Annotated in this window: 873 protein-coding genes, 7 tRNA genes, 1 other RNA gene and 38 pseudogenes (1 of these 919 running past the window's edge); 450 read left to right on the forward strand and 469 right to left on the reverse strand. The window is 64.3% G+C overall.

Translation table 11 applies throughout. The features are described 5' to 3' along the window. Positions 1–120 precede the first annotated feature (120 nt). From NO364_RS05640 to NO364_RS05655, 4 genes are all read left to right on the forward strand, one after another. On the forward strand, positions 121–597 hold the full coding sequence (locus tag NO364_RS05640) for a hypothetical protein (RefSeq protein WP_257628750.1): 477 nt from the start codon (positions 121–123) through the stop codon (positions 595–597). Between the two features lie 396 nt (positions 598–993). Further along, entirely contained in the window at positions 994–1314 is a 321-nt protein-coding gene (locus tag NO364_RS05645; protein ID WP_257628751.1) for a DUF7344 domain-containing protein, read from the forward strand. A 3377-nt stretch (positions 1315–4691) separates the two neighbouring features. Next, on the forward strand, positions 4692–5909 hold the full coding sequence (locus NO364_RS05650; RefSeq protein WP_257628752.1) for a hypothetical protein: 1218 nt from the start codon (positions 4692–4694) through the stop codon (positions 5907–5909). A gap of 654 nt (positions 5910–6563) precedes the next feature. Continuing rightward, the gene (locus tag NO364_RS05655; RefSeq protein WP_257628753.1) at positions 6564–7511 is read left to right on the forward strand and encodes a hypothetical protein; all 948 of its coding nucleotides are present in this window, start codon (positions 6564–6566) and stop codon (positions 7509–7511) included. A gap of 807 nt (positions 7512–8318) precedes the next feature. On the opposite strand, the gene NO364_RS05660 is transcribed toward NO364_RS05655, so the two are convergent. Next, a complete protein-coding gene (locus NO364_RS05660; protein WP_257628754.1) occupies positions 8319–8609 on the reverse strand; it encodes a hypothetical protein in 291 nt (96 codons plus the stop codon). Further along, positions 8609–9529, reverse strand: a complete 921-nt coding sequence (locus tag NO364_RS05665) for a hypothetical protein (RefSeq protein ID WP_257628755.1) — start codon at positions 9527–9529, stop codon at positions 8609–8611. Before NO364_RS05665 ends, NO364_RS05660 begins: the two co-directional genes overlap by 1 nt. Positions 9530–10511: 982 nt before the next feature. Between NO364_RS05665 and NO364_RS05670 the strand changes: the two genes are divergently transcribed. Then, on the forward strand, positions 10512–11081 hold the full coding sequence (locus tag NO364_RS05670; protein WP_257628756.1) for a DUF6339 family protein: 570 nt from the start codon (positions 10512–10514) through the stop codon (positions 11079–11081). A gap of 8 nt (positions 11082–11089) precedes the next feature. On the opposite strand, the gene NO364_RS05675 is transcribed toward NO364_RS05670, so the two are convergent. From NO364_RS05675 to NO364_RS05685, 3 genes are all read right to left on the reverse strand, one after another. Next, positions 11090–11476, reverse strand: a complete 387-nt coding sequence (locus tag NO364_RS05675; protein ID WP_257628757.1) for an HhH-GPD family protein — start codon at positions 11474–11476, stop codon at positions 11090–11092. Positions 11477–12111: 635 nt separating this feature from the next. Then, positions 12112–13122 (reverse strand): cold-shock protein, encoded by a 1011-nt coding sequence (locus NO364_RS05680; protein ID WP_257628758.1) that lies wholly within the window; start codon positions 13120–13122, stop codon positions 12112–12114. Positions 13123–13188: 66 nt separating this feature from the next. After that, complete coding sequence (locus NO364_RS05685) at positions 13189–14202, reverse strand: tyrosine-type recombinase/integrase (protein ID WP_257628759.1); 1014 nt, start codon at positions 14200–14202, stop codon at positions 13189–13191. Between the two features lie 405 nt (positions 14203–14607). Here NO364_RS05685 and NO364_RS05690 point away from each other — a divergent pair, with 405 nt between their 5' ends. Further along, a complete protein-coding gene (locus NO364_RS05690) occupies positions 14608–15432 on the forward strand; it encodes an HNH endonuclease (RefSeq protein WP_257628760.1) in 825 nt (274 codons plus the stop codon). Between the two features lie 277 nt (positions 15433–15709). Here the strand turns inward: NO364_RS05690 and NO364_RS05695 are convergent, their stop codons facing one another. Beyond that, entirely contained in the window at positions 15710–15886 is a 177-nt protein-coding gene (locus NO364_RS05695) for a hypothetical protein (RefSeq protein WP_157688437.1), read from the reverse strand. After that, positions 15883–16077, reverse strand: coding sequence for a hypothetical protein (locus tag NO364_RS05700; protein WP_157688438.1), 195 nt, complete (start codon positions 16075–16077; stop codon positions 15883–15885). The genes NO364_RS05695 and NO364_RS05700 overlap by 4 nt, the downstream gene beginning before the upstream one ends. A gap of 282 nt (positions 16078–16359) precedes the next feature. On the opposite strand from NO364_RS05700, the gene NO364_RS05705 reads away from it, so the two are divergent. Together NO364_RS05705 and NO364_RS05710 are read left to right on the forward strand one after the other, a co-directional pair. Further along, positions 16360–16575 (forward strand): hypothetical protein, encoded by a 216-nt coding sequence (locus tag NO364_RS05705; protein ID WP_157688439.1) that lies wholly within the window; start codon positions 16360–16362, stop codon positions 16573–16575. Between the two features lie 205 nt (positions 16576–16780). Further along, a complete protein-coding gene (locus tag NO364_RS05710; RefSeq protein ID WP_157688440.1) occupies positions 16781–18571 on the forward strand; it encodes an L-aspartate oxidase in 1791 nt (596 codons plus the stop codon). A 21-nt stretch (positions 18572–18592) separates the two neighbouring features. Here the strand turns inward: NO364_RS05710 and NO364_RS05715 are convergent, their stop codons facing one another. Then, positions 18593–19372: an SIMPL domain-containing protein gene (locus NO364_RS05715; protein ID WP_257628761.1), complete on the reverse strand. Its 780-nt coding sequence runs from the start codon at positions 19370–19372 to the stop codon at positions 18593–18595. 249 nt (positions 19373–19621) lie between these two features. Here NO364_RS05715 and NO364_RS05720 point away from each other — a divergent pair, with 249 nt between their 5' ends. Continuing rightward, a complete protein-coding gene (locus tag NO364_RS05720; RefSeq protein ID WP_257628762.1) occupies positions 19622–20815 on the forward strand; it encodes a sensor histidine kinase in 1194 nt (397 codons plus the stop codon). A gap of 42 nt (positions 20816–20857) precedes the next feature. Beyond that, entirely contained in the window at positions 20858–21175 is a 318-nt protein-coding gene (locus tag NO364_RS05725) for a cupin domain-containing protein (RefSeq protein ID WP_157688442.1), read from the forward strand. On the opposite strand, the gene NO364_RS05730 is transcribed toward NO364_RS05725, so the two are convergent. The 3 genes from NO364_RS05730 to NO364_RS05740 form a co-directional block, all read right to left on the reverse strand. Beyond that, on the reverse strand, positions 21172–21360 hold the full coding sequence (locus NO364_RS05730) for a hypothetical protein (protein ID WP_157688443.1): 189 nt from the start codon (positions 21358–21360) through the stop codon (positions 21172–21174). The two genes, NO364_RS05725 and NO364_RS05730, sit on opposite strands and share 4 nt — an antisense overlap. 110 nt (positions 21361–21470) lie before the next feature. Then, positions 21471–21656 (reverse strand): hypothetical protein, encoded by a 186-nt coding sequence (locus NO364_RS05735; protein ID WP_157688444.1) that lies wholly within the window; start codon positions 21654–21656, stop codon positions 21471–21473. Between the two features lie 112 nt (positions 21657–21768). Further along, the gene (locus tag NO364_RS05740) at positions 21769–23043 is read right to left on the reverse strand and encodes an alkaline phosphatase family protein (protein ID WP_257628763.1); all 1275 of its coding nucleotides are present in this window, start codon (positions 23041–23043) and stop codon (positions 21769–21771) included. A gap of 293 nt (positions 23044–23336) precedes the next feature. On the opposite strand from NO364_RS05740, the gene NO364_RS05745 reads away from it, so the two are divergent. The 7 genes from NO364_RS05745 to NO364_RS05775 all read left to right on the forward strand — a co-directional run bounded on the left by NO364_RS05745 (position 23337) and on the right by NO364_RS05775 (position 30490). Then, positions 23337–24386, forward strand: a complete 1050-nt coding sequence (locus NO364_RS05745; protein WP_257628764.1) for an ABC transporter ATP-binding protein — start codon at positions 23337–23339, stop codon at positions 24384–24386. Continuing rightward, positions 24383–25225, forward strand: a complete 843-nt coding sequence (locus tag NO364_RS05750) for an ABC transporter permease (RefSeq protein WP_257628765.1) — start codon at positions 24383–24385, stop codon at positions 25223–25225. Before NO364_RS05745 ends, NO364_RS05750 begins: the two co-directional genes overlap by 4 nt. Beyond that, positions 25222–26004 (forward strand): ABC transporter permease, encoded by a 783-nt coding sequence (locus NO364_RS05755; RefSeq protein ID WP_257628766.1) that lies wholly within the window; start codon positions 25222–25224, stop codon positions 26002–26004. Before NO364_RS05750 ends, NO364_RS05755 begins: the two co-directional genes overlap by 4 nt. A gap of 50 nt (positions 26005–26054) precedes the next feature. After that, positions 26055–26660 (forward strand): DUF1989 domain-containing protein, encoded by a 606-nt coding sequence (locus NO364_RS05760; RefSeq protein ID WP_257628767.1) that lies wholly within the window; start codon positions 26055–26057, stop codon positions 26658–26660. 89 nt (positions 26661–26749) lie between these two features. Then, positions 26750–28042 (forward strand): aspartate aminotransferase family protein, encoded by a 1293-nt coding sequence (locus tag NO364_RS05765; protein WP_257628768.1) that lies wholly within the window; start codon positions 26750–26752, stop codon positions 28040–28042. Between the two features lie 61 nt (positions 28043–28103). Beyond that, entirely contained in the window at positions 28104–29309 is a 1206-nt protein-coding gene (locus NO364_RS05770; protein WP_257628769.1) for a M24 family metallopeptidase, read from the forward strand. Between the two features lie 140 nt (positions 29310–29449). Further along, positions 29450–30490 carry an ABC transporter substrate-binding protein gene (locus tag NO364_RS05775; RefSeq protein WP_343217998.1) on the forward strand — a complete coding sequence of 347 codons (1041 nt, stop codon included), beginning with the start codon at positions 29450–29452 and terminating at the stop codon, positions 30488–30490. Positions 30491–30634: 144 nt separating this feature from the next. On the opposite strand, the gene NO364_RS05780 is transcribed toward NO364_RS05775, so the two are convergent. Together NO364_RS05780 and NO364_RS05785 are read right to left on the reverse strand one after the other, a co-directional pair. Beyond that, on the reverse strand, positions 30635–31975 hold the full coding sequence (locus NO364_RS05780; protein WP_157688453.1) for an aminotransferase family protein: 1341 nt from the start codon (positions 31973–31975) through the stop codon (positions 30635–30637). Between the two features lie 423 nt (positions 31976–32398). After that, positions 32399–32473: transfer RNA gene (locus NO364_RS05785), tRNA-Glu, on the reverse strand. A gap of 212 nt (positions 32474–32685) precedes the next feature. Here NO364_RS05785 and NO364_RS05790 point away from each other — a divergent pair. From NO364_RS05790 to NO364_RS05810, 5 genes are all read left to right on the forward strand, one after another. Continuing rightward, positions 32686–33195, forward strand: coding sequence for a branched-chain amino acid ABC transporter permease (locus NO364_RS05790; protein WP_257628771.1), 510 nt, complete (start codon positions 32686–32688; stop codon positions 33193–33195). After that, entirely contained in the window at positions 33192–33941 is a 750-nt protein-coding gene (locus NO364_RS05795; protein WP_257628772.1) for an ABC transporter ATP-binding protein, read from the forward strand. The genes NO364_RS05790 and NO364_RS05795 overlap by 4 nt, the downstream gene beginning before the upstream one ends. Next, the gene (locus NO364_RS05800; RefSeq protein ID WP_199243732.1) at positions 33938–34642 is read left to right on the forward strand and encodes an ABC transporter ATP-binding protein; all 705 of its coding nucleotides are present in this window, start codon (positions 33938–33940) and stop codon (positions 34640–34642) included. Before NO364_RS05795 ends, NO364_RS05800 begins: the two co-directional genes overlap by 4 nt. A gap of 1 nt (position 34643) precedes the next feature. After that, positions 34644–36239 carry an amidase gene (locus NO364_RS05805; RefSeq protein ID WP_257628773.1) on the forward strand — a complete coding sequence of 532 codons (1596 nt, stop codon included), beginning with the start codon at positions 34644–34646 and terminating at the stop codon, positions 36237–36239. Between the two features lie 84 nt (positions 36240–36323). Further along, complete coding sequence (locus tag NO364_RS05810; protein WP_257628774.1) at positions 36324–37055, forward strand: SDR family oxidoreductase; 732 nt, start codon at positions 36324–36326, stop codon at positions 37053–37055. Positions 37056–37061: 6 nt separating this feature from the next. On the opposite strand, the gene NO364_RS05815 is transcribed toward NO364_RS05810, so the two are convergent. From NO364_RS05815 to NO364_RS05840, 6 genes are all read right to left on the reverse strand, one after another. Beyond that, on the reverse strand, positions 37062–37250 hold the full coding sequence (locus tag NO364_RS05815; protein WP_157688460.1) for a YegP family protein: 189 nt from the start codon (positions 37248–37250) through the stop codon (positions 37062–37064). Positions 37251–37291: 41 nt separating this feature from the next. After that, a complete protein-coding gene (locus NO364_RS05820) occupies positions 37292–37564 on the reverse strand; it encodes a hypothetical protein (protein ID WP_157688461.1) in 273 nt (90 codons plus the stop codon). Positions 37565–37638: 74 nt separating this feature from the next. Next, positions 37639–39039, reverse strand: coding sequence for a class II fumarate hydratase (locus NO364_RS05825; protein ID WP_157688462.1), 1401 nt, complete (start codon positions 39037–39039; stop codon positions 37639–37641). A 67-nt stretch (positions 39040–39106) separates the two neighbouring features. Then, positions 39107–39793, reverse strand: coding sequence for a haloacid dehalogenase type II (locus tag NO364_RS05830; protein WP_157688463.1), 687 nt, complete (start codon positions 39791–39793; stop codon positions 39107–39109). Positions 39794–39864: 71 nt separating this feature from the next. Next, positions 39865–40395, reverse strand: coding sequence for an Lrp/AsnC family transcriptional regulator (locus NO364_RS05835; RefSeq protein WP_157688464.1), 531 nt, complete (start codon positions 40393–40395; stop codon positions 39865–39867). 117 nt (positions 40396–40512) lie between these two features. Beyond that, positions 40513–41949: an amidase gene (locus tag NO364_RS05840; protein WP_157688465.1), complete on the reverse strand. Its 1437-nt coding sequence runs from the start codon at positions 41947–41949 to the stop codon at positions 40513–40515. A 100-nt stretch (positions 41950–42049) separates the two neighbouring features. On the opposite strand from NO364_RS05840, the gene NO364_RS05845 reads away from it, so the two are divergent. The 16 genes from NO364_RS05845 (at position 42050) to NO364_RS05920 (ending at position 57937) form a co-directional block, all read left to right on the forward strand. Continuing rightward, positions 42050–43378, forward strand: coding sequence for an MmgE/PrpD family protein (locus NO364_RS05845; protein WP_157688466.1), 1329 nt, complete (start codon positions 42050–42052; stop codon positions 43376–43378). A 45-nt stretch (positions 43379–43423) separates the two neighbouring features. Beyond that, a complete protein-coding gene (locus NO364_RS05850) occupies positions 43424–44626 on the forward strand; it encodes an acyl-CoA dehydrogenase family protein (RefSeq protein ID WP_157688467.1) in 1203 nt (400 codons plus the stop codon). Positions 44627–44632: 6 nt separating this feature from the next. Then, positions 44633–45217 carry a MaoC family dehydratase gene (locus NO364_RS05855; RefSeq protein WP_157688468.1) on the forward strand — a complete coding sequence of 195 codons (585 nt, stop codon included), beginning with the start codon at positions 44633–44635 and terminating at the stop codon, positions 45215–45217. Then, entirely contained in the window at positions 45214–46671 is a 1458-nt protein-coding gene (scpC, locus tag NO364_RS05860) for a succinyl-CoA:acetate CoA-transferase ScpC (protein WP_257628775.1), read from the forward strand. Before NO364_RS05855 ends, scpC begins: the two co-directional genes overlap by 4 nt. Before the next feature lie 61 nt (positions 46672–46732). Then, positions 46733–47113: a tautomerase family protein gene (locus tag NO364_RS05865; protein ID WP_157688470.1), complete on the forward strand. Its 381-nt coding sequence runs from the start codon at positions 46733–46735 to the stop codon at positions 47111–47113. A gap of 105 nt (positions 47114–47218) precedes the next feature. Further along, positions 47219–48469 (forward strand): Zn-dependent hydrolase, encoded by a 1251-nt coding sequence (locus NO364_RS05870; RefSeq protein WP_157688471.1) that lies wholly within the window; start codon positions 47219–47221, stop codon positions 48467–48469. Next, positions 48466–49887 (forward strand): amidase, encoded by a 1422-nt coding sequence (locus NO364_RS05875; protein WP_157688472.1) that lies wholly within the window; start codon positions 48466–48468, stop codon positions 49885–49887. Before NO364_RS05870 ends, NO364_RS05875 begins: the two co-directional genes overlap by 4 nt. 145 nt (positions 49888–50032) lie before the next feature. Continuing rightward, complete coding sequence (locus NO364_RS05880) at positions 50033–51415, forward strand: amino acid ABC transporter substrate-binding protein (protein WP_157688473.1); 1383 nt, start codon at positions 50033–50035, stop codon at positions 51413–51415. A gap of 98 nt (positions 51416–51513) precedes the next feature. Then, positions 51514–52389, forward strand: a complete 876-nt coding sequence (locus NO364_RS05885) for a branched-chain amino acid ABC transporter permease (RefSeq protein ID WP_157688474.1) — start codon at positions 51514–51516, stop codon at positions 52387–52389. 4 nt (positions 52390–52393) lie between these two features. Then, positions 52394–53398 (forward strand): branched-chain amino acid ABC transporter permease, encoded by a 1005-nt coding sequence (locus NO364_RS05890; protein WP_157688475.1) that lies wholly within the window; start codon positions 52394–52396, stop codon positions 53396–53398. Further along, positions 53395–54111, forward strand: coding sequence for an ABC transporter ATP-binding protein (locus NO364_RS05895; RefSeq protein ID WP_157688476.1), 717 nt, complete (start codon positions 53395–53397; stop codon positions 54109–54111). Before NO364_RS05890 ends, NO364_RS05895 begins: the two co-directional genes overlap by 4 nt. Next, positions 54108–54824 carry an ABC transporter ATP-binding protein gene (locus tag NO364_RS05900; RefSeq protein WP_157688477.1) on the forward strand — a complete coding sequence of 239 codons (717 nt, stop codon included), beginning with the start codon at positions 54108–54110 and terminating at the stop codon, positions 54822–54824. The genes NO364_RS05895 and NO364_RS05900 overlap by 4 nt, the downstream gene beginning before the upstream one ends. Positions 54825–54827: 3 nt before the next feature. Further along, positions 54828–55991: a M20 family metallopeptidase gene (locus NO364_RS05905; RefSeq protein ID WP_257628776.1), complete on the forward strand. Its 1164-nt coding sequence runs from the start codon at positions 54828–54830 to the stop codon at positions 55989–55991. A 55-nt stretch (positions 55992–56046) separates the two neighbouring features. Beyond that, entirely contained in the window at positions 56047–56523 is a 477-nt protein-coding gene (locus tag NO364_RS05910) for a YbaK/EbsC family protein (protein WP_157688479.1), read from the forward strand. A gap of 95 nt (positions 56524–56618) precedes the next feature. Next, a complete protein-coding gene (locus NO364_RS05915) occupies positions 56619–57278 on the forward strand; it encodes a hypothetical protein (protein ID WP_157688480.1) in 660 nt (219 codons plus the stop codon). After that, on the forward strand, positions 57278–57937 hold the full coding sequence (locus NO364_RS05920) for a DUF2238 domain-containing protein (RefSeq protein ID WP_157688481.1): 660 nt from the start codon (positions 57278–57280) through the stop codon (positions 57935–57937). Before NO364_RS05915 ends, NO364_RS05920 begins: the two co-directional genes overlap by 1 nt. On the opposite strand, the gene NO364_RS05925 is transcribed toward NO364_RS05920, so the two are convergent. After that, positions 57934–58458, reverse strand: coding sequence for a DUF7344 domain-containing protein (locus NO364_RS05925; RefSeq protein ID WP_257628777.1), 525 nt, complete (start codon positions 58456–58458; stop codon positions 57934–57936). The genes NO364_RS05920 and NO364_RS05925 overlap by 4 nt on opposite strands. 234 nt (positions 58459–58692) lie before the next feature. On the opposite strand from NO364_RS05925, the gene NO364_RS05930 reads away from it, so the two are divergent. From NO364_RS05930 to NO364_RS05945, 4 genes are all read left to right on the forward strand, one after another. Then, a complete protein-coding gene (locus NO364_RS05930; protein WP_257628778.1) occupies positions 58693–59481 on the forward strand; it encodes a helix-turn-helix transcriptional regulator in 789 nt (262 codons plus the stop codon). Between the two features lie 42 nt (positions 59482–59523). After that, positions 59524–59697 carry a hypothetical protein gene (locus NO364_RS05935; RefSeq protein ID WP_257628779.1) on the forward strand — a complete coding sequence of 58 codons (174 nt, stop codon included), beginning with the start codon at positions 59524–59526 and terminating at the stop codon, positions 59695–59697. A 489-nt stretch (positions 59698–60186) separates the two neighbouring features. Continuing rightward, positions 60187–60387 carry a dodecin gene (locus NO364_RS05940; RefSeq protein WP_157688485.1) on the forward strand — a complete coding sequence of 67 codons (201 nt, stop codon included), beginning with the start codon at positions 60187–60189 and terminating at the stop codon, positions 60385–60387. Between the two features lie 173 nt (positions 60388–60560). Beyond that, entirely contained in the window at positions 60561–60962 is a 402-nt protein-coding gene (locus NO364_RS05945; RefSeq protein WP_157688486.1) for a universal stress protein, read from the forward strand. On the opposite strand, the gene NO364_RS05950 is transcribed toward NO364_RS05945, so the two are convergent. Further along, positions 60963–61979, reverse strand: a complete 1017-nt coding sequence (locus tag NO364_RS05950; protein ID WP_157688487.1) for a mechanosensitive ion channel family protein — start codon at positions 61977–61979, stop codon at positions 60963–60965. A 96-nt stretch (positions 61980–62075) separates the two neighbouring features. Here NO364_RS05950 and priS point away from each other — a divergent pair, with 96 nt between their 5' ends. From priS to NO364_RS05965, 3 genes are read left to right on the forward strand one after another with little or no spacing between them, the layout of a single operon-like run. Next, the gene (priS, locus tag NO364_RS05955; RefSeq protein WP_257628780.1) at positions 62076–63233 is read left to right on the forward strand and encodes a DNA primase small subunit PriS; all 1158 of its coding nucleotides are present in this window, start codon (positions 62076–62078) and stop codon (positions 63231–63233) included. Then, a complete protein-coding gene (locus NO364_RS05960; protein WP_257628781.1) occupies positions 63230–64129 on the forward strand; it encodes a DNA replication complex subunit Gins51 in 900 nt (299 codons plus the stop codon). The genes priS and NO364_RS05960 overlap by 4 nt, the downstream gene beginning before the upstream one ends. Before the next feature lie 41 nt (positions 64130–64170). Beyond that, positions 64171–65751 (forward strand): M61 metallopeptidase family protein, encoded by a 1581-nt coding sequence (locus tag NO364_RS05965; protein ID WP_157688497.1) that lies wholly within the window; start codon positions 64171–64173, stop codon positions 65749–65751. Here the strand turns inward: NO364_RS05965 and NO364_RS05970 are convergent, their stop codons facing one another. The 3 genes from NO364_RS05970 to NO364_RS05980 all read right to left on the reverse strand — a co-directional run bounded on the left by NO364_RS05970 (position 65752) and on the right by NO364_RS05980 (position 67762). Further along, positions 65752–65910: an HVO_2901 family zinc finger protein gene (locus NO364_RS05970; protein ID WP_199243738.1), complete on the reverse strand. Its 159-nt coding sequence runs from the start codon at positions 65908–65910 to the stop codon at positions 65752–65754. It abuts the gene before it with no gap. A gap of 132 nt (positions 65911–66042) precedes the next feature. Further along, entirely contained in the window at positions 66043–67461 is a 1419-nt protein-coding gene (locus NO364_RS05975) for a class II fumarate hydratase (protein ID WP_157688498.1), read from the reverse strand. 37 nt (positions 67462–67498) lie between these two features. Continuing rightward, positions 67499–67762, reverse strand: a complete 264-nt coding sequence (locus NO364_RS05980) for a BolA family protein (RefSeq protein ID WP_157688499.1) — start codon at positions 67760–67762, stop codon at positions 67499–67501. A gap of 130 nt (positions 67763–67892) precedes the next feature. On the opposite strand from NO364_RS05980, the gene NO364_RS05985 reads away from it, so the two are divergent. Beyond that, positions 67893–68339, forward strand: a complete 447-nt coding sequence (locus NO364_RS05985) for a hypothetical protein (protein ID WP_257628782.1) — start codon at positions 67893–67895, stop codon at positions 68337–68339. 352 nt (positions 68340–68691) lie between these two features. Here the strand turns inward: NO364_RS05985 and NO364_RS05990 are convergent, their stop codons facing one another. The 5 genes from NO364_RS05990 to NO364_RS06010 all read right to left on the reverse strand — a co-directional run bounded on the left by NO364_RS05990 (position 68692) and on the right by NO364_RS06010 (position 73644). Further along, a complete protein-coding gene (locus NO364_RS05990; RefSeq protein WP_257628783.1) occupies positions 68692–69825 on the reverse strand; it encodes a UxaA family hydrolase in 1134 nt (377 codons plus the stop codon). Beyond that, the gene (locus tag NO364_RS05995; RefSeq protein ID WP_157688502.1) at positions 69825–70139 is read right to left on the reverse strand and encodes a UxaA family hydrolase; all 315 of its coding nucleotides are present in this window, start codon (positions 70137–70139) and stop codon (positions 69825–69827) included. Before NO364_RS05995 ends, NO364_RS05990 begins: the two co-directional genes overlap by 1 nt. After that, a complete protein-coding gene (locus NO364_RS06000) occupies positions 70136–71323 on the reverse strand; it encodes a UxaA family hydrolase (protein ID WP_157688503.1) in 1188 nt (395 codons plus the stop codon). Before NO364_RS06000 ends, NO364_RS05995 begins: the two co-directional genes overlap by 4 nt. A gap of 80 nt (positions 71324–71403) precedes the next feature. After that, positions 71404–71733, reverse strand: a complete 330-nt coding sequence (locus NO364_RS06005) for a ribbon-helix-helix protein (protein ID WP_157688504.1) — start codon at positions 71731–71733, stop codon at positions 71404–71406. A 75-nt stretch (positions 71734–71808) separates the two neighbouring features. Next, on the reverse strand, positions 71809–73644 hold the full coding sequence (locus NO364_RS06010; RefSeq protein WP_257628784.1) for an ABC transporter substrate-binding protein: 1836 nt from the start codon (positions 73642–73644) through the stop codon (positions 71809–71811). 529 nt (positions 73645–74173) lie between these two features. Here NO364_RS06010 and NO364_RS06015 point away from each other — a divergent pair. Then, positions 74174–74773, forward strand: a complete 600-nt coding sequence (locus NO364_RS06015; protein WP_257628785.1) for a helix-turn-helix domain-containing protein — start codon at positions 74174–74176, stop codon at positions 74771–74773. Positions 74774–74857: 84 nt separating this feature from the next. On the opposite strand, the gene NO364_RS06020 is transcribed toward NO364_RS06015, so the two are convergent. The 5 genes from NO364_RS06020 to NO364_RS06040 all read right to left on the reverse strand — a co-directional run bounded on the left by NO364_RS06020 (position 74858) and on the right by NO364_RS06040 (position 79919). Then, positions 74858–75853 carry an ABC transporter permease gene (locus NO364_RS06020; RefSeq protein WP_257628786.1) on the reverse strand — a complete coding sequence of 332 codons (996 nt, stop codon included), beginning with the start codon at positions 75851–75853 and terminating at the stop codon, positions 74858–74860. A gap of 60 nt (positions 75854–75913) precedes the next feature. Next, positions 75914–76963 (reverse strand): oligopeptide/dipeptide ABC transporter ATP-binding protein, encoded by a 1050-nt coding sequence (locus NO364_RS06025; protein WP_257628787.1) that lies wholly within the window; start codon positions 76961–76963, stop codon positions 75914–75916. Continuing rightward, the gene (locus NO364_RS06030) at positions 76960–78042 is read right to left on the reverse strand and encodes an ABC transporter ATP-binding protein (RefSeq protein ID WP_157688509.1); all 1083 of its coding nucleotides are present in this window, start codon (positions 78040–78042) and stop codon (positions 76960–76962) included. Before NO364_RS06030 ends, NO364_RS06025 begins: the two co-directional genes overlap by 4 nt. Positions 78043–78046: 4 nt before the next feature. Then, on the reverse strand, positions 78047–78979 hold the full coding sequence (locus tag NO364_RS06035; RefSeq protein ID WP_257628788.1) for an ABC transporter permease: 933 nt from the start codon (positions 78977–78979) through the stop codon (positions 78047–78049). Between the two features lie 280 nt (positions 78980–79259). Continuing rightward, entirely contained in the window at positions 79260–79919 is a 660-nt protein-coding gene (locus tag NO364_RS06040) for a thioredoxin family protein (RefSeq protein WP_257628789.1), read from the reverse strand. 149 nt (positions 79920–80068) lie between these two features. Between NO364_RS06040 and NO364_RS06045 the strand changes: the two genes are divergently transcribed. Beyond that, positions 80069–80986 (forward strand): HhH-GPD family protein, encoded by a 918-nt coding sequence (locus NO364_RS06045; protein WP_157688512.1) that lies wholly within the window; start codon positions 80069–80071, stop codon positions 80984–80986. Positions 80987–81145: 159 nt separating this feature from the next. On the opposite strand, the gene NO364_RS06050 is transcribed toward NO364_RS06045, so the two are convergent. Then, on the reverse strand, positions 81146–81934 hold the full coding sequence (locus NO364_RS06050; RefSeq protein WP_257628790.1) for a hypothetical protein: 789 nt from the start codon (positions 81932–81934) through the stop codon (positions 81146–81148). Positions 81935–82072: 138 nt separating this feature from the next. On the opposite strand from NO364_RS06050, the gene NO364_RS06055 reads away from it, so the two are divergent. Further along, positions 82073–82504: a MaoC/PaaZ C-terminal domain-containing protein gene (locus NO364_RS06055; protein WP_157688514.1), complete on the forward strand. Its 432-nt coding sequence runs from the start codon at positions 82073–82075 to the stop codon at positions 82502–82504. Positions 82505–82573: 69 nt separating this feature from the next. On the opposite strand, the gene NO364_RS06060 is transcribed toward NO364_RS06055, so the two are convergent. Both NO364_RS06060 and NO364_RS06065 read right to left on the reverse strand, forming a co-directional pair. Beyond that, positions 82574–83341: an RNA methyltransferase gene (locus NO364_RS06060; protein WP_157688515.1), complete on the reverse strand. Its 768-nt coding sequence runs from the start codon at positions 83339–83341 to the stop codon at positions 82574–82576. Beyond that, positions 83338–83910, reverse strand: a complete 573-nt coding sequence (locus tag NO364_RS06065; RefSeq protein ID WP_157688516.1) for a DUF8114 family protein — start codon at positions 83908–83910, stop codon at positions 83338–83340. The genes NO364_RS06060 and NO364_RS06065 overlap by 4 nt, the downstream gene beginning before the upstream one ends. An 89-nt stretch (positions 83911–83999) precedes the next feature. Here NO364_RS06065 and folP point away from each other — a divergent pair, with 89 nt between their 5' ends. The 4 genes from folP (at position 84000) to NO364_RS06085 (ending at position 87428) form a co-directional block, all read left to right on the forward strand. Next, the gene (folP, locus tag NO364_RS06070; RefSeq protein ID WP_157688517.1) at positions 84000–85148 is read left to right on the forward strand and encodes a dihydropteroate synthase; all 1149 of its coding nucleotides are present in this window, start codon (positions 84000–84002) and stop codon (positions 85146–85148) included. Positions 85149–85253: 105 nt separating this feature from the next. Beyond that, complete coding sequence (locus NO364_RS06075) at positions 85254–85931, forward strand: 6-hydroxymethylpterin diphosphokinase MptE-like protein (protein ID WP_257628791.1); 678 nt, start codon at positions 85254–85256, stop codon at positions 85929–85931. A 55-nt stretch (positions 85932–85986) separates the two neighbouring features. After that, positions 85987–86919: an RsmB/NOP family class I SAM-dependent RNA methyltransferase gene (locus NO364_RS06080; RefSeq protein WP_157688519.1), complete on the forward strand. Its 933-nt coding sequence runs from the start codon at positions 85987–85989 to the stop codon at positions 86917–86919. After that, entirely contained in the window at positions 86916–87428 is a 513-nt protein-coding gene (locus tag NO364_RS06085) for a DUF7122 family protein (protein ID WP_257628792.1), read from the forward strand. The genes NO364_RS06080 and NO364_RS06085 overlap by 4 nt, the downstream gene beginning before the upstream one ends. An 88-nt stretch (positions 87429–87516) precedes the next feature. Here NO364_RS06085 and NO364_RS06090 read toward each other — a convergent pair whose 3' ends face one another. The 5 genes from NO364_RS06090 to NO364_RS06110 all read right to left on the reverse strand — a co-directional run bounded on the left by NO364_RS06090 (position 87517) and on the right by NO364_RS06110 (position 93024). Further along, the gene (locus NO364_RS06090) at positions 87517–88644 is read right to left on the reverse strand and encodes an ABC transporter ATP-binding protein (RefSeq protein ID WP_257628793.1); all 1128 of its coding nucleotides are present in this window, start codon (positions 88642–88644) and stop codon (positions 87517–87519) included. Between the two features lie 82 nt (positions 88645–88726). Beyond that, positions 88727–89611 (reverse strand): carbohydrate ABC transporter permease, encoded by an 885-nt coding sequence (locus NO364_RS06095; RefSeq protein WP_157688521.1) that lies wholly within the window; start codon positions 89609–89611, stop codon positions 88727–88729. Next, a complete protein-coding gene (locus tag NO364_RS06100) occupies positions 89608–90552 on the reverse strand; it encodes a carbohydrate ABC transporter permease (protein ID WP_157688522.1) in 945 nt (314 codons plus the stop codon). The genes NO364_RS06095 and NO364_RS06100 overlap by 4 nt, the downstream gene beginning before the upstream one ends. 89 nt (positions 90553–90641) lie before the next feature. Continuing rightward, complete coding sequence (locus NO364_RS06105) at positions 90642–92132, reverse strand: ABC transporter substrate-binding protein (protein ID WP_257628794.1); 1491 nt, start codon at positions 92130–92132, stop codon at positions 90642–90644. Positions 92133–92226: 94 nt separating this feature from the next. Continuing rightward, positions 92227–93024 carry an SDR family oxidoreductase gene (locus NO364_RS06110; protein WP_257628795.1) on the reverse strand — a complete coding sequence of 266 codons (798 nt, stop codon included), beginning with the start codon at positions 93022–93024 and terminating at the stop codon, positions 92227–92229. A 137-nt stretch (positions 93025–93161) separates the two neighbouring features. On the opposite strand from NO364_RS06110, the gene NO364_RS06115 reads away from it, so the two are divergent. The 3 genes from NO364_RS06115 (at position 93162) to NO364_RS06125 (ending at position 95592) form a co-directional block, all read left to right on the forward strand. After that, positions 93162–94163, forward strand: a complete 1002-nt coding sequence (locus NO364_RS06115) for an LLM class flavin-dependent oxidoreductase (RefSeq protein WP_157688525.1) — start codon at positions 93162–93164, stop codon at positions 94161–94163. 49 nt (positions 94164–94212) lie between these two features. Further along, entirely contained in the window at positions 94213–94878 is a 666-nt protein-coding gene (locus NO364_RS06120; protein ID WP_157688526.1) for a cyclase family protein, read from the forward strand. Between the two features lie 243 nt (positions 94879–95121). Further along, complete coding sequence (locus NO364_RS06125; protein WP_257628796.1) at positions 95122–95592, forward strand: Lrp/AsnC family transcriptional regulator; 471 nt, start codon at positions 95122–95124, stop codon at positions 95590–95592. Positions 95593–95655: 63 nt separating this feature from the next. Here the strand turns inward: NO364_RS06125 and NO364_RS06130 are convergent, their stop codons facing one another. After that, the gene (locus tag NO364_RS06130; protein WP_157688528.1) at positions 95656–95943 is read right to left on the reverse strand and encodes an amphi-Trp domain-containing protein; all 288 of its coding nucleotides are present in this window, start codon (positions 95941–95943) and stop codon (positions 95656–95658) included. 220 nt (positions 95944–96163) lie between these two features. On the opposite strand from NO364_RS06130, the gene NO364_RS06135 reads away from it, so the two are divergent. Next, complete coding sequence (locus NO364_RS06135) at positions 96164–97648, forward strand: proton-conducting transporter transmembrane domain-containing protein (protein WP_257628797.1); 1485 nt, start codon at positions 96164–96166, stop codon at positions 97646–97648. Continuing rightward, positions 97638–100058: a DUF2309 domain-containing protein gene (locus NO364_RS06140; protein WP_257628798.1), complete on the forward strand. Its 2421-nt coding sequence runs from the start codon at positions 97638–97640 to the stop codon at positions 100056–100058. Before NO364_RS06135 ends, NO364_RS06140 begins: the two co-directional genes overlap by 11 nt. Before the next feature lie 5 nt (positions 100059–100063). On the opposite strand, the gene NO364_RS06145 is transcribed toward NO364_RS06140, so the two are convergent. Further along, positions 100064–101566: a DUF790 family protein gene (locus tag NO364_RS06145; protein WP_257628799.1), complete on the reverse strand. Its 1503-nt coding sequence runs from the start codon at positions 101564–101566 to the stop codon at positions 100064–100066. 88 nt (positions 101567–101654) lie between these two features. On the opposite strand from NO364_RS06145, the gene NO364_RS06150 reads away from it, so the two are divergent. Next, the gene (locus NO364_RS06150; RefSeq protein ID WP_157688532.1) at positions 101655–102041 is read left to right on the forward strand and encodes a transcriptional initiation protein Tat; all 387 of its coding nucleotides are present in this window, start codon (positions 101655–101657) and stop codon (positions 102039–102041) included. Here the strand turns inward: NO364_RS06150 and NO364_RS06155 are convergent, their stop codons facing one another. After that, the gene (locus NO364_RS06155; protein WP_257628800.1) at positions 102042–103388 is read right to left on the reverse strand and encodes a DEAD/DEAH box helicase; all 1347 of its coding nucleotides are present in this window, start codon (positions 103386–103388) and stop codon (positions 102042–102044) included. A 51-nt stretch (positions 103389–103439) separates the two neighbouring features. On the opposite strand from NO364_RS06155, the gene NO364_RS06160 reads away from it, so the two are divergent. Next, a complete protein-coding gene (locus tag NO364_RS06160; RefSeq protein ID WP_199243739.1) occupies positions 103440–103604 on the forward strand; it encodes a hypothetical protein in 165 nt (54 codons plus the stop codon). A 294-nt stretch (positions 103605–103898) separates the two neighbouring features. After that, positions 103899–105020, forward strand: coding sequence for a pyridoxal phosphate-dependent aminotransferase (locus NO364_RS06165; RefSeq protein WP_257628801.1), 1122 nt, complete (start codon positions 103899–103901; stop codon positions 105018–105020). Positions 105021–105233: 213 nt separating this feature from the next. Here the strand turns inward: NO364_RS06165 and NO364_RS06170 are convergent, their stop codons facing one another. Beyond that, on the reverse strand, positions 105234–106415 hold the full coding sequence (locus tag NO364_RS06170; RefSeq protein ID WP_257628802.1) for a redox-regulated ATPase YchF: 1182 nt from the start codon (positions 106413–106415) through the stop codon (positions 105234–105236). 160 nt (positions 106416–106575) lie between these two features. Here NO364_RS06170 and NO364_RS06175 point away from each other — a divergent pair, with 160 nt between their 5' ends. After that, entirely contained in the window at positions 106576–106851 is a 276-nt protein-coding gene (locus NO364_RS06175; RefSeq protein WP_199243740.1) for a hypothetical protein, read from the forward strand. After that, positions 106848–107276: a type II toxin-antitoxin system VapC family toxin gene (locus tag NO364_RS06180; RefSeq protein WP_257628803.1), complete on the forward strand. Its 429-nt coding sequence runs from the start codon at positions 106848–106850 to the stop codon at positions 107274–107276. The genes NO364_RS06175 and NO364_RS06180 overlap by 4 nt, the downstream gene beginning before the upstream one ends. A gap of 536 nt (positions 107277–107812) precedes the next feature. Here the strand turns inward: NO364_RS06180 and NO364_RS06185 are convergent. After that, entirely contained in the window at positions 107813–108664 is an 852-nt protein-coding gene (locus NO364_RS06185) for a polymer-forming cytoskeletal protein (RefSeq protein ID WP_157688537.1), read from the reverse strand. A 98-nt stretch (positions 108665–108762) separates the two neighbouring features. Between NO364_RS06185 and NO364_RS06190 the strand changes: the two genes are divergently transcribed. Next, a complete protein-coding gene (locus NO364_RS06190; protein WP_157688538.1) occupies positions 108763–108963 on the forward strand; it encodes a DUF5800 family protein in 201 nt (66 codons plus the stop codon). A 61-nt stretch (positions 108964–109024) separates the two neighbouring features. On the opposite strand, the gene NO364_RS06195 is transcribed toward NO364_RS06190, so the two are convergent. The 11 genes from NO364_RS06195 to NO364_RS06245 all read right to left on the reverse strand — a co-directional run bounded on the left by NO364_RS06195 (position 109025) and on the right by NO364_RS06245 (position 119549). Next, a complete protein-coding gene (locus NO364_RS06195) occupies positions 109025–109765 on the reverse strand; it encodes a dolichyl-phosphate hexose transferase (RefSeq protein ID WP_157688539.1) in 741 nt (246 codons plus the stop codon). A gap of 42 nt (positions 109766–109807) precedes the next feature. Continuing rightward, complete coding sequence (locus tag NO364_RS06200) at positions 109808–110557, reverse strand: ribonuclease H-like domain-containing protein (protein WP_257628804.1); 750 nt, start codon at positions 110555–110557, stop codon at positions 109808–109810. A 45-nt stretch (positions 110558–110602) separates the two neighbouring features. Then, positions 110603–111406: a DUF7847 domain-containing protein gene (locus NO364_RS06205; RefSeq protein ID WP_257628805.1), complete on the reverse strand. Its 804-nt coding sequence runs from the start codon at positions 111404–111406 to the stop codon at positions 110603–110605. An 81-nt stretch (positions 111407–111487) separates the two neighbouring features. Continuing rightward, positions 111488–111679, reverse strand: a complete 192-nt coding sequence (locus NO364_RS06210; protein WP_257628806.1) for a hypothetical protein — start codon at positions 111677–111679, stop codon at positions 111488–111490. Beyond that, positions 111676–112815 carry an XdhC family protein gene (locus NO364_RS06215; RefSeq protein ID WP_199243741.1) on the reverse strand — a complete coding sequence of 380 codons (1140 nt, stop codon included), beginning with the start codon at positions 112813–112815 and terminating at the stop codon, positions 111676–111678. Before NO364_RS06215 ends, NO364_RS06210 begins: the two co-directional genes overlap by 4 nt. An 87-nt stretch (positions 112816–112902) precedes the next feature. After that, positions 112903–114189, reverse strand: a complete 1287-nt coding sequence (locus tag NO364_RS06220; RefSeq protein WP_157691070.1) for a VWA domain-containing protein — start codon at positions 114187–114189, stop codon at positions 112903–112905. 5 nt (positions 114190–114194) lie between these two features. Continuing rightward, complete coding sequence (locus tag NO364_RS06225) at positions 114195–115142, reverse strand: AAA family ATPase (protein ID WP_157688543.1); 948 nt, start codon at positions 115140–115142, stop codon at positions 114195–114197. A 15-nt stretch (positions 115143–115157) separates the two neighbouring features. Beyond that, positions 115158–116042: an FAD binding domain-containing protein gene (locus NO364_RS06230; RefSeq protein ID WP_257628807.1), complete on the reverse strand. Its 885-nt coding sequence runs from the start codon at positions 116040–116042 to the stop codon at positions 115158–115160. Continuing rightward, complete coding sequence (locus tag NO364_RS06235; protein WP_257628808.1) at positions 116042–118444, reverse strand: xanthine dehydrogenase family protein molybdopterin-binding subunit; 2403 nt, start codon at positions 118442–118444, stop codon at positions 116042–116044. The genes NO364_RS06230 and NO364_RS06235 overlap by 1 nt, the downstream gene beginning before the upstream one ends. A gap of 2 nt (positions 118445–118446) precedes the next feature. Next, entirely contained in the window at positions 118447–118947 is a 501-nt protein-coding gene (locus tag NO364_RS06240) for a (2Fe-2S)-binding protein (protein WP_257628809.1), read from the reverse strand. Between the two features lie 2 nt (positions 118948–118949). After that, positions 118950–119549 (reverse strand): SRPBCC family protein, encoded by a 600-nt coding sequence (locus tag NO364_RS06245; protein ID WP_157688547.1) that lies wholly within the window; start codon positions 119547–119549, stop codon positions 118950–118952. Between the two features lie 251 nt (positions 119550–119800). Here NO364_RS06245 and NO364_RS06250 point away from each other — a divergent pair, with 251 nt between their 5' ends. Next, the gene (locus NO364_RS06250) at positions 119801–121003 is read left to right on the forward strand and encodes a molybdopterin molybdotransferase MoeA (RefSeq protein WP_257628810.1); all 1203 of its coding nucleotides are present in this window, start codon (positions 119801–119803) and stop codon (positions 121001–121003) included. Beyond that, positions 121000–121623 carry a nucleotidyltransferase family protein gene (locus NO364_RS06255; RefSeq protein WP_257628811.1) on the forward strand — a complete coding sequence of 208 codons (624 nt, stop codon included), beginning with the start codon at positions 121000–121002 and terminating at the stop codon, positions 121621–121623. The genes NO364_RS06250 and NO364_RS06255 overlap by 4 nt, the downstream gene beginning before the upstream one ends. Positions 121624–121720: 97 nt before the next feature. On the opposite strand, the gene NO364_RS06260 is transcribed toward NO364_RS06255, so the two are convergent. Next, positions 121721–122089 (reverse strand): ArsR/SmtB family transcription factor, encoded by a 369-nt coding sequence (locus NO364_RS06260; RefSeq protein ID WP_157688550.1) that lies wholly within the window; start codon positions 122087–122089, stop codon positions 121721–121723. 90 nt (positions 122090–122179) lie between these two features. Further along, entirely contained in the window at positions 122180–125734 is a 3555-nt protein-coding gene (locus NO364_RS06265; protein ID WP_257628812.1) for a PAS domain S-box protein, read from the reverse strand. A gap of 168 nt (positions 125735–125902) precedes the next feature. On the opposite strand from NO364_RS06265, the gene NO364_RS06270 reads away from it, so the two are divergent. Next, positions 125903–126334 (forward strand): universal stress protein, encoded by a 432-nt coding sequence (locus NO364_RS06270; RefSeq protein ID WP_257628813.1) that lies wholly within the window; start codon positions 125903–125905, stop codon positions 126332–126334. A 6-nt stretch (positions 126335–126340) separates the two neighbouring features. Here the strand turns inward: NO364_RS06270 and NO364_RS06275 are convergent. The 3 genes and pseudogenes from NO364_RS06275 to NO364_RS06285 all read right to left on the reverse strand — a co-directional run bounded on the left by NO364_RS06275 (position 126341) and on the right by NO364_RS06285 (position 129874). Beyond that, positions 126341–127548 (reverse strand): annotated as a pseudogene (locus NO364_RS06275) (anion permease). A gap of 91 nt (positions 127549–127639) precedes the next feature. Beyond that, complete coding sequence (locus NO364_RS06280) at positions 127640–127927, reverse strand: hypothetical protein (RefSeq protein WP_257628814.1); 288 nt, start codon at positions 127925–127927, stop codon at positions 127640–127642. 270 nt (positions 127928–128197) lie between these two features. Continuing rightward, positions 128198–129874 (reverse strand): transposase, encoded by a 1677-nt coding sequence (locus tag NO364_RS06285; RefSeq protein ID WP_420191853.1) that lies wholly within the window; start codon positions 129872–129874, stop codon positions 128198–128200. A 291-nt stretch (positions 129875–130165) separates the two neighbouring features. On the opposite strand from NO364_RS06285, the gene NO364_RS06290 reads away from it, so the two are divergent. The 3 genes from NO364_RS06290 to NO364_RS06300 all read left to right on the forward strand — a co-directional run bounded on the left by NO364_RS06290 (position 130166) and on the right by NO364_RS06300 (position 132523). After that, complete coding sequence (locus tag NO364_RS06290) at positions 130166–131503, forward strand: transposase (protein ID WP_257628815.1); 1338 nt, start codon at positions 130166–130168, stop codon at positions 131501–131503. Positions 131504–131683: 180 nt separating this feature from the next. Further along, positions 131684–132046, forward strand: a complete 363-nt coding sequence (locus tag NO364_RS06295; protein WP_251330876.1) for a HesB/IscA family protein — start codon at positions 131684–131686, stop codon at positions 132044–132046. A gap of 48 nt (positions 132047–132094) precedes the next feature. Next, on the forward strand, positions 132095–132523 hold the full coding sequence (locus NO364_RS06300) for an Lrp/AsnC family transcriptional regulator (protein WP_251330875.1): 429 nt from the start codon (positions 132095–132097) through the stop codon (positions 132521–132523). An 86-nt stretch (positions 132524–132609) separates the two neighbouring features. Here NO364_RS06300 and NO364_RS06305 read toward each other — a convergent pair whose 3' ends face one another. From NO364_RS06305 to NO364_RS06345, 9 genes are all read right to left on the reverse strand, one after another. Continuing rightward, complete coding sequence (locus NO364_RS06305) at positions 132610–133131, reverse strand: sensor histidine kinase (protein WP_257628816.1); 522 nt, start codon at positions 133129–133131, stop codon at positions 132610–132612. After that, positions 133128–133814, reverse strand: a complete 687-nt coding sequence (locus tag NO364_RS06310; protein ID WP_257628817.1) for a PAS domain-containing protein — start codon at positions 133812–133814, stop codon at positions 133128–133130. Before NO364_RS06310 ends, NO364_RS06305 begins: the two co-directional genes overlap by 4 nt. Then, positions 133756–134103 carry a hypothetical protein gene (locus NO364_RS06315; protein ID WP_257628818.1) on the reverse strand — a complete coding sequence of 116 codons (348 nt, stop codon included), beginning with the start codon at positions 134101–134103 and terminating at the stop codon, positions 133756–133758. The genes NO364_RS06310 and NO364_RS06315 overlap by 59 nt, the downstream gene beginning before the upstream one ends. Positions 134104–134281: 178 nt before the next feature. Further along, complete coding sequence (locus tag NO364_RS06320; RefSeq protein ID WP_257628819.1) at positions 134282–135478, reverse strand: Mur ligase family protein; 1197 nt, start codon at positions 135476–135478, stop codon at positions 134282–134284. Between the two features lie 388 nt (positions 135479–135866). Next, positions 135867–137030: a poly-gamma-glutamate biosynthesis protein PgsC/CapC gene (locus NO364_RS06325; RefSeq protein ID WP_257628820.1), complete on the reverse strand. Its 1164-nt coding sequence runs from the start codon at positions 137028–137030 to the stop codon at positions 135867–135869. A 142-nt stretch (positions 137031–137172) separates the two neighbouring features. Beyond that, on the reverse strand, positions 137173–137553 hold the full coding sequence (locus NO364_RS06330) for a response regulator transcription factor (protein ID WP_257628821.1): 381 nt from the start codon (positions 137551–137553) through the stop codon (positions 137173–137175). Positions 137554–137601: 48 nt separating this feature from the next. Beyond that, positions 137602–139635 (reverse strand): GAF domain-containing protein, encoded by a 2034-nt coding sequence (locus NO364_RS06335; RefSeq protein ID WP_257628822.1) that lies wholly within the window; start codon positions 139633–139635, stop codon positions 137602–137604. A gap of 275 nt (positions 139636–139910) precedes the next feature. Next, complete coding sequence (locus tag NO364_RS06340; protein ID WP_257628823.1) at positions 139911–140357, reverse strand: FKBP-type peptidyl-prolyl cis-trans isomerase; 447 nt, start codon at positions 140355–140357, stop codon at positions 139911–139913. A gap of 654 nt (positions 140358–141011) precedes the next feature. Beyond that, positions 141012–142406 (reverse strand): protein adenylyltransferase SelO, encoded by a 1395-nt coding sequence (locus NO364_RS06345; RefSeq protein ID WP_257628824.1) that lies wholly within the window; start codon positions 142404–142406, stop codon positions 141012–141014. Between the two features lie 563 nt (positions 142407–142969). On the opposite strand from NO364_RS06345, the gene hemC reads away from it, so the two are divergent. The 3 genes and pseudogenes from hemC (at position 142970) to NO364_RS06360 (ending at position 144999) form a co-directional block, all read left to right on the forward strand. Continuing rightward, positions 142970–144112, forward strand: coding sequence for a hydroxymethylbilane synthase (gene hemC, locus NO364_RS06350; RefSeq protein ID WP_420191852.1), 1143 nt, complete (start codon positions 142970–142972; stop codon positions 144110–144112). Beyond that, positions 144105–144366, forward strand: a pseudogene (locus NO364_RS18280) (SAM-dependent methyltransferase); the annotation flags it as partial. The gene hemC and the pseudogene NO364_RS18280, both read left to right, overlap by 8 nt. A 279-nt stretch (positions 144367–144645) precedes the next feature. Continuing rightward, positions 144646–144999 (forward strand): 4a-hydroxytetrahydrobiopterin dehydratase, encoded by a 354-nt coding sequence (locus NO364_RS06360; protein WP_246989819.1) that lies wholly within the window; start codon positions 144646–144648, stop codon positions 144997–144999. A 208-nt stretch (positions 145000–145207) separates the two neighbouring features. Here NO364_RS06360 and NO364_RS06365 read toward each other — a convergent pair whose 3' ends face one another. Genes NO364_RS06365 through NO364_RS06380 form a run of 4 tightly spaced genes read right to left on the reverse strand, consistent with a single transcriptional unit; the run spans position 145208 to position 149940 of the window. Further along, complete coding sequence (locus tag NO364_RS06365; protein WP_256476701.1) at positions 145208–146377, reverse strand: ribosome biogenesis/translation initiation ATPase RLI; 1170 nt, start codon at positions 146375–146377, stop codon at positions 145208–145210. Positions 146378–146380: 3 nt separating this feature from the next. Then, entirely contained in the window at positions 146381–147001 is a 621-nt protein-coding gene (locus tag NO364_RS06370; protein WP_251330874.1) for an ATP-binding cassette domain-containing protein, read from the reverse strand. Beyond that, the gene (locus NO364_RS06375; RefSeq protein ID WP_257628825.1) at positions 146998–148578 is read right to left on the reverse strand and encodes an acetolactate synthase large subunit; all 1581 of its coding nucleotides are present in this window, start codon (positions 148576–148578) and stop codon (positions 146998–147000) included. Before NO364_RS06375 ends, NO364_RS06370 begins: the two co-directional genes overlap by 4 nt. After that, positions 148579–149940, reverse strand: coding sequence for an NAD-dependent succinate-semialdehyde dehydrogenase (locus NO364_RS06380; RefSeq protein ID WP_251330872.1), 1362 nt, complete (start codon positions 149938–149940; stop codon positions 148579–148581). Between the two features lie 358 nt (positions 149941–150298). On the opposite strand from NO364_RS06380, the gene NO364_RS06385 reads away from it, so the two are divergent. Then, entirely contained in the window at positions 150299–150499 is a 201-nt protein-coding gene (locus NO364_RS06385) for a hypothetical protein (RefSeq protein ID WP_257628826.1), read from the forward strand. Positions 150500–150603: 104 nt separating this feature from the next. Then, positions 150604–150735, forward strand: a pseudogene (locus NO364_RS06390) (IS1595-like element ISHti5 family transposase); the annotation flags it as partial. A 577-nt stretch (positions 150736–151312) separates the two neighbouring features. Here the strand turns inward: NO364_RS06390 and NO364_RS18285 are convergent. Both NO364_RS18285 and NO364_RS06400 read right to left on the reverse strand, forming a co-directional pair. Next, a pseudogene (locus NO364_RS18285) lies at positions 151313–151447 on the reverse strand (CBS domain-containing protein); the annotation flags it as partial. Between the two features lie 141 nt (positions 151448–151588). Then, complete coding sequence (locus NO364_RS06400) at positions 151589–154657, reverse strand: FAD-binding and (Fe-S)-binding domain-containing protein (protein ID WP_257628827.1); 3069 nt, start codon at positions 154655–154657, stop codon at positions 151589–151591. 662 nt (positions 154658–155319) lie between these two features. On the opposite strand from NO364_RS06400, the gene NO364_RS06405 reads away from it, so the two are divergent. From NO364_RS06405 to NO364_RS06415, 3 genes are all read left to right on the forward strand, one after another. Then, positions 155320–155709, forward strand: coding sequence for a DUF2237 family protein (locus tag NO364_RS06405; RefSeq protein WP_251330868.1), 390 nt, complete (start codon positions 155320–155322; stop codon positions 155707–155709). Between the two features lie 191 nt (positions 155710–155900). Further along, on the forward strand, positions 155901–157250 hold the full coding sequence (locus NO364_RS06410) for an MmgE/PrpD family protein (RefSeq protein WP_251330867.1): 1350 nt from the start codon (positions 155901–155903) through the stop codon (positions 157248–157250). An 84-nt stretch (positions 157251–157334) separates the two neighbouring features. Beyond that, a complete protein-coding gene (locus NO364_RS06415) occupies positions 157335–158168 on the forward strand; it encodes a phosphosulfolactate synthase (RefSeq protein WP_251330866.1) in 834 nt (277 codons plus the stop codon). A gap of 250 nt (positions 158169–158418) precedes the next feature. Here NO364_RS06415 and NO364_RS06420 read toward each other — a convergent pair whose 3' ends face one another. Genes NO364_RS06420 through NO364_RS06425 form a run of 3 tightly spaced genes read right to left on the reverse strand, consistent with a single transcriptional unit; the run spans position 158419 to position 159757 of the window. Continuing rightward, entirely contained in the window at positions 158419–158562 is a 144-nt protein-coding gene (locus tag NO364_RS06420; RefSeq protein ID WP_251330865.1) for a rubrerythrin-like domain-containing protein, read from the reverse strand. Positions 158563–158618: 56 nt separating this feature from the next. Further along, complete coding sequence (locus NO364_RS18435) at positions 158619–158768, reverse strand: DUF8106 domain-containing protein (RefSeq protein ID WP_474509145.1); 150 nt, start codon at positions 158766–158768, stop codon at positions 158619–158621. Further along, complete coding sequence (locus tag NO364_RS06425) at positions 158765–159757, reverse strand: transcription initiation factor IIB (RefSeq protein ID WP_257628828.1); 993 nt, start codon at positions 159755–159757, stop codon at positions 158765–158767. Before NO364_RS06425 ends, NO364_RS18435 begins: the two co-directional genes overlap by 4 nt. A 329-nt stretch (positions 159758–160086) precedes the next feature. On the opposite strand from NO364_RS06425, the gene sufB reads away from it, so the two are divergent. The 4 genes and pseudogenes from sufB to NO364_RS18290 all read left to right on the forward strand — a co-directional run bounded on the left by sufB (position 160087) and on the right by NO364_RS18290 (position 162908). Beyond that, positions 160087–161517 carry a Fe-S cluster assembly protein SufB gene (gene sufB / locus NO364_RS06430; RefSeq protein ID WP_251330863.1) on the forward strand — a complete coding sequence of 477 codons (1431 nt, stop codon included), beginning with the start codon at positions 160087–160089 and terminating at the stop codon, positions 161515–161517. Positions 161518–161563: 46 nt separating this feature from the next. Further along, on the forward strand, positions 161564–161917 hold the full coding sequence (locus tag NO364_RS06435) for a 4Fe-4S dicluster domain-containing protein (protein ID WP_257628829.1): 354 nt from the start codon (positions 161564–161566) through the stop codon (positions 161915–161917). Positions 161918–162457: 540 nt separating this feature from the next. Then, positions 162458–162586 (forward strand): annotated as a pseudogene (locus NO364_RS06440) (2-oxoacid:ferredoxin oxidoreductase subunit beta); the annotation flags it as partial. Between the two features lie 172 nt (positions 162587–162758). Further along, positions 162759–162908, forward strand: a complete 150-nt coding sequence (locus tag NO364_RS18290) for a DUF7563 family protein (protein ID WP_420191864.1) — start codon at positions 162759–162761, stop codon at positions 162906–162908. Between the two features lie 107 nt (positions 162909–163015). Here the strand turns inward: NO364_RS18290 and NO364_RS06445 are convergent, their stop codons facing one another. After that, positions 163016–163336 (reverse strand): DUF5783 family protein, encoded by a 321-nt coding sequence (locus NO364_RS06445; protein WP_420191837.1) that lies wholly within the window; start codon positions 163334–163336, stop codon positions 163016–163018. 180 nt (positions 163337–163516) lie between these two features. Here NO364_RS06445 and NO364_RS06450 point away from each other — a divergent pair, with 180 nt between their 5' ends. Further along, the gene (locus NO364_RS06450; protein WP_257628831.1) at positions 163517–163882 is read left to right on the forward strand and encodes a NifU family protein; all 366 of its coding nucleotides are present in this window, start codon (positions 163517–163519) and stop codon (positions 163880–163882) included. A gap of 204 nt (positions 163883–164086) precedes the next feature. Here NO364_RS06450 and NO364_RS06455 read toward each other — a convergent pair whose 3' ends face one another. From NO364_RS06455 to NO364_RS06465, 3 genes are all read right to left on the reverse strand, one after another. Next, positions 164087–164347: a DUF7861 family protein gene (locus NO364_RS06455; protein WP_251330859.1), complete on the reverse strand. Its 261-nt coding sequence runs from the start codon at positions 164345–164347 to the stop codon at positions 164087–164089. Positions 164348–164357: 10 nt separating this feature from the next. After that, complete coding sequence (locus NO364_RS06460; protein ID WP_251330858.1) at positions 164358–165311, reverse strand: SDR family NAD(P)-dependent oxidoreductase; 954 nt, start codon at positions 165309–165311, stop codon at positions 164358–164360. A 79-nt stretch (positions 165312–165390) separates the two neighbouring features. Beyond that, entirely contained in the window at positions 165391–165627 is a 237-nt protein-coding gene (locus NO364_RS06465; RefSeq protein WP_251330857.1) for a hypothetical protein, read from the reverse strand. Positions 165628–165800: 173 nt separating this feature from the next. Between NO364_RS06465 and NO364_RS06470 the strand changes: the two genes are divergently transcribed. Beyond that, complete coding sequence (locus NO364_RS06470; RefSeq protein WP_251330856.1) at positions 165801–166127, forward strand: hypothetical protein; 327 nt, start codon at positions 165801–165803, stop codon at positions 166125–166127. Between the two features lie 104 nt (positions 166128–166231). Here NO364_RS06470 and NO364_RS06475 read toward each other — a convergent pair whose 3' ends face one another. Both NO364_RS06475 and NO364_RS06480 read right to left on the reverse strand, forming a co-directional pair. Next, positions 166232–166558, reverse strand: coding sequence for a universal stress protein (locus NO364_RS06475; protein ID WP_251331368.1), 327 nt, complete (start codon positions 166556–166558; stop codon positions 166232–166234). A 280-nt stretch (positions 166559–166838) separates the two neighbouring features. Continuing rightward, positions 166839–167313 (reverse strand): annotated as a pseudogene (locus tag NO364_RS06480) (ISH3 family transposase); the annotation flags it as partial. 281 nt (positions 167314–167594) lie between these two features. On the opposite strand from NO364_RS06480, the gene NO364_RS06485 reads away from it, so the two are divergent. Then, positions 167595–167993 carry an iron-sulfur cluster assembly scaffold protein gene (locus NO364_RS06485; RefSeq protein ID WP_251330855.1) on the forward strand — a complete coding sequence of 133 codons (399 nt, stop codon included), beginning with the start codon at positions 167595–167597 and terminating at the stop codon, positions 167991–167993. A gap of 30 nt (positions 167994–168023) precedes the next feature. Here NO364_RS06485 and NO364_RS06490 read toward each other — a convergent pair whose 3' ends face one another. Continuing rightward, positions 168024–169277 carry a saccharopine dehydrogenase family protein gene (locus NO364_RS06490; protein WP_251330854.1) on the reverse strand — a complete coding sequence of 418 codons (1254 nt, stop codon included), beginning with the start codon at positions 169275–169277 and terminating at the stop codon, positions 168024–168026. A 230-nt stretch (positions 169278–169507) separates the two neighbouring features. Further along, positions 169508–169672, reverse strand: a complete 165-nt coding sequence (locus NO364_RS06495; protein ID WP_157688174.1) for a hypothetical protein — start codon at positions 169670–169672, stop codon at positions 169508–169510. A gap of 192 nt (positions 169673–169864) precedes the next feature. Between NO364_RS06495 and NO364_RS06500 the strand changes: the two genes are divergently transcribed. Then, positions 169865–171637 carry a histidine kinase N-terminal 7TM domain-containing protein gene (locus NO364_RS06500; RefSeq protein ID WP_257628832.1) on the forward strand — a complete coding sequence of 591 codons (1773 nt, stop codon included), beginning with the start codon at positions 169865–169867 and terminating at the stop codon, positions 171635–171637. Between the two features lie 271 nt (positions 171638–171908). Here NO364_RS06500 and NO364_RS06505 read toward each other — a convergent pair whose 3' ends face one another. From NO364_RS06505 to NO364_RS06515, 3 genes are all read right to left on the reverse strand, one after another. Beyond that, the gene (locus tag NO364_RS06505; RefSeq protein ID WP_257628833.1) at positions 171909–172778 is read right to left on the reverse strand and encodes a universal stress protein; all 870 of its coding nucleotides are present in this window, start codon (positions 172776–172778) and stop codon (positions 171909–171911) included. A gap of 63 nt (positions 172779–172841) precedes the next feature. Continuing rightward, positions 172842–173720, reverse strand: coding sequence for a universal stress protein (locus tag NO364_RS06510; RefSeq protein WP_251330849.1), 879 nt, complete (start codon positions 173718–173720; stop codon positions 172842–172844). 26 nt (positions 173721–173746) lie between these two features. After that, positions 173747–174034 (reverse strand): amphi-Trp domain-containing protein, encoded by a 288-nt coding sequence (locus NO364_RS06515; protein WP_114450663.1) that lies wholly within the window; start codon positions 174032–174034, stop codon positions 173747–173749. A gap of 389 nt (positions 174035–174423) precedes the next feature. Here NO364_RS06515 and NO364_RS06520 point away from each other — a divergent pair, with 389 nt between their 5' ends. Beyond that, complete coding sequence (locus NO364_RS06520; RefSeq protein ID WP_257628834.1) at positions 174424–174810, forward strand: hypothetical protein; 387 nt, start codon at positions 174424–174426, stop codon at positions 174808–174810. Between the two features lie 30 nt (positions 174811–174840). On the opposite strand, the gene NO364_RS06525 is transcribed toward NO364_RS06520, so the two are convergent. Then, positions 174841–175230, reverse strand: a complete 390-nt coding sequence (locus tag NO364_RS06525; protein ID WP_257628835.1) for a CopG family ribbon-helix-helix protein — start codon at positions 175228–175230, stop codon at positions 174841–174843. A 106-nt stretch (positions 175231–175336) separates the two neighbouring features. Between NO364_RS06525 and NO364_RS06530 the strand changes: the two genes are divergently transcribed. Beyond that, entirely contained in the window at positions 175337–176176 is an 840-nt protein-coding gene (locus NO364_RS06530; RefSeq protein WP_257629149.1) for a hypothetical protein, read from the forward strand. Between the two features lie 65 nt (positions 176177–176241). Further along, on the forward strand, positions 176242–177918 hold the full coding sequence (locus NO364_RS06535; RefSeq protein ID WP_420191850.1) for a transposase: 1677 nt from the start codon (positions 176242–176244) through the stop codon (positions 177916–177918). A gap of 300 nt (positions 177919–178218) precedes the next feature. Here the strand turns inward: NO364_RS06535 and NO364_RS06540 are convergent, their stop codons facing one another. Then, positions 178219–178974: a helix-turn-helix domain-containing protein gene (locus NO364_RS06540; RefSeq protein WP_257628837.1), complete on the reverse strand. Its 756-nt coding sequence runs from the start codon at positions 178972–178974 to the stop codon at positions 178219–178221. Between the two features lie 165 nt (positions 178975–179139). Beyond that, positions 179140–179550: a hypothetical protein gene (locus NO364_RS06545; RefSeq protein WP_257628838.1), complete on the reverse strand. Its 411-nt coding sequence runs from the start codon at positions 179548–179550 to the stop codon at positions 179140–179142. Positions 179551–179718: 168 nt separating this feature from the next. On the opposite strand from NO364_RS06545, the gene NO364_RS06550 reads away from it, so the two are divergent. The 4 genes from NO364_RS06550 to NO364_RS06565 all read left to right on the forward strand — a co-directional run bounded on the left by NO364_RS06550 (position 179719) and on the right by NO364_RS06565 (position 181255). After that, on the forward strand, positions 179719–180120 hold the full coding sequence (locus NO364_RS06550; protein ID WP_257628839.1) for a hypothetical protein: 402 nt from the start codon (positions 179719–179721) through the stop codon (positions 180118–180120). A 113-nt stretch (positions 180121–180233) separates the two neighbouring features. Further along, complete coding sequence (locus NO364_RS06555) at positions 180234–180497, forward strand: hypothetical protein (RefSeq protein ID WP_257628840.1); 264 nt, start codon at positions 180234–180236, stop codon at positions 180495–180497. A gap of 97 nt (positions 180498–180594) precedes the next feature. Next, entirely contained in the window at positions 180595–180936 is a 342-nt protein-coding gene (locus NO364_RS06560; RefSeq protein ID WP_257628841.1) for an ArsR/SmtB family transcription factor, read from the forward strand. Between the two features lies 1 nt (position 180937). Continuing rightward, positions 180938–181255 carry a DUF7521 family protein gene (locus tag NO364_RS06565; protein WP_257628842.1) on the forward strand — a complete coding sequence of 106 codons (318 nt, stop codon included), beginning with the start codon at positions 180938–180940 and terminating at the stop codon, positions 181253–181255. 204 nt (positions 181256–181459) lie between these two features. Here NO364_RS06565 and NO364_RS06570 read toward each other — a convergent pair whose 3' ends face one another. Continuing rightward, complete coding sequence (locus tag NO364_RS06570) at positions 181460–182347, reverse strand: CPBP family intramembrane glutamic endopeptidase (protein ID WP_257628843.1); 888 nt, start codon at positions 182345–182347, stop codon at positions 181460–181462. A 734-nt stretch (positions 182348–183081) separates the two neighbouring features. Here NO364_RS06570 and NO364_RS06575 point away from each other — a divergent pair. Then, positions 183082–184758, forward strand: a complete 1677-nt coding sequence (locus tag NO364_RS06575; protein WP_420191849.1) for a transposase — start codon at positions 183082–183084, stop codon at positions 184756–184758. A 431-nt stretch (positions 184759–185189) separates the two neighbouring features. Here NO364_RS06575 and NO364_RS06580 read toward each other — a convergent pair. Next, positions 185190–185441: pseudogene (locus NO364_RS06580) on the reverse strand (transposase); the annotation flags it as partial. 69 nt (positions 185442–185510) lie between these two features. Further along, positions 185511–186146, reverse strand: coding sequence for a potassium channel family protein (locus NO364_RS06585; protein ID WP_257628844.1), 636 nt, complete (start codon positions 186144–186146; stop codon positions 185511–185513). 316 nt (positions 186147–186462) lie between these two features. Here NO364_RS06585 and NO364_RS06590 point away from each other — a divergent pair, with 316 nt between their 5' ends. Further along, entirely contained in the window at positions 186463–187875 is a 1413-nt protein-coding gene (locus tag NO364_RS06590; RefSeq protein WP_257628845.1) for a DEAD/DEAH box helicase, read from the forward strand. After that, positions 187862–189220, forward strand: coding sequence for a DUF790 family protein (locus tag NO364_RS06595; RefSeq protein ID WP_257628846.1), 1359 nt, complete (start codon positions 187862–187864; stop codon positions 189218–189220). Before NO364_RS06590 ends, NO364_RS06595 begins: the two co-directional genes overlap by 14 nt. Before the next feature lie 36 nt (positions 189221–189256). Here NO364_RS06595 and NO364_RS06600 read toward each other — a convergent pair whose 3' ends face one another. The 3 genes from NO364_RS06600 to NO364_RS06610 form a co-directional block, all read right to left on the reverse strand. Next, positions 189257–189814: a plasmid pRiA4b ORF-3 family protein gene (locus NO364_RS06600; RefSeq protein WP_257628847.1), complete on the reverse strand. Its 558-nt coding sequence runs from the start codon at positions 189812–189814 to the stop codon at positions 189257–189259. A gap of 188 nt (positions 189815–190002) precedes the next feature. After that, positions 190003–190326 (reverse strand): calcium-binding protein, encoded by a 324-nt coding sequence (locus NO364_RS06605; RefSeq protein ID WP_257628848.1) that lies wholly within the window; start codon positions 190324–190326, stop codon positions 190003–190005. Between the two features lie 557 nt (positions 190327–190883). After that, positions 190884–191600, reverse strand: a complete 717-nt coding sequence (locus NO364_RS06610) for a helix-turn-helix domain-containing protein (protein WP_257628849.1) — start codon at positions 191598–191600, stop codon at positions 190884–190886. 212 nt (positions 191601–191812) lie between these two features. Here NO364_RS06610 and dpsA (NO364_RS06615) point away from each other — a divergent pair, with 212 nt between their 5' ends. After that, positions 191813–192364 (forward strand): DNA starvation/stationary phase protection protein DpsA, encoded by a 552-nt coding sequence (gene dpsA / locus NO364_RS06615; RefSeq protein ID WP_257628850.1) that lies wholly within the window; start codon positions 191813–191815, stop codon positions 192362–192364. Between the two features lie 395 nt (positions 192365–192759). Here the strand turns inward: dpsA (NO364_RS06615) and NO364_RS06620 are convergent, their stop codons facing one another. The 3 genes from NO364_RS06620 to NO364_RS06630 form a co-directional block, all read right to left on the reverse strand. Next, positions 192760–194016 carry an RNA-guided endonuclease InsQ/TnpB family protein gene (locus NO364_RS06620; RefSeq protein WP_257628851.1) on the reverse strand — a complete coding sequence of 419 codons (1257 nt, stop codon included), beginning with the start codon at positions 194014–194016 and terminating at the stop codon, positions 192760–192762. A gap of 95 nt (positions 194017–194111) precedes the next feature. Beyond that, positions 194112–195071 (reverse strand): DUF499 domain-containing protein, encoded by a 960-nt coding sequence (locus NO364_RS06625; protein WP_257628852.1) that lies wholly within the window; start codon positions 195069–195071, stop codon positions 194112–194114. After that, complete coding sequence (locus NO364_RS06630; RefSeq protein WP_049934196.1) at positions 195068–195280, reverse strand: hypothetical protein; 213 nt, start codon at positions 195278–195280, stop codon at positions 195068–195070. Before NO364_RS06630 ends, NO364_RS06625 begins: the two co-directional genes overlap by 4 nt. A 496-nt stretch (positions 195281–195776) precedes the next feature. On the opposite strand from NO364_RS06630, the gene NO364_RS06635 reads away from it, so the two are divergent. Together NO364_RS06635 and NO364_RS06640 are read left to right on the forward strand one after the other, a co-directional pair. Next, positions 195777–196316 (forward strand): hypothetical protein, encoded by a 540-nt coding sequence (locus tag NO364_RS06635; RefSeq protein WP_257628853.1) that lies wholly within the window; start codon positions 195777–195779, stop codon positions 196314–196316. A gap of 508 nt (positions 196317–196824) precedes the next feature. Beyond that, complete coding sequence (locus NO364_RS06640; RefSeq protein WP_257628854.1) at positions 196825–197619, forward strand: DUF5694 domain-containing protein; 795 nt, start codon at positions 196825–196827, stop codon at positions 197617–197619. Between the two features lie 135 nt (positions 197620–197754). Here NO364_RS06640 and NO364_RS06645 read toward each other — a convergent pair whose 3' ends face one another. Next, positions 197755–198192 (reverse strand): DUF5518 domain-containing protein, encoded by a 438-nt coding sequence (locus NO364_RS06645; protein WP_257628855.1) that lies wholly within the window; start codon positions 198190–198192, stop codon positions 197755–197757. A 298-nt stretch (positions 198193–198490) separates the two neighbouring features. Further along, positions 198491–198934: a DUF3592 domain-containing protein gene (locus tag NO364_RS06650; RefSeq protein WP_257628856.1), complete on the reverse strand. Its 444-nt coding sequence runs from the start codon at positions 198932–198934 to the stop codon at positions 198491–198493. Between the two features lie 731 nt (positions 198935–199665). Here NO364_RS06650 and NO364_RS06655 point away from each other — a divergent pair. From NO364_RS06655 to NO364_RS06665, 3 genes are all read left to right on the forward strand, one after another. Beyond that, the gene (locus tag NO364_RS06655) at positions 199666–202176 is read left to right on the forward strand and encodes a PAS domain-containing protein (RefSeq protein ID WP_257628857.1); all 2511 of its coding nucleotides are present in this window, start codon (positions 199666–199668) and stop codon (positions 202174–202176) included. A 115-nt stretch (positions 202177–202291) separates the two neighbouring features. After that, a complete protein-coding gene (locus tag NO364_RS06660) occupies positions 202292–203281 on the forward strand; it encodes a DUF7983 family protein (protein ID WP_257628858.1) in 990 nt (329 codons plus the stop codon). Positions 203282–203838: 557 nt separating this feature from the next. Beyond that, positions 203839–204831 (forward strand): transposase, encoded by a 993-nt coding sequence (locus NO364_RS06665; RefSeq protein WP_257628859.1) that lies wholly within the window; start codon positions 203839–203841, stop codon positions 204829–204831. Positions 204832–205026: 195 nt separating this feature from the next. On the opposite strand, the gene NO364_RS06670 is transcribed toward NO364_RS06665, so the two are convergent. The 5 genes and pseudogenes from NO364_RS06670 to NO364_RS06690 all read right to left on the reverse strand — a co-directional run bounded on the left by NO364_RS06670 (position 205027) and on the right by NO364_RS06690 (position 209743). Next, positions 205027–205743, reverse strand: coding sequence for a CPBP family intramembrane glutamic endopeptidase (locus tag NO364_RS06670; protein WP_257628860.1), 717 nt, complete (start codon positions 205741–205743; stop codon positions 205027–205029). A gap of 639 nt (positions 205744–206382) precedes the next feature. Then, positions 206383–206799, reverse strand: a complete 417-nt coding sequence (locus tag NO364_RS06675; RefSeq protein ID WP_257628861.1) for a PIN domain-containing protein — start codon at positions 206797–206799, stop codon at positions 206383–206385. A gap of 9 nt (positions 206800–206808) precedes the next feature. Beyond that, positions 206809–207038: pseudogene (locus NO364_RS18295) on the reverse strand (hypothetical protein). A 365-nt stretch (positions 207039–207403) separates the two neighbouring features. Then, the gene (locus tag NO364_RS06685; protein WP_257628862.1) at positions 207404–208699 is read right to left on the reverse strand and encodes a Glu/Leu/Phe/Val family dehydrogenase; all 1296 of its coding nucleotides are present in this window, start codon (positions 208697–208699) and stop codon (positions 207404–207406) included. A gap of 144 nt (positions 208700–208843) precedes the next feature. Further along, entirely contained in the window at positions 208844–209743 is a 900-nt protein-coding gene (locus NO364_RS06690) for a universal stress protein (RefSeq protein WP_157688170.1), read from the reverse strand. On the opposite strand from NO364_RS06690, the gene NO364_RS18300 reads away from it, so the two are divergent. Beyond that, positions 209683–210030 carry a DUF3179 domain-containing (seleno)protein gene (locus NO364_RS18300; protein ID WP_394352061.1) on the forward strand — a complete coding sequence of 116 codons (348 nt, stop codon included), beginning with the start codon at positions 209683–209685 and terminating at the stop codon, positions 210028–210030. The genes NO364_RS06690 and NO364_RS18300 overlap by 61 nt on opposite strands. A gap of 100 nt (positions 210031–210130) precedes the next feature. Further along, complete coding sequence (locus NO364_RS06695; RefSeq protein ID WP_251328551.1) at positions 210131–210391, forward strand: winged helix-turn-helix domain-containing protein; 261 nt, start codon at positions 210131–210133, stop codon at positions 210389–210391. 39 nt (positions 210392–210430) lie between these two features. Here the strand turns inward: NO364_RS06695 and NO364_RS06700 are convergent, their stop codons facing one another. Next, positions 210431–211855, reverse strand: a complete 1425-nt coding sequence (locus NO364_RS06700; RefSeq protein WP_257628863.1) for a dihydrolipoyl dehydrogenase — start codon at positions 211853–211855, stop codon at positions 210431–210433. Positions 211856–212024: 169 nt separating this feature from the next. Between NO364_RS06700 and NO364_RS06705 the strand changes: the two genes are divergently transcribed. The 3 genes from NO364_RS06705 to NO364_RS06715 all read left to right on the forward strand — a co-directional run bounded on the left by NO364_RS06705 (position 212025) and on the right by NO364_RS06715 (position 213929). Beyond that, positions 212025–212477 (forward strand): hypothetical protein, encoded by a 453-nt coding sequence (locus tag NO364_RS06705; RefSeq protein ID WP_233255282.1) that lies wholly within the window; start codon positions 212025–212027, stop codon positions 212475–212477. An 87-nt stretch (positions 212478–212564) separates the two neighbouring features. Continuing rightward, positions 212565–213545: an alpha/beta fold hydrolase gene (locus NO364_RS06710; RefSeq protein ID WP_157688165.1), complete on the forward strand. Its 981-nt coding sequence runs from the start codon at positions 212565–212567 to the stop codon at positions 213543–213545. A 108-nt stretch (positions 213546–213653) separates the two neighbouring features. Continuing rightward, positions 213654–213929 (forward strand): MoaD-like domain-containing protein, encoded by a 276-nt coding sequence (locus NO364_RS06715; RefSeq protein WP_157688164.1) that lies wholly within the window; start codon positions 213654–213656, stop codon positions 213927–213929. Between the two features lie 184 nt (positions 213930–214113). Here the strand turns inward: NO364_RS06715 and NO364_RS06720 are convergent, their stop codons facing one another. The 3 genes from NO364_RS06720 to NO364_RS06730 form a co-directional block, all read right to left on the reverse strand. Further along, complete coding sequence (locus NO364_RS06720; RefSeq protein WP_157688163.1) at positions 214114–214470, reverse strand: DsrE family protein; 357 nt, start codon at positions 214468–214470, stop codon at positions 214114–214116. Positions 214471–214657: 187 nt separating this feature from the next. Further along, positions 214658–214963 (reverse strand): putative quinol monooxygenase, encoded by a 306-nt coding sequence (locus tag NO364_RS06725; protein WP_157688162.1) that lies wholly within the window; start codon positions 214961–214963, stop codon positions 214658–214660. Between the two features lie 140 nt (positions 214964–215103). After that, positions 215104–216117, reverse strand: coding sequence for an NAD(P)/FAD-dependent oxidoreductase (locus NO364_RS06730; RefSeq protein WP_157688161.1), 1014 nt, complete (start codon positions 216115–216117; stop codon positions 215104–215106). Positions 216118–216223: 106 nt separating this feature from the next. Between NO364_RS06730 and NO364_RS06735 the strand changes: the two genes are divergently transcribed. The 8 genes from NO364_RS06735 (at position 216224) to NO364_RS06770 (ending at position 222068) form a co-directional block, all read left to right on the forward strand. Next, the gene (locus tag NO364_RS06735; protein WP_257628864.1) at positions 216224–216445 is read left to right on the forward strand and encodes a hypothetical protein; all 222 of its coding nucleotides are present in this window, start codon (positions 216224–216226) and stop codon (positions 216443–216445) included. A gap of 48 nt (positions 216446–216493) precedes the next feature. Further along, a complete protein-coding gene (locus tag NO364_RS06740) occupies positions 216494–217057 on the forward strand; it encodes a carboxymuconolactone decarboxylase family protein (protein ID WP_257628865.1) in 564 nt (187 codons plus the stop codon). Positions 217058–217087: 30 nt separating this feature from the next. After that, the gene (locus NO364_RS06745) at positions 217088–218074 is read left to right on the forward strand and encodes a sulfite exporter TauE/SafE family protein (protein ID WP_257628866.1); all 987 of its coding nucleotides are present in this window, start codon (positions 217088–217090) and stop codon (positions 218072–218074) included. Between the two features lie 115 nt (positions 218075–218189). Further along, positions 218190–218435 (forward strand): glutaredoxin family protein, encoded by a 246-nt coding sequence (locus NO364_RS06750; protein ID WP_157688157.1) that lies wholly within the window; start codon positions 218190–218192, stop codon positions 218433–218435. Position 218436: 1 nt separating this feature from the next. Further along, positions 218437–219657: a methyl-accepting chemotaxis protein gene (locus NO364_RS06755; protein ID WP_257628867.1), complete on the forward strand. Its 1221-nt coding sequence runs from the start codon at positions 218437–218439 to the stop codon at positions 219655–219657. Between the two features lie 136 nt (positions 219658–219793). After that, positions 219794–220657, forward strand: a complete 864-nt coding sequence (locus NO364_RS06760) for an SDR family oxidoreductase (protein WP_257628868.1) — start codon at positions 219794–219796, stop codon at positions 220655–220657. Continuing rightward, on the forward strand, positions 220650–221609 hold the full coding sequence (locus NO364_RS06765) for a patatin-like phospholipase family protein (protein WP_257628869.1): 960 nt from the start codon (positions 220650–220652) through the stop codon (positions 221607–221609). The genes NO364_RS06760 and NO364_RS06765 overlap by 8 nt, the downstream gene beginning before the upstream one ends. A gap of 6 nt (positions 221610–221615) precedes the next feature. Continuing rightward, complete coding sequence (locus tag NO364_RS06770; protein WP_157688153.1) at positions 221616–222068, forward strand: HTH domain-containing protein; 453 nt, start codon at positions 221616–221618, stop codon at positions 222066–222068. Positions 222069–222077: 9 nt separating this feature from the next. On the opposite strand, the gene NO364_RS06775 is transcribed toward NO364_RS06770, so the two are convergent. From NO364_RS06775 to NO364_RS06790, 4 genes are all read right to left on the reverse strand, one after another. After that, complete coding sequence (locus tag NO364_RS06775; protein ID WP_257628870.1) at positions 222078–223433, reverse strand: dihydrolipoyl dehydrogenase family protein; 1356 nt, start codon at positions 223431–223433, stop codon at positions 222078–222080. An 87-nt stretch (positions 223434–223520) separates the two neighbouring features. Beyond that, positions 223521–224108: a helix-turn-helix domain-containing protein gene (locus tag NO364_RS06780; protein WP_257628871.1), complete on the reverse strand. Its 588-nt coding sequence runs from the start codon at positions 224106–224108 to the stop codon at positions 223521–223523. A gap of 65 nt (positions 224109–224173) precedes the next feature. Beyond that, complete coding sequence (locus tag NO364_RS06785; protein WP_251328535.1) at positions 224174–224443, reverse strand: hypothetical protein; 270 nt, start codon at positions 224441–224443, stop codon at positions 224174–224176. A gap of 407 nt (positions 224444–224850) precedes the next feature. Next, a complete protein-coding gene (locus NO364_RS06790) occupies positions 224851–226062 on the reverse strand; it encodes an MFS transporter (RefSeq protein WP_257628872.1) in 1212 nt (403 codons plus the stop codon). Between the two features lie 118 nt (positions 226063–226180). Here NO364_RS06790 and NO364_RS06795 point away from each other — a divergent pair, with 118 nt between their 5' ends. Next, a complete protein-coding gene (locus NO364_RS06795; RefSeq protein ID WP_257628873.1) occupies positions 226181–226906 on the forward strand; it encodes an NAD(P)H-hydrate epimerase in 726 nt (241 codons plus the stop codon). A 46-nt stretch (positions 226907–226952) separates the two neighbouring features. Here NO364_RS06795 and NO364_RS06800 read toward each other — a convergent pair whose 3' ends face one another. From NO364_RS06800 to NO364_RS06855, 12 genes and pseudogenes are all read right to left on the reverse strand, one after another. Further along, positions 226953–227459: a redoxin domain-containing protein gene (locus NO364_RS06800; protein WP_257628874.1), complete on the reverse strand. Its 507-nt coding sequence runs from the start codon at positions 227457–227459 to the stop codon at positions 226953–226955. A 5-nt stretch (positions 227460–227464) separates the two neighbouring features. Then, a complete protein-coding gene (locus NO364_RS06805; protein ID WP_257628875.1) occupies positions 227465–229618 on the reverse strand; it encodes a cupredoxin domain-containing protein in 2154 nt (717 codons plus the stop codon). 178 nt (positions 229619–229796) lie between these two features. Beyond that, positions 229797–230186 (reverse strand): winged helix-turn-helix transcriptional regulator, encoded by a 390-nt coding sequence (locus tag NO364_RS06810; protein WP_157688145.1) that lies wholly within the window; start codon positions 230184–230186, stop codon positions 229797–229799. 158 nt (positions 230187–230344) lie between these two features. Then, on the reverse strand, positions 230345–231190 hold the full coding sequence (locus NO364_RS06815) for a hypothetical protein (RefSeq protein ID WP_257628876.1): 846 nt from the start codon (positions 231188–231190) through the stop codon (positions 230345–230347). A gap of 153 nt (positions 231191–231343) precedes the next feature. Then, the gene (locus NO364_RS06820) at positions 231344–231631 is read right to left on the reverse strand and encodes a winged helix-turn-helix transcriptional regulator (protein ID WP_257628877.1); all 288 of its coding nucleotides are present in this window, start codon (positions 231629–231631) and stop codon (positions 231344–231346) included. Positions 231632–231989: 358 nt separating this feature from the next. Then, positions 231990–232826, reverse strand: coding sequence for an alpha/beta fold hydrolase (locus NO364_RS06825; RefSeq protein WP_257628878.1), 837 nt, complete (start codon positions 232824–232826; stop codon positions 231990–231992). A gap of 109 nt (positions 232827–232935) precedes the next feature. Next, positions 232936–233640, reverse strand: coding sequence for a bacterio-opsin activator domain-containing protein (locus NO364_RS06830; protein WP_257628879.1), 705 nt, complete (start codon positions 233638–233640; stop codon positions 232936–232938). A 665-nt stretch (positions 233641–234305) separates the two neighbouring features. After that, positions 234306–234851, reverse strand: coding sequence for a PIN domain-containing protein (locus NO364_RS06835; protein WP_257628880.1), 546 nt, complete (start codon positions 234849–234851; stop codon positions 234306–234308). A 6-nt stretch (positions 234852–234857) separates the two neighbouring features. Further along, the gene (locus NO364_RS06840; RefSeq protein WP_114586302.1) at positions 234858–235373 is read right to left on the reverse strand and encodes a DUF7437 domain-containing protein; all 516 of its coding nucleotides are present in this window, start codon (positions 235371–235373) and stop codon (positions 234858–234860) included. 1048 nt (positions 235374–236421) lie between these two features. Beyond that, positions 236422–237692, reverse strand: a pseudogene (locus NO364_RS06845) (RNA-guided endonuclease InsQ/TnpB family protein). Continuing rightward, positions 237689–238069: an IS200/IS605 family transposase gene (gene tnpA, locus NO364_RS06850; RefSeq protein ID WP_157688137.1), complete on the reverse strand. Its 381-nt coding sequence runs from the start codon at positions 238067–238069 to the stop codon at positions 237689–237691. Before tnpA ends, NO364_RS06845 begins: the two are co-directional and overlap by 4 nt. Positions 238070–238211: 142 nt before the next feature. Further along, a complete protein-coding gene (locus NO364_RS06855; protein WP_257628881.1) occupies positions 238212–239606 on the reverse strand; it encodes a protein adenylyltransferase SelO in 1395 nt (464 codons plus the stop codon). 238 nt (positions 239607–239844) lie between these two features. Here NO364_RS06855 and NO364_RS06860 point away from each other — a divergent pair, with 238 nt between their 5' ends. The 3 genes from NO364_RS06860 (at position 239845) to NO364_RS06870 (ending at position 241153) form a co-directional block, all read left to right on the forward strand. Then, the gene (locus NO364_RS06860) at positions 239845–240129 is read left to right on the forward strand and encodes a type II toxin-antitoxin system HicB family antitoxin (protein ID WP_157688135.1); all 285 of its coding nucleotides are present in this window, start codon (positions 239845–239847) and stop codon (positions 240127–240129) included. A gap of 4 nt (positions 240130–240133) precedes the next feature. Further along, positions 240134–240388: a type II toxin-antitoxin system HicA family toxin gene (locus NO364_RS06865; protein ID WP_257628882.1), complete on the forward strand. Its 255-nt coding sequence runs from the start codon at positions 240134–240136 to the stop codon at positions 240386–240388. Positions 240389–240646: 258 nt separating this feature from the next. After that, complete coding sequence (locus NO364_RS06870; RefSeq protein ID WP_257628883.1) at positions 240647–241153, forward strand: DUF3592 domain-containing protein; 507 nt, start codon at positions 240647–240649, stop codon at positions 241151–241153. 9 nt (positions 241154–241162) lie between these two features. Here the strand turns inward: NO364_RS06870 and NO364_RS06875 are convergent, their stop codons facing one another. Both NO364_RS06875 and NO364_RS06880 read right to left on the reverse strand, forming a co-directional pair. Beyond that, positions 241163–241801, reverse strand: coding sequence for an IS6 family transposase (locus tag NO364_RS06875; RefSeq protein ID WP_257628884.1), 639 nt, complete (start codon positions 241799–241801; stop codon positions 241163–241165). Positions 241802–242081: 280 nt separating this feature from the next. Beyond that, complete coding sequence (locus tag NO364_RS06880) at positions 242082–242312, reverse strand: hypothetical protein (RefSeq protein WP_157688132.1); 231 nt, start codon at positions 242310–242312, stop codon at positions 242082–242084. A 244-nt stretch (positions 242313–242556) separates the two neighbouring features. Between NO364_RS06880 and NO364_RS06885 the strand changes: the two genes are divergently transcribed. After that, positions 242557–242940, forward strand: a complete 384-nt coding sequence (locus NO364_RS06885) for a DUF7475 family protein (protein ID WP_157688131.1) — start codon at positions 242557–242559, stop codon at positions 242938–242940. Positions 242941–243013: 73 nt separating this feature from the next. Here NO364_RS06885 and NO364_RS18305 read toward each other — a convergent pair whose 3' ends face one another. From NO364_RS18305 to dps, 4 genes are read right to left on the reverse strand one after another with little or no spacing between them, the layout of a single operon-like run. Continuing rightward, on the reverse strand, positions 243014–243163 hold the full coding sequence (locus NO364_RS18305; RefSeq protein ID WP_420191847.1) for a DUF7563 family protein: 150 nt from the start codon (positions 243161–243163) through the stop codon (positions 243014–243016). A gap of 22 nt (positions 243164–243185) precedes the next feature. Continuing rightward, positions 243186–243668, reverse strand: coding sequence for a thiol-disulfide oxidoreductase DCC family protein (locus NO364_RS06890; protein ID WP_157688130.1), 483 nt, complete (start codon positions 243666–243668; stop codon positions 243186–243188). A 7-nt stretch (positions 243669–243675) separates the two neighbouring features. Beyond that, positions 243676–244059, reverse strand: coding sequence for a 2Fe-2S iron-sulfur cluster-binding protein (locus NO364_RS06895; protein WP_257628885.1), 384 nt, complete (start codon positions 244057–244059; stop codon positions 243676–243678). Positions 244060–244098: 39 nt separating this feature from the next. Next, positions 244099–244758 (reverse strand): DNA protection during starvation protein, encoded by a 660-nt coding sequence (dps, locus tag NO364_RS06900; RefSeq protein WP_157688128.1) that lies wholly within the window; start codon positions 244756–244758, stop codon positions 244099–244101. A 129-nt stretch (positions 244759–244887) separates the two neighbouring features. Here dps and NO364_RS06905 point away from each other — a divergent pair, with 129 nt between their 5' ends. After that, on the forward strand, positions 244888–245637 hold the full coding sequence (locus NO364_RS06905) for a helix-turn-helix domain-containing protein (protein ID WP_420191863.1): 750 nt from the start codon (positions 244888–244890) through the stop codon (positions 245635–245637). Positions 245638–245771: 134 nt separating this feature from the next. Here NO364_RS06905 and NO364_RS06910 read toward each other — a convergent pair whose 3' ends face one another. Beyond that, the gene (locus NO364_RS06910; protein ID WP_257628887.1) at positions 245772–246410 is read right to left on the reverse strand and encodes an IS6 family transposase; all 639 of its coding nucleotides are present in this window, start codon (positions 246408–246410) and stop codon (positions 245772–245774) included. 519 nt (positions 246411–246929) lie between these two features. Here NO364_RS06910 and NO364_RS06915 point away from each other — a divergent pair. Next, positions 246930–248378 carry a cytochrome ubiquinol oxidase subunit I gene (locus tag NO364_RS06915; protein ID WP_157691054.1) on the forward strand — a complete coding sequence of 483 codons (1449 nt, stop codon included), beginning with the start codon at positions 246930–246932 and terminating at the stop codon, positions 248376–248378. Further along, positions 248371–249366 (forward strand): cytochrome d ubiquinol oxidase subunit II, encoded by a 996-nt coding sequence (locus NO364_RS06920; RefSeq protein WP_257628888.1) that lies wholly within the window; start codon positions 248371–248373, stop codon positions 249364–249366. Before NO364_RS06915 ends, NO364_RS06920 begins: the two co-directional genes overlap by 8 nt. An 897-nt stretch (positions 249367–250263) precedes the next feature. On the opposite strand, the pseudogene NO364_RS18310 reads toward NO364_RS06920, so the two are convergent. Together NO364_RS18310 and NO364_RS06925 are read right to left on the reverse strand one after the other, a co-directional pair. Then, a pseudogene (locus tag NO364_RS18310) lies at positions 250264–250443 on the reverse strand (transposase); the annotation flags it as partial. 2 nt (positions 250444–250445) lie between these two features. Beyond that, positions 250446–250871, reverse strand: a complete 426-nt coding sequence (locus NO364_RS06925) for a Tfx family DNA-binding protein (RefSeq protein WP_157688126.1) — start codon at positions 250869–250871, stop codon at positions 250446–250448. Between the two features lie 63 nt (positions 250872–250934). Between NO364_RS06925 and NO364_RS06930 the strand changes: the two genes are divergently transcribed. The 5 genes from NO364_RS06930 to NO364_RS06950 all read left to right on the forward strand — a co-directional run bounded on the left by NO364_RS06930 (position 250935) and on the right by NO364_RS06950 (position 255207). Further along, a complete protein-coding gene (locus NO364_RS06930; RefSeq protein ID WP_257628889.1) occupies positions 250935–251948 on the forward strand; it encodes an extracellular solute-binding protein in 1014 nt (337 codons plus the stop codon). Continuing rightward, complete coding sequence (locus NO364_RS06935) at positions 251949–252764, forward strand: molybdate ABC transporter permease subunit (protein WP_257628890.1); 816 nt, start codon at positions 251949–251951, stop codon at positions 252762–252764. It abuts the gene before it with no gap. Further along, positions 252761–253816 (forward strand): ABC transporter ATP-binding protein, encoded by a 1056-nt coding sequence (locus NO364_RS06940; protein WP_257628891.1) that lies wholly within the window; start codon positions 252761–252763, stop codon positions 253814–253816. Before NO364_RS06935 ends, NO364_RS06940 begins: the two co-directional genes overlap by 4 nt. 660 nt (positions 253817–254476) lie before the next feature. Beyond that, positions 254477–254767, forward strand: a complete 291-nt coding sequence (locus tag NO364_RS06945; RefSeq protein WP_157688122.1) for an AbrB/MazE/SpoVT family DNA-binding domain-containing protein — start codon at positions 254477–254479, stop codon at positions 254765–254767. After that, a complete protein-coding gene (locus NO364_RS06950) occupies positions 254764–255207 on the forward strand; it encodes a PIN domain-containing protein (RefSeq protein WP_257628892.1) in 444 nt (147 codons plus the stop codon). The genes NO364_RS06945 and NO364_RS06950 overlap by 4 nt, the downstream gene beginning before the upstream one ends. A gap of 96 nt (positions 255208–255303) precedes the next feature. Here the strand turns inward: NO364_RS06950 and NO364_RS18315 are convergent. From NO364_RS18315 to NO364_RS06965, 3 genes and pseudogenes are all read right to left on the reverse strand, one after another. Next, a pseudogene (locus NO364_RS18315) lies at positions 255304–255574 on the reverse strand (tyrosine-type recombinase/integrase); the annotation flags it as partial. A gap of 85 nt (positions 255575–255659) precedes the next feature. Beyond that, a pseudogene (locus tag NO364_RS06960) lies at positions 255660–255851 on the reverse strand (type II toxin-antitoxin system HicB family antitoxin); the annotation flags it as partial. 287 nt (positions 255852–256138) lie between these two features. After that, complete coding sequence (locus NO364_RS06965; RefSeq protein ID WP_157688119.1) at positions 256139–257164, reverse strand: amidohydrolase family protein; 1026 nt, start codon at positions 257162–257164, stop codon at positions 256139–256141. Positions 257165–257408: 244 nt separating this feature from the next. Here NO364_RS06965 and NO364_RS06970 point away from each other — a divergent pair, with 244 nt between their 5' ends. Beyond that, positions 257409–257741, forward strand: a complete 333-nt coding sequence (locus NO364_RS06970; protein WP_257628893.1) for a cupin domain-containing protein — start codon at positions 257409–257411, stop codon at positions 257739–257741. A gap of 423 nt (positions 257742–258164) precedes the next feature. Continuing rightward, positions 258165–258638: a universal stress protein gene (locus NO364_RS06975; protein ID WP_157688117.1), complete on the forward strand. Its 474-nt coding sequence runs from the start codon at positions 258165–258167 to the stop codon at positions 258636–258638. A 214-nt stretch (positions 258639–258852) separates the two neighbouring features. Here NO364_RS06975 and NO364_RS06980 read toward each other — a convergent pair whose 3' ends face one another. Further along, positions 258853–259770: an acyltransferase gene (locus NO364_RS06980; RefSeq protein ID WP_257628894.1), complete on the reverse strand. Its 918-nt coding sequence runs from the start codon at positions 259768–259770 to the stop codon at positions 258853–258855. Positions 259771–259953: 183 nt separating this feature from the next. On the opposite strand from NO364_RS06980, the gene NO364_RS06985 reads away from it, so the two are divergent. Beyond that, a complete protein-coding gene (locus NO364_RS06985) occupies positions 259954–261720 on the forward strand; it encodes an SLC13 family permease (protein ID WP_257628895.1) in 1767 nt (588 codons plus the stop codon). Between the two features lie 188 nt (positions 261721–261908). Here NO364_RS06985 and NO364_RS18320 read toward each other — a convergent pair. Beyond that, a pseudogene (locus NO364_RS18320) lies at positions 261909–262049 on the reverse strand (RNA-guided endonuclease TnpB family protein); the annotation flags it as partial. 109 nt (positions 262050–262158) lie between these two features. Between NO364_RS18320 and NO364_RS06990 the strand changes: the two are divergent. Further along, the gene (locus NO364_RS06990) at positions 262159–263376 is read left to right on the forward strand and encodes an RNA-guided endonuclease InsQ/TnpB family protein (protein ID WP_257628896.1); all 1218 of its coding nucleotides are present in this window, start codon (positions 262159–262161) and stop codon (positions 263374–263376) included. 232 nt (positions 263377–263608) lie between these two features. Further along, a complete protein-coding gene (locus tag NO364_RS06995; RefSeq protein WP_257628897.1) occupies positions 263609–263875 on the forward strand; it encodes an RNA methyltransferase in 267 nt (88 codons plus the stop codon). Positions 263876–264048: 173 nt separating this feature from the next. Here the strand turns inward: NO364_RS06995 and NO364_RS18125 are convergent, their stop codons facing one another. Beyond that, a complete protein-coding gene (locus NO364_RS18125) occupies positions 264049–264207 on the reverse strand; it encodes a hypothetical protein (RefSeq protein WP_157688112.1) in 159 nt (52 codons plus the stop codon). Next, the gene (locus NO364_RS07005) at positions 264194–264820 is read right to left on the reverse strand and encodes a peptide-methionine (S)-S-oxide reductase MsrA (protein ID WP_157688111.1); all 627 of its coding nucleotides are present in this window, start codon (positions 264818–264820) and stop codon (positions 264194–264196) included. The genes NO364_RS18125 and NO364_RS07005 overlap by 14 nt, the downstream gene beginning before the upstream one ends. 296 nt (positions 264821–265116) lie before the next feature. Between NO364_RS07005 and NO364_RS07010 the strand changes: the two are divergent. Further along, positions 265117–265254, forward strand: a pseudogene (locus NO364_RS07010) (inorganic phosphate transporter); the annotation flags it as partial. A 50-nt stretch (positions 265255–265304) separates the two neighbouring features. On the opposite strand, the gene NO364_RS07015 reads toward NO364_RS07010, so the two are convergent. Beyond that, a complete protein-coding gene (locus NO364_RS07015) occupies positions 265305–265724 on the reverse strand; it encodes a universal stress protein (RefSeq protein ID WP_257628898.1) in 420 nt (139 codons plus the stop codon). A 344-nt stretch (positions 265725–266068) separates the two neighbouring features. Here NO364_RS07015 and NO364_RS07020 point away from each other — a divergent pair, with 344 nt between their 5' ends. After that, positions 266069–266539: a DUF7992 family protein gene (locus tag NO364_RS07020; protein WP_257628899.1), complete on the forward strand. Its 471-nt coding sequence runs from the start codon at positions 266069–266071 to the stop codon at positions 266537–266539. Positions 266540–266944: 405 nt separating this feature from the next. Next, positions 266945–268759, forward strand: coding sequence for an SLC13 family permease (locus NO364_RS07025; protein ID WP_257628900.1), 1815 nt, complete (start codon positions 266945–266947; stop codon positions 268757–268759). A 489-nt stretch (positions 268760–269248) separates the two neighbouring features. On the opposite strand, the gene NO364_RS07030 is transcribed toward NO364_RS07025, so the two are convergent. From NO364_RS07030 to NO364_RS07050, 5 genes are all read right to left on the reverse strand, one after another. Then, positions 269249–269557 (reverse strand): hypothetical protein, encoded by a 309-nt coding sequence (locus NO364_RS07030; RefSeq protein WP_257628901.1) that lies wholly within the window; start codon positions 269555–269557, stop codon positions 269249–269251. 605 nt (positions 269558–270162) lie between these two features. Further along, a complete protein-coding gene (locus NO364_RS07035) occupies positions 270163–270564 on the reverse strand; it encodes a DUF7970 domain-containing protein (RefSeq protein WP_157688108.1) in 402 nt (133 codons plus the stop codon). Beyond that, positions 270561–271400: a ParA family protein gene (locus NO364_RS07040; protein WP_257628902.1), complete on the reverse strand. Its 840-nt coding sequence runs from the start codon at positions 271398–271400 to the stop codon at positions 270561–270563. Before NO364_RS07040 ends, NO364_RS07035 begins: the two co-directional genes overlap by 4 nt. A gap of 410 nt (positions 271401–271810) precedes the next feature. Further along, a complete protein-coding gene (locus NO364_RS07045; protein ID WP_114587455.1) occupies positions 271811–272017 on the reverse strand; it encodes a cold-shock protein in 207 nt (68 codons plus the stop codon). 154 nt (positions 272018–272171) lie between these two features. Then, positions 272172–272543: a TRAM domain-containing protein gene (locus NO364_RS07050; protein ID WP_257628903.1), complete on the reverse strand. Its 372-nt coding sequence runs from the start codon at positions 272541–272543 to the stop codon at positions 272172–272174. A 564-nt stretch (positions 272544–273107) separates the two neighbouring features. Here NO364_RS07050 and NO364_RS07055 point away from each other — a divergent pair. From NO364_RS07055 to NO364_RS07080, 6 genes are all read left to right on the forward strand, one after another. Further along, a complete protein-coding gene (locus NO364_RS07055; protein WP_157688105.1) occupies positions 273108–274136 on the forward strand; it encodes a Cdc6/Cdc18 family protein in 1029 nt (342 codons plus the stop codon). Between the two features lie 137 nt (positions 274137–274273). After that, positions 274274–274939, forward strand: coding sequence for a helix-turn-helix domain-containing protein (locus tag NO364_RS07060; protein ID WP_157688104.1), 666 nt, complete (start codon positions 274274–274276; stop codon positions 274937–274939). 13 nt (positions 274940–274952) lie between these two features. Next, a complete protein-coding gene (locus NO364_RS07065; protein ID WP_157688103.1) occupies positions 274953–275639 on the forward strand; it encodes a hypothetical protein in 687 nt (228 codons plus the stop codon). Between the two features lie 210 nt (positions 275640–275849). Then, entirely contained in the window at positions 275850–276785 is a 936-nt protein-coding gene (locus NO364_RS07070) for a hypothetical protein (RefSeq protein ID WP_420191845.1), read from the forward strand. A 2-nt stretch (positions 276786–276787) separates the two neighbouring features. Beyond that, positions 276788–277108, forward strand: coding sequence for a DUF8156 family protein (locus NO364_RS07075; RefSeq protein WP_157691052.1), 321 nt, complete (start codon positions 276788–276790; stop codon positions 277106–277108). Beyond that, the gene (locus NO364_RS07080; RefSeq protein WP_257628904.1) at positions 277105–277749 is read left to right on the forward strand and encodes a ribonuclease H-like domain-containing protein; all 645 of its coding nucleotides are present in this window, start codon (positions 277105–277107) and stop codon (positions 277747–277749) included. Before NO364_RS07075 ends, NO364_RS07080 begins: the two co-directional genes overlap by 4 nt. A 188-nt stretch (positions 277750–277937) precedes the next feature. Here the strand turns inward: NO364_RS07080 and NO364_RS07085 are convergent, their stop codons facing one another. From NO364_RS07085 to NO364_RS07095, 3 genes are all read right to left on the reverse strand, one after another. Next, positions 277938–278276, reverse strand: coding sequence for a DUF8158 family protein (locus tag NO364_RS07085; protein ID WP_257628905.1), 339 nt, complete (start codon positions 278274–278276; stop codon positions 277938–277940). A 290-nt stretch (positions 278277–278566) separates the two neighbouring features. Then, positions 278567–279055 (reverse strand): toxin-antitoxin system TumE family protein, encoded by a 489-nt coding sequence (locus NO364_RS07090; RefSeq protein ID WP_257628906.1) that lies wholly within the window; start codon positions 279053–279055, stop codon positions 278567–278569. Beyond that, positions 279052–279663, reverse strand: coding sequence for a winged helix-turn-helix domain-containing protein (locus NO364_RS07095; RefSeq protein ID WP_211249138.1), 612 nt, complete (start codon positions 279661–279663; stop codon positions 279052–279054). Before NO364_RS07095 ends, NO364_RS07090 begins: the two co-directional genes overlap by 4 nt. 297 nt (positions 279664–279960) lie before the next feature. Here NO364_RS07095 and NO364_RS07100 point away from each other — a divergent pair, with 297 nt between their 5' ends. Then, complete coding sequence (locus NO364_RS07100) at positions 279961–282111, forward strand: type B DNA-directed DNA polymerase (RefSeq protein ID WP_257628907.1); 2151 nt, start codon at positions 279961–279963, stop codon at positions 282109–282111. Between the two features lie 657 nt (positions 282112–282768). On the opposite strand, the gene NO364_RS07105 is transcribed toward NO364_RS07100, so the two are convergent. Beyond that, positions 282769–284982 carry an outer membrane protein assembly factor BamB family protein gene (locus NO364_RS07105; protein ID WP_257628908.1) on the reverse strand — a complete coding sequence of 738 codons (2214 nt, stop codon included), beginning with the start codon at positions 284980–284982 and terminating at the stop codon, positions 282769–282771. Positions 284983–285113: 131 nt separating this feature from the next. Continuing rightward, a complete protein-coding gene (locus NO364_RS07110; protein WP_257628909.1) occupies positions 285114–285938 on the reverse strand; it encodes a hypothetical protein in 825 nt (274 codons plus the stop codon). Positions 285939–286070: 132 nt separating this feature from the next. Between NO364_RS07110 and NO364_RS07115 the strand changes: the two genes are divergently transcribed. Next, the gene (locus NO364_RS07115; protein WP_157688095.1) at positions 286071–286616 is read left to right on the forward strand and encodes a hypothetical protein; all 546 of its coding nucleotides are present in this window, start codon (positions 286071–286073) and stop codon (positions 286614–286616) included. A 437-nt stretch (positions 286617–287053) separates the two neighbouring features. Here NO364_RS07115 and NO364_RS07120 read toward each other — a convergent pair whose 3' ends face one another. Beyond that, positions 287054–287953, reverse strand: a complete 900-nt coding sequence (locus tag NO364_RS07120) for a halocyanin domain-containing protein (protein ID WP_157688094.1) — start codon at positions 287951–287953, stop codon at positions 287054–287056. 284 nt (positions 287954–288237) lie between these two features. Between NO364_RS07120 and NO364_RS07125 the strand changes: the two genes are divergently transcribed. Continuing rightward, positions 288238–288579 (forward strand): HalOD1 output domain-containing protein, encoded by a 342-nt coding sequence (locus tag NO364_RS07125; RefSeq protein ID WP_199243713.1) that lies wholly within the window; start codon positions 288238–288240, stop codon positions 288577–288579. A gap of 148 nt (positions 288580–288727) precedes the next feature. Here the strand turns inward: NO364_RS07125 and NO364_RS07130 are convergent. The 3 genes and pseudogenes from NO364_RS07130 to NO364_RS07140 form a co-directional block, all read right to left on the reverse strand. Then, a pseudogene (locus tag NO364_RS07130) lies at positions 288728–289275 on the reverse strand (transposase domain-containing protein); the annotation flags it as partial. 333 nt (positions 289276–289608) lie between these two features. Next, complete coding sequence (locus NO364_RS07135) at positions 289609–291132, reverse strand: sodium:solute symporter family protein (RefSeq protein ID WP_257628910.1); 1524 nt, start codon at positions 291130–291132, stop codon at positions 289609–289611. Beyond that, entirely contained in the window at positions 291133–291381 is a 249-nt protein-coding gene (locus tag NO364_RS07140; protein WP_257628911.1) for a hypothetical protein, read from the reverse strand. 191 nt (positions 291382–291572) lie between these two features. On the opposite strand from NO364_RS07140, the gene NO364_RS07145 reads away from it, so the two are divergent. Then, positions 291573–292751 carry a M24 family metallopeptidase gene (locus NO364_RS07145; protein WP_257628912.1) on the forward strand — a complete coding sequence of 393 codons (1179 nt, stop codon included), beginning with the start codon at positions 291573–291575 and terminating at the stop codon, positions 292749–292751. A gap of 4 nt (positions 292752–292755) precedes the next feature. On the opposite strand, the gene NO364_RS07150 is transcribed toward NO364_RS07145, so the two are convergent. Beyond that, a complete protein-coding gene (locus tag NO364_RS07150) occupies positions 292756–293367 on the reverse strand; it encodes a DUF1989 domain-containing protein (protein WP_157688090.1) in 612 nt (203 codons plus the stop codon). Further along, positions 293364–294266 carry an agmatinase gene (gene speB / locus NO364_RS07155; RefSeq protein WP_257628913.1) on the reverse strand — a complete coding sequence of 301 codons (903 nt, stop codon included), beginning with the start codon at positions 294264–294266 and terminating at the stop codon, positions 293364–293366. The genes NO364_RS07150 and speB overlap by 4 nt, the downstream gene beginning before the upstream one ends. Positions 294267–294627: 361 nt before the next feature. On the opposite strand from speB, the gene NO364_RS07160 reads away from it, so the two are divergent. From NO364_RS07160 to rdfA, 4 genes are all read left to right on the forward strand, one after another. Then, entirely contained in the window at positions 294628–295419 is a 792-nt protein-coding gene (locus NO364_RS07160) for an IclR family transcriptional regulator (RefSeq protein ID WP_257628914.1), read from the forward strand. 368 nt (positions 295420–295787) lie between these two features. Further along, positions 295788–296963: a M20 family metallopeptidase gene (locus NO364_RS07165; RefSeq protein WP_157688087.1), complete on the forward strand. Its 1176-nt coding sequence runs from the start codon at positions 295788–295790 to the stop codon at positions 296961–296963. A gap of 552 nt (positions 296964–297515) precedes the next feature. After that, a complete protein-coding gene (locus NO364_RS07170; protein ID WP_257628915.1) occupies positions 297516–298634 on the forward strand; it encodes a redoxin domain-containing protein in 1119 nt (372 codons plus the stop codon). A 728-nt stretch (positions 298635–299362) separates the two neighbouring features. Then, entirely contained in the window at positions 299363–299998 is a 636-nt protein-coding gene (rdfA, locus tag NO364_RS07175; protein ID WP_257628916.1) for a rod-determining factor RdfA, read from the forward strand. Here rdfA and NO364_RS07180 read toward each other — a convergent pair whose 3' ends face one another. Beyond that, complete coding sequence (locus NO364_RS07180) at positions 299999–301933, reverse strand: archaea-specific SMC-related protein (RefSeq protein WP_420191843.1); 1935 nt, start codon at positions 301931–301933, stop codon at positions 299999–300001. It abuts the gene before it with no gap. Between the two features lie 298 nt (positions 301934–302231). On the opposite strand from NO364_RS07180, the gene NO364_RS07185 reads away from it, so the two are divergent. Next, complete coding sequence (locus NO364_RS07185; protein ID WP_257628918.1) at positions 302232–303044, forward strand: IclR family transcriptional regulator; 813 nt, start codon at positions 302232–302234, stop codon at positions 303042–303044. 69 nt (positions 303045–303113) lie between these two features. On the opposite strand, the gene NO364_RS07190 is transcribed toward NO364_RS07185, so the two are convergent. The 3 genes from NO364_RS07190 to NO364_RS07200 all read right to left on the reverse strand — a co-directional run bounded on the left by NO364_RS07190 (position 303114) and on the right by NO364_RS07200 (position 306337). Beyond that, positions 303114–304379 (reverse strand): Zn-dependent hydrolase, encoded by a 1266-nt coding sequence (locus NO364_RS07190; RefSeq protein WP_257628919.1) that lies wholly within the window; start codon positions 304377–304379, stop codon positions 303114–303116. A gap of 123 nt (positions 304380–304502) precedes the next feature. Next, complete coding sequence (locus tag NO364_RS07195) at positions 304503–304919, reverse strand: DUF3830 family protein (protein WP_257628920.1); 417 nt, start codon at positions 304917–304919, stop codon at positions 304503–304505. A gap of 44 nt (positions 304920–304963) precedes the next feature. Continuing rightward, positions 304964–306337 carry a dihydroorotase gene (locus tag NO364_RS07200; protein WP_257628921.1) on the reverse strand — a complete coding sequence of 458 codons (1374 nt, stop codon included), beginning with the start codon at positions 306335–306337 and terminating at the stop codon, positions 304964–304966. A gap of 233 nt (positions 306338–306570) precedes the next feature. On the opposite strand from NO364_RS07200, the gene uraD reads away from it, so the two are divergent. The 3 genes from uraD (at position 306571) to uraH (ending at position 308568) form a co-directional block, all read left to right on the forward strand. Next, positions 306571–307074, forward strand: a complete 504-nt coding sequence (gene uraD, locus NO364_RS07205) for a 2-oxo-4-hydroxy-4-carboxy-5-ureidoimidazoline decarboxylase (protein ID WP_257628922.1) — start codon at positions 306571–306573, stop codon at positions 307072–307074. A 178-nt stretch (positions 307075–307252) separates the two neighbouring features. Further along, positions 307253–308224: a factor-independent urate hydroxylase gene (gene pucL / locus NO364_RS07210; protein WP_257628923.1), complete on the forward strand. Its 972-nt coding sequence runs from the start codon at positions 307253–307255 to the stop codon at positions 308222–308224. Continuing rightward, the gene (uraH, locus tag NO364_RS07215; RefSeq protein ID WP_257628924.1) at positions 308221–308568 is read left to right on the forward strand and encodes a hydroxyisourate hydrolase; all 348 of its coding nucleotides are present in this window, start codon (positions 308221–308223) and stop codon (positions 308566–308568) included. Before pucL ends, uraH begins: the two co-directional genes overlap by 4 nt. Before the next feature lie 140 nt (positions 308569–308708). On the opposite strand, the gene NO364_RS07220 is transcribed toward uraH, so the two are convergent. Continuing rightward, entirely contained in the window at positions 308709–309860 is a 1152-nt protein-coding gene (locus NO364_RS07220) for an XdhC family protein (protein WP_257628925.1), read from the reverse strand. Positions 309861–310090: 230 nt separating this feature from the next. Between NO364_RS07220 and NO364_RS07225 the strand changes: the two genes are divergently transcribed. From NO364_RS07225 to NO364_RS18325, 5 genes and pseudogenes are all read left to right on the forward strand, one after another. Next, positions 310091–311458, forward strand: coding sequence for a uracil-xanthine permease family protein (locus NO364_RS07225; protein WP_257628926.1), 1368 nt, complete (start codon positions 310091–310093; stop codon positions 311456–311458). Between the two features lie 178 nt (positions 311459–311636). After that, on the forward strand, positions 311637–312971 hold the full coding sequence (locus NO364_RS07230) for a 5'-deoxyadenosine deaminase (RefSeq protein ID WP_257628927.1): 1335 nt from the start codon (positions 311637–311639) through the stop codon (positions 312969–312971). Between the two features lie 147 nt (positions 312972–313118). Continuing rightward, the gene (locus NO364_RS07235; RefSeq protein WP_257628928.1) at positions 313119–314510 is read left to right on the forward strand and encodes an NCS2 family permease; all 1392 of its coding nucleotides are present in this window, start codon (positions 313119–313121) and stop codon (positions 314508–314510) included. Positions 314511–314690: 180 nt separating this feature from the next. Further along, on the forward strand, positions 314691–315920 hold the full coding sequence (locus tag NO364_RS07240; protein ID WP_257628929.1) for an MFS transporter: 1230 nt from the start codon (positions 314691–314693) through the stop codon (positions 315918–315920). A gap of 169 nt (positions 315921–316089) precedes the next feature. Next, positions 316090–317755: pseudogene (locus tag NO364_RS18325) on the forward strand (adenine deaminase). A 42-nt stretch (positions 317756–317797) separates the two neighbouring features. Here NO364_RS18325 and NO364_RS07255 read toward each other — a convergent pair. Continuing rightward, a complete protein-coding gene (locus NO364_RS07255) occupies positions 317798–320239 on the reverse strand; it encodes a xanthine dehydrogenase family protein molybdopterin-binding subunit (protein ID WP_257628931.1) in 2442 nt (813 codons plus the stop codon). Beyond that, positions 320236–320784 (reverse strand): (2Fe-2S)-binding protein, encoded by a 549-nt coding sequence (locus NO364_RS07260; protein ID WP_257628932.1) that lies wholly within the window; start codon positions 320782–320784, stop codon positions 320236–320238. The genes NO364_RS07255 and NO364_RS07260 overlap by 4 nt, the downstream gene beginning before the upstream one ends. A 464-nt stretch (positions 320785–321248) precedes the next feature. Between NO364_RS07260 and NO364_RS07265 the strand changes: the two genes are divergently transcribed. Continuing rightward, a complete protein-coding gene (locus tag NO364_RS07265; RefSeq protein WP_257628933.1) occupies positions 321249–322667 on the forward strand; it encodes an amidohydrolase family protein in 1419 nt (472 codons plus the stop codon). A 66-nt stretch (positions 322668–322733) separates the two neighbouring features. On the opposite strand, the gene NO364_RS07270 is transcribed toward NO364_RS07265, so the two are convergent. Continuing rightward, positions 322734–323183 carry a peroxiredoxin gene (locus NO364_RS07270; RefSeq protein WP_257628934.1) on the reverse strand — a complete coding sequence of 150 codons (450 nt, stop codon included), beginning with the start codon at positions 323181–323183 and terminating at the stop codon, positions 322734–322736. A 1517-nt stretch (positions 323184–324700) separates the two neighbouring features. Between NO364_RS07270 and NO364_RS07275 the strand changes: the two genes are divergently transcribed. Beyond that, positions 324701–325351 (forward strand): nucleotidyltransferase family protein, encoded by a 651-nt coding sequence (locus NO364_RS07275; RefSeq protein ID WP_257628935.1) that lies wholly within the window; start codon positions 324701–324703, stop codon positions 325349–325351. Positions 325352–325566: 215 nt separating this feature from the next. On the opposite strand, the gene NO364_RS07280 is transcribed toward NO364_RS07275, so the two are convergent. The 4 genes from NO364_RS07280 to NO364_RS07295 form a co-directional block, all read right to left on the reverse strand. After that, the gene (locus NO364_RS07280) at positions 325567–326448 is read right to left on the reverse strand and encodes a transposase (protein ID WP_257628936.1); all 882 of its coding nucleotides are present in this window, start codon (positions 326446–326448) and stop codon (positions 325567–325569) included. Positions 326449–326460: 12 nt separating this feature from the next. Next, positions 326461–326850 carry a hypothetical protein gene (locus tag NO364_RS07285; RefSeq protein WP_257628937.1) on the reverse strand — a complete coding sequence of 130 codons (390 nt, stop codon included), beginning with the start codon at positions 326848–326850 and terminating at the stop codon, positions 326461–326463. Beyond that, positions 326847–327236 carry a hypothetical protein gene (locus NO364_RS07290; RefSeq protein WP_257628938.1) on the reverse strand — a complete coding sequence of 130 codons (390 nt, stop codon included), beginning with the start codon at positions 327234–327236 and terminating at the stop codon, positions 326847–326849. Before NO364_RS07290 ends, NO364_RS07285 begins: the two co-directional genes overlap by 4 nt. 1206 nt (positions 327237–328442) lie before the next feature. After that, positions 328443–329213: an IclR family transcriptional regulator gene (locus NO364_RS07295; RefSeq protein ID WP_157688078.1), complete on the reverse strand. Its 771-nt coding sequence runs from the start codon at positions 329211–329213 to the stop codon at positions 328443–328445. 584 nt (positions 329214–329797) lie between these two features. Here NO364_RS07295 and NO364_RS07300 point away from each other — a divergent pair. The 7 genes from NO364_RS07300 to NO364_RS07330 all read left to right on the forward strand — a co-directional run bounded on the left by NO364_RS07300 (position 329798) and on the right by NO364_RS07330 (position 336915). Next, positions 329798–331147, forward strand: a complete 1350-nt coding sequence (locus tag NO364_RS07300; protein ID WP_257628939.1) for an NAD(P)H-dependent oxidoreductase — start codon at positions 329798–329800, stop codon at positions 331145–331147. Between the two features lie 229 nt (positions 331148–331376). Beyond that, complete coding sequence (locus NO364_RS07305) at positions 331377–332900, forward strand: ABC transporter substrate-binding protein (RefSeq protein ID WP_257628940.1); 1524 nt, start codon at positions 331377–331379, stop codon at positions 332898–332900. 79 nt (positions 332901–332979) lie between these two features. Continuing rightward, entirely contained in the window at positions 332980–333936 is a 957-nt protein-coding gene (locus tag NO364_RS07310; protein WP_157688075.1) for a carbohydrate ABC transporter permease, read from the forward strand. Next, positions 333933–334832 (forward strand): carbohydrate ABC transporter permease, encoded by a 900-nt coding sequence (locus NO364_RS07315; RefSeq protein WP_157688074.1) that lies wholly within the window; start codon positions 333933–333935, stop codon positions 334830–334832. Before NO364_RS07310 ends, NO364_RS07315 begins: the two co-directional genes overlap by 4 nt. 1 nt (position 334833) lies before the next feature. Continuing rightward, entirely contained in the window at positions 334834–336003 is a 1170-nt protein-coding gene (locus NO364_RS07320; protein WP_157688073.1) for an ABC transporter ATP-binding protein, read from the forward strand. 210 nt (positions 336004–336213) lie between these two features. After that, positions 336214–336645, forward strand: a complete 432-nt coding sequence (locus NO364_RS07325) for a hypothetical protein (RefSeq protein WP_257628941.1) — start codon at positions 336214–336216, stop codon at positions 336643–336645. 69 nt (positions 336646–336714) lie between these two features. After that, on the forward strand, positions 336715–336915 hold the full coding sequence (locus NO364_RS07330) for a hypothetical protein (RefSeq protein WP_257628942.1): 201 nt from the start codon (positions 336715–336717) through the stop codon (positions 336913–336915). 54 nt (positions 336916–336969) lie between these two features. On the opposite strand, the gene NO364_RS07335 is transcribed toward NO364_RS07330, so the two are convergent. Then, positions 336970–338610: a TCP-1/cpn60 chaperonin family protein gene (locus tag NO364_RS07335; protein ID WP_257628943.1), complete on the reverse strand. Its 1641-nt coding sequence runs from the start codon at positions 338608–338610 to the stop codon at positions 336970–336972. Between the two features lie 196 nt (positions 338611–338806). On the opposite strand from NO364_RS07335, the gene NO364_RS07340 reads away from it, so the two are divergent. The 4 genes from NO364_RS07340 (at position 338807) to NO364_RS07355 (ending at position 342813) form a co-directional block, all read left to right on the forward strand. Next, on the forward strand, positions 338807–339229 hold the full coding sequence (locus tag NO364_RS07340) for a VOC family protein (RefSeq protein ID WP_257628944.1): 423 nt from the start codon (positions 338807–338809) through the stop codon (positions 339227–339229). 101 nt (positions 339230–339330) lie between these two features. Further along, complete coding sequence (locus NO364_RS07345) at positions 339331–340275, forward strand: 3-hydroxyacyl-CoA dehydrogenase family protein (protein ID WP_257628945.1); 945 nt, start codon at positions 339331–339333, stop codon at positions 340273–340275. A gap of 192 nt (positions 340276–340467) precedes the next feature. Continuing rightward, the gene (locus tag NO364_RS07350) at positions 340468–341229 is read left to right on the forward strand and encodes a DUF7260 family protein (protein WP_257628946.1); all 762 of its coding nucleotides are present in this window, start codon (positions 340468–340470) and stop codon (positions 341227–341229) included. A gap of 411 nt (positions 341230–341640) precedes the next feature. Next, positions 341641–342813 carry an MFS transporter gene (locus NO364_RS07355; RefSeq protein WP_157688066.1) on the forward strand — a complete coding sequence of 391 codons (1173 nt, stop codon included), beginning with the start codon at positions 341641–341643 and terminating at the stop codon, positions 342811–342813. A gap of 87 nt (positions 342814–342900) precedes the next feature. On the opposite strand, the gene NO364_RS07360 is transcribed toward NO364_RS07355, so the two are convergent. Then, positions 342901–343683 (reverse strand): SDR family oxidoreductase, encoded by a 783-nt coding sequence (locus NO364_RS07360; protein ID WP_257628947.1) that lies wholly within the window; start codon positions 343681–343683, stop codon positions 342901–342903. Positions 343684–343785: 102 nt separating this feature from the next. Here NO364_RS07360 and NO364_RS07365 point away from each other — a divergent pair, with 102 nt between their 5' ends. Beyond that, positions 343786–344865 (forward strand): zinc-dependent alcohol dehydrogenase, encoded by a 1080-nt coding sequence (locus tag NO364_RS07365; RefSeq protein WP_257628948.1) that lies wholly within the window; start codon positions 343786–343788, stop codon positions 344863–344865. Positions 344866–344973: 108 nt separating this feature from the next. Here the strand turns inward: NO364_RS07365 and NO364_RS07370 are convergent, their stop codons facing one another. Both NO364_RS07370 and NO364_RS07375 read right to left on the reverse strand, forming a co-directional pair. After that, positions 344974–346356, reverse strand: a complete 1383-nt coding sequence (locus tag NO364_RS07370; RefSeq protein ID WP_257628949.1) for a four-carbon acid sugar kinase family protein — start codon at positions 346354–346356, stop codon at positions 344974–344976. After that, positions 346349–347623, reverse strand: a complete 1275-nt coding sequence (locus tag NO364_RS07375) for a ribulose-bisphosphate carboxylase large subunit family protein (protein ID WP_157691050.1) — start codon at positions 347621–347623, stop codon at positions 346349–346351. Before NO364_RS07375 ends, NO364_RS07370 begins: the two co-directional genes overlap by 8 nt. A 150-nt stretch (positions 347624–347773) precedes the next feature. On the opposite strand from NO364_RS07375, the gene NO364_RS07380 reads away from it, so the two are divergent. After that, on the forward strand, positions 347774–348034 hold the full coding sequence (locus NO364_RS07380) for a DUF7968 family protein (RefSeq protein ID WP_157688063.1): 261 nt from the start codon (positions 347774–347776) through the stop codon (positions 348032–348034). Between the two features lie 95 nt (positions 348035–348129). Here NO364_RS07380 and NO364_RS07385 read toward each other — a convergent pair whose 3' ends face one another. Next, on the reverse strand, positions 348130–348996 hold the full coding sequence (locus NO364_RS07385; RefSeq protein ID WP_157688062.1) for a fumarylacetoacetate hydrolase family protein: 867 nt from the start codon (positions 348994–348996) through the stop codon (positions 348130–348132). Between the two features lie 90 nt (positions 348997–349086). Here NO364_RS07385 and xacF point away from each other — a divergent pair, with 90 nt between their 5' ends. Continuing rightward, the gene (xacF, locus tag NO364_RS07390) at positions 349087–350529 is read left to right on the forward strand and encodes a 2,5-dioxovalerate dehydrogenase (protein WP_257628950.1); all 1443 of its coding nucleotides are present in this window, start codon (positions 349087–349089) and stop codon (positions 350527–350529) included. Between the two features lie 1370 nt (positions 350530–351899). Here the strand turns inward: xacF and gdhB are convergent. The 3 genes from gdhB to NO364_RS07405 form a co-directional block, all read right to left on the reverse strand. Next, on the reverse strand, positions 351900–353189 hold the full coding sequence (gdhB, locus tag NO364_RS07395) for a glutamate dehydrogenase GdhB (protein WP_257628951.1): 1290 nt from the start codon (positions 353187–353189) through the stop codon (positions 351900–351902). A gap of 2 nt (positions 353190–353191) precedes the next feature. Then, a complete protein-coding gene (locus tag NO364_RS07400) occupies positions 353192–353335 on the reverse strand; it encodes a rubrerythrin-like domain-containing protein (protein WP_157688059.1) in 144 nt (47 codons plus the stop codon). Positions 353336–353447: 112 nt separating this feature from the next. Next, positions 353448–356330 (reverse strand): bacterio-opsin activator domain-containing protein, encoded by a 2883-nt coding sequence (locus NO364_RS07405; protein WP_257628952.1) that lies wholly within the window; start codon positions 356328–356330, stop codon positions 353448–353450. A gap of 330 nt (positions 356331–356660) precedes the next feature. On the opposite strand from NO364_RS07405, the gene NO364_RS07410 reads away from it, so the two are divergent. Genes NO364_RS07410 through NO364_RS07425 form a run of 4 tightly spaced genes read left to right on the forward strand, consistent with a single transcriptional unit; the run spans position 356661 to position 358814 of the window. Continuing rightward, a complete protein-coding gene (locus NO364_RS07410; RefSeq protein ID WP_257628953.1) occupies positions 356661–357122 on the forward strand; it encodes a hypothetical protein in 462 nt (153 codons plus the stop codon). A 9-nt stretch (positions 357123–357131) separates the two neighbouring features. Next, on the forward strand, positions 357132–357998 hold the full coding sequence (locus NO364_RS07415; RefSeq protein ID WP_257628954.1) for an FAD:protein FMN transferase: 867 nt from the start codon (positions 357132–357134) through the stop codon (positions 357996–357998). After that, entirely contained in the window at positions 357982–358269 is a 288-nt protein-coding gene (locus NO364_RS07420) for a hypothetical protein (protein WP_157688055.1), read from the forward strand. Before NO364_RS07415 ends, NO364_RS07420 begins: the two co-directional genes overlap by 17 nt. Next, positions 358269–358814 carry a hypothetical protein gene (locus NO364_RS07425; RefSeq protein ID WP_157688054.1) on the forward strand — a complete coding sequence of 182 codons (546 nt, stop codon included), beginning with the start codon at positions 358269–358271 and terminating at the stop codon, positions 358812–358814. Before NO364_RS07420 ends, NO364_RS07425 begins: the two co-directional genes overlap by 1 nt. Here NO364_RS07425 and NO364_RS07430 read toward each other — a convergent pair. From NO364_RS07430 to NO364_RS07440, 3 genes are all read right to left on the reverse strand, one after another. Next, positions 358808–359329 carry a winged helix-turn-helix transcriptional regulator gene (locus NO364_RS07430; RefSeq protein WP_157688053.1) on the reverse strand — a complete coding sequence of 174 codons (522 nt, stop codon included), beginning with the start codon at positions 359327–359329 and terminating at the stop codon, positions 358808–358810. The two genes, NO364_RS07425 and NO364_RS07430, sit on opposite strands and share 7 nt — an antisense overlap. A 3-nt stretch (positions 359330–359332) precedes the next feature. After that, on the reverse strand, positions 359333–359638 hold the full coding sequence (locus NO364_RS07435) for a hypothetical protein (RefSeq protein WP_157688052.1): 306 nt from the start codon (positions 359636–359638) through the stop codon (positions 359333–359335). Between the two features lie 153 nt (positions 359639–359791). Further along, positions 359792–360310, reverse strand: coding sequence for an ArsR/SmtB family transcription factor (locus NO364_RS07440; protein WP_233255274.1), 519 nt, complete (start codon positions 360308–360310; stop codon positions 359792–359794). A gap of 801 nt (positions 360311–361111) precedes the next feature. Between NO364_RS07440 and NO364_RS07445 the strand changes: the two genes are divergently transcribed. Continuing rightward, a complete protein-coding gene (locus NO364_RS07445; RefSeq protein WP_420191840.1) occupies positions 361112–362581 on the forward strand; it encodes an orc1/cdc6 family replication initiation protein in 1470 nt (489 codons plus the stop codon). Positions 362582–363030: 449 nt separating this feature from the next. On the opposite strand, the gene NO364_RS07450 is transcribed toward NO364_RS07445, so the two are convergent. Continuing rightward, complete coding sequence (locus NO364_RS07450; RefSeq protein ID WP_257628955.1) at positions 363031–363378, reverse strand: hypothetical protein; 348 nt, start codon at positions 363376–363378, stop codon at positions 363031–363033. A 199-nt stretch (positions 363379–363577) separates the two neighbouring features. On the opposite strand from NO364_RS07450, the gene NO364_RS07455 reads away from it, so the two are divergent. From NO364_RS07455 to NO364_RS07470, 4 genes are all read left to right on the forward strand, one after another. Continuing rightward, positions 363578–364165, forward strand: coding sequence for a class I SAM-dependent methyltransferase (locus tag NO364_RS07455; protein WP_257628956.1), 588 nt, complete (start codon positions 363578–363580; stop codon positions 364163–364165). A 73-nt stretch (positions 364166–364238) separates the two neighbouring features. Next, complete coding sequence (locus tag NO364_RS07460; protein WP_257628957.1) at positions 364239–365639, forward strand: transposase; 1401 nt, start codon at positions 364239–364241, stop codon at positions 365637–365639. Positions 365640–365723: 84 nt separating this feature from the next. Then, the gene (locus tag NO364_RS07465; protein WP_199243708.1) at positions 365724–365912 is read left to right on the forward strand and encodes a hypothetical protein; all 189 of its coding nucleotides are present in this window, start codon (positions 365724–365726) and stop codon (positions 365910–365912) included. 1399 nt (positions 365913–367311) lie between these two features. After that, positions 367312–368094: an SDR family NAD(P)-dependent oxidoreductase gene (locus NO364_RS07470; protein WP_257628958.1), complete on the forward strand. Its 783-nt coding sequence runs from the start codon at positions 367312–367314 to the stop codon at positions 368092–368094. On the opposite strand, the gene NO364_RS07475 is transcribed toward NO364_RS07470, so the two are convergent. After that, positions 368095–369126, reverse strand: coding sequence for an NAD(P)-dependent alcohol dehydrogenase (locus NO364_RS07475; protein WP_257628959.1), 1032 nt, complete (start codon positions 369124–369126; stop codon positions 368095–368097). Between the two features lie 82 nt (positions 369127–369208). Here NO364_RS07475 and NO364_RS07480 point away from each other — a divergent pair, with 82 nt between their 5' ends. Next, positions 369209–370345 carry a hypothetical protein gene (locus tag NO364_RS07480; RefSeq protein WP_257628960.1) on the forward strand — a complete coding sequence of 379 codons (1137 nt, stop codon included), beginning with the start codon at positions 369209–369211 and terminating at the stop codon, positions 370343–370345. A gap of 38 nt (positions 370346–370383) precedes the next feature. After that, a complete protein-coding gene (locus NO364_RS07485; RefSeq protein ID WP_157688043.1) occupies positions 370384–371205 on the forward strand; it encodes a class I fructose-bisphosphate aldolase in 822 nt (273 codons plus the stop codon). A 214-nt stretch (positions 371206–371419) separates the two neighbouring features. Here the strand turns inward: NO364_RS07485 and NO364_RS07490 are convergent, their stop codons facing one another. From NO364_RS07490 to NO364_RS07520, 7 genes are all read right to left on the reverse strand, one after another. Further along, positions 371420–372187 carry an IclR family transcriptional regulator gene (locus NO364_RS07490; RefSeq protein ID WP_157688042.1) on the reverse strand — a complete coding sequence of 256 codons (768 nt, stop codon included), beginning with the start codon at positions 372185–372187 and terminating at the stop codon, positions 371420–371422. Positions 372188–372237: 50 nt separating this feature from the next. Further along, positions 372238–373389 carry a galactonate dehydratase gene (gene dgoD, locus NO364_RS07495; RefSeq protein WP_257628961.1) on the reverse strand — a complete coding sequence of 384 codons (1152 nt, stop codon included), beginning with the start codon at positions 373387–373389 and terminating at the stop codon, positions 372238–372240. A 57-nt stretch (positions 373390–373446) separates the two neighbouring features. After that, positions 373447–374442, reverse strand: a complete 996-nt coding sequence (gene pdxA, locus NO364_RS07500; RefSeq protein WP_257628962.1) for a 4-hydroxythreonine-4-phosphate dehydrogenase PdxA — start codon at positions 374440–374442, stop codon at positions 373447–373449. Positions 374443–374539: 97 nt separating this feature from the next. Continuing rightward, positions 374540–375730 carry an ABC transporter ATP-binding protein gene (locus NO364_RS07505; protein ID WP_257628963.1) on the reverse strand — a complete coding sequence of 397 codons (1191 nt, stop codon included), beginning with the start codon at positions 375728–375730 and terminating at the stop codon, positions 374540–374542. A gap of 67 nt (positions 375731–375797) precedes the next feature. After that, a complete protein-coding gene (locus NO364_RS07510; RefSeq protein ID WP_157688038.1) occupies positions 375798–376646 on the reverse strand; it encodes a carbohydrate ABC transporter permease in 849 nt (282 codons plus the stop codon). Continuing rightward, the gene (locus NO364_RS07515) at positions 376639–377607 is read right to left on the reverse strand and encodes a carbohydrate ABC transporter permease (RefSeq protein WP_157688037.1); all 969 of its coding nucleotides are present in this window, start codon (positions 377605–377607) and stop codon (positions 376639–376641) included. Before NO364_RS07515 ends, NO364_RS07510 begins: the two co-directional genes overlap by 8 nt. An 81-nt stretch (positions 377608–377688) precedes the next feature. Beyond that, on the reverse strand, positions 377689–379146 hold the full coding sequence (locus NO364_RS07520) for an extracellular solute-binding protein (protein WP_257628964.1): 1458 nt from the start codon (positions 379144–379146) through the stop codon (positions 377689–377691). 110 nt (positions 379147–379256) lie between these two features. Here NO364_RS07520 and NO364_RS07525 point away from each other — a divergent pair, with 110 nt between their 5' ends. The 3 genes from NO364_RS07525 (at position 379257) to NO364_RS07535 (ending at position 383234) form a co-directional block, all read left to right on the forward strand. After that, positions 379257–380729 (forward strand): rhamnulokinase, encoded by a 1473-nt coding sequence (locus NO364_RS07525; RefSeq protein ID WP_157688035.1) that lies wholly within the window; start codon positions 379257–379259, stop codon positions 380727–380729. 38 nt (positions 380730–380767) lie between these two features. Further along, a complete protein-coding gene (locus NO364_RS07530) occupies positions 380768–381778 on the forward strand; it encodes an aldo/keto reductase (RefSeq protein ID WP_257628965.1) in 1011 nt (336 codons plus the stop codon). A 178-nt stretch (positions 381779–381956) separates the two neighbouring features. Next, complete coding sequence (locus NO364_RS07535) at positions 381957–383234, forward strand: class II aldolase/adducin family protein (RefSeq protein WP_257628966.1); 1278 nt, start codon at positions 381957–381959, stop codon at positions 383232–383234. A gap of 4 nt (positions 383235–383238) precedes the next feature. Here NO364_RS07535 and NO364_RS07540 read toward each other — a convergent pair whose 3' ends face one another. Beyond that, positions 383239–384204, reverse strand: coding sequence for a carbohydrate kinase family protein (locus tag NO364_RS07540; RefSeq protein WP_257628967.1), 966 nt, complete (start codon positions 384202–384204; stop codon positions 383239–383241). 122 nt (positions 384205–384326) lie between these two features. Continuing rightward, positions 384327–385391, reverse strand: coding sequence for an HTH-type sugar sensing transcriptional regulator TrmB (gene trmB / locus NO364_RS07545; RefSeq protein ID WP_157688031.1), 1065 nt, complete (start codon positions 385389–385391; stop codon positions 384327–384329). A 131-nt stretch (positions 385392–385522) separates the two neighbouring features. On the opposite strand from trmB, the gene NO364_RS07550 reads away from it, so the two are divergent. Next, positions 385523–386956 carry an aldehyde dehydrogenase family protein gene (locus NO364_RS07550; protein ID WP_257628968.1) on the forward strand — a complete coding sequence of 478 codons (1434 nt, stop codon included), beginning with the start codon at positions 385523–385525 and terminating at the stop codon, positions 386954–386956. Between the two features lie 16 nt (positions 386957–386972). Beyond that, complete coding sequence (locus tag NO364_RS07555) at positions 386973–387713, forward strand: DUF7260 family protein (protein WP_257628969.1); 741 nt, start codon at positions 386973–386975, stop codon at positions 387711–387713. Between the two features lie 193 nt (positions 387714–387906). Here NO364_RS07555 and NO364_RS07560 read toward each other — a convergent pair. The 4 genes and pseudogenes from NO364_RS07560 to NO364_RS07575 form a co-directional block, all read right to left on the reverse strand. Then, positions 387907–388671: pseudogene (locus tag NO364_RS07560) on the reverse strand (phage integrase SAM-like domain-containing protein); the annotation flags it as partial. Continuing rightward, a complete protein-coding gene (locus NO364_RS07565) occupies positions 388668–389126 on the reverse strand; it encodes a hypothetical protein (RefSeq protein ID WP_157688028.1) in 459 nt (152 codons plus the stop codon). The pseudogene NO364_RS07560 and the gene NO364_RS07565, both read right to left, overlap by 4 nt. Before the next feature lie 3 nt (positions 389127–389129). Next, positions 389130–389711: a DUF7342 family protein gene (locus NO364_RS07570; protein ID WP_257628970.1), complete on the reverse strand. Its 582-nt coding sequence runs from the start codon at positions 389709–389711 to the stop codon at positions 389130–389132. A 485-nt stretch (positions 389712–390196) separates the two neighbouring features. Further along, positions 390197–391872 (reverse strand): annotated as a pseudogene (locus tag NO364_RS07575) (transposase). A 212-nt stretch (positions 391873–392084) separates the two neighbouring features. On the opposite strand from NO364_RS07575, the gene NO364_RS07580 reads away from it, so the two are divergent. Both NO364_RS07580 and NO364_RS07585 read left to right on the forward strand, forming a co-directional pair. Next, entirely contained in the window at positions 392085–394457 is a 2373-nt protein-coding gene (locus tag NO364_RS07580; protein WP_257628971.1) for an amino acid permease, read from the forward strand. 196 nt (positions 394458–394653) lie between these two features. Then, on the forward strand, positions 394654–394815 hold the full coding sequence (locus tag NO364_RS07585; protein WP_157688018.1) for a hypothetical protein: 162 nt from the start codon (positions 394654–394656) through the stop codon (positions 394813–394815). A gap of 119 nt (positions 394816–394934) precedes the next feature. Here the strand turns inward: NO364_RS07585 and NO364_RS18130 are convergent, their stop codons facing one another. Next, the gene (locus NO364_RS18130; RefSeq protein WP_305880328.1) at positions 394935–395171 is read right to left on the reverse strand and encodes an HVO_0649 family zinc finger protein; all 237 of its coding nucleotides are present in this window, start codon (positions 395169–395171) and stop codon (positions 394935–394937) included. 159 nt (positions 395172–395330) lie between these two features. Between NO364_RS18130 and NO364_RS07590 the strand changes: the two genes are divergently transcribed. Continuing rightward, positions 395331–396098, forward strand: a complete 768-nt coding sequence (locus NO364_RS07590) for an Lrp/AsnC family transcriptional regulator (protein WP_157688017.1) — start codon at positions 395331–395333, stop codon at positions 396096–396098. Between the two features lie 55 nt (positions 396099–396153). Here the strand turns inward: NO364_RS07590 and NO364_RS07595 are convergent, their stop codons facing one another. After that, positions 396154–396384, reverse strand: coding sequence for a DUF7860 family protein (locus NO364_RS07595; RefSeq protein ID WP_157688016.1), 231 nt, complete (start codon positions 396382–396384; stop codon positions 396154–396156). 82 nt (positions 396385–396466) lie between these two features. Here NO364_RS07595 and NO364_RS07600 point away from each other — a divergent pair, with 82 nt between their 5' ends. Further along, positions 396467–396742 (forward strand): DUF8151 family protein, encoded by a 276-nt coding sequence (locus NO364_RS07600; RefSeq protein ID WP_420191839.1) that lies wholly within the window; start codon positions 396467–396469, stop codon positions 396740–396742. 109 nt (positions 396743–396851) lie between these two features. Here NO364_RS07600 and NO364_RS18440 read toward each other — a convergent pair whose 3' ends face one another. The 3 genes from NO364_RS18440 to NO364_RS07610 form a co-directional block, all read right to left on the reverse strand. Then, the gene (locus NO364_RS18440; protein WP_474509144.1) at positions 396852–396959 is read right to left on the reverse strand and encodes a DUF8161 domain-containing protein; all 108 of its coding nucleotides are present in this window, start codon (positions 396957–396959) and stop codon (positions 396852–396854) included. Positions 396960–397036: 77 nt separating this feature from the next. Beyond that, positions 397037–397456: a PIN domain-containing protein gene (locus tag NO364_RS07605; RefSeq protein ID WP_157688015.1), complete on the reverse strand. Its 420-nt coding sequence runs from the start codon at positions 397454–397456 to the stop codon at positions 397037–397039. After that, entirely contained in the window at positions 397456–397758 is a 303-nt protein-coding gene (locus NO364_RS07610) for an AbrB/MazE/SpoVT family DNA-binding domain-containing protein (RefSeq protein ID WP_157688014.1), read from the reverse strand. Before NO364_RS07610 ends, NO364_RS07605 begins: the two co-directional genes overlap by 1 nt. 155 nt (positions 397759–397913) lie before the next feature. Here NO364_RS07610 and NO364_RS07615 point away from each other — a divergent pair. From NO364_RS07615 to NO364_RS18330, 4 genes and pseudogenes are all read left to right on the forward strand, one after another. Further along, positions 397914–398234 (forward strand): annotated as a pseudogene (locus NO364_RS07615) (SufD family Fe-S cluster assembly protein); the annotation flags it as partial. A 46-nt stretch (positions 398235–398280) separates the two neighbouring features. Then, positions 398281–398634, forward strand: a complete 354-nt coding sequence (locus NO364_RS07620; protein WP_257628829.1) for a 4Fe-4S dicluster domain-containing protein — start codon at positions 398281–398283, stop codon at positions 398632–398634. A gap of 540 nt (positions 398635–399174) precedes the next feature. Further along, a pseudogene (locus NO364_RS07625) lies at positions 399175–399303 on the forward strand (2-oxoacid:ferredoxin oxidoreductase subunit beta); the annotation flags it as partial. Between the two features lie 172 nt (positions 399304–399475). Next, on the forward strand, positions 399476–399625 hold the full coding sequence (locus tag NO364_RS18330; RefSeq protein WP_420191864.1) for a DUF7563 family protein: 150 nt from the start codon (positions 399476–399478) through the stop codon (positions 399623–399625). A gap of 107 nt (positions 399626–399732) precedes the next feature. Here NO364_RS18330 and NO364_RS07630 read toward each other — a convergent pair whose 3' ends face one another. Beyond that, complete coding sequence (locus NO364_RS07630; protein WP_420191837.1) at positions 399733–400053, reverse strand: DUF5783 family protein; 321 nt, start codon at positions 400051–400053, stop codon at positions 399733–399735. A gap of 180 nt (positions 400054–400233) precedes the next feature. On the opposite strand from NO364_RS07630, the gene NO364_RS07635 reads away from it, so the two are divergent. Then, positions 400234–400599: a NifU family protein gene (locus tag NO364_RS07635; RefSeq protein WP_257628973.1), complete on the forward strand. Its 366-nt coding sequence runs from the start codon at positions 400234–400236 to the stop codon at positions 400597–400599. 70 nt (positions 400600–400669) lie between these two features. Here NO364_RS07635 and NO364_RS07640 read toward each other — a convergent pair whose 3' ends face one another. Continuing rightward, positions 400670–403117, reverse strand: a complete 2448-nt coding sequence (locus tag NO364_RS07640) for a PAS domain-containing protein (RefSeq protein ID WP_257628974.1) — start codon at positions 403115–403117, stop codon at positions 400670–400672. A 346-nt stretch (positions 403118–403463) separates the two neighbouring features. Next, positions 403464–403835 (reverse strand): HalOD1 output domain-containing protein, encoded by a 372-nt coding sequence (locus NO364_RS07645; RefSeq protein WP_257628975.1) that lies wholly within the window; start codon positions 403833–403835, stop codon positions 403464–403466. A gap of 196 nt (positions 403836–404031) precedes the next feature. Here NO364_RS07645 and NO364_RS07650 point away from each other — a divergent pair, with 196 nt between their 5' ends. The 5 genes from NO364_RS07650 (at position 404032) to NO364_RS07670 (ending at position 413129) form a co-directional block, all read left to right on the forward strand. Then, positions 404032–406254 carry a HAMP domain-containing methyl-accepting chemotaxis protein gene (locus tag NO364_RS07650; RefSeq protein ID WP_257628976.1) on the forward strand — a complete coding sequence of 741 codons (2223 nt, stop codon included), beginning with the start codon at positions 404032–404034 and terminating at the stop codon, positions 406252–406254. Between the two features lie 128 nt (positions 406255–406382). Then, on the forward strand, positions 406383–408188 hold the full coding sequence (locus NO364_RS07655; protein ID WP_257628977.1) for a hybrid sensor histidine kinase/response regulator: 1806 nt from the start codon (positions 406383–406385) through the stop codon (positions 408186–408188). 91 nt (positions 408189–408279) lie between these two features. Next, positions 408280–409797, forward strand: coding sequence for an ATPase domain-containing protein (locus NO364_RS07660; protein ID WP_257628978.1), 1518 nt, complete (start codon positions 408280–408282; stop codon positions 409795–409797). After that, positions 409794–412016 (forward strand): PAS domain S-box protein, encoded by a 2223-nt coding sequence (locus tag NO364_RS07665; RefSeq protein WP_257628979.1) that lies wholly within the window; start codon positions 409794–409796, stop codon positions 412014–412016. Before NO364_RS07660 ends, NO364_RS07665 begins: the two co-directional genes overlap by 4 nt. Before the next feature lie 3 nt (positions 412017–412019). Beyond that, positions 412020–413129: a PAS domain S-box protein gene (locus tag NO364_RS07670; RefSeq protein WP_257628980.1), complete on the forward strand. Its 1110-nt coding sequence runs from the start codon at positions 412020–412022 to the stop codon at positions 413127–413129. A gap of 42 nt (positions 413130–413171) precedes the next feature. On the opposite strand, the gene NO364_RS07675 is transcribed toward NO364_RS07670, so the two are convergent. The 5 genes and pseudogenes from NO364_RS07675 to nrdR all read right to left on the reverse strand — a co-directional run bounded on the left by NO364_RS07675 (position 413172) and on the right by nrdR (position 418509). Next, complete coding sequence (locus tag NO364_RS07675; RefSeq protein WP_257629154.1) at positions 413172–414491, reverse strand: RNA-guided endonuclease InsQ/TnpB family protein; 1320 nt, start codon at positions 414489–414491, stop codon at positions 413172–413174. Positions 414492–414749: 258 nt separating this feature from the next. Then, positions 414750–415096 (reverse strand): annotated as a pseudogene (locus NO364_RS18335) (ribonucleotide-diphosphate reductase subunit beta); the annotation flags it as partial. Positions 415097–415179: 83 nt separating this feature from the next. Next, entirely contained in the window at positions 415180–416874 is a 1695-nt protein-coding gene (locus NO364_RS07680; RefSeq protein WP_257628981.1) for a ribonucleoside-diphosphate reductase subunit alpha, read from the reverse strand. A 2-nt stretch (positions 416875–416876) separates the two neighbouring features. Beyond that, the gene (locus NO364_RS07685) at positions 416877–417887 is read right to left on the reverse strand and encodes a ribonucleotide-diphosphate reductase subunit beta (RefSeq protein WP_257628982.1); all 1011 of its coding nucleotides are present in this window, start codon (positions 417885–417887) and stop codon (positions 416877–416879) included. A gap of 133 nt (positions 417888–418020) precedes the next feature. Beyond that, complete coding sequence (gene nrdR / locus NO364_RS07690) at positions 418021–418509, reverse strand: transcriptional regulator NrdR (protein ID WP_257628983.1); 489 nt, start codon at positions 418507–418509, stop codon at positions 418021–418023. A gap of 184 nt (positions 418510–418693) precedes the next feature. Here nrdR and NO364_RS07695 point away from each other — a divergent pair. Then, positions 418694–418945 (forward strand): annotated as a pseudogene (locus NO364_RS07695) (transposase); the annotation flags it as partial. A gap of 184 nt (positions 418946–419129) precedes the next feature. On the opposite strand, the gene NO364_RS07700 reads toward NO364_RS07695, so the two are convergent. After that, entirely contained in the window at positions 419130–420578 is a 1449-nt protein-coding gene (locus tag NO364_RS07700; RefSeq protein WP_257628984.1) for a transposase, read from the reverse strand. A gap of 290 nt (positions 420579–420868) precedes the next feature. Here NO364_RS07700 and NO364_RS07705 point away from each other — a divergent pair, with 290 nt between their 5' ends. After that, positions 420869–422080, forward strand: coding sequence for an outer membrane protein assembly factor BamB family protein (locus tag NO364_RS07705; RefSeq protein WP_425492014.1), 1212 nt, complete (start codon positions 420869–420871; stop codon positions 422078–422080). Positions 422081–422256: 176 nt separating this feature from the next. Here NO364_RS07705 and NO364_RS07710 read toward each other — a convergent pair whose 3' ends face one another. From NO364_RS07710 to NO364_RS07725, 4 genes and pseudogenes are all read right to left on the reverse strand, one after another. Beyond that, complete coding sequence (locus NO364_RS07710) at positions 422257–422700, reverse strand: hypothetical protein (protein WP_157688012.1); 444 nt, start codon at positions 422698–422700, stop codon at positions 422257–422259. A 349-nt stretch (positions 422701–423049) separates the two neighbouring features. Continuing rightward, positions 423050–423343 carry a hypothetical protein gene (locus tag NO364_RS07715; protein WP_257628986.1) on the reverse strand — a complete coding sequence of 98 codons (294 nt, stop codon included), beginning with the start codon at positions 423341–423343 and terminating at the stop codon, positions 423050–423052. Between the two features lie 4 nt (positions 423344–423347). Continuing rightward, a pseudogene (locus NO364_RS07720) lies at positions 423348–423677 on the reverse strand (PIN domain-containing protein); the annotation flags it as partial. Further along, entirely contained in the window at positions 423674–424042 is a 369-nt protein-coding gene (locus NO364_RS07725) for a UPF0175 family protein (RefSeq protein ID WP_257628988.1), read from the reverse strand. The gene NO364_RS07725 and the pseudogene NO364_RS07720, both read right to left, overlap by 4 nt. 771 nt (positions 424043–424813) lie before the next feature. On the opposite strand from NO364_RS07725, the gene NO364_RS07730 reads away from it, so the two are divergent. From NO364_RS07730 to NO364_RS07735, 3 genes are all read left to right on the forward strand, one after another. Continuing rightward, entirely contained in the window at positions 424814–425881 is a 1068-nt protein-coding gene (locus NO364_RS07730) for a CNNM domain-containing protein (protein ID WP_394352057.1), read from the forward strand. 195 nt (positions 425882–426076) lie between these two features. Then, complete coding sequence (locus NO364_RS18340) at positions 426077–426781, forward strand: tyrosine-type recombinase/integrase (protein ID WP_420191836.1); 705 nt, start codon at positions 426077–426079, stop codon at positions 426779–426781. Between the two features lie 223 nt (positions 426782–427004). Further along, positions 427005–427553, forward strand: a complete 549-nt coding sequence (locus tag NO364_RS07735) for a DUF8121 family protein (protein ID WP_474509147.1) — start codon at positions 427005–427007, stop codon at positions 427551–427553. A gap of 235 nt (positions 427554–427788) precedes the next feature. On the opposite strand, the gene NO364_RS07740 is transcribed toward NO364_RS07735, so the two are convergent. Further along, complete coding sequence (locus NO364_RS07740; protein ID WP_157688006.1) at positions 427789–428475, reverse strand: helix-turn-helix domain-containing protein; 687 nt, start codon at positions 428473–428475, stop codon at positions 427789–427791. A gap of 203 nt (positions 428476–428678) precedes the next feature. Here NO364_RS07740 and NO364_RS07745 point away from each other — a divergent pair, with 203 nt between their 5' ends. Then, positions 428679–429470, forward strand: coding sequence for an alpha/beta fold hydrolase (locus NO364_RS07745; RefSeq protein WP_257628990.1), 792 nt, complete (start codon positions 428679–428681; stop codon positions 429468–429470). Positions 429471–429796: 326 nt separating this feature from the next. On the opposite strand, the gene NO364_RS07750 is transcribed toward NO364_RS07745, so the two are convergent. From NO364_RS07750 to NO364_RS07765, 4 genes and pseudogenes are all read right to left on the reverse strand, one after another. Further along, a complete protein-coding gene (locus NO364_RS07750; RefSeq protein ID WP_257628991.1) occupies positions 429797–430888 on the reverse strand; it encodes a DUF7972 family membrane protein in 1092 nt (363 codons plus the stop codon). Between the two features lie 497 nt (positions 430889–431385). Beyond that, positions 431386–431847, reverse strand: coding sequence for a DUF4112 domain-containing protein (locus NO364_RS07755; RefSeq protein WP_157688003.1), 462 nt, complete (start codon positions 431845–431847; stop codon positions 431386–431388). A gap of 106 nt (positions 431848–431953) precedes the next feature. After that, on the reverse strand, positions 431954–432946 hold the full coding sequence (locus tag NO364_RS07760) for a transposase (RefSeq protein WP_157688002.1): 993 nt from the start codon (positions 432944–432946) through the stop codon (positions 431954–431956). A gap of 331 nt (positions 432947–433277) precedes the next feature. Further along, positions 433278–433553, reverse strand: a pseudogene (locus tag NO364_RS07765) (RNA-guided endonuclease TnpB family protein); the annotation flags it as partial. Positions 433554–433813: 260 nt separating this feature from the next. Here NO364_RS07765 and NO364_RS07770 point away from each other — a divergent pair. The 5 genes from NO364_RS07770 to NO364_RS07790 all read left to right on the forward strand — a co-directional run bounded on the left by NO364_RS07770 (position 433814) and on the right by NO364_RS07790 (position 437234). Beyond that, positions 433814–434494 carry an energy-coupling factor ABC transporter permease gene (locus NO364_RS07770; protein ID WP_157688001.1) on the forward strand — a complete coding sequence of 227 codons (681 nt, stop codon included), beginning with the start codon at positions 433814–433816 and terminating at the stop codon, positions 434492–434494. Further along, positions 434494–434817 (forward strand): cobalamin transport operon protein, encoded by a 324-nt coding sequence (locus NO364_RS07775; RefSeq protein ID WP_157688000.1) that lies wholly within the window; start codon positions 434494–434496, stop codon positions 434815–434817. The genes NO364_RS07770 and NO364_RS07775 overlap by 1 nt, the downstream gene beginning before the upstream one ends. Before the next feature lie 2 nt (positions 434818–434819). Beyond that, positions 434820–435632 (forward strand): energy-coupling factor transporter transmembrane component T family protein, encoded by an 813-nt coding sequence (locus NO364_RS07780; RefSeq protein ID WP_257627555.1) that lies wholly within the window; start codon positions 434820–434822, stop codon positions 435630–435632. Between the two features lie 68 nt (positions 435633–435700). After that, positions 435701–436504, forward strand: coding sequence for an energy-coupling factor ABC transporter ATP-binding protein (locus NO364_RS07785; protein ID WP_343218008.1), 804 nt, complete (start codon positions 435701–435703; stop codon positions 436502–436504). After that, positions 436485–437234, forward strand: a complete 750-nt coding sequence (locus tag NO364_RS07790; RefSeq protein ID WP_257628993.1) for a DUF1405 domain-containing protein — start codon at positions 436485–436487, stop codon at positions 437232–437234. The genes NO364_RS07785 and NO364_RS07790 overlap by 20 nt, the downstream gene beginning before the upstream one ends. Before the next feature lie 287 nt (positions 437235–437521). Here NO364_RS07790 and NO364_RS07795 read toward each other — a convergent pair whose 3' ends face one another. After that, on the reverse strand, positions 437522–438160 hold the full coding sequence (locus tag NO364_RS07795; protein WP_257628994.1) for an energy-coupling factor ABC transporter permease: 639 nt from the start codon (positions 438158–438160) through the stop codon (positions 437522–437524). Between the two features lie 106 nt (positions 438161–438266). Between NO364_RS07795 and NO364_RS07800 the strand changes: the two genes are divergently transcribed. Beyond that, positions 438267–438656: a CopG family ribbon-helix-helix protein gene (locus tag NO364_RS07800; protein WP_257628995.1), complete on the forward strand. Its 390-nt coding sequence runs from the start codon at positions 438267–438269 to the stop codon at positions 438654–438656. A 178-nt stretch (positions 438657–438834) separates the two neighbouring features. Continuing rightward, positions 438835–439062, forward strand: a complete 228-nt coding sequence (locus NO364_RS07805; protein ID WP_144263519.1) for a YgaP family membrane protein — start codon at positions 438835–438837, stop codon at positions 439060–439062. A gap of 159 nt (positions 439063–439221) precedes the next feature. On the opposite strand, the gene NO364_RS07810 is transcribed toward NO364_RS07805, so the two are convergent. Continuing rightward, a complete protein-coding gene (locus NO364_RS07810) occupies positions 439222–439653 on the reverse strand; it encodes a CopG family ribbon-helix-helix protein (protein WP_257628996.1) in 432 nt (143 codons plus the stop codon). A gap of 100 nt (positions 439654–439753) precedes the next feature. On the opposite strand from NO364_RS07810, the gene NO364_RS07815 reads away from it, so the two are divergent. From NO364_RS07815 to NO364_RS07870, 12 genes and pseudogenes are all read left to right on the forward strand, one after another. Beyond that, positions 439754–440971, forward strand: coding sequence for a GTP-binding protein (locus NO364_RS07815; RefSeq protein ID WP_257628997.1), 1218 nt, complete (start codon positions 439754–439756; stop codon positions 440969–440971). Beyond that, complete coding sequence (locus NO364_RS07820) at positions 440971–442293, forward strand: GTP-binding protein (protein ID WP_257628998.1); 1323 nt, start codon at positions 440971–440973, stop codon at positions 442291–442293. Before NO364_RS07815 ends, NO364_RS07820 begins: the two co-directional genes overlap by 1 nt. Then, entirely contained in the window at positions 442290–442862 is a 573-nt protein-coding gene (locus NO364_RS07825; RefSeq protein WP_257628999.1) for a MogA/MoaB family molybdenum cofactor biosynthesis protein, read from the forward strand. The genes NO364_RS07820 and NO364_RS07825 overlap by 4 nt, the downstream gene beginning before the upstream one ends. Next, positions 442863–443249, forward strand: coding sequence for an iron-sulfur cluster assembly scaffold protein (locus NO364_RS07830; protein WP_257629000.1), 387 nt, complete (start codon positions 442863–442865; stop codon positions 443247–443249). Beyond that, positions 443250–443420: pseudogene (locus NO364_RS07835) on the forward strand (MogA/MoaB family molybdenum cofactor biosynthesis protein); the annotation flags it as partial. It abuts the gene before it with no gap. 54 nt (positions 443421–443474) lie between these two features. Further along, complete coding sequence (locus tag NO364_RS07840; protein WP_257629001.1) at positions 443475–443795, forward strand: ASCH domain-containing protein; 321 nt, start codon at positions 443475–443477, stop codon at positions 443793–443795. 415 nt (positions 443796–444210) lie between these two features. After that, complete coding sequence (locus NO364_RS07845) at positions 444211–445737, forward strand: metal ABC transporter substrate-binding protein (RefSeq protein WP_257629002.1); 1527 nt, start codon at positions 444211–444213, stop codon at positions 445735–445737. Continuing rightward, entirely contained in the window at positions 445734–445955 is a 222-nt protein-coding gene (locus NO364_RS07850) for a DUF7511 domain-containing protein (protein ID WP_257629003.1), read from the forward strand. The genes NO364_RS07845 and NO364_RS07850 overlap by 4 nt, the downstream gene beginning before the upstream one ends. Then, the gene (locus NO364_RS07855) at positions 445952–446728 is read left to right on the forward strand and encodes a metal ABC transporter ATP-binding protein (RefSeq protein WP_257629004.1); all 777 of its coding nucleotides are present in this window, start codon (positions 445952–445954) and stop codon (positions 446726–446728) included. The genes NO364_RS07850 and NO364_RS07855 overlap by 4 nt, the downstream gene beginning before the upstream one ends. Continuing rightward, positions 446725–447783, forward strand: a complete 1059-nt coding sequence (locus NO364_RS07860; protein WP_257629005.1) for a metal ABC transporter permease — start codon at positions 446725–446727, stop codon at positions 447781–447783. Before NO364_RS07855 ends, NO364_RS07860 begins: the two co-directional genes overlap by 4 nt. After that, complete coding sequence (locus NO364_RS07865) at positions 447780–449072, forward strand: FAD/NAD(P)-binding protein (RefSeq protein ID WP_257629006.1); 1293 nt, start codon at positions 447780–447782, stop codon at positions 449070–449072. The genes NO364_RS07860 and NO364_RS07865 overlap by 4 nt, the downstream gene beginning before the upstream one ends. 1 nt (position 449073) lies before the next feature. Continuing rightward, a complete protein-coding gene (locus tag NO364_RS07870) occupies positions 449074–449388 on the forward strand; it encodes a DUF7124 domain-containing protein (protein WP_257629007.1) in 315 nt (104 codons plus the stop codon). 128 nt (positions 449389–449516) lie between these two features. Here the strand turns inward: NO364_RS07870 and tsaA are convergent, their stop codons facing one another. Further along, positions 449517–450008, reverse strand: coding sequence for a tRNA (N6-threonylcarbamoyladenosine(37)-N6)-methyltransferase TrmO (tsaA, locus tag NO364_RS07875; RefSeq protein WP_257629008.1), 492 nt, complete (start codon positions 450006–450008; stop codon positions 449517–449519). A gap of 256 nt (positions 450009–450264) precedes the next feature. On the opposite strand from tsaA, the gene NO364_RS07880 reads away from it, so the two are divergent. Further along, on the forward strand, positions 450265–450495 hold the full coding sequence (locus NO364_RS07880) for a hypothetical protein (RefSeq protein ID WP_251330276.1): 231 nt from the start codon (positions 450265–450267) through the stop codon (positions 450493–450495). A gap of 242 nt (positions 450496–450737) precedes the next feature. Here NO364_RS07880 and NO364_RS07885 read toward each other — a convergent pair whose 3' ends face one another. From NO364_RS07885 to NO364_RS07900, 4 genes are all read right to left on the reverse strand, one after another. Beyond that, positions 450738–450890 carry a C2H2-type zinc finger protein gene (locus NO364_RS07885; RefSeq protein WP_251330277.1) on the reverse strand — a complete coding sequence of 51 codons (153 nt, stop codon included), beginning with the start codon at positions 450888–450890 and terminating at the stop codon, positions 450738–450740. Positions 450891–451031: 141 nt separating this feature from the next. Further along, the gene (locus tag NO364_RS07890) at positions 451032–451298 is read right to left on the reverse strand and encodes a hypothetical protein (protein WP_257629009.1); all 267 of its coding nucleotides are present in this window, start codon (positions 451296–451298) and stop codon (positions 451032–451034) included. 2 nt (positions 451299–451300) lie between these two features. Next, positions 451301–452563: a GTP-binding protein gene (locus tag NO364_RS07895; RefSeq protein ID WP_257629010.1), complete on the reverse strand. Its 1263-nt coding sequence runs from the start codon at positions 452561–452563 to the stop codon at positions 451301–451303. Between the two features lie 58 nt (positions 452564–452621). After that, complete coding sequence (locus tag NO364_RS07900) at positions 452622–452780, reverse strand: hypothetical protein (RefSeq protein ID WP_257629160.1); 159 nt, start codon at positions 452778–452780, stop codon at positions 452622–452624. Between NO364_RS07900 and NO364_RS07905 the strand changes: the two are divergent. Further along, positions 452724–452989: pseudogene (locus tag NO364_RS07905) on the forward strand (NAD(P)-binding domain-containing protein); the annotation flags it as partial. The gene NO364_RS07900 and the pseudogene NO364_RS07905 overlap by 57 nt on opposite strands. A 504-nt stretch (positions 452990–453493) precedes the next feature. Here the strand turns inward: NO364_RS07905 and NO364_RS07910 are convergent. Further along, positions 453494–453991 (reverse strand): annotated as a pseudogene (locus NO364_RS07910) (nuclease/transposase family protein); the annotation flags it as partial. A gap of 182 nt (positions 453992–454173) precedes the next feature. After that, complete coding sequence (locus NO364_RS07915; protein ID WP_257629011.1) at positions 454174–454986, reverse strand: type IV toxin-antitoxin system AbiEi family antitoxin domain-containing protein; 813 nt, start codon at positions 454984–454986, stop codon at positions 454174–454176. A 253-nt stretch (positions 454987–455239) separates the two neighbouring features. Here NO364_RS07915 and NO364_RS07920 point away from each other — a divergent pair, with 253 nt between their 5' ends. Continuing rightward, positions 455240–456457, forward strand: a complete 1218-nt coding sequence (locus NO364_RS07920) for an RNA-guided endonuclease InsQ/TnpB family protein (RefSeq protein ID WP_257629012.1) — start codon at positions 455240–455242, stop codon at positions 456455–456457. Here the strand turns inward: NO364_RS07920 and NO364_RS07925 are convergent. The 9 genes and pseudogenes from NO364_RS07925 to NO364_RS07960 form a co-directional block, all read right to left on the reverse strand. Then, positions 456454–457449, reverse strand: coding sequence for an ImmA/IrrE family metallo-endopeptidase (locus NO364_RS07925; RefSeq protein WP_257629013.1), 996 nt, complete (start codon positions 457447–457449; stop codon positions 456454–456456). The two genes, NO364_RS07920 and NO364_RS07925, sit on opposite strands and share 4 nt — an antisense overlap. An 88-nt stretch (positions 457450–457537) precedes the next feature. Further along, positions 457538–457885, reverse strand: coding sequence for a DUF8013 domain-containing protein (locus NO364_RS07930; protein ID WP_257629014.1), 348 nt, complete (start codon positions 457883–457885; stop codon positions 457538–457540). 86 nt (positions 457886–457971) lie between these two features. Beyond that, positions 457972–458112 (reverse strand): annotated as a pseudogene (locus NO364_RS18345) (pirin family protein); the annotation flags it as partial. A 1-nt stretch (position 458113) separates the two neighbouring features. Next, on the reverse strand, positions 458114–461011 hold the full coding sequence (locus NO364_RS07935) for a lamin tail domain-containing protein (protein WP_257629015.1): 2898 nt from the start codon (positions 461009–461011) through the stop codon (positions 458114–458116). Between the two features lie 2 nt (positions 461012–461013). Next, complete coding sequence (locus tag NO364_RS07940; RefSeq protein ID WP_257629016.1) at positions 461014–469809, reverse strand: hypothetical protein; 8796 nt, start codon at positions 469807–469809, stop codon at positions 461014–461016. Continuing rightward, entirely contained in the window at positions 469809–473297 is a 3489-nt protein-coding gene (locus tag NO364_RS07945; protein WP_257629017.1) for a hypothetical protein, read from the reverse strand. Before NO364_RS07945 ends, NO364_RS07940 begins: the two co-directional genes overlap by 1 nt. Before the next feature lie 2 nt (positions 473298–473299). Then, the gene (locus NO364_RS07950; RefSeq protein ID WP_257629018.1) at positions 473300–474103 is read right to left on the reverse strand and encodes a hypothetical protein; all 804 of its coding nucleotides are present in this window, start codon (positions 474101–474103) and stop codon (positions 473300–473302) included. Then, positions 474055–476970, reverse strand: a complete 2916-nt coding sequence (locus NO364_RS07955; protein WP_257629019.1) for a DUF6603 domain-containing protein — start codon at positions 476968–476970, stop codon at positions 474055–474057. The genes NO364_RS07950 and NO364_RS07955 overlap by 49 nt, the downstream gene beginning before the upstream one ends. Beyond that, a complete protein-coding gene (locus NO364_RS07960) occupies positions 476963–480652 on the reverse strand; it encodes a DUF7800 domain-containing protein (protein ID WP_257629020.1) in 3690 nt (1229 codons plus the stop codon). The genes NO364_RS07955 and NO364_RS07960 overlap by 8 nt, the downstream gene beginning before the upstream one ends. 180 nt (positions 480653–480832) lie before the next feature. On the opposite strand from NO364_RS07960, the pseudogene NO364_RS07965 reads away from it, so the two are divergent. Then, positions 480833–481716: pseudogene (locus tag NO364_RS07965) on the forward strand (IS1595 family transposase). 381 nt (positions 481717–482097) lie between these two features. Here NO364_RS07965 and NO364_RS07970 read toward each other — a convergent pair. From NO364_RS07970 to NO364_RS07980, 3 genes and pseudogenes are all read right to left on the reverse strand, one after another. Beyond that, a pseudogene (locus NO364_RS07970) lies at positions 482098–482503 on the reverse strand (hypothetical protein); the annotation flags it as partial. Between the two features lie 37 nt (positions 482504–482540). Then, a pseudogene (locus NO364_RS07975) lies at positions 482541–483817 on the reverse strand (RNA-guided endonuclease InsQ/TnpB family protein). A 231-nt stretch (positions 483818–484048) separates the two neighbouring features. After that, the gene (locus tag NO364_RS07980) at positions 484049–484687 is read right to left on the reverse strand and encodes an IS6 family transposase (RefSeq protein ID WP_257629022.1); all 639 of its coding nucleotides are present in this window, start codon (positions 484685–484687) and stop codon (positions 484049–484051) included. A 207-nt stretch (positions 484688–484894) separates the two neighbouring features. Here NO364_RS07980 and NO364_RS07985 point away from each other — a divergent pair. Beyond that, a pseudogene (locus tag NO364_RS07985) lies at positions 484895–485446 on the forward strand (DUF7342 family protein). Between the two features lie 44 nt (positions 485447–485490). Here NO364_RS07985 and NO364_RS07990 read toward each other — a convergent pair. From NO364_RS07990 to NO364_RS18350, 4 genes are all read right to left on the reverse strand, one after another. Next, positions 485491–486312 carry an SWIM zinc finger family protein gene (locus NO364_RS07990; RefSeq protein WP_257629024.1) on the reverse strand — a complete coding sequence of 274 codons (822 nt, stop codon included), beginning with the start codon at positions 486310–486312 and terminating at the stop codon, positions 485491–485493. A 279-nt stretch (positions 486313–486591) separates the two neighbouring features. Beyond that, entirely contained in the window at positions 486592–487044 is a 453-nt protein-coding gene (locus NO364_RS07995; RefSeq protein WP_257629025.1) for a toxin-antitoxin system TumE family protein, read from the reverse strand. After that, entirely contained in the window at positions 487041–487553 is a 513-nt protein-coding gene (locus NO364_RS08000) for a winged helix-turn-helix domain-containing protein (protein ID WP_257629026.1), read from the reverse strand. The genes NO364_RS07995 and NO364_RS08000 overlap by 4 nt, the downstream gene beginning before the upstream one ends. Positions 487554–487630: 77 nt before the next feature. Next, positions 487631–487870, reverse strand: a complete 240-nt coding sequence (locus NO364_RS18350; protein ID WP_257629027.1) for a hypothetical protein — start codon at positions 487868–487870, stop codon at positions 487631–487633. 178 nt (positions 487871–488048) lie between these two features. Between NO364_RS18350 and NO364_RS08010 the strand changes: the two are divergent. The 3 genes and pseudogenes from NO364_RS08010 to NO364_RS08020 form a co-directional block, all read left to right on the forward strand. Next, positions 488049–488294: pseudogene (locus NO364_RS08010) on the forward strand (RNA-guided endonuclease TnpB family protein); the annotation flags it as partial. Between the two features lie 72 nt (positions 488295–488366). After that, a complete protein-coding gene (locus NO364_RS08015; RefSeq protein WP_257627546.1) occupies positions 488367–489191 on the forward strand; it encodes an IS5 family transposase in 825 nt (274 codons plus the stop codon). Between the two features lie 91 nt (positions 489192–489282). Continuing rightward, positions 489283–490124 (forward strand): annotated as a pseudogene (locus NO364_RS08020) (IS5 family transposase). Positions 490125–490270: 146 nt separating this feature from the next. On the opposite strand, the gene NO364_RS08025 reads toward NO364_RS08020, so the two are convergent. The 4 genes from NO364_RS08025 to NO364_RS08040 all read right to left on the reverse strand — a co-directional run bounded on the left by NO364_RS08025 (position 490271) and on the right by NO364_RS08040 (position 496701). Beyond that, on the reverse strand, positions 490271–490600 hold the full coding sequence (locus tag NO364_RS08025; RefSeq protein ID WP_157687987.1) for a cupin domain-containing protein: 330 nt from the start codon (positions 490598–490600) through the stop codon (positions 490271–490273). Positions 490601–490928: 328 nt separating this feature from the next. Beyond that, a complete protein-coding gene (locus NO364_RS08030) occupies positions 490929–492938 on the reverse strand; it encodes a SipW-dependent-type signal peptide-containing protein (RefSeq protein ID WP_233255269.1) in 2010 nt (669 codons plus the stop codon). A 1097-nt stretch (positions 492939–494035) separates the two neighbouring features. Continuing rightward, complete coding sequence (locus NO364_RS08035) at positions 494036–496273, reverse strand: amino acid permease (RefSeq protein ID WP_157687986.1); 2238 nt, start codon at positions 496271–496273, stop codon at positions 494036–494038. After that, positions 496270–496701, reverse strand: coding sequence for a universal stress protein (locus NO364_RS08040; protein WP_157687985.1), 432 nt, complete (start codon positions 496699–496701; stop codon positions 496270–496272). The genes NO364_RS08035 and NO364_RS08040 overlap by 4 nt, the downstream gene beginning before the upstream one ends. 162 nt (positions 496702–496863) lie before the next feature. Here NO364_RS08040 and NO364_RS08045 point away from each other — a divergent pair, with 162 nt between their 5' ends. Further along, entirely contained in the window at positions 496864–497364 is a 501-nt protein-coding gene (locus tag NO364_RS08045) for a cation:proton antiporter regulatory subunit (protein ID WP_157687984.1), read from the forward strand. A gap of 32 nt (positions 497365–497396) precedes the next feature. After that, positions 497397–498626 (forward strand): cation:proton antiporter, encoded by a 1230-nt coding sequence (locus NO364_RS08050; RefSeq protein WP_157687983.1) that lies wholly within the window; start codon positions 497397–497399, stop codon positions 498624–498626. 18 nt (positions 498627–498644) lie between these two features. Here NO364_RS08050 and NO364_RS08055 read toward each other — a convergent pair whose 3' ends face one another. Both NO364_RS08055 and NO364_RS08060 read right to left on the reverse strand, forming a co-directional pair. Next, positions 498645–499196 (reverse strand): diadenylate cyclase, encoded by a 552-nt coding sequence (locus NO364_RS08055; protein WP_157687982.1) that lies wholly within the window; start codon positions 499194–499196, stop codon positions 498645–498647. 233 nt (positions 499197–499429) lie between these two features. Continuing rightward, a complete protein-coding gene (locus NO364_RS08060; protein ID WP_257629029.1) occupies positions 499430–500083 on the reverse strand; it encodes a potassium channel family protein in 654 nt (217 codons plus the stop codon). A gap of 213 nt (positions 500084–500296) precedes the next feature. On the opposite strand from NO364_RS08060, the gene NO364_RS08065 reads away from it, so the two are divergent. Both NO364_RS08065 and NO364_RS08070 read left to right on the forward strand, forming a co-directional pair. Further along, positions 500297–501751: an APC family permease gene (locus NO364_RS08065; RefSeq protein WP_257629030.1), complete on the forward strand. Its 1455-nt coding sequence runs from the start codon at positions 500297–500299 to the stop codon at positions 501749–501751. A 5-nt stretch (positions 501752–501756) separates the two neighbouring features. Further along, positions 501757–502410 (forward strand): potassium channel family protein, encoded by a 654-nt coding sequence (locus NO364_RS08070; protein ID WP_157687979.1) that lies wholly within the window; start codon positions 501757–501759, stop codon positions 502408–502410. Positions 502411–502424: 14 nt separating this feature from the next. Here NO364_RS08070 and NO364_RS08075 read toward each other — a convergent pair whose 3' ends face one another. The 3 genes from NO364_RS08075 to NO364_RS08085 form a co-directional block, all read right to left on the reverse strand. Then, positions 502425–504110: an NAD-binding protein gene (locus NO364_RS08075; RefSeq protein WP_257629031.1), complete on the reverse strand. Its 1686-nt coding sequence runs from the start codon at positions 504108–504110 to the stop codon at positions 502425–502427. A gap of 11 nt (positions 504111–504121) precedes the next feature. Continuing rightward, entirely contained in the window at positions 504122–504352 is a 231-nt protein-coding gene (locus NO364_RS08080; RefSeq protein ID WP_157687977.1) for a hypothetical protein, read from the reverse strand. Between the two features lie 589 nt (positions 504353–504941). Then, positions 504942–505289 carry a hypothetical protein gene (locus tag NO364_RS08085; protein ID WP_257629032.1) on the reverse strand — a complete coding sequence of 116 codons (348 nt, stop codon included), beginning with the start codon at positions 505287–505289 and terminating at the stop codon, positions 504942–504944. 156 nt (positions 505290–505445) lie between these two features. Between NO364_RS08085 and NO364_RS08090 the strand changes: the two genes are divergently transcribed. The 3 genes from NO364_RS08090 (at position 505446) to NO364_RS08100 (ending at position 507234) form a co-directional block, all read left to right on the forward strand. Then, positions 505446–505601, forward strand: a complete 156-nt coding sequence (locus NO364_RS08090; RefSeq protein ID WP_257629033.1) for a hypothetical protein — start codon at positions 505446–505448, stop codon at positions 505599–505601. A 216-nt stretch (positions 505602–505817) separates the two neighbouring features. Then, the gene (locus NO364_RS08095; protein ID WP_157687975.1) at positions 505818–506186 is read left to right on the forward strand and encodes a hypothetical protein; all 369 of its coding nucleotides are present in this window, start codon (positions 505818–505820) and stop codon (positions 506184–506186) included. A 64-nt stretch (positions 506187–506250) separates the two neighbouring features. Beyond that, on the forward strand, positions 506251–507234 hold the full coding sequence (locus NO364_RS08100; protein WP_257629034.1) for a DUF3592 domain-containing protein: 984 nt from the start codon (positions 506251–506253) through the stop codon (positions 507232–507234). Positions 507235–507309: 75 nt separating this feature from the next. Here NO364_RS08100 and NO364_RS08105 read toward each other — a convergent pair whose 3' ends face one another. Further along, complete coding sequence (locus tag NO364_RS08105) at positions 507310–507678, reverse strand: hypothetical protein (RefSeq protein ID WP_257629035.1); 369 nt, start codon at positions 507676–507678, stop codon at positions 507310–507312. Between the two features lie 40 nt (positions 507679–507718). After that, complete coding sequence (locus NO364_RS08110) at positions 507719–507928, reverse strand: hypothetical protein (protein ID WP_157687972.1); 210 nt, start codon at positions 507926–507928, stop codon at positions 507719–507721. A gap of 563 nt (positions 507929–508491) precedes the next feature. Here NO364_RS08110 and NO364_RS08115 point away from each other — a divergent pair. Both NO364_RS08115 and NO364_RS08120 read left to right on the forward strand, forming a co-directional pair. After that, entirely contained in the window at positions 508492–509838 is a 1347-nt protein-coding gene (locus NO364_RS08115) for a hypothetical protein (RefSeq protein ID WP_257629036.1), read from the forward strand. Positions 509839–509929: 91 nt separating this feature from the next. Continuing rightward, on the forward strand, positions 509930–510154 hold the full coding sequence (locus NO364_RS08120) for a hypothetical protein (protein WP_257629037.1): 225 nt from the start codon (positions 509930–509932) through the stop codon (positions 510152–510154). Between the two features lie 529 nt (positions 510155–510683). Here NO364_RS08120 and NO364_RS08125 read toward each other — a convergent pair. Next, positions 510684–511397, reverse strand: coding sequence for a sensor domain-containing protein (locus tag NO364_RS08125; RefSeq protein WP_257629038.1), 714 nt, complete (start codon positions 511395–511397; stop codon positions 510684–510686). A gap of 105 nt (positions 511398–511502) precedes the next feature. On the opposite strand from NO364_RS08125, the gene NO364_RS08130 reads away from it, so the two are divergent. Continuing rightward, on the forward strand, positions 511503–512939 hold the full coding sequence (locus NO364_RS08130) for a PAS domain S-box protein (protein WP_257629039.1): 1437 nt from the start codon (positions 511503–511505) through the stop codon (positions 512937–512939). Between the two features lie 631 nt (positions 512940–513570). Here the strand turns inward: NO364_RS08130 and NO364_RS08135 are convergent. The 4 genes from NO364_RS08135 to NO364_RS08150 form a co-directional block, all read right to left on the reverse strand. Further along, on the reverse strand, positions 513571–514389 hold the full coding sequence (locus tag NO364_RS08135; RefSeq protein WP_157687967.1) for an ABC transporter permease subunit: 819 nt from the start codon (positions 514387–514389) through the stop codon (positions 513571–513573). Then, positions 514386–515192 (reverse strand): ABC transporter permease, encoded by an 807-nt coding sequence (locus NO364_RS08140; RefSeq protein ID WP_257629040.1) that lies wholly within the window; start codon positions 515190–515192, stop codon positions 514386–514388. Before NO364_RS08140 ends, NO364_RS08135 begins: the two co-directional genes overlap by 4 nt. Continuing rightward, on the reverse strand, positions 515189–516100 hold the full coding sequence (locus tag NO364_RS08145) for an ABC transporter ATP-binding protein (protein ID WP_157687965.1): 912 nt from the start codon (positions 516098–516100) through the stop codon (positions 515189–515191). Before NO364_RS08145 ends, NO364_RS08140 begins: the two co-directional genes overlap by 4 nt. A 131-nt stretch (positions 516101–516231) precedes the next feature. Beyond that, the gene (locus NO364_RS08150) at positions 516232–516660 is read right to left on the reverse strand and encodes a hypothetical protein (protein WP_257629041.1); all 429 of its coding nucleotides are present in this window, start codon (positions 516658–516660) and stop codon (positions 516232–516234) included. A 177-nt stretch (positions 516661–516837) separates the two neighbouring features. Between NO364_RS08150 and NO364_RS08155 the strand changes: the two genes are divergently transcribed. The 3 genes from NO364_RS08155 (at position 516838) to NO364_RS08165 (ending at position 519253) form a co-directional block, all read left to right on the forward strand. After that, the gene (locus NO364_RS08155) at positions 516838–517575 is read left to right on the forward strand and encodes a DUF7847 domain-containing protein (protein ID WP_257629042.1); all 738 of its coding nucleotides are present in this window, start codon (positions 516838–516840) and stop codon (positions 517573–517575) included. 243 nt (positions 517576–517818) lie between these two features. After that, positions 517819–518784 carry a hypothetical protein gene (locus NO364_RS08160; RefSeq protein WP_257629043.1) on the forward strand — a complete coding sequence of 322 codons (966 nt, stop codon included), beginning with the start codon at positions 517819–517821 and terminating at the stop codon, positions 518782–518784. Positions 518785–519058: 274 nt separating this feature from the next. Further along, complete coding sequence (locus tag NO364_RS08165; RefSeq protein ID WP_257629044.1) at positions 519059–519253, forward strand: hypothetical protein; 195 nt, start codon at positions 519059–519061, stop codon at positions 519251–519253. A 208-nt stretch (positions 519254–519461) separates the two neighbouring features. On the opposite strand, the gene NO364_RS08170 is transcribed toward NO364_RS08165, so the two are convergent. Next, entirely contained in the window at positions 519462–519953 is a 492-nt protein-coding gene (locus NO364_RS08170; protein ID WP_257629045.1) for a DUF5518 domain-containing protein, read from the reverse strand. 108 nt (positions 519954–520061) lie between these two features. After that, positions 520062–521723 carry a sensor histidine kinase gene (locus tag NO364_RS08175; RefSeq protein WP_157687960.1) on the reverse strand — a complete coding sequence of 554 codons (1662 nt, stop codon included), beginning with the start codon at positions 521721–521723 and terminating at the stop codon, positions 520062–520064. 1658 nt (positions 521724–523381) lie between these two features. On the opposite strand from NO364_RS08175, the gene NO364_RS08180 reads away from it, so the two are divergent. The 11 genes from NO364_RS08180 (at position 523382) to NO364_RS08230 (ending at position 536275) form a co-directional block, all read left to right on the forward strand. Next, entirely contained in the window at positions 523382–524980 is a 1599-nt protein-coding gene (locus NO364_RS08180; protein WP_420191833.1) for a PAS domain-containing protein, read from the forward strand. Next, entirely contained in the window at positions 524977–526605 is a 1629-nt protein-coding gene (locus NO364_RS08185) for a PAS domain-containing sensor histidine kinase (protein ID WP_157687958.1), read from the forward strand. The genes NO364_RS08180 and NO364_RS08185 overlap by 4 nt, the downstream gene beginning before the upstream one ends. 970 nt (positions 526606–527575) lie before the next feature. Then, positions 527576–528058, forward strand: a complete 483-nt coding sequence (locus NO364_RS08190) for a hypothetical protein (RefSeq protein ID WP_157687957.1) — start codon at positions 527576–527578, stop codon at positions 528056–528058. Positions 528059–528141: 83 nt separating this feature from the next. Further along, entirely contained in the window at positions 528142–528396 is a 255-nt protein-coding gene (locus NO364_RS08195) for a PAS domain-containing protein (RefSeq protein WP_257629047.1), read from the forward strand. Between the two features lie 168 nt (positions 528397–528564). Continuing rightward, positions 528565–528765: a hypothetical protein gene (locus NO364_RS08200; RefSeq protein ID WP_157687955.1), complete on the forward strand. Its 201-nt coding sequence runs from the start codon at positions 528565–528567 to the stop codon at positions 528763–528765. Positions 528766–529639: 874 nt separating this feature from the next. Further along, on the forward strand, positions 529640–530221 hold the full coding sequence (locus NO364_RS08205) for an NADPH-dependent FMN reductase (RefSeq protein ID WP_257629048.1): 582 nt from the start codon (positions 529640–529642) through the stop codon (positions 530219–530221). Positions 530222–530334: 113 nt separating this feature from the next. Continuing rightward, on the forward strand, positions 530335–530607 hold the full coding sequence (locus NO364_RS08210) for a winged helix-turn-helix transcriptional regulator (RefSeq protein WP_257629155.1): 273 nt from the start codon (positions 530335–530337) through the stop codon (positions 530605–530607). A gap of 91 nt (positions 530608–530698) precedes the next feature. Then, on the forward strand, positions 530699–531607 hold the full coding sequence (locus tag NO364_RS08215) for a DUF7351 domain-containing protein (protein ID WP_257629049.1): 909 nt from the start codon (positions 530699–530701) through the stop codon (positions 531605–531607). Between the two features lie 158 nt (positions 531608–531765). Beyond that, positions 531766–532533, forward strand: coding sequence for a glutathione S-transferase C-terminal domain-containing protein (locus NO364_RS08220; protein WP_257629050.1), 768 nt, complete (start codon positions 531766–531768; stop codon positions 532531–532533). Further along, entirely contained in the window at positions 532530–534062 is a 1533-nt protein-coding gene (locus NO364_RS08225) for an ATPase domain-containing protein (protein WP_257629051.1), read from the forward strand. The genes NO364_RS08220 and NO364_RS08225 overlap by 4 nt, the downstream gene beginning before the upstream one ends. Positions 534063–534085: 23 nt before the next feature. Continuing rightward, a complete protein-coding gene (locus NO364_RS08230; protein ID WP_257629052.1) occupies positions 534086–536275 on the forward strand; it encodes a PAS domain-containing protein in 2190 nt (729 codons plus the stop codon). A gap of 905 nt (positions 536276–537180) precedes the next feature. Here NO364_RS08230 and NO364_RS18360 read toward each other — a convergent pair. After that, positions 537181–537486 carry a hypothetical protein gene (locus NO364_RS18360; RefSeq protein WP_420191831.1) on the reverse strand — a complete coding sequence of 102 codons (306 nt, stop codon included), beginning with the start codon at positions 537484–537486 and terminating at the stop codon, positions 537181–537183. Positions 537487–537652: 166 nt separating this feature from the next. Then, positions 537653–538285: pseudogene (locus tag NO364_RS08240) on the reverse strand (FAD-dependent oxidoreductase); the annotation flags it as partial. 339 nt (positions 538286–538624) lie between these two features. On the opposite strand from NO364_RS08240, the gene NO364_RS08245 reads away from it, so the two are divergent. Continuing rightward, a complete protein-coding gene (locus NO364_RS08245; protein WP_257629054.1) occupies positions 538625–539818 on the forward strand; it encodes a sensor histidine kinase in 1194 nt (397 codons plus the stop codon). Positions 539819–539875: 57 nt separating this feature from the next. Then, the gene (locus NO364_RS08250; protein WP_157691043.1) at positions 539876–541423 is read left to right on the forward strand and encodes a bacterio-opsin activator domain-containing protein; all 1548 of its coding nucleotides are present in this window, start codon (positions 539876–539878) and stop codon (positions 541421–541423) included. Positions 541424–541537: 114 nt separating this feature from the next. Here NO364_RS08250 and NO364_RS08255 read toward each other — a convergent pair whose 3' ends face one another. Next, positions 541538–542116 (reverse strand): response regulator transcription factor, encoded by a 579-nt coding sequence (locus NO364_RS08255; RefSeq protein WP_257629055.1) that lies wholly within the window; start codon positions 542114–542116, stop codon positions 541538–541540. A gap of 106 nt (positions 542117–542222) precedes the next feature. Here NO364_RS08255 and NO364_RS08260 point away from each other — a divergent pair, with 106 nt between their 5' ends. Continuing rightward, a complete protein-coding gene (locus NO364_RS08260; protein WP_343218000.1) occupies positions 542223–542615 on the forward strand; it encodes a winged helix-turn-helix domain-containing protein in 393 nt (130 codons plus the stop codon). A gap of 206 nt (positions 542616–542821) precedes the next feature. After that, positions 542822–543169: an ArsR/SmtB family transcription factor gene (locus NO364_RS08265; protein ID WP_157687945.1), complete on the forward strand. Its 348-nt coding sequence runs from the start codon at positions 542822–542824 to the stop codon at positions 543167–543169. Positions 543170–543316: 147 nt separating this feature from the next. Here the strand turns inward: NO364_RS08265 and NO364_RS08270 are convergent, their stop codons facing one another. Then, on the reverse strand, positions 543317–545233 hold the full coding sequence (locus NO364_RS08270; RefSeq protein WP_157687944.1) for a sensor histidine kinase: 1917 nt from the start codon (positions 545231–545233) through the stop codon (positions 543317–543319). Between the two features lie 482 nt (positions 545234–545715). Here NO364_RS08270 and NO364_RS08275 point away from each other — a divergent pair, with 482 nt between their 5' ends. The 3 genes from NO364_RS08275 (at position 545716) to NO364_RS08285 (ending at position 549280) form a co-directional block, all read left to right on the forward strand. Further along, positions 545716–546138: a hypothetical protein gene (locus NO364_RS08275; protein WP_257629056.1), complete on the forward strand. Its 423-nt coding sequence runs from the start codon at positions 545716–545718 to the stop codon at positions 546136–546138. A gap of 174 nt (positions 546139–546312) precedes the next feature. Continuing rightward, positions 546313–548874: a PAS domain-containing protein gene (locus tag NO364_RS08280; RefSeq protein ID WP_199243696.1), complete on the forward strand. Its 2562-nt coding sequence runs from the start codon at positions 546313–546315 to the stop codon at positions 548872–548874. Positions 548875–549034: 160 nt separating this feature from the next. Continuing rightward, on the forward strand, positions 549035–549280 hold the full coding sequence (locus NO364_RS08285; protein WP_257629057.1) for a DUF7861 family protein: 246 nt from the start codon (positions 549035–549037) through the stop codon (positions 549278–549280). A 58-nt stretch (positions 549281–549338) separates the two neighbouring features. Here the strand turns inward: NO364_RS08285 and NO364_RS08290 are convergent, their stop codons facing one another. Then, positions 549339–549710: a DoxX family protein gene (locus tag NO364_RS08290; RefSeq protein ID WP_157691042.1), complete on the reverse strand. Its 372-nt coding sequence runs from the start codon at positions 549708–549710 to the stop codon at positions 549339–549341. A 716-nt stretch (positions 549711–550426) separates the two neighbouring features. On the opposite strand from NO364_RS08290, the gene NO364_RS08295 reads away from it, so the two are divergent. The 3 genes from NO364_RS08295 (at position 550427) to NO364_RS08305 (ending at position 552221) form a co-directional block, all read left to right on the forward strand. Further along, a complete protein-coding gene (locus NO364_RS08295; RefSeq protein WP_257629058.1) occupies positions 550427–550831 on the forward strand; it encodes a helix-turn-helix domain-containing protein in 405 nt (134 codons plus the stop codon). Between the two features lie 240 nt (positions 550832–551071). Then, the gene (locus NO364_RS08300; RefSeq protein WP_257629059.1) at positions 551072–551641 is read left to right on the forward strand and encodes a nitrous oxide reductase accessory protein NosL; all 570 of its coding nucleotides are present in this window, start codon (positions 551072–551074) and stop codon (positions 551639–551641) included. A 64-nt stretch (positions 551642–551705) separates the two neighbouring features. After that, the gene (locus NO364_RS08305) at positions 551706–552221 is read left to right on the forward strand and encodes a winged helix-turn-helix transcriptional regulator (protein WP_157687939.1); all 516 of its coding nucleotides are present in this window, start codon (positions 551706–551708) and stop codon (positions 552219–552221) included. On the opposite strand, the gene NO364_RS08310 is transcribed toward NO364_RS08305, so the two are convergent. Genes NO364_RS08310 through NO364_RS08320 form a run of 3 tightly spaced genes read right to left on the reverse strand, consistent with a single transcriptional unit; the run spans position 552218 to position 555662 of the window. After that, positions 552218–553036 (reverse strand): ABC transporter permease subunit, encoded by an 819-nt coding sequence (locus NO364_RS08310; RefSeq protein WP_157687938.1) that lies wholly within the window; start codon positions 553034–553036, stop codon positions 552218–552220. The genes NO364_RS08305 and NO364_RS08310 overlap by 4 nt on opposite strands. Next, positions 553033–553752, reverse strand: coding sequence for an ABC transporter ATP-binding protein (locus NO364_RS08315; RefSeq protein ID WP_157687937.1), 720 nt, complete (start codon positions 553750–553752; stop codon positions 553033–553035). The genes NO364_RS08310 and NO364_RS08315 overlap by 4 nt, the downstream gene beginning before the upstream one ends. Then, positions 553749–555662 carry a right-handed parallel beta-helix repeat-containing protein gene (locus NO364_RS08320; RefSeq protein ID WP_257629060.1) on the reverse strand — a complete coding sequence of 638 codons (1914 nt, stop codon included), beginning with the start codon at positions 555660–555662 and terminating at the stop codon, positions 553749–553751. Before NO364_RS08320 ends, NO364_RS08315 begins: the two co-directional genes overlap by 4 nt. A gap of 183 nt (positions 555663–555845) precedes the next feature. On the opposite strand from NO364_RS08320, the gene NO364_RS08325 reads away from it, so the two are divergent. Genes NO364_RS08325 through NO364_RS08335 form a run of 3 tightly spaced genes read left to right on the forward strand, consistent with a single transcriptional unit; the run spans position 555846 to position 557709 of the window. Beyond that, the gene (locus NO364_RS08325; RefSeq protein ID WP_257629061.1) at positions 555846–556523 is read left to right on the forward strand and encodes an SCO family protein; all 678 of its coding nucleotides are present in this window, start codon (positions 555846–555848) and stop codon (positions 556521–556523) included. After that, the gene (locus NO364_RS08330; protein WP_157687934.1) at positions 556520–557053 is read left to right on the forward strand and encodes a TlpA family protein disulfide reductase; all 534 of its coding nucleotides are present in this window, start codon (positions 556520–556522) and stop codon (positions 557051–557053) included. The genes NO364_RS08325 and NO364_RS08330 overlap by 4 nt, the downstream gene beginning before the upstream one ends. Continuing rightward, positions 557050–557709 carry a cytochrome c biogenesis protein CcdA gene (locus tag NO364_RS08335; RefSeq protein ID WP_257629062.1) on the forward strand — a complete coding sequence of 220 codons (660 nt, stop codon included), beginning with the start codon at positions 557050–557052 and terminating at the stop codon, positions 557707–557709. The genes NO364_RS08330 and NO364_RS08335 overlap by 4 nt, the downstream gene beginning before the upstream one ends. A 99-nt stretch (positions 557710–557808) precedes the next feature. On the opposite strand, the gene NO364_RS08340 is transcribed toward NO364_RS08335, so the two are convergent. The 4 genes from NO364_RS08340 to NO364_RS08355 form a co-directional block, all read right to left on the reverse strand. Beyond that, a complete protein-coding gene (locus NO364_RS08340; RefSeq protein ID WP_257629063.1) occupies positions 557809–558246 on the reverse strand; it encodes a desampylase in 438 nt (145 codons plus the stop codon). Continuing rightward, positions 558236–558559, reverse strand: coding sequence for a rhodanese-like domain-containing protein (locus tag NO364_RS08345; protein ID WP_157687931.1), 324 nt, complete (start codon positions 558557–558559; stop codon positions 558236–558238). Before NO364_RS08345 ends, NO364_RS08340 begins: the two co-directional genes overlap by 11 nt. A 2-nt stretch (positions 558560–558561) precedes the next feature. Then, a complete protein-coding gene (locus NO364_RS08350) occupies positions 558562–558762 on the reverse strand; it encodes a hypothetical protein (RefSeq protein WP_157687930.1) in 201 nt (66 codons plus the stop codon). 231 nt (positions 558763–558993) lie between these two features. After that, positions 558994–559731 carry a DUF7847 domain-containing protein gene (locus tag NO364_RS08355; RefSeq protein ID WP_257629064.1) on the reverse strand — a complete coding sequence of 246 codons (738 nt, stop codon included), beginning with the start codon at positions 559729–559731 and terminating at the stop codon, positions 558994–558996. Between the two features lie 149 nt (positions 559732–559880). Between NO364_RS08355 and NO364_RS08360 the strand changes: the two genes are divergently transcribed. The 6 genes from NO364_RS08360 (at position 559881) to NO364_RS08385 (ending at position 565268) form a co-directional block, all read left to right on the forward strand. Beyond that, positions 559881–560279, forward strand: coding sequence for a hypothetical protein (locus NO364_RS08360; protein ID WP_157687928.1), 399 nt, complete (start codon positions 559881–559883; stop codon positions 560277–560279). Next, complete coding sequence (locus NO364_RS08365) at positions 560276–561397, forward strand: outer membrane protein assembly factor BamB family protein (RefSeq protein ID WP_157687927.1); 1122 nt, start codon at positions 560276–560278, stop codon at positions 561395–561397. Before NO364_RS08360 ends, NO364_RS08365 begins: the two co-directional genes overlap by 4 nt. 48 nt (positions 561398–561445) lie before the next feature. Beyond that, a complete protein-coding gene (locus NO364_RS08370) occupies positions 561446–561655 on the forward strand; it encodes a hypothetical protein (protein ID WP_257629065.1) in 210 nt (69 codons plus the stop codon). A gap of 352 nt (positions 561656–562007) precedes the next feature. Beyond that, the gene (locus NO364_RS08375; protein ID WP_157687925.1) at positions 562008–563681 is read left to right on the forward strand and encodes a histidine kinase N-terminal 7TM domain-containing protein; all 1674 of its coding nucleotides are present in this window, start codon (positions 562008–562010) and stop codon (positions 563679–563681) included. 236 nt (positions 563682–563917) lie between these two features. Then, positions 563918–564574 carry a trimeric intracellular cation channel family protein gene (locus NO364_RS08380; protein WP_257629066.1) on the forward strand — a complete coding sequence of 219 codons (657 nt, stop codon included), beginning with the start codon at positions 563918–563920 and terminating at the stop codon, positions 564572–564574. 118 nt (positions 564575–564692) lie between these two features. Then, complete coding sequence (locus tag NO364_RS08385) at positions 564693–565268, forward strand: HalX domain-containing protein (protein WP_157687923.1); 576 nt, start codon at positions 564693–564695, stop codon at positions 565266–565268. A gap of 31 nt (positions 565269–565299) precedes the next feature. On the opposite strand, the gene NO364_RS08390 is transcribed toward NO364_RS08385, so the two are convergent. From NO364_RS08390 to NO364_RS08445, 12 genes are all read right to left on the reverse strand, one after another. Next, entirely contained in the window at positions 565300–565656 is a 357-nt protein-coding gene (locus NO364_RS08390; protein ID WP_157687922.1) for an RNA polymerase Rpb4 family protein, read from the reverse strand. Positions 565657–565665: 9 nt separating this feature from the next. Further along, the gene (locus tag NO364_RS08395) at positions 565666–565956 is read right to left on the reverse strand and encodes a 50S ribosomal protein L21e (protein WP_157687921.1); all 291 of its coding nucleotides are present in this window, start codon (positions 565954–565956) and stop codon (positions 565666–565668) included. Positions 565957–566008: 52 nt separating this feature from the next. Beyond that, positions 566009–566275, reverse strand: coding sequence for an elongation factor 1-beta (locus NO364_RS08400; protein ID WP_157687920.1), 267 nt, complete (start codon positions 566273–566275; stop codon positions 566009–566011). Between the two features lie 2 nt (positions 566276–566277). Further along, on the reverse strand, positions 566278–566457 hold the full coding sequence (locus NO364_RS08405; protein WP_157687919.1) for an HVO_2753 family zinc finger protein: 180 nt from the start codon (positions 566455–566457) through the stop codon (positions 566278–566280). 85 nt (positions 566458–566542) lie between these two features. Next, complete coding sequence (locus NO364_RS08410) at positions 566543–566887, reverse strand: MoaD-like domain-containing protein (protein ID WP_257629067.1); 345 nt, start codon at positions 566885–566887, stop codon at positions 566543–566545. A 90-nt stretch (positions 566888–566977) separates the two neighbouring features. After that, on the reverse strand, positions 566978–568195 hold the full coding sequence (locus NO364_RS08415; RefSeq protein WP_257629068.1) for a tripartite tricarboxylate transporter permease: 1218 nt from the start codon (positions 568193–568195) through the stop codon (positions 566978–566980). Positions 568196–568319: 124 nt separating this feature from the next. Then, positions 568320–568664: a 50S ribosomal protein P1 gene (gene rpl12p, locus NO364_RS08420; RefSeq protein ID WP_157687917.1), complete on the reverse strand. Its 345-nt coding sequence runs from the start codon at positions 568662–568664 to the stop codon at positions 568320–568322. Positions 568665–568679: 15 nt separating this feature from the next. Then, the gene (locus tag NO364_RS08425; RefSeq protein ID WP_257629069.1) at positions 568680–569741 is read right to left on the reverse strand and encodes a 50S ribosomal protein L10; all 1062 of its coding nucleotides are present in this window, start codon (positions 569739–569741) and stop codon (positions 568680–568682) included. Next, positions 569738–570376 carry a 50S ribosomal protein L1 gene (locus tag NO364_RS08430; RefSeq protein ID WP_157687915.1) on the reverse strand — a complete coding sequence of 213 codons (639 nt, stop codon included), beginning with the start codon at positions 570374–570376 and terminating at the stop codon, positions 569738–569740. Before NO364_RS08430 ends, NO364_RS08425 begins: the two co-directional genes overlap by 4 nt. Before the next feature lie 158 nt (positions 570377–570534). Then, the gene (locus NO364_RS08435) at positions 570535–571512 is read right to left on the reverse strand and encodes an ABC transporter ATP-binding protein (RefSeq protein ID WP_257629070.1); all 978 of its coding nucleotides are present in this window, start codon (positions 571510–571512) and stop codon (positions 570535–570537) included. Then, the gene (locus NO364_RS08440) at positions 571509–572489 is read right to left on the reverse strand and encodes an ABC transporter permease (protein WP_157687913.1); all 981 of its coding nucleotides are present in this window, start codon (positions 572487–572489) and stop codon (positions 571509–571511) included. The genes NO364_RS08435 and NO364_RS08440 overlap by 4 nt, the downstream gene beginning before the upstream one ends. 53 nt (positions 572490–572542) lie before the next feature. Continuing rightward, positions 572543–573706 carry an extracellular solute-binding protein gene (locus NO364_RS08445; RefSeq protein WP_157687912.1) on the reverse strand — a complete coding sequence of 388 codons (1164 nt, stop codon included), beginning with the start codon at positions 573704–573706 and terminating at the stop codon, positions 572543–572545. Between the two features lie 100 nt (positions 573707–573806). Between NO364_RS08445 and NO364_RS08450 the strand changes: the two genes are divergently transcribed. Then, entirely contained in the window at positions 573807–574502 is a 696-nt protein-coding gene (locus NO364_RS08450) for a TOBE domain-containing protein (protein ID WP_257629071.1), read from the forward strand. On the opposite strand, the gene NO364_RS08455 is transcribed toward NO364_RS08450, so the two are convergent. The 3 genes from NO364_RS08455 to NO364_RS08465 are packed head-to-tail and all read right to left on the reverse strand — an operon-like array spanning position 574499 to position 579246. Continuing rightward, positions 574499–575302, reverse strand: a complete 804-nt coding sequence (locus tag NO364_RS08455; RefSeq protein ID WP_157687910.1) for a universal stress protein — start codon at positions 575300–575302, stop codon at positions 574499–574501. The two genes, NO364_RS08450 and NO364_RS08455, sit on opposite strands and share 4 nt — an antisense overlap. 2 nt (positions 575303–575304) lie before the next feature. After that, entirely contained in the window at positions 575305–577656 is a 2352-nt protein-coding gene (locus NO364_RS08460; RefSeq protein ID WP_257629072.1) for an efflux RND transporter permease subunit, read from the reverse strand. Next, positions 577657–579246: a COG1361 S-layer family protein gene (locus NO364_RS08465; protein WP_257629073.1), complete on the reverse strand. Its 1590-nt coding sequence runs from the start codon at positions 579244–579246 to the stop codon at positions 577657–577659. It lies immediately after the preceding gene. A gap of 150 nt (positions 579247–579396) precedes the next feature. Here NO364_RS08465 and NO364_RS08470 point away from each other — a divergent pair, with 150 nt between their 5' ends. Then, positions 579397–580497: an NADH:flavin oxidoreductase/NADH oxidase gene (locus tag NO364_RS08470; RefSeq protein ID WP_257629074.1), complete on the forward strand. Its 1101-nt coding sequence runs from the start codon at positions 579397–579399 to the stop codon at positions 580495–580497. A gap of 14 nt (positions 580498–580511) precedes the next feature. Here NO364_RS08470 and NO364_RS08475 read toward each other — a convergent pair whose 3' ends face one another. The 8 genes from NO364_RS08475 to NO364_RS08510 all read right to left on the reverse strand — a co-directional run bounded on the left by NO364_RS08475 (position 580512) and on the right by NO364_RS08510 (position 590504). After that, positions 580512–581843 carry a nickel pincer cofactor-dependent isomerase, group 22 gene (locus NO364_RS08475; RefSeq protein WP_420191829.1) on the reverse strand — a complete coding sequence of 444 codons (1332 nt, stop codon included), beginning with the start codon at positions 581841–581843 and terminating at the stop codon, positions 580512–580514. A gap of 76 nt (positions 581844–581919) precedes the next feature. Continuing rightward, positions 581920–582408 (reverse strand): 50S ribosomal protein L11, encoded by a 489-nt coding sequence (locus NO364_RS08480; protein ID WP_157687905.1) that lies wholly within the window; start codon positions 582406–582408, stop codon positions 581920–581922. Between the two features lie 157 nt (positions 582409–582565). Next, positions 582566–583636, reverse strand: a complete 1071-nt coding sequence (locus NO364_RS08485) for a zinc-binding metallopeptidase family protein (RefSeq protein WP_257629075.1) — start codon at positions 583634–583636, stop codon at positions 582566–582568. A 186-nt stretch (positions 583637–583822) separates the two neighbouring features. Beyond that, entirely contained in the window at positions 583823–585643 is a 1821-nt protein-coding gene (locus NO364_RS08490) for an ATP-binding protein (protein ID WP_257629076.1), read from the reverse strand. A gap of 46 nt (positions 585644–585689) precedes the next feature. Continuing rightward, positions 585690–586853: a DUF5305 domain-containing protein gene (locus NO364_RS08495; protein ID WP_257629077.1), complete on the reverse strand. Its 1164-nt coding sequence runs from the start codon at positions 586851–586853 to the stop codon at positions 585690–585692. A gap of 50 nt (positions 586854–586903) precedes the next feature. Further along, positions 586904–588061 (reverse strand): signal peptidase I, encoded by a 1158-nt coding sequence (locus tag NO364_RS08500; protein WP_257629078.1) that lies wholly within the window; start codon positions 588059–588061, stop codon positions 586904–586906. A gap of 74 nt (positions 588062–588135) precedes the next feature. Then, positions 588136–588990, reverse strand: coding sequence for a hypothetical protein (locus NO364_RS08505; RefSeq protein WP_157687900.1), 855 nt, complete (start codon positions 588988–588990; stop codon positions 588136–588138). Between the two features lie 5 nt (positions 588991–588995). Beyond that, positions 588996–590504, reverse strand: coding sequence for a CARDB domain-containing protein (locus NO364_RS08510; RefSeq protein ID WP_257629079.1), 1509 nt, complete (start codon positions 590502–590504; stop codon positions 588996–588998). Positions 590505–590683: 179 nt separating this feature from the next. Here NO364_RS08510 and NO364_RS08515 point away from each other — a divergent pair, with 179 nt between their 5' ends. After that, positions 590684–591163: a type IV pilin domain-containing protein gene (locus tag NO364_RS08515; protein WP_257629080.1), complete on the forward strand. Its 480-nt coding sequence runs from the start codon at positions 590684–590686 to the stop codon at positions 591161–591163. 58 nt (positions 591164–591221) lie between these two features. On the opposite strand, the gene NO364_RS08520 is transcribed toward NO364_RS08515, so the two are convergent. The 6 genes from NO364_RS08520 to NO364_RS08545 form a co-directional block, all read right to left on the reverse strand. Further along, positions 591222–591455 carry a hypothetical protein gene (locus NO364_RS08520; protein WP_257629081.1) on the reverse strand — a complete coding sequence of 78 codons (234 nt, stop codon included), beginning with the start codon at positions 591453–591455 and terminating at the stop codon, positions 591222–591224. Then, positions 591452–592114: a hypothetical protein gene (locus tag NO364_RS08525; protein ID WP_257629082.1), complete on the reverse strand. Its 663-nt coding sequence runs from the start codon at positions 592112–592114 to the stop codon at positions 591452–591454. The genes NO364_RS08520 and NO364_RS08525 overlap by 4 nt, the downstream gene beginning before the upstream one ends. A gap of 176 nt (positions 592115–592290) precedes the next feature. Next, complete coding sequence (locus tag NO364_RS08530) at positions 592291–593325, reverse strand: right-handed parallel beta-helix repeat-containing protein (RefSeq protein WP_257629083.1); 1035 nt, start codon at positions 593323–593325, stop codon at positions 592291–592293. Beyond that, positions 593326–593850, reverse strand: coding sequence for a hypothetical protein (locus tag NO364_RS08535; RefSeq protein WP_257629084.1), 525 nt, complete (start codon positions 593848–593850; stop codon positions 593326–593328). A 99-nt stretch (positions 593851–593949) separates the two neighbouring features. Then, complete coding sequence (locus NO364_RS08540) at positions 593950–594504, reverse strand: DUF1102 domain-containing protein (protein WP_257629085.1); 555 nt, start codon at positions 594502–594504, stop codon at positions 593950–593952. A gap of 13 nt (positions 594505–594517) precedes the next feature. After that, entirely contained in the window at positions 594518–595072 is a 555-nt protein-coding gene (locus tag NO364_RS08545; protein ID WP_257629086.1) for a DUF1102 domain-containing protein, read from the reverse strand. Positions 595073–595312: 240 nt separating this feature from the next. Between NO364_RS08545 and NO364_RS08550 the strand changes: the two genes are divergently transcribed. The 4 genes from NO364_RS08550 to NO364_RS08565 all read left to right on the forward strand — a co-directional run bounded on the left by NO364_RS08550 (position 595313) and on the right by NO364_RS08565 (position 597977). Beyond that, the gene (locus NO364_RS08550; RefSeq protein ID WP_257629087.1) at positions 595313–595870 is read left to right on the forward strand and encodes a DUF7344 domain-containing protein; all 558 of its coding nucleotides are present in this window, start codon (positions 595313–595315) and stop codon (positions 595868–595870) included. Further along, positions 595867–596391: a hypothetical protein gene (locus NO364_RS08555; RefSeq protein ID WP_257629088.1), complete on the forward strand. Its 525-nt coding sequence runs from the start codon at positions 595867–595869 to the stop codon at positions 596389–596391. The genes NO364_RS08550 and NO364_RS08555 overlap by 4 nt, the downstream gene beginning before the upstream one ends. Before the next feature lie 145 nt (positions 596392–596536). Beyond that, positions 596537–597487, forward strand: coding sequence for an alpha/beta hydrolase (locus NO364_RS08560; protein WP_257629089.1), 951 nt, complete (start codon positions 596537–596539; stop codon positions 597485–597487). A 151-nt stretch (positions 597488–597638) separates the two neighbouring features. Continuing rightward, on the forward strand, positions 597639–597977 hold the full coding sequence (locus NO364_RS08565) for a DUF7113 family protein (protein WP_157687889.1): 339 nt from the start codon (positions 597639–597641) through the stop codon (positions 597975–597977). Between the two features lie 95 nt (positions 597978–598072). Here the strand turns inward: NO364_RS08565 and NO364_RS08570 are convergent, their stop codons facing one another. Further along, positions 598073–599311, reverse strand: a complete 1239-nt coding sequence (locus NO364_RS08570) for a DNA double-strand break repair nuclease NurA (protein ID WP_157687888.1) — start codon at positions 599309–599311, stop codon at positions 598073–598075. 101 nt (positions 599312–599412) lie between these two features. On the opposite strand from NO364_RS08570, the gene NO364_RS08575 reads away from it, so the two are divergent. After that, on the forward strand, positions 599413–600066 hold the full coding sequence (locus NO364_RS08575; RefSeq protein ID WP_257629090.1) for an HAD family hydrolase: 654 nt from the start codon (positions 599413–599415) through the stop codon (positions 600064–600066). Between the two features lie 6 nt (positions 600067–600072). Here the strand turns inward: NO364_RS08575 and NO364_RS08580 are convergent, their stop codons facing one another. Continuing rightward, positions 600073–600447 carry a DUF7993 family protein gene (locus tag NO364_RS08580; RefSeq protein ID WP_257629091.1) on the reverse strand — a complete coding sequence of 125 codons (375 nt, stop codon included), beginning with the start codon at positions 600445–600447 and terminating at the stop codon, positions 600073–600075. 98 nt (positions 600448–600545) lie between these two features. On the opposite strand from NO364_RS08580, the gene NO364_RS08585 reads away from it, so the two are divergent. Beyond that, entirely contained in the window at positions 600546–601652 is a 1107-nt protein-coding gene (locus NO364_RS08585; protein ID WP_157687885.1) for a guanosine monophosphate reductase, read from the forward strand. A gap of 97 nt (positions 601653–601749) precedes the next feature. On the opposite strand, the gene NO364_RS08590 is transcribed toward NO364_RS08585, so the two are convergent. Then, on the reverse strand, positions 601750–602229 hold the full coding sequence (locus NO364_RS08590) for a DUF2240 family protein (RefSeq protein ID WP_157687884.1): 480 nt from the start codon (positions 602227–602229) through the stop codon (positions 601750–601752). Positions 602230–602321: 92 nt separating this feature from the next. On the opposite strand from NO364_RS08590, the gene NO364_RS08595 reads away from it, so the two are divergent. Continuing rightward, complete coding sequence (locus NO364_RS08595; RefSeq protein WP_157687883.1) at positions 602322–602693, forward strand: 30S ribosomal protein S8e; 372 nt, start codon at positions 602322–602324, stop codon at positions 602691–602693. Positions 602694–602783: 90 nt separating this feature from the next. On the opposite strand, the gene NO364_RS08600 is transcribed toward NO364_RS08595, so the two are convergent. Beyond that, a complete protein-coding gene (locus tag NO364_RS08600; protein ID WP_157687882.1) occupies positions 602784–603785 on the reverse strand; it encodes a phosphate uptake regulator PhoU in 1002 nt (333 codons plus the stop codon). Between the two features lie 308 nt (positions 603786–604093). On the opposite strand from NO364_RS08600, the gene NO364_RS08605 reads away from it, so the two are divergent. From NO364_RS08605 to phoU, 6 genes are all read left to right on the forward strand, one after another. Next, positions 604094–605101, forward strand: coding sequence for a PstS family phosphate ABC transporter substrate-binding protein (locus NO364_RS08605; RefSeq protein WP_157687881.1), 1008 nt, complete (start codon positions 604094–604096; stop codon positions 605099–605101). A 54-nt stretch (positions 605102–605155) separates the two neighbouring features. Continuing rightward, positions 605156–606115, forward strand: a complete 960-nt coding sequence (pstC, locus tag NO364_RS08610; protein ID WP_157687880.1) for a phosphate ABC transporter permease subunit PstC — start codon at positions 605156–605158, stop codon at positions 606113–606115. 1 nt (position 606116) lies between these two features. Further along, a complete protein-coding gene (gene pstA, locus NO364_RS08615; RefSeq protein WP_257629092.1) occupies positions 606117–607715 on the forward strand; it encodes a phosphate ABC transporter permease PstA in 1599 nt (532 codons plus the stop codon). A gap of 6 nt (positions 607716–607721) precedes the next feature. Next, positions 607722–608597, forward strand: a complete 876-nt coding sequence (pstB, locus tag NO364_RS08620) for a phosphate ABC transporter ATP-binding protein PstB (protein WP_157687878.1) — start codon at positions 607722–607724, stop codon at positions 608595–608597. Between the two features lie 102 nt (positions 608598–608699). Further along, complete coding sequence (locus NO364_RS08625; protein ID WP_257629093.1) at positions 608700–611423, forward strand: beta-alanine-activating enzyme beta-propeller domain-containing protein; 2724 nt, start codon at positions 608700–608702, stop codon at positions 611421–611423. A gap of 173 nt (positions 611424–611596) precedes the next feature. Continuing rightward, positions 611597–612280, forward strand: coding sequence for a phosphate signaling complex protein PhoU (phoU, locus tag NO364_RS08630; protein WP_157687876.1), 684 nt, complete (start codon positions 611597–611599; stop codon positions 612278–612280). On the opposite strand, the gene NO364_RS08635 is transcribed toward phoU, so the two are convergent. After that, positions 612281–612949, reverse strand: a complete 669-nt coding sequence (locus NO364_RS08635; RefSeq protein ID WP_157687875.1) for a helix-turn-helix domain-containing protein — start codon at positions 612947–612949, stop codon at positions 612281–612283. 83 nt (positions 612950–613032) lie between these two features. On the opposite strand from NO364_RS08635, the gene NO364_RS08640 reads away from it, so the two are divergent. The 4 genes from NO364_RS08640 (at position 613033) to NO364_RS08655 (ending at position 615954) form a co-directional block, all read left to right on the forward strand. After that, positions 613033–613623, forward strand: coding sequence for a methyltransferase family protein (locus tag NO364_RS08640; protein ID WP_257629094.1), 591 nt, complete (start codon positions 613033–613035; stop codon positions 613621–613623). Positions 613624–613633: 10 nt separating this feature from the next. Then, positions 613634–615286, forward strand: coding sequence for an NADH-quinone oxidoreductase subunit D (locus NO364_RS08645; RefSeq protein ID WP_257629095.1), 1653 nt, complete (start codon positions 613634–613636; stop codon positions 615284–615286). 63 nt (positions 615287–615349) lie between these two features. Then, positions 615350–615727, forward strand: a complete 378-nt coding sequence (locus tag NO364_RS08650; protein WP_157687872.1) for a nuclear transport factor 2 family protein — start codon at positions 615350–615352, stop codon at positions 615725–615727. After that, entirely contained in the window at positions 615727–615954 is a 228-nt protein-coding gene (locus NO364_RS08655; protein WP_157687871.1) for a hypothetical protein, read from the forward strand. The genes NO364_RS08650 and NO364_RS08655 overlap by 1 nt, the downstream gene beginning before the upstream one ends. 2 nt (positions 615955–615956) lie before the next feature. Here NO364_RS08655 and NO364_RS08660 read toward each other — a convergent pair whose 3' ends face one another. The 15 genes from NO364_RS08660 to moaA all read right to left on the reverse strand — a co-directional run bounded on the left by NO364_RS08660 (position 615957) and on the right by moaA (position 624253). Further along, the gene (locus NO364_RS08660; RefSeq protein ID WP_157687870.1) at positions 615957–616928 is read right to left on the reverse strand and encodes a zinc-dependent metalloprotease; all 972 of its coding nucleotides are present in this window, start codon (positions 616926–616928) and stop codon (positions 615957–615959) included. An 85-nt stretch (positions 616929–617013) separates the two neighbouring features. Continuing rightward, the gene (gene rpsB / locus NO364_RS08665; protein ID WP_157687869.1) at positions 617014–617787 is read right to left on the reverse strand and encodes a 30S ribosomal protein S2; all 774 of its coding nucleotides are present in this window, start codon (positions 617785–617787) and stop codon (positions 617014–617016) included. Then, positions 617784–618989, reverse strand: coding sequence for a phosphopyruvate hydratase (eno, locus tag NO364_RS08670; protein WP_257629096.1), 1206 nt, complete (start codon positions 618987–618989; stop codon positions 617784–617786). Before eno ends, rpsB begins: the two co-directional genes overlap by 4 nt. Beyond that, positions 618986–619165, reverse strand: a complete 180-nt coding sequence (locus NO364_RS08675) for a DNA-directed RNA polymerase subunit K (RefSeq protein WP_049936586.1) — start codon at positions 619163–619165, stop codon at positions 618986–618988. The genes eno and NO364_RS08675 overlap by 4 nt, the downstream gene beginning before the upstream one ends. Then, positions 619162–619353, reverse strand: coding sequence for a DNA-directed RNA polymerase subunit N (locus NO364_RS08680; protein WP_157687867.1), 192 nt, complete (start codon positions 619351–619353; stop codon positions 619162–619164). The genes NO364_RS08675 and NO364_RS08680 overlap by 4 nt, the downstream gene beginning before the upstream one ends. 12 nt (positions 619354–619365) lie before the next feature. After that, complete coding sequence (locus tag NO364_RS08685; protein WP_157687866.1) at positions 619366–619764, reverse strand: 30S ribosomal protein S9; 399 nt, start codon at positions 619762–619764, stop codon at positions 619366–619368. Then, positions 619758–620195 carry a 50S ribosomal protein L13 gene (locus NO364_RS08690; RefSeq protein WP_257629097.1) on the reverse strand — a complete coding sequence of 146 codons (438 nt, stop codon included), beginning with the start codon at positions 620193–620195 and terminating at the stop codon, positions 619758–619760. Before NO364_RS08690 ends, NO364_RS08685 begins: the two co-directional genes overlap by 7 nt. Then, positions 620192–620542 (reverse strand): 50S ribosomal protein L18e, encoded by a 351-nt coding sequence (locus NO364_RS08695; RefSeq protein WP_157687864.1) that lies wholly within the window; start codon positions 620540–620542, stop codon positions 620192–620194. The genes NO364_RS08690 and NO364_RS08695 overlap by 4 nt, the downstream gene beginning before the upstream one ends. 20 nt (positions 620543–620562) lie before the next feature. Further along, positions 620563–620647 (reverse strand) — tRNA-Leu (locus NO364_RS08700). 133 nt (positions 620648–620780) lie between these two features. Continuing rightward, positions 620781–621530, reverse strand: a complete 750-nt coding sequence (locus tag NO364_RS08705) for a DNA-directed RNA polymerase subunit D (protein WP_157687863.1) — start codon at positions 621528–621530, stop codon at positions 620781–620783. A 4-nt stretch (positions 621531–621534) separates the two neighbouring features. Then, the gene (locus NO364_RS08710) at positions 621535–621927 is read right to left on the reverse strand and encodes a 30S ribosomal protein S11 (RefSeq protein WP_157687862.1); all 393 of its coding nucleotides are present in this window, start codon (positions 621925–621927) and stop codon (positions 621535–621537) included. Further along, a complete protein-coding gene (locus tag NO364_RS08715) occupies positions 621924–622451 on the reverse strand; it encodes a 30S ribosomal protein S4 (protein WP_157687861.1) in 528 nt (175 codons plus the stop codon). Before NO364_RS08715 ends, NO364_RS08710 begins: the two co-directional genes overlap by 4 nt. Then, entirely contained in the window at positions 622448–622975 is a 528-nt protein-coding gene (locus NO364_RS08720) for a 30S ribosomal protein S13 (protein ID WP_157687860.1), read from the reverse strand. The genes NO364_RS08715 and NO364_RS08720 overlap by 4 nt, the downstream gene beginning before the upstream one ends. Before the next feature lie 17 nt (positions 622976–622992). Then, positions 622993–623077: transfer RNA gene (locus tag NO364_RS08725), tRNA-Ser, on the reverse strand. Between the two features lie 168 nt (positions 623078–623245). After that, positions 623246–624253 carry a GTP 3',8-cyclase MoaA gene (moaA, locus tag NO364_RS08730; RefSeq protein WP_257629098.1) on the reverse strand — a complete coding sequence of 336 codons (1008 nt, stop codon included), beginning with the start codon at positions 624251–624253 and terminating at the stop codon, positions 623246–623248. A gap of 159 nt (positions 624254–624412) precedes the next feature. On the opposite strand from moaA, the gene NO364_RS08735 reads away from it, so the two are divergent. The 6 genes from NO364_RS08735 to NO364_RS08760 all read left to right on the forward strand — a co-directional run bounded on the left by NO364_RS08735 (position 624413) and on the right by NO364_RS08760 (position 629362). Continuing rightward, positions 624413–625441, forward strand: a complete 1029-nt coding sequence (locus NO364_RS08735) for an Mrp/NBP35 family ATP-binding protein (protein WP_157687858.1) — start codon at positions 624413–624415, stop codon at positions 625439–625441. A 73-nt stretch (positions 625442–625514) separates the two neighbouring features. Continuing rightward, complete coding sequence (locus NO364_RS08740) at positions 625515–626156, forward strand: uracil-DNA glycosylase (protein ID WP_394352056.1); 642 nt, start codon at positions 625515–625517, stop codon at positions 626154–626156. Between the two features lie 137 nt (positions 626157–626293). Continuing rightward, positions 626294–627049, forward strand: a complete 756-nt coding sequence (locus tag NO364_RS08745) for a DUF2064 domain-containing protein (RefSeq protein ID WP_157687857.1) — start codon at positions 626294–626296, stop codon at positions 627047–627049. A 50-nt stretch (positions 627050–627099) separates the two neighbouring features. Next, a tRNA-Ser gene (locus NO364_RS08750) sits at positions 627100–627183 on the forward strand. A gap of 481 nt (positions 627184–627664) precedes the next feature. Continuing rightward, positions 627665–627979, forward strand: a complete 315-nt coding sequence (locus tag NO364_RS08755; protein WP_157687856.1) for a DUF5785 family protein — start codon at positions 627665–627667, stop codon at positions 627977–627979. 78 nt (positions 627980–628057) lie between these two features. Then, the gene (locus NO364_RS08760) at positions 628058–629362 is read left to right on the forward strand and encodes an ABC transporter substrate-binding protein (protein ID WP_157687855.1); all 1305 of its coding nucleotides are present in this window, start codon (positions 628058–628060) and stop codon (positions 629360–629362) included. Here NO364_RS08760 and NO364_RS08765 read toward each other — a convergent pair. From NO364_RS08765 to NO364_RS08780, 4 genes are read right to left on the reverse strand one after another with little or no spacing between them, the layout of a single operon-like run. Beyond that, positions 629359–630102, reverse strand: coding sequence for an ABC transporter ATP-binding protein (locus NO364_RS08765; RefSeq protein WP_257629099.1), 744 nt, complete (start codon positions 630100–630102; stop codon positions 629359–629361). The two genes, NO364_RS08760 and NO364_RS08765, sit on opposite strands and share 4 nt — an antisense overlap. After that, a complete protein-coding gene (locus NO364_RS08770; RefSeq protein ID WP_157687853.1) occupies positions 630099–630923 on the reverse strand; it encodes an ABC transporter ATP-binding protein in 825 nt (274 codons plus the stop codon). The genes NO364_RS08765 and NO364_RS08770 overlap by 4 nt, the downstream gene beginning before the upstream one ends. Then, positions 630916–632310: a branched-chain amino acid ABC transporter permease gene (locus NO364_RS08775; protein ID WP_257629100.1), complete on the reverse strand. Its 1395-nt coding sequence runs from the start codon at positions 632308–632310 to the stop codon at positions 630916–630918. Before NO364_RS08775 ends, NO364_RS08770 begins: the two co-directional genes overlap by 8 nt. Next, entirely contained in the window at positions 632307–633251 is a 945-nt protein-coding gene (locus NO364_RS08780; protein WP_157691039.1) for a branched-chain amino acid ABC transporter permease, read from the reverse strand. The genes NO364_RS08775 and NO364_RS08780 overlap by 4 nt, the downstream gene beginning before the upstream one ends. Before the next feature lie 283 nt (positions 633252–633534). Here NO364_RS08780 and NO364_RS08785 point away from each other — a divergent pair, with 283 nt between their 5' ends. Beyond that, positions 633535–634020, forward strand: coding sequence for a GNAT family N-acetyltransferase (locus NO364_RS08785; protein WP_157687851.1), 486 nt, complete (start codon positions 633535–633537; stop codon positions 634018–634020). Between the two features lie 11 nt (positions 634021–634031). Next, positions 634032–634105: transfer RNA gene (locus tag NO364_RS08790), tRNA-Thr, on the forward strand. Between the two features lie 704 nt (positions 634106–634809). Here NO364_RS08790 and NO364_RS08795 read toward each other — a convergent pair. Continuing rightward, a complete protein-coding gene (locus NO364_RS08795) occupies positions 634810–635793 on the reverse strand; it encodes a DMT family transporter (protein ID WP_199243789.1) in 984 nt (327 codons plus the stop codon). A gap of 213 nt (positions 635794–636006) precedes the next feature. On the opposite strand from NO364_RS08795, the gene NO364_RS08800 reads away from it, so the two are divergent. From NO364_RS08800 to NO364_RS08810, 3 genes are all read left to right on the forward strand, one after another. Then, a complete protein-coding gene (locus NO364_RS08800; protein WP_257629101.1) occupies positions 636007–636801 on the forward strand; it encodes a helix-turn-helix transcriptional regulator in 795 nt (264 codons plus the stop codon). Positions 636802–637123: 322 nt separating this feature from the next. After that, positions 637124–637774, forward strand: a complete 651-nt coding sequence (locus tag NO364_RS08805; protein ID WP_257629102.1) for a prolipoprotein diacylglyceryl transferase — start codon at positions 637124–637126, stop codon at positions 637772–637774. Between the two features lie 56 nt (positions 637775–637830). Further along, positions 637831–638034: an FmdB family zinc ribbon protein gene (locus tag NO364_RS08810; protein ID WP_157687848.1), complete on the forward strand. Its 204-nt coding sequence runs from the start codon at positions 637831–637833 to the stop codon at positions 638032–638034. Between the two features lie 2 nt (positions 638035–638036). Here the strand turns inward: NO364_RS08810 and NO364_RS08815 are convergent, their stop codons facing one another. Continuing rightward, positions 638037–639224, reverse strand: coding sequence for a hypothetical protein (locus NO364_RS08815; protein WP_257629103.1), 1188 nt, complete (start codon positions 639222–639224; stop codon positions 638037–638039). 159 nt (positions 639225–639383) lie between these two features. Between NO364_RS08815 and NO364_RS08820 the strand changes: the two genes are divergently transcribed. Continuing rightward, positions 639384–640226, forward strand: a complete 843-nt coding sequence (locus NO364_RS08820; RefSeq protein ID WP_257629104.1) for a M14 family metallopeptidase — start codon at positions 639384–639386, stop codon at positions 640224–640226. 106 nt (positions 640227–640332) lie between these two features. On the opposite strand, the gene sucD is transcribed toward NO364_RS08820, so the two are convergent. Together sucD and sucC are read right to left on the reverse strand one after the other, a co-directional pair. Further along, positions 640333–641202, reverse strand: coding sequence for a succinate--CoA ligase subunit alpha (sucD, locus tag NO364_RS08825; RefSeq protein WP_257629105.1), 870 nt, complete (start codon positions 641200–641202; stop codon positions 640333–640335). Between the two features lie 82 nt (positions 641203–641284). Beyond that, entirely contained in the window at positions 641285–642430 is a 1146-nt protein-coding gene (sucC, locus tag NO364_RS08830; RefSeq protein WP_157687845.1) for an ADP-forming succinate--CoA ligase subunit beta, read from the reverse strand. A gap of 110 nt (positions 642431–642540) precedes the next feature. On the opposite strand from sucC, the pseudogene NO364_RS08835 reads away from it, so the two are divergent. From NO364_RS08835 to NO364_RS08875, 9 genes and pseudogenes are all read left to right on the forward strand, one after another. Then, a pseudogene (locus NO364_RS08835) lies at positions 642541–642708 on the forward strand (HEAT repeat domain-containing protein); the annotation flags it as partial. After that, entirely contained in the window at positions 642705–643934 is a 1230-nt protein-coding gene (locus NO364_RS08840) for a P-loop NTPase (protein ID WP_257629107.1), read from the forward strand. The pseudogene NO364_RS08835 and the gene NO364_RS08840, both read left to right, overlap by 4 nt. A 55-nt stretch (positions 643935–643989) precedes the next feature. After that, on the forward strand, positions 643990–644997 hold the full coding sequence (locus NO364_RS08845) for an NADPH:quinone reductase (protein ID WP_157687843.1): 1008 nt from the start codon (positions 643990–643992) through the stop codon (positions 644995–644997). An 83-nt stretch (positions 644998–645080) separates the two neighbouring features. Continuing rightward, entirely contained in the window at positions 645081–645788 is a 708-nt protein-coding gene (locus tag NO364_RS08850) for an SDR family NAD(P)-dependent oxidoreductase (RefSeq protein WP_157687842.1), read from the forward strand. 70 nt (positions 645789–645858) lie between these two features. Next, positions 645859–647196, forward strand: a complete 1338-nt coding sequence (locus NO364_RS08855) for a sodium-dependent transporter (RefSeq protein WP_157687841.1) — start codon at positions 645859–645861, stop codon at positions 647194–647196. A 65-nt stretch (positions 647197–647261) separates the two neighbouring features. Continuing rightward, the gene (locus NO364_RS08860) at positions 647262–648680 is read left to right on the forward strand and encodes a sodium-dependent transporter (protein WP_257629108.1); all 1419 of its coding nucleotides are present in this window, start codon (positions 647262–647264) and stop codon (positions 648678–648680) included. A 67-nt stretch (positions 648681–648747) separates the two neighbouring features. Next, positions 648748–650292: an acyl-CoA carboxylase subunit beta gene (locus NO364_RS08865; protein ID WP_157691036.1), complete on the forward strand. Its 1545-nt coding sequence runs from the start codon at positions 648748–648750 to the stop codon at positions 650290–650292. Between the two features lies 1 nt (position 650293). After that, the gene (locus tag NO364_RS08870; protein WP_157687839.1) at positions 650294–650548 is read left to right on the forward strand and encodes a DUF8022 family protein; all 255 of its coding nucleotides are present in this window, start codon (positions 650294–650296) and stop codon (positions 650546–650548) included. 84 nt (positions 650549–650632) lie between these two features. After that, a complete protein-coding gene (locus NO364_RS08875; RefSeq protein ID WP_257629109.1) occupies positions 650633–652192 on the forward strand; it encodes an ATP-binding protein in 1560 nt (519 codons plus the stop codon). Positions 652193–652253: 61 nt separating this feature from the next. Here NO364_RS08875 and NO364_RS08880 read toward each other — a convergent pair whose 3' ends face one another. The 5 genes from NO364_RS08880 to cofD are packed head-to-tail and all read right to left on the reverse strand — an operon-like array spanning position 652254 to position 655709. Beyond that, positions 652254–652448 carry a 30S ribosomal protein S17e gene (locus NO364_RS08880; protein ID WP_157687837.1) on the reverse strand — a complete coding sequence of 65 codons (195 nt, stop codon included), beginning with the start codon at positions 652446–652448 and terminating at the stop codon, positions 652254–652256. Positions 652449–652472: 24 nt separating this feature from the next. Then, entirely contained in the window at positions 652473–653081 is a 609-nt protein-coding gene (locus tag NO364_RS08885) for a DUF447 domain-containing protein (RefSeq protein ID WP_157687836.1), read from the reverse strand. Further along, positions 653078–653947, reverse strand: coding sequence for a triphosphoribosyl-dephospho-CoA synthase (locus NO364_RS08890; RefSeq protein ID WP_157687835.1), 870 nt, complete (start codon positions 653945–653947; stop codon positions 653078–653080). Before NO364_RS08890 ends, NO364_RS08885 begins: the two co-directional genes overlap by 4 nt. After that, positions 653944–654717, reverse strand: a complete 774-nt coding sequence (locus NO364_RS08895) for a tRNA-dihydrouridine synthase (RefSeq protein WP_257629110.1) — start codon at positions 654715–654717, stop codon at positions 653944–653946. The genes NO364_RS08890 and NO364_RS08895 overlap by 4 nt, the downstream gene beginning before the upstream one ends. Continuing rightward, positions 654717–655709, reverse strand: coding sequence for a 2-phospho-L-lactate transferase (cofD, locus tag NO364_RS08900; RefSeq protein ID WP_257629111.1), 993 nt, complete (start codon positions 655707–655709; stop codon positions 654717–654719). The genes NO364_RS08895 and cofD overlap by 1 nt, the downstream gene beginning before the upstream one ends. A gap of 102 nt (positions 655710–655811) precedes the next feature. Between cofD and NO364_RS08905 the strand changes: the two genes are divergently transcribed. The 7 genes from NO364_RS08905 to NO364_RS08935 all read left to right on the forward strand — a co-directional run bounded on the left by NO364_RS08905 (position 655812) and on the right by NO364_RS08935 (position 663324). Beyond that, the gene (locus tag NO364_RS08905; protein WP_157687832.1) at positions 655812–656552 is read left to right on the forward strand and encodes a proteasome assembly chaperone family protein; all 741 of its coding nucleotides are present in this window, start codon (positions 655812–655814) and stop codon (positions 656550–656552) included. A 45-nt stretch (positions 656553–656597) separates the two neighbouring features. Next, the gene (locus NO364_RS08910) at positions 656598–657203 is read left to right on the forward strand and encodes a nucleotide exchange factor GrpE (RefSeq protein ID WP_157687831.1); all 606 of its coding nucleotides are present in this window, start codon (positions 656598–656600) and stop codon (positions 657201–657203) included. Between the two features lie 162 nt (positions 657204–657365). Then, positions 657366–659282 carry a molecular chaperone DnaK gene (gene dnaK / locus NO364_RS08915; protein WP_157687830.1) on the forward strand — a complete coding sequence of 639 codons (1917 nt, stop codon included), beginning with the start codon at positions 657366–657368 and terminating at the stop codon, positions 659280–659282. 51 nt (positions 659283–659333) lie between these two features. Next, positions 659334–660494, forward strand: a complete 1161-nt coding sequence (gene dnaJ, locus NO364_RS08920; protein WP_257629112.1) for a molecular chaperone DnaJ — start codon at positions 659334–659336, stop codon at positions 660492–660494. Next, a complete protein-coding gene (locus tag NO364_RS08925) occupies positions 660495–661190 on the forward strand; it encodes a long-chain fatty acid--CoA ligase (RefSeq protein WP_257629113.1) in 696 nt (231 codons plus the stop codon). It abuts the gene before it with no gap. Positions 661191–661289: 99 nt separating this feature from the next. Then, positions 661290–662693 (forward strand): short-chain fatty acid transporter, encoded by a 1404-nt coding sequence (locus tag NO364_RS08930; RefSeq protein WP_257627317.1) that lies wholly within the window; start codon positions 661290–661292, stop codon positions 662691–662693. Between the two features lie 46 nt (positions 662694–662739). After that, positions 662740–663324, forward strand: coding sequence for a GNAT family N-acetyltransferase (locus tag NO364_RS08935; RefSeq protein ID WP_257627318.1), 585 nt, complete (start codon positions 662740–662742; stop codon positions 663322–663324). Here the strand turns inward: NO364_RS08935 and NO364_RS08940 are convergent. Next, a complete protein-coding gene (locus tag NO364_RS08940; RefSeq protein ID WP_157687825.1) occupies positions 663321–663536 on the reverse strand; it encodes a DUF8142 family protein in 216 nt (71 codons plus the stop codon). The genes NO364_RS08935 and NO364_RS08940 overlap by 4 nt on opposite strands. A gap of 80 nt (positions 663537–663616) precedes the next feature. On the opposite strand from NO364_RS08940, the gene cdd reads away from it, so the two are divergent. From cdd to NO364_RS08960, 4 genes are all read left to right on the forward strand, one after another. After that, a complete protein-coding gene (gene cdd / locus NO364_RS08945) occupies positions 663617–664030 on the forward strand; it encodes a cytidine deaminase (protein ID WP_157687824.1) in 414 nt (137 codons plus the stop codon). Between the two features lie 122 nt (positions 664031–664152). Then, on the forward strand, positions 664153–664284 hold the full coding sequence (locus tag NO364_RS08950) for a hypothetical protein (RefSeq protein WP_257627319.1): 132 nt from the start codon (positions 664153–664155) through the stop codon (positions 664282–664284). A gap of 82 nt (positions 664285–664366) precedes the next feature. Then, positions 664367–665170, forward strand: a complete 804-nt coding sequence (locus NO364_RS08955) for a nucleoside phosphorylase (protein WP_257627320.1) — start codon at positions 664367–664369, stop codon at positions 665168–665170. Between the two features lie 59 nt (positions 665171–665229). Beyond that, entirely contained in the window at positions 665230–666408 is a 1179-nt protein-coding gene (locus NO364_RS08960) for an NAD(P)/FAD-dependent oxidoreductase (RefSeq protein WP_257627321.1), read from the forward strand. 46 nt (positions 666409–666454) lie between these two features. Here NO364_RS08960 and NO364_RS08965 read toward each other — a convergent pair whose 3' ends face one another. Next, a complete protein-coding gene (locus NO364_RS08965; RefSeq protein ID WP_157687821.1) occupies positions 666455–666988 on the reverse strand; it encodes an Rrf2 family transcriptional regulator in 534 nt (177 codons plus the stop codon). Positions 666989–667110: 122 nt separating this feature from the next. Between NO364_RS08965 and NO364_RS08970 the strand changes: the two genes are divergently transcribed. Continuing rightward, entirely contained in the window at positions 667111–668052 is a 942-nt protein-coding gene (locus NO364_RS08970) for an NAD-dependent epimerase/dehydratase family protein (protein WP_157687820.1), read from the forward strand. A 114-nt stretch (positions 668053–668166) separates the two neighbouring features. Here the strand turns inward: NO364_RS08970 and gyrA are convergent, their stop codons facing one another. From gyrA to NO364_RS18365, 3 genes and pseudogenes are all read right to left on the reverse strand, one after another. Further along, positions 668167–670638 (reverse strand): DNA gyrase subunit A, encoded by a 2472-nt coding sequence (gene gyrA / locus NO364_RS08975; protein ID WP_257627322.1) that lies wholly within the window; start codon positions 670636–670638, stop codon positions 668167–668169. Continuing rightward, positions 670635–671054: pseudogene (locus tag NO364_RS18190) on the reverse strand (DNA topoisomerase IV subunit B); the annotation flags it as partial. The pseudogene NO364_RS18190 and the gene gyrA, both read right to left, overlap by 4 nt. Positions 671055–671060: 6 nt before the next feature. Beyond that, positions 671061–674240 (reverse strand): annotated as a pseudogene (locus NO364_RS18365) (DNA gyrase subunit B); the annotation flags it as partial. Between the two features lie 257 nt (positions 674241–674497). Here NO364_RS18365 and NO364_RS08985 point away from each other — a divergent pair. Genes NO364_RS08985 through NO364_RS08995 form a run of 3 tightly spaced genes read left to right on the forward strand, consistent with a single transcriptional unit; the run spans position 674498 to position 678515 of the window. Then, a complete protein-coding gene (locus tag NO364_RS08985; RefSeq protein ID WP_257627324.1) occupies positions 674498–676906 on the forward strand; it encodes a DNA topoisomerase VI subunit B in 2409 nt (802 codons plus the stop codon). Continuing rightward, on the forward strand, positions 676903–677991 hold the full coding sequence (locus NO364_RS08990) for a DNA topoisomerase IV subunit A (RefSeq protein ID WP_257627325.1): 1089 nt from the start codon (positions 676903–676905) through the stop codon (positions 677989–677991). The genes NO364_RS08985 and NO364_RS08990 overlap by 4 nt, the downstream gene beginning before the upstream one ends. A gap of 41 nt (positions 677992–678032) precedes the next feature. Then, complete coding sequence (locus tag NO364_RS08995) at positions 678033–678515, forward strand: hypothetical protein (RefSeq protein ID WP_257627326.1); 483 nt, start codon at positions 678033–678035, stop codon at positions 678513–678515. Here NO364_RS08995 and NO364_RS09000 read toward each other — a convergent pair whose 3' ends face one another. The 3 genes from NO364_RS09000 to ligA all read right to left on the reverse strand — a co-directional run bounded on the left by NO364_RS09000 (position 678516) and on the right by ligA (position 682986). Beyond that, positions 678516–679280 (reverse strand): MBL fold metallo-hydrolase, encoded by a 765-nt coding sequence (locus NO364_RS09000; protein WP_257627327.1) that lies wholly within the window; start codon positions 679278–679280, stop codon positions 678516–678518. It abuts the gene before it with no gap. An 85-nt stretch (positions 679281–679365) separates the two neighbouring features. Then, positions 679366–680976, reverse strand: coding sequence for a CalY family protein (locus tag NO364_RS09005; RefSeq protein ID WP_257627328.1), 1611 nt, complete (start codon positions 680974–680976; stop codon positions 679366–679368). Between the two features lie 348 nt (positions 680977–681324). Beyond that, positions 681325–682986 carry an ATP-dependent DNA ligase LigA gene (ligA, locus tag NO364_RS09010; RefSeq protein ID WP_257627329.1) on the reverse strand — a complete coding sequence of 554 codons (1662 nt, stop codon included), beginning with the start codon at positions 682984–682986 and terminating at the stop codon, positions 681325–681327. A gap of 93 nt (positions 682987–683079) precedes the next feature. On the opposite strand from ligA, the gene NO364_RS09015 reads away from it, so the two are divergent. Next, positions 683080–684639: a glutamate-cysteine ligase family protein gene (locus NO364_RS09015; RefSeq protein WP_157687811.1), complete on the forward strand. Its 1560-nt coding sequence runs from the start codon at positions 683080–683082 to the stop codon at positions 684637–684639. Positions 684640–684665: 26 nt separating this feature from the next. On the opposite strand, the gene psmB is transcribed toward NO364_RS09015, so the two are convergent. Together psmB and NO364_RS09025 are read right to left on the reverse strand one after the other, a co-directional pair. Then, complete coding sequence (gene psmB, locus NO364_RS09020) at positions 684666–685403, reverse strand: archaeal proteasome endopeptidase complex subunit beta (protein WP_157687810.1); 738 nt, start codon at positions 685401–685403, stop codon at positions 684666–684668. Between the two features lie 48 nt (positions 685404–685451). After that, positions 685452–685592, reverse strand: coding sequence for a hypothetical protein (locus NO364_RS09025; protein ID WP_257627330.1), 141 nt, complete (start codon positions 685590–685592; stop codon positions 685452–685454). 277 nt (positions 685593–685869) lie between these two features. Between NO364_RS09025 and NO364_RS09030 the strand changes: the two genes are divergently transcribed. Next, positions 685870–686310, forward strand: a complete 441-nt coding sequence (locus tag NO364_RS09030) for a DUF5799 family protein (protein WP_257627331.1) — start codon at positions 685870–685872, stop codon at positions 686308–686310. Here the strand turns inward: NO364_RS09030 and NO364_RS09035 are convergent. The 8 genes from NO364_RS09035 to NO364_RS09070 form a co-directional block, all read right to left on the reverse strand. Next, the gene (locus tag NO364_RS09035) at positions 686307–686456 is read right to left on the reverse strand and encodes a DUF7557 family protein (RefSeq protein WP_199243691.1); all 150 of its coding nucleotides are present in this window, start codon (positions 686454–686456) and stop codon (positions 686307–686309) included. The two genes, NO364_RS09030 and NO364_RS09035, sit on opposite strands and share 4 nt — an antisense overlap. A gap of 27 nt (positions 686457–686483) precedes the next feature. Then, positions 686484–687470 (reverse strand): isocitrate/isopropylmalate dehydrogenase family protein, encoded by a 987-nt coding sequence (locus NO364_RS09040; protein ID WP_157687807.1) that lies wholly within the window; start codon positions 687468–687470, stop codon positions 686484–686486. Continuing rightward, positions 687467–688099 carry a 3-isopropylmalate dehydratase small subunit gene (gene leuD / locus NO364_RS09045; RefSeq protein WP_157687806.1) on the reverse strand — a complete coding sequence of 211 codons (633 nt, stop codon included), beginning with the start codon at positions 688097–688099 and terminating at the stop codon, positions 687467–687469. The genes NO364_RS09040 and leuD overlap by 4 nt, the downstream gene beginning before the upstream one ends. After that, positions 688096–689517 carry a 3-isopropylmalate dehydratase large subunit gene (leuC, locus tag NO364_RS09050; protein ID WP_257627332.1) on the reverse strand — a complete coding sequence of 474 codons (1422 nt, stop codon included), beginning with the start codon at positions 689515–689517 and terminating at the stop codon, positions 688096–688098. Before leuC ends, leuD begins: the two co-directional genes overlap by 4 nt. 63 nt (positions 689518–689580) lie before the next feature. Further along, entirely contained in the window at positions 689581–690624 is a 1044-nt protein-coding gene (ilvC, locus tag NO364_RS09055) for a ketol-acid reductoisomerase (protein WP_157687804.1), read from the reverse strand. Between the two features lie 4 nt (positions 690625–690628). After that, positions 690629–691219, reverse strand: coding sequence for an acetolactate synthase small subunit (gene ilvN / locus NO364_RS09060; RefSeq protein WP_157687803.1), 591 nt, complete (start codon positions 691217–691219; stop codon positions 690629–690631). After that, positions 691216–692979, reverse strand: a complete 1764-nt coding sequence (gene ilvB / locus NO364_RS09065; protein WP_157687802.1) for a biosynthetic-type acetolactate synthase large subunit — start codon at positions 692977–692979, stop codon at positions 691216–691218. Before ilvB ends, ilvN begins: the two co-directional genes overlap by 4 nt. 340 nt (positions 692980–693319) lie before the next feature. After that, positions 693320–694570, reverse strand: coding sequence for a LeuA family protein (locus NO364_RS09070; RefSeq protein WP_233255333.1), 1251 nt, complete (start codon positions 694568–694570; stop codon positions 693320–693322). Between the two features lie 192 nt (positions 694571–694762). Between NO364_RS09070 and NO364_RS09075 the strand changes: the two genes are divergently transcribed. The 4 genes from NO364_RS09075 to NO364_RS09090 are packed head-to-tail and all read left to right on the forward strand — an operon-like array spanning position 694763 to position 696641. Continuing rightward, positions 694763–695137, forward strand: coding sequence for a cupin domain-containing protein (locus tag NO364_RS09075; protein WP_257627333.1), 375 nt, complete (start codon positions 694763–694765; stop codon positions 695135–695137). Positions 695138–695191: 54 nt separating this feature from the next. Next, positions 695192–695485 carry a DUF5779 family protein gene (locus NO364_RS09080; RefSeq protein ID WP_157687800.1) on the forward strand — a complete coding sequence of 98 codons (294 nt, stop codon included), beginning with the start codon at positions 695192–695194 and terminating at the stop codon, positions 695483–695485. A gap of 44 nt (positions 695486–695529) precedes the next feature. Beyond that, entirely contained in the window at positions 695530–696207 is a 678-nt protein-coding gene (locus tag NO364_RS09085; RefSeq protein WP_157687799.1) for a hypothetical protein, read from the forward strand. Beyond that, complete coding sequence (locus NO364_RS09090) at positions 696204–696641, forward strand: JAB/MPN domain protein-containing protein (protein ID WP_484494540.1); 438 nt, start codon at positions 696204–696206, stop codon at positions 696639–696641. Before NO364_RS09085 ends, NO364_RS09090 begins: the two co-directional genes overlap by 4 nt. 129 nt (positions 696642–696770) lie before the next feature. Here the strand turns inward: NO364_RS09090 and NO364_RS09095 are convergent, their stop codons facing one another. Then, positions 696771–696980: a ribbon-helix-helix domain-containing protein gene (locus NO364_RS09095; RefSeq protein ID WP_157687798.1), complete on the reverse strand. Its 210-nt coding sequence runs from the start codon at positions 696978–696980 to the stop codon at positions 696771–696773. Positions 696981–697069: 89 nt separating this feature from the next. On the opposite strand from NO364_RS09095, the gene NO364_RS09100 reads away from it, so the two are divergent. Then, on the forward strand, positions 697070–697396 hold the full coding sequence (locus tag NO364_RS09100) for a hypothetical protein (protein WP_257627334.1): 327 nt from the start codon (positions 697070–697072) through the stop codon (positions 697394–697396). Here the strand turns inward: NO364_RS09100 and NO364_RS09105 are convergent. Both NO364_RS09105 and NO364_RS09110 read right to left on the reverse strand, forming a co-directional pair. After that, on the reverse strand, positions 697393–698058 hold the full coding sequence (locus NO364_RS09105) for a helix-turn-helix domain-containing protein (RefSeq protein WP_257627335.1): 666 nt from the start codon (positions 698056–698058) through the stop codon (positions 697393–697395). The genes NO364_RS09100 and NO364_RS09105 overlap by 4 nt on opposite strands. A 125-nt stretch (positions 698059–698183) precedes the next feature. Then, positions 698184–698633, reverse strand: a complete 450-nt coding sequence (locus NO364_RS09110; RefSeq protein WP_257627336.1) for a hypothetical protein — start codon at positions 698631–698633, stop codon at positions 698184–698186. Between the two features lie 130 nt (positions 698634–698763). Here NO364_RS09110 and NO364_RS09115 point away from each other — a divergent pair, with 130 nt between their 5' ends. Continuing rightward, the gene (locus NO364_RS09115) at positions 698764–700050 is read left to right on the forward strand and encodes an MFS transporter (protein WP_257627337.1); all 1287 of its coding nucleotides are present in this window, start codon (positions 698764–698766) and stop codon (positions 700048–700050) included. A 54-nt stretch (positions 700051–700104) separates the two neighbouring features. Here NO364_RS09115 and menE read toward each other — a convergent pair whose 3' ends face one another. The 4 genes from menE to NO364_RS09135 form a co-directional block, all read right to left on the reverse strand. After that, entirely contained in the window at positions 700105–701604 is a 1500-nt protein-coding gene (gene menE, locus NO364_RS09120) for an o-succinylbenzoate--CoA ligase (RefSeq protein WP_257627338.1), read from the reverse strand. Beyond that, on the reverse strand, positions 701601–701990 hold the full coding sequence (mce, locus tag NO364_RS09125) for a methylmalonyl-CoA epimerase (protein WP_157687792.1): 390 nt from the start codon (positions 701988–701990) through the stop codon (positions 701601–701603). Before mce ends, menE begins: the two co-directional genes overlap by 4 nt. Before the next feature lie 123 nt (positions 701991–702113). Then, positions 702114–702410, reverse strand: a complete 297-nt coding sequence (locus NO364_RS09130) for a hypothetical protein (RefSeq protein WP_257627339.1) — start codon at positions 702408–702410, stop codon at positions 702114–702116. 61 nt (positions 702411–702471) lie between these two features. Further along, the gene (locus NO364_RS09135; RefSeq protein ID WP_257627340.1) at positions 702472–703776 is read right to left on the reverse strand and encodes a right-handed parallel beta-helix repeat-containing protein; all 1305 of its coding nucleotides are present in this window, start codon (positions 703774–703776) and stop codon (positions 702472–702474) included. A gap of 411 nt (positions 703777–704187) precedes the next feature. Here NO364_RS09135 and phnD point away from each other — a divergent pair, with 411 nt between their 5' ends. Genes phnD through NO364_RS09165 form a run of 6 tightly spaced genes read left to right on the forward strand, consistent with a single transcriptional unit; the run spans position 704188 to position 708611 of the window. Further along, complete coding sequence (phnD, locus tag NO364_RS09140; protein ID WP_257629158.1) at positions 704188–705210, forward strand: phosphate/phosphite/phosphonate ABC transporter substrate-binding protein; 1023 nt, start codon at positions 704188–704190, stop codon at positions 705208–705210. Further along, on the forward strand, positions 705207–706052 hold the full coding sequence (gene phnC, locus NO364_RS09145) for a phosphonate ABC transporter ATP-binding protein (protein WP_157687789.1): 846 nt from the start codon (positions 705207–705209) through the stop codon (positions 706050–706052). The genes phnD and phnC overlap by 4 nt, the downstream gene beginning before the upstream one ends. Before the next feature lies 1 nt (position 706053). Then, positions 706054–706854, forward strand: coding sequence for a phosphonate ABC transporter, permease protein PhnE (gene phnE, locus NO364_RS09150; protein WP_257627341.1), 801 nt, complete (start codon positions 706054–706056; stop codon positions 706852–706854). Beyond that, positions 706854–707648 (forward strand): phosphonate ABC transporter, permease protein PhnE, encoded by a 795-nt coding sequence (gene phnE, locus NO364_RS09155; protein ID WP_257627342.1) that lies wholly within the window; start codon positions 706854–706856, stop codon positions 707646–707648. Before phnE (NO364_RS09150) ends, phnE (NO364_RS09155) begins: the two co-directional genes overlap by 1 nt. Positions 707649–707687: 39 nt before the next feature. After that, positions 707688–708389 (forward strand): HAD family hydrolase, encoded by a 702-nt coding sequence (locus NO364_RS09160; protein WP_257627343.1) that lies wholly within the window; start codon positions 707688–707690, stop codon positions 708387–708389. A gap of 57 nt (positions 708390–708446) precedes the next feature. Then, positions 708447–708611, forward strand: a complete 165-nt coding sequence (locus NO364_RS09165; protein ID WP_157687785.1) for a hypothetical protein — start codon at positions 708447–708449, stop codon at positions 708609–708611. A gap of 5 nt (positions 708612–708616) precedes the next feature. Here the strand turns inward: NO364_RS09165 and NO364_RS09170 are convergent, their stop codons facing one another. Next, positions 708617–710296 (reverse strand): acyl-CoA mutase large subunit family protein, encoded by a 1680-nt coding sequence (locus NO364_RS09170; protein WP_257627344.1) that lies wholly within the window; start codon positions 710294–710296, stop codon positions 708617–708619. Between the two features lie 127 nt (positions 710297–710423). Here NO364_RS09170 and NO364_RS09175 point away from each other — a divergent pair, with 127 nt between their 5' ends. The 8 genes from NO364_RS09175 to NO364_RS09210 all read left to right on the forward strand — a co-directional run bounded on the left by NO364_RS09175 (position 710424) and on the right by NO364_RS09210 (position 716466). Then, positions 710424–710744, forward strand: coding sequence for an SHOCT domain-containing protein (locus NO364_RS09175; protein WP_257627345.1), 321 nt, complete (start codon positions 710424–710426; stop codon positions 710742–710744). Positions 710745–710919: 175 nt separating this feature from the next. After that, positions 710920–713292 carry a methyl-accepting chemotaxis protein gene (locus tag NO364_RS09180; protein WP_257627346.1) on the forward strand — a complete coding sequence of 791 codons (2373 nt, stop codon included), beginning with the start codon at positions 710920–710922 and terminating at the stop codon, positions 713290–713292. 52 nt (positions 713293–713344) lie between these two features. Then, positions 713345–714115, forward strand: coding sequence for a creatininase family protein (locus NO364_RS09185; protein ID WP_157687781.1), 771 nt, complete (start codon positions 713345–713347; stop codon positions 714113–714115). 46 nt (positions 714116–714161) lie between these two features. Then, positions 714162–714677 (forward strand): TspO/MBR family protein, encoded by a 516-nt coding sequence (locus NO364_RS09190; RefSeq protein WP_157687780.1) that lies wholly within the window; start codon positions 714162–714164, stop codon positions 714675–714677. Between the two features lie 56 nt (positions 714678–714733). Beyond that, positions 714734–715132, forward strand: a complete 399-nt coding sequence (locus NO364_RS09195) for a nascent polypeptide-associated complex protein (RefSeq protein ID WP_157687779.1) — start codon at positions 714734–714736, stop codon at positions 715130–715132. Further along, a complete protein-coding gene (locus NO364_RS09200; RefSeq protein WP_157687778.1) occupies positions 715129–715866 on the forward strand; it encodes a methyltransferase domain-containing protein in 738 nt (245 codons plus the stop codon). The genes NO364_RS09195 and NO364_RS09200 overlap by 4 nt, the downstream gene beginning before the upstream one ends. Positions 715867–715927: 61 nt before the next feature. Beyond that, positions 715928–716149 (forward strand): hypothetical protein, encoded by a 222-nt coding sequence (locus tag NO364_RS09205; RefSeq protein WP_157687777.1) that lies wholly within the window; start codon positions 715928–715930, stop codon positions 716147–716149. Next, complete coding sequence (locus NO364_RS09210) at positions 716146–716466, forward strand: hypothetical protein (RefSeq protein WP_157687776.1); 321 nt, start codon at positions 716146–716148, stop codon at positions 716464–716466. The genes NO364_RS09205 and NO364_RS09210 overlap by 4 nt, the downstream gene beginning before the upstream one ends. On the opposite strand, the gene NO364_RS09215 is transcribed toward NO364_RS09210, so the two are convergent. The 3 genes from NO364_RS09215 to NO364_RS09225 form a co-directional block, all read right to left on the reverse strand. Further along, positions 716463–717053, reverse strand: a complete 591-nt coding sequence (locus tag NO364_RS09215) for a DUF6517 family protein (RefSeq protein WP_157687775.1) — start codon at positions 717051–717053, stop codon at positions 716463–716465. The two genes, NO364_RS09210 and NO364_RS09215, sit on opposite strands and share 4 nt — an antisense overlap. Positions 717054–717098: 45 nt before the next feature. Further along, positions 717099–717416, reverse strand: a complete 318-nt coding sequence (locus NO364_RS09220; protein ID WP_157687774.1) for a transcription factor S — start codon at positions 717414–717416, stop codon at positions 717099–717101. A gap of 77 nt (positions 717417–717493) precedes the next feature. Next, positions 717494–717751 carry a DUF5789 family protein gene (locus NO364_RS09225; protein WP_157687773.1) on the reverse strand — a complete coding sequence of 86 codons (258 nt, stop codon included), beginning with the start codon at positions 717749–717751 and terminating at the stop codon, positions 717494–717496. Between the two features lie 98 nt (positions 717752–717849). On the opposite strand from NO364_RS09225, the gene NO364_RS09230 reads away from it, so the two are divergent. Next, positions 717850–718893: a DUF7504 family protein gene (locus NO364_RS09230; protein WP_157687772.1), complete on the forward strand. Its 1044-nt coding sequence runs from the start codon at positions 717850–717852 to the stop codon at positions 718891–718893. A gap of 110 nt (positions 718894–719003) precedes the next feature. Here NO364_RS09230 and NO364_RS09235 read toward each other — a convergent pair. Further along, positions 719004–719087: transfer RNA gene (locus tag NO364_RS09235), tRNA-Leu, on the reverse strand. Positions 719088–719225: 138 nt separating this feature from the next. On the opposite strand from NO364_RS09235, the gene NO364_RS09240 reads away from it, so the two are divergent. Next, entirely contained in the window at positions 719226–719744 is a 519-nt protein-coding gene (locus NO364_RS09240; RefSeq protein ID WP_157687771.1) for a hypothetical protein, read from the forward strand. A gap of 5 nt (positions 719745–719749) precedes the next feature. Here the strand turns inward: NO364_RS09240 and NO364_RS09245 are convergent, their stop codons facing one another. The 3 genes from NO364_RS09245 to NO364_RS09255 are packed head-to-tail and all read right to left on the reverse strand — an operon-like array spanning position 719750 to position 721950. Continuing rightward, positions 719750–721066 carry an amidase gene (locus NO364_RS09245; protein ID WP_157687770.1) on the reverse strand — a complete coding sequence of 439 codons (1317 nt, stop codon included), beginning with the start codon at positions 721064–721066 and terminating at the stop codon, positions 719750–719752. A 48-nt stretch (positions 721067–721114) separates the two neighbouring features. Next, positions 721115–721411: a hypothetical protein gene (locus tag NO364_RS09250; RefSeq protein ID WP_157687769.1), complete on the reverse strand. Its 297-nt coding sequence runs from the start codon at positions 721409–721411 to the stop codon at positions 721115–721117. Positions 721412–721425: 14 nt separating this feature from the next. Further along, on the reverse strand, positions 721426–721950 hold the full coding sequence (locus tag NO364_RS09255) for a DoxX family protein (RefSeq protein WP_257627347.1): 525 nt from the start codon (positions 721948–721950) through the stop codon (positions 721426–721428). A gap of 263 nt (positions 721951–722213) precedes the next feature. On the opposite strand from NO364_RS09255, the gene NO364_RS09260 reads away from it, so the two are divergent. After that, entirely contained in the window at positions 722214–723443 is a 1230-nt protein-coding gene (locus NO364_RS09260) for a permease (protein ID WP_157691033.1), read from the forward strand. Positions 723444–723446: 3 nt separating this feature from the next. On the opposite strand, the gene NO364_RS09265 is transcribed toward NO364_RS09260, so the two are convergent. Next, positions 723447–723626, reverse strand: coding sequence for a hypothetical protein (locus NO364_RS09265; protein ID WP_257627348.1), 180 nt, complete (start codon positions 723624–723626; stop codon positions 723447–723449). A 191-nt stretch (positions 723627–723817) separates the two neighbouring features. Here NO364_RS09265 and NO364_RS09270 point away from each other — a divergent pair, with 191 nt between their 5' ends. Then, positions 723818–724303, forward strand: a complete 486-nt coding sequence (locus NO364_RS09270) for a hypothetical protein (protein ID WP_257627349.1) — start codon at positions 723818–723820, stop codon at positions 724301–724303. Here the strand turns inward: NO364_RS09270 and NO364_RS09275 are convergent. The 3 genes from NO364_RS09275 to NO364_RS09285 all read right to left on the reverse strand — a co-directional run bounded on the left by NO364_RS09275 (position 724300) and on the right by NO364_RS09285 (position 728323). Further along, complete coding sequence (locus NO364_RS09275; RefSeq protein WP_257627350.1) at positions 724300–725754, reverse strand: MFS transporter; 1455 nt, start codon at positions 725752–725754, stop codon at positions 724300–724302. The two genes, NO364_RS09270 and NO364_RS09275, sit on opposite strands and share 4 nt — an antisense overlap. A 62-nt stretch (positions 725755–725816) precedes the next feature. Beyond that, positions 725817–728087 (reverse strand): CDC48 family AAA ATPase, encoded by a 2271-nt coding sequence (locus NO364_RS09280; RefSeq protein ID WP_157687764.1) that lies wholly within the window; start codon positions 728085–728087, stop codon positions 725817–725819. After that, positions 728084–728323, reverse strand: a complete 240-nt coding sequence (locus NO364_RS09285; RefSeq protein ID WP_157687763.1) for a DUF7127 family protein — start codon at positions 728321–728323, stop codon at positions 728084–728086. The genes NO364_RS09280 and NO364_RS09285 overlap by 4 nt, the downstream gene beginning before the upstream one ends. Positions 728324–728479: 156 nt before the next feature. Here NO364_RS09285 and NO364_RS09290 point away from each other — a divergent pair, with 156 nt between their 5' ends. From NO364_RS09290 to NO364_RS09300, 3 genes are read left to right on the forward strand one after another with little or no spacing between them, the layout of a single operon-like run. After that, a complete protein-coding gene (locus NO364_RS09290) occupies positions 728480–729265 on the forward strand; it encodes an alpha/beta fold hydrolase (RefSeq protein WP_157687762.1) in 786 nt (261 codons plus the stop codon). A gap of 24 nt (positions 729266–729289) precedes the next feature. After that, positions 729290–729553 (forward strand): DUF5822 domain-containing protein, encoded by a 264-nt coding sequence (locus NO364_RS09295; RefSeq protein ID WP_157687761.1) that lies wholly within the window; start codon positions 729290–729292, stop codon positions 729551–729553. 44 nt (positions 729554–729597) lie between these two features. Next, positions 729598–730446: an eIF2B alpha/beta/delta subunit family protein gene (locus NO364_RS09300; protein ID WP_157687760.1), complete on the forward strand. Its 849-nt coding sequence runs from the start codon at positions 729598–729600 to the stop codon at positions 730444–730446. Between the two features lie 13 nt (positions 730447–730459). Here NO364_RS09300 and NO364_RS09305 read toward each other — a convergent pair whose 3' ends face one another. Both NO364_RS09305 and glnA2 read right to left on the reverse strand, forming a co-directional pair. Continuing rightward, positions 730460–730936, reverse strand: a complete 477-nt coding sequence (locus NO364_RS09305) for a GNAT family N-acetyltransferase (RefSeq protein WP_157687759.1) — start codon at positions 730934–730936, stop codon at positions 730460–730462. Positions 730937–731015: 79 nt separating this feature from the next. Beyond that, positions 731016–732371, reverse strand: coding sequence for a gamma-glutamylputrescine synthetase (glnA2, locus tag NO364_RS09310; RefSeq protein WP_157687758.1), 1356 nt, complete (start codon positions 732369–732371; stop codon positions 731016–731018). Positions 732372–732491: 120 nt separating this feature from the next. On the opposite strand from glnA2, the gene NO364_RS09315 reads away from it, so the two are divergent. Next, positions 732492–732902, forward strand: coding sequence for an archease (locus tag NO364_RS09315; protein ID WP_257627351.1), 411 nt, complete (start codon positions 732492–732494; stop codon positions 732900–732902). A gap of 35 nt (positions 732903–732937) precedes the next feature. Beyond that, entirely contained in the window at positions 732938–735865 is a 2928-nt protein-coding gene (locus NO364_RS09320) for an RtcB family protein (RefSeq protein WP_257627352.1), read from the forward strand. A 9-nt stretch (positions 735866–735874) separates the two neighbouring features. Here the strand turns inward: NO364_RS09320 and NO364_RS09325 are convergent, their stop codons facing one another. Then, the gene (locus NO364_RS09325; protein ID WP_157687755.1) at positions 735875–736177 is read right to left on the reverse strand and encodes a DUF7969 family protein; all 303 of its coding nucleotides are present in this window, start codon (positions 736175–736177) and stop codon (positions 735875–735877) included. Between the two features lie 291 nt (positions 736178–736468). On the opposite strand from NO364_RS09325, the gene NO364_RS09330 reads away from it, so the two are divergent. Together NO364_RS09330 and NO364_RS09335 are read left to right on the forward strand one after the other, a co-directional pair. Continuing rightward, entirely contained in the window at positions 736469–739114 is a 2646-nt protein-coding gene (locus NO364_RS09330) for a serine/threonine-protein kinase (protein WP_257627353.1), read from the forward strand. Positions 739115–739181: 67 nt separating this feature from the next. Then, a complete protein-coding gene (locus NO364_RS09335; protein ID WP_157691032.1) occupies positions 739182–739721 on the forward strand; it encodes a CBS domain-containing protein in 540 nt (179 codons plus the stop codon). Positions 739722–739742: 21 nt separating this feature from the next. Here the strand turns inward: NO364_RS09335 and purM are convergent, their stop codons facing one another. Further along, positions 739743–740714, reverse strand: a complete 972-nt coding sequence (gene purM / locus NO364_RS09340; RefSeq protein ID WP_157691031.1) for a phosphoribosylformylglycinamidine cyclo-ligase — start codon at positions 740712–740714, stop codon at positions 739743–739745. A gap of 83 nt (positions 740715–740797) precedes the next feature. Here purM and NO364_RS09345 point away from each other — a divergent pair, with 83 nt between their 5' ends. Together NO364_RS09345 and corA are read left to right on the forward strand one after the other, a co-directional pair. After that, the gene (locus tag NO364_RS09345; protein ID WP_199243689.1) at positions 740798–740962 is read left to right on the forward strand and encodes a hypothetical protein; all 165 of its coding nucleotides are present in this window, start codon (positions 740798–740800) and stop codon (positions 740960–740962) included. Continuing rightward, complete coding sequence (gene corA / locus NO364_RS09350) at positions 740959–741954, forward strand: magnesium/cobalt transporter CorA (RefSeq protein ID WP_157691030.1); 996 nt, start codon at positions 740959–740961, stop codon at positions 741952–741954. The genes NO364_RS09345 and corA overlap by 4 nt, the downstream gene beginning before the upstream one ends. Here corA and NO364_RS09355 read toward each other — a convergent pair whose 3' ends face one another. The 5 genes from NO364_RS09355 to NO364_RS09375 all read right to left on the reverse strand — a co-directional run bounded on the left by NO364_RS09355 (position 741955) and on the right by NO364_RS09375 (position 747194). Then, a complete protein-coding gene (locus NO364_RS09355; protein ID WP_257627354.1) occupies positions 741955–742698 on the reverse strand; it encodes a proteasome assembly chaperone family protein in 744 nt (247 codons plus the stop codon). It lies immediately after the preceding gene. Positions 742699–742828: 130 nt separating this feature from the next. Then, on the reverse strand, positions 742829–744241 hold the full coding sequence (locus NO364_RS09360; RefSeq protein ID WP_257627355.1) for an MATE family efflux transporter: 1413 nt from the start codon (positions 744239–744241) through the stop codon (positions 742829–742831). Then, positions 744238–744834 (reverse strand): TetR/AcrR family transcriptional regulator, encoded by a 597-nt coding sequence (locus NO364_RS09365; RefSeq protein WP_199243688.1) that lies wholly within the window; start codon positions 744832–744834, stop codon positions 744238–744240. The genes NO364_RS09360 and NO364_RS09365 overlap by 4 nt, the downstream gene beginning before the upstream one ends. 54 nt (positions 744835–744888) lie before the next feature. Continuing rightward, a complete protein-coding gene (locus tag NO364_RS09370) occupies positions 744889–745518 on the reverse strand; it encodes a zinc metalloprotease (protein WP_199243687.1) in 630 nt (209 codons plus the stop codon). Beyond that, positions 745515–747194, reverse strand: a complete 1680-nt coding sequence (locus NO364_RS09375) for a TraB/GumN family protein (RefSeq protein ID WP_257627356.1) — start codon at positions 747192–747194, stop codon at positions 745515–745517. Before NO364_RS09375 ends, NO364_RS09370 begins: the two co-directional genes overlap by 4 nt. 52 nt (positions 747195–747246) lie before the next feature. Here NO364_RS09375 and NO364_RS09380 point away from each other — a divergent pair, with 52 nt between their 5' ends. The 3 genes from NO364_RS09380 (at position 747247) to NO364_RS09390 (ending at position 749723) form a co-directional block, all read left to right on the forward strand. Continuing rightward, positions 747247–748572, forward strand: coding sequence for a glycerate kinase type-2 family protein (locus NO364_RS09380; protein ID WP_257627357.1), 1326 nt, complete (start codon positions 747247–747249; stop codon positions 748570–748572). 90 nt (positions 748573–748662) lie between these two features. Beyond that, entirely contained in the window at positions 748663–748956 is a 294-nt protein-coding gene (locus NO364_RS09385; protein ID WP_157691026.1) for a DUF7552 domain-containing protein, read from the forward strand. Beyond that, complete coding sequence (locus NO364_RS09390; RefSeq protein WP_257627358.1) at positions 748953–749723, forward strand: DUF7260 family protein; 771 nt, start codon at positions 748953–748955, stop codon at positions 749721–749723. The genes NO364_RS09385 and NO364_RS09390 overlap by 4 nt, the downstream gene beginning before the upstream one ends. Positions 749724–749804: 81 nt before the next feature. On the opposite strand, the gene dpsA (NO364_RS09395) is transcribed toward NO364_RS09390, so the two are convergent. After that, positions 749805–750353 (reverse strand): DNA starvation/stationary phase protection protein DpsA, encoded by a 549-nt coding sequence (dpsA, locus tag NO364_RS09395; protein WP_257627359.1) that lies wholly within the window; start codon positions 750351–750353, stop codon positions 749805–749807. A gap of 180 nt (positions 750354–750533) precedes the next feature. Here dpsA (NO364_RS09395) and NO364_RS09400 point away from each other — a divergent pair, with 180 nt between their 5' ends. The 3 genes from NO364_RS09400 to NO364_RS09410 all read left to right on the forward strand — a co-directional run bounded on the left by NO364_RS09400 (position 750534) and on the right by NO364_RS09410 (position 753059). Continuing rightward, the gene (locus NO364_RS09400) at positions 750534–751163 is read left to right on the forward strand and encodes an ArsR/SmtB family transcription factor (RefSeq protein WP_157691023.1); all 630 of its coding nucleotides are present in this window, start codon (positions 750534–750536) and stop codon (positions 751161–751163) included. A gap of 418 nt (positions 751164–751581) precedes the next feature. Continuing rightward, positions 751582–752616, forward strand: a complete 1035-nt coding sequence (gene dph2 / locus NO364_RS09405) for a diphthamide biosynthesis enzyme Dph2 (protein WP_257627360.1) — start codon at positions 751582–751584, stop codon at positions 752614–752616. Positions 752617–752657: 41 nt separating this feature from the next. After that, entirely contained in the window at positions 752658–753059 is a 402-nt protein-coding gene (locus NO364_RS09410) for a TrmO family methyltransferase domain-containing protein (RefSeq protein WP_157691021.1), read from the forward strand. Here NO364_RS09410 and NO364_RS09415 read toward each other — a convergent pair. Next, complete coding sequence (locus NO364_RS09415) at positions 753032–753478, reverse strand: TIGR00725 family protein (protein ID WP_157691020.1); 447 nt, start codon at positions 753476–753478, stop codon at positions 753032–753034. The genes NO364_RS09410 and NO364_RS09415 overlap by 28 nt on opposite strands. A gap of 95 nt (positions 753479–753573) precedes the next feature. Between NO364_RS09415 and NO364_RS09420 the strand changes: the two genes are divergently transcribed. Continuing rightward, entirely contained in the window at positions 753574–754476 is a 903-nt protein-coding gene (locus tag NO364_RS09420; protein ID WP_157691019.1) for a DUF7847 domain-containing protein, read from the forward strand. 7 nt (positions 754477–754483) lie between these two features. On the opposite strand, the gene NO364_RS09425 is transcribed toward NO364_RS09420, so the two are convergent. Beyond that, entirely contained in the window at positions 754484–754981 is a 498-nt protein-coding gene (locus NO364_RS09425; RefSeq protein WP_157691018.1) for a LabA-like NYN domain-containing protein, read from the reverse strand. Positions 754982–755074: 93 nt separating this feature from the next. Between NO364_RS09425 and NO364_RS09430 the strand changes: the two genes are divergently transcribed. Continuing rightward, positions 755075–755482 (forward strand): DUF7548 family protein, encoded by a 408-nt coding sequence (locus NO364_RS09430; RefSeq protein ID WP_157691017.1) that lies wholly within the window; start codon positions 755075–755077, stop codon positions 755480–755482. Between the two features lie 110 nt (positions 755483–755592). Here NO364_RS09430 and NO364_RS09435 read toward each other — a convergent pair whose 3' ends face one another. Further along, positions 755593–756846, reverse strand: a complete 1254-nt coding sequence (locus tag NO364_RS09435) for an MgtC/SapB family protein (RefSeq protein WP_420191860.1) — start codon at positions 756844–756846, stop codon at positions 755593–755595. 326 nt (positions 756847–757172) lie between these two features. On the opposite strand from NO364_RS09435, the gene ffs reads away from it, so the two are divergent. Next, positions 757173–757483, forward strand: an RNA gene (gene ffs, locus NO364_RS09440) — signal recognition particle sRNA. 110 nt (positions 757484–757593) lie between these two features. Next, positions 757594–757719 carry a hypothetical protein gene (locus NO364_RS09445; protein WP_257627362.1) on the forward strand — a complete coding sequence of 42 codons (126 nt, stop codon included), beginning with the start codon at positions 757594–757596 and terminating at the stop codon, positions 757717–757719. A 200-nt stretch (positions 757720–757919) separates the two neighbouring features. Here NO364_RS09445 and NO364_RS09450 read toward each other — a convergent pair whose 3' ends face one another. Next, positions 757920–758300: a metal-dependent transcriptional regulator gene (locus tag NO364_RS09450; RefSeq protein WP_257627363.1), complete on the reverse strand. Its 381-nt coding sequence runs from the start codon at positions 758298–758300 to the stop codon at positions 757920–757922. A 245-nt stretch (positions 758301–758545) separates the two neighbouring features. Next, positions 758546–758875 carry a NifU family protein gene (locus tag NO364_RS09455; protein WP_257629114.1) on the reverse strand — a complete coding sequence of 110 codons (330 nt, stop codon included), beginning with the start codon at positions 758873–758875 and terminating at the stop codon, positions 758546–758548. 961 nt (positions 758876–759836) lie between these two features. Here NO364_RS09455 and NO364_RS09460 point away from each other — a divergent pair. The 6 genes from NO364_RS09460 (at position 759837) to NO364_RS18445 (ending at position 769588) form a co-directional block, all read left to right on the forward strand. Then, on the forward strand, positions 759837–760013 hold the full coding sequence (locus NO364_RS09460) for a hypothetical protein (RefSeq protein WP_257627364.1): 177 nt from the start codon (positions 759837–759839) through the stop codon (positions 760011–760013). A gap of 378 nt (positions 760014–760391) precedes the next feature. Continuing rightward, the gene (locus NO364_RS09465; RefSeq protein ID WP_257627365.1) at positions 760392–762359 is read left to right on the forward strand and encodes a hypothetical protein; all 1968 of its coding nucleotides are present in this window, start codon (positions 760392–760394) and stop codon (positions 762357–762359) included. A 401-nt stretch (positions 762360–762760) separates the two neighbouring features. Then, positions 762761–765610, forward strand: coding sequence for a hypothetical protein (locus tag NO364_RS09470; protein WP_257627366.1), 2850 nt, complete (start codon positions 762761–762763; stop codon positions 765608–765610). After that, positions 765552–766523, forward strand: a complete 972-nt coding sequence (locus NO364_RS09475; protein WP_257627367.1) for a hypothetical protein — start codon at positions 765552–765554, stop codon at positions 766521–766523. Before NO364_RS09470 ends, NO364_RS09475 begins: the two co-directional genes overlap by 59 nt. A 9-nt stretch (positions 766524–766532) precedes the next feature. Continuing rightward, positions 766533–769196: a DUF1156 domain-containing protein gene (locus NO364_RS09480; protein WP_257627368.1), complete on the forward strand. Its 2664-nt coding sequence runs from the start codon at positions 766533–766535 to the stop codon at positions 769194–769196. 2 nt (positions 769197–769198) lie between these two features. Continuing rightward, a complete protein-coding gene (locus tag NO364_RS18445; protein WP_474509143.1) occupies positions 769199–769588 on the forward strand; it encodes a DUF8076 family protein in 390 nt (129 codons plus the stop codon). Positions 769589–770045: 457 nt separating this feature from the next. On the opposite strand, the gene NO364_RS09490 is transcribed toward NO364_RS18445, so the two are convergent. Beyond that, the gene (locus tag NO364_RS09490) at positions 770046–770459 is read right to left on the reverse strand and encodes a hypothetical protein (RefSeq protein ID WP_257627370.1); all 414 of its coding nucleotides are present in this window, start codon (positions 770457–770459) and stop codon (positions 770046–770048) included. Between the two features lie 99 nt (positions 770460–770558). On the opposite strand from NO364_RS09490, the gene NO364_RS09495 reads away from it, so the two are divergent. The 3 genes from NO364_RS09495 (at position 770559) to NO364_RS09505 (ending at position 773124) form a co-directional block, all read left to right on the forward strand. After that, complete coding sequence (locus tag NO364_RS09495) at positions 770559–771197, forward strand: IS6 family transposase (protein WP_251331022.1); 639 nt, start codon at positions 770559–770561, stop codon at positions 771195–771197. Positions 771198–771417: 220 nt separating this feature from the next. Further along, positions 771418–771618, forward strand: coding sequence for a hypothetical protein (locus tag NO364_RS09500; protein ID WP_257627371.1), 201 nt, complete (start codon positions 771418–771420; stop codon positions 771616–771618). A 735-nt stretch (positions 771619–772353) separates the two neighbouring features. After that, positions 772354–773124, forward strand: coding sequence for a DUF5677 domain-containing protein (locus tag NO364_RS09505; protein WP_257627372.1), 771 nt, complete (start codon positions 772354–772356; stop codon positions 773122–773124). 632 nt (positions 773125–773756) lie between these two features. Here NO364_RS09505 and NO364_RS09510 read toward each other — a convergent pair. Beyond that, entirely contained in the window at positions 773757–775460 is a 1704-nt protein-coding gene (locus NO364_RS09510) for a hypothetical protein (protein WP_257627373.1), read from the reverse strand. Between the two features lie 491 nt (positions 775461–775951). Here NO364_RS09510 and NO364_RS09515 point away from each other — a divergent pair, with 491 nt between their 5' ends. After that, complete coding sequence (locus NO364_RS09515) at positions 775952–776347, forward strand: zinc-ribbon domain-containing protein (protein ID WP_257627374.1); 396 nt, start codon at positions 775952–775954, stop codon at positions 776345–776347. A gap of 420 nt (positions 776348–776767) precedes the next feature. After that, positions 776768–777160 (forward strand): DUF2085 domain-containing protein, encoded by a 393-nt coding sequence (locus tag NO364_RS18375; RefSeq protein WP_425491991.1) that lies wholly within the window; start codon positions 776768–776770, stop codon positions 777158–777160. Here NO364_RS18375 and NO364_RS09520 read toward each other — a convergent pair. The 8 genes from NO364_RS09520 to NO364_RS09555 all read right to left on the reverse strand — a co-directional run bounded on the left by NO364_RS09520 (position 777157) and on the right by NO364_RS09555 (position 784973). Further along, positions 777157–777480, reverse strand: a complete 324-nt coding sequence (locus NO364_RS09520; protein WP_257627375.1) for a hypothetical protein — start codon at positions 777478–777480, stop codon at positions 777157–777159. The two genes, NO364_RS18375 and NO364_RS09520, sit on opposite strands and share 4 nt — an antisense overlap. A gap of 4 nt (positions 777481–777484) precedes the next feature. Then, positions 777485–778630: a tyrosine-type recombinase/integrase gene (locus tag NO364_RS09525; protein WP_257627376.1), complete on the reverse strand. Its 1146-nt coding sequence runs from the start codon at positions 778628–778630 to the stop codon at positions 777485–777487. A 186-nt stretch (positions 778631–778816) separates the two neighbouring features. Then, positions 778817–778887 (reverse strand) — tRNA-Gly (locus NO364_RS09530). Positions 778888–778943: 56 nt separating this feature from the next. Further along, positions 778944–779447: a copper resistance protein CopD gene (locus NO364_RS09535; protein ID WP_257627377.1), complete on the reverse strand. Its 504-nt coding sequence runs from the start codon at positions 779445–779447 to the stop codon at positions 778944–778946. A gap of 20 nt (positions 779448–779467) precedes the next feature. Next, positions 779468–780502, reverse strand: a complete 1035-nt coding sequence (locus NO364_RS09540; RefSeq protein WP_257627378.1) for an NAD(P)/FAD-dependent oxidoreductase — start codon at positions 780500–780502, stop codon at positions 779468–779470. A gap of 66 nt (positions 780503–780568) precedes the next feature. After that, positions 780569–781207, reverse strand: coding sequence for a class I SAM-dependent methyltransferase (locus NO364_RS09545; RefSeq protein ID WP_257627379.1), 639 nt, complete (start codon positions 781205–781207; stop codon positions 780569–780571). A gap of 32 nt (positions 781208–781239) precedes the next feature. Continuing rightward, positions 781240–783351: a type II secretion system F family protein gene (locus NO364_RS09550; protein ID WP_157691012.1), complete on the reverse strand. Its 2112-nt coding sequence runs from the start codon at positions 783349–783351 to the stop codon at positions 781240–781242. Next, entirely contained in the window at positions 783348–784973 is a 1626-nt protein-coding gene (locus NO364_RS09555) for a type II/IV secretion system ATPase subunit (protein ID WP_157691011.1), read from the reverse strand. Before NO364_RS09555 ends, NO364_RS09550 begins: the two co-directional genes overlap by 4 nt. 88 nt (positions 784974–785061) lie before the next feature. Here NO364_RS09555 and NO364_RS09560 point away from each other — a divergent pair, with 88 nt between their 5' ends. The 3 genes from NO364_RS09560 (at position 785062) to NO364_RS09570 (ending at position 786506) form a co-directional block, all read left to right on the forward strand. After that, the gene (locus tag NO364_RS09560) at positions 785062–785550 is read left to right on the forward strand and encodes a metal-dependent hydrolase (RefSeq protein ID WP_257627380.1); all 489 of its coding nucleotides are present in this window, start codon (positions 785062–785064) and stop codon (positions 785548–785550) included. Between the two features lie 36 nt (positions 785551–785586). After that, positions 785587–786165 carry a peroxidase-related enzyme gene (locus NO364_RS09565; RefSeq protein WP_157691009.1) on the forward strand — a complete coding sequence of 193 codons (579 nt, stop codon included), beginning with the start codon at positions 785587–785589 and terminating at the stop codon, positions 786163–786165. A gap of 146 nt (positions 786166–786311) precedes the next feature. Then, on the forward strand, positions 786312–786506 hold the full coding sequence (locus tag NO364_RS09570; RefSeq protein WP_049938024.1) for a cold-shock protein: 195 nt from the start codon (positions 786312–786314) through the stop codon (positions 786504–786506). A gap of 76 nt (positions 786507–786582) precedes the next feature. On the opposite strand, the gene NO364_RS09575 is transcribed toward NO364_RS09570, so the two are convergent. Then, a complete protein-coding gene (locus NO364_RS09575; RefSeq protein WP_157691008.1) occupies positions 786583–788112 on the reverse strand; it encodes a cryptochrome/photolyase family protein in 1530 nt (509 codons plus the stop codon). Positions 788113–788207: 95 nt separating this feature from the next. Between NO364_RS09575 and NO364_RS09580 the strand changes: the two genes are divergently transcribed. Next, positions 788208–789182 (forward strand): aldo/keto reductase, encoded by a 975-nt coding sequence (locus NO364_RS09580; RefSeq protein ID WP_257627381.1) that lies wholly within the window; start codon positions 788208–788210, stop codon positions 789180–789182. A gap of 19 nt (positions 789183–789201) precedes the next feature. Here the strand turns inward: NO364_RS09580 and NO364_RS09585 are convergent, their stop codons facing one another. Beyond that, positions 789202–789843 (reverse strand): DsbA family protein, encoded by a 642-nt coding sequence (locus NO364_RS09585; RefSeq protein ID WP_257627382.1) that lies wholly within the window; start codon positions 789841–789843, stop codon positions 789202–789204. Positions 789844–789946: 103 nt separating this feature from the next. Here NO364_RS09585 and NO364_RS09590 point away from each other — a divergent pair, with 103 nt between their 5' ends. Both NO364_RS09590 and NO364_RS09595 read left to right on the forward strand, forming a co-directional pair. Then, entirely contained in the window at positions 789947–790132 is a 186-nt protein-coding gene (locus NO364_RS09590) for a DUF1918 domain-containing protein (RefSeq protein WP_157691005.1), read from the forward strand. Between the two features lie 17 nt (positions 790133–790149). Beyond that, entirely contained in the window at positions 790150–790581 is a 432-nt protein-coding gene (locus tag NO364_RS09595; protein ID WP_157691004.1) for an RNA-binding protein, read from the forward strand. On the opposite strand, the gene NO364_RS09600 is transcribed toward NO364_RS09595, so the two are convergent. The 11 genes from NO364_RS09600 to NO364_RS09650 all read right to left on the reverse strand — a co-directional run bounded on the left by NO364_RS09600 (position 790578) and on the right by NO364_RS09650 (position 801621). Next, positions 790578–790910, reverse strand: coding sequence for a thioredoxin family protein (locus NO364_RS09600; RefSeq protein ID WP_257627383.1), 333 nt, complete (start codon positions 790908–790910; stop codon positions 790578–790580). The two genes, NO364_RS09595 and NO364_RS09600, sit on opposite strands and share 4 nt — an antisense overlap. Positions 790911–791015: 105 nt before the next feature. After that, positions 791016–791768: an FAD-dependent oxidoreductase gene (locus NO364_RS09605; protein ID WP_157691002.1), complete on the reverse strand. Its 753-nt coding sequence runs from the start codon at positions 791766–791768 to the stop codon at positions 791016–791018. Between the two features lie 73 nt (positions 791769–791841). After that, on the reverse strand, positions 791842–792393 hold the full coding sequence (locus tag NO364_RS09610; RefSeq protein WP_157691001.1) for a thioredoxin family protein: 552 nt from the start codon (positions 792391–792393) through the stop codon (positions 791842–791844). Positions 792394–792451: 58 nt separating this feature from the next. Next, complete coding sequence (locus NO364_RS09615; RefSeq protein ID WP_157691000.1) at positions 792452–792877, reverse strand: EamA family transporter; 426 nt, start codon at positions 792875–792877, stop codon at positions 792452–792454. Positions 792878–792923: 46 nt separating this feature from the next. Beyond that, entirely contained in the window at positions 792924–793946 is a 1023-nt protein-coding gene (locus NO364_RS09620) for a PfkB family carbohydrate kinase (RefSeq protein ID WP_199243686.1), read from the reverse strand. Positions 793947–794059: 113 nt separating this feature from the next. Next, positions 794060–794920 carry a DUF58 domain-containing protein gene (locus NO364_RS09625; protein WP_257627384.1) on the reverse strand — a complete coding sequence of 287 codons (861 nt, stop codon included), beginning with the start codon at positions 794918–794920 and terminating at the stop codon, positions 794060–794062. A gap of 1 nt (position 794921) precedes the next feature. Continuing rightward, positions 794922–795872, reverse strand: a complete 951-nt coding sequence (locus NO364_RS09630) for an AAA family ATPase (protein ID WP_157690997.1) — start codon at positions 795870–795872, stop codon at positions 794922–794924. Further along, positions 795869–796798, reverse strand: a complete 930-nt coding sequence (locus NO364_RS09635) for a DUF7502 family protein (protein WP_257627385.1) — start codon at positions 796796–796798, stop codon at positions 795869–795871. Before NO364_RS09635 ends, NO364_RS09630 begins: the two co-directional genes overlap by 4 nt. 4 nt (positions 796799–796802) lie before the next feature. Beyond that, a complete protein-coding gene (locus NO364_RS09640; protein WP_257627386.1) occupies positions 796803–797456 on the reverse strand; it encodes a chromosome partitioning protein in 654 nt (217 codons plus the stop codon). Continuing rightward, positions 797453–799828 (reverse strand): vWA domain-containing protein, encoded by a 2376-nt coding sequence (locus NO364_RS09645; protein ID WP_257627387.1) that lies wholly within the window; start codon positions 799826–799828, stop codon positions 797453–797455. Before NO364_RS09645 ends, NO364_RS09640 begins: the two co-directional genes overlap by 4 nt. Next, positions 799828–801621, reverse strand: a complete 1794-nt coding sequence (locus NO364_RS09650; protein WP_157690993.1) for a DUF7408 domain-containing protein — start codon at positions 801619–801621, stop codon at positions 799828–799830. The genes NO364_RS09645 and NO364_RS09650 overlap by 1 nt, the downstream gene beginning before the upstream one ends. A gap of 116 nt (positions 801622–801737) precedes the next feature. Between NO364_RS09650 and NO364_RS09655 the strand changes: the two genes are divergently transcribed. Genes NO364_RS09655 through NO364_RS09670 form a run of 4 tightly spaced genes read left to right on the forward strand, consistent with a single transcriptional unit; the run spans position 801738 to position 806296 of the window. Then, positions 801738–802226, forward strand: coding sequence for an Lrp/AsnC family transcriptional regulator (locus tag NO364_RS09655; protein ID WP_157690992.1), 489 nt, complete (start codon positions 801738–801740; stop codon positions 802224–802226). Then, a complete protein-coding gene (locus tag NO364_RS09660) occupies positions 802223–803374 on the forward strand; it encodes a pyridoxal phosphate-dependent aminotransferase (RefSeq protein ID WP_257627388.1) in 1152 nt (383 codons plus the stop codon). Before NO364_RS09655 ends, NO364_RS09660 begins: the two co-directional genes overlap by 4 nt. A 36-nt stretch (positions 803375–803410) precedes the next feature. After that, on the forward strand, positions 803411–804124 hold the full coding sequence (locus NO364_RS09665) for a DUF7504 family protein (protein WP_157690990.1): 714 nt from the start codon (positions 803411–803413) through the stop codon (positions 804122–804124). Between the two features lie 51 nt (positions 804125–804175). Beyond that, on the forward strand, positions 804176–806296 hold the full coding sequence (locus tag NO364_RS09670; RefSeq protein WP_233255262.1) for a CHAT domain-containing protein: 2121 nt from the start codon (positions 804176–804178) through the stop codon (positions 806294–806296). Here the strand turns inward: NO364_RS09670 and NO364_RS09675 are convergent. The 5 genes from NO364_RS09675 to NO364_RS09695 form a co-directional block, all read right to left on the reverse strand. Next, complete coding sequence (locus NO364_RS09675; RefSeq protein WP_257627389.1) at positions 806293–806622, reverse strand: hypothetical protein; 330 nt, start codon at positions 806620–806622, stop codon at positions 806293–806295. The genes NO364_RS09670 and NO364_RS09675 overlap by 4 nt on opposite strands. A gap of 164 nt (positions 806623–806786) precedes the next feature. Further along, positions 806787–807374, reverse strand: a complete 588-nt coding sequence (locus tag NO364_RS09680; protein ID WP_257627390.1) for a HalX domain-containing protein — start codon at positions 807372–807374, stop codon at positions 806787–806789. Between the two features lie 120 nt (positions 807375–807494). Beyond that, the gene (guaB, locus tag NO364_RS09685) at positions 807495–808991 is read right to left on the reverse strand and encodes an IMP dehydrogenase (RefSeq protein WP_157690987.1); all 1497 of its coding nucleotides are present in this window, start codon (positions 808989–808991) and stop codon (positions 807495–807497) included. A gap of 70 nt (positions 808992–809061) precedes the next feature. Further along, entirely contained in the window at positions 809062–810303 is a 1242-nt protein-coding gene (locus NO364_RS09690; protein ID WP_257627391.1) for an ABC transporter permease, read from the reverse strand. Further along, the gene (locus tag NO364_RS09695; RefSeq protein WP_257627392.1) at positions 810300–811025 is read right to left on the reverse strand and encodes an ABC transporter ATP-binding protein; all 726 of its coding nucleotides are present in this window, start codon (positions 811023–811025) and stop codon (positions 810300–810302) included. Before NO364_RS09695 ends, NO364_RS09690 begins: the two co-directional genes overlap by 4 nt. Positions 811026–811154: 129 nt before the next feature. On the opposite strand from NO364_RS09695, the gene NO364_RS09700 reads away from it, so the two are divergent. Together NO364_RS09700 and NO364_RS09705 are read left to right on the forward strand one after the other, a co-directional pair. After that, on the forward strand, positions 811155–811658 hold the full coding sequence (locus NO364_RS09700) for a universal stress protein (protein ID WP_257627393.1): 504 nt from the start codon (positions 811155–811157) through the stop codon (positions 811656–811658). Between the two features lie 85 nt (positions 811659–811743). After that, on the forward strand, positions 811744–811923 hold the full coding sequence (locus NO364_RS09705) for a ribbon-helix-helix protein, CopG family (RefSeq protein WP_157690983.1): 180 nt from the start codon (positions 811744–811746) through the stop codon (positions 811921–811923). Between the two features lie 37 nt (positions 811924–811960). On the opposite strand, the gene NO364_RS09710 is transcribed toward NO364_RS09705, so the two are convergent. Continuing rightward, positions 811961–812317 carry a DUF555 domain-containing protein gene (locus NO364_RS09710; protein ID WP_157690982.1) on the reverse strand — a complete coding sequence of 119 codons (357 nt, stop codon included), beginning with the start codon at positions 812315–812317 and terminating at the stop codon, positions 811961–811963. Positions 812318–812464: 147 nt separating this feature from the next. Between NO364_RS09710 and NO364_RS09715 the strand changes: the two genes are divergently transcribed. Continuing rightward, the gene (locus tag NO364_RS09715; protein ID WP_157690981.1) at positions 812465–813058 is read left to right on the forward strand and encodes a DUF7344 domain-containing protein; all 594 of its coding nucleotides are present in this window, start codon (positions 812465–812467) and stop codon (positions 813056–813058) included. 168 nt (positions 813059–813226) lie between these two features. On the opposite strand, the gene NO364_RS09720 is transcribed toward NO364_RS09715, so the two are convergent. Beyond that, complete coding sequence (locus NO364_RS09720) at positions 813227–813832, reverse strand: rubrerythrin family protein (RefSeq protein WP_257627394.1); 606 nt, start codon at positions 813830–813832, stop codon at positions 813227–813229. Positions 813833–813835: 3 nt separating this feature from the next. Continuing rightward, entirely contained in the window at positions 813836–814156 is a 321-nt protein-coding gene (locus NO364_RS09725; protein ID WP_157690979.1) for a 2Fe-2S iron-sulfur cluster-binding protein, read from the reverse strand. A gap of 191 nt (positions 814157–814347) precedes the next feature. On the opposite strand from NO364_RS09725, the gene NO364_RS09730 reads away from it, so the two are divergent. Then, positions 814348–815667 carry an RNA-guided endonuclease InsQ/TnpB family protein gene (locus NO364_RS09730; RefSeq protein WP_257629115.1) on the forward strand — a complete coding sequence of 440 codons (1320 nt, stop codon included), beginning with the start codon at positions 814348–814350 and terminating at the stop codon, positions 815665–815667. A gap of 375 nt (positions 815668–816042) precedes the next feature. Here NO364_RS09730 and lysW read toward each other — a convergent pair whose 3' ends face one another. After that, on the reverse strand, positions 816043–816207 hold the full coding sequence (gene lysW / locus NO364_RS09735) for a lysine biosynthesis protein LysW (protein WP_157690977.1): 165 nt from the start codon (positions 816205–816207) through the stop codon (positions 816043–816045). 53 nt (positions 816208–816260) lie between these two features. Beyond that, a complete protein-coding gene (locus NO364_RS09740; RefSeq protein ID WP_233255261.1) occupies positions 816261–816548 on the reverse strand; it encodes a DUF4242 domain-containing protein in 288 nt (95 codons plus the stop codon). Positions 816549–816636: 88 nt separating this feature from the next. On the opposite strand from NO364_RS09740, the gene NO364_RS09745 reads away from it, so the two are divergent. After that, positions 816637–817272, forward strand: coding sequence for a DUF7504 family protein (locus tag NO364_RS09745; RefSeq protein ID WP_199243835.1), 636 nt, complete (start codon positions 816637–816639; stop codon positions 817270–817272). Here the strand turns inward: NO364_RS09745 and NO364_RS09750 are convergent. Then, positions 817266–817655, reverse strand: coding sequence for a DUF7522 family protein (locus NO364_RS09750; protein WP_157690974.1), 390 nt, complete (start codon positions 817653–817655; stop codon positions 817266–817268). The genes NO364_RS09745 and NO364_RS09750 overlap by 7 nt on opposite strands. Before the next feature lie 184 nt (positions 817656–817839). On the opposite strand from NO364_RS09750, the gene NO364_RS09755 reads away from it, so the two are divergent. Continuing rightward, the gene (locus NO364_RS09755; protein WP_157690973.1) at positions 817840–818793 is read left to right on the forward strand and encodes a transcription initiation factor IIB; all 954 of its coding nucleotides are present in this window, start codon (positions 817840–817842) and stop codon (positions 818791–818793) included. On the opposite strand, the gene NO364_RS09760 is transcribed toward NO364_RS09755, so the two are convergent. Further along, complete coding sequence (locus tag NO364_RS09760; RefSeq protein WP_257627395.1) at positions 818790–820448, reverse strand: flippase activity-associated protein Agl23; 1659 nt, start codon at positions 820446–820448, stop codon at positions 818790–818792. The genes NO364_RS09755 and NO364_RS09760 overlap by 4 nt on opposite strands. A gap of 80 nt (positions 820449–820528) precedes the next feature. On the opposite strand from NO364_RS09760, the gene NO364_RS09765 reads away from it, so the two are divergent. Further along, positions 820529–821878, forward strand: coding sequence for a phosphohexomutase domain-containing protein (locus tag NO364_RS09765; RefSeq protein ID WP_257627396.1), 1350 nt, complete (start codon positions 820529–820531; stop codon positions 821876–821878). Between the two features lie 64 nt (positions 821879–821942). Continuing rightward, positions 821943–823304 carry a geranylgeranyl reductase family protein gene (locus NO364_RS09770; RefSeq protein WP_257627397.1) on the forward strand — a complete coding sequence of 454 codons (1362 nt, stop codon included), beginning with the start codon at positions 821943–821945 and terminating at the stop codon, positions 823302–823304. 27 nt (positions 823305–823331) lie between these two features. On the opposite strand, the gene NO364_RS09775 is transcribed toward NO364_RS09770, so the two are convergent. Continuing rightward, the gene (locus tag NO364_RS09775; RefSeq protein WP_157690969.1) at positions 823332–824615 is read right to left on the reverse strand and encodes an amidohydrolase; all 1284 of its coding nucleotides are present in this window, start codon (positions 824613–824615) and stop codon (positions 823332–823334) included. Between the two features lie 84 nt (positions 824616–824699). On the opposite strand from NO364_RS09775, the gene NO364_RS09780 reads away from it, so the two are divergent. Continuing rightward, positions 824700–826238, forward strand: a complete 1539-nt coding sequence (locus NO364_RS09780) for a Na+/H+ antiporter NhaC family protein (protein ID WP_257627398.1) — start codon at positions 824700–824702, stop codon at positions 826236–826238. Beyond that, positions 826235–826495, forward strand: coding sequence for a DUF7513 family protein (locus NO364_RS09785; RefSeq protein WP_157690967.1), 261 nt, complete (start codon positions 826235–826237; stop codon positions 826493–826495). The genes NO364_RS09780 and NO364_RS09785 overlap by 4 nt, the downstream gene beginning before the upstream one ends. Positions 826496–826498: 3 nt before the next feature. Here NO364_RS09785 and NO364_RS09790 read toward each other — a convergent pair whose 3' ends face one another. Then, complete coding sequence (locus NO364_RS09790) at positions 826499–826831, reverse strand: uS10/mL48 family ribosomal protein (protein WP_157690966.1); 333 nt, start codon at positions 826829–826831, stop codon at positions 826499–826501. 206 nt (positions 826832–827037) lie between these two features. On the opposite strand from NO364_RS09790, the gene NO364_RS09795 reads away from it, so the two are divergent. Both NO364_RS09795 and NO364_RS09800 read left to right on the forward strand, forming a co-directional pair. Further along, positions 827038–827502, forward strand: coding sequence for a bis(5'-nucleosyl)-tetraphosphatase (locus NO364_RS09795; RefSeq protein WP_157690965.1), 465 nt, complete (start codon positions 827038–827040; stop codon positions 827500–827502). 45 nt (positions 827503–827547) lie between these two features. Continuing rightward, positions 827548–828558, forward strand: a complete 1011-nt coding sequence (locus tag NO364_RS09800; protein ID WP_257627399.1) for a DUF5787 family protein — start codon at positions 827548–827550, stop codon at positions 828556–828558. On the opposite strand, the gene NO364_RS09805 is transcribed toward NO364_RS09800, so the two are convergent. Both NO364_RS09805 and NO364_RS09810 read right to left on the reverse strand, forming a co-directional pair. Then, positions 828559–829056, reverse strand: coding sequence for a DUF5797 family protein (locus tag NO364_RS09805; RefSeq protein ID WP_157690963.1), 498 nt, complete (start codon positions 829054–829056; stop codon positions 828559–828561). It lies immediately after the preceding gene. 73 nt (positions 829057–829129) lie between these two features. After that, positions 829130–831751 (reverse strand): heavy metal translocating P-type ATPase, encoded by a 2622-nt coding sequence (locus tag NO364_RS09810; protein ID WP_257627400.1) that lies wholly within the window; start codon positions 831749–831751, stop codon positions 829130–829132. 189 nt (positions 831752–831940) lie between these two features. Between NO364_RS09810 and NO364_RS09815 the strand changes: the two genes are divergently transcribed. After that, positions 831941–832159 carry a heavy-metal-associated domain-containing protein gene (locus tag NO364_RS09815; protein WP_157690960.1) on the forward strand — a complete coding sequence of 73 codons (219 nt, stop codon included), beginning with the start codon at positions 831941–831943 and terminating at the stop codon, positions 832157–832159. Between the two features lie 79 nt (positions 832160–832238). Next, entirely contained in the window at positions 832239–833012 is a 774-nt protein-coding gene (locus NO364_RS09820; RefSeq protein WP_257627401.1) for an enoyl-CoA hydratase/isomerase family protein, read from the forward strand. A 9-nt stretch (positions 833013–833021) separates the two neighbouring features. Here NO364_RS09820 and NO364_RS09825 read toward each other — a convergent pair whose 3' ends face one another. Continuing rightward, a complete protein-coding gene (locus tag NO364_RS09825) occupies positions 833022–834290 on the reverse strand; it encodes an MFS transporter (protein ID WP_257629116.1) in 1269 nt (422 codons plus the stop codon). Positions 834291–834427: 137 nt separating this feature from the next. Here NO364_RS09825 and NO364_RS09830 point away from each other — a divergent pair, with 137 nt between their 5' ends. The 3 genes from NO364_RS09830 to NO364_RS09845 all read left to right on the forward strand — a co-directional run bounded on the left by NO364_RS09830 (position 834428) and on the right by NO364_RS09845 (position 837313). Next, the gene (locus NO364_RS09830) at positions 834428–834889 is read left to right on the forward strand and encodes a bifunctional nuclease family protein (protein ID WP_157690958.1); all 462 of its coding nucleotides are present in this window, start codon (positions 834428–834430) and stop codon (positions 834887–834889) included. A 71-nt stretch (positions 834890–834960) separates the two neighbouring features. Then, on the forward strand, positions 834961–835434 hold the full coding sequence (locus NO364_RS09835; protein WP_257627402.1) for an acyl-CoA thioesterase: 474 nt from the start codon (positions 834961–834963) through the stop codon (positions 835432–835434). A gap of 385 nt (positions 835435–835819) precedes the next feature. Then, entirely contained in the window at positions 835820–837313 is a 1494-nt protein-coding gene (locus NO364_RS09845; RefSeq protein ID WP_257627403.1) for a PAS domain-containing protein, read from the forward strand. Here NO364_RS09845 and NO364_RS09850 read toward each other — a convergent pair. Continuing rightward, positions 837310–837768 carry a DUF7992 family protein gene (locus NO364_RS09850; RefSeq protein WP_257627404.1) on the reverse strand — a complete coding sequence of 153 codons (459 nt, stop codon included), beginning with the start codon at positions 837766–837768 and terminating at the stop codon, positions 837310–837312. The two genes, NO364_RS09845 and NO364_RS09850, sit on opposite strands and share 4 nt — an antisense overlap. 119 nt (positions 837769–837887) lie before the next feature. Here NO364_RS09850 and NO364_RS09855 point away from each other — a divergent pair, with 119 nt between their 5' ends. After that, complete coding sequence (locus tag NO364_RS09855) at positions 837888–838052, forward strand: hypothetical protein (RefSeq protein WP_199243685.1); 165 nt, start codon at positions 837888–837890, stop codon at positions 838050–838052. A gap of 4 nt (positions 838053–838056) precedes the next feature. Next, complete coding sequence (locus NO364_RS09860; RefSeq protein ID WP_157690954.1) at positions 838057–838341, forward strand: amphi-Trp domain-containing protein; 285 nt, start codon at positions 838057–838059, stop codon at positions 838339–838341. 133 nt (positions 838342–838474) lie between these two features. On the opposite strand, the gene NO364_RS09865 is transcribed toward NO364_RS09860, so the two are convergent. Further along, positions 838475–839845 carry an aryl-sulfate sulfotransferase gene (locus NO364_RS09865; RefSeq protein ID WP_257627405.1) on the reverse strand — a complete coding sequence of 457 codons (1371 nt, stop codon included), beginning with the start codon at positions 839843–839845 and terminating at the stop codon, positions 838475–838477. 114 nt (positions 839846–839959) lie between these two features. Here NO364_RS09865 and ileS point away from each other — a divergent pair, with 114 nt between their 5' ends. Further along, a complete protein-coding gene (ileS, locus tag NO364_RS09870) occupies positions 839960–843151 on the forward strand; it encodes an isoleucine--tRNA ligase (protein WP_257627406.1) in 3192 nt (1063 codons plus the stop codon). A 23-nt stretch (positions 843152–843174) separates the two neighbouring features. Here ileS and NO364_RS09875 read toward each other — a convergent pair whose 3' ends face one another. The 3 genes from NO364_RS09875 to NO364_RS09885 all read right to left on the reverse strand — a co-directional run bounded on the left by NO364_RS09875 (position 843175) and on the right by NO364_RS09885 (position 847500). Next, positions 843175–843429: a hypothetical protein gene (locus NO364_RS09875; RefSeq protein ID WP_157690951.1), complete on the reverse strand. Its 255-nt coding sequence runs from the start codon at positions 843427–843429 to the stop codon at positions 843175–843177. Between the two features lie 92 nt (positions 843430–843521). Then, on the reverse strand, positions 843522–846335 hold the full coding sequence (locus NO364_RS09880; RefSeq protein ID WP_343217992.1) for a nucleotide sugar dehydrogenase: 2814 nt from the start codon (positions 846333–846335) through the stop codon (positions 843522–843524). After that, complete coding sequence (locus tag NO364_RS09885; RefSeq protein ID WP_257627408.1) at positions 846304–847500, reverse strand: FAD-dependent oxidoreductase; 1197 nt, start codon at positions 847498–847500, stop codon at positions 846304–846306. The genes NO364_RS09880 and NO364_RS09885 overlap by 32 nt, the downstream gene beginning before the upstream one ends. 89 nt (positions 847501–847589) lie before the next feature. On the opposite strand from NO364_RS09885, the gene NO364_RS09890 reads away from it, so the two are divergent. Both NO364_RS09890 and NO364_RS09895 read left to right on the forward strand, forming a co-directional pair. Further along, the gene (locus tag NO364_RS09890) at positions 847590–848258 is read left to right on the forward strand and encodes a phosphoglycolate phosphatase (RefSeq protein ID WP_157690948.1); all 669 of its coding nucleotides are present in this window, start codon (positions 847590–847592) and stop codon (positions 848256–848258) included. Continuing rightward, positions 848255–848773, forward strand: coding sequence for an HPP family protein (locus NO364_RS09895; protein ID WP_257627409.1), 519 nt, complete (start codon positions 848255–848257; stop codon positions 848771–848773). The genes NO364_RS09890 and NO364_RS09895 overlap by 4 nt, the downstream gene beginning before the upstream one ends. Here the strand turns inward: NO364_RS09895 and cutA are convergent, their stop codons facing one another. Both cutA and NO364_RS09905 read right to left on the reverse strand, forming a co-directional pair. After that, complete coding sequence (cutA, locus tag NO364_RS09900; protein ID WP_257627410.1) at positions 848774–848956, reverse strand: divalent-cation tolerance protein CutA; 183 nt, start codon at positions 848954–848956, stop codon at positions 848774–848776. 187 nt (positions 848957–849143) lie between these two features. After that, on the reverse strand, positions 849144–849350 hold the full coding sequence (locus NO364_RS09905; protein WP_157690946.1) for an HEWD family protein: 207 nt from the start codon (positions 849348–849350) through the stop codon (positions 849144–849146). A gap of 77 nt (positions 849351–849427) precedes the next feature. Here NO364_RS09905 and NO364_RS09910 point away from each other — a divergent pair, with 77 nt between their 5' ends. Beyond that, entirely contained in the window at positions 849428–849985 is a 558-nt protein-coding gene (locus NO364_RS09910) for a class I SAM-dependent methyltransferase (RefSeq protein WP_257627411.1), read from the forward strand. Here the strand turns inward: NO364_RS09910 and NO364_RS09915 are convergent. Both NO364_RS09915 and NO364_RS09920 read right to left on the reverse strand, forming a co-directional pair. Then, the gene (locus NO364_RS09915) at positions 849982–850926 is read right to left on the reverse strand and encodes a DUF368 domain-containing protein (RefSeq protein ID WP_257627412.1); all 945 of its coding nucleotides are present in this window, start codon (positions 850924–850926) and stop codon (positions 849982–849984) included. The genes NO364_RS09910 and NO364_RS09915 overlap by 4 nt on opposite strands. 6 nt (positions 850927–850932) lie before the next feature. Further along, complete coding sequence (locus NO364_RS09920; RefSeq protein WP_257627413.1) at positions 850933–854130, reverse strand: oligosaccharyl transferase, archaeosortase A system-associated; 3198 nt, start codon at positions 854128–854130, stop codon at positions 850933–850935. Positions 854131–854275: 145 nt separating this feature from the next. Here NO364_RS09920 and aglG point away from each other — a divergent pair, with 145 nt between their 5' ends. Further along, positions 854276–855223, forward strand: coding sequence for a glucosyl-dolichyl phosphate glucuronosyltransferase (gene aglG / locus NO364_RS09925; protein WP_257627414.1), 948 nt, complete (start codon positions 854276–854278; stop codon positions 855221–855223). A gap of 61 nt (positions 855224–855284) precedes the next feature. Here aglG and NO364_RS09930 read toward each other — a convergent pair whose 3' ends face one another. The 5 genes from NO364_RS09930 to NO364_RS09950 all read right to left on the reverse strand — a co-directional run bounded on the left by NO364_RS09930 (position 855285) and on the right by NO364_RS09950 (position 859429). Next, positions 855285–855443, reverse strand: a complete 159-nt coding sequence (locus NO364_RS09930) for a hypothetical protein (protein ID WP_257627415.1) — start codon at positions 855441–855443, stop codon at positions 855285–855287. A 41-nt stretch (positions 855444–855484) separates the two neighbouring features. Beyond that, a complete protein-coding gene (locus tag NO364_RS09935) occupies positions 855485–856447 on the reverse strand; it encodes a glycosyltransferase family 2 protein (protein WP_257627416.1) in 963 nt (320 codons plus the stop codon). Next, positions 856395–857588: a glycosyltransferase family 61 protein gene (locus NO364_RS09940; RefSeq protein ID WP_257627417.1), complete on the reverse strand. Its 1194-nt coding sequence runs from the start codon at positions 857586–857588 to the stop codon at positions 856395–856397. Before NO364_RS09940 ends, NO364_RS09935 begins: the two co-directional genes overlap by 53 nt. A gap of 105 nt (positions 857589–857693) precedes the next feature. Beyond that, complete coding sequence (locus NO364_RS09945) at positions 857694–858611, reverse strand: glycosyltransferase family 2 protein (protein WP_257627418.1); 918 nt, start codon at positions 858609–858611, stop codon at positions 857694–857696. A gap of 101 nt (positions 858612–858712) precedes the next feature. Beyond that, a complete protein-coding gene (locus NO364_RS09950; protein WP_257627419.1) occupies positions 858713–859429 on the reverse strand; it encodes a class I SAM-dependent methyltransferase in 717 nt (238 codons plus the stop codon). 436 nt (positions 859430–859865) lie between these two features. On the opposite strand from NO364_RS09950, the gene NO364_RS09955 reads away from it, so the two are divergent. After that, the gene (locus NO364_RS09955; RefSeq protein ID WP_257627420.1) at positions 859866–860501 is read left to right on the forward strand and encodes an IS6 family transposase; all 636 of its coding nucleotides are present in this window, start codon (positions 859866–859868) and stop codon (positions 860499–860501) included. Positions 860502–860733: 232 nt separating this feature from the next. On the opposite strand, the gene NO364_RS09960 is transcribed toward NO364_RS09955, so the two are convergent. From NO364_RS09960 to NO364_RS09980, 5 genes are all read right to left on the reverse strand, one after another. Next, positions 860734–861738 carry a hypothetical protein gene (locus NO364_RS09960; protein ID WP_257627421.1) on the reverse strand — a complete coding sequence of 335 codons (1005 nt, stop codon included), beginning with the start codon at positions 861736–861738 and terminating at the stop codon, positions 860734–860736. A 228-nt stretch (positions 861739–861966) separates the two neighbouring features. After that, a complete protein-coding gene (locus NO364_RS09965) occupies positions 861967–862953 on the reverse strand; it encodes an alkaline phosphatase family protein (protein ID WP_257627422.1) in 987 nt (328 codons plus the stop codon). A gap of 160 nt (positions 862954–863113) precedes the next feature. Further along, positions 863114–864547, reverse strand: a complete 1434-nt coding sequence (locus NO364_RS09970; protein WP_257627423.1) for an oligosaccharide flippase family protein — start codon at positions 864545–864547, stop codon at positions 863114–863116. 70 nt (positions 864548–864617) lie between these two features. Then, complete coding sequence (locus NO364_RS09975; RefSeq protein WP_257627424.1) at positions 864618–866141, reverse strand: sulfatase-like hydrolase/transferase; 1524 nt, start codon at positions 866139–866141, stop codon at positions 864618–864620. A 34-nt stretch (positions 866142–866175) separates the two neighbouring features. Continuing rightward, the gene (locus NO364_RS09980) at positions 866176–867603 is read right to left on the reverse strand and encodes a sulfatase (protein ID WP_257627425.1); all 1428 of its coding nucleotides are present in this window, start codon (positions 867601–867603) and stop codon (positions 866176–866178) included. Between the two features lie 98 nt (positions 867604–867701). Between NO364_RS09980 and aglF the strand changes: the two genes are divergently transcribed. The 8 genes from aglF to NO364_RS10020 all read left to right on the forward strand — a co-directional run bounded on the left by aglF (position 867702) and on the right by NO364_RS10020 (position 874928). After that, complete coding sequence (aglF, locus tag NO364_RS09985; RefSeq protein WP_257627426.1) at positions 867702–868448, forward strand: UTP--glucose-1-phosphate uridylyltransferase AglF; 747 nt, start codon at positions 867702–867704, stop codon at positions 868446–868448. Positions 868449–868510: 62 nt separating this feature from the next. Next, complete coding sequence (gene aglJ / locus NO364_RS09990; RefSeq protein ID WP_257627427.1) at positions 868511–869422, forward strand: S-layer glycoprotein N-glycosyltransferase AglJ; 912 nt, start codon at positions 868511–868513, stop codon at positions 869420–869422. A 154-nt stretch (positions 869423–869576) separates the two neighbouring features. Beyond that, entirely contained in the window at positions 869577–869918 is a 342-nt protein-coding gene (locus tag NO364_RS09995; RefSeq protein WP_257627428.1) for a hypothetical protein, read from the forward strand. 67 nt (positions 869919–869985) lie between these two features. Then, a complete protein-coding gene (locus NO364_RS10000; RefSeq protein WP_257627429.1) occupies positions 869986–870591 on the forward strand; it encodes a winged helix-turn-helix transcriptional regulator in 606 nt (201 codons plus the stop codon). Positions 870592–870634: 43 nt separating this feature from the next. Then, entirely contained in the window at positions 870635–871843 is a 1209-nt protein-coding gene (locus NO364_RS10005; RefSeq protein WP_257627430.1) for an MFS transporter, read from the forward strand. A gap of 56 nt (positions 871844–871899) precedes the next feature. After that, on the forward strand, positions 871900–873216 hold the full coding sequence (purD, locus tag NO364_RS10010; RefSeq protein ID WP_257627431.1) for a phosphoribosylamine--glycine ligase: 1317 nt from the start codon (positions 871900–871902) through the stop codon (positions 873214–873216). Positions 873217–873334: 118 nt separating this feature from the next. Continuing rightward, positions 873335–874144, forward strand: coding sequence for a diadenylate cyclase DacZ (dacZ, locus tag NO364_RS10015; protein WP_257627432.1), 810 nt, complete (start codon positions 873335–873337; stop codon positions 874142–874144). Between the two features lies 1 nt (position 874145). Then, entirely contained in the window at positions 874146–874928 is a 783-nt protein-coding gene (locus NO364_RS10020) for a mechanosensitive ion channel domain-containing protein (RefSeq protein ID WP_257627433.1), read from the forward strand. Positions 874929–874989: 61 nt separating this feature from the next. On the opposite strand, the gene NO364_RS10025 is transcribed toward NO364_RS10020, so the two are convergent. The 7 genes from NO364_RS10025 to fabG are packed head-to-tail and all read right to left on the reverse strand — an operon-like array spanning position 874990 to position 881616. Next, positions 874990–875532: an acyltransferase gene (locus tag NO364_RS10025; RefSeq protein WP_257627434.1), complete on the reverse strand. Its 543-nt coding sequence runs from the start codon at positions 875530–875532 to the stop codon at positions 874990–874992. Between the two features lie 34 nt (positions 875533–875566). Continuing rightward, the gene (locus NO364_RS10030; RefSeq protein WP_257627435.1) at positions 875567–875758 is read right to left on the reverse strand and encodes a hypothetical protein; all 192 of its coding nucleotides are present in this window, start codon (positions 875756–875758) and stop codon (positions 875567–875569) included. Next, positions 875759–877438, reverse strand: coding sequence for a tRNA uridine(34) 5-carboxymethylaminomethyl modification radical SAM/GNAT enzyme Elp3 (locus NO364_RS10035; protein WP_257627436.1), 1680 nt, complete (start codon positions 877436–877438; stop codon positions 875759–875761). A gap of 48 nt (positions 877439–877486) precedes the next feature. Then, positions 877487–879538 (reverse strand): DHH family phosphoesterase, encoded by a 2052-nt coding sequence (locus NO364_RS10040; RefSeq protein WP_257627437.1) that lies wholly within the window; start codon positions 879536–879538, stop codon positions 877487–877489. A 53-nt stretch (positions 879539–879591) separates the two neighbouring features. Further along, positions 879592–880185 (reverse strand): YIP1 family protein, encoded by a 594-nt coding sequence (locus NO364_RS10045; RefSeq protein WP_157690910.1) that lies wholly within the window; start codon positions 880183–880185, stop codon positions 879592–879594. Positions 880186–880224: 39 nt separating this feature from the next. Beyond that, positions 880225–880791, reverse strand: coding sequence for an NADPH-dependent FMN reductase (locus tag NO364_RS10050; RefSeq protein ID WP_157690909.1), 567 nt, complete (start codon positions 880789–880791; stop codon positions 880225–880227). A 42-nt stretch (positions 880792–880833) separates the two neighbouring features. Next, positions 880834–881616 carry a 3-oxoacyl-[acyl-carrier-protein] reductase gene (gene fabG / locus NO364_RS10055; RefSeq protein ID WP_157690908.1) on the reverse strand — a complete coding sequence of 261 codons (783 nt, stop codon included), beginning with the start codon at positions 881614–881616 and terminating at the stop codon, positions 880834–880836. Between the two features lie 234 nt (positions 881617–881850). Between fabG and NO364_RS10060 the strand changes: the two genes are divergently transcribed. From NO364_RS10060 to NO364_RS10070, 3 genes are all read left to right on the forward strand, one after another. Continuing rightward, a complete protein-coding gene (locus tag NO364_RS10060) occupies positions 881851–882732 on the forward strand; it encodes a GAF domain-containing protein (RefSeq protein ID WP_157690907.1) in 882 nt (293 codons plus the stop codon). Beyond that, positions 882725–883363, forward strand: a complete 639-nt coding sequence (locus tag NO364_RS10065) for a DUF7504 family protein (RefSeq protein WP_157690906.1) — start codon at positions 882725–882727, stop codon at positions 883361–883363. Before NO364_RS10060 ends, NO364_RS10065 begins: the two co-directional genes overlap by 8 nt. A gap of 71 nt (positions 883364–883434) precedes the next feature. Further along, on the forward strand, positions 883435–885648 hold the full coding sequence (locus tag NO364_RS10070) for a PAS domain-containing protein (RefSeq protein ID WP_257627438.1): 2214 nt from the start codon (positions 883435–883437) through the stop codon (positions 885646–885648). 21 nt (positions 885649–885669) lie between these two features. On the opposite strand, the gene gatE is transcribed toward NO364_RS10070, so the two are convergent. Next, positions 885670–887538: a Glu-tRNA(Gln) amidotransferase subunit GatE gene (gene gatE, locus NO364_RS10075; protein WP_257627439.1), complete on the reverse strand. Its 1869-nt coding sequence runs from the start codon at positions 887536–887538 to the stop codon at positions 885670–885672. A 181-nt stretch (positions 887539–887719) separates the two neighbouring features. Here gatE and NO364_RS10080 point away from each other — a divergent pair, with 181 nt between their 5' ends. After that, complete coding sequence (locus NO364_RS10080; protein ID WP_157690903.1) at positions 887720–888634, forward strand: HpcH/HpaI aldolase/citrate lyase family protein; 915 nt, start codon at positions 887720–887722, stop codon at positions 888632–888634. 25 nt (positions 888635–888659) lie between these two features. On the opposite strand, the gene NO364_RS10085 is transcribed toward NO364_RS10080, so the two are convergent. The 3 genes from NO364_RS10085 to NO364_RS10095 form a co-directional block, all read right to left on the reverse strand. After that, a complete protein-coding gene (locus NO364_RS10085) occupies positions 888660–889196 on the reverse strand; it encodes a hypothetical protein (protein WP_199243830.1) in 537 nt (178 codons plus the stop codon). A gap of 44 nt (positions 889197–889240) precedes the next feature. Next, the gene (locus tag NO364_RS10090) at positions 889241–889933 is read right to left on the reverse strand and encodes a DsbA family protein (protein WP_257627441.1); all 693 of its coding nucleotides are present in this window, start codon (positions 889931–889933) and stop codon (positions 889241–889243) included. A gap of 65 nt (positions 889934–889998) precedes the next feature. Further along, positions 889999–890367 carry a VOC family protein gene (locus NO364_RS10095; protein ID WP_157690900.1) on the reverse strand — a complete coding sequence of 123 codons (369 nt, stop codon included), beginning with the start codon at positions 890365–890367 and terminating at the stop codon, positions 889999–890001. A gap of 242 nt (positions 890368–890609) precedes the next feature. Here NO364_RS10095 and NO364_RS10100 point away from each other — a divergent pair, with 242 nt between their 5' ends. From NO364_RS10100 to NO364_RS10120, 5 genes are all read left to right on the forward strand, one after another. Further along, on the forward strand, positions 890610–893618 hold the full coding sequence (locus tag NO364_RS10100; RefSeq protein WP_257627442.1) for an FAD-binding and (Fe-S)-binding domain-containing protein: 3009 nt from the start codon (positions 890610–890612) through the stop codon (positions 893616–893618). Continuing rightward, the gene (locus NO364_RS10105) at positions 893618–894001 is read left to right on the forward strand and encodes a cyclophilin-like fold protein (protein WP_257627443.1); all 384 of its coding nucleotides are present in this window, start codon (positions 893618–893620) and stop codon (positions 893999–894001) included. Before NO364_RS10100 ends, NO364_RS10105 begins: the two co-directional genes overlap by 1 nt. Positions 894002–894214: 213 nt before the next feature. Continuing rightward, the gene (locus NO364_RS10110; protein WP_157690897.1) at positions 894215–895948 is read left to right on the forward strand and encodes an Nramp family divalent metal transporter; all 1734 of its coding nucleotides are present in this window, start codon (positions 894215–894217) and stop codon (positions 895946–895948) included. A 54-nt stretch (positions 895949–896002) separates the two neighbouring features. Then, complete coding sequence (locus NO364_RS10115) at positions 896003–896440, forward strand: hypothetical protein (RefSeq protein WP_157690896.1); 438 nt, start codon at positions 896003–896005, stop codon at positions 896438–896440. Beyond that, positions 896430–896999 carry a hypothetical protein gene (locus NO364_RS10120; RefSeq protein WP_257627444.1) on the forward strand — a complete coding sequence of 190 codons (570 nt, stop codon included), beginning with the start codon at positions 896430–896432 and terminating at the stop codon, positions 896997–896999. The genes NO364_RS10115 and NO364_RS10120 overlap by 11 nt, the downstream gene beginning before the upstream one ends. On the opposite strand, the gene NO364_RS10125 is transcribed toward NO364_RS10120, so the two are convergent. After that, positions 896992–897609, reverse strand: a complete 618-nt coding sequence (locus NO364_RS10125) for a CFI-box-CTERM domain-containing protein (RefSeq protein ID WP_257627445.1) — start codon at positions 897607–897609, stop codon at positions 896992–896994. The genes NO364_RS10120 and NO364_RS10125 overlap by 8 nt on opposite strands. A gap of 83 nt (positions 897610–897692) precedes the next feature. Here NO364_RS10125 and NO364_RS10130 point away from each other — a divergent pair, with 83 nt between their 5' ends. Continuing rightward, positions 897693–897872 (forward strand): hypothetical protein, encoded by a 180-nt coding sequence (locus NO364_RS10130; protein WP_157690893.1) that lies wholly within the window; start codon positions 897693–897695, stop codon positions 897870–897872. Here the strand turns inward: NO364_RS10130 and asd are convergent, their stop codons facing one another. After that, positions 897873–898907: an aspartate-semialdehyde dehydrogenase gene (asd, locus tag NO364_RS10135; RefSeq protein WP_257627446.1), complete on the reverse strand. Its 1035-nt coding sequence runs from the start codon at positions 898905–898907 to the stop codon at positions 897873–897875. It abuts the gene before it with no gap. Between the two features lie 235 nt (positions 898908–899142). On the opposite strand from asd, the gene NO364_RS10140 reads away from it, so the two are divergent. Then, positions 899143–900993 carry an acetyl-CoA carboxylase biotin carboxylase subunit gene (locus tag NO364_RS10140; RefSeq protein ID WP_257627447.1) on the forward strand — a complete coding sequence of 617 codons (1851 nt, stop codon included), beginning with the start codon at positions 899143–899145 and terminating at the stop codon, positions 900991–900993. Next, the gene (locus tag NO364_RS10145; protein ID WP_257627448.1) at positions 900990–901922 is read left to right on the forward strand and encodes a biotin--[acetyl-CoA-carboxylase] ligase; all 933 of its coding nucleotides are present in this window, start codon (positions 900990–900992) and stop codon (positions 901920–901922) included. Before NO364_RS10140 ends, NO364_RS10145 begins: the two co-directional genes overlap by 4 nt. Here NO364_RS10145 and NO364_RS10150 read toward each other — a convergent pair. Continuing rightward, positions 901919–902377 (reverse strand): universal stress protein, encoded by a 459-nt coding sequence (locus NO364_RS10150; protein ID WP_157690889.1) that lies wholly within the window; start codon positions 902375–902377, stop codon positions 901919–901921. The genes NO364_RS10145 and NO364_RS10150 overlap by 4 nt on opposite strands. A 134-nt stretch (positions 902378–902511) precedes the next feature. Between NO364_RS10150 and NO364_RS10155 the strand changes: the two genes are divergently transcribed. Continuing rightward, positions 902512–903294 carry a DUF7847 domain-containing protein gene (locus NO364_RS10155; protein ID WP_257627449.1) on the forward strand — a complete coding sequence of 261 codons (783 nt, stop codon included), beginning with the start codon at positions 902512–902514 and terminating at the stop codon, positions 903292–903294. A gap of 38 nt (positions 903295–903332) precedes the next feature. Here NO364_RS10155 and NO364_RS10160 read toward each other — a convergent pair whose 3' ends face one another. Both NO364_RS10160 and NO364_RS10165 read right to left on the reverse strand, forming a co-directional pair. Continuing rightward, positions 903333–904346, reverse strand: a complete 1014-nt coding sequence (locus NO364_RS10160) for an amidohydrolase family protein (RefSeq protein WP_257627450.1) — start codon at positions 904344–904346, stop codon at positions 903333–903335. Between the two features lie 31 nt (positions 904347–904377). Then, positions 904378–905601: an HD domain-containing protein gene (locus tag NO364_RS10165; RefSeq protein WP_157690886.1), complete on the reverse strand. Its 1224-nt coding sequence runs from the start codon at positions 905599–905601 to the stop codon at positions 904378–904380. 104 nt (positions 905602–905705) lie between these two features. On the opposite strand from NO364_RS10165, the gene NO364_RS10170 reads away from it, so the two are divergent. After that, on the forward strand, positions 905706–905772 hold the 5' end (the start) of the coding sequence (locus NO364_RS10170) for a DJ-1/PfpI family protein (protein ID WP_157691271.1). Its footprint extends 539 nt past the window's final position; only the first 67 of its 606 coding nucleotides appear in the window; it begins with the start codon at positions 905706–905708; its stop codon lies beyond the right edge, outside the window.

Raw genomic sequence — 905772 nt, forward strand, 5'->3', positions numbered from 1 at the left:
TGACGCAAGTGCAAGTCATTAGCGATAGAATATAATTCTCCACAGTATTGGCATAATTTTATATTTCTAATAATCAATATTATGGATATGCCACCGGATACTCCCAATCCGTTACGTGCCATGGAGCATGACGAGGTAAGGGACAAACTTGCCGAGTACCTGAGGAAATACAAGGAAACGCCAGTTGCTCCCGATGATGCAACCGTAGAGGTTGAAAAACCAATTAGTATTCCTGGCAGATCGGGCAGGCGCCCAGATGTCAGACTTGATGCAGATATAAAAGGATACCAAGGCTTGGCATTCGAGGTTAAGACACAAGAAACAGGTCGCACCGCGCTGACGGTGGCTCGTCAGATGGCAGATGACCTGAGAGGTGATTATCAACCGGTATTTGTTTCACCAGGATGGATCTTCGCTGATGGGGAGCGACGATGCCAAAATCACTCGGATTTCACACTCAAGAACGTAATTCGAAGTCAGGGCGGAAAGGTTCTGGAAGTCGTGTCTCCGTCCCCAATACGGTTCTCTCCCTACTCAATAATTCCAGAATTGGATGCTCCCGGCTTGGGCGATTTCTTCACGCGAACGACTCTCTGAATAACTCACAGATGTAGGACTGTACCGGGGCGCGTTAGTGTGGCGAACATGGTGTTCCACTGGATAATGCCCGTTCTCTGGAGATCAAACGATTTCCACTCAAACGGCGAGAAATCTACTCCGATAAGACGGTCATGCATGCTCAAGCAGCAGTGTGCCAGTTGGTCTGACGGCAAGCTCATTGAATAAGGAACTTGGATCCGTTGAAATCCTCAACAGCAGAATACGAATCCTGTGGGGAATAGAGAGAATGGATGTAGCGTAGCGACAACGAAAGTCATTAGCAATTAGTCGCGGATATGTCTCGGTAATGGAAATGTATGGACGAAGCACTTTGCTGGGAGTCTTAAGAACTGAATGACGACGAATAGCAGGACAGAGCGTTTGTTGGATAGTATGTTCACCAATCTTGGCCACCAGCTTCGGCGATATCTCCTGTACTGTTTGTTTTGGGATACAAACCCGATGTCGTTGCCTCGAGTCGCGGATCAAGCGGTTGAATGGCAAACGGGAAAGCCAGCAGAGGCGGTTGTTGATGAACGATTAGAGATCTATATGGCGCTTTATCACGACCATCTGCCGGGCCTCGTTGATGACGATGTCATCTCCTATCACCAAGATGAGGACGTGGTTGAGTTGGATACCGCTGCCGACCTGTTCGAACCATACGTCAGACAGGCATTTCAAGACGAAATCAATACTGGGGGTTCCCGCTAAAACCCATCCTGTGAGTATCTTACTTGGTATTGAGCGTGCTCTCCAGCCCGGAATTCCTTCGGTCGTCCCCAACGAGACTATTGTTCGTCCTTTGGTGGACCCTGGTCCGCACCCACCACTCCCCGTGTGGGAACGCTAACTTTTCTGGACTGGTTCCGTCTTTCTCGCCCTGCCTCATTCGTCTCAAAAGAGTATATGTTGTTTGTAGCTGAGACTGCCTTGCCCTTATCAGCGTCATAAACGTCCTGTTGCAATAGTTGTTTCACTCACTTACTGCAACCAGTTGTTTCAAATACACCGTTACCTCTCTGTTCCACCCGATCTGGCTCTACATAGGTGTGAGAGGACTACTACGTCCACTCATTCATGATATCGCAGAGAAGCAACCTCAGTCTGGTCTGGGAAAACGGCGCACGGGTTAGTGAGACCACCGTGTCCAATAGTTTCAATAGGTATAGTGGTCGTTCAACACCTCGTTGTGTACTTAAAACACACCCACCCCTATTTTCAACAGGTTAGCCGACCACGAGGGAGGGGGTCAACGCCGTCGGTTGGTCGTGAGTATATAAACACGGTCGGTATCTCCCCCACGATCAGCTGTCGCAAGCACGCCTTTCCCACCCTGTCCTTCGGTTGTTGCCTCTAGCAGTACAAGCAATTACTACTACTACCGTTAACTTTATTATGTAACATAATAAGGGGTGGGAGGGGGTGCTGTTGAAGACGAGTAAGACGGATGATACGTCCACTGTGTTCTCCACGACCACCGTGTTTACTCCGTGAGCAGTGTCACCGTGTTCATGCCAGCGACCCCCTCCCCCTTGTTGAGCCTGAAGCTGTTGAAATAACGGGGGGGTGTGTTTTATGTTCGATTCGATCTGTTGAACGGGTACCCCACCTTTCGAAACAAGGGTTGCCGTTTTACTTACCGAGCTCTCGAAAGGAAGGGAGAATCTGATGCGATCAAGCGACTCAAGTAGATGATAGCCGATACGCGCTCTTAGAGTAGCATGTCAAGCCATGGAGCAAATTCAAGAATCCATTCGCAGTAAGGTTCATCTTTCCAACCAGCGAGTTCGTCCTGACTGTTCCATTCGGTGACTGCTTTTGAGCCAAAGAGGCATTCCCAGCAAAGAAGGATAAGATTTTGTGGCACATGCGCTAGCTTGGGCGCGACGGCAGGCGGAATCACATGTACAGCGCGGACATCTGGACCTGTATATGTGAGTTCAACCTGCCCCTCTTTGTAGAGATGTTTCCTTGCCTCTCTTCGAGCGTGACCACAAGCGAGGCAAGCACTATTCCCCTGTCGAAGAGCAACAGCTTCAGAACATGACCACCGGGTCCGTTGCTCGGGGTGTAATTTGGATTTGGGCCAGAGAGCGAGGTCTATCTCCTCGCCTGTGATATCCGAGAAGAGCCAAGTCATGATGTGGGGACGACCCCCTTCCCAGTCCTCCCATCTGCCATGACATGAGGGGCAGAGAGGGATCAAGTTTGCCTCGGCGTTTCTCGATTTATGTGCTCTAAGATCCGCTCCACAATCCTTGTTGATTTGGCGCATACTTGGGAAGTAATGCTGCTTAACCAAGTGGTGGAGCTCACGTTGCCGACTCCCGTTTTGACCGACATTACTCTGACTGGCTATGCGCTGGGAACAACTGGCGCAGTACCATTTCCCCTCCCGAGGGTCCTGCCCCTGTTCATTATACTCACTCCAGATATCTCCGTATTGAGCCTCTTCTCCTCTTCCTTGGTACGATGCCACCTTGATGGTTAGACTGTCCATGGATGTAGAGTAAGGTGGCCTGTTGGTGTATTTTTTGTACTATATGGTGAAATAAATTTAATCTTCTCGGGAAAAGATGGATATTTGCAAATTTCCATCAAATAAAATAAGTAAGCCAAAATACAGAACAAAGGGCGAATCAGCTCTCCAAGGAGTCTCGACAATGCCGGAATCAATTGATCTTGATGCTGGCGGACGTGATTGACGCAAGTTTTTCTCACGTTCGAAATGAGGTCTCTGTGTTCTGTATACAGGCAACGTCTATTCTGATGTATGCGAAGTTCTCTCTCATTCTGCTCAGATGAGTTGAGGGGGGCCATCGCCAACGATCTATTCCGACCTGTGCGCAGCGGGGAACTGTAACTGGACTTTTCGGCTCAGGAGCGACAATTCCTCGTTGGGTATCGGGGCGTGATCTCTCGCCTCGAAATTTCTTCAATCTCGGACTATTGCTCTGTCCTCTGGTGGATCCTGATTCCCGCCCACCAACCCCCCGTGTGGGAACGCTAACTTTTCCGGACTGGTTCTGTCTTTCTCGCCCTACCTCGTTCGCCTCAATAGAATATATGTCGTTTGTAGCTGAGACTGCTCTGCCCGTATTAGCGTCACAAACGTAGAGTTGCACTGGTTGTTTCAATCACCTACTGCAACTGGTTGTTTCAAACACATAGTTGAACTCTCTGTTCCAACTGAACCGGCTCTGGACGATCGTGTAGGGCTACTACGTCGACTTCTTCTGGATTCTCACAGAGACACAATCTGATTGATGCGCACGACAGCGCGTACGGGTTGAACAGTGATTTTGTTCAGAGTTGATTCGGAGCTCGATCGCTCGGGTGGCGACGGACCGGTTAGGGCGGACGTCGTCGATGTCCGATGGATGAGATTGAGTCTGAGTTGACGAAAGAGAGTCAGTCTGGACGGGGTCGACATCCGGGTTGACGAAGCCGGAGTCGTTCTGGACGAGGGCGTTGTCGAGGTGGACGAAAGAGGATCGATCTGGACGAGAGTAAATCATCCGGGGAGCTCCTCATTGGGGAGAGCCGGCAAATGTTGTGGGCGAAGGCGCGAATTCGAGAAAAAATCGCGCGCCCTCCGATATTCACAAACAACCCCATGCTTGTTCTGAAATGACAGCTATCACTACTCAGAATAGAGATATGAGAATTGTTGGTCTCGACACCCCCGCGTGGGAACACTAACTTTCTCCAACGAGTTCTATTCATCACGACAGCTAACCTCTCGTCATGATCTATGTTGAGTGTAGGAAAGGAATTCTATGGACATCAGTAAATCCTGGGAGGACGATCCAACTCCTTTGGCAGACCTCTTGAAATCTGCAGGGACGACTGGGTGGATCGTATTTGATCAGTCCAGCAAAACTTGGGAGATGAACTGAATGGCCTTGGTGAAACCATTGAGTAGGGAGGGGTTTCAGGCCGTGTGCTGAATACAGGACGCGAATCGGCCACGAGATTCGATCGGCTCTGACGGTAGATACAGGGAGGGATTGACTAATCAGCGGTATCGGCTAGCAGTTCATAGCGTGGCGAAGAACCAATATGTTGGACCAGTAAATTTCCCCGTGATGGCAAGGAATCGAAGTGCTCTATTCTGTGATTACAATTTTCTTGACCTGAAAAGAGAGAAGCAGGAAGAGATGAGGGACGAGATCTCATCGCTTACCTCGGAAGATCTGGATGAGAACAGTACGGACTCTCTAGCGATAATTTTCTCTTCAAAATATACTCCTTCTCAGATCGAACTTCACGACGTTATCAAAAAGGACGGAGGACAGGTTGAGAAAGAAGTTCAAAACCGAACTGGGATTCCAACCCCCGGTCGAGGGACCCCGACTAAGAAATACGAGAGGCTGAAGGTAAAGTTCCAGTTTGACGGGGATAAGAAACTATTCCGCTACAAGCCTAGCAGCTACAATTTCAGCCCTCCATTGTACGACAAGCTCAGAAAGAGTGAGGTTGTGAGATACTTTGATTTCCGGACGCAGAACCGGGATGCGGAAGAGGTGAAAGTGGAACTCCACTCTAATATCGAGGATTGGAAGGATGATGTCCGCTCGTGGGTTGAGAACCTCAATTCCGACATCAGGCAGATGCGGGAGAAATCTGAAAACAAAGCTCGTTCGGCGATTGAAAGGCGTCGAGGCGAGGTTGAAACCAAGACAAAGGTAATGGAGGATCTTGGTGTCGATACAGGTGGTTCTGGAAATCAGGGGTTCGTAGCCCCTGAGAAGAAGCGGAGTATTGAGCTTCCGAAAATTGAGGACAGCAGTTCTCCGGATATTGTTCCAGACAATCATTATTTGGAGATTCTCGGGATTATCGATGATCTGGGAGTGAATATCGAACAGTCTGCTGAAAGGGTTCGAGATCTAGATGAGGAGTCCCTCCGTGATATTTTTCTCGCAGGGATCAACTCTCACTACGCCGGGATTGCACAGGGCGAGTCTTTCAACCGAAGTGGGAAGACTGATATTCTGCTTCCGTACGAAAACCGGAATCTGTTCATTGCAGAGTGCAAGTTCTGGTCTGGACAGGCTCAGTTCGTAGACGCTATGGACCAACTCTTGGGGAATCTAGCGGTCCGGGATTCGCATGCGTGTTTAATAATGTTCTCTAGGAGATCGAGGTTCGACGAGATACGTGGGAAGGCGGAAAAAGCGACGAAGAGTCACAAGCAATTTGAGACAGAGTTACCGGGTTACGATGATCACGACGTGTACCGATTCAACATCGACTCAAGTACACCAGTCAGGGTCGCTGTCAAAGTATTCAACCTAAAATAATCGAGTGGGGCGAGGGTGAGCTTCTTACCGTCTATAATTTCAGATGCCCAATCAGAGTGGATACGTATTCCGGACCCTCATCCGGGCGATACGCATACCTACTGAGCAGTTAGTTCAGCATTGGGAAGACGAAACAAAAGCGATCATCACGATGGATACATCTCTGGATTCAGCACGCAGTTCTTGTCTGCGTTGAGGGTCTCAACAGAGCCAACTGAATAGGGTCTTAATGTCTCTCGTCCTCTGTCTCTTCTCCCTCAGCTTGTCGCCGAATTGCGTCCCTATGTTTTTCAGCTATCGGATCAGACTCATCAAGTGGTGCTGTGTCCTTGTTGGAGAGATCCTTGATGAGCTCATCCATTCGTTTGATTATCTCTTCAGGACTCCGCATAGCGAAGGATTACTCCTGATACACGATGGGTTTTGGGGGAGCCGAGACCTGCTGTCTGTACCGCTTCTCTCTCCAGTAGTAACACGATGAGATCGGAAGATAACAGGCCGGGTCGGCCTAAGCTTGTTTTTTTGAGAGCCGAAGGGGTTAATAACGGCAAATTTGTCAAGATATCTGGATATTGAGAGCGCTTCAGGCCATGTTCAGGTTGGATCTCTCGCAGCATAAATTTCATTTCTATAACTGCCGATACAGTCCCAAGGATGAGATACGATCCAGAACCAGGACAGGACGAAAGAACTCATCAGGTGCGTGTAGTCAACATGAGCAAGCAATTTTCAAGATTAGAAGAACTGTTGCATCCTCTAGAAGGGATTAATATCCTGTTTGACGCATCTCTGTTCACTTCTAAATCTATTAGCGATACGATAGACCTTATTGAAAGCATAGAAACAACGAAAATTAACTGCTATGTCTCTAAGCAATTCATAGAGACAGTAACGTATTATGAAAAAAACGGTAGGAGTGGATCCAAAGCGGACGCACTGTCATTTTTTGAGTCGTACGACGAATACGGTGACTTTCGGGGGTTGCTGGAAACGATAGAATCAACGGACTCGCTAACTGAGTACGATCTACACCAGTTCTATCAAATTAATGACTTAGAAGGAGATTTCTACCAAGAGTATCGTGGCTTGGCAGCTTCTCTCAGTTCGGAGTTTCACACAGAAGAAGAGTACATCCCGACGTTTTCTCGTGGTTCTCGGCTTGCGGATATACTATTTGAAGAATTGGTATTCGGGCTGACCGAGTCGAAAATCACGTCCCGGTTAAAAAAGGTATACCGACGTTTTTCAGAGGCTGTTGGTCCTCTCTTGGAAGTACCTGAGGACAACTTAGAGAGCCTTCACAATAATCTCAGTGAAGTTGCTACATTACCTAGACAACAGTACCAGAAAGTGTGGGACGAAGTCTCTAATTCAGCAGAGCAAGAGCACTTAAGAGCTTTAGAACAGATGGAAAGACTACGAAATAGATTCAAAAAATCATCTCCGAACTGGATTGGGGCGCCAATGAAGATAGCCGTACCAATGCTGATGGTCGCTCTACTAAGCTCTCAGCCAATCATAAGTGGATTCCTCGGAGACGCAATAATGTCGGGAGGATCGCTTTCTGCTCATAAGGGATGCGTTTGGCTGGTTGATCCTTAAAAAGTGTTTTTACGGAATCATAAGGTAGCCATCCTGCTGTATTCATCCATTGTATCTCGCACATCAAGCTTGTCAGCTATGAAGAACTTCAACCGAATCGGATTGTGATATGGTGCAAGCCAGACAGCGCTTCGTCGCTGGCAGAAAATACGCGGGTATCGAAAGCGGATGAAGTGAGGAAGTTTCGCCCTCAAAGAAAGGAACAAGTCTAACCCACAATTCAGCAGATTTCTTCTCGAGTTGGATTGAGATGCAGCAACATATCCGAGCCCGTGAAATCTGACTTGCGGTAGCTAGCGACGACTTATCTTAACGTATTATCTGAATTCCGATATTATGATCCGGAGTAAGTCGCGACAATCTGAACCAGTATGCCAATCGCTAGTAAGCCGATCCCAATGCCGAGAAAATATCCCTTACGACGACTTGTGATTCTTTCCTGTTCAAACCGGATTAGATCAGCTATGAGTGTGGGATGCTTTAGCGATTTATTCGCCCCCGAAGGGAACGTCAAATGCACTTCTGTAGCGACGCCATCTTCGTCATGACTTAGCGAGATTGATGCCGGACGGTCTCCAAGACGATCTTCAACAAGATCAGCGACTGCGTCAAACGAGCTGTCCCGTCCAGCCTTTATTGTTGGCCGACTCACATCGCTGTCTGCTTCATAGAGGGTTTCATAGGCACTCTCAAGTCGTCGTCTTTTCGCTGTAGTTGTGAGAGTTGAACCAATACGAGGGATTTCGGGGAGCACAACTAGGGTCGCCCCGACTGCGTCAATCAGCAAACCTAACACAGCAAGTGAAATCATTCTGGAAGTTCTATAACGCCTGGGTAAAGTTCGTATGGCGGGTCAAACGATGCAGCTTGACGCGATGGGATTTCTTTCTGTACCGTTATTTCATTAATATATGGTAAGTCCTCCATGTTTTTGAAGTTCGGTTCTCTCTCTACAGAAATAATAACGGCATTCGTTCCGACGACAGTTACTCCACCAAGCTCGTGATCAATCCTGGCTCCTGAGATATTTTCCCACTCGGATGCAATATCACCTGCGGGAACGTACCTCGTGAGTCCAAGAGCGTACACGAACGGCATTACACGAACCTCCCGAGCCAGAGCGAAATATCAGAGATCTCGGAACTTGATCCACCAGCGGTTCTGAACTCTGAAACTAAGGTAATTTCTCCCTTAGTCGTCGAAGGGGTATACCGTGCCCAATCAGTATGAACAGATACTGAGGAGGTTTCAGAGATATCCGTACCAGAAACGGCTTGATTATCTGTATTGTTATATATTCTGTGAATTATAGTCTCGCCTTGGGCCGGATCTGTTCGAAGCGATATAGCAGTTGCCGAGCGCGAACTCGGTAAATTGTCCCAGTTGATATGAAGAGAAAATAAGCCTCTCGCGGTCACAAATTGTTTCGACGTCGTTGAGGCGCGTCTATCAGACCCATTCAAAGTGGTGATTAGTTCGACTTCTCCCGATTCCACGTATCGCCTCCCGCTGATATCAAGAGCTAAAGTATCGGCTGTTCCCACCGTGACCTCTGCAAAAAGACGCCGATCAAGAACGTCAGACTTTGCGATGGTCGATACTCCGGCTGGTATCCAGATAATTGCGAGAACAACTGAAGGCGTAGATTTGAGGTCAGGTGGGACAGGGCGCTCTGTCATCCCGTGAGTCTGGTTTGTTGGCTGAGACGCTTCCGGATTCCCAGAGGAAACTTTCGCGTTGCCATTGTCATCAACATAAACTACGTCTTTCCGGGGATCGTTCGGATCAGCGTGGGCTATCCGTACGGACTGCCGACTAACTCGAATCCGATCTCCATCGAAGATGATGTCTCCTGGTTTGATTTCGAGAGTGTCGGATTGACCCAAGTCACCACTATCTACAGTGACTTCACATCGGTCATCAACGTCTAGAACCGCGTAGCCCTCGTCTTTTCGAATATGAGCGTTGATATCCAGCGCTTGTAGAGGCTCTCCGTTTGACACGGTATATGTCTTCATTAAAAATCATGTTAATTTCTTAACTATATATTTGTTATGCTGGCCAGCACTTACCAGTTGAGATCAAGCCTGTTGGTAGTGATCTGCAGAGGACTTTCCAAGACCCAGGGTCAATTTTGAACGTCAACATAATCGCCTTCTGATGGTCTTCTAGGCCCGAGATAGTCACTCTCTCGGAGCAGATTTTGGTGAGTACATTTTCCGAGAGATGGTGTGTGATTGATGAACGACGAAGCAGGTGAGCGGAAACTGAACTCGGACAGGACGAGTAGTTTGAGTACTCTGTCGCTTCGCATTCGTCTGGCTCTCGATCATGCGGGCACTCGGCCCCGTACCAGCACGGACGCGTCACCTTATAGGCGATTTTGGTGATGCTCTGGTAGTGATACCGTCCTTGCTTGGAGGCGAGAAAGGGTTCCCGTCCGTGACTATCGGTGACTTCCGGACGACACCCTTCGATATACGCGTCGATCGCGTCGGCCAGCTGTTCGTCAGTAACGGAGACGTTCCGTTCTCCTTCGTCACCGAGCTTAAATCGAGTCCCTGAGTCTGGCTGGTTGCGAATCTCAAGGTACCGTTCGTCTGGATACCGGTTTAATTATCTCTTCAGGACTCCGCATAGCCAAGGATTACACCTGATACACGATGGGTTTTAGCGAGCCGAGACATGCTGTCTGTACGGCACCCCCCCTGTAGTAACACGATGAGACTTGGTAAGAACGGATTGGATTGTGATTGTAGGTATTGCTTGCTCAGGTTGGACCTTGAGTAGATTTACGATGTCGAAGTCGCCTTCAGATCTTGTCCGAATCGTGGCGGATTCAGAAAGGTTGGGTAGCTGTTGTCGTCAGATATCGTCGAAGTAGTCTCTACGTTGCTCCATCTTCTCCTGTTCAGTCATTCTGTCGTAGTGCTTGTGAAGTACGTCTTGTGACACGTTGGCTCGATCACTGATGACCGAAGAGGGGACTTCCTGCTTGAGATGGTAGGTTATCGATCCTCTTCGAATAGAGTGAGGACTAACAGATTCACAGCATTGGTAGGCGTTGCTGTATCCATACTCTTTGTCACAGCAACACTCGTTACCGACAAAACAGGGTCGAGTGATCCCGGAGTTGGGCATTTTCTCACCGCTGTACGTTACCCCGACTTCGTTCGTCATCGGTGGGAATTCAAAACGAAACGAGCGATGACTGAAAAGTTCCTCGCCGGTGGACAGGACATCTACTCAAACGCACTCCACCGGCTCTGGTGGATCGCCGAACTCACCTATACGGAGGATAAGGCGGGTCCTGACAGATACGACCTCACGGAACAGGTACTCAGAAATCAAACGCTCGCGAACCGCATCTTCGATCGAGACTTCGCTAGGTACAAGCCGGCAGCGAGAGCCTGCGTAGAGGCCCTCGTAGACGAACCGACCGATGTCGCGGACGAGACGACGCTAAGGTTCAGTCACGCTCTGACGAACCTACAACTGGAGGGCCTCACCGACGAGCGTCTCCACGAAATCCTCGTGCGAATCAAGGCAGAAGTAAAAGAGGAACATTGAACTGAGAGTCACTCACTTCCAGTTTCCTCACCGTAGTAGACGCAGTAGTCGTTCGCGAAGCAGGATTCGCAGTCGGGCTCCAGCTTCGTACACACCATGGCCCCGAAGTCCAGAAGAGCCAAATTGTACGTACGAGCCTCTTCGCCCAGTTCTGGTAGGATAGATTCAGCGAAGTGCACTCGTTCGTTCGCCGACTCCGGGAACTCGGCGCCGAAGACTCGTCGATAGACCCGAACGACGTTTCGGTCAACTACAGGCAGAGGTTCGGCGAGCGCAAAGCAGATCGTCGCGTTGGCTACGTACACCCCGACTCGAGGGAGAGTCTGTAGTTCGTCTGTATCCGAGGGAAGCGTCTCGTAGGTAGCAGCGATCTCTTCCAGAGCCCGTGACCGCATACGTTGAAATCCGAGGGATTCGATAGCTGTCTCTATTTTTTGATCAACTCTCTTAACTACTCATTATCAGAAGTTTATTATTTCAGCTGACTCGGGGTAGAATCTGGAGCGAGGCAAACAGTTCGCATTCACCTTATTGAATACCCTTTTTATTGTGAGAAACACACTACGGATATGCCAATCTCGTACGAATGCACTGAGGGATCTTGCGATTTCTGTACAACTGATCAAGAGATGGCGTTTGAACACATTCACATGGATGCAAATCTGGACATTTCACATATTTCTGTCGTAAGAGGTGATTCTGCGGAAGCATACCGTCAAGAAAGTCAGTTCAATTTAGCAGTCGGCGACACGTACCTTCCAGACTACGACAACGTCGGTCGACAGCGTGTAACCGCAATTTTTCAGAGTCCTTATAATTCGGAAGCGTGGGACTATGAACTGAGCACGATAGGCGGAGAGGAGACTACGACACTATCTCCTGCTGACATGGCTGTCACTGAAATTGAGCAAATTCAAATCGATGATAAGTACTACCGTCCATTACAGTTTCGACGGTGAATTGATGTAGTCTCGTTATAATCTCAAATGAAATGACTATGCGATATGCTGAATATGTTCAGCTTTCGGCACTACGGAAGGTATAACGGTGGATCAATATCTGCCGGTGCGGATTTGATTGTGGCTTCTGCATAACCTTCCTGGATTGCAGTTACCTGTACTACTACCCACTTATTCACTGGAGGGGAGTCATTCCGATTAGAGATATGAAGATAATCCTCACTTGACTCCCGTCTATGATGAATATGCAGGTAACCTTTCCTTCCAAGACCCTTCTGTCCCTTCGCATGGTCAATTTGAGCTTCTACATAGTCGCCTTCTGACAGCCCACTAATCCCGACATGGTCGCGATTAAGATGTGTATCCGGATCTGAATCGTTTTTCTCTGGTTCCGTATCCGGATCTGAATCCTTCTTCTCCGGTTTCTCTTCAATTTCGCGTCCCAGTGTATCAGTAAGACGTTTCACATGGAATGCTTGGAAACCATCTGTAGTTTCATCATACGCGAATTCAACCGACATTCCCGGCAATAACGTCATGCTCTCAAGTTCGTTAATATGGAAGAAGATATCCTCACCTACGCTAACCTCATCAGAAGTAATGAACCCCCACTCGTCGCTTTGGAATGTTCTTGTGACCTCACCGTAGAAGGTATTCTCGCCCGGATTGGAGGGTACCCAGTTTCCGTGGAGATCTGCCTCAGTTTTAATTCCTCTTTGGTCTGCGTACTCTTTGATTTCCCGGCGCTTCTCAATACCAAGATTATTGCTCGATAGCAGTTTATTAAAAAAGATTCTGCGTTCGGTAGTTGAGAGGCTTTTCGATTGTCCGCTGGTTGGAATCTCATCTAGCCCATCTGGTTGTTCAACCTCAGACTGACGAGTGTAAACGAACCCCAATCGGTGTAACGTATGGAACACTTCCCCAGGGAGTTGTTCGTCAACCATACAGCTGTCTAAGCGGTCGAAAACTCTACGGGCAAGAGAGGATACCTGATAAGTGACGTTGACCCCATCATAGGCATCGTAAATGTAGTATCCCTCTTTCTCGCTGGAAGGGACGTATTCATGTAGGACAGCCACTAATTCAGGGACTCCAGCCGGACTAATCAGTACTTCGGAATTTTTCTATACAGAATGAGAAACCAGTTAGAGATCTCGCAAATGCTTCTCCCTATTCTGCCGTTTTTCTTCCTTCGAACGTGCGTCGTAGTGTAAATCCAGCGTCTGCGGAGAGACGGACATTCTCTCGGAGCAGATTTTTGTGGGAATATCCTCCGAGAGATGATGGGTTATCGACGAGCGACGGAGAGGATGTGCAGAGACAGAACTCGGACAGGAGGAGTAATTCGAATATTCTGTTGCTTCGCATTCGTCTGGCTCCCGATCGTGCGGACACTCGGCTCCATACCAACAGGGCCGTGTTACTTTGTAACAAATCTTCGTCAGACTCTGATAGTGATACCGCCCCTGGTTGGATGCAAGAAGGGGCTCTCGTCCGTGATCATCGGTGATTTCTGGACGACGTCCCTCAAGATACGTGTCGAGCGCATCGGCCAGTCGTTCGTCGGTAACGCTGACGTTTCTCTCTCCCTCGTCGCCGAGTTTGAGTCGAGTCCCTGAGTCTGGCCGGTTGCGAATCTCGAGGTACTGTTCGTCAGGATGCCAGTCATCAACGTCAAGAGCTCGGAGACCAGATCGGCGCATTCCGCAGTGCCATAGAAGGTGGAAGACGAGATGGGCCGTTCGAGCCCACTGGTATTCAACGAGATAGTTGATTATCTCGTTTGCTCTCTCTGACGAGATGGCCACATCTCGAGCCTTGTCTTGGGATGAGACGTTCGGAATGACGACGTTGTCAGCAGTTCCTTCTCGAACCAAATCGGATGACTCCGCCCAACGGAGAAACACACGGAGTGTGTGAAGATGTTGTTCAATCGTTACGAGGTTACACTCCGTCTCGTTGATGCGCCAGTTCTTGTACTGCTGGAGATTGTAGCCGTCAACCTCATCTAACGAATTGAGCCCGTTCTGGTTGGCCCATTCGATGAAGTATCCGAGCCGATACTGATGGTTATCCAGCGTCGATTCAGCGACGTCGTGTCGAGATTGGAGATACTGTTCGACTCCTTCCTCGGGTTGGACTTCATGAAGCTCTGTCATGCCGAACTCCGTCCCTCAGATAACGGCCGAGTGGAGTTCCGTCAGGGGTGATCTCGTCACGTCTGCATCTACCGTTTGGGAGAGGCCCCGGCCCCGCGAGCACCGCGAGCGGGGTGAAGGGAGACGCTTCCGGAACGGGCGCGTGAGCGCCCGAAAGCCCGGAACGGCTCCCGCACGGTGAGACTCCCGGCGAGTCCATTTCCTTTCGCTCACTTCGTTCGCTTCAGTCAATGGACTCGCCTGAGTCCCCCTCGCTCCCTGCGGTCGCTCGCGGGACTCCCGGCGAGTCCTTGTGTTTGGTGTTTCTATCGTTCCTGGGGTAGAATCCTAGTCTCCGAAGTGTAGGTGAAGACAGCTTAGCGATTAGTCTGATCGCTTCGGCTCGTTAGCCCGCTCCAAGTCTTAGTGACGAACGAATCCTACGAGGTCGAGAAGGACGCACACGCCTACGTGGTGGCCGTCGAGGACGTGGGTGGAGTGATTGTACTCCGAGAGTGCGAATGCCCTGCTGACCGTTTCAGGGACGACTACGACTGCAAGCACAAGGTCGCGCTGGCAACGATTGGCGGGCAGGTAGTGATGGAAGCGGCGGCAGCCTTCTCTGAGAAACGACTGGCATCGAAGTTTCCGGAAAACGACCATGTGAGAGCAAAGATCAGACAAACGCTTCAGCGACTGCGTGATAGGGGGGAAGTCGACTTTCTGGACGAAAATGGGGCCTACCGAATCAACGACTTGGACCTCAACGCCGAACTCGACCGGGAGCGTTCCGAAGCCGACAAGTCACGTACACCGGACCCCGATTCGGAACCGCAACTGACCGAAGATGAGGAACGTTTCACGGAAACTCGCCGTCGGGCACGCGATTCCGATTTCATCGAGGCTGTTAGAGAAGCGTACAATCAGACCTGCGTAGTCTGTGGCAGTAGCCGAGAGACTCCCGACGGACAGCCCGAAGTCGAGGCCGCACACATCTATCCGAAATCAGCGGGTGGCGCGGACGACGTGCGAAACGGCGTCGCTCTGTGCCGCCTCCACCATTGGGCGTTCGATACCGGCTGGCTCGCGTTTACTGACGACCACGAGATTCTGGTGAAGGATGTCCCCGAACGCGAAGGGTACTACGAGTTCAAGCAGTTAGAGGGGAACTCGCTGGTTCTTCCCGAGGAGGGTGGCGTGGAACCTCACCCGACGTATCTACAAGAACACCGCGAACTGCACGGGTTTTGACCGCCGCTACGTGTCATCCGAGAACTCCCGCTCGGCGTCCTCCGTTTGCACGCTGTAGCGTCCGCAGAGTACCCCGCGCGTCGGACGGTCCCGCGTCACCGAACCCCGTCGGAGCGTATGGCGGGCGTGACGACGGACGCTTCGGGGCAGTATCGCCTTCCCCGACGGTCGGTCTCCGGGCCGGGGACCACGGGGACCGCCGTCGAAATCGAGCGCCAGGGGCGCCCCGAGTCCACGCGCCGACGCCGGCGGAACGGACGACCGAGGTGACGCGACCTCACCCGCTCCGTAGCGCGATGAGGATCTGGAACAGGCCCGAGACGGCGGCAAGTGAGAGACTGATGAACTGTCCGGCCCGTGGATACCCACCCTTCGCGAGGAAGAACCCGATCGCGGCCCCTCCGACGAGTACGAGCCCGCTGATAGCGAGGAGTTCGTCGGGATCAAGCGTCACACGTCACGCCGCAGCAGGTCATCGATCGAGAGCGTGGCACGACCGAGGAAGAACGACCCCGCACCGACGCCGATCAGGAGGGCGACGTTCGTCCACAGTCGGTCGCTCACCACCCCGACGATCGAGAGCGTGGTCGCGACGAGAAACACGAACGTCGCAAGCGCGAGCCCGTACTGTACCGTTTCGTCCATGTATGCACCTTATCGTAGAGAGGAATAAAACCAGGCCCCACACCGGACATAGTGCCGGCCACGAAGTCCCAGCCGCGGGACGCGGCTGCCGTCCGGTCGTGTTCGAACGTCGTCGCACAGCCGTTCGCACGCAGTCCGACGATCGGGAGGCGGACGGTGTCGGGGGCTCCGGTGATCGGGGCGAACGAGTGCATCGCAACCCACCACCGTGTCGTATGCGGCCGTTGCAGCGTGGGAAACGCTGCTGCGCCGTTCAACCTCCTCCGTGGGTAATGGGGCTGTATGAGCCACGCAGTGCAGGCCCTCTATCCGGCCTTACTCGCAACGATAGACGTCGTGATCGGCGCGGGATTCCTCTATGCGAGGGGACTCTCCCCGGTGGGGCTGTTTATGACGGCGCTTGGAGCCGTCGTCGTCTGTCACGTCGTATACGACGCGGTGAATCGGGTCGACACCACGGTGAGGGCGGCGGGTGGATCACGGGAACGGGTACACTGACGGTCCATTGGCCCTGCGAGGGGTCACGGCGTGCTCCCCGCCCATCGTCGCCCTGCGCGTGATGCGGTGGAACCAGGGTGCCAGGGGGCACGAGATCGAGGGTCGCGCTCGCGTGTCGACTCCGGGACGGGTCGCACGCCGGACCTGTTGTAGCGCGCGCACGCGCGCGCGACAGCCATAAGTATACTCGTCCCTTCGATGACGTATGAGCCAGCGTGACGGGATGGCGGGGTCGGACACGCCGGACTACGCAGAAATCGACGTCGCCGTGCTCGTGGTCGGCGCCGGTGCCGCCGGCGCCCGTACGGCGATCGAACTGGCGGAACGCGGGGTCGACGACGTGCTCGTCCTCGGGAAGCGGAGTCACGGTGACGCCCACACCACGTGGGCCCGTGGCGGCATCAACGGGGCCCTCGGAGCGCGGGACCCGGAGGACGACTGGACGATCCACGCCGCGGACACCCTCAAGGAGGGTCACTTCGTCAACGACCCCGGGAAGGTCGAGGCCGTCGCCAAGCAGATGCCCGAGCGGCTTCGGGAACTCGACGAGTGGGGGATGGACTACTCACGGACGGACGACGGTGAGATCGACCAGCGGTACTTCGGTGCGCAGTCGTTCCGTCGTACCGCGTTCGCCGGCGACCACACCGGCGAGTCGCTGCTGGACACGCTGATCGATCGGGCGCAGGCGCTCGGCATCCCGTATCGCGAGGACGTGATGATAACAAAACTCGTCGCCGACGGCGACCGGGTCCACGGTGCCGTCGGGTTCGACATGGACACCGGCGAGTTCCTCCTATTCAACGCGGGGCAGGTCGTCCTCGCGGCCGGGGGGTACGCGGCGATATACGGCCGCCACACCTCGCGGGACGACGAGAACAACGGCGACGGCCCGGCGCTGGCCTACGACGCCGGCGCCGAGCTGATGGACATGGAGTTCGTGCAGTTCCATCCGACCGGGATGGCGGTCGACGAATCCGACCCCGAGTGGGAGCCCTGGAGCGGCCGGCTCGTCACCGAGGCCGTTCGAGGCGAGGGTGGACGGCTCTACAACACCGACGGCGAACGGTTCATGGAGCGGTACTCGCCGGAGCAGATGGAGTTGGACGCCCGGGACGTGGTCGCTCGCGCCATCACCCAGGAGGTCGCCGAGGGGCGGGGCACGGCGAACGGTGGCGTCTATCTCGACATCTCCCACCGCGAAGCGGCGTTCATCCGGGAGCGACTCCCCCGGATGTACGAGCGGTTTCAGGACCTCGGGGTCGATCTGGCCACGGACCCCGTCGAAGTCGCCCCGACTGCCCACTACGGCATGGGTGGTGTCGCCGTCGACGCCCACGGCGAGACGGATATCCGGGGGCTGTTCGCGATCGGGGAGACGATGGCCGGGGTGCACGGCGCGAACCGACTGGGGGGCAACTCGCTTGCGGAAACCGTCGCATACGGGGTCCTCGCCGGCAAGCGGATCGCCGATCGCGTCGACGGGCCAGGATCGGTGCCCGAAACCTGCATCGAGAGGGTCGTCGAACCACAGCTTGCCGACCTCGATCGACTGGCCGACAGCGAGGGGGAGCACGACGTCGACGTCGTGTTCGAGGAACTGCAGACCCTCACGTGGGAACACGCTGGGCTCCTCCGCGACGGGGAGTCGCTGGCGACCGGCCTGGACGCGTTAGAGGAGCTTCGGCGGAAGGCCGGCGACATGCGAATCGGCCCGATCACGAGCCGCTCCTTCGAGCGCGCCATCGACATCGGCTTCATGCTGACGGCCGCCGAGGCCGTGCTTCGGGGGGCCGACGAACGAACCGAGTCACGCGGCGCCCACTACCGGACGGACTACCCCGAGACCGACGACACGTGGCAGCGCAACGTCCACTACCGGCGGGCGGCTCTCGGCGGGATGACGACCCACGTGGAGCCTACCGGCACGCCGAGCGAGGCGGTGCGGGCAGCACTCGACGAAGGGCACGAACTCGAATACCACCAACTCGAGTGAGCGCCGCGACTCGGGAACCCCTCACGCCTCGGTCGCGTTCCCCTCGGGTGCCGCCTCGTAGACCACCTGGACCGACGTCCTGACCGTCACCGGCCCGGATTCGATATCGGTCGGGGGAGCGGCGGTGGGGGCGGGCGTCTCGGTGGCGTATGCCCCGTCCTCGACGGAGCGGGGGGCGCCGCCCCGGGTCGTCCGGATCACGTTCACGCCGGTGACGGTGAGGTTCGCGTCGGCGGCGAGCGCGCGGGCCTTCGCGCGGGCGTCGGTCATCGCGGCGCTCCGGGCCCGCCGTTCGAGTTCGCGTCGCCGATCGGTCGAGAGCGTGAAGCTGATATCGTCGACCGCGGTGGCGCCGTTGGCGACGGCGGTGTCGACGACGTCGCCGACGCGGTCCGGATCGGTGACGGTGACCTCGAAGTCGTGCATGGCCCGATACTGGATGCGGGGTTCGGCGTCCTCCTCGCGCGGGCGACGGCGGTCCTGCCGGATGTCGTACCGTTGTGTGGTGATCCGGTCCTCGGCGACGCCGGCGTCCGTGAGCGCGGTTCGCATCCGCGAGACGTTTCGGGCGAGGCGCTGGCGGGCGGTCGCCGCGTCGTCGCCCGTCGCGACGACGGATACGTCGACGACGGCCTGGTTCGGGGCGGCGTCGGCGCTGCCGCTCCCGACGACGCGGATAGTGCTGTCCGACTCCGACGTCGCGGGCGTCTCGGGGGTCGTCGAGGACGACGACCCGGCCGAACAGCCGGCGATCAGGAGCAGGGCGGCGAGCCCCACGGCGACGAGTGTGCGTCGGTGCATCGTGGTCCGACCTCCGGCGGGCACCGACAAAGGTGTCCGGGAGACACAAAGGGCCGTTTGAGATACCGCTGGGGAGGTCGATGGAACGGGACGGGGTCGGCGTATGGGGAGTGTCCCCGGACGGACCGAAGGCGGGATTCCGGAGACGCCGGCGCCCGCGGGGAGAGGACGACGACCGACGCCGCGTATCATCGGAGATAACCGAGGAGAAGCGGTATTACCTCCGGGTGATAATCCCGTAGTTAGCCGATGATACGTCGGAACATCGAGGACCGCCTCCCGGACGCGATTATTACGCTCGGTTCGGCGCTGACCGCGACGCTCGTCGCGTCGCAGGTGGCGTTCACCGTCACGGCGCCCGCGGACGTGGCGTGGTCCGAGGTGCTCGTCAGCCTCGCCACGACCGCGCCGTTCGCGCTCGGGGTCGTCTACGGGGGGTTGTTGCTCCGCCGGGGCGGGTTCGACACGGACCGATACCCGCGGGTCGGCGGGTGGTGTGGCGGTGGCCTCGCCGTCTTCCTGGGACTCAACCTCGTGATGATCGCCGTCTGGCCGCCGGGATCGCTCTCGAACGCGTTCGGGTGGGCGCTGTTCGCCGCCTGCGTGGGTAGCAGCGGCGGCCTCGCCATCGGCATCGTGGAGGCGCGGGCCATCGAACGGGCGCGGGCCGCGGAGCGTGCGGCGGTCCGGGCGGAGCATCTCGACGCCCAGCGCGAGTGGATGACCTACCTCAACGAACTCCTCCGTCACGAGGTGTTGAACAACGCGAACGTCATCGACGGCTACGCGACGCTCCTGTACGAACGGGTCGACCCGGAGGAGCCGATGGCCGACCGACTCGACGTGATCCGGGCCCGAAGTCGGAGACTGACGGACGTCATCGACGACGTGCGGACGCTGATCGAAGCCGCGGAGGCCGGCACGGAGCGTGAACCCGTCGACCTCGGCGAGACGCTCACGACGGAGGTGGCCGACCTCCGTGCCGCCCACCCCGAGGCCGACGTCTCGGTCAGCGTCCCGGACGACGTGTGCGTCGCGGCCGACGCCCTGCTCGGCCGGGTGTTCGCGAACCTGCTCGACAACGCCGTCGAACACCACGACGGCCAGCGGCCGGGGGTATCGGTCACGGCGGACCCCGACGGCGATACCGTCCGTGTGCGCGTACAGGACGACGGCCCTGGGATTCCGGAACGGCAGCGCGAGCGGCTGTTCGAGCAGGGGGGAACGCGAACCCACGGGCTCGGGCTCTACCTCGTTCGGACGCTCGTCGAGCGTTACGGTGGGTCGGTCGAACTCGCCGAGACCGGTCCCGAGGGGACGACGTTCGTCGTCGAACTCCCGGTGTATCGTGGCGACGATACGGCCGACGCGGACACGGACCGCGTGGTGAGTTCCGAGACTGCCGATGCCGAAGACCCTCTCCGGGATCGGTGGTCGCCGTGACGGGGTGGGGGATTTTTGCCCGTTCCCGCCGATGACCCAGCCATGACCCACGAACTCGTCGATTACCGCGACGTCGACCCGGTCGGTGGCGGCCTCCACTTCCTGCGTGACGCCCTCGACTGTGCGAACCTCGGGGTGTCGGTACTCGACGTCGAGGCCGGCTGGAGCGGGAAACCCCACGACCACGCCGACGACGGTCAGGAGGAGGTGTACGTCCTCGTCGAGGGGGTGGCGACGGTCACCGTCGGGGACGAGACGGTGTCGATGTCCGCCGGCGACGCCCTGCGCGTCGACCCGGCGGCGACCCGACGGATCGACGCCGAGGAGGCGTCGCTGTTCGTCGTCGCGGGCGCACCCTAGAGACGGGCGTCCAGGTCGACCAGCGCCGCCTCGTCCTCCACCTCGGCGTCGACGAGGTGTCGTCGGCTGATCGACCGCGGGCGCTTCGCGCGCCGACGGCCGAGCCAGCGCCACCCGAGGTTTCGCAGTTGCCGGCGCTGTGCGCGGTCCAGTTTGGATCGGGGAGTGTCGCTCGTATCGCTCATGGCTCGGTCGTCCGGACCGTCGTCGTCTGTCGATCCGGACGGGATGTCGCTCACTGTGGTCCCGACCGACTTCAATCTGTGGGCCGCTGTCACGGTCGCCGACGGAGACGTCAGGTGCCCGCCGCTCGCTTCAGGATCTGTGGTGTGACGATCAGATCGAGCGCCGCGATCAGGTACGCGACGAGTTGCACCGTCCCGTCGAGGAAGGCGTACGCGACGAAGGCGACCACCAACGCACCGCTCGCACCGATACCGTATCTTACCGCAGGGCTCGAAAACGGGTTCCCCTGTGCCATGTTACGGTCGGCGGGCTGGATCGATCAAAGGTGTTGTGCCGTGTTTCCGGGACGGAGACGGTGCCCGTAACTCCGTTTCGAGCGGCTACGCCCCGCCGGTCGTCGCCGGCCGCTACTGAAGCGCCCGGAGGTTCGCAACGGCGAACGGCACCAGCATCTCCGCGGGGGAGAGGCCGCCGTGCATCCCCACCTCGTCGGGGTCGTCCCCCCCGAACCACACGCTCTCAGTCCGGGGGACACAGACCAGGTCGGGCGCGCTCCGCTCGAACGCGGGAGTGGGTTCGGCTGGCCCGAACAGGCCCCGTGTCCCGTACTCCGATCGGGTGAACGTCAGACAGTCGACGCGCCGTTCGAGGACGCGCCGTACGTCCGCGACCCTGCCGTCGCGGAGGTGAAACTGCAGCTGGCGGGGACTCCCCACCGGCGGGATCCGTGTGCCGTCCGCGGTTTCGGCGAGGGCGCTTCGGACGACGTCGTTTCCGGACAGGTCGACGTGGCTGTCGGTGTCGAGGTGGCCGTGATCGGCCGTCACGACTACGACCGTCTCACCGGCACGCGCGGGGTCGACGCGACGAAGTTCCCGATGCAGGGACGTCAGGATCGACTCGAGTCGCGACGTCGTCGGGTCGGCCCGCGGGCCCACCTCGTGGGAGAGTGCGTCGATCTGTGGGAGGTACGCGAACAGGTACTGGCGCCCTTCGCGTTCGAGTTCGGTCCGTACGGCGCCCGCCAGGTCGTCGACCGATCGGTAGCCGACGTACGTGTCGGCGCCGGCGGCGTATCCGCCGGGCTCCGGGTCGTCGAACGCGGCGGGTCTGAACAGAACCGTTCGCAGGTCCGACGGCATCCGTCCGTAGAGCGACTCGACGCCGTAGAGGGCCTTCGGGGCCGGCGGGGCCTCGGGTGCGACCGCCCGCACTGGGTCTCCCGTCTCGGTCAGATACGGGAGCGTCTGGACGCGTCCGACGCCGGCGACGTGCTGCCACCACCCGAGCAGCCCGTGTTCCACGGGGTATCGACCGCCGTGGAGGGACGGGAGCGCGGCCGCCGTCTCGGAAGGGAACGCGGCAGTCAGGGGCGTCACGGTTCCGTGACGCTCGAACCGTTCGAGCAGATCCGTCCGGCGACGGCCGTCGTCGACGACGCGACACCAACCGTCGTAGCCGAACCCGTCGATCAGCACGAACAGGACGGTGGTCACCTCCGCGTGGTCGACGTCGCGGTAAGTGTCCGCCGGTAGCGTCGGGATCCCGGCGGGGGCCGCATCGAGGACGGAGAGACACGTTCCGGGAGCGCCGACGACGCAGTAGTCGCCGTACGCGGGGGTGAGGTATCCGGCCCGCTCGGCATCGTCGCGGAGCGTACGGGCGACGTGGTCTCGCCTCATCGTCGATCGGTTCGGCCCCGTGAGGGATAAATCGTCGACGACCGTCCGGGCCGCGTGTGCCGGCGACCGAGACGCCGTGGTCTCGGGCGCTCCTCGACACGTTTGGCCGGTCCCACCCTCGTGGAGCGTGGAAGGCACCGTTCGAGCTGTCGACACGATCGGAGCACTTTATACGCATTTTCGGTACGAATTCGAAATGCCGTCGATATATTCCGAGGTATGTTAATATATTATACGCAGGAACCGTGAAAGAGTAGCACTAGATTTAAGACATTACCACGGAACGGGTCGGTATGCTCGAAGTGGAGAACCTGACGAAATTTTACGGGGATCTACTGGCCGTCAATGATCTCTCGTTCAAAATCGACGAGGGGGAGTTCGGCACGTTGCTCGGCCCCAGCGGCTGTGGGAAGAGTACGACCCTGCGCACCATCGCCGGACTCGTCGAACCGACCGAGGGGGGGATCTACCTCCGCGGTGACGACGTGACGGAGCAACCGCCCAACGAGCGAAACATCGGGCTGGTGTTCCAGGACTCCGCGACGTTCCCCCACATGACCGTCGAGGAGAACATCGAATACGGTCTCAAGATGAACGGGTTCGGCCCCGACGAGCGGGAGGAGCAGATCACGAAGTACCTCGACCTCGTTCAGATCTCCGAGTACCGGGATCACCGACCCACGGAACTCAGCGGCGGTCAGGAACGGCGCGTGTCGATCGCGCGGGCACTCGCGTACGAACCCGACATCCTCCTCCTCGACGAGCCGCTGACCGGACTCGACCGCGTGCTGCGCCAGGACCTCCGCAACGAGATCAAGCAGATTCAACGCGAGGTCGAAGTCACCACGCTGTACGTCACGCACGACCAGGAGGAAGCGCTCTCGATGTCCGACAAGATCCTCGTCCTCGACGACGGCGAGAAACAACAGGAAGGGTCGCCCACGGAGATATACGACGACCCCTCGAACCGGTTCGTCGCGAACTTCGTCGGGAAGTCGACGCGGCTTCCCGGAACGGTCACGTCCCGCGATCCGCCGCGGATCGACACCGAGGTGGGGCGGGTTCCGACCGACGCGGCGTCGCTCGACTCCTTCGACGTCGGCGAGGACGTCGAGGTGTTCCTCCGGCCGGAGGACCTCAGCCTCGACCCCGACGCCGGCGACGAGGCGTTGCAGGGTGCCGTCACGAACGTCGAGTACCTGGGCACGTACAGCGAGGCACTGATCGACATCGGTGAGGGGATCCAGGCCGTGCTCCACACGAGCACGTCCGCGAACATCGCCATCGGCGACGAGGTCGCCCTCACGTTCGACCCGTCCAACGTGATCGTCCTCGAAGCATGATCGTCGAAGGCATTCCCCTCCCGAAGTTCGTCGAGCGTAACGTGTCGTCGCGCTCGCTGGCCGCGTTCGGGCTGGGGTTCCTCACCGTCTTCTACATCGTCCCCATCGTCTTCCTCTACTGGAACAGCCTGAACTTCGGGGACGGCGGGCTCTTCAGCAACTACGCACGGGCGTTCAGCGACATCTACCTCGTGACCCTCGCGCGGTCGTTCTACTACGGGGTTCTCACCACCGCCGTGACCCTCACGCTCGGGTACATCCTCGCGTACTACATCGCCTTTCGGTCCGCGCGCGAGAAGCTGTTGCTCGGACTGGTCGTCCTGCCGCTCTGGATCGCGTACGTGATCCGCTATCTCGGGATTCAGCTGCTCCTGTTCCCGTCGAGCCCGGTCGTCCAACTGATCGGAACCGACTTGGGCATCCTGTTTTCCACCAGAGGGGTGATCCTGGGTCTCACCACCGTCTTCCTGCCGTTCGCGATCCTGCCGATCTACCACGCGCTCAAATCCATCGACGAGGACCTCGTCGACGCGTCCCGCGTGCTCGGGGCGACCCAACTGCGGACCGTCCGCTCGGTGATCCTCCCGCTGAGCCTTTCGGGCGTGGTCGCCGGGGGGATCATCGTGTTCATCCTCGCGACCGGGTCGTTCCTGGCCCCGGCGATGCTCGGCGGCCCGAAAGACACGATGATCGCGAACGTCATCGAGCAGTCGTACTCCCAGACGTTCGACCTCGGTCTCGCGTCGAGTCTGGCCGTCATCTACACCACCATCCTGCTCGTCTTGCTCATGGTGTTCAACAGCTACGTCAACCTCGGGGAGGTGTTGGGTGAACTATGAACCGCACCAGTCGGTTCAGGTTCGGCTACCTCCCGGTCGCGGCGATCGTGTACGCGCTGTTGCTCGTGCCCGTGATCCTCATCATCGTCACGTCGCTGACGACGTCGTCGGTGCCGACCATCCCGACGGACGAGCTGAGTCTGGAGTGGTACGCCGAACTGGCGGGAGACGATCAGATCATCAGCGCGCTCGTCGTCAGTACCGTCGTGGCGGTCTCTTCGGCGATCATCTCGGGGCTCATCGGAACGATCACCGCGTTCGGGTTCGTCCGCAGCGACTTCCCGTACAAGCAGACGGTCTCGACGGTGCTCCTGCTCCCGCTGATGATCTCGCCGGTCATCACCGGACTGGCCATCGTCCAGTACGCGGGGATGATCCGACTGCCGGGGGACTACCCCGCACTGATCCTCGGACACGTCGTGCTCACGCTCCCGTACGTGTTCCTCATCATCCGCGCACGACTCGTCACGTTCGACGAGACGCTCGAACAGGCGTCGCTGATCATGGGTGCCAACCGGTTGGAGACGACCCTCAACGTGACGCTCCCCATCATCGCGCCGAGCGTCTTCACCGGCGGGCTGATCGCTTTCGTCGTCTCCTTCGGCGAGTTCACCGCGACCCAGTTCCTCATCTCGCCCGGCACCACGACCGTGCCGGTCATCATCTACACGGAGCTGCGAACCGGGCTGACGCCGACGATCAGCGCCCTCGCGACGGTGCTCGCGGTGATCATGCTGGTCGCCGCGATCCTCGGCGAAGTCAGCGGCGGCGACGCCTGACTCCCCCCGGACATTTATATCTCGGAGCGTTCGAGTTCGCCGCGTCGACGATGCAAGAACGACGAATTCCCGAGAAGCGCGGCGCCGCGTTCGAAGTGGCGGCAGGAGAGACGTTCGACGTGACCGACGTCGAGGGCCAACAGGTGGCCGACCTGGTCGCGTTCGCCGCCGAGGACCCCACCGAGCGGTTCTCGACGAAGTACACGTACCGCCGGAGCGGACGGATCAGCGTGACCGAGGGGGACACCCTGTACACGACCGAGGGAGAACCGATCCTCTCCATCACGGCCGACGACTGCGGCGACCACGACCTCCTGTACGGCCCGTGCAACGAGTGGATCCTCACGGACTACTACGGGCAGTCGGGGGGCAACGGCTGCCGCGAAAACCTCGCGGAGGCCGTCGAACCGCTGGGCGTCGATCCGGCTCTCGTCCTCGAGACGCTGAACGTCTTCATGCGAGCCGAGATCAGCGACGGACATATCGACATCCAAGAACCGCAGTCGACGCCGGGAGACACCGTCCGGTTCCGCGCGGAGCGGGACTGCTACGTCGCGGTGTCCGCGTGTGCGGGCGAGTCGACGGTCAACGCCGGCGAGACCGGCCCCATCGACGTCGCCGTTCCCGACGGGACGGACCTGCACACGAACTGGTAACGTCAGCGGCGCCGCCTCGGACCCCCCGCCCGCGGTCCGTCCAGCACCGACGGCGTAGGTTTATTAGGTGGACACGGAAACACGTTCACATGGACGATCATCTGGTTGAAACTTATCGGTCGTCGACTCCGAACTCCCGGAATCTGTACGAACGCGCGGCAGCGGTGATGCCAGGTGGCGACACGCGCTCGGTCACCTACCACGACCCGTATCCGTCGTTCGTCGAGTCGGGGTCCGGCTGTCGGCTCCGGACCGAGGACGGCGAGACGCTGCTCGATTTCCTCAACAACTACACGCAGTCCGTCCTCGGTCACGCGCCGCCGGCGGTCGTCGAGGCGGTCACGGAACGGTTCGAACGGGGCAACGGGTTCGGCGCGCCCACGGAGGAGGCCGTGACGCTGGCCGAACGCCTCGTGGATCGAGTCCCCTCGATCGAGCGGGTCCGGTTCGCGAACTCCGGGACCGAGGCGACGATGAACGCCATCCGCGGCGCGATGGCCCACACCGGCAAGGAGACCATCCTGAAGGTCGATGGGGGCTACCACGGCACCCACGACACGGTCGAAGTCGCCGTCGACGCCGCGGGCCGCGAACACCGCGGCATCCCGCGGGACGTCGAGAACCGCGTGCTGACGACGCCGTTCAACGATTCCGAGGCGCTCAAAGAGGTCTTCGCGACGGCCGGCGACGACCTTGCGTGTTTCATCCTCGAACCGCTCATGGGCGTGGCCGGCGGGCTTCCCGCCGACGAGTCGTTCCTCCGCACTGCGCGCGACCTCACCGAGGATCACGGGGTCCCCCTCGTCTTCGACGAGGTGATGACGTTCCGGCTCGCGTACGGCGGCGCCCAGGAGCGCTACGGCGTCACGCCGGATCTGACGGCACTGGGGAAGTTCATCGGCGGCGGTCTCCCCGTCGGAGCCTTCGGCGGACGGGCGGACATCATGTCCGCCTTCCACCCGGCGGAGGGAGTCGCAGACCACTCCGGGACGTTCAACGCGAACCCGGCGACGATGGCCGGGGGTATCGCGACCCTCGACGCGCTCGACGAGGCGGCCATCGCGGAGCTGAACCGGCTCGGCGAGCGGTTGCGTGCCGGGGTCGGGGAGGTCGCCGCCGACCACGACCGGCCGCTGCAGGTGACCGGTGACGGGTCGATGTTCCAGCTCCACCTCACGGACGGGACGGTGACCGACTGGGCGTCCTCGGCCGCCGGGACCGACGCCTTCGAGGACCTCTTTCTCGCCATGCGGAACCGCGGCGTCTTCATGGCGCCGCGCGGCATGGGGAACCTCTCGACGCCGATGGCGGAGGGAGAGATCGACACGTTCCTCGAAACGCTCGATGCCGCCCTCGACGACCTCCCGGAGGCATCGTCGTGACCGTTCGCCGCTCGCATCCGCATCGTGACGCCGCTTTACGGACCGACCTCGGGTGACCTCGATGGGGGAAGAACTCCACCGTCGACGGGCCGCGGGTGTCCCGCCGGGGCCGCCGCCGGCGGAGCGTGCCCGCCGACTGCGAACCCTCCGCGAGGCGCTCCGGGACCGCGGGCTCGACGGGGCCGTCGTCTACGGGAGCGGCCCGACACATCCCGACGCGGTCCGGTATCTCTCGGGATACGTTCACCCGTTCCCGCGGGCCCGCTCGCTGCTCGTCGTCCCCGCCTCGGGGCCGACGGTCCTGGTGATCGACCGCGAGTGGCACCGCGAGGCCGCGCGGGCCATGACGTGGGTCGACGGCGTGCGGGCGGTGCCGGAACGCGATCCCGATGCGCTGTCGGCAGCGGTCGAGGCCGCGCTCGCGGACTGTGGGCTGACCGACGGTCGGCTCGGGGTCGTCGACGGCGACCTCCCGGCGGCGGTGCTGGAGGCCGTCTCGACCGCCGGTTCGGGGGTGGACACCGCCTTCGTCCCGGAACTCTGGTGGGACCTCGTCGCCGCCCCGACGGACCACGACGTCCGCGGCATCCGAAGCGCGGCCGAGGCCGCCGACGCGGGTCTCGCGGCGCTCGCGTCGGCCTGTCGGCCCGGCCGGTCGGAGCGCGAGGTGTGTTTCGACGTCCTCGCCGAACTGGCGGCGGCGGGCGCGGAGTTCCGACACGGGGCCGCCGTCTCGACACACGTGGACGTGGGGGCGTACGCGCGCTCCGAGAGCAACCTCCAACCGTTCGTCCACACGGAGACGCCGCTCGACCGGGGGGAGATGTTCTGGGTCGACCTCATCGTCTGTCGCGACGGCTACTACGTCGACTGCGACCGAACCGTCGCCATCGGCGAACCGAGCGCGGCCCAGCGGACCATCTACGAGGCGTGCGAGGCCATGTACGAGGCGATGATCGAGGCGGTCGAACCGGGCGTGACCGGGCGGGCGGTTTGGCGCGCGGGCCACGACGTCGCGGCCGAGTACGGCTACGAGGACCGACTCAACGGCGTGTATCTGGGTCACACCACCGGATCGACGGTTTCGGTACCGCCGTTCGTGGCACCCGACGAGACGAGGACGCTCGCGGCGGGACAGTTCCTCAACGTCGAACCGGCGATCCACGTCCCGGGGACGGGGTCGGCGTGTATCGAGAACACGCTGTTCGTCGGGAGCGAGGGGACGACCGTCCTCAACGACGCGCCGACGGACCTGATCGTCGCGTGATCCTTCATGATCGACCGTTCATTCACATGTCACTGAATAGCTAATCACTCCAAAGGTTTTTCACAATATCTGATAACGGTTGGATCATGTTCGGTGATAGCTCACAGCGGTCAAGGACGCCGGTCGATCGACGATCAGTATTGAAAACCCTCGGAGGGGGTATCGCGGCCACGGGACTCGCAGGGTGTCTCGGCGGCGGCGGCGGTGGGAGCACGGACACGCTCCGCTATCTCGGGTGGGGTGGCAACACCCAGGACGCCGCGGCGACGGCCTTCGAATACTGGACCGAGGAGAGCGGCGTCGAGGTCGAGCACCAGTCGGCGGGCGGCGACTCGGAGTTCCTCTCGATCATCCGGGAGAACCCCGGCGAGATCGACCTCTTCATGCCCACCTCGTTCGGCGTGTACACCGCTCGACAGGAGGACCTGTTGGCCGACATCAACTACGACGACCTGCCGAACTACCAGGAGAACATCCAGCAGGACTGGGCCGACCGTCCGTACATCGACGGCGACGCCGTCTTCCGTGACGCCCTCACGCAGGGATACGCGTACAACACGGAGGAGACCGACCGCGAGATGTCGACGTGGGACGACATCAAGGCCGACGAGTTCGAGGATTCCCTCGGGCTACGGGACCAGGCTACCTCCCGCGTGACGAACGCCGCGGCCTCCCTCGGCATGAACATCAACGACGTTCCCGGCAACTCGGACGCGGTCGAGCAGGTCCGCCAGGAACTCGGCGAACAGCACGAGAACACCTTCGGCTACTGGGGGGCCGGCGCCGAGAGCATCCGGTGGCTCCGCGAGGGGACCGCGACCGTCGCGGAGACGTGGGGTGGCCGCACCCGTGCGCTCCAAGAGGAGGGCTACGAGGAGATCGAGTACGTCATCCCCGAGGGCGGGACGTCGACCATCACCGAGGACTGGGCCATCCCGGCCTCCAGCGAGAATCAGGACCTCGTCCACGACCTCCTCAACCACGTCTTCCAGCGCGACATCATCGTCGAACTGTCGGACAACGTCGGCTACCCGGTCCCCGTCCAGGACCCGCCGGAGGTCATCCGTAACCTCCCGGACTACACCGAGAGCCCCGACGACCTGATGTGGGTCGACTGGGGCACCGTCGATCCGGCCGTCTCGGACTGGCAGCAGATGTTCCAGGAAGTCAAGCAGGGCTGATCGACGCCGGCCGTCGTCGGCCGGTGGTCGAACACTCTTCTTCCGACGGACGATCGGCACAGCCACCGCTCCGACGGGTGGAATCCGCTCCGGACCGAGAAACGCCGTCCGTGGACCGTCGGAGACGAACGCGGGAGTCGACGCCTACTCCTCCATCGCGGCGTCGGAGATCTCGAGTGCCTCGTCCAGCGCGGCGACGGCCTCGTCGACGTCGTCCTCGGTGATCGTCAACGGCGGCGTGACCACGATGGTGTTGACCGACGTGTAGAAGTAAACGTCGTTGTCGAGCGCGTGAGCACCCACCTCGTCGAGGACGGTCGTCCGCCCCGACACCTTGTCGCTTCGCTCCTCGAACGGCACGCGCTTCTCCTCGCTCCGCGTGAGTTCGAGCCCTTGGTGGAGGCCGATCCCCCGCCGCTCCCCGACGCTCGGATGTCGCTCGGCCAGCGATTCGAGCTCGGATTTCAGGTACGCGCCCATCTCGCGTGCGTTCTCGAGCAGCCCCTCCTCCTCGTAGGTCTCGATAGCCGCCGCGCCAGCTGCACAGGCGACCGGGTGGCCGGCGAACGTGTGGCCCTGGTTGAGGAGGTTGTCCTCGAAGTGTTCCGCGATCTCCTCGGAGACCGTCGTCGCGGCCAGCGGCTGATACGACCCGGTCAGACCCTTCGCCATCGTGATGATGTCCGGTTCCGCGTCGTACAGCCCCGAAGCGAACCACTCGCCGGTTCGGCCGAAGCCGGTCATCACCTCGTCACAGATCAACAGTGCCCCGTGGTCGTGGGCGATCTCCTGGAGCCGGGGCAGGTAGTCGTCCGGCGGAGTCAACACGCCGTTCGACCCGACGAGCGGCTCGACGAGCACCCCCGCGACCGTGTCGCCCTCCAGTTCCAGCATCTCGTCGATGTACTCCAGGCTCTGTTCGGGGTCGAGGCTCGACCCGTAGGCGTACGGATCCGGGCCCTTGACCATCCCGGGAACCTCCGGCTGGATCTCCGGTCCCTGCGCCACCCTCCGTGGGTCCCCGGAGGCCGACAGCGAGGCCGCGGTCGCACCGTGGTACGACCGGTACCGCGAGAGGATCTTGTGTTTGCCCGTGTACGCTCTGGCCATCTTCATCGCTACCTCGTTGGCCTCGGTGCCGCTGGTCGAGTAGAAGGTCTTTTTCAGCGACCCCGGCGTGATCTCGGCCAGTTTCTCCGAGAGGCGAGCCCGCGGCTCCGTCGACCAGCCGGGATTGACGTACGGTACCTCGCGGATCTGTTCGTCGACGGCGTCGGCGATGCGGTCGGCGTCGTACCCGAGACTCGTACAGACGTACTGGCTGCTGAAATCCAGAATCGAATCGCCGTCGGCCGTGACGATCCGCGGCCCCTCGGTGTCGACGATCTCCGTCGGGTCGAAGTCTCGCTGGCGTGTCCACGTCCCGAGCGTGTACTCGCGGTCGAGACGCTCGATTTCGTTCCGCTCAGTATCCTGACTTGCCATGGTCGGACATCGTAAGGACACAACATGAATGTTTTGGAGGATATTCTAAATCAATTATGTCCGGCACCATCTATCCCGGGTTTGTGCGGATATTTGAGAAAATATTTTACGTGCTTTCGTGGGACGGAGCCGGGGTACTCGAGCGCCCACGGACCCGCTACGCGTCGCTGACGTTCACGCGTCTCGGCGGTGTTACCGTCGATCCGGGTGGGACTACGGACGGATGGAACCGAAAGATGAGTGCTCCGACAGGGATTCGAACCACGGTCACGGCGAAGCCGCTCCCTGATTCGAATCCATCATACGCTTCTCGCTCGAAAAACTCGCTGCGATGCTCCGACAGGGATTCGAACCACGGTCACGGCGAAGCCGCTCCCTGATTCGAATCCATCATACGCTTCTCGCTCGAAAAACTCGCTGCGATGCTCCGACAGGGATTCGAACCCTGGTCATTGCCGTGAGAGGGCAATATGATTGGCCGGACTACACCATCGGAGCGGACGTCGCCTACCGGTCGTCGTCGCCGTCGCGTCGTCGACATCAGGAGCGAGGAACCGGCCAAACATAAACTCTGTTCTTTCGATCGGACAGCCCAATCCGGGGGGAGGCCGTCTTCGACCGGATCCGGACCGCCGACCGGTCGATACGGCTGAACGCTGTTTTGTATTTCGACCATAATTCGGATAAATAAATAAGTATCTCGCATTCCATTGGAATTTTGTAGACGACTCGTCGCGACGTATCTCGGACTCCGGATCCTCCTCAACTCCTACTACGGCTACGTCCTCCTTGCGATCCGGGAGGACGAGGACCGGACGCGGATGCTGGGGTACGACGTCCGGAAGTTGAAGCTGATCGCGTTCTCCCTGACCGCGGGACTCGCCGGCTTCTCCGGTGCTTTACACGCCGCGTGGGGCAACTTCATCGATCCGACGGTCATGGGGCTGACCGCCGCGTCGGTGCCGATCATCTGGGTCACGGTCGGGGGGCGCAACACCCTCATCGGCCCGCTGGTGGCCGCGTACGCCCTCCAGTCCATCTCGACGCGGCTGTCGACCGTCGGGAGCGGCTACACGAACATCTTCCTCGGTGCAGTGTTCGTCCTGGCCGTCCTGTTCTTCCCCGACGGCTTGGTGCCCGCCGTGGTGAATCGGTGGCAGGAACGAACCGGCGGCGGTCGCGACATCGATCCCGCCGGCACGACGGAGGCCGAAACATGACTGCACGACAGGACGACGACGGAGCGATCCTCCGGACCGACGGATTGACGAAGCGCTTCGGCGGCCTCACGGCCGTCGACGACGTCTCCTTTAGCCTGCCCGCCGGCGAGATCCGGTGTCTCATCGGTCCGAACGGCGCGGGCAAGAGTACCTTCCTGAAACTGGTGACCGGAACCCACCACCCGACCGAAGGAACCGTCCACTTCGACGGCGAGGACGTCACCGATCTGAAACCGCACGTGCGCGTCCGGCGGGGGATGAGCCTCAAGTTCCAGCGGATCAGCACGTATCGGGAGCTGACGGTCGAGCAGAACCTCCGTGTGGCGACCCAGCGGATCCACGACGGCCCGGAGGCGACGCGGCGGATCGACGAGTTGCTCGACACCATCGGCCTCTCCGCCCACCGGCAGGCGATCGCTGGGAGCCTCTCGCACGGCGACCAGCAGTGGTTGGAGATCGCGATGGCGATGGCGACCGACCCCAAACTGCTCCTCCTCGACGAACCCACCGCTGGCATGACCATCGAGGAGACACGGGAGACGGGCGAACTGATCCAGGATCTCGTCGAGGAGGGGATGTCGATCCTGGTGGTCGAACACGACATCAACCTGGTCAGACAGATCGCCGACCGCGTCACCGTACTCAACCAGGGATCGGTCCTCATGGAGGGAACGGTCGCGGAGGTAACCGGCAACGAGGACGTCAAACGCGTCTACCTCGGCAAGCAGGCGGAGGGAACGGCATGAGCCTGCTCGAACTCGATGAGGTGAACGCGGGGTACGGCCGGACGCCCGTGCTTCACGACATCTCGATGGAGATCCGCGAGGGCGAAGTCGTCTCCCTCATCGGACGCAACGGGGCCGGGAAGTCGACGCTGATGAAGACGATCATCGGGTTGTTGACGCCGACGAGCGGCGATCTGCTCTTCAAGGGTGAATCCATCGTCGACGACCCGGCGGAGCGTCGCGCCCGCCGGGGGATCGGATACGTGCCCCAGGACAAGGAGATATTCCCGCGCCTGACGGTACACGAGAACCTCAAGGTCGGCCGCTTCGTCAACGAGGCCAACGACCGGAGTCTCTTCGAGGAGATGTACGACTACTTCCCGATCCTGGACGAGCGCCGAAACCAGAAGGCGGGCACGATGAGCGGGGGCGAACAGCAGATGTTGGCCATCGCTCGGGCGCTCGTCGGCGCCCCCGACCTCCTCCTGCTCGACGAACCCTCCGAGGGCGTCCAGCCGACCATCATCGAGGAGATCAGCGACATCGTCGGGGAGATCAACCGGGACATGGGGACGACGGTCTTTTTCGTCGAGCAGAACCTCGATTTCACGATCAACACCACCGAGCGGTGTTACGTGATCGACACCGGCGAACTGGTCAACGAACTCCCCCCGGACGAACTCCGCGGCTCGGAGGTCGTCCAACAGCACATCACGGTGTGAGATGACCGGCGACACCTATCCGAACGTCCACCGGCCGTCGCCCGAACGGGTCGCGGCCATCGCCGACGACCTCGGCCTGGAACTGAACGACGAGGAACTGGCCGACTACCTCGCGGTCCTCGACGGCGCGCTCGACGACGTCCGGCGCGTGATGGAGCTTCCCTCGCCCGAGTTCCCGATCCACCGACGGACCCACACCGACCGACCGCCGGGGCACGCGCCGTCCGGCGAGGACGATCCCTTCAACGTCTGGATCACGCGGTGTACGGTCGAGGGCGACGACGACGGCCCGCTCGCGGGACGGACGGTCGGCCTGAAGGACAACATCGCCCTCGCGGCGTACCCGATGACTTGCGGCTCGCGGGTGCTCCGCGATTACGTCCCCCGGATCGACGCGACGGTCGTCACCCGTCTGTTGGACGCCGGCGCGACCGTCACCGGGAAGCTGAACATGGAGGCGTTCGCGTGGTCGGGCTCCAGCGACATCTCCGACTACGGGACCGTCCCCAACCCGCACGATCCGGCGCGACTGGCCGGCGGCTCCTCCAGCGGGAGCGGGGCGGCCGTCGCCCTCGGCGAGTGCGACGTCGCCCTCGGCGGCGACCAGGGCGGCTCGATCCGCATCCCCGCTTCGTGGTGTGGCGTGGTCGGACTCAAACCCACGACCGGACTCGTCCCCTACACCGGCATCTTCCCGCTCGATCCGACGATCGATCACGTCGGCCCGATGGCTCGGAGCGTCGAGGACGTCGCCCTCGCGACCGAGGTACTCGCCGGCGAGGACGTCCAGAACGGTGTGCGGATGGACGCCCGGCAGCCGCGCGGCGTCTCGGCGGCGCCGTACGCCGACGCCCTCGACGAGGGGGTCGAGGACCTGACCATCGGCGTCCTCGAAGAGGGGTTCGACTGGCCGGCGGGCGACCCCCGAATCGACGAGACAGTCCGTGGCGTGATCGACGACCTCGCCGCCCGCGGGGCCACGGTCGAGTCGGTGAGCGTCGACTTCCACCGCGAGATCCTCACGCTGCTGACGCCGCTGGAGATCCAGGGCGGCACCCGGACGATGGAGGAGGGTGGCGTCGGCACCCACCACACCGGCTGGTACTGGACGGACCTCGTCGACGCCGTCGAGTCCCGGACGCGGTCGCGGACCGACGAACTGCCCCCGACGGCCAAGGGGTCGCTGCTCGTCGGGACCTATCTCGCCGAGACGTACGGTATCGAGTTCTACGCGAAGGCGAAGAACCTCGTCCTCGAACTCGAACGGCAGCTGACGGCACATCTCGATCGCTGTGACGCGCTCGTGATGCCGACGATTCCGATGCTCCCCTTCGAACGCGACGACTCGCTGAGCCGCACCGAGCGCCTCGGCCGGATCGTCGAGAACCACCGCAACACCGCGACGTTCGATCACACCCACCACCCCGCGCTGACGGTGCCGTGTGGCAGCGTCGACGGCCTCCCGGTCGGGCTACAGGTCGTCGGCAGCCACTTCGACGAGGCGACCCTCTTTACCGTCGGCGCGGCGGTCGAACGGCTGACCGAGTCGCCGACCCTGCCGGTGTCGCCGCCCGCGCCCGACGCGGCGGACGGGTAGTTCCCGGTCGGCGACGGCCGTCGGCCGCCCACGCTGCCGCCGGCCCGAGACTAAAGAGTCTCGGGGACGACGGGTCGGACGACCATGAGTCTCGAAGACAGCGCGACGGTCGTGACGGGAGCGAGCTCCGGCATCGGCGAGGCGACGGCCCACGAGTTGGCGGGCCGCGGGGCACGGGTTGCCCTCGCCGCGCGGAGCGAGGAGCGACTGGCGGCCATCGCCGACGACCTCGAACGGGAGTACGGCGCGGAGACCCTCGTCGTCCCGACGGACGTCCGCGACGAGGCGGCCGTCGAGGAGCTGATCGAGACGGCCGTCGACGCCTTCGGCGGGCTGGACGTCCTCGTCAACAACGCGGGACTCGGCCGGGGCGGCGAGGTGGCTGACCTCTCGACCGAGGACTACCGGGCGATGATGGACACGAACGTCGACGGCGTCTTCTTCGCGACGCGGGCCGCTTTGCCGCATCTCGAAGCGACGGACGGCAACCTGATCTTCGTGGGCAGTTTCGCCGGCCAGTACCCCCGCCCGGGGAACCCGGTGTACGCCGCGACGAAGTGGTGGGTGCGCGGGTTCGCCCACGGGGTCGAGGGACAGGCCGGGCCGGACGGCGTCGGCGTCACCGTCGTCAACCCAACCGAGGTCCGGACGGAGTTCGGCGCCGAGGAGGGCGACAGCTTCGCCGAACGGTTCGAGCCGGGCGAGGTGAGCGAACCCGAGGAGATCGCCGACGCCATCGGCTTCGCCGCCGCCCAGGACCACTCGACGGTCCACGAGATCGACGTCTACCGACGGGACAAGTTCGAGGGTTGGTAGGGGCGGTCACGGGGAATCCGGCGCCGCGATACCGGCCTCGGGGAGTACGCGCTTGAGCCGCTGGATCCGGCGGGCCGCGGCCTGCCGTGTCGGGTAGGCGTCCCCGCTCGTCGCGAGGACGGCACCGTCGTCGTGGAGACGCCAGCGGAACTCGCCGGCGTCGGTCTCGACGATCCGAAAGGTCGGTCCGGTCATGTGTCGGGGAGAGCCGCCACGGTCAAACGCCTCCCCTCATCCTACGAGAGCTGTCTGGACCACCAGCGGAGCCACTCCGACAGCGGGCCCCGCATCCCGTCGACGTGGACCCGGACGGTCCCGTCGAGGTGCCAGCGAGCGTACTCCGACTCCGAATCCATCCGGAGCGGGACGTCGACGGTCACGTCCTCGAAGGTGCACTCCAGGTCCTCCTCGCGGTCGATGGCGGTGTCGAGCACTTCGTCGACGACGTCGAGCCACGTCTGTTCGTCCGCCGTCTCGGCCGGGAGATCACCGGACGTATCCTTCGACATTACCTACGTGTGGTAGCGGCGGCGGCTTGTATCTTCGCCTCGAGTCGCCCGCGACGGCGCTCGGCGTCGGGCCGTCACTCCGCGTCGGGGATGCCCCGTTCGGTCATCCGTGCGGGATCGAGGATGCGGTCGGCCGCGTCCGGCGATAGATACCCCTTCTCGACGACGACCGAGCGAACGGTCCGTCCCTCCTCGATGGCCGTCGTCGCCACCTCGGCAGTCCGCTCGTGGCCGATGTGTGGGCTCAGTGCCGTCGCGAGCGCGATACCGCGCTCGACCTGTCGGGCGCACCGCTCCCGGTCGACGTCGAGGCGTGCCACGAACGACTCCGCGAACGTCTCGGCCGCGCCGGCCAGGGATTCGATCGACTCCAGAAGCCGCGTCGCCAGGACTGGCTTGTAGAGGTTGATCTCGAGTTCGCCGGCGGCTGCGCCGACGGCGACGGTCGTGTCGTTGCCCAGGACGGCGACGTAGACCTGATTGACGGCCTCGGCGACGACCGGATTGATCTTTCCGGGCGTGATGGAGGAGCCGGGCTGGTTTTTGGGCTGTTCGATCTCTCCGAGGCCGGCCCTGGGCCCCGACGCGAGCAGGCGCAGGTCGTTGGCGATCTTGTGGAGCGACCCGGCGAGCGTCCGGAGCGCACCGTGGGCCTCGCTCACGGCGTCGTGGGCGGCCTGTGCGGCGAAGTGATCGTCGGCCTCGCGGAACGGGATGCCGGTCTCCTCGGCGATGTACGCGATGGCCCGCGCCGGGAACCCCTCGGGGCAGTTCATCCCCGTCCCGACCTGGTGGCCGCCGAGGGGCAGGGCAGCCATCCCCTCGAAGGCCGTCTCGACCCGCTCGATGCCGGCTTCGATCTGTGCGACGTAGCCCGAGAACTCCTGACCGAGCCGGATCGGAAGGGCGTCCTGGAGGTGCGTGCGACCGGTTTTGACCACGTCGTCGAACGCGTCGCGTTTCGCCGCCAGTTCCGCCCGCAACGTCCCGAGTGCGGGCCGCAACTCGCCGTCAGCGGCGACACGGGCGGCGACGTGCATCGCCGTCGGGATCACGTCGTTCGAGGACTGGCCGAAGTTGACGTGGTCGTTCGGGTGGACCGTCGCCTCGCCGTCGAGCAGTTCGGTCGCCCGCGTGGCGATCACCTCGTTCGCGTTCATGTTGGTCGAGGTGCCCGATCCGGTCTGGAAGACGCCCACCGGGAACTGGTCGTCGTGGCGGCCGTGGGCCACCTCGTCGGCGGCGACGACGATGGCCGCGGCCACCTCCGCGGACAGGTGCCCGAGGTCGCGGTTCGCCAGCGCAGCGGCCTTCTTGACCGTGCCGAGCGCCCCGACGAACCGGCGACCGAACGAGCGGCCCCCGATCCCGACGTTCTCGATCGCTCGCTGCGTGTGTGCGCCCCAGTACGCGTCCGCCGGCACGGTCAGTTCACCGAGTTCGTCGCTGACCGTCCGCCCGTTCCCGTCGGTCATGCGACGTGGTATCACGCCCGGACACAAAACGTCTACTTGGAACCGATACGTCGCCGCCCGACGACGGTCACTCCGCAGTCAGCAACGCCGTCACCTCCGCCATGGAGTCGGCGACGGCGTGGGGCTCCCCGTCGAACCGCGGCCATGGCGAACCGGTCCGGTCGAGCCAGATACCCTGCATGCCGGCGTTGGTACATCCCACGATGTCGCCCCATCCGGCACCGACGTGCACCACCCGCTCGATGGGGACGCCGAGTTCGTCGGCCGCGGCCTCGTAGATCCGCGGGGCCGGTTTGAACGTGCCGACCGTCGCGGCGCTGATCGTCGTTTCGACGAACGCCTCGGTGTCGGTCGTCTCCACGAGCGACTCCAGGAGCGACGGGTTCCCGTTCGAGAGTATCGCGATCCGGTAGCCCGCCGACGAGAGCGTCGCCATCCCCGACCGGACGTCGTCGAACGGGTCGAGGTCGTAGTAGACGTCCGTCATGTCCCGGAGTTCCGGCTCGGAGACGTCGATCCCGCGGGCGTCGAGCAGGTACGCCAGCGCGTCGCGGTGGAGGTCGTAGTAGGTCGGATCGACGTCCACGTGGGCGGCGACGGTCGCGAACTGCACCGCGAGGGAGTGCCACTCCGCGGCGACGGCCGCCGGGTCGTCGACGTACTCCTCGAGGACGCGCCCCGCCGACCGCGGATCGACGAGCGTGCTGTACGAGTCGAAGGTGACGACGTCGGCCCGCTCGTTATCGATGGCCATAGGCCGATAGTGCGGGACGGGCCGCTAAACGCTATCGGCGCTCCCGTGTCGATCGGTCCACACCGTCGGGCTCACTCGTCCTCGACGAGGTTCTCGCGCATCCCCTCGGAGAGGGTGGCGACCGTCCGGGGAGCGGTCTTGAGTTCGTCCATGACGAAGCGGGAGGACGTTTCGTCGACGCCCTCGACGGCGACCATCTTCTCGATGAGTCGGTTCATCTGCGAGCGGTTCTGGACCCGCGAGATGGCGACGAAATCGACGTCGCCCATCGTGTAGTACAGCTGTTCGACGCCGTCGATGTCGGCCAGATCCGTGCCGACGTGTTCGGAGTACCCGGGTTCGTGGACGACTGACACCTCGGTGATGGCGACCATGTTGAGTCCGAGCGACGTCGGATCGACGTCGGCCGTGACGCCGTCGATGACCCCCGCCTCCTTGAGTTTGTTCAGCCGGTAGTGGATCGCCGAGTTCGACAGCCCGAGTTCCGCCGACAGCTCCTTCAGACTCACGTCGAAGTCCTCGTCGACACACTCCAGCAATCGAAGGTCGGTCTCGTCCAAGTCGTCCGGCCCTTCCCACTCGTCCGGGTACGATTCCGACATGGCCGCAATTGTATTTCTACGTATACTAATATTTTCCGAATTTTTCGGTTGGGTGCCGGAAAGATTCGAATATATTTCGAACCGTCTACGTGAGGGGGCCGGACGTCGTCGGGACGCTCAGGCGGGGTAGTCGTCGTGCCACGGTCGGTGTCGTTCGACGGCCGCACTGGCGGCGAGGACCGTCGCGTCGTCGAACCGCGGGCCGGCGACCTGCATCCCGACGGGGAGCCCGTCGACGAGGCCGGCGGGCACCGACGCCGCCGGGTGGCCGCTGAGGTTGTACGGTTGGGTCAGCACCCAGCCACGGAGCGGTTCCACCTCGACGCCGTCGATGGTCTCCGGTTCCTCCCCGTGACGGAACGGCGTCGTCGCGAGCGTGGCCGACACCAGGAGGTCGTAGTCGGCGAAACAGTCCTGCAACGCGTCGAAGACGTCCGTCCGGACGGCGTCGGCGCGTTTGTACTCCCGGGTGGTCGGCGCGTCGGCGTCCATGATCAAGTCGACGAGGTACGGCCGGAGGCGGTCCCGGTCGTCGCCGTAGGGGTCGAACCCCTCCGCTTCGAGCGAGTCGAACAGCGACTGCCAGCGGACGCGAGCCATCGTGTAGTACGCCTCAAGGACGTCCTCGTGGTCGTGATCGAACGCGGGGTCGACGGTATCGACCGTCGCGCCCGCGGCCTCGAACGCCGAGACGGCGTCCGCCACCGTCTCGCGGACCGCCGGCTCGACGGGGTAGATCCCCAGCCCCGGGCTGAACGCGACCGAGAGGTCGTCGATCCGCCGGTCGACCGCGCTCCGGTAGTCGTCCGCCGCCGGCACCGAGAACGGATCGCGGGGGTGGACGCCCGCCATCACGTCCAGCGCGAGCGCCGCGTCCTCGACCGTCCGCGCGAGCGGGCCGTTGTGAGTGAACGGCGTGTGACTGGCGAAGCCGTTCGGGCGGTCGACGTTCGGGACCAGCCCGTAGGTCGGCTTGAGCCCGTAGACCCCACAGAAACTGGCGGGGATGCGGATCGAGCCGCCGGCGTCCGATCCCGGTGCCAGCGGGACGAGGTGATCGGCGAGCGCGGCCGCGGCGCCGCCCGAGGAGCCGCCGGAGACCCGCTCTGGGTCGAACGGGGTCGACGTCCGGCCGGCGACGCGGTTGTCGGTCGTCGTCCCCAGCCCGAACTCGGGCGTGTTCGTCTTGCCCACGACGACGGCGCCGGCCTCCCGGAGCCGTTCGACGAACGGCGAGTCGGCGTCGGCGACGTGGTCCTCGTAGAGCAGCGATCCCGACGTGGTCCGGACGCCGGCCACGTCGTCGAGGTCCTTGATCGCGACCGGGACGCCGTGGAGCGGCCCGAGCGGTTCGCCCGCCTCGATGGCCGCTGCCGCGTCGGCGGCCGACTCCCGCGCGAGTTCGTCCGTGACCGTGACGAAGGCGTTGGTCCGGTCGCCACGGTCGTGGATCCGTTCGAGGTACGCGTCGGCGACGTCGACGGGGGAGAGGGTTCCCTCCCGGACCCGCCTGGCGATACTGCTAGCCGACAGCCGAGTCGGATCGGTTCCCATGCCACCCCACACCGAGCGAACGGTGATAAAACAGGGTGTCGGGTGGGATCCCCGTCGGCGACCCCGACGATTAATGTCGCGGCGCTCGGTACGTGCTCGCATGCCAACACCGGAGCGGGCCATCGCGGAGTTCGTCTCGACGGTGACCTACGGGGACCTCCCGGCGTCGGTCGTCGATACCGTCACCCGGGCGTTCGTCGACACGGTCGGCGTGACGCTCGCTGGCTCCGTCGCGGACGCGGGGCGACGGGCGGCGGCGGCGACGGGCGTCGATCCGGACGAGGCCGCCCTCGGGGAGCGTCTCGGCGTCGACGCCGACGCGGCCACCGAGGGCGCGTTCAGGGTCGGCACCGCCGGGCACGCGCTCGACTACGACGACATGTCGCGAGCGATGGACGGCCACCCGAGCGTGACGCTCGTCCCGCCGCTGTTGACGCTCGCCCGCGAGGCCGACGCGAGCGGGCGCGACCTGATCACGGCCTACGTCGCAGGGTTCGAGGCGGCCTGTGCGCTCGCGGCGCCGATAACGCCGGGCCACTACGAGGCCGGCTGGCACGCGACGGCGACGCTCGGGACGTTCGGCGCGACGGCCGCGGCGGCGAACCTGCTGGACATGGACGCCGAGACCACGGAGCGGGCGCTCAACGCCGCGGCGTCGATGCCCGCCGGGCTGAAACGCAACTTCGGATCGGCCCTCAAACCGGCTCACGCCGGTCTCTGCTCGCGGTCCGGCGTCACTGCCGCCCGGATGGCCGAGAGCGGGTTCACCGCGGACGGGACGGCCATCAGCGGCGACGGGGGGTTCTGGGACCTCTACGGCGCGGGCGAGCGGGGCGCGTTCGACGTCGGCGACGGCCTCCGCCTCGAATCGAACGGGATCGACCGCAAGTCGTACCCCTGCTGTTATTTCACGCACACGGCCATCGCCGCGACCCGGTCGCTCGTGGAGGGGGGTGTCGATCCGTCGGCCGTCGAACGCGTCGACGTGACGGCCTCGGCGGCCGCGGCCGACGCGCTTCGGTATCCCGACCCCGAAACGGCCACGGAGAGCAAGTTCTCGATGGAACACGCCGTCGCGTGTGCGCTCGTCCGCGACCGGGTCGGTCTCGACGCGTTCGAGGCGGCGGCCCTCGAGGACCCCACGGTGAGTGCGCTCCGCGAGCGCGTCGACTTCGCCGCCGACCCCGACCGGCCGTACGACTCCTACGGCACGACGGTCGAGATCATCACCCGGACGGACACCGTCGTCGGCCGCCGGGACCATCCGCCGGGCGCCCACGAGGAGCCGCTGTCGGAGGCGACCCTGCGGACGAAGTTCGATGAGTGTGCGGGGCGGGTCCTGCCCTCAGGCCGGGTCGACGACCTCCACGACCTGCTCTCCGCGCTGCCGGAGCGGGACGACGTGGCCGGGGCGCTGACCGCCGTCTAGCGACCCACAGCAGTTTTACTTCCGGGTGGCCTGTGGTTGCGGACGATGGTATCAATCGACACGGTACCGCTCAGCGACGAGCAGCGGCTCGTTCGCGACTCGATCCGCGAGATCTGCGACGACTTCGACGACGAGTACTGGCGCGAGTGCGACCGGGCCGCCGAGTATCCACACGAGTTCGCCGAGACGCTCGCCGACAACGACTGGTTCGGCGCGCTCGTCCCGACCGAGTACGGCGGCGCGGGCATGTCGACGGCGGAGACGGTCGTGATGATGGAGGAAATCGCCGCCAGCGGCGGCGGGTTCGGCGCCGCACAGGCGGTCCACGGCGCCATCTACAACTCCGTGCCGCTCGTCGAGTACGGCAGCGAGCGCATGAAAGCGGAGTTGCTGCCGAAGGTAGCCGACGGGAGCGTCTCGATCCAGGCGTTCGGGCTGACCGAACCGAACGCGGGGTCGGACTCGACGGCCATCGAGACCCGCGCGGAGCGCGACGGCGACGAGTACGTCATCACCGGGCAGAAGGTCTGGACCTCGCGTGTCGACGTCAGCGACTACCTGGTGTTGATGGCCCGGACGACGCCCCGGGCGGACGTCGAGAAGCGGACCCACGGGATCACGATGTTCCTCGTCGACGTGGCGGAGGCCCGGGCGCAGGGAGCCATCGAGCTCGACCGGATCGACAAGACCGCGAGCCGGTTCGTCCACTCCTACGAGGTCTGGTTAGAGGACCTGCGCGTGCCGGCGGAGGCGGTCATCGGGGAGGTCGGCGAGGGCTTCTACCAGATGCTCGACGGCCTCAACGAGGAGCGCCTGGTCATCGCCGCCGAATGCGTCGGTCTCGGCGAGGCGGCACTCGACAAGGGCGTCGCGTACGCGAACGAGCGCGAGGTGTTCGACCGGGCGGTCGGGAAGAACCAGGCGATCCAGCACCCCCTGGCCGAGGCGTACGCGCGCCTGCTGGCGGCCAAGCAGGTCGTGTACGCCGCCGCCGACGCCGCCGACGGCGGGAGCGACCGGAGCGACCTGGGCGCTCGCGCCAACGTCGCGAAGTACCTCGCCGCCGACGCCGCCTTCGAGGCCGCCGACGCCGCCGTCCAGACACACGGCGGGTTCGGCGTCGCCCGGGAGTACGACGTCGAGCGGTATCTGCGCGAGGCGCGCCTGGCTCGACTCGTCCCGGTGACACAGGAACTGGCGCTCAACTACATCGGGGAGAACGTCCTCGGGCTCCCCCGTTCCTACTGACAACCCATGACCGACACGAACGACGCGGACGAGCGGGACAGCAACGGGACGGACAGACGCCTCGTCGCCGGGTGGCAGGGGCGCTACTACGAGGATTTCACCGTCGGCGACGTGTACAAGCACCCGTACGGGCGGACCGTGACCGAGACGGACAACGTCTGGTTCACGAACGTGACGATGAACGCCAACCCGATGCACTTCAACGAGGCGTACGCCGCCGAGACGGAGTTCGGCGAACGCCTCGTCGACGGCACCTTCGTCATCGCGCTCGCCGTCGGGATGAGCGTCGTCGACGTCTCCGCGAACGCGACGGCGAACCTCGGGTACGACGAGGTCCGTCACCACGCGCCCGTCTTCCACGGGGACACGCTGTTCGCCGAGTCCGAGGTCCTGGACAAACGCGAGAGCGACTCCCGCGACCACGTCGGCATCGTCACGACCGAACTCCGGGCGTACAACCAGCACGACGAGAAGGTGCTGTCGCTGGAGCGGACGCCCATGGTCCTGAAGCGGGAACACGCGGCACCCTCGGCCGCGCGCCCGACGGGGTGGCCCGAGGGCGTGGGAACCCAGCCCGAGGACCTGGAATGACGCCCGGGTCGGTGACGGATCGATTCGTCGGCGACCTGCCGGTCACCGACGCCGAGGGCGCGGCGGCGCTGGTCGCGGACGACGCGACCGTGTTGACGAGCGGGTTCGGCAGCGTCGGGTATCCGAAGGCCGTCCCGTTGGCCATGGCCGAGGCCGACCGCGACCGCTCGCTGACGGTGGTCTCGGGGGGAACCGTCGGCGACGAAATCGACACCGACCTCCTGGAGACCGGGGCCATCGACCGGCGGTTCCCGTACCAGGGGACGCGGGCGGCACGCGACGCGGTCAACGAGGGATCGGTCGCCTACGGGGACCGCCACGTCGGCGGCGTCGCCGACGAGGTGTCGTTCGGTCTGCTGGCCGACGCCGACGTGGCGGTCGTCGAGGCCGTCGCCGTCGGCGAGGACTGGCTCGTCCCGTCGACGTCGGTCGGCCAGACGCCCGCGTTCGTCGAGGCCGCACCGCGACTGATCGTCGAGGTCAACCGCGCACAGCCGCTCGAACTCGCCCGGTTCCACGACGTCTACCGGCCGTCCGCCCCGCCCGACCGCGACCCGATCCCGTTGTCGGCGCCCGACGGTCGGATCGGCGACCCGTTCGTCCCCTTCGATCCCGAGCGACTGGTCGCCGTCGTCGAGACCGACCGCCCCGACTCGCCGTACGAGTTCCGCGACCCGACCGACGACGACCTGGCCATCGCTCGCCACCTCGCCGACTTCCTCGCCGACGAGGTGACGCGGAACCCGGTGCTCGCGGAGTCGGTGAACCTCCAGTTCGGCGTCGGGAGCCTCGGTAACGCCCTGATGGGCGAACTGTCCGGGCTCGACGTCGGGGATCGGACGCTCGGCTACTTCGGGGAGGTGATCCAGGACGGCCTGCTTGACCTCGCGGACCGGGGGCGTCTCGCGTACGCGAGCGCAACCTCGCTGGCGCTGTCGCGCGACGGGCAGCGCCGCCTGTTCGATGATCTCGACCGGTACGCGACGGAGTTCGTGCTCCGGCCGACCGACGTCTCGAACAGCCCGGCGCTCGTCGACCGGTTCGGCGTCGTCGCGGTCAACAGCGCCCTCGAGGTCGACGTCTACGGTCACGCCAACTCGACGCACGTCGACGGCTCGCGGGTCATCAACGGCGTCGGTGGCAGCGGCGACTTCACCCGCAACGCCCTCGTGTCCGTCCTCGCGCTCCCGTCGACCGCGAGCGACGGGGCGGTCTCCCGCGTCGTTCCGATGGTCCCCCACGTCGACCACACGGAACACGACGTCGACGTGATCGTCACCGAACACGGCGTCGCCGACCTCCGGGGGCTGTCGCCCCGGGAGCGCGCCGCGGCCGTCGTCGAGCGCTGTGCCGACCCCTCGGTCCGGCCGGCGCTCGAGGCGTACCTCGACCGCGCCGACGAGGGCGGGGGCCACGAGCCACACGACCTCGATACCGCCTTCGACTGGCGCTGACCGCGCCGTCGATCCGCCATCCTGCCGAACAGTTACGTGTCCGGCCGCCGTCGCTGGGCGCATGCCGTATCTCGCGCTCGATACGACGGCGGAGCCGTCGGCCGACGACCGGCGGGCGTGCACCGAGGCACTGACCGACCGCTACGTCGAGGAGATGGCCACGACCCCGGGGCACATCGCCGTGGCGATCCGCGAACATCCGCCGAGCGCCATGTCGCTCGGCCGGGCCGAGGAGGGACCGATCGCGGTCCTGGACGCCGACGTCCGTCGGGGGCGGTCGTTCGAGCGCCGCCGGTCGTTCGGCCTCGCGGTCGTCGACTGGCTCGAGGAGGCGTGGGGAGTCCCGCGGCCGAACGTGAAAGTCGCGTTCACCCAGCACGACGGCGAGGAACTCATGGGCGCCGACCGCGTCGGCGGCGAGTGGTCGCCCGACGAGGCGTGAGACGGGCGCGAGTGACCCCGACCGTCCGGTGTGGGGGGTCGCCGCCGCGGTAGCACGCCCGAGGCGGCGACGGACATATCCGTGATCCGGGCAACGGGATGGGGTATGGTACTCGACATCGACCGGGACCGATTCGTGGAGACGATGAAACGACAGGCCGAGATCGGCGCGAACGAGAACGGGGGCCTGGATCGGTTGACGCTGACCGACGCCGACCGCGAGGTCCGCGACTGGTTCCGCGACCAACTCGACGCGCTCGACCTCGACGTGAGGGTCGACGAGATGGGAAACACCTTCGGACGCCGACCGGGGGCGAGCGACGACGGCGCTGTCCTGCTGGGCTCTCACCTCGATTCACAGCCGAACGGCGGCATCTACGACGGCCCGCTGGGGGTCGTCGCCGCCCTGGAGTTCCTCCGGACGCTCGAGGACGAGGGCATCGAGACGGAGCGCCCGGTCGAAATCGTCAACTGGACCAACGAGGAGGGCTCCCGGTTCCAGCCGGCGATGATGGCCAGCGAGGTGTGGGCGGGGAAGACGTCGGTCGAGGCGGCCTACGAGACCACCGACGGCGACGGCGTCCGGTTCGTGGACGCCCTCGAACGCATCGGCTACCGGGGCGACACGCCCGCCGAACCGCAAGGGCCGTACGACTCCTACCTCGAACTCCACGTCGAACAGGGGCCGTTCCTCGAACGCGGCGGCCACGACGTCGGCGTCGTCACCGGCATCGTGGGGCTCCAGTGGGGGGAGATCACCTTCCACGGCGAGGCCAACCACACGGGGACGACGCCGATGCAGTACCGCAACGACGCGCTCGTCGCCGCGAGCGACGTGATCACGGGGATCCGCCGTCTGCCGGGGACGCTCGGCGACCGAACCGTCGCGACGACGGGCGACATCGACGTCGAGCCCGGGTCGATCAACATCATCCCCGAGGAGGTCCGGTTCACGTTCGACGTCCGTGACCCCGACGACGACGTGATCGCCGAGGGGTTAGAGCGGATCAAAGCCGAGATGCGCGCCGCCGCCGAGCGCGAGGGCGTCGACTGGGAGTACGAGGAGCGCATGTCCGCCGCGAGCGTCGACTTCGCCGACCGGTGCGTGTCGGCCGTCCGCGAGGCGGCCGCCGACCTCTCGTACGACGCCCGCGAGATGGTCAGCGGCGCGGGGCACGACGCCACCCACGCCGCCAGCGTCTGTGACACCGCGATGGTGTTCGCGGTCAGCGAGGGTGGGAAGAGCCACACGCCGGACGAGTACACCAGTTGGGACGACTGCCACGCCGCGGCCGAAACCTACGCGAACGCGGCGCTCCGTCTCGCCGGCGTCGCCGACGGGAGTGAGTCGGCGTGAGCGACGACTCGGAGCGGATGCGCGAGGTCGCGGACCGCCTCGGGTTCGAGCCGCCGGCCGAGGTGGTCGAGTGGTGTCTCGACACGGCGCGGTCGCTCCGCGAGACGGCCGACGAACTCGACGAAGCCGGGACCGTGGCGGTGACGACGGATCCCGACGTGGAGCCGAGCGACGAGCGGGGGGCGTTCCTCGCCACGTACGACGAGCCGCGACGCGAGTCGGAGACCGGGCCGCTGGCCGGGGCAACGGTCGCGGTCAAGGACAACATCGCCGCCGCGGGGCTGCCCATGACCTGTGGCTCGGACCGGGTTTCGGCGACCCCCGAATCGGACGCGGCCGTCGTCGAACGCCTCCTCGACGCCGGCGGGGCGCTGGTCGGCAAGACCAACATGGACGCGTTCGCCCTCGGGCCGAGCGGCGAGTTCAGCGACTACGGCCGGGTCGAGAACCCCGTCGCAGCCGACAGGGTTCCCGGCGGCACCTCCTCCGGGAGCGGCGTCGCCGTCGCGGACGGCCGGGTCGACGCGGCTCTGGGGACCGACACCGGCGGCTCGATCCGGATTCCGGCGGCGTGCTGTGGCGTCGTCGGCATCAAGCCCACGCACGGCTACGTCCCGCGCCACGGGTTCGTCTCGTTCGGCCCGTCGCTGGACACCATCGGTCCGCTAGCACGCGACGTCGACACCGCGGCCCGGGCGCTGGCGGCGGTGGGCGGCGCGGACCACCGTGATCCGACCTCGGCGGGCGACCCGCCGGCCGATCCGACCGACCCACTCGACCGGGACGGAAACGTGACCGTCGGGATGCCCGAACCCTTCTTCGAGGCGAGCGACGACGCGGTGGCCGAGGCCGTCCGCTCGGCCGTCGACACCGCGGACGTCCGGGCGACGCCGGTTTCCCTGTCCCTCGGCGCCGTCGAGGCGGCGTACTTCCTGATCGGCGCGACGGAGTTCATCTGGTACGTCGACCAGGACGGCACCGTGCGCGGCCAGGGGCCCGACTACTCGACGGCGGTGCGGGCGTTCGTCGCGGCGAGCAAGGAGACCGACCTCGGCGACCACATCACGAAGCGGGTGCTCCCCTCGGCGTATCTCGACGCCGAAACGGACGGCGACGTCTATCGACGGGCGCGGCGGGAGGCCATCGCGTTCGAACGGCGCGTCGACGCGGCGCTGGCCGACGTGGACGCGCTAGTCGTCCCCACGATACGGACCCTCCCGCCCGAATACGGGCGGATGGAGTCCATAGACGACATGCTGACGCTGCTCGGCAACACCGCACCGTTCAACCTCTCGCGACACCCGGCGACGTCCGTCCCGGTCGATGCGGTCGACGGTCTCCCCGTCAGCGCGCAGGTCGTCGGTCCGCGGTTCGAGGATTTCACCACGCTGTCGATAGCCGGGCGCCTCGCGAGGTAGGACCCGACGGACCGACCGCCGGTCACGAGGCGCCGATGGCGCCCGTCGGATGCCGAAACCATACTAGGACATAATATTATTCGACGATTGGTTCGAACGTTGAAACAGCGTCAGATATATATGTGTGAAAACTGACTCACCTTCTATGTCAGAGGGTGACTCCCACGGCAACGAACGAGACGATCGATCGGTAACCGTCCCGCGTCGTCGGATGCTCGGAACGCTCGGCGCCGCGGGCCTCGGAATCGTCGCTGGCTGTAGCGGCGGCGGTGGCGGTGGCGGCGACGGCGGCGACGGCGGCGACGGCGGTGACGGCGGTGACGGCGGTGATGGCGGTGACGGCACCACCACGACCACGGCGTCCTCGTCGTCGTCGGAGCCGATCACGATCGGGGCCAGCGCGGCGCTGACCGGCAAGTACTCCCTCGAAGGGACCACGATGCGGGAGGGGTACCAGGCGTGGATCCAGGACGTGAACGAGAACGGCGGCCCCCTCGGGGACGAACCCGGGCTCCTCGGTCGCGACGTGGAACTCGTCACGTACGACGACCAGTCCGACCCGTCCCGGGCGGTCAACCTCTACCAGCGTCTGATCAACCAAGACGAGGTCGACGTGCTCATGGGGCCGTACTCCAGTGCGGTGTCGACGTCGGTCATCCCGATCATCGAGCAGAACCAGAAGGCCTGTGTGATGCCGATGATGTCCGACACGAGCGTCCTCTCCGAGCGTGACGTCAGTTACATCACGCAGGCGATCGCCCCATCGGGGACGTACGTGAAGGGTGCGATCGACATCGCGGCCTCGAACGGCGCCGAGAACCTCGCGGTGGTCTACGAGGACTCGGCGTTCCCGACGAGCGTCGCGGAGGGGCACATCCCGTACGCCGAAGAGCAGGGCCTGGAGGTCGTCCACAATGAGGCCTACCCCAAGGACATCAACGACTACACCCCGATCATGAACAAGGTCCAGTCGGCGGGGGCGGACATCGTCATCGGCGGCGGGTACACGCCCGACGCGGTCGGACTGACGAACGCCGCCCAGTCGATCGGCTTCAGCCCGGGCATCTTCGGGTGGGTCGTCGGCTCGCAGGTCCCCGGCTACTACGAGTCGGTCGGCGGGGCCGCACACGGGGTCACCGGCGACCTCTTCTGGGCGCCGTGGTTCGAGGTGCCGCACAACGAGGCGTTCACAGACTCGTTCATGAGTGTCCACAGCGGCAAGTACGAGTCGACGAGCGACATCGACTACCACTCGGCCGGTGGCTACGCGGGCATGATGGTCATGGCCGAGGCGATCCGCACGGTCGGCGAACTCGACCAGGCCGCCATCGCCGAGCAGCTCCACGAACTGGAGCTCGGCATCCCGTTCGCGAACGGGGTGTACGAGGTCGACGACCAGGGGATCCAGGTCGGACAGGCGCCGAGCCTCGGCCAGTGGCAGGAAGCCGAGGACGGACTGGAGCGTGAGGCCGTCTGGCCCGACGAGTACGCCACCGCGGAGCCGGTCTACCCGCACCCCGGCTGGTAACGAAGCATCGGCGGTCGTCGGCGTACCGCCCACGGTCGGTACGGCCGGTTCGTACCCCCTCCACAACCGCTCTCCACACACATACGACATCGACAACAATGGCATTACACGAACTACTCATCGAGTTGGTCGTCTTGGGGATCTTCCTCGGGGCGTTCTACGGGCTCGCGGCGCTGGGATTGAGTCTCGTATTCGGCGTGCAGAACGTCATCAACCTCGCACACGGCGAGTTCCTGATGATCGGGGCGTATCTCACCTTCTTCGGGTGGTCGCTGTTCGACCTCCATCCGTTGATCAGCATCATCCTGGTCGTCCCGGTGACGTTCGTCATCGGGGTGGCCATCCAGTGGGGACTGCTCGAGCGGATCGACCTGAGCAACGAACTCACGACGCTGATCTTCACCTTCGGCCTCGCGTTGACGATCAGGGGACTGGCGACGTACTCGATAAACACGTCGTACCAGGCGGTCTCGTTCCTGAGCGAATCGGTCACCGTCGGTCCGGCCTCGTTCTCGCTGAACCGACCGTTCGCGTTCGTGCTGTCGGTCGTCTCGGCGGCCCTGTTCTTCGCGTTCCTCAAGTACACCGACTGGGGGAAGGCGATCCGGGCCACCTCACAGAACGCGGACATCGCACGCGCCTGTGGCATCCGGACCAAGCGGGTCAGGATGGTGACGTTCGGCCTCGGCGCGTCGCTGGCGGGTATCGCCGGCGGCATCGCCGGCATCCTCTATACGATCTTCCCCGCGATGGGCCTCGAGTACCTGCTCCGTGCGTTCGTGGTCGTCGTGGTCGGCGGCCTCGGGAGTCTGATCGGGGCGCTCGTCGCGGGCATCGGGTTCGGGATCGTGGAGTCGTTCGGGACCTTCTACGCCACGCCGACCATCGCCTCGCTGTTGGCGTTCGTGGTGTTGATCCTGACGCTGCTCGTCCGCCCGCAGGGACTGTTCGGCCGCGTGGATACGGAGGACTGATACCATGGGAACCATCGAACTCCCCGACGGAGCCACGTCACTCGGCGGACGTATCGAAGACACCCTCGACTCGCTGTCGGTCGTCCACCGGGCGGTCGCCCTGGCGGTAGTGGTCGGCGCCCTGTTGACGCTCCCGCAGTTCCTGAACAACTACCTCGTCCAGGTGCTGTTCATCATCTTCCTGTTCATCACCCTCGGGTTCGGCTGGAACATCCTCTCGGGGTTCACCGGCTACATCAACTTCGGATACGCCGGGTTCGTCGGACTCGGTGCGTACGTGACCGTCATCACCATCGTCGACTTCGGACTGCCGTGGTTCGCCGCGCTCCTGCTCGCGGGGCTGGTGACCGCCGTCTTCGGGACGATCATCAGCGCGCCGATCCTCCGGCTGGACGGCGCGTACTTCGCCATCGCGATGCTGTCGCTGGCGACGGCGGGCCGGCTCGCGATGTCGACCGAGTACCTCTCGGGGATCACCCGCGGCGGGTCCGGGATCTCGTTTTTCCCGGCGCTGTCGTACACCGAACAGTACTACCTGGCGGTGGTGCTGGCGGTCGGGGCGGGCTATTTCACCTACCGGCTGGCCAACTCCCCGCTCGGGCTTCGGCTGCTCGCCATCCGGGAGGACGAACTCCTCGCGTCGGCGTTGGGCGTCAAGGCGACGCGTGAGAAACTGCTCGCGATGTTCGTCCACTCCATGATCGCCGGCATCGCGGGCGGACTCCTCGCCTTCAACCTCTCGTATATCGACCCACAGACCGTGTTCGACATCCGGTACACCGAGTTGCCGATCGTGATGGTGCTGTTCGGCTCGCCGGGGACCGTCCTCGGCCCGATCCTCGGCGGCGTCGCGTTCATCATCGTCTCGGAGCTGCTGTGGTCGTCGTTCCCGACGCTCCACCAGTTCTTCTTCGGGCTCGCCATCATGTTCGTGGTGATCTTCCTGCCGCGTGGGCTGGTCGAGCGACTCAAGGACAAGGGCCTGCTCCCCCGACGGAGGTCATTATGAGCGGCGATTCGATCCTCGAAATCGAGTCGATCCGCAAGGAGTACGGCAGCCTCGTCGCCGTCGACGACGTCTCGTTCGACGTCGAGCGGGGCCAGATCCTCGGCCTGATCGGTCCCAACGGGGCGGGGAAGTCGACGCTGTTCGACCTCATCACCGGCGTTCAGACCCCCGACGGCGGGACCGTCAACTACGACGGGCAGGACATCACCGGCAACTCGCTCGAACGGAACGTCGAACTCGGCCTCGTGCGGACGTTCCAGCAGACCCGCGTCCTCGGACAGATGACGGTCCGGGAGAACCTGCTCGTGGCGAGTCAGCTGTCGGACCAGCCCCGCGAGCGCGCCGACGAACTCCTCGACGTGATCGAACTCACCGAAAAGAGCGACATCCTGGCCGAGGGGCTCTCGTTCGGCCAGCAGAAGCTCATCAGCATCTCACAGGCGCTGATGCTCGATCCGGAGATCATCCTGCTCGACGAACCGCTCGCTGGCGTCAACCCGACCATGGAGAACAAGATCCTCGATCTGATCCACGAGATGCACGACGAGGGAACGACGTTCGTCTTCGTCGAACACGACATGGACGTCATCATGTCCGAGTGTGAGGACATCGTCGTCATGAACTCCGGACGACTGCTCACCCGAGGACCACCGAAGCAGATCCAGAACGACGACAGAGTCATCGAGGCGTACTTCGGAGGTGAGGGGGCGTGAGCGCCGACCCGATCCTCGACGCCGAGGACATCACCAGCGGCTACGGCAACAACGAGATCGTTCACGGGGTCGACCTCCACGTCGCGGACGGCGAATCGGTCTGTATCATCGGGCCGAACGGCGCCGGGAAATCGACCGTCCTGAAGACGCTGACCGGCTACATCCCCTGCTGGTCGGGGACCATCCGCTTCAACGGCGAGGACGTAACCGACGCCGAGACGGAGGACCTCATCGAACGGGGCATCAGCATCGTCCCACAGGGGGCGTCGACGTTCCCGGAGATGACCGTCAGCGAACACCTCGATATGGGCGCCTGGCTCCTCGACGACGACGCGAAACAGGAGAGCCTCGAGTTCGTCTACGACCTGTTCCCGCGGATCGAGGAGCGACTGGGCCAGAAGATCAAGACGATGAGCGGCGGCGAACAGCAGATGGTCTCCATCGCACGGGCGCTGATGATCGATCCGGACCTGCTGGTCCTCGACGAGCCGTCGCTGGGGCTGGCTCCCAACCTCGTCGACGAGGTGTTCGACCTCATCAACAGGGTCCAGGCCGCCGACGTGAGCATCCTGATGGTCGAACAGAACGCCGCGAAGGCCCTCGACAACACCGACCGCGGCTACGTCATCGAGATGGGTAACGTGGAGTACGTCGACGTGAGTGACAAGCTCGCGGACGATCCGGAAGTCAAACAGCTGTACCTCGGAGGCTGACCGATGAGCACACACAGCGATCGGCTCGAACGCATCGTCTCGGAACTCGTCGCCCGCGAGTCGGAGAACCCGCCGGGCAACGAGGCCGCCGTCGCGGAGTTCGTCCACGAGTGGTTCGGCGACCGGGGTATCGACGCCGACTTCGTAACGCGGCCGGACCCGGACCGCCCGCAGGTCGCCGCCCGGGTCGGCGACGGGGAGCCGACGGTCGTCCTCAACGGCCACATCGACGTCGTCCCCGCCGGCGACCGCTCGAAGTGGACACACGACCCCTACGGCGCCGCGGTGGTTGACGGAACCCTCTACGGACGCGGGAGCGCCGACATGAAGACGGGCGTGGCGCTCGGGATGTTGGCGACTGCGGACTTCGCGTCGGCCTTCGACGGCGGCAAGGTCGACGGGAGCGTCGTCTTCCACGCCGCGATGGGCGAGGAGACCGCCGAACCGGGGACGAAGACGCTCCTCGAATCCGGATACGACGGGGATTACGGCGTCGTCCTCGAACCGACGGGGATGCGCACCGCGACCAGCGAGAAGGGGCTGGCGTGGTACGAGATCACCGTCGCGGGCGACCCATCCCACGCGAGCCGTCCCGACCAGGGCGACAACGCCATCGCGAACGCGCGGCCCGTCCTGGACGCACTCGACGCGTACGACACACGGGTCCGCGAGCGCCGTCACGACCTGCTCGGCCCGGCGTACGCGACGACGACGTGTCTCGAAACGGGGGTGAAGGAGAACGTCGTCCCCGGGAGCGCGACGATCACCGTCGACAGACGCCTGCTGCCGTCCGAGGACGTGACCGACATCGACGCGGAGGTCGACGCCCTGCTCGACGATGTCGAGTCCGAGCACGGCGTCCGGACGGACTGGGAACGGACCCGGACCTACGAACCGGCAGAGATCCCGGTCGACAACCCGCTCGCGTCGGTCTTCCGCGAGCAGTCCGCCGAGATTGCGGGCGTCCCGGACGATCCGTGGGGGATCGAGGCCTCGACCGACGTGCGCAACTTCGTCAACGACGCCGGAACGCCGGCGATCACATGGGGTCCCGGGGACCTCGATCAGGCACACACCGTCGACGAGTGTATCGACCTCGCGCACGCGACGACGGCGCTCGACGTGCTCGAAGCGTCGCTCACCGAACTCTTCGAGGCGGACGGGTAGGCGACGACCTCGCGCCGACCGTCACGACTAACCGAGGTGGGGCCGACCGCCCGGTATGCATCCGACGGTCGAATCCTTCATCGAGCGGGCACGGGACCGACACGGGATCGAGGTCGAGGTCCACGAGTTCCCGGACGGAACGCAGACCGCGGCGGCGGCCGCGACGGCCGTCGACTGTGCGGTCGGCCAGATCGTCAAGAGCATCGTCATGCAGGTGGGCGACCGGCCCGTCCTCGTCCTGACCAGCGGCGCCAACCGCGTCGACGAGGGGGCACTGGCCGCGGAGTTCGACGCCGATCCCGACCGGGTCCGGTCCGCCGACGCCGCGACGGTCAAGGCGGCGACCGGGTGGAGTATCGGCGGCGTCCCCCCGTTCTGTCACGACACCGACCTCCCGACGCTGGCCGACCCCGCATTCGAGGCGTACGACACCCTCTGGGCCGCGGCCGGAACGCCGGAGACGGTGTTCCCGCTCCCGCGGGCGACGCTCGTCGACGCCGCCGAGCCGCGGTTCGTCGACGTCTACGAGTGAGGGCCATCCGTCGGCGCGACGAGCCGCCGAGCCACGGCCGGTGACGCCACCGCTCATCCCAAGCGATTTGACCGGGCCCACCCGAACGTCTACCGATGTCGACTCCCGAACCCCGCCCCTCGCCGGGGCTCCTCGATCTGTTCGAACGCCGGGGCCTGAACGCCGCCCTCGGATGGGCGTTCGTCGGGATCCTTCTCGTCTCCGCGGGCGTCGCGGTCGGCGGCGGTCGCCCGCTCTGGGCGGGGTTCACCCTCGCCCTCGCCGCCCTCGCCGTCGCGCCGGCGGTCGCCCGCCGCCGCGTCGACGCGATGGTTCCGTGGGAGGTGCTGGCGCTCGCATCCGTCCCGGCACTGGGTCGCCTGCTCGTCGTCGGTCGGACCGTCGGCGGCGTGACACTCACGGGGCGGATCACGACGTACGTCGCCGTCGCGGCCGCCGCGCTCATCATCGCGGTCGAACTCGACGTGTTCACGCCGGTGCGGATGACCCACTCCTTCGCGGTGCTTTTCGTGGTCGTCGCCACCGTCGCCACCGCAGGAGTCTGGGCCGAGGCGCGGTGGCTCTCCGATACGCTGCTCGGGACGAGCGTCCTGCTCGACGGGCGGGACGAACACGTCATCGAGACGGCGCTCATGTGGGACTTCGTGGCCGCGACGGTCGCCGGCGTCGTCGCCGGCGTGGTCTTCGAGTATTACTTCCGGCGCTTCGCCGACGCCACGCCCCGCTATCCGACCGATGCGGGTGGTGAGGACTGATGCGTCTGCGCGACTATCTGGGACTGAGCGAACGTCGGCAACGACAGCTCTCGCGGGCCATGCAGTTGACCCTCGTCGGGTTCGTCGGCGTCGGACTCTACGACGGCAATCCGGGCATCGTCGTCAATGCGGTCATCGGCCTCGGCGTGACCCACTTACCCGCGATACTCGAACGCGATTATCAGATCCCGATGGATCCCGCCCTGACCCTCTGGATCACCGTGGCCGTCTTCCTCCACTCGCTCGGGACCGCCGGGCTGCCGGGAGCGAGCGTCAACCTCTATCGCAGCGTCTGGTGGTGGGACCACCTCACCCACACGCTGTCGTCCTCCATCGTCGCCGCGGCGGGCTACGCGACCGCCCGCGCCATCGAACTCCACTCGGACGACGTCTCGCTCCCCGAGCGGTTCATGTTCGTGTTCATCCTGCTTTTCGTCCTCGCCTTCGGCGTGTTCTGGGAGGTCATCGAGTTCGGCGTCGCGGGCGTCGCCTCGCTATCGGGCACCCAGAGCGTCCTCACGCAGTACGGTCTCGACGACACGATGCTCGACCTGCTGTTCGACACGCTCGGCGGAATCATCGTCGCGGTGTGGGGGACGGCCCACCTGACTGATCTGGTGGGCGTGCTCTCCGCACGCTTCGAGAACACGGACGCCTAGCGCTCGTCGAGGGCCTGGGCGACCGAGACGGCGGCGAAGAGCCCCGACGCGAGGACCGCGTAGCCCAGTCCGGGCACCGCAGCGAAGGGTGGGACCCCGGCGGCGGCCAGCGCCACCGGGACCGTGACGGCGGCGGCGACGACGAGATACCGTCGCCACCAGTCGACCCGCTCCCGATCGGTGACGGCATCGAGGTACGCGAGACAGGCCTCGGCGCCGTCGGCGAGCGCAACCCGTCCCGCCCGCCGGTCGTAGTCGACGATGTCCCGGTCGGCGAGTTTCGGGAGGTGCATCTGGTAGAGCGCCGTCTGGACCCGCTTGCGCTGTTTGTACGTGACCTCGTCGGGCGCGCAATCGTTCTCGATGGCGGCGACGTGCTCGCTCAGCTCCCGCAGGTCGACCGGCCCCTCGCGGTCACGCAGGTAGTTGATGACCTCGCGACGCCGCTCGTTTCGCAACATCGAGAACAGCGCGTCCCGGGAGAGTCGGTCGGGTTCGGCGGGGCGGAGTTGTGGCGCCATGGCTCACCAGGCCCACACCGTCCTCTCGGCCGTCGGTCCACGCTCCCCTCGATCCATGGTCCGAAGCGTGCACTCCGACGGCATAGTGTTACCTCCTGCGCCCACGCCACGTTCCCGCACGCGGTCGCCCAGCCCCACCCGGCGTACGCACGCCGTGGAAACGGTGGGGTCGATGACGCACGCCGTGAGCGAACGAAGAGTTATGTCCGTGGGGCAGGGACCCCCAACGGACTCATGTCGGGTGACTCATCGGCGGCGCTCTGGGAGACCGTGGCTCGGCGCGCCGACCTGCTCGACGAACTCCGTGAGGGGCCACGGGAGAAGCGGGCGCTGGTGTCGGCCCTGTCGGTCTCGCGGTCGACGGTCGACCGCGCGGTGGCCGAACTCTCGGAACTCGGCCTCGTCACCGACGCCAACGGCGAGGTCGGGTCGACCGCCACCGGCGACCTCGTCGCAGTGCTCTACCGCGACGCCGCGTCGAGCGCCGACGAACTCCTGCGGCTGGCGCCGTATCTGGACGCCCTCGACGAACCGCTTCGCCCGCCGCCCGCTTTCTTCGGCGAGACGACCATCGTGACCGTCGAGGACGACACACACGCACCCGGGGAACGGCTGATCGACGCGTTCCTGACGGCCGATCGGTGTCGGCTCGTCCGCGGGACGATCAGGCCGGCCTTCGCCGCCGAGGTCCGCGAACGGATGTTCGACGGCTCGCTCGAACTCGAGGTGTCGTTCTGTCCGGACTCCGTCGAAGTCCTGCGCTCGTACCACGGCGTCGACCTCGAACGGGTGCTCGACCTGCCACACGTCACGGTCCGAGCGTACCCCGAGCCGCTCCACTCGGGACTGTACCTGTTCGAAACCGACGGCGAGCGGAGCGTTCGACTGTCGATCCACGACCGAACGACCGACCGCGTTCGCGTCCTGCTCGGCACCGACCGCCCCGCCGCGGTAGCCTGGGCCGAGCGCACCCTCCGCGAGGTGTACGAGCGGTCGTCGCCGGTCGCGACGGAGCCGCCGTGATCGACCGCAAGCGACACCCGTCGCCGTCGACTATCGCCGCCGATGGTCGACCGTTCCCTCCGAACCGTCCTGTGTGTCCTCGTCGGCGTCGTCGTCGGCGCCGCCCTCGGCCCCCTTCTGGTACCGGACCCGACCGGCCTCCTCGCGGCGGCACTGGCCGTCGTCGTCGCCGTCGCCGTCGGCGGCGTGCTCCGTCGGTCCGACTGGCTTCGGTAGTGTTGCGATTAGCGCGATTGGATTGGAGACACCTCGAAAGCCCCCGCCGTCTCGGCTCCCGGGACTCGCTGCGCTCCTCACTCCGTTGCGGTGCTTGCGTCGTCACCAGAATCCGGAGGATTCTGGTTGGCTCACGAGAGCTTTGCTCTCGTGAACGTCCGGGTACGCCGAGACGCCGGCCCCTTTCAGTCCCGCCCGCATCGGCTGGTCGGCTAGCCACCGCTGGGCGGGACTGAAAGGGGCGCCTCGTAATCGGGCGGCGAAGCCGCCCGATTGCCCGAGGGAGCTTCGCTCCCTCGCTGCTGGAGGAAGGTGGCCGACGCAAGGACCGCAGGCCGAAGGCGGAGGACCGCAGCGAGGCCCCCGACTCCAGCGAGGCGGGGCTTTCGAGGTGGTCCCAGTTTCGAATGCGTATCTCAACACTACCCTGGCTTCGGGACGTGGATTTAAGGTGTCGCTGAGCGAATGTCTCCGTGGAGCGACCGACCAATGGTTTTCAAGAAGATCACGCTGATCGGCCGGAGTCCGGACAGTTTCGACGACGCCGTCGACGACGCCATCGACCGCGCGACGGATACGCTCGACCGCGTCAAGTGGCTGGAGGTGGAAGAACTCGGGGTGGAGATCGCGGGCGTCGAGAACCGCGAGTATCAGGCCGAAGTCGAGGTGGCGTTCGAACTCGAGGAGTGATACGGGTTGTTGTAAGTCAGTACCGGTGGTTCGCCGGACCGTGGCGGCGAACCGCGGGTGAACAGTCACAATCCGTATGAGTCGCCCACGGGGCCGTCGCTGCCACCGACCCGACCGGCGCCCAGTTGGCCGGATAGAACAGGTTAAAACCGTCCGGTGAGCTTGTTGGGTTCATGACGCTGGTTGTCGTCCCGGTACGGTATCCGCTCAGCAATCACTCCCGGGCGACGCTCGCGGAGGCCATCCGGATCGCCGAGGACCGCGACGCCGACCTCACGGTGATGCACGTCGACCTCTACCAGGAGAGCGGCGAGGTGACGCGGACGGATCTGAAAGGCTCCGTGGAATCGGAGTTCGGGCGCGTCGCCCGGGCCCGCTACGTGGTGCGCCGGGGCTTTCTCGTCGAGGAGACGATCCTCGACGAGGTGGCGGCCGAGAGCGCGGACGTGGTGGTCATCGGCTCGAAGCAGGTCGGGCGGTTGCGACGCGCCGTCGCTCGGTTCCTCGACGAACCCGACATCGACGAGTTCCTGCGGGAGGAACTCGACTGCGAGGTTATCACGGTCGGCGGGTAGTCACTCCGGGGTCGAGCCCGATCCGTTCGGGTCGGCCACGCCCTCCGCCTCCGCGGTCCGGGTCGCCGGGGCGTCGTCGCGGTCGGGCGTCGGTCGGGAGCCGTCCTCGACGGCCACGCGTGCCCGACCGCTGGTCTCGTCGAACAGCAGGTGTTGGTGGGGGTAGGCGATCTCGACGTCGACGTCGTCGAGGTTCTCACGGATGTGCTCGCGGACGGTCGATTCGATCCGCGGGATCTTGTAGGGGGTCCGCACCCAGAACCGGAGGACGAGTCTGACGCCGCTGTCGGCGTAGTCGCCGATCATGCAGGTCGGCTTCGCCGGGTAGCGCGCGCTGCCGATGCGGATGTCCGGGCCGCCTTCGATCACGCCCTCGCAGTTGCGGGCGGCCCGCTCCATGAGGCTGCGGGCGGTGTCGATGTCCCCCTCGTAGGTGACGAGGAGGGGGATCGAGAGCCGCGTCCGCTCGTCCTCGGCGGAGAAGTTGGTCACGTCCCGCTCGCGCATCTGGGCGTTCGGCACCACGAGGAAGGTGTTGTCGAGCGTGAGGATCTTCGTATACCGGATCGTGATGTCGTCGACGAACCCACGTCGGCCGTCCTCGAGTTCGATCATGTCGCCGATCTCGTAGGGGTTGTCCGCCAGCACGAACAGGCCGGTGATGACGCTCCCGACGATGGGCGCGAGGACGATACCGAGGACCGCCGAGAAGACGGTCACCGAGAGGACGATGTCGCCGATGCCGAGACCGACCATGCTCGCCGCGATCAGGGTCGCGGCCATCACCGTCGAGACGCGCAACAGCCCGAGGACCGTCTGGGCGACGCTCTGTCGCTGAAACCGGCGGGCGACCGGGCGGCCGAGCAGGCGGACGAGGAACTTCGAGAGGACGACCCCGGCGGCGACGACCAGGGCGGCGACGGCCGCCCGCACGACGCCGAACCCCCACAGCCACCGTAGCCACTCCACGGACCCGATCGGTGGTGCCGTCGCCAGCGTGCCCGCCCCGACGTCCATGTTCGTCACTCGCCGTCCCCGAAAAAAAAGCGTTTCCACGGCGGGGATCGCTCGATCACAAGCCTCTATACCGTGCCCGTTCCACCCCGTATCGGAATGGATCGACGTACGCGCGATTACCTCTCGGGGCGGTTCGGCGACTACTACCGGAGCGCCGAGCCGTCGCTCCCGCCCGCGCCTGAGCGCCGGGAGTGGGGACATATCCCCTGGACGAGCGGGTCGACCACGATGGTCCGCCACCGGTCGATCTACGACCTCGGCGACGTCGCCGACTTCCTCCAGCGCGAGGCGCCACGGCACGTCTACTTCTCGGCCGCGCGCTACGACGACCCCGGCGCGGGGTCGATGGACGGGAAGGGGTGGCAGGGCGCGGATCTCGTCTTCGACCTCGACGCCGATCACCTCCCGAGCGTCGACCCCGAGACGGCGACGTACGCCGAGATGCTCGCGGCCTGCAAGGACGCGCTCCGTCGGCTACTCGACCTGCTGGAGACGGACTTCGGGTTCGAGGACGTGACCGTCGTCTTCTCGGGCGGCCGCGGCTATCACGTCCACGTCCGCGACGAGGGGGTCGCCGACCTCGACTCGGCGGCGCGGCGCGAGGTGGTCGACTACGTCCGCGCCGTCGACCTCGACGTCGAGGGGCTGGTGCGGACGCGGGCCGTCGGCGGGGCGACGCGACGGGAACTCCGCACCGAGGGTGGGTGGGGCCGGCGCACCCACCGCCGCCTGCAGTCCTTCGTCACGGAGCTCCGAGAGCTCCCCGACGACGAGGCGACCGATCGACTCACCGCGTTCGACGGCATCGGCGAGGGTCGGGCCGAGACGCTCCTCGACGCCTTCGTCGACAACGAGCGCGCGGTCGACCGGGGGAACGTCGAGGCCGGCGGCCCGGGGGCCAGACGGCTGGTCGAGGCACTCGCCGAGGAGACGGTCGCCGCCGAGACGGCGCCGATCGACGAACCGGTGACGACCGACACCCGCCGCCTGATTCGCCTGCCCGGGACGCTCCACGGCGGGAGCGGCCTCGTGGTCCGACGGCTCGACCGCGACGAGATCGACGGGTTCGACCCCCTGGTCGACGCCGTCCCCGAGCGGTTCACCCGGCGGTCCGTGCGGGTCGCGGTGACCGAACCGGGGACCCTCGAACTCGACGGCGACACGTTTACGGTGGACGCAGGAGAGCAATCGGTACCGGAGTGTGTCGGCGTGTTCCTGATGACACGCGGCCGGGCCCGGAAGGTGAAAGAATGAACGTCGAGGAACTGCGCACGGTTCAGCGCACCGAACGGCAGAAAGACAGCCTCCAACACCTTCGGGACTCGTTCTATCGGGACGTCGCCGACTACGTCGCCGAGCGCAAGGCCGAACGCGAACGCGTCGCCGCGGCGGCCGACGACCCCTTCTCCTCGCCCGAGGTGAGCCGCCTCACGGACGAAATCGAGACGGCCGAGGAGGTCGTCGAGAGCATCTACGAGCGCCGGATCGGCAAGATCGTCAAGCGCGCGACCTTCGCCGCCGCCGGCATGGCCACCGAGGACGAGGGCCTCACGACCGAGGAGCGCGACCTCTTCGAGGATCTGGTCGCCCGCATCGAGGACAACCGGGAGACCGTCCTCGAGACGCTCGCCGGCGAGTCGCCGGCGGACGCCGAGGGTGCGGACGCGACGCCCGTGTCGGCGCCGGATCCGGAGACGACCGAGGTCACGACGTCGACCGACGACCGACCGCCGGCGGACGTCGACGCCGCCGCGTCCGACCCGTCGCCGCCGTCCCCCGACCCGTCCGACGATGCGGAGGCGCCCCCCGACCCGTCCGACGATGCGGAGGCGCCCCCCGCACCGGACGACATCCTCGCGGAGGCGATGGGCGGGGAGGGGACCGGGTCCGCCGAGGCCGAACCCGAACCGACACCGTCGCCCCCGACCGCGGATCCCGAGCCGGAGGCGCCCGCCCCCGACGACTCGCCGGCCCCGGACGGCGGCGAGACGGGGACCGAGCGCACGACCCTGCGGATCACCAGCGACGTGGGCGAGATATTCGGCGTCGACGAACGGGAGTACGACCTCGCGAGCGAGGACGTGGTGACGCTGCCGACGCCGAACGCCGAACCTCTTCTGGAGCGGGACGCCGCCGAACGACTGGAGTGAGCCGGCCACAGATACTTGTCGACCGCCTCCCAACCCAGCCCATGTCGGCTCGTGGGGTCCGCGCTGTCGGGACGGTGGTCGTCGTCGCACTGCTCGTCGTCGCGGGCGTGACACCCGCGCTCGCGACGGCCGATCGGACCACCGCGACCGATGGGTGGCGACCGGCCGTCGACGCGTCGCCGTCGGACGGGACGCTCACACAGCAGGACGGCGCGACGCTCGGGGAGCGAATCGTCGCCTCGCGCAACGACGAGCCCGGGAGCGTGACGCTCACCTTCGAGTACCGGATTCCGGACTCGGTGTCGGGGCTCCGGGTCGGCGTGCCGGTGCTCTCGCTGCCGGGAATCACCGTCGGGGAGACCGACGGGTTCGAGCACGCGACGGGCACTCGGTTCGAGTGGGACACCGAGACCGAGCGGCCGAGCGTCTCGCTCCGGCTGGCCGTCGGCGACACGCTCGGCGACGGCGTCCGCGGGGTCGAACGCGACGACTGGGCGCTCGTCTCCCAGCCGAGCACCCGCGTGCAGGTCCGCGCCGCGGAGCGACCGACGCGAACGACGACCTTCGCGGTCGACGACGCGGAGCCGGGGTACGCGAGCAGTCACCTCGCCTACCTCGGCCCGCACGACCGCCGGAACGTGACCGTCGCCGACGAGAACGCGACGTTCGTCCTCGGTGCCGACGCCGACACCGAACGGGCCACGGCCTTCCTGCGCACCGCGAACGAGCGCTTCGATTTCGGCGTCCGCCACGACCGGATCACGGTGTTCGTCCTGCCCGTCAGCGACGAGAACACCACGAACGTCGACGCCGCAACCGTCGACACGGCGTTCTGGGTCGGCGAGTCGGGCCTCCGACTGGGGGACACGGGCGGGGTGTTCACCCACGAGTACGTCCACACGCGGCTGGGGACGGTGGGGACCGGCGACGCGACGTGGCTGACCGAGGCGAGCGCGGAGTATTACGGCCACCTGTTCGCCCTCAACGACGGCGTCGGGAACTACGAGTCCTTCCGGGCGGGGCTCCGGGCCGAGGAGTACGCCCCCGAACGACAGTCGGTGACCCTGACCGATCCGGAGACCTGGCGGGGGACCACCGCCCACTACGACAAGGGCGCGCACGTCCTCGCCGCACTGGACGCGGAGATCAGACGCCGCACCGACGGGGAGCGGACGCTCCGTGACGTGTTCGCGGGGCGCTCGGAGCCCTTCGCCGACTACCGAAGCTTCCGGGAGGCCGTGATCGAGGTGGCCGGCGACGAGTCGCTCGGGCCGTGGCTGGATCGGTACGTCACCACCGACGCGCTGCCGCCGCTGCCCGAGAACCCGCGGTACTACGTGGCCGACCCGGACCTCGATCCGGACGGTGACGGAACCCCGAGCGGCACGGAGGTTGACCGCGGGCGACACCCGTTCGTCGCGGGCGCGGGGCCGGACGGCGCCGTCGCCACCGAGGCGGAGCCGACGACGGCCGAGAACGAAACCGGGACCGAGAGCGAACGCGAAACGGGGACGGACCGAACCGGAACGGAGGGGTCGGCGCCCGGATTCGGTGCGGGTGCGGGCGCCGCCGCGCTGGCGCTCGTCGCGGCACTCGGCGCCCTGCGTCGACGGCGGGCGTGATCAGACGCGACGGAGTCCCTCGCCGAGCCCGGTCGCCTCGCCACACTCCGGACACTCGTAGGTCCAGCCGTCCTTCGTGGCGCGCCCCTCCGGGAACTCGGCGTCGCACGTTCGGCAGACGAGGAGATCACGGCGAGCGGAGACGTGCATCTGCGGCATACGCTGAGCATCGACAGCATCCACTATGAACGTGTCGCTTCGGTTCCATACACGGGCGGTTCCGGCCGAACGTGGCGTGTTTCCGCCGTCGTCACGGAGATTCGGTCACGTCGGCGTCCCGAGACGCGCCGGTCACTCGTCGTCGCCGCTCAGGATCCCCCGGTGGGTCATCCGCTCGGGGTCGAGCACCTCGTCGGCCTCCGCCTCCGTGAGATATCCCTTCCCGACGGCCACCTCGCGGACGGTCTTGCCCTCCTTCAGCGCCGCTTTCGCGACCTCCGAAGCCTTGTCGTAGCCGATGGCGGGGTTGAGCGCCGTCGCGAGCGCCATCGAGCGCTCGACGGCCTCGGCACACTGTTCCTCGTTGGCCTCCAGTTTCGCCACGAACTTCTCGGCGAACGTCTCGGCGGCGTTCGAGAGCAGGGACGCCGACTGCAGGAAGTTGTGAGCGATCACCGGCTTGTAGAGGTTGAGGTCGATCTGGCCGCCGGCGGCGCCCGCGGAGACGGCGGCGTCGTTGCCGACGACCTGCGTGTGGACCTGGTTGACCGCCTCGGCGACGACCGGGTTGATCTTTCCGGGCATGATGGAACTCCCGGGCTGGTTCTCCGGCTGTTCGATCTCGCCCAGACCGTTGCGGGGTCCGGAGGCGAGGAGTCGCAGGTCGTTGGCCACCTTGTTCATCGAGCCCGCGACCGTCCGGAGCGCGCCGTGGGCCTCGCCCATCGCGTCGTGGGCGGCCTGTGCCTCGAAGTGGTCGTCGGCCTCGCGGAAGTCGAGGCCCGTCTCCTCGGCGATGTACGCGGCCGCCCGCTCCGGGAACTCGGGGTGGGTGTTCAGCCCCGTGCCCGTCGCCGTCCCGCCGAGGGCGAGTTCGGCGAGGCGCGGGGCCACCGACTCACAGCGCTCGATCCCCTTCTCGATCTGCGTGCGGTAGCCGCCGAACTCCTGGCCCAGGCGGACCGGCGTGGCGTCCTGCAGGTGGGTGCGGCCGGTCTTGACGACGCCGTCGAACGCCGCGGCCTTCTCGTCGAGGGCGGCGGCGAGCGTCTCCAGGGCCGGGATCAGGTCCTTCTCGACCGCCTCCAGGGCGGCGACGTGCATCGCCGTCGGGATCACGTCGTTCGAGGACTGGCCGAAGTTGACGTGGTCGTTCGGGTGGACGATCCGGTCGCCCACCTCGCTGCCCATCAGCTCCGCCGCACGGTTGGCGATCACCTCGTTGGCGTTCATGTTCGAGGAGGTGCCGGATCCCGTCTGGAAGACGTCGACCGGGAACTGGTCGTCGTGGTCGCCGGCGATGACTTCGTCGGCCGCCGCGACGATGGCGTCGGCGACGTCCGCCTCGAGGAGGTCCAGGTCGCGGTTGGCCCGCGCCGCGGACTTCTTGACGATGCCGAGCGCCCGGACGAACCGCCGACCGAAGCGGGCGTCGCTGATCGGGAAGTTCTCGACCGCACGTTGGGTCTGGGCCCCCCAGTAGGCGTCCGCAGGCACGCGAATCTCGCCGAGGCTGTCCCGTTCGACGCGGAAGTCGGACTCGTCGCTCATGCGCGAGCGAACGGGAGCCGCCGCGTAAAAGTTACCGTTACGCCTCGTGTTCCTCGTACGCCTCCGGCGTGTACGTCTTCATCTCTAGGGCGTGGATGTCGGTCGTCATGTACCCCTCCAGCGCGTCGTAGACGAGTTCGTGTTGCTGGACGAGCGGGAGGCCCTCGAAGGCCGGTGAGACGATTACGGCGGCGAAGTGGGCGTCCTCGTGGTCCTCGTCGGGTACCCGCGGCTTCGTGACCGTCGCCTCCGCGTCCTCGATGCCCTCCTCGATGAGTCGTTCGACCTCGGCGGTGTCCATACGCCATTCCGGGGACCGTCGCACAAAACTGCTGGGTGTGAGGCGACGAGGCGAATACTCTCCACACACTCCGCGGTCGAATCCATCGTCTGACAAAAGTATAATATCCCCCGGCGAGTGGTCGTAGGGTATGGTAAAGAGTACGGTGCGGTTTCCCGAATCGGTGGTCGGGGAAATCGAAACGCTCGTCGAGGAGGACCGATTCGAGAGCAAATCGGAGTTCTACCGCTTCTCGACGGATTACGTGTTGAACCAGGTCCTCGACGATTACGAACCCGAGACCATCGACTACGCGGAGATCAAATCGGAGGTGATGCCGGAGGCGGAACGCGAACTCCGAAGCGACGCCGACACGGACCACCCGCCCTTCCTCGAATCCGTCTCGTTCGTCCGTCGGCTGGCGCTCCGCGGGAAGTTCAACGACGCGGAGGACTTCATCGACCACCAGTACGCCGCCGGCGACCGGCACGCCATCCTCCTCGAGGAACTGCTCCGCCTGTATCGGGGCGACGTGACGGCCGACGCGCCGGCCGAACCGTCGGAACGCGACCGTCAGCCCGTCGAACGGGACCGGTGATCGCGACGCCACATGCGCCCCGTCGACGCCGTTCGAAGCCGAAGCTGTATCCGCTGTGATGCGCAGTTCGTGGAGCGATCGGGAACCGTCACCCGGATCCGCTGGACGTACCGAAACCGGGGGAGCGCGGTGGACGGGACGCTCGTCGACGGAACGGTCGTGAACCGGTCGCGGGACCGGACCTGCATCCGCTGTGCGTCGAGTTTCACCGAACGTCCGGGGGAAATTTCGCGACTCTGTCCCAGGTGCGAGTCGGACCACGTCGGTCCGGACCGAAGCGGATCGTCGGAACGGTACTGAGCGGCGCCGTTCGACCGAACCGCGTCGCCCGTGGGAGCGACCCGCCTCCCGCCTACATCGACGGCCCGACGCGGTTGATCGCGAACTTCGTGAGGCCGTGGCGCTCGGTCGCCGTCCGCCCGCCGTCGGCGACGCGCCGGAGTTCGTCGAGCAGTCCGTCGGGGGTCGTCGACCGCGCGTCGACGTCGACGTCGTCCGGGAGGATCCGCGCCGTCTCGCCGTCGCCCGTCACCTTGAGCACCGGAACGATGGGGTGCCCGCTCGGGATACCCTCGGCGGTGACGTGAACGACGACCGAGGCGCCGGCGGCCGCGAGCGCCGTCGTCGCCTCCTCGAAGCGGGAGGGTGTGTCGACGACCGCGAGCCCCTCGTCGACCGTCACCCGGTCGCCGTACTGGACGAACTCCTCGACCGGCGCCGATCCCCACGAGCCGACCACCTCGTCGAAGGGGAGGTCGGCCGCCCGGCGGACCAGTCCGCGGACGTTCCCCGGTTCGTCGGCGGTCCGCTCGGCCGCGGCGCGCAGTCGCTCCGCGACCGGGTCGCTGGCCGCGCGGTCGGCCGCCGCCTCGGCGTGGGGAGCGAGCCGTTCGGTGCCGGCGACGGCGACTGTCGCCCCGGCGTCGCGGAGCGCGTCGACCGTCTCGCCCACGACGGGGTCGGCAACGTCGCGGGTCGACGCCGCGAGGTCCGACCCGACGACGCCGACGGTGAGGTCGCCGAGCGACGCCTCGCTCCGGTCGGCGGCGGCCGCCGCGGCGAGGTCCCGCGTCGCCTCGGTGCCCGCCTCGATGCAGGCGTCGGAGCCGCCGACCTCCTGGATCGATAGTTCGCGGACCGGGACGCCGTGGTCCGCGACGGCCTCGGCGAACGGCCCGCTCTGGAGGTGTTCACACCCCAGCCCGACGACCGTCGCACCCGCGAGGTTGGGGTTCCGGGTGACGTTCAGCAGCGTCCGCTCGGTCTGATCGTGGTCGGCGCCGATCTGTGCACAGCCGTGGTCGTGGGGCGCACAGACGGCCCCGTCGACGGCGTCGGCGATGCGCTGGGCGACGATGTGCGAACAGATCACCGAGGGCACGACGAGAACCCGATTGCGAACGCCGACGCCCTCGTCCCGGACGTAGGCCGCAAGCGGCGCCGACGACGGGTCGGCCGCGTCGTCTGAGCGCGTGGGCGCCGACATCAGGCCACCTCCCCCTCGGCCTCGGCGACGTCGCCGCGCCCGCGCCGGCTCTCGGCGTTGTGCGTGTGGACCCACTCGCCCGGCGCGATGGCCTCGGTCGCCTGACCGATGACCTCGTCGTACTTGACGACGGCGTCGCCGGGCTCGAACGCGACCAGGGCCACCTTGTGCCCGAACGGGACGTCCTCGACGACTTCGATCCGTTCGCCGTCGTACGGAATCGTCGTACCGGCCGTCAGGTCGTCGATGGCCGTGACCACGTTGTCCTCGGCGGCCATGTGGAGGCCACACCCCCCGAGCACTTCGCCTTTCATACCCCACCCCGCAGTTCCGCGAGTTCGTTGGGCTGGAGTTCGTTGATCGCGAACTCCTCGAGGCGGCGACGCTCGGCGGCCGTCCGCTCGCCGCTCGCGACCGACTGGAGGGTCTCGTAGATGCGGTCGCCCACGTCGTCGAGCGACTCGCCGTCGAGGACCGTGCTCGCGTCGACGTCCATGTTGTTCGCGAGGCGCTCGGCCGTCTTCGGGTTCCCGGTCACCTTGATGACCGGCGCGATGGGGTTGCCGGTCGTCGAGCCGCGACCGGTGGTGAAGGCGACGACCTGGGCGCCCCCGGCTACCTTGCCGACGACGCTCTCGACGTCGTAGCCCGGCGTGTCCATCAGGACCAGTCCGCCGCCGACCGGAAGCTCCTCGGCGTAGTCGACGATGCCGCGGACCGGCGTCGTCCCGCCCTTGGTGATCGCTCCGAGGCTCTTCTCCTCGATGGTCGTCAGGCCGCCCTCCTGGTTGCCGGGGGTGGGCTGGGCCCCACGGAGGTCGACGCCCATCAGTTCCGCCGCCGACTCCCGTCGGTCGACGCGTTCGAGGAGCCGTTCCCGGACCGACTCGTCGACACAGCGCTCCGCGAGGATGTGCTCGGCGCCGATGAACTCGGGGGTCTCCGAGAACGTCGCGGTGCCGCCGTCCTCGACGAGGCGGTCGCAGGCGACGCCGACCGCCGGGTTCGCGGCGATGCCGCTGGTCGCGTCCGAGCCGCCACACTCGACGCCGAACCGGAGTTCGCTCACGTCACACTCGACGCGCCGGCAGTCGCCGATCTCGCTCCACAGGTCGCCGGCAGCCTCGGTCCCGGCCTCGACGGCGGCGGTGGTCCCGCCGGCCTCCCTGACCGAGAGCGTCTCGACCGGCCGCCCGGCGGCGGCGACGCCGTCCGCGATCTCGTCGGCGTCGATCCGCTCGGTGCCGAAGCCGACGACGAGCGCCGCGCCCACGTTGGGGTTTCGCCCCACGCCCGTGAGCGTGCGCTCGATCTGCTCCCTGGCGGCCGCGGGCGGATCCCGCCCCATCTGGTGTGGGGTAGACCGGACGTTCTCCCCCGCGCGGTCGGCGATCTCGTCGGCGATGGCCGACGCCGCGATCGATACCGGCAACACCGCGACGTAGTTCCTGACGCCTGCAGGGCCGTCTGACCGTCGGTAGCCCTCGAAAGTCGACATACCTTCGGCTCACCCGCTGTGGACTAAAGGGTTTCCACCGCCGAATCGACGGCCGAACGTCGAACGGACGCCGTCCGAACCTACTGCTGATAGCGCCGCTCGTCGTCGCGGTCGAGGCCCGCGTGCCCGCTCGCATCCTCGTACGTGTCCTCCAGTTCGCCGTACAGGTACTCGTCGTAGGTCACGTCGTAGGCCCGCCGGAGGTGGAAATCGAGGTTGCCGGTGTCGACCGTCGAGCGGTAGAGGGCGTGGATCGCCCGCCGGACGAGTTCGCCCTCGTTCGGCGAATCGAAGACCGCCGAGAGCATCGCGAGTTCGTTGCGGGTCTCCCGGTCCAGCTCGACGGTGACGTCGTCGCCGATGGCGCTGTATGCGTCCCGTACGTCCGCGTTGAGTCGGTCGAGGCTCATACGCCGGCAAGGTCGGGGCGCCGAATACGGCTTTCGGCTTTGCGGTCCGGGGCTCGGGCCGAGCCCCGAGGTGGTTCACGCGAAGGGGTTCTCGAGCTCCGAGACGCAGGGGAACTGATCGGCGTCGTCCGCGGGCTGTGATCCCTGTGGCCACTGGGGTTCGAGGTCGGCGTCCGGGGGGTAGTGGAGGTTACCGTCGCCGTCCCAGCCCCAGCCCTCGTCCTCGAGGAGCTGTCTGGCCGCCTCCACGTTCGCGCTCGGCGACTCCGCGATCCGTGTGAGGTTGTCGTCTCCCGGATACCAGGGATGGCTGCTCGTGAACGGGTCGGCGTACATCGTCGCCTCGGAGTCCCCGTACAGCGACGTCTGGTTGATGTTGTCGCGGTCGATCATCTGGGAGAACGCCATCCGGAATTCGCGGAACTTGCTGGGACCGAACTGACACTGCGGGGAGATGAAGTACGGCGTGAACCCCTGTGTCGTGATGACCCGTGCGGAGTCGCCCATGTCGCTTTTGATTCGGTCGGCCAGCGAGGGAGTCGTCGTCAGGAGGACGTTCAACTCGTTGTTGGTGAACGCACGGTACGCCGATTGACTGCTGTCGAACACCTGGAACACCAGATCACCCTCGGGATCGAACTTGGGATGGTCCGAGAACGGCTCCATTCCCATCAGTTGACCCTGCTCGAACGACGTGATCTGGTACGGACCCGACCCGACCCAGGGGTCGTCGAAGTCCGTGGGGTTCTCCTCGGCCCCAGCCTCCTGCCACGCGTCCTTCGACAGGATGCCCCACGACGGGATCAGCACCGTCTCCATCGTCGGCGTCGGGCCCTCCATGTTGAACCGGACCGTCGAGTCGTCGACCACCTCGATGGATTCGTATCCGGGATCCGTCGCCCAGGGGTACGCGCCGCTTCGTGCCTGTTCGGCCAGGAACTCGAACGTCCACTTGACGTCCTCGGCGGTGATCTGATCCCCGTTGTGGAAGGTGGCGTCACGAAGCGTGAACGTGAGCTGCTGGCCGTCGTCGGACACCTCGTAACTCTCGGCGAGGCAGGTCACCAACTCGAAGTTCTCGTTGTACATCAACAGCGGCGAGTACACCGTGTTGGAGAAGCCGTATATGGGGCTCGCACCGGTCGCCTGCTGGTAGATCGTGGTGTCCAGCCAGATGGCGGGGACGTTCGTCACGAGGCTGTCGTTGTCGCCGGTCGGCGACGACTTGATGAGCGGGATGATACCGGTCTCCATCAGCCCCATCTCACCGACCCCGGCCACGTCGATGGTGTCCGTTCGCATGGCCCCGTACTGCATTCGGACCACGGTCGGGATGATCCCGACGTCCTCCGAGAGGATACTGTGTGCCTGGTTGACGAGTTCCTGTCGCTCCTCGCGGGAGCCGGCGGTGAGATGTTGGTTCGCGTACTCGGAGTACTCGCAGTTGGCGTAGTTCGACGGGTTCCAGTTCGAGTTCTGCCCCGCCGCGTGGATGTGATATTTGAGGGTCAGCTCCCGCGGATCCAGACGCGCCGGTCGGAGCTCGTAGCCGCCGTACGAGAAGTGCCACTCCCGGGTGTCCTGGCTTTCGCCGTTGATCCCGGCCGAGAGCGATGTCGGGTTGAGCTCCAACTCCACGCCGAGGTCCTGAATGTCGTTCTGAATGATCGAGGTCGCGTCCTCGAAGAAGTTGGTCAGCGGCCCTTCGTCGGACCAGTAGTTGAAGATTATCGACGGCACGCGTTCGCCCAGGTCGGCGCTACCGCCGCCGCCGTCGCCACTGCCGCCACCGCCGCCGTCGCCGCCGTCGCCGCCGTCACCGCCGGATCCGCCACAGCCCGCGAGGGTCATACCCGAGGCGACGCCGAGCGCCTGTAGCATCTTTCTTCGACCGATGGTGTCGTCTGTCATACCATCCAAACCGACTGTCGAATGGTGGATAAGCGTTCACCCAAATATATGGAATTAGTAACAGATAGGATATATAATCACAGAAGTGCGGAATAACGTCGGCTTCGGTTGGACGTCCGACCACGGAGTGGAGCAACGACCTGTTGATTCGGTTGGCATCGGCGATGGGTCGGCCCCGTCCGAGTGCGTACCGTTCCGGCGGACGACGGGCCGATCTCCCCCGGATCTGGTGGGTGCAGATCGATATCGGACATCGAACGAATAAATCGCGTCTCCGAATACGATTGTTTTCTTTTGTCCACATTTGACTCGTGCTAAGGGTAATTGATCCGCAAAAAATCAACTGTTTGGTCACCGAATCGATATCGATAAATACCCCAGACACCAGGAACGGTTGATGTGGGAGATACTGATCGCCGTTAGACACACCGGATGCCCGATCTCCGATACGACCGCCCACAGCCCGGACGTGCATCTGCAAAACCTCGCACGAACACGGAGGTCGGACGAGGGGGACGGCAAACGCCTGTTGAGGGTTCGAAGCGACAGGGCCGACGCGATCGAGGAGTTCGTGACCCGGTTCGGCGACCACGACCGGTCGATCATGATCGACACGTTCGGTCAGCAGAGTCAGACACGGTACATCACGACTCACATCGAATACGACGAGGACAATCCGAGCATCTCGACGCTGGTTCAGCGAAACCAGTTCTATCATCGGGGCGTGGTTCCGGTGAGCAGGGGCATCGAACACTGGATCGTCTATACCGACGAGTTCGACGACGTGACACGGCTGATCGACGACGTCGAGGCCAACGACAACTCGATAGAGAAATACCGAATTCGCGAGATCGGGAACGGGGAGCCGATAGAGTCCTTCGAGTACTCGACGGTCCTGTCGAAGCTGACGACGAAACAACAGTCGGTCTTCGAGACGGCGCTCGAATCGGGATATTATTCGGACGACGAGAAGACCACCCTCGAGGACCTCGCCGAGGAGATCGGCCTCCACCAGACGACGGTGTGGGAGCATCTCAGCAAGGCGGAGAACACGATCCTGACCGAGGTCGGTACGCGACTGTTCGCCGACGACGACGACGGTCGGTCGCCCCAACTCATCAATACGTAGGCGTTCCGGGGAACGGGATCCCACGACACACGTCCCGTCCGTGGCGAACGGCCTATCGCTCGTCGGCTTCGCCGTCCGGTGCGGTCACTCCTCGCTTTTGATCGCGACACGCGGGTCGATGACGCTGTACAGGATGTCGATGACGTAGTTCCCGATGATGACCCAGATCGCGGCGACGATGAACACGAACTGGACGACCGGATAGTCCCGGGCGAGAACCGAATCCACGAGGAGTTTTCCGATCCCCGGCCAGTTGAAGACGACCTCCACGAGCACCATCCCGCCCAGCGCACGCGTCATGGAGACCGGATAGAGGGTGATGACGGGGAGCGAGGCGTGCTTGATCAGCTTCTTGAACTTGAGCGACCGGTTGAGACCGGTGATGCGGTGGTAGTACAGGAAGTCCTGTCCGAGGGTCTCGACCACGTTAGTTCGCATGATGAGCGAGGGTAGCGTGATGAAGAAGGTCATCACCGTCACGAACGGCAGGAAGTAATGCATCCAGAAGTCGGCCGTGCCGAACATCGCGTAGAAGGGTTGGCCGCTCAGCGCTCGGGTCGTCTCGGTGGAGAGCATCCCGGAAGACGGGAAGACGTCGAACTGCGAGGCGAATATCGTCAGCAGGATGATCCCGGAGAGAAAGACCGGCACCGTCTTGAACGTGGAGACGACGACGATGCCGTACTTCTCGAAGCGCGTTCCGCGGTTGTTCCCCATCGCGGCGCCGAGCACGCCGCCGACGAGATACGAGACCGTCACCGCCGGCGCGATCAGGATGAACGAGTTCAGCATACGCGGGCGGACGAGTTCCCACACGTTCGTCCCGTAGACGAACGACTGGCCGACGTCGGCCGACAGCATGTTGCGGATGTAGTTCAGATACTGTACGTGGAGGGGTTGGTTGAGCCCCCACTTCCGTTCGAGCACCGCGATCTGTTCGGGACCGAGTCCCTGCTGGAGCATGATGCTCGAGTAGCTCCCGGGCATGAACCGGAAGAACAGAAAGAGCGCCGAGGCGACGAGATAGATGAGTACGGCTGTGATGGCGGTTCGCTTGAGAATGTATTTTGCTTGACTCATTGGGTTGAACCTTCCGTTCGTGGATGGGCCGGTCGCTCGGCGTCGCGCCCGCGGGGACGTTCAGTCATCGACCTGTGCCGGGGTGGGATCCATCGAGCTATCATGGTCGTCGTGATCGTAGTAGAGGTGACACGCGACGCGGTGTTCGTCCGCGTCGGGGTCGACGAACCGCGGTTTCTGGTCACAGATCTCCATTCGCTCCGGACATCGATCCTTGAACCGACACCCCACGGGCATATCGACCGGATCGCCCGGCTCGCCGCGAAGCTCCGTGTGCTCCCGGTCGTGGAGCGGGTCCGGGACCGGAATCGCCTTGATGAGCGCCTGCGTGTACGGATGCTTCGGGTCCCCGACGATATCCTTCGTGTCCGCGCGCTCGACGACCCGTCCGAGGTACATCACGTTGACACGGTCACAGACGTAGGAGACCGTCGAGAGGTCGTGGGAGACGTACACCATCGACACGCCGAGGTTCGTCGACAGGTCGTCGAGTAGTTCGAGGACTGCGGCCTGGGTGGAGACGTCCAACATCGAGACCGGCTCGTCGGCCAGGATGACGTCGGGCTCGGTGATGAGCGCCCGTGCGATCGAGACGCGCTGTTTCTCCCCGCCGGAGAGTTGATGCTGGTAGCGATCCAGATACTGCTCCGGCGGGTCGAGTTCCACCCGTTCCAGGGTCCGTCGGATGCGTTCCTCCTTGTCGTCGAACCCGTGGATCGCGAGGGGTTCTCTCAGCACGTTCCTGACCGTGAATTTCGGATTGAGCGAGTTGAAGGGGTCCTGAAAGATGATCCGAACGCGTCGCCGGAACTCCTTCCAGTCCTCCTTGTCGAACGAGGCCGTGGATCGCCCATCGAAGACCAGTTCCCCGCCCGTCGGTTCGTACAGACCGATCAGCGTCCGCAACAGCGTACTCTTTCCACAGCCGCTCTCGCCGATCACCCCCTGGACCTGGTTCTCCGAGAGGGACAGCGAGACGTCGTCGACGGCACGGATCTTCGGACTCTCCCGCCGCAGGAGCTGGTTCGTGACCTTCTCGCGGAGACCCGACGCCGCGTCGAAATGCTTGCTGAGGTTTCGGAGCTCGAGGACCGGGTCGTCGGCACTCATGGTTCGCCCTCGTTGGTTCCCTGTGGCGTCGTGGGGTGCTCGTCACGCCGTTCCGAGCGGTATCGTTCCCGCTTTTGGAGTTCGTCGGCCGCGAGCTCGGTCATCTCCGAACTGCGGATACACGCCACGCGGTGGGTCGGATCGTCCTCGACCGATTCTTGCGGCGGTGCGCCCGCACGACACTCCTCGACGCTCCAGGGGCACCGGTCGGCGAACGTGCAGTGATCGACCGCCGCTCGCAACTGGGGTGGTGTCCCCTCGATGACACTCAACTCGCTGTCTGGATCGCGGATGTCCGGGAACGCCTGCTGGAGGAGGATCGTGTAGGGGTGCCGGGGTTCGAGAAAGATATCCACCGTCTCGCCGGTCTCCGCGACCTGGCCCCCGTGCATCACTGCGATCGATTGGCAGTTCTCGAACACGACGGAGATGTCGTGGGTGATCAGCAGCATGCTGATGTCCCAATCGTCGCGCAACTCGTTGAGATGCTTGAGGATCTGGTCCTGCATGATCACGTCGAGCGCCGTCGTCGGCTCGTCCGCGATGATCAGCGACGGTTTCAACAGGAGCGACATCGCGATGAGGGCCCGCTGTTGCATCCCGCCGGAGAACTGGTGGGGGTAGTCGTGGATGCGACTCTCGGGCAACCCGACGACCTCGAAGAGTTCCTCGAAGTGATCGAGCACCTCCGTTTCGGTCATCGACGTGTGGGCCTGGGCGATCTGAACCGCCTGGTCGCTCACGCGGGTGAGCGGATCGAGGCTGTTCATCGACGCCTGTGGGATGAGCGCGACTTCCTCCCACCGAACGGATCCGTTGAACTCCGCCTCGGAGTAGTCCTGAACCTCCTCGCCGTGGATCTTGATCGTCCCCGAAGTGATCTCACCGTTCTCGTCCAGACCGCCGATGATCGACTTCGCGATCGTGCTCTTCCCACAGCCGCTCTCCCCGACCAACCCGAAGTACTCGTTTTCGTCGATGGAAAACGACGCGTCCGTGACGGCGTGGACGTCGCCTTCGCCCTCTTCGGTTCGGTACGTGATCGTCAGGTCTTCGATTTCGAGAACTGGTTCCGTCATGATGTTAGCCGAGTTCCGCGTCTTGCCCACCCGTCGCTTCGTAGCCTCGTCCGATGAGATACACCGAGAGCACCGTTATCGAGATCATGGCTCCCGGGGAGAGCGTCCACCACCACGCCTCCGAGGCCAACCCGGAGTCGTAGGCGTTCCGTATCATCGTCCCCCACGCCGGGAGGAACGGATCGGTCATCCCCAGAAACGCGAGTCCCGCCTGCTTGAGGATCGCGAGGCCGATACCCATCGCGAAAAACAGGGCGGCCATACTCGCGACGTTGGGGATGATGTGTTTCGCGATGATGCGTGGCGTACTCGCACCGCTCGTCTTGGCCGCCATGATGTACTGTCGCTCCTTGAGCTGGAGCACCTGTGATCGGAGGATGCGGGCGATGGCCCGCCACAGGATGAGTCCGATCACCAGAATGGCCGTATAGAACCCCGTCTCGAAGAAGGTCAACAGGACGATCGCGAACGGAATGAAGGGAATGCCGTAGACGAAGTCGGTGAATCGCATCAGCGCGCTCTCGACCACACCCCCGACGTACCCGGCGGTGATGCCGACCGTGGCACCGATGGTGAGCATGGTTCCGCCACCGAGGAGGCCGATGATCACCGTGGGACGTGCTCCGTAGAGGACCCGCGAGAGGACGTCCTTGCCGCGCTCCGTGGTCCCCAACGGATGTGACACCGAGGGTGATTCGAGTCGTTCCAGCTCCCCGCTTTCGTCGTACTGCTGGGCGTCGTAGTCGTACGGGGCCACCATCGGACCGAAGATACCCAGAAGCAGGACGAACACCGCGACGAAAAACGCCACCTTCGTGATCCGTTCCGAGAGGAGTTCCCCGATCCCGGCACGAAAGTTCCGCACCAGGTAGTGATCGCGTACCTTCCGTAGGGAGCTCGATCGGCCCAATCGGCGCAGCGAGTCGACGTACTTCATATCGGAGATCCCTCGCCTCGTTCGGGGAGATATTGGGAGACCATCTCGTGGTAACCGAGCCCAGAGAGTACATTAACGATTGGCCCCAGTATATTGGATCGCACGCCGGGACGCCATCGGGCCGGCACTCGCCGTCGAGGAGGTGGACGGCGCTCGGGGTTCGGTTCGCGCTCCGAGCCGCCGTCCCGGTGTCTCAAGGCCCGTCGGTCACGACCGGAGTCGGCGGACGACCCCGCGGTTTCCCGTGATCGTCGCCACCCCGAGTGGAACGCTCCGGGGCTCACCCGTCGGCGATGATCTCCAGCTCGGAGCGAAACGCCGCCCGGTTGTCGATCCCGACGATCCGCGAGTCCGGCCGCCCGTCGGCACAGAAGATCACTGTCGGCACGACGGCGACCTGATAGCGGTCCCCGACAGCCGCGTGGCAGTCCTCGCTACAGACGGCCGCCAGTGCGACGTCGTCGGGGATCGCGCCGTTCGCTCGCAACGTCTCGAACGTCGTCCGGACCGAATCACAGGGATCACAGTCGTATCCCCAGAAGTAGAGGACTGCGGTCGGATTGCTGGCGAGGAACGCACCGACCTCCTCACCGCGGAGGGCGGTGAATCCCTCCGGAGCCCCGTCCGTGGCGGGGGAACGTTCGACCCGCCTCACCGCGATGGCCGCGGCGGCCGTCGCATCCGTCGACAGGTCGGTCATCCGGCCGATCGCCGATGCGGTCGCGAGGAGGTGACGCTCCGCAGTCTCGGCGTCCGTGTCGGATTCCACGCCGGCACAGGCCGCCACGAGTTGCTCGTCGATCGGATCGTTCCCTGCCGCCAGCTCCGTCCGGACGGCGCTGCGCCGTTCGTGAAAGGGCTCCGTCAGTTCGATCGAACCGCCGTCGTCCTCGACGATTCCCGATCTTCGAAGCGCACCCAACAGTCTCTCTGGTTCCATGAACGTTATTCGAAATTTCGTTCGCATATGTAAATCTTTCCCGCATTCGTGTGGCTGATTCCGGTAGTCGAATGACCGGGCCGTTCGTCGACGGTGTCTCGGAGGGAGGAACCAGCACGCCTAAGCAACCGCACCGCCACCGTCCGACGATGAGCGAGGACGTCGTCCCCGCGGACAGTGAGCTGGAGGCCGTCCGCTCGGCGCTCGTCGAGTGGTACGAGACGGACCACCGCGAGTTCCCCTGGCGGCGGACGACCGATCCCTACGAGATCCTCGTCTCCGAGGTGATGAGCCAGCAGACCCAACTCGACCGCGTCGTCGACGCCTGGGCGGCCTTCCTCGATCGCTGGCCGACCGTCGACGACTTGGCGTCCGCCGACCGGAGCGAGGTGGTCGCGTTCTGGTCCGACCAGCGGCTGGGCTACAACAACCGCGCGCGGTACCTTCACGAGGCGGCCGGACAGATCGTCGACGAGTTCGACGGCGAGTGGCCCGAGCGCCCCGCGGATCTTGAGGCGCTGATGGGTGTCGGCCCCTACACGGCCAACGCCGTGGCGAGTTTCGCGTTCGACGCCGGCGACGCCGTCGTCGACACCAACGTCAAGCGGGTGCTCTACCGCGCGTTCGGTGTCGAGGACGACGACGAAGAGTTCGATCGGGTCGCGAGCGAACTGATGCCCGCCGGCGAGTCACGGGTCTGGAACAACGCCATCATGGAACTCGGCGGCGTCGCCTGTGGGAAGACGCCGAAGTGCGACGCGGCCGGCTGTCCCTGGCGGCGCTGGTGTCACGCCTACGAGACGGGGGATTTCACCGCGCCCGACGTGCCGACACAGCCGAGTTTCGAGGGGAGCCGACGGCAGAAACGCGGCCGGGTCGTCGCGGCCCTCTCGGATCGCGAGGCGATGCCGCTGGACGAACTCGGCCCGAAGGTGCGCGTCGACTACGCGCCCGACGGCGAACACGGCCGGGAGTGGCTCCGGGAGTTGCTCGCCGACCTCGACGACGACGGCCTCGTCGCGGTCGAGCGGCGGGACGGCGAGGAAGTCGCCCGACTCCGGGAGTGACACTGCCGTCCCCCGACCCCCCAACCGGCGGACGTCCCCGAGGCACCGACACGTAACCTCGACCGGATGCGCGGGCAGACGCCCAAGGGCGTGACGGTCGACCCCGCGACGGAACCGCGCTCGACCTGTGTCGACGCACCGGCCGTGCCACGCCGAATCTCACCGCTCGGGCGAGGGGTAGTTCCCCCGACCGACCTCGGTGGTTCCGTTGGCGGCCGTCCAACCGTCCTGCGGTCCGCTGGCGTCGAACCCCACCCGGTCCGTGTAACTGTTCCCGGTCCATCCCCCGGCGAACCACTCGTTCGCCCCCACGACCACGACGCTTCCGGAGACGGTCGCGTTCCGGTCCGTGTCGTAAGAGAGGTACACCGGGGCGTCGTATGCGAAACAGGTCGCCTGGTCCCGGTCCGGCAACGAACACGTCGTCAACGCCCGTGTCACCGCACCGTCCTCGTAGAACGTCGGCGCTTGCCCGACGGGCGTCCGGGTCTCGATCGGGTAGGGAGCCGATCGGGTGACGCTCACGCTCACCGTTCGCCGGGTACGTCGCACGTGGTCGGGGTTCGAGGGATCGTACTCGGCCTCGCTGATCTCCTCGATCCGGCCCACGCCGTCGGTCTCGACGTGGCGGTAGTAGCGCGTCTCGACGGGGAACTCCGTCGCGGTGAGTTCCAGCATCGGTCCGTATTGCGTCTCGACGACCGTCGCGTCGAAAACGCCCTCGACCGTGCCGTTCGGCGCGACGACGTCCGCGTCGTACGTCGCCTCACCGTCCGTCTGCGGGACGGGAACACGGATCGTCACGTCTTCCAGCGTCGCCGTGGCATCGACACCCACACTGTAGTCGTAGCGACTGGTGTAGCTGTCGGGGGTCGGCCCGAGGAACGAGCAGCCGGCGGTGAGGGTGAGAGCGGCGAGCAGGAGCGCGAGGACGAACCGTCGGGACATGGCGAGTGAGTGGTGGTCGTCGGTGACGGGCGGGCAAAACGGTACCGGGGCGGGCACACCGGCGAGTAGCCGCGAGACGGCGACCCGAAGCCGGGCCGAGGGGAACGCACTTCACCCCGGCCGCCGACCACCGATCCGATGACGGTCTTCCTGGACGATATCGACCGCTGGGACGGCGAGTCGTACGGCACCTACGAGGTCACCGAGGCCGAGATCCTCGAGTTCGCCGAGCGATACGATCCGCAGTGGTTCCACACCGACCCCGACCGTGCGGCCGGCTCCATGTACGGGAACCTGATCGCCAGCGGGTGGCACACCGGCGCGATGTCGATGCGGCTGTTCGTCGACGGCTTCCTCGCCGAGACGGCGACCGTCGGCGCGAAGGGGTTGGATCGACTCCGCTGGCCCGCGCCGGTGGTCCCGGGGGACGAACTCACGGTCCACTCGTCGATCCACGGCGTCGACGAGGAGACCGACGAGTACGGGGTGGTCCGCTGGGGCGTCGAAACGACCGCCGGGACGAAGACGGTCCTCGCCATCGAGGCGCTCGTTCTCGTCTCGAAGGCGTAGTCTCGGGTTCCCCGCGACGACGACCGGAGCCCTCGAATCGGCGGCGGTACGGGCCCGCCACCCGGCCGGTCACCACCGATCGGGTTCGTCGTACTCCGCGAGGAGTTCCCGTCGGTGACGCAACTGACCGCTCGCGCGCCGCAACACCCCGAGCAGCGTGTGGATCTCCCGATCCGTGGGATGCGCACGGCCGACCAGTCGCCGAACCAGCCGCTGGGTCTTGTCGCGTTTGACCTCCTTGTAGCCGCTCTCGTCCAGGAACTCCGCGACGAAGTCGTGGAACCGCTCGACGTCGGACTCGTCGGCCCGCTCGCGCTCCACGTCCGGAAGCTGGGTCTCCTCGACGGTCAGCTCCCGGAGTTCGTAGAGGAGGATCGTCGCCGCCTGTCCGAGGTTCAGGACGGGGTACTCCGAACTCGCCGGGATCGAACACACCTCGTCGAGGCGTCCGAGTTCCTCGTTGTCCAGGCCGCGGCCCTCGCGGCCGAACACCAGCGCGGTCGGCGCGTCGACGGTCCGCAGGCTCTCGGCGAGTTCCCGCGGCGTCTTGAACGGGAACCGAACGTGTCGGCGGCTGTCCTCGCCGGTGATCGCCGTACAGCCGACGGTGTGGTACCGCTCGACCACCTCGTCGAGGGTCATCTCCTCGGCGTTCGGGAGCACGTCCTCGCGGGCGTGGCCGGCGAACCCGTACGCCTCCCCGTCCGGGTCGAGTTCCGGCGGGTTCACCAGTTTCAGCTCCGTCAGCCCGAAGTTCTTCATCGCGCGGGCGATGGTGCCGACGTTCCCCGGCGTCTCGGCGTCGACGACCACCACCACCGGTCGCCGTCGACTCATCGCGACGGGTAATCGGCGCCGAGGTCGACGTCGTCGAGGTCGAGGTCCGCGTCGTCCGCGTCGCCGTCGGCATCGTCCTCGCGCAGGTCGATCTTCCGGCCGTCGAACTCCTCGTTGAGCCGTCGGTTGATCTCCTCGGGATCGGGGGGCGAGGGGAGAGCCTCGCTGTCGGTCTCGACGTGTTCGAGGCCGCCGTAGCCATCGGGCGCCCGCCCGCCGCCGTGGAACCACTCGTGGAACTCGTCGCGGAAGGTCGGCTCGCCGCGGTGGGTCTTCCCGCCGGCCTCCCGGTACCAGTAGAGGAAGTCGGCCTCGTGGTCCGCACAGAGGAGGACCTCCTCGCCGGGTTCGCCGTAGACGATGGCCGCGGGGGTACACCGCGAGACGTTCTCCTCGCCGTGGACCAGATAGCAGGCGTCACAGGGCTCGTCGACGAGTCGGGTGAGTCGGACGAGCCGGTCGCGGGTGTCCGGCGGCATCTCGTCGAGGGGTTTGAACTCCCCCTCGTCGGTGAACACGTCGGACTCCTCGAAGCGCCAGCCGCGAAGCCCGATACTGACCTTTGCCATCGGTCGGGGGTAGCGCTCCGGGAAATAAAAAGAGCGCGTCTCGGTGGTCCGACCGGTCCGCATATGGTGATCGGGTCCCGAGGGGGCCCATGCGAAACGTGGACGCCGCGGGCCTCGGCATCGGCGACGACTACCCACCGCGACTCATGGGCGTGTTGAACGTCAGCCGGGAGTCGCCCTACGAGCCGAGCGTCTTCGACGACGCCAGCGAGGCGGCCGCGTACGTCGACGAGGAACTCATCGACGAGGGGGCGGACATCGTCGACGTCGGGCTCGAATCCGCGAACAAGCGCTTCGAGGTGCTCTCCGCCGAGGAGGAACTCGACCGCCTCGACACCGCCGTCGACGCCATGGAGAGCGTCTCCGGCGACGCCGTCTTCTCCATCGAGACGCGCTACCACGAGGTGGCGGAGGCGGCCCTCGACGCCGGCTTCGACATGGTGAACGACATCTGTGGCTTCGCCGACCCCGCGATGCCACGGGTCTGTGCCGAACGCGACGTGGCGGTCGTGAAGATGGCCAGCCCGCCGGATCTGGAACGCCCGGGGGCCGTCGAGTCGGTCGACGACATCTACGACGCCCTGCGACGGGAGGGGCTCACCGACAAGACGGTCGTCGACCCCGCGTTCGGCGGCTGGAGCGAGGAGAAGACGCTCGAAGACGACCGCCAGACGTTCCACCGACTCCGGGAGTTCCGCGCCCTCGACCGTCCGATCCTCGTCTCGATCAACCGCAAGAACTTCCTCCGTGACCTCGCCGGCCGTTCGACCGAGGAAGCGCTGCCCGTGAGCCTCGCCGCCACCGCGATGGCCGTCGAGCGCGGCGCCCACGTCATCCGCACCCACGACGTCGCCGAGACACGCGACGCCGCGGTCGTGGGCGACGCCTTCGCCCGGGACCGGGTCCGGGCGACCGACGGCGACGTGACCGTCGAAGAACTCGACGTGACGACCGATCGGGAGCTCCGGCGACACCTCGACCGTCTCGACGCCGACGGAACGGACGCCCGGCGGGGGACGGTCCGGGTCTTCGAACTCGGGGGGCTCTCCCCGGCCGAGCGCGACGCCCTGACGTCCGCCGCGACGGGGACCGGTGCCGCCGTCGCCGGGTCTCCGGACGACGACCATCGGCTCCTCGTCGGGACACGGGCGGACCTCGCGGCCGTCGTCGACGCCGCGACCGGCCGGACGGCGGCGCTGGACCGGGCGCTCGACGCCGTCGGCGCCGCTTCGGACTAAGAGAAAGCTTATGCCACACGATTCGAAAACGGGACCGTGGAAGCCGGGACGACACGCAGGTAGGGGTACTTGGTGTCGATCCGGCTACTGTGACCTTATTATCTAATGGACTACCGGACGTGGATCCCGGTCTACGAGCGTATCCTCGCGGACTTCGGCTACTCTCGCGTGGCCGACGAACGGGCGCGGGACACGCTCGCGACGCTCGTCGAGCCCTTCGACGAGTCACGGTTCGACCCCGTGGCGGGTGCGACCGTCGCCGTCGCCGGTGCGGGACCGTCGCTCGTCGAAGAGTCGGGCGTCGCGGCCGACGCCGACCTGGTGTTCGCCGCCTCCACCGCCGCGAAGACGCTCCGCGAGAACGGCATCGACGTGGACCTGATGGTGACCGACCTCGACAAGACGCCCGCCACCGCCCGTACCCTGACCCGCGGGGGCGTCCCCGTGGCGGTCCACGCCCACGGCGACAACGTCCCCGCGGTGGAGGAGTGGGTGCCACGTCTCGATGGCGACCACGTCGTCCCGACCACCCAGGCCGAACCCCGCGGGCCGGTTGCGAACTACGGCGGCTTCACCGACGGCGACCGGGCCGCCTTCCTCGCGGACGCCTTCGGCGCCGCGAGACTGCAGTTCCCGGGCTGGGACTTCGACGATCCGTCCCTCGACGCGACGAAACGCCGGAAACTGATCTGGGCCGAGCGATTGCTCGCCTGGCTGGAGCGCCGGCGCGACGAGCGGTTCGCCGTCCTCGACGGCCGCCGGGGGGACGTCGAACTCCCGTGACCGCCCAGCGGGCCGAACCCAAACCCACTAACCCGCGCCCGTCGAAGAGCCGTCGATGACTCCGCTGGAGCGGTACGAATCGCTCGTCGACGACGCCACGGCCTTCCGGGCAGCCTGCGACCGGCCGCTGCCCGCCGTCGTCCGCGTCAACACGATCAAGACCACCGTCGACCGGGTGCTCGAAGCCCTCGACGCCGAGGGCATCGCCCACGAGCGGACCGACTGGCACCCGGGCGTGCTCCGCCTGCCCGAGGACTCCCCGGGGCGGAACTGGCCCCACGCTCACGGCTGGATCCACGGCCAGGAGGAAGTGTCGAACCTCCCGGCGCTGGTGCTGGATCCCGATCCCGGCGACCGGGTGTGGGACGCCTGTGCCGCCCCCGGGAGCAAGACCACGCAGTTGGCGGCGCTGATGGACGACCGTGGGCTCCTCGTCGGCAACGACAACAACCTCGGTCGGCTCTCCGCGCTCCGTCACAACGCCGAGCGCCTCGGGGTGACGAACCTCGTGGTCACGAACCGAGACGCGCGGAACTTCTCGCTGAAGCCGCTGGGGGAGGATTCCGGACACCCGAACGCCGTCGACGCCTTCGATCGCGCCCTCGTCGACGCCCCCTGTTCCTGCGAGGGGACGATCCGCAAGAACCCCGACGCCTTCGACACCTGGTCGCTGGATCACGTCCACAGCGTCGCCGGCGTCCAGAAGGGCATCCTCCGGCGGGCCGTACAGGCGACCCGTCCCGGCGGAACCGTCGTCTACTCCACATGCACCTTCGCCCCCGAAGAGAACGAGGCGGTGCTGGATCACGTCCTCGCCGCCGAGGAGTGCCGACTCGTCGACCTCGACGCCCCGCTCGACGGCGTCCCCGGGGTCACCGAGTGGGAGGGCGAGTCGTACGATCCGAGCGTCGAGAAGGCGCTCCGGATCTACCCGCACCACAACGACACGGGCGGGTTCTTCTGTGCGAAGCTGGAGGTGGGCGGATGACGAACGACGGCCAGCGGTTCGACCGCCTGCCCGCGACGGCCGCCGAGCGGGAGGTGGCCGGGCGGGCGAGTCGCGCCGAGGTGATCGACTGGTGGGTGGACCGGTTCGGCATCGACCGCGAGGCGTTCGCGGACTACACCTTCTGGGAGAAGGGCGCGGGAAAGATCTGGATCTTCGCCGCCGACCTGCCCACCCCCGTCGACGCCGAGGGCGTCGGCATGACGTTCCTGCGGACGCGCCAGGAACACTGGAAGCCGACGACCAACGCAGTCCAGCGGTTCGGCGGCGCGGCGACGCGGAACGTGATCGAACTCGACGCCGACGGGGCGCGGACCTTCCTCGCCGGCGAGGACCTCGACCCCGAGTGGGACTGCGACTGGGGCTACCTGATCGTCGCCCACCGGATCGCCGGCGAGCGCGAACCCATCGGCGTCGGCCTCTACGTCCACGACGAGTTGCGGTCGGTGATCCCGAAAGGGCGGCGAGCGTCGGTCTCGCCGCCGGAATAGGGGCGGCGAGCGTCGGTCTCGCCGCCGGAATAGGGGCGGCGAGCGTCGCTGCCGGCGCGGGAGTGAACGGTCGCGCGACCGGGGTCGGTTACGTCTCGGGCGTGGCGGGCGCGGACCGGTCGCGCTCGGCCGCCCGCTCGACCCGGGGACTCTCGGGGGAGACACCGTCGAAGAGGTCGATCTTCCCGGGCGGGAGTCGAACGAGGAGGGAGTCGCCCTGTTCGACCGGGAGGTCGGGGTCGACCTCGGCCAGGAACTCGGCGCCGCCGAGGTCGATGTGGACGATCTGGACGTTCCCCATCAACTCGACCACGTCGACGACCGCCTCGAACGTGTAGTCGTCGGGCGAATCGACGATCTGGACGCTCTCGGGTCGGATGCCGAGGGTGAGCGGGTCGACCGTCGCGGCGTCGGCGAGTTCGTCGGGGATGCGGACCGACACGTCGCCGACGTCGGCGTCGAACGTCCCGGACGCGAGCGACCCCGTGAGCAGGTTCATGCTCGGACTCCCGATGAACTCGGCGACGAAGCGGTTGGCCGGCCGCTGGTACACCTCCTTCGGCGGCGCGAGCTGCTGGATCTTCCCCTCGTTCATCACCGCGACGCGGTCGCCCATCGTCATCGCCTCCTCCTGGTTGTGCGTGACGTGGACCATGGTGACGCCGAGTTCCTGCTGGAGGCGAACCACCTCCGTCCGCATCTCCTTTCGGAGCTTCGCGTCCAGGTTCGCCAGCGGCTCGTCCATGAGGAACGCCTGCGGGTCGCGGACGAGTGCCCGGCCGAGCGCGACGCGCTGTTGCTGGCCGCCCGAGAGGTTCGCGGGCTTCCGGTCGAGCAGTTCCGTGATGTCGAGCATGCCCGCGGCCTCCTCGACGCGTTCCGCTGCCTCCGCGTCGGGCACGTCGCGGGCCTCCAGTGGGAACGAGATGTTCCCCCGGACGGTCCGGTGGGGGTAGAGCGCGAAGGACTGGAACACCATCGCGATGTCGCGGTTCTGTGGCTGGACGTCGTTGACGCGGATGCCGTCGATCAGGACGTCGCCGCTGGTCGGGGCTTCGAGTCCGGCGATCATCCGGAGCGTCGTCGACTTCCCGGATCCCGAGGGGCCGACGAGGACGACGAGTTCGCCGTCTTCGATGGTCAGCGACACGTCGTCGACGGCGACGATGTCGTCGCCGAACTCCTTGCGTACCGTATCGAGTTCGATCGTAGTCATGGGTTGTGAGGTGGATGGGAGGGGACGCGGTCGAGCGCGGTCCGTCGGTCGTTCGGGTGCTGGGGAGCCGTCGGCGCGGCGGTCATCCTTTCACCGCCCCGAGGGTGAGCCCGCGGACGAGTCGTTTCTGCATCAAAAGCGAGATGACGATGATCGGGATCATGGCGAGCACCGACAGCGCGGCGACCTGGTTCCAGAGGGTCGCGTGCCCGCCGACGAGCGACGGGATGATCACCGGGTAGGTCTGGGCGGCGTTGCGCGTGAACACGAGCGCGAACTGGAACTCGTTCCACGAGAAGATCCAGACCAGGAGCGTCGTCGTGACGATACCCGGCGAGACGAGGGGGAGCGACACCTTGAAGAACGCTTCGAGCCGCGAGTAGCCGTCCATGATCGCCGCCTCCTCGACGGCCTGGGGGATGTCCTGGAAGAAACTCCGCATCAACCAGACCACCAGCGGGACGTTGAACGTCAGGTACAGCAGCATCATCGTCGGATACGTGTCGATCATGCCGACCTGCCGAAACATGAAAAACAGCGGCAGGATCGGCGCGATGGGGGGGAACATCCGAAGCGAGAGGATCCAGAAGGCCAGATGTTTGCCCCCGACCTTACCCGGATTGCGGGCGTAGGCGTACCCCGCGGGCACGCCGATGAGCATCGCGAGAGCCGTCGCGCCGACGCTGACGATGACGCTGTTCACGAGTACCGACGATCCCGCACCGGTGAGGATATCGACGTACGGCGAGACGGTGAACGTCTCGGGGACGAACGTCGGCGGGAACGTCTGGGTCTCGGGGGCCGGCTTGAACGACGTGTTCACCGTCCAGTACAGCGGGAACAGCGTCGCCACGAGGATGACGCTGACGAAGGAGGTGACGCCGATGGTGCGGAAGGCACCCCGGAGCGAGACGGGTTCCTCGGTCGCGCCGGCCAGTCGGTGGCGGGTCCACTCGACGACGCTCATACGACGCGATCACCCCCTTCGCCCCGTTCGAGCACGGAGAGGAACACGTTCGCGAGGACGACAGCGAACAGCAGGAGGAGCCAACTCATCGCCGTCGCCTTCCCCATCGAGAACGAGTTGAACCCGAGCAGGTAGTTGTAGTACGTGGCCAGTTCCGAGGAGGTACCGGGGCCGCCGCCGGTCATGACGAACATCTTGTCGAAGAACTTGAACGCGTCCATCGCCCGTAGCAGGATGGCGATGGCGATGACGCCTTTCATCTGCGGGAGCGTGACGTGACGGAAGGTGAACCAGCGGTCGGCGCCGTCGATCCGCGCGGCCTCGTAGAGGTCCTCGCTGATCGACAGGCGGCCGGTATAGAGGATGAGGATCATAAAGGGCGTCCACTGCCAGATGTCGGCGATGAGGATGCTGTTCAGCGACATCGCCGTCGACGACAGCCACGCCGGTTGGCCGACGCCGGCCGCCGCCAGCAGGTAGTTGATGGGGCCGAAGGACTCCTGAAAGAGGAGCCGCCAGATGAGCCCCGCGACGATGGGCGCCATCATCATCGGGAGCAAGAGGAGCGTGAACAGTACGGTCGTCACGCGGCCACGGGTGTAGTTCGCCATGAACAGCGCGACGGCGAACCCGAGGGTGAACTCGATGGCGACGCCGAGGCCGACGTAGTAGGCCGTGTTGCCGATGGTGGTCCAGAACCGGTCGCTCGTCAGCAGGTCGGCGTAGTTCGCCAGGCCGACGAACGCGCCGTTTCGCGTCGCGATGGAGAGATTGAGGTCGGTGAAACTGGTCCACAGCGACCAGAGCATCGGGAAGATGACCAGCGCGAGCAGGATGAGCAGCGCCGGAATCGCGAACCAGTATTCGAGGTGTTCGTTTCGGACGTAGCTACTGATGCCGGTCGAACGGTGTGCCTGCGTATCGTCGGTGGATGATGCCATCGGTGAGTTACCTCCGTCGTCCGTGCGCCCACCCGGACCGGGAGGGCCGTCCGGGGGGGACCGGGGGCGCTCGGCGAACTACCATCGCCTCACTCCCAGATACCCGCGTTCTGCCACGCTTCGATGACGTTGCTGTAATACTCCTGTTGCTGTTCGCGGCCCAGGTCCTCGACGATGCTCTCCCACTCGCTCTCGACGTTCTCGAGGGTCTCCTCGACGCCGGTCTCGCCGCTGACGAACCGCGAAATCTCGATGTCGAGGGCGTTGATGTAGTCCTGCGAGCCCGGCCAGTACGGCACGGGGTACCCCTGTTCGAGCGTCGCCTGCACGGCCGACGTGTACTGCTCCGCGCTCTCCATGTCCTGGAAGGCGACGGACTCCTGTGGGGCGTCCCGGTAGGGATTCTCCTGGGTGAACGGCTCGGGGTCGGAGAGCTGGGAGGTGCGGAACGGGTCCTCGCCACAGCCGGGGTCGGAGACCATGTGCGTGCTGTACTCCGGCAGCGTGAACGTCTGTGCGAAGCGGTAGGCGGCGAGTTTCTGCTCGTCGCTGACCCCCGACGGAACGCCGAGGACGCGGCCGACCGGCATCGCGCTGGCGGCACGACCGTCCTCCCATCCGGGGACGGCCGCGCCGCCCCACTTGCCGCTGGTGGCCTCCGAGGCGGCCGCCTTCTTCGGGACGTCGGTCCACTGGACGACCATCGCCACGTTGCCGCCGGTGAACGCGTCCCGAAGCTCGGGGTAGCCGTAACTGGCCGTGTCGTCGGGGGCGTACTGGATCGTCTCCCGCCAGGACTCCAGGGCGCGTCGCCCCGCCTCGGTGTTGATTTGTGGGTTCATGTCCTCGTCGAAGTACTTCCCGCCGAGGCCGCCGAAGCGGGTGAGGAACCAGCCGTAGGCGAACCCGCGCTTGCCGAAGGTCGCGACGCCGTGGTCGATGTCGTCGGTCTCCTCGGTGAAATAGCGCGCCACCTCGTTGAACTCGGCCCAGGTCTCGGGCACCTCGATGTCGTGTTGCTCGAAGAGGTCCCGGCGGTAGACGAGCATCAACACGTCGCCGTCGATGGGGAGCGCGTACGTGTTGCCACCCCACTGGGTGTACATCTGCCGGAACGGTTTGAGCATGTCGTCGAACTGCGGGTCCCAGCCCTCGATCTCCATCATGTCGTCCAGCGGCTGGAGGTGGCCGTTGGCCGCGAACGTCCCCAGATACTGGGGATAGAAGCTCACGAGGTCGAACGCCCCGGAGTTGCTCGTGAACTCCGTCATCAGGTTCGAGAACAGGTTGGTGAACCCGAAGCCGTTGATCTCGCCGAGCTCGACGCCGGTGTCCTCCTGAATCGAGTCGCTGAACCACTGGAAGGGGTTGGTGTTGTGCCCCTCGTCGATGGCGAGGGAGATGGACGCCCCGTCGACCGCCGCGTCGGGGTCGTCCGGGATTCCCATCTCGCCGTCGCCACCGCCACCGCCGCCGATACAGCCGGACAGGCCGGCCGCCGCGGCGGCGCTCGCCGCGCTCATTCCGTGGACGAACCGTCGTCGGCTGATTCCGTCGGTTTGGTTGTGAGAGTCACTCATGCCGTCCTTGACGATTACGACGATTAGTAATAAAAATTGCCGGTGGTTTCGGGGGCTGAGATCCCGTTTCCGTCCCCGGAGTTCCGTCTGCGCGTCAGTACATGACGATGCCCGCCGTGACGTTGAGGTCCTGGCCGGTCACCCGTCGGGTGCGCTCGGAACACAGGACGAGGACCGCGTCGGCGACGTCCCCGGCGGTGACGAACTCGTCCATCGGCGAAGCCGACCGGAACTCGGCTTCCACCTCCGCGACGGGGCGGTCCTGCGAGGCGGCCTGTGCCTCGATGACGGCGTCGAGCCGTGGCCCCGCGACGCTCCCCGGACAGACGGCGTTGACGTTGACGTCGTGGTCGGCGAGTTCGACCGCTAGCGTCCGGGTGAAGCCGATGACCCCCATCTTCGAGGTGGTGTACGGCGTCCGATCTTCGAGGGGCCGTTTCCCGCTCATCGACGAGACGTTGACGACGCGCCCGCCCCCGCCCCCGCGCTTGAGGTGGGGGATCGCCGCCGACGTGGTGTTGAACAGGCTCCCGAGGTTCACCGAGAGCGTCGACATGAACTCCTCGTGGGTGATCTCCTCGCAGGGTTTCGTGGGCCCCGCGATGCCCACGTTGTTGACGACGATATCGAGGCCGCCGAAGGCGTCGGCCGCCGCCTCGACGAACGCCGCGGCGGCGTCCGGGTCGCTCGCGTCGGCCTCGTGGGTGAGTAGGTCGCCGTCGGTTCCGTCGAGCGCGTCCGCCGCCTCGGCGAGGGCGTCCGCGTCGATGTCGTTGATGGCGACGTCGACCCCGGCGTCGAGGAGCGCCTCGGAGATCCGTCGCCCGATACCCCGCCCGGCACCAGTCACGACTGCCGACTCCCCGACGAGGGAGAGGTCAGTGGCTGACATGGCGAGAGGTGTGGGCGTTCGCCGTCTTAGCTGTACTGGTCGGGTGGACGACACGAGGTGTCGGTCGGGGCCGACCGATCGCCAGGGGCGATAACCTGCCCCGAATTTCATTACAGACGGCGCCGTTGGGGAAGACGATGCAGTTCGATTGGATGGTTCAATGTTACCCGGGAGTGGGCGTCCACCGCGACGCGCCGCTGCTGGAGGACCTCGACAGGGAGACGACCATGGCCGGCGTCGACGCCGTCGAGGCCGCCGGCCTCGAAGGGCTGTGGGCACCCGATCACTTCATGCTCGGGCCGAAACACCAGGAGTACGAGGTTTGGACGCTGCTCTCCGCGCTCGCCGAGCGGACCGACGACATGGAACTCGGACCGCTGGTCGGCTCGGTCACCTACCGCAATCCCGCCCTGCTGGCGAAGATGGCTACGACGGTGGACATCCTCTCCGAGGGGAACCTCCGACTCGGGCTGGGCGCCGGGTGGCACGACGAGGAACACCGCGCCTACGACTTCGACTACCCGGACATCGAGCAGCGCATCGAGATGCTCGACGAGACCATCCGCGTGGCGAAGGCGATGTTCACCGAGGACGAACCGACCTTCCACGGGGACCACTACCACATCGAGGACGCCTACAACGAGCCGAAACCCGTTCAGGACCCGCATCCGCCCATCGTCGTCGGTGGCGCCGGGCCGAAACTGCTCCGCGTGGCCGCCCGCCACGCCGACGAGTGGAACGTCGAGATCAGCGGCCGTGCCCGGGGACCGCCCATCGAGTTCAAGGTCGAGAAGTTCGACGAGTACCTCGAGGAGGCGGGGCGTGATCCCGCCGACGTCGAACGGTCGTGGCTCGCACACGTCCTCGTCAGGGAGGACGAGGACGAACTCCAGCGACTCTGCGACGAGATCTTCCCGCTTCCGTGGGGCGAGGAGGACGACATCGACGAGAACCTCTCGAACGCCCAGGAAGCACGGGAGAAAGGCGACTTCCTCATCGGTACGCCCGCCGAGGTGATCGAGGGGATCGAATCCATCCGCGAACTCGGCTTCGAGCGGCTCCAGCTCATGTTCCTGGATTTCCCCGACACGCGCGGCATCGAGCTGTTCGGCGACGAGGTCCGGCCGGCGCTCCAGTGACCGGGGGTCCGTCCGAAGGTCTATGTGGTGACCGGTCGCTCACACGGGTATGAGCGAGTGGATCGACCTCACACAGACGCTCGCGGAGGACAGCCCGACGCTCCCGCCCCTGCACCCGAAACCGGAGTTCGAGGACTACGCGACCCTCGACGAGGACGACTACAACTCCACGCTCCTGCATCTGGAGACCCACTGTGGGACGCACATGGACGCACCGACGCATTTCCTCTCGAAAGAGGAGTATCGCACCATCGACGAGGTGACCGTCGACGAGATGGTCACCGAGGGCGTGATCTGTGATTTCAGCCACAAGGAACCCGGAAGCGGGGTCTCCCGCGAGGAGCTGGCTGAACAGGCCGAGCGGTACGACCTCTCGGCGGGCGACTACCTCATCTTCGACTGCGGGATGGCGCCGGCGGATACGGACCACTACCTCCGGAACTTCGTCTACCCCGAGGCGGAGGCCGCGGAGTACATGGTCGAACGGGACATCGCGTGTTTCGCCATCGACGCGCTGTCGGCGGACAAACCGGGCGCCGAACTCGCGGAACACCACGTCCACTACACGCTCCTCCCCGAGGACATCCTGATCATCGAGGGGGTCGCCAACCTCGAAGCGGTGAGCGCCGGTCGGTACGACGTCATCGCGACGCCGATTCCCTACGACAACCGCGACGGCTCACAGGTCCGGCTGCTGGTCCGGCCACAGGAGTGACCTGGGTCGGTACGACGGTCGGCCGCGTCGGCTCAGCGTTCGAACGCCCCGCTGATGAGGTCAGCGACCCGCCCGCGGTCGGAGAGCCGGTCGTTCCGGGCCACGGTGATCCCGGAGGTGATCGGATCGGCGACGTGTGGGATCGTCCGACCGTTCGATATCGCGGTATGTGATGTACGGCGGGGTCACGCGGCGGCAGGGCGGTCGAACAATGTAAAGTACCTTTGCTGCGGAGGTACCGGTATGAGCGACGTAGACGACGTCGACCGAGCGATCCTGTACGCGCTCCAGGAGGACGCCCGAAACACCTCCTCGGGGGACATCGCGGAGCGGACCGGCACCTCCGACAGCACCGTCCGCAAGCGGCTCAAACGCCTCGAATCGGAGGATATCATCAAGGGGTACAGCGCCGAGGTGAACTACCAGCGGTCGGGCTACCCGCTCCGGATGTTGCTGTTCTGTACCGCGTCGATCCCCGAACGCGGCGAACGCATCCCCGAGATACTCGACATCGACGGAGTCGTGTCGGTTCAAGAACTCGTCACCGGCGACCGAAACCTCCTGGTGACCGTCGTCGGCGAGTCGGACGACGACATCACGCCAATCGCACAGGAACTCCTCGAGATGGGGCTGACGGTGGCCGACGAAGTGCTCGTCCGGAGCCACCAGACGACGCCATTCGGGGAGTTCGACACGGAGGACGGGGACGACTGATACGGATCGTTGGCGCCGTCGACCGCGCTATTTCCGTCCACCACGGCCGAGCGCCCGTCCCCCTCACTCGATCTCCAACTGCCCGCTCCCGGTACCGTTCCGGTCGCCGCTCTCGTCCCATTCGAGTTCGAACTCGATGCTCAACTCCCCGGGGCCGTCCGCCGGTCCTTCACGTTCGGCTTTGACCTCGAAGGTGGGTCGGGCTGGCGGCTCCATCGTCACGGATTCCGACCCGGCTCTGAGCGTGATCGCGTCCCCGCGTTCGAGCTTGTCGGCGACGCTGCGGAGGTACGATGCGATCCCGTCTCGGGTCTGGGTGCTCTCGGATTCGAACAGGACTTCTTCGGGCATATGGGAACGGTAGGCGCCCCGTGCCGATAAACGAACCTCCGGCCGCGACGGATGTATCCTCCCGATAAACATAATGTTCTTTAATACGTTATTTTGGAACGTATTGGGAATATAGATAGATTTAATAGACGTTCTGTTCGTATTAGTGGGTAGAGACGACCGGCGAGTGAACAGGGCGGACCGGGACGGTCCGTGCGGTGGCCGGTCGGAGACGCAAACGATGACAGGACAAACCGAGACGACGGTGGGGGCGTTGCCGACGGCGACGAACGGGAACTCGCGCGTGCCGGTCGCGCTGACGCGACTCGTGTGGCTCCTGTGGCTGGCGAGTGTCGGCGTGCTGGCCGGCCAGCTCCGTGGCGGCGAGCCTTGGGGCCTCGCGGACCTGGTCATCGTCGACGGGTTGACCGCGGTGATGTGGGTGGCGGCCACTTTCTTCAGTGGCGTCGTCCACAGCTACTCGCGGCGCTACATGGCCGGTGGCCGGGCCGTCGATCGGTTCTTCGGGCGCGTGTTCGGCTTCACGCTGCTCGTGATGACCCTGGTCGCGGCCGACCACCTCGCCCTGTTCGGGGCCGCGTGGCTCGCGATGGGGCTGGTGATGGCCGACCTGATCGGCCACGTCGAGGGGTGGCCACAGGCACGTGCCGCGGGGTCGCTCGCCCGCCGGAACTTCCTCGCGAGCAGCGGGGCGCTCGCGGCCGCGCTCGGCACGCTGTGGTGGCACACCGGGGCGACGACGGTGTCGGGCCTCGCGTCGACGGTCGGGAACGCGTCGCCGGCGGTCCTGTTCCTCGCCGCGGGGGCGCTCCTGCTCGCGGCGGCGATCCAATCGGCGCTCGTTCCCTTCCACACGTGGCTGCTCTCGTCGATGACGGCTCCCACGCCGGCCTCGGCGCTGATGCACGCCGGCTTCGTCAACGCCGGCGGCGTCCTGCTAGTCCGGTTCGCCCCCGTCGTCACCGCCGAGGGCGCCGTCATGCTCGGACTCGTGGCCCTCGGCGCGGCGAGCGCGATCCTCGGAAAGCTCCTGAAGACCGTCCGGACCGACGTCAAGGGGAAGCTCGGCTGTTCGACCGTCGGACAGATGGGCTTCATGCTCATGCAGGCGGGGCTCGGCTTTTTCGGGGCCGCGATCACCCACCTCGTCCTGCACGGCTGTTACAAGGCCTACCGCTTTCTCGGCTCCGGCGAGGGGATCGAACGCGAGTCGCCGACGAAGCGGACGGCGCGTGGGTCGACCGGGGCCGCGGGCGTCGCGGTGATCGCCGGCACTGCGCTCGCTGGGGGCGTCCTCTTCGGGACGCTCACCGGCAAGGGGATGGGAGCGGACGGCGGTCTCCTGTTGACGCTGCTGGTCGTCCTGACGGTCATGCACGCGGCCCGCGAACTGGTCGCCGACGGGTCGCTTCCGTCGGCGGTCCGGTACGGTGCCGTCCCGGCGGTCGCCCTGCCGGCCATCGCCGTCTACGCCGCCGTCTACGGCCTGATAGAGGGGCTCTTGGCCGGCCTGCCGGCGGTGGGCCAGCCGACGGCGCTGACGCCGGTCCACGGCCTCGTCGCCGCCGCGTTCGTCCTGGCGTATCTCGGCGTCGAGACCGAGGCCTACCGGCACAGCCGGCGCCTCTACGTGGCGCTGTTGAACGCGACGCAACCGCCGACTGCGACCCAACTGACGAGCACGGAGGAGTACGATGAGTACTGAACCCGCGATCCGCGACAGCATCGACACGGCGGCCGAGGCGGTCGGCTCGGTCTGGCCGCTGCACTCGTTCGTGACCGCCAACCCGCTCGCCGGGTTCGAGGACCGGCCGTTCCACGAGGCCGTCGCGGACGCCGAGCGGACCCTCGGCGGCGACGGCTACCCGAGCGCCGACGTGTTCCGCCGCGCGTGGGAGGACGGTCGGATCGACGACGACGTGTTGCGCGCGGAGCTCGCCGCCCACGGGTACGACGCCGACCCCGCCGCGACGCTCGAACGCATGGAGCGTGCGGACGCGGACGACCCGAACGAGACCACCGCCGACGACCGCGTCGATGCGGTCCTGACGAAGTGGCTGTCTGCCTTCCTCGACGAGGGACGGGCGAAGTGGCCTATGCCGGATCGCGACCGTGGGTTCTACGCGGCGTTCCGGAGCGTCGCCCGGTACGACGGCGAAATTCCCGACGCCGACGCCGTCGCCGCGCTTCCCGACGACCCGGTCGACGCCATCCGCGACCGCCTCGACGAGTACCCCGTCGGCCGGTGGCAGGACGTCTTCGAGTTCCACCTGACGGCGCTCCCGGGCTGGACGGGGCTCCTCAAGCGGCGGGCCGAGGCGGACGGCGCCTGGCAGTCGGCGTACCCGATCACGCTCCCGGGGTATCTGGCGGTCCGTCTGACGCTCGCGGACCTGTTCGACGCGCCCCTCGTACCCGACGAGGCCCCCGACGACGGCGACGGCGCCGCCGACACTACGGGCGACGATGTCCCGCTCGCCGAGGTCTGGCTGACGGCCTGGGAGGCGACCTACCGCTCGGAACTCGTCGACCCGCTCACGGACGCGAGCGAGGCGGCCGCGGACGCCGACGACGACGGCCGCCCGGACGCACAACTGGTCTTCTGTATCGACACGCGCTCGGAGGTCATCCGCCGGCACGTCGAGCGCGCGGGCGACTACGAGACCCACGGCTACGCCGGCTTCTTCGGGATCCCGATGCGCTACGAGGGCTACGACGCCGACGTATCCGTGGACGCCTGTCCGCCCATCGTCGACGCGCAACACCGCATCGCGGACCGCCCCCCCGCGGACCCCGACGGCGACCGGGGCACACACGACCGGTGGCACGCCGTCCGCGAGGCCGGTGCGTCGGTCGTCGAACGCCTCGGCGCCAACGCCGCGACCGCCTTCAGCTTCGTCGAGAGCGCGGGCGTGGGGTACGGCTCGGCGCTGGCCGCCCGGACGCTCGTCCCCGAGCGCGTCGGCGGCCTGCTCGACGCCGTCGGCCGCCGCGTGCCCGACGCCCACGAGTTCTGCGAGCCGACGGTCGAGTACAACCCCGACTCCGTCAACGACCTCCGTGAGGGCCTCACGCTCGACGAACGGGTCGAGTACGCGGCGACGGCCTTCGAACTCATGGGATGGGAGCGGTTCGGCCGCGTGGTCGCCTTCGTCGGTCACGCCAGCCACACGACGAACAACCCGTTCGATTCGAGCCTGGACTGCGGTGCCTGCGCCGGCAACCCCGGCGGGCCGAACGCCCGCGTCCTCGCACGGATCTGTAACGACGAGGCGGTCAGGGCGGCACTCCGGGAGCGCGGGGTGGACGTCCCCGACGACACCGTCTTCGTCGCGGGCGAGCACGACACGACCACCGACGGGATCGAGTTGTACGACGGCGACGTCCCCGAGAGTCACGCGGCGGACCTCGAACGGCTCCGTGCCGACCTCGAAACCGCCCGGGCCGGGGCGGCCGCCGAGCGTGTCGACGAGGACGACCCCGACGCGGCCGTCCGCGAGGCCGAGCGGCGCGCCGCCGACTGGGCGGAGACGCGCCCGGAGTGGGGGCTGGCCGGCAACGCGGGCTTCGTCGTCGGCCCCCGGGCGCTTACCGACGGCCTCGACCTGGACGGCCGGGCGTTCCTCCACTCCTACGACTGGACGACCGATCCGGACGGCGACGCCCTCGAAGCCATCGTGACCGGACCGATGGTCGTCACCCAGTGGATCAACGCCCAGTACTACTTCGCGACGGTCGACAACCCCGTCTACGGGAGCGGGTCGAAGGTGACCCACAACCCCGTCGGGAACGTCGGCGTCTACCAGGGCAACGGCGGCGACCTGATGACCGGCCTTCCGCTCCAGTCCGTGATGAGCGCGGCCGACGAGCCGTACCACCAACCGGTCCGGCTCTCGACGGTGATCCACGCGCCGGTCGAGCGCGTGACCCAGGTGCTCGCGGACCACGACGCGGTGACCGGCCTGCTCAATGGCGGCTGGCTCTCCGTGACCGTCGTCGACCCCGAACAGGACCACCGGGCGTTCCACTACGCGGGCGACCTCGAGTGGACGCCGGCCTCCGAGCGGACGGCCGAGACGGCGCCACGCCGCGTGGCCCCGACGACTCGGTCGTAGCCCGTCTATCCCTTCTCGCGGATCGTCCCGCCGCTCAGTCCGTCCCAGGCCACCTCGTACCCCAGTCTCGAGAGGACGGCACTGGTCTCGGAGAGCCCGTACTCGGCCAGTCGCTCCTCGGCAGTATCGAGGGTCTCACCGGCGTCGAGCGCGTCGTCGAGGGCGGACAACACGTCCGGGCGGACCAGCGTCCGGCCGACCCGTTCGTGCTCGGGGAAGGCGACGGTGTCGAGGGCGTCCTCGCCGACGCCGTGGGTCGCCGCGAGGTCGGCGAGGGTGACGACGTCCGCGTCCGGGCGGAGTTCGTCCGGCAGGGCGGCCCGTGTCTCCGCGACGAGGTCGGCCTCGTAGCGCCGGAGGGCGTCGACCACATCCTTCACCCGGACGGTGCCACCGTAGGTGATCGTGCGGTGGTCCCGGGCCTCGATCTCGTCGCTGACGCCGAGGCTCTCGTCGACCGCGACCAGCAACTCGACGTCCTCGACGTCCGCGAGTTGGCCGAGTTTCTTCTCGACGTACTCGGGGGTCCAGAAGCCCATGATCTCGAAGAAGACGCGGAAGTCGGCGAAGCGGTAGTCGAAGGCGAAATCCGGGATCATCACGCGCGTCCCGACCGCCAGGGGTTCGGGTTCGCGAACGAGGTCCCAGTCGAGATCGAGCGCGGTAAAGCGGGCGGCGAAGTCGGCCTCGACGCCGCTGTCGTAGGTCGGCTCGGCGATGGGGTCGACACCGGGAACGCCGACGTCCTCGTCCGTGAGGACGAGTTCGCGCTCGGTGCCGCGGTCGTCTATCGTCGCCGTCAGCCGCCAGTCGGCCGTCTTCGCCACCGACCGCAACAACCGGGCGAAGGCCGTGCCGTACCGTCGGGTCCGCCGGAAGAGGTGGTCGGGGCCGGTCACCACCACCTCCCGGCCCGCATCCGTCCGGTGGATCTCGTACATCAACCCCAGGCGCTTGACCGCCGAGACCAGCGCCTTGGGGTCCGAACTCCGGACGCGAACCTCGACGGCGTCGAACAGCGCGGTCTGGGCCAGCGACAGGTCGTACTGGTCGAGGAGCGCGTCGGGCGTCCACCGGGGGTCGAAGTCGGCGAGCACCTGCCGAACCTCGCGGTCGGCGTACAGCGAGTCGGCGACTGCCTCCGGGTCGACCCCGAGCCGGCCGGCGGCGCGGTCGAGCGCCCGGTCCCGGTCGGCCTCGGTGACGACACCCACCGTCTCGGCGGCTTCGAAAGCGATCCGGCGAGCCCGTTCGGGGGGCACCGCCGCCCGCGTCTCGAAAGTCGCGTCCCGCTCGCACAGTGACGCGAACCCGCGGACGAGTTTGAAGTCGTCGGCCTCGCCCTCCAGATCCGCGAGCGCCGCGTCGAGGGCCGACCGTGGCTCCCCCACGTGGTCGGCGAAGGTCCCGAGAACGCGCGCGGCCAGTGGCCGGTCGGCGCGGTCCGCGAACTGCGGGCGGTAGCCGCCGCCGGCCCGCGACACCCGGAGCAGGTCCTTCCGGAGCACGCGCCCACCTCGTCGCTCCGTGGATAAAATCCCGCCGACGGGCGGGCGCGAGGACAACGCTCTTGTCGCTCGCCGGGGTCGATCCGGTATGGACAGGCGTCGCGCCCTCGCGTTTCTCGGACTCGCCCTCTCCGCCGGGTGTGCCACGCCCGGCGCGACCGGTCCGCGAACCCCGCCGACGCCGGGCGGGGAGTCCCCCGGGACCGGCGGCGACGGGGAACTGAGCATCAGCGATCAGGACTTCGAGGAGGCCGACGACGGCCACCTGCGGGTGCTGGCGACGGTGCGGAACCCGGCGGGGACGGAGCGAACCCGGACGCTCGTCGTCGCCGTCACCGTCGGGGAGTCGACGACCGAGCGGCGCCGCGAGGTGACGGTCCCCGCCGACGGGGAGCGGGAGATCGCCGTCGAGTTCGAGGACGTCGCCTACGACGACTTCGTGGGCGACGGCTCGCTGCAGTCGCGGCTGGAGTGATCACCGCCGCCGCTCGGCCACCCGCTCCTCGGCCGTCTCGGCGCTCACCACCTCGTAGCAGACGGCCGTCCGGCCGTCGGCCTTCGGGCGGAGCACCCGCCCGAGGCGCTGGGTGAACTCGCGTTCGCTCCCGCTGCCCGAGAGGATCACCCCGACGCTCGCGTCGGGCACGTCGACGCCCTCGTCGAGGACGTTCGCGGCCACGACGCGGGTGTAGGTTCCCTCGCGGAACCGGTCGAGGATCGCCCGCCGCTCGCTCGCCCCCGTCTCGGCGGTGATCGCCGGGCAGAGGAAGCGCTCGGAGAGCCGGTAGACGAGGTCGGTGTGGGCGGTGAAGACGATGGTGCGCGCGTCCGGGTGGCGCGCGAAGATCCGCTCCAGCGCGTCGACTTTCGCCGCCGAGTTCATCATGATCTCCCGGGCCTCCTGTTTGGCCAGCAGCGCCTCCCGGGCTCGCGGGTCGCTCCCGGACCGCTTGACCAGTTCGCGGTAGTCGCTCCCGCTGGACAGCGAGAGGTTCGAGGTCTTGAGGTAGTCGACGAAGGTGCCCTGGGCGTCCTCGTAGGCCTCGCGTTCGGCGGGCGTCAGTTCGACCTCGACCCGCCGGAGTTCGTAGTCCGCGAGGTGGTCGCCGGCCAGGTCGTCGACCGAGCGGTCGTAGACGACGGGGCCGACGAGGTCCGCGACGACCTCGTGGGCCCCGTCCGGACGCTCGAAGGTGGCGGTCAGGCCCAGGCGGGCGGGCGCCGGAAGCAGGCGGGCGATGTCGCGGTAGCCCTCGCCGCCGAGGTGGTGGACCTCGTCGAAGACCACGAACCCGAACCGGTCGCCGACCTCGTCGGCACGGAGGTACGCGGAGTCGTAGGTGGCGACGGTCAGGGATTCGAGGCGTTGCTCGCCGCCGCCGAGTTGGCCGACCGGCACCGAGAACTCGGTTTCGAGTTCGCGGCGCCACTGGTGGAGGAGGTCGACCGTCGGCACGACCACGAGCGTCGGCGTCGACAGGTCGGCCATCGCCCTGATCGCGACGACGGTCTTGCCGCTCCCGGTCGGGAGTTCGAGGATCCCCCGCCGGTCGGCGTCCGCCCACGCCGCGAGCGCCGCGGACTGGTAGTCCCGGAGGTCGTACGTCGTCGACAGATCGAGCGTCGGGAGGTCGAACACCCGATCCTCGTAGTCGATTCCGGCCGCGTCGAGGGCGTCGCGGAGGGCGGCATACCGGTGGGCCGGCGCCCGGAGGGTCCCGCTCCGGCCGTCGAACTCGACGGGGAGGGCGTCGGCGGCCGCGGGGTCGAGGTCGCCGTCGAGCCGAATCGTTCCGTCGGCGAACCGGGCGACGAGGGTCACGGTCGACCTTCGAGGGGTGGAAATATATGCCCTCCGCACCCCCCATCACACATGGCATCAGACGACCTCGACGCGGAGGTGGCGGCCTTCCTCGACGCCGCCGAACGCGTCTACGACGAGTACGACGACGGCTACGTCGACGCCGACAGCGCGCTCTCACAGTTGGGCGATCACGTCTCGACCCTGCGCGACGCCTACGAGGACGACCCGGAGTGAGCGGTCGGGACGGCCCAATAGCCCTCATAGCAACCCCTTTTTCGCCCGACGACGGACCGTCACCTGCACGACCACCTGCCTCACGGAGGACGACCGCCGCCGGATCGGGGAGTTCGCGGAGCGATCGGCGTGGAATCGCAGTCCAGAGCTGCTGTGTCCGGGCGAGAACTCGGACTCCGGCGTCGGGGACGCACACGAGTGAGTCGCCGGCCGGGTGTCCCCCGGTGACGCGGCAGGGCCCGGATCGGACGAAAAACGGGAACACCTATGCCGGACGGGACCCGGAACGAGGGTATGACCGAGTTCTCCCCACGCGTCGAGTCGATATCCATCAGCGGCATCCGCGAGGTGTTCGAGGCGGCCGGCGAGGACGCGATCAACCTCGGCCTCGGCCAGCCGGACTTCCCGGCGCCGGACCACGCCCGCGCGGCGGCCGTCGAAGCCATCGAGGCCGGAAAGGCCGACGCCTACACGGGTAACAAGGGGATCCGCCCGCTCCGGGAGGCCATCGCCGCCAAGCACGAACGCGATCAGGGGGTAGCCGTCGACCCGGACGACGTCATCGCGACCGCGGGGGGAAGCGAGGCGCTCCACCTCGCGCTGGAGGCCCACGTCGACGCCGGCCAGAAAGTGCTCATCCCCGATCCGGGGTTCGTCTCCTACGACGCGCTGACGAAACTCGCGGGCGGCAAGCCGGTGCCGGTTCCCCTGCGCGACGACCTGACGTTGGATCCCGCCGCCGTCGAGGACGCCATCACCGACGACACCGCGATGTTCGTCGTCAACAGCCCCGGCAACCCGACCGGCGCGGTGTCGCCCGCGGAAGACGTCCGGGAGTTCGCCCGCATCGCCGACGAACACGACGTGGTCTGTCTCTCCGACGAGGTGTACGAACACTTCGTCTTCGACGGCGACCACCACTCGCCGCTCGCCTACGCCGACACCGACAACGTGGTCGTCGTCAACGGCTGTTCGAAGACCTACTCGATGACCGGGTGGCGACTCGGCTGGGTCACCACCTCCACCCGCCGGATCGAGCGGATGCTCCGCGTCCACCAGTACGTCCAGGCCTGCGCGTCGGCGCCGGCGCAGTACGCCGCCGAGGCGGCGCTCTCCGGCCCACAGGACGTCGTGAGCGAGATGCGCGACACCTTCCGGGAGCGGCGCGACCTCCTGCTCGACCGGTTCGAGGCGATGGGCGTCGAGGTGCCGACCCCGAAGGGCGCCTTCTACGCCATGCCGAAGGTGCCGGAGGGGTTCGTCGACGCCTGCATCGAACGGGACGTGATCGTCGTCCCCGGCGACGCCTTCGGCGCGAACGGCGCGGGCCACGCCCGCATCTCCTACGCCAACGACGCCGAGGTGCTCCGCGAGGCGCTCGACGTGATGGCCGACGTGGTGGCGGACCTGCGCTGAACGGCCGCGAACCGACCGTTCGCCGTCCCGTCGAGTCCCCGCACCGACGAATGCCGGTAGATAAACTCGAATAAACTGGCGACCGTAGTGTCAACGGCAGATTAAACTAGCCACGCGACGTGAGTTTATTCACCCGCTGACGGCTCGATCCTCCCCATCCTGGTTGGATGACGCGAGCGCACCGTGCGCTCGTCCGTACGACGACTGCCCGTCTCAGTTCGCGGTGCTGACGATTTTGATCACGTCCCCCTCCGAGAGTTCGTGGTCCTCGCCGATCCGCCGGTCGGAGCGCGCGTCGACCGCGTGGAGGTAGCCCTCGCCGATATCGGTGTGGATGGCGTAGGCGAGGTCCGGCGGGGTCGCCCCCCGCGGGAGCAGGACGGCGTCCGGAAGGACGTTGCCGGCGCCGTCTGTCCACCGCGTCTCGTTTTGCACGGGGAAGACGGTGATCCGGTCGAGCAAGTCGTAGACGGCGGCGTCGATGGCGGCCTGGACCCCGGTGCCGCCGTGTTCCGCCATCACCTCACGGATGCGTTCGAGCCCCTCGCGCTGGGCGTCGCTCACGTCGCCGACCACCTCGAAGTCGGGGTCGCCGGGGTCGTAGTCGACGGCGTCCGCGTCGCTCGCGGTCCGGAGGGCGAGTTCGCCCTCGGCCGTCGCCGGGATCACCGGCTTGTCGGTGGCGCGCAGCCGCTCGAGATTCTCCGCAGGCGCGACGTCGGCCTTGTTGGCGACGACCACCAGCGGCTTGGTGCGGGCGCGGACCTCGCGTGCGAGCGCGGCCCGGTGCTCGTCGGTCCACTGGATCGGGTCCTCTGGGTAGTCGAGCGCCCGGAGGCTTCCGGCCACGTCCGCCACCGTCGCCCCGAAACCGGTGAGCATGTCGGTGAGGACCTCGTCGATGTCGAAGTCGGGCGAGCGGGACTTGCGCTCGACGCCCTCCCAGTTGCGGTCGACGATGCCCGCGAGCCACTGGTCCATCTCGCGTTCGACGAAGTCGACCTCCTCGACGGGGTCGTAGGTGCCGACCTCGACGGGTTCGCCCTCGGCGTTCGTCCCGCCCGAGGCGTCGACCACGTTGAGGATGGCGTCGGCGTCCGTGAGTTCGTCGAGGAACTGGTTGCCCAGCCCCTTCCCCTCGTGGGCGCCGGGGACGAGACCGGCCACGTCGAAGAGTTCGACGGGCACGTAGCGCTTGCCGTCGCGACAGCGCTCGCTGCCACAGCGCTCGTCGCGGTCGAGACAGGGGCAGTCGGTGCGGGCGTGGGTCACCCCGCGGTTGGCGTCGATGGTCGTGAAGGGGTAGTTCCCCACGTCCACCTCCGCGCGGGTGGCGGCCTGATAGAACGTGGACTTGCCCGCGTTGGGCTTGCCCGCGAGCGCGAGAGAGAGCATACCGGACGGTGGCGGGTCGAGGGGAATTTAGTTTCGGTCGGGTCGCACCACCGGCACGGGGCTGATCGTTCCGTTCGGCTCCGTGCTCGGCGCCCGGGATCCGAGATATGGCTCGAGCGTGGTAGAAATCTTTACCCAGTAGCGGATTCTACCGAACGGTATGGCAACCTCGGTGAAGATGGACGACGATACCAAGGCCCGTCTCGAACGGTTACAGGCCGAGATCCGGCTGCAAACGGGGAGACGGGTCACCCAGCAGGAACTGCTGGCGCGACTCGTCGCGGAGGCAATCGAGTCCAAGGCCGACCTCGTCGACTCGTTCCGCGAGGAGCGCGTGCCCCTCGCCGACGCCGAGCGGGAGGCGTTTCACGAGGGGATGGTCTCCTCCGGCGTCACGACGAGCGAGGAGGACATCGACGACGTGCTGTACGGATGAGCGTCCTCGTCGACACGGGCGTGTTCTTCGCGCATCACGATACGGATGCGGAGCGTCACGGGGCAGCCGTCGATGCGTTCGACGACCTGCTCGACGGGGTCTACGGCCAACCGTACACGAACGACTACGTCTTCGACGAAACCGTGACACTCACACGGGCCCGAACGGGATCGTTCGAGGCGGCGGACACCGTCGCCAAGCGAATCCTCGGCGAGGGATCGTTTCCACAGGCCGTCGAGATGCGACACGTCGAACCGGACGACGTTCGGGCGTCGCTCGCGGTCTTTCGTCGGTACGACGATCACGACTTGAGTTTCACCGACGCGACCGTCGTCGCGCAGTGTGAGTCGCGGGGTATCGACGCCGTGCTGAGCTTCGACACGGATTTCGACGGACTCGTCGATCGTATCGAACCGGGAGGTTGACCTCCTCCCACGGCTTCAGCCGTGGGATTCCCCGAAGGGGAGTTCAAGGTTGCGCGTTTCCTCGGCCCTCAAGTACGCTTTCGCGTGGGGCGTTCGACGGTGGCCGTTCGGTTACGACCCCGAACGTGCTTTCCAGCGCGTACAGCCCGGCCAAACGGGCCTTCCCACCCGGACGCGCCGGGCGCTTCGACGGCCCGAATACCGGTTCGGGCCTCCACGGTCGGGTATTCAGCCAACTGGGTACCACGGGTCGCGTCACCTCGCGTGTTACGCCGTGGACTGGGTTCGGCTTTCTTACCCGGCGGGCTGTGGACGCGAAGCGTCCGTTGGGGTCGAAGACCCCGTGCCACAACCGGGGAACGCCGTCACAACACAGTACGGGAGGGCCAAACTTAACGATTCGGGACACAACTCCCGGCTGGCTGGTGGCCCGTGGATTGTCCCCCCACCGTGTCGGCTTCATCCCACGGCTAAAGCCGTGGGCTTTCGCCTCGAACAACTGTAACGACGTGACGGGGCGGTCCACCGGCCCCGGTTCACTCGATTTCCCGTTCCGCCTCCGGCCGAACGATCCGCATCTCGCCGCGCGAGCGGATCGCCCCATCGACGACGGCGTCCTCGTGGAGTTCGAGGTCGGTACAGGAGACGTCGCCGAGGACGCGCACGTCGGGGTCGAGCCGGACCGTCCCGCCGCGGGTCGTCACGTCGCCGTGGATGCGGGTCCCCTCGGCGACGGTCACGTCGCCGCGGGCGCGCAGGCTGCCGAAGACGTTGTTGTCGGCGCCGACGTCGATGGACTCCGCGCGGAGGTTGCCGTGGAGGCGGCAGTCGTCGCCGACGCGGGCGGGCGTCGAGACCTGCCAAGCGTCGTCCGAGACTTCGCTCCCGCGGGGGATCACCAGCGGATCCTCGGGGGCATCCCCCGAGAGCGCCTCCGCGATCTCCTCGGCGGCGCCCTGTTCGCCCACCCGGAGCAACTGCGAGAGGACGATGAAGTAGAAGACGAGCGTCGGGACGGGGTTCCGGATGACGATCCAGCCGTTGGCCTCGAACCCCTCGTCGATCTCCACGTCGTCGCCGATGTCGAGGTCGCCCGAGACCATGAGCTGACCGCCGACGTGGACGCGCTCGCCGAGGTAGGCGTCGTCGCCGACGAGGACGTTACCGGCCACGTCACACCACATGTCGAGCCGACAGTTCCCCTCGGCTTCGATGTCGCCGCCGAAGCGGGCCCGCTCGCCGGCGACCACGTTCCGCCCGCGGACGCCGAACTCGACGGTGCTCTGACCGCCGACGATCACGTCGCCGTCGGTCACGAGGTCGTGTTCCTCGACGGTGGTCCCGTCGGGGATCTCGAGCGCGTCGAGCGGATCCCTCCCGAGTGACACGCGCGTGACTACAGGCTTCTCGTATTAAAACGGCCGTCAGACGGCCGTCCGACGCGGAGACAGGCAGGGTTTTGAGTCCCGACCGATTACCCCCGTCCATGACCACGCTCTCCTTCGACGACGGCGGCGTCGACGTCGTCTACGAGGGAACCGAGTTCCGACTGGAGAAGGCGCTGATCGAGGACGCCGTCGGGAAGACCTACCCCGACGTGACCGACCACGAGGTGCTGAAGATGGTGGAGAAAGAGCCGTCGCTGACGGGCGAACCGCGGCGGATCGGCGACATCGTGAACCAGTAGCGATCGAACGTCATTGCACAGCCCATCACACGCAGCCCTGCGATCGGCTGTGTGAACCGTTTCAATCGCTACTGGAGGTGTCGACGCGCTCGACCGTCTCGGAGGTGGGGTCGAGACGGCGGTCGAACCGCTCGGCGAACCCGACACGCAGGATGGACTTGGCGATGGCGGCGCCGCCCCGGAACGGGTCGAGTTTCGTCTCGCCCGCCCGCTCGTCGTAGTCGATGGGCACCTCGGTCACGCGGTAGCCCCGGGCGACGGGCCGCATCAGCAGTTCCGCCGACAGGCCCGTGTTCTCCGTCCACTCGATCCGGTGGAGGAGGTCGCGGCGGTAGGCGCGCATCCCCGTCGTCACGTCGTGGAGGCGCCGACCGAGGATGAGACTGGCGAGCCCCGCGAACGCGCGGTTGCCCAGGCGGTTCAGCGCCGGCATCGTCTCCGGACGGGGCGAGATGCGGTCGCCGCTGACCACGTCGTAGCCCTCGTTGATCCGGTCGAGGAAGTCCGGCAGTCGCTCCATCGGGTAGGTGTCGTCGCAGTCGGTGGTGACCACCACCGGTCGATCCGGCGTCAGCACCGCCTCGCGCACGGCGACGCCGTACCCCCGTGGCTCCTGTTCGATCACGCGAGCGCCCATGCCGCGGGCGATCTCGGGCGTCCGATCGCTCGATCCGTCGACACAGACGACCTCCGCCCGGCCGTCCGTGACGCGGTCGATGTCCGCCAGCACGCTCCCGATCGCCTCCTCCTCGTTGTAGGTCCCCATGACGACGGCCACGTCGTCGAAGGTGTAGTCGCTCATACGCCTACCTACGGACGTCCGCACTTGAACGTTTAGGTTTGCCTAAAACGTCGCGGCGTCGGGGCAGACGGTCTCGTGGAGGCGAGCGGTCACGTGGTCGGCGAGGCGTTCGAGGTTCTCGGTGTCCTCGCGGTTGTAGGAGACCAGTTCGTCGAGGGCGGCCTCGTCGCCGCGTTCGTACTCGCGCCAGAGGCGGACGGCGTCCTCCCCGGAGAGGTCCGGACGGTCGCGGTCGATGCCGACCTCGCTCTCGATGCGCTTGAGACCGCCGGTCAGGTCCAGACGACGACAGGGGTACATGAGATCGAAGTGGGGCGCCTCGATGGAGAGGTCGAAGGACTCCTCGAGGAAGGGGACGTCGAAGCGGGCGCCGTTGAACGAGACGAGAAGCGGCGCGTCGGCGAACCGCTCGCGGAGCGCGCCGGCGGTGAGGTCGTCGCCGCGGACGAGCGTCTCGACGTCGCCGCCGCGGTAACAGCTCACGGTCGTCACGTCGTTGCGGGCGGCGTCGAGGCCGGTGGTCTCGATGTCGAAAAAGAGGGCGTCGTCCCGGAAGTTCTCGTAGAGGCGCCAGCGCTCGCCGGAGGGGAACGACTCGTCGAAAAAGCGGGCGTCGCCGCGGCGGAGGTGGTCGGTCGCCACGTCGACGAAGGACTCGATGCGTTCGGCCGTCTTCGGGCCGACGACGGAGCCGTCGAACGCCTCCCAGTGGGTGATTCCCGCCTCCCAGAGGCGGCGCTCGGTCGTCTCACCCACGCCACGGATCGGGATGAAGCTGTTCTCGATGCGCACGCGTGGTACTGTCGCGTCGGGCGTCAAAAACCTCGCGCCACGCGGTCAGTAGGCGAAGGGCGACGCCGACCCGGGCGGCGTCCAGTCCTCGCCTTTCAGTTGGACGTACGCGCGCGAGCCGATGGCGACAGCGAGGAGGCTCGTGACCGCGCTGACGACGAGGCTGACCGCGACGGTGACCAGTTCCGGCGCGCCGACGAACCCGAGGACGATTCCCGGAATCCCGCTGATCAGTCCGATGATGAAGAGGACGACCAGCAGGAGGAACACGCTGAGCCGTTCGCCGGCGGTCAGCGCCCAGCCGTCACGCAGCGCGTCGACCACGCCCTTGTCCTCGACGATCACCTCGAACTCGACGAAGTAGAGGGCGACCGCGAGGTAGATCCCGGGGAGGATCAGGAAGATCAGGCCGACGAAGGTCGCGATACCGACGACGACGCTGACGACGAGGGCGTTCAGCACGACCCATCCGAACCGCCGGCTCAGGTCCTCGGGGAACCGGTCCCGGGCGCCGCTCACGAACGTCCGGATGGTGACGACCCCGACGGCCTGCGCGAGGACGACCTGAGCCAGAAAGAGAACGAGGGCGACGGCCACCCCAACGTCGAGGGCGAGCGGCGAGGCGCCACCCGTCCCGGGACCCATGCCACCGGCCGGGACCCCGCCCGTTCCGGGGTTGGCGGCCGGGACCGCGTCGCGGACCCAGTCCTGAAACGCCGCGCCGAGCGTCTGGGACGTGATCGTCGAGAGTGCGCCGACGGCGAGGTAGGCCACGAAGAGGATCGCGGCCACGCGCGTCGGGAGGCGGGCGAGTCCGTCCTCGATGGCAGCGGGGATGTCCAATGTCATGGAGACGTGTGTACGAGTCGTGTCACCCGTTATAAAGGTGCGGTCCCGAAGCGACGCGAGGCGGTGCGGTCGACGGGGCCGTCACCGGCGGACGTGTACGGGCGCGTCGGCGACCATCACGAGGACGTCCGACTCCGGATCCCGGAGCGAGAGTTCCCCCGACGCGCACTCGTCGGCGGGGAGGACGGGCGCCTCGGGGATGCCGTAGTCAGCGGGGTCGTGAAACCGGGCCGCGATCACCCACTCCCGCGCCAGCATACGCCCGTCGCTCATGGCCGCAGCCGACGTTCGAGCGACTCGCCGGCCCGGAGGTGCGTCGGCGTTCGCCCGTACCGGACCGCCAGCAGTTCGGCGACGATGCTGTGAGCGATCTGGTACGGCGTGCCGCCGCCGAGGTCGAGCCCGACGGGAGTGTAGAGGCGCTGGAGCGCCGCCTCGGACGGCTCGCGCCCCTCCTCGCGCCACTCGGCGGCGATCTCCTCGAAGCGCTCGGCCGGTCCCATCAGTCCCACGTACGGGACGTCACTCTCCAGGAGTTCGCCGACCGCGATGGCGTCGTCGACGAAGTTGTGCGTCATCACGACGGCGTACGTGTCCGAGTCGAGGTCGAGTTTCGAGCGGATCTGCGCGGGGGAGAGCGACCGGACGGTGTGGGCGGCGGGGAAGCGCTCGTCCGTCGCGTCGGCACCCCGGAAGCCCGCGACGGTGACTCGGAAGTCGGCCCGGCGGGCGAGTTCGGTGACCGGCCGGACGTCGTGGCCGGTCCCGAAGACGACGAGGTCGGCGGGGGGCGTGACGTGGTCGACGAACACCGCGATCCGTCCGTCCGGTCGCGGACACTCGACCGTCTTCGAGTCGCCGGCACGGCGGCACTCGCGGGCGGCCGCCGCGAGGTCGTCGCCGAACCACTCGGGGGGATCGGCGGGCGTCGGATCGTCGCCGACGGCGACCGTACGCGCCCCGACCGGGGCCGCGGAGTGATCGGCGTCGACGACGGTGTAGACGAGCGACTCCCGCCCCTCGTCGTACGCGTCGAGTGCAGGGCGGAGCGACCCGTCGAGCGGTTCGAGCAACACGTCGATGACGCCGTTGCAGCCGACGCCGAGTCCCCACACGTCGTCGTCGCCCGTCAGGTCGAACTGCTCGACGCGGGGACGTCCATCCGCACGGACCTCCGCCGCGAGGTCGAGCATCACGTCCTCCAGACAGCCGGCGGTGATGCTCCCCAGACCGGTGTCGCCGGCCACCAGCATCTTCGCGCCCGGTCCGCGGTACGCGCTCCCCTCGACGCCGACGATGGTCGCGAGGATCGGGGTCCCCTCGGCGTCGATACCGCGGCGGATCGACGCCATCACGTCCGCCTCGGGTGCGCTCCACTCGTCGTCCGGCACGAGGTCGTCAGCGCTCACGGCGGCTCCCTCCTGATCCCCGGTTCGGCGCCGGAAGACGTGGTCGATCGTCGGTCGATGCGGTCGTCGGTGTGGTGTGTGGTGGTGTCATCGGTCGGTTCGTCGCCAGTCGTGTTCGTAGCCGACTGGCCGCTGTCGGTGTCGAAGCTGTCGTGCCAGATCGAACAGGTCGGCCGGTTCCGCGAACGCGAACACCCCGTCGACGTGTGGACGAGCCGTCACCATCCCCCGGCACGTCGGCTCGTAGGCCGTCGAGGCCGCGAGCGGGTTGAGCCAGAACACGCGCCGCGCCCGGCGGTCGAGCCACGTCATCCCGTCCTCCAGACTGGAGAGGTCCCCGGTTTCGAGGCCGTCGCTGACGACGAGGACGACCGTCTCGCGGTCGACGGCGTCCGGAGCGTGGTCACGGATCGTCGTCAGCGCGTGCCCGATGCGGGTGCCACCGCCCCACGCGGCTTCGAGCCGGTCGAACTCCCGGAGCGTCGCGTCGGGCGACTCGGCCCGCAACGCCGCCGTCACCTCGGTCACGTCGGTGTCGAAGAGGAAGGTGCGGACGGTGCGCCACTCGTCGGTCAGCGCGCGGAGCACGCACACCAGGAACTCGCGGTCGACCGTATCGAGGACCGACCGGCTCACGTCGACGAGGACCAGTCCACGGACGGCGTCGGATCGTCGTGCCAGCCGTGGCACCTCCATCACCACGCCCCCGGTGGCGTGTGTCCGTCGCATCGCCCGGCGCACGTCCGGTCGGCCGTCGGACGCCGACGCCCGTCGGCGGCCGGGCAGGCTGGCCAGCGCGTCGGTGAGCGCCCGCACCGCCGGCGTCGGATCGGCGATGGCGCTCGCGCCCAGCGACTCGGTGTCGACGCGAGCCGACGATCCGGTCGGGCTGTACCGGGCGCGCGTCGCCGCGTCGTCCTCCCGGACGGGTGCGTCCACGTCACCGAGCCGCCGGGACGCGACCGACTGCGGGCCGTCGCCCCCGGCCGCGTCGTCGGTCTCGCGGTCGACGGCGTCGTCGCCGGCCACGTCCGACGCGAACCCCCCGTCCAGCGACGCGGTGTCGACGCCGCCCGGCCGGTCGTCGGTCGCGTCCGTGACCCGGCGCCAGAACCGATCGAAGAGGCGGTCGAACGTCGCCACGTCCCCGGGGCGGGAGACGAGCGCCGCACGGAGCGCCGTCCGCGCCCTGCTCCGGTCGTCGAGACCGACGGCGGCGAGCGCCTCGGCGGCGACGAGCGACCCGTCGGCCGGCACCTCGACGCCCTCGGTCCGGAGGGCGCCGACGAAGCGGACCAGCGCGGACCGGACGCGCACGGTGGGATCGGAGGGGGGAAGATCGTCGCCGGCGTCGGGGTCGGGATCCGGGGGCACGTCGATCACTCGTGGGGCGTCTCGGCCGCGGCGAGGAGGGCCGACATGGTTTCGTCGTCGATCCGTTCGACGTCCTCGGCCTCCTTCAGGAGACAGCCGAGGGTGGTCCGGACGTCGGTCTCCGTGAGAGGGCGGTCGTCGTCAGCGGGGGCCTCACCGTCGTCGCCGTCGACCGCCACGCCGTCGAGCGCGGTGAGCGCCCGCGCCCAGTCGAGCGTCTCGGCGACGCCCGGGGGTTTCAGGAGCGACTCCTGCCGGAGGCGTTCGGTGACGCCACAGACCGCGGCGACGACGGCGTCGTCCAGTTCCGGCACCTTCCGCCGGACGATGGCCCGCTCTTTCTCGAACGACGGCGGTTCGACGTGGAGGTACAGACAGCGACGCTTGAGCGCGTCGCTCAGTCCACGCGTCCGGTTGGACGTGATGACGACGACGGGCGGCGTGTCGGCGGCGACCGTCCCCAGTTCGGGGATCGACACCTGGAAATCCGAGAGCACCTCCAGCAACAGCGCTTCGAACTCCTCGTCGGCCCGGTCGACCTCGTCGATCAACAGCACGGGCGGGCGCTCGCCGTCGTGGCGGAGGGCACGGAGGAGCGGCCGCTCCAGCAGGTACTCCTCGGTGAACACCGACCCCTCGTCGCCCTCCCGGCCGGACTGCACCGCGAGCAGTTGCTTGGTGTAGTTCCACTCGTACAGGGCGCTCTCGGCCGCCAGCCCCTCGTAACACTGGAGCCGAACGAGGTCGGTGTCGAAGCCCTCGGCCAGCACCTTGGCGAGTTCCGTCTTGCCGGCGCCGGGTTCCCCCTCGACGAGGAGCGGGCGACCGAGTTTCAGCGCGAGCAACACCGTCGTCGTGATCTCGTCCTCGGCGACGTAGTCGCTAGCGTCGAACAGCGACTGCAGTCGCTCGCTCGTCAGCGTCTCGAAGTCGTCGTGGATGGCGTCCGTCATGGGGGCGGCCCGGGGTTACGGCGGCCCGGCGACGAGGCCGGTCCCCGTCGCCGCGTCCTCGATCGCTCGTTCGACGTAGGTTTCGAGCAACTGCGCCCGGAACTCGGCCGACGCCTGGAGGTCGTCCATCATCATCATCTCCTCGAGGTCCTCGGTCGCGTTCGCGGCGGCCGCGGCGACCGTCTCCTCGTCCGGGTTCGTCCCCGCGAGGGCGTCCTCGACGGGATCGAGGCGGACGCCGTGGTCCATGATCCCGTTGGCGGCGACGCCGACGTCCTCGACGAGACCGGCGTCGACCGTCAGCGAGACGGCGACGCCGACCATGGCGTACCCCGATGACGGACTCGGCTTCTTCGCGTACGCGCCGGCCGCTTCGGGACGGGCCGGGAACTCGACGCGCGTGAGGAGTTCGTCCTCGCCGACGTCGGTGGCGTACATCCCGAGGAAGAAGTCGTCGGCATCGACCCGGCGTTCGCCGTCGGGACCCTGCACGACCATCGTCGCGTCGGCCGCCAACGCCGCCGCCGGCAGGTCCGAGGCGGGGTCGGCGTGGGCGAGGTTCCCGCCGACGGTGCCACGGTTGCGCACCTGTACGTCGCCGACCGCGTGGGCCGCCTCCGCGAACACTTCGACGTTCTCCCGCACCGCGTCGGACTCGTCGATCGTCGCGTAGTTCGTGAGGCCGCCGATCGAGACGGTTCCGCCCCCGTGGTCGATCCCGCGCATGGCGTCGATGCGACCGATGTCGACGAGGAGGTCGGGACTCGCCAGCCCCGACTTCATCGTCGGCAGGAGGCTGTGTCCGCCGGCGAGGATTTCCGCCTCGGGGTTCTCGGTCAGCAGGTCGATCGCTTCCTCGACCGTCTCCGGCCGTTCGTAGTCGAACTCGTCGGGGAACATCAGTTCTCACCCCCGTCGGTCGCGGCGTTGGCGGCGCGCCACACTTTCTCCGCTTTCAGCGGCATGTCGATGTGCTCGACGTCGAGCGCGTCACAGACGGCGTTGACGACCGCCTGCGGCGCGGCGATGGTGCCGGCCTCGCCGACGCCCTTGACGCCCAGTGGATTCACCGGGCTCGGCGTACAGGTGGAGTCCGTCTCCATCTCGGGGACGTGTTCGGCCTTCGGGACGGTGTAATCCTGCATCGATCCCGTCACGAGTTGGCCGTTGTCGTCGTATTCGGCCCCCTCGTAGAGCGCCTGACCGATCCCCTGAGCGACGCCGCCGTGGATCTGTCCCTCGACGATCTTTGGGTTGATCTGGTTGCCCACGTCGTCGACGGCGACGTAGCGTTCGATCTCGATCTCCCCGGTGGCGGGATCCACCTCGACGACCGCGGCGTGGAGACCGAACGGGAACACGAAGTTGTCCGGATCGTAGAACGAGGTCGCCTCCAGACCGGGCTCCATGTCGTCGGGCATGTCGTGGGCGAGATACGCCTGCGTGGCGATTTCGGTGATGTGCATGGAGCGGTCCGGTGCGCCGGCGACCTGGAAGTCGCCGCCCTCGAACTCGACGTCCTCGGGGGCGGCCTCGAGCTGGTGGGCCGCGATCCGTTTCGCCTTCTCGACGAGCTTCCGGGAGCTCTTCACGAGCGCGCTGCCGCCGACGGCGGCGCTCCGGCTTCCGTAGGTCCCCATCCCCTGTGGGATCTCGTCGGTGTCGCCCTCGACGACCTCCACGTCGTCGTAGTCGACGCCGAGTTCGTTGGCGACGATCTGGGCGTAGGTGGTGTCGTGTCCCTGACCGTGGCCGGAGGTGCCACAGTAGGCGGTCACCTTCCCGGACGGGTGGAACCGCACGAGCCCGCTCTCCCACAGGCCGGCCTGGGCGCCGAGTTGGCCGGCCAGTTCCGAGGGGGCCAGCCCGCAGGCCTCGATGTACGCCGAGAGGCCGACACCGACGTACTTGCCGTCCTCGCGCGCCTCCCGCTGTCGCTCGCGGAGGGCGTCGTAGTCGAGGATGTCGAGGGCCCGGTCGAGGGTCTTCTCGTAGTCCCCGCTGTCGTACTCGACGGCGACTTCGGTCTGGTAGGGGAACTCCCCGACGAAGTTGCGTCGTCGGAACTCGGCGGGATCCATCCCCACCTCCTTGGCGGCGAGGTGGACCATCCGCTCGACGACGAAGGAGGCCTCGGGGCGACCGGCGCCACGGTAGGCGTCGACCGGCGGGACGTTCGTAAAGGCCCCGGTGACCGAGCAGTGAATCGCCGGGATGTCGTACTGCCCGGACAGGAGCGTGCCGTACAGGTAGGTCGGCACCGCGGGCGCGAACGTCGAGAGGTAGGCGCCGAGGTTGGCGTCCGTGTCGACCCGGAACCCGAGGATGTCGCCGTCCGCGGAGAGCGCCATCTCGGCGTGGGTGTCGTGGCCGCGCCCCTGGGCGTCGGTGAGGTACGTCTCGGTGCGGGTAGCCGTCCACTTCACCGGACGCTCGTGGCGCTTGGCCGCCAGCGCGACCAGCGCCTCGTCGGCGTAGTGGTGGATCTTGCTCCCGAAGCCGCCACCCACGTCGGGTGCACGGACCTGCAGTTTGTGTTCGGGGTGGTCGATGACCCCGGACATGAGCAGGCGGTGCAGGTGGGGATTCTGGGAGGTCATGTGGACCGCCAGTTCGTCGTTCGAGGGGTTGTACTCCGCCACGGCGGCCCGTGGCTCCATGGCGTTCGGGATCAGGAGCTGATTCTCCAGATCGAGGTCGACGACGTGATCGGCGTCCGCGAAGGCGGCGTCGGTCTTTTCGGCGTCACCGATCTCCCAGTCGAAGGCGACGTTGTCGCCGGCGTCGTCGTGCACGACGGGCGCGTCGTCGTCGAGCGCCTCGTCCGGGTCGACCACCGCGCCGAGGCGGTCGTAATCCACGTCGATCCGGTCGACGGCGTCGTGGGCGACGTAGCGCTCCTCGGCGACGACGACCGCGAGGGCGTCGCCCTGATAGCGGACACGCTCCTCGGCGAGGATCGGGTGGTCGACCTGTTCGAGCGAGTCGAGCAGCCAGCCGGTCGGGAGGCTGCCGGGCACGTCGAGGTCGGCGGCGGTGAACACCTCGATGACGCCGTCCATCGCCTCGGCCTCGCTCGTGTCGATATCCTCGATGCGGGCGTGGGCGTGCTGGCTCCGCTTGATGGTCATGTGGACCATCCCCGGCAGTTCGATGTCGTCGGTGTACTCGGCGTCGCCGGTCAGGAGCGCCGGATCCTCGCGGCGTTCGATGGCGGAGCCGAGGATGTCCGCGGCGTCGACGTCGTCGGGGTCGATGGACTGGACGCCCGAACCGGATTCGGATTCGGATTCGGCACCCATCCTCAGTCACCCCCTCCGTCGGCCACCGCGGGCCGTTCCTGCATCTTCTCGGCCGCGTTCTCCACCGCGCGGACGATGTTCTGATACCCCGTACACCGACAGAGGTTGCCTTCGAGTGCCTCCCGGATCTCCTCCTCGCTCGGATCCGGATTCCGCTCCAACAGTTCGGTCGCGGTCATCATCATCCCGGGCGTACAGTAGCCACACTGCAGGCCGTGTTCCTCCTGGAACCCCTGCTGGATGGGGTGGAACTCGGCGTCGTCGGCGAGGCCCTCGACGGTCGTCACCTCGGCGCCGTCGGCCTGGACCGCGAGGAGGGTACAGGACTTGACGGCCTCGCCGTCGAGGTGGACCGTACACGCCCCGCACATGCTGCTCTCACAGCCCACGTTCGGGCCGGTGTAGTCGAGTTCGTCCCGAAGGACGTTGATCAGCAGGGTGCGTGGCTCGACGCTCAGTTCGTGTTCGGTGCCGTTTACCGTGAGTGAAATCTCGCGTGCCATCGTCAGATGTAGTTGCTGATGCGGTCGCGGAGACCGGACGATTCGTCGCCGACGTCGCTCAACTCCTTCTGTACCTGTTTGAAGAACCGACCGACGACGCGGTTGGCGACCGGGTTGATGACGCGTTGGCCCATCTGGGCGACGCGGCCGAACACGTCGGCCTCGGTCCACCACTCCACGTCGACGCCGTTCTCCGTCTCGACGAGTGTCATCCCCGAATCCATCTCGAACGAGGAGTCGCTCGCGCTCCCCTGTCCGGAGGCGTCCATCTCCGGGAACTCCCGCCGGTCGATGGTCACCACCGTCTCGAATCGCGGCTTGACGCTCCCGACGCCGACCTGCACGAGGGCGGCGTAATGCCCCCCCTCGACGAGGCCCCGTTCGGCCACGTCCTCGGGGTCGGCCTCGGGGAGCGTCGGCGGGTTCTCCTCGTCGGCGGCCGCCTCCTCGAGGGCCTCGAAGTCCACGTCGTCGGGGTCGTCGACCTCGACGAGGAACTGACACCCCGGGAGCGCGTTCTCGATCATCACCGGATCCGACAGGGCGAGCCACACCTCCTCGGTCGTCACGTCGTCCAGACCGAACGTCCCGTCGAACTCCATCTATCGGGTCACCCCGTTCGACGCATCGACGTTAAGTGATCGTGCCATCATTGGGAAACTACTGTGGAAGTAACCATAACAACCAACATAATAAAGATTATGAGTGAAATAGAAACCGTATTCAGTTATCCCACGCTAGCGATTCAGGCTAGAGACGGGAAGATCGAGCGAACGAGCGAGCGATCGGACCGCAGCGAACCGAATTCGGTTTCTGTCGTTACCGAATTCGAAAACGGGCGGGGTGGAGGGACGTGAGCGACGAACCCGACCGGGCGGCCGTGGCGGCCATCGCCGCGGGCCTCCGGGAAACGGTCGCGTGCGACACGGGGACGGTCCCGCTCGACGCGATCGACGGACGCAGGCTCGCGGAGCCGGTCGTCGCGTCGGCACCGCTCCCGGCCCACGACTACGCGACGATGGACGGGTTCGCCGTCGCCACGGGGGACGGACTCCCGCTGTCGATCCGTGGACGGGATATCGGGCCGGACGACGATCAGAGCGGCCACGAACCCGGAACGGCGACCCCGATAGCCACCGGCGCGCCGTTGCCCCGCGGTGCCGACGCCGTCGTTCCCGAGGAAGACGCACGCGTCGTCGACGGGACGCTCCGCGGGCCGCGTGCCGGGGCGGGGAGCCACGTGATCGGCCGCGGGAGCCACGTCGGTGCCGGCGAGACGGTGCTCGCACGCGGAACCGTGCTGTCGGCGCGCAACGCGGCCCTCCTCCGTGATCTGGGACGGGAACGCGTCGTGGTCGAGCGGCCCCTTTCGGTCGGGGTCGTCGCGACCGGCGACGAGGTGGCGGCCGACGTCCAGCCGGACCGGGACTCGGAGGCGGTCGCCGGTCTCGTCCGTCGGTGGGGACACGAGGCGACGATCGAACGTCCGATCCCCGACGATCCGGCGGTGCTTCGCGAGCGACTGGCCGCCCTCGCGGCCGACCACGACGTCCTCGTCACCTCCGGCGGGACGAGCGTCGGATCCGGGGATCACACCGTCGACGCACTGGCTGACCTCGGGACGGTCGTCCAGCGGGGGATCGCCCTCCGACCCGGTCGACCGGTGGCGTGCGTCCGCCTCGACGAGTACGACGCCGTCGGGGTCGCGCTCCCCGGCAAACCGGTCGCGGCCTACGTCGCCACCGTCGCCGTCGTGGCCCCCCTCGTCGGCGGGGAGCGCTCCCACGTCTGGCGAACCGCCACGGCCGCCTGCGATCTGGCGCTCCCCGAGGCCCCGATCGAGTACGCGCTGCCGGTCGTGGTCGAGGACGGAACCGCGATCCCCGTCGGCTCGCCGGCGTCGGACGTCTCCCTGTACGACGACCGCTATCGCCCCGGTCGGGTCGCCGCCTGCCCGCGCGTCCTCGGCGCGGACGGGATCGTGTTCCGCACCGAACCGCTGGCCGCGGGCGAGCGACTCCGGTGGACGCCCTTCGCGGCGCTGGAGGCGCTGTGACCGGATCGTTGCCCGTCCGCTCGCCGCCCTTCCGGCCGACGCGGACGGCGAGTGTCGCCGGTGTCGTCCTCGCGGCGGGGACGAGCTCCCGGTACGGAACGGCGAACAAACTCCTCGCACGGATCGACGGCGATCCGGTCGTCGCTCGCGCGCTCCGTCCCTACCTCGATGCCGGTTTCGACCCGGTGGTCGTCGTCGTCGGTTACGATCACGAACGCGTGCGCGACGCCCTCCCCGGCGGGGTCACCGTCGTCCACAACCCGGAGTACGCGGACGGCCAGGCGTCGTCGGTGCGGACGGGGATCGACGCCGTCACGGGGACCGCCGACGCCGCCGTCGTCGGTCTCGGCGACATGCCGTTCCTCCGGACGGAGACGGTCCGACTCCTCGGTCGCGCGTTCCGTGCGGGCGCTGGCGATCCGCTCGCGGCGGCGGTCGACGGGGAGCGCGGCAACCCGGTCTGTTTCGGCGAGCGGTGGTTCGCCGATCTGCGTGCGGTGGATGGCGACGTCGGCGGTCGCGACCTGTTGCTCTCGGCACCCGACGCCGCGCTCGTCGAGACCGGCGATCCCGGGGTCCGACGCGACGTCGATCGGCCGGAGGACCTACGGTCGCCGTGAGGAACCGGGCGGACGTCGGGACGCGGGGGAACCGCGGTGGAAGGAGGGCCGAAGATCCCGACGCGGACGCGCGGAACGCCCGCGCCCGGCGCCGTGATCAGTCCCCGGCGACGGAGCCGTCGGCGGCCGCGTCGTCGGTGGTGACGGTCACGCCGATGCCGTCGCCGTCGAGGCCGACGGTGACGGCGTCGAGGGTCGCTTCGAAGACGGTTCGGTGGTGGCCGTCCGCGTCGTACGACAGCCACGAGTCCACCAGTCCGGCGTCCTCGAGGCGGTCCAGTCGGCGGTAGATCGTGGCCCGGGACGCATCACACGCCTCGACCAGGCCACGTGCGGGCCGGGGGTCGGCGTGGAGCGCTTCGAGGATGGCGCGACTGTAATCGTCCTCGAGCAGCGCCAACACCTCGTCGGTTCGATCGGTGTCCTGTTGCTCGTCCGGGGTCGGGGGCGGCGTGTACGACGTCATCGGTCTCGGTTCAACCCTCTCGTGCCACCCACCCAATCCTGCTGTCTACGGACGTCGCCCCCGTCCACGACCGGGGCTATATGTATAGTGTCACGGCGCGTCGGCGTCGCCGAACAGCAGGGAGAACGTCTTCCGCTCGGCGAGACGCAGGTGTTTGTTGAACGTCGGCTGGGTGATGCCGAGCCGTTCGGCGACCGCGCTCCCGTCGCTCTCGCGGGGCCACTCGAAGTATCCCGCCGCGAGCGCCGTCGTCAGCGACTCCCGCTGGCGGTCGGTGAGTCGTTCGGTCACCCGGTCGCGGAGTTCCTCCGGCGTCCGGTCCTGGCGGCGGTGTTGCCGCTTCGCGGCCAGTTCGACCGCGGGGGCGAGTTCGCGGAGACGGTCGGCGAACGAGCGGAGGTCGGCCTGGGCCGACACCTCGACGGCGATGGTCGTGCCCTCGGGAGTCGCCACCGCCCGCCGGAGGACGGCGCCGTACTCCGCCAGCGGCGACCCGAACCAGGTGTCGGTGCGGGCCTCGACGAGCGTCGAGTCGGCGTCGTCGGTCACGACCGAGGTCGATCCCGGGAGGGTGCGGTCGGCCACCGGTCGGGCGGCGTCGGCGTCGGTCCCGAAGGTGTAAAAGACGCTCACACCGCCGTCGCGTGCGACGGTCCGTTCGTGTCGCACCCGGCAGTCGGCCGCACGGGCGGCCCGGGCGAACGGCAGGCTCACGGCGTCGCCGCCGTCGCCCCGGAAGACGAGTTCGACCGTCTCGTCGGACTCCAGTGCGCGCCGGCGCTGGATGGCGGCGAGGGCGTACCCGACGGAGGTCCCGAGTTGATCGAGGACGTTCCGCACCCGCTCGCCGAAGGCGTTCGGCGAGGACGCACCCACCACGAGGACGCCGTGCGTGATGCCGTCGTAGATCAACGGGACGGCACAGACCGACTGGACGCCGTCGGCGAGCGCCGCCCGGCGCCAGTCGGCGCTCGGCCCGTCGGTGACCACCGAATCGGTGACCTGCACCGCGTCGGATCGCCAGGCGCGAACGGCGGGATGGGGGTCGGGGCCGGCGTCCGCCGTCGAGGGGGCCGTCCCGCCGGCCACGGCCGCCGGTTCGGCGCCGGCGGCGACCCGGGGCGTGAGTCGGTCGGCGCCGACCTCGACCCCGCCGATCCAGGTGCGCTCGTAGGGCCCAGTGTCGGCGAGGCGGTCACACACCGCGCGTTCGACCTCCGAGGCGCCCGAGGCGTCGGTGATCGCCGCCTCGACCTGCTGGGTGAGGGTGGCGATGCGGTCCAGCCGTTCGGCGCGTTCGGTCTGGGTGCGGAGCCGCTCCTCCTGTGCGGCGAGGCGACGCTTGCCCCGCAGGTGGTTGAGCGCGGCGTCGAGGGTCGCCGCCAGGACGTGTGCGGCCTGAATCGTGTCCGAGTCGAGCGAGCGGTCCGGGTTCCCGACCAGGAGGACGCCGTGGTTGCCGAGGGCGAGCGCCCGCCAGTCGGCGAGGCCGGCGACGTCGGGGGCGTCCGACGGCGTGACCACCGTCCCGGTGGCGAACGCGTCCCAGAGCGGCCCCCCGTCGGCGTCGACGACCCGTTCGCGGAGCCCCTCGGGGACGCGCCCCGCACACACTTCGGGCCGGAGGACACCCTCGTCGTCGTCGTAGAGGAAGGCACAGACGGCGGACAGATCGAGCGTCTCGGTCGCCGCCTCGACGGCCATCCGGGCGGCCTCCACCGGCCGGTCGGCGGTCGCGAGGTCCTCGGTCGCGGCGTTGAACGACGCCATCCGTCGCTCGCGGGCCTTCCGCTCGGTCACGTCGCGGCTGACGATCACGATTCTGGGCGGTTCGGCCGTCCAGTCGGTGGGGTAGAAATCGGAGTGGACCCACCGGATTTCGCCATCCGGCCGCTCGATCCGGTACTCGCGAGCGTAGCTGTCCGCGGCCGACCCCGAGGCGACGTCACGCTGGATCCGGTCGATGAACGCGCGATAGCCCGTCTCGTCGTCCTCGTGGAGCGTCCCGAAGAAGCCGTCCGGATACCGCTCGTGGAGGGTCGAGAGCGGCTGACCCCAGATCTCCTCGTAGCCGGAACTCAGGAAGTCGGGGTTCGGGGACGCGTGATCGAGTTCGTCGACCCGCCCGAGGTAGACCGCCTCGTCGATGCGGTCGAGGATGGCCCGCAGTCGTCGCTCCGTGCGTCGGCGCTCGGTCACGTCACGCGAGATGGTGAGCAGTCGTTCCTCGCCGTTGATGGCCGTCGGGGTGGCGGTGACGTCGAGCCAGCGGATCTCGTCGTCGGCCGTCTCGAGTGCCCACTCCAGTTCCCGCGTCTCGTCGGCGGCAGTGATCTCCCGGATCAGTTCGGCGGCCCGCTCGGCGGTGTACCCTTCGTCGTCCGCGGTGACCGTCTCCAAGCCGCTCCCGAGGATCGTCTCCCGGTCGTAGCCGGTCAGGTCGCACATCGCGTCGTTGGTCGCGACGATGGTCGCCGTCTCGGGGTCGTAGACGTTGATCACGTCGGTGACGCCGTTGAAGATCTGTTCGTACTCGCGTCGGCGTCGCTTGCGCTCGGTCACGTCGCGACCGATGGCCAGATATCGCGTCTCGCCACCGATCCGTGCGGTCGTCGCGTTGATCTCCAGCCACCGCCGCTCGCCGTCCCGGGTCTCGACTTGCCACTCGACTTGCCTCGACTCGCCGGACTCGACGACCGACTCGATGATCTCCTTGCCGCGCTCCTCGGTGAACCCCTCGCCTTCGACGCTGATCGCCGTCGCCCCCAGGTCGAGTAACTCCGTCTTCTCGTAGCCAAGGAGAGCACACAGGCTCTCGTTGGCGTCGATCATCTCGCCCGATTCGGGGTCGTGAACCGAGATGGTGTCGTTGACGCCGTCGAAGATCTGCTCGTACTCGCGTTCGCGGCGCCGGCGCTCGGTCACGTCCCGGAAGTTGACCATCGTCGCCGGCTCCCCGCCGTGCTGGATGCGGGAGACGACCAGTTCGAGCGTCCGCACGTCGCCGTCGGCGGTCTCCACCTGGACGTCGTACCGGTCGGGCGGCGATTCGCCGGCGACGCGGCGCCGGTACCGATCCCGGACCAGCTCCCGGCTCTCCGGGGTGAACACCTCGTGGAAGGGACCCTCGAGGAGCGTCTCCCGGTCGTAGCCGGTGATCTCCGCGAACCGCTCGTTGACGAACGTGAACTCCCCGTCCTGGACGACGACGACGCCGTCCGAACTCTGCTCGACCAGCGTCGAGTACTTCTCGCGTTCCTCGGCCGCGGCCCGCTCGTGTTCGCAGTCCACGAGCGCGGCGAGGCGAGTCGCCAGCAGGTCGGGGTCGTCGGTGACGAGTCGGCGGGGGAGCGCGGCGGCGGCCCCGGCCGACAGCGCTGCCGTCGTCCGGTCGTACTCGTCGTCCACCAGCACGACCGTGGGGACGGTGGCAGCGGCGGCGGCGGCGCCGTCGACACCGGGTGCCCCGTCGTCCACGAGGAGGCAGTCGGCATCCGTGGCCGCGTCCGCACCGACGACCGCAGGAGGGAGGGTCTCGACGCGTATCGGAGACTCGGCGGCGTCGACTCCCGATCGGAACGCCGCGGCCGTGTCGTCGGTGCCGACGACGGCGACGGTGATCGATCCGGAGCGGAGCGATGACATGACTCACACACCCGGCCCGACGCCCAAAAACGTTCGTCCGATGGCCGTTCACGCCGTTCTCTCACGGGCTGAGACAGGGGGAGACCCCGAACCGGCACGGTGGTTCGACGCCGACCCCGTCGCCCGGACGATCACCGCCGATATGTAGGAGCGGGTCCAAAGGCCTCCATGGCGCCATCGCACGTCCTCGTTCCGCTGGACGGATCGCCGCTGGCGGACGAGGCACTCGAGCGGGCGCTCGAACTCTTCGACTGTCGGGTGACAGTCCTGAACGTGGTGACACCGATCGACGAGTCGATGAGCGAGAGTGGGATTCTCGAGCCCGACGAGGACCGGCGCGAGGGCGCGCATGAGCGCGCCGAGCGGGTCGTCGAACGAGCGAGACGTCGAGCCGCCGACGCCGATCGGACGGTCGAGACGGCCGTGGTGACCGGGGACCCGGCGGAGACCATCCTCGAATACGTCGCGGACAACGACGTCGACCACGTCGTGATGGGCGGACACGGCGGTGAGCGAAGCGGTATCGCTCGCCGGTTGCTCGGAACCGTGTCGACGAGGGTCGTCGGCGAGGCCCCCGCGACCGTGACCGTCGTCCGCTGACCGCGCTCACCCGCCGAGCATCGCGGCCAGGACCCGATAGAGCCCGAACCCGATAGCGATGGAGGCCGCGAGCGTGACGAGCCAGAATACGAGGGTCACGCCGATCTTCCGGCGGGAGACGCCCGCCGAGCCGCCGGCGAGTCCGCCGCCGATGACCCCGGAGATGATGATGTTGTTGAACGAGATGGGGATCCCCAGTGCGATGGCCAGTTGGGCGATGATGAACCCGGGAACCAGCGCGGCGATGGAGCGTCTGCCCCCGAGCTGTGCGTACTCGCGGGACGTGGCTTGGAGCAGCTTCGGCGCACCCATCCACGCGCCGACGAGGATGCCGGTGGCGCCGAGCGACAGCAGGACGATGCCGGGCAACCCGAGCTCGGCGCCGTAGAGGTTCTCGAGCGGACCGGTCGCCAGTCCGACCTGGCTGCCGCCGCTGGAGAAGGCGACGACGCTCCCGAGGAGGACGAGGAACGTCCGGATGCCGTCCTCGACGGACGCCCGGGTCCGCCGACGGACGAACCGGAACCCCGCCGCGGCGACCGCCAGCGTCACGAGGACCGCCAGGGTGTCGACCCCGAGGACCGTCGGCGTCTCGACCCGTCGCGCGAGGAACCCCGCGACGGAACTCTGGCCCGCGTCGGGCGGCGAGGGAACGACCCCGAGTTGGACGTTGGCGACGATGCCGCCGACGACTGCCGCGAGCAACGGGACGCTCACGGTCTCCGGGATGTCGTCACGCCTGAGGAGGGTAGCGGAGAGGTAGGCGAGCCCCCCCGAGACGGGAGGAACGAGCGCCCAGAAGAGGCACGATGCGGCGGTAGGTGTCGACGGCGGGGTCGCCGCCGAGCGAGAGCCCGACACCGACCATCGCCCCGGTCGTCGCGAACGCCGCGGGGACCGGATACCCGGAGTAGACGCCGAAGGCCATGAACCCGGTCGCGGTCAACAGACCGGCCGTCGCCGCCAGCGACGTGATCTGCACGCCGTCGATCAGCCCCGCCCCGACCGTCTCGGAGATCCCCCCCACCCTGAGTGAGCGCGCCGAGAGCGGCGAGGATGCCGATGAGGAAGGCCGCCCGCATCGTCGAGATGGCGTTGGCACCGATCGCCGGGGCGAAGGGCGGCGAGTTGCTGTTGGCGCCGAGCGCCCACGCCGTGGCGAAGCTGGTGAGCGTCGCCAGCGCGACGAGCGCCCAGAAGAGGACTCCCGCCACGCTCAGCGGCCTCCACGGACGGGAGTACGAGCCATGGTCGGGCGTTCGGCGGACGGGTGCATTAAACTTCGTCCGGCGGCGGGACCGGCGCTCACAGGACGAGGGCGAAGAGGAGATACGAGCCGACGACCGACAGCGACGGCGTGAGGATCCAGAGCACGACGATCCGGGTCGTCGCCGCCGGGTCGAACAGGCTCTCCTCGGTCAGTTCCTCGATATCCTCCTCGCCGATCGGCGTGACCGAGGGGGACGCGCCGTGGCGGCCCCCGGAGGGGGGTCCCTCGCCCGACGCGAGTTGTCCCACGGTCGGCCCCACCGGTTCCTCCCCCTGGGTCGACGGGGCGGCGAGGGCGTCGGTGGTGAGCTTCGACCTGTACACCCGTTTCGGTTGGAGATATAATGGCTTGTTCTCGCCGTGAGAGTTCCGTTCCGACGTTCCACGACTCGCGGCAGCACCATTGGAAGTTGAGACTACATCGGTGTTAGCGAGTCTGTGATGCGTGAATTTGACCGGTTCGATCTGTGGAAACTACCTCAGATGGCTCTCGAAGCGGCATTCTTGTCACACACCCAACTATATGGGCAAATTTTTGAGACTTCCAGCAGCGTAGCCACTCAGACGGCGCGCTAACCATGACTGAGTGTCTCTCTACCCGATCCCAGTTTCCTTCTTCAACAGCGTCAGCGTGTTGTCCGCTGTAATCAGCGGTGAGTGCTCATACTCGCCGGTCAACTCAACCTGCACGAGCAGATCGACCGCTCGCCAGATAGAGTACAGCAGACACGCAAACGCGAAGTAGAAGAATCGAAGCCCGAAATCCTTCGACGTCGTCGCTGCCATGAACCGTTTGATCGACCTGTACCCACTCTCGATCTCCCAGCGATAGCCATACTCCGTGAGGTGCCCACTCCCGCAATTCGTCATGAACACCGAGTACTGCCGGTGATCGTCGTGCTCGGAGTCTTCATTCCGGCGGTAGACCAGCGTCGTTTCGTGCCACTCGTTCTTGCCCAGATGGAGCTTCCGGTCGGTTTCATACCGGTCTTGGTCCCGCTGGAGTAATCGCTTGGCTTGGGCTTTCTCGCTGGTCTGCATCCGCTTCGGCACGACATACGACAAGCCACGCTGGCTAAGCATCTCCAGGACGTGCTGACTATCGAACTCCCGGTCCATCAGCACGTTATCGACGTGGACGAGCTCTTCAGCCGAATCCAGCAAATCCCCGACGATCTCCTTACGTGACTCGCCTTTCCGTACCGGGCGGGCATCAAGCACGAGTGGGATAGCGTTGCCGACCAACTGGACTGTCGCCCATTGGTAGGCGTACTCGTCGGTCTTCTCCTTCGTCCCGATGATTTCGTCTTCGTGGCCCGTTCTATCACCGGTGAAGGGGTTGGCCTCGGTGATATCGATGGCGATGATTCCGGCTCGGAAGAACTCCTCTGTCTCCTCGACTTCGCTCAGGAGCGTGTTGACGGCCTGTCGGTACATCTCGCGAGTCTCTGATACCGAGAGATTACGAATCTGCTCGCGATGGGCGTGACCTAACGGCGTCCGCTCTCGAGTTGACTCGTAGGTGAAGCTACGAGCACCTTCGTTCGCAGCCAGCCGCTCACGAAGTCCGAGATACGTCTGCAGGTCCCAGTACGCGTTCTCGTGGATCTCACAGCCCTCACCTCGATCCAGCGAAAACGCCGGGAAAAGGACGCGACTGACGTGGTCGGTGACTTTCTCTGCCTGCTCCAACGTAGTTTGATCATCCGGGTCTGACTCACCAGACTCGTCCCCGTGGTATCGGAGCTTTCGTGTCGGTTCACGCGGAGTCTCGACACCCGCATTCTGGGCTTTGATGAGGATCGTTCGAGCGGCTGTCTCCACTGTCTCTCGGAGGTCAGGGATGAACCGCTCGTGCCAGCTTCGCCACAGTGTCGACTGGTCCGGGATCGTCTCGAAACCCAGTTGCTCACAGAGTTCAGGACGGTTCTTTAGGTAGTCGACGAGTGCTGTTTCGTGCTCCCAGCTGTGGAGTTCTTTCAGTACGAACACCCGAAAGAGGGTGTCCATCTGGTAGCGGGTCGGCCCCGCATACCGGTCGTGGGCGCTGAACCGGAAGTAGGCCAAGGGGAGTGCACAGACGAACCCCTCGACGGAGTCGTGACTTTCATGTTCGAACCACGTCTCTGAGACTGTCCGGATATCGGATTCCAGTCCGGCGAGTGACGTTCGATCGTACAGGGGTGTCGAATTATACGCCGGCCACTCACCGTATTGTCGTTGGGCGATCCGTCGAAAGACGGTTCGGCGAGACACAGGAGTCGAACACACTACGAGATATTGGGCAACACGCGCTCAAGAATTCGTCCACATCGTCATGAGATTCTGAAGACGACTATTACAAGGCATCCTCTGTGTCTGCGTTCGTCCCCCGATTCGATGTGCCGGATATCACATTGAAATAGGGTGGCTTGTCGCCTCACGGCCCATGATCCGGTCAACTCGGTCCGACGATCGGTTTCTATAAAGAATAGCAGCGCGAGTACCCCGACCCACCGTGGTCGGGGGTGAAGCGCGTCACAACGCGAACTTTTAACAAGTGAATAACCATATCTAAACCTAGTGCAGTCGTCCACACTCACCCAAATCTTGTCGTTCCGCTTAGACATCCACACGGGGAGTGGCGACGACCTGCAAACGGGCTGTCTTGAGGCCCGCCGCATCCGCAACGAAACCAACCGCCTCGACCGACAGGGCTGGAACTGGGATGACATCAAACCGGCCGTCGTTGACAACGCCGATCACGTCAACAACACTAGCCAACTCATCGTTGACAAGGCACTCGGTGAAATCGAGACCCACCACGACAACAAAGACGACGACTGGGGCCGTCCATACCCATACATCGACGGGGTGTACCCGATGGTGATGAACCACGGCGAAGGCTACCGTCTGTTCCCCGAAGACCACGGGACGGTTCGATTCCGTATCACTGCCACGAGAGGCACGCACGTCAAAGGCGAACTTCGTGGCAGTCCCGACCACTTCGACCGCCTCAGAACTGCGTTCACCGATGAGGAGTGGCGGGTTGGAACGGCTGAAGTCGTCCACAAGCACGATGAGTGGCGACTCCACCTCACAGTTACACACGAGACGCATCGAGTCGCCAGCAAGCACGATGCAGACACGATCGTCGGTGTGGATGTGAACGAGGACTGCATCGCACTCGCTGCGATGAGTCGGAGTGGTTCGATGAAAGACTCCGTGGTGTTCGAGTACCCGTCGGTGAAAGAACAGCGTCACGAGTTTTTCACCAAGCGCAAGCGGATGCAGAAAGCCAACCAGACCGCGTTTGAGACGGTCGTTCAGACTGAGGAACGCGACTACGTGCATGACTGCCTGCACAAAGTCTCACGGAGAGTAGTCGAATGGGTCTCGCAATTCACCGACCCAGTGATCGTTTTTGAAGACCTCAAAGACATGCGAGACTCCATCGACTACGGTACGCGAATGAACCGTCGCCTCCACTCGCTGCCGTTCGCTACACTCCAAGACATGGTGTCGTACAAGGCTGCGTGGGAGGGGATTCCGTCGGATGAGGTTGATCCTGAGTACACGAGTCAGCGATGCCCGCGAACGGAGTGCCAGCACACGGAACGGGCGAATCGCCAGAACAAGCGATTCAAATGCCAGCAGTGTGGGTTCCAAGACCACGCTGATAGGAAGGCGGCGGTGTGCGTGGTGCAGAACTGGTTGGAACGAGAAACTGGAAATGTGCCGTCTCTCGAAACCCTTCCGCGCGTTCGGAAGGTGAGACGGGCGGCATCGGGCCGTGGTGGAGCGGCCGACTCTCACGGACCCATATCGGGTTCGGGTGTTACCGACGACGGTATGTCGGCGCGACCAGCGATGGGAGCGCGAGAGGAATTAAAGTCCGTTGCGTCAGCAATGCAGGACTAAACACGGACGCCCCGCGCCCCGTGCGCGGGAGTACTTCACGATGTCCGGCGATGGCAGTCTTCAGCGGAATCTACCGCTCTGAGCCCACGCGTATAGCTGTCTCTCGACAATTTCGAGCCTTAACTCTACGTCACAGTTTTGAGCGCCATGGTTAACACCCTGGCCCAATCAACTCAACGTATGAGTACGACGGCCGAGGAGAGTGAACAACCTGAAATCGAAGTTTCAGAAGCTGCCTCGAATAAGGCTCTCGCTCTCTTAGAGGAAGAAAGCTTGGACACTGACACGGCAGGACTCCGGCTGTTCGTCCAGCAAGGAGGATGCGCGGGTCTATCATATGGGATGCGGTTCGATACGAGTCCCGACGAAGATGATATGATCTACGAGCACCACGGCCTGCGAGTGTTCGTTGATCCCGCGAGTATCCAATATATTGGGGGGAGTGTTGTTGAGTATGAGACGGGTCTCCAAGGCGCAGGCTTTGATGTTGAAAATCCCAACGTCGTCTCGGAGTGTGGCTGTGGCGAATCTTTCCGCACCTGAACACGACTGCCAGCACGATGATCACCGCTTCATATAACAGTAGACACAATGGACGCTGAGGAGCTTGAGCATCGTCTGCTCTCTATTCTCAAAGAGGATCCGAAAGCTTCCCTCGGAGAGATCGCCGACCAAGCTGGCGTCGCGCGACCTACCGCTCGGAAGTATATCCAGAAACTCGAGGAGGAAGGCGCTATCGTCGGGTACACTGTCGAAATCGATCCAAAGAAAGTCAACCACCAGAGCATTGCGATGGTGGGAATTGACGTCGAGAGCGACCAGTACGTTGAGGCGACAAGTAAACTCAGTGATCTCGACTCGCTGACTGCGTTATATACCGCGACCGGGGACCACATGTTGATGGCCGAACTCGAGGCGACAGGAAGTACCGAGCTGAATGAAATCGTTAGCGATCAGATCCTCTCCATTCAGGGCGTGACCACGGCTTGCCCGACTGTTCTTCAAGAACGGCTCAAATAAGACGGGGCTCTTACCGAAGACAGCGAAACAAGAGTCTCGGACTTGGCAGTTATGATTGTGCAAGATACACAGCGCTATCTTACCAATCACTCAAGCGAGGAATCGACCGACGCCTGAGGGAGATGCAATACAACACGTGTTCCACGCGGCGAGTTGTTCTCGAGTGTGACTTCGCCCCCGAACAGCGACCCAGTCCAGTACACAATCCACAGTCCGAGGCCAGTCCCATGTTGCATCGGGGTTTCCACCCCTGTTTCGATCGTTTTTTGCTCATGATCTGGGATGCTCGGTCCGTTATCCGCAATCTCGATGTCGATCCACTGGCCGGTTCGATCGCCAGTTGATTGCCTGGTCGTAACCGTCGCCTCGGGAGTGGGCTGGTCGTTGTGGGTGATCGCGTCTTCTAGGAGTTCTGTGAGCGCTATTTTCAACCGACTATCTGCTTTAGCGTGAACGGAATCCGATTCGCCGGTCGTGAGTGTGGCGTCAGGATACGTGTCGGAAAATTCGTCGACGACTTCGGTCAGAAGCTGAGTCACGTCGCAGGCAGTCTCGGTTGGTGATCCAGTGCCGAACAGTGAACGCACAGTCCCGGCTTGATCACTCATACGGATTGCGCTAACTGTTTACCGCGACGACCGCCCGACTGCGGGCGGTCGACGCGGAAATGACCTAGCGCAATCCGTATCAGACTTGACAGTGCCGCTGCCAGTTCTTCGATCGCTCTCGCGTGCGGTCGGAGCTCTTCGTCGTCGAGCGCATCTCGGAGCATGGGCGCGTTGCCTTCGATGACGTTCATTCCGTTCCGGAGATTGTGGCGCAACACGCGATTGAGAACGTCGAGTTGTTGTTCGCGCAACTGCTGGTTCGTCACGTCGGATTCGATCGTGACGAAATGCGTGATCTTTCCTGTGTCGTTCGGTATCGGCGTGATCGTCTGGTCGACATGATATAATTCCCCATTTTTCCGGCGATTCACGAGATGGGCATCCCACTGGTCGCCTGCGAGAATCGTTTCCCACATCCGGTCGTAGAACACTTCGTCCTGTTTGCCTGATTTAAGAATGCGGGGTGTTCGACCAACAGCTTCCGAACGTGTATAGCCAGACCGGGCTTCGAACATCGGATTCACGTACTCTATCGTGCCCTCTCTGTCGGTAATGAACACGGCATGTCCCGCGTTCTCGACAGCCTTCCTGAACAGCTGCAAGTCCTGCTCGTGTTCTTTACGCTCAGAGATGTCTTCCTGAAACCCGACGTAATTCGTGACGGTTCCAGTGTCGTCTCTCACCGGGGCGATGCTGACTGTCGAGTTTGTACCAGTTCTTCTCCAGCTTCCAGAACGGGAGGGTGTCGGTGACGAGGTCAAGCTCGCCAACGGCTTCGGCTGGATCGAAGCCCTGGTTCAGGTAGGCCTGAAGTTGCTCCGAGATGGATGCCATCGGCCACATCTTTGCGTGTAGCAGCTCGAAACCAAGTATCAGGAGTGCCTTCGAGTTATCAGGAAACTCTGCCGCCAGCTCGGGATTCGACGAAAAGTCGAGATCGATAGATCCAAACTCCTGTAGAGGATTCGGCACGCTTCTGGGACGTTACTGCTGTATAGGTTATAAATAGCAGGTGTCACTTATCATCCATCCCGACTTCACCCTCCGCACCGTAGTACCGCGATAGGCTCCGGTATTGGGCTTCTTCCTGGTCGTCGCTGGCATCGTACTCGTCGGCACAACCTATTCGTTAATGAGCGGTAATAGAGTTCTACGTCGGTTTGATAGATTCGGGCGCTTCCTGTTCCTGAGTACGTACAACCTCCTCGAACTCACGCATGAACTCATCGACGGTGTTTCCCATGATGACGACAGGCTCGCCCTCTGCAAGAAGATCGGTCAGCACAGTCTCGGCGTCGCTTCCTTTGTCGTGTCGGATGACCGGCAGCTCGGTATTCTCAGCGAACGCACGCGTATTGGCCCCACCAACGTGGGCTTCATTGACGTGGCCTTGGTCGTAGAGGAGGTCAACGTACTCTGCGAACGAGGCGGTTCGACCCCGCCGGTCTCGGCGGAGATAGACGAACGGGAGTATCTGTTCATCTTCCGAAACGAGTGCCTGACGGACCATCTCCGTGCTCTCGACGTCGTTCACTTGTGCTGCGTTGAACACACGACCGTCAGGAAGTCGGGTCCACTCCGGCTGAATCGCGTCCAAAAACGCTTCGAGTTCACCGTCAGGGAGCGGCGATTCGTCGAGAAACGACAGAACCGCGTCGATCGCGTGCGCAGTCTCTGCCCCGATCATCCCCTCGTGCCGGTCGGGAATCACGACCTGCTCGATGGTGCCCCCTCGGCGTTCGATCTCCTCTCGCATGTAGTCGTGGAGAACAGGGTGTTGTTCCCCACTAATGACGTGTGTCCCGGCGGAGACCGACCGCGCGAATGATCGGGCGATATTGGTCCGCGTCTTGCCAAGCGTGTCATTGTGATCCTGCCGGACGTTGGTGAGAATGACGATGTCCGGATTGATCAGTTGCTGATTGATAAGCCGCGTCGTGTACTCGGTGATGCCCTGATTTTCGAAGATGCCGATATCCTCGGCGGCATAGGCATCGAGTTCCGGAGCGAACTCCCCGATTACGCTGATGTTCTCGTACAGCGTCGTCCGAGGGCCCCGACGTTCGATGGGGTGAACCTCGCCGTTGTGGATGAGTGTCGGATGGTTCCCGGTGATCTTCGTCAGGGTATCGTAGCCGCGGCGATTGAACACGTCGTCGAGGCGGCGAGTCGTCGATGTCTTGCCACGGCTCCCCGCGACGGCAATGCGAGTGTCCAGGCGTCGGAGTGCCTTGCGGTGACGGAACCCTCGTGTTAACTCTTTAATGATACCGGTCAGACTCGGCTTCCCGACCTCGATAGACCGTGGTCCGTCCCGCCACTCGTATTCGGCACCGACCATGAACATGGGGAGGGCCCCGCGGCCCGCTCCAGGAACCGATCCAACGCATGCCTGGCATCGCTTTCGGTCGGGAACCGGTCTGCGCTGTTGGCGAGGGTGCGCTCGGGTGTCTGCAATTGCCACACCCAATTGTTCCGATCCTGTGGAAGGTCGCCAGTAGGCGTCGGGTCTTCTCTGACGATCGTTGCCGGGTCGCTGATATCCTCGCTTTCGAACGCCTCTTCATCACCGGTGAGCGAGGCAACTGCTCCTCGAACTTGGTCGACAGCCTGTCGGGCCTCTCGTGATGTATCGTAGTGATGGCCGCCGGTCGCTACCACGCGTTCCTGAACGCGAAGTCGCCATGACCACCCAAACCCACGTCCGTATATCTCGTAGGCAGTCGTGTACGTGCTCATGAGTCACCCTCCGAAAGAACGGACGCAGACAGTACCTCAGTCTCATCAGGTTGGGCGACCGCATACCGGCGTCCGAGTCCCAGACCTACCAACAGAAGGAGTATACCTGTCAGTATCACAGGCAGCGTGAGTTCTTGTGGGATACCCTTCGGTTCCGGTGTGGCGAACACCCGTGCGACGAGCAACACTGGAACGAACACAACGGCCTGGAGTGGTAGTACCAGCCGCCGCTCGAATGGCCCTGTCACGTGAGCGTTATATGCAATTATGCCACCGAGGAACGCGACAAAAAAGGCAGACAATCCACGATCAATCGGGAACAACAGTGTGAGTGGAACTGCCATGAGAACCGCAAACGCGATAGTGGTTCCAAGGAGCACCCTGCCATACCGCAGTGTTGCGTGGTTCGCTGCCTGGACAAAGCCAAACGCAAGGACGAACAAAACCACGTACATCACGATGAGCCAGTAGTTCGTGAGGGCGTAGACTGCCAACAGGACAGCCGCGATGATGCCGACCCGGACGCCGAATTGCGCTCTGATGCGCTCGGATATAATCAGACCAATTATAAAGAGACCAGCCACGACTTCCCTCGATATGACGACCGCTTCTGTTGGGATATCAACGACTGCATTATTATACACCGCGACGTCAGCGCTCGCTGCGAACAACACCGGTGGCGTCACCGTCCCATATCGGGCAGCGATTCCGGGAGAGACCAGTACAAAACCGAGAGCGAACAATGCCGTGAACAGGCCGATAGTTGCGAGTAAATCGTTCCGTCGAAACTCCGGCTTGATACTATGAAAGTTGTACGCCGCTAACCCCGGAAGAATGCTGCCGAGTAAGACGATGAGATCTGCACCAAACCCAACCTCTATGAGCCCAAGAAGCGTTACCAACGGGACTGACGTTCCAATGATCAATGCGGCGACAAATTCGCCTCGACCGTAGATCAGGGTCCGCTGTCGAAGATACCAGAGGCCGATGTACGCTGCGATAGTACTGAGGACGAACACAGGCAACATCAGGACGTTCTTGAGCGTGTACACCGCGAGTACCGGCACGGTGATTGATCCACCAAGACGGTACCCCGTAAACTGCGTGGTCAGTGCTACGCCGAGTATCCCAACAACGGCCAACAGCGTAGCAACCCACATTACAAAAAGAAACGAGACTGATACCTAAAGGTCCACGCATATGAACGACTACTACTCGACACTCATACTGTCGGCTGTAACATCTTGAAACTAATTCGCCACCGGGGTGGCGAATAGTTTTAGGTACTTACAGCCGAGAGTATCAGACTGCGTCGAGAACGACCTCGATTCGGCCCACAAGTTCGGCTTCGGAAAAGGGCTTTGCCACAAAATCGTCAGCACCGGCGTCGAGTGCTTGCACGATATCTTCCTCCCGGTTGCGGGACGTCAACATGACAACTGGCAGATCCACGAGTGCGTCGTGATCCCGGATACGTTCGAGGACGGAAAGGCCATCGAGTTCGGGCATCATTACGTCTAACACCACGAGATCTGGTGGATCGCTGGTCCGTGATCCGAGATGCTCCCAACACGCATCACCATCTGTGAACGCCACCACGTCCCATCCGTTGTCAGTCAGGTTGAATTCGACGGCTTCCCGGGTCGTCTCATCGTCCTCCGCAATGACTATTTCGGCGGTCATGTGTGTCTCCTATCCACATGTTGTCGCGGCGACGCTTGGTTCCACGGGTCATTCGCTCCGTTCACCAGTTCGGATTTCGATGCGTGCTCCCTGATCTGTGGCGGGGACTAAGAGGTCCCACCCGTGTGCTTCCACGACATCGATAACGCTCATGAGTCCGATTCCAATCCCCGACATCTCGTCCGTGTCTCCGAGTGCTTCGATCTCCGTCCGTTGCTTCTCGGAAAACCCTGGCCCGTCATCGGCGACGTAGAACCCCCCCTCGTCAGCGAGGGGGCCAACTTCCACGGTAACGTCGTCGCCGCCGTGTTCGACGCTGTTGCGGAAGAGATTGCCGAACAGTTGCAGCAGTCGTGTCTCATCGGCCTGTATCTCACCGAGCGGGTCGTCTGCGGACAAGGACGCTTTCGGGGCGTCGGTGTATGACCACGCCTCCTCCACGATTGGTTGTAATTGGTGGGTGCGTATGTTGATTGCCTGGCGATCACCGCGGGCGATCATTAGCAACTCGTCGATGAGTTCCTCCATTCGGTCCAGGGACTGTTCGACGCGCTCGAAATGCTGTGACTCGTTCGTTTTGCGGGCGATTTCGAGAAAGCCGACCGCTCCCGTCATTGGGTTTCGGAGGTCGTGTGCCACGACGTCGGCAAACTCTTCGAGGCGGTCGTTCTGTCGCTGGAGTGCTTCACCACGCTCGGCTAGCTGTTCTTCGCGCTTGACTGCGGTTATAGCCTCCGTGACCAACGCTTCAAGCAGTCGGAGGCTTTCGATGTCAATCTCGTCGAACGCACGTGGCTCGGTCGCAGAACTCGTGATGATGCCCTGATTCCCGCAGGGAACGTGGACCTCTGACCGCAATGGCGTCTCCGGATTGTAGGTTTCTGGTTGTTCGGTCAGGTCCTCGTAGTACCGGATTTTGCCACTATCGAAACTCTCCCAAATGAGTGCGTCACCTCGCTCGAACGTCGGGGCCTCCCCAACGACCCGTACTGCTTCGTCTGTTTCGGCCACCGCGCGTAACACGTCTTCGGTGGCATCGTACTCCCAAAACGCACTCACCGGGAGATTGAGCAACTCGACGACCATCTCCATCGTGATCTGTGCGACGTCCGTCGTCGTTTCAGCCGTCAGCAACCGCTGTGATACTTCGTGCAGACTTTCCAGGCGATCTTCGAACCGCTGCCGTTCGAGTTCGTACCCGGCCCACTGTCCAAGTAGCTTGATCACCTCCCGTTCGCCGGCGTTGAATTCCCGGTCACGGTCGTGTGGGGCCGCAAAGCAGAACGTCCCATAGAGGTTCTCTCCGACCATGACCTTCGTTCCGATATAGCAGCCTAAGTCGAACAGTTCGTACGCCGAGTCGTCTTCGCCCAACTCCGCTCGTGCGTCCTGCATACCAACTAGGTCGTCGCTTTGGATGGTTTTCCGGCAGTACGACTGTTCCAGCGGTGCGGTTTCGTCTGGCTGGAGCAGTGTATGATCGCCAACAGCGTGTACAATCTCTTGTGTGTCTTCCTCTATTTTCGACAGGAACCCAAAGGGCAGATCCAGGTACTTACACCCAATAGAGAGGATGCGCTCGGCTTTTTGTTCGAACGTGAGAGCGTCCTCTGCACCAACTTGATAGAGTTTGGCCAGCACCTCCTGTTTTTGTTCTGCCGCCCGGGCCCTTCGCTCGCGCTCTGTCACATCCCGGACCACGCCGACGATATCGTCAGTGCCGTCGTCCCGGATATGTTTCGAGACGCGAACGTCTACCATCTGTTCGGTTTCCTGACCAATTTCGAAGGTCAGGATTTCATCCTGGATTTCTCCGTCGGCAATGGAGTTGATGGTCGTAACGAATCGCTCAAACTCGGCGGATTCAACCAGTCCTGATTCAACCAGCGTGTCGAACGTGTTGCCAACCAGTTCGTTCCGCTCACGTCCAGTCAACGAGCAAAGCGAGTCGTTGACGTAGGTGATGGTACCGTCCAGATTGACGACGAACACACCGTCCCGCACCGCTTCGATGATGGATCTATAGGGTCTGGTGCTCTCTTCGTAATCCCCCGAAGCACCATTATGGGGGCCTGTGTCCATGTTTACCTGTCACACTAATTCAGGATAGATGTTTTGTTCCACGGACCGCAACCTCGTGAAGAGGGATTGCTGAACAGAGCTTCACACGATTATGCAGCAGTGGTCGGTGCCACCACTCTATTGATACCAGAGACAGCGTGGTGTCTTCAGAGTGTAGATTGTGCAGGAGCTATTCCGGCAACAAAAAGGCTCGAGGACGTACCAACTATTTAAACGAGGGGGCCTTCCCGCCCAAACGAAATTTCTGCTCAGAGCACTCTTACCGTCTTGATGAGTCAGTTAACGTTGATAATCTCGATATCGAACTCAAGCGTCTCGCCTGCGAGTGGGCTGTTGAAATCCACTTCAACAACATCATCACCAACGTCCGTGACTTCGCCCTGGTTACCGTCCTGCGTCTCAAGGTACGCACCTTCCTCGGGGAGGTCGCCATCAAGCATCTGGCGAAGCTCTGCGGTTTCGAACTCTCGAACCTGCTTTTCGGCCCACTCGCCATAGCCCTTCTCTGGAGGAATCGCAACTGTGGGGGTAGCCCCTTGCTCTAACCCGCTTAGGGCCTCCTCCAATCCGCCAAGGATCCGACCTGCGCCGACTTCCACCGTTATTGACTGGTATTCCCGATCAGGCTGTGAATCAGCTAATCCTGTTTCTCTAGCTACTGATTCGCGCGTTGTATCGAAGACGACTCCATCGTCGGTTCGTCCTGTGTACTCAATTTCCACTGATACGGATTATTCCAAGACATTTCGGGATCGACCGCACGATTGCATGCGGTCGACCCGGTAAACGCTTGCAATAATCCGTATGAGTCGCCAGTAGTGATTGTCGCGTGTGTATAATGTACGACAGGCGCAAAAGGCCTTGGATCGTGGGGATTGTGACCGAGTACGGATTCGCAGCGTCCAATCGGCGTCTTCCCTGATAGTGTTTATTGTAGCGATTTACCGGTACGACCGCACGAAAGCGTGCGGTCGATCCGGAACAGACCTACAATAATCACTATGAGGCATTTGGTATCGCTTGGGAAACCAACTCTACGTCATCCTAACTATCTCAGTATTGCACGTTAGCGCGAGAGAAGTCCGTGATCGGCATCATCCATCCTACCGCCTTCGTCACGCTATTATATCAACGTGCGAAGCTGAGTGATTTTTAGCTAAACATGAACGGTGTCGCAGAAGAGTTTCCTACCTCTCTGCCGACGGTAACGGAGAAAACAAATACTGCTGTGACCAGGAACCTTCCCAATCTCTATCGGGAATCGAGTGCTGAATAGAGGGAGCGAGTCTTATGATCTTTTTACTAACGTTCTCTGGGTATTCAGTGAATCAAATAAAACGGCTTTTGATAAATAAAAATCACTTATAAAAATCCTATCACGTGTTGCAATAAGTTGTGTACTCTGAATCAAATTTTTCTGAAGGCGGTTGTTGAAATTGTGAATTCGCATCTTTCGATTCATAAGGATTTTCCAAGACATTCAATAAATCCTTAAATTTAGAGAGATTTTCTTTTTCTAGATACTCATTCAGTGTCTCTTCTATCAAGTAGTTGCGGGGAATATAACGGGGATTAGTTTTCTTCATCATCTTCCCATCCAAGCCGATACCAGATAATTCATCCCGGATATGTTTGAAATCTTCAGATGAATAGACTGGGTCATCAAAGGAGCCAGGAGTTTCTAATTCTATGAATGTATTCGTGTAGTCTGCTCTAGATTCACGAAGCCAGTCTAAGAATGCATCTACTATTGCTTCCTCTCCGTCTGATTTGATCCCTAGTTTCTTTCTCATCATACTATAGTATTTAGCATCAAATATTTCTTCAAAATTGTCTAGCTTGGCTTCTAGTTCATCAAAAGCGTGAGATGATTCTTGAAAAAGCTGTTGTAGGGATTCTGCGAAACGTCCAAGATTCCATTTCAAAATAGGTTTTTGATTCCCGAAAGAGTATCTACCTCTTTTGTCCACAGAGCTGAAGACAGCATCTTCGTCGTAATAATTCATGAATGTACATGGTCCGTAATCAAATGTTTCCCCATCTATACTCATGTTGTCTGTATTCATGACGCCGTGTATGAATCCTACACGCATCCAGTCAACTACCATATCTATAGAAGATCGCATAACTTCATCAAAAAAATCTGTGTATTTTTTATCCTTGTTATTCAAGTGAGGATAGTGCCTGTCGATTACATAATCAGTGAATTCCTCAAGTTCTTCGGATGCTTGACTTGCCACATATTGGAAAGTGCCGTATCTAATGTGGCTTCTCATCACTCTTACAAGGATGGCTCCGGGTTCTGTTCTACGTCTCTGAACTGATTCGTCGGTCTCGATTACTGCCAGACTCCTAGATGTTTTTATACCAAGATTTTTCATCGCGTATGAGTAAATATACTCTCTGAGCATGGAACTAACAGTTGCGTTCCCATCGCCTCTTCCTGAGTAAGGGGTTCTCCCAGAGCCTTTCAGTTGAATATCATATCTACTACCGTCGTGCACATGTTCGCCTAGTATCATCGCTCTTCCGTCGCCAAGTACAGTATAATTTCCAAATTGATGTCCTGCATATGCTTGAGCAATCGGTTCTTCCAGAAGTTTTTGCCCTGAAAGAATCTGACTGTTCAAATCCTCTTTATTTAATCCAAGGCCATCACACAAATCTTCATTAAGAAGTAAAATCTCCGGATTATTGATATCTTCAGGCGTCACTCTCGAATAGAGGTTGGAGTCCAAATCTTTGTACGTTGTGTCAAAGGAAAGGGACATGTGTTATCTTTAGTGTCTAAGGTTTCCATTTTAATAAGTTGTTCCTTGTGAACTACCCTACCCTGCTCGCGCTGACGCGCTCGCTGAAATGAGTGGCTCGCGGTTGCGCCCCTCTGCATCTTGTACCCCATTTGTGATAGAAACCATATGCGAAGCTGAGGACGTGCAAGATGGAGAGCATGAGTGACACGATAATATTGAGTCGAAAGGCCCTGCACTGTTGGTCAGATAAGCCGACTTGGTGATCGTATCAATCCTGTTTTTCCCTGCCGTTTTGCGGTCAGCGATGCTGCAACCAGCGCCACCGCCGAGAGAACAGCTTGACTCTCAACGTTGACGTTTGTTTTCCTTGCGTGCACGGACGCGGTCAAAACCGGTGAACGACTTCAGCCTCGAGAATACGCGTTTGACACCTGCCCGTGGGTGTCGATGCATCCGTTCTTTGATCGCTTGGGAAATATAGTCTCAGTAACACTCGAACGGATCAGACCGGGTACGCCAGCCGGTGGCGTGCAGCCATCGATGAGGAAGGAGGTTTTATTCCTGACGGCCGATGCGAGGATATGAGCACCTGCGGGACCCTACGGCTGGCGACGAGGGGATCCGACCTCGCCCAGCGACAGGCGGCAATCGTCAAGGAAGCCCTCGAGGATCGCCGATGCGAGGTCCAACTCGTCGAAGTCGAAACTCGCGGCGATCAACTCAGAGACGAACTCATCCATCGGCTCGGGAAGACCGGTGCCTTCGTCCGCGCGCTCGATGAGGAATTTCTTGAGGACGAACTCGACGGGGCGATTCATTCGATGAAGGACATGCCGACCGAACAGCCCGAGGAGCTAACTGTCGCCGGCATCCCCAAACGGGCATCGCCCGAGGATGTCCTCATTTCTCCCGACGGTTACGACCTCGAGACACTCCCAGAAGGGGCACGCGTTGGGACCGCCAGCCTCCGACGGCGTGCCCAGTTGCTCGCCAGACGGTCGGATCTCGATGTCGAACCACTCCGGGGGAACATCGATACCCGCATCGAGAAACTCCTCGCGCCACACCTCCAGGCCGAACACCAGGCACGACTCGACGCCAAGGAGGACGAGGCCATCGAAAGCGAGGGCGAGAATACGGACGGAACACAAACGGCGACCGCCGGCGCGATCGATGACAATCTCACCGTCGACGAGTGGTTCAACGATCTCGCCGAGATCGAACGGCGGGCGATGGAACGGACCGTCGAGACCGAGTTCGACGCGATCGTTCTCGCGGCCGCCGGTATCGAACGGAGCGGGTTCGATCGACACCTCGAGTACGTCACACTGCCGCCGCGGACAGTCGCGCCGGCCCCCGGCCAGGGTGCCATCGCCGTCACGGCCCTCGATGACAGTGACGCCAGCGAGGCGATTCACGACGCTGTCGATCATCGCCGGACAAGAATCGAGACGACGACGGAACGCGTGATCCTCGGGACCCTCGGGGGTGGCTGTATCGCACCGATCGGGGTCTATGCGATCGTCGAGAGCAACTTCGTTCACGTCGTCGTGCAGGTGTATAGCCAGGACGGCGAGGAATCGGTAACGGCGAGCCGCGATCTCTCGACCAAACAGTACGTCAAGCAGGCCAGCGCGTTCGCCGATGATCTCGCAGACCGGGGTGCCGCCGAGCTTATCGACGCCGCCGACACGACACGCGACCGGGACGTCTACGATGAGTGAGATGGATCAACCAGGGACGGTGTATCTCATCGGAAGCGGTCCCGGTGAGCCGGAGCTGCTGACGGTTAAGGCCAAACGGCTGCTCGAAACGGCGGATATCGTCCTGCACGATAACCGGCCAGGCCCGGAAATCATCGAATAGATCCCCCGGAGAAACGCGAGTACATCGGTAAGCGGGCCGGCAGCGATCGAACCCCCAATCGGTGAACAACGACCAGTTCGTCGCGCTGTCCCGTGCGGGCAAGACCGTCGTCGGATTCAGAGAGTGGCTTCGACCGCGTGTACGAGTACTCCTCGTCCGGGGCTACAGTAGAGTTCACGACGGAGTTGGAACGTTCTGAATATCTGATTAGACTGCTCTCCTGTAGCGTAGCGGGACCAGATCAGGAGATCAGGGCATCCCCGTCGAGGTAAGGCCAAGTATGTCCGTGGAACTGCCCCGTCTTCAGTGGGGTGCACTACTGGTTCCGGCCACTTCCGCCAGCCTACCGAAGAACGAACACACAAGTATCGAGCGCGTCGAACGTATGGGCATGGCATCATCACTTGCCGACGAAGCATGTGAGGCCTGTACATCAGAGGATGAACCGCTCACAGAGGCAGAGTACGCCGAGTACCTAACTGAAATCGACGATGATGTCTGGGAAGTCGTTAATGACCATCATCTTGAAGCGGAGTATCCGTTCGAAGATTTCCGCGATGCACTTGAGTTCACGTACGAGATCGGGGAACTTGCTGAACAAGAGTGGCATCACCCAGATATCTCGCTTCAATGGGGCGAGGTGGGAGTCGAAATGTGGACGCACAAAATCGACGGACTGCACAAGACCGACTTCGTAATGGCGGCGCGCATGGATCGGATTCACGAAGAATACGCTCCAGAGTAGCCTGCACCGATTACAAATACTCACTTTCGACGGCGAAGCCGTCGCGGGACCGACGGTGATGCTCCGGCGGGTGGGGGTCTACCGGACGAACGCGCGACCCCACAGCGCCGCGGGCCTCGGCGAGGCCGGATCGGGGACCAGACCCGGCCGGGGGCCGCGTTGCTGTTCCACCCGAACATGCTCTTCGCACGGGGCGGCGTGGGCCTGATCAACGACGCCGATCATAGTAGTATTCTCCATTGGCTTTTTGTTCTCGGTCAAGTTGGCTGCCAGGCTTGTTGACTCGGGGACGTCCCGTGCGCTCATCGCGACGGAACGTAATCTCAAGCGACGAGAGAAACGTGTTCATCCCATCTCGTATCGATTGTGGTGCCTTCGCGTGCCCACGTTCTCCTGGGGTTCCTTCGAACACGACTAAGCGATCGGCGAATCGATCAATTACGAAGAGATCGTGATCAACAACAAAAATCGGTTGATCAATTCGTTTGCTAAATTGATGAATCTGGTCAGCGAGGGACACACGCCGGTCAACGTCCAAAAACGCAGACGGTTCGTCGATGAGATACAGATCGGCATCGCGAGCGAGGCACAGTGCGACACCGACTCGCTGTAGTTCGCCGCCGGAGAGGGAATCGAGATGTCGGTCGTACAGCACCTCGAGATCGAACGGGTCTCGGATCCATGTTTTGAAGCGCCGGGAGTGGATGTCAGTAACCGCTGCGAACTGTTCGCGCACTGTCGCCTGGCTATCCGGCGCTATGTACTGTGGTTTGTACGAGACAGAAAGAGTACCCGGAACAGCTCCGCTATCAGGTTCAATACCCCCTGCGAGTAGTTTCACGAACGTCGTCTTTCCGAGAGCGTTCTCTCCGACGATACCGATCGATTCACTCGCGTAAATCTGGCCTGAATCGACTGACAACGCGAATCCGGTGAATTCCTTCTGTAGTTCCGGGTATTCGAAGACTGGGTCCTTGTTGGGTACCCCACGCTCGCTGGCTGAAGGGAACTCGATAGCATCGCCGCGGATCTGAACGTTCTCTTCGGCCAGGTATCCATCCAGAAACTGATTGATACCTGCACGAACCGAGAGTCGCTGGGAGGCGACTCCGAAGCCACCCGGGGCCCCATACAGGATATGGACCCCGTCCGAGAGCAGGTCAAGCATCGCCAGATCGTGTTCGATGACGATCGCTGACGCATCGGTATCCTGAATACGTTCGTGGATTACGTGCGAAACAGTCGACCGCTGTTTGGCGTCTAGGAAGGACGACGGTTCGTCGAACAAGTAGAGGTCTGCATCGCTCAACAGCGTCGTTGCGATGGCGACACGCTGTCGTTCACCACCGGAGAGGTCACCTAGCGACCGGCCACTGATTGATTAGAGGCCAAGTGTATCGATGAGGTCATCGGAGTCGGTCGACCGCGAGAGCAGTCGTTGTCGAACCGTCTCGTCGTCCGTATCGGACAGTGAGTCGACTCGCTGGCTTTTGTAGGCCGTTGTAACCGTTCCGTCACGGAGCCGTTCGAGATGCGTCTGGAGAGTTGTCCCCCGAAACGATTCGACCGCCCTGTCCCAGTCGATCCGGTCTTGTGTTCCGAAGTTCGGAACCAACTCACCGGCCAAGATACGCAAGGCCGTGGTCTTCCCGATTCCGTTCCGGCCGAGGAGGCCGATAACCGCTCCATCGTCCGGAGCCGGGAGGTTATACAGTCGAAATCCGTTTTCGGCGTACTGGTGAACGAGCTGGCCTGTTTCGGACGGAAGCGGGACGATTCGAATCGCGTCGTTGGGAATTTTCTTTTCGATGAGCTTGTGCTCTCGCATCACCTTGCTCTCGTCGATGTGGAGTTCGCCATCATCGGTGATGTGAAAGCCCTCGTGTCCGGACCGATTCAACGGATCGTACTTGACTGCGATGTTCCGTACTTCGTCGGTGACTTCGTCTTGATCGATGATTGCGACGTATTCTTCGCTCTGTGAATCGGTGGGGGTGTTCATTCGACGGGAACTTCGATGAGTGCCATGTCATCGCCGACTGCAGACCTAAGCACCTCCTGGAGGTCGGGTCCCGATTCGGGCCGGTACCCGTCGATACCGAAGCTCTCGGCGAAGGCCACGAGATCTGGATTGGTTAGCTGATTTCCAAACGACTCACCTGTGTGGTCGCGCTGTTTCTCCGAAATGAGTCCGTAATTGTCGTCGTTGAATACGATGATGGTGTAGCCACAACCGGACCGGGTCGCCGTCTCGATCTCGGCGGCATTCATTAGGAACCCCCCGTCTCCAGTTGCTGCGACGACGTTCGCATCGACCGCCAGGTCGGCTGCGAGACCCCCCGGAACCGCGATCCCCATTGATGCGAGACCGTTCGAGATGATGCAAGTGTTCGGCTCGTACGTCGGGAAGCTCTGTGCGATCGCCATCTTGTGACTGCCAACGTCCGAGATGAGCACGTCCTCGGGAGCCATCGCGTCCCGGAGTACTGGCAACACGTCTCGAACAGTGAAAGGAGGATCCGACCCTGGTTCACGGTCGACATCAGTGACTATTCGTTCCCGGTAATCGGTGTACCAGTCAGTGTCGAAGGAGAGTCCAGCTTCCCGACACCAGTCGACCAGTTCCTGGAGCGTCTGTCCGATGTCGGCGACGACTTCAACCTCAGGCGAGTAGGCTTCGTACACCTCGGCCGGTTCGCTGTCGACGTGAACGATATCGGCGTTCCCGTGTCCCCAGTCAGCCGGGTCGTGTTCGGCAATATCGTACCCGACGGTGAGCACCAGGTCGGCCTCGTCGATAGCGCACGTCCCTTCCTTCTGTGCACCGGAGCCGAGCGTCATCAACGAGTGCCGTTCGGCGTCCGATACCGCACCCTTGCCCATGTACGTCGAGACGACCGGCAGGTCCGTCACGGAGACGAGTTCGCGAAGTTGTTCCGCTGCCTGGGTCCGCACGGCTCCGTTGCCCGTGATGATGATCGGACGCTGTGCATTCTTGAGTAACTCCTTCATCCGGTCGAGAGCGTGCGCGTTGGGTGCGGCGGACTCGACTCTCTCGCGGACAGCGAGCGGCTCCATTAGTGTCTCCTCGGCTGCGACGTTCTCGGGGAGTTCGAGGTGAGTCGCGCCCGGTTTCTCGTGCTCGGCTAGCTTGAACGCCTTCCGGACCGACTCATGGATGATGTCTGGGGCATCGATCTGGGTGTTCCATTTCGTGACCGGCTCGAACATATCGACGACGTCTATCGCCTGGTGACTCTCCTGATGGAGCCGCTCAAGACCACCCTGCGCGGTGATGGCCACTAGCGGACTCTTGTCCAGATGCGCGTCGGCGACGCCGGTCAGCAGGTTCGTCGCACCGGGTCCAAGCGTCGAGAGACAGACCCCGGCCTCGCCGGTCAGCCGTCCGTAGACATCGGCCATAAAGGCCGCGCCCTGCTCGTGGCGCACCGGCACGAAAGTCACCTCCGAGTCTCGCAGCGAGAACAGCAGGTCCTCCATCTCCTCGCCAGGCAGGCCGAAGACGTGCTCGACACCCTCGCGTTCCAGTGCCGCGACCAACAGGTCCGATGCCTTCATTTATTCCACCCAGATCGTCTTCCTGTTGACGAACTCCCTGATACCGTCACCGGAGAGTTCACGGCCGTATCCGGACTCCTTGATGCCGCCGAAGGGCACGCGGGGGTCTGATTTGACGAGTTGGTTTACATAGACACAACCGGCGTTGATTTCCCGGCCGACGCGCTCGCCGCGGTCGCGGTCCTCGGTCCAGATGCTTGCACCCAGTCCGAAGTCGGTGTCGTTGGCCTTCGCAATCGCCCGCTCCTCGTCGGCCACCTCATATACAGCGGCCACTGGACCGAATGTCTCTTCGGCATCAGCAGGACAGCCTTCGGGCACGTCAGTCAGGACGGTCGGCAGGTAGTAGGTCCCCTCCCGATCAAGCGGTTCACCGCCGGTCGCGATTTCCGCGCCGGCGTCGACGCTCTGCTGGACCTGCTCGTGGAGTTCCTCCATGAGATCTTGGCGGGCCTGGGGACCGATGTCCGTGTCTTCGTCCATCGGATCGCCGACCGTGTAGGACTTGATTTCCGAGACGAGTTCGTCGACGAACGTGTCGTAAACGTCCGTGTGGACGATGAAGCGCTTGGCGGCGATGCAAGACTGGCCGCCGTTCTGGTTGCGAGCCCAGGCACCCATCTCGGCGGCCTCAGCGACGTCGGCGTCGTCAAGAACGACGAATGGATCGCTCCCACCGAGTTCGAGGACGGTTTTTTTGAGGTGCTCACCGGCTGTCGATGCGACGGCCCGACCAGCCGGACCGCTTCCCGTGAGCGTCACGGCTCGCAGACGGTCGTCGGCGATGATGTCGTCAACGAGATCGGAGGGAATCAGCAGCGACTGGAAGACACCGTCGGGGTAGCCGGCTTCGTTAAAAACATCCTCGATGGCTTTGGCACAGCCGGGGACATTCGAGGCGTGTTTCAGGAGGCCGACATTGCCCACAGTCAGGTACGGCGCGGCGAACCGGAAGACCTGCCAGAAGGGAAAGTTCCATGGCATGACTGCGAGAACCGGGCCGAGCGGTTCGTAGACGGTCTTGACGCTCGAGCCGGGCGGACTGGAGTGGCCTTCTGGCTGGAGATACTCGCTGGCCGACTTGGCGTAGTGGTCACAGACCCACGCGCACTTCTCGACTTCGGAGACGGCCTGAGTGATGGGTTTACCCATCTCTCGGGTCATCGTCTCGGCGTACTCCTGTTTGTTCTCGCGGAGGACTTCAGCTGCGCTCTCGAGCAGCTCTTCGCGTTCCCTGAGCGGACGATTTCGCCACTCCTCGAAGGCCGTCGTGGCTTGATCAAGAGAACCGTCAATGTCGTCTTTCGTATGAGTTTCGTACGATTCGATCCGTTCACCGGTCGAAGGATTGACGACGTCCATGCAGTCGAGTTATGCCTCAAGCGGGTTAACCTCGTCACTCAGCTTTGCACATTAGACAGATTATATGAATCGCGATACAGCGACCCTCCGCAGGCGAATACCGATGATATCGACAGCGCAGTATCAGCCACGATTTGGGGAAATGCGACAGACCGATATAATCAGGCACAGATCGTCACACGGTCGCACCCATACAATCCACCAGCAGATAGGTTTTTACGCTCATTCATCCCGAATTTATCATTTAGACAACGTACAAAGCTGAGTTAGAGCTAATTAGAATTTACGATATAACTGGAAATCTAGTTTGCTCTCAACCGCGCCGTCTGGCGATGTTTTTCAGACAGGCTCCTAAGCGATGTCAAACACGGAATTTGGCGTGTCCATTTCGGATGAATTCGTCGAGGAACTGGACGAGCTAACCGAGCAGTGCGTTGATCTCCAAGCAAGCCGTTCAGAGGTTGTTGAGGCGATTCTGACCGCGTACTTCCATGGCGATATTGACCATGAAGCACGAGTCCGCGAGCTGATCATCCGTCGTCGAAAGGGAACGCTCTAACTCGTTTTCTTCTTGTTGCAGTCGCTGCAACCGCTTTTGAATACGTCTCTCAACTGTACCCGGTAGAACTCACCGCCGGGTTTTAAATACTCGAAACGGGACAGCTTCGCAACTGGTTGCGAAGGTTCCGAGGCGTCTCAAAACACCACTTACAGGGCTATCTGAATTTCTTGGGCTGGATTCTCAACACCGACAACTGGTTCGAACAAATTCTAAGTACTGACTTCTACAGATGAGCGCTCTCGAAAAGAAGCCTCGATAGACCGTGCTGTCCGGCGGTTCTTCAGTTAGCTAAAGACGCATGGTTCCACGTCGGGGTGATGGCATCGTGGATTGTAGCGAAGGCTATGGTCCACCGGTCGACTGCTTGTGGCCGGTGGGGATCTCCGCTGCTGTGCCGTTGTAATCCCTTCCGGGAGGTCAAGCACGGATACGTCGAACGTTTCGCGCCCATCGGCGCGTACCCTCCGGCCGAGCGGCCCTGACTGTGAAGCTTGTACCTCGAACCCGCAATGTAGTTCGCTGGGCAGCGTAGCATCATACGGCTGGAATCGGCCGTCCACGATGATCGTGCCTTCCTCGTGTACATCAGGAGCTTGCACAGCAAGTTCTCGCACAGCACCGTTGTAGCCGTACGTGGTGCGGATTTCGGGCCACTGAGGCGGTCGCACGAACGCTCGGAGCCCCGCTGCCCCATCATAGGTGCGCGGGACCCCGATATGAAACCGGAACGAGTCTGCCTGATATCCCCGGGCATTTGGATCTCGTCGTAGCGGTGAGGGTCGCGAAACCGGACAGTGTTATATCCCCGAATTATGGACTGTATTCCGGCGATTGAAACTCGATCGCTCCCGAGACCTCCTCGAGCTGCTCGCCGATGACGGCGACGAGATCATCAAGCGAGACGATACCGGTCAGGTTACCAGCTTCGTTGACGACAGGGATGCGAGAAAATCCAGCGATTAGCGACCGATGTCGAAATTCTTGACGAACACCATCCCGACCTCGCGGAGGAAGTACGTGATGCTGTTTGATAGTGGCGGTGATTGAATGACGGTCGCGGTCGCTCGACTCGGGCGACCCCGGTGTTCACACCGACGCAACCCGCGCGAGCACCTCGACCGGCGTCGGCGGCTCTTCGCTGCGGCCGTCGCGGTCGCCGAGCTGGGTGCGACAGGACGTGCCGGGCGCGACGACGCGGGCGGCGGGCGAGTCGTCGATTTGGTCGTAGAGGATCGCGGCGATGGCGTCGCTCATGGACTTGTGCTCGGCCTCGTAGCCGAACGAGCCGGCCATGCCGCAACACCCCGAGTCGAGTGGATCGATATCGTAGCCCGCGCGTCGGAGCACGCCGACCGCGTGGTGGTCCTTCTTGGTCGCCTTCTGGTGGCAGTGGCCGTGGTAGGCGAACGAGGCGTCCGGGGTGTCCCAGTCGACGTTCTCATCGAGACGGAAGGTGTCGAGGTACTCGCAGACGCCGTAGGCGTTCCCGGCGAGCGTCTTCGCCGCCTCGCTGTCGAGGAGGTCGAGGTAGTCCGACTGGAACATCACCGCGTCCGAGGGCTCGACCAGCACGACCTCCTTGCCGTCTTCGACTTTCGGCGCGAGTTCGCGGACGTTCGCCTTCGCGGTCTTGCGGGACTTCTCGAGGAAACCCTTCGAGTGGGCGGGGCGACCGCTGTCCGTGCGCTCGGCGACCGCCACGTGGACGCCGGCCGCCTCAAGCACACGGACCGCGGCTTCCCCCACCTCGGGGTCGCTGTAGTTCGTGTAGGTGTCCGCGAAGAAGACGACCTCGCGCTCGGCTTCGGACTTCGAGACCTGGGCGCCGCCGCGGTCCTCCCACCAGTCTTGGAACGTCTCCGACCTGAAGGTGGGGAGCGTCCGGTCGGCCGCGATGCCGACCGTCTCCTCCAGCAGTTCGCGGGCACCCGATATCTTTGTCGCCCAGTTGGAGATCGGGGCGGTGCGACTGCCGATCTCCGCCAGCGTGTCGACGTTCGCAAAGAGTCTATCGCGCAGCGAGGCGCCCTCGCGCTGGTGGTGCTCGTGGGTGATCTCGGCCTTCATCTTCGCCATGTCGACCTCGCTCGGGCAGTCGTTCGCACAGCCCTTGCAGCCGATACAGAGGTCCATCACCTCGTGCATGAACTCGACGTCGAACTGCTCGTCCTCGGGGAGATCGCCGCTCATCGCCTGCCGGAGCAGGTTCGCGCGCCCGCGAGTGCTCGTGATTTCCTCCTTGGAGGCGCGGTAGGTCGGGCACATCACGTCGCCCGTCGTCTCCTGCTCGCCGCGGCATCCCCCACAACCGTGGCAGAGCTCGGCCATCCCCTGGAATCCGTTGTCGTTGCGCCACTCGAGTTCGGGCTCGAAGTCTGCCTCGAAGTCGTACTCCGAACCGTACCGGAGATTCTCGGTCGTCGAAACAGTCGCCGCGCGCTGAGGCGGGCCGTCACCGCCGGTCTCGGACGGGTCGACCCCACAGACCTGCCCGGGGTTGAGAAGCCAGCCTGGGTCGAAGGCGGTCTTCAGCGCACGGAACGTCCCCCAGAGCTCCTCACCGTAGAGCTTCTCGTTCCACTGCGAGCGGGCGCGGCCGTCGCCGTGCTCGCCCGAGACACTGCCGCCGAGTTCGACGACGAGGTCGGTGACGCGGTCGGCGATGTCCTCCATCGCTTCGACATCCGCCCCGTCCTTGAGATTGAGGAGCGGACGGACGTGGAGGACGCCCGGTCCGGCGTGTGCGTAGAACGACGCGAAGGTGTCGTGGTCGTCGAGGATGTCGCGAAAGCCCTCGACGTATTCGGGGAGACGCACCGGCGGGACTGCACAGTCTTCGATGAACGAGACGTGTTTTCGGTCGGTCGTCCGGCTCTTCAGGATCGGGAGCCCGGACTTCCGGAGCTTCCAGAGTTGCGCCCGCGTCTCCTCGTCGTGGGCCTCGAGCGCGTCGAAGGCGTACCGGTCGACATCGGCGTCGATGACGGTGTCGGCGTCCCCACCCTCCGAGGGGACGCGGTCGGCGAGCAGGTCCGCGACCTGTTTCCGCCCGTCATCATCGTCCTCGGCGTAGAACTCGACGAGGAGCGCCGATCGGGTTCCCCCGGGAAGTTTCTCGACGACATCCTCGAACTCGGAGGTGTCGGACGCGAGGTCGATGAGTGTGTCGTCGACGAGTTCGACGGCGGCTGGGTCGTGGTTCTCGACGATCGGCGCGACGTCCGAAACGGCGTCGACGAGCCCTTCGTAGGTGAGCAGCGCGACCGACTTCGTGTTCGGGATGGGTTCGAGCGAGACGGTCGCCTCGGTGACGATCGCGAGCGTCCCCTCCGAGCCGGCGAGCAGGCGGGCGAGGTTGACCGTGTCGCCGTCGCGGGCTTCCCCGACGAGCACGTCGAGGTTGTAGCCCGAGACGTTGCGCTTCAGGTCGGGGTACTCTTTCTCGATCTCGCCGGCCTCCCCGTCGAGGATACGGACGACCTCGGCGTAGATGCGCGCGAGGAGATCGTCCGCGTCGGGGTCGGCCGCATCGTGGAGGTCGTCGACGGCAATCTCGCCGAACGTCGTCACGGTGCCGTCCGCGAGGATGGCTTCGATCTCCTCGACATAGGCGTCGGTCTTCCCGTACTTCAGCGAGTGTGCGCCCGTCGAGTTGTTCCCAATGGCGCCCCCGAGCGCGCTCTTATCGCCCCACGCGGGGTCCGGCGCGAACTTCAGGTCGTACTCCTTGAGTTCGGCGTCGAGTTCGCCGAGGAGGACGCCGGGCTCCGCGGTCGCCGTACGCCCTTCCGGATCGATCGACGTCACCCCGTTCATGTGCCGGGTGAAGTCGAGAACGACAGCCTCGTTGACGGCCTGTCCGGCGAGGCTCGTCCCGCCGCCCCGCGGGAGGACCGGAATCTCGCGGTCGGCGCAGTAGTCGACGACGGCCGCGACGTCGTCGGTCGAAGTAGGGAAGACCACGCCGATCGGCGTCACCTCGTAGGCACTCGCGTCCGTCGCGTACATCTGCCGCGAGTACTCGTCGAAGCGAACGTCGCCCGCGAGGTCCTTGAGATCGTCGACGAGCCCCGGCCGTTCGACCCGCTGGCCCTGGTAGTCGTAGTCGGCCCGTTCGTCGGCCGCTGGATCGTGGGAGAAGTGCTCTGTTGCCATAGAGTGAGTATCACGAGGTTGGGAGTGGGGAACAATGAACGCTGTCCATTCGCATTCAGTTAATACTACGAACGCTCATCTGAAGAAGTCGGTACCTGCGGAAAACCGGTGGTCTGATCGCACCTGTGAGCTTCCGAGACACTCCAGATAACGGATCGGCAAGTACAGGTATACGCTTCTACAGATGAGCGTACAGGCATAACGAGTACGAAGGTCACGAATTCGGTCGATTTGGGTGTATATTACGTTCGTACGGTTTGTCGTGTTCGTCACGGACGGTGGCATATTTTCTCTTTCCTGAAACTCAGCTTGGCAAATTGAATATCTCACATTGAAGTATCCGAAAATGGTACACAGAGCGGCCTTCTCATAGGATTGCAAGAGTCTATCGCACGCTGGCTCCCTCTGCAAGAGCCACGATCTACGCGAAGCCCAGTCCAGTGAAGACCGATTCACTGGTCCACCGATTTTTGTGATCCACCACAAGACTACCTCTCGTGTGTATTTCTACGAAATGAATGTAAATCACTCAACGTGCAAACCTGAGCCCGTCACTTAGCTTTGCACGCCTAAGTATGACACGAGGCAGATGGGGTAGGAGGAGCGTCACAGGAACGATCCCGGACGGGGAGGCTTTTGGCCATGGATCACGCTCTATCGGTATGCCCGAACGAAACGTCGTCGGCGAGGAACTTGCCACCTGTAGCACTGATCCGAGGACTGGCTTCGATCGCGATGGCTGCTGTGGAACCCATCCCAACGATCGAGGCAGACACGAGCTCTGTGCGGTCATGACCGACGAATTTCTGTCGTTCAGCAAAGCGCAGGGCAACGACCTTGTGACGCCGCGTCCGGAGTTAGAGTTTCCCGGGCTTTCCCCTGGCGATCGCTGGTGTCTCTGTCTCGGACGGTGGATCGAAGCGCTTGAAGCCACGCGAGCCGAAGGCCTCCCGGAGACGACCGTCCCACCCGTTGTTCTCGAAGCGACCAACGAGGCAGTGCTGGATTCCGTGGATCTGGAGACGCTCGAAAGCCACGCCTACGACGCGTGAGCAGCCGACGGGCGTGATATCGCGCGATCATGCACGACGGCGTCGGCGGCTCCCGCTTCGGTTTTCATCCTCCGTAGCGTGATGACCGTTGTATGACACAGGGAGGGGTAAGAGCTACTGATGCCGACTACGGACGTCCGTTAACAAGGACGGCCAAGCGATTTCCGTTTGGGATTCGTACTCACACGTCCATGACAACTACCGAAGAACTCGCCGCGTTCGTCGACGCCGTCTCCCACGAGGACTTCTCGGAGAACACACGCGAAGAGCTAAAGAAACGCACACTGGATTCCCTCGGAATCGGCATCGCCGCGCTGGGTCATGAACCGGTCGAAGACGTCTACGACATCTGCCGCCGGGCGAATCCAGGCACCAGCTGTACGTTATGGGGGCGCAGCGAGTCAGCTTCGCCGGTCGGTGCCGCGATGCATAACACTGCTCTCACCCGGTACCTCGACTTCATGGACTCGTTTCTGGCGCCTGGAGAGACGCCCCACCCCAGCGACAACATCGGTGCCATCGTCGCCGCTGGAGAGGAGGCCGGCGCCACAGGGGAGGAACTGCTGGAAGGCATCGGCGTGGCCTACGAGGTCCAAGGGGAACTCGCTTGGAATGCGCCGGTCCGGGATGAAGGATTCGACCACGTGACCCACACCGTCATCTCGGCCGCCTGCGGCGTCGCGAAGATGCTGAACCTCGACGTTGAGGCGACGAGGAACGCCATTGGCATCGCGGGTACCGCCCACAACGCTCTCCGGGTCACCCGAACCGGCGGTATCAACGAGTGGAAAGGCATCGCGTCTGCAAACGCCGCACGCAATGCGACGTACGCCTGCCTACTCGCGCAGGAGGGCATGGAAGGGCCGAAGAACCTCTTCGAGGGCCAGAAGGGCTGGAAGCAGGTCATCAGCGGCGATTTCACGGTCGATCTCGACCCCGCTTGCTCGCGGGTCCACGACGTAATGACCAAGCGATACGTCGCCGAGACCTACGCGCAGTCGGCCGTCGAGGGCATCATCGAACTCGCCGAGGCCGAGGACATCGACCACGGGCGGGTCGACTCTATCCACCTGGACACGTTCGGGGGCGCGGCTCTCATTATCGGCGGTGGCGAGGGCGACCGATACGCAGTCGAGACGAAGGCCCAAGCCGACCACTCGCTGCCCTACATGCTCGCGGCCGCGCTCATCGACCGGGAGATGGGCAACGAGCAGTACGAGGCTGAGCGCATCCGGGCCGACGATGTCCAGCGGCTGCTACGGACGGTCGAAGTCGAGGAGGACAGCACGTTCACCGAACAGTTCGAGGGCGGCGAGATGCCTGCGCGCATCGAGATCACGATGACCGACGGCACCACGCACGTCGTCGAAAAGAATGCCTTCCAGGGCCATCCCACGCAGCCGATGGACTGGGACCAGGTCGAGGCGAAGTTCCATGCTACGGCGAGCCAGTTCGACGAGCGCCGTCGCACGGAGGTCGTCGAAACGGTGCGAGATCTCGAATCGACCGACCTCGACGACCTCGTAGGATTGCTGGCATAGGTCCTGGCCATACGTGGCAACGGCAGTCCGCTTCCCTTCTGACGCTGTCTCTAAGTGCCAAGCGGACGAATGTCCGTATGAACGATGGTTGAGCGCACCTTCGAGTTCCTGCACCACAACGAGAGGGAGGAGAAGCCACGCGAGAGGGGCATCACGGAGATTCGGGGGCCCTACTACGATCCGATGGGCCCTCGGGAGCTACGGGATATCCTAGAGACGATGGGCCAGTACGTCGACATCTACAAGTTCTCCGGCGGGTCGTTCGCGCTGATGCCCGAGGACGCCGTCACAGACCTCATCGACATCTGCCACGAACACGACGTGAAGGTCTCCACTGGAGGGTACATCGAGAACGTCCTCGTGCGGGACAACGACAAGATCCACGAGTACTTTGAGGAAGCCGAGCGCCTTGGGTTCGACGTCGTCGAGATCTCCAGTGGATTCCTCGCAATGGGTAGCGACGACATCGTCCGCCTGACCGAGGTGGCAGATGAGGAGTACGATATCGAACCGAAACCCGAAATCAATGTCCAGTTCGGCGCGGGCGGTGCCTCTGATCCCGAGGAACTGGAGCGTCAAGGCCAGCAGGACCCCGAACAGGCAATCGAGGAGGGGCGAAAGCACCTCGACGCAGGCGCGGACTTGCTGATGGTCGAGGCTGAAGGGATTACCGAAGAGGTCGAAGAGTGGCGCACCGACGTCGCCTACCGGATCGCCAACGAACTCGGCACGGAGAATCTGGTGTTCGAGGCTCCAGGACCGGAGATGTTCGAGTGGTACATCAAGAACTTCGGCCCCGAGGTGAACCTGTTCGTCGACAACAGCCAGATCGTCGAGCTGGAGTGTATGCGCTCGGGCCTGTGGGGCAAGGCGACGACGTGGGGGCGCACTGTCACTTGGAAAGATAAACGCGAGTAACGAGCACGACGTTTGACCGCACTCGTCCGGACGGGACTCGCACTGAGACTCACATACCGTCTGCAATTAGTGGTCAGCGATCAGTAATTCTTGTTCGGAGTGTTTGCTGCATACACTCTCTGGGTCTTGTTTAGATGCCTGATTTCATCGGATAAAGCCCTTGATCCCGGTGGGTTCCACTTGATCGGCGGAGTCACGAGCGTTCGTTTGAGTCAACTGGCTATGATGTACTGTTCAGAATAATGAACGATTAGTCATGCGGGACAGCTGTGTTTCGCATTGGGCCACCACAATCGGGACACTTGTTTCCCTGCCCCGCGTTTTTAACACCGGTTCCACACTCTCGGCACACATACACCGTTCCTTCAGAGTGATCCGGATCGGTTTCTCTCATTATCTACCAGTAGAGGCTCAAGACTGTTAAGATACAGGCTGCACCCTCACAGTACTTTAGCTAACGGCGAATAGTCGAGCTCCACAGTCTGGGCATTCGAGCCGGTACTGGCCACCATCAGAAGGAACGTTCCAATCGCCTTCAATGGGGCTTTCGTGCCCACATGACGAACAGAAGAGGACTGCTTTCCGCTTAGATCTATTCACCCACTTGACACCTCGTCTGCCGCTTCAAGAATTTCCGTGTACCGGTTCCGAATCGTGACCTTGCTCACGTTAGCGATTTCGGCCAGATCGTCCTGGATGACGTCTTGATTTGTGAGTTTGGCAGCTGCATATAGCGCTGATGCTGCAATCCCGACTGGGTTTCGCCCACTGTGAACACCCGCTTCGACTGCAGCTTGAGTCAGTTCCCGACTTCGACGTTCCGTTTCATCGGGACACTCCAGCTGGGAAGCGAACCGGGCAATGTATGCTTCGGGATCCGTCGGGGCCATTTCGAGCTCCAGTTCATCTGCCAGATAGCGATAGGTGCGCTCGATCTCGATTTTATCGACACGACTCACGGCAGTAACTTCATCGAGTGTCCGGGGCGCATTCTCCAGACGTGACCCGGCGTAGAGGGCTGCTGTTGCCATTCCCTCGATCGACCGGCCCCGGAGCATGTCCTTTTCCAGTGCCTGCCGATACAACACACTCGTCGTTTCCCTGATCGGATCGGGACATCCAAGCGCGGAGGCCATCCGGTTGATCTCCCCCAGCGCCTGCTTTAGATTCCGTTCCCGATTGTTTTTCGTCCGAAACCTCTCGTCCCATTTCCGAAGACGTCGCATTTTCTTTCGCTGACGAGACGAGAGCGACCGTCCATACGCGTCTTCGTCTCGCCAGTCGATAACCGTCGACAGGCCGCCATCGTGTAATTGCTGGGTTTGGGGGGCTCCGACCCGCGACTTGTCATTCTTTTCGCGCGAATCGAACGCACGCCATTCAGGTCCGCGGTCAATCTGATCTGATTCGAGTACGCGACCACAGTCTTGACAGTGGGTTTCGGCTTGTGCCTCGTCGTGGACGATGCGTCCACTGCACTCCGGGCACGTTTTGGCCGACAGGTCATTCTGCTCTTCTTCGGCCGTCTCACCGTGTTCCTCGGGAGAGCCCTCTTCGCGAACCCTTGGCGTAGTAAATGACCCAGTCACGTTCAGCTCCCCCCGATAACAGAGCGGGAGCGTCGCTGCCGGCGGGACAAGCGGATATCCCAAGCCCGGCAACTCCGGAAAGTAGCAGACGAACTGGGTATACCGGCTCTGAGCAGAGGTCGGCTATCAGACTGCTTCCTGGACTGACGAGCGGTGAATAATGATACCATATGCCGCTTTTGAGCCTGTGCGATAGTAAGTTTTTATATAGCAAAAATCGATTACCAATTTGAATACTCAGAATTAGAGATTGGGAGATTATTCGTAAAGATGGCTATCAAAGATAGTTATGAATCAAACTTATGGGCCCAGAGTCTCAACGTAAGTTCATGAGTTCAGAACAAGACCATCTTCAGGACACCGATACCGAAGCTCGCTTCGAGTTCAAGAAGGAGGAGAAGTCGGCCTTCGAGGCTGAGAAAGGGCTCACCGAGGAGACCATCCGCCTGATCTCGGAAGACAAAGACGAGCCCGAGTGGATGCTCCAGCGCCGGCTGCGAGCGTTGAAGCAGTTCCAGGAGATGCCGATGCCAACCGACTGGCCCGGTCAGCCTGACCTGAGCGAGGTCGACATCGACGAAATCGTCCCCTACATTCGCCCGGACATCGAGACGCGCGGCGGCGCCGAGAACTGGGAAGACCTTCCCGAGGAGATTCAGGACACCTTCGACAAACTGGGCATTCCCGAGGCGGAGAAGAACGCCCTCTCGGGCGTCGGCGCCCAGTACGAGTCCGAGATCGTCTACCAGAACATGCAAGAGCGCTGGGAGGACAAGGGCGTCATCTTCTGTGACATGGACAAGGCCGTCCAAGAGCATGAAGACATTGTCAAGGAGTACTTCATGACCAAGGCCGTCCCGCCCAGCGACAACAAGTTCGCGGCGCTACACGGTGCGATCTGGTCGGGCGGCTCGTTCGTCTACGTCCCCGAGGACACGAACGTCGACATGCCCGTGCAGGCGTACTTCCGGATGAACTCCGAGGGGATGGGTCAGTTCGAGCACACCCTCATCGTCGCCGAGGAGAACTCCGAAGTTCACTACATCGAGGGCTGTTCCGCGCCGAAGTACTCGGCGTTCAATCTGCACAGCGGTGGCGTCGAAGTGTTCGTCAAGGAGAACGCCCACGTCCAGTACTCGACGGTCCAAAACTGGTCGAAGAACACCTACAACCTCAACACCAAACGCGCCCTCGCCGAAAAGGACGCCACAATGGAGTGGGTGTCGGGGTCGATGGGCTCGAAAGCCACGATGCTGTACCCGTCGACCATCCTCAAGGGCCCCGGCGCGACGGACAACCACATCACCATCGCCATGGCTGGCGAAGGACAGAACATCGACACCGGCGCGAAGGTCTACCACAACGCGCCTGACACGAAGTCGACTATCGAGTCCAAGTCCATCTCGAAAGACGGCGGCCGCACCAACTACCGCGGGCTGGTCCACATGGCCGACGGCGCCGAGAACTCCTCGACCAGCGTGGAGTGTGACGCCCTGATGTTCGACAACGAGTCGACATCGGACACGATGCCGTACATGGAGATCCAGGAGAACAAGGTCGACGTCGCCCACGAGGCGACGGTCGGGAAGATCGGCGACGAGGACGTCTTCTACCTCGAATCACGTGGGCTGGACGACGACGACGCCAAGCAGATGATTGTCGCTGGCTTCATCGAACCGCTCACGGAGGAACTGCCCATCGAGTACGCGGTCGAAATGAACCGGCTCATCGAACTCGAGATGGAGGGATCGCTCGGGTAGTGACCAGGTCGGCTGAACGCTACACAACGTACGAGAGGATATCTCGATGGCTATCGATCCGAATTTCGAGAACTCCCACGAGGAAGTTGACCGGCACGAGGACCACCGGGTATGGACGACAGATGGCGAGGAACCAAGGGAGGACGAACAGGGCATCCACGGAACCCACGTCGCAGTGGATTTCGACATCTGTATCGCGGACGGGGCCTGTCTGGAGGACTGCCCCGTCGACGTGTTCGAGTGGACCGATACCCCTGGCCACCCCGAGTCCGAAATCAAGGCCGATCCCACCTACGAGGACCAGTGCATCGACTGTATGCTCTGTGTCGATGTCTGCCCTGTCGACGCCATCGACGTTGACCCGGGACGTGCTGGGAGGCTCCGAACTCGGGGTGGATGAGCGCTGACGATGATTCTGACATTACAGTGTTACCGGTGTGGAACCGACTACGAGTACGTTGGCACCTCGCCACATCCCGGCCAGTGCCAGGCGTGTGGCTCGCCGTGTGTTCCCCCTGCAGGGAGTCTCAGCGTCCTCAACAGCGCTCACTGGGAGAGCGCAAACGGCCTCTCGAAAGTCTGGGTGTATGCGCTCGACGAACGAGATCGCCCGTTCGAATTCGAGGTCGCCGCACAGGGCAATCGTGGAAAGTTAGTGGCACTGAGAGTCGACGGTATATCAGTTGCTCCACAAGTAGACGAGACACTCGAAACGCTTCCCCCGGCAGTGGAAACCGAACTCGCTGAGGCAGGAATCGAACGAGTAGATCCCAATACACCCAAACAATCGAAGTGATGACAAGCAGTCATTTGAGCGACTGGTGACCCGGAATGAGAAATAATGCGACAGAGACTCCAGCTGTCAGTATCGAGTGGCGGAGAGGATAGCAACACGATCTCAGATGTCAGATTCACATACTTCAAATCCGACAAGGAGTAGCAGGGCATCATTTACCGAGACGAGAACTCCACCCCCTGGGAACAGCGCGAAGGACTCACCGAGAACATGGCCGACATCCCCGACGGCGCCCCGGACGACGCGATTGACCTCGTCCGGGAGTTCCACTGAGCGATGACAGATACTGACACGTCGGTTCACCGTTCACCCGCTGTCCCAACCGGTGTCGTGTCGAACTATCGTGGGTACGCAGACGCTCTGATCAGCATTGCGGGTGTTCTGAATCACGTAGACGACGACACTCCCAGGTCCAGCATTGGACGCCTTCCGTATTGATAACACCATGCCAGAATGCAGCACCTGCGGAGAGCACGTTTCGGATCGGTTCAGACGAGTGTTTGGCGATGAGACAGGCGTAGTGTATGCGTGTCCTGCTTGTTCAGCGAATGCTGCCATCGGAGAAGCGACACGCAAGCGGAGCGATCAGATATAACGCAACTCAGTAGCGCAGAGGGCGAGAGCGCAACGATATCACTACCGCTGTATTCGTGGCGACTATTTTTTGATCCACCCTCCAGATCAAGGGATCCCGCCCCGCGCTTACTCTTCAAATCCGAAGATCTGGCGCAATTCAGTTTCGATCCGGTCGACAAACTCCGTGAGAAGGGAATCAAAGGTCTCCTCGTCGCCGGGCAAGGTCTGTTTCCGCTCTTCAATATCGTCAGGTAAGGTGATGCGGAATTGTCCATCGCCCTCGTAGACCGGTTCACTCTCGTTGAGCACTTGTCGGTCGATGGCGCGAAGAACCTCTGAGTCGGCCTGTCCGTGGAGTTGCTGGTACGCATTCGAGTATGCCGTCTCCAGTTCTTCGAAGTAATGGACGTATTTGTCTTCGAATTTCTCCGGGTCGAATTCGGTCATCACTGGATCGACGGGCGGAAGAATAAAAGATTCAATGCCCGGACCTGGCAGGGATTACACCTCCTCCCCTGGCCACTCGAGAGTCAGGGCACCCAATTATACCGCTGCTGATGTCACTTTGGAATAACTCAAAAATCATGTTAATTCAGAGTTATACGGCCAGAGTCGAAACAGAGGGGTATGAGTTCCGAAGCGAAAAGTGAGGAGGACCTGCGCGAGGAAATCGTGACTTTCCTACAGAAGAACTTCCCACAAATCGAAATGCACGGGGGATCGGCAGCGATCCAGAACCTTGACCGGGAAAGCGGCGAGGTGTCCATCCAGCTGGGGGGTGCGTGCAGCGGGTGCGGTATCTCTCCGATGACGATCCAGGCAATCAAGAAACGGATGGTGAACGAGATTGCCGAAATAGAGACCGTTCACGCTAATACCGGCGGTGGTGGCGGGAGTGGCCACGACGGCAAGAGCCCGTCATTCCCTGGAGAAACAACCGACACCGGGGAAAGCGGCGGAGAAGACGATGGAGCCCCGGCCGCGCCCTTCTAGAGGTTCTTTTTCAGGATATCAACACCCGTGCTCAAATCCGAGGGGCGGGTCAACAGCCTAGTCAATGATTGGTTGAAGATACGCTGTATATGATAGCGAACGCGATTCACCGTATCAGGGATTGCGTCGTCAGATTGTAACCTGCGTCAACAACAGAGACGGTCGGAAAGGCTTGGATGTGATCGCGAGAAACGCATCCCAGGTCTATGACTGGGACGTGTGACCGCCGTGTTTCCGGTACCAGACACGCTCGCCGACGGGTGACTCCTCCTCGTCGATATCCAGCCGACTCACGAACAGGTCGCGAACGGCGAGCGTGACGACGAGGTCTATCGTCTTGCCCTCCTCGGGGGTGACCGTGACGACACAGTGGCCGTCTCGCTCTGCGACCGACGCGATCGTCCCGACCGACCACCGATCACGGTGGTGAGCGGGCTCCCGTGCGTGAATACGGTCGTGACTCATGCTGGGGGAGTCAGACGTCACCCGGGGTCGTCCCATCGCCGGCCGCGACGGGCTGTCGGTCGCGTTCCGCCAGTGGCTCGTCGATGCCGAGTAGCGTTGCACTCTCCGACCAGAGCCGCCGGGAAGCCTCGCTATCCCGGGCGGCCTCGGAGGGGGTGCGCGGCTTCTGGTTCGTGAAGTACCGCCCGGATACCTCCGCAGCGCGTGGCGAGACGGCGACGAACAGGATTTCTGCGGCCCCGTCGACGACAGACGTCACCCCGGGGACCGCTTCAAGTCGCTGGAACAGGCCTGGGAGCGGTCCAGGGAGGAACCGACTGAACCCACTCCCCGGAATCGCGCCCGGATGGATACTGTTGGAGGTGACCCTGCGATCGGTTGCGTCGAGTCTTCTGGCGAGTTCCGTGGCGAAGAGGATGTTCGCGAGTTTCGAGTGGCTGTATGTTTTGAATCCGGTGTATCGATCGGCGCCCCGGACCCGGTCCAGATCCAGCGAGACCCCCTTGTGAGCGTCGGAGGCAGTCGTGACGATCCGGGCGCCCTCGCGGAGGTGATCAAGCAGGTCAGCCGTCAGCAGGTATGGTGACAGGTGGTTGATGTGGAAGGTGTACTCGACGCCAGCGTCGGTCAGCCCCCCGTTCCGGAACAGCCCGCCGGCGTTGTTGACGAGGAGGTCGATCCCCTCGGTCTCTTCGCGCACAGCGCTCGCGAGATCTTGGACCGCCTCAAGATTCGCGAAGTCTGCCTGGACAAACGTCGCGTCGGCGCCAGTCCGGGAGAGTTCCTCGACCACTTCCGCGCCGGCCTGTGGGTCCCGGCCGTGGACGACGACGTCCGCGCCGAGTCGGCCGAGCGACAGCGCGGCGGCGCGACCGATTCCGCTCGTCGATCCCGTGACCAGGGCCTGGAGTCCGGTACAGTCGACGTCGGACACGCCCGCCAGGGTTTCTGGGAGTTCACTCATTACGTGTTACAGGAGGTCGACAGCCAAAACACCATCACCTCGGCCCGAAGCACTGTGGGTCGCCAGAGGCACCTCGCCCTCAGTTCCCGGTGTCTTGTAACATCTGTTTCATCTGGTCCAGCTTGAGGTAGACGGCGAGACCAAGTATCGTCGCCGGCCACAGCCCGACGAACTGCCCTCGCTGTTTTTCACCACGGACGTAGTAGTAGTACAGAGCGAGCGCAACGGAGCCCATTGCTGCCATCGCCCCGGGGCCGAGGCCGCTCTCGTCCAGTTCTCGTGCTACTCCTGTCGGTTCGTCAGTTGATTCACTCATAGGTGAGCTAGCACTCGGAAGTGGATTAATGGTCGGTATTTTGATATCCGGGCGGTTTTTGATTACATGGGTAACTCTTCCTAGCGGTGGTCGAGAGGGACGCCCGCTCGGCACGACGAAGCCGTCCCCGTGTGAGAACAAACGCGTAAGGCCATAACACCACAACGGGGTGCATGCGAACGACAGTCACCGAACACGCCGGTCTCCTGCTCGCCCGAATCGAAGACGACGAGTTCGTGTTCGAGGTGAACTTCGAGACGATCGAACCCACTGACGTGACACTCCGCTTCCGTCGCGACGGCGAGAAAGTCGGCAGCATCTACAACGATGATGGGACCGAGAAGACGATGGCACGGCTGACGACGGCCCGGGAAGGGGACGACTTCATCGGCGTTCGCGTGCCGAAGGAGTTCGTCTCGGAGGTCCTGACAGCAGCCGTCGAGACGGGGCGCGTCACCGACGAGTCGGCCGCCGAGGGCTACCGGCTGCGCGTCCTCTGATCGCGAGTCTCGTAGGAACTAAGAGTGTCTCCTCGTGAAATCGAGCCTCCGTAGCCGGTCAGGGAGCGTCCAGTTCCCGGCCGGTTACAATACTCCAAGTGGCGTCAGCGCTGGACCGCCAGGACGGGTGTATCGCCGGCCTGGATGACTTGCTCGGTGACACTGCCGAAGATGACTCGCCCGGCGCCACCCCGGGCGCGGGTGCTCATGACCGCGAGGTCGGCCCCGATCTCTGTCGCGTACTCCGTGATGACCCGGGTGGGGCTTCCGAACTCGACGGCGACGGTCGCGTCCACGCCCTCGGGGGCGTGCTCCTTGACGAGCTGTTCGGCTGTTGCCGCCCGCTCGCGCTTCCGGCGGTCGAGTTTCTCTTCGTCGCGCCCGGCGGTTCCGAGCCCGCTGGAGAGTTCGACGACTGAGAGGACGTGTATCGTGGCGTCGTACCGTTCGGCATGGCTGAACGCGTGCGGCGTCGGTCGTCGCCTCGCTGCCGTCTGTCGGGAGTAGGATGGTGTCGTACATTAGTGGATTCGTGGATCGGTCGGCCCGGGTATCATTCTTCGATCATTCCTTGGAACGCTACTGCTGGCGGGCAATGAGCACTGCGTCAGCAATCACGTCGTGGCCGATCGGGACGAGTTGCAACACCCCGCCCAGCACGAAGATGTTGGCAATCACGAACCCCGTCAGCGGTCCCAGACTCGCAGCCAGCACCCCCAGTGTCACCGGCTTCTCGTTGGAGACGACATAGGTTGTACAGTAGCGGTGGCAAGTCGTCGTACCGTCTTTGGGAACCATCGAGCAGAGTTCGCCTTCCTCGGCGTAGTGATCGCCGTGATGGGGTATGTCGATGAAGTCGATAGAGACGATTCTCGACCGGCGGGTCGAGAATCGTCATGGTGAGGCGTCCAAGCAGAAGGTTGGCAAAGACTTCGAGCCAGTCACGGTCAAGAGTGTGAAGATACGTGAGAGTCGTGTCGTCACAGGGTGTTCCGTCGGTGTCTTTGCACGTTTCCCAGATTGAGGTCTGGTTAACACAGGCCAAGATGACGACGAGCCAGATGTCGCCGGGGACGAGGGGGCCCTCCTTGACCTCCGGCAAGGGGAGCGGAGCAATGACTTCTTCCGCTACGTCTTTGACGTCCGAGGCCGAAAGGTACCCGTCTGGATCGGGGATCTTGAACACATCCAGATCCAGACACTTTCCCGTGATCACATCGGCGATTCAATTCAGTTGATTACGCCGGTTGGGAAGTACCGATATCTGGGCTTGTTGGCTCTGAGTCAAAGAGTTGAGGATCATAGATGGTCACTAGTATTACCGCCGTGTTTGCGGAACCAGACACGCTCACGGTCTGGAGACGCACCTTCCTCAAGTTCCAACCGGCGACCGAAGAAATCTCGTTAGGCACTCAACCGATAACAATTTCCCGAGCAATCTTGATCTTGTAGATCTTGCAGAGAGACATGGACGACAAACTCGTTCAAGAGATGCTCGGGGATCACTCACGGAATCCACGGAATTACGGTGAACTCCAATCACCTGATATCGAAGCCGAAATGACGAACCCGCAGTGTATCGGCCCAACTCATCCCGATGGCGACCGTGTCTCCCTTCAGGTCGCTCTTAGCGACGAAGGAAACATTGTCGAGGCCGTTCGCTTTACAGGAGATGGATGTACATTATCTCAAGCTGGTGCTTCGTTGTTGTCCGAACAGATGGTTGGTACCGCTGTTTCTGAGATCATCGAGTGGGATAACGAATACATCGAAGAACGTGTTAGAATGGAGTTGACACCCAGCAGGCTCCAGTGTGCAGAATTAGTCCTCACGGCTTTTCGGCAAGCGGTTGAAGACCACGATTAGCTCCCGAGAGTCATCGCCATGATGTGTTGCTCATTGCCACGCACCAGCGGTCACGGTGAAGCCAACATCCCGAAGTCGATCACCGAGTGGATCACCAATCCCCGAAGCGGGCGTCAGAATGCCACCGTCTAGCGGTGATTCCGTCTCACCTCGCAGCAAGCACATCCCAGCCTCTCCGAGCATCCGGGCGGTTGCGCCATAGCCAGGATCCAGTTCGGCTCTGATCTCACTTACGACAGTGAACGGCCCATCGGTCGTTGTCCCTCGGCCGATGACACGAATCAAGAAGTGACCTGATTTAATCTCCGCTTCCGAGGGCCCTGTGCCCGGCTCAGGGAACACGAACCGACGCAATCCACGCCGAAGCAGCCGACTCTTCATCGCAGCGGTTCCGACACCCAAGCCGAGTGCGATCCCGCCAGCTGCTGCGGCACCGCCGATCCCAGAACTGGTTGGGATAACCTCTGTACACCGAAACTCTCGGCCCCACGGATACTCCAAGAGGGCATTGCTCCGTCGGATTACCCGTTCGTTGACGGCTGCCATCGGCGAGGGAGCCGTCCATATCGAGCGGATGGAATCTCGCTGTGGTCGTCGTTGTTCGCCTGTATCGACACCGTAGCGTTCGCCCGGTGGAGCCAACGAGTACGGATTCGATAATGTTTCTCGGGCAATCGGATCAGTTGCGGCGGCTTCGAATAATTCGGCCGCACTGGCTAAGGTGCCGCCACTCACCCCACCCTCTCCATCTTCGAGATAGATACGAACGAACTCACAAGAGTCTCCAAACTCCTCGGTAGCGTACGATTGCAGCAGTTTGACTCCGAGGTCGGATGGGATCGAATCGAACCCACAGCTGTGGACGATTTTCACGTCGGCAGCCACAGCATCGTCGTGATAGCGGTCGATCATTTCTCGAACCCAGTTAATCTCCCCGGTGAGATCACAGTAGTCGGTTCCAGCCTCAATGCAGGCTTCGACGAGTGGTGTCCCGTATGTTGTGTAGGGCCCGACTGTCGTACAGACGACCTTTGTTTGGCCGGCCATCTCACGGAGGCTCGCCGGTTTGGTGGCATCACCCACGACAATGGCGATCTCCTCTCGATCAGACTCATTTGCAAGCCCTTCTGCGAGTCGGCGGAGCTTGGATGCATTTCGACCACCAAGAGCAACAGACAGTTCAGCAGCGGGGTAGTGACTGGTGAGATGTTCGGCGACGAGTTGGCCAGCGAATCCTGTGGCTCCCCAGACCACGATATCGTAGTTGTTTGTTGTAGATGACACGGGTTTCTACTACCAATAGGACGCGAAGAACCTCAACTGTTCGGGCAAGGCTCTGACCGGTGATAGGGAACCATCTCATCCGGTTTCTATCAGGAACTGCTGTGCCAGATGTAGAGGATCTAGTCAGCAAAATCCGATTGGATATTCCGACTACGATGACCGAAACAGGCGTTAAGAGGGGATGAACAGATCGATCGATACCCAACGACGGGAAGTTCCGGGCCAGAAGGTCACTCTACTGGTTCAACCGTCTCTTCGCCGCAGTGGGGACAGTACTCATAGTTGTCAGCTACTGGCTCCTCACAGGATCGGCAGACGTACTCGGCCTCCTCCCCCTCTACGAACGTCTGTTTCGCTTCCTCGAACGTCTTTCCGGCTTTCTTGAATAGACTCATTGTTTGAAGGAGGTGGGGAAACCGAATAAGCATTTGGCAGAATATCGAATAGGTACCGATCTCCCCAGAGTACAGTAGACTTGCTGAATATGTGCTCTCTATTCAGCACGGAATCAACAAACTGCCCGATAGCTGTCAGTAAGAGCGTGACCGATACAGAGGGTGAAGTCAGCACGTCTCGACTCACTGGCGTTGGATCTGACTTTCACAGATGATATTCCAACCGTAACAGACTATGCTAATGCAATTGTCCGGGCTATTATGCCAGTGCCGTGGCTGACTGCGTATCGCGCTTTGCTCTTACTCTCCTTCGTAGTCGGTCTGTTTTTACTGTATCAGGCTGCCATGCACCGAGATAGGCCGGGCGCGAAGCCGCTTTTCGTTCTCGTTACAGGTGCCCTACTCTATGTGTCAGTAAAGCTTACAGTCTCAATTGTCCGTGGAACGCCAACTGTCTTTGTTGTCACTCGGTTCAACCCGCTCGGTGCAGGACTTGCGACTGTTGGGTTCTTTTTGCTCGTGATCGAATACACTGGCATTGAAAATCCGGTCTCAAAGCGAACCTCTACCGGAGTCGTACTCGTCCCAGCGGTTGTCAGCGCTCTCGCGGTGATCGATCTGGAGTATCTCTGGGTGCCAGTCGGCCCAGATTCGAGTACTCTTTCGGGCTATGCGTGGGAGTTCACCAGCGTTGCTCTGGCGAACCAACTGTACATGAATCTGTTACTGTTTGCCGGAATCGGTCTTCTGGTTCGGCGGGGGATTCAGTCACCCACTGTGTTCAGAGTGCAGGTGGGAGCGCTCATTCTCTCCGCTTTGGGGCCCTTGGTCGGGAACCTCGCCTTCCAGTTCGGGTATGTCCAATTCAATCTGACGCCGGTCATGTTCATGAGCTCTGGAGTCCTGATCGCGTGGGCGATACTTCGAACTGGATTCCTCGATCTGATACCCATCGGGCGGGAGACAGTTCTCGACCAGTTCGACGCGAGTGTGGTGACGCTTGACAAGGATCATCGAGTGATCGATCTCAACAAGCGGGGTCGTCAGCTATTCGATGTGGACGACGCTGACACCGTTGTCGGCGACCACATCGACGAACTGTTTGCGGACCACCCCACGTTCAGAGAGCGATACTGGACAGTTACTGCCAGTGATTCCAGACATGAGCCACCTGTTGAATTCGACGGAAGCTACTACACCGTCGAAGTGATCCCTCTTGGCCCACCCGAGGAGACAACACTGGGACGCTCGATCATCATCCGTGACATTACCGAACAGAAGCGCCGAGAACAGGAACTCGAAGAAACCAAACGAACGCTCGAACGGTCCAACGAGAAACTCGACCAGTTTGCCGGCATGGTGAGTCACGACCTGCGGAACCCACTGAATGTGATCAAGGGTCGGGCGGAACTCCTTCGAGGGGAGGCACCTGACGAGCACGTCGAGACAATCGAGAACACCGCTGACCGGATGGAGACGATGATCGACGACTTGCTGACCCTGTCACGAGCGGGCGAAAGCGTGGATGACCCCAAACCGATCTCACTGGCGACAGTAGTCTCCGACAGTTGGGTGGCCGTCAGTAGTGACGACATCGAACTTGAAGTGGACCTTTCGGACGACGGGAAAGTGGAGGCGGATGGTGACCGCCTCCGACACGTCTTCGAGAACCTCTTCCGCAATGCCAGCGAACACAATGAGCCACCAGTCACAATTCGTGTGGGTACGCTCTCTGACGAGACGGGATCTGTTTCGGGATTCTTCGTTGCGGACGACGGTGCTGGTATCCCGGAGCCAGATCGTAAAGAAGTGTTCGAACACGGCTATACGACGAACACAGTCGGAACGGGGTTCGGTCTCTCGATTGTCGAAGAAATCGTCGAGGGGCACGGGTGGACTATCTCGGTTGGCGAGAGTGACGCGGGCGGTGCTCGCTTCGACGTTTACACGACTGGCAAGAGCTGAATCTGGTTTCCCCGCCATCGTCGTTTTCGCACTTGAACGTCGATCTGGGTTTCGTGCAAGACTCGCGCGCTGTATCTTGCACAGCTTCAGGAAGATGACCTGAATTTGTTATTTTGATTGCTCGCAAGTCCACGGTTGAAGCTACACTCAACCCGGCTGTGTTCCTCGTTCGCTGGCGCGCACTGCGGTGCTCTGTGAGCACGAGGGCTCACGCCTGAAATCAGCTACGTACGCACAGGGGTCGATAGACACGAGCCATCTCACAGAATCGCTACTCCCCTTGTCCAACCGTGATGACGGGGACTGGTGCAGAGCGGACGGTCTTCTCGGCGACGCTCCCGAGAAGGATTCGATCACTCCCGCGTCCCCCTGTCGTTCCCATCACGACGGCGTGGATACCGTTCGAGTCGATGGTATCGAGTATCACCTCGATCGGGGACCCGTGTTCGACGTGCCGGACACTATTCGAAACGCCGTGTGTCTCTGCCTCCGACACGAGGTCGTCAACGGCGTCGGTCGCTGCCTGTTCACGTTCCCCTCCCGAAATCGTTGAGCGAACGTCCAGACCTAGCGACGTCTCGTCGACGACAGACAGGACGTGAACAGTCGCATCGAGCGCCGCTGCAAGGGAGAGGCCATGCTCGGCAGCATGGGACGCACCAGCACTTCCGTCGGTCGGTATGAGGATGTTCTCGTAGGGGAACACCAATTGTTCGTCTGGCTGCATCCGCGCTGTGAGGACCGGGATCGAAGACAGACGGACGACCTTCTCCGTGACGCTCCCGAGAAGGTATCGTGACACTCCCTCCCGACCGTGGGTTGGCATCACGATCACGTCGTACTCGTATTGCTCGGCGTACTCGACGATTGTCGGCGCTGGATGTCCCTGGACGACGTCGGAATCGTAGTCGACACCGAGTGTGGTCAGTGTCTTTTCTGCTTCCTCAACGATGTCCTCACCTTCTTGGACGAGGGCGTCAACAACCTCGGTTTCGACGACCGTGACACTATCGCGTCTCGTATCCGCGACGAACAGAACGTGGATCGTGGCGTCGGCCCAGTGTGCGATCTCAGCCGCGTGATGTAATGCCTCCGCAGCCCCATCGCTTCCATCGAACGGGAGCAGAATGTCCTCGTACATGTGTACTGTATGTCCCTACGTGCATCCCTCTCAAGTGGTTTGTCACCCACCAGCAGAGGCGTTTCACCCACCACTCGAGTCCGGCTCTCGAACCCACATCACCGGAACTGGCGACGTTCGGACGATTTTCGCACTTACCCCGCCCATCATGTATCGGCTGAAATCAGTCTTACCGTGTGTGCCGAGGATCGCAAAGTCGATATCGTGGGCATCGATGTAGTTCCGGATTTCTTTCGACGGGACACCGAATTCGATTTCACTCTCGACGCTATCGACCGTCGCCGCCTCTGCGGTCTCGATGGCGGCTGCGATGATCTCATCCGCTCGGGTGGTGAGTTCCTCATCTTTCACCAGAGAGCGAGCATCCGGACCGAGGCTTCCAGTCTCGACAACGTGGAGTATGTGAAGCGTGGCACCAGTTGCGTTTGCGAGGGCGACCCCTTCGGATACTGCGAGTTCCGAACCACGGCTGCCGTCCGTCGGAACCAGAAGCTCCTGGCACGGATAGGTGAGCGGTTGGGTCCCGGGGTTGACTGCAATTACGGGGATGTCTGCGGTGTTGATAACGCGCTCTGTAACGCTTCCCAGCAGAAACCGCTGCAATCCACGCCGTCCGTGGGTCGGCATCACGATCAACTCGATGGCTGACTGCGTACTATACTCGACAATCGCCTCGTAGGGGTCACCGTGGAGTACCTCCGAGACCACGTCGATACCGTATTCTGTCGCGCGCTGTGCTGCTTCGTTCACGATCTCAGTTCCGTCCTGCTCCAGAGCGTCACTCACACCCTCTTGTACTCTGGGAGGGCTGTCTTGGCTGGTGTCTACGACATTGAGGACGTGGGTCGTTGCCTCGTGCTCGGAGGCTATCTGGAGGGCGTACTCGAGGACCGATTCTGCTGGCTCGCTCCCATCTGTGGGAAAGAGAATCTGGTCGTACATAGGATGGACTGAGGGAAGAATGGGTGTTACTGACCCTCGGTAGTGATATCCAACGCCCCTTCTTCTGCCGTCTGGGCCTCACGCCACCAGACGAGCTCGAACTCGATGCTCTGTTTTGCCTCGGTGTCCCCTTCGGACCAGTCCGACTCGCCTTCCAGTTTGAACGTCACCGGGTTCGTCGGGTCCAACTGGACCTGCTGCCCACCGAGTTCGAGCGTCACAGCGTCGTCGCCGTCGAGTTGCTCGGCGAGTTCGCGGAGGTACGATGCAATTTCGGACCGCGTTTTCTCGGCTTCAGTTTCGAGTTCTCCCATACGTACGAGTACGTGAGAAGTCACGATAAACGAAGGGGGAGATTCTCTACCCGGAGGAATCACTCACCGTTGCTAGGTCAGAAATGCGCTGCATGAGACCGGTTGATGAGTCATTTCAGTTTTCTTCCGAGCAACAATTCCAACGCGTATGCATTGAGAGCCCCAGTCTCAACTTCTGATGGTGCCCAGAAGTTGAGACCGGCCGTCTCAATGCATAGCTGGTAGTGAGTGAACGAATCGGTTGTGTGAATACTGTTCTCTGCCGAGCGAAAGCGTAGCTACAACCACGTGACTGAGAAACCGGCACAACCGCTTAATGCGCGTCGTATGACGACACCAAGAGTCTGATAATAACAGTCCTTATCTCCTATCCCGAACGATATAGTATTGTGATTAACGCACAAAATAGTTCCACGAGTCGGATCGGATCGCTCACCCAACTCCAGTGGCTAGCAGTTGCGTTAGTCGTGGTCACTGGCGTTCTCCACGTGTATGCTGGTATCGTCGAGGGACGGATTCCCGTTGCACTCGCAGGTGTCGGCTACGCCGGTGCACTTGTGCTGTTCTTCTTCGACTATCGGCGGCGACTGCTCTACCTGACCGGGATTCCGTATACGGCCGTGCAATTCCCCCTCTGGATCGTAGCCAAGTCAGAATACGGAATGGTCGACTACGTTGACAAGGCGGTTCAGGTCGCCTTGATCCTCGTGTTGATCTACCTCTATCTGAACACGCCGTCCGATTCAGCCGGAGACACGGCAACGGCAGCGGACTGAGCGTGCGAATTCACGGGACGTCTATCTCGCTCAGTTATCTCGAATCACCATAATTTTCACCCGATTCACGCCGTCGAAGTCACGAAGGCGGTAGGTCAGTTCCCGAACGCGTTCGCCGGTTCCCTGGCAGAATAAGGACTCAAGACACCACTCCCCCTGATGTGTGTGACTCGTGTTGAGAATCACGTCCTGATAGTCGTGCTGGACACCGTGGAGTTCCCCAATCACCTCGTGATGGCGGTAGTCAAAGGCGACGAGCGCGATAACGTCCTCGCTGAGGTCTTCGAGTCGGGAATGCGACTCGATGTACTCTTGCATCGCTTCACGGACGGCCCGGGATCGGTTGTCCAATCCCTCATCCTGCCAGACCTGATCGAACTCGTCGACCACTGTATCGGGGATATTGAAACTCGTTCGCATACGACCATATTCGATGCCCGGACACAAGAGTCCCGAGTATGATGGTTCCCCCAATCAGGTATTAACAACCGTTATTCGGTGCTCTTCCCGAGTTCAGGGTATGACGATGGTGTCTGGCGACACGTTTGGACTACTGCTCGGTGCGGTCGCACTTGGGGCTGTCCACGGGGTCGAGCCCGGTCATGGATGGCCCGTCGCCGCCTCGTACGCGTTGGATCAGACGAACAAGTGGCTCTACGGCCTTGCGGCGGGGCTCATCATTGGTATCGGCCACCTCATCAGTAGTCTCGCGATGGTTGGCGTGTTCTTCTACGCGAAATCCTATTTTAGTCTCACCCAGATCAACGAGCCAGTCACGATTCTCAATAGTATCCAGGTCGGTGGCCCGGTCAGTCTGGTTGCGGGCGTACTGCTGATCGGTCTTGGGATCCGAGAGTACCACCACGACCACTCGCATGACAGTCCCGATGGCGACCACTCTCACTCGCACGAGAGTCACAATCACGAGTCGACGAACCACTCCGGACCCGACGACAGCCACGGTGATATTCACGAGCATCCGGATTTACAGGACGATGAGGGGCTTATTCCTCGCCTGAAACACGCCGTTCCGTTCATCGGGGGCCACTCACATACGGACGAGGGTTCCGATGATGTTGCCGAGAGGGGATTGCTCGGAATTGCTTGGTTTGCCTTCGTGCTCGGGTTCGCTCACGAGGAGGAGTTCGAGATTATCGCTTTCTGTGCCGGGTCAAACTACTGTCTCGAACTGATGAGTGCATACGCAATTACTGTTGTTATCGGCATCGTGGGACTAACAATGCTACTGGTCGCGGGCTATCAGCACCACGAGGAAACCGTTAAACAGTACACACCGTACTTACCAGTCTTTTCGGCTGCGATACTTATTCTCATGGGTATTGGATTCATCATCGGCGTATTCTGAATATATTTTTATCATTTCTATGAATTGTCCGTTATAGGGGTCTAAACTCACGATTTAGTAAAACTATGTCTCCAACGCTTGCTTCACGTGGTAATGTTTTTCGACAGATGGCCCAGCGCTCGCACGTTACCTGGCCAGCATATGATTCGACACCGCTGTACGATCGAACGTCGCTGGCGGGACTGGAATCAGATATCCGGACAGTCTCAGAAACGTGGTTCGCCCACGGGATGCATGATTCAGTTGAGGAGTTCGTCTGTGCACTCCCCTTGGCCTACTTCCGGTTCAGCATCCACGACCGGTATGCGGGGTCAACACGCTACCGGATGGACATCCTCTTTCGGGTGTTCGTACTGAAAGAACTCCACGGATGGGAGCACGAAACCGCACTCGTCGGCTACTTCGGGACTCGTCCTGAACTCTGCGAGCAATTAGGTTTCGAGACGATCCCGGACCAGTCAACACTGTGGCGAAGCTGGCACGAGCGGTTCACCACTGACCTCAGGGAGACAGTCGTGACGGCGGCTCGAACGATCCTCGTCAAAGCCCAGAATGCGGGTGTCGAGACTCCGCGTGAACCGGCACGAACGCTCCGATACCCCGGGAGCGAGTCTGGTGAGTCAAACCCGGACGATCAGACTACTTTGGAGCAGGCAGAGAAGATTACCGACCACGTCAGCCGCGTCGTCTTCCCGGCATTTTCGCTGGATCGTGGGGACGGCTGCGAGATCCACGAGAACGCCTACTGGGACTTACAGACGTACCTGGGGCTTCGCGAGAGATTGGCCGCTAATGAAGGGGCTCGCAGTTTCGTCTACGAATCGACTCGGGGTCGGACGCCGTTGGGCCACGCCCACCGAGAGCATATTCGTGATCTTTCAGTATCAGGGATCCGCAAGATGTACCGACAGGCCGTCAACAGGCTCCTGAACGAAGTCGCGGAGACGGAGCAATTCTTTCGAGCTGGCATCGTCGCTATTGACATCACCGAAGCTGACCCGTTCACCGGTGATAGAACGGGCTATGAAGACGAGATCATTGGCACGAAAGAGAAGACCGACGAGTACGCCTACCAGTGGGCTACCATCCAGTTAGTTGGTAATGCAGTTCCGATTGTACTGGACGTGCGGCCAGTTCAGAAGGGAGAGTCCCGCCTAGAAATCGTCAAGGACCTCTTGGATTCTGCTGAGGAGATGGTACACGTCGATAACGTGCTGATGGATCGGGAGTTCGACAGTCAACACGTCCTAGAGATGCTCAGCCAGCGTGGCTTGTCGTATGTCGTGCCCAAGCGGATGCAGACCAGCGAGAAAGCCCAGGCGAAGCGATTGCTCCAGCGGGACCAGGATCGGTACGAGACTGACCGCAAACTACATCTCGGGAAGAATGAGTGGCACGAGACGACGCTAATCTATCGTCGAAAAGAAGACTCAGAGCACGACGACCATCGACAATATTCGGTGTTCATGACGAATCGGGGGAGCGGACACCTCACGGAGTACGGCTACAGGTGGGAAATCGAGAGCGGCTATCGGTCGATCAAGCGGTTCATGGCGGCGACGACATCGAAGGACTTCGGGTTGCGGTTCTTTTACTTCGCGTTTGCGTGTCTGCTGTACTCGATCTGGCGCGCTGTCGATCTCCTCGTCCAAGCCGAATTGACTGGCGGGTATGAGCACTCACCGGTGATTACAGCGGACAACACGCTGACGCTGCTGAAGAAGGAAACTGGAATCGGGTAGTGAGGAACTCAATTCGGGTTAGCGTGCCGTCTGAGTGGCTACGCTGCTGGAAGCCTCGAAAATTTGTCTATATGATTGGGTGTGTGACAAGAATAACCGCTTGGAGAGCCATCTGAGGCAGTTTCCGCTGATCGAATCGGTCAAATTCACGCATTACAGGCCCGCTATACCTGCTGTAGTCTCAACTTCCATGGCACCATTGGTAGTTGAGACTGGGACTCTCAATGCATATGGTCCGAAAGTCTAGAGTTCATTCAGGAAACGCGGATTGATTGACTTCTCAGTGTATCTGCATATCGGTCAATTCTCAACGGGTGGGTCAAACCCCGGAAGTACTACCTTGGTATAATATACAAAATACGCGGCTGTGACGAACAGATATAGTCCACTGGTCAACAGAGGGGGCCAGTCCAGCACAAAAATCAAAAACATGGCCCAGAACCCACCGAACACAGCACCACCAACCGAAATGATGTGCAGTCCCTCCGTAGACTGAATCTGTAGATCGTTGCCGGTTATCAGTCGAATTCCGATCATTCCAACTGTGAGAGACGCCCATGTTAGAATCGGAAGTCCGAGAACTGTCCAGACGGCGGCTGGCAATTGACTCGATGAACTAACGAGTATTGCCCACCCGAACAAACTGAGTCCGGCCCACCCAATACTCCGCAGGAGTTCTTCACGGAGTATCTCGTGGACTTGTGGGTGCTGTAGGAATTCACGGAGTGGATTCTCTGTGCTGGCTGACTGTCCGTTCAATGCTTGTTTTCCCTCTGGAGAGAGCGGCCAGTCTGACTCAGGATGGTCGATATAATACAGCGTCAGTGAGTCTGAATACGTTTCTGTCGCAACGATACCACGCTCTTCTAGATCACGCAACCGGTTACGGACGGTGACTTTCGAGACATCTGGTTTGACTCGGTCTCGAATCTGCTGAACCGAGAAAAGTGGCCGATCAGCCTCGTGCATCGTCTCGACGACGTGCTTGTCGGTCAGTTTCGTATTCACCTTCCGGTCGTTCTCCAACTCTCGGGAGATCCACGACGGAAGTGACATGTGTCAGGTGAATAGTGATGGATGATTATCAGTTTCGGATAGCTACGCGAGTGGACAGTGTACGGGGCGAGATTGGCAGACGCATTAGTGTTCAGCAGACGTCGGTTCAGTAGCGATACCTGACTCTGACGGGCAAGCGTGCCGGAAAGGAAAATCAGTTGCGGACTATGCAGTCGTTTCGGAGGGCAACTTCGGCAGTCGCAGGTACCAGTACCAGCCGACCGCAGCTATCGTCACGACGACATACGCGACCGTTATCCACAGGGCAGAGTAGCCACCTGCTGCAACAAGGTACACTGCGCCGACGCCACCAAGCATGATTCCGAGCGCTAGACTCATCGAGAGACCAGTCGGTGTCTGAACCTGCAACTCCTTGGACGTCACCGTTCTGACCCCGATCATGGCTGCGGTCAAGAGGGCCCACGTAAGGACGGGCAGTCCGAAGACCGTCAGTACAGTCGGCTCTACCCAGGCTACCTCTGAAATCACGATTGGCCACCCGACGAGTCCGAGACCGATCCACGCGATACTTCGAAGTAGTTCTTCTCGGATGATACGGCGTCGTTGTGAATTCATATCTACACGTCAATCAAGGGGTCCTGCTCATAAATCACCATAGAGATTTTTGTGCCCGGACAGGGGTGTTTTGGAGCGACAAAATGGGCTTTGTACCCACAAAATGGACTTTCTATCCCTGAAATTGTACTATGCGCTTTTTTATGCAATCTCTCTTATGGGTATACCGTGGCCGAATCAACATCCCTCCGTGAGCGACTGCATACTGACCTGACAGACAATCTGCCCGTGACAGTAACGGCCATCGGTATGGCGCTGGCAGCGTTTGCGCTGGTATCGCTCGACAGTATTCCACTCGCGCTCTCGACCGACTTCAGTGCGAGATTCTTGCTATCGTTGAGTCTGCTGGATATGGCGTTTGCATACGACGACTACTGGCCTGTTGCGTACAGTCCGATGTACGCTGTCACGTGGACGCTTGTGTTTGGAGTACTCACAGCAGGACTCTTTATCAGTATCTACGAAGTCGCACTCCCGAATCTTGGAAATACGGTTGCAAGCGTCGCGGCGTTCGTGACGGTAGTCAGTATCCAATTCGGAAGCGCAATGCTGTACGCTCACATTCGCTAGCAGAACGTCACCACTATGATTTCATATTCTAGTCGCTGTTCCCGGATTGTTTGTGATCTACAAGTTTCTCGTCGTGCCGAACAACGTGTATCAGAGGGAATTATTTGATGCGTATGAACCAGTTCTATCTGTACCACCTCTCGCTTGGGGTTATGGGGGCAGTATGGGGGCTGAGTGCAGTCTGGAGCATACTGGCCGACGGAATGAGTCTTCCTCTGGGGCTGGCAGGGGTTGGTGGCGTTGGATTGGTCGTCGCAGTCGTGTACGAACTCGCTACGGCGGCCCCCGAGGAGTTTTCTGTGGGACGAGTTTCATTTGGCCTCGTCATTACAGGCGCTGTCCTCACACTTGTCGGAGCCGGTCTTGAACTGATTTGATAAAAGACAGTTCCTCGTAGCTTCACTGGCTGACGCCAGCCAGAGACACTGAGACGGCACAACACATATTGACACGACAGGAGATGAACCAGATAGCGTGTCCGACGTGCGAGATCCCGAAGCGCTCGCAGACCTGCTCGGTGACGAGTGTGCGCGCACGATTCTCGTCGAGGCAAAAAAGGAGCCCCGCTCGGCGGCAGAGCTCAGCGACTGCGCTGGGGTTTCGGAACCGACGGTCTACCGGCGACTCGAACGACTCCGCGAGTACGACCTCGTTACTGAAGACATCCATCCAGTCACCGATGGGAAGAATTACAAGCTTTATCGGACAGAACTCGAAGGCATCGAACTCGACCTCAGCGAGGACGGCTTCGAGATCACTATCTCGCGTCGTAAACAGATGGCTGATCGCTTCACCCAGTTCGTAGAGGGAACCTGATATGTTCGACATAACGCTCCAGTCGATCGATCTCGAAACACTACGAGTCGTTCGCCAGGCCAGCGAGGCAATCATCTTTCTCTTTGGGCTGGCGATTAGCTACATCGCCTACACGGCATACCGACAAAACCAGAGTCGTCCGATGCTGTTCATCGCGGTTGGGTTCGTTCTGGTGCTGTTCGTTCCGGGCGCTGTGGCGGTTGTCCTGTTTCTGTTGCTGGGCGTGCCCAGTCCAGTCGTCAACAGCGTCAACCAGTTCTTCGAGCTCGCGGGCCTCGGACTGATCCTCTACGGATTGTGGGTGCCACGGCGGGACTGACACTGTCGACTGCTCTTCGGGGCACTCACAGTCGGGCCAACGAACACTGATCGGGAGCGCGTTCAGACCTACCCGTCACCAGTTGCCGAAGTGTGAACGGTCGATAGCGATCAGTGAGTCAGAGCACGCTCGCCGTCGAAAACTGGTTGCGCGAATCCTGCACAATACCGTTCTGAAACAGGCGTAACTACCTGGAAACTCCCGCTACGGTGGGGTTGTAGTGGTCTCGGCATCCCGGCGGGGGTCGAGCGAGCGTCCGTCGCGGGAGAGGACAACGAGCGCGACAACCCACGTTGCGAGGGCCATACCAAGCATCACGATGTCGGGGAAGCCGCTCGACCGGAGGACATCGACGGGGATCGGGTACAGTGTACTGGAGGCGTTGAGGCTGGCGTGGAACAACATCGCGAGCAGGACACTGCCGCCGGTGCCGTTGAACAGCCACGTCAGCAGGACGCTGAACCCGAGAACGCCGACGGCGTAGGGCAAAAACGCCTGGCCGTACTGCGAAGAGGCCGGGATGGCAAAGACCGGCAGGTGCCAGACAGCCCAGATGACGCCGATGACCAGGCTCGCCACGGTCCCACCGTAGGCCGCCTGCAACCGCGGGAGAGCGAATCCACGCCAGCCGAGTTCCTCCTGTCCGCCGCCAAGAAACAGGACGAAGACGAACTGGATCGGATACATCGGGAGTCGCTGGACGAGTACCGAAAGGTCCAGCACGCCGCCGCTGGCCGCATACAGTGCCGACCCGACCGGGATCATCGCAGGCGTGAGAAAGAGCGAGACGAGATACCACTTGGGATGCTGTCGCCAGTCGAGGACTCTCTTCAGGAGGGCACGCACGGTGCCCTCACCGCGCCACGTCATGATGACAGCCGCGATAGCTGGGCCGAAGCCGCCGATCACTATCGGGAGAATGCCGAGTTCATCAGGAATCGTGAGACCGAGTGTGTCCTGAAACGCCAGCGGGACCCAAAGCGCCCAGGAGACGCCGAGCGTCAGCGCGAAAAACGCGACTGACTGGTGGAGGGCCTGGCTGTCGTCGAGCGGTACGTCGGGACCGACGGGCATGGCAGTTGTCGTTGCCATACGCGAGTATAGGAGTGGCATAAAAAACCGGCACGTGGCTGGCTTCAGCGGCTGAAGCTATACCAGTCATTAGAGGTCTTCGACCCCTGAATGTTCAAACGGGTCGATTCGGGCCGTAAAACAGGCTCCTGACGCTTGTGGCGTGTGAAGGCCCCTGCTGAATACTGTCGGTCCCGTGGATCCATTGTTTGAGTCTCGTACTGGCGGACTATTTTCATGATATGTTGTCAGAACCGCTCATGATGGATAGATCGCGCGTGTCTTGCACTCATCACCCTCTGATTACAGTGAATCAAATCGGTCAGTAGAGAAGTGCTACTTGCTTCGTTTCTCGAGCTCTAACCCGTATTCTTCTGGGTTGTACTCACCGAGAACGAGTACAGACAGTATCAACGTTCCAGACACAACCAGAGAAACCCAGAACATATCTAAACTGAGTGGGCCAACGGTGCTCAGAGTACTGCCTGGGCTAGAAAACACGATCGTCAGTGTTGCCCCGCACACTCCAAGAATTGGGAGTCGGTAATGGTGAATTTTCGTTAATATTCGAAGCATGTTTCAACGATTTCTGCAATTCCTGGTGCTAATATTGTTTGCGAATGATTGATCCGCACCCTGTACTGAGCGCTTCGTGAGTCTCCTGTCACTATCTCACGATTCGTCTGATGACTCATAGGCGGGCGGTATCGAGCAGTTAGATGAATACTTGACCCTCTCGTGGCCACTTTCCCCCCGTGGCTCTGACACGTGAGTCTCGTTGCACTGTCTTCCGGCAGATCGCCCAGCGATCCTACGTCGATTGGCCCACGTACGAGTCGAGCCCGCTATTCGATCGCTCATCCCTTCCAGCGTTGGAATCGGACGTTCGCCTCGTTGCGGAACCATGGTTCCAGCATGACGATCACGAGGCCGTTGACCAATTCGTCCACGCAGTGCCGCTGGCATACGTCCAGTTCGATCCCCACGACCGATACGCAGACTCAACGAGCTACGAGATGGAGGCGCTGTTTCGCCTGTTCCTGCTGAAAGAATGCCATGGCTGGGACCACGAAACCGCGCTCGTCGAATACCTCACCAAGCATCCCGATTTCTGCGAACAGATCGGGCTGGACTCGGTGCCGAATCAGTCGACGCTGTGGCGCAGCTGGCACCACCGCTTCACGGCCGATCTCCAAGACACCATCAAGACGGCAGCGCGGACCATCCTCATCAAAGCCCAGAATGCGGGTGTCACAGTCCCGCGCAATCCAGAACGACAGACCCGTAGACACGGTGACGAGAATACAGAACCGGATCCTGACGGCCAGACCATCCTGAACCAGGCAGAGACAGTTACTGAGCGGGTCAGCGATATTGCTTTTCCAGCGTTCTCATTGGACCGTGGTGAGGGCTGTGAGATCCACGAGAACGCCTACTGGGACCTCCAGACCTACCTCGGACTCCGTGAGAATTTAGCCGTCAACGAAGGCGCTCGGAGTTTCATTCACGAGTCCAATCGGGAGCGGACACCCTTGGGCCACGCCCATCGCGAGCATGTGAGGGATCTCTCCATCAAGGAGATACGCGAGATGTACCACCAAGCCGTTGGCCGACTGCTGGACCGGGTCGCAGAGACGGAGGAGTTCTTCCGAGCCGGGATCGTCGCCATCGATATTACGGAGGACGATCCCTTCACAGGCGATAGGACGGACCACGAAGACGAGATAATCGGGACGAAGGAGAACACGGATGAGTATGCCTACCAGTGGGCCACCGTCCAGTTAGTAGGGAATGCCGTGCCAATCGTGCTAGACGCGCGCCCAGTCCGGAAAGGCGATACGCGTAAGGAAATCGTCGAAGAGCTCCTAGACTCGACAGAGGCGGCCGTTCACGTGGATAATGTGCTGATGGACCGGGAATTCGACAGCCAACACATCTTGGAGATGCTCAGCCAGCGCGGCCTCTCCTACGTCGTACCCAAGCGGATGCAGACGAGTGAGAAAGCGCAGGCCAAGCGTCTTCTCAAGCGGGGAAAGGACCGCTACGAGACTGATCGAAAATTGCACTTGGGCGACAACGAGTGGCACTCGACGACGCTCATCTACCGACGGAAAGAGAACTCCGAACACGACGACCACCAGCAGTATTCGGTGTTCATGACGAATCGGAATAGCGGGCTCCTTACTGAGTACGGGTATCGGTGGGAAATTGAGAGCGGCTACAAATCGATTAAACGATTCATGGGCGCCACAACGTCGAAGCACTTCGGTCTGCGGTTCTTCTACTTCGCGTTCGCGTGTCTGCTGTACTCGGTCTGGCGGGCGGTCGATTTACTCGTGCAGGTACAGTTGACCGGTGAATACGAACACTCGCCGATCGTGACGGCATATAACACGCTGACACTGGTGAAGAAGGAAACCGGAATCGGATAGTAACGGGATTCTCTCCGCGAGAGCGTGTCTTCTCAGTGGCGACACTATCCAGAGTCTCGGAAATCCGCTGGAATAGTTGCCTGTGGAACAAGAGCGGCCGTTCAGAAAGCGATCTGACGCAGATTCAGCTCATCGATTCGGCCGATTCCACGCATTACAGGCCCGCTATACCCGATGTAGTCTCAACTTCCAAGTAGCCGAATTTGTATATCGTTATGTGATTTATCGATCCGAAGGATGTGGAAGTTGAGACTACAGAGGGTTTAGCAGGGCTGTGATGCGTGAATTTGACCGATTTGGTCAGCGGAAACTGCCCCAGATGGCTCTCCAAGCGGCTAATCCTGTCACACACCCAACTATATGAACAAATTTTCGAGACTTCCAGCAGCGTAGCCACTCAGACGGCACGCTAACCCGAACAGAGTACCCCACTACCCGATTCCAGTTTCCTTCTTCAGCAGCGTCAGCGTGTTGTCCGCTGTAATCACCGGTGAGTGCTCATACTCGCCAGTCAACTCGGCTTGGACGAGGAGATCGACAGCCCGCCAGATAGAGTACAGCAGACACGCAAACGCGAAGTAGAAGAATCGAAGCCCGAAATCCTTCGACGTCGTCGCCACCATGAACCGCTTGATCGACCGGTACCCACTCTCGATCTCCCAGCGATAGCCGTACTCAGTAAGAATCGACCGGATATTCTGCCCGATGATCGAGAGGGTCGCAAATTTGAACACCAGCGCTCCCGCCGTCTCTCATTCCCCACGGAACGCCGAGATAACGCTATCTGCGGCAGCAGGATCGGCTGCGATAATATACCGTTCGCCGGCTTCCAGTCGCGTTTCGGAGGTAGCTGTCCGCTCTTTCCCCGCCCCGGAAATCACGAGGCTCCCCTCCGGAAGGTCAGCGTCGTCGAGAAGCTGTCCTGCGATCGGCGACTCGGGGGCGACGCGGATGTCGAACACCTCCATCTTACCGGTGACGTCCTCGAACGTTCGCACGTCGCTCCCGCTGAGTGCGTTCACTGCGGTTTTGACGCTTGCACGCTCCGGGAACACGACTTCGTCGACGAGTTGTTCGAACTCCTCGTCGTCGGCATTGGTGATACGTGCGACCGTTCGGATGTCCGGCTGGAACGTTTTCGCAGCTAGGCAGACCGCGAGATTGGTGCTGTCACTGTCTGTTAGCGCACCGATGACGGTCGTCTCCTCCGTGATAACGTTTGATAACACGGACGGATGTGTCGCGTCGTCTATCACGATTTCAATATCGTCCGAGTCCTGCTCGTGCGCTCGGTCCGGATCTTGCTCGATAACTGTCACCCTGTGTCCACGTTGTTTGAAGAACTCTGCGACCCGGAATCCGACGCGTCCGCCGCCAGCGATCACCATGTGACTACTGGAAGTCATACTTTTAAAATGCGTGGCGCACGGTAAAGCCTGGTGTCTGGGAGATTGTCGTCGTCAAATCAATTTGGTGAGCGTTGCTCGCCCAACCGTTCACGTACGTATATCCGAGAGTATCTTGACGTCCTCTCTGTCCTGAAGACGGAGTTTTAGCCTTGCAACTTCCATAATTGACGATTGACAGAGCACTAGTTTCGAACGAAGAGTATGAAGCACCGACACTCCCCACGTCGAGTCACAGGAACCACTCAAACGCGACCCACAGATTGAATCCGACCGGTCGCATGCATCTACATAGCGAATGCGGATCGAATTCGACGACGGAACCCTCCTACTCCGTGGCGTGCCCGAGAATGTGCCCCATGCGGAGTGGGACGACCGCGTCGACGAGCATCGCACACAGGCATATCGATATCGAGCCCTCCTCGAATGGGCCGGCACATGGACGGGCAGCGACGACCAAGCCACGCTCCGCGATGGATTCGGTGCAGCCTGCGAGGATGCTGCCCGGGCCTACCCCGATCTCGAACTCACGCCAGCGCTCCACATCGAACCGCGTGACTACCAGCAGGCCGCCCTCGACGCCTGGATCGACCACGGGCGGCGAGGGAGCGTCGTCCTCCCAACGGGGAGCGGGAAGACGTTTCTCGGGCTACAGGCCATCGCCGACGCCGGCGTGAGCACGCTCGTCGTGACGCCGACGATCGATCTGATGAATCAGTGGCACGCCACGCTCACCAACGCCTTCGGCGACCAACTTACAGAGCCGGTCGGCGTCCTCGGTGGCGGCAGCCACGACGTCACCGCGATCACGGTCACCACCTACGACAGCGCCTACCGCTACGTCAACGAGTACGGCGATCAGTTCGGCCTGCTCGTCGTCGACGAGGAACACCACCTGCCAGCTCCGACCTACCGGCAGATTCCCGAGATGACGATCGCGCCGTATCGCCTTGGGTTGACCGCAACCTACGAGCGGCCCGACGGCAAACACGAACTGCTCGAGGACCTCATCGGGCCGGTCGTCTACCGCGAGGATGTCGACGAGCTCGCCGGCGAATACCTCAGCGAATACGAGACGATCCACATGTCGGTCGAGCTCACACCCGACGAGCGCCAACAGTACGACGAGGAGTACCAGATCTATCGCGACTACGTCGACAGTCACGAGTTCGACCTCTGGAAGGAGGAGGGTTATGCGGAGTTTCTCAAACGCACGTCCTACGACCCGCAAGGCCGGCGGGCACTTATCGCCAAGCAACGGGCCGAACGAATCGCCCGCACCGCCGAGAAGAAACTCGACACGCTCGACAATCTCATCAAGCGCCATCACGACGACCGCGCCATCATTTTCACCGCCAACAACGACTTTGCCTACGACATCTCCCAGGAGTTCATCGTCCCATGCATCACCCACCAAACGAAGACCGACGAACGCACCGAGATCCTCGAGCGGTTCCGCACGGGCGAATACTCGATGCTCGTGACGTCCCAAGTCCTCGACGAAGGCATCGACGTCCCGGCGGCAAACGTTGGTATCATCCTTTCCGGGAGCGCCTCGAAACGCCAGTACGCTCAACGGCTCGGGCGCATCCTGCGGCCCACTGACGACCGCCAGCCCGCCCGTCTCTACGAAATCATCACCGAGGATACGATGGAAACGTACGTCTCCCAGCGACGCCGGGAGGGGGTGACAACTAATGCTGACGGCTGACCTCGCACGCTCGCGCACGACTGACGAGATGACTACGCCGCTGTTCATCGATCCCGACGAGGAGCGCTACCGAAAGACTGCTCGGGAATTGCTCCAGTTGTTCGAGGCCCATCTCGGCGAACCGAAAGGCGATCTTGAGGACGCGATTGACGAGTTGACTGTCGCGGATACCGACTACAAGATCGTTCAGGGTCTTGCGAAGCTCCTCAAAGACGAGTCCGAATTCGAGGTCGTGGCCTCAGTCGAACCGCGCGAGATCCGCCAGCAACTCTTCGAGAAAGCTAACGAGCGCTATCCGATCGTCCGCCAGCCCACCCTCGGCGAGGACACACAGAAACTGGAGGTGTACAGCGCGGTCGCCGACGACCTCGGACTGTCGCTCGAAGAGTGTTATCGCGGGATGTACGCCGATCTCGAGGACAACAAGCGACTCGTCCGAATCGGGACGCGGACGGCCGACCGGTACGCCAGTGATGATGATGCATCGACGTCGACGACCAACTTGACCGGCAGCAGCGACGCGGAGTACGAACACACGGATCTCACCGTGGACTGGCTGTTAACTCGCTACAATCTCGCGCTGGCCCAAGCGGTGCTCTACGATGCGACGGAAATGCGAATTCGCGTCTGGGACCACTTCGGGACGGTGTTCAGCTATGTCAAACTATTCGGGTTGATGCACCGGATCTATCCGATCGACGTAGACGGTGAACGCGTCCCGAGTACCGACCAGGCCGCCGGCTACGAGGCCGTGCTGGACGGGCCGGCGTCGCTGTTCTCCCAATCACAAAAATACGGGATCCGCATGGCGAACTTCCTGCCGGCGTTACCGCTCTGTGACCGGTGGGAGATGACTGCGACGATTCTTGTCGACGAAACCTCCGGTGAGACACGTCAGTTCATGCTCGACCATACCGAGGGCCTCGATTCCCATTACAGCGCTGGCAACCGCTTCGATAGCGACGTCGAGCGGACGCTCGCCAACAAGTGGGAGCGAGCGAATACGGAGTGGGAACTTGTCAGAGAAGACGATGTCTTCGATCTCGGTGCCGAAGTGATGATCCCCGACTTCGCGATCGAACATCCGGACGGAAGACGAGCAATCTTCGAAATCGTGGGCTTCTGGACACCCGAGTACCTCAACGAGAAGCTGGCGAAAATTCGAGGGGCCGATCTCGACCACTTGCTTGTCGCAGTGTCGGAGCGGTTAGAGTGCTCAGCGGACGACTTTGAGGAGGCGAGTGACCGCGTTCTCTGGTTCAAATCAGGGATTCACGTCTACGATGTGGTGGAGTTGGCAGAGGCGCACGCTATCGACGGACGCGCCCCTGATCAGCAACACTGACGGGGGCCGCTTCGCCCCAAATATTCCTCAGGATGACTACCAGCCTTCGCCGGGTGGCGGATACTGCTCGACAGGCTCGCCCTTCTCTTTCACGACTTCTGGCTCTGTATCGCTGGTTTCGCCCTCGTTGATCTCCTTGAGGATGGCATAGAAGCGCCATTCGTCACCGTAGTCGAAGAGGTAGCAAATCCGGTCGCGTTCGTCCAAGTCCAACTGACGGGCCATCTGACCGACTGTCGTCTCGCCCGCGTCATACTCCTCGCCACCGCGCAACATTCCGTCTGGGGATTGTTCGATCTCTCCAGGGCGCTTGTACTGGACGTCGCTGTCCCAGTAGTCCTGGTCAGTTCCGAAGAACCAGAGGTGGTCTTGGTTCAGTCCGACCGCGCTGTTGAGCACCGACTGGAACTCGTCCAGGGTTCGGTCCGCCCCGACGATGATGTCCCGCCACAGCGACCGGGGATCGTGCTCGTACTTGACGCGGAAACGGTAGGTCGCCATGTTTGTGGAGTTATTTTGCATCGACGCTGCTGATGTTATCGGTCGAGCCACTGACATCCTCCCACGACTGAAGTCGTGGGGTTCCACGGTCACAGACCGTGCCCACGACGGAGAGGTTCCCCACTCGCGTCGTTCGGTGGGGTTGTGGGCCGTGCCAGTCCGGCCCCCGACTCGGATAGCGGGCTTCATCTACCGCCGCGCTGGCGTGCATATCCTTACCCGAGACTCGGTAGCACAACCGACGATACGAACCGTCGTAGTTGTTTCGGCTGTTGTCGGATTCATCCCACGGCTGAAGCCGTGGGCTTTCTCCTTGAACCGCTGTAATGCCAGTCTGAAACGGCCTGCTCGGTGTCATCACTGGCTTCAACCGGCTCCAGTTGGCTCAGTGGGACACCGAACTCCCGGTCCATCCACTCGATGGTCACGAACTGCTGGCGGAGCGACGGCTCCGATGACGGTTTGCCGACCACACGAACCGTCTCCCCTTCATCAAGCGGTGATACGTCCTGCTCTTCGATACAGCGTGCCTCGAAGGGAACGTCCATCGTCTCCTCCAGATAGATGTGCCACCCCATCGCCTGCTCGTCCTGGGTGTAGGCCATGCGTTCTAGTTTAATCGTCTGAGTAATACTGTGGCTGAATCGTGCTGCTTTCTTGCGATTTTGATTGGCAGTATTCTATTCTGCTACTCGGATGCAGACCGTCTAATACCTTGTCAACTTGATCTACAGATGCGACGAGTTTGCCTATCTCTTTTGTGTGCCGGTGTTCCACATCGTACACAACAAAAAAGTACAAAAAATGTATTTTTTGACCACTGTTCAGCTCTTTTAATAAGCTTATCATGATGTTTTTTCCAAATACGAAACCGACCGTACCCACCAGATGGATACCGATACGTACAGCACTTTGATTCAATCTGATAGTTCAGTCCGTCAATATTGTGCACAAGAGAATCGCACCACGGAACTCCACTAGACCCTGCTAAAGCACGGCGTACGCTCAGAACCATCCCGGCGAGTCGCTCAGCGTTGTATCCTTGAGCAGCTGCTGTTTCTCGCCCTTGCCCCTCACAATGGTTCCCAGCCTCTAGGTGACACGTAACGAGCGAACGCCCACCCCCTCGGGGATGGGAGGCTGTCAACTGTCTCCGCGCGTATCAGGGCATCTCATCGACAACCGCGGCGAATAGTTGCGATTCGGCCCGTTGGAGCCGGTACTGCAGCGTTGACCGCGCAACGTCCAGGCGCTCGCTAAGCTCAGTGATCGTACATTCCCGCGGGGTCTCATAGTAGCCGTGTGCAACAGCTGCTTTGATCGCGTTCCGCTGATCGTGTGAGAGTTCGGTCGCTGTGAGTGTCTCGGCTCGCCACCCTTGATGGCCTCTGACATGCTCAAGATTGAGCGTGACGCCGTCACGGAGTTCCGCGTTGACCGCGTCATAGAGCCCTCCAACGCCGGTATCGTCCGGCATTAGCACGGTCCACTCGTAGGTGTGTCCGGTTCGCTCGGTTTCGAAGAGTACACCCGAACCGACGTGTTCGACAGTCAGGTATGGAATGGAGTGACAGCCACGGATCTCACGGCGATGGGTGTACAGGACTCTGTACGTCGGTGCCCGGTCCAACACCTCGTAGCTGCGTTCGGTGTCGCAGCTGACTGCGTGACACTCGTTACACCGACTTTCATCGACGAAGAGTTCCTCGATGCGGTCGAGGGCGCTTTCAGGGCCCAACAGGTTGTCGACGCGCCACATGTGTTCGGCTGTCGCCACACATGTCGTCGACAGTGCCTTCACATCCGGATGGTCGATGAACGCGTCCACCAGCGTGTCCACACCGCGTTCATACGACAACGTGAAGACGAACTCCCGCATATACGTACTTTGGAACATGCCAATGTTATTCTTTCGATAGCTATGTTAAATAACATTTTCTACGCGTCAGAATCAACTGTTTCAATCACTCTACGTGGCTCTAAGAAATATTGCGATGTGGGGACCGCATTATCGAGGATACCTGGCGTGAAATTCCGCATATATCCGAACAAAGTCGGAAGTTAATGGCTCCCCTTCTATCCTATACAGCGATGATGACGGAACCCACTGCCGCCGATCGTACCGTACTACAGACTGCCGACGAACACGAAGCGAACCCGCTCGGGATCGACGAGAAAGCGGCTGCGGAACTCGTCGTGGCACTCAATGACTCCCTCGCCACCCTGCAGATCCTTGCCCGGCAGATTCAAAAGCACCACTGGAACGTTGAGGGCCCGGAGTTTCTCGGTATTCACGAATTTCTGGGCGAGAGCTACGAGAACATAGAGGAGGCCACCGACGAACTCGCCGAGCGCATAACCGCACTCGGAGGCGTTCCCGTGGCGGGCCCGGAAGCAGCCACCGAGCGTAGCCTCGTTGCCTTCGAGGGTGAGACGGTGTACGACATTCGATCGTCGCTTGAGGCCGATCTCGCTGCCTACGAGACACTGGCGACGACACTCCGTGAGGACGCATTGCTTGCCCAGCAACTGGGCGATCTGGGAACAGCCGATCTCTTACAGGGGATCCTCTCCGAAGTCGAAGACGACGCCCACCACATCGACCACTTCCTCGAGGACGACACGCTCCAGCGACAGATCTGAGCGACGCACAACCGAACGGTGATCGGTCGTATCTGCTCCGGCGAAACAGATATCGGCTGATAATCGACAGCGAGGGTGAGCTCCCAGGTGTTGTCGTGGCGTAGCGGGGCCTGTAATTCAACGAGTTCAACCAGGGATTTTTCGAAGATAGAGCGGTGATTCTTGCTAAGACTGCGATGGACGGATTCGGCAAGTAGGTGTTTAGCCGCCTTTGCGTGTTCGTAGTCCCCGTCACCGATATGCCATTGGCGGAGTGCTTCGACCGCGGCAGCGGACGGATGGATATGAGTGATCGGATCAACGGCCTCCGGTATCTCATCGTTAGCGAGGTCGGGATACTTATCATTGACATCCTCACCCGCCTGAAGGCGGGGTGAATCCCGAGCGTTGGGATATTAGGGTTTGCAGTTTACCTGTCCTTGTGGGTGGAATGCACCCGTGGTTGTATCGAACAGGTAGACTCCGGGCTGTGCCAAGCAGCCGTTACTCATATCCCCGGTTGGGGGAGTTTGAGTTATCTTTCGGCGGATATTCACCGCTCCGTTCACGTCTGCGTTCATCGTCGTCTCACACGACTCACAGACGTACAGGCCACGCTCGACGCGGTTGGCATCTCGAATCTGCCCGCAACAGGAACAGGTTTTCGAGGTGTTTTCTTCGTCCACACGGTCAACCAGTATTCCGTGTGCCTCGGCTTTGTATTCCAGTAAGCGGGTGAAACGGTCGAACTCCCATCCGTGAAGCTTCTTGTTACCACGCTGGCCCCAGTCTCGTGAGTTGCCGTCGTCGCCCTCTCGAATATCGCTCAGGTCGCCCACAGCTATCGTCCCGATCCCTTCTTCGACACACCGCTGGACGATGTGTTTTGAGAGCGTATGCAGGAAGTGGTCTTTCCGACGTGAGAGTTTCCGCCGGGCACGACGCGCCCGTTTTGATGGGCCGTTCTCACCCTCTGTCTGGTATTCTTCGCGGGTGAAGTAGTGCTTGTCCTCTTTGAGTCGGTTGCCGGGATACAACTCGCTTGGACCGCCCTCGTAGTCGATGGCGAGGTAGTTGCTGATGCCGAGGTCGATTCCAGCAGTCTTGTCGCCGGGTGCGTCTTCAACGGGAATTGCTGTCTCACAGACGAGATGCAATTCCCATCGGTCGCCATTCCAGACCGCTCTCGCCTGCTGGATGTTCTCAACGGTCACATCCGGTCGCGTCTCGTATTCCACAAGGATGAAGTCTGAGCGCCCGTCTTTGAGGTTCCAGCCTTTCGAGAGGCGAACCTGCCCGTGTTTGTCGTCGTGTTTGATGCCTTTCTGCTTCCACGTCACGGTCGAACGTGGGTGTCGGTCGCCACGTTTCCGGTAGCCCGGCGGGTTGTTACCGTCGTCGGAGTTGTACCAGCCGGTGAACGCCTCAGCAAGCTCCTCAAGAACTCGCTGACTTGACTGCGAATGTAGGTCACTGTAGCGTTCGTGGTCTTTCAACTCCGATTTTAATTCCTTCTCGTCAGGGATCTCACCGTCGTCGTCCCACCGACCTTGGATGTAGTAGCGTCCGACGTTCCACAGTTTTGATGCTGCAAACCCACAGGCGTCAAGGTCGTCACGAACCTGCTGGTGGTTCGTGATTTTCGCAACGTAGGTGCGGGTCGTCTCCAGCATCGTCCTGCTTCATAACCAGTTATGGGTAAAATATTATTAAGAGCGTCGTTTGACGGTGGAATATCCTGCCGGGCAGTCCCTCGGTGGTCTGTTGCTCACCGTGTCGGCTTCATCCCCCGCCTGTTCAGTCCTCGGTTCCGACCTGAGCGGTCGGAACACTCGTCCCTCACAGGAAGGCGGGGGTATTCGCCTTGACCTTCTATAAGGGTACGGACTTCCTCAGCTTCTTCCTCGAAAGCAGTGTCTGCGATACTGTATACGACCGTGACCTTGTCGACCTCTGACGCGGTTTCGAGGAGTGAGAGAACGAAGCTCAGGGTCTGACTGGCTAACGTCGCGTTTCCGACTTCGACCGCGGACGCCGCCTCGAGGTAGGCTGCAATCTCGTCGATGAGGATGAGGGCAGGACCATCACCAAGCTCGAACAGCCCCTTCAGCGTATTTCCGCCAGGTGCGTTCCGGTCCTGGTCGTACTCTTTGATATATTCGTAGCCATCGAGGCCGTATAGCTGGTAGGCGATTTCGCCCCACATCGTCCGCGTGTTCGGGGCGTTCGGGTCTGACCGATCGCTCCGGGCATTTCGGGCGTCGACGTGTCCTCCGACGAAGACGGAGGTGTCGACATCAAGACCCTGATCTACCGCATCTAGGTAGGCAGCACCGAGGTCGTCCTCACCCTCTACGAGATGGCGACTGAGATCGCCAATATCAGTCGGATGATTCGCGAGATGGTACGAGGCGATGAGGTCGTGCGTCTTGCCCCCACCGAAGCGGGTGTCCAGACACAGAATACTGCTGGAGTAACCGCCGCTGTCGTATCCGTCAGCGGCGAGGAACCGTCCCGTGAGATTACTCAGGAGCGTTCGCAGCCCGTCGGTCGGGTACGTCATATCGAAGAACTGCGTCGCACTCCGATAGACCGGTGCGGAGTCATCCGGCGAATGAGCGACAGTTGCCAAGCTAGCTGCGAACTGATCCTCCTGTAGCGTCCCGTCGAGGACATCTCCCCGAGGAGTACACGCCTCAAACAGACTCGGATAGTCTGTGCTACTCATGAATCAACTTCCTGTTGCCCCGGTTTGGAGACGATGATGAACTCTCCACGGTCGCTATTGTTGATGAGTGCGTGAGCGATCTCTTTCGACTCAGCGATGTCGATTTTGATTGGCTCGCCCACCTCCGCATCGAACTTATCGAGTTCAGGCCCGGACAGATTTACTCGCCCAGACCTCCCCGTGTTTTTCCCTATCTGTTTACGAGTCATCCGGATGTTTTGTCTGGCTTACGGAAACAATATAACCTTTACTTAGACTAAGTTGGCTGAACTCGTCGACTGGTACGGATTCAGCCAGCGTGTCATAGAAACTTCCGCACGCTCTGCTTATCGAAGTCTTGTCAAGACTTCCGTGCAAGATACACCGCGCGAATCGGTCGCGAGATAGTCGTCATCTGGCGCGGAAAGGGAGCGATAAATACAGACTGGAAATATATCGATCGAGTTGGCTTCGATTATTCAGCGAGCAGAATTATCCTCTTATCGGTGACAACGCCGTATGATATCTGCGTTTGCAGCCTTTAGGTCATAACTCAGCTCGGTAAACGTCCAGAAACTGGCGTCAGACACCCGTCTCATACTGTTCGGCCCGTGTATCTGGTCTATCCTATAGCCTATGCTGCCCCAGATCGGGAGATGGACAGCGAGATGCAGTCCAGCCGGCGGAAAAAGTATTTTCAAGTACAAATTACGAGTGCAGAGCGTTATGGTAGCCAGGCTGGACCGAGTGGTGCGGCTGTACGGTCGATACGGACCGACACGGTTGCCGCTCGGGGACCGACAGGACGTCGGGGCCGGCTACAGTATGGCCGTCGGTGTCCTCGCCGGTGGCATCGTGTTTGCTCCGGTGAGTACGCTGGTTTCGGGTACGGTGGGTTCCGCAGGGGTGATTCTGTCTGCGATCCCGGTGTACCTCGCCACGGGATTCGTAGTCGGGGCGCTCACGTGGCGCTCCCTGCCGTCGAGTGTCCCATACTACAGTGCCGTCGCAGCGTTGGTCACGGTCGCCGGGAACTACCTTGCCGGAACTGCCGTGTGGTTGCTACTGGCTCCGGTGTACGGCTACGAGTTTTTGAACCCATACGGGGGAGTTGACCCGCCGACCTCGCTCACCGAGTTCCTCGGAGCGTTCTTTGAGCTGTACCCCGATACCATCTTGGTAGTGGTCGTGTGGACGATCTGGATAGCCGTCCCACTCAGCCTCTTTTTCAGCTACGTCTACGGGCGCAGTCTTAGTGGAGAATAGCCGATACATTCGCAGCTCTCACCGACCGGCTGTTTCAGGCGGAAATATATCTGAAGAATAGGATTTCAACAGAGTCGCCTGTTCATATGGGGGTGGCATAGCAGATTTACTACCACAGAGTAAAAATCGTTCAAATCAGGGCAACGCTCTAGCAGATCGAGTCGTTACGTACTCAGGATCTATCAGGACGGCCTGTGGAGTGTAACTGTTCTATGTAGCAGAGCTGAAACCCGCTCCTGAGCGTTCAAATGTATATCACTCAAACTCGCTTTTGAGCGTTCAGATTGTTTATCATTTGGCAGCTATACTGTGTTGATACCAGAAACCTGGTGGGTAGCGAACTATGCGATCGGAACTTCACTTGGACAGGCGGTCAGTAATGGGATCAGCTGCTGCCGCGGCGATAGCTGGACTCGCCGGCTGTGCCGGGCTACAAACTAACGCTGAAACTCCCGCCGCGGCGGGGCCTGACCAGTGGCCAGACCCGAAAGAGGGCCAACGTGAGGTGATGCTCCTCGGCTCAACGCATCTCGCACAGTCTCCTGGAGACACACAGAACGCATATGCCACCGATCCAGGGGACATTCTGGGTGAAAAGCGGCAGCGCGAACTCGAAACACTGACCCACCGGCTTGCAGACTGGGAGCCCGACCGGATCGCCGTTGAGGAACGGGTCTCACAGCAGTCGGTCATCGATGCTGCATACGCAGCCTACCGTGACGACCCCGACACGCTGACCGCTGTCTCCGGGTGGGAGCGGGACAGAAGCAACGAAACCGTTCAGATCGGGTTCCGACTCGCTGACAAGCTCGGACACGACTCCGTTGCCGCTGTTGACTACTTCCAAAGTCCTGCAGCACTACTGACTGATGAGGAAAAGCAGCAGTTGCCGGATTCGCTGCGAGCCGTGCTCGTTGATCCTGATACCGTCGAATATCCGCTTCCGGACGCAGCCGAAAGTAACGCGGAGAAACAGCAGCGGCTTGATGAAGGTTCGCTGGTGGAGTTCTATCAGTGGTTGAACACGCCTGGCGTGGGAGCAGCTATGTGGAATAACGATATGAACTTCTATGCAACGGCGTTTGAAAACAGCGAGCCGGGAGACTACACGGCTGTGAAACTGATGACGGCGTGGACACAACGAAACCTGCGTATTGCATCGAACATTTGGAACGTGCCTGCGAAGGATGACGAACGGGTGCTAGTCGTCTACGGCGCATCACACGTGCCGCAACTGGGACAGATACTGACCGGCGCACCAATGATGGCACCGGTCAGTCCGCTGCCGTATCTTACCGACTGACGCACACAACCTTTCTGCTGGCTCTGCTGACTGATCCTGCCTGAGAGTCGGAGATGGAACTATACCGGATTCGCAGGCCTACTGAACAGCTGATTCAGCGAGAAGCAATTGAAAGACGGTCGTCCCGACGCGTCGTCAGTTACTGTGTCCGTGGTTGCGGCGACCCTCAACGGTGTCCGCCAGCCACGTCCCGATCCGGACGCCGATCTCGCCAACAACCGCGGCGATCCCAAACCCGGCGACGGTAAATACGGTCAGGAACATGCCCTGTCCGAGTGTGACCCACTCCGGTTGAGTGAACCCTGCTACGGCGACATATGTGTGGAATACGGCCCAGAGAATCGGGAGTCCACCAACGATTCCAACCTGGATCCCTGCACGAGTTGTTTCACTGTCCGACCGGGTGAGTAAGTACCCGGTCAGGATCCCGCCGAACACTACTGCCGCCACCGAGACTTCGGACCCGGTCTGCCAATAACTGACCGCAGTACACGGAAGAGCCACTCCCCCACCGATAAGCCCGTATTTCCATCGCAGTAATCTATTCCGAACACAGAGACTGAGACCCGACATTATCCTTGGAGACTACTCACACCGGTGACCAAGTAAACACCCGGATGAATAAAACTGACATCGTATCCATACCCGGTCACTCGGTCACCCACACGCTGTACTCCCTACGCGCCTCTCACACAACCTGTATCCAGACTTGATTAGGTCGGACCGGCCAACACAGGATACCCACATACCAGCCCGACACTCAAAATACCATAATATTGTTACGAATCACGTGCGAGACTTAGAGCCAGAAGATGAAGCAATGATTCAGCAACCAAGCGGAAGGACATCACCCTAACGGAGCGGTTCGAAATTAAGAAGCGACGGATTTGTAGACTGGTCTTCCGATCAGGAATAGGCCTAAGATGCCGGGTATAAGTGGTAGAGGGCTACTCTTTTTCTTAAGATACGATTTCGAGGGTGAGCCTTGCACGACATAGGCCGTGGTTGTCTCCCCGACATTGTACTGGTCAATTCTGTCTTCCGCGGCAGTCCTTGTGTCGGACGCTTTTGTTCCTACTCCCGGGTTGATGTTGTCGGAAGTGTATTGGGTTCCGTTGTGCGTGTAGCTGTAAGTGACGTGGGGCGTGTACTTATCCCCGCTTTTTGAGGAATCCATAGTGACTTCTTTGCTCTCTACCGTGGCTTCAATCTGCACCCCGGACGAGAGGCTTTGTTGCTGAGAGTATGCCATATATCCGGCAACTCCGAGCAGCACAATCCCCAGTATTATACTTATCAGAGACAACTTCGACATATTCGTGATTGTTTTGATTACTGAATGTTAATTTTGACGTGTTTCTCACTGCGCAACATATGCACGCAGAGTTTCACGACTGATTCTTTTTGAACTCGTGAAATAAACACCGTGGCAACTCTTCTATGACACCCTATGCCATTAGCTATTTGTTGGGAGAAGTCCTGACCAGCCGTGGAGCCACGTTCGGTTGCCATACAAAATTTCCTCCTTCAGAGTACTTCAATCCTTTCACAATTCTCACAAGCAAAATACTCTAACGGCAATAAAAGACTACATCGAAATCTCCCTGTGATGAGTTGATGAAGACAGTACCGGAAGCGGCTTCTAGAACCTCTTTGAGCGACATATGCACCAGCGATACGTATAGCTAAACAAGCGGTGGGAAACAAACTGGTATTTCTAAATCAACAGGTGTAGCTCAAAATAAGATTTGTTGCAGTGTATATCGTACACAATACGCGCGTGGCCGAGTCAAAATCGTTGACATGATAAAGCGTCCATCTATCGACCCCTATACAACGATGGTGTTTATGACTGGCTTGTGAAACGAGCTGTCACCACCGGGGAACGGCAGAATTACTATCCACAAATTTTGAAGGTTTTATCACCCACATCAACACAAAAAAGTCGAGAACATATAATCTCACCAGTTATAACACTCCAAAATTCTGTTATTAATCCATTGGAATCAAACAAAGCGCTATATGTGCGATTCTTCTGTCATCTGTATGAGCGCTAACACAGCGGATTCATCGAAGGTTCTCAACAGTCTTGCGGACGGTGTGGTTGTGCGTGACGCAGAGACATGGGCCATAGAACGGGTGAACGATTCTTTCTGTGAAATGGTTGAGTTCGAACGGGAGGAGTTAGTCGGTACCAACGTGCATCTGATTGATGCCGGACCGCCACTAGGAGAAGACGAGACTCCTGAAGAGTTAATTAAGCAAGCGCGAAACGAGGGAGCAGTCACCTTCGAACGGCGCATGGAAACACAGACGGGAGAGGTATTGCCCGTTGAGATTCACCTTTCGTGTCTTGCTGATGAAGATAGTCTCGTGGCTACCGTCCGAGAAATCCAAACTCGCAAAGAGCACCAACAGCGGTTAGACCGCTACAAACAACTCGTGGAACAGGCACCAGAGATGATGATTGGGCTGAAAACAGACGGGGAGCTCTTGTTTGCCAACGAGTTGTTCCGCCAGAGATTCGACATCGGCGACCAGTCTGTAGCGGGACTCACGGCCGAAAACGTCCTTTCAGCCGAGCAAAACGAAACCTTCCAGCCAGTACTCGACAGCGTCTTTGCAGGTGATACTGTCAACCGAACCGTCCAGAGGACAACGCAGGAGGGCGACGACCACTGGTACCACATTCAGTCGTATCCGCTTGACGAGCCTGGTGAGATGGATGACAGCATCGTCGTGATGATTGACGACATCACTGAGCGAAAACGCCACAAGCAGACAGTTCGGGATCAACAGGCATTCATCCAGAGCACCATCGACGCGCTCAACGATGTTTTCTATGTGTTCAACACAGAGGGCACCCTCGTAGAGTACAACGATCGCCTACCCGAAGTGACAGGGTACGACCCTGACGAACTCGCTGAAATGCAACCGTGGGAATTTTTCCCTGCTGACGAGCGTCCCCTGATCAAGCACGCTATTGCGAACGTGCTCCACAACGAGCGTGCGGAACGAACTGAAGGGCACTTTATTACGAAGAGCGACGAAGACATCCCCTACGAGTTCTCCGCCACACCGTATTACGACGGTACTGGCGCGGTTGCTGGCTTCGTTGGCATTGGCCGGGATATAACCGAGCGCAAAGAACTGGAGATACAGCAGCGTCGGTATCAACAGGCAATCGAGAGTTCCGGTGACCTTCTTGCCGCACTCGACGACGAAGGGAACTACCTCTTTGCCAACCAGGCTTACTGCGAGTACCACAGGCTCGGGGACGCGCAGGTTCGCGGTCGGTCCGCACGGCAGGTTATCGGACACGAGCAGTACGAGACTGTCGAGCCCTATCTGGAGGCTGCTCTCGACGGAGAGACGACCCACTACGAGATGAACCGTGTCCACCCCGACCGTGGGGAACGAACCATCGACATCAGGTACTATCCGCTTTACGATCAGGACAGCAGAATCCAGGGGGTCGTCGCGGCGATGCGGGACATTACTGAACGCAAAGAACGCGAACGGGAGCTCACCCGATTCAAAGAGGCAATTGAGCAAACGGGACACGCAGTCTGTTTTACTGATACCGACGGGACGCTCGAATACGTGAACCCGGCCTTCGAAGACCTAACTGAGTACTCTCGTGATGAAGTCCAAGGTGAAAACCCGAGTATCCTCCAGTCAGGCGAACATGATGACGAGTTCTATCAAAACATGTGGGAAACGATCACCTCGGGGCAAGTTTGGGAAGGAACCATTATCGATCAGCGTAAGTCGGGAACGCAGTATAGAGCCCACCAGACGATCGCGCCGGTGACTCACGAGGGCTCCACACTCGGGTTTGTCGCCGTGCAAAACGAGATTACCGACAAGCAGTTGCGCAAAGAACACGTTAGTGTAATGCACCGAATCCTACGACATAACTTACGGAACGATCTCAACGTCATATACGGACATGCGGAGCAACTTCAGCAGTCAGTGGAAAAAGACACGCAGCGATCCCACGTCCGAAAAATCGCCGAGCAGGCAGAAAAACTCGAATCGTTGATTGACAAGATACGGACCGGAAAAGACACACTTGAACAACTCTCTCCCCCCTTCAAAACTGTCCCTGTAAGCGAACTTTATGACGATGTGATAACCTCCCTTGGTGACGAAGCATCAGAGGCCACAATAATGCTTGAATGCCCGTCCAAAGACCCGGTTTATGTGCCAGAGCGACTCAAACCTGCGCTTAGAGAACTTTTCGAAAACGCTCTCAGACACACAGAAAATGCAGCGCCGTCAATCACTTTGGAAGTGAATGTTGATACTGAGACAGAACGCGTTTCGCTTACTGTCGCAGATGACGGACAGGGGATTCCGGATGTAGTCTGTAAGACACTCAAACAGGGGCAAGAAACGGATCTTCAGCATTTGACTGGCGTTGGGTTCTGGCTTGTCAAGTGGATTGTAACAGCGCTCGGCGGAACGCTTGAGATTAAGACCGATGATGTAACCGGGAGTCAAGTCACGCTGACGACGCCACTTGAGCCATCTCGGACAGTCGAAAATCGGTAGACTGCTACGCTTTCCTTAGGGTCCGGTTAGCTAAAAGTTCTCACGACGCAGATTTCAGCTACAAACTTCCCCAGATCTCCAAGCAATCTTGTAGTAGTCGGGCGTAGGGGTGAGTATGGCTGCGGGTGTGACTTGGGAGAACCTCCGTGAGGAGTGTGACGCGCTTGACGATGAGGCGACGCTCCTGACACCGCTTTCAGGCACGCAATTCACTATCACGAGCGTCCAGAATCCGCGTATCGTTATTCGATTCCACGACAGTGGCGACAGTCAACCACTCCAGCGCGAGCAGTTCGAAACGTTGATCGATCGTGTTGAGGATGCTGCGGACGGCTTCGACCTGGACCGGCTCCCACCGGATGCAGACCCCTATGCGGCTGTACTGACGCTTCATCCCCGATTTGAAATCGACGAACAGGATGGCGTGATTCATGCCACCGATGCGCCGACCGGCTCTCAACGTGTCCGTGCTAGCGACGAGAGTCCCACTACGGACGAGCGGGCGGAACCTGACCAGCCAGTCTATGCGGACCTACTGTTGCTCATCGATGCGATGGAACGTCACGACGTCGATGACCTCGACGCATTGGAGACGCCCGCACTGGTCAACCTCTACACGCTGTTATCCGATGTCCAGCGCGGCACGGATGATCTGCGCAAAGAGGTGGCCGACCTCTTACTTGATCGCGTCCACCACGACCAGTCGGTTCACGCGCAGTTCGGTTCTGTTCAGCGGACAAGTCGGGAATACCGCTCGCTCAAAGATGACGAGGAGGTGCTCGCCACGCTGGAAGATGCAGGTATCGACCGCGAGCGCGTGACGACCGTCGATAGCAGTAAAGTCGATGAAGCGCTGGAGGTGACCGAACTCGCACCTGACGATGTCTACGAGATTGACGAGCGTGAGTACGTCCGGAAATCGGAGGTAGATGAAGAACGCAAGGAAACGCGACTCCAGGGTCTGAAAGATCAACTCGCTTCAGCAGACGATCCCGAAGCTGACGAACTGCGTGATGAAATTGAAGCGCTTGAAGACCGCATCGAGGAACTCACCGAGTTTTCCTCCGGCCAGAAATTCCACACACCCTCGGGGAGCGACACATAACTCTCAGTACTCGGGGACCCACATCTGACAAGCGTCCATGGGAAAGAATCTACAGCGAATCTAGTAGACTCTAAAGCGTGTCATCAACGGTTCGCATACCCTCATTCCTAGAGGAGCGAATCGTTCGATACAGGAGACTCACTTATCACTCGAAATCACGTCATTTGGGGGTCCGACGTAGGATTCCGATACCAATCGCCTCCGCGATCACATACGCGATAAGAAGGAGGGCTGACCGACCACGCACGAGTATGAGAAACAGGAAAACGAACAGCCCGACACCACTACCGAGACCGAAGTTATTGATTCTGGTGGTCGTGGCTGCTGTCTGGCCGGTTACGATCCGAGTCACCACAAAAAGTCCAGCTAGATACACCGTGGTCAGGAGAACCAGAACGAGTAGGAACGATGCCGAAAACGGTGGCGATTGCATCGACGTATAAATAATCGACCAGCCGAGTAAACTCAACACGAGCGGCGCGATACTCCTGTATGCTTCTTCGAGGGTGTCATAGAACAGTTACCACACCAAAGAGCAGGGTGAACGCTGAGGTGGAATGAGTTCAGCGACCCTGCAAGATGATCCTTCGGTAGAGACGTTCTTCAATGTCGCGGAGACCGAGACGTTAGCGTTGTTTGAGCATCTCTCCTTTGGGTTTCTCGAAGAGTTCGACGTGTTCGCCCCGGCGGAGACGGGGCGAACACGAGAGCACGAGCCACCAGAGTTGATGCGTGGTTTCCTCCATTGCTACTACCACGATATCTACGGCATCCGTCCGGTTGAACGAGAGCTTCGGAACACGGTTGTCTGGCTAAGCTGTGGGTTCGATCGACCGCCGTCCAGAGACGCGGTCGATCGCTTCCTCACCGACCTCGAACACGTCGTTGACGAGGTGTTCAACCACCTCGTCGAGCAGGCCGCTCGGCGCGGCCTGCTCGACTTGACCTACTGCATTGATTCGACAGACGTGAGAGCGATGCCCGCCGATCCAGACGCGTCGAAATGCTACGATCCCACGGCTGAAGAGTACTACTACGGCTACGGTTGTACGGTCGTCTCGACCGGACAAAAGATCCCGATTGCAGCCGAGTTCACCGAGAGCAAGCAAGCACCAGAAGAGACGGCGATGCGCGTCACATGTGACGCGCTCGCCGTCGCCAAGCCCATCTGGATGGTCGGTGACAGCGCCTACGACACGCTCGACTGGCACGACCACCTGCTGGCCGCAGGGGTCGTGCCAGTCGCTCCGTACAACGCGCGAAATACCGACGACCCGAAAGACATCGAGTACAGGGTCGAAGACCGCATCGAACAACACAGCGAGGACGTTCAGCTGAAGCAGTCCACGCTGGATGAGACGTACAACCGCCGTACTGGAGTCGAACGAACCAACGAATCAGTGAAGGACTGCGGCCTCGGGCGAACGCACGCCCGAGGCCGCGTCCACGCACGAGCGCAGGTGTTTCTTGCTCTGTGCCTTCGCCTCGTCGTCGCTATCACCAACTACGAACGTGGAGACAATCCGGGAAGTACGATCATCACGGTGTGACAAGAGTTCTATGACACCCTCGACTACAACCTCTGCATCGGTCACTCGGATACCTATCAGCTACTGAATAAAATGATCCGCCGAGTGACGAAAAGACAGCGTGAGTCTTGTACTGAGTCCCTCTCGGATTGGGTCAAACCGGATCGGTCAGTTCAAGTGCTGTACTAGCTGGATCACAACCAGTCTGACAGGTCGTTAGTCAGCAGTCCCCTCCTGATCCGGTTCATATTCTTTGAGTTGACCGGGAACCGCAGGAAGAGTTCCATCCCGTCTAAACGTCTGTGACCCAGCATACAGCGCAATGATCGACGCACAGAGCAGGTAGAATACGGTGTCTCCTGACATGATGTCAAACACGGCGGGCACGTCTCCGGCAGCGTCCCCGATACGGGGCATATTGTGCGAAGCGTGCGCGATCATCACGACTGGCAACGCTCCATCAGTGTTGTTGTACAGCCATCCAAGGATGACTGATATCGCTACTAGATTCACCATGTACTCCCAGAAAACGGTGAAGTCGCCGGTTCCAGTGAGTATCATTGGGACGTGCCAAAGGCCCCAGACGACGCCAATCGCCAGACTCGCGTGGAGCGCACTGAATCGCCGCTGGAGACGGGGTTGCAGGAAGCCACGCCAGCCCAACTCCTCTAATGCACCAGCCAGAAACAGTGTGACACCGAACGTGATGATGTAATCACTGATCCGAGCGTAGGGAACCGCCACGTCGCTGCCGAGGAGCACCGCAACTATCGTCTCGGCTTCGGTTCCGAGCATCATGATAGCGATACCGATGAGATACCAGTGAATGCCAGCCCGCAGGTTGCGAAGTTGTCCAAGCCAGTCTCGAACGCTTTCGTCGAGCAGCCAGACCGTCACCCCCGCAGTAATCATCGGAGCCCACGCATAGACCATCACTCCCAGTGTCGGAATAGTAGTTCCAAACATAGAATAGAGGCCCGCGAAGACGAGTCCCGAATAGAGTGTAAGTACGGTTAGGAATGTTCCAATCGGCCAGTGGGATGCTCTGCGTCGGAGGCTGTCAACGATATTCATTTTTCTCACTCAATACACTCTGTCGGACGGCCAAGCGTTGGAAGCGAACATTTCTGAGCTGTCACTTGATATGTGTCTTTCATAAGCGGGCTAATTGATGATGAGTAATAAATGCGAAGTAGGCGTTTCACTTTCTGAAACACGATATATCACAGACCCTAACGAGAGGTTCCCACAGCGCATATATCGTGTGTATGTTTATTTTGTCGGCTAATGCAGATCCAATTTTAGAGAAATTATACAGTTCTCATACTGCATCCACGCTCTGTATCTCGCAGCATCCACCTGACAACTTCTGTATAGGTGATACCGGCGTCCGCAAAATGAAGGGCACATATTCAGCGGATACTGACGATGAGTTGGCAGAGGAACTCATACTGTTTATTGTAAGTCGTTACCGGTGGTTCGCCGGACCACGCTGGCGAACCACCGGTAAACAGTTACAATAATCCGTATCAGGCGGAACGGATTCGACGTGTGAACTGATCCACTATTCCGTCAGCGTGTGTCGAACGAGTCGATCACGTCACTCGTCGAGTACCGCTCGACTACGTCCTGTTCGTCGAAGTCGGAATCGTCACTCCAGATGGCCGCACCACTGGCGATCGCACAAGCTAGGTAGAGCACGTCGCTGGGGTCGATGTCGCCGATCGCTGCGTTCGCCTCCTCAATAGCCGGATGGAACTCGTCGACGGGAACGACCTCGATGTACTGGAACAGGAGGTCGACGAACTGCGCTACTCGGTTCGGGTCCATCCCTGATTTCTCCGCGATCAACTCCTCGTAGTTCTCGATTTCGTCGTGGACGAACGCGGGAGTCAGGAGGTCCGGGTCTAGCGTGACGATGAGTTCCCACGTTTTCGAATCGGCGACGAGCGCGGAGATGACGACGTTGGCATCGACGACCAGCTTCATTCGTCGGCTCTACGTCGGTTCCTCGTCAACACGCTTCCGCCCGCTCTCGTTGATTTTGTCGGCGATATCCCGAACGTCGCTCTCGGTGAGGTCGCTTTCGCTGGTAAGTTCGTCCATCACTTCGAGCGCGTCGATCTTTTTTCGATAGCCTGCCGCGTGACCTCGCTCCAGTTGATCTCCGGATGCTTCTCCATTCGCTCTTTGAGGTTGTCGTCGACATTGACCGTGATCGAAGGCATACAGGATACTATGAAATCACAGAATACTGTGTCTTTTGATGTGTCCAGCAACCCTCGATTTCGACCGTTTCAGGCCCAGCAAGGGAAATCGTTCAGCGACCGAACGAGCGCCTGCAGCGCCCATCGCCGATTTCTCGGTCGTAATCGCACGACAACGACGGGGCAATCGTCGATGTCATCGGCTCTGAACGCACTGCCGTTGATTTCGTTCAGCTACTGAACGATTCCGACCGATGGCGGTTTCATCCCGTGGTTCGCTACATCTATACCGCGATCAAATGGATCTAATCATTGGGCCATTGAACGTGATTCCTACCCGATCGCAGGAAAGTGGGTCTACGCCGACCGGCTCCGACACACGGTGATCAGTCCGATCGTTCGACGTCGGCCCTCGCGACGTTGCCCCGGTACGCCTCTGCCTGTAACACGCTCTCGACGGCGCGCGTGTACGCCGCTTCTCGCCAGGTGCGTGTCGTCTCGGACGCCACTTTGATCTCTCGAAGGTCGGCGAATGCTTCTCGGAGCTGTGTCGCCAACTTCTCACGCACCCGCTCTTCCGTCCAGTACTCGTTCGTCGTGTTCTGCACCCACTCGAAGTACGACGCCGTGACCCCGCCGGCGTTGGCGAGGATATCCGGGATCACCGGAATCCCCCGCTCGGTGAGGTGTTCATCCGCCCGCGACGTCGTCGGGCCGTTGGCCATCTCCAGCACTGCGTCCGCCTGCACCTCCGCCATGTTGGCCTCGGTGATCTGATTCTCGATGGCGGCCGGAATCAGCACGTCGACGTCGAGTGTCAACAGGTCGGCGTTGGTAATCTCCGCCGCACCGAACTCGAATAGGTCGTCGCTCGACTCGTACGCATCGAACAGCGCCGGCATGTCGATGCCGCTCGAATCGTGGATTCCGCCGTCGACGTTGCTGACCGCAACGACATCGTATCCGCGCTCGTGAAGGAACTTCGCGAGGTAGGAGCCGACGTTTCCGAACCCCTGAACCGCGACGGTCGTTCTCTCCCGTGTCATCTCCACCTCGTCCACGAACTCGTCGAGGATCACTGCCCCACCGAGGGAGGTCGCGTATTCGCGGCCCTCGCTCCCGCCGAGTTCGACCGGTTTCCCTGTGATCACGCCCGGTGCCTGCCCCCCGGTGATCGACTCGTATTCGTCCCGCATCCACGCCATGATCCGGCCGTCGGTGTTCACGTCGGGCGCGGGGATGTCCGTCTCCGGGCCGATGTTCCGGTGGTACTCGTTGATGTAGGCTCGCGAAAGGCGCTCCAGTTCGCCCTCCGAGAGCCGCGACGGGTCGACCTGTATCCCCCCTTTGGCGCCGCCGAACGGGATGTTGGCGACGGCACACTTCAGCGACATCAGGAAGGCCAGTTCGTCGACTTCGTCGGCGTTCACCGACGGGTGGTACCGAATCCCACCTTTCGTCGGTCCACGGGCGGTGTTGTACTGGATCCGGAAGGAGGGGAACACCTCCACGCTCCCGTCGTCCATCCGTATCGGGATGTTCACGTTGATACGACGTTTGGGCTGTCGGAGGAGGTCCAGTTCCCGATCGGCGAGCCGTCCGACTTTCGATACACGATCCAGTTCGGTCGTACACACGTCACAGAGCGTTTCCGTCCCAGTGGGTCCGAGGTCAGTATCCATCGACTGTCACCGATCGTTCGTTCACTGAAACACGACAAATAGTCCCGGCGAGTGTGCAACGCAGTTCACACGGCACGTGCTATGATCCCGGACCGAGACTACAACGAGGTCACACACCGCACAGCTCTCTGCGGCGAATTCGGATTAGCGTCGACTGTTGTTTCGGGCCGAAAGCACGACGCTTCCGGCATGTTTCCGGACGGATTGGTTCGTCGACCCGAACATGAACTTCCGCAGACGGCCTTTCGTCGGAGCGCCGATGATCGTGAGGTCGTAGCACCGCGATTGGTCGGTGATCGCCGCCAGAGTGTCTGTCGTCTCGAGCACCCACTTCGTCGTAGTGTCCGGGCGGCCGATCCAACGGTAGATGTCGTCTACCAACTCTTCGGCTTCGTTTCGCCGCTGATCGGGTGCGTCATCGTCGATGACGTGTAGGATGTCGATCCAAGCGTCGGAGCCGGTAGCGATAGAGGCTGCCACATCGGCGGCTAGCCCCGAGTGAGGGCCGCCAGCAATCGGGAGGAGAATCGATGCCGGATCCGTGAATCCGGTCCGACCGTTCACGACGACCACGTCTGCATCGGCGTGGGCCGCAATCCGTTCGGTGATGCCCATGCGGAGGCGACGCTCACGGCTGCTCCCGGGCACGATGAGGGTATCCACGTTTCGCGTTCTGACTGCTTGGAGGACGCCGGTCACGACACCGCGGGTGTAGACACAATCCCCGTTCACTCGTGGAAGCGACTCGGTGGTCTGATCGAACACCCACTCCAGAAGGTCGGCTTCGTCGCCGTCGGATATCTCGTGATGATATTCGTTAGGTATCCCTGAGATAGTACTAACCGGATTGATGACCGTCAGCGAGGCGTCCGTCGCGCGTGCGAGCGTCGTTGCGACTTTCAACTGATCGGTCAGCGCAGGAACCGCTCGGGTGAGGAGCGGAACGAGAATCTGATTCCCATCGAATCGCCCTACCACGTGGGATGTCGCATCGGGCGTCTCACCGTCGGTTGCGAGTAATCCACCCAGCGACGGCGAATGCATACTCCGTACATCAGAGTCGACTTACAAAAATCAGCGGGTCCGTTCATCGACGGGTCGGGGAGCAGGTCCTCACGTTCCGTCCCGCGCCTGACGGTCCGGGCGAGGCCGTCGCTCGGGACGACGAGACTGGGACGTACTGGACACTCTCGGGGGAGGCCGTCGCTGGGGAGCTCGCGGGGCGGACGCTCGACCGACATCCCCACTGGGACGACCTCTTCTGGTTCAGCTGGGCGGCGTTCAGACCGGATACCCGCGTGTTCACGTCGGAGGCGACATCGAGCGCGTGATACGGTTACGAAGATTCGTATGAGACGGCCAAATCCGAGCGTGTAGCTCCAATGCACAGCCGATACGGGGTTAAGAGTGTTCCCGTCGTCGCTGATACTAATGGTTGGTCAGACTACCGTCCCGTCGTCGCCGGAACTATCGTCGTTACGAGCACTCCCGCCGAGCGCGAAACTGGTCGCCAAGACGCTGGAGTACGAGGGCCGTCTCACACAGGCGGAACTCGTCGAATCGACGCGACTTCCGGACCGAACAGTTCGGTACGCACTGCGGAAACTCGAAGACCAGGATGTGGTGACCTCCCGAATCTCGTTCGCCGACGCCCGACAGCGCGTCTACTCGCTCACGACCGCCGAGTCGTAGGGGTACGAGAAGGGGACCAGCCCAGTCCACCCCGCGCAATCAGTGATCGTGTCCGCCGCGGGTGAACTGCCCGGAGAACGCCCGCTGGACGACTTCGGGGAGGGCCGGGTGGATATGAATACTCTCGCGGATGTCCTGTACGGTTCCGGTGCCGGCCGTCATCGCGACGACGACTTCCTGCACGAGCGTTGAGGCGTCGGGGCCGACGATGTGGCAACCGAGTATTTCCCCGTCGAGGTCGATGAGCACCTTCACGAAGCCTTCGGCTTTCATCGCGTCGCCGCGGGCGGTCTCCTCGTATCGGTAGGTGTTGGTCGCGTAGTCCCGCCCGGCGGCTCGCAGGTCGCTCTCGCTGGCGCCGACGCCAGCCACTTCCGGCGAGGCGAACACCGCGAAGGGCATCGCGCTGTAATCGATCGGCTCGAGGTCGCTCCCGAAGATGTTTCGCGCGACGGTCCGTGCTTCGTGGTTGGCGTTGTGTTTCAGCAGGTACTCGCCGACGATGTCACCCAGCGCCCACACGCCGTCGGCGGCCGTCCGCAGGTACTCGTCGGTTTCGACGAACCCCTGCTCGTCGGTTTCGACCCCCGTGGCATCGAGGTTCAGCGTATCGGCGTTCGACACCCGTCCGGCGGCGATCAGCAACTCGTCGCCCGTCACGGTGACGCTTGTGTCGTCGTCGACGATACCCCCATCGTCTCCGTATTCGTACGACTGTGCCTCGACGGACACGGTTCCGCTACTCTCGGAGACTGCGGTCGCAGTGTGGCCGGTGTGGACGGTGAATCGGTCGGCGTACCGTTCGGTGAAGGATTCGGCGACTTCGTCGTCGGCCTCCGGAAGCAGGTTCGGTCGGCGGCCGATGATCGTCACGTCGCTGCCGAACGTCCCGAAGAAATGGCCGAGTTCGGCCGCGATGTAGCCACCGCCGACGATCACGAGATGGTCCGGGGGCGTTTCGAGTTGGAGCGCCTCCGTGCTCGTCACATAATCGACCTCGTCGATACCGTCGATAGACGGAATCGCCGGCCGTGATCCCGCCGCAATGAGGATCGTCTCGGCCCGGAGTCGGGCCCCGTCGTCTTCGCCGTCGACGACTTCGACCGTGTGGTCGTCGACGAACCGTCCTTCTCCCTCGAACAGGCTGTGTTGGGACGACGAGCGAAGGCCCTGTCGGATGGATTCCGCGTCCGCCTCGACTTCCTCGTTCACTTCCCGGACGATGTCGGCGAACCCGACGTCCTCGACGCGAGCGTCGATGTGAAACGCCCCGGCACGCTCGACCGTTTCGAGGACGTCCGCGTGATAGAGCAGTAACTTCGACGGGATACAGCCGCGATTGAGACAGGTGCCGCCCAGTGGCCCCTTCTCAACCACGGCGACGGACTGCCCTTGATTCGCTGCAACGTTGGCGACGTCGAGCCCCGACCCGGAGCCGATCACCAGAAAGTCGAACTCTTCCATACGTCCGTTCACACGTCTTCGAGTATGAACGTCCGGTTGCATTCCGACATTTCCTCGTGGTAACCTACTCACCAAATGGTTAGCGAATTGATTATTAGTCCAGAGCACGTGATCAGGAGTGGAGATAACTATGGCTACTGAAACCACAACGGCCTCGTCAGTATCGTCCGTGACGTCGGATCAATGGATCGCCGGAGCGGCCGGCGGGTTCGTCGGGAGCATCCTCTTCGGGCTGATGATGATGTTCGTCATGCCGGCCCCGCTGCTGGAGGTGGTAATCCCGGCCATGTACGGTATCGACGGCCCGGCGTTGCTCGCAGGCTGGGCGATCCACCAGTTCCACGGTGTCGTCCTCGGTCTCGTGTACGTCGCGCTCGTCCAGTTCGGACCGCTACGCGAACCTGCCCGTGAGTTCACCGGAGCGATCGGTCTGGGCGTCGTCTACGGCATCCTGACGACGCTCGTCCTCGCGGCGCTCGTGATGCCGCTGTGGCTCGCCGCCGTCGGCTTCCCCGCTGCGCCCCCGTTCCCGAACGTCGCGTTCCCGGCGACGATCGTCTCGACGATCGGCCACGTCGTCTACGCGATTCCCCTCGCCATCGCGTACGCGATGTCGACGTAGGTCGTTTTTCCCTCCGCCGTCGTCTGTGCAACGCCGTCCCAACGTCGCTTCAGGTATTAGATACCACGCTGCGTCCGAGTATGTGCAATGCCAACAGCAACCGTACGCGGACACGAGATCCACTACCGAACGGACGGCGACGAGGGACCACCGATCGTGATGGTCCACGGCGTGCCCACCAACAGTTCCCAGTGGGAACCGATTCAGGACCTCCTCTCGCCGTATTTCCAGACGTACGCCATCGACCTCATCGGTATGGGAAAGAGCGACAAACCACTGGACGACTGGGAGTACTCCTGGGAGAACGACTCCCACATCATCGCGGAGTTGATGGACGAGTGGGGCCACGACTCGATGATCGTCGCCGGCGACGACTGGGGCGGTGGTATCGCGCTCGACTTCGCCGCTCGCTACCCGGACAAGACGGACATCTGTGTCGCCGTCGACCCGGTCGCCTACGACAACTGGCCGGTCGCGGAGATCGAATCCATCGGCCGGCTGGCCTTCGTCGACGACGAGGAGGAGTTCCGGAAGGCCGTCGCGGATTTCCCGATGAAACTCGTCCAGACCCTCCGGACGATGGTGCACGACCCGAGCAACTTCCGGGGCGGGGCGGTCAAAGAAGACGTTCCGACGGCACGGACGACCCACGACCTGCGGAAACTCCGCGAACCGTACGAGACGGTCGACTACGCCGCTGGCGGCTCACAGCTCAACGGCGACGCCGGCTACGGCTCGCCGAAACTCGACGCCATTCGCGCCCTCGCACTTCGTGGGGCGTCGCTCGACCCCGACTGGATGCTCGACGTTCCCTACGAGGATATCACCGCCCCGACGATGCTCCTCTGGGGCTTGCAGGACATCATGATGGACTCGGCGATCCGCTTCCGATTCAGATACGACATTACGAACGCGCCCGTTCGCATCCAGCCACTCCAGGAGGCGGGCCACCTCGCGCTGGTGGATCAACCCCACCTCGGCGCCGACGCGATCATCGACTTCGTCACCGAACACCAGGGCGCCGACGTCCTCGCCGACCGGTACATGGGATTCCCCGAAATCCTGTGATCGGTCGTGTACCGTCGTTGCACGCCGCCGCGTGGCTTTTTATACCGGAGCTTCCATCGACGGTATGGATTTCCGAGCACGAATTCCTCTTCGGGGGATGCAGAGCGCATGAGTGCGAACGAGAACTGGGTGCGACGGGAGCGTTCGTTCCGCGGTATTTCGGAACGTCTCGCGATCACCTATCTCGAAAACCTGGGCGCAGAACGGGTCGACGACGACCGCGTCGCTGCCGACGACTGGACGGCGACGCTCTCCTCACAGACCGTCGGGATCGGCCCGTCCGTTTCGCTGACGCAGGTCGACCTGATCTTCGAGGGTGACCCCAACGCCCTCGATTCGCTTATCGAACGCTTCGCCCAGAAAGCGATGCGTGCCGGCGGATAAGCGCCGCAGTAAAACGTATCTCTAATTTATACTCGACACTTGAGTGTCGGTCGATCCGATCACGTATCGAATCAGTTCGTCGTACGCTGGACGACGATCCGTAATCGTCGGTAGCCCGCAATCGACTGACTGTCCTCGAATGGTCCGTCTCTACGTTCACGCGCGGTGTTAGAGACGACAGTTATCAGAAAGTAATAACTTCGTACCCGTCGGCGACGAGCGACCGAATGCTCGGGTGCCCGTCGTGGTCGTCGAGCGTGACCAGTCCGGCGTCGTTCACGATGTCGTCGACGCCGAACGCGCCGGCGCAGTAGTCACAGACGGAGGTATCGTCCCGAACCGTCCGATAGAGTTCGTGGTAGTCGCTGTCCTCGTCTTCGAGTTCGGGAATCCACTGCGTCCCGGCTCCGTCGAAGATGAGTTCGACGTCGTCGCCGTCCGTCTCGGCGAACTCCTTGGCCGTTTCGAGCCCGTTCGCGAGACGGCCTTGGTCGGCGTGTGAGTCGGTGCCTGCGAGAACGATAACTGCTGCTTTCACCATTCCGGCTCCTGGTACGCCGCCGCCTCATATAGGGGACGCGTGGCTGTGCAATCCGCACACCTGGTCCCACTCGATTTAAAAGGCCCCTGTCGAAGGCCAGAGTCGATACTGGGACTTCGAGGCCAGTCGGGTAGAGACCGCGGTCGGGGATGGGTTTCGGGATTCGACCGACGTGCGGCCGGAAGGACTAGAGTTCGACGTCGCTGACGCTCTCGACGTCGAACCGGGTTACGTCGGGCTCACCGTCGAGCAACTCGGGGAGTGCCGCCTCGAACTCGCCGAAATGATCCGTTTCGACGTGTGCGCCGAACGCCGCTTCGCTCTCGTACCGTTCGACGAACCGGAACAGGTTCGGGTCGTCGATATCCGTGTTGACCCGATAGTCGATGATTCCATCCTCCGCCCGGGACTTTTCGGCGAGCTCTCGCATCAGTTCGACCGCTCGGTCGCGGTGGTTCGGATCGATCGGAAACGTCGCATGGACGACGAGCATTGCACTCCTACCCGAACAGCGAGGGTGTATATAGGCCCGGCAGGCGTGCGGCACCGTTGCACGAGATCGATCGGTTCGCATCCTCGCCGGGGTTCCGCGGTGTGGCGACCGCCGCGGGGATCGACGACGGACTCACACACCTAATCGTACGTGTGGAACTCGGTGGCCTGTTCGAGGAGTTCGTCCGGCATCCCGGGCACTTCGTCGCTTCGAACGGGCCCCTGTTCCTCGACGAGGTCGGGATCTCGCGGGAAATCCCGCAACGTCCAGTGGATCGAAATCCCCGCTTTCGCGCCGTCTCCTAGCGCGATCGGCACCTGGTTGTGCCCGGGTGTGAGATCGCCGATCGCGTAGACGCCGTCGACACTCGTTCGCCCGTGGTCGTCTACCTCCACGGTCCCGTCGTCGTTCAGTTCACAGCCGAGGTCGGTCGCGAGCCCGCTGTTGTAGTCGGCGCCGTACAGCGCGAAGCCACCCTTGTACTCGCGGACGGCTCCCCCTTCGAATTCCAGCGCCTTCAGCCATCCGTCGCTCCCGTTCTGGACACCGGTCACGTCCTCGTGGATCACGTCGATCGGATGTGTGTCGAGCATCTCGTCGGTGTCGTCGCTCCACGCTGGCTCGTCACCCCGAGTCAGTAGGTCGACCTCGTCGGTGAAGTTGAGCAGGATTGCAGCGACGTGGGCCGCGCTCTCGCCGTACCCCATCACGTACACGGACTCGTCCGCGAACATGTGTGCGTCACAGTGGAGGCAGTAGTGGAGCCCGCGACCGGTTCGAGGGAGCGGCGGGTCCGGTCGCACGTCGTTCATGCCCGTCGCCAGCGCGACCGCGTCGGCCACGTAGTCCACGTCGGTGCCGCACAGGCGGAACCGGTCGTCGTCAGTCCGGCCGGCCGATCCGATTCGATCCGAGAGTACCGTACAGCCGTACTCCTCCAGTTGCTCCTTCCCGATCTGCAGGAGCTCCATCCCGCTCGTCTCTTCGGTCGTTCCGACGAGGTTGTGAACGTCTTTCATCATCGCTGCCCGGCCCCCGCCACGGTCGACGAGTGCTGTTTCGTGCCCAAGTCGCACGCTGTACAGTGCCGTCGACAGCCCCGCTGGTCCGCCACCGACGACGACGACTTCGTACGCTTGCTGGTCTACAGCCATACGACGACCGTCGGTGGGGGATCTAAACGTACTATCCCGAGTGTGTGCCGGCGTTAAACGCCCGCGCTTCGGTTTAATACACGTCTGTCGTACCGTACACCGTCTCATGGCCTCGATCACCGCTGGCTTGGCCGGTGGGTTGCTCGCGACGATCGTCATGACCGCCGTAATGATGATGCCAGGCGATGGCGGCTCACAGCCGACGGCTGCTCTCGTCGAGAAATTCGCTGGTGGCGAACCGAACGACCACGCCACGCCGGGAATGATCCTTCACAGGGTCTACGGCGTCGTCCTCGTCGGGTTCCTGGGGACCGGCATCCTCGCGTGAATCACTGGATAGTATCGTAACCAATCACACCACAAATAGACGAAACCAATGTCACGACTACCACTACTCGAACTGGACGAGATTCCGGAAGAGTACCATTACCTGTTCACGGACGATTACCTCGGTGACCGCCACATCTTCCGGGTGTGGGCGCACAACCCCGAAATTCTCCAGGCGACGCTCGAGTATCTGAACACGCTGTACGAACAGCTCGGTCAGCGTCGCAAGGAACTGGTCATCCTCACCGTGGCGCGAGCACGCGGCGCCCGATACGAGTGGCACCAGCACGTCGACATCGCCCGCGACAAGGGCGTTACCATCGAGGAGATGCGAGCGATCGGGGGCAACGACCTCTCGCCGTTCGACGACGCGGAGTTCGTCCTGCTCCAGTACGCCCGCGCAGTCGAATCGGGGAACGTGACCGGCCCCATCCACGACGCGCTGGAACGACACTACTCGTCGGCGGAGATCGTCGCGATCGGCCTCCTCGTCGACTTCTACGTCGGCCTGTGCAACTACATTGCGTCCGTCGATCTGCCCTTCGAAGGCGGCGAGTTCGTCGGCTGGCATCCCGATCCTGACACCGTGGCGGAGTTATTCGATGACGCGTGACTGCTCGATGAACTCCCGGTGACATACATGATGGATGATCGCGCCGTCGGTGCTGGGCACCTCGTCGCTGTACTCGGAGTGGGGGTTCCGCTCGTCGCGCTTGGAACACTCGATGTCGGGACGGCTGGATCGCTACTCGCGAGTCTCCCGTTTCCCGCCGGGTTTCCCGTCGATCAGTTCCTCGCGCACTGGTGGGTGTTCCCGGCATCGATCCTCTTTTCGATGATCGCGCTCTCCTCGGGCGTCTCGGGTGCCCTCTTTTTCAGCCCCTTCTTCATTCTCGTCGTCGGCCTGTCGCCGGCGCAGGCCATCGGTGCCGGGCTCATGACCGAGGTGTTCGGCATGGGGAACGGCCTCCTGAACTACGTCCGGCAGCGCGTCGTCGACTACGCGACGGCGAAGTGGCTTCTCCTCGGTGCCGTCCCGTCCGTCGTCGTTGGCGCACTCGCCGCGCACTACGTTCCGACGACGCTCCTGACGCTCGCATTCGGCGTCGGCCTCCTCGGACTCGGGGCCTTCCTCGGCCTCCACGACCCGCCGGAAGAGTGCGTTCCCGGCGAGGAAGAAAACGAGTTCCTCGAACGAAAGAACGCGGGCCGGGGTACGACGGTCGTCGAGGCGGCCGATGGCGCGACCTTCACTTACGATACCTGCTGGCGACTGCCCGGAGTCATGCTGGCCACCGTCGGCGGGTTCGTCACGGGCCTCATCAGCGCCGGGCTTCCCGAGATCACGACGACACAACTCATCGTCCGGTGTCGACTTCCCCCTCGCGTGGCGATCGCGACGAGCGTGTTCGTCCTCGCTATCGCTGCGCTGGCCGGGGCTATCGTTCACGCACTCGCGGCGACGCCGGTCTGGTACGTCGTTGCGTGGTCGATCCCCGGCGTCCTCATCGGCGGGACGGTTGGAACCCGGATCGGAAAGTACCTTCCCAGCGACCTCATGGAGCGGGCACTCGGGGTGGTGTTCGTCGGCGTCGGTCTGATCGTCCTCGCGAGCGAACTGCTCGCGTGAGCTTCGATATGGTGTTCGAGTGCTCTCGGGCTCTGTCTCTCGCACGCCGGCTCGTGTAATCGATTCACACACCCACGGTATCGTTAATGAAACTCCCACCGCAGGTCGTGCCGTGATGAGCCGTCTGGAACTGTACGACAGGCAGGACTGTCCGTATTCGAAGAAGGTGCGGGACAAACTCGAGGAACTGGGCGTCGACTACGACGAGACGGTGGTGCCGGACAAGCACACCGACCGCGACGAGGTTCACGAACGCACCGGACAACGGGGCGTTCCGGTGCTGTTCGATCCGTCGCTCGACGACGGCTGGCTCGCCGACAGCGACGCCATCGTGACCCACCTCGAACGCACCTACGGCTGAGATGAGTTCCACGACTCGTTCCGAACGCGACCGCTCGGGCCTGTCGACGCTCGTCCCCGACGATCCGGAGCAACGGCAGGCGTTCGTCACCGAGGTACTGTCCGGGGAACTACAGCGCGAGGGTCGTGCATCCGAAGCTCTCCTCGACTCCGCCGTGACCCAGTATCTCACGTCGGTTCTCGCCGACGGGACCGACCGAACGCGACGGGAGTTCGCCCAGTACTGTGTCGAACACGACGTCCGATCCGAGACGCTCTCGAAGCTACTGGTGGCGATACAGTCTCAGCTGATCGAACGCGGGGAACGACTCCAGTCGGTCGACGCGGTCGAGCTTCGGCGACTAACGAGCCGCGACATCGCTGCGATCAGTGCGGCGTGTGCCGAGGCGAGCAGCGCCGGGTCGGATCGCGGGGATGCCGCAGTGATCGACGAGGTTCACTCGCAGGTGGCGGACGTAACCGACCGATCCGCGGAGATCGCGTCCCTCACGGAACAGCAGGCGTCGAACATGGACGACCTGAGTGGAGAGGTCGGAGACATCAGCGCGGCCGTCGAGGAAATCGCCGCCTCCGTGGACGAAATCGACACCCAGAGCGACGACGCGGCCGCCCTCGCCGAGGAGGGCTGTGCCAGAGCGAGCGAACTCAGCGAACGGATCGAAGAGATTCATACGCGAGCGACGGGCGTTCGCGAGGCTGTGGGAACGCTCGCCGATCACACCGAGGACATCGGCGAGTTCGTGGATACGATCGATGACATCGCGGATCAGACGAACCTGCTGGCGCTCAACGCCTCGATCGAAGCGGCACGCGTCGACGAGGGTGAGGGATTCGCTGTCGTTGCGGACGAGGTGAAATCACTCGCCGAGGAGAGTCAGGAGGAGGCGGCACGCATTCGAGCGTTGGTCGAGACGATCGACGGCGCCGTCGATGGGGTCGTCGACGACATCGAGAGCGTCCACGAACAGACCGAAGCCGGGCGTGAGGAGGCGGCTCGAGCCGTCGAGACGTTCGAAGCGATTGACGAGGTCAACGGCCAACTATCGGAGAGTATGGCGGACGTGGCGACGGCGACGGATCAACAGGCCCGAAGCACCGAGGAACTCGCCATGATGGCCGACGAGGCCAATCGGAAGACGGAGATGATACTCGACGAAGTCGAGGGGATCGACGACAGCAATCGCGAGCTACTGGACCTGCTCGAATCGTCGGCGGACGAGTGAAAGCGTCGAACGGGGCCGTAGTGCATCGATTCCAGCGATATCTGGCTATCGTCACGAACGAGCAACGTTCGTTGTCCGTCCGTTGCACAGCCGAGGTGTGGTTATACGGCTTCGTGGAGTGGGTTCGGATGAACACATGTCCACCGACGAATTCGACCTCCGTGAACCGGAGTTGACCGCTGCCGACCTGCTCGTCCTCGACGACGAGCATTTCGCCCCCGAGACGGTCGCCATCGTCACTGGCGCGGCCTCGGGAATCGGTCGTGCAACGGCTGTCGCGCTCGCGGCGAACGGTCTCACGGTCGTCGGGGCCGACATCGACGAGGACGGCCTCGACGGTACCGTCGAACTCGCCGACGACGTGGATGCCCCCGGAACCGTCCATCCCGTCCCGACCGATCTCACGGACGAGGACGCGGTCGAGGCGATGGTCGACGCTGCAGCCGAAGCTGGCGACCTCCGGTACGTCGCCAACGTGGCCGGGATGCAACACATCGCCTCCATCCCCGACTTCCCGATGGCAAAGTACGACCTCCTGCTCGATATCATGCTCCGCGCGCCGTTCCTCACTGCGAAGCTCGCGATGCCGCACATCCGGGCGACCGACGATGGCGTCGGCGCAATCGGCAACATGTCCTCGGTCCACGGTCACTACGCGACGCAAGACAAACCCGCGTACATCACGGCGAAACACGGGCTGACCGGTCTGACACGCGCCATCGCCGCGGAGGGTGAGGGCACCTTGCGGGGCTTCTCGGTCAGCGTCGGCTACGTGTTGACGCCGCTGATGGTGAACCAGATCGAGGACACGGCCGCCGAGCGGGGTATCTCCGAGCAGGAAGTCGTCGAGGACGTGATGCTCGGACAGGCACGGACGAAGGAGATGATGACACCCGCCGAAGTGGCGAACCTCTTCGTCTTCGGCTTCTCCAGCCACGGCAAACACCTCAACGGCGGCGACATGCTCCACGACGGCGGCTACACCACGACCTATGAGTGACTCCACGAACGTCGCCATCGCCTGTCAGGGCGGTGGGAGTCACACGGCCTTCACCGCCGGCGTGCTGAAGGAACTGCTCCGCGAGTGGGACGACGAGTACGAACTGGTCGGGATCAGCGGCACCTCCGGTGGCGCGTTCAACGCGCTCGCGACGTGGTACGGGCTCGTCACCGCCGACGCCGAGCGGTCGATCGAACTCCTCGACGCGCTCTGGGAGGATCTCGCGGCGAACTCCCCGTCGGACCGGGTCACGAACGAGTGGGTGGTCGGCCTCTCGCGGATCGAGAGCAGCGGCCTGCCCTTCCCGCAGATCAGCCCGTACCAGAATCCCGGCTCGAATCTCGGGAAACGACGCATCGAGCGCGTCCTTCGAACACACATCGATTTCGACGAGATTCCTGCGCTCTGTCGGCGTGACGTTCCGGAACTCGTCGTCGGGACGGTCAACGTCAACGCAGGCACGTTCGAGACGTTCACCAACGAGGACGTGACGCCGGAGGCCGTCCTCGCCTCCGCCGCTGTGCCGAATCTGTTCGAGGCCGTCAAGATCAACGGCCACTACCACTGGGATGGACTGTTCTCGCAGAACCCGCCAATCGACGACCTGATGACCGTCGAGGCGTCCAGCAAACCGGACGAGTTGTGGGTGATCCAGATCAACCCGCAGGTGCGCGAGGGCGAACCGTCCTCGCTCGAGGAGATCGCCGACCGCCGCAACGAACTCTCGGGCAACATCTCGCTGAACCAGGAGCTTCGGGTGATCGAGCGAGTGAACGACTGGATCGATCAGGGATACCTGCCCGAGAGCGAGTTCAAACGGACGGAGATTCATCGGATCGAGATGGGCGAGGCGTACCACTGTTCGACCAAAGTCGACCGACGTCCGTCGTTCATCCGGGAACTGATGGAACAGGGTGAACGGCGGGGGGCCGAGTTCAGGGAGGAGCGGTGATCGACGATGGACCGGTCCGGTCCCGTCCGCGTCGTGGTCTGGATGCGAGACGCGCCGCCGCCGGACGGTCCTCGTTCGAGGGTGCTCGACCGGCTCCGTGAACTGGAAGCCGACGGCGCCGTCGACGACGTGTCGGTTCGCGTCTGGGGACGGTACGTCGATCCGCCTTCCGACGCTCCCGCAAGCGAGGAGGGGCCGATCCAGACCCGAATCGCCGAGTTCGAGGCGTGGGCCGACCGCGAAGGCCACTCCCTCGAACCGGCCTTCGGGCGGTGTGAACGGTCGACGATGGTCTCGGCGGAGCGACGGGAGGTGATTCGCCTCCCGCTCCAGTGTCTGGCGGTCTACGCCGGCGACCGACTCGTCGGCGTGTTCCCGTGTTCGACTGGCAGTGGCACCGAGACCGTGGCTGACTGCATTCGGCGCCTCGGAACAGAGGCTATCGTCGACGACGAGTAGACCCCCGAATCAGTTCGCTGCGTCTCTGAACGCCGCTTCGACGACCTTGCTCAGCGTCGGGTGGGCGTGGATGGTCTCGCCGACGTCCTCGACGGTGAGGCCGTGTCGCATCGCGACGACGGCCTCGTGCAGCAAGGTCGACGCCTCGTAGCCGATGGCGTGCGCGCCGAGGATAGTCCCGTCGGTCGCCGCGAGCACTTTCACGAAGCCGTCGTCGAGTTTCTTCGCGCGACCCATCGCAGAGTCGGCGTAGTCCGCCCGGCCGACGACGTACTCCCGACCGTCGAGTTCCGCCTCGGTCTTCCCGACGCCGGCGATCTGTGGCTCGGTGAAGATGGTGTGTGGCATCGCAGAGAGGTCGAGCGCCCGACGCTCATCGTGGACGACGTTCGCCACCGTGTGACGCGTCTCGTAGTCACCGGAGTGTTTGAACAGCGCGTTTCCAGCCACGTCGCCCTGTGCCCAGACGTTGTCCGCGCTCGTCTCGAGGTACTCGTTCGTCTCGACGAATCCGCGGTCGTCGACCTCGATGCCGGCGGCGTCGAGGTTCAGCGAGTCGGAGTTCGGTCGTCGACCGAGCGCGACGAGTACTTCGCTCCCGTCGACGGTCAGTTCGTCACCGGCCTCGGTTTCGGCGTGGACGGCGTAGCCGTCGCCCGACGCCTCGACGGCCGTGACACGATGCCCAGTGTACACGTCGTGGCGGGCGGACGCGAGTTCCGTGAACAGGTCCGCCACGTCGCCGTCCTCCCGGTGGACCAGCCGGTCGTTCATTTCGACGATGGACACGTCGGTGCCCATCGTCTCGAACACGTACCCCAGTTCGACGGCGATGTAGCCACCGCCCATGATGACGAGACTGTCCGGGAGGTCGCGCCGGTAGAGCGCGTCTTGGCTCGTGAGGTACGCGATGTCGTCGAGACCGTCGATGGGTGGGACGACCGGGCGACTCCCCGTCGCGACGACGACCTTGTCGGCGGTGACGGATTCGCCGCCGAGTGCCACCGTCCGTTCGTCGACGAACTCGGTGTACTCGTCGAACAGCGTCAGGTTGGGCCGCTCGCGGTACCGTGCCTCCATGTCGGCAGCGATGCCGCCCAGCAGGTCGTCCATCTCGTCGACGACGGCCGCGTGATCCACGTCGTCGAGCGTGGCGTCGACGTGGAAGCGCTCGGCCTCGTGGACGTGTTCGACGGCGTTCGCGGCCTGAATCAACATCTTCGAGGGGTTGCACCCGTGGTTGAGACAGGTCCCGCCGAGCGGTCCCGGTTCGACGAGCGCCGTGTCGAGTCCCGCGTCTGCCGCCGCCGAGGCGACGTTGTTTCCGGTTCCTCCGCCGATGACGAGCACGTCGAAATCACTCATGTGACTCGGGATACGCCGGGCGGAATCAGATAAGGGGTAGCGACTCCGCAACGGCGTTGCACGACCACCGAAGGTGGCGTGTCTCGTTCAGTCGTCGGGGAACGATTCCCAGAACACGTCCGGGAGTTCGCGGTCCGGATTCTCGGCCATGTAGTCCTGTTTCGTCACGTTGGCTTCCTCGATGAGTGCGGCCGCCTCCCCGGCCCAGATGTAGAAGCCGATCAGCGTCTCGCGGCGCATCCGCTCTAGGTCGACCGAGTGATAGACGTTGACCACGCCGCCCTCCTCACGGTTCAGTTCGGATCGGCGAAGCAGACCGATGTCGACGAGTTTGTTCAGGTACCGCGTCACCGTGCTCCGGTCGTAGCCCAGCGATTCGGCGACTTCGTTCGCCGAGAGTGGACCCTCACCGATGACACAGAGACAGATGTCGAGGCCGGCTTTGGGGAGGCCGAACGCGTCGAGGAGGACCTGTCTGACGTCGGGTGGTTTGACGGTGATATCGCAGTCGGTCACGCGTTGCATCGACTCCCCGTGACAGGACATCGGTGGGTCGTCGCGGCCGAGCGCGAGAACCACGTTGTCACAGTCGGGACACTCGAAGACGTCGTACCTGCTGGATGACGGATCGTACTGAACCGCCTCGGTCGGCTCGTTCGTGTCGTGTTCAGACATCGGTGGCCACTCCCAGCATTCGTACTCAGAGACGACGGCGGAATCCATAAGTCTGCCCCGTGCGCTCACCCACGATCGGTCACCTCCGCGTCGACGACGATCATCTCGTCGAGATCGAGCGCGAGGAGTTCTTCACCGGTTACGGTTATTCTGACCCGCCCGTTGGCGTCGATGTCAGCTAGCGCGCACGATTCCAGTCCGTCGAGCTGTTCGCGGACCGTTCGCTCGTCGACGGCGAGCGCGTCCGCGAGCGATTCGACCGACGTTCGCTTCCCGGTGCTGGCGTCGCTCTGTCTCTCGAGTTCCTCCAACACGTCCCTACGGGTTACTGACATTCTTCGTTCTGCTCGTTCGGCGCTCGACGACGTCGCGCGACTCTCGGCTCGTGTATCGTCCTCATCGGAGGAGAACGATAATTTCGTTGTTGACGAGGGTATCGTTCGGCACCACTGCTCTCGACACCGCACAGGTGTGGTCTCTCACGTGGAGGCGCTGTCCGTGGTCGACGCTGTCCGGTTGACTCGCGTCCGAACGCTGTGGATCGAGGGGGTGTGTCACGGGTGGCCTCCGAACGATATCGTCGCTGTCGTTACATACGGCTTCGGCGACCGTGCAATCGGATTACAACTGCTCCGCGGAAAACGTGGCAGCCATCGCCAGCTAGCGTCCCGGCAGCCAGTCTCGCAGGTTCGAAAACGGCCGCTAGACGAGCACTCCGACGGATATCGCGGAAGCGGACGTTCTATCCGCGACCGCCGGCGAGCTTCGTCGCCTCGGGGAGTTTCCGGAGCCGCTGCATCGACAGCGTGCCGAGAATCGGGCCGAGAGCCAGCGGCGCGAACGCCCAGCGCCAGCCGACCAGATCCACGATCATCGGGATCATCTGGATCGACACGGTCGTCAGGAGGAACCCGATGGCCGTCTGGAGCGTCAGCGCCGTCCCGACGTAGGACCCTTCGGCGAGTTCGGAGACGGCCGCCGAAAACTGGGCCGAATCGGCGACGATGACGAATCCCCACACGAGGACGAAGGGGACGAGAACGAGCAACGACGACCCGAAGACGAATCCCGCGGCGATACAGGCGACGCCGCTGATGGCCATGCTCGCGCTCGTCGTCCCCGTTCGACCGAACCGATCGGCCGCCGAGCCGGCGACGACGGCGCCGACACCACCGATGGCGATGGTCCCGAACGCCAAGAGGGAGGCGAGACTCGACGAGTCACTGATCCCGCCGTTCGCCGCGATGCTCGCGATCAGGTAGGCGGGGATCCACGTCCAGACGGCGTAGAGCTCCCACATGTGCCCGAAGTACCCACCGTTGGCCAGCATCGTTCCCCGGTCCCGGAGGATGCGACCGATCGCGCTCGGATCGAACGGTGCCGCCGGTGCCTGATGCGGTCCCGGTTCGACGAGGAGGACCAACAGCCCACCGAGTACAGACAGGCCCGCGGCCCCGTACAGCACGACCCGAGGTTGTCCGACGCCGCCGACGGCACGGAGCAGGTGCGGAAGCGCCGAGCCGACGGTCAGCGCGCCGACCAGCATGCCGATTGCGAATCCGCGGCCCTCCTCGAACCAGCCGGCGAGAATCTTCATCCCGGTGGGGTAAACCCCGGCCAGGGCGACGCCGGTCAAAAATCGGAGACCTATGGCCGGCACGGCCGACGTGACGAATCCAGCGATTGCGGCCGTGAACACTGCGCCGGCGACGGCCGACGCCGCAAATAGGTAGCGGGGTCGGATCACGTCCGCGAGCGTGAGGGCCGAGGAGAGGAGCGCACCGGCGACGAAGCCCAACTGCACTGCGATAGTCAACCACGCCGTCTCGCCGTCGGTGAGCCCCCACTCGGCCGCCAACTCCGGCGCCGCAGCGGTCGCGCTGAACCAGAGAGACATGGCGAGGAGTTCGGCCAGCGCGATCACTAACAGCACTCGGTGTTTTCGGGATACCATAGTAGGTATCGAATGGTAACTACCTGAGCTACCAAAAGCGTCAGCTAACCCGTGGGTAACCCCTAGTCGGCGATCGCAACGGCACACAGCAATGGTGGTTGAGAGTCCAAGAACCGATATGACCACTGACGCGTTCGTGACGGCGACGGGGACGCACGTTCCGGCCGTGACGGCGGAGACGATGCGCAATGTCGACCGGGTTGCCGTCGAGGGCGTGGGACTACAGTTACTCCAGATGATGGAGAACGCGGGCCGAACGCTGGCCCATCGAGTCGCTGCGACAGGTGAGGAGCCGGCCGTGGTCGTGGCCGGAAACGGCGGCAACGGCGGTGGCGGGTTGGCGTGTGCTCGACACCTCCACAACCACGACGTTCGAGTGGCTGTCGTCCTCGACCGCGACCCCGACTCGTTATCCGGAGCCGCGGCACAGCAGTATCGGATTCTCGACGCCACGGATATCCCGGTCAAGATCGGAGTCGAGGAACTGGCGGCGTTCGATCGGATCGGCGTCGTCGTCGACGCGCTCGTCGGTTACGGCCTCGACGGCCCGCTCCGCGATCCGGCACGAAGCCTCGTCGAGGAAACGAACCGACGCGGATCGAGAGTCGTCTCCCTCGACGTACCCTCCGGTATCGACGCCACGACCGGAGAGACACTCGGGGCAGCCGTCCACCCGGAGACGACGGTCACGCTCGCGTTACCGAAGACGGGACTCCGAACCTGTCCGGGACAGCTCGTTCTCGCCGACATCGGCATTCCGCGGGTCGTGTACGACCGCCTCGACATCGCGTACGACGACCCGTTCGGCCGAGAGTGGTGGATCGAACTGGCGACTGGAGACTGATTATTCGCTGAGTTACAGGTTCGAAAAGGTCAAGACCGACCCCTGATCAGTCGTCGGAGTGGACGGTCTGCAACCCTTCGAGTGCGTCCTTGACCGCTGAAAAGTCCGGTTGCACGGTGGGATCGTCGGTGCTCCACGCGTACCGAATCGTCCCGTCGGTGTCGACGACGAAGGCCGAACGCTTCGCTATCCGTTTGTGGCCGTTGAACTCCTCGTAGAACACGTCGTAGGATTCGGCGACGCTCCCGTCGCTATCCGAGAGGAGGGCGAAGGTCAGTTCTTCGGTCTCCGCGAACGCTCGATGGCTGAACGAGCGATCCGTGGAGATACCGAACACCGTCACTCGGTCGTCGAGGTCGAACCACAGCAGATCGTGGAGCGAGCACATGTGTTCGGTACATTCGGGGTGGAAATCGAAGAGGTAGAAGTTGATGATCACCGGCCCTCGCTGGAGCGCGTCGGCAAGCGAGTACTCCGACATCTCGCTCGCGTCTCCGTCCATCGCAGTTCCGGGCAACGTGAACTCCGGTGCAGCGGTGCCTTCGGGGAGCATCGCGATCAGGCCCCCTCGGGCGGCTGGTCGCTCCGGCCGGGCACGCCGCGGCCCTGGAAGAAGTCGCCGGCCCAGTTGCCGATCCAGATGTCCTGATTCGCGGTGTACAGCGCCCACGCCGTGGTGAACGTGTCGTCGACGACCGTCCACTCGTCGGCGCCAGTGTCGTACTCGACGGCGTCGTTGTACACGGCGGCCTGTCCGTACTCGCCGCCGGCGGCCGGCGGGAGCGGGAGCGTGAACTCGGCACCCTCGTCGCGGCTGTTCGGGCGTTCGGCCCGTTGCAGTCGCCCGCGGTTGAACGTCCCGTTGAAGTAGCGGGCGTACACCGCCTGCACGTCGAGATCGAGGAGTGCGTCGGCGGCGTTGAGACCGCCGGTCACGTCGCCCGCGTCACGCGACGTGATTCGGTAGGTGGAGGCGTCGGGACTGGTGGCGAAGGTGCCCGCGTCCTCGTCCCAGAGTTCGTCGAGCAGGTAGCCGAGAACGCTCTCCGCGGTGTCGCGGTGATCGACGCCGTCGATCTGGGAAGCCCAGAGGAGCCCCTGTCCGACCGCGCCCTGCGTCGCCGCTCCGTTGGCCGCGCCGTCGGCCACGTATCCGTTGCCCTCGAGGTGGGCGTCGACCTCAGCCGCCAGATCGTCGGCGTAGCTCGCGGCGGCAGCACGCAGGTCGTCGCCTCCTGCGTGGGTTCCGTACCAGCCGACGGCCCCGAGCATCTGGCCGAGATCCCGCGTCGATCCCATCTCGACGACATCCGAGGGATCGAAGAGGTTCATCGTCGTCTGCGCCATCCCGTCGGTCAGTTGCTGGATCTTCCCGTTCGGAATCAGCGGTTCCGGGTTCACGTAGCCGAACCACCCGTTCCCCGCGAGGCTCGTGAGATCCGACAGGAACCAGAGCATCGCCGAATGATGGTTGGGCCGGGACGTCTCGTCGACGACCGTGCCGTCACTCGGTCGGAACTCGGAGACGAGTTCGAGTGAGTCGCCTTTCGTGAGCGCTCCGTTGCCGTCCGGGCCGCCGGCGATGAGTGTCGCGTTCGTCCCGATCTGGGCGAGGGTGGTGAGCATCTGCGCGCGGAACTTCGCCGCAATTCCCGGTGGAAGCGTCTCGAAGTGTTTCTGGAAGTTCTTCGCCCACGTCACACCCTTGAGGTGCGTCCACGCGACGGAGGAAGGACTCACGACCTTCGAGGACTTCGACATGTCCCACGTCAGCGTCGCGGCGTCGGGTCGCCCATCGCCGGAATCGAAGACGGGCTGTTGGGTGAAGTGGGGGTCGCCCTCCGTGAACGCGGCCATGTTCAGGTTGGGATTCTTGATCGGCGGCTTGTCGACGTCCGCATGCTGGAGCATCCCCGGCACTCGCTGGTCGAACGCCTGCTGTTGCTCCTCGTTGTGCGGGAACTGGACGCCGTTGCCGCTCATGGCGATGTTGGTACTCATGTTGTACAGGGAGTACCAGTAGGAGTCCCAGGTGGCGTCCTGCCACGCGTACGCGTTCGCCCCCCCACCCTCGCTGGTGACGATGCCCGCCACGTCGAGGAGTCGGGTGAGCGACTGGGCGGCGGCGCTCAGTTCGATGTCGTCGACGGCCGTCGTTCCCGGCCCACCCTGTGGCTGACCGACGACGACGAGACCGACCATCCCGAGTCCCTCGTGCGGGCGACAGAAGTAGTTGTAGACGCCCGGTGTGTCGAAGGTGTGTTCGAAAGATTCTCCTGCGGAAAGAATCCCGGAATCGAAGGAAGTCGCCCCCTCTGGAATCCGGAGTGACCGGTCGAAGTCGGGGTGATACGCCGTGATCGAGTGCGATCCCTCGGCGATGTTCCACGTCACGGTCGCGCCCTGTTCGACCCAGACGACGGCCGGCGTGTTCACGTGCTGGCCGGCGCCCTGGTCGGACGAAAGCATCGTCGCCTCCACCGTCGCCGACGACTGGAGGTCGTCGGGTCCCCCGAGTTGATCCGCACCAAGGGGGTTGGTCCCGGACGCTTCCGTCGCCGTGGCCGTCGACGTTGCGGTCGACGTGGGAGTCGTCGTCGCCGTCGAGGTGGCATCTGAGCCTTGCTGACTGTTACAACCCGCTAGTGCGCCGATCGCTGCGGCCCCACCGAGACGGAGGAGCGTGCGTCGGTCGATGTCGTTGATTAGCATAACTATTCGAAACTTAGTTTCTTCTCGTAATGAATCTCGGACAACCGCGGGCTCAGCAAGTAACGCACGTGTAACCCGGTGAGTGGCCGATCACCGTGGATGGTAAGAATGCGGAAAGAAACGACCGACTGTGTCGGGCATGACTCGACTATCCCTGTCTGTGTAGCTCCGGAGATTCCTATGCGACCGACGACTCGTCGTCGGGTTCCGTGAGATGTTCGAGGCCCCAGTCGCGCATCGCGAAGATCACCGGCTCGAGAGAGCGACCGTGATCCGTGAGCGAGTACTGCACCCGTACGGGTTTTTCGCTGATGATCTCGCGGTCGACGAGTTGCTTCTCTTCGAGGTCGTCGAGGCTACTCGAAAGCACTTTGCTCGAAATGCCGTCGACGTCGGCTTTGAGTTCGTTGAACCCGCTGGGGCCGTGTTCGAGCAGTCGGTGAACGATCACTGGGTGCCATTTCTTGCAGATGAGAGACGCCGTCGTCGTGACTGGACACCAGTCCTCGCCGGCACACCACACCTCGAGTTGTTTGGCAGCAGCCCCTTCTTTTGTCTCGTTGCTCATGTCCACCTCGTACGGGCGGGGATAATATAATAGTTACCTGTAGAAATCAGGTAACGTGCCGTGATTTGATTCCGAGATGGCTGAGCAGGCAACGGATCAGCCGATACTAGCTGGATTGGTGATCCTCGCTGGGACAAAAAATGGGGGACAGGGTTCGACTACAGCGACGGGGGGAACGTGAGCACGTTGCGGATACCACCGCTCTGCGCACCGGTGGTCCCGCGAACCTGTCCTTCACCCCACTCGTCGTGGAACAGGTCACAGTTGAACGCGACCGGCATGTCCAGTGCCAGGATGGGGTGTTCGGATTCGTACTGGATCACGATGGGGTCCTCGTTGTCTCCCATCTTGATGTTGTAGTGGCCGTAGGCTAGCGTGCCGCCGGCTCCGATATCGAAGCCGTCGCTCCCGCCGTAACTCCCGCCCAGCGTCGTCTCTTCGGTGATCGAAACGATCCAGCCACCGTCTCTGACTTTCCCGGCCAGCATCTCGTCGCGATTGGTCGCCCCGTCGTCGTGATTGTTCGGCATCGCTCGCCCCGACACCACGTACGCGTTGTAACCTACGTCGGGATCCTGGTAGAACGGATTCAGCACGGCCGAACCGTCGGTACTCTCCTCCGGTTCGAACAGGCCCACGTCTCCCTCGAACGTCAGTCCGAAGCGCTCCTCGTAGAACGCCTCTGCTGCTCGCCGATCCGCGTCGATGGCTTCCTCGTCTCGCCCCATGATCTCGCGCTGGAAGCGCTCCGCGTTCTCGACGACGCTCCAGTCGCCCTCGACGAGTGGTTCGGCGAGATAGACCAACACGTGGTCGAATCCGCCGAGATTCGGTGGAGTCAGCGTCTTCGCACCGCCGTAGTTCCCGATCCGTCCGGGATTGTTACTGTCGCCGCCGCCGGCAGCATCGGCCCGATCGGCGCTCACGGTTCCGCTCGTGCCGAGTCCGAGCGCACCCGCGATACCGACCGTTCCGATGGCCTTGAGTGTGTTGCGTCGATCCATTGGTTGCTCCGCGTGGCCCGACTCTGCACGTATTGGGCCACAATACCACGTCACACACCACTATTATATTTCATCTGTATCACATTTGTAAGGTAGTAACCGATTCGTCACTCGATCACCATTTGGTTGATACGTTACCCGACCTCACCGCATCTACTCTCTCACGACGTGTTCGACGCCCCACTCGTGGATGCGGTCGACGATGGGGGCGAAGTCACGACCGCGGTCCGTCACCGCGTACTCGACGCGCACCGGCTTTTTGCTCACGATGTGGCGTTCGACGAGTTCGTGTTCCGTCTCGAGTCGATCGAGGCTGTCCGACAGGACCTTCGACGATATGTGATCGATCTCTCCTTTCAGTTCGCCGAATCCCATTGCTCCCTCCGTCAGCAGCTGGTAGAGGATGACCAAGTGCCACTTGCGTCCAAGCAGGTTTGCCATGGAAATGAGCGTCTCCTGTGACTGGCTCGGTGTAACGACCGATGTCGATTTCGTCTCACTCGATTCCGAGTGTGTACTCATGAGTGTCTGTGAGGACCCGTTATCGGTGGTCGGGGTTCGGCCGGTGAATCTGACGAGTTATACACGAACTGTCGTACACGGCTGTACAACTCGACCGGGAACTCCTTACTATTCTGTGAGTGTGAAGATAGACGTCCAACACGAGTAACCTATTTATGTTGGTAGCGTGCGTCGGGAGAAATCGAGGGAAGGCACGACGGACGGCCCGGCGTTAGAGGGTGCCTCTGCGGTCGGACGTTTCGAGTCGTGGCCGTCGCCCGCCGGACGTTCGACCTGATTAGCGCAGGAAGTCGGCCAGTTCGTCGCGGTAGGCGTCCGGCCGATCTTCCATCACCCAGTGGTTTGCGTCGTCCAGCCCGATCAGTTCGGCCGCCTGGATATCCGCTTGCAAGCGCTCGGCCCACTCGATGGACTGGAACTGATCGTCCGCCCCCCACAGGAGGAGCGTCCGGGCCTCGATCGTCGCCGGATCGATCTCGGTCGTGTGATTCGTGTTCGTCGAGATCGCGTTTCGAACGAGAGAGGTTACACCTTCTTCGGAGTTCCACGGCGTGGTCATCCCGTCGAGGAACGCGTCGCTGTGCTCTGACCCGGAGAGCGTATCTCGAAAGAGGTCGTCGAGCATCGCCTGCAACTCCTCCACACCGGTTTCTCGTGCCGTCTCGGGAAGTCCCAAGTCGGTGATCAACTGGATCGGCCAGGAGTCGTACGCGATGGAGTTCGACAGGACAAGCTCGTCGACAGCATCCCGATGGTGGGCCGCGTATCGAAGGAACACCCCGCCACCGAGGTCGTGACCGACCAGCGAGGGGGTTTCGACATCCAGCGCCGACAGCAGTCCCGTTATCATCTCCTCCTGTGCGCGGATCGATCTATCGAACCCATCGAACATCGACGAGTTGCCGTATCCGATCATGTCCGGCACGATGACGCGGCGTTCCGCCGCGATCGGTCCGATCACGTCCCGCCACAGGTAGGAGTTCGTCGGAATCCCGTGGAGAAAGACGACGGGATCGCCCGATCCCTCGTCGTAGTAGGCGACGTCGAGTTCGTGTCCGTCGACCGTGACGGTCGCCGTCTCCTGCGCTGCAGTCCACCCCGCGTAGCTTGGCATCCTGAATCACCCGTCGATACATTCGGGTTCAGCTGACAAACGCTTCTTGCCTATAGGGATAGGTATCCGGACGCCGTTCGTTCTGTCGCGACCGGTCTCGACGTTCCGATCATCCGTCGTCGACCGCGGCGTCGAAGAGAGCCGTAAACACCTTGGATTGAGCCGCCCGGAGGTGCTGGCTGAACGTCGGCTGAGCGATTCCCAACGCGTCGGCACACTCTTGCGCCGCACTTTCGCGCGGCCACGCGAAGTAGCCGCTCAGATACGCCGTTCGAAGTACTTCGTACTGTTTCTCGGTAAGTCGGTCTGCGAGGATGGTGTGGACGCCCGATTTCGTTCGAACGGGTGGAGACTGGTCACGTTCTCTCTTGGCGAGAAACTCCGAGTCCGGATGGCGTGTCCGAAACGTCTCGACGACGGTTCGAACGGCGACGTGAGCTGGAACAGTTGCGACGACACGGCCGACGCCGCCCGCGGCCGAAACGTCACGAGTGATCGCTCCGGTATCGGCGAGCGTCGCGGTGACACACGGCCCAGAGACGACGAACTGGAAGAGATTGCCGTCGGGACCGTTCCTGACGAGACGAGCCTCTGCGATTGCGGATTCGCTCGCAGCCATGTCGAGGACGTCCTCCGGAGGCGTTTCACGGACGCTGAAGTATTGAAGCAGATCCCCATCCGCGCGATGGATCAACTCCTCGAGTCGGATGAGACAGTCGGTTTCGGCCGAGAGACGAACGAAAAAACAGTTTCTGTCCCGCACCTCCAATTCGATCTCCGTTATTGGAGTCTCGACGGGTTCCTGAACGGTCATAGCCGGCCTTCAATGACCGCGTTGATAGGCATTCGTCTGTCGTGTGTCTGTTTCGAACACTCGTTCGCCGCCCATACGGAACCGACGGGAACGGATGGAACCGTCGTGGCTCCCCTTGTGCACTGCACCACCGAACGACGTAGCCAAAACGGGATCGGTACACGTAGGCCGTCACTTCGGTGACAGTGTTCTCCTCGTCGGACGGGGACTTTTCTACCGCGGATCCTGATGGGATTGGCTCGAAACTCGTGTCCGCGGATGAGAACTATAGGATGAAACTGCTGCTCTCAGAACGCCGATTTCCCTCGTGTCAGGGCCAGCAAGGGACTTCGTTCACCGCGTGAACGAGCGCCTGCAGCGCCCATCGCCGATTTTTCGGTCGTAATCGCACGACTACGATGGGGTGATCGTCGATATCACCCTCTCGGAGTGCAATGTCATTAATTTCGTTCGGTCACCGAACGGTTCCGACCGACGGAGGTTTCGTCCTCTGGTTCGCCGTCTCTACGGCGTGGCGCATGGCTGCTAATCATTGGGTCGTTGACCATCACTCGGTCACGAGCAACTGGGTCCCAACAAAATCGGGCGGTGCTGGTCACGGGAACGCGACACTACATAATTAATGGAAACGAGTATAGAACACGCTCGGTCGTCCTGCCCTCGAATCAGTCGAACTCGGGGACGAAATCCTCTGCGAGTTCGGCAGCGAGTTCACTACCGGTGAGCCAGGTGATTTGCTCGTCGTCGAATCCGTAGTTCGGAAGTAGCGATTCGGCTGCTTCGCCGAGTGGGATATCGTTCGTGACGACGAGAACTCGATCGCCAGCCCCATCAAGCAGGGTTTCGAGCGCCAGTCCCACGATTTCCGTATCCGCTTTCTCGACGATGTCCTCCGGGCGATCGCTGGAGTTCGAAATGAAGCTCCGTGCCCGATCCATCACCGTCGAGACGTCCGAGTCCGAATAGGCCGGACTTTCGGTAACCTTCATCCACCCCTCCTGTACTGCCTCGTCGACAGGAGACCGATCAGGAGAATACGCGTCGAGTGCGGTATCACCAGTCACCTCGGCATATACTTGTGGTGAGATCCGGAAGATCGCATCACGCTGACGGGCCTCGCGGGCGAGTGCTTGGAACCGCGTACCGTCACGTCGACCGCAACTGATGAGAACCGACGAATCGACGAAGATGACCTCTCCGTCGCGTTCCATACCGGATCAGTCCTCGACGACGGGGCGGAGTGCATCCAGAATGACGCCTGCTTCCAAGGGAGAGAGTTCCTGTTCACGAGCCATAATCCGGTGTGTGACGGACCCGTCGGCGTATTCACGAGCGTAGTCGAGTGCGACGGCGAGCCCGTCGAGCCCGTGGCGGTCGATGTACGTATCGACGTCGTCATCCCGCATTCGACGGGCGATCGCCTCGACTAGCTCCGGCGTGATTCGTCGTTCGGCATCGCCCGCGACCAGTTGGAGATCGATCTCGTGAGCGGTATATTCCGCCGGCCGTCCGTCATTCGACTGTTCGACGAAGCCCGCGGCTTCGAGGTCGCCGACGTATTCGTAGACCGTTCGCTGTGGGAGATCGAGCGTCCCGACGACATCCTGGATCGTCGTCGCCGGATGATGGTCGATATAGGTGTAGATCCACGCTTTTCGGGGATTTCCGAGGAGCGCGAACACCTCGCCACCAGTATCGAGTGGGGTATCCCAGTTTGCTTCTCTCGTCGCCATCAGTAGTAGCAAATTGCACGCAAATTGCAATAAGTCTTGTTGAGATGGAGTCGTCACTGACATCAGGTTTCTACGAGCGCGTGGAGGGCTATCGTACGACTGTGACATCTTCCCGGCAGTGATTTTCAGTGTTCAGCGCTCTTCGATTTCGACCGTTTCAGGCACAGCAAGGGACTTCGTTCGTCAAGCGTACAAGCGCCTGCAGCGCCCATCGCCGATTTTTCGTTCGTGATCGCACGATAGCGACGGGGTGAACATTGGTGTCGTCGTCTCTGTGTGCACTGCCGTTAATTTCGTTCAGTCACTGAACGATTCCGATCGGCGGTTATTTTCTCCTCTGGTTCGCTGCCTTTACCGCGTGGCGCATGGCTGCTAATCATTGGGTCGTTGACCATCACTCGGTCACGAGCAACTGGGTCCCAGCAACTTCGAGAACTGGGAATGGTTGGTAACGGAACTCCATACTGTCGCCGAGTGGTGGTTTCGACGTAGGGGATCGGAGATACTTGGGATAGTACCTGAAAACGAGGTACCCCAGTCGTAGTTCGATCGTCGGATCAACTGGCAGTTGTTAATTACGGGTGTTCCACATTCAGAAACTACTAGTAGACTCGACGCTGGCTGTTCCTGCCAGGAGAATCACCAGATAGCAGTAGATCTGGACGATATGAAAATGAACCGATGCCCGTGCTGAATCCACTCTTTCTGGGTGTTTTAGAGGCGCTATTACCTACTAAGCATGGCATTACTGAATTCGCGTAGAATTCGTTACGGGTTGTGTTGGGAGTCTTCGCCGGCTGTGATTCGCGTTCCCCGGTTCGGGGACAGGACACACAGCCGCCAGAAAATCAATCGCTCAGTGAGTACGCACTCGGCCAGGCCGCGCCACGCTGCCACACTGGCCAACCGGTCGGGAATTGACAGCCAGATAGCATCGACACCTAGCTCTGACAGTCGTGTCGGACCCGCTCGTCACCGATTGGTGAACTCGACGCTGTTGACATCCTCCCCGCGCTAAAGGGCGAGGATTCCTCTGTTGGGGGTTCGGCTACTGGCCCACAGAGGCAACTTGCGGGTTTGTGCGCACTTCTTTGGGACTTTCGTGAGGGTGTGGTTTCCCCGACCAGTCGTGATCGTCCCACTCGAATCGCACGGGCCGTGCCATCGGCCTGACTTCCGTATCGCTGTTTGCTCGAAGGAACGTCTCTGACGCCGTGAGGTCTGCGTGTCCCTCGAATCCGCATGGACACGTCAGCGTATCCCCATGGCGAACTGTCTCCTCGTGGTCGCCACACTCGGGACACGTCTGACTCGTCCACGCTTCCGACTCGACTTCAAGGCTGATCCCGTATTCCTCACAGACGCACGCGAGACGGTGGACGAACTTCTTGAACGCCCAGAAGTTGTGCGTCTTCTCGTTCACCCTGACCGACCAGTGCGTTTCCAGCACGTCGGTCAAGTCGCCCACGTACACTGTCGCCACGCCCTCGTCGTACAGTCGTTCAACGAGGTCGCGCACCAGCGCGTTCTGTGCGTGGTCACGGCGCTTCGTTCGCTGTCGGTACAGGCGTTGAATCCGCTCGGAACTGTAGCGCCCCTCGCGGAGTTTCGACTGTAGGCGGGCGATTTCGTCTGTCGTCTCGTAGAACCGTCCGAACAATTCTCGACCGTCGTAGAGGTACTGCTGGCCGGTCGTGGTGGTACAGGCGACGAGATTGTTCGCGCCAACGTCGAGGGCGGCTTCTTCCGAAGCCAGTGGTGAATCCAGTCGAGAATCAGGTACGGTGACTGGTTGAAAGGCCCTGAACGTGCCGCTAACCTCGTCGTACTCAAGTTCCAGACGACCCTGTTTGCCGTCCCACTTCGGGTTGCCTCGGACTTCGAGGCGGAGTCGTTCGTGGTAGCCGAGTCCGTATTCGTCTTTCAGTTCTTGCCCGACAGGAATTTCGAGACGACTACGCTTCCCCCACTGAACCGTGTACTGGTTACACCGAATATAGGTGCGGAGTTCGCGTCCGTCCGCCTCGTTGCCCCAGTACGACGGCGGGTTGGCGTCCTCGTCTTTCTCCTTGAGAGCGAAGAACGACCGCCACGCTTCGCTGTTCTTGCGCGTGACTTGTTGAACAGTCGCGCTTCCGACGACACCGTTGTAGCGCCCTCGGTATTCGGACGTGTCCCACACGTCACCGTCTCTGAAGTAGTTCTGACGGCGTTCGTAGGTCACGTTCACAGGGAGGCAGAGGCATTGAGTAGCCGTAGGAGGCACTCTTTGTCGTTCTCGGACTGTGGAACGACCTCGAAGGTGTTGACGCGCTTCATGCGTCCCCACCTTCCTGTTCAGCGATGTAGCGTTCGACAGCTCCCTTCGAGGCGCTTCCCGCTGTTCCGACGTAGTACGAGCCAGTCCACTTCACGCGGTCGGCGTAGCGTTGGTTGTACTTCCGCGCGGAGATGCCCTTGACCCAGTTGACGATGAGGGACGGGGCGTTCTTGGGTGGACTCCCGATGACCAAGTGTACGTGGTCGGGCATGACCTCCGACTCGGCCAGTTCGAGGTCTTTGTCTTCACAGATTTTCGCGAAGATGGTTTCGAGACGTTCCTTCGTCTTCCCCGTCAGGTTCGAACATCGGTATTTTGGCACGAACACTATGTGGTAGTAGAGTTCGTATTTCGCGTGACGGGTACTCTTCACCATCTATGTATACTATCACGGTCGGACAGATTGAAGATTGCGTTGGAACCCCGTCTATGCCATCGTTGGCGGTTGAATACTGTTGGTCGGCTTCATCCCCGTCCTGAAGGACGAGGCTTTCGCCTCGATTTTCCGTAATATCCGCTCAAGTATTACAGTACGTTGTATACTCTGCATCGAACTCTCGTGGCGGTGGTTGCTGGAATTGTGGACCCATGTCCTTCGATGTATAGGGGTTTTCCAACACGGTCAGTAACCTCTTGAATTTGGATAGATACCGGGTTTCGAGATACTCATCCAGTGCCTCTTCAACTAGGTAGTTGCGGGGGATATACCGCGGATTGGCTTCCTGCATCAACTCCTCATCCAGGCCGACAGCAGCCAACTTATTCCTAAGCCGTTCGAATTCTGCAGTTGCAAACGCTGGGTCATCAAACGTACCGGGCGTCTCTAATTCGAGGAACGTATTGGTATAGTCTGCGTTCGATTTGCGAAGCCACTCCAAGAATTCATCGACGAGTTCTTTCTCGCCATCTGAGTTGATCCCCAGTTTCCTCCGCATCATCGTGTAGTATTGCGCGTCAAATCGATCCTCGAACTCGTCTAGTTTGCCTTCGATTTCATCATACGTGAGCGCTGACTGTGTACACAGCGGTTGGAGTGCCTCTGCGAACCGTTCGAGATTCCACCGCAAGATGGGTCGCTGGTTTCCGAATGCATATCGCCCGTGCTTATCGATTGAGCTGAACACCGTCTCCTCATTATAGTAATTCATGAAGGCACAGGGTCCGTAATCAAATGTTTCTCCATCGATACTCATATTGTCCGTATTCATGACGCCATGAATGAATCCGACACGTAACCAGTCAACGACCATCTCGATCGACGACTGCATGACTGCATCGAAGAACTCTAGGTACGTACGATCTTTTTCATTTAATTGCGGGTAGTGCCGGTCAATAACGTAGTCAGTGAATCGCCGTAGTTCGTCGGATGCCTGGCCTGCAACGTACTGGAAGGTCCCGTATCGAATGTGACTGTTCATCACTCGGACAAGGGTGGCTCCAGGTTCTGTCTGTCGTCGTTCGACTGCTTCGTCAGTTTCGACGACTGCCAGAATTCTCGATGTTTTGATGTTTAGATTCTGCATCGCATATGAATACAGATACTCTCTGAGCATCGAGCTGACAGTTGCGTTGCCATCGCCTCTTCCGGAGTACGGCGTTCGACCGGACCCTTTCAGTTGAATATCGTATCTATTACCATCGTGCACATGTTCGCCGAGTATCATCGCTCTCCCATCGCCCAAGACGGTAAAACTTCCATACTGGTGGCCTGCATATGCTTGGGCGATTGGTTCTTCCAAACGGTCCTGGCCTGCTAGAATCTTAGCATTGAGCTTCGTTATATCCAATCCAAGATCAGCACATAGCCCGTCATTAAGAACCAAAATTTTGGGATTAGCGATACTTTTGGGCGTTACTCTCGAATAGAGGTTCGAGTCTAAATCCTTGTAAGTGGTATCAAATGAAAAGACCATTTGATTTCATATGTTGTCATGTTGCTTGCTTCAAGAATCTTGTCTTTGGAAATATTAATCATCGATCGATTAGAGAGGTTCAAATTGGCGTGTACTGCATAGACGCTCTGTATCGGTCACGCCTCTACTGGCAGACGATGAGGAGATCGGAACGGCGGCGCTGCATACAGTGCGCGAATGCAGCACGGAGTCCACTATACACACCAGATTTATTCGACTCCCAAGTCTCTCTGGTGATATGAGTACAGACATCGACGACCCCGGCGACGAGGAGCCCACACTACCGGTCAACATTTCACTATCGCTTGGCGAGAGCGGCGACATGTGGGTCGCTCGTGACGAAGACACCGGTGTCACGTCACAAGGACAGACCCGAGAGGCCGCGCTCGAAAACCTTGACGAGGCCGTTGTCGGCTATCACGGTGCCGGAGAGTCACCGAGCGACGAGGAGCTCCGTGCGATGGGGATTGACCCGAAACAGAACACCTCCGGGTCGCTGGACGAGTCTGACGTGTTCCAGTGACCGCATGGCACACGGACCGTTTTCCGGCAAGGAGATCGTGAAGGTGATGGTGAACAGCGGTATCTACGAGTGGGACCGAACGAACGGGGACCACGCGATTCTCCGCTGGGAACCGCCCGCAGACCACGATTCGGACGCGCGCACTGTTCCGGTCCCGCTGCATGACGAGGTCGATATGGGGACCTTGCGGAGCATCGCCGAGCAGGCCGGCGCAAAGGATTTCGAAGAATTCTGTGCGTGGATCGAGCGTAATAGTTAGCTCATACTGGTCTGACGTGGTCCAGTGATGACTGACTGCTGAATAGACGCTCTATATCGGTCAACTCGTTATTGGCAGAAATCGAGTAATTAACGAAGGCTCTGCTACATAGACAGCGCGTATCTCGCACACTACTGCGATCAGAACAGATCGGAAGAATCGGCCAATACGGAAAGCTGTGTAGTGCGTTGTGCGCCAACCGACTTCGTGAATTTTACAAATCGCCGTTAGTTGGCACCCGATGAACGGGAGGCTGCTATGACCGAGAGCTCCAGCTTCAGTATTGATGGGCCAGACACGCTTCGGGGTGCGTTGATACTTTTTATTGTGGGCCTTGGGATCACCGGTTACGGTGCGTACGACTATGTTCAGCAGTCCGATGCAATGCGGAATGCCGCTGAAGTTGATGCCACCATCACCGAGATGGATGTTGTAACCGAAAGCTCCATTGGTGGAGCAGCAGGAGGCGAAATCAGTTACGAGCCTCGGGTCGAGTTCAGGTACAAATATCAGGGCACGACATACACCGGAACGAACGTCTTTCCCGCTGATATCAACCCCGAATACGACAAGTCGAACGCCGAGGCAGTCATCGACGAGTATGAAGAAGGGGAGTCCGTCACCGCGTATGTCGATTCAACAGACCCGGATCACGCGTTCTTGAAGAACAAAACGTCGAACCAGCCGCTAATAGCCGCCGGAATCGGTGCTATGATTTCAGTTTTGGGAGCTGTATCGGCCCTGAAAAAGTACCGGACGAACTGAATGGTCGCGTTAACTTTGGCATCGATTCCACCAGACGGCGAGGGCTTGGAGCCACGATTCTGCGGTCGTCGGCTCCACGTGGTTGAACGTATTTGAAAACGAAGAGGTTCGTCGTTTTACTTCTCTAAATAGACGTTCGACAGCATTCCGATTGCCATGGAGTTCGTATCTGCAATCGAGGCCGTGTCGATCGAGGGCAGTTTTGAGCCACTGAGCATCGTCGACGAGAAACACGGCGGTTTCGACGTCGTGTTTCTCACGTAATTCACTCAGGAAGATTTCGGTGAGACCGGTCGTATACGTGCTAAAGAGCCGGATATGAAGGAATGTGTTCGTTTCAGGATCGATGGCGGCGTACAGCCAGTATTGCTGATCGTTGATTCGAATCACAGTTTCGTCGAGTGCAACGTGATTCGGGCTCGCACCGCCTTCGGGCTGTAGATCGGCCTTCTGCACCCAGTTGTGGACGGCCGTTCGAGAGCGTTCGACACCTAACCTCTCAAGAATCGAGATGGTATTCGAAAGTGATAGTCCTGCCACGTGCATCTGAATACCGAGTCGCATCGCGAACTCGGGTGTCCGCTGACGCTCCACAAAATCTAATTCGATCCAGTCGCTATCGTCGCTGAGGCGTGTGATTTCTGGCATAGAGCACTACGAAATCATCACGCCTCACTCTTCACGCTTAACTTGACACGACCGATGCCGGCACGAAAGAACTCTTCAGTCTCCGCGACCCGGTCCAGCAGTCGGCCAACGGCTTGGCGATACATCTCCCGCATTTGTTCGATGGAGAGGTCTCGCACATGCTCGCGATGGGCGTGGCCGAGTGGTGTATAGACCGGCACACCACATCTGGATGCGTAGTGTGCCGAATATCTTGGCTTTACACTGAATCTGCCGGACTGTAACTCACCGGCCGCCGAACTCAGTCTTCCAGTCCGAAATCTGCGAGCGAGTGTGTGTGATGCCAGAAGGCCACCACTTCATCGACATCGAACGTGAGGACACCATCGGTCAATTCGATCGTGATGACACCCTCTTCAATCTCCGTATCATGGAGATGCATCTCCAGTGGTTCGTCGAATTCTGAGACTGCGAGCATCAGTTCTCCCTTTGCATCGAGTTCCGATTGTAGCTCTGCTGTTTCTACTACCATTGCATTAACTAATGTAAGTTGTGGAAATGTAAATATATATTATCGTCTTCAAAATCCTATTTCGCCGTAACGTTTTATTACCTGGATTTTCGAGGGTATTCGTCCACCAGTATCTATTGTCTTGGCCGGATCAGGCGAACCTGGCTTTGATGTGCGGCGTACTGCATTCGCGGGCAGTATCTTGCATTCATTACTAGTCTGGCATCCTTGATCTATGTGACCGCTCAGTCGACCACAGAGCGCGATGGATCGTATTTCAACCCAGCCGGCAGATCCGGTCGGATATCTTGCGATTCTCGCGGCGTTGGTGACGGGCGTAATCCACCTCCTGTTAGGACCACGCGTGATGGGATTCAGTCAACTGATGGGAATCCTGTTTATTCTGAACGGGCTCGGGTTCCTCGGTGGGATCGCACTGTACGTCACATCGTACTGGCGTCGAGAACTGTATCTCGTAGCCGCCGGCTACGCCATTATCACGATTATCGCGCTATTTGCTTTCCAGGGCGTTAGCCTTGATGCATTCTACATGGGTAAGTCGCTTAATCACATGGCTGTCGGCTCGAAAGTTGCAGAACTCGTTGTCGCAGTCTGTGTTGGGTATCTGTACACCCAAACTACTCCCTGACTACAGGTATTACCGTCCGAGTCCGCTCGAAGCCCCGGTCAGAACGTTGCTGTACTGGATGGAGATGCCGCTCTCAGTGATCGGGCCGTCGCTCACGCGTCACCTCAGCGATCCCAGCATTCGCGGAACAGCTGGGACAGGCATATACACGTCCGTTTTCGTCACCGAACACTCGCGCAAACTGCTCGGAAACGTGTTCGTCACAGGTTTCACAGACTGGCATATCCTGTGTCCTCCAGGGCTATTTAGTGGGATCCTCCAGTCCTGTGGATCCGTCGAGCGTTTGCTGCGAGCGTCTGATACTCGGCAGCAGCAGCATTGAGCGAACGCGTCCCGTCGAGATTGGCTGGCTCCCGCTTCGCACCGGCGACGCCCCGCACCGCGTCACCGACGCGCTCGAAGTTGTCCGCGACGATATCCTGGACGAGCGTCGGGATCCCAGCACGGTCACACAGTTCGCCTGCAGCGGCCGGGCCGATCCACAGCCGGTCCGCCCTTCCGTCGACAAGTACCAGCGCGAACGGCGGATCGTCGAACTGGGCCGCGAGGAGCTGCTGTGCAGCGTCGTTGTTCCACTTGACGACGCCAATTTCGGGGAGCTGTCGGAGTGCCGTCGCTGCTGCCGAACAGAAAGGACACTCCCCATCAAAAATGAGGACTGCCTCGTAGGCTGGCTCTGCGTGATCCGTGTCGACCGTTTCAGTCGACTGTGTATCATTCGTACTCATGATCTGTCTACGAGTCCAATTTTGAGTTGCCGGGTGGCCGGTCGTTGGCCGCCCTGAACTCCAGAAAGTCGTCGTACTGGTCGACGACGACGGTCGTATCGGTTCGTGGCTTCGCAGTGCAGGGCAGGATGTAGCCAGCCTCGTCGTCCTCGTCGTAGTACCGACGCGCGTTCGGGTGGACAACGTCGCCGTCGACGAGGCGGGCGGCACAGGTGGTACACCAGCCCTGCTGGCAGTCGGCCGGCAGCCACACACCCGCCGAACGCGCGGCCGTGAGGATCGTCTCGTCCGCGCCGACTTCGAGGTCGTACGTCTCACCGGCCTCGTCCAGCGACGAATCCTCGGGAACGACGATCGTGACAGTCCACGTTTCGTTCGACGATCGTGTCATCACAGGGGAAGATGGGGTTGGGAGCGCCGACGACCGGGATCAGGCCGAGTCGTTGAACCGGTTGTTCGTCGAGTAGGGGGCGTCGCCCGGTTCGCCGCGGGCGAAGTGACCGGCCGGGTTGATCTCGTCGTCCCGTTCCTTGCTCAGTAGCTCGATGAACCAGGCTTCGTGGTCCATCTCCTCGTTGAGGATTCGCTGGGCCATGTCGTAGGTGCGCGGGTCGGCACCGCGAGTCATGTCACAGATCTCGCTCCATGTCCGGATGGCACACCGCTCTGCCTCCAGCAGCACCTCCAGAATATCCTCGACCTCCAGGTCGGACGTGTCGAACCCGCCGTTGTCGTCCATCGGCGTCGGCACTTCAGCGTCGGGACAGGACGCGCGATCCGCGAAGTCACGGATGTCGTTCGGAAGCGATCCCTCTAGCTCGTAGATCCGGGGCACGACCAGCTCGAAGTGGGCTCGATCTTCGAGACGGGCGTCCTCGGTGATCTCCTTGTAGTCTTCCTCGCCGGCGAGGTGCATCCGGAGGTTCGTGTAGTAGTAGTACGTCGTGAACTCCGCCCCGATGGCATCGATCAGTTTCTCGCGGAGTTCCTCGGGGTCGACACCACGCTCGCGAATCACTTCGGCCCCGACTCGTTTGCTCGTGTCGCCCGGTTCCACCGAACCGCTGCCGTGTTCTTTCCCGTCGGACATCGCATTCCTACGTACTCCGGGAGTAGCAATCAAACTTGGTTTAGCAATAACCAACTATCTGTATCAAATAGTTACTTGAGTCCGAAATGACGGTGTTTTTGTCTTAGAAGTGATTAGCTTTAGATGAAAATGACCGGTGAGGCCGTGAGGATCGACGAGACCCGTGAGTTCGAGTTCGTCCTCCAGTTCGAGTCGGGGACCGACGAGTTGATGGACATCTTCCGGCAGTACGAGAGTCTCTCACTGTGGTCGTCCGCGATTTTCGTGAATGACAATCATATGTGGCGACTCGATCACGCCAAGGGAACCGACGAAGCGCTGAGCGCGTTCGACGGGGTGTTCCTCGACGAGACCCGCTGTAACGAGTGCTTTGATGTCGACAATTGTGATACGGCGCGCTCGTATCAGGTCCTTGATCGTCAGGAGACGAGTCGAACGATCTACACCCTCCGTCGGGAGATCAAGAAATGTCACTCACTCCCACGTTTTGTTCTCGATCACGTCCAAGAGGGGACCGTGTTCGAGTCCCGCCGCGTCGGCGACGAGTACCGCTGGCGCGTCCTCTTTCCTGGCGACTATCCGATCGGTGATGTGTATGACACGATGGAATCCCACCTTCGCGATGGAGTATCGCTCTCGGTATCGCACATCACCAGTGCCGGCAATTGGAACGCCACCGAGCGGATCGCCACGGACTTCTCGCCGGAGCACTGGCAAGTGTTGAAAACCGCAGTCACGCATGGTTACTACGAACGACCGCGGGAAGTGTCCGTCTCCGATCTGGCGTCAATACTCGACGAACCCCGTTCGACGGTCCAGTATCGGCTTCGGACTGCCGAAGACCGCATTGTGTCGCAGTTTGTCGAGCAGACACTCTAATGGGGGCAATAGAAGGGAGATAGCTCCATATGCATTGATCGGTCTCAGCCCGAGCCACGTAGCAATCGTCCGGTTCTGACTCACCAGGTTCGTTCTAGTGGTATCTGAGTTTTCGTGTCGGTTCACGGGTCGCGTTAACTTTGGCATCGATTCCACCAGACGGCGAGGGCTTGGAGCCACGATTCTGCTGTCGTCGGCTCAACGTGGCTGAACGTATTTGAAAATGAAGAGGTTCGTCGTTTTACCTCACGAAATAGACGTTCGACGGCATTCCGATTGCCATGGAGTTCGTATCTGCAATCGAGGCCGTGTCGATCGAGAGCAGTTTGGAGCCATTGGGCATCGTCGACGAGAAACACGGCGGTTTCGACATCGTGTTTCTTGCGTAATTCACTCAGGAAGATTTCGGTGAGACCGGTCGTATACGTGCTAAAGAGCCGAATATGAAGGAATGTGTCTGTTTCAGGATCGATGGCGGCGTACAGCCAGTACTGCTGATCGTTGATTCGAATCACGGTTTCGTCAAGCGCAACGTGATTCGGGCTCGCACCGCCTTCGGGCTGTAAATCGGCCTTTTGCACCCAGTTGTGGACGGCCGTTCGAGAGCGTTCGACACCCAACCTCTCAAGAATCGAGATGGTATTCGAAAGTGATAGTCCAGCCACGTGAATCTGAATACCGAGCCGCATCGCGAACTCGGGTGTCCGCTGGCGCTCCACAAAATCTAATTCGATCCAGTCGCTACCATCGCTGAGGCGTGTGATTTCTGCCATAGACACTCAGAAATCAGCACGCCTCACTCTTCACGCTTAACTTGACACGACCGGTTCACGCGGAATCCCAACACCCGCATTCTGGGCTTCGCATTTAGATAGAGGATTGTTGGTGGAGAGCAGCCTGATGATTTTGTAAGAGCTGAACTACGCGATCGATCCTGAACTGGGGCGAAACCGGTTGACCGAGGAATCTCAGGGGACTCACCCGATGTACGAGATCCCAACCAACAATCTACGCCACAAGAGCGTCGATGTAATCCATTTCCTCGCCATAATATAGTAATCGTCGCCTCTACAGATGAGCAAGGCGAGTGCCTCGGGGCTTGACCCCGAGGCGGTTCACACACCCAATTCTGTCGGGTTAGCGTTTACCAAACTAAAGTCAACATAAAGAAAACGAGCTTCCTCTGAGGTGTACGAAAACTACGGGTCTAGTAATCAAAGCTGTTGTGGTGAATGCTCCAACGTGGGATCCGTGGGGCTACTCATAAGCTATTGTGCCGTAGCGGAAGATCGATGGGTCCAATCACACTACTGGGTGCCATCGACCCAGGATTGGTGACGTTCCTCTCACCGGAACTCGCGAGCCGCATACAGTTCGGATGGACGATCTCCGTTCACATCATCTTCGCGTCCCTTTCGATCGGGCTCGCACCGTTTATTATCTACTTCACCTGGAAAGACGTGCGGACGAACGAGCAGCGGTATGCGCGATTGCGCTCGTTCTGGGTGAAGGTGTTCGCCGCCGGCTTCGTGATGGGTACAGTCACCGGGATTCCGATGAGCTTCCAGTTCGGTACAAACTTCCCACAGTTCGCCGAGGTAGCCGGTGAACTGATCGGCGGCCCGCTGGCCTTCGAAGCGAAGATGGCGTTCTTCTTAGAGGCCGTCTTCCTCGGCGTGTTGCTATACGGCCGTGACCGCGTCAAAGACCGGACATACGTCCTCTCATCAGTGCTCGTCGGCTTCGGCGCCTGGCTGTCGGGGTTCTGGATCCTGATCGTCAACGCTTGGATGCAGACCCCACGGGGCTACGAGATGGTCACCCGCAACGGGATGGAAGTCGCCAAACTAACCGATCCGTTCGCCGCGTTCCTCACCCCGCGAATGCCCTGGATGTACGTCCATATGATGAACGCGTCGGTGATCTCGGTCGCACTGCTGGTCGCGGGCGTCTCGGCGTACATCGTCTGGAAAAAGCCCGACACTGAAGCCTGGAACACCGCACTCAAGCTGGCTGTCGTACTCCTGATCATCTCCGCACCGTTCCAAGCGGTCCACGGCGACGCCTATGGCCGCCACGTTGAGGACACCCAGCCACAGAAGTTTGCCGCGATGGAGGCTCACTACGAGACGGGGCAGGCCGACCTACACCTGCTCGCGTTTCCGAAGTCACCTGAGGGACTCACCGACCCGCGAGCCGAGAACCTTGTCACCGTGAGCCTCCCCGCAGTTGGGTCGTTCCTCGCCAGCGGCGGGGACTTCGACGCCGAGGTCATCGGACTGAACGAGTACGAGGAGAACCCCCCGGTAGCACTCGTGTTCTGGTCGTTCCGCTTCATGGTCGGGCTCGGATTCCTGTTCATCGGGTTGGCACTGTGGGGCGGTTACCTCATGTACCGCGGGCGGCTGTCCGACAGCACACGCTACCTGAAGGCGATGATCGCTGCATCGCCGTTCGGCTACGCTGCGTTGCTCACCGGCTGGTACGTCACCGAGATCGGCCGGCAGCCGTGGGTCATCCAGGGCGAGCTCAAGACGAGCGAGGCGGTGTCATCGACGCTCACCGGGGCCGAGGCGACACTGACCCTGGTTGCGTTCGTCGTGCTCTACGTCGGGCTGATACTGACTGCGCTGTACATCCTGAAGTGGCTGGTCCGGGAGGAACTCCGGTCACTCGGCCTCCGAGAGTCGAGTGGCGACCGCTGGCACGGCCCGATTCCGTGGGTGAGTAGCGATGACTGACCCGCTGTTGCCCGTCGATGCGTACCTCGTTAAGTCCCTGCCGGAGATCTGGTTCGGCGCCGTGCTGTTCTCGTTGGGGATGTACGTCGTCCTCGACGGGTTCGACTTCGGTATCGGGATGCTGTACGCGACCCGGACGGACGAACGCGAGCGGGAGACATTCCTGGCGGCGTTCGGACCGGTCTGGGACGCGAACGAAGTGTGGATCGTCGCCTTCGGGACGATGCTGCTGGCGGCGTTCCCGCGCGTGTACTCGCGCTTGCTGGCGGACAACTATCTGCTCGCGCTCGGGTTCGTCCTCGCGTTGGTGTTCCGCGGACTCGGTCCGGAACTCCGCGAGCAGCGCGACGACGAGCGCTGGAAGCGCTACACCGACTACGCTTTCATCGGCGGGAGCGTGTTTGCGCCGCTCCTGTTGGGGATGCTCGCGGGTCGCTGGCTGTTCGGCGGGGCGACGCTACCAGTGGCGTTGACTGGCGTCGGCCTGGTCGCCGTCTCGATAGTCACGGGGGCGGCGTTCCTCGCAGCCAGGACCGAGCCCGGTCTGGCATCGGAACTGCGACCGTACGGCATCGGTGCGACACTGGCGTACCTTGGCGGTGTGGTCGTGCTGCTGGGAACCGTCGTCCTGACCGCTTCGGGCGGCGCTGCCGACGCGGTGCTCTCGCTGCCCGTCGCTGCAGTCGTCGCTCTCTCGATCGCAGTCGGGCTGGGCGGGAGCGTACTGGCCAGACGCGGCCGGTACCGAGCCTGGCTCGCGAGCGCGCTGGCGCTGCCCACACTGTTGACGACCTTGGTCGCAATTCTGCTGTACCCGACGATTTATCCGCTGACCGGGCTGTTGGTTAGAGAAGCGGTCGTGTCGCCACTAGCGCTGAATCTCGTGACCGTCCTCGGGTTTCCGGTCCTGCTGTTGGTACTGTGGTACTTCAAGTTCCTCTACGGCGTGTTTAGCGGCCCAATCGAGGGTGGGGGCTACGGGGGGTAACCCCACCAACCTCTCGTCGTTCCATTCTCCGCTCGGTACTGGTGACTCTCCGATCGGGGATGTGTACGATATGATGGAATCATGTCCTCGCGATAGTGTATCACTCTCGGTGTCACACATCGCCAGTGCCGGCAACTGGAACGCAACAGAGCGTATCGGCTTCGGACTGCCGAGGACCGCATTGTGTCGCAGTTTGTCGAGCAGACACTCCAGCTGGGGCCATCGAAGGAAGATAGTTCCATATGCATTGAGAACGCCGGTCTCAACTTCTGTGGGCTGGTGGAAGTTGAGACTACACCGGGTTTCGCGGGGCTGTGATGCGTGGTTTCGACCGAATCCGGTAGCCGAAACTGCTTCGGATCGCGTTCTAAACGGGCGTTCTTATACGCCGAACAGGCGCAATACCACAGCGTTCACGCCGTGGATACGCGCCGTCACTTGGGAGAGAATCCACGTTCGACAGCACTCCGAGTTTCGGAACATCGACGTTTAAGGACAGGCAGCCCTATTCATGGATAGGAATCGGTCGGAACGGAGCGGATTCCGTACCGTCCTTCGGAGGCGGCCTGTCCGCCCGCGTAACGAGGCAGTATCCGAAAGGGCAATCGGTGAACGCCACACCCTCGAAGGGTGTGCCCATGTGCCGACTGCTCAAAGCGGGTCAGACGATACCCCCGAGTCTGTTGACGCCTGCCGGCGTCCCCGTGGCACAAACAACACCGGGACGCCGTACATGGTCACGGATAGGGGTAACGGCGGCTTGGCACCGCCAGCAGTCCACCGGTCCGATACCGTGGGACTACCCGCGCCCGAAAAGGCTGGTAGTCCGGTGCTTGGGTTGCGAACCTGAAACTACCACCGCTCGGGATTCCTCCGCGTAAACGCGGAGGAGGATGTCAACGAGTCGTGTTCCTCGCGTCCAAACCAGGTTTCTGATACGACGCGTACGTCCGATTCCAGCCCAGCGAGCGAGGTCCGATCGTACAACGGTGTCGAGTCGTACACGGGCCACTCAGCGTGCGAACGCTGAGCGACACGTCGAAAAACGGTTCGCTGAGAATTACGAGCCGACGCCACACTCAGAAATCCTCGGTGAAAACCCTCACCTCGCCTTCGTTAGTAATTCCGACATCAATAGTCGTCTTCAGTTCGTTCTGGTTCGTACACTCTTCAAGAACCCCATAGAGATGGGTATAGAGCTCTGGACGACAGTAAGCGATTTTGATACCAGCTTCGTCTGCGTGTGAATAGACGCTGGCAACCAGCTTATCGAAACTTGTCCCCGGAGAGACGGAAAACTGGATCGGCGACCGAATCGTCCGGGCGAGTTCTAATGTTCGACGAGCCTTTTCGATGTTCTGTTCTGCCGCTCGTTCGATAGCACTGATATTCGAGTCAGTTGTCCCCAGTCGGTCCGCAACTTCCTGCTGTGTCTGCCCTTGCTCTCGGAGTTCGAGCACTTCCACCTGCCGCTCAGTCAATGTCGTCGATTCTGCAGAGGCCATATAGAGTCAAATAGATGTGTTTGAGATAAGCTTTTTTCTCAAACGTTTCTCTATCTCGTATGGATGACTGAGGGATCTCCTACTGCGCGACGACGATTTCTCCTGACTGCTGGCACTGCGGCCGTCGCTGGTATTGCGGGCTGTACAAGTGGGAGCAGTCGAGATAGTAGCCAACCGACGACGGTTGCCATCCTCGCAGCTGGCAGCCTCCAGAATGCATTAGCTAACGGACTCAAGCCTGCTGTGGATGTCCCAGTTGAAATCGAGGCGCACGGCTCTGCAACGATCGCTCGGATGATCGATGAAGGGCAACGCGATCCCGATATCGTCTCGGTCGCCGACGTGGCGCTCTTTGAAGAGCCACTCTCACCGTCGTGGTATTCCCTGTTTACCAGCAACTCAGTCGTCATCGCGTACAATCCGGACACAGATGGCGGGGAACGTCTGGCCGATGCCGGAACCGAGCGTTGGTACGAACCAATGGTCAACGGGAACGTGAACATCGGACGAACCGACCCCGATCAAGACCCGCTTGGATATCGTACACTCTTCATGCTCGAACTCGCCTCACGCTACTACGACGACGCATCGCGTCTCGGAGAACAGATCCTCCAACAAGAGCAGATCTATCCCGAAACATCGTTGATCAGTCAATTCGAGACTGGTTCCATCGACGCCGCAATCGCCTACCGCAACATGGCTGTCGAACGCGATTACGAGTACATCGAGTTGCCGGACCAGATCAATCTGAGTAATCCACGGTATGCCGAGGATTGGTACTCAACAACCTCGTACACACTGCCGAGCGGCCAGGAAATACGGGGCGGGCTCATCAGTTACGGCTCGACCATTCGGCACATGAGCGACGCTGCCGTTTCCGTGTTCGACATCCATACGACCGGGAGTTATCTCGAAGAGCACGGATTCCTCCTGCGCGATCAATTCCCTTCCTATACGGGTGACGTACCCCAGCGTGTCAGACAGGCAACCGACCAATCCAGCGAAAATCAATCCCGGCTCGGCGGATCCAACCAAGCATTATCGTCGACGGTCTCGGACATCACTGTCCTGGTTTGAATGGCGACAGGTTCACACTCGGATCGATCGGGAACGGGGACGTTCGGGTTCGACTGGCTCAGCGTTGCGCTCGTCCTCGGGGGCGTGCTACTCCTGTATTACGTTGTGCCCCTAGTGTCGTTGTTTCTCTCGGTACCGGCCGGGGAGATTCTTGCTCGGATGAACAATCCGACCGTCGTGGATTCGGCGACGACATCGGTTATGTCAGCGTCGGTTAGCACAGTCATCGCCACCCTGTTCGGCTTGCCGCTCGCATACTGGCTCGCACGCACCGACGGGGCCGTAACGAAGATAGTTCTCGCAGTCGTGATCCTCCCGTTGGTGCTCCCCCCGACGGTCGGCGGAATCGTGTTGCTCACTGTCTTCGGCCCCAGCTCGCCGCTCGGTGAAGCCGCGGTTGCTGCTGGGTTCCCACTCACACGGTCGCTCGCTGGGGTGGTACTGGCCCAGACATTCGTCGCGTCGCCGTTCGTGGTCGTCACCGCGAAAGCAGCGTTCGAAAGCGTCGATCAGACGCTCGAATACGCCTCTCGCTCGCTCGGAAAGAGCCGATGGACGACCGCCCGTAATGTGACGCTGCCCCTTGCTGGCCCGGGGATTCTCGCTGGCATAACGCTTGCCTTCGCACGGGCTATCGGCGAGTTCGGCGCGACGATGATGATGGCGTACTATCCCCGGACGATGCCGGTCCAGATCTGGGTGGCGTTTATCGAACTCGGCTTGGACAACGCCTATCCGGTGGCGATAATGTTAGTACTGATCGCTGCCGCGGCCCTGTTGATTCTCAATACCGTTGCCTCGAACCCATGGGAATGACACTCGAACTCTCCCGACTTCGCAAAGTCTACGGCCAGTTCGACTTCGGCCCGGTGAACCTGACGGTCGAGGAAGAAGTACTCGCCGTCTTGGGACCGTCTGGCAGTGGAAAGACGACGTTCCTCTCGCTAATCGCCGGGATCACCGGTCCCGATTCGGGATCGATTCAACTGGATGGGCGAGAACTGGTGGGCTTACCGCCCGAAGATCGACACGTGGGGATGGTCTTCCAGGAGGGGGCGCTCTTCCCACACATGACCGCCCGGAAAAACATCGAGTACGCGGCCACAGCCAGCCATTGCGTCGACGAACTCGCGACGCTTCTCGAATTAGAGGACGTGCTCAATAGAAAGCCTCCGACCCTCTCCGGTGGAGAACGACAACGAGTGGCACTCGCACGAACGTTGGCGACTGACCCGGACGTGCTACTCCTCGATGAGCCGTTGTCGAGTCTCGACGCGCCGATTCGGAAACGGCTTCGAGATGAACTGCACAGTCTGTTCGAATCGCTCGAAATTCCGATTCTCTACGTCACGCATGACCAGCGGACGGCGACGGCACTCGGTGATCGAATCGCTATCGTTCGGGATGGTGACCTCGAACAAGTAGGCTCGCCGTCGACGGTGCTCACTCGACCGACGAACCGATTTGTCGCCCGTTTTACCGGGAACGAGAACCTCTTTGATGGGACGGTGATCAACCAAACAACAGACGGAGCAACGGTTCGGTTTGGTGAGATCCAGTTCCAGACGACAGCGTCGGATATCCATACATCGACGGTGACGGTCTGTATTCATCCATCGCGGGTGGAAATCGAAGCCCCCTACATTGCCGACGGTGACCGAACGGAAAATACGGTCACAGGAACAGTTGCTCGCTGGTTGAATGAGGGGAGCGAATACCGAATCGATATCGAGACTGAAACGGGATCGATCACTCTCACGGCGAACGTTCGTCCGCCGACGTTCGAACGACTAGCGCTTGAGAATGGCTCAGGGGTACAAGTACGGATTCCACAAGATTCGATACATTTGATTCCGGGGCGTGAATAGTTTCGAGCCGAATACTCACTGATTCGCGCTTGGCAGGCATCCGTAGAGAGAACCGTATGCATCGAGACGACCGGTCTCAATTACTGTGGGCTGTGGAAGTTGAGACTTCGTTCAGAAGAAGGTGTAACGCGCAGAGACGTGAGTGCTGGAACGTAGCTACCGTGATTCTTCGACGAGAGCAGTCGTCGCGTTATCGACGATGTCATCCGCCAGACAACCCTGCCAGAAATCGATGTCCTCGTGGCCTGGATCCGTTCGATATCGCTGATTGTTCAACGAGTGTGTGCGCTCTACCTTTAGCAATCAGTCTTTTCCAAGGTGAGGTGGTCGCTGCCAACTATAGTAGCGATTGAAAGTCATTACACAGCCGATCGCAGTACTGCGTACGGTCGGCTGTGCAAACAGTTTCAATCGCTACTATAGGGTCGACCGTGCCAATCCGGGGCTGGTGGTACCACTGTTGGGGGATAATCGTTGTTATCCCCCAAATGGTGACCTACTCCGAACCGCCCGGCTACGTGACGATCACTGACAGTGCTCGACTCTCCCGTCCAGTCGTCTACGAGAGATTTTGACGGATTCGGGAACTACCACTTCAGTCGGGGAAGATAGGTAGCACGGAAGATATTTAGTAGTACAAATTCTAACTGTAATACAGAAATGTCTAGTAATACTGACGAGGGGGAAGTCATCCGCGTGTCCAAGAAGGGACAGGCGACGATCCCGAAGGAGCTGCGGGAACGGTTCGGTATCGACACGCCAGGAAAGGTACTCATCCACGAAGAGGACGGAAAGATCGTGGTCGAACCCCTCCCCTCGGTCGAAGAGATGCAGGGCGTCCACGCTGGTCGCTACGAGAAGGGGAAAGTCCTCGAGCATCTCCGGGAGATGAACGACGAGGACAAGAAGCTCGAACGTGAGCGCGATGAGCGACCCGAGCGGCATCAATGACGGATTACGTGTTCGACACAGAGCCGCTCATCGCGTATTTTTACGACGAACCCGGCGCTGCGGACGTAACCGAGCGGCTTCAGGCAATCGAAATCGAAGAGGCGAGCGGCGCGATCTCCCACGCCACGGCTACCGAAGTGGTGTACAAAATCGCGCGTCTCGAAACAGGCGACCCGAACCAAACGCCGCCTGGCAACGACGAGTTCGACACCGGGGAGGGGGACCTGCGCATTCTCCGCGGCTATGGGGTGACGATCGAGACGCCTTCTTGGAGTACTGTCGCCCGGATCAAAGGTGCAGGAGGCATCTCACTCGGTGATTCGTACGCTGCCGCGCTGGCGCTCGAGGAGGAGGCAACACTTGTCGTTGGAGCGGATCCGGAGTTCGGCGATCTGTCTGAGGATATCGACTTGCATCGAATCCGTGAAGAATTCGTTTAACACACACTGGACACCGATTTTCGTCGCCTCGTCCGGGCAATAACCGTGCATTCGCTGGACAGCTGAGAGATCCTTCGTCTTGATGTACAACTTGTATCACACTTTCTTGAAGTGGTCGTAGACGCGTTCGGTCGTCTGGAGGCTCCGGTGTCTAAGCCGATTTCGGACATCGTAGAGTGTGTGTCCCGCCTCTTCGTGGAGCATCCGGTAGGCGACGCTGTGACGGAGCGCGTGGGGTGTCACACCATCTGCATCGCCTCGACGCCCGTCGGACCTTCCACGGCTGAACGCCGGCGGCCTCAGCGACCGCGTGGAGCATATACCGAACGCCCTGCCCGGTAATCCGATCGGCCTTCCGGGATGAGAAGTAGGTACGCCGCGCCACTACCAGACACAACTCCTGCTGGAAACAAAAACCGCTAGAAGGGGGCCCTTCTAAGCGCTGTTCCTCGCTACAACCACGGTGCCGTCGATGGTTCGTCGACATCTTCGTCCTCGGGGACCGGGCGCTCATGCAGTTCGAGCGCCTCAGCGAGATTTGCGAGGGCCTTAGCCCGTGTTTTCCCTTGACTCGCAACACCCGTCTCCTCGTCGCGGGCGACGCACCACTCATCTTCGAGGGTAAGTGTCACGTTGCCAGCATCGTCGGGATCACGGGCCTAGCTCACACTACCCACATTGTGGTTACTGCTGATATGCCTTCGAGAGGGGAGTCAAACGCCGTGCTTGGAACATAACTGGCCCGGCTATTGACCTCAAAAATCCAGCTGAAAGGACGGACCTCTGTGGTCAGAGACCATTCGCGAGACGGATTGAACTACAATTAGACGCCTCTGTTGAAATCCTCTGCGGCTGAACGGCGTGCTGCATAGAGGGCGTGTATGCGGGGTTCGCGCCGGAGGGGGATACGAGGATCGGACCGTTTTGCCGTTCAGCAGATAACGCGCCGAATATCGAGCGCTGTCGCCCGTCGGACCACCGCATCGACCGGATCCGAAACGCTAGAGAGGTTGTCCGAATCGCCGTCGAGCACCAGCAGCGCGGCGCGGCGGTCCGGCTCGATGACGCCACAGTCGAGGCCGACTGCGTCGGCTCCAGCGGCCGTCGCCATCCGAAGCACCGTCCGCGAGGGGAGGTCGAACGTCTTCGCGGTGTACTCCATCTCGCGGAACATCGAAGGTCCGTTCAGCATCACGTTATCCGTCCCGAGCGCCACGTCGGTGTACTCGAGCAGCGTCTCGACCGGCGGTCGGCCGACCCCGAGGACGCGGTTCGCACGGGGGCAGACCGCGATTGGGACTCCCTGGTCTGCGACCCGTTCCAGGTGATCGACTTCGGCGTGGACCATGTGGATCAGCAGATCCGGGTTCAGATCCAGCGCTGGATGGATGTCGGTGGCGTCAGGCTCGCCGGCGTGAATGGCGAACGGGACGCCACGCTCTCTCGCGGCCGTTCGCTGGTCGGTGAAATCGCCGTCGTTAGCCCCGCTAGCACCGAATCCGTCGGCTATATCCAGGACCGCAGGGTTCTCGCTTCCGAAGACGAAGTCCTCGATGTCGAGGCCCTCGGCGGCCTCGCGTAGCGTCCGGGTACCTTCGACGCCGAACTCGCGGAAGTCGAGGAAGGCGGCCGTTCCAGTTCGTTCCATGAACCGGAGCGTGCGATGCATCGCCTCGACCAGCGTCTCGCGATCGGCCGCCGCCAACCGTCGGTGTTTCAGGCTGTCGGGCGGGGCCACCGCCTCTTCAAGGCCGAGTCCGACGGCTGCTTCTTTAGCGACCGAGTCCCCGATGTGGGTGTGCGCGTTTACGAACGCCGGCAGGATGATGCGGCTCGGGTCGCCGTCGCGCTCAGGTATCTCATCGACGGCCGTGATACGACCTCCCTCCACGACGACCCGGCCGTGGATCGGCTCGAACGACTGCCCAGCGAGGACGATTCCCTCGATCTTCTCCATGCTACAGAGAGACTGGCGAGGCTATATGTGTCTCGTGGTGGTCGTGGGGGACGATCAAACGTCAGCCGTCTAGGAACCGTTCCCGGTTTTCTGCCGACTGTATCCTCTACATCTTGTACGCCGCTTCTGACACGGAATGGAGCGATCAATACGATTGTGACGGATCGAGGGGACAATCTCGACAGCGACGGCTTGTGCAAGAAATCACAGTATTCATCGGATATGGAACGTATAACTTCTCCTGATGACCCACGTTTCGACGAGCGACTTAGTCGACAAACTTGAACAGGAAAACACGAACTACTTGGAAGTACTGAGCAAGGACGCGCTGAGCGTCGAACTTGCGCAGTACCCCAATCCTGAGCCAAAGACGACCCACAAAACTGACGAACTCTACTTCATCATCTCCGGGTCGGGGATGGTCCACGTTGAAGATGAGCGGTATGCTGTCGACGAGGGTGACGTGGTCTATGTGGAACAGGGAGCCGAACACGACTTTTTTGACATCGAAGATAAAATCACGGCCCTCGTCGTCTTTGCGAGTGCGGAAGACTCCGTCCTCGGCCAAGGGCTTTGAAGAGCTAATCTGCTCCCGCGAACAACTGCCGAACTCAGCCTCTAAATTGGTCGCGTCGCTACTGATAGCGATCGGGGACCTTGGTCAGCTCATGAATACAGCGCGTGTATCTCGCACACCAGTTTTAGCAGCTTTGTCGGATTTCAGCAGAGCCACGAACACCCATTGATTCAGGGTTACGATTCTGTATATTCGTCCACGATGTTTTCAATAGGCTCACCAACCGGGGGATATGAGTAACGGCTGGTTGGCCCGGCCCGTAGTCTTCCTGTCTGACCGCGAGAGCGGACGGTTCACACCGAGAGAACCGGGGGACTGCAAACCCTAATATCCCAGCGCTTGGGAATCCAACCACTTCAGGGGTGGGAAGAGGTCAATCCACAAAGATGAACATATTTACTATTCAAGCTAGAATAATCGGGTATGTACCGTGTCCTGCTCCCGATCGATAAGAGCGAAGTGCGAGCACGCGCACAGGTTGAGGCCGTTTTCGATATCCCAGTGGCCGCCGGTGACATCGCCGTTGATATCGTCCATGTCCACGAGGAGACGCCGACAAGTGACGCCCAGTGGGCCGCCGGTGAGGGCTTCAGCGATACTTTCACCGAGGAGATGGCCGAGGAGCTTCGCAACGTCGATCGCATTCCCTCGGCGGTAGAAACCGCTGTCGATCTCCTCGAGGGGAGCGACATCACGTTCACCGTTCACGAGCGGAGTGGCGAGCCAGCCGTGGAAATCCTTGAGTTTGCGGAGGAGCGTGACAGCAACGTGATCGCCCTCGGCGTGAGCGGCCGATCACCGGTCGGCAAGGTGTTGTTTGGCAGCGTCGCGCAGGCAGTGATTTTGGCCAGTGATCGGCCGGTGACGCTGGTACCCAAGGACGCGTCGGAGTCGTAGCAGGACCGCTCCGATCCGGAGACGAAACTTCGAGTATTAGACGCGAGCGTGCACGAAATCGACGGAGTGACGACTACGACCCGGAGCACACACAGTCGGCGGTCTGGGTAACACAGTCGTGATACTGAGCCGAACGATACGGTTTATAAATCAGTACCGGTGGTTCGCCAAGACGGTCCGGCGACCCATCCGGAAACCGTTGTGATACTCCGTATTAGGAGTCGGGCATGTCGTCCGCGTCCGGTGGTGTGAGGTTCCGCTGGAACTCGTCGATCCGTTCGACGTCATCCGAGAGCGTGTACTCGATGTGGCGCTCCTCACGGTCGTCTTCGAGAGTCCCGGGGTCGTCAGTAACGGATTCCCAGCCTGGTTTGACCTTGACGCTCTTTGCCGGCGTCCCGACGGCGACATGATGGTTTGGGACGTTACCGTGGACGACCGATTTGGCGCCGACCATGGCGTTGCGACCAACGCGAGAGCCAGCACCGATCATCGAGTCGGACGCAAGACGGGCGTCGTCCTCGATAACGGTACGGTAGATCGATACGTCGGTCTGGTCGACGATATCGTGGCCGTGACTGTGAATGGTCGCCCCTTCCGCGATAGAGACACGGTTGCCGACCTCGAGTTCCCCCCGGTCGTCGAGGAGGACATCTCCATGGACGACCGTCCTGTCCCCCATCTCGATGTTGTGGCCGTAAGAGAACGTGATACCATGGAACAGCTGAAGATCCTCACCCGCTTCGGCGAACAGGTGGTTCGCGATCATCTGCCTAAATGGTATTCCGATAGCAAGGTCGCGGGCCAGCGGAGACACGTCGAATCCCTTCCAGAGCCACTGGAGGGGCTTGGATTTCTGGAACTGTTCGGCATCTGTTTCCGCCCAGTGGTCGGCCTTCACGGTCACGCGACGGGGGTCGTAGGCGTCGAGCCTGACCTGTTCGTCAGTCGAGATTTGGTTTCCCGACTGCCATCGGTCGTAGACCCCACCGTCACCGTGGAGTCGGGCGAGGACTTCCTGGACGACGGCTGCGGTATCCTCGTTCGAGGCGAGGCGTGTATCGACGCTCTCGACGAACTGATCGATTCGTCCCTGAACCTCGGGAGAGAGTGAAACCCGTCGCTTGGTCATATCGTGTTACGTGTTAACAGGGTAAGATATACATTACGACGAGAAATTTTTATACAATATATCCGTATTGTATAGTTCATAATACTCATCGCCCGAAGTGGGACCACCTACCCGATAGGTTACCCAACAGAGCGGGTGACTCGTGGCACAAAAATTAATTAGTCGTCGTTTGACGTAATCATCATGAAAGATCAATCGCTTCTGGAACGGGTATGGGAGTACTGTTGGCAACTCGACCGCCACACTAGGAACGCTCTCCGGATGCGCCCGACCGCACTCCTCGACTATTCGGACCTGACGCCGGAGGAGCGGGAGTTGGCCGAGAGACTCGCCACCGACGGCGGTCGCGACGAGGGGGAACAGGCGGCCGGCGGCGAGGGTGGCGGGGGTAATGACGATGGTGATGACGGGTCGGCGTTCGATGTCGGCGGCCAGTACGGCCGCCGGCAGAAGATCGGGTTGGTCCTGGGCCCGTTGTTGTTCGTGGCGATCATGCTCGTGCCGACCCCCGAGGGATTATCGACAGGCGGGCAAGCAGTCGCCGCGACCACGGCGTGGGTGGCAGTGTGGTGGATCGGCGAGGCGATCCCGATCCCGGCGACATCACTGTTGCCGATCGTGTTATTCCCGCTTACCGGAGCACTCGACGTGGACGCGGCTACCGCACCATACGCTAATGATCTGATTTTCCTGTTCATGGGTGGGTTCTTTATTGCGATGGCGATGCAGCGCTGGGATCTCCACCGGCGCATCGCGCTCCGGACGATCCGGGTGATCGGTACCGGCCCGGAGCGCATCATTCTCGGGTTCATGGTCGCGACGGCGTTCCTCTCGATGTGGGTCTCTAACACCGCGACGACGATGATGATGACACCCATCGGGCTCGCCGTGATCCTCCAGACGAGCGATATTATCGACCGGACCGGCGGGGACGTCCCGACCGCACAAGGCGAATTCAAGTTCGGTACAGCGTTGATGCTCTGTATCGGCTATTCGGCCTCTGTCGGTGGCGTCGGGACGATCATCGGGACGCCGCCGAACCTCGTGCTGGTCGGTGCGATCGACGAGACGTTCAATCAGACGATCACGTTCGCCCAGTGGATGCTCTATGGCGTCCCGATTGCTGCCCTCGGGGTCGGGATCATCTGGGTGTACGTCACTCGGTTCATCATCCCTCCGGAGATGGACAGCCTCCCCGGGGGTATGGATGTCATCGACGAGGAACTCGACGCGCTCGGATCGATGACGCGCGAAGAGAAACTCGTTCTCGTTGTCTTCACCGGGACGGCGGCCGCGTGGATCTCACGATCGTTCGTCCTCCAACCCTTCATTCCCGGTATCGCCGACAGCATGATCGCGATTGCCGCCGCGCTGGTGCTCTTTCTGATCCCCGCTCGCGAGGAGGACGGCTCCTTTACTTTCCTGCTCGACTGGGAGACCGCCGTCAATATCCCTTGGGGGATCATCCTCCTGTTCGGTGGCGGGCTCTCGATCGCCGCCGGGTTCCAGGAAACCGGCCTCGCCGAGTGGATCGGTGGCCAACTCGGCGGTCTTGAGGGTGTCTCGATCGTGCTAGTTATGTCCGTCGTCGTCCTATTGACTATATTTATGACCGAAGTCACGTCAAACACCGCGACGACCGCGATGTTGATGCCGATCATGGCGTCGCTGGCGGTCGGACTCTCGGTTCACCCGTACGGGATCATGATCGCCGCCGCGACCGCCGCCTCCTTTGCGTTCATGTTGCCCGTTGCGACGCCTCCAAACGCCGTCGTCTTCGGCACGGGATACATTTCCATGCCACAGATGGCCAAAACCGGGTTCGGACTCAACATCATAGGGATCTTCCTCGTGATCCTACTGGCAATGACGTGGCTCCCGTTGATCTGGGGGATCTCACTCACTGAAATCCCCCCGTGGGCCGGGATGGTGGCTCCCGTGGTGTTCTGACCGGGTGCTCGGACTTTCTCACCTCGTATCACGTGACCGCTGTCGTCGATTGATCCACGGGCGACTCGGCGCGGACGACCCCGAGCAGTAACACCCCTGCAATTGAGCTATCCACCGCTGAAGCGGTGGGATTCAGCGTGGACTCCCGTTCTGACCCCAGTTGCGGCAGGAGAGTAGCTTCCATTCACGTTCAACGTCCCGCTGTTCAAGCGCACGTCATCGTGGGTTTCCTCATCCAGCGTCGTCTTGCTGGTAGTGACGTACTCGCCTGTGAACGCGTGGTCAACAACGTACTGCGCCGACCAGAGGAACGTATCAACGCTGTTTTCAAACTAGGTAGCGAGGCGGATTCCCCGCCCCACCGTGGGCGGGGTTGAAGCCGACACTCGCTGCCACAATCCACGGACTATTAACTACCTCTACTATCTATTGAAACTCGTGGCAGACGGCTACCTGAGGCGTACCGCAATCACCCGTCCTATCCTCACCGACGAGCAACAGGACTTGCTCGATGTCACCATCAACGAGTGGAAAGATGCCTGTAACATCAGCAGTCGCATCGGATGGGACACAGGTGAGACGCGGAAAACCTACCTCCAAGACCTCGCCTACGACACGGTGTTGGAGGAGACACACCTCGGGAGTCAGCACGCAATTCTCGCCACCCATCAGGCTGCAGCCGCACTCGATGGTGTCGACGCAATCGAAAACCTTGATGAACACTACAAAACGTCCCGACCGGAGTTCACCAGTAACACGGTGAAATACGATACCCGGACGATGACGCTGTTCGATGACGGGTCTGTGTCGCTTTCTACCGTCGAGGGTCGGATTCGGTGTGACCTGAACCTTCCCGACGAAGAAGACGGGTATCAACACGAATACCTCACCGATGACGAGTGGGAAGTAACAGAGTCTACGTTATCAAAGCGTGATGGCGAATACTACCTGCACCTCGGGTTTCGCAAAGACAAGCCCGAGAAACAGGTTGAAACACAGGGTGACGACGAGGACAGGACAGTTCTCGGCGTTGACCTCGGTATCGTCAACATCGCTACCACCAGCACAGCGCACTTCGCATCAGGGAGAGAACTCAGGCACCGACATCGAGAGTTCGAGCGGATTCGCGGTAATCTCCAGCAGACTGGTACACAATCCGCCCATCGGACAATTCGGCAGATGAGCGGTAGGGAATCACGGTATCTCCGTGACCACCTCCATCAAGTCGCTAACCAGATTCTCGAAGAAGCACGAACACACGACTGTGAGTACATCGCTTTCGAGAATCTGAAACACATCAGGGAGCGTGCGCCGCCCGTCAAAGAGTTCCACCAGTGGGCGCACCGGCAACTCGTTGACCTCGTGGAGTACAAAGCGGAAGCCGAGGGGATTAGCGTCGAGTTTGTAGACCCGAAAAACACGAGTCGGCGGTGTCCCGAATGCGGGCATACGAGCAAGGGGAACCGAGTGCGACAGGCGGAGTTCGAGTGTGAATCGTGCGGTGCAACTCAGAATGCAGATTACGTGGGTGCGAAGAACGTTGGGTGGCGGTACGTCTGTCGCGGGCTACAGTCCTCGCGGCGGACGGGCGACAGTCAACTCGCCCTGAAGTCAGGAACGGTGACGCCGAATCGGGGATTCGTCCCGTCCGACTAACGCCGGCAGAGGTCGAGTTCACTGACAAGCCCCGCGCCACCGTGCGCGGGGCAGTTGACGCAGTGCTGCGTCAGTACTGTCCACGTCGAGTGCAACGTGGACGGTACGCCGCAACGCCGGCCCCGTCCAGTCACAGCGGTCCGATCCCTGAATACAAGGCCGTTGCCCCCCAATGGAGTGTGTGAGTCAGGCTTCGGAATACCGATGCATCGGCTGTATGGAGGAGACTGTTATGCGTGAGTTCGACGTGTCACATCTGTCTCGGACCTGCCCGGTGTGCGGCGAGTTCGATCGATTCGTCAACACCGTCGTTGTCGAGCGATTCAATGCGCTGGCTGCGGACCCGCCGGCACACCTCCACTGGGAACAACTCGACCGCCTCCGGAAGTGGCTGATCGCCGAACGTCTCAGTCGCAAAGACTACTCGATCGATGACATCGAGGTGACGGTTGCCGAGGACGGGACTCCCGACGACAGTGGGGCCGACGCCAAAGCGTGATGTCCGAACCCCGCTCCGGTCGATGATCGGATAGTATAGTAGCGTTTGTAACTGTCCGCACACCTGATCGCATGACAGCGTGCGATCAGGTGTCAGATGACTTACAAAGGCTACTATCGGCCGGAGCGCGACGCCACGCCGCCTCGGCTACGATGCGGCCGGTGTCGCGTCGGTCACCGACGGCGTTCGCCGAGATGCGGCCCGGCGAGACGGTGCTCGATATCGGTTCCGGTGCAGGCTTCGACGGCGTCCTCGCTACGCTGGAGGTCGCCCCGAACGGCGATGTCGCGGGTGGTCCCGAATCCGCCCGCAGCCGGGTCACCCCGATGCATGCTGGTCGGGGGCTGGCAGATCCACCTCAATGTCGACATCGTGTCCCGCCACGTAGCCGTTCAGCTTTGCCGCAATGGGGGATTCACGGATCTCCTCGTCAGTGTATCCAGCCTCCTCGAAGGCACTCAGGAACGACGATGCCGAGCGAAGCCTGTACTTCTGGTGGTAGTCCTCCGCCGGGTAGAACCGTGAGAGCCGCTCGAGACGCGTCTCGACGCCGTCAGCAGTGTACCCGCTCGCCGCGAGTACCGTGTCGACCGCCGTCCGTCGGGTGGCCGTCGACGCGAACACGACGTTTTGATACTGCGTTTTGCGTGGCTGTGTCTGCGGATCGTGTTGCTGAAACACGTCTTCGACGAGATCACGGTACGTGACGATGTCCGGATCGAAGTCGACCTGAATCACCTCGGTATGATCTCCCAACGAGTGATAGGATGGGTCGGGCTTCGTCCCACCAGCGTACCCGACGCGTGTGCGGACCACGCCGTCCATGGCACCGAACCGCGCATCGGGACCCCAGAAACACCCGAGGCCGAACGTCGCCGTGTCAGTCGTCTCCCGGTCGGCCGCCTGTGCATCGTATTCGCGTATTGTCGCTGGTGTGAGCGTCATTGGGTTGAGCCGTCTGTAGAGTCCGCGGACCGCCCGTCCTGGACTGAGTCGCATCTCACTACGTATTATGGGCGCATACACTAATGCTGGGCGCTGCGACGATGTGTTTGGCGAGACGCATCATAGATGAGTGTATAACTGACCGTTGAGCAACTCGCGTGGGGACGAATCGGTAGCGACTAGTTGGACTTCCGTTGTGAAGCCCTAACTCTTCGTGTTACTGGGTCTATCGGGCGTCTCCAACAGTTCAACGGCGAAACGGCACTATTTTTCGCGTGTGAACCGATCACATCCACGTGGCAGAATTACTGATTCTCTTGGGGTTGCTGGTAGTGTTCGTCGGGTACAATATCGGCGGGTCATCGACCGGAGTTGCCTTCGGACCGGCGGTCGGCAGCCGTGCCGTTAGAAAAGCTACCGGCGGAGTACTGTTTTCACTCCTCAGGGAACACCACGTCCGTCCATCGGTCCCGGTCGCAGCCACTCATCGAGCGACGATTACGGGAACGGGCGAGTTGCGGAACACTTTCTGAGCGACGTTCCCGACGACCAGTCGATCGACTAACGAGCCCCCGTGGCTCCCGATGACGACCGCATCGAAATCGTCGGCGCTGTTCAAAATCGCCCGAGCTGGATTCCCCAATCGTACTTCGGTAGCGAGTTCGACATCGTACTCGGCGGCAAGTTCCGTGGCGTCGTCGAAGACTTCCTCTGCGCGCTCCTCTGCGGCCGCTTCGATATCCTCCTCGAGAGCGAGTGACGTGGCTACTGTCCCCCAAGGTGACGGTTCGCCCACGACGTGCAAGACCGTAATCTTCGCGTCAGGATGGTTTTCAAGGACGTACCTAAGCGCTTGTTGCGCCATCTCCGAGCCGTCCATCGGAACGAGGATTCGTGAGATCATCGTCCTAACTACGGTCAGAATTCCCATAAATGGTGGTTCGCTCGTCTCTGGATGCGTGACGTAACGACCAAGTACCGAACTCAGACTCAAAGTCGACCACGCCTGTGCTGAGAATGACCTGGAGTTTCGTTCAGCGCTCGCTACATAGAACGCGCGAATCTTGTAGGGGAGTCCGTCGGCAGGCTAGGCAAGTCACTGTCCATCCCGGGACTGGGAGTGGTGCTCGCGAGGATGTGTCCGCGGAGCGTGTCGGGGAGGGGCGATCTATCGATTACCACGTCACCCGAACCCCTTCCCGTGGAATCTCTACGGGGCTTTATTATCGTGTCCGCTCTATCATCGGTATGACACTCGACGTATCCATCCCGGAGCCACCCGATCTCTCGAACCGGGGCCGACCGAGCAGTTTCGACTGGGAGGAATCTGAAACCCTCGGATCCGAGGACTTCTACCGCGAGGACCTCGAGAACTTCCTCCAAGACGGCGCGTGGCGTGAGGGATTCGAGGAGTGGGCGGAGTACACGGATCTCGACGAGGAGGAGTTCCGAGTCGTCGACGACCTCGACCTGTTCCAGGCCTTCGACTTCTATCGTGATCCAACCGACGACCACCTCCGCTTTGACGCTCCGACAGTACCTGAGGACTGGCGCGAGCGCGACGTGACCGAATCGCTCGATTCGAGTTCGGTCTCGGCCATCAACGGCGAGTTGGATGATCTCGGCCGGGCGGTCCACGAGACGCTACAGAACTATCTCCAGCGGACCCGCGAGGCCTCCGACCGGGACGAGGAACCCTTCGGCGAGCGCGACGAGTAGAGCGAGGTACCGGCGGAGCGCGGTCGGTAGTAGGGTGGGGGAAGGAAAGAATGGCGGACGGCGGTGGTCCGGGCGTCGGTGGGAGTCAAGAAGCTCCGGAAGGCGGTTCGAAATCCGACCCGTCGCTACCGCCACCGAACACTGCGCGTGAACTGCGTCGATCCGAGTCGTGCTCCCGAGCCATTGGCGACTCGGGAGGACCTCTCGATCCAAGCGGTCTACACCCAACAGTGGGAACCGAAGACCAGCAACAATCCGGTCACTGTCGTCAGGTAACGCCGACTGTTTCAATACACGCCACCCATCACCGCGGCCAGGCTCGTCCCGTGAACTCCCGGTGTAACCGCCCGATAGTGATTATCGACCAGTACATCCAACTACCACCATGATTGTTAGCATATATTGATGGCCGCAGTGACCGTTGGGACGCTCCTCATCTTTCTGATTATTTTCGTCGCTTTCGTTTTGTTCGTCACCGAGCCGGTCCCGATCGACGTCACAGCGATCGGGATCATGGTCACGCTGATGATACTCGGTCCGTGGACGGGCGTTTCGCCGCGCGAGGGCGTCTCCGGCTTCTCGAACCCCGCAACGATCACGATTCTCGCGATGATGATCCTGAGCGAAGGCGTCCGGCGGACGGGTGCGATTCAGCGTCTCGAAAAGACGGTCGCCTCCTACACGGGCGAGAGCGAACACAAGCAACTCGGCGCAACGGTCGGGCTCGTCGGCCCGCTCTCGGGAATTATCAACAACACCGCTGCCGTGGCCGTCTTGTTGCCGATGGTGAGCGATCTCGCTCACGAGCACGGGACATCGCCGTCGAAGTTGCTCGTTCCCCTCTCCTACGCGTCGATGGCTGGTGGGATGCTCACGCTCATTGGAACATCCACAAACCTTCTGGCCAGCGACGTGGCGAGTCGACTCGCCGCCGACTATCCCTCCTTGCACGCGTTCTCGATGTTCGAGTTCACCCACCTCGGGCTCGTGGTGTTTCTCGTCACCGGGCTGTACCTCCTTACGGTCGGGTACTGGCTTGCTCCGTCCCACGTGACGCCCCGAAGCAAGCTCGAAACAACACAAAAAGAGGAGTTTCTCACCGAGGTGATCGTGGGGAAAGAATCACCGTTCATCGGCTCGACGATCCGGGAAGCGCTCGAAGAGGTCGACTTCGAAGCGAACGTCACTCAACTGATTCGTGCTGGTACCTATCATCGAGAGCCGAGACTGTCGATGACGATACGGGAGGGGGACACCTTCACGATCCGGCTCACGGAAGACGCGTTACGGACGCTACACGAGGTAGAGGGGATCGAGTTCGTTCCGGAAGTCATGCCGCCAGGTGGGCTCGATGCGCTCGGCCCCGGGCAAACGCTCAGCGAAATCGTCGTCACCGCCGGGTCGGATCTCGTCGGCGAAACGGTCGAGTCGTCACGGTTTCAAGACCAGTATCAGACGGCTGTGCTGGCCATCCGCCGTGGCGGTGAGACCGCCTACGAACGCCTCACGGAGTATCGAATCCGTCCGGGCGACCTGCTCCTCATCGAGTCCGAACCGGACACTGTCGACCGACTCGCCGACGATCCGAACGTGATCGTGGCTGGCGAACTCGCCCTCCAGCAGTTCCGGTCGTCGAAACTCCCACTCGCAGTCGGCGTTGTACTCTCAGTCATCGGCTTGGCAGCCCTCGGAATTCTCCCGGTCATGGTCGCCGCGCTCGGCGGCGTCCTCGTGATGATCGTAACCGGGATCGTCAAGCCAGCGGAGGCCTACGAGGCCGTGCAGTGGGATGTGATCTTCCTCCTCGCCGGCGTCATCCCGCTCGGCAAAGCGCTGTCGGAGACGGGCGGTGCCAATCTGCTCGGTACGCTCGTCGTCTCGACGGCTGAGTTCTTGCCCGCGATCGCCGTCCTCGGACTGTTCTATCTGCTGACCGCTGCGATTACTAACCTCGTTAGCAACCAGGCCAGCGTCGTGTTGCTCATCCCCGTCGCTGTCGACGCGGCCGCCAAGTTGAACGCCAACGCATTTGCCTTCGTTCTTGCAGTCACGTTCGCCGCCAGCACCGCGTTCATGTCGCCGGTTGGGTATCAGACCAACCTCTTCGTCTACGGGCCCGGTGGATACGATTTCGGTGACTACATCCGAGTCGGCGGGCCCCTCCAGGTGATCTTGGCCGTCGTCACGACGCTCGGGATCGCCGTTTTCTGGGGGGTCTAACGAAGGTTGCAACGATTATTCATGTGAAATCCCGGGGCGACGGTCCCAAGATAGTATCCGAACTCGAGCGATGACTGGGAAATATTCGTACAATCGCATAGACTGTATTGCGGTGTGGGCCGTGACCGACAGTCCGTTTCGGTCTCTCTCCGGTCGGAACTCGGTGCCCGTCTCGACAGGCTCGTCGAGGATGGTGTCTTCGGGTCACAGTCGGCGGCGCTCCAATATGGCGCTCGGCTCGTCGTTCGTGAAGAGCATCTGGAACCCTGCTATCGGATTAGGCGGTGACATGGCTTTCGTGGACTGATACGGATTATTGTAACTGGTTGCCGGTGGTTCGCCGAGACGGTCCGGCGAACCACCGGTAATGACTTACAATAAACAGTATGAGTGGGTGTCCTGTCACGTCAAGAGCGATTCAGTAATCTGGAGAGTTACTTCCGAACGCCGTGTGATCCTCCTGTTCCCATAACTTACCTGTCTGGCGACTCAACCGTTCTGTATCCTCTCAGTATGTCTCCAGTAGATGCTACTCGACCGGCTCCCGACGACACACAAGGCCATCCACCGATCCAGTGCGAGGAGTGTGAATCCGCTCTCCACAGCCACGACGACCACAGCGTTTCGTTCCTGCTTCTGGATCAGCTTACCATCCCCATCGTCGGTTGCGGGGACCACGTCGACCAGTTCGTTTCTATCTGCGGGCTCACTACTACTGGTAGAGCAGATATCATAGCGCATCGACCGGCCGGAGGTATCCGCTGCCCCAGCTGTCAGCTCACACACTACAATCCCCATCAACCAGTAATCCCGATCCAAACCGGAGCAGTCGCCCTCATGGCCTGCCCACAGCACCAAACAGAAGTTTTCAATCGCTTCCAATCGGGGCTGGAAACACAGCAACAGCTGACGACTTCCATCGATATCTCTCAGTAGATCCGTCGGAATCGTCCCCTAGAGAGATAACACAACACCGGCGACGGGCCCGATCTCCACCCGTTCGAGGAACCCTCAATCGATACCGTCCGACTCTGCCTTCCCCACCATACTGCCCACTTCGCCGCGTGGCCGCCACCCGCGAAGCCGCCGCTTCGAACGCAGCTATCTACTGGCCATGTCGTGATGGCAGGGGGGTATTAGGATGAGGGACGGATTCGGACGTCCGGGATGGCGTGCCGACAGAAAGTGCGTGTCCAGGGAGAGACTGGCAGGGGGTGCGACGATGGTAGCGACCGGGGATCACACGCACCTTGCCCGGGGCGGCACGCGTCCGGACAGGCTCCGCTAGCGCCACGATTCATACCAGTATTCTGGTGCGAATATCGAACGGCTCGGGGTCGCTCTGGGGTGGTGACTGCCGACGAGCCCCATCGATCGTTCCGACAAGGGAGATACGAGCTTCTTCATCGATTCTTCATCCCGTATCCCCATCGCTGGAGCACAGCCTCCGGAGTCGTCCCCTCGCCGCCGGCTACCAACATTGCCTCGACGACGTCCGTCTTGTAGATGGCTTCGTCGAATCGATCTTCGACACTGTCCATCGTTTCTTCGATCAACTCCTCCGTAGCGGACTGGAGGAACACTGGTTGCTGATTTCGACCCTGCTTGACCGAGTCGCGCCGGTATTTGTAAGGGAGCGTCTGAGTCTGGGTCTGCGGTCGGGGCGTTGTCTCCCTCTCTTCCGCAGTCGATGATTGGGATGGCTTCTCGTCGTCTGCCGGCGCGTCGTTTCCGTCGGGCATCTCGTCGGACTCGTCCAGCGGGCTGTCGTCTGCAAACGGATCGTCGCCAGCACCGGACTTCATGCTGGAGCCTCCACGGTCTTTCGCAGGTGATCGGCGAGTGTCTCCAAGCGCTCCAGCGTCTCTAGTTCGTAGTCCCTCCGTCTCTCCCGATGTTCCTCGACATACTTGAACGCGGAGCACTGCTGTCGCCAACACCCCTCGAAGAGCGACCCACGCTCTTTCAGTATCACCGGGATGTCGTACTCACGTGAGCGCAGCTCGTCGAGCATGTCCTGTTGGTCGTTGGTCCCTTTGAATCGGTTTGGGACGATAGCAAGCACGCCCACGTTGATGTCGAGGTTCTCCTCGAGCCCGGGGACGAGATCCTCCAGTCCGTCGACCGACTTGCGCCCCTTCCCGGACGGTTCGAACGGGACGAGGAGCGACCGCGTGGTGTGTATAGCGTTATACAATTTAACGTCCGCCGTCGCTGGTGGGTCCACGATCAGTGTGTCGTATCGGTCGTGGACGTCGTTCTCTCGGAGGACACGAAGCAACTGGACGTTCCGATTCCAGTTCTCGCCGAAGTCGTTGGCCTCCTCTTCACGCCTGGCGAGATGCTTGTTGAGACGTTCGAGGCTGTTGTGAGCGGGGATGACGTCGACCTCCTCACTGGATTCGATGAGGTCCTCGAAGGGGCCCCGCTTCCGTTCGACCATATGCCGAACCAGCGAGTCGGCTTTGGGATCGTCCCTATGTTCGCCCACGTCCAAGAGGTGCGAAACCGATGCCTCCTGTGGATCCAGGTCCACGACGAGCACGTCCCGACCGTCCCGTGCGTCGGCGACTGCCAGATTGGCCGCGAGCGTGGATTTGCCCACCCCACCGGCCTCCGAGTATGTCGTGTAGGCTAACATGAGCGTAGCAAGCAACGGGTAGATTATAAAACTAAGTCAGACGGTATAGCTAGGAAGTATAGCTAAATGGTATAGCTATACAATACGACTATAAGGTATAGCTATTCTAATGAACGAGATAATATAACTATTCGATCCAGTCATTCAGTACAGTGGGGGCGTCCGTTCGTGAGTCGAGCGGACTACTATTGGGAGCGTTCGGGAACGTTCTGAGTGAAGTCCGTCAACCGTTTTCGGTACTACTCGGTCGGGTGAGGTCGTATGCGGTGCCAGTTGGATGGGCTTCGGCGACTCTGCTGAAGACCAGTAGGTCACGGACTGAGTGTGCGGATAGCGTCGGCTCGGATCCGTAACTGTCGGAAAAATCGAGATGGTTGTCTGTCGCTGTGAACGACAGCCGTATCTCGGTATTACTGCCGGACGACGTTCGCCGCGCGAGGCCCTTTGGGTGAGGACTCGATATCGAACTCGACTTCGGTACCTTCCGTGAGGTCCTCGCCGCCAACGTCCTCCATGTGGAAGAAGACGTCTTCGTCGTCGTCGAGGTCGCCGTCGTCAGTCGAAATGAAACCGTAACCGCCTGTGTCGTTGAAGAAATCAACCGTACCGTTTGCCATTACATACGAACGGAGGGGCGGCTACGGTATAACCTTTCCGAGGGTCGAGTACCACGACTCCATTCGCAGGCCTGCTGAAGTATCAGTTCAGCCGCGGAGAGATGAAACAAGGAGGTCTGGATGAGCGTTATAGCCTCGCTAGTCGGCACGAGCGTTAGATTTGGCCGACGACGTCTGCGAACGCGAAGTTATCCCGTGCTTCAGTAATTTCGATCCGAACCCGGTCCCCTGGACTGGTGTTCTCGACGAATACGACGTAGCCAGGAGGAATCCGTGCGATACCATCCCCTTTCTCACCGATATCCTCGAGTTCGACTTCTCGGATCTCGCCTTCATCTACAGGTGGCTGATCCAACACCTCACTGTTATTCGGTTGCTGCTGTGTCCCCGACACGTGACCCGTAGCACCGGATGAATTGCCACCCACCTCGACGGCTCCGACCTCGCTAGCGTCGAACAACGCCACTCTGTATCTCTTCCCCTCCTCCAACGATCCTACCTCGATTTCCTGCTCTGGGATCTCCAAGGTGTACGACCCATTTCGGCTCGTTACCCGACTGGTGAACATGCACAGCAACGAATCTAAAAACTCCATCATCGACGGTATCCCTCCGCACGATTAAAAACGGTGTACGGTTTTGAAGGTACCTTTCTTGGGTGGACGAGCAAGGTAACAAAGAACAGCGCACAGACCCGAGTACCTCCTACAGTTCGCGATCATCCGCATCGTGAACGAAAGAGAAACTGTTGACGCTCGGAACACGGCAGTATCGGTTCCTACCTGCTCCGAACGATCGACGGGGGTGTCAGAAGCCAGGATCGAATGTAGAGGGTTACCACTCGTCGAAACACATCGATAGAGCTGTGTCTCGGTGTTAACTAACAATGGATATTGCCACCGCCATCTGTTGGTTAAAGACGCCGCGGTATTTCCGGAACTTCCGAAAAGCCCCCCTCTCCCCAGATCCACAAATTCCGCGAATTGAGTTCCTAACGAGCAGTATTTGATGACGGCACGATGGTATAACGGATGCTTCCGGAAACCACCCGCACACGTTTTTGTGGATCGCATCGAAAACCTCTCTCGTCTATGATCCACGATGCTCGCGTCCTCCGGGCTGGGTTCGTCCCTCGAGAAGTCGAGCATCGCGACGCCGAAGTCAACCACCTTTCCAGCGTTCTCGAGCCCATCACGAACGGGGAACCAGCCGACACAGCCATCGTCACCGGGCCCAGCGGCGCCGGCAAGACCTGCATCTCGAAGTTCGTCACTGAACGGCTCCGCGAGGAGGTCCTCGACGTCCAGACGACCTACGTCAACTGCTGGCGAAACTACACCCGGTTCCGTACGCTCTACCAAATTCTCGACGACCTCGGCGCCACCATTGACATCCACCGACAGTCGACGCCCCACGACGAACTCGTCGATCGGCTTCAGCAGCACGACGGCCCGCGAACGGTGGTCATCCTCGACGAGGTCGACCAGCTGGAGGACCCCAGCGTCATTTACCATCTGCACAGCCTCCCACAGTTCGCAATCATCTGTATCGCGAACAAGGAAGAGGAGCTGTTCGGCCGCGTCGACGACCGCCTCGTGAGTCGGCTCCGTTCGAGCGAACACGTCCGGATGGACAAATATCACGACGAGCAACTTTTCGACATTCTGAGTGCGCGTGCGAAATGGGGGCTCGACGAGGACGTCATCACCGACGACCAGCTCTACCGGATCGCCGATGCAGCCGCCGGCGACGCTCGCCTCGCAATCGGCATCCTTCGAACAGCTGCCAGCAAGGCCGACCGCGAGAACCACGAGCACATCACCGACGGCATCCTCCTAGACGCCGCCGAGAATGCCCGAGCCCAGATCAAGCAGAAGAGTCTTGACTCGCTCACGCCGCACCAGCGCGTCGTCTACGATATCGTGCGGGAGCACGGTCCGGTCGGGCCGAGCGAGATCCACGAGCGCTATTCCGAGGAGGTCGATGACCCCCGGACGAAACGGACTGTTCGGACGTACCTTTCGAAGATGGCACAGTACAACCTTCTCGAAGCGGAGGGAACGAGTCGGGATCGAGAGTACTCGCTCGTCGATTCGGCAGCGGCGTCGCCGATGCAGTGACCGGAAAGGGTCGCGTACACACATCCCGCAGGTAGTCAATCTAGGCGGAAGTTCTATGTATTGGTATCTTGATAGAGATAGCTAGAAGCGAAAAACGACAGCGCGAGTAAGAGGCAATTTCAATAATGAATGAGTTAATGGATGCCACCGCTGCGAAAATTGTGTTAGCAGTCCAGCGTGGCGATTCTATCAACCGTATCGCGAGCAAGATCGACGTCTCGTACTCGTGGGTGTACGACTGGGTTGAGCGGTTAGATGATGCGGAGGTTATCGCTAATACCGATAATGGAATCCAGATCGTTGATCACGAGATGCGCCAGCAGTACGCCGAGATGATGGCTGCGTTGTACAGCCGCGACACCATCGCTCAGAAGGACGCGTACGTCATTCCACACTTCGCCGGAATGGAGTTCGCGTACACGGAAATTGACGCGGCATACGTCTGGACACACGGCGGCTTTCAAATCGCACGGAGCCACGACGACTATCCGGTGTTCATCGAAGTGCACGACCGTGACATCGAACGGTGGATTGCGTTCTTCGAGCAGTTTGGCGTCGACACGACGATCAACGAGCGCCCGGACGCCAGCGACGTCAACGGGAATGTTCACTATGTGTTGTTCCCGAAGACCAACGGTATCGACGCCGAGTGGGTCGACGGCAACCCCGCCATCCCGGTGGACGACGCCATCGACCAGATGATGGAGAACCGCCCGGCGTACGAGCCCGCCTTGGAGATTATCGCCGACGAGTACGACAGGGATATCGGTGCGTCGCACCACAGCGCGATGGGCACGACCTAACAGAGGCGATGAAATGAGTCTTGCCGAGCGCCAATCCGAACTTATCGACACACACCGCGCGGTACAGGACGCCGAACTGCCGTATGTTCTCGTTGGCGGCTGGGCAGTTTCCGCGTTCCAAACCCGGTTCACGACCGATATCGACACCGTGATCCCGGACACTACACTCGACGACTACGACACTCTCCTTCGTGACCTCGGATACGAGAAACAGTTCGAGCAGGATGTCTCGAACGAGTACGATGGTCGAATGATCCAGTACGCGAAACCGGTCGGAGAGAACGAAGTCAAGTTCGAGGCACTCGTGGATGCGATGGGGTGTCGACAGACGGACGCAGAGTGGTCATATCGCTATCTCCACGAACACAGTACGATCGAATCACTCGATGTCGCCGAAGGCCTCGACGGGCGAATCCCGGAACCGGCACTGTTGTTCGCGATGAAACTCCACAGCGGTCGGAAGGCCGATAGCCGTGACCTGGTCGTGATCAGTTTGCGTGCGGACTTCAACCGTATTGAGCGACACGTCCATCGTGGCGACCCCGAGAAGCTCAAGAGGCAGATCGAAATGGTGCTGGATCGACTCCAGCAGGAGGAGTTCGAAGACTCGTTCAAAGGTGTCTTCCGACAAGAAGAGCTGCCAGCAGACGCGATTAACAACCTTGTTTCGTTCCTGTCCGAGCAGCGAGATCAACTGTAAGATATTAACCAACAGGCGACACGGAGCACCAGTTTGTTGGTTAAGTAACCAGCGCCGTCTGAACCCGGTCCCTAGAAACGTTCTCGGAAACAGTCGGAACAGCCGCAGAAAGTCGACGACAGAGGATGGGGCAGTATCTGTCTCATGTCTTCCCTGAAACGCGGAAGCGACACGCCGCGGCTTATCGGGACCGTGGACGACTAATCGAGTATGGGTGAACACGCAACGTCGAACCGATTGGCGGTGGATCAGCCGACACGGGGCGCTGACCGCAATCGGTCCCTTGCTGACCAGGCCGATCCGGCTACGGACGAGATGCTGTTGCCGTCCCTCGACGACGGCATCACGCTGCTCGACGTCAAGGGAGGGCGCGGCGTCCCGATCCTGCAGTCGCTCGTACTCGACCATCTCCTCCTGCACAACGGGCCCGCCTTCTGGGTCGACGCAAATAGTCACGCGACGACGACGACACTCGCCCAGATCGCCCCTAGCCAGCGGTTGCTCGACCGAATCCGCGTGGCACGCGGATTTACCGCCTACCAGCACTACGGCGCCGTCTGTGATCTCCCGACGGCAGTGAACAAGTCGATCCAGATGTCCACCACCGACGCCGGGGCGGCCGGTCGAGGAGACCCGAGTCGTGACGAGGACACCTCTCACCACACGCCCGCCCTCATCGTCGCGCCGGCCGTCGACACCCAGTACCGCGCCGACGATACCCTCGGCGAGACCCACGCCAAAACCCTCCAGGCTCGAACGCTCACCCGATTGGCTTCCTACGCCGACGGGTACGACGTTCCGGTGCTCGTCACCCGGGCGCAGCGCGACGGCTTCACCGAACCGGTCGCGACGGTCGCCGACCACCACCTGGAGTGCGAGCAGACCCGGATGGGGCCGCGGATCGTCGGCGAGGACTTCGAGACGCTCGTCTTTCCCGTCGACGACGGCGCGTACTACCAGACGACGTTCGCGTACTGGCGGCGGTTGCTCGCGGCGCGGGCCGCGCAGGTCGGCGCGGAACCGACGACGCCGGCGCCGACCCCGGAGGACGTCGGAACGGGCGTCACAGCCGAGAATGAGACCGTGTCGGCCACCGCGGACCCCCTGCTCGATGCGTGGACGGCGAGCGGTTCGGGAGGGCGGTAGCGATGGGGCGCACGAACCCGACGTACCGAGACGCCCTCCGGGCCATCGAGGAGCGCTGGGCGGCGTTCCGCCGGGCACTGCGGCGTCGCGACCAGCCGCGATTCGACCGGCTGTTCGAGTACGCCCGCGAGCACGCCGACGCGAGCGGGCTGATGAACCACCAGAACCCGCTGTTGCCGGCGCTGCTCAGTATCGATATCGAACAGGAGGCTCGCCTCGACGACCACGAGGAACGCCTGGTGGAGCTCGAGCAACGGCTTTCGGAACCTGTGGGCGAACAGCAGCAATCGTCCGCCGACGGTGACACAGGAGGTGTGGAATGACCGGGTCGACGACGATTGCCTTCGATATCGAAACGACGGGATTTCAGGCCGATGATGAACTCACAGTAGTTGGGTTCGACTCGGCGGTCTCGTCGCGAGTGTTTCTCCATACCGAAACGGCACCACAAACAGGCCTCGCAGATCGGCTCAACGACACACTCCGGACACCGGTACAGCTCTCACTCCACGACAGCGAACAGGAACTCCTGAACGAACTGGCGACGTTTGTCACGTCGACACTCACCCAACGTGATGCAAAGCTCGTTGCGTACAACGGTGAGCGGTGGAACGGAGGATTCGACCTCCCGTTCCTTCGCACACGGCTCTGTACGCACGGGATCGAGTGGCCGTTTGGCACGTTGCCATACGTCGACGTGATGGACGTCTTCGAGACACGCTTCAATACCAGTGAGGATACCTTGGATGGCGTCTATGGCGAACTGATTGGTTCACGGTTGAACAACCTCGATCCATTCGACGATAGTGGAACGGCAGTCACAGCCTGGGAAGAAGGCGCGTATGAACGCCTTCTCACGCACAACGTCGCCGATATCCGACGAACAAGAGCGCTGATGGAACTCGCAGAACGATATTGCTCGAAATCGGATTTCTCGATGAAGTCACTCGAGCCAATCGTTTGAGGTCGCGAGTGAACGACCCTACTCTTCTCGCTGATTGCGGTGATGGAGTGGAGTGCAATAGGGACGACCACGCTGATGAACGCCTACATCATGAGTCTACTAGTAGAGTAGCGCTGCAGACATGTATCACCAGCTGGATGCGCTCACCATTGCTGCGATCTACATCCACATACTGGGAGATTGCTTAGTCAGGGGTCAATCTGTGGTTCGCTGTTGAGCTCGCAGAGATATGCTATTGCGGCGACACCGACGTGGATTCCGTAGACGTAGTCATCGTCGCCGAATGCCTCTCGACCAGCCATTCGATGGGTTACTCCCTTGGTGAGTGATAGACGGATAGCCTCCTTGACGGCGGCTTCACCGGCGTATTCAACGGCGCCTCGAACGTACTCGTCGAAGTGACTATCTTGGTGGCCAGATGGCCGTGGATCAGCAGCTCGGTCAAGCGCGAGGGATACGACTTCTTCAATAGAAGGATGTACTGGATTGCCAGTGTTCTCTTGGACACGATACACCTCACCAGGCATGGTGATGAATACGTCAGGCCATGGTATAAGCCCAACTGGAGTATGTGGGACTCAAGCAAGGAGTTCGAGGATCAGCTTCGTAGGATCTGTTGGGTCGTTCTAACTGGGTTCTCTATATCTAATTGTCTTTACGGCCGACCGTTTGAACCGACTCCAAGAGAAGAAAGCGTACTCGAGTGTCGGTCTGTTCCGTTCTGTGGGACCCATCGTAGGTCCTTAGCGTACCGTTGTAGGTTGCGAAATGCGTTGTAGCCGGGTTGGAAGTGTAGGAGTCTTCCCTGCATTCTCGTCTACGGCGGATTTTCTGCGTCGTTGAGCCCTTCGAAGGTTCCGTTCGTGTAGGCGTAGCGCCACCGTTGGAGAATCGCTCGCGTGACCAGTGGGGCCTCACGCACAGTGATACAAGATGGCTCAACAGGACGACTTGGAGCATCAGGTGGTGGATGAAAGTGTCGTGTCGGTGCATCCGGTTTCGGATGACAGTCGAATCGAAAATCCCGCCCCTGGGTGTCCGTGTAGTGCACAGCGTAGTTCCCAGCCAAGCTCCACCGAATATCTATACGCGCTGTTGATGCCGCTTCAACGCCGTCAGACAGGTCAACCGAAAGCGTCTGTGGGTTCAGGGGATCGTCCAGTGAAGCCTCCTCAACCAGCGGCTCTTGATTGATGACCAGATCTCGGATCTCTCGTAACGCTCCGGCATCGATCGGTCCGAACACCTCTGCCTGTTCGGCTGGCTGACTATCCTGAGAAGGTTCCACATCCTCGTCGCCGGTCATACGACGATCGATGAGTCACTGTTACCATCGTCGTCAGTATTGGTGCCAGTGAGATGACCGGTGCGGGTTGCCTCAGCAATCGCGAGTGTCGCTTGTGCCAAGGCGAGGTTGCGGCGAGTGGTTTGCCATTCTCTGAGCAGCGCACCTTGGTCGCTGTCGGTGTCTTCGATGTCCAGTTCCCGAGCGAGTTCCTCGGGTGAGTCAACATCGTATTCGGTACGCCAGTCCTGAATCTGTGCTTTCAGCTCGGCGATGCCAGATGCGATCTCTTCGGGTGTTCGTTCCGCAAGTAGCGACTGTGCATGCTCGGTGACGATACCCGTTTCTGACCGGCGGTACAGCGTCGTCTGGCCGTCCTGTGCTGTCGTCACTTCACCGGAATCCATGAGCGTCCGCAGGTGCTTTCGTGCGGTCGTCGGCGAGACACGAGCACGATCAGCAATCTGTGCTGCAGACGTCGGATCGTAAGTCCGGCGAATGATTCCATAGACTCGTTCGAAGGGCGTCGTGTCCTCAACCCATTCCTCTTCGACCACGTCGTTTATGTCACGTTGTTCGGCACCGCCGTCAGGACGTACTCGGTTGGGTGGGGTCGTCTCCTCAGACATCATATGCTAACCCACGGAAGGCAAGTATAATAATTCTCGGGCCAGTATATTGGTTTGTAATCCATCGGAACACGGAGTGTCTTCACCAACCATTTTAACCAACAAATACGACTATTCCAGAACTGTTGGTTAAGCCGAGATTCCGGAAGTCATCTTGGAAAAGACCACAGACACGCAAAATAGGACAAATACCCCGGTAGCGATGTCTTCGAAGTCGTCCTCTGAATTATGGAAACACCACGCCACGGCTTATCTAGGACTGAACCGTTTCGTTCAATCGAGACGTGACAATCCCAAATGCCGTTCACAATCGATATCTTAGACGACGACCGCGTCTTGGAGTGGGAGGCAACCGCCGACGGCGCCGTCGTGACCGAGCGCGATGACTACACGCCACGCTTCTACGTCGCCGCTCGCGACCCTGATGCCGACCTCGACCTCACGACCATCCAGTCCGTGTACGACCAGCACCCGGACGTCGTCACGACCGAGATGGTTACGCGACGCCCCGGCTTTCGACGGGACGAGGAGACCGTTCTCGCGGTCGACGTCGCCCACATCGACCGCGTCGCCCCACTCGCCCGGCAAGCGCGCCAACTGTCGGACCATCCAGTCGGGGATCTCGTCTGCTTCAACGTCGACTTCTCGCGGGAGTTCCGGTACTGTCTGGAGACCGGCGTCGATCCGACGCCGGCGAGCGAACTGTCGACGCTCCGGCTCGGCGTCCCGGTGACCGAAACGAGCGACGACGTCTACGGGGAGGTGTCCGTCGCCGGCGACACCGTCACCGGCTCGCCGACGGATCTCCTGACCGCCGTCCAAGGGGCGCTCGACGCACACGATCCGGACGTCCTGGTCTGCTCGACGAGCGAAATCGTTCCGACCCTGTACGAGATGGCGACCGAGGCCGGTGTCGACGACTTCTCGCTGAGCCGGTGGCCCGACGTCGACTACCAGCAGCTCGCGAGCCGGTCGACGTACTCGAGCTACGGTCGCGTCGGTCACTCTCCGGCGCGGTACAACGTACCCGGCCGCGTGATCGTCGACGAGAGTAACACGTTCTTCTACGGGGAGACGAACCTCGACGGCGTCCTCGACCTCGTGTCGCGCTCGAAGAAGCCCGTCCAGGAGCTCGCGTGGGCGTCGATCGGGAACGTCCTCACCGCGATCCAGATCTGCGAGGCCCACGACCGCGGCGTCCTCGTCCCCTGGAACTCCTGGCGCCACGAGTTCTACAAGCCGATGGGGACGCTCCACGACGCCGACCGCGGCGGCTTCATCTTCGCGCCCGAGGTCGGCCGCCACGAGAACGTCCACGAACTCGACTTCTCCTCGTTGTATCCGAACATCATTCGTACCCGGAACGTCTCGCCGGACGTCATCCGGTGTGACTGCCACAGCGACCGCGACGACGTCCCCGGGCTCGGATACTCGATCTGCGACGAGCGGGGCTACCTCGTCGACGTGCTACAGCCGATCATCGACGCGCGCGACGAGATCAAGGCGGCCATCCGTCGCGAGAAGGAACGGGACGACCCCGACGAGGACCGACTGACGGAACTCGAGGGGCGGTCGGGAGCGTTGAAGTGGATCCTCGTCGCCTGCTTCGGGTATCAGGGATTCAGCAACGCGAAGTTCGGCCGCATCGAGTGCCACGAGGCAATCAACGCGTTCGCTCGCGAGATTCTGCTGACGGCGAAAGGGCGGCTGGAAGCCGGCGGCTGGCGGGTCGTCCACGGCATCGTCGACTCCATCTGGGTGACCCCGGACCCCGACGTCGACGACGATGACCGCGATGACCTCGAGATGCTCGCGACGGCGATCACGGAGGACGTCGAGATTCGACTCGAACACGAAGCCCACTACGACTGGGTGGCGTTCGTGCCGCGACGGGAGAGCGACGCCGGCGCGCTGACGAAGTACTTCGGCAAAGTGGCTGGCGACGGCGGGTTCAAGATCAGAGGGATCGAAGCCCGGCAGCGCTCGACCCCACCGTTCGTCGAGGCGGTCCAGCGGGACTGTCTCGAACGGCTCGACGCGACTCGATCCCCGGACGCCGTACTCGACCGTCTTCAGGACGCGATCAAGCGCCTCCACGCTGGGACGGTGCCGGTCGAGCAACTCGTCGAACGGAATCGTGTCTCCAAGCCGCTGGAGGGGTATACGCAGAACACGCGGAACGTGGCCGCGTTAAAGCGGGCTCGGGAGCAGGACCTCGCCGTCCACCCGGGACAGGATATCGAGTACGTGGTCGTCGACGACGAAAAGACCTCGCGAGAGCGGGTTGCATTAGTTCACGAGGAGATCGGGTCGTACGATGCGTCGTACTACGAGACGCAACTCGTCCGGGCGATAGGGAGTCTCCTCTCTCCGTTTGGGTGGGATCGAACGGACATTCAACAGGAACTCTCGGGGGTCCGTGAGCCGGAGCTAACCGATTTCGGGTGACCGAGCAGCGAGTGATTTCAACATGGATTCACGGTCACACTCCCCGTCATCGATGTGTAAAACCATGGGGAGAGGGAGTTAGAGAGCACGGCAATAGCGCCGCGGGTACGATAGTCGCTGTCGGACGATACTGAGACCGCTACATCGCTCCCAGTTGATTTTCGTTGTCGCCACGACACAGTGTCACACCACGAACAAGAACAGGATCGTAACTGCTGTCCCGGCGATACGGACTATCACTACGGTGCCGACGGCCATTCCGTCGGAGCCACTGATCCTCTCGGCCCAAGCCAATCCCATCAGGCCAACGGTCCCAAGAGAGATGAGGACGACGCCGACGGCTCCGACGGAACCAAACTCGGCGGCACGACCGCGATCGATACCGCGGCTTCATGTCGTCGGATCAAAACTTCTTCGCCGAGCAACTGTTCGAGATTTGCGGGTGTGGTGACCGCACGGCCGGAGAGGGACAACGGCGTTCCACATCGAGAACCGACTAGTAGATACGAGTCTGCGGTCGACCAGCAATCAGTGCCGATTCGCCGAATCGAACTTCTCGGTGTCTGATACGATTGTGGAGGGCTACTGCATACAGCGCGCGAGTTGATTAGGGGACGATCACCGCTCGACACGGGGCTGCTGACAGGGTGACGTACCTCACTGGGGCGCTGGACCGAGGACGTACACGGTCCCGGACTCCCCGCCGGCGAACAGGTAGTCGTCAGCAATCGCTGGCGGCGTCGTCAACGGTGCATCGTACGTCCACGAGATAGTTCCATCACTCGGGTCGAGTGCGAGGAGACCCGTCTCGTACCCGATTCCGTAGAGCATCTCGTCACCGATGACCAGGAGCAAGTCTCCGCCGACAGCAGTTTGCCAGCGTCCGGTTCCATCGCTCGCGTCGAACGCGTAGACGGTATCGTCCCCGGACGTGTACACCGTTCCCTCGCGGGCGACAGGTGGCCGATTGGACTCGCCAGTGGGGGTGGCCCACTGTTCCGTTCCCTCGGCCGAATCGAACGCCCGCAACGATGATCCCATGTGAACGAGGACGGTGCCGTCGACGAGTATCGGTGGAGATTGGACGACCCGTTGCTCGGTGGATGTGACCTGCCACAGTTCGCTTCCGTCGGACACGTCGAATGCCCTGAGATCACCGTTTGCGCCAGTGTATACGGCGGCGTCGTCGGCCGCGGTTTTCAGGGCGATGAATCGTGTCCCACCGGCCTGTTCGACGTCGGCGCGCCACGCCTCCGTCCCGTCGGCGGCGTCGACGGCGGTTAGCGTCGGCGAGAAGTTTCCGACGTAGACGGTTCCGCCATGGAGGGTCGGCGACTGAACCTGCCCTCCGACGTCGAACGTCCACCGTTCGGTCCCGTCGGACACGTCGAACGCGTACAGGGTTCCTTCCATGGTCCCGACGTAGACGGTGTCTTCGTCGACTGCCGGCGTCGTGCGAATGTGCCCATCCGTTCGAGCGGACCAGCGGATTGCTCCCGTGTTGGCCGCCAGTGCGTAGAGGTAGTTGTCGTCGCTGCCGACGAACACGGTGTTGCCGACGACTGCTGGCGGCGAGACGTTCTCGGTGGTTCCGAACCGCCATCTGACCGAGCCATCGACCAGATCGAGTCCCGTCACACCGGTCGACACCACCCCGTCCGTCACCGCAGGGGTCACGCCACCGCTGTCCGTCGCCCAGCGACGATCACCGGTTGTGGCATCGTAGGCGTGGAGTGGTCCGCCAAGGCCGACGACGACGTCGTCGTCCGCGACGACGAGGGGAATCTGTCGGGGCGGCCCACTGGTGAAGTTGTACGTTTCCGTAATCCCAGTTCGCCACTCCACGCTCCCGTCGGCGGGCGCCAGGGACAGTACAGCAGCAGTGAACCGTTCTGTATCCGTCGGTACTGCAGTGGGCGTGTCGGTGCTCTCCGAACGTGGCGTCTCGGTTCGGGGACCGGCGTCGTCGGTGAGGGTGGTAACGTACACTGCGTCGAGTGTCACCTCCGGCGACGCAGCGACCGGGGCGTCCGTTTGACGCTGCCACTGTCGGTCCCCACCGTCGGCGGCGAGTGCGACAAGACGCGTCCCCACGCCGAGATAGACGTTCCCGTGTCCGAGAGCGGGGGCAAACGTCGGCTCGGGACCGACGGAGGCACGCCACTTGCGCCGTCCGGTCTGGGCGGCGAAGGCGATCACGCTCCCCGACGCGAGGCCAACTGTGACGACATCCTCACCGACGCCGGGGGGTGTCACCGCAGGTTCGTCCAGCGGTTGTCGCCACGCTGTCGTCCCCTCCCCGAGCAGAATCGCTCGAATCCGAGACTCCGTCGCGACCACGACCCGACCGTCAGCTACTGCGAGTCCGACCGCTGGGTCTTCGAGCGGGAGAGTCCAGCGTCGTTCGCCGGTCTGGCCCCCGATCCCGAGCAACTTCTGGTCGGCGGCGGCAACGACCGTTTCCGCCATGGCTACCGGGGCGACGTCCGTGTTTACGCGCTGTGATCCGCTCCACAGGACCCTGCCGTCCTCAGCATCCCGGGCGTAGAGGGTCCCGCTTCGCGTCACGACGACGAACGTACCGGCAGCGGCCGCTGGTGCGGTCGCAGGCGCTCCGGCAGTCGTCGTGCGAGTCCAGTACTCGACTGGCTCGTGGATCGGTCCCGGGTCGTCGATGGCACCGGTGTTACCCGCGTCGTGCTGATACTCCCGCCAGGTTCCGTTGAGGGGGGCTAGCTCACCCGAAGGCGAGGTAGTTGTGGGACCTGTTCCCGTCGGGGTGTTGGTCCCCGCGTTCTGCGACTCGGTGCCACAGCCAGCGAGGGATCCGACACCTGCCGCACAGAGTGCGAGATACCTGCGACGGTCCATAGGTCGTGTCGTGACGACGGCTAAAAGTATTTTCAGATGAATATAATGCTCGTTTGACTATCCGAGGGAGTCGGGTGGAGACACGTTGGCTGTAGGCGGTAGTTGGAGCACGCCGCCAGTCGCCACGACCGTCAGCAGGCGTTCGTCGTGCCCGTTGCGTTCGTCTCCTCGTCGGTTGCCCACGCTGGCCGCTCGAGGGACGGGGAAGTGTCGTCGAAGGCAAACGTCGTTCGTGACTCCGTCGAACTGGAGTGCAGCACCGTGGATAGCACGTAGTGAGCATACGTCTCGCCCCGTGTCTCCGTCCACGAGACGTTCGCCGAGGTGACCGTCCCCGTCTCGTCATCGACACGGACGGTCCCCGAGGCGTCGGTGAGTCGGTACACGACGCGACTCTCGTACCAGCCGGATTGTGGCTCGTACGTCGTCACGCCCGTCGAGTCCGTCTCCGTCGTCTCGTATGCGGCCACCCGGAGGTTGTTGACGAAGACCGATGCCGTTCCGGACACCGGCTCCGACGCGGAGGTCGTCTCGGACTTGGTGACGAACGTGACGCAGTTTCCCGCCCGGGATTCACGGAGGATGGTCCGATCCTCGTCCTCGGTGAGTCGCGCTCGACGCTGCTCGGCGGCATCGACTCCCTCGACGGTGAGCCGCCGGTAAATCGGCCCGCTCGGGGGATGATATTCTTCGGAGACGACGCCGTCGTCGACCACCTTTTGATACCAGGCACCGTCGGTGGTCACGGCGCCATCGAACGCGAGCCGTGTCTCCCCCTCGACGGCGATGCGTCCTGTCGCGCTGAACGCGTCCGCATCGCCGACTGTGAAGCGTTCGCCAGCGGAGTTCGCCGTGTCTGGTGAAGACGTGGTGAACGGATACAGGACGGACAGGACGAGCCCGAAACACACCACTGCGAGCACCCCGATCGTGAGACCTGCTGTACGTTCCCGCATTCTTGCGTGCCCGAGCTACCGGGAGATAGCTATTAAACGGCGTGGCTCGCACCAGCTCGTTCTTTGAGGGATGTGAACCCGACGATAGAACGACGAGCCACTAATTTATAGCTGTGGTCACCATGCCGACATATGCGAGAATACGATCAAGCAATCGGACGGATTGCGGCGTGTTGTTCGGCCGTCGGAGCGAGGTTTCGAGGGTTTCGGAACCAGCATGGCCAACAACTGATCGAAGTCAATCACCGGAACGGCCTGTTCACGCTGGTAACGTCGCCGAACGATGGATACTTCCGAGCGATCTCGATCCGAAAACTTTCGAATATCGAGGATTTCGACATCACGCGTAGTGAACCCATCGTCGACGTCGAAAACGAACTGACGGACCTGTTTGACGAACTCCAAACGGCCAATATCCGTATCGAATACTTGACTAAAACTGACGAATCGACGGGAGTCGAATATTTCGACGGATACCAGACGACCAAGCCACTGTATGTGTTCGAGGACGGATTCGGCGCGAAAGCGTTCGACGAGTCACTGGCTGAACTCGATCAGATCAGCCGAAAAGCGTTCAACCGAACCATCCAGCAGTTGGATATCGATATCGATCGACCGGAGGAGACCGCTGGAAGCGAAGAACAGCCTCAGGAATCCTACGGCCGAGCGTTTCATTAATGTCCGAGGGCTTCCGATCTATTCGGAGTAGTTCTGCGTCATATCGTCATGAATCGAGCTACAGACGACGGTCGGCCAGGATAGACGCCGAAGAGGGCGGCGCTGGTCTTCCAGAACCTATCTCGGTCCGCTGGATCGGTCGTTTTCGTCGACGAAGACGTGACTCCCTCACCGGAGACGTACGTACCGGTTCGCCCATCGAATTCCGGGGCCGTGACGAGTTTGTAGAGCCGCCGTGTGCCTCCCCGTCGAGTGGTCCCGATGCTAGGGCTGATCGCCGTCAGCTGGGATCTTTATCGACGGGGAGCCTGAATCCTTCATAGTCAACGACCCCGCCCCGACGCTCGCTACGTTCGAAGACGGGGATTCCGCGCTACCGTATCAGTTGAAACTCCCGTGCCGTCTCACTCGTCCCTGTCTCGATGAGATGGCAACAGTCATTCGACGATAATCGCTCCTTTCTGGCCGAGTGCTCTGTGGGGTTGACAGGCGTAGCGATACGTGCCGGACTGCTCGAACGTGTGTTGGAAGTTGACACCGGATTCGTGGGTCACCTGCCCGGAGTGGATGTCGGCGTTCAGGAACACCACGTTGTGCCCCCCGCCGCTTCCGGTCCACTTCCACTCGACCGTCGTGCCCGTCGAGATCTTCAGGACTGGCGGGTCGAAGGCGAGATGCCCCCTGTTGCCTCGTGACCCGACGGTGACGCTCGCCACGTCGGAACCGGTTCGATCGACCACCGTGCCGTCGAAGTTACTGCTGTCGACGACCCACATGTCGACGGTCTGGTTCCCCGTCGACGGCGGTTCTCGAACGATCACGGCGCCACGCATTCCCTCCTCCCGGTGCGGTTCCGAGACGAACGGATACGTTCCCGGTTCCTCGAAGATGTAGTGATAAGCCGTCCCCGGTTGGGCGTTCGGTCGACCGCTGTCGAACGTCCCACCAAGCGCGACGACGTTGTGGAGGCCGCCGTGACCGGTCCAGTCCCAGGTCACCTTCGTCATGGGAGCGACTTCGATCACTGGGGGATCGAACGACAACCCGTCCTCGACCGGGTGGCCGACGTCGATGGTCGGTTGGGCGCCAGGCCCGTATCGAGGCGTCTCTTCTCGGTACCCGTTGGCATTCGTCAGCCAGTCGTCGGTCGACTCGGGTGGCGTCAGAGTCGCCTCTGTGGCGGTCGTCGCCGTGGTTTCGGGAGTGGTCGTACTTGTCGGCGATGTGGTGTTCGGAGTGTTTGCTCTGCGATTTGTTGTGCTACAACCGGCGACCGCTACGATACCAGCGATAGCGGTACTACGGAGGATGTGTCTGCGGGTTGGGGACCGTTGCATTGCGGTTCGTAAGTCGGGAGAACGTCAAACCAACGCCGATGATGCTTCCCCAGTACTGGGAGTACCCCCATACCTACATATGTCGGAGAGATGTAGTTTCATGGTTCAGTGGCTCCGTTGAAATCCTTGGAACCTGATCGAACTGGCGTGCTGAATACAGCGCGCGAATGCAACACGGGGTCGGTGGGGAGTAGCACGGACGGGCGACATGCTACGGAACCAATCGGGATCATGTCGGTCTTTCACACAGTACTCTAATAAGCTATCATCCCTCAGAAGGAAGTATGAATCCAGGAAATCTAACTATTTATCGCGGGTGTACGCCAGTTCTCGATTCTCGTTACGAGGAAGACGGATCACGAACGCCGGCGGAGGCAGTCGTTGAAGCCGTAGCGGAAGCGGCCGATGTTGATCCATTGGAACTGCCACCTTTGCACGACTGCGTCGAACCCGATGCTCTAAATAAACTCTTCCAGCATCAGGGTGGTTCCGGTACTACCGAGACCGTCCTCAGTTTCAAGATGAAGAACTGGAATGTCTTTATCCGCGACGATGGGTGTATCCGCGTGTGTGACGGCACCCGGCCTACTGACCCGACACCCGTTTTCACCTCTCCGACAGTGTGAACTACCCCACCCTACTCGCTCACGGCTTTCGCCGTTCGCTCCTTGAGGGTAGGGGCTTAGCGCCTATATCCAGCTAAACAGCACCGAACGATCCGCTAGAAGGGTGGTCGTTCGGTGAGAGGAAACCACGTTCGAGCTGCGGTAGCGTTCAGAGTCGCTGATTCCATGCGAAGGCGGATGCTTGTGGCCAGCTTTCGGCGGTATTCGGTTCGACGTGATCGGACGTATTTGAAACTTGATTATTTCTTTATTTTATTTTACAAAGGACACGTTCGACGGCATGCCGATGCCCGCGGCGTTCATACTGGAATCGGAGCCCTGAGCGGTGGCAAGCAACCACGGTACTTGATCAACGAAAACGATCGCGTCGACGACGTGTTTCCCGTGAAGTTCAGGGGGGAATATCTCGGGTAGCGCCCGTGATCTCGTCGGAACTAGTCGGATGCGGAGCCGGACGATCGGTGTCGGAGTCGACGGGGGCGTACAGCCAATATCGTTCATCACCGTTTCAGCAACCGTAACATGATTCGGATCAGCACCGTCCGTCGGCCGTAAATCAGGCTTCTGCATCTAGCCGTGAGTGGTAGAACGACAACGCTCGGCACCGACTCTTAAAAAATCAATAATGTATGTGAGAATGGTAATTCCGCCAAACGGAGCGGGATTCATCGCCGGCTCGGGTGTCGCCTCACGCTCGGGAAGACCCTACTCGAAGGGGGTCGTTACTACCGATGAGACGGACGGTTTCTTCCATGCTGTCGAAATTCACCTCGCCCTATCCTTGAACCTTATCCGAACACCGCCTCGCTGTGTTGTTCAGTTTGTATCGGGTCTCAAGGGGCGATTTCTCGACCGACGTGTGCGCTCGTGGGAGGTAAGATGCCCGTCAGATCCCGGTGGTCGCGACGCGGTCACCGCTCTCGTGAGCGCCCGGGGGGTGTTCGAAGTTCCGACGACGCGTTCGAAACGGGTGGAGGAGCCGTAAAACAGCGACGCTACCTCGTGGACGATGCGGGGGCTCGACCGGACTCAGTCGTCGGCCTGTACCTCATTCCGTTCCTGGTAGGTCCCTTCGAGATCAGCGAGTTCCCGATCCTGCAGATCGTACACGAACTCCTGCACACGATCCTGATCGGGTTTCTCGGTCACGAGCGAGGCGCCGATCATAACGGCGGTACAGGCGACGAGTCCCGGAACGCCGACCCACAGGCCGAACGGGACGGCCGCATCGGCTACGTTGTAGTAGATGAGTACGACCAGACCGACTGCGAGACCACTGACGGCACCCTGCCAGTTGGCACGGGGCCAGAAGAACGCGGCCAAGGCCGGGGGGACGAGCAGTGCGTAACCCGGAACTGCGAGCGAGACCGCGATTTCGACGAGTAGTCCCAGATCGATGAGCGAAATCCCGAGGGCGACGACGCCGAAGATCCCCGAGAGCACCTTGGAGTACCGCGAGATCGTCTTCTCGGGGTAGTCCGTGCCGACGAGTTCCGAGTAGACGTCCCGAGCACCGATCGAGCCCATCATGAGGATCATCGAGTCGGCGGTCGACATCGCGGCTGCAACCGCCGCGGCCATCAGAAGCCCGAAGAGGGGACCTGGCATCTCAAGGATGTACTGTAGAATGACGGTATCGGGGTTCGAGAGCCCCGGGAACGCGATCAGTCCCGCGTACGCGATGATCATCGGGAAGAAGGTGAGCAGTCCGATCGCCGCGAGTGACGAGCCGAATCCCATGCCCCAGAGCCCGGAGACACGTTTCGCCGAGTAGTACCGCTGCCAGATGAACGGCCAGACCGACTGTGAAAGACCGAACCCGACGGCGGCCGTGTAGAGGTACAGCGGGTCCATCGTCAACTGGTTCGCGTATTCGACGGTCCGGGAAACCCGCCCGAACACGCTCGTCGGCGTCGTCCACAGGACGTACGCCGAGACGACGATGAGGCCGACCCAGATCAGGATCGCCTGTAGTGCGTCGCTGTAGGCGACACCGCGCATCCCGCCGATGGCGATGTAGACGGCCATCACGATACCGATGATTACCGCCGCGAGTTCGCGGGAGATCATGCCCTCGGTGAGAACGTTCAACACCAACCCCATCCCGGTGAACTGGATCGTCACGTAGAACACCGTGAACCCGATCGAGATGAGTGCGATCAGGACGCGCAACGACGAACTGTCGGCGAAGCGTTCACAGAGCAAGTCCGCCGGCGTCACGTAGTCGTTCCCGCGTTTACTCATCCGCCAGACGCGTTCGCCGATGATGACGAGGGCCGGGAGGTCGATGAATGCGACGCTGCCGACAAGCACGATGCCGGAAATGCCGGAACTGTACGCGATGCCACCACCACCGAGGAAGGTGAACGCCGAGAACGCCGACGCGATCATCGTCAAAAAGACGACGAAACTGCTCAGCGACCCACTCGCGACGAAGTAGTCGCTGACGGACAGTTCCGTCAGTCTGCTGCCGTATTCGGCCAGCGCCAACAGGACGATGAGGTAGATGGCGGTCACCGCGAGGCCGGCGTACATCCACGCCGTCGTTACCATCTACCGATCACCCCCCTGGCCGGCGGCGCCGAACACTTCCCGGAGGTTCGGCTTCTCCAAGTAGTACCACGCGAAGGTGCTGTTGATGGCGAACACGGAGATCATGATCCCGAGCAGTACGACCCAGGTCACCGGGAGACCCATAATCAGCCCCGCCGGGGACTGGTAGTAGTACAGGTAGCCCAGGAACACCGCGTTGCTTATCAGTATGAACACGACCCACCAGCGCCGGATCTGTGATTGCTTCATAACTTCGATACATATGCTACGCTCTACCGTGTTATAGTTAACCCCGGTTTGGAGTCACATACCTGAACCGCCTCGCGAGCGTGACTATCGATACCCCCGCTCGAAGACGAGTGAGAGCGTCGTATCGGTTGTTTCGAGTAGCCGGCTGTCGCGGTGGAATCTTTTTATCCCTGCCAGTACACATTCGGATTATGACATTCGGTAGGTCGGAGTTCGAAGCTCGATACGAGCGCCTCCGGACGGCGCTTCGGGAAACCGGGATGGACGCGGTGCTGGTCACGAATCCGGAAACCGTCGAATATCTGGGTGCCGGCGCGGGCTTGGATCTCGCGTGGTACCGTCAGTTCTCTCGATCGATCGATTTCCCAACCATCGCCGTCGTTCCGGAGACTGGAGTCCCGACGCTGATCGTACACAACGTCTTCGAGGACGTCGTCCGACAGGCGACCGATGGGGCGTGTGAGCTTCGAACGTACTACGAGGGGGAGGCCCGGTCGTACGTCCCGCCGACAGTCGACACGCTGACCGATATCTGCCCGGCAGAGCCGAACGTCGGCATCGAGATCGGGGCGGGGACCACCACGGATCTGAAACTCGGTATGCCGCTGGGGGCGATGCAGGCGATCCAGGAGCGACTCCCACACGCCGAGTTTCTCGACGCGGGCGACGTACTGCGATCGGTTCGGATGGCAAAGACCGACGCCGAACGCAGTTGTATCCGTCGTGCCACCGCCGCGATCGACGCCGCCTTCGAACGCGTGTTCGCGGAGATCGAACCCGGAATGAGCGAGACCGACGTCGTCGCCATCTGTAATCGACTCGTCAGCGAACACGGTGCGCGTCCGGTCTGGACGCTCGCGTGTACGAATCCGTTCGAGATCCTCCCTCGCCCCGACGTGACGCTCGATCCGGGTGACACGCTCTTTCTGGACATCGGGGCGACCGTCGGTGGGTACCACTCGGATTACAACCGGATGGCCGTCGTGGGAGAGCCCTCGGCCGAACAGATCGAGCACAACCGGATGGCCGCCGCGGTGACGAACGAACTCGCCGACGCCGTCGAACCGGGAACGACACCGGCCGACATCGTGGATCTCTGTCGGGCCGAGTACCGCTCTCGCGGCCTCGGCTCCACGCTCGGGCTGACATCCGAGACGAAGATCGGACACAGCATTGGCCTCACGCTCTCGGAAGCGCCACAGTTGACGGGGTACGACGAAACGACGCTCGAACCGGGGATGGTGCTCTGTATCGAACCGGCCGTGCTGACGGACGAGGCGTTTTTCATGTCCGAGCAGATCGTCATCGTCACCGATGACGGGGGCGAAATCGTCTCGAGTGCCGACCAAGAACTAGCGTCGATTACGTAGGCGCTCAGAAATTGGTCCCGACCGGCACGCCGTCGGGGACACGGATCTCGATTCCCGTTGGTCCACCTTCGTTGAGTATCGAATCACCGGTGCACGGTGCGACGCCGACGATAGCGTCGCGCTCCGCACGAAGCTCTGCAGTGTCGCCCGGCTCGGATGGGGGTTCGCGGAAATCCAAGTAGCGGTGATCCGTGATCGTCACCGCAGTGAAGAGGTTCATCACGTCCTGGACGCGAGCGGGGTCGATCCCGTACGGTTCCAAGACCTCCTGAAGGTTGCCGCGACAGCCGATCTCGTCGTCCTGCCCGTAGTACTCGTCGACGATCCACGCGTTGCAGGGAGCGAGCAGGAGGTCATTTATTCCACAGTCGTCGTGGACGAGTGTCGCGATCGGTTCCCCGTCGGTCGTATAGAGGCTGTCTCCCTCCTCGAAACGGACCTTTCCCGTTCGTCGATAGGTGTACTTCGAGGAGAACGCCGCCGTATCGTCGTCCGACTTTGGGAAGACGGTCACGTCGACTGCCTGTCCGCCGTGGGTGTCGATGACGTCGAACGATTCGCCGGCCGCAAGTTCGAATGCCGCGCCGGACTTCGCTTCGATATGTACTGATTTCATGCGTCGTGACCCGTGTCCGTCGTCGATGTGTCGAGAGCTGCACAGAGTGCCTCGAACATCACGTTCGCGGCGAGGATCGCGGTCGATCCCGACTGGTCGTCGTACGGGGGCGCCACCTCGACCAGATCGAACCCGATGAGATCCACTGCGTGAAGCTGGCGGGTGAGCGTGAGGATCTCACGCGAGGTGAAGCCCCCCGGCATCGGCGTTCCGGTGCCGGGCGCGTACGCCGGGTCGACCGAATCGATATCGATCGTAGCGAACACGGGTCCGTCGACGACCTCCTCGATCCGATCACCCAGGGCGTCTAATCCGAGGGTCGTCGCCTCGGTAGCCGTGTAGGATTCGATTCCAGCGGCCTCGAACCGTTCGACGTCTTCGGGGCCGTAGAGTCCCCCTCGCTCGCCGATCCGTATCGACGTCTCGGGATCGATCAGTCCCTCCTCGATCGCGTAGTGGATGGTCGTCCCGTGATTGTGATCGCGTCCGAAGTACTCCGTCCACAGATCGGAGTGAGCGTCGAACTGTACGAGCGAGACGGGGCCGTACTTCTCCGCGACCGCTCTGAGCACCGGAAGCGTCGTCGAGTGGTCGCCACCGGCGAGTACGGGGATGACCCCGTGATCGAGAACGGCCCCGATCCGTTCCTCTATCGCCTCGAACGTGTCCTCGATGTATCCCGGCACGACCGGCACGTCGTCGTGATCGACGATCGTGAACTCGTTCAGATCGGTGTCCGTTTCGGGATTGTACGGTTTGAGTAGCGTCGAGGCCTCCCGGATCGATCTGGGGCCGAATCGCGCGCCCGGCCGATAGGATGTCGCGTCGTCGAACGGGACGCCGAGAAACGCCGCGTCTGCCTCCGTCCCCCCGAGGTCGTAAACGTGTGGCTTCCGCATAAACGTCGCCACACCGGCGAATCGCGGAACCGACTGCGGATCAATCATCGGCGATGATCCCGTCGTGGCCGCGATCCCGTTTGCCCGTCGCTTCGACAGTCGGACGAACGAACGTCGACAGTGTGAACGACAACGCCATCCTCTACTGCTACCGAGTGACGGTCGGATAAGTTTGTTGCCGCTGTCCGAACGGGACCACGTGCCGGCGCGCCCCGGGAGAGCACGTTCGGCGCTGGATCCGGTCGGCAGCGATTCCCACGGGGGCACGCCGACGGTACCGAAAAGCGCCTCACAGTGCTCGCCGAAATATAAGTTTGGTTATAACAAAGTATAAGATCGTATCGGGGTCTCTAGGGGAGTGATGGACAACGAAACGCCGAGAACGATCCAATCGGTGGAGAGAGCCTGCGCGATTTTAGAGAAGATCCACCAGGATCGGGAAGTAACGTTGACGGATTTGGCCGAGGACATCGATCTCTCGCTGGGCTCGCTCCAAACGTACATGAACACGCTCTGTCGGTGTGGATTCGTCGTGAAGGAGAGCCGAACGTACAGTCTCGCCCCGCAGTTTCTCATTTACGGCGAACAGGTACGGAACACGCTCCCACTCTACCACGTCGGCCGAAAAGTGGTCGACAACATGGCACACGAAACGGGGTACAACGCCCACCTCATCACCGATCACAACGGGCGAGAGGTGACGTTGTACCAGTCCTTCGGTGAGGATTCCGTCGGCACCGACCTGTACATCTGGCACCAGGCCAAACTGGAGTGGCAACTCCACTGGTCCGCGTCCGGGAAGGCGATTCTCGCTCACCTTCCGGAGAAACAGGTACGAAGCGTCATCAGTGAAAACGGCCTGCAGCGACGGACACCACACACGATTACCGACGAAGAGACGTTGTTTACGGAACTCGAACGAATCAGGGAACAAGGGTACGCGTTGAACGACGAGGAGGAGATATCCGGGCTCAGGGCGGTTGCTGCACCGATTCACGATCAACAGGAGCGGTTACTCGGATCCGTGAGTCTGTCCGCTCCGAAATCGGAACTCCCCGACGACCGGTTCTACGACGAACTTCCGAACTACGTTATGAACAAAGCCAACATAATCCAGGTGGAACTGCAGGCCAGGGACGTCAACGAGGAGTAGGGATATCGCCGCAAAATCGCTGAGAGAGCCGATAGCACGATCGGAATCGGCGATTTCGCTCGTCGGGAATAACGAACATATGGTTGTTAGATTCATTCGGTTCGTAGGGCATCATACCGGGTCATACGAACGGTTATTCGAGTTGACCGTACTGCCCTGCGGGTATTCGTAACAATTACAACAATTTTTTGAGTATATCAAAGCTAAACCGCAGCGGCCACACGGTGTGCCATCCACTCCGTCACCACTCCCTATACAGGGGTGGGTCTCACGGCCGACTGGTTCGTCCCTGGACCCGGGATATCGGGCACGTCGTGTCGTGGTCTCGGAGAAAGGTTTAACTCCTGCCGTGGTATCCGTTGACGTGTATGTCCGAAACCGGAGCGCGGAGTAGCGAGTTGGTCGAGCTTGTGTCCGATCTGGTCAGCATCGAATCGGAGAACCCACCGGGAAACGAGAAACCGGCCGCCGAGTTCGTCGCAAACTGGTTCGAGGAGGAGGGTATCGAAGTGGAGACGGTCACCAAGCCGTTCGAGGACCGTCCACAGGTCGTCGCGCGGGTCGGCTCTGGCGACCCCACGCTGGTGCTAAACGGACACACCGACGTCTATCCGGCGGGTGATCGGTCGGGTTGGGACCACGATCCGTACGGGGCAGAGATCGAAGACGGGAAACTCTACGGTCGCGGGAGCGTCGACATGAAACTGGGTCTGTCCCTGGCGATGCTCACCGCGAAGAACCTGAAACCGGAGATAGAGTCGGGAGAGCTCGACGGATCGATCATCGTCCACGCGCCCATCGGACAGGAGACCGGGGATCCGGGAACGCTCGCGCTCATCGAGGAGGGGTACGCCGGGGACTATGCAGTGGTGTTGGAACCGACCCAGATGGAGACGGTCACCTCGAACAAGGGGCTCGCCTGGTACGATATCACGGTCAACGGCGAGCCGGGACACTCCGCACGCCCGGACTCCGGAGTCAACGCGATCGAAGAGGCACACCCGCTCATCGGACGACTACTGGAGTACGACGCGGAACTGCGAGACCAGGATCACGAATTGGTCGGGCCGGGATACGCCAACCTGACACAGATCGAGGGTGGCCTGACGGGCAACATGATCCCCGAGAAGATGACGCTGCGCATGGAGCGTCGGTTCTTCCCGAGCGAGACGGTCGAAGAGATGGACGAGGAGGTCGGCGCCCTCCTCGAGGAGATCGCCGCCGACAACGACCTCGACATCGAGTGGGAACGCGTGAGTTCGTACGAATCGACTGACGCACCGGTCGATTCGTACCCTGCTGAAGTGTTTCGGAACCACTCCAGCGACACCGCCGGCGTCTCGACGGAGCCAGCAGGGCGTCCATGGGCGGCCGATACGCGTTGGTTCATCAACCACACCGACGTGCCAGCGATCACGTGGGGGCCGGGGGACAGTGCCCAGTGTGGCCGTTACGACGAACATTTCGACATCGACGAGGCCGAAACTGGATTGGAAATCCTCCAGGACGCGGCCCGAGAGATTATCACCACGGCCGAGGACTGATACTGTTTATTGTAAGTCGTACCGGTGGTTCGCCAGCGTGGTCCGGCGAACCACCGGTACACAGTTACAATAATCCGTATGAGGAGCCACCTCGTGTCGTCCGAACCGTCCGATCCCACGAAGCCGCAGACGGGGTTCGTCGCCGTAGCGAGGTGAGCGCGACGACTTGTCATACAAGCCAACTGATTGCTAATCTGATAGGTGTGGTCGTTCTCGATATGACGCTACAGACGGGTTGATGCGACCAAGGCCGGGATCGCGCGGAATCCGTGTCGACCGACACCTCGGAAGCCCACCACGGCGAAGATGACGGCACAGCGATCCCGCATCGACGACGAACTGGCGACACTCGTCGACAAACTGGCATCGCGTGGGACCGGGAATCCGACCGGCAAGGAGCGGCGGGCCACCGACCCCGTGCCTGTCGTGGCGAACGGGACTCCTCGCCAACGTTCGGCGAGTGAGAGAGCTCGCATCTCGACGCACCGATAACAAAAGGAACCCGACAACGTCGTCGCGTATCTTTTTCCGGGTCGGTCGCTTCGTATGTGTATGAACGATACCGAACCGAGTCCCCCCGATAAACCGTCCGTAGAGGCGGTACTCGACCGTGTTCGAACACACGAGTTCCATCCCGTCGATGAAACGAACTTTACGGTCGATCGGACGCTCGAGAAGCACGGTATAGCGGATCTCGACGACGACGATTGGCGAGTCCGACTGCTCGCCGTCCGCGACCTCGTCCGAGTCGGCGACACGAACGCGTCCGACGTCGCCGTTGGGCTCGAGGACGACGACGTGCAGGTACGCTACGTGTGTGCAACGGCACTGGGGATTCTGCGAGCCCGGAGCGCGATCGAGTCGCTCGAACGGGTGGCCTGTCAGGATCCGAACGCGCTGGCGCGGTCGCAGGCGATGATCGCGCTGGGACAGATCGGTGCCACCCGGTCACTGGATCTACTCCGTGACCGGTACGCGAACGACGATTCGAAAGAGGTCCGCCATCGAGCCGAACTCTCGATCGACCGCATCGAAAAGGGCGCAGTAGCCGAACGCGAGGTGGAGGCTGCGTATCGAAATCTCGATGAGGACAGCTTCGAACAGCTGGCAGTCGGTGAGGCCGCGCCGCCGTTCGAACTGCCGGATACTGACGGGGGGACGTGGAACCTCGAGGACGCAATCGAAGACGGCGGGTGGACAGTCCTGATCTGGGTGTTCGCCGACTGGTGTCCCGTCTGCCACCGCGAGTTCGACGAACTGATCGAACGTCGCGATGAGCTGGTGGAGGCGGACATCGACGTGGCGACGATCGAATGTCACGGCCGCTATCGCAGCCGAGTGATGGTCGGCCGGGAGTTCGAACCCGAGTACTGGTTCGCCGAGGAGTCGTTCACCGAGTCGTACGCGGAGCAGATCTGGTGGCCCCACCTCCTCGACCGTGCGGGAGCGGTCGGTGCGAAGTACGGCGTCGATCCGACGGCGTACGCCGTCCACGCCGAGTATATCAACCGTCCCTCGACGATCATCATCGATCGGACCGGAACCGTCCGTTTCGCGTATTACGGAACATTTTGGGGGGATCGTCCGTCCATCGAGGACATCCTGGAAATGATCCGGTCGGAGGAGTTCGATTTCGAGCATCCGGAACGACGGCGGGTGACGTCCGGGTGACACACCACGCTAGTGGAGCGCGCGAAACCAGTGTGGGGCGAGAGCGAACACCCGGCCCCGAGATGACGCTCGGTATTCGGATGAGTTTGGCTACGTTATCACGTTGATACACTACCTCAGATGTTGATAATTCGAACATCACTCGTTCGCGAGAAACGGTCCATGATCGGGGACGGAAGACCGGTCAGCGGCAAAGAGCCGAATCGGACCACGGTTGCCGAAACGGTGATTCGCAGCGACGAACAGCAGTTTCGGTACGCTGCCGGGATTCCGAAACCGATCGAAGGACCCCGTTCGGAACGTGGGTAACCACGAGGCCCGATTTCATCGGACCCCCCTTCGACGAACCGCGAGGGAAACACGGATCGAATCGGTCGTCGTTCCCGTCGATAGGCCGGAGGGTATTTTCAGCGGGGTTCGGTATAACCAAACTATTCTCAACTTACATTTCCGGGGATATATATCGTAGATTTTCGGTAGCGGTCCGAGCAACGGACACGATGTGTGAGGGTCGAGCTATTGTGGGTGGTCGGAATCCAGCGATGCGGTCCGACCGTTCACGGTGATATGATTCGGAGTGGTGAACAATAAGCCGGATAGATCGTTCGATTCGTCCGAACACGCGAAGAGGATGGACGTTCAAGCCGCGATCGTCTCGTTCGGTACCATCGCGCTACCGAGGCATGTTGCATTTATTTTATATACTTGGATCACGCATCTCGCGTGCAGTGACTGACGACGAGCACTCCGACTCGGAACGGAAATCGAGCAAAGTGGCCCGGCTGATCAACGAGTACGGCCTCGGCGACTCGTTCGGTGATACACTCGAACGGCTGTGGACCGCCGATGGTGACCAACGTGAGAGTCTCCGCGATCTCGCGGATCGGTTCAATCGGCGGCTCCTCGAGACGAACCTGCAGGCCGCCGGCGCGTCGACCGTCGACGGGGAACTCGAAAACCTCTATCGCCTCCTCACCGACGACGACGTGAGCAGCGGGATGCGGACGGAAGCACGTGCACGCCTCGAACGCGAGGGTGTCGAGATCGATCGGCTCGAGCGTGATTTCGTCACGTACCAAGCTATCCGGTCGTACCTGACCGAGTATCGTGGTGCGGAGTACGAACGACCATCCGAGAGCGAACGAGCCGATTCCGTTATCGAAACGATCCAACGTCTTCAGTCCCGACTGCGATCTATCGCCGAGGAAGGCTTGGAACGATTGCGCTCGACTGACAGACTCACGCTCGGTCGCTTCCGCTTGTTCGTCGACGTGGATGTCCTTTGTGAGGAGTGTGGGGCCCAGTATGGCGTCGTCGAGTTGTTCGAACGGGGCGGCTGTGACTGTGACCCCGACGAAGAATAGCTAGATCTCCGTCACTTGCGTGTGGTTGTCGTCGAGCGCCTGTGCGTCCTCGGGGAGCAAGGCGACGACGAGAAACTCCGCGTAATCGGCAACGTATTCGACTAGTGTGGCGATGCGCTCGGAGTCGATCGCCTCCAGCGAGTCCAACAGCATGAACGGCACCGTCTCGTACACTTCGTGGACGAGATAGCCCGCGAGTGCGAACACCAAACCAGTTACCTCGCGTTCGCTCTCCGAGAGGTGATCGATCGTATCCTCGAACGTGGCGCCGCTGTCCGTACTCCGGACGATATGGAGTTCGAACATGGTTTTCTCGACGTTCCGACGACCCTCGCGAACGGTGCGTTCGACTCGCTCGATCCAGATTCGTTCGAGGTTCTCGTAACCGAGGATATCGAGCACGGTCTCCATATGATCGTTGAACTCCGTGACGGCGTTCTCCTCGATCCGATCGATCTGCGTCCGGAGCTCTCGAAGCTCCGTGTTGATCTCGTCGCGCTGGGAACGGAGTTGCTCTTCCTCGGTCAGTCGGTCTTCGATGCTGCTGATCCGTTCCGTCACATCCTCGAGGTCGGATTCGAGTCGACCGAGTTCGAATTCCAACTGGTTCGCTTCTTTGTGTAGTCCGAGGATATCGTCGAAGTCCTCGGTCTCCAAGGTCTCGATTTCCGCTTCGAGGTCCTCGATGTCGCCGTTAAGTTGGTCGCGTTGCTCCCGCAGCGTCTCGAGTTGTGTTTCGCGATCCTCGATTTCGACCTCGATGTCGTCGAGCGTTCGCTCGAGGGTTTCCTTGCGCTGCTGTTGTTCCCGGTACGTCTCGCGTTCCTCTTTCAGTTGACTCAGCTCGGATTCGAGCGTCCGGATCGTCTCGAGTTTCTCCTGTCGAATCTCCCGAAGTTGGTCGAGCGTGGTCGTGATTCGATCGGTCTCGACGGAGGTACCGCAGGTCCAGCAGACCACCGTCTCGTCGACGAGAGCGTCCGTCACGGCACCATCCTCGTCGTCCAAGTGTTCCGTGACGACCCCGGTCTCCTGGAGTTGATCCTCGTTGAACTGGATGACGTCTTGGAGATCACTCACCTCGCGTTCGAGTGTCCCGATTCGCTCCCGCAGTCGCTCGATCTCCTGGTCGAGTTCGGCGTGTTCACCCATCGGCTCGTCGGGGAGCTCCTCGAGGTCGGTCTCTATCTCCCGCTGCTCGGCCGTGAGCGACTCGATGCTGTCCTGCTGGAGATCGATATTCGAGCGAACCCGCTCTAGCTCCGATCGCTTCTCGCGCAGATCGTCGAGTCGTGATTCGAGTTCCTGTTTCTCCGCCCGTGTCTTGTCGATGTCGGCGTCCAGTGCTTCGATCTCCGCCTCTTTGTCCTCGAGCTCCGCACGCTTCGTCTCGATATCGTCTTCGAGACGGCTACGCTTCCTTTCGAGTTCCGGTAAGTCCCCCTTCAGATCGGCGAGGGAGTCGAGATCGTCGTCGATCCGGGATTTCTCGCGCTCGAGTTCGCGAATCTCGGTTCGAATTGCTTCGGTGTCGACCGGCCGCATGATCAATTCCCGCAGGTCATCTCCCCTCGCGACGAAACGGCGGGCCTCGTTAGATTCCAACAAAAAGGCAAAGAGGTCCGCGAATTCCGGATCGTCGAGAAACGGCTCGCCGCCGATCGTTACGGATCCGTTCGTCCGTGTGAACGTCCGTCGGTAGCGCTCGTCACCCACGGTGAATTCGACCTGCCCCTCGTCGGCGTCAGCTTTGAGAGAGGCGTCGTCGCTCCCCATGACCGCCATGATCGATCGGAGCAGCGACGTCCGGTTCGTCGCGTTCCGCCCCGTCAGAACCGTGATCCCGGGTTCGAACTCGACGCTCGTCTCGTCGATCCCGCCGACGTTCCGGACTTCGATCCGGCCCGTCCGTCCCAGCAATTCCGTTTCCATCACCGTCAACGTAGAACTGACAGGGTAAAAGCGTTGTCGTGAACGACGAGGCCAGACTTCCATAACAAACATAATATTGTTACATCGGCCATCGGTGAGGCACCCGTTCGCGTTTGTATTTCGAAAACACTTCGGCGTGAAACGCGGTGCCGTCACGGGGGATTGCGGATCTATGCAGAACACGACGATCGGGCGGCGTGGACGTGTTCACGCGTGAACGAACGGACGTGTCGTCCCGAGTCGTTGCTCGACCGTTTTCGAGAGGTGAACGATTAAGTGACGTCCCATTCTACACGGAGCTATGCCACCTGATTCGAATCCCGAGGCGTCACCGCGAACGCTGAAAACGGTGGAGCGAACGACCCGGATCATCGAGGCCCTCGAGACGCTGGACGGCGCTGGAGTCACGGAGTTGGCCGATCACCTCGGTATGTCGAAGAGTTCGGCGTACCACTACCTGACCACCCTCAGACAGGAGGAGTTCGTGGTCAAGAAAGGCGACCAGTACGAACTCGGCCTCCAGTTGTTGCTCTCCGGGGAGTACGTCCGAAACCGCAACCTCCTGTACCGGTACGGGAGGGAAGAGGTCGAGGAACTGGCCGAGTCGACCGGCGAGTACGCGAACCTCTTTACCGAAGAGCACGGCAAAGGGATCAATCTCTACAAGGTCCGCGGCAGCGACGCCGTCGGAAGCGGCTACCAGACCGAGAAACTCCAGCGGCCCGATCAGCTCCACTGCACGGCGACGGGGAAGGCGATTTTGGCGTTCCTGCCCGAGGACGAGCGTGAGGACATCCTGGATCTGCACGGACTCCCGGAACGGACGGCCAACACGATTACTGACCGGGACGAACTCCTCGAGGAACTGACCACGGTCCGCGACCGGGGCTACGCGTACAACGACGAGGAGGAAGTAGAAGGTCTCCGTGCCGTCGGGGCGCCGGTCATCGACCGCGACGACAACGTTCTCGGTTCGTTGAGCGTCGCTGGGCCGACTAGCCGGTTGAAAGGCGAGGCGTTCGACGAGGAACTCCCCGAGGAGGTCCAGCGCGCGGCCAACGTCATCGAGGTGAACATCAACATGGCGACCCACGGGACCGATTCGCGGGGCTGACCGGCACGCGGGGCCGGCCTGCGTGGGCGTTTTCATGCGACAAACGCGTGCGTCGCTCGGTGTCGGTCCTCATTCGCGCGCCAGTCGCGCCAATCCGGCCGTCAGCACCCGTGTCGCCGTCGCACAACTGCTCCAGTCCGTCCACTCGCGGGGGCTGTGGGAGAACCCGCCCCGTGACGGCGCGAACAGCAGTCCCGCGTCGGTGACGCTCGCGACGTGCATCGTGTCGTGACCCGCACCCGAGTGGAGGGTCAAGGCATCGACGTCCGTCGCGGCCGCCGCGTCCCGAAGCGCAGCCGTACACCGGTCGCTCATCGCACTCGGTGCGATGTCGTACGGCCGTTCGAGCGTCGTCTCGACGCCGCGCTCGGCTTCGAGCGTCGAGAGGCAGCGCCGGACGCGTTCGACGATTCGCTCCATCGACCCGTACTCGACGTCCCGGACGTCAATCCCCAGTTCCGCGCGACCCGGGACGACGTTGATGGCGTTGGGCCAGACGTCGAGGCTCCCGACCGTTCCGACGACGGTCTCGCCCTCCTCGGCGACGACGTCGTTCGTCGCTCGCTCCACCTCGAGGACGAGTTCGCTCGCGGCGGTCAGGGCGTCCGTCCGCTCGGCCATGGTCGTCGATCCCGAGTGGTTCGCCTCGCCCTCGATCTCGACCGCACACCGGATGGTGCCCGTTATCGCCGAGACGATGCCGACGGCCGTGCCCGCGTCCCGGAGGCGCTCCCCCTGTTCGACGTGGAGTTCGAGCCACGAATCCCACGCGCTCGCGTCGAGGCGGCCGGTCCCCCGAAAGCCGATGTCGGACAGTGCCGCTTCGAGGCTCACGCCGGCGTCGTCTTCGAGAGCGAGGGCGTCTTCGACGCTCCGCTTGCCGCTCGCCACCGACGAACCGAGGACGCCGTTGGAGAACCGCGCGCCCTCTTCCTCGGTGAAGCAGACGACTTCGATCGGTCGATCGAGGTCGGCGTCGGCCCCCTGCAGCGCTCGCACGGCCTCCAGTCCGCTGTAGACGCCGAGGACGCCGTCGAAGATGCCGCCCTCGGGGACCGAGTCGAGATGGCTTCCACACGCCACCGCCCGCACCGTCGGATCGACGCCCTCGGGCACCCACCGTCCCGTGACGTTGCCGACGGCGTCGACGCGAACGTCGAGGCCGGCGGCGTCGAGTCGGTCGACCAGGTACTCCCGGGCCAGCCGGTTCGCGTCCGTGCCGGTCAGGACGGTTCGACCGTGACCCTGGTCCGTCGGAACGGCGCCGAACTCCGCGTTCGCCGTGATATCCTCGCGGAGGCGCTCCTCGCTTACACGCTGGTGTACGGACTTCATGCTGCCCATGCTCTATCGCCCCTTGCTGACGCTCCAATGTTAATATACCGGCGCGTCGTCCGTTCCACGGCCGCACACGCCGCTCTCGCCGTCACGCACCGAGTGGTTCGGGGAGTCACCGGCCTACCGCTCTCGGACGACGATGTCCTTCGCGCCGGTCCGTAGCGTCTCCTCTTCGAGTTCGCGGAGTTCCTCCCGCGACGCGTCGAGGCGTGCGACGTGGTTGCCGGCGAGTTCGCCCGCGGGGCTCTTGAAACACGTCGGACCACAGGGGACGAGGATCTCCTGTTCGTTTCGATAGCCCGGATAGAGCAGGATGTCACCCCGCGACGGGTAGACCGTGTGGTTCTCGCGTGGGATCTCCGGGAGGTCGATTTCGTCGATGTTGATCCACGTCGCGTGACCACTCCAGCGGACGTGCATCAGTTCCGATTCGAGCGGGAGGAAATCCCGGAGTGCTTCGACCGATCGAGGCGCTTCGTCCTCGAGCAGGTCGGCTACGAACACTTGGCCGTCGACGTCGAACTCTAACTGCGTCACGTCCGCCGCAACGACGGCGTTCGGAATAAAAGTTCCGTCGCCCCCTACCCCCAGTCCGGCACTTCACGCCGCAGGAACGTGCCGTGCCCGGGATCGGCGACGATATCCCCGTCGTCGGCGACGAGCGTCCCCCGCACGAAGGTCCGTTTCACTCGGCCCGTCAGCGTCCGTCCCTCGTACACCGAGTAGTCCGCGTTCGAGTGGTTCCGATCCGCCGTGATGGTGTACGTCTCGTCCGGATCGAAGACGACGAGGTCGGCGTCGGCACCGGGTTCGATCCGCCCCTTCCGCGGGAGGCCGAACGTCCGCGCCGGATTGCGACACATGAGTCGGACGAGATGGGAGTACGAGAGACCACGCTCGTTGACGGCCACGTCGTGGAACACGGGAAGACTCGTCTGGAGGCTGTTGATCCCGAACGCGCTCTCCCACCACGGTCCGCCCTCCTTCCGTTCGCGGGGCAGGGGGACGTGGTCGGTCGAGACGACCGAGAGCGTCCCGTCGTGGAGCCGGTCGAAGAGGGCGTCGACGTCCCGGGAGGTGCGGAGCGGCGGGGCCATGATCGCCCGGTTCCCGAGCCGTTCGTACGCGTCCTCCGTGAGCGCGGTGTAGTGTGTACACGTCTCCGCACGGACGTTCGAACCGTCGGCTCGCACCGCGGCGATGGCCTCTGCCGCCGCTTCGGACGTGGTGTGGACGCCGTAGTACTTCGCGTCGGCCGCGACGGCGAGGCGGGCGACGGACCCGGCCGACATCGCTTCCGCGTAGTCCGGGCGTGACCGCGGGTAGGCCGCCGTCGACTCCCCACCCGGTTCGGCTTTCACCGCCGCCGTCCGTCGCTCGCAGACGGAGTAATCCTCGGTGTGGACCATCCCGACTGCCCCGAGGTCGGCGAGTCGACGGAACACCTCCCCGATAAATCCGTTCGAGAGTCGGATGTCGTCGGTGGTGAAGAGTTTGAACGAGGTGACGCCCGCGTCGACGAGTGCCGGCAGTTCCTCGAACACCGCCGGGGACTCCCGTGTGATGACCGGGTGGACGCCACAGTCGACGAGCGGTGCCGCCCCGTCGCGGTGCCGTTCGACGGCGCCGGCGAGTGTCCCCTCGTCGTTCCACTCGCCGTCGTCCCAGCCCTGCCACGCGAAGGTCAGGAGGCTGGTGACGCCGCCGGCTGCGGCCGCCGCCGTGCCGGTCTCGTAGGAGTCGACCGAGTTGTAGCCCGCGAGGTGGGTGTGTGGGTCGACCACGCCCGGCAAAACGAGGTTCCCGTCCACGTCGATCCGTTCCTCGGCGTCCGGAAACGCGCCCTCGTCGCCCACGCCGACGATGGTTCCGTCGTCGATGGCGACCGAACCCTCGAACGTCGACTCGGCGGTGACGACCGTCCCACCGACGAGGACGGTATCGATCACAGCCACCGTTGTTCACCCCGCCCCTCGACGCCGGTCGAGTGCCACCCGCGAGGGGCGGGAACCGTCGTCGGCCCGGCGACCCATCTCGGTCCGTTCGCTGTACCGATCATGACCCCGACTACTCGACACCCGCTCTTAAGGATTGTTCCGCTCCCGTCGACGCCACCACGTCGTCGGGAGAGCCGTTCCCGGACGCGAACGAGAATTTAAGTGGGGAGCGATCCGACCCGAGAACGACGATGAGCGAACGTACGATCGAGGAATTGAACCGGGCGGACAGGGGGACGTTCGTCGACCTCCTGGGCAGCGTGTACGAACACTCCCCGTGGGTGGCCGAGCGGTCGTGGTCCGACCGGCCCTTCGAATCGATCGACGACCTCCACGGGACGATGAAGCGGGTCGTCGAGGACGCCGACAGGGAGCGCCGACTCGAACTCCTGCGGGCACATCCGGACCTCGGAGAGCGAACCGAGATGACGGACGCCTCAGTCGAGGAACAGGCCTCCGCCGGACTCGATCGGTTGACTCCGGAACAGTACGAGGCGTTCCAGCGGCTGAACGAGCGGTATCGGGACGAGTTCGGCTTCCCGTTCATCATGGCCGTGCGGGACGAGACCCCCGACGCCATCAGGGCGGCGATGGAGGAACGGGTCGAACACTCCCGACCCGAGGAGTTCCGGACCGCCATCGACGAGGTTCACACCATCGCCCGCCTACGTCTCGACGAACGCTTGGAACCGTAGCGATGGGGCCGCTCACGACGGGAAATGACAACCAAACTCCAAAAAGAATTTAACCGAGCGTATGAACCTGGGTGGTAGACGGTGACAGTCGCACTACGCCGAGGCAGGTTTTGCGGTCCGGAGCATAGCGATCGCTGCACGCAGCAGGGATGACCGACGGCGACACGACCGACAACCCATGACCGACGACCCACGAGACACCGACGACCGGACGATGAGCTACGGAAAGAAACACGTCAACGTCTACCGGACGTACGCGACCCCGTTGACGGGGCTTCGCGAGATTCCCGAGTCGACGTTCACCGGCAAACCGAACACGCTCTTCGGGATGGAAGTGCGCGCCCAGGTCGAGGGCGAGGAGTTCCTCCCCTCGTTCCGGGACGGCGACAACACGAAGGTCGTGGCGACGGACTCGATGAAGAACTTCATCCTGCACCACGCCGGTGATTACGAGGGTGCGACCGTCGAGGGCTTCCTCCATTACGTCGGCTCGGAGTTCCTCGACACCTACGACCAGATGGAGGCGGTCCGGATGTCCGCCGACGAACTCCAGTTCGACGAGCGACCCGTTCCGGACGGTGAGGGTGGCTTCGAGCCGAGCGATCTGGTCTTCCGCGTGTCCGACAACGAATCGGCGTACGGCGAGTACTACCTCAGACGCGAGGACGGCGACGTCGTCATCGAGGACCAGCAAAGCGGCGTCACCGGCATCGAACTCGTGAAGGTGAAGGACAACTCCTTCGTCGGCTACGTTCAGGACGAGTACACCACGCTCCCGGAGCGGGAGAACCGGACGCTGTACATCGGCCTCGACATCTTCTGGACGTACGACGACCCCGAGGCCGCGTTCGGAGACGACCCCGAGGAGTACGTACCGGCCGAACAGGTCCGGGACATCGCTCAGGTGGTCTTCGACGAGAAGGACGTCAACTCGATCCAGGATCTCGTCTATCAGATCGGGCTCCGGATCCTCGAACGCTTCCCGCAGCTGGCCGAGGTGAACTTCGAGTCTAGGAACCAGACGTGGCTGGGCGTGCGAAAAGACGACCTGGAGGGTGACGCGAAAGTGCTCCGGGAACCGCCCCGCCCGACCGGCTTCCAGCGGTTTTCGATGGACCACAGCGACCTCGAGGAGGAACGGACGACATGACCGCCGGATTGACCACTCACGTACTCGATACGAACCGCGAGGGACCGGCGGAGGGCGTCGGAGTGACGCTGTACCGACTCGACGACGGTGACCGCGAGCAGGTCGCGTCGGCGACGACGAACCACGACGGCCGGGTCGACGAGCCGTTGCTCGACGCCGACGAAATCGAGGCCGGAACGTTCGAACTCGTCTTCGGCGTCGGGGCGTACTACCGTGAGGGTCCCACGACCTCGACGTTTCTCGACGAGGTGCCGGTGCGGTTCCTGATCGACGACCCGACCGAACATTACCACGTACCCTTGCTGCTCTCCCCCGGTAGTTACACGACGTACCGGGGGAGTTGAACGGCGACCTGGACCGTCGCCGTCCGTCCACCGACCCCGGAACGAGTCGACGACTCGACGCCGTCCGGTCGGCGGTGACCGCCTCGGAGCCGTTTTCGAACGGGACCACGGGGCGACGTCCCCGAGAAGTCGAGCCGACGCTACGTCCGTTCGGTCCCGAGTCGCCCGTGGATCGGACCCTCCCTGCGTTTCAGTCGCGTGCCATCGCGGCCGTTGCTCACCGCGAGGGCCTCGCTCACGATACTGAGTGCGATCTCGATGGGTTCCCCGCCACCGAGGTCGAGACCGACCGGCGTCGCGAGACGGTCGAGTTCCTCGCCGACGATCGCGTCGGCGTCGTCCCGCAGTCGGTCGAACCGGTCGCGCGGTCCCATCAACCCCACGTACGGAACGGTCGTCTCGGACAGGAGTGTCTCGACGGCGATCCGGTCGTCGACGAGGTTGTGGGTCATCACGACCGCATACGTGGACGCGGGGGTCCCGACGCTCTCACCGACCGTCGATGGATGACCGGTTTCGACGCGATCGGCGTTCGGAAACGCCGCCGGTCCCCGCGCTCCGCGCGGCGAGTGTACGATCACCTCGAATCCGGCGTCCGAGCCGACGCGCGCGACCGGATGGATATCCGGCTGACTGCCGACCAACAGCAGTTTCGGGACGGGTTCGAGCCCGTCGACGAGTACCGACGCCGTTCCCCGCTCCGTCTCGACGTCGACCGTCGCCGCCCGCTCTCGGCCATGAACCGACGAGACGGTGGGATCCACGCCGTCGAGGACCGCTTCCGGGATCGGCTCGCGATCCGCGACCGCACGAGCGGAACCGTCCTCGCCCACGTAGGCGCGTGCACCCACGGGGAGGTCGGGTATCGTCGAGTCGATGACCGTCAGTACCGTCACCGGCGTTCCGGCCTCGAGGTGGTCGAGCGGGGCTCGCCAGCTCGCGTCGAGTGGTTCGACCAGCACGTCGATCAGTCCGTTACAGCCGAGGCCGATGCCCCAGGTGTCGTCGTCGTCCTCCAGCAGGTCGAACGTCTCCCGTCGCGGTTCGCCGGCATCGAGTACCGCCATCGATAGCTCCGTGATCGGCTCCTCGAGACAGCCGGCGGTGACCGCACCGGCCGGCGTTCCGTCGTCACCGACGAGCATCTTCGCGCCGGGACGGCGGTACGCGGAGCCCTCGACGTCCGCCACGGTGACGACCACGCTACGGGCGTCGCGTTCCAACTCGCGTCGTAGCTGTCCCCGTAGCTCACCGGACGTCACGCTCCACGGGTGTTCGCTTGTGTCGGCCATACCGTCGGGTTGCACGGCGGCGGGTTTATAGATACTCCCGTTCGGTGTCGGGGGCCCCACGCCGACCCGACGTCGCCGAGCACGCCGACGGTGTCGAAGTCACGACTACCGGTCCCTCACCCGGACGGTCCGTCGGCCGTGTGGATCGAAAATTCGTTCCAAGATAGGATGAAAAATAGTGTCTTGATAGAAGATTTTAATTATTAGAAGTCGCATTGGTATGTCGAGACATGCCTGGAAGCACAGACGAGGGAATAGACCTCGCATACGGTCTCGAAGAGAAGCCGCCGTTAGCGAAGTCGTTCCTGCTTGCTCTCCAACACGTATCGGTCATGATCGTCCCGTCGACCGCCGTCGCGTTCATCGTCGCGGGATCCGCGGGATTGGGCTCCGGGGACACGACGTTCCTGGTTCAGATGGTGATCCTCTTTGCCGGGGTGGCGACCGTCGTTCAGGCCTACACCGTCGGCCCGGTCGGCGCGAAACTCCCGATCGTCATGGGCACGAGTTTCGCCTTCGTCGGTGCGATGTCGTCGATCGGCGCCAACTCGGGCCTCGACGTCGTGTTCGGCTCGATCGTGGCGGCGGCGGTCGTCGTTCCGTTCCTGTTGGGCTGGCAGTTCAAACGGCTCCAATCGTTCTTCCCGCCGCTCGTTACGGGACTCATCGTCGTCATCATCGGGCTCTACCTCGTCCCGGTCGGCATCCAGTACGCCGCCGGCGGCGTCGGTGCCGAGAACTTCGGCTCGATGCAGAACCTCGGGCTCGCCGGACTGGTCCTGTCGATCGCCGTCCTGTTCAACCTGCTCTTGAAGGGAGTCTGGCGGATGTTGAGCGTCATCATCGGGATCAGCGTCGGCTACGTCGTCGCCATCGCGTTCGGCGTCGTCGACTTCACGCCCTTCTACGAGGCGGCGTGGATCGCGGTCCCCACGCCCGGTCGGTTCGGGTTCAGCTTCGAGTTCATCCCGCTTTTGACCTTCGCGTTCCTGTTTCTGGTTTCGGGGATGGAGACCATCGGCGACATGTCCGGAATCACCGCCGCCGAGGGGCGCAACCCGACCGAGAAAGAGTTCCGCGGCGGCATCTTCGCCGACGGGTTCATCAGCGCCCTCGGAGCGGTCTTCGGATCTTTCCCGCAGACGTCGTTCTCCCAGAACGTCGGGATCATCAACTTCACGGGCGTGATGAGCCGCCACATCGTCGGCATCGGCGGCGGGATCCTGATCGTGCTCGGACTCGTCCCGAAGATCGGCGCGATCGTGACGACCATCCCCTCCGCCGTCTTCGGCGGTGCCGTCCTCATCATGGTCGGCATGGTGGCCGCCAGTGGCATGCGGCTGCTGTTTTTGAACATCGAGATGAACCGTCGGAACATGGTCATCATCGCCACGGCGCTCGGACTCGGACTCGGCGTCGCGACGGTGCCGGACGCACTCTCCGGGCTGCCGGCCGGCGCACAGACGTTCTTCGGCGAACCGGTCATCGTCACCGGCCTCGTGGCGCTCGCGCTGAACACGTTCGTCCCCGGCGAATCCAGTCCGCTGTTCGATCGGACGGACACCATCCCACCCATCTCCGAACCCGTCGACGACTGAGTCCCGGCGGGGTGGACGGGGGTCCCCCTGCACGGCCTTCCACTCGGGGTTCCGTCCCCGTTTCGTGGGTGTCGACCGCTCGGCCCAACCGATTCGCGATCGGTCGCCCGGATGGCCGACCCGCCCACGCCGTCCGCCAGGAGAACGCTTTTGTTCCGTGACTGCTTTCGAGTTATGTATGTTGCTGACTGGGACCGTAGTCGCGGACGCGAACACGGTGTTCCACGACGGGGCGGTCGTCGTTTCGGGGTCACGAATCGAGGCGGTCGGTGAGCGATCCGAGGTCGCGCCACGGTACGCCGACCACGAACGCCACTCCTACGACGTCCTGTTGCCGGGGCTCGTCGGCGGGCACATCCACTCCGTCCAGAGCCTCGGTCGGGGGATCGCCGACGATACCGAACTGTTGGACTGGCTGTTCGACTACGTCCTCCCGATGGAGGCCTCGCTCTCGGCGGCGGAGATGGAGATAGCGGCAAAGCTGGGATACCTGGAGATGATCGAGAGCGGAACGACGACCTGTGTCGATCACCTCTCGGTCGCTCACGCGGACGAGGCCTTCGAGGCGGCGGGCGAGATCGGTATTCGCGGCGTCCTCGGCAAGGTCTTGATGGACCAGCGCTCGCCCGACGACCTCCGCGAGGACACCCAAGAGGCCCTTGACGAGTCCGAACGGCTCATCCGGCAGTACCACGGCTCGTTCGACGACCGCATCCGCTACGCCGTGACGCCGCGCTTTGCCGTCTCCTGTTCCGAGGAGTGCCTTCGCGGCGCTCGCGAACTGGCCGACGCGTACGACGGGGTCCGGATCCACACCCACGCCAGCGAGAACCGGAGCGAAATCGAGACCGTGGAGGAGGACACCGGGATGCGAAACATCCACTGGCTCGACGAGGTCGGCCTCACCGGCGAGGACGTCGTGTTGGCACACTGCGTGTGGACCGACGAGAGCGAACGCGAGGTACTCGCGGAGACGGGCACGCACGTCACGCACTGTCCGTCCTCGAACATGAAACTCGCCAGCGGCATCGCCCCGATCTGGGACTACCTCGACCGCGGCATCAACGTCGCCCTCGGCAACGACGGCCCCCCGTGTAACAACACGCTCGACCCGTTCACGGAGATGCGCCAGGCGAGTCTCCTGCAGAAGGTCGACCAACTAGACCCGACCGCGACCCCCGCGAGCGAGATATTCGAGATGGCGACGATCAACGGGGCGAAAGCCGCCGGGTTCGACGAGCTCGGCGCGATTCGGGAGGGCTGGCGCGCCGACATCGTGGGCCTCAGTACGGATCTCACGCGGGCGACGCCGCTACACGACGTGCTCTCGCATCTGGTCTTTGCCGCCCACGGCGACGACGTCCAGTTCACGATGGTGGACGGCACTGTCCTGCAGGAAGATGGTGAGGTGACCGCCATCGACGCCGAGGCGGTCCGTCGGGACGCGTCGGAGGTCGGCCTCGACATGGACTTGGAGGAGGCACGGCGATCCGCCCGGAAACGGAAACCCTGAGAGCGGTGCGACCGGCGCGTCTCGTGGCGTCAGGGAGGTGACCCCCCGCTTAACCCCCGTGAGTCGTTGGTTCGGAACCGCTCGGCCGGGCGAGGGCGTTCATCCGAACCGAAAAATTTTTCCGGATAGTGGAAAACTGACCCATGGATGACAGACACTAGCAAGAGTCAGTCACGCGTAGCGTCGTTCTTCGAGTTCGAAGAACACGGCACGGACTTGAAAACCGAACTCGTCGCCGGACTCACGACGTTCCTGACGATGTCGTACATAATCGTCGTGAACCCCGCGATCCTGTCGGCGGCCATCTCGATCGAGGGATACTCCGACGGCCAGGTGTTCCAGATGCTCGCCATCACGACCATCCTGGCCGCCGCCGTCGGGTCGATCGTCATGGCGCTGTACGCGAACCTACCGTTCGGTCTCGCACCCGGGATGGGGCTGAACGCATACTTCGCGTTCACCGTGGTGCTCGCGCTCGGAATCCCGTGGCAGACCGCGTTCGCCGCGGTGTTCGTCGAGGGGATCGTCTTCATCGCGATGTCGTCGATCGGGGCGAGACGGTATATCATCGAGTTCTTCCCCGATCCCGTGAAGTTCGCTATCGGCGCCGGGATCGGCCTGTTCCTGTTACTGCTCGGCCTCATCGAGATCAACGTCGCCGTCGCGGACGAGGCGACGCTCGTTTCGCTCGGCAGCGTCGCCTCCGATCCGGTCGCCCTGCTTGCCCTGGCCGGGGTCGGGTTCACCATCTTCCTCTACGCCAAGGGGATCACCGGCTCGATAATCCTCGGCATTCTGACGACGGCGGCCGCCGGCTGGGGGTTGACCTTCGCCGGCGTCGTCGGCGGGGGCGTCCTCACGCCGGAGAGCATCCCGCCGCTCCAATACGACATCACGCCGCTGGTCGGGGCGTTCCTCGACGGCTTCCGGAACATCGAGCCGATCTCCTTTGCCATCGTCGTGTTCACCTTCTTTTTCGTCGACTTCTTCGACACCGCCGGCACGCTGATCGGCGTCTCGCAGTTCGGCGACTTCCTCGACGAGGACGGGAACCTCCCCAACATGGAACGGCCCCTGATGGCCGACGCCATCGCGACCACGTTCGGCGCGATCGTCGGCACGACGACCGTGACCACCTACGTCGAGAGTTCGACCGGCGTCGAAGAGGGTGGCCGGACCGGTCTGACCGCCCTCGTGGTGGCGCTGCTGTTTCTGGCGTCGCTCGTCGCCGTCCCGGTGGTCGCTGCGATCCCGACGTACGCCTCGTATCTCGGACTCGTCCTGGTCGGCCTCATCATGCTCCAGGGCGTCACCGACATCCGGTGGGAGAGCGTCGACTGGCTCGTTCCGGCGGGGTTGACGATCGTCATGATGCCGCTCACGGCCTCGATCGCGAACGGTATCGCCGCGGGGATCATCAGCTACCCCATCGTCAAGGTTGCCCGGGGCGACTACCGGTCCGTCCACGTCGCCCAGTGGATTCTGGCGGCGTCGTTCGTCCTCTACTTCTACGTCACCGCCGGCGGTGTGATGGGTTGAGACGGGTCGTCGTCCCCCCCAGCGACGGCTCGCCGGCGCCGCCCGCAGGCAGCCACCCTCCGACCGCCCCGCTCCACCGTCCGTACGCCCCGATGTGACGGTGCCGGCGGCTCCACGCCGGAAGTATAACGCACCTGATACGGGGGTTTTTGATCACGGCGCGGGACGATGCGAGCGCGAATGTCTTCAGAGCAGCGCATCGAGATCCCGTGGTCGTCCGCCGCCTTCCAGACGGTGCTCGCCTGTTCGCTCATCGGCGTCATGGGCGTCCCGCTCATCAGTCCAATCCTGCCGGAACTCCGGGGCGTGTTCGGTATCTCCGATACGCAGGCCGGCCTCATCATCACGGCCTACACCCTCCCCGGCGTGTTTCTGACGCCGTTCATCGGCCTCCTCTCGGATCACTTCGGTCGGCGACCCGTCGTCTTGCCGCTTCTCTTCCTGTTCGGCCTGGCCGGCGCGGCGATCGGCTTCGCCCCGCCCTTCGAGGTCGTGTTGCTCCTCCGCCTCCTGCAGGGGGTCGGTGCGAGCGGGCTGATGGTGCTGGCGATCACCCTCATCGGCGACCTGTACGACGGCGCACAGCGTCACGCGGTCATCGGCGTCAACGGGAGCGCGATCGGTATCGGCGCGGCGACGTACCCGTTGATCGGCGGTGCCCTCGCCTCTGTCGGCTGGAACGTCCCCTTTGCCTTCTTCGGAATCAGCCTCGTCGTCGGGGTCGTCGCCCTCTTTTCGCTGACCGAGCCGTCGATCGATACTCCACCGTCGTTCCGCACGTACGTCGAGCGCCTCGCGTCCGCGGCGCTCGTACCACGGGCACTCGGGCTGTGGGTCGCCGCCTTCTTCACCTTCTTTCTCTTCTACGGCGGCATCCTCACGACGCTATCCTTGCTTCTGAGCGACGTCTACGGACTCGCCGCCGGAGAGATCGGATTGCTGTTCAGCATGGTGTCACTGGCCAACGCCACCATGGCGTCACAGTACGGCCGGGTGTCGCAGGTACTCCCCGTCAAACAGCTCATCGCGCTTGGGTTCGTCGGTTTCGGGGTCAGCCTGCTCGGCGTCCGGATCGCCGGATCACCGGTCGCCATCGGCGCGATGCTCGTCTGTTTCGGCCTCGGATTCGGCGTCGTGATGCCCTCGCTCGACACCACGACGGCCGGACTCGTCTCGGGCCAACTCCGGGCAAGCATGCTCGGCGTGCTGACGAGCATGCTCTGGCTGGGACAGACCGTCGGTCCCGTCGTGTTCACCGGCGTCGCCCAGAACGCGTTCGACAGTGCCGTCGCAGGCTACCGATTCCTGTTGTTGTTCTGGGGGGCGGGCGCGACGGTCGGCGGGCTGGGCGTCTTCGCCTATTTGACGCTAAGAACCGGGGCGGCGACGCCCCACACCGAGACGTCGTGAGGGCCGTCCCGGGCGGGGTCACCCGTATTCCCTGCGTCGGCCGCGAGAACATCCCGGGGCCGTCACCGAGCCGAACCACTTTTGATCGACGGCGACAGCCACTCACTATGCGACGTCTTGACACGCGAGTCGAAGCGGCGGCCGCCACGCGTCCGGGGGACCGATACCGATGACCGAACGGGTCGACACGCTCGTCCGCGGCACGCTGGTGAACGTCCACACGGGATCGCTCGAGGACGGCGCCGTCGCCGTCGACGACGGCGAAATCGTCGCGCTGGCGGAGCGTCCAGCCGAGCGCACCCTCGACGCCGGCTACGTCGCCCCCGGACTCGTCGACGCCCACATGCACGTCGAGTCGAGCATGGTGACGCTGCCGGAGTACGGCGACGCGGTCCTGCCCCGTGGCGTGACCGGCGTCATCCACGACCCACACGAAATCGCGAACGTGTTGGGAGAGCCGGGGGTTCGCGCCGTCGTCGAGGACGCGGCGAACACGCCGCTGAAGGCCCGGTTCACCGTCCCGTCCAGCGTGCCGGCGTCCTCGCTCCAAGACGCCGGGGCGACGCTCCCCGCGGCGTCCGTGGCGTCGTTGCTCGACCTCGATCCCGTCGTCGCGCTGGGCGAGGTGATGGACGTTCCGGGACTGCTCGCCGGTGACGACGAGGTCCACGCCAAAATAGCGGCCGCCCGGGAGCGTGGGCTACCGGTCGACGGCCACATGCCCGGCATCGACGGCGCGGCCCTCCACGAGGCGGCCCGGTATCTCGACACCGACCACGAGAGCATCACGCTCGCCGAGGCGCGAGCGCGGGCGGATCTCGGGATCCGCGTCTACCTGCGCGAGGGCTCTTCGAGCCGGAACCTCGCCGACCTCCTACCGCTGGCCGACGCGGTCGACACCCGGCGGCTCTCGCTCTGTACCGACGACCGGGAGGTCGTCGACCTCGTCGATCGTGGGGGCGTCGACTTCGCGGTCCGGAAGGCGATCGAGGAGGGTGCCGACCCCGTCGAAGTCGTGCAGATGGCGACGCTCAACACCGCCGAGAGCTACGACCTGCCGTTCGGGCGGATCGAGCCCGGCGCGCCCGCCGACCTCGTGTTGCTCGACGACCTGGAGTCGTGGACGGTCGCCCACGTGATGGTCGACGGCGAACTCGATCCCACGACGACCGAGCGGACCGGGACCACGAACTTGGCGACGGACACTGTCGAGTTCGACCCGGTCTCGGGTGCTGATCTTGCGATCGAGACACCGGCCGAACTCGGGAGCAGAGTTCGCGTCCGCGTCATCGACGCCGTCGGTGGGCTACAGACCGACGCCATGGACGCCACCGTTCCCGGTCGAGGCGGGCGTCGCGGTCCCCCCAGGCGACGAGGACGTCGTCTCGCTGGCCGTCATCGAGCGTCACGGTCGCGGCGGCGGTATCGGACGGGGTTTCGTCCACGGCCTCGGCCTGCGCCGCGGCGCCGTCGGCTCAACCGTCGCCCACGACGCCCACAACTGCGTGGTCGCGGGCGCGGACCGAGACGCCATGGCCCGCGTGGCCAACCACCTCCGCGATATCGGCGGCGGCATCGCCGCCGTCGATCCGGCGACCGATCGGACGGCGACGCTCCCGCTTCCGGTCGCGGGACTCATGTCGGACGCCCCGATCGAGACGGTGTACGAGGGGTACGAGCGGGTCGAGGCGCTCGCGACCGACCTCGGACTGGTCGAGAGCGGTCTGATGGAACTGTCCTTCCTCGCGCTAGAGGTGATCCCGACCTATCGCCTGACGAACAACGGGCTGGTCGACGTCGAGGCGGGCGAGTACGTCGACGTCATCCGTTCCTGACCGGGGCATCACGACGGCAGAAACACGGGCGCGACGGGGCGCTCAGTCGTCGTCGAGTGCGGCCCTGATCTTCTCCGGGGTGATCGGCATGTCACCGATGCGGACGCCGACGGCGCGACGGACGGCGTTGCTCAGCGCCGGCGGAACCCCGTTGACCGGGATCTCGGCGACCGACTTCGCGCCGAAGGGGCCGGTCGGCTCGTGTGTCTCGACGATGACGGAGGTCATCGGGGGCTGATCGGCCGTGGTGGGCATGTCGTAGTCGCGAAAGCCAAGCGTCTCCGGCTGGCCGTCCTCGTCGAATTCGATGCCGTCGCCGGTCGCCAGTTCGTAACTCATGTGCATCGCGCCCTCGATCTGTCCCTCGACGAGGTCGGGGTTGAGCGCCACGCCGCAGTCGACGGCGTACACCATGTCGTGAATCTCGAACTCGCCGGTCTCCTCGTTCACCGTCACGTCGACGAACTGCGCGCCGAAGGGTGGCGGCGACTCCTCCGTGCAGTGGCTCGCGTCGCCCATCACGTGGGCGCGCACCTCGTCGCCGTACATCGACTCGTACCCGATCTCTTCGAGCGAGACGGACTCGCCGGTGATCTCCGAGACGACCGAGCCGTCGTCGACGGTAAAGGCCGACTCTGGCTCGTCGAGCATCCGCGAGGCGAACTCGAACAGCATCCCGCGGGCGTCCTCCGCGGCCTTCTTGACCGCCTGGCCGGTGATGTACGTCGTCGACGAGGCGTAGGCCCCGTGGTCGAACGGCGAGATGTCGGTGTCCGACGGCTGGACGAGCACGTCCTCCGGAGGCACGCCGAGCACCTCGGACGCGATCTGTGCCATCACGGTGTCGGCCCCCGGTCCGATGTCGACGGCGCCGGTCTGGAGGATGAAGGAGCCGTCCTCGTTCATCTTGATGTGTGCCGCGCCGAGTTCGTCCCCGGGGACGCCGCTGCTCTGGATGGTCAGTGCCATGCCGCAGGCCCGGTGGAGGTGGTCCGCGTCGGGTTGTTCGACGTCGTCCCACCCGATCGTCGCCCGTCCCTCGGCGATACACTCGTCCAGGCCACACGAGCGGATGCGGCGGCCGTACTCCTTGTCCTTGAGGATGCCGGAGGCGACGTCGAGGTCGCCCTCCGAGATCACGTTCCGCGAGCGAAGTTCGATCGGGTCGAGATCGAGTTCGTGGGCGATCTCGTCCATGTGTCCTTCGACGGCGAGGTGGCCCTGCGGGGCGCCGTAGCCACGGAAGGCCCCCGCGATGGGCAGGTTGGTGTGGACGGCGGTCATCTCGAAGCGGATGTTCGGCGTGTGGGTGTACAGCGGCAGCGGCTTCTTGCCGACGGCACTGGCGACGGTCATGCCGTGGGGACCGTACGCGCCCGAGTTGGTGACGGCCTCCATGTCCAGCGCTTTCAGGTCGCCGTCGTCGGTCACGACGCTCCGGAGTTCAACGCGGGCGGGCCGGCGGTTGCGGACCGCGTGGAACTGCTCGCGCCGCGTCGTCTCGACCATCACCGGCCGGTCGGCGGCGTCCGCGAGCGCCATCGCGAGTGGCTCGACGATCATCCCCTGTTTCGAACCGAATCCGGCGCCGATCCGCGGCTTCGACACCTGAATGTCCCGGATCGGCACGTCGAAGAGATGCGAGAGCTGTCGGCGCGTGTGGTAGGGCACCTGCGTGCTGGAGATGAGGTGGTACCGGTTGTCCTCGTCGCGGTGGGCGATGGTCGTGTGCGGTTCGGGCACGCAGTGGGACTGGTAGGGCGTCTCCCACTCCGTCTCGATCACCGTCAGGTCCTCGCGGTCCTCGGCCTCCGCGAAGGCGGCGTCCACGTCGCCGATTTCGCCCGACATGTTGGCCTCGACGTTCCGCTCGTAGTCCGCGCCCGGCTGGAGGTTCTCCACGTCGTCGGCGTCGTGGATCTGGGGCGCGTCGGGGGCCATCGCGTCGGCGGTGTCGAAGACGGCGTCGTGCTCCTCGTAGGTGACGTCGAGCTTTCGGGCGGCCCTGCTCGCGGTGTCCTTGTCCTCGGCGACGACGGCGGCGATGGGATCACCGACGAAGCGAACTTTCCGGCGGAGCACCCGGAGGTCCCAAGGGGAGGGCTCGGGGTACGACTGACCGGCGGAGGTGTAGGGTTTATCCGGGACCTCGGGGGAATCGGGCGTGACGACCGCGTAGACGTCGTCCATCGCCTCGGCCGCGCTCGTGTCGATGTCCGTCACGACGCCGTGTGGGATGTCGGAGCGGACGACCTTCGCCTCGGCCAGATCCGGGAACTCGCGGGCGTAGTCGGCCGCGTACTTCGCCTCCCCGGTGACGATCTTTTTGGCGTCGTCCTTCTCCTCGCGGTGGGAGACCGTCCGGCGCTCGTCCGGGGCCTTCCGGTTGTTCGGCGCCTCGTCCCACTCGACCGGGTTGGCGTCCGCTATCTCCGCGGTGTCGGCCGTCTCCTCGTCCGGCTTCGTCTCGTCGGTCCGGCTCATTCGTCGCTCCCCCCCTCGAAACAGTCACAGCCACCACAGGTGGCGTCGGTGGCGACGTGGCCGCCGTCGGCCGCGACGTCCGCCTCGCCGGCCATCCGGGTCGAAGCGTCCTGCACCGCGTCGATGATCTTCTCGTAGCCCGTACACCGACAGAGGTTCTCGGAGAGCGCGTCGCGAATCTCGGCCTCGTCGGGATGGGAGTTCTCCTCCAGCAACACTTTCGAGCGCATGATCATCCCCGGAATACAGAACCCACACTGGAGGGCGGCGTTGTCGACGAACGCCGACTGTACGGGCCCCAGATCGTCCTGCGTGCCCAGGTTCTCGATGGTCTCGACCTCCGCGTCGTCGAGTTGGCTGACCGGTCGGATACAGGACTTGACCGGCTCGCCGTCGACGATCACGGTACAGAATCCGCAGTTTCCAGTGTCACAGCCGCGTTTCGCACCCGTGTACCCGTTGTCCCGGAGGACGTCGAGCAGCGTATCCGAGCGCGCGGCCTCAAACGTTACGTCGTCGCCGTTCAGCGTGAACTCAATTTCCATGCGTATCTCCGTTGAATGTTGATCGCGGGGACGGTTCACGGATCCCGGACGGGACGCCGGGCCGTCGATCCCCGTGAACGGGGTCCGGGCGGACGGTCGAATTCTGACTCCCGATGCCCGGCATGTTAATTCCTCGCAAGAGGTACAATCGGCGAGTCAGACTTAAAATTTTCCATCGGATATCCCGGTCCCGGGCGGACGTGTCCCCGTCTGTAACCGGACGCCTGCGGCGTGTCGGTAGCCACCTCGATCCGGTGGTGCCCTCTATACGCCCGCCACCGGTTCGGACGTGGCGACCGGCGGGATCACGGCTCCACAGTCGCGTCCCATGACCCGGGGAGGCGACATTTATGTCGCCACGGGGTCAACCCTGTCGTCGTGGAATCCGTACACTCGAACCGGCGGGGCGACGACGTACCGAGGGACGACGGTGACTGCGGGACGAGTCGAGGGAGGCGGGACGGATGACCGACGTACTGGTCACCAACGGGACGGTCCTCACGCAGGACGCGGACCGTGATGTCATCGACGCCGGCGCCGTCGCCGTCGCGGACGACAGAATCTCTGCGGTCGGGTCGGCCGACCGACTCGAAGCCGAGACGGACCCGGACCGGATCATCGACGCCGACGGCGGCGCGGTGATTCCCGGATTGATAAACGCACACACCCACGTCTCCGATATCCTTCTCCGCGGAGCGTTCGATGCCGACCGAGGGCTGTACGACTGGCTGTTCAACGTGAAACAGCCCGCCCTCTCGGTGATGGACGCCGACGAGCACGCACTCGCGGCGCGGCTGTACTGCGTCGAGGCCATCCGGTCAGGGACGACCACGTTCGTCGAGAACGCGACGGCCCTCGACTGGACCGACCTCGAGCCGACACGCCGGAAACTCGCTGTCTACGACCGACTCGGCGTTCGGAACGTCTACGGCGCCGGGCTCCGGGACCGCTCCCCGGACGAGGAGTTCGAACGTCTGTACGGTGTGATCACTGACGACGGCGGCGGCTCCGTCCACCCCGGCCCCGACGCCCTCGTCGTCGGGACCGAGGACGGCCTGGCGGACGCCGGTTCCCTCATCGAGACGTACCACGAGCCGGCGGGTCGGCAGTCGGTCTGGCCGGCCCCGGCGACGCTCGCAACGACGACACCGGAACTGCTCCGCGGCGCGTACCGTCTCGCCGAGGAGTACGACGTGATGACGACGGCCCACGTCGCGGAGGCGGAAGCGGAGACGAGAGAACGCGGAGCGATATCGAGCATCGAGTACCTCCGCAACGTCGGCTATCTGGGCGAGCGCGCACTGCTCGGCCACTGTGTCCAGACGAACGACCGTGACGTGCGACTGCTCGCGAAGACGAACACCCCGGTCGTACACAATTTCCGGGCGAACATGCGGCTCGCGACTGGGTTCGCGCCCGTCGTCGACATGCTCGGCCGCGGCGTCACCGTGTGTCTCGGGACGGACAACACGATCCTGAACGACACGGTCAATCCCCTCTCCGACGCCCGCGCCGTCGCGACCGCACACAAGGGGTACCACCGCGACTCCGGGGTAGTCCCCGCGGGGACGGCGTTCGACTTGGTGACGCGGGACGCCGCCGAAGCGATCGGACGCGCCGACGACCTCGGGTCGCTGGAACCCGGCAAGCAGGCCGACCTCGCGGTGATCGACCTCGACCGACCACACCTCACGCCCGCGCCCGATCCGGTACACGCACTCGTCTACGGCCTCCAGGGGGGCGAAGTCGAGACGGTCCTCTGTGCCGGCGAGGTCGTGATGGAGGATTGGGAGTTGCCAGCGCTGACCGACCCCCTCCCCGAACTCCTTTCGACGGCCGAACGCACGGCCGCCGACGTCGTTCGCCGGGCCGACATCGAATGAGCGGAGCCGATCGCCGCCGAAGGTCGGGCGCAACCGCGTCGCTCAGGCCAACGCCGTCCACCGACCTCACCCGTCGACCGCGATGTCCTCGTCGACGAGGTCCTGCAGGACGTCGCGGGCGTGTCCCGTCGGCTCGACGTCGCGGTAGACGCGCTTCACCTCGCCGTCGGCGAGGACGTACGTGACGCGGTCGGCGGTTCCGCCCGCGACCGTGACGCCGAAGGCGGCCGCGACCGTCCCGTCGGGGTCGGCCAGGAGGTCGATATCGAGACCGTGTTTCCGGCGGAACGCGGCGTGGCTCTCGGCGTCGTCGGTCGAGATCCCGTAGACGGCGACGCCGGCGTCGCGATACGCCGTCAGTTCTTCGTCGAACCCCTCGGCCTCGACGGTACAGCCCGGTGTGTCGTCGCGGGGGTAGAAGTAGAGCACCGTCGGTTCGACGAACGAGAGCGTCACCGGCGCTCCGCTGTGATCGGTCGCCCGTACCTTGGGTGTGTCGTCGCCGACTTGCAACATGCCTATGCGGGCGAACGGAACCCATTTAGAGGTTCGTGTTCCGCCTCTGCGGGTCCAAGGCGGCTCCGTCTCGCCGACGGAAGCGACAAAACGACCGGACGGCGGCAACGACCGCGGTTCGGAGTACCGCGACGAATGCGTCCGTTAAAAGTGAACACACTACCCGTCGATGGACTGTTCGGAAATCACATGTGAGACGCGCTTTACGGGTCCAGCGACCGATCCCCGTTCGGTCCGTGCGGTCGTCGGGTCGACGGAGGCCGGTGACTTCGACACACCGAAAGCGTTCGCATATCGAGAACGAAATCGCCGGCCGGTTCGCCGTCTCGATACGGCGCCAAACCCGGATACGGTCGCCCGGCGGCGGCGACTCCCAGTTAGATATAACAAACATATTGTTGTTATTTGAGTGCGGTCCGTGACCGGACATCGATCCGGGCAGTCGCGTTCCGGACACGAGTTCGACGGTGGCCCGACGCCGTCACATCGGCCGTCGCTCGGATCCGCGAGTCCGCGTTCGGCCGAGGTACACCCGTCGACCCGACGTCGTGTCCGGGCCAGCCGACCACGGGCCGCCGACCGACCGGCGACACCGACGGTGCGATGGTCCGGAGCGTCGTTCACCGCTCCCCGTCGCACCGACCGACCCTCCCTCCGATGCGCCCTCACCGAACCCATAGCCGGCGTTTTCGTTTCGCGTACGTTCGACGCCGGAAGATCGCGGCGTCCACCGGGCCCCCTGACCGGTCGGCCGTCGAGGACCGTCCGATCGTGGTGTCGGGGCCGAAAGATAATTACGCGAAGGTGAGTCACTCGGAGTGTCCGGCGCGCAGCATAACGCGTATCGATCCACGACGTCCACGCGGATGTCTCCCCGTGGGATCAGACACCTGTCGCGATCCAGTGTTGCGTCGAACCGGACGTACCGTCGATCAATGGCCTGAGATCCGGGACGGCCATCGAAACGGCCGAACGCCGTTCCGATGGGGATTCCCCGTCCCGACGTCTCCGTCGCCGTCGTCCGCACGCGTCCGGCGACGGCTTCGGGGGATTCGAAGTACAGTTTGGATTTTAATTTGATCTAATGGCATTATCTCTGGTAGATACTCAGGATCGCATCGCTCGACCCGTCCGATGACACCACAGCGTGCCTCGATAGGGTCCGATCGGGGTTTTCGGGTACGCCTTTCGGGATTCACTGTCAGTTGTCACTAATATTTCCGATTTCGGATGCGTTCGGTCCGGAAAGCCGTATCCGACACGTAAACGCCCAATTCGACTCGTGTTCGACAGTGCCCCGATCTATCAAGAATCCCGCGTATTGCGTATCGTATAATATTTGAAGGTATTGTGGATATCTTATAGTAACGGGGATTCGCACCGTAACTGATCGAACTCGCAACGCGCCAGTCCGTGGGCGCGTCCCCCGAGAGCCTGGCGCACGGCCGAGACAACGGGGACCGGAACGGCTAAGTGAACTTCTCCGGTCTGTGGTACCGACGCTACGAGGTGATCACGTGAGCGAGTCGGGGCTCCCGCTGTACGACCGAGAGGACGTCCGTGCGGCACTCGAGACCGGAAGCGCCGCTACCCCTCGCGTAGCCGGTGTGGTGCTCGCCGGGGGGCGGAGTTCCCGGTTCGGAGACGAGAACAAGTTACTCGCGAGCCTCGACGGTGAGCCAGTCGTTCGACACGCCGCCTCAACCTTAGTCGACGCTGACCTCGCGGACACCGTCGTCGTGTTGGGTCACGAGGCAGCGGCCGTTCGCTCGGCGGTCACGGATCTCGATGCCCGGTGTGTGATGAACTCGGCGTACGAACGGGGCATGTCGACGTCCGTGGTCCGCGGAGTGCGAGCCGTCGCGAACGCCGATGCGGTCGTGTTCCTCCCCGGCGATATGCCGCTGGTGGCGTCGGACACCGTGGGGCTACTCGTCAGCGGCTACCGGGCGGGAATCGGGACGGCACTGGCCGCCGCACACGACGGTCGTCGCGGCAATCCGGTACTGTTCGGCCACACCCACTTCGAGGACCTCCGCTCCCTGGACGGTGACACGGGTGGGCTGCCGGTGTTGCTCGACGGCACGGACAGCGCGCTCGTCGAAACGGGTGACCCCGGGACTCGACGGGACGTCGACACGGGGGCGGACCTGGATCGCTTGCGGTGAGTGGTCCGGGCGTGCCCTGCCCCCGTATCAGAGTCCGCTGCGGCCCGTCGCTACCGCGGTCGGAATGCAACACCCAGCAACACGCGGTAATCCGGCGAATACTTTTGTCCCGTGGCGCCCTCGTCCGAAGGAGCCATGGGATTTTTCAACGAACTCGGGCGAAAAGTCGAGGAGTTCACAGTACTGAACAATTTATTCACATTGGTTGAGAGTTATCAAATTGTTTTATTGTTGCCGGTCTTTCCCGTTTTAAAGTCGGCCTCGCGAATAGCGTGGAGCGCCTCAAGGCCGGTAATACGGAAGTCAGCAGGCTTGCCAAGCTGGTAAGGGAGTTCGTGTTTGAGAGCGACCCAGAAATTGAAGAACAGTTGTGCAGCGTCAAAATAGAGTGCTCGAACCTCTCGCCGGGAAGATCGACACTGTCCCTGGAAGGTATGTTTGAGCTGGCGGATCGAAGTCTCGATTTTCCAGCGGTTGCGGAACTGGTATGCCAGTCCGCGAAGGTCGCGGTCGTCGACATCCAGATCGGTTATCCAAGCGGTGTGGGTATCGGCGTTCCCGACTCCATATGATACCTCACCACTACACTCGTTACTGGTCTGATCCTCAGCCGATTCTGGCGTTTCGAACCCATGATCCTCAAGACGACTTTGATTGTCTGAAAGGTCCTTCTGTGAACTGCTCTGAGTGCCAACGTAGCGCGTGAGCTCTGTCGCAGGCGTACTTATTCGTTCATCTCTCCCAACTTCTTCCTCGTGAATGCGGTGTACAAAGACGTTGACCTGTTGATACTCATAGTCGAAGTCGCTAAACTCAACCCCCTTCTTATAGTCGAATTCCTCAGAGAGCGGCGTTTCCTTAGCGAGTTCTTTCGCTGCCCCCTTGTTCGGAGCCTGAATAAGCCAGTTGAGCCCGTGCTCACGGCACGTCTTGACGATATCACCTTGGTACATCTGGCGATCGAGGTAGATCCGTCCGAGGTCAAAGTCAAGTGTTGAGCGAACCTCGCGAAGCATCCGATCCAATGCCTCTGCCTTCTCGCTGCGCTCTTTGATTGGCGTCGCTCCGAGGATGTAGTTTCGTCCAGGAGTGACCACCGAGAGGACGGCCTAATGCCAGAATTCGTTCGTATTGTCTTTCGGCAGCGTCCCAGTGACCCAGTCGTGATCGTCCCCATACCATGAGGCGAGGGTCACATCGTAGGCCAACTGAACCGGTTCTGGCGGGGCAAGAATCAGTCGTTCCATCAGTTCGCAGGTAGCATTGATGAACATCGCTTCGATTTCTTCAACCTCGTAGCTGGGGGTCTCATCACCGGAGGGAGAGATATATTCGTGGAGTGTAGAGTCAGAGGGGACATCGTGATCCGAGAGCCATCCGAATATCTCAGACCCGTTCTTCGCAGCGGACTTTTCCAGAGCGATGTGAGCTAAAAGACGGTAGATCTCTTCAACAGAGTACTTGAAATTCGGCGCGTGCTTGTCACGGTGTAACTTCAAATGGGGGTAGCTAGAGCCATATACTCGGCAACAATCGTGCTCGCTCGATCCATCTTCGTCTCCATGTCCACTTCCCACTCTTTCCCCGTGATCTCGTAGTAGGAGCGAGGTTTCGACGGATATGGAGGGAGTATATCAAAGGATCCACGTGGAAGGATACCGTGGAGACCAGCGTTGTAACTGTATTCTGCAGCCTCTTCGAGAAACGCCTCATCAGCTTCGAGTGCTCTGATCCCGCTTGCAAGTGTCGAGTGATCGGTTCCATCGTCTGCTGAGAATCCGACTTTGCGGGCGATCACACCGCCAGCGTCTAAGAGGTCCTCGAGTTCTCGATACCCACCGCCAAGGTAGTCCAGCAATTCCTTGAGCAGGGCTGCACGGTACAACCGTTGTGACCGATTGTCCAGACTATCCCAGTCCTCTATCTCATCACACTCTGGGACAATTCGGAATTCGAAATGCCAGAGTGAGTACAACACAGACTCGATTTCTGGTTTATAGTCTCGGTGTTCGAAGTCAAGTTCAACGTTTTCCTCCTCCTCAGACCACCGATGTGGATTGTAAGGCGATTGTGGAGAGTACTTCCCAAGTGACGAAAGGTCGCTTCCTGAGGGGAGGGAATCATCTTGATCTCGTTTGCGGCCTATCAGCAGGAATATGTCATCCGTAGATGTTAGTCGGGTTGGGCCTGGAATGTTATGCCTTCACACGATATCTACAATTCTACTGATTGTTCTCCACCAAGGCAGCTAAACTGTTCAGTACTGTTCATCCACCGTGACCGTCCCGACTGGGAGCCGAACCGTCAGTAAGTGACTGCACGACTCTCGATCGGCGCGGCGGAGTACCAACTGGGAGGATCGCTGTCGTTCATCGTTCGTATTTAACAAACGCTTTCATACTCCGTATAGAGGACGGTAGTTCCGCGAATAACCGTACTTTGCTCCATAGACCGTCGTCATCGACGACATGGCTGTTTGGACTTCGAAAACGCAGTGCGCGCCGCGTTCGATTCGAATCATCCCTTCGAATAACGAACGAATGCTTGGTATTCGATGTCGGCCACCGCAGCCAGACTGATAGCTTGTGGTTCGTTCGTCCGAAATCCGTCAGTGACGACTTTTGATCCCGTTCGCCGTTATCGAATATGTGGACCCTGGAACTGTGCGGTGAGCGTTCCGTGGTGGGAGAGACGACAGACCACTAGTGGAGCCGTTCAGTCGAGAGCAACCACGGATCCCACGCGGAGAACGATCACTGGTGTCCGGATCGGGTGACGTGTCCACACTACGAGAGTGCGGGCACGATCAAGATACGAGACGTTTCTCCAACGACAAAATAACAAACATAATATTGTTATTTGATCTGCTACATAGCCCGTCTCCGGAGCGACTGGACCGTTGTTGGACACCGATCGGTCGCGGATTCGGATGTGGAACGATCCACATGCGGCAGATCACTGTTTGCGCCACCGAACTCTACAGTAGCCGTTCCGTCGATATCGGACCGTAGCGAGTTGTGGGTTCGGCGGTGGATATCCGTAATCTCGAGGGCCGCGTGCCCGAGGGCGTTCGTTTTTGCACACCACGCAGTCAGGCGAATTTGATCTGCAATTCGAATTCGTTGACGATCTTAAGCATCTGTTCGGGGAGTTCGTCATTCATCGGTTCTCCCTGGAGGTGTTGCATTGGGGCACCGGTCGCGAGCGCTCCGACGACCGTCCCGTCCTGTCTCGTGACTGGTGCCGCGATCCCTCCGTACCCGGGGACGTGCTCCTCCCTGTTGTAAGCGTACCCCCGCTCGCGCACGCGATCGAGCGCGGCGGCCAGTTCGTCCCTGTCGGTGATGGTGTTCTCCGTGATCGCGGGCATTCCCCAGCGGTCAATAATCTCGTCGACCCGTTCCTGGTCGAGATGGGCGAGGATCGACTTCCCGGCGGCATTGGCGTGTAGATAGATACGTTTGCCCGGCCGCGTGTCGATGACGCTGTCCCGTCTTTGCGGGTACTGGTAGACGTGGTAGCCTCGACCGTTCTCCTCGACGATGAACCACATCGGCTCGCCGGTCTTTTCGTACGCTTTTTCGACGATCGCCGCGGAGATGCGGTTGGCCTTCTTCCTGCGTCGGGCGTAACTGGCCACGTGGAGGAACTCGAGGCCGACGTAGTACTGTTTGCCCTCCTTGACGACGTACCCGTCCGTGGTGAGCGTGTTCAGGTGCTGGTGAACGGTACTGTTCGCCAGCCCGAGTTCGTCGGCGATCTCGTGGAGGCGACTCCCGTCGGCTTCGTAGAGATGCTCTACGATTTCGAGAGTCGTGGCCGTCGCCTTCACCCCGCGGGCCGCGATGTCATCCGTTGTCATGGGTGCGTATGCCTAACATAGCTACATATACTTAATTCGTCGTGCACGAGCGTTCGTTCGGCGATGTCGAACTATTGGGCCCCTCGACCCGGCAGATCCGGCGCGGTTCAGCCTATTCCGGGATTGACGAAAATGATAGATGACCGCCGAAGTAGTCAAACGTCTACGCGCCGGTCGGAGTTCGCTGAAATTCGAACCGATAGCTACGTTAACATTCCTCGTTTGTTATCCGGTAGCAAGTTCAGCGAAGCGAACGCTATCTTCGCCAATAAAACACGATAGTTCGACATGACCGAAGAAACGACACGGGTGGTCGCGACAACTCCGCGAAACGTTCCACGGTCGAGGCCGAATTTGAGCATCGACCACCCCCCTGCTGCCGACAGGCGATTCGGTTTCAGCTAATATTCGCCGACAAAAAGGAGGGTACGTAACGGTTCCACGCGGCGGGGACGGGGAGGACCTCCACATCGACTATCCGTGGAACACCTGTCGAGCCACGGCGCGACGAGACCGCATCCCCAGTCTTCGGACCCACACATTTATGTAAAATAAAATTCAAGCACGCCACTGACGCTAGACAAATGCTAAATATCCCATCAAAGTTAGCTGCACGCGAGGAACCAGTACAGGTCGGCGTCATCGGTTCCGGGCTGTTCGGAACGAACCTGATCGACCAGATCGAACCGGTCACTGGACTCGAGACCGCGGTCGTAGCCGATATCGATACCGACAAGGCGGTCCGAACGCTCCGAGAGACCGGCGTTCCGTCGGACGAGATCACCGTCGCGGAGAGTGCTACGGAAGCCGAGGCGGTACGGGCAGAGGGGGGCCGTGCCGTAGTCGAGGCCGGGATGGACCTGATCGAGACGGGTGTGGACGTCGTAGTCGAGGCGACAGGGATCCCCAACATCGGGGCGAAATATGCGTACGAAGCGATCACGGAGAAAAAGCACGTCGTCATGGTGAACGTCGAGGCCGACACGGTCGTCGGTCCGATCCTCTCGTCGTACGCCGACCAGAACGACGTGACGTACACGATGGCCTACGGCGACCAGCCGGCCTGCATCGTCGAGTTGTGTGACTGGGCGCGCACGGTCGGGATGGAGATCGTCGCCGTCGGGAAGGGTAATCCCTATCGGGACGAATACCGATTCGGGACGCCCGACGACGTGTTCGACCGGATCGGGTTCGAGGACGAGTTCGTCGAGGGCCACAACCTCAACCCCCGGATGTTCAACTCGTTTTTCGACGGCACCAAGGTCTCCGTCGAGATGTGCGCCGTCGCGAACGCGGTCGGACTGGAACCGGACGTTCCCGGGATGCATATTCCGACTGCAGAGATTCCCGAGATTCCGGAGAAGCTCCGGCCGGAAGCGGAGGGAGGGCTGCTCCAGAACACCGGTGTCGTCGACACGATCAGCACGGTGTACGAGGACGGCTCCACGGTCGAGCAAGACATCAGTGCGGGAGTGTTCGCCGTGACATCGACCCCGACGGAACGCGTCCAGGAGTACTTGGCCCAGTACAGTGGCGCGGGATGGCACACCGCGAGCGACGGGAAGTACCAAGTGTTCTACCGGCCTCACCACCTCCCTGGTCTGGAGACGGGCGTCAGCGTCGCCAACGCCGCGCTGAACAACGAACCGACCGGCGCCACACGGAGCCAGCACACGGAGGTCGTCGGAGTGACCAAGCAGGCTCTCAGCTCCGGAACGGAACTCGACGGCGGCGGCGGGTACACCGTCTACGGTCGGATCGAAACGGCAGAGAGGGCCGAGGCGAACGGTCACGTCCCCTTCGAACTGCTTGACGGTGCGGTCGTCGAAACCTCCCTCGACAGGAACCAGGTCGTCACGTACGACGACGTGAGCCTCGAGGAGGATACGTTCATCTACAACCTCCGACAGCTCCAAGACGAGACCGGATTATGACCGCGTCACGGACGGTCGCCCACGGGCCTGTCGTGCCGCCCTGCGTGCTCCCGCTGGAACCCCGCTGATCTGGCTGCTCCGGCCGCCGGAGCTGACCGTCGACACACGGTTCGACGCTGAAGAGCATAAAAATATACACAATTTTTAATATACATGAATATATACAGTTTCGTCAGGGTTCGAGAAAGCGACCCTGAGCGAACGGCCCGGTGACCACAACCAGACAAACATGACAGAGAACAACTCACACGAAGAGCGGAGTCCAGCGGACGAACCGGACGAGCCAGAACGGCGGAGTTTCCTGAAAGGAGTCGCGGCGGCAACCGTCTCGGGGTCGACACTCATGGCCGGTTGCAGCGGCGGCGGCGGTGACGGTGGTGGCGACAGCGGTGACGGTGGCGGTGGTGGGAGCGATGGCGGAGACGGAGGAGCCGAGTCGACGCCGACGCAAAGCGAGAACACGGTCACCGAAGGATCGGTCCACTACCTGTCGCTAGAACAGAGCCCGACGTTCAAGGAATACTGGCAGAAGACGGCCGAGATGTTCGAGGAGGAGACCGGCACGTCGGTCAGCGTCACGTACGCGTTCGACGTCGGGTACAACAAGCGCATAGCGGAGCTGATTCAGGCCGGCGACCCGCCGGACGTAATAAACCTGGAGGACTTCAACGTCGCTCAGTACGTCCTCGACGACCTGCTCGCGCCAGTCACCGATATCACCAACCAGTTCCAAGAGCAGTTCCCGTTCCCGGACCAGTTCCGACTCACGAGCGGCGGCGAGGACATCTGGCACCCTTCGTTCGTCTCGTCGGGACTCTACTGGTACCGCGGCGACCTGATGCAACAGGAAGGATTCGAGGGAAGCGGACCGGAAATCGAGATTTCCGACGGTGAGACCGTCAGACCGCCCGCCAGTTACGACGAGTACCTGGAGTTCCTCGAAGCGACTGACCAAGTCGAGGACTCGTACGGGAACGAACTCCGTGGCGGGTACGTCCCGGCCGCCGAGACCCTTGGGTCACAGAGCAACATCTACTGTGACGTTCTGGAGCGTGGCGTCGAACTCACCGAGCGATCCGGCGACAACATCAGTCTCAACCTCGAACCTCGCTCGAACCTCGAGTCGTACCTGGACGACCTCGAGGACGCGTATCAGTACGCGCCCTCGACCGGCAACTGGAGTTGGACGGAGATGATCAACGGGTTCGCCAACGCGGACGTCGCCTCGGCCTTCTACCTGGGTGCGCGCCACAAGACCCAGTCGGTCACGCGTGAAGGCGAGTACGGTCTGGACGTCGTCCCCGGCGAGGTCCCGCCCGTCCAAGATGAGGAGGAGCGCGGGTTCACGTTCCCCTCCGGATGGGGGGTCATGAAGGGCGGCGAGAAAACCGAACTGGGCAAGGAGTACGTGTCGATGATGATGACGGACGAGGACTTACACGTCGAGTTCCTCCAGAAGTCGCCGGTCCACAACGCCCCACTGCCCGAGTCGATGCGACAGACCGACCACCCGCTGTGGGACGTCGATATCGTCAACGATGGGTATACCGACGACCAGTTGCAGGTGTATCTCGACCAGATTCCAACCGGCAAGCCTATCGCGAGCGAGACGGACCCGACGAACTTCATCGCCGGGAACGTGTACATGACCTTCGGGCTGGGGAACATGGCCTTCCAGTACCTGGAGAACGGCGCCTCGAAGAGCGACGCCATCCAGTCGGGGATCAGCGTCATGCAGGAAGGACTGGACTAACGCCAACAGGCGGTACATTTATGATAGATCCGTATTTTCGATGAATTATGTTCGGCAAGATACACGAGGTGAGGCCCGTATGAGCACTGTCAGAGACGCTCTCTGGAGTGGAGTCGACCAGACCCGTGAACGGTCGGAGAGCGTCCTCTCGCGTCTGTTCGAAGGCGATCGAATGCTGGTGGTCCTGACCGTCGGTCCCGCGGTGGCGCTGATGACCATCTCGGCCGCTATCCCGGTCGTCTGGGCGCTGTACCTGAGCATGCACGAGGCGGGGGCGCTCGACCCGAACTGGACGTGGATCGGCTTCGGGAACTATCTGAGCCTCTTCGGCAGCAGCATGTACTGGGAGGCCTTCCGTGCGAGTTTCGTGTTCGGGTTCGGCTCCGTCGGACTCCAGCTCGTCGTCGGCTTGGTGACGGCACTGCTCCTGACCCGGAAGTTCAGGGGCGTCATCCTGACCCGCGCACTGGTCTTTCTCCCCTACCTCATCCCGACGGTCGTCGTCGGGATGATATTCAGGCTGATGATGAACGAACAGTTCGGGATCATCAACATCGTTGCGACGGACGTCGGGATCATAGACGAAGGGATCGCCTTCCTCGGTGAACCCTCGCTCGCTATGCCGTCGTTGATAGTGCTCAACAGCTGGAAGTTCTCCATCTTCATCACGATGATGGTACTCGCTCGGCTGCAGTCGATTCCGGACAGTTTCTACGAAGCCGCGACGATGAACGGGGCCGGACCCCTCCGAAAGTTCAGGGACATCACCTATCCCCAGATCAGGGGCGTGTTGTTGCTCGTCGTCCTGCTCCGGGGCGTGTGGATGTTCAACAAGTTCGACATCATCTGGATCGTGACCGGGGGTGGGCCGGGGCGGACGACTGAGACCCTCCCGGTCCGGATCTACCGGGTCGCGTTCATCAACTTCGACCTCGGGATGGCAGGGGCAATCTCCGGCACGCTGTTCGCGTTCCTGGGGCTTGCCGCCATCGTGTATTTCGCCGGGTTCAAACCCGCCGAGGAGGTCCAGCGATGACGCTGCTCGACCGCCTGGCGACCCGGGCCTCGGGACTGCTGGGCCCGGACCGGATAGGCTACCAGGAGAAGAAACGCCTCCAGCGCGTGTCGCTGTACGTCGTGGTCGGCGTCACCATCTTTGCGTTTTTCTTCCCAATCTATTGGATGCTGGTCGCCAGTCTGCAGTCGAACGACCTCATCATCAAGAGCCCGCTGTACTGGCCCTGGGAGATCCTGTCGGCCGCCACCGTCGAGTCGTGGGTGCGGGTGTTCACCGATCGAAACTTCTCGCGGTGGTATCTCAACAGCCTGCTCGTCGCGGGCATCTCGATCGTGGTGACCGTCGCCACTGCCACGCTGGCGGGATACGGTCTGACTCGCGTCAAGTTCCGCGGACGGAAGATGTTCGCGCGGCTCATCCTGTTCAGTTACATGTTCCCGCCGATCCTGCTGGCATTCCCGCAGTTCCAGATCTGGCAGGATATCGGCCTGCTGAACACCTACTGGGGGATCGCCATCGCACACATCGCGCTGGCGCTTCCCTTCTCCATCTGGGCCATGTGGAAGTTCTTCCAGACCGTCCCAATCGCCTACGAGGAGGCCGTCTGGATGAACGGGGGGACGCGGTTCCACTCGTTCAAAGACGTCGCGTTGCCGATGGCCTGGCCCGGGATGGTCGCGGTCGCGATCTTCACCTTCGCGGTCAGCTGGAACGACTTCACGATGGCCACGATACTCCTGCCCGAGCCCCGGATGCAGACGCTCCCGCCGGCCATCCAGACGTTCCAAGAGCAGAACTTCGTGTTCTGGGGCCAGATGATGGCCGCATCAGTTTTAATATCTATCCCGCCGTTCGTGCTCGTGTACAAACTTCAAGAAAGCATTCTGGAAGGATTCAAAACAGGAGGACTCTGATATGGCAACCACACCGCGAGACCACATCTCGCTCCGAAATCTCCGCAAAGAGTTCGACGTAATGTCCGGCGTCGAGGTCGCCGTCGACGACATCGACCTCGACATCGAAGAAGGGGAGTTCGTCACGCTTGTCGGCCCCAGCGGTTGCGGGAAGACGACGACGCTCCGGTGTATCGCCGGACTGGAGACGGCGACCAGCGGCACCGTCAGTATCGAAGGGTCCGACGCGACGAACACGGCCCCCCAGGGTCGGGATCTGGCGATGGTGTTCCAGCGGGTCGCTCTCTACCCACACATGACCGTCAGGGAGAACATCGCGTACCCGCTCAAACTCGAAGGGATCGGGGCGTCCGAGCGGTACGAACAGGTGAGAGAGGCGGCCGAACTCGTCCAAGTGGCGGACATGCTCGACAAGTACCCCGGCGACATCTCCGGTGGTCAGCAACAGCGCGTCTCGATCGCCCGCGCGATCGTCCGAGACCCGGTCGCGTTCCTGATGGACGAGCCGATGAGCGACCTCGACGAGAAACTCAAACGGGAGATGCGCAAGGAACTCGGCCGCCTCCACAAGGAGCTCGGTGAGACGATTATCTACGTGACACACGATCAGCGGGAGGCGATGACGATGTCGGACAAGATCGCGGTGATGAACGACGGGCACATCGAGCAGGTCGGCGCGCCCGAGGAGGTGTACCGCAACCCCAACAACCTGTTCGTCGCCGGGTTCATTGGCTCGCCCGAGATCAACACACTCGATGGCTCGCTCGAGACGATCGACGACGATCGGGCCGTCGTGCGGACCGATGACGGGACACGGATCGAGTTCGAGGTCGAGGATTACGATCCGGAACGGGCGTCGGAGGACCTCGTTATCGGCTGTCGACCCCAGCACGTGACCATCGGCGAATCGAGCGAGGGGATCCCGGCGGACGTGTACCTGGTCGAACCGTTCGGCGACGACATCCACCTCTACATGAACGGGCCACAGGGAGAGATCCGGAGCGTCATGCCTGCCATGGAGGCGCCGTCCGAAGGCGACGAGATCAGCGTCCAGTTCCCGGAGTCGGCTCTCTACCTGTTCAACGCCGAGACCGGGGACCGGTTCGCGCGGGGCCGGCGGGAGAGTTCGGGTCTCTCGTGTATCGAACCGGCGTCCACTCCGATGGACTAACTCCGACCAGCCCGCCGGCCCGCGTCGAGGCGCGGCCGGCACCTCCGGTATTTATGTTCCAGCGGACCGATCAGATCCGACATGCACCGGAGCACGAGGCGGCAGGGATCGACCCATCGGAACGGATGCAGCACCCCCACCGTTCCGAGCCGGCGGGCCGCGACAGGAAACATCGATACGAACCGGCGAGCCCGGCAGTCGTAGCCAACCATGGATCCACCCACCCGACCCGAGGCATCCTGGTGGCTGGGGATCGCCGCCCCGAGTGTTGCCTTCGTTGCGTTCGTCGGGTCGACGGCTCTCGCGTTCGCGTTCGGACTCGAACCGGTCGTGTTTGTACTGCTCGTGCCACTGCTCCTGTTCGTGGGTGTCGTCTCGCTGTACTGCTTCTACCGGGACACTCGACTGGTCGCGCTCGCGGACACCGAGTGGAAGCCAGCCGTCTGGAAGTACATCGGCGCCGGCGCGGTCACCGCGTTCGCTCTCGTTCTGGCCCCAGCGATAGCCACCGGAACGCTCACGCTCGGCCTGCTCCCCGTGCTCGTTGCGGTCGCCGTCGCCCTCTCGGGAGTTTTTTTCGGACCGGTTTACTTGTGGCGCCGCTACAACCGGTTCGAAACGCTGACCGTCCAGCGGGAGTGACTCGCTCCGGGAAGGGCCGGATCGTACTCACCCCGGCGTTTTATTATTGAGTGCCGACAAACCACGGGTATGCCTCCCAACATCCAAGAGGTGGACATCACGACCGTTGTCGCCGGCATCCTGTCGATTGCGTTCGCCTATGCGTCCGTCGTCGGGAACGCCCGGGCGTGGGTGTCCGGGTCGTTCGTCCTCTTCGGTATCGTCCTGATCCTGTGGGGCGTCCAGCGAGGGTACAGGTCCCGCCCGACGGCCAGCGAGGCACGGACGTAGCCACGGACCGACACCGACCGATTCCCGGCTGAACACATCCCGGGTCGTCCCGAGTCACCCGAGTCCGAGTCCGCCCTTGCTTCCCGACGAGAGGTCGGGCCGGTCCCCGGGGTCGGCGTCCGCTGCCTCCTTGGCTCCCAGGGTATCCATGACATCACCGCCAGTCATCGGGAGTATCCCGTCGATCCGGAGAAGTGTCGTCACGATGTCGGTGGCCCGGCGGATCGCTCGCCGTTTCGAGCGGACCGGTTCGATCACCCCCATCTCGTAAGCGCGCATCGTGCCCCCGGTCTCGACGTCGACCCCCGCGTCGACTGCGCCGTCGTCGTGGTGCGCTCGCAGCGTCGCGAGGACATCGATCGGGTCGTACCCTGCGTTCGCGGCCAGCGTGGCGACGGGGGCCGTCAGCGCGTCGGCGTAGGCTCGGACCGCCATCGATCCCACGCCGCCCTCGGCCTCCGCCTCGACCCGCCTAGCTGCCTCGAGCTCGGCGGCCCCCCCTCCGGGGACAACTCGGGGGTCGGTGTACGTCGCGGCGACCGCGGCGACGCCCTGGGCGATGGTTCGTCGGGCTTCCGCGGTGACACGGGTCGTCCCGCCGTTGACGATGACAGTGGCGATCTCGGTGGAGTCACAGTCGCCGAACACGACGGCCGGGCGCGTCCCGGAACCGATCTCGGAGACGGTGACCTGCCCCGCCCCCCCGAGAGCGGTCCCGGGAATCGCCGTGGAGACCGTCGTCTCCCCCCCGACCGCTCGCTGGATCCGATCGAGTTGCTCGTTCCGGAGCTCGTGGACCGCGAGCACGCCCGCCCTATTCAGGTGGTCGGTGGCGTATTCGTGGAGGTGTCCCGTGCTCACCACGACGTCGGCACCCAGATCGATGACCTGCTGGGCACGGTCGACGACCGTCTCGCGGTCGTACTCGAGGAACGCCTCGTAGTCGTCCGGGTCGTCGACGGTGAGTAGTCGTTCGTCGTCGCCCCTGTCGCGTACCGGCACCACTCCCTCCTCCAGAAGCAGCACCGATGCGTCGCGGACCGTGTCCGGGGCGGCCTCCCCGACGACCTCGCTGCGGACGACCGCGCCGCGGACGGTGCGGGAGCTGTCGATCCCGAGTCTGATATCTTCCTCGAAAGCCAGCGCTTCGGTCGAAACGTCTTCGGGCCGGAGCACGTCCACGACGTCGAGGACCACGCGCCGGAGGTGTTCCCTGTCGAGTTCCGTGAACCGCCCAGCCGTCGCCGTTTTGGCTATCGCGTATCGCTCCTCGCGTTCCGGCGAGACGTCCACCGACACCTCTTCGAGCGCGGCCGCTGCACGGTCCCTTGCCCGGACGTACCCGTCGGCGACCGTCACGGGAGAGACCCCCCGGTCGATAAGTTCCGTCGCCTCGTCGAGGAGTTCCACCGCCAGCAGCACGCTGAACGTCGATCCGTCGCCACCCTCCCCGGACGGCGTGCACGCCTCCAGCACCATCCGGGCGACAGGGTCGGTGACCTCCACCATCTCGAGGATCCTGCTCCCGCTATTTGTCGCCGACATGTCGCCGACGGCGTCGACGAGTAACTTGTCCATCCCGTAGGGCCCGTACGTCGACTCAACGATGTGTCCGAGGTGTTGACCCGCGGCGAGTATTTCCTCGCGACCATCCGTCTCGACGGGTGACTCGCCCTGGTCGGCAGATAGCTCCATCGTCAGGGGTAATTATGCTGATAGATATAAATAATTTCGTCCGCCACCGCGGGGTGTCGGGTGAAGCGCGGTGCCGACACGGCACCGTCACGGACTCCCTCTCGCCTCCCGCGACTCGGATTCCCAGGGCGAGCACCGCCAGGTCCGGAACCACAAACATCAAGCCGGTACCGACGAACACACCCCGTAACGGACGATGATCGGGGAGTTACACCACTACGGTGTTACTGTATCGGATATGGAGGAATCGCTCGACTTCTACCGGGACTCGCTCGGGTTGGCGGTGAGCGAGCGCCTCTCATTCGCGAGCGAGGAGTTCAGTACGTTCGTCGGCGTCGAGGGTGTCGACGTGGACATCGCGTTCCTCGACGCGGGCGGGGGGGCGGTCGAGTTGCTGGAGTACGCGGCCCCGCCAGGTGGCGACGCCAACGAGGGCGTCGAAAACAACGACGTCGGTGCGGCTCACGTCTGTCTTGAGGTCCCCGACATCGAGGCGGTACACGACGACCTGAACGGGACCGTCGAGTTCCTCAGCCCGCCACAGCGGCTCTCGAACGGAGCGAAGGTCGCCTACGTGTTCGACCCGGACGGCAACGTCGTGGAACTCCTCGAAGCGTAGTTGGGTCGCCTGCCCGTGCCACTGCGACGCACCCGACGAGCGGTGACATCCGGGGTTGGGGAAAAAATAATAACGCGTCTGGTCGAACGCTTTTCCGACGGATGACAGCACAACACACAGTCGCGGTTATCGGTGCCGGTGACATGGGCCACGGGTTCGCGACGTTGTTCGCGGTGAAAGGGCAGACGGTGACGCTAATCGACCACCGAGAGTCGAACCTGGACGACGCGACCGAACGGATCCACGAGGTGGTCTCCTTTCTCCGGGCCGAGGGCGAGACCGACCGCGACCCCGACGCCGTGGTGGAGGGAATCGAGTTCACGACGGACGTGGCGACCGGGGTCGCTGACGCCGACCTGGTCCTAGAGTCGGTTCCGGAGGACCTGTCGATCAAACAGGACACCTACCGGGAGGTCGCCGAACACGCCCCCGACACTGCGGTCCTGGCCTCGAACACGTCGGGCATCCCGATAACGGACATCGCGGACGCGATCCCTGAACACGCCGGGCGTGTCGTGGGGTGTCACTGGTGGTACCCGCCGTACCTGCTCCCGTCGGTGGAGGTCGTCCGGGGCGAGGAGACGACCGACGAGACGGTCGATCGTGTCAAGGACTTCCTCGACGCCGTCGACAGGAAACCCGTCATGGTCGAACGCGACGTCCCGGGATTCGTCTGGAACCGCATCCAGATGGCCATCTTCCGCGAGAGCCTCCACCTCGTCGAGGAGGGTGTCACCTCCTTCGAGGACATCGACCGCGCCATCCGAGACGGCTACGCACTCCGGACCGCAGCGATCGGTCCCTTCGAGACCATCGACATCGCGGGGCTCGACCTCGTCCGGACGGTGCTGGATAACCTGAGCCCGCACCTCGCCGACGACGACGAGGCGAGTCACCTGTTCGATGAGTACCTCGACGAAGGACGGGGCGGTATCCACGACGGCGCCGGGTTCTACGACTACGACCGTAGCCCCGAGGAGGTCACCCACGACCGCGATGAAACCGTCATGGCGCTGCGACGCGCCCGCGAGCAACTGGAGGACTGATACTGTTCATTGGAAGTCAGTACCGGTGGTTCGCCGGACTGTCCTGGCGAACCACCGGTGAACAGTTACAATAATCCGTATGACATCCGGTCGCCGTCGATCCTGGTGGCCGGACGTTCGGTCGAGGAGGTCCGCCTGTCGGCGTGAACCCATGGGTAACACCTATGTCTCATGAGAACGTATCACACGGTGATGGCTCCGACACGGGAGCTACCCGGGCCGGTTAGCGCAATGCTCCGGGAGCACGTCTTGGAACCGCTCTCCAGGACCGGAGGGATCATCGAGGCGGAACGCGAAGAAGTCGAGGCCGAGCGGCGGGCGTTCGTCCGGTTTCGCGACCGCGTTGCCGACGTCGAGACCGTCACACCGTCGCGCTGCTCAACGGGATCGACGCTCGTGGCCGCGCCGGAACAACGGTCCACGAAGTCACTCGACCGCGTACGCGTGGCCTTCCGCGAGACGGTCATGAGTGTCGACCACTACAGCGAGGTGTACGGCGAGGCCCTCGAGGAGTTCGCCGCGGCGGAGCTCTCCCCGGAGGTAGCCGTGGGGCTCGGGCCCGGGACGAGCCAGTCGTTCACCGACCTGTACAAGGCGACGCTCATGAATGCGGTCGATAGCGCGGCCGACCGACGCGAGACGATTCGTGACCATCTCGATGGGGAACGGGACGCGGTCGCGACCCACCGGGCGACGCTGATCGAAATGCTCGATTCGCTTGACTGGCCGCCAAGGGCTCGACGCCAGAGTGATATCGAGGACCGACTTGAGGAAGTCACTCGGGCGCGTCAGACGGAGCTCCACCGGGGGTTCCCACTGTCCGGTGCCGACGGGCACGACCTCTGTCAGTACCTCTATCAGGACCCCGAGTGGACCTACCCGGTGCTCACCGGTGTCACGCGGTTCTACGCCACCCTGGAGGCGCCATCGCCGGATGGACGGTCGACCCGGTGAGTGGGCTCCTCGGCGGTGTTGGTCGCCGCGATATCGCCGGTCTCGCTCAGCGCCCGGAGGTGGGAATCGACGACCGTTATCCCCGCCCGGAGGTCGCCGCCGCCGACGTACTCGGCCGTTCACGATTGGAGAGAGCACGACGTCGGAGTCGCCGGTCGCGCCGCTGACGAGGCCGATCACGATGTCGGGGTGTGTCGAGTTGCCCGCGACGAACCCGTACCCCTCGCGTTTCGCGTCCCCGTAGCCGTCGGCGAGTTCCGCTACTCCAAAATATGGTACGATGCCCTGTTCGGCACGACTGGTAGAAGGGGTGTCGCGCAGCGGCACGCGGACCTGAGACTCCCGGCTGGCGGGGTCACTCGCTACGAGACGGAGGCCTTTTTTCACCTTCCGGCTGTTGGTCGATATCGGATGCGTTGGCGTTACTCGGAGACGGTGCTGACGCTTTGTACGGCAGCCTTTTTTATCACGATGACCGGGAGACTAGCACTAAGTCCGATCATCCCGGATATCTCGGCGGACCTGGGTATCTCGAACGCCGCGATCGGTGGGGCGCTGACGGCCATGTGGGTTACCTACGCGCTCGTCCAGTTTCCCAGTGGTGTGCTTGCCGACCGGTTCGGCGAACCCGTCGTCATCCTCGTGTCGGTCGTCGGGACTGGGGCCACCGTGCTCCTGATTGGGGCTGCGCCGGTGTTTGGCGTTTTCGTCCTCGGGACGGTGTTCCTCGGGGCGGCTGCGGGCCTCCACTACAGCGTCGCGACGGGACTCATCACCCGGACCTACGACGACATCGGCACGGCGATCGGGCTGCACAACGCCGGCGGACCGGCCGCGGGGCTCGTGACCCCGCTGGCCATCACGTGGGTCGCTGGGGCCCACGGGTGGCGGGGGGCCCTCGGTCTGTTCGCGGGTCCCGCCGCGCTCGTCGGCGGGCTGTTCTGGTGGCGAGTCCGCTCGGTCCAACCGCGACGTCCCGACCAGCCGATGCGCGAGCGGTTTGCCCTCGGTCCGATCGTTTCGCTACTGTCCCGACCCACGGTCGCGTTCACCGCGATCATCGCCGCCATCTCGGATTTCACGTGGCAGGCGCTGGCATCGTTTCTCCCGACGTTTTTCGTCCAGTACCACGGCTACTCCCGAACGACGGCGAGTACGCTGTTCGCCCTGTACTTCGTCGCCCACGGGATACTACAGGTCGGTGTCGGCAGCGTCGCGGATTACTTCGGTCGCGATATCGGGACGGCACTGTGTATGGTCACCGGTATCGCCGGTCTGACAACGCTCGTGTTCGGCACGGGAATCGAACTCGTCGTCGCCGGTCTCCTGTCGCTCGGGATGGGAATGGGATGGTCGGCAGCCGTCTTCCCGCGATTCATGGATCACCTCTCCCAGTCGGAACAGAGCTCCGGGTTCGGGGTGATTCGGACGGCCTACATGCTCGTCGCGGCGTGGGGCTCGGTCGTCGTGGGCACCCTCGCCGACCTCTTCGGCTGGGCGGTGTCGTTCGGGGCGCTAGTCGCTCTGCTCGGTGTCGCTCTCGGACTACTTGTCGGGAACCGGGCCCTCGGGCTGGGGTACTGAGTGTCCACCCACGCCCCCCGTGGGCCGCCGGGAACGGACGTCGGGCCGTGCCGTTGGTGCGATAGGTCCCGGTCTGGACCTCAGCGTTCACTTCGTCGCCGTGACTCCGCCATCGACGGTCAGCGAGTGCCCGGTCACGTACGATGCCATGTCACTCGCCAGATACACCGCGGCGTTCGCGACATCCTCGGGTCGCCCGGCCCGGTTCAACGGGATGTTCCGGTCGACGTACTCCTCGCCCGACTCCGTTCCCACCATACCGAGGTCCGTGGCCGCCATCTCCGTCTCGGTCAAATCCGGTAGAACGGCGTTGACGCGGATGTTGGGGGCCAGTGCGTCGGCCAACGCCATCGTCATCGTCGTCACACCGCCTTTCGCCGCGCAGTACGCAACCCCGTCACCGCGCCCGCGGACTCCGGAGGTGCTCGATATATTGATTATCGACCCGGAACGGTCGCCCCTGACCATCGACGTCGCGGCCGCCTGCGACCCGAAAAAGACCCCTTTGAGGTTGACGTCGGTCAGGTGGTCGTATTCCGCCTCGGTCGTCTCGAGAAACGGTCTGCTCTCGGTTATCCCTGCGTTGTTCACCATGACGGTGACCCCGCCGAAATCCTCGGCGGCGCCGACGGCGTCGGAGAGGTCGTCGACGTCGGTCACGTCACAGCGGACTGACAGCGCGTCGGAGTCAGTCTCCTCGCGGATCCGGCGATGGGTGGGCTGTCCCCCGCCACGTGGCGTGTCGGTGATGTCGGCGACGACCACGTCTGCGCCACGCCGGGCGAACTCGAGGGCGACTGCTCTGCCGTTTCCGCTCGCTCCACCGGTGACTATCGCGACCTCGTCGCTCAGAAGGCGCTCCTCCGTCATGGGATAGACAACCGGGTGTGGGCAAGTATAAGTGATGGTGGCGACGGCCAGCGACTCCGGCGCACGCTGGATTTAATTTCCGAGCGTCGATATGACTATCGTATGGCGCCATCGGACGCGACCACGTCGATGGTACTGGCCGGCGAGGGACGCCTGGAACCACGGGAGTTCCCGATACCTGATGTCGGTGACGGTGCCCTCCTCAGGGTCGAAGCGACGTCCGTCTGTGGAACGGACGTCGGCCTGTACCGCGGAGAAAGCCACTTCGAATCGCTACCGCTCGTACTCGGACACGAGGTCGCGGGTCGGATCGTCGACGGAGCCGGGGAGACGTTGGACCGCTGGGGCGTCGAGATCGGTGAGCGGGTGATGCCAGAACCATACATTCCGTGTTACGAGTGTCAGCACTGTCAGACAGGAAACTACCATATGTGTGACCGGGACCGGTGTTATGGGGTGTCGATATCCGCTGACGAACCGCCACACCTCTGGGGCGGCTACGGCGAGTACATGTACCTTCATCCGAACACCCGAGTCCACACCCTCCCCGATGGCGTATCGTCGAGGGCGGGATGTCTCGGGTCGGTCGTCGGGAACGGCGTCCGGTGGGCGCTCACGAAAGGTCGGCTCTCACCCGGCGACAGCGTGGCGATCGTCGGCCCCGGTGCCCAGGGGTTGGCGACAACCGTTGTTGCGGACGAGGCGGGGGCCGACCCGGTCATCCTGCTGGGACTCCCGTCGGACGACGACCGCCTCGAACTGGGAGCAGAGCTGGGTGCCACGAACACGCTGTACAGCGACGCGGAAGACACCCCGGAGCGCACGAGGGACCTGACTGGGGGTGGTCCCGACCTGGTGGTCGTGACCGCCCCAGCGGCGCCGGCCCTGTCGCTCGCCATCGACATCGTCCGACCACGGGGTCGTGTCGTTCTCCCCGGCCTCATCGGCGACGAGGTCCCTATCGATACCGACCGCCTCGTCGTGGACGAGATCACGCTCCTCGGCGGCCGCGGACAGGCGCTGAACGTCGAGCGAGCGATGGCGATCCTGAAACGACGCTCCGACGACATCGAATCCATCAACACGCACTCGTACCCGGTCGCGAGAGCCGAGACCGCGATCCGCGAACAGATCCCCGGGGAGGAGTTCGACCCGGATGTCGTCCACGCGGTGCTTGAGTGAGGCCCGACTCCTCGAGCCGCCGAGGACGACGTGATGGCGCGCCGCGCTCGCCCTCCCCGGCGTATTCCGTCCTGCATCCATCGGGAACAGCCGGGTGACGACCGTAGATCAATCGAGGGGGACACCACCGGATTTGACGACGCCGAAGTAGTCGTCCCCTCCGGTCTGACCGCCCTTGAACGCGATCTCCAGCCCGTCCGCGAAGGACCTGTCGGCGACCGCGCGACAGATCGGGGCCCCCGGAGCCGCGACCGCGATCGCTTCGAGCGCCGTGATATCGAGCGCCGAGATGACCGCGCCGCTCGTGTCACCGCCCGCCACACAGGCACGTTCCAGACCGACTTTCCGGAGGATCTCCCTGACGATGAGCCCCTGCTGGTGACCGAGACGGTCGCCGAGGGCGCCCGGGGGGCCGAGTTCTTCGAACCGACGACGGGTTCGCTCGATCGCCGGGTCGTCCGGCCCCTTCGCCGTATAGAGGACGACGTCGGTCCCCGATTCCAGGACTGAGACCGTATCGTGGACGACAGCCCGCCGTTCGGCGTCCCGTTCGGCCGGGTCGATCAGCCGGGGCGTATCGAGCCGTATCGTCTCGAATCCCTCCGCCGCTGCGCGCTCCACCTGGGACGCGGTGGTCGGTGCTACGCTCCCCGACACGACGAGGATCGGATCAGCTGGGGGTCGATGTTTCAAACATTCGTCGTCCGTGTCAATCTCGCCGGTTCTCTCCCAGTGTGCCGGCAGCGCGTGGTGTTCCAGGCCGGAGGAGCCCACACAGAATAGGACGCCCTGTCGTTCGGTTGCCGCCGACCAGAGTACGCTGCCGATCGTTTCCAAGTGGCCCGTATCGAGGGCGTCGAAGACGACTATCTCGTCCCCCTGGCTGACGGTTCGCTCGAGCGACGAGGCGACATCCTCGTGGCTATCGACGTACCGGATGTCGACGAGGCCGACGGGACGCGAGGTCTGTTCGCCGAGGTGGCGGCGGATGTCGCTCTCGTGCATCGGGGTCCGCGGGTGCGCACGCATCGTCGGATGTCGGTCGAGGCGGTAGGGCTTCCCGCCCTGTTCAGCGAAGAGGTTCCCGAAGACGACGTACCGGCCATGTGGCGAAGTCGTCCCCTGTGAGACGGGCACGAACGGGGAGTCGTACACCGACTGACCGATATCGATCGCCTTCCCGATGCTTCCCACCTCCGGCGAGGAGTCGAACGTAGAACAGACCTTGTAATGGACCAGCGGGGGGTCGAGGTCGCCCAGCGCTTGGAACACCGACGGAAGTTCGTCTTCCATCTCGGCCGGTGACATCGCTCGACTCGTTCCGGCGACTCCGACGGCTCTCACGTCGTCGAACCGCTCCAGATCAGCCGGCGACGGCGGGGTAACGAACAGGACGCTCGGAATGCCGTTCCGCGCCAATCCCTCCAACGCGTCCGTCGATCCGGTGATATCGTCCCCGTAGAACGCCAGGAGCAGGTCCGGCTCAGCCATCGGACCCTCCGTAGTGGTCGAGGGCGACGCGGAGTTCCTCGTGGTCCGCCGCGTATTCTTCGAGCGAGACGCCCGCTATCGCGGCGTCCCATCCCTGTCTGAGATGAGCGACGCCGGCCGCCGGGCCGTCGGGGTGACCCAGTATGCCACCCCCGGCGAGATGCAACAGGTCGGTGTTTCCGAGCGCCCGATACGTCTCCGGTGCTTGGCCGGCCCACTGACCCGAAGAGAACACCGGCATCGCGATATCGTCCTCGCTAGCGATCGGGGACTGCACTGCCCGTGCGTTTTCGACGACTGACTCGTCGGATTCGGCGAACTTGTTCCGGATGCCGTTGACGTGGATGTGATCGGCCCCGGCGAGTCTGAAGAACTTGTGATAGGCACGATAGTCGAATCCGAGTTGCGGGCACCGAGAGAGGGCACCCCAGCCGTTCCGGTGGGCGTGGATCGGTAGGTCGACCTCCCGTCGTAGTTTCGTCAACCCCGAGAGACCGACGCTGTTCATGCTCACCATGAGACAGTTTCCGCCCGCTTCGGCTACGGTATCGGCCCGTTCCAGCATCTCATCCACGTCGCCGGTGATATTGCAGGCGTACATCACCTCCTTCCCGGTCGTCGCCTCGTGCTCGTCGATGGCAGCCATAACCGCCGTGACCCTGTCGGCGACTCGCGAGTACGGCGGGTCGCTGATCAACTCGTCGTCTTTGACGAAATCGATACCCGCATCGACGAGTTCCCGAACCAAGTCACCCGTTTCCTCGGGAGACAGCCCGACACTGGGTTTCACGATCGTCCCGATGAGCGGCCGATCCCAGACGTCGACGACACGCCGCGTGCCCTCGACCCCAAACTGTGGACCGGGGTACGCCGCCGCCAGGGGAGCAGGAACGTCGAGGTCGACCAACCGGATCCCCGAAAAATGGCGCAGTTCGAAAAGGTTCCCGCCGACGGCTGTCAGAAGGTTCTGGATGGAATGCCCGACGTTTTCGAGCGGGATAGAGACCGCTACTTCCGCTCGCGTGTACGTCCCCTTCTCGCCGCGGGGACTCGGCGTCACCGCGCCTGGGAGCGTCGCCCGGTCCGACTCCCCGAGTACGGTGACGTCCTCGACGGCCGCCGCGTGTCGCCTTCGGAGGGCTTCGGTTTCCAGCGGTACGTCCGTGAACGTCCCCGTCGACTGTTCACTAACCATCGCTTCCGTCGCCTCGTCGAGAGAAACCGGAGTCTCGATTCTGTATCTCGCTACGATCCGGTCGGTCGGCACATATACAGTGATCTTATGCGTTCATAAATAATTAACCTCACGATGCGTGGGGAAGAACGCCACCCCGTCGCGTCAACGGGGGCGCGAGTCGTGATCACCCAGCGGGACCCCGGAGGAGGTGTTTTGTCAGTCGCCCCCGTCGGTGGCAGTATGACCGATGCCGACGGGATCCGGATCCGCTATTCGCCCGGGAGTGACGACGTCGGGGACGCGCTCCGTGCCGAGTCGTTCGAGCAGTTCCTTCGACGTTCGAAGGAGGGGCGCGTCGCAGTCGGCGACGAGTGGGAGGTCAATGTCAACGACGGGTGCGGCCGGACCAAAGACGTCACACTCCACGTGGAGGCGGTCAACGGCGGTACCACTCTCGGGAACGGAACGAGATTCGAGTTCCGGGCCGACGCCGAGGAGTGACGTGGAGCGGGCCGGGAACGAGGACGCACGGCGGCAGGTTCGGTGTGTCCCGTCCGCCGTGCGCGTCCGAATCAGCTCCGCTGTCCGGCGGCCAGTCAGACTCTCGTGACCGTGTTCGAGAGGCGCCCGATTCCCTCGATGTCGATGTCGATCCGGTCACCGGGCTCGAGAGTGAAGCCTTCCTCCGGTACCAGCGACGTCCCCGTCAACAACACTGCGGTCTCTGGGACGGTATTGTGCCTGGTGAGGAAGGAGACGAGTTCCTCGCAGGAGCGGACCATCTCGCTGGTGGCGGTTTCGCCCTCGTAACGCTGCTCGCCGTCCCGCTCGATCGTCATCCGCATCGCGAGGTCGTGGGGATCGTCCACGGACTCGGCGCTGACGACGCAGGGACCGAGCGAACAGGACCTGTCGTAGACCTTCGCTTGAGGGAGGTAGAGCGGGTTCGCGCCCTCTATCGACCGGCTGCTCACGTCGTTTCCGATGGTGTAGCCGGTGATGTCGCCATGGTGGAGGACGATCCCGAGTTCGGGTTCGGGGACGTTCCACTCCGAGTCCTCACGGACCCCGACCGCCTCACCGGGGCCGACGACGCGGTCCCGCGTCGCCTTGAAGAACAGCTCCGGTCGGTCAGCATCGTAGACGTCTAGGTACATCTCCGGCATCCCGCTCTCCGCCTCGCGGGCCTTTTCGCTTATTTCGTACGTGACGCCAGCGGCCCACACCTCGTCGACGGCCACCGGAACGGCCGCGTTCGTCTCGTCCGGGATGTCGACCGGCTCCGCCTCGTCGACGAGGCGAGCGGCGACCTCGTCGACGGTTTCGGTGGCGATATCGGCGACGTGTGCGAGGTCGTCGAAGGAGGTCACACGCTCGCGGGCCGCAGTCAGGTCGTACGCTTCGTCCCCGTCACGAGCGATGAGCCGCGGCTCGCCGCCCTCGCTGACACAGTAGTACTGCATACATCGGCGTGGACACCGGAGGGTCTTGTTGGTTCCGGTGGAATCAGTACATCAAAAGCTTCTCTTATACGGATCGTCTTGGTCGGTTCGATGAGCGAACAATATCGAAATTACATCGACGGCGAGTGGACCGAATCGGAGACGGGCGAGACGTTCGAGAGCCGGAATCCGGCAGACCGCAACGACTTGGTGGGGGTGTTCCAACAGTCCGGCGAAACGGACGCCGAGCGCGCGGTGGAAGCTGCGGCAGCGGCAACCGAGACGTGGGCGGACACCCCCGCTCCGGAGCGCGGCGCAGTCCTGCGGGAGGTGGCGGGGAAGCTCGACGCTCGGAAGGACGAACTGACCGAAACGCTCGTTCGTGAGGAGGGGAAGGCACGCCCCGAAGCGGCCGGGGAGGTCCAGCGCGCTATCGACATCTTCGCGTACTACGGTGCGAAGGCCAGCGACCTGGGTGGCGACGTCAAATCGTCCAGCAGCCGGGATACGACGCTCTACACGGTCGACGAACCGATCGGTGTTGCCGGGCTCATCACGCCGTGGAACTACCCCATCGCCATCCCGGCGTGGAAGATCGCCCCGGCGCTCGCGACCGGGACCACGGTCGTGTTCAAACCGGCGTCGCTCACCCCGAACATCGCCCGGAAACTCGTCGAGTGCTTGGACGAGGCCGGTCTCGCGGACGGTGCCCTCAACCTCGTGACCGGTCCCGGGAGCACGGTCGGGAAGACGCTCTCGACTCATGACGCCGTCGACGCCGTCTCCTTCACCGGGAGCGCGGCCGTCGGCGAAACCGTCGGTGACCAGGCCAAAGAGACCAACAAGCGCGTGCAACTGGAGATGGGGGGGAAGAACCCCGTCGTCGTGATGGACAGCGCCGACGTCGACGACGCGGTGGATATCGCCGCTGGAGGGGCGTTCGGCGTCACGGGACAAGCGTGTACGGCCACCTCCCGCGCCATCGTCCACGAGGACTGCTACGACGAGTTCGTGGCGGGGGTCGTCGAAGCGGCCGAGTCGATCACGATCGGCCCGGGGCTGGACGGGGCCGACATGGGTCCACAGGCCAGCCAAAGCGAACTCGAAAGCACGCTTGAATACGTCGATGTCGGGATCGACGAGGGCGCGACCCTGGAGACGGGCGGCGAGGAGGTCGACGCCGGGGACGGCTTCTTCGTCGAGCCGACGGTCTTCTCGGGCGTCGAGCAGGACATGCGAATCGCACAGGAGGAGATCTTCGGCCCGGTGCTTTCGGTCATTCCGGTGAGTAGCTACGGCGAGGCGGTATCCGTCGCGAACGGCGTCCCGTACGGCCTCTCGGCCAGTATCGTGACCCAGGACCTCTCGGAGGCGCACAGTTTCGTCGAGGACTCCGAATCCGGCGTGGTGAAAATCAACGAGAAGACGACCGGACTCGAACTCCACGTCCCGTTCGGTGGAATGAAAGACTCCTCCAGCGAGACGTACCGGGAGCAGGGCGACGCCGGACTCGACTTCTACACCATCTCCAAGACGGTGTATCTGAACTACTGATCCAACTGTTCGCAGTATAACAGCGTCGTTCGTGTGTCGTGGTGGCGTTGCGATGCGGAACGAGGCGGTCAAAAGGTCGAGCGGTTCACGCTCTCGTTCGACCGCCTCAGCGACGATAGCAGCTGTTCGAATAAGGGTTTCTGGAGCGGGGGTCGACACCCGGGCCAGCGATGACGTTCGGTGTCCGTCCCCAACTTGCCAAACTACCACTTTCGAAAACAATATCTATTTTTTATAATTTGGGTATGGAGCACTGTCGATTCCGACGTCAATCGTCCCACCAGCTCCGCCGGTTTCCGACGAGAACGGAGGCATTGGCCGAGATGTTCCGCTTCGAACCCCGCGAGAACCGTCTCGTCGGCGACGCGAGCTATCTCGTCGATCGGGAATCCCGGTTTCAGGCGGCCTGCCACCGCTTCGGACGCCGATTCGAGTACGGACGCGACGAAGATTGGAGCGCGTCCGAACGTGTTCCTCATAGTCTAAAATATCAAACTTGCTAGTTTCTAAATACTTTCAACGACGCCAAACCGAGCACCGACGAAAACTGGTTCCAAGCGTTCTTTGTCACCGCTCGGCTGGGATCGCACTGGGATCCGACGAAAGACCACCGGAACTCGGGAGGCGCGCGTGGCCGTCCTCACCGAGATCGGCGAGTATTGACCGACGGTATCGAGGCAATACGAGTTTGTTGGTTAACTCGGAGTTCCCGGTCGAAGACTGTCCAGTCGCGGAGGCGACCGACGTGTTGCTGTCGGTGGTGGCGTCCCAAAACGGCACGCCACTGTGCCGCATCGCTTCCGGGGTAGTCCCGACTGTTGCCCTCGACTGGGATGGAGCGACGGTAGCCGGTTCACCGAACGAGGCAGTCTCCCGGGGGAGAAAGCAGAGCGGCCGACTCGTACCCCGGTCGATGCGGAAAACAGTCGTGTTCCCCCGATGGCGAGCGCCGTCAGCCAGCGAGTTCGCTACAGTCGGAGTAGTTCGGCGAGACACGTCCGAGCAGGACCGGCAGTCACTCGCAGCGTCGCAGCACCGAATCCGAACGCAATCGAACTCGGGAGTATGACGAAACTCGCCCGTTCGTCCCTCCGAAAAGACGAGTCGACACCGTCAGAGACCCGGAGATGAGACAAACGACGACCCCGACGGACACACCGAGAACGGTGAAAACGGGGTCGTCGAAACTCATGACCCTAAATCCGGGGTCATAGACGTCCAGTGACAGACGGTGCCAAGGACGAGATATCCCAGGAACCCGGTGACGATCACGCGTCCGCCGAGCGACGACAGGCGAAACAGTCGTAAGGCCCCACGTTCGAGCGGCGTAGCCGGCTCTCGGGTCCGCTCGGTGGGGGGAAGGGTCATGCCTATGGCCAAAGCCCCCGGGCGTCGTGAGCCTCGGCGATGCGCGAGAGTGCCACGATGTAGGCTGCATCCCGCCAGGTGACGTCGCGGCGTTCGAACTCCGTCTTGACGGCCCGCCACGCGGTCTGCATCTCCGTTTCGAGTTCGTCGTTCACCCGTTCGAGCGACCAGGCCCGCCGATTGATGTCCTGAAGCCACTCGAAATAGCTCACGGTGACACCGCCGGCGTTGGCGAGGATATCGGGAATTACGGCGACGTCCCGCTCTGCGAGGATCGAATCCGCCGGCGAGGTTATGGGGCCGTTCGCGCCTTCGACGACGAACTGCGCGGCGATCGAATCCGCGTTCCGCTCGGTGATCACATTACCCAGCGCTGCGGGAACGAGGACGTCGACGTCGAGCGTGAGCAACTCGTCGTTCGAAATCACCGTGTTCGCATACGTGGTGACGGCTTCCGGTTCCTCGTCGTGTGACGGGACAGAGGCCGTATCGATTCCCGCCGGATCGTACATCGCCCCGTTCACGTCGCTGATCGCGACGACGGTCGCTCCCCAGTCGTCGAGCAACCGGGCAGCGTTCGCCCCGACGCTCCCGTAGCCCTGGACGGCGACCGTCGTCTCCGCGAGCTGACGGTCGTAGTACTCACAGACCAACCGCGTGACGATGGCGACACTCCGACCAGGGGCCTCTTCGCGCCCTTTACTGCCGCCGACGACCGGCGGCTTGCCGGTGACGACACCCGGCGTCGTCTCACCTTCCTGCATCGAGTACGCGTCCATCAGCCACGCCATCGTCTGTGGATCCGTTCCCATGTCGGGGGCGGGAATATCCTGCTTGGGGCCGATGACGTCACGGAGTTCTTGCGCGAATCGGCGGGTGAGTCGTTCCTTTTCCGCCGAACTCAGTTCCTTCGGGTTGACAGCGACACCGCCTTTGGCCCCGCCGAAGGGCAGATCCATGACGGCGCATTTCCAGGTCATCCACATGCCGAGGCCGACGCTCTCGTCCCTGGTCACGTCGGGGTGGTACCGAAGCCCGCCTTTGTACGGCCCCCTGACACTGTCGTGTTGGGCCCGATAGCCCGTGAACACCTCGACCGTTCCGTCGTCCCGCTCGATGGGAATCGTTACCTCGTGAACCTTCTTGGGGTGTTCGAGTCGTTCGACGACGTTCGGGTCGATATCGAGATGGTTGGCAGCGTGGTGCAGCTGGCGACGGGCCGTGTCGAGCGTCGATCCCGACTCGGTCGGCTCTTCGAGCTCGTCGTGGGCACTATCGGTTTGTGAGGCCATAGTCACTCGATCGGGATTCGACGATTTCGCATCGGTCCGCCACAGTCGGGACACTGGCCGGGGCTGGTCTCCGCGACGATGATATTTCCACAGTCGAAGCACTCGTACGGGGTTTCCTCGTCGGATTTGGGGTCGATGTCTGTCATGTGAGTTCACGAGTGCCGACACGCGGACCGGGGCACTCTGGTTACGGATAATAAGTGTATAAGGGAATATTCGGCTGTTTGTTACCGAACCGCTTTGAGAAAAAGGAGTTCGTTATTCAACCATCTCGGTCGAAGCGGCGACGGGCCGGTTGTGCTCTTCGAAGAGCGTCGCAAACAGTTTGCGCTGGACGGTCCGAGCGTGCGTATAGAAGGCGGGGGGAGAGATCCCCAAGGTCGCGGCGACATCTTCACCGGTGTTCTCGCGCGGTGACTCGAAGTACCCGCTGTAGTAGGCGGTTTGGATCACCTCGAGCTGTCGCTCGGTGAGCTTGTCGAGGACCCGCGAATAGAGGTCGCGTGCAGCAGTCTGATCGAGCGTCCGTTTGGCACGGATTTCGACGCCGGAGAACGTCTCCCGGACGAGTTGCGTGATCGTTCGGACGTCGATACTGTCCGGGATATCGACGACGAGCGTCGTCGTGGTCGGATCGGCGGTCGCTTCGCGGAACACGGCACCGTGATCGGCCAGCTCCAGGGCGAGAAACGGCTGTGTGAGCCGGAGTCGCAAAACACCGCCGTCGTCCCCGGGACTGATCGTCTGGACGTCGTCGATAGCAACGAGCTGCGAGGCGGCTTCGACGACGTCCTCTAGCGGGGCGCCTTCGACGGTGACGAACACGTAGCTCCCCTCCGTCGATTGCTGGACCCCTCCCTGATACGAGAGCGTACATCCCGCGTCCCGCGCGAGCCGTGAGAGGACGAACGCCGGATCGTCGACGGCGAACTCGACCCGCGTCATCGACGTCGTGAGCAGTGCGTTCTTTCGCTCGATGGCACTGAGCGCGGACGCGATCGTTTCGCCGAGTTCGGCCAGGACGGCCTCCGTCGTGTCGTCGAAGGCATCCTGGGTCGGCGCGTAGACCGTCAGCACACCGTGTGTGAGTTCGTTGTAGACGAGGGGAATGCTCAGTACGGAGAGGTAGTCACGAGCGAGCGCATCCTTGCGCCACTGGTTGTCACGGAGCCCGGCAGCGACGTTCGTCACCATCGTCACGTCGCCGGTGGCCGCGGTTTGGCCGGCCGGCTCCGCATCCGCTCCGTCGACGGCAAACGACTGACTATCCAGATAGCCATCTTCGGCGCCAGCCCAGGCCCGTGGTTCGACGGTTTCGGTCGCCGGGTCGACCGTGCCGATCCAGGCGAACCCGAACCGGTCGTCGGCGGTCAACAGCTCACAGACCGTATGATCGATCTCCTCCCGGGTTTCGGCCTGGACGAGCGCCTGATCTATCTCACGGATCGTCTCGTTGGTCCGATTCAGGGCGGTGAGCTGTTCGTTTTGCTGCTGGAGCGTTCGATCCTGTTCGCGAAGTTGGGACTCCCGTGTGACGCGGTCGAGCGCGGCTTCGGCGGTTGCAGCCAGCAGATCGGCCAGCTCCCGGGTTACGTCGTCGAAGACGCCAACCCGGTTCGAGCCAGCGACGAACACGCCGTGGTTTCCCAGTGGAATGTAGGCTACACTACGAAGGTCGGTCGCCCGGTTTTCGAGCCGGTCCGATTCGTGGACATCGTCGAAGAATAACACTTCGTCCTCGACGAAACTGTAACTCGGAAGCGTTTCCCCGTCGGCAGGGACGGTCGGAAGCGGTCCGTTGAGTTCCCTCATCGTGGCCGAGTGTGCCGTCGGCCGGAGGTCGTTGGCATCGGCATCGAAGAGATAGACGGCACTCGCATCCAGATCGAGGACACCGGACGTGTCGTCGACGACATGTTGGGCGATCTCCGGATGGGTTTCAGCGTACAGGAAATCTCGGGCCGTCTCTTGGAGGGTCGCGAGCGCCTCTTCGCGTTGCTTGCGTTTCGTGATATCCCGGCAGCTAAACAGGAGCGTCCCGTCTTGAATCGAGACTTCGCGAACGTTGACTAGGAGCGTGTGCTCGCGACCCGCCTTGTCCGTCGCGGTCGTCTCGATGTTCTTGAGAACGCCATCCGTCGCGAGTTCGTCACGGTCGAAGAGGTCAGCTCCAAGGAGGTCGTCGATCGTCCCCTGTTCGTGAATTTCGTCGGCCGTGTAGCCGAAGATGAAGTGAACGTTGGGACAGACGTAGGTGTACTCGCCGTCCTCGTTCGTGATGAGAACCGTATCGGTCATATTGTTCAGCGTCACACGATGGAGCTCCTCCGATCGACGGAGGTCGCGTTCGAGGTCGACACGTTCGGTGATATCGACGCCTTCGACGACGATCGAAACGAGCGCTCCACATTCGTTCTCGACCGGGCGCACGGAGAGGTCGACGACGCGTGGGTCTGCGAGGTGTGGCGGCTGTGCGACGACCGCATTGCCGAATCTGCCATCGCGTGCGTTCGCCACCATCTGTTGGACGTCCGGGTTCGTTGCATCGGGCGCGGCCCACCACGGAAGCGTCCCGAAGGGTTCGCCAACGATCGATTCGACGTCTGCATCGATCATCTCCCGGGCTGTCTCGTTCACGCGAACGAGTGCGCCCTCCGGATCGAGAACCCACGTCGCTGTCCGCGAATCGTCGAATATCGCGTCGAACTGCCTGGCCCGCTCCCGTTGGGTGGCCGACCGCCGAGCGGAGCGGATGGCGCGCTCAGTTCGGTCGACGAGTTCGTCGATCATCCCCTCGACCGGTTCCGTGAGTGCGATATAATCGGTGACACCGGCTTCGATGGCCTCGCCCGCGATGGTCTCACTCCCGGCAGCGGTACCGAGTAGGACCGGTAGCGCGGTCGTTTCCTCGCGAACCGCCCGAAGGAGATCGAGGCCGGTCGAACCCTCGAGCGCGTACTCGGTGACGAGACAGTCCGTGGTCCCCTCTCGGACGATGTCGAGCGCCTCCGTCTCGGTCCCGACGGTATACACGGTCGCTTGCGTCCGTGTCTCGAGCCTGGCGGCGAATCGCCCGAGCCAGTCGTCCGATCCGACGAGCAACACCGTCGACGAATCGACGACGGCCGAGGAAGCGCCCATCATTCGACGACACGGAGACGGCGAGTGGTTCGCTGGGTGTCGGTTCGAGTTCGCCACCGGTGCTGCCGGTGGCCCGCCGCGGAATACCGATGCATAGGTTGTTTACCATAAAACCATCTCGGTACAAAGAGGTTTGCCACCGAATCCCCGGACGTGTGCGGGGCGGTATGTGAGGGGTGGATGGAGTATTCGGGACTCGTGACGGTCGAGTGTCATCCCGGCGGGGTCGGGTGCGTACGATCTTCGTCGCGCTCGAGCGACGGGACGGTGACTCCGGGAGCGTGGCCGGACTCGACCAACCGGACTATTCGACGACCGTACGACGATTCGATGGCTGGACGCGAACGGCCTTTACTACCGCCTGTCTCCGGTCGATCACGAATGCGTCTTCCCGTTCCGAACGACCGACTCGTCGCGTTCACCCTCGTCGGCGCACTGCTAACCACGCTCGTCGCTGGGGGACTCGCGTTCCCTGGCCTCGGGCTCGGACAGCCGTCCGAGCCGGTCGGCGACGACACGAGCGGATCACCACAGGCCGGTGCCGACGCTCCCACACCCAATCAGGGCTTTACGCCCGCTGTGCGGACACAGTCAGGGGACGTCGAGGACCACGAGAGCGAAGAGCACGAAGAGGAGGAGCACGAAGGCGAGGAGTACGAAGAGGATGAGCACGAAGAGGATGAGCACGAAGAGGATGAGCACGAAGGCGAGGAGTACGAAGGCGAGGAGTACGAAGGCGGGGAGTACGGAGACGACGAAGAAGACGACGACGAAAAAGACGAGGCGGGGTGAGTGCGGATAATGGCGACGCTCGAAACAGCGTACGAACGAGTAGGAGCCACGCACCGTGAGTTCCGGAGTTGTGACACGTCGTTTCGCGTCGACGTGAAGGGGGTTCGCGCCGCCGCTGCGGCGGACGCCGCCCGGCGCACTGTCACGGCGCTCGAACACCAGTTGAACGCGTTCGACGCCGACAGCGCAGTCTGTCGACTCAACAGCCACGGAGCAGTCGAGAACGAACACGTCGCTCGCCTCGTGCATCGGGGGCTCGAATACTACGACCGAACCGATCACGTCTTCGACATTCACCAGGGTCGCGTCGAGCAGTCCCTCAAGGCGTATCTACGAGGCGACGACGACACCGTCCCGGAAACGTTCGATACCGGGACGGTCAGTATCAGCGGCCACCACGTCAGCACCGACGTCCCCCTCGATCTCAACGGGCTCGCCAAGGGCTACATCGTGGATCGAGCGGCGGAGACGCTCGCCGGACTCGGCCGACGTGGGTTCGTCAGCGGCGGTGGCGATATGTCGCCCCCAGTCGGACCGGTCGCCGTCGAAAGTCCATACGGCGACGCGAAGCCGCTCAAGACCCTCGAGACGGAGTGGGCCGTTGCCACCTCCGGAACCTATCGTCGCGAGCGTGCCGGCACCGACCACATCTACGATCCCGCGACCGGACGGCTCGGTTCCCGACACGAATCGGTGACCGTCCTCGCCGAACGGGACTGTATGGAAGCGGACGCACTCGCGACGACGCTCGCCGCACTCCCGCTCGACGAGGCCAACGCACTCGCCGACGACTGGGATGGACTCGAGGCGCTCATCGTTCACGACGGGGTTTTCCACACGACCGACGGCTTCGACATCCATGTCCTGGACACGTAAACAACGCATCACGGTCGCCGCACTCCTCGTGTTGCTCGTCTCCGTTCCCGTGCTCTGGCAGATCGGGGACGTCCGGGCGACAGGGGCGACCGAACAGAAACAGGCAACGCTCGTCGACCGGACGGTCGCGACGCGTCAGGCGCCCGACGACTACGACGGGGACGGCATCCCCGACGCCCGGGACCGGTGTCCGACGCGGCCCGAAACGGACAACGGCTTTCAGGACGCGGACGGCTGTCCGGACGTCGTCGCGACGACGGGGGCCTCCTGATGTCCGAACTCGTCTGGCTCCTCGACCGCGGCGCTGCCCTGATCGCGTATCCGGCGCTGTATCTCGCGGTGCTCACCGGGATCCTCTACAGTATCGAACCGTTCGGGATTCTTCAGCGAGCGTCCCAACGCGTTCACGTCGAACTCTCGGTGTTTGCGATGCTCGTCACCCTCCTCCACGCCGGCGTGGGACTCCTCGACACCTTGTTCATCGTCACCGGGCAGGCTCCGGCGCCGGCGTACCCGCTGTCGTACTTCCTCGGAGGGGTGGCCGTCGGCGTCGGAGCACTCCTACTGCTCGTCGTCGCCGTTCGTGGATTCACGGAGGCGACGCGGTTCGACCAGCCGTGGGGACCCCGAGTCGTTCACGCGTTCGCCTACGGCGGGTTCGTGTTCGCTACGGTTCATGCGGCCGCCGTCGGCACCGACCTGGCGGGTCTCGTCGTCCCGCTCCTCGGGCCGACGATCATGTTTCTCGTGTACGTGCTCCTGTTGCGGCTGGTCGTGCTCCGTGGAACGGTCACGGTCGGGCGGTCCGCTCAGTAACCCTCCCAGAGATCCAACAGCCGGTCGACGACGCGGTCCGTGAACGACTGCCGGTGTATCGTGTAGAGGTACGTGACGCGGTCCGCATCGATGACTTCGTAGATGACGCACCGACCGTCCCGCTCTTTCGTGACGAGCCCGGCATCGAAGAGCTTCGACAGATGCCACGAGACGGTCGACCGGGCTTTGTCCAGCCGCTCGCTCAGTTCGCTCGTCGTGAGCGGCCCGTCCGCGAGGAGATGGGCGAGGATCCGACGGCTGTACTCGCGCCGGAGGGCGTTCATTACGGTCCGGTCGGCCTCGTCGAACTCGGCGGCCGGGTAGTAGCGGGTGTACTGGCCGTCGTCGGACACCTCTACGAGCCCTTCGTCGACGAGCCACCGGAGCTGGTACTGGAGCGTCCCCTGCGCGTACTCGAGTTCGTCGAGGAGCCGGCGGAAGTGAACACCCGGATTGTTGGCGACGTACTGGTAGATCGCCCGGCGGGACGCCAGCTCCAGATCAGGCTCCGACATCGCTCACCGTTTGCCGAGGGCGACGAAGAACGTCAGCAGGCCGCCTAGTATGAGTAGCGCACTGGCGTGTTCGAGCAGTTCGAGGGTCGCGTAGGGGAAGTACGGGAGCAGGAGGTATTCGAGGAACACGACGAGCCCGTAGAGGCCGAAGAGGCCGTACCCCACTGCAACGATCCGCATTCGCGGGTCACGTTCGCGGCGCCACGCGCGATAGCTGACCGCGCCGAGGGCAGCCGCAACCAGGAAGACGCCGAGGCTGACGTACTGTTCGAGAAGCCGGGCGAGCTCGAGGAGTTGTGCCGATTGCATGGAGTTCCCACCGGACCGGCGGACACGATGTCGTGGTCCCGTTCCCTGAGTCGGGAAGAGCGGGGAAAACGGTTGGCGTCCGATCGTCGAATCCACGTCCCTTCGGTCGGTTTCCGCCGGATGGATCGCCAGGGGGCAGTAGTTGGTGAGTTCTCAGCGTCGGTGCGAACGGACGAACGCACGCCGCAGGATAGTCAGGAGGACGTACGTCTCGTATTTCTGGGTCCGGCAGTGCTCACAGGGTTGCATGTCCGCGACGACCCCCTCGATCGCATCGTCGTACTCGTCCGTGAGCGTGGTGAGTGCGTCCGTGATCCGGGGCTGGATAGCGTCGGTCATCTCCTCGACGGCGGCGTCGGCCGAATCGGGGAGCGAGTACGAGAGGACGATCGTGTTCGCGTGGTAGTACTTCGTGGTGCCACCGCGCCCTTCCTCGAAGCGAACGACGTCGACGAGGCCAGCGTCCCGGAGCTCGTTGATGTGATGGCGGACCGTGTTCTCCGTCCGGTCGACGCCGCGGTCCTCGAGGCGCCCGTGGACCTCGGTCGCCGTCAGGGCCTCCTCGGATAGAATGTCGAGGAGTTCAAGCGGACGGCGACGAACGCGGCGAGTCGTACCGAGAGGTACCGGTGTTCCGAGCGTGACGAGCCGTTCGACAGCGAACACGAGCACTGCCCGGCGTGTGGGGAACCGACGGTCGAGTCGACGGGGCCGAAGGAGTAGTTGCCCGCCTCCAACGACGTGATACGGCGGACGAACGGAACGGGGACCGTCCACGAGACACCGCTATCGATGTGTATCCGTGCGGGAAGCCGAGACGCGGGGGGAGTCGATACGGAGCGTCACGATATCGATCGGAGACGACGATGTGGGGACACACCCCTCTATCGATGTGTTCGATGCTCCGAAGGGGGAGGGGGGAGCGGACGATCGACGCGTCGGCGAGCACGGAGAGACGTCGTCAAACACGGGATATCACGAAGTAGAGACGCCAGACCGCCGAAGACGACTCCGACGATCCCGGTCGGATTCTCCTTCTTCTTCTAGCTTTCTAGAACGAACACTCACACACCCCTCTATCGATGTGTTCGATGTGTTCCGACCCGCCGTGTTCTGCTCTCGTCGTCCCGTCCGGACGTGTGCGTGATCCGCTGTCTCCGATCCCACCGATTTCGACTGTCTGAAGCTTCGAAACGGTTGTCCGTGCTCGATGCCAACGCGCCCCTCCGGTTTCTCCGTTCGTATTCCCCTCCCCTCGATGTCCGGAACACATCGATAGAGGGGTGTGTCTCCAACGGGGGACCGAACACGGCGCCGGACACTGCGCCAAACACTTCGTCGCTCGCTACCCTGGTAGGACGCTATTCACGATCTGAATCTCCGTATCTCCGACTTTGGGCGACTAACTCGACGGATCACACTTCGATAGAGGTGGGAGAACTTTTTTTAATGCCGGGCGGTCTGTTGTCCGGCATGGGTTCCGACGACTCCGACGAGTCCCGAACCGACCCGAGGGCTCCGGAGGACGAGCCGACGACGCAGGCCGATCTCCCGTCGAGTTCCGCCGGCGGGCCTTCGGAGGACGACGGGTCGACGGACGGCGCCACCGACGGCCACCCGCAGTCCGAGCAGGCCGATTCCGAACAGGCATCCCGTTCCATCGAGGAGATGCTGCTCGAATTCGACGAGCAGGAGGGCCTGATCCGGGACCGATCGCTGCTCGATCCGAACTACGTGGTCGAGGAGGACCGGATCGTCGGCCGCGACGAACAGCTCCAGGAGGTGACGAAGATGCTCCGGGTCGCCCTGGGCGACAACCGACCGCCGAACCTCTTTCTGTACGGGCCGTCGGGGACCGGGAAGTCGCTCATCACCAAGGCCGTCTGTAACAACATCAGCCGGACCTGTGAGACGCATGACATTAAATTCGGCACGATCGAAGTCAACTGCCAGGATCTCGACACCCTCGGCGTCGCCGTCTACGAACTCGCGAGTCAGGCCGCGGACGAGGCGGGCGTCGACGTCGACGTCCCGAAACACGGCGTCGCGACGAAGGAGAAGTGGGACGAACTCTACCGCATCGTCAACGAGAACTTCGACTCCGTCGTGTTCGTCCTCGACGAACTCGACATGCTCGTGGGGCGTCGGGACAAACAGGATCCCGCGTTTTCGCGGTTGCTGTACCAACTCTCGCGGGCGGGTGCCAACGACGAACTCGCCGCGTACATCTCCGTCGTCGCCATCTCCAACGACGCGCGGATGATGGAGTCCGTCGGGAGTCGAGCCCTGAGTTCGTTCACGCCGGAGGACGTCCACTTCGACGACTACGACGCGAACCAACTCCAGGCGATACTCCGGCGCCGACGGGACGCGTTTCACGAGAACGTCTTGGACGACGACGTGATTCCACTCGCCGCGGCGTTCGCGGCCCAGACCCACGGCGACGCTCGGAAGGCGATCGATCTGATGCGCGTCGCCGGCGAACTCGCCGAACGCGAGGGCGACGAACGCGTTCGCGAGGAACACGTGCGCCAAGCCCAGGACAAGGTCGAAAAGAACCGCGTCCTCGAGGTGGTCCGCGGCATCAGCACCCAGAAGGAACTCTGTCTGTACGCGACGGCCGCCGTCGCCGCCGAAACCGCGGACGGCTCCGCCAGGAGCACGACCGGCTACCGCGTCTATCAGTTCCTCACCGAATCCATCGACGCCGATCAGTACTACCAGGAGACCTACGTCAACAAGATGAAAGAACTGACGACGTACTCGCTCGTCGATTTCGAACGGCGGAGTCACGGTCCGAGTTCGGGCATGTTCCTCGAGTTTCAGTTCGGGGAACGCCCGGAGACGATCCTCGAAACGCTTCGCGAAGATTCCCGGATCGATATGGTCTCGTCCGAGGAAGTCGAATCGGTCGTGAACGCACAGATCCGAAGCGAAACCTGAGTGCGGACTCCCACTCGGTTGCGCAACGGGGGGACACCCCTCTATCGATGTGTATCGGATGAGTGGTACCAACTCACACTCCGATACCGAGGTCGACTCACGACGGGACGACGCTCCTCCGCGTCGGACGCACGTCACACACCTCTATCGATGTGTTTTCGACGCCACGGACCCGCCATCGACGGAACCCGGCGACGTCGGATTCCGATCGCGTTGGGGGCTGAATCACGGTGGTGGGCCTGCCCTCCGACCGACTAGAGACGGTCGCTCGTGTCGATCCGTCCTGACCACGGTCGGTCCACCCCCGTTCGCGCTGCAGGACACACACCGCTATCGATGTGTTCACGCGGTGGCTATCCGTACACCCTCGTATCGATGTGTTCACGCGGTGGCTATCCGTACACCCTCCTATCGATGTGTATCGTCGGCCGTCGTGACGTGGGCGAAAGCTATTCGTCCGGATCGACCGGCGCTTTGTATTTGGAGGTCACCGTCTCGCCGTCCCGCCACTGCCAGTAGTAGTAGCGGTTGTCGTTGATCTCCTTGACAGTGATCGTCGCCTTCGACGGGACGTCCTCGGGCCGGTCGTCGAGACGTTCGTCGTTCCCGTCACCGTCCGATTCCGTCTCGCCATTCTCGTCCGATTCCGCCTCGAGACGGGTCGCTCGGGCCTTGTGCTCCGCCAACGATTCGGCGTAGCGGGCAACGGATCGGAGCTGGTCCGGCGTCCGTTCGTCGAGCGTCTCGGCGAACTCCGTCGGGAGCGCCGCCGGCGGTGTCGGTGGTTCGCGGGGCATCGGTTGTCGCCTCGTATTAACCAACGTACCGCGACGGTCATAGATTTGTTGGTTAATACGACTCCCTTTCGTGCCGCGATGGCCCTTTCCAGCCGGCGAAACCATCGGTTACGCCATCGTGACCCTCGTCGTGGGCGAGTGATTGCATTCGAGCGTGGACCCCCAACTCCTATTGACTCGGTCACGTGAACGGCGACCGATGACCGATCACCGACGCGAAAACCGGCGACTCTGGAACGCGTGGAGCGACGACTTTCAGGCGTTGTGGAACGCCGACACGGCGGATGGTTACCTCCCGCCGGCTCCCTCGCCGTTCGTCGATGATGCTCCCGGCGGGCCACAACCCGACGTCCTCGATTCGGTAGCCGGGCTGGAGTACGTCGAACTGGGTTGTGGCGGCGGACAAGCGAGCGTCGGCACCGCCGACCTGGGTGCCGACACCGTCGTCGGCGTCGACCTCTCCGGCGAACAACTCCGACACGCACGGCGATTGCGGGATTTCTACGGCGTCGACGCACGGTTTCTGCAGGGCGACGTGACGAACCTGCCCTTTCCCGACGACAGCTTCGACGTGGCTTCCTCGGAGGCGGTGTACCAGATGATCGAACACCTCGGGGAGGCGTTCCGCGAAGTCCGCCGAATCCTGCGGGACGACGGCGTCTTCGTGGTCAGCGTACCCCATCCGATCCGCGAGATGGTCGACTTGGAGGCGGAGACCTTCGAACGGAGTTACATCGGTAGCGAGGCGAAAGCCCACGGCTTTAGCCGTGGGATGAAGCCGACATGATATGCCACAAACCACAGGACATAGGCAGGTTGTAATCCCAACGTTTAGGATATTCTATCACATAATGTACTGTGTGAGCGACCGGCCACAGCGAACGAATACCTACACTGCTGAAGCAACCAGCAACAGGTATCGGCAGTGTTTGTTCGACTGGCTGGCCGCCCACGCCCCGCTCTGGAATCAGATCACCTACCGACGCCGCCAAGCCTATTTCAGTGACGATGGCGACGTGTGGGACGCTGACTACACCGACCTGTACGACGAGTATGCCCCCATCCTTGGGAAAGCAACGTGCCAGCAGATCGCTCGCAAGAACAGTGAAGCGTGGCGCAGTCACTTCCGGTTGCTTGACAAGTACCACGACGACTCCGGCCCGACAGTGACCGAGAAACCGTCACCACCGGGGTACTGGGGCACACGTGATGAGGGCTACGAGTTGCACGGCCTTGTCCGCAATGACCTCTACACGTTCGACTGGGACGAAAACCGGAGTACACTCGAATTTGGCGTCGGTGACGTACTCGAAGACCGCTACGATTTCGAGCACAACGAGCGTGTCACGCTCGAAGTTCGGGGCAACCCGCAGTGGGACGGTGACGATAGCCGCTTGGAACTCATCTACGATGAACACGCTGCCCAGCTTCGTGTCCAGCATCCCGTTCGCATTCGACCAGACAATCTGCAACAACAGCGGAAGGATGCTTTCACTCACACACTCGACTCCGAGAACACGACGCAGGCAGCTGCTATCGACGTAGGTGCGAACAACACGTTGGCTGTTGTCACCGAAGGCGGTGAAACCGCTGTGTACCATGCTCGCCCAGAGTTTAATCGGTTCCAGAGCCATTCCGAGCGGATCGCCACACTCCAGTCAGAACTTCCAGAAGAAGAATATACGAGCCATCGCATCAAGCGGCTGTATGATGAGCGGTCACGAAAACGCAATCACAGCCGTGACGCGGCGGTGAAACACGTTACTGATTGGCTGCTTGAGCGGAATGTTGACACGGTGTATGTTGGTGACTTGGCCGATGTACTGGACACTCATTGGAGTGCTGATGTGAACGAGAAGACTCACGCCTTCTGGTCACACCGACAGCTACTGGAGCGGATACAACTGACACTCGGTGATGTTGGAATTGTAGTTCCAGAAGTAAGCGAAGCCGATTCGAGTAGCGAGTGCCCCGAGTGTGCAAGTAGTGACGTGACGCGCAATGGCGATTCGTTCCGCTGTCACGACTGTGAATTGGATGCTCATAGTGACGTGGCAGGAGCGTGGAACATCTTGCAGTCTGAAGTTGGGGCGATGGCCCGGCCTGCTGCCCTGTCTGCTGAACGCGGCAGGGACGCACCCCAAGAGGGGGCGTACTGGCAGTGGAACGAACACGACTGGATACTCGCCGACTTTGGGGAACAGTCGCGTTCAGTTGACCAACCCAGCCTCAGCAAACCCGCAAGTTGGCAGCCGGGGTAATCGACTGGTTGGATTACCCACGGAGGAATCCCACGGCTTCAGCCGTGGGAGGAGGTCAAGATCGACGACGACTACGAAGCCGACTTGGTAGTCTTCGATCGAACGGTCGCCGACATCCACAACGCCCTCGACGACGCTGGGTTCGTCGTCCGACGGCTGCTGGAACCCCGACACCACCGGACGGACGGCGTCGATCCGGCCGACAGCGACCTACCCGAACTGCTGTGGACCGTCCCCGGAAGCGTTCGCTTCTGGGCGGTCGTGGAACCGTAGGGCGTACCCGGTGAGCCCGGATCCCGAAGACGTCCGTCCCCATCGGAGTAATCAGAACGCGTATAGGTGTCAAATCAACTCGGTTTACAAATATGTCCATCTACGGACAGACGATGGCGAATCCGTGTCCGTGGAACGGGATTTTCCCGATGCGAACGGGTTGACAGTGAGCCGACTACAAAAACCGGGTTCCACTCGATACGATCGGGACCATCCTCCCGTGGATCGATGTCCGCATCCGTCCGTTCGAACGGCCGACGACGCTCGCCGTCGACCTACCAACTTTCTATACTGTATAAGAAAGTGATATAATTGCCGCGATCTCGCACCCTCACAGGTGGAACGTGGGTTCACACCTGCCCGTCGTTCCGGATCGGTGGGCAAGTCGTGTCCCGTGGTCCTCACGAGTTCGTCCGCGTGTCGCGAACGGCGCGGACGGTCCGAACGGCTCGAACGCGACCTCCAGGGCTTGCGCACCCGGCGAGCGAGGGACGTGCTCCCGCGTCCACAGTCGGCGACCGGTTCGTGTGGACCGACGGCCCCCGCCCGCCGCCACAGCGCACGAACTGACGGAACCCGCGACCGGGGCGGGCGGCGCGCCGGAACGGTGTCGAACGGTGGCGGGACCCGGCGTCCCGGTCCCCGGCCGGGTTCGCGTCGCCGCGGCGGTTGGGGAATCCCATGCACTAATGCATAACAACAGTACCGTTGTTATTGAAATCGCGGTCGCTCGACCGTGGAGAGCACGGCGGTGTCGCGGCTTACACGCCACACGGTGGATCCGCTCTCGGCGATCATCGGGTTCGTCGGTCCGGGTGAACGCGCTGGATTCGGAACCCGGTTTTCGGTCACGACGTCTACGTGCGTCGGGTTTTCGTCCATCAACCGGATCGAACTCGACGGCTAGGAGATCAGCATTCCGACGCCCGATCCGAGTACCTACAACAGCCCGGAGTCCGCCGCGGATCGGTGACCGTGGTAGTGTTCAGATAAGCTGGTGAAACCGGGGATACCTCGAAAGCCCCGCCTCGCTGGAGTCGGGGGCCTCGCTGCGCGCGCTCCCTGCGGTCGCGTGCTTGCGTCGGCCGCCTTCCTCCAGCAGCGAGGGAGCGAAGCTCCCTCGGGCAATCGGGCGGCTTCGCCGCCCGATTACGAGGCGCCCCTTTCAATCCCGCCCGACGGCGGCCGGTCGGTCAGCCGATGCGGGTGGGACTGAAAGGGGCCGGCGTCTCGGCGCGCCCGGACGATGCAAGCACCGCAACGCAGTGAGGAGCGCAGCGAGTCCCGGGAGCCGAGACGTCGGGGGCTTTCGAGGTGTCCCTAATCCGATTGCGCTAATCTGAACAGTGCCGTGACCGTCGGCCGAGGATTTATGCGCGTCCGACGTGACGCCACGCGCATGTCTGTCATGGACTCGTTTCGACTCGACGGCGAAACGGCGCTCGTGACCGGTGCCGGACGTGGCCTCGGTCGGCGGATGGCGACGGGTCTCGCGGAGGCCGGTGCCGACGTCGCCATCGCCGACGTCGACGCCGATACCGGTACCGAGACAGCGGCGACCATCGCCGAGAACACCGGTGCGGAGACGACGTTCGTCCGGGCGGACGTCACCAGCGAGGACGACGTCGAGGCGATGGTCGATCACGTCGAGTCGGAACTCGGCCCGGTCGACATCCTCGTCAACAACGCCGGCATCGTCGAGAACGAGCCGGCGGAGGAGATGACCCTCGACCAGTGGGAGCGGGTCGTCGACGTGAACTTGACCGGCGTATTTTGCTGTGCTAAACACGTCGGCGCACGGCTGCTCGAACGGGATGCGGCGGGATCGATCATCAATATCGCCTCGATGTCGGGGCACATCGCCAATCACCCCCAGCCACAGGCGGGGTACAACGCCTCGAAATCCGGCGTCGCCGGCCTCACCCGATCGTTGGCCTCGGAGTGGGCGGCGGACGACATTCGGGTCAACGCCATCGCGCCCGGATACATGCGAACGGACATGGTCGACAGCACGCTCGCCGAGGATCCGGAGATGGAGGAGACGTGGCTGGCGGACACGCCGATGGGTCGGCTCGGTCGGCCGGCGGAACTCAAACCCGTCGCGGTGTTTCTCGCGTCGGACGCCTCCTCCTACATGACCGGCGAAGTCGTCTTCGTCGACGGCGGGTTCACCGTTCGGTAATCAGTCGCCGACGGTGACCATCCCCTTGACGAGCGAGGGATCGTCCGTCCGCTCGAAGGCCGCGGTCAACTCCGAGAGCGGCATCTCGAAGTCGATGATTCCTTCGACGTCGACGTCGCCGCTCGCCAGGAGGTCGATGGCTGCGGGGTAGGTGTTCCGGAAGCGAAAGGAGCCGTGGACGTCGAGTTCGTCGTTGATGATGTCGTGGGTGTCGAGCGGGATCTCCCCCTCGCCGGCGAGGCCGACGAGGGCGATGGAGCCGCCGCGGCGAACGACCTCGGTGGTCGACCGGATGGCGGTATCGGCGCCCGACGCTTCGATGACCACGTCGACACCGTCTGCGCTGGTGAGTTCGGCCACCCGCTCGACCAGGTCCTCCTGGGACGGATCGACGGTGGCGTCGGCACCGCGTGCCCTGGCCCGCTCGAGTTTCTCCGGAACGACGTCGCTGAGGATGATCTCCGAGGCGCCGGCGACGCGGGCGGCCTCCATGGCGAGCATTCCGATCGGTCCACCGCCCGTGATGAGGACGGTGTCGCCGACGTCGACGTTTCCGCGGCGGGCAGCGTGGAGGCCGACGCTCAGGGGTTCACAGAGTGCGCCCGCCCGCGTCGACACGTTCTCGGGGAGTGGATAGGCGAACTCGGCCGGCCAGGCGACGTACTCGGTGAACGCGCCGTCGATCGGTGGCGTCGCCATGAATCGCACGTCGGGACAGAGGTTGTACTCCCCCCGCCGGCAGGCATCACAGTCGAGGCAGGGGACCCCGGGTTCGAGCGCGACCCGATCCCCGACGGCCACGTCCTCGACGTCCGCCCCGACGGCGACTACCTCGCCCGCGCTCTCGTGGCCGAGGACGAGGGGGTTCTCGACGACGAAGTCACCGATTCGCCCGTGACGGTAGTAGTGGACGTCGGACCCGCAGATACCGACCCGTCCCACGGCCACGAGTACGTCGGTGGGTCCGGGCTCCGGACGGGGGCGTTCCTCGAACTCGAACGTCTCCGGTTCGGTCAGTACGGCGCTTTGCATACCGGGACCCACGCGAATGACCCACTAAAGCGTTACCCGACGACAATCCCTATTACGGAGGCCCTCACAGAGGGGAGCACCGATGAGTCAGGAAACGAGCCTCGACGAGGCGACCCGCGACGCCGTGGCGGCCTGTCGGCGCGAACTCCCGGCGTCGGTGCGGCCGCCCCGAACGGTCCTCGGATTCGACGGCTTCGTCGACAACGTCCGGCGGGTGATCGACGAGCGCACCACCGCCGAATCGTTCGAACCGATGACGGAACTCGGCGCGTTCGGCGAGCGTATCGCGGCGTCGGCCGACGATCGGAGTTCCATCACCGTCGAGTGGACGCGCGAGGGCACCCGAACCGGCGGCCTCACCTGTCACCTGGCCCGCGCGTTCATCGGACTCGGGGCCAGTCCCGTGATGATCGGGGCGTACGGGAATCCGGAACTCGACGTGTTCGCCGACGAGTTCGCGACGGCGACCCGCCACTCGTTCGGCGCCCCGAACTACACCGAGGCCGTCGAGTTCGACGACGGCAAACTCCTCGTCACGGAGACGGGGGCGACGCGGACGCTGGACTGGGAGACGCTCACCGACGCGGTCGGTGTCGAGACGCTCGCCGACGCCCTCGACGGCGCCGACGCGCTCGGCATCGGCTACTGGGTGGTCATCCCCGAACTCCCGTCGGTACTGACCGGACTCAGGGAGTCGGTGTGGCCGACGCTCGCGGACCCGCCGGAGACGGTGCTGTTGGACCCCGGCGACGTTCGCCAACTCTCCGACGACATCCTCGCCGAGGGCATCGATCCGATACGGGCGTTCGCGGACGTCGCGCCGGTGACCTTGAGTGCGAACCGCGCGGAGATGGGGCGGCTGGCGGCGGCGGTCGGCACGGAGTCGTCGTCGCTGTCGGCGGCCGCCACGGCGGTCCGGGACGGCCTCGGCCTGCGTCGTGCCGTCGCCCACGGCGACGACGTCTCGGTCGCCGCCGGCCCCGACGGGATAGCGTCGGTCGCCGTCCCCACCGTCGACGACCCGGCGATGACGACCAGTGCGGGCGATCACTTCAACGTCGGCCTGTTGCTCGGCCTCGCGGTCGGCCTCTCGGATCCGGCGGCCGTCTGTCTGGGCAACGTCGTCGCCGGTCACTTCGTCCGGAACGGTGCGCCGCCGGACGAGGCGGCCCTCCGGGCGTTCCTCGACGGCTACCTCGACGCCTTCAGCGACCGGTGAATTTTACATCCCCGTCTCCGAGATAGGGACGAAGTCGCATGACTGAGACATACGACCTCCTCGATACGCAGTCGGGAAACGCCGTCGTCGTCGCCCTGGACCACGGCCTCAACATGGGCTCGGTCGATGGGTTCGAACGGCCCGAGTCGACGCTCCGGGCCGTCCTGGCGGGCGACCCGGACGGGGTCCTCGTCGGTCCGCACTTCGCCCGACGGTTCGCCGACACGCTCGAATCGTCGGACGTCGACGTCCTGCTCACCGCCGACGCGGCGCTGTTCTCGGCACGCCCCGGCGCCCGGACGGGCGAGGACATCTGGACGCCGGCCTTCTCGACGTCGTTCCTCCGGGAGTTCGACCCGAAGGGGATCAAGGTCGCCCTCGTGTTCGGCCGCGACGACCCACGGGTGTTCGAACGCAACGTCGCCCACGTCTGTGAACTGGCGGAGCAACTCCACGACACGGGTATCCCCCTCGTCGTCGAACCGGTGATGTGGGGCCGTCACGTCCCGGACGACCGGAGTACCGATCCGGAGCTGGTCGGGAACGCGAGCCGCCTCGCGTGGGAGTACGGCGCCGACGTGCTCAAGATACCGTACACCGGCGACCGGGAGACGTTCGAACCCATCGTCGACGCCTCACCCGTGCCGGTCACCGTCCTCGGTGGTCCCTCCTCGGGCCGTACCGAGTCGATGCTGGAAACGGTGTCCGAGGCCGTCGCGGCGGGCGCCCGTGGGCCCATCATCGGCCGGTCCATCTGGCAGACGCCCGACCCGGAGCGGGTCGTCGCCGCGCTCGGTGCCGTCGTCCATCGGAACGCCGATCCGGCGGACGCCTGGCAGGACGCCGCGGACGGCGTATAGCGAGCGTAACGACGGGTGAGACCCTTCCACGATATCGTCCGGGATACAGCCGTTCGAACGTCGCTCGATTCGTGTCTCCGTGGCGTCGGTGACCCCCTTGTTTTGCCCTACTAAACGATGGCGTCCAGCGCCCCCCACGGATCCCCCGTGGCGCCCCCGGAACCATCATTAACGTTCACACTAGATCGGGGACTGCGAGGATCGTTTAGAAGTACTAAACACCGGCGTCGCGGAGGCGCTGTGTCAGTCGTTCCGCGGCGCTGATGGCGAGGCCCGGGATGTCCTGTTGGAACGTCTTCCCGCGCATGTGTTCGTCGATGCCGAGGACGCCGACGGCGCCCCGGACGGTGCCCGACAGGACGATGGGGACGGCGATGCCCTGGACCCCGGCGTACAGTTCGCCCCGATCGTAGGCGAGCCCCTCGTCGCGCACGTGTTCGAGTTCCCGACGGAGGGGTTCGGTGTCGGTGATGGTGTGGTCCGTCCGCTCGACCGGATCGGCGATGTCGATGGCATCGGACGCGTCGAGGCCGTCGTGGTTGGCGAGAACCGCCTTCCCGGCCGCCGAACAGTGAAGCGGGAGGGTGTCGCCGGCGACACCGTCCGGTCCCGCGTACTTCTCACCCTGTTCGCTGTGGACGAGTACCGCCTGGTGTTCCTCGCGTGCCACCAGGTCGATTCGCTGCCCCGTGGCCTCGGCGAGTTCCACGAGGGCATCCCTCGGGACGGTCGCGAGTCTCGTCCGCTCCGTCGCCCGCCGGGCCGGGTACAGAAACCGGAGGCCGACGTGGTAGATATCCCCGTCCTTGGTGACGTACCCGCTCTCACGGAGGGTCGCGAGGTGGTTGTGGACGGTTCCCTTCGTGAACGGCGTGGCCGCCGCCAGCTCCGTCACCGACGCCCCATCGCGGGCTACGAGCATCTCGACGATGTGCAGGGTCGTCCGTGTCGTCTTGACCGGGTTGCGGGCGTTGACGTCCATGCCACCCTCTCCGTGCTTCTCTCACTAATCGTTTAGCATCGGTAAACCCGCTACCACTCGGCGACGCTGCCGTCCTCGTGGTGCCAGAGCGGCGTCTGCCAGCGGATCTCCTTTTCGGACTGCTCTCGGACGTAGGACTCGTCGACGTCGATGCCGAGCCCCGGTTCGGTTGGCGGTTCGAGGTCGCCGTCCTCGTACTCGAAGACGGCTGGATCCTCGAGATACCGGAGGTGTTCGTTGCCCGCCGGTTCGTGGACGCCGATACTCTGCTCCTGGAGGACCGCGTTGGGGGTGCTGAAGTCGATCTGGAGACACGCGGCGAGTGATATCGGGCCGACGGGGCATTTCGGCATCACGTCCACGTCGTACGCCTCGGCCATGGCGGCTATCTTCTTCACCTCGGAGATGCCGCCTGCGTGGGAGATGTCGGGTTGGACGATGGCGACGGCGTCGTTGCCGAGGACGCGTTTGAAATCCCAGCGCGTGTACATCCGCTGGCCCGTCGCCATGGGAGCGCCGACCGCCGGCGACAGCCGTTCGAGCGATTCGTTCTGGTCGGGTAAGACGGGTTCCTCGAGGAACCGGACGCCGTACGGTTCGAGCACGCTCGCGAGGCTGGGGAGACGACCCTTGCTGATACGCCCCCGGCAGTCGACGGCGATGTCGGCCTCGTCGCCGACGGCATCGTCGACCGCCGCGACGCGGTCCTCCGCGATTTCGACGACTTCCTCGCTGTTCCGTGCGTGTGAGCGCGCGGTCATCGTCAGCTTGACCACGGAGTAGCCGTCGTCGACGGCGCGTTCGGCGTCCGCGGCCACCTCCGCCGGCTGGTCGCCGCCGACCCACTGGTAGAGGGGGATTCGGTCCCGCGCCCGGCCGCCGAGTAACTGGTAGACGGGAACCCCCAGTTGCTGGCCCTTGATGTCCCAGAGCGCCTGGTCGATGCCCGCGATGGCGCTCGAAAGGATGGGGCCACCGCGGTAGTGACCGCCACGATAACAGCGCTGCCAGTGGCGCTCGATCTCCATCGGGTCGTTGCCGAGGAGGAAGTCCTCGACCAGTTCGCTGACCGCCGCCCGAACCGTTCGGGTGCGCCCCTCGAGGGCTGGCTCTCCCCACCCCACCGTCCCGTCGCTGGTCGTCAGTTTCAGAAACAACCACCGCGGTGGTACGGAGAAGAGTTCGTAGCCGGTCACGTGCATACCCCTATCCTTCGAGAATAGGGACTTATACGTGTCGCCGGGGTTCGTGCGCGTCGGTTACTCCGTCGAAGGGGGCGTCGCCGCCATGCCCGCCTCCGCCGCCCGCCCCGCCGCCTGGAGCGCGTCGATCATGCTGTCCGCGTCCGCGATGCCCTCGCCCGCGATGTCGAACGCGGTGCCGTGCATGGTGCTCGTCCGAATGATCGGGAGGCCGATGGTCATGTTGACGCCCGCGACGCCGCCGCTCGGCAACACGCCGTGGATGTAGACGGGGATGTGCCCCTGGTCGTGGTACATCGCGACGACGCCGTCGAACCGACCGACTGCAGCTTGGTTGAAGATGTTGTCCGGTGCCCAGGGCCCCGATGCATCGATACCTGCCTCCTGGGCCTGCTCGACCGCCGGTTCGATCTCCTCCCCGTCCTCGGTGCCGAGGACGCCGTCCTCACCGGCGTGGGGGTTCAGCCCACAGACGGCGATCGAGGGGTCCTCGATACCCAAATCACGGAGGCCCTCGTCGGTCACCTCGATGGTTTCGAGGACACGCTCCGTCGAGATGGTGTCGATGGCCTCCTGGAGCGACATGTGGACGGTGACGTGGGTGACGTGCAGCCCGTCCTGAATGAGAAGCATCGAATACTCGTCGGTGTCCGTCCGGTCGGCGAGTAGGTTCGTATGCCCCGCGTAGTCGCTCCCGCCCAGTTCGAGTGCCTTCTTGTTTATCGGCGCGTTGCACATGGCGTCGATGTCGCCCGCAAGCGCGAGGTCGATACCGCGCTCGACGTACTCGAGGCTCGCCCGGCCGTAGTCGCCCCGGTGTTCACCGCGAGCCACCTCGTCGACGTTGTCGAAGTCGACGACGTCGAGGGTTCCGTCGGCGTAGTCGGCGTCGCCGACGGCGTCGACGTCCCGAATCGAGAGGTCGCTGTCGCAGGCCGCGACGGCGTTTCGCATCACGTCCACGTCTCCGAGGACGACCATCCGAACGTCGTCACACACCTGCGGGTAGGATTTGACGATTATCTCGCTCCCGATACCTGCCGGATCCCCCATAGTTACACCTACGATTGGTCGGGTCGCTTGCATCGAACGTCGGTTTCACCCACACTCAAATCAACTTTGTCATCGTGGGGGGACGGCGGTCGCGACGCTACGTGTTGACGACGCCGTCGCCGTCGCCGTGGGTCACCTGTCGTGCCTCGGCGGGGTCGGCAAGGTTGCGCGACTCGACCGTCATCCCCTCCTCGTCGAAGATGTACAGCGCCTCGCGCGGGAACCCGAAGTGAACGCTGGTCCCGGACTCGGGTTCGAACCCGGGTGAGACGCGCGCGGTCCACGTCCGGGAGCCCACGTCGAAATACAGGAGGTTATCGCTCCCGAGCGGTTCGACCACGTCGACGGTCGTCGTGTGGTGTTGGCCCTCGAACGCCGCTGCCTCGGCGCGCAGCACCACGTCCTCCGGCCGGACGCCGACGGTTACCCGGTCGCCCGCCTCGACCGGGTGGTCCGCGTTCGCGTCCGCCGTCGCGTCCAGGTCGTACGTGAAGGCATCGCCCGTGACGGACTCCAAGAGCGTCCGCCCGTCGCGACGGACGACTTCCGCCTCGACGGTGTTCATCGACGGGCTGCCGATGAAGCCGGCGACGAACAGGTTGGTGGGGTGGTTGTACACGTCGTTCGGTTCGCCGATCTGCTGGAGGGCGCCGTCGTTCATCACTGCGATGCGGTCGCCCATCGTCATCGCCTCCTCCTGATCGTGCGTGACGTAGATGGAGGTGACGCCCAGCTGCTCCTGGATCCGGGAGATCTCCGTCCGCATCTGCTTGCGAAGCTTCGCGTCGAGGTTCGAGAGCGGTTCGTCGAACAGGAACGCCTCCGGGTCGCGGACGATGGCCCGCCCGAGGGCGACGCGCTGCTGTTGGCCGCCGGACAGCGACTTGGGTTTCTTCTCGAGGAGTTCGCCGATCTCCAGCAGGTCGGCCACGTCCTCGACCCGTTCCTCGATGTCGGCGTCCGAGAGGTCGGTGGAGAGCCGGAGTCCGAAGCCGATGTTCTCCCGCACGTTCATGTGGGGGTACAGGGCGTAGTTCTGAAACACCATCGCGATATCCCGCTCGCGCGGTTCGAGGCCGTTCACGCGAGTCGTCCCGATCGAGATGTCGCCGTCCGTCGGGTCCTCGAGGCCCGCGATCATGCGGAGCGTCGTCGATTTCCCACACCCCGACGGGCCGACGAGGACGAGGAACTCCTCGTCCTCGATTTCGAGAGACAGGTCGTTGACCGCGACGATGCTACCGTTGTTGAACGTCTTGCTCACGTGATTGAGTGCGATTTGTGCCATGGTTACTGTCGAGAATACGGTTGTCGGTGGTCGATGCGAGAGGCGGGGCCACCGCGAGGCGAACGGGTCATTGCTTGACCGCTCCCATCGTCAGGCCGCTCACGAGATATCGCTTGACGATGACGCCGAAGGTGACCATCGGCAGGAGGATGACGACGCCGGTCGCCATCACCCGCCCCCAGAGCGTCCCGGTCTGGGTGACCAGTTGCGACGCCGCGACGGGCATCGTCTGCGTGGCGTTGCTGGTGAAGATCAGCGCGAAGATGAAGTCGTTCCACGAGAAGACGATGGCGATGATGGCGGTGGCGCCCATCCCCGGCAACACGAGCGGGAGGGACACCTTCCGGAACGCCTCCCACTTGGTGGCGCCGTCGATACGCGCCGCTTCCTCCAAGGCCTCGGGCACCTCGTCGAAAAAGGAGCGCATCAACCAGATGGCAAAGGGGAGGTTGAACGTCGTGTGGGCGATGATGAGCCCGATGTGGGTGTTCAGCAGGTTCAGCGCGTTGTAGATGTAAAAGAGCGGGATGACGACGACGACGATGGGCGCCATCCGGGTGCTGATGATCCAGAACGCCAGATGTTTCTTGCCCTGGAGGTCGAGCCGCGAGAGACCGTACCCCCCGACGGTTCCCAGTCCCACGGAGAGGACGGCCGTGCCGAGCGCGACGATGACGCTGTTGACGAGGAAGGGCGTCACCGGGTTCGCGCCCAGGAACATCTCCTGGTAATACCGAAGCGTCGGGTCGAAGAATATCGTCGGCGGGAACTCGAACATCGACCGCCGGATCTTCAGCGACGAGAGCGCCATCCAGGCCAGCGGGAGCAGCGTCCAGACGGAGATCAACGCCAGCGCCACGACCGGTCCGTATCGGCGGACCGGTTTCGGGAGTGCCGTTCGTGTGGAACTACTCATCGTCGCCGGCACCTCCCATGATCGTCTCGACGAACGCAAGGCCCATGAGGATGGTGACGATCAGCAAGACGATGCCGGTAGCGGAGCCGTACCCGAGGTTGTAAAACCGGAGCGCCTGCTCGTAGACGTAGAGCCCGACGATCTTGGTCGAACTCGACGGACCGCCACCGGTCGTGATGAACACCTTCGCGAAGTATCGCATCAGGTCCATCGAGCGCAACAGGAGGGCGATGGCGATGGCGGGTCGCAACAGCGGGAGCGTCACGTGCCGGAACTGCGTGATGCCGGTCGCGCCGTCGACGCGCGCCGCCTCGTAGAGGTGTTCGGGGATGCTCTTCAACCGCGCCAGCACGATCAGGACGATCAGCGGCGTCCACTGCCACGTGTCCATCAGGATCACCGCGGCCATGGCGCTGGTCGAGTCCCCGAGAATCGGCTGGTTGACGAACAGTCCGACCTGGTTCAGCAGGTACGTGTACAGTCCGAACGAGGGATCCAGGAGGAACTGCCATATCAACCCCACGACCACGGGCGCGATCATCATCGGCATGATGATGATACTCGTGAACACGTTCTCGCCTTTGATGACCCGGTGGAGCATCACCGAGATGAAGATCCCCAGCCCGAGTTGCAGGCCGAGCGACCCACCGACGTAGATGGCCGTCACCTTCCACGAGTTCCAGAACCCGCCGTCCGCAGCCATCTCCGCGAAGTTCCCGAGGCCGATGAAGATCTGCTCCTCGACGGGGGTGAAGTTGACCTCGTGGAAGGACAGGTAGATCATTACGACCAGCGGGATGATGCTGAGTACCGCGAGGGTGATGATGCTCGGTAGGAGCAACAGCATCTCGAACGAGACGGGAAGCGACTCCAGGATCGAGCCGCCGGACTCGTCCGGCTCCTCTCCGACGTACGCGTTCTGGACGCCGGAGACCTCCATCGCCTGTTTGTGTTGGGCCATTATCGTATCTCCTCCAGGTGGTGTGTAATCTAATGAAAAAAATACCGACTTGAGTGTTTTGGTCGTCCCGATGCCGGCCGACTACAGGATGTTGCTGAAGCCGTCGGCGCAGTCCTGCATCGTCGCCTCCGCCGACTGGTCGCCGGAGACCATCGCGGAGCCCTCGGAGTAGATGACTTCCTCCAGCTGGAGCCAGTCGGGATGGTGGGGCCGCTGACCGACGTTGTCGAGGTCCCAGCCCTCCAGGATGGGGGGCACGACGTTGGGCATCGGGCTCTCGGAGGCGGGCATCTGGCTCGCCTCCTCGACCTCGCTCCGGTCGTAGACCGACTGCCGGGTCGGCGTCCCGCCGGCCTGCTTGAGGAGTTCGGTCTGAACCTCCTCGGAGGTCGCCCACTCGATGAACATCCACGCGGCCTTCTTCTTCTCCGGGCTGATGTGTCGGTTGATGCCGACGCTACTCCCGCCGTAGTGAGCCTGGACGTTCCGATTCTCGGCCGGCCCCGTGGGGGCGAGCGTCCACCGGACCGAGTCGGCCACGTCGCTCGCCTCGGGGTCGGCGAACATGCCGTTGAACTCGTGCCACTCCGGGGCCATCGCCAGGTTGCCGCCGGCGAAGGCCTCGGCGACCCCCGACCAGTTCCAGGTCGTACTCCCGGGGGCGGCGACCTCGGTCACCAGTTCCTGGTAGAACTCGGCGGCCTCGATGGAGGCGTCGTCGGTGAACCCGGCCGAGATGTCGTCGGGAAGGATGGGATCCTTGCCGTCGAACCCCTCCAGTTGCGTCCCGCCGAAGGACCACTGGATCATCTCGAACTCGTTGGCCAGCGACTGGTGCTGTTTGGCCATGTGGCCCGTCCCGTACTCGACCACGTCGTCCGGGACGTTCTCGTTGATCCACTTCGCGACCTCCATGTACTGCGACCAGGTCATGTCGGGGTTCGGTTCGGCTTCGAACCCGAGGTCGCTGGTGGCCTGGTCGCCGTACTCGTCGAAGACGTCGCCGCGGTAGGCGAGCAGGATGGTCGGGCAGTCGTAGGGGAGTCCCCTGATGGTCCCGTCGCCCTCGTACTCCGAGCACGCGATGCGGTGAATCTCGATGTGGTCCTCGTAGTCGTAGTCGTTGTCCTCGATATACGCGTTGAGCGGTTCGAGGTCGGTGTAGTACGGCGCCCCGATGTTGTACGGGTCGACGTACATCGCGTCGTAGTTGCCCGCCTCGCTGGTGAGGTCGCTCGCGACCGTCTCCGTGTAGTTCAGGAGGGGCTGGAGCGTGTACTCCACCTCGATGCCCGTCTCCTCGGTGAACCGGTCCGTGATGGACCGCAGCGCCTTCGTCGGCGGGGTGTTCTCCCCGACGTACTGGATACTGTCGGCCGGTTCGACGTCCTCGCCGGGCGGTGTGCTTTCGCTGCCACCGTCGCCACCGTCGCCACCGCCACCGCCGCCACCGCCCGAACAGCCCGCGAGGGCCGTGACGGTCGCCGCGGCACCTGTCGCTCGAATAAACCGACGCCTGTCAATGGTCTCCTGTGACATGTCTTTGCACAGTTTACCATCATCATACATAATTATTTTCCTAACCGAACGGGCGTCCGGCGTGGCCGTCGGCGTGAGGCTTATCTGCACCCTCTGTCCTATCTCGTAGCATGACAAACCATGTCGCGATCGACGTGGGGTCCAACGGCGGCACCATCTGGGTCGGGCGACGCGACGGCGACAGCCTCGACGTCGGGGAGGTGTATCGGTTCGACAACGGCCCCGTCGAGCGAGACGGCCGGTACGTCTGGGCCATCGACCAACTCCTCGAGGAAATCGAGGCGGGCCTCCTCGCGGCCGAACGGGAGTACGGTTCCCTCTCGACCCTCGCCGTCGAGACGACCGGCCTCGATTTCACGTTCTTCCGCGATGGCGAACCGATGCGTGATCCGTACTTCTACCGCGATCCGTCGGTCACGTCGACGCTCGACGACCTCCTCGAACGCGCCGGGAAACGCGAGATATTCGAGCGGACGGGGATCAACCACTGGAACGTTCCCAACTCGCTGTGGCAGTATCACTACCAGGCCCACGCCTCGCCGGAGGTCGTCCGATCGGCGGATACGCTGGTGATGCTCCCGCAGGTACTCAGCCACGCGATGGGGGGCAGCGTCAACCCCGACAAATCGATCGCTTCGACGACACAGATGTTCGACATCGAGTCCGAGACGTGGGCGACGGACCTCCTCGAGACGCTCGACCTCCGGACCGACCTCCTGCCGGACCTCGAGGAACCCGGCACGAAGGTGGGAACGCTCGACGGGTCGTTCGCGCCCGGCCTCGACAGTCGCCCGGATATCCTCCTGACGGCCACCCACGACACGGCGTGTGCCGTCGCGGCGACGCCGTTCGGTGCCGGCGACCGGACCTTCCTGAGCACCGGTTCGTGGTTCATCGTCGGCATCGAACTCGACGCCCCACGCGTGACCGACGAGGCCTTCGCCGTCGAGGCCTCCAACGAGTACGGTGCCGAGGGGACGACCCGGTTCCTGAAGGACGTCACCGGTTTCAACCTCCTCGAATACGCCCGCGAGAAGTGGCGCGAGGAGGGGAGACCCCACGAGTACGACGCCATCCTCTCGGAGATGGCCGAGGTCGACCCCTTCGGTCCGCTCATCGATCCGGACGCCGACCTGTTCATGGCCGGAACGCTGGAGGGCGACATCGTCGAGAAGATCGGCCAGTACTGCCGGGAGACCGGACAGGCCGTCCCGGAGGGGGTCGGAGAGATAACCCGGTGTCTGCTCGAAAGCCTCGCGGCGAAGACGGCGTACGCCCTCTCGCAGCTCCAAGGGGCCGCCGACGTCGAGAGCGACCAGCTGAACGTCGTCGGCGGCGGGGTCAGAAACGAGCCGTTCCTCCGGATGCTGGCGGGAGCGACCGGCCTTCCGGTCGTCGCCGGCCCCGTCGAGGCGACGTCGATCGGGAACCTCCTCGTACAGATGAACGCCACCGACGCGATCGCGGACCTCGCGGAGGGGCGGCGGCTGATCCGCGAGACGGCCGACCTCACGGCGTACGACCCCGAGGACCGCGACGCGTGGGCCGAGGCCGTCGATCGGATGGCGACGCTCGTCGACTGAGCGGGTAGTTTTACGTTCGACGCCACACAGCGTCGTCCATGGACTGGGTATCCCTCGGACGGACGGGGACGATGGTCACGGAACTGCCCTTCGGCACGTGGCGGTTCGGCCGCGAGACGGACGAAGGATCGGTCGAGATCGACGAGACGCGGGCGTACGAACTCCTCGATACCTACGAGGCTCACGGTGGTCGGTTCATCGATACCGCGGACATGTACGGCGGGGGAACGAGCGAGACGTGGATCGGCAACTGGCTCGCCGAACGCGACCGGGAGGACTTCGTCGTCGCCTCGAAGATATACTGGCCGACCCGTGACGATCCGAACGGACGGGGACTGGGTCGGAAGCATCTCCGGCGACAGATCGACGCGATCCTCGACCGCCTGGGGACGGACTACGTGGACCTGCTGTACGTCCACCGCTGGGACGACGAAACGCCCGTCGAGGAGTTCATGCGGACGCTCGACGGCTTCGTCGACTCCGGCCGGGTCAACCACCTCGGCGCCTCGACGCTCTGGCCCAACGCCTGGAAGGTCGTCCGCGCGAACGCCATCGCGGACACACGAGGCTACGAACCGTTCACCGTCGTCCAGCCCCGGTACAACCTCGTCGATCGGGAGATCGAGGGGCCGTTCCTGGAGATGTGCGAGAGCGAGGACTTCGGCGTCGTGCCGTGGAGCCCACTCGGTGAGGGGTTCCTGACCGGCAAGTACGACCGGGACGACGTCTCGAACGTCGACTCCCGGGCGGCCGAGGACGACAGCTTCGAATCGAAGTACCTCACCGACGAAAACTTCGCCGTCCTCGACACCCTCCGGGAGGTAGCGTCCGAGGTCGACGCCACTCCCGCACAGGTCGCGCTCGCGTGGCTCCTGCACCACGACCAGGTCGTGGGACCGATCGTCGGCGCCCGAACCGTCGACCAACTGGAGGAGAACCTCGGCGCCGCCGACATCTCCCTCTCCGACGACCAGTTCGACCGTCTCGCCGCCGCCAAGTCCGGCCCGTTCCCGGATATCGTCGATTCGCCGGCCCGGGGCGACCGGTAACCCCAGCAGTTATTAACGGGGGGCGTCACGGCCTTCTCGGGAACTCGTCACACGCCCGTCCCGCGACTGGCGTCGTGACGTTACACCGACGACGCGCGGAAAACAGACGGAGCCAACGATGTCACAACAGTCCAGTCTCGACGCAAAGCGACGCGCGATAAGTGTGTTCGGGCGACGGATGCTCGAACAGGGTCTCACGAAAGGTACCGGCGGGAACATCAGCGCCCGCGAGGGGGATACGATCGCTATCAGCCCCTCCGGGATGCCGTACGACGAGATCGATCCCGAGGACGTCCCGACGGTCGACCTACAGGGCGACCACGTCTCGGGGGACCGCGTCCCCTCCAGCGAACGCCGGATGCACGCGACGATCCTGCGCGAACGCGAGGACGTGGGTGCCGTCGTTCACACCCACTCGCCGTACGCGACGACCTTCGCCAGCCTCGACGAGCCCGTTCGCCCGTCGCATTACCTCATCGCCTTCGTCGGCGACGAGATCCCCGTCTCGGGGTACGCCACCTACGGAACCGCCGACCTCGCCGAGTTGGCCATCGATGCCCTCGGCGACGAGTACGACGCCTGCCTGTTGCGAAACCACGGCACCATCGCCGTCGGCGACACCGTCGAGGCGGCGTTCGAGCGCGCACTGATGGTGGAGTACTGCGCGCGGATCCACTACCAGGCGCGGAACATCGGCGAACCGACGCTGCTCCCCGACGAGGAGATCGGTCGCCTCCGTGGGATGTTCGAGAGCTACGGCCAGAGCAGCCAGGACGACGTCGACCCCGTCGCTCCCGCCCCCGATGCCGACGAGTTGGCCGACGGGCGCGAAGCGGTCTCCACCCTCGGCGTCGAGCTGCTCGAACAGGGTCTCACGAAGGGCACCGGCGGCAACGTCAGCGCCCGCGACGGCGACAGGGTGGCGATCAACCCCTCGGGAGTCCCCTACGGCGAGGTCACCCCCGAGACGGTCCCGATCGTCGACTTGGAGGGCGAACAGGTCACGGGCGAACTCGCGGCGTCGAGCGAGACGCCGATGCATACGATGATCTACCGCGAGCGCGACGACGTCGGTGGGATCGTCCACACCCACTCGCCGTACGCGACGACCTTCGCCAGCCTCGACGAACCCATCCCGGCGTCGCACTATCTCATCGCCTTCGCGGGCGACGAGGTGCCCGTCGCGGGCTACGACCGTCCGGGAACCGCGGAACTCGGCCGCCTCGCGGTCGAGACGCTCGGCGACGAGTACGACGCCTGCCTGTTGCGAAACCACGGGACAATCGCCGTCGGCGAGTCCCCCGAGGCGGCCTTCGAGACGTCGCTGATGGTGGAGTACTGTGCACGGATCCACTACCAGGCACGGAACATCGGCGAACCGACGCTGCTCCCCGACGAGGAGATAGACACCCTCACCCGCCGGTTCCGGAACTACGGACAGACGAGCGGCAACTGACAGGTCACGTCCCGTCGCCCCCGACCGACCGGACGTCGGTCCGCGTCGGAAGGGCGGCCATCGCGCCCGTCGCCGTCGTCGACGCCGCCGCGACGGCGTTGGCGAAGGACAGCGTCGCGGACAGGTCACGCGTCCCCTCGGCCAGCGACGCGAGCATCCCGGCGGTGAAGGCGTCGCCCGCCCCGGTCGTGTCCACGGCGTCGACGTCGTATCCGTCGTGGGTCGCGGTCCCCGCCGCGAACGGGGCGCCCGACCGTGCCAGCGCGGACGCCCCCGCTTCGCCGAGGGTGAGGAAGGCAGTCGACGGTCCCCGCTCGCAAAGCGTGGCGGCCAACGTCTCGGGGTCGGCCGTCGTATCGACGAACGAGAGCGTCCGCAGGTCCTCCCGCGCCGCCGTCACCACGTCGACGTCCGCGAGGAGGTCGGTCACGACCCGCTCGAACGCACCGTCGGTCCACAGTTCCGGCCGGAAGTTGAGGTCGAGGACGACAGTCCGTCCGGCCGCGTGCGCCCGTTCGACCAAATCCACCGTCGCGGTCCGGGACGGCTCGCTCCCCAGGGTGACGCTCCCGACGTAGACGGCGTCGACGGCCCGTACGGTCTCCTCGGGGACGCCGTCGGGTTCGAGGCGGGTGTCGGCGGTCCCGTCCCGGTAGAAGGAAAAGGCCGCCTCCCCCGCCCCGTCGTCGACGAACGCGAGCGTCGTCTTCGCCGTCGGATCCCGTTCGACGAACCGGAGCGGGACGCCGTGGTCCTCGAGCGTTTCGACGAGGAAGTCGCCGAACGGGTCGGTGCCAACGCGGGTCCAGAACCAGGGCGCGTAACCGAGCCGTGCCAACCCGACGGCGACGTTGGCCGGGGCGCCGCCGGCCCGTCTGTCGAGCGTTTCGGCGTCCGCGAGCGATCCGCCTCCACGAGGCAGGAAGTCGACGAGCGTTTCCCCAGCGACCAGGAGTCCGGGATCGGTCATGCCGGCCGTACGAGCGCGAGCGCAAAAGTCTGCCTCCGTCGACGCGCCCCCCCCGTGCGAGGACGCCAGCCGAGGTTCGTCGATCGGTCGCCCGGAGGGGGCGCGCCGCGACGGACGATCGATCACCAGTCGGACCAGTCGTCGAAGGGCGTCCGGCCGACGTGTATCTCCTCGGCCTCGACGTCCTCGAGGGCTGCCGCACGGCCGCCGACTTCGATCAGTTCGTCCCCGGCGTCGACGGTCAACGCCGCACGCTCGTATCCGCCTTCGAGTGTCACCTCCACCACGCGCCCGGTGACCCTCCGATCGTCACCGGTTACGACGTCTCGTCCCCAGACGGCCGCGTATAAGTCGCCGCCGTCCGCGGCCTGCAGATCCTCGACACACCGGCGGATCGTTCCGTACTGCCGGGGGAACTCCGTGGTCGTGTTCGCCGTCGCGAGCGGCCGCCCCGACGTCCAGATGACCGTTTCGAGGAACGCGGAGACGAGAAACCCGAGATCCGAGCGGTTGAAGATGATTCCGTACCGGTCGCCGTCGTCGGCTAGGGCTTCGCGGGTCGTGTACACCGATCGCTCCCCGTCCGCGACGGCGACGATGGGCGTCGTCACACCCCGGCGCTCGCGGGTCGTCGACGCGAGTTCGGTGTAGGGAAACTCCGACGGGTCCGGCACGTCCGACGCGGGGGAGACGAGGAGTTCGGTGGCGATACCGGCCTCGCGTTGCTCGCGGAGGGTCGTCTCGAACTGCCCGACGAGTTCCGGCGACAGCGACGCTAAGAGTTCGTACTCCGCGGATTCGAGGATCTCGGAGAGATACCGGAGGATGGTCGATTTGGACTTGACCAGGCTGATCGCCTCCGTATCCCGTGCCGGTTCGGTGTACTGGCGCTGCAGGGCCGAGATGAGGTCGTCGAGCGCCGACCGAAACCCGGCTAGGGACTCCGTCGGGTCGACGGCAACGACCTGCATCGGCCGGGTCTCGTGAATCTCGACGAGCCCGTCCTCGGCCAGTGCCCGGGCGGTGTCGTAGACGCGGGATTGGGGGACGTCCGTCAGGTCGGCGATCTCCCCCGCCGAGAGCTTCCCGTGTTCCAGCACCGCCAAGTAGGTCTCGATTTCGTACTCGCCGAAATCGAAGCGGTCGTCGAGGCTGGTCAGCGACGACCGGAGTTCGTCCGATGGCATACCCGCCCGGTTCGACGCCCTCGCATAAGAGACTATGTCCCACACGCCGGCCGTCCGCGTTCGATGCATCTCGAGAAATTGGTTTTCACATCAGAGTAAATTTTATTTCACTGGGTCTGGTAGGTGGTGGCATGACAGCGACGACGACGAGCTACGACCACGCGCTCTACATCGACGGCGACTGGGTCGACGGGGGAGGGTCTCTCACCGTCGACGACTTGGCCGACGGTGGGACGTTCGCTCGGGTGGCCGCCGCCACCGAGCGAGAGGCGGAGCGGGCCCTGGCCGCCGCCCAACGGGCCCAAGAGCCGATGGCCGACGCCACCGTGGTCGAACGGGCCCGCTGGCTCGAGGCCATCGCGGAAGCGATCGAAGCGGAGTCCGAGACGTTGACGCAGACTATCGTCCACGAGGCGGGCAAACCCGTTGCTAGCGCCCGGAGCGAGGTGGCGGCGGCCGCCGAGCGGTTCCGGCGGGCCGTCGCCGAGGCACGTGACCTCCAGGGCGAGTATCTGGAGGGGACGACGGCCGGCCACGAGGGGTGGAACGCCGTCGTTCAGCCACGTCCCGTCGGCACCGTCGCCTGTATCGCCCCCTACAACTACCCCCTGGCGACGGTGGCGCTCCAGGTGGCGCCGGCGCTCGCGGCGGGCAACAGCGTCGTCCTCAAGCCCTCCTCGAAGACGCCGGTCTGCTCGGCGATACTGGCTCGCCTCGTCCACGAGGTGACGGACGTGCCGGACGGTGGCTTCAACGTCGTCCCCGGCCGATCGTCGACCATCGGGGACTACATCGCGGGCGACGACAGGGTCGACGCCATCGCCATGACGGGGTCGTCGGACGCCGGAAAGCACATCGCGCGCGAGAGCGGCCTCGTGAGGCTCCACATGGAACTCGGGGGGAACGCCCCGGCCATCGTCTTCCCGGACGCCGACCTGGCTGCCACCGCGGACGCCTGTGCGAAGGGGGCGTTCAAGTTCGCCGGGCAGCGTTGCTCCGCCGTCGGACGGATACTCGCACACGAGGCGGTCCACGACGACCTGGTCGACCGTCTCGTTGCTCGCCTCGACGAGTGGCAACCCGGTCCGCTGTTCGACGAGTCCACCGCCGTCGGCCCGCTCATCTCGGAGTCGCAAGCCGAGTGGGTCGCGGAGCTCGTCGACGACGCGGTCGACCGGGGCGCGACCCTCGTCGCCGGCGGGGACCGCGACGGTCGGTGGTTCGATCCGACCGTCCTGTCGAACGTCCCGAAGGACGCCCGCATCCTGCACGAAGAACAGTTCGGGCCCGTCGCCGCCATCGCCGAGGTGGAGTCGGAGGCCGAGGCGCTTGCCCTCGCGAACGCGGACGACCTCGGACTCGACGCCGCGGTGTTCACCGACGACCACGACAGGGCCATGCGGGTTGCCGAGGCCGTCGAGGCCGGCGCAGTCCGCATCAACGGGGCGCCGAGTCACGGCCTCGGCGACATCCCCTTCGGCGGTGTCGGCGACTCCGGAATCGGCCGTGAAGGTCTCGGTCACACCGTCGAGGAGTTCGTCACCAGCAAGAGCATCGTCCTGTAATCTCGCCGACGCAGGGATGCACACTCACACGCTCGCGCCCCTCGATACGGCGATGGATGTCGTCCGCGACGAGCGGTCGGAAGTCGCCGCCGAACGCGACGCCTTCGCGGCGCTGGCCGATCGGATCGCGGATTGTCCAGCCCGCTCGCCGCCGATGGCGCCCGATCACGACGCCGGCGCCACCGTGAAAGGCGTCGGTGTCTCGTCCGTCGGTTCCGCCGTTGACGTCGACCCGTCCGAGCGCCTGCGACGGGCCTACCGCGAGACGGTGATGCGTGTCGACCACTACGACGCCGTCTACGACGAATCCCTGTTCGAAAACGCCGCGACCGAACTCGGAGCCGACCTCGCGACGGCGCTCCGTGGAGGTGTCCCTTTCTCACCCGCCTTCAAGTCCAAACTCCACGATGCGGTCACGGATGCACGGGCGGAACGTGAGCGGTTCTTGGAACGCCTGCGGACGGAGATGGAGTCGCTGACCGCTGCCAGAGAGACGCTCGGCGATGTCGTCGACACCGTCCCACGGGACGGCAGTACACCGTCCCCGAGGATCGATGAGCTACGGCGACGATGTGACGACGTCGGCCGCGAGCGTCAGGAAGTCCTTCGGGCCCAGTTTCGCTCGGCCCCGGACGGGTTGTACGAGTATCTCTATCGCGACCAGTCGTGGACGTACCCGGTGTTGAACGTCGTGGCGACGCTCGTGGCGGACCTCGATGGGCTGCGTCGTATCGACGACGCTGGGGGCTTCGGGTGAGGGTGCTCGTCGAACGTCGCGAACCAACGGGAGTCGGCGTTCCCCGTCGAACGGAGAATGGATTTCGAAGGGGAACATCCCCGAATCCCGAGTTCTTCGGATGGTTCGTCCACCCCCTCTCGCCAAATTCATATCGCACACGGGGGCAGCTTCACCGAGTCCTTCCGACTCGCCTCGATACGGATGGCTGCTCAATAACAGGATCGGGAAGGGACGCAGCGTCCCACTGCTGTTTCTTCCGATAGACGTCCATGCTTCCGTCCTCGAGCGAGAGGTTCTCCCACCGGACGCCGCGCCGGCGCGGGTCGTCAGGATCTCGGAGTAGTTCCCCGACGCGGACAGCTGTGTACGCGAGGACGAACACCAGAGCCCGGTCACGAGCCGCCTTCAGCGCCGTATACTTGGCTCGTTGCTCGTCGAGCGGGTCCACGTCGGAAAGGGTGGTGTAGCCCTCGATGGCCTCACGCGCCCGTTCGTCGACGTAGCGGGTGAGGGCGTGGCGCTGTTCGGACGTCCAAGCCTGCTGGTCACCGGGCTTGCGGCCGTCGTCCTCCGGCAGCGGCGCCATCGCACTCGCCCGCTGCGCGTAATGGGCTTCGAGATAGCCCTCGTTGACACACCAGCCACACCACGCAGAGATGTACGCGTAGTAGGTCCGGACCGTGTTCTGCTTGAGTCCGCGGTCGCCGGCGAGGTGGCGGGCGTACTCGCGGAAGACACGTTCGTCGAGGTCCTCGAAGGTGGGGTCACGGTCGACGTCGTCGGGGACGATTCCGGTCCAGTCGTCGTCGCCGCGGTTGCCGGCGGCCCACTCGGCGAACCGCTCAAGCTCACGCGCAGCGTTTCGTCGATAGTTCCCGCCGTCCCCACCGCGGCCTTTCCCCTTGTCCTGGAGGTAGCGCTCGAAGGAACCCGCAAGTGTCTGATCGGAACGGTTTCGAGGTGTACCCGGAGTCATGATTCTTCGTTCGCGTACTGGTAGGTCGGACGGACGTCCTCGAGAAGCTCTTCGATGACTTCCCAAAGGATCAGGGATGGGGTCTCGTGCTCGAATGTAATCTCCCAGCGGTCCTCCGTACTAGCGGTTGAGTACTGGAAATGCGCCTGTCCGAGACCGGGATGGTGCTCATCCTGGTGCCAGCCGGCGTGAAAGCCCGTGTTCGGATCCGTGTAGTTGATACGGAACCAATCGTCTGGATCCTGTCGACACCACTTGATGGTGAGTTCCGGTGAATCAGGGCCTGTCGAGGGAGCAAGACGGCCCGGATCGAAAATCGCTCGCAGCTGCTTGGCCTCGATATCATCCGGAACGAACTCGACCGCCGTGATCTGTGGTACACGATCGAGGACATCCCGCTTTAGCTGCGCATAGAGGTTCGCGTTCGGATCACCACCTGGATGCGGGACAGACATCCGTTAGCTGTTGGCCTCGGCAGGTTCTGTCGTCGGAGCGAGGAAGTCCCATTCGCGGATGGCGAAGCCAACGATCTGGATACGTCGCTGAAGGTGCTCCCACTCACGGGCAATCTCACGGCGACGGTCTTCCTCGTCAGCGTCAAGGGCCTCGTCAGCGAGCGTCCCGCGAAGCTGGTTCGGTGACTCAACGCCGAATTCGTCCTCCCAGTCGCGGATCTGCGTCTTCATATCGGCGAGACGGTCCGTGAGCTCCTCGACAGTGTGCCCGCTGTCCCGAAGACGCATCGCCTCCTGCATCGCCTGACGGCGGTAATCGGGGTAGTACGTCGTGTGGGTGCCGTTCTCGTCACGGTGGAGAATACCGTCGTCGACGAGCCGTTCGAGGACGCGCTTGGTTGGTTCGTGTGACCAGCCCGCTTCGGAGGCGATCCAGTTTGCCGTCCGCGGCTCCGACAGCTGCCGGGCGGTCATCCGAACCCGGTCTTCACCCGTGGTCTGGCGTTCCATCAAGCTCTCGGAGTTCGACCCGTCTTCGGTCATACAACATCGTTCGAGCTGCGTATTAATATAGATTGAGGCCATTAGTCCTATATCGAATTCTTTCCTCGGTATCGTCCCGAGTTCAGCTGAGGAGACTCAGAGAAATCCCGAACCCCGGTCTTGGCGACTCTACCCTCGGGGAATCGGCGTCGTGATGCGGTTGCAGCATTCGTGCTTCACCGACAGCGGCGGGTACTTCAAAGTGGTCGTGATTATTCGTGTAATCACGGCCATATTGCCGTTCGTACGAAATGGCGAATTCCGGCATTAGCAGTCTCAATGGTCCGGATTCGGCCTCTATAAATTTTATATCGCTATACCAAAATTGGGCTTTAGTGAAGTTGAGACTACAGTGGGTTTAGCGGGGCTGTGATGCGTGGTTTCGGGCGAATTTTCGAGACGAAGCTGGTTCGGATCTACTCTCGATAGTCTTCTCATGTCGTACTACCAACTAGACCAGTGAATTTTCAAGATCTCCGACAGCGTTGCCACTCAGGAATCCGGATTGCCCCGGACAGAGTATCTCTCTATCCGATTCCGGTCTCCGTCTTCAGCAGCGTGAGCGTATTGTCGGCCGTCACAATGGGTGAGTGTTCGTACTCACCGGTCAACTCGACTTGGACGAGCAAATCGACCGCTCGCCAAATCGAGTACAAGAGACACGCGAATGCGAAGTAGAAGAATCGGAGCCCGAAATTCTTCGACGTCGTCGCCGCTATGAACCGCTTAATCGACCTGTAGCCGCTCTCGATCTCCCACCGAAACCCGTACTCTGTGAGGTGCCCGCTCCCGCAATTCGTCATAAACACCGAGTACTGCCGGTGGTCGTCGTGCTCAGAGTCTTCTTTCCGACGGTAGATCAGCGTCGTCTCGTGCCACTCGTTCTTGCCGAGGTGGAGCTTCCGGTCGGTCTCGTACCGATCCTGGTCCCGCTGGAGCAATCGCTTCGCCTGGGCTTTCTCGCTGGTCTGCATCCGCTTCGGAACAACGTAGGAGAGCCCGCGCTGGCTGATCATCTCCAAGATGTGCTGGCTATCGAACTCCCGGTCCATCAGCACGTTATCGACGTGGACGAGCTCTTCAGCCGAATCGAGCAAGTCCTCGACGATCTCCTTCCGACTCTCGCCTTTTCGTACCGGGCGGGCATCGAGGACGAGTGGGACAGCGTTCCCGACCAGCTGGACTGTCGCCCACTGATAGGCGTACTCGTCAGTGTTCTCTTTCGTTCCGATGATCTCGTCCTCATGGCCGGTGCGGTCGCCCGTGAAGGGATCGGCCTCGGTGATGTCGATGGTGACAATACCCGCCCGGAAGAACTCCTCTGTCTCCGCGAGTTCGTTGATAAGTTGCTGGACTGCCTGTCGGTACATCTCGCGAATCTGCTCGATAGGGAGATCACGAATCTGGTCGCGATGACCGTGTCCGAGTGGTGTTCGATCACGCGTCGACTCGTGGATGAAGCTCCGAGCGCCCTCGTTGGCGGCCAAGTTCTCACGGAGCCCCAAGTAGGTCTGTAAGCCCCAGTAGGCGTTCTCGGGAATCTCATAGCCCTCGCCACGATTGAGCGAGAACGCGGGAAAACAACGCGACTGACGTGCTTGGTAACCGTCCCTGCCTTATCGAGGAGGGCCTGATCGTCAAGGTCCGATTCAGTAGCGTCGTGGCCTCGATCCTGCAGGTTTCGTTCTGGTTTGCGTGGCACAGCGACATCCGCATTTTGGGCTTTGATGAGGATCGTTCGAGCCGCCGTCTCCACTGTCTCACGGAGGGCAGTGGTGAACCGCTTGTGCCAACTCCGCCAAAATGTCGACGGGTCGGGAACCGATTTCAAATCAAGGTTCTGATGTACTTTTGGCGAGGTTTCGAGGTATTCGACAAGGGCCGTTTCGTGGGTCCACCCGTGGAGTTCTTTCAGCAGGAATAGCCGAAAGAGAGTCTCCATTTCGCAGCGTGTGGAAGTTGAGTAACTGTCGTGTCCATCGAAATCAAAGTAAGCCAACGGGAGTGCGTAGACGAACTGATCAACCGAGTTGTAAGCGACGTGTTCGAACCACGATTCCGAGACAACCCGAACGTCTGATTCCAGCCCAGCGAGTGAACTCCGATCGTATAGCGGCGTCGAATTGTACACTGGCCACTCCGTGCACGACCATCGAGCGATCCGTCGAAAAACAGTTTGCCGAGACTCCTGGGTCGGTGCCACTGAAAGAGCTTGACTACTGGACTACCTCGTTATTTTTGATTCGATAATTTAGCCCCCACATAGATGCCCCATACATAAATAGAATCAAAGGTTATTTTGTTTCTGGGGGGCGGACGAAGAGGTACGAATGTTCGCCGGAATAGAGACAAGACCACAACTCGCTACGATTGGCCGATGCGGACAACTGGTTTTACTAACCCCTTTTAACACCGATGGTTGAGCACACCCGAACGCTGGACCTCAAGATCGCCTTCGCTATCGGCTTAGGGACGATGATCGCCGCTGGTATTTTCTCCCTCTCCGGGACTGCTGTCGCGGCGATCGGCTCCAGTGCAGTCATCGCGTTCGTCATCGCAGCCATCGTCGCCGGCATCACCGCCGCCGGCTACTCCGAGTTTGCCTCGATTTACTCTGAGAACGGTGGTGGCTACCTGTTCTCCTCGCGTACGTTCGAGAACGACACACTCGTCTATGCCATCGGCGCGATGCTGTTCCTCGGATACACTGGCACGACGGCGTTCTATCTCGCGACGATGGACGAGTGGTTCTTCCGGTTCGTGCTCCCCGAACCACTTCACGTCTTACCCCACGGGACGACAGGAGTACTCGCTGCCCTCCTGCTGGGCACACTGAATGCCCGGGGGACCGAGGAAAGCGGCACCTTCCAGCTGCTCGTGACCGGTGCGAAGGTGGCGGTGCTGTTTGCGTTCATCGGCGGCGCGTTGTCGTTCCGAGGGCCGTCGACGGCGGTGGGCACGTTTGCGACGAACTTCTCGACGGACCTAGTCGGCATCGTCACCATCGCCGCGCTAGCGTTCATCACGTTCTTTGGCTTCTCCGCAATCGCCGCCAGCGCCGGCGAGATCATCGAACCGAAGCGCACCGTCCCGCGGGCGATTGCCGCCTCCATCATCACCGTCACCGTGCTGTATGCGCTGGTGATCGTCGCGATGGTCAACTCGCCGGTGCCCGCGGAGGTCATCGCCCGCGAGGGCGAAACCGCTATGGGGCGTGTCGCTGCCGGCTTCCTCGGCCCCATCGGGCGGTCGCTCATCGTCGCCGGCGCCATCTTCAGTATGGTCAGCGCTTCGAACGCGTCGATTCTCGCTGCCAGCGGAATCGGCTCGCTGATGGGCCGGCAGGGACAGGCCCCACGGCCGTTCTCGCGAATTCATCCGCAGTACAACACCCCGTTCTGGAGTGTCGCCACTGCGACCGGCACCATCGTCCTCCTGATCGTCACATTCATCATGCTATTCCCGGTTGAAGGGGGCATCCTCCCGTTTCAGGTCACCGTTCCCGCTCCCATAGTTGGCTCGCTAACGCTCACTGAGCTGGGACTGACGACGCTGACCGGGTTCGCGACGCTGAACCTCCTGTTGCCGCTCTCGGTCGTCAACCTCGCACTCATCTATTCGCGCCGGCGTTACCCGGACATCAAGCGCGGCTTCCGGGTTCCCGGGGTGCCTGTCGTGCCGGTGGTGGGCATTCTCGCGAACCTCGCGCTGATCTACAACCTTCCACTGAAGGGTGTCGTGGTCGGTGTCTTCCTCGTCGGTGTGTTGCTGGTAGCGTACTTGGCGTGGGGCGGCGCGCCGGCTGTCGACGAACTATTCGAACAGGTCGTCGAACCACAACCAGCGACTACCGAGGGAACAGGTGGTGGTAGCGATGCCGAGGAGAGCGAGGGAGACCGATATCAGGTGCTCGTCGCGGTCGCCCGACCGGACAGGGCCGCGCGTTACATCAAGCTCGCTGATACCTTGGGGAAGCTGCAACACGACGATCCCCACATCCGTGTGCTGAACGTCACACAGATCCCGGAGCAGACGCCGTCGGAGGCAGTCCGTGAGACCGCGGAGGGGCGCGTCACTCGAATCCAGGAACTACTGTCGGAACAGCAACTCGAAGCTGACTACACCGTCGAGGGGCACATCTGCCAGAACATCGCCTTCGACATCCTGCAGACTGCCCGAGAGGGTGACGTCGATCAGATTCTTATGGGATATCCCGAGGAGCACACCGACGTCGCCGAGACAATCGAATACAAAACACCCTGTGGCGTGATGTTCGTTCGCGGGTTCACCGACGAGACGGACACCTCGGTCGTCAACGTCGGCGCGGGTGGTGGCCCCCACCACAAGGCGTTGCTGCCGATGGTTGAGCAGCTCGGGCGGAATGGCGCAGAACTCCACGTCATTAGTGTCGATCCCAACGGTGGCGGCGGCCGTGCGGAGTCCGCAGACGCGACCGTTGCTGGACTCTCCGACACACCCGAAGTACAGGTCCACAACGTGCAGGCACCGACCGTGGCGGAGGGATTGGTCGAGACGGCTGCTTCGAACGGGGGCATCCTCGTTATCGGTGCGACCCGGACCCGCAGACTCAGACGCTGGGTATTCGGGAGTACGCCCGACCGTGTCATCGACCTCGCAGATGGGGCCGGTGTCCCCGTCATCGTCTATGCCGGCGCTCGCGGCGTCCAGGGGCCGATCGAGGATTACCTCTACCCTATCTACCGCTCACTGACTGGTCGCCAGCGTACAGAGGCATCCGCTGACGGATCCTCGATGGAGGCCGACTAACCACATCAACACAGGAAATGTCCCGCAAACACCCAATAGATGGTACGACGCAGCAGCGACGCGGTCAGCGATGGAAGCGGTCCGTGACAGACAGCGTACGATCCGGACGCCTGACGACTGAGCATCTTCACTGTGCCAGTCAGTGTCGTTTAGACGAGACGGAAGCACGAGACCGAATCAAACGGAGGCGGATTCGATGACGGGCGAAGATGAGTCGGCTCGGAGCCAAGAGCTCGAAGAACTCGTGCGAGCTGACCTCGAACAACGAGAGGACGTTACAGCGTTTGAACTCCGGGACGCCGAGGCCGGCGGAATCGTTGCCGAATCGAACAGGAGGGAATCGTTGAGACGTATCTAATTACGCTTGAAGCACGGCCTGACGGATCCGAAGAAACCCACTGGACCTATCTGGGAGAGTCACACGAGGAGAGCTGATCGTTGAAGAGGGACTCTCGCTCAACAGATACTGACAGGATTTCACCGTTGTTCTTGTACGTGCTCCTGTGCAGTTTCGCGGTCCGAAAGCCCTAATGCGTGTTCCCGTTCCGCACCACATCTAGGGCAGGTGTGAGTGTACACGATGTCGGCACCGTCGGCCTCAGCATCCCACGTGCCGTCTTCGTCTTCGAATCCACACTCTCGACAGACTAACTCCTCGTGGTCGTAATGCTCTTTGAGCCGTTCGAACGGGGAGCGGCTACCATTCGCTGTCACACCACTCAATATTCTTTCGAAGAACAAAAAAGTGACCCACTATGTTATTGAATCAGTATTCAAGAGTTCTTAGAAGCGTGTGTTCAAAATCAGTTCGCAAATCATCAATATCGAGTGGAGGGCACAACGTCTTTGCCCGGATAGCCAGAAACTAGAGGCATGACCTACCGCCCCGACGAGATTGATCGGCGGATCCTCTACTACCTCGGAATGAACGCGAGAGACACGTCCGCTCCGATGATCGCCGAAGAGGTGGATGTCACCCCGGCGACGGTGCGCAACCGCATCAATCGATTGGAAGAACACGGAATCATTCGGGGCTATCATGCCGACATCGATTACGAGAACTCCAACGGCAAGGTCACGACACAGTTCACCTGTACGGCTCCCGTCAGCAAGCGCTCAGCGCTCGCTAACGAGGCGCTGTCGACCCCGGGGGTAATTCACGTCCGGGAACTCCTCGCCGGGCAGGAAAACCTCGTAATCACCGCTGTCGGTGAGGACACAACCGACATCAACCGCATCGCCCAGCAGCTCTCGGCAGCAGGTGTGACGATCGAACGCGAGGACATCGTCCTCGATGAAACGTTCCAACCGTACCACGAGTTCGCTCCCGAAGAGGATCGGGCTCCCTCGGCAGTGACCGACTTCCAGACCGTCGTGGGTGGTGGTGAAGTCGTGGAGTTTACCGTTTCGGAGACTGCAGACATCGCCGGGCTGACACTCAAAGCTGCCAATCAGGAGGGTCTGCTACCGGATGAGATTCTTGTCGTGGGGATCGAGCGGGACGGCACCCACATTACACCGAATGGTGATACCCAAATCAAGCCGGGTGATCTTGTATCGGTGTTCTCGCCGGAAACGCTCCCGGAGCAACTCGTCAACGCCTTCGACAGTGAGCCCCGACCCGCGAACGAGCAGATGTAGCTCGCTATCAGAAGGAATATTGAACGGGAGACGGCTGGTGATCGCGTCGGGCTGTCTACTCGGTCAGGGGGAGCACGATACCGAACACAAACGGCGAGAGAAGCGCGACAAGAACGCCGATCGCCGCCATCGTCATCAACAGGCTGTGTTCCCAGGCCGGAACGGACATCCCGGCTTTTTCAATCCCGAACTCACCGAGTTCATCTACCACGAACATCCCGACGCCGACTAAGAAAATCAGCTTCGTGAGCCGTGAGTAGTCGAGATTACCGTATCGTCCATGCATATCCGTGAGTCATTTCCTCAGCGGCATGTAGATTTTTGTTTGGAAAAAGTGAATCCCACTGATTCCGGATTCAAAATCAATTATGAGCTCAGTACTCGAGGTCCTCCCGGAACTACTCGAACTCGTCGTGTTCGGACTCGGCTCAGCAGGCCTGTCCGTGGCGGGACTGTACATCGAACAGTTCGCACTCACGTCAGCACAGACTGGCAGGACCGTAATCGCGGTTTGGGCCGCTGTGATTGGGTGTGTCGTTATCGCCTTCGCATATCTTATGGCGACGGACAAAGCCGCGAACAGCTTCAAGAAAGTCAAGATGGAATTCGCCGAGGGAACTGAATACGGAGTCCATATGCATTGAGAGAGCCAGTCTCAACTACTGCTACAGCTTGAAGATACAACGTCAGAGATAATCGCTTGGTTCCTCACGGTTCTTAATGGCTGAGCGACTTTACTTGGGACGTTTGGTCTTAACTTCCGATCCGATCTTCAGGCGTGGACGGGAGGACCCAATCGTCGTCGGGTTCGCCGTCCGTCGCCGGGCCGAGTGATATCGTCTCCGCGAAGTCGTCAGTCACTTAGTGCCACTCCGCGCCCCGAGCGATTTGGAGTGCCTCTCGGGTCGGGGAGCCTCAGGATCGACGTCTTCAGTCATCTATGCAGAGCCGTCACGGAACCGCTCTAATGGGACATCCGAGACTTCGTCATAGTCGTCGTCACCGCCGACCAGAAGCGTCGCCCCAACCTCTTCAGCGGTCGCCAGCGCAAAGGAGTCGCCGAGCGCCGGGTTGTACCTAAGGATGTACTCTGAGGCCTCCTGCCAGGAGTCAGCGACCTCCACGGTCTCGATTCCGATATCGGTGAGCCAGTCGAGATACTCGTCAGCGGTGGTCCGGTCGTACTTCCGGGCGATGGTATAGCGGATTTCGGCGAGGTTCACGCAGTTGGCATAGCCGGCGGTGTCCTCGACGGCGACTGCGTCGAGATATTCCTCAACCACGTCGCTCCCGGGTTCATCATCAGCGTGTGCGATCAGCGGCTCAGCGTCGAAGACGACGCTGTCAGGGACCACCATCACTCCTCCGAAGGGAACTGCGCGTCACGTCCCTCCCGATCCTGTTCGCGCTTCTCATGGAGGATCTCGGTCGCGGGCCTGTCGGTGGACGCTTCGCTGCGGGCGGCAAAGCCGCGCATCTCACCCGGCGAGCGGACGTGTTCGACGATCACCTCGCCGCCCTCGGTCTCCCGGAACAGCACCTTTCCGGGAGCCTCAATCCCGAGCTTCTCGCGGAACCGCTTCGGAATAGTCGCCTGACCATGCTTGGTGACAGCAACGACTTCCTTCTCAGAGGTATTCGAGTGTTCTGACTTACTCATTATTCATATTGTCTCTGTTATTCATAAATAACTCTTTCCCCGCCTCACTAATCCGTGGACGTACCGAGAGACGAGCCATATGCATTGAGAAGATCGATCTCAACTTCCGCTCGGAAGTCGACATCGACGAAATCGTCCCCTACATTCGCCCGGACATCGAGACGCGCGGCGGCGCCGAGAACGCCTCCACCTCCGTCGAGTGTGACGCCCTGATGTTCGACAACGAGTCGACATCGGACACGATGCCGTACATGGAGATCCAGGAGAACAAGGTCGACGTCGCCCACGAGGCGACGGTCGGGAAGATCGGCGACGAGGACGTCTTCTACCTCGAATCACGTGGGCTGGACGACGACGACGCCAAGCAGATGATTGTCGCTGGCTTCATCGAACCGCTCACGGAGGAACTGCCCATCGAGTACGCGGTCGAAATGAACCGGCTCATCGAACTCGAGATGGAGGGATCGCTCGGGTAGTGACCAGGTCGGCTGAACGCTACACAACGTACGAGAGGATATCTCGATGGCTATCGATCCGAATTTCGAGAACTCCCACGAGGAAGTTGACCGGCACGAGGACCACCGGGTATGGACGACAGATGGCGAGGAACCAAGGGAGGACGAACAGGGCATCCACGGAACCCACGTCGCAGTGGATTTCGACATCTGTATCGCGGACGGGGCCTGTCTGGAGGACTGCCCCGTCGACGTGTTCGAGTGGACCGATACCCCTGGCCACCCCGAGTCCGAAATCAAGGCCGATCCCACCTACGAGGACCAGTGCATCGACTGTATGCTCTGTGTCGATGTCTGCCCTGTCGACGCCATCGACGTTGACCCGGGACGTGCTGGGAGGCTCCGAACTCGGGGTGGATGAGCGCTGACGATGATTCTGACATTACAGTGTTACCGGTGTGGAACCGACTACGAGTACGTTGGCACCTCGCCACATCCCGGCCAGTGCCAGGCGTGTGGCTCGCCGTGTGTTCCCCCTGCAGGGAGTCTCAGCGTCCTCAACAGCGCTCACTGGGAGAGCGCAAACGGCCTCTCGAAAGTCTGGGTGTATGCGCTCGACGAACGAGATCGCCCGTTCGAATTCGAGGTCGCCGCACAGGGCAATCGTGGAAAGTTAGTGGCACTGAGAGTCGACGGTATATCAGTTGCTCCACAAGTAGACGAGACACTCGAAACGCTTCCCCCGGCAGTGGAAACCGAACTCGCTGAGGCAGGAATCGAACGAGTAGATCCCAATACACCCAAACAATCGAAGTGATGACAAGCAGTCATTTGAGCGACTGGTGACCCGGAATGAGAAATAATGCGACAGAGACTCCAGCTGTCAGTATCGAGTGGCGGAGAGGATAGCAACACGATCTCAGATGTCAGATTCACATACTTCAAATCCGACAAGGAGTAGCAGGGCATCATTTACCGAGACGAGAACTCCACCCCCTGGGAACAGCGCGAAGGACTCACCGAGAACATGGCCGACATCCCCGACGGCGCCCCGGACGACGCGATTGACCTCGTCCGGGAGTTCCACTGAGCGATGACAGATACTGACACGTCGGTTCACCGTTCACCCGCTGTCCCAACCGGTGTCGTGTCGAACTATCGTGGGTACGCAGACGCTCTGATCAGCATTGCGGGTGTTCTGAATCACGTAGACGACGACACTCCCAGGTCCAGCATTGGACGCCTTCCGTATTGATAACACCATGCCAGAATGCAGCACCTGCGGAGAGCACGTTTCGGATCGGTTCAGACGAGTGTTTGGCGATGAGACAGGCGTAGTGTATGCGTGTCCTGCTTGTTCAGCGAATGCTGCCATCGGAGAAGCGACACGCAAGCGGAGCGATCAGATATAACGCAACTCAGTAGCGCAGAGGGCGAGAGCGCAACGATATCACTACCGCTGTATTCGTGGCGACTATTTTTTGATCCACCCTCCAGATCAAGGGATCCCGCCCCGCGCTTACTCTTCAAATCCGAAGATCTGGCGCAATTCAGTTTCGATCCGGTCGACAAACTCCGTGAGAAGGGAATCAAAGGTCTCCTCGTCGCCGGGCAAGGTCTGTTTCCGCTCTTCAATATCGTCAGGTAAGGTGATGCGGAATTGTCCATCGCCCTCGTAGACCGGTTCACTCTCGTTGAGCACTTGTCGGTCGATGGCGCGAAGAACCTCTGAGTCGGCCTGTCCGTGGAGTTGCTGGTACGCATTCGAGTATGCCGTCTCCAGTTCTTCGAAGTAATGGACGTATTTGTCTTCGAATTTCTCCGGGTCGAATTCGGTCATCACTGGATCGACGGGCGGAAGAATAAAAGATTCAATGCCCGGACCTGGCAGGGATTACACCTCCTCCCCTGGCCACTCGAGAGTCAGGGCACCCAATTATACCGCTGCTGATGTCACTTTGGAATAACTCAAAAATCATGTTAATTCAGAGTTATACGGCCAGAGTCGAAACAGAGGGGTATGAGTTCCGAAGCGAAAAGTGAGGAGGACCTGCGCGAGGAAATCGTGACTTTCCTACAGAAGAACTTCCCACAAATCGAAATGCACGGGGGATCGGCAGCGATCCAGAACCTTGACCGGGAAAGCGGCGAGGTGTCCATCCAGCTGGGGGGTGCGTGCAGCGGGTGCGGTATCTCTCCGATGACGATCCAGGCAATCAAGAAACGGATGGTGAACGAGATTGCCGAAATAGAGACCGTTCACGCTAATACCGGCGGTGGTGGCGGGGGTGGCCACGGCGGCAAGAGCCCGTCATTCCCTGGAGAAAAAACCGACAGCGGAGAAAGTGGTGGAGACGATGATGGAGCCCCGACAGCACCCTTCTAGAAGTTCCTATCAGAAGTCCAGGATTTGGTATTTTCATTCAGAGAGTTTCACACCTCGAGCAGGACGTTGGTCATTGTCGTTGTAATCGGTCGAATAGTCGTTCGAAAAGTGTTTGCTGTGCGTTTCGCAGATGGTAGGAGAAGGTTGATTGGGTCAGTGAGAGCGCGTTGGCAATCTCGGTTGCCGTACTTCGTCGCGGTGACTGAAAATACCCACCGTACAGTGCAGCTCGCAGGACCTGTTGTTGACGGTCCGTGAGTTCGGTTTCGAAGATTTCTCCCAGCATCCGACCGACTGTGTGTGTATTCGACTCCACAGCGGGAGTGTATTCACGTTTCGAGACCAACGTCGTGTCTGGAAACGACTCCTGGACACGCGTCACGAGCGAACCAATATCGTTGCCAAGTGGTACTTCGCAGATGACTTCGGCCCGGCCGTCAGTTACCGTATCCGCCGTGACGACTGCCCCCTCTGTAACGAGTGTCTGTGCCAAGGATTGCCGGCACAGTCCGATTTCGACCTCTCCACCTGGCGGGTCCTCAGTGTGACGGATCTGTCGCACCTGGGCGGCCCAATCTCCGTTCTCCGCGATATCCTCCAGAGCATCCAACGAAGCACCCTGAACGGACACATAGTGGACGAGCATCTCGTCCGAGGCCGGAATCGTGTCCCTGAGCTCGATCGTACAACCCAGCTGTTCGGAAGCGGAGACGAAAAACGACCCCGAGTCAGTGCCCTCGAACGTGAGCTCGGCCACGTTGTCGGCATGGAGAATGCGCTCTGTCGCAAGTAAGTGAAGAACTTGCCCAATCCGCTCGCCGAGCGTCGTCAGGAGTGTCTGCTCGCGGCTCCCGAACGCATCTCCACGGTCCGTATACAAGACGAGCAGCCCGTAGACGCGGCTTCTGTGCGCGAGCGGAACGATAGCGCCACCCTGGAACCCTTGTTCCAGTGTGTATGCTCGCCATCGCTCGAACTGCGAGTCCGACTGATTCCTCCGAACTGCCTGTATCTCGGCCGTTTCAACAGCGACCGCTGCCGGAGCGACCTCAGTCCGCGATTGTATCGGACCAGTTACGGACTCGTTGGCCGCGACAGCCCCCGACCCCTCCTCGAGATCCGATTCGGTCAGTTCCGTTTCCGGGGTGTACTCGTTAATCCGTGCGTACTGGTATTCGAGCGTGTCCGTCAGTAACTCACAGATGGGTCGTTCGATCTCCTCGTCAGCAGTTGCGCTATTGAGTAGTTCGCTGACCGGCTGGAACGTCTCGGTGAGTTGTTCGAGCCGTTTGTGGACGGTCACGTCTTCCAGTGCAACGATGATTTGCTCGATCGATCCGTCTTCACCCACGACAGGAGCAACGTTGCTCGATAGCCACCGTTCGGAGCCGTCCGGGAGTGTGATCCCGTGGGTGAACCCCTGGATAGTCTCGCCGGTTCTGCGGACGCACATGACGGGATGGTTTTCGCGTGGAATCGGATTACCCGCTTCGTCCCAGATATCCCAGTCCGGGTGATCGTACGCCACGCCGTCCATCCTGCTTTCGGACAGGCCAAGCAACGCTTCTGCACGGGGGTTTGCGCGGGTAATCTCTCCCTCGGGGGTCAGGAGGACGATGCCGATGGGCACCGTTTCCAAGACGCGATCCAGTTTTCGTTCGGCAACCTTCGAGTCGGTGATTTCGGTGAAGACGATGATGACGCCATCGTCGCTTGGGTGGACGCTAGCTTCGACCCACTGTTCCTTCTGGGTGTTGTATCGCTCGAAGGATGTCGATGACCCCGTGTCGAGAGCCGTCCGGATTTTCTCTTCGGCAATGGTGTCAGCCGCTTCGGGAAAGACCTCCCAGACGGACTCACCACGCAGTTCCTCGTTGTCTCGTCCGAGAAGCTGCTCGGCCTGCTGATTCACGTATCTATACGCGAGGTCGTCATCAAGCACGGCAACGCCGTCCGACACGCGCTTCAGACTGTCTATCTCCCATCGTTCGATGGCGGATGTAATGAGTGAGATGGTCGTCTCGGCTAGTTCTCGTTCGCTTGCGAGCCACGCTCGCTGGCCCGTGCCCGGTCGCCGGTCCGTGGAGACGACTGTCATCGAGACGGCTGTTCCGATGCGTGTGTGAGCCTTCGCTGTCAGGGTGTCTAGTGTCGGGCGGAACCCGCCGGTTTCGAACACGTCGTCTCCCACCCGAATCTTGGCCTCGATCGCTTGCGAGTCCCGGAACCACTGTGGCAGTTCCGAGACGTACGTCCGAACACTGTCGTCAACATCGTCAGGCAGGCCGACGAAGAGTTCACTTGCCCGTTCGAGCGCGTTGAGCGCACTCGTCCACTCTTGGAGTGTTCCCTCGGCCCCCTCTCCGTACACGGGGTTCTCGTCCGCCCCGTCGTCTTGGTCCGGCGTGTGCGCGTCTGACTCGGAACCGTCGCGGGACGCACCGGGATCGGCTTCGACGGAGTCGGCGCGACTCGACCGGCTCCCTCCATCGTTCTCCTGCCGATCCTGTTCGTCCATCGCACGTCGAAATTTGTCACCCAGATATAAATAACGCGTTGCTGATCACCGTGTTTCGGGACGCTCGCGCCGGTCCCTGCGATCCAGTGTCCGTCAGCTTTCCGTACCGAAACGCTCGATTTCGGCACGGAATCGTGCCCACGAACCCCGCATAACAAAAACAGCTGAGTCGACAACACCGACCATAGGAGCACTGGCGGTTTGGCACCGTTTCGCGATGGCTTAAAGAGGATCCCCGAAATGAAACCTGAGCTATAGTGGTAATCTCGAAAATCCCACCGTTCGGGATTCCTGCGCCTTCGGGCACAAGAGGATATCGAGCCGGTCGTCCGTTCTGATCATCCAGTTATTCCGTATTCCCCGCACGCGGAAGGCCCACTTCGATCACGCCGCCGCTCGAGAGCTGGATCGTGAGCCCCTGATAAGTGAACTCGACGAGCCGTTCGTTACGGGATGGTCCGGACGGACGGTGTCTCACGATTCGGTCGAGAGCATCCGGGTCGACGACGTGGTGCAGTGGTCGGAGATCAGTCGCCGACTGTCCGGTTATTTTCGCAACCACGAAAATAACCGTTACACTCGGTGACACGTCGCCACCGTCGAACTCCGCAACGTATGTTTCCTCACTGGCGTCGAACGTCAGCGACCGAACGGGGGGGTCACCGTCGATTTCTTCCTGTCGGAAACGATTTCCGTCGTGCTGGGTCGAATCGGGCATAGACGTACAAACACTGACGGAGAAGATAAGTCACCCATCTAGATAACGGGAGACGCCCGGAATCATACCCCGGATGGCGTCCCTCAGGAACGGTTCGAACAGCGAAGCGAGCGAGACGGCCGCCGGTTCTCAGCTGCGATACTCATACTGTTATCTAGAATGGTCAGTTATTGGGTTTGCCACGGGAGAATAGTCCATGTTAGAACAGGTGAAACTCGATCGGTTCGACCTGCGGCCGAAACTCATCCTAGCCTTCGTGCTCGTGGCGTTGCTGGTGGGTGCGACGGGACTGATGGGATACCAAGCGGTCGGCGCCGTCGACGGCGAGGCCCACGTCATCTCCGAGGACGCCGACAAGATCGACGCGTCGATGGAGATGTTGGTCGCCGTCGAGGAACAGCAGGTGGCAGTCCAAGCAGCCCTGCTCGGTGAGGACGATGCCAGAGCCGACTTCGAGAAAGCCAATTCCCACTTCGAAGAGTGGGCAGGGCGGATGGAGGGTACCGACCTGAGCGAGGAAGAACAGCAAGCCTTCGCCGATTTGCGGTCCAGACACCGGGAGTACACGGCCGTCGCTCAGGAGGTGTTCGACGCGGCGGAGGCCGGTGAGACGGCGCGTGCCAGACGAGGATTGGCGGAACTGGACCCGATACTGACCGACATGCGCGAGGACGCACACACGCTCGAAGAACGCGCCGTCGAGGACAAGGAAACAGCGGTCGCGTCGGCAGACAGCACCACGTCGACGGTTCAGTGGTTGCTTCTCGGACTGACTGCTGGGTCGTTCGTCTTGGCTATCGCTCTCGGGCTGTTCGTCGCGGGACGGATCATCCCGCCGATCACCAAGTTGGAGGAAACGGCACAGGCCGTCAGTGCCGGCGACCTCGACAACGACCTCGAGGCCCACGTCGAAGACGACGAACTCGGCCGGATGATCGAGGCGTTCACCGAGATGCAGACGAACCTCCGGGGCGTATTCTCGCAGATCGGAACCGCCAGCCGTGGCTTGCGACAGGGCGACCTCGGGTGGGAGTTCGAGTCCAGCTATCCCGGTCGGTACGGCGAAACCGTCGCCGATCTCGAAGCGGGTGCCGACGAACTCGCGGAGAGTTTCGACGAGATTCGAGGTGTGAGTGACGACCTCCAGCAGGGAGTTCTGGACGGAGACGTCGATGCGAACCGCCCCGGCCAGTACGGCGAAGTGCTCACCGATCTCGCGACCGGGACGACCCAGTTATCGGAGAGCTTCGCACAGATATCGACCGTGAGTCGGGGTCTAAAGGACGGGGAACTCGATCAGGTCGTCGACACGGACTACCCGGGAACGTTCGGATCGACACTGAGTGACCTCGAAAACGGAATCGAGCAGCTGGATACGAGCGTCGCACGTGTCCAGTCCATCGCGGACGACGTCGCAACGTCGAGTCAGAGCGTGGCGAGCAGTTCGGAAGAGATCGAACAGGCCAGCAAGCAGGTCGCGGAGTCCGTCGAAGAGATCTCGCGCGGTGCGGACACACAGAGCGAGAACCTCGACGAGGTGGCCGGCGAGATGAACGACATGTCGGCGACCGTCGAGGAAATCGCCTCCTCGGCAGAGGAGGTGGCTACAACTGCCAGTACGGCCGTCGAGCGCGGCGAGACTGGCCGACAGTACGCCTCGGAAGCGACCGATGAGATCCAGTCGATCGAAACACGGGCCGACGAAGCGGCCACACAGGTCGAGGCGCTCGACGAGAAGATGGACCGGATCGGCGAGGTCGTCGAGATGATCGCCGACATCGCCGAACAGACCAACATGCTGGCATTGAACGCCTCGATCGAGGCCGCGAAGGCTGGAGAAGCGGGCGAGGGGTTCGGTGTCGTGGCAGATGAAATAAAGTCCCTGGCAGGGGAGGCAGCCGAGGCGACCACCGACATCGAACAGCGCATCGAAGAGGTCCAGGCGACGACGGACGAGACCGTTGAGGGCATACAACAGATGAGCGATCGCGTCGAACGCGGCTCCGACACGATCGAAGACGCCATCGAGATGTTCGACGAAATCGCCAATACCGTCCAAGAGGCCGAAAGCGGCATCCGGGAAATCAGCGACGCCACCGACGACCAGGCGGCCTCGTCGGAAGAGGTGGTGTCGATGGTCGACCAAGTCTCCAGCGTCAGCCAGCAGACGGCGGCCGAGGCGAGCAACGTCTCCGCCGCGACCGAAGAGCAGACCGCTTCACTGTCCGAGGCCTCGGAGAACGTGCAACAACTGTCCGCGCTCGCTGAGGAACTACACGACCAAGTGTCGGATTTCGACACCGGATCAGGTGTCGGTGCAGGAGCCAAGGCGACAGCGGGATCGGCGGCCGCGGCCGACGGCGGACACCACATCTCCGAGACCGATGCTCGAACGCCGGAGTACGATGGAGAAACGTAAGCCGATGAGGGCACGTCACGTTCCCGAGTCCACGCTCGTGGGAGGGCGGTACGCTATCGGTATGGGAACTGTCTGCGACCTTGTCGACTGTTCGGAGGAACGGATCCGGAACCGACCTCGGCAGAAGCATGAGTGAGGCGAAGGCCTTGATCGAGACTGAAGAGTTGATACAGGTTCTCCACGTGGACGATCAAGCCGATTTCGCCGATCTCACTGCGACGTTCCTCGAGCGAGCGGACGACCGGTTCACCGTCGAGACGGCGAGTAGCGCCGACGGTGGATTGGAGAGGATCGACGAGCGTCGACCCGACTGCATCGTCTCGGATTACAATATGCCCGGCATGAACGGCCTCGAGTTCTTCGAAGCTGTCCGAGAGCGGTATCCCGACCTTCCGTTCATCCTGTTTACTGGCAAGGGCAGCGAGACCATCGCCAGCGAAGCACTCTCTGCTGGCGTTACCGACTACCTCCAGAAGGGGTCCGCCACCGACCGGTACGACCTCTTGGCCAACCGGATCCGGAACGCCGTCCGGACACGACGCGAGGCACGGCGGGCCGACAGACAGCAACAACTGATGCGACTGACGGAGTTCGTCGGCGACACCGGTGGGTGGGAACTGGATCGAGGGAGTGATACTGTCCTGCTGACGGCCGGCGCCCAGCGAGCGGTCGGCCGCCCTGGCCAAGCCGAAATCCCTCTGGAGGAGGCGATAGCACTGTTCCACCCGGACGACCGCGAAGACATTCGGCACACACTCACCAGGGCGTTCGAGACGGGCGAGGAACTGCACAACACGTGGCGACTTCAGTCAGGGGACGGCGACGAGCGTCTGATAGAAATGACGATCACTCCCGTCGTAGAATCCGGTGGGAGGGTAACGAAACTCCGTGGAGCGGGTCACGATATCACCGACCGCAAGGAGCGTCGGCAGGAACTCGAAAAGTACGAGACGATCATCGAGGCGTTGACCGACGCCGTGTACGTGCTCAACGAGGAGGGGCGATTCACATTTGTCAGCGACGAACTCGTCGAGTTGGTCGGCTACGACCGGGAAACCATTCTCGGAAGCACGCCGTCACTCATCAAGGACGAGGATGCCGTCGAACGGGCAAAACACCACTTGGGTCGGTTGCTGTCGAGTGACGGCCCGCAGACGGTACAATTCGAAGTGACGATCCAGCCATGTGACGGCGACCCGATCGTCTGTGAGGATCACATAGGTGTCCTTCCCTACGAAGGTGACGAGTTCGACGGGTCAGTCGGGACACTCCGAGATATCACAGAGCGCAAAGAGCGTGCACGGAAACTTGAACGGCAAAACGCCCGTCTCGAAGCGTTCGCAAGCATCGTCAGCCACGATCTCCGAAATCCGCTCATGACTGCCCAGGGCCGCCTCGAACTGGCACAGGCCGATTGTGACTCCCCTCACCTAGATGAAGTGGGTGACGCAGTCGATCGCTGTCAGGCGCTCATCGATGATCTATTGGCGCTTGCTCGGAGTGGGAACTCACTCGGAACGACGGAACCGGTCACCCTGTCCGAACTGGCTGAGGAGTGTTGGCGGACGACGCCGAGTGCGGACGCAACGCTCGCTGTCGAAACCGATCTGACGATATCGGCTGATCGGAGCCGACTTCAGCAGTTGTTCGAGAATCTCTTTAGGAACGCCGTCAACCACGGAGGCAGTGAGGTAACGGTGACCGTCGGAAAGATAGCTGACGGGTTCTACGTCGCGGACGATGGAGCGGGAAGTCCCGACGAAGAACGCGACGATATTTTCGAGGCTGGCTACTCGACCGCTGACGATGGCACTGGATTCGGCCTCGCAATCGTCAAGGAGATCGTGGTGGCACACGGCTGGGAAATCCGCGTGACCGACAGCGAGACCGGCGGCACCCGCTTCGAGATTATCGGCATCAAAACCGCACATTGAGCGAACCCATTTTTTAGCTTCTCCGCCGAATCCCGTTATCTAGACTGTCGTCTTATCTCCCTCGGGGCCGGTTGACAAGACATGATACACGATGTCTGATCACTCTCGCGATCCGGCGACCGAGGAAATCGATCTGGTAGCGTCGGGTATCCCCGAACTGGACGAACTGCTCAACGGAGGGCTTGTTCGGGGCCGTACGTACCTCGTCCAGGGCGCATCGGGAACGGGGAAGTCGCTGCTCGGTCAGCACTTCCTGCGAGCGGGACTCGATGCCGACGAGACAGTCGTCTACATCCACGGCGAGGAGTCGAGAGACGACATTCTCGTCAACGCAGCACGGCTCGACGTCGACATTCGGGACGCCGAGTTTTTAGACATCGGGCCCGGGACGGACTTTTTCGCCGAGGACAAGTCGTACAACCTGGTCGAAGCGAGCGAAGTCGAATCCGAACAGTTCACACAGGATATCAAACACGTAATCGAGGAGGTGGATCCGGCCCGGATTCTCATCGACCCGATCACCCAACTCCAGTACGTGGAACGGGACGAATACCAGTACCGGAAGCGGTTGCAGTCGCTCATCCGGTTCCTTCGGGACCGACAGGTCACGACAGTCGCGACGCGAACGCTCGACAGGGAGCGCACTCGCGAGACCAGACACGACGATTTCGAATCGTTGAGCGACGGCGTCGTCAACCTGTCTCTCGACGAGCACGAGCGCCGGATCGCCGTGCCGAAACACCGTGGTCTCGGCCAGAGCGACGGGACCCACGGACTGGAAATCCGCGAGCATGGGATCGAAGTCTATCCACAGACCATCCCGAAACACGAGAACCGAACGTTCGACCCGGAACTGATCCCGACCGGACACGAAGCTCTCGACGGACTCCTCGGTGGCGGGATCGAACGCGGGACCGTCTCGTTTATCAGCGGGCCGACCGGCATCGGCAAATCGACCACCGGCGCACAGATACTTTCGGGCATCGTCGAAGACGGTGGGACAGCGCTCGGATACCTCTTCGAGGAGTCGATCGACCAGTTCGTCCATCGCTCGGAAACACTCGGACTCCCGATCTCGGAGATGCGGGCGCAGGGATCACTGGCGCTGACAGAGACCGAACCGCTCGTGCGTTCGGCCGAGGAGTTCGATCGGCACGTCCTCGACCAGGTCGACGAGCACGCGCCGGACGCAGTGTTCGTCGACGGGCTCTCGGGCTACAAGATCTCGCTCCAGGGCGACGACCAGCGACTTGTTCGCCGGTTACACGGCCTCACCAGGGTTCTCAAGAATCGCGGTATTGCAGTCATTATCACGGACGAGGCGGACCGCCTCACCGGCATCCCGGAAGCCACGAGCACGAACACCAGTTACATCGCGGACAACATCGTGTTTCTCACCTATGTGGAAGTCGACGGCGAACTGGACCGAGCGATCGGAGTCGTGAAAAAGCGACTCGGGGATTTCGACAGCCGGTTCCACCGGTTCGCGATCGAGTCCGGCGAGGGGCTGGTTATCGAAGGACCATTCGATACCGTTCGGGGGATCATGCAGGGTAGTTCAACGCATCGCGTTCCAGATGAGTCCCACCAGACAACGGACCAATCATGACCGCCCAGTCGAGTCGCGAAGTGAGTGAGCGACACACCATACAACTCCTGATACACGGAGATAACGACCGGGAAGCGCTCGAAGAATTTCTTGACGAACGGTACGACGTCGTCGCCGATGACACCCTCCAGCCCGTCGATTGTTATGTCGTTGGTGAACAGATGGTACCGACGTACCGCGACGCGTTGCGAGAGCACAAAAAAGAGGCCCACCCGACCTTCACGCCCGTCCTGTTGATTCAACAGGAAGGGTCGAGGGGAACGGTCCCGTTGCCGTCCGAGCAGAACGGCAACGGGCCACCGCTCGTTGACGAAGTGGTGTCAGCACCTGTCGACCGGACGACCCTGTTTCGTCGTGTGGGGAATTTGTTGGCGAGGCGTGAGCAGTCGGTGGAGTTGTCCACGCGCTACGAGGACGTGCAGATTCGATTTCAGCGGCTGTTCGATTCGACGAACGACGCAATCTTCGTTGTTGCTCCATCTGGCGACGAGATCACCGAGTGCAACCCCGCGGCGTGTGACCTCGTGGGATACTCACGTGACGAATTGCTCTCTATCTCGCCGACCCAGACAATCCACGCCGACGATCGCGAGCGGTTCCGGTCTTTCCTCCAGCAGGTACAGGAGGCGGGGCAGGGATCGACCGACGACCTCACGTGTCAGACGAAGGAAGGAGAAACGCGACAGTTGGAGGTGTCGGCTGCGACGCTTGAGGATTCCGACCAGTCACCGATAATCCTCTCTGCACGCGACGTGACAGACCGGAAAACGTACGCCCGCGAGCTCGAACTGAAATCCCAGGCGATGGACAAAGCGCCCGTCGGGATCACCATCACCGATCCCAACCGAGATGATAACCCGATGATCTACGTAAACGAGGGATTCGAAGCGCTGACTGGGTATTCTGAGTCGGAATCGCTCGGCCGCAACTGTCGGTTTCTCCAGGGTGAGGCCACTCGGGAGGAACCAGTCGCCGAAATGCGGAAGGCAGTTGAGAAGGACGAGCCGGTATCCGTGGAACTCCGGAACTACCGGAAGGACGGCAGTCAGTTCTGGAACCGCGTCAGTATCGCGCCGGTGAGAGATGACGCCGGAACCGTCGAGAATTACGTCGGGTTCCAGGAGAACGTTTCCGAGCGCAAAGAGCGCGAAATGGACTTACAGCTGTTCAAAAAAGCCGTCGAGAGCGCAGGACATGCGGTCTTCATCACTGACAGGGAGGGCACTATCGAGTACGTGAATCCGAAATTCGAAGCCCGAACCGGCTATACTCGTGAGGAAGCTGTCGGTAAAACCCCTCGCATCATCAAGTCGGGCAAACAGGACGCGGCGTTCTACGACCGGATGTGGCAGACGATCCTTTCGGGCGAGCAGTGGAATGCAAATCTCATCAATCAGCGCAAAAACGGGGAGCTGTACCACGTCAACCAGACGATCTCGCCCATCGCGAACGGCGACGGAGAGATTACGCACTTCGTCACGATCGAGTCCGACGTGACGAATCGTCGGTTGCGCAAACAGCAACTCGACGTTCTCAATCGCGTCTTGCGCCACAATCTCAGGAACGGAACGAATGTTATTCAGGGCCGGGCAGAACTACTCCGTAAATCGCTGGGCGATGACGAACATCGGGCGGACGTCCGGGCGATCGAAGAACGGGCGGACGCTCTGGCGACGCTGGGTGACAAAGCCGGAACTGTGCGCTCGCTGTTCGAAAACGAAGTGTCCGCTGAGACCGCTACCAACGTGACGGAGTTAGTTAGCGATGTCGTCACCACCGTTTCTGAAGAGTATTCGACCGCTTCATTCGATGTCGATGATTCTGACCCACTCTACGTTCGGGCGGATAGCCAGTTGAAGATGGCACTTAAGGAACTACTGGACAACGCCGTCGTCCACAACGACCAACCCAAACCCGAGGTGACGGTCACCACCAGACCGTCCAGAGAAAAGCAGTCTGAACAGTGGATCGACATCGAAATTGTGGATAACGGACCGGGCATCCCGGACCAAGAACTGGAGACGATCAAAGAGGGCGAGGAAACGCCGCTCCAGCACGGGACCGGACTCGGGCTCTGGATCGTCTACTGGACTGTCTCGCTGTACGGTGGCGAAGTCACATTCGTGGATAACTCACCGCGTGGAACAGGCGTCGTATTGAACCTTCCTCGGATGTCCGCAGACTCATCCGTTCGGGGAACGCCCGTCGAACACCACTGACCAATGGAAGACACTGCGACTTCGGACACACGGAGCGAGAATCAGGCGGATCGGTATCGGATGCTCGTCGAAGAGTCGAACGACCTCGCCACGATCATCGACACTGACGGAACGATGACATACGTGAGCCCCGCGGTCACCCGAGTGCTCGGCTACGATTCCGAGGAGTTAGTCGGGAACTCTGGCTACGAATACGTCCATCCCGACGACCGGGAGAAAAACGCCGAGGCGGTCGAAGCTGTTCTTGAGACTCCGGACGAACCCCAGACCGTCGAAGTCCGATTCAAACACGCCGACGGGTCGTGGTGCTGGATCGAAGCCACGATGCGGAACCGGCTCGAAGACGATGTCATCGACGGTATTCTACTCAACAGCCGGGAGATTACCGAGCGGAAAGAACAGGAACGCGAACTCCGCGAACTGGCTGGAGAGTACGAGGCCCTCCTCAACAATACAGAGGACGCAATCTTCTTCGTCGATGTCGACGCTTCAGACGGCGACGTTACGTTCGAATTCGACCGGATCAGCCCGGCATACGAGCGACAGACCGGCCTTACGACCGAAGAGGTCCGGGGAGAAACGCCTCGTGATGTATTCGGTGAGCAAGCGGGAGCAGAACTCGAAGCGAACTATCACCGGTGTGCCAAGGCTCGTGAGCCGATCTCGTATCAGGAAGAGCTAGAAATCGATGAGGAGGCACACATCTGGCAGACGAATCTCGCGCCAGTACTCACTGACGGCGACGTAACCCGTCTCGTGGGAATCACCCGGAACGTCACCGACCGCGTCGAACGGGAACGACAGCTTCGTCGGCAAAAGGAGCGGCTCGACGAGTTTGCGAGCGTCGTCTCCCACGACCTGCGCAATCCGCTCAACGTCGCACAGGGCCGCGCAACGATCCTCGATGAACAGACAGAGAGCGAACATCTCGATCCACTCCTGCGGGCACTCGACCGGATGGAAGCTATCGTCGAGGACACGCTGACACTCGCTCGTCAAGGTGAGACGATAGACGAAACGGAGTCGGTCAGTCTGACCGATCTCGTCGGGAAGTGCTGGGGAACGGTAGACACAGACGCGGCGACCCTCGAATTGACATCCTCCTCCGCCTGAAGGCGGAGGAATCCCACGGCACCGCGCCGCTGGATTGGGATATTACGGTTTGCAGTCTACCACTTGTTCCTGCGGTTGGAATCCGCTGGACAAGTCATGAAGGTAGACTCCGGGCTGTGCCAACCAGCCGGTACTCCTATCCCCACCCAACACGGGTGCGGACTCGGAGTTACTTTGATTGATGTCGAGACGGATGTTCTCCGCCCCGTTCACGTCGGCGTTGAACGCCGCATCACACTCTTCACACACGTACAGGCCGCGTTCGATACGCTGGCTATCGTCTTCTCTACCGCAGACGCAACACGTCTTGCTCGTGTCGCGCTCTGAGACCTCTACGACTTCGATTCCCTCGACTTTCGTCTTGTATTCGAGGATGTTCGAGAACCGGTCGAACGCCCACCCGTGTAGGTCGAGGTTGCCGTGCCGACCCCAGTTCTTCGACTCGCCGTTCTCATCCTCACGAACACCAGCGAGTTTCCCAACGTTGATGCGGCCAACTTCCTGCTCGACACACCGTTCTACGATGTGCTTCGCTAAGGAGTGGAAGAAGTGGCTTCGGCGCTCCGACCACTTCGCGTGGAGACGAGTGGCTCGTTCGCCCCCCGAATCGTCGCACTTGGCGATTTCCTTTGGGAAGTAGTACCCGTCCTGTTTCAGGCGATTGCCGGGGTACAGGTCGGCTTCCTCCGTACTGTACGCGACCGCCGCGAAGTTACAGATGCCGAGGTCAATACCCGCTGTTTCGTTGCCGGGTGCGTTGGGCGTCTCGATTTCGTCTTTGCAGACGAAATGCAGTTCCCAGCGTCCTTTCGCCTTGTCGTAGACGGCACGGACTTGTTGTAGGTTTTCGACGGTGACACCGGGGCGTGTCTCGTATTCGACAAGGATGTATTCCCACGCCTTGGGGTGTTCCTTGTGATTCGCGCCTTTGGACAGACGAACACGATTGTTTTTCGAGTCGTGTTTGATGCCGTTTTGCTTCCACGTCACCGTTGACCGAGGGTGTTCTTCGTGGACGCGATGGCCTTCTGAGTCGTAGTAGGTTTTCTTCCGGTAGCCGGGCGGATTCGCTCGACTGTCGGACTTCCTCTTGCCATACCACGAGTTGAAGGCTTCAGCGAGTTCCTCCAGAACGCGCTGACTGGACTGCGAGTGCAATCCCTTGTATTTTGAGTGACCTTTCAACTCGTTTTTGAGGTCGCCGTGGTCGGGGATTTCGCCCGTTTTCTCCCACACTTTGCGGGAGTGGTAGTTTGCAACGTTCCAGAGTTTGCTGGCCGACCACCCGTGCCGGTCGAGCGGTTCCTCTACCTGGCCGTGGTTGAGGATTTTCGCTCGGTAGGTGCGGTGGACTTCTAGCATTCTGAACGTCTGTATAACCACTTATACTCGATTCTCTTGTAAAGGTTCGGTTTGAGAATGGTTGAATATCCGGCCCTGTCATCGACGGTGGGTCGTGGAGGAGTTGTCGGATTCATCCCGCGCCTAAAGGCGCGGGTATTCTCTTCGAATTTCTATAATACGTCCGAAAGACGCTGTAGGGTCTCCTCAGTCAGGAGATACAGCTATGCTTCGAGGATAGCTAGGGGACCACGTTGCTATGTGGAACACGGTCGAATGCTACCAGTCGAGGCTACCCCCGATCTGGTATTCGGTCACCTGCGTCTCGAAGGGATTCTCGTCCTTGTTCAGGTTGACTTACTCGGATATCCACGGGAACGGACTGTCAGTCCCGTACTGTTCCGGTAAGTCGAGTCGTCCAAGGCGCCGGTCGGCGATGTGTTCGACGTACTCGGCGAACTGCTCGGTACCCATGTCAAGTATTTCGTCAGGACACGCCTCGTAGGTGTAATTTTCTCTAAATCGACCGCTTCGGTGATCAGGTCGACTACCTCGTCGCCGAACTCGTCGATCCACACCCTGGGATTCTCCGACCAAATCTGTTTGATGAAATCCACGCCGAAGCCGTCAAGGACCAAAGCACGCATACGCCGAGGGGTAGAGTGGCGTGGTTTACATGGACCACTCTATCATACCGGCCGATGGGAGATCAACTCTCACAGGCCTTGCATTCGAGGATGTCTCGGCTGAACTTCTGTGCAGCGTTCACGCTATGTTGGTAGTAGAGACTCTTCACCCCTTTCTTCCAAGCCTCGATGTAGAGTTGGTTGATCTCCTTGACGCTCACTTCGCTCGGATCGATCGAGACGTTCAGGCTCTGTGCCTGATCGATGTGTTTCTGCCGCTGGGCTGCCTGGTTGACGATCGCCATCTGTGGGATCTCGGCGAAGGTCTTGAACACCTCCTTCTCCTCGTCGGTCAGGCAGTCGAGGTGTTGCACGCTCCCGTCGTTCTGTGCGATGCTGTCCCAGACCTCGCGCTCGTCTCTGCCTCGCTCTTTCAGTATCGCCTCAAGGAACCGGTTCTTCTGCGTCGACTTCAGCTTCGCACCGTCGCGGACGAAGTAGTTCGATTTCAGCGGTTCGATGCTCGGACTGACCTGCCCCAGGATGACACTGCTGGATTTCGTCGGGGCCACGCTCATCGTCGTTGCGTTCCGGCGACCGTAACCCTCGAGCACCTCCGGCTCGCCGAACTCGTCGGCGAGCCGACGACTCTCCTCGTAACTTCGCTCCTTGATGGTGCGGAAGATTGCCTCGTTTTTCTCCATCGCCTCCATGCTGTCGAACGGAATCATCTCGCTCTGTAGGTAGCTGTGCCAGCCGAGGACGCCGATGCCGATCGCCCTGTGCCGTTTCGCAAACCGTACTGGGCGTTCCATGAACTGCGTCCCCCCCGCCTCTTGAATAAACTCCTCCATGACGGCATCAAGGAACCGCGTCAGTGTCTCTACTGCGTCGGTATCCTTCCACTCGTCGTAGTGGAGCGCATTCATCGATGAGAGACAACAGACGAAACTCTCATGTGGCGTGGCTGGCAGTGCAATCTCGGTACACAGGTTGGAGGCATTGATTTCGTAGCCCTTGTCCTTGTAGACCTGTGGCTTACCTTCGTTCATGTTGTCCCGGAAAATGATGTACGGGACACCGATGTTGATCCGGGCCTCAATGATTTCTGCCCACGTCTCTCGCTTCTCCTCGTCGCCGTCGACCATCGCCCGGAACCAGTCGTCACCGATGATGACGCCGTAGTAGATGTCCTGTACGGGGTCGCCCTCGGTCTTGATGTTGAGCCACTCGTCCAGGTCGTCGTGTTCAACGTCTATGTACCCCGCGAACTGGCCGCGCCGCGTCTCGCCCTGGCTGACGACGTTGATGATCGTGTCGAACAGCTCGGTGAAGCTGTAGCTTCCGTTGCTCTTGCCGTTGTTCGTGATCGGGCTGCCTCGGGGCCTGATCTCGCCGAAGTACCCGCTGGTCCCGCCGCCCAGTTTGGTCATCTCGCCCACTTCGGCCTGCGTGTAGAGGATGCTCTCCATGTTGTCCTCTATGTAGCTACCGAAGCAGCTGATGGGCAGGCCTCGGTCCAGACCGAAGTTCGACCACACCGGACTCGCGAGGCTGTAGAAGCCCCGACTCATGTAGTCGTAGAACTTGTCCGCGAAGCCGTCGTCGTCTAAGAGTTCTTCAGCCCGCTCTGCGATCTCCCTGACCCTTTCCTCGGCTGTGACGCCCTCAAGCAGATACCCCTCGCTGAGGAATGCCCTACTGTCCTCGTTCAGCCAGTAGAACGGTTCCTTGTGCTGCTGTTGTACCTCGTCGAGTGCTGGTTCTGTTTGTGCCATCGTTAGAACATTTCCTCCGCGGTGACGCTCTGTGCGTGCTTGTTGTACGTGGTCGACCGCTTGCTGAAGAAGTCGTTGTCCTTCGTCATCATGATGTCCTCGTCGAACCACCGTGTCTCCTCGAGCAGGTCATCGTCCGGGTCGAATATCGGCTCGACACCGACGTTCTCGAGGCTCTGGTTGAACCGGTCCCGCAGGAACGCGTCGACGTGCGCCCGGGGAAGGAACTCCAATTCGCCCTCACCGAAGATCCAGTCCAGTATCTTCATCTCTGCCTCAAACGCCTGCTGACAGGCCGCTTGGACCTCTTCTTCGAAGTCCTCGTCGAAGAGGTCCGGATTCTCCTCGCGAATCGTCTCCACGAGTTCGACACCGAACAGTCCGTGAATCTGCTCCTCCTTGCTGGTCGCTTCGACGGCGTTCGCGATCCCCTTGAATTTCTTTTCGTGTTTGTCGAAGCTCGTCATGATGAGGAACTGCGAGAACAGCGAGACGTGCTCAACGAACGTGGAGAACAGCAGGAGACTCATCACGTACTCCTGTTTATCGTCGCTCTCGCTCTTCTCGAGGTACTCGTCGAGGTAGTCGATCCGCTCCTCGATTGCGGGTACGTCGGTCACCTCCTCGAAGTCCTCCGTGATCCCCAAGATGTCGAGGAGGTGGCTGTACGCATCCATGTGTCTGACCTCGCTCTCGGCGAAGGTCATGCCGACGTTCCCGATCTCCGCTTTGGGCATCTCGTCGTAGATTTCTGCCCAGAAGGTTTTGACCTGGACCTCGATTTGCGCGATAGCCAGCATCGTCCGTTTGATGACGGTCTTCTCGGCCGGAGTCGTGTTAATCTTGAAGTCTTGAACGTCTCCTGAGAAGTTGAACTCCGTGTGAACCCAGTAGCTGTTCCGTATTGCGTCTTTGTACTCGAGGAAATCGGTGTACTCATACGGCTTAAGCTGTGTTCGTTCCGAGAAGATGTCGGTCTCTGGATCTCCGCCTATGGTTTTGTTTTCATTCATTGGCACGTACTCCGGAGGAATCGTCCTCTGTTGGTTGGTTTCTGTTTCCGTCGTTCTCTGTACGTCTGGACGTGGGTCATGCTTGCCTGGTCAAGGATTGACCGAACATTCGTTTGATCTGCGTATGTTTGTGTCATAGTGAGCTGTTCGAGGCTTCGAAGTCATCGAGTTCTGCATCCAAGACTGCGTCAAGTTCTCTCAGGAATTCCTGCGGCTCAGAGAATGCTTTGTAAACGGAGACAAATCGAATGTAAGCTACCTTATCGAGCGTGCGGAGGTTCGCAGAGACGAGTTCGCCGATGAGATTCGAAGAGACGATACGCGCCTCCCGACCTTGCAGTTCGCTCTCGATATCGTCGACGAGAGCAGTCACTGTTGTCTCGGTCACATCTCGCTTCTCAACGGCTCGCTCGATCCCGGCGCGGAGTTTCTGTCGGTCGAACGATTCGATGGTTCCGTCGCGTTTTTTCACCTGGAGTGCCTCCCACTCCGGACGTTCGTAGGTCGTAAAGCGGAACGAACAGCGTTGACACTCGCGGCGCCGTCGGACGGAGGTTCCGTCGGCACTGGTCCCTGTATCGATGACGCGTGTTCGCTCGTTCCCGCAGTCCGGGCAGTTCATAGTTGTCACTACTTAATCCTCCAGGGTCTTAACCCCAGATATGGGGCCTCTCGATTTCGACCGCAATATTTGGTGGTGAGGACTGTCACATAAAGCTTGCCCAATTGAATTGATGTAGTCCAACTAAAATTGATTAGTGGGCGTGGATAATTGGGATCATATGCATTGAGAACACCAGTCTCAACTACTGGAGTACGGATACAGATGGGAGATTGAGAGCGGGTACAAGTCGATCAAGCGGTTCATGGCCGCCACAACGTCGAAGCACTTCGGCCTACGGTTCTTCTACTTCGCGTTCGCGTGCCTCTTGTACTCGATTTAGCGGGCTGTGGACCTGCTGATACAGGTGCAGTTGACCGGTGAATGCGAGCATTCGCCCATTGTGACAGCCGATAATACGCTGACGCTGCTGAAGAAGGAGACAGGAATCGGATAGTACCGTAATTCTCTCCCCGTGATAGCCCGGCACCTGAGTAGCGACACTATCCGGAGTCTCGGAAATCTCCTGTATTGGTTGTCTGGGGAATAGGAATGGCCGTTCAGAAAGCGATCTGACGCAGATTCGCCTCTACGATTCGACCGAAACCACGCATTAGAGGCCCGCTATACCCGCTGTAGTCTCAACTCCCCCCGTACTCAGTAAGGAGGCCGCTATTTCGATTCGTCATGAACACCGAATACTGCTGATGATCGGTGCGCTCGGAGTTCTCTTTACGTCGGTAGATCAGTGTCGTCGAGTGCCACTCGTTGTCGCCGAGATGCAGTTTCCGGTCAGTCTCGTAGCGGTCCTTCCCCCGCTTGAGAAGTCGTTTCGCCTGCGCTTTTTCGCTGGTCTGCATCCGTTTGGGCACCACGTAGGACAGACCGCGCTGGCTGATCATCTCCAGGATATGCTGGCTGTCGAACTCCCGGTCGATCAGTACGTTATCGACGTGAACGGCTGCCTCTGCCGAATCCAAGGGGTCCTCGACGATCTCCTTGCGGGTGTCCCCTTTGCGTACTGGCCGTGCGTCTAGCACGATTGGAACAGCATTCCCAACCAGTTGGACGGTCGCCCACTGGTAGGCGTATTCATCGGTTTTCTCCTTTGTCCCAATAATCTCGTCTTCGTGGCCGGCTCGATCGCCCGTGAAGGGGCTAGATTCAGTGATGTCGATCGCGACAATGCCGGCTCGGAAGAACTGTTCTGTCTCTGCTACCCGGTCCAGCAGTCGACTCACCGCCTGTCGATACATCTCGCGTATCTGCTTGACCGAGAGATCACGGACGTGATCACGGTGTGCGTGGCCAAGTGGTGTCCGCTCCCTATTGGACTCATGAATGAAACTCCGAGCGCCTTCGTTGACAGCCAAGTTCTCTCGAAGCCCGAGATAGGTCTGGAGGTCCCAGTAGGCGTTCTCGTGGATCTCACAGCCCTCGCCTCGGTCCAGTGAGAACGCAGGGAACGCAACGTCGCTGACGCGATCAGTGAGGGTCTCGGCCTGCTCTAATACGGTCTGATCATCGGGGTCCGATTCTTTATTTTCGTCATGGTGTCTGCGGCTCTGTCGGTCTGGTTCGCGCGGGACTGTTACACCTGCGTTCTGTGCTTTGATGAGGATCGTTCGCGCTGCGGTCTCGACTGTAGCTTGGAGTTCAGCAGTGAAGCGATGGTGCCAACTGCGCCACAGGGTTGACTGATCGGGGACCGACTCCAGGCCAAGTTGATCACAGAGATTGGGATGTTTGGTGAGGGATTCGACGAGCGCGGTTTCGTGATTCCAGCCATGGCATTCTTTCAGGAGGAACAGGCGAAACAGCGTCTCCATCTCGTAGCTCGTTGAGCCTGTGTATCGGTCGTGGGCATCGAACTGGACGTATGCCAGCGGCACTGCGTGGACGAATGGTTCGACGGCCTCGTGATCGTCATGCTGGAACCATGGTTCCGCAACGAGGCGAACGTCCGATTCCAGCGCTGGGAGGGATGAGCGATCGAACAGCGGGCTCGACTCGTAGGTGGGCCAGTCGGCGGAGGATCGCTGGGCGATCTGCCGGAAGACAGTGCGGCGAGACTCACGTGTCAGGGCCACGGGAGGAGAGTGGCCACGAGAGGGTCAAGAATTCATCTAACTGCTCGATACCGCCCACCCATGAGTCATCAGACGAATCGTGAGATAGTGACAGGAGACCCACGAAGCGCTCAGTACAGAGAGTCCACGTAGTGGCTGTCAGGAAAGGCCAACATGATTAGAAGATTTTTACAAGAGGAAAAATCTGTGTTTTCCTGATGAATACAAATGACTGTGGGCAGCCCAGAGACATTACTTCTACTCGTCGAGAAGCACTCAAAATCGGCGGTAGTGCGATTGGGGCATCAATACTGGCAACGACACCCGCAGCAGCGCAGAATACCTCATCGACTTCTCGCCAACGGTGGGCATTCGATACTGGGGACCGTGTTGTGTCGTCGCCCACGGTAGCCGATGGCACCGTTTTCTTTGGGAGTCACGATGAAAATGTCTACGCTGTCAATGCACAGAGTGGAGAGCGAAAGTGGATCTTTGAGACCCGTGGGAAGATTCGATCGTCGCCGACGGTGGCCGATGGCACCGTCTTTATTGGGAGCGGTGACAGCACCCTCTATGCAGTTGATGCTGAGAGTGGCGAACAAAAGTGGAGTTTCCCTTCATCAGTCAGTGTTCAATATCGTTCGAAGCCGGTGGTAGTCGATGACACAGTCTTCCTTTCAAGCGGCTACGACTCGATTTATGCGGTAGATGTCGAGAGTGGTGATAAAAAGTGGAGCATCGACACCATTTCTACCAATAAATATTCGGCGCCGACAGTGGCTGATGGCACCGTTTTCGTCGGGGGTGGTACCAAACTTTACGCGATTGGTACCGATACCGGATTCCTCGGAGATGCCGGCGAGAAACAGTGGGCCTTCGAATCCGACGAGATGATTTATTCGTCGCCGACGGTAGTTGATGGCACCGTCTTCGTCGGGAGTGCTGACAGCCATCTCTACGCAATTGATGCCGAGAGCGGTGAGAAACAGTGGGCCTTCGAAGCAGCGGGCGCAATCTATTCTTCCCCGACGGTTGCCGATGGAACCGTCTTTGTCGGAAGTGGCACTGATCTCGAAGAGGGTCTCGACGTCAGCCTCTATGCGGTCGACGTCGAGAGCGGCGACCAACAGTGGGCCTTTGAAACTGACAATTTTGTCGAGTCGTCGCCGACGGTGGCTGATGGAACCATCTTCGTCGGGAGTGATGATAAACATCTCTACGCAGTGGACGCCGAGAGTGGGGAGAAACAGTGGGCCTTCGAGACCGGCGATGAAGTTCACTCGTCACCCATCGTCGCCGATGGCACTGTCTTCGTTGGGGGTTGGGATGGCAATCTCTATGCAATTGATGCCGGCGTCAGCGGGTCAAGTGAGGGTTCGCGTGTGACCGGACCGCTGGAGACGGGTGATAGCCAAACATCTACGACAGGGCCGGGGTTCGGGATTCCAAGTAGCATCGCGACACTTGGGACTGCGGGCTATCTCATCAAACGCCGACTGGCTGAACAGGAATCCAAAGGATAAGTCGGATTGGGCTGTACCCGCTACTGACTATAGATCATATAGAGCGTGTCATAGAAGGGTTCTATGACACGCTCTATGGGTTTTGAGCGGCTGCTGAGTTGAGTGAGTGCTATGGCTGAGGTTTTGAAGACTGAAACCCGAAAACTCAACCACTGATAGCATAAATCTCTGTAGCGTTACTCACTCGGTTGTATCTCGACCAACCTGATGTCGGGGACCGTTCTCTCCTCACCGAAAGAGTAGGTATGAGTCCCTTCGACGGTGCCCCAGATGTCGAACGTGTTCTCGATGTCGACCTGATCTCCAAACCAGGTACATCGCAGCACTTTATCGCCAGAACCGCCATGGTCTGGATGGGCGACGGACATGTGGTATGACCCATTGTTCGTCTCGTCGATCGCGGAGATGTCGACATCCGAATAATGGACTGGCTCGCCTTTCCACTCGTCCATATTCTCCATTAATTCGCTCCAACTGGGGGATTTGGCTTCGTTTTTGATTCGCTCGATTCTCTCTTGCTCTTCACTTTTGCCTCCCAGAACCGCCTCGATTGCTCCACACCCCGAGAGAGGTGCGATCCCCATAGTAGCGAGCAGTGTCGCGTATTCACGTCGTTCCATATCGAGCGCTCCTAAGGGCAAAGTAAAAAATTCTGTTATGCAGATGGCAGTCCATCGGCTCGACCTGTAGACGGACTGTTCACTGACAATAAGGTGATACTAGTTATTCGTCTTTCATGAGTACTCATAGTATACCCGCCGAAGCCGATGCGAACTACTCTCGCCTCGTTTGCTTTTCGGTTCCGACACGAGCAACACTCGTCGGACACGGAAACTTGGGGCCGCTTTCACTGGGGCCAATAACGGGCGTGTGTTCACCCAAACCGAATTCTATGACACGTTCGACCACCAGCAAGAACGTGATTGTGAGGTGTTTTCCCCGCTAGCAAGGAGTCTGTGGACGTGGCGACTATAGAAGTTCTCGGATATCTCTGTGCTCGACGTACAGCGGCGCGTTCTGCATCACTATCAGTTTCAACATCGTACTGTCAAGCGGCAAGGAGACCGTGCCACCGTGGAGTTCGACGGTACCGGACCTCTCGATCGGAACTTGTCCGCCCAGCGTCGGGTCTCTGTGCATCGTGTTGAAATGTGCGTGGTCCAGTACTGCGTACGCGCTAACGTACTGTGTCGGCTTCTGGGTATCGAACTTCACGTCGATCGTGATGCGGTCGATCCGAAGGTTCTCACCCTCGTCTGTCACGTGGACCGTCGTCCGTCAGTAACCGACCATCGTGTGCGTCAGCAAGTGCAAACGCCTGTGCTTCTCCGGGATCAAGATGGTCGCTGACAACCGCTTCTCTATTTGCAACAGTGTCCGAGACCGTCGTGACCGGGATCTCATTATCTAGTATGTCCAATGCCGACTGGAGGTAGGGATGATCGTCGACACCATTGTGAAGTTCTTCGCGAACGACCGGTACTGTACAGATTCTTGAGAGTCCAGCTACTACCCACAACTGGTCGATGTAGGCAAAGTTTGATAGAACAGTCGTATTGAGAACGCTTGGGTCCGCTGGAATATCGGCAGTCGTCATTGCGAGTCCGATGTCTCGTTATCAGCAGGCTCATCATCGAATTCGAGTTCTGTCGCCGTCTCCGCTTCGTAGGCCGCATCCTCCTCATCCACGAGCCCGAGCCGGAGTTCCACACCATGCTCACGGAGAATATCCCGCATTGTCCAGCGGTCGATAGCAGCGAGTCGTGCAGCATCACCGAGCGTAATTCGTTCGCGTTCGTAGAGGGCGACTGCCGCAGCGATGCGTTCGTTTTCGTGGTCCTCGAAATATTCGCGCACGAACTCGCGCAGCGCGTCGCTCTTGCCTCCGAACACACCAGCCTCCACAGCGCCCTCAATGAGGAGGTCGAGGTCGTCAGGATAGGAACCAGTGATTCGTCCCATCGTTCTATCCCAGAGTACGTCTTCATACTATTTATGAACCCCGCCAGATGTCCTATAAATTGAGACGGCCAGCCTCAACTACTGTGCGGGGCGTAGACCAACAAAACAATGATATACATTAGACGGCCGGTCGATGTCTCATAAAGAGACATTTGTAGTAAGAAGATTTGTGACAGCTGAGTTGGACGAATTTACACTCGACGGCCGGGGTGTATCTGTCCTAGCGGGACTATTTTATTCATTCGACGGTTGGTTCTCCTCCGGCCAAAATAGATCTGTAGCAATGAGAGTTGTAACGCCCTATTTTGGCAGATTCACACTCGACGGTTGGGGTGTAGGACGGTCTGTTACACCCGACCCACCGTCTACTATCTTAACCTCATTCGTGAAGCGCTGGGATGTTTGAAAATGAATTCCTATGCCGGTTCTGGAGAAGTGGGGTGTGGTTTTCTTCTGAGCAGACCGTATGGTAGAAGGGCGGTGGCTATGATGCCTCCAAAGAAGAGTAATTGGAGAATAGGGAAGAACGTGAGTGATGGGATTGTAAGTGCTCCAACGATCGTTGAGAGACAAAATAGCCCTCCACCAAGGAGGATGATATGCTTGACCGGCTCTGTTGAAACCCTCGCTCACTGATAGTTTGTTGAGTCTGTGCTGAATACAGGGCGCGTATCTTGTGACCTGGTTGTGCCTGTGTACCGTGCTTTTTGTGTCTTCGTCATTGTCTCGATGTGAACACTATTTTCTGTCTACTGTCAGTACGGTCCGATGATGGAACCGCTCGAGGTCGGACTACGGATTTTCGGTGGAATCGTTCTTATCGGGGTGAACGCCTACTTTGTTGCAATCGAATTCGCCCTGACCCGTCTCAGGCAGTACCCCAAATCGGAGCTCAACACACCCGGACTCGAACTCGCATGGGAGATGACTAACGACCTGGAGTTTTACCTGACGACGTGTCAGGTCTGGATCTCCGGGACCAGTATTGCACTGGGGATTATCGCCGAACCCGGACTCGCAGCCCTGTTCGAACCGCTGTTCGAAAACACGACCCTGGCATCGATCGGGGCTGGTTCGCTCCTCGGATTTCTTCTTATCAACCTAGTCCATCTCACCCACGGCGAACAGACACCGACGTACCTCGGCGTTGAACGCTCCAAACAGGTCGCCCAGTATGGAGCACGACCACTGTACTGGTTTGCCAAAATACTCGCTCCGGCCATCTGGGTCGGTGACTCGGTTGCAAAGGCAACACTCGGCCTGTTCGGTATCGAGATGACCCAATCATGGACAGAAACCGGTGAGGAAATCATCAAAACCCGTGCAGACCTCCGGAACCAGCTTGGATCGGTACTCAAAGAGGGCGAGGTGGCTGAGGACCGCCGTGAGGAAGTGATGAACGCCTTGACCATCGGCGAACAATCGGTGGAAGAGGTCATGATTCCGCCCGAGGATATCGTGGCACTGTCTACTGAAGACGATCTCGAATCGAACTTCGGGAAACTCGAAGAGCACCCACATACGCGGTATCCGCTGATTGGTGAGAACCTGACCGACTTCCGTGGAGTCGTCTACAGTCCGGCGCTGTTCAACCACCGTGAAGAACTGTTCGCCGGTGACCGCGAGTTCACTGAACTGGCAGCACCGCCGATGACGCTCTCACCCGATACCGACGTGAGTGATGCGATCGATCAGTTCCAGACGGAAGGGCAGGAACTCGCGCTCGTCATCGAGGAGGGCGATGTGGTCGGGCAGGTGACTGTCACCGACCTGCTAGAGACCATTATTGGTGAGGTCGAAGACCCACTTGATCAAGACGACCCCGATATACTCGATTAGCGAACACAGACGTGTTCAGGTAGCGGTTTCACTGTACCATCAGGCCAACACTTCGAGGTAATTGAATAGGGGCTTCTAAGGTTGTATGACTCCCGATGTAGCCGCCAGCCTCTTGCCTCTAATTCAGCGGGCACTCTGTTGACTTGTCACTGATATGCCGCCTTTGAATTCGGGGGAACAGCGTTCTTGTGGTGGATGACGGACAACTATCAGCAGTCGAATGAATGGGCTCAGCAGCATCGACAATCCCTGACGACGCGGCACACTCACGAGGATGTCCTCACGGACCGGGAGTTCGAACTCCTCTTGGAAGCGTGTAGTTCACTGCCGGAACCGCGAGACTTGCAGGCACGATTCGTGTGTCTAGCTGGTGGCCGACTCGGGCTCCGGGCTGGTGAGATCGCACACTTCCGGGCAGACTGGCTCGATTGGGATCGGATGCTGCTTCGCATTCCACAACACGAACCCTGTGAGTGCGGCTATTGTCGTCGGCAAGCAGCACAAGAGACGACTCACAACGAGCAACTCACACATGAAGAAGCGATGGACACTCGCTGGCACCCGAAGACGGTTGCTTCCGCCCGGTCGATACCGATTGATCTGTCGCTCCGGTTGGAGTTGTGTTTGGAGCGGTTCACTGACCGGTACGACTCGTTCCCTCGATCCCGTACTACTGTCAATAGAAGAGTGACAGCTGCCGCCGAGGCAGCAGACATTGATGGCCGGGTCTATCCGCATTGTCTCCGTGCGACCGCTGCCAGCTACCACGCCTACCAAGGGGTTGCGCCGGTTCCACTCCAAGCGCTCATGGGGTGGAGCGACTTGGCCACAGCGCAGAAGTACATCCGCATCTCCGGACGAGCCACGGCTGACGCTCTTCGGCAAGTCCATCACCGATGAAACCGGTCTAACATCCATCAACTCTCATCCTCCGTGCTGAATTGAATGCGCGTATCCAGCACGCGGCTCACAACAGATTTCCAAGAGAACTTTGGAATATCGCGAATAAATTCACAGTTATGCGCCGCCGTGCATTCCTCGCGACTGGCTTGACCGCAACCTCCACCATCATCGCGGGTTGTGGCTCACCCGGCTTACGGACTGATACTGTTTATTGTAAGTCATTACCGGTGGTTCGCCGAGACGGTCCGGCGAACCACCGGCAACCAGTTACAATAATCCGTATGAATACACGAACCCGACCGTAACACACGACAACCACGATAACGCGAAATACCTCGAATTCCGCGGCGATAACACTGAATTCGCCATCGTGGGTGTCGATCCCAATATGGATATCACGCCGAGAAGCCTTTTTATATCCATCTCCCACCGTGTAGACACCCGTCTCCAGTCACTTACACAGCGGTTCGTGACTCCGGACAGTAACGGGACCCCGATACGACTCTCAGTTCAGCCTCCTGAGGATAATGAAAGTCCGAATCTACCCATATCACTATCCCAAAACGAGAGGGGCGCGGTCTTGGAGGTAGATGAATTCGGTACTCTCGCCGATGAAAGTGTGTTTATTACGCTCACTATCAGCCACTGGCCCAAGTCAGCCCGCGGACTCGTCATCGAGAACACTGTGGAACTCATTGAGACGGAGGCACCCGACCACACGGCTGTCCTCAACGGGCAGCTCGAATTCAATGCCGATTCCGACATCTGAGTCAATAGGTCTACCGTCAACACGTGGACATTAGCAGGCTCTCCTTCGAATAACCGATCTTGGAACCTGTCGTCGCTGCGGTTTGGTTAGTAACTCGAGTGTTTTCTCGGTCGAGATTGACTGTTGTAAGTCGCTCGTGATTGGTGCTTTCTCCGGGTGGCTAGCAGGCGACTCGGTCAGTGCCACAACGGCGCGGATCGACACGATAACGTCGCTCATTGCCGGGGTCTCGCCCTCAGGTGGAGAGTGGTGGCCACGTCGGTGCCACCGTCTCCTCGATGAGTTGGGTTTGAGCACGCCGTAGTCGTTCGGAGACGGAGGAGGCAGAGAGATCCAACTCTGTGGCAACATCTTCCAGAGACGTTCGTCGAGGGATGTCGAAGTAGCCCAATTCGTAGGCCGTTCGGAGCGCCTCGTGTTGGCGGTCAGTGAGTCCCTCGCCCGGTGGTTCAGTCTCCCCATCCTGCGTGAGACGGCGCAATTGAAAACTGGCGTTGTGCTGCCAGAAATGCGAGAAATCGGTGAACGCGTTTCGACTGGCGAACCAACCCGTTTGGTTCCATCCGTAGTCCCTCACCTCGATCCGCTCGATGATGGCCTCAGCTGTCGCAAGTGCTTTGAGCCCAGTGAGTTCATCAATCTCGTCTCCAAGCTGTTCTTCGAAACTCAGCGCTGGCCGTATCTGATACCGGCGCGTATCTTCGGCCTGACCGATGAACGTCCATCTCTCTACATCGTGGGCGGCACTGAGGGCGTGCTCAAGGTCTCTCTGGGGCCCGCCCCTCGCGGTGACCAGAAACAGGGGCCGGTTCCCATGGTTGAACTGTAACTCCAAAATCAATGTCGCTTCGGAGACATCCGCTGCGACCCCAGTCAGAGGAAGTGCCTCGCAGTGGATCTCGAATTCGGCGACGAGGCCCATACATAATCCTCTATGCGGACGCTAAAGGGACTGCCGAAAATCGCCGGATATACGATAGCCTCGTTGTGTCCTCCCAGTCTCAACAACTCGTTCGGGATTAGCTCCTCTCTGCTCGAAAGTAGGCCCAAGATTGCCACCCTTATTTAAAAAGCCGCATGACTGAGAGAATGTCTTAGCTCACTCCTCCGGCAACGTGATGATACATGTCGATGACACAGTCTGCAGATGGCACAGAAGTTGCCTACGAACGTCGTGGCGACGGTCGGCCGCTGATACTACTTCATGGCGGCATGGCTCCGCGAGAGTACTGGGACACAGTCGTGCCGCACTTCGATGACTTCGGTGCTGTTCTTCCTCGGCGGCCGGGGTTCGGAACCTGTCTGGACAGTCTTGAGACGACGAGTGCCGCTGACGTGCTTGATCGCGAAACCGAGTACGTATGCTCACTTGTCGACGCTGTCGACGGCAAATCGATCCTGTTCGGCCACTCGTTCGGCGCGCTGACTGCACTCGAGACTGCGAGAGATGCAGAGGTCGAGGCTGTCCTCGCTTACGAACCGGCCATCCTCCCCGATGGCTTTCGCGAGCAGGCAGATCTCGCCGATCGAATGGAGCAACTCATCAAGGATGGACAGCGATGCGAAGCAGTCAAACGATACATCGAGACGGTTCTCCACCCGGATGGAATCGACGATCTCGAGGGATGGCTGGCAGGATGGCCGGTCTGGCCGGATTGCGTCGACCTCGCCGAAGAAGTCGTCCGAATGAACCGCGCCGTCGAAAAATACGAACTGCCCACCCATTTCGACATCGACGCTCCCGTACTTGTTATGTCTGGTACCGACGGTCCGGCCTTTCTGCGGAAAAGCGCTCGCGACGTCCACGAGACGCTACCCCACAGCCGCTTCGTCGAGTTTGACGGTGTTAGTCACAGCGGCCCCGGCGAAGCACCGGGACTGATCTCGTCGGAGGTGACCTCTTTCCTCGACCGATAAATCGGAGACTGTGCTTCTCTCCATCGGGAGAGTCTCTCCGCAGTCTGTCCCGCTACGCGTATTCGTACTCTGTATGGGTCACGACTTCCCGACAGTAATCAAGTGGTCGACGGACATACTGTGTCGATGTTTGACCGTTGGTCCGGCAGCTCACTCAGTTCGGGATCCCGTGTCTCGACGAGTCTTGTGTCTCCTGAGAGACATCGCGGTGCCGTTGATATGGACGGCCATTCTATCATCGAAACGCCGGTTCAAACCACGTGATCACTAACTCGTCAGTCCTCGGTTGACGGATCACTAAGCCGAGCGAACGGCCGACATCTGCTTTACTCACCCTTGTCGCCGACACCCGAGTTCTCCCCGCTCTTCGCTTTGGTTTCTCCCCAGTCGAGGTCGCGGGACCGGTCAGTCTCCCGGAGGATGAACGGCCCGATGGAGAGTGTGCGCTTCGTCACGGTGACGATGCGGAGGATGTAGGACAATAGGAACGCGAACGGCAACAGGGAAATGGCCACGCCAGCGCTCACCACCACAACCAGTGTGCGCACGCCGAATACGGTCCCTGGGAACAGCGCCGGTTCGAGGTAGACGATGCCCGCGACCGCCGTGAGGAGCGCGGGTATGGACGCGTACAGCATCGTCCGGGAAAGGTCGATGAGCGCCCACTGGAAGTACAGCGTCTTGAAGTGCTCGCGTGCCGGCCCGAACAGTTCGAGCGCGTTGATGAGTTCGTCGAACGCGTGGTGCGCTTCCTCGGTGAGCAGGTCCTCGTTCTCTGCGCGAATGCGGCGCGCCGCATACAACTTCCACGAGTAGTTGTAGTTCAGCGCGGAGAAGACCACGTCGAACTCCCCGAACTGGGACCCTTCGAGATTATTCTGGACGGCGTCCGCGTTTTTCTTCACGTTCTCTGTGAACGCGGCCACCTGGTCGTTCAGGTTGTCGTTGTCGATGTCTGCGATGGCGTCTTGGAGGGCGTCCGTGTGGCGCTTCGTGAGTTTCACGAGCGACCGGAGGAACGCCGAGGGCTGGGCGGGACTGACGGGTTCCTTGATGACGTCCTCAACGTCCTTCCGGAACGCCATCGCACCCTCCATGCGTTCACGCTGGTCCCCGATCGGCCCCTGTTCCTGGGAGAGTACGAGCTGGCTGAGCGTGAGTACGAGCGTGACGGCCGTGATGATGGACGTGAGCAACCCCTGGAACAGCGTCTCGATAGGGTCCGCCTGGCTGAACAGCGCCAGCGTCCCGATCGGGTGGAGTTGCCCAACGATGGCAAGTGCGAGGAACACGCCGCCCGAGATTCCGGCGGCGACCAGCCACCGGTTCGCATTCAACAGTAGCCAGAATTTCCGACTGCTCTCCGGTACGCGCTCCCGCATCGTGTCGCTTGGGCGACTTCCTTCACTGTCGCTCATACCGTCCGTATTCCGCTCACGATTGAAAATTCCGGGCGACGAACTCGTCGGTCTGGACGCGTCCACGTCCCGTGACGGATAAGCCGCCGGGCGTCGAACCCCCTGGCATACCTCAGCAGACCGTTCTGGCACCTGGCGGTCTGACGTAGAACCGACCCTCGACCCGCTCAAAGGCAGGACGTCGGCAGACGTGGTGCCATGTCCGCCGAACCCTCAGCACCGGAGCCGCTGTGGCGGCGCCCGCCTCGTCGCAGTCTCGGCGTTCATCGCGGTGCGCGCCGGCGCAGGCCTGCGGTCCGACAGCGGTGACTGGGATGGGGGGAGCACGAGGACGCGCTGAACGCGCTCAGGTAGGCCGTACGACGCGGTGGGGTTGTTTGGGTTCTATCTCTGAGGGAGCGTTATCGCGTATTTGTCGTTGAGGTCGGCAACGTATTTTGTAGTAGCAACTTACAGTTCGGTTTCCTTGACGAGCACGTATAGCCCAGCGGTCCCACTCAGTTGTCAGGTTCGACGGGGATTTCGACGCCGCCGCCTGTCCTGTCGCCGGACCCGTCCGTCTCCACCACTTCGGCGAGGTCCTCCAGTGCGAGCGCGACGTTGCGTTTGTTCGCCTTCCAGAGCGCGTCGATCACAGTACCAACGTAGGGGATGGATCCACCCGCCACGTCGATGGTGATGTTGGCGAGCATCTCCACAAGTGTCGTGAAGGTGACTCCGAGGTGCGCCGACTCGGCGACGATGTACAAGGAGAAGGCGCCACTCACCACGTCGCCAGCAACGGGGAGTGCCCCCAGAACGGGGTCGATTCCGATGCGGAAACCGATGCCGGGAACGCGCACACTCTCGTCGAGTATATACGCGACCGTCTCCATCCGCTTGAGCGCGGTCTCGTCGAGGCTCGCCGGTAGTTCACCCTCGTAGTCGACATCGAAGCGGGATTCGAAGTCCGCGGGCATGGGGGGTACTGTTTCGGGTTGGTGACCGAAAGTCTGTGTGGTGGGCGTCGTCCCGACGCTAGTCTCGGACCATTCATTCGGTATAGAGGGTGCCATAGAAGACCTCTCACACCATGATTATGGTACTTCCCGGATTGTCACCACGTTCGTAGTTGGTGATTGCGACGACGAGGCGAAGACACAGCGCAAGGAACACCTGCGCTCGTGCGTGGACGCGGCCTCGAGCGTGAGTGCGCCCGAGGCCGCAGTCTTTGACTGCTTCGTTGGTTCGTTCTACTCCTGTCCGCCGGTTGTACGTCTCGTCTAAGATCGATTGCTTCAGCTGAACATCCTCACCGTGTTCGTTGATGCGGTCTTCGACCCTGTACTCGATGTCTTTCGGGGCGTCAGTATTTCGTGGGTTGTACGGAACGACTGGCACGACCCCTGCGGCCAGCAGGTGGTCGTGCCAGTCGAGCGTGTCGTAGGCGCTGTCTCCAAGCATCCACACCGGCCTGGCGACGGCGAGTGCGTCACGCGTGACGCGCATCGCCGTCTCTTCCAGCGCTTGTTTGCTCTCAGTGAACTCGGCTGCAATCGGGATTTTTTGTCCGGTCGAGACGATTGTACAGCCGTAGCCGTAGTAGTACTCTTCAGCGGTTGGATCGTAGCATGTCGACGCGTCTGGATCGGCCGCCATCGCTCTCACATCGGTTGAATCGATGGAGTACGTCAAGTCGAGCAGGCCGCCCGGCGCGGCCTGCTCGACGAGTCTCTCGAACACTTCGTAAACGACGTGTTCAAGATCGGTGAGAAGGCGATCGACCGCGTCTCTCGACGGCGGTCGATCGAACCCGCAGCTAAGCCAGACAACCGTGTTCCGAAGCTCCCGCTCAACCGGACGGAGTCGATAGACACCGTGGTAGTAGCAATGGAGGAAGCCGCGCATCAACTCTGGTGGCTCGTGATCTCGTGTTCGCCCCGTCTCCGCCGGGGCGAACACGTCGAACTCTTCGAGAAACTCGAAGGAAAGATGCTCAAACAACGCTAACGTCTCGGTCTCCGCGACATTGAAGAACGACTCTACCGAAGGATCATCTTGCAGGGTCGCTGAACTCATTCCAACTCAGCGTTCACCCTGCTCTTTGGTGTGGTAACTGTTCTATGACACCCTCTATCTTCGCAACACGTCGGCTACTTCGTTGAAATTCTCATTCGTTGTGGGGTTTCAGTCGTCGTGCTGAATATAGAGCGCGTATCGGTCAGCGACTTCGGGCCAGTAGACGATTGAACAAATCGGTCGTTACAGAGGATTATGATAGTGACTCGGTGACTTATGCAAACAATATTTTCTGATATTAATGTACTTAATATAATAAACGTCTGAGAATGGGATGCAGCTGGAAAATACATTAAATTTAGAAATCAAATTTATGCATACGGCCCAAATATATATTATATTTACAGACGAAGTGCAGTTCCCACTCGTCATCGTTCCAGACCGTACGAACGTTCTGCACCGAGAGGTCAACGTCAGGACGAGTCTGGTACTCGCAGAGCAAGAAGTCCGAGAAGTGTTTCTTCAGGTTCGAGCCTTTCGAGAGTCGAACTCGATTGTTCTCGGAGTCGTGTTTGAACCCGTCTTCTTTGAACGTAACCGTGGAACGTGGTCGTTCGTCGCCATGTTTCCGGTAGCCGGGCGGATTTGCCTTGTCGTCTTTCTGTCGTGAAAAGTTGCGACTCTTCTTCTGAATGCATACGATCTCATCGAGATCGATTGAGTCCAAGAACCACTAAGCGAACCTACGGTGAGATGGTCGTCATTTTCTGCAAGCGTTCAGGTATTGGCCAGTATCCGATTCGTCGAGAGTGTCCGTGTCAATATGCCCTCCTTACTAAGCTCTCATATTAGCTATCCGCCGAGATATTAACTGACAGATTAGATATGGCCAGATTTAATATAACAACTATTGTTATTAATAACACGATGGCACACATCCACCTCGGTGAAGGCTCGTTCCCCCTGTGGGCACTTGTGCTGTGGACGACCCTCGGCGTGGCACTCGTCGGTGCAGTCGTCTATCGGATCCGCAAGGGCGGAATCAAGACCCACCAGATCGCACTCGCCGGCATCGGTGCGGCAGCGAGTTTCGCAATCTTCCAGCTGAATATCCCCGTCTGGGGTGGCATCCACATGAACCTCACCGGCCTCGTTGGGATTCTCGCCGGGCCGCTGCTCGGTGCGTTGATCGCGCTGGTCGTCAACATCTTCTCGGCGGCGCTCGGGCACGGTGCGGTCGGTCTGATCGGCGCGAATACGCTCGTCAACGCGAGCGAAGCTATCGTCGCCTACTACGCGTTCAAGACCCTGATGGGGATGGACTGGGACGTCTTCCCCGCCAGCGCCAGTGCCGCGACGCTCGGCCTTTCCGCAGGCGCGTTCCTGATGGGGGCGATCATCGTCATCAGCGGCGTGAACGGGAGCGCGCTGCCGCGCGGTGATCTGACGATTGCCGTCGCCGGTCTCGTCGGGCTCAACCTCGGCGTCGCCGTCATCGAGGGTATCCTGACGGGCTTCATCGTTCAGTTCCTCGCCTCCGTCCGCCCCGACCTCGTCGGCCTCGCCGACCGTGACACCCAGGAGGAGCCGACCGGGGTGACGGCCTGATGCAGCGCTGGAAGCAGTACGGTGGTCTTGCTGGCCTCTTCGTTACCTTTCTCGCCGCTGGGTACTGGGGCTTCACCGCAACCGGCGGCGCACTGCCGTGGGCCAAACGCTCCGCACAGGCACTCCAGCGCGGTGTGCAGGAGGGTGGCGGTTCGCTTGTCGACTTCGGCCGCGGTATCGTGGTGGCCGGCCCCATTCGGAAGGGCGGAATGATGCTCGAATTCGGCGCGATCGTCCTCGTACTGGTTGTCCTCGGTATCGGATTGTACGTCTACGTCGACCGCTACGGTGGCTTCGAGGACGGAGAACGCCCGGCTCGGTAACCGTGACGACACTCTCGAACCACGTTCCCGATCCGCGGCTCATCACGGCGTTCGCCGAACGGCGAGACGGACCGTTACACCGCGTCAACCCATGGACGAAGGTCGGCGTCGTCGGTGCACTCGTCCTCGCCGTCACGGTGTTCAACCGCCTTGCGCTCTTGGCCGGACTGTACGGAGCCGTACTGGTGGTCTACGGACTCGCAGGACTGCCATACCGACGGTTGGCCGGCTGGTACACGCTCCCGATGCTGTTCATCGTCTCGGTCGCCGGGCCGCTGGCGTTCCTCGAACCGGGGACACCGATCGGTGGCGCGCTCTCGACACCGCTCGGTGAACTTTCTGTCACGTGGGCAGGGCTCGTGCTCTTCGGGGAGCTCAGCTGTCGATCACTCACGGTCGTCACGTTTGCGCTGACGGCGTCGATGACGACCAAATACACGGACGTCGCGTACATGCTCGGGCGACTACTCCCGCGGCCAATCGACCAGATCGCGTTGCTCACCTATCGGTTCACGTTCGTCATGATCGAGACGCTCGAGGACCTCGTGAAAGCCGCACTCTCCCGTGGTGCGAACTTCTCGGAGTTCTGGTCGAACAAACGGCTGTACGCGAGAATCCTCGGCATGACGATGTTGTCGGCGATCGAACAGTCAGAACGACTCGTCAAGTCGATGGAAGCCCGTGGCTACAACGGCGACATCACGCTGTACGGCGACGTCTCGCGACCGCCGGTCCACGAACTGTTCGTCGTGATCGGGTCGTACGTCGCTGTCGTCGGCTACGCAGCGGTCGCGGTCTACGGGGTGAGACTGTGAGTCGAGACGATTCACCGCTCGTCGATCTTCAGTGTGAGGCCCACACCTACCCAGACGGGACGGTCGGCATGCACGACGTCGACTTCTCGGTGTACCCCGACGAAGTCGTCGCCTTAGTCGGTGGCAACGGTGCCGGGAAGTCGACGCTCCTCGAACACCTGAACGCGACGCTCGTTCCCGACGACGGCGAACTCGTCGTCGACGGCACGCCGATCACCGAAGACAACAAGGCACACGCGCGGCGGGAAGTCGGGTTCGTCTTCCAGGACGCCGATACGCAACTCGTCGCGCCCACGGTCCTCGATGACGTGATGTTCGGCCTCCAGAACTACGGCGTCCCCGGTGACGAAGCGAGAGAACGCGCTCGTGAGGCGCTCGCGACTGTCGACGCGGGCCACCTCGAAGACCGGATTCCTCACTATCTGAGCGGTGGCGAGAAACGCCTCGTCGGCCTCGCCGGCGTGCTCGTCCTCGAACCGAGCGTGGTCGTGCTGGACGAACCGCTCGCAGGGCTCGACCCCGAGCGGTCCCAACTGGTCGCCGACCGGATCAAGCAGATTCACGAGGACGGTATCAGCGTCGTCCTGTCGACGCACGACCTCGAATTTGCCGCTGAAGTCGCAGACCGAGTCTGCGTGATGGCCGACGGCAACGTCGTCGGAAGTGGAACGCCCAAAGCGGTGTTCTACGACGACGCGCTGTTGGCGGACGCGAACCTTCACCCGCCGAGTGCGGTCCGTGTGGCTCGCGATGCAGGGCTGGGGGCGACCGAACAGCCGGTGACGGAAGCGGATCTGGTGGCGCTCCTCACAGAAGCCGACACCCTGGGACCCACACAGACACCCTCTCCAGATGGGCGCGGACACGACTGAGCGCCTCCCTCGGTATCTCGCGCCACTTCCTCGGCGGATCGAGATCGTTGCCCTGCAGTACGCGTGGGTAATCGTCGCGATCAACCTCGCGGGAACGGCATTCGGCTTCTGGTACTACATCCCCCAGTTCCAACTCGAACCGGTCGTCGCGTGGCCGGTTGTCCCGGATAGTCCGACGGCTACGCTGTTCATCGCCTGCTCGCTGGCGCTGTACAAACTCGGCCGGTCGAACGAGTACCTGAACGTGTTGGCGTTTTTCGGTTGTATCAAGCTCGGCCTCTGGACGCCGTACGTCCTGACGGTGTTCGCAGACGCGTTTCTCGCGACGGTCACGCCACCATCGCAGGTCGTTCCACTACTCGGACGAGAACTCGCCTCGAACGCGATGTACGCGTTCCTGTTCGTCTCACACCTGGGGATGGTCGTCCAGGCGTTCCTCATCCATCGCTACAGTGACTTTCCGGGTCGAGCGATTCTCGTTGCCGTGATCTGGTACGGATTCAACGACCTCGTCGACTACTTCGTCCCGATTGTCGGGACACCGCATCACACCCTGTTGCCGGTCGAACCGATTGTGAACGGCACCGTCCAGCACGTCTCCCCGGCACACGAGATTGCAGCTGCGGGTGCTGTTGCGCTGACGATACTGGCGACAGTGGTTGCAGTTCTGACTCGCAGAGAGAAACAGGGTATCCGGGTGGGAACCGATTCAGCGCCCGGCAGCCAGTAACCGTCCAAGCCCCAGCGCGAGGCTGAGTGTGAGCAGAGTGCCGAGGAATGCGCCACCCAGTGTTCCGGCGTGTGGTCCAAGTCCTGGTAGTGCGTATCCCGCAAAGAGACTCACACTGGTCGGCACACCTTCGGAGGCAGCACCGGCGAGTACAGCGGCGTTCTCCATCGGCTCTGCGTACCCGGTTCGCGCAGATGCCCATGCGAATGCTGGTGTGAGTACCACGAGTCCGAGGAGCCCGGCAAGCGAGCGTCGTTGCCATGGTGTCCGGACAAACGATCGGGCGCTCATGCGCGGATACCCTCCGGTTGGAGCTGTTCGGATTCGACGCCGGCGCGGTCGAGAAGCCGCACTCCTGCGAGGGTGAGTACACCTTCACCGATACCGAGGATGAAGTGCCCACCGGTCATGATGGCGACGACCGCGATGAACTCACCGGTGAACCCAGGTGAGACGCCAAGTTGGAGGCCGGCAGATGCAGCAGCAGCGGTGATTCCGATCCACCCGCTGGCCACGATTGCCAGCAGTTCGTTGCGATCTGCGAGTGTTACGTAGACTGCGTACCCGACATACGCTTGGACGATAGCCATATTCCAGATGTTGGCTCCGAGTGCGAGCGCGCCGCCGTCACCGAAGACGAGCGCCTGAACGGCGACAACGAGAGCGACGGCGAGTGCCCCCAGGTGAGGGCCGAGTACGATCGCGGCGAACGCACCGCCGACGAAGTGCGCACTCGTTCCGCCGGGGATCGGCCAGTTGAGCATCTGTCCGGCGAACACGGCTGCGGCGACGACGGCGAACAATTGAATCCGATACTCGGTTAGCGAGTCACGTGCTCGCATTGCGGCCACGGCCAATACCGCGCCGGCGATCAGGAGGAACGCGCCTGCCATCCACGGGTGTAAGAATCCATCTGGTGTGTGCATCGATTCCGAGTTCCGTAGATCTGGATATATGACTTCCGAAACCAATCATAATATAGCTACCACAGTTACTAGACACTCATATGAATTCAGTTCTGATTAATACTCGATGCGCACAAGTTTCAACATCCCCGACGACCTCCTCTCCGAGTTCGATGAAACGTGGCAGGCAGAGGGATTAGATTCGCGTTCGCGTGGCGTCCGCGAAGCGATGCAGGAGTATATCGAGGCCCACACCAGACTGGAGGACATCGAAGGCGACGTCGTCGTTATCATCGCTTTCGATTACGAACACGAAGCGGTCATCGAAGAGATTCACGACGTACAACATCAGTTTCAGGACGTCATCACGACCACGAATCATATCCATGAAGGAGAATGGTGTCTCGAGACACTCTTCTGCAGCGGACCGGCACCGCGTGTCCGGGACCTCACGTATCGCTTGCGCGATTTCGATGCGGTGAGTCGGGTCAAACTGATGCTCCTCGCTGAGCACTGAATTGTACTCACGGCTGACCCTGTTGAGATCCTGGATTGAGGACATTTTACAACGAGGGTGCTGAGTGCATAGCGCGTATCGGTCACGTAGGCCGGCGGTGGTTACGCACCCGAACGGATCTTGCGAGTATGACACACAACCGAGGTATTATTAATATACAGTAGCGCGACTGCACAGTATGGATATCAATGTCGGAGCCACTGATAAATCAGTGCGGACAACAGTCGGTGCAGTCGCCGGAGTGCTTTCCCTGGCGGTCCTCGCCGGGCAGCTCGCCGCGCCAGCTCTTGCCTCACCGGTGCTCGGTGTCGTCGCGCTCATCATGCTTGGAACGGCCGCGACTCGCTCCTGTCCAGTCTACTCCGTCCTGGGCATGAGTACGTGCCCGCGAAACGCTGGGCCGTAGGGCGTCGAATCGATAACGCTGTTGTCCTTCCGACCACGTAGCGAGGGAAACGACGAACCCGACTGGCCTAAGCAGAGATAGCGTCAACGGGACGTGCTGCATACATACTCCGTATTCAGCAGACGGGTTCTTTCAATTTCTGAGAATTTCAACACCGAATCACGACTCGATGCGCTGTTCAATGGAATCTTCGCCGAGTGAGGTGAGCGAGTAATCTACTGCCCGGACATCCGGCACTGCCCGGACGGTGTTGACGAAGTCGGATAGGGCCTCCGTGGTCCCCTCCAGGACGTACAACTCCATACAGTACTGGTCCTGGACGTGTGCATGAGTAGTCGCGGAGACGATAGCATCGTACTCGTGGCGTACTCCCGTGAGACGCTGCTGGACGGCAGGTTGACAGTACTCGAAGACCACTGATACTGTACACATATGCTTCTGTCCGTCGATAGTTCGCCCCTGAAACTCTTCGAGTAGCGTCCGTGTGCCTTCGCGGACGACCTCGCTTCGGCCACTGTACCCGTGTTCGTCGGCGAACTCGTCGATGCGTTCCAGTAACGCCTCGGGCATCGAAATGCTAACGACGCTCATATATACTAAATTTCTATTCCGAGGTATTAGTATCTGTTATGACTGTCGGTACTATATCGTAATAATTAGTATTTTAGTATAGTAGATTCATAACTCGCGTATGCCGTTCAACAACGACCCGATCCCGGTGACAATTCTCAGCGGAAGCCTCGGTGCCGGCAAGACGACGACGCTCAACCACATTCTCAGTAGCGAGCAGGAACTGAACGCTGCCATCTTAGTCAACGATATGGGCGAAGTGAACGTCGACGCCGACCTCGTCGAACGCGAGTCGGATCTCACCCAGAACGACGACGAGATCATCGAGATGTCGAACGGGTGTATCTGCTGTCGGCTCCGTGGCGACATGCTCGACGAAGTGGGACGATTGGCCGAAGAGCGAGACTTCGAATACCTCCTCGTGGAATCGTCTGGAATCAGTGAACCGATTCCGGTCGCTCAGACGTTCGCCCGCGGATTCGAGGACGCGGAGTTCGACCCTACGGGCGTCTACGAACTCGACACGATGGTCAGTGTCGTCGACGCACACAGCTTCTGGCAGGGTTTCGACTCCGGACAGGTGCTCACTGACGATGAAATGGAGCCGCAGGGAAATCGTGTCCCCGAGGAAGCCCTCATGGACCAGATCGAGTTCTGCGACGTTCTCCTGTTGAACAAGTGCGACCTCGTTCCGGACGACGAACTCGAGGAGATGGAGGCCGTCCTGAAGACGCTCCAGCCGCGAGCGAAGATCATCCGGACCGAACACGGCGCCGTCGATCCCGAGGAGATCCTGAACACGGGTCGATTCGACTTCGAGGCGGCAAGCCAGTCCGCCGGGTGGAAGCGTGAATTGCAGGAAGGACACCACCACGAGTCAGCCGCCGACGAACACGGCGTCACCTCGTTCGTCTTCGACGCCGACCGACCGTTCCATCCAGAGCGGATCGCTCGTCTCTTTGCCGATCTTCCCGACGGTATCGTTCGCGCAAAGGGCTTTTTCTGGTCCGCCGGTCGCGAAGACATCGCGATGGGGCTCGACAAAGCAGGCCAGTCGGTCCGGGCCGGTCCGAAAGGGACGTGGATCGCCACGCTCCCGAAGGCCCAACAGGAGCGCTACTTCGCCGCCCGCCCCGGAATCAAAGAGGACTGGGACGACCAGTGGGGCGACCGCGGATCAGAACTCGTGTTCATCGGCCGCGAATTCGATCAGGAGACACTAATCGAGCGACTGGAGGACTGTGTCCTCTCGGACGCAGAGATGGCCGAGGACTGGAACGAGTACTCGGACCCGTTCACCGCCGACGAACAGCGCGAACTCGCACTGGCCGACGACTGATGGCCGTCGACGAGCAACCCCCGGTCACGATCCTCAGTGGCGGACTCGGCGCCGGAAAGACGACCCTACTCAATCACCTCCTCACGGTTGGCGGCGAGGAGTACGATATCGCCGTTCTCGTCAACGACGTCGGCGAGGTGAACGTCGACGCCGACCTCATCGAGAATGGCTCCGAACTCTCGATCGAAGACGGCGGTGTCACGGAGCTGTCGAACGGCTGTATCTGCTGTGGGCTGCAGAACGAACTCGATCAGGAACTGAGACGTCTCGCGTTCGACGAGGAGTTCGACTATCTGGTCATCGAAGCCTCGGGTATCAGCGATCCAGTTCCCATCGCCCAGCGGTTCGTCTCGCCCGCGCGTGCGTCAGCACTGTACGATCTCGATACGACCGTCACGGTGGTCGACGCCGCACAGTTCCATCAGGCGTTCGTCGATGGCCGCCCACTCAAGTCGACAGACGACGACGCCCGACCGCTGTCGGACCTCCTCGCCGAGCAAGTCGAGTTCTGCGACGTGCTCATCCTCAACAAGTGCGATCTCGTTTCCGAGACAGAGCGCGAAGCGGTCGAACGCGTCGTCCGAACACTCCATCCCGGAGTAGAGGTCGTCCGAACGACCGAAAGCACCGTCGACCCGGAACGAGTTCTCGGAACGGGTCGATTCGATCGAGACGAGGCAAGTAACTCCGCCCGGTGGAAACAGGCACTCTCGCCCGATCACGGCGACAGCACAGACGTCGATTCGGACGAGCACCACGAGAGCCAGACGGAGGCGGACGACCACAGTCACGAACATGGCGACGACCACGACCACAGCCACGACGAAGCGCACGACCATCGTCACCCACCAGAGGAGTTCGGTGTCGACTCGTTCGTCTACGAGCGCCACCGGCCGTTCCATCCCGAACGCTTCAGCGAGTGGCTCCGTTCGTTCCCCGATTCCGTCGTCAGAGCCAAGGGCCACCTGTGGGTCGCTGGCCGCGAGCGCTACGCCCTCGACCTGAGCCAGGCGGGAACACAGACCCACGTCGAGGTCAACGGGCGGTGGGCAGTCACACTCCCCGAGTTCCGGTGTGAGTCCTATCGCGAATCGCGGTCGGACCTCCACTGGGACGAACAGTGGGGTGACCGCGAAGTGAAACTCGTCTTCATCGGGGCTGGGATGGACGAATCCAGCATCGTGGATACGCTCGACGACTGCCTCGTTTCGGAGACAGGGATGGACGAGAACTGGGAAGCGTTCGAGAATCCGTTCCCGGGGACGATGGAGTGGTCGCAGTCCCCGATGGAACAACGCCTCGTGGTAGGTGACCGATCGTGATCCAGAATGACCGCGAACTTCCTCCAGTAGCGGACCGACGGACGACGGATGCCGACGGCCACGACTGTATCGACCCGCTAGGCGTGGCCATCGTAACCGTGTCCTCGTCCCGCGGAGATGGCGTCGAAACGACGCCACCCGATCCCAGTGGTGACGCCATTGCGAGTATCCTCGTCGAAGCGGGTCACGTCGTCACGTCACGCCGGATGGTTCCGGACGACTACGTCGGAATCAAGACCACAGTGAGCGAGTGCCTGGATCGGCCGGACGTCGACGTCGTCGTCACTACGGGCGGGACGGGCGTCACCGTCGACGACGTCACTCCGAACGCGGTGAGCGAGCTCTTCGACCGCGAACTGCCTGGCTTCGGCGAGGCGTTCAGATGGCTCTCGTGGGAGGAGGTACGGACGCGTATCGTCTCCACCCGTGCGACAGCGGGCATCGCCCGCGACGTTCCGGTGTTCGTGCTACCGGGAAGTGAGAACGCCGTCGAGCTCGCCACGGCGGAAATTATCGCCGAGGAAGGTCCGCATCTCGCTGGACTCGCAACCAGGCACGAGGTGGCGTAGATGCAGGGTTCCGAAGTGTATCAGGAGGTAATCCTGGATCACTATCGGAACCCGCGACGGTGGGGCGAACTCTCGCCAGCTACCGTCTCCCACACTGGCGAGAATGCTTCCTGTGGCGACGAACTCACGTTCGACCTCAGACTCGCCGATGACGGCGAAACGATCGAAGAGGTCGCGTTTACTGGAGAGGGCTGTGCGATCAGCATTGCCAGCGCGAGCCTGCTTGCGGAGGAACTCCCGGGAATGACGCTCTCGAAAGTTCGTGACCTCGACCGTGATGATGCCCTCGACCTTCTGGGAATCGAGCTGACGCCGATGCGCGTCCCGTGTGCTGTGCTCGCGGAGAAAGTGGTTCAGGACGGCGTTGAAAGCTATGAGGATGGCTAATCAACCCGTGCAACAGCGGGTATCGCCCGCGACGTACCAGTGTTCGTGCTACCGGGAAGTGTGGACACAGTCGAGTTCGCCACGGTGGAAATCATCGCCGAGGAAGGTCCGCATCTCGCTGGACTCGCAACTCGACACGCGAACGAGAACGTCGACAGTGAACAGCACTGATGACCACCGAACGACAAGAAGTCAGCATCCGATGAAACTGGAGAGACGAACCCGATGACCTCGATCGAAGCGAACGAACTGCTTCCGGCTGAACGGATTCGACGAGCGGCCGTCGCCGGAGACGTTACCCAACTGCATCGTGGCGACAAACACGCCTCCGAAGGTGACCGCTTCGAGATCGATGATATCGTCTTCGAAGTGACCACCGTACGAGAGGAGCGACTAGGGGACCTGACAGACGAGGACGCCCGAGCCGAAGGGTCACCGGATCTCGACGCATACAAGGAGCGGATCGAGCGGACCCACGACGTGACGTGGGACGACGACGATACTGCTGTCCTCCACCGATTCGAGAGAGTCGATCAAGACGGGTGAGTTGGGTCATCCGTCGGCCGACGGGCTCCGTGCCAGCGCTGGCGGCGCAAAGCGCGTTGCTCAGGCGGTGACACCGAGGGCTTCTAGTTCTTCGGTGGAGTATTCAGCGCGAAGTTCTTCCGTCGAGTGGTCTTCGAGAACCTCCGCTCGCTCTTCGTCACTCATCTCGGCCGGGTCGCTGAAGCAGTGACACATTGCAACCGTATCTGGGTGCCACAACTACTAAACGCCTGTTAGCACGCTTCTCTAGCTTATGTAATACGGAATCTGAGGTAGCAACGATTAGCAATTCCAGGCTCCGCGTTAGTTACCCCAATGTAAGTTACTAAGACTCTCTATTACTTAGTGGGTGATTATTAACTGAACTATTCAAAATCATAGCTCTTATTATCTAGAATAGCAGTGTTAACAATAGATGTCGCGATACACCCGACGACGACTCATCGCAACTGGACTCGGTACGACAACCATCGGCGCGCTCGCGGGCTGTACGTCGAGCAACGACGACTCCGGCGCGACGGAGAGCGCCGGGCCGGAAGCCCAGTCTTCGTTCTTCGTATTCGGGGACTTGGCCAGCCAGGTTGCAGGCGACACTGCGACCGCAGAGACGCTCGTCCCGATCGGTCAACACGGCCACGGGTGGGAACCAGGCTCCAAAATACAGGGAACGATCCTCGAATCGGATCTCTTCCTCTACGGGATGGAGGGGTTCCAGCCGTGGGCTGACGACCTCGTGACGAGTCTCCGTGACGACGACGCCGACGTCGACATCGTCGCTGCCGGTGCTGGTATCGACCTCATCGAAGGCGGACACGACCACGGTCACGAAGAAGACCACGAGGAAGGCCACGACGAACACGAAGAGCACCACGGCGAATCGGCCCCGTGGGAGTGGGCTGGTCTCTACCACCTCGAAGCTGGCACCTACACGTACACGTTCCACGAGGGCCCCGATCCGAAGATGCAGCTCGCCGTTATCGCAACCGAAGAGGGCGGCGACCACGGCATTCACCACGTCGAGGAGACCGCAACCACCCTCTACGACGACCACGACACGCACACGCCAGTAGAAGACGTCGGGACACTCACGCCGTCCAGCGAGGCGCTCTATCACCTCCAGTTCGCGGACTCCGGCGAGACGACGTTCACCCTCGACACCGAAACCGAGGGTCACTACGTCCTCTTCGCCCAGCACGCTCCCGCGGAGTTCGACGCGACGCTCACCAACGGCAGTGGGTCGGCCATCGACCCCGAAGTGACCGAGACTGCCGGCGGACACGGATACGAGGGCGATGGCGAACACGAAGGTGAACACGACCACGAGAGTGGGGAGGAACACGAAGACGAGCACGAGGGAGAAAGCGAACACGAAGGCGAGGAGGGACACAACCACGACCACTCCGGCGGAACGGACCCGCACTTCTGGCTAGACCCGGAGCGAGCGAAGCAGGCGGTCGACAACATCCGGAGCGGGTTCGTCGACGTCGACAGCGACAATGCCAGTGCCTACGCCGAGAACGCCGAGTCGTACCGTAATCGTCTGGACGAACTCGACGAGTCGTTCCAGTCCGCGCTTGAGGGCGCCTCGAAAGACGTCGTGTTCGTCGCTGGTCACAACGCCTTCCAGTATCTCGGCCAGCGCTACGGCTTCGAAGTACAGACACTGACGGGACTGTCACCGGACGACCAGCCGACGCCGAAGGACATCGAGCGGGCCCAGGAGATCATTGCCGAGCACGACCTCCAGCACGTCTGTGCGGATCCGCTCGAATCCCAGACCGCGGCGAACCAGCTCGTCGAAGAAACCGACGCCACCGAAGTCCTGCCGCTGACGCCGATTCCCGGACAGACCCAGGAGTGGGCCGACGAGGACTGGGGCTACGTCGAGATCATGGAAAACATCAATCTCGAGACGCTGAAGCAGGCCCTCGACGCAGCATGAGCGACACCGCGTCTGGCGACACGGAACCGGAGTGGGACGGGAACGCCGAGCCCGGTCCGTCCGAGAGCCCTCGTTCGGGATTGATGGCACTGGTCGTCGGTCCGGCCGAACGACCAGCGTGTACGATCTATCCGCCGGACGTGGCCGTTCCGTATCGGACGACGACTTGGATTACGGCGTACGGGAACTCGTTCGTCGACCTCGACGACTACCGATGACGACAGCAACGACAGAGAGGGAACGGTCGGGGGACCCTCTCATCAGCGTCGACGACGTCACGTTCGGCTACGGAGAGGTCCCGGTTCTCGAGTCGGTATCGATCGACGTCGAACCTGGATCCTTCCTCGGACTGGTCGGGCCGAACGGCAGCGGCAAGAGCACGCTGCTCGACCTGATGCTCGGTCTCCGACGGCCCGACAGTGGAACGGTTTCGCTGTTCGGCGAACCCGCCCACGAGTTCGAGGCCGGGGAGCGAATCGGATACGTCGCACAGGACGCGACGAAGGCAGCACGCGATATGCCGATCACGGTTCGAGAGGTGGTCGAAATGGGACGGTACCCACGGCGGCTCGTCGGCCGATTCTCGACAGCGGACCGGCGAGCGGTCGAGGAGGCGCTGGAACAGGTCGGAATCACAGATCTCGCGTCTCGGCGGGTCGGCCGACTGTCCGGTGGCCAACGCCAACGGGTCTTCATCGCCCGTGCGCTCGCCTCGGAGGCCGACCTGCTCGCACTCGACGAACCGACGGTCGGCGTCGATGCCGAATCCAGAGAGGAGTTCTACAGCCTTATCCACGAATTGAACGCGACTGGACTGACCGTCATCCTGATCGAACACGACATCGGCGTCGTCACCACGCACGCGACGGACATCGCCTGTATCAACCGCCAGTTGTACTTCGACGGTAACCCGGAGGAGTTCGTCGAGACTGATGCACTCTCGCAGGCATACGGAAAGGACCAGCACGTCCTCCAGCACGACCACAGATGATGCACACACTACACCGCCTCGGAGGGAGTATCCCATTCGAGGATGCGATCGCATCCCTCCTCCTCACAGTCAATATTTTCGCCCCCATCGAGTGGTTCCTCGACCACATCTTCGGTGCCGGAATGGACGTGTTGGCCGACCTGCTCGGCACGCCGATGCTCGGGTATCCCTACATGCAGCGGGCCTACCTCGCTGCGGTGTGTATCGCCCTCATCGGCCCGGTCGTCGGAACGTTTCTCGTCCATCGAGAGATGGCGATGATCAGCGACACCCTCGCACACACTGCCTTCGCCGGCGTCGCCGTCGGATTGTTCCTCAATTCGGCCCTCTCGCTCACGCTGTCCCCGCTGTTCACCGCGTTCGTGGTCGCAGTCGTCACGGCGCTACTCGTGGAGTTACTCGTCGAACACGCCGGGGCGTACAGCGACACCTCGCTGGCGATCGTCCTGACGGGCGGGTTCGCCGTCGGCAGTATTCTCATCACTGCAACCGACGGTGGCATTGCGGTCGGCATCGACGCCTACCTCTTCGGCAGTCTGGCGACCGTCTCGACGGAGAACGTCGGGATCCTCGTGTTGATGAGCGTCCTCGTCGGCAGCCTCGTCACGCTGGTGTATCGGCCACTCCTGTACGTCACGTTCGACGCGACGGCCGCCCGCGCGGCGCGACTGAACGTCCGCCTGTACAAACGCCTCATGGTCGTGCTCACGGCGCTGGTCGTCGTCAGCGCGATGCAGATCATGGGCGTCATTCTGGTCGCTGCGATGCTTGTCGTTCCGGTCGCTGCCGCGGCGCAGGTCGCCGGGAGTTTCAAGCAGTCCATCTTGCTGGCGATCCTCGCTGCTGAGTTCGCGGCGATAGCCGGTGTAACACTATCGTACGTCTATGGAATTGCGGCCGGTGGCTCGATTGTCGTCGCGGCGATTGCTGTGTACGCCGTCGCCCTCGGCTTCCAGGGGCTGGCACATCGTCTCCCAACCGTTCGACGGCACCGAAGCCAACGGCCCGGACAGACCCGAGACGGACTCGAAGCCGACGGAGGCGAGAGAGAGTGACCGTCGACGGACTGGACACCGATACCACGTTGAGCGGGCCACAGTCCTACGAGTACGTGATCATCGGTGGCGGTATTCACGGAACCTGCCTGGCGAACTATCTCCTCGCCGAGGGAGCGTACAGACACCAGGACCTCCGTCTCGTCGACCCTCGCGACCAGTTACTCGCGTCGTTCGAGACGAAGGCTCGTCAGTGCGGGATGCGAACGCTCCGGTCGACGTTCGTCCACCACATCGGCACGGAGCCGTTCTCGCTTGAATCGTTCGCGGAGGGGGCAGGTCGGGAGGCCGAACTCGTCTCGACGGAGAACTATCCGAATCGACCGACGCTGGAACTCTTTCTCGACCACGCTCGAGACGTCATCGACCGGCATGGTATCGACGAGTGTCACCTGCAGTCGAGGGTGACGGGAGTTACCAGGACTGGGGCAGGTGACCGACTCGAGGTACAGACGGATGCTGGGTCACTCGAAGCTCGCCACGTCGTGTTAGCCATCGGACTCGGTGGCTCGCGAACGCTCCCCACGTGGGGGACGTCACTCCCCGATGACGCCCCGCTCGTTCACGTCTGGGACGACGAGTTCGACCCGACGACAGCAGCGGAATTTTCGGGTCCGACGTACGTCGTTGGGGGCGGTATCACCGCTGGGCAACTTGCCTGCTGCCTCTCGGAACACACGGACGTGACACTCTGTTCGCGTCACGACCTCGATATCGAACTGACCGAAGCCGACCCGTACTGGATCAACTGGCGACACATCGAACAGGAGATCCACACACTCCCGTCGGGGTCGAAGGCCCGCCTTGACCGGATTCGGGCCGCCCGCAACGACGCGACGATCCCACCGTACGTCGAGCGTCGACTGGACGAGGCGCGTGACTGTGACGACCTCGAAATCCGACGCGGCGAGATCGCGTCCGCAGACGCGACAGACGAGGGATTACTGGTGCGGTTCGACGACGGTACGACCGCAACGAATGCGCAGGTCGTCCTCGCGACCGGACTCGATCCGGTCCCAGAGCACCCACTAGTCGGATCCGTCGCCGAGTCGTTGTCACTCGAACGCGGGGCCGGCGGCTTTCCCGTCCTCGACGACCGGACGCTCGCGTGGCGAGGGACCGATGGCAGCCGTTCTGCGGTGTACGTTTCGGGAGCGCTCGCAGAACCCAGCGTCGGTCCCTTCGCCCGGAACATCGTCGGCGCTCGTCGAGTCGCAGAACGGCTCCTCGCGTCACGACACAGGGCCGGTTCAGAAAGAGCACCGTCGGCTCCCAGAGGGAGGTCTTGAGATGCCGTCGGACGACGTAACGCTCGCCTTCTCGTTCCAGGCACTCGAAGAACTAACCCGACCGACACGAGCGTTCGACGACGCCGCGACGTGGGCGAGTCATGTCGGAATCGTCTCCTCGGAATCGTCCTTCGTCGAACGATGGCGAGTCCGTGAGGCGGGATACCCGCAGGACTTCTTGTCGGGTCCGCGTTCGATCGGAGAGGCACTCTCGAGTCTTCGAAATCACTTCGAGACGGAAAGGCACGTGTTCGTCGGGACGGACGAGACCGGGGGGTCGCAGAGACGGTACCTGACTGGATCTTCCAATCGGTGACCGATGCTGCAACGGCTGCGGACTGGCGGCTTGGAACTACGTTCTCGACTGGCTACGACTGGCCTTAGCGAGTCAAGTCTGGGACCGAATTTCCGGTCCAAGTTATCCACGAGTAGCGGCCGGCCGCCTCAGAGAAATCGCTTGTCGGCCTGTTCTGACCGGATCGTCGATTCCGACGCATCGAGCCAGCCCGTTTCCACCTCGGACGGGATATCGAACTCGGGAACGAACGGTTTGATATCAAGCAGCGGCGTCCCGTCGACGACATCGATACCGCTCACGGTCAGTTCCCGTTCTGTGACGGACTCGATTGCCACAACAGAGAGGCCGATCGAATTCGGACGTTGTGGCGCCCGTGTCGAGAAGACTCCTCGTCGTTCGTCATCGAGAAACGGTTCGACCCGTAGGGGAGCGTCGTCGCCAGATGCGTGAAAATGGTACAACAGGATACAGTGCGAGAAATCGGCAAGATCCGCTAATCCATCCGCATACGACGCCTCGATCTCGACAGTTCCCGTGACTGAATCTGCTCCGATCGGTTGAACTGGCATTCCTTCTGGTGATTCGAACGGCGTCCGTATCACCCCAATTGATTCGTAGCTGAACGTGTCCTTGGGCACGTTCGTGGCTTCGTCTTGTAGAGAAAATAGCTTTATTGAACCCATTCGCTGGCAATAATTTTCAAAGTCTGGCATATACATAGCGCGCGTTCAGCGCGTCAGCCACGTGGGAGCAGGAGGTGTCCAATCCAGTCAATTTACCGAGTCTGTCCGTCGAGGTTCGGGCGCATCCCACGGGCTAAAATGTTTTGATGAAAATTAGTTTTCAAGAAAAAAGGAATATTTTTCTTCTATACAACTCTAATTTGCTAACGCAATGGTAGTAGAAACAGCGGACCTACGATCGGAACTCGAAGCGAAGGGAGAATTGATGCTCGCAGTCTCAGAATTCGACGAACCACTGGAGATGCACCTCCATGATACGGAGATTGAGGACGGTGTCATAACAATCCAATTGACTGATGGTGTCCTCACGTTCGATGTCGATGAAGTAGTGGCTGTCTGGCATCATACGCATTCGCTCGCAGATTTCGGACTGGAAGACTGATATCAACGGGCGGTGGGTCGTAGGTCGCCGGATCTCGGCACAGAGTCAAAGCGATCGGCATCTTACGAACGCATATTTATTTGCTCGTTTGATGACGAATAGCGGAAAAACCGAACTGGGTGTGCTGGCCACGTCCCCTGTCTCTCACACGCCAATTACACCGGTCACTGACGGTTTCAACGGATCTCGAAAAATTAATTTCGTGAGTAATACCGGTGTTTTCTCCGTGTCACCGTGACCAGTCAGTGATTCTCGTGGATGTGGTCGCGCAGCGCGTCGGTCTCCTCGAACTGCTCGTCGCACTCGGCACACGTGTTGTGGTGAAGCGCGACGTGCTGGGTCACGCCGGCAGCGCTCTGGAACTGTGCATCGCAGCTGGAGCAGGTGTACGACATTACATTAACAACTGAGTCGCTTATTCACTAAAAACGTTATTAAAAATAGGGGCAGAGCGATTGATACGGACTAGTAAATCGACTCTCCAGCTAACTAAGATTGACCGGCTGGGACGTCGAAAAAGCCCACCCCAAATAGAGCTAAATCAACTCTCCTGCCTGTTCACGGAGGGGCTGTGCGAGACTTCTGTCGTCGACCAGTTTCTCGAGTTCGTTCGTCGCTCGGCACTGACCGAGAGCGTTCAGTGCCTGGCGACGATACCCCCCGTCGAGACCACTCGTGACGACGATCAGACGAAGTTGCGTGGTTGCCCCAGCCTCCGCGAGTCCGTTGATGGCGTCTTCCCGAGCGTGCCGCGGCGCGTTCTTGTCGGCGACCGTCTGGAAGAGTGAACGTGGTGAAGACATCGTCAGTCGGCGAGGCCGACCTCTTCGGCACCGTTCTCGCCCGCTTCGGTGTCGTCGCTCTCCGCCGCTCCATCCTCGGATTCGAACGTCGGGAAACGGTCCTCGAAGGCGTCCCAGTCGGCGGCTATCTCTTCGTCGGTCAGTGTAGCTGCATCGAGATCCGTTCGGAGTGCATCGTGGTCCATGTCGGTACCGATAAGAACGAGTCGGGTTCCTCTGTCACCCCAGACCTCCTCAAGCTGGGGATTGGCCTCGAAGTAGGCCTCGCGCTCTTCAGTCGGAAGGGCTGCAATCCATCTGCCCGCGGGTGCAATTCGAATAGAGTGGCCAGCAGCATCTATCCCGAGTGCCATATCCTCACGCCCCGCGAGCCAGAAGTGGCCCTTCGACCGGACCACATTCGTCGGAAACTCGTCCAGCAACTCGGCGAATCGTTCGGGATGGAACGGCCGCCTCGATTCGAAAACGAACGAGGTGACGCCGTGTTCCTCCTCGGCAGACTCGTGTGGTTCCTGCAGTTCCTGCATCCAGCCAGCGGACTGACTCGCTGATTCGAAATCGAACCGACCAGTATCGACGATTGCCTCCGGATCGACGGCGCCGTGTTCGGTTCGGATGATCTCCGCGCGCGGTTGCAGCACCTCGATCATCTCTTCGATCTCGTCGAGCGTCTCCTCGCCGACGAGGTCACACTTGTTCAACAGGAGGACGTCACAGAACTCGATCTGATCGACCAAGAGGCTTCCAAGGTCCTTCTCGGTGTCGCCGTCCATCAGCGATTCCTTCGAATCGAACGTCGTCCAGAACTGGTGGGCATCGACCACAGTGACGGTCGTGTCGAGTTCGTAGTAGTCCATCACCTCGATGCCGGTCTCCTCGTAGAACTCCGTGGGGTCGAGGTCTTCTTGGTCGAATCCCATGGTGAGCGTCTGGGCGACGGGCAACGGTTCGGCGACGCCCGTCGATTCGATTATCAGGTAGTCGAACTCGCGGGCTTGTGCGAGCTTCGCGAGCGCGTCCAGCAGGTCGCCGCGTAGCTCACAGCAGATACAGCCGTTCGATAGTTCGATCAGGTCCTCGTCGTCCTCCGAGATGTCCGAGTGTTCGACGACGCGCTCGGCGTCGACGTTCACCTCGCCCATGTCGTTGACGAGGACCGCGACGTCCAGGTCCGTTCGGGTGTTCAGGAGGTTGTTCAACACGGTCGTCTTGCCCGCGCCGAGGTTGCCGCTCAGCACGGTGACGGGAATCGTCTCTCGACTCATCTGTTATTAAGAATAGAGAGTATATTATTTATAATTAGCTATCTACTACCCTATATTGTTAACAGTGACATCCGAAGAAGCCCGTAAACACGAGTCGCTCGACGTAGCGATTGTCGGGGGAGGTGCCGCAGGCGTCGGTCTTGGGGCCGTCCTCGCGGATCTGGGTCTCGACTCCTACGCCATCCTCGAGCGAGGCGAAGTCGGGGCGGCGTTCCAACAGTGGCCAGAAGAAATGCGCCTCATCACGCCATCGTTCCCAGCAACAGCTTCGGCTACCGCGACCTCCACGCCGTCACCACTGATACCTCGCCCGCATTTGCGCTCGACAGTGAACACCCGACCGGCGGAGAGTACACCGAATCTCTCCAAGGGGTCGTCGAGTTTCACGACTTACCCGTCCGAACCGGTGTAGACGTGGAGTCGTTGACCTCCTCCCACCCCTGAAGGGGTGGGATTCCCCGAAGGGGAGTTCAAGGTTGCGCGTTTCCTCGGCCCTCAAGTACGCTTTCGCGTGGGGCGTTCGACGGTGGCCGATCGGTTACGACCCCGAGCGTGCTTTTCAGCGCGTACAGCCCGGTCAAACGGGCCTTCCCACCCGGACGCGCCGGGCGCTTCGGTGGAACGGAATACCGTCCGTTCCTCCACGGTCGGGTATTCAGCCGACTGGGTACCACCAGTCGCGTCCGACCCGTAGGCCGGGACGTGGTGGTGTGGTTCTTCGGCTTTCTTACCCGGCGGGCTGTGGACGCGAAGCGTCCGTTGGGGTCGAAGACCCCATGCCACAACTGGGGAACGCCGTCACCACATAGTATGGGAGGGCCGAACTTAACAATTCGGGACACAACTCCCGTCAGGCTATCTGGTGGTTTGTCTCCCATCGTGTCGGCTTCATCCCACGGCTAAAGCCGTGGGCTTTCGCCTTGAACAACTGTAATCGCCGTTGCGGGCGGTGAGCGTACTTTCTGTAACGCTCCATTCGTCAGAGTTGAGGTACTGCCGTTGGTAGCCATCGTCGGCATCGGGAAGTGCGAGCGAACACCGGACGCGACTCTCTGTCGTGGAGAGAGAAACCGTGTCGTCATCGAACAGCGTCATCGTCCGGGTGTCGTACTTCACCGTGGGTGCGGTGAACGTCGGCTTGCTGACCTTCTTGCCGTTGGACCGGCGTTCGATACAGCCAGTGATGGCTTGTGCGGCTTGGTGGGTGGCGAGAATCGCATGCTGACTCCCGAGGCCGGTTTGCTCACGCACGTCGTCGTAGGCGAGGGGCTGTACGTCGCTCTTGGCGTTGCACTTGCCCCACGCCATGTCGGTGGCGAGCTGGCAACCACGCTTCCACTCAGAGATGGTCTCCTCAAGCAACTCGCGTTGCCTACCATCTACCGAGAGTCGGGTGATTGCTGTCCGGCGCACGTAGTCGTCTGCCACAGATTCAATGTAGTCTCGTGGCTAGTTATATATTAGTTTCTGTGGCCTATACGAACGCGCTCCTCCCCTCACTACTCGCACCCTTCGGTCGCTCCTTGAGGAAGGGGACTCCGCGCTACTGCTTCAGTTGAACAGCACCGTTCTCGACGCTGCAGAGAAGGAACGCCGACTTCGTACCTAGGTCAGGACTCCGCCGGCTCCAGCATGGCTGGCTCGACGTTGATTCGGAGGCGATACGTACTGTCGGTCGATCCGGTGTCGGGCCGCGTCGGGTCCAGTGAGGAATATCCACTCGTGAACGACGCGACGAGTTCCTCGCGGGCGGGGAGGTCGATGCCGAGCTGATCGGCGAGGTAGACGATCCGCTTGGTCGCAGCGCCGTTGTCGAGGCGTTCGAGGTACTCGCCGACAGTGACCCAGTCGCAACCCCGTTCGTCGGCAGTACGCATCGCGGTTGCGAGTTCTCGAAGGCCACCACAGAACTCGGGGTGGTCCGCACAGTCGACCAGTGTCTTCTCCAGGTCGCTGACCTGAACGGTCGTGCCCTCGATCGATGTCGGCTCAACGCCGAAGAATTTCCGCTCGGTGACTGTCGTGACGCGGTACGGGACGCCGTGGATCTCCCTGCTTTGCGCTCGGGTCGGCGTAACGACGTACACCGTCCGGGGGACCTGTTCGGTCAGCCCGTGGTGGCTGAGGGCGCTGTAGTAGCCGATGTACATCGGCTCGGCGACGTGGGCGGCGATGAGGTACTCGTGGGTGGTGTACACGGCTTCCTCGCCGGCTGTGAGTGGAATGATGAGATACGTGCCCGGGAAGAGCCGGTCGAGCCAGCCCTTCTCGGTGAGTCGGGAGGCGATCTCGCGGGCGGTATTTGGGGGGACCTCCAGCGTCGTCTCGATGTCGTCGACGGAGATGATTTGCTGACCCGCGCCAGCGAGTCGTGCAAGGAGTCGACTTTCTCGAGTCGAGAGCCCCTGGCGTATATTTTGCATTTGTTCTATGGTGCTTACACCTGCGTTTCTTACATAGAGTATAAACACTGGCTTCCTTTAGCCTTGCGACTGCCGTGGACGGCGGAGACGAGCAGACTTAACCAACAAAATCGGGGTGTGGAACCGTGCGTTGGTTAAGGATTCAAACTAGGTATCGAGGCAGGTTCCCCTCCCCACCGTGGGCGGGGTTGAAGCCGACACTCGCTGCCACAAACCACAGACTATTAAGTACCTCTACCTTCTATTGAAAATTGTGGCAGAGGACTACCTGAGACGTACCGCAATCACCCGCCCCATCCTCACCGACGAGCAACAGGACTTCCTCGACGCCACCATCAGCGAGTGGAAAGATGCCTGTAACATCAGTAGTCGCATCGGATGGGAACACGGTGAAACGCGGAAAACCTACCTCCAAGACCTCGCCTACGACACGGTGCTGGAGGAAACACGTCTCGGGAGTCAGCACGCAATTCTCGCCACCCATCAGGCCGCAGCCGCGCTCGATGGTGTCGAAGCAATCAAAGACCTTGATGAACACTACAAAACGTCTCGACCGGAGTTCACCAGTAACACGGTGAAATACGACACGCGAACGATGACGCTGTTCGATGATGGGTCTGTGTCGCTCTCCACCGTCGATGGCCGGATTCGGTGTGACCTGAACCTCCCCGATGAAGATGACGGCTATCAACACGAATACCTCGCCGATGACGAGTGGGAAGTCACGGAGTCTACGCTGTCAAAGCGTGATGGCGACTACTACCTGCACCTCGGGTTTCGTAAAGACAAACCGGAGAAACAGGTCGAACAACAGGGTGACGACGAGGACAGGACAGTTCTCGGCGTTGACCTCGGCATCGTCAACATCGCCACCACCAGTACAGCGTACTTCGCCTCCGGCAGAGAACTTCGACACCAGCATCGAGAGTTCGAGCGGATTCGTGGCAATCTCCAGCAGACTGGTACACAATCCGCCCATCGGACGATTCAGCAGATGAGCGGTAGGGAATCACGGTATCTCCGTGGCCATCTTCATCAAGTTGCGAACCAAATTCTCGAAGAAGCACGATTTCACGACTGCGAGTACCTCGCCTTCGAGAATCTGAAACACATCAGGGAGCGTGCGCCGCCCGTCAAAGAGTTCCACCAGTGGGCGCACCGCAAGCTCGTTGACTTCGTGAAGTACAAGGCTGAAGCCGACGGGATTAGCGTCGAGTTTGTAGACCCTGAGAATACGAGTCGGCGGTGTCCCGACTGTGGTCACACGAGCGACGGGAACCGAGTGCGACAGACGGAGTTTGAGTGTGAGTCGTGCGGGGCAACTCAGAATGCAGATTACGTCGGTGAGAAGAATGTTGGATGGCGGTATGTCCGTCGAGGCCTACAGTCGTCGCGGCGGACGGGCGACAGTCAACTCGCCCTGAAGTCAGGAACGGTGACGCCGAATCGGGGATTTGTCCCGTCCGACTAACCACGGTCGGTAGAGGCCGAGTTCACTGACAAGCCCCGCGCCACCGTGCGCGGGGCAGTTGACGCGCCGTCTTCGACTACGTCGATGAGCGCTTCTACTGTGGAACTGATCCGGTCGAGACGGTCGCGAACGATCTCGGGATCGTCCGACTCCCACGCAGCGAGGTAGAACGCCGACCCACTAGTGTCGAGCCCGCAGTACCGCCCGACGACGTACGCGACGGCTTCGGCCTCGACTTCGCGTTTCGCCCGCTCGGTGTCGTCGTCGACGTCGAAGTGGAGCAGAGCGTGGGCGTACTCGTGAATTAGCGTCCGCGCGAGGTCGGCCTCGTTCTCCCGATCACGCACCTCGACGAGCGGCTGAACGTCGACGAGGCTCAGCTGCTCGCAGATGCCCTTCGCCTCGCCGTGGGTCCACTCCTCGGCTGGAACGATCCGCACCGTCACGCCAAGTTCGTCGGCGGCACCAGTCAGCCGACCGACGAGGTCGCCGGCGTCCCCGGTCGCTTCCGTGTCCAGGTCAGGAAGCGGCTCATCTTCGGTCTGGGAGACGTCGAACACCGGCGCAGGCTTGAACCCGACGAGGCCCTCTGACCACTTTTCAGGCGGTGTCTCGTCGTAGTCAAAGTCGTTGTCCTCGTGGTAGCTTGGTGAGTTTTCGCACTCCGGGCACTGCTTGGTGATGATCGGTGCCCAGATCCAGATGGCCGATTCGCCCTCGTTTAGGTGGCGGTCGAACTCCTCCTGCCACGTCCGGTAGCCCGCCACCCGAGTCGCCTCAGGACATTGGCGCTTGATCAGCAGCGTGTTCCGATACGAGTAGTCGTGGAAGCGGCTCTGGACGTCCAGCCACTCCTGGAATTCCGCGCTGGCCTGCGCGTCGTCGACGCCGGCGACGAGGTCGTCGATCCACTGTTCGATCGTCCTGTTCATCTCGTCGGATCGTGTGTCGGTCTGGTCGAAGGAGACCGACGAGTCTCTGGTCGTGGACATCGTGTTCACCGAATCGAGTTCACGGCGACCGCGTCTGTTCAGACAGCGCCGCACTCCTCAGAGGCGTCGAAAAAACCGAGTCTGTCGGTTAGCGGAGTTCGTGGCGTTCGTCAGCGAAACCGACCCTAACGAGGTACTCGAGGAACTCGTCGACCCGATCCACGTCGCTGGGGGTGTCGGTCGCGAGGTGGCGGGCCCACTCGACTGCCCACTGAAACGCAGGATCAGCTCCACCCTTGCCATGAATGTACCACCAGCGCGCCGCTTTCAGCACGACGAGCGGGTTCGTCGGCGGCTCCGTACTCGCCAGCGCACGGGTCAGCGACTGGATCTCCTCGGGAACGTCGCTTGCGTCGACGTCGCCGGACTGCGTGTTCGCGATATCGACGGGAATCTCGTCGATCGAGATATCTCTCGGTGACTGTTGTTGACTCACGGAAATCACCTAACTGCGAGGACGTTCGCTGAAGCCCTCACCCTCTCAGGGGGCGAAAAACAACCCACAGTCGGTCCGGCGGAGTCTCAGCGGCCGATGGTGCCTTGGCGTGTAATCGGCGCGTCCGGGTTGATGCTGAACGCGACGATGGTGGCGTCCTCGGTTGCAGTGACCGCCACATCGTCGTCACCGGTCACGAGTGCGCTCTCGGTGTACCGACCGATCCGCTCAGTCGATTTCGTGGCCGTACACGACGGTGGCGGCGACCAGCGACCCGCCCCGGTCGTAGATCAGGACGGCGTCCCCGTCGTTGTTCCAGATCGGTCGTTCCGACCCCCAGTAGTGCTCGGTGTCGGTGTCGGTGCCCGAACCGGTACGGAGGGTGAGCGACTGGCCCGGATCGAGACGGGTGCCGTCGGGGAACCGGTAGGCGTGATCGGCGAGGTCCCGAACCGTCCACCGCGAGACGTCGAGTTCCTCGCCAGCGACGTTCTCGACGGTGACGTACTCCTCGGTGAGTGCGTCGCGGTCGTCGTCCGGCGGATCGAAGGCGGTGTCGGTGACGGACAGCGGTGGCTCCGCGGGCAGCGCCGACAGGTCGGGGTAGTCGACCGACGCGACCACGTCCCCCTCGTCGTCGCGGACGGTGATCGTATCCGCCGTGTCGTGCCAGCGGTAGGCGTCGAGCCCCCAGTAGAGGTCGCGGTCGGTATCGGTGCCCGTGCCCGTGCGCACCCGCACGCGATCGCCGGGAGCGAGTTCGAATCTCTCCGGGAACTCGTAGCCGTGGCCGGCGGCATCCTCGACCCGCCAGCCGGTGAGCGTCAGCATGGCGCCGCTGGTGTTCTCGATGGCGACGTACTCGTCGGCTGGCGACTGGATCGACGGCGAGTCGGTGTCGACGCGGTACTCGACGACCGACACCGGCCGGCCGGTCGACGGCGGCGTAGCGTCGGCGAGCGTCCCGGTGATGGGTTCGGACTCCGCCGGCGGCGCCCGTCCGCCCGGCGGCGCCGCCTCCGTCGTCGGTTCGGTGAAGTCGAACCGGAGGCCGCTGGAGGCCTCGCCGCGGCCGGTCGACACGCGCCGCCCGGACCACACGTACGTCCGGCCGTCCGTCCACGTCGCGTAGCGGTAGCGCTGCGAGACGGTCGTGCCGGCGCGGGTGACCTCGTCCTCGTAGAGCCGCATCGACGGGTCGAGGACCCGACCCTGTGGCGTCGGGAGCGCGTCGTCCGGATCGTCGAGCGTGCCCGCGTCGAGCAGGATCGCCGGTTCGAGCCGGTACGACTCCGCCCCCTCGGGGTCGGGCTTGAGCGGGACCCAGTGGTCGGGCACGTCCGTCGCGAGCGTGTACGACTGCTCGGTCCCCGGCGCGGTTTCACCGACCGTCTCGGTCAACACCAGGCGGTGGTCGCGGGTCCCGTCGTCGGTGACCACCGGCCGGTGGATCGAGAGGGCCTCGGCGTCGGCCCAGACCGACGCCCCGGCGCCGGCGTGCCGGACCCGGTCGGTGTCGTAGGCCGGGTCGCCGCCGGTGTACACCGTCAGCGTCTCGCTCGGGGGAACGACCGCGCCGTCCCGTTCGCCGAACGTGTGGACCGTCGTGTCGTCGGCGCGGAGTTGCCAGCCGGTGACGTCGAGTGGCGCGTCGCCGTCGTTGCGGACGGCGACGTACTCCTCGTCGGGCGGGCCGGGCGTGACGTCGACCACCGAGAGGGTCGGTTGGGTGAACTCGCTCCGGTCGCGGCGCCCTCCGATCGGGCTCTCGACCAGCGTCTCGATACCGAACACCAGGTTCGCGACCTCGTCGCGGGTGAACCGGACCTCCTCGACAGGATCGGCGTCGATGGTCGTCTCGACGAGCGGCGGGAGGAGGAGCCCCGGTTCGTCGTGCCCGGGGAGGTCGAACTCGAAGCCGCCCCAGTCCGTCGCGTCGTCGCGCTCGACGGTCGGTTCGACGGTCGTCTCGATGCCGAACGTGTCCCGCACGGTGAGGTCGGTGATCCGCGTCACGGAGCCGACGGGTGCCGACAGCGGCAGCGTGAACCAGTCGGTGCCGGCGACCAGGGCGAACTCCAGCAACAGGAGCCGTGAGAGGTCCTCGCCGGCGGCCGACACCGACCCGAGGTCGACGTTCGCGTCCTCCAGTTCCCAGAACCGCGGCGCGGGCATCCCCTCGAAGCGAGCCCGCGTCGGCGGCCGCGAGAACGACGCCGTCTCCGTCTCGCCGGCGGCCGGCGAGAGGCTGCCGGACCGCACCGAGAAGGCGTGCCAGTCCAGCCTGCCGCCGCGGTGGCCGTCGACGTCGAAGACGGTCTCGTTGTCCGGATCGCCCGCCGCGACCGACCCGGCGTACGAGAGCCGGTCGTCGTCCCACGCCTCCTCGCCGCCGCCGACGGCGGCCGTCGCCGGTTCGGCGTACAGGTCGCGGTACCACTCGACGTAGCCGACCGCCGCGCGCTTGAACGGTTCGTCGAGCGCCCGGTCGGCCGCGACCGGGAGCCACGCTTCGGCGGCCCGCCAGCCGCTCCAGTCGACGTCGCTCCGGTCGTCGGCGCCGACGATGCCGTCGGCACGGGCGAGCGTCCGGTAGATTTCGACGCCGTCGAGCGCCCGACCCTCCAGAACCGCGGCGAACCGCCGGCCCTCGCCGTCCAGCGTCGCCTCGTCGAGGTCGAGCAGGAACGCCTCCGGGAAGTCCTCCGGCGCCGGGAGCGGCGGATCGCCGGCCGCCGCGTCACCGACTGCGTCGCGATAGCGGTCCAGAAAGCCCATCCCGGCCTCGACGGCCGTCCGCGCGTCCGGATCGGCGCCGTCGCCGACCGCGACCGGTTCGCGTTCGACCATCGTCGCGAGCGGCGGGTCGGTCGTCGGGTCGTACGGTTCCGCGTCGCCGTCGCCGAGCGCGACCCGGTTCAGGCGGTCGTGGCTGTAGTCCACGTCCGCACGCACCGGCGAGCCGGCGTCTTCGCCGCGGAATTCGCCGAGTTGTCGCTGCCGAGTCAGCATCCAGAGCGGGTCCGCGACAGCGGCGCGGAGCGCGTCGGTCAGCCCCTCGTCGCGCGCGATCGGTTCCAGCCGTTCCCACATCGTGTACGACCGCAGGTGTGTGTCGTGTGTCATCGTCACTCTCCTCCGTCCCACCAGTCGAACCGGCCGAACCGGACGGACGGGGCGTCCGGCACAGACTCGTTCGACCCGGCGACCGTGGTGTCGTTGTACGGGAACACGAGTCCGGGGAGCGTGTGGCCGAACTCCTCGAGGGCGTCGAGGTCGACGCCGCGGAGTTCGACGAGTTCGCGGGTCTCCGACAGCGTCGTCTGGATCGCCTCCCGCGACCACTCGACGGGGTCGGTCGGCGTCCACGACTCCCCGCGTCGCTCCCACGCCGGCGGCACGGCGAGCAGCGCGGACTGGGGCGCGCGGGCGCCGGCGTCGTCGTACTGCAGGCCGACGCCGATCGTCTCCTCCGTCGCCGGGACGGGGTCGACCCAGCCATCGAGTGCGAGTCCCGCGACCGGCGGCTGGCCGTTCCGTCCGGGCGTCCGTGCGAGTGGGGCGTCGATCCCCGCCCGCGACCCGAACGCGGCGACCATCGACAGTTCGCCGCCGTCGGGCGTCTCGCCGTCGCGGCCGATCCAGTCGACCGAGTCGTGGCCCAACTGACCGACCGCGAGGCGATCGTGGGTGTCGCCGTCGTCGGCCAGCGACAGGGCGTCCGCGTACGTCAACGCGTCGCGCAACAGCGCCGGCTGGTCCCTTACCCGGGCGATCCGCTGCAGCCACGTGTCGACGGCGTAGGGGTCGTCGCCGAGCGCCCGTTCGCTGTCGGCGAAGGCACTCCTGACTGCCGCCGGGTCAGCCGGCGCGAACGGCGGCAGGACGGTGAACTCCTCGCCGAGCAACGCCTCGAGTCGCGCGCACTGGCCGTCGACGGTCGGCTCCGCGGCCACCTCGTCCGGATCGTACGCCGCCGCCGACCGGCGCCGGTCGCGGAGTTTCCCCGCGACCGACCGGGCCTGTGCGAGCAGCGTCCGCCGGTCGGCCGGCCTCCCGCCGGTCCGGGACTGCGGCGTCGCGCCGTAGACGCCGACGTAGGTGGCACGCACCAACGCGAGTCGGAGCGCCTCGAGCGACGACTTCCGTAGCGCCCGCGTCGGCGACTCGCCGTCCAGCAGCGGTCGGAGGCGGTCCCGGACCGCGCCGTCGGTCGCGTACTCGAGGTCGACCAGGTCGTCGAGGTGGTCCCGTGCGATCCGGTCGGCGGGCCCGGCACCGTACGACTGGGCGCCGGTCCTCGCCACCCGAACCGCGTAGCCGGTCAGATCCGGTATCGCGCGTTCGAGCGCGTCGGCGAGCGCCCGCGGATCGTCGGTCCGGTCGTCGAACAGCGTCGCGGGGTCGCTCCCCGACCGGGAGAGCGCGGCCGTCGCGTCCGACAGTCGCTCCTGGAAGGCGGCCGGATCCCCGTGCCTGGCGAACAGCGACGGATGCGAGGTCAGCGCCGTGAGATCACGGACGAGGAGGTGTGGCTCGTCGACGTGTCCGGCGAGCGCCGTGACGACGGGCTCGGGTCGGCGGACCAGCGCCGCTAGCGCCCGCGCGACCGCCGGCGCGTCGGGGTCACCGATCCGGTCGGACAGCACCCGGCGCAGCCCGGGATCGAAGCCGCCGAACTCGACCGGGAGATCGAGTTCGGGGTCGGCTAGGAAGCTCCGGATGCGGCCCCGCACCTCGCCGCGTGGCCCGCGCCCCAGCGGGCTCTCGACCTCGGCCCCGGCGACGGTCGCGTACCGCCCTGCCCAGGGCTTCGCGAGGTCCCCACGAGCGTTGACGATGTCGGTGACGCCCAGCCGTTCGAGCGGTTCGACGACCGCGTCGATGGCGTCGGCGAGGGCGTCGAGTTCGTGGCGCTCGAGTTCGAGCAGGGCGCCGATCGCCCGCAGGTCCGCGTCGGTCAGGGCGTCGTCGCCCGCGGCCCGGGTCAGCGCCGAGACGCGCCCCGCGAGCTCCGCCTCCGAGCGGAGGCCGTCCCAGTGGGCGTCTCGAACGGCGTCGTCGACGGCGGCGGCCGGGGCGTCGGCGCGCGACGGGTCGACGACGGCCAGCAGCCGCCGGAGCCAGAACAACCGCGGCACGACGACGAACTCCTCCTCGAGGAGCGAGGGGAGGGCGGACGGCTCGGGGCGTGGCGGGACGATCCGGAACGACCGGCTCGCGAGCACCTCCCTGACCGTCCCGTCACCCGATCGGAGCCGGCGCTCGAACCGCTCGGCTCGCGCCTCGAACCCGAGTTGGGCGATGATCGCCAGCTTCGCCTCGGTCGGCAGCGACTCGATCAACGACCGGCGGCGTTCCCGGGGTTCGTCCTCGTACTCCTCGAGCGCCTCGCGGCGTTCGTCGTCCAGCCGGTCCGCGGCGATTTCGAGCACGAGTTCGGCCTGCTCTTCGACCGGGAGCCGCGAGAGGGCGCGCCACACCGCCTCGTCGAGGCGCTCCTCTGTGACGACCGTAACGAGCAGTCCCGTGCCGTCCGGGTAGCCGTCGAGGTCGACGGTGACGGACGCGACCCCCTCGTCGTCGGTCCGGACCGACCGCGTCTCCCACAGCGCCGGTTCGCCGGCGCTCCCCAGGGTGACCGTCACGTCGGTTCGCGGGGCGTCGGTGGCGACCGAGAGCGTCGCCCCCTGCTCCGGCGGGACTTGCGCCTCGGCGAGGGTCTCCGACAGCTCCGTCGGCCCGGCCCGGAGCGCGCTCGCCATCGCCCGGAGTTCGGCCGGGAGCGACTGCGACTGGCCGTCGGGTCGTGCGTAGTCGGCGAGGCGGCCCACGGTGTCGACGAGTTGGGAGAGCGGGGCCGCGCGGTCCAGCGACGCCGTCGCCTCCTCGATGCGCTCCGCCATCTCGATCAGCGTCGGCCCGGACTCGTCGTCCAGCGTCGCCAGCCGGTTCGCGATCATCGCCTCGATTTCCGTCACCGCCTCGGCCGCCCCGTCGGCGCGGTCGGCCAGCCGATCCGCCGTGCCCGGCGCGTTCGTCGACTGTCCGTCGAGATACCCCTCGTCGGCCTCGGCGGACGGATGCGCCAGATCGGTCGCGTCGGCCGGTCGGGCCTCGCCGATCAGCTCCGAGAGGCTGCGGGCGTGCTCGACGAAGGCCGCCACGCTCACGTCGGCGTCCTCGGGGGTGTCGCCGAACGACAGCTCCAGCTCCGCGTCGTTCTGGATCGGCGGGTCGTTGCGGGGGCGACGCCGGAAGAGCCGGTAGCCGATCCGGCGCTCCAGCGCCGAGCCGTCGGTCTCCCCTTGAGTCGCTGTCAGCGCGACTGCGTCCAGCGGCGAGAGGTCGAGTTCGTCGAACCGGCAGTCGTCGGCGACGGCGAACGACCGCTCCTCTGGGGCGGCCGGCCACGCCTCGTACCGCAGGACCGCCGTTCCGTCGCCGTCGCCGTCCCCGGAAACCGAGAGCCGGAACCCCTCCTCGGTGACGGTGGTGATCTTCCCGCGTCGGTGGCCGGCGACGCCGCCGTCGGCGTCGGGGCGCGGGAGCGAGAGGACGTGGTGGTCGGAGCCGTAGCGAGCGTCGCCGCCGTGGCTCCGGACCGTCTGTGCCGTGGGACCGACCGCGACTCCCTCGGACCAGCCGGCTGACCCGGCGTCGAGCGCCGGCGTCGTCGCTCCGTCGGCGGTCGATACACCGCCGACGCCGGTGACGGCTATCGCCCCCGGCTTGCCGTCCGTCTCGACGGTCACGGTCTCTCCGTCCGCGGGCACGGTTACCGTCCCGACCGCCGGCGGGCCGCCGACGGCGCCGTCGCTCGTCTCCGCTCTCGCCGAATCGACGGCGACGTAGGTGACCAGTCGCGGCGTCGCCGCCCAGGGGACGCCCTCGTCGGGCCGGCGGTAGGCGAGTTCGAGCGTCGATCCGAGGCCAGTGACGCGTGCGGTCGTCCGGCCGCCGAGTCGCTCCCCGTCGGGGTAGAGCAGGTCGAGGGCGGCGTCCTCGGAGACGGTCCGGGCGTCGGCGCCGGTGGTCGGGTCCGTCGCGGCCGCCGTCACCGTCTGGCCGATTTCGCCGCCGGCGTCGGCGACGGCGATGCCGCGGGAGAGGCCGCCCGCGTCGGCCACCGATCCGCTCGCGTCCGCCGCGCCCGTCGCCATCGTCGCGGTGAGCCTGACGTGGTCGGCGTCGACGCCGAGGTCGACGGTCTGTGTCGCGTCGCCGTCGTCCACGTCGGTCGCGCTCGGCGGGCGGGCGACGAAGCTCCCGGCGCGCACCTCGGAGCGGTCCCCGGTCTTCACGGCCGTGTAGGCGAGCGAGAGCGTCCCGTCGGTGGGCGTCTCGACGGTCGAGAACGCGAGTTCGAACCCGTCGTCGGTCGTCCGCCGGAGCCGGCCGGTGATCGTGCCCGCGGCCCCATCGGCGGTCCGGAGGGGGACGTTGATCGCGGCCGACGAGTCGGTCGCGTAGTGCGTCTCCGTGGGGCCGACGGCGACGCTCGTCGACTGCTGCGTGACGGCGCCGTCGGCCGCGACCGTCGCGGTGCCGTGGAGCCACCCCGGCACCGTCGACGCGGCGCCGACCGACTCCGTGATCGTCTCGACGCCGGTCGAGGCGGTGAACACCAGGAGGTCGGGTTCGAAGCCGACGTCGTCGACTGAGACGCGCTCCGGCCCGTCCGGAACCTCGATCGACCCCGTGGCGAAGTCCCGATCGGCGGTCCACTGGAAGGCGGCCCGGCAGCCGACGCGGTCGGGCGACGGGAGCTGTTCGCCGAGCCAGCCGTCGAGCGCGGGTTCGGCGTCGCTGCGGACCGACACCGAGTCGAGCGTCCGCGCACCGTCGCCGTCGACCGGCGACGGGTCGAGCAGGTCGGGATCGATCGGCTCCGCGAGGTCCGAGCGGTCGACGTACGGGAGCGAGAGCGCGTCTGGGAGGTCGGCGACCCCCAGGGTCTCCCGCAGCGACACCTGCCAGTCGCTCGGCGTCGGCACCGAGTCGGCGTCGCCGAACAGGAGCAAGAGCCGGTGGTTCACCCCGGTCTCTGTCCGGGGCGTGTCCAAGACGTCCGGGTCCTGCATGAGTTCGCCCCGCGAGAGGGCTTCGAGCGCCGCGCTGGCACGCTGGACGTTGCCCGTCGCGAGCTGGTGAACGCTCTCCGCGACCAGCAGGTCGGCGATGGCGTCGATCTCGTCGTCGATCTCCGACAGCAGGGCGTCGATCTCGGCGCTCGCCGCGGAGTTCGGTTCGGGGAACGGATCGCCCCGGGGGAGGTCGCCGTCGTCCCACGCCTCGTAGACCGCCATCCCGTCGACCACCTCGCTGGCCGCGGAGAGGTCGACCTCGCTGGGTTCGGCGCCGCCGTGATCGAGACGGCCGGCGATCGAGGGGTACGCCTCGCGGAACGGGGCGATGTACCGCTCGGCGTCGGTTACGGCGTTGTCGTCGTCCTCGCTGATCCGGTGGAGGCCCCGCTCGAACCGGTAACCGACCAGTTCGGAGAGCGAGGAGCCGTTCCTGACGCCGGTCAGATACGGCCAGACCGCCTGGAGCCGTTCCGCCGAGAGGTCGACCGCGAGCGTCTCGCCGTGTGGGCCGTCGGCGTTCGTCTTGTGGCCGTTCCGGAGGATCGACGCCGTCGTCGCCTGGTTCTGAGAGGGCGCGAGCAGGTACTCGGCATCGGTGTCCGGGTCCGGCGTGAGATCCGTCACGTAGCCGTAGGCGCCGACGTGGACATCGGGTTCCCGCTCCCGGACCCGTTCGAGGCGGCGGGTCGCGACCGACGTCCACCACGCGTCGAGGCGGTGGCTACAGAGGTCCATCGCGCCGCGGGCGATGCGGTCGAGATCCGCGGATTCGGGGTCGATCCGCCCGAGTCGGTCGAGGCTGGCCGCGAACGACGCGAGGACCGGGTCGACCTGCGGGGCGTCGCCGGCCACGCTCGCGCCGATGGCGTCGCGGTACTCGTCGCCGCTCGACAGGGACGGGTGGTTCGCCAGCGCGTCCGGGATCGGGTCCTCGAGGTCGTCGTACGCCGTCCGGTCGCCGTGGTCGTAGCTCGTCGGCTCCGGGCCGACCGTCGGCAGGTCGCCGTAGAGCGCGCCCATCCGGATGCGGCTGGAGACGCAGGCCCGCTGGACGGCGACGAGCAACAACTGGCGCAGCAGCGAGTCGTCGGCCGACAGGACGTCGTCGAAGCCGCGGCGGCAGTATCGGCCGAGCACCCAGCGACGCGCGATCGCGATGCCGAGCGCCTGGATCGTCTCGGCGTCGGGATGGGTGCCGAGCGCGCGCAGCGGGTTCAGCGGCGGCCACTGCGGGGCGTCCGACAGCATCGTCGACAGCAGTTGCAGATACGTGTCGATCGAGTCGTCGGTCAGCGGGAGCTCCTCGCTCGTCGCCGTGGCGGTGAACCCGAGCGTGAGCAGGTCGTCGAGTCGGGGATCGAACCCGTCGAACCCGGCCGTCGAGAGGGCGCGATCGACCTGCGGGTCGCCGACCTCGAACCGGTCGGCGTCGAGCACCCGACCGAACACGGGGTGGTCCTCGCCGAGCAGCCAGGACCGGCGCCGGTACCGCGACGCCGTCGCCTCCTGACCGAGGGCGTCCAGCAACGCCTGGTCGGCACCGTCGTCGGTCACCGTCGGGAGGCCGGCCGCGGCGTCCCGCCAGGCGTCGCGGAGCCCCCAGACGCGCTCGATCAGATCGGTCGTCACGACCCCGTCGTCGACGTCGCCGAGGCGACGGGGCGACCAGTCCGTCGACTCCTCGCCGCCGTCGTCGCCCTCGTCCGTCTCGATCGGGTCTCCGAGACTCGACGGCGGCGTGTCGAACGGCGTGACCGGGAGAACGCCGTAGGGCTGTCGACCGGTCCGGATCGTCCCGAGGGGGCCGTCCGCCCGGACGTACTCCGCGAAGTGCGTCCGGTACTCGTCGAGCCAGGAGAGGACCGTCTCCCCCATCAGCTCCTGTGTCAGCGGCGTCTCGTAGTCGCCGACGCCGGGTTCGCCGTCGTACAGCCGCTCCCAGTCCCAGCCGAGGAGCAGATGCTTCGCGTGGTAGCCGAGCGTCGCCGGCCAGAGCACCCGCTGGAGGTCGCCCGCCGTGGCGGCGTGTCGCGTGTCGGCGCCGTCGACGTTGGCGAAGACGTGATCTCGTCCGTCCGAGGCGATTCCCAGCCCCCTCGCCGTCAGGTCGCCGTCGGTGCCGTCGCCGCCGGTCACCAGCGGCGGCCCCACCTCGACCGGGGCGCTCCCCGCGGGGTCCCGCGCCGACGAGTGGCCCGACGGTTCGTCCGCGTTGTTCGTCGGCGTGCCCGGCGAGAGCAGGGAGAGCCCGTCCGTGTAGTGGTGGGCGCTGACGAGTTCCTCGAGTTCCTCGGCCGTGCTGGTTCGGTCCGACGAGGTCCGGAGCCCCGTCACCTCGACCGTCGAGAACCCCTCCTCGGGGACGAACCCGGACGGCAGGTCGACGGTGACGGCCATCCCGACGGACTCGGCGCGGCCGTAGTCGACCATCCACTCGACCCCGTCGCCGGCGACGGTGTCCCCCGCGGACGCGGCCGTGTTCGCGACGTTCGAGGGATCGGGCCCGGCAAAGAGCGGCTCGGCGATCGGATTCCCGGTGACGCGCTCGACGCGTTCGGTCCCCGAGTCGTCGCTCCAGCGGGCGCGGACAACCCACCGATCTGGCAGGAGTCGGAGCCGGGGCTGGCGGCTCCAGGAGTCGGGCTTGTCCGGGACCGCCGGGAACGCGAGCGCCGGCGGTCGGTCGGCGCCGAAAGGTGGGTCGCCGTCGTCCCAGCCGGCGAGGAGCCGAGCGTCGACGCCCTCGCCCTGTCCGTCGACCGGGCCGAGCGCGTGGACGATCCACGCGGCACGCTCCCGGCCGAAGGAGTCGACACCCCGCCCCCAGGCGCGTTCTCGGACCTGCTCGAAGCGATCGCCCGGATCGGCGGCGAAGTCGTCGAGCTGTTCGAACAGGCCGGCGACCGGGTCGCGCAGGTCCGCGGGGAGCTGCGAGGGGTCGTACGCGTCGGCCGGCTGGACGCCGCCACTCGGGTCCGAAACCGCCGTCGGGAGGTCGTGAGCGACGAGCCAGAGGCGACCCCAGAAGCGTCGCCCCCACTCGCGTTCCCGTGCCGTCAGTTCGGGTTCGTGGCTGTCGACGTGGATCTGCTCTGGGTAGGTCCGGACCCGGAGGGCCACGGGGTCGCCCTCGACGCCGCCGTCGGCGTCGACGAAGCGCGTCTCCAGCCGAACCGGCAGCATCGCGATCGGTGCGTCCCACGACAGTGCAGCCATCGGATCGACGCCCCGCTCGTCGGCCGTCTCCAGCGTCGAGACGTGCTCGGCTTTCGCACGCTCGATTTCGGCTCGGACCCGGTTGCGCTCGGCCGCGGCGTTGTCGACGACCCGCTCGAAGCCGTCCGCCAGCAGCGCCATCCCCGACGCGTCCACCCCCTCAAGTAGCGCGGCGAACTCGTCGACGGCCGCCCGACGCTCCGGGACGGCGCTCGGATCGTCGATGCGGATCGGCGACCGATCCCACCGGCGTTCGAGGAACCGCTCGCCCGGACCCAGCCCCCACTGCCCGCCGAGGCCAGCGGTCGGGTCCGCGTCCGACGCTCCGTCGTCCGACAGGAACGTCTCGACGGCCGTCACGAACGCGTCGAAGGGCAACTCGCCCACCGGGTCGGCGAGGACAGCGGCCGGGAACGACTGCTGGAGGAACCGGTCGAAGGCGGCGGTGATCTCGTCGTCGGTCCGAATCCGCTCCCGGTCGCGCTCCATGCGCTCGGCGCGGTCGGCGAGCGCCGTCCGGACGGTGCGGGCGCCCGCGACGACCGTCTCGAGACGCTCCGCGTCGGCCCGCAGTCGGTCGAGGCGCTCGCGCTGGTTCGACAGCGCCGACTCCACCATCAGTCACCACCCCCGGAACCGGGGACGATGTCTTGGGCGTGGATCGCGATCCGGACCGGCCGCTGCCAGGTGATCCGGGCCATGTGGGCGCCGTTCGTCCCCCAGGCGGCCGCGTCCTCGCGGTCGAACGGTTCGCTCCCGTCCTCGAGCCAACTCGTGTTCTCCTCGACGGCCCAGTTCCCCGACGCGGGCCGGGCGTCGCTCACGTCGACGTGCGTCGGTGCGTCGCCGCTCGTGACGTGTCCCCAAGAGAGCGCCGACCAGCCGTGTTCCGCGCTGTCGTCGGCCGTTGTGATCGTGGTCCGGCCCCCCTCGCCGTCGTCGTGTGTGATCCCGGCCGGAATCCCCGAGGTGTCCTCGTCGTCGCCCGGTTCGTCCAGGCCGAAACGTGCCTCGCCGACTGGCTCCTCGAACGCGAAGAACCACCCGAGGTCGTCCGTCTCGCCCTCGCCGCCCGTGACCGACGCCGTCGGATCCGCGCCCGTCACCTCGTCGGGCGTCAGGTCGAAGCCGAGGAACGTCATGTCCGGCTCGATTTCGCCGCGGAACACCGGATACTCGACGTGTTCGCTCGCGGCCGGATCGTCGCTGGGGGTCGACGAGGGCCACCGCGGCACCCGGTCGTCGCCCTCCTCGTACGCCTTCGCGGCGTAGATGGCCGTGTTCGGGTACCGCCGCAACAGGTTCCCCCGGATCAGGACCACGACGTTCGTCGTCGCCGCTGGGTCCGTCGGTGGCGGGTCGCGTATCGACCGCTCGCTCCCGGTCCGGGTGTTCGTCCCGAGCGGGCTGCGTGCCCGTCGGTTGGGTCCCTCGTCGTCCCACAGGTGCAGCGGGAAGACGTCGTCGAGCCGGTCCGGATCGTCGGGTTTGGGGACGCGGCTACGCTGGTCCCAGAACCGCTTGAAGTACGAGCCACGCTGGTCGGTCGGGTACCGTCGCCAGCGGAGCTCCCGGGCCATCTCGTGGTTGAGGCCGACGAGATACGCCTCGATGAACGCCGGGTTGGTCGCGAGGGCGCCGACGGTGTCGTCCTCGACCTCGTCGGCACCGGGGAGGAGGTGCTCCGTCGAGACGTCCTTCAGGCTCCGGTAGGTCGGCTGGGGGAACTCGGGGGCGGCCATGATCGTATCGAGGGGGTCGGCGCGCTCCCCGACGTCGCCACCAAGCCGTTCGGACACCCGCTCTTCGAGCGCCCGCTCGAAGTCGAGGCTGGCGTCGATCGCACCCTGCGGATCGGGCGCCGGTCGCTCGCGGGGCGTGGCGTCGTAGCCACAGAACGCCCCTTCGAGGTAGTCGGCGTCCGATCCGGGACGCTCGTCGAGGTGTTCTCGGATTCGGTGGATCGCGAACTGCACGTCAAGCACGCGGTCGATCGCTCGCTCGACGTGGCGGACCGTCACCTCCTCGAAGGGTTCGGACAGCGGCACCGGCCCACGCAACGGGTCCATGAGGTCGCCGTAGAGCCGGCCGCGCCGGCGGTGGTCCAGGTCGTCGCTGACCGACGGGAGGTCCTCGGCGAGTTCGGCGGCCACGACGGTGCCGAACGGCCCCTCGTCGGGGTTGCGCCCCTGGAACGTGCTCGCCCGGCCGTACAGTTGGTCCCAGCTGACGCCGATGCGGGTGTGCTGCGACTCGTACGCGTCCCGATCGATCGACCCCTCGCGAAGCCCGTCGAGGATGCGTTCGAGGGCGTCCATCACCGTCCGGCTCGACCCCTCGATTTCGTCGAGATGCCGGCGCGCCGCGAGGACGCGCTCGTCCACCTCGCGCTCCGTCGACTCCTCGTCGAGCGCGCGCGACTGTTCGCACAGCCGATCCGGGTCGGTCTCCCCCGCGACGGACTTGCTCCCGTCGGGACCGCCCGTCCCCGACGGCGGGTCGAGCCGTCCGTCGAGCAACCCCCGAACGATCGACGGGGCGTCCACCGCGCCGTCGACGCGGCGGGCCAGCGGCCCGCGGCCGCTGACGAGCCGACGGAACGGCGCCGAGAGCGTCGCCTCCGGGAACGACGAGTCCGCGAGCCGCGAGGCGGCGGTCTCCCCGTCTTGGAGGACGCGGCCGTGTGCCGGCGCGGTGAACGACAGCAGGGTCCCCGTGTCGGTTCGGCCAGCGAGCGTCCGGGCGACGGTGTTCGAGGCGGCCCGGGAGAGCTGTGCGGCCGAGAGCAGCCGGTTCGCCCTGCGTATTTCGCCCACCTGCTCCCAGGCGGACGCCATCAACTCCTCCTGGTTGTCCCTGACGACGCCCGTACCGATCCCGGCGGGCACCCGGTAACTCGGATCGAGGTTGAGGTCGTACAGCCACTCGACCTCGTTCTCGTCGCTGTTCGCCCAGTCGTCGACATCGTCGAGTTCGTCCCGCTGGGCGTGCCACTGCCCGTAGATCGGCGGGCCCACGGCGGGGTACGACGTCCGGTCTTGGATCGACTCCGGGCGGTTGAGCAGCGTCCGCAGTTCGTCGGTCAGTCCCGCCGGGTAGTCGTCGACCGAGACGCCGTCCGTCGGCCCGAGCGCGCCGCCAACGTCGACGGTCGTGCCGGGCGACGCCAGCGTCTCGGGGCCCGGGTCCGACGCGTCGACCGTCCGGACCCCGACCGTCGCGCCCGAGAGTTCCCGCGGCGTGAGCTTCCGCGCGAGATACTCGAAGTCGCCTTTCTTGCCCGTCTCGAAGGCCCAGTGGTCGTACATCGGCAACACGAGTTCGTCGCCGGTGTCCCCGCCCCAGGCCAGCGACAAGCCCTCCTCGTCGGGCACCGACTCGCCGAGTCCCGCCAGTCGGCCGGCCTCGAACGTCGGTACCAGCGCCGCGACGTAGCTGGTGTTTGCGGTCAGGTTGCGCGGACAGAGGAGCCGAGCGACCGTCGCCGTCGAGTCCGCCGCCAGTTCCTCCGGGATGCTCCGGCCGTGCTGTGCCTTCGGACTGCCGACGATCTGTGAGTGGGTCCAGGCCCAGGCCTCGTCTGCCGGCGGCAACTGTGCCGAGGGGTCCGCGTCGCCGCCGATCCTGAGCGCCGGCAGCGGACGACTGCCGTCGGACTCCGTCTCCACGCCCGCCGTCCCCTCGACCACGACGAGTCGCAGCCAGGGCAAGTTGCGTCCGTGGTCGTCCGTCCGCGTCGGGCTGAACAGCCACGGCAGGTCCACGGCGTCTATCTCGACCAGCGGGAAGTAGTTCGGCGGGAACTCGTCGGAGCCCGGCTTGGGCTCCCGGCGGACGATCTGTCGCCGGTCGAAGCCGGTGACTCGACCCGGGCCGTACATCTCGAGGTCGACCGTGCCGCGCTCGCTCGTTCGATCGCCGTCCGTGGTCGCGACGGCATCGTAGGACACCTCGATTCCCCCGCCCGAGGGGAGCGACCCGTCGGCGGCGTCGCTCTCGCTGAACGGTGCCGTCGGCCGGAACCCGCGGCGCACGCTGCCGTAGAAGCGGTATTTCGTCGCGTCGTCGTCGCCCGATTCGATCGCGGTGTCCGTGTCGTCTGGCATGGTTACTGATCTCCCGTGTCTCGCTCGTGTGTCGCGACGACGCGCAGTTCGCCGTCCACGTCGGCGTGCTCCGAGAGGTACGCCGCCTTCGCGTCCTTCGCCGCCGTCTGCGACTGCCCGCCCTCGGGGTTGGGGTCCACCGCCGTCGCCAACGCGAGGTCCTCGGCCCACACCACCACGTACTGGGTGTCGGCCACCGACACCGACTGGTCGGGGCCGGCGAAGCGTTCCGATCCGGTCGTCCGGCTGTCGGCCGTGGCGACCGCCCCGGTCTTCTCGAGTTCCGCGGCCGTGTCCAAGTGGAGCGTCGAGTCACCGACGCCCGCTGGCAGATCCGCGCCGGCGAGCCGGTAGTTCCCGTCGCTCTCGTCGATGACCGTTGTCTCGAAATCGAGCGTCGCGACCGACGCCAGCGAGCCGTCGTCGCGCCCCGCGAAGGACAACTGGTTGTTCTCGATGCGCTTGCCGGCGGGTAACTGCTCGAACGCCTCCGACTGGAGCTTCTCGCTGTCGGACATCTGCTTGAACTTCGCCGGCGCGAACCGCTCGGTCGCGTCGTCGGGGGCGGGCAACTCCCCGCCCGTCGTCGAGAAGTTCTCGACGGCGAACCGGTCGTATGTCGGCGTCGCGTTGCCGTACTTCTCGATGGTCGTCTGCAGGGGGACGACGGTCTGTCGAACCGACACCGTTCCGAGCGGGTGGACGAGCACCGGCGCCGACTCGGGGGCCGAACCCTCCGTCTGCGGTTGGCGGACGCTCACGAGCGTGGTCCGGTCGTCGGGCAACTGGGCGGCCCAGTTGCCCACCGCCCCAGCGCCTGGTGGAGGTCACCCAGCACGTCGGCCGTCGGCAGCGACTGGGCCTCCGGGTTCGAACCGATCGAGACGTCGACGTTGACCGTCACCGAGAGGAAGACGACTTCGATGGTCACCTTCCCCCGGACGCGCCAGGGCTTGGGCCCCGAGAGCGTCCCGTCGACCTCGATACCGAACGTCGACCCCTTCAGGGCGACCTGCATCTTCGCGTAGAAGTCGACGACGAACTCGAAGGGGTCGAACCGGAACAGCGCGTCGAAGCTCAGCTCGCCGTCGACGGACGCCGCGCCGGCCTCCGCCTCGAGGGTCACGCCGGCGCCGATCTGGAAGGTGTTGGGCGTCGTCGCGACGTACGCGGTCAACTCGACCGAGGTGCTCCCGCCGCCCTTCGAGAGGCTCGCCCGCATCCGGTCGAGTTCGGGGAAGGAGTCCGGCGGGGTGTAGCGCGGGTTGAACCCGCCGATCGACAGGATGAACGAAGAGTTGTCGCCCCAGCCGGACCGCAGCGCCATGTCGCCGGAGACGTCGAACATGGCGATCTTCGAGTCGTACAGCGAGGCGTCGATCGCGATGCGCTTCTCGGGGATGTCGACCACGCCCAGGATGCTGAACTTCAGGTCGACGATCGCCCCCTCGCCCTGCGGGAGTCCTAGCGTGATCTTGCCGAGCAGCGCGATCTTCCAGGTCGGGATCGACACCATGATCCCGACGTCGATGAAGATGATCGGCGGAATCCCCCAACTGAACTTCGCCATCGGGCCGAAGACGTGCGTGTCGGGCTTCGGCGGGAAGAACGTCCGGAGGTCGCTGATGATCTCCGGCGCGTTCGCGACGACGTCCTCCGGGAACAGCACCGATCCGATCCGGCCGTTCCGGACCCCCTCGCCGAGGCGCTTGGCCCGGAACCCCCTGTGGACCCCGACGAGGCCGCCGAGGGCGTTCAGGAAAAAGCCCATCGGCAGCGTGACCGCGGGGAAGTCGGCCGTGATCAGGATCAGCAGCGAGTAGCCCTCGCGCCCGTCCGCGAGCGGCGTCTTCAGAATCCCGACGGCGTTGACCGCGACCTCCTGGATCTGGAGCGACAGCGCGCCGGAGTATCGTCCCGCGTCGGGGTCGAACGAGAGGAAGCCGCCGCCGCTGACCGCCCCGGTGTCGATCGCGAGGCCGATCCCGGTCGGCGGTTTGAACCCCAGATCGACGTCGAGCGGGCCGAGCGAGCCGTCGCTTCGCTGCGGCACCGAGAACGTCGCCGAGAGGCCGACGTTCCGAACCTGCGCGTCGACGGGGCCGATCGACAGCGACGACGTCAGCCCCAACTCGACCGGCACCGAAGACGACTCGCCCCCGACCTCGATGGCGACGTCGATCGTCTCGATGGTCAGGGTGTCGAGGATCGTCTCGTGGATCGGGAGCGTCGCGTCGAGGCTGGCGCTCCCCTCGACGAAGACACCCTTGTCCGTCCCCCAGCCGACGCCGAGGTCGAAGTCGGTGGCGAGACCCTCCTCCGGGAGGACCGTCGCGAGGAACCCCCCGGCGTCGCTCGGCGCGATGACGAACGACGCGCCGGCGGCGCGGGCCACCATCCGGACCGACTGGCTCGGCACCGACAGGGTCGTCGACACGTCCGCCCCGAGCGAACCGATCTCCAGGCGCGTCGCGTCCTCGCCGCCGATCAGATACGCGAACTCGCTGTCGGGGGGGGGCTGCTTCTCCGCCGACGTCGACAGCCGCAGTTCGCCCTCGTCGACCCCCTCGAGGGAGACTCCGTCCGGCGTGATCGCGAGCCCCGGTATCCTCGCGGTCGCCTGAAACGCCAACTGCCACGAGCCGAGCGGGAACCGGTACGACGCCGAGCCGAGGGGTTCGAGGACGGTCGAGAACTCGCCCGCCGTCGGATCGAAGTAGAACACCGCGGTGAGCCGGAACCGCGAGGAGAGCGTCCCGGAGTCGTCGCCGTTCCCGGAGTCGCCGTCGCCGGAGCCGTTGCCGTTCTCGGAGTCGTCGTCCCCGGTGTCGAACGATCCGGACACGGCTATCGAGAGCGCCCCGACCGGCTCCGCCCCGTCGGGCACCGCGTCGGACTCGACGTCGAGGGCGGTGATCCCCTCGCCGGTGGACTCGACGTTCGTCGTCGCCCACGCCTCGATGCCGGTCGTCCCGATCAGCGTCGCCAGCCGCGGCAGCAGTTCGTCCAGTCCGGCGGCGGCCTCGTCGACGCTGAGCGCCGCGAAGTCCGTCTCCCCGAAGTACGCCTCCTTGAGCGTCGGGCCCGGTTCGGTCAACAGCGGACCGAGCCGTTCGAACGCGATCTGCGCGTTCGGACCGCCGGCGCGGAGCGTGGTCCCGTCGGCGACGCCCCGCCCCTCCCAGGCCGCCGTCTCGTAGATCGTCAGCACCCAGGCGATCTGTTCGAAGAGCGGGTGGTTGTTGCGGGTGTACTCCGTCACCAGCACCGACACCAAGTCGGCCCCGAACTGCTCGACGTCCTCCTCGGTCAGTTCGCTGAGCGTCTCGACCGACTCCCTGACGGTCTCGATGGCCCGAAACAGGTCGCCGACCGTCGAAACGAGACCGACGAACTCCTCGAGCGACGTCGGGGGGTCCTCCGTCGCCGCGAGCAACTGCTCGGCCGCGGAGAAGATCGATTCGAAGGCGGCCGGAAGTTCGTCGAGGGGGACCGCGTCGGGGTTCCACCCCATGTTGACCAGCAGCGCCTCCCGCTGGTAGGGGTCCTCGGCGGCGAGCGTGACCGGTTCGGTCAGTTCCGTCAGGGTGCGTTCGAGCGCACCCCCCTCCTCGTCCCCGCCGACGCCCGGCGCGTCGTCGCCGGGAGTCCCCGGACCGTCGCCGTCAGACATTGTCGCGCTCCACCTCCGAGACGTCGACGGCACCCTGAATCAGGTCCGAGGGTCGGCTCGAGACGTTGCCGGTCGGCACCGTCGAACTCGGCGGCGCGACGCCCTGCTTCCCGCCGATGCCGAGGGCGTTGGGCAGCATGTCGACCGTGAACTGCGTGTAGGGGTGTGCCTCGGCGGTCCCGCCCATCCGCCACCAGAGTTTGTGGTTGACGAACCGCCACTCGTTGGGCACCGACTGGTTTCGGAAGGTGAGGTCCTGTGTCCCCCAGTCGAGCGTCACCTCGCCGACGTTGTTCCGGCCGACGACCTCCCCGCCGTAGTCGCGGTACTTGTTGAACCGCCGCCAGGCGTCGGCCGGGTCGGTGGCGTCCCCCTCGGACCCCCCCGACGACGGCTCCCACGACTCCGTCGTCATCTGCCGGCCCCGGAGGTAGTCGACGCGATACTCCCAGTGGGGTTTCCCTCCACGCTGCATCTCCGTGAGCAGCCCGACCCCCCAAGTCGCGTCCTCCTCGAGACCTTCGAGGTGGGATATCGTCGCGTCCTCCAGCGACTGGAGCATCTCGTCGACGCCGCCGTAGTCGGTCCGGTTTCCGATGATATCGTCGAGTTCCTGGTAGACGATCCGGGCCTGTGACTGGGTGCCCTGTTTGGGCGTACCGAACAACGTGAACAGCTCCCAGCCGTTCCCGAGTCGCTCGAGATACCGATCGACGTCGGAGCTCGAAATCGCGTTGCCGCCGGCCCAACTGACGACGGTCTGGCCGACTTTCCGCAGATCGTAGTCCCGCATCAGCGAGACGGCGTATGGGTCGCTCGGGCCGTCGGCCCCGAGGACGATGTCGCCCTCGGCGTACCGGAGTTTGATCGTCCCGAGGTCGATGGTTTCCAGTAGCGGCTTGTTGTCCGAGAGGCTCCACGTCCCCGTCGGCGCCGGGAGCTTGAGGACCGGAATCCGCATCAGTTCCAGTTCCCCCTCCTCTTTGAACCGATCCCACTGGATCGCGATCCAATCGGAGACCCCCTCGAAGTCGATTTCGGCGCCTTCGATGAAGTACTTCGTCGTGATGAGCTGTTCCGACGGGGTCGTCTCGTTCCAGGGCGTCGCCAGCGTCGCCCGCGAGTCCGTCTTGAGGATGTCCGTGTTCGCCGCACGCTCCAGAACCCCGTGGAGCCGCTGTGCCATCGGCGGCGTCGGCTGCTGATCGGGCATCTCGTAGATGTACCGATCGACGATGTCCCAGTTTCCACTCGGGGTGATCTCGTTGATGAACTCCATGTACGGGAGCGGGTCGAGGTCGTCGACCACCTCGCGGGCCTCGTCGAAGGAGTCGTTCCACTCCGTGATCGTCTCCGGCGCGCTCTCGTGGTACCAGCCGCCGAAGGCGGAGGCACGCCTCGCGGTGTAGCCGACGGGATGGAGGAGGTTCGTCAGGAACGATTCGTTCTTGGCCGCGCTGGCCGTGAGGTTCGCGAACCGAGACGAGAACGCGGTCTTGTCCTCCTTGTCGTAGTTGTGCCAGTACTCCGTCCGCGTCGTGTAGCCGTAGTGCACGTCGCCCGAGAGCGTGACGACGTGCTCGCTCAGCCTGGACACGTCCCGCAGGAACGACTCCAGAGCCGCACGTTGGAGGCGCCAGTGCTCGTAGTCCGCGTGTGCCTCGGCGGAGACAATGTCCCAGTCCCGCTCCGACTCCGGAACGTCGCGTGCTTGGAGGAACTCGTTGTTGGTCTCGCGTGGGTAGTGTTTGCCCCACTCCTGGCCGAGGTCGACCAGCGGCACCGTCCACAGCGGGACCGGACTGACGAGAAACAGGGGTTTCGAGCGATCCCAGGAGTTGATCGGGACGTCGAACCACGGCGCCATGTCGAACGTCCGTTCGAAGTCGACGAGTTGCGTCCGCTGGCCCAGCGCCGAGAGCAGTTCCGGCGCGGCCTTCGGCGAGGGGTATCCCCGCCAGGTTCGGGTGTCGAGTACCCCGATGCCGTACTCGCCGGGGAAGAGCGCGAAGTGGTACGTGATCCGATCCGGCGTCCCGCCGTCGGAGTCGCCGTTGCCGGAATCGTCCTCCCCGGAGTCGCCGCTGCCGGACATCGGACTCGCGCCGACCCGGTTCCACTTCCCCGGCGTGTAGATGTCAGCGTGTGACTCACCCTCCGGGACCATCGCGTCCGTCCGGTGGGGAATCCCGAGCAAGTCGTCGAGTTCGGTGCTCTTCGGGCCGTCGAGGTCGCGGTCGACGTAGTCGTCAAACCCGTCGAGGAGCGTCTCGCCCGAGCCGCCGCTGTACGTCGTCGGCTGGTTTCCCCACATCTGACAGACGTTCGCCGCCAGCATCCCGTTCTGGATGCAGGCGTGACCCAGCGGCCGCGACAGCACGGACTCGACCCACTCACCGGTCAGGAACCAGTCGTCGGTCACGTCGTGGTCGTCCCACATCATGTACGTCGGGACGTTCGCGAGGACGCGCCGAACGTCGGACAACTCCTCTTTGAAGTACTGGAGCCGTTGCTTGTCGTCTTCGTACTCCGATTCGGCCTCCGAGACGACGTCGCGTGCGACCTTCGGGCTCTGTGTCTCGTCTTTGAGCGTCGAGAGGGTCAACGACGACTTCGGGGTCCCGTCGCTGTCGGTCAGTTCGCTCGGCAGTTCGCCGCCGTTGTCGTTTCTGATCGTCCTGAAGATGTGTGAGGGGATATCCTGGCCGTCGTTCCACACCGTCTCGAGGTCGGGGAACGTCGACGAGACGTCGCCCGACGGCCAGAGCACGTCGGACCAGACGGCCAGGTACATCGCGAAGTACTCCCCGACACCGAAGAGGTGGCTCGTGGCGAGTTTCGGCTCCGTGTCCATGCCCGCGACGTTGTTGGCGTAGTACTGGCGGTAGTCCGGCCACAACTGGTAGAGGGTGACCGTGTCCCACTCCTCTTTCCAGTCCTCGAACAGCGGCACCTCCTCGGCTCTGCCGAGGAACTGCGTCCCGGCATTCCACAGGAGGGTACAGAACGTGTCCGCGACGTCGTCGGCGTAGATCTGATCGCCGGTCAGAAACAGCGAGTGGGGGCGATCCGTGGGCGTCCCGAGGTTGTCGGCGATGGGCTGCCGGATCGCCGACAGCGCCCCCCGCTTCTTGCCGTGTGGCTTGCGACAGGACGCGTGGAAAAATCGGAGGTCGTTCTTGTCCTTCGGGGGAATCGCGAAGGAGGGGAGCGACTCGTCCCCGGTCGCGTGGACCCGCGGGAGGCCGTTCCCGTCGGGCGCGAGGACGCCGGGCGTCGAGAGCGACGCGCCGCCCGAGCCACCGACCACCGACGGCCGGTCACCGGGGAAGGTGAACGTCAGATCGTACTCGTAGGTAGTCCCCGGGGAGAGACTCAATCCGCTCACCTCGACGACCCCGACGAAGAGGTTCGAGCCGACCTCGAGAAGCGACGTCTCCCCGGACGTTCCCTCCTGTGAGCCGCCCGAGCGGACCTCCAGATCGACCTCGACCTCGGCGTGTGTCGCGATCCAGACCGCGACCGATTCGTCCGTCACGCGGCGAAGGATCGGCCCCGCCAACACGAGCGGCAGCGTCTCCGCGTCGGCCTCGTCGCTCGCCGTGACGCTCAGCGCGCCGTCGCCGTCGGTCGTCAGGTGCGGGACCGAAGTCCGCCACGGGTCGCGGAGGCCCTCAGGCATCGGCGCTCACGCGTCCCGACGCTGCCACAGAAGAGTCAACCTGTTGGCACGTCATCGCGCGTAAAATCAGAAAGCGGCGTATTAAAAGTAACTCCCTTCGGAAGCAGATTGTTGGTCGGGTAGAACTGTCGCTGTGAAAGCGTAGCGGGCAAGGGTGACGCGACGCGTCACTCGAACGCAATGTTCCCATTTGAATTGCTGAGTTCAGAGGCGAGGGCCGCGAACCTGCTGGAGCAGGTTCGCTGGTGCGAGGGCCTCTGTTGCCCGCGCTACCGGTCTGAGTCGGTGATTAAACACGGCAGCTATCGAGAGTATCAACGGTACCTCTGTAAGGATTGCGACCGCACGTTCAACGAACTGGCAACACAATCTTCGCGCACGCGAAGATCGGCCTCGACAAGCTGTTGTTCGCGTTCTACTCGTTCCTCCGGTTCAACACGAGTATCCGCCAGTTAGACGCTGAAAGTGACGTTTCGTATCGCTCGCTTCACCGGCGCGTCGAGCAGTTCGCCAGAACGCTCGACGCGCCAACGATCGATCTCGTTGGCCCGGTCGAGATCGACGAGTTCTACGTCTCTGCCGGGAAGAAAGGCCGCGAGCGCGACTCTCGGTCGCGCTCGCGTGCCCTCTCGAAACGCGGACGAGGAACGTATGAGGGAGATAAACCGCCAGTGTTCACGCTTGTTGATCGCGGCAGCGGTCATCGATACGTCGTCCCGGCGAAATCTGCCGACGAAGCGACGGTGCGACTCCTTCTCGACAACCACGAGAAGGAGTCGCTGATTGTCTATACTGACGGATTTCGGGCCTATGATCCACTCGACGATGACGAGAGCTTCCACCGAGAATCAGTAATTCACGGTGACGGCGAGTACGTTGATGGAGACGCACACGTGAACACGTGCGAGAGCCACGCGTCGCTGGCGCGACGGTGGCTCTCGCCGCACCGAGGCGTCTCAAAGGACAAACTGACAGCGTATCTCAGACCGTTCGAGCTTCGACGGCGAATCCTCCGCAAACCGGGACGAGAAGCACTGAAACAGATTATCCGAGAAGTTCTCTGACACACCAACAATGTACTTCACAAGAGTGCCATTCTAAAAAACCACGAGCTGACGTTCTATCTCCGCAATGCGCCGTCCGGAAACGACGATTTCTATCCCGGATTTGCGGAGCGATTTAATTCTGATGACGAGATTCAGGCCTCGCTTCCGGATCGAACCGAGCGGCGAGGTCGAAAATCGAATGTTCTTGAGTCCACGTATGAAATTGAGATCGACGAACATGGCGACTTGTTCAATGCATATGTGGCTGCACTAGCGACGGCTGTCGACGAACATATCGTCTCACACCACGCTTTGGTTGAGCGTATTGACGAACTCTATCAGGAAACGGTCGTAGAAGACTTGAAGAGGTAACTTCCACTCAAAACAGAAGTCGAGTCGTCAGCCCATCGCCTCTTGGAACCGCTCACGAAGCGCGTCCTCTCGCTCTTCGAACTGCTCGACTTTCTCCTGTAGGTCGTCGCTGACGCGCTCGATGCTCGCCAGCGCTCGTTCACCCTCCAGCGAGGCCTGCGACCCGTCGTCGCCGTCCGCCTCCAGTTCCTCCTCGTAGGCTCGCTCGACCCGCTCGATGGTACCCTCGGGGTTGAACAGGATGTCGTTGGCCGTGCGGACGTAGCCGTCCAGCGACGCACCCTCCTTGCCCTGGAAGAAGTGAGTGAGTGAGCGCGTACGTCGCGCCGGAATGCAGTGTCCACATATCGATCTCGACGGGGGAGGCAGCGTTGGCCTCGGCATCGCTCGCGGCACGCTCGGCCAGGTAGTCCGGGAAGCCCAGCAGGCTGTGAACTGTCTCAGGATCCAGTCCTGAGACTTCCCGTGGATTAGTCGGACACTCCCGTGACACCATCGGTCTGATATCCTCGAACGGTATCGTGGGTCACGGTCGGGGCGTCCACGGCCCCCGATGCCTGCCGTCGCACCTTTCGTACTTGGGGGAGGTTGTTGAGAGCAGGCACATTCCAGTCTTGATGCTTCTCGATGCCTTTCACAGCGATGTTGACGCTTGCACCACGGTCGGCGTGGTCTTGATGCTTGCACGACCGGCACTTGAACCGCTTCTTGTTCCGGTTCCCACACTCCGTATGTCCACATATTGGACACCGCTGACTCGTATATTCAGGGTCAATCCACGTCGTTGGCACACCCTCGAAGCCGGCTTTGTACGACGTGTAGTATTGAAGCGCACGGAACGGCAGGTGGTGCAAGCGTCGGTTCATCAGCGTTCCGTAGTCGATACTCTCGCGCATCTCTTTGAGGTCTTCAAAGACGATGCACGGTTTCTCGAACTGGTGGCTCCACTCCACGATATGACGGCTCACCTTGTGGAGTCGGTCACGGACAAACCGTTCCTCACGCCCTTCCAGCGTGTCGTGCATACTCGGTTTCTCGGCGTTCTGTACCCGCTTCCGCATCGTGAAGTAGCGGTGGCGCTCGAACTTGATTTCGGGGAAGTCGATGACCAGCGTGTCCTCGACGCCCTCTGCTGACAGTGCCGATAGTGCAACGCTGTCTTCGTTCACGTCTACGCCGATGACCGTCCGAGAGTCCTGTTTCTCTCGGACGGTACGCTCGGTATTCGTGACGTTGACGTGCAACTCGGGTGTTCCGTCATAGAACAGTGCTTCCGCCGTCCCAATCGTCCACTCGCCACCAGAGAGCTCGGCTCGGAGAATACGAGATGGGTGTCGTCGCCTTCCAGCACGCCTTTGACGTGCTTATACGGCTTGGCACTGATACGGAACTCCACGGTTCCATCGTCTCGGAGCGTGAGGTTGTAGCCTTCTTCGTAGTTGGCTCGAAGCGGGTACGCGCCGTCTTTAGTGTGACTCGGGAGGCCGAAGTCGTCGTACTCGTGGTAGTTTTCTATCGCGCCGAGCGCTTTCGCTACGACACGTTGTGAGGTATTTTTCACGAGGTCGGCATCGTCGGCCACACGGTCGGGGATTTCATCCCAGTCCACGCCCTCTTTGGCGAGACGGATCGTTTCGTTGTACGCCCACCGCGATTCGAGCGTGGCGTCGTACAGCAGGCTCTCGTTGTCACTCTGGATGTCGAGCTGAAAATCCAGCGTCTTCACGAGAGTCTGCTCCTGTGTCATTTCTCCATCTCGGTGTAACAGTGCGTTGTGTTTCAATATCAGCCATCCACGGTGAAAGTGGAACACTCACCTGAGCTTACGGCCTTCACGCTTGAGGCCAAATTCCGAGGCACTCGGCCTGCTCCGGCTGTAGAACTCCGTGACGGTGAACGGGAGCTCCGAGAAATCAAGCTCGATGTCCTGGGCGTCACGGATGAACTCGAAGAGGTCGTCGGCGACGAGTTGGTCGTGTTAACTTTGGCATCGATTCCACCAGACGGCGAGGGCTTGGAGCCACGATTCTGCTGTCGTCGGCTCAACGTGGCTGAACGTATTTGAAAATGAAGAGGTTCGTCGTTTTACCTCACGAAATAGACGTTCGACGGCATTCCGATTGCCATGGAGTTCGTATCTGCAATCGAGGCCGTGTCGATCGAGGGCAGTTTGGAGCCATTGGGCATCGTCGACGAGAAACACGGCGGTTTCGACATCGTGTTTCTCGCGTAATTCACTCAGGAAGATTTCGGTGAGACCGGTCGTATACGTGCTAAAGAGCCGAATATGAAGGAATGTGTTTGTTTCAGGATCGATGGCGGCGTACAGCCAGTACTGCTGATCGTTGATTCGAATCACGGTTTCGTCAAGCGCAACGTGATTCGGGCTCGCACCGCCTTCGGGCTGTAAATCGGCCTTTTGCACCCAGTTGTGGACGGCCGTTCGAGAGCGTTCGACACCCAACCTTTCAAGAATCGAGATGGTATTCGAAAGTGATAGTCCTGCCACGTGCATCTGAATACCGAGTCGCATCGCGAACTCGGGTGTCCGCTGACGCTCCACAAAATCTAATTCGATCCAGTCGCTATCGTCGCTGAGGCGTGTGATTTCTGGCATAGACACTCAGAAATCAGCACGCCTCACTCTTCACGCTTAATTTGACACGACCCATGAGGGGACGGGAAGAGCTCCGACTAAGTTACGCGTTATAGACAAGTCGAGATGAATCCCGGAATTACGAATCTGAATTTGAGAATCGAGTCTCAATTACCGAGGACTGTATATGGGAGTAGGGCGCGAACACTGTCCCAAGAGGTGCCAACCATGACCGAATCCCCGCGAGATGGGGTCCAATCGTGGACTGAGTCGATGAGCGCCCGCGACCGCATTCGGGCGGTCGCCGAGTCACTTCGCGAACCCCGCTCAGTTAACTGGATCAGCGAGCAGGCCGACGCCGCCTGGAGCACGACCAACGAGGAACTTCAGGATCTCGTCGGCCAGGGCCAGTTGCGTCGCGTCGAGGCCGGCGAGACCACGCGCTACCAGCCGGACTACACGCGACTGCTCTTCGATGAGATCCGCACGCTCATCGAGAAAAACACCCGCGAGGAGCTGCGGAGTGAATTGGCTGCGATCACCGAGGAGATTGAGGAGTGGCAGGCGACCTACGACGTCGAGACGTGGGAGGAGCTCGAACAATCGCTCGCTGACGGCGACCTGGCAAATGCGGAGCTCCGGAACCGCCGCGACGTGATCACGCGGTGGGTGGAGAATCTGGAAGACCGCCGGCTTATCAAGCATTCGTAGGCGCTCTACTCGGATGTCGAAGCCGCTCGCGAACAGCGGGTCACTATGGCTGATCGCGTCACAAACTAATTCTAGTGATCGTCTAACGGGCGAGCGTCATTGGGGGGACCCAGCTACTCGCAGGACTGTTCGTCCGCCATCTGCTGGAGTTCGACGGCTGCCTTCTCGAAGTGTTCCGAGAGGAACGGCGTTCCCGACGTCACCCGCTCCTCAAGGAACGCAACGGCGTCAGTGACCGCATCAGCGTCGCGTTCCGCGGTCGCGACACAGTCGACATACCCGTCGAGTGCCCGACTGAACGCACGCGAGAAGTGGTCGTAGGCGCCGTCGACGCGCTCCATATTGTCGTCGAGCGACTCGACGAGGGCCCGATAGACGGTCGCCGCCGACGCGTACCGCCCATGCTCGCGGTACTCGTTCGCGAGATCGAACCACTGCGTGAAGTCGATGGGCTCGAAGACGACGTGGTACTCAGGGTTCGTCTCTTCGAACTGCCGGTCGATCGAGGCACGAAGCTCGTCGACCGACTGTCTCGTCGGCTCGCCGACGTGGGCGAGAAACCGGGCGCGGAGATCCGCATCGGCCGCGAGTTCTTCACGCAGGAACGCGCGGAGTTTGTCGGCGTTGGCGCCGTTAAGTGCGGCGTCGAGTCGATCGCCGTCGTCAGGCGGGGGGTCGTCGACACACCGAAGCAACACGGCGACGACGTGCTTGCACGCTCCCGGCCCATCGTACGGACAATCACACCACGGGGAAACCCCGTCGGTGGCGAGGTCAACACGGATATCGTACTGACGGCTGCCACTCACGACGGCTGTGACGGTGGTGTCGACGCGGTGAATTTCGTGGATGTGACCCTCGTCACGGTATCCTTCACCGCGTTCGAAGACCGCGTCCGTACAGATGTCTCGAACCGTGTCCTCAGTTACGTCCATATGCGTGGACGATGGTTCCAGCGCGGACGGGAAAACCGATACGTTGCTCTCGCTTGCGCTCCGGATTGGAACGTCCCCACTCTGAGAGAAGCAACGATACAACCGCAGTACGGCGGAAATCCGAAGCTTGAATGAAGTCCTACTCGGCCGCGAGTTCGTCGTAGATTTCCTCGTACTCGTCGAGGTCCTGCCGGCCGAGGAATCAAATGAGATACCGCCGCGCCTCCTTAGCGGACAACTCCTCCAACCGCTCGGGGTGGTCGCGGTCAGTCGGCATCCTCACGGTGGATTTGCTGCGCTATTCAGTCGATCCAGGTCTTCATTCTCGTATGCTGCTCGCCACATCGTATGGACTGCACGACTCACGAGCGACACTTCCGTCACGTCGATACAGGACGGTTTGGCATCAGTCGTCGTGGCGTCGGGCAGCGGGTGGAAATGGATTTCGGGGGAGTGTGTATTCGGGTGGCGATCGAAGCGCCAGTTGACGCCGTCGCTATCGACGTAGTGGAACGAATACATCCCGAGTTCGCTCCATTGGATATCGAGCCGAGCGCTCTCGGCATCGGCGAGCCCATCGCTGAGACTGATCCGCAGTTCCGTGGGAGCGACGACATCGTCGTACGCTGTTTCGTCGACAAGCGACTCGAGATCAAGCCAGAGGTCGCGAATCCGCTGGAGTGCCGGAAGATAGATCGGCCCGAACTCGCCGGCCCGGTCGTCGTCGCTCATACGGCAAGCTGGTGGCTGGCCTCGTCGTAGGCGAGTGCGGCTTGTGCGACGGCGAGATTCTGCCGGGTCGTCCGCCACGCGGTGAGGTCGTCCCAGCCTTCCGTCTCGTCGGCATCGAGTTGCCGGGTGAGTTCCTCCGGCGACACCACGTCGTAGCGGTCCTCATAGCGCCGGATTTCGGCCTTCATGCCTTGAATACTGTCGAGCAACGCCGCCCGATCGACTTCCTCACGCAGTTCGCGGATCCGGGACATCAACACCCGGTCGCTGTTGCGCTTATACAGCGTCGTTTGGCCGTCTGGTTCCGTCTCGGCGAACCCTGTATTCACCAGCGTTTTGCAGTGGCGACGCGCCGTTGGCTCGCTTACAAGGGCGCGGTCGGCGATCTCGGCGGCCGACTGCCCGTCGTGGGTCTGTTCGACGATTTCGTACACCCGCTCGAACGGCGTGGTGTCGTCTTTCCAGTCCGCCTTGACCTGCTCGTTGACGTCGTCCCATGTCTCGGTCATACTGTGTGCTACGCAGTCGAGAAACAAATAATTTCCTGAGAAAATTATCTAACGGTAGTCGTTGTGCAGGTGCGTTGTCAGGCCACCTGCTCTGCTAACGTCTCGTGATGCGTCCGAATCGTCGTTGCTGTGACGTTCGCTACGGCCGCGGCCTCGGCCTGTGTCACCCGCTGGCCGGCCGTGTAGAGACAGGCCGCAGCGAAGCCGGTGGCGTAGTCGACGGCCCGGCAGGTGGCCTGATTTGGGTGCTCAGGACTGCACGTCCCGAATTCCGTTGGCGCCGCTGACTGCTCGGACTCCGACACTGCTCCGCTCACGATCTTCATGGAGTACCGCATCCCAATCTTTTTGAGGGCTATCTTCCTGCTAGGAGAGAATCCCGCTGTTTACGGCGGGAGTGAATCCGACACTTCCTACGCAGTCCACCGTCGATGACAGACCGGATAGTCCACGCCAATCCGTGTCATTAAATAACTGCTTCGACATAGGCTATGTATGGCGATTCAGGTCACGCGCACCTACGTTGGTTCCATCCAGAACTACCGGCAGGTCTGCGATGGCCTCGACTCGCTCGGGGATTCCGCCTCGAAGATCTGGAACGTCGCACGATGGACAGCCCAACGAGTTTGGGACGCAATCGGTACGATTCCCAACGAAGGTTCGCTTAAATCGTATATGAAGAACCGCTCGTGCTGGAAAGAGTTGAACGCACAATCCAGTCAGAAAGTCATTGAAGTGCTCTGTTGAAGAGCGATCTATTCAGCCGATATCACGGGTTTAGAAGGATGAAGACGAGGAATTCGATTCTTGCCTATGGAAGTCGACCTCCTCGACTTCGTTGAGCAGTGTCGTGACCTAGCTAAACAAGCGTTGGGGAAGCACGCGGGCGAGCCCGCCAGCGGCGGGTTCGCCCGCTGGGTCCACGTTGTTCTGCACTGCTTTCGGCTCGAAGAAGGCCACAGCTACCGTGAAACGCCGAATCGGTTGAAGTACTTGACTGAGGTTCGTGACGCCCTCGGCCTAGATCGGGACGACCTGCCGGATTACAGCACGATCTACAAATCTTTTGACCGGCTGAAAATGTGGGTCTGGCGGGCGCTGCTGCGCGTTTCTGCGCAGCAGCACCCGCAGTCTGGTCACGCCGCTCTCGACAGCACGTTCTTCGACCGTCGTCGTGCTTCCTCGTACTTCCGCCAGCGATCGGGAAGCACCGTACAGACGCTGAAAGTGACGACATTAACTGATGTGGAATCGCTTGCGGTTCTTGACGTTCACATCACAGCACGGTGGAAGCACGATACGAAGACCGGACCGCCGGTCGTCCGCCGAAACGCGGACGACCTGCAGTCCGTCGCTGCCGACAACGGCTTCCAAGACTGGCACACCGAGTACGAGATCGCCGCGTATGACCTTGAGTATCTTGTTCACTATCGTGGATCATCACCGAAATCAGCCCTGAACAACGCGCTCAACCGGGCAAACGGCTACTCTCAGCGCTGGATGGCCGAAACGTCGTACTCAACAGCCAAGCGCTCGCTCGGCGACGCCGTGCGAGCGCTCGGCTGGTATCGCCAGTTTCGTGAAATTGTCCTGATGTTCGCCATCATCAACATAGAATCACTGTGTGAGCCGCTGTAACCGTGGCTCAGCATCTATTCAACAGAGCAAAATATTCGGCCTTGTTGAAACCCTTGCTGACAAACACGACTGATGAGTAGCACGAGACAGAATGGATTCCCTTCCGAAGTCACGCCTCCTCCAGTTCGTTGAACGTGCTATCGTGTTGGCTCGTCGTGCTGTTTCTCGGTTTTCGACTCGCTATTCACGGAAGCGGTTCATGCTCCGCCAAAACGTCGTCTTGCTCTGTCCGAAGGGTGAAGACAACGACGTACCGCGACCTCGTTGACGAACTCATCGAGATGCCACGCATCCGTGATGCTATCGGCCTCGATTCGATCCCTGCCCCCTCCTCTGCAAGGCGTTCGACCGCCTGGAGATGGCCGTCTGGCGGGTGTTACTGAACGTCTCACTCGCGGATTTACCACTGAACGGTGTCACCGGTATCGATGCGTCCGGCTTTGAGCGGGCGCATGCCTCAACTCACTACACGAAGCGAACGAACCTCACCATCCAACAGTTGAAGACCACGCTGTTGGTCGATACAGCGACCAACGCCATTCTCGATGTTCACGTGACGACAACGCGGAAACACGATACGCAGATCGCGCCGCAGATAGTGAAACGGAACGGACAGTCCATCTCGGTGTTGACCGGTGACAAGGGATACGACGATCAGAAACTCCGGCGGCTCACCCATGACCACGATATTCGACCACTCATCAAGCATCGGGAGTTTACCCCTCTCCACAAATCGTGGAATGCGCGACTGGACAGCGATCTATACCACAGGCGGAACATGAACGAGACAGTCAACGCGGCGATCAAACAGAAGTTCGGTGCATTCGGTCACGCCTTTGATGGAAGCAGTTCCGCGAACTCGTCATCAAGTGTATCGTTCACAATCTGGAGCGAAGCCTCACCATTTCACAAGAGGGGGGCGACTGTCCGTGATTCCGAGAGGAACTGACTGCTGCATATAGAGGGTGTACTCAGTAGACCGTCGGCTCTGGTTCGGTAGATAGGATCGAACTGGCCGTTCGGAACGACGCAGAAAGGTCGTACTCAACGGGACTACAGGCGTAGGGTGCGACCTGTCGTTACGTTGCCTGAGAGCCTTCGGCGGGTGCGTACATAACCGTGACCACGAACTCGCCGTCGAAATCGGTGAACTGGTGGTCTGTCCCGGGACGGAGATGGACAACGTCACCCGGCTCGACCGCCACCGACTCGTCGTCGGTCACGAGCGTCGCCTCGCCCATATCGATACGGTAAATCTCTTCCTCGGCGTGCGCGTGCATCGGGTCCTCGTCGCCCGGCTCAAACCGCATCACTTGGAGGCTGAACGACACTGCACGCATCGCTTCGGTTTCCATCTCCCCGTCCTCGGCCAGTTGGTCCGCAATGTCAGTAACGTTGATTTTATCCACGATTTACATATGTGGGTGCCGGGTATATGTGCTTCGTTCCTTGCTCGAAAAAATGAGCTTCCGGACGCGCACCGTGGGAGATACGCGCCCTCTATGCAGCACGGCCCGTGAAATCTACCCCGAGGCTGTCAGGAACCTCGTGCCGAATGTAGAGGATAAGTTCAGCACAGCCCGTTCATGTATTTCGCTGGTTCAGTGAGTCTGCGTAATCACTCTGTGCGGAATATCAAACTGTGAGTACCATCGTTCAATACGGAGTTGGCAGTGGAAGTTCGCTGATCGGTTCATTAAGATTGAGGTAGATGGATTGAACCAGTGGATCGCTCCGCTACGAGTCGTCGATTTCGTCGTCGTTCACCATCGCGTTGTTCATTCCGGAGCCGTCGTTGTGACGGCACTGTTCGGTGTAGAAATTCAGGTTGAACGTCGCGGAGTCGGTCTGGATTTCGTTCCCGTGGTCGGTGGGAACCCACCATGCGAACGCGACCGAGGCCGTCGTCTCGGCCGGGAAGCACCCCTGCGAGCCAGTTCCACCACCCTGCTCGGCCGGAATGGTGCCCGGTAGTGTAACGCCGGTGCCGCTGCTCAGTTCGTTGAGTACAGAACGGAGCGATCCGCGGACTACAAACGACTCGCCGTCGTTCTGATAGTTGTTGCCGTCGTCAACCCAAGCGGCGGCTTCGACAGCGTCCAGAAGCTCAACATCGGCGCATTGGTCCGGTTCCGGTTCCGGTTCGGGATCCGGATCGCCGCCGATCGGACAGATTCCAGCGGGTGCTTCGAAGACTCGGTATTCGTTAGTGTCAGCGTCCATAATCAAGAGCGCCTCGAAATCGTACGTCACAGGGTCGCAGACGAGTGCTTCGACCCGGAATCCGGTTCCCGTGGCGAAGTCGGAGATGTACTCACCGGTGTCGGCGAAGACCCGGATGACACCTCCATTCGCGTCCGACGGGTTGTTGCCCAGATAGAGCGTCTTTCGACCGTCCATATCGCCCCCGACGGCGATTCCACTGTTGTTGTCGAACAGATCGCCGGCGGCGTTGACTTCCGGCGTAATCCTGTTCGCTACCGTCCCATCGGTGTTAATTTGCACCGTTTCCTGCGACGCGTCCGACGACCACCAGATGGTGTCGTCGCGCCTATCGTAAGCGACGCCGTCCGCAGGCCAGCCGGTGGTATCGGATGGGGCACTGAATTCGTTGGAAACGTCGCCACTGTCGAGGGTCTCGGTCACCGTCAAATCGCCGAGGTCGATGAGCAGGAACGGGTCGCCGTCGTACGTCGCCCATAGTTCCTGTCGGTCGGGGTCCCAGTCGACCCCACTAATCGTGTCGGTGCCTTCGCCGGGCAGACTACTGGGAAGCGTTTTGCTCGCAACGAGAGTGGCCGATCCATTCGGAGCGGTGGGAGGTTCCCAGATATCGACGACGTCCGAGCTGAAACCTCGTGGCGTGATGACATACGTACCGGTAAAGGTCATTCCGACACCGGTCCCGTTGCTCAAGCTCACCGTTCCCAAGTTGTCACCCGGTGCCGCTGCCGCGGTCCCCGTCATCGCTCCCGCGCTGGCGACGCCCGCCGCCCCGGCACCGGCTGTCTTCAGGAGGCTTTTCCGAGTGATTCTGTCACCTTCGATCGCTTCTCCGACCGTTTCGACCACCTCTTGTCGGGTGTCAGTGTCCAGCAGCGAGGATGCCGACGCACCACCCACCGCGGCCAGCGGCAGCATCGACGCCTCGTCCGGGTCATCCTCTTCGGGTTCGGTCGTGCCGTTTTCGGCACACGAGACGAGTTCGCCCTGCAGCCAGATGTAGCCGGGGTTGTCACAGAGCGTGAAGTCGAAAGTTACCTCGCCGAAGTCACCCGGCTTCACGTCCGACAGGTCGATCACCGGCTGGGCGAGATCCTCGGCGTCCGTGCCGTCGGGACAGCTCGTGTTGCCAGCCGAGTTGGTCTGTGTATTCGCGAGGAACTGATCCGGATCGTCGACCGCGATGAGCCACGCGTCGTTCGACGGGAGTCCCGTGTAGTCGTCGGAAACGGGCGCGTCGGTCGGACCGCCGGTCGAGCCAGGGGGTCCGTCCCACATGACGACGTCCACGTCGTCGTCCGGAGAGTCCGTATCCCCCCCGTCTTCGTCCGTCGACCAGTCCGAGTAGTGAGCCGAATAGGCAGCCTTCATATCGAGCGTTCCGGCCATCAGCCGGTTATTTTCGAACGTTTCCTGATCACTGAAGTACGCGCTCGTCCCCAATCCAGCGCCCGCCGACGCGACCCCGATCGTACCGAGTGCAGCCAGTGCCTTTCGCCGCGAAAGCTCGAAGTCGTCTTGCATGGTTGCTTTCCACTGATGAGGTGGAATACTGTGTTACACGCAACTAACATCCATTAGTTAACTCCCTTTTATTGCATTTAAATTCTGTATAAATTATTCTAATCGCTGGTTAATGGGCCAATATACTCGGTATGACTTCTATGCTCTGACCTTCACTTCGGACGCTGGCGAGCCGAACAATCCTGCATGGGGGATCCATCCAGGTTGGGTTCAGCCGATCACATAGACGTTCTGCTCGGTTAAATTGCAGGCGCAGTCCGTTTACTGGAGTAGCTATCTCCACTCGGTAGCTATCGGTGTACTAATACGTTATCAGATGATGTTGCACTGACGACGACGAGGAATCTACTGCGGCCTGAATCTGGTCATCCCCTACACCGCTGAATTAGGTCGTATTGATGCTCTCCGTAGCTCTCAATCGGGAACTTCATTATGACAGATTCGCACGCTGTATTCAGCACGGCTTCCTGAATCTATCACTGATTGAAGGTTTCAATAGGTAGCGTTGCGATAAGGAACGAGGCGGTCAAAAGTTTGAGTGGTCTATGCTCGAAGGCATACAGGATACTATGTGATCACAGAATACGGTGTATTTCGCACCCTCCGATTTCGACCGTCTCAAGCCCAGCAAGGGGCTCCGTTCACCGACCGAGCGCCTGCAGCGCCCATCGCCGATTTCTCGGTCCTAATCGCACGACAGTGGCGGGATAATCGTCGGTGTCACCGTCTCTGAGTGCACTGCCGTTAATTTCGTTCGGTCACTGAACGATTCCGATCGACGGCGGGTTCGTCCTCTGGTTCGCTACCGCTACGGCGTGGTGCACGGCCGCTAATCGTTGGCCCATTGAACGTCCCCCGATCACGGTCGACTGTCTCCAGCAAATCGGGAGTTGGTGGACCTCGGTTACGGGAACTCCGCACTGCCGTTGGGGACCGGACCGACCACGGTGGGAACACGTGATTTCGTCGGCGTGTGAGTTCAGGGACTATAACGACGATCGAGACAGCGGGTCTGCCACGAGCGGTCCCGAATTCGCCCCAGTGGCAGAACGATTTCCGAGAGGGAGAACCCCGAAAGGGTAGCGGGACTTCCCGCCTCAGAACAGCCGTTCGAGGAGGCCACGGTCGCGGTGTTTCTCCGCAAGCAGGACCGAACACTTCACGTCGTCGATAACGTCCAATACGATCGATCCGGAGACGAGGCGGCGAAGGAGCCCTTCTTCGGTCGCACCGAGGAGCAGAAGCGTCGCATCGTCCGCAGCGTTCTGGATAGCCGTCTCTACATCTCCGGATTTAACGAGCAGGTCAGCGTCCTCCAACCCGTTGTCTACTGCCCACTCTCTGAGGAACTGCTCGCCTGCTTCGCGGTCCTCCGCGACGTTGAGCAAGGTCACCTCGGCGTCGAACTCCGAGCGGAGGTATCTCGCGATGGTGGCCGAGAGCTCCGAATCCGGGCCGCCGGCCGTCGGGAGTAGAACCCGCGAGGGATCGAACCCACGGTCGCGGAGAATCAGGAAGTCACAGGGGACTGCCTCGGTGAGTTCGTCGATCGCCGACTCCGCTCGCCCGGGTGAGCCATGCGAATCAGGTCCCCAACCCATGACGACGAGGTCGGCCGTGTGGGTTCGGGCCGCATCGAAAATGGCCTCGTAGGATTTGTGCGACAGGATGGTGTGTGTCTCGACGTCGACGCCGAACGTTTCGGCGTCTTCGCGGGCGTTGTCGAGCAGGTGTTGTGAACTCTCGTCTATGTCGTCGGATCGGTCGGCGGCGGCCGCCAGCGCCGTCTGGTCGGGCACCGTGATGATGTGGGTGGCGACGACGGTGCCACCGCGCTGTTTGGCGATGGCACTGGCGAGCGTGATGAGTTCCTGCTCGTGTGCGGGATTGGCCAATGGCACCATCACGCGGTACTCCCCGCCATCAGGCTGAACACCGGTAGCTGCGCTAACGGCAGCGTCGGGCATCTCTTCGGACCGTGAGATGATGTGCTTCGAGAGGATTCCCTGTTTTTCCGTTCGGGTTCGAGCATAGAAGAAATACCACAGTATCGCCGCGATTGCGATGCCGAACGACAGTATCAGTGCGTCACTGGCGACGAAGATCAGTAGCGCAAAAGAAAGCACGACGCCTAAGATGGGCAGCAGCGGGTACAACGGAACGACGAAATCTGGGGTGTACTCCTCGGGAGCGACGTAGCGCATCACGATGAGCGCCAAATTCAGCAGGCCGTAGATGATGAGGTGCAATCCCGATGCGGCCCCGGACAGCAGCGTCAAGTCGCCGATGACGATGAACAAGAGAATGAGCCCGCCAGTGATGCCGATAGCGCGGTAGGGGGTTCCGAACCGCTCGTGGATTTCGTTGAGTGCCGGCGTGACGATACGGTCACGGCCCATCGCGAAGTTGATCCGCGAGGAGGCGAGGATGGAGGCGTTCGCGCTGGAGGCCGTCGCAAGGAGGCCACCGAACAGCAATGCACCGCCCATCACGGCACCCTGAATGTAATCGCCCACTTCGACGACGGCGATGGGGTTCTCGGCATTCGAGCTGATGATATCCGCGATGAATCCCGGGGGGACGGCCGCGCTCATAATCACCAGGACAAACGCGTAGATGACTGTCACGATTACGACGCTACCGATGACCGCCCGCGGAAGGTTCTTGCCGGGATCTTTGATCTCCTCGGCGACGCTCGTGATCTGGACGAAGCCGAGATAGGAGACGAAAATGAGGCCCGTCGTCTCCAAGGTGGTGACCACGTCCGTCGCGGCCGGAAGGTTCGACGGTTCGGCTCGGAGCGTCCCGAGGAACGTGAACACGGTGAGGATCGCGACCAACAGGGCGACGATGACGTTCTGGAGTCGCCCGGTCTCCTTCGCGCCCACGTAGTTGACGAGAATGAAGAATGCACCACCGACGAGCGCGATTATCTTCACGACGGTGATCGATACCGGGCCGGCACCGACACTGCCCGAGAGACCGAAGATGCGGGCGATGTACCGACCGAACCCGACCATGTAGAACGCGCTGGCGAACGCCAGCCCGAGCCAGTTGGCCCAGCCAGCGATCGACCCGAACATCGGCCCCAGCGCGTGGTTGACGTAGTAGTAGGCCCCGCCCGATCGGGGCATCGCGGTGCCGAGTTCGCTGGCCGACAGCGCCGTGAACATGGCGATGACGCCGCCCAAGACGAACGCCACGGACGCCAGCGACCCGGCCTTGAGGATGGCCTCGCCCGGCAGAACGAAGATACCCGCGCCGATCATCGTCCCGACGCCGATGGTCAGCGCCGCGAGCGGTCCGAGGTCCTTGGCGAGTTCTTCCTCGCTCATGTCTCGCCCTCACTGGGGAGGGCGATGACCGGGCGATCTGCTCCGGTCACCAGTTTCAGCGAAACGTCGCCGGAGAGAAACTGCATGAGTCGGTTCCCGCCGCGGGAGCGAAACGCGATGGCACTGGCATCGACCTCGTCGGCCGCTTCGAAGATTTTGGCGGCCACGTCCCGTCCGTAGGCAGTGCGTTCGTCGGCGTTAGGGAACACCGACCGGACGGCGGCGTACGATTCCGCGGCCAAGTCCTCGGACTGCTCGACCGGAGTCTTGTCCGGCACGCCACCCCCCTTCTCTACGACGTGAAGGGCGGTCACGTGGGCCGGCCCGTAGGGTTCGAGCGCGGTTGCCGTCGCTAACGCGTCGGCTTCGTGAGCGACGGGAAGAAGCACGTGGGTGAGGATGTCTTCGTCGTCGGACTCACTGCTCATACTGGGTGATTCTTGTACTATCTGTTAAGAGTATGTATCCCGTCCCGGATAGCGTACGGGGAGACGCCAGTCTATCCCGTCCGGCGACACCGACAGAGCGCCCAGTCTGGTTCTCAGGGTGCGCTCGGCCCTTTTAATACGCTTCCTAAACACGAGTCCAGTATGACCGTCTACGAGAGTGACCTTCCCGGTGTCGGGAAGAAATTCGAAATCGAAATCGGGGACGAAGAGCGACTCGTCATCGTCACGCACAACACTGGCAAACGGGAAGTGTTTCTCAAGACCTCTGAGGGTGCTGACTCCGAGAAACTGTTCGAACTCCCCGACCGCCTAGCTCGTACTGTCGGGACTATTCTGGAAGGCGCGTACTTCCAGCCGGTGCAATCCGAACAGGTCGAGACGATGCTCGCAGAGGGGACGTTCCTAGAGTGGTACAACGTCGAAGATGGATCGGAGATTGCCGGCCACACACTAGCAGACGCGCGTGTCCGTGAGCGGACGGGTGTGTCGGTTGCCGCCATCGAACGAGCCGGGTCCGTCGTGCCATCACCACAGGCGGATACGGTTATCGAGGTTGGTGACACACTCGTGGTCATCGGCTCTCAGGAGGATTTGAACGAGTTCGATGTACTCGTCTCCAACGACGCGGGTACTCCCGAGTGACTCCATGGCGAACGAACTGGAGGTGACGTGGCGTGGCGAGTGAGGTGGCGCTTTTCGAACTCGGGGTGTTGTTTGCCGCGGCTGCACTCGTCGGTGGTATCGCCAGTCACCTCCGTCAGTCGGTCATCCCGTTTTATATTGCAACGGGCATCCTGCTCGGTCCGTTCGTCATCGGCCGACTCACCCCCTACGCGCTCGAAGCGACCGAGTTCGTCGAACTGGGTGCTGAACTCGGCATCGTGTTTTTGTTGTTCTTTCTCGGACTCGAGTTCAACCTCAACCGCCTGCTAGCCAATCGGAGTCGTATCGGCAAGGCCGGGACGGTCGACCTCGTCGTCAACTTCGGGGGTGGGATGGTACTTGGATTCGTCCTCTTTCGGGCGTTCCTGCCAGCGTTTCTGGTAGCGGGAATCGTCTACATTTCCTCATCAGCCATCATCACGAAGTCCCTCATTGACCTCGGGTGGATCGCCAACGACGAGGCCGAGCCGATGCTTGGCACGCTCGTCTACGAGGACCTCGTAATCGCGGTGTACCTCGTCGTCGCCTCGGCACTGTTGCTGGGGGGTGGCGATCTCGGAGCCGCTGTTCAGTCGATCGGGGTCGCACTGGGCGTCATTCTCGTCTTGTTGGCAGTCGTGTGGTTCGGGACGCCGTTCTTCCAGCGAGTACTCGACGCTGACTCGCACGAATTTATCGTCCTTCGAGCCGTCGGAATCACCGTCCTCGCTGCCGGTGCAGCACTCGCGCTCGGCGTCAGTGAAGCGGTCGCCGCCTTCTTCATCGGAATGGCCTTCTCCTCGACCGAGCACATCGAGCAACTGGAGCGGCTCCTCGAGCCGATTCGTGACCTCTTCGCTGCGGTCTTTTTCGTCTGGATCGGTCTCGTGACCGACCCGCTGGTGTTCGCTGGCGTTCTCACGCTCATCCTCGTTGCGGTCGTGGTAACAGTCCCGACGAAGCTGGTGAGCGGGTATCTCGGCGGTCGGATATACGACCTGGATATCCGTCAGTCGACGCGGGTTGGACTCGGAATGACTACCCGAGGCGAGTTCTCGCTCATCATCGCGACGCTGGCACTATCCGGTTCGGGAACCACGCTGACTGAGACGGTCGCCCAGACGATCTATGCATTTGCCGTCGGCTACGTCCTAGTCATGAGTATCGTCGGAACGATGCTGATGCAGTATTCGACTCCGATCGAGGGGGCTATTGTCCCACGACTTTCGAAGGTTTTCTCCGATTCTTCGGTTGAGAATTGATCGGAAGTATCCACTATTTCACTCCGATGGGCGCCACACACCACCTAATTCGTTGCGCTTGTAGTCCTCGTAATTCCCATCCTGAAAAATCGACACGCGGCCATTTTCCTCGCTGAGTGTGACAGCCGCGACCACCTCTGAACGAACCGAGACCTCGATGGCGCTCAGATGCTTCGTCCCCATCCAGTCGGCATACTCGATCGTATTGCCCTCCCCGACGTCACTCTGGCTTTTGATCCGGACCATCTGCTCTTGGATGGTACCGTCCGTGCTGATGATAACGGCACCATCGCGTGTGAACGCAACCGTACGTGCCGCCTCAACGAATCTATCCAGATCTTCCGATACGACTCGACAGGTTTCGGTTGGCCATCTATTCTCGCCCAGCGAGTCAGCATATGCTCCGGAGTGGACTCCAGTTACGATAACGAAATACGATCCTGGACCGCGGACGTGCTCTTCCTCCCACCGGTCGAAGCGAAGGCTGATGTCCTCGACCGCATACATCAGAAAATCAGTCAGCTCTCTCACTGTGGTGTACTCGACTCGTAACGGATCCGGATCTGCCATTGGAGTTCGTGTCCAACGTTCATTGGGCTGGTGTAATAAGACCGCCCGGTCACGGATTCACACCGGGGTCACTCCCGTTTCATCGGGAATTTTCGGGTACCGTAGCGCCTTTACCCCGTCTAGTAGGGGCGTACCGCACTCGGATGGGAACCGTTAGAATCGTGATAGAGGTTATCGTTAGCTTGGATTCGTGGAAGACAGGTCGGTCGACCACCGGAATCGACGTGCGGGTGCTACCCGCGCATGAGATTCAATACCTCGTCAACGACACCGGATTCGACGGCGAGGATGTAGCGCTCGCCCGGCTCTAGAATCGTATCGGCTCCCGCGAGCGCTTCACGCTCTGCGGTCGAGATTAGGAGGCTGCCCGTTGGAAGGGCAACCTCGTCGAGACGTCGCCCCGCAACGGGTGACGATTCGGCGACAGTTACCTCGATGATGTCGAGGTCGGCGGTCGGGTAGATCAGTGTTCGGATTTCCTCACCGGTGAGCATATCCGCCGCGTGGTCGCCGCCAAGATGCTGTGGCAGAACGGTTGCATCAACCACCTCGCCGTATTCGTGACCGGTCTGCGTCTCGGCGCGGGCGAGCGTTCGAACTGATGGAGCGAGTTGTTGAGCCTCCATACAGATTGCCAGATTCGTTCCCGTCTCGTCGGTGAGTGCCGCGATAGCATCAGCTCGGTTCAGGTCTGTCTGTTTCAGGATCGAGGGGCGCGTGGCATCGCCATGGATGACGGGACCGAGGTAAGCATCCGACAGTTCTTCGACACGCTCCGCGTCGGATTCGATCAACACCACCTCGTGGCCTTGGTCCGTGAGGTTCTCGGCCGTCTGTAGGCCAACCCGTCCCCCACCGGCGATTACGAACCGTTTGGTCTCGGTCATAGTTTGCTACTTCGGACCGCGTTGGTTTCAACGGTCGCCTCGATTCTTTCGTCTCTGGAACGCGGCTGCCGGGCGCCATCGAGAACTCTTGTAAGGACTTATCAAATGCCAGTGCAATTCCTGCACTAGAGGAACTCACCCCGGTAATAAAGTGAGTCACACGGATCACCGGAAGCGTACGATGTACAACGAGCGAAACGGCGGTTGGGAGTAATGGGCGGGAGTCAGACTCGCGCTCCAGAGGCCGAACTCGGGCTGCTCGACGCGACGATGATCGGGATGGGGGCGATGATCGGAGCCGGCATTTTCGTTTTGACGGGGTTGGCTGCCGAGATCGCTGGCCCGGCCGCGATTCTCGTCTTCGCCCTGAACGGGGTCGTCACCGCGTTCACCGGTCTTTCGTATGCCGAACTCGCTGCCTCGATCCCCAAAAGCGGCGGCGGGTACGCCTTCGTCCGGGAGATCTTCGACGACCTCTCCTCGTTCATCATGGGCTGGATGCTCTGGTTCGCCTATATGATCGCGGGGGCCCTGTACGCGCTCGGTTTCGCGCCGAACTTCCTCGAATTGCTGCACGTCTATGGGATCGTCCCACCGCCGGGGCAGGTGGGTGCTGTCGCGCTGCCGGTCATCGATGCGGCGGTACCACTCGCCTTCCTGCTGGCGTTCGTGGCGGTCCTCGGGCTGGTGGCACTCAACGCCGTCTCGACGGCTGCCAGCGGTAGCGTCGAGACGATCTTTACGATCATCAAGGTGAGCATCTTGGTAGTGTTCGTCGCGTTCGGGCTCGCCTCGCCGATGTTCTCCAGCGCCGAGTTCCAGCCACTGTTCCCCGGAGGCAGCGGGGCGGCCGCGATACTCCCAGCGATGGGGCTCACGTTCATCGCCTTCGAGGGATACGACCTCATCACCACCGTCACCGAGGAGGTCAAGAATCCACGTGAGAACATTCCGAAAGCGATCTTCTTGAGCCTCATCGTGACCGTGATTGTCTACTTGGCGGTCGTGACAGTCGCTATTGCAACGCTTGGAGCCGACGGACTCGCCGATGCCGGCGAGGCGGGGATCGCCGCGGCGGCGACGTCGTTCATGCCGACCGGACTGCCGATCATCCAGAACGGGGGCGCGCTCATCGTCTTCGGGGCGGTCTTTTCGACACTGACTGCGCTGAACGCGGTCGTGATTGCCTCTTCGCGGGTGGCGTTCTCGATGGGACGCGAAGGACAGTTGTTGCCCTCGTTCGGTCAACTGCACCACCGCTACGGGACGCCGTTCGTGGCAATCCTCGCCAGCGCGGTGGTCATGCTCGGGTCGGTGGCGTTGCCGACCCAGAGCGCCGGCAACATGTCGAGTCTGTTCTTCCTGCTCTCGTTTATCATCGTCAACGTCGCCGTGATCAGGCTTCGCCGCGAGCGTCCGAATATGAACCGCCCCTACGAGATGCCGTTCTACCCGGCACCCCCGCTGATCGGCGTCGCTCTCAACCTGATCTTGGCCGGAGTGCTCGTAGAGTACCTGATCCGGACGGATCCACTGGCGCTGGTCCTCAGCGCGGCATGGATCCTGCTCGGAGGGATCGCCTACTTCGCACTCAACCGACTGCGAGCGCAACCGAATCGTGGCCCGACAGACGCCGACACCGAAATGACACCGGAGGCTGAAGACTGAAACACATGACCAGCAATCTCGACATCATCGTCGCTGGCGGCGGGCGAGTCGGCTTCCAGACAGCCGAGATACTTGCCAACCGTGGCCACGACGTAACAATCATCGAACGCGACGAGGGAATTGTCTCGGAAATCGCCGACGAGTGGATCGCGACCGTCATCCAAGGCGATGCGACCAACCCCGACATCATCGAACAGGCTGGCATCGAGCGAGCCGACGCGATCGCGGCCCTCACGGGTGAAACCGGGTTGAATCTCGCGGTTTGTCTGGCCGCTTCGGAGTTGAATCCCGGAATTCGGACGATAGTTCGCATCGAACGGGCGGCCGGTACGGCCTACACCCGGTTCGTCGACGCGGTGCTCTTTCCCGAGCGGGCCGGCGCGCGCGTGGCGGCAAACGAGATCGTCGGCAGCGATGTCCAGACGCTGGCAGACGTGACCGGCGACCTCGACATTATGCTCGTTCGCGTCGCAGAGGGGGCCCCGGCCGCCGGCAAACAACTGACTGAAGTCCGATTTCCGGCCGGAACGTTAGTTGTTTCCGATGACGACGGCCATCGAATCGCCCGCCCCGACACGACGTTGACCCCCGGCAACCGTTACGTCGTTGCCGTCGAACCGGACGTTGCCGACGAAGTGATGAATCTGATGAGGGGGTGACGAACTCCAGCCGGTCAGCTCTCGGACTCGATCGGTGAGAGATCAAACTGTTTTCTAAACTGTTGTATCGCTTCGTCGGAGCCGACGAGGACGATGTGCTCGGTCCCCTTGAACTCCCGCTGTGGGTCAACCGTGGTGGTGAGCCCGGATTCGTCTTCGATGGCGATGACGCGACACCCCGTCTTTTCGTAGATGCCTGACTCGGCAAGTGTCGACCCCGAAATCGGTGTTGCTGGGGCGCGGAGGAGCCGAATCTGGCTCGCTGGTGCGAGGACGTCCTCGTCGCGGAGTTCCCTGGCGACCATTCGAGCACTCACCCGTGGAACGGACAGCACGTAGTCCGCGCCAGCACTCAGCGCCTTCCGGGTCGCACCGGTATCACTCACTCGGGCGAGAATCTCGATATCGCCATTCAGCGACCGTGCTAACACTGTTGTCAGTAGTGTTGCAGAATCATCCGGAAGTCCGATAATAATTGCACCGGCAGTTTCGATCCCTGCCTCTTTCAAGATTTCGTCCGATCTGGAGTCGCCGACGACGTCCACGCCCTCGCGGTCTTCGATATCGACGGTCACGACATCGATTTCCTCCTCGGACATAAACTCCCGTGCGGCTTCACCGACTTCTCCCTGTCCGGCAACGATGATGCGCTCGTGGGCCCGGAGCATGCGGGACGGCTGAGTGAAGTCACTGAACGCCTCCAACGCATCGTGTGCGCCTGTGAGGAGCAGTACCGTATTCGAGCGGATGACTGCGTCCGGATCGGGAGGGAGCTGTAGTTCCCCATGGATCCATGCACCGATGATGTTAGCTCCCGTTTCTTCTCTGATTTTCGAGTTGCGGATTCGTGTTCCGATCAGTCGGTTTCCCTGCTGAATCGGTACCTCTGTAACTTCTAATTCACCCCCGAGCTTGATCGTATCCGTCAACTCCGATCTGAACGAAGAGACTGCTTTCTCGGCGAGTCGCTGTCCGAGCACTCCATGCGGGGACAAGACGGTATCCGCACCCGTATCTAACAAGATGTCTCGCATATCACTGTCGTCGGTCAGCGTAATGATGTCGATATCCGAATCGAGTGACCGTATAGTCAGGATCGTGTCGACGGTTGCATCCCCAGTATCCGTGATGACTGCTCGTGCCGTCTCGATGCTGGCTCGCTCGAATGCCGACGCGTCCTGTGGAGAGCCGTGAATGACTGAATACCCGTCGTCGGACAGTTCCTTGGCGTTCTCTTCGGACGAGGAAATCAAGACGTATTCGATATCGAGTTCCCTGAGTTCATCGAGGAGTACGGCGGAGTCACGCCGGTATTCACAGATGATGACGTGGTCGGATTTGGGAGAGAGCCGGTTGTCGAGGTTGACTTCGGCCCCCGTGAACAACGGGATGATGATGAGCCTGAGTGTGAAGAACCCGATCGCGATACCGGAGATCTGCGTTCCAGCAACGAACAAGAACATCAGCGGATGACTCCACAGCCCGGAGTCCTGTCCGTATCCGGTCGTGGTCATCGTCTGGACGACGAACTCGAACGAAGCGAATATCGACTGATGGACGCCCTCCAACCGTGCCAGTGCAACGTTGTACGTGACCGTGTACACGGCAATCAGTGCAGCTAGCCCGGTGAGATAATAGACGACAATCCGATCCCGACGAGAGAGCTGAATATCGGACAGGCGTTCTGGAAGATCAGGCATTGGTAGGTCGCCTACGCCGATTCCTCGTCGATGCGCTCGCGTCCGCGCTCGTTGATCTTGTCGGCGATGTTTCGCACGTCGCTCTCGGTGAGTTCGCTCTCGCTTGTGAGTTCGTCCATCACTTCGAGCGCGTCGATCTTCTCTTGGATGGCCTGTCGCGTGACCTCACTCCAGTTGATCTCCGGGTGCTCCTCCATCCGTTCTTTGAGGTCGTCGTCCACGTTGACCGTGAGCGAAGGCATACAGAAACCTATTGGATCACAGAATACTGTGTTTTTGGTGTGTCCCGTACCCCTCGATTTCGACCGTCGCAGTCCCAGCAAGGGAGTTCGTTCGCCTATCGACTGAGCGCCTGCAGCGCCCATCGCCGAATTCTCGAGCATAATCGCACGACAACGGCGGGTGGGGCGCCGGAACCATCGGCTCCGAGTGCACCGCCGTTGATTTCGTTCGGTCACTGAACGAGTCCGAACAACGGCGGGTTCGTCCCGTGGTTCGCTACCGCTACGGCGTGGCTCGTGGCCGCTAATCATTGGGTCGTTGATGTCTCTCGGCTGCAATCAACTGGACCCCAGCAGCATCGAGAGCTGGGAGTGGTTGGTCACGAGACACCGTACTATTGCTGATTGAGACTTCTGACGAATCGTATCGAAGAAATTCCCGGTGCCCTACGCCGATAGTATCGTGAAAACGAAGTAATCGGATCGTGATTCGGTCGTGGGATCGACTGGCAGTTGGTAATTATGGACGCTCGATTTCGTCTACTTGACTGCTAGCGAGGTGCATATCTGCAGTATATGACTCTCAAAAATACGATTGGCGCAACGCTGTCTAAACACGTGTCCTGATTGTTTCCCACGAGACCCGGCTGTACAGCACACCAACGACGACAGTACCAGTCATGAATCCGCCAATCCACTGAACAATACCACTATAGGCAAACAGCGGTAGCGCAAGGAGTGCGATAAAAGCCAGCGATAACCGGAGGACTTCGCGCCCCTCAACAGCGAGATAGACCGTTCCAGCAATCATGAGTCCGATTCCTACTGCAACGAGCAGCGACGTAACGCCGACTGTATCTCGGAATGCAAGACCAACAATTGCTAAGAGGAGACCAATCAGGACAATGCTCGACTCAGAGAGTGTCGGTGTCTTCCAGTTCTTCTGGAGGGCGTCCACGACCCGTATTTCAAATCACAAACGCAAGGGGTTACTGGTATGCAGTCCGCACACGCCGAGTTGTTGGATCAGCGGGGAGTGTCTGAAAAAAAGCGAGGCTACGACGAAGACGGCGGCAAACGTGAGGTGGTGTAGGAGACGGTCCGCTTCGTGTGCGTGACCGAGGCTCACCACGACGGGACCGAGGAGGAGCCACACCGCGACGAGCACGAACGCCGTGGCCCGTACCCGACCGTCTGTAACGAGGCCCCCGACGAGGAGCATAGCGAGCGCGGCGACGTCGAGGCCGCGGCCGGCGATCCGGATCCGTGACAGCCACCCAATCCGAGATATCGCTGCGGAATTTCGTTACGGTTCCTCAGGCGGAACTACCCACGACCTCGCGACCTGACCGTCTGATCCGTCGGCGTCAGCGCACGGGAGCGATGACCCGTGGGATGCCCGGTGACAGCAACGAATCCCGACCGAACCCTACGATGGCGACCCGCACCGCACAGGGTTTATAATGCGTCACACGAAGCCCGGGACGTGCCCTCCATCCGCGACGTTCGAACCCGACTCCTCACCCCGGAGAATGTAGGTATCACCGTCGCTATTGTCCTCTCGGTCGTCGGCGCGTACGTGATCCAACTCCGTGTCAGTACGGGCGTCGCCGCGTTCTTCGGGCTGATCGTTCTCGGCGTCTCGACGCCGACGACGCTCACGTCACACGGCCTGTTGGGGACACGGTTCGCCTCCGCGGTCGTCCGCACGGGCGCCGCGTGTACCGCCACCTTCGTCGTCTACGTCGGGTTGTTGATCGTCGTTTCCGGACGGGACGGGAGTCTCCTCGATGCTGCGGTGGCGTTTACCCTGACCGCACTCGCGGCCGAGGCTGCCGCTCGCAGAGTAGATTGAGGATCGGATATGCGAGCGGCAGACATCACTCTCATACTGTTGGATTGCCATACTCGCGACCGAAATGAAACTCCCCGTGGGAATCACGACCCTCCACCTCTCACGAAAGAGCGTGTACCTGCTGGTCCTGGCGGTCGCCCTCGTCGGGGCCGGTGGGTACAGCTACGTCCAGCAAGGACAGGCGGTCGACGACGCCGTCACCGTCCAGGCGACGGTCGACAGCGCACAAGTGGAGCGGATAGATAGCCGGCGAAGCATCGATTACGAACCGGAGATCGAGTACACGTACGAGTATCAAGGCGAGACGTACACGAGCGAGCAGGTGTTCCCCGGGCCGACGATCCGAACCTATTCGGACCGGTCGAACGCGCAGTCCATCGTTCGGTCGTACGAGCCTGGGACGACGGTTCGGGCGTACGTGCGGCCATCGGAGCCGAGCAACGCGTTCCTGATCAGGGAGCGGACCCCGTGGCCGGCGCGAGCGGTTGCCATCGGGGGCGTCCTGCTGTGTATCGTCGTACTCGCCGGACTGGGGGCGAAACGGCCGGGCCGACACGAGCTCCGCCCGGAGCGCGAGGTGCGGTCGCCGCCGTCCCGAACGTGGGTCGAACGCAACGACGAGCGGCTTCGTCGGCTGTCGAAATGGGCACTCCTCGTCTGCTTCGTGGCGTTCTGGCTCTCGATGGTCGGGTTGGCGTTCGGCATCCTGAGCCTCAGCGAGGGGTCGGCACGGCCGGTCGAGGCCGACCTCCTCGGACCGGTCGGCATCCCGCTGCTCGCGGCGGCCGGGTTCTGGGTCGGCATGATCCTCTCGCTGTGTCTGTACGGCGTCCAGTCGTTCAGTCGGTACCGACGGCTTCGGCGGCGGCTCCCAGAGCCGCGGCCGCCGAGTCCGTTCACACACCCGAATCGGCTGGTTACGATACTCGGGACGGCTAGCGACGAGTTACCCGAGTACGGACGGCGCGTCCGCGTGACCGGCTGGGCGTTCCTGATCACCACCGGGATGACCGCCGTCCTCGTACAACTCCTCTATACGGCGAGCTGAGACGCATCTGGGCGGCCGTCTCCCGTGGATTCGAGCCGGATCGAACAGTCATCCGAACGGTGTGGCCCCGTCGATTCAGGACCGCCGGTGAGCGGCGGTCGCCGACAGGAGCAGGAACGCGAGCAGCCCGAGTTGCCACGCGACGACGCCGATCACCGCCGAGCTGGACAGTCCGGCGTACTCGCTGAGCGCCAACGGCCCGACGCTCACCCCGAACAGTCCGACTGCGTAACCGACCCTGTCTGTGCGGTCGGTGAACTTGACGTGCGTCCCGAGAAGGGGGATGTCGAACGCGAGGTAGAAATACGACGCCCCGGCGTAGGTTGCTGCCGTGGCGAGTGCCGGGAACCAATCCGGAAGGAGAAAATAGTAGACGACGGCACCGCTCACCGCCCCGAACAGGCCGGCGACGGGGAGTGCTACCTTGGGTGCGCGTTCGGTCATGGTTCGAAGGTGGGCGGTTCGACACGTCGGCTGCTCCCGCTCAGTACGGGTTCCATACGTACACCACCCCCGCGTACAGGATGCCACTTACCGCTCCGACCGAGAGAGCCTCGACACCTGTTCTCCCGGTGAGCAAAAACGCTGTCACCGAAACGACGACGAACCAGAGCGACCCGTGAACCATGGATTGCTGCTCCCGTGACAGCGCTTCCGACCAGCTGGTGATGGGAGTCCAGTTGCCAGCCAGCATCAGTCAGGAACGCCCCCGATTTATCGACCACGTCGCTAACGTACCGGGTCCCCTGCCTCGCGGAGCAGTGGCGACGACTGCGACAGCAGTCCGTGTCTTCGCGCCGCTTGAACGGGCGGGGTCCTCGCCAGCGGTGACCATACTCGAACGTCCGGCTGACCGTGAATAAATGCGGGCTCCTGTTTCCACGCGAGAAACCGGCGCCGAGCCGAGACATACCGCTACGGTTCGGTCACTCGATCGCTGTCGCGTTTCGGGCCGCGAAATACGCCCCCGCACTTATTCCATGTCGTCGATGTGTAGTTGTCCGTGCGAGACGTGCATACGTCACCGGTAGCGTTCGTCACCCTCGGCTGGCTGTACAGTATCGCTGTATCGTTTCGTGCCCCTGTCGCAGGTGTGGAGATCCCCTTCACGGACGACGCGTCTCTCGGTGCGCGTTCGAGTAACGATTCCGCCACGCGGTCGTGCGTTCGACCGATGTCGCGCGTTACGCTCGACTCATACGTCGCCCACCAAAACGGATCCGTACGCGGCTTCGAGCGTCCCGAATCACGGAATCCATGCGTCTGATCGGGGATCGTAGAGTACTCGTGGGGACGGTCTGTGTCGAGACCGTCGCCGCGGTAGCCGCCCTGTCGTACGGACACCTCTCGCTGCTAGCCGTCGCCGTCCTGTACTGGATCGACCTGCTCTTTCTGACGCTCCGAACGATGGTCCAACAGTTGCTCTCGCGGCCCGAGACGGACCGTCGTTCGACCCTTTTTCAGCGTCCGTTCCGGCTCCTAGCCCACAAGCGTGGGTCGGTCACCGTGACTGACCGCCTTCCTGATATCTATCTGCGAAGCGTTCCAGGGGTCTGGGGAGCGGCGTTCATACTGACCCTTTCGGCGACCACGACGGCGTACGTCGCGGCTGTCGACGTCCCCGGAGAACTGTGGCGTTCGCCGGCCACACCGCTTTTAGTCTGTGGTGGGCTCGTCGCAGCGGCGACGAAATCGTGGCTGGCGCTGAAATCGTACGTGGCCTCTGGGAAACACGAGGTCAACCCCGCCTCCGCGGTCACTCCCCGGAAACGGATACTGGTGTTCGCCGTCTACGGTGGATCGTTGTGGCTCGCCTCGGAGTGGACGCTCAGGACACTCTCACAGGAAGGCCCGGAGACCGCAAGCGCCGGGATGACGATTTCTGCGGCCGTGCTGATCGTGTCGCGTTTCGCGTACGGCTGGTACGTGTCGCGTGTTCCTCCCGACGACGAGGGGACAGCCGCCACGTCCGAGTTTAGTGACGGAGCGGGGCCCCAAGAACGGTCGAATCCCCGCGTAAAGCGGGACACGTCCGTCCCGTCGCTGCCGCCGGTTCCGGACGGAGAACCGCGGGAGACGATGGCGCCGGTTCGCGCGTCTATCCTCGCCGCAGCGGTCGTGAACGCGATGACGACCGGCGGTGTCGTCGACGACCGCTTCGGGCACTGGAGACAGTTCATGATCCGGGTGGGTGTAGCGGGGGTGATGGTCGTCGCCGTTCTTGCCCTGTTGGACGGTGCTATCGTCGTGTCCGCGGCCTTGGCCGCTATTCTCTTCGGTCCGGTTTGTGCTCTCTCGACGATGAGTGCGGTACATATGCTGTTGGCGCTCGGTGGCGTCGAATACGAATTTTACGAGTCCGAGGTGGTGGCGTACGACCGATACCTCGGACGACCACAGTGGACGGCGTCGTACGACGGCGTCCGGAACGTCTCGGTCGAGCGTGGGCTGTTCGGAAGCCCGCTCTGGCTTGATGCCGGAACGGTGTTTTTCGATCGGATTTCGAGCTCCACGGACGGCGACTCCGTGCAGGACCCGAGGTCGTCGGTCGCATTCGTTCCGGACCCCGAGCGTGCCGGTGAACTGCTCAGATCCCGTTCGTGACGAGCCGTAACGACTTCAGCGTGGTCGTCGCTGCTCGGCGAGTGCAACCGGCTGCTAATCTTGAAGTGTCGTAGCCGTGTAGCGGTATCGTGTGAGTACGGATGTCGTCCCTCGACTCCGAGCGTATCTGGACAGGCTCTCGCGGGTGACGCTGCTACTCGGTGGGGCGTTTCTCATCATTGCCGAGGTAATCGGCAGTGTACGGGTTTGCACGGCCGGGGAGTCCTGTCCGCCCGTCGTCACTCCGGAGGCGGCCGTGACTGCGACGTTCGGAGCCGTTCTCCTCTACGTCTCACGCCGATTCCAGCCGGCGTAGCGATCACCGCACCCGTGGACGCGACTCGTCAGTGTCCGGGGATTCACACGGATCGCTGCGTTCGTCGAACCAACGGAGCAGTTCCCAACCCCACGACCGCCACGCTGATCGCTTGTTGTTGCCCTCCACACGACCCGTCGGCCGGCCACGAGAGGTACTCGCCATTGCGAAGCGATACCACAGGCGTGAACGACCGCTGAGTGCGCTGATAGTCGTCCTCGCCGCGGCTGGATTCCTCGGCACGTTCGTCGCGACGTCGCTGGCACCTGCAGTCGTCGGGGGACTGCCGATGGTCGTCGCACGTGCCCCGATTGTCACCGGGGGACTGAGCGGCCTTCTCGCGATGCTCTGGCTATCGAGCATCGGCTCTCTCCAAGGCTACGGAATCAGTGCGATCCTAGCGCTCTACACGGCTATCGGCGGGAGCATCGCGCTCATCGGAATGTTCGCCGAGCGAGCTGTCGAGCGTCTAGAACGTCAGTCCGCCGTGTGTTGCGACGGATCGGTCCCGTATTGAGACGGAGAACGATCACTCCGACTGGAAAGTGAGTAGGCGCTCGGTCAGTCCGGCGAGTAGCCAAGCGCCCAGGTTGACTGCGTGCAGGCCTGCGAGACAGACGACGACACCGACCGCTGACGCGGCCAGCGCCTCCGGAAGCGTATTGATGCTGGCTCCGACCACAGACCCGGCGTCGACGGACAACCACCCGACTCCGATGGTGCCACGGAGGCCTGTGAAGTCGTATCCGACACCGGGTATCCAGTAGACGAAGGGCGTGGCAGCGAGCGTGAACCCAATCGAAAACACGACGGTAATGGCAACGAACAACGGAATACCGACGACGAACGATGCCAACCCGAACGCGACGAGCAGGTAGTTTCGGGGGGTGGTTGCGACGGTTTTCGGATACTCCGTCACCGACAGTTCGCGAGGGTCGGCGAGGGTGACGGACACGTCACGCCTGCGGAGTCGGCTCAAGAGCTCCGCTTCGACAACCCCGATGCAGCCGCCGAGCGCGAGAACACCGACCAGTATCGGGAGTCCGACGACCATCGGAACCAGTCCCACCCCCAGGCTGAGGCCGGTTACCAAGACCGTGAAGTATACGATGCCGAGCGGAAACCGGGCGAGCAGATACGCTAGGTTCGCGTAGGTCTCACGACGAAAGCCGACGCCGAAGAGACGGTTCGCGAGTGACCATCCGCCAGCTGCTGCAGTATCGAACTGTTGACTCCGAGTCATGTCATAGTGATAGTCTGTCTAGTGTATCAACCGCCGGTCACTGTTCCACTCTCTGAAACACCTCCGTTCGAAATACATACACGTGTAGTGGACACAGTACGACTAATGGAAGACGATACGACTCCTCGAGAGAACGACCAACGTGGGCATGGCTGGTATCGGACGCTCGTTGAGGAGGTGAACGATCTCGCGACAGTCGTCGATACCGACGGGACGATAACCTACGTCAGTCCGGCCGTCACACGGATTCTCGGCTACGACCCCGACGAATTGATCGGTCACGAAGGATACGAGTTCGTCCATCCCGAGGATCGAGAACGTAACGCCGACGCGCTGGAGACCGTTCTCTCGGACCCATCCGAATCCGAGACGGTCGAAGTCCGCTTCCGCCACGCCGACGGCTCGTGGCGCTGGATCGAAGCCACGGTGCGGAATCGACTCGACGACGACGTCATCGACGGGATTCTGCTTAGCAGTCGTGATATCACCGAGCGGAAGGAGTACGAGCTCGAATTCCAAGAGCTCGCCGAAGAGTACGAGGCCCTCTTGAACAACGTGGAGGATGCCATCTTTCTCATCAATGTGGAAGAAGACGGGGATACTGTCCGATTCGAATTCGAACGCCTCAGTCCCTCTTACGAGCACCAAACCGGCATTACGACCGAGGAAGTACAAGGTCAGACTCCACGAGAGATATTCGGTGAGGAGCAAGGAACCGAGTTAGAAGCGAACTACCACCGCTGTGTCAACGCTGGCGAACCGATCTCGTATCAAGAGGAACTCCGGGTCGGCGAAGGAGCACGCTTCTGGCAGACGAAACTTGCGCCGGTAGTCTCCGATGGTGGGATAACTCGCCTCGTTGGGGTCACTCGGAACGTGACTGAACGCGTCGAACGGGAGCGACAATTACGCCAGCAAAACGAGCGTCTCGAGGAGTTTGCGAGTGTTATTTCTCACGATTTGCGCAACCCACTCAACGTCGCACGGGGTCGTGCAACGCTCCTCGCAGAGCAAACGGAAAGCGATCATCTCGATCCACTCCTGCAGGCGCTCGACCGGATGGAGGCAATCGTCGAGGACACGTTGACGCTTGCTCGCCAAGGCGACACGATAAGCGAAACGGAGTCGGTCAGTTTGACTGACCTCGTCGGGAAGTGCTGGGCGACAGTAGACACGGCCGACGCAACCATCGAGATCGTCGACGAGATGACCTTCCAAGGCGATCCAGGGCGGTTACGACACGTGTTCGAGAACCTGTTCCGGAACGCCGTTGAACACGGTGGGTCGGACGTAGCCGTCCGTGTCGGATCTCACAATGAAACGGGAATCTACGTCGAAGACGATGGACCAGGAATTCCAGTCGAACAGCGTGACGAAGTGTTCGAACCGGGGCAGTCCTCGGCACAGGGCGGTACTGGTTTCGGGTTGACCATCGTAAAACGAATCGTGGAAGCCCACGGCTGGGAGCTGTCTGTACTCGATGGAACTGATGGTGGGGCACGATTTGAGTTTGAGATGGCTGAACAGGGGGAGTTCGCGTGAGTGTGTAGACTATACGTCGAAAAGTGCGACTCAATCACTGAACGTAGCGTCCCCGACATGAGCGCGCTGTATGCAGCACCAACTTGCCGAACTACCCGACAGCCGTCGTAGTCGTGTGCGAGATACGGAAGATGGGTTCAGCACGAAGTCCGTGGTTGTTTCAGCATAAAGCTGGTGAATCAACTGTACAGCCCGCTGTTCACCGTTCACGATACCGTTCGAACATCTGTCTACTGGCTCCGAGAGCGCGGCCACCGACGGTCAGTATCCGAGCTGCTGTTGCTGTGAAGCCACTACTGACAGAGAGTTACCATCCAACCACGACTGCTGTCACGAGTAACCTCAAAACCCGATCAGTCGATGTGAGAGACGTGTGAAATTCCACAGCGCTCACCCCCTTGCTTTTCATTTTGGTGTAAAACATCTCGGGCTCCTCTGTTCGACTGCCCGATTCGGATTTCTCCCCTTCATTTTCGCAGGCTACTCCGAGAGCCGATCACCTCAGCGTACATCCCGAGACACGCCTGTTCGGCGCGGCATCGGTTGCCAACGATCCCTGTATTGCGACGGAGCCGCCTAGGCCTGTTACAAACGGCTCCGAACTGTCCCCCACACCGAGAATCCACATCCGCTAGAGGTCGGCAGTCTTGAACCGGAGGTAGCCCAGCGCGACGGGAACGAACGTCCACGCGAGTAGCAGTCCAAGGGCGGCCGGCCAAGCGACATACGCGACGCCACTGTCGACGTACCGACCGGCCCGATCCACGGCGAACCCAGTCCGGACGAGCAGGTCGAAGGACTCACTCGGTGCCGCGAGGCGGACGAAGAGAGCCCAGCCGGGCATGTCGTTCGTGACTGCCGTGTCGAACCGATGGAGGATCAACAGCACCGCCGTATGGAGGTCTTCCCAGAGGACGACCGACACTAGATACGCACCGATAGTACCGACGGTCACGCGTCGACCAGTCGCTGTCGATAACGAGACGCCGACTGCCAGCCCGACGAACGCCACCCCGTACAGTACCGTTACACCGACGAACCACGGCAGCCACGGCCACGGCACGCTCCCGTTAGCGAGGACGGTGGCTACGCCGCCGGCGAGACAGAGCGCGAGCGCTGTCGGCACGACGAAAACGACACTCCGCCCGACGAATTTGCCGACGGCCACGTCCCGGCGGGAGTGTGGGACGGAGAGTGCGAGTCGGAGTTGTCCACCGGTTCGCTCCGCGAGGATCGACTTGTACCCGAGCAAGAGCGCAACGAGCGGAGTCGTCACCGCGACGACCCCGGTGAGGCTATCGATATACGTCGGGAACGAGCCGTCGTCGAGCACGAATTCGACGGCGGCGACGCCGACGAACAGGAGGATCTGAACCCCGCCGACGATCCAGATGCCGACTGACTGGCTGGCGGCACGAACGTCCCGGAGGGCGACGTCGCGCCACGTCACGCGAGGTCCCTCCACTCGAACCGGAGTACCGCTACCGACAGTGGACCGAGGAGCCAGCCGACGAAGACCGGAAGTGCCAGCGCCGGCCCGTCGTACCACGTGCCAGCCCCCCGATCGCTCGCAGCCAAGGCGGTAACGAGCGTCTCGAAGGCGCTCCCGGGGTCGAGTTGGGCGCTAACCCGAACCGCGGTACGGATCGGCCCGTCGGTGACCCCCGCTGCCACCAGACCAGCTTCGGTCCCCGCAGTGACGGGGTCCCAGACGATAACCAGTACGAAGAGTGCGGCGACGCCGAGAACGAGTGCCCGGCGGTTCGTCGCGACCAGCGCGGATGCTGCAACGCCGATCCCGACCCAGATGGCGCCGTGGGCGACGCACAGGAGGACGAACGCCAGCAAGCGGAGGGGCTGCAGCGTTCCGAACGGGTAGACGACCAGGACACCCGCAATCACCATCCCGACGGCGATGGCGGCTCCCAGCACGCCTGCTCGGCCGACGAATCGTCCGAGTACGAGTGTCGACCGACCGTGTGGCATCGAAAGCGCGAGCCGCAACGCGCCGGATTCGTGTTCGCGGGCGATGGCGCCGTATCCGAACAACACGCCGATAGGAGCCAGTAACGCCCCGAGCCACCCACCGACGAAGGCGCCGAACCGACTCGTCGTGATCGGCGGGGTGCCGACGACGGGGTAGACGTACGCCGCGATGGACACGACGCCGATCAGGCCGACGAGCGCGGCCTTCGGGAGTCGGGCATCGAGTACTACTCGCCAGTCCCGACGGGCGATCACGCGCCACGTCACACCCGGTCGCCTCCGGTGAACTCGACGAACATATCCTCGAGCGACGCCTCCTCGGTGCGAAAGTTGACGACCCCGACGCCGGCGTCGTGGAGTTCGACCAGCGCGTCCATCTTCGCATCGTTCGTACACGTCGCCTCGATGGTGCCGTCGCGCTCGACCGCCGTCTCGACGCCCTCGACCCGCCCGACCGCGTCGAGGGTTTCGTCGTCGACCCGGTCGGGCGTGATGACCAGCTTCGTCCCGCCGCCGATCGCTTCACGCAACCCGGCGATGGTGTCGGTCGCGATCAGCCGACCGTTCTGGAGGATGCCAACTCGGTCACAGACCGCCTCGACCTGCTCGAGGACGTGACTCGAGAAGAAGATGGTCGCCCCGCGGTCGGCCTCCTCGCGGAGGATGGTCCGCATCTCCGCGGCGCCGTTCGGATCGAGCCCGGTCGTCGGCTCGTCGAGGACGAGCAGGTCCGGCTCCCCGACGAGCGCCATCGCGAGCGCGAGCCGCTGACGCATCCCCTTCGAGTAGTCCGTCGCCGAGCGGGCGGCGTCGTCACGGAGTCCGACACGGGAGAGGACGTCGGCGGGGTCCTCGTCGACGTCTTTCGACCGGATCGCGTATTCGACGTGGTCGCGGCCCGAGAGTCCATCGAACGGGGCGTACCCTTCCGGCAAGACGCCGATACGTTCGCGGACTGCGACGCCGTCGTCCCGACAGTCGTGGCCGAACACCGACAGTGTGCCGTCGGTCGGCGCGACGAATCCGAGCAGGATGTCGATGAACGTCGACTTGCCCGCGCCGTTCGGTCCGAGGAAGCCGAACGTCTCGCCGGCCTCGACGGTCAGATCGACGCGGTCGAGAGCGAGCACGTCGCCGTAGCGCTTCGAGAGGTCCGTGGCGCTAATGACGGTCACAGGACGTTGGGACGGGATGGCGGCCGATGAATACCCCGTGGAGGTTTCAGAGTCGGCAACACCGACACCATTGTTTGGTCGGATCTGTTGGGGGCCACGAGTACCGATTCGGGGTCGATCGGCCGTCGTCGCTATGCCGCGTGCGACCGGAGCGCTTGGCCGGCACGCCAGAGAAGGGTGGCAAACAGCGGAAGCAGCGCCGCACACATACTGAGCGTCAGCGTCTTCGGGACGATCCAGGGCGTCACGAACGCCATCCCGACCCCGACGAACGGGCCAACGGACACGGTGATCGTCGTGCCCACGAGCAGCCGTCGCTGGCTGTCGTCGAACTCGATGCCGTACCCACCCGTCGGCGGAATCAACAGCCCGAGCGGGAGGAGAAACAGACCGGCCCAGACGACGAGCGACAGCGAGAGGAGCGCAACCGCCGGACCGAACAGCCCTCCCGTGCCCGGCGATGGCAGCCTCACGAGCGCCCGGTAGCCGAAAGCTGCCAGTCCTGCGCCGACCGCCGCCACCGGCAGCTGGAGGGGGCCCAGTACGCGATATCCGTTCACGAGTTCCCCATAGTCCGATGTTTCAAAAGCTGTCGACGCGGCGTTTCGTGGCCTGCAACAGCGTCGTGACGTGGCGTCCCCGCAGCGAGCGGAACGCGAACGACGGGCCCACGCGGGGGTTTCCGAACGAGAAACGCTGGACGACGTTTCTCACGTCCCACTCTCGACACACCACGTATGGCCCTCCAGTTAGGCAAAGCGATCGGGCGTGGTGCCCGACGCTCGCTTTCGGTCAGTGGCATCGTCGCGCTCGTACTGATGATCTGTTATCAGGTCCTCTTCGTCGGGTCATTCAACGCGGTCATCGTGGACACGCTCCCATCGGAGGTTCGATCCGGCGACGCCGGGATCGGCTTCGCGCTCCCGCTATCGACCGAGGTTGCAGCCGGGGTGGCCGTCGTCGCGCTGTTGCTCGGCATCGGCATCTTTCTCGTGACCGCACGGCTGTTGGCACGTGACCTCTCCGATCTCTCGTCGCTCCCCGGGAATCTGTTCACCCGGCGTCTCGGCCGTGCGTTCCTGTCCGCGCTCGTCGTCAGCGTCGTTCTCGGAGTGGCGATCCCGATCGGGTTCGCGTTCCTCCTCGTTCCCGGTCTGTTCCTCGCCGTGAGTCTCCAGTTCGCGGTGTTTGCCGTCGCCGTCGAAGACACGGGTCCGATCGAGGCGTTCCGTCGAAGTTGGGGCCTGGCGAGTGGGAACCGCTGGCGGCTGCTCGCACTCGTCGTTCTGTTCGGTGTCATCGGCGCTATCGGTGGGGCGGTCGGATCGGTGTTCGCCTTCGTCTCGCCGTCCGCCGGCCAACTCGCCTCGCTCGTCATCAATTCGGTGCTCGTCATCCTCATGTACGGCATCATCGCCGACTCGTTCGTGCAGCTGCGCGGTGGATCGGCGTCCGCCACGAGTTCGCTCGCCTGAGGCGGATTTGTACCGCCGTCCCGGCAGTTTCGGACGGTGAGACAGGACTGAATCACGGATACTGCCGCGTATCTAAACTCTTCGTGAAACCTCTCCGCATCATCTGGCGGGAAAGCGGGCTTAGCGACTCGTCGCCCGGTACCCGCTCTGATGTGACATATTCGAACGTATTCACAGTCAGCCCGTTGCTGACTGCGAAATACGGTTTGAGCATTCAATAGCCGGTGAAGGAGTCGTATCGATATGCAAACTCGACTGCTCGTTGCCACAGCCACAGCGTTCTGTCTCGTTGCACTCGCCGGTTGTTCACAGCCCGCCGGTTCGCTCTCGATGGACTCGCTCAACGACACGGAACTGGCCGACCACGCCAGTAGGGCCGTCTCCGAGGATGAACTAGCGGAGGAACACGAACGCGGCCCGCAGCCACACGTTCTCAGTCGGGCCGTCGATAACGAATCCGCGACGGTCGCTGCGACGGACCCGCCCCACAAAAACAATTCGACGGTATACCGGACGGGCGACCGGTTCTACACCCTTTCGTACACGACTGTAGGCACGACGAGCGGGCGGGAACTGACCTACGGATTCGATGGAAACGCGACTACGGACGAGGCCGATCGGAACGGGTGGGCAACCGTCGCGTACGACGACTTGCCGCCGGTCGACAGGGCGATGCTTCGGACGCCCCTGTCGGTGATAACGGCAGAGGAAGGCAGTCGGTCAAGCATCAAGGAGAGGCGAACGTACAGTCCAGCCGAACTCAACCGGTCGGTCATCGCCGACCAGCAGTACGATGCGATCAGATACGATGGAACGTTGGTCGAAGTCGATGTCGCGTCGAGCGAACCACGCTCTCTGACCGTCTATCGGTACCAACCGAGACCCGTTGCGACGACCGCTGACGCGTACGCCGCATGTCTGCAGGACGAGTATGTGTTCGAGTTGTCGGGGCTCGATCCGAACACGCGAGAGGTTGTGAACGAGGCGGCCGACGGAACGTACCGCGCGGAGAACACCAGCGACACGGCGTTTCGATCCCTCGTTGAGACGTTCCACAGCCACACGGCGGTTTCAGCGAACACCGCGTCCGGGTCGTGGGTTACCCGATACGAGGGGCGACTCTACTGGGTCAAGCTTCGGTACACCGGCTTCGAATCCGACCGGGACTCCCGTCCGCGGGTGCGAGCCCCGGCGGCTGTCTGTTCGTGACCGGGGAGTGTTCGGTCGGAGGGAGTGTCAACTGCGTCCGAGACGGCCACGGCGTCGATACAGGTAGCACGTCAGGAGAGGAACCGAAACGAGCAATAGCGGCGAGAAGACGGCAGCCCCGAGATGTGCGAGGCCGCCGAGGCTCCACGCGATACTCGGCGACCAGTGCTCGTCGTCACCGAGTGCTCGAACGTCTGCGAGCAGGCACACAAAAACGACGAGGGCCACGAAGATACCGCCCCAGAACGAAGCCACTGCGAGGACGAACGACGCGATGCCAGTAGCGACGTTCGGATCACCGCCGGACGAGGACACGACAATAAACGTCCGCGAACCGAAGTCGGAGAGGAGCGTCGCCACCGCAACGAGGGGGAACAGGGCGACACCGTACCACCACGAACTCGACATCGTGTTAATCGAGGAAGAAATAGTAGTCACACAGAGAGGCGTCGTGTCTCAGGAACATTAGTAGTGTAGAGTGCGTTCTATAGTAGCGATTGATACTGTTTATTGTAAGTCATTACCGGTGGTTCGCCGAGACGGTCCGGCGAACCACCGGCAACCAGTTACAATAATCCGTATGAAACTGTTTGCACAGCCGACCGTACGCAGTACTGCGATCGGCTGTGTAATGACTTTCAATCGCTACTATAGCTTCTTTCATCCGAGAGTCCTCGCTACGTACGACTCCGTGGGTCGGCGACACCATCGCGACCCCTCCGTTCGGCCAGCCAGCCGCCGAAGCGACCGGCGAGCGCTCCGGAGAGGGCCACTATTACGAACATGAGGCCGCCGAACGCGAGTGCCATCCCGACGCTGGCCGCTTGGAACCAGGGCGGGTTCGGGATGTTCGTGATCGCCCGAAGCAGTTCGGTCAGCGCCCAGAGAGTCGGTATTCCACCGATAAGCGCGGCTCGTATTCCGGTCGCGGTGCTGTTCCCGCCGCGTCGCTTGATCAGATACCCGGCGAATACGCTCCCGACGAGGACCGCTCCGAGGGTTATGTTTTCCGGGGATCGCCACACTTCGAGCGCGGTGAAGGGGAGTGCGAGTAGCCCACCGACGAGTGCGTACGTCCACGTCTCGGTCAACTGGAGGGGACCAATCCGAACCACGTCGGGATATCTGTCGCTATATATAAAAACCCCGTCACGGTGTTGCTCGGCCAAAGAGTGGCGTTCGGTGCATTACGAACGGTCTCCGTCCTCGGACGGTCGGAATACACTGGCTTCCGCTCTATGGGTCGTACTCGTCTTTTGCGGTTGGGTGTCGGCCAGTTACCGTACCGAATCGTAGAGCCGGATCGTTACGAGACTACCTTCGGGGTCGTTCTCCCGAAACTGGATCTCCCCTCCTAACTGAGTGACTGCCCAGTTGACGAACCAGAGTCCGATACCCTGGCCGTGGTCGAGTTGTGTCTCGGTTCCGGCAGCGAGCATCTCTCGTTCCCGCTCGGGAATCCCTGGTCCGTTATCCGCGACGGAGAGTTCGACCGTCCCGTCCGACACCTCCCGAACACTGAGTTCGACGCGGGGCACGTCCGCAGTCGTGTGTTCGAGTGAATTTTCCACCAGCTCGAAAAGCACCTGTCGGAGTACGGCTCGATGAGAGGAGATAGTCACCTCGGCGGGGTGGACGAGCGAGATGTCGGCCGATTCGTTCTCGGATCGGAACTGATCCACGACAGTACTGGCTACGTCAGTCAGATCGACCGATTCCGGTGAATCGGTACTCTCGGTCATGACTGCCTCCGCCTCTCTGACCTTGTTACTCAGTTCGAGAAGGTCGGTCGCGCGCTCTCGAATGCCGGTCCGTAGCTCCTCGTCGTCGACGTGGTCGGCGTACGCGAGCACGACGTCCAAGTCGTTCCGCACGTTGTGTCGGAGGATACGATTGAGAACCGTGAGTCGCTGTTCTCTGGTCTCTCGGTCGGTGATGTCTCGGAAGAGCACGGTTCTGGCGACGGGATTACCCTCATCGTTGGTCGTGGCTTCCTCGACCGCGGAGACGCTAAATTGGAACTGTCGACGCCCTTCGGACGTCCGAAGTGCGACTGTTCCCGTCGCACCTGTGTGGAATTCGGTCCCTTCGAGTCCGTCGATGACAGACTGAACCGGTTCCCCGATCATCCCCTCCGTGGAACCGTCGAACAACTCTGCCGCCGTCTCGTTAATATCGAGGACGTGATCGTCCCAGTCGAGGACGACGAGCGCTTCTTGGAGGGTTTCGACTACGCGTGTCCGTGCGACGTAGTCGGCTTTCGGGAACCCGGTCAGTACTGGGTACCGTCGTATCGCAGCGGTCAGAAAAGCGCCCGACAGGAGCAGACCGAGCGTCGTGCCGCCGATCAGTGAGGTATTGGACTCCGCAACGGAGAGCAGGCTCGGAGCCGCAACGCCGGCAGTCAGTACGGTTATCTGTGTGCTCGACACCCGAGGATGACCCCAACTGAGATCGATCAGTAGATACGTCGCATACAGGGCATACAGGAACAACAGAAAGCCGTACAGGATCGTCCATCCGAGCGCGAGTCCGAGTATCGGTCCGACGACCGTTTTGGAGGCATCACTAGCGAGAGCGACCGCACCGATCACCACCGGTAACACGATGCCAGACAGCAGCACGATCCGCTTCCGTGTCGCCATGATTCCGCGGCCGGCATAGCTGAGTGCATAGGCGATCCAAGCCACGGGGAGAAACAGTAGGGCACCGAATTGCACTACGTCGAAAAGCGACTCGAGGAAGCGCACGGTCGCCACGCCGACGACCGTGGCCCCAAGCGACGAGGCTGCCCAGACAGTTAGCGTGATCGAGAGTACGAGAAACGGTTCCGCACTGGGCTGGTCTCTGGACCGGGAAGCTCGCCAAGTTGTCCAACACAAAAGGGCGGACGCCAGAGCCTTGAGTACCAGCGTAGTCAGTGTAGTACCGGAAATCATCGTTCCATATCTCGGACAGCGATTTGGATGTTATGTCGACTGAATACAGCGATGGCTACTCGATTCGGTCTCGAAATCGGAAGGCCGATGCACGGAGCGATGCACGATTAGCGACGAACGCGTTTGGGGAGTTGGGGACCTAGCTCACCCGCTGGGGGACGGAGCGGGCATAGTGACGATGAGTCCCGAAATTAATGGATGGAGCCCCTGTGTTTCACTATCGGAAACTGACGCCCTGAAGCGGTTCGTATCGCTTCGAAGTGTGTCGAACAGATGAGACGCCACTATCGAGGAGGTTCCCATCCAACGGGGGGTGAACGCCCGGCGTGGACTGAACTCGGTGGCGCTTAGGGATAACTGGCCGAGGGTGTAGATGTCGCCCCGGACGAAGCCGTGGACGCTACCGGCGTCCCGGGAGCACGGATCGACGATCGGAGCCGGTCCTAATAGTTCCCTCACAAATACTACTGAATGGACCGTAAGGGCGTTCTACCGGAGAGATCCGCTCGCGATACGGGTGAAGCTCTTTGCTGTCTCGTTGCTCATTACCGCCGTTATCGTCGCTGGGGGACGGCGATCGTCAGTCGGGTCTTCGATCCAGTCACGAACGAACAGTTGGCCCCGGTCGAAGCCAACGCGGAACTCGAGGCGGAGAGTCTCGCCAGATGGTTCGAGGGTGAACAGGAGTCGGGTTCTTGCTGAGCAGGGGGGGTGATCCTCTTCGGTCCAATCACCTCGATCAGACGACGGTCACGTCAGGCGAAAGCAGTCGCCGAAGTGGACCTGACGGCGGAAATTCCGGACGAAAACCGAATCGGGGAGGTCGGGGAGCTCGGAACCAGTCCCCTCGGAACGTGTGTATAGCGAAACGACGACGGCACGACGGTCAATATTACGCTCGCCGATGTCACCGACCAAACTGAGAACGGGGACCGAGTGGGATAGCACCAGTAGCTGAGACCCGTCGGGAGTCGGCTCCTCGTCGTCGATCGATCGCGTCCGTCGCTGAAAGGGGCGCGACGATTTTTAATATCCGGGAATGGGGCTCGTCATCCGTCACTACGACTGCTCGGCCGCTCCGAACTGCACGACGAGTTTCTCGGCTGTGAGTGCATAGATTGTCATCTCTCGACCCTTTACCGAGTACCACGTGTCGATCGGTTCGACGAGGTCGTTCTCTTCGAGGCGCCGCAAGTAATGATGGACGTTCTGTATCGACTCTCTCCGCGATCTCGGAGGTCGTCTTCGGGTCGCCGTCCAGCGCCCCCAGAATCGACCTCCGAACGCGTCCCCGCGACCGAGCGACCGTGACCGCCTCACCGGTCGGGAGAGATGAAGCCTGCACGACTGCACGTTCAAGCCACGCCGCTGAGGGGGACGGGTTCGGATACAACTACCCGAAAATCACACCTCATTTGCGGCTGACGCCCGATCACCGACGATGCGTCCGAAATTATATACACGACCTATCACAACCAATCAGTAGCTGTATGTCACCCTACGGGATTTCTCTCTCCCACTCACTACTTGGTGCCGCCGCTTTATTGATCGCAGCTGCACTCACTCGATCGGCGTGTAATCGACGAAGCAGGCCTGGAGCCAGAGCGCTAGCTACTGTCGGGGGTTTGCTCACGCTCGGTAGTATCGCTTTCATAATTATGTTCGTCTACCCGGCACGGTATCAAGGACAATGGATCGTCACGTTGTACAACACCTCCGGGTTCGTCGCTGTGTTCGCGTTCCTGTTCGCTATCAGGTTTACCGGGCGCGGCCAGTGGCTCACGCGGTCGGTTCGAACGCTCTTGATATCGCTGCCGATTATATTGCTGGTAGTAAGTTTCCTCCCGTTCGAACTGGGTGTCGAGACGACATCGCAGGCGGGTCTCCTCGCTCAGCGCGTAATCGGACTCGTCTCGGATGTCCTTACTCCGCTGTACGCTATCGCTGCCGCCATCCTTCTCTGGGCGGCAATCTCTCGAGATGCCGTGCCGTATGGACAGGGGCTCTTACCGGCTGGGTCACTTCTCGTGTTGGCCCTGGCTCCGATCCTGTCGTCGGTATTTGCCCACTCGGAGCGGATCTTTCCTGTCGTCCTGCTCCTTGCAGGCGGCGGGCTCTTGACCACGCTGCGCTGGTACCGGCCGTTGGAACAGCTTCCGGTTGCCCGGCCGGTAGTCCAGAGTCGTATCGTCGATGAGTTGTCGGAACCGGTCGTGGCGATCGACCGTAAGGACAGGGTGGTCGACCTCAACACTGCCGCCGAAGACACGTTCGGCTGCGAGCAGGCGGCCGTGGTCGGACGACCCGTTCAACGTATCTTCGACGATGCGGTGCTGGCACACGAGGAGCGACAACTGATTCGAGTGAGCGATGGAGTCCTGACCGTCGTTCCGGAGGTTGTTGACGACACCGACGGCGTTCCTCTCGGCACGGTACTGCTGTTCAGAGACGCGACCGACCAGCGGCTCCGCGAGCGGCAAACGCGCATGTTGACCGATCTCCTCTCCGAAGTGATCGGCGTCCAGCTCGACGAAATCGCAAGGCTCGCATCGTCGGTTGAAGAACAGGATGGTTGTAACACCCCCGGAGTCGCGCCGAACGACGCGCGGGCCGACCCCGAGGGTGTGGGCGAACGAATCCGGACACGTAGCGACCTCCTGCTCACAGTCGGGCAGCGTGCAAGAGAGATGGAACAAGCGCTCGCCGGGACTTCCTTGGAAGAATCTAGCGACCTGCTGACAGGGATGCGGACTGCCGCGGCGCGCAGTTCGATACAGGCAGACGAACACGCCATCCAAGCGACCGGAGAGTCGTACACCGTCGCAGTCCCGCAGCCGCTCTTGATTGCGGGGTTCGCGGCCGTTTTCGACACTGTCACGATCCGGAATCGTTCGGTGACCATCTCGTTCGAGGCCGACATCGGAGGGTGGGGCGCACGCAACGGATCGGTCGCTAGCACCGAGTCGGGTACCGAATCCGATGCGGGCGCATCGAACCGCCAGCCGGATCCGCAACTGGCCGTTATGGCAGCCGACGGTCACGGATACGACGGAATCGTATACGTCGATATACGAACGGACTCCCGCGACGAGGAGGCCGATCCGGTGTCGGAACCCACCGCGGAACATCCCGCAGCGAAGCTGCTCTCGTTGATTGCCATCGATGCTGGCGGGAACGTGGGTGTCGACGGAACCCCGTGGGAGCATCTCCGCTTGGCGCTTCCCGCACGCAAGCCCCGGTTCGAGGGTGAGCGATGATCGACCCGCTCGTCGTCGCCGATGTCCTGCTCGTCGTGACCCTGGTCACGGCCGGAATCACGGCCGTCACCCGTCGACCGGAACTCGGGACGACCGGTCTCGGTATCACTGCCGGATGTCTCGCCGTGGTCGCCGTCCTTGACGTGGCCGTCCGGCTGAGAGTCGTTGATATCGAGACGCTGTTCAGCGGTGTGAGAGTCGCCCTGTTTGGGGCGTCGATATCCTGGTTGTGGTTCGCAGTCGAACACACCGGTCGCGGTCCAGAACTCACGCGCAAGCGACTTTTCGGTGGCACCGGGACGGCTGTCGCCCTCGTGTTCGCGACGCAACTGCCGGTATCAGTGATCCAGGACGCCTCGGTGGCCATCATCAATATCTCGGCAACGTACGGGAGTGTCGCGGGGACCTTTCTGCTCTCACAGGCGACACTCAAGCGCAAATTGGTCCCTCTGTGGCAAGGCGTTCTCCTTCCAATCAGCGGTAGCAGTCTCGTTATGGTCGGGTTCGCCGCCTCACTCACACCCCTGCAAGACAGTGTCGTCCAGAACCTCATCTTGGCCACCGTCCTCGGCTCTGGAGTGCCATTGGCGGCGAGCGTGTTCACCGAAGCAGCCGAAGACACCACGAAACAGGCACGGTTGGCCCGCGGCGTGGTTCTCGAAGAAGTTTCGGAAGCCGTGATCGTAACGGATACGCGTGGAAATATTATTTATACGAACGAAACCGCGAGGCAGGTGTTTCTCGGGACACAGTCCCGAGACGCCTTCGGACGTGATTTCGAGTCGCTCATCGGGGTTGGACCCGATGAACTCCGCGATGCTCCCGTCGACCGTGAACTGACGACCGAAATCGGGCGCCGATGGTTCGAGATGACACACAGCCCGATGACGGAACGGAACGGTGACCGGACCGGGGACATCTACATCTTCCGTGACGTTACAGCGCGGCGGAGCAACCAGCAACGGAGAAACGTCCTCGTGAGGCTCTTGCGTCACAACCTCCGTAACAAAGTAGACGTGATCCGTGCCAACGCGGAACTCCTCGATGACCAGCCGGAACGTGGTAAACAGATCGCGAATTCGGCCAGAGAGCTCGCGACGGTGAGCGAAACCGTCACCGAGATGGACCAACTCCTCTCCCAAGAACACATCGACCGGGAACGGATCGAAATAGGGGAACTCATCGGGAAGGTAGGAGAACAGACCGCCGACGATTTCGGAGGGACCGTGACCGTCGACGCGGAGCCGGTAACGCTGTACACCAGTCGTGAGGCCGTCCGGACCGTTGTAGCCGAACTCGTCAGCAACGGCATGAAACACGCCGAGATGGATGAACCACCTGTTCGCATCTCAGTTCGTGCATCCGCCGAACACGCGGTGGTTACGATCGAAGACGAGGGACCAGGCATCCCCGAACAGGAGTACGCAGTGCTCGGATCTGTCGAACAGTCACAGCTTCGTCATGGTCGGGGACTGGGCATCTGGATGGTGCAGTGGATCGTCACCCGACTCGGTGGTACGCTCTCGTTCGACGCCGACAGCTCCGGAACCGTTGTAACTGTTCAACTTCCACGCGGTGAGGGCGAACGTGACGCTCGATCCAACCCCCATCCCACACAAGACTGATATCCAACGGTTAGGTCGGCATATTAATTCATGATCGCGTCGATATTAGATCGAAACAGCTCGGAAACGCACGTATTAGCGGCTGACGACTGAACTTCCGTTTGTCGAGCCGTCGTATCGTTGTGAACGAAAATTCCATTTCAATTACAAACGCCGCTGGACGACCGAGGATACCTAGCGCCGCTCAGGCTTTGGGCTATCGATGTTGCTTATGAGTCTCTGGATGGGGCAGGCTGCTCTTCCCGAATCAAGGACCGTATCGCTGGCTATCGGTATTTCGGCAGTCACGTTAGCATTCTTCCGCGGTGGGCTACTCTCGGGGTACTTCGAACCGGAAGCGATTCCCGACGAAAAACGAGTCCTCTACCGAGTCGTATCCTTGTGACGATGCTCGTTGTCGGCGTGACGGCCTTTCTATCGATACTTGCGCTGCAGTACCGTTGATATATATGCGCCATCCATTGCGACTACTGAAACCGTTCGGGGGGTACATACAGGTCGGCGAACAGAAACCCCATATGAAATATAGGGGTCTGCTCGTCACCCTCTGGATGGTTGGCTCATTTGCTGTCGGCGCAGTGATATTTTCACCACTGAATGGGATAGCACTTTCTTTTTCGACCACGTTCGTATTCTGGGCCTTACTCGAATTGCGGGACATGAGGGGGCCTCAGTGAAGCAGGAGCAAAATCTCAAAGAGCCAACTGTTGGTATCCGGCTGAAGTCTTCTATTGGTGTTCCACCTCATCGCGTTTCAGGGAGCGTTCAATATCGTGACGAGGGGCCATCTCCCGAACGGACCTACCGGTGCATGACGAATACAAAACACGGGGCAGGACTCGCCCGAAAACGTTCGAACCAGCAAAACCTCGTCCTGTAGTGGTCAGGTATGGTAGTTGGCCACAGTATGGCTTCAATCACCCATTAAGTCAAAGACAAAAATATACAGTAGCCAACGCTCACAGGCACTGTGATTCCGTATTCGTCCGTCGGAGAGTTCGCGACGACGCTGTTGCAGTATCTGGCAGTACTCGGCGTTGTTGCCCTCGGGTGTCTCCCGTCACTCACGGTGTCGGACTTTCGTGCCCGACTCGATAGCTGGCCAACTGACCGATTCCCGGTGAACTATTTGCTACTGGTCGGGGTTATCGCACTCGGTCAGGGGGTCGCCATCGTTGCTGGCTGGCAGGTGCTTCACGTCGGGTCCACGCAGAGCGATCCGCAGTTTCGGGAATTTCGACTCGTCGCGGTGCTCATAGCCTATCCAATAGCGGTGTGGGGCCTTGGAACGATAGGTGTTCGTCTGTATTGTTGGCAACGATCGATGGAGCAGTGGTTGACGCTTCGGACTATCGCCGGCCTCGGAGTCGCTGCTGGGATGTACATTGTAACGCTCATCGGAGCAGCAATCGTCCTCTTTATAGCCGCGCTCTTTTTCGCGTTACCGACCTGAAACCGCCGGTTCGGACTTCACGATAGTTCTTCGGGTCAAGGATGTCCGAACATACGACCCCGTGACAGGAGGTGAAACGTATCGTGGTAGACGGCGAGGAACGATTCTATCTGAGTTCGAAGACGCCCATCTACGATATCGGTACCCATTCGGATCCGGACGACCCCGTTGCCATCTTTGGGGTTGCAAGCGACATCACCGAGCGCAAGGAACGTGCGCAGGAAATCACTCGCCTGAACCACCTCCATCAAACCGTCCTCTCGAATATCCGGGAAACTGTCGTCGTCACCGACGACGACGGCCAGTTCACGTACATCTGCCCGGAACTTCTACTATGAGGTCTGCTGAATACAGCGCGCGAATACAGCACGACGACGTTTCCCGATCGAGTTCACTCACTACGGATTGTGCGGTTGTGCTATTTCCCCGTCAAATGCGCTGCTCGTGACGAGCGTTTCATACCCGAATGCCAAAGGTCAACCGTCGCTCTCCCGTACCGTCAGTTAGTGAGCGAGTCACAAGACACGTCCGCGAGGCCAAAAATATCAGTTGCAGTGGTAGACGAGTCACACACGAACGAAATCCCCGACAATATTGACTCGGAACTGTATACGACAACGAGACCGGAGTCATCGTTGGTCGAGTTCGATGCTGATCCCGACGGTGAGCTGGCAGAGGCACTCAGGCGGAACGGGTTCGACGTGTGAACTAATCCACTAGTGATCGCCCGTTCTGTTGAAACCCTCACTGAGCGCTATGTTTGAGGAGCTGTGCTGAACAGAGGACGCGTATCTCGTACAACGCCTCCTCAAGATAGTGCGACTGGATGGTCACTACAAAATGTTCAAATCCCGAATTACCTGGACGACAGCCACCCAATAATAACCGGAGAATGCGGTCCGTCTCAATCACTCGTTCAAAGACAAGGTACGGTGGCTCGTCGATATGATCGACCGATCGAACCTGTTGGTTAGTGGATTCGCGCTGTACACCGGTGGGTTCCCCGGTGTCGCCCTCGCTCACTCTCCGCCAGTGCCGATCGGTGCCTTGTTCGTGTTCGGTGCTGGCAGTGGTCCGGTAACGCCGACGCTATTTGCGGGCCGGAGTATGCTTGCGCCCGACAACCTCCGCGCTGGCGTGATGAGTTTCCGGACGACGACCATCGGCATCAGCCAGGTCGTCGGACCGGTGGCGTTCACACTCGCCGGCGGTGCCATCGGGTACCAATCGACGCTTCTCGGTGCCAGGTCGGGGCCACCCTCTTCACTGCCGTGCTCGCGATAGTTCCCCTCGAGCCCTGAACCGGCATGTGGCTGGCAGCCAGTCACATTGCTTGCCGTTCTTCTCGCCCGAGAGTTCGCGGGACAGTGTGCGCCGCCACTTGGAGTCTCGTCTGGTGTGCTGATACAGGGTTTCTCAAACGAGTTTCACCACGTATGTTGTTTCTATCAGTAGGCGTCGCCCCACGTTACCGAAACGACCGGTTACGGTCGCCATCCGCATCCGCACCCTTGGCAGGAGGTGAATTTCAGTTCACAGAGACGATAAGTGGGATGGAGGCCTCCATTCGTGTGAAGCGAGATGACCCGAGATACCCAGGTAGTGGCCGTCTGTGGAAGTTTAGCCGCCGAGAGCGTGACTCGCGTCGCGCTTCGGGAGACCTTACAGGCAGCACAGGCCGCGGGTGCACAGACCACGCTCGTCGATCTCCGGGAGTACGACCTCCCGACGTTCGACGCCGACAATCAGGATGCCGGTGACGCCCCGGCACTGCGAGCCCAGTTGCGGCAGGCAGATGCGATCGTGCTGGGAACGCCGATGTACCATGGCTCGTTCAGCTCCCCGCTCAAGACGGCACTGGATTATAGCGGCTTCGACGAGTTCGAGGACACGACTGTGGGGTTGTTGGCCGTCTCCGGCGGGTCCTTCCCGACGACCGCGCTGGAGCATCTTCGATCGGTGGCCCGAGCACTCGACGCGTGGCCGCTGCCTCTCGACGTAGCCATTCCCGACTCATACGAACAGGTCGTCGATGGCGAACTCGTCGAGGAGTCACTGCGAGAGCGAGTCGACGAACTCGGCACGAAACTCGTCGAGTACGCCGACGTTGCACAGTACCCTGCCACCGCATCCACCTGCCAAGCCCAGCCCCACGCAGATTAACACTCGTGTCAACCACGACCACTCGTCGAGAGGAAGTACGGTCGAAAAACGTCGAAGCGTGCCCAGTCGTCCAGACGCTGGAGGCCGTTGGGACGCCCTGACGGCTCCAGATCCTGTACGCGCTCCGTGACCCGGAACTGCGGTTCGACGAGCTCAAACGCGCCACCGGTGGCCGATCGAAGACCGTGTCCGACGCGCTCGATGTCCTCTCGGAAAACGATCTCATCACGCGACGAACCGAGGAGGCAGCCCCTATCGCCGTCTACTATCGGCTCACCGAGAAGGGCGAGACACTCGTCAGCCGACTCGACGACGTGAGCCAGTGGGCCGTCGAGTGGATGGACGCCGTGGACGATCCCGACGACTTCAGGAGGCGGCTCCGGTAATACCGAAGGAACGCTGACAGCGCACCGTCACCGCCGGTTCGTCTCTCGAGAACCCGAGAATTATCTGGGTGGGTACAGAACGGTTGGATGTATGACGGGGGCGAGTGGCGAGTTCCCGGCTGAAATCGATCCACAGGACGCGTTTCAGTTGTTCAGCCATGAGTTGCGCCTCGAAATCCTGTTCGCCCTCTGGGAGGCCCCGGAATATGCGCTGGCCTTTTCGGAGATTCAGGACGCTGTCGATGAACGGGATTCGGGCAAATTCACCTACCATCTCGAACAACTCACCGAGCAATTCGTCAAAGAGATCGAGGGACGGTACGTCCTTCAGTACGCTGGGCATCGCGTCATCGACGCCATCCAGAGCGGTGTCTTCCACACGTCGCCGACGGTCTCTCCTGTCGAAGCACCCGGAGCCTGTACGCGCTGTGGGACGACCCCTCTTTTCGAATATGACGAGCATCTCGCGACCGTTTCCTGCCCGGACTGTGAGACCAAACGCATCGAATATCCGTTCGATCCCGGTGGATTCCAGGGTCGGTCGATCGAAGAGGCAATCGAGACGTTCGACCGCCGGACAACGTACAAGTGGCGACTGGCTTCGAGTGGCGTCTGTTTCGTCTGTGCTGGTCGCGTGTCCGTTACATACACCCAGACCGCTGCCGACATCGAAACCAACGACCGCTACCGTACTTTCTTCGCCGCTGATCACCCCGCCCTCTTCCATCTCAGCTGTCAGAACTGTAGCTTCTACAGCTACATTCCGGTTGGTATCCGTCTCTTAGATAATCCGGTTGTGGGTGGCCAACTTGCTACGAGCGGACTCGATACGACCGACCAGTTTCTCTGGGAGTTTCCCTTCGTTACAGACGGGGAATGCGTCACCGTCCAGAGTCGTGACCCATGGGAGGTCACCGTCGAAGCACCGACACCCAACGGCAAACTCGCTGTCACGCTCGATGCGGACGCCACCGTCCAGTCCGTCACGCTCGAACCGTGACCGAGCGCGCCAGGTATTGTGCATGATACCTAGCCTCTTGTATTCTACCTGAAAGATTAGGCGGGGCGCTCGGTAGGTCTACGTGGTATGTGCGACCCAGCGATTCACCACCGTATCGGCACTCGAACCAGCAACTACGGCAACCACTCCGGAGGAACGTGGCGACGGGAAAACTCGTAGATGGCACGTGGGTAGAGGCTCCCGAGCGCGGACACGACGATCGGGGATTCGACGCGTGGATCGGTCGGACGAACGGAGACGGTGAGCCCGAGTATCCGGCTGAACCGGATCGATACCACCTGTACGTTTCTCGGGCGTGCCCGTGGGCACACCGTGTAGCACTTACGCGCCGTCTGAAAGGACTCGAAGACGTGATTTCGGCCGATATCGTCGATCCGCTCCGCCGAGACAACGGCTGGGAATTCACCCCATCGAAACGGACCTGCACACCGGACTCGGTACACGGATTCGAGTATCTCCGCGAGATTCACACGCAAGCTGATCCGGGATACACGGGACGTGTGACCGTCCCTGTCCTCTACGATACTGCCACCGAAACCATCGTCAACAACGAGTCTGCCGATATCGCTCGGATGCTCGACGAGGCCTTCGACGCCGACGCCACCAACGATGTTGATCTGTCTCCCCCACACAAACGAGGCGAAATTGACGCGATCATCGAGTCGATCCACGACGACATCAACCCGGGTGTGTACAAAGCCGGGTTCGCGGACACACGAGATGGGTACGAGACAGCTGTCCGAAATCCCTTCGACGCGCTCGAACAGTGGGATAGTGTCCTCGGAGTTCGCCGATTTCTCGCCGGCGACCAACCGACACTTGCCGATGTGTTCCTGTTCCCGACGCTCTATCGCTTCGGCGCCGAACTCCGCTCGGAGCGATTTCTCGATGGGAGCCCTGGTTGACGCCGGCGATAACTCTGGATCGAGTGCGAAGACACATATGGCGTCAGAGTCCCAGTTCATACATGAGCGAAACGAATAATAAGGGCCAAGAGCGGGTCGTAACCGGCATTCCGGGCGTGGACGATATTCTCGGCGGCGGCTATCTCCCCGAGTCCGCCACGCTCGTGCGAGGCGAACCCGGCTCTGGTAAGTCGATCTTTTCGTTACACTTTCTCGCTGCTGGTCTGGATACGGACGAGACCGGGCTGTACATCAACCTTGGCGAACCGGAGGACTACATTCGGGATACTGCCCGGCACTTCGGCTTCGCTATAGATGCGATCGAATTCCTCAACCTCTCTGCCTCCGGCGACCAGTTTCAGGGCGAGGAGACGTACACCCTGTTCGAGTCCGGTGAAGTGGAAACGCCCTCGCTCGTCGAGAGCATTCGCGCGGAGATCCAGGAGATCAACCCGGATCGGGTCGTGGTGGATCCGGTCACCGAATTCCGGTATCTCGCCCCCGACGAACACCAGTTCCGATCTCAGATCCTGGGCCTGATCAACTTTCTCAAAAGCGAGGGCGCGACGGTCCTGCTCACTTCACAAGCTGCCGCGTCGATGCCCGACGACGATCTGCAGTTTCTCGTCGATGCCGTCATAAACGTGAAAGCGGAGGCGGATCGTCGAACGATCCACGTCTCGAAGTTCCGTGGCTCCTCCGTCCGATCCGGTCACCACACGCTCCGGATCACCGACGATGGCATGCGAGTGTGGCCACGACTCGATCCCAACCGCCACGAGCGTGAGCACAATTCGACCAAACTCTCCTCGGGTGTTCCGGCACTGGACTCACTGTTGTCGGGTGGCCTCACCACTGGAACGATCACGTTTCTGAGCGGGCCGACAGGGGTCGGCAAGACAACGACTGGCCTCCAGTTCATGAAAGAGGCCGCAGGCAGAGGCCAGCGCTCGGTCCTATACAGCTTCGAAGAAGACCACAACACCCTCTTCGAGCGCGCGGAAGCCGTCAACATCCCGGTGACCGAAATGATCGACCGAGGGACGCTCAACGTAGAGGTGATCGGCCCCGAAGAACTCACGGTCGACGAGTTCACCCACCACATCCGATCGGAAGTCGAAGACAAAGACGCCGAAATCGTGATGATTGACGGGACCAGCGGGTTCGAGCAGTCGCTACGCGGCGTCGACGAAGACCCGATGCGGGACCTCGTCAAGGTCGGTCGCTACCTCCGCAACATGGGCGTGACCGGACTGGTGACGAACGAAGTCCACAACATCACCGGTGAGTTCCGCGCGACCGACCAAGGCATGAGCTATCTCGCTGACAGCATCGTCGTCCTACGCCATGTCGAATACAAGGGCTCGCTCCGGAAGGTGATCGGCGTCCTCAAGATGCGCACCAGCCAGTACGAAAACCAGCTCCGGGAACTGGAAATCACCGAACACGGCCTGCGGGTCGGGGACTCGCTGCCCGAACTCCGGGGGATTCTCACCGGCACACCGACCTGGGATGATGATGGAGACTGAGTCACGGACGGGAGTGGATAGCAATGGCGATGACTCCTGAAGCGGTACACGACTCCCCGGCCCGGGTCCTCCCGCTCATCGCGGATTCGGCCAATCGCCAGTTGCTCGAGAGATGGATCGACGACCACCCCTCCTACGAATCCGTGGACTTCTCGGGGGACATCGAGGACGCCGACTTCGATGTCTGTATCCTCGACAAGGGGGCGTTCCAGGAACACCTCGATGCGCTCCGTGCGAAGAAGACGGCGGCGGCCCCCGTTTTGCTTCCGTATCTCCTGTTGCTTCCGGAGTCCGGGGCGGATATCATCGAGTCGGATGCCGGTCAGCTAGCCGACAACGTGGTCACGGAAACGATCGACGAGATCGTCTCCCTGCCGATCCAGCAGGCCGAACTCAACTGGCGACTCGAGGCGTTGCTCCGACTCCGGAATCAGTCGCTCACCTTGCGAGAACGAGAGCACGAGCTCGAACGCCAAGTCGATCTCTTCGAGAAGGCGCAGGATATTGCGGACGTCGGAGCGTGGGAGTACGACGTCGAGGCTGAAGAGGGCTGGTGGACCGACGAGGTTCGCCGCATCCATGCGCTCCCGGACGACACGACGCCGTCCCCGGAGCTGAGCCTTCAACATTTTCACCCCGAGGACCGACCGATCGTCGAAGATGCGTTCGAGACGGCTATCGAGGAGTGTGAGCCGTACGATATCGAAGTCCGACTCATCGATGCGGATGACAACCGGCGATGGGTTCGAACGAGGGGTGAACCCCAGTACGAAGACGGGAAACTGGCCCGCATTCGAGGGACGATGCAGGACATCACCGAGCGCAAGGAGCGCGAACTCGACCTCCAGCGCATCAAGCAAGCGGTCGAAGCCGCTGGCCACGCGATCCTTATCACCGACCCCAAGGGGAGAATCGAGTACGTCAACTCGGGCTTTGAGGAGACGACCGGCTTCACCCAGGCAGAGGTCGTCGGTAAGACACCGCACGTGTTGAACTCCGGTGAGATGCCGGATGGGTATTTCGAGGAGTTCTGGAACACCATCCTCTCCGGAGAGGTGTGGGCAGAGGAAATCGTCAACCGTCGGAAGAACGGGGAGACGTACACGGCGATGCAGACGGTCGCACCCGTCATCGACGGTGACCAGACTCACGCGTTCGTGGCAGTCCAAGACGACATTACGGAACGCAAAGAGCGAGAGAAGACACTCGAACGGCGGACCCAAGCGATCGACGAAGCGCCAGTCGGCATCACCATCACCGATCCGGAACGGGAGGACAACCCGATGATCTACGTCAACGATGCGTTCGTAGACCTGACGGGCTACCCGCGTGAGGAGGTGATCGGGGAGAACTGTCGATTCCTCCAAGGCGAGGGTACCGACCCGGACAAAGTTGCCGAAATTCGGGAAGCGATCGACGCAGCGGAACCGATATCGATCGACCTCAAAAATTATCGCAAGAACGGAACGATGTTCTGGAACCACCTCGAAATTGCACCCGTACGGGACGATGCAGGTGCTGTCGTCAACTTCATCGGATTCCAACAGGATGTCACCGGACGCAAGGAGCGCCAACGACAGTTAGAAGTTCTCGATCGAGTGTTACGCCACAACCTGCGCAACGATATGAACGTGATCCGAGGACGAGCCGAGACGATCCACGCCGAGACGTCGGGCGAGGTTGCAGCATCCGCCGAGACGATCGCGGACACGAGCGATCGACTGATCCGACTGGCAGAGAAAGAACGTCAGATAACGGAATTGCTTCGGGAGGATCCGACACGCGACCAAATCGAGGTACGTGATCGTCTCGAGGACGTCGTTTCGAGCGTCGGTTCGGAGCACTCGGACGCGACGATTGCCGTTGAATGTCCTGACGACGTAACTGTCGAGGCGATACCACAGTTTGGGCAGGCGATCGAAGAACTCGTTACGAACGCGATCATCCACAGCGACTCGCCGTCGCCCGAAGTCACTGTTACCGTCACCCGGACTGACGAGACGGTTCGTATGGCAATAGCCGACAGCGGGCCACGCATCCCCGAGATGGAACGGGACTTATTGGAAGACCAAGCGGAACAAACACCGCTGTACCACAGGAGCGGTCTCGGGTTGTGGCTCGTGAAGTTAATCACCGCCCGGTCGGGCGGTACCATCACGGTTGAGGAGAATTCGCCAGCCGGCAACATCGTCAGAATAGAGCTATCACGGTGACAGTTCCGTCCGGACTCGGGGGGTACGAAATAGTATCGTCATCGCCGACGGATACGTCTTCGCGGCAACGAGCGGCGGTGAAGTTCGCGCGATCACCGCTGAACGGGAGAGTGGCTTCCATCGAAGTTCGCGTCCGACCGAGTCGCTCTCCGGAGAGAACGGGATCGCACGACAGCGGCGGGCTGAACGTCGACGTCGTCGCCACTGGAGACACTGGTGGTGCTTTCGTTTCGCTACTGACCGATTCCGAACGACGGCGGGTTCGTCCCGTAGTTCGCTGCCGCTACGGCGTGGCGCAGGGCTGCTAATTGTTGGATCGCTGGGTTCTCTCGGCTGCAATCAACTGGGCCCCCGCAGTTTCGAGAGCTGGCAGTGGTTGGTTACGAGACGCCGTCCTGTCGCTGATTGAGGATGCCGACGAAGTGTCTCAGGGCTATCCTCCGTGCCCCACTCCGATAGCACACTGAGAGCGCTGGATCCCGTCCGTGATTGGATCGCCAAATCTACCGGGAGTTCTCGGCTACGGCGCGACGAAGAGCGTGAATATCACCCACCGACCGTAGGCTCCCACCTCGTCTCCGTGCGCCGGATCGAGGTTCTTTACTCCGTGACGATGTGGCCGGCGTGGAGCGCAGTCCCGAGCGTATCGATTCGTTGTCCGTCTTCGTATCCGCCGACGCTCTCCGGAGAACGCGCTCCGATCCACGGTTGGCGACGAGCGTGACCGTCGGTTCTTCCCCCCGCGGGTCCGTTCTTCCGGGCAACCGCAGAATAGAGGCATCACGACGCCCGTCGCCGAACGAGGTAGACGAGGAGAAAGGCGGCTGCGACGGCGAGTACGGGTGATTCGTACGGACGATCGTGGAACGTCAGAATCGATGCTGCCACGACGAGCGCACCGGCAATCACCGCGTAGCCGAGATTGGGGTCGGCCACGCTTCGTCCATCGGCGGGCTCCGTGCGGACGACCAGTTCGCCACGTTCGAGCCGGTACAGCGTTCGATCGAATCGAGAAGGAATCCGTGCCAGTGCGGAAAGCGATTGGCGTCCGCCCACGTCTCCTCGATGATCGTGTCGAGGTCGCTCTCGATCAGTCCCTGCTCGACGAGGAACGAGCGCACGACCGCGAGGAAGTCGAACTCCGGATCGAACCGTCCGGTACGCTCTGCGGGAACTCGAAGACGAGGATTTGATGACCTCCCGGATTTCATTCGCCGACGCACGACAGCGTGTCTACTCGCTCACGACCGCCGAGTCGTAGGGATGCGAACGGGGAGGGTGCCAGCTCCGTCGATTGCGGTCGATCGTACTGCCGGCTGGATATCGATACGGGGACGCACCCCTCGGGGAGACCAGTCGCCGGAAAGAGTGACAGTATCAGTGATCGTGTCCGCCGCGGGTGAACTGCCCGGAGAACGCCCGCTGGACGACTTCGGGGAGGGCCGGGTGGATATGAATACTCTCGCGGATGTCCTGTACGGTTCCGGTGCCGGCCGTCATCGCGACGACGACTTCCTGCACGAGCGTTGAGGCGTCGGGGCCGACGATGTGGCAACCGAGTATTTCCCCGTCGAGGTCGACGAGCACCTTCACGAAGCCTTCGGCTTTCATCGCGTCGCCGCGGGCGGTCTCCTCGTATCGGTAGGTGTTGGTCGCGTAGTCCCGCCCGGCGGCTCGCAGGTCGCTCTCGCTGGCGCCGACGCCAGCCACTTCCGGCGAGGCGAACACCGCGAAGGGCATCGCGCTGTAATCGACCGCTTCGAGGTCGCTCCCGAAGATGTTTCGTGCGACGGTCCGTGCTTCGTGGTTGGCGTTGTGTTTCAGCAGGTACTCGCCGACGATGTCACCCAGCGCCCACACGCCGTCGGCGGCCGTCCGCAGGTACTCGTCGGTTTCGACGAACCCCTGCTCGTCGGTTTCGACCCCCGTGGCATCGAGGTTCAGCGTATCGGCGTTCGACACCCGTCCGGCGGCGATCAGTAACTCGTCACCCGTCGCGGTCACGCCCGGCTCGTCGTCGACTCGACCGGGTTGTTCGTGCGTTGGAGGTTACGATCACGGGGCCAGCACTCCCGATAGCATCCGCCCTGACGCTCGGTGGCGTCGTCGTTTCCGGTGTCGTTCGGCGGAGTCAGCGTCCGAACGGCGTCCCCGGCAACTCGAAACGGGGAACCACGGGACGCTAACCCGATGTTTCCGAGTCAGAGTCAGGTGGGGAATAATAAACACGCGTCGGATCCAAGAGGCACGTATGAGTCGCGTCCGACTTCGCTCCCACCGGAGGCGTCTTCACCGGCTCCCGAGGCTGGTGGTCCCGCGACGGTCGTACGGGAGGACGACGGGGGACCGATGACCGACGAATGTACTGCGGCGATCCCATTGGAGGCGTTTCCGGATCCCGTGCTCGCCTATGCCGTAGACGGTGGTGAGGCCCGCATCACGACGACGAACGAGGCCTTCGAGCGGCGGTTCGGGGATACTTCGTCCGACGCGCACGTCTCGACGGTATTCGAGCGATTTAGTCACCGTACTGCGACCGGCGACCGGGATCCGATAACCCACGTCGTTCGGGGTGATCGTGTCGGGATCTATCTCGACGGGAACGGGAATCGAGGGGCGTTTTTCCTGCGGGTGGTCCCCTCGGACGAGGACGCCGGATATCTCGTCTTTTCGGACCTACAGCAGTGTCCCGCTATCGAGGAGATGCCCGCCGTCGACCAAGTCAGCAGCGTGATCAGCCACGATCTCCGTAACCCGCTCGACGTCGCCAAGGCACACCTCCAAGCGGCGCGGGAAACAGGGGAGCCGGAACACTTCGAGTCGGTCGCCGACGCGCACGATCGGATGGAACGGATCATTCGCGACGTCCTCACTCTCACACGGGGGGACGCCGTCGTGGACCCGTCGGAACGAGTCTCGATCGAAACTGCGGCGACGGACGCGTGGCAATCGGTCGATACTGGGGGCGCAGTGCTGGAACTCGTCGGATCACTCCCGACCGTCACCGCCGACTCCGACCGCGTTCGACGGCTGTTCGAGAATCTGTTCCGGAACGCGGTGAAGCACAACGCCACCGATAGCCGGAGACAGTACGGCGACAGCGGGGAGCATGGCTCCACGAGCCATCGGTCGCAGACCCCCGATGACGGCACGGAGCATGACTCTGCGGCCATCCCGACGCAGTCCGAGGGTTCGGTGACAGACGACTCGGACACACCCTCGCCGAACACACGCGAGCACGGGGGAAAGCGGCGTCCGGGACCCCGAGAGCAGTCCCCTGGCGACGGGACGACTCCCGAGAAGAGCGTGACGATCACTGTAGGATCGTTAGGGGACGGGTTCTACGTCGCCGACGATGGCAGGGGTATCCCCACAGGGGAACGGGAGACGGTTTTCAAGCCGGGATACTCGACGATGGCCGGTGGAACCGGACTCGGTCTCGCGATCGTCGAACGGATCATCGTCGCACACGACTGGAACATAACCCTCACTGCAGCCGACTGTGGTGGGGCACGGTTCGAGATCCGATTCGAACACCGATGACGGAACCTGCAACGAGGACTGGTGGGGAACGAAGGGACGAACGCGGTGGTTCGAGCCATGGATGATCGGCTGGAACGGGCGCCGGTCGGCGTCCTCGAGGCCTCGACCGATGGGACCGTCTTGGACAGCAACGAGCGCGCCCGGACACTGATCGACGCCGCTGATCCGGCTGGAGCCACGCTCGCCGAGGTGTTTCCCCGGTCCGTCGACGGCACCCTCGTGACCGCGTTCGAGGGTGAGTCGGTCACTGAGATGGAATTCGAGGAGTATTATCCAGGGCCCGACAGGTGGTTCGCCGTCTCCATCGTTGCGCTCGATGAGGGAGGGGCGGTCTATCTCCGAGACGTGACCGAGAGGCGGCGCGAGAGGCGGTCTCTCGAACGGCTACGACAGGAGCGCAAACGGACGGAGCTCATCGACGACGTGCGTTCGGATATCCTCGCGGCACTCGTCAACGCGACCTCTCGTGAGGAAATCGCCGAAACGATCTGTCGAGGGCTCGGTGAGACCGACCTCTACGAGTTCGCTTGGGTTGGAGAACGCGACGTGGGAGGCGACGACCTCGCCGTCCGCGCCGTTGCGGGTGAGACCGGCGATATCTTCGGCGCCGTTCGTGACGCGGTCGGCGATGAGACGGTGACGACGCCCGAAGAGCGCGCAGTCAGGAGCGGTCAACTGCAGGCTGTCCAGCCACTCACCGACAGTGCCGCGGTTCCTAAATCGGTCCGGAGGGCCGGCTTTGCCGACGGCGTCCAGTCGGCACTGCACATTCCGGTCGTATACGGGCCGAACGTCCACGGAGTCGTCGGCGTCTATGCGAGTGGCACCGAGGCGTTCTCCGAACGGGAGCGGGCTAGCTTCGAGACGCTGGGGGAGGTCGCTGGGTTCGCAATCACTGCCGTTCGGAATCGGAATCTGCTGCTTTCGGACAGCGTCGCAGAGATCACCTTCGAACTCGGTGACGGCTCGCTGCTGGCGCGACTGAGTCGGACGCTCGACTCGACGCTGAAGCTCGAAGGGATGGTTCCACAGGCCGACGACGCGTTGCTCTGTTTCGTCTCGGTCGAAGGCGACGGAATCGGGCGTATCGACCGGGAGACCGAGAGGATGGAACCGATCGATCGGACACGAGTTATCGACGAATCCGAGTCCGGTGGGACCGTCGAACTCACCATCCGCGGCTCGACGCCGTTGCTGGCCATCTCCTCGCTCGGAGGTACCGTTCGGCGTGCCAGCTTCGACGATGGAGCGGGACGTCTCGTCGTGGACCTTCCCCCGGACGGTGACGTCCGCCGTATCGTGGATACGGTGGGTCGGGAGTACGACGCGGAGTTCGTCTCGAAGACGGAGCGGAAACGCTCCGTGACGACCGCCCGTGAGTTCCGCGACGAACTGGACGACCGGCTGACACAGCGACAACGGGTCGTCCTGCAAACCGCATATTTCGCCGACTACTTCGAGTCACCTCGTGGAAGCACGGCCGAAGAAGTCGCTGCCTCACTGGATATCACCGGGTCGACGTTGCTCCATCACCTGCGTGCCGCCCAGCGGAAGCTTCTGGATGCCTATCTCGACGGACAGGGGCGGACATCCGAGAGCGGATGACGGTGCCGACACTCACCGCACAGCGCCCCTCCGAACAGGTACCACGGTTTTCCGGGTCGGGCGTCGAATCCGCACCTCGTCGAAAGCACCGGCCGTCCGTCACGCCACCGGCCGTCACATCTCCCCGCGATCGATTTCGTCGAACTGAGCGAGGATCTCGTCGTCGGTCAACAGTCGTCTGGCTCGGGTTTCGAGTCGCTCCGCCTGCTCCGCCACCGCGACGAACCGTTCGTGCTCGCGGTGCGTCTCGGAGTCCAGTTCGGCTTCGAGCACCGCTCGCTTGGCCTCGGCACTGAAATACGCCCCGAGCGTTTCGTACGCGAGGATCCGTCGCTGTTGATCGATAACCGCGCGAACGTCCTCGCGGTCGACCGGCTTGCAGAGATAATCGTCGAACGGCATATCGAGTACTTCGATTCCGGGATCGACCGCGGTTACCATGACCACCCGTCCGTCGTACCCACGCGCAACCAGTTCCGACAGCACGTCGTCACCCGACATCCCCGGCATGTGGCGATCCAGAAGGACGATATCGACCGGCGTATCCGCGACTGCCGACAGCGCGGCCTCCCCGCTGTACACCGTCTCGACGTCACAGTAGCCTCGCAGCCGTAGCGCATACGCGTCTGCAACCTCCTGTTCGTCGTCGACGACGAGCGTATGCACGTCCGCCGCGCTATCGTTTCCGGACATCTGTTTCGATTGCGTACGTGGTGTCGAGGCTGCAGCCACATAACTGGTCATCTTCTCCGAGCAACGCCATCTGCACTCCTAGAGTCCCGAGTGCCGTGCGGTCTGCATGCTTGCCCCCGATATCCAGTACGAACGGCGTGCTCCTAGGAGTATGTCCGTCAACCCGACCCAGAAGTCGAAACGACACTCCGATTGGACGGCAGATGTCGATCTCTCGGCGACCGAACTGTTCGAACTCTTCGGGGACGAATACACGCGCCGTGTGTACGAGACGATCACGGAGCAGCCACGAAGCGGCCGTGCCGTCGCCGAGGCAGCGGACGTCTCGCGGGCAACGGCATACCGCCGCCTCAACGACCTTCGTGATGCGGGCCTCGTTCGCACTGAGATGATGATCTGTGACGACGGCCATCACAAGGAACGGTTCGAGCCCGTGGCTACGTCGGTCTCTCTCTCCCTCGGCGATGGAATCGGAGCCACGGTCGACGTCGGAGACTGACGCCGTGGGTCACCGATCGAGTCGAAACACCACGACCGGCCGCCGGCCCGGGACCGTGGATCCACCGAAGAAACTGAAAAACCATCCCGATAGGACCCGCGGTCGACGAGGCGGAGTGCATATACCTAGAATGCCTCTATCGGTCGAGTCCGTATTGATAGCCCTCGGTTACAGAGAGATTCGGTACGAGAACACGGATAGGGACGATGACGAGTGCTTTCCCACACCAGAGTCACGTCGAGTACAGTCCTCACGATCGAGCGGACTTCACCGTCTCCAGTGATTCGCAGGTCGATGCCCTCCAAGCGCTGTCGTCGGGGACGGCACAAGCGATTTTGGGGGCGCTGGAGGGCGAACCGAAGACGACCTCCGAGATCGCGGAGAGTGTCGATACGTCGATACAGAACGTCCACCACCATCTGCGACGCCTCGAGGAAAACGACCTCGTCAAGCCGATCGATACGTGGTACTCGGTCAAGGGCAGAGAGATGACCGTCTATGCGCTTACCGCCGAGAAACTCGTGGTAACGTTCGAGGCCGCCGAGCAATCGTAGTGACGCCGACGACTGATACTGTTTATCGTAAGTCATTACCGGTGGTTCGCCGAGACGGTCCGGCGAACCACCGGTAACCAGTTACAATAATCCGTATGAGCGGCCGATCGACGAGGCGTCGGCCAACGAAGGGTCGAGCGAGTGGCGCTATCTCGCCCGGTTCCCGTTCTCGGTTCGCTCCGTGAGATCGGCGAGCGTTATTTCGACTGTCGTGCCGTCCTCGGTTTCGAACGAGAGATCACCGTCTAGCGCATCGATACCCCACTTGAGTTGCCAGAGTCCGAGTCCACGCCCGTGTTGGAGGGAACTCTCGGTTCCGGCCGCCAGCGATTCGAGTTCGGCCACTGGAATACCGGGGCCGTCGTCGCTGATAGCGATTCTGTACCCGTCGGCTGTCGACGTTATCGAGACAGTGACACTCGACTCCGCGTATCCGACGGCATTTTCCAACGGACTCGTGAGTGCCGTTCGCAGTATCTCGGCGTCGGTTCGGAGCGTCGCCGTCGGCGGAAACTCCGTGTTGACAGTGACGTCGTCGGATGCGGTCCGGGAGAGCAGCTCGGAAACCACAACGGTGATATCGACCGTCGCCGGATCGGGGTCGCGAGCCATCAGACGGTCGATCCGTCGGGCGCGAGTGCCGATCGACGCCAGCCGATCCGTCGCTGCCAAGACGGCCTCGGCGTCGTCGCCCTCCGTTCGGTCGGCCAGCTGCTCCGCGTGGCTTCTGATAACGTCGAGCCGATTCCTGAGGTTGTGTCTGAGCAGTCGGTTGAACACCTCCAGGCGTTGTTCGCGCTGCTCGCGTTCCTCGACGAACCGCTCCAGGTCGTCACGCATATCCGCCATCGCCGTTCCGACGGGCCCCGGGATCTCTTCGTCGAGAGCCGTATCGTCGAACTCTCGACGGGCGATCTTTTCGGCCTGTTCGGTGATCGTTTCGATATACGCCTTCGTTCTGTGGAGGCTGGTTCTCAGCTGTCCGACCTCGTCGATCCGGTTGCCGTCCGGAATCTCCGCCGTCAGGTCACCTTCGGCGATCGCTTCCGCCTGACGCGACAGCCGCCTGATCGAACTGATCGGACCGAAGTGAATCATCCCGCTGATCAACAAGAAGCCGACAGCGGTGAGTCCGATCAGCACCGTCAAGTCGGTCTGGACCTGGTCGGTCACGGCGAGTGCCGTCGATGTGGGAACTTCCTTGACGACGACCCAGTTGACACCGTCGCTCGGGACGCTGTGGTATCCCCGCACCTCCGTGTCGTCCAGTTCGGCACCGCTGATCGGCGCGAACTGGTTCGGTCGCTCCTCGATCCGGGATTCGACCTCGGTAACGGTGGCCTCGCCCTTGTACGGATGAAACTCGTTTGGACTGTTCTTCTCGAACATGACGTACCCACTCACGCCGCCGAGAACGACGGTACTCGTGTCGTTGGTCGCGTCGGCCGCCGCCGCGACCCGAGTGCTGGGATGGTACTCGCCGATCAACACGTGATCGCCATCACGCGTCGGTGAGGCGATCGCCACGGACATGTTACCCTGGTCCAGGTAGACCCACGAGACGAGCGTCTCCGTCGGGCTGTCGAACCGGAACGCAACCTCCTCGCCGGAGGCAGTTTGCCCCCAGTCGATCGCGGTCGCAGCCAGCGGCTCGCCGGCTAGCCCGTCACTGCTCGCGACGATCCGCTCCGTCGTGCCGTTCGACGGCTGCTCCGTCGGCCGCTCGACGACGTGGAGGCTAACGAGTTCGTCCGACGTTCGGTTGAGTTCCCTGTCGAGGGTGGTTTCGGTTCGTGTCCGGTTCGACGGATCGATGCCTCGATGTGAGGACAGGAGCCGAATCGACTCCTGTTCGCCCTCGAACCACCGGGCGAGACTCTCCGCCTCGAGTTCCGCGTTGGCTTCCACGGAGTCTAACTGTTCTTCCGTGACCCGATCGGACACTTGTCCTGCGATCGCCGACCCGCCAGCGACGATCACGGCAGTAATGAGCAACGAGACAGCAAAGAGCTTCACCGCGTATCGTGAGCGGATGCCCGCCGGCAGAAGTTCCTTGCTGTCCATTCGAGGCCAATTTCTTCGAGCACGCTAATAAGAAACACGCCTGTTTGCCGAGGCGTACTCGCTGGAATCCGGGAGTACCTCTGCCTTCGTCCGGACCGCCCACCGTCCCATCGGTGAGCCACTCCGAAGGGGTACTGAACTCGGACCATCCACGCGTTCGCCCCGCCGGTGGCTGGATCCAGTTCCGTGACGGCGTCCACCCCCATCGGACACCTCTGGGCGAGACGGACCGTTTCGAGATGGAGTTTCCGGGAGTGATACGGAGGGGTTCCATCTATTAGTTTCGGGAGCCACGGTCCCTACGCCCGCCCAGTCCCCCAGCGGGTGATCGGCGTCCCCGGCCCTCCAAACACGTTCGTCGCTACTCGTGCGTTGCCCCGTGTATCGGCCCGCTGACGTCGGAAATCGAACCGAGCAGCAACCACCGTATCCAACCGCGACAACGGCCAACTCGTAGGCCGAGGCGTCGAACGGTGGTTCCCGTGCTGACGCTGGTGCGCACTGCTCCGGCATCCGTCCTGTTGTCATGGACGTCTTGGAGGGCCTACCGATCCGGAGCGCAGCCCAACGCGGACCCGTTTCTGTTGCTGGTCACCACGCTGACTCTCCGGGCCGTCCTCTCGCTTGAGGCCACGGCGATAGAGGTAGCGACCGTTGGTTTCCTCGAGCCGTTCTTCGACGTAGCGCGACTCGGCACCGTGTCGTTGCTGCCCGTGGCTTGGATCGTCTACGCACTCAGCTATGCCGGCCGCGGAGCCGTGGGAACACGGGGGCGGCTCGTATCCCTGTCCGGTATCGTCTTGCCGGTAGTGATCAGTGCCATCGCCCTCGCCAGTGATGCCTCCGAAGCGGTCGTCGGCCGAGTGCCTCGGTGCTTGCCCCCGGGCCGGTTTACGGTTCCGTAAGCCGACGGGACGACACGGTACGGGTTCCCACCTCGTGAGAACACGCTAGCACCACTTTAGTGACGCTCTTTTACAGTCGGTTGTGGACGTGACCGCTGTGTCACGGTTTTCCTGCCGCACGCCGATAGGAAATCCGGCAAAAGGGACACACCGTAGAAAGAAATGGTACTGAGCATGTTCGGGACGTTGCAGGGACTCTACGTGGTGGTGTTCAGTCTCGCTGGCCTCGTCTGTCTCGGCGCGCTGCTCGGCGTTCGGACGCTGTCTCACGCCGACATCCGGCGTGGGCTTGCCGGGTTGTTTCTGTTGAACGGGGTCTGGGCCCTCCTGATGGCGATACGACTGCTGTTGCCGACGCTGTCGAGCAAGCGTGTCGTGTATCTGTTTGGATTGATCGCCGGCATCGGGACCGTCTTCGCGTGGCTCTACTTCGCCTCGGCCTACAGCGGCCGCCAATACCACCGATCACGATCCCTGCGGCTCGTTGCCGTCGCCGTGTTCTCCTCGATCGTCCTGATAAAGGTTACCAACCCGATCCACGGAGCCTACATGCAGATGCGAATCGTCACGGAACCGTTCCACCACGCCCGCGTCACGCACTTCGCGCCTCACTGGTTGGTGACTGGGTTCTCGTACACCGTCTCCGGACTGGGGTTCTGGTTTCTCTTCGATTCGTTCGCCGACGCCGATACCCGTCCGACCGCGCTGTATCTGCTCGTCTCGGTGACTGCACTGCCGCTCGTTCCGTACATCGCAGCCTACTACCACGAAGGGCCGGTGCTCCTGTTGAACTACGAGCCGATCGGCATCGCTATCTTCGCACTCGGCGTGTTCTGGTACGCACGCGGCGAGTTCACTCGCCTCAGTAATCCCGACCAGTCGTCCATCGCCGAGAGTATCTCGGAGGGCGTACTCATCTTGGACGATCAAGGGACCGTCGTCAACTACAACGACAGCGCGGCCTCCGTTCTCGAAAACGGGCCCGTCCAAGGCCAGTCACTCGACGACGTCGACGCGGAACTGGCGAGCCTGGATAGCGGCGAAACGACCATCCTTTCACGGTCGGTGAGCGACCAGAGTGCCAAGTTCGAATGCCACCGGGAGGACATCGAGGCCGAGACTGCCTCGGAAGCCATCACGCTCACCGACGTGAGCCAGATCGTTCACCTGGAAGACGTCGCCCGGTTGTTTCGTGAGCTCAACAAAGTACTCATCCAGAACGGGGATCCGGACGAGTTCACCACGCTCGTCCCGGAGAAGCTGTCGACCATCGACGCGTACCGGATGGTCTGGCTGTGCGCCCCGACGGACGACGAGACCGGCTACGTCGCTGGCCAACCGGACGGGTACGTCCACCGCCAGCGCAGCGACATCGACAGCCCCGACCCGGTGGGCAGGGCGGCCGACACCGGTGACATACACGTCGCCGACGTCGATCCGAACAGCGATGAGGGGTGGGAAGCCGCGGCTGCCGACCGAGGTATCACGGCGTGTCTGGCGGTCCCGTTGCACTTTCCCACCGGCAGGGAGTACGTACTCGGGGTCTACACGACGGCACTGGACGGGGTCAGCGAAGCCGAGATCGAGTTGTTCCGAGACATCTCCGAGGCGGTTCCGAACACGGTGGCGGCCATCACGGCCCATCAAGAAGCGAAGGAGTACCAGAAAGCAGTCGAACACGCCGGATACGCGATTTTCATCACCGACATCGACGGCGTAATCCGCCACGTCAACCCGGCCTTCGAAGAGATCACGGGGTATACGGCCGACGAAGCGATCGGGAAGACACCGCGTATCCTCAAATCCGGCGAGATGGACGAGGAGTACTACGAGCGACTCTGGGAGACCGTTCTCGGTGGCGAGGTGTTCTCGGACGAGATCATCAACAAGACGAAAAGCGGGGACCGGTACCTCGCCCACCAGACGGCCGCACCGGTCACCGACGAGACCGGAGAACCGATCGCGTTCGTCGCCATCCAGGTGGAACTGACGGAGGATATCGTCAGAAAACAGCGCCTGTCGGTCTTGAACCGGCTACTCAGACACAACCTCCGGAACAAACTGAACGTGATTTCCCTCCAGATGGCGCGACTCGAGGACCTCTACAAGTCCTCGAGTGATGCCAGCGAACGGGACACACAGGCCCGTCAAGTCGTCCAAGAGGTCCAGCGCGTGACCGAGGAGATCATGACTCGCTCGGAGAAAGCGCACGAAATCGAGCAGATCTTCGATCGCCTCGACGCGACGGGGGAGTGTATGCCGCTGGCGTCGGCCACGAAGTCGGTCCGAAGAACGCTGTCCGACACCGAGGCGACCACGACGCTCGACGTCGCCGAGAATCTCGACTGCTACGAGATCACCCCCGAGATTCTGACGATCGTGGACGAACTGATAACGAATGCCGTCAAACACAACACGAGTTCCGACCCGACGGTACACGTCGCTGTAACACTCAGCGACGACAGCGAGGTTCGGTTCTCGGTGAGCGATAACGGCCCCGGGCTATCCGCTCAGGAACAGCACATACTGACGGAGGGGGAGGAAACGCAACTCAACCACAGTAGTGGGCTCGGCCTCTGGATGGTCACGTGGATCGTGACGTACTGTGGCGGAATGGTGGCGGCCGAGGTCGACGAGGAGGGGACGACGATCGACGTCTTACTCCCGGTGTGGCCCACGGAAGGTGGGCGGGAGCGTTCGAGGGTGGGTTCCCCGACCGACGGCGGTCGGGAGTGACCCCCCGCGTGGGCAACCCCGAACGTCGTCCCGATTTCGGTCTCCGTATTTAACGCGCTACTCCTGCCGGGCGTCGACGACACCGGGAGAGCTGTTCCTTGAGGCGTGTTCTCGACCGAAGGAACGCCGCCCTCAAGACAACGTGGCGTGAAGTAGTGGGATGGATCACGACCGAATTCACGCGCGCCGACCGGCCCACGACCCCGGTCGGTGGTCGACGGGGACTGTCGAGTCGATCACGGACCGCGACGGTCACTGCATCGTGACCGTCGAAACCGAGGAGGGGGGCGGGACCGAACTCGTTGTCACGGCCGCGATCCGTGAGCTCGTTCTCTCACGGATGGATATCGGCGAGGGAGAGTCGGCCGTCGGCGAACGGATCTGGTATCGGGAGCGTGGTGGGTGAGCGGGGTCAGTAGGCCACCAGATTGATACACGGTTTCCGATCGCCGTGCCCCGTGTGCTCAGCCTGAGTCCGGTCCGTCTGCGGGTCGCGTATACCAGAGCGCCCAGAGGATCAACACGCCTTGCAGAGGGAGCCGGCCCCAGCGCACGAAACCGGACGGGTCGCCACCCCCCGGCATCCCTTCGACCACGACACCGTGGGTCGCCATGTAGACGTTCGCCGGAAAGATGGCGACGAGTAACGCGACTGCCGTCCACGCCGCGTACCGTCGCGTCCGGGGAAGCAGTACCCCGATCCCGACACCGACCTCGGCAAGGCCGGAAAGATACACGAGAGCGAGCCGTGCGGGAAATACTGGGGGAACGATCTGGACGTACAGCTCCGGCACCACGAAATGTAACGCTCCCGCGGCGACGTACATCGGCCCCATCAGATAGAGGAGCGGGCGTTTGACCCGCTGTAGAATCCCGATCACCGGTCGGGGATAGCGCTCGGGCGGTGAAGTAGCTTCTTCATCGGCGCGGCTCACCTCGGGGCTCCCGTCACGCACCCCATCGGGGAGACGGTGGTCACTCATCCAAAGTTGCGCGTGCGGTCCGATCGGGCCGATACGGGATGCTTGCCGCCCGGCGCGCGAGTCCGGGGACCGGAGCCAGCGGTCCCTCCGTCGCGGACCCGGTCAGCGGCCCATCACGGAGTCGGTCCGGCGTCCAGGTCGTCCCGTCGCGGCGATAGGAGACGGTGCCGTCGGCGTCGGTCGCCGATACCGTATGGGTCTTTCACGTTCGCGGCCGGCCTGCACAGACAGGTGAAGGGTGTATCTGATTGGAGAACGACGCGTGATCTACGACAACAGTTGCCACAAACTCGGTGAACCGGCTGAGCATCGTCTCGACGTTGGTCGACGCCATCGGGTGCCATCGCAGTGGGTGTCGGCCCCCGAGCGGGCCGGTCTGGGGCTCGTGATCGGCGCTGCAGTCGTCGCGCTCGCGATTCGCTACCCGGTGCCCTCCTCACCCCTGCGTGACGGGGCGCCAGCGGACCTTCACCCGTCCTCCCCGTGTTGAGACGGTTGGCTGCATCACGAGATTGTGCGATTCGTGCAAAAATCTTTTAATATCTCAGCGCATACTGTAGACGATTACAATGCCGGATTCGATGTCTGAGCAGCTCCGTCGCGATATGGAGTGTGAGGGCCTCTTGGAGTGCTTTCACGGGCTCAAAGAGCTCGACAGGGAGTGCTTCCGGGTGCTCGTCGAGGCTGAAGAACCACTGACCGTCGACGAGATGGCCGATGCCGTCGAGCGGGAGCGATCAACCGCGTACCGAGCCGTACAGCGGCTACTCCAGACGGGCTTCATCGAAAAGGACCAGATCAACTACGATCAGGGTGGGTACTACCACGTCTACTCGCCGACGGATCCGTCGCAGATCGCAGACGGCATGCAGCGGATGCTCAACGACTGGTACGCGAAGATGGGCCAACTCATCCAGGAGTTCGAGAACAAATACGAGGGGTCAGAAACTGCGACCACGGCCGTCGAAGGCTAACGCCCTCCTCCCCACGTCGGCTCCACTACTCCCGGCGGTGTGGTGAGCTTCCGTGGGACGGAGTCGCGACGGATGTCCGACGTGGCCGACCGTGTCCATAGTGAACACTGCTCGATCGGCGCTGATGTGTCCCTACCGTCGATTGCAACCGGCACTGCATCCATCTTTCGCGTGCCTCGAGCGAGGTCTTTCGACGTCTACACCAAGATAGCTAAACCAACGTGTCACCTATCACGAAACGTGAGCGGACCCACGCCAACCGATTCGTCCCGACGGCAGTTCGTGCTGGGCACGGCGACGATAGCCGCCACCGGCCTCGCGGGCTGTCTGGGCTCGTCGGATCGTCCGGAACCGGTCGCGCTGACCGAGCGGATGAGCTGTGACCAGTGTGGGATGGTTATCACTCAGCAGCCGGGCCCGTCCGGTCAGACCTACTACCAGGACAACAGCCCCGAGGGTCACGACCCACCGGCTCGGTTCTGTAGCACGGTGTGTGCCTACCGTCACCGGTTCGCGACGGGCAACCGGGGCTGGACGCCACAGGTGACGTATCTCACCGACTACGCCACCGTCGACTACTCCGTTCGGGAGGAAGGCGGTGCACGGGTCATCTCGGCACATTTGGCCGCCGAGAACTTCGCCGTGACGGAAGCGCTCGAGGTGGTGATCGGATCGGGAATCGAGGGTGCGATGGGCCCGGCCATCGTGCCCTTCGGCACCACCAGCGCAGCCGAAGAGTTCGTGTCGACGTACGGCGGCGAAATCATCGCTGCCGAGGACATCTCCAGCGAACTCGTCGCCCAGCAGTGATCGTCGTTCCCAGAGTCTGGGAAGTGCCGAGACGATATTGTAGACGTAAAACATTACCACTCGTATGAGCGACGTCCGCCGCCAAGTGCGCGAGCACGTTCGGACGAACCCCGGAGTCCACTTCAACAAACTCGCCCGAACCCTCGACATCGCGACCGGTCAGGCGCAGTACCACCTCCGGCGGCTCATCCGGCGGGACGAGGTCGTGGCCGAGCGGATCCGGGGTCGGACCCACTACTTCGAACCGGAGTACGACGCTTGGGAGCGACGGGTCCTCGCGCTCTATCGGCGCGAGACGGCACGCGAGATCATCACGCTCCTCCTCGACGAGGGAACACTCTCGGCGACCGCGATCGCCGAACGGCTGGATCTCGCCCGCAGCACCGTCTCTTGGCACATCGACACGCTAGTGGACGCCGGCATCATCGACCGATGGTACGGCGAGCGCGGGCAGGTCGAGGTGACGCTCGCTCGGCCCGAGGAGACGGTTCGGTTGTTGGAGGCGGTCGCGCCGTCGCTCGCGGACACACTCGTCGACCGCTTCATGCGGCTGGTCGACGGTGGTCACCCCAGTGCCTAGGCCCGACGGGAACGGACTGCGAGTGTCGCGACCAGCAGCGAGGCGCCGGTCCACGCGACGAGGCCGGCAGCCGCGACGGGTATCGACACGAAGCCGGTTCGTCCCGAGAACGCGACGTACAGCACCGTCTCGAACACCAACCCCCGGTACGCGCTCGCGGGCGATAGCCCGAGCAAGATGTCCAGCCCCACGCCGACCCCGCCGGTCATCGCCTGCAGGACGGTCACGTCGGCACCGACGACCACGACCAGCAAGCCGACGAGCGAGAGCAGTATCGCTCGCCGCCGGGAGTCCGCAAGCGCCGAGACGGCGACGGCGATGGCGAGCGTCGTGAGCGTGAACGCCGCCGTGAGGGCTATGAACCGGACGAACAGGAGCGGCGAGTCGATGCCCCGGTGTGTGGCGAACACCGTCGTCGCTGGACCGGCCGACAGCGCCACGGCGACACCGAGGAGGGCGAGGGGGACGAGGACGACCGTTAGCAACACGACCGCGCGCCCGGCGTAGACACCGATCACGTACGCCCACGGTGGGAGCGGGTAGGTGGCGAGGACGTCGAGCGTCCCACGGACGGCGTCGTCGGTGATGGCGCGGTAGCCGACGGCGAAGGCCACCGCAGGGACGAGCACCTCCACGACCAGCAACACGTCGACGGTCGTCGGTACGTAGCCGGCAGCGGGCCCGTTGCCGGCCCGTGCGAGGGCGAAGAGGACCAGCGTCAGCGCGAGCGTGAGGAGGAGATACGTTCGGCTCCGGACGGCACCACGCACCTCGCGGGCGAAGACAGCCCAGAACCCGTCGCCCGGTCCCCTCATCGCGTCTCCCCCGTGTGGATCCCCACGCTATCGTCGGCCTGGACGAGACTCGTGAACGTCTCGTGGAGTGGGCCACCCGTCCGCTCGCGTAACGCCGCCGGCGTGTCGGCCGCGACGGCCTCACCTCGGTCGAGGACGACGATCCGATCCGCCGAGCGCTCGACCAACGGGAGGTCGTGGGAGGTGACGACGACCGAGTGGCCGTCCTCGGCCAGCCGGTCGAGGATGTCGAACACCCGTTGGCTCATGCCGGGATCCAGTCCGCTCGCCGGTTCGTCGAGCGCGAGGACGGGCGGGTCGCCGGCCAGCGCCTGTGCGATGCCGAGCAGACGCGTCATGCCGCCTGAGAGGGCCTCGACCCGGCGATCCGGCACCCGATCGAGCCCGACGCGGTCGAGCAGTTCGTCCGGATCGTCGTCGACCAGACGCGCGTAGAACCCGATCGTTTCGCGGGTGGTGAAGCCGGGACGGAAGGTCGGCTCCTGTGGAAGGTAGCCGAGCGGGCGTGCCGCGTCCGGCCCGTCGTAGCTCACCTCGCCGTCGCTCGGGGCGAGGAGGCCGGACAGGATCCGCAGGAGCGTGGTCTTCCCCGAGCCGTTCGGACCGATCAGGGCCACGACGCTCCCCGCCGGAACCTCGATAGAGACGCCGGCGAGCGCGGTAACGTCGCCGAACGTGCGGCTCACGTCCGTCCCGCGCAGGTACGTCTCCGTCACGCCGAACCCTCCACGCGCGTCTCGTTGCGCGCCGCCGCGAGGCGGTCCGGATTCGACGGACGTGCCAGCGGCGAGAGATCGATGATACTGGCCCTGCGAAGGCCGGGGGTCGTCCCGCGGAACGCCCGCAGGCCGCGGACGGTGGGCGCGGCGCTCAGCGTCACCGCCGCGTCGGTTCGGTGGAACCGGCGGTCGAGGTCGTCCGTCGGCGAGTAGGCCCGCTCGAGGGTCGGCGATCCGGGATCCCCGGACAGGTCGTAGGCCCCCTCCCAGTAGTTGCCACGGCCGTCCTCGGTGTAGATCCGGAGCGGGCCGGGGCCGGCGGTGGCGTGGCGGTCGTTCCCGACGAAGTCGTTGGCGACGACCCGGTTCGAGGGGACGACCGACGAGGCGGCGAAGCCGACCCGATTCTCGTAGAGGACGTTGTGCTCGTAGGCCGTCTGGGTGGCGTACGACACCAGTCCGCGGTCGGTGTCGACGACCACGTTGCGAGCGACGTAGCTCCCCGACCCGCCGACGAAGATGCCACCCGTGGCGTGGCGGACGTCGTTGCCGACGATGGCGTTCGCCGTCGGGCGCGTCATGACGACGACGCCGCTGCCCCGCTGTCCGCGTGCGACGTTGTCCGCGATCAGCGTCTCGGAGGTGTACATGAGGTGGACGCCGAACCGCTGGTCGAGGAAGGTGTTGTTTCGCACGACGGTGCCCTCGGCGCGGTGGAGGTAGACGCCGTCGCGCCCGCCCTCGACGTACGAGTTCTGCACGACGACGGCCTCGTTCATCGCGATGACGCCCATGAAGCCGTCGAGCCACTCGTCGGTACCGTACACTCGCAGATCGTCCACGACGGCACCGGGTGCCCGCCGGAGCAACACCCCGTTAGCCGGGGTGTTCATCGTCACGTCGTGGACGTAGAGCCCGGAGACGTTGTGGGCGGCGATCCCGGCGTCGCCGCCGCCGTACCCCTGCTGGATCGATTCGTCCCAGTCGCCGCTCTCGGACGCGTTCTCGGCACGCGTCGCGTTGCCGACGCCGCGTATCGTGAGTCCCGTCACCGCCACGTCGTCCGCCCGAACCTCGATCACCGTCCCGGTACCGCCGCCGTCGAGCGTCGCGTTCTCGCCACGGAGGGTGACCGGCTTGTCGACCGTGACGCGTTCGGCGTAGGTCCCCGACGGCACGACGACGGTCGTGTTCGGCGGTGCGGCGGTCACCGCCTGCTGGACGGTCGGTGCGTCGCGGCCGACCACGACCGACGTCTCGCGGTCGAGGAGGGATTCGGCGTCGCTTGCGCGTCGGTCCGCTCGCGTCCGGCGGTCGTCGAGGCTCGATTCCACGCCGGCGGCGCTGGGAACCGCGGGCGGGTCGCGGCGGAGTTCCGCCCAGTCGACGACCCGGCCGCCACAGTCGTCGGCGAAGGCCGACGCGTCGTCCGCCGCGGAGAAGGGGACGACGACCGACTCGCCGGCGAGACTCGCGCGGCTCCCGACGACGAACTGGGCGTCGGTCACTGACACCCAGTCGGGGTTGGTGGCGGACGTGAGCGTGCCGTTCTCACACCGTGGCGAGCGCCCGGCGTAGTCGGAGGCGTAGACGGCGAGTGGATACCCGAACTGCTGTTCGCGCCCGGGTTCGTCGAGCGCCGACACCGCCCCTGCGACGCCCGCGTACCCGACCACGTACCGATACTGCGAGTAGAAGACCTCGACGCGTGGGATGGAAGCGCCACGGTGCTGCGACGCCTGTTCGGTTTCGGCGGTGACGCCGAGTTTCACCGTGTCCGCGAACGGCACCGGATCGGGGCGCGTCGATCCCAGATCGACGGCGAACGCACCGGCCGCCGTCGTGATCAACAGGAGTGAACACGCTCCCGCCACGAGCTGATATCTCCGTGTGGCCCCGTCACTCATCGTTGCGTCGTAGTCGGGGGCCGTATTTACCTCGTCTGGTGTGGGCCTCTAGTTCCGCCTCCCGATACCCTGCCATCCCACTGCCGCCCTCGTCACCGAGGCGGGAAGGGTCGACGGGGACACGGGGATGTCTTCGAGGACCGAACCAGATGCCTCAAGCGGTCGTGCCCGTAACGGTGGGATATGCACCGACGGACGTTTCTTCGGTCGACCGGCGCAGCGGGCGCAGTCGGCGGACTCGCCGGATGTCTCGGGGCAGTCGGCTTGGGCGACTCGAACCCCGATGTCGTCCTCGAGGAACCCGACCGGCAGTTCGAGAGCGGCGACGTTCCGTATCCCGCGTGGGGCCAACGGGTTCCGGACGTGACGCTCCCTGCCCCGATCGAATCCCGGGAAGTTCGCCTCCGAGACGTCGAGACCCCGTCACTCCTGACGTTCTTCTACAGTCACTGCCGGACCGTCTGTCCCGTGCTCATCTCGACACAGCGGAACGTCCAAGCCCACGCGCTGAACAACGGGTACGGTGACGCCGTTTCGTTCTTCCCGGTGACGTTCGATCCCGCCCGTGACACCGCAGAACGCCTCCAAACGTACGCCGAGGACATGAACGTCGACCCCGCCGAGGAGAACTGGCACTTTCTCCGGCCGGCCTCGAAGGACCGAGCGAAGGCCGTCGTCCAGGAGGAGTTCGGGGTCGCCTTCCAGCGAACCGAACCCGAGGACATGGACAGCTACATGTTCACTCACGCGGCACTGACGCTGCTCGTCAACGCCGACGGGTTCGTCGAGCGCGCGTATCGCTCGAAATCGCCGGACGAGGAGACCATCATCGCCGACCTGAAAGCGGTGAGAGGCGCGTGAACCGCCGGCAGACGGTCGCCGCGATGGCCGCAGGACTCGGGCTCACTGGCGGGAGTCTCTGGGTCTCACAGCGCGGTATCCCGGGGGGACGGTCCCGGAGTGGAGGGCGACTGCCGATCCGCGTAGAGACCCTAGACGCACACGGGTCGACGGCGGGAGAGGCGCTCGTGCCGACACCGGGAACCGTGACCGTCGTCGACCTCTTCGCCACGTGGTGTGCCCCGTGTGACGACCAACTCGAGGTACTGAACGCGATCCGTCCCGAATACGACGAGGTGTCGTTCGTGTCCGTCACGAACGAACGTCCGAGCGAGACGCTGACGAGGGCGGACATCGCCGAGTGGTGGAATCGCAACGGCGGCGCCTGGACCGTCGGTTTGGATCCGGGGAGTGAACTGTTGAGTGCGTTCGGGGCGAGCGGACTCCCCTACATCGCCATCGTCGACGGGGACGGAACCCGCCGGTTCGGTCACAGCGGGCTCGCCGGCGCGGACACGCTGCGAGACCACCTCGACGGACTGGTGGAATGATCGAACCGGGAGCCGTTGCGGCGCTGGCCTTCGCCGCGAGCGCGGGCGTCGCGACGTTTTTCGCCCCCTGTGCCTTCCCGCTCCTGCCGGGCTACGTGGGGTACTATCTGAGCGAAAACGACGGGGACACGGGGATGGTCGCCCCCGCCGTCGCCGCTGCCGGGGGTGCGCTCGGTGCGTTCGCCGTCCTCACCGTGCTGGTCCTGGCGGTCGGCCGGCCGGTGAAGACCGCACTCCCGATGCTCGAACCGGTCGTCGGCGTCGGGCTGATAGCGTTCGGCATCCTGACGCTCCTGAATCGAGGGCCGGCGTTCCACGTCCCGCTTCCCGAACGACCGGCGTCAGTAACCGGGTTCGGCGTGTTCGGCGCCGTGTACGCCGTCGCCGCGGCGGGCTGTGTGGTGCCACTACTGTTCGGCGTGCTGACCCAGGCGCTGGCACTGCCGGTCCACTCCAGTGTCCTCGTCCTGGCGGTGTACGCGCTCGGGGTGGCACTCCCGCTCGTCGGGGTGACGCTGCTCGCCGGCGCCGGAATCGACTTCTGGAGCTCCGCCGGCAGGTACTCGGGACGGGTGCGACGGTTCGCGGCCGGTGTGATGATCCTAGCGGGGAGCGGACAGATATACCTCGCAGTGTTCGAACTCGGCGTGGGATGATCGGCGTCGAGACGACGGCGACGGATGCGACGCCGCGGGAGGCGTACGTTCCGTTCCCGTTCGTGGTCGCGCTGCGGCCGGAGGCGCCGACGACCGCGACTAGTCGGCGAACAGCGCGACGGTTTCCCGCTCGAACGTCTCGCCGGTCCACCGCCACGACCCCAGATAGGGGTAGCCGTCGAACGCACAGATGGCGTAGGAGTAGCCGGGCCACGTCGCGCGGTCGACGTCCGTCCGGCTCGGCTGGACCGGGCCGGCGGGGTGGCTGTGATAGAACCCGACGACCGCCATCCCGTCCGCTTCCACCCGCTCGATGATCTCGAACTGCTCTTCGGGATCCATCGCGTACCGGACCTGTGGCTCGTCGGCGACGTTCGTCGCCCGGTGTACCTCGCGAACGACGCTCTCGGTGTCGCCGTGCTCGCCGGCGAGGACGCCACAGACCTCCTCGTCGCCGCCGTCGTAGCCCTGATGGACGATATCGTCGTAGGCACTCCGCGATAGCCGGAGGACGGACCCGGTCACGTCACCCGTCACGTTCGAGTTCGTACTCCCAGGCGTCGTAGCCACCTTTCATGCTGCGAACCGAGCCGGCGTCGTCGACGTCCTCGTAGCTCCCGATGAGTCGTGCGGCCTGGATCGACGACTGGCCGATCGGACAGGCCACGACGACGTCGTCCGCCCAGTCGATCTCGTCGATCCGACTCGGGAGTTCGCCCATCGGCACGTTGATCGCGCCGGGAATGTGGCCGGCCGCGAACTCGCGGGGCCCGCGGATGTCGACGATCTGCGGGCTGTCACCCGACTCCAACCGGTCGTGAAGCTCCTCGGGTGTGACTTCCTCGACCATGGTTATCGCGTGTGACGGCCGATCCGATAGCGCCCGTTCCCGCGCTTCCGAACGGTGCCGTCCGCGAGGTCGGCGACGGCCGTCGGGACCGTCTCCGTGCTCGGGACGCGGTCGACGTCCCGTACCGGCAGGTCGCCCGAGGTCGGCCCCTCGATCGCCGCCCCCGACCCGACCCGCGGACGCGGGCAGACCGCGACGGTCACGCTTCGCCCCCCGGTAGTCGACTCGGAGCGCTCCCCAGCCGTCCCCTCGCCGCGTGGGTCCGGCGGGTCGACGACGTCCGTACGGCTGCGCCTGACATACCCCCACGAACGCGTCCTGTGGGCATACCCGTTACGAACGTCGCAGACCTCTCCTCTATCTCGGACACCGGTTCCCGTTCGACCCCGTCCGGCATCGTTCTCGGCCGGTGGCCCGTCGGGGGTCAACCGCGGTCAGGCGAGCGCGTTCGCCGAGGGCGTCGGTTCGCCACGAAGCTGGACGAACGCGTCCGCGAGGATTCCGTACATCAGGACGACGAGTACCGAATTGACGGCGAGCGACGCGAGCTGTCCGACCGACGGTGAGACGAAGGAGAACAGTGACCCGACGAGACCGCCGATGCCGCCGAGGACGCCGAACAGGACGACCAGGGCGAGCAACCGCCAGCGGTTACCGCTCGCCAGCGCCCAACTCCGACGGAGCGCGTCGATCGGGCCGGAATCCTCGACGGCGACGGCGAACAGCGCGAACTGGAGACTCACCGTGAGAAACAGACCGGGGACGAACAGGAGCGCGAACCCGAGCGGGATCGCCACGGCGAGAACCACACTGACGACGAGCGCGGAGAGGAACGCGGGGGCGATGCGGCGGGTGAACAGCGCACCGGGAAGCGTGGCGAGCGCGGAGAGATCACGCGACAGCAACCGCGCGGTCACGAGGAACACGCCGACACCGAGCAACAGCGCCAGGACCCCCAGCGCGGCCGCGACGTCGGTCGAGAGCGGGAGCGTGAATCCGATCGTCACGTCACCGGGCTGAACGCTCGGCGGGAGTTGGTCCACGACGAGGGTGTTCAGCGATCCGACGAAGACGATCTGATACCCGATCGTCAGTACGAGCGCGACGATACCACTGATCGAGAGTGCGCGTCGGGCACCACGCCCGACCGCTTGACCCAATCGGAGCGCCATACGACGCCCTTCGAACACCCGACGTGTGAAACCCGAATCAGCGTTGCTCGCTCGGAAATCACTGGAGGGCCGTCGGTCGTCCATCGAAGCGAGTTGCACTCGGGGAAACAGTGAGCCACATTGAACGGGGTCGGGAAACATCGACGTTCATGCCCATCTCAGAGACCGAGTGGGACGACGGCGCCCGGGCGGACGACGCGTCGGAGGTGGGGACCACCCCAGTCGGCGAGTTCGAGGACGAGACGGAGTTGATCGTCGCCTTCCTCTCGGAAAACGTCGACAACGCGTACACGAAAACGGAGATCGTTCGTGGCGTCGACTTCGGCAACGACGCCCGCCCGGAGACGATCCGCGAAGTCCTGACCGAGATTCAGGACGAACTGGTCGACGTCGTCGGCGATATCGTCGCGAGTGGGATGCTCGTCGACGACGTCGACGGGGCGCTCGACGAACTCGTCGCCGAGGGGATGGTCGCGACGAAGGACGTCGAAACGGGCAACGGGACGACGACGTACTACCGGCTCAACACCGACGAAGCTCGGGAATGATACCGCCACGAACGCGTGCCGACCGATCGGACGCCGAATCCGCACGGATCGAGTCCCAGTGTCCGGTCTCCCGCAGAACGGCACTCCGGTCACTCGGTGTCCTCCTCGCCGGCGGTACTGCCGGCTGTATCGGGGGATCCGGGCCGTCGTCCGATCGGATCCGGTGGCGCAAACGGATCCGCGGTCAGCCCCTCCTCGACGACGGGACGCTCTACATGATGGGGCGACTGACGCTTCACGCACTGTCCGCGACCGACGGGAGCAAACGGTGGACGACCGAATACAGCGAGGGCGACTTCGACCAGCGGCTCTGTCTCCGCAGCGACATCGCCGTCGACGGCCGGCGGGTCTACGTTCCGGGTTGTGACGGCCTCCGGGCCCTCCGGCGGTCCGACGGCGAGCGGAGCTGGTTCGTCGACGCGCCGCTCAGGCAGGGTGTCGGCGTCGGCGACGGGCGGGTGTACGCGAACGCCGAGGACCTGCTCGCCGTCGACGCCGAGGCCGGCGACGTCGTCTGGCGCGCGGACACTGGTGGTGACCGCCTGACGAGGCCGGCCGCGACGGCCGATGGGGTCGTCTTCACCAACCGCGTCGACGGAGTCGTGACGGCGTTCGACGTCGATGGCGAGCGACGGTGGCGGTATCGGACCGACACCGAGACCCGGGGTCCAACGGTCGCCGGCGACACCGTCTACGTGGCCACGTCGACCGAGCCGGGACTGGCGGGACGGCTGCTCGCCCTGAACCGTGCGGACGGCGCCGTTCGGTGGGCGGTCGAGACACCGTCGCCCAAACGCGGGACGCGTCCGGTCGTCGACGGCGACACGGTGTATCTCGGCTGTAGCGGGCGGGAGCACGGAACCCTCGTCGCACTCGATCGCTCGGACGGCGCCGAACGGTGGTCGTTCACGGACGAGAACAGCACCGTCTACGAACCCGCCGTGACCGACCGGATGGTGTACGCCGGATCGAACGACAACCACGTCTACGCGTTCTCCCGGGACGGCGAGCTGCGGTGGCAAGTCGAGACGGACAGCGTCGTCGGATCGGTCGTCGCGGGGGAAGAGCTCCTCTATGCGGCGAACAACGAGCGGCTCTTCGCCATCGATCGGTCGTGATCGTCCCGTCGACGACCGCTCCCGAGGAGGTGCACCAGCGCGCTCTCCGTGACCGACACGTTCGTGCTCGGCGGCTTCACCGCCTACGTCCTGTTCGACGGGAACGAATCGGACGGGATCACTTCCTACGAGGGGGACCGTCGGGACACGACCATCGGACGAACGATCCTCCGATCCGACCACCGACAGCCACGGAGCAGTGCTCACCGAGACCGGAAGGCAAACGAACAGGAGACGCCGGTACGACACAGCCGTTGACTCGGCCTCCGGGCGCCGAAGTGGGGGTGGGGGTCGACACGCTCGGGGGAACGCTCCCGTTCGTGAGCGACGACGGCACGACCGTGGAGAGCCGACCCCCGGATCCGGACTGATGGGGGGACGGGCGGGGACCACCGTACGGGCGTTTCCGAGTCCGAAGCAGCGACCGGAGTTATATTTCCACCGTGGGCATAGCGACAACGGAACAGCTCGACCTATGGAGGCCTTCGCACTGTCGTGTCGGGACGGGCCCCGACGGAACGACGGTCGCCGGCGACGGGACGTGGTGCTCGCTACCCATCGATCGCACGGTGACCTGACGCGTGACCGGAACCCATCCGAGTGAGCACGCATGGAGCTCCTGTCGACACTCGGGACGGTCAGTCTCAAGGCCGTGGCGACTGCCCTGTTGGGTCGGACGCTGTGGCGAACCGCCCAGTCACGGGAGCAACCGAGTGCGGAGCCGTTCATGGCCCTGCTCGGCACCCTGACGCTGTGGGCAGGGTTCGCGCTCGGGGACGAACTGTCGCCTCTCGTCCCCGGCGACGTCGTCTCGACGGTCTGTTCGCTCGGTCAGTTGGGCGCAGCCATGCTCGTTCCGGGGATCTGGACCGTGTACGCGCTCGGGTACACGGGCCGGGGGACGGGGTTGACGAAGCGCCGGATCGCGCTGTTTCTCGGAATCGCGTTCCCCGTGGTCATGTCCGGCGTCGCCATCGCCACCACGAACTCGGAGACGGCGATGGTGCGTCAGTTGGCCCCGCTGATCGGATTCGAGGTATTCTATCTGTTCGGACTGTTCGTCTACGGCACCTACCTGCTGGTCCGTTTCGGCGGCGACCATCCCCGTGTCTCCAACACACAGGTCGCCGTCGTAACGGGCGGCGTCGCTGCACCGTACCTGATCAGTCTCGACACGTTCGAGACCGTGTGGAACGCCACCGGGACGGGGGGCGGGACGAGTGTCGGCCTGCTGGTCTCCGGCGTGCTCTTGACGGTGGCCGTCCGTCGTTATCCGGTCACGACCGGCTTCCCGAAGGCCGATCACGTCGCTCGAACGCGCGTCTTCGAAACCCTCCGAGAGTCGGTGGTCGTCCTCGACTGGAACGACCACGTACTCGACGTGAACGAAGCCACGATCGATCTGTTCGACACGTCGGCCGAGGCCGTGATCGGGGAACCGATCCGGACGCTCTCCGAAGGGCTCGACGGCCCCGATTTCTCGGCCGGTGCCACCGGAACCGTGTGGCTGCGGACCTCGAAGGGTCGACGACAGTTCCAGTTCGGCGTCTCCGCGGTCACCGACACCTCGTCGGATCGGGACGCGCCCGTCGCCAGGACGGTCCTCCTCCGCGACGTGACCGACCAGCAGACCCGACAGCAACGGCTCTCGGTCCTCAACCGGATCCTCAGACACAACGTCCGGAACGATCTGGACACGGTACTCGCACACACCAACCGGATCGACGACGAGGACGTACGCGAGACGCTCAGAACGACCGTGAACGGGACGCTACGGCTCAGCACGAAGGCCAGGGAGGCCGAGGACGTGATGACCGCCGTCACCGACACGCCGGAACCCGTCGATATCGCGGACGTCGCGTCGTCCGTCGCCGAGGCGTTCCGTTCGCGCGACGATTCGAACGACGTGTCGGTCGTGGTGGACGACGAACCGCAGGTCGTCTCCCACCGAACCGTGCTGCGGCGGGTCCTCCTCGAACTGGTCGAGAACGGACTCGAGCACGCCGAAACCGAGTCGCCACGCGTGGAAATCCGCGTCCAGCGTGGGTCCGATGGGATCCCCGAGGTCGTGGTGGCCGACCGTGGACCCGGCCTCCCGGAGCGCGAACGGGAGATCTTGGCCGCCGGGACGGAGAGCCAACTCAGACACGGGCAGGGTATCGGGCTCTGGTTCGTCCACTGGGCAGTCACGCAGCTTGGCGGTGAACTCACCTTCGACCGGAACGAGCCGACAGGCAGCGTGATCACGGTGCGACTGTACGACGGCGCGGATGACCGGAGCTAGCGTCGAGACGCGAACCGCCGATGATAAAGAGGATGCCGTTGCTCGCGTAGTGAGCCGCTCCGAGGAGGCCGTCGTGATACACGAAGCGAACGGGTGTGCCGCGGCCGGCTCGGTCCGGGGAAACGGCACAGCGGGACCACGAGCTATCGACCGACGGGGGTTCGGAGCGTGATCGGTTCGGGTGTCCCGGAACGGAGACGTGGCACTCAAGACGGCGCCCGGCGAACGCGAACGCAGTGACGCAGGATCTCGTCTCTGCCCTGTTCGGCGACCCGTTCGCAGTGGTGAACACGACCGGGTTGGTCGCGTTCGCGCTCGTCGGCTCGGCAAAGGCGATCCGCGAGGAGTTCGACCTGTTCGGGGTCGTAGTCGTCGGACTGGCGACGGCCTTCGTCGGCGGCGTCACGCGCGACCTCCTGGTGAACCGGGTGCCGCTCGCGCTCCAGTCGCCGGTCGAGATCGGTCTGGGACTACTCGGGGTCGGACTGGCCGTGGTGTTGAGCCTCCGCCTGCGGGCCCCGGACGAGCACACCCTCATCGTCGTCTCGGACGCCGTCGGGCTCGGGGCGTTCGCCACCACCGGTGCCATCGTCGCGAGCGACGTCGTGACCTCGGCGTTCGGCGTCGTCGCCATCGCGACGGTCAACGCCGTCGGCGGCGGCGCGTTCGCGGACATCCTCCTCGATCGGTCCCCGTTCATCCTGTTCGACGACTTCTACGCGAGCTGTGCGGTGTTGGGCGGCTGTTCGTACTGGCTCGTAGCGGGTGCCGGCGTGATCGACGGCGGGGCCGCCCTCGCGTGTGCGACGGTGACCGTGGCGGTCCGGCTGGTCGCGGTCACGCGGGACTGGCAGGTGCCGACGGTCGGGGACCTGCGGAACACGGACGAGTGACGGGACACGGATCCGTTCGGGGGAGTCGACGCGGACGTGACCGGACGGGAGTCCGAACCACCGGCGGATCGGGAACCGATCCCCATCGTTTAACCCCTCCGGCGTCCGATAGCCTACGATGTCAACAGCGCAGCCGACCGTCCTCCTGGTCGACGACGAGGCGGACATCGTCGACGTCTACGCTCTCGCGTTCTCCGAGGACTACGACGTCCTGAAAGCCCACGACGGCGAGGAAGCCCTGGAGAAGGTGAGCGACGCGGACGTGGTCCTGCTCGACCGTCGGATGCCGGGACTCTCCGGGCGGGAGGTACTCGCGGCGATCAGGGAACGGGGGTTCGACGTTCGCGTCGCGATGGTGACGGCCGTCGACCCCGATTTCGACATCGCGGAGATGCCCTTCGACGCCTACCTGACAAAACCCGTGGGGGAGGCGGAACTCCGGGAGACCGTCGACGGTCTGCTGACGCTCACCGACTACGACGAACAGGTGCGCGAGCGGTTCGCCATCGCGGAGAAGATGGCGGCCCTGGAGACGGAGAAGGCGGGCGCCGAACTCGCCGAGAGCGAGGAGTACCAGCGGCTGGCCGAGCGAGCGGCGGAACTCGACGCCGAGACCTCGGAGACGGTCGGCGAGATGGATCCGGAGACCTTCGAACAGGCGCTCACGGGGATCACGGAACTAGAGGACGAGTGAACGGCCGCCGAGCGGTGCGGTCGGCGCGGGATCAGGCGTACTTCGCCACGACGTTCAGGATCTCGTCGAGTTCGTCGCCGTCGAGCGAGTAGCGGCCGTGGGCGAACACCGACCGGAGTTCGTCGCGGTCGTACGGGAGGAGGTCCGCGATCTTGAACGCCGCCACCTCGTCGACCTGTTCGAGTTCGAGGAGGTTCTCGACGAGTTCGCGGGACTCCTCGGCGTCGAGGACGGCGAAGGTGTTGGCGTGCTCGATGGCCCGCGCGAGTTCGTATCGCATCTCGCGGTCGACGTCCGCCGCGCGCTCCGCCTCGACTTCGGCGAGGACGTCCTTGACCTCCGAGACGGTGACGAACTCCTCGTCGAGTTGCTCTTTGAAGATAGTCATCGGGCGACTCTACTGCTGGGCCTTGAGGTGGGCCGGTCGTGCGATGACCGTCTTGTCCTTGCCGCCGTCGTTGATCTCGACTTTGAACGCGCTTCCCTGCGTCCCGACGACTGTTCCGGTGTGCCCGTTGAAGCGGGGGTGGAACCGACCCTCGGAGACGCTCGGGTCGAGTTTGAGGTGGACTTTCTGACCGACGTCGTACTCCTGAATCGCGCGCTGAGGGGGGGACGCACCGCGGTCCCGCGGGTCGTTCGAGAGCTTACCGCGCGTCCCGTTCAGCGGACCGTTTGAACTCGGCATTGTCGTGAAGATGAATACTGCGGTGGCGATTATAAATGGTGCGTTCCGCGGCTCAGATGCGGCCGACGTTCTCGACGGAGACGCTCTCGACGCCGTCGACGCCGGAGAACGACTCCTCGGCGGCCTCCGTCCCGCCCGCGTCGTCCGGAACGATCACGGTGGGCAGGAGCGCGACGAGGCCGAACGCGACTTCGTCGCGCTCGAAGCCGTTGATCTTCGCGCCCTCCGGGAGCGACGCCTCGAGTCGCTCCTGCAGGTCGTCGAGGTCGATGTCGGGACTCTCCGGCATGACCTTGATCTTGGCGGCGACCTTGCCCATGCTTACGGCCCCCTGAACCCGCAGTCCGGGCACTCGTAGAGGTTGCTCTGTTTGCGACATTTCGCACAGCGGTAGATCTGCTGTCCGCAGTCCGGGCATTTGAACGAGGCGGCACTCATCCCGGAGATGTTGATGCCACAGGAGACACATTGACGCTCCTGCTTTCCTTCCGTCTGGCTCATACAGTGACGAACCCGCTCGCGGGTTTTAATCGTTGTCTTTCGGGTTTCGAGGCGCGAGGGCTTCGGGGCCGGTGCCGGCGGTCGCTCACCCGGGTGCCCTGAACGCCTTGAGTCGGAACCGCAACACGACCGTTTCGACGGCGGCGGGATCCCCCTCCCACGTGACGAGCACCTCCGTCAGTCGGTAGGCACCGACGGGAATCGTCCGGGTGTCGAGCGTCGCCCGCCACCCCGGTCCCTCGACCGTCCGCTCGTCGACCCGTTCGCCCCCGAGCCCCTCCAGGTATCCGACCGCCTGTGGCACCGAGAGCCCGCGAAATCCCCGGGTGACGCGGAGCCGGTCGCCGATTTCCGACCGCTCGATCGGCGGAATCGCGTCGAGTGCTGCCTGTCGTTTCCGGTCGGCCCGTGTCAGTGTCAGTGTACTCATCGGCGCTCACCCACGTGTTCCTTCGACCTGTGAAGACGTATACATGAGAGCCGATTCCCCCGATCCGGGAGTCGGCGGCGGCCGGCTCGATCACGACGGGACGACGGCCGGCGCGAGCACCGCCATCAGATGGACCCGCCTGACGCCGAGTACGACCGGGAGCAGGCCCACGAACGTCGCGAGCGCGAACACCGCCAGCCCGACCACGCCCGCGAACAGGTAGGCGACGGCGACCAGCAGACACCCGGTCCCGAGCGACACGCGGGTGTAATCGAGGCGGCCGACCGTCCGGAGGTAGGCGTCGCCGACGGAGACGACGAGGGCGAAGCCGGCGGCGGCCGCGAGACAGGTCGCTCCCACGAGCGGGAGGAGGGGCCCCGTGGCGTCGACTCGCTCCATCGCGACCATCACGCCGGTGCGGGGCGTACCCAGCGCGACGAGGGCGAAGAGGGCGAAGACGGTGTTCGCCGTGTTGGCGCCGCTGGAGGCGACGAGGAAGCCGCGCGCGCCGGAGCGACCGGGAACCACCGGGAGGACGAGGACCGTCCCGACGGCCGCGGAGACGCCCGGGAGGTAGCCGACGAGCGCGCCCGCACCGGCGCCGGCGCCCGCCGTCCCGAGGACCGTCCGCCGGCCGAGGGAGACCGTTGGTTCGGCCTGTGGCGGGACACCCTCGCCCTCCAGGGCCTCGATCAACACGGGGGCCCCGAACAGCCCGGCGAACAGGGGCGCGAGGACGCTCCCGGCGGCGGCCAGTCCGGCCGGATCGAGGGCGAGCGTCGCCCACCCGAGGCCGGCGGCGACGGCGAGGGTTCCCACGGCGGCGAGGCGTCGCCGCCAGGTGGGTTCGGTAGCGACGACGACGAGCGCCACGCCGGCGAGCACGAGCGGGAGGTGTCGACGGAGCGTCGGGTAGACGGCGTCGACGACGCGGGTCAACGGGACGGCGACGGGGAGCGCGACGAGGACGGCGAGCCCGCTCCCGAGCGCGGAGAGTCGGAGCGCCTCCCGTCCCCGGCCGTCGAGGACCAGCCGGTGGCCGGGGAGCGTGACCGCCGCCGTGGCGGGGTCCGGAACCCCGAGTGCCAGCGCCGGCACCACGTCGAGAAAGGTGTGGACGACGCCGGCCGCGAGCATCGCCGCCCCCAGGGCGAGCGGCGGGCCGGGGAGGGCGGGCACGACGGACGCGAGCAACAGCGCGAAGTTGTTCGCGTGTAGCCCGGGCGTCAGCCCGCTACACGTCCCGAGGGCGACGCCCACGAGGACGTAGCCGAGCGTGGTGACACCGGCCGGCGTGGCGAGGCCCATCCCGCGGCGGTGGCCGCGGCATCGGGTTTCAATCTCCGGGGCGGCGAACCCCCGCGAGCCGCGGACGACGGCCGCGTGGCTCGCGGGGGTGGCGTCGCGAAAGAATCGGGTGGTCGTGACCGAATCAGCCGAAGAGTTCGCCGAGGCCCTCGCCGCTGGCCTCTTCGTCTTCTTCGTCCTCTTCCTCGGCCGCTTCCTCTTCGTCGGCCTCGTCGGCGGCCTCGTCGCCCTCGTCGTCATCGTCGTCGTCGCCAGCGGGGGCGCCACCGGCGGCGCCGCCGGCGGCGGGCGCGGCGGCGGCCGTGTCGATGGCCTCCTCGATGTCGACGTCCTCGAGGGCGGCGACCAGCGCCTTCACGCGGGACTGCTCCACGTCGACGCCGGCGGCCTCCAGGACCGCGGTCACGTTGTCTTCGTTGATCTCTTCGCCGGTCTCGTTCAGGATGAGTGCTGCGTAAACGTATTCCATTGGTTGTCTCCGTAGTTAGCCGAACATCGCGCCGAGACCCTCGCCGGCGTCGCCGCCGTCGTCGTCGTCGTCGTCGGCGTCGGCGTCGGTGTCGGTGTCGGCGTCCGCGTCGTCTTCGTCGCTCGATTCGTCGTCTTCGGCCTCGTCGGCCTCGGTCTCCGGGGTCGCCGCGGGCGCTTCCACGCCGCGCAGTTCCTCCGGGAGCGCCTCGTCGTCGTCGATGTGTGCCGCGAGGGCGCGCACCTGACTGTCGGCGGTGGCCACGAGGTCCGGCATCAGCTCGGGGTCCTCGATGGCGGCGTGGAGACCCACCGACTTGGCTTGGCCGGCCGCCTTGGCCAGCAGCGTGCCCGCGGTGCGGGCGGTCGGGTAGGCCGCGTTGACCGAGAGGTTGCGCGCGGCGGCCGCGGCCGACTCCACGTCGGCGCGGTACTCGTCGACGTCGATGGCGAGTTCCTCGGGTTCGAACAGGACGCCCTCGGAGTAGACCGCCCGGAGGTCGAGCCCGACTTCCTTGGGCTCGATCCCCAGTTCGCCGAGGACGTTCGCGAGTTCGTCGCTGACCTCCTCGCCGGCTTCGAGCACCGTCGAGTCGGCGGTCACCTTGATCGACCCGTCCATGATGCGGGCTTCGGCGCCCACCTGCTGGAGCTCGCCGACGAAGGGACCGGGATCGACCCCCGTGTCGCCCTCCGGGATCACGATGTCGTTGGGGGCGACCTCGCCCGCGTTGATCGGGGCGGGCGTCTTCGAGGCTTCCAGTTGCTGGAAGAGACCGAACGGGTTGTCGTTGGTGCCGATGAGGGCGACCTGCCCCGAGACGTACCCGGAGAGGTCCTCGTAGCCCTGATCGACCTCGTCGAGCGCGCGACTGAGAAGCGTGTTCCGGCTCATCCGGACCTCCGCGCTCCCGTGCAGGTCGCGACGCATGTTCTGGAGCTGTCGGCTCGGGATGCCGGTGACGCCGACGATCCCCACGCTGGCGTAGGATTCGATGAAGTCGACGAGTTCGTCGACCTCCGCGCGTTTCCACTGCGGGATCGTCTCGGTCTTCCGGGCGGCCTCGCTCTCGCTCATGCTTCGACCTCCACGGACGGCCCCATCGTCGTCTTGACGAAGATGGAGTCGATGTTGAGCGGTCCTTTCTCCAGGGCCGCCTCCAGGCGGCGGACGATGACGTCGATGTTGTCCGCGATCTCCTCGGCGTCCATGTCCTCCGCGCCGACGCGCGTGTGGAACGTGCGGCGGTCGCGGCTCCGGAGCTGAACCGTGTTCTTCATTCGTTCGACCGTCTCGACGACGTCGTCGTCGGGCTGGAGCGGCGTCGGCATCTTGCCGCGCGGCCCGAGGACGGTCCCGAGATACCGGCCGATATCCTGCATCATCGGCGCTTCCGCGACGAAGAAGTCGGTCTCGTCGGCGAGGTCCTTCGCGGCGTCGTCGTCGTCCCCGAGGTCTTCGAGTTCGTCGGGGCCGAGGACGTCGTCCGCGACCTCCTCTGCACGGAGGGCGGTCTCACCGGTTGCGAAGACGACGATCTGCGTTTCCTGGCCGGTACCGGCCGGCAGGACGACGCTCTCGTCGACGCGATTCGACGGGTCGTTGAGATCCAAGTCGCGCAGATTCACGGCGAGGTCGACCGTCTCGCGGAAGTTCCGCGGCGGTGCCTCGTCGAGTGCGCGAGAGACTGCTTGCTCTATTGTATCTGCCATCTTTCACCTCCGTAGTACGCTTGCGCTCCTACGGGTCAGTGAAACAGGCGTGGGCCTGTCTCATCGGAAGGTGGAGGATGTCGGACTTAAGTCCGTCGAAGCACCGACGACGACGACGTCGAAGACGGGCGTTTCGGCGGCGTACGCGACCGTCGGAGTCAGGCCCTCGGCGCCGCTCGTCGGCAGATGTGGATGTCGCTCTCGGGGAGCGTGAGCCACACTTCGTCGCCGACGGCGGGCGCTCGCTCGGCGAACGCCTCGACGGTCACGCGGTCGATGGAGACGGTCACGCGGGTGGTCGCGTCCTCGCGGACGGCGCGCTCGACGGTCCCGCGAACGTCGCCGTCGTCGCCGATGCCGACCGATTCGGGCCGGATCGTCACCACGTCGTCGCCCCCCACGTCGAGCGCCGAGCGGAGCGACGGCGCGTCGTCGAGGTCGATCACGTTCGATCCGGTGAACCGGGCGACCATCGGCGACTCCGGCCGGTGGAATACCTCCTCGGGCGTCCCGCTCTGGACGACCCCCCCGTCGTTCATGACGACGAGGCGATCCGCGAGAGCACGCGCAGTCGTCCGGTTGTGCGTCACATAGATGGCCGTCGCGTCCGCCAGCACGTCCGCGAGATCGTCGCGGAGCGCCTGTCTGGTCGGTACGTCGAGCGCCGCCAGCGGCTCGTCGAGCAGCATGACCTCGGGTCGTATCGCGAGCGCCCGGGCCAGTGCCACCCGCTGTTTCTCGCCGCCCGAGAGCGTGGGCGGGTAGCGGTCGGTCAGTCCGGACACGCCGAGTTCCGCGAGCAGGGCGTCCGGGTCGCGGGTGTCGTCGTGGTAGCGACTCCCGAAGTCGACGTTCTCGCGGACGGTCATGTGCGGGAAGAGCGCGTAGTCCTGGAAGACGAACCCGAAGTCCCGGTTTTCGGGGTCGGTGTCACTCACCCGCGCCCCGTCGAGCGTGACGGGGCCATCGTGGCGATGAAAGCCCGCCACGGTCTCCAGCAGGAGCGTCTTTCCGCTTCCGCTGGGGCCGAGAATGACGAGGCTCTCGCCCCGTTCTACCTCGATTTCGGCGTCGACGTGGAAGGAGTCCGCCCCGTCGGCGGAGAACATCGCCGACACGTCGGCGTGGAGGCTCATACGACGCCTCCGGTCGTCGTGCTGTCGGTGGTGAGATAGCGGATGATCAGGAAGATGAGCGCGGAGACACAGAGCAGGATGAACGCGACCGCACCGCTCTCGGCGAGGCCGCCCTGCAGGTACGTCCCGTAGACGAACACGGGAGCGTGCTGGGTCGTCACCTCACCGCCGGACGGCGGGTAGAAGAAGGAGACGGAGTAGGCGACGACGGCGACGGCGCCGAACTCGGAGACGGCGCGTGCCCACGCGAGGACGCCGCCGGTGATCATCCCCCGAATCGCGAGGGGGGCCGTCACCCGGCGGAACGTGTCCCAGCGGTTCGCGCCGTGGATGCGCGAGGCGTACTCCAGCCGGTCGTTGATCGACTCGAACGCCTCGCGCGTAGCGTTGACGGCGTAGGGGGCGCTCACGAACGTCATCGCGAGCACCATCCCGATCATGCTCCCGAGGACGGTGACGTTCGGGAAGGCGCCGCCCTTCCCGAAGCCGAAGAGGATGAGGATGCCCGCGACGCTGTGGGGGACGACCAGCGGCAGGTCGACGAGACTCTCGACCAACTGTTGGCCGGCGAACCCCTCCGAGAACAGGTGTGCGAGCGGGATGCCGAACGCCAGGCTGACGATGGCTGCCAGTAGCGGACCGTAGATGCCGAGATAGAGCATCCGATGGACGTCTGAACTGAGCGCCTTCTCGACGACGATGGACGGCTGTTGTCGCGCGACGAACATGAACAACGGGAGTCCGAGCGCGACCATCAGGATGCTCCCCATCGTCGCAGCGGCGACGACGAAGGAGTCGCGCCGGAGCAGGTACGCCGTGACCGCCGTACTGCCGATCATGAAGAAGGCGTACCACGTCGATCGACCGATGGTGTACGCGCCGGCGAAGGCGAGTCCCTGTATCACGACGAACGCCACGGCCAGCGATACGCGCCCGACCCCGTCCAACGAGAATCGCGCCTCAGTACTCGTAGCCATTGCTATCGTTATTTCCATTCAGAAACATAGCTGTGTCGGAGCGGGGAGCTCCGTTACAGTTCGAGCGGACCGAGGTTGCTCTTCGCGCTGGCCACGTTCATCACCCGATCAGGCACGGCGTCCTGACCGCTCTGGGGGACGACGATGGGGTCGACAGGGACGAGCCCCAACTCTTCGAGCACCGACTGACCGGCGTCGCTGCCGAAGTACTCGATCCACGCGGCGCCCGCTTCGGGGTTGGGCGCGACGTTCGGGACGGTCATCCCGTACGCAATTGGGGCGCCGGTGAACGTCCCGCTGTCGGTTTCGACTTCCGCCTTCGCGTAGTGTTCCGCGTACTCGCTCGTCGCCTGCGAGAGGTCGACCTGGGGCTGGAGGTCGATGTAGGGCATGTCCGCCGTACTGGAGATGGACTGGTAGTAGAAGGCGTAGTCGAGGGCACCGGACTCCAGTTGCCCTTTGAGCTTCGTCTCCGTTCCCGTCGGCACGGTGGAGTTCTCGCGGAGCTTCTCGTAGGTGGACTGGTCGTAGAGCGACGACCCGTCGAACTCCTCGGCGCCGAGTTGCTGGGTCATGACCGCACGGTAGCCGCCGGGGTCGACCGCGGGGTCGGAGTGGCCGATGGTCACGTCGTCGCGCGACAGGACTTCCCACCAGTTGTCCTTCGAGATTTCGTCCGCGCCCGGCGAGTCCTCGCGGTACTGGATCGACATCGAGTTCGTCGTGAAGATGGTGTACCAGTCGCCGTAGTCGGGGACGATTCGGTCCCGAATGAGCCGGAAGTCGGAGGTTCCGAGGACGGACGCACGGCGACCCTGCTGGGTGATCTTCTGGGTCGAGGCGACCGATCCCTTCGGTTCGCGGTTCACGTCGACGCCGTACTCCTCCTCGAACGTCGGTTCGGCCTCGCTGAACGCCGCCGCGAGGCTACCGGCGTGGAAGATGGTCATCGAACCGCTGACTTCGGACTCCGGCGTGCTGGTCTCGGTCGGCGTGTCCGTCGCCTCGCCGCCGGAGTCCATCGACTCCTCGGTCGCCGTCGCAGTTGCCGTCGGATCGCTACCGCCACCACCGCCGCCGGAACAGCCGGCGAGCCCCGCCATCCCGGCCGCGCCGAGCCCCTTCAGCACGTCGCGGCGCGATCGTCCCCGAACGACCTGCTTCCAGTGCTCTTTTTGTGCTTGCAGCCAGCTCGGCGCATCTTTCCGTTGTTTCATTGTTAGCACAACGGCGTTGTGTTTTATGTGATATAACGTCTTTGATCGCCGCCGGGATGGTCACGACAACACCTTTTTGAACGGCCCCCGTGCGGAACGTATGGAGTTCTCGACCGAGTTCGACGCCCGGATCGGACGGGACGACGTGACACTCGCCGAGCGCGACGTCGTCCTCCTGCGGGCCATCGACGACCACGGGTCGATCAACGCCGCCGCGACGGAACTCGGCCGCTCGTACTCGCGGGCCCAACAGCGGATCGTCGAACTGGAGGGGGCCTTCGGCGACCTGGTGGCACGCAAGCGGGGCGGGTCGGGTGGGGGCGGCAGCCACCTGACGGACCTCGCACGGGAGCTACTGAACCGGTACGATCGGCTCAGCGCCGAGTTCAGCGGCGTCGCCGAAACCGAGGAGACCGTCCTCTCGGGACGGATCGTCGACCGCGACGGGGAACTGGCGACCGTCGAGACGGCGGCGGGGACCCTCGGGGCGCTCGTCCCGCGGAGCGACGACGGGAGCGAGGCCCGGCTAACCCTCCGCGCCGACGCAGTGACGTTACAGAGTCCCTCCCGATCGCCCGACGAGGATCGGACCAGCGCCCGCAACCGCCTGGAGGGGACCGTCCTCGCCGTCGACCGGGGCGAGGCCGTCGCTCACGTCACCGTCGAGGTGGGCGAGGGGGTGTCGCTCGCGGCCCTCGTCACCGTCGCCAGCGTCGAGGAACTGAACCTCCACCGCGGCACGCCGGTCGTCGCCTCGTTCAAGGCCACCGCCACGCGGGGCGTCCGGACGGCCTAGGGACCGACGACCATGGTCGGTACGGGCGCCGTCCGGACGGTCCGCTCGGCGACACTGCCCAGCAGGACCCGTTCGACGCCGGTTCGGCCGTGGGTCCCCAGGACCACCAAGTCGGCCTCGACGGTGTCGGCGTAGGCGACGATAGCCTCGTGTGGACGCCCGGTGCGAGCGGTCGCGGTGGCCTCGATTCCGACGTCACGAGCCCGGTCGGCGAGGCGCCGGGCCGGCGTGTCGTCGTCGTCGACGGTGAGGGTGTGCAGCCGCGCACCGGTGGCCGTCGCCACGGCGATACCGTGCTCGCCCGCGCGCTCGGCGCCCTCGCTCCCGTCGGTGGCAACGACGATGTCGGCCAGTTCCGGCTCGTCGACGTCGCCGTCCCGAGTCACGAGCACGGGAACGCCGGCAGTCCGAAGCGTGTGCTCGGCGAGGCTCCCCAGCAGGTAGCGGTCCACGCCGGATCGCCCGTGGGTCCCCATGGCAACGAGGTCGATGTCCCGTTCCCGGATAGCCGTCGCCAGCACCCGCCGCGGGCGCCCCTCGACGACGTGTGTCTCGACTGGAACGGGGGCCAACGCCGCAACCTCGTCGACGACCCCGTGGGCCCGGTCGTGGAGGCGGGACTGCTGGCGGCGGACTAGGTCGTCGACGTCACCCACGATGTCGGTCCCGTAGCGGTCCGGATCGACCACGGAGAGGACGTGCGCCGTGGCGCCGGTCCGTTCGGCGAGGAACAGCCCGTAGCGGGCGGCGGTCGTCGCGGCGTCGCTGCCGTCGGTCGGGATTAGGATGTTCTCGTACATGATCAGTTCCCCGCCGGATCGGCGGGCGTGGTCGACTCGCCCCGTTCGATCAGCCGAACCGTTACCAGCGCCGCCGGCAGGATGCCGAAGGCGGCGACGAGCGATAACGCGATGGCGAAGACCGTCGTCACCCCGAAGTTCGCGAGCACGGGGAACTGCGATATGGTGAGGACGCCGAACCCGAAGATGGTGGTGAAACTCGACCCGAGCACCGGCCTGGAGAGCTTCGCGACCGCCGTCGTCGCGGCATCGACCCGCGACCGTCCCCGTTCGGCCACCTCGTATTCGAAGCGCTCGAACACGTGGACGCCGTAGTCGATGCCGATCCCGAGGGTCAACGACGACATCGTGATCGTCAGGGGGTTCCAGGGGACGCCGACCAGATACATCGCTCCCGTCACCAGCAACGCGGCGCTGCCGGCGACGGCGGCGATCAGGGTCGCCGAAATCTTCACCGAGCGGAAGGCAAAGGCCAGGAAGACGAACCCGAGCGTGAAGCTCAACAGCGTCATCGGCGTCAGTCCGGCGGTCACGTTCTCGATGACGTTCCGGTTGAGGACGGGCTTGCCCGTCACCTGCACCTGATCGGCCGTCGTCAGGGTGTAGTCGGCGTTGCCGTGGAACTCGTCGATCAGCGTCCGGACCGGCTCGCCCTCCACGTCGTCGACGTAGAAGGTCAAGAGCAGTTTACTCGGCTGGTCCGCCGGATCACGGATCGCGTTCGGTCCCTCGCTTGCGGCCTCGAGACTACCGTCGAGTCGGTGCTGGGTCTCGGGGATCGATCCGCCGTTTTCCATCCGAACGGTCGTCACCGGGCTTCTCACCGCATTCACGTTCGGATTCTCCAGCATCAACCGCTGGTAGGTGGCCACCTCCCGGAACGTCTCGGGGGTGTACGCCTGATCTGTTTCGACGACGACGTAGATGACTTTCGACCCCTCGACGGTGTCCTCCAGGCGCTCCAGATCCTCCTTGGCGTCGAGGTTCTGGGGCCAAAAGTCCATCATCTGCTGGCGAGGTTCGACCTGCGGGTAGGCGTAGGCGCCCCCGGAGACCAGCAGGAAGGCGATCAGGAGCGTCACCAGCGGCCGCCCGGCGGTCACTCGTCGGGTCACCGCCCCCATCGCGGCTTCGAGCCGGTCGTACTCCGTCTCGCCGTCCGTGGCGTCCCGTGTCCCCGTCTCGGACTCGCTCGCGCCCGCATCGAATCGGACCAGCAAGGCCGGCAACAGGGTCACCGAGAGGAGCATACTCGCGGCGACGCTGACGGCGCTCGTGACCCCGAACTGCTGGACCGGGGGCACCGCGGAGACGAGCAGCGAGCCCAGCCCCACCACGGTGGTGCCCATCGCGATCAGCAGCGCCCGGCCGGTGGTCCGAGTGGCCTGCCCCGCCGCCTCGACGGGCGCCCGACCGTTCGACCGCTCTTCGAGATAGCGGGTCTGGATCTGGAGGCCGTAGTCGATACCCAGACCGAGCGCGATGGGCATGACACCCAGCATGATGGCGTTGAAGTTGTAGCCGAGTACGCCCATCGCGCCGGTCATGTAGATCAGCGCGGTCATGGCCGTCCCCAGCGGGAGGAAGACGTGCCAGCCACGCTCGACCTTCGAGCGCATGACCAGATAGACGACTCCGAAGATGAGCGCGAACGCGCCCGCGAACAGCGTGATCATCTCCGGTAACATGAGCCCGAAGGCGGCGTTCTCGAAGACGGGCTGGCCGGTGATGGTCACCGACAGTCCGGGCGGGAGCGCGGCGAGTTCCGTCTCCTCTTGGATCTCGCCGTAGACGATGTCGGCGCCACGCTGGGGGAGCAGCCGCCCCCGATCGAACGTCCCGACGTCGCCGTAGTCGGCGAGGATGATCGTCGTGCCGGCCTCGGGGACGACCTGCCGTTCCATTCCCGCCAGTTCGGGGTTCCGGTCGGTCGCCCGATCGAGTGCGCGGCGGACGCCGGTCTCCGTCTCGGGAATCCGCCCGTCGTTGCCTGCCCGAACGAGGTCGGCGAGGCTGATCACCCGAGTCGTCTCGTCGAGGCCGGTGTATCGTCGGTCCAGCCGGTCGATAGCCCGTATCGTCTCCGGATCGTACAGCCGATCGGATTCGACGACGACGAAGACGTTGTTCCCCGTCTCGAAGTCGTCTTTCAGCCCCTTCCACTCCGTTGCAGTCTGCGAGTCGTCGTCGATGTAGAGGGTCATCCCCATACTCATCTGGAGCGAGGTGGCTGCGACCCCACCCGAGAGGAGGATCAGGACGACGACGACGGCGACGACCGGCCGGGGGTCGCGGGCACTCCGCTCACCGAGCCGTTCGAGACCGTCCCTGACGCGGGTGCCGATGTCGGACATCTACAGACCCAGGAAACGCAGGATGGACGCGAGCAGGCCACCCTGCCGATCGGTCACTTCCACGGCGGTCGGTTCGACGTTCGTGACGACGGTCCGGTCGAAGGAGTTGTCGTACTTGATCGTCGTATCGAGCGAGTAGGCCTTGGACGTGGCCGCGTCGTCGACGCTCACGGTGAAGGTGACCGTCCGCGACTCGCCGGGCGCCAACTCGCCGATATACGCCGTATCGTCGTCGGTCTCGAACGGCGTGTTGGCGTTGATGCGAGCGACAGCGTCGTGCATCGTCCCGTCACCGGTGTTGGTGACGGTCACCTCGACCGTCTCGGTCGAACCGGCGGCCACCGTCGGCGACCCCGACGTCTCGAAGGTCATTTCCGGGCCGACTTCGACCGGGATGGTCAACGGGTCGCTCTCCACGGGGTCCTGGTACGTGTCGTCGTAGACGACGGTGAACGCGAGCGGATACTCCTGGGGGATCGCTCGGTCGGCAACCTCGAGTTTGAACCGCGCCGTTGCCGTCTCTCCAGGATCGAGCGTGCCGAGGCTGGCGTCGGTCGAGAGGGGCGAGAACGGCTCCGACGGACGCAACACGGCCCGTGCGTTGGGCACCGGGCGGTCGCCGGTGTTGGTCACGGACAGGGCCACCGCGCCCGTCGAGTCGACGTAGAGATCGGTCGTCGTCGCCGAGAGATCGAAGCTCGGCGCGTCCCGGATGGTCACTTCCCCGGTGCGGACCTGTGACTCCCGGACGACGCCGTTGCTGTCCTCGTACCGCAGTCGGAACGGAACGGTGTACGTGTCGGTCGACCCCGTGTCGGCAACGCCGACGCGGAAGGACGCGGTTCCCGTCTCGCCCGGTTCCAGCGTGCCCAACGAGAGGCCGTTGGTCCGCGGGGTCAACTGGTCGCTCTCCCCGAGAACGAGTTCGGCGTCGCTCGCCGTCTCCGAGCCCTCGTTGCGGACGGTGGCCACGACGCGACCGTCCTCCTTGGCGTTGAGGCTCTCGCCGTCGAGCGATTCCACGCCGAGCCTGACGGCCGGTTCGATCCGGACGGTCACGTAGGTCCGGGTCGTCTGATCCCGGCGGGTGACGTACGTGTCGTCGTCGTCGACGCTGACGGCACGGACGTACTGAAAGTCGAGCGTGACGGGCAGTCGGTAGGTGCCGGGACTCGCATCCTCGGCCACTTCGAGTTCGAGCGAGGCCTGCCGCGTTCCGTCGGGTGAGATGGTTCCGACCGGCTGCTCGCCAGTTCGGAGGGTGACGGGAGCGGACCCCGACTCGACGGACGCCGTCGTGGCCATCGCGGCCCCCGGCGTCACGCCCGCCGTCCGGAAGGCGTCGGCGAGCTTCGACGTCTCACCCTGGGAATTCGTCACTGCGGTGCCGCGGTTCTGGACCCCGACCTGCAGGGTCGTCGTCTCGCCGGGTGTGAGCACGTTCGATCCCTGGACCGACGTCACCAGTTCCGGCTCCTGATTCTCGCTGTACGTCGCGGCAGCAGCCGGGGTGGCGACCACGGCGGACATCACGAACAGCACCACGAGCGCCGTCACTGCGGCGCGTCCGTCTCGACCGATTGAACTCATTGTTGTGCTCAATATACACAATACTACCTAATAAGGCCGTCGCAATCGACGCTATATCCCCCTCTATAATGTGAGTATTTTGCACTACCACTGAGCAGTACGCTCGTCGATTTCGATACGCGTATCGGCCTCGATGTCCACGTGACGGACGTGACAGCAGACCTCTTCACACCGCTCGAGCTACGCGGCACCGAGGTTCCGAACCGAGTGATGGTCTCGCCGATGTGTCAGTACTCCTGTGAGGGTCGGGACGGACTCCCGACGGACTGGCACCACACCCACCTAGCCAGTCGGGCCGTCGGCGGCGCGGGCTTGGTGATGACCGAGGCGACGGCCGTCGAGGCCCGCGGGCGGATCACGCCCCACGACCTCGGAATCTGGAGCGACGCCCACGCCGACGCCCTCGCCGACGTCACCGCCTCGATCCGGGACCAGGGGAGCGTCCCCGGCATCCAACTGGCCCACGCCGGTCGCAAGGCCTCCAAGACCCGTCCGTGGGAGGGGAGTCGGCCGCTGACCGGCGGCGACGGCTGGGAGACGGTCGCCCCTTCGGCCGAGCCGTGGCCCTACGAGGAGGGCGAGACGGCGACACGACGGATGACCGACGACGATATCGGCGACGTGATCGACGCCTTCCGCGCGGCCGCGGAGCGCGCCCACGACGCCGGCTTCGAGGTCGCCGAGATCCACGCCGCACACGGCTACCTGCTCCACGAGTTCCTCTCGCCGGTCGCGAACGACCGCGACGACGACTACGGCGGGTGCTTCGAGGATCGGACCCGCCTCCTCCGCGAGGTGGCGAGCGCGATCCGCGAGGTGTGGCCCGACGACGACCCGCTGTTCGTCCGGATCTCCGCGACCGATTGGCTCGACGACCGCGACTCCTGGACCGTCGCGGATTCGATCCGTCTGGCCGACGACCTGGCGCCCCTCGGCGTCGACCTGATCGACGTGAGCGCCGGCGGCATCCACCCCGATCAGTCGATCCCCTCGACCGGACCGGGCTATCAGGAACGCTACGCTCGACGGGTCAGACAGGAGTCGGAGGCCGATATCGCGGTGGGTGCCGTCGGCGGCATCACGACCGCCGAACAGGCCGACGCCCTGATCCGGAACGGTCGCGGGGACCTGGCCATCGTCGGCCGCGAACACCTCCGCGACCCGTACTTCGCGCTGCACGCGGCCCGGGAACTCGACCGACTCGACGCCGACGGCATCGAGGTGCCGGTCCAGTACGACCGCGCCTTCTGAGCGGGCGAGCCGTCTCAGTCCTCACCGGGCGTCGGCGCCACGAACTCGCCGCCGTCGTCGAACGCGAGTGCCGCCGGCTCGGCGATCACCCGCAGGTCGTCGCGGTCGCGCGCCGCCTCGATCAGCGGTTCGGAGGCGTAACATCGCTGCAGTCGCATCGTGTCGGTGACCCGCAGGACCCGCGCCTCGTCGCCGGCGACGGGACCGATGGTCCCGAGCGCCCCCCGGAGCCCCGCGCGGTCGTTCTCGACGACCGGCGGCAGTCGGACGCCGCGGACGGTGCTCGCGGTGATGGCGTTGATGAGCGCCTTCGGCCAGTCGAGTCCCGCCTTCACGTCCCGGTGGACGAAGTCCGCCTGCCCCATCCCCATGGCGTTACCTTTCGTCTTCTCGGTCAGCCCCCGGAGATAGATGCGCTTCACGTCGGGCGATTCGGGTTCGGGCTCGTTGATCGTGAAGTGGCGGCGGCCGGTGACGTTCGTATCCATTCCCTGTCCGCTAATGTCCTTGCCGATCCGGTCCACTACGAGCACGTCCAGGTCGTCGAACGGGAGTTTGGGCATCCGCCGCTCGGCCGTCTCCAGCAGTTCGCGCTCGCGTTCCAGAAAGCCCGAGGCGGGGACGCCCTCGAGCAGCGTCGTGTCGTCGTGTTCGTCCTCGACGATGGCGACGCCGCCGGCGACGGGGAGCGCCTCCAGCAGTTGGCTCGCGATCTCGGGCAGCATGTTCCGAAGGCTCCAGTCGACGGCCCAGTCGTGGGCCATCTTCGCCCCGCGCTGTTTGCCCATGCCGATGACGAGCATCTTCGAGAGGCCGCTCTCCACCTCGCCCCCGAAGTCCGTGTGGGGTTTGATCCGGTTGACCATTACGATGGCGTCGGCGGCGACGGCGTTGGCGTCGGCGTACACCGGCACGCCCCGTTCGGGCGTCTCGCCCACCGTCTCGACGTCCATCGTCGCCCGGATCTCGCAGCCGACGGTCTCCTCGCTCACCCCGAGCGTGTCGAGTTTCTCGCGTTGTCCCTCGGCGGTCGCCCCGCCGTGGCTCCCCATGGCGGGGAAGACGAACGGCTCGTATCCCCGGTCACGGACGCCCGCGACGACGCCGCTGACGATGCTCCCGAGGTTCGCGATGCCGCGGCTACCGGCGCCGATGGCGACCTCCCCGCCGTCGGGGACGTCCGAGAAGTCGAGGTCGTCGACGGCAGCCGCGGCCCGTCCCTCGATTTCCTCGATCGGGATGGGGTCGGTCTCCCAGATCTGCTCGATCACGCCCATGCGGGGGAACGTCGTCTCGCCGACGGCGGTCGCGACGGTGTCCTCCGGGACGACGAGGGAATCGTTCATACCGGGGATAGCGCGGACGTGGAAAAGAAACCCGCGGTGTCCGCGCCGATCGGCCGGACGCGACGGTGTGTCCCGATTACGCGGCCGCTTCGTCCGCGAACTGGTCGTCGTACTCGCCGTCGTCGATGCGCTCTTTGAACTGCCGGGGGTCGTTCCCCTCGATGGTGACACCGAGCGTGACGCAGGTGCCGACGACTTCCTTCGCGGCGTTTTTCAGATCGTAGGCGAGCAGGTCGGACTGTTTCTGCTCGGCGACCTTCTGCACCTGGTCGACGGTCAGGTCGGCGACGAAAGTCTCCTGGGGTTCGCCGCTTCCCGTCTCGAAGCCGGCCTCGTCCTTGATGAGTTCGGCCGTCGGCGGGACGCCCACCTCGATGGTGAACGAGCCGTCGTCGTCGTAGTCGACGGTGACGGGGACTTCCATGCCGTCGAACGCGTCGGTTTCGTCGTTGATCTGCTGGACGACGGCCTGTACGTCGACCGGCGTCGGACCGAGTTCCGGCCCGAGCGGCGGGCCAGGGGTGGCCTCGCCGCCGGGAACGAGCACTTCGATAGTTCCAGCCATACCGAATCAAACCCGGGGGCGACTTTTAACGGTTTTCTTTCGGTTCACGGCCGTGTCCCCCTCTCATACTGTTTATTGTGAGTCATTACCGGTGGTTCGCCGAGACGGTCCGGCGAACCACCGGCAACCAGTCACAATGATCCGTATCACGGGGCGATCACACGTCGACCGCGAAGTCCTCGAGATCGTCCGCTCGCTCGGCCATCGCGCCGAGCAACGCCCCCAGATCGCGGAGGTCCACCTCGTCGATCACCTCGACCGGCGTGTGCATGTAGCGGTTCGGCAGGCCGAGGCTCAGCGACGGCGTCCCCCCGCTCGCCGTGTAGAAGGCGTCGGCGTCGGTGCCGGTGCGGGTGCCCGTCGCCTGCAACTGGACGTCCACGTCCGCGTCGTCGGCGACCGTTCGCGCCAGGTCGACGAGGACGGGGTGGTTGGCGCTCCCCCGCGACACGACGGGTCCCTCGCCCAGTTCGACGGGACTCCGCCGCTTCTCGGGGATGCCCGGCGAGTCGGTGGCGTGGGTCACGTCGACCGCGACCACCGCGTCCGGTGAGAGGTCGACCCCGACCATCCGCGCGCCCTGCAGGCCGACCTCCTCCTGGATCGTGCTCACGGCGTACACCGTCGCGTCGACGTCGGCCGCGGCCGCGCGCCTGAGCGCCTCGGCGGCCGCCCAGACGCCGATCCGGTTGTCGAGGCCGCGGGCCGCCACCCGCGACCCGTGGAGCTCCTCGACCGTCGTCGAGAACGTGACCGGGTCGCCGACCGAGACCAGGTCGCGGGCCTCGTCGCCGTCGGTCGCCCCCACGTCGACGGACTGTTCGCCGATGTCGTCGTAGCTCTCCTCGCCGGTCTCGCGGAGGTGGATCGCCGTCTGCCCGACAACGCCGGGCACGGGGTCGTCGCCGTGGACGGTCACGTGTTGGCCCTTGGAGACGGTGCGGTCGGCGCCGCCGATGGCGCCGATGCGGACGTAGCCGTCGTCGTCGATCCGGCGGACGATGAATCCGATCTCGTCGGCGTGGCCGGCGACGGCAAAGGACGTATCGACGTCCGGATCGCCGCGGTGGATCGCCACCGCGTTGCCGTAGTCGTCGGTCCGCACCTCGTCGGCGAACTCGTCCACGTAGTCCAGCCAGACGCGCTGCCCGCGCGTCTCGAAGCCCGAGGGACTCGGCGTCTCCAAGAGGCGGTGCAGGAACGCCCGGCGGTCCGGGTCGAGTGACATATCTCCCGGTACGGGGGTGCAGGCAAGAACCCAGCGATCCGGCGGCTCGGATCGTTCCTCGGCGGGCCCGTCGGGAGCGCCGCCACCGGCGACGACGCCCGTCTCATACTGTTTATCGTAAGTCATTACCGGTGGTTCGCCGAGACGTTCCGGCGAACCACCGGTAACCAGTTACAATAATCCGTATCAGTCGCCGTGTCGGGTCACGCAGGTCGGCAGGCCCGTGAGTTCGACGGGTTCGGAGTTGTCCGGGGAGTAGACGACCATCTGCCCTTTCTCCATGTAGGGCACCTTGTCCTCCAGCGTCGAGGGGATGTTGACGCTGCTGATCGCGTCCTCGTCGCCCAGATTGAGCACCAACTTCGTGTTCACTTGCTTGAACACCGAGTCGGCGATGTCCTGTGGGTCCTGGGTGATGAGAAAGAGGCCGAGTCGCTCCTTGCGGCCCTGCTTTGCCGCCTCGGTGAACTTCCCGATGACCTTCCGGGCCTGGACGCTCTCGGCGTCGGTCAGGAAGTTGTGTGCCTCGTCCATCCCGACGATCAGCGGCGTCTCCTTGATCCGCTCGTGGTCCGGGTCGTTCGACAGTTTCTCGTCGACCAGCAGGCTGGACACCGCGAGGACGACCAGTTCGGTCGCGCGCGAATCGGTGACGTGGTACGTGGGAACGACCGTCAGGCCACCGGGGCGGACGAGTTCGTGGACCAGATCGGTCACGGGGCGGGCGTCGCGGTCGAACACCCGGGCGAACGCGGACCCGAGCGCCCGCCGGCGGACCGCGTCGAAGGTGGCCTCGTGGATCCGCCCGGACTCGTCGAGTTCCTCCCGGAGGCCGGGGTCGTCGAGAAAGGAGGTGAAGGCGTCGTAGGTCGCTTCGTCGCCGTAGTCGCGGAAAAAGCGGTCGAGGAGGTAGTCGAGCGCCTGGTACTGGTTGTCGTTGAGACGGGCACCCGCGACCAGCCACGGCCGCCGACGGACCATCCGGAAGGGGACGGTGAAGGGAACCTGCTCGGCGCGGTGGGTGGCGCCGTCGTACGACGCCCCGTTGACTTCGGGGACGAGGGCCACGGTGTCGTCGTGGCCGCCGTGGGCCACTCCCTCACGGTCCAGTCGCCGGGCGAAGTCGTCGTCCATCGACGGGTTGTCGTCGTGCATCTGGGCGTACTCGTCCTGCGGGTCGAACTGGACCACCGCCGTCCGCACCTCGCGGCCGTCGTCCATCGGGTACGACGAGTCGAGATACTGCCGGAGGACGTTCTTCGAGGCGTGGGTCTTCCCCGACCCCGTGCCGCCGGCGACGAGGGTGTGCCGGAAGACCAGCGGGTCGCCGTCCGCGTAGTCGTCCGTGAGTCGGTAGTCGATGGTCGGCGGCCTCGCCGCCGTCCGCACCGTCTCGCCGCCGACCGCGAGGTGCCCGAGGAAGACGCCGTCGGCGGGGATGGCCAGCCCCGTCTTGATCTGTTCGGCGTCGGTCGCCTCGCTCACGACCGCCCCCGGCTTCGGCACCCGGTCGGTCATCCGGCGTTTCAACTCCCCGCCCTCCGAGAACAGCACCGCGACGGGATCCAGCGCCGCCACGAACTTGTAGTCGCGCTCGGCGAAGTCGTCGCGGCGCATCGCCCGCCTGGCGTGGATTTCGGTGGCGTCGTCGGCCTCGAACTCCTGGGCGTACTCGAGGGCCGTGATGCGACAGAAGAGCGTCTCGTCGTCCGGATAGGGGACGATCACGTACTTCCCGAGGCGGACCGACTCGCGATTGTCGCTGGTGATGAAGGCCTTCAGCGCCGTGTCGTCGCCGTCTTCCGCGACGCGGAGCCCCTGGGAGACGGAGATGGAGCCGAGGCCGTGGTCGGCGCCGCTCGGCGAGACGTCGTAGGTGTCGAAGTCGTCGGCCGTCGCGTCGTCGGTCGCCCGCGACGCCTCGGCCGTCGTCGCCTCGTCGGTTGTCGCCTCGTCGTCCGGCGAGTCGCCGGGCGACACCTCCGTGAAATCCCCGAGGTCGGACATGTCCACTACCACGGAGGTGGGGATGAAACCCCTTTCGGCGAGGGTGTCAGATGTCGTCGTCCGTATCCCCCGTGTCGCCGTCGTCCTCGACTGCCTCCGCCGTGCTGTCGCCCTCGAGAATCGTATCGAGGCCGCTCGTCGGCGGTTCGCACACGTACAGGAGGCCGTCGTCGGCGACGTAGAAACTGCCGTCCTCGGGGTCCTCGAACACGCGGGCGTCGAGGTCGATGGCCGTGTCGACGAGACCTTCCAGTCCGTCGACTTCGACCCGGGGACGGTCGCTGACGGTCGCGGGGAGCCGTGCGGTCGTGATCCAGTCGTCGAACTCCTCGCGAGTCGATCGGAACTGCAGTGTCGCACGCTCGGCTTCGGAGACGGCGAACAGATCGTCGTACCGTCCGTACGCAAGGCCGGCGAGGCCAAGGAAGCCCACGATCAGCGCGGCCGGGCCACCGATCCGGTACGCCGGTCCGTACGTCCGCTGCCGGGTGAACGGTTCGGTCGTCGATCCGTCGAGCGATTCACCCTCGACGGCGCCGACCTGATAGGTGGTCCCACTGACCGAAACGGGGAGCCGGTAGTCCGCCGTCCGCGCCACGTCGTTCCCGTTGACGGTGCCCTCGAACTCGACCGTCGAGACGACGAGCATCTGAATCGTACCGGGCGTCCCGCCGAGCCGCTCCGAGATGTTCGTCATCCGGTTGTACGTCCGGTTGACGTTGCGTTCGAAGGTGAGTTCGGTCGATTCGCCCGGTTCGATGCCGGTCGTGCGCGTCGTCCCGAGTGGTTCGGTGAGCCGCCAGAACTCGATACGTTCTTCCCCGCTCTGAGTCGGCTGGGATTCGACCGCGCGGAGTATCAACGTCTGCTGGACGGTCACGTCCACGCTCCCACCGTCGGTCGCCTGGTAGCCGAACCGGAACGTCCCCTCGACGAGCGGACTGATGGAGAGGAAGTACGCGGGTCGATTCGAAAGCTCGGTGCCGACCGAATACAGCGGGTTCGGCTCCGTCACCGTTGCCCTCGTCTCGTAAGTTCCGTTGGCCTCCCACGAGGAGACCTGTCGCTGCTCGGTCGTCGTTCCGGGAGCCTCGTAGGCTGTGTACGTCGCGTACCCGCCGACCGCCATCAGTACCACGCCGACCAGGACCAAGACCGCGAACCACTCGTCCAGCAGGATCCGTCCGCGCACCCCCCACTCCCGTGACATGTGGCGCTTTTTCCCGATACCCCTACAAGAATCTTGAGGAGGCGGCGGGATTACCCGTACCGCCTCAACAGTCGCCGGAGGGTCGAGACGCCGTCACGGGAACGGGAGCGAGAGCGGAGCCGGCCGGAGCCGACGAGCGACATCCCGAACAAGTAAAAGGGGACGCCGATGACGGCGTCGACGACGAAGATCGGCAGCCACGGGTGGACTCGGTAACAGGCGTCGATCACCGACGGAGGCAGAACGGCGAGGTAGCGATACTCCGAAACGTACCGACGGTAGTACCCCGTCTCCGGGGGAGCGGACAGCGTCAGCGTCGCGTTCGCGCTCGATCGACCGGGGACGCGAAGCCGTTCGGGAGTCGTCTCGACACCCTCGCTGGCGGGCGTCAGATAGACCACGACGGGGACGACGCCGGCGTTGGGGACGCGGTAGGTGAGGGACTCGGCGGTCCCCTGTCGGATGATCGTCGGATTCTTCGAGTCGAAGTCCGCGCTCACGACGCCGAACTCTTGGGTTCCCGCGGGAACCACCATCGACGCCGTCGCGGTGAGAACGATCAGCGCCGCGAGTCCGGCGACGATGACCCTCGACGACAGCCCCCGGTCCCGACTGCGGGATCGGCTTCGGTCGCGGTCCGTTCCGTCGGTCACGAACAGATCGAAGAGGTACAGAAGCACCGAGAGACCGAGCAACAGGTACGTGAGTCCCTGGGTCCCGAGCAAGGATCGGCTCCCCGTCACCGACGCGAGCGTCCGCTGGGTGTCGGTGACGGCGCTTTGGAGACCCATCACCGCCGTCCCGAGGTGTGGAATCACGACGACCGAGCCGCCGACTTGCCACGCCTTGGCGACGATTTGGGCATCCTTCACCGGTGGCTCGTTGCCGTCCTGATCGGTGAATGGATTGGCGTCACCGCGGGTGACGTAGCCCCGCTCCGTCTCGCCGACGATCCGATGGGTCGTGAGACCACCACCCTGGATCTGTTCGGCCCGAAAGACGATCACGTCACCCTCCTCGACGTCGCCGTCGATGGCCGTCGGGATGGCGACGAACCCATCGCCGGGGTTCAACGTCGGCTCCATGCTCCCGGTTTCGACGAACCCGAGCAACACCGGATAGCCGAGCGCCTGTCCGGCGACGAGCGCGACGACGACGACGATGGCGAGGACCTCCCCCGCGACCGAGAGCATGCGTCGGGGAGACATTCGATTCACCGGACGATTACGTCGAGCCGATAAAAAACCTCTCCGCTCACCCCGTCTGCCGTCACCGATCGCCACTATCCGGTCGATCCGTCGGTATCGAACAGCTCCAGCACCAGACACACGTACGGGCCGATGAATCCGAGACAGAACCCGAGTAGATGGACGTAGTCGTTCGGAACCGTCGCCGACCCGGTGGCACCGGCACCGAACCCGACGAACGGGAATCCGACACACAGGAGGGTCGCGACGACGAGGAGGTCGAGCCAGCCCCGCGTCGATCCCGCCGTCTCTACACCCCCAGCTCGTCGGCGGTCCGTCTCGAGAGCGTGGACGTAGTACGTTCCGAGCACCCCACAGGTCAGCGTGATTCCCAGACTCGTCGTCGAGGGGGGGAGGGCGACGACGGGTGTGATGGCGATGACGACGAAAAACACGGCCGGTGCGTGCCGGAACTCGATCCACGAGGCGAGTCTCGCCCGGGCATAGATCGGAATCAGGAGAGCGAGAAGGCCAGCGAACGCAGCGTTCACGCCCGAAAATCCGTACCCGACGGCACGGCGGGGAAGGGCGAGGTTCAACGCGGAGAGCACGGGGGGGAGTGCTAGCAGGAAGGTTCCCGTCGCGGCCCCGAACAGTCGCCGCCGACCGGCGAGTACCGCGAGCAGATACGCGACACCGGCGAACACTCCGTACCCGAGCAGATTCGAGGCGAGATGTGTGACCCGGAAGTGGACGAAGTGTGCGGCGAACGCCGTCGTGAGAGTGGGCGAAGCGTAGAGAAAGGTCAGCGAGCGGCGACTCGATTCCGGTAACAGGAAGATGCCGAGCAACGCTGCCGGGACGGCTGCGAGCGCCAGGCAGTCCCGGACCCGAACGAGGTCGACGACAACGGCGCCGAACGGCGGATCGTCGGTCGAGCGGAGCGACACGACAGTCACCCTCCGCCGGTTCCACCGCGTCGACGGCGGATCAGTAACGCTACGAGCGAGATCGAGATGATCCCGGACAGCCACGCGATCGACGACGGGTCGAGTGTCGCGGGTTCGCTGACCGACGCGTTCGTCCGATCGGCAGGGGTCGGTGACGGAAGGGTCGAGGACTGGGTCGGCGATTCGCGTTCCGTGCCGTCCTCGTCGACCGGTGTGGCACCGGACGGGGCGTCCGTCGTCGGGGCCGCGACGACGAACGTCCCGGCGTCGACCCCGTCGACGCCCACCGCGTACCGCCCCGGCGACCGTGGCTGGACGGTGAACCGAACTCTCGCCGTCTCGCCGGGTGCCAACTCGACGGCGCGCGTGTCGATTCGCTCGCCGTCGATCGACAGACTGATGTTTCGCTCCCCGGCCGCGAGGCCGTCGTTCCGGACAGACACCGCGACCGTCGAGGACTCGCCTGGCACGACGGTCGAGCGCTGCGGACCGGCGTCGACGATCCGAAGGTCGGGGGTTCGGACGCCCACCACGAACGTCGAGAACCCGGGCGACTCGGCTTCGAACACCGCACGGCCGTTCTGCATGCCGACGTACCTCGCGTCGAGTGAGTGCCAGCCGCCACCGTCGCTGTGTCGGACCACGAGATGGTCGGCGGTGGTTCCTCTGGCCTCGAGATACGCCGGCGCGGCACTGAATCGGAGCGTGGCGGACTCGACCGAACCACCGTCCGTCACTTCGACTGCCCCGAGGGCACTGATCCCGGTGTTGGCGTCCGGTCGCTCCGTCCCCTCGAGCACCCGGACATCGACCGACATCGAGCCGCCGTCGCCGGTCACGACCAACTCGTCGAGGGTGAGCGTCTCCGTCTCGATGGCGTCGACCACCAGTCGGTCCGTATCGAGCGTGACCGGCGCCCCGGCCGGCGCGTTCGTTACGGTGAACTCCCGAGCGTCGTCGCTCGGCGCGTAGGAACTGACCGAACGGTTGTCGTCCGACGTGGCGGCTCCCCCGGTGGCCTCGGCGTCGACGTCGCCCGGTTCGGCGACCCGCGCGTGGACGGTCAGGTCCTCCAACAGCCCGTCGGTGGTTCCGGTCGTGTCGACTCGCATCCCGACGGTCGTCGATCCGTTGGCCGGCAGGACGACGGCGTTGGCCTCGGACTGGATCGGCCGACCGTCCGCCCGGAGAGTGACCGACTCCGAACCGTGCGTGATCCAGATGCGTGCGAACCGCTCGCCGCCGTAGTGGACGACGAACACGTCGTCGAGAATCGTGACGGCGTCGACGCCCACACCGTCGCCCTCGAGGTTCGGATTGGCCGCGGTGAGGTCGACGACGAGTTCGCCGTCGGCGAGGTAGGCATACCCCCCGTTCGGTCCCGACGACGGGGAGAGTGACACCTCCTCCCCGACGGGATCCGACGCTCCGGGGAAGGCGCCGGTCCCGACGGCGAAGGTGGCGGCGGACAGTATCAGAACGCCCACGGCGAGACGCGCGATGACTCGGCTCATCGGACGACAGCGGAACATCGAACTCCCGACCCTTCAGTATAGGGTGTTTGAACCGGGTATCATACCGATTGAAACGGTCGCCACCGCCTCAGTTCTTGCCGCTGATAATTCGCCCGCGCGACTTTTACGTCTTCAGGTAGACAGTTTCGCCGAGAACGACCGATCGATTTCCCCCCACGATGAACGCGTTACGAACCGAAGACAGAGGCGTATCGAACACCGTCGGCGTCGTGTTGTTGGTCGGCATGGTCGTCCTATTGGCCGCGACGCTGTGGGTATTGGTGTCTGGACTGGCCGGATCGCTCGGGCCGGCCCCACCACAGGCCGCCTTCGATTTCGAGTACGAGACGGGCGTCAGCGACCCCAACTGTGCGAGCGATCCCTGTGAGGTCGTCCGCGTCGTCCACACGTCGGGCGATACGTTCGACCCCGAGCAGGTCGAGGTGGTAGTGTACTACATGGACGGCGGAACGGAACAGCGGTACGCGACCGACTGGGTCGACGTCGTCGTCGATCCGGTCGACGCGGGTGAGCGGGTCCGCGTTTGGACGAACAGCCCCATCGACACGCTCGCGACCGCCCGGATCGAACTGCTCTGGACGAGCGAGGACGGCCAACACAGCGACGTGATCGCGCGGTGGGAAGGGCCGTCGGCGTGACACGTTGCCCCCGGTCGTACGTCCGATCCGACGGTCCCGGCCGGACCCCGGAGACTCCTCACTCCGCCGTCGCCGGAAACTGAACGGTCGTCAACCCCACGAACGAGCCCGCGGAGTCCTCGTCGGCGGCACTCAGGGTGACAGTGATGGGTCCTTCGACGATCCGATCCGTGAACAACCCGACTTCGAAGTTCGAGCGCTCCGGCGCCCCCGAGTCCGGTCCGTCGGGCAGATGTTCGAAGGAATCCGTGGCGCCGTCGTCGCTGGTCGCCTCGACTCGGAACCCGGTCACGTCGCCGTCGTCGGTGTCGGCGACTTCGACCTTGTAGTAGAGGCCAGTGATCCCGCCGTCCGTGAACGTCGCCGATCCCTCGAACCGCTCCACGTCGAACCGGTCGGCGGGTAGTTCGACGTCGCCCCCGTCGCCCGGTCTTCGACCGTCACGCCGAAGTTCTCCGCAACCGCGGTGATTTCGTTCTGGGTGAGCGTGTCGGCCAACCACTCCGGGTCGGTCCGCAAAATGCCGCGGGTCGTCCGGTCGAGGATCTCGTTCGGCGTCGACTCCTCGAAGGTCTGCCAGTTAGTGCCGGGGATGCCCTCGTTCTGCTGGTAGACCGCCCGCATCGGCCCGTGTCTGTCGGGCATTACGGCGCCACCCCCGAGCGGGCATCGTGGCTGCGTCCGTGCTGACGTCCTGGCCACCCGCGCCCTGGCGTTCGTGAGGTTGATACCTAACTGCCCGTTGCTCGTGTCCGTGTCGTCCGCCGTCGACATCGCGAACACGCCGTTCGGCCCGGGTCCCACACTCAGACCGAGATACGAGCCGGCGTCGTCGGCGACGCGCACGGTCACGTCGCGGTCGGCGCTGGTGCTCGTGAACGCGCCCGAACTAACGATGCTCACCCCGCCGGTCGTAGCTCCTATGCCGAGCATCAGTTGTCGTCGTTTCATGTCATGTCTCCCGCCTCGGTTTGACCGATCCCTCGATCAAAGCCCACCGACTGAGTCGAACCGTCGAAATGCCGACGTGGGGTATTGGCTATATCGTAGCGTCCTGTCACCGCTGACGACACGGTTCGTTAGTGAGCAGTCGAAGAGTAGGTGAGTGTCCTACTCATGCCCTGCTGCTATCCGAGATACGTGCTGTTTGCTCCAGCAGATGTGGTCGTAACCCCGCCAGTCGTATCGAACGTATTGTTGCTCTTAACGGGACTCAGTGCGATTTTCTCACCGTCGCCAGATGGGGTAGGTAGGGAAACGTCCTCCCTGTCAACACTGAACACGAAGATCCCAGCACCGTCACTGAAGTCGTTCCCTGTGACGGTTACATCGAGGCTTTCAGACTCGTACACTGCGAGACAGTATCCGTTGGTGTCGAACTGGTTACCTGTAATCGATGCGCTGTAGGATAGCGGCTTATCTGTCGCATCAGTTCCACCGAAGGCAATCCCCAGCTCCGTCTCAATTACATTATCACTCACCGTCAGGTTCTCGATATTCGAGACGTACCGAGTGATTCCGATCGTGTCAGCGCTAGCGTCAGCCGGTGAGATCACGTTATCGCTGATTGTGACGTCGTCTGCGCTTTCAATCGCGACACCACCGAGGCTGGCATTTTCACCGTCGTTGTCGTTCGGGGTGATGACGTTGTTGGCTATCGTCGTACCGTCGGCCGGTTTTCCAACTGCTCCCACCTGTATCACGCCTTTCTGGGTGAGGCTACCACTAGCTTCGCGCTCGAGAGCGAATCCGTCGATGGTTACCCCTGTAGCATCGACTGCAACCAAGCTATCGACCGTCGCTTCCGCCCCACGGTCGCCGTCACCGGCGACACCGGCGTTCGGCCCGAACAGCGTGATGTCGTCTTTATTGTTTTCCTCGTCGGTGGTTATGTCGAATCCACTGTACGATCCCGATTCGACGGAGATCACGGAGCCGGAATCGACGTTGTCGATCGCATTCTGGATCGAGGTGTAGTCGCCGCTTCCGTCCGCGTTGACGACGGCGTCGTAGAGGTCGCCCGCGGGACCGGATGGGCCGCCCTCCTCGCCGGTCAGATCCGCCAGCGCCCCGTTCAGTCGCTGGCGAACGTTCGGGGGGATATCCTCGACGGTGAGTTGCCCACTCGCCTGATCGACGAAGTCCTGGATATCGAGTGTCATCTACGGAGCCACCCCCGAAACCGTGATGGTGTCGTCGACGCTCGTGTTCGTGCCGCCGGGATACACGTCCACGACGAGGCTGTACGTCTCGGCGTTCCCCGGGGAGAGATTCACCGTCGGGAAGTTCGTGTCGGGGACGACCAACACGATGAGCGTGTTGCCCGAGTTCGTGTCGACGAACGTCAGCGGGGTCACCGACACGTCGACGGCCTGGGTCCCCTGATTCCGGACCTCGAAGAGGTCCTCGATGACGGTGACGGCGTCGGTGTTGACGCCGGACCCGCCGCCGCTGGTCGTGTTGCCTCCGTCGAGGTCGATACCGAACTCGCCGTTGGCGTCCTCGGTGACGTACTCGGCGTTGTCGTTCCCGGTATCGTCGATGGCGAGATACGCCAGTGCGTCGTCCGTGACCGACACGGACACGTCGCGGTTCGCCTGAACGGTCGTGAACGCACCCGTCCCGTTAACGACCGCACCACCGCCGCCGATGGCCCCGATTATCGCCAAGAGCTGTCTCCTGTTCATGAATGTCACCGCCCTCTCAGGCGAGGCCCACCGGCGGAGTCGAACCGCCGAGAACCGTGGAATGAACCACGATTCGCGCCTGCGTGGGTATGGGATTAATTATGTAGTGATGATTGAGCCACCACCGCTCGCATCGGCGCTAATTGTTGTCGTACTACTAACATCTTTGAACTGCGCGCTGGCGCTCAGATCGATAGCGACGCCGATGTTGGCGCTGCTCCCAGTCGAGAGTTCAAGATCGTTCGTGTGGAGTGGCTGACTAGGGGTACTCCCCTCGTAGAACGTGATCGCCACGTCGCCACTCTGTTGGTCTATCTTGTCAATAGACACGAAATACGTCTGCGTGCCCTGATTCGAAACCTCGAACACGTTGTCGAATTCGTAGTCCGAGCGCACACCTGGGCCTGAGCCGGAAACGTTGGGCCCGGCTCCGTTGAAGTCCAAGAACAGCTCGTTTGCGCTTGTTTGGGAGGCGAACGAATCGCCGTTATCAGAGTTTAGCGGCTTCAGTCCGAGGTACGCGTTGTTCTCGTCGGCAACTTGGACAGCCACGGTTCGGTCGGCTGTTACGCTCGTGAACGCGCCGGTGCCGATGGTGGCCGCCCCACCGCCCATGAGCGTCCCGAGTCCGGCTAACGCCTGTCTTCGTTTCATAATCCTTCAGCTCCTACACGGCGTCTGCCTCAACCGTGAGGGTGAGACCACTGAGATCGCTCGTGCCCGAGTCGACCGCGAAATCGACGTCCACCTTCTCACCCTCGTCAAGTTCGACCGTACCATCCGTGTCGCCGTCGTCGGTGCTGAGCGCAGCGGCGACACCATCACCGCTTATACCGTCAACATCGATATCGCCCGGGTCTTGGATGGTGATGCTAGGGGAGCTAGAGGAGGAGAGGTCGACTTCGACGTTCTGTGTGCCCTGGTTCTCGATCTGGAACACCTCCTCAAAGACGGTCTCTGCGTTCGGGTTCACACCCGAACCCGAACCGGGGCTCCCGGAGCTGTCGAAGTCGATGGTTATCTCATCGCTCGAACTTCCACTGGCGAACTGACCGTTCGGGTCCGAGGTGGCCCGCAGCCCGACGTACGCGTTCGTGTCATCCGCCACGTTGACGTTGACCGTCCGGTTCGCCTCAACACTCGTGAATGCGCCAGTACCCACCGTCGCCGCCCCGCCGGCAGCGATCGATCCCATCGTCGCGATGAACTTTCGCCGTTCCATAGTTGGTCACGTGCCCCGTCGGGAGCACGTCTCACCCCTGTACATCCATCCACCTTGTTGTGAGGCGATTGAAACGACGAAAACGAAGTCGTAGAACCGGTTCAACGGCTCGATTGACGGGAGCCAACGACCGTTTGACGTCGTTTCAAGCCGGGATTGAGTGGGTGTTGGACGGGCCTGAAAGACCCGTCGGCGGCGGTTACTTATGTGACAGGGGGATGTGACGTTAGTTCGATACGTATGGGGGGTACGTCGAACGGAACGAGTCTCGCACGGGACGACGTCTACGAGGTACTGAGCAACCGACGACGGCGGTTCGTCATCCACTACCTGCAGCGGAACGGGCCGCGGGCGGCGCTGGGGACGCTCGCGGAGCACGTCGCCGCGTGGGAGAACGGCATCGACGTCGCCGCGGTGGGGTCGGACGCGCGCAAGAACGTCTACACGTCGCTCCAGCAGTTCCACCTCCCGAAGATGGAGGACCTGAACCTGGTGATCTTCGACCAGCGCGCCGGCGAGGTAGAGCTCACCGACGACGCGGACGACGTCGACCTCTACCTGGAGGTCGTTCAGGGTCGGGACGTGCCTTGGAGCCTCTACTACCTCGGAGTGGGGACGTTGACTGGGGTGGTGACGCTCGGTCACGCGCTCGACCTGCCGGTGCTGGCTGGGATTGGCGACGCCAGCCTGGCGATGTTCACGATCGTCGCCATCGCCACACTGGCGCTGGTTCACACCTACTACACCCGCGGGATGCGACTGGGCTCGGAGGGACCACCGCCGGAAGTCGAGGGATGAGCCGTCGACGCCGACGGATCGTGGCGGTGCTCGCGCTGTGCGTAGCGGCGAGCATGGCCCTCGGTGTCGGCGGATACTCCGCCGCCTCGGCGGACCGGAGCGTGAGTGTCACCGTCGCCGAACCGTCGGAGGCGTATCTGGCACTCGACGGCAGCCTCCAGTGCGGGATGGGCCGCGGCGTCGGCAACAACAAGGGCTTCGTTCACAACCGGTTCCCCGAGAACACCACCGTCGAACGGATCGACGTCACGGTCACGGCGGTCGACGGCTACGTCCGTGTCGGTACCGGCGGGCAGGCCGAACAACTGGGGCCGGGCGAGTCGGCCGACCTGACCTTTTGGGGACCGTACGATTCCGGTGACTCGGCCGGAATACAAGTGAAACCACCCACCGCCAACAACGTCTCCGGTGCCGACTCGTTGCACGTCGAAATCGACTCGGCAACCGGACCGAACGTCGGCGTCTCCGGGGCGACACGAACGTACGAGGTCGACTGCCCCGGAACGTACGGTCGCAACTGAGCTGTCGGTGGGGGGTGACGAAGAGGGAGCGAAAGCGGACTGGCCGGGCGTCGGTCGACGAACGACTCGACGCCGGGAGTTTATAGTAACGCGGACCGCTCCACCGAGCCATGACACTCGCCTGCACCTCGCGGAGTGATCGCCAGTGACCGGCCGCGCTCCCGACCTCCACCCCGAAGCGGAAACGATCCTCGACCGCGTCGATCTGCCGCCGACCGCCTCGCTCTCGGTCGAGGGCGCCCGGGAGGCGCTCCGGGACCTGCTGGTCGCCGAGGAGCCGCCGGACGACGACCTCACGGTCCGTGACCTCTCGATTCCCGGACCCGGGGACGATCCGGAGACGTCGCTGCCGATCCGGACCTACACGCCGCCCGATGGAGGGGCCCGACCGGTGTTCGTGTACCTCCACGGCGGCGGGTGGGTCCGTGGCGACCTGGACACCCACGACGGACTCTGTCGTCTGCTCGCCGAGGCGGCCGACTGTGTCGTCGTCTCGGTCGACTACCGACGGGCGCCGGAACACCGCTTCCCGGCGGCGGTCCACGACGCCTACGCGGCGACGGCGTGGGCGGCCGAGTACGCCGAAATCGTCGGCGGCGACCCGGACCGGGTGGCGGTGGGGGGTGACAGCGCCGGCGGTAACCTGGCGGCCGCGGTGACGCTGCTAGCGCGGGAGCGCGACGGGCCGGAACTCGCCCACCAAGTGTTGCTCTACCCGGTGACCGACTACGCGTTCGACACGTCGTCCTACGACGAGAACACGGCGGGATACCTGCTCTCCCGGGCGAGCATGCGTTGGTACTGGGAGCGCTATCTGGGCGACGATATCGACGGCGCCAACCCCTACGCGTCGCCGCTCCGGGCGCGGGATCTGTCGGGACTGCCGTCGGCGACGGTGATCACCGCCGGCTACGACCCGCTGCGGGACGAGGGGGCGGCGTACGCGGACCGCCTGCGCGAGGGGGGCGTCTCGGTCACCCACGAGAACTACCCGGGGATGGTCCACGTGTTCGCCTCGTTCCCGGACCTCGACCGGGCGCGGGACGCACGGCGGGTGATCGCCGACGGACTGGCGACCGCCTTCGGCCGGGACTGATACGGATTATTGTAACTGTTCACCGGTGGTTCGCCAGGACAGTCCGGCGAACCACCGGTACTGACGTACAATAAACAGTATGAGGCGGCGATTCTCGCCGCCGATAGCCGCCACACACGTCTTTTATGTCACGCACGCGTATTCGACGGTAATGTTACTGATCCGCGGGACGGGTGGGGACACGACGCTCACGGGGACGGTCTACGAGCGGGGTGAGCGGGCGCCGAGCTTCCGTGGCGCGCCCGACGAGGACGCAGCCTACGTCTGGGTCTGCGACGAGTTCTACGAGGTCGAGAGCGGCGGGTCGACCACCCGCATCGACGGTGAGGAGATCCAGGTCGCCTTCGAGTCGCCGATGCCGCGCGGGTTCGACACCCGGGAGCAGGCCATCGAGGCCGCGAAAGAGCACCTGCGGACCCAGTTCGCGCGGGTCGGCGTCCCCGAGTCGACGGTGTCGATCGAGATGGAGAAAGCCGATCCGATCGACTGATACGGATTATTGTCACTGTTCACCGGCGGTTCGCCGGACTGTCCTGACGAACGATCGCTAACGACTCGTCATCGTATGAGTGCGCGCTGACGGACTCAGAACTCCTCGCCCCAGCGGTGGTCGTCGTAGGTCCGGACGAAGGGCGAGTCGAGTCGTTCCTCGAACTTGCGCCGGAGCGCGGCCTTCTCGTCGACGCCGATTCGGGCCAGCGCGTCCGCCCGCTCGACGACCGGGGGCGGGCCGCGGGCGGTCGCTACGTCCCGGAGGATCTGCCGCGTGAGTCGATCCCGGGCGTCGGGGTCGCGGGTGAGGCCGGCGGGGGCCTCGACGCGATAGCAGAGGTCCTCGCGGGGGTCGTAGACGACGAAGAAGGTCACCTCGTAGTCGGCCGGGTCGCGGCGTCGGTCGACGCCGAGGGCGTCGCCGTCGGCCGCGAGCGTTCGGTCGGACCCCCCTCGGGACCGGAACCAGTTGGTGAAGGTGAGTCGATCCGTCGGTCGGCCCTCGTCGCCGTCGGGTTCCAGCAGGCGCGTGAAGAGGGCGGTGTCGTCGACCCACGGCGCGTCCACGCCGTTCTCGCGGAGCGTCCGGGTGATCAACTTCGGCGAGGGGTTCTTGACGAATCCCGCGACGGCGACGTCCCGGTCCAGGAGTCGCTCGACGAGGCGGACGTAGTTCTCGACGATCGCTCGGGGTTTGGCCTCCGTCGCCAGCGCGCCGAGTTCGGCGTCCCGGTCCTGCCAGTTGAGGAGTTCCTTCGGGTAGAGCGGACCGTCGAGGAGCAGACAGTCGTCGACGACATCGGCGTGTTCGAGGGCGTGGGAACTCTCAGCGAGGTAGAGCGCGAGGGCGTGGACGACCCCCTCGGCGTAGCGGTTCACGCGCGGGGCGTGCAGGATCTTGTTCCGGAAGTAGCCCTCGTCGCGGCGCGCCCAGTCGGTCCCGAGCGCGAGCGTCGGATCGTTCGCGTGGACGGTCGTCACCAGACTCCGGGCGCGGTGCAGGTCGAGGTCGGACGGCTCGGCGGCCATCGCGGCGTGGGCGACGTCGAGAACCAGTCCGTTCTTGAACGTGGTCGGGTTGATGGTGCCGGAGTCGAGGCCGTGGACGGTCGGGTAGGGCGAATCGATCAGCGCGACGTCGTCGACGGGGACCGAGCGGAGACGGCGCTCGCCGAGCGGATCGATCACCGTCCGGCCGTCGGCCCGGAGGGGGTCGAGGAACTCCTCGAACGCCGTCCGCGCCAGGTCGTCGTGGTCGGTGTCGTCGACCCGGCGAGCGAGGCGGCCGGCCAGGTCGGCGATACCGTCGACGTGGACCGGATCGAGGGTCATGGGGAACCAACCGGACGGGGACACAAATACCCACCCGATCGGGCCGGCCGCGGGCCGTCGAAGGCGGCACGCTCATACGCCTCGCCCGGATAGGCGACGGTATGGATACGGCCGCGGTGGCGTTCGACCTCGACGACACGCTCGCGGTGACGAACGTCGACCGCGAGACGTTGCTGGCGTCGGCGCTTCGGGCGGTCGACGCCCCGGCCCGCTCCCGGGAAGCGTATCTCGACGCCCACGCCGACAACCTGACTGCACGGAGTCGGGAACCGGTGTTCGAGACCCTCCTCGACGGGACGGACGTCGACCCCGCGGCGCTGGCCCGGGCGTATCGCGAGCGGGTGAACGAGGCGCTATCGCCCGTTTCCGGCGTCGAATCGATGCTCACGAGGCTCGCACGGCGGTACCGACTCGGCCTGCTGACGAACGGGCCGGTCGTCGCACAGCGGTCGAAGCTCCGGGTCCTCGGGTGGAGCGACCGGTTCGACGCCGCGCTGGTCACCGGCGATTTGAGCGCGGGCAAGCCCGACGCGGCCGCCTTCGAACGGCTCCTCGACGCCCTCGACACGGACGCCGCGGCGACGGTGTTCGTGGGCGACGACGTCGAGGCGGACGTGCGGGGCGCGTCGGCCGCCGGCCTCGACGCGGTGCAGGTGACGTTCCCCGGCGGCCCCGACCCCGATCCGGCGGCCATCGCACACGTCGAGCGCGACGAGTTGGCGGCACGGCTCCCGCGGATCCTGTCCTCGCGGTAGCCCGGGTCAGCGGGCGGCCACCGCGCGCTCGAAGACCGACAGGACGCGCTTCACCTCGGCGCCGTCTTCGACGAAGACGACCGTTCGCGGCGGCTCGACGGCCTTCGGGCGGACTCGCAGACCCGCCTCGTCCGCGGCCTCGACGACGGACTCGTGGGCGAGCCGGAAGTTGAGGCGGACGCGTTCGGGGTGGACGAACGCCGTCGCCAGCGGGTCGTCGCCGGCGCGCACCACGTACGCGCGGCTACCGTCGGTCGTCGGGTCGACCTCGGGGTCGGCGTCGGTCACCGACACGGTCGCGAGGCGGCCCTCGTGGCCGACCAGATCGGAGGCGAGCAACTGTGCGATGCGGACGCCGTCCGCGAGCGTGGAGTCGACCATGGGTCGAACACGGGCCGGAGCCGTTTCAAGGCTCCCCGTTCCGGCAAGCGTACCGCGACGAGGGGTTTATGCCTCCGCGCGGCCTTCCTTGTAGGGGAATGAACGACCTTCGAACGGGGCTGAGTTACGGCGACGCCCTGCTGGTGCCGAAGCGATCCCCGGTGGACAGCCGGGACGATGTCGACCTCGCGACGGCGTTCACGCCAGGGGTCGAACTGGCGACGCCGCTCGTCTCCGCGGCGATGGATACGGTCACCGAGGCGGAGATGGCGACCGAACTCGGGCGCGCCGGCGGTCTCGGCGTGATCCACCGCTTTCTCTCCCCCGAGAAGCAGGCCCGAGAGGTCGAGCGAGTCGTCGACGCGGGCGTTCAGGTCGGCGCCGCCGTCGGCCTCGACGAGGATTACGTTTCGCGGTGTGAGCGGCTGGTCGAGGCCGGCGTCGACGTCCTGGTCGTCGACGTCGCACACGGCCACCTCGAACGCGCGCTCGCCGCCGTCGAGCGGGTCGCGGCGGCGTTCCCCGACACCGACCTGGCGGCGGGCAACGTCGCGACGCCCGCGGGCGTCGAGGACCTCGCGGCCGCGGGGGCCGACTGCGTGAAAGTCGGGATCGGTCCGGGGTCACACTGCACGACGCGGAAGGTGGCCGGCGCCGGGGTGCCACAGCTGACCGCCGTCGACGACTGTGCGCGGGCCGCCGCGGACCTAGACGTGCGGATCTGTGCGGACGGTGGCATCCGCAACTCGGGCGACGCGACCAAGGCGCTGATGGCCGGGGCGGACACGGTGATGCTCGGCAGCCTGTTCGCCGGAACCGACGAGGCCCCGGGAGCCGTCGTCGAAGTCGACGGCACGCGGTACAAGCGCTCCCGAGGGATGGCCACCACCGCCGCGGCGGAGGACCGCGACGACAAGGGAGCGGACGTCGATGCCGACGAGGGCGTGGAGGCGCTGACGCCGTACAAGGGACCCGTGGCGGACGTCGCGAGGGAGTTCCTCGCCGGCGTCCGGTCCGGGCTCTCCTACTGCGGCGGCCACACGATCCCGCACGCTCGGGACCGGGCCGAGTTCGTCCGCGTCGCTGCGAGCGCGCGGGAGCGCGAAGGGTTCCACGCGGACCACGACTGGGAGGGCGTCTCGGTGGAGAGCGAGGCGAGCGGTGCCCGCGCGTCGGGGGCCGAAGCCGCCGACGGCGACGACTGATACGGATTGTTGTAACTGTGTACCGGTGGTTCGCCGCACTGTGCTGGCGAACCACCGGTACTGACTTACAATAAACAGTATGACGGATCGGCGACGATCACGCGGAGTCGGCGTCCGACTCCGACTCGGTCCCCTCCCGGAGGTCGGCGAGGGCGCGGTCGGCGGCGGCGTCGACGTCGATTCCCCGGCGGCGGGCGTAGAGGACGGCCGCGGCCTCGATGGTGACGCCGAGTTCGCGCTGTCGCTCGTTGATCGCCGCGACGGCCTCCTGTTTCTCGACGCCGGCCTCGACGAGTGCGGCGAGTACGCGCTCGAACGCGGACTGCTCCCGAAGGACGGACTCGTCGGGGACGAACCCGGAGGGGATGGTGACGGCGGAGGGGTCGAACGACGCGACCAGGTCGTCGCCCTCGCGGGCGAGGAGGCCGCGGCCGGCCGCCACGTCGACGAGGCGCTTGGCCTGATCGGGCGTGAACCAGTCCCGGTCCAAGGAGAGGGCGACGACGAACTCCCCCTCGTCGAGTCGGGACCGCCCCCGGTCGCGGAACGGCGCCGCCACCGCGGTTTCGAGGCTCATGCCCCAGAAGGCGGGGGGCGGCCCACTAAACCCTATCCGTTCCGGCTCCGCGTTCCGAGCGATTCAAGTAGCTGCTAGGACTGGATAGCCGTATGAAAGACCAGGGACGCTCCACGCGCAAGCGGACGGGCGGCCGCCTCCGGCCGTTCCGAAACAAGAAGCGGTACCAGCTGGGCCGTCAGCCGGCCGAAACGACGGTCGGCGAACCCCGGTTCCAGACCATCGACGCCCGCGGGACGGAGACGAAGACGCGGGCGCTCGCCACGAACGTCGCCCAGGTCGCCGACAGCGGCGAGACCGTCGAGGCCGAAATCGAGAACGTCGTCGAGAACCCCTCGAACACCAACTACGCCCGGCGAAACATCCTCACGAAGGGCGCCATCATCGAGACGAGCGAGGGTCGGGCCCGCGTCACGTCCCGTCCCGGTCAGACCGGTCAGGTCAACGCGGTTCTGCTGGACTGAGACGGTTATCGTAACTGTTTCCCGGTGGTTCGCCGGGGAAGTCCGGCGAACCACCGGTGATGACTTACAATAAACGGGATGAGACGCCGGCTACGGCGTCGGTGCCGCCTTCTGCAGTGCCGTCTCGGCGATGTTGCCCCCGTAGTCGGCGCTCCGTGACAGCGAGTCGACGACCAGCCCCAGTAGCTGTGCCCGCGTCGGGTCGAGTTCCCGCAGGAGTTCGTCGATGGAGCGGGCGTGCCCATCGATGCCCTGAACCGACTCCCGAGCCTCGTTGGCGCGGCGCGTCGACTCGTCGCTCTCGTCGAGGAAGAGCGCGTCCATCGCGGCGTCGGTCACGGCCGAGGCGTCGTCGTGAAGCTCGTCGAGGGCGGCGGCGACGTCGTCCGGAACCGGCTCCTCGAACTCGAGCGAGAGGTGGGCGATCTTGGTCGCGTGGTCGGCGATGCGTTCGAGCTGTCGGGCCGCGGACTGGTAGTCGAAACACACCTCGCGGGTGACGCCGAGTTCTTCGGCGGCACGGGGGCTCCGGAGGGTCGCCCGGAAGATACGGGAGACGACCATCCAGAGACGGTCGACGTCGTCGTCGCGCTGGATGACGTCGCGGGCCAGGTCGGCGTCGAGGTCCACCAGCGCCCGCACGGCGTCCTCAAGCATCGAGAGCGCGATGAGTCGCATCCGGGTGACGGCGTTGTTGATCGACAGCTCGGAGGAGTCGAGCAGGTCGCGGATGACCACCCGGTCACGGGTCTCCTCCAGGACTTCCAGGCCGACGAGGCTCTGGGTCGCCTGCCTGATCGTTCGCCGCTGGTCGGTCGTGATGCGGGTACTCTCCAAGGCGATAATGTCGAATCCACTGACGTACATCGTCATCACGGCCCGGATGAGCTCCTCGCCGTCCAGATCGCCGATGTCGAGGGTCCCCTCGGTCCGCTCCTCGCCGGTCCGGGGCGTCATGAAAAGCGAGTCACCCTCGGGGTAGAAGGCCACCTCACTTCCCGCGGAGACTCCGTTGTCGGTCGCCCAGTCTTTCGGGATCGATACCGTGTACGTCGATCCGCCCGTCACCTGCACCTTGCGGGTCTCAACCATACGCGAAGGAAACCGGCGGGGAGAAATAAAACCATCCATATCTATATACTCCTCTAACCGAGCGTGCTGGATCGCCACTCCACCAGGGGTGACGGCCCGTACGGGTGGCCGCTACCGAGCCACATATCGCCCTATAGGCGGAGTAACCGGAATAAGGCTCCGAGATTCTCGTCGATCGGATATCGAGCTGTGGCTCGCGAATCCGGCGGCGAGCGCCCCGGATGGGACCATCGTCATCGGTTGCCGTACGTAGATCTATATAGTTATAATAGAAGGGTACTTACGTCACAGTCGGCCACTGACGGGTGATGACTGACGAACCCGCAGGTGGGTCCGCATCGCGCCGAAAGTTCCTGACCGCGGCCGGCTCGGCCGGTGCGCTCGCCCTCGCCGGTTGTACGCAGAGCGGCGACGACGGTGGCGACGGTGGCGACGGCGGCGACGGGGAGCTCTCCGGCACCATCGACATCGCGGGTAGTTCGACCGTCTTCCCGCTGGCGACGGCGATGGCCGAGCGATTCCAGCAGGAACACTCCGAAGTCAACGTCAACATCCAGTCGACCGGTTCCGGTGGCGGGTTCGCGAACCACTTCTGCCCCGGTCGGACGGACTTCAACAACGCCTCCCGCCCGATCCAATCCGCGGAGGAAGAGGCGTGTTCGGAGAACGACATCACGCCGGTCGAGTTCACCGTGGCCACGGACGCACTGACGATCGTCGTCAACAACGAGATGGACATCGACTGCATCACCGTCGAGGAACTCCGCCAGATCTGGTCGGCCGAGGATCCGCCGACCAACTGGAGCGACGTGAACGACGACTGGCCGGACCAGGAACTGGAGCTCTACGGCCCGACCGACGCCTCGGGGACCTACGACTACTTCATCGAGGCCATCATCGGCGAGGAGGGCCCGGGCCACCGCCAGGACTACTCCGCGACCGAGCAGGACCGCACGATCATCCAGGGCGTCGAGGGCTCGGAGAACGCCATCGGCTATCTCGGCTTCGCGTACTACTCCCAGAACCAGGACCGCGTGACGGCCCTCGGCGTCGACGACGGGAGCGGCTGTACCGAGCCGTCGCTGGAGACCGCTCGAGCCGGCGAGTACACGCCCCTGTCCCGGCCGCTTTTCACCTACGCCAAACAGGAGTCGCTGGCCGAGGAACACGTCGCCGAGTTCGCCCGCTACTGGATCGAGAACTCGACCAGTCAGGAGATCGTCGCCGACGAAGTCGGCTACGTCCCCCTCAGCGACGAGGATCAGCAAGCCGCGATGGACGCCCTCGAATCGGCCATCGAGAACGCGCAGGGTTGAGCGACGCCCGAACGAAGGGTTTTTCGACCGAGCGTGAATCCGACCACACACTAGATGAGTACGGACGACCTGACACAGGACCTCACCCGGCGGACGGAGAACGCGCCACAGGAGCTGTTGACGCGCTCGTTTTTCTTCCTGTGTGCGGTGCTGTCCATCGTCACCACGGTCAGCATCATCGTCCTGTTGACCACCGAGGCGGCGAAGTTCTTCACCGTGACTGCCCCGCTGATGGGCGTCGAGGGAGCGACCGCGTCGGTCGTCGACTTCCTCACCGGCACGGAGTGGGTGATCAACAACGAACAGTTCGGCGTCCTGCCGCTGGTGTCGGCGACGCTCGCGATCACCATCGGCTCCGCGGCCGTCTCGCTTCCCCTCGGCGTCGCGACGGCCATCTACCTCAGCGAGTATGCGACCCCGCGTGCGCGCTCGGTGTTGAAGCCCGCACTGGAGGTACTGGCCGGGGTGCCGACGGTCGTCTACGGCTTCTTCGCCGTCGTCTACATCACGCCCGCACTCAAGACGATCATCCCCGGGCTGGGCACGTTCAACATGCTCTCTGCGAGCATCGTCGTCGGCATCATGATCATTCCGATGGTGGCCTCGATCAGCGAGGACGCGATGTCGGCGGTGCCCGACTCGCTGCGGCAGGCCGGCTACGGGATGGGCGCGACGAAGTTCGACGTCTCGGTCGGCATCGTCGTTCCCGCCTCGCTCTCGGGCATCTTCTCCTCCTTTATCCTCGCGCTCTCGCGAGCCATCGGCGAGACCATGGCCGTCACCGTCGCCGCGGGCTCACAGGCGAACCTCCTCAATCCACTCAATCCCGCCGCGTACCTGGAGGGGGCACTCCCGATGACGGCCGCGATGGTGAACCTGCTGACCGGCGACATCACCGGGGGCGGGGTCGCCTACCGGAGCCTCTTCGCCATCGGCCTCACCCTCTTCGTCATCACGCTCGTCATGAACGTCATCAGCGACCTCGTCGCACAGCGGTACCGGGAGGAGTACTGAGATGGCGACCGAACGTGGCAAGATCGAGGATTTCGGCCACGTCAGCCGGACCGTGGGCACCGTCTTCCGGTATCTCCTGCTCGCGGCGACGCTGTTCGGCATCGTCGCGCTGACGGTCCTGCTGATCTACGTCGCGAACGACGCCATCCAGCCCCTGACGGCCGATCCGGGGTGGCACCTCACCTTCCTCCTGACGCTCGTCCTCCCGACGCTCGCCGTCGGGGCGTACCTCTTCCGGACCGACCCGGCCTCCTTCCGGTTCGGCGGGGCCGTCGTCGGCACGCTCGCCGTCAGCACTATGTTCGCGGGCGGCGTGGCGATGCTCTTCGTCGATATCGTCGAACCGATCACCTGGTTCGCCTACGTCTTCGCCCTCTGTCTCGCGTTCGTCGGCGTCGTGGGCATCGAGCGCTTGGACCGGCGGCTTCCCTTCCTCGCACGCTTCGTCGCCGCCGGTGCGGCCGTCCTCCTGTCGGTGCTGTTCGTCCCCGGCCTCGTCACGTCGCTCCCCGTCTACCCGAGCGACGGCGTGTTGCTGACGCTATCGGTCGGCACGCCCATCGCACTCGTCGTCGGCCGCTACGCCGCCGTCGATGACGGCCGGCGTCGGCGGCTGGCCGCGGTCGGCGTCGCCCTCGCCGCCGTCGGCCTCGGCGCGTTCGTCGGGCCGCTCGTCGGCGTCACGCCGGTGCCGGCGACGGTCGTCCTGGCGGTCGCCATCGTTCCGACCGGCGGCTACGCCATCGGCCACGTGCGCCGCTTCCCCGAGCGACGCGCCGGCCTCGGGTTCGCCGCCGTGATCCTCGGCGGGACGGTGGTGGGAGCCGCCGCCGTCGACGCCCTCGGGTTCGCCGGCCCCCAGTCGTGGGTCGACTGGGGGTTCCTCACCAGCGCCCACAGCGGAACCGCCGCCGACGCCGGCCTCTATCCGGCCATCGGCGGCTCGATCCTGCTGATGGTGACCGTCGCCGCCCTCTCTTTCCCGCTCGGGGTCGGCGCCGCGGTGTACTTGGAGGAGTACGCTCCCGACAACCGCCTCACCCGCTTCATCGACGTCAACATCTCGAACCTGGCGGGCGTCCCCTCCGTCGTCTACGGGTTGCTCGGGCTCGGCGTGTTCGTCACGTACCTCGGTCAGCCGACCGGGACCGTCCTGATCGGCGGGGCGACGCTCGCGCTCCTCATCCTCCCCATCGTCATCATCTCCGCGCGCGAGGCGCTCCGGAGCGTCCCGGATTCCATGCGCCAGGCGTCGTACGGGATGGGGGCGACCCGCTGGCAGACGATCAAGAACGTCGTCCTCCCGCGGGCGTTCCCGGGAATCCTGACGGGGACCATCCTCGCGCTCGGCCGGGCAATCGGCGAGACGGCGCCGCTCATCATGATCGGCGCGCCGAACGTCCTCTTCTCCCTGCCGACGGAGCTCTCCTCGAAGGTGAGCGCGATGCCCCTGCAGGTGTACGCCTGGGCGAGCCTCTTCGCCAGCGACCCGTTCTATCAGGCGGCCGTCCCGGCCGGCGTGGTGGTCCTCCTCGTCGTCCTGCTCAGCATGAACTCCATCGCCATCGTCCTCCGAAACAAGTACCAGAGCGACCGGTAACTACCCATGACAGACAACCCGAACCAGGAGTACGCGGCCGACGAATCGACCGACGATCCGACGACCGACGACATGGCCATCCGGACGGACGTAAGCGAGAGCGTCGCCGCGTCCGGCCCGACGATGAGCGGCGACCCCGTCGTCCGCGCCGAGAACGTCGACGTCTGGTACAACGACGATCAGGCGCTTCAGGACATCAGCCTCGAAATCCCGGAGAATCGGGTGACGGCCATGATCGGCCCCTCGGGCTGTGGGAAGTCCACCTTCCTCCGGTGTATCAACCGGATGAACGACATGATCGACGCCGCACGCGTCGAGGGCGACCTCTATCTGCGCGGGAAGAACGTCTACGACGACGACGTCGACCCCGTCGCGCTCCGTCGGCGCGTCGGGATGGTGTTCCAGTCGCCCAACCCCTTCCCCAAGAGCATCTACGACAACGTCGCCTACGGCCTGAAGATCCAGAACAAGGACGGCGACTACGACGAAATCGTCGAGGACTCCCTGAAGCGGGCGGCGCTGTGGGACGAGGTCAAGGACCAACTCGACACGTCCGGCCTCGACCTCTCGGGCGGGCAGCAACAGCGGCTCTGTATCGCCCGGGCCATCGCCCCCGACCCCGAGGTGATCCTGATGGACGAACCCGCCTCGGCGCTCGACCCGGTCGCCACCTCCAAGATCGAGGACCTCATCTCCGAACTCGCCGAGGAGTACACGGTCGTCATCGTCACCCACAACATGCAACAGGCCGCCCGCATCTCGAACAAGACCGCCGTCTTCCTCACCGGCGGCGAACTCGTCGAGTTCGACGACACCGAGAAGATCTTCGAGAACCCCGACAGCCAGCGGGTCGAGGACTACATCACCGGGAAGTTCGGCTGATCGTCGGGCACCATCGGGGAATCACTTATTACGGACGTGTGACTCGGTCCGGCAGGGATGGCCGATCCGGGGACACGCGCACGGTGGACGCGGCGAGACACGTTGCAGACGGCGACCGGGGCGTTCGTCGGTGGGACGCTGGTTTCGGGACTGTCGGACACGGCGAGCGCACAGAGCGGGGAGTCGTGGCCGCAGTTCGGGTACGACGACGCGCGGACGGGACATGCGCCGGGGAACACGGGGCCGGTGGCGAACGTGGCGGAGCAGTGGCGTTTCGTAACGGAGGGCGCCGTCGGAACGTCGCCCACAGTGGTCGAGGACGTACTCTACGCCGGGAGCGAAGACGGAAACGTCTACGCACTGGAAACGGGGTCGGGTGACGAACGGTGGCGCTTCGAAACGGAAGGACCGGTGGTTCTCTCGTCGCCGACGGTGGTCGACGGCACCGTCTACGTGGGTAGTTACGACGACAACGTCTACGCCCTGGCGACGGGGTCGGGTGACGAACGGTGGCGCTTCGAAACCGGGGGTTTCGTTGATTCGTCGCCGGCGGTGGTCGATGGCACCGTCTACGTCGGAAGTTTCGACGGCTACGTCTACGCACTGGACGCCGAAGCGGGCGGCGAACGGTGGGGCTTCGAGACGGGCGATGCGGTCGTGACGTCACCGACGACGGCCGACGACACCGTCTACGTCGGGAGTCAGGACGACAACGTCTACGCGCTGGACGCCGAATCGGGCGACGAACGGTGGCGCTTCGAGACGGGGCGGACCGTGAATTCGTCGCCGGCAGTGGCCGACGGTACCGTCTACGTCGGGAATCGCGGCGGCGACGTCTACGCGCTGGACGCGGAGTCCGGCGACCAACGGTGGCGCTTCGCGACGGGTGAGCCCGTGTTCTCGTCACCGACGACGGCCGACGACACCGTCTACGTCGGGAGTCAGGACGACAACGTCTACGCGCTGGACGCGGGTTCGGGCGACGTACGATGGCGCTTCGAAACCGGGCTTGGCGTAGAGTCGTCACCGGCGGTGGTCGACGGCACCGTCTACGTCGGAAGTTACGACGGCGACGTCTACGCGCTGGACGCGGAGTCCGGCGACCAACGGTGGCGCTTCGAAACCGGGGATGGCGTTCGATCGTCTCCGGCGGTGCTCGACGGCACCGTCTACGTCGGGTCCAGCGACAACAGCGTCTACGCGCTCACCGGCGACACGCCGACGCCCACACCCACGTCGACACCGGCCCCCACGACCACCTCGATAGCCACCGATACCTCCGGGAGTCCGGACGACGACACCGATACCGACGACGACGCCTCGCTGCCGCTCCTCCCCGTCGCGGGCGCGGCCGCCGCGGCCGGCGCCGGCGGCCTCTGGTACTGGCGGAACAACGGCGAGGACGCCGCCGGCACCGGCTCGACCGCCGCCGACCCGTCGGACGACGGCGGCGGTGGCCCGGTGCGGCGGGGAACGCAACGTGCGAGCGAGGTGTCCGAATCCGGCTCGGACGATACCGGCCCCACACCCGATGCGGTCACCGACCCGCTCGATCGGGGAGACGACCACCGAGAAGCGGCGACCGAGCACGCCGAGGCCGGCGAGTACGACCGCGCGCTCTCGGCGCTCGACGACGCTCGCGAAGCGTACCGCGAGGCCCGCGAGGCGGCGGGCGAAAGCGAGGCGGTCGACGGCGAGGGGATCGAGGATCGGTTGGCGACCCTCGACGATCGCCGGCGAGAGGTGCGCCGGGAGCGATTGGCGTCTCGCCACGATGCGGTACGGGACGACCTCGACCGCGCGGGATCCCTCGTGGAGACCGATCCGGAGACGGCCCGTCGCCAGCTGATGGACCTCGAAGACGATATCGGCGACCTCGCGTCCCGGGCAGCCGGCCGCGGGTTCGACGACCTCGCCGACCGAGCGGCCACCCTGGAATCCGAGCGGGTCGACCTGCTGGCCCAGACCGAGCGTGCGGGACATGAGGGCCCGCCCGAGTCGATCCCCGAGGCACCCGACGTCACGGTCGACTACGAGGCGCTGGCCGACGAGGAACCCATCGGCGGTGGCGGCAACGCCGACGTGACGAGAGCGACCCTGCCGACGCCCGAGGGCGACGTGGCCCTCGCGATCAAGCGCCCGCGGATGCAGGGGACGCTCCACACCGACGCCGTCGAGCGACTCATGCAGGAGGCCGAGACGTGGGACAAACTCGACGACCACGACCACGTGGTCGGCGTCATCGACTACGGAGCCGAACCCCTCCCCTGGATCGCCATGGAGTACATGGACGCCGGGCATCTCGGGGAGCGGGCGGGCGGCCTGGACTTCGAGCAGGCGCTCTGGACGGCGATTTCGATCACGAAGGGTGTCCGGCACGCCCACCGCCGGGGCGTCGCTCACCTGGATCTGAAGCCGGCGAACGTCCTCTTCCGCGGGGTCGAGGGAGCGTGGGACGTCCCGAAAGTCGCCGATTGGGGGCTCTCGAAACACCTGCTGGACCACTCGAAAAGTGTCGAAGGTCTGTCCCCGCAGTACGCCGCCCCCGAACAGTTCGATACGGATCGGGGTGCGGCCGACGACCTCACGGACGTCTACCAACTCGGTGCGGTCCTCTACGAACTCTTCACCGGGGAACCACCGTTCGATGGTTCTCCCGCGGAGGCGATGCACCGGGTGTTACACGAGGAGCCGACGCCGCCAAGCGAGGTGGCGGGCCTGCCGCCCGCGTTGGACGACGTGTTGCTGACGGCGCTCGAAAAGGAGCGATCCGACAGATACGACGGCGTTTTGCTGTTGCGCGAGGCGTTGCAGGGCCTCCGGTGAGTCCAGCGGTGGCCGCCCGGACGGGAGCCGTCACGGCCGACCGGTCGCCGTCGCGACGCGCGGCAGGTGACCGGCAAGTCGACTATCGTCGTCCACCGCCCGCTATATAGCCCTACATAGAGGACTATTGACGGGGGGATAACGCTTAGGGGGGTCGAGGAGAGTGTACTGGTATGGCTCGAACGGATTATCAGTCGTCGCTCGAGGACCTCCGCGACGACGTTCTCTACATGAGCGAAGTCGTCGCGGAGCGGTTGCGGACGGGGCTCGACGCCCTGGAACGGAAGGACGAACGGATCGCCCGGGAGGTGATCGACGGCGACGCCGAGATCAACGACATGTACCTCGAACTGGAGGGGGAGTGTGTCGACCTCATCGCCCTCCAGCAGCCGGTCGCGAGCGACCTGCGCTTCATCGCCGCCTCGTTCAAGATCATCACCGACCTCGAACGCATCGCGGATCTCGCGGTGAACCTCGGCGGGTACACGCTCGACGCCGAACGCGACCTCTTCCCGGACGTCGACATGCAACGGATCGGACGGGCGACCCTCGACATGCTCGACGACGCGATGAGCGCCTACGCCGACGAGGACGTCGACCTGTGTTACGATGTCGCCGACCGCGACGAGGAGGTGGACGCGATGTGCGAGGCCGCCAGCGAACTCGTCGTCCGCGACCTGATCGAAGGCGATTACCTCGGGGAGAGCGAGGACGACGCCGAAATCGAGACGTTGATGCAGGACGTCTCCCGCCTCCTGCTCACCATCCGCGACCTCGAACGCGTCGGCGACCACGCCGTCAACGTCGCGGCACGCACCCTCTACATGGTCGAGAACGACGACGAACTGCTGTACTGATCACGCGTCGGTCGCCCCGCCGACCGCCCGCCGCATCAGCGTCGCCTCCGCCTTCCGCAGGTGTTCGGCCGCCGTCCCCGGGGCGACGTCGAGCGCCGCGGCCACGTCCGCCACCGTCCCCTCGCGCGGCGAGTCGTAGTACCCGCAGTCGACGGCGGCCGCGACGGCTTCGCGTTGGCGGTCGGTGAGTCGTGGCCCCGACGGCCCGGCCCGACGGCGGTACGGGCCGACCGACTCCACCGTCGCCCGCATCCCCGCGGGCAACGCTTCCACGGCGGCGTCGATGTCGGCCGGCGTCCCGACCAGCGTCACCCGGGTCGTGCCGTCCGGTTCGAACGCGACCGGCGGCACCACGACGAGCGTCCCCCGGGCGAAGGCGTCGATGTAGCGCCGGTCCGCATCCGTCGCCCGGTCGCGGACACAGCAGTAGAAGACGCCGTCGACCGGGTCGGTGAGGGCGTAGGCCACCGTCGCCGCCCGCGCGTCGAGTTTCGCACGGAACGGCTCGGGGTCGCCCCGGATCCGAAACACCATCGCGTTCGTCCCGTCGAGGACCGTGTTCCAGTGGAGGAGCGTCGCCCGTTCGATGTCGTCGTGATGCATCTCGAAGGAGTGCATCGGGTGACGCCGTTCGGGGTCGTGGTGCACCCGCAGTCGGGCGTACTTCATCGCCCGGGCTTCGGACGGCAATAAATAAAAAACCTCATCCACGAGGCAGTTTCGACTCCCGGCGTCGCGCCCAACGCCGATCCATGACGCCGATCCGACTCGCGTTCGGGGCCGGACTGCTGTCGGCCGCCGGCGTGTACGTCCTGGTGCTCGGAACGCTCCTGACCGACCACGAGTGGTGGCCGCCCGGCGACCGGACGCCGGCGTACTACGTCCACTGGACGCTCGTGGGCGTCTTCGACGTCGCCCTCCTCGCGACGGCCGTCCTCGACTGGAACGGGTGGGGACTCCCACCGGCCGTGGCCGCCGTCGGAGTCGGCTTCGGACTCTGTGGCACCGCCGTCTTCGTCTGGGGCGCACGGACGATGCGCTCCGCGGAGACGATGGGCGTGACGGGTGAACTCTACACCGGCGGCCCGTACGCCTACACGCGCAACCCACAGTACCTCGGCATGATCGTCGGCGTGATCGGATTCGGCCTCGCGGTCGATTCGGCACTCGTCGCCGCCCTCGCCGCCGTCCACGTCGGCTGGGTCCTCCTTCTGCCGCGCGCCGAGGAACCACATCTGCGGGCCGAGTTCGGCGAGGAATACGGTCGCTACGTCGCCCGCGTTCCACGGTTCGTCGGCCCCTCCACGTTCTCCGGGGCCGAGGACGACGAACTGCCGAACTGATCCCCCTCTTATGACGGCACGAAACCCGGAACCACGGCTCGAATCGTCAGCGACCGACGAATCCCTCGCCGACCTGCTCTCCCCGTACACGGTCGGCCGTGATACCCACCTGAACGCACCCGCGTTCGTCGTGCGTCCCGACGAGGTGCGGGCGGCGCTGTCGACGCTCCGGGGCGCGGCCGGATTCGACCACTGTTCGTGTGTCACCGCCCAGGAGTACGAGAACCGCTACGAGACCATCTATCACCTCCGGAAGTACGACGATCCCACTGACGAAGTGAGCGTCGTCGTCCCGGCACCGAAGTCGTCGCCGGTCTCCGAGAGCGGGAGTTCGGTCTACGAGACGGCGAACTGGCACGAGCGGGAGGCCTACGATCTGGTCGGCATCAAGTACGATGATCACCCTGACCTGCGTCGTATCCTCCTGCCCGAAACCTGGCAGGGTCACCCGCTCTCCCGCGACTACGATCGGAACCGGCCACAGGTCGTCCGCTACGACGAGAACGCGAATCCGGTCGGCGACGACGACCAACGCGGGGAGACGATGTTTCTCAACATCGGCCCCCATCACCCGGCGACCCACGGCGTGTTGCACCTCGAAACCGTCCTCGACGGCGAACAGGTCGTCGACGTGGACCCGGACATCGGCTACATCCATCGGTGTGAGGAACAGATGGCTCAGTCGGGGACGTACCGGTACCAGATCATGCCGTATCCGGATCGCTGGGACTGGGGTGGCGGGGGACTACTGAACGAGTGGGCCTACGCCCGGACCGCGGAGGACCTCGCGGACATCGACGTCCCCGAGTACGCGCAGGTCATCCGGACGATGAGTGCGGAACTGTCGCGTATCCTCTCGCACCTGCTCGCGGTCGGAACGTACGCCCTCGACGTCGTCGGTGACTTCACCGCCACGTTCATGTACGCCATCAACGACCGCGAGTCGGTGCAGAACATCCTCGAAGAGCTGACGGGTCAGCGCCTGATGTTCAACTACTTCCGTCTCGGGGGGGTCGCCTGGGATCTGCCCGAACCCCGGGTGGAGTTCGTCGAGCAGGTTCGCGCGTTCCTCGACGACCTCCCCACACGGTTGGAGGAGTATCACGACCTCCTCACGGCCAACGAAATCCTGCAGATTCGCACCGTCGATACGGGCGTCCTCCCACCGGCGGTGGCCAAGCAGTACGGCTGTACCGGCCCGGTCGCCCGGGGGTCGGGCATCGACTACGACCTGCGCCGCGACGACCCCTACGGCTACTACGACGAACTCGATTGGGACGTCGCCGTCGAGGACGGCCGTGACAACTACGCCCGGTTGCTCGTCCGCCTGCGCGAGATCGAGGAGTCCGCGAAGATCATCGAGCAGTGCGTCGACCGCCTGGAGGACTGGCCGGAAGACGAACGGCGGGTGCAGTCGAACGTCCCGCGGACCATCCGCCCGGACGACGACGCCGAAATCTACCGCGCCGTCGAGGCCGCGAAAGGCGAACTCGGCGTCTACATCCGTGCCGACGGCACCGAGAAACCCGCCCGGTTCAAGATTCGAGGCCCGTCGTTCTCCAACCTGCAGGCGCTTCCGGAGATGTCCAACGGTGAGTACGTGCCCGACCTCATCGCGACACTCGGTAGCCTCGATACGATAATGGGCGAAGTCGACCGATGACGTGACCGGGTCCGGCCGGTCGGGGCTGAAAGAGTTAACAGCCGTCGGCGAGACGGTCCGCGCATGAACGCCGCGGCGACGATCCGCGAGTACTACGAAGCGCTCCGTCGGGGTGAACCGCTCTATCCCTACTTCGCGGAACGCCCGGACGTGGTGAAGTTCGGCGTCGGCGAGCGACTCGTCGGCTACGACGCCGTCGCCGAGGGCCTGCGCGAGCAGACCCGAACGACCGAGGACTGGACCGTCGAGAGCCGTGACCTCCGGGTGACGGAGCGTGACGGCCACGCCTACTTCTCGGACTCGGTGTCCATGGCCTGGACCGACCGGGCGGCCGACCACGAGTACGCGCTCTCGACCCGGTGGAGCGGGACGCTGGAACCGCGGGACGAGGAATGGCTGTTCGTCGGCATGCACGTGAGCACGCCGTACGTCGACGGGTGATGGTCGGGCCGAGCCTCTCCGAGGACGACCGGCGAGCCGCCTCCCGGCGGCTCAAACTCGGCTTCGTCGCGCTGGTCGGCGTCTCTGGCGGATTCGTCGCCCTCGCCGCGGGCGCGACGCCGGTACAGGGGCTCCTCGCCACCCTGGGTGGTCTCCTCGTCGGCGGCCTCCTCCTCGGATACCTCGGACGGGTCGGCCGTGACTGGCGATCGGCGCGGCGGCGCTGAGGCTACGCCCCGTCGACCCGTGCCAACCACCGCTCGGGGGCGTCGAGTTCGGCGTCGGTCGGTAGGTTCTCCGGGCGGTCCCACACCGCGCTCGCACCCGTCAGTCCCCGGGCGTCGGCGACGGCCTCGAAGAAGGCGGCGCCGCGCTCGTACTGTCGGCGCTTCAGACCGAGGCCGAGCAGGCGCCGGGCCAGCCGGGCGACCGGACCGCCACCCTGTCGGCGGGCGTCGAGTTTCGCCCGCAGGTCCGCGTAGTCGTCGTCGAAGGCGCGGTCCATCAACAGCTCGGCGTACCCCTCGACGGCGGTCATGGCCGTATCGAGTTCCCGGAAGGCCTCGCGGTCGAGGTCCCCCGCGACCAGGCCGTCGATGCCGCGTTCGAGTCGGGTTTCGAGGTGCGTCGAGAGCCAGGGCGCGGCGCCGAACTCCGCGGCGTGGGACACCTCGTGGAAGGCGATCCAGCGCCGGAACCGCGGGCGGGAGACGTCGAGGTCGTCCGCCACCGAGACGATGTTCGGATGGACGAAATAGAGGCAGTGCTCGCGGTCGGCGGGGTCGGCCTCCGCGAGGAGGAGGGGGTCGTACTGCCCGAGGACGTTCCGCCCGAGGAAGGCGAGCAACAGGGTACAGGTCCCAGTGTTGACGACCCGAGAGACGTCGGGAAGGAGGACTTCCGGTCCCTTGGCCTCCATCGGCGCCATCACCCGCCGGAAGGTGTCGACGTTCGCGTCGATCCAGTGGTGGCGGTTCTGTATCTCGACGGTCTCCGGCAGGTCGAACTCGACGCCGCCCAGCCGACGCAGTCGGTCGCGGGCGTCGCGGACGTCGGTCGCGTACCCCTCGCGTTCGGCGTCGGTGAGCGTCAACTCGCCCGGCGCCGTCCCGTCCTTGGCCGCGTCGGCGACGGCCGACCAGTCGACGTAGCCCGTCCCCGAGGCGCCGGTGACGGTGCGCACGCTCCGGAAGATGTCCATACCGGACGGTACGGTGGGTGCGTGAAAACGCTTCCGTAGCGGCCGCTGTGAGCCGTGACGTCCCGAAAAGTGACTCGGTCGCGGCTTAGATGCCCGCCTCGAAGTCGTCGAGGGCGTAGGCCGGCTCGGCGCCGCGGCGGTCGAGCGTCTCGTTGGCGAGCAGCCAGTAGACGACCGACAGCGCGCGCCGACCCTTGTTGTTCGTCGGGATGACGAGGTCGACGTTGCTGAGCTGGTTGTTCGAGTCGCACATGGCGATGACGGGGATGCCGACCGTGATGGCCTCCTTGACCGCCTGCGAGTCGCCGATGGGGTCGGTGACGACCAGCACGTCCGGCTCGATGTAGCCGTCGTAGTCCGGGTTCGTCAGCGTCCCCGGGATGAACCGCCCGGTGCGAGCGCGGGCGCCGATGGCCTCCGCGAACTTCTCGGCCGGGAAGCGACCGTACTGGCGCGAGGAGGTCACGAGGACCTGCTCGGGCGAGTAGTTCGCGAGGAAGTCCGCGGCCGTGCGGATGCGACGGTCGGTCTGGCTCACGTCGAGCACGTACAGCCCGTCGTCACGGACGCGATGGATGAACCGCTCCATGTCCTTGGTCTTCTGCTGGGTCCCGATGTGAACCCCCGCGCCGAGGTAATCCTCGACCGGGATGAGGAGGTCGGCCTCGTCGTCGGGCATCACGTTCTCGTCGAACGGCGAGGCGTCGTCCTCGGCGTCGTCCGTCTCTGCCTCGGGGGCCTCGTCGGCCGCCTCGGCGGTCGGTTCCTCCGTCTCCACGGCACCGGCGTCGGGGTCGGGCGCCTCGTCGGCCGCCTCCTCGTCCTCGACGTCGGCGAGTTCGTTGTCGTTGTCAGTCATACAGCGTCCTCCGCGATGCGGATGAGTTCGTTGAGCTTGGCGGTTCGCTCGCCGCCGACCGTGCCCGTCTTGATGAAGGGGGCGCCGGTCGCCACGGCGAGGTGTGCGATAGTCGTGTCCTCGGTTTCGCCCGAGCGATGCGAGACGACGGCCTCGAGCCCGTTACGGGTCGCGAGCTCCACCGCGTCGACGGCGTCCGAGAGCGTCCCGATCTGATTGGGCTTGACGAGGATGGCGTTGCCCGCCCCCTCGTCGATCCCGCGACGGAGCCGCTCGACGTTGGTGACGAAGAGGTCGTCGCCACACAGGACCGTCCGGTCGCCGACCCGGTCGGTCAGGTCGGCGAAGCCGTCGAAGTCGTCCTCCTCGACCGGGTCCTCGACGTACGCGAGGTCGTACTCGTCGACCAAGTCGGCGATGTAGTCGACCTGCTCGTCGGGCGTCCGCTCGACGTCGCCGTAGCGGTAGACCTCGCTCTCGGCGTCGTAGAGTTCCGACGCCGCCACGTCGAGACCGACCGCTACGTCGAAGCCGACGTCCGCGGCGACGTCATCGGTCGCGGCGGCCACGATATCGAACGCCTCGGCGTCCGTGACCGCGGGCGCCCACGCGCCCTCGTCGCCCTTGCCGGCGGGCACGTCCCGTTCGTCGAGCAACTCGCCGATCCGGTCGTGGACCGCCGCGTTGGCGAAGACGGCCTCCGAGACGTTCGGCGCGCCGTGCGGGACGGCGAGGAACTCCTGGATGTGCGTGGCTGCCTTGGCGTGCTCGCCGCCGCCGAGGACGTTCCCCAGCGGAATCGGGAGGTCGCCACCGCGGAAGGTCCCGCCGAGGTGCTGGAAGAGCGGTGCCCCAAGCACGTCGGCGCCGGCCTTCGCGGCCGCCATGGAGATGGCGACGGCGCTGTTGGCGCCGACCGTCGAGAAGTCGTCGGTGCCGTCCGCGCCGCGCAGGGCCGCGTCGACCTCCCGCTGGTTGCCCGCGTGGACCTCGTCCACGAGACGGGGGACGGCGTGCTGGCGGGCCGACGCAATGGCCTCGCCCGGCGGGAGTTCGATGGCCTCGTACTCGCCCGTAGATGCACCGCTCGGTGCAGCCGCACGTCCGAACCCGCCGGAGTCGGTCAACACGTCCGCCTCGACGGTCGGGTTGCCCCGCGAATCGAGGATCCGACGCAGGCTCACCGAGCGAATCAGCGTCATTTGCCCTCCCGCCTGACCGTGAAGGGGAGCACCCCGGCGTCGTACTCCTCGGCCGCGACGAGGATCGGCTCGCTTTGCTCCGTCTCGACGAGCACCGGCGCGCCGTAGGACACCTGCAGGGCTCGCGCCCCGAGGATGCGTGCCTTCTCGTATCGGTTGTAGCGTCCCTGACTCATTGGTAGGGGGAGACGACGTCGACCAGGTCCTTGTGCGAGACGAACATGCGCCGACAGCAGTGTCGGCTCACGCCCAAGTCGTCGAGCACCTCGGCGGGGTCCTCACCCTCGTCGAGGCGAGCCTGGTACTCCTCCCAGTGCTCGCCGATGACCTTCCCGCACGTGAAACACCGGACTGGGATCATCATGGGTGGATCACCTCAGCGGTAGGACTTCTGGTAGCGGGCCCGCGCACCGGGACCGCCCCACTTCTTGGGTTCGGACTGGCGAACGTCGTTGACCAGCAGCGACCGGTCGAACTCCATGAACGCGTCGCGGAGTTCGGCGTCGTTGTGATGTTGCACCAGCCCGCGGGCGATGGCGGTCCGCACGGCGTCCGCCTGGCCGGCGAAGCCGCCGCCGGAGACGCTCACGTCGATGTCGACCGTATCGCGGAGGTCGTCGCCGGCGATGCGGAACGGCTCCAGCATCTTCAGCTTCGAGAGGTCCGGTTCGACCAGTTCGACGGGTTGGGAGTTGATGCGCACGCGACCCTCGCCCTCGCGCACCGTGGCGCGGGCGACGGCCGTCTTCTTCTTGCCGCTCGTGTTGGTTACCATGTGACGTTCGCACCCAGTTGTTCGGAGACGTCTCCGAGGGAGACGAATTTGATGTTCGAGAGGCGATCCAGCGACGTACCCTCGAGCACGTCGCCGTCCTCGTCGAAGGGGTTGCCGACGTAGACGCGGACGTTCTCGAACGCCTCGCGACCGCGCGGCTTCTTGTAGGGCAACATTCCGCGGATCGACCGCTTGAAGATGCGGTCCGGCCGCTTTGGGTAGTACGGCCCGCTGTCGGAGCCCAGCTCCGCACGCTTGCGGTAGGTCTCCATCGTGGACTCCTCGTTGCCGGTGATGACCGCGTCCTCGGCGTTGATGACGGCGACCGTCTCGCCGGCGAGGGCGCACTGGGCCACCTCGCTGGCGACCCGGCCCATGATGCAGTCCCGCGCGTCGACGACCACGTCGGCGTCGAACTCGGCGAGGCTCATCGAATCACCCGGACGTTGGAGCCCTCGGGGTTCGACTCGGCGACGTGTTCCAGTCGCTCGGCCGCCCCGACCTGTTCGATCTTCCGTCGCGCCGTCGACGAGAAGTCGACGGCCGCGACGGTGACGTTCTTTTCGAGCACACCGCTTCCCAGCACCTTACCGGGAACGACGACGGTCTCCTCTTCGCGGGCGTACCGTTCGATCTGCCCGAGGTTGACCTCCGCGTGGGTGCGCCGTGGCTTCTCCAGGCGGTCCGCGACGTCCTGCCAGACACCGGCACCGGACTCGCGAGAGACCGCCTTCAACTCGGCGATGAGACTATTGAGTCTCGGATTGGTCTTACTCATTGTCTACCTCCAGAAGGGAGTGCAGGGAGCAGGATTTGAACCTGCGGACCCCTATGGGACAGCGCCCTGAACGCTGCGCCGTTGGCCTGACTTGGCTATCCCTGCACGCATGTCGCAGTATCGGTCGCCCCTTCAAACCAGTTTCGATTCCCGTACCCCGCCGGGCCACGGCGCTCGTGGCCGTGGCCGTCGGCGCGGGTGCGGACGTCGAAGGTGGTGTTCGGGGCATCGTGGGGTCTCAGACTGCGACTTTCGTCTCTAGTTCCGCCGCGCGGGCGCCGATCGATTCGGCGGCGCGCGTGACCAGTTCCTCGACGCTGAACGACCCGTCCGTCTCCACGTGGAAGACGAAGGCGTCGGGCACGTCGTGTACCTCCAGTTCCTTGCCGGGGTATCGGTTGGTGAGGTCGTGATCGAACTCGTCGGTCGCGACGAGTTCGCCGTCCTCGGTCTCGATGACCCCGCGAAGGATGTTCGGCTCCTGTTCGTCGAACTCGCCGGCGTCGCCGACGACCTCGACGCGCTGGAGGTGGCGGTAGCCGACAGCCACGCCGCCCTGATGTTTGGCGTGTTCGCGGCCCGTATCGAGGACGGCGTCCGCCTCGAGTTCGATCCGCTGTTGCTCTTTGAGCTCGATGATCGGGATGTTGTCGTCGGCGGGTTCGACCATGGCGTCGGACGTCTCGATGTCGCCCGAGTAGGCCGTCGCCGGGCCCTCGACGTCCAGGGCAAGCGTCACCGTCTCGCCCACCTCGAAGTCGTCGAGGGGGGTCGTCAGCGGCACCAGTCCCAGTCGGAGACCGATCATCTCGTCGAACATCACGGACGAGTTCTCGACGAACCGGACGGTGTCGATCGAGAAGGTCGGCACGTCGGCGATCATCGCCCGGCGGATGCCGTTGGCGAAGGCCGGCGACGCGCCCCTGACGAGAAAGCGTGCGTTCCGATCGTCGCGTTCGATGAACTCGACCTCGAAGTCGGCTACCATGATGTTAGAGGCGGCTGTTTTTCGGCGCGCGAGTGCCGTCGTGCGGCATCGGCGTCACGTCCTCGATGCGGCCGATCTCCAGGCCGGCACGGGCGAGCGCACGGATCGTCGCCTGTGCGCCCGGCCCGGGGGACTTGTTGCCGTTGCCGCCGGGGCCACGGACGCGAACGTGGACGCCCTCGAGGCCGGCCGCGAGGGCCTCCTCGGCGACCACTTCGGCCATCTGCATGGCCGCGTACGGCGACGCCTCGTCGCGGTTCTGTTTCACGACCGTCCCGCCGCTGGATTTGGCGAGCGTCTCCGCGCCGGTCTGGTCGGTGATCGTGATGAGCGTGTTGTTGAACGACGCGTGGACGTGGGCGATGCCCCACTTGTCCTGCGGTTCTTCGGCGCTCATTCCTGGGCCTCCGCGCGTTCGGGGTGCAGGTCGTCGGCCAGCGGACTGTTCTCGTCGAAGGCGACGGTCGGCTGCTCGTCGACCTCCACCTTCTTCGAGGGCGTCCGCACGCGGGCGCCGTCGACCGTGACGTGTCCGTGGCTGACGAACTGGCGGGCCTGCTGGGGCGTGTTTGCCAGCCCCTTCCGGTAGACGACCGTCTGCAGCCGTCGTTCGAGCAGGTCGGTCACTTCGAGCGAGAGGACGTCGCTGATGTCGTCCTGCTCGTCGAGGATGCCGAGTCGCTGGAGCCGGGCGACGAACTCGCTGCCGGCCTCGGCCGCCACCTCGACGTCGCCCTGGGCGTCGCCGAGCAGTCGTCGCGCCTCGCGGCGCATCTCGCGCAGTTCGGACTGGGCGCGCCAGAACTCCTGTTTGTTCTTCAGGCCGTAGCGCCCGAGGAGGTCCGCCTCCTCGGCGATGCGTTCGCCCTGGTACGGGTGGTTCGGCGTCTCGTAGAACTTGGTGTTCTTACCGGTCGTCATGCTTCGTCTTCCTCCGCAGCTTCCTCTTCGGCCATGTCTTCCTTGATGGCCTCGACGTTGACGCCGATGGTGCCTTCGGTGCGGCCGGTGGACTTCGTCCGCTGGCCGCGCACCTTCTGTCCGCGCTTGTGTCGGACGCCACGGTAGGAGTCGATCATCTTCATCCGGTTGATGTCCTGCGTGCGCGTCTGACTGAGGTTGGAGCCGACTCGATGGCTGCTCTCGCCGGTGTAGAAGTCGTTCCGGCGGTTCACCATCCACTCCGGGACTTCGTCGCCGAAGTTCTCCACGACCCCGATAATGCGGTCGATTTCGTCGTCGTCGAGGCGCCCGAGCGTGGCGGTTCGATCCACGTCGGCCGCGTCGGCGACGATGCGCGCCGTGCGCTTGCCGATGCCGTTCATGTCGGTGAGGCTCCGCTCGACGGCCTTCGTCCCGTCGAGGTCGGTCTGTCCGATTCGGACGAAGTACCGAAGGTCTTCGTCGTCCTCGGGGGAGCCGTCCTGTGGTTCTTCTGCACTCATGGATATCTGGGTGCGAGCGTTGCGGCGGGGATTCGAACCCCGGAGGCTTGACGCCACAGAGTTAGCAACCCTGCGCCTTGGGCCAGGCTTGGCTACCGCAACACCTGCGTTCGTGTTCGTATCGTCGCCCTACTCGGACTCGGGGCCGGACGCCCCTGCAGCGTATGCACTCGGATCAACCCGGGGACGGTACTTAAACATCACGAAAGGAAGGGGGCGTGGGGCGCGGTTACACGGGCGGTCGGCGGACGCGTCCGCGGGGCGAGCGGCTCAGACCGTCGGCGTGCCGAGGTATTCGTCGTTGACTTCCCACTCGCCGCTGTCGTTCTTGACCATGTACTCGCCGTAGTAGGGGACGCGGTTGGCCACCGTCTCCCGGAACGTCTCCCGGATCTCCGCTTTCGTCATCTCGCCCATCGACCGGAGGTCGTCGTTACGGTTGAGACAGCCCTTGAGGTAACCCTCGTGGGTGACGCGGACGCGGTGGCAGTTGGCACAGAACGTCGGGTTCTCGACGGGGTCGACGATCTCGACCATGCCACGCTCGGCCGGCGGGGCGGTCGGGCCGTCCGGATCCGTTCCGCTCACCCAGTAGCGTTTCCGGTCGTGCATCTCGCGGTGTTCGATCTCGTCGGCGATATCGGCCAGCCAGTCGTGGACGCGCCCGATGTCGATGTTCCACTCGGGCTTGCCGGTGAGTTCGGGCATGTACTCGATCAACTGGAGCTGGAGGCCGTCGTTCTCGGCGACGTGCTCGACCATGTCCTCGACGTAGCCCGCGGTGTGCTCGAAGACGACCATGTTCAGTTTGACGGGGTCGAGCCCCGCGTCGAGGGCCGCCTCGACGCCCTCCATCACCTTGTCGTAGGCGCCGGATTTCGTGATCTCGGCGAAGGCGTCGGGATCGAGAGCGTCCTGGGAGACGTTGACCCGTTCGAGACCGGCGTCGACCAGGTCCGGCGCCCGCCCGGGCAGGTAGGTCCCGTTGGTGGTCATCGACACCTCCATCGAGTCGGGAGTCCGGCGGATGATCTCCTCCAAGTCGCCCCGGAGCATCGGCTCCCCGCCGGTGAACTTCACGCTGTCGACGTCGAACTCCGCGGCGACCTCGAGGAACCGGACGACGTCGTCCGTCGACATCTCGTCGTCCTGTGGATCCATCGGACCCCGGGTGTCCCCGAGCCCCTCGTTGTGACAGTAGACACAGTCGAAGTTACAGCGGTCGGTGAGCGAGACGCGCACGCCCGAAACCTCGCGCCCGAAGTCGTCCTCCAGCATTCTACCCGATAGTTCGTCCGGAGAGGCTTAAATGGAGACGTTTTATCGGGGGTAGTGTAACCGCATTCAGTTACATACCGTCGCCCGAGTTCGCATCCTCGGTTTCACCGAGGGGAGGTCGACAAAACCCTTATCCGACGTTCACGCCGAGGCTACCGCATGGACGAAGCCGACGTACGGGAGCTGCTCGGCCGGGTCGAGGACCCAGATCTCGGCGACGACATCGTGTCGCTGGGACTGGTCAACGGCGTGGCCGTCGAGGCCGGGACCGCCAAGGTGTCGCTGGCGCTCGGGGCGCCCTACGCCCCGACGGAGAGCGCCATCGCCGCCGACGTCCGCGAGGTGCTCGCCGACGCCGGACTGGACGTGGAACTCACGGCGAAGCGGCCGGCCGAACTCCGGGACGACGAAGTGTTGCCGGGCGTGAAAAACGTCGTCGCCGTCGCCTCCGGCAAGGGCGGCGTCGGCAAATCGACGGTCGCGGTGAACCTCGCGGCCGGCCTGTCGAAACTCGGCGCCCGCGTCGGCCTGTTCGACACCGACGTCTACGGCCCGAACGTGCCACGGATGCTCGACTCCGAGGATCCGCCGACTGCGACCGACGACGACACCATCATCCCGCCCGAGCGCTACGGGGTGAAACTCATCAGCATGGCGTTCATGGTCGGCGAGGACGACCCGGTGATCTGGCGCGGCCCGATGGTCCACCAGGTGCTCACCCAACTCGTCGAGGACGTCCAGTGGGGCGAGCTCGACTACCTCGTCCTCGATTTGCCCCCGGGGACGGGCGACACGCAGCTCACCATCCTCCAGACCCTCCCGCTCACGGGCGCGGTCATCGTCACGACGCCCGAGGAGGTGGCCGTCGACGACGCCCGCAAGGGGATCCGGATGTTCGGCCGCCACGACACCAACGTTCTCGGTCTGATCGAGAACATGAGCTCGTTCGTCTGTCCGGACTGCGGCGGGGAACACGACGTGTTCGGCTCCGGCGGCGGCCGCGGCCTCGCCGAGGCGAACAAGCTCCCCTACCTCGGCGGCGTCCCCCTCGACCCCGAGATCAGAACCGGCGGCGAGCCGATGGTTCTGAAGGAGGACAATCCGACCGCCGACGCCTTCCGTGTCATCACCGAGGACGTCGCCAACAACGTCGGCGTGGTCAACCGTCGCCGCGTCTCGGACACCTGAGGGCCGTCGACGGGACGAGCCGCCGCACCAACCCCGGCCGACCGCTTTTGTGTCCGGGGCGCGAGAACGGCGTGTGAACCCAGCACAGGAAGACCCCGACAACCCGTTCGGCATGGACACCGACTGTCGGAACTGTCCGAACCTCTGTGACGTGCGAACGAACGTCGTCCACGGGTACGGCGACGTCGCGGCGGACTTCATGTTCGTCGGTGGGCGTCCGGGACCGGGCGCGGACCGAACCGGCGTCCCCTTCACCGGCGACGGCGCCGGCCGTCGCCTCCAGCGGATCCTCGGCGAACTCGGGTTCTCGAACTCGCCGCCGGACGCCGCCGAACCCGAACTCGACGGCGCGTATCTCACCTACCTCACGCGCTGTCGTCACCCCGACCGCGGGCCGACGAGCGAGGAAGTCGGCACCTGCGACCCCTACCTGACCGCGGACCTGCGCATGATCAACCCGGAGATCATCGTCCCGGTCGGCGAACTCGCGCTCCGGGAGGTGGCGGTCGAACACACGACGCGGGACGCCGAATCGCTGGACGTCGAGGCGTGTCACGCGACGACGATCCGGGGCCGCGGGTTCGAACTCGTGCCCATGCGGGCGCTCGACGACCAGACCGACGCGCAGACCGAAGCGTTCGTCGAACACGTCGCCGAGTCGGTCCTCGGACGCGATTACCGACAGACGAAAGGCCGGAGCGGCGCCCGCGACTGATACGGATTACTGTAACCGTTTACCGGTGGTTCGCCGAACTGTTCCGGCGAACCACCGGTAAGAACTTACGGTAAACAGTACGAGCCGGTCGTCACCGGACCGGCGCGTTCAAGGCCACGCCGCCACGAGCGGGTGACATGACCACCATCGCCGTCATGGCGGCCCCTCCTCGTGAGGGATTGGTCGCCACCGACCTCGCGGCGACGAGTCCGTTGACCGAGGCGGAGGCCGCGGAGTGTTACGCCGCGATGCTCCGGGACGTCCTCGTCGCCGTCTCCGAATCGGGGGCCGACCTGCTCGTCAACTACCGACCCGACGAACTCCTGCCGGCGGACCACGTCACCGACACGGCGGCCGCGGCGGAGGTGCGGGCGCTCGCCGCCGCGGCGCTCGACGACCCCGGCGAGGTGCGGTTCGAGCCCCAGGTGGGGTCGACGTTCGACGCCCGCGCGGGCAACACGATTACGCACCTCCTCCGCGAGGAGGGAGTCACCTCGGCGGCCGTCGTCGAGCCGACGGCGCCGTTTCTCACCCGTACGCTCGTCGACAACGCGGCCATGAAGCTCCGGCGCGCGGAGGCCGTCCTCGGCGTGTCGACTCGCGGTCGGACCTACTACGCCGGCTTCACCGAACCGATCGACTTCGCCGACGCCTTCGCGGCGCCCGCGTTGGAGACGGTGACCGACCGCAGCCGGGCGGCCGGCCACGAGGTGGACTTCCTGCCGATTCAGCCCGTCGTCGAGACGGGAACTGACCTCCTCGACGTGGTGCCGGCGTTGAACGCGCGGGTCGCGGCCGAACGGATCGTCCCCGCGAACACCGCCGCCTTCATCGATCGAACGGGTCTCCGGGTCGTCCACGACGACGGCGAACCGCGGCTAGCCCGGGACTGACGACCGGGGACCGACAGGCCTTAGCGGGACGATGCCGAACGGCCGACCGTGGTGGGATGGCAGAGCGGCCTATTGCGCCTGCCTTGAAAGCAGGTAGCCTCACGGCTTCCTGGGTTCGAATCCCAGTCCCACCGCTTCTCCGCGAACGCTAGTGAGCGGAGAGCGGCCGCTGGGATTCGAATCAGGGAGTGGAGCGAACGAACGTGAGCGAAACGACCGTGGTTCGAATCCCAGTCCCACCGGATTCCCTCGACTCGCGGCGCTCGTCTCGACCAGTCGCTGCTGTCCCGCTCGCTCGGGTACCTCGCTCGCGGGACTCCCACCGCAGTCTCGCGAACCCCACCGAGGACCGCGGCCCGTGTGACCGTTCCCCCCGACACACGCCACCAAACAACATGAACAATAATTATATACCCGGCGGGCGTAGGGATATCCATGTCGACACAGGGGTCGACCTCGGCGTCGTTGCACCGGTGCGGGTGTGGCGAGACGTTCGACTCGACGGAGGAGCTTCTCGAACACGCCCGCGAGGTACACCGGTTCACGCCGTGGTGACCCGCCCTCGGCGACCGGACCGAACGTAACGGCTTTGGGCCGCCCGTCCCAGGGGCCGGTATGGATTGGCCACACGACCCCGACGGCGAGGAGGGAAGCGAGGGCCGGCGCAAGTACGGTCACGCCGTCATCGCGAAGAAGGTAGACGAGGAGGAGGACTTCCCGCTCGACGTCGCGTCGTTCGTCGCGGAGTACGGCGACGACCCCGTCCGGATCGACTTCGAGACGGTCGTCTCCGTGCGCGATATCTTCGAGAACGTCGAGGCGGACGAGTTCGACGACTTCACGGAGCTCCACCGCGCTCTCGGGACGGCGATGCGCGAGAACGGCCACTGGTTCTACGAGGGCGCCGAGGAGTTCGTGGGCGACGCCTGAGCGGGGCCGGCCCGGCAGCCGACCGACTGCACACGGTTCTCGGAAGCTTTTATAAATTATCCGAGCGTTACTGTGGGTATGGTACACGATATCGGACGGCGCGAGTTCCTCGTCGGGACCGGAACGGCCGGGACCCTCGGTCTCGCGGGATGCATCGGCGGCGGTGGAAACGGCGGTGACGGCGGCGGCCCGGAGATGCTCGTCGTCATCGGCTACCCCGAGAGCGGGATCCAACTGTTCCGGGACTACTACTCGATGGCGAGCGGCGACCACGACATCCTGGTTCCCGACGGCCTCCGCGACGGCACCATGCCCGGCCAGGTCGGCAACGACATGGAGAACGTCATCGGGACGGCGCCCGCCGCCGGTGGCCCGAACCAGGAGGCGTTCAACTCGCTGTTCCAGGAACAGTACGGCGAGTCGCCGGGTGTGTTCACCTCCCAGTCGTACGACTCGGTCGCGATCCAGATCCTCGCCAACGCGGCGGCGGGCGAGAACGACGGCACGGCCGTCCGCGATCAGATGCGCCGGATTGCCAACCCCGGGGGCGACGAGTACGGCCCCCAGAACTTCCTCGACGCCGTCGAAGCGGCCGCCAACGGCGACGACATCAACTACCAAGGAGCCTCCAGCGCGACGAACTTCGACGAGGCGGGCGACCCCGCCTCGGCGGCCTACTCCATCTGGGAGTTCGAGGGCGCCGACACCGAGGGCACGAGTCGGATCGAGGTCCAGAACTTCGAGGGCGAGAACCCCGAGGGCGGCGGGCCGAGCGCCGACAGCGGCCCGGGCGGGATGGGACGGACCATCGACGTCGGCATCCTCCTGCCGGAGACGGGCGACCTCGCCTCCGTGGGTGGCCCCATGATCCAGGCGGCGCAGTTGCCGGCCCGACAGGTCAACGACTCGGATCTCGACCTCGAAGTCAACGCCCAGGTCGAGGACACCCAGACGTCGCCGTCGTCCGGCGTCACGGCGGCCGAGTCGCTCGTCAACGCCGGGATGCCGAGCGTCTGTGGGTCGGCGTCCTCGGGCGTGAACGTCCCCGTCTCACAGGAGGTGTTCATCCCCAACCAGATCGTCGGCTGTTCGCCCTCCAGTACGGCGCTCTCGGTCACCAACCTCGAGGACGACGACTACATCTTCCGGACGGCCCCGTCCGACCAGTTGCAGGGGCGCGTGATGGCACAGGTGGCTTCCGAACGACTGGGCAACTCGACGGCCGCGACGCTCTACGTCAACAACGACTACGGCCAGCAACTCTCCGAGCGGTTCACCGGGGTGTTCGAGGACACCTTCGGCGGGACGGTCACGGATCAGGTGGCGTTCAACATCGGCGAGTCGTCGTACTCTTCGGTCATCGAGACGGCCCTGTCGAGCTAACCGCCGAGGAACTCCCGGCGCACCTCCTCGTCGTCGAGGAGCGTCCGCCCGTCGCCGGTAAAGCGGTTCGTCCCGTTGGCGAGGACGTAGCCCCGGTCGCACCGACGGAGCGCCTCCTTCGCGTTCTGCTCGACCATCAGGATCGCGGTCCCCGCGTCGTTGATCTCGTCGATGCGGTCGAACATCTCGTCGACCAGATCCGGCGCCAGCCCCGCGCTCGGCTCGTCGAGGAGGAGGAGTTCCGGATCGAGCATCAGCGCCCGCCCCATCGCGAGCATCTGTCGCTGCCCGCCGCTCAGCGTACCCGCGGTCTGGGTCGATCGCTCCTCGAGGATCGGGAAGCGCTCGAACACCGCCTCGAACCGCTCCTCGGGGACGTCGTCGAGGATGTACGCCCCCATCTCCAGGTTCTCCCGGACCGAGAGCGAGGCGAAGACGTTGTCCGACTGTGGCACGTACCCGATCCCCTCGTAGATGATCTCCTCGGGGTCGAGCCCGGTGATGTCCGTGTCGTCGAACCGAACCGACCCGCCCATATGTGTGGTGAGGCCGAAGACGGACTTCATCACCGTCGACTTGCCGGCGCCGTTCGGCCCGACGACCGTGACGTACTCCCCGTCGCCGACGGCGAGGTCGACGCCGTCGAGGATCTGGAGGTCGCCGTAGCCCGCATCGAGGTCCTGGACGACGAGCAGATCGTCGGCGGCCGTGTCGGCGTCCACCTCCGCGTCGGCGCTCATACGTCACCTCCCAGGTACGCCTCGATGACCGCCTCGTCGCGTTTGACCTCCGCAGGCGTCCCCTCTGTCAGGATCCGGCCCTGGTGCATCACGATCACGTGGCGGCAGTTCTCCATGATGAGGTCCATGTCGTGTTCCACGAGCAGGAACGTGTAGCCCCGGTCCCGAAGTTCGTGGATGTGATCGAGCAGTCGGCGTTCGAGCGTGGGGTTGACCCCCGCGAAGGGTTCGTCGAGGAGCAGGACGTCCGGATCGGTCAACAGTGCACGCGCCATCTCCAGCAGTTTGCGCTGGCCGCCCGAGAGGTTACCCGCGTACTCCTCGGCGAGGTGTTCGATCTCGAAGAACTCTAGGATCTCCCACACCCGCTCCAGTAGTTCGGTCTCCTGGTCGACGACGTCCCTGCGGGCGACGGGGAGGACCGACCGCCAGAGCCGCTCGCCGCGCTGTCCCTTCGGCGCGAGCATCATGTTCTCGAGGACCGTCATCTCCTGGAGTTCGCGGGCGATCTGGAACGTCCGCACGAGGCCGCGATCGGCGATCTCGTACGGTTCGAGCCCGGTGATATCCTCGCCGTCGAAGGTGACCGTGCCGGCGTCGGGCGTGAGCATCCCGGTGATCAGGTTGAACGTCGTCGACTTGCCGGCGCCGTTCGGCCCGATGAGACCGGTGAGGGTGCCACGCTCCACCTCGAAGGTGGCGCCGTCGACGGCGGTGATCCCGCCGAAGCGTTTGGACAGCCCCTCGACCCGGAGCGGCGTGTCGGTCACCTCGGGGCGCGAGCGACCCTCGTCGCCAGCACCGTCGGCGGCGTCACTCATCCGTCTCGCCCCCGCTCGCGTCGCCCGCGGGCGTCGGATCGGTGGCGACGGCGTCGGCCTCGGAGCGACCACCGTCGCCACCCTCGCCCCCACCCGCCCGACCCATCAGCGGGATGGCAGCGGCCGTCTCCTTCCGGTGGCCGAGCATCCCCTCGGGGCGGTTGTGCATCAGCCAGATCAACACGACGCCCATGACCACGAGCTGGAGCTGACGCACGGAGTCGAGCGTGTAGAGCAGGAAGGGAACGGGATCCAGGTTCGCGACGAGCGGCGCGACCGCCGGGCCGAAACTCCCCGGGGCGTCGCCGGGCTGGAAGACGCTCGTGACGAGGTTCTGGAAGTAGAGCGGCCCCTGATAGAGGACGGCCGCGAAGACGGCGCCGCCGATGACGCTCCCGGTGTTCGAGCCCGCGCCGCCGATGATGAGTGCGATCCAGACGAAGAAGGTGAGCCGCGGCCGGAAGAAGTTGGGCGTGACGGCACCCTGTCCCATCAACCAGAGGATACCGACCAGGCCCATGAGCGCACAGCCGAGCATGAACGACGTGATCTTGAACCGACCGGTGTTCTTGCCGAGGGCGCGGGCCACGTCCTCGTCCTCCCGGATGGCCTTCAGCACGCGCCCGAACGGGGATTCGCCGGTCCGTTTCAGGAGCCAGAAGAAGCCGGCGACGACCCCGAGGAGGACGACCCCGTAGACGAGGCTGTGGACGATCGGGTCGGGGTTGTTCGGGACGACGGTGCCGACGAGGGAAACGAGGCCGCCGTAGACGCCGGCGAGGCCGAGGGCGTCGATCAGCGTCAGGAGGGGATCGGGGAAATCGAGGATGAGCCCGCTGCCGCCGCCGAAGCCGACCCGTGTCGTGTCGCCGGCGAGCGTGTAGGGGAACTGGAACCGCTGGAACGTCGAGGAGAGGAACGTAAAGCGGACGATTTCGGACATGGCGATGGTGACGATGGCGAGGTAGTCGGCCCGCAGGCGGAGCGCGGGGAGTGCGACGACGAACCCGAGGAGGGCGGCAGCGGTCATCCCGGCCAGGATGCCGACCGGGATGGGCAGTCCGAGGCCGCCGACCTGTGCCGCACCCCCGGAGCCGTAGAGGGGCTTCGAGACGAAGGCCATCACGTAGATGCCGACGGCCATGAACCCGACGACGCCGATGTTGAACAGGCCGGTGTACCCCCAGTGGAGGTTCAAAGCGAGTGCGAGGGTGGCGAAGACGCCGATGTAGAAGGTGAGCGAGGCGAGGGAGTTCAGCTGTCCGCGGAGGCTGTAACCGAGGACGAGGCCGCTCAGGAGATAGGCGGCGTAGATTGCCAGGATGACGACGAGGAGCTTGACCGCGTCCGCCTCCCAGAGTCGGCGGGCGGAGTCGGCGGTACTCATGCGGTCGACCTCCCGGAAAACAGGCCCTGGGGACGGGCCAGGAGAATGACGATCATGACGACGAAGGCGGCCGCACGGGAGAACGCGGAGGGGATCCAGAGCACCGAGACCGAGGCCGTGACGCCGATGACGAGGCCGCCGGCGATGGCGCCGTAGATGGAGCCGATGCCGCCGAGGATGACCGCGGCGAAGATCAGAAGCAGGAGCAACCAGCCGTCGTTGAACCCGAGGGTCCCCTTCCAGAGGACGAACACGTACCCGGCGACGCCGGTGAGGCCACCGCCGATGATCCACGTGGCGCGGACGACCCGTTCGGTCGGGATACCGGTGATGCGGGCCAGGTCCTCGTCGTCGGACATCGCCCGCATCGCCTTACCGAGTTTCGTCGTCTGGAGCAGGAGGTGGACGCCGAGCATCAGCCCCGCGGTGACCGCGAGGAGCGTGACGTCGTGGGCGTCGATCCGGACCGCGCCGTCGACGAAGTACAGCGATATCTGTGGGATCGCGCCCGCGGCGGTCGTCCCGCGGACGTCGGAGCCGAAGACGAACTGGATCAGATACCGGAGAGCGAAGGCGACGCCGATGCTCGTGATGAGGAGGGTGATCCCGCTCTCGGAGCGGATCGGTTCGTAGACGACGCGGTCGAGCGCCAGCGCCAACAGGACCGTGGCGACGCCGGCGACGACGATGCCGGCGACGACCGCGACGGGCGTGGTCGTCACGCCGATGCCGAGGGCGCCGCCGAGGACGGAGCCGCCGGCGCCGACGAGGAGGAGTGACCCGACGTCGGCCCGTCCCAGCCCGGCGAGCAGGTAGGTCGTCGCCCAACCCGCGAACGCGCCGCTGGTGATGTAGTCGCCGTGCGAGAAGTTCGCGAAGTTCAGAATACTGTAGGTCATCGAGAGCCCGATACCGGCGAGACCGATCACGAGGCCGCGCATCACGCCGTCCCAGACGAGGGAGCCGAGCCGCGAGAAAGATATCGATCCCGAAATGAGCAGCCCCCAGAACAGATCGGCGAGAAACAGGAGGCCGACCGCGACGAAGACGGCCGCCAACACCCGGTCAGCCGTCAGTCGCCACCGGCCCGTGAGCGATTCCGTGAGTCCCATTCGTCCTGTGTGGGAACGTGACATGGACATAAACCTTTCTTTCAGGTGAGTGATAGGCGGTCGCAGGCCGCCGGGACGGAACTGACTTCGGCGGCGGCGGCGAAGGGGGGATATGTGGACGGTCGAACCGGCGGAGCCGGGCGACGCGGCGGCGGTGGCGGACCTCTGGGTGGCGCTGGCGAGCGACCAGCGACGGCACGGGTCGCATCTCCGCGCCGCGGCGAACCGGGAGCCGATCAGGGCGGCGATGGCGCGGGCCGCGGCCGACGACCGACTCGACGTGGCCCGCGACGGCGGCGATATCGTCGGCTTCGTTCACTACGCCGTCGAACGGGGCTCGCTCGTCCAGGACCTGACCCGCGGCGTCGTCAACGACCTCTACGTCGTTCCGGAGCGGCGGAGCGAGGGCATCGGGACCTCCCTGCTCGACGCCGCGGAGGCGACGCTCCGTGATCGGGGGGCCGACACCGTCAGCGTGGAGGCACTGGCGGACAACGAGCGGGCGATCCGACTGTACGAACGGCGGGGCTACCGTCCACACCGCGTCGAGTTCGAGCGTGAGGTCGAAAACGATAAACGCTCCCGCGGGGACCGATAACCCGTCGGCGCGCCAGGGGAGCATGGGCGGTTCATGCACTCGACTTGTAATCGAGATTTCGTGGGTTCAAATCCCACCCCTGGCTCCTGACACCTTCTCCGAGGCGACGCGGCGAACGGCGGGCCGCCCCGTCGTCGATTCCGAGCGATGCCACGAGTCACGGCGAGCGTCGGGTGAGGGCTCGACCGGAGAGACGGCACGGATCACGTTCGCCGGCATACGGAATACCGGGCACGACGTGGGCCGAAAAATGACGGCACCGATGCCGTCGGGAGCGGGACGGCGCAGTGACGGGATCGGCGGCACGCGGAGGGGGTGGCGAGGCCCTGACGTGCCGCCGAGAGGCGGATGCGATGACTGGAGGCCGACGTGACGTCCGAACGATGTGACGGGACTGGCCCCGTCAAACAAGTTGACTCGACGACACTAATACCCCGATAGTTTCGAAGATACTCACAACGAACCGACCGAACGGCGGACTGCACCGACCCGTCGGATCTGGGCGGGCCGCGTTCGTGGACCGGTGCCGGCCGACAGTAGTCCCCCGGCCACGGAGTCCGAGCGAGCGACGGTGTCGGCGGGGCCGGTGTCGGCACGGGGAGACGGTAACACGGCTTTCGTGAGCAGGGTGGACGTTCCGGATCACGATGCGGGCATGTCGCATCGGCGGGTGCCATCCGCCCCAGGGCCTGCCGGCACCGACCGTCTCCCCCATCAATCGTTCAGTTCAACTGACTTATATTTCGGGGCGAGGAGGTCGTCGGCCGAGCAGGGCCGCGTGATATGGCGTCAGTCGGCCTCGATGCCGCGGGTTTCGTCCGCCGCCGGCGCGTCGACGATGTCGGGCGACCGTTCGCTCGCCCGGCGCCGCAGGGTCGGGAGGTCGACCGACTCGCTGCCGATCACCGCGAAGCCGGCGAAGACCGTCAGGAACCCGACGACCGCGGCCGTCGAGATGGTCTCCCCGAGGAACGCCCACCCGCCGATGGCGGCGATTACGGGAACCAGGTAGAAGACCAGGTTCGACCGGATGGCCCCCGCGGCGTCCAGGAGACCGAAGTAGGCGATGTAGGCCACCCCACCGGCGAGGAGGCCGACGTAGGCGAGGGCTGCGACGGCCTCGGGCGTCCACGCGATGGCGGCGGGTGACTCGCCGGCACCCAGGCTGAACAGGTGACAGCAGAGCGCCGCGATGGGGAGCCCCCAGGCGGTCCGTACCGTACTGGACAGGCCGCCGCCCGACCACCGGATCAGGACGCTGCCCAGGGCGCCGCTCACCGCACCCGCAAAGAGGATGGCCTTGCCCAGGCTGCCGGCCATCAGCGTCGCCGGATCGGGGTTGACGACTAGCGCGACGCCGACGAACCCCAGCGCCATGCCGCCGACGCCGCGGAGCGAGAGCCGTTCGTCGGCCAGCAAGAGCGACGCGAAGACGGGCGTCAGGATGGGGTTGAGGCTGAACACGATGGCGGCGACGGCGCTCGTGGTGTACTCCTGGCCCACGAACAGCAAGGCGTTCGTGATCCCGATGGCGAACACGCCGGTCGCGAGGATACCGGCCGCGTCCCGCCACGTCCGAGGGACGAGGTTCGCCCGCTCCGTCGTCAGCGCCGCGTAGCCGAGGAGGGCCACCGCCGCGACGTCGAACCGGAGCGCGACGAAAAGCAGGGGCGGGAAGTACGCGAGTCCGGCCTTGGCCGCCACGAAGGTCCCTCCGAAGAGGACGCCCGTGACCGCGAAGGCCAGAAGCGAGCGGCGATCCGCCGCGCTCACTCTCCGCCCCCAGCGAAGGTCCGTTCGCCGCCCGTTCCGCAGATCGAGATCCGCCGTCGTCGGTTCATAGCTCACCGTACGCGACGGAGCCCTATAGTTTAATTCGTAAAAATTTTCACGATAAGAAAGGAGCGCAGTCCGTCCGATCCGTTCGTGAGGTGCAACGATTTCAGGGGGCGAAAGTGGTTTGTCGTCACGGGGACGACTGCGATCATGGAGTCCGCACTGTCGGAGATCGAGTTCCTGGCGCTCTCGCCGAACCGGGTGGCTGTCCTCCGACGGCTCGCGGAGGAGTCCCACACGCGCACGGACCTCGCGGTGGCGACGGGCGCCTCCCAGGCGACGCTCGGGCGGATCCTACGGGACTTCGAGGAGCGGTCGTGGATCCGGCGGGTCGAGGGTGGGTACGCCGCCACCGCGACGGGCGAACTGATCGCGGACGGCTTCCTCGATCTGCTGGCGATCCTGGAGATCGAGGGCGAACTCCGGCCGATCGTCCGCTATCTTCCGACCGACGAACTCGGCTTCGACCTGCGGCGGTTCGAGGACGCGACGATCACCGTCCCGAGCGGCACGAAGCCGAACGCGCCGGTCAAGCGGGTGCTCGATTTCCTCCGGACCGCCGCGGACGTGCGGGTGTTCTCCCACGCGTTCAACGAGGGGAGCCTCCGGGTGATCGAGGAGCGGGTGAGCGCCGGCGAGACGACCTTCGAGGGCGTCTTCTCGCGGAGCGCTTTGGACGCCGTCGCCGACGACGCCGGCCTCCGTCGCCGTCTCGGCTCGCTGATCGATACCTCGTCGGCGACGGTGCGGGTCCGCGACGGCGAGATTCCGCTGGCGGTGACCGTCGCGGACGGCGCGGTCCACATGCTTCTGCGGGACGAGAACGGCATCCTGCAGGCGTCGGTCGACACCGACGACCCGGCGGTTCGCGACTGGGCACGCGAGACCTTCGAAGCGTACTGGGAGACCGCCGAGCGGGTCGATCCGGACGAACTCACCCACTGAGTCGAGCACCGGTCGGTGGGGCAGCGGTTCCCGTCCACCCGAACACGCGACGCCGCCGGTCAGGACCGGGAGCGTCGATAGTTGACCAGCCGTCCCCCGCAGGTCGGACAGGTCACCCGAAACGGCCCCGCCTCGATCTCCCGGTCGCACCCCGGACAGACGTAGCGTGCCATCGTCACGGCCTATACGTCCACGATAATTAACGTTTTCGTCGTGTTCGATCACACACATACTGATTCTCGCAATATAGACGGACGATCGGTCAGGTTCGTCGCCGCCGAGGGACCGGAAACACTTAGCACGCGCCCGCGGAGATAATCGTATGGTTCAGTTGCGGTCCTGTTACTTCTGTGGCGGCGTCGGCGACTCGCTTCGCGAGTACGAGGTGGTGCCGGAGCGCCTCGACACCGGCGGCGACGGCCGGTCGGCGGTCCTGTGTTCGACCTGTCACGAGAAACTCCGCCGGATGCTCGAACCGCTGGCCGGGGAATCCGCGTCGACGGCGGGGACGGCCGATCCCGAGCCCGCGTCGCTCCAGGAGGTCACTTTCGCGTCCGACGCCGGGGACGACGCGTCGGCGGATACGACGGATGCAGGCCTCGGGGACCGGGCCGGCGGGCCGTCCGAAGCGGCGAGTGACGCCGGCGAGACGGCATCGGAGTCGACGAGCGAGACGGCATCGGAGTCGACGAGCGAGACGGCATCGGAGTCGGCGGATCGGGAAGACGACGAACGGGAGCGATCCACGACGACGAGCGAGTCGGACCCCGACGGCGACGTCCCCGAGGAGTATTACACGGTGCTTCGCCTCCTCCAGAACCGCGAGTTCCCGATGGAACGGGCCACATTGGTCGACATCGTGACGGGTGCGTACGACGTGTCGGAACCCCAGTGCGAGCGCATCCTCGAGACGGCAGTCGAACGTGGCGTCCTGGTCACGGACGGGTCGACTCTCGACCTCGGGCGAAGCTGACGGAGAACACGAACAATTATGCATGATAATCGATAACGTGGGGGTGGTGGTGACGCATGAGCCTCATGGACAAGGTGAAAGAACTGTTGGTACCCGACGACGAGGAGACAGTTCTCTACGACTACGAGTGTCAGGATTGCGGTACGACATTCACGACCAACGCGGAGGCTGACGAAGCGACGTGTGAGGAGTGTGGCTCGTCCGACCTGGAGGAGGTCGGCCGGATGTACGCGGGCGGCGGCGGCGGCGCGCCCGGGTGAGGCTACGCGTCGGCGTCGCTTCCCGGGAGCCGCCCCGGATCGCCCGAGCGGAGGATGTACTCGATGGCGATTCCGTTGAGCGGCGACCCCGCCTCGGCGGCGTGGTTCCGCGCCAGGTGGAAGTACCGCTCCGTGATGCCGACGACGTTCTCGTAGGCCGTCGCGTCGTCGTCCGTGAGGGCGTACTCGGCGGTGACGGGCGTGAGCTGTCCCTCGGCCACGTCGTCGCGGTAGTCGTCGACGTCGTCGAGCCAGATCTGTGCGCCGATGATCGCGAGGACGATGGACGTCCCGAACGCGGCGGGAATCTCGAAGCCGATGCCGCGGTAGGCGTCCAACATCCCGCGGTAGATGACGCCCACGCGGTCGTACTGGGTCCGGAGGTACGGGAGGTCCCGCTCGTCGCCCTCGAAGGGGGCGTCCTCGGGGACGGACGCGAACTTGTACTCGGACTCGATACGCTCGACGGCGTCGGCGTCGCCGTCGAGGGCGTCGGCGAGCAGTTCGCGGAACCGGTCGTCCTGCTCCTGGTGGGCCTCGGATCGCTCGACGGCGTCGTCGTAGGCGACCCGCACCGCGTCGGGGGCCCGGTCGAACGCCGCCTCGACGACGGACTGGAGGTGTGCCTGGGCGGCCACCGCGACGCGCTCCCGGTCGACCTCCGTCCCGCCGTCGACGCGGACCTCGAAGTCCTCGAACTCGTCGTCGTTGATGGCATCGCGCATGTCGCCGTCGAGCAGCGCCTGGACGATGAGCGCGGTTGCCTCCTCGGCGCGTTCGACGTACTCCCTGGCCTCGCGGTTGGCGGCCGCAGAGGGGTCGACACGGCCCAGTCGGCCGCGCAGGCCGGTTGCCCCGTCGGCGACGGGGTCGTACCCGGCCGTCGAGCGTGCGATGGCCCGCCGGTACAGGTAGCCGAGCGTTAGCTCCGCCGGGAGCGTGAGTTTCGTCTCGTACTCGAAGTCGACCGTCTCGACGCCCAGTTCCGCGGCGACGGCGTCCTCGATGTCGGCGTACACGTCGTCGAGGATTGCCTCGAGCGTGTCGTCGACGGCCGACTTGATCCGGAGCGCGCGGTAGTCGAAGCGACCGCTCTCGGCGTAGTAGCCCAGGATCGCCCGCTGGGCGGTCGACAGGCGGTCGGTCGCGGCGAGACGGCGGGCGACGGCCCGCGGCGGCGACCGGATCACCGCTGCGGGCGCCCGGTCGGCGTCCCGGCCACCCCCTCCACCTCCCGACGGTTGACTCGGAGCCTCATGGGGCGAAGGGTCCCCGGCGACGGGTATCAACCTTGTTATCGTCGGGAGCGATGGGACAGCTTTTCGGGGCCGGATATCCCACTAGCGGCCATGCAGGTCCACACGGTCGGTGACGGGGCCCCCGAGGTCGCGGTCGTCGGCGCGGTCCACGGGGACGAGCCCTGTGGCGCCCGTGCGATCGAGCGCTTCCTCGAATCCGAGCCCGACGTCGACCGCCCGGCGAAGTTGATCGTCGCCAACGAGCACGCCCTGGAGCGGGGGGTCCGGTACGTCGATACGGACCTCAACCGGTGTCTGCCCGGCGACCCCGAGAGCGACCAGTACGAGGAGCGACTGGCCGCCGAACTCATGGACGAGGTGCGGGGCTGTGTCACACTCGGCATCCACTCGACCGTCTCCTACGACCGCCCCTTCGCCAACGTGGCATATCTGAACGAGCGGAAACGCGAGGCCGTCGCCCACCTGCCCGTCGAGTCCGTCGTCGACTTCACCGTCGTCGCCGACGGCCGCTCGGTCGAACTGCCCGGGTTCGTCGACATCGAGGCGGGCCACCAGGGCTCGGCTGCCGCCGTCGACAACGCCTACGACTGTCTGGTCGCCTTCCTCCAAACCGCGGACGTCCTCCCGGGCGACCCCCCCGCGCCCGATCCGGACGTCTACGAGGTGACCGAACCCATCTACAAGGAACCGGGACGGACCTACCGGTTCCGCGGTGAGAACTTCGAGCGCGTGCCCGCCGGCGAGCGGTTCGCGACGGTCGACGGCGAGGACCTGGTCGCCGACGAGGAGTTCTGGCCCGTCCTCATGTCCGGCGACGGCCACGACGTCCTCCTCGGCTACCGGTCGACCCACCGGGGACCGCTGTCGACCCTCCCCGAACCGGAGCACGGGGACGCGACCGCGGATCCGCCAGCCGACGAGGCGACCGACTAGTCCCCGACGGTCGACGGCCCGGTCACGGTCGCGGACTGGCGACCGAGCCCGAAGGAGTTACAGCGGTGGCGAGGCGACAGCCCGAGGCTTTAGCCGTGGGAGGACGTCAGAGGTAGCCCTCGATGTGGTCCGCTACCTCGTCGGGGGTGTCGCCGACGGGGACGCCGGCGTCGTTGAGCGCCCGGATCTTGCTCTCGGCGGTCCCGGTGCCGCTCCCGGAGACGATGGCGCCGGCGTGACCCATGCGCTTGCCCGGCGGGGCCGTCCGGCCGGCGATGAAGGCCGCCACGGGCGTGTCCATCTCGGTCGCGATGTACTTCGCGGCCGCCTCCTCGTCCTCGCCACCGATCTCGCCGCACATGGCGATGGCCTCGGTCTCCGGATCGGCCTCGAAGAGTTCGAGGGCGTCGATGAACGAGGTGCCGATGATCGGGTCGCCGCCGATGCCGATGGCGGTCGTCTGGCCGATGCCGCGGTTCGTCAGGTTGTCGACCACCTGGTAGGTGAGCGTCCCCGACCGGGAGACGAGGCCGACGTTCCCCGACGAGAAGATGTTGCCGGGCAGGATGCCGAGTTTCGCCTCGCCGGGCGTGATGACGCCGGGACAGTTCGGGCCGACGAGGTAGGTGTCCGTCTCCGAGAGCCGGCGGTTCACCCTCGCCATGTCCTGGGTCGGGATGCCCTCCGTGATGGCGACGACCAAGTCGAGCGAGGTGTCGAGCGCCTCGAACAGCGCGTCGGCGGCGAACGCGGGCGGGACGAAGACCACGGAGGCGTCGGCGTCCTCCCGGCGGACGGCCTCGTGGACCGTATCGTAGACGGGGACGCCGGCGACCTCCTGGCCGCCCTTGCCGGGGACCGCGCCGGCGACGACGTTCGTGCCGTACTCGATCATCTGCTCGGCGTGGAACTTCCCCTCCCCACCGGTGATGCCCTGCACGACGACGCGGGTGTCCTCGTCGACCAGGACGCTCACGCGAACCACCCCCCGGTGGTGAGCGTGAGGTCGTCGAGCACAGTCTCGCGAGCACCGCGAGCGAGGAAGCGATCGACGGAACTCATGAATCGACCTCCTCGGCGTTGGCGACGGCACGTTGCACCGCGTCCTCTAGGGTCCCCTCGACCTGGACGAGGCTGGTGTCGAGGATCTCCATCCCCTCGCTGGCGTTGGTGCCGGCGAGGCGGACCACGACGGGTTTGGGGATCTCGTCGAACTGCGAGAGCGCGTCGTTGATGCCGCGGGCCACCTCGTCGCCGCGGGTGATGCCGCCGAAGATGTTGAACACGACCGAGTCGACGTTGGGGTCTGAGAAGACCATATCGAGGGCGTTGGCGACGCGTTCGGCCTTGGCGCCGCCACCGATGTCGAGGAAGTTCGCGGGGTCGCCGCCGTAGTGGTCCACGAGATCCAGCGTCGCCATCACGAGGCCGGCACCGTTGCCGATGATGCCGACGTTGCCCGACAGGCGGACGTAGTCGAACCCGTACTCGCCGGCCTTGCGTTCGAGGTCGTCGGTGTAGGACTCCTCCTCCATGTCCGCGAGGTCGGGGTGGCGAAAGAGCGCGTCGTCGTCGACGTTCAACACGGCGTCCGCGGCGACGACGTCGCCGCCGTCGGTCACCATCAGCGGGTTGATCTCGGCCTCGCTCGCGTCCTTACTCTCCCAGAGGTCGTACAGCGTCTCGAGGACGCTCGCGACCGCACGGGAGACGTCACGGGGGATCCCCGACTCGTAGACGGCCTTCCGGGCCTGGTAGGGATGGAGACCGAACGCGGGATCGACCGCCTCGCGGGCGATGGCCTCGGGCGTCTCCTCGGCGACCGACTCGATGTCGACGCCGCCCTCGGAGGAGACCATCGCGACGGGTTCGCCCTCGCCGCGGTCCATCGTCACGCCGAGGTAGAGTTCGTTCGTGAAGTCGACGGCCGACTCGACGAGGACGCGGTCGACGTGGTAGCCCTTGAGGTCCATCCCGAGGATGGCGTCGGCGGCCTCCCGGAGTTCGTCGTCGTCGGTCGCGATCTCGATACCGCCGGCCTTGCCGCGGCCGCCGACGTGGACCTGTGCTTTGACCGCCACCGGGTAGCCGAGTTCGGCCCCGGCGTCGACGGCCTCGTCGACGCTCGTCGCCAGCCGGGAGTCGGGCGTCGGGATCCCGGCGTCGGCGAAGATACCCTTCGCCTGATACTCGTGGAGTCTCATGTCGAATCGTCCAGGGGTACCGGCGACCGGGAGTTAGTAGTACCGGTCGAACGGGGCCGTCGCGGCGTCCACGCCGCCGGACCGGCGGCCGATCCGATCGATCGGACGCGAGACGTCAGTGCGAGATGACCGACGATCCGGCGACGGTCGTGGCCCAGACGGCAGAGCGCGCTCTGGAGGCCGACCCCGCGCGGTTCCGGCGCAACTTCGGCGCGCTGGAGAACGACGGCCGCCTCCTGCCCGGCGAAGACCGACTCAACCGCATGCCAGACCGATGACCGACGGGACGACACTCACGGACCGAGTCGAAGCGGCGCTCCGAACGGTACGCGACCCCGCGGCGGACCTCTCCGTCTTCGAGGCGGGGTTCGTCGAGAACGTCGCCGTCGCGGACGGCGAGGTGACGGTCGAGACCGACCTGACCGCCCTCGACGGCGAGACGAGTCAGGGGGTGATCGAGGCGATCCTCCGCGCCGTGGACGACGTCGACGGCGTCGAGAGCGTCCACGTCGAGCAGGCGGCGCCGTCGAGCGAGGGACGTGCCGGCGTCGAGGCCTTCGACCGGGTGATCGCCGTCGCGAGCGCGAAAGGCGGCGTCGGCAAGTCGACGGTGGCGACCCACCTGGCCTGTGCGCTCGCGGCCGACCACGACGTCGCGCTCTTCGACGCCGACATCCACGGGCCGAACGTGCCGACCCTGCTCGATCTGAGCGGCCCCGTCCACTCCAGCGAGGAGGGCGACCCCCTGCCGGTCCGCCGCGGCGGGATGGACGTGATGAGCGTCGGTCTGATGGAGTCGGGGACGCCGCTGGCCTGGCGCGGCGCGATGGCCCACGACGCGCTCTCGGATCTCTTCACCAACACGGCGTGGCGAAACGAGGACGTCCTCGTGATCGACCTGCCGCCGGGGACGGGCGACGTCGTGCTCACGACGCTCCAGGAGACCCCCGTCGACGGCGTGGTCGTCGTCACCACGCCCTTCCACGCCGCCGTCGCCGACACCGCACGCACCGTCGAACTGTTCCGCGACAACGAGGTGCCCGTCCTGGGCGCCGTGATCAACATGGCCGAGTACGTCTGTGACTGCTGTGGCGAGGCCAACGACCTGTTCGCCGCCGACGGCCTCGGGGACCTGGACGCGCCGGTCCTCGCGGAACTCCCTTTCACCCACGACCTGCAGGGGCGCCCCGAACCGGGGTCGGTGCCCGCGGTGATCGAGCGCCTCGGCGACCGCGTCGCCGACGCCGTCGAGCACGCGGGCGAGGTCGACGTGCCCGCGGACGCCGTCGACATCCGCGGGGTGGCTCCCCAGGAGCGAAAGGAGCGGGTGCGCGAACGGTTCGAGTCGCTGGCGCCGGGCGAGCGGTTCGTCCTCGTCAGCGACCGCGATCCGACGCCAGTGGCGGGGTTCCTGAGCCGTCTCGCCGAAACGCCACGGGACGCACTCGACGTCGACGTGCGGCGCGCGACGCCGACGGCCTGGGTGCTGGAAGCGGAACGGTGAGTGCCGACGGCGACTACCCGCCATTTATTCGGTCCCTCTCCGTAGCGACGGACACATGCGCGCAGTCCGATACCACGAGTACGGCGGTCCCGAGGTACTGCGAGTCGACGAGGTCGACCGGCCCGAGCCGGCCGCGGACGAGGTCCTGATCGAGGTGGCGGCGGCGGGGGTCAACCCCGTGGACACGTACTTCCGCGAAGGGGGCTACGAGCCGTTCACCCTGCCGATGGTCACCGGCGTCGACGCCGCGGGCGAGGCCGTATCGGTCGGTCCGGACGTCGTGGGGATCGACGCCGGCGACAGCGAGGAGCCACGCTCCTCGGGAAGCCGGCTGGAAGCCGGCGACGCCGTCGTCGCCACCGGCCTGAACAAGGACCACTACGGCACCTGCGCGGAGTACGTCGCGGTGCCGAGCGACCGGGTCGTCGAACTCCCCGCCGGCGCCGACCCCGTCGCCGCCGGCGGGGCGGGGGTCGCGGCCGTGACCGCCTGGCGGGCGCTGATCGACCACGCCGGCCTCGAACCCGCCGAGACGGCGCTGATCCACGGTGGGAGCGGCGGCGTGGGCCACGCGGCCGTCCAACTCGCCGCCACGACCGGCGCGCGGGTCGTCACCACCGCCGCGCCGGAGTACCACGACCGCCTCGAAGCCCTCGGGGCCGACGCCGTCCTCGATTACGCCCGCGACGACCTGCGGGAGGCCGTCGAGGAGGCGAGCGCGGGCGGCCCGGACGTCATCCTCGATCACCGCCTCGACGACTACCTGCAGTTCGACGCGGACGTGGCCGCCCACGACGCCCGGATCGTCGGCATCGGCGAGAACGACCCCGCCGTCGGCTTCACGAACGACGGCGCCGCCCGCGGGAAGGACCTCACCTTCCAGTTCATGAGCATGTACAACACGCCGGATCTGAGTCGGCCGCTGGAACGGGTCGCGACCCTGCTCGGCGAGGGCGAACTCGACATCCAGGTGGCACGCACCTACGACCTGGACGACGTGGCCCAGGCCCAGCGGGACGTGATGTCGGAGAGCTTCCTCGGCAAGCTCGTGGTCACGCCCTGATCGTCGGTCGCCGGGTCCCGGGCGGGCGGCCTCGGCGGACGAGCCCCCGCGGGCTTTTGTGTCGCCACGCCGAACAGTTCCCCATGTCGGCATCCTTCGACTTCGGGGATCGGGTGGTACTGGTCACGGGCGTGAGCGGTGCGCTCGGGAGCGCGATCGCGACGGCGTTCGACGACGCCGGGGCGACCGTCTGTGGGGCGGACATCGTCGCGCCGGACGACGAGGACTCGCTCGTCGATCCGGACGTGGTGGACTACTATCGGGGCGACTTCACCGACGAGGACGACGTCAGGGGCGTCGTCGACGCGGTGATCGAGGAGCACGGTCGCCTGGATCACCTCTGTAACGTCGCGGGGACGTGGCGCGGGGGCGACCCGATCCACGAGACGGACGCCGAGACGTTCGACTTCCTCCTCGACGTGAACCTGAAGACGATGTTCCTGGCGTCGAAACACGCGCTCCCGCACCTGCGAGAGCGCGGAGGGACGGTCGTGAGCGTCTCGTCGCGGTCGTCGCTCTCGGGCGGCGAGGGCGACGGCCCCTACCGCGCCTCGAAGGCGGGGGTGCGCCTCCTGACGGAGACGATCGCCGAGGAGAACGCGGGGGTCGTGCGGGCGAACGCGGTCATGCCGAGCGTCATCGACACGCCGATGAACCGCGAGATGATGCCCGACGCCGACCACGACACGTGGGTCGACCCCGCGACCATCGCGCGGACGGTGCTGGCACTCTCCGCGGACGCCACGGCGGCCACCAGCGGCGCGGCGGTCCCGGTCTACGGCGAGGCCTGACGCCCGTCGGCCGGTGGCGGTCGTCACGGCGGATCGTGATCCTTTTTTCGGTGGTGGCGGAAGCCGGACCATGTCACAGAGAGAGACGTGGGCGACGCGGGTCGGCTTCATCCTCGCGGCCGTCGGAAGCGCCGTCGGCCTAGGCAACGTCTGGCAGTTCCCGTTCCAGACGGGCGCGAACGGGGGCGCCGCCTTCATCGTCGTCTACCTCGCCGCCGTCTTCCTGATCGGCTTTCCCGCCATGCTCGCGGAGTTCGTGATCGGTCGCCGCGCGGAGCGAAACCCCATCGACGCCTTCGCCCGCCTCGGCCATCGAGACTGGCGCGTCGTCGGCGTCCTCGGCACCCTCTCGGCGTTCTGGATCCTCGCCTTCTACAGCGTCGTCGGCGGCTGGGTGATCCGGTACATCGTCGGGAGCGCCACGGGTGCGTACTTCTCGGGCTCCGAGGCGTACTTCGGCGCCATCGCCGCCGGCCCCGACGCGGTCGGCCTGCACGCCGTCTTCATGGCGCTGACCGTCGGCGTCGTCGCCCTCGGGGTGACCGACGGCATCGAGCGGTCGACGAAACTGATGGTGCCGAGCATCGTCCTCCTGCTCGGCGGCCTCGCCGTCTGGGCCGTGACCCTCGACGGCGGCGGCGCCGGCTACGCCTACTACCTCTCGCCCGACATCGACACCCTGGTCGCGAACATCGGAAGCATCCTCCCGGCCGCGGTCGGGCAGGCCTTCTTCACCCTCTCGCTCGGGATGGGGGCGATGCTCACCTACGCCTCCTATCTCGGCCGCGACGACTCGCTGCCGGCCGACGGCGCGACCATCGTCGTCCTCAATACGTTCGTCGGCCTGCTGGCGGGCCTGGTCGTCTTCCCCATCCTCTTCTCGCTGGGGATCGAACCCGGGAGCGGCGGCCTCGGCGCCGCGTTCATCACTCTCGCGGGCGCGTTCGCGCAGTTGCCCGCCGGACGCCTCCTCGGGGTCGTCTTCTTCGTCGTCCTCCTGCTAGCGGCGCTCTCCTCGGCGATCAGCCTGCTCGAAGTCGTCACTGCCTACCTCGTCGACAACACCGACCGCTCGCGCTCGACGCTAGCGGTGGCCCTCGGCGCCGCCATCTTCGCGCTCGGCGTGCCGAGCGCCTTCGGCCTGCCGATCCTCTCGTGGTACAACGCCATCGCCTACAACCTCCTGCTCCCCCTGTCGGTGCTCTGTCTGCTCCTCTTCGTCGGCTGGGTCGACACCGACGACGCCGTCGCCGAACTCCGTCGAGGCACCGGGCTGGGCGAGGGCGGCGCCGTCGCGTGGCTCTGGTTCGTCCGCACGGTCGTCCCCCTCGGCGTCCTGGTGACGCTCCTGCTCGGCCTACAGTCGCTCGCGGTCCGGGCGGGACTGCTCGCCGAGGCCGTCGTCTAAGCCTCGCTCCGTTGACGACTCACGACACGAAACCCACTTTACCGGGGTTCACCGACGGTGTGCTAATGGCACGAGAGACGTGGGGTACGCGCACGGGCTTCATCCTGGCCGCCGCGGGGAGCGCGGTCGGACTGGGGAACATCTGGCGGTTCCCCTGGATGACCGCCGAGAACGGTGGGAGTGCCTTCCTGCTCGTCTACCTGGTCGTCGTCCTCGGGGTCGGCGTCCCGGGACTGCTCGGGGAGTTCGTCATCGGCCGCCGGGCCCGCCGCAATCCCATGGGCGCGCTGGGCGACCTCTCCGGGTCGCGCCGCTGGGCCGCCGTCGGCGGCGTCTCCGCGATAACCGGCGTCGCGCTCCTCTCCTTTTACGGCGTCGTCGGCGGCTGGATCCTCCGTTACCTGCTGGTCTCGCTGACCGGCCCCGTCACGGGCGGCGCAGCCTACCTCGCCGATCCGGGCGCGTACTTCGAGGCCGTCTCCTTCGGCGTCGAGGCCGCCGCCTTCCACCTGCTCTTTCTCTCCCTCACCGGCCTGATCGTCCTCGGGGGCGTCCGCCGCGGCATCGAACTCGGGACGAAGGTGATGATGCCCGCGGTGCTCGCGCTCCTGGTCGGCATGGCCGTCTGGGTGTCGACACGCCAGGGCGCCGGCGCCGGCTACGACTTCTTTCTCGCCTTCGACCTCGGGACGATCCGGGGCGATTTCTTCTCGATCCTCGGGCCCGCCGCCGGGCAGGCGCTCTTTACCCTCTCGGTCGGCGCGGGCACCATGATCACCTACGCCTCCTACCTCGACGAGGACCGGTCGCTCCCCTTCGACGGGTCGGTCATCGCCCTCCTCAACACGGGCGTCGGCGTCCTCGCGGGCCTCGTGGTCTTTCCGCTACTCTTCTCCCAGGGGATCGATCCGGGGAGTGGCGGTCCAGGGGCGCTTTTCGTCGGCATCGCAGGCGCGTTCGCGGCCCTGCCCGGCGGCGAACTCCTCGCGATCCTGTTTTTCGGCGTCGTCGCCTTCGCCGCGCTGTCGAGTTCGATCAGCATGCTGGAGATTCCGGTCGCCGTCCTCGTCGACGAGGCGGGGTGGTCGCGGCGGCGGGCCGTCGGGGCGTTGCTGGCCCTGATCGCGACGACGGGGACGATCACCGCCCTCCGGCCCGCGCTCTTCGACTTCGTCGCCGGGACGCTGGTCGACCTCCTGCTCACCGGCGGTCTGATCGCCTTCCTCCTGTTCGCGGGGTGGGTCCTCGGCCGCGACGCGGTCGCGGAGTACGCGACCGGCGCGGGGCCGATCGCGACCCGCTTTGGCACCCCCTGGTTGCTCGCCGTCGGGGTGGCTATCCCCCTCTTTCTGGTCTTCACGCTCATGACGACCCTCGGCCTCGACGCCCGGATCGGGTTCTGGCCGACCGTGGGCGCCGCCGTCGCCGTCGTCGGCGCCGGGATCGCGTTAATCGGCCTCCGACGCGGCCGCGTGGCGGTGTGAGGACGGCGGAATCCTTTTGCCGCCGGTCGAACCTTTAACGTATCATGACAGGTGGTGGGCCATGACCATGGACGAGCGGATCGAGGAACTCCGCGAGAAGCGGGAGCGGGCGCTCCTCGGCGGCGGTCAGGACCGGATCGACTCCCAACACTCGAAGGGGAAGATGACCGCCCGCGAGCGGATCGACTACTTCCTCGACGACGGCACCTTCCGGGAGTTCGACCAGTTCCGGACCCACCGAACTCACAAGTTCGGCATGGAGGAAAAGCAGTTGCCGGGCGACGGGGTCGTCACCGGCTACGGCGAGGTGAACGGGCGCAAGACCTTCGTCTTCGCCCACGACTTCACCGTCTTCGGCGGCTCGCTCGGCGAGGTGATGGCCGAGAAGATCTGTAAGGTGATGGACAAGGCGATGGACGTCGGCGCGCCCATCGTCGGCCTCAACGACTCCGCGGGCGCCCGCATCCAGGAGGGGGTCCGCAGCCTCGCCGGCTTCACCGACATCTTCCACCGTAACCAGCAGGCCAGCGGCGTCATTCCCCAGATTTCGAGCATCATGGGTCCCTGTGCCGGCGGCGCGGTGTACTCCCCCGCCATCACCGACTTCGTCTTCATGGTGAAGGACACGAGCCACATGTTCATCACCGGACCGGACGTGATCAAGACCGTCACCGGCGAGGAGGTCACCTTCGAGGAACTCGGCGGGGCGGCCACCCACGCCTCGGAGACGGGCGTCGCACACCGCGCCTTCGAGGACGAGGAGACGGCCCTCGACAACATCCGTCGCCTGCTCTCCTATCTCCCCCAGAACAACGTCGAGGATCCGCCGCGGCTCGACCCCTGGGACGACCCGGATCGCCCGGCGGACGAACTCGTCGACGTGGTGCCCGACGAACCACAGAAGCCCTACGACATGACCGACGTGATCGACGCCGTCGTCGACGAGGGCTCCTTCTTCGAGATCCACGGCGACTGGGCGCGCAACGTCGTCGTCGGCTTCGGCCGCCTCGACGGCCGCTCGGTGGGTGTCGTCGCCAACCAGCCCCGGTCGAACGCCGGCACCCTCACCGTCGACGCCAGCATGAAAGCTTCGCGGTTCGTCCGCTTCTGTGACGCGTTCAACGTGCCCATCCTCACGCTCGTCGACGTCCCGGGGTACATGCCGGGCACCGACCAGGAACACCGCGGGATCATCCGCCACGGCGCGAAACTGCTCTATGCCTACTCCGAGGCGACCGTGCCGCTACTGACGGTCATCACGCGGAAGGCCTACGGCGGCGCCTACTGCGTCATGGCGTCGAAACACTTGGGCGCGGACGTCAACTACGCGTGGCCGAGCTCCGAACTCGCGGTCATGGGACCGGAGGGGGCCGTGAACATCCTCTACAGCGACGAACTCGACGCGGCCGACGATCCGGAGGCCCGCCGCCAGGACCTCGTCGAGGAGTACCGCGAGGAGTTCGCCAACCCCTACACCGCCGCCGACCGCGGGTTCATCGACGACGTGATCGAACCCCAGGACACCCGGACGCGCCTGATCGACGACCTGGAGATGCTGGCGACCAAGCGCGTCTCGAACCCCGAGAAGAAACACGGCAACATCCCGATCTGAGATGTACGAACTCGACGTCCCCGCCGACGCCGACGCGGAGGAGGCCGCGGCCATCGCGGCCGCCGTCGGAGCCCACGTCCGTGACGGCGAGCGTGCCGCGGCGGCGGCCGCCACGACCCCGTCCGACGAGGGCTGGGACGGGCGCCGCTGGACCTTCGCCGGGCGGATCGACGGCCTCCAGAGCCGGTCGGTTCGCGTCCCCGACGGGGCGCCGACGGACGGCTGGACGGCCGCGGGTCGCACCGACCGACTCTGAGCCGATCGTCCGACATCCGTTGACACGTTTCGGAGGATACACGTTTCAATACGCATATACGGACCCCGTTCGAAAGCTGGGGCCGTGAGCGACGAACAGGGGAGCGCCGACGAGAGGGCGGTCGGAGACCCCGTCGGCGGCGACTTCGCCGGGCTCCTCGCCAAGCGATCCCGGAGAGGGTGGTTGACCGGGGGGCTCGAAGTCCCTCTCGGCGGACTGTCCGTCGCGTGGCGTCGGCGTCTCGGGAGCGGCGTCGTCGCCGGCGTCGGCCTGCTGCTGGTCGGTATCCCCGTCTATCACCTGTTCAGTCACGGGGCCGCCATCGAGAGCCTACTGGGTGATCTGCTGCCGCTCTCCTTCGGCGCCACGCTGATGATGACGGGTGCCTGGCTCCGGTGGTGGAACGACGACGACACGGCCCCGATGGTGACGGCGTTCTGGGTCCTCGTCGGCCTCGTCGGCGCCGGACTCGTGGCGCTGTACGTCCTCATCATGCACGTCGGCCACGGCCACGTCGTCCAGTCGCCGTGGTTCCTCGCCTACGACATCGCCGCCACGGGCGCCGTGGCCGGACTCCTAATCAGCCGGTACGACCTGCGAGCCCGGACCCGCCACCGCCGGCTGAGCGAGCGGGAACGCCAGTTCCGGGCGGTGTTCGAGGGGACGCTCGACGCCCTCGTCGTCACCGACGACCGGGGCCGATACGTGGCCGCCAACCCCGCGGCCGCCGACCTGTTCGGCCTCGAACGCTCGGAACTGATCGGCAAGCGGGTCGTCGATTTCACGCCCGAAGACGTCGACGTCGACGAACAGTGGTCGGCGTTCCTCGACGAGGGGAGCCAACGCGGCGAGATCGAACTCCGCCGCCCGGACGGCGAGATCAGAACCGTCGCCTTCGCCGCCACCGCGAACGTCCTGCCCGGGCGTCACCTCTCGGCGCTGCGGGACGTGACCGAGCGCACCCGTCGCGAGCAGGAACTGGGCGAGGAGCGCGCCCGCGTCGAGTTCCTTAACCGACTGCTCAGGCACAACATCCTCAACGGCATGAACCTCGTGCTGGCGAAACTCGACGTACTGGCCGAGGACGTCCCGGACGGCCGACGCGAGGACGTCGACATGGCCCGCCACCGGAGCGAGGAGATCGTCGACCTCGTCCAGACCGCCCGACGGCTGGCGAGCGACGTGACCGAGGCATCCGCGGAACGCGCGATCCCGGTGGGCGACCCGCTCTCGGCGGCCATCGGGACGGTCAGAGAGACGTACCCGCGGGCGACCGTCGAGTGGTCGCCGCCCGACCGGCCCCTCCGGGTCCGTGCCGACGACATGCTCGAGACCGTGTTCGATCACCTCCTGACGAACGCGGTCGAACACAACGACACCGAGTCGGTCCACGTGACCGTCGACGTCGAGGCGGACGCGGAGACGGTCACGGTGCGTTTCGCCGACGACGGCGTCGGCATCCCGGCCGAACGGCGCGAGCAACTGTTCGACGGCGGCGGCTTCTCGCACGGCCGCGACTGGGGCGGGTTCGGCCTCTCCATCGTCGACGTGCTCGTCGACAGGTACGGCGGCCGCGTGCGGACGACCGAAAACGAACCCCACGGCGTCGTCTTCCACGTGGAACTCCCGCGGGCCGCCGACTGATCCGGCCGGCGCCGCGGCTCGCGGGGAGGAGGAGGAGTCGCTCGACGTACAGCCGACAGTATCAGGCCTGGGCGGCCGCGCCCGCTTTCTTGCGCGTGATGTAGCCCGCGATCCGGTTGCGAACGCCCTTGGATTCGACGTTAGTCAGTTTGGTGACACTCTCCTTGTTCGTCTCGAAGTCGGTGTTGAACGCTTCCGGATATCGCTCCAGCAGGAGCCCGCCGAGCTGTTTGACGTATTTGGGTTTGATGGCCATACCGACAGTTGTGCCGCTGGGCCACTAAAGCGATTCGTTCCGCCGCGCCCGCCAGCCGGTCAGTTCGTCGACCCGGTCGAAGGCCGCACGCTCCGCCGGCCCGCCGCAGCGCTCGACCGTCTCGGCGAAGTACGCGAGGCGGTCGAGCAGGGCGTCGGTGTCGTAGGCCGGCACGTCGAGCCGCGAGGCCGCCACCGTCGCGTCGATGACGGCGTAGAACCCGCGGTTTATCGTCGGTACCCGCCGCTCGCGCACCGTCGCCTCGCCGGGGTCGAGCGCCCAGCGGACCCACTCGGTGCCCCCTTCCTCCCCCTCGTCGAGCCGTTCGACGGTCACCTCCACCCACGCGGCCGCGCCAGCCCGAACCGGCTCGTCCGTCTCGGTCACGTCGAGGGCGGCGTCGACGAACTCCCGGGGATCGGTCGTGAACTGGACGACGCCGCCGCCCCGTCGCTCGAAGTTGCCGCGGGTCCGGGTGTGCCCCCACGTGGTCGCGGTCACGGGGTCGTCCGGACCCTCGGGCGCGTGGAGGCCGAGCGCCGCCTGGTTCCAGCGGTCGTTCGGGCCCAGGGTCGCCGCGACCGACTCGGTGACGCCGGCGAGGTCGACCGGCCAGCCGTCGGGGGTCGTCACACCGGCACCCCCCGTTCGAGCGCGACGAAGGCCGCCGCAGCGGTGTGATCGGCGGTCGTCCCGGGGTTGATCCCCTCGGCACGGAACCGCTCGGCCAGCTCCTCGGCGGCGTCGAGATCGTCGCGGACGGCCGCAGCCCGCCGGCTCGCCGCCTCGGCGACGTCCCGACCGTGTTCGGTCGCCACGAGCGAGTCGGGGCGCTCGGCCAGCAGGTCGAGGAACGCGCGGGCCAGTCGGTCGGTGACCGGCCCCTCGTCGTCGAGGACGGTTTCGGCGGCCGCGAACGTCCGCTCGAAGCCGCCCGTCCACTCCGCAGCGTTGCCGTCGCGGTCCGCACTCAGGTCCATCACGTCCGCGAGCGTCAGTCCCCGCTCCCTGATCGCGGGCGCCGCGTCGGCGCCGCGGCGCACGTCGAGGGCCGCCGCGTCCGGCGGCGGGTCGTCGACCGCCACTTCGACGTGTTCGAACGCGCGGTAGAAGGAGACGGCGTCGTCGACGGTCGTGGCGTCGACGACACCCGCAACGCCGGCCGGCGAGAGGCGGTCCGTCGCGGCGGCACGGACCAGCGGGACGAGCAGGAGGAGACAGCCGAACTGCGTGTTGTCGCCGTCCTGCTGGCTCATGCCCCGGACCGCCCGTTCGAAGGCGTCGCCGAGCGGGCGGTCCGGATCGGCCGCCTCGCGGAGTCCGGGTCTGGCTCCCACGGCGCCCGCGAGGAAGTGTTCGAACCGGAGGTCGTCGTGGTCGCGGCGGCGGTCGACGTTGCCCGGCTTGGGCGTGCTCGCCACCTCCAGCAGCAAGGCGAGTTCCGCGTGATCGACCGGCGACATCCCGGGTCGAGGGTGGGATGGGCGGTCGTCGGTCATTCCCGCACCCCTCCGTCGTTGCGGGCCGGGGCCGACGGTCCCTCGGCCCGGCGGTCCCAGTCGTCGACGGCGCGGGCGACCCGTCGGAGGATCGCCGGATCGTCGCTCGGTCGGCCGACGCTGACGCCGTCGGCGCCGTAGGCGAGGTACTCCCACGCCGTCGTCCGGTCGCGGACGCCGTTGTTCGCGAGGACGAAGGCCTCGGGGGCCGCGGCCGCGACGTCGGCGACGACCGGTTCGCTGTCCATCGCGTCGACGTGGACGATATCGGCGCCCGCGTCGGCGACCCGGCGGGCCGTCGCCGGCAGGTCGACGCCGTCGACCTCGGTGCGGACCTTCACGCTCACGGTTGCGCCCGTCTCGGCCGCGGCGGCGACGTAGCGGGCGAGGCGGTCGGTATCGCGGAGCAACGCCTCGCCACAGCCGACGGCACACAGCTCCGACTGCCGGCAGTGGGCGTTGATCTCCAGAACCGCGTCGTGGCGGGCACACGTCGCGGCGGCCTCCCGGATCGGTCCGGCGGCCGTACTCCGGACGTTCAGCCCGGGGCGGATCGGCGCGTCGGCGAGGGCGGCGAGTTCGTCGTCGGCGAAGGAGAGCGGGTCGTCGGGGAGGAACTCCTCGCGGCCGCGGGCGATCAGGCCGCGGGCGGCCTCGCGGGCCTCGGAGTCGAGGGCGAGGCCGCCGAGGAGGGCGAGGTCGGCGAAGGGGGCGCCGTCCCGCGCCCACGCGGCGTCGGCGGCGCCGCTGAGGCTCGCGAGGGCGAGCATCAGGCCACCTCCGCGAGCGCCGCCGCGGCGGCGCGGACGACGCGTTCGGCGTCCGCCGGGCCGTCGATTCGGGTGTCGGTGCGGACGACCGGGCGGTCGAGGGTCGTGCCGTCGTCGGTGTCGAGGACGAACGCGTCGACGAAGGGGTAGGCGTCGGCGACCCCGGCGGTCGAGGGATCGCGCCCGACGCCGCGCATGAGGTCGTCGGCCGGCCCGGAGAACACGCGGTCCTCGATAAAGGGCGAGACGGCGACGACCGGTGTGTCCGCGAGGGCGTCCTCGACGCCCGGGAGCGCGCGGATGGGGCCGACGCTGGTGACCGGGTTCGACGGGCCGATCACGACCGGCTCGTCGAGGGCAGCACGGACCGCGGGGGTTGGGGTCGCGTCGGCGGCGCCGCGGAACTCGACGTCCTCGACGGCGGGGGCGGCCCGGCGTGCCACCCAGTACTCCTGGAAATGCATCGTGCCCGCCTCGGTGTGAACCATCGTCGCCACGGGGTCGTCGCTCATCGGCAGGAGGTCGACCGTGAGGTCGAAGGCGTCCGCGAGGCGACGCGTCACCTCGGTCAGGCTGCGACCCTCGTCCAGCAGGCCGGTGCGGGTGAGGTGGACCGCCCGGTCGCGGTCGCCGATCTCCATGAACTCGGCGACGGCGGAGAAGCGCCGCCAGCGGGCGAGTCGGCGGCCGGCGGTCTGTCGGTCGGGGGGCAGATACCGCGGCCCCCGGGGGAGGTCGGCGGCGTCGGCCAGCCGGACGAGTTCGTCGTGTGTCGCGGTCGTGTCGCCCTCGATCCCCCACCAGTGGCCGCGATCGAGGACACCGCCGCCCTGGAAGAGGACGGTATCGAGGTCGGGACAGACCAGCAGACCGCCGAGTTCCACGTCGTCGCCGGTGTTGGCGACGACGGTGACCGCCTCGGGGTCGAAGGCGGCGTCCACGCCGTCGAGGAGTTTGGGCGTACCCGTCCCGCCGGCGAGAAACGTGACCATGCGCGCCGTAGCGGACGGGTGGATTTGTGCCTTTGGGGTCGGGTCGGACCCCCCGGTCGGTCACGCGCCACGCTTACGGAACCGCCGGTCGAAGGGTCACGCATGAGCGACATCGAGGTACTCCGCGACGACGTATCGCTCGACGATCCGACGCTGGTCGAGGGGTTGCCGGGGGTCGGCCTCGTGGGCAAACTCGCCACCGACCACCTCGCGGAGACGTTCGACATGGTGCACTACGCGAACGTCCACTGCGATGGACTGCCGCCGGTGGCGACCTACGAGGACGACGACCGCGAGCTGGTGACGCCGGTTCGGCTGTACGCCGACGCGGAGCGCGACCTGCTCGCCCTCCGAAGCGACGTGCCGGTCACGCCGCCGGCCGCCCTGGAGTTCGCCGAGTGTCTGTCGGCGTGGGACGACGACGGCGGGACACACGTCTACCTGAGCGGGATCGGTCGGGAGCGCGATGAGGGGACAGCGCCGGCGCTGTACGGCGTCGGCACGGCCGGCGGGAGCGAGAGTCTCGCGGCCGTGGGGATCGAATCCCCCGCGGAGTCGGGACTCGTCTCCGGCCCGACGGGCGCACTCCTGAACCACGCGGTGCGGACCGGTCGGCGAGCCGTGGGACTGATCGTGGGGTCGACGCCGAACTTCCCGGACCCGCAGGCGGCCGCGCACCTCCTCCAGGAGGGAATCGGGCCGCTGCTCGGGACGGAGGTGCCGGTCGACGAGTTGATCGACCGCGCGGCGGAGATCAGAAAGGCCAAGCGGCGGCTAGCCCGGCAGATGCAGGAGGCGGACGAGACGAGTTCGCAGGCGCGGCCGCTCGGGATGTATCAGTGAGCGCGTTCTGCAAGTCTTAAGCGACCCGAGGCGTTTCGTTCGACCATGCAAGAGGATGCGGCCGACGGAACGACGACTGACGGCGACGCTCCCGAAGTGGACGACGGCGAGTCGGCCGAGGCCGACCTCGCCGAACGCGTCGCCGAGTACGACGCCGACCTCGGTGCGGCCGTCGAGGACCTCGAAGCACGGATCGAGGCTCTCGAAGCGGACCTCGAAGCGGAACGGGACCGTGCCGACGACTTGGAGTCGCGACTGAAACGCAAGCAGGCCGACTTCCAGAACTACAAGAAGCGCACCGAGGAACAAAAGGAGGAGCTCAAAGAACGGGCGACGGAGGACTTCGTGGCCCGGCTGGTGCCGGTGCGGGACGACCTGGTCAGGGCGCTCGAACAGGACGACGACGTCGACATCCGCGACGGCGTGGAGTCGACGCTGGCGTCGCTCGACCGCGTCCTCGAGTCCGAGAACGTGACGGCCATCGAGCCGTCGGCCGGCGACGAGGTCGACCCAGTCCGCCACGAGGTGATGATGAAAGTCGAGAGCGACCACCCCGAGGGAACCATCGCAGAGGTGTTCCGTCCGGGCTACGAGATGGCGGGATCGGTCATCCAGGAGGCGCAGGTGACGGTCAGCGACGGGTCGGCGTAGCGCAGCCGGAGCGAACCCGGCGGATTGCAGTTCTACATAAATGGTGTTGGTGAAGGACGACCAGCGAGCGATAAATCGGGGGACGGGAGCGACCCGCTCTGGACGGGGAGCTCGGGCCGTCTAGTAACCTTTAACCGAACTAAACCGGTAATCAAGGACAAGATGGCGAGCAACAAGATTCTGGGAATCGACCTCGGGACCACGAACAGCGCGTTCGCGGTCATGGAGGGCGGCGATCCGGAGATCATCGTAAACGGCGAAGGCGACCGAACGACTCCCTCCGTCGTCGCGTTCACGGACGACGAGCGACTCGTCGGGAAGCCGGCGAAAAACCAGGCCGTCCAGAACCCCGAGCGCACGATCCAGTCGATCAAACGCCACATGGGCGAGGAGGACTACTCCGTCGAGATCGACGACGACGAGTACACGCCCGAACAGATCTCGGCCATGATCCTCCAGAAAATCAAGCGGGACGCCGAGGAGTACCTGGGCGACGAGGTCGAGAAGGCGGTCATCACGGTGCCGGCGTACTTCAACGACCGGCAGCGCCAGGCGACCAAAGACGCCGGCGAGATCGCCGGCTTCGAGGTCGAGCGCATCGTCAACGAGCCGACGGCGGCGTCGATGGCCTACGGCCTCGACGACGAGTCCGACCAGACGGTCCTCGTGTTCGACCTCGGGGGCGGCACCTTCGACGTGAGCGTCCTCGATCTGGGCGGCGGCGTCTACGAAGTCGTCGCGACCAACGGGGACAACGACCTCGGGGGCGACGACTGGGACGAGGCGATCATCGACCACCTCGCCGAGGAGTTCGAGAGCGACCACGGCATCGACCTCCGCGAGGACCGCCAGGCGCTCCAGCGGCTGAAGGACGCCGCCGAGGAGGCCAAAGTAGAGCTCTCCTCGCGGAAGGAGGCGGACATCAACCTCCCGTTCATCACCGCGACCGACGACGGCCCGATCCACCTCGAGACGTCGCTCACCCGCGCGAAGTTCGAGTCGCTGACGAGCGACCTGCTGGAGCGGACGGTCGAGCCGACCGAGCAGGCACTCTCCGATGCGGGCTACTCGAAAGACGACATCGACGAGGTCATCCTCGTCGGCGGATCGACGCGGATGCCGCAGGTCCAGGAGAAAGTCGAGGACCTCGTCGGCCAGGAGCCGAAGAAGAACGTCAACCCCGACGAGGCCGTCGCGCTGGGCGCGGCGATCCAGGGCGGCGTCCTCGGCGGCGAGGTCGACGACATCGTCCTGCTGGACGTGACGCCCCTGTCGCTCGGGATCGAGGTCAAGGGTGGCCTGTTCGAGCGGCTGATCGAGAAGAATACCACCATCCCGACGGAGGAGTCGAAGATCTTCACCACCGCGGCGGACAACCAGACGATGGTGCAGGTTCGGGTCTTCCAGGGTGAACGCGAGATCGCCGAGGAGAACGAACTGCTCGGCGAGTTCCAGCTGACCGGCATCCCGCCGGCGCCCGCCGGTACGCCCCAGATCGAGGTCGGCTTCAACATCGACGAGAACGGCATCGTCAACGTCGAGGCCGAGGACAAGGGCTCGGGCAACGCCGAGTCGATCACCATCGAGGGCGGCGCCGGCCTCTCCGACGAGGAGATCGAGCGCATGCAGAATGAGGCCGAGGAACACGCCGAGGAGGACCAGCAGCGCCGCGAGCGGATCGAGGCCCGCAACGACGCCGAGGGTGCGATCCAGCGCGCCGAGACGCTCCTCGAGGAGAACGAGGAGGAGATCGACGACGAGATCCGGGAGTCCGTCGAGGACGCCATCGCGGACGTCGAGGAGACCCTCGACGACGAGGACGCGACGGCCGAGGAACTGCAGGACGTGACCGAGACGCTGTCCGAGGAACTCCAAGAGATCGGCAAGCAGATGTACCAGGAGCAGGCCCAGCAGGCCCAGGCCGGCGCCGGCGGTGCCGGTGCGGGCATGGGCGGTGCGGGTGCCGGCCCCGGTGCAGGTGCGGGTGCCGGCCCCGGCGCGGGTGCCGGCCCCGGTGCCGACGACGAGTACGTCGACGCCGACTTCGAGGAGAAAGACGACGAGGACGAGGACGCGTAGTCCCCGAGCCGCGTTTTTGAAATAGGTAGGGACGGTACGAAAGGATAACTGATGACAGAGGATTTCTACGACGTGCTCGGCGTGTCCCAGGACGCCTCCGAGGAGGAGATCAAGGCGGCGTACCGGAAGAAGGCCTCCGAGTACCATCCGGACGTGAGCGACGACCCCGACGCCGAGGAGAAGTTCAAGAAGGCAAAGAAGGCAAAGGAGGTGCTCACCGACGAGGAGAAGCGACAGGCGTACGACCGGATGGGTCACGAGCGCTTCGAACAGGCCGAGAAGCGCGGCGGCTTCGACGGCGGCGGCGGGGCCGACGGCGCACGCGGCAACCCCTTCGGCGGCGCGGGTGGTGGCGGCGCCGGCGGCTTCGAGGACATCTTCGAGCAGTTCTTCGGCGGCGGCCGCGGCGGCGGCGGGGGCGGCGACCGGCCCCGACAGGGGCAGGACCTCCGCACGTCGCTCGAACTCGACCTCGAGGAGGCCTTCGAGGGCGTCGAACGCGAGTTCACCGTGACGCGGCCGTCGCGGTGTCCGGACTGCGACGGCGAGGGCCACCCGCCCGACGCCGACGCGCGGACGTGTCCCAACTGCGACGGCCGGGGGCAGGTCACACAGGTACAACAGACGCCGTTCGGCCGGATGCAACAGACGGGGACCTGCCGGCAGTGTGGCGGCGACGGCACCCTCTACAGCGAGACGTGTGCCACCTGCGACGGCGAGGGGCAGGTTCGCGAGGAGTCGACGCTCTCGGTCGACATCCCGGCGGGGATCCGGGACGGACAGACCCTGCGGATGGAGGGCGAGGGCGCGCCGGGGCGGAACCGCGGGCCGAACGGCGACCTGCTGATCGAGGTGTCGGTCGCCGACCATCCGGACTTCGAACGCGACGGCGACGACCTGCAGTACCAGCATCCCATCTCCTTCCCGCAGGCCACTTTCGGCGACACCGTCGAGGTGCCGACCCTCGACGGCACCGTCGAGATGGACGTGCCCGCGGGCACCCAGAGCGGCGAGACGTTCCGTCTGAAGGGGAAGGGAATGCCCCGACTCCGACGGCGGGGCCGCGGCGACCTCTACGTACAGGTGCAGGTCGTGACGCCGGACGACCTGAACGAGGAGCAACGCGAGGCTCTCAAGGAGTTCGCCGAGGCCGGCGGCGAGGAGGTCGACGTGAAAGAGGGCTTCTTCGAGCGGATCAAGAGCAGTTTCTAGATGCGCGTCCTCGGGGATCTAGTCGGCCGTGACCGGCGAAGCGAACGGATCGCGTTGCGGGTCGTGACCCGCGACCGAGCGGTCAGCTACCGCGATTTCTGTACGACGGCCTGGAAGGCCGGCCACGCGCTCAGCCACCTGGGCGTCCACGAGGGGGCGCGGGTCGCACTCGCGCCCGACCCGGCACCACAGGTCGTCGAGACGCTGTTCGGTGCGGCGTCGCTCGGCGCCCCCGTCGCGTTCGACGTCGACGCCGACGCGCGGGTCGTGATGGGACACGTCGACCGGGAGGCCGAACTCGACGGCGGCGAGCGGAAGGTCTGCGTCTACGGCGGGGCGCCGGCGGCGGCGACGGCGACCCACTGGGAAGGGGTGGTCTGGAGCGAGAACCCCGCGATGCCCCCCGGCGAGCGCTCGCCGGACGACCCGGCCCTGCTCGACGGGGAGCGGGCGTGGTCACACCGCGAGCTGTTGAGGCGGGCCGAGGACGTCGTCGACGCGGCGGGACTGGACGCCGGGACGGCCGTCGCGCTCCGGGCGTCGCTCGCCGACCCGCGGGCGGTGGTCGCGGGGGTGCTCGCCCCGCTGCTCGCGGGCGGAACGGTCGTCCTGCCCGGCGCCGAGGCGGCGGGACCGGTCGCGGTGAGTGACGATCCGGTTCCCGAGGAGCGTCGGATCGCTCTCGGTTCGGTGTGAGCAGCGGTACGGGGTCGAACGTCCGCGCCTTGGAGGGGTGACTCACGTCACCCGACACCACACCTTTATATCCAAAGATCATGTCGGATGCGAGTATCGATGTCAACACGACAGCGCGTACAATCGTTCGGTCGATCGATGGCGGACTGGTCGGAGAGGTGGATCCCGAGTCCGTTCCTGTTCGCGGTGATCCTGACGCTGATCGCGTACGTAGCCGCAATCGCGTTTACACCCGACGGTCCCTACCAGAACATCCAGAATTGGTACGACGGCTTCTGGACCCTGTTGACCTTCGCGATGCAGATGGTGTTGATTCTGGTCACGGGGTACGCTGTCGCCGACTCGGATTTCGTCAGTAGCTATCTGGATCGCCTCGCCGCAGTCCCGGACACGAACACCCAGGCGGCAGCCCTCGTGGCAGCCGTCGCGTTGATCTTCGGCTACTTCCACTGGGGCATCGGCCTCATCGTGGGGGCAATCTTCGCCATCTTCGTGGCACGGGCGGGCCACGAGCGGGGGAAGACGTTCCACTATCCCATCCTCTGTGCCGCGGGCTACACGAGCCAGACCATCTGGCACGTCGGCCCGTCGACGAGTGCGGGGCTGTTGTCGGCGACGGAGGATCACCCCTTCCAGGACATCATCGGCATCGTCCCGCTCAACGAGAGTGTGTTCACGATTTACGCGTTCGGCATCGCCGTCTTGGTGTTCGTGACAGTCATCCCAGTGCTGGCGTTTCTCGCACCCGACGAGGAGGACGCGACGGGTATCGAGGAGTACGCACCGGAACTCCTCCGCGGCGACGACCCCGAGGAGGCCGTCTCGGACTCGGACGACGGGGCGACGGTCACGGCGAACACCCCCCGGTCTCCGGCGGACCGGCTCAACGACAGCCGGGCCGTCGCCTACCTCATCGGCATCGGGATGATGGTGTACGTCATCAACTACTTTGTCAACGCCGGCGGGATCGGCGAGGCGCTCGACCTCAACGTGTTCAACTTCACGTTCATCGCGCTGGGCCTGTTCCTGCACAAGACGCCGGCGGCGTACATGGAGACGATCCGTGACGCAACCGAGGGCGCGGCCGGGATCATCCTCCAGTTCCCCTTCTACGCCGGAATCCTGGGAATCATCAGCAACTCCGGGCTCTCGGATCTGATCGCCGAGGGACTGCTCGCTGTGGCGACGCCACAGACCTTCCCGGTGATCGCGTGGCTGCTCGGCGGATTGATGAACCTGTTCGTCCCGAGCGGCGGCGGGGAGTGGGGAATCATCGGCGGCGTCGTCGGAAGCGCGGCGGTCGAACTCGGCGTGCCGCCCGGCAAAGCCATCGTCGCCTACGGCGTCGGCGACATGTGGACGAACATGTTCCAGCCGTTCTGGGCCATCCCACTACTGGGACTGACGCAGGTCCGTGCTCGCGACATCCTCGGGTACACCATCGTCGTCATGCTGGTGTTGTTCCCGGTGTTCGCCGTGGGGCTCTATTTCCTGCCGTACTGACGCGACGCGGCAAATCCTTTTGGTTCGCCGCTCACTACCTCGGCCCATGTACGTCCGGGACGCCAAGAACCGAGACGAGGCCTGGTTGCTCGACCACATCGAGGAGATGGCCTTGGACGACGTCGCCTTCAGGTCCCGGGATTACGTCATCGCGGTCGACGAGGAGACGAACGAGCGGGCGGGGTTCGGCCGCGTCCGCGTCCACAAGACCGACGACGGCGACTACTGCGAGTTGACGGGTGTCGGCGTCCTGCCCACGTGGCGTGATCAGGGGGTGGGAGCACACGTCGTCGAGCGCCTGGTCGAGACGGCGGCCGCCGAGGGGTTCGACATCGTCTACTCGGTGACCGACCGGCCGAACTACCTGGTCCAGTTCGGGTTCGAACCCGTCGAGTCGGACGCCCTCCCGGAGCGGATGCGCGAGCGGGTGGCCGAGAAGCGGGAGTCGGTCCAACCCGACGCCGTCGCGACGCGCCTCCGCGTCGACGCCTTCGAGATGCCCGCGCGGTTGCGGGAGGCGTTCAAGAACGCAAGTCCCCACGAGGCGGGCGCCGAGTCGTCGGAGGCCGACGCCGAGGACTTCGGTATCGACCCGGACAGTGCGACGTACAAGTACGACACCGGCCGTTAGGTCCGGTCCTCGAGGAAGTCGGTGCTGAACGCCAGCCACGCGAGAACCGTCGTAAAGAGGATGGGCGGCAGGATAGCGAAGGCCCAGAGGGGTTCGATACCCCACACCAGGAGGAGGACGACGTCCGCGAGTCCAAGCAACAGGAAGGGCGTCACAGCCAGCGCCGCGCGTCGGCGGTTCGGCGTCGACGCCTCGCCCTCGGAGAGTGCCATGGTGGGGCTCGTCGTTCCGCGAGTAAAAGTCCCTCGGGTGGGGACAACCCCTATGCGCTCCCCGCGTGTACGAACGGGGCGTGACCGACGAACTCGTCGAACGCGCCCGCGAGACCCTCGACGCCGCGTACGTCCCCTACTCCGACTACCGTGTCGGCGCGGCGCTTCGAACCGCCGACGGCACCGTGTTCACCGGTTGCAACGTCGAGAACGCCAACTACAGCAACAGCCTCCACGCCGAGGAAGTCGCCCTGGCCGAAGCGGTCAAACGTGGCCACCGAGCGTTCGACGCGCTGGCGGTCGCCTCGGGTGCCCGCGACGGCGTGACCCCCTGCGGGATGTGTCGCCAGACGCTCGCGGAGTTCTGCGACGACGACCTGCCGATCCGCTGTGACGAGGGTGGGGACGCGGTCAGCGAGTATACCCTCGGCGAACTGCTGCCCGCGACCATGGGTCCCGAAACTCTCGAATCCGCCGAACGTAGTCACGAATAACGAAATTCGAAACGTACATCGAACTATTTTCCCATATGCACCCATTCCTTAAACACTATTACGTCTATGTAACACATACCAACAGCAGACTTTTATGGGACGGATGACATCGTTCTATCAAGATGGCACAAGCCAGCCGAGTCACCGATCCGTCCGAGCTATCGACCTGTCCGTCCTGTGAGAGCACCGTGTTGAACGTCCAAGGCATCCACGCCTGTTCGGCCTGTAGTTGGGTCACCGCCGAGTACCGGTAACCGGCGGTCAGGCTGCGAGTCCCCCGCCGCGGAGGTGTCCAGCCGCCGTAGCTATTTGCGCCCCGTATCCGTACGGGGTCCCATGGCAGACGACACCGACCGCCAGTACCACCTCGAAGTCGCGCCGGGAGACGTCGCCGACACGGTGTTGCTCCCCGGCGACCCCGACCGTGTCGACGTCGTGACCGACCGCTGGGACGAGGCCGAGACGGTCGCGACCCACCGGGAGTACCGCACCGCGACCGGAGCGTACGATGGCGAACCGGTCTCGGTCACCTCGACGGGCATCGGGAGCCCCTCCGCCGCCATCGCCGTCGAGGAACTCGCACGCGTCGGGGCGGAGACGTTCCTCCGGGTCGGATCCTGTGGCGCCATCCACCCCGAGATATCGGTCGGCGACCTGGTCATCACGACCGGCGCAGTGCGGGGCGAGGGGACGAGCGAGGAGTACGTCCGCCCGGACTACCCCGCCGTCGCGGACCACGCGGTCGTCTCGGCGCTGGTGGCGGCCGCCGAGCGACTCGGCTACGACTACCACTGCGGGATCACCCTGAGTACGGACAGCTTCTACGCCGGGCAGGCCCGTCCGGGGTTCGAGGGGTTCGAGGCCCCGGGGACCGACTCGTTGCTCGACGACCTTCGGACCGCGAACGTCAAGAACATCGAGATGGAGGCGAGCGCCGTGCTGACGCTCGCGAACCTCTACGGGCTCCGTGCGGGCGCGGTGTGTACCGTCTTCGCCAACCGAACGACGGGCGAGTTCCGGACCGAGGGAGAGGGTCGGGCCGCGGAGGTGGGCAGCCTCGCGGCCGCGCTCCTCCACCGGATGGGCGAGCGACGCGAGGCGTCGGGCGCCGACGCGTGGCACGCCGACCTCTCGCTGTAGTCGGTGCCGTCCGGCGACGTTCCAACATCCCTATAACGAGGGGATTCGGAGTGTCCGCCATGACCGCACAGGTCGTCGTACTCGGGTCCGGGTACGCCGGTGCCGGCGCCGTCACCAGTTTCGAGGAAGCGGCGGACGACAGCGCCGAACTCACCTGGATCTCCGAGCACGACTATCATCTCGTCCTTCACGAGGCCCACCGCGTCGTTCGGGACACGAACGTCGCCCCCAAGATATCGATCCCCGTCGACGAGATCAAACCCCCCGAGACGACGTTCACACAGGGCCGCGTCACGGGTATCGACGTCGACGAACGGGAGATCCACCTCCGCGACGGCAAGTCGGTCCCCTACGACTACCTGCTCGTCGCACTGGGGAGTCGCACCGCCTTCTACGGCATCGAGGGACTCGAAGAACACGCCCACACGCTCAAGAGCCTCGACGACGCCCGGGAGATCCACCGCGACCTGGCCGACGCGGCCGGGGAGGCCACGCGCTCCGACCCCGCACAGGTCGTCGTCGGCGGTGCCGGGCTCTCCGGTATCCAGACGGCCGGCGAAGTCGCCGCCTACCGGGACGACCACCGCGCGCCCGTCGACGTGACCCTCGTCGAGGGACTGGACGAAGTCTTCCCCGGCAACGATCCCGAACTCCAAGGGGCGCTCCGCAAGCGACTGGAGGCCGCCGGGGTCGACATCATGACCGGCGAGTTCGTCTCGAAGGTCGACGCCGACACCATCTACGTCGGCGGCGGCGAGGACGAGGACCCGACCGAACTCGACTACGACGTCTTCGTCTGGACCGGCGGGATCACGGGACAGGCCGAACTCGAAGACGCGGCCGTCGACAAGGACGACCGGAGCAATCGGGTGTACGCCGACCGCGACTTCCGGACGAGCGACGACCGGGTGTTCGCCATCGGCGACACGGCGCTGATCGAACAGGGACCGGAGGAGTTCGCGCCGCCGACCGCACAGGCCGCCTGGCAGGCCGCCGAAGTCGCCGGCGAGAACCTCGCCCGCGCCGTCGAGGGACGGTCGCTCGAGACCTGGACCTACGACGACAAGGGGACGCTCATCTCCGTGGGCGACGAGGCGGTCGCCCACGGGGTCGACCCGCTCCCGATCGATACGTTCGGCGGCGTCGGCGCCGAACTGCTGAAGAAAGCGGTCGCCGCACGCTGGATCGCGGACGTCTCCTCGCTCGGCCGGGCCATCGACGCCTGGTCGGACATGTAACGGGGCCGAGAGCGATGGCGAGGTAGCGGATATCGCGGACGGGTGCTCAGTGCTCGGGCTGTTCCGCGGGCGCCCGCATGTCGTCGATCCGCAGGATCAGGATGTTGTCGGTGTCGTCCTTGCCGTCGACCGTCCCGTCGACGACGAGTTTCGAGAGCGGCGTGGGGCCGACGCGCACCTTGTCGCCCTCGTGGAACTCCCGGACCGAACCCTGGACGTGGATCTCGGCCCGACACAGGTCGGGGTGGTGGACCGACGAGAGGTCGATCTCGCCCACGTTCGCCGTGTCGACGGGTTCGCCGTTGTGGAGCAGGGGCACGGCGGCCGGTTCGTCCATCTGATCCACGTCGAGCGCCTCGTAGGCGTTGGCCGTCGGCTTGTACCCGCCTTTCGGCCCCGGTACGCCCTCGACGAGTTGGAGCGCTTTGAGACTCTGCATCTGGTTGCGGATTGTGCCCGGATTCCGGTCGACCTCGTCGGCGATGTCCTCCCCCTTCACCGCGTCCTCAGTCTCGCGATGGAGGTTGATGAGGGCGGTCAGGATCGTCTTCTGACTCGAGGTCAGTTCGATTGATGACATGCCATGGGGTTTGTGACTAGCGTTATTAAATTCGATGGATGTGAGGAAACGACGTCCGATTTCGCCACCTCGTCGTGACGAAAGCGATACAGCTTTGCATCTATCGGGATTCCCCTTCCCTCATGAGAGGGAAACGAGTCCTCGTGACGGGCGGCGCGGGATTCATCGGTTCGAACCTGGCGAACCATCTCGCCGCCGACAACGATGTCGTCGCGCTCGACGACTGCCACCTCGGGACGCCCGAGAACCTCGACGGCGTCGACGCCGAGGGCAACGCCGACGGCCCCGTCGAGTTCGTCGACGGGAGCGTCCTCGACGACGACCTACCGACCGACGTGGACGTCGTCTTCCACCTCGCGGCCTACTCCTCCTATACGATGGTCGAGGAGAACAAACGCGAGGCCACGCGCGTCAACGTCGAGGGCTTCGTCAACACGGTCGAACAGGCCCGCGAGGACGGCTGTGACACCGTCGTCTACGCCACCACCTCCTCCATCTACGGCTCCCGGACCGAACCCTCGCCCGAGGAGATGGACGTCGAGGCGCGCACCTGCTACGAGGCGTCGAAGCTCGCCCGCGAGCGCTACGGCGAGTACTTCGGCAACCACTACGACATGACACTCGCCGGCCTGCGCTTTTTCTCGGTCTACCAGGGCTACGGCGGCGCCGAGGAACACAAAGGCGAGTACGCGAACACGGTGGCGCAGTTCGCCGACGCCATCGCCGACGGCGAGTCGCCCGTCCTCTTCGGCGACGGCACGCAGACCCGTGACTTCACCCACGTCGACGACGTGGTCCGAGCCATCGAACTCGTCGCCGACCACGAACTCGACGGGGTCTACAACGTCGGCACCGGCGAGAGCTACACGTTCAACACGATGGTCGGGATGATCAACGACGAACTCGGCACCGACGTCGACCCCGAGTACGTCGAGAACCCGCTGCCTGTCTACGTCCACGACACGCTGGCCGACGCCACGAAACTCCGCGAGGCCACCGGCTGGGAGCCCGAAGTGGGCTTCGAGGAGGGCGTCGCTCGCGTGTGTGCACCGTACAAGGACTGACGCCGACCGCATTTTTACGCGATCAGCCACTGCGACGACCACGGCGGGCGGGGCGAACCCCCGGTGGCGTTCGCCGCGAGCACGCCGCGCGAGCGTCGGCCGTCGCGTGTGGGGTCAGGCGTCGTCGAGTTCGCCATCACCCGTCCGCTCGGCGGGGATCACGGCCACCGAGGCGACGGCGTCGCCGGCGTCCAGATCCATCACGATGACGCCCATCGTGTTGCGTCCGACCGTCGAGACGTCCTCGACGGGCGTTCGGATGATCTGTCCGTCCTCGCTCATCACCACGAGGTCGTCGCCGGGGCCGACGGCGTCGATGGCACAGGCCGGACCGTTGCGCTCGTTGGTCTTGATGTCGATCAGCCCCTTGCCGTAGCGGGACTGCTGTCGGTAGGCGTCGACCGGCGAGCGCTTGCCGTAGCCGTTGTCGGTCACCGACAGCACCCAGTCGTGGTCCGTGGGGTCGACGGCGGCCAGGCCGACGACGTGATCCGAGCCCTCGAGTTTGATGCCGCCGACGCCGCGGGCGTCGCGTCCCATGGGTCGGACCTCGTTCTCGTCGAACCGGATGCTCATGCCGCCGCCGGTGGCGACGATCAGGTCGTGGTCGCCGTCGGTCAACTCGACGTCCACGAGGGCGTCACCCTCGGCGAGGCGGATGGCCCGGATGCCGGTCGAGAGGATGTTGCCGAACTCGTCGACTGCGGTGCGTTTCACGCGACCGTCGCGGGTCGCCATGGTGAGATAGCGCTCCGCGTCGTCCTCCAGGCTCTCGCAGTCGACGACCGCTTCGATCTCCTCGCCGTCGTCGAGGTCGAGCAGGTTCACCGCCGACTTGCCGCGGGCCGTGCGGCCCATCTCGGGCACCTGGTAGGTCTTCAGCTTGTACACCTGCCCCCGGTTGGTGAAACAGAGCAGGTAGTCGTGGGTGTTCGCGAGGAAGACCGAGGAGACGCGGTCGCCCTCCTTGAGGTCCGCGCCGATGATCCCCTTGCCGCCGCGGTGCTGGGGGTCGAACGCCGACAGCGACATCCGCTTGATGTAGTCGTCCTCGCTGACGACGACGAGAGTGTCCTCCTGGGGAATGAGGTCCTCGTCGGTTACCTCGCCGTCGTCCTCGATGATCCGGGTGCGGCGCTCGTCGGCGTAGTCGGCTTTGATCTCCCGGAGTTCGTCCTCGATGACGCCGAGGAGTTCGGACTCGTTGTCCAGGATCTCCTCCAGTCGGTCGATCCGCGCTTGCACCTCCGCGTACTCCTCCTCGATGGCGGCCGTCTCCATCGAGGTGAGGCTGCCGAGTTGCATGGCGACGATGTGATCGACCTGGTCGTCCGAGAAGTCGAAGGCGGCTTTCAGCGCCGCCTTCGCGGCGTCGCGGTCCGCGGCGTCCTGGATGAGTTCGACCACCTCGTCGGCGTTCTCAAGAGCCGTCAGTCGCCCGTCGAGGATGTGAGCGCGGTCCTCGGCCTCGGCGAGGTCGTACTCGCTGCGCCGGCGGACGACCTCGCGCCGGTGATCGAGGTAGACCTCCAGGGTCTCCTTGAGGTCGAGCACCCTCGGCTGACCGTCCACCAGCGCGAGGTTGATGACGCCGAAGGTCGTTTCGAGGTGGGATTCGAGCAGCTGGTTTTTCACCACGTCCGGGTTCGCCCCGCGCTTGAGTTCGATCACGATGCGGATGCCGTCGCGGTCGGACTCGTCGCGCAGGTCGCGCACGCCGTCGAGTTTCCCCTCGTTGACGTCGTCGGCGATGCGCTCGATCAGGCGCGCCTTGTTCGCCTGGTAGGGGAGTTCCGTGACGACGATGCGGTCCTCGTCGGCCTCCATCTCCGCCCGGACCCGGAGGCGACCCCGGCCCGTCTTGTACGCCTTGTAGATGGCGTTGCGGCCGACGATGTTCGCGCCGGTCGGGAAGTCGGGCGCGACGACGTGTTCCATCAGGTCCTCGACGGTGCAGTCCGGGTTCTCGATGAGGTGGATCGTCGCGTCGATCACCTCGCCGAGGTTGTGCGGCGGCACGTTCGTCGACATGCCGACCGCGATGCCCGAGGAGCCGTTGACCAGCAGGTTGGGGAAGGCCGCGGGCAACACGTCGGGCTCCTGTTTCCGCCCGTCGTAGTTCGTCGAGAAGTCGACGGTGTCCTTCCCGATGTCCGCGAGCAACTCCTCGGCGATGGGTGACATCCGGGCCTCGGTGTAGCGCATGGCCGCCGGCGGGTCGCCGTCGACGGAGCCGAAGTTGCCCTGGCCGTCGACCAACGGCGCGCGCATCGAGAAGCCCTGGGCCATCCGCGCCAACGCGTCGTAGATGGCTGAGTCGCCGTGGGGGTGGAAGTCGCCCATCGTCTCGCCGACGACGGAGGACGACTTCCGGTGAGAGGCCCGGGAGGTGACGCCCGCCTCGTGCATGGCATAGAGGATGCGTCGGTGGACGGGTTTGAGGCCGTCGCGGGCGTCGGGGAGCGCCCGTCCCGCGATGACCGACATCGCGTAGTCGATGTAGGACTGCTCCATCTCCTGTTCGATCCGGGCCGTCTCGACCCGGCGGGCCGGCGCCGCCGAGTCCTCGGGGATGTCCGAGCTCATATGTCCACCCACTCCGCGTCGCTCGCGTGCTCCTTGATGAACTGTTTTCGCGGTTCGACCGCGTCGCCCATCAGGATCGAGAACATGCGGTCGGCCGCCGCCGCGTCCTCGACGGAGATGCGCTTCAGGATCCGGTTTTCGGGGTTCATCGTCGTCTCCCAGAGCTGATCGGGGTTCATCTCGCCCAGGCCCTTGAACCGCTGAACCTGGTCGGCCTCGCCGTTACATTTCTCCTCGACGATCCGGTCGCGCTCGGCCTCGCTCATCGCGTCGTAGGTCTCGCCGCGATACCTGACGCGGTAGAGCGGGGGTTGGGCGGCGTAGACGTAACCGCGTTCCAGCAGGGGCTTCATGTGACGGTAGAGCAGCGTGAGCAGCAGGGTGCGGATGTGGGCGCCGTCGACGTCGGCGTCGGTGTTGTGTGCACAGAGCCCACCCATTCCAGCGACGAAGTTCTCGTCGTGCTCGACCGAGAAGTCGTAGACGTACTCCCCGGTCGGGTCGACGCGTTCGACGCGTCGGACCGACAGCGCAACCAGATCGTCGGAGATCTCGTGGTACCGGCGGGTGCCCTCGTTGTCGCTACCGTGCTCGACTTTCGGTCGCAGTCGATTCCCGTCGCGGTGGTGTTTCCAGACGTCGTCGATCTCCGCGAGGTCGGAGCGTGCGGCGACCGTGATCGTGTGCCGATCCGCGTTCGTTCCGTATCCGCCGATCTCGTCCGCCGGCGTCACCGAGTGAGACGCCACGACGCCCTGCGCGGAGAGGAGGTACATGATCCCGCTGGCGAGATCGCGCGAACAGGTCGTCCACGAGAGCTTCGTCTCCGAGACGGACCCGTCGCCGTGGAGGTAACCCCGCAGGAACGCGCGCTGGAGCGGCCTCGGCACGTCGAAGACGAGATCCGGCACGGTCTTCGATGCGGCCGTCTCGCCAGTGCAGCCGAACACCCGCTCCCAGACGAGCGCGGCGACGCGGTTGACGAGTTTCACTTCGTCGACGCGACCGTCGGCCTCGCTGTGCTTGGCTCGAATCCCGAAGACGTGTTCGAACGCATCGCGGTATCTCTCTACAAGCTCGCGGTTGTTCGGCCCCATCGCGAGTCGAATCCCGTTGCGGGGGGAACTGGACCCGTCGGCGGCATAGAAGCCGAGCAGTTCGAGGAGCGTCTCGTCGACCTGCACGTATCTATCGACGGCTTCGTCGGCGTAGTGTTCGGGGGTGAGCGTCACTTCGGCGTCCTCGGGAATGTGTTCGAGGTCGTCCTCGGTTAGTTCGCTGACGCGAACGTACTCCGTGACGCGATTCGCAGGTGACCCCTCGTACTGCTCGTTCCACCGCTGGTCGAGCAGGGAGTCCACGACCGACACCTGCTCCATCACTGCGGCGGGGGAGACGCCGATGGCCTCACAGTATGCTTGGAAGTTCGAGACGGTCGGCCGCGACTGGCCCCGTTCCCACTCCGAAACCGTGATCGGTTGCGCGACGCCGACTGCGTCGCAGACGTCCCGCTGTGTCAGTTCGGCATCCGTCCGCTGGGCGCGTAGCGTCTCCCGAACCGACGCCGGGGCGTCGACGCGTGGCTCGGCACGAGCCACGACGCCTCCGTCCGCGGCGTACTCCTCGCGCACCCTGTGTTCGAGCAACTCTTCGATCCCGTCCCCGCGCGCGTAAATCTCCGAGTCGAACGCGTCGCCACGCTCGACGAGTTCGGCAAGCAGGTCGATCCGCTCGCCGTCTCGATCCCCGTGTAGCGGGACGGATCGTGGCGCGACGACCCGATCTCCGGGGGCGATCTCGTCGCCTGCTGCGAGTTCGATCTCTCCATCCCGGTGAACGAACACGCTGTGGGAGGCAGTCACCCGCAGGTTCCGCCCGTAGTCCGTCTCGATTCTGTACAGCGGTTCGTCGATCTCGTGCCGGATGACCTGATCGATGGGGCGGAACTTCGTGGTCTCGTCGTCGCGACCGAAACAAAGCACTTCGTACTCCTCGTATCCCTCGCCGTCCGCCTCGATGACCTCGTCAACGAACGATCCGATCTCGACGAATCGTGTCCGATCGTCGCCGTCCCGGACGAATCCGTGTTCGGAGCCGTCGACACTCATCAGGATGATCCGCTCGTAGCGGGCCTCCTCGATGTCGAACTCCTCGCCGATGCCGGTGCCGATGGCGGTGATGAGCGCCCGGATCTCGTCGTTCTCGAGGATGCGGTCCAACCGGTGTTTCTCGACGTTCAGGATCTTCCCCTTGAGCGGGAGGATGGCCTGGAACTCCCGGTCACGGCCCTGTTTGGCGCTCCCGCCAGCGCTGTCGCCCTCGACGACGAACAGCTCCGACTCGCCGGGATCCTTCGACTGACAGTCGGCGAGCTTGCCGGGGAGCGCCGTCGACTCCAGGGCGCTCTTGCGGCGGGTCAGCTCCTCGGCCTTCTTCGCAGCCTGGCGGGCCTTCGCCGCCTCGACGGCCTTGCCGACGATGGCTCGCGCCGTGTCGGGATGCTCCTCGAAGAAGGTGCCGAGATGTTGGTGGACGGCGCTCTCGACGATGCCGCGCACCTCGCTGTTGCCGAGTTTGGTCTTGGTCTGGCCCTCGAACTGCGGGTCGGGGTGTTTCACCGAGATGACGGCGGTCAGGCCCTCGCGGACGTCTTCACCCTTGAGGGTACCGTCGAGATCACCCAGGAGGCCGTTGTCCGTCGCGTAGTCGTTGACGACGCGCGTAAGCGCCGTTTTGAATCCGGTCAGATGGGTGCCGCCCTCGCGGGTGTTGATGTTGTTGGCGAAAGCGTGGATCGACCCCTGGAGTTCGTCGGTGGCTTGGAGCGCCACCTCGACGGAGATGTCCTGTTCCTCGTCATCGAAGTAGACGACCTCGTCGTGGAGGGCAGTCTTGGTCTCGTTGAGATATTCGACGAACTCCCGGATGCCACCCTCGTAGCGGAAGGTGACGGACTCGCCGTCCCGCTCGTCGGCGAGACCGATCTCCACTCCGGAGTTGAGGAAGGCGAGTTCTCGGAGGCGCGTCGTGAGCGTCTCGAAGGAGAAGTCGCTGGTCTCGAAGATGTCGTCGTCGGGCCAGAACCGGACCGTCGTCCCCGTCTCCTCGTCGGGGTCGAGGTCACGGACCCGCTCGAAGGCCCCCTCGGCGGGTTCGCCGCGCTCGAACCGGTGGGTCCAGACGGCCCCGTCGCGTCTGATCGTGACCTCCAGTTCCGCGGAGAGGGCGTTGACGACGCTGACCCCGACGCCGTGGAGGCCGCCGGAGACCTGGTAGGACTTGTTGTCGAACTTGCCGCCGGCGTGGAGGACGGTCATGATGACCTCCACGGCGGGCCGGTCGTACTCCGCGTGGGTGTCGACCGGGATGCCGCGCCCGTTGTCGGAGACGCTCACGGAGTCGTCCTCGTGGACGGTCACGTCGATAGCGTCGCAGTGACCCGCCAGCGCCTCGTCGATGGCGTTGTCGACGACTTCGTAGACGAGATGGTGGAGGCCGCGCGAGTCCGTCGATCCGATGTACATCGCCGGCCGCTTCCGGACGGCCTGGAGACCCTCCAGGACCTGTATCTGTCCGGCTCCGTACGCTTGTTCGTCAGCCATAGAATCTACACGGACTAGACGGTCACACCCCTTAAACGCTCGCACGCGTGCGCGCGACCACAATTACGATTACTCCAAAACGAAGATCGGGTTTCGATTCGACAACCTGAGTTCGCCGTCCGCCGGCAGCCCGGCCGCGAACCGTCGCGTTCGCCGGCAGAGCCGAGTCGAGCGCGCTCGGGCGCGCACGTGGACGGATCACTTTCACCCCGCTGGCGGTGGCCTTTTAAACGTCGTCCGGGTAGGGAGGCTCACGGATGACATCGTTCCAGTCGACGCTCGGCGAGGAAGGGGGGATCGCCGAGGAGTTGGCCGAGAACCAGCGCGCCATCTCCATCGCCGAGTTCTTCGAGAAGAACAAGCACATGCTCGGGTTCGACTCCGGGGCCCGAGGGCTGGTGACCGCCGTCAAGGAGGCGGTGGACAACGCCCTCGACGCCACGGAGGAGGCCGGCATCGCCCCCGACATCTACGTCGAGATCACCGAGGTCGACGACTACTACCGACTCGTCGTCGAGGACAACGGTCCCGGGATCACGAAAGAGCAGATCCCGCGGGTGTTCGGCAAACTACTGTACGGCTCCCGGTTTCACGCTCGAGAGCAGTCACGCGGCCAGCAGGGAATCGGTATCTCCGCCGCCGTCCTCTACTCACAGCTCACCTCCGGCAAGCCCGCGAAGATCACCAGCCGAACCAAGGGGAGCGCCGACGCCCAGTATTTCGAACTCGTCATCGACACCGACGACAACGAGCCCGAGATCCGAAACGAGCGGACCACGTCGTGGGACCGGCCCCACGGGACCCGGATCGAGTTGGAGATGGAGGCGAACATGCGCGCCCGGTCACAGCTCCACGACTACATCAAGCACACCGCAGTCGTCAACCCACACGCCCGGGTGGAACTCCGGGAACCGGGCCTCGACGAGCCGCTGAAGTTCGAGCGCGGCACCGACCAGTTGCCCGCCGAGACGGAGGAGATCCGCCCCCATCCCCACGGCGTCGAACTCGGGACGCTCCTGAAGATGCTCGACGCGACGGAGTCGTACTCGGTCTCGGGCTTCCTCCAGGGCGAGTTCACCCGCGTCGGCGGCAAGACGTCGACGAAGGTGTGTGATCGCTTCCGGGACCGGCACTTCGGCCGCGAGATGGCGTGGGCGACGCCGAATCCACACGACGAGGCCGATATCGAGGACGCCCTGATCGACGCCGTCGCCAACAAGAGCGCCGACGCGACCGACTGGTTCGCCACCCGCGTCGCGGAGACGGTCGGCGACCGGGAGCGGATCGCCCACCACGACCTCGTCGAAATCGTGGGGAACCTCGCCGACGCGACCGAGGCGGAGTTCGACGAGACGTTCGGCGAGACGGTCCGGGAGAACGCCGTCGGCGCGGCCTGGGCCGAGTGTACCCGGACCGATCTCCTGACCGCGACGCTGTACGAGCGGATCGACGACGCGACCAGCACCCGGAAGGACGACGCCGCGATCCAGGGGCTGGCCGAACGGCTCGCGGACAAGTTCGCCGGGGCCGACGACCCGCGCCACCGGGCGACCCGCGACGAACTCGCGGCGTACGTCGACCGCTCGGCCGACCGGGTCGAAGAGGCCACCGGGGCCACCTTCGGCGACACCGCCCGCGAGAACGTCGTCGAGGCCTGCTGGTCGGTGATGTCCACGGTCCCGGACGACCTTCCGAAGGTGAAGACCATCGCCGACGACCGGGACACCGCCTCCGAGTTGCTGGAGGCGATGCGCGAGACGGACATCCTCGCGCCCCCGACGGGCTGTCTCTCGCCGATCACGGCCGAACTCGTCGAGGCCGGCCTGCGCAAGGAGTTCGACGCCGACTTCTACGCGGCGGCGACCCGCGACGCCGAGGTCCACGGCGGCGACCCATTCATCGTCGAGGCGGGCATCGCCTACGGCGGCGACTTGGAGAGCGACGGCTCGGCCGACGTGATGCGCTTTGCCAACCGCGTGCCCCTCGTCTACCAGCGCGGGGCGTGTGCCGTCACCGACGTCGTCAAGGGGATCGGCTGGCGGAACTACGGGCTCGATCAGCCGGGGGGTCGCGGCCTCCCCTCCGGCCCCGCGGTGGTGATGGTCCACGTCGCGTCGACGAACGTCCCCTTCACCAGCGAGTCGAAGGACGCGGTGGCGAACGTCCCGGAGATCGAGGACGAGATCGAACTCGCCATCCGCGAGGCCGCACGGGAGCTGAAGTCCTACCTCAACCGCCGGCGGTCACTGGAGAAGCGCCGGCGCAAACAGGAGGTGCTGGGACGCATCCTGCCCGAGATGGCGGACAAGCTGGCGTCGGTGACGGGCCGCGATCGGCCGAACATCGACGGCGCGCTCGGCCGCATCATGAACAACGTCCTCGTCGAGCGGACGGTCGAGGACGGGACGGTCACGCTCGCGGTGCGGAACCACTCCGAGCGCGCCGAGGACCTCGACGTGACGGACATCGTCGACCGGGAGCCGACCGCGGTGAGCGACGGGGCGTCGGTGGTCGACCTCGACGACGAGTGGTTCGTACAGTGGTCCCCGTCGGTGTCGGCGGGTGAGACGGCCCGGCTTACCTACGAGGTGAGCGACGGCGACGGGGCGACCTTCGACGTGGACGTCGAGGGCGTCGAGAGCGAGAAGCTCACGGTGGACACATGAGTTCTCAGGACGAACGCGCACGACGGCAGTTGATCGACCTCGCGGCGGAGTTCTACGACCAGTTCGACCGGGAGGAGGTGCCCGAGATGACCCTCCCGACGCGGACCAAGAGCAACATCGAATACGACGAGGACAGCGGGGTGTGGGTCTACGGCGACCGCACCTCGACGCGCTCGGCCAACTCGGTGCGGGGGGCCCGGAAGCTCCTGAAGGCCACCTACACCATCGACTTCCTCGCCCGTCAACTGGAGGAGGGCCGTTCCTCGACACTGCGTGAACTCTACTACCTCTCGGAGTCGTGGGACTCCGACGAGGCCGCCTTCTCCGATCAGGACGAGTCCAACCAGTTGATCGAGGACCTCGAAATCGTCTCCGACGTCACCCGCGAGGACTTCCACATGCGCCCCGAGGAGTCGGGTGCGACGCTGATGGGACCGCTGGAGTTGCGCGAGCAGACCCGTCGCGGCGAGCGCGAGATCCACTGTCAGAAGGACGTCGGCGAGGGCGGGTATCAGATCCCCAACAACCCCGACACCATCGACTTCCTGGATCACGACATCGAGTTCATCCTCTGTGTCGAGACCGGCGGCATGCGCGACCGCCTCGTCGAGAACGGCTTCGACACCGATCACGACGCCCTGATCGTCCACCTGAAGGGACAGCCGGCGCGGGCGACCCGGCGGATTACCAAGCGGCTCCACGACGAACTGGACTTGCCAGTGGTGGTCTTCACCGACGGCGACCCCTGGTCGTACCGCATCTACGGCTCCGTCGCCTACGGCTCCATCAAGAGCGCCCACCTCTCGGAGTACCTCGCGACGCCCGAGGCGGAGTTCGTCGGCATCCAACCCGAGGACATCGTCGAGTACGACCTGCCGACCGATCCCCTCGCCGACTCCGACGTGAACGCCCTGGAGTCGGAACTCGACGACCCACGGTTTACCACCGACTACTGGAGGGAACAGATCGAACTGCAACTCGACATCGGGAAGAAGGCCGAACAGCAGGCGCTCGCCTCGCGCGGGCTCGATTTCGTCACCGACGAGTACCTGCCCGACCGACTGGATCAGATGGGAATCTTATAGCTCAAACTACACTTATTCCCCTCGACGGCGTAGCGGGCGGTATGACGTTCGACACCGATCGTGGCCGCCTCCGTCACCTGCCCGAGACGCCGCTCCGGGCGCTCAAGTGGTCGTTCTGGTGGCTCCGGAAGACGTTCTTCTCGAAGCCCAAACCGGAGAACCCGGCCGTCGTCGTCGACATGACCGAGGGTGAGGCGGAGGCGTTTCTCGGGGAACGCTTCTTCGAACCGGGATGGGAAATGTCCTACCACTACCACAACGAAATCGTAAACGTGCGGCGAGTGCAGTACGTCGGTGATCATCCGTCCGGATTGGAGTGGTGGCAGACACACGTCCGCGGCTACGCGCACCCGAGCGGACTGGAGCTGACGGCCCACTTCGAACCAGAACCCGCCGAACACCCCGATGCGCATCTCGACGGCGAGTTCGTCGACGTATCGCGGGGGAACGCGACGCTGGTGGAACTGCTGGAGGCGGACGGAATCGAGTTCGAGCGGATCGGGTCGTGGACGACGGAGACCTGATCACGTCCACCCTTCGTCGAGAACGACCGGCACGCCGCGACTGGCAACGTCGGCCGCGAACGCCTTGGAGTCGGCGGCCAGAAACGCCTGCGTGTCGTAGTGGATCGGACAGACGAGGTCGGGGTCCAGATCCGCCGCGAGCGACGCCGCCTCGTGGCGATCCATGCACACGGATCCCGAGATGTTGGCCAGCAGGAGGGAGACGTCGAGAGCCGAGTGGTGGGGTAACACGTCGGAGTCGCCGGGCCAGAAGACCGGGACGCCGCCGAGTTCGAACTCGTAACCGACGCCGAACCCCTCCGGGTGGACGACGGAACCGTCCGGCCTCGTGTGCGACCCCTCGGGGTCGTTGTACGCCGGGAGGCTCCGCACGGGGACGCCCGCCGCCTCGACCCGCTCGCGCTCCCCGATCCGGATCAGATCGTACCCCTCCCGTTCCGCGAGCGCTTCGGGTGATGGCGGCCGACCCGCGCGCTCGGCGTCGACGCCCTCGTAGACGACGAGCGTGGCGTCCGGGGCGGCGACGCGGCGGATCCCGTCGGGGTCGTAGTGGTGGTCGTGGGTGACGACCACGACGTCGCCGTCGCGGGCGTCGTAGGCGGGGCCGGCAGGGTGCCGGGTGTCCACGCCCTCCGGCGGCTCCCAGTTACCGGTCAACACGCCGTAGCGACCGGGATCGGTGTAGACGGCCGTCTCGCCGTCGTCGACGCGGGCGGTCGCGTAGCCGAGCCAGCGGATCGAGCAGCCGTCGTGACGGATGGTCATGATCGAGTCGGGGTTCGCCCGCCGAAAACAAAAAGCCGCGCCGGCCGACGAACACGGGAGGTCACGGACGGGCGATCGATTCGACCTAGCTGTCGTCGGTCTGGTCGTCGTCCACTGCCGCGTTGTTCATGCCGCTGCCGTCGTTGTGGCGGCACTGCTCGGTGTAGAAGCCGAGGTCGAACTCGGCCTGGTCGGACTGGATCTCGTTGCCGTGGTCGACCGGGACCCACCACGCGAAGGCGGCGCTGAACTCGGTCTCGCCGCGGAAACAGGCGGTGGGGAAGGAGCCGACCAGCGATCCGCCGACCGCGGGATTGCGGTAGTAGACGTCGAGCGTGTCGCCACCGCCGAGGGTCCCGCGACCGGCGGCCATCGAGAGAACGACGGCGTCGTCGCCGTAGACGTCACTGAGGTCGGTCCCGTCGGCGTTGCCAACGGTGTTGACTCCACCGTCCGTGAGCTCGAACCAGTTGAAGTTCGGATTGTCCTCGGGATCGGGGTTCCCGGCGATCTCCCGGTGGACGTTCCGGGTGGCCCAGCCGTCCGCGCCGCCGCTGTCGTCGGTGTTCGACGTGTGGTAGACGACGTGTCGGGTCCCGTCGGCCTCCTCGATGAGGAGGTACAGCTCGTCCGGCGCCGACGTACCGTTGTTCGCGCCTTCGTAGTACTGGTAGGTTAGCGTCGTCGTCGGATTCGTGGGATCGTCCGTCAGATCGCCGAGTGTCGGTTCGGGGAGCGACACGCCAGTCGTCACGTAGTCGTTCGTCGCCTCGCCGCCGGAGGTGGCGTGGGCGACCTTTCCGCTGTCGACGGGGTCGTCGACGAGTTCCACGTCGGCGTCGTAGTTGCCGTCGCCGCCGGTGTCGAAGCGCGTGATTCCCGCACGGGTGAAGTCGGTCGGTGAGGAGTCCGCGATGCTCGTGTTCGCGCCGTCGATCCGGACGCCGTTCCCGCTGTCGAGTGCGTCGAGGACGTTCCGGAGGCTGTCGACCAGCAGCGGACTCTCGCCGCCGTCCTGGTAGTTGTCGCCGTCGTCGAGCCACACGGCCGCCTGGACGACGTCCAGCAGTTCCACGTCGGCCGGATCGGTGGAGTCCGCGTCGCCGTCCTCCTGTGGATCGTCGGCCTCCGGCTCCGTGATACCGTTCTCGGCGGCGGTGACGCCGCCCGGGTTGTTGATCCAGACGTAGCCGGGGTTCGTACAGAGTTCGAGGTCGAAGGTGACCTCGCCGAAGTCACCCGGCTTCACGTCCTGCAGGTCGACGATCGCGCTCTCGCCGTCGGCCTGGGTGAGGGCGCCGACGCCCTCGTCGGCACAGCCGTCGTTCGTGACCTCGTTCTGTAGGGTGTTGTCGAGGAACTGATCGGGGTTGTCGACCTCGATCAGCCACGCGTCGTTCGCGGGCAACCCGGTGTAGCCGGGCGTGAGTTCCGAGGCGGTGCCGGTCTCGCCGGCCTCGCCCTCGTACATGTTGACCGCGACATCGTCGCCCTCGTCCTCGCTCCAGTCCGAGTAGTGGGTCGAATAGCCCACACCCAGATCCAGCGTCCCCGCGGTCAGTTGGTTGTTCTCGAAGGTCTCCTGATCACTGAAGTACGCGCTCGTCCCGAGTCCCGCACCCGCCGAGGCGACGCCGATGGTACCGAGTGCGGCGAGTGCCTTCCGACGGGAGAGGTCGAATCGTTGGTCGCTCATTGTTGTCTTCCCCCTCGCGGGGAGGCCCACCGACGGAGTCGAACCGTCGTGCGGCGGCGACGCCGTACGCCCTGTGGGTCGGACCGCTCCGCCATCCGGATCGACCCATGGATGACACCCCGTTAGCTATTGAGCGGTTAGCGGAATCAAGCGAGGAGTTAATGCAACTAAGCGGGGGTTAATCGAGGTATTGCGGTGCCTGAGCGGTGATTCTTATATCATTGGCGCATTACTTCGCGACGAGAGCGACGGCTCACGGGTGTCGAAAGAACGTTCCGAGACACGCTGATCAAAACGGTGTCGCTGTGAACGACAACCGGTCCGCTGTGACGTTGCGGGACCGGGAGATCAGTCGTCCGCCAGCCGCTCGATCCGCGACAGTGAATCGGCGTCCGCGGGCGTCTTGTCCTCGCGGACGGCAACGAACCGCGGGAACCGGAGCGCGTAGCCCGAGCCGTACGTGGGCGACTCCTGAATCGCCTCGTAGCCGACTTCGAAGACCACGGTTGGGTCGATGTCGACCTCGGTTCCGTCCTGCCGCTGGATCAGCGGCTCCAGCCGGTCGCTCAGGGCGGCCAGTCGCTCGTCGGAGATACCCGTCGCCACCTTGCCGATGGTGACGAAGTCGTCGCCGTCGGTGGATGCGTCCCGTGCCGACAGGAGGAAGGTGCCGAGGTGGTTCGCCCGCCGCCCCTCGCCCCACTCGGCGCCCGTGACGACCAGATCGAGCGTCTCGACTTCGGGCTTTCGCTTCAGCCAGTTCTGCCCACGCTTGCCCGGCGTGTACGCCGAGTCGGGGTTCTTCAGCATGATGCCCTCGTGGTCCGCCGCCAGCGCCTCGGCCTCCCGGTCCGCGACGGCGTCGGGGTCGTCCGTGATCGTGAGCGGCGAGCGGCCGGACGGCAGCGTCGATTCGAGGTGGTCGCGACGGTCGCGGAGGGGGACGTCGAGCAGGTCCGTCCCGTCCGCGTGGAGGCAGTCGAACGCGCGGAGTTCGACGGCCACCTCCTCGCGCATCCGGGCCACGTCGTGTTTGCGCCGGAAGCGACGGAGCACCGCCTGGAAGGGGAGGGGATTGCCGTCGTCGTCGACGGCGAGCGCCTCGCCGTCGAGGATGACCGGCACGTCGACCGCGCCCTCGACGAACTCCACGAGTTCGGGGAGCGCGTCGGTCACGTCCGCCATGTTCCGGGAGTAGACGGCCGTCTCCCCGTCGGGGTCGTGGTGGACCTGCACCCGCGCGCCGTCGAACTTCGTCTCGACGGCGACGGTCCCCCACGCGTCGAGGGCGTCGGCCACGGTGCCGGTCTGGGCCAGCATCGCCCGCACCGGCCGGCCGACGGTCAGCGTCACGTCCGCCAGCCCCGCCACCCCCTCGTCGCGGGCGCGAACCGCCACCGCACCGTAGTCGTTGGTCACCTGGAGCGCGCGCTCGACGGCGTCGACGGGGACGTCGAACGCCTCGGCGATGGCGTCCCGAACCGTCCCCTCGCCGACGCCGATCCGCATCTCCGAGAGGACGAGGCGGGCGAGGTACCGGGCCGCGAGCGGGTCGGCGCGGTTGAACAGGCCGAACAGGGTGTCGACCTTGCGGTCCTGGCTCCCCGACCCGTCGGCGTTCGCCAGCGCCCGCAGGCGGTCGTCGACGTCGGCGACGGTGAGGGGGTCGGGGTCGGCGGCGGCGAACGCGGCGAGGCCCCGCTGTCCGCCCGTATCGAGCGACTCGGCGACGGCCCCGATGTCGCCGGTCTCGGCCAGTCGGTCGGCCACGTCGTCCGCGGTGACGTTCGTCCCGGCGGCGCGCGCGAGCGCCTCGTGACAGAGGCTCGGCCCCACGTCGAGGGTCGTGGTGTCCCAGGCGGGCACGACCCGTCCGAGCAGGAGCCGGACGACGACGGACAGGTCGTCACCGGCGTCGGCCAGCAACCCCGCGGCCAGCGACGTGATCTCCAGATCGGCCGTCTCGGCCTCGACGTCGGCGACCCGGTCGGCGAAGTCGGCGAAATCCATCGGATCGGGCTCCGTTCGGGGAGCGCTTAAGCGCGGCGGGTTCCGGTGTTCGGAGTCACGGGATTCAAGACGATGTATCGTGCAGGGGTGGGTATGAACCGTGACCTGGTGGCCCGGGTTCGGGACGTCCTCGACGTGGACGTCTCGGAGTTCCGCGCCCAGGCACAGGCGGACGCGGAGGTGGTGAAGGCCGAACTCAAGGACGGAACCTTCGACAACCACCGGTCCATCGTCGGACTGGAGTACGAGTTCTACGCCGTCGCCGACGGCCGGTGGCGGCGGAACGGCGACGACGACGACGCGGGCTCGGAACTCGTCCGCGTGCCGCGGCGACTCCTCGAACTCATCCGCTTCGAGAAGGAACTCGGGTTGCACAACGCGGAGATGACGACCAGCCCACAGCCGTTGAACGCCGAGGGCCTCCGGGCGCAGGCGGCGGGCGTCCGTTCACACCTCTCCTCGGCGCTCCAGACCACACGCATCGAGGGGATGCGCCTCGTCAGCGACGGCATCTGGACGATCCCGCCGTCGGGGGAAACCGCCCGTCGGTATCTGACCGACAGCATCTCCGACGAGGGGGTCCGCGTCGCCACCAACATGACCGACGCGGTGCGGTACCACGCGATGGCCAACGGCCGGAACGCGCCGACCCCCTTCGTCGTCGAGGCGCCACACGTCAGTCTGGAGGCCGACACGGTGATGCCCGAGAGCCTCATCACCTCCATCCAGCCACACTACCAGGTGCCCCACGCCTCCGACCTGCCGACCTACCACAACTACGCCCTGCGTGTCGCCGGGCCGTTGCTGGCCCTCGGCGTCAACTCCCCGTTCTTCCCGCCGGACCTCTACGACGAGGGCGTCGACCCGGCGGCGGTCGTCGAGGACGCCCGCGCGGAGAACCGCATCCACGTCTTCGAGTCGGTCCTCAACACCGAGGGCGCCGAGAAGGTGCGTTTCCCGCGTGACCTCGACACCGTCGAGGAGGCGGTCGACCGCGTCGCCAACGATCCGACCGTCGTCCCCATGCCCGTCGACCGGGGCGACCGCTTCGACGACAAGTTCGCCACGCTCCGGCGCAAGCACGGCACGTTCTGGCGGTGGGTGCGCCCCGTCTTCGACGGCGCCGACCGCTCCTCGGCCAACGCCCGGATCGAGTTCCGGCCCATCGCCGCCCAGCCGACCGTCCGCGACTCCATCGCCTTCCTGGCGACCTTCGCCGGCCTGATGGAGAGTCTCCCCCGCCACGAACACCCCGTGATCGGCCAAGACTGGGGCGTCGCCCGGGAGAACTTCTACGCCGCGGCCCGTCACGGCACCGCCGGCGAGCAACGCTGGATCACCAACGACGGCCAGGAGACGACCGACCCCGAAACCATCTACGACGACCTCTTCTCCCACGCCGTCGAGGGACTCCGGGCTGCGGGCTGTGCGACCGACGAGGCCGAATCGTACGTCGAGCCCCTGCGGGCGCGCGTCGAGGCGGGCGTCACGCCGGCGTCGTGGAAACGTGACCAGGTGCGACGGCGGGTCGCGGACGGCGCGTCGCTGGCGACGGCCATCCCCGCGATGCAGCGTGCCTACGTGGACAATCAGACGGAGACGTTGCTCGACGGGTCGTTCGCCGATTGGTTGGACGACGGAGACGGAACGTAGCCGTCGGACGGCTGAGAAGCGACGGCCTACAGCAGGGACTCGAAGTCCTTGTGTTTCGTGATCTCGACACCTTCGTCGGTGACGACGGCGACGTTGATACCGTTGCCGGAGGCCAGGTCGCGTTCGACCGCGCTCTGGATGCCGTGGGCGGCGACGGACTTCGCCTCGTCGACCGAGAGTTCCTCGTCGTACTCCTGTTCGAGGACACCGAGAGCGTACTGGCTCCCCGAGCCGGAGACGGCGTAGTCCTCTTCCATCAGTCCACCGAGGGGGTCGAGGCTGTAGACGTGGGAACCGTCCTCGTCGACGCCGCCGAGGAGCGGGGAGACGATGAAGAAGGCCCCCGAGCGGAGGAAGTTACTCGTGAGCGTCGAGAGCGCCTCCATGCTCATCTCCTTGCCGCGTCGGGTCTCGTAGAGGCTGGCCTCGGAGCGAAGCGAGCTGATGAGCGACTGGGCGGCCGACACCGACCCCGCGATGGTGAGAGCGGCGTTCGGGTGGATCTGTTCGACCTTCTGGACGTCCTTGCTGGAGACCATCCGGCCGGCGCTCGCGCGCATGTCGGTCGCCATCACGACGCCGTCCTCGGTCGAGAGGCCGACGGTCGTGGTCCCGGTTTTCATCTCCTTGTCCTCGTCTTCGGCCGCGGCGAGGCGCTGGTCGGTGTCGGTGAACTCGCCGATCTCGGGGCCGAACACCGGCCGGTCGCCGCCGTCGAGACGCTCCTGTGTCCGTGAAAAGTCCTGATTCGTCGGAGTACGCATCACCTGCCCTTGCGGGGGCGCGCTGATAAATGCAACCCTTCCCGACGCTCACGCGGCGCTCTCGTAGGCACGCCCCACGGCCGACACGATGTCGCCGACCGGCACCGGAACGCCGAGGCGGCTCGCGAGCAGGGCGACCGGCATCAGGACGATGCCGGCCACGAGGGTCAACTGGTAAACGGTGGACACGCCGGCGCGATACAGTGAGTCGAACATCTGCGTAGCCGGTGCTGGAGCGGGCGCCGTATATAAGCTTTCCGCCCCATTCGCACGACTCATCCCGACGACGTCGGGTGATTATTCGGATGACGACGACGGCGCCCCAGGCCGACCGACACCGCCGGACATCCGGGTATTCCGGGGATGCGGTATCCCCGTCTCATCCATAAGTTACGCGTGGGATCGGCGGCACGTACGCGCGGCGTCGTGGGAAACGCTGATACGTTGGCTCGCCGTACGGCGCGACATGTCGAACTGGACCGATAGGATCGTCAGCGACCGGATGGCGGTCGACCGGAAGTTCAGCGATCGGGTCCGTGCCTCGGAGTTCTCGAACCAGGAGTGGGGGTTGATCATGACCGCCGTCGAGTTCGAAATCGAGCATCCGGACGATCCGGAGCGGGCACGGATCGTCCCCGACACGGAGAACCTCCCGCAGATGATGCCGGAGTTGGAGAAGGTCGGACAGGGTGCGGGTCCCGCCGGCGGCACACCACAGGGGGACAGCGGCACCGGCGTCCTCGACGCCGTCCGCGGCGCGCTCGGCCTCGGCGACGACGACGAGGAGGAACGGCTCGACGCCGCCGAGCGACTCGTCGGGGAGTACGCCGCCGAACTCCAAGCGCGGCTCGAAGACCACGGCAAGTGGACGGAGGTCCGCGAGGCGTACAGCGACGGAACGGCTTAGACCTCGTCGCCGCTGTGGAACAGCGTCAGCTCCTCGGCCTCGTAGATGTTGATGAGTTCGGTGACGATCTCGTCGTACTCCTCGTCCTCCTGGCGAAGTTCGTCGAGTCGGGCGACAGTCTCGTCGTCGAGATGGATCTGTGGCATACGTTCGGACGAAGGCGGCGAGCTATCTTAACCTTCGGGGAGCCGGTCGACGACCGCCGCGGCCACCTCGTCGGTGGTCGCCGTCCCGCCGAGGTCCGGCGTCCGCGGCCCGTCGGCGAGCGTCGACTCGACGGCCGTCCGCACGTCACGGGCCGCCGCGTCGGCCCCGAGGAACTCGAGGAGCATCGCGGCCGAGAGGATGGTCGCCGTCGGGTTGGCGATTCCCTCACCCGCGATGTCGGGCGCACAGCCGTGAACGGGTTCGAAGATACCCCGCTCGGCCCCGACGTTCGCGCTGGGCAACAGGCCGAGGCCGCCGACGAGGCCGGCGGCCAGATCCGAGAGCATGTCCCCCGCCAGGTTCGGACAGACGATCACGTCGTACTGCCCGGGATCCATCGCGAGGTGTGTCGCCATCGCGTCCATGTACGCGTCGTCGGCGTCGACGCCGCGTTCGGCGGCCACCTCGCGTACGGTGTCGACGAAGAGGCCGTCGGTGACGCGCATCACGTTGTTCTTGTGAGCGATCGTGAAGCCGTCCAGCCCGTTCGACTCGACGTACTCACAGGCGAACTCGGCGAACCGCCGGGATGCGGACTGGGTCACCAGCCGCGTCAGGGTCGAGACGTCCGCCGAGAGACGGTTCTCGATGCCCGCGTAGACCCCCTCGGTGTTCTCCCGGAGGATCACCAGATCCGTCTCGGGTTGCACGGCGTCGACGCCGGGGTAGGTCCGCGCCGGGCGCACGTTGACGAAGGAGTCGACGGCGTCCCGCAACGGGAGGATCACGTCCGCCGACGTCTCGCCGGTCGCGCCGAACAGCGTCGCGTCGGCGTCCGTGACCGCCTCCAGGGTCTCCGCGGGTAGCGGGTCACCCGTCCGCTCGGCGACGGCGTCCCCGGCCTCCACGTGGACGAACTCGACGTCGGCGACGGAATCGAGCACCTCCAGGGCCGCAGGGACGACCTCGTGACCGATGCCGTCGCCCGGGATCACCGCGACGGTCTCGCTCATCGCGACTCGACGTACGGCAGGTCGGCCGCCGTCCCGTCGATGGCGTCCATGTTCGACCGGAGCAGGGCAACGGTGTCCCAGATGCCCTGCACCAGCGCACCGCGCATCGCCTCGTCGATGTCGACGTCGACGGTCTTCCCGTCGTAGGTGACCGTCTCCCCGACCACGTCGAGTTCGATCCCCGCCTCGGGGTTCGCCTCGATGAAGTCCTGTAACTCGGCGACCGTCTCCGGGTCGGTCGTCGCCGCCGGGATACCCAGCGACTTGCAGTTGTCCGCGAAGATCTCCGCGAAGGACTCGCCGACGATGGCCTCGACGCCCCAGCGGGCGAGCGCCCGCGGCGCGTGCTCCCGCGAGGAGCCACAGCCGAAGTTGTCGTTGACGACGAGGACGTTCGCGCCCCGGTACTCGTTGAAGGGGTGGTCGTTGAGTTCGCCGTCGTCGTCACGGCGGGCGTCGTAGAAGGCGTACTGGTCCATCCCCTCCCAGGTCGTCGTCTTGAGGAACCGTGCGGGGATGATCTGGTCGGTGTCGATGTCGTCGCCGCGGACGGGGACGCCCGTCCCGGCGACGCGGCGCACCTTCATCTCCTCGACGCCGACGCCGTCGTCGCCACCGTCGTCACTCATGCGTCCACCTCCGTCAGGTCGCGCACGTCCGTCACTTCCCCCTCGACGGCGGCGGCGGCCACCATCGCGGGGCTCATCAGCACGGTCCGGCCGTCCTTGCTCCCCTGTCGACCCACGTAGTTGCGGTTCGAGGAGGACGCACACCGCTCGTCGCCCTCCAGGGAGTCGTCGTTCATGGCCAGACACATCGAACAGCCCGCCTCGCGCCAGTCGAAGCCCGCTTCGCGGAAAGTCTCGTCGACCCCTTCGGCTTCGAGCTTCGATTTCACCGTCTGTGAGCCGGGCACCGCGAGCGCGCGCACGTCGTCGTGGACCTCGCGGCCCTCGAGGACGGCCGCGGCCTCGCGGAAGTCGCTCACGCGGCCGTTCGTGCATGTGCCGAGGAAGGCCACGTCGATGTCGTAGCCGGCCATCGGCTCGCCGGGTTCGACGCCCGTGTGGTCCTGGGCGGTGCGGGCGGCCTCGCGTTTCCCCTCCGGCAGATCCGCGGGCGCGGGGACGGGGTCCGAGACGCCGACGGCCTGCCCGGGGGTCGTTCCCCAAGTGACCATCGGCTCCAGATCGCTCGCGTCGAGGTTGACCACGTCGTCGTACTCGGCGTCGTCGTCGCTCTTGATCGACTCCCAGTACGCCTTGCGCTCCTCGAAGGCCTCGCCTTCGGGGGCGAACTCGCGGCCCCGCAGGAACTCGTAGGTGGTCTCGTCGGGGTTGATGTAGCCCGCGCGGGCGCCGCCCTCGATGGACATGTTACACACCGCGAGCCGCTCCTCCATCGAGAGGTCGCGGATCGCCTCGCCGCCGTACTCGTAGACGTAGCCGACGCCGCCGTCGACGCCGAGTTCGGCGATGATCTTCAGGATCAGGTCCTTCGAGTGGACGCCCGGACCGAGCCGACCGTCGACCTCGACGCGTCGCACGTCGGCCTTGTCGGCGGCGACACACTGCGAGGCCAGCACGTCTCGGACCTGACTGGTGCCGATGCCGAAGGCGATGGCGCCGAAGGCGCCGTGGGTGGCGGTGTGGGAGTCGCCACAGACGACGGTCATCCCCGGCTGGGTCAGCCCCAACTCGGGTGCGACGACGTGGGTGATGCCCTGCTTCTCGGAGTCCAGCCCGTAGAACTGGATGCCCGATTCGCCGGTGTTTCGCTCCAGTGCGGTGAGCATCCCCTCGGCGGACTCGTCGGCCAGCGGACGCTCGCGACCCTCCGGCCTGGTCGGCACGATGTGATCCACCGTGGCGACGTTGCGCTCGGGGTAGGGAACCTCGATGCCCCGCTCCCGGAGCTCCGAGAACGGCTGGGGGCTGGTCACCTCGTGGATGAGGTGCAGGCCGATGAACAGCTGGTCCTGCCCGTTCGGCAGATCCGCGACCTTGTGTCGGTCCCACACCGTGTCGTACAGCGTACCTTCGCTCATCGTCGTCGGATCCTCGTCGGTGTCTCGCGCGTCGACCCACCGGCGACGGCCGTTCCCGTCCGATCAGTCATCGGCCGGGGCCTCTGCCTCCTCCGGGGCCTCCTCGTCAGCCCAGGAGAACAGCGCGCGCAGTCGGGCGCCGACCTCCTCGATGTCGTGGTTCCGATCGGCCCGGTGGAGCTGGGTGTAGCTCGGGCGGCCGGCCTGGTTCTCCGCGATCCACTCGCGGGCGAACTCGCCGTTCTGGACCTGCTCCAGCGCCTCGTCCATGTTCTCGCGGACGCCCTCGCCGACGATGTCCGGCCCGACCGCGAGGCCGCCGTACTCGGCGGTGTCGGAGACCGAGTTCCACATCTCGGCCATCCCGCCCTCGTACATCAGGTCGACGATCAGCTTCATCTCGTTGAGACACTCGAAGTAGGCCATCTCGGGGCTGTAGCCCGCGTCGACGAGCGTCTCGTAGCCCTTCTTGATGAGCGACGTGATGCCGCCACAGAGGACGGCCTGTTCGCCGAACAGGTCCGTCTCGACCTCCTCCTTAAATGAGGTCTCGACGACGCCGGCGCGGGTACAGCCGATGGCCTGAGCGTACGCGAGCGCCTCCTCCTTGGCCTCGCCGGTCGTGTTCTGGTAGACGGCGAGGAGGGCGGGCGTGCCCGTATCCTCGACGTAGTTTCGCCGGAGGAGGTGGCCCGGCGTCTTGGGCGCGATCATCGTCACGTCGACGCCCTCGGGCGGGTGGATCTGGTTGTAGTGGATATTGAACCCGTGGGCGAACTGGAGGGTGTCGCCCTCCTCCAGACCGTCGCTGATGGCCTCGAACACCGCCGGCTGGACGGTGTCGGGGACGAGCATCGAGACGACGTCCGCCTCCGCGGCGGCGTCGTCCGGGGTCGCCACGCGCAGGCCGTCGTTCTCGGCCTGCGCCCACGAGTCCGAGGATTTCCGGAGACCGACGACCACGTCGATCCCGCTGTCGTCGAGGTTCTGGGCGTGGGCGTGCCCCTGGCTGCCGTAGCCGAGGACGGCCACGGTCTTGTCGGCGATTGCGTCCCTGTTCGCGTCGTCGTCGTAGTATACCGGTGTGGTGAACTCTGTTTCGCTCATTGTGTTATGTCGTCTTTCGCGTGCCGCGTTCGAGCGCCGCGGTGCCGGTTCGGACGATCTCGTGGATGCCGAACCGCCCGAACGTCTCGACGGCGGCGTCGATCTTCTGCTCGCTGCCCGTGATCTCGACCGTCACCGACTCCCGGGAGACGTCGACGGTCTTGCCGTCGTACATCTCCGCCACCGCACCCACCTGGTCGGGGGCGCTCCCGTCGACCTTGATCAAGGCGAGTTCGCGCCGGATGGCGTCGGGTTCGAGCTCCGTGACGGCGATGACCGGGACGAGCTTCTGGAGTTGCTTTTTGGCCTGTTCGATGCCCGGTTCGGGCTCGTCGATCTCGAGGGTGATCCGCGCCCGGTCCCCATCGGTGGTCGGACCGACGGTCAGGCTTTCGATGTTGAACTGCCGCCGGCGGAAGAGCCCGGAGACGTTGGCCAGGACCCCCGGCTCGTGTTTCACGAGCGCCGAGAGGACGGCCCGCCGGCTCTCCGGCTCCGCCTCCACCTCGGGGTCGATGCGGATGCCCTGGGAGTTGCGCCGTCCGTCCGGCGACTGGCGCTCCTCGGGCGGCGGCCCCTCCAGTCCGCCGCTCATAGTTGGTCCTCCGAGAGGGCGAACTGGTCGTTCGCACCGCCGCTCGGCACCATCGGGTAGACGTTCTCCGCGGGATCGATGTGGAAGTCGATCACCGAGGGCCCGTCGTAGGAGAGCGCCTCCTCGACGGCGTCGGCCACCTCGTCGTAGTCGTCGACGCGCCAGCCGCGGGCGCCGAAGGCCTCCGCGAGCTTGTCGAACTCCGGGATCCAGCTGTAGCCGGCGGCCATGTGGCGCCCCTCGAAGAAGGCGTCCTGCCACTGGCGGACCATCCCGATGTACTCGTTGTTCAGGATGGCGACCGTGACGTCGAGGTCCTCACGCACCGCGACCGAGAGCTCCTGGACCGTCATCAGGAAGGAGCCGTCGCCGTCGATGCAGACGACTTCCTCGCCGTCGTCGGCGGCCAGACGGGCGCCGATGGCCGCGGGGAGCCCGTAGCCCATCGTCCCCAGGCCGTGCGAGGAGATCCACTTGCGCGGCTCGCGGAACGTCCAGTACTGGGACGCCCACATCTGGTGCTGGCCGACGCCCGAGGTGACGATGGCCTCGTCGCTCGTGGCCTCGTCCAGCGCCTCGACGACGAACTGCGGTTTCAGCGGCTCGTCGTCCGGCGCCGCGTAGTCCATCGGGTACTCCGACTTCCAGGTCTGGCACTGCTCGCGCCACTCGTCGGCGTCGGGCGCCTCGGACACCGCGTCGTGGAGCTGTTCGAGGACGCTCCCCGCGTCGCCGATCAGTGGGTAGTCCGCGTGGATGTTCTTGCTGATCTCCGCGGGGTCGATGTCGACGTGGATCACCTCCGCGTTGGGGGCGAAGGTGTCGATGCCGCCCGTGAGTCGGTCGTCGAAGCGGGTACCCACGGCGATCAGGAGGTCGGTGTGGTTGATCGCCATGTTGGCGTAGCCGGTGCCGTGCATCCCCGCCCACGACAGACAGAGTTCGTGGTCCTCGGGCATGGTCCCGATGCCGGGCATCGTCGTCACGACCGGAACCTCGTACTCGGTGGCGAAGGCCCGCGCCTCCTCGCTGGCGCCGGCTTTCGTGACGCCGCCGCCGAACAGGAGGAGCGGCCGGTCGGCCGACTCGATGGCGTTCGCGGCCGTCTCGACGGCCTCGGGGTCGGCCTCCTCCTGGGGCGTGTACGTCTCCGGCGTCTGTGGCATCCCCGGTTCGCGGTCCGTCTCGTCGTTCGTCACGTCCTTCGGGAGGTCGACGAGCGTCGGCCCCGGGCGACCGCTACCCGCGAGGGCCACCGCCTCGCCGACGGTGTCGCCGACGGTGTCGGCGTCGCTCGCGAAGTAGTTGTTCTTCGTGATCGGTGCGGTGATGCCCGTGGTGTCCGTCTCCTGGAAGGCGTCGCTGCCGACCATGGTCTGTGGCACCTGGCCGGTCAACGCCACCACGGCGTCGGAGTCCATGTTCGCGTCCGCGATGCCTGTCACGAGGTTGGTCGCGCCGGGCCCCGAGGTGGCCAAACAGACGCCCGGCCGCCCCGACACCACGTTGTAGGCGTCGGCGGCGTGGGCCGCCCCCTGCTCGTGGGCCATCATCACGTGGTCGATGTCCGACCCCCAGAGGGCGTCGTACACCGGCATGATCGCGCCGCCCTGCACCCCGAACATGGTCTCGATGCCGGCGTTCTCCAGGGCGCGCACGGTGGACGTCGCGCCGGACGTGACGGTCGTCGGCGCGCCGTCGCCACCCTTGGCGTCGGTCGTCTCCTCGGTCTCCCGCTGTTTGGTCGTTCGTTCGCTCATGGTCCTGTCTCGGTCGGTCGGTGACGGTGCCTCCGTCGCTGCCTGTGTGTGTGGGTCATTGGTCGAGTGGCCGTCTGGCTCCCTGTGGACGGTACGTGTGCCGGAGAGGATAGTGGGTGATGAGGGGCTATACAGCCCCTACAATGGGCTCGACCGGACCGCCGACTCCGCGCTGGCGGCCCCCGGAGGGGCCGGCGCTCGCGGCCTGACTGCGGTCGACGTCGAACCCTCGCATCGTACCCGTTGGATCCCACTCCGAGCGTATAACGCTTTCCGTCGCGGTCTGTCGGACGGGGGGCCACCCGCCGCTCCACGGGTGGAGCGAGCGGGCGTGGCCCCATCAGGCGCGAACCTCCTCCTCGCGCGTGACGTTCTCCTCGCGGGCGAACCGCCGGAGGTCCGCCATCGTGACGCGCTCCTTGTCCGCGCCGTAGTCCTTGACCAGTCGCGTGACGGCCCGGACCTCCGAGTCGGTCGGGGCGTAGCCGATCTCCTCGAGGCGCTTGCGCACCGAGTGGGTCCCCGTGTGCTTCCCGAGCACGAACTCCCGGGTGGCACCCACCATCTCGGGGGTCATCACGCCCGGCTCGAACGTGTCCGAGTTCTCGATGACGCCCGCGGCGTGGATGCCGCTCTCGTGGGAGAAGGCGTTCCGTCCCACGACGGGCTTGTTCGGCGGGTTGGGGATGTCGCTGTACTCCTCGACCATCCGGGACAGCTCCGTGATCCGGGTGGTGTCGATGCCGGTGTCGACGTCGTACAGCGCCTCGGAGGCCATCACGACCTCCTCGAAGGCCGCGTTGCCGGCGCGTTCGCCGATGCCGTTGACCGACACCTGTGCCTGCGCGGCGCCGGCCTCGAACCCGGCGATGGCGTTGGCCGTCGCCAGGCCGAAGTCGTCGTGTGCGTGCACGTCGACCCGCGCGTCGGTGTTCTCACGGACCATCCGCACCAGGTCCATGAAGCGAGTGGGGGTCGCGACCCCACACGTGTCGGGGATGTTGATCCAGTCGGTTCCCGCCTCGCTGACCGACTCCACCATCTCGACGAGGAAGTCGTCGTCGGTCCGGGTGGCGTCCATCGGCGAGAACATGCACTCCACGCCCGCCTCCTTCACGCGCTCGACGCAACTGACCGCGCGCTCGACCGCCTCCTCGCGGGAGGCGTGCATGGAGTCCTGCAGTTGCACGTCGCTCGTGCTCACGAAGACGTGGACCAGCTCCACGCCCGAATCGATCGCCGCCTCAACGTCCTTGTCGACGACGCGGGCGAGGCCACACACCGTCGTGTCGGTGGCGTTCGAGATGTCCCGAACGGCCTCGAACTCGGCGTCCGAGTTGACCGGGAACCCCGCTTCGATGACGTGGGTGCCCATGTCGTCGAGTACTTCGGCGATGTCTCGCTTCTCGTCGTAACTGAACGACGTGCGTGGCGACTGCTCACCGTCTCGTAGCGTCGTGTCGAAAATTCGTACACCGTCGATTTCACCGGTGCGGGCCAACGTGCCCTGGAAGAACTCGATCCGCCGGGGTCTCCGACGAATCCTCCATGTCGTTAGACATTGTATCCTACCAGAGGACGCCCCCGATATAAAAAGTTGTCCCTGTGGCCCGCATCATCAGCCGCCTGATCAGTTCGCGACGATCCCGGTTTCGTCCGTCGATTCGTTCCCCTCGGCTGTCGGAGAGGTTACCGACCGGCGGCGAACCCGCGGGCGATTCGTTCCACGAGCACGAACACGTTCGGGGGAAACCCTCTCGGGAAGCGGCGGGGCGTGTCCACCATGCCACTGATCGACTTCGAGGCCGGACGCGAGTACGACGACGACCGGTTCACCGCGAAGACCACCTTCGAGAGCGACCGGGCGAAGGTGCTCCGCGTCTACTTCGAACCGGGACAGTTCATCCCGGTCCACGCACCGGGGAGCGACCTCGTCGTCTCGGTCAGGGCGGGCACGGGCGTCGTCCGCGAGGACGAGACGTCCCACCGGGTCGAACCCGGTGACGCCGTCGTCGTTCCGGCGGACACGCCCCGGGGGATCAAGGCCGACGGCGACCGGCACCTGGAGGCGCTCGTCGTGACCGCGCCGCCGCCGACGGACGCCGAACACGAACCGGTCCGGCAGGGGCTCCGGCGCGGCGAGTTCGATCCCGACTGATCGGCGCCTCGCGACGCCCGAACGCTTTTCTCGCGCCCCCGCGACCGTTTGGCCATGAGCGAGTTCGACCTCGACCTCCGCAACGCGGAGGAGCAACTCGAGGGTGGGGAGGACGGCGGTTCGGAGGTGATCCTCGGCGTCCTCGACGGGACCACCGATCCGGCCGAGTGGATCACGGCCGTCGAGGGCGGCGACGTCCTCGTGTTGGACGTCGACGGGGACCTGAATCGGCTCGCCGCCGGGTTCGCCCGCGAGGTCAGGGACGCCGGCGGGACGCTGATGCGCTTCCGTGGCTTCCTCGTCGTGACGCCACCGGACGTCGGCATCGACACCGACCGACTCTCCTAGCGGCGGATCGAGGGTTTAAGCGCGTCCCGCCCCCACGGAGGGGTATGCCACTGAAGGGGGGTCACCCGGACCTGCGAGAGATCGACCGCTGGGACGGCGGCGTCGGCTGGATCGCCTACCCCGACGAGCGGATGCAACGGGCGAGCCACGCCCTCGTCGGCGACGACGGGGTGTGGGTCGTCGATCCGGTCGACGCGCCGGGACTCGACGACCTGCTCGCGGAGTTGGGCGATGTCGCCGGCGTCGCGGTCTGTCTCGACCGCCACGAGCGCGACGCCGGGACGGTCGCCGCCCGCCACGATGCACCCGTCTACATCCCCGAGTGGATGGACGGGGTGGCGCCGTCGTTCGACGTGCCCGTCGAGCGGTTCGGCGCCGAACTCGGGGACTCGGGCTACCGCGTCCGTCGGGTCCGCGACGCCTCCCTGCCGCCGTGGCAGGAGGCTGCACTCTACACGGACGAGACGCTCCTGGTGCCCGAGGCCGTTGGCACCGCCTCGTTCTTCCGGGCCGGGTCGGAACGCCTCGGGGTCCACCCGATGCTCCGACCGATTCCCCCCCGCCGGGCGCTCGCCGACTTCGATCCCGAGCGGGTGCTCGTCGGCCACGGGGAGGGCGTCGTCACGGACGCGGGCGACGCGCTCCGGGACGCCCTCGACGGCGCGCGACGCCGACTGCCCGCCGCGTACGCGAATATGCTCCGCGAGATGGTGCTGGGGTGACTCGCGACCGCACGGACCGAACCGCGGTCTACGCCACTCGGGGATTGGTCGAGATGCTGCTCGAACGCGCCGCGGACGCCGAGCCCGCGTCCGTGAACCTCGTCCTCGATGCGACGACCGCCGACGAGTTCGACGCCGAGTTGGAGTTCGACCCGTCGACGCCGGTCCTCAGTCACGTCTACTTCCCCGCGGCGGGGCGAGCCGTCAGCGACGTGTTCGGCGTCGACCTCGGGACGCCCGCGGGCCGGGGGCGTGCCCGCTTTCTCAGCCACCCGCAGGGGCCCGCGGAGCTCACCCGCCGCGACGACCTCGCGGGCGTCGTGTTGCTCGCGGTGCCGCCGTGGGAGGACCTGCTCGCCTTCGACCGCCGGGGGCGACGCCTGGAACTGACCGTCGTCGACGCCGAGCCACCCGTCGAGTCGCTGCCCGACTGAGCGGGCGTCGAGTGGGTGTCCCGGCCCGCCCCGCCGACGGTCCGCCTCATACGGATTATTGTAACTGGTTGCCGGTGGTTCGCCGAGACGGTCCCGCGAACCACCGGTAATGACTTACAATAAACAGTATCAGTCGAGGTAGCCGAGGTCGGCCAACTGGTCGGCGATCTCCTCGAACTCCGCTTCGGTCAACTCGCCGCGACGCTGGTGCTGGATGACGATGCTCCGGAGCAGGAAGCGGACCAGGTCGCTCGTGCTGGAGAAACTGGTGCCTTCGATGGTCTCCTCGACCCGATCCCCGAGTTCCTTCGGGATCGAGACCGTCGTGTACTCGGTCATGCCCGAACCCAGGGGCGCGGGTGGGTTATACTCTCCGTGACGAAGCGGAATGGCGGTCGTTTTTAGTGGTTCGCCGACAACCCCCGGTAATGGCAGCCAGGCCGCCCCAGCAGGACACGTCGTCACCTGATTCGGTCGAGTTCGGCATCGCGGCGCTGGTCGGCCACCTCGACCGGGCGGAGGTGGAGTTCCCCGCGACCGAGGACGAGATCGTCCGCGCGCTCGGCGATCCGGACGTGCCGTACGACGCCGCCGGCAACACGGTCGCGCTCTCGGAGGCGATGGAGGCACTCCCCAAGCGGGACTTCGACTCCGAATCCGAACTGCTCGACCTGCTCCATCCCGTCTTCGAGGAGTACCGCGTCTCGACGGGCGGGAGCCTCCTCGGCCGCCTGCGTTCGATCCTCCCCTTCTAGCTCACGGCCTGTGGCGCTTCGTCGAGGGCTACGTCCAGCCGCTCGGTGACGAACTCCTTGACCACGCGCTCCTCGGCCCGGTGGAGCGTGACACTCGCCGTCGACTTCGCCAGATCGGCCGCCTCGGCGACTTCGGTCAGCGTGCTCTCCCGCGGCGTGTCGTAGTACCCCATCTCGACGGCCGTCACGAGCAACTCCTGTTGCCCGTCGGTGAGCAGGTCCGGCGACTCCGAGGTATCGTAGACCCGATTGAGGGTGTAGGACATCCCGAAGGCCTCGAGTTGGCGGCCGAACTCCGAGAGCCGGTCCCGCGAGGCCGTGAGTTCGATGACCGCCTCGCCGTCCCTGATAGTGAGGGGGAGTTCGATCGGGGCCCCCGACTCCTGAATCGACAGGAGGAGCAGCGGTTCACTCGTCTCGAACTGGACGATGGCGGTGTCGTCGGTCCGTTGCATCAGTGCCAGCGAGGAGATGCCCGAGCGATCCTCCAGCGCGTCGAGGACGGCGGGCATCCCCTCGCTCTCGATTCCGAGCAGGCCGAACCCGGCGTCCCCCGACGGGACCGCCGAGAGTACCCGGAACGTCGTCGACGGGAACGCCCGGGAGACTTCCCCGATCCAGACCGCGGACGGCAGATCGATGGTGAGTTTGGCGTAGGGCATGGACGTGTTCGGACGAACGTCATCCGTTCACACGGCGGTTTGCCCGAATATGTTCGCCGGGAGCGCCGGGGATCGAGCGCGCTCCGAGGACGTTCGGAGCGGTTCGCGGCACGGTCGACGGTCCCTCACTCGGGGGGTCCCGTCGTCCGGCACGGGGCGCTCCCCGCCGTGTACCAGATCGACAGCGACGGCGGGCGTCCGTCGCCGATCTCGACGTCGAGTCCGAGGCAGTCGGCGTCGTACTCGGCGAAGTCGAACCGCTCGGCCGCCGCGAGGGGCCGACCGTCCGGACGGACGAGCAGGCGGTCCGGTTCGACGCCGTCAGGATACCCCTCGAAGGTCGCCGTCCCCAGACCGTCCGGCCCGGCGGCCGGGACGCGCTTCGATGTCCAGTAGACCGGCGAGTCGGCTTCGAGCAGGAGGACGTGGATCGTGTGCGGTCGCGCGTCGCGGTTCGTGGCGCCGAGTTCGCCGAGCCACGGCGAGTTCCCGAACCGGCCTGCACACCCGGCGAGACTCCCGAGGACGGCGAGGGACGCACCGCGGAGGATCGTTCGACGGGACGGGGAGGGCATCGGGTGGACACGTCGCCCACGGGAGGAAAACGTGTCGGCGAATCCGTAGACGGGGGTCGATCCCGTGCCGGGGGTCGCGGGGCGCCACGGAAACGAACCGTTCACGTAGGGGCGAGACGGACGCCGTGACGTGTTCGGATCGACGCTCGACGCCGTCCGTGGCTTCCGGCGGCCGGTCTACGCCGTGGCCGGGGGGCGTCTCATCAACGTCTTCGGATCGGGGCTGGTCTACCCCTTCGCGAGCATCCACTTCCACCTGCAGGTGGGGCTCCCGCTGAGCGTCGTCGGCCTGGGCCTGCTCGCGAACAACGTCGCCACGGCGACGGGGACGGCCGTCGGCGGCTACCTCGCCGACCGCTACGGCCGGCGGCCGGTGATGGTCGGGAGCATGGCCCTCTCGGCGTTCACGCTCGCGGCGTACGCCCTCGTCGCCACGGGCGCGGGGTTCGTCGCCGTCGCGACGGCCGCGGGTCTGACGACGGGGCTGTACGCCCCCGCGAGTCAGGCGATGATCGCGGATCTCACGGACGCGGGGGAACGCGAGCGCGGCTACGGCCTCCTGAAGGTCGCCAGCAACGTCGGCTTCGGCTCCGGGTTCGTCGTCGGCGGCGTGCTCTACGAGTTCGCCGACACGGCCGTCTTCGTCGCCGACGGCCTCACCTCCGCCGTCGTCGCCGTCGTCCTCCTCGCCGCCCTCCCGCGGGTCCACGAGGGACGAGGGGCCGCCACCCTCTCGGAGAGCGTCGGCGACTGGAGGCGGGCCATCTCCCAGCGCCGACTCCTCGCGCTCGCCGGTCTCAACGTCGGGTTCGCGGTCATGTACGCCCAGATGCAGGCGACGGTACCCGTCGTCGCCAGCGAGACGCTCGGGCTCGACTCCGCGGAGATCGGTACGCTCTACGTCCTCAACCCGCTCGTCCTCGTCGTCTTCCAGATGCCGGTGCTGGCCGCCGTCTCGGGGTGGCGACGGACGCGCGGCCTCGTCGCGTCGACGGCCTTCTGGGCGGTCAGCTTCCTCGCCGTCGTGGCCGTCGACTGGACGCCCACCCTCCTCGCGGCCGTCGGCGTCGGGTCGACCGCGCGGGGAACGACGCTCCTCGGCGTCGGCTTGCTCGCGGCCTTCCTCGTCCTCCGGACCGTCGGCGAGGTGCTGCACTCGCCGCTGGTCACGTCGCTGGCGAGCGACCTGGGCCACGCGGACGAGCGGGGGTCGCGGCTCTCGCTGATCGAGGTCGCCAAGCGCCTGGGGATGGGCGGCGGCGCCGCCCTCGGGGGCGCCTTCTTCGATTTCGGCCTCGCCGCCCTGCTGTGGCCGACGCTGATCGTCGGCTGTGTGGGCCTGGCCGTCGGGGTGTTCGCGCTCGAACGCCGCGTCTCGGCCGCCGAGAACGGCGTCGCCGGCTATAGTAGCGATTGAAAGTCATTACACAGCCGATCGCAGTACTGCGTACGGTCGGCTGTGCAAACAGTTTCAATCGCTACTATACTCCCGCAACCGCTCCCGCACCGCCTCGCGGCGGACGGTCCCCGAGTCGGTTCGCGGGATCGACGCCGCGAACCGGATCGTCCGCGGGACCTTGTACCCCGCCAGCGACTCCCGGCAGTGGGCGTCGAGTTCGGCCGCCGAGGGGTCGGCATCCCCGCGGGGGACGACCAGCGCGGCGACGCGCTCCCCCCACTCCTCGTCGGGGACGCCCACGACCGCCGCGTCGGCCACGTCGGGGTGGGTCCGAAGCCGCTCGGCCACCTCGGCGGGGGCGACGTTCTCCCCGCCGGTGACGATCCGGTCGTCGACCCGCCCGATAACCCACAGGCGGCCGTCGGCGTCGCGGTAGCCCACGTCGCCGGTCCGCAGGCCGTCGGTACCGAGCGCGTCACCCCCGCTGTCGCCGAGGTAGCCCGGCGTCACCGTCGGCCCGTCGACGACGAGTTCGCCCACCTCGCCGGGCGGCCGCACCTCGCCGTCGTCGCCGCGGACGGTCACCTCGGTCCAGAGCAGCGGCCGGCCGACGGTCCCCGGATACTCACGTGCCTCGGCCGGCGTCGCCGTCGCGATCTGTGACGCCGTCTCGGTCATGCCGTAGGTGGGGAAGACCGGGACGTCCCGATCCGCACACCGGTCGAGCGTCGCCTCGGTGGCGGGCGCACCCCCGAGCAGGACCGCACGGAGGGAGTCCCCGAGCGACCCCGACGTCGCGTCGAGCAGTCGGTCGAGCGTCGTCGGCACCAGCGACGTGGCGGTCACGTCGTAGCGCTCGAAGTCGTCGGCGACGGCCGCGGCGTCGAACGACTCCCGGAGCACGACCGTCATGCCGTACAGCGGCATCCTGAAGGTGGGCGTGAGGCCGCCGACGTGGTGCAGGGGGAGCGCGACGTGCCACGTCTCCGCGCGGTCGAGGCCGAGGCGGACGGCGGAGGCGGCGGCGCTCGCCAGGAGGTTCCGGAGGGTCAATCGCACACCCTTCGGATCGCCCGTCGTCCCGGAGGTGAACGGGATCAGGACCGTCGCGTCGAGCGCCCAGTCGTGCGGGACGACGGCGTCCGGGGTGCGGGCGTCGAGCGCGGTCACGCCCTCGGTCGTCGCGTCGTCGACGGAGACCACGGGGACGCCGCCGGCCTCCTCGGCCGCCGCGACCGCCCGGTCGGCCGTCGTCGCCGCACAGATCACGGTCGTCGCCGCCGCCCGGTCCAGGTTGGTGGCGAGTTCGGCGGACGTAAGCCGGTGGCCGAGGGGGACGGTGACGGCGCCCAGGCGGAGCGCCGCGTGGAGCACCCGGACGGTGGCCACGCGGGGCGGGAGCACGACAGCGAGGCGGTCGCCGGGACGGACGCCGAGCGCCGCGAGGCGACCGGCGGTCCGCTCCACGGCCGAATCGAGGTCGGCGACCGTCCACCGCTCGTCGGCGTCGGCGTCGACGAGCGCCGTCGCGTCCGGGCTCACGTCGACCCGGTAGTCGAGCGGATCGTTCATTCGCCCTCGACGAACTCCACGAGGACGCCACCGGTCGATTCGGGGTGGAGGAAGGCGACCCGGTGGCCCCAGGCGCCCGGCCGGGGTTCCTCGTCGACGAGTTCGACGCCGTGTGCCCGCGCCGCGTCGAGCGCGGCGGCCAAATCCGCCGTCTCGAAGGCGACGTGGTGGATGCCGGGGCCGTCACGCTCCAGCGAGCGGGCGACCGGTCCCGCGTCGTCGGTCGGTTCGAGCAGTTCCAGATAGCCGTTCCCCAGGTCGAGGAAGCTCACATCGAGGCCGTCGAACCGCTCGCGGTGGGCCACGGGAACGTCGAGGAGGCCCCCGAACAGGTCGGCGAACCGGTCGACGTCCCGCGTGGCGACGCCGAGGTGATCGAAGCGCATACGCCCACTCCCGCGTCCGCGACCAAATAGCCTGCGTGGCCTCGTACGGATATCGTAACTGTTCACCGGTGGTTCGCCAAGACAGTCGGGCGAACCACCGGTGACGACTTCCAATAAACGGTATCAGGACTCGTCGGCCTCGTCGTCCGTCGCGAACGGGGAGTCCTCGACGGAGACGGGCTCGACCGTCCGGGTGCGATCCGCGAGCTCCGAGAAGTAATCGAGGGCGATGGGGATGACCTCGTCGTCGGCTGCGAGTTTGAACCGTCCGTCGACGAACCCGAGATACTCCGCGTCGTCGCCGATGGGTTCGAACCGCAGCACCCACTCGGGGCCGTTCGCGTTCAGCCAGTTGGCGATGTCGTTGCCCGTGATCGTATCCCGATCGAGGTCGTCTCCAGGCGGTCCGGTCTCGCTCATCGGTCCGGAGAAAGGACGGTGGTGACTAAACGTTGTCCCCCGAACGGGTTCGTGCGTCCGGTCAGGAACGTGTCACGTTAAGGTCCCGCCGGACGTCCTCGGTGTACTCCTCGTCGACGTCGATGGGGGTGCCGGCGTTCCGAATCGTGTTCGTGGCGATCACGCCCGCCTCTCCCGACCGGATCCGGATCCCCGCGGCCGCACAGTCGTTGATCGCGTTGCCGGTGACGGTGAAACTGTGCGGTCGTCTCCCCTCGCGTGCCGCGGTGTCCTCGGGGTCGGCGGGAACCGTCCGGGCGACGAACCCGACCTCGCAGTTCTCGATCCCGTTACCCGAGACGGTGACGTCGTACGACGTCGCCTCGGGCGTGCCGGCGACGGCCTCGCTGAGGTGGGTCTCCTTGTACTCTATCTCGATCCCCGCCTCGCCGCCGGGGTCGCCCCCGAACTTGTTCAAGTTCCGACAGACGTTGCCGACGATGGTCCCCTGCTGGGCCGGCGAGCACGCGATCAGGCTGTGGCCGCCGTCGAAGACGACGTTGCCGACGACGCTGAAGTTGCTGACGTTGTAGGTGGCGATGTTGTTGAACTTCATCCCCGAGACACGGTTCTCCGCGACGACCACGTCGGTCGAGCGCTTCAGGTCGCGCTCCCCGCCTTCGGGTGCGCCACGGCTCGTGATCCCGTACCAGTTCGGGTTCACCACCTCGTTGCCGCGCACGACCACGTTCTCACAGCCGGTGAAGGAGAGCGCCATCTGGAAGCCGTTGACCGTCCGGTTGTTCCCGATCAGGACGCCGGTGGCGTCGTCGGCCTGGACGGCGTGGCTGTCCAGTTGCGTGCCCGCACCGTCGAACTCGACGTTCGTGACGGCGACGTCGTCGCCGCGGATCCGGATCAGGTCGTGACCGCGCGGCAGGGGATTCTCCTGGTCGTCGCTCGGGAGCGGGTCGTCGCGCCGACCGATCCGCGACCCGACGAACCGCGTGCCCCGCTGCCCGGTCAGTGCGGTGTCGTCGCCGAGCGTGGCCGGGCCGCCGAAGCGGAACGTGTCCGCGGCGGCGACGACGGTCCCGCCGCTCGCCGGGATGGCGTCGAACGCGTACTGGAACGCCTCCTCGGCCCTGCGGTCCGCCGTCGTCCGGAACGCGACGCCCGTCCCGTCGGTCACGCGGTACTGGCCGTTCTCCCGGTAGACGAAGTACGTGGCGCCGGGCCGTCCCGGACCTCCGCCCCGCTGAGCCACGCCGGTACCGGTGAACGCGCCGAGGCCGGCCGCCGACCCGACGCCGGCGACGAACGACCGCCGGGTCGACCGCCAGTCGGCGACGCGTGCGAGTCCCGTATCGCTGGTGTCGTCTGCCATCGCTCCGGCCTGTGCCCGATCCGTCCTTAACCCTATATAATAGCCGTCCGGACGGTCACGGTCGGCTCCGGAGCGGTGGGAACCGCGGGGAACGCTTCGAACCGTCCCCGACACACAGCCCGGCTCCGTCGTCCACAATAGTGCTATCGAGGGCCACGTTGCCCTCTCGATCGGTTCGAACCTCGCGTACGGCTACGTACACGAATATATCAATATTACAATAGTTAATAGTCGGTCGGTCACTCGCCACGCACGATGTCGGAGAAACACTCCGCACGACGGCGACGGTTCCTGAAATGCTCGGCGGCGGCCGTAGCGACCGGGCTGGCCGGCTGTGCCGGCGGCACCGGCGGTGGCGGGGGCGAGAGCGGCAGCAACGACGTGAGCGGCGCGTCGGGCTCCGGTGACCCGCTGCTCGCGGAAGCCGGATCGTTCGACCCCGCCGAGCCCGGCTGGGAGGAGCGCAACTACCTCTCGGGACCGCTGATCGAGTCGGGCTACGAGCGCGGTGGCCAGTCGGACCTGGAGAACATGAGCAACCGGGAGGTCGAGGAGGTACCCCACGGCGACCCCGTCCGCGAGGCTCCCGAGGACGAGAGCGAGTACCTCGACCCCGATACGCTGATCTTCACCGAGAGCCCGAGCGAAGACGTCGAGGGTCGCTACGAGGAGGACTTCCAGGCGGTGTTCGACCGGATCGAGGAGGAGACCGGGAAGCCCGTCGAGTACAACCGGGTCAACAGCTACGCCGCCTCCGTCGAGGCGATGCGCTCGGAACGCGCCCACATCGCCAACTTCTCGACGGGGACGACCTGTTTCGCGGTCAACCTCTGTGGCGCGGTGCCCTTCGCCGCCGGCGTCGCCCCCGACGGCGCTTTCGGCTACCGCCTGTTCGCCACGACGCGGGCGGACGCGAGCGGTATTCGGTCCGTCGAGGACTTCGCGGACGACGACGTCCGGATGGCCCACGCCGAACCGGCCTCGAACTCCGGTCACCAGGCCCCCTCCGCGCTGTTCGACCAGTACTTCGACGTGACCGCGGGCGAGGATTACGAGATCAACTTCTCCGGCGGCCACTCCCAGACCACCCGCGGCATCGCCGCCGGCGACTACGACGCCGGCCCCATCTGTTCGACCTGTTTCAAGGACACCGTCGAGGGCGACAGTAACCTCAGCTACGACCAGTTCAAGGTCGTCTGGGCGTCCGCGCCGTTCCCCAACGGCCCCATCGCCTACCGGTACAATCTCCACCCGGACATCGTCGAGGGCATCGAGGCGGCGTGGCTCGACTCCGATTTCGCGGGCACCACCTACGCCGAGCGGACCGGCTACGACGAGTACGTCCCCATCGAGTACCGGCGCCACTGGTACGACATCATGGTCATCCAGCGGTACAACGGCGTCGAGTACACGCAGAGCACGCTGAGCGAATGACCCTCGAAGCGACCGACCTCCGGAAGACGTACCCGACCGGCGACGAGGCGCTGAAGGGCGTCAGTCTCTCCATCGAGGGGAGCGAGACGGTGGCGATGATCGGCCCCAGCGGCGCGGGCAAGAGCACGTTCGTCCGGTGTATCAACCGGCTCACGGAGCCGACGAGCGGAAGTCTGCGCCTCGACGGGACGGAGCTGACCGCCCTCGACGCCGACGAACTCCGGGCGGCCCGCCGCGACATCGGGATGATCTTCCAGGAGTACAACCTCGTCGAGCGCCTCACCGTGATGGAGAACGTCCTCACCGGTCGGCTGGGCTACGTCTCCGCGTGGCGCGCCTTCCGCCGCGACTTCCCGCCGGAGGACGTCGAGCGGGCCTACGGGATCCTCGACCGCGTCGGCCTCGGGGACATGGAGGACAAACGCGTCGACGAACTCTCCGGCGGACAGCGCCAGCGGGTCGGCATCGCACGGGCCGTGATCCAGCAGCCGAAGATCCTCCTCGTCGACGAGCCGACCTCAAGCCTCGACCCCGAGACGTCGAACACCGTGATGGACCTCCTCACCGACATCGCGGCCGAGCGGGAAATCCCCGTCCTCATCAACATCCACGAGGTCGACCTCGCGTTGGACCACGCCGACCGCGTCGTCGGCCTCCACGACGGCGAACTCGTCTTCGAGGGGACGCCCGCGGAGCTGGACGAGGGGGCCCTCGACCGCGTCTATCGCGGCGCGGACCCGCCGGAATCGGACCCGTCGCCGACGGCGACCGAGGGGTCGACGGGCGACCGGACGCTCGGCGTGCCGGAGGAACCGGAGCGGTCGGTGCCCGGGGGGTCCTGACGTGGCCGCGGGCGAGCGCACCTGGCAGCGGCCGACCGTCTTCGGCCGCCGCGGGATCAAGTGGGCCGTCTACGCCGCCGTCGTGGCCTTCTTCGCGTGGTCCGCGTGGGGAGTCGGTGCGGACCCGTCGCGGATCGTCCGCGGACTGGGCCGCGGGGTGACGCTCCTCGGCGACTTCTTCCCGCCCGACGCGACGCCGCGACAGGCCCAGCGCATCGTCGACAAGATGGTCGAGAGCGTCGCGATGGCGATGGTGGCGACGGTCACCGGCATCGCGCTCAGCGTCCCCGTCGCGTTCATGGCCGCGGAGAACCTCGCGCCCCGACCGCTGTACTACCTCAACCGCGGGTTCATCTCGATCTCGCGGGCGTTCAACGCCATCATCGTCGCCATCCTCGTGGTGAAGGCGGTCGGACTCGGCCCGCTCGCGGGCATCGTCACGATCACGTTCAAGACCGTCGGGTTCTTCTCGAAGCTGCTCGCGGAGGACCTGGAGGATATCGACGCCGGGAGCGTCGACGCCGTCCGGGCGGTGGGCGCCTCGCCCCTCCAGACGCTCTGCTACGGCGTGGTCCCACAGATCGTCCCGCGGTTTGCCGGGCTGTCGGTGTACCGCTGGGACATCAACATCCGCACCTCGACCGTCGTCGGCATCGTCGGCGCGGGCGGCATCGGCTCGGTCCTGCTCACCGCGTTCAACCGCTACGACTACCAGTACGTCTCGGCGATCCTGCTCGCCATCGTCCTGGTCGTCCTCGTCGCCGAGGGCGTGAGTGCGGTCGTCCGACGGAGGTACCAGTGATGTCGAGCGAGACGCGGGAGTGGCGGCGGTTCGACCGTCGCCGCCGGCTCGGCCGGTCGCTCGGCTGGCTCGTCGCGCTGGTCGTCTTCGTCGGCTCGTGGCAGTTCCTCGATATGCGCCTCGTGGCCGCCGAGACGGTTCCGCGGGAGGTCAACGACCTCCTGTCGCGGATGTACCCGCCGGACGTGGCCTACGCGGGCGAGGTCGTCGCCCCGCTGATCGAGACCCTCCACATCGCCGCGCTGGGCACCGCCGGCGCGCTGGTGCTCGCGGTGCCGGTCGCCCTGCTCGCCGCCGAGAACACGACGCCCAACCGCGCGACCTACTGGCTCGGGAAGGTGATCGTGACCGTCAGCCGGTCGGTGAACACCATCGTCTGGGCGCTGATCTTCGTGGTGGTGTTCGGCGCCGGTCCCCTCGCCGGTGCCGTCGCTATCGCCTTCCGTTCGGTCGGCTTCCTCGGGAAGCTCCTCGGCGAGGAGATCGAGGAGATCGACTTCGGACAGGTCGAGGCGGTCGAGGCCGCGGGGGCCTCGCCCGTCCAGACGCTCCTGTACGGTATCCTTCCACAGGTGAAACCCGCGCTCGTCGGACTGTCGGTGTACCGCTGGGACATCAACGTCCGCGACTCAACCATCCTCGGGTTCGTCGGGGCGGGCGGGATCGGCGTCCAACTGTTCCGGGCGGTCAACGCCTTCGCCTGGGGGTCCGTGGCGACCATTCTCCTCGTGATCCTAGGGGTCGTGATCGCGAGCGAAGTGATCTCGGCGTACGCCCGGGGGCTGGTCCGATAGCGTGACCGTGAAGCGACTCCGGCACGGAGTGGAACCCACATGAGCCCGCCGACCCCGCCAGGGACGGACACCGGAACGACCGACCGTGCCCTGCTGTTCGACATGGACGGCGTCCTGATCGAGGGCCGCGGGGCCGACGACGTCGTCCACGAACACGCCCGCGACGACACGCTCGCGGAGTACGGGATCGACCCGCCGGAGCGCCACCGCGCGCCGCTCGGGAACTACGAGTACACGGACGCGTTCGTCGAGGCGTGTCGCGCAGTCGGCGTCGACCCCGTCGACTTCTACGCGGCGCGCGAGCGCCACAGCGCCCGACGGATCGTCGAGCGCCTCCGGGCCGGCGAACGCGGCCTCTACCCCGACGTCGACGCCCTCGACCGGGTGGCCGACGACCGCCCACTCGGCGTCGTCAGCAACAACTACGATCCGGCCGTCGAGTTCGTCGTCGACCACCACGGACTGGACGCCTTCTCCTTCGTCCGCGGCCGGGACCCCGGGGTCGACGGCTTCCGCCACCGCAAGCCGGATCCCCACTACCTGCACGAGGCGCTGGACGCCCTCGACGCCGAGACCGGATACTACGTCGGCGACCGCGAAACCGACGTCGTCGCGGCCGAACGCGCCGGGCTCGACGGCGTGTTCGTCCGTCGTGACCACAACGCCGACGCGACCCTGCGTGTCGACCCCACCCACGAAATCGAGTCGCTGACCGAACTCGACCGGCTGTTCGAGCGGTGAGTGCGCACTCACCGCAATCTATAAGAGCCGACACGCGTTAGAATATAATGATAAAACATGAATGATTCGGGCACGATCGACTGTCCGCTCTGTCCACGGGCGCTGTCCGCTCGGACGGAACTCCGGATCCACCTGATGGTCGACCACCGGAAGAGCACGGTCATCGACGAGTACGTCGACCGGCTGGACCGCCGCGACGGGTCGACGGTCGCTACCCCCTGATCGGGCTACCGTCCGGGCTGGTACTCGCCGAACTCGTCGCGAAGGACGTTCGCTATCTCGCCGACGGACGCGTAGGCCTTCACCGCGTCGACGATGGGCGGGAGCAGGTTGTCGTCGCCCCGGGCCGTCTCCCGGAGGGACGCGAGTGCGGCCTCGACCGCCTCGTCGTCGCGGTCGGCCCGGACCGTCTCGAGGCGGTCGATCTGTCGGCGTTCGTCCTCCTCGGTCACCTCCTCTAGATCCACCTCGGGGTCCTCGTCCTCGACGCGGAACTCGTTGACACCGACGATGATCCGCTCGCCCTCCTCGATCTCCTGTTGGCGGTCGAAGGCGACGTCCTGGATCTGCCCTTGCACCCACTGGGACTTCACCGCGTCGAGCATGCCGCCGCGTTCGTCGATCTCGTCGAGCAGATCGAGGGCCTCGCTCTCCAGTTCGTCCGTCAGGGACTCGACGTAGTAGCTCCCGGCGAGGGGGTCGATGGTGTCGGCCGCCCCCGACTCGTGGGCGAGGATCTGCTGGGTGCGAAGCGCCGTCCGGACGCTCTTCTCGGTCGGGAGCGACAGCGCCTCGTCCTTCCCGTTGGTGTGGAGGCTCTGGGTGCCGCCCAGCACCGCGGCGAGCGCCTGGTAGGCGACGCGGACGACGTTGTTGTCGATCTGCTGGGCGGTCAGCGTCGAGCCGCCGGTCTGGGTGTGGAACTTCAGCTGCTTCGATTTGGGGTTCTCGGCACCGAACCGCTCTTCCATGATCGAGGCCCACATCCGGCGGGCCGCGCGGAACTTCGCCACCTCCTCGAAGATGTTGTTGTGGGCGTTGAAGAAAAAGGAGAGCTGTGGGGCGAACTCGTCGACGTCGAGGCCGGCGTCGAGGGCGGCCTCGACGTACTCGATGCCGTTGCCGAGGGTGAAGGCGATCTCCTGGGCCGCGGTCGACCCGGCCTCGCGGATGTGATACCCCGAGATCGAGATGGTGTTGAACTTCGGCGTCTCGGTCGCACAGAACTCGAAGATGTCGGTGATCAGCCGCATCGACGCCTCCGGCGGGTAGATGTAGAGGTTGCGCGCGATGTACTCCTTCATGATGTCGTTCTGGATGGTTCCCCGGAGTTCCGCCCGATCGACACCCTGCTGGTCGCCGATGGCGACGTACATCGCGAGCAGGATGGCGGCAGGCGCGTTGATCGTCATGCTCGTCGACACCTCGTCGAGCGGGATACCGTCGAAGACCGTCTCCATGTCCCGCAGGGTGTCGATGGCGACGCCCGACTTCCCCACCTCGCCGGCGGCCATCGTGGCGTCGGAGTCGTAGCCCATCTGGGTCGGCAGGTCGAACGCCATCGAGAGGCCGGTCTGGCCCTCGTCGAGCAGGTAGTTGAACCGCTCGTTGGTCTCCGTCGCGGTCCCCATGCCCGCGTACTGACGCATGGTCCACAGCCGACCGCGGTACATCGTCGAGTAGACGCCACGGGTGTAGGGCTCCTGGCCCGGGTACCCCAGATCCGCCTCGTAGTCCAGGTCGGCGACGTCGGCGGGCGTATAGAGGGGGTCGACCGACTGCCCGCCGGTGTCGGTGGTGAACGCCTCCTTGCGCTCCCCGAACCGATCCACGGTCGGCCCGTAGGCGTCGTCCTCCCACTCCGCCTTGGCCTCGCGGATCCGTTCGAGGTCGTCGGGGTCGAACATGCGCGGAAGGTGGAGCGCCGCGACCTTAATCCTTCGAGACCCCGTCGGCGACGTCGTTTTCAGGGATCGGGAATCGTCGACGCCAGTTATCTCGGTACGGAGCCGACGTTCGAACGAGGTGAGCACGATGCAACTACCCATCTACACTCTCGGCGGGCTCGCACAGCACCACCCCGGCCCGCACGGCCCCCACTGGGGCGCCGGCCCCGCGGGTGGGATGGGATCGGGCCTGGGCATGGGCGGCGGGTGGCTCGTCCTCCTGTTGGTGTTCGCGCTTCTCGTGGTCGGCGTCGTCGCCGCGGCGCTGTACCTGCGGGGCGAGACGGGCGACACCGACCGGACCGCGGACGACGCGCTCGCGACGCTCCGGGAGCGGTACGCCACAGGCGACCTCGACGACGACGAGTTCGAGCGCCGCCGGGAACGGCTGACCGAACGAACCGGCTGACGACCGGCGGCGACCCTCGGTCCCGGGACGGCCGGTTTTCTCGTCTGATAATTCGGTCGGGTGCTTTTATACGCCCGCTTGCCAGCGTACGGAACAGTATGCGTATCGTCGAACGAGGGACGCGAACGGACGCGGAATCGACAGCGAGTGCGGGATCGCTGGCGGGGGGGAGCGGATGAAGAGGCTCCCGTCGGTCGTCACCGACAGTTATCTGAAGCGGTTCGCGGCCATCGTCGCGGTGGTGCTCGTCGTCGTGGCGGGCGTGGGGGTCTTCTTCCAGGGTGCCATCGCCGAGGATATTCGACACAACGAACAGGCCGAACTCCGGACGATGGCGGAACTCGAGGCCAACGCGATGGCCGAGTGGATCGATCGCAACGGGGAGAACGCACGACTGGTGTCGTCGCTCGGCGAGATCAAGTCGGGCGACCGATACCGGATCGACGCGGCGTTGAACACGGAACTCGAACAGCTGTCCGACTCGACACACTCGGTCCACTACGTCGACATCGGCCCGAACCGGATCATCGAGAGCACCGACGACGAGCGGACCGACGCGAGGCTCGACGACCTGCGATGGGCGCGTAGCTCCCTCGACGGCCTGTCGGGACAGGACGCCTCGGCGGTCGCCGTCTCGGAGGGCTACCGGCAGGACGGCGTCGAACTGATCGCGTTCGCCAGCCGGATCGAGGGAACCGACCGGGCCATCGTGGTGACCGTCGACGCGGGTCAACGGGCCGCCGGGTTCCGGACCCCGACCGAATCGAGCTTCACCCAGGTCGTCGACAGCGAGGGGATAGTCGAGTTCGCGGCCGACGAGGAGGCGGCACTCGAACCGTACGGCTACGGTAACGGCCACATCCGCATGGCCCAGCAGGGCGAGACCGGCGTGATGGACATGCCCGAACGCGACCTGGTCGTGGGCTACGCACCGATCGAGGGGAGCGACTGGGTCGTCGTCACGCACGCACCGCGCTCGGAGGCGTACGCACTCGCCGGCGTCGTCACCCGCGACCTCGCCATCCTCGTCGGCATCGCCCTCGGCGGCTTCCTGCTGATCGGCGCGACGCTCGGGCGGAACACGGTGAACGCGCTCGACCGCCTGACCGACGAGGCGGAGGCCATCGCACGCGGGGACCTCGACGCCGAGGTGGCGTCGACCGACCGCGACGACGAGGTCGGACAGTTGATCGACGCCTTCGCCGACATGCAGTCGTACCTCTCGACGGTCGCCGCACAGGCGGAGGCGGTCGCGGACCAGCGGTTCGACGCCGCGGTCCTGGAGGAGGACGTCCCCGGCGCGTTCGGCGAGACGATCGAGCAGATGAGCGACGACGTCGAACGCGCACAGCGGGAGGCCGAACGGGCCCGACGCGACGTCGAGGAGCTGAACGCGGCGCTGGAGACGCAGGCCGACGGCTTCGGGGAGACGATGTCCCGGGCCGCGGCGGGCGATCTGACCCAGCGGATGGATCCCGACGGACGGAGCGAGGCGATGAACAGCATCGCCGAGTCGTTCAACGGGATGATGGACGAAATCGAGGCGACGCTGGGACAGGTCCGATCCTTCGCCGACGAGGTGGCTGCGGCCAGCCAGCAGGTGACCACGAGCGCCGAGGAAGTCGAGAGCGCGAGCGCGGACGTGAGCGAATCCATCCAGGAGATCTCGGCCGGTGCCGAACGGCAGGACGAGCAGTTGACGACCGTCTCGGGCGAGATGCAGAGCCTCTCGGGAGCCATCGAGGAGGTCGCGTCGTCTGCCAACGAGGTGGCGACGACGGCCGAACGGGCGGCCGAGACCAGCGAAGCCGGCAGCGACGCCGCGATGGACGCCGTCGAGGAACTCGAACGGATCGAGAACCGGGCCGAGGCGGCGGCCACGGAGGTGACGGCGCTCGCGGAGGAGGTCGCCGAAATTGGGGACATCGTCGACGTGATCGCCGACATCGCCGAACAGACGAACATGCTGGCGCTGAACGCCTCGATCGAGGCCGCCCACGCCGACGGCGACGGCGACGGCTTCGCGGTCGTCGCCGACGAGATCAAGGGTCTCGCCGGCGAGGCCGCCGACGCCACCGAGCGGATCGACCGGCGTATCGCCGACGTGCAGGACGCCGCCGACGACACCGTCGACGACATGGAACGGCTGCGGGAAGGCGTCGCCGACGGAAGCGAAACCATCGACGACGCGCTCGCGTCGCTCGACGACATCGCCCAGCAGGTCGCCGACCTCGACACCGGCGTCCGGGAGATCAGCGAGGCGACGAACGACCAGGCCGAATCGACCGAGGACGTCGTCTCGATGCTCGACGAGGTGTCCGAACTGGCCGATCGGTCGAGCGCCGAGGCGTCGAACGTCTCCGCCGCCGCGGAGGAACAAACCTCGACGCTGTCGGACGTCTCCGAGAGCGCGCAGTCGCTCACGGGCCGTGCCGAGTCGCTCCGGGAGCTGCTGGCCGAGTTCACCGTCGACCGCGGGGAGTCGGCCGACGCGGCCGCCGGGGGCGACACCCGTCCGGCCGCGGCCGACGGCGGTGCCGAGCGATAGCCCCACCGAAACACAAGCGTTCAAGGGCACGCCAGCCCCCTCTTTGGGCAGAATGTACATCGCAGACGAGACGTGGCCGGAGCTCGGGGACTACTTCGACGACGAATCCCTCGCGCTCGTTCCGCTGGGGTCGACCGAACAGCACGGCCCCCACCTCCCGCTGGCGACCGACCACCTGATCGCGGAGGCGCTCGCCAGTGAAGCCGCCGAGCGGACCGGCTACCTCCGAACCCCGACGATCAACGTCGGCGTCAGCCCGCACCACCGGCAGTTCAACGGCACCATGTGGGTCGACGCGCCGGAGTTTCGCGACTACGTCGAGTCGTTCACCCGGAACCTCACGTACCACGGCATCGACCGCGTGGTCTACGTCAACGCCCACGGCGGCAACGTCGACCACCTGCGGGAGGTGGGGCGCCGACTGCGCGACGACGAGGAACTCTACGCGATCGAGTGGATGTGGGACGAGAGCATCCCCGAGTTGGTCGACGACCTGTTCGAACAGAACGGCCCCCACGGCGGCCCGAAGGAGACGGCGATGATCCAGCACCTTCGGCCCGAACTGGTCCGCGAGGACCGACTGGCCGACGCGCGGGACGGTGGCGTCCCGGACGTCGAGGCCGCGGACACGATCAAACACGGCGCGCGGACCTTCTACGACGCCGCCGACAACACCGGCAACGGCGTCCTCGGCGACCAGACCGACGCCACCGCGGCGAAGGGCGCCGAGCTGTTCGAGGCGGCCAGCGAACAGCTCTGCCGGCTCTGTGAGTGGCTCGACGACCAACCCTTCGAGGACCTGCTGCCGAAAGACCACGTGTAGTGCACCCCGTCGGAGCCCCTATGACTCCGGCGCTCGTACGTGGCGCATGACCCTCCGCCGGCGTCTGCGCCGTCTCCCGGACGAGCGGCCCCGTCTCGCCCTCGTGGTCGCCGTGCTCGCGGTGGAACTCGTCGGCGCCTCGGGCGCCGTCTTCACCGCCAGCGGCCTCGTCTCGTGGTACGGCACCCTCCAGCGCCCGGCGATCGCGCCGCCGAACTGGGTGTTCGGCCCGGTGTGGACTCTCCTCTTTGCCCTCCTGGGTGTCGCCGTCTGGCTGGTGTGGCGGCGGCTGTCCTCGCCGCGGACCGAGGGCCGTGCCCGCGTCGCGCTCGCCGTCTTCGCCGTCCACTTCGTCGCCAACGTCGGATGGTCGGCGGCCTTCTTCGGCCTGCAGTCGGTCGACCTCGGTCTCGCCGTGATCGTCGTCCTCCTGGCGCTGATCCTGCTCACGATCCGGGCGTTCGATCGGGTGGACCGACGGGCGGCGCTCCTCCTCGTTCCCTACCTCTGCTGGACGGCGTTCGCCGCGTATCTCAACTACCGGTTCTGGGTGTTGAACTAGTCCCTCGACCGCGCCCCTTCGCCATCCTTTTGCCCACGCACCCCCACCCTCGATCCATGTTTGGTGGCGGCGGCATGAACCCACGGAAGATGAAACAGATGATGAAACAGATGGGCATCGACGTGACCGAACTCGATGCCGAGGAGGTCGTCATCCGGACGGCCGACGAGGAACTCGTCTTCTCCGACGCGCAGGTGACGCGCATGGACGCACAGGGCCAGGAGACCTACCAGGTCGTCGGCGAACCCGAGACGCGGGACCCGGGGAGTGCGGCCGGCGCCGTCGAGTCCGGCGACGACGACGTGAACGACGCGGACGGCGACTCCGCGGACGCCATCCCCGAGGACGACGTGGAACTCGTCGCGACGCGTGCCGGCGTCGGGAAAAGCGAGGCGCGGGAGGCGCTCGAGGCCGCCGACGGCGACTTGGCGTCGGCCATCGCCAGCCTGGAGTGACGTCGACGTTCCTGCTGGTTCGTGAGGACCGGGAGTACCTGCGCGCGCCCGGCGAGGAACTCCAGACCGACCTCGGCGTGTTGACCGTCCCCGAGGACGTCGAACCGGGCCAGCGCCTGGAGACCCACCTCGGCGAGGAGTTCGTGGTCCGGGAGCCGCGGGGGCCGGACCTGTTCGATCACTTCGAACGGACCGGCGCGCCGATGATGCCCCGCGATATCGGGTTGGTGGTCGGCATGACCGGCGCCGCGGCCGACGACCGGGTACTCGACGCGGGGACGGGCACCGGCGTCCTCGCGGCCTACCTCGGCCGGATCGGCGCGGCCGTCCGGACCTACGAGCAGGACCCCGAGTTCGCCGACGTCGCCCGCGAGAACATGCGCCTCGCGGGCGTCGCCGACCGCGTCGACGTGCGGACGGGCGACGTGACCGCGGAGCTCGACGCCCTCGCCGCGGAACCGGGGTTCGACCTCCTCACCCTCGACACCGCGGACGCGCCGTCGGTGGTGCGCCGGGCGCCGGACCTCCTCCTCAGCGGCGGGTTCGTCGTCGTCTACTCGCCGTTCGTCGAGGGCACCCGCGCGGCCGTCGAGGCCGCCGAGGAGGCGGGACTGACCGGCGTGGAGACCCACGAGACGATCCAGCGACGGATGCAGTTCGACGAGCGGGGGAGCCGCCCCGACACCCGCGGTGTCGGCCACACCGGCTACCTGACCGTCGGGCGGCTGTCGTGACGATCCCGGGGGACGGGAGCGCGGCCGACGGTATAAGTACGTGGCCGCCGAATCGGCGCCCATGAGTCGGGAGCGCGGCGCCGAGATCGAGGACGTGCGGACGTGGCCCGAACTGGCGGTCGGACTCTACGAGCGGCTCACCGGCCGCGGTGCCGAGATCACCTACGAGTTCGACGACCTGGAGATACGGGTGCCGGATCGGATGGGGCCCGACGCCGACCACGCCCGCTGGCGTCTCGACGGCACCGTGCGCATCCGGACCCGCGAGACCGACCGCGAGTGACCGGGGCGGAACGACCGCTCGACGTCCACGCCGACCTGACCGTCGAGGTCGACGGGGCGACGGTGTCGATCCGGGGGTACGGCGACCTCGTCGTCGTGCGGGCGCCCTCGCTGGCCGCCGCGCGGGCGCTCTCGACCGGGACGGGCCTCCTGTTGGACCGCCTCCACGACGCCGACGTGACCCTCGACCTGCGGGTCCGCGGCCATAGCGTCGCGCGGGCCGGACCGGGTCACGACCCGGGGCTTCTCTCGCGGGCGGTCGGGGCCGCCCCCGCACGGCTCTCGCCCGGCGGCGTGGTGCTCTCCCTGCTGGACTAGCGCGTCCCGCGGATCAGTTCGAACAGCTCCGCCCGGAACGCCTCGGGGTCGATGTGTGTCTCCAGCGTCTCGACCACGTCCTCGGCCGCCGACCCGTCGGCGCCGACGACGGCGGTCGGATACGCGCCGCCGGCGAGCCTGAACGCTCGGTCGGGGGCCCACACCGCCAGCCAGCCGTCGACGTCGAGGGTCACCCCGTCGACCCGGCAACGCGCGTCGTACCGGAACAGGCGGGCATCGGCGTCGCCCACCCGGAGCGACCGCCGCTCGGCCCGGTCGACGTCGACGAACCCGCGGTCCCCGAGGCGGTCGGCGAACCCACGGCTCGCCCGCGAGGCGACCAACCGGCGGAGCGGTCCCGTCACGGGCGGCGAGGGATCGAGTTCGAGGCGGGCGGCGAGGAAAAAGCGCCAGCTACGGTCGAGGCCGGTCCGCTCGCGGACGGTCCCGCGAAGCCGGTCGTCCTCGTAGAGACGGATTCCGGCGGAGACGGTGAGTCCGCCGGCGGAGAAGGGCGTCTCGGTGGTGTCGCTCACCTGCCGCCAGTCGGTCAGTCGCTCGCTCGGGACCGACGGCGGTGCGACCATCGTGCGGCATCCGGGGCGCGACGGATATAATGGTTCGTCACTCCGTCAGTGATCGTCCTCGCGCCACTTGTGCTCGCATTCGGTACAGACGAAAAAGCGGGTCTCGGACTCGTCGGCAGCACGGATCTGCTGCATGTACCAGTAGGCCTCGTCGTTGTCACAGGACGGACAGTCGGCGCTCGTCGTCGGGAGGCCGCTCGTGCCGCCGCCGGACTCGATGATCTCCGACTCCTCCTGGGCCTGTGTCGTGACCATCTCGGCTTCCTGCTCGGCGTCGCGCGCCTGCTCGAACCCACACTGGGTACAGATCCACACGCCGTCCTCGGTCTGCATCATCGATCCGCATTCGTCGCAGAACTCCATGGTGGCTCGAACCCTGATGCTCGACGGTCTTTAACCCACGGATAGCCGCCGTCCGCGCGGGATTTCGACGGCCGCGATCAGGCGTCCCCGTCGGACTGTCCCGGTTCGCCGACGGCCTCCACGGGGAGGACGTTCTGGAGTTCGTCGAACAGTTCGTCGGGGCCGTGGAAGGCGTCGCTCCCGAGTTCCGAGACGAGTTCGCCGAGGTTCGCCTCCCCGTTGGCCAGGAGCAACGTCACGTCCGCGAACTCGGCGGCGGCGTCGTCACGTGTGACCGGGTAATCGAGGCGCTCGAAGGTTGACTCCACCCGGCTCAGTTTCACGCGCTCGCTCATGACCGTGAGTTCGGACCCACGGCACTTAGTCGTGGGCCCGACCACCGGTGTCGGATGGGTGATACGCTTTTACATTCCCACACCGTATCGGGGCGCACATGGGGGAGGGATCCACGCCGCTCGACGCCGCCCTCGGAGAGGCGTCGTCAGTCCTTCTTCTGGCCCCGTCGGCGAGCGAGTTCGAGGACGACGCCTGTGTCGACCTCCTGACCGCCGACGAACCGTCGCGGAGCAACGTCCTCAGCGTGACCCTGACGCAGTCGCCCGACGAACGGATCGCCCTCTGGCGACGCGAGGCGGGCGAGCAGTTGCCGGCGCGGGCGATGGTCGTCGACGCGAACGGGGATCGGTCGGCGACGGAGTCGACGACCGACCGCGGGGACGACCTGTCGAGCACCCTCTCCGTCGACGTCCTCCGCTCGAACGCGGAACCGATCGACGTCGGGATGGCCCTCGCGCGGCACCTCGGCGCCTGGGAGTCCACGCCCGAGTCGACGCGGATCTGTCTGCACTCCCTGACCGCTCTGCTCGACAGTTTCGACCGCGAGGCCGTCGTCTCCCTGGTCTCGGCGCTCAACGACCTCTGTGACGCCGCCGGCGCCACCGCACACCACCACCTCGACCCGGCGGCCCACGACGACGGTCTCGTCGCGACGTTCCGCCCGCTGTACGACGCGGTGGTCGAACACGTCCCCGAGGACGGATGGACGGTGACCCGGGCGCCGGACGACGCCGAACGCCCCTCCTTTCGACGGTCGACGACGCCCCCGGGCGGGGCGGCGAGCACCGACCCCTGTCGCCCCGAGACGGTCCCGATGCCCTACTCGTTCGACCAGACGCTCGATCTCATCTCCGTCTCCCGGCGGCGCACGCTGCTCTACCACCTGAAGGATCTCGGCGTCGGCACCGTCTCCATCGACGAACTCGTCGAGGGGGTGGCGACCCGCGAACGCTCCATCCCGGCGCGCGAGGCGCCCGAATCCACCGACTCCGTCCGCGTCTCGCTCGTCCACGCCCACCTCCCGAAACTGGCCGACCTCGGCATCCTCGAGTACGACGTCGAGTCGGCGACGGTTCGCTACCACGGCAACCCCGCACTGGAGTCGTTCCTCCGGTACGTCGAGACGCTCGAACTGGGCTGACGCTCCTCGGCGGATGACGTCGGGAGAAGTTTTGCGAGGGAAGAGCGCTCCCGGAGCGCCTTCCGCATCTTCCGCGGTGGGGTTCACCGCGTCGGGCACGAGCCCTTCGATGCGAGGGAAGGGATTTGAACCCTTGGACCTCTACAGGAGCGGATCTTGAGTCCGCCGCCGTTTCCAGGCTTGGCTACCCTCGCACGCAACGAATCCTGAACCTTCGTCCGGGTTCAAGCCACCGATTTCCGGGCGCCGGCCCCGTCGTCGGGTCGTCCGTGGTAGGCGACCCATCACGGGAAGCGAGGGCTTATGACGCTCGTATCCAAAGGGTCCCCGTTATGTTCGACGACACCGACCGACGCCGGTTCCTGCAACTCGCCGGAACGGGGACGGCGCTCTCGATGGCGGGTTGTAGCGCGCTCTCGAATCACGACGGCGACGGCGGTGCCGGCGCCGGCGGTGACGGCGAGGCGGAGATGACGACGGTCACTCTCGGGGTCCAGCCCGACGAGGAGTCGCTCCAGGAACTCCAGTCCAACATCAGCTCCCGAGTCGAGTCGGGCGAACTCGGACGGATGGAGGCCCAACAGGAGTTCCGGACCCAACGCGCCGAACTGACGAGCGCCGCGGTGGACCGCTTCCGGAACCGCTCGGAGGACCTGTCCGTCTCCGTCGACGAGACGGTCGACGAGTTCGGCGTCCTCCTCGTCACGGGCGAGCCGGCGGCCCTGTTGGAGTCGCTCGGCTTCGACGGCGTGAACGGCCTCTTTCCTGCGGCGGTGTTCGAGGAAGCCCGAGCCCAGGCCGATACTGGGGCGCCTACCTCGGGCCCGGAGAACGGCTCGGAGATGGCGTAACCGATTCACGTCGCGTCGTCGACTGCTCCCACGTCGGCGACGGCCGACGCGATGGCCGCGCCCCACGACAGGAGTTCCTCGTCGGCGCCGAAGGGCGCGACCACCTGGAGGCCGAGCGGCAGGCTCCCGACTCGGCCACAGGGGACGGTCAGCGCGGGGACGCCGGCGTGGGTCCACGGGAGGTTCATGATCGGGTCGCCGGTGTCGTCGATGCCCGTCGGCGCGGGGCCGGGGGCGGCCGGCGAGAGCAGGAGGTCCACGCCCGCCTCGCGGGTCCGTTCGCCGATCCGGGAGCGGAACGCCCTGGCGGCCACGCGGGCGTCGACCAGTTCGTCGACGCCCACCTCACGTCCCGCCTCGATCAGGTCGGCCGTCGTGTCGGCGAACTGCTCGCCGTACTCGGCGTACCGCTCGGCGTGGGTGAGCGCCAGTTCGGCGGCGGTCAGGGCGTCGTGGCGCTCGTTCACCGCCTCGATGTCGTCAAGCATCGACACGCGGCGGACCTCGTAGCCCGCGTCGGCGAGGGCGTCGGCGCCCGCGTCGAGGCCGGCCCGTCCGGCCGGCGTCGCCTGTTCGAGGTACGGCCCTTCGACGACCCCGAGGATCGGCGGGTCGTCGGGGTCGACGGGCTCCCAGCCGTCACACAGGACCGACGCGGCCCGGGCCGCCCCGGCCACGTCCGCGGTGAAGGTGCCGACGTGATCGACGGTCGGCGAGAACGGCACCACGCCGTCGAGCGGGATCCGGTCGTGGCTGGGTTTGAACCCGACGACCCCGCAGAACGCCGCGGGGCGGATCACCGAGCCGACGGTCTGGCTCCCGAGCGCGAGCGGACACATCCCCGCCGCCACGGCGGCGGCGGATCCGCTGGAGGAGCCCCCTGGCGTGTGATCGAGGGCGTGCGGGTTCCGCGTCGGCGCCGGGTCGAAGTAGGCGAACTCGGTCGTGTGGGTCTTGCCCAGATGGAGCGCGCCGGCGTCGAGGAGCCGGCGCACGGCGACCGACTCCGCGTCGGTTATCGTCGCCGATGGAACCGCCGAACCCGCGCGGGTCCGGTAGCCATCGACGTGGAAGATGTCCTTGACGCCGACGGGGACGCCGAACAGCGGCGGCCTGGTTGACGGTTCGTCGTATCGTGCCTCGAGCGCCGCGGCCTCGCGGCGCAGCCGTGACTCGCGTCCGGGTTCGGAAACGAGCGCCTGGACGTCGTCTTCGACGGCGTCGATCCGATCGGTACAGTCGTCGATCACTCCGGTCGGCGTGTGGCCGCCGGCACGGAGCGTCCCTGCGAGTGGGTCGAGCGGTCGTCGGTCGGTCGACATCGCTTCCTGGTCACGGCCGAGAAGGATAACACTTCGGTCGTGGGGGCCTCACTGCGTTCGCGTCGCCGCGGTGGTCCCCGTCGTCGATCCGCTCGTGTCCGGGCCGGCGACGGCCCGGTAGCCGCCCCACAGCAGCAACACGATCAGGCCGGCGAGCACCAGCCCCGTCCGGATGGCGGGGTCGACGCCGGGGGTGGCGACGACTTCGCCCGCCTCGTTCGTCACGGGGGCCGCGCCGTACGGTTCCCCGTCGACGATCTCGACGATCCCGAGGACGACGACCCCGAGCGTCAGCAGCGTGCCGCTCAGCGCCATCGCCACGTTGTCGATGGTGGTAGTTTGCATGGGTGATCACCTCCTCAACCGAGCAGGTATTTGAGCCGCGGGTACTGCTGGACGAGTTCGGTCCGTTCGATGATCGCGTCCAGGCCGTAGTACCGACCGGCGGCGAGGACGATCAGCGTGACGAACAGCAGCAGTCCCATCAGGTCGCCGTTGACGACGCCGTGGCCGAACTCGGCGTTGCCGACCCAGAAGAACGCCATGAACACGGCGCCGCCGGCGGACGCGAGCCTGACGGCGACGCCGGCGGCCAGCGCCAGGCCGATCAGCGTCTCCGCCAGCGGGACGATGGCCGCGATGAACCGCGGAATCGCGGTCCCCATCCACACCGCCAGCGGGCCGAGGACGGTCCCGCCCATCTCCGTGAGGTAGGCGGGACCGTACGTGTAGTTCAGGCCGGATTCGACGAGTTTCGTCACGCCGGCGTGGAAGAACCACCAGCCGACGACGATCCGGAGGAACGCGATCCAGAAGGTCGTGATCGGACTGGATCCGCCGAACTCGAACGTTTCCGCCAGCGGATTCGACGTGTCGTAGGCCATAGTACGCACCCCACGTTCGCACGTCGAACCGCCGGACGAATATACCACGCGGCCGGTTCCTGCACCCTGGGAATCGGGGCGACGTCCCGCCGGGTCGATAGTTTCGAAACGAAGGAAAGGTGCGGCTCCGTCGAGGGTTTCAAAAACTAAACCCGCAAACCGCAGCTGTATCAGAACCACAACCCAGGTGAACGGGTGTCCCGTAGATCCGGTACGATGTCTCCGTCGACCGACGCCGACGCCCGGTTCGGGAGGTGGATCGCGTGACAGTCGTCGAATCGTTCGTCGAGGGGTTGCGCCTGGCCGCGGAGATGGGCTGGGAGACGTGGTGGGCGCTCGTCCTCGGGTTCACCATCGCCGGTGCGGTGGAGGCGTTCGTGAGCGAGGAGCGGATATCCGCCGTCCTCGGCGGGAGCGGGTGGCGCGAACTCGGCCTGGGGACACTCTTCGGCGCCGCGTCCTCGTCGTGTTCGTTCGGCGCGGTGGCGACCACGAAGTCGCTGTTCAAGAAGGGGGCGTCGCCGGTCGCCAGCCTCGCGGCGTTCCAGTTCGCCTCGACGAACCTCGTGATCGAACTCGGACTGGTGATGTGGGTGTTGCTCGGTTGGCAGTTCGTCGTCGCTGATTACGTCGCCGGCTTCCTGCTCATCTGCCTCCTGGCGGCGACGTTCGCCGCCCTCGTCCCCGCGGAGTGGTTCGCGGCCGCCCGCGAACACCTGCGAGCCACCGAGGGCGTCCGCGACCCCGCCTGCGGGATGACGGTCGATCCGACGGCCGACGATACCGTCGAACTGGCGACCGAGCGCGGCACCGAGTACTTCTGTTCGGAGTCGTGCAAGACGGCGTACGCCGAGGAGCGGCGCCAGTCGGACGCGACGTGGCGCGACCGCCTGCTCACCCGCGACGGGTGGCGGCTGGCCTCGAAGAACGCCCTCGGCGAGTGGGGTATGCTGTGGACCGACATCGTCGCCGGTTTCCTGATCGCGGGGCTGATCGCCGCCTTCGTCCCGCGGGCGTGGTGGACGACGCTGTTCGGCGTCGGCGCCGAGGGGTCGCTCACCTGGGTCGCCGCGAGCGCCGTCGTCGGCGTCGTCGTCGGCGTCGTCACCTTCGTCTGTTCGGTCGGCAACGTCCCCTTCGCGCTCATCCTCTGGTCGAACGGCATCGCCTTCGGCGGCGTGATGAGTTTCATCTTCGCCGACCTGATCGTCCCGACCATCACGGACGCCTACCGCCGCTACTACGGCCTCCGGATGGCCGCGGTCCTGTTCGTGAGCATCTTCGTCACCGCCGTCGTCTCGGGGGTGGCCATCCACTACCTCTGGGCCGGAATCGGGTTGATCCCACCGGCCGGCGAAACCGGCGGTACCGCCCCGAACGGGTACACCACCGACCTCAATGCCGCGTTCACCCTCCTCTTTCTCGGGCAGGTGTACGTCGGGTGGATACGCGACGACGACGCCGAGGGCGAGGTGACGGAGTCCCACGCCTGACCGTCAGCGATTGCGACTGGCCGGGAACTTCTCGCGCTCTGGGTGGTCGTCGAACCGTTCGGGGATGGCCCGATACAGCGTGTACCGCGTCCGGGTGCCACGCCGCGAGGGGACCGGATACCGGGGGCGGAGTTCGACCCACGACTCCCGCTGGACGACGTTGCCCGTCGGCCGGTCGTTCACGTCGGGTTCGACCGGCGTCCCGTCGAGGCCGAACCGTCGAAGGAGTCGGGATCCGGTCCAGTGGACGGGGGCCCGCCGAGGGCGACCCAGCCGACGTGGTGCATACCCATCCCCCGTCGGGAGCCGTGGAACATCCCCGTCCCGGACGGTCGGGGACAAGAGCCACGTGGCCGGCGGCCGACGCTCCCGGCATGCGCTCCGACTCCCTCCCGTCGGCGCTGGTCGCCGTCGGCATCGGCCTCCTCGTGCTCTCTGCGGTCCCCGTCGGTAACGCCGCGGACACCGACTACGTCCACCGGGTCGAACCCGCCGAGAACGGTACGCTCGCCTACGGCATCGAGTACGACGAGTCGGCGGTTCTGCCCCACGAGGACCTCTCGGAGCGCGGGCAGCGGGCCGTCACCCGCGGCGTCGCGGACTCGCCGTACGTCGTGGAGAACGCGTCGGCGACGGCCCCCGAGTTCCGGTACACCAGCGACCACGTCGCCCTGAACGAGGGCCTCTACGCCGTCCGCTACGAGGGGGTGGTGTACTCGATGCGCACCGAGCGGCGAAGCGAGGGGTTCAACGTGGCGACGCTGGCGCTCGGCCTCGCGCTCTCGGCGGTCCGCCCCCTCGGACTGCTGTTCGTCGCCGCCGGCCTCGCCGTCGCGGGGTGGCGCTGGTACCGGGATTAGCCCCCACTCACGGTCCGTTCCCGTCGGTGCAGCCACAGCGCCGCGAGCGTGGCGACGAGCCCCGCGGCCGCCGCGATGCCGAAGGCGATCCGGTAGCCGAAGACTGTGTAGACTCGGGCGCCGTTGAGGGTCTCGCCCGTCCAGTAGGCGTCGAGGACGCCACCCAGGAGTGCGGGCAGCAGCGCGGCCCCGAAGTAGCCGAACCCGTTGACGACGCCGGTGACGGTCCCCGCCACCGACGGGGGGTGTCGCTCCTTCCCGATCGTGAACACCAGCGCCACGCCGCCGTTGGCGACGAGCGCGACGAAGAACACCGGCGCGACGACCGGGAACGGCGGGACGACGGCGAGGACGGCGTACGCGAGCGTGAAAAGCAGGGCCGTGGCGACCACGAGTTCCGTCCGGCGGCCGAGACGGTCCGAGAGCGCCCCCAGCAGCGGGGATCCGACGACGAACCCGACGTTGCCGACGAGCACGACCGTCGAGGCCCGAGCCAGGGAGACCCCGTAGGTGTCGACGAGGAAGGGCACTCCCCAGAGCCCGAGGACGGTGAAGTTCACGCCGAGCACACAGAAGAGGATCGCACCCATCAGCCACGTCTCGCGCTCGCCGACGACCGTCCGGACGTTGGCGACGACGTCGGCGAGGGTGGCGGCGCCGGTGTCGGAAGCGCCCTCACCGTCCGCGGCAGTGGCCGCGCCCTCACCGTCCGCGGCAGTGGCCGCGCCTTCACCCTCCGCGGCAGTGGCCGCGCCTTCACCCTCCGCGGCAGTGGCCGCGCCCTCACCCTCCGCGGCAGTGGCCGCGCCTTCACCCTCCGCGGCAGTGGCCGCGCCCTCACCCTCCGCGGCAGTGGCCGCGCCCTCACCCTCCGCCGCCACTCCCGCCTGTTCCGGCGTGTCGCGGACGAACCCCGCGATGGCGAGGGTGAGCACGCCGGTCGTGGCCGCCGTCGCGAGGGTCGCCGTCCGCCAGCCGACGGCGCCGGTGGCGACGGCGAGCGGCGTCGTCGCGAGGATGCCGCCCAGCCCCGCCGCCGCGACGGTGTAGCCGGTCATGGTCGCGTACTCGTCGGCTCGAAACCAGTTGGCACAGAACCGGAGGGTGCCGATGTAGAGGACGCTCCCCCCGAGGCCGACCACCGCGCGGGCGAGAAACGCCGTCGCGAGCGACTCCGAGAGGGCGAACCAGGCGACCCCGAAGGTTAGCAGACCCAGGCCGCCGGCGCCGACCCGCCGCGGGCCGTACCGGTCGACGATCAGCCCCGCCGGCAGCTGGAGGGGGGCGTAGACGTAGAAAAACGAGGCGTGGAGCAGTCCGAGTTCGGCACCCGTCGCGTCGAAGGTCCGTGCGAGCGAGTCGGCGAGGACGGCCGTCGCGGTCCGGTGGAAGTTGACGAACAGGAACCCGGCCGCGAGGACGGTCCAGAGCGCGGCCCGCCGTCGTCGCATCGAGCGGAACACGCCTCGTCATCGCGGACTATCCCTGAAATACCGCCCGGTTCGGGGCGGCCCTAGTGGAAGGTCCGGCTGGCTTCGCTCTCGGGGGCGGCGGCGCCCTCGTCGGTCGTGAAGCGCTGTTCGATCTCGCGGTAGCGTTCCCGGGTCTCCTCGGTGACGCTCGGGCTCACCTCGTCGAGCGCCCGCTCGAAGTGGTCCATCGTGACGCGGACGTTGCCGACGGATTCACCGATCTCGTCGGGCGAGACGCTGTTGATGAACTCCCGGGAGGCGGCCATCGAGGCCTCGCGGCAGACGGCCTCGATGTCGGCGCCGACGTAGTTCTCGGTGCGCCGCGCGAGGCTGTCGAGGTCGACGTCGTCCGCCAGCGGCTTGCTCCGGGTGTGCACCTCGAAGATGGCGCGCCGGGCGTCCTCGTCGGGAACGGGCACGTGGACGTGCCGGTCCAGACGCCCAGGTCGCAGGAGCGCCGAGTCGATGAGGTCGGGCCGGTTCGAGGTGGCGATCACCACGACGTCCTCCAGGGTCTCCAGCCCGTCGAGCTCCGTCAGGAGCTGCGAGACGACGCGCTCGGAGACGCCGGAGTCGCCGGTGTTCTGCCCGCGTTCGGTCGCGATGGCGTCGATCTCGTCGAAGAAGATCACGGTCGGGGCGTTCTCGCGAGCCTTGCTGAAGATCTCGCGGACGCCCTTCTCGCTCTCCCCGACGTACTTGTCGAGCAGTTCCGGCCCCTTCACCGAGATGAAGTTGGACTCGGCCTCGTTGGCGACCGCCTTGGCCAGGAGCGTCTTCCCGGTGCCGGGCGGGCCGTACATGAGCACGCCCTTCGCGGACTGCATGTCCATGGCCTCGAACACCTCGGGGTAGTCGAGGGGCCACTGGATCGTCTCGCGGAGGCGTTCCTTGGTGTCCTCGAGGCCGCCCACGTCGTTCCAGGTGACGTCGGGGACCTCCACGAACACCTCGCGGAGCGCCGACGGCTCGATGCCCTTCAGCGCCTCGCGGAAGTCGGCCTGATCGACTTCGAGCGATTCGAGGATCTCGGCGTCGATCTCCTCCTCCTCGAGGTCGATGTCCGGGCGGATGCGCCGGAGCGCGTTCATCGCGGCCTCCTTGGCGAGGCTCTCGAGGTCCGCGCCGACGTAGCCGTGCGTCGACTCCGCGAACCCCTCGATGTCGACGTCCTCGGCCAGCGGCATGTTGCGGGTGTGGACCTGCAGGATCTCGCGGCGGCCGTCGCGGTCGGGGACGCCGATCTCGATCTCGCGGTCGAACCGCCCGCCACGCCGGAGCGCGGGGTCGATGGCGTCGACGCGGTTGGTCGCGCCGATCACGACGACCTCGCCGCGCTCCTCGAGCCCGTCCATCAGGGAGAGGAGCTGGGCGACCACGCGGCGTTCGACGTCGCCGCCGGCCTCGCCACGTTCGGGCGCGATGGAGTCGATTTCGTCGATGAAGACGATGGCGGGCGCGTTCTCCTCGGCCTCCTCGAAGACCTCGCGGAGCTGCTCCTCGCTCTCGCCGTAGTACTTCGACATGATCTCCGGCCCGCTGATGTCGTGGAAGGAGGCGTCGATCTCGTTGGCGACGGCCTTCGCGATCAGCGTCTTCCCGGTACCGGGCGGGCCGTGCAGGAGCACGCCCTTCGGCGGGTCGATGCCCAGCCGCCGGAACAGCTCGGGGTGGCGCATCGGCAGCTCGATCATCTCGCGAACCTGTTCGAGTTCGCGGTCGAGGCCCCCGATGTCCTCGTAGGTCACGTCCGGCGTCTCGGGGCTCGCGTCCGCGGCCTCGGTCTCCCGGATCTGCTCGGCGGGCTGCTCGCTGATCTCCACTTGCGTCGAGTCGGTGACGACGACCGTCCCCGAGGGCTCGGTGTCGGCTACCTTCAGCGGCAGGGCCTTGTTCCCGCGGCCGCCCATGAAGCCGAAGCCGAAGGGGACCCGGAGGGTCTGGCCTTTGGTGATCGGCTTGTCGGTGAGCTTGTCGCGGAGGTAGGGGCCGATGTCGCCGCGAATCCCGATCTGCTGGGGGAGCGCGACGGTCACGCGCTCGGCCTGCTTGACCTCGGCCTTCTCGACCTCGACGCGGTCGTCGATGCCGACGTTCGCCTGCTGGCGGAGCTGACCGTCGATCCGGACGACGCCGGAGCCCTGATCCTCGGGCAGTCCCGGCCAGACGCGGGCGATGGCGGTGCCGTCGCTCCCCTCGATGCGGATGTAGTCGCCGACGTCCAGGCCCATCTCCGCCGCGGCCGCGCGGTCGATGGCGGCGAGGCCACGGCCGGCGTCCTTCTGTTTCAGCGGCTTGACGATCAGCTTCATCGGTCGCCCCTCACGACGAGCACGCCGTTATTGGTGTCGACGCTCTCGACCGATCCGGGAACCTCGAACTCCAGTTCCACCTCGTCGTCGACGAGCACGATGGCCGTCCCGTCGACGACGTCGGTGGCCAGACGGTCGTCCGCCGCGCCGACGTCGGCCGCGATTACCCACCCGTCCTCGTAGTCGTACCGGCGGACGAACCGATCGTCCTCGCCGGCGTATTGTTGTCTCACCATGATTCTTCCTAACTCAACGTTAGCTGTATATCTATTTAAAACTTTCGCCAAATAATCGCGGTACAGTGTCGGGGTGGCTTCGTTCAGTGAAATAGCGGTTCACACGTTTCGTCCCCCGCGGGCGGGGTTTATACGCCTGCCAGCGCTATCGATCGTATGGAGACGGTTACACACCACGGCCGGACGACGGCCTACCGGCGACACGACCGGGGCGGCGACGAGGCGCCGATCCTCTTCGTCCACGGGAGCGGCGGATCGAGCGGGGTCTGGAAGGCACAGACCAGACTCGCCGACCGGCGGCCCGTGATCGCCCTGGATCTGAGCGGCCACGGGGACAGCGACGACGTCGACGCCGAGCCGGGGTACGAGACGCTGTCGGCCTACGTCGACGACGTCGTCGCCGTCGCACGCGAGACGGATGCCCGCGTCCTCTGTGGGAACTCCCTCGGCGGCGCCGTCGTCCTGACGCTCCTGCTCGACCGTGATCCCGACCTCGACCTCTCGGGGGCGGTGCTCGCGGGGACGGGCGCCAAACTCGCGGTCCTCGACGACCTGCTCCGGTGGCTCCGGACGGACTTCGAGCGGGCGATCGAGTTCCTCCACGGCCCGGATCGGCTCTTTCACGACCCCGACGAGCGGCTGGTGACCGTCTCCCGCGAGATGCTCCACGAGGCGGGCCGGGCCGTGACCCACCGCGACTTCCGGACCTGCCACGAGTTCGACGTCCGGGGCCGACTCGACGACGTGGCGGTCCCGACGCTCGCGGTCGTCGGGGAACACGACGCCCTGACGCCGCCCTGGTACCACGAATCACTCGCCGAATCCATTCCCGACGCCGAGTGGACGACCGTCCCCGACGCGGCCCACCTCGCCATGCTGGAGCGTCCCGAGGCGTTCAACGAGGCGCTGTCGGCGTTTCTGGAGCGAACCGCCACGCATTAGCGGGTCGGCCGCCAACCCGCGGCCGTGCCACACCGCGTCGAGCGAACCGACCCCGACGGCGTCGACTTCGGGTGGGTGATGCAGGTGACGTTCGTGACGACCATCGTCGCCGGCGCGCCGCTGGTGGCGGCGCTCTCGACGACGACGACGCTCCCGACGTGGGGTGCCCGCGCCGCCTTCGCCGTCCGGGTCGGCGCGCTCGTCTGGTTCGTCACCGCGTTGCTCGCCTACGCCTACGCACGGCGGGCGGTCGACGACGCGGGCGAGGCCGACAGCGGGAGCGACTGACCGCCAGCCGGAAACTCTTTGCCGCGGACACGTCACCTCCCCGTATGATCGACGAGACCATCGAGGAGATCCGCCGGATGGAGACCCACAGTTCGTCGGTGGTCGCGGTCAAGGCCACCGGCGCGCTTCGCGAACTCCTCGATCGGGACTACCGGAACGTCGAGTCCTACGAGCGCGACCTGGAGCGCAACGCCGGCGCGCTCCGTCGGGCCAACCCTTCCCACGCCTCGCTCCACAAGGCGATGCGGGAGGTCGTCGAGGCGGTTCTCGGGGCGTCCGACACCGTCGAGGGGGCGAAATCCCACACCGAGGAGGTGATCGGCCGGGTCACCGAGGAGATCGAAACCGGCAAGCGACGGGCCGCCGCGGAGGCCGCCGAGACGTTCGAGGACGGCGAGACCGTCCTCACCCACGACTTCTCCTCGACCGTGTTGGAGGCAATCGAGACCGCCGCCGGCGAGGGGCGGCACCTCACCGCCTACGTCACCGAGGCGCGACCCCGCTATCTCGGCCGCAAGGCCGCCCGCCGACTCGCCGAGATGGGTCGCGTCGAACCACACCTCGCCGTCGACAGCGCCGCCGGCCACCTCCTCGACCGGTGTGACCGGGTGATCGTCGGCATGGACTGCATCGTCGAGGACACCCTCTACAACCGCGTGGGGACCTTCCCCATCGCCGCCGCCGCCGACGTGGTCGACGTGCCCGTGACGGTCGTCGGCTCGCAGTCGAAGATCATCGAGGACGACTTCGTCTTCGAGAACGAGTCGCGCCCGCCCGCCGAGGTGATCCGCGAACCGGTCGAGGGCGTCCGGATCGAGAACCCAGCCTACGACGCGACGCCGATGTCGCTGGTCGACGAGGTCGTCACTGACCGGGGTCACTACGACGGCTGAGGCGTCGTGACGGTTACCGCCGGATCAACTCGGAGAGCCGGTCCCGAAGCCGTTCGTCGGGGCCCAGACGGAGGTAGTACGCGTCGCCGTCGTCCTCGTAGTAGTTCTCGATGCGACGCTTGATCTCGAAGCCGACGGACTCGTAGAAGGCGAGCGCCCGCTCGTTCGTCGCCCGAGCGTGACAGGTGACCGTCCGGTGTTCCTCGGCTACCTCCGCGATCAGCCGTCGGCCGAACCCCTCGCCACGCCGTTCGGGGGCGACGGCCAGAAAGAGGATGTAGCCGTCGCGCCGAGCCGTCGCGAAGCCGACGAAGTCGTCGTCGAGGTAGAGCAGGTGGGTCTTCGCCCGTCGATACGCGTCCATGAAGAAGCGCTTCCGCTGTTTCAGGACGCCCTCCGTCCGGCGGATCCGTTCTTTGAGCTCCCAGGCCTCGCCGGCGTGGTCGGTCGTCCCGGGGCCGTCCACGCGCTTCTCGACGGTGACGCTCACTACGTCACTTCTAGGCGTATCGGACGTTATAACTTCACCGTCGGCGTCCATCGTCGCCGCATTCGGACCGCGCGCACCCTCAGAAGGACCGGTCGAGGTAGTCCGACTCCCACTCCCCGTCGCCGTCGGCCGACATCGCCCACTCGCTCCGCTTGACTTCGAGGTACGAACCGAACAGGGCCTCGCCCATCGCCGACCGGAGGACGTCGTCCTCCGCGAACGCGTCGAGCGCCGCCGCGAGCGTGCTCGGCAGGCGCTCGATTCCGCGGGCCGCGAGTTGGGACTCGTCGACGTCGGCCGGGTCCCGGTTCAGCGGCTCGCCGGGGTCGAGTTCGCGCTCGATACCGTCCATCCCCGCCGCGACCAGCGCCAACTGCGCGAGGTAGGGGTTGGTCGTGTTGTCGGCCGGCTTGAACTCGACGCGGGTCGTCGCCGCCGGCGCGCTCCGACTCACCGACGGGACGCGAACCGTGGCCTCGCGGTTGTCCTCGCCCCAGCAGGTGTACGCGGAGGACCACATCCCCGGCGCCAGCCGGTCGTACGACTCCACCGTCGGGGCCGTCACCGCCACCAGCGCCGGTGCGTGTTCGAGGAGGCCGCCGACGAAATGCCGACCCGCCTCCGAGAGCGGATACGGTCCGTCCGCGTCCGGGTCGTGGAGGACGTTCTCGCCGTCACGCCACAACGACAGGTGGATGTGACAGCCCGTCCCCGGAAGCTTCGGGAACGGCTTCGGGCGGAACGTAGCGTCGATGCCGTGGTCGGCGGCCACCGCCCGCACCGTCTCGAGAAACCGGACGTGGTCGTCCGCGGCGGCGACGCCCGTGTCGTGATCGGTGACCAGTTCCTGTTGCCCGGGGCCGTACTCCGGGTAGTACGCCGACAGCCCCATTCCCTGAGCCTTGAGCGCGTCGACGGTGTCGAGGACGACGTCGTGGGCGCTCCGCATCCCCGCCGTCGAGAAGCACGTGCTGTCGTCGAGGGGGACCGACTCGCCGTCCTCGTCGGTCCGGGTGTAGTAGAACTCGCTCTCGTAGGCCAGTTCGGGCGCGTACCCCTCGGCCGCCAGTTCGTCGAGATACCGGCGGAGCTGCGCGCGCGGCCCCGCGGCCCACGGCTCGCCGTCCAAGTCGTGGAGGTCAGCGAGCATCAGCGCCGTCCGGTCGTCGTACGGCAGGACGGTGAACGTCTCCGGGTCGGGGACGACCCGCACCTCGCCGGCGGGCCCGAACCGTCCCTCGGGAGCCAACCGGTCGAGCGCGTTGAACGACTGCATCGCGTGGGTGACGTTCGCCCCGTCGGCCAGTACGGTCGGCAACGACTCCCGGTCGACGACCCGCCCCCGCGGCACGCCGCTGTTGTTGACGAAGACGATCCGTACCAGTTCCACGTCCTCCGCGTCGGCACGCCGGAGGACGTCCTTGCTGGATGTCATGTGCCGTGACGACACGCGACACCCCCGTATGCCGGGGCATACCGGCAAATGATTCTCCTTCCCGAGTCGGTCGAGCAAGCGTTTTGCCGTCCCCACCCCTCGTTCCGTCGACGACCCCCGATGAGCTTCGAACTCCGCCCCCACACCGCCGACGTCGCCGTCGCGTCCCGCGGCGAGACCCGCGGCGAGGCCTTCGCCGCCGCCGCCGACGGTCTCGCGGCCGCGACCTGCGAGGAGATCCCGGAGACGGGCGAGCGCTTCGCCGTCACGGTCGTCGCCGAGAGCGTCGAGGCGCTCCTCTTCGACTACCTCGACCGGCTCATCTACGAGCGCGACGTCCGCGGGGTCCTCCCGGTCGACAACGAGGCCACGGTCCGCGAGGACGACGGGGAGTGGACCGTCGAGGCGAGCGCCCGCGGCGTCCCCTTCGCGGCCATCACGGCCCGCGACGTGAAGGCGGTGACCTACTCCGAGATGCGCGTCGAGCGGACCGAAGACGGCTGGGAGGCCTACGTCGTCCTCGACGTGTAGTAACGTATTCCCGCGTCGACCCCGTCGACCCCGGTATGACCACACGCGAGTTCGACGGCATCCGGCTCGAACGGGTTCGGGAGCACGTCTGGGAGATTCCCCGCGAAGGGGAGATGCGCGTCCCCGCGCGGGTGCTGGCGAGCGAGTCGCTGCTCGAACGGATCGGCGACGACGATACCCTCCAACAGCTCAAGAACGCGACCCACCTGCCCGGGATGACCTCCCACGCCGTCTGCATGCCCGACGGCCACCAGGGCTACGGCTTCCCCGTCGGCGGCGTCGGCGCGACGGACGCCGAGACCGGCTGTATCTCGCCGGGAGCGGTCGGGTACGACATCAACTGCTTGCCCGGCGAAACCGACGTGCGGCTCGCCTTCGGGCGGAAGCTGTCGCTCGAAGCGCTCGGCGAGCGGTTCGAGAACGAGCGTGCCGCCGTGGCGGCGGGCGACGAACTCACCACTTCGGAGGTTCGGCTGTTCACCGAGTCCGGAGCGAAACCGGTGTACGAACTCGAAACGGCGACCGGACGGCGAATCGAGGCGACCGGCGATCACCGATTCGAGACGCCGGAGGGAATGATCCCCGTCGAGGAGCTAACGCCCGGCGAGTCGGTGTACGTCCACCCGTTCGAGGGTATCGAACACGAGGATCCGGACGAGTTCACCGTCCTCTCCGAGGACGACTTCGCCGACGACAATCCTCAGATCCGGCGTGTCCTGAAGGACCGGGGGCTCCTGCCCCTCCGATCCACGGACGAGCAGTTCCACCGACTGCTCAAGATCGTCGGATTCCTGCTCGGTGACGGTTCGTACGGCGGCCCAGGTCAGACGTGGTTCTACGGCGAGCCGGAGGAACTGGAACGGATCCGCGCGGACATTCGGGAGATCGGGTTCAAGCCCTCGAAGATATACGAACGCGACCGAAACCACGATATCGACGGTTCGACGTTCGAGCGGACGGAGGACAGCTTCAAGACGACGTCCAAGGCGTTACGGCGCGTGTTCGTCGAACTCGGCGTTCCCGAGGGGCCGAAAGTGGCGTCCGGGTTCACGACACCCGGCTACCTCGACCGTCTCGCAGACTGGCAACGGGCGCTCTTCTACGCGGCGTACTTCGGGGCCGAAATGAACACCCCGGCGGCCCAGAGCGACAAGAACCTCTACTGTCCGAAGGTCTCCCAGACCAGAACGGCCGATACGAGGACGGCAGGGTTGGCTTTCTTGGAGGATATGGCGTCGTTCCTCGACGACCTCGGCATCGAGACCAACGATATCGAGGCGTTCGAGACCGATTCGAACAGCACGTCCGAGACGATCCGTCTCCGCCTCGGTATCAAGAACGACTCGGAGAACCTCATCCGATTTTTCACTCGTGTCGGGTACCGATACCACCCGGAGAAACGGCGGAAAGCGGCGGTGGCGGTCCAGTATCTCCGATCGAAAGAGCGAGCGATCTCCCGACGCGAACGGATCGCCACGGAGGCACAGACGCTGGCCGACGGTGGTTCGGACGTTTCGGATATCAAGGAGCGCTTCGAGATCAACGACCGGTTCGTCGAACGAAGCGTCTGGAGTGGTCGCACCGGTCGACCGAGACCGGGCGACGACTTCCCCGACTTCGAGGAGTTCCGTGAGACCGTCGACGTTCGTGCGGACGGCGCCGTCAGGACCGAAATCGAATCGATCCACGCGGCCGGTTCGAAACCGGTCTACGACATCGGCGTCACCCACGACGCTCACACGTTCCTCGCGAACGGGTTCGTCGTCTCCAACTGCGGCGTCAGAATGATGAAAACAAATCTGACCTACGACGACGTCCGCGGCCGCGAGGAGGAACTCGTCGAGGCGCTGTTCGCGAACGTCCCCTCGGGGCTGGGCGGCGGCGGGGTCGTCCAGGGCGATATGGACACCGTCGAGTCGGTCCTCGACCGCGGGGTCGACTGGGCGCTGGAGGCGGGGTGGGCGGTTCCGGCCGACCTCGAACACTGCGAGGACGAGGGGCGACGGCCGGACGCCGATCCCGCCGCCGTCTCACAGAAGGCGAAAGACCGCGGGAAGAACCAACTGGGGAGCCTGGGGAGCGGCAACCACTTCCTCGAAGTGCAGCGCGTGACCGACGTCTACCGCGAGGACGTCGCCGACGCCTACGGGCTGGAACCCGGGCAAATCGTCGTCCTGATCCACTGCGGGAGCCGGGGGCTGGGCCACCAGACCTGCACGGATTACCTCCGGAAGATCGAAAAACGGCACTCAGACCTGCTCGCGGACCTGCCGGACAAGGAACTCGCGGCCGCACCCGCCGGCTCCGAACTCGCCGAGGACTACTACGGCGCGATGTGTGCCTGCATCAACTTCGCGTGGGTGAACCGCCAGTTGATCATGCACCGGACCCGGAAGGTGTTCGAGCGGGTGTTCGACCGCTCGTGGGAGTCGATGGACATGCACCTCCTCTACGACGTCGCCCACAACATCGCCAAGAAGGAGGTCCACGACGTCGGGGTCGACCCGCAGGGGCGGCCGGGCGGCGACGACGTACGCGAGGAACGCGAACTCTACGTCCACCGCAAGGGCGCGACGCGGGCGTTCCCCGCCGGCCACCCCGAGGTGCCCGCCGCCTACCGCGACGTGGGACAGCCGATCATCATTCCCGGGAGCATGGGTGCAGGGAGCTACGTCCTCCGCGGCGGCGAGGCGTCGATGGACCTCACCTTCGGATCGACCGCCCACGGCGCCGGCCGACTCATGAGTCGGACGCAGGCCAAACAGGAGTTCTGGGGCGAGACGGTCCAGGACGAACTCCGGGATCAGCAACACGTCTACGTCAAGGCTCAGAGCGGCGCGACCGTCGCCGAGGAGGCCCCCGGCGTCTACAAGGACGTCGACGAGGTGGTCCGGGTCTCCGACGAACTGGGCATCGGCGACAAGGTGGCACGGACGTATCCGGTCTGTAACATCAAGGGGTAGGTCCCCGCCTCAGGGGTCGAGCCTGACGTACTCGCTCTCGGGGACCGCCTCGACCGCCTCGCCGTCCTCGAAGCGGACGTAACTCAGGTAGAAGGGGTCCCCACAGCCGGTCGCGTCGTCGTCGCGGAGGGTGCCGTCGGCGCCACAGACGAAGCGGACGCCGTCCGCGGCCTCGATATCCCCGTCGGCGTCGGCGTACGTCCACCCTTCGAGCGGATACGGCGTCACCGACTTGTCGGCGAGATACCCCTCGCGTTCGAGTTCGACGATGGCCCCACACCGCGGACAGTGGTAAGTGACCGGATAGCTCATGTGGGCAGTACGGTACGGAGGGAGTTATACTGTCGGCCGTGGGTCGTCGAGCGACCTCGCCGGTCCCACCTTCGCCCTCGCCAACGGGACGGGAAACGTGAGCGGTAAGCCGTTACCGGGCTTCGACACCCCGGACACGGGGAGCTCGCGTCGGAACCGCGAGCCCCAGTGACCGGCGTCCGAGTGCGTCGACGGATCCCGGTAGCCGGACGAAGCCTTTTGGTTTCGGCCGTCTACCGTCAGTCCGTTGATGAGCGGGCACCGGAACCCGAGCAATGGGGGGAAAACGTGGTGACCGACGGCTTGTCACGCCGAGCGGTGTTGCGGACGGTCGCCACGGGTGTGGCGCTGTCGGGCAGTGCCGGTATCGGTGCCGGGCGAGGGGACCGCTCGGAGTCGTGGCCACCGTCCGGGGATGACGAGACGAACACCGGACGCGCACGGGAACACACGAACCCGGAGCCAGGTGGTGGGGAATCACGGCGGTTTCGAACGGACGGGAACGTCCGCTCGTCGCCCGCCGCGGTCGAGGGGACCGCTATCGGGGAGCACGACGACACCGTCTACGCGACTGGTGGAGGAACGTTGACATCCGCGTCGTCGACGGAACCCCTTTCCCCGGACGGAGAGCTGTTCGCGGAAAGCGATAGTCGAACCGACGGCCCCGCCGGCGACGACGGGCGTCCCGTTCCCGGCGGTGTCGTCGGTGTTTCCGATCCATCGTCTTGGATCGTGCTCGTGCTCGTGTCGGTGAGCGTACTCGCCGCTGGTATTCTGGGAGCCGTCCGCCTCCGGAACCGGGGCCGAGACGACGACGGCCGATCCGACGGGACGCCGCCGGCGACCCCCTCCGGACCGTCCCGATCCACGTCGGGAACGCCGCCTGCCGACGGCGACGTCACCGCAGACGCCCACCTGACCGCCGGCGACCACCTCCGTGCCGACGCCAGGGCGTTGCTCGGCGACGACACCGACCGGGCCCTGACGCTCGCCGAGCAGGCGCGAGTGGCGTACGAAGAGGCCCGACGGATGGCACCGACGCCCGACGCGCGTGCGACCGCCGACGAGCGGATCGAGGAACTCGATGCCATGGTGAGCGAGGCGCCGGCGAACGACACTCCGTCGGTGGCGAAGACACCCGGCTACGCCGCGACCCTCGAAGCGCTCCCGGAGCAGGTCCGCGGCCACGTCGAGGACGGCGTCGGCCGGGACGAGCGGTTCGTCTCCGCCGTCGAGACGCTCGGAACCCTCCGGGCGAACACGTGGCTCGTCCTGACCACCGACCGCCTCGTCGAGGTCGACGACAACCTCTACGACACGACGGAGTCGACCGAGGACGACCCCGCACGCGTCGCGTTCGAATGGTCGGACGACGACCTCCCACGGGTTCGCGTCGCATCCGACGACGGCACGGTCTCGACGTTCGATCTCCGGGCCGCGCCGGATCAGTTCTTCCGGGACCTGATTCGGACGCGTCCCGAACTGTCGGTCGACCCTCCCGAGTCGGTCGACGCGACCGATCCGTCCTCCGTCTCCGACGATACGGAAGCCCCCCGCGACCGTAGCGGGGCGGCGTTGACCGACGCCCGAACCGCCGCGAACGACGGCGCGGTCGACGACGCGCTTGACCGGCGGGCAGCGACGCGGCTGTGTGCCCGACTCGACCGCGCGGAGCGGCGTCTGGAGGAGATCCGGGACGACATCGAAACGGAATCGGTGCCGACGCTACGAACTCGGCTCGACGACGCGACCGAGTCCGTCGACGCCGTTGCGAAGACCGCCGAAAACATGGACGACGATCGGCTACGGACCCGCGTGCCGGCCCTCCGATCGCGGGCGAACTCGTGTCGGGACGCGATCGATCTCCGTGCGTCGGTCGACGACGTCCGGCGGCGCGTCGACGACGCCCTCGACCGCGTCGCGGACGACCCCGCGCAGGCGCGAGAGCAGTTGGTGGCGATCGAGGACGACCTCGAGACGATCGCTCGGCGTGTCGACGCCACGGGGATCGAGAGGTTCGATACGACCGTCGGGACCCTTCGGGAGCGATGCCGGACGGGGATCGACCGGGCGACGGAACTGCTCCGGAACCGGCCGCCCGAGACGATCCCGACCGTGGCGAACGTCGACGTCGACTACGCCGCCCTGGAGCGGCAAGACTTCCTCGGGAAAGGTGGAAACGCCGACGTCTATCTCGTGAGGACGACCGGAACGGATCGAACACACGAACTCGCGGTCAAGGAACCGCGGATGGTGGGCACGCTCCACACCGGGACGGTCGAACGGCTCATGGAGGAGGCCGAGACGTGGGACAAACTGGACGACCACGACCACATCGTGGGCGTGGTGGATTACGACGCCGACCCGCTCCCGTGGATCGCGATGGAGTATATGGACGCCGGCGATCTGGCCGACCGGGCCGGAGAACTGGAGTTCGATCAGACGCTGTGGACGGCGATCGGAGTGACGAAGGGCGTGCGTCACGCACACCGCCACGGCATCGCGCACCTCGACCTCAAGCCCAAGAACGTCCTCTTTCGGTCGGTCGAGGACGGGTGGGACGTGCCGAAGGTGGCCGACTGGGGGCTGTCGAAGCAGCTCCTCGAACACTCGAAGAGCCTCGAAGGACTCTCGCCACAGTACGCCGCACCCGAACAGTTCGACGAGTCGTACGGGTCCACCGACGACATCACGGACGTCTACCAACTGGGGGCGGTGTTCTACGAACTGTTCACGGGACGGCCGCCGTTCGAGGGGCCGCCGACGAAGGTGATGCGGCGCGTGTTGGACGAGGAACCGACACCCCCGAGTGACGTCGCATCCGTCCCATCCGCCCTCGACGACGTCCTCTTGACCGCCCTCGAAAAGCGGAAACACGACCGATACGAGTCGGCACTCCTGTTACGAAACGAGTTACGGGACCTGCGGGAATCGTGACCGGCCACACGACACGCACGGCACGCCGGTCGAAAGTAATTTTAATAACCTCTGGTTATCCCCTGACATGGAGCTACCGACGCCGCAGGACCTGCGGGAGCGCCGGACCTCCCTGGACCTGACACAGAGCGCGCTCGCGGAGATGGCGGGCGTCTCCCAGCCGTTGATCGCGCGGATCGAGGGCGGGGACGTCGACCCCCGGCTGTCGACGCTCAGACGGATCGTCTCGGCGCTCGACGAGGCCGAGGGGAGCGTCGTCCGGGCGGAGGACCTGATGAACGAGACGCTGGTCAGCGTCGCCCCCGACGACTCCGTGGCCGACGCCGAACGCCGGATGGAGGAGGCGGCCTTCTCGCAGCTGCCGGTATTACAAAACGGGCTGCCGGTCGGTTCGATCAGCTTCAGCGACATCCGCCACGAGGGGGAGAACGTCGGCCAGAAGGCCGTCGCGGAGATCATGAGCGAGCAGTTCCCGACGGTCTCCCGGGAGGACTCCGTCGACAAGATCAGCAACCTGCTCGACTACTACAAGGCGGTCATCGTCACCGAGAGCGGCGAGGCCGTCGGCATCATCACCGAGGCCGACATCGCGGCCGAACTGTCGTAGACGGAACCGCCGGCGCCCCGCCTACAGGTCCAGCCCGCGGACCGAGACGCCGCTCCCCGATTCGACGCGACCGATCACGCGGCCGTCGACGGCCGCCGCCAGCGACTCGGCGTCCGACCGATCGAGCGCCGCGACGAAGCCAGTTCCCATGTTGAACGTGCGGTACATCTCCTCGTCGGCGACGTTGCCGGCTTCCTGCACGAAGTCGAAGACCGGCTGTGGGTCGAAGGGCTCTTCGACCACGTAGCGGGCGTCGCCGAGGCGGTCGAGGTTCGTCCAGCCGCCGCCGGTGACGTGTGCCGCGGCGTGAACGCCGTGTTCGCGCATCGGGTCGAGGAGGTCGGTGTAGATGCGCGTGGGTTCGAGCAACGCGTCGCCGAGGCGGTCGTAGTCGCCGAACGGACAGGGGTCGGTGTACGACCCCTGGCGGGTGACGGCCTCCCGAGCCAGGGTGAGCCCGTTCGAGTGGATGCCGGAGGACGGCACGCCGACGAGGGCGTCGCCCACTTCCGCCTGCCCGGGGAAGACGGCCTCTTTGGCCGCCAGCCCGGCACACGTCCCCGCGAGGTCGAGTCCCGTGATGACTTCGGGCATCACCGCCGTCTCGCCCCCGACGAGTTCGATCCCGGCACGCTCGGCGCCCACGGCGAGGCCCTCGCCCACCTGCTCCGCGAAGTCCTCGTCGGGTTCGTCGACCGCGAGGTAGTCGACGAACGCGACCGGGCGGACCCCGGCGGCGACGAGGTCGTTCGCGTTCATCGCGATGCAGTCGATTCCCACGGTGGAGTAGTCGCCGAGGGCCTCCGCGACGAGGAGTTTCGTCCCGACGCCGTCGGTCGCCAGCCCCAGGTACCGGTCGCCGATGTCGAGTAGTCCCGCGTAGTCGCCCGTGCCTTCGCCGACGGCGCCAACGAGGGCGGCGGTGGCCGCCTCGCTCTCCCCGATGTCGACGCCGGCGGACGCGTACGTGAGTTCCTCGTCGTCGTCGCTCATGCGTCGGAGGCCGTCGGCCGACGGCAAAAGCACACCGCTTGCGACGGCCGAGGTATTTGGTGTTCCGTGCGCGAGGGGTGCACATGGACCGAGCCTTCCTCGTCGGCGTTGCCCTGTCGGCCGTCGGCGTCTGTGGCTACGTGGCGGGGCTGGTCGTCGCCTACCCCGGCCGGGCGTTCTCGATCACGGCGGTCATGGTCGGGATCACCCTCGTCGCCGTCGGCGACGGTCGGAGGGCGACGACATGACGGTCCGGACGGTGGTCTACGATCGGAGCGTCGTCGAGGGACGCGAGGGGTCGGGCCTCGACGCGTTGCGCGAGGCTCGGTCGGCGACCGGGACGACGTGGGTCCGGGTCTCGGCGCCCACCGACGAGGAACTCGACCGGGTGGCCGAGGCCTTCGACCTCCACGCGCTCGAGATCGAGGACGTACAGGGCACCCCCGCCCCCAAGGTCGAGGAGTTCCCGGAACACACGTTCGTACTGGTCAAGAGCGCACGCCTCCGCGGGGGCGAGACGACCTTCGAGGAGGAGATCCGCGATCAGCCGGTCGGCCTCTTTTTCGGCCACGACTGGATCGTGACGATCACCGCCGAGGAGACGGCGGCCGTCGGGAGCGTCTGGGAACGCGTCGCCCGCGAGGAGCCACGACTGCTCGGCAACGACGCCGACTTCACCGCCTACCGGGTCCTCGACGCCATCGTCGACGAGTACTTCGCCATTCTCGACGAGATCGGTCGCGACATCGAGGCCGTGGAGGACCGCATCATCGACGACCCCGACACGGAGACCCTGGAGATCCTCAACAGCCTCCGTCGGGAACTGCTCTCGATCCGGCGGATCGTCTGGCCGACCCGCGACGCGGTGAGCGTCCTCGCCCGGGGCGACGCGGCACACGTCCGGTCGGGGACCGAGAAGTACTACCGCGACGTCTACGACCACCTCGTCCAACACGTCGAACTCGTCGAGACGTACCGCGACCTGGCGAGTGGCGCCCGCGACATCTACCTCAACACCCTCTCGCAGTCGACCAACGAGGTAATGAAGCGACTGACGGTCGTCGCGACGATCATCCTCCCGCTGACCTTCGTCGTCGGCGTCTACGGCATGAACTTCTCGGGCGGGCCGTACAACATGCCCGAACTCGGGTGGCGCTTCGGCTACCCCGCGGTCGTGGCGGGGATGGCCCTCACCGCCGCGGTCATGCTCGGCTACTTCCGCTCGTCGGGGTGGCTCTGATCACATGTACATCCGGTCCTCGGGCACCTCTCGGTCCGCGGCCGCCTCGACCTGGGTCGCGAGGTCCCGGTAGTACTGCTCGACGGTCCGGGCGAACGCCTCGAGGGGTTCGGCGTCGATGCCCAGGTCGTAGACCCGCTCGGCGGCCTCGACGAGTCGGATCGCGGCGGGCACGTCCGGCACCTGTGCGTGGACCGGCGTGATGAACACGCCGGTCCGGAGGGTGGACTCGATGCCGCGGTACGCGAGCGCGCCGTTGACACCGTCGAGAAACCCCTTGCCCATCGGCTCGATGTCGGTCCCGTCGAGACGGAACTCCCGGTAGTCGTCGGAGGCGACGTAGAACGTTTCGTGGGCGTCCGGGCCGTGTGCGTACGGAATCCCCGAGAGCACCAGCACCTCGGTGACGTCGTGTTCGTCGGTCCAGTCGAGCATCGCCTCCGCGAAGGGGTCGGCGGCCGAAGTAGGCAAAAAGAGTTCGTTGACCAGGACAGTCAGATCCAGGTCCGGCCGGGAGAACAACCGCGAGTGGTGCCGGGGCCGACCATCCTCGAAGGGTGTGATCGAGGGGAGCGAGTCCGTAGTGACGTGTCCGGTTTCCTCCAGATCGAGCGCCTCGACGAGGTAGTCCGCGGCGGTGATGCCGGCGAGGCCGAACGCGGAGAAGCCGGCGACGACCGTCGTCGACGGCGCCGTGTGATCGGAGATGTGAAAGGATGGGCCAGGAGGTTGGACTTCTGACATGACCGGTTCCTACGGCGGAGCCACAGTTATACTGTCGGCCGCGGATGCCATACGGATCACGGTACCTGTTTATCGGTGGGTCGCCGGACCGCCTCGGCGACTCACCGGTGCTGACTTACAACGAACCGTATCAGTCGTCGGCCGGGTCGTCGACGACGTCGGTCACGGCCGACCCGCGGGGTTCGGCGGTGCGCCAGGTTCCGCGTCCGAACCAGACGTAGGCGATGACCGCGCCGGCGACGTTCGAGATCAGGAAGGAGACCCAGATGCCCGGCGGGCCCATGATCCGCGAGGCGAACCAGGCGATGGGCAGACGCACGCCGCCGAGCATCGTCACCGCGATGGCGGCGGCGGTGAGCGTCTTGCCCGCCCCGCGGAACCCGCCGTTGTACGAGCGCATGATGCCGATGAAGCCGAAGGAGGGGGCGACGTAGCGGAGGAACGTGGCGCCCACCTCGATCACCTGTCGGTCGTCGGTGAAGAGCGCGACGATGGGGTCGGCGAAAAACCACGTCACGACGCCCGCGGCCGCGAGGACGACGAAAGTGGTCCGGGCGGCGACCCGGGCGGTCAGGGCCGCGCGGTCCGGCTTGCCGGCGCCGATGTTCTGTCCGGACATGGTCTCGACGCCGCGGGCCACCGCGATGGCGGGCAGGAAGATGACCGAGAACACCCGCACGCCGATACCGAAGGCCGCGACGACGGGCGTCGCGAACGTGCCGACGATGAACATGAGGAGGTTGATGGCGACGGCCTGGCCGGTGCCCTCGACGGAGGCCGGAACGCCGATCCGGATCAGCCGTCGACCGTACTGAAGGTCGGGGACGACGTCCCGGGGTCTGATCCGGACCCCGCGGCGGCCGGAGAGCATGATCCAGAGGCCGACGACGAGCGCCAGCCCACGCGAGAAGACGGTGGCGATCGCCGCGCCCTCGATGCCCCACTGCGGGAACACCCACCACCCGAAGATGAGGAAGGGGTCGAGGACGACGTTGAGCGCCACGGAGCCGAGCATGACGAGCATCGGGGTGATCGTGTCCCCGTACCCGCGCATGAGCGAGACGAACACCAGGAAGCCGAACATGAAGAAGATGCCGAGCGAGATGATCTCCATGTAGCCGGTCGCGAGGGGCAACACGTCCGGTTCCGGCCCCAGGAGGGCGAGGACGTCACCGACGAAGACGTAGGCGACGGCGCCGACGACCACCGAGACGACGGCCGCGAACCCGACGGTCTGGGAGGCGGCGTACTCGGCCTCCCGCTCCTCCCCGGCGCCGGTGTACTGCGCGACGAGGATGCTCCCGGCCACCGCCAATCCCATCCCCAGCGAGATGATGAGAAAGACCATCGGGAAGGCGAAACTGATCGCGGCGAGGGCCTCCGTGCTGTACTGACCGATCCAGAACGTGTCGGCGAGGTTGTACGCCGTCTGCAGGAGGTTCGTGACGACGATGGGCAAGGAGAGGTAAAACAGGGGCAGGCCGACGTCGCCCTCAGTCAGGTCGAACTCCTCGCGGGACTTGAAGACGTCTCCGAGGTTCATCGGGAGCCCTCCCCGAGGTGGTCGTCGACGAAGCCGTCGATGGCCTCGCGCACGCCGTCGTCGGCGCCGAGGGCGACCCGGCGGGAGTGGGCGCCGTTGAGGAGGGTCACCAGGAGCGTCGCCGTCGTCTCCGGGTCGGCGTCGGCGCGGAAGGCGCCCGACTCGACGCCGTCGCGCACGACGGATCGCACCTCGCCGGCGAGGTAGTCGTCGAAGCGCGACAGCCGCTCGCGGAACGCCTCGTCGTGGGGCGCCTGGGCCTTCACCTCGAAGAGCGCCGTCCGGAGTTCGCGGTGCGTGTCCGTCCGCGGCGGGTCGAGGGCGGCGTCGATCAGCGCGTCCAGCCGTTCCCGTACCGGCCCCGAGTCGGGAGCGGCCACGCGGTCGGTGTAGGTAGTAAAGAGATGATCGAGGAAGGCAAGCAGGAGTCCGCGCTTGGTGTCGTAGTGGTAGTGGAGGGCGGGTTTGCTCTTCTCCCACTCGTCGGCGATGTCCTGCATCGTCAGGTCGGCGTAGCCGTGCCGGCAGAGGGCCCGATAGGTCGCACACATGATGTCGTCGGTCGGTTCGGGGACCGAGTCGTCGCCGTTCACACCGTAACTGACCGGTCAGTCAGCAAAAGGCTTCGGAACTCGCGCGCCCGCCGATCAGAACCCGACGCCGAGGACGAACACCACGTAGACGGCGAGGGCGGCGGCGGGGACGAACGCCGCGACGAAGACGACCGTGCTCCAGTCGAGGACGGTCCGCCCGTCCAGCGGCCCGAAGGGGACGAGGTTGAACGCCGCCAGAAAGAGGTTGATGGCGATGCCGCGCCCGCCGAGGAGGGCGAGGAAGGGCGATCCGACGAGGGCGCCGGCGACGTAGACGGGGACGAACACGAGCGCGAGGAGGCCGTTGGTGACGGGACCGGCGAGGGCGATGAGGCCGTGTTCGCGCGGGGTGAGACGCCCGCGGTGGTGGACGGCGCCGGGTGCGGCGAAGAGGAAGCCGACGAGCGCGCTCATGACGGCCAGAAACAACATGCCGTAGTCGGCGCGGAACTCGGCGATCTGGTCGAAGCGGACGGCGACGACCTTGTGGGCGAGTTCGTGGAGCAGGAAGCCGAGGCCGGCGGTGACGAGCGAGATCAGCAGGGGGCCGACCACCCCTCGATCGAGCAACATCGTGACTGCGCGGCTCCCCCCACCGGCGAAGAAGATGGCGAAGGCGACGCCGAGGGCGACCCACGCGACCCCCAGGTCGCGGAGTTCGCGAGCGCTGAACCGGAGGGTCACGTGACGGTCCTCCAGAGCAGTTCGGCGCTGTTGCGTGCGCCCTCGACCATGAGTCGGGAGACGCCCTCGATGCCGCCGATTTCGGTCGCGAACAGCGGCAGGACGTACACCGCAAACAGCAGGCTGGCGATCATGCTGCCGACGTTGGTCATCGCGACGACCATGATGAGTTTGAACAGCGGCACCTCGAACATCTCGCCGACGAGCTGGCGGATCGGCTTCTCCTCGTCGCTCAGGAGTTCGTTCAGCGTGCCGATGTCGGCGACGTTGACCGGGTTGTGACGGAGTTCGACGTAGCCCGTGAACCAGCCGGGCGCGAGCAGGGGATTGACGGAGGTCATCCACGCCACCAGCCCGCCGACGAGCGTCGAGGACCACCGGGCGCCGGCGAGTCTGGCGAGCCCCGCCGCGAAGACGCCGTTGACGACGAACCACGCGGCGAAGAGCCGCAGGAGGAAGCCGTCGCGGACCCCGGCCATCGCCAGCAAGACGAAGAAGGCGACGAAGCCGACGGAGACGAGGACGCCGACGGCCTTCAGCCAGGGGACGCCACCGCCGGAGTCGGTGCCGACCAGCGACTCCCAGGGGGGAAGCGTCTCGGGCGCGTCGAGGTAGCCCTCGATCCCCTCGCGGTGGCCGGCACCGACGACGGCCACCACGTCCCGGCCGGCCTCGCGGAGCCGGACCAGTTCGTGGGCGATGTAGGCGTCGCGCTCGTCGATGAGCGCGCGGGCGCCGGCGGGGCTGAAGGTTCGAAACTCCTCCATCATGACGCTCACCACGTCGGCGTCGGTGAGTTCGGCGACGTCGAAGTCGTCGAGTTCGTCGGCCTCGGCGGCCCCGTAGCCGGCGCGGTCGGCGAGCCAGCCGGCGACGAGGCCGACGCTCACGCCCCCGGCGAGCCCCAGGGCGAGGCTGCCGACGACGCGGGCGACGAAGGGGCCGAGCGAGGCGACGACGCCGTCCGCGAGGCCGAGGCCGACGCCGCCGAGCAGGCCGGCCGCGACGCCGACGGCGCCGCCAGCGATCAGCGCCTCGTCCGGGCCGAGGACGACGTCGGCGAGCGTGTGGACGACGAGGCCGACGGCGATGGCGAGGAGGACGCCCCCGGTGATCCGCGTGAGGATGGGGAGGGTGAGGCCGAGCGAGGGGCCGAACAGCCCCAAGAGTGGCCCGGCGATCACGCCGGCGGCGACGCCGAGCGCGAGACCGATCCCTCGGGCGTCGGTGACGCCGAAGACGAGGCCGCCCACGAGGCGAGCCTTCTCGATGGGGCCCAGTCGCGCCCAGAACCGCTGGATCGTCGTCTGGATGTCGCGATCCACGAGCGCCACGTCGATCCCGAGTTCCTCGGCGCTGTCGACGGCGGCCATCATGTCCGCGCCGGGCGTGACGTCGAACTTCTCGCCCAGCCGCGACTGGACGTACGAGAGCATCCAGTAGGCGAGAAACTGGAAGACGGTGTTGCCACGCAGGAGGTCGCCGGGTTCGATGTCGTCGGGCGTCTCGCCCTGCAGTTGGCGGTAGCGACCCTCGTCGAGTTCGACCGCGACCACGTCTGGCCGTTCGTCCTCGATGGTGTCCTCCACCTCGCGGACGCTCTCGGACGAGACGTGTGCCGTGCCGACGACGCGGACGCGACCCTCCCGACCGGTCGACGCCCCCTGGTCGTTCATCACCGCCCGCTACTGGGGCACGCTTTTTACCCTTGTCGGAGAGAGGCGGGGTATGGTCTCCATCGAGAACGAGAGCCGGCTGGCATCGACCGTCGGCCGGGAGACGGCGCTCGCCTGTATCCGTGCGGGCATCGAGGCCGCCCGCCCCGACCGCGTCGTCGCCGACGCGGTCGGCCTCGACGACGACCGACTCCGCGTCGGCGACGCCACCTACGACCTGTCGGGCGTGACCCGCATCGTCGTCGTGGGGGGCGGAAAGGCGGCCGACGGGGTCGCGTCCGCGCTGGAGGCGGTCCTCGGCGACCGGATCGACGCCGGCGCGGTCGTCACGCCGGAGCCCGGCGAGGGCGACCGGATCGAACGGCTCCGGGGCGACCACCCCGTCCCCAGTCGAGCGGGTGTCGAAGGGACCGACCGGGTCCGCGAACTCGTCGCCGACGCCGACGAGGGGACGCTGGTACTCGCGGTCATCACCGGCGGCGGGAGCGCGCTCCTGCCGGCGCCGGCCGAGGGGATCACGCTCGACGCCCTGGGGTCGACGACCGACGCGCTCCTCGACGCGGGTGCGGAGATCGGCGATCTCAACGCGGTGCGCAAACACCTCTCGACGCTCAAGGGGGGCGGCCTCGCCGAACTCGCGGCGCCCGCCCGCGTCGTGAGCCTCGTGTTCAGCGACGTGGTCGGCAACGATCTGAGCGTGATCGCCAGCGGACCGACCGCGCCCGACGGGTCGACCTACGCCGACGCCCTCGACGCCCTGGAGCGGTACGACGTCGACCCGCCGGCGGCGGTCCGGGAGCGACTGGAGCGGGGTGCGGCCGGCGACCTCCCCGAGACGCCGGGTCCCGGCGACTCCGTCTTCGACCGGACCCACAACCACGTGCTCGCGGACGCGTTCACGGCCATCGACGCGGCCCGCGAGGTGGCCGCCGACCGCGGCTACGGGACCTGCGTCCTCTCGTCGTCGGTGCGGGGCGAGGCCCGGGAGGCCGCGCTGACCCACGTCGCCGTCGCGGAGGAGGTGGGTGCGACGGGCAACCCCGTCGAGGCGCCGGCGGTGGTCCTCTCGGGCGGCGAGACGACGGCCACCGTCCGCGGCGACGGCGTCGGCGGGCCGAACGCCGAGTTCGCCCTGGCGGCGGCCGTCGAACTCCCGGCGTCGACGACGCTCGCCTGCGTCGACACCGACGGCCGCGACGGCAGCAGCGACTTCGCGGGCGCGCTGGTCGACGCCGACACCGTCGACGACGTCGCGGCGGCCCGCCGGGCGCTCGCGAACAGCGACGCCTTCGGCTACCTCAGGGACCGCGAGGCGGTCGTCGACACCGGCGCCACGGGCACGAACGTCAACGACCTGCGGGTCGTGGTCGTCGAGTAGTCCCCGACGACGAAACGCTTATGATGTTTTAGGCTAGCCTAAATCGTATGATCGAGGTGTGTCCCGACACGTCCACACGAGGTGAGGCCGATGGGGCTCCGTGAGACGCGGCGTCGAATCGAGTCGCTTGCCGACGGCGGGCCATACCGCGTGGCGTCGGCCCGCACCGGCGAGCCGCCGGTTCCGGCCGCGGGACTGCGCTTTCCGGACCGGGAGACGGCCGCGACGGCCGCCCGGCTCACCCGCACGTACCGGGCGGCGCTCAGGCGGTGGGACCCCGCGCTGTCGTGGGTCGACCCCATCGTCCACGACTGCCGGGCGCCGCCGGCCGACCGGGAGTCGACGACCGGCCGCTCCGCGGTGTCGGTGGAGGGCGAGCGATGACCGTCGAGATGCACGTCCCGGCGGCCAGCGAGCGGGTCGCGGACGAACGGGAGGCGGTGGCGGCGAAGCTGACGGCTTACGATTCCTTCGTCGAGCGGCTCCGGGACGTCTCGACGGACGGCGTCGGCGGCGACGCGCCCGGCCCCGTCGGGACGACGCTCGCGACGACCCAGCAGGGTGGCGGCTGTGCGGCGGTCCGTGAGGCCTTCGCTGCCACGGTGCGGTCGGCCGAGTCGGTCGACGACGACGAGTCCGTCTTCGAGATCCTGGCGAGCGAACTCGGCGAGGAGGTGGCGGTGGCGCTGGCGCCGACGACGGGGTCGGCGTTCACCCCGCAGTTCCGCGAGCAGGTGATCGAGGCCGCGACCGAGCGGCGGTGGCAACTCCGGACGATGGCGACCGCGCTGGAGCGCGAAGCGGCGGCGCTCGACACCGCCAGCGACGTGTTCGCGTCGATCCGCCGGTGGCTGGAGCGGGCCGACGAGACGCCGTTGACGGATCTCGACTTCGACGGCCTGCGCAGCCGGCACGCCCGCCTCGACGACCACCTCGATCGGTGTGCGGAGCGTGCCCGGGAGCGACAGTCCTTCCTCGACGGCTCGACCAGCGAGCACGCACACGTCGGCCTCGGCCACCGGTGTTTGGTCTCCTACCTCTACGAGGACCTACCGGTGGAGTATCCCGTGCTCGACGGCGTGGCGACGCTGGTCGCGACCTGCGAGCGGTGTCAACGCAACGTCCGGGCACACCTCACCCGGTGTGCGTAGACGGGGACAGAAAGGAAAGTGCGCCGGGGCGGCCCGTCCCGGCCTCGTCCGCCAGCAGGGTGCTCGGGCTCCGTTCGGACGTCAGTTCGTCGCGGATTCGAGGACGAGCGTGTCGTCTTCGAGGTAGTGTTCGAGGTGGTGCGCGTGCTCTTCGAGGGTGATGAGCTGCTCGCGGAGCATCTCGGCGGTGGCGTGGTCACCCAGCCCCTCGGCGAGTTCGACGTGGTCGCGGACCGTCTCGATGATCTCGCCGTACATCTCCATGTCGTTGTGGAGCGAGGTCCTGATATCGTAGACGTCGTGATTCTCGGGCTCGACGGGTGCGTGCTCCTCGAGACGCTTGCCGCCGGCCAGCGGGACGCCACCGAGCGCTTGGGCGCGCTCCGCGAGCTCGTCGGCGGCCGCCTCCGCGTCCGCCGCGGCCTCGCCGAGGTACTCGTGGACCCCGAGGAACTCGGCACCCTCGACGTTCCAGTGGTGCTTTTTCAGCTGGTGGTAGAGAACGTACGTCGCGGCGAGGTCGGTGTTGAGCGCCTCGACGATCTGTTCGGACTTGTCCTGCTCGAGATGGAGCGCCTCGCTGGCCTCGACCGTATCGGCCTGCTGTCGGATGGATTCTTGCTTACTCATTGCGATTAGGTGTAGGGCCTCCACCCACTTACGCTTTTTCGCTGTGACCCGTTGTCACGATTTGATACGCCTAAATTCGGGGGAATTGGTGGCTCTCACTCCCGTCCGTGATCGGCCGTTCTCCATCGTTGACAGGCCGGGAGAGGAAGATTTGTACCCCCCCGCGGCGTAGCGGCGCCCATGGCTGATCTGCTGCCCTCCCGTCCCGACACCGCCGCGGCCGAGGAGGCCGACCCGCGCGTCATCGGCCTCGACGACGAGGACGCTGACGACCTGTTGTCCGCGCTCTCCTCCGAGACGGCTCGCGAGGTGCTCGACACCCTCCACGACGACCCGGACACGCCCGCACGCGTCGCCGAGCGCGTCGACACCTCCCTCCAGAACGCGCAGTACCACCTCGGCAACCTCGAAGAGGCGGGGTTGATCGAGGTGGTCGACACCGTCTACTCCGAGAAGGGCCGGGAGATGAACGTCTACGCCCCCACCGACCGGCCGCTCGTGGTGTTCGCGGGGGGCGACTCCGAGAGCGACGGGTTGGAGAGCGCGCTCAAGCGCCTGCTGGCCGCCGTCGGGCTACTCGGCGTCGCGAGCCTCCTCGTCCAGTGGGCGCTCGACGACCTGCCGGGGATGGCCCGCACCGGCGGCGCGGGCGGCGCCGACGGCGGCGGCGGGATGGGCACGATGAGCACCGAGGCGTCGACGGCCGCCGCCGACGCCGCGGGCACCGGCCTCCCGCCCGGCCTCCTCTTTTTCCTCGGCGGACTCCTCGCGCTCGTCGTCGTCGCCGTCGCGTTCTACGTCCGCCGGTAGTGGTAGTGTTGCGATTAGCGCGATTGGATTGGAGACACCTCGAAAGGGGCCGGCGTCTCGGCGTACCCGGACGTTCACGAGAGCAAAGCTCTCGTGAGCCAACCAGAATCCTCCGGATTCTGGTGACGACGCAAGCACCGCAACGGAGTGAGGAGCGTGGTTCGAGAGAGCTTCGCTCTCTCGTCATCACGAAAGCGCGCTCTGCGCTCTTTCGAACGAGAGCGAGTCCTGAGAGCCGAGACGCCGGGGGCTTTCGAGGTGTCTCCAACCCAATCGCGCTAATCGCGACACTACCTCCGACACCGCGAGCGGCGGGGCCGGGAGTCGCCACGAGGGTGTGGAGCACGGTGAGCCACGACGTCCGGCCGCCCCCCCCCGAAGCGCGGACGTTAAAGGGCCGCGCCGGCAACGAAGGGTAATGAGTCAGGACGCATCCACCGATGGCGACCTCCGAAACACGGGGCTGTCGCTCAAACACGACCGGGAGTGGGACTACGAACTCGACCGGATCGTCGAGGCAGTCGAGGAGCGGAACGCCACCAAGGTCGGCCTGCAGTTCCCGGAAGGGCTGAAACGGCGGGGACCGGCCGTCGCCGACGACCTCCGGGCGATCACCGACGACGACGTCACCTACATGCTCTCGGGACAGCCCTGTTACGGCGCCTGCGACCTCGACACGTACCTCATGCGCCGGACGGACGTGTTCGTCCACTTCGGGCACTCGCCGATGAAGGAGTCGGACAAGATCATCTACGTCCCGCTGTTCTCGAACGTCGACCCCTTCCCGATGATGGAGGACGCGCTCGACGAACTCCCCGAGGAGGACGTCGGCCTCGTCACGACGGCCCAGCACATGAACCGCTTCGACGAGATGAAGGCGTGGCTCGAGGACGAGGGATACACCGTCCACACCCGCAAGGGTGACGACCGCCTGACCCACGAGGGGCAGGTGCTCGGCTGCAACTACGCCTCGGCCGACATCGACGCCGACCAGGTGCTCTACGTCGGCGGCGGGAAGTTCCACCCGCTCGGCCTCGCGATGGAGCATCCGGACAAGAAAGTCGTCATCGCCGACCCCGTCAACAACGTCGTCACCGTCGCCGACACGGAGAAGTTCATGAAACAGCGGTACGGCGCCGTCCACCGCGCCATGGACGCCGAGAAGTGGGGGGTCATCTTCTGTACCAAGATCGGGCAGGGCCGCTGGGACATGGCCGAACGGATCGTCGAGGACAACGACGACGCCTACCTGATCACGATGGACGAGGTGACGCCGGACCGCCTGCGCAACTTCGATATGGACGCCTTCGTCAACACCGGCTGTCCGCGCATCACGACCGACGACGGCCCGCAGTTCCACAAGCCCATGCTCACGCCCGGCGAGTACCGCATCGCCGTCGGCGACGAGCCCCTCGATTCCCTCTCGTTCGACACGTTCCACGGAACGTGGTGATCGCGGCCACACTTTTCTCCTCCTCGCCACGACACATCATCATGAACTGCGAACCGATCGGGACCGTCTACACGCCCTTCGAGACGACGAGCGAGGCGCCGCGGCAGGGGTTCAGAGGCGACGCCGAGGGCGTCGTCGAGGTCGATCCGCCCTACCGCGAGGGGCTCGTCGGGTTCGACGGCGACCGGGTCGAGGTGGTCTGGTGGGCCGACCGCGCCGACCGCTCCCTCCTGACGCTGGATCGGGACGCCGACCGCGGCGTGTTCACCTCGCGCTCGCCGGCCCGTCCCAATCCCGTCTGTGTCACCGAGTGTGCGGTGTTGTCGGCCGACCCCGCGGCCGGCCGCCTCCGCCTCGACGGCGTCGACATGGCCGACGGGAGCCCGGTCGTGGATCTGAAGGCACCGATCACGACTCACTGCTGGGACGACGACTCGACGTAGTCGACGGCCGCCGCGGGCGTCTCGACCGCCTCGACGCCGGCGACGTCGTGGGTGTCCAGTCCCGCGACCGGGCGGTCGAAGACGCCGGCGAACCCGAGTTCCGAGAGCGTCCCCGCGCCGCCGTCGACGGCCACCACGGCGTCGCCGTTCATCACGACCATCGCGTTCCGGGCGTGCCCCATCCCCGTCGCGACGGGGGTGTCGACGTACGCGTTCGCGTCGTCGGGGTCGGCCGTCGGGAGGATGCCGACCGTCTCGCCGCCGGCCCGGGTCGCGCCGGCACACACCGCCGCCATGACGCCCCCGAGGCCGCCACAGACGACGACGTGACCCCGTTCCCCGAGCAGTCGGCCCAGCGTCCGGGCCCGTTCGGCCGTCCGGTCGTCCACGGTACTCCCACCGATGACGCTGACGCGCATGGGACAGGATCGCACGGCACCGGGAAATGCGTTCGGACCCGTCCTCCGGCCGTCGACCACCCACAGTTATGTGTCGGTTGACCGCCTACTCGTGTATGTCAGCGATCGAGTCCCTCCGGACGGCGGTCGGCACGCTCCGGCGCCACCCCGTCCTCGTGCTCGGCGGCGCGTGTTACGGCCTCGTGGTCATGCCCCAGCGAGCCCTCCAGTTGGCCGGCGTCCCCATCGCCCCCGCGCTCCTCCAGATGCTCACCTTCTTTCTCACGCCCTTCGTCCTCGCCGGCGTCGTCGGAATGGCCCGGACGGCACTCGGCGGCGAGACGTCCGTCGACGAACTCGTTGCGGTCGGCAAGGACCGGTACGTCGACCTGTTGCTCGCCACGCTCCTGGCGTTCGGCATCAAACTCGCCTTCGGAATCGTCCTCGTCGTGCTCGCCGTTGCCCTCCTCGTCACCGGCGGGAGCGGGACGGCCGCCCTCGTGGGGGCCGCCCTCGTCGTGGTCGTCGTCCTCGTCTACCTCGCCGTCCTCATGCTGATCCAGTTTTACCCCGTCATCGTCGTCGTCGACGACGCCGGACCGGTCGATGCCGTCACGGACAGCGTCGAGTTCGTCCGGTCGAACCCCGTCGGCACGCTCGGGTTCACGGCCGTGACGCTCCTGCTCGGTGCGCTGGCGGCCCTCCCGGTCACGGGCGTCGCCGCCTACAGCTTCGCCACGTCCGATGCCGGGTCCGGCGGGAGTCCCGGACCGATCGGTGGCGGGATGAGTCCTGGCAGCCCGGGAGCCGGCGCCGGGACGACGAACGGGACGGCGGCGCTCGGCGACGCCCTGGCGAGCGGGGGGTTGGGCCTCTCGACGCCCGAGGTGCTCGCGCTGTCGCTCGTCTCGGTGGCGGCGACGGCGCTCCTGGTCGCCTTCCGGCTGACCTACGCCACCGCGTTCTACCGGTCGAACGCTCGATCCATCGAGGAGCGCGTCCTCGACGAGGAGTGGTAGTCGGCGGCTACAGCAGGAACGTCTCCTCGCGCTCGGCGAGGTCCATGAAGGTGTCGGCGGCCTCGACGAGTTCGTCGGCCGTCGAGGAGCCGAAGGCCATCACCTCGACGCGGACGCCCTCGTGACGGAGGTGCGAGCAGAGCCGCGAAAAGTCGCCGTCACCGGTACACAACACGACCACGTCGACGTGGTTCGCCAGCGTCACGGCGTCGAGGCTGATTCCAACGTCCCAGTCGGCCTTCTTCGTCCCGTCGCCGAAGGTCTTGATGTCCTTGATCTTTCGCTCGAAGCCGATGTCCTTGAGCGCCTCGAAGAACCGCTCCTCCTCGGGGGAGTCCGCACGGATGACGTAGGCGATAGCCCGCACGAGTTCGCGGTCGGCGACGCCCTTGGAGAGCAGCGCCGAGTAGTCGATGTTCCGGGAGTAGAGACTTTGGGCGGAATGATAGAGGTTCTGCGCGTCCGCGAGCATGGCGACGCGCTGGTTCGCGTGGATATCGGTCACGTTGTTCGAACGTAGGACGCGTGCGATTAAATTCTTGCTCATGCGTGGCGGTGATACGTGCGATTTAACCCGACGGCGAGGGCAGGGAGGGACATGCGCACCGAGCAGGCCGCTCCAGTACTCGGCATCGTCGGCTGTCTCGCCGTCGTCGTCGCCCTCGCGCTCCCCGTTGCCCTCTTTCCCGACTGGGGGACCGAACTGGGTCGTTACTACACCAGCGGCCCCCTCGGGGTCGGAGCCGTCCTCGCGTCCGTGCTCGTCGGCGGCGTCGTGTTCCTCGCGGGCGCTCGCGGCCGGACGGACCCGACGACGGCTGCCGGTATCGCCGTCCCGCTCGGGGTCGTCGCCTTCGTGATCGCGCTCTGGTGGGCGGTCGCGGCACCCCTCGATCCGCTCTTTGGCTTCCCGGCGTCGTGGATCACGGACCTGCGGTGGGTCGTCGTCGTCTCGACGGCGCTCACGGCCACCGCCGCGGCGTTCTACGCCCGGGCCGTGCTCTGACGACGGGAGTCACGCCGACTCCAGCCGCGACGACGGTCGTGACGTGCTGTACGGACTGTCGTGGGTCGTTTCCGTCGGTCGCCGACCACGGGAGTGGCGGCCACACCGTATCAGACCACGAGGAACACGACGCCGCTCGTGACGATGATGCCGAGTACGATGGAGACCAGCTTCCCCAACCGGTGGGTGCCGAGAATCCACGCCAACGTGGCTTTGAGGGCGGTGTTCGCGATGGCTGCGACGACGATTCCCGTCGTGGCGACCTCCGTCGAGACTGCCCCCTCGGCCGCGAGTCGACTCAGCGTGATCGTCATCGCGTCGACGTCCGCGAGCCCGGAGACGAACGCGGTCAGGTACACCCCCGACGCGCCGAACCACTCGTTGGCGTATTCGGAGACGAGCAACACGGCCGCGAAGATGGCTCCGAACAGGAGGGCTGGCTGCAAGCGGAGCGGGTTCTCGAGCGCCTCCGGTTCCACGGTTTCGTCGGTGGCGCTCCGCCAGTACAACACCCCTGCAGCGACGGCACCCACTGCGGTCATCACCCCGAGTGGGAGCGCGACGCTCGGGAGCAGATCGGGGTTGACGACGGCGACTTCGATGAGCGCGCGTGGGAACATCACGATGGAAGCGGTAACGACCGCGAACGCGCAGACGCGATGGAGCGTCGCCTTCCGAGTCGTCTTCTCGGCCATCGAAACCGTCGTCGCGGTAGAGGAGACGAAGCCGCCGACGATCCCCGTGAGGGCGATTCCCCGTTCGGGGCCGAGCAGTTCCCCGAGCACGTACGCCGCGAATCCGAGACCGGTGACGAAGACGACCATCAACCAGACGAATCGGGGATTGAGTCCGTAGAGGGGTTCGAGCGGTCGATCCGGCAGCGCGGGGAGCACGACGAGGACGACGAGGACGAACTTCGCCGACGCGCGTCGTTCGGTTTCTTCGATCCGGTCGGCGAACTCGTGTATCGGATCCTTCACCGAGAGCAACACTGTGACCACGCCGCCCGTGATGACGGCGACGACTGCCCCCCGATCCGAATGCGTCGTCATGGCTCCGAGAATCACCATGACGAGGACCGCCACGAGCGTCGTCAGGCCGAGATCGTTCTCGTACCGGATCTTGCCCACGTACGCGACGGTGAGCGGCGCGACGAGTATCCCGACGGCGACCGGAAGCATGGTCGGAAAGAACGCCTGAACGAGCGCCCCGTAGAGGGTGATCAGCGGGAACGTCCGGCTCCCGGCGAACGATCCCCCCGACTCGCTTTGCTCCCGTTCCAGACCGACGAGTGCGCCGAGACCGATCCCGAGGAGGAGATGTAAGACGAATTCGCTGAGGGAAGCGGTCGCGGGGTCGACCATCGTGTGTCGCATCTACCTGGGAGATTGTCAAACGATAGGATTATCGTAGCCTCCGTAAGGCCTCGCACACCTGATCGCCGGACTACGTGCGGTCAGGTGTGCAAATAGCGCCAACGCTACGATAGAGGGCCGGCCTACCGTCGTCCACCCGGACGACGACACGTCGGGAATCCGGTTCGACGGGTGAGCCGGACTCCACACCTCCGCGTCCGATCCTCGAACCGGTGGCGGACCGGACGCGGCCGACACGCCGTCCGCCTCGTCGACCCGACGCCAATCGCGGGCTGGCGAGTCGAAAGGCCCTTAAGAGGAAACGGCATACGAAGGGATGGACTAGGTCGGGCAGTTAGGCCCTGCTCCACCGCCCGCACTACGGTCTTCAGCGGGGACCGAACCCGGGTGCGTCCGGTCAGACCGATCCGGGCCCCGGAAGCCAACGTGGAAGCCTCGTCCTGCGGGGACAGCGGCCCACGGCGCGCGTCTGCAGGGACGCTCCGTCGTGGTTCGTCGGCGGTACCGGGTCAGGCGCGGAAGCGAGCAGCCCGTCGCCGGACGCCCGTCGCTCGGAGGATCGCGGGGTGGAGGAGGCGACCGGGACTCCCCGGGCCGGAACGCCGGGCAATCCCGCCGTCCACATTCGTACCTTCTCGTGGCGAGCAGCGGCACCGTGCCCGATACTGGCGAGCGTTGCCCCATCACTAAATATAAACACCCTGGTATTAGTTAACATGGTACGAGACAACAACGATGAAGCAAGAAGACATGGCACTCCTCCGCGACGAATGCAGTGACGGAAACGACCGCGCCTGCCACACGCTCGAACGACTCTGCGAGGACGGCCGCGACGACGCCTGTCAGTACGTGCCGAACTGATCCGTCCGTTCGACTCGCTTCTCGGCGATATCCCGATTCCAAGCCGCCGCTATCGCTCCGATCCTAGCGAACGGCGGTCCACTCGAACACCGACGGCCCGTCGACCGTCGTGGAGTCTCATACTGCTTATTGTAAGTCGTTACCGGTGCTTCGCCGGACCACTCTGGCGAACCACCGGTAAACAGTTACAATAATCCGTATCAGTCGTCGCCCGGCGTCGGGTCCGGCTCGTACGGGAGCAGTTCCGTGAGCCGTTCGGCCACCGCGGGGTCGATCAGCCCCGCCATCTCCATGGCCTCGGATTCGTAGGCCTCGAGGTCCAGCACGCTCCGGAAGAACCACGAGAGGGTGACGTACGTCTCGTGGAGGTCCGCCGCCCGTGCGCGCCCCGCGTCGGTGAGCGTCGCCCCCTCGTACGGTTCGTACGTGAGCACCCCGCCGGTTTCGAGGTCCTGGAGCATCTGCGTCGCCGTGGCCTGTGACCGGTCGACGAGGTCGGCCACCTCGCCGGAGGAGACCGGTGGGGAGCCGCGTTGCTCGGCGATGTACAGCGCGAGGAGGTACTGGGCGGTCCCGCTCATCGGGACGTCGTTACTCGCGCTCCCGTGCGGGGGTGTCGTCGGTCGGTTCCTCGTCACCGGAACCGAAGAGCCCGGCGTAGACGCCCGCCCACAGTCTCGCCCGTCGCCGCGGGCCGACCGACGTCATCGTCCTCCGGGCGCGAGACGCCGCGTCCTGGTAGCGTTCATACTCGATTAGGCCAGCCTAAAACACATATGTTTTTCGGCTGGCCTAAAGCAGGAGGTCGTCGTCCTCCGCCGGCCGTTCAGAACGGCGGCGAGTAGTCCTCGTACTCCTCCATGCGCTCCATCTCCTCGGTCTTGTCGGGCATGACGGCCGCGCGTGGTCCGCCGGCACGCCGAACCGTCACCGAGGAGATCTCGTCGGCGATCCGTCGCTTGATTGCCTTCATCGTCATGGGGGCGATCCCACAGCCGGAACACGCACCGCCGATTGCGACGGTCACCGCGCCGCTCTCGTGGTCGACGTCCTCGATCTCGAAGTGACCGCCGTGTTCCTGGATCTGCGGGACGTTGTTGTTCAGGTAGTTCCGCGTCCGCCGTTCGAGGCTTCGAGCGCTCGTACGGGTCGAAATACGCGGAGAAATGTAATAAAACTGTAGTTTTTTACGAGCCTAAAACCCACGCAGAAGTGTTAGAGGTGCCAAAAAATCCACTTTCGTCCCATTTTGTATAGAAGTATCAAGATAGTGGGAATGGTTTCGGGGCCGGGCTCTCTCCCCCCGTGGCGCCTCGTCGCTCGCTTCCTCGGGGTCGACCTCGGAAACGGGGCGTCCCGCACCCCACGACGGGGTCGCAGCGGTGGCTCCGTACGAACCCCGCGAGCGAACGGAGTGAGCGAGTGGGACTACGGGCGGCACACGGACGAAGAGAGTGCGCCGGCCGGGATTTGAACCAAAACCAGACGTGCTCGCTCCCTGCGGTCGCTGCGCGCGACTGGTAGGGTTCAGACCCCTCTGGGCGATTTTCCTCACTCCGTTCGGAAAATGCACCGGCCGGGATTTGAACCACGGTCGTTCCGCTCGCGTCCGCTCGCTTCTCTCCCTGATTCAGATCGCCAGCGTGGTGCATACACGGCTCTCACGTTCGTTCGAGACGGTATGCGCCGCCGGCCGGGATTTGAACCAAAACCAGACGTGCTCGCTCCCTGCGGTCGCTGCGCGCGACTGGTAGGGTTCAGACCCCTCTGGGCGATTTTCCTCACTCCGTTCGGAAAATGCGCCGGCCGGGATTTGAACCCGGGCCATGAGCTTGGAAGGGCGCTCGCGTCAAACGCTCGCGCTGAACCCTACAAGCCGCGTAATCGGCATTTCGGGGGTACACCCAATCTGCGACACTTGTGTAAACGTACACGAGTGGCATAAAACTATCGGATTAACCGACACGATGGTACTCAGAAAATCCCTGCGTAGCACTAATTTTGGCAGGTATTAGCGACCTTACAGTCAATTCGTGTAGAGCCTATTCATATCGAGAATCTGTTAACTATCTGGATATTCCTTAGAATAATGATGCCCCGCTCGAAACATATACCAGATGGGTACTGATCCTTCTCACGAGATCGACGCTCTCGCAATCAAGCTCGAACACCTCATCGCTCAGAATGAGGAAGTGCTGGCGGAGTACGAAGAAGAGCATACTCCATTCTCCGAATCCTCTGATTCAGGGGCTTCCGGTATAGACGCACCTGACGCTTCGGAGTTGTTCTCCTGAAACAGTTCCCGCGGAGTATCGAACCTTCGAGGTGGCTAAAGCTCTCCGTGTATCGAGCAGACTGAAAAATGACGCAGTCGTTCCCGAAGCAGGAGCGCGACTGAAACCGAGCTGACAACCTCTCTTCGCTATTTCGACGGAAGTTCGACCTCCAACCCCGAGGGTTTGACCAACGAATATACCGGTGCAATCTCGAAAAATTCAACGCCGTCTTGCGATTTTCGCCGCCTTTATGATGCTGGACGTTGTTTGTATAGTGAAGGCAATTCCTCGGAGACTTCACCTCTGTCCAGCCGTAGCTATCGCATCTCAGGGTATTGACCCTTGGAGGGTGGGGAGAGGACTAACCGCCGAGAGCCATCTGACATTCGACTAATTATGACGACAGATTCGATCTCAAACAGCGACAGCTATGACGAACTGACGAACTCCTCGGCCGGAGTAACAACTGACGAAGCCCAGGACCGACTCAAAGATACCATTTTCTCCGCACTCAACTCCGCAGAGAATACCATCGTTAACGCGCCTACCTCCCTCGGAAAATCACACCAGATCGCAACAACAGCATGGCGAGAGTATCCCGAAGTGACCGGCAGTAACTTGGTCATCCACATTCACCAGACTACGGATGCTCGAAGGGAGGCAGTGGAACGGAGTAAGGCAACTGACGGTGTAGAGTTCGAAGTCTTCGAGGGACGTGAGGACTGCTGTCCAGTTGCGGCTGGTGACTTCGATCATGAGCTTACCGCTCCGCATGGACTTGCTCCCTCTGAGTGGTTCGACTGGATGTGTGACGTTCGAAAAATCGGATTCGCTAAGGCACATTCGCAACTGGAGGGGGTGTGTGACTGTCCCTGTTCAGAACAGGGCAAGTGCCCTTCCCTCAAGCAGTGGTGGCAGACCCTCCGAGATGAAGATGGACGGCCAACGGTTGACGTTGTCCACACAACAGCGAACTTCGCTCATGTGGCTGAACTTATTGACGGTGCGAACTTGGTTTTCGATGAACGTCCCGACTACGCCCTGACTCTCGGAGATACCGAACTGCAACAAATTCGTGACTCGATCTCGAATCTCCTTGATTATCGTTCAGACGGCGAATACGCTATATCTGACGTAATAACAGCTAACCGACACGGGGACTCTGAACTGACGGAAGAGCTACGGTCGCTTCTCGACGAAGAAATCAGCCGAGATTGGTACTTTCGTCGTGAGGAAACCCATCGACTTGCACCAGCGATTGGACTGGCAATACTCAACGCTGAGGAAATCCTCGAAAACCGATGGGCAGGTGAGGATGCGAATTTCTCGGGTCGAAGGATGGGGAAACACCGTGGACTCGAAGTCGTAATGAACAGCTCGGGAAAGCTTCGGCACATCGATTACAGTCCCGATCTCTCCGAGGCAAGGTGTGTTCTCGGACTGGACGCATTTCCTTCGGACTATCGTTGGCAACTCAACACCGTGGATGATCTCACACGCGCGAACGTGTTGTCTCCCAAGGAGCGTCGTATTTGGCGGCGAAACGAACGTGGACTGAAAATCGTCCAACTTGGGGACGCTACTCGCTCCTACACGGGGGGATGGGACGGAGCTGGAAAAGAACGCTCAGCCGGCCTCATTCACATCCTTGTCCGAAAGCATGGAGGGGATTTCGGATCGTGTATCACAGCCAGCAAAATTGAAGACGATGTTCGCCAGCAAATGACTGCGGCGGGTATCGAGAAGCCACGAACCATGCATTACGGTGCGCAAAACAGTCGGAACGACTTCGGAAATGAAGGGATAGGTTTGCTCGCAGGCTGTATTGACCCGGGTGATAAGAACATCCTTGACCTGTTGGCCCTCGGTGGTCGGTATGCATGGCCTGAGATGATAACCACCGAGGAAGGGGAGAAGAAACGGAAGCCTGGACGTTCGTTTGTGGGGCCGGATTCGGACACTGCACAGGATATTCTCGTATCGGTACGCGAGTCAAATATCGCACAGGCCGCAGGTCGATACGCTCGTGACCCCCGCTCACCGGGATCGTCTGCACTCGTGTACGTCTGGTCCGACGCGTGTCCTGAGTCACTGACTGATGAAGTAATCGAAGTTAGCTATCATTCGTTTACTGACGCGCGGGAAGACATGGTTGATGCACTCCAGAATGGTTGTCGAACAACGACCGATGTTGTGGGTGAAACTGGTTCGGATAGGTCATATGTCCTTGACTGTCTGGATCAGTTTTGTGAACGGAACCTCGTGAACAAGAGCGAAAGAACGGGAAAGTACGGTGCAACCGAATGGGAGTGGCTTGGCGGTGAAGTTGGAACGACGAAAATCCACGTCCATCTTGACTGCTGAAATCATTGGGTGTCCCACATAGGGACATTAGGTGAGATACCCTACGATTCCGCCGGAGAGTTCCAAGCCTTCGAGGTGGTTTACAGTCGGGGATTAGAGTCCGCTCTGAACTGGTCTGTTCCTCCCCCTCGAAGGATTTCTTCTCTCCAGCTCAAGTACCGCCTATTGAAGCTTCGGGTGGGAATTGGAGATGGGAAGCCTCGGATCAAAGCTCAGTAGCGTTCTCGACCAAACATTGCCAGCGGGAGGGGCCGAACATACCCTAACCGTTCGCAGGTTCCTCTCAAAAGATGTGTGCCCAATCGAACGAAACAAATCGTCCGTCAGCACTACACCGCGTAATTCAGTTCTGATAGTAACGCACATGGGTACTAAATGCCCCCATGCATATCACCAGATGGATGACGAATCGCGTAATCTCTGATTACATCACACCAGCCGACGAGATTCAGTCGGCTGACGGGGGGATTACGGCTGACAACCTCCTTGACGAGGTCAGTCTCTACAATCTCTACGACAGCCGGGATTCTCCCGAGCAAGACGCCGAACGGATTCTGAACATCACCTACCCAACCGAGACACTCAGCGCCATTATCGAACGGACAGCGGAGAAGTTCGATGACTCATCAAGTGTCTCTGAGGGGGCGCACATCATCGGTGGCGAGTTCGGGAGCGGGAAGAGCCACATCGAACTCGTTCTGTACCACCTTCTCTCCTCACCGAAGTTGGGAGAGGAGTGGCTACAGGAGAACGACATCGACGCCACGCTTCCCTCGAACGCACAGACCACCGCCCTCCAGATGCTCAACCTCGACCGCAACTACGACAAACTCCACGTCGCGGTAGGGGACTATCTGGACATCGACGAGTGGCAGGAGGGCAACCCTCCGAGCGTTCACGAGATCCGGGACGCCCTTGACGACCGCCCAACCGCGGTCTTCATCGACGAGTTTGAGCGGTGGTTCGGGATGAGCGGTCGTGCCGACTACCGCGACGACAACCTCGGCTTCCTCCAGAACCTTCTCGAAGCCGCCGGGCGCGACGACACGCCACTCGCGGTCTACGTCTCGCTCCTGTACGAAGAGGCGGACGTGGAATCGATTCTGCCCCGGACCAATCCCTTCCGGCACGATCTCTCCCGACGGCGCGACGAGAAGATCCGCTTCCTCCTTCACCGGCTCGTTGGTGATGTGTCCGATCCTAATGGCCTCGAATCTCTCGCCAAGGAGTACACGGATGTCTACCGGAACAACGGGCAGATTCAGCTCTCCGATTATCAGGACATGGAGGGGCGCATCGAAGATTACTACCCCTTCCATCCGACGGCGCTGGAGACGCTGATGGACAAGTTCTCCGAACAGCAGGGTCATCAGGACGCCCGTGGACTGCTCCACCTCCTCACCGAGATTCTCGCCGACAACTACCACGAGGTAGATCTCATCCTCACGGGCGACATCGACGTGTTCGAGTACACCGGCTGGTTCCGGTTCATCGACGAGGAGTTGGTGAGCAAGTACCTCAACGACTATCACCGGCTCGGCGAAGCGTCTACAGACGAGCGGGACAGCGAGAAGGCCTTTGGGCCACACGTCGAGGAACTACTCAATATCGTTCTGCTCCACAGTCTCGCCCGAGGAGGTGAAGAAGGAGCGAACAAGCGGCAGATGCTCATGGGGACGATGCGGAAGGGCAAGAACGCCCACGAGATCGTCCAGACGTTCAAGGAAGATGTGTACGGTCACGCGTGGCACGTCTTCCGCATCAATGGCGAGTACGCCTTCGATACCGATGAGAACCCGGCGGCACGCATCGAGAAAAAGGCCGAGGACATCCACAAGAATACGGCCATCCATCGTGTCGAACGACTTGTCACGGACGACCTCTTCGGAGGACACAGCAACGTCCACATCCTCGACCCCGTCAACACCGAACAGGACATCCCCGATAGCAAGACGCTGAAGATCGTCGTCTCCCTCTCGGCCAAACAGAACCAACTCGCCTACAACCAGCAATTCGAGGAACTCACGACGGGACAGGAACGCGAGTTCAACAATACCATCGCTCTCTTCACGCCGCAGAAACGGTCGAGCGTTGATTCAAACACCGGCATCAGAGAACTTGCACGCAAGGTGGTTGCGGGGGAACAACTCGACCGAGAGGAGGAGGTTCTGCCCGAGGGGTTCAACGACATCCACGAACAGAACTACCAGAACCTCCTCGACCGTGTTCGAGACAAGTACGGGACAGTCCACGTCTCGACCGACCGAGGACTCGTTCCGGAGGACATCTCGGTGGCCGAGGGGGAGGACTTCTACACGGCCACCATCGATGTGATCAGGCCGGACATCAGTCAAGTTCGCTCCGAGGTCGAAGAAGTGGTCGAAGAGAAGGAGGGTGGCGGCATCCAGTACCAGTACCTCCTCAACGACTTCTACCGGAACACGAAGTATCCGACTCTCACCGACGAGCAGGAACTGAAGGATGCCATCGACGAACTCTGCCGCGACGAGATCGTCAAAGTCGGGAGTTACTTCGGGAAGCCGGTGGGGAGCATCGGGAGCGATACCGTTCTGGTTCACGAAGACTACGTACAGACCGTCGAAGAAGAGGACGACGAGCCGGCGACCATCACCGTTGACTCCACGAGTATGGCTGGTGGAGGGAGTCTCTCGACAGAGGGACAGTCAACGTTAGACTCAGAAGGGGATGGAGAGAGCGATACCGTATCCGGAGCCACGGCAGTATTCGAATGTCCGGAGTGCGGTGAGGAATTGCAGGGAACGAGTTGTGAGTGTGGGTTCGAGTTCGATGCCTCGGACATCAAAGAGGGGAAAGTCACAGTCGAAGGTGGAGACGCCACGTCACTCGTAGAGCAGTTCGAGGCTCTGAAAGACGAAGTGGAAGAGGAAGACCTCGAAGGGACGACGACCTCACGATTCCCCGCCTTCGACAAACTGGACGCGACGGACAAGCCGAGCCTCATCGACACGTTGGAACGCGAACTCGGTATTGGCTGGAAGATTCATACGGTCAATCTGACCTACTCCGGAACGCTGGACGCTGACGGCGTCTCCAGCCGGGGCCTCGATGAGGATGATCTCGCCGAGCGAGTCACCACCGAGGAAACGCTCGAAATCGATCCCGAGGAACCACTCTCGCGGAACGATCTCCTGAACGGCGTCCTCCTCCGGCTTGACGTTCCCGACGACGCCGAGTTCGAGGTGTGGCTGGAGGTCGAGAAGGATGAGTAGCGGTCTCTACGGAAGCGAACAACTGTCCGAACTGGTCAGAGGTGAGTCCGTCCTCGACGGAGCGTTCGAGTGCTTGCGGCGTATCTGGTCCAGACCGGACGCGCTTGACGGACAGACCCTCACCGACTCGGAGTATCGCACGCGCCTGCTGGAACACCACCTCGCGGCGCAAGAGCCTAAATTGTATGACGAACTCAATGCCTCGATGGGTGACCATCCAATCACACGCCTTGACTCCGGTTGTGGCGTCATCATGGACGCCCTCAGTCTACGGGAGGGCTTCCAGCTTCTCAGCGATCTTCCCGACGAACACGGGTGGGACGTGACGTTGGAGTGGTCAGGAGTCGAACGGCTCCCCTCCGAGACGACGTTCATCTGTCGGGAGTGGTTCGACGCCCACAGCCCATCGGCGGTGAATCGAGACGACTACCGATTCGTCGGCGATCTCGACGTACCGCAGTTGCCCGCGTCAGATCCAGCGTTCGTCTGGACGCGCCATCCCGACCGTCGGCTCGAAGAGTCGTTCAAGGGGAACTACTCCTCGGAGGCGATGACCGACATCTACAGCGACACGAAGGGTTTGCTGGAGGAAATCGTCGCCGAGAGCGTCCACGACGAGTTCCTCGTAACCAGCGACCACGGCTACGTCAACGTACAGGACACCAACCCGTACGTTCTCTCCGACAGCAACGAAGACGCGCTGTCGAGCAAGTTCTCCGGGCGACACCGCGAGGTTGCGGACGACTATGCGCTTGACCAACTCCACGATGCAGGTGTCATCGAACGAGCGGGGGGTCACTACGTGGTCAAGGGCCACTACCACCCGACGAAGCCCGGCGCGACAAAGCACATCCGGCACGGCGGACTCAGCCTGCCGGAGTGTATGACGCCCGTTCTGCGAATCACGACATAGGAGCTACTCATGGACAACAAAACTGAGACTTGGGACAAACTCCCGCTGAATCTGATGGACGAACTGGCCGAGAAGGAGACGTATCGACGCGACGTGTACCGCCCCATATACTCGCTTCACAAGTGGTGGGCGCGTCGGCCCGGCTCCACGTTCCGCTGTCTCGGCCTCGCGGCACTCACAGATGATACCATCACGAAAGACGACATCCTTACCGAGCGGACGACCGGGAGCCACGACGGGCTGTACATCGACTCCTACGACGAGCAAATCAACCCGAACGACGAACACATCGACCGCGACGTGACTGTCCTCGATCCTTTCGCCGGAGGGGGAACGACGCTGGTCGAGATGAACCGCCTCGGCGCGGATGTCGTCGGCTACGAACTCAACCCCGTCGCGTGGTGGACGGAGAAGAAATCGATGGACGATGTGAACCTTGATGTTCTCGAACGTGAGTCAGACCGGATTCTGGAGGAGGTGCGAGATGAACTCGGGGAGTACTACACAACCGTCGATCCCGAGACAGGGCAGGAGTGCGAGGTTCTATACTACTTCCAGTCACAGCGGATTCCGTGTCTGACGTGCGACGAGGAAGTTCAATTGTTCCCGCGCTACGAATTGTCAAGGACAAAGAAAACGAGTCCGGGTGTTCTGTACTGTCCGAATCAGGAATGTGACGACCGTATCATCGAACTACAAGACCGCGACAAAGGCCTTGACGAAGGAACGGAAGTCACCGCCGCAAGTGGCGTCACGATGACTGTTTCGACTGATGGAAATGAGGTCTGTCCAAACTGTGGCCACGAGTTTGACCCGACTGATGGAAACGCCGGATGGGGAAAGTACACCTGTTCAAACGGACATAAACACGATATTAAGGAAACACTACGAAGAAAGGATGAGAAGCCAAAATTTGAGCGATTCGCACTTCAGTACGTAGACCCGCAAGGAAACAAGAAATTCAAAGAGTTCGATTCAACCGACTCTGAGTTAGTAAAATCGGCCAAAAAACGTCTTAACGAACTCAGAGAGGAACTTCCGCTTCCCAATCAGAGGATTCCAGAAGGGATGGCGATGACAACCGGAGCCTTGCGAAACTACAATTACGAACGGTTTAATGAAGTCTTCACCGACCGACATCTTCTGACGTTTGGATTACTGTTTGACCGTGCTTGGAAGACGAAAAAGAAGGAGTTCAAGAACGCGGATGCTCAGAATATCGCAGAATTCCTCGTTACCGGCGTGTCGAACAACTTGGAGTACAACGGAAAACTGGTGAAGTGGGGTATCACCTACTCAATTTCAGGACATGTTTTTGAGCGTCACGCCTACATCCCACGAGTACAACCGATTGAAGGTAATCCTCTCAACAGCCACGGTAGCCGTAATGCGTTAGGTAACTTCTTTGATAAAATCTTGGAAGCAAAGCGATACTGTAAGGAGCCGTTTGAGAAAGTCAAGAATCGACAGACAGGCGATGTTGAGCAGTACTACGCCACGAACGAATCAATCAGCGAAGACAGAGTTGCAGGGCTAAACTGCTCAACGGCAGAGCGAATTGATGCCGATGATGAGTCAGTTGATTACGTCATTACCGATCCTCCGTACTACGACAACGTACAGTATTCGAAACTATCTGATTACTTCTACGTGTGGCTTCGTGAGTGCCTTCACGAAGAGTACGATGAGTTCAAACCAGAACTCGTCCCGAAGGCGCGAGAGATAGTCGCCAACGAGAACGCCAACAAGGACGAGGAGTTCTTCGTCAAGTCGCTCGCCAACGTGTTCTCGGAGTGTCACCGCGTCCTCAAACAGGACGGGGAGATGATTTTCACCTATCACCACAACGAGAACGAAGCGTGGTCGGTGATTCTGGAGGCACTCATTGAGAGCGGGTTCACCATCACGGGTGCGTACCCCGTCCAGTCGGAGATGCCGAACAGTCCTCACATCTCCGAACTCGACAACGCGGAGTACGACATCCTCGTGTTCGCCAACAAGGAGCAAGCCGACGAGGAAATCACGCTCACGGAACTTCGACAGAACCTCTTCTTCGAGTTGCAAGACATGGCCGAAGAAGAGCGAGAGCGTCACGAAGATCTCTCCAAGGCTGACCTCGGCGTTATCCTTCGCGGGAAGTGTATGTACTACTACTCCCGGTACTACCCGAACGTCTACTCCGAGGGCGAGCAGGCGGGCATCGACGAGGCGTTGGAAACGGTGGACTCCATCATCGAACAGGTTCTCGAAGGCTCGGTCAACCTCCCGGCGAGCATCGATGCGATGAGCGAGGCCTACGCCGCTTTCGTCCAGCGTGGTCCAGAAGGGTACGACGACCTCAACAAGCAACTGCTCGCCAAGAATCTGAACGTCAGCGACCTCGAAGATGAGAAACTCGTGAAGGGGCCGCGCAAGCTGAAGGAGCCGGTTCCTGCTGATGAGAGGGTCCATCACATCGAGGGGAAATTGAACGGAAACATCACTTCCGACCGCTTGCTCGACATCGACAAAGTACAGTACCTCTACCATCTGTACATCACAGATCAGAACACCGCCGAGTACCTCAGCGAGTGGAAATCCAGCGACCTCGAAGAGTTGGCAGAGTTCATGGCTGACGCCACGGACGACGACCGCTACGAGAGCGTGATGGAAATGAGCCTCTCACAGTTCTAATTATGAGTCTCCACGCTGGTTACAATCTCGTGACGGATGCGGTGGAAGACACCGAAGAATCGATTCCAGCACTTGCCTTCTTCCGCCGACTTGCAGGAGATGGTTCGCTCCCCTCTCGTGTGACCGTTACCGGCTTGGAAGATCTCCTGTACCGTGCCGACGAGGAGGACTTGGACAACGCCGCTCGAGAACTCCGTGACGTACTTCGAGATGTGAGTTCGTTCCACGGGCCGCAGGCTGTCCAATTCGTATTCGACGGTGATCTCGTCGACGATGACGTGTTTACCGTTCGAATCGAACGAGGAGGTGACGCGGTCTATCTCCCTGTCGGGAATCTCTTCGTAGAGGAACCGAACCTCATCACGGCGAATCACGCTGTCGCCCGGAAATAGGCCCTCCTTTAGGTACCGCTTTGTTTCCCCTCGCTTCATGCCGCTTCACCGCAGTCTCCAGTGTCGTAGTAGAGATCGTTGGGTGTTCCACATGGGGACATTAAGTGGGATACCCAACGATTCCGCGAGTTTTTTCAGCCTTAGAGGCGGGGTAAGAGAACCCGCTGTCCTCGTTAAGATGGTGGGAAGATAGATACCAAAACCGACTCTATGCGTCGGAAATCGTCGGTTGAAACAGAGAGTGTTAATTCCCGGTAGTCGTCAAGATCGCGCTTCCTTCGATAGCTCGTGAAACGGTACAGGCGACTCCAGAGAGCGTTAGGCCGCCATGCAGTCAGTTTGTTCGAGTCGCCACGCGGCTGATTTCGGCGCTCTCGGTAACCGTCGACACGTTCTCGTGTTCAGAGTTTCCCGAATTGCTCACTGCAGAATGTAGCGGACAGACAGATTCGAAGTGCTAACACTCTCGATATATCACTTCACCCATTGGCGTCCAACCGATGCCTCCTTCTCCCATCGAGCCACCGGTATGGAGTTTGAATCTCGAAAGTTCAACCCCGTGTTTTACGGCCCAAACCACGGCAGAAATCAACACCCGAACAATGAAAACAGCAATACCGCCGAACTCAACAGTCACTTCGGGTATCTTTGGTAGTTGGAGTTTGTCCGTCAGGTTCGTCCACTCATTAAGCACGGCGTAGATTTCTGATCCCCGCTTATAAGCGTTGTAGACCTTTTTTGCCAACGGCGCAAACTGTTTTTTGATGAGGAGTTTTATTGGTTTACCAGAGTCAGTGAACTCCGTTTGAATCGGCCAGTGTTGATCGAGGTAAGTGTACGTTGGGTGTTCTGAAGCTGATTGGTAACGCATGACACGTCTTGTACCTTCTCGCACAAAAAGACAGGGTGACAACCAACAGTCGTGTCAAGTTAAGCGTGAAGAGTGAGGCGTGCTGATTTCTGAGTGTCTATGCCCGAAATCACACGCCTCAGCGACGGTAGCGACTGGATCGAATTAGATTTTGTGGAGCGTCAGCGGACACCCGAGTTCGCGATGCGGCTCGGTATTCAGATGCACGTGGCTGGACTATCACTTTCGAATACCATCTCGATTCTTGAAAGGTTGGGTGTCGAACGCTCTCGAACGGCCGTCCACAACTGGGTGCAGAAGGCCGATCTACAGCCCGAAGGCGGTGCGAGCCCGAATCACGTTGCGCTTGACGAAACCGTGATTCGAATCAACGATCAGCAATACTGGCTGTACGCCGCCATTGATCCTGAAACAAACACATTCCTTCACATACGGCTTTTTAGCACGTATACGACTGGTTTAACCGAAATCTTCCTGAGCGAATTACGCGAGAAACACGATGTCGAAACCGCCGTGTTTCTCGTCGACGATGCTCAATGGCTCCAAACTGCCCTCGATCGACACGGCCTCGATTGCAGATACGAACGCCATGGCAATCGGAATGCCGTCGAACGTCTATTTCGTGAGATAAAACGACGAACCTCTTCGTTTTCAAATACGTTCAGCCACGTGGAGCCGACGACAGCAGAATCGTGGCTCCAAGCCCTCGCTGTCTGGTGGAATCGATGCCAAAGTTAACACGACCCAACCAACGATGGGATCTTTCATCAAAACCTGTAACGAACCTTAGAGTTGGTTTTTTTCGGTCAGGGATTCAGTTGCTTGGAACTGTTCGTAAGAACACTCAGTAGGAGGGCTTGCTTCTACCCCCACCTCTATGCGTGGTTACTCTTGCGATAAAGAGCAGTTTATACTCAAATACCAAAGGCCAAATGTCGCTCTCTCGTACCATCAGTTAATGAGCGAGTCAGAAGACGGGGCTACGAGGCCAACAATATCAGTCGCAGTTGTAGACAACTCACACACGAACGAGATCCCGGATAATATCGACTCTGACCTCTATACGACAACAAGACCAGAGTCCTCGTTGGTTGAGTTTGCGGCTGATCCTGACGGTGAGCTGGCAGAGGCACTCAGGCGGAACGGATTTGACGTGTGAAGTAACCCACCGTTGATCGCTTGTTCCGCTGAGTTACCTTTTCACCAGTGCTTCTTCGCCCGATGAGTCGCTTTCATCAGAGGTTGCGTCAATAAGCGCCTTTGCGACCGCACTCTTTCGGTGGCTGACTTGCAGATGTTGGTACAGTCGGGTCGAAGTGTTTCTCGCCTCATCACAGACAGGACACTTGGCCGGTGAATCACTCATGAGCATCTTCGGGGTCGGAATCTGGGTCTTTGCCTGGACACAGCACATCCGGCCCACGATTACGAGGTGATCTCTCCACGAACTCCCTTATTCTCTGGAGATCGTCTTCTGTGAGGCCAGTAGTCATGCAAGTGTGAGTCAGTCTTCAGGAGAAAAAGAATTGCTATGAGGGCTATTGAGCCGTCTGGACCAGATCTCTTAGCGGGATCGCGACCGACTGATTCTCGCCCTATTTTGATTGATCTTTCCGCCAATCCTCGTTGATCTCGTACGTGTTCTCCCTCCGGACTGTCGTTCCGAGTCATTGAGGAGATCATGTTGACACCCGCTCTATGCGTGGTTACTCCACTTCACACACGACCTCTCGAAGTCTCGTCGCACTGGTTGTCAGCTTAATTGCCGAGATGGCCGGCACTCCACGATTCCATCGGCAGTTCCGAATCTCCGAGGCGGCTGTTTCTCACTCAATACATGACCAGTAGAACTCTCCGACAAGATGTAGTTCTATCAGTTACAATTGAGCGACTGATGTACACGGAGGAACGCTACCGAACGGTTCAGGTTGATCTCTTTAAATCTGATACTCTATATCCGGGTTCCCATCCCCATCATGACCAAGCCCAATTAGCACTAATAAGTGTAGCAGAGATTGAAAATGTACACGACCAACTCTGTCAAAAACAGGATGATGAAAGACACTGGTATCAGCAACAACTCATAACTAAGGCAATCAATAGTGTTGCCTCAGTTCACCTTCTGACTTGGAACCAGTTCTATGACTCTGCATATCGAGACGTACGAACTCTAATTGAGACGTATCTGATTTTGAACTATATGAACGATCACAAAATCGAGACTGCAAGAGGATTTCTGAGACAGGAACGCGAGATACTCAATTCTGACTTGGAGGCAGGTTCTGGAGAATGGCAATGGGAAGAACTCCACGTCGAAGATGCGTTCCACGATATGCTTCAAAAAGAGAAATCGCGTTTGAAGAACACAGATCATGAGTTCGGCCGACTATTCAATTTGCTCAGTAATCGGAACGTTCATCCAATTCGTATTGACGGGGTTGATGTGGACCGAAATTACTCCGAAGAGGAAGATTTGCAACTTCTCAGATGGCAGTTGGATATTCTTCTCGGACTCATTATCCAGTTAATCAAATTGTACTCAGACACTGAGGGCTATTCAGGAATGAAAGAGAGCTTAGAACCAGTGTGGGTGGAAATTGAGGAAAATCATGAACCTGATCCTCTCTTAGAGGTTGGGCTTGAGAACTTCCCTGAAGAAATTTAACGCAATTTCCAGTCTCAGACCACCAATCTCGCTGACGAGCTTACCTACTCTGCCGATTTTCGATCTGAGTAGTGTTCCAACTGCCCTGGCTGTTTCGACAATTGACGTTTTATTTAACAAATTTCGAGTAATTATTCGAATCACTTTAGACGGCTGTCTAACGGGCTTAGATTACCAGTATGATTCATCCCTTTCGCAACCTCAAGAAACCAAACAGCGGTTAGTGTGCGGCTCTCTGTTGGAATCTGTTGGGTAGCCGCTCCCGTCGATCTCACATTGTCGTCTTGATGAGCGGTGAACTACTATGGAACGGTTATATTGGAGTTGATATACTGTATTACTAAGGATGTGTTCTAAACCTTAGAGTCGGCTTGTTGGTCATGGGTTTTAACAGCATAAAATAGGTTATATAAGAGTTCATTTTACTGTGTTTCTTATACTTGCTGTAGTTGTTACTCTTACTGTAGGTGGTTTTGTATATACACTATAGTAGTAATAATAGTAGTAGTAGTAACCGCGTATAGTCCACTTGCCTGTGTTACGCTGATTGTCGAAACCTCAGCACACCCTCTATGCGTTTTTTCTCGAAGTGTGACGTACTAAGTCCCTGTACCTGAGAGGTTAGAAACCCCCTATTCCACCTGACCGAACTCCGTGAACTCCTCCAACCGAACATCCGACCAGTGATACGCGTTCCCACGCCCGCCGCGCCGGTGAGTGACGTATCCTTCCTCGTCCAGCTCTTTCATCAGCTCACCGACCTGCTTCGTCCCGACCGACGTGTTCGACGCGATCTCCTTGTTGGTAAGCTCGCCATCGGGCCAATCATGCGAACAACGGAGCGCCGCTACAACCTCTTGCATCCCCTCAGACCACGTCTTGATCCGCAAGGGTTCGGGAGTGACCCACCTCGGTAGTCGGGATGTGTGGACATACACTGCCGCTCCATGCGTGTCAGCACTCGGGGTCCGACCAAAACGTAGCACGGCCTGAAGAACCTCTTTCTCGACAACGTCTCGAAACAGCGCGTTACCAAGTCCCCCGAAGTCGAGATCGTCGCCACGGGTCGGCTGTCCATCTTCCCGCTCCTTCCGTTCGATGGATTCCCCATCGAGAGCGCCCCATCGTTTGACAGCCTCATTCTCTGGTGGGTGAGGGCTTCCAATCACCGCGCCAACACGGACTTCTGCGAACCTGTTACTTCCTTTGAGATTGCCGTAGTGTTCCACGCCCTCTATGAGTGACAATACGTCTGATGACTCGTACTGTGCTTGAGCTTGCTTTGAGGTGATAACCGCTGGCCGAGACTCTTCTCGCTCGTAGATCCCCTCCAGCAACGCTCCATCGGATTTGGTATTGACGTGCTTACCGCTCTGATACGGCTTCGAACCAGCATCTGTTTGCTTGATTTCGAGGCCAAGAACGTCCCGTAGGTACTCCCGTTTCTCCGTATCTGAGTCAAGCACTTCCTCGCGTTCTATCCAGTTTCCACCGAGGGCCAGTCGCCATTTGGTTACTGTGGGAGTTCCGTCCAAAGCAACGACGCTTTCCGAAGCATAGAGTGGGGGCGGAATGAGGACAGTCCATTCGTCTTCGGGACTTCGAACGGCTATTCGTCCCGATCTAAGGGTAGCGCACTCCCACTCGTTATCCAGTAGTTCAAACTCAAGTCCAGCATAGGTGAGGAGCGGAGCATGAGCATGGAATCCGGGGTTCTGTTGAAGATGTAGTCTCGTATCCCTGTGAGAGTAGAAACCGAGGTTTTCCTTCCACTCCTTGACCTCCTCCTCGTACTCAGAATCGTCTCCACGTTCACTCAGATCCTTCCAGTTCTCGAACGGAAGAGTGTCTTCAGCTTTCAGGTAGTTGCTGATCGCTCTCGTCGCTTCGTTATGTGTCGGTTCGAAAAAGTACGCATCACCCGGAAACTCGTCGATAGCGACGTACCGACCTTCCAAGTAGTCTCGATTGTGAGCTTGGAGGTAGTGACCGATCAGCACGTCGTAGTCCTCGGGATCGAACTCCCGCCGCTCCATGTATCGACACTTCCCTTGTTGCTGGCAGGGTAGTGGTTGACCGAAGTATTGGCGAGCGTTTTCGTGGATTTCTGCTCCGGAGATTCCCGACTCATAGATCTGGTTGACCTCCGCCTCCAAGGGTAGATCCTCTCCCATTGTTTCACAGTCATGCTGAAAAGCAGGTAGTGAGAGGAAACTCAGACCCATCTCTTCACACCACTCCACGTATTGTCCGTAGAGTTCTCGTCGAGAAGTGAAGACGGTAAGTGGATTTCCTGTCCTCTCAGCCCACTTGATAACTCCATAGCTCTTGCCCATCGCCGGGAGAGCTTCTACGAGGGTAGTGTTGTCTTGGTCGAAAGCGCGACGAATAGAGGCATCGAGGCGATCCCGAACCTTAGAGAGGGTTAGTGATGGACTTGGTTCCTCAAATAGAGCGATAAGTTGACGAGTGGAGGAGAGGATTAAATAGTGCCGGAAGTCGTATCAAACAACAAGTTAATGATAATTTTCTAATACATCTGAATGTCCCCTCATCCGTAGATTTAACCGTGTATATTGAAACGAATAAACAGTTCAAATAGTGTTGGTCGAATTTATGGGGATGGGGACGGCGTTATTGGGACTTCTTGGATTAGGGGTAGTCGGCTGTTGCGGTTCGAAACAGCAACAGCAACAACAGATTACGGTGTCAGACAACAGCAGTTCGGCACCAAAACGGGTTTGTCCTGACTGCGGGATGGAGAATCCCACGGAAGCAAATCACTGTGGTGACTGTGGTTTCACTTTTAAACCTTCTGAGGATGAAGATGACCAGTGACGATTCCGATGAGCTGTCACCGAGTGATTGGAATTACAGACACAATGAACGAACCGAACCCAGTAAAGCCAAGGCAGTTATAATCCTTTCTTCGATAGGATTTGGTATCATTTTATCATTCTTTTTAATTTTTAGTGGAGATCCATTTCTCGGATTAGTCGTTTTGACAATTGGACTTTTGCCGATGCTTTCTACGAAAATGGCCAGAGAAGATCTCAAGCACATGATGACAGATCACGACGAAGGAAGAAACCATTCAGGGAGCCAGCAACAACAGATCAGTAACTCAACAGCAAAGCAAATTTGTTCTGACTGCGGCTGGCAAAATCCTCATTCTAATAATTTCTGTATAGATTGCGGCAGAGAGTTGGGGCAAAATGAGTGATCAGAATCAGACGGGGGAGAATGATTTTGCAGACTCCTCACAGGGATCTCAGAAAGAACGAAATGATCCGAGTGGGAAATACAAGTCTGCTGACCCGCTTCACGAACGGATACATCCCATCTTGGCGTGGGTGATTGTTATTGTCGCTTTTTTGATTTGTGGGCTTATTGGTTCAGCAATAACTCAAATAACCAATATAGTGTTTTATATGATATTCGGATATTTGGGTGCAATCCCGTTCTATGCATTCCTAACGAAATCAGGGTCGAAATGGCGAAATAATGTGAAGTCATACCTGAATTCGAGCAGTCAGACGCAGATCAAAAAGACAACCCGTAAAAAGCAAATTTGCTCAAGTTGCGGCTGGCAAAACAGTCAAGAGAACAATTTCTGCCACGATTGTGGAACGGAGCTTGGAGATTGACAAGAGAATTTCTCGAGGATATTTTTCGAGTTTCAAATAAAATCCTCCGCCCGTATCCACTCTGTCACTCTCGTCCAGACCGTTCCTTATCTTACCGAGGTCGGTATTTCGGGTTGTGCGCTCGATGTACCGGGATGTACACGAGTGGGATACTGACTATGCTGACGTATCCTGTATGGGGTGCTTCTCTGACTCCGGCATTATCCATCTTGTTAGGAGTTGTACTGCTAATTCCTGGAGGAATAGACGGCGTTACGCAATTGATTGGTGATCGTGAAAGTACGAATTCAATCCGGGTTCTTACGGGCGTTCTACTCGGCGTAGGTGTCGTTCTCTTCGCAAACGGCGGAATTCTATTTCTGCTTGGTGTTCTGTTTCAACAAAACTAAATTTCTTTACTCCACCCCATCTCCTCTGATCGCTTTTCGAACCCCTCGGATTCCAAAATGTGTTCCATCGCAGGGTGCATCACGTTGTTCGTCGTCACTTCGGAGAGGCCGTGTGCTTGGCTCATGGCTATGAACTCGTTGACAGCGGCTCGTGCGATTCCCTTGTCTCGTAAGTGAAGTTCGACCTCAATCATTTCCATTTTCCCTGGGAATCCTTCGATAGCTCCAACGTATTCACCGTTCAGCAGTATGTTGTATCCTAACGTCCCTTTGGTGAGGATTACGTCCTCCGGATCGATTTGAGTAGTATCGTCTTCCATTATTTCACCACATTGAATCGGCGGCTTTCGTCGCGGCATCGACCGACCCACGAGTGTACCGCATCGTCGTTTCGACGTTCTTGTGCCGAAGCTGGTTCTTCGCCAGATAGATCCCCTCCTGTTCAGCCCACATTGAGGCCGATCCGTGACGGAAGGAATACCACGACAGGTTACGGCCCTGCTGGTCGAGATCGGCCGCCTCGATGAGTTTGGACAGCACGCGATTCAGCGTACCTGACCCGTAGGTGTTCCCCGTCCGGGTAAGCCACACCGCGTCCCGTCCGTCGTAGAGGTCGTAACTCCCGCGCTCCGAGAGCCAATTGCTCACGGCGGTAACTGATTTGCTGGAAAGCGCACACTCCCACTCGGCGTCGTTCTTCGTGGACTCATCTTTCGGGACGAGCATCTTCTTGTTCTCCAGATTGAACCAGTCTACCTTCGCACGCCCCACCTCGATGGGTCGAAGTCCACAGTCTGAGGACACAGAAACAATTGAAGGGATTTTCCACGAGTTTGCCCGCTCGAACTCTTCGGCACCGATCTCCGATTTGGGCATCTCGAATCGCTGAGCGAGATACGCCTTGATCTGATCACGTTCCGACCGACTAACGCTGTGGTAGCTCTTGACGGAGCTGATAGCGAGTGCGGCTTCGTAGAGCGCCCGCATCTCTTCGGGGTAGAACTTGTCCTTGGTGGAGGAATCTGAGTTGGTGTCCAGCGGAATGTCGTGGCTCCACTCGGGAATGTCCTTGTTCCGCTTCTCGCGGAAGAACTTGAACAGACGCTTCAGTGATTTCTCGAACGTGTAGACGTAAGTTTCAGGATGCGTCGTTCGCCGGACGAGAAATTCGATTAGTTCCGTTGCGTCATCGGGGGTGAACTCTTTGGTGTAGCTTTCTTCGCGTTCCCACAACCAACGGTAGGCTTCTTCGACCTTGTAGTGGGTCGTCCGCACCGTAGCATCAGCGTAGCCTTCTCGCTTGTAGGTATCCCGCCCCTCGATGAGTAGCCATTCGAGGAAGGTCTGCTTGAAGTCTCGATAGTCGTCTCCGAGAAGCGCGGAGAAATCATCGAGTCGTTCTTCCGTTGCCTCTGCTACCGGAGGAACCGGAAATTCGACCGTCTTAGTGGTGTCTTCCTTGAGTTGCATGAGTATCACTCCCCGGTTCGGCATTAGCTGAAGCCCGTGGTTTCGGGGCTTCCTTGCCTACCCACTCTAATCGCCACACGGCGGCGGGGTAATCTCCATTAGCCGAACCGGAAGATTTTCTCTATATTTGGTTTCTGACTGTTTCGCGCCGCAAAATGAGCGTACGAGGCGTGAAACGCCGATTCATGCGCCGGCCGGGATTTGAACCCGGGCCATGAGCTTGGAAGGCTCAGGTCCTACCACTAGACCACCGGCGCCCACGAGTCGGTTCTCGACGGGAGGATAAGGCAGTTACGTTAGCCGTCGGACGGCGTCACACACCCCCAGCCAAGAGCGCCGCGTCGACGAGGAGGAGGGTGGCGAGGGCGGCACCAGCGCGGAAGTACGGTCGGCCGACGTCGGCGAGAGCCGGGACGTCGGCGTCGCCGCCGAGGGTAAAGCCCCGGCGGAAGTACGCACCGAGTCCGGGCGGGTCGCCGCGAGACTGGCACATGCGATAGACGCCGAGTTCGACGAGGCCGTTCATCAGGGTCCACAGCGCCGCCATCCCGAGGACGAGGTGGCCGGCGGTCGTGCCGAACAGCCGCGGGAGGGAATAGAGCAGCCACAGCTGGTAGGCGCCGGTGAGCGGCAGGGCGACCCCGGTCCATCGAGTCACCTGGAGGAGGCCGTCGACGCTCCGCGCGAACGCCGCCGGCGAGAGGTCGCCGGCCGACGCCGCCGGGATGACCGCGTAGACGGCGTACAGGACGCCGCCGGTCCAGAACGCCGCCGACACGACGTGGACGACGTACGAGAGGGCGAGCGCAGGGTCCATCGTTCCGGCGGCAGTCGGCCTTAGTCGTCGGCGGGCGACTCGACGGCTTCCTCGCGGAAGGCGCGGGCGGCCTCGCGGAGCGACGCCGAGATGGCCGGCACCTCGTCGGCGTCGACGGCGCCCCGTTCCTCGATCTCCTCGACGCTCCGGGGGAACGGCCGGAGGTCCATGTGGATCGCGATGCCGGCTTTGGCCCCCTGGCCCATGGCGACGGGGATCTGGTTGTGTCCCGGGACGAGGTCGCCGACGGCGTAGACCCCGTCGACGCTGGTCCGGCCGTGGTCGTCGACCTGGACGGTCCCGTCGTCGTTCAGGTCACAGCCGACATCGGCCGCGAGGTCGTTGTTGTACTCGGAGCCGTACATGGGGAAGCCACCGCGGTACTCGCGGACCGTCCCGTCCGCGAACTCGAAGCTCTCGAGCCAGCCGTCGAGCCCTCGGTTCATCCCCGTGATCTCCTCGTGGATCACGTCGATCGGGTGGGCACGGAGCATGCGGTCGGTCTCGTCGCTCCAGGTCGGATCGTCGCCGCGGGTGAGGAGGTCCACCTCGTCGGTGAAGTTGAGCATGATCATGGCGACGTAGGCGGCGCTGTCGCCGTGACCCATCACGTACACCGACTCGTCGACGAACATGTAGGCGTCACAGTGCAGGCAGTAGTGGAGACCCCGACCCGTCGGCGGGAGCGGCGGGTCGGGTTTGGCGTCGGAGAAGCCGGTCGCGAGGACGACCCGATCGGTACGGATCGTCCCGTCGTCGGTTTCGAGGGCGAAGGTCCGGCCGTCGTCGCGGCGTTCGAGGCCGGAGGCGAAGCTTCGACGGTGGGTCGCACCGTAGGCCTGCACCTGCTCGCGTGCCGTCTGCAGGAACTCGACGCCGGAGACGTCCTCGGTGACGCCGATGACGTTGTGCGTGTCCTGCATCATGGCTGCACGGCCGCCGCCACGGTCCACGACGACGGTGTCCAGCCCGAGACGGGTCGTGTAGAGCGCGGCGGTCAGGCCGGCCGGCCCCCCGCCGACGACGGCGACGTCGAAGTCGTGCGTATCGCTCATCGGTCCCTAGTACCGACGCCGTGGGGTTAAGTCCCCCACGTCTGTGCACGGATTCGTCCCGACCGCTCAGCGGGACGGGGGACCGACCACGGCGTAGCAGTTGCCGCTCGACTCGAAGCGGTCGACGGGTTCGAGGTCGCTCGCGGCCAGGTCCTCGTCGAACTCCGTGGGGTCGTAGACGTGGTAATACCGGGGGAGCGTCTCGCCGCCGGGGAGCGTCCAGTCGACGGTCGTATCGAAGCCGGCCGTCGCGTCGAAGCGGTCGTGGGTCGTGCTCCAGACGCCGACGAGGGCCCGACCGCCCGGCGCGAGGACGCGCGCGAGTTCGTCGAGGCTCCCGATCCGTCGTTCCCGCGGCCGGAGGTGATGGAGCGCCGCGACGTAGACGCCGAGGCCGACCCGGTCGGCGCGGACGGGGAGGCGTGCCGCGTCCCCCTGGAGCAGGTCGACCGCGAAGCCGCGGTCCGTCCGGCGGTCCCGTGCCGTCCGCAGGAGGCCGCGGCTGACGTCGAGTCCGAGGACGCGGTCGGCGACGTCCGCGAGCACCTCCGCGTGGCGGCCGTTCCCACAGCCGACGTCGAGCGCCAGCGCGGCCGGGTCCGCGTCGGCGACGAACGATTCGACCTCCGGCCACGGGTGTTCGCGCGTCGCGGCGAAATGTTCCGCGATGCGGTCGTAGGTGTGTCGTGGCTCCGGGGCCTCCATGGGCATCCCTCGACGTGGAGGCGTAAAAGCCCTTAGAGCAACGCGAGCGCGAACACGAGATACGTCAGGGCGAGGAGTCCGGCCGCGTGTTTCACCCCGTCGGCGATGCCGCCTTCGGCGAGTTGGCCGGCGATCATCCCGGAGCAGACCGCCTGGATCGCGGAGATGTGGAAGAAGACGAGTTCGTACGCCTCGGTGTTCACACCGGTTTCGGAGAAGGCGCCCGTCACCCCCACGTTGGGCGCGTTCGCCGGGGCCGACGCCGTGGTCCCAGCCGCCTCCTGGACCGCGGGGATGAAGGCGACGGTCAGCGCGGCGATGATGCCGAGGAAGACGAGCACCGAGATGTAGATGACGAGGATGTAGGTGAGCATCTCCTGGCGGCGCTCGCGGCGGAGGCGTCGCGTCGCCTGGGCCTCGTCGGCGGCGATGCGGAGGACCGGTGCGATGTCGCCGCTGGCGTTCATCGCGTTCGTGATGAGGGTGACCGCCTGCGAGACCATCCGGGTGCGGGTCCGGATGGCGAGTCGGCGGAGCGCGTCGCCGGCGTCGGCCCCCCAGCGGATGTCCCGCCAGGTGCGCTCGACCTCCCCTTCCAGGCCGCCGAGGTCGGTGCCGGCGACGCGTTCGATACTCTCGACGACGGTCATTCCCGCCTCGTTGACGCTCGCCAGGCGATCGAGGAAGTCCGGGACAGCCCGCTCGAGGCGCCGGATGCGGCGTTTGTGCGTCTCGTGAAGCACCGCGAAGACGACCATCACGACCACCGAGGCTTCGACGACGGGGTGATCGAGGACGCCGAGCGCCGAGGGGCCGAGGGGGATGGGGACCGAGCGGAACAGCACCCAGCCGACGCCGAGCGGGATGGTCACCACGAGGCTGATCCACGGGCGTTCGAGGACGCCCCGGATCGGGTTCCGGAGCCAGTCTCGGAACCCACGCAGACGGTCGTAGGCCGCGAGTCGCTCCGCGTTACGCCGCTGGGCGTCGGCCGCGGCGTCCGCGACACCCGCCGTGCTCCCGCCGTCGGAGCGCGGCGACGGATCGGTCGTCTCGGCGTCGCGGGTTCCGACGCTGGTGACGTCGTGTCGGACGTTCGTCAGCGCCGTGTCGTGTTGCGTGAGACTGTCGATGTAGACGACGAAGGCGGCGGAGGCAAGCGGAATGCCGGCGTAGCCGACGATCCGGACGGCCGTGAGCGTGTCCTCGATGACCAGGCCGATGACGACGAGGACGGTGATCAGAAAGAGCGGGCCCGCGACCAGGACGGTCACGTACACCTCCGCGAACGTCGAGACGAGTTCGAGGTACTGCTCCTGCTGTGACTCGGCCTCCTCCTGATAGCGCTCGTACTGTTCCCGGAGGAACGAGGAGAGGTTCCGACCGCTGCCGAGGACGCTCGCGAGGTTGTCGGCGAACTCCTCCATCCCCTCACTGGGCGTCCGGTCGGCCGTGTGCCGGAGCGCGGTCAGGATGTCCGTCGAGAAGGCGTTCATATCGCGGACCGCGACCCCCACCTCGCGGGCCGCCTCGCCGTAGATGTCGTCGTTGCGGGCGAGCGTATCGAGGACCGCGGGGAAGGGCATACCGCTCCGCGAGAGCGCGTAGACGAACGCGATGGTCCGGGGGAGCGTCGCCTCGATCTCGCTCGCCCGGGCGTTCGCGAGCTGATCGAGGTACGTCCACCGGGCCCAGTAGGTTCCGAGAGCCAGGACCGATCCCACCGTCGCCCCGAAGAACAGAAAGAGGACGAACAGCCCGAGGAGGGTGAGGTCCTGCAGTCGGGTCAGGCCGGCGAGAAAGGAGAGCGGCGGGGGGACGGACGCGAGGATGGCCGCCCGGCTGATCGAGAGGAGATCGACCAGCCAGACGGCGACGTACACGCCGAGGATGGCGCCCACGATGCCGGCGAGGCCGCTGATGAACAGGGTCCGCGAGGCGTAGACCCGGTGGGTGGTGCCGACGTGGGTGGCACGCAGGCGCGACAACTGCCAGGACCGGCGGGGACTCCGACCCACGTAGTCGCCGAAGATGGGCACGGCCAGCCGGGAGACCAGCAGATCCGCCCGACGGCTCACCGGCGAGAGGACGACCGGCAGGGCGAGGACGACGACGAGGACCAGCGGGAGGAGGTGGGCGATCACGACTCCTCGGCCTCGGGGGCGTCGACGCGGTCGAGGACCCGTTCCGAATCGGCGTAGTACTCGTTGACGAGGGCGGTAAAGCGCCGGTAGTCGGTGATCCCCTGCTCCAGGAGGGCGGTGAGGAACCGACGGCGGTCCCGAAGCTCCTCCAGGAGCTGCGTCCGCGACCAGCCGCGGTCGTCCTGAATCTCGTCGAGGAGGGAGCTGTCCTGACGGTCGAAGGAGTCGGTGTCGGCGTCCCACCGGAAGGCGTTGGAGTAGTCGAGTTCGCCGGTCCGCTGGTCGATACCCCCGATCTCGCTGATCGCGTTCGACCGCCGGACCCGCTCGCCGTCGAGGCGGGTGAGCCGCTGGACACAGAGCAAGTCGAGCGACTGGATCATCGCCCGGGGGACGTTGATCGGTTCGTTCTCCAGGCGGTTGATGACCGTCTCGATGCTGTCGGCGTGCATCGTCGAGAACGTCGTGTGGCCGGTGTTCATCGCCTGGAACAGCGTCACTGCCTCGCCGCCGCGCACCTCGCCGACGATGATGTACTCGGGGCGGTGCCGGAGCGCCGAGCGCAACAGGTCGTACATGTCGATGTCGGCCCCCTCGTGGAGGCGCTCGCGGGTGACACTCGACAGCCAGTTGTCGTGGTACAGCGACAGTTCGCGGGTGTCCTCGATGGAGAGCACCTTCGAGCGCGGGGGGACGAACATCGACACCGCGTTCATCGAGGTGGTCTTCCCCGATGCCGTCCCGCCGGCGAAGATCAACGACTTGTTGTTCTCGATGGCCAGCCACAGGTACGCCATCTGCTCGACGTTGAAGGTCCCGTACTCGATGAGGTCGATGGGCGTGAACGGGTCGTCGGCGTACTGGCGGATGGTGAAGGCCGATCCGCGGGGGGTCACCTCCTCGCCGAGGGCGAGTTCGACCCGGGAGCCGTCGGGGAGCGTCGTGCCGACGACGGGGTCGCCGACGCTGATGTGCCGGCCGGACTGCTGGGCGAGTCTGACGACGTAGTTGTCGAGTTCGTCGGGGTCCTCGAAGACGACGTTCGTCGCCACGTCGGTGTACTGGTCGTGGTAGACGAAGATGGGCAGGTCGTAGCCGTCACACGACACGTCCTCGATGTGCTGGTCGTGCATGAGCGGGTCGAGACGGCCGAAGCCGTTGAAGTCCCGAACCAGGTAGTAGCGGAGTTTGTGGAACGTCTGCATGCCAACCTCCACGCCGTACTCCTCCAGCAGGGACTCGAGTTCGCCCTCGAGGATCACCTCGTCGGTCGGGTTCTCGTCCTCGGAGCGGAAGAGGAGCGGGTCGCGGATGTCCTCGCGGACCCGTTCGAGCAGACCGGACTCGAAGGCGTTCAACTCGGGTTCGACGGCGTGGTACCGGTTCTCGCTCTCCGCGGTGTCGTAGGTGATCACCACGTAGGCGAAAGGGGCGTTCACCCAGTACCGGTCGAGTTCCTCGTGATCCGGCGGCACGTCGAAACTCCCGAGCGGGCCGTCCTCGCCGGGGCGAAACGGGCGGGCGTCGATGGTCGATCCGCGGAGCATCTCGTAGGTGCGGACGACTCGCCGTCGGAGCGTCCCGAGCGGCCCGTCGGTCCCCGACGCCGCGTCTCCTGACATCGTTCGTGGGCGCTAAGCGAGGAATTGACTTAAACGTGCGCCCGGCCCCGGCCGAAAGGTTCTGGTCCCCCCCGGGCCACATCCGGCCGTGTACCGACGCGGCCACCTCGGCGTCTCGCTGCTCGTCTTCGCGCCGGCGGGCGCCGCCCTCGTCCTCGCCGGGCGTCCGACACTCGCCCTCGTCGCCGGCGGCGTCATGCTCTGGCTGTCGATGCTTCCCGACGCCGACCACCGAATCCCCGGCCTCACCCACCGCGGGTCGACCCACACCCTCGCCTTCGCCGCCCTCGTCGGCGCCGTCGGGGCCGGTGCGGGTGCCGGCCTCGCCGTCGTCGTCGACGGTGGCCGGGGCACGCTCGTCCCTTTCGGCTTCGCCGTCGGCGCCCTCGCGGTGCTCGCCCACCTCCTCGCCGACGCCCTGACGCCCGCGGGGGTGCCTCTGCTGTGGCCGCTGTCCGGGCGGTCGTTCTCCCTCTATCTCACCCGCGCGGACAACACGATCGCCAACTACCTTCTCCTCGCCCTCGGCGTCTGTGCCACTGCGGCCGCGGCCCTTCTCACGGTGCGGATGGGGTGAGGTGGGCTTTTGGCGTCGGCCGCCCCAGGAGTGTGCATGAACGACGACGCGATGGCTCGGTTCCCGGTACCGGACCGGGCGGACCTGCCGGACGACCTGCGGGAACGCATCGACGCGGAGACCGAACGGGCGGGCTTCACCCCGAACGTCTTCGCGGCGCTGGCGTACGCCCCCGACCAGTTCCGCGCGTTCGTCGACTACCACGACGCCCTGGTCGAGGGGACGGCCCTCGACCGGGCGGAGGTGGAGATGATCGTCGTCGCCGTCTCGGGGGTGAACCACTGTTACTACTGCAACGTCGCCCACGGCGCGCTCGTCCGCCTCTACGCAGACGATCCGACGCTGGCGGATCAACTCGTCGCCAACTACCGGACTGCGGACGTGAGCGACGAGCGACTGGTCATGCTCGACGTGGCGGTGAAACTCACCGAGCGACCGGCCGAGGTGACCCAGGACGACTTGGACGCCCTGGCCCAGGCCGGCTACTCCGAGCGCGAAATCTGGGACATCGGCGCCGTGACGGCCTTCTTCAACCTCAGCAATCGCCTGGCGAGTTTTGCCGACATGCGCCCGAACGACGAGTTCCACACGCTCGGTCGGTCGACGGACGACTGAGCCGGGCCGGGGGTCTTGAACGTCCGTTCCGGTATCTCCCCTCGTTCGTCCGATAAGAAATTTTGATGAACTATTATTTTACTTTCTGGTGTCTCTCGGAGCGTGCCGGAATCCTTATGTCTCCTCATTTCGTCGTTCGCAACGCAATGGCGACAGGTACGGTTGCGTTCTTTAACGACACTGGCGGTTACGGGTTCATCGAGACCGAAGACTCCGACGAAGACGTGTTCTTCCACATGGAAGACATCGGCGGCCCGGACCTCGAAGAGGGACAGGAAGTCGAATTCGACATCGAGCAGGCCGACAAGGGCCCGCGGGCGACCAACCTCCAGCGACTGTAAGTCCGGGCCGGGACATCCCGACCGCTCGAAACGGCGCTGGATCGGAATTTTCCCTTTTTCACGCGACCAGCGGCGGCTACAGCCGCCCATCGCGGGCGCGGCTGCGGACCGTCGCTGCCCGCTCCCGGATGGCCGACAGCTCCGCGTCCGACTTCCGGTCGAGGTGTGAGTACATCAGGCCCATCCGACCCGTCCCCCGGAGGCGCTCCTCGTGGTCGTCGAGGAAGTCCCAGTACAGCGCGTTGAACGGGCAGGCGTCCGCGCCGGTCGTCGCGTCGACGTCGTAGGCACACCCGGCGCAGTGGTCGCTCATCCGGTCGACGTAGTTGCCCGAGGAGACGTACGGTTTCGAGGTGAACGCGTCGGTGGCGAACGTCCCCATCCCGAGGACGTTCGGCGTCGTCACCCAGTGGTAGGCGTCGACGAACCCGAAGTGGAACCACTCGTTCAGTTCCCGGGGGTCGGCGCCGTAGAGCGACGCGAAGTTCGACAGCACCATCAGCCGCTCGATGTGGTGGGCGTAGCCGCGGTCGTAGACGTGTCCCACGGCCGCGTCGAGACACCGCATCTCGGTCTCGCCGTCGTAGTAGAGCGGCGGCAGGTCCCGCGACCGCGAGAGCAGGTCGGACTCGACGAGGTCGGGCATCGTCCGCCGGTAGACGTGGCGCATGAACTCCCGCCACCCGAGCACCTGCCGGACGAACCCCTCGACGCTCTCGACCGGCGCCGCGTCGCGGCGGTGAGCGTCCACGGCGGCGTCGATCACTTCCCCCGGACCGAGCAGGCCGAGGTTCAGCGACGACGACAGCAGGGAGTGAGCGAGCGCGAACTCGCCGTCGACCATGGCGTCCTGATAGGGGCCGAACGCCGGCAGTCGGTGTTCGACGAAGTGATCGAGCGCGTCGAGGGCGGCCGCCCGCGTCACCGGCCACGCGAACCCCGTCGCCTCGCCCCAGGTGTCGAACCGGTCGGTCACCCAGTCCAGCGTCTCCCGTGTCAGGTCGTCGGACTCGAACCGCGGCACCGGCGGCGGCGACCAGTCCGCCGGCGGTGTCTCGCGGTTCGACTCGTCGTAGTTCCACTGGCCCCCGACGGGGTCGTCGCCGTCCATCAGCACGTCCTCGCGGCGTCGCATCCAGCGGTAGAACGCCTCGTGACGGAAGGTGTCGGCGGCTTCGCCGCCCTCTCGAGGCGTCCCCGACGCCTCGCCGTCCTGCCACGCGTCGAACGCCTCGGGCGGACAGAGGAAGCGGTCGTCCGCGACGAACGCGACCGACCCGCCCCGGGATTCGACGAGGGTCCGCAGACGCTCGGCGGCGCCGTGGCTCGGCGGGCGCATCAGGCGAAGGTCGTCGCCCGGACGCGCGTCGAAGTGGGCGTCGAGGGCGTCGCCGAAGGTCTCGGCCCGGCGGTAGTCGACCTCGTAGCCCGCGTCGCGGAGCGCGTCGCGGGCGTGGCGCATGGCCGCGAAGACGAGCCCGAGCTTCTGGGGGTGGTACGGCTTCCGCTCGGCGAAGGCCGTCGCTTCGATCAGCAGGACCCGGTCCGCGCCGTCGAGGACGTGACTCTCGGGGTGGAGCTGGTCGCCGAGGAGCCAGACGGTCATGGCCGGCGTTGGGACCACCGCGACAAAACTGTGTGGGGCACCCGCGGGGCGACTCCGCGCCGTGGCTTTTTGTCGGCCCGCGACGAGGGTCGGCCATGGAGTACACCACCCTCGGTTCGACCGGCGTGGAGGTCTCCCGCATCTGCCTCGGCTGTATGAGCATCGGCACGAGCGACTGGCGCGACTGGGTGCTCGACGAGGAGGAAGGGATCGAACTCGTCGACCGCGCCATCGAACTCGGGATCAACTTCTTCGACACCGCCAACATGTACTCGAACGGCGAGTCCGAGCGGGTCCTGGGGAAGGCCCTGGAGGGACGCCGCGAGCAACAGGTCGTCGCCACGAAGGGCTACTTCCGGATGGACGAGGACGACCCCAACTCCGGCGGCCTGTCGCGGAAGGCCATCGAGCAGGAGCTGTCGAACTCGCTGGACCGGCTGGGGATGGACACCGTCGACCTCTACCAGATCCACCGCTGGGATTACGACACGCCCATCGAGGAGACGCTCCGCGCCCTCGACGACGCGGTGCGGCGGGGACAGGTCCGCTACCTCGGCGCGAGTTCGATGTGGGCCCACCAGTTCGCCGACGCGCTCCACACGAGCGACCGGCTGGGACTCGATCGCTTCGCCACCATGCAGAACCACTACAACCTCGCCTACCGCGAGGAGGAACGCGAGATGCTACCGTTCTGTCGGAAGGAGGGGATCGGCGTCATCCCGTGGTCGCCGCTGGCGCGTGGCTACCTCACCCGGCCGGACGAGGACGTCGACGCGACCACCCGCGGCGCGAGCGAGGAACGCCTCTACGAACATCCCTACCGCGAGGGCGGGGGACCGGCGGTCAACGAGCGCGTCCGGCAACTCGCCGAGGAGCGGGGCGTGAAGATGGCACAGATCGCTCTCTCCTGGGTGTTGCACAAGGACGCGGTCGACGGCCCCATCGTCGGGACCACCTCGATCGAACACCTGGAGGACGCCGTCGAGGCCCTGGAGATCGATCTGAGCGACAGCGACGTCGAGTACCTTGAGGAGCCGTACGAGCCGGTTCCCGTCTCCGGGCACGACTAGCGGCGGCCGCCGGCGGCGCCTACCGCTCGGCCTCGATGGCGCCGGCGATGGCGTCGTAGGTGGGCTGGACCGACCGCCCGGCGACGAACACGGTGGGTGTCCCCTGCACGCCGCCGTCGATTCCCGCCTGGCGGTCGGCTTCCACGACCGGCCGGTAGGTCTCGTTCAGCGCGTCGCCTTGGACCGCACACCCAGGCGCGCCGACGTCGTTCGCGCGGTCGGTGATCAGTTCCGGCGAGAAGTCGTCCTGGTTCTCGAAGAGGGCGTGGGCGTACTCGAAGAAGGTCTCGTCGTCGGTCTCGTCCTGGACGCCGCGGGCGGCGCTCGCGGCCTGCCACGACCAGCGTTCGTCGACCGGGATGGGGAAGTCGTAATGTTCGTACCGAACCACGCCGGAATCGACGTACTCCGAGCGGATGTCGGGCAACACCTCCAGACTGTACGTCGCACAGTGGGGACACGCGAAGTCCTCGAACGCGGCGACCGTCACGGCGGCGTCGTCCGGACCGAGCGTCGGCCGCGGCAGATCCGAGACGGTCGCCTCGTCCTCGATGGAACAGTCCTCGGTACCGCCGCCACCGCCGCCGAGACAGCCGGCGGTGAGACCCGCCGCACCGAGCCCCGTCGCCGCGGCGAGGCACTCGCGTCTGGTGTAGACCATACGGGCGACTGGTCCCACCGGGCCTTATCCCCCTCGGTCGCGCCGCACGGCCGCCGGACGGGGAATCAGGGCGCTTAAATGTGCGCCGGCGGAACGTCGTGGCATGAGCTTCGAGAAGGACGATTCGGTCGTGCTCCACGACAAACACAGCGAGTACGACGGCGACGTGGGGACGATCACGCAGGTGATGGAGACGATGTTCGGCGACGCAACCTACACGGTCAGTTTCGAGGACGGACAGGAGACCGGCGTCCCCGAGGACGCCCTCGAACTCGCCGACGACGAGTAATCCGGACGCCGCCCTGCATGTCGAACGTCCCCTTTCACTACGTCGACCTCCGCGCGTTCTCCTACGCCACCGAGGACGAGAAACGCGTCGAGAGCGCGCTCCGAACCTATCTCCCCGAGGAGACGGAACTGGACCGCCAGGTGACGACGGGCCACCACGGCGACCGGATCGTCGTCCTCTCGGCCCGTCTGGAGAACGCCGACGACGTGCGACACGTCCTCGACCGGCTGGTCTCCCTCCCCGACTACGAAACCTTCCTCGACGAACTCGACGAGCGCGTCGCCGAGGACTGCTCGCTCTACCTCACGCTGGACAAACAGGCTGCCTTCGGCGGCGAGGTGCGCCAGGGCGACGGTATCACCCTTCGGGGCAAGGTCGAGGCCTACCCCGCGGAACGCGAATCCGCCGTCGAGAACGCCCGCGAGGCGTTCGAGGACGCCCGGGACTAGAGCAGGTCGATCACCCGCTCGGCGCCGACGAAGCCGTCGTCCAACCGATCGGTCACCTCGCCGTCCTCGAAGACGACGAGCGTCGGCACGCGCGTGACGTCGTAGTCCTCGATCAGCCGCGGATCGTCCCGCGGGTTGACGAGGGCCACGGGGACGCCCGTCCCTTCGGCGACGAGGCCGAGAACCGGCTCCATGGCGGCACAGGCGCCACAGCCGTCGGTGTAGAACTCCACGATCACGCGGTCGTGGTCGGCGACGAACCGATCGAGGGCCGTCGCGGTTTCGAGGCGGGTAGGCGTCGGCGCGTCGGTCGAGGAACCGCGGTTCACACGGGGACTACGCGCCCGAGACACCTGACGCTGACGCCCGTCGCTCGGGACGCCCGTCACGCTGGACGGCGCTCCACTCGGGCCGGCCGAGGGCGTCGTCCGCGGTCACTCCTCCCGCAGGCTCGGATGGGTCGGCTGTTCCTCGGGGTGGGACTCGGCGAAGCGGGAGCGCATCGTCTCGAGCGAGCGCGCCTCGCGCCGCCGGCGCTCGTCGGCGTCGATCTCCGCACAGCCCGGAGGCACCTCCCGACCGCGATCGGTGAAGTAGCCCTCGGGCGCGACCCAGTCGTGATAGAAGGGCCGGTCGTCGTCCTCGAGGAGCGTGATCGCCACCTCGGCGCCGTGGCCGGCACAGACGACCGCCTGGTGGGGTTTCTCGGCCAGGCGTCCGGCCGCGTAGAGTCCGTCGACGCCGGTGCGGCCCCGCTCGTCGGTGTCGACGAACGTCTTGCCGCGGTCGACGATTCCGACGCCCTCGACGTCGTCGAGGTAGTCCGTCTCGTTTTTCGTCGCGGCGACGACGTACTCGGCGTGGAGCCGGTCGCCGTCGTCGGTTTCGACCGCGAAGCCGTCGTCGGTCGGCGCGACGCGCGTGACCGTCCCCCGGCGCCGTTCGCAGCCGGCCTCCTCCGCACCTTCACCCATCAACTCCAGCAGGAGGCGGGGGTTGACGCCGGCCGGGAAGCCGGGGACGTTCTCGACGTGGGCGTTCCGTCGCAGGATGGAGTCGCCCGCGTCGACGACGAGCGTGTCGAGTCCGTGTCGCGCGGTGAAGGTGGCCGCCGAGAGGCCGGCGACGCCGCCGCCGACGACGACGACGTCGCGGTCCGCGGGTCCGTCCGCCGAATGCGTGGTCATGTGTCGTCCCCCACTGGTCGGTCCGCCGCGATGAACCTCCCGGTCCGTCGACGGACCCGTCGGTCTCCCCGATTCAGGGCCATTTGATCCCGCAGCCACGCGACGGGCCGGGGTCGACGGCGACGTCCTCGCCGGCGCGGACGGCGTCGATGGCCTCGCGGATGTAATACTCGGTGGCCTCCTCGTCGGGACCCATGGCGTCGTCGAGGCGGCCGTGGTACGCCAGTCGGTAGGTGTCGCCGTCGCGCCGGAAGAGGAACGGATCGGGGGTACAGACGGCGCCGTAGGCGCGGGCCACCTCGGCGGCCTCGTCGCGGAGGTAGGCGTCGTAGGCGACGGTCCCGTTCTCGACGTACTCCCGCATCTTCCCGACGGAGTCCTCGGGGTACTCCTCGGCGTCGTTGGCGTTGATGCCGACCACCGTCACGTCGTCCTCGGTCGCCAGGTCGTTCAGGAGGTCGAACTTCGCCTGTGCGTACGGACAGTGGTTGCAGGTGAACACGACGAGCAGTGCCTCGGTGTCGAAGCTATCGAGGGTGTACGTCTCGCCGTCGACGCCTGGCAGTTCGAAGTCGGGGGCCGGATCGCCGGGTTCGAGTTCGGAGTCGGATTCCTGGAGTGCCATGGGCACGGGTAACGGCGCGGCGCCCAAATACCCCCCGCCGACGGCAATCGGCCGCCGGTCACTCCACCGAGACGAGATAGATGCCGAGGACGGCACAGCCGATGCCCGCGACCTTGCGGAGGGTAAGCGCCTCGTCGAGGAAGGCGATGCCGACGGCGGAACTGATCACGAGGAAGGTACCGAAGATGGGGACCACGGCGCTGACGGGGCCCAGCGAGAGCGCCCGGTAGTACGCGAGGATGCCGACGGCGAGGAAGACGCCGGCGAGGTAGAGATACGGCGCCTTCGGGTGGCCGAGATACGCCGACACGGACTGTCCCTCGTAGAGGACGACCCCGACGGTCGCCACGAGCAGGATGCCGTTGGTGATGAGCGCGGCGACGAAGCTCGGAACCTTCGGATCGCCGGTCGTCGCGAACCCGACGAGCGGGGCCACGGCCGAGTACGCGACCAGTGCCACCAGCGCCCACTGCAGATAGCCCATGTGGCTACCCGGCGTGGGCGACAGTATAGGGTTTCGATTCGGTCGCTCACGGCGGCCGGTGTGTCTCGACGTGGTCCGGAAGCGCCGACCGAGTCCCCGTCCCTCGCCCCGAGACGTAGTGGGCAGCACAGGCGTTGCCCGCCGCCAGAGCGAGTGCCCAGTCCCAGTCGGCCGCCAGGGAGCGAGCGAGCGCACCGCTGAACCGATCGCCAGCGCCGGTCTCGGTCGGGCCCCTCGATACGTCGAGCGCCGGGACGGTGATCCGTCCCGCCGGCGTCGCCGCGACGGCGGCACCCTCGCCGTGGACGACGACGCTCGTTCCGTCGGCCGCCGTCCGAACGGCGTCGAGGACCGACGCCTCGGTCGGTTCGTCGGCGGGTTCGCCGACGGCTTCGCCCAGTCTCGCCGCCTCGTCTTCGTTCACGCTCAGGACCACGTCGTAGGCGTCCCCGAGCGTCCGGAGGACCGCGAGGAGGTCGCGTGCCCCCGCGACCGTGAGTGGCCCGGGGTCGACACAGAGGACGCCGCCGTCGGGGTCGCGGGCGGCCATCTCCCGCATCGCCTCCCCGAGTCCCGGCGTCGACGCCCAGTTGACACAACAGAGCGCGTCGCGTTCGAGGAACGACTCGAGAGACTCCGAGAGTGCCGCCCGGAGGTCGGCGACGGTCCAGTCCGCGAGGTCCGTCGATTCCTCGACGAACATGACGTCGTCGTCGTCGAGCAGACAGACCGTGACGCGGGCGGGCGACCCCATGGACACCGCCTCGACGTCGAACGTGAACTCGAAGACGGGGTGGTCGAGATGGCCCGCGAGGAGCACGTCGTCGCCGAGGGCGGCCGCCTGTCGCGCCGCGTTCACCGCCTGGCCGCCAGCGTCGGTCGTCACGTGATCGAGGTCGAAGGAATCACGTCCCGCGGAGATGGCGGCGGCCAGGGCGGCCCGCGAGGTGACCGTCGAGTCTCCCTCGCGGAGCCGGTAGTAGTCGTCGACGCTCCCGTCGGCGAGGGCGCCGAAGGTCACCACCTCGTGATCGGCACGGAGTCGATCGACAAGCCTGTCGTACGGCACGTCGCCACCTACGACGGCGGCGCGGAAAACGTCCACCCACACCCGCGAACGGCCGTCGGATTCGGTCGAAGTCGCTCACGGGGTACGAACGGGCACGCTCACGACGGGGCCTCTCAGCCGATCCACACCGACGAGAACGCGTCGAAGAAATCCTCGTCGGTCCCGACCAGTTCGTGGGTGACCCCGAGGTCCTGTGCCCGACCCGAGACGTCGTCGGCGAACTCGTCGACCCGCGTCCGGTACCGCTCGGCGAGGCGGCCGCCGAAGTAGGTCCGACGGGTCAGATCGGACTCCAGATCCTCGAAGATGGTGTCGCCGGCGACCTCGGGGTCGAGTTCGTCCGGCGAGAGGACCTGTACGAGGACGACTTCGTTGCGCGCGAGCGACGCGATGCCGGTCTCCAGGCCGTCCAGGTCGCCGATGCAGTCGGTGACGACGACCACGAGCGACCGCGAGCGGATGCCGGCCGCGTACTCGCCGAGCGCCGCCTCGAAGTCGGTGTCGCCGTCGGGGTCGGTCTCGTTGATCCGGTCGACCAGCGCCAACACCTCGCCGCGGGTCGCCGTGCCGGTGTCGATACGCTCGGCCCGGTCCCGGAACAGCGAGAACCGGAAGTCGTTGTGCTCCTCGGCGGTGAGGTAGGCGTAGCCCAGGCCGAGCTTCGCGCCGAACTCGAACTTGTGTTGGTCGCCCTCGCCGAAATCCATCGACGCGCTCGCGTCGAGCAGGACGTGGACGGTGAGGTTGCGCTCCTCCTCGAACTGTTTGATGAAGAACTCCTCGGTGCGGGCATAGAGGCGCCAGTCGATGAGGCGGGTGTCGTCGCCGGGGGAGTACCGCCGGTAGTCGCTGAAGGTCAGCCCCTCGCCGACGCTCGGGGACTCCTGTTCGCCCTTCTTGACCGCCGTCGACTGCTGGTTCAGCGACGCCTCGAACCGGTCGAGCTCGTCGAGGAAGTCGGGTTCGATGGGCATCTCAGACCTCGTCGAGCAACCGCTCGATCACGTCGTCGGTGGTGAGCCCCTGTCGCTCCGCGCGGAAGTCGAGCAGGATGCGGTGCCGGAGGACCGGCGGCGCCATCGCGGTCACGTCCTCCCAGGAGACGTGGTTGCGGCCGTGCAGGAACGCCCGCGCCTTCGCGGTGACGACGAGGCCCATGCTCGCCCGGGGACTGGCGCCGAAATCCACCGTGTCGGCCTCGCGGGTCGCCCGCACCAGGTTGATCGCCCGGTCCCGGACGTCCTCGGCGACCGGCACCTCGCGGACGAGCGACTGGATCTCGCGGAGGTCCTGCAGGCTCAACACCTTCTGGACCGGCGGGGTCGACCCGCCCTCGGTGTAGAGGTTCACGATGTCGCGTTCCTCCTCGAGAGAGGGGTAATCGAGGACGAGCTTCAGGAGGAAGCGGTCGGTCTGGGCCTCCGGGAGCGGGTAGGTCCCCTCCTGGTCGATCGGGTTCTGGGTCGCGAGCACGAAGAAGGGCCGCGGAAGGTCGTAGGTCTCGCCGGCGGCAGTCACCTGCTTTTCCTGCATGGCCTCCAGCAGCGCGGCCTGGGTCTTCGGCGTCGCGCGGTTGATCTCGTCGGCGAGGACGACGTTCGCGAAGATGGGCCCCTTCTCGAAGACGAACTCGCGTTCGCCGCCCGACTCGCGGATGATCTCCGTGCCCGTGATGTCGGAGGGCATCAGGTCGGGGGTGTTCTGCACCCGCGAGAAGTCGAGGTCGGTCACGTCGGCGACGGTGCGGACCATCGTGGTCTTCCCGAGGCCGGGGTTGCTCTCGAGGAGGGCGTTGCCGTCGGCGAGGATGCAGACGAGCAGCCGTTCCAGGACCTCCCGCTGGCCGACGATGCGCTTGCCGACCTCCTGGCGGACGCGTCCGAGCCGTTCCTGTAGCGTGTCGATGTCCGTCGTTGGTTCGCTCATGAATCTGACTCCGAGTCCTCTCGAATCCGCAGGTTGTACTCGCGGATCAGCTCCGCGTCTTCGAGGCGCTCGCGCTCGTCGAAGCCCGCCCGCTGGCTCTCGACGGGGCTCGACGAGTCGAGGCCGCTGTTCCGGTAGGCCGCCGAGTCCACCTCCGTGCCGTTCCCGCTCCCCGAGCCGCTCGTGTCGATGTTCGCCTCCAGGTCCTCACTCCCCTCCGGCACGTCCTCGGCCTCCCCGAGGATCGAAGACCCGTCTTGGAGGCCCTCGTACTCCGTCTCGGTGCCGCCGTCCGGTCCCTCGGGCTCGGCGGGACCGCCGAGGCCGGAAAGCGAGATGTCGACGACGGCGAGTTGGATGGTCGCGATGCTGATGACCGAGACCAGCAGCATCACCAGCGCCACCCGACGGGTCGAGAGCAGGCCGATGCTCGATGCGTCCCGCAGTTGATCGAGGACGTCCTCGTAGAGCCGGAGGACGATCCGGGACTGCCGGTCGCGCTCGACGGCGTCGCGGGCGGTCCGCAGCGACTCGGAGAGCGAGGGGTTCGCGGCCGCGAACTGCTCGACGAGCGGCTGGCGGGTCCGCCAGCCCACCTCGGCGAGGAAGACGAGGAGGCCGGCGGCGGCGCCGACGACGGCCGCGCTCGACACCGTCGGCTCCGCGGGCGTCGCGCCGACGCCGGCGAGGGCGTCGAGGACTGCCCCGGGGATGGGGAGCCGCGTCGGCAACCCGGGAGCGCCGGCGACGGTCACGACGAGGTTCGCGAGCAGGGTCGCGAGGGCCGCGTCGACGACGGCGTAGATGAGGGCGACCTTCAGCCCCTCCCGGCGGATCTGTGTCAGGGCGCGCCGGAGTTTGCGCTCGACGGGTGGGGGGTCGGGATCGTCTTCGGCGTCGGCGTCGGCGGGCGTCGAGTTGGACATGGTATCAGTTGCACTCCGGCGGGGGATCCTCGACCTCCGAGCAGACGGCCGCGAGGTCGCTACGGAGCCGGTCGTTCTCCCGTTCGAGCTGTTGGATCCGGTCGTTTCGCCGTTGGAGCTGGTCTTCGAGGGTCGTCACTTCGCTCTCCAACTGGCTCACCTCGTCGTTCAGGTCCTCGACGTCGGCCTGCAGTTCGTCCCGCTCCTGGCGGAGGTCCTCGTTCGTGGTTTCGAGGTCGGCGACCTCCGACCGGAGTTGGGAGTTCCGGGATTCGAGCGTCTGGACCTCACCCTCCAGTTCGTCGACCCGCTCCTGAGCGTCCCGGAGGCTCTGGCGGGTCGAGGAGAGCTCATCCTGAGTCGACTCCAGTTGCCCCTCGGTCTCTTGGAGGTTCTCGGAGACCTGGCTCACGTCGCTCCGGGTGGTGCTGAGGCTCTCGTTGAGGTCCTGCAGTCGCTGGCGGGTCCGCTGGAGGTCGCGCTCGGTGGACTGGAGGTCCTCCCGAAGCTGTTCGTTCTCCTGGCGGAGCTGGCTGTTCTCGGCGTCGAGTTCCTCGACCGACTCCTGGTAGTACAGCGTCGCGCCGGCGGTGCCGGCGACGGACAGACAGATGAGGAGGGCGAGGGCGAGGTTAATCGACCGGCCGATGAGGCTCATGGGAGACCACTCTCGGTTCGAGTACGACCGTTGTACACTTGAAGCCGCCGGACGATCACCTCGGTCAGGAACAGGAGGAGGGCGGCGGTCAACAGCGCCCAGTCCCAGTTCCGGCGCACGTCGCGCACCCGGGTGGACTGCTCGCGGGCGAACCGGGCGATTTCGGCGGCCTGATCCGACGAGAACTCCCGGCCGCCGGTCGCCTCCACGGCGTCGGACAGCGCCGACGAGGTGCCGAAGCCCGCGTACTCCGCGGGGTAGTTCGCGGCGTAGGTTGCTCCCGCGGCCGTCCGGTATCCGACCTCGGTCGGAGTCTCCTCGGCCCGGTAGACCCCCTCGCCGACGGCGCTGAACGCGAGGTCGGAACCGCTCGGCGGGTCGTCGCCGCGGTAGACCACGGTCGTCGGTTCGCCGACCCGGGTGTCGGAGACGTCGGTGACGCCCGAGGCTTTCCGCTCCGGGTCGCCGATGGCGTAGTTGACCGACTTGGTGACCACGAGGGAGTCCGGCCGGCTGAGCAGGCCGCCGAGGCCGCCGCCCTCGTCGTAGGTCGTGATGGTGGCGACCCGGCCGAGGCCGTAGCGCCACGACGCGACCGCGGGCGTGCCGTCCGGGCCGGCGACGAGGAAGTCCGCGCCCGGGCGCATCGACACGTCGTTGACCGACCCGGGCGAGGCCTCCAGGGAGACGCCGCTCGTGATGAAGTGTCCCGAGTCGACGACCGTGAGCCCCTCGCCCTGGAACTGGCGGCTGCCGCCGCCGAAGAGCAGGCGCAGGCGTTCGGTCTCGCTCGCGCGGAAGTAGTTGCCGCCGGACTCCTCGGCGATCCGTCGGAGGACGCCCTCGTTGACGTTGCGCCCGGCCCCGACGGTGATGACACGGATGCCCTGCCGGCCGAGCGCGTTGGCGACCACGGCCGACCGGCTCTCCGTGTCGCCGCCGTCGCTGACGAGGATGACCGTCCCGCGCTGGCCGCCGAGCATCTCCTCGGCGCCCCGGAGGCCGTTGGCGATGTTCGTCGCCCCGCCGGCCTGGAGGCGGCTGATCCGGTCCCGAACCACGCCGCGGTTGTCGCTCAGGGGCGCGGGCTCGGAGACGCCGTAGGCCTGGTAGTTGAATCCCACGACGCCGACGACGTTGTCGTCGTCGAGTTGCGAGAGTGCATCGAGCGCGATGGCCTTCTGGATCCGCATGCCGCTGCCCGCGCTCCCCGAGACGTCGATCAGCATGACGATCCGCGCGCTACCGGGCGCCGACGGCCCGAAGGTGACCGGGAGCATCGACCCCACCGAGGAGTTGGCGTAGCCGCCGTTCTCGAAGCTGTTGGGGCCGCCGGTCATCAACAGTCCGCCGCCGTCGATGACGAACCGCTGGAGTTCGTCGACGTTCCCCAGGTCGTCGGCCGCGACGTTCTGGACCACCACCGCGTAGTACGGATCGAGGTTCTCGGGCACCGACTCGGCCCGGTCGACCCGGTACAGCTGATCGAGGTAGGTCCCGAGCGAGTAGTTCCCGCGGGAGACGTAGAGCACGCGCGGCTGGTCGACGACCCGGACGGTCTTGCGCGCCACGTCGTTGACCGCGAAGACGTCCTCGCCGTCGATTTCGGCGGTGATCCGGTGGCTCCCCGTCGATTCGAAGGTATGCGAGACGGGGACGGCCCCGGTCCCCTCGTCGATCCGCTCGGTGGCGACCTCCTCGCCGTCGATGGAGACGCTCACGTCGACGGGGGAGCCGGCCTCGACGCCCTCGACCCGCACCAGAAAGCGACTCTCGACGCCGACGCTCGCCTTGTCGGGCCCGGTGAGGGTGACGTACCGCTCGGTACGGGTCGGCTCCGGCGAGACGGTGCTGATCGTGGCGTTGACGGAGCGGGCGAACTCCGCCGTCTCGGCGAGGCTCTGCCCGCCGGTCACCTGCCCGTCCGAGACGACGACCACCGACCCGTTCTCGCGGAGGTTGGCGGCGACGCCGTCGCCGATCCGGGAGTTCGTCCCCTGGCCGACCGTCGAGACGGTGACCGGGACGCCCTCCTCCTCGACGTCGGCGGCGAGGTCCTCGGCCACGTCCGGCGAGACGTCGGTGCTGTTCGAGCGGTCCACGAGCATCGACACCGAGGGGTCGCCCTGCGTCTCCGTCGTGACGACGGTGAAGGGGCCGGCGGCCGCGACGACGATCAGCGTCGCGACGACGACACGGGAGGCCAGCAGGAGCCGTCGGCTGCGGGTCGCGGCCGTCCCCGAGGCGCGGTAGTGGATCAGCAAGGCGAGCGCACCGACGACGACGGGGAGCGCGACGAGGACCAGCGGTCGCTCCAGGCCAACGACGGTGCCGTCCGACAGCGCCGTCCGCACGGCGAGGGCCCCCCACATCAGAGATCACCCCGGCGTCGGAGGAAGGCGACTTCGCCGACGACGACGAGGAGGGCTGACAGCGCGACCAGCCAGGTCAGCGGCCGCGGCACCTGCCGTTCCTCCTCGCGGGTGACCGCCCCGGGGTCGTCCGTGCGGTCGGCGAGGGGGACGGCGTCGACGTCGGACTCGGCCTCGCTGTACAGCGAGACGCCGACGCGCCGGTCGCCGACGGCGTAGAATCCGGCGGTGTCGAGCGGGACCGTCCGCGCCGAGACGGCGCCGGCGGGCGTCTCGACACGCGTCTCGTTGGCGAAGCGGAGGCGGTCACCCGTCCCGCGGTTGAGCGAGGAGAGCGACTCCCGGCCGGCGAGGTGGAACGCCGCCCGCTTCCAGAAGACGGGGTACTGGTAGTTGAACCGGAACGGGTCGTCGCCCACGTAGCCGTAGTAGAGCACCCGTCCCTGCCCGCGCTGGTGGGTGGCCACGAGCGGCGTTCCGTCGGCCGTCTGCACCAGCGCCGTCCCCGCCCGCAGCGACCCCTGGAGGTACGTCCCCGGCGGCGGGAAGTCGATACCGCGAGTGAGCTCCGTCGTCGTCACGCGGCCGACCGACGGGTTCCGGTCGGTCCCGTTCGGCGAGAGCAGGAGGAGATCGCCGTACGTCTCCGGCGGACTGGGCTGGGCGAGGACGCCGACGCCGCCGCCGGATTCGATCACGTCGCGTCCCGCCTCGACGTTCCCGCGGAGGAGGCTCTCGGGCTCCAGATCGCTGTAGAGGATCACGTCGTACCCCTCCTCGACGGTGGTCGGCGGCTCGTCGACGGTCAGATCGACCTCCTCGACCACCGAGAGGGCGGTCGTGAGATACCGGTCGCGGTCGTTCGTCAGGAGGAGAACGTCCACCGTCGGATCGTCGGGGGCGGCGACGTAGGCGACGTCGTCGGTGGGGAAGGCGTCGCCGGGGGTCAGTTGCGCCCGGCCGCCGCCGCCCGGGATGGTGAGGCTCACCCGCTCGACGTCACCGGGACCGAGTTCGATCGATCGGCTGCGGCCGCCGAGTTCGACCGAACGGGTGACCGTCGAGTCGCCGAAGTTCTTGATCGAGAGGGTGACGTTGCGCCCCGAGAAGGAGCGGTCGACGATGCCGACGTTGTCCGCGCCGCCGCCCGCGAACTGGCGGAGGTCGACCTGCAGGTCGCGGGCCCGTGCGGACCGGACGGCGTCGGTCCATCCGTCGTCGGCGAAGTCGCTGAACACGACGACGCGTGCGTTCTCGCCGGCGATGGAGGCGGCCTGGGAGATGGCGGCGCCGAGGTCGGCCGACACGTCGGTGACCGCGAGTGAATCGAGGGTGCCCTGGACCTCCGTGTCGCCGCCGGAGCGGAGGGCGACGCGGCTCTCGGCGCCCGCGAAGACGACGGAGTTGGTGCCGGTGGTTACCTCGCGGGCGGCCGCCCGAGCGGCGTCGAAGCGCGTTCCGCCGTCGGTTTCGACGGCCATGCTCGCGCTCCCGTCGAGGACGATGACCGTCTCCTCGACGGTCTGGCTCTCCGAGACGGAGACGTAGGGACCGGCGAGCGCCACCGCGAGCGCGACGAGGACGAGCAACTGGAGGAACAGGAGGAGGTTGCGCTTGAGCCGTTCGAGCAGGGGGTTGCTCGCGTCGCGTTGGTCGTCGTCGAGCAGGAGTTCGATCGTCGGCAGTTCGATCCGGCGGGGGTCGGGCTGGACGAGATAGAGGAGGATGACGGGGACCACCGTCAGCAGGGCGACCAGCCCAAGCGGCGTGAGGAACACGTCGGAGAGGGCCATAGCTCCACTGTGTCGCCGCCGCCTATCGGTCTTTCGACGCCGGATCAGTCACCATCGATCGGGACGGATACTGACGCGTAAGCAAACCCTTTCACCGAGGGCGCCGACGGGAGGGTATGGCCGACAAGTTGGAGCTACTCGACCTCCTCCTCGAGGACGCCCGCGAGAGCACGGACACCATCGCGCGGCAGCTCGGATGCGACGAGAGCGAGGTGGAGTCGATGATCGCGGAGCTCGAAGACGAGGGTGCGGTCCTCGGCTATCAGCCGGTCGTCGACTGGAGCCGCGTCGAGACGGACCACGTGACGGCCGAGGTGGAGCTCAACCTCGAACTCGACCGGGAGACGAAGTACGGCGACGTGGCGAGCCGGATCACGAAGTTCGACGAGGTGACCGCGCTCCGCCTCGTCTCCGGCGACTACGACTTCGACGTAACCGTCGAGGGGGACTCCATGCGCGACGTGTCCATGTTCGTCTCCGAACAGATCGCGCCGATCCCGGAGGTGACCCAGACGGTGACCCACTTCGTCATGAACACGTACAAGAACCGGGGACTGGAGTTCACCGACAGCGACGACGACGACCGCCTCTCGATCTCGCCATGAAGCTCTCGGAGCGCGCCAGGAACACGCCCCCGTCGGGCATCCGACGCTTCTTCGAACTCGCCGAGGAGATGGACGACGTCATCTCGCTCGGGGTCGGCGAACCGGACTTCAGCGCGCCGTGGAAGGCACGGGCGGCCGCCATCCACTCCCTCGAACGGGGGCGGACCTCCTACACCACCAACCGGGGGATGCTGGAGCTCCGCGAGGCCATCGCCGGCCACGTGCCGCGGTACGACCTCGACTACGACCCCGAGACCGAGATCCTAGTGACGACCGGAGCGAGCGAGGCGGTGGATCTGGCGCTCCGTGCCCTCGTCGACCCCGGCGACGCCGTCGCGGTCCAGTCCCCGGCGTACATCTCCTATGGGCCGGGCGTGCGGTTCTCCGGCGGGGAGCCACTGCCCGTCTCGACCCGCCCGGAGAACGACTTCGTGATGACCTACGACGACCTGGAGCGGGCGGGCGCCGCCGACGCCGAGGTGCTGATGATCTGCTATCCGAACAACCCCACGGGGGCGACGGCGAGCGCCGGCGACCTCGCCGAAATCGCCGAGTTCGCCCGGGAGCACGACCTGACGGTGCTGGCCGACGAGATCTACGCGGGCCTGACCTACGAGGGCGACCACACCTCGATCGCGACACTGCCGGGGATGCGCGAGCGGACGATCGTCTTCAACGGCTTCTCGAAGGCCTACGCGATGACGGGGCTCCGCCTCGGATACGCCCTCGGGCCGAGCGAGGCCATCGACGCGATGAACCGCATCCACCAGTACACGATGCTCTCGGCGCCGACGACGGCCCAGTACGCCGCCCTCGAAGCCCTGGAGGCGTGCGACGACGACGTCGCGGAGATGCGAACACAGTACGACCGTCGTCGGCGGTTCGTCATCTCTCGGTTCCACGACATGGGCCTCGACTGTTTCGAGGCGACTGGCGCCTTCTATGCCTTCCCCGAGGCGCCGTACGACGACGAGCAGTTCGCGGAGGACCTGCTCCACTCGGAGGGCGTCGCCGTCGTCCCCGGCCGCGTGTTCGGCGAGGAGGGGTACGGACACCTGCGCGTCTCGTACGCCACGGGGATGGCGGACCTGAAGGAGGCGATGACCCGCATGGAGCGGTTCCTCGACGAACGCAGGGACGAGACATAAGAAGAATTATTTGTCGGCCTTCCGTGTCACAATCCGATGGTCGCGGGTGGTGAGATGGGACCCGACGACGAGGGAATCAGCTTCGCACACGCCCTGGCGACGTTGAAAGAACAGGGCAGCGCACTGCTCGTCGTCGGCTCGGTTCCCGAGGAGATGTTCGCGCAGGCGTCGGCCACGATGCTCGGCGCGCCGGACGCCGAGCCCCCGCGGCGCCGACTCGTCGTGACGCCGAAATCGAACCGCGAGCGGGGGGTCCGTCGACTTCGCGAGACCGGGCCGCTCTCCGCCGAGTACGCACGCCTGATCACGGGTGGCGAGCGCGCGCGCAGCGCGGCCGCGGGACGGTCCCTGGACGAGGTGTCGCCCCGAACCCACGTCGTCGACGGGTCCGTCGGCGACCTCGGGACGACGATCACCGACGTCATCGAGGAGTTCGAACTGTTCGCCGGGGAGCTCGCCCCCGCGGAGTTCCGGATGGCCTTCGACTGCCTGCCGACCCTGCTCGCCACGTACGGCCGCGAGACGGCGTTTCGGTTCGTCCACGCCGTCGTTTCACAGTCCCGGGCGGCGGCGGGGCTGGTCCACGTCGGACTCCCCCGCGACGTGACCGCGGAGGTCGTCCGGCTGTTCCAGCCGCTGTTCGACGCCACCGTCGAACTCCGAATCGACGGCGGAAGCCTGGATCAGCGGTGGCACTTCCGTGACCGCGACCTCACGTCCGACTGGCTACCAGTCGACGAACTTTCGTGACAATCAACCAACAATACCCTTTTGTGCGCGACGGCCGACTCGACGGATAGGATGAGTCGAACCGAACGGCCGGAGGGTTTCGGCGTCGAGACGGAGGGGGACGCCCTCGAAGTGTCGTTTCGGACACTCGATGGCGAACCCGGACTGGTCGTCGCCGACCTCATCGAGCGCAACCAGTTCCGGCTGTTCACCGACCGCCCGGTGTCGCCGACGCCCGTCGACCCCGCCGGCCATCGGTTCCCCGTCGACGCCGCCGTCGCCGTCGAGACGGACGAAATCGAGCTCCCGACGGTCGTCTCGGTCTGTGTCCGCGACGAGCACGGCGAGATGCTCGCCGAGACGGAGCATTCCGCCTACGAGGAGTTCCCACCCGGGAGCTACAGCCTCGAACTCTGTGGCCCGATCAAGATCTACCTCCGGGTCGAGGGACGCGTCACGGTCGCCTCGGATGTGACGCGGACGTGCATCGGGTTCGACGGCGAGACCGAGGTTCGGATCGGCGCCCGCTCCCACCACGAGGGTCCCGCGGCGACGCTGACGACGACCGACGACCCCGCGGACGTGATGGCGGCCGTCTCGGAGTTCTCCTCGGCGCTCAAGACCACGTCACCGGAGCGGTCCTACCCGACGCTCCGGGGACACCCGCCGCTGGTCGAACTCGGGGACCGGGTCGAGATCCCCGAGGGCGTCGTCTCGCCGGAGACGGGCATCAGGCTCGAACTCCCGCCCGAGTATCGATCGATCTACGTGGCGACGCCGCTGGCGTACTACCTCGCCGCCGACGTGGTTCCGAGCGACCGTCCGCGCCTCGTGACCGACGACGGGTTCGAACACGACCTCGATACGATGCGCGGGTTCGAGACGGAGGTCGAACGCGTCCTCAAACAGACGTTCTTCCTCGACTGCGTGACACGCACCGAGGGGTACTACTCGGTCGACCTCCACGAGCGTGAGGCCGTCGAGACGGACCTCGACCTCGATTTCGAGTGGCTGTACGACCAGTCGCTCGCGACACAGTTGGAGGAGTACCTCTCGATCCCGTTCGGCGCCGTCGAGGACGAACTCCCCGAGTGGCGGCTCACCTCCCACGTCGCCCCCACTCCGGAGAACGTCGAACTGCTGCCCTTCGTGACCAACGACCTCGCGGTCGTCCGGACGCCGCGGGACCAGCCGGAGTCGAGTTCTGCGGTCCAGACCGCCGCTGCCGACGAGTTCTTCCGCGATTCGGCGTTCACCCGAAGCACGGCGGCCGACGACGGCACGCGGTCGTACGTCCAGCCGGAGACGGCCGACTCGCTGGAGCAGTCCTGGATCGGTGAGGGGGCGCCCATCGGCGCCAGCAAGGCCACCACGGACGCCTTCTACAACCGCCTGGATCGGACCCCCGCCGACGGCGACATCGGCATCACGGTCGTCTGTAACGACCCCCGGATGGCCGACGAACGCGACGTCGTCGACCAGGTGTACGGCTCCCGCGAGGAACTCCCGTTCGACGTCCGGGTCCACCACGACCTGGGACGGGCGGAACTCCGGGAGGTCCTCTCCGCGGAGGCGGACCTCCTGCATTACATCGGCCACATCGACGCCGAGGGGTTCGAATGTGCCGACGGCAAACTCGACGCGACGACGCTCACGAGCGCCGGTCCCGACGCCTTCCTGCTGAACGCCTGCCAGTCCTACGAGCAGGGGTCGGCGCTCATCGAAGCCGGGGCCATCGCGGGCATCGTGACGCTCTCGGACGTGATCAACAGCGGCGCCGTCCGGATGGGCCGGATGCTGGCGCGGCTTCTCAACCGCGGCTTCACCGTCGGGAGCGCGCTCGAAGTCGCCCGCGACGACTCGATCATCGGCGAGCAGTACACCGTCATCGGGGACAGCAGCCTCTCGCTGGCACAGACCGACGGCGGTCCCCCGAACGTCTGTTCGATCGAACGGCAGGACGACGGCTACGAACTGGAGTGGCAGACCCATCCCTCCACGTCGTTCGGCATGGGGAGCCTCGTGATCCCGTGGATCGACGACGTCGACGAGTATCACCTCTGGTCGGGGAACTCACGGAGCTTCGAACTCTCGGGCGAGGAGCTACGTCAGTTCCTCTCGCTGGAGACGGTACCGGTGAAAATCGACGGTTCGCTCGTCTGGAGCGACGAACTCGACTTCTCGAACCTCTAAGGCCCGGAGATGCCACCGCCGTTGCCGTCGGCAGTGTAGGGACCGGAGATGCCACCGCCGTTGCCGTCGGCAGTGTAGGGACCGGAGATGCCACCGCCGTTGCCGTCGGCAGTGTAGGGGCCTGAAATGCCACCGCCGTTGCCGTCGGCAGTGTAGGGGCCTGAAATGCCACCGCCGTTGCCGTCGGCAGTGTAGGGACCGGAGATGCCACCGCCGTTGCCGTCGGCAGTGTAGGGACCGGAGATGCCACCGCCGTTGCCGTCGGCGGTAGTGGATTGTCGGGTCTCGTCGGCCGCAGTCACCGTGCCGCTGTCACGTTCGGACATCGCAACTGGACTGTCAGCCGGAAAATAATTATAATTTTTCGAGAATATCTGATAGTAAATATAATCAATTAACCCAGTTGACTACTGACATAAAATGTGGCGAGCAGAAGACGGCTGTCGACGGTGGATTCGTCGCGAAAAGATCGCGTTTCGTGTCCGTTTTCCTACTCTTCCGCGTCCGAGTCGCGGTCGATATCCTGATAGACGCGTGCCATATCGTCCATCTCGGCGAACCGTTCGAGTTTGTCGTCGAGTTCGGTCCGCAGTTCCTCGATGTCGTCGAGGAGTTGCTGGTACTTCTCGGAGTCGTCGAGCGTCGACGCGGGCGACTCGGATTCGAGCAGTGCTTTCTTGGAGGCGAGCGAGAAGAGTCGACGGACCCCTTCGTCGTACGCGTCGCGGGCGAGCAGGTTCGCCACCGTCCCCGTGAGATCCTCCCGGGAGACGGGTTTGACGAGGTAGTCGTCGAATCCCATGTCGATCACGTCGACGTCGGGTTCGACGGCCGTCACCATGGCGACTCGGCAATCGAGGTCCCGGTCACGGATGGCGTCGAGCACTTCGTCGCCCGAGAAGTCGGGCATCCGTCGGTCCAAGAGGACGACGCGCACCTCGTCGTCGAGTTCGTCGAGTGCCGTGCGACCGTCGTTGACCGAACGCACGCAGTAGGACTCGCCGAGCCACGTGGCGTAGAGTTCGGCCAAGTCGCGTTCGTCCTCGACGACGAGAACGAGGGGGGAATCGTCGGTCATATCTGCTCCCGGAGGGGAGTGCGGCCACTCACGGATGTCCATGTATCGCCGGAGCATATCAAAATACCCCTTGCGGAACCGACTGTCGTCGAAGATCGACGGACCCCGCCGGCGGGTCGACTACTCCTGGGGGCTGTAGTTCGGTGCCTCGTCGGTGATCATGACGTCGTGAGGGTGTCCCTCCGTCTGGCCGGCCGAGGAGACGCGGACGAACCGCGAACGTTCCTTGAACTCGGGGATGGATGCCGCGCCGACGTATCCCATCCCGGATTTCATGCCGCCGACGAGCTGGTGGAGCTCCGAGGCGAGCGTCCCCTTGTAGGGGGTGGCTGCCTCGACGCCCTCGGGGACGAACCCCTCGTCGTCGTCCTCCTCTTTCAGGTAGCGGTCGCCGCCACCCGAACGCATCGCGCCGACCGACCCCATGCCGCGGTACTGCTTGTACTTCTTGCCGTTCATGGTGATGACCCGACCGGGTGCCTCCTTGGTGCCGGCGAAGTAGGAGCCGAGCATGACCGCGTCGGCGCCGGCGGCGACGGCCTTGATCGCATCGCCCGAGTAGCGGATGCCCCCGTCGGCGATGACCGGCACGTCGTGGCGGCTGGCCACGTCGGCGACTTCGGCGACGGCGGTGATCTGGGGCATCCCCGCGCCCGTCACGACCCGCGTCGTACAGATGGAGCCGGGGCCGATGCCGACCTTCACGCCGTCCGCGAAGTCGACGACGGCCTCGGCCGCCTCCCGGGTGCCGACGTTGCCGACCACTACGTCGGCGTCGACCGTCTCGCTGATCTCGTGGGCGCTCTCGATCACGTTCCGGTTGTGGGCGTGCGCACAGTCGATGAAGAGCACGTCCGCGCCGGCGTCGTCGGCTGCGGTCGCCCGGTCGTCCTCGAAGGGACCGACGGCGACGCCGATCCGGAGGGCCCCGTCGTCGGCGCGGGCGGCGTTCTCGTGTTCGCGACGCTGGAGGATGCCCTGCATCGTGACGAGACCGGCGAGGCGGTCGTCGCCGTCGACGATTGGGACCCGCTCGATCTTGTGGTCGTACATGAGTTCGAGCGCCTCCCGGGCGGTCACGTCCTCGCCGGCGGTGATGACCTCGTCGGTCATCGCCTTGCGCACCTCGTCGGACTCGCCGACCTCCAGATAGGGGCGGATGTCCGTCCCGGAGATGATACCGAGCACCTCGTCGTCGTCGTCGACGACAGGCGCGCCGCTGACGCCCTCGTGTTCCATCATCTCGTCGACCTCGCGGACGGTCTGCTCGGGGCGGGCCGTGACCACGTTGTCGCGGCGAATCACCAGTTCGTCGGCGCGTTTGACCCGCTCGACCTCCACGACCATCTCCTCGACGGTCATGTTTCGGTGGAGGACGCCCAGGCCACCGTTGCGGGCCATCGCGATCGCGAGGTCGCTCTCGGTCACCGTGTCCATCGCCGCCGAGAGGACCGGGATGTTGAGATCCACGTTCGTCGACACGCGGGTCGAGACGTCGGCCTCGTCGGGTTCGACGTGGCTCTCCATCGGTCGCAGGAGGACATCGTCGAACGTCAGCGCCTCCGGTACCTGCAGTTTCGTCGAGAAGGGGTCCGAATCGGGAACGTCGTTCGCCATGTAATCCGTCGTCTCGCCGCCGGGAAAAACGTTGCGAGACGGCGTGTGCGCCTGTGTCGCCGTCGCACGCTCACTCGTACCGGAGCGCGTCGATAGGGTCGACGCGGGCCGCCCGCCAGGCCGGATACAGCCCCGCGAGGACGCCGACGGCGACGCCGACGCCCACCGCGGCGGCCATCCACCCCGGCGCGAGCGTGAAGCCGACCTCGGCGTACCGGGTCGCGGCGTAGCCGACGGCGACGCCGACCGGTAGCGCGAGAATCGCCCCGACGACGCCGAGCAGTCCCGACTCGACGAGAAAGAGGACGAGCACGTCCCGGTTCCGCGCGCCCACCGCCTTCATCACGCCGATCTCCCGGGTCCGCTCCGTGACGCTCACCAGCATGATGTTGGCGATGCCGATGGCGCCGACGACCAGGCCGATCACCGCGACGCCGGTCACGAACCGCGTGATCCGGTCGATGACCGACGAGATGCGGGCCGCGAAGTCGCCGCTCGTCCGTGCCGTCGGCTCCGTTCCCGCCGGCACCAGTCGCCGTGCGTCCGACTCCTCGCGAAGATACGTCGACACCGCCGCCTGCGTCGCCTCGGTTCGCGTCGGATCGGTCACAACCGTCACCTGCGGGTAGGCCCGCTGGCGGACCCCGACGCTCGGGCTCTCCACGACCGTGCGGTAGAACGGATCGACCGGGACGTACACCCGCGAGCCCTCCGCGAAGTCGCTCACCGGCAGTCCGCCCTCGGTCCCGTTGACGATCCCTACGACCCGCAGTTCGTGGGTCCGGTTCCCCGCAAGCGACAGCGTGAGGCGATCACCCACGCTGACGTTTCCCGCGAAGGTCCGCGCCGCCCGCTCGTTCAGGACCACCTCCTCGGTTCCCGAGCGGAACCCCCGACCGGCGACGATCCGCCCCTCGTCGAAGGTCTCCGGCGTCGTCGCCGTCACCCGCTGGCGGGCCACGGTGTCGCCGTCGTGGGTGAGCGAGTTGGCGTCGACGGTGCCCCGCGGGATGGCGGCGGTCACCCCCTCCATCGACGCCAGCGCCCCCACGTCGCGTTCGGTGAACGCCGGCTGGACCACACGATCGAAGCCGCCGTCCTCGTCGTCGGTCGGCGTCGCGAAGACGTAGACGTTACTCGCGCTCGACCCCTCGATTTCGCCGACGATCTCCGCCTCGACGCTCGCGCCGAACGTGGCGAAGACGACGACCGACGCGATGCCGATGACGAGCCCGAGGACCGTGAGCGCCGACCGGAGTCGGTGGCTCCGAATCGATCGGGAGGCGATCCTGACGGCCTCCGTCGACTTCATCGGCCACCCTCGTCGAGGTCCTCGATCCGTTCGAGTTCGCCGTCCCTGACGTGGACGATCCGCTCGGCTCGCTCCGCGACGTGTCGCTCGTGGGTCACCAGGAGGACGGTGTTCCCGGCGGCGTGGAGCCGATCGAAGACGTCGAGCACGCGGCTTCCGGTCTCGGTGTCGACGTTGCCGGTCGGCTCGTCGGCCAGGACGAGCGCCGGGTTCGCGACGAGCGCGCGGGCGATGGCGACGCGCTGGCGCTGGCCCCCGGACAGTTCGGTCGGGTGGTGGTCGGTCCGGTCCCCGAGCCCCACCTCGGCGAGCAGTTCGCGGGCGCGCTCCCGCCGCTCCGCCCGCGGGACGCCCGCGAAGACGAGCGGCAGGCCGACGTTCTCGACGGCCGTCAGCCGGGCCAAGAGGTTGAACGTCTGGAAGACGAATCCGATCTCCGTCCCGCGGAGTTCGGCACGCGCCCGCTCGCTCGCCGCGGACACCTCCTCGCCGGCGACGACGACCCGGCCCGCGGTCGGCGTATCGAGCGCCCCGATCAGGTTCAACAGCGTCGACTTCCCGGAGCCGCTCGGCCCCATCACGGCCGTGTACGACCCCGCCGGGAGCGACAGCGAGACGCCGGCCAGCGCCTCGACGGTCCCGCCCAGGTCGTAGGTCTTGTCGACGTCGGTGAGCGTCACCACGTCGGCAGCGGTCGCCGTGGCGTCCGAAGCGGCGGTCATCGCCCCCGTTTCGGACGGGACGCTAATGAGTCGTGTGCCCCGCCACCCCCGATTCGCGACGTGTACCCGTCACCGCCGATTCGGCGGCCGACCGGATCCTCTTTGCACCGCGGCCCGTAGCGGCGACACATGACGTTCGTTGTGCCGTTCGACGGGTCGGAGCTGGCGGCGGCGGCGCTGGTTCGGGCCGTGGAGTTCGGCGACGTCCTGGACGAGCGGGTGGTGAGCGTGAGCGTGATCCCCGACGGAAACGCCGCCTACGCGCGGGAGCGGGGGTGGCTCGAAGCCGACGAGCCGTTCGACCGCGAGGCCGTGGTCGCGACGCTCCACGAGGACGTGGCGGCCCTCGCTCCGAACGCGGAGTTCCGGTACGAGACGGTGGGGCGGCGAGCGACCCCGGGGACCATCTCGAAGCGACTCCGGGAGATCGCCCGGAAGGAGGACGCCTCGATGGTGTTCGTCGGCAGCGAGAACGCCGGCCACCTGGTGTCGTCGCTGAGCAGCGTCGGCGGGACCGTCGCGGCCGACGACGCCTACGACGTCGTCATCGTCCGCCACCGGGCCCCGTCGAGGATAAAACGGGTTGCCGAGACGTCGCCACACCGGGCGGAGAAGTCCGACTTCTACCGGTGAGATCCGTCGCCGTCGCGGAGTCACACGCGCGCCGGACGGTCGTCTGACGGAACTATTTGTAACCCTCTCCCGTGGCGACTAACGCATGAACGAGGGAGACGGACTCGCGGAGATGGAGACGGTCACCGTCGAACTGGAGGAGGAGACGGTCGACGCCGTCGACGACATCGCCTTCGAGGACCACCGCGACAATCGGGCGGCGGCGATTCGAACCCTCCTCGACGAGTGGCTGAAAGACCGCGACGGGGACGAGCAGCGCGAGTGAGAACGGGGAGCGGGGACGGCCGCCGACCGCGACGCCGTCACTCCTCCTCGGGTTCGGTTTCGACGACTTCGATCACCGACAGCGGCACGTCACGGAGCGCGCCCCCGACCTCGCTTTTCGCGATGCGGGTGGCGTGGTTCTCGCCGTCGGCGTTGAACACCTCGATTTCGAGCAGGAGGCCGACCAGCGCGGTGTCGGCGGCGATGAAGGCGGAGTCGAACGGCTCGCCGCAGGCCGGGCAGGGCGTGACCCCCACCTCGACTTCGACGTACTCCTTGTCCTGTTCGTTCAGCCGCTTTCCCGCCTCGCTGACGGCGACGCCGATGGCGTCGTCTACGTTGTCGACGTCCCGGACCAGCCACGCCGCTTCCATGGCGACGAGATAGTTGCTCATACGTCCGACACGCCGTGGAGTCCCTCGTGTCTTGTGGTTCGTGCCCGGCGGCTCGCCTCCCCGACACACGCGTCCGAACCCCGACGGTAGAACCCGGAGTACGAAGTTTAATACCCCGTTAGCTACCATCCTCGTACCGGACGATCGATGAGTGAATCGAGGGGGACGGCGCCGCCGAAGCGGGACGACAGCGAAGTACAGGGATCGACGGAGCCGACCGAACAGGAGGTGTTCGACATTCTGTCGAACCGCCGGCGGCGATACGCGCTGTACGCACTCCTGCGCGACGAGACGACGACCATCGGCTCCCTGGCGGATCAGATCGCCGCCTGGGAGAACGACTGTGCAGTCGCCGACGTGACCCCCGCGGAGCGAAAGCGCGTCTACACCGCCCTCCAGCAGTCCCACCTCCCGAAGCTGGAGCGGACGGGGCTGATCAGTTTCGATCCCGACAGCGGCCGCGTCAACCCCACCGACGCCGCCGCGGAACTGGACTTCTACCTCGAAGTCGTCGGCGAGGAACAGCTCTCCTGGGACCAGTACTACCTCGGGCTCGCCGCCGTCTCGGCGGCCGTCGTCGCCGCCGTCTGGCTCGATCTCCCGCCGTTCGGCGCCGTCTCGCCGCTGGTCTGGCTGACGGCTGTCGTCGGCCTGTTCGGCGCCTCCGCCGCCGTCCACAACTACCGTTCGACCGGCCTGAGCGACGCCGCCGAACCCCCCGAAGTGCGGCGTCAGGACTGACGCCCGGCGACGAGGCTCCCGGCGAGCAGAAGTGCCGCCGGCGTCGCGTACCACGGCACGGCGACCAGCGGGCCCGCCGTCCCGATGCCGACGTCGAGCGGCGACACCAGAGCGCTACGGGGTCGACGCGGAAAAGCGTACCACGGGCGCGTGGGACACACACAACGGCTACGAGCGGCGCGCGTCGCGGAGGTCGTCGGCCGCGAGGCGGACGGTGTAGCCGGCGACTGCCAGGGCCTCCTCCCAGTCCTCCCCGGTCGCGCGCGTGTCGAGGGTGTCGAGGCCGTCCTCGAGGCACTCGGCCGTTTCGGCGCGCAGCTCCCGGAACAGGCGTTCTGCCTCGGCGTCGCGTCCCTCGAAGAAGTCGATCAGGCGGCCGTGCGTCCGGAGGCTGACGAGCGTCCGGCCGACCATTCCGCCGGCGACGCGGTGGATCGGCTCCTCGCGGCCGCGGAGGTAGGCGTGCATCGGGCCCGCGCCGTCGGCCCCGTCCCCGTCGTCGAGGTCGGCGACCGCACGGACCCGACGGAGGTGGTCGGCCTCCTGGGCGACGACGGCGGCGTAGGTCTCGCGGAGCGTCTCGTCGGCGGCTTTCTCGACCCACTCCCGGAACGTCTCGCGGGCGGCGTCCTCGCTGTCGGCGGCGGCACACAACAGCGCCGCAGGGTCGGGCTCGCCGTCCGAGAGCGCGACGAGCAGGTCGCGGGAGCCGAGCAGATCGAGCGCCGCGGCGTACTCGGCCTCGATTTCGGCACGGAGGTCGGCGGCGTTCATCGATCAGTCGTCGGCGGCGGCCGCGCCGGTCGCCGTGTCCTCGATGCTCGGGGGATACTTTCCCCGGTCGAGCACCAGGTCGCTCTGCGGGCGGGCCATACAGGTCAGCGCGTACGACTCCGCCTCCGCCTCGGTGAGCGCGCGGGCGGCCGGCTGGGTCACCTCACCCTCGACGATTTCGGCGGAGCAGGCCATACACATGCCGACGCGACAGGAGTACTCCTGGGCGATGCCGGCGTCGAGGCACGCCTGCAGGATGGTCCGCTTATCGGACATCTGAATCGTCTCGCCGGTGCCGACGAACTCGACGGTGTATTCGGCCATGCGTCGGTCTACACCGGACCCATGCAAAACTCTTTATAGAAATTCGAGGAGAATACCCGCGCCTTTAGGCGCGGGGTGAATCCGACAACTCTTCCACAACCCACCGTCGATGACAGGGCCGGATATTCAACCATTCTCAAACCGAACCTTTACAAGAGAATCGAGTATAAGTGGTTATACAGACGTTCAGAATGCTAGAAGTCCACCGCACCTACCGAGCGAAAATCCTCAACCACGGTCAGGTAGAGGAACCGCTCGACCGGCACGGGTGGTCGGCCAGCAAACTCTGGAACGTTGCAAACTACCACTCCCGCAAAGTGTGGGAGAAAACGGGCGAAATTCCCGACCACGGCGACCTCAAAAGCGAGTTGAAAGGTCACTCAAAATACAAGGGATTGCACTCGCAATCCAGTCAGCGCGTTCTGGAGGAACTCGCTGAAGCCTTCAACTCGTGGTATGGCAAGAGGAAGTCCGACAGTCGAGCGAATCCGCCCGACTACCGGAAGAAAACCTACTACGACTCAGAAGGCCATCGCGTCCACGAAGAACACCCTCGGTCAACGGTGACGTGGAAGCAAAACGGCATCAAACACGACTCGAAAAACAATCGTGTTCGTCTGTCCAAAGGCGCGAATCACAAGGAACACCCCAAGGCGTGGGAATACATCCTTGTCGAATACGAGACACGCCCCGGTGTCACCGTCGAAAACCTACAACAAGTCCGTGCCGTCTACGACAAGGCGAAAGGACGCTGGGAACTGCACTTCGTCTGCAAAGACGAAATCGAGACGCCCAACGCACCCGGCAACGAAACAGCGGGTGTTGACCTCGGCATCTGTAACTTCGCGGCGGTCGCGTACAGTACGGAGGAAGCCGACCTGTACCCCGGCAATCGCCTGAAACAGGACGGGTACTACTTCCCAAAGGAAATCGCCAAGTGCGACGATTCGGGGGGCGAACGGGCCACTCGTCTCCACGCGAAGTGGGCGGAGCGCCGAAGCCACTTCTTCCACTCCTTAGCGAAGCACATCGTAGAACGGTGTGTCGAGCAGGAAGTTGGCCGCATCAACGTTGGGAAACTCGCTGGTGTTCGTGAGGATGAGAACGGCGAGTCGAAGAACTGGGGTCGGCACGGCAACCTCGACCTACACGGGTGGGCGTTCGACCGGTTCTCGAACATCCTCGAATACAAGACGAAAGTCGAGGGAATCGAAGTCGTAGAGGTCTCAGAGCGCGACACGAGCAAGACGTGTTGCGTCTGCGGGAGAGAAGACGATAGCCAGCGTATCGAACGCGGCCTGTACGTGTGTGAAGAGTGTGATGCGGCGTTCAACGCCGACGTGAACGGGGCGGAGAACATCCGTCTCGACATCAATCAAAGTAACTCCGAGTCCGCACCCGTTTTGTGTGGGGATAGGAGTACCGGCTGGTTGGCACAGCCCGGAGTCTACCTTCATGACTTGTCCAGCGGATTTCAACCGCAGGAACAAGTGGTAGACTGCAAACCGTAATATCCCAATCCAGCGGCACGGTGCCGTGGGATTCCTCCGCCTTCAGGCGGAGGAGGATGTCAACCAGTCGGACGGCGCGGGGGACGGCGGCGCCGGGCCCACGAGTTCGACACGCGCCGTTCGTCCGTGAGTGGCACTCACAAAGCCGGTAGCCGCCGTGTACGACTCACGTCTGACACAAGATATATGTCTGTTCGGTGCGCTCGTCTCTAACGAGACGCAGGGGTTCGGGGGCAGTTGGTAGGGGTACTTTCGGTCCCCGGAAGCCTGCGGGTGGTCTTTTATTGGATCGACCGACCAGTCAACCGACCATTATGTCGACACGGACGGATAGCCGGGCGACTTCCGCCGAGAAGTAGTCGGCCGACGGGTCCGTTACTCGCCCCAGTCCTCTTCGAGTTCCGGGGCGGCGTCCAGTTCGACGGGGTCGAGACCGACGACTTCGAGTTCGGCGCCGCAGGTCCCACAGTCGACGATCTCTCCGACTTCCAGATCCTCGTGCAGGGTCACGTCGGCCCCGCATTCGACGCACTCGGGCATAGTTCGGCCGAGGATTGGTCGTGGGGGGACTTGAAGGATGCCTTTCGCGGCCGCTACTCCTCGCCAGCGAGGGGTTCGCCCTGTCGGTCGATCCGGGTCGCCGGCAGTCCCGCCCGGTCGGCGTGTTCCCGGACCGCGTCCTCGCTTTCGGCCTGGTAGTGACAGAACGTTCCCGTCACCGCGCCGTCGTCGTTCGTCAGCACCTCGGAGTCGACCCACTTGATGTCCACGCCCTCGGAACGAAGTTCCTCCAGCACCTCGCCCGACTTCTCGGCGGCGCCGTGGAGGTCGTCGCGGCTGATCGGTTCGTCCAGTTCGCGGAGGATCAGATAGTCGTTCACGTTCGATGGGGGATGTCCGGGACAATATAAAACTACCCCCGGACGAAGGCCACAGCTTGAAGCGGTGGCACCCGTTTGTCGTACAACGATGTCGTATTCCACTGCCGGCGTGTTGCCGGTCGAGGAGCTGGCCCCGGGGACGTCCCTGCTGGTCTCGGGGCCGCCGCTGACGCGCAAGCGGGAACTCATGATCCGCCTGCTCGGCGGCGAGCCGGACGAGGACGTGGCGATGGTGACGACGAAGATGGGCGCCGGCAACCTCCTCGAACTGTTCCACGAGTGGAACGGCCGGCGGCCGTCCGGCCGGCTCCACGTCGTCGACTGCGTGACCAGGGAGCGGGGCCTCGGCACCGTTCGCGAGACGGACACCACGTCCTACGTCTCGTCGCCGCGCGACATGACCGGGCTGAGCATCGAACTCTCCGGACTGTTCAAGCGGATCCACGCCACCGACCGACCGATACGGTTCGGTCTCCACTCGCTGTCGACGTTCCTGATGTACCACGACCTCCAGCGCGTCTACCGGATGCTCCACGTCCTGTCCGGACAGATCGAGAGCATCGGCGGGATCGGCGTGTTCGTCGTCGACTCCCCGACCGAGCGGGAGCGCGACATCCTCAGTCAACTGATCGACGGCATCGTCGAGACGCGGGAGAGCGAGGGCGGCTGTGAACTCCGCTTGCGGGGACTGGGCGGCCGCGGGGCCGGCTGGCGGACCTACTGATCGGTCTCGCCCGCCGACAGCGCGTCGATGCCCACGTCGGCGAGGGTGTCGAGCGAGGGCGCCGCATCGCGGTCGAACGTCACGGCGACGCCGGCGAACTCCTCGCGCGGAAAATGCACCATGATCGCGTTGTCGAACCGGCGGATGACCACGTTCATCTCGCCGTAGAGGCGGAACTGATCCTGGTTGGGCTGGTCGCCGAGCCCCTCGATGACCAACTGTTTGACCTTCGCGTCGAACTCCTCGGGGGAGTACGTCTCCACCACGTCGTCGCGGGCGAAGACGACCTCGTGTTCGTCGCCTTCGTACCAGAGGGCGACCCGGAGACAGTCCGGAGCGATCCCCTGATAGCGCTCGACGAGCGCGTCGACGGCGTCTTCCATGCCCGAGGCGACGGTGGGTCGGAACTAATACCTTTGTACCGGGCCAGGATCGGCCGCCGGCACCGTCCCGTCCACGGTTCGACGCCGATATCCGGCGGGAGCGACACACCGGATCCCGCTGCCGTCACCGGATTCCGGGGACCCTGCCAAAGTTTTAAATAACAGGTTCGCCACGACACTTATAATGGAACGTCCGAGCCGCCAACGTCAGCGGAGCCAGGAGACGGAACAGGAAGCGGACGAGTCCGTCGACTGTCCCGAGTGTGGGTCCGACAACATCGTCACGGACGCCGATCAGGGCGAACTCGTCTGTGAGGACTGTGGGCTCGTCATCGACGACCGGCAGATCGACCGTGGCCCGGAGTGGCGGGCGTTCAACCACTCGGAGCGACAGAGCAAGTCCCGGGTCGGGGCGCCGATCACCGAGACGATGCACGACCGGGGTCTGACGACGACCATCGACTGGAAGGACAAGGACGCCTACGGACGTTCCCTCTCCTCGGAGAAACGATCCCAGATGCACCGGCTGCGGAAGTGGCAGGAGCGCATCCGGACGAAGGACGCGGGCGAGCGCAATCTGCAGTTCGCGCTGAGCGAGATCGACCGGATGGCCTCGGCGCTGGGCGTTCCCCGCTCGGTACGCGAGGTGGCCTCGGTGATCTATCGACGCGCGCTCAACGAGGACCTCATCCGCGGGCGTTCGATCGAGGGCGTCGCCACCGCCGCCCTCTATGCCGCCTGTCGACAGGAAGGCATCCCCCGATCGCTCGACGAGGTGGCCGAGGTGTCCCGCGTTCCCCAGAAGGAGATCGGGCGGACCTACCGCTACATCTCCCAGGAACTCGGCCTGGAGCTCAAGCCGGTCGATCCCAAGCAGTTCGTCCCCCGCTTTGCCTCCGCGCTCGAACTCAGCGAGGAGGTCCAGGCCAAGGCGACCGAGATCATCGACGTCTCGGCCGAACAGGGCCTGCTGTCGGGCAAGTCGCCGACCGGCTTCGCCGCCGCGGCCATCTACGCCGCCTCCCTACTCTGTAACGAGAAGAAGACCCAGCGCGAAGTCGCCGACGTCGCCCAGGTCACCGAGGTCACCATCCGCAACCGCTACCAGGAACAGATCGAAGCGATGGGCTTCCGCTAGCGGACGAACACCACGACTTCCCGGTTCCAGAGCGACAGCCGGTAGGTGCGCGCCTCGTATCCGTCGAGCCGCGGCGCGAGCGTCGACCGCTGGCTCGCGTCGGCGACGACCACCGGCGGCGTCTCCGTCGCCTCCAGACCCCGCAGGTCGCGGACGCCGTCCGTCTCGGCGCCCATCCGTTCGAGATACCACGGCAGGGGGAGGCGGTTGCCCCAGGTGTCGCTCACCGGCGGGCGCTCGGCCGCGGCGCCGTCGGGGCCGGCGGGGACGAACGTCGATCCGTAGAACAGCACGTCGGTCCCGCGGTTGCCCTCGATGGCGGCCGACACGTCGGCGACGAAGGGGTCGAGGTCGTCGGCCGGCTGGGCGTGGTGGACGAGGGGGTTCTCGGTCGTCGTCGGGCCGTACGCCGTGCCCGCGACGGCGACGCCGACCTGGCCGACGAGCGCGAGGCCGAGGAGGCCGGCGACGGCGACGGCCGTCGCGTCCGACCGATCGAGGGCGCGCGTGCCGTACCGGACGAGCAGGCCGACCGCCGCCGCCGCGGGCACCAGCGCCGGCGCGACGGTGTGGACGGTCAGCCACGCCGCGCTCTCCTCGGTGACGACCGGGAAGACGAGCAGCGACGCGCCCGCCCAGTAGGCGTGGAAGGCGACGATCGGACGCGACGGGCCGCGGCCGTAGCGGTCGGCGAGAAAGCCCACCACGGCGAGCGCGAGGACGACGCCCGAGGCCGCCAGCAGCGTCTCCGCGTGCGCGCTCAGGTAGGGGAGCAGTTCGTGTTCGCCGCCCTGCCGCCGGCCGACGATGCGCACCCCGTAGAACGTCCGGGCCGCGCCGAGGACGGCCGCCTCGACGGTCGCCGGCGACGGCCGGATCGACCCGCCCACCCGCGGCGCGTAGAAGAACACGTGGACGACGAGGAAGACGGCGAGGGCGCCGAGCGCCGAGCGGGTGGAGCCGCGGAGTCGCTCGGCCGCGCGTGTGACGTGGTCGCGGGCGGACGGCCCCTCACCGACGAGGCGCCGCTGGTCGACGGTGAGCGCCGCCGCGGCCAGCCAGCAGAGCACGTAGCCGACGACGAAGCCCGAGGACGCGACGGCGAGGGCGAGGGCCGCGGCGCCGAGATAGCGGTAGCGCGGCCCGGCCCCGTCGAGGACGCGGATCGCACACCCGACGACGACGAGCGAGAAGACCGCGAGCGGCACGTCGCCGCGGAGGAACCGCCCGTAGTAGAGCAGGACCGGACTGGCGGCCAGGAGGGCGGCCAGCGCCACCGTCTCGGCGTCGCCGAGGCGGTACCGTGGCACCGTCCCGTCGTCGGGGCCGCGACGGACGAGGAGGGCGGCAAGCGGGGCGAGGCCGCCGACGACGGCGACGGCGGCGCGGGCGGTGGCGTCCGTGGCGCCGACCAGCGCGAAGACCGTCCGGTCGACGACATAGAGGAGGGGACCGCCCGCGATGGGGCGGTACTCGAACGCGCCGGAGTCGAGAAAGCGGAGGGACCAGTAGCCGACGCGGGCCTCGTCCCAGTGGAAGGGGCGGGCGCCGAGGCCGACGAAGCGGGCCGCCAGGGCGGCGACGGTGAGGACGACGACGGCGACGGCGACGCGGTCGATCCGGGGAGCGCCGTCGGACGGCTCGGCCGCTGACATACCGGTCCATCCGCCGGGGTGCCGGTGAACCTTTCGGAAGCCACCGACCGATACAAACCGGTGGCTCCCGGAGGGTCGGTATGGACCTGTTCGGGACGGCGGGCATCCGCGGTAGCGTTGAGACGGACGTGACGCCGGAACTCGCGGTGGCGGTCGGGCGGGCGGTCGGCCGCGAGGCCGACGAGGTGGTGGTCGGCCGCGACGGTCGGACGACGGGCCCCGGCCTCGCGGCCGCCGTCGAGGCGGGCGCCCTCTCCGGCGGGGCCGCAGTCCGGCGGGTCGGCGTCGTCCCCACCCCCGCGCTCGCCTTCGCCTCGCGGGGGCGACGGGGCGTGATGCTCACCGCCTCGCACAACCCGCCGGGTGACAACGGCATCAAGCTCTTCGTCGACGGCGTCGAGTACGACCGCGCGGCCGAACGGGACGTCGAGCGACGGGTCGAGGCCGACGAGGGACCGGTCCCGTGGGACGGGTGGGGGGACCGTCGGACGTCGTCACCCCTCCCGGACTACTGCGCGGCGGTCGCGGAGTACGCCCGGGCGTTCGGCGCACCGCTCGACGGCCTGCGGGTCGTCGTCGACTGCGGGAACGGGATGGGTGCACGGGCCACGCCGGCGGTCCTCCGGAAACTCGGCGCGAGCGTCGTCTCCCTGCACGCGAACGTCGACGGCCACTTCCCGGGCCGGGGGAGCAAGCCGACGCCGGACTCGCTCGCGGACCTCCGGGGGTTCGTCGCCGACGACCCGGACGCCGCCCTCGGGATCGGACACGACGGCGACGCCGACCGGATCGTGATCGTCGACGGCGACGGCGAGGTGGTCCACGAGGACACCGTCCTCGCCGTGATCGCCGAGCGATACGTCCGGGCGAGCGACGCCGCCGACCCGGTGGTCGTGACGACGCCCAACGCCTCCGGCCGGATCGACGAACGGATCGCGGCGGCCGGTGGCCGCGTCGAACGCGTCGCGCTCGGATCGCTCCACGAAGGCGTCGCCGACGTCCGGGCGTCCGGGGAGACGGTCGCGTTCGCGGCCGAACCCTGGAAACATCTCCATCCGCGGTTCGGCGGGTGGATCGACGGCGTCGCCAGCGCGGCCGTGATCGCCCGGTTCGTCGCCGCCGAGGGGCTCCCGACCCTACGGGCGCCCGTGACCGAGCGCCCCTATCGGAAGGTGAGCGTTCCCTGCCCCGACGGAGCGAAGGCAGGGGCGATGGAGCGGCTGCGGACGGCGCTCCCCGAGGCGTTCCCAGAGGCGAGCGTCGATACCGACCACGGGGTGCGACTCGACCGTCCGGACGGGTCGTGGCTGCTGGTGCGCCCGAGCGGCACCGAGCCCTACGTCCGCCTGTACGCCGAGAGCGAGACGGTTGAGAACCTGGTGGCGGAGGCACGGGCGGTCGTCGAGTCGGCCGTCGAGCGGGCGTCGTAGGGGCCGTGCCGGACCCCGGACCGGGAGCGAAGAGTTTTCACACAGCGGCCGCGACACCTCACCAATGATCACCCACGAGTACGACGTCGTCGTCGTGGGGGCGGGCACCGCCGGCTGTTACGCCGCCGCCAGCCTCGCCCAGGACGGCCTCGACGTCGTCGTCGTCGAGCGGAAAGATGAGGCGGAAGCGGGTCACATCGCGTGCGGGGACGCCCTGAAGGGAGCCGACGCGTTCCCGGACGCCATCCCCAAATCGCGGATCGAGGCCTCCTTCACGAACACGGGGGTCGATCACGGCCGGTTCGAGATTCCGGACCACGATACGGTCCTCGACATCCCGGTCCCGGGCGAGTTGGCCGTCATCGACCGCCACGAGTTCGGGCGACGGATCATCGACGGCGCCGAATCCGCCGGCGCCGAGTTCCACTACGACACCGTCGTCCAGGACGTCCGGCAGGCCGGCGACCGGGTGATCGGCGTCCGGGGGATCAGGAAGGGCGATCCGGTCACCTACGCGGCGGACGTCACCGTCGACGCCGCCGGCGCCCTCTCGATCCTCCAGGACAAGGCCGACCTCGGGGGGACGACCTTCGACACCAACGTCTCCTACTCGCAGTTCTGCTCGGCCTACCGCGAGATCGTCGAGGTGCCGGAGCCTGTCGAGTGGGACGACGCCCTCGTGTTCAAGCCGACCCAACGCGCGGCGGGATACCTCTGGTATTTCCCGCGCACCAGCACGACGATCAACGCCGGGCTCGGCTTCCAGATGACAGAGGAGCCGATGAAGCTGGTCCGGGACCTCCGGGCGGATCTGGAGGCCCGCCCCGAGTTCGCGGGCGCCGAGGTGCGGGACAAACTCGGCGCGGCGCTGCCGACCCGACGGCCCTACGATTCGGCGGTCGCGCCGGGCTTCGTCGCCGTCGGGGACGCCGCCGGTCACGTCAACCCGACCACCGGCGGCGGCATCGCCGGCGCGGCCTACGCCGGCACCTACGCCGCCGAGGCCATCGTCGGCGCGCGCGACGACCCGACGGAGGCGGCGCTCTGGGAGTACAACGAGCGGGTCATGGACCACTTCGGCGGTCGCTACGCCGGCCTCGACGTCTACAACGTCCTCTCCACCGCTGTCGACGTCGACGACCTGATGGGACTCCTGGCTTCGCTCCCCGGCGAGAAGCTCGCCGAGGCGCTGTACTCGGGGTCGACGTCGATGGGGCTGGCGCTGAAGCTCAAGAGCGCGATCAGGAGCTTCGGCTACTGGGGGACGATCCTCGATTTCTACCGGACCAAACAGCTCGCCGAGGAGCTGATCGACCGCTACGACGCCTACCCGTCGGGTCCCGAGGGGCTGTCGGCCTGGCAGGCCGACCGCGACGCGGTCATGGACCGGGTCTACGAGACGACCGGCGCCGAGCCGAAGTACTAGCGGTCCGTCCGTCGGCGTTTCCTTCAGTCACGGTCGCTCCGCGCCGATCCGTTCGACCGCCCCCGACAGCACGTCGACCGCGATCCGGATCGTCTCCTCGTCCACGTCGAAGGCCGGGGTGTGGTGCCCGTCCGGGTGGTCGGTGCCGACACAGACATAAGAGGCGAGGCCGCCCCGCGCCTGGACTCGCTGCATCAGGTAGGTGGCGTCCTCGCTCCCGCCGAGCGTGTCGCGGTCGCGGATCGAGTCGACGCCCGCGGTGTCACCGGCCACGTCCGCGACCACCGCGGCGAGTTCGCCGTCGCTCTCGCCGCTCGGCGCCCGGCCCGCGTACTCGACCTCCACCTCGCAGTCGTGGGTCTCGGCGGCGGACCGGAGGACCCGCATCGCGTGGTCGTCCATGTACTCCATCAGGTCGGTCGTCTCGCCGCGCACCTCGCCCTCGATGAACGCCGCCTCGGGGACGATGTTCGAGGCGGTGCCGCCGCCGACGCGGCCGGCGTTGACGCGGGTAGCCCCGTCGTGGTGGCGGGGGATCGAGTAGAGGTTCTGGACCGCCGTCGCCATGGCCTGAACCGCGTTGCGGCCGCGCTCGGGGTGGCCGCCCGCGTGGGCCGAGGCGCCCGAGAACTCGGCGTCGAAGTGGCTCACCGCAAGGAAGCCGTCGATCCCCGCGACCACCTGGCCGGTGGGGTGATCGAGACCGACGTGGAGCGCGAGCAGGTAGTCCACGTCGTCGAGGTGGCCGCCCTGGGCCATCGGCTCGCCGCCGGAGACGGTCTCCTCGGCGGGCTGGAAGAATACCTTCAGCGTCCCCTCGAAGTCACCCGCCGCGATGGCGTCGACGACGCCGACGCCGACGGTCGCGTGGGCGTCGTGGCCGCAGGCGTGCATATATCCCTCGTTCTCGGAGCGAAAGCCCTCGCTCGCGGGGAGGTGATCGGCGTCCTCGGCCTCGGTGATCGGAAGGCCGTCGATGTCGACCCGGACCCCGACCGTCGGCCCCGGGCCGCGCCGGAGCACCGCGACGAGGCCGGTGTGGCCGCCGGCCAGTCGGTCGACCACGTCCGCGCGGGCCCCGGCGTCGACCGCCCGTTCGGCCCACGTCGCGAGTTCGGCCTCGTCGGGCACGCCTCGGCGGTCCTCGGAGAGTACCTCGGGGCCGACGTACAGTTCGTCGAGCGGGCGCGTCTCGAGTTCGTCGACGAGGCGGGCAGTCGTGTAGAACTCCCGCCACGCGGGTTCGGGGTGGCGATGGAGGTCACGGCGCAGGTCCAGTAGCGCTTCGTGATCCGGGCCGTCGAGGCTCATGTCGTGGCGATGGCCCGCAGGGGAGATAAGTTGTCGGCCGGAACCGGCGTGTTTAATCCGGGGGGTCGACGACCCTCGAACGGGATGAGCGAAACCGACCTCCCCGACGGTCCACCCGAGGAGTCACGCGTCGAATTCTACGGTGGCCGGGCGATGAGCGCCCTCCCGCTCGCGATATTCATCGTCTGGGCTATCGTCCAGAGCGGCCTACTTGGCATCGGCGACACCTCCGGTCTCGTCGTCGGCATGCTCGTCGGCCTCATCGTCGGCATGCTGTTCGTGAAGGGTAACTGGAAGAGTTACGCCGACGTCATCTTCGAGGGGATGACCCAGCGCGTGGCCGCGACGGCCGTCGTCGCCTGGCTCTGGGCCGGCATGTTCGCCGACACCATCCAGGCCGGCGGCTTCGTCGACGGCCTCGTGTGGGCGTCGAGCGCAGCCGACGTGGGCGCGGCGTTGTTCCCGGCGCTCACCTTCGTCTTCGCCGCCCTCCTGGCGACGGGTATCGGCACCGGATACGGCACGGCGGTGGCCTTTACCAGCCTCGTCTTTCCGGCCGGCGTGCTGCTCGGCGCCGATCCCGTCCTCCTGTTCGGCGCCATCCTCTCGGGTGCGGTCTTCGGCGACAACCTCGCGCCCGTCTCCGACACTACTATCGTGAGCGCGGTGACCCAGAACGCCGACATCGGCGGCGTCGTCGCCTCGCGGTTCAAGTACGCCATCGTCGCGGCGGTGCTCGCCCTGGCGAGTTACGTCGTCGCCGGACGGGCGATGGCGGGCGAACCGCTCGACGTGGCCGCGACCGCCGGCGCGGGTGCCGGCCCGCTCGGCCTCGTTCACCTACTCTCGATCCTGGTCGTCATCGGCACCGCCGTCCTGGGTCGACACATCATCGAGGCGGTCTCGTGGGGGCTGATCGTCTCGGTCGTCCTCAACCTGGCGCTCGGCCTCGCGCCCGCCTCGGCGATGCTCGTCTTCCGGTCGACGAGCGAGTCGGGGATCGCGGCGACGCTCGACACCCTGCCGGTCGTCGGGAGCGTGATCGAGATCGCACCCGACGCGTCGGCGACGGTCGGCGGCAGCCTCTACACCGGCGCGCTCGGCTTCTTCCCACTCATCGTCCTCGTCCTCCTCATCGTCGGCGCCGCGCAGGTGATGCGGGCCGGCGGCGGCTTCGCCGCCATCGAGGAGTGGCTGTTGGAGCACGTCGCGACGACGGTCCGGCGCGCCGAGACGACGATGGTCATCGGCACCGCCATCGTCAACGCCACCATCACGATCAACACGGCCGCGGAGATCGCCATCGCGCCGTTCATCCGCACGCTCGGTCAGCGGTTCAACATCAACGGGTACCGCCGGGCGAACATCCTCGACGCCAACACTTCGGCGCTCGGGTACATCTTCCCGTGGGGCGGCGGTGTGCTCGCCGGCTACGCCGCGATGATCCAGCTGCCCCAGCAGTTCGACTGGTTCACCGAGGCGATGCTCGCCAACCCCGCGGCGGTCTGGCCGTACGTCTTCCACGGCTGGTTCCTCGTCGCCGTCTTCCTCGTCGCGGCCTGGACCGGCTACGGACTCGAGTACGTCCCCGACCGACGGAGCGAGGAGGTGGCCCGCGTATGAACGTCGGCAAGTTCTTCGAGGGCTGGACGTTCCGGACGAACCGCCCGGCGTACGCGGCGGGCGACGAACTCACCGCCTACGTCACCGGCTACGCGAACGGGACGGCACGGGTTCGGATCGGCGATACGATCATCGCGCTCCCGGACGCGGAGCGCGGACTCGGCGACCGGCTGGTACGGCTCCGCATCACCGAGTTCGACGACGCCGAGAGCCGGGGAACGGGTGAACTCCTCGACGTCGTCGAGGGGGACGCGTAGCCGCTACTCGTTCCGGTAGCCGAGCGGTTTCTTGCGGTCGACCTCGATTTCGACGTGGACGCTGTCGGGGAAGTCCATATGTCCGACCCGACCAGCGACGTCGTCGCTGCCGTGGATCTCCAGTCGTCGGGAGTAGCTGGTGTACTCCCAGGAATCGAACTGCTCGCCCGGTTGGAGGGTCCGGTACTGGGGGACGGTGAGCCGTTCCGGCGGCGAGGAGTGAGGTCCCTTGCATTCGGCGCCCTTGCGCTCGACCATCCGCTTCAGGTCGGTCACGAGCGACTCCAGCACCTCGCGGTCCCCGCTCTGGAAACTGAGTTTGGTGACGAAGGCCATCGTTACTCCATCCGTGTGCGCGGGGGACCAAAAGCACATCCGTCCGTCCCCGGCAGTCGCGTCGAGGGACGAACGACGTCCGGAACACCTCGGACCGGGCGACTCGCCGGGTTCGGGGCACGGAATCGGTCGGGTCGTCCTACTCCCGGCGGGAGGGTCCTCGCCCGTCCGACATTCTATTAACCCACGGCCGTCTACTGCGGGTAATGACGGTCGAAGCGACCAGTGCTGGAGCCATCCTCTTCCGCGACACCCGTGGCCACCGGGAGTACCTCCTCCTGAAGAGCCGACCGGGGGACTGGGAGTTCCCCAAAGGCGGGGTCGAGGGGGACGAGGAACTCCAGCAGACTGCGATCAGAGAGGTTACCGAGGAGGCCGGAATCGAGGATTTCCGGCTCATCGACGGCTTTCGAAAGGAGTACGACTACGTGTTCGAGGCCGGCGGCAACACCATCCACAAGACGGTCCACCTGTTCATCGCCCGCTCGTTCGAGGCCAGCGCCGAACTCTCGAACGAGCACCGCGACCTGCAGTGGCGGGACTACGAGCAGGCTATCAACACCATCACACAGGATGGTCCCCGCGAGATACTGGAGGAGGCCCACGAATACCTCGACGAACTCGTGGCCGAGGCCGAAGCCGAGGACGGCGACCGGACGTACGTCGGGTGACCGCATGACGCCGGCACGCCACAGCCCGACCACCCACCTGGGGCCGTGAGCGACGGCGTTCCCGGCGACGCGGAGTTCGGCTTCGAACTCGTCACCTGCCGGTGGGCCGAGCGCGCGTGGCCGCCGGAACCGGACCGCGAGACGGACGCCGTCCCGGTCGTCGCCCGCCAACTCGGCACCCGGAACCGCCGCTGGGACACCGTGGTCGTCGAGGCCGATCCGGCGGGGCTGGCGGCCCGCGCGGCCTTCGGGGAGCGGGCCCTCGACTCCGACCTGCTGCACGTCGTCCGACACGCGCCGGCCGAGTGGGCGTGGTATCGCGACGCCCTCCCCGAACCGGGCTACCCGTGGCGGTACGTCCGCGCGGCCGTCCACCGGGCGGCCGACCGGGACGTCGTCGAGACCCGACGGGCGGGCAACCGGATCGAGATCCGACGGATCGCCCCCTACCCCGACTGGATCCGCCGGATCGTCGCTATCGAGAACAAACCCGACCTCTCGGCGAGCGCGGCGCGACGCCTCGGCGACCAGATGGACCACGACGTGACGACGGCCCTCGCCGACGAGGTGTGGGTCGCGACGGCCGCCACCGGCGAGGCCGTCGAACCCGCGCTGCTCGAGGACCTCCCCGTCGAGGCTGGCGTGCTGGTGCTGGATTTCGACGGCGACGACCCGGACGCGCGGGTGGCGTGGCATCCGGCCGCCCTCGACCCGAGCGCCGACACGTCGCTGTCGGCGGAGACGAAGGCGGGAAAGCGGCTCGAACTCGCCGAGCGCGCTTACGGCGACGGCTGGCGGTCCTACGTCGAGACGATGCGTCCGGACTGTCGCTGGTTCGAACTGCGGTCGGAATCGGGGGCGTTGGTCCCCTGGTGTGCGGCCGCGGAGTGCCACCAGACGGCCGGGGAGTGTTCGGGCTCCTGTCCCGAGTTCCAGCCCGAACCGCCGTCCTGGCGCACCCGCGGGTGGCCCATCGAGGGCGGGCCCGGGAAGGGGATCCGGCGGTTGCTGGCGCGGCGCCGTCGTCGGGTCCGGGCGTTCGACCCCGAGGCCTGATCAGGAGTCGACGACTTCGACGTCGACGCGCTCCCGGTCGACGGCCAGTTTGAACGTCGGGACGGTGCGGTACACCACCTCGACGACCCCCTTGCGACGGAGGCTCTGGAGCGCCTCGCGGACGGCGTCGACCTCGGGGTCGGCGTCGAACGTCGCCCGCACCTTCTGGAGGACGCTCACGACGCTCTCGGAGCGCTCCGCCGGGCCGGCCACCACCTCGAACACCTGGGCTTCGAGTTCCGGCACGCGGATGACCTGTGGCCCGTCCTCGTCGCCCTCCATCCCCGGTTCGGCGTCCGTGAGTTCGGCCGCCTCCGGGGTCGCACAGATGTAGCTGTCGTCGTTTCGGTAGTAGTAATCGCTCAGATGTGCCTCCAGATATCCGTGCACCTCGCTGCCGCTGTCGAACCCCCAGCGCTCCTGTAGCTCCTTGTTCTTCGTCGGCTGGAGGCGGACGATATCCGCCAGTCGGTCACGTTCCTCCGGGGACAGCGTCATCGAGGGGCGATTCGTCGGTCTCCCATATCCGTGTTCCGTTCGACCGCGGGCCGCGACGCCGGGCGGCGCCCGCTCAGCGGAACCGCCCGAGGACCCGGTAGTCGTCGTCCGGCGTGTACCGCCGGAAGAGGAGGCTGTTGGCCAGCACCGAGACGCTGGAGAGGGCCATCGCCCCCGCGGCGAGGACCGGCTGGAGCAAGCCGAGCGAGGCGAGCGGGATCATCGCGGTGTTGTAGCCGAGCGCCCACACGAGGTTCTGCCGGATCTTCCGGAGGGTCGCGTCCGAGATCCGGATGGCCTTCACCACGTCGCGGGGGTCGTCGCGCATCAGCGTCACGTCCGCGGCCTCGATGGCCACGTCGGTCCCCGAGCCGATGGCACAGCCGACGGACGCGACGGCGAGGGCGGGGGCGTCGTTCACGCCGTCGCCGACCATCATCGCCTCCCGGCCCTCGTCCTGGATCGCCGCCACCGCGTCCGACTTGTCCTCGGGGAGCACCTCCGCTCGGACGTTCCCGGGATCGATTCCCACCCGGTCGGCCACCGCGCGCGCGGTGCGCTCGTTGTCGCCGGTGAGCATCATCACGTCGAGGTCGCGGGCCCGGAGCGCGCTCACGGCCTCGCTCGCGCTCGGTTTCACCGTGTCGGCGTCGGCGACGACCCCGAGGAGTTCACCGACGCCTGCGGCGGGAACCCGGCCGACCAGCATCGCCGTCTTCCCCTCGGATTCCAGCCGTTCCATCGTCTCGGCGGCGGGCGCGGGATCGATCCCGGCGTCGCGCAGGAGTCTCCGGTTGCCGACGAGGACCGTCGCCCCGTCGACCGTCGCCCGGACGCCCCGTCCGGGGACGTTCTCGAAGTCCTCGGGGTCGCCCACGTCGATGCCGCGCGCCCGGGCGCCGTCGACGATAGCGCGGGCCAAGGGGTGTTCGCTCCCGCGTTCGGCCGTCGCGGCGAGGCGGAGGACCTCGTTCTCGGTCGGGCGCTCGCGGACGGCCACCCGGCCCCCGTCGGCGGCTGCCCCGTCGTCGGTCGTCGGCCGCCCGTCCGCGAAGGCGACCACGTCGGTCAACTGCATCTCCCCTTCGGTCAGCGTGCCGGTCTTGTCGAAGACGACCGTGTCCACGTCGCGGGCGCGTTCGAGGACGTCGCCGCCCTTGAACAGGACGCCGTTGCTCGCGCCGATGGTCGTCCCCACCATCGTCGCCGCGGGCGTCGCCAGCCCTAGCGCACAGGGGCAGGCGATGAGAACCGCCGAGGCGAAGACGACGACCGCGAACTCGAAGGTCGAGACGGTGCCGCCGGCGACCGCGGGGCCGCCGGCGACGAGGCCCCACAGCGGCACCCACTCGACGACGGCGGCGAGTGTCTCGGGGAAGAGAAACCAGAGGACACCCCACAGGAGGGCATTCGCGATCACCGCGGGGACGAAGTACGCGGAGATGCGGTCGGCGAGGTTCTGGATGTCGGGCTGGCGCGACTGGGCCTCCTTGACCGTGCGGACGATCTCCTGGAGCGCCGTGTCGGCGCCGACCCGCGTCGCCTCGACGACGAGCACGCCGTTCTCGTTGATCGTGGCGCCGACGACCTCGTCGCCCGCGCCCTTCTCGACGGGGACGGACTCGCCGGTCACCATCGACTCGTCGACCGCGCTGGTCCCGTCGACCACGACGCCGTCGGTGGGGATCCGCTCGCCCGGCCGGACCTTCATCCGGTCGCCGACCGCGACGTCCTCGACGGGAACCTCGCGTTCGGCGCCGTCGGCGTCGACGAGCGTCGCCGTCTCGGCCTCCATCTCCAGCAGTTTCCGGAGCGCCTCGCCGGCCTGCCCCTTCGACCGGGCCTCCAGGTAGTTGCCGAGCGTGATGAACACGAGGATGAGCGCCGCGGTGTCGAAGTAGACCCGTCCCGCGACCAGATCCAGCAGGACTGCGACGGAGTAGACGTACGCCGTCGTCGACCCGAGGGCGATGAGGACGTCCATGTTGGCGCGGCGGTTCCTCACGAGCGCCGTGTAGGCGTTCCGGTAGAACGGCCGCCCGAGGAGGACCTGCACGGGCGTGGCGAGCAGGAACCCCACCCAGTGGAACGGGACGCCGAGGAGTCGGTCGGGGAGGTAACTACCCCCGAGCAGGAGTTCCTCGACGAGGAGGAGGAGGAGCGGCGCCGCGAGCGCCGCCCCGAAGACCGTCAGCCGGCGCTGTCGGCGGATCTCCGCCCGGCGCGCGGTGTCGCGGGCGTCGGGTGCGTCGACGGTCCCCGTGTCGTCCTCCCCCTCGCGGACCGGCGTGTATCCCGCGTCCGCGACGGCCTCGTGGAGTTCGTCGGGGGACGTGGCCCCGGAGACGTAGGTGACCTGGGCCTCGTCGGTGGCGTAGTTGACCGTCGCCTCGACGACGCCGGGGACGCCGTCGAGCGCCGCCTCGGTCGTCTCCGCACAGTTCGCACACGACAGGTCGGCGATCCCGAAGGTCGCGGTCTCCGTGACCACGCCGTAGCCCGCGTCCTCGACGGCCGCGACGATCTCGCGGAGCGACACCGCCTCGGGGTCGTACTCGACGGTCCCCTCGTCGGTGGCGTAGTTGACCGTCGCGTCGGATACGCCGTCGAGGGTCGTCAGGGCGTCCCCGACCGTGGCCGAGCAGTTGGCACACGACATCCCCGTGATGTCGAGCCGGGTGGTGCGTGGATCCATCGTGACGTATCCTACGTCCTCCACACTTAGGGGGCTTGCTGCTTCGATCCACGGGATCGAGGGGCCGGTAACTTTCGATCCGAAAGTCGTTCGGGAGGGGAGTCGGGCCGACACGGGCGGTGGGTTCTCGGGCGGTCCGGCGACGAAACGACAGGTCGAAGCGACCGAGCGCCCGTAGGCCCGACCGACATGTCACGAACGATCGGCGTGGAGGGACTGTCCTGCGAGCACTGCGAACGGACGGTCGAGGAGGCGCTGGCGGACGTCGACGGCGTCACGGCCGCGAGGGCCGACCACGAGACGGATACGGCGACCGTCGAGGGTGACGCGGAGACGGCGGCGCTCGTCGATGCGGTGGCGGCCGCGGGCTACGACGGGTCGGCGCCGGCGGTCGAACGGACGGCCTGACCGGTCGTCGCTCCCCAGCGGCCGGCCCGGGGGACCGCTCTCCCGAACGGTTAACCCCCTGGCCGTCGTCCGGACGGGCGTGTCCTGGAACACCGTCACGCTCGATGTCGACGACGGAATCGCCCGTCTCACGGTCGACCGCCCCGACGCGCTGAACGCGATGAACACCGAGACGCTGGACGAGATCACGGCGGCCATCGCGGAGGCCGAAGCCGAGTCGGCGCGGGTGCTCGTCCTCACGGGCGCCGGCGACGACGCGTTCATCGCCGGGGCCGACATCGACTACATGAAGGAGTTCTCGACGCCGGAGGCGCTCGCCTACGCCGAGCGCGGCCAGTCGGTCGTCCGCGACCTGCGGTCGTTCCCCGGCGTGACCATCGCCGCGATCAACGGCTACGCCTTCGGCGGCGGCTGCGAGTTCGCCCTCGCCTGTGACCTGCGGGTGGCGAGCGAGCGAGCGGTCGTCGGGCAGACCGAGATCGACCTCGGGATCATCCCCGGGTGGGGCGGCACGCAGCTCCTCCAGCGGCTCGTGTCCGACGAGACGGCGCGCCGGCTGATCTTCTTCGGCGAACGCCTCGACGCGCAGGACGCCTACGAACGGGGACTCGTCGGCGAGGTGGTCGCCCACGACGACCTCTACGACCACGTCGACGAGATGGCGGCGGAGCTCGCGTCCAAGCCCCGCCATGCCCTCTATGCGGCCAAGGAGGCGCTCGACGCCTACCACGAGACCGCCGGCGAGGGCGGCTTCACCGTCGAACGCCGGGCCTGGAGCGGCCTGTTCGGCACCGCCGACCAGCGCGAGGGGATGGACGCCTTCGTCGAGAAGCGCGACCCCGAGTTCGAGTGAGAGGCGTCGTCAGTCCCCGGGCGACCACGGCCAGTCGACGGTCCGCTGGGGGTCACCCGTCTCGCCGACCTGCGTGCTCACGAGCACGAGCGCGAGCGTCGCGAGCATCCCGGCCGCGAGGAAGGGAACGGCGAACCCGAACCGCTCCAGATAGCCCGAGGCGAGGGGGCCGATGGCGACGCCGAGGCCGAAGGCCATCGTCAGCACGGAGAGGGTGGTCCCCGATTCGCCCTCGCGGGCCAGGTCGCCGGCGACGGCGAGCGACGGGGCGAAGACGAGGGCCACGGCGACGCCGAGCAGGAAGCGGGTGACCGTCATCGGCGCCGGGGAGAGGACGTAACCCTGGGCGACGGTGGTGGGGACGAGCAGACAGAAGCCCGCGAGGAGGAACGGGCGGCGCCCGTAGCGGTCGGCGGCCCGACCGATCGGGATCTGGAAGGCGACGTTGGCGAGGGTGACGGCGCCGAACTGGAGGCCGAACCAGAGCGTCCCCTGCCCGAGTCGCTCGTTGATCCGGCCTTCGAGGGTGGCGAACATGGCGATACAGATCCCCATGGCGACGGTGCCGAGACCGAGGGTGAACACCGGATCGAGGAGGCGGTCGTCGCCGCGGACGGCCACGGAGAGGTCGTCGCTCGCGGCCGTCTCCGGGCGTTCCGGATCGGAGACGAACGCCCAGACGGTCAGGAAGCTGACCGCGGCGCCGGTGACGGCGACGGCGAAGGCCGCGTCGAAGCCCCGGGCCTCGACGACGAGACCGGCGACGATCGGACCGAACCCGAAGCCGATCAGCCGGAAGGTGTTGAACACGCCGAAGTTGCTCCCGCGGTCGTGGCCGGTCGCGAGTTCGTTCACCAGCGCCACGGTACAGGGGATGGTGAAGGCGGCGCCGACCCCCTGGAGAACCCGCAGGAGGACCACGAGCCAGTAGGACGAGACGAGGGCGTAGGCGCCGCTCGCGGCGCCGAGCAACAGGAGGCCAAAGAGGATGAAGGCGCGCCGCCGGCCCGTCCGGTCGGAGAGGCGGCCGGTGAACGGCTGGGCGAGGCTGTTCAGGAAGCCGAAAAGCGAGAGGACGATGCCGACGAGCAGGTACTCCGTGATCGTCAGCGACGCGCCGAGCAGCGACACCCGGGCCCCGACGAGCGACTCGATAGGCACCTGGCCGCTCGCCAGATACAGCGGGAGGACGACGATCAGAAAGGAGTTGCCGACGGCGTCGGCCATCCGCGCCAGGCCGAGCGCGAACACGCGGCGGTCCAGATCCAGCAGCCCCATCTCGTCTTCGGGTTTGCCACCCACGTACCTCACGGTTGCGCTCCCGATCCGGGGCGACCGTCGTGGACGCACGCCGGTGATCGTGCCCCGGATCGTGGGCCCGTAGCTATTCATACTCCGCGCACGAACGTCGGGGCATGGAGCACACCGCCGAGGTGACCGGCATCGGGGTGGGCACGAGCGACGACGGGTCGAACGTCCCCGCCGTCCTCCTCGCCGCCAGATCGGAGTATCTCCCCATCGTCATCACGGCCGACCAGGCGCGCGCGATCCAACTCGGACTGTCGGGGGAACCGTTCGAGCGCCCGCTCACCCACGACCTGCTCGTCGAGATGCTCACGGAGTTCGGTGGCGCCGTCGACGGCATCCGGATCGACGACCTCGCGGACGGTACCTTCTACGCCAAGGTTGACGTCGAGCGGTACGACGAGGGCGAGGCGCGGAAGTTCGTCTTCGACGCCCGCCCCAGCGACGCCATCGCGCTCGCGGTCCGCGTCGACTGTCCGATCACCGTCAGCGACGCCGTCCTCGACCGGGCCGGCCGCCCGGAGGACGAGTTCGAACCCGAGCGCATCGACGACTTCGACGAGGAGCCCTGATCCGGGCCCCGCGGCGCGGTCGCACCGACGAATCGAGGGGACTTTTCACGGCCCCGACGCACCCACACGCCATGACCGCGACGCTGGCGGAGTCCCACACCGAGATGACGGAGATCGTCCTCCCCAACGACACGAACACGCACGGGCGGGCGCTCGGGGGTGCCGTGCTGCACTGGATGGACGTCTGTGGCGCCATCGCGGCGATGCGATTCGCCAACGAGAAGGTCGTCACCGCGTCGATGGAACACGTCGACTTCAAGAGCCCCATCGACCTCGGCGAGGTGGTCGTCGTCGAGGCGTACGTCTACGGGACGGGAACCACGAGCATCGAGGTGAACGTCGAGGTGCGCGCGGAGAACCCCCAGCAGGACACCGAGCGCGACACCACCTCCTCGTTTTTCACGTTCGTCGCGGTCGACGACGACGGGGATCCCACGATGGTGCCCGACCTCGACTGCCCGACGGAGGCCGAACGACGGCTGCGCGACGCCGCCCTCGACGACCGGCAGACGCAGTTCGAACGGCTCGTCGAGCGGATGGCGTGACCACTCGTCGAGGAGTTCCGGCGTCCCGCCCGGGATGCCGCGCATCCGGGTGAGGGGGTCGCCGACGCGGATGCCGTCGCCGGTGATGTCGAACTCCCGGAGCGTCCGCTCGAAGTCGCTCGTGCGCTGTTTCAGGACACCGATGGCCTTCCGGAGTTCGCCCTGAACTTCGGGGTAATGTTGTCGGCGGGGTAGCTGCTGTTCCCCTGGGTGGCGACGAACCCGCCGTGCAGGACCCCGTCGACCGCCGACTGACCGACGCCATGGATGCCCCGATTCGGGCGGACGGGGGATAAGCGACAGCCGTCGTGACAACGAACGGTCAGAAGCCAACCCTTACGGGCAAGTGGCCCGGAGAGGGGACGCCACGGCCCTATCGGGATACATGTCACGGGAACAGGCGGATGGAGCGATCGAAGGGGGCGACGACACCCGTCCGAGCGTCGACGAGCCACGGGTGTTGTTGCTCATGGCTCCGGGTCGCAACCGTGACCTCCTGGTCGAGACGCTCGGTCGTCGCTACCGGGTCGAGACGACGACCGACCCGACGGCGCTGGAGACACCCTTCGACTGCTGTGTGTTCGACCGACAGGGGCTCGACCGAACCGAGTTTTCCCGGATCGCCGACCTCGTCGAGACCGGCCGCGAGACGGGGAGTGCCTTCCTACCGTTCGTGTTGCTGGTCCCGGCCGAGACCGCCGATTCGGTGGGGACGGCCGTCTGGGACTACGTCGACGACGTGATCGAACTCCCTGTCGGGCGGGCGGAACTCCTCTCCCGGATCGACAACCTGATCCAGCGACGACGGACCGCCGTCGAACTCGAATCCCGGTCCCGGAAGCTGGAGGAGACGGTCGCCGAACTCCGTCTGAAGGAGCGCGCGATGGACAGGGCACCGGTCGGGATCACCATCACCGACCCGTCGCGGGACGACAACCCGATGGTCTACGTCAACGATCGGTTCCAGGAGCTGACCGGCTACGACGCCGAGGAGGTACTCGGGCGGAACTGTCGGCTCCTGCAGGGCGCGGACACCGATCCGGAGACGCGTCGCCTGCTTCGGGAGCGGATCGACGCCGAGCAGCCGGTGTCGGTCGATATCGTGAACTACCGCAAGAACGACCAGCGGTTCTGGCAGAAACTCGACGTCGCTCCCGTCCGCGACGAGGACGGGCGCGTCGTGAACTTCGTCGGGTTCCAGACCGAGATCACCGACCGCAAGATCCGGGAGCGACGCCTCGAGGTGCTGAACCGCGTCCTCAGCCACAACCTGAAAAACAAGATGAACCTGATCGAGGGTCACGTCGCGTTGCTCCGCGAGGAGCTGGACCGCGACGGCTCGCTCGACTCGCTCGGGGTGATCGAGCGAGCGGCGAACGACCTCATGGCGCTCGGGGAGTCGGTGCGCCGGATCGACCGGATCATCTCGACCGCCAAACCCGCGGACGAACCGGTCTCCCTACGCGAGCGGATCGAGCAACTGGTGAGCGTCCTGCGGGACCGCTATCCGACGGCGACGTTCGACGTGACGCTCCCCGACACCACCTGCGACGTCGCAGTCGGGGGGTTGACAGCGGCCCTGGAGGAGGCGATGGAGAACGCCGTCCGGCACAACGCCGAGGACGCGCCCGCCGTCGAGGTCCGGGTCGACTCCCGGGACGAGGGGTGGATCGATATCGAAATCGAGGACGACGGGCCGGGCATCCCGGAGCGTGAAGTCGAGGTGCTCGAAGGCGGCGAGAGCCCCCTGAACCACGCCGAACGGCTCGGCCTCTGGCAGATATACTGGATCGTCACCAAGGCCGGCGGGGAGTTCTCCGTGCGTGACGCGGAGTCGGGGGGAACCGTCGTCACGCTCTCGGTTCCGTGTCGCGACTAGTCGAAATCGGGGAGGTCGTCCGGCGCCTCGTACTCCGTCTCCCACTCGATGTACTCGTCGAGTAACACGTCACACACGGTCTGTCCGAGTTCGGTCATCGCGGCGTTGATGCCCGAGACCGTCCCCCACGAGTCCAGATCGGGGTGGTACTCGCGTTCCTTCCAGTCCTCGGGAATGCCGGGGGCGTGGTAGCCGACCCGTTCCGCGAAGGAGTCCCAGAAGAAGTCGAACCGGCGGAGCATCCCCAGGTCCGTGACGATCCCGAACTCCCGTTCGTCGATGTCGGTCGTCTCGGCCCACGCGCCGAAGGCCTCGGCCCACGCTCCCTCCCGGAGCAGGGCCTCGATCTCCTCGCGCTTGTAATCCGTATCCCCGACCACGTCCGCGTCCTCGTACTCGTTCGGATCGGTCTCCTCGAGTTCGGGCGGGTCGGGTACGGCGACGTCGAGCGACATGGCCCCAGTTCGTCGCCCGCGGCGATAAAGCCTCGGCGCGTGCGCGACGGACGGTCGTCGCGCGGTGACCGCAACTGGAACCGCGACCTTTTTGTTTTAGGTTTGCCTAAAGGCTCTCGATGGACGCACGCACCCAGTCACACGCCGAGCCATCGTCGGGTCCGGCGGCCGCCGCCCCCGAGATAGCCGTCTGTGAGAGCGGCCCGGGCACGGCCGTCTTCCTCGAATCGGGGAACACGGACGGATGGATCGCGAGCGACGTGACCGTCGACGTCCGTCGGTGAACCCATGTCCGAATCGGATACCGAGAAGACGACGATCAGAACCGGTCGCGAGTTCGAACAGGAGTACCGCCTCGACGCCGACGAGGCGGGACGGTTCCTGATCGACCTCGGCGAACAGCTCAGGGACGGCGACGAACTGAAAATCGAGACCGACGAGTGGGAACTGCCCTTTGCCTTCGGCGAACCCGTGTGCCTCGACGTCGACTTCGACGGCGTCGGGGAGCCGGAACTCGAAATCGAACTGGAACTGCCGGGACGAACGGACGAGAGCGCCCCCGACGTCTCGTAGGTCGGCGACGGTCCCCGCTTTCCTCCGAAACCACACCCAAGACCGACGGGTCGTACGGACCACTGTAACCGTGTTCCGGTAGGTCGCCGGACTGTCCTGGCGACCCACCGGTACTGACGGACGATAGACGGTATCAGCCGCCGGAGAGCCACGTGGCGACCGACTCCCCCCACCGCCAGTGCGCCTCCGCCGTCAGCCACGTCGCCCCGACACAGGCGGCGAGGACCGTGGTGAGAAAGCCCCACGGCGAGATCCAGACCGGGCGGAACCACGGGGCGCGGTGGGCCCACCAGGTCGCGAGCGCCGTGCCGACCCCCGCGGCGGGCGTGTCGTCGGTGACCCGATCGAGCCACGCCTGCGGGGTGGTCCGCCCGGCGCCCGGCGACTCGCCGGCGCCGTCGTGGACGGCGTAGCGCCCCGTCGCGTTCAGTTCCTGGACGGTCGGCCCGTTCGACCCGTCGCCGGTACCGAGACGCTCGGCGTCGTAGGGCGCCCAGGTAGCGTAGAACTCCCAGACCACCTCCCCGGTCGGCGTCACCTCGATCACTCGATGGCCGAGGCTGTCGACGACGAGCGTGTTGCCGTTCGGGAGGCGGTCGGCGTCCCGCGGCCACGTGAGGTTGCCCGTCAGCGTCCACGTGCGGTTCCAGGAGCCGTCCTCCCGGGTGTACTCGACCACGCGGTCGTTCTCGCTGTCGGCGACGAGTATCGTCGGGCGGCCGCCCGGGCCGCGCAGGTAGTCGGGGTTGTGTTGGGCGTGTAGGACGTCCGTGTTCCCGTCGCGTCCCAGACGCATCTCGACGTCGCCGGTGGTGCGGTTGATGAGCAACACCTGATCGAAGTTGCGCGGTGAGACCAGCAGGCGGTCCTCGCCGACCGGGTCGACGTCGTTGACGTGGGTCCAGTCGTCGTCGACGCCGCCGTCGGTGTCGGCGGGGAAGTGGTCGGCGAAGCGCCACTCCCAGGTCACCTCGCTTCGCGACCGGTTCCAGACGACGACCCGGTCGCCGCTGGTGCCGTTCTCGACGTCCGTGCGCATGTGGGCGACGACCAGCCGGCCGTCGTCGAGCCTGTCGACGTCGTGCGTGTCGGTGAAGGGGAGCCGTTCGGTCCAGACGCGCTCACGGGTCTCGCGGTCGAGTTCGTAGACGAGCGTCTCGCCGTTCCGCGGGCTCACCACCAGCAGGTTGCCGTTGGGGAGCGGGTCGACGTCGAAGAACCAGCCGCCGACGCCGTCGCCGTGGTCGCCCTCGTACTGCCACCGGAGGCCGCCGTCGGGGTCGACCGAGACGAGCCGGGGCGGCCGCGACCGGTCGAACTGCCCGGCGAAGTGGACCCCTTGCGTGCTGATCACCGTCGCGTTCGACGGGTCGCGGTCGACGGTCCCGGGACCGATCGAGCCGTCGTCGACGGGGTCGTACGCGAGCGACGAGCCGACCGAGACGAGCACCAGGAGGAGGAAGACGAGCGCGAACGCCGGACGGGGACGGATTCGACTGTCCACGCGGGCCGTGCGAGCGGCCGGCACCTGAATCCTGTGTTTCGTCGGCGCGACCGGGATCCGACGGACGTGACGCCCGACCACCGTTTTGATATACGCGCGGGAACTGGGACGGGTATGGACGACGTCAGCGACCAGTACGCCCCCGAGGACGTGGAGGCCTCGGTCAACGCCTACTGGGACGAACACGACGCCTACGAGGCGGCGAAGGAGGCCCACGCGGACGACCCGCCCTTCTTCTTCGTCGACGGCCCGCCGTACACGAGCGGACAGATGCACCTCGGCACGGCGTGGAACAAGACGCTGAAAGACGCCATCATCCGGTACAAGCGGATGGCAGGCCACGACGTGACCGACCGGCCCGGCTACGACATGCACGGCCTCCCCATCGAGGTGAAAGTCGAGGAGGAACTCGGCTTCGACTCCAAGAAGGACATCGAGGAGTACGGGATGGAGGCGTTCATCGAGGAGTGCAAGTCCTTCGCCGAGCGCAACCGCGAGAAGATGGACGAGGACTTCCAGTCCATCGGCGCGTGGATGGACTGGGACGATCCCTATCGGACCGTCTCGCCCGAGTACATGGAGGCGACGTGGTGGGCGTTCAAGCGCGTCCACGAGAACGGCCTCGTCGAGCGCGGCAAGCGGGCGATCAACCAGTGTCCCCGGTGTGAGACCGCCATCGCCGACAACGAGGTCGAGTACCACGAGATCGAATCCCCCTCCATCTACGTCCGGTTCCCCCTCAGCGACCGCGAGGGATCGCTCGTCGTCTGGACGACGACGCCGTGGACCATCCCGGCAAACGAGTTCGTCGCCGTCGACGCCGAGATGACATACCGGGCGGTCGACGCGACGCGGGACGGCGAGACCGACCGCCTCTACGTCGCCGCTCCCTGCGTCGAGGACGTCCTCCGCGAGGGGCGCTACGACGACTACGAGGTGATCGAGGAGCTACCCGGCGAGGAACTCGTCGGCTGGACGTACGACCACCCACTCGCCGAGGAAGTGCCCGACAACCCCGACGTCGAGGGAACGGGACAGGTGTACGCCGCCGACTACGTCGAGGCCGACCGCACGGGGCTGGTCCACTCCGCGCCCGGACACGGCGAGGTCGACTTCGAACGCGGACGGGAACTCGGGGTGCCCGTGTTTTCGCCCGTCGCCGGCGACGGCACCTTCACCGAGGAAGCCGGGAAGTACGCCGGACGGTTCGTCCGCGACGCCAACGACGACATCATCGCCGACCTGGACGCGAACGGGTACCTGCTGGCGTCGGGCACCACCACCCACCGCTACGGGCAGTGCTGGCGGTGTGACACCGACATCGTCTATCTCGCCACCGACCAGTGGTTCATCACGGTCACCGATATCAAAGACGAACTCCTGGAGAACATCGAGGACAGCGAGTGGCACCCCGAGTGGGCCCGGGACAACCGGTTCCGGAACTTCGTCGCGGACGCCCCGGACTGGAACGTCTCCCGACAGCGCTACTGGGGCATCCCCCTCCCCATCTGGGTGCCCGAGGACGACCCCGATCCGGACGCCGAGGACATCCTCGTGATCGGGACGCGGGAGGAACTCGCCGAACGCGCCGATGGGGACCTCGACCCCGAGACGATCGACCTCCACCGGCCGAGCGTCGACCCCGTCACGATCACCGAGGACGGCGTCACCTACGAGCGCGTCCCCGACGTGTTCGACGTGTGGATCGACTCCTCGGTGGCGACGTGGGGCACCCTCGGCTACCCGGGTAACGAGGACGACTTCGAGGAGCTCTGGCCCGCCGACCTCATCGTCGAGGCCCACGACCAGACGCGTGGCTGGTTCTGGTCGCAGCTGGGGATGGGGACCGCCGCCCTCGGAGAGATTCCCTACGACGAAGTCGTCATGCACGGCTTCGCCAACGACAGCGAGGGTCGGAAGATGTCGAAGTCCCTCGGCAACATCGTCACGCCCCAGGAGGCCATCGACCGCTACGGGCGCGACCCGCTCCGGGCTTACCTCATGAGCCACGACCAGCACGGGGCCGACCTCTCCTTCGAGTGGGAGGGACTCGCGGAGACCCAGTCGACGCTCAACATCTTCTGGAACGTCTTCCGGTTCCCGCTCCAGTACATGGCGCTCGACGACTACGACCCCGCCGAGGCGGACCTCTCGGACGGGGAACTGACCGTCGTCGACGAGTGGGTGCTCTCGCGCCTCCAGTCGGTGAAAGCCGAGGTGGAGGCGGCGTGGGACGAGTACGCCGTCCACGACGCCTGCAACGCCGTCCTCGACTTCGTCACCGAGGACGTCTCCCGCTTCTACGTCAAGGCGATCCGCGAGCGGATGTGGGAGGAGGCGGACTCGGCGTCGAAACGCGGCGCCTACGCGACGCTCGCGACCGTCCTCGACGAGACGATCCGCCTGCTCGCGCCCATCACGCCCTACATCGCCGAGGAGATGTACCGGACGCTCGACGGGCGCGCGACGACGGTCCACCAGCTTTCCTACCCGACGGTCGACGGGACTCACCACGATCCGGAGCTGGAGCGGAACGTGGCGGTCCTCCGGGCGGTCGAGGAGGCGGCGGCCAACGCCCGACAGCAGGGCGGGCGCAAGCTCCGCTGGCCCGTCCCGCGGGTGCTCGTCGAGAGCGACGACGGGTCGGTCCGCGAGGCCGTCGACTCGCTGTCGACCCTGCTCGGCGAGCGGGTGAACGCCCGATCCATCGAGGTGACCGACTCGTTCGACGAACTGATCGAGCGCGCCGAACCGGAGATGGGCGTGATCGGCCCCGCATTCGGCGGCGACGCACAGGAGGTGATGGCCGCCGTCGAGGGGCGCCGCCGCGAGGAACTGGAAGCCGACGCCGACGGCCAGACCCCCTACACCGTCACGCTCGACGGCGAGCGCTACGACCTGACGGGGGAGATGGTCTCGTTCCGCGCCGAACCCCCGGAGAACGTCGCCGGCGCCGACTTCGAGGTGACCGACGACGGCGACCGGACCGGCGGCACCGTCTACGTCGACACCTCGCTGACCGAGGATATCGAGGCGGAGGGGTACGCCCGCGACGTGGTGCGCCGGATCCAGGAGATGCGCAAGCGACTCGACCTGGACGTCGACGAGCGCATCCGCACCCGGATCGACGTCGACGACGACCGCGTGGCCGCGTTCGTCGACGAGCGGCGCGACCTCATCGCCGAGGAGACTCGGACCGCGGAGTTCGACGCCGACGCCGACGACCTGACCGAGGAGTGGGAGGTCGAGGGCGTCGCCGTCACCATCGGCATCGCGCGGGTCGAAGCCGAACAGCGGGCCGCATAAGGGCCGCCTTTCCTCCCTCGCCGCTACGCCCAGTAGAGCAGATAGAGGAGGTACAGGCTCGACGCGACCACGACGAGGCCGACCAGCGCGAACCCGACCGCGGCCACGGTCGAGACGGCGAACGCCGCGAGTTGGATCGACTGGAGGCCGACGAGGGCGGCGAACGCCGCCAGGAGCGTCCAGCAGACGGTGCCGAGGAGGGACCGCCCCGCAGTCCGGAGTTCGTCGCGAACGATGGCGCGGATCCGGTTCTCGCGGGGTTCGTCGGAGGGGACCATGGGAAGCAGTCGTCCCCGATCCTCCCTCAACGTGTCGGTGAGCCGTCCCGAGGCCGGACCGTACGGACCCCCCGAACGGCAGCGGGAGCCGCCTACCAGGTCAACCCCTCGTACGTGAGCCCGTCGCGGCGCTCGACGACCCGCCGGCCGTCGATCACGACGTCGCCGCTCATCAGGTCGAACTCCCGGTCGAGGTCGGCGAACTCGGGCCAGTCGGTGACGACGAGCGCCGCCGCCGCGCCCGAGAGCGTCGGCGACGCCGAGGCGAGGTACTCCACGTCCGGGAACCGCTCCCGCATCGCATCGGCCGCCCCCTGGTTCGGATCGTAGGCGATCACCTCCGCGCCACGGTCCTTGAGTCCCTCGATGATCGGGACGGCCCGGGAGTTGCGGATGTCGTCGGTGCCGGGCTTGAAGGCGAGGCCGAGGACGGCCACCCGCTCGCCCGCGACGTCGACGTGGGTATCGAGCAGGTCGAGCATCCGTTCGGGCTGGCGGTCGTTCACGTCGATGGCCGCCTGGAGGAGTTCGGGTTCGTACCCCCGGTCGCGGGCGGCGGCGACGATGGCCGCCACGTCCTTCGGGAAGCAGTTGTGAACGACGAGGCCGTCGGTCGTCACGAACGTGTGGTTGTCCGCGACTTCCAGCGAGTAGACGTCGACCGCGGCCTCCCGAGTCGAGACTCCGCTCACACTCACGGTCGTGTGCCGTCCGCCGTCTGTGTAGCCGGTCGGAGCGATCTGTCGGTCGTAACTCGCGAGTCGCTCCTCGATCCGCTTCCGCTCGGACGGGAGAAACATCCCAGCCAACTCGGCTATCTGTCGTTCCGAGCTCACCCTGAGGAAATGAGCCGGTGTCGTCGATTTCTTGGACTGTGATGTCTTGTAGCTCGGAACGATGCCGAGACTGTGCAGGAGGAACTGCATTCCCTGGATCAACTCCTCGCTAACCGAACCGTAGTCGTAGACGACGGCGTTCGAGTGGTTCGTGTATTCGACGTAACCGTCACCACGAAACAGTCCCGACAGGAGTGCTCGCCGGTTCGCCTCACGCTCCCGATACGCCGGATCCGGGATCCGTGCGGAGTACGAACCCGTCCCACAGCCGAGTCGTTCGAGGAAGTGGGCGAACACGCGACTCGAAACCTCGACGTGGGTTGCCGTCTCCTGTGTGTCCGTCCGGTACCGGATACCGAGTGCATCGAGGTAAGACGCCACATCCGAGACGTACTCCTGCTCGTCGGTCGGATGAAAGCTCAGAAAGACACGTTTCCGAGGGGTCGATCCGTTACCCGACTCGTCGGTGTGGATGTGTCCCTCACTGAGGTAGTAGCCGATGAACCGCCAGAACCGCTCGTCCGCGGGGATGACGGCGGGAACGTACGTCTGCCCGCCGCCGACGGTCGTATACAGGGCGACATCGTTCCGGTCGAAAGGGAGTCGAGCCTCGAATTCGAGGAACACGTCGAGTGGGATGTAGTCGTTCCGGATGAACTCGTGGACCCTGTCGTAGTCGAACCGTCCGTTGTACTCGTCGAGACACTCCCGGACCCGTTCTGCAACCGACTCCGCCTCGAACGACACTTTGAGATACACCGAGTCGTCGTCGAATTCGGTCGCCTCCGCAACGAAGTCGATGAGGTCGAACGATCCGACCGGATCGGCCGGCAAACCCGACTGGACGGGGAGCGCATCACCCTCGTCGATCCTGTGTGCTTGTCGAACGACCGACGAATCGTCGTCGACGACGACCATGGGGTGGTCGTGGGTGACGGTTACCTCCTTGTTCATCCTCGTCTCAATTGTGTGTAGCGTTCCATCGTACCGACGGCGAGTCGCGGCCACGACGGACTTGAACTCCACGTCGCCGTCAGCGTAACTGAGCACGGACACGTCGTCCACCGATCCGTCGGCCACGTACTGGTCGAAGAAGTCGGCCAGCGTGAGGAGCGTCGTTCCATCGTCATCCTTCGCCAGAACACGCTGATCACCCGTAAGACAGCTCCCACCCCAGCCGACGCCGCTCCGCAGGAACCGCTCGCCGATGCGGTCGTCGAGGCCGATGGCGTCGGCCACCTCGTAGGCGTCGACGCCGTACTCCTTGCAGATGTTGCCGAGTTCGTTGATGAGGCTGATCTTGGCCGCGAGGAAGGCGTTGTTGGCGTACTTGATCATCTCGGCCTCGTCGAGCCCGGTGCGAACGACCGGGACCTCGTCGAGCAACGGCGCGTAGACCGCCTCCAGCGTGTCGAGCGCGCGGTCGTCGGTCGTCCCGAAGACGAGCTTGTCCGGGTGTTTGAAGTCGTCGACGGCGCTCCCCTCGCGCAGGAACTCGGGGTTCATCGCGAGGCCGAAGTCGGCCCCGACCCGCAGCCCGGACTCGCGTTCGAGGATCGGCCCGACCACGTCGGCGGTCGTCCCGGGGACGACGGTGCTCTTGACGACGACGGTCGGATACCCCTCGACGTCGGCCAGCACCCCGCCGAGCGCCTCGGCGCCCGCCTCGACGTACGCGGTGTCGATGCTCCCGTCGTCGTTCGTGGGCGTCGGGAGCGCGAGGAAGACGACCTCGACGTCCGCCAGGTCCGCGTAGTCGGTCGTCGCGAACAGCGACGAGCCGGCGTAGCGGTCGAGCAGGTCGTCGAGACCGGGTTCGGAGATGGGCGACTCCCCCTCGTTCAGCCGTCTGACCACCGATTCGTCGACGTCGACGTTGATCACTTCGTGCCCGAAGTCGGCGAGACAGGCCGCGACGGTCGTGCCGACGTACCCGCTCCCGACGATACCGATCTTCATACCCCACCCTGTGCGACGACGGATCAAAGAGGGTTCGGATGCGGCCGATCCGGGCCGATCCCCCGGCGGTGACGAGCCGTCAGCCCGCCGGCGCGTCGACGTCGAACGCATCGAGGGCCGTATCGAGGCGCTCCGGGTCGTCGCTCCCCGGGAGCGGGCGTTCGGCGGTCCGACAGGGGGCGTCGACGGCGAGTCGGTCACAGAGCAGGTCCGCCGTCGCCTCGGCCATCCGCCGGTAGGTCGTGAGCTTCCCGCCGACGACGGTGACGAGGCCCGCCGCGCCCTCGGCCTCGTGATCCAGCAGGGCGAACCCCCGGGAGATGGCGCGGCCGTCGCGCCCCGACTCGTCGGGGGCGTACAGCGGGCGGACGCCCCAGTAGGTACGGACGGTCGGCATCCCGGCCACCGCCGGACACATCGCCGCGCACTCGTCGACGATCCGGTCGACCGCCGCGTCCGACCGCTCGAAGTCGTCCGGGTCGTCGACGGCGACGCTCGTGGTGCCGAGGACGGCGGCCCCGGGCGTTGGCACCACGATGTCGCCGTCGGCAGGCGGTCGACACCGGTTCAACACGGCGTCGACGCCGGGGTTCTCGACGGCGACCATGGCGCCCCGGGTGGGACGCATGGGCACCGAAACACCCGCGAGGGCGGCACACCGCTCGGCCCACGGACCGGCCGCGTTCACGACGGCGTCGGCCTCGACGGTCGTCCCGACCGTTCCGCCGACCGCGACGGCCCGCACGCGGCCGTCGGCGACGCGCATCGACTCGACCGGCGCGTGGGTGTGGATCGTCGCCCCCGCCTCGCGGGCGTCGAGGGCGTTCGCGACGACCAGCCGCGACGGCGAGACGACGGCGTCGGGGACGGCGAGGGCGCGCTCGACGGCCGGGCTCGCCTCGGGAACCCGCGCCCGGAACGCGTCGCCGTCGAGGGTCGTCGTCTCCATGCCGAGGTCGGCACAGGCCGCGCGCTTGCGCTCGAAGTAGTCGGGGTCGTCGCCGTCGAGTTGGAGGAAGTAGCCGCCGGTCTCGCGGAGACAGCCGCTCGCCACCTCGCGGAGGACGCGGTTCTCGGCCAGACAGGCCGCGGCGTCGTCGGGATCGGCCTCGGCGTACCGGGCGCCGCTGTGGAGGACGCCGTGCGAGCGCCCCGTCGTCCCGCCGGCGAGGGCGCCGCGCTCGACGAGAGTCACGTCGACGCCGCGAAGGGCCAGATCCCGCGCGACGCCGACGCCGGTCGCCCCGCCGCCGATCACGAGGACAGTCGTGCGCATACCGTCCCGTGGTCGAGCCCCGCACTTCACGGCGTCGGTGGGGCGCTCCGTGACGCGGTGCTTTTAACGCCCCCGGCCGGAGCGGAGGTATGGTGCCACCGCTCGTACTGGACATCGACGGGACGCTGACCGCGCCGACGGGAGGGATCGATCCGCGGGCCATCGAGACGCTCCGGGAGTGGGACGCGCCCGTCGTCGTCGCGACGGGCAAGGCGTTCCCGTATCCCGTCGCACTCTGTCATTTCGCGAACGTCCCCGAGCGGGTGATCGCCGAGAACGGGGGCGTGGTCTACGCCGACGACGAGGTGACGGTGACCGTCGACGGCGCCGACCGCCCCCGGGCGGCGGCGCGGGCGTTCGTCGACCGGGGCGGCGACTTGGGGTGGGGGGCGGCCGACACCGTCAACCGCTGGCGCGAGACGGAGGTGGCGGTCCATCGCGACGCCGACGCGGCGTTGTTGGGCGCCGTCGCCGAGGAGTTCGACCTCGAAGTGGTCGATACGGGCTACGCCTACCACCTCAAGACGCCGGACGTCGAGAAGGGGGACGGACTCCGGTCGGTCGCCGCGACGCTCGGCCGCGATCCCGCGGACTTCGTCGCGGTGGGCGACAGCGAGAACGACGTCTCCACCTTCGCGGCCGCCGGGCGGTCGTTCGCGGTGGCGAACGCCGACGACCGCGCGCGCGCCGCCGCCGACGAGGTGACCGAGGGATCGCATATGGACGGCACGCTGGAAGCGCTCGCCACGTTCGCGTGACGCCGGGGCGCCGTCGCCTCGGGACGAGCCTCTATGCCGGCGTCCTCTTTACCGTCCTCGGCGCCGTCGCGTGGGCCAGCGGGCGGCCGTTCGTCTTCCCGAGTCTCGGCCCCTCGGCGTTCGTCCTCGCCTTCGAGCGCCGGGGGGACCGGACGGCCACCTACCGGGTCGTCGGGAGTCATCTGATCGGCGGCGTCGCCGGGTTGCTGGCGTACACCCTGTTCGGCGCGGGCGTCACGCTTACGTCGACGCCGCCGGCCCTCTCGACGGCGGGACTCCGCCTCGTCGGCAGCGGCGTCTGCTCCATCGTCCTGACCTCGTGGGGCATGATCGCCACGGATACGAACCACGCCCCCGCGTGTGCGACGACGCTCATCGTCTCGCTCGGTCTGCTGTCGACCCCGCGGCAGGTCGCCATCATCGTCACGAGCGTCGTCGTCCTGGTCGAGGTTCACGGCGTCGTCGTCGGAGGGTTCCGGCGACTGGTCGGGGCGTCCCCGGTCGGCGGGGTCTGATCACTCCCCGGCGTCGACGCTCTCGGCGACCCACGCCGCGAACGGATCGTGGCCGTCGGCGACGCCGATGCGCTCGATACGGGGGACGTCGTGGGGATGCCACTCGGCGACGCGCGCTTCGAGGTCGGCGTACCGGTCGTCGGTCGTCTTCGCCAGCAGTATCGTCTCGTCGTCCGCTTCCACCGACCCTTCCCACCGGTAGACCGAGGAACAGGGGACGAGGTTGACGCAGCCGTCGCGCCAGCGTCCGTGCCGCCTCGGGGGGAGCGGTGACGCACGCCGTGGGCATCCTCGTACTGTTTATTGTACGTCGTTACCGGTGGTTCGCCAAGTCAGGCGAACCACCGGTAAACGGTTACAACAATCCGTATCAGGCGTCCGCGGGGTCCCGCTCCGTCTCGATGGGGACGAACGTGCCGTTGATGTCCCACTCGTGGATGCAGTACACCTCGCCGACGAGCCGCTTACCGTCGTCGTCGACGTCGATGCGCCACGTGCTCGTCGCGTCGTTCCAGACCTCCCGCCGGCCGCAGTCCTCGCACTGGCGGGCGGTCGGTTTCCTGATTGTCACGCCCATGGCGGGAGTAGCGGTCGACGGGGATTTAACGGTACCGTCGGCGCACGGAATTTACGTCGTGCCGACCAATGGTCCCCATGGGCTTTCATACGTTCGACAGCGACCGGGCCGACGCCCTCGAAGACGCCGCGACTAGGTACCGATACTGCTCGCGCGAGGAACTCCACGCGCTCGTCGGCCCGCATTCCGACATGGTGCTCGCCGACATCGGCAGCGGGACCGGCTTCTACACCGACGACCTGGCGCCACACGTCGGGAGGGCTTACGCCGTCGACGTCCAGTCGACCATGCACGACCGCTACCGCGAGAAAGGGGTCCCCGAGAGCGTCGAGTTACTCGAGGCTGACGCCACCGACCTGCCCCTCGCCGACGACGAACTCGACGCCGTCGTCTCGACGATGACCTTCCACGAGTTCGCCGCCCCCGAATCGATGGCGGAGGTGGCCCGCGTCCTCCGACCGGGCGGGCACCTCGTCACCGTCGACTGGGCCCGGAACGGCGCGGGCGAGGCGGGCCCGCCGCGGGACGAAACCTACGCCCTCGGCGACGCCGTCTCCCTCCAGACCGACGCCGGCTTCGCCGTCGAACGCGCGACGACGCGGCCCGAGACGTTCGTCTGTGTCGCCCGCCTCTAAACCACGATACCCTCGGTGTACCGTTCGAGGGCGACCACGAGGGCGGCGCCGACGACGCCGGCGAGCGCGAAGACGAGGAGCGCTCCGGTCGTCCAGCCGCCGGGCGCGAGCGCCTTGCCCGCCTGCACGACCGGGGCGCGCAGGCCGCCGACGACGAGGCTCACGAGGAAGGCGAGCGTCGCGTAGCGGTAGGTGGCGAGCGCCCAGCGGACGGCGTGGGCTACGGATAGCAGGCCGACGACGGCGCCGATACCGAAGGCGACGACGGTCGTACCGGGGGCGATCACCGCCGCGACGCTCCCTCCGACGAGTAGGCCGAGGAGGCCGTCGACGAAGGCCGTCAACCGCCCGACGAGGAACTCGTACTGCCCCAGGATGACGAGGATGAGCGACCCCGAGATGCCGGGCAACACCATCGCGCTGATGGCGACGGCACCCACGGTGACGGTCACCAGTGGCGTGGAGGGGAGCGCCGTACCGGCGCTCCCAGCCGAGATGAAGGCCACGAGGAACCCGGCGAGGGCGGCGGCGACCCGTCCAGGGGTGTCGAGGGCGACTTCGGTGCCGAGGACGACCGCCGAGGCGGCGATCAGTCCGAAGAAGAAGCCGAACGTGAGGACGGGTTCGGAGTCGAGCGCGACGTGGAGCACGCGCGTCACCACGAGGATGGCGGTGGCGATGCCGCCGCCGAGCGCGGCGAGAAAGCGACCGTCGACGGCACGGAAGGCGGCGCGGGCGTCCGCGCGCCGCCCCGGCACCGGGGCGGCGAGGACGGACAGTACGCGCGCCGGCGTGACGGCGGTGATGGCGGCGATGAGGCGCTCGTAGATGCCCGTGATGAGCGCGATGGTGCCACCCGAGACGCCCGGCACGGCGTCGGCCGCGCCCATGCAGATCCCCTTGAGGTAGACGACGACCAGCGAGGGGAGGCGACGGTCCATCGCCCGTCAGGCCCGAACGTCGGCGGTGGGTGCGTGGAGCCGCGACTGGGCGGCGGGCGACGCGTCGTCGGTGCCCCCGCCGTCGTCCGGGCTCTCGGCCCCGTCGGTCGAGCCGTCGACCGAGCCGGCTGGGTCCAGGGATTCGGACTCGTTACCGCCGCCGAGCGAGAGGTTCTGGAACGGGTTGTTCTCCTCGAGGGTCACCTCGCGCTCGCCCTCGATATCGCCGTTGACGCGACCTTCCTCGATCTGAACCTGCGAGCGGAACTGGACGAACGATTCGTTGCGCGTGGCCAGCCCCGTCTCGATGGTGTACGGGCCGGTCGCTCGGACGCTCACGTTCGTGTAGCCGTTCGAGGGGCCGTACTCGTCGTAGCCCGTCGTGGCGTAGGGGAGCGTCATCCGGAGTTCGCCCTCGTCGTTCGTCCGGGTCTCCTGGGTGTAGGTGAACGTCTCGTTGGTCGTCGGCACCCGCATCGGCACCGTCGCGCGGACCGACGTGTTCGGGGGCAGGCCGTCGCTGGTGACCGTCGCCCCGGGTACCTTCTCGAAGGACTTCACCCACGAGGGCTCGTAGACCGTCTGCGACGACGGCGGCACGCCCGTCACGGCGAAGGTTCTCCGCGTTGCCCGTTGGTACTGCGAGGCGCTGGTGGCGTTCGACTCGCTCACCTTCACCAGCCGGTAATGTTCCAGCGCGGGCACCCGCTCGGTCGGGTAGTGGCCCACGCCGCCGATCTGTGACGTGCTGTCGTTGGCGACGTAGGACTCCGCGGCCGACATGTTGGGGAACTGGCGGAGCACGCGTTGCTCCTCCCCCTGTGGCCCGGCGCGGATGGAGATAGTCTCGCCGCTCTGGGTCTGGGCGCGGCGCTCTTCCCAGTCGACGACGATCGGTTGGGGCTCCATGGCGCTCCCGTGGTAGGCGTAGAGCCGAACCATCTGGCTCTCGTAATACCGCTGGTTGCGCAGGTAGAAGAGCCCGCGGAGGTTGCTCGCGTACACCGGGCCGTAGAAGTCGCTCTGGGAGACGTTCCCGGCGTCGTAGAAGACGATCGGGGCGCCGAACTTCGACTGCGGGTTGACCATCTGCCAGTCGACCATCACGTACCGGGTGCCCGCGGCCTCCGTGTCACGCTCGCCCAGGGCGTCCTGGGCGGCCGTCTCGTTGGGGGCGAGCAGGAAGTTCGCGGCGTCGTTGGACCCCTGCTGGAACGGGTTGGCGTTCGGGATCCGTTCGCCACGGACGGTGATCCAGTGGCCGTAGTCCCACCACGACTGGACGCCGTAGGCCCCGGCCGGGTAGTCGTAGTCGCTCGTCAGCGAGTACGTCCCGTAGTAGTCCATCTCGTTGTCCGCACCGCCGAAGGTGCCGGGTGCCGGGGTGTTCGACTCCATCCAGTCGAGCGACCCCTCCCACTCGGTGATCGCACCGGGCCCCGTACTCTGGGCCGACTCCCATGCCGTGCTGCTCTGATCGACGTCGGGGTTCCCCGTGTTGCGGACGTTCATCGGCACGAGCAACACCGGGGTGACGATCAGCATCGCCGCCGCGAGCACCGCGAGCACCTGGTAGCCCTCCAAGTCACGGAGCGCGTCGAACGACGACACGTCAAGGTCGAGATACGCGAGGATCTGCCCGATCAGGTAGGCGTTGGCGATGGCGACGATGGGGGCGAGGTAGTAGTGGAACCGGACCTGCGTGAACGCCGCGCCCGTGATGAAGGCGGCCCACACGACGAAGAAGAGCTGCTCGGCGTCGTAGTTCGACTGGAGGACGGCCCCGAACAGCATCAGCGCCACCAGCGCGACGCCGATCAGTTCCGAGACGACGCCGAGCGCGTCGCCGAGCGCCCGGAACGGTCCGGGGACGAGGAAGATGAGGCCGATCAGCGCGAGCGATCCGGCGGCGTAGGCGACGCGTTCGGTCTCGCCGTCACGCACCAGCGGCTTGGCGACGAGCCAGATGACCGCCGCCACACCGGTGAAGAGGGCGAAGCCGTAGTCGGCCATGATCCGCCCCGTGGCGTCCATGGCGTTCTGCTGGAGGATGTCCGGCGAGAGGTAGGGTTGGGCCTCGGAGATGGTCCGGAGACCCGCGTTGGCGCTGAAGCCGACGAACCTGAGGAGGTTCGTGGTGAGGGTGTCGAACAGCGACGGGAGGGCGACGGAAACGACGCCGGCGGCGACGCCGATCAACGCGACGACCGCGACCGGGTAGAGCGACCGGTCGAGGTCGTTTCGGTCGAACAGCCGCGCGAGGCCGGCCATGAACGCGGCGCCGGCGCCGACGCCGAGCGCGACGACCGGCTGGAGCAAGCCGAAGTTGGTCGGGCTGAACGACCCCTCCTCGAACTGGAGGAGCATCAGGAGGGCGGCGACGACCATCGAGACGACGCCGACGAACGCGACGGGTTCGGGCGAGCCGCCGGTGACGTAGTCGCTGGTGAGCTGGTAGGCCAGATAGACGCCGAAGACCCCGACGATCAGGACGCCCGGCGGCCACACCCACATGTAGAGTGCAACGGCGACGCCCGCGAGGGCGCTCCAAGCGAGTGGCTGACGGAGGGCCTCCAGGTCGCGGTCGAGGACCAGTTCCCAGACGGGCTTCTCGCGGGTGGCGACCGCCAGCGCGATCATCAGGGCCAGTACGGCGATCGTCTGGAAGAGCGGCTCAGCGATGTTGTGGTCGGCGAAGCCGACGAGGCCACGCTGGAGGAACTGTCCGGGGAGGAGCAGGAGGACGACGGCGCCGAAGAGGCCGGCCAGACGGCCGGCCATTCGCTTGCCGACGGCGTAGACGGGGAGGGCGACCAGCGCGCCGAAGACCGCCGGCGCGACGAGCAGCGTCTTCGCGATCAGGTCGCTCGACGGGCTGCCGAGCCCGACGACCAGCGCCGCCGTGGCGATAAGCTGGTCGTAGAGCGTCCCGAACTGCGCGGCGTTCGTCCCGTACGGGAAGTTGGTCCACGGGTCGTACGGCATCGTGAACGGCCAGTGGCGCACGATGTACTCGACCTGGCGGAGGTGATACCAGGCGTCGTTTCCTGAGAAGTACACCCGTCCGTCCCGGACGAAGGAGCTGTACGATTGGAGGCGGATGGCGAGCATCGTCGCCACGACGAGGACGAGCGCGGGGACGTGGTACCACTCGAAAAAGAGGTCTACGACCGACGAGGACCCCTGTCTCTGATCGTCGCTCATTGGCCGAACGGACTGGGATTACGGGCATAAACCTTGTTATCTATCGGTGGCCGGAACGGCTTTCGGCGCCGAATAGCCCTCCCGATCGAGCGTCACGAAGCACCAACGAAAACGCTTATTCGCACTTCGGCGGAACGTCCGGGCGATGCAGGTGTCGGTCGTCGTCTGTACGTACGCGATGGAGCGGTACGACGCGTTCAGCGAGGCCGTCGAGAGCGTCCTCGCTCAGACGCACGAGCCGCTCGAGGTCGTCCTCGTCGTCGACGGCAACGAGGCCGTCTTCGACCGCGTCCGCGAGGACTTCTGTGGGATCGAGAACGTCGTCTGTCACTGCAACGACGAGAACCGCGGCATCTCCTACTCCCGGACGAAAGGCGCGGAGCTCGCTTCGGGCGAGGTGGTGGCGATGATCGACGACGACGCCGTCGCCCGCGAGGACTGGGTCGAGAACCTCGTCGCCGTGTACGAGGACACCGACGCCGTCGCCGTCGGCGGCGACGTACGCCCCGACTGGCAGACCGAGAAACCCGACTTCTTCCCCGCCGAATTCTACTGGCTCGTCGGCTGCGTCGAACCCGGCTTCGCCGCGGACGGCGAGGAGATCCGCAACGGCTACGGCTCGAACATCTCCTTCCGCCGGGACGTCTTCCTGGAGGCCGGCGGCTACGACACCCACACCGGGCGCCGGGGCGACAAACACATCCAGGCCCACGAGGCGCCCGTCTGTATTCGGATCCGGGAGCTGACCGGACGGGGCGTGATCTACACCGAGGACGCCGTGGTGGATCACAAGCTGTTCGACTACCGCGGCGACTTCGGGTGGCTCGTCCGCCGGTCGTTCTGGCAGGGGTACTCGAAGCGCGTGATGGACCTGCTGTACCCCGACGAGGCCGGCGACGAGACCGACTACCTCCGCTTCCTGCTTCTGGATCGGGTGCCGCGGCGGGCGAAAGGCGTCGTGACGAAACCGTCGGTGGCAGCGGTGTTGCAGATCCTGGCGATCGTCGTGTTCACGGGCGCCGTGGGACTGGGCTACCTCTACGCGCTCCTGACGCCCGGGCTGTTGGAGAAAGTGGAGACGGTCGAGGAGTAGGTCGTACCGTCGTCAGCCATATACTCGACGAGCAGGCCCGTGTTCGTATTTCGTCCCCGCTTCACGATGCGTCGTCTCGATCGACGTACATCCCGCAGTATCGATCGACGATTCGTTCGAGACGCCTGTCGTTCCGGTCACGGGCCACTTCGATGGCTTCGCGTGTCTTCGTCACCGTCTCCTCGCTCCACGCGCTCCGGAAGTTTGCGAGGTCGCTCACGCGAGCAAATACACTCCGCCCCGACAAAGCCGTACCGTTTGCTACAGCGACGGCGGCCCGTCCACGTCCGCCCCGGTGTCGGACGGCGACGCCAGTTCCCGGGCGTAGCCGCTCGCCCGCGCCGCCGTCATCGCCGTCGAGAGCGCGCCGAAGGCGAGGCGGTCGTCGAGCGGGAGGTCGACGGGTTCGGTGTCGAGGGGCTCGTGTCGCGGCGGGATCGGCGGCTCGCCGTAGCGGTCGGGGTAGTAGCGCTGGAGCTGGCAGTGACCCCGCCCGACGCGGACGTTCTTGCCGTAGAGCGACCGGAACGAGGACCGGACCGGGTGGTGGACGACGGCGTCGGCGCAGTACCCCATGTCGTAGCCCGCGGCGTCGACGCGGTTGCCGAACTCCATGTCGCCGCCGGATATCAGCCGTGGATCGAACAGGCCCACGTCCGCGAACACCGCGCGGCGGACGAACAGGGCACAGGTCGGCGCGTAGCGGTGGCGGGCGAGATACTGTTCGACCGGGAAGCCGGTGTGGGCGTTGTAGCGGGCGGTGCGGGTGCGTTCGCCGTCGGGGACGGTGAGGTCGACGCGACAGCCCAGATAGTCGAGGTCGTTCTCGTGGAGGTGGGTGAGCGCGCGGTCGAAGTAGTCGTCCGAGACGGTCATGTCGGCGTCGAGGAAGGCGATCACGTCGGCGTCGGTGTTCCTGATTCCCGTGTTGCGGGCGGCGTAGGAGGACTGAATTTCGTTTTCCGAAATGTAACATGCTGTGTTGATTCCGGAAGTGTGGCAGCGGATCGTGGCAGCCGTCTCGTCGGTAGATCCATTATCGACGACGGTGAGGGCCCACTGATCGTTCAGTTGACACTGGGAGAGAGAGTCGATCGTTCTGGCGACACCGGCGGGGTCATTGTACACCGGGACGATGATTGTCGTATCGGTTGTCGATATCACGACTCTGCTAACAATTATTTTCGAGGGCGTCCTGAAGAATCTCTTCAAGTTGATCCACATCAACTCGAATATCAAGTCCGTCCTGTTCGCATTGGAGGTACCGATAATCGTGGCCTAGGTTTTCTGCGAGTCGATCGAACGTTGTCATCGTCTTGTCCCCAAACAGTTCGATTACTATCAGATCGGTTCCGTAGAGAATGTTCGTCAATCCAGCGCCGTGGGGGCCCAAGACGAGCTCGGCGTCGCTGAACAACTCAACCTGTTCTTTCACACTAAGCTCTCCTAAGACGTACGTATCGATGTCATGATAATCAAGGACTCGCTGTACGGCATCACGGTTCGCAATACGCCGGACAGTCGCATCCCCGCGAGAGACGAAAATGCGCTCGCCATGGTCGTCGTTAGATTCGACATTAGCCCTCATTCGGTCACGAATCCAGAAACACTCCCTCGGTATCGGATCGGGGAACGTCGGAACGACCAGTGTCTCGACTTCTATTATACCACTCCCGAGTCCTGCTATCTCTCCCGAGTAAGCTAGTAGTTGGAGGGATTCGTCCATCCATGAGGGGCGTTCCTTCGGAACGAGCAAGGTGGGGTACGTCCCGGTTTCGTCGCCGTATTTTTCGAGTAGTCGAGCCCGCAGAAGACACTCAACCGTCCAGTGGTAGTAATTATTCCACGGAGACACAGCAAGCGTTGCCGTTCCGATCCTTTGATCAGGAGTGACTTCGTCTCGGAGGGCGTTGAGTGTTGGTCGAATCCCATTAGCCGTCATCGACTGGGCTATCGAAACCCCGGTTCGTCTTGGAACAAGAGGAGGCGTTCCAACGGTATCCGCTATCACGGTCCCTTGGTCGGTGAGTCCTGGGCCAATCGGTCCAAGCAATGTTGCATTCGAAAACTCACAGACGAATCTATCGCCGGAGGTGTACTCCTTTGGATGGTCCACTCCTCGAAATCCGGCCGAACCCTTGAATCGTATCGCCTCACGGGATTCATCGAAGATGAAACAATGTTCTTGCTCGTAGATTTCGTCTCGAGTGAGTACGCCAACCTTCTGTTCGAGGAACTGTTTGTACACGATTCGGTAGAGGAATAGATCCTGAATCAGAACGTCACGGCCCTCACTGAGGAATGCTCCCACACCGTCTTTTCGGAGTTTTCGGAGTGATCGAGCGGGGAGTTTGTTGAGATCCATATCGAGTAGACAAAATAATAGAGAGGTTTTAATTGCACTGGATGTCAAGCAGATCTGTTTCAGGTCGTCCTAAATTTCAAAATATACTGTTTGGTGGTCCACGATTCAGGATATATTTTCGGGATGCCAATCGCGTATGTATGGATATATCGATAGAAGATGAAAGGGTCGTTCTCCGAGTAGAGAAATCACGAAGTGGTAGTAGTATAGAACATCATATGGATAATCTATTATACATTTTCGAAATGCCACTGATGCCTCTTTCATCTCACCCATTTCTGCCAGCGCGATACCGCGATTGTACCTCCTTTTGGCTCTGTTCTCGGGTGTTAATTTGTCTCCATGCTTCGAGAGAATAGTTCTCTCGCCCTTTGCGACCAGTTCAGCGTTCATACTCACACTGTCTGTCTGTTTGAAGCGCCGGCAGAGCACCTCGTCAATTCCGAACAAGTCGTACTCTTCAAGAATCTGAAGATAGAAGTCCAGATCGGTAGAGTTAATCACGTCTTCGTCATGAATCCCCACTTCATCTAGGATATCTGCTCTGAACGTGAGGAGAGATAGACCGCCGATTCTGTCGTACATATCTCTTATCAGATCATCGTATGTTATTCTCCCGTCGTAGCCCGGCTGAGAAAGTTTCCTACTATCCACGACATCTTCGTATCCAGTCACGATTCCCGCGAACTTGTCAGAAAGTTCTCCCAGTTTGTTGATCGATTTTTCAAGATGCTGTGGTAGTAGTACGTCATCAGAATCGAGGTAGGAGATATACATTCCTTCGGTCGCCTTGAGTCCTGTATTTCGGGCAACATTTTGGCCCCTATTTTCTTCATGTTCGATATATCGAATTCTGTCGTCGTTGTATCCTTCAATTATTTTCTGAGTGTTATCTTTGGATCCGTCGTCAACAATAACGATCTCGAAGTCATCGATCGTCTGTTCTAATACACTATCAACCGCTCTTGATATCGTGTCTTCTCGATTGTATGTGGGGATTACTACACTTATTTTCGGATTCATTTATAACTGCGTGTGCATGGGAGTTGTTGTCATACTCCACCTCATGATATAACCGATCCGAATCCGTTTCTGGATAGACGGTGTCGTGGTTAACATAATCGTCACGATGGATCAGATCCTGCATCAACGAATACCATCAGGTTTTCATACACCCAGGTGGATCGGTCAACTTCGATCATATCTCGCAGGTTCTCTACAGCATCCGGATCATATTCAAAACCTCTTGATTCGAATTTTTTGTACCAGTATTCACGGGGCTGCTCATTCACGTGATGAGTACCCCCTTGCCCCGGTGTAGCAGCAGTCATAACAATAGTCTTGCCAGCATCAGCAAGAGTGTCAACAAGAGTGTCCGCATACCGCTCCGGAAGGTGCTCAGCTAACTCAAAACAAAGAACTAAATCATATTCTTTTTCCGTATCATATCGATCACGTAAGTCATGCTGTTCTAGGTATTCTTCCGGAACTACTGCATGATCGAATGCGTCTGAATTACCCTCGATCCCTTTTATGTTAATTCCGTTCTCATAGAATAGTTCAAGATGCGCGCCGATTGCACACCCAAAATCAATCACGCAGTCGGGGGCAAAATATTGTCTGATTGCTCTCGAAATATTCTCTGCGTCCGTTCTCCAAGGATCCTTTTTTCTTTTTGAGTAATAATTTTCACTATATATGAAATTAGGTCCGATAACTCGTAGTGAATCGAGACTTCCTAATAGAAAATTGATAGCCGTTCTATACATCTGATAAACTGGCCGTAAAAAAAAGAGAATGGGTTCGGGGAATTTCTCTGAAACCCACTTTTTCACGTCCATCACGTTGTGATATATACGAGGAGAATTATATCTTTCGGAAAGTGATAAATGAAAATGGCACACAAGCAACAATAGTAGTGTGAATTTGTGCGCACGTCATCAATATGTATGTTCGTGTCTGGTTTAATAGCCGAATCAGTTATCAAATATGTATCGCGGCTTTGCGAAATCAAATAGTCACCCTTCTAAGGAGCGAGACGATTAGTTGACTCCGATAGTATCAACAAAATTAAACATATTTATCATGATCGGCGAACGAGAGAGTCGTACCAGTCTCGATTTTCATGGTACCAGTCCACGAATCGTTGTGCGCCCTCCCTGATTGGTACACTCGGTTCGTAGTCAAGCAGCTTCTTAGCCTTCGTTATATCTGCATGGGTGTGTTCCACGGTAGCGTTGCGATAAGGAACGAGGCGGTCAAAGATTTGAGTGATCTATGCTCTCGTCCGACCGCCTCAGCGGCGATAGCGACCGCTTCGAGTTAGAATTTCTGGAGCGAGAGGCGACACCCGAGCCGGTGATGAAGCTCGGTATTCGACTCCATTTGGCTGGACTATCACTTTCGGATACCGTCTCAGTTCTTGATATATTGGGTGTCGATCGTCATCGAAGCACCGTGCATCGGTGGGTACAGAAGGCCGATTTACAGCTGACAGACGGTGCTGACCCGAATCACCTTGCGGTTGACGAAACCGTGATTCAACTGAATGATGAGCGATACTGGCTGTACGCTGCTATCGATCCCGATACCAACCGCCTGCTTCATATTCGGCTCTATCCGACGAGAACCACCGCGATCACCTTGATGTTTCTCTCAGAATTACGCGAGAAACATCAGGTCGACGACGCAGTCTTTCTCGTCGACGGTGCACCGTGGTTGCAGGCAGCCTGCCACCGACACGGGCTACGATTCCAGCATATTACACATGGGAATCGGAATGCCGTTGAAGATATATTTCGTGAGGTAAAACAACGAACTAACCAGTTCTCGTATATGTTCAGTCACGTCGAACCGAGTACCGCTGAAAATCGGTTACAAGCGTTTGCTTTCGCATGGAACCAGCTTATCTAGACACTACCCCCGTCACGAGTATCTCCATTATTGAACTCGAAATACCCATCGCTGAAAAATCCCCCGAAACGTCCGGGACGACGCTTAATATTTATTTAAACCCTTTCCCGAGTATACGAAAATAGCTGAGCAATAATATTGTCTCACCGTCTAGGTTGTGATTCCAATCTACGACGATCCTCAGGATATCCAAACAACGAGTATCGAGTACTCAGTTATGAAAATGTAGAATCTACTTGTAGCCAAGAGATCGGAGCCGTCTGTCAACAATATCTTCATTCACAGATTCATCTTCTACCGGTGGCTCTATTCGCACTTCTTTTCTATGTTCATAACTAAACTCCATATAGGGAACAACACAGAGTTCCTCGGTCCGAATATTCCCTGGATGCTCCCACTGTCGAGGTCCGAATGGATACAATCTCTCACCCAATAGTTCTCCGTGATCAGAGGTAAGGGCTGTTTTCCCCGGCAAGGACTTCTCGAGGAGTTGGCACTCCTCAATAACACACTCTAATGTTTCCCGATATGCTGTGCGAACTTCATCTCGTTCAATTCCCTCTTTTAAAATATCCCGATAGGACGCAGTCTTGATTTCTTTCGAATCCATGTTGGTGTATTCGCGTCCAGGATCCAATCCGCCGATCGTTTTTCCCGTACGACGCCGTATAGATTCTGCAGTGCTACCTAAAAATGGCGCATGAGGTTGTAAGAAATGGATCAATAACCGCTTATTCGGATAATTATTCGCTGCTTCAACGGCTGCTTGGCGTACTTTATCTGGCTTAATAGTCTGTGTCTCCTTATCCCATTCCTCAAGTAGCGAGATTGTATCGTAGAACACATTGCAATAATCCTCAAATTCAAATTGGAATTTGAGCGTTTGGGGATTAGCTGTCACATAAACAATGTCATGATAAGGTGGATTTTCAAACGTTGAGCGGAGAAAATCAGGTGTGCGTGATTCTAATGTCACTCGTTTCTCAATAGAGCCGGCATCATAAGGAGAGACCCGACAAAACTCATCGTATCTACAAGCATCAAGTAATAAAAGATTATCCCAATCCTTTGCAAGAATCGAGGTGCCTCGCCCATATTGTAGATTCCAAATAAGATTGCGAAAAACATGCGCTGGAGTCAGCGATTTCCTTGCCAAATATAAAAGAGATCGTTGGGAAAGTTCTAGCAGTCCTTTTTCTTGAAGAATAGACATGCCTTGATGTACAGTTTCTTTCATAGTGGTAGAGTTTCTTCTGATACGTTATTCATCTTTCGTACTGGCGTGTGGATGGCTCAAGTTCCAACCTTTATTTGTCATATATTTAATATTACTGACGATGGCGACGTTTCTTGAACCAAAGATACGTCTTGCTGGAGGTGACAATTGGGCGTAGACCTCGTCATTGATCTCGAACGTGTTGAGTGATCGATAGGAAAGGTCATCAAGGCGTAACCACCGACAGCGCTACAGATACCCCAGTTGTTCCAGCCGCTCTTCCACCGACACAGTCTCGTCATCCGTACTGGGCGCCGACGCCGTCGGTTCGCACGTCCCCTCGTCGGTCGCCGTCGTCTCGACCCACGGCACGTTCCGCATACACGGGAGCGGACAGCCGATGACGTGCCGGTAGAAGCCGAATTCGCCGAACGCCTCGCCGTGGTCGGCGGTGATCGCCACCGTCTCCGCGTCGACGTTCTCCAGGAGCACCGCCACGTCGTCCAGCACGAACCGGAGGGTGTCGAGGTAGGCCTCCCACACCTCTTCACGGGAGGCGGTCCCCGACTTGAGCGCGTCGAACGGTCGCCACAGCTCCTCGCCGGCCAGCGGGTACGGATCGTGCGGATACAGGTAGTGGACGATCAGCCGGTCCGAATCGACGGAGCGCGCGACGTCGATGGTTCGTTCCGTCGTGTGTCGCGGATGGCGTCGCGTCCGGTCGTCCTCGCCGACCATCCACTCGTCGCCGACGTCGGCCCGCCACAGTTCCTCCAGGTAGCCGAAGTCCTCGGGGTCGACCACATCGTACGCCGAGGGGCCGAACGGGATGGCAGCCGAGCCAGTCTCGCCGCCCTCGCCGAACACGCGGTCGGTGTACCCGTTGCCGGTGACGAGGGCGGTCCGTCGGACCTCGTCCAGATAGTCCTTCGTGAAGGTGTGGTTGAGCCACTCGAAGGAGGTACTCCCGACGGACCGCATCGACTCGACCTCGGTGATGAACTCGTACTCGTCGGCGACCTCGCGGAGTGCGTCGACCCGACACGCATCGAGGATTATCAGCAGGTCCCAGTCGCGCTCGTAGACGTTCGTCCCGTAGGGGACGTGCTGGGTGATGCTGAGCAACGCGGCGACGTAGACGTAGTACAGCGGTCGGGCGAGGCGTGCCGGGAGCGATCGGTCCCCGGATCGAAGGGTCGAGAGGCTCTCGGAGAGCCAGTCGGTGAAACTAATCATATGGAGGCCGTGCGTCGTTCAAAACGCAGTCGGCGTATTATATTTCTCGTTTCCACCGGTTCACGGGCGCCGGCTGGATATCTTCCACCGAGGTACAGCACGCCAGTCGTGGTGCTCGCCATCGATGATGGCCGTCTCGAAGTGGAGACGGCCGACAGCCTCAGCCGAAATACTCGACGGGCAGGTTCTCCCGAACGGTCGTCCGGAACGTCGGGGAGAGGCCGGACAGTACCGTGAAGTACGCCCCGGCACCCAGACCGACAAGCAGGAGCACTAGGGCGAAGTTGTGTCCGAGAAGACGGTAGCTCTCTTCGACCCGCAGACCGCCGTAGGCGACGGCACCACAGACGCCAGCGGCGAGGACCTGCTTGCCCACCATCGCGTAGGGCAGGTCGAAGTCGACCAACTTGGCGGTGTACCGGTACGCCACCACGGCACCGATCCCGGCCGAGAGGGCGGTGGCGACGGCGGCGCCGAGCCACCCGTAGAAGTACACTAGCGCCAGGTTCAGCGTCGCGTTCGAGCCGATGAAGACGAGATTGACGTTGAACGTCAGATCGGGTCGATCGATGGCACCGAGGGTCGTGATCAGTTGCTTCTGGTAGGATCGGAGTAGCGCCGCGACGACGAGGGTCGTCAGCACCGTTCCACCGACAGTGAACTCCCGCCCGTAGATGCGGAGGATGCGCGGGCCGAGGATGGCAGCGCCGACGAGACCGGGAACGAGTATCAGGCCGGCGTAGCGAAGTGCGTCCTCTAGAATCGGTGCGGCCGCCTGGTTCTCGGCGTCGGCGGTGGCACTGCTGATCTCGGGGAAGGTCGCGTTGCTGATCGCGGTGTCGAACGTCAGCAGGAAGGTGGTGATCGTCCAAGCGACGGAGTAGACGCCGATGAGATCCGAGGAGACGAACAGGCCGAGGACGGTGACATCGACCCAGCCGAACGCCCGACGTTCGACGGAGCCGAGCCACGCGAACTTGGCGTACTCGAAGAGTTCGACGAAGTGACGACGGGACGGGAGGCTGATCGACGGCCCAGCGAGCCAGATACCGACCACCCCGATGAGCGCGTAGCTGAGCGCCTGGCCGGCGAGCATCCCGATCAGTTCGAATCCCAGCACGACCAAGCCGATCTGGGTGACGCTCCGGAGGATCATCCGGACCGGCGATAGCAGTCCTTGGACGTGAACGAGGTGACTGCCCGTGAGCGCCGCCCCGCTCATGGCGTTCAGCAGCGTCGCAAAGAGGATGAGGAGGACGAAGCCGACCACCGGTCGACCGATGTACGCCTCGAGCGGTCCCCGAAACGCGTACACCAGCGCCGACATGGCGACGAACGTGATCAGCAGCGACAGCGTACCGGCGGTGAAGAACTCGTCCGAATCCTCGCCTTCGCTCATCCGCTTTTGCACGGCGGTGGTGATGCCGACCTTCCCCACGATGCCGACCCACGCCACAACCGCGAGTACCAGCGAGTACGTGCCGAGGACGCCCGCCCCGAGGAGTCGCGCGAAGTAGAGGGTCGCTACAAAGCCGGCGACGGAGCCGGCGACCTTCGACCCGAAGACGATCAGCGAGGTCTGACCGATCCTCATGGGCAGCGCTCCCGGTGGGCGAACGGTAGCGTGGAGTGATAGGTCACGAGATGAGACACGAATCGACGGTCTACACGTACCCCAGATCCCGCAGCTGTTGCTCCACGTCGCCGGACAGGTCAGCCTCCACGTCGCCCTCCACGGCGGGGAACCGTTCGACCGCGTCCTCACACGCGGTACGCAACGCCGCTGGCGCGTCCGACACGTCGACGGCCTCGTCGCCCCGATACGCGCTCACCGCTCCGCGTGAGTCCGCGACGACCTTCCACTCGCCGTCGAAGCCCAGGACGGTGTGTGTCAGCGATTCCCGTTCGACGAACCAGTCCTCGAAGTAGTCGTAGTTCCGCATCGACTCCTCGTGGTAGGGGTTCGCCGGTAACTCGAAGAACACGGGATCGTCGTCGAAGTAGTCGTCCCACGTGGCGCCGCCGACGTCGAGGAAGGATTCGAGGTCACCGGTGAGCAGATCGTAGAGCGCGCGGAGCGAGGTGCGGTCCTCGATGGTCCGTGCATCGAGGTCGGGGTGGGCCACGATCAGCGGGACCGTCCAGAGATGTTCGTTCAGAGCGTCGAGATGTCCCATGCTCCGCTCGCCGCGGAGGTCCGTCTCGCCGAGGCCCTCGCCGTGATCGGAGGTGACCACGACCACCGTCTCGTCGCGGACGCCGGCGTCCTCCAAAGCCTGCAGCAAGCGCCCGACCTGTTCGTCGACGCTCCGTACCTCCGCGCGGTAGGCGGCCCGAACGAGTTCGACGTCGTCCTCGTCGATGTCGCCCGCGAAGAACTGGTTGCGGAAGGTGCGGGCGTTCGAGAGATTCGGCGACATGGTGCGCAGATCCTCGAGTTCCCACCGGCCGTCCGCCACCGCACGAAAGTGTTCTTCTGGCGGCTCGTACGGGTAGTGTGTGTCCATGTAGTTCGCGAAGGCGAATAGCGGTTCCGAACGGTCCGCTGTCCGCTCAATTTCGTCGACGAGGAGGTCGGTCGAGCGGGTCGATGCCCGTGTCAGGAAGCCGTAGGAGTCGGCATCGATCAGCGGAAGGTAGTCGCGGTAGCCGTACCGCCGGTCGAGTTCGAGGGCGACGGCACGGCTGAAGTTGTCGAGGCTAGCGAGCGGGCGGTCGTGTGTGGCGGCGTCGACGAGCGTCCGTACGTAGTCCCGCGGCCGGGGCGTCCGCTCCTCCTGAATCTTGCGGACGTGCGCGAAGGGGTTCAGACCCCGCGGGTTGAGTGGACGGCGCGTCTCGTAGAAGCGGTCGAATCCCGAGTCGAAGCCGTGCGAACTGGAAGCATAGATGTTCGCGGTGACACCGACGGTGTCGAACCCGCCGGCGGCGAGTGCGTCGACTAGGGGGAGTTGGGCGAGGTGGTGTTCGCGGTGGTAGTAGCCGTGTTCGTGGGGCCACTCGCCGGTGAAGAGGGAGGTGTGCGCCGGGAGCGACCAGTTCGCGGGGGTGACGCAGGCGTCGAAGGAGAGGTTCTCCTCGCCGAGGGCGTGGATGTTTGGGGCGTCGGCCTCGGTGATGGCGTCGAGTCGCAGACAGTCGAGGACGAGACACAGGACGTTCGGGTTCCCCATCTCGCCTACACTCATAGTCGTCGAGTTCAAATACGTATCGTTCCGGGAATCAGAGATATCCCAACTCTTTCAGGTGACTCTGGACGTCGGAATCGAGCACCTGATCGCCGGCGGCGACGGTCGGGTCGGGGTCGACGGCGTCGAACGTCGACGCAACCACGTTCTCGTCGTGGTCCACTGTTCGGCGTTCGAGCCCGTTCGGAATTACCTGCGTCAACGCACTCCCGTGTCGCCGGGAGAACTTCCACACCGCACCGTCGCGCCACTCGTAGACGGCGCGCCACGGGCCGCCGTACCGATCGCGGTTCGAGCACGCGTCGGGGAGTTCGTCGTCGGGAGACTGGACGCGCTCGGTCGAGACGAGGACCGGTTCGTCGGGATCGAAGCCGAGCGACGTGTCACCGTCGTCGGAGTCGATCACGCTCCGAACGACCGCCGGAAACCGCGTCAGCGTCGCCGGACGGTCGACCGATTTCCCCGCTTGCTGACCCGGATACTTGACCACGAGCGGGACGTGCGTCACCGCCTCGGAGACGGACCAACTGTGATCGACGAGTTCGACGGTCGGCTCCAGTTCGCTCGGCTCGCCGAACCCCTCACCGTGATCGCTGGTGACGACGACGAGAGTGTCGTCGAGTTCGCCACGTTCCGCCAGTGTCCCGAGGAGACGATCGAGATGAGCGTCCGCCTGTCTGATCGCGCCGTCGTACAGTGCCTCGAAGGCCCGCAGTTTCCAGAGATACTCGCCCGAGAGGAACGTCGTCGAGTAGGGGCCGTGCGTCTCGCGGTGTAGCCGACGGAGCGTGGAGCCGCCCCATCGGTCGAACTCCTCGTCGGGACGGTAGGGGTAGTGGGCGTCCATCAGGTTGAGACAGGCCGCCCACGGCCCTTCGCGGTCGGCGTGCCAGTCGAGGAACTCGGGGACGTACGTCGCACCCGACTCGTCGATCGCGAAACGGTCGAGCGTGTCGTAGGCGAGTTCGGCGGCCCCGTTGACGAGCGATCGGAGGGGGGTCCCGCTGGTGACCGACAGACGGAGGTACTCGAGTTTCGTCGTGTCGTTGATGTTCTCCACGTCCGACGGCGAGAACGCGTCGGGGAACGGATCCGACCGCCGATCCTTCGGGCCGACGACGGTGTCGAAGGCGTCACCGAAGTTCGACGAGCGGGTGATGACGGCGTTGGGGGTGAAGAGTCCGGTATCGTAGCCCCGCTCGCCGAGCTCGGCCCAGACCGTCCGCGACGGGTCGATCTTCGCGCCGTGTGTCGTCAGGCCGTGTGCCGCGACGTGGACGCCAGTGAAGATGCTGGCGTGACTAGCGAGGCTATGGATACCCGGGGCTCGCGCCTGGCGGTAATCCGTCGCCCGCTCGGCGAAGGCCGTCAGGTTCGGCGTCGTCTCCCGGCGGTATCCGTGGAGGCTCGTGTTCCGTGCCCGGACGCTGTCGAGGACGACCAGCAGGACGTTCGGGGCCATCGCGTGTAGGCCTGAGGAACCGAGCGGCGATAATAACGCTGGCGAAGCGCCACGGCCGGAGCCGAAAGTATTTGCAACCCCGCCGACCACGATGTCCCATGAAGGCAGTCATCCTCGCGGCCGGCAAGGGCACCCGTCTCCGCCCGCTCACCGAGGACAAACCGAAGGTCCTCGTCGAAGTCGACGGCAAGCCGCTGATCGAGTACGCGTTCGACTCGTTGATCGACGTCGGCGTCGACGTCTCGGAGTTCGTCGTCGTCGTGGGCTACAAGAAAGAGCAGATCATGGAGCGGTACGACGACGAGTACCGGGGCGTGCCGATCACCTACGCCCACCAGCGCGAGCAGTTGGGGCTCGCCCACGCGCTGTTGACGGCGGAGCCGTACGTCGACGACGACTTCGTGCTCATGCTCGGGGACAACGTCTTCGAGGCGAACCTGGGCGACGTCGTCAACCGGCAGGGCGAGGAGCGTGCCGACGCCGCCTTCCTCGTCGAGGAGGTGCCGTGGGAGGAGGCGAGTCGCTACGGCGTCTGTGACACCAACGAGTACGGCGAGATTACCCGCGTCGTCGAGAAGCCCGACGACCCGCCCTCGAACCTGGTGATGACCGGCTTCTACACCTTCACGCCCGCCATCTTCCACGCCTGTCACCTAGTGCAGCCGTCGGATCGCGGCGAGTACGAACTGCCCGACGCCATCGACCTGTTGATCCAGAGCGGGCGCACCATCGACGCCATCCGGATGGACGGCTGGCGCATCGACGTGGGCTACCCGGAGGACCGCGAGGCGGCGGAGGAGCGACTCGCCGAGGGGGCCGCCGACGCCGAGGCCACCCCCGAGTAGCCCGGCGAACCCGCAGGCCGGATGGGAACGCCTTTTTGCCCGCCCCATCGAGTCACACACCCATGTCCGACCCCGACGGCGTCTGCGTGCTCGTCCCAACCCTCGACGAGGCCGAGACCATCGGCGACGTGGTGACCGAGTTCCGAGCCGAGGGGTACGACGACGTCCTCGTGATCGACGGGGGATCGGCCGACGACACCCGAGAGGTGGCCCGCGAGGCCGGCGCCCGTGTGGTCGAGCAATCGGGATCGGGGAAGGGACAGGCGGTCCGCGAGGCCGTCGAACGCCACATCGACGCACCGTACGTCCTCATGCTCGACGGCGACGGGACCTACCGCGCCGACGACGCGGACGCGATGCTCGAACCCCTCCGCGCGGGCGAGGCCGAACACGTGATCGGGAACCGCTTCGCCGACATGCGCTCGGGGGCGATGACGGTGCTCAACCGCATCGGCAACCGCCTCATCAACGGGGCCTTCGGACACATTCACGGCGAGTCCTTCGGGGACATCCTCTCGGGGTATCGGGCCTTCACCCAGGCGTCCTTCGAGCGGATGCACCTCACCGCCGACGGGTTCGGCATCGAGACGGAGATGGCCGTCGAGTGTGCCAAACGCGGCATCTCGACGACGGTGGTACCCATCACCTACCTCCCGCGACCCGCGGGGTCGAACACCAACCTCCACCCCATCCGCGACGGCGGGATCATCATCCTCGAACTCTACCGCCGGGCCAAGACCAACAACCCGCTGTTTTACTTCGGGAGCATCGGCGCCGTCTCGACGGTCTCGGGCGGGGTGATCGCCGCGTACGTCGGCGTGGAGTGGGTCACCCGACGGATCTCCCACGAGGTGCTCGCCGTCGTCGCCGCCTTCGCCATCCTCGTCGGCGTCCAACTCCTGATGTTCGGCGTGCTCGCGGACCTGATCCTCTCCCTGCACCGCGAGCGGATTCGGGACGGGGACGGCCGGTAAGCCCGGAGGCGAGTCGGTCCGCCCCGGATCAGCCGACGAACCGGGGACCACACGTGTCGATGAAACTGAATAAAGCCGGGTTAAATCGGTCTCGTGGTTTACACGTCTGCACGGTTGATTACGACGAAGGGAGTACCACCTCGACGGCCAACGCATGGATCAGTACACGGTTCTGGCGCTCGTCGTGGGGCTGCTCCTGATCGCGTCCCTGTGCGCGGTCGTCGTGGCCGGTCGTCTGGGGAGGGTCGGGATCCGCGGGGCGACGAGCGACGAGGGGACGGCGAACGCGTCCGATCGGGGACCCGCCACCGCGGGCGCTGACGCTGACGCCCGCGACCGCGCCCGAACGGCCGAGAACGGCCGCGACCGCGCCCCCGGTCGGATCACCGAGGACGACCGCGAACGGATGCGCAGGCACCTGAACAAACCTCGGGCGCGCCGACAGCCGGAGGATCTGCTGCCGTCGGACGAGGACACCGACTCGGACGGGTCGTGACCGTGGCGCCTCGGGAACGGTCGCCTTCGGGAGAAGGTACAAACCCGCCGCCGCCCGTCTTTCGGGTATGCGCGACCTCGACGAGACGGATCTGGCGATACTGCAGGCCCTGATGGGGAACGCCCGGAAACCGTGGGCCGAGATCGCGGAGACGGTCGACCTCTCGCCGCCCGCGGTGTCGGACCGCGTCGACCGCCTCCAGGAGATGGGCGTCGTCCGCCGGTTCACCGTCGACATCGACCGCTCGAAACTCCGCGAGGGGGTGCCGGTGCTGGTCCGCGTCGAGACGCCGACGGCCGCCGTCGACGACGCCCGGGCGAGTCTGCGGGAGGCCGAGGCGGTCGAACACCTGTTCACGACCGCGGAGCGCGACCTGATCTGTTATGCCCGCATCCCGGACGGGGACGTCCCCCGGTGGCTCGACGCGACGCTCGCGGCGGACGCCGTCGATGACTACACGGTGACGCTCCTGACCGAGGGGGAGTGGACGCCGACGGTCGGCGGCACCGGGTTCGCCCTCTCGTGTGCCGAGTGTGGCAACACCGTGACGAGCGAGGGGACGACCGCCCGGATCGGCGGGGAACGCCACCAGTTCTGCTGTCCGTCCTGCGAGCGCCGGTTCGCGGAGCGATACGAGCGGTTCGACGAGGGCGCCGGCGACGGCGCCGAGTGATCGTCCGAACCGTTGATTAGGGTGCCGGCCGTCGTGCCGGGCGATGTCGGACGAGGGCGGCGTCCCGTGGCGATCCGGGCGGCTCTATCTCCTCCTGGCGACGGCCGCGGTGGCACCGCTCGACGTGAACATCGTGGGGCCGGCGCTCCCCGCCATCGCCGACGCCTTCGGCGTCTCGAGCACGCGGAGCGGCCTCGTCATCACCGCCTTCGCCGTCCCGGGAGCCGTCCTCGCGCCGGTGGTGGGGATGTACGCAGACCGCCTCGGACGCCGCCGAGTGGTCGTTCCCTGTCTGCTGATCTTCGGCGTCGCGGGCGTGGCCGTGACGCTGGCGACGGAGTTCTGGATGGTGCTCGCCCTCCGGGCGATACAGGGGAGCGTCGGCGGGAGCATCCTCGCCTCGCTGACGCTTGCGCTCGTCGGCGACTACTACGAGGGCACGCGTCGCAACGCCGTGATGGGCGCCGTCAGCGCGGGGATCTCCTTCAGCGCCGCCGGCGGTCCCGTCCTCGGCGGGACGCTGGCGACCCGGTCCTGGGACGCCCCGTTTCTCCTCTACGGGTCGAGCGTCGTCGTCGCCGTCCTCGTCGTCCGGTATCTCGACCCGCCGACGGCCGGCGGCGAGGGTCGGCACGACGGCTCGTACCTGCGCGACGCGGTGGCGTCGCTGCCGACGCGGGAGGCGCTGACGCTCTACGGCGCGACGCTCGCGAGTTTCGCGCTCTTCTTCGGCGGCGTCCTCACCGCCGTCCCGTTCCTGCTGGAGGGAACCTACGGCCTCGAATCGGGGCGGATCGGTGCGCTGGTGACGGGCGCGATGTTGCTCGCGGCGGTGGTGGCGGTGTGCAACGGCCGGATCGCCCGCCACCTCTCGGATCTGGGGATCGTCACCCTCGGGTTCGTCTGTTACGCCGCCGGGCTCCTGGGCGTCTGGGCGGCGCCCTCCGCGCCCGGCGTCCTCCTCGCGCTCTGCGTGTTCGGCGCCGGCCACGGACTCGTCCTCCCGTCGGTCGCGTCCGCGTTGTCATCGATCGCCGGCCCCGAGTTCCGCGGGGGCGTCATGAGCCTGCGAACGAGCGTCGTCCTCGGGGCACAGGCCGTCGGGCCGCCGCTGTTTACGCTGCCCGCGACGGAACTCGGTGTGGGGTACGAACTCCCGCTCGGGGTCGCCGGGGTGGCCGCCGGCGTCGGCGCCCTCGCCCTGTTCGTCGCCGCCGGCGGCCGAGCGGGCGTCCGCGTCGCCCCGGAGTGAATCCGGGCGGGCGCCAAAGGGCAACGTTTAGGCCGCCTCCGCGGGGTGAGTCACGCATGTCCGAGACAGTGCTCCTCGTCGGCGGCGGCGGGCGCGAACACGCCATCGCCCGCGCCGTCGCGCCGGACTGTGACCTCTATGCCTGTGCGAGCAACCGCAACCCCGGCATCGCCGACCTGGCCGCGGAGGTCCGATCGATCGACGAGACCGACGCCGACGCCGTCGTCGACTTCGCGACGGACGTCGACGCCACGCTCGCGGTGATCGGCCCCGAGTCCGCCCTCGCGGCGGGGGTCGCCGACGCCCTCGACGCCGCCGGCGTCTACGCCTTCGGGCCGGGGGCCGAGGCGGCACGCATCGAGACGGACAAGGCCTACCAGCGGCGGTTCATGCGGGAGAACGACGTCCCCGGCTGTCCCGACTTCGAGACGTTCGAGGACACGGAAGCCGCCTGCGAGTACATCGACGACTACGACGGTCACTTGGCCGTGAAGCCCGCCGGCCTCACCGGCGGCAAGGGCGTCCGCGTCACCGGCGACCAGGTGACGAAAGCCGAGGCCAAGGAGTACCTCCGTGCGTCGGACTACGACCGCGTTGTCCTCGAGGAACGGCTGGTGGGCGAGGAGTTCACCGTCCAAGCGTTCGTAGCGAACGGGTCGGTGCGGGTCACGCCGGCCGTCCAGGACCACAAGCGCGCCTACGAGGGCGACGAGGGGCCGAACACCGGCGGCATGGGGAGCTACAGCGACGCCGACCCCACGCTCCCGTTCATGGACGCGACGGACTACGAGGCCGCCGTCGACGTCCTGACGGCGACGGTCGACGCCCTCCCCGAGTACAAGGGCGTCCTCTACGGCCAGTTCATGCTCACCGCCGACGGCGTCCGCGTCGTGGAGTTCAACGCCCGCTTCGGCGACCCCGAGGCGATGAACACCCTGCCGGTCATGGAGACGCCCTTCCTCGACGTGCTCACGGCCGCCCGGGACGGCGACGCCCTCCCCGACCTCGAGTTCTCGTCGCGGGCCACGGTCTGTAAATACGCCGTCCCCGCGGGCTACCCGACCGACCCCGAGTCCGGCGCCCGGATCGACGTCGACGAGGACAGCGTCGCGCGCGCGGCGGCCGAACACGGCACCGACGCCGGCGATGCGCTCCTCTTCTACGCGAGCGTCGACGCCCGCGAGGACGGCCTCTACACCACCACCTCCCGGGCCTTCGCGGTCGTCGGTGTCGACGGGACCATCGGCGACGCCGAGGCCATCGCCGACGCGGCGCTGGACGCCGCCGGCGACGGGCTGCGGGTGCGCGAGGACATCGGCAAACCCGCGCTCGTACAGCGGCGGATCGACCACGTCGAGCGGCTCCGGGAGTGAGGCTGCCGGGCGTCGACTGCGGGATCGAGACGGTCAACGGTCCGACGAATCGAGAGGCGCATGACGGACGTGTGACGGTCTGCAAACCTTTATTTCGTCACGTCTCGTCGTTCCGTCAATGGCGACGTTACGGGATTCTCTGGGTGACCTCGTGGCGGACGTCGACGGTCTGTTCCTGTTTTCCCCGTCGGCCCCCCACTACGAGCGGTTCGACGACGTCGACGTGACGCAGGTGGTGATCGCCGCCGAGAACGGTGTCGGCGCTGACGCGTTCGTCGAACTCCCGCTGGGGTTCGAGAACGTCCGCGACCGGATCAAGTTCGGTATCGAGGGGGCGATGGAGCAGGGGTTCGTCGCCGAGGGAGACACCGTCGCCTGCTCGCTGGCGATGTTCGGCGACGACGCCGACACGGTGGTCCGGATACGGGTCGACGAGTCGGTGCGGTCGGGGGTCTACGACCTGTTCATCGACTCGCGGGCCGAACCGGGCGTCGTCCGCGACGTCTTCGAGGTGGCCATCGACCTCGGCAAGAAGGGGCAGAAGGGCAAACCCGTGGGGGCGCTGTTCGTCGTCGGCGACGCGGGCAAGGTGATGAACAAGTCCCGGCCGCTCAGCTACAACCCCTTCGAGAAGTCCCACGTCCACGTCGGCGACCCCATCGTGAACGTGATGCTCAAGGAGTTCTCGCGGCTCGACGGGGCCTTCGTCGTCTCCGATGCGGGCAAGATCGTCTCGGCGTACCGCTATCTGGAACCCTCCGCCGAGGGCGTCGACATCCCGAAGGGACTCGGGGCGCGTCACATGGCGGGCGGCGCGATCACCCGGGACACCAACGCCATCGCCATCGTCCTCTCGGAGTCCGACGGGATGGTCCGGGCGTTCAAGCGCGGCGATCTGATCCTGGAGATCGATCCGGAGGAGTACTGAGATGCAAGGCGGGTCGGTTCGAGCGGCCCTGTCGGCGGTTCCGCTCCGGTTCTGGCTGGCCCTCGGGACGCTCGTTCTCGGCGTCCTCCTCGGCTGGCTGGTCCGGATCGTCACCCGGCGACTCCTCCGGCGGGCCGGCGTCCCCGGTGCCATCGAGGGGACCACCTTCGAGCGAACCGCCCGCGAGTTCGGCACCTCGACGGTGGCGATCCTCGGGGCCATCGCCGGCTACTTCGTCTTCGGCATCGCGGTCTTCGCCGCCATCGCCGTCGCCGAAATCGAGTACGTCGCCCAGTTCTGGAACGCCGTCGCCGGCTTCCTGCCCCAGCTGTTCCTGGCGGTGATCGTCCTCATCGTCGGCGTCGTCCTCGGGGACAAGGTGGAGCTGGTGGTCTCCGAACGGTTCCGCGGGGTGAAGCTCCCGCAGGTGAGCGTCCTCCCGCTGGTGGCGAAATACAGCGTCTTCTATCTCGCGGCCCTGATCGCCCTCGGCCAGGTCGGCGTCGCGACCGCCGCCCTGATCGTCCTGCTCGCGGCCTACGTCTTCGCGCTCGTCTTCCTCGGCGGCCTCGCGTTCCGGCAGTTGCTCTCGGCCGGCGCGGTCGGTGCGTATCTCCTCCTGCACCAGCCCTACACCATCGGCGACGAGATCCGGGTCGGCGAGGTCCGGGGGATCGTCCAGGAGATGGACCTCTTCGTCACTCACGTCGAGGCCGACGACGAGGAGTACGTCCTCCCGAACAACAAGGTGTTCGCCGACGGCTTCGCACGGATCCGGACCTGAGCGCGCCGCCGGTGCCGGGTTCGCGATGGCGGGGACGGGTGTCGACGACGGCCCGCCGGGCTCACTCGCCGTCGCCGTCGCCGTCACCGCCACCGACGCCGCCGTCGACCGGCCGGGCCGGCACCCCCGCGACGGTCGTCCCCGGCGACACGTCGCCGGTCACCAGGGAGTTCGCCGCCACCTTCGCGTCCGCACCGACCTCGACGCCGGGGAGGACGACCGTCCCCGCGCCGATCATCGCCCGTTCGCCGATCACCACCTCGCCGGTCCGGTACTCCGCCTGCAGGAACTCGTGACAGAGGAGCGTGGCGTCGTAGCCGACGACTGCGTCGGCCCGGATCGTCAGGAGTTCGGGCCAGAACACGTCGGGGGTCGCCTCCAGGCCGACGGCAACCCCGGGTTCGACCGTCGCGCCGAGGCGTCGCAGGACCCAGTTTTTCAGCCGCAGGCTCGGGGCGATCCGGATCACCCAGACCGCGAGGTAGTTCAGAACGACCCGGAGCGGGCCCTTGGCCTCCGTCCAGTGCCACAGCGAGTTCCGCGGCCCGGCCGTCGGGATCCGGTCGAGGCGGTCGTGTCGCCGGGCGGCGTCCGAATCGCTCACGCCCCCACTTCGGGAGCCGCCGTCTTGAATCCCGTTACCGCCGGGCGACCGATCGGTCCGAATCGACCGTCCCGACGATGAGGTAGGCGGCCGGGAGACAGCCGAGGAGGGTACCGACGCCGACTACCAGCCAGGCGTAGCGGTTCGGTGGGGTGAGAACGAGCGCGACGGCGGTGGGGACGCCCGCTACCACCAGCGCCAGCGTCAGCCGTTCGGCCGACGCCATCTATCTGACCGCGGCGTCCCGGCCGAGCGTCTTCGAGACGTACGGCCCGTCCTGGTGGTAGCCGAGCTTGTCGCGGTAGTAGCGGCGAACGCCGATGCCGCTGATGACGCTCACCTTGTCGTAGCCGGCCTCGGCGGCCAGTTCCTCGGCGCGTTCGAGGAGTCGGCGGCCGTAGCCGCGGTGTTGCCAGTCGCCGTCCCCCTCGTCGCGGATGCCCGCCTCGCTCCCGTAGACGTGGAGTTCGCGCACGAGGGCGGCGTCGTCGAGTTCTGGCCGCACCGGGTCGTTCGGGAAGCGCAGGCGGCAGAAGCCGATCAGCAGGTCCGCTGCGGGGTCCTCGAAGCTGAGGAAGTGTTCGGTCCCGCCGCCGGCCTCGTAGGTCAGCGTTTGGAGTTCCACCCGCTCCGGATCCGGGTCGGCGTCGTTGTGTCCGACCTCGCGGGCGCGGATGTCCCGTGGCGTGATGCCCCGCTCTTCGGCCCGCTGGGTCGCCAGCTGTCGGAGGTTCGATTTCCAGACGCCGGCGTCGATGTGGTCGGCGGGGATGTCCCGCTGGACCCGCTGGAGGCGAGTGTATTCGGGGATCAGATCCATCACCTCGGCGACGAGGTCCGCGGCCGTGTCGTTGTCCAGTGGCTCGAAGTCGTCGCGGCGCCACATGTCGTACGTGCGGGTGCCGCGGACGACCAACGTGGGGTAGATCTTCAGGTAGTCGGGGCGCCAGCGCGGGTCCTCGAAGAGCTGTCGGAAGTCCTCCAGACACATCGCCTCGGTCATGCCCGGCTGGCCCGGCATCATGTGGAACCCGACCTTGAACGCGGCGTCGCGCAGGCGACGGTTGGCGTCGATGGAAGCCTGCACGCCGTGGCCGCGGTGCATCTCGCGGTTGATCCGCTCGTAGGTGGTCTGGACGCCCACCTCCACCTTCGTGCCCCCGAGTCGGAGCATCCGGTCGATCTGTTCGGGGCCACACCAGTCGGGCTTGGTCTCGAAGGTGGTGCCGACGTTGCGCACGTCGGCCGTCTCGTTCTCGGCGATGACGTCCGCCAGGTATCGAAAGTCGGGGTCGTCCTCCGCGAAGCTCCGCCCCTCCGCGGGGTTCGGTGTCGCGTCGACGTCGTAGTCGTTCAGCGCCTCCAGCGCCCGCTTGACGAACCACTCCTGGTAGTCGTGGCTCCGGGCGGTCATCGTTCCGCCCATCAGGATGAGTTCGACCTTGTCGACCGGGTGACCGATGTGTCTGAGCTGTTCGAGCCGAAGGGTCACCTGTCCGTACGGGTCGTAGTCGTTCTGTTCGCCCCGCGCCGCGGCCGGTTCGTGGCCCGTGTAGCTCTGGGCGCTCCCGAACTCGGAGGCGGGGCCGCCGGGACAGTAGAGGCACTTCCCGTGGGGGCACATGTGCGGCGAGGTCATGATCGCGACGGGCGAGACGCCGGAGGCGGTGCGGACGGGCTTGCGGCGGACGACCGCCTGCACCTCGTCGCGTCGCTCCTCGGGCGCGTACTGGAGGATGTGGGCGTTCTTCGGCACCTTCGCGGCGCCGTGTTCGGAACAGGCGTCGAGCTTCGCCGACTCGAGGTCGTCGCGCTCGAGGTCGCCGTCGAGGATGCGCTCGACGAGGTCCGCACACACCCGGTCGAACGCCTCGCTCGGGGCGTCGACGCCAACGCTGTCGGTCATCGTCACCGTGTCGTCGGCTCGCGAGGTTAAGGGTATCGCTCGGCCGACTCAGAGCCGGTCGACCGCGGCGTCGACGACGGCGTCGACCGCGGCGTCGCGGCGACCCGAGAGGAATTCGAGGCGGCCGTCGCGGACGCTCGCGGCGACGATGCCCGCGTCGGGCGCACTGTCCGCGGCGTCGCCGGCGACGCCCCGCAGGTCAAGGTCGGCGTCGCTCCGCAGGTAGAGTTCGTCCGTGCCGACGCCGACGATCAGGCGTGCGTCGTCGTCGCGGCGACGGTGGAGTTCGTCGAGCAGGAGGCTCGTCGGCGGGAAGTCGAACCGGTGGGTGTAGGCGTCGGTGTCGAGGACGTCGACGGTGACGCCGTCCGTCTCGCGGCGGTCGATGTTGGCCGTGGCGGTGTCGACCTCGGCGTCGAGCTTCTGGCGGAACTGCTCGCTGATGTGGCCGGCGAGGCCGCCCGCGTCGTCGAACAGCAGGTCCGTGATGAGTTCGCGCTTGTCCTCGTAGGACTGGTAGTACGCCTCCAGCGCGATGGCCTCGCGGAGTTCGCGCGTGCGGTCGGCGTCGTAGCCGGCCTCGGCGGCGAGGTCGAGGGCGCTCTCGGGAGCGTCGCCCCAGTAGGAGACGGCCGGGAGGTGAGCGATGCCGTCGCGGACCTCGGGGTTGACTGTCGCGGCGAGGGTGGCGGCGAGCGCGCCCGTCGAGAGGTCGGCGGCGGCCGCCCCGGCGAGGCCGGGGTTGACGATGGCGTCGCAGTCGTCGGCGACGGCGGCGTCGGCCACCTCGGCGTCGACGACGACCCGTCGGGCGCCGTAGATGCCGAGCAGGCCCAGCCCGTCGCTGGATTCGACCGTGCTCCCCGTGCCGACCAGCAGGACCAGCGGGAGTTTCTCGTCGTGTCGGTCGCGGTCCTGGAGCATCCGGGTCACGTCGTTGGTGGCGTCGTCCATGTCGTAGACGGAGCCCTCCAGCGGCCGCCGAGTGAAGTAGTGGTACTCGGCGTCGGCGGCGGCGTGCTCCTCACGGATCAGCGGGAGGACCGCCCGCTCGATGGCCGCGCCGGCGACGTAGCCGTCGGCCGACGCGACGTGGCGAACGACCACGGGACGGGACTCGAGGACGGCCCGGCGGATCGTCTCCGCGGCGTCCTGCAGGGACTCGGCCACGGCGTCGACGGCGTCGTGCTCGACCAGCGAGGCGACCGCGTCCGGTCGGGCCTCGGCCGTCAGCGCGTCGGCGAGGCGCTCCTCGACCGTCGCCGCCTCGTCGTCGGTCAGGATCGTGAGCTCCTCGGTCTCGACCTGGAGTTCGTCGTAGCGACGCTCGACCTCGCCGTCGAGGCGAACGACGCTGCCGACCTCGGCGTCGGGGTAAGCGCGGACGCCGGCCTCGACGAAGGCCGCACAGTCGACGACGCCGGTGCCGTCGCGAAGCTCGAACACCGTCGGACCGCTGGTCTGGCGGACGCCGACGATCTCGCCTTCGAGGCGAACCGTCTCGCCGACGCGGTCGTCGAGCGACGACACGTCGACACGGTCGGGGGTGCCCGTCCCCGCGACGGCCTGGCGGCCGTTCGTCTGGGGGGTGGGTTCCTGTTCTGACCCCGACGGGGTCTCCGTCGTCGACGATCCCGCGTCCCGCTCGCTTTCGGCGTCGTCCTCGCTGTCTTCGTCCTCGTCCTCGTCGGTGGTCGGAGTCGGCCGCTTCCGGACCGGGCCGGCGTCCTCGTCCTCGTCGGCGGTCGACTCGTCGATGGGGTCGCCGTCGGCGTCGCCCTCGGGGTCGTGAATCCGGGCGCCGCGGAACTCGCCGCCGGACTGTCGTTTCGACCACGCGAGGTCGACGTTGCCGTTGTCGCGGACGTTCTTCACCTGGACGAACACGGTGTCGCCCGGCTCCCAGTCCAGACTCTCGAGTCGGCGGTCCAGCTCGCTCCGGTGGAGCAGCCCGGTCACGCCGGGCGAGAGGTCGACGAACACGCCGAAGTCGGCGAAGCCGTCGACCGTTCCCTTGTAGTACCGTTCCGAGACGAGTTGGTCCGGGGCGGAGCCGCGGAAATCAAACCAGACGTCCTCTTCGTGGGTGATCCAATCCATTGAGGGAATCGAACAGCCGCAACCTAAAACGATTGTCGAAACGACTCGGAACCTTAGATGATGTACCAGGCCCGCAAGAGGGCGTGGAGCGCGTCGAACCCGCCGAAGCCGTAGCCGAAGAGGAGAGCGGCGGGAAGTGCGCTCGCGAGGGTGGCCCGGCCGGTCGAGGTGTCGTGGACGACGGCGAGGCCGACGACGAGCAGCGCCGCCCCGTAGAGACAGCACGCGACCCGGAGCCCGGGGACGGGCGCCGCCGCCAGCGGACAGGGCGCCGTCGCGTAGGCGATGACTTGGACCGTCTCGCTCACGCCCGCCCGGTCCCGGACCGTCGCCATCAGCGCGAGGGTCTGGAGCGCCGCCAGGAGGTGGAGGACGGCGGGCGCGACGAGCACGGCCACGAGGAGGACGGCCACGGCGGCCCGGAGCGGCCCGGCCGCCGGGAACCGGCCCGGATCGAGCAGGGCGAGGCCGAGCGCGTACGCCACCGCCATCACGACGGCGAACACGAGGCCGGGCGCCTGGTCGCCGGGCGCCACCCCGTGACTGAAGAACCGTCGGGGGCGAACCAACACCTCCGCCCACGCGCGGGCGACGCCGCGCGGTCCGCGGTCCCGGCCACCGCGGGGGTTCTCGACCCACGTCGTCACGGACGTGTCTGTGACGCCGGTCGGCAAAGGGGTTCTGATTCACCCACCGACGTTCTGGTTGCTCTCGAAGGTCGACGGATCGGGTTCGATGGTGGCGTACTCGACGATCCGTCGGCCGAGGGTGTCGACCCGCGCCGCCAACGTGTCGTCCACGAGCCGACCGTCCTCGAACGCCGCCGACGCCCGCGGGATGGCCGCCTGGTGCGGGAGCACCCACGCGTCGAGCGCGCGACACACCGACCGTAGATGTTCGAGCGTCGTGATCGGGAAGGCACCGCCCGCGACGCCGAGGAGGCCGACCGTCTTGCCCTCGAACTCGTCGAACCCGCAGTGATCGAGGGCGTTTTTCAACACGCCGGAGTACGAGCCGTGATACATGGGCGAGCCGAGCAACACGGCGTCCGCCTCGCGGACGCGACGGGTGAACGCGGCGGCGTCGCCCTGGCCGTCGACGTCGGGGTCCAACGGCGGGAGGTCGAAGGCCCGAAGGTCGAGTAGTTCGGTGTCGGCGCCGGTCGCCTCGGCGGCGTCGAGGGCACGGTCGAGCGCGAGCCGGGTGTAGCTCTCCGTCCGGAGGCTACCGGGGACTGCGGCGACGGTGACCATACGTGGGGGTGGACCGCCACGGGCAAAGGTCCCGCGGCCGGCTCACCACTCCAGTCCGCCGTTGACCCCCAGGACCTGCCCGGTCATGTAGTTCGCGTGGTCGCTGGCGAGAAAGCGGACCATGCCCACGATGTCCTCGGGGTCGGCGAAGCGGTCCAGCGGGATCTTCTCCCGGATGTTGTCCTGGACGCGTTCGGGCACCTTCTCCAGCATGTCCGTCTTGACGAACCCGGGCGCGACGCAGTTGGCCGTCGAGCCGTGGGAGGCGAGTTCGAGCGCGAGCGTCCGCGTGAACGCGAACAGGCCGCCCTTCGAGGCGGCGTAGTTCGCCTGCCCGTAGTTCCCCTGCTGGCCGACGACGCTGGAGATGTTGATCAGGCGCCCGTGGTCCGCGTCGCGGATATCCTCGAAGAAGGCTTTGGTGCAGTTGAACGTCCCGCCGAGGTTGACGTCGATCACCTGCTGCCAGTCGTCGTGGGTCATCTTCTCGAACTTCCGGTCGATGGTGATGCCGGCGTTGTTGACGAGGACGTCGACCGAGCCGAGTTCGTCGTGGACGTTCGCGGCCATCGCCTCGACGTCGACCGGGTCGGAGACGTCGCCCTGTGCACACATCGCCGTCTCGCCTACCTCTTCGATCCGATCCACGACCGCCCGTGCCTCGTCGTCGGAACTCCGGTAGTTCACGACGACTTCGCCACCCGCCCGTGCGAGTTCGTACGCGATGGCCCGACCGATCCCCCGGGAGGCACCGGTGACGAGACAGGTTCGCCCGTCGAGGGGGCGCGGATCGAGCGGTTCCAACCGTTGAGCCGTTTCGGACATACGTTCCCTTATGGCTCGTAATGCGTGTTAACTATTCCCGATGAGTGGGCGGAGGGAGCGCTGCGCAGTAACCGATTCGTGACGAGGGATGGTAACGTGTGGGCAGCCGCACGGAGCGCCACGCGCCGAGGGGCCGTCGCCTCTCGAGTGACACGTCGTGGGTCCCGTAACGCGCCGGGCCTGTCGACGATCCGATGTCGGGAACTTATGACGGGGGCCACTCAGGGGTAGTGTATGAGGGTCCTGTGTGTCGACCCGGACACCGACGCGGGACGCGCCACGGGGGCCGCCATCCGTGACGCCGGTATCGACGCCACGGTCTGTGGTACTCTCCGCGAGGCCCGCGAGGCGCTCGACGACACCGTCGACGGCGTCGTCACCGAGTACGACCTTCCCGACGGGACCGGCCTCGAACTCGTCGACGCGGCCCGCGACGTCGTCCCCGACGCGACGTGTGTCCTCTTCACCGACGCGGTCTTCGACGACCTGGACACGGCCGCACTCGGGACCACCGTCGTCGAGTACGTCGACAAGGGATCGCCGGACGCCCACGACGAACTGGTCGACCTGCTCACGTTCAGCATCGACAACCGAAGCCAGACGGCCTACCCCCTGCCCCCGAACGAGGAGGCCCGTCTCGACGCCATCGAGCGGTACGTGTCCGACCCGGACGCCCTGGACGCGTCGCTCGAACGACTCACGACCGTCGCCGCGGCGCTGTTCGACGTCGAGGCGGCCACGGTCGGATTCATCGAGGCCCGACAGGAACGGTTCGTCGCCTGTCACGGCACCGACGTCGACAGCCTGGACCGCGAGGACACCGTCTGTACCTACGCCATCCTCGACGATGGGGTGATGGTGATCCCCGATACGCACGACGACCCGCGGTTCGACACGAACGACGCCCTTGACGACGCCGAGATCCGGTTTTACGCCGGTGCACCCCTCCGGACCGACGAGGGGGAGGCCATCGGCGTCTTCTGTCTGTTCGATCCGGAACCGCGCACCTTCGACGCGGCGGACCGGGAGTTGCTGTCGACGCTCGCCGACGAGGTGATGGCGAACCTCGAACTCAGACGGCGTCTCCGCGCGGCGACGGGTGAGGGCGATGAGTGAGTACCGCTTCGAGGGGTTGCCGCTCGACCCCGTCCGCGGCGGGACGAGCATCCTCGTCGCCGGGCCGGCACACGGCGGGACCAGGGAACTGGCCTACCGGATGCTGGTCGGCGGCGACGAGGAGGGCGTCATCGTCCTGACGACGAACACGACGGCGGCCGACATCGCGGCCGAGTGCGAGACGGTCGGCATCGAGGCGACACCCGACCGGATGGGCATCGTCGACTGTCTGGACAGCGACGAGAGCGGCGTCCCCGCCCGGGTGCTGACGGTGTCGAGCGCACAGGACCTGACGGGCATCGGAATGCGCTACTCCAAACTCTACCGGGAGTTCCACGAGGAGGGGATCGAGGCCGTCCGGACCGGACTGTTCTCGATTTCGACCGTCCTGTCGCTGACGGAACTCCAGACCGTCTCCCGGTTCGTCCACACCCTCGTCGGCCGGGTGAGCAAGGTCGACGGCCTCGGCGTGTTCCTCGTCGATCCGGCGATGCACGACGAACGCGAACTCAGGACCATCTCGCAGTTCTGTGACGGCCGGATCGACGTGCGCGAGGGGCCGGAACTCCGGTCGCAGGGCTTTCTCGACGGCGACTCCGAGTGGATCCCGTTCGACACCCTGGCGGAGTGACGCCGGCCGAAAATCTCAGCGCTGATACGCGTCACCGAAGGGCTTAGGTTCGGGGGTCCGATGTGCGGTCGATGTCAGAGTCGGGTGACGAAATCCGCGTGCTGCACGTCGACGACGACCCGGACGTGGCCGATCTGACGGCGATTTCCCTCGAACGCCAGGACGAGCGGTTCGTGGTCGAGACGGCCCACGACACGGGGACGGCTCTCGACCGCCTCGACGACGGGGTCGACTGTGTGGTCTCGGACTACGAGATGCCGGATGGGACCGGGATCGAGCTCCTCGAAACCGTCCGCGACCGCTACCCCGACCTGCCGTTCGTCCTGTTCACCGGGAAGGGGAGCGAGTCGGTCGCCAGCGAAGCCATCTCCGCGGGCGTCACCGACTACCTCCAGAAGGGCGCCCACGCCGACGGCTACGCCATCCTGGCGAACCGGATCGACAACGCCGTCGATCGGTACCGAGTCGACCGGGAGCGACGCCGGCACCTGGACGCCATCGAGACGGCACAGGAAGGCATCGCTATCCTGGACGACGGGGAGTTCGTCTACGTCAACGAGGCGTACGCGTCGCTGTACGGGTACGACCCGGACGACCTGGTGGGGGAGGGATGGGAGCGGATCTACCCCGACGACGAGACGGAGATGATCCGCGAGGAGGTGCTCCCGACGGTCAGGGCGGAGGGGAAGTGGCACGGCGAGACCACGGGACTCCGGGCCGACGGCAGCACGTTCGTCGAGGACCATCGCCTCGCCACGACGGACAGGGGGGAGTTGATCTGCTCCGTCCGGGACGTGAGCGACCGGCGGGAGCGAACCCGGCAGTTCGAGGCCGTCTTCGACAACGCCTACACCTTCGTCGGCCTCCTCGACCCCGACGGGACGGTCCGGGAGGCCAACCGGACGGCCCTGGAGTTCGGCGGCGTCGACCGCGAGACGGTCGTGGGCAAGCCACTCTGGGAAACGTGCTGGTTCGCGACGGGCGAACGGGCCCGAGCGACGGTCCGCGAGGCGGTGCGGCAGGCTCGCTCCGGCGACCTGTTCCGCGACGAGGTCCGCGTCCAGGGAACGGACCGCGAGGCGATCATCGACTTCTCGGTTCGCCCGATCACCGACGAGCGTGGCGAGGTGACCTCGCTCGTCCCCGAGGGCCGAGAGATCACGGAGCGCAAGCGACGCGAACGGGAGCTCCAGCGGAGCGAACGGCGCCTCGAAGCCGTCTTCGAGGACCCCAAGATGCTCGTCGGGGTGCTCTCCACGGACGGCCGACTGCGCAAGGCGAACCGGACGGCGATGGAGCTGCTCGACGCGGACCACGAGGACGTGGTCGGCGTCCCGTTCCCGGAGACGCCGTGGTGGCCCGAGGAGAGCCGTGCGGACGTCCGGGAGTGGATCGAGCGCGCCGCCGACGGGGAGTACGTCGAGTTCGAGGCCGACCACGTCGACTCCGGGACCGAGAACCGGAGCGTGAGCGGGACGATCCGTCCGGTCACCGACGAGTCGGGGACGGTCGTCTCGCTCATCGTCTCGGCACGGGACATCACCGAACGGCGGGAACACGAGCGGGCGCTCAGCCGCCGGAACGAGCGGCTCGACGAGTTCGCGAGCGTCGTCTCCCACGACCTCCGAAACCCGCTGAACGTCGCCAGCGGCCACCTAGCCGTGGCTCGACGGGAGGTCGAGAGCGACCACCTCGACGAGACGGCCCACGCGCTGGAGCGGATGGACGACCTGATCGAGGACCTACTGACGCTCGCGAAGACGGACGACCGGGTGGGCGACTTCGAGACGGTCGACCTCGCGGCGGCGGCGCGGGACTGCTGGCGAAACGTCTCGTCGCCGGACACGAGCCTCCACGTCGAGGCGGAGGGGGCGATCCGCGCGGACCGGAGCCAACTCCAGCAGCTCTTCGAGAACCTGTTTCGGAACAGCGTGGAGCACGGCTCCACGAGCAGCCGGACGCAGTCCGGCGACACCGTCGAACACGGTTCGACGAACGGCCGGTCGGAGACCGACGACGGATCGACGAACGTCACCGTCGGCGAGCTGCCCGGCGGGTTCTACGTCGCCGACGACGGACCGGGGATTCCGGAGGAGGAGCGAGAGCGGGTCTTCGAGAGCGGTTACTCCACGTCGACCGACGGGACGGGCTTCGGCCTCTCGATCGTGTCGAAGATCGTCGAGACCCACGACTGGACGGTCGACGTCGTCGAGAGCGACGGCGGCGGAACGAGGGTCGAGATCACCGGCGTCACGCGTCCGAGCGAGCGCCAGTCGGCGGCGTGACGGTGCCGTCGCGTCGAGCGGTCAGGTCCGTTTGCCGATCTCCTCGCGCAACACGTCGCTAACGACTTCGCCGTCGGCCTTGCCGCGGAGGGCGCCCATACACTCGCCCATGAGTGCGGAGAACGCGCCCATGCCCTCCTGCTCGACCTGGTCGGCGTTGCGCTCGACGACGTCCGCGACGGCCGCGCGAACCTCGTCCTCGGAGACGCCGGCGAGACCGGCCGCCTCGACGGCCGCCTCGGGGTCGAGATCGGGGTCCGCGGCGAGCGTCCCGAGCACCTCGTCGACGCCCTCCTTCGCCAGGTCGCCGTCCGCGACCAGCCGGAGGGTGCCGAGCAGGTGGGCGTCGGTGAGGCGGTCGACGGCCACGTCGTCGCGGCGGAGTTCGGTCAAGGTACCCTCCAGCACGCCGGCGGCGAAGGTGGCGTCGACGCCGGCCTCGACCGCCCGCTCGAACAGGGGCATACGCCGGCCGTAGGCTACCTGCTCGGCCAAGCCGGCGTCGAGGTCGTACTCGCGCCGGTACCGCTCGACTTTCTCGGTCAGCAGTTCCGGGCGCTCGACGTCGCTCGGGTCGAGTTCGACCGGCGGCACGTCCGTCTCGGGGTACATCCGCGCCGCGCCGGGCAGGGGCCGGAGATAGCGGGTCGTCCCCTCCTCGGTGGCGTCCCGGGTCTCCTCGGGGACGCCCTCGATCCCCGTCCGGGCACGGTCGGCGACGGCCTCGATGGCCAACTCGGCGGTCTCGGGGTCGTCGGCGACGATGGCGACGGCGTCGTCGGGGCCGGCATCGACGGCCTCGCGGAGCGACGCGACCTCCGCCTCGGTGACGCCGTAGGCGGGGAGTTCGTCGGTGTGGAAGATCCCGCCCGCGCCGTGGCGCTTGGCGTGGTCGGAGAGTTCGGTCCCGAACCGGCGGTCGGGCTGGAGTTCGCGCCCGACGAGGCCGTCGAAGCCGTGGAGCGGGACGGCCCGCACCGCCCCGCCGTCCTCGAGCGCGCTCCGGAGCACGCCGCTGTCGGTGTCGGCGAAGACGTCGGTCACGTCCCGCGGGTCGCCGACCGCGGCGTCGCGGTCGTCGAGTTCGGCCGCGACGTCGAGCAGTTCCACCTGGCGACGCACCTCCAGCCGAACGATCTCGTCGATCTGATCGAGCGCCTGGACGCCCTTGATCTCGACGCGGGCGCCCTCGGCGATGGAGACGTTGACGTCCTGCCGGATGGTGCCGAGGCCGCGCTTGACGGCGCCGGTCGAGCGGAGGAGCATGCCGATCCGCTCCGCGGCCTCCCGGGCCTGTTCGGGCGTGCTGATGTCCGGGCGGGTACCGATCTCGACCAGCGGGATGCCGAGTCGGTCGAGACTGTAGCGGACGCCCGCGTCGGTCTCCTCGACGCGGCCGGCGCTCTCCTCCTCGAGGAGGAGGTCCTCGACGCCCACGGGGCCGGCCGCCGTCTCGATCTGCCCGTCCTGTCCGACCAGGGTGCTCCGCTGGAAACCGGAGGTGTTCGAGCCGTCGACGACGATCTTTCGCATGACGTGGGCCTGATCGACGACCGTCATATCGAGGAGGTCGGCGATCTGCAGGGCCACCTCAAGGGCCTCGTCGTCGATCCTGTGGGGCGGTTCGTCGTCCTCCTCGACGAGACAGGTGGTCTCGAAGGCCAGATACTCGAACTCGCGGTCGACGCGGCTCTCCTCGACCGCCGCCTCGTCGAGTTCCCCGAGTTCGCTCGTGGTCGGGTGGAGATACCGGGAGAACGTCCTGACCGCCTCCTCGGGTTCCCGACGCTCGGTCGGACACGCACAGAACAGTTTCGTCGCGGTGTCGAGTTGCTGGTGAATCTCCAGCCCCGCGACCAGCCCGAGCGCCTCGTAGTCGTACTCGCTCATCGTCGGTATCTCTACCCGGCGAGCCTAAAAGCGTTCAGTCTGCGAGTCGCCGCCGAGCCGGAGCCGTCGCTTTCGGTTCGACCATTGTCGACAACGGACGAAAACGGATACGTCAGCTCCCGAAAACGCGTATACTAAGGAATCTTTATTGGGAAGCGAGCGGCCTTTATATGCGCAAAACATGTCCGAAGACGTCGAACTCCGTCGTACGCAACTCGCGACACCGGCCAGCGATCCCGACTTCATGGAGAGTGCCTCGCGGAGCGACGCCGACGAAGTCTTCCTCGATCTGGAGGACTCCGTGGCGCCGAACGCGAAGGCCGAGGCTCGGGAGCCGCTCATCGAGGCGGCCCAGGAACACGACTGGTCGGACAAGATCCTGTCCTTCCGAATGAACGGCATCGACACCAAGTGGTGGTACGACGACATCATCGAGGTCGTCGGCCGCGCGGGCGAGTACATCGACGACATCATCGTCCCGAAGGTCGCCGGCCCGAGCGACATCCACACCGTCGAGAACCTCCTCGCGCAGGTCGAGGAGAACAACGGGCTGGAAGTCGGGGGGATCGGTCTGGAGCCCCAGATCGAGGACGGCGAGGGGATGCACAACGTCCACGACATCGCCCACGCCTCCGACCGCCTCAGCTCGATCATCTTCGGCCCCGGCGACTACTCCGCCGCGATGGGGACGCCCGGCCTCGACATCGGGCAGTTCCCGGACTACCCCGGCCACTACTGGCACCACGCGCTCTCGGAGTGTAACGCCGCCGCGAAGAGCGCCGGCCTGCCGTGCATGGACGGTCCGTACGCCGACATCGACGACCCCGAGGGCTTCCGGACGTCGGCGGAGCGCGCCAACATGATCGGCTGTGACGGCAAGTGGGCCATCCACCCGAGTCAGATCGAACTCGGCAACGAAGTGTTCGCGCCCGATCCGGAGGTCGCCGAACGCGCCGAGCGCATCGTCGACGCCTACGCCGAGGCGATGGAGGAGGGCAAGGGTGCCGTCTCCGTCGACGGCCAGATGGTCGACGAGGCCACCAACAAGATGGCTCAGGAGATCGTCGCCAAGGCCCGCGCCGCCGGCATCCTCTAAGTCGGCTGCGACCCCGTCCCGTCGCCTATTCTTTCGCACCCACCGGACAGCCGCGGATCTCGCCGCCGCGCATCCCTTCGGCGAGCCAGTGGATCGAGAGCACCAGCGCCACCAGCGCGAGCAGGGCGAACTCCAGGCCGTCCAGCGGCAGGAGCGTCACCAGCCCCGCGGCACCGAACAGCGACAGGAGACCGGCGATCACGGCCGAGCCACAGGCCGCACACCCGGCCCCGAGGGTGCCGAGGACGACCCCAAGCAGGCTCCCGCCCCCGCCTTCCGCCGAGAGCCGGTGTTCGCGCACGTGGTAGGCCACGAGGGCGACGTCGACGCCGACGAGGACGGCGACCAACACGACGACCGACCCCGTCAGCGGTCCGTACGAGGTGCCGACGAAGGGGAAGAGTTCGGCGAGGATCGGGACCGGCACCCGTCCGACGAGGGCGTCGCGGACGGTCGCGAGGTTCCCCGAGAGGACGAACCCGACGAGCGCGACGGCGGCGGCGCCGAAGGCGACGGCGGCGTAGCGAGGCCCCCCGAGGACGAGCCGTGCCGTCCGGCCCATCAGCCGCCAGTCGTCGGCGCGGAGGGGCAGGCGAACCGCCACGCTCACAGCTCCAGCGCGCCGGTCACGAACTCGAAGCTGACGGAGCCGGTAGCGCGCGTCCGGTACTCGCCGTCCCGGAACAGAAAGACCGTCGGCGTCCCGCTCACGTCGGCCGCTCTGCTCGCGTCGAGGTCCGTCTCGACGGCGTCGGCGTGGGCCTCCTTCTCGGCGTCGGCGACGACCCCCGCGGCGTCCACGTCGGTCTCGGCGTCGAGAAACGCTTCGGTCCGGTCGAGGACGTTATCCGGGCCGAAGGCGTCCTGCCGGTCGAAGTAGTGGGCGGCGAGCGTCCAGAACGCGTCCGCGTCCCGGGCGAACGTCGCCTCGAGGGCGTAGATGGCCGGCTCACCCCACGGGTAGACGACCGGGATGGTCCGGGCGACGAACGTCGCCTCGCCGGGGTCGACGAGCTCCGACCGGATCTTCGGGACCGTGTTCCGCTCGAAGGTGGCACACCGGGGACAGGACGGATCCTCGAAGGCGACGATGGTGGCCGTCGCGGACCCGGGGTCGGGGCCGAGACGGGGCTGGGCGGCCAGGTCCGCCCCGACCGGATGGGTGGAGAGCGAACGTGCTTCGTCCCCGTTTCCGTTCCCGGCCCCGCCGCCCGTTCCCAGACAGCCGGCACCGAAAAGCGAGAGTCCCGCTCCGAGGGCGCCACGACGCGTGAGCCGTTCCGGGACCGAACCGTTCATGCAGGGACGGACCCACCGGGCGGAAAAGACGTTTCGCCGGGTGTGAGCGGCGGGCGCACGACCCCTTATTCCAGCGGTGCGACGAGTTCGACGACGTGCCCGTCCGGATCCTCGATGAAGGCGGTGCGCGCGCCGGCCGCGGGCTGGTCGCCCGGTTCCTCGACGACGCCGTAGTGATCGACCGTCTCGAAAACCTCGTCCACGTCGTCGACGCCGAGGGCGAGGTGGTCCCAGGCGGTCCCCGCCTCGAACTCCGTCTCGCCGTCGGTCTCGGAGAGCTGGATCTCGACGCCGTCGGGGTCGGCGACGTACCGGTTCTCCGTCTCGCCGTCGGGCGTCTCGAACGACCACGACTCCTCGAAGCCGAACTGCTCGTAGAACTCGATCGACTCGTCCGCGTCGGCGACGTTCAGACAGACGTGAATCAGGTTCATCGCGTCTCCGACACGCCCCGCCGCGGACAAAAAGATGTCTGAACGGGGCAGACCACCCGGGGGTCCGCCACGCGACCCCGAGCAGTGTGTCGATTCGCGGAATCGTGCGTGGTCGTTCGTGTAGGATTCTGTCGGTCGCGGCAATTATTCAGACATCACGTTCAGATAGACTGCAAGACGGCGACGGGGCGCTCAGAGACCGTAGCGTAGGAGTTATACCAACTCAGTACGGTGTGTGACGCATGGCCATTGATGAACGATCAACGGAATTAGAGACCTCGGCGGACTCCCTGGGGCACGACCACCCCGACGCCGAGGAGTATCGGGCACTGGCCGAAGACCTCCGCGAAGGCGTGCAGGGGGACGTCTCCTTCGACGAGTACGCGCAGGTACTCTACGCGACGGACGGGAGCATCTACCAGGCCAAGCCCGCGGGAGTCGTGTTGCCACAAACGGTCGACGACGTGAAACACACCGTCGAGACGGCGGCCGAACACGGCGTGCCGATCCTGCCCCGAGGCGGGGGGTCCTCGCTCGGCGGACAGACGGTCGGGCCGGGTTGTGTCGTCGTCGACTTCACGCGGTACATGGACGACATCGTCGACGTCGACCCCGAGGGACAGCGCGCGGTCGTCCAGCCCGGCGTCGTCCAGGACCACCTCGACAACCGGCTGGAAGACCACGGTCTGAAGTTCGCACCGGATCCGGCGTCCTCGAACCGTTCGACGGTCGTCGGCGGCATCGGCAACAACTCCACGGGAGCACACTCGGTGCGGTACGGCATCACCGACGCCTACACCGAGGAACTCGACGTCGTGCTGGCGGACGGGTCGCTGATCCACACCGAGGAGGTCGTCCTCGACGGCGAGGAGTGGGAGGAGAAGGTTTCCGGTGACGGTCTGGAGGCCCGGATCTACGAGACGACTCGCCGCCTCGTCGAGGAACACGAGGAAGAGATCGAGGAGAAGTATCCCGACCTCAAACGGTCCGTGTCGGGGTACAACCTCCAGAAGGTCATCTACGAGAACGACGCGGGCGAGGAGGTCATCAACCTCTCGAAGCTCTTCGTCGGCGCGGAGGGGACCCTCGGCGTCATCGTGGAGGCCGAGGTGTCGCTGGTCACCCTGCCCGAGGAGACGGCGCTCGTCCTCTACTGCTTCGACGACCTCGTCGAGACGATGCAGGCCGTTCCCGAGGCACTCGAGTTCGACGTCGGCGCCGTGGAGTTGATGGACGACGAGGTGTTCCAACTCGCCGCCGACTCGACGGAGTACGCCCAGTACGTCGAGATGATTCCCGAGGGGACGAAGGCGGCGCTGATGCTGGAGTTCGACTCCGAACTCGTCGACGACTTCGAGGCGGCCATCGCGGAGACGAACGACTACTTCGTCGAGAACGGCGACGCCTTCCACGCCATCGAGGCCTACACCGAGGAAGACCAGGCCGACATCTGGAAACTCCGCAAGGCCGCTATTCCCCTGCTCATGGGGATGAAAGGCGACCCCAAGCCGTACCCGTTCATCGAGGACGCGACGGTGCCGCCCGAGGAACTGTCGGAGTACGTCTTCGAGTTCGAGGAGGTCCTGGAGGATCACGGCACCTCCGCGGCCTACTTCGCCCACGCCGGGAGCGGGACGCTCCACATCCGACCCATCCTCAACCTCAAGGACGGGGAGGGCATCGAGAAGATGCACTCGATCACCGAGGACGTTACCGACCTGGTGCTCGACCACTACGGGTCGTTCTCGGGCGAACACGGCGACGGGATGGCGCGGACGGAGTTCAACCCCAAGATGTACGGGGACGAACTCTGGACCGCGTTCAAGGAACTGAAGACGGCGTTCGACCCCGACTGGCATATGCACCCGGGTAACGTCGTCTACCGCGAGGGGCCGGAGGATATCGGTCCCGATTCGGAGCGGGGCGTCAACGCCGACATGCGCGAGAACCTGCGCTACGGCGCGGACTACCAGTCGGTCGAGCCCCAGACCGCGCTCGACTTCGAGGACGAGGGTGGCTTCTCCCATCTCGTCGAACTGTGTAACGGCTGTGGCACCTGCCGGCAGACGGACTCGGAAGTCATGTGTCCGACCTACCGGGCCAGCAAGGAGGAGATCCAGACCACCCGCGGCCGTGCGAACATGCTCCGGGCGGCGATCAGCGGCGAACTCGACGAGGACGAGATCTACTCCGATCGCTTCCAGGAGGAGGTCATGGACCTCTGTGTCGGCTGTAAGGGCTGTAAGAGCGACTGCCCGACCGGCGTCGACATGGCGAAACTGAAGACGGAGGTCAAACACCAGTACCACCAGGAGGAGGGTGTCAGCCTCCGCGAGCGGGTGTTCGCGAACATCGACACGCTCTCGAAGGTCGGCTCGATGCTCGCGCCCGTCTCCAACATCGCGCCCAAGATTCCGGGCGCGCGCAAGGTGATGGAGGAGGCCATCGGCATCTCGAGCGAGCGCGAACTGCCCACCTTCGCGAGCGAGAGCCTCGAAGCCTGGTTCGAGCGCCGCGGCCGCTGTCAGATGGCCCCGAGCGACGCGGAGGATCAGGTGTTGCTCTTCCCCGACACCTACACGAACTACATCTACCCCGACGCCGGGAAGGCGGCCATCGAGGTGCTCGAGGCGGCGGACGTCTTCGTCCGCATCCCCGAGGACGTTGCTCCCTCCGGGCGTGCGGCCTTCTCGTCGGGGATGCTCGATCTGTGCCGCGAGCGCGCCGAGCGGAACGTCTCGGCGCTGCGGGAGGCCGTCGACGACGGCTGGTCGGTCGTGTTCATCGAGCCCTCGGACGCCGTCATGTTCCAGGACGAGTACCGCGACCTGCTCTCGGGATCGGCCGTCGAGGCCGTCGCCGACGCCGCCTACGGAGTCATGGAGTACGCCGACGTGGCCGGACTGCCCGAGTCGGTCGAGTTCGCCACGCCCGAGCAGTCGCTGTCCTACCACGGCCACTGCAACCAGAAGGCGACGAACAAGGACCACCACGCCCTCGGCGTCCTGCAGGGTGCGGGCTACGACGTCGACCCGCTCAACACGACCTGCTGTGGGATGGCGGGCTCCTTCGGCTACCACGAGGAACACTACGACATCTCGCAGGCCATGGGGAACCTGCTGTTCGAGGAAGTCGAGGAGAGCCCGGGCGATCAGGTGACTGCACCCGGGGCGTCGTGTCGCTCCCAGCTCGGCGACGAGTACGACGACCATCCGCCACACCCGGTCGAGAAGCTCGCGGACGCGCTGTGATGAGCGAGAGAACGTTCACCGTCACTGTCGACGGCACGGCGGTCGGGGCCACGTGGGCCGACGAGAGCCCCGAGACGCGCCGAGCGCTGGCCGACGCGTTCCCGCTCGAAGGTGAGGCCACCCGCTGGGGCGACGAGCTCTACTTTCGCGTCCCGGCCGACGTCGGCGCCGAGGACCCGCGGGCGGCGGTCGAACCCGGAGCGATAGCCTACTGGCCACAGGGGCCGGCGCTCTGTCTGTTCTGGGGACCGACGCCGGCGAGTACGGATTCGACGCCGCGGGCCGCGTCGCCGGTGAACGTCGTCGCCCACCTCGACGATATCGCTCCCTTGTCGGTCCTCCCGAGCGGTGCCGGCGCGACGGTTCGCGTCGCCGACGACTGACAGGAATCCGACTCCCTCCCGTCTCACATATTCCCCTTCTAGAGCCGCTCACACTCCGTTGAGTGGCTTCTGCGCGTGGCTGCCGAATAGAACCATTACTCCGCTGTCATGCATCGATGATTATTTATGATATGACAAGCCTGGATAACATGGATCGCACAGACGATGGTAGCATGACCCACGAAGTATGATCCCATCCAACCAGGGGAGACAATGACAGATACCCACGACGAAAAACGAGTCGAAACCGACGGTGGTCTGACGGAGGACGACGTCCACACGACCGCCGAAGTCGGTGAACAGTATCGTGCGACGGTGTACCGGGACGTCGACTACGACGACCTCGAGGTGGCACCCGAGACGAGTGAGTACCCGAGTACGGACGGCAAATGGGGCTTCCGGAAATACGACATGCCGAAGGTCCCGAAAGTGTCCCACCTCGTCGGACCGAGCGCCATCATGCTCGGTGCGTCGCTCGGGAGCGGCGAGACGATGTTCTGGCCGACGCTGGTCGCCCAGAACGGGTGGGGCCTGTACTGGGCCTTCTGGGTCGGCGTCATCACCCAGTTCTTCATCAACACGGAGATCCAGCGCTGGACGATCGCCACGGGCGAGAGCATCTTCCGGGCGTTCGACCGGATGAACAGCTTCTGGCCGTGGTTCTTCCTCGTGGCCGGCTTCTTCCACGTCGGGTGGCCCGGCTGGGCGGCCGGCGCGTCGGAAGTACTGGCCGTCTGGACCGGGATCGTTCCCCGCGGGAACTGGGCCGTCATCGGCGTCGCGACGATGATCCTGATCTGGCTCAGCTACCAGGCCGGACCGATCCTGTACAACGCCATCGAGAAGGCCCAACTGATATTGATGTTCGTCGCCATCTTCGGCGCGGTGATCCTGGCCTTCATCGCCGGCTCGGTCGGCCAGTTCGCCAACATCCCTGCCGGGGCCGTCAACTTCGGCGCGCTCCCGCAGGACATGGACATCGCAACCTTCCTCGGCGGCCTCGCGTACGCGGGCGCCGGCGGGTATATCAACCTCGCACAGGGCATCTGGGCCCGCGAGAAGGGGTACGGCATGGGTACCTACCAGGGCCGGATCAAGAACCCCCTCCGCGGCTCCGAGCCCGAGGAGGTCCACGGCGGCTTCACCTTCGAGCCGACGAAGAAGAACCTCCTCCGCTGGAAGCAGTGGTGGAAGGTCACCCAGCAGGAGCACTTCCTCACCTTCGTCCTCGGTCTGCTCATCGTCGCGACGGTCGCGATGACTATCTCCGCCGAGTACGCCAGCGGGACGGATCAGGGCGCCATCAACATGTGGCTCGACGTGATCATCCCGCAGCTGGGCGCGCTGCAGGCCCAGCTGATGTACGCGGTGATCTTCATCGCCCTGTTCAGCACCCAGTACGCCATCCTCGAGGCCTTCGTCCGCAACAGCGTGGACATCATCTTCGAGGGGTACGGCCGCGGTGCCGGGTGGGACCTCTCGCGGGTCTTCCTCGCCCTGCTCACGCTCTTCACGCTGTGGGGCATCCTCATCATCGTCGCCCAGTTCCAGCAGCCGTGGATCCTGCTGGTCATCGGTGCCGCCATCGCCGGCGCGATGATGTGGCCGTACAACGCCTTGGTGACCATCCTGAACACGACGCGACTGCCCGAACACACCCAGCCCGGCTGGGGCCGCATCATCGCGATGTGGTGGGCGACCGGCTTCTTCGGGTACTTCACCGTGCTGCTCATCGGTGGCGTGCTCACCTCGCCGGAGTCCTACGGGCTGAACTTCCCGGCCTTCGAGACGACGGTCGGTGTCGTCGGGAGCGGCCCGGCCGGCTACGCGCTGTGGGTGTTCGCGCTCGTCGTACAGATCTACACGATGTATCGCTCCGCGACCGGGAAGATGAACGCTTCCGGCACCGTCGAGGGGTCGGAAGACGCGCGCGGCTTCCTGTCGTAACGCACCGCTTCGCCGACCAACCGTTTTTTATTGCCGTCGTCGCCAAGTGAGACCATGGCATCCCAGACGCAGTCCCCGGACCGTCCGCTCGGGACCCTGTTGCGGTTGCTGGTCACCTATCGCCTCTTCATCTATCTCGGCGGGCTGATCGCCATCGGCGTGCCGCTTTTCCTCCGGCGGGCCTACGGCACGGAGCTCTCTCCGGGCGCTCGCACGGCCATCGTCGTCGTGAGCCTCGGACTGATGATCGCGACGTACATCGGCGAACGCCGCGTGGGCCGCGACCACGTCGACGCCGAAACCGGCGAGTCGACGGAGTCGTACTCGCTGCGTCTGCGGGCGTCCATCGCGACGGCCGTCGTCGGCCTCGCAATCGGCATCTACGTCGTCATGGAAGTCAACCCGCTCACGGGGGCCTTCTTTATCATCGGTGCGTTCCTCTTTGCCTACATGGGGTACCGAACCGAACGGGAGGGTGCGAATGGCGTCTGAAGCCGGGGGCGCCCCCGACGCCGAGCTCGACGAGTCGGACCTGGAGGTCGACCTCGACGAGTTCGACGACCTCCCTACGACCGACATCGAGACCGAACTTCACGTCCACTTCGGGATGGCCGGCTCCTTCCCGCTGCGGATGGCCGACATCTTCTTCGCGAGCGACGGGCTTCACCTCGCCGAGTACAGCTACATCACGCCCATGTTCGGGCTGGGGACGAAGAAACACCGCCGCGAGGCCAGCGCGATGCAGGAGATTTACGAGGTCCACGGCCTCGACGAGGTGCTGTTGCAGGCCGACACCGTCTACTGGTTCAACTACGAGGGGATCGACCGCGTGGTGCTCAACCGCGGCGGCCGCTTCGGCCGGCCGAAGCTCACCGTCTACCCGGCCGACGAGGGGGCCCGATCGAACGCCTACCGACTCCACGAGAACGACGACACGGACGCCCTCGCCGCCGAGTTGCGCGAGGTCGCCGAGGGCCGACCCTTCGAGGTAGTCGTCGAATCCGGCTGGGGGTTCGCCCCGCGCGAGAACGTCCAGCGGTTCTTCAGTTAGGCGTCGATCCGACGCGTTCCCGGCCGCGGAGCCAGACGTGGCCCGCGGCGGCGACGACGACGCCAACGACGTAGAGCGCGATCAGGACCACGGACAGCAGGGCCCGGCCGACGGCACCGGTCCGGTCCCGGCGGTCGGCCAGCGATCCGCAGGCGTCGACCAGCCACCGGACGGCGCGGGTCGGTCCCGTGTCGGGGTGGCGAGCGAGCGTCGCGGCGATGGGCGGACTCATGGCCTCGTAGACGCGGAGGAGCGCCCGTCCGGAACGGGTCGGCGCCATCACGTCCGCGCGGAAGCCACGCAGCGAGTCGAGGGTGGGCCCCTCGCCGGCGGTGGCGGTCGTGATGAAGCAGTTGGAGTGGTGCTGTGTGATCTCCGCGCGGTGGAGGTCGCTCTTCCGATAGCGCGTCGTCTCGGCGGGCGGGAAGTCCGGATCGGCACAGACGAGATACTCCGTCTCCGTGTGCCGGAGGAAGACCTTCTCGTGGTCGAACTGCTTGCCGGCCGCGGTCACCACCAAGAGGTGTTTCTCCCGCCCGTCGCCGACGCCCATCTCCGACAGGTCCTCGTCCCCGTCCGCCGGCGGCCCCGCCCCGTCGTCAGTGCTCATACGGGTACACGAACGGGCACCGTAATGAGCGTTGTCCGATGGCCGGCCGGCGACCTTTTGCCGGTCGAAGCCCAATCGTGAGCGTGTCGCCGCCGATAACCGTCCTCCTGAGTTCCCTCCTCTTTCGGACGATCATCGTCGGCGCCGTCCTGCTGGTCGTGAAGTTCATCTACGAGGGCGTGTTCATGCAGGCGGGGATGTTGTTGCTCGCCCTCTCCTTTTTCGCCTACCTCTCCTTTACCGAGGCCCGGCTGCTGGAGTGATCAGAGGTAGCCGTTCTCGACCAGCAACTCGCCGTTCAGGACGCTGGCGCCGGCGGCGCCGCGGACGGTGTTGTGAGCGAGGCAGTTGAACTTGACGCCGTGGTCGGTGGACTGGACGCCGCCGACACAGATCTGCATCCCCTGACCGCGCATCCGGTCCATCCGGGGCTGGGGTCGCTCGGGGTCGTCGAAGACGTGGATGAGCTGGTTCGGCGCGCTCGGCAAGTCGACGCCGGGGAACTCCCGCATCGCGTCCGCAACTTCGTCCACGTCGGGGTCGTCCGCGAGGTCGACGAAGGCGTTCTCCAGGTGGCCGTCGAGCGTTGGGATGCGGTTACAGGAGGCCGCGACGTCCATGTCGTGCCAGGCGACCGCCGCGCCGTCGAAGTCGCCGAGCAGTTTCCGGGACTCGGTCTCCATCTTGTCCTCCTCGCCGCCGATGTGGGGGATGGCGTTGTCGATGATCTCCATGGAGGTGACCCCGGAGTAGCCGGCGCCGGAGACGGCCTGCAGGGTGGAGACGTCGACGCGTTCGATGCCGAACCGATCGAGCGCCGCGAGCGGCGGAATCATCGTGATGGTCGAGCAGTTCGGGTTCTTGACGAGGGCGCCGTCCCAGCCGCGCTCGTCGCGCTGGACCTCGATCAGGTCGAGGTGGTCGGGGTTGATCTCGGGAATCGTCAGCGGGACGTCCTCGGCCAGCCGGTCGTTCGAGGAGTTCGAGGAGATGACGTAGCCGTCGCGCGCGAAGTCCTCCTCGACGTCGACGGCGACGCTGGAGGGGAGCGACGAAAAGAGAAGGTCGACGTCGTCCGGCACCGCCTCGGGCGTCGTCTCGCGGACGGTCATCTCGGCCACGTCGACGGGGATTGGGGAGTCGACCCGCCACTTCGCCGCCTCCCGGTACGGTCTGCCCGCGCTGTCCTCGCTGGCGGTGAGCGCTGCGAGTTCGAACGTCGGGTGCCCGTCGAGAAGCTGGATGAACCGCTGTCCCACCGCACCGGTCGCACCGAGGATGCCGACTCGTACTGACATACGAGCCCATGCGGTTCACTCGCATAAGGCCGTTTGGATTCGGCGCCACCGCGCCAACGCGGCGAATCGACCGAACAGTCGGTTATCGCCACGTATCTCTCGGAGATCCAACGGATCGTCCACCCTTCGGATGTTTCGGTTCCGGATCGGAACCGTCGGGGCGAACGGCGGGGTGTCGGGTCGATCGGGTCAGTTCACCGATACACTAACAGGGGAATCGCCTGAAAGGGGGGATATGTTCCGCAAAGTCCTCGTCGCCAACCGGGGCGAGATCGCGGTGCGCGTGATGCGCGCCTGCGAGGAGCTGGGGGTCCGGACGGTGGCCGTCTACAGCGAGGCGGACAGACACGCCGGGCACGTCCGCTACGCCGACGAGGCGTACAACGTGGGGCCGGCCCGGGCGGCGGACTCGTATCTCGACCAGGAGGCGGTGCTGGAGGCGGCCCGGAAGGCCGACGCCGACGCCATCCACCCGGGATACGGGTTCATGGCCGAGAACGCGTCGTTCGCGGAGCGGGTCGTCGAGAGCGAATGTACGTGGATCGGACCGCCGCCGTCGGCGATGGAGCGGTTGGGCGAGAAGACGAAGGCCCGGCGCGTGATGGACGCCGCGGGCGTCCCCGTCGTGCCGGGGACGACCGATCCCATCGAGGACCCCGACGAGGTGGAAGCCTTCGCCGAGGAACACGGCTACCCGGTGGCGATCAAAGCCGAGGGCGGCGGCGGTGGCCGCGGCATGAAGATCGTCGAGGGGCCCGACGAGATCCAGGCACAGTTCGACGCCGCCAAACGCGAGGGCGAGGCCTACTTCGACAACGACTCCATCTACCTGGAGCGCTATCTCGACGCGCCACGGCACATCGAGGTACAGATCGTCGCCGACCACCACGGCAACGTCCGCCACCTCGGCGAGCGGGACTGCTCGCTCCAGCGTCGCCACCAGAAGGTCGTCGAGGAGGGCCCCAGCCCGGCGCTCTCCGACGACCTGCGCGAGCGGATCGGGGCGGCCGCCCGCCGGGGCATCGCCGAGACCGACTACACGAACGCCGGCACCGTCGAGTTCCTCGTCGAGGACAGCGCGGGTTCGAAGAACCCGCGGGCAGACGACGAAGTCGTCGACGGCGAGTTCTACTTCCTCGAGGTCAACACGCGCATCCAGGTCGAACACCCCGTCACCGAGATGATCACGGGCATCGACATCGTCAAGGAACAACTCCGCGTCGCCGCGGGCCAGGAGATCGGCTTCGCACAGGAGGACGTCGAAATCGACGGTCACGCCATCGAGTTCCGCATCAACACCGAGAACGCGGCCAACGATTTCGCGCCCGCGACCGGCCGACTCGACACCTACGACCCTGCGGGCGGGATCGGCGTCCGCGTCGACGACGCCGTGCGCCAGGACGACGAGATCGGCGGCGACTACGACTCCCTGATCGCGAAACTGATCGTCCACGCGGGCGACCGTGAGGAGTGTCTCGCCCGCTCGGAGCGTGCCCTCCGCGAGTTCGACGTCGAGGGCATCCACACCGTCATCCCCTTCCACCGGCTGATGGTGACCGACGAGCGGTTCACCGAGGGGACCCACACCACGAACTACCTCGACGAGGAACTCGACCCCGAGCGCATCGACCGCGCGGTCGAGCGCTGGGGCCCCGACGCGGAGGACGACGCGGAGGACGACGCCGACGAGACGGTGACCGAACGCGAGTTCACCGTCGAGGTCAACGGCAAGCGCTTCGAGGTGAACCTCGAAGAGCGGGGGGCGCCACCGCTCCCGACGGACGCCGGGACGGGCGACGCCGCGGGCGGCGGTGGGATGGATCGCCCCGACGCCGCCACCGACGACGGCGAGGGGAGCGTGGCCGCCGGCGACGGCGAGCGCATCGAGGCCGAGATGCAGGGGACGATCCTCTCGGTCGAGGTGGCGGCCGGCGACGAGGTGGCGGCCGGCGACGTGGTGCTCGTCCTCGAAGCGATGAAGATGGAAAACGACGTGGTCGCCGAGAGCGGCGGCACGGTCGCCGAGGTGCTGGTCTCGGCGGGCGAGAGCGTCGACATGGGCGACCCGCTGGTCGTCCTCGAATGAGCGAGCGCGACACTCGTCGACGACTGCTCGACGAACTCGCCGCCGCCGAGGGGCCGGTGTCGGGGCCGGTCCTCGCGGACCGCCTCGACGTCTCGCGGGCGGCGGTCTGGAAACAGATCGAGGCGCTGCGCGAGGCGGGGTTCGAGGTGGCGAGCGGCGCCGACGGCTACGCCGTCCGGTCGATCCCCGACTACGGCGCCGACGCCATCGCCTACGGCCTCGACACCCCGTACGCCGTCGAGTTCCACGACCGGCTCCCGAGCACGAACGACCGGGCGCGCGAACTCGCCGCCGAGGGGGCGAGCGATCGACTGGTCGTCGCGGACGAACAGACCGGCGGGCGCGGACGGCTCGACCGCTCCTGGGACTCGCCGCCCGGCGGCGTCTACGCGAGCCTCCTCCGGCGGCCCGACCGACCCCCGGCCCACGCGCCCGTCTTCACCCTCGCGGCGGCGGTGGCCGTGACTCGCGCCTGCCGGGAGGCCGGCGTCGACGCGGTCATCAAGTGGCCCAACGACGTGTTAGTCGCCGGGTCGGAGCGAAAGCTCGCCGGCGTGTTGACCGAGATGGAGGGCGAGGCCGACCGGATCTCCTGGCTGATCGTCGGGATCGGTGCGAACGTCGACGTCGACGGGGCGACGCTCCCCACGGGGGCGACGAGCGTCCGTGCGGCGGGCGGCGACGTCGACCGCCGGCGGTTCTGCCAGCGGGTCGTCGAGACGGTCCACGGCCTCGCCCCCGACGCCGTGCTGCCGGCGTGGCGCGAGAACGCCGTCACGCTCGGCCGACTGGTCCGCGTCGAGACGCCCGGGGGGACGGTCGAGGGCGAGGCCGTCGACGTCGAGTTCCCAGGGGCGCTGGTCGTCCGAACCGACGACGGCGACCGCGTCGTCCACGCGGGCGACTGCGAACACCTGCGGCCCGCCTAGTCCTCCACGGGGACGGTCGTCACGGGGACCGACGAGGCGCGGATGACCCCCTCGGCGACGCTTCCGAGGAGGAGGCGGTCGATACCGCCGCGGCCGTGGGTGCCCATCACCACGAGGCCACAGTCGTTCGCCTCCGCGTAGCGGACGATCTCCCGACTCGGCTTGCCCTCGACCACCGCCGTTTGGACGGGGACCACCGGCTCGTCCGCCTCCGACCGCTCGACGGCGATCTCTCGGACCCGAGCCACGGCCATCTCCGCATCCTCCCGGAGCAGGCCGTCGACGCTCTCCCACGAGGACTCCATCGCCAGCCCCGCGTAGGCGTCGGAGTTGAGCACGTAGAGTCCGTGAACGGTCGCGTCGTGGATCGTCGCCACCTCGATGGCGTGTTCGATGGCTCGCTCGACGCCGTCCGATCCGTCGGTCGGGACGAGGATGCGTTCGTACGCGACCATGTGCACTGATACCACACCTCGATACATAACTCTTGACACCGGTCGCGGACGTGGCGACGACCCCCGAGCGGGATGGTTAAATCGCGGTCTGAGCTTAGTGTACCGTTATGTCGTCGTGTAATCGAGTCGTTCACATGGCCCTCCAACTCGGCCGAACGTGTATCGACGGTATCGAACGGGTGTTGACCCGGACCGGCGCCCTCCTGCTCGTCGGTCTGATCGGCATCCAGTTGCTAACTCAGTCGCTAATCAACACGGCGGTGGTGGATATCTTCCCGGCCGGACCGGCGGGGGAGCTCGAAGCGCTGCTCGGCTTGACCCTGCCGATCCCCGGAGCCGTCGCCGGCGTCCTTTTCGTCTGCGTCATCGTCCTCAGTTCCGCGTACTTCGTCGTGCTGTCGCGAGCGCTCACTCGTCCGACGGCGGAGCTTTCGACGTTCCCGCCGACGCTGTGCACGCGGCGGCTCGGCCGCGCGACGCTGTCGATGCTCGTCGGGGGGCTGGTCGTCGGGGTCGCCGTGACGCTCGGGTCGATCCTCCTTTTACTGCCCGGAATCTTCCTCGCGGTCTGCTTCCTGTTTTTCATCTTCGCGGTCGGCGTCGAGGATCGGAGCTGGATCGGCGCCCTCAAGCGGAGCTGGGCGCTCTCGCGGAGCCACCGACTGAAACTCGCCGTCGTCGTGATCCTCGCGGGCCTGATCGGTGGCGCGGTCGGGACGGTCGGAACGGTGCTCGATCTCGCCCGCTCGCCGGTCGTCGCCGAACTCGTCTCGAACACCCTCAGTAGCGTCCTCTTCGTCTTCCTCTACGGGATCATGGCGTCCGCGTATCTCCGGGTGCGTGACGAACGCGCCGGCGGGAGCGGGCGATCCGGGGCGACCGATCCGACGGGAAGCGTCGACGCCCTGGACGGGTAACGGAACGGCGCGAAACCGCCGTGACGGTGCTCCCCGACCTACAGCACGACCCGGTCGACGTCGTCGACGCCCGCGCGCCGGACGACGGCCCGAACCGGATCGCGGGCCCCGGCGAGGTTGTCGGAGTCGCCGTCGAGGACGAGCAGTTTCGCCGGGCGTCCCGGCTCGATCAGGCCGCAGTCCAGGCCCACGAGTTCGGCGCCGTTGACGGTCGCCATCCGCAACACGTCGCGGGCGTCGACGGTCCCCACTTTCGCCGCGAACGCCATCTCGCGGAACATCGACGGGCTGTTGAGCATGACGTTGTCCGTCCCGAGCGCGACGGTCGTCCGATCGAGCAGGTCGGCGACGGGCGGGGTGCCGACGCCGGTGACGAGGTTCGATCGGGGACAGACCACGACGGGGACGCCCGCGTGTTCGATCCGGTCGAGGTGGTGGGGTTCGGGGTGGACGACGTGGACGAGGAACGTGGGATCGAGGTCGAGCGCGGGGTCGAGATCGGTGGGGTCCCGCTCGCCCGCGTGGATGCCGAACGGCTTGCCGGCCTCGCGTGTGGCGGCCCGTTCGTCGGTGAAGTCGGCGTCGCGGGCACCGCTGGCACCGAAGCCGTCGGCCTCGTGCATCGCCGCGACCGTCTCCCGGCCGAGGACGACCGCCGCGACGTCGAGGCCGTCGAGCGCCGCCCGGACGGCCCGCACGCCGTCGACGCCGCCCTCCCGGAACTCGACGGTCGCCGCCGTTCCCGAACGCTCCATGAACCGGAGGGAGCGGCGCATGGCCGCGACCTTCTCCGCGTCGCTCGCCGCCCGCAGGAGGCGGTGTTTGAGGCCGTCCGGCGGGGCGACCAGTTCGTCGAGCGAGAGGCCGGCGCCGGCCTCCTTGGCGATGGAGTCGCCGATGTGCGTGTGCGCGTTGACGAAGGCCGGACAGACGATGGCGTCGCTCTCGACGTCCGACTCCTCGACGGCGACGATTTCGCCATCCTCGACGACGATCCGGCCCTCGACCGGATCGAACGCGCGCCCCCGGAGGATGGTGCCCTCGACCTGCATGTGCGAAGTGGGGCGAGCGCGGGCCTTGAAGCTATCCGAACTCGTCGAGCGTGGCGTCGAGGCCGCGGCGAACCGTCGAGACGAGCGCGCCGTCGATGTCGAGTCCGAGGGTCCGGACGGCGGTCCGGCCGACCCGGTCGACGGCGCCGGGAGGCGCGTAGACGCCGAGGCGCCACTGGTTGCGACCCGCGGTCCGGAGCGCGGAGACGAGCGGCGACTGCCGGTCGAGTCGCCGGATTTCGCCGTTGACGACGACCCGCGACGAGGATTCGCGGATCCCCGGCGGCGGCGGTACGTCGAGGATCACCGCGTCCGGATCCAGGTCGGCGTCGGTCGCCATCTCGCGCTCCAGGTCCCGGATCCGATCGTGGTCCGCCTCGCGGAGCGACGCGGGCACGTCGTCGAGTTCGGCCCACACGGCCCGCTTGTAGAGGTCGCGAGTCGAGAGGCGGTCGGCCAGGTCGGCCGTCGCGTCGGTCCGCCGGAGCGTCACCAGCAGGTCGGCGTCGTCGAAGCGGCGCACGCGCTCCGGGTCGTGGCCGGTGTCGTCGAGGAGTCGTTCGGTCGCCCGCCGGAGCATCGCCTTCCCGATGCGCGCGACGTGGTGCTGGTACACCGTCGGGTTCATCAGCGCCCGGGCGAGCAGGAGGCTCTCGGCGGTCTGGACGTTCCCCTCCGCGATGACGAGTTCGCCGTCCCGGAAGGTGAGCTCCCGGACCAGCCGGCCGTGGTCGATAGTGCCGTACGGCACACCCGTGTGGTGGGCGTCGCGGACGAGGTAGTCCATGCGGTCGACGTCGAGTTCGCCGGAGACGAGTTGGCCGTACCGGCCGTCGCCGGCGATCAGGTCGGCGACGGCGGCGGGCTCGAGGTCGTGGTCCCGGAGGACGGCCCCCACCCGGCCGCTCGTGACGAGGTCGTCCACGTCGTCGTGGAGCTTGCCCGTCCGCCGGTAGAGGAGGCGTTCGACGTTGTGGCTGAACGGGGGATGTCCCACGTCGTGCAGGAGGGCGGCGGCACGCACCCGTTCGGCCGTGCGCCCCGCGACCCCGAGGTGACCGAGCGCCTCGCTCGCGAGGTGGTAGACGCCGAGGCTGTGTTCGAAGCGGGTGTGGTTGGCCGACGGATAGACCAGGGAGACGGTCCCGAGCTGGCGGACCCGCCGGAGCCGTTGCATGGCCGGCGTGTCCAGCAGGTCCTCGGCCACGCCCGTCACCTCGATGTGGTCGTGGACGCTATCCTTGATCGTCGCCATACCGACGGGTTCGGCGGCCTCGGATATATACTCGGGGCCGGACGCCGACGGAGGCGGACGAACCGGCCCGGGACTCTATGGTCGTCCAGCGCGTCCATCCGGCCATGACGACCGTGGCGATACTCGTCTACGACGGGTTCGACGAACTGGACGGGGTCGGTCCCTTCGAGG

The sequence above is a fragment of the Haloplanus salinarum genome (genome assembly GCF_024498175.1).
GTDB lineage: Archaea > Halobacteriota > Halobacteria > Halobacteriales > Haloferacaceae > Haloplanus > Haloplanus salinarum.

What these genes read in the sequence shown, in the direction of transcription:
- NO364_RS07450 (WP_257628955.1), bottom strand. Translation starts at nt 363,378, where the DNA reads ATGCCCCGCGAACCACCGACACCGCCGGCGGCGCTCCCGACGGAGTTC.
- NO364_RS07260 (WP_257628932.1), bottom strand. Translation starts at nt 320,784, where the DNA reads ATGGAAATTGAGTTCACGCTGAACGGCGACGACGTAACGTTTGAGGCC.
- NO364_RS07680 (WP_257628981.1), bottom strand. Translation starts at nt 416,874, where the DNA reads ATGGCACAAACAGAACCAGCACTCGACGAGGTACAACAGCAGCACAAG.
- NO364_RS07535 (WP_257628966.1), top strand. Translation starts at nt 381,957, where the DNA reads ATGCTCGAACAGGGTCTCACGAAAGGTACCGGCGGGAACATCAGCGCC.
- NO364_RS09910 (WP_257627411.1), top strand. Translation starts at nt 849,428, where the DNA reads ATGGGCTTTCATACGTTCGACAGCGACCGGGCCGACGCCCTCGAAGAC.
- NO364_RS05765 (WP_257628768.1), top strand. Translation starts at nt 26,750, where the DNA reads ATGGACGATCATCTGGTTGAAACTTATCGGTCGTCGACTCCGAACTCC.
- NO364_RS05685 (WP_257628759.1), bottom strand. Translation starts at nt 14,202, where the DNA reads ATGACAGAGCTTCATGAAGTCCAACCCGAGGAAGGAGTCGAACAGTAT.
- NO364_RS06495 (WP_157688174.1), bottom strand. Translation starts at nt 169,672, where the DNA reads ATGAGTCTATTCAAGAAAGCCGGAAAGACGTTCGAGGAAGCGAAACAG.
- NO364_RS08735 (WP_157687858.1), top strand. Translation starts at nt 624,413, where the DNA reads ATGGACGAAGCCGACGTACGGGAGCTGCTCGGCCGGGTCGAGGACCCA.
- NO364_RS08895 (WP_257629110.1), bottom strand. Translation starts at nt 654,717, where the DNA reads ATGCTCGCCCTCGCGAGCCTCAGCGGCGCCGCCGACGCCGCGTGGGCG.
- NO364_RS09515 (WP_257627374.1), top strand. Translation starts at nt 775,952, where the DNA reads ATGACCAGTGACGATTCCGATGAGCTGTCACCGAGTGATTGGAATTAC.
- NO364_RS08905 (WP_157687832.1), top strand. Translation starts at nt 655,812, where the DNA reads ATGAGCGACATCGAGGTACTCCGCGACGACGTATCGCTCGACGATCCG.
- NO364_RS09660 (WP_257627388.1), top strand. Translation starts at nt 802,223, where the DNA reads ATGAAGCTCTCGGAGCGCGCCAGGAACACGCCCCCGTCGGGCATCCGA.
- psmB (WP_157687810.1), bottom strand. Translation starts at nt 685,403, where the DNA reads ATGCGTACTCCGACGAATCAGGACTTTTCACGGACACAGGAGCGTCTC.
- NO364_RS08510 (WP_257629079.1), bottom strand. Translation starts at nt 590,504, where the DNA reads ATGAGCCGAGTCATCGCGCGTCTCGCCGTGGGCGTTCTGATACTGTCC.
- NO364_RS06260 (WP_157688550.1), bottom strand. Translation starts at nt 122,089, where the DNA reads ATGACGTCGTACACGCCGCCCCCGACCCCGGACGAGCAACAGGACACC.
- NO364_RS07800 (WP_257628995.1), top strand. Translation starts at nt 438,267, where the DNA reads ATGCGCACAAGTTTCAACATCCCCGACGACCTCCTCTCCGAGTTCGAT.
- NO364_RS08850 (WP_157687842.1), top strand. Translation starts at nt 645,081, where the DNA reads ATGTCGGCATCCTTCGACTTCGGGGATCGGGTGGTACTGGTCACGGGC.
- NO364_RS09135 (WP_257627340.1), bottom strand. Translation starts at nt 703,776, where the DNA reads ATGGCAGACGACACCAGCGATACGGGACTCGCACGCGTCGCCGACTGG.
- NO364_RS08880 (WP_157687837.1), bottom strand. Translation starts at nt 652,448, where the DNA reads ATGGCCATCAAACCCAAATACGTCAAACAGCTCGGCGGGCTCCTGCTG.
- NO364_RS09670 (WP_233255262.1), top strand. Translation starts at nt 804,176, where the DNA reads ATGAGTCGAACCGAACGGCCGGAGGGTTTCGGCGTCGAGACGGAGGGG.
- dnaJ (WP_257629112.1), top strand. Translation starts at nt 659,334, where the DNA reads ATGACAGAGGATTTCTACGACGTGCTCGGCGTGTCCCAGGACGCCTCC.
- NO364_RS06485 (WP_251330855.1), top strand. Translation starts at nt 167,595, where the DNA reads ATGGACGACAAACTCGTTCAAGAGATGCTCGGGGATCACTCACGGAAT.
- NO364_RS05970 (WP_199243738.1), bottom strand. Translation starts at nt 65,910, where the DNA reads ATGCCGCAGATGCACGTCTCCGCTCGCCGTGATCTCCTCGTCTGCCGA.
- NO364_RS06780 (WP_257628871.1), bottom strand. Translation starts at nt 224,108, where the DNA reads ATGTCTGAACACGACACGAACGAGCCGACCGAGGCGGTTCAGTACGAT.
- rpl12p (WP_157687917.1), bottom strand. Translation starts at nt 568,664, where the DNA reads ATGGAATACGTTTACGCAGCACTCATCCTGAACGAGACCGGCGAAGAG.
- scpC (WP_257628775.1), top strand. Translation starts at nt 45,214, where the DNA reads ATGACGCCCGGGTCGGTGACGGATCGATTCGTCGGCGACCTGCCGGTC.
- NO364_RS06085 (WP_257628792.1), top strand. Translation starts at nt 86,916, where the DNA reads ATGACGAACGACGGCCAGCGGTTCGACCGCCTGCCCGCGACGGCCGCC.
- NO364_RS07385 (WP_157688062.1), bottom strand. Translation starts at nt 348,996, where the DNA reads ATGCAGTACTACTGTGTCAGCGAGGGCGGCGAGCCGCGGCTCATCGCT.
- NO364_RS05885 (WP_157688474.1), top strand. Translation starts at nt 51,514, where the DNA reads ATGGCATTACACGAACTACTCATCGAGTTGGTCGTCTTGGGGATCTTC.
- NO364_RS06925 (WP_157688126.1), bottom strand. Translation starts at nt 250,871, where the DNA reads ATGGCCTCTGCAGAATCGACGACATTGACTGAGCGGCAGGTGGAAGTG.
- NO364_RS09510 (WP_257627373.1), bottom strand. Translation starts at nt 775,460, where the DNA reads ATGGGCAAGAGCTATGGAGTTATCAAGTGGGCTGAGAGGACAGGAAAT.
- NO364_RS07150 (WP_157688090.1), bottom strand. Translation starts at nt 293,367, where the DNA reads ATGAAATCAGTACATATCGAAGCGAAGTCCGGCGCGGCATTCGAACTT.
- pstB (WP_157687878.1), top strand. Translation starts at nt 607,722, where the DNA reads ATGACAGACAACCCGAACCAGGAGTACGCGGCCGACGAATCGACCGAC.
- NO364_RS08155 (WP_257629042.1), top strand. Translation starts at nt 516,838, where the DNA reads ATGGCCCTCCAGTTAGGCAAAGCGATCGGGCGTGGTGCCCGACGCTCG.
- NO364_RS06305 (WP_257628816.1), bottom strand. Translation starts at nt 133,131, where the DNA reads ATGAGTGATCAAGCCGGGACTGTGCGTTCACTGTTCGGCACTGGATCA.
- NO364_RS06605 (WP_257628848.1), bottom strand. Translation starts at nt 190,326, where the DNA reads ATGGCCTACACCCAGGACGAGCAGGCGATGGGGTGGCACATCTATCTG.
- NO364_RS06930 (WP_257628889.1), top strand. Translation starts at nt 250,935, where the DNA reads ATGACTGAGGGATCTCCTACTGCGCGACGACGATTTCTCCTGACTGCT.
- NO364_RS08045 (WP_157687984.1), top strand. Translation starts at nt 496,864, where the DNA reads ATGACCGTCTACGAGAGTGACCTTCCCGGTGTCGGGAAGAAATTCGAA.
- NO364_RS05975 (WP_157688498.1), bottom strand. Translation starts at nt 67,461, where the DNA reads ATGAGCGACGAGTCCGACTTCCGCGTCGAACGGGACAGCCTCGGCGAG.
- NO364_RS05985 (WP_257628782.1), top strand. Translation starts at nt 67,893, where the DNA reads ATGGTAAAGAGTACGGTGCGGTTTCCCGAATCGGTGGTCGGGGAAATC.
- NO364_RS07405 (WP_257628952.1), bottom strand. Translation starts at nt 356,330, where the DNA reads ATGGGCGCTTCCTCGGCCGTCGTCGATTCGTCGACGGTGTTGCTCGTC.
- NO364_RS06235 (WP_257628808.1), bottom strand. Translation starts at nt 118,444, where the DNA reads ATGGGTGCCGAATCCGAATCCGAATCCGGTTCGGGCGTCCAGTCCATC.
- NO364_RS08710 (WP_157687862.1), bottom strand. Translation starts at nt 621,927, where the DNA reads ATGAGCGCCGAAGAACCGCAGGACAAGTGGGGCATCGCCCACGTCCAC.
- NO364_RS06800 (WP_257628874.1), bottom strand. Translation starts at nt 227,459, where the DNA reads ATGCTCCCCGAAGGCACCGCTGCACCGGAGTTCACGTTGCCCGGAACT.
- NO364_RS08820 (WP_257629104.1), top strand. Translation starts at nt 639,384, where the DNA reads ATGCAGGTCCACACGGTCGGTGACGGGGCCCCCGAGGTCGCGGTCGTC.
- NO364_RS09035 (WP_199243691.1), bottom strand. Translation starts at nt 686,456, where the DNA reads ATGCCACAGATCCATCTCGACGACGAGACTGTCGCCCGACTCGACGAA.
- NO364_RS05665 (WP_257628755.1), bottom strand. Translation starts at nt 9,529, where the DNA reads ATGAAGACATATACCGTGTCAAACGGAGAGCCTCTACAAGCGCTGGAT.
- NO364_RS08985 (WP_257627324.1), top strand. Translation starts at nt 674,498, where the DNA reads ATGACATCGTTCCAGTCGACGCTCGGCGAGGAAGGGGGGATCGCCGAG.
- NO364_RS09490 (WP_257627370.1), bottom strand. Translation starts at nt 770,459, where the DNA reads ATGCGTTACCAATCAGCTTCAGAACACCCAACGTACACTTACCTCGAT.
- NO364_RS07445 (WP_420191840.1), top strand. Translation starts at nt 361,112, where the DNA reads ATGGGTTCCGACGACTCCGACGAGTCCCGAACCGACCCGAGGGCTCCG.
- NO364_RS09555 (WP_157691011.1), bottom strand. Translation starts at nt 784,973, where the DNA reads ATGTCAGGAGACGCGGCGTCGGGGACCGACGGGCCGCTCGGGACGCTC.
- NO364_RS07485 (WP_157688043.1), top strand. Translation starts at nt 370,384, where the DNA reads ATGACTGAGACATACGACCTCCTCGATACGCAGTCGGGAAACGCCGTC.
- NO364_RS09815 (WP_157690960.1), top strand. Translation starts at nt 831,941, where the DNA reads ATGTCACGAACGATCGGCGTGGAGGGACTGTCCTGCGAGCACTGCGAA.
- NO364_RS09755 (WP_157690973.1), top strand. Translation starts at nt 817,840, where the DNA reads ATGGAACGTCCGAGCCGCCAACGTCAGCGGAGCCAGGAGACGGAACAG.
- NO364_RS06830 (WP_257628879.1), bottom strand. Translation starts at nt 233,640, where the DNA reads ATGACCGTTCAGGAACCCGTCGAGACTCCAATAACGGAGATCGAATTG.
- NO364_RS08475 (WP_420191829.1), bottom strand. Translation starts at nt 581,843, where the DNA reads ATGAACGATTCCCTCGTCGTCCCGGAGGACACCGTCGCGACCGCCGTC.
- NO364_RS08185 (WP_157687958.1), top strand. Translation starts at nt 524,977, where the DNA reads ATGATCGACCCGCTCGTCGTCGCCGATGTCCTGCTCGTCGTGACCCTG.
- NO364_RS09750 (WP_157690974.1), bottom strand. Translation starts at nt 817,655, where the DNA reads ATGGAAGACGCCGTCGACGCGCTCGTCGAGCGCTATCAGGGGATCGCT.
- NO364_RS09770 (WP_257627397.1), top strand. Translation starts at nt 821,943, where the DNA reads ATGATCACCCACGAGTACGACGTCGTCGTCGTGGGGGCGGGCACCGCC.
- NO364_RS07325 (WP_257628941.1), top strand. Translation starts at nt 336,214, where the DNA reads ATGGATCCACCCACCCGACCCGAGGCATCCTGGTGGCTGGGGATCGCC.
- NO364_RS06210 (WP_257628806.1), bottom strand. Translation starts at nt 111,679, where the DNA reads ATGAGCGACGGGCGTATGCTGGCGCGGGAGTGGGTGATCGCGGCCCGG.
- phnC (WP_157687789.1), top strand. Translation starts at nt 705,207, where the DNA reads ATGACCCTCGAAGCGACCGACCTCCGGAAGACGTACCCGACCGGCGAC.
- NO364_RS09830 (WP_157690958.1), top strand. Translation starts at nt 834,428, where the DNA reads ATGGAGCACACCGCCGAGGTGACCGGCATCGGGGTGGGCACGAGCGAC.
- NO364_RS07220 (WP_257628925.1), bottom strand. Translation starts at nt 309,860, where the DNA reads ATGGCCGACACAAGCGAACACCCGTGGAGCGTGACGTCCGGTGAGCTA.
- NO364_RS06915 (WP_157691054.1), top strand. Translation starts at nt 246,930, where the DNA reads ATGGGTCCAATCACACTACTGGGTGCCATCGACCCAGGATTGGTGACG.
- NO364_RS09595 (WP_157691004.1), top strand. Translation starts at nt 790,150, where the DNA reads ATGTCGAACGTCCCCTTTCACTACGTCGACCTCCGCGCGTTCTCCTAC.
- NO364_RS06380 (WP_251330872.1), bottom strand. Translation starts at nt 149,940, where the DNA reads ATGGACGTCGTCAATCCTTCGACCGGTGAACGGATCGAATCGTACGAA.
- NO364_RS08280 (WP_199243696.1), top strand. Translation starts at nt 546,313, where the DNA reads ATGTTCGGGACGTTGCAGGGACTCTACGTGGTGGTGTTCAGTCTCGCT.
- NO364_RS06585 (WP_257628844.1), bottom strand. Translation starts at nt 186,146, where the DNA reads ATGGTGATCGCTGGCGGCGGACGCGTCGGATTCCGGGTCGCAGAGTTC.
- NO364_RS07550 (WP_257628968.1), top strand. Translation starts at nt 385,523, where the DNA reads ATGACAGCGACGACGACGAGCTACGACCACGCGCTCTACATCGACGGC.
- NO364_RS06725 (WP_157688162.1), bottom strand. Translation starts at nt 214,963, where the DNA reads ATGCTCGTCGTCCATGCGACGTTTCCGATCGATCCGAACCACCGCGAC.
- NO364_RS06515 (WP_114450663.1), bottom strand. Translation starts at nt 174,034, where the DNA reads ATGGGAGAACTCGAAACTGAAGCCGAGAAAACGCGGTCCGAAATTGCA.
- NO364_RS08100 (WP_257629034.1), top strand. Translation starts at nt 506,251, where the DNA reads ATGAAACTCCCCGTGGGAATCACGACCCTCCACCTCTCACGAAAGAGC.
- NO364_RS09190 (WP_157687780.1), top strand. Translation starts at nt 714,162, where the DNA reads ATGACCCTCCGCCGGCGTCTGCGCCGTCTCCCGGACGAGCGGCCCCGT.
- NO364_RS07555 (WP_257628969.1), top strand. Translation starts at nt 386,973, where the DNA reads ATGCACACTCACACGCTCGCGCCCCTCGATACGGCGATGGATGTCGTC.
- NO364_RS08015 (WP_257627546.1), top strand. Translation starts at nt 488,367, where the DNA reads ATGGAAGTCGACCTCCTCGACTTCGTTGAGCAGTGTCGTGACCTAGCT.
- NO364_RS07020 (WP_257628899.1), top strand. Translation starts at nt 266,069, where the DNA reads ATGACACTCGACGTATCCATCCCGGAGCCACCCGATCTCTCGAACCGG.
- NO364_RS05735 (WP_157688444.1), bottom strand. Translation starts at nt 21,656, where the DNA reads ATGGCACAGGGGAACCCGTTTTCGAGCCCTGCGGTAAGATACGGTATC.
- NO364_RS06640 (WP_257628854.1), top strand. Translation starts at nt 196,825, where the DNA reads ATGCTCCTCGGCTCAACGCATCTCGCACAGTCTCCTGGAGACACACAG.
- NO364_RS05980 (WP_157688499.1), bottom strand. Translation starts at nt 67,762, where the DNA reads ATGGACACCGCCGAGGTCGAACGACTCATCGAGGAGGGCATCGAGGAC.
- NO364_RS09175 (WP_257627345.1), top strand. Translation starts at nt 710,424, where the DNA reads ATGCAACTACCCATCTACACTCTCGGCGGGCTCGCACAGCACCACCCC.
- NO364_RS08410 (WP_257629067.1), bottom strand. Translation starts at nt 566,887, where the DNA reads ATGAGTACACTGACACTGACACGGGCCGACCGGAAACGACAGGCAGCA.
- NO364_RS08910 (WP_157687831.1), top strand. Translation starts at nt 656,598, where the DNA reads ATGCAAGAGGATGCGGCCGACGGAACGACGACTGACGGCGACGCTCCC.
- NO364_RS08360 (WP_157687928.1), top strand. Translation starts at nt 559,881, where the DNA reads ATGCCCATCTCAGAGACCGAGTGGGACGACGGCGCCCGGGCGGACGAC.
- NO364_RS08060 (WP_257629029.1), bottom strand. Translation starts at nt 500,083, where the DNA reads ATGACCGAGACCAAACGGTTCGTAATCGCCGGTGGGGGACGGGTTGGC.
- NO364_RS06160 (WP_199243739.1), top strand. Translation starts at nt 103,440, where the DNA reads ATGGCATCAGACGACCTCGACGCGGAGGTGGCGGCCTTCCTCGACGCC.
- NO364_RS07095 (WP_211249138.1), bottom strand. Translation starts at nt 279,663, where the DNA reads ATGTCTGAGGAGACGACCCCACCCAACCGAGTACGTCCTGACGGCGGT.
- pstC (WP_157687880.1), top strand. Translation starts at nt 605,156, where the DNA reads ATGAGTACGGACGACCTGACACAGGACCTCACCCGGCGGACGGAGAAC.
- NO364_RS05895 (WP_157688476.1), top strand. Translation starts at nt 53,395, where the DNA reads ATGAGCGGCGATTCGATCCTCGAAATCGAGTCGATCCGCAAGGAGTAC.
- NO364_RS07925 (WP_257629013.1), bottom strand. Translation starts at nt 457,449, where the DNA reads ATGTCCACGACCAGAGACTCGTCGGTCTCCTTCGACCAGACCGACACA.
- NO364_RS06300 (WP_251330875.1), top strand. Translation starts at nt 132,095, where the DNA reads ATGGACGCTGAGGAGCTTGAGCATCGTCTGCTCTCTATTCTCAAAGAG.
- NO364_RS07270 (WP_257628934.1), bottom strand. Translation starts at nt 323,183, where the DNA reads ATGTTGCAAGTCGGCGACGACACACCCAAGGTACGGGCGACCGATCAC.
- NO364_RS06130 (WP_157688528.1), bottom strand. Translation starts at nt 95,943, where the DNA reads ATGCCCGAAGAAGTCCTGTTCGAATCCGAGAGCACCCAGACCCGAGAC.
- NO364_RS09430 (WP_157691017.1), top strand. Translation starts at nt 755,075, where the DNA reads ATGCGCACCGAGCAGGCCGCTCCAGTACTCGGCATCGTCGGCTGTCTC.
- NO364_RS06715 (WP_157688164.1), top strand. Translation starts at nt 213,654, where the DNA reads ATGAGTGCGAACGAGAACTGGGTGCGACGGGAGCGTTCGTTCCGCGGT.
- NO364_RS06090 (WP_257628793.1), bottom strand. Translation starts at nt 88,644, where the DNA reads ATGACTACGATCGAACTCGATACGGTACGCAAGGAGTTCGGCGACGAC.
- trmB (WP_157688031.1), bottom strand. Translation starts at nt 385,391, where the DNA reads ATGCCATCGGACGAACTCCGGTCGTCGCTGACCAGCCTCGACGACCGC.
- NO364_RS10145 (WP_257627448.1), top strand. Translation starts at nt 900,990, where the DNA reads ATGAGCGAGCGCGACACTCGTCGACGACTGCTCGACGAACTCGCCGCC.
- NO364_RS07760 (WP_157688002.1), bottom strand. Translation starts at nt 432,946, where the DNA reads ATGAGTTCAGCGACCCTGCAAGATGATCCTTCGGTAGAGTCGTTCTTC.
- NO364_RS07165 (WP_157688087.1), top strand. Translation starts at nt 295,788, where the DNA reads ATGTCCGAAACCGGAGCGCGGAGTAGCGAGTTGGTCGAGCTTGTGTCC.
- NO364_RS07340 (WP_257628944.1), top strand. Translation starts at nt 338,807, where the DNA reads ATGATCGGGGAGTTACACCACTACGGTGTTACTGTATCGGATATGGAG.
- NO364_RS07345 (WP_257628945.1), top strand. Translation starts at nt 339,331, where the DNA reads ATGACAGCACAACACACAGTCGCGGTTATCGGTGCCGGTGACATGGGC.
- asd (WP_257627446.1), bottom strand. Translation starts at nt 898,907, where the DNA reads ATGTCAGTACGAGTCGGCATCCTCGGTGCGACCGGTGCGGTGGGACAG.
- NO364_RS07885 (WP_251330277.1), bottom strand. Translation starts at nt 450,890, where the DNA reads ATGTCGTACACCTGCTCCAGCTGCGATGCACAGTTCCAGAGCGCTGCC.
- NO364_RS06755 (WP_257628867.1), top strand. Translation starts at nt 218,437, where the DNA reads ATGAGTTCCACGACTCGTTCCGAACGCGACCGCTCGGGCCTGTCGACG.
- priS (WP_257628780.1), top strand. Translation starts at nt 62,076, where the DNA reads ATGGATCGACGTACGCGCGATTACCTCTCGGGGCGGTTCGGCGACTAC.
- NO364_RS09270 (WP_257627349.1), top strand. Translation starts at nt 723,818, where the DNA reads ATGCGCTCCGACTCCCTCCCGTCGGCGCTGGTCGCCGTCGGCATCGGC.
- NO364_RS09720 (WP_257627394.1), bottom strand. Translation starts at nt 813,832, where the DNA reads ATGAACGCCGCCGACCTCCGTGCCGAAATCGAGGCCGAGTACGCCGCG.
- NO364_RS07640 (WP_257628974.1), bottom strand. Translation starts at nt 403,117, where the DNA reads ATGGACGAACAGGATCGGCAGGAGAACGATGGAGGGAGCCGGTCGAGT.
- NO364_RS09100 (WP_257627334.1), top strand. Translation starts at nt 697,070, where the DNA reads ATGGCAGCCAGGCCGCCCCAGCAGGACACGTCGTCACCTGATTCGGTC.
- NO364_RS07610 (WP_157688014.1), bottom strand. Translation starts at nt 397,758, where the DNA reads ATGAGTAAGTCAGAACACTCGAATACCTCTGAGAAGGAAGTCGTTGCT.
- NO364_RS06730 (WP_157688161.1), bottom strand. Translation starts at nt 216,117, where the DNA reads ATGGCTGTAGACCAGCAAGCGTACGAAGTCGTCGTCGTCGGTGGCGGA.
- NO364_RS10090 (WP_257627441.1), bottom strand. Translation starts at nt 889,933, where the DNA reads ATGAACGGTTCGGTCCCGGAACGGCTCACGCGTCGTGGCGCCCTCGGA.
- NO364_RS10120 (WP_257627444.1), top strand. Translation starts at nt 896,430, where the DNA reads ATGGCGTCTGAAGCCGGGGGCGCCCCCGACGCCGAGCTCGACGAGTCG.
- NO364_RS06980 (WP_257628894.1), bottom strand. Translation starts at nt 259,770, where the DNA reads ATGACCAAGCGACGGGTTTCACTCTCTCCCGAGGTTCAGGGACGAATC.
- NO364_RS09585 (WP_257627382.1), bottom strand. Translation starts at nt 789,843, where the DNA reads ATGGTCTACACCAGACGCGAGTGCCTCGCCGCGGCGACGGGGCTCGGT.
- NO364_RS06765 (WP_257628869.1), top strand. Translation starts at nt 220,650, where the DNA reads ATGAGTGACTCCACGAACGTCGCCATCGCCTGTCAGGGCGGTGGGAGT.
- NO364_RS09630 (WP_157690997.1), bottom strand. Translation starts at nt 795,872, where the DNA reads ATGAGCGAACCAACGACGGACATCGACACGCTACAGGAACGGCTCGGA.
- NO364_RS06420 (WP_251330865.1), bottom strand. Translation starts at nt 158,562, where the DNA reads ATGAGAGAAACCGATCCGGATCACTCTGAAGGAACGGTGTATGTGTGC.
- gyrA (WP_257627322.1), bottom strand. Translation starts at nt 670,638, where the DNA reads ATGAGCTCGGACATCCCCGAGGACTCGGCGGCGCCGGCCCGCCGGGTC.
- NO364_RS05910 (WP_157688479.1), top strand. Translation starts at nt 56,047, where the DNA reads ATGCATCCGACGGTCGAATCCTTCATCGAGCGGGCACGGGACCGACAC.
- NO364_RS07955 (WP_257629019.1), bottom strand. Translation starts at nt 476,970, where the DNA reads ATGTCTGACGGCGACGGTCCGGGGACTCCCGGCGACGACGCGCCGGGC.
- NO364_RS08925 (WP_257629113.1), top strand. Translation starts at nt 660,495, where the DNA reads ATGCGCGTCCTCGGGGATCTAGTCGGCCGTGACCGGCGAAGCGAACGG.
- NO364_RS09165 (WP_157687785.1), top strand. Translation starts at nt 708,447, where the DNA reads ATGAATGATTCGGGCACGATCGACTGTCCGCTCTGTCCACGGGCGCTG.
- NO364_RS06135 (WP_257628797.1), top strand. Translation starts at nt 96,164, where the DNA reads ATGACAGGACAAACCGAGACGACGGTGGGGGCGTTGCCGACGGCGACG.
- NO364_RS08890 (WP_157687835.1), bottom strand. Translation starts at nt 653,947, where the DNA reads ATGACCGACGACCGCCCATCCCACCCTCGACCCGGGATGTCGCCGGTC.
- NO364_RS06435 (WP_257628829.1), top strand. Translation starts at nt 161,564, where the DNA reads ATGGCTATCGATCCGAATTTCGAGAACTCCCACGAGGAAGTTGACCGG.
- NO364_RS06180 (WP_257628803.1), top strand. Translation starts at nt 106,848, where the DNA reads ATGAGCGTCCTCGTCGACACGGGCGTGTTCTTCGCGCATCACGATACG.
- gatE (WP_257627439.1), bottom strand. Translation starts at nt 887,538, where the DNA reads ATGAGCGAGTACGACTACGAGGCGCTCGGGCTGGTCGCGGGGCTGGAG.
- NO364_RS06080 (WP_157688519.1), top strand. Translation starts at nt 85,987, where the DNA reads ATGACTCCGCTGGAGCGGTACGAATCGCTCGTCGACGACGCCACGGCC.
- NO364_RS10125 (WP_257627445.1), bottom strand. Translation starts at nt 897,609, where the DNA reads ATGAGCACTGACGACGGGGCGGGGCCGCCGGCGGACGGGGACGAGGAC.
- NO364_RS10050 (WP_157690909.1), bottom strand. Translation starts at nt 880,791, where the DNA reads ATGGTCACCGTCGCCGCAGTCCCCGGTAGCCTCCGGACGGAGAGCTAC.
- mce (WP_157687792.1), bottom strand. Translation starts at nt 701,990, where the DNA reads ATGCGCTTCGATCACCTCGGCGTCGCCACGCGGGACGTCGACCGGTTC.
- NO364_RS06750 (WP_157688157.1), top strand. Translation starts at nt 218,190, where the DNA reads ATGAGCCGTCTGGAACTGTACGACAGGCAGGACTGTCCGTATTCGAAG.
- NO364_RS06460 (WP_251330858.1), bottom strand. Translation starts at nt 165,311, where the DNA reads ATGAGTGAACTCCCAGAAACCCTGGCGGGCGTGTCCGACGTCGACTGT.
- NO364_RS08650 (WP_157687872.1), top strand. Translation starts at nt 615,350, where the DNA reads ATGAACGCCGCGGCGACGATCCGCGAGTACTACGAAGCGCTCCGTCGG.
- NO364_RS05750 (WP_257628765.1), top strand. Translation starts at nt 24,383, where the DNA reads ATGATCGTCGAAGGCATTCCCCTCCCGAAGTTCGTCGAGCGTAACGTG.
- NO364_RS07040 (WP_257628902.1), bottom strand. Translation starts at nt 271,400, where the DNA reads ATGTTAGCCTACACGACATACTCGGAGGCCGGTGGGGTGGGCAAATCC.
- NO364_RS06855 (WP_257628881.1), bottom strand. Translation starts at nt 239,606, where the DNA reads ATGGTCTTTTCATTTGATACCACTTACAAGGATTTAGACTCGAACCTC.
- NO364_RS07980 (WP_257629022.1), bottom strand. Translation starts at nt 484,687, where the DNA reads ATGCCAGAAATCACACGCCTCAGCGACGATAGCGACTGGATCGAATTA.
- NO364_RS08775 (WP_257629100.1), bottom strand. Translation starts at nt 632,310, where the DNA reads ATGAGTACCGCCGACTCCGCCCGCCGACTCTGGGAGGCGGACGCGGTC.
- NO364_RS10155 (WP_257627449.1), top strand. Translation starts at nt 902,512, where the DNA reads ATGGCCCTCCAACTCGGCCGAACGTGTATCGACGGTATCGAACGGGTG.
- NO364_RS06530 (WP_257629149.1), top strand. Translation starts at nt 175,337, where the DNA reads ATGGTGTCTGGCGACACGTTTGGACTACTGCTCGGTGCGGTCGCACTT.
- NO364_RS07730 (WP_394352057.1), top strand. Translation starts at nt 424,814, where the DNA reads ATGGAACCGCTCGAGGTCGGACTACGGATTTTCGGTGGAATCGTTCTT.
- NO364_RS07005 (WP_157688111.1), bottom strand. Translation starts at nt 264,820, where the DNA reads ATGACGCTCACACCAGCGACAATACGCGAATACGATGCACAGGCGGCC.
- NO364_RS07045 (WP_114587455.1), bottom strand. Translation starts at nt 272,017, where the DNA reads ATGGCAAACGGTACGGTTGATTTCTTCAACGACACAGGCGGTTACGGT.
- NO364_RS06700 (WP_257628863.1), bottom strand. Translation starts at nt 211,855, where the DNA reads ATGGAAGAGTTCGACTTTCTGGTGATCGGCTCCGGGTCGGGGCTCGAC.
- NO364_RS09980 (WP_257627425.1), bottom strand. Translation starts at nt 867,603, where the DNA reads ATGGCCCCGAACGTCCTGCTGGTCGTCCTCGACAGCGTCCGGGCACGG.
- NO364_RS05800 (WP_199243732.1), top strand. Translation starts at nt 33,938, where the DNA reads ATGAGCCTGCTCGAACTCGATGAGGTGAACGCGGGGTACGGCCGGACG.
- NO364_RS09935 (WP_257627416.1), bottom strand. Translation starts at nt 856,447, where the DNA reads ATGTGGATCAACTTGAAGAGATTCTTCAGGACGCCCTCGAAAATAATT.
- guaB (WP_157690987.1), bottom strand. Translation starts at nt 808,991, where the DNA reads ATGGCGAACGACGTTCCCGATTCGGACCCCTTCTCGACGAAACTGCAG.
- NO364_RS10165 (WP_157690886.1), bottom strand. Translation starts at nt 905,601, where the DNA reads ATGGCGACGATCAAGGATAGCGTCCACGACCACATCGAGGTGACGGGC.
- NO364_RS06000 (WP_157688503.1), bottom strand. Translation starts at nt 71,323, where the DNA reads ATGTCGACTTTCGAGGGCTACCGACGGTCAGACGGCCCTGCAGGCGTC.
- NO364_RS07240 (WP_257628929.1), top strand. Translation starts at nt 314,691, where the DNA reads ATGTCTTCAGAGCAGCGCATCGAGATCCCGTGGTCGTCCGCCGCCTTC.
- NO364_RS08405 (WP_157687919.1), bottom strand. Translation starts at nt 566,457, where the DNA reads ATGAGCCAGACGGAAGGAAAGCAGGAGCGTCAATGTGTCTCCTGTGGC.
- NO364_RS08525 (WP_257629082.1), bottom strand. Translation starts at nt 592,114, where the DNA reads ATGAAACGACGACAACTGATGCTCGGCATAGGAGCTACGACCGGCGGG.
- NO364_RS07140 (WP_257628911.1), bottom strand. Translation starts at nt 291,381, where the DNA reads ATGAAGCAATCACAGATCCGGCGCTGGTGGGTCGTGTTCATACTGATA.
- NO364_RS09520 (WP_257627375.1), bottom strand. Translation starts at nt 777,480, where the DNA reads ATGGAAGACGATACTACTCAAATCGATCCGGAGGACGTAATCCTCACC.
- NO364_RS07060 (WP_157688104.1), top strand. Translation starts at nt 274,274, where the DNA reads ATGGATGCCACCGCTGCGAAAATTGTGTTAGCAGTCCAGCGTGGCGAT.
- NO364_RS06040 (WP_257628789.1), bottom strand. Translation starts at nt 79,919, where the DNA reads ATGGAACCAGAGAGACTGTTGGGTGCGCTTCGAAGATCGGGAATCGTC.
- NO364_RS10070 (WP_257627438.1), top strand. Translation starts at nt 883,435, where the DNA reads ATGTCAGAGTCGGGTGACGAAATCCGCGTGCTGCACGTCGACGACGAC.
- NO364_RS08935 (WP_257627318.1), top strand. Translation starts at nt 662,740, where the DNA reads ATGTACGTCCGGGACGCCAAGAACCGAGACGAGGCCTGGTTGCTCGAC.
- NO364_RS07995 (WP_257629025.1), bottom strand. Translation starts at nt 487,044, where the DNA reads ATGAGCGACGACGACCGGGCCGGCGAGTTCGGGCCGATCTATCTTCCG.
- NO364_RS07880 (WP_251330276.1), top strand. Translation starts at nt 450,265, where the DNA reads ATGGTAGTAGAAACAGCGGACCTACGATCGGAACTCGAAGCGAAGGGA.
- NO364_RS06885 (WP_157688131.1), top strand. Translation starts at nt 242,557, where the DNA reads ATGGATCGTATTTCAACCCAGCCGGCAGATCCGGTCGGATATCTTGCG.
- phnE (WP_257627342.1), top strand. Translation starts at nt 706,854, where the DNA reads ATGTCGAGCGAGACGCGGGAGTGGCGGCGGTTCGACCGTCGCCGCCGG.
- NO364_RS06230 (WP_257628807.1), bottom strand. Translation starts at nt 116,042, where the DNA reads ATGTTCCCCGACGAGTTCGACTACGAACGGCCGGAGACGGTCGAGGAA.
- NO364_RS09040 (WP_157687807.1), bottom strand. Translation starts at nt 687,470, where the DNA reads ATGAGCGAGACCGTCGCGGTGATCCCGGGCGACGGCATCGGTCACGAG.
- NO364_RS05755 (WP_257628766.1), top strand. Translation starts at nt 25,222, where the DNA reads ATGAACCGCACCAGTCGGTTCAGGTTCGGCTACCTCCCGGTCGCGGCG.
- NO364_RS07770 (WP_157688001.1), top strand. Translation starts at nt 433,814, where the DNA reads ATGGCACACATCCACCTCGGTGAAGGCTCGTTCCCCCTGTGGGCACTT.
- NO364_RS06825 (WP_257628878.1), bottom strand. Translation starts at nt 232,826, where the DNA reads ATGCCAAGCTACGCGGGGTGGACTGCAGCGCAGGAGACGGCGACCGTC.
- NO364_RS06710 (WP_157688165.1), top strand. Translation starts at nt 212,565, where the DNA reads ATGCCAACAGCAACCGTACGCGGACACGAGATCCACTACCGAACGGAC.
- NO364_RS06195 (WP_157688539.1), bottom strand. Translation starts at nt 109,765, where the DNA reads ATGAGCGACTACACCTTCGACGACGTGGCCGTCGTCATGGGGACCTAC.
- NO364_RS08645 (WP_257629095.1), top strand. Translation starts at nt 613,634, where the DNA reads ATGACGGCACGAAACCCGGAACCACGGCTCGAATCGTCAGCGACCGAC.
- NO364_RS07125 (WP_199243713.1), top strand. Translation starts at nt 288,238, where the DNA reads ATGAATCCAGGAAATCTAACTATTTATCGCGGGTGTACGCCAGTTCTC.
- NO364_RS08270 (WP_157687944.1), bottom strand. Translation starts at nt 545,233, where the DNA reads ATGGACAGCAAGGAACTTCTGCCGGCGGGCATCCGCTCACGATACGCG.
- NO364_RS07400 (WP_157688059.1), bottom strand. Translation starts at nt 353,335, where the DNA reads ATGACAGACATCGACCCCAAATCCGACGAGGAAACCCCGTACGAGTGC.
- NO364_RS05780 (WP_157688453.1), bottom strand. Translation starts at nt 31,975, where the DNA reads ATGGCAAGTCAGGATACTGAGCGGAACGAAATCGAGCGTCTCGACCGC.
- NO364_RS07330 (WP_257628942.1), top strand. Translation starts at nt 336,715, where the DNA reads ATGCCTCCCAACATCCAAGAGGTGGACATCACGACCGTTGTCGCCGGC.
- NO364_RS08335 (WP_257629062.1), top strand. Translation starts at nt 557,050, where the DNA reads ATGATCGAACCGGGAGCCGTTGCGGCGCTGGCCTTCGCCGCGAGCGCG.
- NO364_RS06120 (WP_157688526.1), top strand. Translation starts at nt 94,213, where the DNA reads ATGAGCGAGTGGATCGACCTCACACAGACGCTCGCGGAGGACAGCCCG.
- NO364_RS06790 (WP_257628872.1), bottom strand. Translation starts at nt 226,062, where the DNA reads ATGGTATCCCGAAAACACCGAGTGCTGTTAGTGATCGCGCTGGCCGAA.
- NO364_RS06895 (WP_257628885.1), bottom strand. Translation starts at nt 244,059, where the DNA reads ATGACACGATCGTCGAACGAAACGTGGACTGTCACGATCGTCGTTCCC.
- NO364_RS07255 (WP_257628931.1), bottom strand. Translation starts at nt 320,239, where the DNA reads ATGAGCCGGACCGACGAGACGAAGCCGGACGAGGAGACGGCCGACACC.
- NO364_RS06555 (WP_257628840.1), top strand. Translation starts at nt 180,234, where the DNA reads ATGAACCAGTTCTATCTGTACCACCTCTCGCTTGGGGTTATGGGGGCA.
- NO364_RS09335 (WP_157691032.1), top strand. Translation starts at nt 739,182, where the DNA reads ATGGAGCTACCGACGCCGCAGGACCTGCGGGAGCGCCGGACCTCCCTG.
- NO364_RS05880 (WP_157688473.1), top strand. Translation starts at nt 50,033, where the DNA reads ATGTCAGAGGGTGACTCCCACGGCAACGAACGAGACGATCGATCGGTA.
- NO364_RS09245 (WP_157687770.1), bottom strand. Translation starts at nt 721,066, where the DNA reads ATGTCGACCGACCGACGACCGCTCGACCCACTCGCAGGGACGCTCCGT.
- ilvB (WP_157687802.1), bottom strand. Translation starts at nt 692,979, where the DNA reads ATGAGCGAACGAACGACCAAACAGCGGGAGACCGAGGAGACGACCGAC.
- NO364_RS08545 (WP_257629086.1), bottom strand. Translation starts at nt 595,072, where the DNA reads ATGGAACGGCGAAAGTTCATCGCGACGATGGGATCGATCGCTGCCGGC.
- NO364_RS10105 (WP_257627443.1), top strand. Translation starts at nt 893,618, where the DNA reads ATGAGCGAGAGAACGTTCACCGTCACTGTCGACGGCACGGCGGTCGGG.
- NO364_RS09410 (WP_157691021.1), top strand. Translation starts at nt 752,658, where the DNA reads ATGAACTGCGAACCGATCGGGACCGTCTACACGCCCTTCGAGACGACG.
- NO364_RS07300 (WP_257628939.1), top strand. Translation starts at nt 329,798, where the DNA reads ATGCTAAATATCCCATCAAAGTTAGCTGCACGCGAGGAACCAGTACAG.
- NO364_RS05675 (WP_257628757.1), bottom strand. Translation starts at nt 11,476, where the DNA reads ATGCGGTCACGGGCTCTGGAAGAGATCGCTGCTACCTACGAGACGCTT.
- NO364_RS09300 (WP_157687760.1), top strand. Translation starts at nt 729,598, where the DNA reads ATGATCGACGAGACCATCGAGGAGATCCGCCGGATGGAGACCCACAGT.
- NO364_RS08435 (WP_257629070.1), bottom strand. Translation starts at nt 571,512, where the DNA reads ATGAGCCTCCACGCCGACGTGTCGGCGATGTTCTCCGCCGACGGGGCG.
- NO364_RS09680 (WP_257627390.1), bottom strand. Translation starts at nt 807,374, where the DNA reads ATGACCGACGATTCCCCCCTCGTTCTCGTCGTCGAGGACGAACGCGAC.
- NO364_RS10160 (WP_257627450.1), bottom strand. Translation starts at nt 904,346, where the DNA reads ATGCAGGTCGAGGGCACCATCCTCCGGGGGCGCGCGTTCGATCCGGTC.
- NO364_RS06400 (WP_257628827.1), bottom strand. Translation starts at nt 154,657, where the DNA reads ATGGCAACAGAGCACTTCTCCCACGATCCAGCGGCCGACGAACGGGCC.
- NO364_RS09615 (WP_157691000.1), bottom strand. Translation starts at nt 792,877, where the DNA reads ATGGGCTATCTGCAGTGGGCGCTGGTGGCACTGGTCGCGTACTCGGCC.
- NO364_RS09390 (WP_257627358.1), top strand. Translation starts at nt 748,953, where the DNA reads ATGACCGTCGAGATGCACGTCCCGGCGGCCAGCGAGCGGGTCGCGGAC.
- NO364_RS09435 (WP_420191860.1), bottom strand. Translation starts at nt 756,846, where the DNA reads ATGGTCGACCCCGCGACCGCTTCCCTCAGCGAATTCGTCTTACATCTC.
- NO364_RS06450 (WP_257628831.1), top strand. Translation starts at nt 163,517, where the DNA reads ATGAGTTCCGAAGCGAAAAGTGAGGAGGACCTGCGCGAGGAAATCGTG.
- NO364_RS08290 (WP_157691042.1), bottom strand. Translation starts at nt 549,710, where the DNA reads ATGGGGCCGATGTACGTCGCCGCGGGAGCGTTACATTTCGTGGTGCCG.
- NO364_RS09810 (WP_257627400.1), bottom strand. Translation starts at nt 831,751, where the DNA reads ATGGATCCACGCACCACCCGGCTCGACATCACGGGGATGTCGTGTGCC.
- NO364_RS09505 (WP_257627372.1), top strand. Translation starts at nt 772,354, where the DNA reads ATGTACACGGAGGAACGCTACCGAACGGTTCAGGTTGATCTCTTTAAA.
- leuC (WP_257627332.1), bottom strand. Translation starts at nt 689,517, where the DNA reads ATGAGCGAAGGTACGCTGTACGACACGGTGTGGGACCGACACAAGGTC.
- NO364_RS09695 (WP_257627392.1), bottom strand. Translation starts at nt 811,025, where the DNA reads ATGACCGCCGCTTCGGACGCCACGGCGACCGCTGCCGACGTGGTGACG.
- NO364_RS08000 (WP_257629026.1), bottom strand. Translation starts at nt 487,553, where the DNA reads ATGACCGAGACATGGGACGACGTCAACGAGCAGGTCAAGGCGGACTGG.
- NO364_RS06650 (WP_257628856.1), bottom strand. Translation starts at nt 198,934, where the DNA reads ATGTCGAAGTTGTCTCTGATAAGTATAATACTGGGGATTGTGCTGCTC.
- NO364_RS08110 (WP_157687972.1), bottom strand. Translation starts at nt 507,928, where the DNA reads ATGCTGGCTGGCAACTGGACTCCCATCACCAGCTGGTCGGAAGCGCTG.
- NO364_RS05945 (WP_157688486.1), top strand. Translation starts at nt 60,561, where the DNA reads ATGACGCTGGTTGTCGTCCCGGTACGGTATCCGCTCAGCAATCACTCC.
- NO364_RS09160 (WP_257627343.1), top strand. Translation starts at nt 707,688, where the DNA reads ATGAGCCCGCCGACCCCGCCAGGGACGGACACCGGAACGACCGACCGT.
- NO364_RS06840 (WP_114586302.1), bottom strand. Translation starts at nt 235,373, where the DNA reads ATGGCGACGAGAGAAGCAAACTGGGATACCCCACTCGATACTGGTGGC.
- NO364_RS09005 (WP_257627328.1), bottom strand. Translation starts at nt 680,976, where the DNA reads ATGAGCGACCAACGATTCGACCTCTCCCGTCGGAAGGCACTCGCCGCA.
- NO364_RS06055 (WP_157688514.1), top strand. Translation starts at nt 82,073, where the DNA reads ATGACGGTCTTCCTGGACGATATCGACCGCTGGGACGGCGAGTCGTAC.
- NO364_RS06935 (WP_257628890.1), top strand. Translation starts at nt 251,949, where the DNA reads ATGGCGACAGGTTCACACTCGGATCGATCGGGAACGGGGACGTTCGGG.
- NO364_RS06010 (WP_257628784.1), bottom strand. Translation starts at nt 73,644, where the DNA reads ATGACAGACGACACCATCGGTCGAAGAAAGATGCTACAGGCGCTCGGC.
- NO364_RS07745 (WP_257628990.1), top strand. Translation starts at nt 428,679, where the DNA reads ATGTCGATGACACAGTCTGCAGATGGCACAGAAGTTGCCTACGAACGT.
- NO364_RS10080 (WP_157690903.1), top strand. Translation starts at nt 887,720, where the DNA reads ATGTCCGAAGACGTCGAACTCCGTCGTACGCAACTCGCGACACCGGCC.
- NO364_RS06940 (WP_257628891.1), top strand. Translation starts at nt 252,761, where the DNA reads ATGACACTCGAACTCTCCCGACTTCGCAAAGTCTACGGCCAGTTCGAC.
- NO364_RS08255 (WP_257629055.1), bottom strand. Translation starts at nt 542,116, where the DNA reads ATGTCCGGAAACGATAGCGCGGCGGACGTGCATACGCTCGTCGTCGAC.
- NO364_RS09170 (WP_257627344.1), bottom strand. Translation starts at nt 710,296, where the DNA reads ATGTTCGACCCCGACGACCTCGAACGGATCCGCGAGGCCAAGGCGGAG.
- NO364_RS07295 (WP_157688078.1), bottom strand. Translation starts at nt 329,213, where the DNA reads ATGACAACGGATGACATCGCGGCCCGCGGGGTGAAGGCGACGGCCACG.
- NO364_RS06905 (WP_420191863.1), top strand. Translation starts at nt 244,888, where the DNA reads ATGACCGGTGAGGCCGTGAGGATCGACGAGACCCGTGAGTTCGAGTTC.
- NO364_RS05990 (WP_257628783.1), bottom strand. Translation starts at nt 69,825, where the DNA reads ATGTCGGCGCCCACGCGCTCAGACGACGCGGCCGACCCGTCGTCGGCG.
- NO364_RS07850 (WP_257629003.1), top strand. Translation starts at nt 445,734, where the DNA reads ATGAGCGACACCGCGTCTGGCGACACGGAACCGGAGTGGGACGGGAAC.
- NO364_RS07515 (WP_157688037.1), bottom strand. Translation starts at nt 377,607, where the DNA reads ATGGCCCAACACAAACAGGCGATGGAGGTCTCCGGCGTCCAGAACGCG.
- NO364_RS09610 (WP_157691001.1), bottom strand. Translation starts at nt 792,393, where the DNA reads ATGGCACTCCAGGAATCCGACTCCGAACTCGAACCCGGCGATCCGGCC.
- NO364_RS09795 (WP_157690965.1), top strand. Translation starts at nt 827,038, where the DNA reads ATGACGGTCGAAGCGACCAGTGCTGGAGCCATCCTCTTCCGCGACACC.
- NO364_RS09110 (WP_257627336.1), bottom strand. Translation starts at nt 698,633, where the DNA reads ATGCCCTCCCCGTCCCGTCGAACGATCCTCCGCGGTGCGTCCCTCGCC.
- NO364_RS06175 (WP_199243740.1), top strand. Translation starts at nt 106,576, where the DNA reads ATGGCAACCTCGGTGAAGATGGACGACGATACCAAGGCCCGTCTCGAA.
- NO364_RS06050 (WP_257628790.1), bottom strand. Translation starts at nt 81,934, where the DNA reads ATGTCCCGACGGTTCGTCCTCGCGCTCCTGCTCGCCGCTCTCACCCTC.
- NO364_RS09875 (WP_157690951.1), bottom strand. Translation starts at nt 843,429, where the DNA reads ATGGTCCCCTCCGACGAACCCCGCGAGAACCGGATCCGCGCCATCGTT.
- NO364_RS09420 (WP_157691019.1), top strand. Translation starts at nt 753,574, where the DNA reads ATGTCAGCGATCGAGTCCCTCCGGACGGCGGTCGGCACGCTCCGGCGC.
- NO364_RS08865 (WP_157691036.1), top strand. Translation starts at nt 648,748, where the DNA reads ATGGACGAGCGGATCGAGGAACTCCGCGAGAAGCGGGAGCGGGCGCTC.
- NO364_RS07110 (WP_257628909.1), bottom strand. Translation starts at nt 285,938, where the DNA reads ATGCGGGAACGTACAGCAGGTCTCACGATCGGGGTGCTCGCAGTGGTG.
- NO364_RS08755 (WP_157687856.1), top strand. Translation starts at nt 627,665, where the DNA reads ATGGATTGGCCACACGACCCCGACGGCGAGGAGGGAAGCGAGGGCCGG.
- NO364_RS07470 (WP_257628958.1), top strand. Translation starts at nt 367,312, where the DNA reads ATGTCTGTCATGGACTCGTTTCGACTCGACGGCGAAACGGCGCTCGTG.
- NO364_RS09635 (WP_257627385.1), bottom strand. Translation starts at nt 796,798, where the DNA reads ATGTCCAACTCGACGCCCGCCGACGCCGACGCCGAAGACGATCCCGAC.
- NO364_RS07100 (WP_257628907.1), top strand. Translation starts at nt 279,961, where the DNA reads ATGCCGTTCACAATCGATATCTTAGACGACGACCGCGTCTTGGAGTGG.
- NO364_RS06190 (WP_157688538.1), top strand. Translation starts at nt 108,763, where the DNA reads ATGACCACGCTCTCCTTCGACGACGGCGGCGTCGACGTCGTCTACGAG.
- leuD (WP_157687806.1), bottom strand. Translation starts at nt 688,099, where the DNA reads ATGAGTGACGACGGTGGCGACGACGGCGTCGGCGTCGAGGAGATGAAG.
- NO364_RS05805 (WP_257628773.1), top strand. Translation starts at nt 34,644, where the DNA reads ATGACCGGCGACACCTATCCGAACGTCCACCGGCCGTCGCCCGAACGG.
- NO364_RS08465 (WP_257629073.1), bottom strand. Translation starts at nt 579,246, where the DNA reads ATGAGTTCAATCGGTCGAGACGGACGCGCCGCAGTGACGGCGCTCGTG.
- NO364_RS07145 (WP_257628912.1), top strand. Translation starts at nt 291,573, where the DNA reads ATGACATTCGGTAGGTCGGAGTTCGAAGCTCGATACGAGCGCCTCCGG.
- NO364_RS05710 (WP_157688440.1), top strand. Translation starts at nt 16,781, where the DNA reads ATGAGCCAGCGTGACGGGATGGCGGGGTCGGACACGCCGGACTACGCA.
- NO364_RS05745 (WP_257628764.1), top strand. Translation starts at nt 23,337, where the DNA reads ATGCTCGAAGTGGAGAACCTGACGAAATTTTACGGGGATCTACTGGCC.
- NO364_RS06875 (WP_257628884.1), bottom strand. Translation starts at nt 241,801, where the DNA reads ATGCCAGAAATCACACGCCTCAGCGACGATAGCGACTGGATCGAATTA.
- NO364_RS09675 (WP_257627389.1), bottom strand. Translation starts at nt 806,622, where the DNA reads ATGTCCGAACGTGACAGCGGCACGGTGACTGCGGCCGACGAGACCCGA.
- NO364_RS08425 (WP_257629069.1), bottom strand. Translation starts at nt 569,741, where the DNA reads ATGAGCGAGAGCGAGGCCGCCCGGAAGACCGAGACGATCCCGCAGTGG.
- NO364_RS06970 (WP_257628893.1), top strand. Translation starts at nt 257,409, where the DNA reads ATGACCCACGTTTCGACGAGCGACTTAGTCGACAAACTTGAACAGGAA.
- NO364_RS09215 (WP_157687775.1), bottom strand. Translation starts at nt 717,053, where the DNA reads ATGGTCGCACCGCCGTCGGTCCCGAGCGAGCGACTGACCGACTGGCGG.
- NO364_RS08955 (WP_257627320.1), top strand. Translation starts at nt 664,367, where the DNA reads ATGGCAGACGACACCGACCGCCAGTACCACCTCGAAGTCGCGCCGGGA.
- NO364_RS18340 (WP_420191836.1), top strand. Translation starts at nt 426,077, where the DNA reads ATGACGGACAACTATCAGCAGTCGAATGAATGGGCTCAGCAGCATCGA.
- NO364_RS06525 (WP_257628835.1), bottom strand. Translation starts at nt 175,230, where the DNA reads ATGCGAACGAGTTTCAATATCCCCGATACAGTGGTCGACGAGTTCGAT.
- moaA (WP_257629098.1), bottom strand. Translation starts at nt 624,253, where the DNA reads ATGCTGGAGGACGACTTCGGGCGCGAGGTTTCGGGCGTGCGCGTCTCG.
- NO364_RS08555 (WP_257629088.1), top strand. Translation starts at nt 595,867, where the DNA reads ATGAGCCGTCGACGCCGACGGATCGTGGCGGTGCTCGCGCTGTGCGTA.
- NO364_RS09825 (WP_257629116.1), bottom strand. Translation starts at nt 834,290, where the DNA reads ATGGGGCTGCTGGATCTGGACCGCCGCGTGTTCGCGCTCGGCCTGGCG.
- NO364_RS06690 (WP_157688170.1), bottom strand. Translation starts at nt 209,743, where the DNA reads ATGCATTCGCCGTCGCTGGGTGGATTACTCGCAACCGACGGTGAGACG.
- NO364_RS07075 (WP_157691052.1), top strand. Translation starts at nt 276,788, where the DNA reads ATGGGGCGCACGAACCCGACGTACCGAGACGCCCTCCGGGCCATCGAG.
- NO364_RS06095 (WP_157688521.1), bottom strand. Translation starts at nt 89,611, where the DNA reads ATGAGCGTCGTCGAGTGGACCCGCCACCGACTGGCCGGCGCGACCGAG.
- NO364_RS05915 (WP_157688480.1), top strand. Translation starts at nt 56,619, where the DNA reads ATGTCGACTCCCGAACCCCGCCCCTCGCCGGGGCTCCTCGATCTGTTC.
- NO364_RS05720 (WP_257628762.1), top strand. Translation starts at nt 19,622, where the DNA reads ATGATACGTCGGAACATCGAGGACCGCCTCCCGGACGCGATTATTACG.
- NO364_RS08745 (WP_157687857.1), top strand. Translation starts at nt 626,294, where the DNA reads ATGACCACCATCGCCGTCATGGCGGCCCCTCCTCGTGAGGGATTGGTC.
- NO364_RS07775 (WP_157688000.1), top strand. Translation starts at nt 434,494, where the DNA reads ATGCAGCGCTGGAAGCAGTACGGTGGTCTTGCTGGCCTCTTCGTTACC.
- NO364_RS08600 (WP_157687882.1), bottom strand. Translation starts at nt 603,785, where the DNA reads ATGGTTGAGACCCGCAAGGTGCAGGTGACGGGCGGATCGACGTACACG.
- NO364_RS09535 (WP_257627377.1), bottom strand. Translation starts at nt 779,447, where the DNA reads ATGGACCCTGCGCTCGCCCTCTCGTACGTCGTCCACGTCGTGTCGGCG.
- NO364_RS07435 (WP_157688052.1), bottom strand. Translation starts at nt 359,638, where the DNA reads ATGCAATCGGCACAACTCCTCGAGCTCGCCCGGCTTCTCGAACAGTAC.
- NO364_RS06205 (WP_257628805.1), bottom strand. Translation starts at nt 111,406, where the DNA reads ATGACATTGGACATCCCCGCTGCCATCGAGGACGGACTCGCCCGCCTC.
- NO364_RS09955 (WP_257627420.1), top strand. Translation starts at nt 859,866, where the DNA reads ATGCTCTCGTCCGACCGCCTCAGCGGCGATAGCGACCGCTTCGAGTTA.
- NO364_RS09590 (WP_157691005.1), top strand. Translation starts at nt 789,947, where the DNA reads ATGAGCTTCGAGAAGGACGATTCGGTCGTGCTCCACGACAAACACAGC.
- aglF (WP_257627426.1), top strand. Translation starts at nt 867,702, where the DNA reads ATGAAGGCAGTCATCCTCGCGGCCGGCAAGGGCACCCGTCTCCGCCCG.
- cofD (WP_257629111.1), bottom strand. Translation starts at nt 655,709, where the DNA reads ATGGTCACGTTTCTCGCCGGCGGGACGGGTACGCCCAAACTCCTCGAC.
- NO364_RS08480 (WP_157687905.1), bottom strand. Translation starts at nt 582,408, where the DNA reads ATGGCTGGAACTATCGAAGTGCTCGTTCCCGGCGGCGAGGCCACCCCT.
- NO364_RS09480 (WP_257627368.1), top strand. Translation starts at nt 766,533, where the DNA reads ATGGACAACAAAACTGAGACTTGGGACAAACTCCCGCTGAATCTGATG.
- NO364_RS06540 (WP_257628837.1), bottom strand. Translation starts at nt 178,974, where the DNA reads ATGTCACTTCCGTCGTGGATCTCCCGAGAGTTGGAGAACGACCGGAAG.
- NO364_RS07830 (WP_257629000.1), top strand. Translation starts at nt 442,863, where the DNA reads ATGCAGGGTTCCGAAGTGTATCAGGAGGTAATCCTGGATCACTATCGG.
- NO364_RS08635 (WP_157687875.1), bottom strand. Translation starts at nt 612,949, where the DNA reads ATGAAGTACGCCCGACTGCGGGTGCACCACGACCCCGAACGGCGTCAC.
- NO364_RS08055 (WP_157687982.1), bottom strand. Translation starts at nt 499,196, where the DNA reads ATGGCAGATCCGGATCCGTTACGAGTCGAGTACACCACAGTGAGAGAG.
- NO364_RS09835 (WP_257627402.1), top strand. Translation starts at nt 834,961, where the DNA reads ATGACCGCGACGCTGGCGGAGTCCCACACCGAGATGACGGAGATCGTC.
- NO364_RS09845 (WP_257627403.1), top strand. Translation starts at nt 835,820, where the DNA reads ATGTCACGGGAACAGGCGGATGGAGCGATCGAAGGGGGCGACGACACC.
- NO364_RS08655 (WP_157687871.1), top strand. Translation starts at nt 615,727, where the DNA reads ATGGTCGGGCCGAGCCTCTCCGAGGACGACCGGCGAGCCGCCTCCCGG.
- NO364_RS06545 (WP_257628838.1), bottom strand. Translation starts at nt 179,550, where the DNA reads ATGAATTCACAACGACGCCGTATCATCCGAGAAGAACTACTTCGAAGT.
- NO364_RS08040 (WP_157687985.1), bottom strand. Translation starts at nt 496,701, where the DNA reads ATGAGCAGTGAGTCCGACGACGAAGACATCCTCACCCACGTGCTTCTT.
- hemC (WP_420191852.1), top strand. Translation starts at nt 142,970, where the DNA reads ATGAGCACCTGCGGGACCCTACGGCTGGCGACGAGGGGATCCGACCTC.
- NO364_RS08715 (WP_157687861.1), bottom strand. Translation starts at nt 622,451, where the DNA reads ATGACGACCGGTAAGAACACCAAGTTCTACGAGACGCCGAACCACCCG.
- NO364_RS07580 (WP_257628971.1), top strand. Translation starts at nt 392,085, where the DNA reads ATGGTTGAGCACACCCGAACGCTGGACCTCAAGATCGCCTTCGCTATC.
- NO364_RS07820 (WP_257628998.1), top strand. Translation starts at nt 440,971, where the DNA reads ATGGCCGTCGACGAGCAACCCCCGGTCACGATCCTCAGTGGCGGACTC.
- NO364_RS08400 (WP_157687920.1), bottom strand. Translation starts at nt 566,275, where the DNA reads ATGGGCAAGGTCGCCGCCAAGATCAAGGTCATGCCGGAGAGTCCCGAC.
- NO364_RS05835 (WP_157688464.1), bottom strand. Translation starts at nt 40,395, where the DNA reads ATGTCGGAATCGTACCCGGACGAGTGGGAAGGGCCGGACGACTTGGAC.
- NO364_RS08530 (WP_257629083.1), bottom strand. Translation starts at nt 593,325, where the DNA reads ATGACACTCGATATCCAGGACTTCGTCGATCAGGCGAGTGGGCAACTC.
- NO364_RS09765 (WP_257627396.1), top strand. Translation starts at nt 820,529, where the DNA reads ATGGACCTGTTCGGGACGGCGGGCATCCGCGGTAGCGTTGAGACGGAC.
- NO364_RS08660 (WP_157687870.1), bottom strand. Translation starts at nt 616,928, where the DNA reads ATGGACATCTTCCGGAGCGTGCGCACCGTCACCGGCGCCTCGGGGACG.
- NO364_RS06995 (WP_257628897.1), top strand. Translation starts at nt 263,609, where the DNA reads ATGCGTGAGTTCGACGTGTCACATCTGTCTCGGACCTGCCCGGTGTGC.
- NO364_RS07990 (WP_257629024.1), bottom strand. Translation starts at nt 486,312, where the DNA reads ATGGACGTAACTGAGGACACGGTTCGAGACATCTGTACGGACGCGGTC.
- NO364_RS09030 (WP_257627331.1), top strand. Translation starts at nt 685,870, where the DNA reads ATGTCGAACTGGACCGATAGGATCGTCAGCGACCGGATGGCGGTCGAC.
- NO364_RS08495 (WP_257629077.1), bottom strand. Translation starts at nt 586,853, where the DNA reads ATGTCACGGGAGTGGGGGGTGCGCGGACGGATCCTGCTGGACGAGTGG.
- NO364_RS07230 (WP_257628927.1), top strand. Translation starts at nt 311,637, where the DNA reads ATGTTGCTGACTGGGACCGTAGTCGCGGACGCGAACACGGTGTTCCAC.
- uraH (WP_257628924.1), top strand. Translation starts at nt 308,221, where the DNA reads ATGACCGCCGGATTGACCACTCACGTACTCGATACGAACCGCGAGGGA.
- NO364_RS08080 (WP_157687977.1), bottom strand. Translation starts at nt 504,352, where the DNA reads ATGCCTTCGCTCACGGTCAACGTGGACGACGACCTCAAAGAACGGATG.
- NO364_RS08565 (WP_157687889.1), top strand. Translation starts at nt 597,639, where the DNA reads ATGTTACTGATCCGCGGGACGGGTGGGGACACGACGCTCACGGGGACG.
- NO364_RS08440 (WP_157687913.1), bottom strand. Translation starts at nt 572,489, where the DNA reads ATGGCTACGAGTACTGAGGCGCGATTCTCGTTGGACGGGGTCGGGCGC.
- NO364_RS09940 (WP_257627417.1), bottom strand. Translation starts at nt 857,588, where the DNA reads ATGGATCTCAACAAACTCCCCGCTCGATCACTCCGAAAACTCCGAAAA.
- NO364_RS09225 (WP_157687773.1), bottom strand. Translation starts at nt 717,751, where the DNA reads ATGAGCGAGCGCGTGAAACTGAGCCGGGTGGAGTCAACCTTCGAGCGC.
- NO364_RS09525 (WP_257627376.1), bottom strand. Translation starts at nt 778,630, where the DNA reads ATGCAACTCAAGGAAGACACCACTAAGACGGTCGAATTTCCGGTTCCT.
- NO364_RS09375 (WP_257627356.1), bottom strand. Translation starts at nt 747,194, where the DNA reads ATGAACGACCAGGGGGCGTCGACCGGTCGGGAGGGTCGCGTCCGCGTC.
- NO364_RS07755 (WP_157688003.1), bottom strand. Translation starts at nt 431,847, where the DNA reads ATGCCCGCGGACTTCGAATCCCGCTTCGATGTCGACTACGAGGGTGAA.
- NO364_RS07335 (WP_257628943.1), bottom strand. Translation starts at nt 338,610, where the DNA reads ATGGAGCTATCTGCCGACCAGGGCGAGTCACCCGTCGAGACGGATGGT.
- purD (WP_257627431.1), top strand. Translation starts at nt 871,900, where the DNA reads ATGTCCGAGACAGTGCTCCTCGTCGGCGGCGGCGGGCGCGAACACGCC.
- NO364_RS07915 (WP_257629011.1), bottom strand. Translation starts at nt 454,986, where the DNA reads ATGCAAAATATACGCCAGGGGCTCTCGACTCGAGAAAGTCGACTCCTT.
- NO364_RS09575 (WP_157691008.1), bottom strand. Translation starts at nt 788,112, where the DNA reads ATGACCGTCTGGCTCCTCGGCGACCAGCTCCACCCCGAGAGTCACGTC.
- NO364_RS06295 (WP_251330876.1), top strand. Translation starts at nt 131,684, where the DNA reads ATGAGTACGACGGCCGAGGAGAGTGAACAACCTGAAATCGAAGTTTCA.
- NO364_RS08035 (WP_157687986.1), bottom strand. Translation starts at nt 496,273, where the DNA reads ATGAGCGAGGAAGAACTCGCCAAGGACCTCGGACCGCTCGCGGCGCTG.
- NO364_RS06865 (WP_257628882.1), top strand. Translation starts at nt 240,134, where the DNA reads ATGGCACACGGACCGTTTTCCGGCAAGGAGATCGTGAAGGTGATGGTG.
- NO364_RS07620 (WP_257628829.1), top strand. Translation starts at nt 398,281, where the DNA reads ATGGCTATCGATCCGAATTTCGAGAACTCCCACGAGGAAGTTGACCGG.
- NO364_RS05855 (WP_157688468.1), top strand. Translation starts at nt 44,633, where the DNA reads ATGACCGACACGAACGACGCGGACGAGCGGGACAGCAACGGGACGGAC.
- NO364_RS09400 (WP_157691023.1), top strand. Translation starts at nt 750,534, where the DNA reads ATGGCTGATCTGCTGCCCTCCCGTCCCGACACCGCCGCGGCCGAGGAG.
- NO364_RS07380 (WP_157688063.1), top strand. Translation starts at nt 347,774, where the DNA reads ATGACCGATGCCGACGGGATCCGGATCCGCTATTCGCCCGGGAGTGAC.
- NO364_RS10150 (WP_157690889.1), bottom strand. Translation starts at nt 902,377, where the DNA reads ATGGTCGCGTACGAACGCATCCTCGTCCCGACCGACGGATCGGACGGC.
- NO364_RS06505 (WP_257628833.1), bottom strand. Translation starts at nt 172,778, where the DNA reads ATGTACGAGGACATTCTGCTCCCGTTCGATGGAAGCGATGGGGCTGCG.
- NO364_RS09385 (WP_157691026.1), top strand. Translation starts at nt 748,663, where the DNA reads ATGGGGCTCCGTGAGACGCGGCGTCGAATCGAGTCGCTTGCCGACGGC.
- NO364_RS08590 (WP_157687884.1), bottom strand. Translation starts at nt 602,229, where the DNA reads ATGAGCCTCGAAACCGCGGTGGCGGCGCCGTTCCGCGACCGGGGGCGG.
- xacF (WP_257628950.1), top strand. Translation starts at nt 349,087, where the DNA reads ATGAGCGAACAATATCGAAATTACATCGACGGCGAGTGGACCGAATCG.
- NO364_RS09205 (WP_157687777.1), top strand. Translation starts at nt 715,928, where the DNA reads ATGAGTCGGGAGCGCGGCGCCGAGATCGAGGACGTGCGGACGTGGCCC.
- NO364_RS07750 (WP_257628991.1), bottom strand. Translation starts at nt 430,888, where the DNA reads ATGAGCGACAGTGAAGGAAGTCGCCCAAGCGACACGATGCGGGAGCGC.
- NO364_RS08180 (WP_420191833.1), top strand. Translation starts at nt 523,382, where the DNA reads ATGTTCGTCTACCCGGCACGGTATCAAGGACAATGGATCGTCACGTTG.
- NO364_RS09315 (WP_257627351.1), top strand. Translation starts at nt 732,492, where the DNA reads ATGAGCTTCGAACTCCGCCCCCACACCGCCGACGTCGCCGTCGCGTCC.
- NO364_RS06815 (WP_257628876.1), bottom strand. Translation starts at nt 231,190, where the DNA reads ATGGATCGACGCAACACACTCAAGGCCATCGGAACGGTCGGTATCGCG.
- NO364_RS06240 (WP_257628809.1), bottom strand. Translation starts at nt 118,947, where the DNA reads ATGGCACGCGAGATTTCACTCACGGTAAACGGCACCGAACACGAACTG.
- NO364_RS09855 (WP_199243685.1), top strand. Translation starts at nt 837,888, where the DNA reads ATGGACGCACGCACCCAGTCACACGCCGAGCCATCGTCGGGTCCGGCG.
- NO364_RS09360 (WP_257627355.1), bottom strand. Translation starts at nt 744,241, where the DNA reads ATGAACCTCGGAGACGTCTTCAAGTCCCGCGAGGAGTTCGACCTGACT.
- NO364_RS07320 (WP_157688073.1), top strand. Translation starts at nt 334,834, where the DNA reads ATGGCAACCACACCGCGAGACCACATCTCGCTCCGAAATCTCCGCAAA.
- NO364_RS06170 (WP_257628802.1), bottom strand. Translation starts at nt 106,415, where the DNA reads ATGCTCTCTCTCGCGCTCGCGGGCAAGCCCAACGCGGGCAAGTCCACG.
- NO364_RS06740 (WP_257628865.1), top strand. Translation starts at nt 216,494, where the DNA reads ATGTCACGACTACCACTACTCGAACTGGACGAGATTCCGGAAGAGTAC.
- NO364_RS07785 (WP_343218008.1), top strand. Translation starts at nt 435,701, where the DNA reads ATGCACGACGTCGACTTCTCGGTGTACCCCGACGAAGTCGTCGCCTTA.
- NO364_RS07065 (WP_157688103.1), top strand. Translation starts at nt 274,953, where the DNA reads ATGAGTCTTGCCGAGCGCCAATCCGAACTTATCGACACACACCGCGCG.
- NO364_RS05815 (WP_157688460.1), bottom strand. Translation starts at nt 37,250, where the DNA reads ATGACCGGACCGACCTTTCGGATCGTCGAGACCGACGCCGGCGAGTTC.
- NO364_RS07740 (WP_157688006.1), bottom strand. Translation starts at nt 428,475, where the DNA reads ATGGGCCTCGTCGCCGAATTCGAGATCCACTGCGAGGCACTTCCTCTG.
- NO364_RS08570 (WP_157687888.1), bottom strand. Translation starts at nt 599,311, where the DNA reads ATGACCCTCGATCCGGTCCACGTCGACGGTATCGCCGACCTGGCCGGC.
- NO364_RS06735 (WP_257628864.1), top strand. Translation starts at nt 216,224, where the DNA reads ATGGCCTCGATCACCGCTGGCTTGGCCGGTGGGTTGCTCGCGACGATC.
- NO364_RS06565 (WP_257628842.1), top strand. Translation starts at nt 180,938, where the DNA reads ATGTTCGACATAACGCTCCAGTCGATCGATCTCGAAACACTACGAGTC.
- corA (WP_157691030.1), top strand. Translation starts at nt 740,959, where the DNA reads ATGACGGTCCGGACGGTGGTCTACGATCGGAGCGTCGTCGAGGGACGC.
- NO364_RS08640 (WP_257629094.1), top strand. Translation starts at nt 613,033, where the DNA reads ATGACGCCGATCCGACTCGCGTTCGGGGCCGGACTGCTGTCGGCCGCC.
- sucC (WP_157687845.1), bottom strand. Translation starts at nt 642,430, where the DNA reads ATGAGACTCCACGAGTATCAGGCGAAGGGTATCTTCGCCGACGCCGGG.
- NO364_RS09640 (WP_257627386.1), bottom strand. Translation starts at nt 797,456, where the DNA reads ATGAGCCTCATCGGCCGGTCGATTAACCTCGCCCTCGCCCTCCTCATC.
- NO364_RS08695 (WP_157687864.1), bottom strand. Translation starts at nt 620,542, where the DNA reads ATGAGTAAGACCAATCCGAGACTCAATAGTCTCATCGCCGAGTTGAAG.
- NO364_RS06975 (WP_157688117.1), top strand. Translation starts at nt 258,165, where the DNA reads ATGTACCGTGTCCTGCTCCCGATCGATAAGAGCGAAGTGCGAGCACGC.
- NO364_RS05820 (WP_157688461.1), bottom strand. Translation starts at nt 37,564, where the DNA reads ATGTCGAAGGATACGTCCGGTGATCTCCCGGCCGAGACGGCGGACGAA.
- NO364_RS06325 (WP_257628820.1), bottom strand. Translation starts at nt 137,030, where the DNA reads ATGTGGGTTGCTACGCTGTTGGCCGTTGTTGGGATACTCGGCGTAGCA.
- NO364_RS06270 (WP_257628813.1), top strand. Translation starts at nt 125,903, where the DNA reads ATGGCGCCATCGCACGTCCTCGTTCCGCTGGACGGATCGCCGCTGGCG.
- NO364_RS07315 (WP_157688074.1), top strand. Translation starts at nt 333,933, where the DNA reads ATGACGCTGCTCGACCGCCTGGCGACCCGGGCCTCGGGACTGCTGGGC.
- NO364_RS05730 (WP_157688443.1), bottom strand. Translation starts at nt 21,360, where the DNA reads ATGAGCGATACGAGCGACACTCCCCGATCCAAACTGGACCGCGCACAG.
- NO364_RS06410 (WP_251330867.1), top strand. Translation starts at nt 155,901, where the DNA reads ATGACAACTACCGAAGAACTCGCCGCGTTCGTCGACGCCGTCTCCCAC.
- NO364_RS07675 (WP_257629154.1), bottom strand. Translation starts at nt 414,491, where the DNA reads ATGCTAGAAGTCCACCGCACCTACCGAGCGAAAATCCTCAACCACGGC.
- NO364_RS05940 (WP_157688485.1), top strand. Translation starts at nt 60,187, where the DNA reads ATGGTTTTCAAGAAGATCACGCTGATCGGCCGGAGTCCGGACAGTTTC.
- NO364_RS06110 (WP_257628795.1), bottom strand. Translation starts at nt 93,024, where the DNA reads ATGTCAGCCACTGACCTCTCCCTCGTCGGGGAGTCGGCAGTCGTGACT.
- nrdR (WP_257628983.1), bottom strand. Translation starts at nt 418,509, where the DNA reads ATGAACTGCCCGGACTGCGGGAACGAGCGAACACGCGTCATCGATACA.
- pstA (WP_257629092.1), top strand. Translation starts at nt 606,117, where the DNA reads ATGGCGACCGAACGTGGCAAGATCGAGGATTTCGGCCACGTCAGCCGG.
- NO364_RS09280 (WP_157687764.1), bottom strand. Translation starts at nt 728,087, where the DNA reads ATGAAGCTGATCGTCAAGCCGCTGAAACAGAAGGACGCCGGCCGTGGC.
- NO364_RS08415 (WP_257629068.1), bottom strand. Translation starts at nt 568,195, where the DNA reads ATGGGCCTCGCCACGCCGGCCGGTGTCACCACGCTCGGCTACGTCCTC.
- NO364_RS06320 (WP_257628819.1), bottom strand. Translation starts at nt 135,478, where the DNA reads ATGTTCATGGTCGGTGCCGAATACGAGTGGCGGGACGGACCACGGTCT.
- NO364_RS09545 (WP_257627379.1), bottom strand. Translation starts at nt 781,207, where the DNA reads ATGGAGGCCCCGGAGCCACGACACACCTACGACCGCATCGCGGAACAT.
- NO364_RS09625 (WP_257627384.1), bottom strand. Translation starts at nt 794,920, where the DNA reads ATGCCCATCGAACCCGACTTCCTCGACGAGCTCGACCGGTTCGAGGCG.
- NO364_RS05640 (WP_257628750.1), top strand. Translation starts at nt 121, where the DNA reads ATGGAGCATGACGAGGTAAGGGACAAACTTGCCGAGTACCTGAGGAAA.
- NO364_RS07225 (WP_257628926.1), top strand. Translation starts at nt 310,091, where the DNA reads ATGCCTGGAAGCACAGACGAGGGAATAGACCTCGCATACGGTCTCGAA.
- NO364_RS06125 (WP_257628796.1), top strand. Translation starts at nt 95,122, where the DNA reads ATGAGCGACGTAGACGACGTCGACCGAGCGATCCTGTACGCGCTCCAG.
- NO364_RS10040 (WP_257627437.1), bottom strand. Translation starts at nt 879,538, where the DNA reads ATGGATTGGATCACCCACGAAGAGGACGTCTGGTTTGATTTCCGCGGC.
- sufB (WP_251330863.1), top strand. Translation starts at nt 160,087, where the DNA reads ATGAGTTCAGAACAAGACCATCTTCAGGACACCGATACCGAAGCTCGC.
- NO364_RS07570 (WP_257628970.1), bottom strand. Translation starts at nt 389,711, where the DNA reads ATGGCCTCAATCTATATTAATACGCAGCTCGAACGATGTTGTATGACC.
- ligA (WP_257627329.1), bottom strand. Translation starts at nt 682,986, where the DNA reads ATGGATTTCGCCGACTTCGCCGACCGGGTCGCCGACGTCGAGGCCGAG.
- NO364_RS07525 (WP_157688035.1), top strand. Translation starts at nt 379,257, where the DNA reads ATGACAAACCATGTCGCGATCGACGTGGGGTCCAACGGCGGCACCATC.
- NO364_RS05795 (WP_257628772.1), top strand. Translation starts at nt 33,192, where the DNA reads ATGACTGCACGACAGGACGACGACGGAGCGATCCTCCGGACCGACGGA.
- NO364_RS06945 (WP_157688122.1), top strand. Translation starts at nt 254,477, where the DNA reads ATGTCTAGTAATACTGACGAGGGGGAAGTCATCCGCGTGTCCAAGAAG.
- NO364_RS09785 (WP_157690967.1), top strand. Translation starts at nt 826,235, where the DNA reads ATGAACGTCGGCAAGTTCTTCGAGGGCTGGACGTTCCGGACGAACCGC.
- NO364_RS07845 (WP_257629002.1), top strand. Translation starts at nt 444,211, where the DNA reads ATGTCGCGATACACCCGACGACGACTCATCGCAACTGGACTCGGTACG.
- NO364_RS09255 (WP_257627347.1), bottom strand. Translation starts at nt 721,950, where the DNA reads ATGGCCTACGACACGTCGAATCCGCTGGCGGAAACGTTCGAGTTCGGC.
- NO364_RS09450 (WP_257627363.1), bottom strand. Translation starts at nt 758,300, where the DNA reads ATGAGCGGGACCGCCCAGTACCTCCTCGCGCTGTACATCGCCGAGCAA.
- NO364_RS10000 (WP_257627429.1), top strand. Translation starts at nt 869,986, where the DNA reads ATGCGCGACCTCGACGAGACGGATCTGGCGATACTGCAGGCCCTGATG.
- NO364_RS09730 (WP_257629115.1), top strand. Translation starts at nt 814,348, where the DNA reads ATGCTAGAAGTCCACCGCACCTACCGAGCGAAAATCCTCAACCACGGT.
- NO364_RS06660 (WP_257628858.1), top strand. Translation starts at nt 202,292, where the DNA reads ATGGCTGCGGGTGTGACTTGGGAGAACCTCCGTGAGGAGTGTGACGCG.
- NO364_RS06695 (WP_251328551.1), top strand. Translation starts at nt 210,131, where the DNA reads ATGGTTGGTCAGACTACCGTCCCGTCGTCGCCGGAACTATCGTCGTTA.
- NO364_RS08265 (WP_157687945.1), top strand. Translation starts at nt 542,822, where the DNA reads ATGACGAGTGCTTTCCCACACCAGAGTCACGTCGAGTACAGTCCTCAC.
- NO364_RS09460 (WP_257627364.1), top strand. Translation starts at nt 759,837, where the DNA reads ATGGGTACTGATCCTTCTCACGAGATCGACGCTCTCGCAATCAAGCTC.
- NO364_RS07025 (WP_257628900.1), top strand. Translation starts at nt 266,945, where the DNA reads ATGGCCGCAGTGACCGTTGGGACGCTCCTCATCTTTCTGATTATTTTC.
- NO364_RS08995 (WP_257627326.1), top strand. Translation starts at nt 678,033, where the DNA reads ATGACGTTCGACACCGATCGTGGCCGCCTCCGTCACCTGCCCGAGACG.
- NO364_RS09500 (WP_257627371.1), top strand. Translation starts at nt 771,418, where the DNA reads ATGAGCGAGTCAGAAGACGGGGCTACGAGGCCAACAATATCAGTCGCA.
- NO364_RS06595 (WP_257628846.1), top strand. Translation starts at nt 187,862, where the DNA reads ATGCTGACGGCTGACCTCGCACGCTCGCGCACGACTGACGAGATGACT.
- NO364_RS07670 (WP_257628980.1), top strand. Translation starts at nt 412,020, where the DNA reads ATGGAAGACACTGCGACTTCGGACACACGGAGCGAGAATCAGGCGGAT.
- NO364_RS10110 (WP_157690897.1), top strand. Translation starts at nt 894,215, where the DNA reads ATGACAGATACCCACGACGAAAAACGAGTCGAAACCGACGGTGGTCTG.
- NO364_RS08585 (WP_157687885.1), top strand. Translation starts at nt 600,546, where the DNA reads ATGAACGACCTTCGAACGGGGCTGAGTTACGGCGACGCCCTGCTGGTG.
- NO364_RS09380 (WP_257627357.1), top strand. Translation starts at nt 747,247, where the DNA reads ATGGTCTCCATCGAGAACGAGAGCCGGCTGGCATCGACCGTCGGCCGG.
- dpsA (WP_257627359.1), bottom strand. Translation starts at nt 750,353, where the DNA reads ATGAGTAAGCAAGAATCCATCCGACAGCAGGCCGATACGGTCGAGGCC.
- NO364_RS06655 (WP_257628857.1), top strand. Translation starts at nt 199,666, where the DNA reads ATGAGCGCTAACACAGCGGATTCATCGAAGGTTCTCAACAGTCTTGCG.
- aglG (WP_257627414.1), top strand. Translation starts at nt 854,276, where the DNA reads ATGCAGGTGTCGGTCGTCGTCTGTACGTACGCGATGGAGCGGTACGAC.
- NO364_RS07490 (WP_157688042.1), bottom strand. Translation starts at nt 372,187, where the DNA reads ATGGACGTCAACGCCCGCAACCCGGTCAAGACGACACGGACGACCCTG.
- NO364_RS07685 (WP_257628982.1), bottom strand. Translation starts at nt 417,887, where the DNA reads ATGAATGAAAACAAAACCATAGGCGGAGATCCAGAGACCGACATCTTC.
- NO364_RS08810 (WP_157687848.1), top strand. Translation starts at nt 637,831, where the DNA reads ATGAGCCTCATGGACAAGGTGAAAGAACTGTTGGTACCCGACGACGAG.
- NO364_RS09880 (WP_343217992.1), bottom strand. Translation starts at nt 846,335, where the DNA reads ATGCGTTCGACGTCGACGCGCCGGCGGGCTGACGGCTCGTCACCGCCG.
- NO364_RS08690 (WP_257629097.1), bottom strand. Translation starts at nt 620,195, where the DNA reads ATGAGCCTCGCCGAGTTCGACGCCGACGTGGTCGTCGACGCGCGGGAC.
- NO364_RS06335 (WP_257628822.1), bottom strand. Translation starts at nt 139,635, where the DNA reads ATGGACACAGGCCCCCATAATGGTGCTTCGGGGGATTACGAAGAGAGC.
- NO364_RS06635 (WP_257628853.1), top strand. Translation starts at nt 195,777, where the DNA reads ATGGTAGCCAGGCTGGACCGAGTGGTGCGGCTGTACGGTCGATACGGA.
- dacZ (WP_257627432.1), top strand. Translation starts at nt 873,335, where the DNA reads ATGGCGACGTTACGGGATTCTCTGGGTGACCTCGTGGCGGACGTCGAC.
- NO364_RS07030 (WP_257628901.1), bottom strand. Translation starts at nt 269,557, where the DNA reads ATGGGGATTGTAGTGTGTGAGCTGACAGCTGGGGCAGCGGATACCTCC.
- NO364_RS06985 (WP_257628895.1), top strand. Translation starts at nt 259,954, where the DNA reads ATGAAAGATCAATCGCTTCTGGAACGGGTATGGGAGTACTGTTGGCAA.
- NO364_RS07565 (WP_157688028.1), bottom strand. Translation starts at nt 389,126, where the DNA reads ATGTCTGTCCCGCATCCAGGTGGTGATCCGAACGCGAACCTCTATGCG.
- NO364_RS07160 (WP_257628914.1), top strand. Translation starts at nt 294,628, where the DNA reads ATGGACAACGAAACGCCGAGAACGATCCAATCGGTGGAGAGAGCCTGC.
- NO364_RS07365 (WP_257628948.1), top strand. Translation starts at nt 343,786, where the DNA reads ATGGCGCCATCGGACGCGACCACGTCGATGGTACTGGCCGGCGAGGGA.
- NO364_RS08960 (WP_257627321.1), top strand. Translation starts at nt 665,230, where the DNA reads ATGACCGCACAGGTCGTCGTACTCGGGTCCGGGTACGCCGGTGCCGGC.
- NO364_RS09195 (WP_157687779.1), top strand. Translation starts at nt 714,734, where the DNA reads ATGTTTGGTGGCGGCGGCATGAACCCACGGAAGATGAAACAGATGATG.
- NO364_RS18125 (WP_157688112.1), bottom strand. Translation starts at nt 264,207, where the DNA reads ATGCATCGGGGTGACCCGGCTGCGGGCGGATTCGGGACCACCCGCGAC.
- NO364_RS07120 (WP_157688094.1), bottom strand. Translation starts at nt 287,953, where the DNA reads ATGCAACGGTCCCCAACCCGCAGACACATCCTCCGTAGTACCGCTATC.
- NO364_RS08490 (WP_257629076.1), bottom strand. Translation starts at nt 585,643, where the DNA reads ATGTCCGACCTCGGGGATTTCACGGAGGTGTCGCCCGGCGACTCGCCG.
- NO364_RS18360 (WP_420191831.1), bottom strand. Translation starts at nt 537,486, where the DNA reads ATGAAATCCGGGAGGTCATCAAATCCTCGTCTTCGAGTTCCCGCAGAG.
- NO364_RS09995 (WP_257627428.1), top strand. Translation starts at nt 869,577, where the DNA reads ATGGATCAGTACACGGTTCTGGCGCTCGTCGTGGGGCTGCTCCTGATC.
- gdhB (WP_257628951.1), bottom strand. Translation starts at nt 353,189, where the DNA reads ATGGCCTCACAAACCGATAGTGCCCACGACGAGCTCGAAGAGCCGACC.
- NO364_RS06065 (WP_157688516.1), bottom strand. Translation starts at nt 83,910, where the DNA reads ATGGCAAAGGTCAGTATCGGGCTTCGCGGCTGGCGCTTCGAGGAGTCC.
- NO364_RS09665 (WP_157690990.1), top strand. Translation starts at nt 803,411, where the DNA reads ATGGTCGCGGGTGGTGAGATGGGACCCGACGACGAGGGAATCAGCTTC.
- dpsA (WP_257628850.1), top strand. Translation starts at nt 191,813, where the DNA reads ATGATGACGGAACCCACTGCCGCCGATCGTACCGTACTACAGACTGCC.
- NO364_RS06775 (WP_257628870.1), bottom strand. Translation starts at nt 223,433, where the DNA reads ATGAGTGATTTCGACGTGCTCGTCATCGGCGGAGGAACCGGAAACAAC.
- NO364_RS06590 (WP_257628845.1), top strand. Translation starts at nt 186,463, where the DNA reads ATGCGGATCGAATTCGACGACGGAACCCTCCTACTCCGTGGCGTGCCC.
- NO364_RS07600 (WP_420191839.1), top strand. Translation starts at nt 396,467, where the DNA reads ATGAGCTCAGTACTCGAGGTCCTCCCGGAACTACTCGAACTCGTCGTG.
- NO364_RS06910 (WP_257628887.1), bottom strand. Translation starts at nt 246,410, where the DNA reads ATGGCAGAAATCACACGCCTCAGCGATGGTAGCGACTGGATCGAATTA.
- NO364_RS09790 (WP_157690966.1), bottom strand. Translation starts at nt 826,831, where the DNA reads ATGGCCTTCGTCACCAAACTCAGTTTCCAGAGCGGGGACCGCGAGGTG.
- NO364_RS08535 (WP_257629084.1), bottom strand. Translation starts at nt 593,850, where the DNA reads ATGAACAGGAGACAGCTCTTGGCGATAATCGGGGCCATCGGCGGCGGT.
- NO364_RS07015 (WP_257628898.1), bottom strand. Translation starts at nt 265,724, where the DNA reads ATGATCTCACGAATCCTCGTTCCGATGGACGGCTCGGAGATGGCGCAA.
- NO364_RS10085 (WP_199243830.1), bottom strand. Translation starts at nt 889,196, where the DNA reads ATGGGCCGGACGGCACGGCTCGTCCTCGGGGGGCCTCGCTACGCCGCC.
- dnaK (WP_157687830.1), top strand. Translation starts at nt 657,366, where the DNA reads ATGGCGAGCAACAAGATTCTGGGAATCGACCTCGGGACCACGAACAGC.
- NO364_RS06105 (WP_257628794.1), bottom strand. Translation starts at nt 92,132, where the DNA reads ATGAGTGACTCTCACAACCAAACCGACGGAATCAGCCGACGACGGTTC.
- NO364_RS09705 (WP_157690983.1), top strand. Translation starts at nt 811,744, where the DNA reads ATGAACGAGGGAGACGGACTCGCGGAGATGGAGACGGTCACCGTCGAA.
- NO364_RS10100 (WP_257627442.1), top strand. Translation starts at nt 890,610, where the DNA reads ATGGCCATTGATGAACGATCAACGGAATTAGAGACCTCGGCGGACTCC.
- NO364_RS10060 (WP_157690907.1), top strand. Translation starts at nt 881,851, where the DNA reads ATGAGGGTCCTGTGTGTCGACCCGGACACCGACGCGGGACGCGCCACG.
- NO364_RS08675 (WP_049936586.1), bottom strand. Translation starts at nt 619,165, where the DNA reads ATGAGTCAGGGACGCTACAACCGATACGAGAAGGCACGCATCCTCGGG.
- NO364_RS08485 (WP_257629075.1), bottom strand. Translation starts at nt 583,636, where the DNA reads ATGTCACTCGACCCGGACCGCCGGGCGTTCCTGCACCGCCTCTTGGAG.
- NO364_RS09605 (WP_157691002.1), bottom strand. Translation starts at nt 791,768, where the DNA reads ATGACCACGCATTCGGCGGACGGACCCGCGGACCGCGACGTCGTCGTC.
- NO364_RS08205 (WP_257629048.1), top strand. Translation starts at nt 529,640, where the DNA reads ATGACCCGAGATACCCAGGTAGTGGCCGTCTGTGGAAGTTTAGCCGCC.
- NO364_RS08855 (WP_157687841.1), top strand. Translation starts at nt 645,859, where the DNA reads ATGTCACAGAGAGAGACGTGGGCGACGCGGGTCGGCTTCATCCTCGCG.
- NO364_RS08680 (WP_157687867.1), bottom strand. Translation starts at nt 619,353, where the DNA reads ATGATGATCCCAGTCCGGTGTTTCACGTGCGGGAAGGTCATCGGCGAG.
- NO364_RS07645 (WP_257628975.1), bottom strand. Translation starts at nt 403,835, where the DNA reads ATGCCCGATTCGACCCAGCACGACGGAAATCGTTTCCGACAGGAAGAA.
- NO364_RS09180 (WP_257627346.1), top strand. Translation starts at nt 710,920, where the DNA reads ATGAAGAGGCTCCCGTCGGTCGTCACCGACAGTTATCTGAAGCGGTTC.
- NO364_RS08595 (WP_157687883.1), top strand. Translation starts at nt 602,322, where the DNA reads ATGAAAGACCAGGGACGCTCCACGCGCAAGCGGACGGGCGGCCGCCTC.
- NO364_RS10030 (WP_257627435.1), bottom strand. Translation starts at nt 875,758, where the DNA reads ATGGCGTCGGCCGAACGGCTGACGCTGGCGCTGGTGGTAGCGGGCGTC.
- NO364_RS06150 (WP_157688532.1), top strand. Translation starts at nt 101,655, where the DNA reads ATGGACAGGCGTCGCGCCCTCGCGTTTCTCGGACTCGCCCTCTCCGCC.
- NO364_RS08105 (WP_257629035.1), bottom strand. Translation starts at nt 507,678, where the DNA reads ATGACCGAACGCGCACCCAAGGTAGCACTCCCCGTCGCCGGCCTGTTC.
- aglJ (WP_257627427.1), top strand. Translation starts at nt 868,511, where the DNA reads ATGTCCGACCCCGACGGCGTCTGCGTGCTCGTCCCAACCCTCGACGAG.
- NO364_RS05925 (WP_257628777.1), bottom strand. Translation starts at nt 58,458, where the DNA reads ATGGCGCCACAACTCCGCCCCGCCGAACCCGACCGACTCTCCCGGGAC.
- NO364_RS09650 (WP_157690993.1), bottom strand. Translation starts at nt 801,621, where the DNA reads ATGGCCCTCTCCGACGTGTTCCTCACGCCGCTTGGGCTGGTCGCCCTG.
- NO364_RS05655 (WP_257628753.1), top strand. Translation starts at nt 6,564, where the DNA reads ATGAGATACGATCCAGAACCAGGACAGGACGAAAGAACTCATCAGGTG.
- NO364_RS07510 (WP_157688038.1), bottom strand. Translation starts at nt 376,646, where the DNA reads ATGAGTAGTTCCACACGAACGGCACTCCCGAAACCGGTCCGCCGATAC.
- NO364_RS06060 (WP_157688515.1), bottom strand. Translation starts at nt 83,341, where the DNA reads ATGAGTCGACGGCGACCGGTGGTGGTGGTCGTCGACGCCGAGACGCCG.
- NO364_RS07605 (WP_157688015.1), bottom strand. Translation starts at nt 397,456, where the DNA reads ATGGTGGTCCCTGACAGCGTCGTCTTCGACGCTGAGCCGCTGATCGCA.
- NO364_RS10140 (WP_257627447.1), top strand. Translation starts at nt 899,143, where the DNA reads ATGTTCCGCAAAGTCCTCGTCGCCAACCGGGGCGAGATCGCGGTGCGC.
- NO364_RS07815 (WP_257628997.1), top strand. Translation starts at nt 439,754, where the DNA reads ATGCCGTTCAACAACGACCCGATCCCGGTGACAATTCTCAGCGGAAGC.
- NO364_RS07660 (WP_257628978.1), top strand. Translation starts at nt 408,280, where the DNA reads ATGTCTGATCACTCTCGCGATCCGGCGACCGAGGAAATCGATCTGGTA.
- NO364_RS07725 (WP_257628988.1), bottom strand. Translation starts at nt 424,042, where the DNA reads ATGGGACGAATCACTGGTTCCTATCCTGACGACCTCGACCTCCTCATT.
- NO364_RS09495 (WP_251331022.1), top strand. Translation starts at nt 770,559, where the DNA reads ATGCCCGAAATCACACGCCTCAGCGACGGTAGCGACTGGATCGAATTA.
- NO364_RS05960 (WP_257628781.1), top strand. Translation starts at nt 63,230, where the DNA reads ATGAACGTCGAGGAACTGCGCACGGTTCAGCGCACCGAACGGCAGAAA.
- NO364_RS06510 (WP_251330849.1), bottom strand. Translation starts at nt 173,720, where the DNA reads ATGTACGACCAGATTCTCTTTCCCACAGATGGGAGCGAGCCAGCAGAA.
- NO364_RS09290 (WP_157687762.1), top strand. Translation starts at nt 728,480, where the DNA reads ATGGAGACGGTTACACACCACGGCCGGACGACGGCCTACCGGCGACAC.
- NO364_RS09960 (WP_257627421.1), bottom strand. Translation starts at nt 861,738, where the DNA reads ATGAAAGAAACTGTACATCAAGGCATGTCTATTCTTCAAGAAAAAGGA.
- NO364_RS06810 (WP_157688145.1), bottom strand. Translation starts at nt 230,186, where the DNA reads ATGAGCAACGAGACAAAAGAAGGGGCTGCTGCCAAACAACTCGAGGTG.
- NO364_RS05825 (WP_157688462.1), bottom strand. Translation starts at nt 39,039, where the DNA reads ATGACCGACGGGAACGGGCGGACGGTCAGCGACGAACTCGGTGAACTG.
- dps (WP_157688128.1), bottom strand. Translation starts at nt 244,758, where the DNA reads ATGTCCGACGGGAAAGAACACGGCAGCGGTTCGGTGGAACCGGGCGAC.
- NO364_RS08845 (WP_157687843.1), top strand. Translation starts at nt 643,990, where the DNA reads ATGCGCGCAGTCCGATACCACGAGTACGGCGGTCCCGAGGTACTGCGA.
- NO364_RS07860 (WP_257629005.1), top strand. Translation starts at nt 446,725, where the DNA reads ATGATGCACACACTACACCGCCTCGGAGGGAGTATCCCATTCGAGGAT.
- NO364_RS07810 (WP_257628996.1), bottom strand. Translation starts at nt 439,653, where the DNA reads ATGAGCGTCGTTAGCATTTCGATGCCCGAGGCGTTACTGGAACGCATC.
- NO364_RS08720 (WP_157687860.1), bottom strand. Translation starts at nt 622,975, where the DNA reads ATGAGTGCAGAAGAACCACAGGACGGCTCCCCCGAGGACGACGAAGAC.
- NO364_RS07895 (WP_257629010.1), bottom strand. Translation starts at nt 452,563, where the DNA reads ATGAGTCGAGAGACGATTCCCGTCACCGTGCTGAGCGGCAACCTCGGC.
- NO364_RS06345 (WP_257628824.1), bottom strand. Translation starts at nt 142,406, where the DNA reads ATGTCCCTTTCCTTTGACACAACGTACAAAGATTTGGACTCCAACCTC.
- NO364_RS08870 (WP_157687839.1), top strand. Translation starts at nt 650,294, where the DNA reads ATGTACGAACTCGACGTCCCCGCCGACGCCGACGCGGAGGAGGCCGCG.
- NO364_RS08075 (WP_257629031.1), bottom strand. Translation starts at nt 504,110, where the DNA reads ATGCCTGATCTTCCAGAACGCCTGTCCGATATTCAGCTCTCTCGTCGG.
- ilvN (WP_157687803.1), bottom strand. Translation starts at nt 691,219, where the DNA reads ATGAGCGGCGGACTGGAGGGGCCGCCGCCCGAGGAGCGCCAGTCGCCG.
- NO364_RS06265 (WP_257628812.1), bottom strand. Translation starts at nt 125,734, where the DNA reads ATGTCATCGCTCCGCTCCGGATCGATCACCGTCGCCGTCGTCGGCACC.
- NO364_RS05705 (WP_157688439.1), top strand. Translation starts at nt 16,360, where the DNA reads ATGAGCCACGCAGTGCAGGCCCTCTATCCGGCCTTACTCGCAACGATA.
- NO364_RS09570 (WP_049938024.1), top strand. Translation starts at nt 786,312, where the DNA reads ATGGCGACAGGTACGGTTGCGTTCTTTAACGACACTGGCGGTTACGGG.
- NO364_RS08515 (WP_257629080.1), top strand. Translation starts at nt 590,684, where the DNA reads ATGAACGCGTTACGAACCGAAGACAGAGGCGTATCGAACACCGTCGGC.
- purM (WP_157691031.1), bottom strand. Translation starts at nt 740,714, where the DNA reads ATGAGCGACGACGACGAGGAACTCACGTACGCGTCCGCCGGCGTCGAC.
- NO364_RS09445 (WP_257627362.1), top strand. Translation starts at nt 757,594, where the DNA reads ATGAAGCAAGAAGACATGGCACTCCTCCGCGACGAATGCAGTGACGGA.
- NO364_RS06140 (WP_257628798.1), top strand. Translation starts at nt 97,638, where the DNA reads ATGAGTACTGAACCCGCGATCCGCGACAGCATCGACACGGCGGCCGAG.
- NO364_RS07945 (WP_257629017.1), bottom strand. Translation starts at nt 473,297, where the DNA reads ATGCCAGACGACACGGACACCGCGATCGAATCGGGCGACGACGACGCG.
- NO364_RS05995 (WP_157688502.1), bottom strand. Translation starts at nt 70,139, where the DNA reads ATGAAAGGCGAAGTGCTCGGGGGGTGTGGCCTCCACATGGCCGCCGAG.
- NO364_RS08800 (WP_257629101.1), top strand. Translation starts at nt 636,007, where the DNA reads ATGGAGTCCGCACTGTCGGAGATCGAGTTCCTGGCGCTCTCGCCGAAC.
- NO364_RS07265 (WP_257628933.1), top strand. Translation starts at nt 321,249, where the DNA reads ATGACCGACGTACTGGTCACCAACGGGACGGTCCTCACGCAGGACGCG.
- NO364_RS09130 (WP_257627339.1), bottom strand. Translation starts at nt 702,410, where the DNA reads ATGAGCGAGACCGGACCGCCTGGAGACGACCTCGATCGGGATACGATC.
- NO364_RS06745 (WP_257628866.1), top strand. Translation starts at nt 217,088, where the DNA reads ATGGATGATCGCGCCGTCGGTGCTGGGCACCTCGTCGCTGTACTCGGA.
- NO364_RS09355 (WP_257627354.1), bottom strand. Translation starts at nt 742,698, where the DNA reads ATGTCAGAAGTCCAACCTCCTGGCCCATCCTTTCACATCTCCGATCAC.
- NO364_RS06835 (WP_257628880.1), bottom strand. Translation starts at nt 234,851, where the DNA reads ATGGAACGCGACGGAGAGGTCATCTTCGTCGATTCGTCGGTTCTCATC.
- NO364_RS07790 (WP_257628993.1), top strand. Translation starts at nt 436,485, where the DNA reads ATGGGCGCGGACACGACTGAGCGCCTCCCTCGGTATCTCGCGCCACTT.
- NO364_RS07035 (WP_157688108.1), bottom strand. Translation starts at nt 270,564, where the DNA reads ATGAAGTCCGGTGCTGGCGACGATCCGTTTGCAGACGACAGCCCGCTG.
- pucL (WP_257628923.1), top strand. Translation starts at nt 307,253, where the DNA reads ATGACCGACGACCCACGAGACACCGACGACCGGACGATGAGCTACGGA.
- NO364_RS06785 (WP_251328535.1), bottom strand. Translation starts at nt 224,443, where the DNA reads ATGTCAGTAACCCGTAGGGACGTGTTGGAGGAACTCGAGAGACAGAGC.
- NO364_RS05650 (WP_257628752.1), top strand. Translation starts at nt 4,692, where the DNA reads ATGGCAAGGAATCGAAGTGCTCTATTCTGTGATTACAATTTTCTTGAC.
- NO364_RS07935 (WP_257629015.1), bottom strand. Translation starts at nt 461,011, where the DNA reads ATGACACACGACACACACCTGCGGTCGTACACGATGTGGGAACGGCTG.
- NO364_RS08950 (WP_257627319.1), top strand. Translation starts at nt 664,153, where the DNA reads ATGGCACAAGCCAGCCGAGTCACCGATCCGTCCGAGCTATCGACCTGT.
- NO364_RS08840 (WP_257629107.1), top strand. Translation starts at nt 642,705, where the DNA reads ATGACCGACGGGACGACACTCACGGACCGAGTCGAAGCGGCGCTCCGA.
- eno (WP_257629096.1), bottom strand. Translation starts at nt 618,989, where the DNA reads ATGACGCTGATTCGCTCGGTGAGCCTGCGTCGGATCCTCGATTCGCGG.
- NO364_RS08250 (WP_157691043.1), top strand. Translation starts at nt 539,876, where the DNA reads ATGGATGATCGGCTGGAACGGGCGCCGGTCGGCGTCCTCGAGGCCTCG.
- NO364_RS09710 (WP_157690982.1), bottom strand. Translation starts at nt 812,317, where the DNA reads ATGAGCAACTATCTCGTCGCCATGGAAGCGGCGTGGCTGGTCCGGGAC.
- NO364_RS05715 (WP_257628761.1), bottom strand. Translation starts at nt 19,372, where the DNA reads ATGCACCGACGCACACTCGTCGCCGTGGGGCTCGCCGCCCTGCTCCTG.
- NO364_RS09415 (WP_157691020.1), bottom strand. Translation starts at nt 753,478, where the DNA reads ATGCGCGTCAGCGTCATCGGTGGGAGTACCGTGGACGACCGGACGGCC.
- NO364_RS07805 (WP_144263519.1), top strand. Translation starts at nt 438,835, where the DNA reads ATGGATATCAATGTCGGAGCCACTGATAAATCAGTGCGGACAACAGTC.
- NO364_RS08685 (WP_157687866.1), bottom strand. Translation starts at nt 619,764, where the DNA reads ATGGTAACCAACACGAGCGGCAAGAAGAAGACGGCCGTCGCCCGCGCC.
- NO364_RS09015 (WP_157687811.1), top strand. Translation starts at nt 683,080, where the DNA reads ATGAACCGTGACCTGGTGGCCCGGGTTCGGGACGTCCTCGACGTGGAC.
- NO364_RS09945 (WP_257627418.1), bottom strand. Translation starts at nt 858,611, where the DNA reads ATGAATCCGAAAATAAGTGTAGTAATCCCCACATACAATCGAGAAGAC.
- NO364_RS09085 (WP_157687799.1), top strand. Translation starts at nt 695,530, where the DNA reads ATGCCACTGAAGGGGGGTCACCCGGACCTGCGAGAGATCGACCGCTGG.
- fabG (WP_157690908.1), bottom strand. Translation starts at nt 881,616, where the DNA reads ATGTCCGAAACGGCTCAACGGTTGGAACCGCTCGATCCGCGCCCCCTC.
- NO364_RS08575 (WP_257629090.1), top strand. Translation starts at nt 599,413, where the DNA reads ATGGATACGGCCGCGGTGGCGTTCGACCTCGACGACACGCTCGCGGTG.
- NO364_RS08785 (WP_157687851.1), top strand. Translation starts at nt 633,535, where the DNA reads ATGTGGACGGTCGAACCGGCGGAGCCGGGCGACGCGGCGGCGGTGGCG.
- NO364_RS08260 (WP_343218000.1), top strand. Translation starts at nt 542,223, where the DNA reads ATGCTTGCCCCCGATATCCAGTACGAACGGCGTGCTCCTAGGAGTATG.
- NO364_RS05865 (WP_157688470.1), top strand. Translation starts at nt 46,733, where the DNA reads ATGCCGTATCTCGCGCTCGATACGACGGCGGAGCCGTCGGCCGACGAC.
- NO364_RS07480 (WP_257628960.1), top strand. Translation starts at nt 369,209, where the DNA reads ATGAGTCAGGAAACGAGCCTCGACGAGGCGACCCGCGACGCCGTGGCG.
- NO364_RS07310 (WP_157688075.1), top strand. Translation starts at nt 332,980, where the DNA reads ATGAGCACTGTCAGAGACGCTCTCTGGAGTGGAGTCGACCAGACCCGT.
- NO364_RS07710 (WP_157688012.1), bottom strand. Translation starts at nt 422,700, where the DNA reads ATGGAACGACGTGAATACGCGACACTGCTCGCTACTATGGGGATCGCA.
- NO364_RS06670 (WP_257628860.1), bottom strand. Translation starts at nt 205,743, where the DNA reads ATGGTCTATGCGTGGGCTCCGATGATTACTGCGGGGGTGACGGTCTGG.
- NO364_RS06035 (WP_257628788.1), bottom strand. Translation starts at nt 78,979, where the DNA reads ATGAAGTACGTCGACTCGCTGCGCCGATTGGGCCGATCGAGCTCCCTA.
- NO364_RS05905 (WP_257628776.1), top strand. Translation starts at nt 54,828, where the DNA reads ATGAGCACACACAGCGATCGGCTCGAACGCATCGTCTCGGAACTCGTC.
- NO364_RS09275 (WP_257627350.1), bottom strand. Translation starts at nt 725,754, where the DNA reads ATGCGACGACGGCGGGCCGCGCTCTGGACCGTCCTCGCGGCCGGGTTC.
- NO364_RS09185 (WP_157687781.1), top strand. Translation starts at nt 713,345, where the DNA reads ATGTACATCGCAGACGAGACGTGGCCGGAGCTCGGGGACTACTTCGAC.
- NO364_RS06005 (WP_157688504.1), bottom strand. Translation starts at nt 71,733, where the DNA reads ATGAGCCTCGACCGACTCAACGCGGACGTACGGGACGCATACAGCGCC.
- NO364_RS08125 (WP_257629038.1), bottom strand. Translation starts at nt 511,397, where the DNA reads ATGACTCGGAGTCAACAGTTCGATACTGCAGCAGCTGGCGGATGGTCA.
- NO364_RS08395 (WP_157687921.1), bottom strand. Translation starts at nt 565,956, where the DNA reads ATGCCGAGTTCAAACGGTCCGCTGAACGGGACGCGCGGTAAGCTCTCG.
- NO364_RS08065 (WP_257629030.1), top strand. Translation starts at nt 500,297, where the DNA reads ATGGGCGGGAGTCAGACTCGCGCTCCAGAGGCCGAACTCGGGCTGCTC.
- NO364_RS08550 (WP_257629087.1), top strand. Translation starts at nt 595,313, where the DNA reads ATGGGGGGTACGTCGAACGGAACGAGTCTCGCACGGGACGACGTCTAC.
- NO364_RS09905 (WP_157690946.1), bottom strand. Translation starts at nt 849,350, where the DNA reads ATGGGCGTGACAATCAGGAAACCGACCGCCCGCCAGTGCGAGGACTGC.
- NO364_RS06045 (WP_157688512.1), top strand. Translation starts at nt 80,069, where the DNA reads ATGAGCGAGGACGTCGTCCCCGCGGACAGTGAGCTGGAGGCCGTCCGC.
- NO364_RS09915 (WP_257627412.1), bottom strand. Translation starts at nt 850,926, where the DNA reads ATGGACCGTCGCCTCCCCTCGCTGGTCGTCGTCTACCTCAAGGGGATC.
- NO364_RS08285 (WP_257629057.1), top strand. Translation starts at nt 549,035, where the DNA reads ATGGATCACGACCGAATTCACGCGCGCCGACCGGCCCACGACCCCGGT.
- NO364_RS05965 (WP_157688497.1), top strand. Translation starts at nt 64,171, where the DNA reads ATGTCGGCTCGTGGGGTCCGCGCTGTCGGGACGGTGGTCGTCGTCGCA.
- NO364_RS07410 (WP_257628953.1), top strand. Translation starts at nt 356,661, where the DNA reads ATGGCTGGACGCGAACGGCCTTTACTACCGCCTGTCTCCGGTCGATCA.
- NO364_RS05935 (WP_257628779.1), top strand. Translation starts at nt 59,524, where the DNA reads ATGGTCGACCGTTCCCTCCGAACCGTCCTGTGTGTCCTCGTCGGCGTC.
- NO364_RS09105 (WP_257627335.1), bottom strand. Translation starts at nt 698,058, where the DNA reads ATGCCCTACGCCAAACTCACCATCGATCTGCCGTCCGCGGTCTGGATC.
- glnA2 (WP_157687758.1), bottom strand. Translation starts at nt 732,371, where the DNA reads ATGACATCCAGCAAGGACGTCCTCCGGCGTGCCGACGCGGAGGACGTG.
- NO364_RS06720 (WP_157688163.1), bottom strand. Translation starts at nt 214,470, where the DNA reads ATGGTGAAAGCAGCAGTTATCGTTCTCGCAGGCACCGACTCACACGCC.
- NO364_RS08215 (WP_257629049.1), top strand. Translation starts at nt 530,699, where the DNA reads ATGACGGGGGCGAGTGGCGAGTTCCCGGCTGAAATCGATCCACAGGAC.
- NO364_RS06760 (WP_257628868.1), top strand. Translation starts at nt 219,794, where the DNA reads ATGTCCACCGACGAATTCGACCTCCGTGAACCGGAGTTGACCGCTGCC.
- NO364_RS07940 (WP_257629016.1), bottom strand. Translation starts at nt 469,809, where the DNA reads ATGGTGGAGTCGGCGCTGTCGAACCAGCGCGAGCGCCTCGACCGACTG.
- NO364_RS06385 (WP_257628826.1), top strand. Translation starts at nt 150,299, where the DNA reads ATGTCAAACACGGAATTTGGCGTGTCCATTTCGGATGAATTCGTCGAG.
- NO364_RS09655 (WP_157690992.1), top strand. Translation starts at nt 801,738, where the DNA reads ATGGCCGACAAGTTGGAGCTACTCGACCTCCTCCTCGAGGACGCCCGC.
- NO364_RS08430 (WP_157687915.1), bottom strand. Translation starts at nt 570,376, where the DNA reads ATGGCAGATACAATAGAGCAAGCAGTCTCTCGCGCACTCGACGAGGCA.
- NO364_RS07370 (WP_257628949.1), bottom strand. Translation starts at nt 346,356, where the DNA reads ATGGCTGAGCCGGACCTGCTCCTGGCGTTCTACGGGGACGATATCACC.
- NO364_RS08780 (WP_157691039.1), bottom strand. Translation starts at nt 633,251, where the DNA reads ATGCGCGGCCTCGTGATCGGTCTCGCCGGTATCGGGCTCTCGATGACC.
- NO364_RS08605 (WP_157687881.1), top strand. Translation starts at nt 604,094, where the DNA reads ATGACTGACGAACCCGCAGGTGGGTCCGCATCGCGCCGAAAGTTCCTG.
- NO364_RS07540 (WP_257628967.1), bottom strand. Translation starts at nt 384,204, where the DNA reads ATGACCGATCCCGGACTCCTGGTCGCTGGGGAAACGCTCGTCGACTTC.
- NO364_RS05645 (WP_257628751.1), top strand. Translation starts at nt 994, where the DNA reads ATGTTCACCAATCTTGGCCACCAGCTTCGGCGATATCTCCTGTACTGT.
- NO364_RS06965 (WP_157688119.1), bottom strand. Translation starts at nt 257,164, where the DNA reads ATGGAGAAGATCGAGGGAATCGTCCTCGCTGGGCAGTCGTTCGAGCCG.
- NO364_RS06370 (WP_251330874.1), bottom strand. Translation starts at nt 147,001, where the DNA reads ATGAACACCCCCACCGATTCACAGAGCGAAGAATACGTCGCAATCATC.
- NO364_RS08930 (WP_257627317.1), top strand. Translation starts at nt 661,290, where the DNA reads ATGTCAACACGACAGCGCGTACAATCGTTCGGTCGATCGATGGCGGAC.
- rpsB (WP_157687869.1), bottom strand. Translation starts at nt 617,787, where the DNA reads ATGACTGACAACGACAACGAACTCGCCGACGTCGAGGACGAGGAGGCG.
- NO364_RS07595 (WP_157688016.1), bottom strand. Translation starts at nt 396,384, where the DNA reads ATGCATGGACGATACGGTAATCTCGACTACTCACGGCTCACGAAGCTG.
- NO364_RS06630 (WP_049934196.1), bottom strand. Translation starts at nt 195,280, where the DNA reads ATGACTCGTAAACAGATAGGGAAAAACACGGGGAGGTCTGGGCGAGTA.
- tnpA (WP_157688137.1), bottom strand. Translation starts at nt 238,069, where the DNA reads ATGGTGAAGAGTACCCGTCACGCGAAATACGAACTCTACTACCACATA.
- NO364_RS07055 (WP_157688105.1), top strand. Translation starts at nt 273,108, where the DNA reads ATGATCCACGATGCTCGCGTCCTCCGGGCTGGGTTCGTCCCTCGAGAA.
- NO364_RS06100 (WP_157688522.1), bottom strand. Translation starts at nt 90,552, where the DNA reads ATGGCATCATCCACCGACGATACGCAGGCACACCGTTCGACCGGCATC.
- NO364_RS05850 (WP_157688467.1), top strand. Translation starts at nt 43,424, where the DNA reads ATGGTATCAATCGACACGGTACCGCTCAGCGACGAGCAGCGGCTCGTT.
- NO364_RS08030 (WP_233255269.1), bottom strand. Translation starts at nt 492,938, where the DNA reads ATGCAAGACGACTTCGAGCTTTCGCGGCGAAAGGCACTGGCTGCACTC.
- NO364_RS09320 (WP_257627352.1), top strand. Translation starts at nt 732,938, where the DNA reads ATGACCACACGCGAGTTCGACGGCATCCGGCTCGAACGGGTTCGGGAG.
- NO364_RS06675 (WP_257628861.1), bottom strand. Translation starts at nt 206,799, where the DNA reads ATGAAGCTGGTCGTCGATGCCAACGTCGTCATCTCCGCGCTCGTCGCC.
- NO364_RS10095 (WP_157690900.1), bottom strand. Translation starts at nt 890,367, where the DNA reads ATGAACCTGATTCACGTCTGTCTGAACGTCGCCGACGCGGACGAGTCG.
- NO364_RS07890 (WP_257629009.1), bottom strand. Translation starts at nt 451,298, where the DNA reads ATGTCTTCACCACGTTCACTCTTCCAGACGGTCGCCGACAAGAACGCG.
- NO364_RS07105 (WP_257628908.1), bottom strand. Translation starts at nt 284,982, where the DNA reads ATGGACCGTCGCAGGTATCTCGCACTCTGTGCGGCAGGTGTCGGATCC.
- NO364_RS07305 (WP_257628940.1), top strand. Translation starts at nt 331,377, where the DNA reads ATGACAGAGAACAACTCACACGAAGAGCGGAGTCCAGCGGACGAACCG.
- NO364_RS08130 (WP_257629039.1), top strand. Translation starts at nt 511,503, where the DNA reads ATGGAAGACGATACGACTCCTCGAGAGAACGACCAACGTGGGCATGGC.
- NO364_RS07355 (WP_157688066.1), top strand. Translation starts at nt 341,641, where the DNA reads ATGCGTTGGCGTTACTCGGAGACGGTGCTGACGCTTTGTACGGCAGCC.
- NO364_RS07870 (WP_257629007.1), top strand. Translation starts at nt 449,074, where the DNA reads ATGCCGTCGGACGACGTAACGCTCGCCTTCTCGTTCCAGGCACTCGAA.
- NO364_RS06620 (WP_257628851.1), bottom strand. Translation starts at nt 194,016, where the DNA reads ATGCTGGAGACGACCCGCACCTACGTTGCGAAAATCACGAACCACCAG.
- NO364_RS18330 (WP_420191864.1), top strand. Translation starts at nt 399,476, where the DNA reads ATGCCAGAATGCAGCACCTGCGGAGAGCACGTTTCGGATCGGTTCAGA.
- NO364_RS09240 (WP_157687771.1), top strand. Translation starts at nt 719,226, where the DNA reads ATGTTCGACGACACCGACCGACGCCGGTTCCTGCAACTCGCCGGAACG.
- NO364_RS07235 (WP_257628928.1), top strand. Translation starts at nt 313,119, where the DNA reads ATGACAGACACTAGCAAGAGTCAGTCACGCGTAGCGTCGTTCTTCGAG.
- NO364_RS09230 (WP_157687772.1), top strand. Translation starts at nt 717,850, where the DNA reads ATGGGGGAGGGATCCACGCCGCTCGACGCCGCCCTCGGAGAGGCGTCG.
- NO364_RS07080 (WP_257628904.1), top strand. Translation starts at nt 277,105, where the DNA reads ATGACCGGGTCGACGACGATTGCCTTCGATATCGAAACGACGGGATTT.
- NO364_RS05845 (WP_157688466.1), top strand. Translation starts at nt 42,050, where the DNA reads ATGCCAACACCGGAGCGGGCCATCGCGGAGTTCGTCTCGACGGTGACC.
- NO364_RS07960 (WP_257629020.1), bottom strand. Translation starts at nt 480,652, where the DNA reads ATGCCTGAGGGCCTCCGCGACCCGTGGCGGACTTCGGTCCCGCACCTG.
- NO364_RS08175 (WP_157687960.1), bottom strand. Translation starts at nt 521,723, where the DNA reads ATGATTTCCGGTACTACACTGACTACGCTGGTACTCAAGGCTCTGGCG.
- NO364_RS05810 (WP_257628774.1), top strand. Translation starts at nt 36,324, where the DNA reads ATGAGTCTCGAAGACAGCGCGACGGTCGTGACGGGAGCGAGCTCCGGC.
- NO364_RS09540 (WP_257627378.1), bottom strand. Translation starts at nt 780,502, where the DNA reads ATGAGCGATACGCACGACTTCGACGTCGCCGTCGTCGGCGGGGGGCCG.
- NO364_RS06860 (WP_157688135.1), top strand. Translation starts at nt 239,845, where the DNA reads ATGAGTACAGACATCGACGACCCCGGCGACGAGGAGCCCACACTACCG.
- NO364_RS08375 (WP_157687925.1), top strand. Translation starts at nt 562,008, where the DNA reads ATGGAGCTCCTGTCGACACTCGGGACGGTCAGTCTCAAGGCCGTGGCG.
- NO364_RS09700 (WP_257627393.1), top strand. Translation starts at nt 811,155, where the DNA reads ATGACGTTCGTTGTGCCGTTCGACGGGTCGGAGCTGGCGGCGGCGGCG.
- NO364_RS07585 (WP_157688018.1), top strand. Translation starts at nt 394,654, where the DNA reads ATGACGGGCGAAGATGAGTCGGCTCGGAGCCAAGAGCTCGAAGAACTC.
- NO364_RS06685 (WP_257628862.1), bottom strand. Translation starts at nt 208,699, where the DNA reads ATGGATACTGACCTCGGACCCACTGGGACGGAAACGCTCTGTGACGTG.
- NO364_RS08940 (WP_157687825.1), bottom strand. Translation starts at nt 663,536, where the DNA reads ATGGCACTCTCCGAGGGCGAGGCGTCGACGCCGAACCGCCGACGCGCG.
- NO364_RS10035 (WP_257627436.1), bottom strand. Translation starts at nt 877,438, where the DNA reads ATGACCGACAGCGTTGGCGTCGACGCCCCGAGCGAGGCGTTCGACCGG.
- NO364_RS09780 (WP_257627398.1), top strand. Translation starts at nt 824,700, where the DNA reads ATGAGCGAAACCGACCTCCCCGACGGTCCACCCGAGGAGTCACGCGTC.
- NO364_RS07855 (WP_257629004.1), top strand. Translation starts at nt 445,952, where the DNA reads ATGACGACAGCAACGACAGAGAGGGAACGGTCGGGGGACCCTCTCATC.
- NO364_RS06465 (WP_251330857.1), bottom strand. Translation starts at nt 165,627, where the DNA reads ATGAGTGAATCAACTGACGAACCGACAGGAGTAGCACGAGAACTGGAC.
- NO364_RS08320 (WP_257629060.1), bottom strand. Translation starts at nt 555,662, where the DNA reads ATGAGTGACGGGGCCACACGGAGATATCAGCTCGTGGCGGGAGCGTGT.
- NO364_RS06795 (WP_257628873.1), top strand. Translation starts at nt 226,181, where the DNA reads ATGACCACTGACGCGTTCGTGACGGCGACGGGGACGCACGTTCCGGCC.
- NO364_RS08245 (WP_257629054.1), top strand. Translation starts at nt 538,625, where the DNA reads ATGACCGACGAATGTACTGCGGCGATCCCATTGGAGGCGTTTCCGGAT.
- NO364_RS07455 (WP_257628956.1), top strand. Translation starts at nt 363,578, where the DNA reads ATGACCGATCACCGACGCGAAAACCGGCGACTCTGGAACGCGTGGAGC.
- NO364_RS10005 (WP_257627430.1), top strand. Translation starts at nt 870,635, where the DNA reads ATGTCGGACGAGGGCGGCGTCCCGTGGCGATCCGGGCGGCTCTATCTC.
- NO364_RS09645 (WP_257627387.1), bottom strand. Translation starts at nt 799,828, where the DNA reads ATGTGGGGGGCCCTCGCCGTGCGGACGGCGCTGTCGGACGGCACCGTC.
- NO364_RS18305 (WP_420191847.1), bottom strand. Translation starts at nt 243,163, where the DNA reads ATGCCAGTCTGTGAAACCTGTGACGAACACGTTTCCGAGCAGTTTGCG.
- NO364_RS07530 (WP_257628965.1), top strand. Translation starts at nt 380,768, where the DNA reads ATGGACTGGGTATCCCTCGGACGGACGGGGACGATGGTCACGGAACTG.
- NO364_RS08355 (WP_257629064.1), bottom strand. Translation starts at nt 559,731, where the DNA reads ATGGCGCTCCGATTGGGTCAAGCGGTCGGGCGTGGTGCCCGACGCGCA.
- NO364_RS07070 (WP_420191845.1), top strand. Translation starts at nt 275,850, where the DNA reads ATGGGTGAACACGCAACGTCGAACCGATTGGCGGTGGATCAGCCGACA.
- NO364_RS07665 (WP_257628979.1), top strand. Translation starts at nt 409,794, where the DNA reads ATGACCGCCCAGTCGAGTCGCGAAGTGAGTGAGCGACACACCATACAA.
- NO364_RS09745 (WP_199243835.1), top strand. Translation starts at nt 816,637, where the DNA reads ATGTCGTATTCCACTGCCGGCGTGTTGCCGGTCGAGGAGCTGGCCCCG.
- NO364_RS09725 (WP_157690979.1), bottom strand. Translation starts at nt 814,156, where the DNA reads ATGGCCGAATACACCGTCGAGTTCGTCGGCACCGGCGAGACGATTCAG.
- NO364_RS05740 (WP_257628763.1), bottom strand. Translation starts at nt 23,043, where the DNA reads ATGAGGCGAGACCACGTCGCCCGTACGCTCCGCGACGATGCCGAGCGG.
- NO364_RS06245 (WP_157688547.1), bottom strand. Translation starts at nt 119,549, where the DNA reads ATGGAGTTCGACGGGACGTTCGGTCTGGACGACGTGACGACCGAGGAG.
- NO364_RS08860 (WP_257629108.1), top strand. Translation starts at nt 647,262, where the DNA reads ATGGCACGAGAGACGTGGGGTACGCGCACGGGCTTCATCCTGGCCGCC.
- NO364_RS05830 (WP_157688463.1), bottom strand. Translation starts at nt 39,793, where the DNA reads ATGGCCATCGATAACGAGCGGGCCGACGTCGTCACCTTCGACTCGTAC.
- menE (WP_257627338.1), bottom strand. Translation starts at nt 701,604, where the DNA reads ATGAACGATCCGCTCGACTACCGGGTCGACGTGAGCCCGGACGCGACG.
- NO364_RS07420 (WP_157688055.1), top strand. Translation starts at nt 357,982, where the DNA reads ATGTCCTGGACACGTAAACAACGCATCACGGTCGCCGCACTCCTCGTG.
- NO364_RS09965 (WP_257627422.1), bottom strand. Translation starts at nt 862,953, where the DNA reads ATGATTAGTTTCACCGACTGGCTCTCCGAGAGCCTCTCGACCCTTCGA.
- NO364_RS09075 (WP_257627333.1), top strand. Translation starts at nt 694,763, where the DNA reads ATGCCACTGATCGACTTCGAGGCCGGACGCGAGTACGACGACGACCGG.
- NO364_RS09760 (WP_257627395.1), bottom strand. Translation starts at nt 820,448, where the DNA reads ATGTCAGCGGCCGAGCCGTCCGACGGCGCTCCCCGGATCGACCGCGTC.
- NO364_RS08385 (WP_157687923.1), top strand. Translation starts at nt 564,693, where the DNA reads ATGTCAACAGCGCAGCCGACCGTCCTCCTGGTCGACGACGAGGCGGAC.
- NO364_RS05760 (WP_257628767.1), top strand. Translation starts at nt 26,055, where the DNA reads ATGCAAGAACGACGAATTCCCGAGAAGCGCGGCGCCGCGTTCGAAGTG.
- NO364_RS06030 (WP_157688509.1), bottom strand. Translation starts at nt 78,042, where the DNA reads ATGACGGAACCAGTTCTCGAAATCGAAGACCTGACGATCACGTACCGA.
- NO364_RS07190 (WP_257628919.1), bottom strand. Translation starts at nt 304,379, where the DNA reads ATGAAGTCCGTACACCAGCGTGTAAGCGAGGAGCGCCTCCGCGAGGAT.
- NO364_RS07135 (WP_257628910.1), bottom strand. Translation starts at nt 291,132, where the DNA reads ATGGTAACGACGGCGTGGATGTACGCCGGCCTCGCGGTGACCGCCATC.
- NO364_RS06610 (WP_257628849.1), bottom strand. Translation starts at nt 191,600, where the DNA reads ATGCGGGAGTTCGTCTTCACGTTGTCGTATGAACGCGGTGTGGACACG.
- NO364_RS09975 (WP_257627424.1), bottom strand. Translation starts at nt 866,141, where the DNA reads ATGAGTGTAGGCGAGATGGGGAACCCGAACGTCCTGTGTCTCGTCCTC.
- NO364_RS06405 (WP_251330868.1), top strand. Translation starts at nt 155,320, where the DNA reads ATGCCCGAACGAAACGTCGTCGGCGAGGAACTTGCCACCTGTAGCACT.
- NO364_RS10065 (WP_157690906.1), top strand. Translation starts at nt 882,725, where the DNA reads ATGAGTGAGTACCGCTTCGAGGGGTTGCCGCTCGACCCCGTCCGCGGC.
- NO364_RS08365 (WP_157687927.1), top strand. Translation starts at nt 560,276, where the DNA reads ATGATACCGCCACGAACGCGTGCCGACCGATCGGACGCCGAATCCGCA.
- NO364_RS06770 (WP_157688153.1), top strand. Translation starts at nt 221,616, where the DNA reads ATGGACCGGTCCGGTCCCGTCCGCGTCGTGGTCTGGATGCGAGACGCG.
- NO364_RS09805 (WP_157690963.1), bottom strand. Translation starts at nt 829,056, where the DNA reads ATGACGCTGTCCCCGGAGGAACGTGACCGACTGGCGGATATCGTCCGC.
- NO364_RS08580 (WP_257629091.1), bottom strand. Translation starts at nt 600,447, where the DNA reads ATGGTCGACTCCACGCTCGCGGACGGCGTCCGCATCGCACAGTTGCTC.
- folP (WP_157688517.1), top strand. Translation starts at nt 84,000, where the DNA reads ATGCGAAACGTGGACGCCGCGGGCCTCGGCATCGGCGACGACTACCCA.
- NO364_RS05950 (WP_157688487.1), bottom strand. Translation starts at nt 61,979, where the DNA reads ATGGACGTCGGGGCGGGCACGCTGGCGACGGCACCACCGATCGGGTCC.
- NO364_RS06020 (WP_257628786.1), bottom strand. Translation starts at nt 75,853, where the DNA reads ATGAGTCAAGCAAAATACATTCTCAAGCGAACCGCCATCACAGCCGTA.
- NO364_RS08770 (WP_157687853.1), bottom strand. Translation starts at nt 630,923, where the DNA reads ATGAGTGACGCCGCCGACGGTGCTGGCGACGAGGGTCGCTCGCGCCCC.
- NO364_RS09580 (WP_257627381.1), top strand. Translation starts at nt 788,208, where the DNA reads ATGGAGTACACCACCCTCGGTTCGACCGGCGTGGAGGTCTCCCGCATC.
- NO364_RS08230 (WP_257629052.1), top strand. Translation starts at nt 534,086, where the DNA reads ATGGCGATGACTCCTGAAGCGGTACACGACTCCCCGGCCCGGGTCCTC.
- NO364_RS07655 (WP_257628977.1), top strand. Translation starts at nt 406,383, where the DNA reads ATGAGTGAGGCGAAGGCCTTGATCGAGACTGAAGAGTTGATACAGGTT.
- NO364_RS18445 (WP_474509143.1), top strand. Translation starts at nt 769,199, where the DNA reads ATGAGTCTCCACGCTGGTTACAATCTCGTGACGGATGCGGTGGAAGAC.
- NO364_RS07505 (WP_257628963.1), bottom strand. Translation starts at nt 375,730, where the DNA reads ATGGCACAAATCGCACTCAATCACGTGAGCAAGACGTTCAACAACGGT.
- NO364_RS08450 (WP_257629071.1), top strand. Translation starts at nt 573,807, where the DNA reads ATGGAGTTCTCGACCGAGTTCGACGCCCGGATCGGACGGGACGACGTG.
- NO364_RS08540 (WP_257629085.1), bottom strand. Translation starts at nt 594,504, where the DNA reads ATGAAACGAAGACAGGCGTTAGCCGGACTCGGGACGCTCATGGGCGGT.
- NO364_RS09970 (WP_257627423.1), bottom strand. Translation starts at nt 864,547, where the DNA reads ATGAGGATCGGTCAGACCTCGCTGATCGTCTTCGGGTCGAAGGTCGCC.
- NO364_RS09220 (WP_157687774.1), bottom strand. Translation starts at nt 717,416, where the DNA reads ATGGAGTTCTGCGACGAATGCGGATCGATGATGCAGACCGAGGACGGC.
- NO364_RS07475 (WP_257628959.1), bottom strand. Translation starts at nt 369,126, where the DNA reads ATGCAAAGCGCCGTACTGACCGAACCGGAGACGTTCGAGTTCGAGGAA.
- NO364_RS06225 (WP_157688543.1), bottom strand. Translation starts at nt 115,142, where the DNA reads ATGACGGACGCCATCCACGACGACTTCGAGACGCTGACGAGCGAGCGA.
- NO364_RS09920 (WP_257627413.1), bottom strand. Translation starts at nt 854,130, where the DNA reads ATGAGCGACGATCAGAGACAGGGGTCCTCGTCGGTCGTAGACCTCTTT.
- NO364_RS08990 (WP_257627325.1), top strand. Translation starts at nt 676,903, where the DNA reads ATGAGTTCTCAGGACGAACGCGCACGACGGCAGTTGATCGACCTCGCG.
- NO364_RS07520 (WP_257628964.1), bottom strand. Translation starts at nt 379,146, where the DNA reads ATGTCACAGGAGACCATTGACAGGCGTCGGTTTATTCGAGCGACAGGT.
- NO364_RS06360 (WP_246989819.1), top strand. Translation starts at nt 144,646, where the DNA reads ATGGCATCATCACTTGCCGACGAAGCATGTGAGGCCTGTACATCAGAG.
- NO364_RS05770 (WP_257628769.1), top strand. Translation starts at nt 28,104, where the DNA reads ATGGGGGAAGAACTCCACCGTCGACGGGCCGCGGGTGTCCCGCCGGGG.
- NO364_RS08115 (WP_257629036.1), top strand. Translation starts at nt 508,492, where the DNA reads ATGCGTCTGATCGGGGATCGTAGAGTACTCGTGGGGACGGTCTGTGTC.
- speB (WP_257628913.1), bottom strand. Translation starts at nt 294,266, where the DNA reads ATGCGGAAGCCACACGTTTACGACCTCGGGGGGACGGAGGCAGACGCG.
- NO364_RS09850 (WP_257627404.1), bottom strand. Translation starts at nt 837,768, where the DNA reads ATGTCGCTCGACGTCGCCGTACCCGACCCGCCCGAACTCGAGGAGACC.
- NO364_RS09095 (WP_157687798.1), bottom strand. Translation starts at nt 696,980, where the DNA reads ATGACCGAGTACACGACGGTCTCGATCCCGAAGGAACTCGGGGATCGG.
- NO364_RS09890 (WP_157690948.1), top strand. Translation starts at nt 847,590, where the DNA reads ATGGTGCCACCGCTCGTACTGGACATCGACGGGACGCTGACCGCGCCG.
- NO364_RS09465 (WP_257627365.1), top strand. Translation starts at nt 760,392, where the DNA reads ATGACGACAGATTCGATCTCAAACAGCGACAGCTATGACGAACTGACG.
- ileS (WP_257627406.1), top strand. Translation starts at nt 839,960, where the DNA reads ATGGACGACGTCAGCGACCAGTACGCCCCCGAGGACGTGGAGGCCTCG.
- NO364_RS07085 (WP_257628905.1), bottom strand. Translation starts at nt 278,276, where the DNA reads ATGCCTGGTGAGGTGTATCGTGTCCAAGAGAACACTGGCAATCCAGTA.
- NO364_RS08165 (WP_257629044.1), top strand. Translation starts at nt 519,059, where the DNA reads ATGCCAGTAGCGACGTTCGGATCACCGCCGGACGAGGACACGACAATA.
- NO364_RS09715 (WP_157690981.1), top strand. Translation starts at nt 812,465, where the DNA reads ATGAGTGAATCGAGGGGGACGGCGCCGCCGAAGCGGGACGACAGCGAA.
- NO364_RS08445 (WP_157687912.1), bottom strand. Translation starts at nt 573,706, where the DNA reads ATGAAACAACGGAAAGATGCGCCGAGCTGGCTGCAAGCACAAAAAGAG.
- NO364_RS06115 (WP_157688525.1), top strand. Translation starts at nt 93,162, where the DNA reads ATGCAGTTCGATTGGATGGTTCAATGTTACCCGGGAGTGGGCGTCCAC.
- NO364_RS09690 (WP_257627391.1), bottom strand. Translation starts at nt 810,303, where the DNA reads ATGAAGTCGACGGAGGCCGTCAGGATCGCCTCCCGATCGATTCGGAGC.
- NO364_RS06075 (WP_257628791.1), top strand. Translation starts at nt 85,254, where the DNA reads ATGGACTACCGGACGTGGATCCCGGTCTACGAGCGTATCCTCGCGGAC.
- NO364_RS06470 (WP_251330856.1), top strand. Translation starts at nt 165,801, where the DNA reads ATGCGAACGACAGTCACCGAACACGCCGGTCTCCTGCTCGCCCGAATC.
- NO364_RS10020 (WP_257627433.1), top strand. Translation starts at nt 874,146, where the DNA reads ATGCAAGGCGGGTCGGTTCGAGCGGCCCTGTCGGCGGTTCCGCTCCGG.
- NO364_RS08460 (WP_257629072.1), bottom strand. Translation starts at nt 577,656, where the DNA reads ATGTCCGACATCGGCACCCGCGTCAGGGACGGTCTCGAACGGCTCGGT.
- NO364_RS06455 (WP_251330859.1), bottom strand. Translation starts at nt 164,347, where the DNA reads ATGAGTCACGACCGTATTCACGCACGGGAGCCCGCTCACCACCGTGAT.
- NO364_RS09950 (WP_257627419.1), bottom strand. Translation starts at nt 859,429, where the DNA reads ATGGACGTGAAAAAGTGGGTTTCAGAGAAATTCCCCGAACCCATTCTC.
- uraD (WP_257628922.1), top strand. Translation starts at nt 306,571, where the DNA reads ATGAGCGAACGTACGATCGAGGAATTGAACCGGGCGGACAGGGGGACG.
- NO364_RS06645 (WP_257628855.1), bottom strand. Translation starts at nt 198,192, where the DNA reads ATGTCGGGTCTCAGTCTCTGTGTTCGGAATAGATTACTGCGATGGAAA.
- NO364_RS08345 (WP_157687931.1), bottom strand. Translation starts at nt 558,559, where the DNA reads ATGGTCGAGGAAGTCACACCCGAGGAGCTTCACGACCGGTTGGAGTCG.
- NO364_RS09080 (WP_157687800.1), top strand. Translation starts at nt 695,192, where the DNA reads ATGAGCGAGTTCGACCTCGACCTCCGCAACGCGGAGGAGCAACTCGAG.
- NO364_RS06535 (WP_420191850.1), top strand. Translation starts at nt 176,242, where the DNA reads ATGTCTCCAACGCTTGCTTCACGTGGTAATGTTTTTCGACAGATGGCC.
- NO364_RS07635 (WP_257628973.1), top strand. Translation starts at nt 400,234, where the DNA reads ATGAGTTCCGAAGCGAAAAGTGAGGAGGACCTGCGCGAGGAAATCGTG.
- NO364_RS06025 (WP_257628787.1), bottom strand. Translation starts at nt 76,963, where the DNA reads ATGAGTGCCGACGACCCGGTCCTCGAGCTCCGAAACCTCAGCAAGCAT.
- NO364_RS09470 (WP_257627366.1), top strand. Translation starts at nt 762,761, where the DNA reads ATGACGAATCGCGTAATCTCTGATTACATCACACCAGCCGACGAGATT.
- NO364_RS07630 (WP_420191837.1), bottom strand. Translation starts at nt 400,053, where the DNA reads ATGACCGAATTCGACCCGGAGAAATTCGAAGACAAATACGTCCATTAC.
- NO364_RS06805 (WP_257628875.1), bottom strand. Translation starts at nt 229,618, where the DNA reads ATGCTAATCAACGACATCGACCGACGCACGCTCCTCCGTCTCGGTGGG.
- NO364_RS08325 (WP_257629061.1), top strand. Translation starts at nt 555,846, where the DNA reads ATGCACCGACGGACGTTTCTTCGGTCGACCGGCGCAGCGGGCGCAGTC.
- NO364_RS06625 (WP_257628852.1), bottom strand. Translation starts at nt 195,071, where the DNA reads ATGAGTAGCACAGACTATCCGAGTCTGTTTGAGGCGTGTACTCCTCGG.
- NO364_RS07650 (WP_257628976.1), top strand. Translation starts at nt 404,032, where the DNA reads ATGTTAGAACAGGTGAAACTCGATCGGTTCGACCTGCGGCCGAAACTC.
- NO364_RS09860 (WP_157690954.1), top strand. Translation starts at nt 838,057, where the DNA reads ATGTCCGAATCGGATACCGAGAAGACGACGATCAGAACCGGTCGCGAG.
- NO364_RS06820 (WP_257628877.1), bottom strand. Translation starts at nt 231,631, where the DNA reads ATGGCAAACCTGCTTGGACGCAAGTGGCACTTGGTCATCCTCTACCAG.
- NO364_RS18290 (WP_420191864.1), top strand. Translation starts at nt 162,759, where the DNA reads ATGCCAGAATGCAGCACCTGCGGAGAGCACGTTTCGGATCGGTTCAGA.
- NO364_RS05890 (WP_157688475.1), top strand. Translation starts at nt 52,394, where the DNA reads ATGGGAACCATCGAACTCCCCGACGGAGCCACGTCACTCGGCGGACGT.
- NO364_RS09775 (WP_157690969.1), bottom strand. Translation starts at nt 824,615, where the DNA reads ATGAGCCTCGACGGCCCGGATCACGAAGCGCTACTGGACCTGCGCCGT.
- ilvC (WP_157687804.1), bottom strand. Translation starts at nt 690,624, where the DNA reads ATGAGCGAAACAGAGTTCACCACACCGGTATACTACGACGACGACGCG.
- NO364_RS07415 (WP_257628954.1), top strand. Translation starts at nt 357,132, where the DNA reads ATGGCGACGCTCGAAACAGCGTACGAACGAGTAGGAGCCACGCACCGT.
- NO364_RS08390 (WP_157687922.1), bottom strand. Translation starts at nt 565,656, where the DNA reads ATGACTATCTTCAAAGAGCAACTCGACGAGGAGTTCGTCACCGTCTCG.
- NO364_RS07795 (WP_257628994.1), bottom strand. Translation starts at nt 438,160, where the DNA reads ATGCACACACCAGATGGATTCTTACACCCGTGGATGGCAGGCGCGTTC.
- NO364_RS08455 (WP_157687910.1), bottom strand. Translation starts at nt 575,302, where the DNA reads ATGTACGAGAACATCCTAATCCCGACCGACGGCAGCGACGCCGCGACG.
- NO364_RS05660 (WP_257628754.1), bottom strand. Translation starts at nt 8,609, where the DNA reads ATGCCGTTCGTGTACGCTCTTGGACTCACGAGGTACGTTCCCGCAGGT.
- NO364_RS09345 (WP_199243689.1), top strand. Translation starts at nt 740,798, where the DNA reads ATGGACCGAGCCTTCCTCGTCGGCGTTGCCCTGTCGGCCGTCGGCGTC.
- NO364_RS08160 (WP_257629043.1), top strand. Translation starts at nt 517,819, where the DNA reads ATGCAAACTCGACTGCTCGTTGCCACAGCCACAGCGTTCTGTCTCGTT.
- NO364_RS08305 (WP_157687939.1), top strand. Translation starts at nt 551,706, where the DNA reads ATGAGCGACGTCCGCCGCCAAGTGCGCGAGCACGTTCGGACGAACCCC.
- NO364_RS05870 (WP_157688471.1), top strand. Translation starts at nt 47,219, where the DNA reads ATGGTACTCGACATCGACCGGGACCGATTCGTGGAGACGATGAAACGA.
- NO364_RS05725 (WP_157688442.1), top strand. Translation starts at nt 20,858, where the DNA reads ATGACCCACGAACTCGTCGATTACCGCGACGTCGACCCGGTCGGTGGC.
- NO364_RS09000 (WP_257627327.1), bottom strand. Translation starts at nt 679,280, where the DNA reads ATGACCATCCGTCACGACGGCTGCTCGATCCGCTGGCTCGGCTACGCG.
- NO364_RS09250 (WP_157687769.1), bottom strand. Translation starts at nt 721,411, where the DNA reads ATGCAAACTACCACCATCGACAACGTGGCGATGGCGCTGAGCGGCACG.
- NO364_RS07425 (WP_157688054.1), top strand. Translation starts at nt 358,269, where the DNA reads ATGTCCGAACTCGTCTGGCTCCTCGACCGCGGCGCTGCCCTGATCGCG.
- NO364_RS07840 (WP_257629001.1), top strand. Translation starts at nt 443,475, where the DNA reads ATGACCTCGATCGAAGCGAACGAACTGCTTCCGGCTGAACGGATTCGA.
- lysW (WP_157690977.1), bottom strand. Translation starts at nt 816,207, where the DNA reads ATGCCCGAGTGCGTCGAATGCGGGGCCGACGTGACCCTGCACGAGGAT.
- NO364_RS09325 (WP_157687755.1), bottom strand. Translation starts at nt 736,177, where the DNA reads ATGAGCTATCCGGTCACTTACCACTGTCCGCGGTGTGGGGCCATCGTC.
- NO364_RS09285 (WP_157687763.1), bottom strand. Translation starts at nt 728,323, where the DNA reads ATGGTGAGACAACAATACGCCGGCGAGGACGATCGGTTCGTCCGCCGG.
- NO364_RS06330 (WP_257628821.1), bottom strand. Translation starts at nt 137,553, where the DNA reads ATGACCGCCGAAATAGTCATTGCGGAGGACGATGAGACGACCCGGGAA.
- pdxA (WP_257628962.1), bottom strand. Translation starts at nt 374,442, where the DNA reads ATGGGGGATCCGGCAGGTATCGGGAGCGAGATAATCGTCAAATCCTAC.
- NO364_RS06570 (WP_257628843.1), bottom strand. Translation starts at nt 182,347, where the DNA reads ATGGCAACGACAACTGCCATGCCCGTCGGTCCCGACGTACCGCTCGAC.
- NO364_RS06445 (WP_420191837.1), bottom strand. Translation starts at nt 163,336, where the DNA reads ATGACCGAATTCGACCCGGAGAAATTCGAAGACAAATACGTCCATTAC.
- NO364_RS08760 (WP_157687855.1), top strand. Translation starts at nt 628,058, where the DNA reads ATGGTACACGATATCGGACGGCGCGAGTTCCTCGTCGGGACCGGAACG.
- dgoD (WP_257628961.1), bottom strand. Translation starts at nt 373,389, where the DNA reads ATGCACGTGACCGGCTACGAACTCTTCTCCGTACCACCGCGGTGGTTG.
- NO364_RS09885 (WP_257627408.1), bottom strand. Translation starts at nt 847,500, where the DNA reads ATGCGCACGACTGTCCTCGTGATCGGCGGCGGGGCGACCGGCGTCGGC.
- NO364_RS05920 (WP_157688481.1), top strand. Translation starts at nt 57,278, where the DNA reads ATGCGTCTGCGCGACTATCTGGGACTGAGCGAACGTCGGCAACGACAG.
- NO364_RS08705 (WP_157687863.1), bottom strand. Translation starts at nt 621,530, where the DNA reads ATGGTAGCCGACTTCGAGGTCGAGTTCATCGAACGCGACGATCGGAAC.
- NO364_RS07170 (WP_257628915.1), top strand. Translation starts at nt 297,516, where the DNA reads ATGAACGATACCGAACCGAGTCCCCCCGATAAACCGTCCGTAGAGGCG.
- NO364_RS08965 (WP_157687821.1), bottom strand. Translation starts at nt 666,988, where the DNA reads ATGTCATCAATCGAACTGACCTCGAGTCAGAAGACGATCCTGACCGCC.
- NO364_RS06375 (WP_257628825.1), bottom strand. Translation starts at nt 148,578, where the DNA reads ATGAAGGCATCGGACCTGTTGGTCGCGGCACTGGAACGCGAGGGTGTC.
- NO364_RS05840 (WP_157688465.1), bottom strand. Translation starts at nt 41,949, where the DNA reads ATGGGAACCGATCCGACTCGGCTGTCGGCTAGCAGTATCGCCAGGCGG.
- NO364_RS06920 (WP_257628888.1), top strand. Translation starts at nt 248,371, where the DNA reads ATGACTGACCCGCTGTTGCCCGTCGATGCGTACCTCGTTAAGTCCCTG.
- NO364_RS08765 (WP_257629099.1), bottom strand. Translation starts at nt 630,102, where the DNA reads ATGAGCGCCGACGCGGAGGTGGACGCCGACACGGCCGCCGACGATCTG.
- NO364_RS07115 (WP_157688095.1), top strand. Translation starts at nt 286,071, where the DNA reads ATGCGAGAATACGATCAAGCAATCGGACGGATTGCGGCGTGTTGTTCG.
- NO364_RS06665 (WP_257628859.1), top strand. Translation starts at nt 203,839, where the DNA reads ATGAGTTCAGCGACCCTGCAAGATGATCCTTCGGTAGAGACGTTCTTC.
- NO364_RS08295 (WP_257629058.1), top strand. Translation starts at nt 550,427, where the DNA reads ATGCCGGATTCGATGTCTGAGCAGCTCCGTCGCGATATGGAGTGTGAG.
- NO364_RS08310 (WP_157687938.1), bottom strand. Translation starts at nt 553,036, where the DNA reads ATGAGGGGACCGGGCGACGGGTTCTGGGCTGTCTTCGCCCGCGAGGTG.
- NO364_RS07430 (WP_157688053.1), bottom strand. Translation starts at nt 359,329, where the DNA reads ATGTCGGAGCCTGATCTGGAGCTGGCGTCCCGCCGGGCGATCTACCAG.
- NO364_RS07090 (WP_257628906.1), bottom strand. Translation starts at nt 279,055, where the DNA reads ATGACCGGCGACGAGGATGTGGAACCTTCTCAGGATAGTCAGCCAGCC.
- NO364_RS06950 (WP_257628892.1), top strand. Translation starts at nt 254,764, where the DNA reads ATGACGGATTACGTGTTCGACACAGAGCCGCTCATCGCGTATTTTTAC.
- NO364_RS08970 (WP_157687820.1), top strand. Translation starts at nt 667,111, where the DNA reads ATGAGAGGGAAACGAGTCCTCGTGACGGGCGGCGCGGGATTCATCGGT.
- NO364_RS07185 (WP_257628918.1), top strand. Translation starts at nt 302,232, where the DNA reads ATGCCACCTGATTCGAATCCCGAGGCGTCACCGCGAACGCTGAAAACG.
- NO364_RS06415 (WP_251330866.1), top strand. Translation starts at nt 157,335, where the DNA reads ATGGTTGAGCGCACCTTCGAGTTCCTGCACCACAACGAGAGGGAGGAG.
- NO364_RS06165 (WP_257628801.1), top strand. Translation starts at nt 103,899, where the DNA reads ATGACCGAGTTCTCCCCACGCGTCGAGTCGATATCCATCAGCGGCATC.
- NO364_RS06870 (WP_257628883.1), top strand. Translation starts at nt 240,647, where the DNA reads ATGACCGAGAGCTCCAGCTTCAGTATTGATGGGCCAGACACGCTTCGG.
- NO364_RS07590 (WP_157688017.1), top strand. Translation starts at nt 395,331, where the DNA reads ATGACCTACCGCCCCGACGAGATTGATCGGCGGATCCTCTACTACCTC.
- NO364_RS08805 (WP_257629102.1), top strand. Translation starts at nt 637,124, where the DNA reads ATGGTTCAGTTGCGGTCCTGTTACTTCTGTGGCGGCGTCGGCGACTCG.
- NO364_RS10115 (WP_157690896.1), top strand. Translation starts at nt 896,003, where the DNA reads ATGGCATCCCAGACGCAGTCCCCGGACCGTCCGCTCGGGACCCTGTTG.
- NO364_RS07350 (WP_257628946.1), top strand. Translation starts at nt 340,468, where the DNA reads ATGGCTCCGACACGGGAGCTACCCGGGCCGGTTAGCGCAATGCTCCGG.
- NO364_RS05700 (WP_157688438.1), bottom strand. Translation starts at nt 16,077, where the DNA reads ATGGACGAAACGGTACAGTACGGGCTCGCGCTTGCGACGTTCGTGTTT.
- NO364_RS06880 (WP_157688132.1), bottom strand. Translation starts at nt 242,312, where the DNA reads ATGGTAGTAGAAACAGCAGAGCTACAATCGGAACTCGATGCAAAGGGA.
- NO364_RS08500 (WP_257629078.1), bottom strand. Translation starts at nt 588,061, where the DNA reads ATGTCTCCCCGACGCATGCTCTCGGTCGCGGGGGAGGTCCTCGCCATC.
- NO364_RS05930 (WP_257628778.1), top strand. Translation starts at nt 58,693, where the DNA reads ATGTCGGGTGACTCATCGGCGGCGCTCTGGGAGACCGTGGCTCGGCGC.
- NO364_RS06890 (WP_157688130.1), bottom strand. Translation starts at nt 243,668, where the DNA reads ATGAGTACGAATGATACACAGTCGACTGAAACGGTCGACACGGATCAC.
- dph2 (WP_257627360.1), top strand. Translation starts at nt 751,582, where the DNA reads ATGAGTCAGGACGCATCCACCGATGGCGACCTCCGAAACACGGGGCTG.
- phoU (WP_157687876.1), top strand. Translation starts at nt 611,597, where the DNA reads ATGGCTCGAACGGATTATCAGTCGTCGCTCGAGGACCTCCGCGACGAC.
- NO364_RS07360 (WP_257628947.1), bottom strand. Translation starts at nt 343,683, where the DNA reads ATGACGGAGGAGCGCCTTCTGAGCGACGAGGTCGCGATAGTCACCGGT.
- NO364_RS09565 (WP_157691009.1), top strand. Translation starts at nt 785,587, where the DNA reads ATGAACGACGACGCGATGGCTCGGTTCCCGGTACCGGACCGGGCGGAC.
- NO364_RS05670 (WP_257628756.1), top strand. Translation starts at nt 10,512, where the DNA reads ATGGTAGGTTATCGATCCTCTTCGAATAGAGTGAGGACTAACAGATTC.
- NO364_RS18300 (WP_394352061.1), top strand. Translation starts at nt 209,683, where the DNA reads ATGTCGCATCGGGCGTCTCACCGTCGGTTGCGAGTAATCCACCCAGCG.
- NO364_RS08070 (WP_157687979.1), top strand. Translation starts at nt 501,757, where the DNA reads ATGACCAGCAATCTCGACATCATCGTCGCTGGCGGCGGGCGAGTCGGC.